Below are 742,550 nucleotides of genomic sequence, written 5' to 3' on the forward strand. Positions count from 1 at the left end.
CTTTTTGGCGGAGAGCCACGCGAACCGGAGTCGAAACTGGCGCAGCGGCAGATGGATTTGGCCCGCTCAATTCAAGACGTGACCGAACTCGTTGTCCTCCGGATGGCAAAGCATGTTCGGAAACAAACGGGGATGCGCAATCTCTGTCTGGCTGGAGGTGTCGCGTTGAACTGCGTGGCTAATGGGCGTCTCCTTCGAGAGGGTACTTTCGAGAGGCTCTGGATTCAACCTGCTGCAGGAGACGCGGGCGGGGCCCTCGGCGCTGCATTAGCGGCCTACTACGTGCATGAAGGACGGCAGCGTGTCGGTATCATACCCCCTCATCAGTTCGACGGCATGAATGGAAGTTATCTTGGGCCATCATACGAGGACGACGAGATCGAGGCGCTCTTAACGAAGTTGGGGTATCCCTACGAACGATTTGTCGAGAAAGATCTGTATGACAAGGTGGCGGAACTCTTAGCACAAGAGGCGGTCGTGGGATGGTTCCAAGGTCGGATGGAGTTCGGCCCACGGGCTCTCGGCAATCGATCGATCTTGGGAGATGCGCGGTCCCCCAAGATGCAGGCCGTCATGAATTTGAAGATCAAGTATCGTGAATCTTTCCGCCCCTTCGCTCCGGCTGTACTGGAAGAACGCGTCGGTGAGTATTTTGAACTTGAGGAAGCATCGCCCTACATGCTCCTGGTCGCACCGGTCCGCACCGCGAGGAGGCTTTCTGCCGGCGAAGACGACGCGAATCTCTTCGGCATCGATCGGTTGAATCGTCCACGCTCGGATATCCCGGCAGTCACACACTTGGATTATTCGGCGCGGATCCAGACAGTGTCGCGAGAAACCAATACCCGGTTTTATTCGCTCTTGCAAGCGTTCGAGGCCAAGACGGGATATGGCGTGCTGGTGAACACCTCGTTCAATGTGCGCGGGGAGCCGATTGTATGTACTCCGGAAGATGCGTACCGGTGCTTTATGAGAACCGAGATGGACGCCTTAGTGCTGGGAAACTGCGTGCTTACGCGACAGGCACAGCGTCCATTGACGGAAGACACGGATTGGCGGGCCGAATTTCAACTGGACTAAGGACTAGCATGCCGCATGTGAGGGCCTCTTAAGAATTCATCTCCCTGCCGCCGCTTGGTCCCGGCGTTTCTGGGCGCCAAAAGTATTCTTCCTGCCAGACAGTAAGGCGGGCACTTCAAAGAAGTTCGCCACTCCAGAGATAGTACATCGGCGACTCTTGTCAGACTGTTCATTAGTCTCGTTGAATCGCCAAACACCGATGATTTCAGAATCAGCGTCACAACGTACCATGGCACTCGCACGTCGAACCATATTGGGCAGAGTCATAGGCCGCCCACTGTAGGAATACTGATGAGCCACGGAGTAATCAATTATTTGGTTCGTCGACTCAGTCATGTCTGGTCCATTGGTATGTACTCCGGGCCATCGCCGACACTGCTGACATCCTGTCCAGGGAGCGTCAATCCGGTCCTGACGGCTGCCGATGTATCTGACCGCCGTGCCGATTGTGTGGCGGACCCGTTCATGGTGCAGGGCCATGATGGATGGTACATGTTCTTTGAAGTGTTGCAGTTCTGCGGGAAGGGCGAGATTGGCGTAGCTACCAGTGAGGACGGTCTCCACTGGCGATATCAGCAGATTGTGCTGACTGAGCCGTTTCATCTGTCCTATCCGTATGTCTTTGAATGGCAAGGTGAGTATTACATGTTACCGGAGTGCAGCCGTTCGCATTCCGTACTCCTCTACAAGGCGAGTGATTTCCCGACGCAATGGTCCTGTGTCGGCTCGCTCATCAAGGGAATGGCATGCACGGATTCATCCATCTTTCGGTACCGGGACACCTGGTGGATGTTCACAGCCACGAATCGGTCGGAGACGTTGCGCTTGTACTATGCCGAGGAACTCCTGGGGACGTGGAAAGAACATCCCTGTAGTCCTATTGTGTCAGGGGACCGGCGTCAGGCCCGTCCAGCGGGCCGCGTGATCGTGTTGCCTGATCGTATCCTCCGTTATAGCCAGAACTGCTACCCCCATTATGGACTGCAAGTCCACGCCTCTGAGGTCGTGACCTTAACTCGTCAGAATTACAAAGAGCGGCCCGCGGCAGACATGGCCATTCTCAAGTCGAGTGGCAATGGATGGAATGCCTGCGGTATGCATCATGTCGACCCGCATGAGTTGCCGAACGGAGAATGGAGAGCGTGTGTGGACGGATGGACGATCCACGCCCCATTCAAGAAGGTCGCCCTCAATTCCATACGAGCCGTGCGCGAGATCGGCGCCGCCTTACATACGCGCGCACCGTAAGACAATCACGATTGGGTTGGGGGAAATCCTTCCATGCAAAAAAGGCCATTCTGCCACTTGTGATACGAGGTCATCATGCAAGAAGAATTACCTGCGGAAAGCATTGAAGTCTTCTCAACGTGCCCACAGTCGGCTGATGTCAAAAAGGAAGACTATAGACAGAGCATCATAGATGTGTCGCAATGGAGCGAAGAATTCGGATGCAAAGGCATGCTGATTTATTCCGACAACCGCCTGGTGGATCCCTGGCTCGTCGCGCAGATCAGTCTGGAGCATACCAAAGCCCTTTGTCCGCTCGTTGCCATCCAACCCATCTATATGCATCCCTACACCGTTGCCACGTTGGTCAGCTCCTATGGCCTCCTTTATGGACGGCGCATTTACCTCAATATGATTGCGGGTGGATTCAAAAATGATTTGATTGCGTTGAACGATTCGACGCCTCACGACCAGCGATATGAACGCTTGCGTGAATATACGATCATCATTAAAGAATTGTTGGCCGGAAAAACGGTCACCTACGAAGGTCGGTTTTATACCGTTACGAATTTGAAATTGGCGCCGCCAATGCCGGATGAATTGTTCCCCTGCGTCTTTATGTCCGGATCATCAGACGCGGGGCTGGAAGCGTGTCGGTTGATCGGCGCCACGGCAATCAAATATCCAAAATCCTCTCGGGATGAGACCGTCCCCCTTGACGAAGAATTCAATGCCGGCATCCGGATCGGTATTATTGCGCGGGACAACGCCGATGATGCCTGGCACATCGCCCATGAACGGTTCCCCGTCAGCCGGAAGGGTCAGATTACGCACCAGGTGGCTATGAATGTCTCGGATTCAGTATGGCACAAGCAATTGTCACAGCTTGCGGGGGAAGCAAAAACACACCCACATCCCTACTGGTTGGTGCCTTTCGAAAATTACAAGACATTTTGTCCGTACCTGGTCGGCAGCTATGAGGAAGTATCACAGGAACTCGCTCGCTATATTAAGGTGGGATTCAAATCGTTCATCCTAGATATTCCCTTCAGCCGGGAAGAATTAGATCACAGCATGGCGGTCTTTAGGCAGGCTGCGAGGCAGGTGTCATGAACAGATCTTTGATCCAGCAGGCCGTCACTGTCCGAGCCCACGCCCGTCCCGAAGCGACTGCTATTGTCGATGGGACGCAGGTGATGACCTATGACGAGCTGGAGCGCGCCAGCAATCAGTTGGCACGAACGCTGAAGGAAATCGGCTGTCAGCGAGGAGATCGAGTGTGCCTTCTGATGCCGAAATCAATACCCGCCATCGTCGCGATTCTCGCGGTTCTTAAGGCGGACTGCATCTATGTGCCGTTAGATCCTATGAGTCCTCCCGCAAGGGTAGCGACAACCATGGTCCGTGCCGAAAGCCGAGTGATCCTTGCCTCGGGTCCTGTGGGCGGACTCCTGGATGCCATGATGGCGGAAAAGCAACCGCCCTCCGGTACTCCGATCATGGGATGCGTGGGCGCCCAGCGTGTCACAGGCACGACATGGAGGCCCGCGTTTACTCAGGCCGATTGTGCGCGCGTTTCGGACCGTGCCCTGAACTATGGAAACGGGCCGGACGATCCAGCCTACATTTTATTCACATCAGGATCGACGGGAACGCCGAAGGGAGTCGTGATTACCCATGCTAACGTCATGCACTTCATTCAATGGGCCACGGGTTATTTTGGCTTCACTTCCTCGGACAGAATCTCGGCTCATCCCCCACTCCATTTCGATTTGTCCGTCTTCGATCTCTTCGGAACGCTATCTGCGGGAGCGGCACTGCACCTCGTGCCGCATGAGCTGAATCTCCTGCCCCATGCTTTGGCGGAGTTCATCCGCACGTCCAAATTGACACAATGGTTCTCAGTGCCGTCCGTGCTGAATTACATGGCCAAATTCGATGTGGTTAAGCCGGATGACTTTCCATGCGTAAAGCGGATTTTATGGTGCGGCGAGGTCTTCCCCACCTCCGGACTCGTCTATTGGATGAAACGCCTTCCTCATGTGGCATTCACCAATCTCTACGGGCCCACCGAAGCGACCATTGCCAGCAGTTATTACACCGTCCCCACATGCCCTGACGACGACAAAGCACCGATCCCGATTGGTACCGCATGCCCAGGTGAAGAATTGTTGGTGCTGGATGAGGGTTTAAGACCAGTTCCGCGCGGAGTGGTAGGAGGTCTGTATATTCGCGGCGTAGGGCTGAGTCCGGGCTACTGGCAAGAGCCGGAAAAAACAGCGGCGGCATTCTTGCGCGATCCAAGCCTCGGCGATGGCGTCGGCCGGGTGTATAAGACCGGTGATTTAGCGAGAGTCGGCGAAGACGAACTTGTCTATTTTCATGGCCGATCCGATACGCAGGTCAAGGTTCGTGGCTATCGAATTGAACTCGGAGAAATCGAAACCGCCCTGAGTGCAATGGCATCCCTCCAAGACTCGGCCGTCATTATGGTCGAATCGGGAGGATTTGAAGGGGCGGTTATCGCATGCGCCTACGTGCCCGCCGGAGAAGCTGTGGTCTCTGCCAGCGAGGTAAAAAAAGAATTGGGCAAACGCTTGCCCTCTTATATGTGGCCATCCCTGTGGCATTGCATGGATAAACTACCTCGGAATGCTAGTGGTAAAGTGGATCGACCGCGCCTACGCGAACTCTTCAGCGCACAACGGAAGATGAACACGCTGATTTCATCCTGATTCTTAGCCGTATTGCCGGCAATATATCCATCGTCCCATGTCGCGAGCCAAGATCCTAGATATGCCGACAGTGGTAGGGAAATGAGGCCAAGCATCGCTTCCTCACAGGACACCTCGCAAGTCTCACAAAGCCACTATTATGCCTGGATAGTTCCTCTTGTCCTTATCACAATTATCGCGCTGTTTTATATATCTACAATACGGCCTGGGCATAATTGGGGAGATGACTTTGCTCTTTACGTGTTGCATGCCAAGAATATAGCCGAAGGAAACGGGTATGCTCAAACTGCATATATTCATAACCCTTTATATGCTGATATTGGTCCAAAATCTTATCCTCCAATCCTACCCATAGTACTGGCTCCTATATATAAGTGGTTCGGGTTTGATGTCACTGTCATGAAAATTGTCGTAGGTATTTTTTTCTTTGCCGCTCTCTGGGTCCTATATTGGAATTACTGCGCTCAACTTCCATGGTCATATGCAGCGGGTCTGGTACTTTTGTTGGGCCTCAATCCGCTTTTTTGGGATTTTAAGGATGAAATTTTATCTGACTTCCCGTTCCTCTTCTTTGTCTGGGTGACGCTATATTGCCTACAGCACCATTATGATAATACCGGGAAAGGCAGGTCTTCACTCGGGAGCCCCTATGCCGTTCTGATAGGCGTCTGCATGTATCTCGCCTACGGGACGCGGGCTATTGGCATCGTCGTCCCTGCCGCTCTTATCCTCTATGAGCTGATAAGATTCAAAAAACTTTCCGGCTTTGCGTTAACGGTGCTTCTTGTAGTGGCTAGTCTGGTCACTTTCCAGGCGATGCTTCTATCAGATGCAGGCGGGGCATACCTCAGCTTTTGGAAGGAGATTAAGACGAGGGATATTGTGAATCTCCTTTTGGGGAATATCGTTACGTATCTAAAAGCTCTGTCTGCATACTGGGATAACGGACACAGCAAGCTAGGCAAGGTCACAGTATTTCTGGTGGTGAGTTTTATCGCGACTCTAGGTTTACGAAAAAGAATAAAGGATGGTCTCACCATCCAAGAGATCTTTCTCCTCATCTATCTAGTGGTGCTTACCCCATTTCCCTTCTCTGCGGACAGATATCTCTACCCTATTGTTCCTCTCTACTTCTTCTATGCCTGTCTCGGAGCAAGAGAATTGAGGACGGCAATAAACGGTGGCGGCTGGCAATATGCGCCTATCGTAGTTGCGGCGGTTATTGTCTTTTCTTACTCCCTTAAGTACGCAACCCTCGACTATGGACCAATCCAGGAGGGGATTGAAAAAGAGCAATCCAAGGAATTATTTCGGCATCTAACAGCAAATTCCCAACCAAGCGATGTTCTCATTTTTCGTAAGCCACGTGCATTGGCACTACTAACGGGGCGACAAACCACTATCTATCCAATGCCTTCACATAACGGATCATCGGATGAAACAGCCTGGAATTACTTTCGTGACGTCGATGCTCGTTATCTTGTTGTAAGTGCCACAGCCTGGGCCGGAAATCCTGTGGGGGCCGAGGACATTAAATGGGAACGGCAGTTTATAGAAAAATGCCAAGCCCAGTGTCAGAAGGTTTTCTCGAACCCTGATTTTCAGGTATTCAAGCTGAAGTTTGCTCTACAGGCTGAAAGCTTTCCCCGTCTTCAATAAGCCTGATCTTTGTCCAGTCTGTGAACAGACCATCAGCCGAGGTTGATAAGCCTCTGCAATGATCCATTACTATCTTAAAACCGATCAACATTCGAGTCACCAACAGATTGCCAACATTGTCCGTGAGCTGGCGCGCGAGCCGATCCTCGATGTTGGCTCAGCTCAAGGAATGCTAGGGCAGTTGGTAAAGGTCAACGGCTTAAAAATAGATGCCGTCGAGCCGAATGAAACATGGGCGGACGCGGCGAGACCGTTTTATGACAACGTCTATACTGGCACGATAGAATCAGTCTGCCTGCCTGCAAACACGTACCGTTTAGTGGTATGCGCCGATGTACTCGAACATACAGTGAACCCCGTTGAGGTTCTTGGTAGGCTGAGAGGGGCCGCGACGAACGATGCAATTTTTATCATTTCATTGCCCAACGTCGCTTACATCGTAGTACGCCTAATGCTGCTGTTTGGTCTATTTCCTAAGATGGAACGCGGGCCTCTCGATAAAACACACCTGCATTTTTTCACGCTTACAACAGCAATGGATATGCTGAACCAAGCGAGATTGAAGGTGCAGCGAGTTGCAGCGACGGGGGTGCCATTGGAGCAGCTTCACTTGTCAGGATTGTTCCTAAGGTTCGGGCATGGCCTGCAATGGGCCATGGTTCGGCTGCTGCCGCGCTTGTTTGCGTTCCAGTGGATATTTGTAGCCAAACTCACTTTGGCTGATCGACCTGGCTCACAAGCTCCTAACCAATCAAAATAGTGACCTGCGCCGTACTGAGAGGGAACGAACCCTGCTCGACATATCCGTAACTATAACGCCAACCGTGGTATGAGCTGGTGCTTGGCGGCTGACCTTATGAAAGGGCGGCACCACATGAAGTCATAAAGTTTATGAGCCAACAGAGTCAAAGTAGAAATTTCCTACGGTGCAGGGAAGACTTTTGATCTACTCGAATAAACGAAATGCCATCGATCGGTCGCAATTTTGAACTCTCCTCAGTCAACCACAAAACGATGAAGGCGATGGTTTCATGACATTCTAGGCATCGGTGGATTGAACCATAGTCAGTTGTTCAAACAACGTGCGTATCCCGGACTGACCGAACGCGAGTACCAAATATGCCAGGGGTTATGACGCCGCCGCATTGGTCGTCGACGGAAGAGTCGTGGCTGCGGCTGCCAAAGAGCGGTTCACTCATCACAAGCATGCGGGGCCTCGATCCGGACCGAATAGACACATACTGAAATCCACCGCTTGAGCTTCTGACCAGGGACACTTTGGCGGTAGTTCAGATCACATGGGCATTGGGGCCGTGTCAGCCGAGACCGAGCGAGCGACGCCACCGGTGAAGTCGCCGCGACAATCTATCCCTAACATATTCCGCTGCATTGTAAACGGGTCCGTCCGCCAAGCTCGAGATTTGAGTGCGAGCAATGCCGGACTACGAGTCAGCGAACCGCGATAAACACGCGCTTGTAAGACGCACCGCCATCAATGTCCCCAATCTCGTTCTCTTGCTTGCTACGTTAGTTCTTGTAGGGGTCCTATTGGAACTGCTATTGGCCGTGAGCAAAATCAATACAAAGGCAACCATACGATGGATCCCCGACAAGGTGTGGACGCAAATACCAGGCGCTTATTATCGTCACACGAAGGAAGGATTTTCGGAGGGATATTACAATTCCCATGGATATCGTGACTATGAGCGGACCTACGATAAGCCGCCCAATTCTTTTCGGATCCTTGTCCTGGGCGATTCGTACGTTGAAGCCTTACAGGTCTCGCTTGAGGATACCTTCAGTGCTTTGTTAGAGAAAAAGCTCAATGCGGTCTCCGAGTCCATGCGATTTGAGGTTCTCGCGTTAGGTGAGTCGGGGTTCGGCACCGCAAACGAGTATATGAGATATCTGGACTTTGGTACTACCTACTCACCGGATCTGGTGATTGTGGCGCTTACCATCGGCAACGATATACTGAACAATTCCAAATTCCTCAATAGGGAGAAGGTTCAGTTCTATTTCGCATTTGACGAGCACAAGAACCTGGTTCTAGATCGCAGCGTCTTTAATGACTATCAAGACAGTCTCAAACGCCGAGTTCAGAGGGTCAAGGAACATTCGTACCTGGCCAGCTTTATTGCCGACAGACTCTCGTTGCTGTACAGACAATGGAAGGAAGGTCACTGGACCTTCACATCAGACGTCGACGAGGCGGCCAATACAGATGGAGAGCTAGGTCCGTACTCCTACTTGAATATGTATCGTTCCGACCTTACGCCGGCGTGGAAGGAAGCGTTTGATATTACCACCGGCCTGGTTGCACGATTCAGGACAGCCGTAGAGGAACGTGGCGCCCGGTTTCTACTGATGGGTATCTGCAGTGCTGAACAGGTTCATCCAGAAAGATCAGAGCAATTGATGAAAATGTACAAGCTTCCCTTCGATTTCGACCAGCCGAATCGCATCCTTGAACAGTTTTCAACGCGGGAGCAGATTGAGTTTCTCGATCTCATGCCGACATTTCGCGAGTATCACCGCAAGACCGGCACATATCTGCATGGCTTCGGCTTGAATCGAGGCGGGCATTGGAATGAAAACGGTCATCGCCTGGCCGCAGAAACAATGTTTGAGTTTCTTCTTGATCGGCATCTCGTGCCACTAGACCCGGTGTCTGCTAGAGGAACGCTCGTTCATTAGCATCCTGAGGCAATGGCAGGATCCACTTGGACCCCAGCTCGGCGACAATCGCGCGTCGCACGGACAGCGACATCGCCGTCACAGGAGGACCGATCGCCCCATTACTGAATGCCGTCACGGCGGAGCTTAGAGTACATTCCGAGCAGTCGATTTGTTGAAAGGATCAGACAGGATGCGGCACCCCGATGCTCGGGTATTCATCCCCGTGCCCGCGGTGGACCTTCCGGCTTCCCGCCGCAGTCTTGAAATGCGTCAATGATCCGGCCCATTTTTCTTCACATGGGATGGACCGGCACGGCGAATGGCGTTGTTATTACCATGCCAATATCGATCATTTTATGTATTTCGCGGCTATCGAATCGAAGTCGGTGAGATTGAGCGGCTTTAAATGCCGCGCCATTTCTGCAGGAATCTGTCGTCGTTGTCGTCTACTTCGCGGGCTTTGAGGGCCATCGGTTGGCTAGAGCTGGAGCCATTCCCGTGCAATGGGAGCGGTAAAGTGGATCGGCCGGCATTGCACGAGTTGGCCGGGCAACACAACAAGGTGAGGACGGCGGTCCTATGAACATTTTAGGCATCAGTGGGTTGGACAATAGCGAGTCGTTCAAGCGGGAAGCTTATCCCGGGCTCACCGAGCGCGAGTACCGGATGTGCCAAGGTTATGACTCCGCCGCTGCATTGGTCGTCGAGGGAAAGGTTGTGGCTGCGGCTGCCGAAGAGCGGTTCACACGTAACAAACACACCGGTGCGTTTCCGATTGAAGCTATCCGGTATTGCTTCTCTGAAGCGGGACTCTCGCTCGAAGACATTGATGAGATTGCGCACGGGTTTGACTATACTCCGTACCGCCGGGCTTATTCGCTCGATTCTTTCTCATCGCGCTCGTTCGAAGAGGTATTGTCCAGGGATGCCTTGCTGAACCGTGTTGCGCACAAATTGCACGGTTATCCAGTGGAGCGCGTCCATTCCGTATCGCACCATCTCTCACATGCTGCCAGCGCCTATTATACGTCGGGTTGGGATGACTGTCTTGTCATTGTTATTGATGGAATGGGGGAGGTGCACAGCGCGTCTGTGTATCGCGGCCACCAAGGACATCTGGACGCTCTTCACCATATGTCCGCGCATGACTCCATCGGAATTCTCTATTCGCTTGTGACCTTTCATCTGGGATTTGATTTTAATGCGGATGAATACAAGATTATGGGACTGGCACCGTATGGCGATGCAGAGCGATTCCGGCCGTTTTTTGATGCTGCGGTGAAGCTCCGGGATGACGGCTGCTGGCACATCCCGATCTTAAGGATGAATCGAACCAGAGAAGACCGTGAAGTGTATCGTGCGACGAGAGACTTTCTGAACGAGCACCTTGTTCAGGAACGCTCGCCTGATTCCGACATCAGGGACGAACATCGTGATGTGGCCGCGGCGCTTCAAGCATGTCTCGATAAAGCCATGCTCCATCTGTGTGGAACGTTTGGGGCCAAGACCGGCTCCCGACGGCTGGCGTTAGCCGGAGGTGTGGCGCTCAATTGCACCGCGAATGGAATGCTTATGCGGTCAGGACTCTTCGATGAAATTTATGTCCAGCCTGCTGCAGGCGATGATGGCGCCGCGTTGGGAGCGGCGTTGTATCGGGGCTCGCAGAAGGGATTGATTCGGAATGAGCGATTCCCTGTGCCGTTTCTCGGGCCGTCTTATTCGCACCGCACCATCGACCTGGCCTGTGAAGAGTTCCGCGATCGCATTGAGTGTCTGTCCTTTAGTTCCTTGGAGGAGGCTTGCGCAATGGCATCAAGGCTCATCGCCGACGCGAATGTAGTCGCCTGGTATCGCGGGCGTATGGAGTTCGGTCCTCGGGCCTTGGGCCACCGGAGTATTCTCGCTGATCCCGGACACCCTCAGATGCGGGATCGTATCAATGCCATGGTCAAAATGCGTGAGGCTTTTCGTCCCTTCGCGCCAGTGGTCTCGGTGGAACAAGTGCATGAGTGGTTTGAAGTACCGCCTATGACGGAATTCCCCTATATGATCATGACTGCCGATGTTCGTAAACAATTTCGGAGTGAGTTGCCTGCGGTGACACACATTAACGGCTCAGCGCGAGTCCAGACGGTGACCGCGACCGATTCGGCAGAGTTTCATACGCTTTTGCGAGCCGTCGGCAAGATGACCGGGCGAGAAATGGTTCTCAACACCAGCTTCAATATTAAGGGCCAACCCATCGTCAACACCCCGCGGGAGGCCATTCAAACCTTTCTAGGGACGGGCATTGACGCGCTGTTTTTGGAAAATGTGCTGGTGCGTCGACGTCAACCGGACCGATAGATCAGGGGGGTACGATGTCGGCAGATCAAAGTATTTACACGTCGGTTGCCAATCTGCTCCTGGAGAAACTCCATCTGCATATTCCCGGGATCGATACCGATTTAGTCGAAACCGGGTTGCTCGACTCACTGGCCTTTGTGGAGCTGACGGTCCAACTCGAAGAGACATTTGGTATTACAATTCCAATGGAGAGACTGCACATCGATAATGTCCGGTCTATCTCAGCCATTGCCGAATTCGTCGCGATGCTACAGTCACCGCAGAAATCGGCCACCGAATCGGCAGGCGTACTTAGCGAAGACACATCCTCTGAAAACAGTGCGCCAGTGTAATATGGGTATGACTGTTCCCGAGCCGGAGGCTCAGTGTCTTAGAACCGATGGAAAGGAATACTGTTGGCAGTCCAGAGGAAAAGCTATCGTAAAATGAGGGGGGTGGCCCTGCGAAGGCGCCGCATCCTGTATGGCAATTCATCTATCCTAACCCATGGTCTCCGTCCTACAGGTCTGTATGTTGGTAAGGGGTTGAATTTGACGGCATTGGGTTAGGGGGCATATCTCGCCACCGGCGGAACGCATCCCTAAGAAAAGACGACGGCTGTCCATTTGTCATGTAAAGGGTAGCCGATCTCTGAAAAGTACGAACGCCGCCCTTGCCGCCGATTGAACCGGATCCGAATCCGAATCCTTCCGGGAGACACGCACTACATGTGGCCGCTTGTTGGAGGAACACATAGGCGGCCTGAGGTATGAGGTTTCGTCGAGCGAATGATTAGATTCTATCAGACCCGACGATCATGGAAGATTGGATTGAGAAACAAGCTGAAGCAATTGTTGACCGATTTGTAGCGGATGAATCGTCCGCAGATTTATGGTGCCTTCAGCAATCGATTGTGGAGGCTTTGCACATGGCTTATCAAAGAGGGAAGGAAGCGAAGATTGGATGGCCACGGATTGAAGAGTAGGCAGCGATAATCACAGAAAAATGGCCAGAGCCTGTGGCGTGCACAATGCACCTGCTTATCTCCGGTTCCCAATGTCCACGAAATGAGGGTGTCCTGCCAAGGTGCCGAACTCAACAATCATGGAATCGTCGGCATGAATCTTTGCCATCGTAAGTCGCTACGCCATTGTTCGGCACAGTTTATAGATGTCATTCCACTCTCCTTATGCACAACTATGGGATCTGTCTCAGGGAGGAACCTATGGATCTCGGTTTCCAAACTATCGGCAACGCGACGCTCATTGGCTATGACCATGGCCCCGTGCTAGCCACGGATCCATGGCTGATAGGGGGGGCCTACTTCGGCAGTTGGACGCTGTCCCATGCAATTCCCGCGGAACAAATGGAAGCGATCAAGGCGTGCCGGTATATTTTTATTTCTCATGGGCATCCCGACCATCTCAGTCTCGAATCACTGGCAATGCTAAAGGACAAGACTCTCTTGGTCCCCGACCATGTCGGCGGAAGGATTATGAAGGACCTGGAACAGTTAGGCTACGTGGTTGTAGTCCTTAAAGATGGCCAGTGGATACCTCTTTCTCAACGGATTCATGTCATGTGCATCGCCGATTGTAATCAGGATGGCCTGCTTGTGATTGATATAGGTGGGGTACTGATCCTCAATCTCAATGATGGTGAAGGCTATGGATGGCGGTCGTTCTTGAAGAGCATCACAAGGAACTATAGCAGGAGTGTTCTTCTGAAGCTCTTTGGGTATGGCGATGCGGACATGAATAATTTTGTGGATGAGAACGGCAGCAGATTAAAGCCGGCTGCCGCGGAACGATGGCCCCTTGGTAAGTCGATACAGTGCCATGCGGAACAGCTCGGTGTGACGGATGTCGTTCCGTTTAGCTCTTTTCACAAATATCAACGGAGTGATAGTGCGTGGTTGAATCAGTACGTCACAGGATTGGAGGATTACCCTACTGGATTTGCGTCGCGCCGTTGCACGCTCCATCCTGCCTTTGTATCATACGACTGCAGCAAGGATGAGCTTCACGAAATCCGTCCGGAGCAGACGCCTGAGGACATATTCGATCCGAAGGCATTCGGGGATGACTGGAACGATCCACTCGATCGCGACGAAATCAAAACCGTGTCTCAGTATTTTCACTCCATTCAGCATCTCGAGAAGGTGCTAGATTTTATAACCATGAGAGTAGGGGGGCGCGAGCATCGCATTGAATTCAAAAAGCGAGGTCGCGACGAAAAAGGGATTAGGTTTGAGGTGCCTCGCCATTCATTAATGCAGGCCGTCAACTATGAGTGTTTTGACGACCTCTTAATTGGAAATTTCATGCGGACCTGCCTGCTCGGACATTGGCCGAATACACGACTCTATCCTGACTTCTCACCATATGTGGCGAAATACGCCGATAATGGCCGTGCCAAAACTCCTGAGGAATTGAGGCAGTACTTCGGTGAATACAAGAGACGGGCCGGAGCGATCCATTACCTGCATGCCGCATTCACCTATAAGGCTTCGAACCTGATGAATCGGTTTGCCCAAAGCGAATCGTCTCTCTACTACGCAGCCAGAGGGATTAAGAGATTCGTGCAAGGGCGGCAGATCTTCGTTTAGCTACTCCCTTACTTGACCTCGCTTCTTCCAGCGTCCATATCTTGGCTAATCATCGAAGTCGGGTACCTGACACCCTGGATAGCCGGATGGTACATGGACAAGTGCATTGTGAGAATACGGTCGAGTGTCGTTATGGTGGCAGACTGTGCCGCTATGAGTGCCGGCTCTTGCCTCACCGTCATCTCAGTGGCACTGCTTAGACAGTGTAACGCGTTTATGTAACATCAATGATCGCTGGAGATTGGGCTGAAAAAGAAGCGGAAGCAATTATCGACAGATTTGTTTCGGACGAATCATCAGCAGATTTATTGTCTCTTCAGCAATCGATTGCAGAGGCATTGTGCAGGGCTTATGAAAACGGAAGGGACGCGACAGGTTGATTTCGCAAGCACGACCGTCGCGTCTTCTTTGAGGTATTGTCTCAGCGGTGCCCGCGTCTGCATCTATGGCGGGTAAAAGCGCCGAGGGGATTAGACAGCCATAGAATTTTCAATCGGCATCACGTCGTCGGCATTAATTTGGACGGCGACAGATTGGCGGATGAGACGCACCGATAAGACAAGGCGGCATCCGTCTCCCTTTCTGATCAATGTTCCCTTGATACCTTCAAAAGGACCGCGCATCACGGACACGGACATCCCTTCTTCCAAATAGGGATGAGCCTCGCACCGTCTGGGATGATTCATCACATGCTGGAGGGCCAGTATTTCTTCTTCTAAAATAGGCTCAGCAGTCTGTCCGTTTCCGACAATGTCTACGACGCCTGGAGTTTGAAGTACTATGAGCGCCTGCTCATGACAGAACTTTGCAAAACAATATCCCTGAAAAAGCGGCCACTCAATCACTTTCTTCCGGTCTTTCCACTGACTGACTCGCTTGACTACCGGCAGGTATTCTTCTATTTCACGCCGTGCTAACTGGTCCCTGACGATCTTTTCAGACCGTGATCGTGTCCGAATCGCGTACCAGTGACTGGTTTGGGGTTGCGGGAACATACACGTCCCTTCTTTAGTCCAGTGGTTCTGTCAGTACTCTTGAGGAACATTCCTCTAAGTGCTGGGTCACTCTTTTACGCTCGTTGCCATCATTAAGGTATCCTTCTTTATTCGAAACATATGTCGTGATGCGATCTACTGCATATATGCCTAGGACGAAGCTTTATTCGTGCCGGCAGGGAGCAATCATTAGAGTGCGGGCCAACGCGTTGTCTTTGTTCCGTTATCGCAGCCTCGGTGACCGATAAATGGCATCATAAGGTAGCCTAAAAGACCTCCTGGACTGAGGTGGCACACAATATGGCCTCTACCCCGAATATGTTAGGGTACATAGTTGAGCCATCGTAATGAGCGATGCTGCCGACAGCCGGCAGACATACAGGATTGTTAGACAGCTTTCGATTGGTCCGATGCACTCCTGTCCGCTTACACTGGGGCGTCTTGTAGGTACAACACGCTAAAAGAGACGAGTAAAGCGAGGCGAAGCGGTTACGGCGCGGCGTACAAAAAGGGATGAGGCATGTTCTGGCACGCATGCTCATCCCTTTTGTATGCGTATCATATATTCACAGGCATTCGTGCTTTCATGGATTGGCGTTGCGAGTTGCCTACGCGCGAGTGCTGTTCGCTTCTCATCGGTGCCGGCGTAGTGTCCATATCGTCGATAGTGCAAAAACGAGTCTTCCCTGTAAGAAGAGAACGACTGTATTTGACGTGCATGAGGGGGTACGCAGTATGAAAAATGGATTCGGAAATAGAAACTCAGAGGACGAGAACCAAGGCGGCATAGGAGGAGCATACGGCGATCGTGGCACAGTGATTGCGGCAGGAAGCAGGGAGGGCCACGTGATATTAGGACATCCGAAGCAGTGTAGCCCATAGTATGGGATGCCCATACAACGAAGCGTAAATTGACGATTGCGCTAGGAGCAGTCGGACAGTTTCATTCCCTTCGAGATCGTGACGATACCCGACTCGGTCACGGTAAACCGTTGACGGTCCGCCTCCAGGTCATAGCCGATTGTGCTCTTTGCCGGAATAGTCACATCCTTGTCTATGATGGCTCGACGGATCTTTGCGTGGTCGCCGATTACGACGTTTTCCATCAGCACCGATTCTCGCACATCAGCATAATCCTTCACGATAACGTTGGGCGATAGCACCGAGTTTTGCACGCGTCCGCCTGCAATGATACATCCGCCGCACACGATCGAATCCAGCGCGATCCCCATGCGGCCGCCCTGTATATCTTGTGCAAAGACAAACTTCGCCGGCGGGGATTGACCCTGGTAGGTGCGGATCGGCCAGGTCTGATCGTACAGATTAAACAACGGATCTACCGCGATGAGATCCATATTCGCCTCCCAGTACGCGTCAAGGGTGCCGATGTCGCGCCAGTACTGTACTCTCTTCCGGTTGGCGTCATGGAACTTGTAGGCATAGACCCGCTGATTGCCGATCATGCGAGGAATAATGTTCCGACCGAAGTCATGGGCAGAGGCATCGTCTTCGGCATCCTCGAGTAAGTGCTCCCGCACGACCTCGGTGCGGAAGAGATAGATGCCCATGGAGACAAAAGCCATAGTGGGGTCGGTCGGCAAGGGCATCGGGTGGCGCGGCTTTTCATCCCACCGCACAATCCTATGGTGTTCATCCACGCCGATGACTCCAAAGCGCGTCGCCTCATCCAGGGACGTTTCCAGTGCTCCTACCACCGCGTCGGCCTCCTTTTGTAGCAGGAAGTCCAGCATCGCCGCATAGTCCATTTTGTAGACATGATCCCCTGCCAAGATGAGGAGGTATTCGGAGGGGTCATTCTCCAATAGGAAGAGGTTTTGATAGACCGCATCAGCAGTTCCGCGGTACCATTCCTCCCCCGTTCGTTGCTGAGCGGGGATGGAGGCAATATATTCACCAATCTCTCCATTGAGTACGTTCCAGCCTTGCCGAATATGGCGGTCCAAGGAATAGGACTTGTACTGGATGAGGACTGCGATATTCCGAAGGCCCGAGTTCAAGCAATTACTCAGCGTGAAGTCGATGATGCGGTATTTGCCACCGAATGGGACCGCCGGCTTGGCTCGATGTTGCGTCAAGGGATAGAGGCGTTCACCTTTCCCCCCTGCCAACACCATTGTCATCAGGTTTTGCATCACGTGCCTCCTTTCGTCGGTGGATGAGCAGGTCCGTTCTTACGAGGCGCCCACATAGACGAGAAGTTCCTCGATGCGATTGTGAAAGGACCAGAATGCCACATTCCTGAAGGCGCCGGAGAGCGATGAATCGATGGATCGGCGTTCACAACAAACATGCTGCAATGGCGTCGTCAGCTGCCATAGTCTTCTCTTTCCATAGTGTCGGCAGATTTCTTTCACTCACGAAGCTAAATTGAACATCAATGAAAACCAAGCAGGTCTCTGATACCTACCATGTCGGACGGAAGCACCTTCATAAATTTTACTCCGGAAGACGGGGAAATTGTGCCCGGTCCGTCGAGTATGAGCGATGCCGGCAAAGGCTGGGGAAAAGGTGACTGTCCGGCAAAAACATCTTGATGGAAAAAAGAAGAGAGTGGAGGAGGGGATGAGCGAGCGGTTACGTACTATCGGCACTCAACCTGTGGCCTGCGAACTACCGGGTCCCTTTCCTTGAAACTCTGTCACATCGTGTGCAATTCCTCCGATATACTGGTGACCGTCTGAACCCATGATAGGAAATTTGATTACCTGCCACCACTGTTGCCGTCCCTCGCCATCGTGCGTAAGTTCGATGCTGTGGACTGATTCATGACGTTCGCGAACCTGCCGATCGCTTTCCCCGCACATGGCCGCCACATCGGGGGGCCATAGCTCCTCGTCAGTCTTTCCACTCCAGTCCGTCTGTGTCCTATTGGTGTGCAATTCCCATAGCCTGTTCGCGTAGATGTATCGCCCTTCTTGATCCTTCATGAATGCCAGGACGGGGCTATGGTCCATGAAGGCGCGAAACCGAGCTTCGCTTGAGTACAATGCATGTTGTGCTTGCCGCCGTTCCGTAATGTCTTGCGCAAACACCAAGACGCCCATGACTTGTCCGTGTGAATCCCGATAAGGCACCTTGTCCGTGCGGACCCACCGCTTGGCGCCCGATGAGGTTTGATATAACTCCTCGATGCCTAATTTCGGATGTCCCGAGCGGAGCACCTCCAGATCATCCCGATAATATTGTTCTGCTTCATCCGGATATAAATCATACGTCGATCGTCCTTCAACTTGCTCTGGTGTGCGGTTAATCGACTCCGCCGCCAGTCGGTTTGCACGAATGATCTCGTTGCGGTCGTTCTTATACCAAACCATGGCGGGAATCAGGTCCATCAAGACTTGTTGCTCGATGTGCTGCCGCATTAACTTGGCTTCTGCCTGTTTTCGTTCGGTGATATCATGAACCGTTCCAATGACGCGAGTAGGACGGCCGTGGTCGTCGCACAACACCTGTCCCTTGCCGCCGAGCCATCCCACTTCCCCGTTTGGCCTCTGGATGCGGTGTTCGATCGCATACGAAGAGCGGGTGTCCACGGCCGTGCTGATCGCCTGATCGACTCTTGGTCGATCCTCAGGATAAACCAGATTCAAGAAGCCGTCATACGTCCACGAAAAGTCCTGTGCGGCCACCCCGAACAATGGATAGACGTTTTCAGACCAGGTCATCCGTCGTTCGTCAATTTCCCAGTCCCATGTCCCCATGTTTCCGGCTAGTAAGGCCAGCCGCAGCCGTTCTTCGCTTTTTCTCACTCGAGCTTCGGCCGATTTCCGGTCAGAAATGTCTCGAATAAAGCCGCTGTAGAACGCGTCTCGGGTTCCTTTCCATAGTCCCAAGCATAACTCTGCCGGGAACTCTGACCCGTCTTTGCGCCGGCCGTGCAACTCAGTGGTTCGGCCGATCAGTTGCCATGGACCCTGATGGTCTTTCACCTGTTCAGTGCCGATGCCAAACAGTTCCCCATAGCGGCTGGGGAATAGCAACGTCAGCGACTGTCGCAATATCTCATGCTCGGCATATCCAAAGAGGTGTTCGGCCGATCGATTCCAGGAAGTCATGAGTCCGTCTTCATCGGCCAAGATGATGGCATCAGTTGCCGATTCCATCAGAGATTGCAGCCGATACTCGCTGTCATTAAACGCGCGTTCCATCCGCTCAGCTTTCGCGGCAAGCGTATTGACCCCCACTGCCCGGACCAACGTGGCTTTTAATTGTTCGTTATTGTACGGCTTCATCAGAAATGCAAAGGCGCCTTGTTGCAGCAGCGCGGCGCCCTTTTCCTCCGTTGCGCATGCGGTCAGGACAATGACCGGTAGATTAGGGTAGACGTCCGTCACGGAGCGCAATACCGTCGATCCATCGATATCGGGAAGGCCGAGGTCCAACAGCACGGCGCTAAAGAGACGTTCGTGAATCTTCGCGATCGCATCCTTGCCTCTTTCGGCCGACACAACGTCATAGCCTTCGTGCTCCAGTAAATCTGAAAGCGTACGACAAATATCCGGCTCATCATCAACGATCAGAACAGAAGGGCGAAGAAAAGGGCGGGTAGAGGTATCCATGGCAGAGTCCCGTACGAACTGTCGAGTACCCTTCATACACCTTCCATTAAAGGAATGGAAGTTCTGAAGGAATCCATTGTGAAACTCGAAATGGTTGCATTTTGATTCTGTTGGAGCCACTCCCAGGAGAATTTTCTCGTCGGTGAGAGCGGTTACTCTCAGCGAAGGTGTGTGGCAGACTGTGGCATGGATTCATGGCACGAGCCCGGGGGCCCTTGTCGCAGCAGCCGCTACATGACTTTCGAAGTAAATGCGGCAGAATGAGCCGTGGGCGCGTTGTACACTCCTTGTCTTCATTCCGAATAACGAGATGCAGAATTCTGTGAGTCCTCATCAAAGAGGACTGGCGCGTCCTTTCCTGAAGGCTTTGAAGTATGGTGAGTGTTGCTCCATGAAACATGACAACAAGACGCTTCTCTTGGTCGACGACGATCCGGATATCCTCGAAGTCATTGGCGATCGCCTCAGCAGTCTAGGGTTTACCGTATTGACGGCACGCGACGGGCATAAGGCGTTGGAGATCATTAACAGGGACGTCCTGCATGCGGTCTTACTCGATATCCGTATGCCACAGCTGGATGGTCGCACCATACTCACACGCCTCACCAAAGATAGCCCTCAGCTTCCGATCATCATCGTCACAGCCGATGTCGAAAAGGAGAAATTAGCGGATTTGATGAGAGCCGGCGCGATTGACTGTGTCACAAAACCTCTAGACTACGACGACCTCGTGTCAAAAATAAGGCTGCATTTCTAGAGACGAACCTGGAGCACCGCGTGATGATTAGGGCGTCACGTTCCCTGGACTTGCGTTGCATCCATTTGGGCAGCGCCAGTAATGGCGCGGAAGCTTTCCCCCGGACTTCAAACTTACCGGCCATCGCTGAGTGCATTTTCGACATTGCAACCAAAGGCTCTCATTATCCGCGATTCGGACTCCCACCCTTGCCAGTGCACTTTCCGTAAATTCCATGGCATGACCCCTTTCAGTTTCTTTGCGGCGGCCATTGGAATAGTTCATCTGCATTGGGCTTCTTCTACCATGTTCTTCCAGGTCCATACGGGCCTATCTTCACAATTGGGTATGGGCTCCGCAATCGACAAAAACGCGATTCGTGTGTAGTAGCCGCACTACAGATGATTCCAAGAAAGTGGTCCATCACTCAACCCTGGAAGAGGTCAAGTCGTACTGCGTCGTTAATTGGTTTGCTCATTCCGTCCCATGGTGCATCTCCACGGCGTTGGAAAATGACCGAAGCCCGGTTCACAAATGCTGGGATTATTGGCCGTGAATCGGCCTACATGAAAATCATCTTGCCGCACCTTGCTGCCCTGTTACGTGACTCTTATCCTGATGAAGAATCGCACAACTATTGTATGGAGTGGATGCATGTGTGGTGTAACCGATATTCCGAGCATCCTGATCGTCGACGATGATCTGACGAACCTACGGGCGTTGGAGCGCATGCTTGAGCGGTCCGACCGCATGGTCATCAAGGCGAGATCCGGAGATGAAGCTCTCAGGTATTTGCTCTTACAGGACGTCGCGGTGTTGCTGCTGGATATCAGAATGGCCGAAATGGACGGCTATGAGACCGCCGCGCTGATTCGTAACCGTGAGAGGACGCAATCGTTGCCGATCATCTTTCTGACCGCCTTCAATAAAGAAGATGCCGACGTCGCAAGGGGCTACTCCTTAGGAGCCGTGGACTATATCTTCAAGCCCATTGTACCGGAGATCTTATGTGCGAAGGTCGATATTTTTGTGGAGTTGTACAGACGAACGGCAGCCTTGGTCAGAAAAAATGAGGAACTGAGGCGCACTGAGCACAAATTGCTGGACACTAATCAGCAACTGGAACAGCTCAATCGGCTGAAGTCCTCCTTTGTGTCGGTCGCCTCACATGAGATTCGTACCCCTGTGACAGGCATTAAAGGCTATGTTGAAAATATGCTGTCGGGTTTGACAGGGCCCATCACTGACAAGCAACGGCACTATCTGATGCGCATCACGACAAACGTGGATCGATTGATGCGGATCATTGACGAATTACTCGATATTGCGCGGATCGAGGCTGGGCAAATTCGCTTACAGGTGGATTCGGTGAACGTCAGTCAGCTGATAGCAGAAGTCGCCGAAGAGCTTCAGCCGCTGGCGATTCAGAAAGAAATCTCGTTTCTGCAAGATGCCAGTCGGGTGTCCGGCATGTATCTAAAGGGGGATGAAGGGAAACTGCGCCAAGTCCTAACGAACCTCGTGCATAATGCGCTGAAGTTCACGCCATCCGGCGGACGAGTCGACCTCGGAGCGGTAATCAAGGAGCCGGGCAAAGTCCAAATCAGTGTGCGTGACACAGGACCTGGAATTCCTCCTTCAGACCTGCCGAGGATTTTTGATCGGTTCTATAGTGGGGCTTCTGTGCCGCCGGACACTCGCGGTGCAGGATTAGGGCTTGCGATTAGCAAGAGTTTGGTAGCCTTGCATGGCGGACATCTCTCTGTCTCGAGCACGCTCGGACAAGGAAGTCACTTTTGTGTCGACTTGCCCGCCATGTGAAGCCAATGTTTGATAGCCATATGCCAGTGTCACTCCTGCTTGGTGGTGGGGGCGTAACTGCGAGAAGGCTCAGATTCTCGCTTACTGTTCCCCTGAGTCTCTGCAGGGGCCGCCTGCCCGGTATCTTCAGGAAGGATGGCCTTCTCAGTGAGCTTTTTCAGCCGCTCCGTCTCGCCCGGAGGTATGACTGTCGGGCTCTGCCGACCGTCTTGTGCCCGTGAGTCTTGGAATGTTCTCGTATCCTGAGATTCAATCGTCTGGGCGTGCACCGAGCCGTGGAACAGGAACACCGAAACTGCAAACGGTATTGCACACCCGCATTTGAGGGAAAGCACGTGACGTTTCATTGCAACTCCATGCGATCAACTGTTGGAAAGCCCGCGATTCGGCTGACCTATTTTGCATAAATGTCCGAGGGAGGCGATGTCGGCACATTGGCATGACGCCTGTAGGTTTCACGGTGTTGAACGCTTTTTCACCTGACAGTACCGGAGGCGGCGTCGAAACAAAAGGCTAGAAACTCTACTATGGTGGTATGGCTAAAAATAGAGAGAGACAGAAGGGGATGTCGTAGAGAAGCCGGGCGGGGGATGCGGTGTTACCGCGGCCCAAATGGATCAGGTCCTCCCGTGCTTCGCGCCGGCGCCACTAATCAAACCAGACGTCATCACCGATCTCTGCGGACTCACTGTTCTCCACCATGAGTTTGGGTAGAAGCCTTTGTACCGTCCGCCGTAAGGCGGGAGGATCAAACGGCTTCTGAAGAAACGCCACTTCACCTGGATCGTGCCCTTGGGCAATCAATTCGTCTTTCGAATAGGCCGAGATAATCAGGGGAATTGCCTGGGGATAGTGTTGTTGAAGTAAGGGCAGTATTTCGAGGCCATTCGCCGCTTTCTCGGTCTGTTGACCTGGAAGCCGAAACACAGGTTCTCGCAGCAGCACATCAACAATCAATAAGGCAACGTGACCGGGTGCCGGGGCCACGCACTTTGCGGAATTAAGTCCGCTTGCTGTCAGGACAGTCAATCCACACCGCTGAAGACTTCGGCTGCACAGCAGCAGTATCTGGGGATCGTCATCGATCACAAGCGCAGCTGGTTTCTTAGGCGTTTTCAATACCTGCCTCGTCATCTGGATCGCCGTGCGATGGTTCCATCAGCGCTCTCATTCCGATTGTACAATGTATGCGGTCTTATTCCTAATCTAACTTTCTGGCATCCGTATACGTCGTGAGATCACGCAGGATTCGCCCATCGGGGTCTATTGTTTGTTTCATGTGACGCAGGGTTTCCAAATAGACCTGGACATATCATTCTTATCGGTAGGTTGTAAGGATTACTTAATAGAGATACTTAGAAGTTTGGACTAGTAGGCGAGCTGCGCTAGCCGTCGCGCGCTCGTCTGCTATACGACCGTGGGTCGACCCGCCCCCCGGCGTATTGTCGGTTGATACGACTCATCCTCGGGATAGCTGTGGCACGAAAAACTATAGCTGCTTACAGACATGGGTATGCCAACCGTGAGAGAGGAGGGCCACCATGGCGGTACGTATTTGGACTCACGTCCAACGGACGTATCCGAGGGGACGTCACATTTACTGACGTGGGAGGACGGCGAATCGATACGACGGGCAAGAATCCCATCGCGCTTCTGCCGGTGCCGGAGAGTTAACGAATAAACCATTTTGCGATGGCATACATAGCAAAAATGGGTTCAAAGCTGCTGAAAGTGCTGTTGCCAAAGAAAGCGGTCCATAACTTCCAACGGGCATGCTAACTCAGCAATCTTCGGCCTGTCTAAGACGTTAAGTGCGGGTCGCTCGAAGAATGCTGTTTATGTCGGCTACTGAGCAGGTGTTGACAACATCTTCGGGACCTAATGCAGCTTTCCGCGCGACATTGATGCCCAGGGCCACATTCGACAGCTCGTCCACGGCATGGGCATCAGGATTGATGCAAAACTTCACGCCCTGCTGTTTGGCCACCCGGGCCCACCGCCAGTCCAAGTCCAGACGGTAACGACTTCCATTGATTTCAATAATCTTCCGATGCGCCGCTGCAGTGTGGATGATGCGAGGCAGATCGACGCGATATCCGGTCCGCGACAAGAGGAGACGACCCGTGGGATGGCCAAGCATCGTCACATAGGGATTCGTCAAGGCTCGGCAGATGCGCCGCGTTTGGTCCTCTTCGGACAGATTGAACCGGCTATGCACTGACGCGATCACGAAATCGAATTGTGCCAATATGTCGTCGCGATAGTCCATTGAACCATCCGGTAGAATGTCCGCCTCAATCCCCTTAAAAATCCGGATATCCGGATATTGTCTTTGGACGGAGTCCATGTCCTCCCACTGCGCTCGAATGCGATCCTCTTTCAAACCGTTCGCATAAAACGCAGCCTGGCTGTGATCGGAGATGCCAATGTAGCGATACCCACATGCTAGAGCGGCCATGACCATCTCTTCCACCGTATCGGCCCCGTCTGTGTATATCGTATGGACATGAAAGACTCCTTGAATCTCTTTCGCTTCAACCAGGGGAGGCGGCTCGTCCGTGCTCGCCCACCATATCTCCCCACGACCTTCCCGCAGTTCGGGAGGAATAAAAGAAAGGCCGGCTGCGCGATAGATGTGCTCCTCGGTCACACTGCTGCCATTCAGCCGAGTCCTGACCGCGGTCCAATCCGGGAATCCCTTCTCGACTAACCGCTGTTGCAATTCGTCCAGGTGTTCGGCGCTGCCGGTGGCATGCAGTAATTCGAAAGCATAGTGCTCGCGCGGAGCGACCTGGATGGTCACCGGCAATCCCAGTGGAGACCGTGCGGTGATGGTATCGAGATGATCCGAGACGTCGGTTATGTTCGGGATGGCCATTACATGCTGTGCGAGACGTGTGACGCTCGTCGGCTTCATAGTCTGTACGGCAAAGACTAATTCCCGGATGACCTCCAGCTTCCGACGGATCGCTCCGGCCGGCGAAACGGCTGTCACACCTGGAATGGTGGCTAGCCTCTTCGCCATGGTCGTCGCCTCTTCCAGTACGTTCGCGTAGAGATGATAGCCTTGTCCACGCTGGTATTCGCCCAGTGCAGTCAGCAGTTTCGCCTGAACCTTCGGACCGAAGCCTTTGATGTTACATAGCCGACCCTCGAGGCATGCCTTGTGGAGGTCGGCTATTGAGCGAATGCCTGCCCGGTCATGGAGCCGCCGAATCTGTTTCATGCTCAATCCCGGCACATCCCCGAGCTCCAGGAGCGAAGACGGGTACTCACCTTGCACTTCCTGATGGAATCGGGACGCTCCCGTAGTGACGAGTTCGCTAATTACGGAAGCCGTGGCTGGACCGATTCCTGCCACGGCTGTCAGCGTCCCGGTTTGCACTAAATCCCGCGCCTCGTGCGGGCTCATCAAAAGGGCGATACTGGCGTTCCGATAGGCCCTGGCCTTATAAGGATTGTCCCCTTTGAGGAGAAGGAAAAACGCTATTTCTTCTAATCGGTGGGCGATATCACGTTTATTCGTAGAGCACCATCACGGTTTGGGGTGTGAGCATTGCTGCGGCCTTCAAGGCGTTTCCGTCTGTCTTTCCCCTATGTGTTTCGGTTCCGGGCATACTACACGGCGCTGAACCAAGCGTTTCGCTCGCACTGCCGCTAACAAGGTTGATGTCTCAGTTCACCTTCACGCTGAAGGTTACGAAGCTGGTGTTCCTGCAAAATGTCTTGTTGCCGTTGTTGCTGGTATTGCTTGATGGCCGCTCCGCGGTCGTGCTCCCAGAGCTGATCGGGTCTGGAGTTTGGTGACGGGGATGGATAGAGAGTCGATGCACCTGCCCATACGACTCCGCTCATCATGATGCCGCATACGAAACCTATGAGGACATTCCGCATATCGCCCTCCATGCGCTGATTCATTGCCTGTCTCGCGCCCGACCGTTGTCCTGTTCACTGATGGCGATGGATTCACCTCATGTTCAAGCGCACGATGTATCATGAGTACTGTCGGAGTTACTTGCCCGGATGCAGCCAACGCGGAATTATTCCGATTGCCTACGTCGCTGCGACTGAAGCTCCTCCTTAAGTTTCTTCACGGTATGATCGAGCTCCTGACCCAGCTTGCTCCCCAGCTTTGTGATCTGGGGCTCTATGTCCCGACTCACGCGCTGAAGCTGTGTCAGCAGCTCGACGATCGGCTTCGGCAGATCTTCGACCTTGAAGTCATCTGATGATGCTCGCTGTCCCGGAATGACGTCTTCTTCTGCCCATGATGGCGTCGAGAGGAACAACGCAACAATGAAAGCGCTGAATAGCTGTTTCATGTGACCTTTTCTCCTATCCCGTTCGTTTCATGTTGTCGCGGGAGTAATGCAAGAATGTGCATCCTTCTGGTGTGGTATGAGAAGCCATCCGCGTCTCGTTCTTATGGTACCAGCGGAAACGGGAACTTCCCCATTAGGTAAAGGGGGTATGGCCATTACGCACCTACGAGGAGCACCATCAATACAAGCAGTGAATTGTGTACATGGTTCAAGCCCTTCTCATCGCATGAGACTACCACGCATCGGTCGAGGTCTCATGGCGCTTACATAGCGATCTGATGCAATCATCCTAAGCCAAAGGAACGGTACGCCGCCGTGGATGATGAGGCATCAGGATGGGATATGCCGAACAGCAATGAATGTTGGCCCAAGCGATTGACCTTGCAGCGGTGTCCACTTGGGACGGTGCGCCATGTCTGTGCGGCTTTCCAGAGGAAGAAGGTACGGACACTGACGGGGCCTGTTCAAGAAGGCGTCAACCGCCGTGTGAGAGCATCCCGTATGGTTAATACGCAGTATCGTCCAGCCCATCGCGATCGGTTCAACGGGAAGGCTTAGACACCGAAGCAGCCGGACAATGTGGCCTCTTACGTATCGTATTTTAGACCCGATCCACTTTGTTCCACCGATCCAGCCTCATCACTCTGCCCCGAATACTATCTACTATCCGAGCCTTCAAGTCATACTTCTATCGCCGGCCCCCTCTATGCCAATTGTCGATGTTTTGGTCTGAACCAAGTCGGTAGTGACGCGCGAATCCCTGAGGGACTAGCTTCCTACAGAATATTGCAGCACGAGCGGACAGGCACGGCAAGACGTCAGAGGCAATAGTACCTTAGGTACATCGACGCAGTCTCGCTGATTGTCGGGATACTCGCCATGCTGACCGAAGAGCATATGCGGGAGTCGCCACTCGTGTCCGGCCCGACGGCGCAACCGGGTAAGCCGCCTGACGTGGAAACGAGGGGCTTCGATGCAGGCCGCGTCGCCATAGTCGGTGTATTCGTGCTCGCGTGTTTTTTCGCATTGCACGCCGCACGCATGGTGTTTATGCCGATTATCTTAGCGCTGCTCTTCGGACTTCTCCTGGCACCTGTGATTCGGTTCCTCAAGCAGTACCATGTTCCTGAGCCGTTGGGTGCCGCCCTTGTTCTTGTGGCCGTAGGCAGCGTGGTCGGCTATGGCGTGTACCGGCTGTCGGAGCCTGCCGCGGAATGGTTCGCCAAAGCACCGGGCGCGTTCCGCCAGATCGAGTATAAAATCGGCGCGCTGAAAAAACCCATGGAGGAGATGGGGAGGGCCACGGCACTCGTTGAAAAAATGGCGACTCTGAATGGACCGACTAAGCAACAAGAGATCGAAGTCAAGCAACACACGCTGAGCGACACCATTTTCAATCAGACCGGAGAGTTCGTAACCGGCACGATCATGACGATGATGTTGCTCTATTTCCTGCTGGCTTCAGGAGACTTATTCTTGCAGAAGCTGGTCAAGATTTTACCGCGATTCCATGATAAGAAGCGGGCCGTGGAGATCGTCCGTGAGATGGAGCAGCAGGTCTCGGCTTATCTGTTCACCGTGACGCTCATCAACATTGGGGTCGGGTTCGCAGTGGGTGTGGCGATGTATGCGCTGGGCATGCCGAATCCGATGCTGTGGGGCGTCATGGCGTGTCTGCTCACCTATGTTCCTTACCTCGGTCCTGCCATCGGCGTCATCACCGTGGCCTTGGTGGCCACATTGAGCTTTGACAACATTGGATGGGTGCTTCTCATCGCAGGAACCTATTGGGGGATCACCATCATTGAAGGCACGTTCGTGACGCCTCAGATTCTTGGTCATCGCTTGACCCTGAATCCTTTTGTGATCCTTGCCGGCCTCATGTTTTGGGGATGGCTGTGGGGCATTCCCGGAACATTGCTCGCTGTCCCGCTCATTGCCTCGATGAAAATATTTTCGGACCATATCGAGCCGCTAGCGCCGCTCGGTGAATTTCTAGGCCGGTGAGATTCCTGATTGAGATGAGACGGTTTCAATGCTCCGGGAGATGATGTTTCAATCCCGCGTAGAGGCAATGATACGGTGTCAGCGCATGGCGCGGTCAATTGATCAGGAGGTGTGGCCGGCCGCCTGGGAATCGATCACCCACTTATCGGGATCCGGCTCCGTGTCGATTGCGTTTGTACCACACGGTGAACATGGGGATGGCCGCGGCCAGCAGCCCCATGGAGGTGTAAACGACATAGCGTCCCCAATGAGAGCTTTTGATCGAGCTTTTGATGTCCAGGGGGACAGGGCCGGAGGTAGGATTGCCGACCTGCACGTAATCTCCGCACGCTTTGCATACGTACTGGCCGGTGAAATAGCCGGACTCCGTACTTTCCGCATCTAACCGGTTATGGGGGCAAGGCGGCTTGCCTTTCGAGTTCCAGGCGTTACGCAACGCTTTGGCACGGCCAACTTCCACTCGGGCCTCCTCGCGTGTGTGGCACCACGCCGCTCTTCGAGCAGAGTTCGTCAGACTCGCGGTGCGGTGGCCCGGACCAGCTTTGTCAGGAACCCCATCAAAAGTCCCTGGCGAATGAGTTGAGCGACATTGGTGACTCGCAGGCGACGCATGAGGTTGAACCGATGGACTTCCACGGTTCGGGAACTGATGTTCAATTGATCGGCGATTTCCCGGTTGTTCAGACCATCGGCAATATAAGTCAGGACCTCTTGTTGGCGTCGTGTAATGTGCGTGGAGTGCTGCTCATCCTGACTGCGCTTTGCCCGTTTATTTCGTAGCAGACTCTTTTGCGCCATAGAATTGCTCCTCTCGGTGTAAGATCTTTAATTCACGTGGTCTTAGTTATATCTAGTGAGATGAACCAGTCTAGTGGAAAGCAAGTATGTCGTACATCAGACAGATGATTACGCTTAACCACTAGAGCCGCATGGGGAAAAGCGACAAGCTTAGACTATTTGCACTGGACCATGGGGGACGAAAGGGACAGTGTTTATGGCTTGGCTCCTTCACTCTGGCGAACATACATGGCGCGCACGGTCTCAATCGTATCCGCCTGCTCGGCCGTCTTGTCGGTGCGGTATCGTTTCACGCGAGCGAAGCGTAAGGCTAAGCCACCGGGATAATGCGGGCTTGCCTGGATGTCATTAAAGGCAATCTCGACGACCACTTCAGGGCGCACATACACGGTATAGCCGTCCGTCGCGGTCTGGAGCGCGGTGAGTGTCTCTGTCTGCTTCTTCAGCATCTCATCGGTCATGCCTTTGAACGTTTTTCCCAGCATTACAAAACCAGCGTGGCCCGGATCGCGGGCACCAAGGTGCAGATTGCTGAGCCAACCCTGTCGACGGCCGCTTCCCCACTCGGCAGCAAGAATGACAAGATCCAAGGTATGGGCGCGTTTAATCTTCAGCCACGCGTTGCCGCGCCGACCGGCCTCGTAGGCCGCGTCTAACATTTTTGCCATGACCCCCTCATGCCCATGGCTCAGCGCCTGATGAAGGAACGTTTCCGCTGCGGTCACGTCTGGTGTGACGAGACGGGGAGTCACCAACGGGAGCGGTAATGCATCTTGCAGAGCCGCCACCCGGTCTGAGGATGATCGATCGATCAGATCTTCACCGTCGAGATGGAGACAGTCGAAGAAGAACGGCGTCAATGGCAGGGTGGCACGCATTTGGTGAATATCCAGCTTGCGGCCGAACCGGCGCATCGTCATTTGAAACGGATGCGGTATGCCGTCAGGCCGCAAAGCCAGGACTTCCCCGTCCAGGACGATCGAACGGGCGGAGAGCCTTCGCACAGCTTCAACAATCTCCGGGACCGAAGTCGTCACATCGTTGAGTGTGCGGGTGAACACCCGGATATCGTCACCCAGTTTGTGCACTTGCACTCGTGCCCCGTCCATTTTGTATTCGAATGCCGCCTCATGGACGGTCTTGAAAACATCCGCTACATCGCCGGCAGGCTGAGCCAACATCGGCTGAACAGGTTGCAACACGTGCAGCGCAAACCGTGAAAGACCTGCGGCTCCTTCCGTGAATGCGGCACTCGCCACTTTGGATAGGTCGCCGGCCAGCATGAGTGCCCGGCGCACTGCAGCAACAGGCACTTCCGCTGCGCGTGCCACCGCCTCGACCATAATCCCTTCAAGCGCCCCCTGACGTAGTTCGCCCAGCACGAGCCGCTTCAAGAAAGATTGCTCGTCCGGAGTCGCTTGCGATAGTAACGCGTCGAAGAGACGCCGCCGCTCAGCACTTGATCCGGAACCTGTCGAGCGGACGATTGCCTCAACAGTTTCATCGACTTGTTTCAGGGTCAGCGATGGCTCGACTGCGGTCAATTCAGGAGCCGCCGCGTGGACGGTAGCCGCCCCCATGCCGATTGTGCCTTGGCGCAGGCGCCCGGACAGAAAGTTCACCCCAATCTCCATTTCATCCGGCGCAAGGCATCGAAGGCGGGCGCTCAAATGGCGGATCTTTTCTAAGCGGGACTGAGTCTGCGTGATTTGCCGTGATGTACGAACGACCTCATTCAAGAGCATAATCTTCTCCTGGCATCCTTTATCATACTTAATTGTCCATGCAGCGGCGTAGTCCAATGGCGAAGTCGACTGTCTTATGAGTAAACTCAATCATGACTGACGAAGGCGTATTGCGTGGCACATCTGTCATCGTGGCGGGCGCCGGTCTGGCCGGTTTGGCCGCGGCGGTGGATCTCATGGATACCGGTGCGAAGGTCACCGTCGTCGAAGCTCGTAACCGCGTAGGCGGACGCGTGTGGACGCATCGCGACGGTTGGCTCAATGGACAGCATGCCGAAGCCGGCGCCGATCTCATTGATGAGGGACAGGAAGAAATGCAGCGGCTCGCAGCCCGGCTGGGTCTTGAATTAGTGCCCATACTTGAAGGGGGATTTGGATTTATCATGCGAGGCGAAGACGGCCGGCCGCGCAAGTACGTCGAGCCCGCCGGTGTAGGATGGCGAAGGCTCAGAGAACGGCTTGAGTCCTGGATACGAGAGTATCGTTTGATCGATCAAAGATGGGACAATCTCATTGCTCAAAATATGGCTCGTATCTCGGTGGCTGAATGGCTCAAAGAAGTAAAAGCCGATGCGAACATGTGTGCGCTGACCAGAGGACTGAGAGGATTCTTCCTGGCCGACCCGCGCGATCTTTCCTTACTCATGCTCGTCGATCAATTGGCGGCGGATGCGCCCGGTGGTGGGCGCATGTATCGCATCAAGGGCGGTAATGATCAACTGGCTTCGGGTCTAGCTCGCAGGCTGAAGGATCGCCTGCATATGCAAACGCAGGTAGTGGCGCTCTCTCAACCCCCGGGGCACGTGCAGGTCCGTCTTCGCAGCGTGAACGGCACAGAAAGCGACATGCGCGCCGATTATCTGGTATGCGCTGTGCCTGCAACGATGTTGCGAGACATTTCCTGGGATCCGCCATTGCCCCCGGAGCAGCACGAGGCAGTTTTTCGACTGAAGTATGGGAGGGCCACGAGAACGATCCTGCAGTTTGAGCGACGATTTTGGCAGCATTCCGGGGTGCTCAGGGCGTATGGTACGGATCTGCCCATCGGGGCAGTCTGGGATGGCAATGAAGAACAATCCGGCCGTCAAGGAATCCTCTCGCTGCTGGCCGGCGGATCGGCAAGTGTAGAAACGCGACAGATCGTCGCCCGTGAGGGTATTGAGGGACTTGTACGACACCTTGAGTGGCTTCAGGATCATGATATGCAAGTGGTGGCGTCACGAGTCGTCTCGTGGGAGGACGATCCCTGGGCGCGCGGCGGGTATGCGTACTTTGATCCCGCCTATGATCCTGCCTGGCGTCTTTGGCTTTCCAAGCCCCATGGCCGCATCGTATTTGCCGGTGAGCATACGAGTGTCCGGTGGCAAGGCTATATGAACGGCGCAGTCGAAAGCGGCCTGCGAGCGGCCAGGGAAGTGGACGTCTTGGTGACACGGTCGCGCCGGTGTGCTTGTCCAACCTCATAGCATTACTTTGTCCAAGCGCCCAACATCATAATAGGCAGCCCTTTGGCATCTTCTGAAAGCGGATCGTAGTTTGGTGCGATGATTGTTACGTTGACCTCTTCCTTCTCGCTCCGGTAAGATGCCGCGCCGATGACTACCTATAAACAGGCCGGTGTCGATATCGACGCGGGTGATGAATTCGTTGACCGGATCAAGCCATTGGTCCGCTCGACCTTTCGCCCGGAGGTTCTGACTGATTTGGGCGGATTCGGCGGATTATTCCGACTCGATGCCGCGAGCTATACCGACCCGGTCTTGGTCTCAGGGACCGATGGGGTCGGGACGAAGTTAAAAATCGCCTTCTTAATGGATCGGCATGAGACCGTCGGGATCGACCTCGTGGCGATGTGCGTCAACGATGTGGTAGTCAGTGGCGCGGAGCCGCTGTTCTTTTTGGATTATTTGGCGACCGGCAAATTGGCGGTTCCAAAAGCTGAAGCGATTGTAAAAGGAATCGCCGAGGGATGCCGCCAGGCGGGATGTGCGCTGATTGGTGGAGAAACGGCTGAAATGCCGTCGTTTTATCCCGATGGCGAATACGATCTCGCGGGATTTGCCGTGGGAGTCGTCGATCGGCCGAAGATTATCGATGGCAAAACGATACAGGCCGGCGATGTGCTGATTGGGGTCGCGTCGTCCGGATTGCACAGCAACGGCTATTCCCTCGCGCGGCGGGTGCTGTTGGATGATGGCAAACTGACGATTGAGAGTCGCCTGGTCGATCTGGAGCTTCCGCTTGGAGAAGTGCTGCTGACACCGACGCGCATCTACGCCAAGCAGATCCTTGCTTTAACAAGGGAATTGACCATTAAAGGAATCGCCCATGTGACAGGCGGCGGATTAACGGAAAATCTTCCGAGAATCTTTCCGCGGGAGACGCGTGCGCGGATTCAACGGCGAACCTGGCCCATCCCGCCGATCTTTACGGTGCTGCAGAACATGGGGCGGATTGAGCGTGACGAAATGTATCGTGTGTTTAACATGGGAATCGGACTGGTCGTGATCGTCGCGCAGCCCGATGCGAATGCGGTCATTACCAAGCTCGCTGCGCTAGGGGATCAGGCCTACGTCATTGGAGAGATGGCCGCCGGAGCGAGTGGCCATCCGCTGGTGGAATATGTTGGACCCGATGACCACGAGTAAGTTACGGCTTGGCGTTCTCGCATCTGGGCGCGGCTCAAATCTCCAAGCGGTCATCGACGCCATTGAGTCGGGGATCCTGCAGGCGCGTGTTGCGGCCGTCATCAGCAATAAAAAAGATGCGCAGGCGCTCGAGCGGGCGCGTACCCATGGTGTGACAGACGTGTTTCTCGATCCCGCAGCCTATGCGGCCAGGATTGATAAGCGAGAAGCGTATGATCGCGCTGTGCTGGACATCCTGAGAAAACATGAGGTCGATCTCGTGCTCCTTGCGGGGTACATGAAAATCGTCACACCCGTGTTAATCGACGCATACCGGAATCGCATGATGAATATTCATCCTTCGTTGCTCCCCTCTTTCCCCGGGCTTGACGCGCAGAAGCAGACGCTGGAGTGGGGCGCCAAGGTGGCGGGTTGCACGGTGCACTTTGTGACGGAAGGCGTCGATGAAGGTCCGATTATTCTCCAAGCTGCGGTCCCTGTCATGGAAGGCGATTCCCCGGAGACATTAGCGGCCCGTATCCTCCTAGAGGAACATGTGATTTACCCGCGGGCCGTTCAACTTTATGCGGACGGCCGTCTTCTCGTCGAAGGGCGGCGAGTTCGAATTGCCGACGGCCCTGCGGGTTGTGTATAATGCCGCCTGTTGAACGGGACCCATCTTCTTCCCGTGAATTCTTTCCTTCATTGTTAGTGTAGTGTGGGGGGCTAGCTCAGTTGGGAGAGCACAACGTTCGCAACGTTGGGGTCGGGGGTTCAATTCCCCTGCCCTCCACCAAAAAGGCGCCCTTTGAACCCCCGACCGGGGGCTTCGAAGGGGGTGAGCCCCCTTCGTGGGGAGCGTACGAGGGGGCTGGCCCCCTCCGTAAGAGCCGGTAAGGCACTTCAGCCGCTTCCGGCGAGGGAGGGCGGTTCAATTCCCCTGCCCTCCACCACAATCGTTGGCACCTGTCGGCGGGCATAACACGGATCCATACGTCCCGGTTGCTGAGAAGCGATAAGCGGACGAACCGTGTTCAAGGACCGGCTGGCACAGAATCTTCCCTCAATCATCTTTCTGAGAATTTGCCTGGCTGCCGGTATGTTGCTGCCTAGTAATCCCAGGAAGTCACTGATCCGCTCCTGAAGAACCGAGAGGAGCCGTTTCTCGTCCAGTGACACTGTTTGTTCCAATGCACTAAGGTCTTGCAGTTGCCGAAGAAGAGACTTTTTCCGCTCTTCTTCCGCTCGAAGCGTTTGGTAGATCGAGTCAGTTCCTTGCCCACGTGCAATGGCGTCCACCAAGTGCCTGAGGTAAAGCCATGTGATAAATTGCATCCCCCTATAGCGGCATGCTTTGTTCCGAACGGTCACAAAAACAACAGCGATATCAATGTGCCGGAGGCTGAGGCCCTTGTCGAGGCTCTTCTTTTGCTGTGTAAGTGTGGGGCATATGCAAACAAGACCATTGGGGTTATCTCGCTATTAGGTGAAAAACAAGCCCAATACATCTCAAACCTTCTCGCTGGTGCGCTCGATGAAAGAGAACGAGCGGCACGGCGTATCATCTGTGGCGATGCGTATGCCTTTCAGGGAGACGAGCACGATGTGATGTTTCTTTCAATGGTTATCGCTAGCAATGCTCCATATGCGTCGTTGGTAAAAGAAGATGCCAGACAAAGGTTTAACGTGGCCACAAGCCGAGGACGGGACCAAGTCTTTCTATTTCATTCAGTCCAGTTGGAAAACTTGCAGAACGAGAATTGCGTTCGGCACAAAATGCTGAAGTGGTATATGAATCCACCTATTGCCGCAATTGAGGCCAGCATAGAGACCCTTCATCAGCAGGCGGACAGCCCATTTGAGATCGAAGTAGGGGAGGCTGTTATAAAAAAAGACTATAAGGTAACACCACAGTACCGGCCCTTCCACCGCGACTACCAATATAGGATCGACTTACTGGTCCAAGGCCCCCAAGAAAGACTGGCCATCGAGTGCGATGGGGATCGATGGCATGGACCCGAACGATGGGAATATGACCAACGACGTGAGGGCGCAGCTCCGAAGAGCGGGCCTTCGGTTCTGGCGCCTCAGTGGAAGCGTCTTCTACAGAAATAAAGCAAAGGCGCTAGAATCGTTATGGCCAGTCCTTGTCGACAGCTGCGGATGACATTTTATGGTCACGGGAGGATCACGATGGAGCGGTGGGAATATTGCCTGAAGCATGGGGCAACGGGCGTTGACATGTTAACGAGAGGACAGGTCGAAAAGCCTTTTGAATGCTGCAGGAACAGATGGATGGGAATTAGTCGCAGTCGAACGACACGAAGAGGAGTCTCTTTTTATAATGAAACGCCCCGTGTCCAGCTAATGGAAAAGTGAGATTTGAGCTAGTAATGATAGTGATGAAAAACTCCGCACAAGCAATGTAATTTCGTGGAGAAAAAATGGCAGATGTGACACGCAAACGTACTGGTCAATTCTTGCACAAGTTGTTTGAGATTCTCATTGCAAATCCTGATGGCCTGCAGGCTGGTGAAGCCCTTGCCAAACTTCGCTCGGCGATAGAGTTAACTGACTACGAGAAGGGTACGTATGAGTCTGGTGGAACACGGTTCGAGAAGATAGTTCGATTTGCGACGGTGGATTGTGTGAAGGCTGGGTGGCTCCTAAAGCATAAGGGGCTCTGGACGGTGACTGATGCCGGTAGGGTCGCCTTCGGCAAATATAGAGACCCCGAAGCGTTTTACAAGGAAGCTATACGGCTTTATAAGGAATGGAGACGGAACAAGACTGTTACACAGCCTGAAACCTCTGAGTCGTCGTTGGAAGATGGTGTCCCGGATAAGGTTGCGAGCATCACATTTGAACATGCCGAAGAGCAGTCATGGAATGAAATTTGGCAGTATCTTGAAAAGATGCCCCCCTATGAGTTCCAGGATTTAGTGGCCGCCCTCCTGAAGGCAATGGGATATCACATCGCATGGATAGCACCACCGGGGAAGGATGGAGGAGTCGATATCCTAGCCCAAAATGACCCGCTTGGTGCCAAGCCCGCCTCGTATTAAGGTGCAGGTAAAACGGCTCACGACACAAAAAGTCACCGTCGATGGGTTGAGATCGTTGTTAGCTTTGTTGGGAGATGATGACATCGGGCTTTTTGTTTCGGTTGCCGGTTTTACGAAGGATGCTGAAGACCTCGCGAGAACCCAGGAGAAGCGGCGGGTGACGCTGGTTGATCTTGAACGCTTATTTGACCTGTGTGTCGAGCATTACTCTGAGTTAGATGAGGCTGCCCGTCGAACTCTTCCCTTGCAGCCAATATATTTCCTTGCCCCAACAACCTAGCGTAGGTTACTTCTTCGACGTTTCTGGTTGCGAATTTCATAGTCGTAAAAGCGCGCCGCCAGTTCAGTTCCCAATACTGAATCAGCTTCCATCTGCCGACGTGCCACACACAATCTTGAGCACCCATTGAAACGCTTCCGCTAAGTAGTCGCCTGTAGTTGTTGCACGGCGAATGCCCAGAGACGTGCGGTACAATCAGGGGATGGAGCCAGTTCGAGGAAAAGAAATACAAGCGGAAATCTTTGCACACATCTTGGACGACGCCATCCACATTCCAGGCACCAGGTTGCGTTTCGGCCTAGATCCCATGCTTGGGCTTATCCCTGTGGTAGGGGATGTCCTTACCGTTGTCTCCGGTTCGTTCATTCTCCTGACCGCTCGTCAATTAGGAGTTTCTCGACAGGATCTTGCCAGAATGATGTATTACCAACTGCTGAACGGAGTAATCGGGGCCATCCCGGTCTTCGGCGACCTCTATTCCTTTGGTTTTAAAAGCCACGCCAAAAGTTCTGCTGTCATTGTGAGTGCACTCAAGAAAAAGGAAGGAACTGCCTGTCAGATCACGGCTCCGTCGATCAGCTTACTGGATATCGGTCTAGTGTGTGGCATGACTGCACCGGTTGCCGTCTTGGCTGGATTTGTGGGCTGGTGGTTCTGGGAAAGAAGAAATTTCTCGCTGATCTCTGTTTTCTTTTGATCACGAGTGTGTAAGAGTACCCGTGGTGCTTCACTGCATCCGCGCCTCACTGTTTCGTATCGAGCATGAACCCGGTGTGATGATACCTTTTAGACGGTCAGCGACTGGGTCGCTCGCTGGGTTCTTCGCCTTTGTGTGGTTTAAGAGCGTCCTTTGCAGGCGGCGCTGTCTCAGGATTTACCGACATATTGGGATCTACATTCGGCGGAGGGACGGCTGAGCGCGAATCCGGAATAGCCGATGGACGTCGCTCTATCCCTGGATCCAATTTCGATGGGGGAATGGCGGGCGCGGATGATTGCGACGGGTTTTCAGGGGCAGTCGCCGGAGGCGGCCCCGTTCCTTTTTCCGGGGGCGGGACAGGAGGGATTACGTCTGCGGCCAAACCGATTGATGACTCCAACAATACGAAGAATAGCCCGGCAATGAGTCGCGCTAACATACATCGAGTTTAAACCGGGGATTTGAATGATTCAAGGCAAGAATACCTCTAAACCTGTAAGCAAAGAAGGGTCACGAGTCGGCCTTTTTCTATCCTGACCGAAAGGCCCGTGCCGCATCCTGAGGCTTCATCCCAGGCGGCAATCCAGCCTACCACTCAATATCGCCTTTGCTCTTATACCAATATTGATCTCCGCTCCTTTTCAGGGATCAATGCCCGCCGTGGTGCCATCGCTCAATCACAATGTCGTTGGCCATGGGCCTCAATCGTGAAAATATGCCTGGCTCGCGATAGGCAACCAGCGGGTTGAGGCATCCTTCTTCTGGCTGGATGAGGAGGCCGAAATGGAGAGTATGCTGGATTGCGAGCAATGAAGGTGGATTCAATTCTGGTCAAGACTTTTACAGAGGCGATTAATCATATTGTCTATGTCTGCATTATCTTTGGGATGCGCATTAAAACATTCACGCTCAATATACTGAGGATTTAACCTTGAAAGCGTGTCATTAATAAAGATTGCCTGATGGGTCAACAAGCCTCGTCGCACAACTTCGCGCGGCAAGGTATCCATGTGATACTGGCAGATGCCGGATAGAGTCGGGTGCTTGCGAAACAACTCTTCAAGCCGCCATTCATATTCCAGAAGTCTCGAAAAATCTTTTTCCGGACCAAATTCCCAGCTCATATCGCCAGTCACCCAAAGACGTTGATACCCTTCGTTCAGTGCCTGATTCACTGCATCAGTCAACATTGCCAGCATTCGATCAATATCGAAACTCCCTTTCTGAAGATGTCCTTTGTCTGACGACAGTACAAGGCTCCCTTTCATGACCTCCTGATGTACATCTACGCCGCCTGCGAAAAGATAGGAGCGCAGACCCGCCACCATCGGGGGGCTATTTAGATATAGGCATCGGTTGTTCTCCTTCAGGTTATGGCGGATCAAGGACACAAGCGCCGGCAGATACCTTGCGGGAGAGGCTTCATAAATCAGGCATTGGTGTCTTGGAATTTCTTGCATGGACCAAATCTTCAGAGGCTTTGTTAAGTGAAAATCGGCTTGAGACGTGTCCCTTTAGTCACTCGCAAAGAGCATATTACAATCTAACTGTCCCGTCCACAGCCAGGCTGGCGCAGCGGACGCGATCTATGTTTGCCCCACCCAGCATGACGCACCGTGATCATTCCTCTTCCAAAACTGCAATATTTCCTTGTGATGGATCGTCCTGGGTGTCGGTAGGTTGGGTATCGTCGCAACTCTTAATCAGCGGGCCGGTACAAGTCGGCTATAGCCTGCCATATATACGACACGCTGCTGTAAGCTGTTGTAAGCAATTGTAGGCTATTGGACAGGTGATCCTACTAACCTATTGGTCTTTCTTAGGCTTATCTTCTTTGAACGCTTTTCCACAATTCCCTCCGTTTCTCGCATGGCAACAAATGAGTCGACTACTACGAGGCCAAGGCATAATATTGCATTGGTATTCGTGCGGGTGAGATCGTCCCTTTGAGGGTAATGCTAGAAACCTGATGCTACGACGAAACGATCTCCCACCAGATTCTTTTAAGGAGCAGACTCAGGCGCAAGACCAACCGATTCGATCCCTGATTGTTATCGGTGCCTCCGCAGGTGGGCCAGCGGCTATTGGGAGTGTGTTAAAGGGGCTGTCGCGTGATGTCCCGGCGGCCATCGTTGTGATGCTGCACGTCCCTCATGACAGTGCCTTCGATATGGCGAAATGGTTTCAACGGTTTGGGCACATAGAAATTGTTGAAACCCGTCCCAAGGAGCGCCTCCGTGAGGGTATTGTGTTTGTCGCGCCCCCTGGACAATCTCTAAGAGTCCAAGAGGGCGAGCTGAGTCTTGAGGCATTGAACCCGAGAGTCTCGTCACGTGACACGATCAACCAGCTTTTTGAATCATCGGCACAGGCGTATGGCGACCGGGTCATCGGTGTCATATTAAGTGGTCTTTTAGCTGACGGGTCAAAAGGACTACGCGCTGTGCACGAAGGAGGCGGCTTGACGGTCATTCAAAATCCAGTGGACTCTCGATATCAAGGTATGACTAGTAACGCTCTTGCCAGTGTTCCCGAAGCGACCTTTCGTCTCAACGCGACAGATATCGGCTTGGCACTCGATCTCTTAGCTCGTCGGAACGCCGAACTTGAGACCGGATTGTCGAGTGCGGTACGGCATTTAAAGGAACGGATTGCGCTGCTTGTTCGCCTCCTCATGCAGTCAAGAGGGAACGAAGCGACTTACCGCTATCTTTCCATGGAGCTCAAGTCATTGCGTGAGGACCTGCGGTCCGTGGAAGACCTTCTTTCCGAATCACGTTAATTCAAACAACAAGCCTTCTCCTAGGAATAGCGTCAGCGGGAGTGGTGTTTGCTGGGCGGCGTCCTATATAGGACACGCTGCTGTAAGCTGTTGTAAGCAATTGTAGGCTATTGGACAGGTGATCCTACTAACCTATTGATTGTGCTACTGTTACGTAGTGCTTTTAAGCGGGGGCGTCCCTAGGCTGCCGCAGCAATGCCATTAATTTTGAACTGTAAGAAGGGCGCCAACGATTGGAAAAACCCCTGCCCTCCACCATCCCTCGCTAAATGTATCCCGCTTGCCTATTTTGAGACGAGCGAGAAATCCCTCCAGTTCATTTTTCCTTTGAACTCCCGATCGGCGGATTCGAAGCGGAATTCCCCATTCGTGGGGGCCACGACATTCGAGAGCTTTTTGACTGTATTGAAGTGAGTCGTAAATGATTATTTCTTGTCCTCCCCTTAAGATAGAAAGACGAGGGATAGGAGAGCGTTTAGCTGCCGTTCAATCATGACTTCTTGGTGCGGCTTCATGTGATAAATGTATCGTCCGAGCTTATGAAGTTCCTGTTTTAATGAGGTGGGAGTGAGCCGGCCTCAACTTCTACTTGAGGTTTGGATTGGCTGAGGCGAATCGGACAATCACTGCTTCGACACCAACGTCAACCCGTCTTGCGGCGGGTCTCCAGCCATGACCTTGCCGATCATGATGTATTGAAAATCACGCCGAGATGCTGACCAGCCGACCGTTCAAGGTAGAACGTTCCGCACAGGTCACCCATTCGTTATCAGTGCGATTCGTCGGTCGTCCAGAAGTTGATGGCGCCATCGGCCGGCGCATCGAACATATCCCGAGGGGTTCCGCGATTGCGATATCGCGGTCGTGGTAGAACTGGTGGATGCAGGCCCATTCGGTGGAAATGGGGACAGTGATCCAAGCGAGAGCATCATTCATAGCGGCTCCAGATTGTGGCGGAGATCGACCAGCGTTAACGCTGCTCGATCTGGAGGCGAAGGCTGTGCTCAGCAACTTTCGGCCTACTGCCAAGAAAGTCTGGGATCACCCTACTGTACCGAGGCGGGTATTCAATAAGCACCCTCGCGCTGCTCTTTTGCCAATCCAATCCTCACTGGTTCAGTGCGGTCCGACATCAAGATATGCAACCGAATGTACTGAGCTGGCGACGGGTGGGCCGAGTTTCCATCGCACAACATGGCACACCAAGGGCAATCATCTCTCTTCCCCACTAGGACAATATCACAGACAACCTAGGGCGGCGAAGGCGCTGCCGTGTTGCCATGTTGCTCAGTGCATCCTTTTGCCCTGCACTGCTCGCTCACTGATTTGAATCGATACTTGGAGATAGACGAGCACGTCCTTCGCTTGCTGTTTTGTCCTGCTTCCTTCCAACCGGGAACAGTGCAATGACAAGGCGTGAGCGCCGTAAAGACATCACAATGGACAGGTACAGCCAGCACTCTCCCTCGACATCGTCGGGATCTACTTCGGCACACGGTTTCATGGGCATCTAGAGGTATATTCCGTGTTGACGATCGTTCAACCCTATGGTTGAATATTGCTGTGGATCAATTAGACACAGCGCTTTCCGCTCTCTCTCATTCCTCAAGGCGGGCAATCATTAAGAGACTCTCGACTCAAGGACCTGCTCGAGTGACGGAAATTGCGGAACCTTTCAATATGTCTCTTAACGCCGTGTCAAAACACCTTAAAGTGCTTGAACAAGCCGGACTAATTCGCCGAAGGCGCCTTGGTCGGGACCATGTCATTGCTTTTGAACCGAACCCTTTGAAAGAAGTGGCCCGCTGGATTAACACGTATGAGAGATTTTGGAGAAAACACCTGGATAGGGTTGAAGAGTATTTTAGCGAGAGGAAGGCAAAACACGATGAATAACAAAATCAAAACGACTGACATTAAACTCCAGCGATCGATCGATGCTCAGCCGCAGGAAGTATTTGAAGCGTGGCTAGATCACAACAGTCCGGGTAGCCCTTGGTTTGGAGTTGCAAAGGCCATAGTCAATCCGCCTCAAGTGGACGGCCTTTTCTATAGCATATACAAAATGGAAAACAGAGAGATTGCGCACTACGGCCGGTTTGTCGTACTCGATAAACCCCGGATGATTCAACACACCTGGGTTTCTGAAGCAACTCAAGGATTGGAGTCTATAGTCACCATCACCTTAGAGCCAGATGGAGACAAAACAACAGTGAATGTCCATCATACGAATGTCCCCGATGATAGCGAAGGACGACGCCATCAACAGGCGTGGGGATTTGTTCTTGGCAAAATGTCTGTTCGTTTTAGTGAAAGCTCTGGGTTATAGCTTGCTTCTGTGCCCGAGACAATCGTGGAGATAAAGACCAAGCTGGCTATTGGAAAGATGAAGAGCCGATTGGAAGAGGCGAGCAGCCACGCCAATCGTATTGTCAAATTCCTGCCGTACGCTGACATACTAGCAGAGAGACTCTCGACGGATATCGAGCCGCGAGATTCTTGGAGGTGCGGAATCACGGACAGCTTAGCTAAATGGCGCAAATAAAGGTGAGCCAAGTGAAAGACTCCCAAACGAGAACGGAATCACCTTCTCAACTAATTGACAAGAGAATCGCTGAACTAGCCGACTGGCGTGGAAAAGTCCTGGCCAGGATGCGCAAGCTCATTAAGGAAGCAGATCCTGATGTAGTGGAAGAGTGGAAGTGGAAGGGGACTCCGGTGTGGGCCCATAACGGGCTGATTTGCACCGGCGAGTCGTACAAGAACATCGTGAAGCTGACGTTCGCCAAGGGCGCAGCTCTGAAGGATCGCGCCCATCTTTTCAACGCCAGTCTTGACGGAAACGTCCGCCGTGCAATTGACATTCATGAAGGCGACGGAATCGATGAAGCCGCCTTCAAGGACCTCATCCAAGCGGCAGTGGCTCTGAACACTTCAGGCGGCAGAAGGCAGTCTCGTCCTTAACAGATTTGCATACTCATTCCAACTGGAGCGTCCGCAAATGTCTAAAGAGGTATGAATCCAGACAATAACAACAAGCGAGTGTCAAGTGTGGCGACATAGAAAGTATTACTAGAGCACTACGTGGCCGGTCTAAGGCCGCGCGCCGAGGCGAATCTTAATTTTTCAGGACTTCTGCGTTATGGTGATCGGTGCCGGCCTTACTCCATGTTGGATGGAACTCTGTCTTGCCGTCAAGTTAGCCAGACAAGGTATTGAGACGCCACAGTCGATGACGAGCGGGTGCCATTCTTCCGTGACCGTGGCGACGCGCTCGCTTCTGTATCTGCCCTAGAAGTATTGAACGCCATCAATAGTTGCTGTAGTCTTTCCATCCCTGGCTCAAGACAGTTCAAAATATTTCGGCCCAGCGATCTTGCAAGCGCCATCGTTCGCACCTCCAGCAAATTTCTTGCGGTTCGGAGCGGATATCGGATGTTCAATGTTTTGATCATCACTATCCTTGGATTGGCAGCCGTTGTCGGAACCTGTACGCCCATACAGGCCGAAACTCTGACCGTTGGGGCACCCCCCACCTTAAAAGCGGCTTTCAGCGACATCCTGCCCTTGTTCGAGCAAGAGTATGGTGCGAAGGTTCACATCGACTACACGCCATCGAAAACACTGCTTCGGCAAATCGAGAAGGGATCGCCCATCGATGTATTTCTGTCGGCGGGGATCGAAGAAATCGCGTACCTCCACAAAAAAGGACTGACGCTCAATGGCGCCCCTCGCATCTTCGTGCAAACGTCCCTCGTCCTCCTGATATCGGCGGATTCCCCGACCACGATGTCCCTTGAGGATGCGTTGCATGATAGAACTATCCGCCTTGCCCTCGGAGATCCTAAGACCTCCTACTTGGGAGACCTCACGGTCCGGGCGCTCACAAAACTCGATCCGACGTATAAAAGCCGTTCCCACGTTCTCTATGCGTCACATACGGAGGACATCGTGAATCTGATTCGCACGGGGAAAGCCGATGTGGGCCTGGTCTATCGTGCAAATGTGATCAACAGCCGGGATGTGCGCATCAGCGATGACACCCCGATCGGAAGACGTATGCCCGTTGAGTTCGGGCAAGCAGTCGTGTGGACCTGTCGACCATCATTACGCTCTGTCGCAGATCAGTTTTCCGATTTCCTGATGACGCCTCGCGTACAAAAACTCTTGGCGAAATACGGATTTGACCCTTTGACTAGATGAGTAACCAACAACGCTTCGATCTAGATCGCCGTGATAACCGCATAGGGGACATTACGATTTAAATCCGCACCGTTCGACTAGTTGACGGATCGCGATTCCTAATTGAGCCGGACCTGCTCAAACACCATACGCTTGATGAGTGGAGTAGACACGGCCTCGAATGGAACGAGTGTTTCAACGTCTCCCCCCTCTGGTAAACGCCATTCTCAAACCTAAGGTAAGACGGTACCGGGCAAGACGCCAAACTTACAGAACATCCTCAGCATCATCGTACTTCAGCTTCGATATTGGACGGTAGAATGACTGATGGCTCGAAAAGCATCGCGTGAATGGCTGCCCGTGGCGATCCACGGGTCAAGGCGACGGCCGAAGATGTCGCCATGGTGGGACGGCGACCACATCATCATTTCAAAGCGATCACCTTAGCGCACGGTCGGTCAGCATACATCGGCGTGGTAAGATCCAGTATGGAAGGCTGGATCTCGAAAGATATGTTAGTCTGGCTCTCAGTCGGCTCCGGCATTGGCGTGCTGATTGGTGTGGTCGCCATTCCGCTTATCATCATTAATCTCCCGGCTGATTATTTAGTCGACACGCAGCGACAGAGTTGGCTGGCAAAACAGCCCGCCGTCATCCGTGTTCCGCTTCGCCTCCTGAAAAACCTCCTTGCGGTTGTCCTCATCATTTTGGGCATCGCGATGCTCGTACTCCCCGGCCAAGGTCTTCTCTCCATCCTGCTCGGCATCGCGCTCGCCGACTTTCCCGGCAGGCTGAAGCTCCAACGGTGGATTCTCCAACGTCCCAAAGTGATGGACAGCCTCAATTGGATCAGACAAAAATTTGACAGGCCGAGGCTTCAACCGCCACGGCACATGCAAAACGGCTAACGGACCCCAGAATGTCATGACGTACAGGTCCTGTGCTGTTCGTGACCTCCACATTGACGTCCCACAGGTTTCAAGGGTGCCTCTGCATGGACCTAGTGGACAATTTCATCGCGCAGATGCTGCGCCACCGCACAACACGCGTTCAAAGGTACGCGTACTCAAGCGGGGATTGAAGACCATGTTGGAAGACTTGGACAACCGTATCAAGTTTTGGAGAAATTAACGATGAGGTTGCCATTGATGGATAGCGGCTCCCTGTGGTTTTCATAGCAAGAGGCGGTACTTCGTCCTCTGTATCTTTCCATGCCTCGTGGTTATCATATCTGAACTCCACGCCGTTCTTTCCTGAGAAAGATTGCCCGACTGCACGGCCCATTATTCGCCTGAGTGTGTGCGTGTGCCAGCCGGCAAGCAATGCGACGAGATCTCGTAGGATCACTTCATGCTGGTCATGGTCTTCTTCGTCGGGTTGGGGTGGCCTATATTGAACCCGAAGTTGTTGGATGAGGCGCTCGATCAGGCGCTCCGCGGCCTGCGTCGGTGCGGATACTCTTCGGCCCATTCTTGGGCGACGTATCGATGATGCTCAATCCGGCAGCGAAGTTCGCCATCATAGGAGAACGTTAGATTCAGGTACACGTGCAGTCTCCGTGTTTATGATGGTCAGTCAAGCCACTATACCGAGGGCGATGAGCTGCAGCCAGACATGGGAAACGTTTGCACCGACACCCCTTCTCCACACCGCTGATAGCATCGCGCCCGCGCATGACAAATAATTGTGAGCAATGACGAAAAGCCGGGTATGCCGAACACCAAATCACCGTTTTCGCCGTGGACGAGATCGCACCGCTTTCAGACGCAGATCGACAAGGTCGAGTCGGTGACCACTCGGGTTTGTGACGATGAGCGGGCGTTTGAACAGTTCGATGCCGAAACCGAAGGGCTCAGCGCCGAGACGTTCGGACCGACGGACGAGCGTGGGGAAGCCTACAAGTATGCAGTGCTCGGTGATGCTGAGCACATGGTGAACCTTCCCGATCGGCACAGAGCCGGCAGCGCAAGACGTTTCCAAGAAGGCCATTCAGCAGTGCCGTCAAGTGCTGAAGAGCTGTGTGGCAGAGCTTGTACAGCCAGAAGCGGCCGAAACGGCGTTCCTGACAGGAGAAGATTCGGAAGAGACGCGGTCCAAAAGCTGACTTGATATTTGAAAAAGGACGGCGGTTTGGCCTGAGGCACGTTCGGCGATCACTCGGCCGTTAACACGGCGCTGTTCCCAGGCAGGACGGGCCGCTCAAAGCGCGCAACACTCATCGAAAGAGCGCGTTTTGAGCCAATCGCATCGCCACGTGCCACGCGTCGAGTTGCGCGGTGTCGATGGTTCCGGTCACCTGGTGCCCGGCCTGCCAAGGACCTGCACTCTGAGCTCACTGTGCTTGCCGTCCGCACGTAAACATCCATGGCTATGTGAAGCCGTTCATTTGGAACCTCCAGATGTATGACCGCGATCAGCAACGCGGCAAAGGCGTGATGCAGAAACCCTATGAGGCGGTGGATCGGGGCTCAGGAGCATGCTCTTCACGGTCGGGAAGTTTCTGATTGGCTTATATCTCGGCAAGACCGATGTCGGGTCCGCGTATGGACCGGCCGGCTCATCGTAATCTTGCTGTGCTGAGTATATTACTGAAGCCGGACCTTGCTCTTCGGGACGGAGTTTTCGTCCATCCATGCCAGTCGGTATGGCTCCGAATTCATAGGGGGCTGCCGAGACTATGGCGGCGGCGCGCACGACCGTGAATAGCTGATGAGACGAAGGAGCGAGGAAGCATGGCCCGTCTTTGGACCGCCGCAATCCATCCAGCCAACAGGGAGCCGGGCTCGGCTGATCGTATCTCCCGTGGGAGTAAGAGCATGAGGATGGCTCGAGACGACCATGGATCAAAAGAAGTGACATCAGGGAGGAGGTCATAGAGGAACCATCGGCTCGTTGACGGTTTAACCGAAGGAGGATTCGCTATGATTATCATGAGGAACACACACGTGATGTTGTCGATGAGTGTCGTAATTGGGGTACTGACCGGTATGGCGATGCCCCGTGATGGGTGGGCCCAAGGCTTAGATAAGGCTCGACAAGAACTGCAACAGCTCGGGAGCCAAGCCGCGGAACACGCCAAAAAGGCGGAGCAAGCGGCGCAAGAAGCGGAGCAACTGGCGAACACACTGAGTGGCAACGCAAAGAATGACGCCCAACAGGCAGCCCAAGATGCTCGGCAGAAGGCGACCCAGGCGAAGACAAAAGCTGACCTCATCCAGGGTCAAGCGTCCCAGAGTGGTGACGCGAATCCTGACGATGTGCGCCAGGCGGCGCAGGACGCGAAGCAAATGGGGGATGAGGCGCAGGGCCATGCCAACAGGGCGAGGGATGCCGCTGAATCGGTTACTGGCAGTCGGAGGAACACCAGCGATACAGATATGGCTCAGCCCCAGGATCCATCCGGATCAAGAGATATGGGAAGTTCGACCAATCCACAAAAGCGCCGCAGCCTCCCGAATGCGATGCCATCGGATGGCGACACCAGCAGCATGGGGCGATAGGCTCAGACTTTCACGCAACTCGCCGCTGGCCAGGTGTTGCAAAAATGAGAACAAGATAAGCCGGATTCTTGATCAAGAATCATTGTCGAGGGTGATTCACATGATGGTATTTGGTACAAGGCGCTCCGCCATTCGGGCGCCTCGACAACGGGAAGTCGTCCGCCTCAGTGAGAGACTGGTGTCCCAATCCACAATCCCAGCCGCCTTAACATCAGTTGACGCACCGCTGAAGGTCATGATTCGAACGTCTGAGAGGCTGGATGTCCACAACGTGGCACCGGTTCTCAAAACGGAATCCGTATCCGTAACGGGCCGCTCTCGTTAAGGCACAATGATGCGATCTTCCTGCGTCGCAGGATGCAAGGTGTCGGCTTTTTGTTTTCGGCGAGGCGCCGAATGTGATGCCTTGAAATCACCATGACGACCATCTGAACCCACTGGAGATTGGGAAGGGGCTGGGTCAATATTTGGCTTGTCCACGGCCCATAGCCATCTCTTACCATCACGACGAAGACAACCATCATAACAAGGTCAAGCTGCAGCCCCGATCAAATTCACGGCATTGGTTGAGTCTTGCAGGGCAAATAACAGGATACCGGTGATGTGGGCGCAATATGGATTTTATGTCGTTCTGCACCGAGCAATAAACATGAAGGGCCTGTACGCGACCCATAAAACTGCGTGATGCACCGCGACGCCTTTTTGTTAGTGCTTAGCAGGACATGCCAAACCACCATGCAAAGAAGCCGGGAGTCGGGCAGAGTATGAATGCCAGTGCTATATGAAGGCCAATGTTAAATTATCTCCTGTCCACCGACTTAGTCGCGAAACGCTCTTATTCAACCTCTGCCGGTAGGGTTTGCTTTAGTACTTCTCTTCGCCTCGGGATGCGCCCGATCTGATGGTCAACGACTTGGTAAGGCTGTCCCCCGTCCTCAACGCGAAGGCGTCTTTCGGATTTTAACGTACAACGTCCTTCATGGGTTTGAGGTGCGCGGGTGGTCGATTAGACCGAGTGGACCCACAGAGGCAGAGGAAGCACGATTCAAGGTTCAAGCTCAACAAATCGCTCTGGTTCAGCCGGACGTGATTCTCCTTCAGGAGGTCAACCCCTTGCCCCGACAAGCCCGGGCCTATGTCGCGGCCCTGAAGGAGCATGGCGTCGAGTACGCCGAGGTCCATCAGGAGGACGCATGCGGGGTCCGCCTCTTCGGGCTGGGAATTGTGACAGGACTGAACAACGGAGTCGCGGTATTGGCGAAAGCTCCGCTTCACCTACGCAAGGTGATGGGCCTGAAGCTGAGCGGGGGACCCGGCGGCTGTACTGATTTCGTTGGTTTCCAAGTGGGAGAACTGCGCTAGGCCGTCATCGCGGAGATTGTTAATCCCATCACCGACCACCGATTCCTCGCCGTGAGTCTCCACCTTCACTCCGGCATTGAACGGACAATGTATTTCCTCACGAAAGTGGCCGAGGCCGAGCAGGCGGGACAGCTGCGGTCTGCTGAATTGCGCGAGGTCGTGGCTGACTTAAAGCGAGACCAGGCGCGCCGTCTCCAGGAAATACGGCGGCTCGTGAACGTGTTGACCAGGCTTCTGACAACAGATGCGCGCTACCTTGGTGCCGTCGTAGGAGGAGATTTTAATTTCGAACCGAACTCGCCGGAGTATCAGGAATTGCGACAGACGGGCCTAAGGGATACCTATACGATTCCTGGGCAAAGCGTTGAGGAGTATAGCTACGATCCGGGACACAACCCTCTCGCCGCGCAGGAGGAAACAGGTGACTTACCGCGCTCGCTTCGCCACGCCCTGAGGCGTCTTCCAGAGTCGGAACAACAACAAATTATCACGAACTACCGGAAAGGTTTGGGGCAGGGCAGGCGCATCGATTATCTGTTTCACATGGGCAAGGCCCCAAACTCTCCGTATGGCTGTCTACGGCAAGAGCTGTTTGGGACGCCAACCGCCATCCTGGCTCACCCGGGATCGGACCACTATGGCGTGCTGAATACCTACATTCTTAACGCCGCGCCCACAATCTCGCGTGGATCTGAAGGTACGGACTCATGTCCGAAGAGCAGCAGTAGCCGTATCACTCGGCCCGAATATCATAATGGTGGTGACGGTGCACCTTCCGTGCACCCGTGAGACTGTCGTGACTCAGGCAAGGCTAATGCCACCTCGGCTGGTTGAATATTCCTGGTCCTCGCTGACATGGCTTGAAGAACCGGGCAATTCTTGCAGAATATTTAGTTCCCCATCCGTAATCAGAAATGAGGGAAGAGGAATCCGTGGAAGATAGACGCGTTCCCCGAGCGGCAACCCGACACAACACCATATCGAGGAAGAGTCTCTTTTTATCCTGGTGCGGGAGTCACCGATGCCTGAGTTTGCGCCAGCACTTCCTCTAGCAGTCGCTCCAGATATTGGTGCATCAAGCCGATCTGCGGTCCCAACATGTCGAGCATTTGCGCGCGAGCGCGGAAATCTTCCTCGTCATACTTTCCGCCGGCCCCGAATAAGATCTCAGTACGGTGAGCCTCCAATTTCGAGCCGGGCTCACCGAGTCGCCCGTCGCGGCGCCACCGGGCGATAATCGCGGTCGGCAAGGTCACGCGAGGGTCTTCCTCCAATGGGCGGTTCAAAACCGCCAGCCAGCCAGCGGGTATAACGCCGACGTTCGCGGGCCTTCCCAGATGTGCTGGAGCAGATTTCGCGGATGCTTAAAGTCCAGGTCCTTGTGCTGAATGAGCGCAGCAGAGCCTAATGCGGAGGAGAGGACGCCACCCACGACACCGACAATGCCCTCCGCGACTGATTCATTCGCGATCGCCACCGCACCCCCGACCAACCCGGCGACACCTGCCGTCACCACAGCAAGGATCGTGAGGATCCGGGCGTAATGTTCTTCCCGTTCCGCGATACGATCAGCCAGTTGGTCGGCCCGCTCCGCTTCGCAGACAATTTCCGACAACACGCTCTCGAGCTGGAGGAGGGCCAGCAACACGCGATTCGAGAATTCTTGCCGGAGGCGCTCCCGACCCCGTTCGAGCAGTTCTCGGTGTTCCAATGCCGGCTGCTCTGAAGCGGCGATGTCCTGAAGCAGAGGCAAGGCGTTAAGGGCATGGGCTGCGTAGATACTTTCCACCGTGAAACGGGTCCGGTGTGAGAGCTCTTCGACTTGTGGCGAAGTCGCCTCGTCGGCTTCTCCGGTTTCAGGCATGCGCAATGGGAGTCGATAATCCTGGACGGGATGGCAACGCCGCTCAAAGGTTGTGGAGTCGCGCCGTGATCCCCGCTGGCTCAGATCGGCACAACCTGCACATAAGATCAAGGCAATGAGACAGATCCGCCTACTCATGGGTGGGATCGGCCGGTGTAACACAACATTCCGCATGCCGGTACCACCTCTAACATTTACTTTGGGAGTTACTCGGCATAGGAGCGGATCTTTTCAGGAACGATGAATGCGACACGGTTGGTGCCGACGTCGGATGCACCTACACGGGACACTCTGCAGATATCGATGGGTATTGTATCATCGGACGCAAATGAGCCATGAAGCACTGCTGTATCATTCCGTCCCGGACAAGGCATCTTGATCTCGCTTCCCATCCGCGCCGCTTCGCCATTCTAATGTAGAAGCTGCAGGGAATGGGATGATTATGACAGCGCGGGAGCACATCGCCATGCCGACGTCCCCATACGCCGTCAGAAAGCCATGGGACCCAGTAGAGTCGTAATATTGGCCGACCACCTGGCAGGTCATTGATTGCCAAACGGCTCAGTCGCTATGGCGCCGAGCACATCAAACAAGGTAAAGCCATGTATCGTCAGCACAAAGCCATGGAGATGAGAATCCTTCTGCAAGAGGAAACTGCCCACAACATCCCCGGCAGTATTAAGCCCGCGAACAGGCATTTCTCGCTGTCAATGACTGGGCCGCGAGCGGGCTGAGCGGGTCCGCGCTGATCGGGCGTGAACAAGTACTAGCCCTTGTGTTTGTCTCTATAAGACACTCAAGGAGCCGTCTAACAACTCCAATGGCTCGCTTTTTGCGTATTTTCTGATGTCTCCTTTTCCATCACTGAAATTGTACAGCTACAATTCTCCAGGTCGGGCATTGTCCTGAATGATACGGGTGTGATCCTGACCAATAACCATGTCATCGAGGGCGCGACAAGCATCGCCGCCATGATCAATAAAGGGGGCAAGCTGGAAGCACGGATCGCAGGCAATGATCCCATGACAGATTTGGCGCTCCTCCGCGTCTGGCTACCGAAAGGGCACTACGCGCTCGCCGAAGTCAGTGACTCTGACCGCTTGGAGATCAGTCAACCAGTCCTGATCAGTGGACATCCGGCCTCGGCGCGACGTTGACGACCGGCGTGATCTCCGGATTCCTGCCGTCTACTGAACCGACGCGTCAGCCTGCAGAGAAGGCTGGTTTACGATGAGGCCAGATGGATGTTACCGTGAACGGCGAGCGTTGGAGACATTATCATCGCGATTAACGCGCACCTGGTGACGACAGCCGGAAGAGTTTGCCAAGGCGATCAAGGATCTTGAAGTGGGAGACCAGGCAACCTTGCGTTTCACGCGTGAAGACACCGTTCGTTGGACCGTGCTAGCCATAGAAGAACGCCCCCAAACGATGAGTCCTGGAACGGGTCGACAACCGGTGCAACGTGTTTGATGCCAGCCGCTCGCTAGGGAACAACATGCCAAACGCAGCACCTTGAGGCCGATAGATTTTTAAATGTTCTTGCCGATGAGCATCAGCGCTGGCGAAGCACAATCGCACGTCTGCTCACTCCGTCCAGAGCCCTGGCGGTTGCATCATGCCGCCGAGCGTCAGCTGTAGCAGCGTGCTGCGAAGCATTCCAGGTAACTAGGTCGACTGTTCTCGCATCGCGTTGTCGAGGCTGTATGGTCCGAACTCGCGGCCTCGCGTCGAAAGGAGAAGGTGATGCGCCTTAACCGATTCAGCATTCCAGTGGTCGTGGGATTCGGGTCGGGAGTTGCTATTTTGGTCTTCCTCAGCCTCCTCTCTTATTGGGAATTGCGTGAACACAGGAAACTGGATCGGGTTTACGAGACGCAACGAATTGCCGTGAGCATTCAGGACGTCCCGAGCTTGATGCGAGAAGCCGAGAACGGACAGCACGCTTACCTCCTTACGGGAGAGGAGCGTTTCCTTCAATCTTATAAGCAGGCTGCATCGCTGATTCCTGACAAGATTGAAACTTTGCAGGCAGTACCCCATGAGAGTCCATTACCAGTTGAATTGCGCAATCGCTTGAGAGTTCTCGTCCAGGGCAGACTTGCCCAATTGCACGAGTCCAGTCAACTGATGATGAAGAGCGAAGGCTCAAAACCGGCTCTTGACTTTGTGCATGGCGATCAGGGCGAACAGATGATGCAGGAGATTCAGACCATTGTGAGGTCGTTGGAGCAGAAAGCGCGAGAGGGACTACACCAACGATTGGATAACGAAAAGATTCAGGATACACAGTTGCGCTACATAGATTTGGGGGGAAGTTTGCTCGCATTCGGTCTTATTATCACGGCATTTCTCCTACTTCAGAAGCAAGTGAAGAAGCGGAAGCAAGTAGAGGCCGAACTCCGAGAGAGTGAACAACGATTTCAGCGAATTGCGAATGCCACCAGTGATGCCTTGTGGGATTGGGACATCATCATGGATTCTGTTTGGATGGGCCACGGGCATCGCAAGATATTCGGCTATTCGACTGAAGAACTTCATCAAGCCTCCTATAGGTGGTGGTTAGATCGTATCCATCCCGACGATCGAGGCAGAGTGATCGAAGGCATCAATGTTCGTCTCACCAACGGCTCAGTATCTTGGGACGGCGAATATCGCTATCTTCGGGCAAATGGGTCGTATGTGATGGTTGCGGATCGTGCCGAAATAGTGCGTGATCAGAACGGACGGCCGATCAGGATGTATGGAGGAATGGTTGACATTACCGAACGCAAGCGAGCTGAAGTGGTACTTCGGGAAATGAATGTTGCACTAGAGCAGCAGGTCAAAGAGCGGACAGCGGCATTACTGATGAACCAGCAACGATTGCGGTCCTTGGCATCGCAGTTGACCCTTGCTGAACAGAATGAACGAGACCGACTTGCCAGTGATCTTCATGATAATCTTGCTCAGACATTGGCCTTTTGCAAGATGAAAGCAGAAATGCTGCTACGGGATTTCACCCCACAGCGAGTGCGGGGGGTCGATGAGTGAGAGCGTTGGTGGAGGAAGCGCTTACTTATACAAGAACCGTCATGGCCGACCTTCGCCCAGTTCTGTGGGGGGATGAACAGGACTTACTAGAGGCGTGCAAATGGGTAATCGAGAAAGTCCAACGGCACGGTCTCACGGTTATGTTGCAAGACGATGGACAGCCAAAGCCACTGGACAAGGAGGTTCTCATTGCGACGTATCAATCGATACAAGAGTTGTTGACCAACGTGGTAAAACACGCGAGGACAACCCGCGCGACACTGGAGATTCTGCGGTCGGAGAGTTACGTCGAAGCAATAGTGACGGATGAAGGGATTGGGTTCGATCCCATGGCGCCCCGAACCGTTTCCCGGGAAAGTGGTTTTGGCCTCTTTAGCATTCGCGAACGTATACCTCTACTTGGCGGCTCCTTCGACACTATTTCGTCGCCGAGCAAGGGAACGGTAGCGACGATACGGGTTCCCCTCAAATGTTCAGCAAACACTGTTGAACCACGTGAAGTAGGGACGCCTGCCATATTTCCGAAAGGAACAAATGTCCCGCTATACCGAATTCTGTTGGCGGATGATCACCGCATCATGCGTGAAGGGTTACGCACAATGCTTGAGGGATATGAGGACTTTGCCGTGGTGGCGGAGGCGGCGGACGGCGGGTCCGCAGTGAAGCAAACGATACTGAGCCGTCCTGATGTTATTTTGATGGATGTCAATATGCCAATAGTGAATGGGGTTGACGCTACTCGACTGATTAAAGACAAATTCCCTGATGTTCTCATTATAGGACTATCGTTGTACGAAGATGACAAAACGATCGCGGCAATGCGTGATGCGGGTGCATCGGCGTGCTTCTCGAAAGCCGAATCAATGGAGAATGTGTATGCGGCAATACGTAATTTGCCACCCGCGCTTACTAGCCCGCGCGGCTAAATTGCACTTCCATGATTTGCCCTCACCGGGGCGCGCGATTAACAAAAGACCGTTGGGCCTATGGTCCGTTCGTACGCCTATGGTTCCATCACGGGCTGCTGCTGGCCGTGTCATGAGTTCTATGGAACGACCGCCAGACCTCGTACCGTCCATGATCGGGCGGACGCGGCTCCGAGATGTGGTGGATCGATCGAAGGCCGAGTGACTGGGCGCGAACGTTAGAATCGTGCAGGCAAAGGCCTGCCATGCCATGACATTTCATCGAAATGGTATATCGCTATGGGTCCTTTGGCTGGTGGCACTATGTAGTGCCGGCTGCCAAACCGGTCCGGCCACTTCTCATTTGATCTCGGCGCCTCTCGGGAGCGTCGAGGAACTCCCTGCGGCTGACCAAATCCGTCTCAGGGAGGAGCAGCAACGGGTGCAGCTGTACCTTGATGAGTTTCAAACGAAGTTTGCGGCGCGGCAAGCCGAGCGATTGGAGCGCCATAACCAACAAGCCGCGGCAAAGTACGCCCGGCTTTCCATCACAGGCAACCTGGACGCGCTCTTGAGAGAAGAGATCACAGCCTTACGACGCCAACTGAGCCAGACCCCCGCCTCAGCTGCGACTCAACAAGTCCTGGGACAGATCCAGGCACTTCAGTCTGGCATTGAAACGATTGCGTTCTGCACCTCTCCTCTCGTCTTTAGCGAATCGACGTTTGACCACGGACGAGAAGAACAGGACTTTGTGGTCGAACCATTATTTGTTGTCACGGTGTACGGGTGTCACATGGGAACGTCGGTTGGGCAAGTGCACTTGAGATTCCCCGCCTCGGAAGAAAGTGTGACGTTAACGGTGCAGCCGGGTCATTGGCGTGACGATAGCATCCAAGCGGTGCTTCCTCAGCAGTCAGGACGACTCGATGGACCCGCCCAGCTCGTCATTACGACAGCCGATGGCCAGCAGGCGCGCCCATTGGATGTCCAATTTCGCGCCACACGGGTGTGGTCCTTCCTCGACCCGGTGGCTCATCAGAATGTTCTCTTTGTCGATTGCGGCCGCAATAGCACCACGGATTCCTGTGAGGCCGCCGCCCTTAAAGGGCCGCCCCCCACCTTGTACGCCGCGGCCGTCGGAAAACACTTTACGTTCTGCTGTTCAAGCGTTTCCGGCATGGATCAATGGGCGGTTTCTTTGAAGAATGGGTGGACACTCATGTCTCTGTATCCGAATTCCGGAGACCTGACGTCCTCGACGGATGGACCTTCGGTGTGGTTTTCATTCGTGGCGGACGGCTATACCACCTGCAACTTTTTTAATCGGGACGGCCGGATCACGGACTATCAAGAGCTGCCCTCATCCAACGCGCAACTTCAAGGCGAAATCCACGTGGCATGGTGGGTGGATCACTCGTGTAGTGGCATTCAGTATGCCGCGAACATTGCCATCGTCGGACCTCAGGGCGTGCCCTATTGGTAGACGCCAACTCTGCTAGATCTCTGGCGCGTTGCCGACGAGGGAACAGGCGGGTCACAAGCGGTCCAGCAGCCAAGCGGAGAACTTCAGGATGGAAAACGATGGGATCATTAGTCATCGGGTTCTTGTTCCTGAGGCGATTGATAACCTGGGGTGGTGGACCCTTTTTCATCGGCATGTACTACATGCAAGCGCGTTCATTGTTAAAGGGGTTCTTTGCGCCGTCCGGATCATAGGAGCCATAGGCGGTTCCTTCCAAGGCATCTCGAGTCTACTTTCGGTAGGGCCCGCAGCTTATTTTACGATTGCACAGAATCCTATCTTGTCTTCAAAAGTGCCATTGCGTGATGCTGTCTTCCACTCGTCACGCCAGCGCAGAGATTTGTTATTGCAAAACCCATCAGAAGAAAGGGAATAGGAAATGGCAGCAGCGACATCTACCAGCACCAAAATTCAGCGAATCCAGCCCCTGACCAAACGCAAGGCCTGGAAGGCTCTCCAAGCCCACTACAAAAAGGTTCGGGACTTCCATCTGCGAAATCTCTTCGCGGACGACCCCAAGCGCGGTGAGCGGATGATGGCCGAGGCGGTGGGCCTCTTTCTAGACTACTCGAAGAACCGTATCACCGATGACACTGTTAACCTTCTCGCCGAACTTGCGGAGGAATCCGGTCTGCGAGCGCGGATGAACGCCATGTTTGCGGGTGAGAAAATCAACGTCACGGAAAACCGCGCGGTCCTGCACGTGGCCCTGCGCGCACCGCGCGGCGCATCGATCGTCGTCGACGACAAGAACGTGGTGCCTGACGTCCATGCCGTGCTCGATAAAATGGCTGACTTCTGCAACCGAGTCCGGAGCGGCGCGTGGAAAGGCCACACCGACAAGCGCATTCGCCACGTGATCAACATCGGCATCGGCGGCTCCGACCTCGGCCCCGTAATGGCCTATGAGGCACTCAAGCATTACAGCGAGCGTGACATGACATTCCGATTCGTGTCCAACATCGATGGCACGGATTTCGCGGAAGCGGTCCGCGACCTTGATCCCGGTGAAACGCTCTTCATCGTCTCGTCGAAAACCTTCACCACGCTGGAAACGATGACGAACGCGCACACGGCTCGCGCCTGGTCGGTCGCCGGATTCGGAGGCGACGACACGTCGGTGGCCAAACACTTTGTCGCCGTCTCGACGAACGTGGCGGAAGTGGAGAAGTTCGGCATCGACACGACCAATATGTTCGAGTTCTGGGACTGGGTCGGCGGGCGCTACTCCATGGACTCGGCGATCGGACTCTCGACGATGTTGGCCATCGGCCCGCAGCACTTTCGCGCCATGCTGGACGGGTTCCATCAGATGGATGAGCATTTTCGGACCGCGCCGTTCAAGAGCAATCTTCCGGTGCTCATGGGACTCCTGGGGATTTGGAACACCAACTTCTTTGATGCTCAGACGGTGGCGGTCTTGCCGTATGAGCAATACCTGAAGCGATTTCCGGCCTATCTCCAGCAATTGACGATGGAGAGCAATGGCAAACATGTCACGCTGAACGGGAGCGAGGTCACGTACGACACCGGCCCTATCTACTGGGGCGAGCCGGGAACCAACGGTCAGCATTCCTTCTATCAATTGATTCATCAGGGCACGAGGCTCATTCCCTGTGATTTTATTGCGTTTAGTCAGCCGCTGCATCAGCTTGGCCGACATCACGACATGCTATTGGCCAATGTGTTCGCCCAGGCCGAAGCGCTCGCCTTCGGGAAGACGCCTGAGCAGGTCAAGGCGGAGGGTACGCCGGACTGGCTTGTGCCACACCGAGTCTTCGAAGGCAACCGACCATCAAACATGATTCTCGCGGAGCGGCTTACGCCGGAAACACTCGGCAAGCTGGTGGCCCTTTACGAGCATGCTGTCTTCACACAGGGCGTCCTTTGGAACGTTGATTCGTTCGATCAGTGGGGCGTTGAGCTCGGAAAAATTCTGGCACAGCGGATCATTCCTGAACTCGAGAACGATGCCGAGCCTGTGCTCAGCCATGATAGTTCAACGAATAACTTGATCCGCCGCTACCGAAAGCTGAAGAGGGCACCATGACAACGTTCAGCGTTGACGAACAACAACAGCAAATGATGAAGACCCATCCCGGTGTCATTGCCGCCCTGGATCAAAGCGGCGGCAGCGCCCCCGCGCGTGACGTCTGTACGGAACGCCAATTTGCAGCACACCGTTCAGCTCATCAACCGATAGGTCATACACAAGACACTGGCCAAGATACGGCGGGTGCGTCGGATTGATGAGAGCGAGCGCGGCTGTGATCTTGAGATTGACCGTGGTATTGACGCCAGCACTGCGCCGTTGGTGGTAGAGGCGGGAGCCATGTATTTGTGGCTGGAACAGCGGTTTTCGGGGAGAGTGGAGAAGTAGCTGCGGTGATGGATCGGCTGCGGGTGAGACTCGAACAACCAGGAACGCAATCGCGACAAGTCGCGTAACACAAGGAGTCATTATGCAAATCGGCATGATAGGTCTTGGGCGAATGGGCGCAAATATGGTGCGGCGGCTTCTGCGGGGAGGTCAGCAGTGCGTGGTGTTTGATAGGTCTTCGAAAGTCGTCGAGGAGTTGGCCCGGGAGAAAGCCATGGGGGCATCCTCTCTTGCGGACTTGGTGAAGAAGCTCGAGAACCCTCGGGCCGTCTGGTTAATGGTCCCGGCTGCAGCCGTGGACACGATGATCGCTGATCTGCTGCCCCATCTTGAAGCGGAAGACATGCTGATCGACGGGGGAAACTCCTACTACGTGGACGATATTCGGCGTGCGAAGGAACTCGCGGTGAATCGCATCCACTATGTGGACGTCGGGACGAGCGGCGGTGTATGGGGCCTGGAGCGCGGCTACTGCATGATGATTGGCGGTCCGCAGCAAGTCGTCCAGCATCTCGACCCAATTTTCTCAACGCTCGCGCCGGGTGTGGGTGACGTGCCGCGCACACCGGGTCGTGAGAAGTTGGACGGCACCTCCGAACAGGGCTATCTCCACTGTGGTGCATCCGGCGCCGGCCATTTTGTGAAGATGGTCCACAACGGGATCGAGTACGGTCTTATGGCGGCCTATGCCGAGGGTTTGGGCATCTTGCGCAACGCCAACATCGGCAAGCAACAACATGAGATCGATGCCGAGACTACGCCACTGCGGAACCCAGAACATTATCAATATGATTTCAATTTGCGGGATATTGCCGAGGTCTGGCGACGAGGGAGCGTAATTGCGTCGTGGTTGTTGGACTTGACGGCAGCCAGCTTGGTGAAAGATCCCCATCTTTCCCAGTTTTCTGGCCGCGTGTCGGACTCGGGAGAGGGGCGCTGGACCGTGAAGGCAGCGGTCGACGAAGCTGTACCGATACCCGTGCTCTCTGCGGCCCTGTACCAGCGCTTCACATCCCGCGGTGAGGCGGAGTACGAAGATCGGCTCCTGTCGGCGCTTCGTTACGGGTTCGGCGGGCACTTGGAAGTAACTCGTAAATGACGGGTGAGGACAAGGAGATTGGCCATGAACGATTCACACTCCGACGCCCTGGTCTTCTTTGGAGCTACGGGCGACCTAGCCTACAAGAAAATTTTCCCAGCGCTGCAGCGCATGCTCAAACGCGGCCAGTTGAACGTGCCGATCATCGGTGTAGCCAGAGCTGGTTGGACCCTTGAACAGCTCAGGGCGCGAGCCTGGGAGAGTCTCGAACAACATGGCGGAGTTGATGCTGCGGCCTTCGAGAAGCTGAGTGGATTGTTGCGTTACGTGGACGGCGACTACAGAGAGCCCGCCACGTTTCAGGCGATCCGCAAAGCGCTCCAGGGAGCATCGCGGCCGACGCATTACCTAGCCATCCCGCCGGCCCTGTTTGGAATGGTTGTTGAGCAATTGGCAAAGTCGGGCTCGGCTCACGGAGCTCGCGTCGTCATCGAAAAGCCCTTCGGCACAGATCTGAGCTCAGCCAAAATGCTCAACGGGATCCTCTCGAAGAGTTTTGATGAAGCGGCGATCTTTCGCATCGACCACTACCTCGGGAAGCGGCCGGTGCACAACATGATCTTCTTCCGTTTTTCGAACACGTTTCTGGAGTCGTTTTGGAACCGCCACCTGGTGGAGAGCGTGCAGATGACCATGGCCGAAAGCTTCGGGATACAGGGACGAGGCGCCTTCTATGATGGCACAGGCACGATTCGCGACGTGGTCCAGAATCATCTGTTCCAGGTCCTGGCCTATTTGACCATGGAACCTCCGGTCAGAACGGACAGCGAATCCATTAGGGATGAAAAGGTGAAGATCCTCAAGGCGATTCCCTCGCTTGAGCCGGCGGACATCGTCCGCGGTCAATTTCGCGGCTATCGACAAGAGCCAGGCGTGGCCTCAGACTCGGACGTGGAAACGTTCGCCGCATTGCGGCTGCATGTCAATACATGGCGCTGGCAAGGCGTCCCCTTCTACATCCGTGCCGGGAAATGTCTACCAGTGACGTGCACCGAGATTATCGTGCGTTTGCGGCGGCCTCCGGCGCTGTTTCCCACGAGTTCCGCAACGCCGAACTATTTCCGTTTCAGAATCAGCCCCGAGGTAACCATCGCGTTCGGAACGACGGTCATGGACGCAGCTGAGAAGATGATCGGTCAAACAGTCGAAATGGTGGCGAGCCATTGGCCTGGAACCGATGACATGGACGCCTACGCACGGGTACTTGCAGATGCAATGGCCGGCGACACCACGCTGTTCGCTCGGGAAGACTATGTGGAGGAAGCGTGGCGGATCGTGGATCCTGTGCTGAAGGAGCACACCCCTGTCTATGAATATGAACCAAATTCATGGGGACCGCGCGAGCAGACCCAGCATGTGTCACCTCTCGGAGGCTGGCAGGACCCCGTCCTGGCAACGTAATGTAGATTAAAGAAGATTGCATGAGCATCGATGTCTCTCCCGATGCCGATGTAGTTGCCTAAGAGGCGGCCCGCGTCATTGCCGCGGAGTCCCGGGCAGCGATCGCTACACGTGGCGCGTTGCCCTGGCTGTTAGTGATGGCCACACGCCATGAATAATGTTGCGAGCACTGGCGGCATGAAGTGCTGTATCGTGATGTGACAGCTCGGCTTCGTACTGACTTTGGAGTCATCGGCAAGCTAGGCACATTTGACGACATCAGTTCAGCGAAAAGACCCGAGCATCTTCGAAGTGCCATGTTCAAGAGTTATAAAAACAGTCAGAGGTGGGGGAACTTAGCCGATCAAGGCAACCCCGCGGAATTCAAAACTGAGCAATGATACCAATGATTGGAAAGTCACTGCCCACCACCACAATCGTTGGCACCTGTCGGCGGGCATAACGCGGGTCCATACGTCCCGGTTGCTGAGAAGCGATAAGCGGACGAACCGTGTTCAAGAACCGGTTCACAGAATCTTTCCCTCGATCATCTTTCTCAGAATCTGCCTCGTTGCCGGCATATTGCGGTCAAATAACCCGCGTAAGTTATTTTTTCCTGAAGAATGGACAGGGGTCGTTTCTCGTCTAAGGAAAGCGCTTGTTCCGATGCACTAAGTCCCTGAAGTTGTCGAAGACAATTTTGTCGCTCTTCTTTCGTGCAAAGCGTTTGGTATGTACCGCACCCGGTTTTCTGGACAGTGTTCCTCTTAAATAGGGTGGTCCCATTTTCAATGATCGCGGTCTGAGCGTTCATTGGACCGATTTTGCCCCTATGGTGAGTATTGGGTCGACCGGCGATCCTGGATCCTGAGTCAACTGTGTGCGTCATTTTTCAGGTGGATCCCGCCATGAACTGGCTGCCTCGCATTAGGCGGCCTCTGGCTGCTGAGCATCCAAGCGTGCTTGTACTGGGGTACGGTGGCCCAGGCGCTCGATCAGCCACTGGTGGTTATACCGGTGGATGAATTCTCCGATGATCTGCCTGGCCTGCTCGAGGCTCTCAAACTGATGCAGGTAGAGACAGTGTTCTTTGAGCGTGCGCATAAACCGTTCGGCCACGCCATTGCATTGTGGCTCGCCAACAAAACTGGGGCAGATGGTCATCCCGAGCCAGTGGACTTCCTGGATCCAGGCCGCGGCGATATATTGCGGGCCCCAGTCACAGCGAATCTGCAGGCCGCGGGCAACCTCTTTGGCGAAGAGGCCAAACATCGTCTGCACCCCATCGCGCAGCGGTTGGAGGGCGGCCCAGCGATCGCCGCGCTTGGCCACATGCCAGCCGACCACCTCATCGGTATGGTGATCCACAGCGCCAAAGAACCAGCACCAGCCCTCCTGCTTGGTATAGAAGCGCGTGGCATCGGTCCCCCACATCACGTTGGGCCGATCTGTGATGATGCGGCCATCGTGCGCGGGATTGCCATTGGGCGGTCCAAGCCGGCGCGGGGCCAAGAGCTGATGCTGCCGCATCAGGCGCAAGACGCGCTTGCCGCCGACGCGGATGCCCGCGTGGCTTAGGCGGGCGCGCACCTTGCGATAGCCCTCCCCATGGAACGGACTTGTCGTCAGGACCTGCCGAATAGCGGTGACCAGCTTCTGATCACTGACCGGCGTTTTCGGTCCGCGCTTGCGTGTCGCGGCCGGGGTCGGCGCCGGCCGGTCAGCATAGACGGTCGACCGCGCCAAGCCATACACCCGGCAGATCAGGGCGAGGGGATATCGGCGACCGGTACTGGGACTGATGTGAGTCCTCATGGCCTGCGCTTCTTCAATTCCTCCCCGTACCCTTTTTTTTCGAGCAGATCTCCGGCGAGCTCCAGGCGCATCATCACTTCCCCTAACTTGGCGCGTGTCCGGATCAGCTCCCGGTCTTCCGGATCGGTGTGGCGTTTCAACCCCCGGGCCCCCGCTTCCAGGAATGCCCGTTTCCAGCTCTCGAGCTCATGGGCCGGGACTTCGGCTCTCTGGCGACCCGCTGTCTAGCGGTTCGCCCCGCAGGAGCCGAAGGACCAGTTCCGTCTTCCGTTGGGCACTCCACCGCTCAGGCGGCTCAGAGTCCTCGCGAAACGGTACTGGCTCTTTTGAAGATTTCGATCGATCCATTCCCAGCCTCCTTGGACAGTATTGTGATCCAAATGACTGTCCAAAGAAACAGGGTCCGGTTTAGGTACACCGAGTCAGTTCCTTGCCCACGCGCGATGGCGTCTACCAAGTGGCGGAAGCGCGACTCAACAAGAGACAGTCTCTCTCTATTACAGACTCTTGATTTGCGATGTGCGTTGCATCGCGACCACCACAGCGCGTGTTCGAGGTAGTCAGGCGCGTAACTGGCAAGCCGATTAGCTCGGGGCTTTCTTGCCCGTCATGGTGATGGCTCTGTGAGCTGGTGGTTAAGTAAACGGCTGGTTGCGAGGAAGGGGCGCGCTAAGGCGCGTTCCATTGTGGGATCGCCGAATGAAATTGCAGTTTTAATCGTCTGCCAGTAATGGCTCGTTTAAGCATGTGAGCGACGGACGGGGGCGTCCGTCGCTCACTGGAATGCCTTGCTACCCTGGACAGTTACTTCTATGAGAGACCTCGTTCACTCTAAAAGTGAAACGACAAGCCGCCGACGATATTATGCACAGAGTAATCGCCGCTCAATCCGCCAGCCGTGTTATCAAAGGTAAACGTCGCGCGGTTATACTTATACTCGCCGAATACCGCGATGTGCTCACTCATGAAATATCGTACGCCAGCCAGCCCATTGAAACCGGGCACCGCATTATCGGAGTCGCTACTTCGACCACCGAATCCATTCGTATGGGCAAAGAATACGCCGAGCCCGGCGCCGACATACGGTTGAAGCGGACAGAACACATCCCGATCTCCATAAGCATCCCTATGAGTCTCTGTCGTCGTCCGTCGGGACGGCTCATTCCGAGATGGGCCACATGCGAATTTTCCGCGAATGATCGCATTGAAAGCTAGGGTGGTCACTCGAAGAGAGGCTCCGGGTACAGTAATGCCAGCTGGACCGGTCGACGGTTTTATGTTTGGGCTTGTGTTGAACCCTTCTACCTCGAACCCCAGCCAATTCAGACGATCCGGCATAAAATACCCGATTTTCAAACCGTAAATGCCTGAATCGTTCAACGAAAAACCGCGGGTGGGGAAGCCGCCGGATGTCTGCGTGTTATTGAAGGAGCCTCCACCAAACGTGTAGCCTCCAAAGCCGCCGACATAGAATTCACCAGGACGATGGTGTTCTTCGGGTCGCCGCATAGCCGCGGCTTCGGCCTCCTTCTTGCGTTCTGCGTCAGTGGCTTGCGCCGCAGCGCGTTCAGCGGGTGTCGTCGCTTCCGTACCGGCTTGCGCCGGAGGGCGTTCAGCGGGCGTCGTCGGTTCCGTGCCGATTTGCGCCCGACCGATGTCGGGCAGGAAAGTGAGTGAGCATAAACCAGATAATACCAGGGTCCCCAACCGAAGGTATCTCCATCCACTTCGCCCGTTCAATGTCATTTCATTCCACCTTTCGTTGTAACCGTTTACTGTGATAACTGTTTACCGGTGATGTGACTGTAGCGCCTTGATTGGTGCGTGAGTATAGGCAGCTACATCGAATCGATGTCTCGTTAGAGGCTTTTTTGCGGTTCAGCCAAGTGCCTACATAAAGCGTCAGCGATAGTGTCGATTAGGTATCGGTCCATGATTCGTGATTATCGTTGCGGCTGACGTACCTGAGTACTAAGCCTGGAACATCTTCCTATGCCGGTGCGCCACCCCTAGTCATATTGTCCGCACCACGCCTTTGTTGGAGCAGGACCTTTCACCCGATCTGACGTTGCCAGGCAGCTTCGTCACCTCCTCCGCTTTAAGTGGTCCGGCCTGCAAGAGATGCGAAATGTGCTTATGAAGGAATGTGTCAAATAAGGAGGCGCATAATACAGCTTAGGTATCTGGAAGGCGTGTGCAAGTCAGTTGGAACGTCGGCGATTCATAAATCGCGCCTCTTTCGTCATCACTTGAAGGGCTCAACCTCTTTTCGGCAAACGCCATTGTTTCCAACATTCGTCGATCATGCCGCTTCGTGTTGCGATGACAATGGCATTCACCAGATCGTCGGTGTACAACTTTTTCTTGATGCGCTGAAAATGCATGGTGACGGTTCGCTCGGCGATGTTTTCTTCAGCGGCAATGCACTTGATCGATTCTCCCATGGCACGCCTCTCGATGATGGCGGTTTCACGCTGGCTGAGGACTGGGCGCGGACAGGCTTGCTTGAGGGCCCTGCAAAGATAGGGGAGAAGATGGCGAAAGGGCTCAATGCTACCCTGGCACGTCTCTTCCGACGCCATCCCAATGCCACAAAATATGTAGAGCCCGCGGCCGATCCATCCGCCCCCAAGACTGTGTTGTAAACCCGCTTTGATGATGCGTTCCCGGTGTTCTGGCGTGTACCGGTCCGCGTACCGGCGTGCGACATCAGACCAGACCTGAACCCGTTTTGTACGAAACCACTCTTGAAGTAGAGGACCCTTCGGCATCATGCCCTTGGAGAGGAACCAGCGTAGGAAGTCATTGGGAAAGTTGTCGTTGTAAATGAACCCGATTTTACGGCCGTGCACGTATCCCCATACGCAGAGCAGATGTTGATAGGGAAGGATTTCGTGGAGCCGCTGCGTCAGAGTTCGAAACTGCGTTGGGGTGCGACAATGCTTCGCGTAGGACTCGAACTGTTTCATAGGATCTCTTGTACGCGACATGCTTGGCTTCGTCATGCTAAATGACCCCTCCTAATTTAACAGATTGCGGCACCGTGCCACCTCATATACTGTCACCGAAAAGGGTGTTGGCACAGGAAGCGGAGACACCCCGCCTTTTCCACAGTAAGGAGCAATCCAGGGAGGAAATTATGTTTCCAGGTCAACATGAAGAACGGCTCTTCCGCTTGCTAGTCGATCGAGTCAAGGACTATGCAATTTTTATGATCGATTCCGAGGGCCGTGTCATAACGTGGAACCTGGGAGCGGAGTGCGTCAAGGGATATACGGCCGACCAGATCCTTGGGCAGTCATGGCGAGTCTTTTACCCCGAGGAGGCTAAGCGGAATCGGACACCGGAGCGGCTCTTAGAGAAGGCTAGAAGTGAGGGGCGCGCCCAGGAGGAGGGCTGGCGCGTGCGAAAGGATGGTTCTCGGTTCTGGGCGGATGTGGTTATCACGGCCATTCGTAACGACGATCATGAATTGATCGGGTTCGCGAAGGTCACACGGGACTTGACTGAGCGCCGGGCGTCAGAGTTAGCGGTGCAAAAGCTTAATGAGACACTGGAAGATCACGTCAAGCAGCGGACGAAGGAGCTGCAGGCGCTCGCTGCCGAAGTCAGTCGGACCGAAATACGGGAGCGCCGCCAGCTCGCCACGGCTCTCCATGACAATCTCGGCCAGGTTCTCGCATTAGCCAATATGAACATCTCGATGCTTCAAAAGAACGGAAGCTCAACACGGCTGAGCCAAGTAAAATACTTGCTTGATGAGGCGTTGACATACACGAGAACACTGGTCTCCGACCTTCGCCCGCCCCTGTTAGGCAACGCCGACGACCTTTTGGCAGCCATCCAGTGGGTAGTGAAGAAAGTAGAGCGACTAGGGCTGCGGGCAGACATTCAGGACGATGGGGAACCGAAACCGGTCACGGAGGAAGTGCTTACCGTCGCTTATCAGTCCATTCAGGAGTTACTTATCAATGCCCTTAAACATAGCCAAATGACACACGCCACGGTAAGCCTAAGACGCACAGGCGGGTACCTTGAGGCGGTGGTTCAGGACCACGGCGTGGGTTTCGATGTCTTGGCGGCTCGCAGTCCCTCTAATAAAGGTGCCTTCGGCCTATTCAATATGCGAGAGCGGCTCTCCTTGGTCGGCGGCGACTTGAAGCTCACGTCGATTGCTAATCAGGGTACGTGTGCGAAGGTCGTTCTACCGTTGAAAACTGTCGCTTCCTCTATGAACGAGCCCCAAACGATATCGGGGGTCAGAGTACGCATAGACGATCAGTACCCGCGAGGTGGACGAGCGATTCGCGTCTTACTCGCGGACGATCACGCCCTCATGCAGGAAGGTCTGCGACATCCAGGTGGTCGGTGAGGCGGGCGACGGCTAAATGGCTGTAGAGATGACTCGCCATTGTACGCCCGATGTAGTGGTCACGGATGTACACATGCCAAAGATCAATGGCGTGGAAGCGACACGACAGATTGCCGCTGAATTTTCAGACACCGCCGTTATAGCCCCCTCTATGCACGAGGACCGAAATATGGATCGCGTGATGCGCCAGGCAAGACCTGACCTGCTTGACGAAAGGCGTAGCCCGACCCTCGTGGCTGATGAGATTCGATTGTGCGAGGCGATTTTGAATAGCGTCACTTCTTAGACGGCCGAAGCAGTCACACCTCCGTCTGCCCTCCGCCACAGTCGTTGGTACCTGTCGGCGGGCATAGGACGAGCCATACGTCCCGGTGGCTGAGAAGCGATAAGCGGACGAACCGTGTTCAAGGACTGGCTCGCACAGAATCTTCCCCTGAATCATTCTTCTCAGAAGCTGACCGTCTCCTGAATATTAGATCGAAGTAATCCCGGTACGTCAGCCATCCCCTTAACAACTACATGGTCCCGCTTCAAGCCATAGAGCCATCTAGCGGCGATAGTAATGGCGAGACCCATCCCAACCATACCGATGTGGATAGGTGCGATACGGTGAGAAAAAGCGTGGCGGATAATAGACGGGCTCGAATAGTTGGGGGGCCAAATCCCAGGCCGTATCGATACGGGTTGGAGGGAAAGCTGGGTGTCAACAATGGGTCAGCATACAGTGAAGGGTAATAACCGGTTCTCCCATAGAACCCTACACCGGCCGATGTGCCTGCACAGCCCGCTGCCAGGATTAAAAGGGCAACGATCGCAAAGCCGTAATTGCATTCCTCACACTTCATGCTACCCCACGACAGGAATTGCGAGTAGTGGTAGATGTACGGAGCATTATCCGATTGGACAACAGAAAAGCAGTATGCCTGCTGCAAATGGTACGTAGGAATTGAGCCGATATCTAATTAGCATTACAGCCTATATTGCAAACTAAGTACCGTTGGTAGGGTCCTTGGGCCCAGAGGACTTATCTAACGACGAGTTATGGCAAACGACATCGAGGCGAATTACAAAAAACAAAAAAGCGCCTACTTTTGGCTGCCGTTTTTGATCGTCACGCTCGTGGGGCTCGCGGCAATCACGGCGGCAATTGCGCTTGATGTGGTGAAGAGTGCGCTCCTCCGAACCACGGGGGAAAGTTTGGCACTGGCCGCGGCAGAGGTGGCCGAAAAGCTCGACCGAGTCCTATTCGAACGGTATGGCGATGTTCAAATGGTCTCGAGAACGCTCAGTGGTCAGACTACGGGGTACGCCGTACGAGACCCCGTGGCGTATCTCAACGAACTTCGTCAAGCGTATCCCCTATACCGGTGGTTAGGTATGACCGATCGGGTAGGCCGGGTCACGACAGCGACCAATGAAATGAGCGTGGGACAGGATTTCAGCCGAAAGCATTGGTTTCAGGGAGCACGCGACCAGGGTCGCGTTTCTATGAGCGATGTCGAGCCCTTTGAAGCCAGCGACGGTGGCATGGATGTCTTGGTCTTCGCTGCTCCCCGTTACAATGCGACCGGCGAGTTTGATGGTGTGGTGATGGCAGTCGTGACGATGCAGGGGCTAGAGGATCTGGTCACACGAACGATCCAGTTATTTAAGATTCGGCAAGGGCTGTTGGGTACGGTGCAATACCAATTTCTTAACGCACGGGGAAACGCCGTGGTGGACTCTGATTTGGAACATAAGGGGTTTGTGAATTTGAAGCAACTTGGCGTTCCGTCGGCGTTCCTCAGTGAGTCAGGACATCCTGGTTTTGTAGAGGAGGATCATTCTCGTGACCATACTCGAGTCGTCACGGGCTATGCCCACACCCGAGGAATTCGTGATTTCAAGGGACCTGATTGGACGGTGCTCTTGCGGACAAAGCAAAGTGAATTCCTTGGCCCCCTTCAAGCTCTAATTGCTCGCCTGGCGTTGGGCGCGGCAGCTATTGGCCTGCCATTAGTCGCGCTGCTCCTATGGATGCAGAAGCGTTTACGGCAAGAGTGGGGCGAGGCGCAAGCCGAAAAGCGACGCGCTGTCGCGGCCGAAGAGCATGTAAGCTCCATCGTTCAAGCCAGTAACGATGCGATTCTCTCCATTGACAACCAAGGCGGTATTGTTTTTTGGAATAGGGGCGCGGAACGGATGTTCGGTTATTCTGCCGATCAGATGATGGGCGAATCCATCACGCGGATCTTGCCGGAACGATTCCGGCAGCCTCTTCTCGACATGATCGAAGGTGCACGAACCGCCGGGGTTGGGGCAAACGGCGGTCATGTCCTCGAACTCGTCGGGGTCAGAAAGGACGGAGTGGAATTTCCTTCGGAATTAAGCCTCGGTTTATGGACAACCGAGGCCGGTCAATGTTTCACGGCCATTCTTCGCGATATTAGCGAGCGCAAGTATGTTGAAGCGGCTCTGAGGGACAGTGAAGCTCGCTATTCGCTTGTCATGCGCGGGTCATACGACGGCATTTGGGACTGGAATGTTGAAAAGAATCAGCTGTATTTGTCAGAGCGCTGGAAATCGCTGCTTGGCTTTCAGGACGATGAGATCCAATCCACGTTGGATGTCGTCTACCGTCTGGTACATCCGGAGGACCTGGCTTACGTGAAAGAGGCCTTGCGCCGCCATCTTGAAGAGCACACGCCGTATGAAGTCGAATGCCGGTTGCAATGTCGGAATGGCGAATACCGGTGGTTTCAGTCCAGAGGTCAAGCCGTATGGAATGCCGATGGTCAACCGATTCGGATGGCAGGATCGATTAGTGATGTCACTAAGCGGAAATGGACAGAGGACGCGTTGCAACGGACATGTGAAGAACTTGAGGGGCGAATCGTACAGCGTACGGCTGAGCTTGCCGCTGCCAATAGCCAGTTACAGGACGAGATTGCCGAACGGCGCGAGGCCGAATCGGCGCTTCATCGAGCGAATGAGACCCTTGAGGAGCGGGTCAAAGAACGGACTCAAACGCTTGTGCTGTACCAGGAACAGCTGCGCTCGCTCGCGTGGGAGCTGAGGCGGACTGAGGAGCGCGAGCGACGGCGATTGGCAACGGAACTTCACGATAATCTTGCCCAAATGTTGGCCTTCTGCAACCTCAAGCTCGGGAGGCTCCACAAAGACGGTACTGTCAAACCTCCGCAGGCTCTTGAAGACGTTAAGGCACATTTGGACGAGGCGCTCACCTACACCAGACAATTGATGTCTGACTTGCGTCCAGTCACGCTAGGCGATGGCGATGACCTCGCGTCTGCCGTTCAATGGGTCATCGCGAAGGTCGAGCGGCATGGGTTGACGGTCAGGGTTCGGGATGACGGAAAGCCCAAGCCTGTGGACGAAGAGGTCCTCCGGATAACTTACCAATCCCTGCATGAATTACTGTTCAATGTGCTAAAGCACGCACAGACTCGGCACGTGGCGGTGCGGCTACGGCGGTATGGACAGAAGCTTTGTATGGTTGTGAGGGATCGAGGCGTGGGTTTCGCCACTGCATCAGAGCGCCGGCCCAGTCAACAGGGTGGGTTCGGCCTCTTTAATATGCGCGAACAGATAGACCAACTCGGGGGAGACCTTACAATCATCTCCGTGCCACAAAAGGGCACGCTCGCGAGGATTATGCTTCCGCTACACGTTTCTGAGCCGGTTGATAGCGCACCTCCCACCAGCTTCACCCAAACGCCCTATGCCGAGCAGTCCTCCAGTGAGCCGCCAAGTCGACAGCCGGGTGGTCAGAAAATACGCGTCTTACTCGTCGATGATCACCGTATGCTGCGGGAAGGCCTGCGTAGTATCATCGATGAACAAATCGATCTGCAAGTAGTTGCGGAGGCCTCCAATGGTCAAATGGCGATTGAGGCCGCACGCTCGTGTGATCCCAATGTGGTGGTAATGGACGTAAACATGCCGACGATGAATGGGGTAGAAGCGACACGTCTCATCCGTGCCTTGCACCCAAATGTAGCCATCATTGGGCTTTCCGTCCTGCAAGATCAAAAGATGGCGGAGCTGATGGCCGAATCCGGAGCATCCGCCTATTTGTCAAAAGCAGACGCCTTTGAGACCTTGTCCGCTACGATTCGTAGTTTGGTTGGAAGACACCAGCCGGTGTAAGAAGGCTCTCGTTTTGCCTGTCCTTGATTACCTGCCAAATCAGCATGCTATCCGCGCGACAGATTTGCCGTTCTGTTCCGTAACATCGAACCAGCAAGATGGAACGATGCTCTCATTGAGGTCCTGAACGCCTATCCATTCCGAATCATCGAAGCAAGTACGGAATCAGCGCAAAAGGGTAGCGGGAGTTACAACGAGGAGTGGCCTCATGACCGTTGGCGGGACCCCACCGCGCCGTAGCCGGTGAGAAAGTCTTCTCTGCCAGTGTCTGTTTCAAGAGTTTGCAGAGCGAAGTCGTATGCAGCCGAGCCTGTCACTGATGGCTGTACTATTCTTTCTGGCCGCTATCTTTCTATTCGTCTCTTTTTAAGAGGGATTGTCCGCTTGGAGCATGTCTTTAATGCGTTGCGTGACGTTGCGGATTCTGCCGGAAAGCTCCTCACCTTGCTGGGCGAGTTCCTGCGCTTGCAAGTCAGGTAATGGCACATTCGCAGGGGCGGTGCGCCGAATCCATTTCGACCGGCGAATCGCTCGAATCACCACGGCATAGAGTCGGCCAGGGTCCACAGGTTTTTGAAGGACAGCGCAAGCGCCCTGATTCAATGCATCCTGCTCTAATGCCGTGGTTCCATATCCGGTGATTAAGACAACCGGCGTGCCGCGGCAGGCCGCTCCGCATTCTTTCAGCAAATCCACGCCGTTTAAACCGGACATGCGAAAGTCGCTAATGATGGCGTCAAACCGGGCACGCTCAAGAAGGCATAAGCCATATTCAGCCGTCAGGGCGGTTTCCGTTCTGATGTCCGGATGCTCATTGTGGAGGGCTTCCGAAATGACTTTCAAGAAGACGGCATCATCGTCGATGACGAGGATGCTATAGGATATCTGTTTGACTGCTCCGGTTCCGTAGATCTCGGCTTCGGCGATGCGACGAATAGTTGGGTGCAGCTGTTCCATTGCATCTTGCTTCAGGATATAGGCCGATGCGCCAGCGCGGATCATCGCGTCCGCATAACACGACGAGGATAAGCCAATCACCGCTACCTCTGGGCAGACCAGTTTTAGGCGCTGTGTCGCTTCGATGCCGTTCATCTTCGGCATCTGCACATCCATGAGGACAATATCAGGATAGAGGCGACGGGCCAACTGCACTGCCATCTCACCGTCAGCGGCTTCTCCGATGACCGTGAGCTCAGGATCTTCCTCCACGATTCGGCGGAACTCGGTACGCAGTCCGCTATGATCATCGGCCAGCAATATGTGGGTAGGAGGCATACTCATGGTCGGGAATTATGCCACAGCCCTTGCGCACATGGGCGAACTCTTTTGGCGAGCACGGCCAGGGCTATTGGCTGACGAGTACGTAAGCAGCCGATGTAGGAATATTTTTATCAACGAAGTACAGCCTGTGCTTCATGAATATAAGTAAGCGCCATAATCGAGAGATTAGCCCATACGAACACCAACAGCGCTGTTCATCGAAGTATCATCGACCGTCGCAATGTTGTGGGTCGAGTGTCAAAATAGACCCGGCCCGCCAACTCCAAGGCGCGCAATGAATTGATCTAATGCCAATCGTTCTCGCGGCTTGACGTCTAGGAATTTCACGCCAAAATATTGGTCCTTAATCGTCCACCCGACAATCGCGGCATCGATCTTCACAGGTTCCGTTCTCGGTGAAACCGCAAGTTGTAGCGTCAGGGAGGCGCCGAGTGGGGGCGTCGTGTCGCTTTGGATCTTACATCCCCCTGTTGAGACGTCATACAGGGTTCCGGTGCCCTTTGCTTTACCTGAAAAAGTCACCTGGAGTTGACTGAGAGACGTGTGAGTGATGCGGGCATGGTTTCGTCGCTCCATGGAGATCCTCCCAAGAACAAGAACGAAAAATTCCCATAAGGCCGTGCTTATAAATCGAGCATTGCTATGTGCCTTTCTATATAACTTTGGGACAGTCGCATGGTAGGGCCGGACGCTGGGTCAAATAGCACTGCCTACAGTACGTACACAGAGATATGGAGGAGGGGCAGACCTCGGTGCAGCTGATGGCGGACAAGTAACTCAGCGCCTCTGACTATGATTCAGAACTAAAAATATTGCGCGATCCCACCCTGTACCGGGGAAGTGGGTTGTGCTGACAGGAGCCTCTATGGCACGAGGCCACTGTGTGCCGTCGAAATGCTGCTGCGCCGGATGTGCAGGCCTTCGATGGCGACGGCCGTCGGCACATCACTCGGGTCGAAGGCAAATGAACCGACGGCACAGCAAAACATCGTCAGTGGGGTGCGCCAGCGACTTGAGTCGCTGATGCATCGGCAATGGGACCCTAACGAAGTCGACCCATAGCGCCGGACAATTTCAAGTGAACGGGTCAGGTGAACCGCACGGAGTCATTCGGTTTACGGGAGCAGTCTCCTCCATTACCTGGACCAGCCTTACCAAAGAATTCTGGAACGGGTTCACGGTAGGAACCTATGGTCTGGCTTCGCCCCCGTCGCCCGTCTCTGGTGTACCTGAACCATCAACGGTGCTCTTACTTGGGACGGCCCTGTTCAGCTTGGCCGCGTGGCGTCGGAAATCCTAAGCTGCCTGTTGTATTATTGTTATTGTCCGTCGATTTTCAGTCTGGCCCACAGCGCTTTTAACTCAACAAACGGGGGCCTGTATCTCGTAAAGATACAGGCCCGCTTTGTTGTAACCTACAGGTTCGGCTGTTAACCCTTCGATAATAGAACAGGGCGATTTTCAACCCGGCAAAGAAGGTCTGCATCGCGTGCCACCCATGGTCTACGACAGCAGGTCAGGCCTCTCGTTTCCGTCGGGTCAACCCGGTTTGATTGATGTCATCTTCCTCCTCGATTGATTGGTACTCCTGTCACTGCGGCCCACAGGTTCAATGGCTTCCGGTCGAAATCCAGGTCTGAATGCATGTCGTCTCGCTCATCAGGCAGTTCGCCTTGTATGAGGCCTAACCGGTGCCCACAAAATCCAGATTTTCCAGAACGTGGTAGTGCGCGCCTAAGACAAAATGGCTGCTGGCATTCCTATTACGCGCCGCGTCGTACTCTAATTGGACATCATTTCACAATACATGGTCTTGCCTGGATCGACCTCGGCTTGAGCCGTTTTTCTTGAGGTGCGTGGAGGTCTCCCGCACTCTGTTCTGCCATGAGACGTCGACCTGCATCCAGCTTTGAGGCGCTGTCGCGGCACTACTAAATAAAATTGGGCACGCTCAAAGCGCTACGTCATTAGCATTTCGGGGTTCAGTCTCAGTGTCGCTGCTGTCTCATGAGATACTACGCGACTGTCTCAGTGTGACAGTTCCTTTGTGGGCAGACTATGCAATCTGTTGGTTTTTATAGCAATGTACATTCTCGTGAGATGGGCACGACCTATGAATAAGACACCCTCATACATCATTAGGAGGGGCTCAGATGTCTAACCAAAGTAGTATGCAAATGGAAAAGCAGACCCATGCGGCGGCGCCCGACTTGCACACGGTTGTCGCCTCCCGTAGAAGCCCGGGGATTGTGATTTTGAATGGGCTTGGAGAAGTCGTGCATGTGAATGACGCGGCATGGGAAATGTTGTCACACATCCGCCAACACTCGACGGTGTCGAAAAATGGACTGGTGCCGGAGGTTATGATCAGCCTTTGTCACGACCTGGAATCGAAAGTGGCGGGACAGCTTTCCATCTCATCGCGCGCGCGGCTTGAAGCCACGCATCTCATGACAACCCCGGAGGGGGGTGTGCTGCTTCGGGCGTTGGCGCTCGAAGGAGCGAAGGATCTGCCAACCGAGTCACGGCGATTTCTGATCATGCTGGAGCAGGTCGCCGAGCGAGAACCGGTGAATGTGGCCGATCAAGAGCGATTCGGTTTGACCCCTCGAGAACGACAAGTGATCCAGGCTCTGACCCAGGGTTATACCAATAAAGAGATTGGGAACGAGCTGGGGATCACTGAGCCCACAGTCAAGGCCCATATTAAGCACATCATGGAAAAAATGAAGTGCAGTACTCGGACCGCCATCGTGTCGCGATTAGCCGGTTCACTGGTCTGCGGATCCGCGTAGATCCAGTGACTAAAGCCATGATCCCAGCCATGATGCTGTGGAACTTGCGCGACGGAATATTAACCGAGGGCCGTAGACATGAAGATGACCGAGACAGAATCAGCGCTTAGGGGGGAGCAACTCGCGATGACCCGATACATTCCATGGCTTCTCCAAACCCTTTTGCTCTTGAACGTATTACCGTATCTCTCCTTGGATGGAATCGGGCAGATGGCCCACAGCAAGGATGGCGCGATTTTCGCGGCATTGCTCGTCCTGTTTCTCATTGCCGCAAAGGTTCAGAATCCGTCTATGCTGACCGTCCTTGTGCTCGCTGACACGGTTACTGTGAGTTATCTGTTCATGTCGTTGACGCCTGGGGAAGCGTTTTTGCCGTATCCCTATTTTGTGATTCTCATGATTGCCGTGTTAGGGCAGAATATTCGGCATATGGCGGGGTCAGTGGCGTTGCTATGTTCTGGTTATCTCGGGGTCGTCTATCACCAACACTTACTGAGTCAGCAATATCTCCTGCTTCTACCGGTCATGGTGACGATGGCGGCTTTGGTCACCGGACATGTCTTTCGCTCGGAGCTTCTGGCTACCCACGCCACGCGCATTCAACGGCATATTGCCGTCGATACGTTAACAGGACTTCCAAATAGAACCGCATTCCTCGATTGTGTATGGGACTCCATTCATGTAGCACGGCGTTTCAGCGAGGATCTATTTGCGGTCCTTTTCATCGATCTTGATGGCTTTAAAGCGGTGAACGATCAGCATGGTCATCGAGCCGGCGATGAATTACTCCGCGGTATGGCCGACCGGCTCAAGCCAGTGTTGCGCAAAGGCGATGTGATGGCGCGATACGGAGGAGATGAATTTTGTGTATTGCTGACGCGGGTCAGTTCAAAAACCGAGGCGCTCCGCATAGGGGAGCGGATTTTGGAGAAGGTGAAAGCGCCTGTGGTCATCGGAAGTGGACGCGCGGTAACTGTCGGGGCAAGCATTGGGATTGCCTTAAGCTCGAACATCCACGCTCGGCCCGAGGATTTAATTCGTGACGCCGATGCGGCCATGTACCGGGTCAAACAACGCGGGAAAAATGGCATTGGCTTCAGTAACCAACTCGGCGATTTCGCCTCATTCGCGTCGCCGGCATCTGCACAGCCTGCACAGACCTAACTTCCTCTTCTGCCTAGGTTTGCTTCGCGATCCCTCAATGGCCACCAGAATCAACTCCAGTTATTTTATATCCGTGCGCTCCCGCCCATTCCACTCGCGTGCTATACATACTGTACGCGCTTGTTATACACCATGCGGCGGTGTTGATAAGTTGCTGCGAAGTCCAGTCGCTCGCATGTGTTCGGGAATAGGCTCTGAATGGCCGAGCGTCTTCTCATTATTGACGATAGCCCCAATACCATAGCCCTGTTGAGGGCCACGTTCAAGGCTGCAGGGTATCAGGTACACGGAGTCATGGATGGTGTGTATGGAATAAAGGAGGCTTTGGCATGTTTCCCGGGCTTGATTATCCTGGATATCTGTTTCCCGACAGGAGGGGGACTTCTTCTCCTGCAACGGTTTAAGAACAATCTCCGCACAAAAGCCATTCCAGTTCTTAGTATCACGTCCTTAGAGGACGAAGAAGTGGAGAAGCAGGCCTTTGAATGCGGCGCGGCTGGTTATCTCCTCAAGCTTATTGAACTTGAAGAGGTGGTCCAAGAAGTAAACAGGCTATTGGCATTACCACTGCCGCCTATGAAAAGCTGACCATACAGCGACCCCGCGTGCTGAGATGAAACGACTTCGATGTCGACTATCCTAGTAGCCTGAAGTTCAGTCGGACTCTCTTGACGAGGCGGTCGTACCGGCCGGTTTGCGCCTTCGTCGCATCCGAGACATACAGCGATTTGAACCGACCTGCATGATCGACTTGCCACGGATCCATATAGGCTTTTTTCTCGGTCCATCGCTCTTCCTAAGTTAGGACCTGTTTCACACTGCTGAGCCGCCTCAAGGTACCCGTTGCTGAACTGCTGCAATATCGACCAAAATTCTCCCTTCAATGCGCTCTCTAGTCAGGTTCCGCCGCATCGTTCCTATGGCGAAATCAATTATGGCCGCGAGGCCGAGGAAGTTTTCTGAGTCTGCATACTAGCTTAATGAATATAGGTGATCACGCCGCAGGAAGAATTGACAGTCGGCTTATGGCTGTGGCGCACACAGCAATGAACAGCACAACCAATGTCAATGAATTTCCTAAGTACATATTGGAGGCCCAACCTATAAAAGACGCAAGTTAACCTGACAACGATGTGGAGGCACACTTCCAGTGCAGGATAAGCACACTTATTTGCAAGTACTTATTCTGTGGCACGGCCCATGCTTTTACCGTCGATGAGGATGCGCATCATCGTCCATATCACATAAGGAGGTCCATCATGCTCACATCGTTTCTACGGGGAAGCCTGCTGGCTGGAGGGTTAGTCCTCTCCGCGATGGCAGGCGTGGCTTCCGCAGACACCTTTACCGTGAACCCGGGAGCCATCGGCGTCACCGGCCCTACCGTGCAGGCAGCCTTTGCGGACTTTAGCTACGTGGCGTTGGTCAATCAAACGGCAACTAATGGCACGGGTACCTTCAATGAACAGGGCGCAGGATTCTTTAGTTCCTACCGCTTCCCAAACTTGTCCGACGTAGTGCCCAACTCGGGGATTAACACCAATTACAAACTGTATGCTGTCTTTACGGGGGACGGGACAGTCGCGCCTACACCAGCCTTACCAGGCGGCATCACGGCCACGTTTAACCACTTCAATCTCAGCCTGTTCGTGGATCCCAACATGAATAGCAGCATTGTCGCGTCTCCCGTCGGTACGGTGGGAGGAACGGTTAGCATCGCAGGAGGCGCTGACGATATCCTTGTCGGCCAGTCGGCCGGATTAATCGCTGGAGAGGCTCATGCATTTGCCGGATTGGCCAATGGAGACTTCGATGTCCAGGTTCGATTGAATCCAGTCGGTGGATTTCTAAGCGGACCATTCGTGTTGAACTTGACCATCGCAGATTTTAACGGGGTCAATACCACATTGACGGGCTTTAGCCTCAATAATTTCACGTCTGGTCGCATCGATGGGTCTGGTAATCTCAGCCTCACCGCAGTGCCGGAACCTTCCGCACTCCTATTATTAGGGTCTGGACTAGCGGCGTTGGGATGGTTCAATCGGAAACCGCGCAGTTAATACGGTTGCTAGATCAACTCCTTCTTCTGATACATCAGAGGGAGGAGTTGATTCTATCGGCATGGTCGGCGCCATTAAAACAACCTTTAGCCCTCGCCGCGATGACAGACAGGCGTGACGCCCTATCGCCTGCCTCGCGCACTCCTGGGAGGTTCACGCACAATGCATCATAAGGTCTGGTGCATTATGCCGGTGAGCCGGCCTCCTGCAGCACCTTCATGGCCCGGCACGGATTGTCTAAGAAAAGTATTTGTCGCAGAGCCTGCATCGAAGTTTTCGAGAGGACATCATGAAATAGTGAGCATCTCCTTGTACCATTGCGCCGGTTGCTGAGACATTGGTACGGGGGACCAAGCAAGCGGTGAACGTGCGTATGGCAATCGAAGGCAAGATCTCTAGGTGCTGTTTGATCGAGACAGGCGGGCGCAAGACCGGCTTAGGCTGGACTCTTAATAGTTCATCCAAAGGTTCTTACCCCATTGTTTCTTAAGCGGCTGTAGCGGCTGAGTGGCGGCGGTATGGAACGGGAATCAATTGGACGGAGCGCTGTAGTTCCCTGAAACGGTCGGATTGGAAACCTGGAGGAGGCGGAAGCAGTTCCGGCCATCTTGTTTGGCTTGATACAACGCTCGATCGGCTGCCTCCGTCAAGCTCGATGCACTGACGTTCGGGTCAGGCTGGCAGGATGCCACGCCAAGGCTTATGGTGATGCCGATGCCTAAGCTTTCTACTTTGGTCCGAAGCGCGTCGGCGACCCGTTCCGCGCCGTCGCTTGGGGTGCCGGGAAGTGTGATCACAAATTCGTCTCCGCCATAACGGCACAACAGATCTCCCGGGCGGTTGAGCGTTTTCTTGACGATTTGGACCACTTGTTTCAGACAATCGTCGCCTGCCAGATGACCGTAGGTGTCATTGTACGCCTTGAAGAAATCGATATCGAAAAAGATTAATGAAACAGGATGCACTTCACGAACCGCTCGGCGCCATTCTTGTTCGAAAAACTCATCAAAGCGCCGGCGATTCGCAATCCCCGTCAATCCGTCCTGACTGGAAAGCTCGCGAAATCGCTCATTTGCCTCCTCTAATTGTCGCATGACCTGTAGCAGTTCCTGCTCGCGGCCTTTGCGGCGGTTGACTTCTTGTGTGAGGCGCAGTACGGAGCGTACTCGAGCGAGCAGTTCAACCTTGATCAGCGGCTTCCGAATATAGTCGATTGCGCCTTCCGCAAAAGCCAATTGAAGATCGACGGGGTCACTTTGGGCCGTGACGATAATGACCGGGATATCGCGGAGCCGATCGATGGATTTGATGCGCCGGCAAACCTGAATGCCGTTGACTGCGGGCATCAGGATATCCAGGAGAATGAGGTCGACCTTTGCCGTCTGAGATGGGTCCTTGAGTCCGAGAATTTGGTAGGCGGTCTCTGCCGAATCGGCAATCAGAATATCGCGATACCCGCCGCTTTCCAGCATAACCTTGAGCAATTGCGTATCATCTCGAGAATCGTCAACTACCAGAATTGCCATGTTCCCTCAGTAAGTGCCTAATAATTAAAGGATCATGTAAGAAGATAGCAGTGAGGGTGATTTCGGTCAAATGGCGCGAGTCGGATATCAGCAGGAATCCGATGCTACTGCAGCTTGGCCTTGACGAGGTCGCTCAAATGTTTGCCGTCGACGGCTTGGCCGATAAGCTTGGCCACGAGCACTTTCATCACGACGCCCATATCCTTCAGTCCCTTGGCGCCGGTTTCCTGGATCGTCACATCGACAATGCGGCGGATCTCCTCTGAAGATAATGCTTGAGGTAGGTAATGCTGGATGATGTCGATCTCTTTCAGCTCTTTGCTCGCCAGGTCGGTTCGATTGGCTTTTTGATATTGCTCAACGGATTCACGTCGTTGCTTAATCAGCATCGTCATCACTCGGCTCATGTCTGCATCATCGAGTTCTTTTTTCAGTTCCAGTTCCTTGTTAAGGATAGCCGCTTTCATCATACGGATGACGTCCATACGGAGCTGATCCTTATCCCTCATCGCGCGCTTGAGATCTTCTGAGAGGCGATCGTGCAGAGACATGATTCCTTCTGAGAATGACGACTATTGTGCCTAGTCGAGCATAGTCGCTAGCCTGTCATGAGTCAAGAAGTAAGTCCTGCACATAGCAGCAGTAGTCTTTCGCATCAGTCTGCAGTAAGATGCGCCAGTGTTGCGGTAGACACTCTGGTCCATGGTCTATTCTCCAGGATGGAGGGCACGATGCAAGCGCGTACAAGGTACAGAGTCGTGTGCGGATGCCTAGTAGGAGCTCTTTCGCTGTTGGGGTGTGCGGAGAAGCCGAAGGCGCCGCCTCAACCGCCTTCTTCGCAAGTGAAGTCGGATTCGGATCGATTCTTTGACAAGATGAAACAAGACGAGCGCGAGCAGGGGAAAGGAATGGCGCCGGCACATTGAGCGCCGTTCTGGGAAGAAGGGCAGTTGCGTCGCGAAGTCCGCTGCAGTAGCCTATATCATGGCATTGAGTGGAGAACCGGAGAAACGGAGGTGCTATATGAACCGTGACACCGGACAAAAGCTCGGGCTTCGATCGATTGGAGTCGTAGGTCTAAGCATGTGCGCACTCACGACATTCGCTCTGCCCCATCGAGCGGACAGCAGAGACCTGTTGCCCCCAAAAGAGCAGAAAGACACGGCATTTGACGAGACTAAAGGGCAGTCCTTCGATGATCAGAAGCGAGGAGTGCCCCAATCCATTTTTATCTCCATTCACATGGCCAAAGGCTATGAAGTGGAGTGGGACAGTTTTGGCCGGCAGGGCTGGTACACGCAAGATCCCCGCATTAAACCGATCGATCCTGGAACCACTGTCTTTGCTCCCAATACACCGGCTATCTACGTCGTCTTTGAAGTGGCGCCATTGGAGGATCCCGCGCAGTTCGGCGCCCAGTGGTTTTTAGAGGATGAGCACGGCCTGATCGTCTCCGACACGCCTGTAGGCCGGGATGTGTTGGAAGTGCCCGGTCACAGTCGATGGGGCTTTCTCGAATTGAAAAGCCCGCCGAATGGGTGGCCAAAAGGAAATTATCAGGTGAAGCTATTCATCACTCCCTTAGGACAACAGCCGTTTCACGCGGCGAACCATGTGGGAATGATGCGGTTCAAAATTGCCGATCAACCAGGTGTGGCGGGGGCCACCGGGCTGCAGTAGTTTACACCGTTTCGCACTCTAAGCCGTTAACCCATTATGCCGATTTACGAGTATGTCGCTGAGAAATGTGATAGACAGCCTGTCTGCTCACGTAGAAAAGAGTATTTTCAACACATAGCCGAACTTCCCCTCACGACATGCCGAGAGTGTGGAGCCGCGGTACGAAGGATCATGTCGACGTTCGCGGCACGGTCGGGCGAAGTCGGCCTGTCCGCCCCGGATCCGACCCCCCTGAATATCACCGGCCTTCGGCCACCGAAAGAGATGCCGTCGGCTAGCGAAGGCGGGTGTAGCGGCCAGCATGATCATTAGACACCGTCCTTGCACCATAGAAACATCGAGGAAATATGACTGAGACCGATCCGGAAAAGTTAGCGCTGCTCTACGAACGTTTTAAGGATGTGTGTCTCGTTGAAAAGGAAGTCTGGCGAGAGATCTTTATGCCGCGGGACGCGGGCAAGGGGCTTGTCCTTACGCGTGTGCAGGATCGGTATGAAGTGTTGATTGATGATGCTGCCGTGGAGGCGGCCTTAGAAGCCAATATTCCGCTGGGCGAGAAGTCTTTAGCGGCCGCGATTCACGAGTATCGGGCTCATATCAGTTTCGTGAAGAAGGCGTAGCGAAACCACTTCGCAATCTCAGACGACCTTTCACTGCTTCTTTGCCAAGGTGTGCTCGATGTCGCTTACGATTTCATCAGATGTCGGTTTGGTCCGATGATGATAGCGAGCGACGACGGTCCCGTTCGAGTCAACGAGGTACTTCTGAAAGTTCCATTCCACCTCTCCCGGGAAGGGGCTCTCCTCCGTTAGGTAGCGATAAAGCGGATGTTTATCGACGCCCTTGACGCTGATCTTGCTGAACAAGGGGAAGGTCAGGCTGTACTTCGTGAAGCAGAATCCTTTGATCTCTTCATTCGTGCCCGGTTCTTGCTGTCCAAAATTGTTGGCAGGAAACGCCAAAATTTCAAGACCCTTCGATCGATAGCGATCATACATCGCTTGTAAATCGGCATACTGCGGCGTGTTGCCGCAGAAACTGGCGGTATTGACCAGTAACAACGTTTTGCCTCGAAACTGGCTCAGTGTGACAGGCCTGCCATCGATGTCGTTCATCGTGAAGTCGTAGATACTGTGTGATTGCGGCGGCATCTGTGCTCCCTGCGTGTGAACCTTCCCGTCCACGGCTTCGGCTGCTATCGGAGTCATGAAGTAGCCGGGCGAACACCCGGCTACAATTCCCGACGCAAGCAAGAACCTCTGAGATGGTCGGCGTCTCATCATGAACGCAACTGTTGCAGAGCTGCAACCCGTTCTTCGATAGAGGGATGCGAAGCGAACATACTCATCATTCCACCCGTCTTGCCGCTGATTTTAAAGGTCACCAATGGATCCTGGGTAGTGTACTCAGGCTGAGCGCGTGTCACCCAGCGTTCAATGCCGCGAAGCGCGGAAATCATGGCGTCCTTCCCGTACACGCGGGCAGAAAACGCATCGGCGCCAAATTCCCGACGTCGTGAGAACCACATGATGGGAATCATGGCCAGAATGCCGAGGACGATCTGAATGACGAAGGATAAGACCATGCCTAGCATTGCCTGATCCCGTTCCGCAAAGAGCCGCCGTACCCACATGGAGATAAAGTACACGAACGTGTTCATCAAGCCGGCAAGAACGGTCGTGGTAAACATATCGCCGTTATAGACATGGCCCATCTCGTGAGCCAAGACGGCTTTGACCTCTTGCTCGTTCAAGTTATTCAGCAAGCCAGTTGAGACAGCCACCATCGAATTGTTCTTACTGGGTCCAGTGGCGAATGCATTCGGGTCTGGCGCCTCGTACACCCAAACTTCCGGCATTTGAATACGCAGGCGTTGGGCAATCTCTTGGACGCTGCCATAAATAACATGCTCGGCCTGCGTGCGAGGCTGCGTAATTTGGCGACAGTCCAACATGGCGCGGGCCATTTGCTTCGAGAATGCCAAGCTGATGAATGCGCCGCCAAACCCTATGACCAATGCCCAAAGGAGGTCCTGTTGATGGACCGCTCCCTGAAGGTCAATCCCAAAGGCGGGGAGAATGACGCTCACCAACAGGTTGAACGTAATAGAGAGCGTGATGAAGATCAGAACATTGGCAATCAGCAACAAGCCGATCCCTTTTAGCGATTTAAACATCGATAAGCTCCTTTTCGTGCGATACAGCGGTCGTTCGGGCCGTCTGTATTATACAACCGACCCAGCAAGAAAATCATCCAGAAGGCAGATGCTTCATTTTGTGACCAAATCACAGATAACCTCTCTCTGAGGGTTGTCAAGAACTCATGTCGTGGATTTCATTGACCGTGACGAGCCCATTTGATAGAAGATTCTATGCGAAGGCAATTGGGATTGGCTCTTGCCGGCCTCATGGCTGGACTGGCATTTCCACCACAGTTTCGGCCGGCGAGTCTTTCGATACCTCTGCTCCCGTGGTTGTTTCATTAGATAGCGTTACTGCTTTTCAAGAGCCATCGAGATAAGGGCATGGAAGGGCTCTTGGACGTGCGCTAGAGGACCCCATCACGATCTCTCATATGCGGCTCACAGACATCCTGAAGAAGGTGTCCCGATCATTTTACCTGACGCTGGCGGTGATGCCGCGTACAGTGAGGGCCCAGATCGGGCTCGCGTATCTGTTCGCCCGAGCAGCGGATACTATAGCGGATACCGACCTCATCGAGCGGAGTCAGCGGCTGGCCTTACTCAAAAACTTTAAGGCTCAGTTCATCACCGATCGCGTCGACTGGAAGATTATCCATTCCATCCAATCAGCGTTAGTGCCCCATCAGGCCACCTTCGGGGAGCGTGCGCTCATGCAACGTCTAGAAGAATGCTTCACGTTGCTTAATACGTTCATCCCGGAGGATCGCACTCGGATTCGAACGCTGATGTGTACGTTAATCAATGGCATGGAAATGGATCTGACTGTCTTTCCCGGAGATTCCGTGAAGGATTTGACCGCCCTGCACACCATGGAGGAATTAGACCGCTATACCTATTACGTCGCGGGTTGTGTCGGAGAGTTTTGGACCGACATGGTCGCCGGACATGTGCGGTCGCTGGGGACCTGGAATGTTGCCGATATGGCGACGGTCGGGGTGCGGTTTGGTAAGGGACTGCAATTGACCAACATTTTGAAAGACGTGGCGCGCGACCTGCAGCGAGGACGGTGCTATATTCCTGAGATGTTGTTGCAAGAGGCGGGACTCACGCCGTCCGACTTATTGAAACAAGACAACAGCGATCGTCTCAAGCCTGTTCTTTTGAGGCTCATAGGAGTGGCTCGCGAGCATCTCGATCAGGGCTGGATGTATACCATGGCGATCCCGAGACGAGAATTGCGTCTGCGCCTGGCGTGCATGTGGCCGATTCTGTTTGCCGGACAAACGTTACGGCGTGTGGCCGAATCGGCCGTACTCTTGGATCCATCCGTCAATGTGAAAATGCCGAAAGGCCAGGTGTACCGAATCATGGCCCTCACGACGCTTACCGGCGGGTGCGGGTATGTGGGAAGCGCTTATTGGGGACGACTACGGAAGACCTTCGGATAGATTCGGTTCGTTCAAGGCCAAGGCGGCACGCTCTCCAATTTGCCGGTACGATCCACCACAACGTCAACTTTTTTTCTGCGGCAAAAGCTCTTTATCACCTTTCCGAAATACCGCGTAGATCGCTTGGGAAGGGCAGGCGTCGAGACAGACCCTGCAACTTTCCATGCAGCGCGACGAGTCAAATTTGAAGGGTGGGGTTGACAGCCAGGCGCCGGTCGGGCAGACCGGGATACAGATTGCTTGATGCGTACAACGGTCGGGGTGGCGGACTAAATGATCTCGAGCGACCAGCATAGGTTTGACTCCCTCAAATAAACCCTGCGAGAACATTTCCAACATGTTCACAGTGGCACGCCCTCACTTCCATTGCTTCACGAGTTCCCGTAAACGGTCTTTCAATTCGGGAATCTGCTCTAAGTTGTTACTGATCGCTCCCAGAATGTTTTCCAAACGCGCGGAGCGGGTCGCCTCACTATCGATCCGAGCCAGCCGATCGTATTCGGCATAGGCATCCGGATACTTGGGTTCGAGTGTTTGACGCGCGACCATCAACCCTTCTCTCAGTTCTGCAGGCTCGGGTGCAAGCGGAGGCGCCACCGTGAACGCGCCGTCGTTAAATACGAGCACCGCGGCTCCCGCCTTTGACGGGAGACCGGCGACGGCTTGAAGTGTTTTCCCGAGCGCCTGTTCCCACGTCGTGAACAGACCGGGAAATTGTTTCATGAATACGACCTTGGCCTGATTGGCTTTCCATTTATCTTCGACAGCCATGGAATCAGCTCACGACACGGCTATGGGTGTTCGGGCGTCAGCGGACGGTTCGGCGGATGACCAGGCATCAGAAGGCGTTCGACGACTTCACCCTTGAGAATGTGCCGTTCCATCAGTTCGGTCACATCGGCTTCCGAGCCGACCCAATACCAGGTTCCTTCGGGATAGATCACCACGCTCGGCCCATATTCACAATGGTCCAGGCAGCCGGCCTTATTTGCCCGAACCGTTCCTTTGATGCCTAGCCGCTCGACCTCCTTCTTAAAGAAGGCATGGAGCCGTTCGGAACCCAGATCGGCACAGCACCCGCGCGGATCGCCCTTGGGCCGCTGATTGATACAGACAAAAATATGATGGGTGAAGGTCGACACGAATCTACGCTATACGCCGGCAGATGGTGATAGGGATTGACCTTGGATCTTTTGTATGAGGACATTCACTTCGTGAGGATCGATCAGTGCCGATGTGGCGCCCTGTGTCGACAGCATAGCAGCGACTTCCTGAAGGCGTAACCGAGCACGCTGCATGTGATCGGGTTGCGTCAACTCAGATGGCTCGCCACAGAGCATTTTATCCAATTCGCCACGGATATCACGACAGTCCCGCTGCAGATTCTTGTACATGGAGCAGGGATCACAGTACCACTTGGGAGATTGGTCCCGCGAGGGGGACAGCCGGTCATATGCGCGTCCGAAAAAATCTTTTCCCATCGACAGCTTCATGAACGGGCCCTGGTCCGTCCTACAGCCATCACACCGTATATCTACATGCGGAATCTGTTGATCGTGTCCCATTCGTATTCTCTCGAAGGAGCCGATCTTACACTATCGATTCTCGGGGTGTCCACCGGAGAAGTGACTACAAGGAGCAATGCGAAAATGGATATAATGAAGCGCTGAGACGAGAGAACCGACAACGATGATGATCGGCGTGCCGAAAGAGATCAAGGACCATGAATATCGCGTGAGCATGACGCCCGATGGGGTGCGGACACTATCCACTGCTGGGCATGCCATATGGGTTGAGTCGTCGGCGGGCGAGGCGAGTGGATTCTCTGATGAGGAGTATCGAAAGGCGGGGGCACATATCGCTTCTTCCGCAAACGAAGTCTTTCAGGAGGCCGAGCTCATCGTCAAAGTTAAAGAACCGCTAACTCCTGAATATCGGCTTTTCCGTCATGGTCACACGCTGTTCACCTATCTTCATCTCGCCGCTTCCCTCGAACTGACCCGAGCACTCATGGATGCCGGGGTCACTGCGATTGCGTATGAAACAACGGAGCTGGCTGATCACAGCTTTCCCATGTTGAGTCCGATGAGCGAGATTGCAGGACGGATGTCGGTGCAAATCGGGGCTCATTATTTGGAGAAATCCCAGGGAGGGCGGGGCGTGTTGCTGTCCGGTGTGCCCGGCGTTGCCCCCGCACACGTCGTCGTGCTCGGAGCTGGAGTGGTCGGCACAGCAGCCGTGCGAATGGCCGTCGGCATGGGCGCGCGAGTGTCCGTCTTCAACTTGGACCTCCAGCGCCTCCGCTATCTGGACGATCTGTATCAAGGACGTATTGTGACACATGCCCCTCACCGAAACTGGATCGACCGGGAAGTAGAAGATGCGGATCTCGTTGTCGGGGCGGTCATGCTGCCCGGGGCACGGGCGCCCCGATTGGTGTCTCGAACGATTGTTTCCCGGATGAGGCCGGGCTCGGTCATCGTCGATGTGTCCGTCGATCAAGGAGGGTGTATCGAGACCACCAAGCCGACGAGTCACTCTGCTCCAATTCATATCGTCAACGGGATTTTGCACTATGGCGTCCCGAATATGCCGGGCATTGTGCCGCGAACATCGACTTTGGCCTTGACCAATGCGACGCTTCCCTTTATAGTCCAGCTTGCTTCGGCGGGTATCGCGTCGGCAATCCGTTCTCAGGATGGGTTGAAGCAAGGCGTCAATGTGATCAACGGACAGATTGCATGTCGGGGCGTCGCTGAAGCGCATGGCCTGCGGTATCAGCCGCTGACCTGAGGAAAAGAACCTGTTCGGATCGGGGCGTAGCGCAGCCTGGTAGCGCACCGCGTTCGGGACGCGGGAGTCGGAGGTTCAAATCCTCTCGCCCCGACCAGACTTCGCCAAGGAGCATCGACCGCCTATCGTCTAGGGTCTAATGATGGTCAGGCGACGTGCCCAAGCTTTATTTCCACAACCGCAGCATTCCACATCTTGATTCAACTCTTATCGTCTAGTCCGGGTGTGTCAGGATGACCGTGGAACAGGCACCACCGTCTCACCTGTCAGATCGTTTCGAAGATCATGCCTTTCAGTCCCTTCTTTTTCCATCAATCAGACGCACGATGAGTGCGGCCGGACAATGCCTGTGAGGAGCAAAGGTGTCGAAGTTGGCTCGAGCGCGCGTGTTCGTCGAGGGTCGTGTGCAGGGCGTCGCCTATCGCGCGTTTGCTCATGCTGCTGCCTTAAGGTGTGGAGTGCGAGGCGGTGTGAGAAACCTCCCCGATGGGAAGGTGGAGGCCGAAGCGGAAGGCGACAGAGAAGCCATTGAAGCCTTTGTCGAATGCTTGAAAGCCGGCCCGCCACGAGCGAAGGTCGAAGCCGTACAAGTTCAGTGGCAATCGCCCACCGGTCTGCCGCTCGATTTTCAGATCTGGTATTAACCGCTTAAGCCCAGGGAGTTGACATGGGTCATGATGATGATGATGTGACCGAATCGGTCGGCACTGAAGAAGAGGACGAAGGCGAGGAGGACGAAAAGGAACTGCTCGCCGAAGCCTCGCCTCGCACCGGCCGAGGCTATGCTCGCGAGTCAAAGGAGCCAGAATACGAAGGACTCGATGCGGTCAAGAGCTATCTGAAGGACATTCGCAAATCGACCCTCTTAAATTTTGAGCAGGAGCAGGAGTTGGGTAAGCGGATTGTCGAGGGTGATTTTGCCGCCCGGGAGCAGATGATCGAATCGAATTTGCGGTTAGTCGTGAGCATCGGCAAACGCTATATGAACCGAGGTCTGCCGTTCTCCGATATTGTGGAAGAAGGCAATATCGGATTGATCAAGGCTGTGGAAAAGTTCAACTATGCCAGGGGCTTTCGATTCAGTACTTACGCTTCGTGGTGGATTCGTCAGTTCATCGAGCGGGCCATCATCAATCAATCCAAAATCATCCGCCTGCCGGTCCATGTCGTTGAACGGTTGAATCGGTATCTGTCAGGCTTAGAGGAGATGGTCCAGGAATTTGGCCGTGAGCCAAAGGTCCACGAGATTGCCGAACGGCTGAAATTATCTGAACGGGAAGTGACGGACCTGAAACAACTCATCCGCACGACCTATTCATTGGATAGCCCCATTAACGAGCGCACCGGTACCTTTCTGCGAGATATCATCGAAGACCCGGTCAGCGTGTCGCCTGCCACGACCGCGGAAGGGGTCCGCCGGCGAGAAAGCCTTATGGGCTGGATCCAAGAGTTGCCTGAAAAGGAAAAAACCGTCGTGATCCTCCGATTTGGATTGGATGGCGGTGAAGCGCATACGCTGGAGGAGATCGGACAAACCTTGGGCCTGACTCGTGAGCGCGTGCGACAGATTGAAACGGCGGCCCTCGTGAAATTGCGGACGACCATTGAGAAAAAAACCATGACTCAAGAGGACCTGCTATGAAGAGCCCTGTTGTGGACTATAAAGCCTTGGTTCGTGAAGTGCCGAACTTTCCAAAGCCCGGCATCCTGTTTTATGACATCACCACGCTGCTCAAGGATGCTCAAGCGCTTCGGTCGATCGTGGATGAACTCGCAGATCGCTATCGCGACAAAGAGATTTCAAAAATCATCGGGATTGAATCCCGGGGATTCATCTTTGGCAGCGCGTTGGCCTATCGGCTTGGCGTCGGTTTTGTTCCGGTGCGGAAACCCGGCAAACTGCCGGCCGATATTTTTGAGGTGAAGTACAACCTGGAGTATGGGGCCAACTCGTTGGCGATCCACCGCGATGCGGTGGGAATCGGAGAGAATGTCCTGATCGTTGACGACCTGTTGGCCACCGGCGGCACGGCCGCCGCGACCGTGAACCTCGTTCGCCAACTTGGAGGACACATCGTAGGCTTAGCCTTTTTGATCGAGCTCACAAGTTTACGCGGGCGTGAACAGCTGAATGGCTGTGATGTGCATGCCATGATCACGTACGTATAGCGTTTACCTCTCTCTTCATCCTCAGTGTATTCTCATTCTAGGCTCACTCACATGCTACAAGTAGGCCTTCTCAACCGAACATTGAAGTTCACGGTGGCTGCTAAAGCCAAAATGGCCGTGTGGCTATAAGTACAGCCATGCAGGAACTCTCACAAACGCTCGAACAAGAAAAGTCAAGGCGGTCACTCACGTTGTTTTTCTTTAATCGGTATAAAGAATGTTGCGCGGATGGTGAACGGATGATGAGCGCCGCCGCAAGGAAGGGCATGTTGGGAGAATGAAGCAGTGAAGGCCGTTGTGTTAGCGAGTGGAGGCCTTGATTCCACCGTGACGGCCGCGATAGCCAAGCGGGATGGACATGACGTGTCTTTCTTGACCGTCTCCTATGGCCAACGGCATCGCATTGAAGTGGATCGAGCTCGCGAAGTGGCGCGGGCTTTGGGAATTGTGAAGCACGTGGTGATCGACGTAGATCTGCGCGCAATCGGTGGCTCTGCGTTGACGTCGGACGCACCAGTGCCGAAAGACCGGTCCGAGGCGGACCGCCGGCGCGACATTCCTTCCACGTACGTGCCGGCGAGGAACACGATTTTTCTCTCCTTGGCGCTTGCCTATGCCGAGACGATCGGCGCGTCATTGGTGTATCTGGGGGCCAATATAGTAGACTATTCCGGTTACCCGGACTGCCGCCCTGACTTCTTAAATGCCTTTGAAGTGGTGGCCAGACTTGGAACCCGGTTTGGGGTAGAGGGGAACCGTGTTGAGATTCGAGCGCCATTGTTATTTTTATCAAAGGCGGAGATCATTCGGCTCGGAGGATCCTTAGACGTGCCCTTTCACCTGACCCATAGCTGTTATGATCCCCTGACGTCCGGCACCGCCTGTGGCCGTTGCGATAGTTGCCGGATCCGGCGTGAAGGATTTCTGGCGGCCGGAACAGCCGATCCTATTGCGTACGCGGAGGAATAAGACGTGAGGGTATCGACCGAAGAGTTCTTTATGTATCTGACCATTGCGCTGATCATCTTGGTGCCGATCACTGCAAGACTGTACCGCTATTTGACGATGAAGCAGATGAAGCGGACACTGCACGAACAATTCGGGAAAAAGGAGCTTCATGAACACGTGCGATCTGACAAGAGATAGGAGAGATCCGTCTGAACGTGGGAGGCCGGGTCATGCCCTAATGGCATCGCTGGTATGCAGTGCGCTATTCACTCTATCTGTATTCGCACCTCCGGTCGCGCAATCCGCGACTTCCAAGTTACCGGCAGAGTTGCAAGCAGGGGAGGGGAAATTTAATTCGTTTTGTGCGCGATGCCATGGCCCGGAAGCGACAGGGACAAAACAAGGTCCTCCTTTGGTGCATAAAATCTATGAGCCAAACCATCATGGTGACGCGGCATTTCAACGAGCTGCCGCGAATGGAGTTCGCGCGCATCATTGGCAATTTGGAGACATGCCGAGGATCGAGGGTGTCAAGCCGGAAGACGTCGATCACATCGTGAAGTATGTCCGTTGGTTGCAGCGGCAGGCCGGTATTATGTGAGACAGATCCCCCATGAGGTTGCATCTGAATGCCTTCCAAGCCGTCTGGCGGTCCTTCTCACCTGACTTTTTTGCCACCTTATTCCAATTTGGCTTATCCACAGCGCTCTGAGTTTACACGTGCCTCAATTGTACGCCGTTTCTGCAAGGCAAAGAGAAGGGGAGAGGCTCCCATCAGTCTTACTTAGACAAGGAGGGAGGGGGAATCATGAGAGCACCCGGGCTCCGGGCTGCAACAGTGTGGGGCGTTACAGGACTTGTGCTGTCGATGGCCGGCTGCATTATGCCGTCGATCGATGCCGGCCATGAAGGTGTCTTGGTCACCAAGCCGATTCTGTTCGGCCATGGCGGGGTGGACCCAACCCCTGCCACCACCGGCCGAATTATAGTCGCACCTACGACTGAAGTTATCGATGTCGACATTCGGCCTGTTCAGTACTCCGAACATTTCGATATTATTTCAGCGGAGAATGCACCGGTTTCGTTCGATGCCTTTCTCATTGCCAATGTACTTGAAGGACGGTCTCCGGAACTCATCAGCCGGTTCGGTCCAAGCTGGTACGCCAATAATGTAAAGGAAGCATTTCGCACGTTCGTCAGGGAAGAAGTGCAAAAGTATCAGCTCTTCGAATTGACGACGAAGCCGGCGACGCGAGCGAAGCTTCAAGAAGCGGTGGAACAAGAAGTCCGGACAAGACTGTTCGATAAACCAGGGCTTCCCATTCGTTTGAACCGGGTCGTCATCGGAAGCATTCTGCCTCCAAAATCGGTCCTGGAACAGACCGCTGAAACAATCAAGCAAGAGCAGCGAAAGATTACGATGATTGAATTCCAAAAAGCGGAGGAGGCGCGAGAAAAAGCTGAGCGGCAGCGAGGGATTGCCGATCGTGCTTATCGGGAACATCTCGGCTTGAGCGCACCAGAGTTTGTGGACCTTCGCCGCGTAGAGGTACAAAAGGAAATTGTCCAACATGCCCCATCGGCCTTGACGATTATTATGGGCATGGAGAAAATCGGAATTAATTTGCCTCCTATCTCAGGTCCTCAGCAGTAAAGCATGTGCGCCTAAGAGTAGATACCTATAATATACGTAGGTGCGACTGTTCAGCCTAAGATTGCTCCAGCATGTGTTGCAGCTGCTGGAACAGCTCTTTCACGCGGCGCTTGGCGTCTTCGATCCGGTCGCGAAGTCTCGCATTCTCGTCTTCTATGTCCGACGGTGAGCCCGCACTGCTAAGCCGGTGCTGTCGGCGTCCCGGCTGCTGTTCTTTTTCAATTTTTAGCCTGAGCACCTCGTCTCTGATTTCTTTCCTTTCTTGCTCAGTCCGCGTCAATTGTTCGCGCACAGACTGAAGGAGTGACTCCAGCTCTTCAACGCGTTCTTTCAACCGTTTATTCGCGGCACTCACATCGAGGATCTGACGCTGATCCTGTTGATGTTGCACGTAGGCTTTTTGCTGGGCTTGTTCATATGTGCTGCTGGCGACACATCCGGTTTGTAGAGAAGCCACAACGCTGCTGACTAGGACACCCCCAAGTAACGCGATGCTGTGCGTGTTCATGGTGCACTCCTTTCACCGCAGTTTGTTTACACCCCACTGTTCCTATGCTAGTATCATGCCTGTTTGATCATATCGTTAACCGTTTGATTGAGAAGGTTGATGTGGCGATCCTGGGTGCGTCGAGGGTTACTTGTTCTCAGTGCCGTATTGGCCGTCTCCCTCGTCTATCTGCTCGTGACACGTACGGAGTCCGTTCCGCGATCCATTACTTCCGGCACCTTGGCTCAGGTGGACGCCGGGATTGACCAATTCTCTTTTAAGCAGTCGAAAGCCGGATCGGTGCAGTGGCATGTACAGGCCCAGCGAGCGCGTATGACTGAGGCAGAGCACCAGGCTATTCTCGAAGGAGTTGACGTGACCTTATACGGCCAAAAAGGCTGGGAGCTCAAGCTATCCGGTGACGAAGGGACCATCGATACCGTGAAGAAAAACTTTACGTTGCTTCGTCGCGACGGGACGATCCCTGTCCAGCTGCAGAGCGGGTATACCATTTACACCAATCATCTCAACTGGGAAGAAGAGCGACGCGAGGTGAGCACGAACGATCCCGTCACGATTGTCGGACAGGGCATGGAAATTACGGGGCGCGGCCTGGTTGGTAAATTGGATTCGGAAGAGTTTAAAATCCTTGACGATGTCCATGTTGAAATTACTCAGTAGCCTTGCCTGCACGATCCTTTTGTTGAGCGCGATCGTCGTGTTTGCGGATACGCCGAACAGGAAGCCGCCTTCCCCCGAAGAAACCCGCACGACGATTACTTCTCAGAGAATGACGGTACGAAACCAAGAAAATAAAGCGATTTTTGAAGGCGCCGTCACCTTGACGAAGGGCGCCTTAGTCGTCCACTCTGACGTCATGGTCGTATTTTTCAAAGCTGCCGATGCGGCGTCTGCGTCCGGCACTATGGCTTCCTCTCCGGGTACGCGTTCCGAGGAACTGCCAGTTATGTCGAATCGTGCTGTCAGTACGATCGAAGCGACCGGCAAGGTCAAAATTTTTAAAGACGATGGTCAGGCGACGTGTCGAAAAGCCGTGTACGATGGTGCCACGGAAAAGATCGTGCTGACGGGAGAGCCTGTGGCGTGGCAGAAAGGTACGCGTGTGACGGGTCAAAAGATCACTATGTATTTGGCTGAGGATCGAAGTGTGGTTGAGGGCGGATCGCAGGTGATGATTGAACCAGAAGGCGGAGGGACACACTGATGCCTGTCTGCGAGCCGAACGTTCAGACGAACTCCATCGATACAAAGCTGTCCGTCGGAATCCAGGACCGCTTTGAAGCCCAAGGTCTGAGAAAGAGCTTCAAACGGCGCGAGGTCGTCAAGGGCGTCAGCATTCACGTCGACGCCGGCGAAGTGGTCGGTCTTCTGGGCCCAAATGGCGCGGGCAAGACGACTATTTTCGATATGATGGTCGGTCTGTGTCAGCCCGATGCCGGCCAGATTCTGCTCAATAAAGATGTGATCACCGATCTTCCCATGTTCAAACGGGCCCGGCGTGGCATTGGATATCTGCCGCAGGAGTCTTCCGTGTTCCGGCGATTGTCCGTCGAGCAAAACATTCTCGCCATTCTTGAGACCTTGCCGATTGGGGGGGATGAGCGTGCCGAGCGTTTGGAAAGCCTGCTGAAAGAACTGGACCTGAGCGGGCTTCGGAAAAGCAAGGCGTACGCCTTATCCGGCGGCGAGCGACGCCGGCTTGAAATCACACGCGCGTTGGTCATCCGCCCGAAATTTCTTTTGCTCGATGAACCGTTTGCTGGAATCGATCCCATCGCCGTCGGCGACATCCAACACATCATCACGCGACTCAAAGACAAGCAGATCGGAATTCTTATTACCGACCATAATGTGCAGGAAACGCTCTCGATTACAGAGCGTGCCTACATCATTAATGAGGGAGGGATTTTAGAGTCCGGTACGCCGGATCAAATTGTGAACAGTTCAACCGCCAGAGCAATTTATCTCGGAGAGCGCTTCAAGTTATAGAGGACCGGTATGAAACTGCGCCTGGATCTTCGTCTCAGTCAAAAACTCATCATGACCCCCCAGTTGCAGCAAGCGATTAAGTTGCTGCAGCTCTCGCGCCTGGAACTCCAACAAACGCTCACGCAACATCTGATGGAAAACCCCTTATTGGAGGAGTTGCCGCCCGATGTGGATGAAGCCGGCGAAGAGGCGACCCAGGAAAAGCCTGAGCCGGAACGCACAGACGTCGAGGAGGCCACCGCCGAACAAGGGACTGAGAGCGCCGAAGATCTGTCGCCCAGCAGTTGGGAGGATTATTTCGACAGCGATCGGCGCGTCGGCGATACTGAATATCCGTCGGCCTCGCAAGATGAATTTCCCTCATACGACCAGACCGTCGTCAAAGCACAGAGCCTTGATGAGCATTTACAGTGGCAATTGAATCTCTCGGGGCTGGATGACGCGGAGAAGGCTATCGGCCGCTTGATTCTCGGCAATATCGATGAAGAGGGATATCTGAGAATGTCGGTGCCCGAGATCGCGGCGGATGCGGGCGTACCGGCCGAACAGGTCGAGTCGGTCTTAGGGCATATCCAAACGTTCGATCCTCCCGGCGTCGCCGCTCGCGATCTGCAGGAATGTCTTCTCATCCAATTAGGATCGCTGGATCGGATCTTCGGAATGGTGGATGGACGACGTGTCAGACTGAAAGGATCCTTAGTTGAGTCAATGATCAAGTATCACTTGAAGGATCTTGAAAAGAAACATTACGGGCGCATTGCCAAAGCCTTGAACGCCACGCCTGAAGAAGTCTTCGCCGCGACCAAAGTCATCGAGGCGCTCGAACCGAAGCCCGGGCGACCCTATTTCCAATCCGATAACTATGTCATTGTTCCCGATGTCTTCGTCGTGAAAAACGAAGGCGAATGGGTGGTGTTGTTGAACGATGACGGCATGCCCCGTCTGCGGATCAGCCCCTATTACAAGCAACTCATGGGAGCCGGAAAGCAGCCGGCTGATTCCACCAAGGCCTATCTCGAGGATAAATTCCGTGGTGCTCAGTGGATTATTCGAAGCATTGAGCAGCGCAATAAGACGATTATCAAAGTGGTCGGCAGCATCATCAAATTCCAGGAGCAGTTTTTTGAGAAGGGTGTGCAGTACCTTAAGCCCCTGGTGCTGAAGCAGGTCGCCGAGGACATCGGCCTCCATGAGTCAACGATCAGCCGAGTGACGGCAAATAAGTACATGTATTGTCCCCAAGGAATCTTGGAATTGAAATACTTTTTCAATACGGGGATTCAGCGTTCCGATCACAATGAGGATGAACTATCGTCTGTCACTGTGCGTGAGATGATCCGCAAAATGGTGGCCGAAGAAGATGGACAACATCCGCTCAAGGACCAAGAGATTGCCGCACGGTTGCGCACGCAAAATATTCTCATTGCTCGTCGCACCGTGGCCAAATACCGATCGGAAGTCAACATTCCATCGGCAAGTCAGCGAAAGCGTTTCTTTTAAACGACGTCGGCGCCGGGTAACGGCTGGATAGCAAGAAAGGATTAGAACTGGTGAAACATCGATACGAGGTTCGTGTATGTCACTGATGATTACAGGGCGTCACATTGAAGTGACCCCTGCGTTGCGGCGTTATGTTGAGACACGCTTTAAAAGACTCGATCGGTATGCCCTGCGATTTGGTGATGTGCAGGTCATTCTCAGCGTAGAAAAATATCGGCATGTGGCCGAAGTGGTCTTGCCGTTGAACGGAACGGTTGTGCAAGCCAAAACGTCGACCACGGAAATGTATGCGTCAATCGATCAATTGTTCGATAAGATTGGGCGGCAGATTCTTAAACGAAAAGAAAAACTGACCAGCCATAAAATTCGGCCGGTTCCAGCGGTCGTTCGGGAACGACCCAAAAAAGCGCCGAGCCCGTCGGCTGCCGTCAAGGTAGAAACCGTGAGGGTGATGCTTCATGACTTGAGCATGGCGCAAGCGATAGCCCGGCTTGGACATGAGCCTCAGGCCGTTGTGGTGTTCAAGGATCCGGTGATCAATCGCGTGCAAGTGCTCAGGCGCTCGGAAAGCGGCGCCGTCCAATTGATCGATCCGCGCCCGTCGTAAACAGATCGGCTATCATGCAACCGCTGCGTCTCGTCATCATCAGCGGCCTCTCAGGGTCCGGCAAGACCCATGCTATTAAATGCTTCGAGGATCTTGGGTTCTTTTGTGTCGATAATCTTCCTCCGGCCTTGCTCCCGAAGTTTGTCGAGCTGTGTCTTCAGAGGGGACGCGATGTGCAGAATGTCGCCTTGGGCATCGACATCCGGGAGAGGAGTTTCTTTTCCGATTTCTTCCGCAATCTGGATACGTTAAAAGCGTCGGGATATTCCGTCGAACTCTTATTCCTGGAAGCCCGGGACGAGATTCTGGTTCGTCGATTCTCCGAGTCCAGGCGGCCTCACCCCCTCCTTCCTCACGCTCCCGTGCTCGAAGGGGTACAGCTCGAACGCCAGCGATTGGGGGACCTACGGCAGCGCGCCGACCGTATTCTCGATACGTCTGACTTTACCGTCCATGAGCTGAAAGAGTTGGTGGCGCGTCACTATGTCGAACAGGTTGGCGGACATCGCCTCACCATTTCGTTGCTGACCTTTGGATTTAAGTTCGGTGTACCGTATGATATCGATCTGTTGTTCGACGTCAGGTTTTTACAGAATCCTAATTTTGTTCCCGATTTGAAGCCATTGACCGGCGAAGATCCGCGGGTGCAGTCATACATCGTTGAAGATCCTCATACCAAGCCATTGCTCGATCACTTGGATTCCCTGTTTCGTTTTCTTATCCCTCAGTTCGAGCGTGAGCGCAGAAGTTACCTCACCATTGCCATCGGATGCACAGGTGGACGCCACCGTTCCGTCGCCATTGCCGTCTTTCTCAAACAGCGTTTTGCGGATCTCGGGCATGATGTCGCGGTACGGCACCGTGACCTTCATCGGTCTTGAGAATGCTGGAAGAGGAAATGGCCGGAGTGATTGTCCTTTCGTCAGCGCCGCAATCATAGCCCATCTCGAGTTTTGTGCATGCACGAGTGTCCGTAGGGGCCTTTTCCAGCCGGTATTGCCTTCCTGAATTTCCGACATCAGCAGATGACGCGATGCAGTAGACTGAATTGTCATCGAGCCAAAGATCTATATGAAACTTATGACGCTGAATCTCAATGTCTACGAACCCAAACATGGTCCGTGGGCGGTCCGAAAAGAACTTATTGTTCAGGCTGTTCGTCAACAGGCACCTGATGTCCTTGCCTTACAGGCGGTGGGAAAACATCCGGCGAAGGAAGGCGGTACAGATCAAGCGACGCAGTTGGCGGAGCGGCTTCCGGGCTATCGGCACGCGACTTATGTTGCGGCAACCCGGCGCGCGGACGGATCAGAAGAGGGATCGGCGTTTCTGGCGAAACTGCCCTTAGCCAAAGTGGATCATTGTCTGCTCAGCATGGGGATTAACCCTGAGGAAAAGGCGCAAGATCGTGCCCGGAGGGTGATTGTGCACGCTCGGATTGCCGTGCCGGCCCTCTCGATCTTCAATAGTCACTACTCATGGGTGTATTCGCAGGCGGTTTCAAATGTAAATGAAGCGCTGACGTACATGGCCGACACGTCCGGTCCCGCCCTCCTTGTCGGCGATCTGAATACAGTTCCAGAAAGCGATCTCATGGGGCGTTTAGCTGCTCAAGGATGGACCGATGTGTGGGCGTGGCTTCGACCTCACGACCCGGGATACACCTTCGAGTCGAACCGACCGGATAAGCGGATTGATTATGTATGGGCGAGGCCAGAGGCCTTGCGGTGGATCACGGCGATCGATCTGGTGAAGGAGCAGCCTAATCCGGCGGGCGCGCGGCTCTCCGATCATCTAGGGCTCGTGGTGAGTCTCGACGAAAAGCAGTGAATCAACCCTCATGCGCGGCCTGGGGGGCGCATCCTCCACGGAGGGCACTTCGTGAGCTTGTCTGGTCTTCCATGTTTATGACTCTCTGTCGCGCCGATCAGGTGTTTCAGGATCTCCTGGAAGAGGCCTTAGCGTGGACCGTGTCAAATCTCGGCCACACGAGCGCGAGCCGGGAGACCTATCTTAAGATGCTATCCCACGTATCCGACTACCTTGATCTCAGTCTTGCGTTAGATTTACTTCGTCAGTTGCAACGATGTCATCTGGCTGCTGACTGCTATGAACTCCGATCGCCACATCGGGTCGTCTTATCAGATGTCGTGCATCGGTACTGCGAGCGGTACAACCAACAGCCGCATACCTTCGGTCTGCATAATAAATATGGATTGCTTAACTTGGAATGGACGCCGATGTTGCGACTCTTCATCGGAGAGCCGTATCAGGACGGCGCCATCATGGCGCCCCTTGATAGGGAGTCGCTGACATTGCGGCTGGTGGGTGATTCCAATCTGCAGATCGTTATCCCGGCGGAACAATCACCGTTCTACCGGCGGGGCGTGCCGATATATCCTGCTCCTCGACATACGGGGTGAACACCGGATGAAAGAGCGCGATGACCAATATCGCCGGCCCGGTGTGTGTCGATCTCCTGATTATGAGGACGATTGATCCAATGTGAGGAGTGCCGCTTCGACGGCATGAGGAAGACAGCGGCGATGACGTAGAATCCATGGTAAACCAGCAAGGGCGTGGAGCAGTGCGACGGCGTCCTGAGGATGCTGCAGGCTCGAGTACAACACACGGCCGGTGTGCCGTAAGGCCTTCGCTAATGGACGCCGCAGCCAAGTGAACCACAATGCATTGCGCAATAACAGTCTTCGTCGTGCCGGTGCATCGCGTTTGGAGGAAGGATAATGATGGATCAGAACCTCCGGCATGTACACCGTGTACCAGCCGGCCGAGGCGAGATCTACGGCGACCAGGGCCTCCTCACCACCGAGAAAAAAGCGCGGTTCGAATCCCCCAACGTCCAGAAATGCCGGACGGCGAATCATACAAGCGCCGGCCAGAAACCCCAAGACAGGGGGCCCCGGTAGCGGCGAATCTGCAGTGAGAGGACTGGCTGCCATGACTTGGCATGTGCGGTCTTCCCGTCTATGCCGGCCTACCAAGACCCGCCCTGTCACGACTGCCACGTGCGGATAGCTCTCTAACGCCTCAGTCGCAAGGCCTAAGGAGCCGGGCGCCCACCACGTATCGTCATCGCAAAGCGCTACATAAAGGGTCTTGGCCTCTCGGATGCCGACATTGCGACCCGCTGCGCCAATGTTGCGCTCTAACGCAATGATCCGAATACCGGGAAGCCGGGAGGCCAGGATGTCAGCCGTCCCGTCTGTTGATCCGTTATCGACGACAATGATCGCAGGGCGCTCCGGTAAAGACAGCAACCGCTTAAGGGTCCTCAATACCTCTTCGGCACGATTGTGCGTGAGTACGACCACGGTGACAGTGCAGTCAGGTAAGGCCATCGCGGTATTCCTATGATACGATCCGCCAGTATGTTTCTTCTGCGGCGGTGTCGGCATAGCCCGGTCGACCCGGTGTCGTAAGGGCGCGTAGTTGCGATTCATAGCACTCCACGGCCGCTTGTTTGCGGTTTGTCACTCGATTCACTGGAAATGTAACCGGCTGCAGAGTGAGGCCGGTGGACGCACGCTCTTTTAACCGAGCGTCCATCAATCCAGGCAGGCTTCGATAAAGGGCATCCGCGTACAGAAACCACGATAGTGTCGAATGTCGTCGACGCAAGAGCAATCCGGCTTCATGCGTTAAGGTATGGTCGCTGTGGAATAGGCCAAGGGGTAGGACAATCGTCGTGACGTGAGTTGCCGAGACGACGTGATGAAGGGCTTCCATAATACGTTGGGGCGATGGTGACAGATCGTATTGGCTATCGCAAAAATCCAGCCAAACCGGATATGCCGATAGAATGGTCAAACCTCGTTCATCCTCTTTCCGACGCATGCCCATCACATCATCGTTCCGTTTAAATCCCGCAGCACGATCCCATTCAGTGAGTGCCATGTCACGGGGTGGTTTGCCTGCGCAGACGGTGACGACAATGGAGCCGGGATGAGCGTCGAGGAGACGTCCACACGCAAAGACGGCATCGTCGCAGTGTGGTGAGACGACCAGCATCTGACGTAGACGTCCCAACATCATTTTGTCCTATTTCATCGCTTCGACAAAGAGGCTTTCGCGCTCGCGATTATCAAGTTCCACAATCTGAGGGTAGAGACTATGTGTGCGTTTGAAGGAACAGCGCGTCACTTCATGAAATCCTGCCTTCCCTAGCCACTCTTCGATAAAATCATACGTGAAAGGAGTCCGGACGGACCCATACCACGTTAGTTGCGTAATGAGTTTGCTTCCGATACTCACAGCGTCATCGTCCTGCACGTAAAAGTAACGATGGTCGTCTCCGGCATAGGCATCCATGGCCTTGCGCAGATCGGGAAGCCCCAGCCTTAGGATGCCGTCAGGTTTCAGCACGCGTCGAAATTCACAAAGGACCGGTAGGACATCGGAATAGGGCAGGTCTTGCAGCAGATGCATGCCGACCATGTAGTCGACACTATTCGATTCAACCGGTAGGCCGACACGAATATCACAGGCGAAATCAATACCCCTGACTTGGAGTCGATCAGCATTGAGCCATCCCGGGGCGATGCAGGGCCCGCAACCGACGTTAAGCCGCTTCACGGCCCTCGCTATCATACCCGTATCGTACGAGTTGCGCATGGCGTGTCACAAAAACGCGACGTGGTATTTGAGCGCACCTCTTACCCGCCAAAAAATCGCGACAGGCGGAATCAAAACTGACGTCACGATCATTTCAAGAACGTGGTCCAGTCTGCGGGAGGTTCTGGCCAAACGGCGCAGACAAAACTCAGTGGTCAGGCCGAGCCATATCATGAGACTCAAGAGCGCCACCGACATCGACCCTGCGGCGACCCCGATACTGGCGGTCAAAAGTGCAATCAGCGTGACGTAATAACGCCATGGGGGCGTCGATTGGATAAATCGCTGGTATAAATCAGGGTGCTTTTTGTAGAGCAGGGCATTGAAGAGGTTATTTCGCTGCAATCGGACACTAATGCCCCATGTCGTAGGCCGGACCGGGTGTACCACGACGGCTCTTGGATCGACCACGAGGCGAAAGCCGCTCCGGCGGCATGCAAATTCCAGATCAGTGTCCTCGCGCCAGGCTACCGTGAATCGTTCATCGAATCCGCCGACAGAGAACAAGGTGCTGCGTCGGTACCAGCAGTTGGCGGTAGCGAACGGGCCTCGCTCGAGGCCGGCGACCGTCCGTTCGTAGTCGCTCGGAATTTCTGGAATCGGGACAATGATACGCCCGCTCAGGCCTTGGACGGTGCCGTCCTCAAAGGCAGCAAAGCCGACGGCCAGCCAATCTGGAGCAGGAATGCAGTCATCATCGGTAAAGGCAATAATCTCTCCTCCTGCGGCTTGCCACCCCTTGTTTCTGGCCGCGGCGGGCCCATGTCGGCCCCCGTTCGCCAGATAGCGGACCCGAGGACCGGATTTCACGGTCCACGCCGACACGATCTGTTTCGTGTTCTCGGACGGCGCATCGTCAACAATGATAATCTCATACTTCGAGGCATCCAGCGTTTGTGAAAAGAGAGCCGTCAGGCAGCGATTCAACAGCTCCGGCCTCTGGTGAGTAGGCACGACAACCGAGATACAACCGGCGACAGATGGAAGGTACTTTTGTGTACCGACCGCTGAGTCATGAGGGGACGCGATTCTCTCTTCCCGATTAATATCTTTGGTTACATTCATGGCTTCTGTGCGGCTTGGCCTTTCTTCTCTAGAATGAACGAACCGATCACCAGCGCATCGAGCGGCGATGTCCAGAATGATTCGACGGCATCACGTGGAGAACAGACGATCGGCTCTCCACGGGTATTGAAGGAGGTGTTCACGAGGACCGGCACGCCTGTCCGTCTCCGGAAGGCCTTTAGGACGTCATAATACAAGGGATGCTGAGCACGGTTGATAGTCTGTACCCTCGCCGTGCCATCGACATGCCGAACCGCCGGAATGCGATGGGCCTGGTCGGGCCTGACGTCATAGACGAACAGCATAAAAGGTGATACGTCGGCATGCACGAACCAATCGGCCGCTTCTTCCTCTAGGACGACCGGTGCGACGGGCCGAAAATCCTCGCGGTCTTTAATATCATTGAGCCGATCCTGCATGCCGGGAGAGAGGGGTGACGCAAGAATAGAGCGCGCGCCCAAGGCGCGCGGCCCAAATTCCATCGCGCCCTGAAACCAGCCGATCACGTTGTCTTGGACTAGAAGGTCTGCCGTCTCTTCGGCGATGCTCTCTACCCGCCGGTAGGGTACCTTTGAACGCTGGAGGAATGATTCGATCTCGACATCATCGTAAGCCGGCCCGAGGAAGGCGTGCTCCATGGTGTATAGTCGTTCATTCGTACGACAGGTTGAGGCAGTCGTGGCGCCAAGAACAGGACGCTGTCGGGCGTCAACCCATAAGGCCGCGCCAAGGGCGGTCCCGGAATCTCCGGCCGCCGGTTGCACCCAGACATGGCGGAATGGTCCATGATCACGTATCTTCGCATTCATCACGCAATTCAATGCGACACCCCCGGCCAGGCACAGGGTATCGGAGCGAGTGGTGTCGTGCAGCCACTGTACAAGTTCCAACACCGTTTCTTCCAACACCGTCTGAAGCGATCGAGCGATATCATGGTGCTGTTGTTCGAACGGTCCTCCGCGCGGGCGGCCTGGACCGAAACGTTCGGATAATGCGGGCGGTTGGACCGTATATTGACCATCGCCACAGAGCCGGATGATGTCACGAAACTCGTTCGCGTAGCAGGGTTTCCCATACGACGCAAGTGCCATGACCTTATATTCGTCAGAAGAGTGAAGAAATCCGAGATAGGTCGTTACCTGTTCGTAGAGAATGCCTAAGGAATGCGGCATCGTAACTTGTGTCACCTGATCTAAGCGACTCCCGTCCCCCACATTGTACGTTGTGGTGGCGCGTTCCCCGCGTCCATCGAGAGTGAGTACTGCGGCCTGATGGTAGGGTGAGGCATGAAACGCGCTCGCTGCATGGGCTACATGGTGGGACACGAAATGCCAGCGATAGGGGCCGTCATGCCGCGCATCTTGGAATCGTTCCTTGAGATGATGAGGAGCGCCACCCGCTAACTGCCGCGGAGCATTGATAATGTATGACAGGAACAAGGGGTCCCACGGCGATTTAAACCCCTCTTGAGTAGGGCGTGCACTGGGCTGCAAGGGCAGGCTGATGGAAGCTTCACTGACAGGGGAATCGAGCAGAAGAAACGGATCGAACGAATAGGCGACGTGATCGACATCGACGAGCCGGATCCCGGCGGCGCCAAGACAAAAATCCATGGCGTGAAATGGTAATTCGTACGCGGAAAATGGAACCGGGCGTTTGCCATGCTTGATGTGAGTGAACCGTTCTTCTTCGGCAGCCGCAATGACACGCCCGTCTTTGACAAGACACGCCGCAGGATCGTGAAAGGCCGCATTAACGCCAAGGGTGAACAAGTGACAAACCTCCGATGTGTGGTAATGCCGGCGCCCCGTCGAGCAATTCCGCCGCGGCCTGAACGACTTGGTCAGGTTCCACCAGTCTTAGGCAGTGGTGGTGATCTTCAGGGCAGACGCTCTTGTAACAATACTTGCACGGTACATCATGAAATAGGACTCGATGTGGCACCCGCCAGGGCGTATGCTGCGGGTTCGTGAGTGCATAGAGATCGACGATCGGTGTGCCGACAGCCGCCGCGACATGGACGGTTCCCGTATTATTCGAGATCAGCAACGAGGCCCGTGAAAGCAGCGCCGCCAAGGCGGGAAGGTCGAGTGCACCGACCAATGAATGTGAACGGGCGCCCGCTTCTGCTTGAATCTGATCGACCAAGCCTCGCTCGGGCTCGGTGCCGGTGAAGAGCACCTCATAGCCGAAGTCCTGCACGAGCCGGCGGGCAACCGCCGCAAATTGTTCAGGAGGGTATCGGCGCGATGCCGCTGTTGCACCGGGATGTACGACGACCCAAGGCACATGATCATCAAGCACATCGGCCAAGAGGTGGTCCACATAGGAATTGGCAGTATTCGGGATGGCGATCGACAGTCGTTCATCGTCGGTACGGGCCCCGATGGTCGCTACCAGATCGAGCTGTCGTTGAACCTCATGTCGAATACACACCTCCGGCTCCGTCTCACGGACCCAGTGCGTCAGCAAGTGATACGGATTCTCCCGACAATGTGCGAGCCGTCGAGGAATATCGGCGAGGTAGCACAGCATGGCGGCAGGCAGTGGACTCTGACTATAGACGGTACAAATGACGGCGGCATCGAATGCCCGGTCGCGAAGGGACTCGACGAAGTCGAGATCCGACTGAGAAGCAGTCTGGCCGGGTGTGCCCTTCACCCATGGCGCATGATAGATGAGGACCTCATCGACATCGCGAGCCAACCGGCCCGCTTCGGCGCCGGACGACGAGGTGAGGAGCGCAATCCGACGTTCAGGAGACGACTGTTTCAAGGCGCGAATGGCCGGCGTCGTCATTAGTACATCGCCGAGCGTATCGAGCCGCACGCAAAGAATGTGTTTCACGTCGTCCCATGACTCATGACACGGCGGGATCGGCTCAACAGGCATCACGAACTCCGCAGTCCTGGGTCTGCGCTCCATTGAGCAACGGAATGCCACTGTCGGAGCTGAGAATGATATCGGCTGCCACGCGAAGATTCGGGGCAAGATAATGAGGGCATCGGTGAGCGCCGAGGACCCATTCCGTCTCATGGCCGTTCTCGATGAGAATCGTCCGGCAGCCGGCGCGCCGGCCCGCTTCGACATCGTGAAGAATATCGCCGACCATCCATGAGGCACGTAGGTCAATACCGCGGTCGGACGCCGCTTGCAGTAAAAGGCCGGGGGACGGTTTGCGGCAGGCACACGTCATCGCATAAGCCGGAATTCGTCCTTCAGGATGGTGGGGACAGTAATAGAATCCGTCCAGGCGGACATGCTCTTCCGCTAAAAGTGATTGAAGCTTCATTTCGACACCGGTCAGCGCTTCGAGTCTGAAGGCTGCATGCGCCACACCTGACTGGTTTGACACGACAATCAAGTCATAACCGGCGGCGTCCAACCGCCTCAATCCCTCCTTCACGCCTGGCATGAGACGAATCAGGTTGACGTCGCAGTTATTGGGAACATCTTCCACCAAGGTCCCGTCCTTATCGAGAAAAACGGCGCGCTTCATGGACTGCTTTCCAATCACACATTCAACGTTGCCGTATTTATTCTTGCCTTTATGAATTGTGCATTCGGTCATGGCCAGCTCGTTTCTTTCATCGGGATGACCATGATCTCCGGCACGGCAGTTTCTGCCGGGAGTTGGAGAATACAGCGAATCGTTTCCGCGACATTTCGAGGATCCTGAAGCGTGCTGATATCGATGTCTGGGAAGCGGTCGAGCAAGAAGGGTGTCCGCATGCCGCCACTGACGACGGCGGTCACTTTCACTTGATGGGGGCGGGCTTCCACATGAAGCGCATGGCTCAAGCCCAGCAGTCCCCATTTGCTGGCATGGTAGGCAGAGGCATTCGCCCATGCCCGCTTCGCGGCCGTCGAGACGATATTCACGATGTGGCCGGTTCGTTGTTGCTTCATAATAGGAAGCACGAGCTTGGAGAGAACGAATGGTCCCCTGAGATTGGTCGTCAACACCCGATCCCAGTCTTGAAAAGTTAATTCTTCGATCGACACTGTCTTATCAACAGCGGCATTGTTCACAAGAATATCGATGCGACCGAACGACTCCATCGTTCGGCTAATAGCCTGTTGAGCCTCTCCGGCATCCCCAACATCGAGACGAACTGCCAGGGCTTTCATCCCATCCTGGCTCAGCTTGTTCGCCAGCGCTTCGGCGGCATCCGGCTTGATATCCATCACGACGATGTTGGCCTTGGCTTCGGCGAGCGTGCGGCAAATTGCCTCCCCTAATCCCTGTGCCCCCCCTGTGACGATTGCGACTGTGTTGGCAAGTTCCATCGCCCCTCCTACTTGCGTGCTGCGCGGCCGGCTGTCACTCGCCGGCGTCCCGGTAACTCCCACATGGTGCGAACGGTGCCGCCGGCGTTCATCTGTGGGTCTCCGGCGGCAAGGCGCTCGTCGACGAGGCTACATATCAGGTGCATCAATACGAGGTGCACTTCTTCCACTGAGTGCCGGTTGGACGAAGGAACGGCGAGCATCGCGTCAGCCAATCGGCTGGTTTCGTTGGCATATCCGCCGATCAGGGCAATTGAGTGCAAACCCCGTTGATGAGCCGATTTGAAGGCTTGGATCAGAGCCCGTGAGACGCCCTGTGTGCTGATGCCGACCATCATGTCTTCCGGTTGGCCAAACATTTCGATCTGGCGTGCAAACGTGCCCTCCGTCGAATCACGAAGAGAGGACGCTGCTGCGTTGAGTGATAGTGCGGGGAGTCCGGGCCGATCGGCCCATTGGAATCGGGTCACAAACGACGCGGCCAGATATTCTGCAGCGGCAGCACTTGGCCCCTCGCCGCAAATCAGCACCTTTCCGCCCCTCGCAAAACATGAGGTGAGCAAGTGAGCCGCCCCAGATATCTGCGTCCGAAGACGCCGGCGTGATTCTTGGAGCGCGTCGACGGCTGTATCGAATCCCTGATCGATGCACGCCAGTTGATCGGCTTCTTTGCCACGACCAGGTTGGTTCTCCACCAGGACATTCTCATATATAGCGGACAATGCTTTGGTCACTTTCTGCCACGTAAATAAATCGTTGGCGCGCTGGACAGCTTGTCGACTGAAGAGCGTCAAAAGCTTGGGATGCGTGTAGAGATGTGCAATTTTGTCTGCCAGCGCTTTCGCATTATTCGGCGGCACGAGATACCCCGTTTCGCTGTCGCGCACTGTAAACTTGATGCCGCCGACATTCGACCCGATAACGGGTGTGCCGCAGGCCATCGCCTCCACAGGCGTGATTCCGAAGGGCTCGTACCAGGGTGTCGTGACAAAAAGGTCGGCGGCGCTATAGTAATACTTCAATGTGTCGCGACCGCGACGACCACAAAACATGACATGCTGCTCAATGCCTTCGTCTCGTGCAATACCTTGGAGCCGCGCAATCTCCGGCGTCGTACTCGGGTTGGGGTCATCGGATTCGCCCCCGACGATCAACAGCTGTGCCGTAATATGATAGTCGTGTTGCAGACACGCAAACCCTCGGATCACGGTGTCGATACCCTTTCGTGGCACCATGCGGCCGACATGAAGAAGGACGCGGCTGTCCAGGGGAAGACCGAGGGAAATACGTGCGAGCGGCTTGCTGATCGGCCATAGTTCCGTCGGATCGAACCCGCATGGGATGATCGTAATCTTGGCCGGGTCAGCATTGTACAGTTGTATGAGGTCTTCTTCGTCTTGTGGCGCTTCTGCGACAATATGATCCGCTTCGGCGACAATGCGATCTTCAATATCAAACCTGACATCCGGAAAATGATCGGCCTGGCGTTGATGCTGACGTCTGACCCGACCCAGCGCGTGAAACGTGATGACGAACGGCGTGCCGAGCATCCGCTTGATGTCTGCGGCGACCAAGCCGGACATCCAGAAATTGGCGTGGATAAGATCGTAGGCTTTCCGCTGACAACGGCAGAATTTCAGGACATACTCGGTAAAGTCGTGCATGTACGGAAGCAACTCTTCTTTTCGAACAAACGTCGGCGGGCCTGCCGGCACATGCACGATGCGTACGCCGTTCAACCATTCGACCGTTTCGGGAAGGACCGCACTGTCGCGTCGCGTAAAGACGTCGACATCGTACCCCATTCCTGCCAGCAGCTTGGCAACTTGCCCTACGTAGAGGTTCTGGCCGCCGCAATCGACTCCGCCTAGAATGCTGAGTGGAGAGGCATGTTCGCTAATCAGTGCGATTTGTTTGGCCATGTCGTGTCTCCGGGCTAAGTCCTGACGCCCGTCTCGTGTGCGATCCGCCCGTCTACGCGTCGTGCGGCTGCTTGCTGAACTGCGTCCGTTAATACCAGGTCCCAGTCTTTCGTAAAGCGGGTCATTCCGAAACGTGCCGCCGCCATCGATCGTGCCGATTCACTGAGGCGTCGGGCATGGCCGGGATTCGCCAACAAGTAGCGCATTCGGTCGATCAGAACGTCCACATTCGTGTCCACGTACCCATTGACACCGTTTGTCACGGCCGTCACCATTTCGGTAGTCGCGAGTCCTATGATAGGAATGCCGAGGGTCATGGCCTCACAAACTGCAAGGCCAAGGCTCGTGTAACGGATGGGATTGAAGATGAAGCGATAGCGGCACATGAAGCCGGGAAGTTCATCATGCCCAATCTCGCCGAGTCCTCCGCTTTCCTCCGATTCCATGCCGATCAAGTCGACGGGCACCGCATTCCGAACGCGCTCGAACACGTCCCATCCCAGCCGCCGGCCCCGCCGTTGAATCGCGTTGACAACCACCAAGCCCTTGTTTAAGACGCCACTATACTTAACCCCTTCAGGCATGAGTACGCCGTGCTCGACGACGCGAGTAGGCGTATGACCGCTATCCCACATCAGGTCATTGAAATGCGTCACATGGACCAAGATGGCGTCCGGATCGTTGACGATATGCCGGGTGTTCGTCGGGTGTTGCTGCGGCGGGTCGTGTTCTAAGTAAATCTGTGCGGCCTCCCGTTGTCGATCGGACAGCAGCTCATACTGAGACTTCAGATAATGCTGCGCGGACTGGAATACGATGCAGTCAATTTCAAGGTCGCGCACCTGGTCCGCTGAGACCTCATGGACATTATCGGGCCATGGAAAACCAGGGGCCCGTCCACCATAGCCATGTTCGGCTCGGCCCACCGGAAGATAGAACTCATGCGGAGTTTGCGCCAGGTAGTACAGATAATTGCCATGGACGTGCCAGGTGAGAATGCGAAGTCTTTGTCGGGAACGATTCATGAGGCGGGCACCTCGGTCTGGAGCAAGTCTGCCCTTAAGACGTCATCGATTTCCCGTACTACCGTGCCAATGCTCGCATTAGCCCCCATCACCATGCGATGACGCTGCCGGTCTAGCGGACCCCACCGTACAGGATCCGATCCCGTACAGATAATGACACTCGGCAATCGCAACGCCGCCGCGACATGTGATACGCCGGTGTCATTCGCGATCAATAACTGTGCATCGCGAAGGAGCACGCCCAGCATCCCCAGATCTGTCTGTCCGACCATGTTAACGGCTGTCGTGCGCATGGCGCCTATCATAGCCGCTGCCAAACCCGATTCCTCGTTCGTACCGGTGATGACGACTTGGAAACCGCGTCCCGTCATGACATCGGCAATGCCCGCAAAATATTCGGGATCCCAGCGGCGTGAAGAGCCGCGGCCCCCGGGATGGACGCAGACATAATTACGGCGCTTCAAAGAGCGAGCCGCGTCGAGGGTCTCAAGAGCGCTTTCGTCGGCTGGAGTGACCGGCCACTCCATGTCCTCGCCTAAAGATCGGACGCCGATTGACTCCATTAATCTCAGATGTCGATGTATCTCCGGAATGGAATCGGGATAAGGAATAAAAGAATGAGCGTCCGGGCAAAATTCTCCCGGAACATAGAATCCTGCCATCATTCGCGCACCCCATAGTGCGGTGAGTGCATTGGCATAATGCCCGTTGCCGTGCATCTGGAGCGCCAGGTCGAAGTCGCGCCTTTGCATATTCACGAGGAATTGCGGGACCGACTTAGAGGTATACTCGCGTTCGGGAAGCCCGGGATACCCGGGGAATTCAATGAACTCGTTCAGATAGTGGGCAAATCGTGTAGCAAATTGGCGGGCCCATGGCAGACCGACGAACGCGATGTGTGCAGATGGAAACGAGGCACGAAGTGCCCGCCATGCCGGGACGGCACAGAGCAGGTCGCCCAGTTGGAGTGCTCTTAGAATGGCGATCTGCATAATGAACGCCCATTTCCTTACATCTTTTGTTGGCCTTGGTCTTGTGACCTGCTCGACACCTACTTCTTAGCTCACTTCTCATGGCACAACATATCGGTGAACGCACATCGACACTGTCCACTTCTGACGTAAAAGTCAGGCAGGACCTCTTATTACGCGCCTGCATTTAAGGGCCCTTCCGAGTTATCGAAAACGCCGAATGAGAGTAGATCCCGAAATCAAAGTTGGAAGGCAACGAGGGGCCGAAGAAGAGGTGCCCGCGTGTTCTGCTACCTGTTCCTTGACGGAGTGTTTCGAAGGACGGCCACAATGCAGCGTGGCGGTCGGCGTTGACCGGCATCGTTCACCGGCCGTCAATGTCATTGCCAATCTGAAGTACACACTTCCGTTTGCCGACGACACCGTCGATCATATCTTCGCAGTCCATGTTTTCGAGCACGTTCGCGAAGGTTCGCGATGCGCGTCTCTACATCGGGCGATTGAAGATCGGCAATGAAACTCCACTCGAAACGCGAGCGTAAGCGTTCTTCCATATCCGGCATTTCTTTTGGGAACCGATCGCTGGATAGCACAATTTGCTTTTGCGCTTCATACAGCGAGTTGAACGTATGGAAAAACACCTCCTGCTTGATGCCACTGATGAGGGATGTGCATCTGGTGTTGCAGTGCGCTGGCCGACCTGACACATATCCGGTTTTGTCACGTCCAGACCTTCAAGTGCTTCTTCAGTCTTCAACCGATGCTGTGTCCCTTCTCACCCCTGTCCGCCTTCGCGACATGGGGAAGGGGACTGATGAACTCGAAAGTTCACCCATTCGGAGAGCACGAAGGGAGCAATGCGTCGACCTGTTGATTGCCATGCTGGGATCGCTGTTACTCCTTGTACTCATGCGTCCGATAAGCAACGCTTCTGCATCAGACAGAGAAAGAAGCTTCGTCCCGATGGTTCCGAAGCCGAGAGCACCGTTAATGTGTGCGATTTGATGAGGCACGGATGAACACAGACGTCGCTCGGGTTGTTACGGCATGCTCGGGCTTAAAAACACTCGTGATCGGGGACGCGATCCTCGATGGCTACGTAGAGGGCGACACCAAGGGCTTGTGTCGCGAAGCGCCAGTCCCGATTATCGCCGTGAGCCGCCGCCTCTATGCCCCGGACGGGGCGGCCAATGCCGCGGCCAATGCTGCAAGCCTCGGCAGCGAGGTGACCCTGGTGTCGTTGATGGGAGACGACCGCGAGGGGGACCATTTGTGCCGGCTGCTCCAACAGCATGGAGTGGTGACCGATAGGGTTCTGAGACGGCGGATCGGAGGGACGTTGGTCAAGCATCGTATCATGTCAAGTGGCCATATGATGATTCGCTGCGACGAAGGGCTGGAAAAACCACCCGATGAGGCCGAGGAACAGCAGTTTAATTCGACGAGTGATCGATTTGGCCCCATGCTTTGATGTCGTGATTGTTTCGGATTACGGATATGGCGTTCTCACACCCCTGGTGATTAAGCGCAAGGAGCATCGAGGAGCGCGGCGACTTCCAAATACCGAAGGACTTCATGTTGAAAATGAATGTACGGCACACATCGATCGAGTGGTATCGCATCCGAGCTACGCAGTCCAACCGTGATCCGTGCCCCCAAGCGCTTGAGAAAGGGGTTCGAAAAGCGCCCCCCTCCGTGCATCTGCACGGCGACATCCAACTTTTCCGCTGCCATCGTCTCGAAGAACTCTTGCAAAATCCCCTCGTCCTGCCGCTCGGGTTCGTCTCGAACGCCATGTGACGGCGGCACGATAATCACCCGGTCCACCGGGCCTGGCCGACTTGAAAAGAACTCGTGATGCAGCGGAAGTCCCATCCAAATTAGTTCCGGTTCTGGATAGGCAAGCCGCAGAGCTTCCAACGCGGGAAGAGCAAACACCATATCGCCAAGTCCATTAGCACGAAGGACGGCGATCTTGTGAACGTCGGATACCTTCATAGCCGCCGCTATCTATTTAAATAATGTTAAATACTGGAACCGCGCACAGCCGCGACGCGACCCTGACCTCGGCCCCGCCGCACCGCCATTGCGTTGCCTGAGACAAGACGCGTTCGCTTTTCTATGCCGCGCTAACTTCCTCGTGTACAAGATCATGGGCCGCAAGACTTACAAGGCCCTACCGGGGCTTTCCGTCGAAGGGTTCAAGGGCCTCTGCGCATGGAATGTGTGAGCGAGAAATTGTGGGGCGTCGACTCGCCGGTCTTCTACAGTTGTCGGAAGTTGCTGATGATAGGCCCCCGATGGAATAAGCCCGCAGCCTCCGTACCGCGCCATGACGTGGAGCTGAGCCAGCACATCTTCCCCGGCATGCGCGGCAGGGAGCCCAGGCCAAAATGAAAATCCCCCTGCTTCACAACGTCCCAAACGAAGAGCGACATGAAATCGTATTTTTCATAGCGACTACCTTTGTAAGCTCAGGTCTCATGGTAGACACTCTCCGGGAGTGCTAGATTTGGATTTGTGCCGGCCGTCTAGAAGCATATTGAGCTGGTAGCCCGTCTCGCACACCTGGCAGAAAGGTATCCGTGTGCGATCAAAGGATGATGTGATCAAAGAAAGAAAGGCCGAACCGGGAGGTCGCAGAGATGGCCGTACGGAGCGTGTTCCGTGTGGGGATCTCAGGGTCCTATGGTGGATGGAACATGGGCGACGAGGCCATCCTTCAGGGGATCATCGGCGAATTGCGGCGGTCAGTTTCGGTTGAAATTACCGTGTTTACCCGTGATCCCGCCGATACCTTGCGCCGTCACCAAGTCGAGCATGCGGTGGCCGTGCGGGAGTTCTTGCGTGAAGAGATTCTCCCGGCATTAAAACCGCTGAATCTCTTCATCCTCGGCGGAGGCGGCATTCTCTTCGACGGAGAGGCGAGGATCTTCCTGCGCGAGGTGGAACTGGCTCACGAACTCGGTATCCCGGTGATGATTTACGGAGTCAGCGCCGGTCCGCTGGTCGATTCGCAGACACAAGCGCAGGTCACCCGGTGCGTGGAGATGGCTGACGCGGCCACCGTGCGAGACTGGCGCGCGAAGGATTTGCTTCAGTACTCCGGGGTCCGCCGCGAGATCAAGGTGACGGCCGATCCGGCTCTGCTCATTGAGCCGGAACCGCTGCCGTCGTATCTCCTCGAGAGCGAGGGCTTGAGAGGTCGGCGTCGTCTGGTAGGGATGTCGGTGCGCGAGCCCGGACCCGCGGCCCCCGACTTGGCCGAGATGGATTACCACTCGCTGCTGGCCAACGCCGCAGACTACATCGTCGATCGTTTGGATGCGGATGTGGTCTTCATTCCGATGGAGCGCCGCAAACATGACTTGCAGCACTCGCACGCCGTGCTGGCGCGGATGCGAGGGGTCCACCATGCGTCTGTGTTGCGCGGGGAATACAGCGTAGGCCAGCTCTTGTCTCTTGTCGGTCATTTCGAGTTCGTAGTCGGGATGCGATTGCACTTCCTCATTTTCGCCGCCCTGCAGCGCGTCCCGTTCGTGCCGCTGCCCTATGCGCCCAAAGTGACGGGGTTCGTGGAAGAGTTCGGAGTGAACCCGGCTCAACTGGACAGGCTCAACGCGGGACAGTTGATTGCACTGATCGACCGCGCTTGGGATGAGCGCGGTGCGATGCGGGATAGGATTGCGCAAGCGCTTCCGGTGTTACAGGCGCGGGCCCGGGAGAACAATGAGATCGCCGTACAACTCCTTCTTACCCACAGTGAGCAGCGGCAACCTGTGACGCCGAGGTCCAGCGAACCTCCAAATCCTCGGTGATGATCGTGTGCAAACGACGCTAAGGGGATGTACATGAATGTGCTTCGCACGGATGTCGCCATCATCGGGGGCGGTCTCGGCGCCTGTGCCGCCGCTCTGGCCGCGGCGAGAGGAGGACGGCGCGTCATCCTGACCGAAGAAACACATTGGCTGGGAGGTCAGCTCACGAATCAGGCGGTTCCCCCGGACGAGCACCCAGGGATTGAGGAGTTCGGTGCGACCGCGAGTTACCGGGCGCTTCGGGACGGAATCCGAGCCTATTATCGCGCTCATCTCCCGTTAGCGTCGGCTGCACGTGGCCTCAAGGCGCTCAACCCCGGCAATGGATGGGTCAGCCGGCTGTGCCATGACCCGCGGATTGCGGTGGCGGTGCTTCATCAAATGCTCGCTCCGCACCAGCTCAATGGAAGACTGTTCGTCCTGCATTCTCATAGGCCCATCGCGGCGTGGACGCATCGTGATCGCGTGACCGGGGTCGTCGTCAAGGGACTTGAAACGGGTCGGGATACGCTCATCGAGGCACCCTTCTTCATTGATGCAACCCCGCAGGGCGAGCTGCTAGCGCTCGCCGGGGTCGAGCATGTGCTGGGGGCAGAATCCCAGGCCGAGACGGGAGAACCTCATGCCTCCCAAGAGGCCGATCCAAGAGACCAGCAGGCGATCACGGTCTGCTTCGCGATGGAATATCTCGCCGATGAAGACCATACGATCGACCGACCGAGGCAGTACGATCTCTGGCGGGACTACCGTCCCGCAGGCTGGCCGGGTCGCTTGCTCGACTGGACGACGGTGCAGCCCGAGACGCAGGAGCCGATCACTCGGTTGCTGTTCGAAAGCGACGACGGCCGGCCCTGGTGGACCTATCGCCGGATCCTTGACCGGAACAATTTCGAGAAGGGCTTTGCGGTCAGTGATATCACCGTCGTCAATTGGCCTCAGAACGACTACTGGTTCGGACCCGTCTGCGGTGTCGATGAGGCGGAACGGGCACGGAATTTGGCAGCAGCCCGAGAGCTCAGTCTCAGTTTTCTGTACTGGCTTCAGACGGAGGCGCCGCGTCCCGATGGTGGGGCCGGCTACAGGGGATTGCGGCTCCGCGGTGATGTCGTGGGAAGAACGGTCGACGGACTAGCGCCGGCGCCGTACATCCGAGAATCCCGCCGCATCCGAGCTGAATTCACCGTTGTCGAGCAACACATTGCGCATCCATTGCGCCCAGATGGACCGGAGATCTTCGCCGACTCGGTCGGTGTCGGATGTTATCGTATCGATCTTCATCCTCGCGTGAGCGGTGCCGGGTACCTTGACCTGGGTTGCTGGCCATTTCAGATTCCCCTCGGGGCGTTGATTCCGGTTCGTGTTGAGAATGTCTTGCCTGGCGGGAAGAATCTCGGGGTAACGCACATCACGAACGGAGCATTTAGGCTGCATCCCGTTGAGTGGAACGTCGGCGAGGCGGCGGGTGCCTTGGCAGCGTTTTGCCTCGATCGCGACGTTCTGCCACGGGCTGTGCGAAATCGCGACACGCTTCTCGAAGCGTTTCAAGCGCTGCTCCGGCAACAGGGCGTCGAGCTCAGTTGGCCATCACTGTCCCCCCTGTAGGAACAAAGTCTTCGCTGATGAGCCCTCCCGAGCAGCCGCCTGTCCGGTATTCTCCTACCAAGCAATACCACTTTCGAGCGCGTCGCCAAACTTGATCTGGATTCAGATCGCATAAATTGGTCCAGTTCGTGAACTTCCGTCCCGATCGCCTGCATTCCTCGCTGAGCCACTGATCTAAAGGTCTCATACCGCACGAAGTCTGTTTCCCAAAGTTGATGGCAATGATAGCGATGGGGACATTCGTCGGTGATGCAATGACTTAAATTACTGGGCCTCACTTGGGCAAGTCTTGGGAAAATTGTAGCGCGACCGCGTGTTGCATTCACAACAGGGGCTTCTGTATAAAGGCCACCATGGACAAGGGCGAAGATGGTGAAAAGGTTCCGCTCGGCGGCAATGGCTCTGTACAGCACGGGGTCTTCCTGGAGTGTTTCGCCGGGGCTGGATCTCCTGTGAGGTGGCGGTGAGGGAAAGGCACTTTCCACGTCGGCGCCTGTTTACGAGGAGTCTGCGCGATATCACCAAACGCAAGCAGATGGAGCACGCCCTGCGCGAGCGCGAGGAAGAGTACCGGGCGATGTTCGAACTGGCGAGCGTCGGGAAAGCCCAAGTTGCGCCCTGGACCGGTCGGTTTTTGAGGGTCAATCGGAAATTCTGTGAGATCACCGGATACAATGCAGAAGAGTTGCTTGGAAAGAGCTTCGCGGATATTACGCATCCGGAGCATCGTGCCGCGGACATGCAGGGCATGCAGCAGTTGGCAAGGGGGGAAATCGCTGAGTATTCGACGGAGAAGCGGTACCTCCGTAAGGACGGCCGCATCGTCTGGGTGCATATCAATGCTGCGATGATCCGTGACACCCAAGGATCGCCAGTTGCGACAGTCGGGGTGTTCCAGGACATCACGGAGCGCAAAAGCGCCGAGCAGCGTGGGCGGGATTTGGCCGAAGTTAGCCGAGCCTTATCGGAGTCGCTGGATTTCGATCAGACGCTCAGGCGGATCGCAGAGTTGATGTTCCCGGGGCATGCTGACTGGTGTCTGATTGATGTCCTTAACGAGGAGACGCAGTGTCAACGAGTCGCCATCACAGTAAGCAAGCTGGAGAAACAGCACATTGCCGAAGAGCTTCTGCAACACTATGCGTCAGAGCTTAGCCGTCCTCATCCCATCCTCGACGGGGTCCGCACAGGGCACACCGATTTCGATCTCGATGTCCAGCCGGACTGGGTTGAGGCACGAGCGCGGGACCACCGCCATGCCGTTCTCCTACGCCAGATGGAAAAGACAGGGTCCATTATCGTGCCGCTCCAAATCCGGGGCCGAGTCATTGGCACCATCTCGTTAGTGGTCTCACGATGGTCCGCAAGGAAGTTCACGAGAGCGGACGTGGACTTTGCGGAAGAAATCGGGCGACGTGCTTCCATCGCGTTGGAGAATGCCCGGCTTCATAGTGAACTCAGGAAGGAGTTGGAAGAGCGAACACGGACAGAACAGGCGCTGCGCGAGAGCGAGGAGCGGCTGCGTCTGGCATTGGCGTCTGGCGATATCGGCACATGGAATCTGAACGTGCTCTCCGGCGAGAACGTGTGGGATGCACGGTGTAAGGAGCTGTTCGGCCTGCATGCAGAGGCCGAAGTGCCCTTTGAGACCTTTCTGGCCGGGTTGCATCCCGAGGACCGGGCACGCGTGGAGAAGACGGTGCAACAGGCGTTCGACCCGGAGGGACTGGGGACCTACGACATCGAGTATCGCACCATCGGGCTGCAAGACGGCGGTCGAGAGCGGTGGGTGCGCGCGATGGGCCGGGCCTTCTTCGATGAGGTAGACGGGGTACGGCGCGCGGTGCGGTTTACCGGCACCGCCGTCGATATCACGGAGCGCAAGCGGGCCGAGGAGGCGCTGTGGCGGATCAATGAGACGCTCGAGGCGCAGGTGAAGGAGCGGACTGCTCAACTGCTCGTGAAGCAGGATCAGTTGCGGGCGCTGGCTGCCGACCTGAGTCTTGCCGAGCAACGGGAACGCCGCCGCCTGGCCACCGAGCTGCACGATTATCTGGCGCAACTACTGGTCCTGAGCAGACTCAAGTTGGGCCAGGCTCGTCAGGGACTGAGTGAGGCTAGGAGCGTGGGGCTCCTGAAGGAGGTGGATGAATTCGTGAATCAGTCCCTCACGTACACCCGGACCCTGATGGCAGAGCTCAGTCCCCCAGTACTCAAGGAATTCGGGCTGCCCGTGGCACTGAAGTGGCTCGCTGAGCAGATGCAGCGACATGAGTTGCAGGTCGAGGTGCAGCTCGGGCCAGAGAGTCTACCGCTACCAGAACCGCAGGCCGTGCTGCTGTTTCAATTGGTACGCGAACTCGTCATGAACGTCGTCAAACATGCCCAGACATCCCGCGCCACCATTTCTTTAGGAACAACTTCTGACGGCGCCGTACGCCTGACGGTGCATGATGCCGGGTGTGGCTTCGAGACAGCGGTGAGCGGGGAAGGCACACAGAGGCCGATCCACTTCGGGTTGTTCAGCATTCGTGAGCGGATGGAGGCGCTGGGGGGCCGCTTCGAGTTGCAATCGGCGCCGGGCAAGGGCACCCGCGCCACGCTGGTCCTGCCGGCTGCATCAGCGTGGAGTGCTCCGGCGGTTGCCCAAGCTTGCCCCACACCGACTCGGACAGCCTCCGTCCCTCAACGCCCTCGTGCCGGTCCCGTGCGGGTGGTGCTGGTCGATGACCATACCTTAATGCGGCAAGGGTTGCGCAGCCTCCTCGAGGCTGAAGTCGAGGTGCAGATCGTCGGCGAGGCAAGTGACGGTGAGGAAGCCGTTATCCTCGCCCGCACATTGAAGCCCGAGGTAATCATCATGGACATCAATATGCCAAAGATGGATGGAATTGAGGCAACGCGTCAGATCACACAGGTGCTGCCCATGACAAGAGTCATTGGGCTCTCCTTTCACAACTCCGGCACAATTGAGCAGGAAATGCGAGCCGCCGGAGCGGTAGCTTTCGTCAGGAAAGATGCAGCGGCTGACCAACTCTGCCAGGCAATCGCAGCTGCCACCTGTTACTCGGATAATTAAACCAACGCCTCTGTTTGCCATTGTGAGGTGCCCTCTGGATTGGTGCTGCTTGAGCCGTCACTGACCGTACTGCCGAAGTATAAGGTTGCGCCTTGCAAGGAGCCCGGGGAACTTGCACGGCGATTCATAGATTCAATCTCCCTCGCCCGTGTCACATGCTGCCCGGCATCGATGGCTTCCAGGATTCTCTCCAGAGGTACGAACACCTCCCGATAATCGAGAGCGCAATCAATCCGAGTGAGATGTCCTTTTTTGCTCACGATCCAATCCAGGATGGCCTGCACCTTGTCCAACGGCCAAGCAGATACAATTCCTCAGGAAAGGTCTATGCTGACCTCAAGAGGTTTGCGTGGCGCCCGCCTGGACATGGCCGCCAATCTCCACCAACCCGATAGGAAGTCTCTTCTACGGAACACGCCGGATGCTGAAAGTGAGCCAGTCTAGAGTCATCGTAAAAGGACAACCGGCTGACTCCATACTTGCAACTTCCGCCCAGTTGCGGAGGCCTGGTATTCATGTTGCAACTTCTCCACGGCGAATCATGCCTCGCGCATGTGACACGCTTACGTTAAGTGCGTGAGCCGCTTCCTGAGAGCCGCGAGTTCTTCCATGTGCCTAGACTCCTGCGTGAAAATAAAAAAAGCCGCCGAGAAATGAGGTCATCGCCTCACTTCCCGGCGGCTTCTCCTGTTCAACTGGCCGTCGTTATGTCTTAAAAGTTAGCCTATCGTTATACCACTGACGAAGCGTCTGGCTGGCGCCCGGTTTCATTGTCAACCAAGGCTCCTCCGTTCTCGCGCTGATCGCTCTCGCGTTGGCATCGGAACTCGTCCCGATGCGATAGGCCAAGTAGTGTCCGCACCCGGCCAAGTTCAGCGGTTCAGTGACCGATACTCTGCAAGACCGCCGTTAACGCGGGCCGGGGAGATCGACATCAGTAAATCCAAAATCGATTGCTGTGGCCGATTAGACAAAATGTGTAGGCAGACAGCCGATATACAGGCGGGCGAGGTGATTGGTACGGTGAAATTGACGTCGATCGGCCAAGGAGGTTTCCCATGCACAAACGGCTTTCCTTGGGAACAATTGCTATCGCAGCATGGATGCTTGCCGCCTGCACGTTCACTGGTACTACTGAATCAATCGTTGAGACAACGCAGAATACGACCGTCAGCACGTCGGGTCGATCCTGGTTTACTAACGATGGGGTCGTTCGCCAGGGGGAGCATGTCACTGCCTTCACCGCACTCAACTATGACGGTCTCATGCACGATATGGCCTTTGGCGGCGGGGAATACCTCTATTCTCTCGGCTCGCTACTCGGTGTTCGGGAGGATCAGCGTGCAGCCTTTTTTGCAGTAGCGCAAGGTCAATATACCGAACTCGCGCAACATGACCGGACCATGATCGTGAATCTGTTAGCGGGTCTCGATCGTTCTCTCTCATCGCATGGGATTGTGACGGCAACGGCCACGAAATAGTCAGCGTGGTGCGATGTGGGCGCGCTCGGGCGCGCCCAGAGGAAGATCGCCGGGCGAGGATCCGTCCGTCACGATCCGCTACGCGCGATGGTAAGGCAGTCAGATGAGGATGTGCTAAGGAGGAGAGAAGCCATTAGATAGGGAAGACGCAGAGCGGGGGGACTCCATAGGTGCGGGGTGTGGGGCCGGAACGACGGTAAGCCGTAAACGACTCTTGCCGCGAGGACGATACCCATCAAAGGTAGTCTGGCACCCCTATTCGCCATAGTCATCGCTGCAGATCTTATCTTACCAACTGTCCTCAGCATTGGTGACGGCCAACGGCTCAACCGTTCGGACAGTCCCAGGACAGATACCACTGAAGGCTTGCTGAACCTACTAAACACAGAACGGTCTGCCCGAGGCCTGATCCCCGTATCGCGGAACGAACGGCTTGAAAGGGGCGCGCGATGGATGGCAGACGATATGGCGCGGCGCCGCATACTAGACCACACGGACAGCCGGCACCGCGACGTGGCAGCTCGCCTGTAAGCATTCACTTATGACCGGCCACGTCTCATTGCAGAGAACGTTGCGGAAGGGCAGGAGACAGCTGCTGCCGTCGTCGAGGGTTGGGTTCAGAGCGCTGCGCATCGAGTCAACCTGCTCCATCCAGAAGTTAAAGAAGGTGGCGTCGGCCATGCCCGTGACTCGCAGGGCCGGCCGTATTGGGTGCTGGATCTGGGCGCCCGCTTCTCGGACCGATGAAGAGGACGTTGCAGCCGCTGAGAGTACGATGGCGGTTCGCCGTCACCACTTCGATGCCGATGAGGCAATTTGAGTACGCCTCTTTAGCGTCGAGCCGGCCCGACAAAGGTAGCAGCCACTTGTACCTTCGCTATGCATGGCCCGTCCTTCAGTGCAATAGGGACTCCATGATACAGGTCCACCCCTGATGTACAGTTGCTCTCTGCCTCCACAGCACGGCCCGTAGCCTAATGTACGGCTGTCTTACCGTTGCCGGGATCGACGTCTGCGTCCTCGCCGACAATGTCCCGCGTTGTATTGTCCGTGTGCTGCCAGGATGCACTTAAATGCAGGCATCGTAACGCGCATTCTTGGCTCTACCCCAACACACTAAGATGTTCATCGCATTGACCTCATCGACAGACAGCTTTAGCCTTACCTCTGCATGTCACATCAAGCTATTATGGTCGTAGACGATGACCCGGCACTGCTTACTGCCGTAACGGGCCTAATGGAGTTACATTTGCCGGAGGTCCATGTCCGTGCCTTTGAATCCTCTCGCCTTGCGCTGGCTCATTTCGAAAAGAACGAAGTAGCCACCGTCATGACCGACCTCAAAATGAAAGAGCTGGAAGGCTTTGCGGTCTTGGAGCAGGCAAAGGCACTCCGTCCCAATGTGCCGGTCATTGTGCTTAGCGGCCATCTGGATCGAACCCTTGCATCAAAAGCGGTCGACAGAGGAGCCCACGACGTGCTGCCAAAGCCCTTTAACCGTGGAGAATTTGTGACGGCTCTCACGCTGGCCTTAAAGATCTATGATCTGGGGAGAGAGGTGCGGATACGACGGTTACTGACCGAACGTCTCAGCAAGCGGGTAGACAATTTAAAGCGGCTGATCGTGGACAGTCAGCAACGGCCTAACCAGCATACGTGCATTCAAGAGATAGTCTCCGTATCGCGGCAACTCAATGCCCAGAGCGTCGCAGCTTTAGAGACCTCCCTCGAGCGGCTCTGCGAACATACCAACATGGCACAAGCTCGACACTGGACGTGGCGCAACAACGCCTGATCGTGATGCAACAAGAGAGCCGCGCAAATATCTTGAAGCGCATCGCTTGCGACCACGCCTGAATGCTCGCCCCGCAAGGACACCCCCTTTCTTTTGGAGATTACCTCAGCAAGCGTAGCTGAGTTCATGGTGTGTGAAACACCTATTCCAAGGTGATCCGGGCTGTCCGAGCTTCTGTGCCAGTCAACCTGGCAAAAATCTCAGGGTGTGTGTAGCTGCATTCTTCATCCTCGTTCTAAGCGAGAAAGAGAGATAGAGGTACCCACACACCCTGAAAGATCTGCCAGGTGACTCAAAAGCATGCCAGCGGTGAGGCCGGGAACGGCTGGGCGGGTTTTACAGGGTCAATTACTTCCGCTTTATGGTGGATGGGGTATTAGAGGAGACTTTATTCGTCTGTTTCGCATAGTGCTTGGCACAATAGAACGCGCCGGTCGTCTTGTCTTGGCTAATTCCCGCCGAAGCCATGCAACCATATACGCAACAGGCTGACATACGGCACCTCCAAAGTGGGTATTGAGTGTGGAGATGAGTGTACATCGCCACCGCTTATCGTCAACTTTTGGTTTGGTGGAGCCGCCACCCCAAGCGTCCCGTTACGGTTCAACATCCACAACGGTATTAGGACCTTGGTCCTATTGGCAAAAGGCTATCCTCTGGTAGACTTTTCCCGCTGCAATCCATGGTTGCTTTGAAGGGGAGGACACCCTATCCATGCAAGTTCAACGGGATGACGCCGCACAGGCAGAACGAATCGTAATGGACTTTCTACAGACTCATGGCCCCACGACGTTGGAGAGGCTGGTTCGCGCTTTAGTCGGCCTATCATGGGCGCAAGTGTTTTCAGCGGTGGACCGCCTGAGTCGAGCAAAAAAAGTTTACTTAGGCCAGACACTACAACGCGATTATACAATACGGATGCGTGATCCATTTATTCCTCGTCACGTATTAACGCAGGTCATTAATGCGAAAAATGGTTCAACATTAAGTGCCTGAATTCATCTCTCAGTAACACTGGCTGCACCATGCCAGACACCGTAGCCACCTCGACTTCATACCTTTGGATGAGATGGAAGAACGAGAGCTCCGATGCGCCCTCATTACTAAGAGCCGTGAGGGCGAGGCCGACGCGCAAGCGAAGTTGTTTGGATTATAAGGGATGAAATTATCGTCACCGCCGGAAGCGAAGTAGTTCATGTCCTTCCGTGTGTAGTGCCGCGCAATACCCATAGAATCCATTTAGTAACGCCTAACTAGCTTGTCGCATCATCTATGTCATTCCTGAACGGAAATCGAAGCCGCGACGAGGCGCAATGCGAAGTTGCATTGCGAATAACACACACCCTCTTCTTGCCAGATCGCTTGAAGAACACAAACCTCTCCATCAATTCTGTCGGGAAGGACGGCCGAAGGGACTGTTACAAGTCTCGTCTACTTTCCGGTGCCGCATAACCCATAAACTTGCTCAACTTGTGTAGCGACCCGATACCCGTGGTTGGCAAGTAAGTCGAACTCAGCCAAATCAATTCGGCGCAATGTGGTGGGGAAGTTCGAAGCGAATGTGGCTGACTTACCGGGCAACTCACCTTCTACGGCCGTTGGCGTGTTGCGGCTCGTGGTAGCCGCGTGTAGTCTCTTAGCTTTGTTCGGCTGGATGGATAGACGAATGTCTTTCCTTGGGGCTGTCGGTCGCCATGTCTTGGTAGCGCATCCATCGCAAGTATTGTCTAGAGCTAACCTTGAAACCAATTGAATGCTGACGTGGATTTGCCATCACAAGACTGAGTAATTAGGCGCCCTGACCCGGTCCATCTCGTGCGAGCGCAGACTGCATAGAATCCGTTCGTGAATCGATCCAGGCCTTTCTTCAATTTCTCGAAGTGGAGAGGCCGGCATCTACTGGAACCATCCCTGCCTATCACGCGGACCTTGACCAGTTTGAAGCGTTCTTAAGAACCCGCGCGACAACCCTAGATGCTAGAAAGGTGGACGACTATGCGATTCGAGGATATGTGGCTTCGTTGTCCATCGAACATTGAAGCCATTCTAAACTTCTGATCATTTTAGCTATAGGGTCTATGAGGTGCCGAAGTAAGCGCGGCATGAAGTAAAACTTTTACTTAATGTATGACTTATAAGATATCGCTATTTAATAGAATAATATAAACGTTACCTGCCCACAGTAGGATTTTTGCCAAGCAGGGCACCCCTTGATCTCCGTTCAGACATAGATGAAATGTGACGGCGACGCTGACTGTCTAATGTGGTCCTGCCTCTTTCTAAAATTCTAACATCGTGCCCGTTGGCATCTGCCGAACACAGGTGGTCGCCATCACGACCTCCATTCAAACTCCTGAACAGGTATGTCACAGGTGGTTTACCGGGGATCAGCAGGGGAGCGGTAGCCCAGCCAGGTGGCTTGCCTTTAAGCCTTGATACTTACTTGTCTGGGCTCACAGACCCGAACGCTGTTCGACGCGTCATACCTGCCGTATGTGGGGCACGCCGAGCGCTGGAACACTGCCGAGCTCGACGGCCGGCTGGACGCTGACACACGAGACTGTACGATCACGTATCGCCACGGCGGCAAGAAACTGATAGTAGCCGTCTATCGAGATCTTGAGAGGCTTCAAGTGGAAAGGGAGTTCGAGAAGACAATGGCCACGCAGGTATGATGAAGCTGTCCAAAAGTCGATGCATTAGCACCATCGGATGTGGGAGGTTATCCATTATGACGGAGCAATTCAACGTCGGCGATCACGTTTGCTGGAATTCTGAGGCTGGACACGTGAGCGGCACGATCATCAAGGTCCACACAACAGATTGCGAATACAAGGGTCATAAGCGCCACGCCAGCAAGGATGATCCGCAGTACGAGATCAAGAGCGACAAGACGGACCATATTGCCATGCACAAGGGCGCGGCGCTTACTAAGATCAGCAGCGGCACATCCCCGGGACGGGCCGCGCACCCGAAGGGAAAATAAAGCGGGTGGTGTGTTGGAGGAAGCGAATGTGATCGAGGTCCGGCACGTTTTGAAACATGCCAATGGTGACGTGCGCCTCGCCCAGCAGATTGCGCCGGCCCCCGTATCCGAATTTTGGGACGAGCGTCCTCCTCGATGCCCCGCTGGCTGACCAGACGTTGGCCCGCCCTGGCTTTTTCTCGTTCTGTAAGTTTAGTAGCGTGCCTGTGGCCATGACGGCCGCGCGTGATGCCGCCAGGCTGCTTTCAGATCATCGACGAGGGTTTGCGGCTATAGGGTGTCCGGGCTAATGGAGCCGACCGGCGTGGTGAATCAAAATATTGTGGCGACCGGCCGCCCCTGTAGAGCGAGCGGGCCGCCGACGGTATAGGCCAATCGGCTGTGTTTCTGGCCGATCGTTGCCTACGCATGGTTGGAGACACCTTCCGAGATGGAGTTTTTAACCTATCGTTAGACTCAACACTCTATGTCTGGCCGCCAGACTTACGGTAGGCTAATCGACTTCGCCAGATCAGAGGAGACCAATTATGCAGATGCTCACCATAATGTGTGGCGCGAGAATCGAGGAGCAGGTTCGCCTGTTGTTGAACACCCTCGGCGTCAAGGGATACACCGTCATGTCTGATGTGGGGGGATCGGCCAAACCGGGATGATGTATGGGAAAGGCGTATGGACCGATCGCGGCAAGTTATTTCTCGTTGCCTTGGACGAGGAGCACATGACTCCATTGGTGAACGCGATGAGGGAGCTGCATGTCCGGCTGGTTCAAAGGCCCCCCAAGGGCGTGAGGAGGTGCCCTTAAAAGTCTTTTTGCAACCCTGCGAACTGATTGTTTAGCGAGCTGGAATGCGAAACGCTACAGAACAAGCACGTCAGGCACTGAACCGGACAAGGATCGACCGTGACTTGATCTTGTAAAACCGAAATGATTGAGGTCGGGGGAAGTGTCGCTCTAGGTAGATGGCCGACGACGAGCGAGGGCCAAGGAACGGGGATTGACGATAACAATAATGGGCTGTCGCCAACCGGCGGCCCCCTTTCCACGCATCACCAGAACCATCTGGATATCCACTGCTAAAACCGACAATCATCTGCTGCCGTGTCTGGTTGTCGAGACGGTCGATGTCATTCTATGTTGCCAAGAAGTATGGTCATCATGCCTGGTGCTTCACTTAGCTCTACCCCGTTGCGTCAGTGCCGATGGGTAGGAATCCTTGTCAGGGGGCTCCTTTTGCATGGGGTCATTGGCGATGGGACAGATGGTGCTCTGCCACACTTGACCTTTTGATGTGAGGCCCCGTGGTGTTTTTTCCATAATCATGACCTCTTGGCATTTTCATAGAAAAGGTGCGGCCATTTCTTAAAAACGTGGAATGCATAATTGGCTTCAGGCCGCGCGTCTAGAGATCCAATGAGATTAAAGTCAATACGGGCGATGTGGAGCCGCGCTATTTGTCGTCCATGCCGGTGAAAGAAAAGGGGATCTGGCCTCTCCACAAAGGCGACCGCCTCCAGATTGTCGTGAATGAGCAGAATATGGTGTTGGGGTATCACCGCATCGATGACATGGGATGGCATCAGATTATTCGTGGTCAACTCGCTCAAGCCCTGATGGTGGGGCAGGAATGGGCCGTCATTACAACGGAAGACCAGCACGAGCGAGCCTATCGCGTACGGCCGCTCATTCGCAGCAAACTCGCAGCGGTTCCGATCGGCCAACCTGCAGTCTTCATAATCGATGAGACGGGTCAAGTTATGGACGCCGTTTTTGGGGCCGCGGAAACGCTGCAGGCCGCGGCGCAGGGCTGGTGTGCGTCTCCGCCGAAAGGGGGCTACCGTCAGCTTCGGGGTACCATGGTGAAATTGCTCGCGGCAGCATAACGTAATCATCCGGACCGATGATGGTCGAGAGCAGACCATGGAGATCAGAGGATTTCTCCAGGGCCCCTTGGCCAAAGTTCGGGGCGGGGTGCGGCGTCTCATGTGAAACCGGACTGAAAAGGAGGTCGCGCTGTGAATGAGCCGGTTGTGCTCATCAATCTGTTTTCCGTGCCGGAGGGGAAGGAAGAGCGATTTTTCCAGTGGTGGGAGAAGGGGAGAGAGACCCTGATCAAAGGGCCGGGATTCGTGACCGGCATGCTGTACCGGAGTCTCGATGCGGGCGTGAAGTTCAACTTTATCAATGTCGCGCAATGGGAAAGCGATCTTTATTCTGAGGCGTATCATCGTAGCGCCCCATCGATGCAGGCGGAGTTGGCCCAATTAGGAATTGAGATGGCCCCTGGTTTTTATAGCACTTTTCTTAAGTATTAAGTCGTCCTCAGGATCAGCGCAACCGCTTACCATGAGTCGGCAGCAGATAGGCTTCTCCGCCAAGTGACACCTGTGGCTGGCTACGCCGACGGATAAGGCATAACTGGTCGCTGCGGACCCAAACCGTCGTTCCGGCTATGAACATGTCTTCGTCCGGATGTGCCATCGCTCTCAGTAAAATTCTTCCTTCCTGCATGGTTTCTCGTTGTATCACACAACGCTACCAGGCCGCGCATGGCCGGCACTCCGCCCGTGGTGCTATACCGGGCCAATGTGCAGGTTCTCGCCAATGCTTGTCTCAAAGCTGCAAGGTCACGAAATATCTTATGAGCGTTTGAGGACCAGTTCGTCATCACTTGTGGAACAAACTCACGACGGCATGGGGATGAACAGAACGTTACCATGTGCCTACCCTGACCGTTCCTTCAGGTGCGAAACCATTGCTCACACAGTTAGCCGATGTGGGCGGGTCCCGGTGCTTCTTAGATTTGTGCCTCCAATGCCGCAAGATCCCTTCTTGGTCGAAGGTCAGCACATATTCATCGCACCAGAACCCGGTGATGTCGAAAATATTATTACCGCCCTTCTCCCGTTGCGTGATCTGATACACAAAGACCGTTTCCCCCGGCCGAGGCGTGGCGGTCCAGAGCGGAGGACCCAGACGTTCGCGAACCTCCCGTTGCGTCGCATGATCTTGTGCGCGTTGCAAGAAGATCACTTCCTGATCAAGGAAGAGTCCACAGCCGGCTCCCAGAGCCATCAGGCTGACGACCACTGCAGGAATGAATACATCCTTGCTTCTCACAGGCAGTAATTCTTCCACACTCTGACCATCACATCCTCCGTACGGGTTCCTTCCCCACCATAATGCCACGATTGTTCCGAAATGCTGCAAACGGGGTCTCGCTGTTTGGGACCGCGTTTTCTTTCTGAGGGCCATCATACGTCAATCTTGAATCCGTTGCGCGCCGTACCTTGGTAGACCTCGCTCTGAGTCAGACTACATCTGGACGTGTGCCACGCTCCGATCATCTCATACCTCGCCAGTCTGTGTTCTATGCTGGACTTCGCATGGACAAGTAGTCGTCGATGTCCCATAATTCCCCTGCGGCATCACACAGGGTGACGGTCTTGCTTGGTGTCTTCCTCCCAGACCCATAAGAAAAGCGAAACACCCTCTGTCGGCTCAACACCATGTGCACAGACGTTCGTCACTTTGGTCCACGGGGCTGCGAGATAACGTCATGGCGAATACCCCCATAAAGCCCGCACAGCGTAGTCTGCAAGTCGGTGGCAGAGGTCAGATACCCTTGACAACTTCCGCGCCGGCATTCCTGAACGCGGCTGCCTTCTCAGGACGTCGAGTCGCCACTCGTATTTTTTGGCCCTGGCGCAATAAGGCATTGGCCACTGCACCGCCTCTTTTCCCGTGGCTCGTCACCAAAATGATCTTCTTCTGTGTTGCCATGTCACACCTCCGTAAGGAACCAACCCTCCCTTGCAGTGATACCGCCTTCTTCTACCAACTAATCACTATCCGAGATGAAAGGACAACCGCCTCGAGTACAGGCACCCATTCAGAATTCCTTCGAACATCGAGTCACTAAGGTATTGTGTGTATGCGATGTCAGAGAGCTCGCCAGGCATTCAAATAACAGTTGGTTTCCGAGTAGCGACGAACTGATGACTCTTGTTTTTTGGGACCCCAATGCTCTAGTTGATCATGATAGTGGTTGATTGCGGCAGCGTTACTGCATCAGGGGTATGAGCCCCTACAAGGAACCAACTCAAGGACAAAGAATCGTCTTCGGGTTCGCTCAATATTTTGCGTGGCCTATTACATGTTGTTCCTGGCGTCGATGTTGTTTCAATATGAGAGCTGTGCTACGTCTATTGCCGATGTTCCTCCTAAGCCTGATTTCGACCATGCCGGGTTGTGCAACGGGTCCGTCGTCTGGTGTGCAGGGGCCGTATCAGTCCTGGGATGAAGTCATTGCGCGGTGGATCGGCAAACCGAAAGAAGCCTTGTTTTATGAGCTTGGTCCACCCAACGTGCATCCTGTGCCTGCCGAGACAGACCGATTGACCGAACTGGTCTGGGATATGACGATCGATCGGATGCCGGGGCAGGCCGATGAGTACGGGCTCTTGCCGTTCACGCGGTCCGAGACGTGTCAGCTCTTTTTTCTTGCTGACCCCAAAGGCATCATCGTCTCCGGAAAGCGGGTGGGTTGTGCCTAGGATGGAGCCCTAGCATCAGCCGAGACGGTCAGGATGTCGTCAGCGATCTGATCTTCAGTCTGGGAGACGGTTAGGAAAGACAGTTTTGATCCCTAAAGACACGGATAGCTGCAGGTAATGTAGGCCTTCTATCTGACCGCACTCTTCAGCGATGCTGTCCAGGGGGCGTATTGGTAGCCTGTAATCGTTCCGTCCTTGATTCGCTAACAGCCTCGTCCATCACAAACAGCGGCACGAGGAACCATTCGCGCGGCACAACGGGTTTTCCCAAACGATCCTTGATCTCGATATCAAGCCTTACCGGATCAAATATTCAACTTGAATTTCTAAGGTCTTGTTGGGGCGCTCCTTATGGCGTAGATCAGTCGGAGTGTTGAACGGAGTCCCCACGAGCGATACCGAATCAAGGGGCGCCATAAGTTTTCCCGAAAATGGAGCGACGCAGGCAGAAAGGCGAGTTTTGGAGCTGCTGTGGATCTCCCAGCATCGCCTGCCTGGTGAGTAGCTCGGCCCGCGCGATCCTGACCATGCAGCGGACAGCAAGACTGCCCGAGCAATGGGATCCGAGCCCCAGAACTACCAACCCATCCAATGGTGCACCTCTTAATGAAAAGGACGACAAATCTCAGAAAAGTGCACTGCCACGTTACGATTGGTGCGGGTGATCATCCTCAACAGCAGGCTTTCATTCATTATCAGTGGCACATTTCCCTCGTATCGCGAAGGCAACCGTCTATGAACTCCAACATACCGGATGCACTGCCGAAACTCGTCATGATGTTGTCAGCAAGCGCTCTCTCTCCAGTTGAAGTGTTCTCGGCAATACACTCTTTCACAGTTCCTCTTTTCCCACGGGCGACCAGTCTGTCGCTTCATGCCGATTGTGTTTGGTGATTTTGCTGACCAAGTCTTCCAGACTATACTTCTTGTGCTCTAGGATTGGTCGAATAACGGGCGCTCTTTTGTTTGTCTTAACACGATGCTGAACATCTGATAGGGTGTTTAATTTGGAGTTATCAGTTCTCTTTCGAAAAGTTTCATCACTTTCCTTAAGGATCAACTCGTCTCCCGACCTTCAACTTTACATTTCACTGCGCCAACTTTTCATACAACTTCAATTTGCTTTGAAGATGATCGTATTGCGCCATAGACATCACCACCATGTCCTCATTCTTTGTAATGAAGACAGGTTCTTCGCTCCTATGGATGACCTGTGAAAATTCCCAAATCTTGTTCTTCAGACCGGAAATGGGCTTGATCGGCATTATTGCTGTTCCCTTCGTAGCGTATCCAACCGAGCCCACTCGCCAGGCGCGTGTTCGAAGTGCCAATACCGCCATCTATCACCTGGACGGCAACTTTAAGTATAACTTTGCCCTCCGCGAAGGTGCGTGCATGGGCCTGTTCTTCAAGGCACAGCTGGCCGTTTAAGCTATTTCGCCACCTCGTCCTTATCATCCAATAAACGGTCACTTATAGTAACCATACCGGCGTAACTAAAGTAGCGGAGCCAGAAACATAAAAAAAGTAAACGAGTACGTGGTCTTAGTCCTCAACTCTGACTTCATGTAAGCATTTTCGTTTCCGAAGTGGAAATAGTTTTCCTTTCTTCGAGTCTAATAATTGTTCCGAACTCGGTTTTGGCTCCGTAACTTGACAGGACAGATATATTGACTATACTTAGTCGTAGTCTATAATAATCATAAATATCAATAACTTACATAGCCATAACATGAAGACTTTTGAAGACGTGCGGAAGCGCTATAAAACGTACGAAGTCTGTAAGCTTTTTAACGTGTCGCGAGCAACTCTGTTCCGGTGGGAACGAGAGGGCCTGATTTCGGGACCGCCGAGAGATTGGCGCAATTGGAGAATCTACACGGGGCAGAATATTAAGGAAATCACGGAGATCATTCGAACTAAGACTTCCACGGATTAAAAGGACGTGTATGAAGTGGTTAGACTTCGGTTCCATGCTTCGGAGAAATAAACAGCTGCTGGGTCTCGACATCGGATCGAGCGCCATCAAAGTGGTGCAGATGAAAGAGGTCAACGGGAAATATTTTCTGCAAAAATTCGGCATCAAGCCGTTGGAGCCAGAGGTGATTGTCGATGGAACGGTCATGGATGCCGGACGTGTAGTGATGGCCATTAAAGAGCTGCTCAGCGAAACCAACATCAAGCTGAAGCATGTCGCGATCTCGGTTTCAGGACATTCGGTGATCGTTAAGAAAATCAGCTTACCATCCATGGCTGATGATGAGCTGGAGACCGAGGTAAAGATTGCCGCGGAGCAGTACATCCCATTTGACATCAATGAAGTGAATTTGGATTTTCACGTACTCAAGCCTTCCGATCAATCGGATGAGGGGCAAGCGCAAATGTCGCTGCTACTGGTCGCGGCTAAAAAAGACAAAGTCAATGAGATGACGGAGGTAGTGCGGGGCGCCGGCCTGGTCCCGACAGTGCTGGACGTCGATGCATTTGCGATTGAGAACATGTATGGCGTGAACTACGAGACCAATGATGGCGACGTGGTGGGATTGGTGAATATCGGCGCGAGTGTCATGAACATTAATATTCTGAAAGATGGCGACTCCTTGTTCATACGTGATATCGCTGTCGGCGGGAGCGGGTATTCTGAGGCGATTCAACGCGAACTGGGGGTCACATTTGAAGAAGCCGAGTCGATTAAGAAAAGCCACCGTGTCACCGATACGAATGCAGCAGCAGTTGCGGCCGTGCTGGATGGAGTGAATGCGGAAGTGTCTTCGGAAATTGCCAAATCAATTGATTATTTCAAGACGACGGTGACAGGGGGCGACCTCAGAAAACTCGTGTTGTCCGGTGGATGCGCCAAGGTCAGTGGGCTGGCCGATCAATTGAGCGAGCGGATGGGACTTCCCGTGGAACTCGCGAATCCGTTTCTCAACATCGATGTGTCGGCAGCCGGGATCGATGACGACTCGCTTTCTGATCTTGCGCCAATGGCGGCTGTCGGTATCGGGCTGGCCATGAGAACGGTTGGTGACCGATGATACGCATCAACCTGCTTTCAACCCCACGGGCGAAGGCTGTTAAGAAACAGTGGGACGTCCGCGTGGAGCTTATCAGTGGCGTGAGTTTCCTGATCCTCACCATCGGCGGCTGGATGGTTTATGGGGAAACTCTGGAGACTGAGATCGCCGATAAGCAGGTCGAAAAGCAAGGAAAAGAAAAAGAACTGGCCCTGCTCAAGGACAAGGTCAAACAAGTTCAGGATTTCGAACGTACCAAAAAGCTCTTGGAGGACAAGAACCGCGTCATTGATGAATTGGAGAAATCACGAGCGGGGCCCGTCCAAGTACTGGACCATGTGAGCCATAGCCTTGAACCACTCAATATCTGGCTGGTCCGGCTGACCGTCAAAGGGGGCAATGTCGAGCTGGAAGGAAAGGCCTTGACGAATGATGACGTCGTGGAATTTGTCAACAACTTGCGCAGTGTCGACTATTTCTCGAATATCCGGCTGCTGGAATCCAAGTCGGGGACCGAGGCGAAATTGAACGTCTATCAATTTAAACTGAATATGACTTTGAAGGTGTAATGTGGAACTGCCAAAGGTCGATCTGGAAGCGTTACGAAAGATTCCCATGAGGAAAAAGCTGACGCTCCTTGCCGTGCTGGCGGGCGGAATCAGCGGGCTGTTCTACTATTACATCATCACGCCAAAATTCGATGTCATTGCGGCGCTTCAGGCCAATATTGGCAACCTTGATGCAGAAATCCAAGCGACATCCATCAAAGTACAGCACCTCGACGAACTTGTGGCGGCCAATAAGGAGTTGGAAAAGGAACTCGAAAAGAAAAAGGAACTCCTGCCCCCCGAGGAAGAAGCCGTCATGCTGCTGAAGCAATTATCCGACCTCGGCGTACGACTGGGTCTGGATATCAAGCTCTGGAAACCTGGCAATCAGGCGGAAGATTCATCGAAGTTATTCGTCAGAATGCCGGTAAGCGTGGAGGTCTCAGGCGGCTACCATACGGCAGCCGTATTCTTCGATCGGATCAAGAAACTCCCTCGGATCATCAACGTGTCGGACCTCCGCATGGGCTCCTCGAAGGTCGAACACGACCACGTGGTGATACAGACGCTATTCGAGTTAACAGCCTTTGTGGCGCCGCCGGACGTCAAAGCGTCGACGAATGACTTCAAACCCGTGGCCACTGCCCTCAAATAAACGTCACGAACGCAAGGTCGAAGAGGAAGGAAATGCCGATGCCTGACGGAAGTGGGTGGTTGTATGGCACGTGGACTGGGATGATGATGGTGATGGCGCTCGCGATGGCCCAGGAGGTTTCTGCCCAGCCGCCTTCCGGCCAGCCGACACCGCCTCTATCTGTTGGTCCGTCTTCCCTTCCAACGCCGGAAGGACAGGCGCCGACAAGCAATGTATCCGGCGCCTCCCAGCCGCCTGTGCGCGGGGAGTATTCTTATAATCCGTCCGGAAGACGGGACCCCTTCGCCCTTGTGCTCAAAGATCCGAAGATGGGCGAAGAAAATCAGAATTTGCCGCCGCTCCAACAGCTTTCACTGACGGAGCTGAACTTGATCGGCATTGTTTGGGGAGGGTTTGGATACAGTGCGATGGTGCAGGCGCCGGACGGAAAAGGCTATACGGTGCGGCAAGGAACACGCGTCGGACCCAACGGAGGCGCTGTCAGCTCAATCACGGAAAATGCCATTGTGGTTCAAGAGCGGTTCACCGATGTGTATGGCAATAAACAAGTGCGGGAATACGTCAAACTCCTGCATGCGAAAGAGGGCGCAGAATGAATGCCAAATCGATAGTGTCGTTGTCACTGTGCACGATGATGGTCTTTCAGGGGCTGGTGTCTTGTATGCACCGGCCCTCTCCCGCTGCCGGAGTCGAGTCGCCCAACATGTCGCTCGATCGTGTCGGTGTCACCGAACTTAGCGACCGACTTCGCATAGAAGTGGAGGGCGGACGCCCCATGACCTACTCTCTGTCAAGCAGTGACAGCCCTGCTCGCGTGACCGTCGATTTGCCCGGGTTTTCGCGTGGGAGCCAGCCTGAACGCCTGGTCATCAACAAGGGATCCGTGCTCGAGTTGACGGCGCAAGACGTGTCGACGCCGAAAGCCGGCGTGCAGTTGGTCTTTGCCCTTGCCGCTGCCATAGAACCGGAGATCCACGCTGAAGGGACACGGCTGTTCATTGATTTCCCCAAAAGCCAGGTATCGGAACCGGCTGCTCCTCAACAGGGTGCAGATCCCTCGAATGCCGGCATGGACGCTGCGGACGCTCCTGCAGTTTCAGGAAAGATCACTGAGGGATTGCCGGCGAAAACGTTGACACGAATAGACATCCAAAAGAGTGAGACCGCCGCGACGATCCTCATCGTGGCCGATGGCGAGGTCACGTATGAAGCGAAGCGGTCGAGTGGTGACCGGCTGGTTCTCGATCTGGCGAACGTCACCTCGTCGCTTCATAGCCGGGTGATGGCTGTCAATCATCCTTCGATCCGGCAAGTCCGGATCGGCCAGCATGCCAAAAAAGTTCGTGTGGTATTTGATTTATCCAGTCAGACCGCCTATTCCATCAAGCCGGAACACAATCAGCTGGCCGTCCACCTGACGCTCCAGAAGGACCCCGATCAATCAGTCTCGAAAACATTGGATCACTTGTCTGAGCACCCCAGTGGCGACAAGACACGGACGCCCCCTGCCGTTGTCCGAACGGCGTCAGCGGGGTCGGTCCCATTTCCGGAACGACTGGCAATGATTCATGCGCGTCCCTCGTTAGCGCAATTGGCACCGGAGCCGCGATCAGGCAAAGACCTTGATTCCGAAGACATCGGACAACGCCGGTACGCCGGGCGCAGAATCTCGCTCGACTTTCAAATGGCCGATATCACGAACGTGCTGCGACTGATTGCGGAAGTCAGTGGATTCAATATTGTGGTGGGTGAGGGCGTTAAATCAAAAGTCACGATGAAGTTGGTGGGTGTGCCTTGGGATCAGGCGCTTGACATGTTGTTGAAGATGAACAATCTCGGCATGATTCGCGAAGGCAATATTGTCTGGATCGATAGCCTTGCGAATATTGCCAAGCAACAAGATGAAGAGGCCCGAGCCAAGGAATCGAAAACGAAGGCCGAAGATTTAGTGACTCGGGTCATCTATGTTCAGAATATTGCCGCTCAGGAACTCCAGACCACCCTCCGGCAATATATCAGTCCGCGGGGGCTCATGCAGGTCAATCAAGCCAGCAATGCGCTAGTGGTCCGTGATACGGAGTCCCAGGTCGTGGCCTTTGCCGAACTCGTGCGAAGTTTAGATTTACAAGTGCCTCAGGTTCAGATCGAAGCGCGCATCGTCCAAGCGGATACCTCCTATTCGCGATCCCTCGGCGTGCAATGGGGTATTTCTAATACGGCAACTTCGAATAACGGCGCGGGTACGAGCTTTTTCGGAAATCCGACCGGAGGATTTTCAGAGCAGCAATTGGATACCAAAGGAACGATTACTCGCTCGTTTCTCGTCAATCTTCCGGCGGCGGTAACCGGTCTGACGTCCGTGCCTGGTGCGGGGTTTACCTTCGGCAAGATCGGATCACGCGATGGATTCTCGCTAGATCTTCGGCTGTCGGCGGGTGAATTACTTGGTTTGACAAAGGTCATCGCCGCGCCGAAGATCACCACCTTGGATAAACGTGAAGCGAAGATCTCACAAGGTGAATCGATTCCATTCCAGACCACGTCGCTACAGGGAACACAGACGACGTTTGTCGATGCCAACTTGGAATTACAAGTCACCCCTCAGATCACCTCTCGGGATCCAAAAGAACCGAACAAGCAGGTCCTGTTAAAAATTCGAGCTACCCGCAATGCCGTCGGCGCGCGAAGCAATCCCGCGGGCCCCAGTATCGACAAGCGCGAAGCAACCACTCAAGTCTTGGTCGTTGACGGGGAGACGATGGTCATTGGCGGCATCTTTGTCGATACGCAAACGAACACGGTCGCCGGATTGCCCTATCTCTCGCGCATCCCTGTGCTTGGATGGCTCTTCAAAAACAAGACGGAGAGTGTGTCGAAACAGGAGCTCCTGATTTTCCTGACGCCGTCGATCGTGAAGACAATATAATGCCACACGAGAAGAATGCCCTGTCCCTGGTCCGTCGCTCTGAAGCCTCAGCAAGGGCAGCCTCGGGAGCCTACAACACACATCCGTCCTCACGACACTACGTGAAAGCCTTTTAGTTTCCCTGCCTCTGTGATACCATCCTGCCCATTCTGACATGTATCCTTTGTGCGCATCCTTGGTGGAATGCGACGCGACGAATGCTATGGGTCTTGGCATCCTATCTATATGGCCATCGTTGAATCTTCTGTTAAGGTGTCCCTGGCAGACCGCACTTACGATATTGTCGTGGGCGTCGGCCTCCTCGATAGTCTAGGCCGGCGACTTCAAGCGTTAGGCCACAGCGGTAAAGTAGGCGTCGTTACGGACGCCGCCGTCGGGAAGTTGTATGGGTCGCGTGCGATGCGCGCGATTAAATCTGCGGGTCTTGATGGACATCTCATTGTCGTCCCCGCCGGCGAGCGGACGAAGACCTTGCGGTGGGTGACCCGGGTTTTGGATGAACTCGTCAAAGCACGCTTCGAGCGCACCTCTGCCCTCGTGGCATTAGGCGGGGGCGTCATTGGTGATCTGACCGGGTTTGCCGCCTCCATCTATCTTCGTGGCATTCCGTTTATTCAAGTTCCGACGACACTGGTGGCGCAAGTGGACTCCAGTGTGGGCGGAAAGACCGGGGTGAATCATCCGCTTGGCAAGAATCTAATCGGCTCGTTTTATCAGCCGAGACTCGTCTTGAGCGATATCGGGACCTTAAAGACGTTGCCGCCGCGTGAGTGGCTCGGCGGGCTGGCCGAGGTCATCAAATACGGCGTGATTGCCGACGAGCCATTCTTTATGTATTTGGAACAACATATGGGTTCGCTCTTGAAAATGAAAGAGGAGCCTATTCGGCACATCGTCACTCAGTCGTGTCAAATCAAAGCGGCGGTCGTGATGGAGGATGAACGGGAGTCCGACCGGCGGAGAATTTTGAACTATGGACATACGATCGGACACGCGCTCGAGTCATTGGGTAAATACAAAACGCTGATTCACGGAGAGGCGGTCGCCATTGGAATGGTCCAGGAAGCGTCGCTTTCACACTATCTTGGTCTGTGCAATCAGGATTTGGTGATTCGTCAACGAGATGTGATTCGTCGGGCAGGGTTGCCTGATTCCCTTCCGAAAATCACCTTCACTGAACTTTGGACTGCCATGCAGCATGATAAGAAAGTCGCTCAAGGGCGTGTCCATTCAGTGTTCCCGGAACGCATTGGACAGGTGCGAATTGCGCCATTGGAGCGACCCGATTGCAAGACATGGTTTCTGAATCGACCTAGAACGATGTGATTATGCGGGACAAACACGACGCACCTAGAGGCTGTGCGACGCTGAGCAGGAGTTGACTGGATCATACTGATGAAAGCACAACCTCGCTCATCGCACACGACTGTCGAACGGGCGCTTCGAGAAAAAACCCGTGAAGTCGAAGTCCTCCATAAGATCAGTGACTCGATCAACAGCACCCTCGATCTTGAGGCCGTGCTGTCTCATATTGTTGAGATCGTCACCGACGTCACGAAAGGCGATGCGTGCTTGCTCTATCTTCTCTCGGACAGCCGGGAAGAATTGATTCTACGCGCGTCGAAAAATCCGCACCCTAAGCTGATCGGACGCATCACTATCGGTCTCGGAGAAGGTATTACGGGATGGGTCGCGCGAGAACGGACGCGAGTCGTCATTTCCAGTAATGCGAGCGATGACCCGCGCTTTAAGTTTTTTCACAATCTCCCTGAAGACCGCTATCAAGCCTTCCTGTCCGTGCCGATCATGGCCAAGAAGGAAGTCGTCGGAGTCATTAATGTCCAACACAAGCGTCTCCATCGCTATCGGCCTGATGAACTGGCATTATTGACGACCATTGCCAATCAGGTCGGCGGGGCCATCGAGAATGCGAGGCTGTATGATGAGATGGCGCGTAAAGCGCGCCAACTCGAGACACTGTCACAAGTGTCCGAAACAGTCGTGTCGAATCGGGTCATTGAAGATGTCATGCACCTTATGGTGACCATGACGGCGCAGATGATGCAGTCTAAAATTTGTTCCATCATGTTGTTCGACCATGGGACCGGCGAACTCCGTATTGTGGCGACACAGAGCCTCAGTGAACAGTATCGTTTGAAGCCTAATCTGAAAGTGGGCCAAAGCATCAGCGGACGGGTGGTGCAAGAACGGCGTCCCATAATCGTGCCGGACGTCACCCGCGAGCGCAATTACATGTATCCGGATATTGCGAAGAAAGAAGGACTCTGTTCGCTGTTGTCGGTTCCCATGATGATTCGTGAAAAAATCGTCGGCGTCATCAACAGCTACACGTCCATGCCCTATCGGTTCACGACTGAAGAAGTGAAATTGATGCAAGCCATCGCCAACCAAGCCGCAATCGCGATCGAGCATGCGACGCTCATTGAAAAATCATTCGAGATGCAGGAGGCCCTTGCCGTACGCAAACTCGTTGAGCAAGCCAAAGGGTATCTCATGAAGACGAAGAGGCTCACCGAAGAAGAGGCCTTCCGCTTTCTTCAGAGACAGAGCATGGATCTGAGGAAGTCAATGAGAGAGATTGCCGAGGCGATTTTATTGGCGGGAGAAATCAACGAACGAGTGTCGTGAGACACGAAGGTAATGGTGTCACCTTCGTAAGGGTAAAATCATTTGACACGCTAATTCCCAGATGCTACAACAATTCCACGATCTGCGAGACAATGCCGTCTCGGCAGAGCCTGGATAACGACGACGTTCACTGTGCAGGACAATGACGTCCTTTGCTTTTACGCGCAAAGGACGTTTTTTTTTGCCATCATGCTGAAGAAGGGTTCCAACTTTGTTCTCGGGCGTTTGGACACCTCAACGTACTTACACTGTACGCCTCTGTGTCCAAATGCCCTACGGCCGCGTTGGCAGCCTTTTTGAGCATGCTATAAATTACTCGGCTGAACCTTTAACTCAACATCAGACGCTATGCGGCTATTTCGGATTGCGATGGTCCAGATGAATCCGACGGTGGGTGACGTCGAGGGAAACGTCCGGCAAATTCTGGCGTGGATGCGCGAGGCGCAGAAGGCGAAGGCCGATCTCGTCGCTTTTCCGGAATTGGCCATCACGGGATATCCACCGGAGGATTTATTACTGAAGCCACAATTTCTGGACGATAACCGTCGAGCGTTAGCAGAAGTGATCCGTCATTGTAAGAACATGGCGGCGGTTATCGGCTATGTGGCAAAGGGTGAGCATTCTAAAGAAAGAGTGGAGCATCCAATGGTGGTATCGGCCGGAGGCTACGACCTGTTCAACGCTGCCGCCATCGTCGCCGATCAGCGATTACTGACGACGTATTGCAAATGGTTTTTGCCGAATTATGGGGTGTTCGATGAGAGCCGCTATTTTCGTTCCGGCCATCGTGTGCCCTTGGTCCTCATCAATGGGACCTGTGTCGGGGTCAATATTTGTGAAGATATCTGGCTGCCCAAGGGACCAACGAAGGTGCAGGCGGCAGCCGGTGCGGAATTAATCGTCAATATCAATGCGTCTCCCTTTCACGTCGGGAAAAGTCGGATACGCGAGGAGATGCTGTCCACGCGCGCGAAGACGAACGGCGTCATCGTGACCTATACCAACATGGTCGGTGGTCAGGATGAACTGGTGTTTGACGGAAATAGTGTGATTGTGAGTCAGGACGGCGACGTCACGATGAGAGGCAAGGCCTTTCAGGAAGATCTGTTGATCGCTGACCTGGGTATGAATACCCTAGCTCGACCGCCGCTCACGCGAAAGCCATCCTCCACGGTGAAAGCTTCGGCTGTGGTCGATCGCGTGGTCATTTCGAAGTCTTATACGCCGAAAAGCCGGTCCCGCTACATTCGGAAGAGCGTGCCGACACCGGACCCGTTAACGGAGGTGTATCAAGCCTTGGTCATGGGGGTTCATGATTATGTGGCGAAAAATGGATTCACACGCGTGGTCATCGGTCTCAGTGGAGGGATCGATTCGGCTCTGACCGCCGTCATCGCCGTCGATGCACTCGGAGCTGAAAACGTCCTGGGACTATTTCTCCCGTCCCCTTATACCTCACGAGCCAGTCATGAAGACGTGGCGGACTTGGCGCGCCTCCTGGGCATGCAGGTGAAGACAGTTTCGATAACGCGGATGTTCCAGTCCTACTTGACCGCTATGGCAGACATCTTCAAAGGCCGTCGGCCGGACATCACTGAAGAAAATCTTCAGGCCAGGATTCGTGGCAATTTGCTCATGGCCGTGTCCAACAAGTTTGGACACCTGGTGTTGACCACCGGCAATAAGAGTGAAATGAGCGTGGGGTATGCCACGCTTTACGGCGATATGGCAGGCGGGTTTGCAGTCATCAAAGATGTTCCCAAGACGATGGTCTACCAGTTGTCGGTGCTTCGTAATGGCATGGGACCCAAACCGGTCATTCCCCAACGAATCCTGGATCGGCCTCCGACCGCTGAATTGAAGCCGAATCAAACTGACCAGGATACCTTGCCGCCCTATGATGTCCTTGACCCCATTTTGAAAGCCTATGTTGAGGAAGACCGAGCGCCGGACGACATTGTGGCCATGGGTTTTGATCCCAAGACCGTGGCGCAGGTGATCGGTCTGGTAGATCGTAGTGAATATAAACGACGCCAGGCGCCGATCGGAATCAAAATCACCCATCGTGCATTCGGGAAAGACCGGCGGATGCCGATCACCAATGGATACCGGAGCAACCGACGATGAAGCTGTTGGTTCCGATCAACGGAGGGCAGAGATGACGACACGATCCGCACTCGTTGTGCTGGTAATCCTGGTCCAGGTCTGTGTATCGCATGCTCTCGGGTGGGCACAAAGCAATACCACGGCCTCGTCGTTTGACACAGGACCATCCGCGCGTTCCGCTTCGCTCTTGCCGCGAGTCGATACGGGGGATACCGCGTGGATGCTGGCATCGTCGGCGATGGTTCTCGCCATGGTCGTGCCGGGTCTGGCGCTGTTCTACGGAGGTCTCGTCCGAAAGAAAAATGTGTTGGGGACGATTATTTACAGTTTTATCGTACTCTGTTTGGTGAGTCTGATCTGGGTCGTGTTCGGGTATAGCCTGGCCTTTGCGCCCGATATTGGGGGAGTGATCGGTGGATTAAATTGGACCATGCTCAGCGGCGTCGGCAGCCAGCCGTCAGCCATATACGGCCAGACGGTTCCGCATCAAGCCTTCATGATTTTTCAGCTCTTGCTGGCCGCGGTGGCGTCGGCGCTCATTGCCGGAGCGTTTGCCGAGCGACTCAAATTCAGTGCTCTCGTGCTGTTTTCCGCGCTCTGGGTCGTCTTTATTTATTGTCCGCTGGCGCATTGGATCTGGGGCGGAGGCTGGTTAGGAAAGATGGGCGCACTCGATTTTGCCGGCGGCACGGTCATTCATCTCAGTTCCGGGTTCGGAGCTTTGGCTTGCGCGGTGGTATTGGGCCGTCGCCGCGGCTATGGCACAGATTATATGGCCCCGCACAACTTGCCCTTAACCTTACTGGGCGCAGGACTTTTGTGGTTCGGATGGTTTGGAATGAACGGCGGTAGCGCGCGCGGGGCCAACGCCGTCGCGGTCTCGGCCGTCTTGTCCACCCATATTGCGGCGGCGACGGCGGGGCTCAGTTGGATGACGGTGGAATGGGCACATCGTGGAAAAGCTACGGCTTTGGGTGTCGCCAGTGGGGTCGTGGCGGGACTGGCCGCCATTACTCCGGCATCCGGGTATGTGGGGTGGGGAGGAGCCGTCTTGATCGGGGCCGCGGCAGGGATTCTGTGCTACTACGCCATTGTCTGGAAGGGGAAGATCGGCTATGATGACGCGCTTGATGTGGTCGGGATGCACGGCGTCGGCGGCATTGTAGGCATGTTGGGTACCGGTCTCTTAGCGTCGACGTCGATCAATCCCGCAGGAATGAACGGACTCTTCTTTGGAAACCCCGCTCAGTTTGGTGCGCAAGTCGTCGCCGTCTTGGCCGCTTCCCTATTTTCTTTCGTCGGGACCTATGGGATTTTGAAATTGGTGGACGGCATGACGGGTCTCCGTGTTTCACCGGAAGACGAAGCCGTAGGGCTGGATCTGACTCAACACAATGAACGCGCATATTCATGATGCTGAAAAACGCTCCAACTGTTTCCTCGGCTCGAAAAGACCCTCAACGCGCCCAGAGGTACGGCTTCGATTTCGTCCCGCCTGGGGTTTTGCTCATGAACCGCGCCATCTTGATGCGGTGAGGTAGAGTGGCTGTAATGGATGACCTGTTTTGAGCATCGCGAGGGAGCAATGAACCTAGTGCTTTGGAGAAGTCAATGAAACTTGTCGAAGCGATTATTAAGCCTTTTAAGCTGGATGAAGTGAAAGACGCCTTGCTGGAAATCGGTGTGCAAGGCATGACCGTCACGGAAGTCAAAGGATTCGGGCGTCAGAAAGGCCACAAGGAAACGTACCGAGGGACCGAATACACCATTGAATTCGTGCCGAAGGTCAAGATTGAAGTGGCGGTGACCGATAATCAGGTGCCCAAGGTGATTGAAACGATTACGCGCACGGCAAAAACCGGCAGCATCGGGGATGGAAAGATCTTCGTGCGTGATTTGGGTACCGCGGTTCGTATTCGAACGGGTGAAACGGGGGAAACGGCTCTGTGAGTACAGTGTCCTCAGGACGGGACGCGTTCGGTGTCCCGAGCGCGGCGGACGTGGCAGCGGCCGGAGCACGGCTCGCAGATCAACGTCGCGCCATCCATCAGCGATTGCTCGAAGGCGCCTCAGGATCCGAGGTCGTCGGCGCATTTTCGGAATTGGTGGATGGGCTCGTCATTGGTCGGTACAGGAATGCGGTACGACAGGGAGAAGAAGACCTCGCGCTGGCCGGATCGCGGCACTGTTGCCTCGTGGCGCTTGGCGGATACGGCCGTCGGGAACTGGCTCCCTATTCGGATATCGATCTCATGTTTCTCTTTGAGTCCGAAGCCGGTGATGCCGCCGCGGTCTTATCGCGTGAGGTCTTACACCATCTCTGGGACCTTGGTTTTCAAGTAGGCCATAGTGTTCGCATGATCCGGGATTGTCTCGAATTGGCTCCGACAGATCTTTCGATCAAGACGTCCATGATGGAAGCACGATACTTGGCTGGAAGCGCCGAACTGTTTCAACAGTTTCAACGCCGGTTTGTGGGGCGGATCATGGCGCGCGGGGTCGAAAGCTATATTGAGAAGAAAATCGACGAGCGCCGCCGGGAGTACCAAAAATTCGGCGAAACGGTGTATCTGCTCGAGCCGAACGTCAAAAAGAGCAAAGGCGGTTTGCGCGATCTGCACGTGCTTCAGTGGGTCGGCATGGTCAAGTATCAGGCGGCCACAATCCAGGATCTGACGGATAAAGGCATTCTCTCCCGGCAGGATTATGGCGCTCTGGTCGATGCACGAGAATTTTTGTGGCGCGTTCGCGCACTCCTGCATGTGCATGCGGGCATGGCGCAGGAAATTCTTTCCTTCGATGAACAGGTGTGGTTGGCCAAACTCTTAGGGTTCGAGGATCGGCCGCATCTTCTCGCCGTCGAGCAGTTCATGCAACAGTACTATCGCCATACGATGGGACTGCATGAAATCTCCGTGCGTTTTATCGATCAATGCCGAGGTGTTTCGCTCTGGGACCGAGTGGCCAAGCTGTGGCCGAGTCCGAAGATCGACGGGTATTTTCTGGTGTCCGGACACGAATTGACGGTCCCGGTCGAGGTGCGTCGCCGTGTGCTCAGCAATCCGGAATTGTTGCTCAGATTGTTTGAATTAGCGAGTGTGCAGCGCCTGAAGATCGATATGACCTTGTTGGAAGATATTCATCGCCACCTCGACACGTTGTCGGACGATGCATTTCGGCGACCGGAGGTGAGCGCGATATTTCTGCGGCTTCTGTCCGGACCGGGGTCGATCGCCGAGGCATTGGAAGCGATGCACCGGGCCCATTTGTTGGAAAAAATTATCCCGGTCTTCGCGACTGTTCGGGGCTTGATGCAATTCAATCAATACCATAAGTACACCGTGGACGAGCACAGCTTGCTTGCAGTCGCCAAATGCGAAGCGTTAGCCCAGGAACAGACCATTTTGGGGGAAGTCTATCGGGAGATCAGACGGAAAGATCTGCTTCACTTGGCGATTCTGCTCCACGACTTAGGAAAGGGACGAGAAGAGGATCATAGCGAAGTCGGGAGAGCGATTGCGGAAGAAACTGCACGTCGTTTGGGATTTGACGATCAGGAAACCAGGACACTCGTCTTTCTCGTCCATCGCCACTTGTTGATGGCCCATACCGCCTTTCGAAGAGATCCGTATGATGACAAGGTAATGCTGGGCTTCGCGCGCGAGATCGGCACGCCGGAGGTGCTTCGAAAGATGCTTGCCTTGACAGCCGCAGATATTGCCGCGGTGGGGCCGGGCGTGTTGACCAAATGGAAAGAGTCGTTGCTTGTGGAGCTGTACTTGAGAACGTTGCCCGAGGTCTCGGGCGAGCGCGAGCAGGCAGGCGGAATGCAGCAGATTGACCAGGTTGCGAAGGACTTGTCGCACGATCGCATGCTCGCCACGCTCGCGGTGGAACCGGATTGGATCGAGTCGCAATTGAGATTGTTTCCCCTCCGGTATCTGCTCGGCACACCGCCAAGCCGTATTGCCGTCCATCTAGCGGCCGTCCGAACATTGCAACCCGGGCAAGTTCGCGTGGTCTCGCACTTCAATGAGACCTTAGGGGCAAGCGAATATACGGTGGTGACCTTCAATGATCTGATTCCTGGAATTTTCTCGAAGATTGCGGGCGTCATGGCGGCAAAGGGACTACAGATTCTGGATGCGCAAATCATGACGCGGCCCGACGGGATTGTCGTCGATACGTTCCATGTCACCGATCCGGACTATCGCGGGGCGCCTCCCGCCGATCGACCCGCGTCCATTGCAGAGACGATCGAGCAGGTTCTGAAAAACGCCGAGACGGTGGAAAGCCTTGTGGCTCGAAGCGGACGCCTCACATCATCACGGCAACTGCCGGCTAATCGCCAGCCGACTGAAGTGCGCATCGATAATGAGACGTCGGACGCGTATACGATTATCGATGTGTTTGCGGATGACCGGCAAGGGTTGCTCTACGTGATGACTCATACGATGTTCCAACTTGGATTGTCGGTGCACGCCTCGCGTATTTCAACTCGGCTGGATCAAGTTGCCGACGTGTTTTATGTGACGGATCAGATGGGTGGAAAAGTCGAAGATCCGGCTCGTCTGGAGGCCATTCGACTTCGCATCACAGACGAGATCGATCATAGTTTAAAGATGCAAACAGTAGTGTAAGGAGGACGAGTGAACATGGGCACGGCTAATAGCAGGGCTGTGAAAGGAGGAAGAGCATGAATCCGCGGGAAGTACTGGAATATGCGAAGAAGAATAAGGTCCAAATTGTGGATCTCAAGTTTATCGACCTCATCGGAACATGGCAGCATTTTTCCATCCCGATCGAGGAGTTGAACGAAGGCGTCTTCAAGGACGGATCCGGCCTGGACGGCTCGTCGATTCGCGGCTGGCGGGCCATCAATAACAGCGACATGCTGGCGGTGCCCGATCCGATGACGGCCTGTCTCGATCCATTCACCAATGTCCCGACCCTCAGCCTGGTTTGCAATGTGATCGATCCGATCACACGTGAAAACTATGACCGCGATCCGCGCTTTATTGCCCAGAAGGCGGAAAAGTACCTCAAGGGCACTCGGATCGGCGACATTTCCTACTGGGGTCCTGAGGCGGAATTTTTTATCTTCGATCAGGCCCGGTACGACCAGAATGGCCACAGCGGCTATTACTTCATCGATTCAGACGAAGGTGTATGGAACGCCGGGAAAGAAGGCGTCAACCTCGGCGGAAAGATCCGGCACAAGGAAGGCTATTTCCCCGTGGCCCCGACGGACACGCAGCAGGATATCCGTAGCGAAATGATCATTGAGATGCAGCGGGCCGGCATTCCCATCGAGAAACATCATCATGAAGTGGCGACCGCCGGGCAGGCGGAAATCGATCTTCGTTTTGATTCGATGGTAAAGATGGCCGATAAAATGATGATGTACAAGTACATCGTCAAGAACGTCGCCGCGCGCCATCACAAGACGGTCACCTTTATGCCGAAGCCCCTGTTCGGCGATAACGGCTCCGGCATGCATACCCATCAGAGCATTTGGAAAGACGGCAAGCCGTTGTTTGCCGGCAAAGAATACGCCGGCATCTCCCAGATGTGCCTGTACTATATTGGGGGAATTCTCAAGCACGCGCCGGCATTGGCAGCGCTCACCAATCCCACGACGAATTCCTACAAGCGCTTGACGCCGGGATTTGAAGCGCCGGTCCTTTTAGCCTACTCCAGCCGGAATCGTTCCGCCGGTATTCGGATTCCCATGTACTCGCCGAGTCCGAGGGCAAAACGGATCGAAGTTCGTTTCCCCGATCCGGCCTGTAATCCCTATCTCGCCTTTTCGGCCATGCTCATGGCAGGTTTGGACGGGATCGAAAACAAGATTGATCCGGGTGAGCCGATGGAGAAGGATCTGTACGATCTGGAACCCAAGGAAGCGGCGAAAGTGCCGACGATGCCGGGCAGTCTGGACGACGCGCTCAAGAATCTTGAAAAGGACCACGAGTTTTTGCTCAAGGGCGGTGTGTTTAGCGAAGAACTGCTCGAAGCGTGGGTGTCCTATAAGCGTAACCGTGAGGTCGACATGTTGAGGCTCCGGCCGCATCCGTATGAGTTCTTCCTCTACTACGACGTGTAGAGTAGTCGGAGGCTGAAAATGGCGCCCAACTTCGTTCTCGTCTCGCAAGAATCCTCAACATACCCCAGAGGGTACGCCTGCGGTTCTTGCTTCGCCTGCGCCCTCGTTGGATCGCCATTTTGAGCCTCTTTCATTGTTCTCTATAGCGAGAAGAGAGGAACTGTCAACACTCAACACTCGCTCCTCAGCATCAAAGAGCCCGACGATGGAGTCGGCTCGTTGGCAATGGCGCCAGGCCTGTTTGATGATCTCATCAATCATTAGGCAGTGTCCTGGCGCTTTTTATTGTCGTCCAGTGAATTCAATCCTTGATGGCTATGATCAAAGACCGCTTGAAAGAACATCTCCGTGAGGAGCAGGCCTTTCTGGAAGCGCTGCGCTCTTCGATTGAACGGATTGCGTCTCCACAGGACAGGCTCGACGCCGTGCGTCGCTCTGTTCGGGCTAGGATGGCGATCTTGCAAGGGATGATCGAGGCGGCGGATCACGAACGCCTGATTGACTCCTCAAGCAACCGGATAGACCGGTTCCCCGAGGCCCACACCGACGCGACGCCTAAGCCGGCGGGGATCCAGTTGGTCGGGACGAGTGCGGCTGTGAGACAAATCGAGGAAGCGATCCATCGTGTGGCACACAGCCATGCGATGGTGCTGATCCGGGGCGAAAGTGGAACCGGCAAGGAACTCGTTGCTCGGGCGATCCATTTCGAAAGTTCACGAGCCGGCGGCCCGTTCATTCCACTGCACTGCGCGGCCGTGGCGGACACCCTCTTGGAAAGTGAGCTCTTTGGCCATGAACGCGGAGCCTTTACCGGGGCGCACGAACAGCGCAAGGGGAAGTTTGAATTGGCGGAGGGCGGGACACTGTTTTTGGATGAGATCGGAGACATTCCCGCTACGACGCAAGTGAAGTTGCTGCGGGTGCTGCAAGAGAAATGTGTTGAACGCGTGGGAGGAAACCGCTCCGTGCCGGTGGATGTCCGCGTCGTCTCGGCCACTCATCGTGATTTGGAAGCCATGGTGGCAGCCGGTACGTTCCGCGAAGATCTCTACTACCGGCTCAATGTGGTGCCTATTGACCTCCCGCCGCTGCGAGAGCGTGAAGGCGACATTCCATTGTTGATTGACCACTTCCTCACTCAGTTGAACCGGCAGAATCGTCGTCGTATTCGGTTGGGGAACGATCTGCTTGTGCTCATGGGCCGGTACCATTGGCCGGGCAATGTACGAGAGTTACAGAACTGCATGGAGCGACTGGTCGTGATGGCCGACCCAGGGCGGGAATTGGTCGCATTGGACACCGTGCCCCCATCATTGCGCGGATATTTTTCCGATATGAAACAGGTGACGACGACGGGACCCATGAAGGGCGTCGGTCCGGATGCACATGGAGGAGCGTTCGGAAGGAGTCTGCAGGACATTGAGCGCACCCGATTGCTGGAAGCATTACAACGGACGGGATGGATTCAGGCTCGAACGGCTCGCATGCTCGGACTAACACCGCGGCAGGTTGCGTACAAGATCAGGAAGTACGGCATCAAGGACATCCGCGATGATGACAGGTAGCCTGTTACAGATACCGACAAAGGGGGGTGGACGGATGAGGGCTTGGAGGCATGTCTCACTCGTGCTGGGTCTTGGGTCGATCCTCGCGGTCGCTGCCGCGGCTCGGGCGGAGGACAGCCTGAGCCCGGCCGATACAGCGTGGGTGCTCACGTCGTCAGCACTTGTCTTGGCGATGATCGTGCCAGGCCTGGCACTCTTTTACGGCGGATTGGTCCGGAGTAAAAACGTACTCGGGACAATTATGCAAAGCTTTGTGATTCTCTGTCTTGTGAGTGTCCTGTGGATTCTCTTCGGGTACAGTCTGGTTTTTGCACCGGATAAGGCCGGCCTGATTGGTGGCTGGGAATGGTTCGGCCTGCGAGGAGTCGACCTGACTCCACATGCGACCTATGCGCCGACGATACCGCACCAAGCCTTCATGGCGTTTCAACTCATGTTTGCCGCCATCACGCCTGCTCTCATTACCGGAGCCTTTGCCGAACGCATGAAATTCGGCGCGCTGGTGCTCTTTGCGGTGCTCTGGTTTGTATTGGTCTACTGCCCGATTGCCCATTGGCTGTGGGGCGGCGGCTGGCTTGCGCAACTCGGGGCATTGGACTTCGCCGGAGGCGCGGTCGTGCATATTAGTTCGGGGGTGAGCGCGCTGGTGTGCGCCTATGTCTTGGGACAGCGCCATGGGTATGGAACGGAATATATGGCGCCGCACAGTCTCCCATTGACGTTGTTGGGGACGGGCCTCTTGTGGTTCGGATGGTTCGGTTTCAACGCAGGCAGCGCGCTCGGGGCCAATCAGACCGCAGTCGTGGCTTTTGTCGCGACCCACACGGCGGCTGCCTCTGCCGCTTTGATGTGGGTGCTCATCGAATGGATGCATCGCGGAACACCAACCGTGCTCGGCATCGCCAGCGGCGCGGTGGCGGGCTTGGCCACCGTGACACCGGGTGCCGGATATATCGGTCCTTTCGCAGCCCTCGTCATCGGCCTGTTTGCCGGCGGACTATCCTACGCGGCCATTATGTACAAAGGGAAGTACGGCTATGATGATTCGCTGGATGTCGTCGGCATCCATGGAGTCGGGGGCGTATTTGGGGTGCTCGCCACGGGTTTGTTTGCGTCGAAAGCGATTAATGCGTCCGGCGCGGATGGCATGTTCTTCGGCAATCCGATGTTGCTCGGTGTGCAATTGATGGCAGTGCTCAGCGTCGGACTGTTTGCCGCGGCTGTGACGTTCGGGATTCTCAAACTGCTCGATCGCTGGCCGGGTCTTCGCGTGTCTCCGGAGCAAGAACGAATGGGATTGGATCTTAGCCAGCACAACGAGCGCGCCTACTCGTGATGTGGAAAATGGCGCTTGGCTTCGTTCTCGGCTCACCAAATGCCTCGACGTCCGCCCCGAGTGGTCCTCGGTGTTTGGTTTCACCCCGGGATTCGCTAGATCGCCGTTTTGAGCGTCACGAGGTCTTCTTGAAAGTAAAGCCTAGGCGCGCTCTAAACAAGAAAAACGCTCAGCTTCGCACCACTTAAAATCATCCAACTTGAGCGTCACGAAGGTCCGAGTGCCGAGAGCGCTGATCCCCATTAAGCAGGAGCGGCAGCCAGGGCAATACGCGCACACGGCGAGACTAAGTTTCCTTTCCAAATCTTTCAAAGCCTGGCAAGATGGCTTCGAAAAATGCATTCTGAATCAAAGCAATGACCATTTCCCATGTGTTGGCCTTCGGATTCTCCACGGGTCCGGACAGTTCCGCTTTCGTTGCAACTTCGCCGCGCGGGGTGTTTTTCAAGATCTCAGATGCGGCGTTGATCATCTTTTCAAAGATTCTCTTCAACAGTCCTTTATCGCTGTCCTGCGCCGGATCATAGGCTTTCACATCTTTGAACAGCGGTTTGATATAGCCGTCCACTTCACCATTTTTGAGTTTGATCTCAGTAAAGACAGAAAAGATGCCAGATGCGATATCAACGCCGCCATACGCGCGCAGTAAATTGTTCATGGCTTTTACGTGAGTTTTCCAGATCCGGATGCTGAGATCAAAATCGGGGGATTTCGTCTCCGGTCGGAACACGCCATCAATCTGTGTGGCTCCTGTGCCCATGAACATCCCCCGAAGCCGCACGATGGCGCTGCCCTCCGTGAGCTGATTACTCCAATTCTCCAGGTAGATGTTGGTACCCGTGATAAAAACTCGATACGGAGGATCGGTCGCCTTATTCACCAGACCGAACTCGCTATTTTCAATATTGCCTTGGTCGATGCGAAGCAGCAGTTTCGGGTGATTGACCACCTTGTCGGCCGTTTGTGCGACCTTCCGCCCGGTATCCTTTTCCTTGGGAGCCGTGGCGGGCGCATGCACGAAATCCAGCTTTATCTCACGGAGATTTAGACTGTGTAACTGGATCACTTGGGTCTGCGGTGAATATTCGACATGGCCATTCGTCGACAGCAGGCCCTGTGTCAGATGGACTTGACGCTGCGCCGTGAGAGGCAGCACATTGGCGAGTTCAATGTCCTCCAGCTTGAGGTCCGCGTTGAGGCCGATGTGCGGCTCCGCGAAAAAGTCGGCCTTCCCGTCCAGCGTGAGTTTTCCTTTATCGAACAGCACGGCGTCCACATGCACGTCCGAAGGATACTCGTCGGGCTTGGACCGGACATTCCGAATGTTCCCGGCGCGGCAATTGAGTTGGCCCACATGCAGCGGCTTCGACGTGCTGTTCTCCCGATAGGTGATGTCGCCATCGGTGATTGTAAATTCGTTGATCTTGAGAGGATAGATCGCAAAGACGGCCTCCTGCCAGCCTCGCTTCTCGACAGGAACGTCGTCCTTGGCTTCCTTTGCCGCCTGCGGCCGCGTGAAATGAATCACGGGATGGTCGATCGACTGATCGCTCACGAGATGACCTGACAGCAATTCACGCCAATGGATACTTGCATGCCATTTCTTCAGCTGTGCTACCGGAGGGTCGGGATGGTCCTTCTGAGCCACTGTGACGTTTTCGAGATCGAGGGACAAGCCGATAGGATGGAAATCGAGAGCGCCGATGCGGAATGTGTAGCCTTCCACCCGCCGATTCAGTTCACGCTCTGCATAGCCGCGCAACGGTTCGTCGATGAACGGCAGTGCTAAGCCGATGATAAGGAGTAAGATAAGGGGGATTCCAAGTATCCACCACCAGAAGCGGCGGTGTTTTGGAGGGACACCAGCTGTGTCTGTACTCTTGGCCTCGGCCGTGAGGTGAGGCTCCGATGGTTGAACGTTGGTATGTCGAGCGGCATCCATAGGTCATTCACCGGTCAATCAGCTTACCAAAATCAGTCCAAGAGTTAGGCGGCCGAAGCCCGTTCACCCGCCACGATACGGGACCCGTAGCGGTTCGCATAGACGGCGGTAAATTCAGCACCGTAAAGTAGGATCTGGCTCGAGTAGTAGACCCACACGAGCAAGATGACCAACGAGCCTGCCGCACCGTACGCCGAACCGACGTCCGCCTTTCCCAGGTAAAAGCCGATCAGGAATTTGCCGATGGTGAACAGCAAGCTCGTCAGAGCGGCTCCCACCCAGACGTCACGCCATGCGACCTTGGCATCGGGGAGGAGTTTAAACATCATCGCAAAGAGCAACGTGATCACCCCAAACGAAATCACGAAGTTCGCGAGGTGGAGCAGCGCTTCCTGGCCGGGCAACCAGCCCTGGAAGAGTTTGCCGGCCGCAGCAAGCACCGCGCTGAGCACTAAGGACACCAGAAGTAAAAATCCCGTCCCGAGCACGGCGAGCAATGAGAGGAATCGATCTTTGATCGTTCCCCAGATGCCACGTCCGGCTTTCGGTTCCACGCCCCATACCGCATTGAGCGCGTCTTGGAGTTGTGCGAACACGCCCGATGCCCCAAGAAGCAAAGTTCCGACCGCGACGACGCTCGCAAACATTCCGCTGGACGGCTTCTGCGCGATCTCCAGCATCTGCCTAATGGCGGCTGCACTTTGCGGCCCGACAAGGCTCTCGATCTGCGCCATCATGGCTTGTTGCGCCGCCTCCTGCCCGAATGCCAATCCCGCTATAGCAATGGTCAGCACTAACAAAGGCACCAGCGAGAAGACTGTATAGTAGGAGAGCGCCGCCCCTAACCGCGGCGCTTTATCGGCACTCCATTTCACGAATGTCTCTTTGAGGACACCCCACCACATCTGCGGGCTCAGCCAATTAAAGCGGCTCGAGGGCGCACGATTTCTGTTAGGCAGAGCATCTATAGCGTCGGCATTTTTCGCGCCGACGAATTTTTCCAGTCCAGAATTCATCATTGTCCCTCATCCCTTGTAAGAAGCCATGAAGATGATTAGCGAGACAAGCCGATACATTAGCAAGAGGTAAGCCGTGGGAGAGCGGTCAGCACTCGTCCCTAACGCAGCCTTCAGCGAAGGTTTTTAAGAGGTATAAACCGGTATTGATGGAACAGGCTGTCTGCCGAACGGAACTGTATGTCCGCGGTCCAGGCGGACAGTTCGATTTATCGGGCCACCATGGCTCGGCTCCTTCGGCTTCTCACGTCGTGTGCGTCTCGGTTGGTGATCGGCCCCAGGGCGACAGTCATCAGTTAAACCATCGTCGTCGATAGTTACCGCTACTGATGATGATAATGTCCAGTGCTATCACGTGATCCAGAACGAGTACGACCGTCTATAAGGGTGACTATTCAACCGGCGTTAGAGCGCCGATCTCGGGGTGACCAGCGAACTACACGGCCGAACGGCGTGCGATGACTCGATACAGCCAGAGAAACACGACCGCCCCAATCACGGCCATGACAAAACCGACAGGATCGTCCTGGCCATATAAACCGACGAGTCGCCCCAGAAAGCCGCCGATGAGGGCCCCGACGATGCCGATGGCAACGGTAGCAAAGAATCCGCCCGGATCTTTTCCGGGCATCAGAAGCTTTCCGACAATCCCGACGATCAATCCAAAGACGATCCATCCCAGCACCGTCATGGTCTAGCCCTCCTATTTGTTGATCACCGGTTCCAGTGGGCGTCCCGATTCGGGTTTCACGAGAAGACCTGCCCGAGCTTGATAGTTGTCACGGTAAAATTGAAAAACCGCCACGTCGATCCCGAGTAGAATTGGACCAAGAAACAATCGCCCATAAAATGGGGGTCATAACGGTTCGTCACGTTCACGTGTCGCTTCTCATTCAAAGCGTCCCAACCTGGGATGGACTTACGGTTTTAACAGCATGATCCTCACTAAGCTCTACACTATCGGGTGTAGCCGCCGGTTGTTGTATCAGATGACAGCTCCTTTCCTGTCAGTGCCGCACGGCATGCAACAGAAAGATGCGACCCATGTTCGCTATGCCGTCCATCTCGTCACTTCAATCCTTCCTTTTTGTGCGAAGTGCGACAAAAATGTCGGTTTGTCGGGATCGGGATTTTATAACTTCCTAATACACTGAGCATTTTGTTCGGGCATTCAAGTTGCTCGACCGTTCTGTATGGAGGTGAACCGTATGATCGCGATGCACGAGTCTATGACCCTTTCGTCCACGGACCAACGTCTGCTCGATGCCTTACGAACCTCAGGGCCGTTCACGCTCGACACGCTCTCGACCATGTGTGACATAAGTTGGTCCGACGCCTTTGTCGTGGTCGACCGTTTGAGCCGGTCTCGGCATGTGACGTTGCACCGGACGGAATCACGTGAGTATCTCATTTCCATTAATACCAATGCGGCGGTGGACGACGCTGTGCCGGCGTCGGGATATGCCGATGAATAAGATTGAAGACCTGAAACGTGAGCGTGACGGACTGGATATCCGGGACGCCATTGCAGGGTATGCGCGAACCGGCTGGGAGTCCATTACCGAGGATGACGTGCAACGCCTGAAGTGGTATGGGCTCTTTCTCAGGCAGCCGACGCCCGGATTCTTCATGATTCGCGTGCGTATGCCCGGGGGCAAGACGGGCTCTTATCAAGTGCGGGCACTCGCCAAGATTGCCTCCACATATGGCAATGGGGTGCTTGACCTCACGACGCGTCAACAGATGCAACTCCGGCAGATCCGGATCGAGCATGTCCCGGTCATTTTCAAAGCAATGGAAGACGTCGGCCTCACATCGTTGCAAACCGGTATGGACAATGTGCGGAATATCATGACCTGTCCCGTGGCCGGCCTCAGTCCCGATGAAATGCTGGATGCCACGCCACTGGTCTCCGCTCTGACGGACGAATTCATTGGAAGCCGGGCTTATAGCAATCTCCCGCGCAAGTTCAATATGGCGGTGACGAGCTGTCCGGACAATTGCCTCCATACTGAAACGCAAGATCTGGCACTCGTGCCTGCATATCAGGAACGTGACGGCGTGCGGGTGTGGGGATTTAATGTGCTCGCCGGCGGCAAGTTGGGATCGGGTGGCTACCGTATCGCGGGACCGCTCGACGTGTTTGTCACGGCGCCGGACGTCACGGACGTGTGTCGCGCGATCATCGAGGTGTATCGCGACCATGGGCCCCGCGACTCTCGCAATACGGCGCGATTGGCTTTCTTACTCGACGATTGGGGCGAAGCACGGTTTCGCGCGGAAGTGGAAGCACGTGTCGGTCGTCCATTAAGCCGGGCGGGGGTAAGTGCCAGGAAGTCTGCGGCCAAAGACCATGTCGGGATTTATCGGCAAAAGCAACTGGGAATGAATTATGTCGGGCTGAAAGTGCCGGTCGGACGGATCACGGCCGATGATCTCACCGCGATTGCGGCCTTGGCCGAGCGATATGGGACGGGCGAAATACGGCTGTCTGCTGCACAAACGATGATTATTCCCAACGTGGGCGACCGCCGTATCGGGGATTTGGCTGAAGAGCCGTTGTTGAAACGGTTTGCCTATAATCCTTCTCCTATCATTAACGGGGTCGTGAGCTGTGTCGGCAACGACTATTGTAATCTGGCCGTTATTGAAACGAAGACACGGGCGATGCAAACAGCCAAGGCGCTGGATGCCAAGCTTGGCAGCAAGTTGAAACCGTTGACCATGCACTGGTCGGGTTGTCCGGCGGGCTGCGGAAACCATTTGGTCGCCGATATTGGATTGATTGGAAAAAAGGTGAAGATTGAGGGACGGGTCGTCGATGCGGTGGATGTCTATGTAGGCGGCCGCTCGGGGCCCGACCCGAAGCTCGCGATGAAGCTCTTAGAAGATGTCCCTTGCGATGCGCTTGCTGGAGTGTTGGAGGGCATCGCGCCATACCACTCGCGGGAGAAGATGCATCGGCCGCGCCCGTCACGCAAGGTCAGTTCCAACAGTAAGGTTGTGTCGGTAGACTTCGGCATACTTCCCGTGCCCATTTCTTAGGACTTACGCGATCCCTTCCATACTCGGACTTCTTGTCCGATTTCGGACAAGAAGTTTTCTTTTCTCACGTCTAGTGAATCTCCTCATTTGATCAGGCGTTGCAAACGCGTTATCCGTCTACTCCTCTCTCTGCGCGGCGCCAACATTGATGCAGAGAGAGAATCAGGCCGTACCTTCATGTCTGTATCTTGTTGATATTCTAGTTGCTCGCTTTCTCACCTCTCAGGGCGCGGGCCTTGCAAGGCGTCACCTATCGATGGACGTGAGGTGACGGGTCCACGTCATGAAGAAAGGAGCTCTATCATGGGAAAGGGAGTGCTCTTATGGTTTTTAGGCGTCCCATTCAGCTTGATCGTGATCCTATGGCTCGTCGGAATTCTTCGATAAGAGGGCGCGAACATTTCAACTAAGGAGGGTGTCCTATGTACGACAGAGATTATGACAGCGAGTACGCCGGGTGGTCCGCATTCGTGGCGGGCGCGCTGATCGGCGCGGGCGTGGCTCTATTGCTGGCGCCGCAAACCGGATCGGAACTCCGCGGCATGCTTCGCAGCTATGCGTCCAGGGCCAAGGACGAGGTTATGGATCGGGGTCGTGAAGCGTGGGATACGGCCATCGACCGTGGAAAAGACTATATGGAGACCGGCCGGGAGACCATGAAAGAAGCCGGGCGGACAGCACGCGAGTATATGGAAACCGGTAAAGAAGCCGTTCGTAGTGGAATGGAGAGCGGCAAGGAAGCCATTCGCAGCGGAAAAGAATCCGTCAAGGAAGCCGGCCGTGAAGCGACACAGCATCGCGGCTAATCGGCGAGCGTTTAACAAGGAGGCGCCACTATGTTGAGGAGTCTATCCGGTTTCGTGATGATCGTTGCGGTGGTCGGCCTTATCGGCTGCCAGTCGATGACGGGAAAGACGGCCGGCGAAAACATTAGCGATGCATCTATCAGTACGGCGGTGCAGAGCAAACTGACCAGTGACCGTATGTCGAACTTCACGCGCGTGGATGTCGACACCGAACGCGGTGTCGTGAACCTGAGCGGTGTGGTTCAGTCAGCAGAGCAGAAAGCCCGCGCGTCTGAATTGACGCGTCAGGTCAATGGCGTGAAGAAGGTGAACAATAACCTGCAGGTGCAGGATCATCCGGCGAAGACCGGTCGGCTCTCCGAGTAGCCGTAGCCGGCCAGCGAAAGACCCTTGGCGGTTTGGGGAGCCCACTGATGGGTTCCCCAACCTACCAAGGCTGAGTTAGAGGATATGCCGAAGAGGGTCGAGTGGTGTATTGAGATATCTCCATCAGTGCCGTCATACCTAATCAGGGATTTTTGTACCTACCACTCCCCATGGTGGTCCACACTTTCCTTCCTTAAGTGCGCATAGTCGGACTCGATCTGTTCCATTGTGGCGCATACGGCCGAACATGCCTAGACAGATATCCGACATACAACCGGATGACTGGAGCCCATTTTTGGATGAGCTCACTCGGAATAATCGTGGCCGCATTGTCTCACTTAACATTGATGGCTTAGATGCGGACGACCGCATGCAGGTGCAAGGTGTTCCACTCGAAGGTCTTGCCCTGGCATTACGCGGGAACGAAGAAGTGATTTCCATTGTCCTTCGTGAGCACACCCTTCATCACAAGGTCTATACCGTCGACCATCCTTGGCATGTGAGGTATGAACACGACGATGGAGTGGCCAGAAGTTTGCACATCGAGTCGGAGGATGGCAGGGAGACAGTCCTGAGGTTTGACCCGGTTTCGGTTCCTGAAGCCGTTCAAGGGCAAACAATTACGAATGAGCCTGGTCCAGATAGTGGCTGACACGGTTCGAGATGTCATTATTATTGGAGGCGGACTTGCCGGTTTGTCGGCCGCGATCTATTTAGGGCGGAGTCAACGCGACACTCTACTGATGGAGTCGGGACATTCGATGGCCGTGTGGGAACCCGATGTCCAGAACTATCTCGGATTTCCCGATGGCATACCGGGGTCAGTCTTGCTCAACAGGGGCCGGGCCCAAGTGAGGCGCTTCGGAGTACAGATCGTTCACGAGGAGGTCAAGGATCTTGCGAAGGAAGGAGACGTCTTTCGAGTAGACGGAACTACACGGTCTGTTTATGCGAAGCGGGTGTTATTAGCGACCGGGTTGACTCATCTACCACCCGATATCCCCGGCGTACGGGAGTGCCTCGGTCGGAGCCTCTTTTTTTGCAAGGACTGTGATGCTCTTCGGGTGAAGGGCAAATGTGTTGTGATTATCGGCTCGAACAATGACACCGTGGACTATGCGCTGAGCATGTTGGCCTATTCGCCTTGTGTCATCATCGCGACGAATGTGAAAGAGATCCGCTGGGATGTTTGCCATCATGCATGGCTACGAGAATATGACGTCATGGTCCGCCAGGATCGCATCGTCGATGTGGAACATCAGGACGGACAGATTAGGGCCTTGCATTTCGAGCGCGGACCGCGAATTCCGACGGATGCCGTTTTTACAACCAAGGGGGACGTGTATCACACGACCCTTGCCGAATGTGTCGGGGCGGAGTTGGATCAAGAGGGCCAAATCAAGATCGACCATTGTATGCACACCAGTGTGCCAGGCCTCTACGCCGCCGGATGTGTCACGCCGGCAAATTGCCAGATGATGATTGCGGCGGGGCAGGGCGCCACGGCGGCACAAGCGATCAATCGGGATCTCTTTGAGGACAGTTTACAGCGGCATGCGTTGCCGGTCGCACGGCCGACGTTCTCAGAAACGGTCTGCCGGATTGCCGATCAAGCCGATCAATGAGGACAGCGTGATACACGAACCCGGAAAAAGAAGAATTGCCGCGCTTGGAGATCTGCACTGCCCGCGTACCAGTGAGGATGTACTGAAGCCGATATTCAGCCATGTAGCCGCATGCGCGGATATCATTCTGCTCTGCGGGGATTTGACCGATTATGGCAAGCCTGAGGAAGCGAAGATCCTCGCGCAGGCGCTCTCGGTCGTGGGGCGCGTTCCTGTGCTGGCCGTCCTCGGCAACCACGATTATGAGTGCGGAGCAGCCGAGGAGGTCGAACACATCCTGTGCGACAGCGGCGTGCATGTACTGGACGGGACGTCGATCGAAATCGATGGCATCGGCTATATCGGCGTGAAGGGATTTGCGGGAGGCTTCGGCGATCGGTCGCTTCAACCATGGGGTGAGTCGGTCTTGAAGGAGTTTGTGCGTGAAGGCGTGGAGGAAGCCCTGAAGCTCGAATCGGGGTTGGCGAAAATGTCCAGCAGGCTCCGTATCGTCCTCCTTCACTATGCCCCGATACGTGCGACTGTGGAAGGCGAGCCGGCAGAGATTATTCCTTTTCTCGGTTCCAGTCGTCTGGAGGAGCCGCTGAACCGGTATGGCGTCACCGCCGTTTTCCATGGCCATGCCCATCATGGCAGTCCGGAAGGTAAAACGCGCGAGGGCGTACCCGTTTACAACGTGGCGATGCCGCTCCTGCGAACGCGGTATCCTGACCGACAGCCCGTTCGATATATCGATGTGCCGGTGAATACTGAAACGGTGGTGACATGAAGGCGCACCCCCCGCTCAATGTCCTCAATCACAATGCTCAGCACGTTTACCGTGAATCCTTGGAGCTCTTGCAGTGGTCCGACGTGCCACTTTTAGTCGGGGGCGCCTTTGCGCTCGAGTGCTATACCGGACTCGCGCGACGGACGAAGGACCTTGACATATTCGTTCGACCGGACCATGTCGAGCCCCTCCTCTCGATGCTGTCGACTGCCGGCTATCGAACCGAAATGCGTTTTACACATTGGTTAGGCAAGGCGTTCAAAGACGACCATGTCATCGACATCATCTTTGGATCGGGCAACGGCGTCTGTGCAGTCGATGAACTGTGGTTCGAGCATGCGGAGCCTGCCACGGTTCTTGGCGTCCCGGTTCGACTGATTCCAGCAGAAGAGATGCTGTGGTCAAAGGCCTTCGTGATGGAGCGGGAACGCTACGATGGAGGGGACATTGCTCACCTATTGCGCGCTCGAGGCAAGACTTTGGATTGGTCCCGGGTCCTGTACCGTTTTCACAGTCATTGGCGGGTGCTTCTCAGTCATGTGATTCTGTTCGGCTTTATCTATCCCGGCCATCGCCTCACGGTTCCAAAGTGGCTCATGGATGAATTGATGCATCGTCTGCAACGAGAAATGACATCTTTGCCGGTTGACGATCGTCTCTGTCAAGGCACCCTTCTCTCATGGTCGCAGTATTTGAGCCACATGCAGCAAGGGAACTATGAGGATGCTCGGCATGCACCGCGGGGCAACCTGACCGCCCAAGAGACACGGCGAATAACAGAGACGATGAGGATGGATGAGGATGGAAGAAGCCGGTGATGGGGTACGAGGTACGGGACAATGGTTCGGTCAAGAAGGGTGCCTTACACCTCAGCCCAATATCTCTATACCTCTCAAGGAGGACCCCATGGTGGACAAAAGCGTGAAAAAGGTCAGCTCAGGGTATTCCCCCAAAGGGGACATGGGTCAAAAATATCTGGCCTCCGGGAAGGGAGTATCGATGCGATTATGGGAAGAGGAGCCGGCAGGCACGCTAAAGCCGCCCACGCAGCGTGAATATGAAGTGGTGGGCTATGTGATCAAAGGGCGGGCTGAACTGCAGATCGAAGGACAGACCGTCTTGCTCGAACCCGGGGATTCGTGGGTCGTTCCGAAGGGGTCGTCGCACAGTTACACGATCTTGGAGCCCTTGACTGCGGTGGAAGCGACGGCTCCGCCAGCACAGGTTCACGGTCGTGATGAATAGCCGGTTGCGGAAAACGGCGTTCAGCAGCATGCTCGCCTCAGAAAAATACTCAGCGTAACCGAGACCCTCGCCTAGGGTTTTATTCGGTTGCGGCCTTGCTGGGGCGCCATGTTGAGCAGCCGTTACAATAATGACCGGCTGAGGAGTTGATAGGCTGATCCATTCTATGTTCAGCACTCAGCACCTGGAACAAAGTGAGGTGATACATGTTGAACGATTATCGCTATATGACACTTATTGGACGCATTCTCCTGGGCGCTATTTTTCTCATGTCCGGGTTCGGGAAAATCGCCGATCCACAGGGAACCCAGCACTACATGCAGGCGATGGGAATGACGTGGGCGACGACGCTCTTTTATGTCGGCGCCATTATCCTCGAGGTTGGTGGCGGCTTGTCCCTGCTTCTTGGCTATTGGACGAGAGCGGGTGCGGCGGCGCTTCTCCTGTTTATGATCCCCACGACACTGCTGTTTCATACGAATTTCGCAGACCAGAATCAAATGATCCACTTCCTCAAAAATCTGGCCATGTGCGGCGGCCTTTTATATGTGGCCACTTACGGGGCGGGACCACTGAGCCTGGATGCCTACCTCGGCGGACCAACCACGGAGCCGGCTTTCAACATCGGTGTGCGGCAGGATGAGCGCACACGTCGGCGAGCGTGATCACAGGATGGCATGTGATGTTCATTCGTAGGCTCGAATCGGCAGTAAAGAGAAGGGAATAGCCATGTCGCACGTGTTGCCAATACAGACACCAAGGAGCATTGACGATATATGGGGTGAACGGACACCGACCGTCAATCAGCAATGGCCCGTCCGGGTCGACAGCCATCTTCAGGAAGAGCCCGAGCAGTGGGTGCAGTCCTGTTGCTTGTTGTGCTCCAACGGATGCGGCCTGGACATCGGCACAAAAGATGGGCGCATTGTCGGCGTGCGTGGACGCGAGGATGATCGTGTGAACCATGGTCGTCTGGGTCCCAAGGGGCTGCATGGCTGGGCCGCCAACCATAGCCCGGATCGCTTGACGCACCCCCTTGTTCGTGAGAGCGGGCGATTTCGTGCCACGACGTGGGATGAGGCCATGGATCTGATCGTTCGCCGTTCGAAAGACATCATGGATCGGCACACGGCAAGCGCCGTCGGATTTTACACGAGCGGCCAGCTCTTTCTGGAGGAGTACTACACGCTGGCCGTCATCGGGAAGGCAGGCATCGGCACGCCGCACATGGATGGGAATACTCGCTTGTGCACCGCAACCTCTGCCTTTGCCTTGAAGGAATCGTTTGGAAGTGATGGACAGCCGGGATCGTACCGGGACATTGATAGCACGGATGCCCTCCTTCTGGTCGGACATAATATGGCGTCGCAACAAACGGTGCTGTGGATGCGGATCCTCGATCGTCGTCGAGGCCCAAATCCTCCGAAGCTGATCGTGATCGATCCGCGTCGAACGGATACGGCGAAGGAAGCTGATGTGCATTTGGCGCCCAGAGTGGGAACCAACGTCGCGGTGCTGAACGGCTTGCAACACCTATTGATTCGCACTGGACATATCGATCACGCATTTATTGATGCCCACACCGTTGGGTATGAAGAGGTTCAAGAAGCCGTCGCACACTGGACGCCCGCGCGGGTGGAAGAGGTGACAGGCATCCCGCAGCGGGATCTCATGAAGGCTGCCACCATCATTGGGGAAAGTCCGTCGCTCGTTTCTACGGTCTTGCAGGGCGTCTATCAGTCGATGCAAGCCACCGCCGCATCGATTCAAGTCAATAACATCCATCTGCTGCGTGGCGTGATCGGCAAGCCGGGCAGCGGAGTGTTACAGATGAACGGGCAGCCGACCGCCCAGAATACCCGGGAAACCGGCGCGAATGGGGATATGCCGGGATTTCGAAATTGGGAGAACCAAGCGCATCTCAACGATCTGGCCCGCCTCTGGAACATCGACCCCTTGAAGTTGCCGACCTGGGCTCCGCCCACCCATGCCATGCAGATCTTCCGGTATGCCGAAGAAGGCTCTCTCAAGATGCTGTGGATCAATGGAACGAATCCGGCCATCTCTCTGCCGGAACTCGGACGTATCCGCCATATCTTAAAGAAGTCGGACCTGTTTCTCGTGGTGGCGGACGCTTTTGAGACGGAGACGACCGAGTACGCGGATGTCATTTTGCCGGCTGCGCTCTGGGGTGAAAAGACGGGATGCTTTACCAATGTCGATCGCACGGTGCACATCAGCCATAAGGCCATCGACCCTCCGGGGCAGGCGAGGTCGGATCTCGATATATTACTGGACTATGCTCGCCGCATGGACTTCCGGGACAAGGACGGCGAGCCGTTGATCAAATGGACAACCCCCGAAGAGGCGTTCGAAGCATGGAAAACATGCTCGCGAGGCCGACCATGCGATTACAGCGGGCTGACTTATCAAAAACTCAGCGGGAGGTCGGGCATCCAGTGGCCATGCAATGAAACGTTCCCGGATGGAGCGGAACGTCTCTATACGGATCACATCTTTAATACACAGGCAGACTACTGTGAAACATTCGGGCACGATCTCACAACCGGCGCGGTGAACACGGAGCAGGAGTATCGCGCGCGCGACCCGCGGGGCAGGGCCGTTCTTCATGGCGTGGACTATCAGCCGCCACATGAAACCCCGGATGAGAACTATCCGCTCTGGCTGACCACCGGACGCATCGTCTATCACTGGCACACACGCACGAAGACCGGCCGTATAAAAGAACTGAATGAAGCGGCGCCTGACGCCTTTGTTCAAATCTCCGAGGAGGATGCCGGTCGTCTGGGCATCCGGGAAGGAGACATGGTGGAAGTCGAGTCGCGCCGGGGGCGTATCAGCGCCCCGGCTCGTCTCGGCGACATTATTCTCGGTCATCTTTTCGTTCCCTTTCATTACGGCTATTGGGATGACCCCGATCGGTCACGCGCTGCGAATGAGCTCACGCTGACGGAGTGGGATCCCGTTAGCAAACAGCCCTACTTCAAGCATGCTGCCGTTCGCGCCAGAAAAGCGGAGCGGGAATCGGCAACCGCGCGGATGGCCGAGGTGGTGGCCCACGCCATGGACGAAGTCAGGACGCTTTCGAAAGAGACGACCCAATTACCGGCGAAGGTGAGAAAGGCCGCTTTCTCAGCCACAGGCGAGCGACCCGTGGCCCTCTATTTAGGATTACTCCACCGAAGCGAAGAGCATTTGGCGGAAGCCTTTAAGAACGTAGCGGCACACCATACGGCCGAGCCGGACATCGATGCGACCTGTACACTGATGGCAACTTGGTCAACCCGGCACGTGGAGAAGATCAAGCCATTCATTGAGCGATACCATGAAGAACGGAGCCGTGAGCCGGACCGTTTACGAAAGGCACTTTTTGAAGGACCGCGCTCAGGAGGCATTGGCTTGTTACGGGATCTTCATGATCTCTGGCTGGCGGCATCAGAAGTGTACCTCAGTTATGAAGCACTAGAACAGGCTGCTAAGGCATTGCGTGATAAACGGTTGCTTGCCGCGTGCGAAACGCTTCATGGCGAGACAGAACGGCAGATGGCGTGGTTGCGCACCCGAATCGATCAAGCCGCGCCACAAGCGCTGACTGTCACGTAGCGCCGATGAAGAATTGTTTGGCGAAGATGAAGACGCAAGTACAAGCAGGGTGATCTATGCAACCACATGTGTGGATTGGCCGTGTTGCCGGCGTTGCCATCGGCATTCACTACAGTTGGATTCTCATCGCGACGTTGATCACGTTGTCCCTCGGAGCGCATTTTGCCGAGGTGAATCCGCAGTGGACATTCGCAGTCGTCTGGTCGGCGGCGGTCGTCACGGGGCTCTTATTCTTTGCGTCCATTGTCGTTCATGAGCTTGGGCATGCTCTTGTCGCGAGGGCGCGAGGTCTGCCGGTTCGTTCCATCACCTTGTTTGCTCTCGGAGGCGTGGCGTCGATTGAAAAGGATGCAGGCGATGCAAAGACCGAGTTCTGGATGGGCATCGCGGGGCCATTGACCAGTGTGGCGATCGGCATACTCTGCACCGGTCTCGCCTCGGCTCTCGGATGGGGGGCAGATCTCACCCCGGCGAATCCTCCTGTGGCCGTATTGGTATGGCTCGGGTACATCAATTTTACTGTCGCGGTCTTCAATATGATTCCGGGCTTCCCGTTGGATGGGGGCCGAGTCTTACGCGCTGCTATTTGGTGGATCACGGGGAATGCCGACCGTTCGACACGGATTGCCGCTCGCATTGGCCAAGGCGTCGCACTCTTCTTCATCGCCTTTGGTGTGTGGCAATTCTTCAGCGGGTCAGGATTCAATAGTTTATGGATTGCGCTGATCGGATGGTTTTTGCTCGATGCGGCGGGAGCGGCCTACATGCAAACCGAAGTGGTCGCTGGCCTGCAAGGGTTGCGTGTGCGGGACATCATGTCAGACGACTGCCTCCGTGTCGATGCCCGCATGTCGTTGCAAACATTCGCCGATCACTATTTGTTGCGCACCGGGCAACGCTGTTTCGTGGTTGAGGACAACGGCCGGGTCGCGGGACTCATGACCCCAGCCGACCTCAAGTACGTCGATCGAGGACGCTGGAATCAGACGACGATTGAAGCAGTCATGCGTCCGTTGAAGCATCTGCGCACCGTCTCCCCGGATACACCGGTCATCGATGCCTTGCTGGCCATGGGGCGTGACGATGTCAATCAATTGCCGGTGATGACAAACGGCCGCATGGAAGGGATCCTGTCTCGAGGCCGAATTCTGCAGGTCCTGCAGGCGAGGACCGAACTGAGCATGTGAGCAGTGGGCTCACAAAAGGACTCGAGCTACGTTTCAATGGCGCGTCTTTTGGCGCGTACGTCCGAATCCGAGCCGTTCGAGCGGCATTGGCAGACGGTGTGCAGAGCAATGTGCAAGTCGGGACCCAGAGAAGGGATGGTGTGTATTGGAGCGGCGAGTCCTGAGACATCTTGCACATGAAACAGGGCGATGGCAGCAAAGGCGTAAGCGTCAGGCGACGATTTCCGATGCCCTTCAATCGGCGAAAACCGCGGGGTTGCGATATGTCACCGACACGGGCCCGGGCATTCGTCGGAAGAAAGTGGGGACCGGGATGATCTATACCGACCCCGACGGGAATATCATTCGAGACACCGAAGTGCTGGCCCGAATCAAGTCACTCGCGATCCCCCCTGCGTGGCGGGAGGTGTGGATCTGTCCCATCCCCCATGGTCATGTGCAGGCGACCGGCCTCGATGCCAAAGGGCGAAAACAATATCGGTATCATGCTCGATGGCGCGAAGTCCGAGATGAAACCAAGTATGAGCGCCTGGTCATCTTTGCGAAGGTGTTGCCGAAGATTCGGGAACGCGTCGATGCGGACCTTGCGAGGCCCGGGCTTCCGCGCGAAAAAATCCTGGCGACGGTCGTGCGATTGTTGGAAACGACGTTGATTCGCGTCGGGAATGAGGAATATGCCCGCCAGAATGACTCATTTGGTTTGACCACGATGCGGGACCGGCATGTGAATGTGTCGGGCGCCACCCTGAAGTTTGTATTTCGAGGTAAGAGTGGTGTCAAACATGCGATTGACCTGACCGATCGGCGGCTGGCGAACATCGTGAAGAAAAGCCAAGACCTGCCCGGCTATGAATTGTTTCAATACATCGACGAGAACGGGACCATTCGTTCAATCGATGCCTCCGATGTGAATGCCTATCTAAAAGAGACGACCGGCGAAGAATTTACAGCAAAAGATTTTAGAACATGGGCAGGGACCGTGCTGGCTGCCAGGGCGCTGCAGGAATTTGAGACCTTCGATTCACAAGCACAGGCCAAGCGCAATGTCATCCAGGCAATTGAATCCGTGGCGAAGCGGTTGGGCAATACGAAGGCGGTGTGCCGTAAATGTTATATCCATCCGGCCGTCATTACACAGTACATGGACGGTGCGTTGTTGGACATGCTGAACCGTCGCGTGAAAAAGGAATTCATGCACTCGCTTCACCACCTCTCTGCGGAGGAGGCCGCAGTCTTAACATTGCTTCAGCAGCGTCTGAAGCGGGAGGCAGAAGGCGCCAAGGGAGCCCGGCACGACAAACGGTCGCTGAGCCGATTGCTCAAGCAATCGCTAACAAAGGCAAAGAAGGAGCGATGCGGGTGAATACCACTGATACCCACCGACGTGGTGAGAGATCCGTCCCGTCTCCACAGCCCACGATCGGCAGTCAGGACAGGCGTCTCGAGCTTGGAGCGCGGGTGTGTAAAGAAGGTGTAAGGTTTCGCGTGTGGGCCCCAAAGCGGCAGCATGTGGACGTCTGGCTGGAGGAGACCGAGAAGGCTGTGCCGTTACAAAAGGACGAGAGGGGGTACTTTGCCGGGCTGCTGCCCGAAGCGGAAACCGGTATGCACTATCGGTACCGCCTCGATGGTGAAGGACTGTATCCCGATCCTTGCTCCCGGTATCAACCCGACGGACCGCATGGACCCTCTCTCATCGTGGACCCAGGACAATATGCATGGCATGACGGACAGTGGTCCGGAGTCGAGATGCATGGACAGGTGATATATGAGCTGCACATTGGCACCTTCACTCCTGAAGGAACGTTTGATGCGGCGGTCCGTGAATTAGAGGATCTCAAAGGATTGGGCATCACGGTGCTCGAGGTCATGCCGGTGGGCGAATTTCCGGGTCGCTGGAACTGGGGTTATGATGGAGTCGGCCTCTACGCACCGGCCCACGTGTACGGCGACCCGGAGGCATTCAAGCGGTTCGTCGATGCCGCGCATGGGCACGGACTCGCGGTGGTCCTTGACGTGGTGTACAACCACCTCGGCCCGGATGGCAATTATCTAACCGCCTATGGCGACGAGTATTTCACCGATCGTTATAAAAATGATTGGGGCGCGGCGATTAATTTCGATGGCACACGCTCCCGTGAGGTGCGCGAATTTTTCATTCAGAACGCATGCTACTGGATCGGCGAATGCCACGTCGACGGATTGCGAATCGATGCGACCCAGGATATCCATGACGCCGGTCCGGTCCACATCCTGGCGGAGCTGTCCTGCCGCACCCGTGAAGCGGCCGGTTCGCGCTCCATCATCCTTATCGGTGAAAATGAGCCCCAGGACGTCCGCTTGATCGCTCCCGTTGAACAAGGAGGATGCGGTTTGGATGCGCTATGGAATGATGATTTTCACCACACTGCCCGGGTCGCACTCACCGGCCGGCGTGAAGCCTACTATACGGATTATCGCGGCTGTGCACAGGAAGTCCTCTCCGCGGTGAAGCGCGGTTTTCTCTATCAGGGCCAGCGCTACGAATGGCAAGGCAAGCCGCGTGGCTCCGCGGTGACGACGGAACCGGGCTCCGCCTTTGTCTTCTTTATTCAAAACCACGATCAGGTGGCCAATCATCTACAAGGAGAGCGCATCCATGCGTTAACCAATCCATCCCGATACAGGGTCCTGGCTGCGCTCATGCTGTTAGCGCCGGAAACGCCGATGTTGTTCATGGGCCAGGAGTTCGCGGCGTCGACTCCGTTCGTCTTTTTCGCGGATCATCGAAAGGACCTTGCAGGGCTCGTGCATCGTGGCCGCCGCCAATTCCTGGCGCAGTTTCCCAGTTACGGATCCCCTGAGGCGCAGGACCACGTTCTGGACCCCGCAGAAGGCGACGCATTCCAGCGGTCGAAACTCGACCGATCCGAGCGTCGCCGACATCATCGTGACTATCAATTCCATCAAGACCTGCTGCGCATCCGCCGGGAAGATCCTGTGATCGCCGCACAGCGGCGCGATCGTCTCGATGGGGCTGTGTTGAGTGCTGATGCTCTCATCGTTCGTTTCTTCGGGGAGGCCGATGACGACCGTCTGCTCCTGCTCAACTGGGGACAAGACCTGCCGTACTCTCCGGCGCCTGAGCCGCTACTGGCGCCTGTGCCCGGTCGCGAGTGGCGCCTGCGTTGGTCCAGCGACCATCCCGATTATGGCGGTCCCGGAGTCGTCAATCCGTGTACCGACCGCGGCTGGAGGTTACCGGCGGCGACCGCCACGCTCTTCTCGGCAGAACCTACAGTGAGGTAAGGCGTTGCGAGGCTGCATCCTAGCGCTGACGGCGCTCGTCTTGTTCGGGTGTGCCGGAGAGAAGGGCCACAAGGAGGCTCCCGCTCAGGTCATCCGATCCGCCATTATTCTTGTGCCCGGATACTACGGGACGCGGCTGATGCGGGTGTCGGATGGCGCGTTGATCTGGATTTCAGTGACTCAGGCGGTCTTCGGCGATGTGCCGCTCACGCTAACGGTCCCGGGACTTGGTCTTCACGACGCAATCCCGCTGCAGCCCGATGGCATGCTGGAGAATATTCCCATTGTCCCGCTGATGTATGCCGTCGACGGCTATGGTTCAATGCGGACGGCGTTGGAAACATATGGTCTGGATCGCGCGAGCATTGTCCCCTTTTCCTATGATTGGCGTGACGATGTGATGGCGAACGTGCGGAAGCTCTCCGCAGTCATCGAAGATCTTCGCATGGCCGGCACGACGGATATCCGGTTGGTGGCCCATAGTATGGGTGGTCTGCTGACCGCCTATTATCTTCGTTATGGCACACAAGATCTCGATCAGGCCGTGGAAACGTGGGAAGGGGCATCCCACGTCGATGGTGTGGTATTGGTCGGTGTCCCGTTCAAGGGAACAATGATCGCGTTCCGGAACAGTCAATGCGGCGTGACGATCGGGCTGAATCGAACATTACTGCAACCCACCGCCGTGGCATCGTTCCCAGCGACGTACTATCTCCTCCCGGCCATGGAGACCGACGTGCTCTTGACTGCAACCGTTGCACCGATCATTGGCGCGATTCGAAACGGAAAGAATTGGACCGCGCATCGATGGGGATTGCTTAAGCCGGCATCGTTGCCGGAGGATGTAGCCGCCCGTCGTGAAGCATATACGCTGAAATGGCTCGCACAGTCGAAGCGGTTTTCAGCGCTCCTGCACAGCCCCGTCACGACTCACACCCCGCTGCCCCTCCCGCTGCTGTCCATCACGGGAAGGGGCCGCCCCACCCTGGCAACCGGGATCTGGGATCAGCATCAAGCAGTGGATACAGCCTCCTTGATCTTCGACGACGGCACGCTGAAGAAGGCAGTGCCTCAAGCCGACCCAACAATACTGTTCAAGGATGGCGACGGGACGGTGACCACCGAGTCGGCCATGCTGCCACTGCCCTATGCGCAGGTGTTCGGCGTGACTCACCACCAATATGATGCCGGGCATACGGAATTGATGACCCGGCCGGCGATCCAAGAAGACATCATTGCATTTCTGTCGGGAAGTCGGAGGACATCGTGACCCAACGGACGGCCCCGTCCTTGCTGCCGATCCTCGCGTTTCCTTGGCATGCCGACCAGGATCCGGCGGCCCTGTTGGACCGTGAATGGCTCGTCACGAATGGCCTCGGTGGCTATGCCTCCGGGACAGTCAGAGGCGTTGCCACCCGACGGCATCATGGCCTCTTTGTGCCCGATCTTCCGGCCCCGCAGGGGCGCACGATGATGTTGCCGCGCGTCGATGAGGCGGTGGAGGTCGGCGGGCGATGGGTGCTGCTAAACGGGGCCCAATACACCGACGGGCGCATTGAGGGAGAGGGCCCTCGGTTTCTTAGAGAATTTCGGTGGGAAGGCCAAACACCGGTCTGGCTGTTCGACCTTGAGGGGTGCCATCTCGAAAAGCGCGTCATCATGCCCTACGGATACAACACGGTCTACATCGAGTATGTGATGTTGGCAGGAGGTCCCGTTCGATTACAGTTGCGTCCTTTCGTGGTACATCACGGGCACGATGCCTCGCTCGCTACCACCGGGGAGCCCCACTCTTGGCTCACCGTGAAACGCGGCCGCTATGAAGTGCAATGGGGTGACGACACGCCGGCCATGAAGTTGGCCGTGCGCCCACACCAGGGCGTCTTTGTCGCCGACGACATCAGTGAGAAAGTGTACTATCGCGTGGAAAAGGACCGCGGGTATCCCCACGTTGAAAATGTGTTCAGCCCCGGGTATTTCAGTATGGCGCTCGATGCGCAAGAATCATTAGCGCTTGTCGCTAGTACCGAGGTATGGGAATCCCTAGAGTTGGACGCGTGGGCCATTCGAGAGGCCGAGCATCGCCGCCTCGAACAATTGATGAGCCGCGCACCGGACGAGGCCCGGCAGGACATTGCTCCGCACCTCGTTCTCGCGGCGGATCAGTTTATCGTGGTCCCGGCCAGCCGTGTTGATGAACAAATTCTGGCCCGGGCATCCGGCCATGATGTTCGTACTGTCATTGCCGGCTACCATTGGTTCACCGATTGGGGTCGTGACACCATGATCAGTCTGGAGGGGTTGACCCTCTGCACCGGCCGCCATGAGGAAGCCAAGGCAATCCTATGGACCTTTTCTCGGTATGTGAAAGACGGCCTTATGCCGAATCTTTTTCCCGAGGGACAGCGATCAGCCTTGTATCACACCGCCGACGCCACACTCTGGTACTTCCATGCGCTGGATCGCTATCTTGAGGCGACGCAAGACCGTGAGACGCTCGAAGCGCTGTTTCCGATTCTCGCCTCCATACTCGAGCATCACGTGAAGGGCACTGATTTTGGCATTGGTTTGGACGATCGGGACGGATTGTTGAAAGCCGGCGCCGAGGGGTATCAATTGACCTGGATGGATGCCAAGTGTGAGGGCTGGGTGGTGACACCACGGCGTGGAAAGCCGGTGGAGATTCAAGGTCTCTGGTACAACGCGTTGCGACTGATGGCGTCCTGGGGAGACATGTTAGGACAGCGGTCCGAACAGTGGACCGCCCTTGCAGAACGTGCGTTCACGTCTTTCAATACACGGTTTTGGTATGAGCCGGGCCACTATTTGTACGATGTCATCGACGGTGAAGGCGGAGACGATAGGAGTTTGAGGCCGAATCAAATCTTTGCCGTCTCGCTGCGATTTCCCCTACTGGCGCAAGACCGATGGGCATCTGTGGTTGAGAAGGTGTCGCGAGAATTATTGACTCCCGTCGGATTGCGTAGTCTAGCGCGCGGTCATCTTGATTATAAGCCGGCATACTGTGGCGATCTCCGTGCACGGGACGCAGCCTATCACCAAGGCACCGTGTGGGCGTGGCTGATCGGACACTATATAGATGCCTGGCTTAAGGTCCACGGTGACAAGGGCGCAGCACGAACCATGTTGAAGGGATTTGAGCAACACCTACGAGATGCGGGCGTGGGCACGATCAGCGAGATCTTCGACGCCGAGGCGCCGTACCATCCGCGCGGCTGTATCGCACAGGCGTGGAGCGTGGCCGAAGTGTTGCGAGCATATGTGAAGACTGCGCGGTGATGGGCCGAGCACCGCGCAGTCTGAACATCCGCGAGTACTGGAATAGCAATTACCATGTCGCTCCCATTCGATGAACAGAGCCGGATCAGTCGCGAGGGGGGGCGAGCGTCACGATGAAACTATGTAAGGAGTGAACCGTCATCGTTGTTGGGCCTTGCAGCGACGCCTGAGTCAGCGTTGTGCTGCTGGTAGGTGGTTTCCATTCGTGTCTTAATAACGGTGAGGAAAAAAAGAGTGAGGAGAGCAAGCAAAGGAGGAAAACCATGAAGATGCTGACGAGTTTGCTGACTGTAGCAGTACTCCCCGTAGTGGTTCTTGTCGGGTGTGAGTCGGGCCGCGGCACCCAGAGCGCGTCCGGGGGGGCGCCACCGGCGGCCCGGTATTCTTCGGCCGATCAGGAACGGGCAGTCGTCAACGAAATGAACCTGAATCGTCCTGGCCCTATCGGGCAGAAATCGGCGAGCGCCCAGGATAATGAAGCAATCCGCGAGTCGATGGCCAACAAGCCGATTCGTGAACGGCAGACCCAATCCTCGACGTCGACGACGAATGAGATGGCCGGGGGGAAGGCCCTTCCTCGTGCCAGTGGGCAGGGGATGAGCGGGCAGTCCGAATCCATGGCCATGGAACAGCAGCCCTCTGTGATCGAGGAACGAACGGTGGTTATTGTTCCGGTGGAGCCTCGAGAACAAGCGATGATTGAACCGCGTGACCGGTCGTCGGAGGAAGTGGGTCTGCGGCAAGGAGCGGAATCAAGTATGCCGGGATCCGATGTGAACGTCGCTGAGATCGCTCCGTATGAGCCGGACTTCCGCCAGAATTATGAAGCGAACTATGCGAATTCCGGGTATGGATATGATCAGTATCGTCCTGCGTACCAGTATGGATTCGGTCTGGCGAAGGATCCACGGTACACGACGATGGACTGGAATGACGTCGAAATGCGCGCTCACCGCAATTGGAACGAGGGCACCATGGGACCGTGGGATCGCTATAAAGATGCGGTTCACTATGGATGGGAGCGTGGTCGGGAAGTGGGCCCGGGTCGAGGGTAAATCGACGCGCGCGCTCGAACCGGTAGGCCCGGTTCGAGCGCGTCGTAACGGCAACGGGACGCATAAGCATCTCTACGCGACCGACCTTTCTTAGAACCTCTGCCGAACATCGTGCTGCAAAAACCTTGTCCAATTCGTACCGAGAGCCGTCCTCGGGAGGCGTCGCCTGAGCGAAGATCACGAACCACCCCATGATCCAGAGGATCAGCGCGTGCCCATGACCGATCTCGTCGCGGCCCGCTCCCAGATGGCGATGTCGCTGGGCTTTCACATCATTTTCGCCGCGATCGGCATTGCCATGCCGTTGCTGATGACGATCGCGGAGTGGAGATGGCTGCGAACCCGTGATGGCCTGTATCTGAGCCTAACCAAGCGATGGGCAAAGGGCACGGCGATCCTGTTCGCTGTGGGTGCGGTGTCGGGTACCGTGCTTTCATTTGAGTTAGGTCTGCTGTGGCCTTCATTCATGAATTGGGCGGGGCCCCTGATCGGCCCACTCTTCGCCCTCGAAGGGTTTGCGTTTTTTACGGAAGCCATTTTTCTCGGGTTGTATTTGTATGGCTGGAACCATCTGCCCCCGCGCACGCATCTCGCGATGGGAATGATCGTCGCACTGAGTGGAGTGGCGTCGGCCATTGCGGTGGTAACCGCGAACGCGTGGATGAATACGCCCACCGGCTTCGACCTGATTGAAGGACGTCCGGTGGCCGTTGACCCAATTGCCGCCATGCGCAATCCGCATGCGGCCAATGAAACGATCCACATGGTGTTGGCCGCATTCGCTGCGACAGGCTTTGCGGTCGCAGGCATTCATGCCTATTTGCTCCTTCGCGATCGGAGCAATGCGCTTCACCGGCGGGCGCTGGAAATAGCCCTGATCGTAGGAGGCGTAGCCACCGTCATGCAGCCGATTAGCGGCGATGTCTTGGCAAGGGCGGTTGCGCACCATCAGCCGGCAAAGCTTGCTGCGTTCGAGGCACTCTTTCGCACTCAAGAAGGTGCTTCGTTTGTTCTTGGTGGGCTTCCCGATGCGGATCGGCAGGAGGTGCGGTACGGGATTGAAATTCCATATGCATTGAGCCTCCTGCTCTATCATGATCCGCATGCCCCTGTGACGGGGCTCGATGCGATACCGCGAGAGGACTGGCCGCCGGTGGCGGTCGTGCATCTGGCCTTTCAAGTCATGGTCGCGGCGGGGTTCGTCATGATGGGAGTTGTCCTGTGGGCAGGGTGGCGGAGCTGGCGCCAGCATGCCTTGGAACATGACACGGCACTGCTCAGGGCTCTGGTGCTTGCCGCGCCGCTGGGATTTATTGCGATCGAGGCGGGATGGGTCGTCACAGAAGTAGGCCGGCAGCCATGGATTATCTATGGCGTGATGCGAACGAGCGAGGCCATCACGCCGATGCCGGGACTGACGATTCCCTTCGCCACGTTTACGCTTCTGTATGGCGTCCTGGGTCTGGTCGTCGTGTGGTTGCTGAAACGACACATCGCGGCTACCGCAGCAGGGAATCAGAATTCACAGTTAAAAATGCACCATTAAAGATGTGAGAAGCGGTTTCCGTCAGTGTTGCGTTTATAATTTTCAACTTTGCTTGGATCGACTATGTCTGTTGAGCTCGTCCTTGCCGGAATTATTCTGATCTCGCTGATGTTTTATGTCCTCCTTGGGGGGGCGGATTATGGCGCCGGCGTGTGGAGTCTGTTTGCGACGGGCCCACGCGCTTCGGCCCAGCGTGAGGCGATTGCGAAGGCGATCGGCCCTATTTGGGAAGCTAATCACGTCTGGTTGATCCTGATCGTAACGGTATTGTTCACCGCCTTTCCGAAGGCGTTTGCCCTGCTCTCCACCAGGCTCCATATTCCACTTTCCCTTATGTTGATTGGAATCGTCTTGCGCGGCTCTGCCTTTGCCTTTCGTACCAATGATATCGTGCCGCGATCAGAGCGTGAGACCAGGGCTCAACGGCTGTGGGAGCGCGTCTTTGGCGTATCGAGCCTCTTTACACCGGTTATGCTCGGCACGATCATTGGCGCGATCGCCTCCGGGAGGCTGGGTGGACCGGGCGCCGGTTTTGCCGACATGTTCGTGCGTCCATGGGCAAATCCCTTTTGTCTCACCGTGGGATTACTCGCGCTGGCGCTGTTTGCTTTTCTGGCGGCTGTGTATCTTCTGCTCGAAATACGGCAGGATGGATTACGAGAGGACTTCCGAAAGCGAGCCTTGTGGGCAGCCGGCGCCGCTGCTATGGTTGCTGCTGCCGTCTTCCTGTTGTCCAAGGATGACGCCCAACATATCCGGAACAATCTTGGTGATACGGCAGGAGGGATCACGATTGTCTCGCTGACAGTGCTGTCGGCCATGGCTGCTCTCGTAGCCCTCTGGCAAAAAAAGGATCGCGCCGCATTCGTCTTTGCCGTCAGCGAAGTCAGTCTCATTTTGGGGGGGTGGGCACTGGCCCAGTATCCCTATCTCGTCGAGCCTGATGTCACGATAGCGGATGCGGCTCCATCATCCACGTTACAGTTGGTCTTGATAGCGCTCCTCGCCGGGGCGCTGGTGCTCTTTCCGTCCCTCTATTACCTGTATCGCGTATTTAAAGGAGGCACGATTCTACGTGCACTGGAGTAGTGTCGCGTCCGGCTCAGGTGCAAACATGAAAGGCCACGTTAGACATTCCACCCTGTTCCTGTTTCATTACCCTGTAACTGCAACGGGAGGTCTCTATGGCCACGTGCATGACAACACCGCATGGATATGGACACGGTACATCCCTCTCCTCGAAACAGTCTGTGAATGTCGATGACGTCGAGCGATGGGTGTCCGGAATCACAGGAGCGGCTTTGGCTTTGTATGGTGTGAGACGACGCGGCGTCAATGGGGGCGCGGTCGCCGCCTTAGGGGCGGTGCTGCTCTACCGGAGCATCACCGGCCGCAGTCTCTTGTACCAGGCGTTGGGTGTGAGACTGGTCCGGACGACACGTGGACGACAGCGCGTCGAGGTTGTCGAAGGCATCATGATAAACCGCACTTCCGACGAGCTGTATCGGTTCTGGCGCAACTTCGAAAATCTGCCGAGAGTCATGCGTCACGTAGCGTCCGTGACCGTGGAGGATGAGAAGCGATCGCATTGGGTGGTGAGCGGACCGGGCGGGAAACGACTCGAATGGGATGCCGAAATAGTCAATGATAAACCCGGTCAATTCATCGCCTGGCAGTCGTGTGGAGGTTCGGATGTCGATCATTGGGGTGTCGTGAGGTTCGTCCCAGCACCTGGTGGGCGCGGCACGCAGGTGACCATCGAACTGGAATATGAGCCTATCGGCGGCGCCTTCGGCGTGACCGTCGCGAAACTCTTTGGTGAGGAGCCCGGTCAGGAGATTGGCGAAGATCTGCGGCGCTTCAAGCAATATATGGAAACAGGGGATATCCTCACGACCGAGGGACAGCCAAGGGGTAGAGGGAGGTAAGAAGCCTGACGCGTCACCGACTCATAGGCGCCGGTCACCTTGGTACGATCAGCCTCGGTGACGGTAGACAAGGAATGTACGCCGAGCAGGCTCATGAGGAAGAGAGGACTTAAACCTTAGCCCTTTTTCCCCATAAGATAGCGGCGAAGGCAAGGCCGGCAAGGGCAAGCCACTCTCGATGCATGTTCACCCACAATTGAAGGCTTTTTGTGCGGGCCTGGTGATTGAAGCGACCGTGGGCGCCATGATCACCAGGTACAGGCTTGAACAGATTATTCGGACGATGCGGGTCCACAGGGTCCTTGGTCTGCTGCGCAGAATAGCCGATGCACGCGAGGTAACGATCGAGCAACCCAGGAATGAACTTATCGCCGACGATCGCTTTCACGGTCGGCCATCCCACGCTGATTTCACGGCGCCGATGATGGGCGGCCCATACAATCGCTTTGGCAATCACCTCTGGTTGGTAGATCGGGGGCATCGGTTGGGGATGCCGCGGCATCCGGGTTTTGATCCAAGAGAACTGGGGCGTGTTCACCGCGGGTAATTCCACGATGGTCACGTGCACGTTGCTGCGATCATGAATGAGTTCAGACCGGAGTGATTCCGTAAACCCTTCAATCGCATGTTTCGCACCACAATAGGCGGACTGCAGAGGGATCGCACGATAAGCCAAAGCCGAACCGACATGGATGACGACTCCGCGATCTCTGGGTAACATGCGTTTTAACGCGGACAAGGTGCCGTACACGTATCCAAGGTACGTAACCTCCGTGACACGGTGATACTCCGCAGGTGTCATCTGCTTGACGGGTGATAAAACCGAGACCATCGCATTGTTCACCCAAATATCGATCGGTCCCAAATCTGCTTCAATCTGTGACGCGGCCGCTTCCACTTGATCCGGATCGGCCACATCGGTCGGGATGACGATGGCTCGACCGCCCAGCTCCTCGACCTCGCGGCGTGCGCCTTCTAATCCGTCGACTCCGCGAGCGATAAGGCCAAGCCATGCTCCCTGTCTTGCAAACTCACGGACCGTGGCTCGACCGACTCCAGCCGATGCTCCTGTGACTGCGACTACTGGGTGCCATTTCCCGCGTCCATTGAATTTCACCATCGACGAGTCCTTCAATTGGGTGATGACGGTCGCCTCCGATGTAGCCTCTTGAATCGGCGGCTCCGCCGGCGAAGCGGTATCCCCATTAGGCACATCATTGCGTTTGAGAAGTGTATACAGGACCAGGGGCATGGTCAGAGGCTGATGCCACACACCCGGCGAATAATCCGCAGCCCACGCCGCTCGCGACCACCGGGCGGGCGGGTAACGTCCATATTGAACGAGTCTGTTGCACCGCCTTGAGGAGCCGTTGTTGAAGCAGCAACAGGGCGGATGTGATCCCCACGAGGCACGGGGTCACATGGGGCGTGAACTCCGGGTTGGACCGCAGGCGGTACCTGCCGGCATAGCCCCCTGGGATGGCCCGGCGCGTCGGTCCAGCCGACATTATTGACATTATTGTTGTCCTTCTTGCATCGAGCACCTGGTTCGGCATGCCTCTTTCTGAGTGTTTGACTCTATCGTAATCTCTTGACCGCTGTATATCAGGGGCGAAGCAGCCCCACAGTCGGAAAATGCGTACGCGATTCCGCACGGCCCGCTCAGATCCTTGATGCCAGCATGACCGCCAATGTCCGAGATCGTCACGACGGTGCCGTGTGTCAATGATCTGAGGTGTGCAGCGTTATATGACGGAGTAAAACTCTATAAGCGCCAGGCGTCTACGACGCGCGCATCGTGACGAATGCTGGAGGACAATCGCTTGGCTCTGCGATTGTTCACATGGCGATGTGGCCAACGGCAGAAAAGTTTATTGCAATCTTTGACGGGGCTGAAATACAGGGCTCTTCTATTCGCGTCAGCCGGCTGTTTGTCTCGACATGGAGACAGGCTTCATAAGGTTGAAGAATAGGCAGAGCTGTGTCCGGAAGATACTTCTAGCTCTCTTGACGATCTCGCGCGGGCCCACGTTTCTGCGCCAAGTTATACGCCGTGTTTACGAGACCCACATGGGAGAAGGCCTGAGGAAAGTTGCCCACAAGGCGCCCACCGTTAGGATCATACTGCTCCGAGAGCAAGCCGACGTCATTGCGCAAGGTCAGCAGACGCTCAAAGAGCATGGTCGCTTTGTCGTGGTGTCCCATGAGACACCAGTTGTCCGCCAACCAGAATGTACACGGAAGAAACACGCCTTCACCCGGTGGAAGGCCATCCAGCTCGTGTGAAGGAAGATATCGCCGCACGAGACCTCCCTCGCTCAGGTCCTGCTCGATGGCGTGCACCGTATTCTGTACGCGCACATCGTAGGCGGGGAGGAAACCAACGAGCGGAATCATGAGTAGGCTGGCGTCGAGTGTTGTACCGCCATAATACTGAACAAAACTCTGTCGGCTAGCACTATAGCCCAGACGGCAGACGTCTTCATGAATATGGTCTCGCAAAGCACGCCAGTGCGCGACAGGACCTTCCAGGTTAAACTGTTCCACGGCCTTCACTGCGCGATCCATCGCGACCCAGGCCATCACCTTGGAATGGGTGAACTGTCGTCTAGGGCCTCGCACCTCCCAAATCCCCTCGTCGGGCTGCTCCCACACGTTTTCCAAATGCTCCATGATCGCTTGCTGCAACATCCAGGACGTCTCTTCCGGCTCAATGCCGGTGCGACGAGACTGATGCAAGGCATCCATGATCTCGCCATAGACGTCCAGTTGAAATTGTTGGGTGGCTGCATTTCCAATACGGACCGGGGCCGAGTCCTCATACCCGGGTAGCCATTTCAACTCCAGTTCGGTCAAACGTCGTTCACCCGCCGGCCCGTACATAATTTGGAGTTCCGATGGTCGGCCCGCCACGGCTCGCAGCAACCACTGTCGCCAGGCCTTGGCTTCCTCCCGGTATCCGCCGTTCAACAGGGCATATAATGTAAAAGTGGCGTCGCGCAGCCAGCACAGTCGATAATCCCAATTGCGGGCGCCACCAATGCGCTCGGGGAGGGAGGTGGTAGCCGCGGCAACAATGCCGCCGGAAGGAGCATAGGTTAGGGCTTTCAGCGTCAACAAGGATCGAATCACGGCTTCACGCCAGCGTCCCTCATAAGTACATTGCCGTGCCCAATGCCGCCACCATGCTTCCGTCTCGGCAAGGACGGCTTCCACATCCAACGGGACAGGCGGAGGCTGATGGGACGGATGCCACGTGAATACAAAGGGCAGTCGCTGCCCTGCCGCGATGGCAAATTCGCCGACGAGGCGCTCTTCCTCATGCCGAAGAGGGATCTGGGTTCGTACTTGGACCGTATCCGGCCCGGCGACCAGCGTCCAGGCATGGTCACGCTGCTGAGCCCACGGTACGACGGATCCATAATCGAAACGTGTGACGAGGTCGAAGCGCATCCGAATAGCGCCCGCGCGCCCCATGACGAGTCGAACTACATGCGGTTGTCCGTCGACTATTGGCATGCAATCGACGAGCGTGACGCTCCCCTTGTCGGTGTCGTACTCGGTTTCAAGAATCAGCGTCTCGTCCCTGTAACGACGTTGGACGCGCTGTACGGCGCCAACGGGGCTAAGAAGCCATCGCCCATGCCGAGGCGTTCCGAGCAGTGCGGCAAAACACGCCCCCGAGTCAAATCGGGGCACGCACAGCCAGTCGATGGAACCCGTGCGGGAGACCAGCGCTGCGGTGTGGGTATTCCCTATTACGGCATAGTCTTCAATTCGTTGCGGCATGTTTTTGATTGCACGGTCATGATTTCCCTATCCATAACTGTCACCAATGCTGCGCCCAATCCCGGCGGAGAAACGTGCCGATCGCAGCCGATATCCGAAGGTCATGATTTTGAGGCACGGTCTTGCGATCCATATGCATGGGTTCGGTGTTGCCTGAGGATCGCAAGCAAGGAAAATACCCATCATGACCGCAGCTTCACTCCCACACACTCATACTCAAACGGGATCGAGTAGACACGATGACAAAGGTCTGGACCTATCAGGCTTGATCGAGCATATTCGCGCGTTGCGCATGGTGCAGGAATGCACATCGCTATCCGTCTCCTCTGCGTAGGTCTCTGCGGTCATGGCCTCCGAGAGTGATTGGCAAGCTTCAGCGGAGGAAGCGCCGATACACCGTCCTTTTGGGGGACCATTGCTCGATGTTCACAAGGCTTTAGGCTTTACTTTTGCAAGACAGGGGGTGGTGGAGTTCCTCAGCTTCCCAAACAATGTGGCGAGTCATAAGAAAATAAGGAGGCACCATGAAAAATGTTCAGCCGCTTATTGTCGTCACTTTACTGGGCCTTGCAGCAGGACCAGTGGGCGCGATGGACCAACCAAACAGTTCGGGTATCAAGAAGTCGGAGCAGTCACAACAAGGCTCAAGCGGGGGCCCCGGATTGACGAACCGCCCCTCTGCGGGAGGTGGCATGGGGGAGGAGACGACGCCGTCGGGGTCGCCCGAAGGCCCACGAGGGTTGCCTCCGGGCAAAGCACCCGGGTATGAGGGGGCGGATAAGGGTAAGAGTGCCACACCGCGAGTCGGAAGCCAGCGGGATTTTAGCCCTCCAGCCGGGCCGCCTGAGGACCCGGTCCCTCGTGCAGGGTCACCTCGATAGGTCTCAGCAAGCATGCCGTGCTCGACATGCTCGCTGACGGATCCATGCGCAAGCCTCAAGACGGCTCTATCTGGAGATGAGCGTACAAGCACGGCGTATTACACGAGAAGGCGTGTCAAGCGTAGTCGAAGCGACCGTTGGTCGCTTGTCATGTCGGCGGGCCATCGCCGCTCACTTCAGCCACATCGGCATGGCCAGTCCGTGCGGCATCCTGCCGGACGGTCAGGATACTCAACCATCGAGGAGGAGAAGATATGAAGTATGTCACCACGATAGGTATTGGGTTGGTGTGCTTGCTGACATCATGCGCCCAAGGTAGCGGTATGAGGGGTGAGTATCGCCCGTCCATCAATGCCCCGGCCGCGCCTGGCATGCTGTCTTCAGGCAATTGGATTGACAAACTCAGCGAATATGTTCTGATGCAACAGAGCATTTCGAAACAGGGAGACTATCAACAGTATTTCGCCGAATTGCGGACGGCAAAGGATGCACGAGAAAAAGGCGATTGGGCAGGTCAGTATGAAGCGTTGAATCGGTTTATTGACAAACTGGATTCACGCGCCGGAGGGATCGCGGATAAGGCGGCCCGGTCGATACGCGAGTACACGTACCTGGTTGAGCCGCCCGGGTATCATGATCTTGTTCGAGACCGAAAAATCCACCCAGAGGTGGATAAGTGGGAAAAGCGGAAGCTCCGCCAGCGGGAAGAAGTGGAGACTCCTCAAGCCAGTTAATGAAGCGGATTCGCTTCTGTTTGAATTGCGGCTTAGGTTGCGGCGCGCTCTTCCGGTGAAGGGGTAACAGCAAGGCGACTTCATGGAAGCCGATGGGGATCACTATCGTGTTTCCAGTTCTACTTGTGGCGTCAGATGTTGTTCGAAGTCTCCTTGCGACAGTGACTTGGTCTGCTCGCCGCCAGGGTTAATAATCATCGGAACCTTGAGCGGGTCGGGGACGAGGACGACCTTCGAATTCGGGCTGTCATAGAGCTTATAACGAAGGTATTCGGGCGTCAGGGTCTTGGTAATCTTCTCCTGGGCTCTTGCCTGTCCTTCCGCGCGGATTTGCAACCCCTGCGCCTCCCCTTCGGAGCGGATACGAATCGCATCCCCTTCTCCCCGGGCGCGGCGGCGCGCGATCTCGGCGTCCTTTTCTGCAATGATCAGTTCGAACTCTTTCTGCTCCTTTTGTTGCTCTTTCGCCTGCTTTTGTTCGATCGCACTCAAGACGATCTGCGGAAAATCCACATCTGCCAGGGCGATACTCTGAATCTCCAAGTGGCGGCCTTTGAGCTTTTCCACCACCACCGCTTGGACCTTATTGGCGATCTCCACACTTTTCTCCGGGACGGTGACCATCGGATAGCCGGAGACGACACTGCGCACGGCGGCCATAAATTCCGGCCGGACAATGCGTGAATAGAAATCCGATCCCACTTCTTGCGCCAGAAAGTGAATCTCTTCTGCAATCGGCCGCAAAATGACCACCGCCTTGATGTTCACCTGCAGATCGTCGGCGCTTAGCGCGTCGACGTTTTCCCTGTAGCTCTGCCACTTCACGTCATACACATACACATCATTCCACGGCGCCCGCCAGTAGAATCCATTTTTCAGCGGTTGAGACGACAAGCCTCCTGTCAGCGGATACCACCGCAGCCCGCGCTGGCCGGGCTGTACGGTCGTCCCGCACGCGGACGTCAACATCAGCACGACCACCAGAGACAAGACCGCCGAATGATGTCGCATGATTCTTCCTCCTCATCCTGCTGCGTTCGTATTTCAGTGCCGCGTGGTGTTCGGGCCGAGCATGTCATGGGGACAGTACTGACGCTTGGTCAGGCGGCACGCGCACGTGGATCACCTGCATCTTCCGTTTCACCGTGAGTGAAGTGGGCAGCGCCATGAGCTCCGTCCAACTTCTTAACGGCACCCCGCTCGCAGACAGGAGCTGGTCTCCCGGCCTGAGTCCTGCCAAGGACGCAGGACTTCCCTCCAGTACCCCTAGGACTTGCACTCCTTCACCGGACCACGCGTAGTCGGGTACTACACCCAGGGGATCATCGCCAAACGCCGCCATCAGCGCGGCGAGGCCATGCGCCGCCGCCGCGCGGGCCGCAAAATACCCCGGCGCAAAGGCCGGCCGTCCCATCGGACCCGCCACGTCATAGTTGGCCAGGGCCGTTGTGTGCTGCCGAAACAGCGTCGTTCCATTTTCGATGTTCAAGAGTCGAAGCTCAAACGAGGCGACCGTCGTCTTCTTGTCAGTGGAGGTGGAGAGCCGATAGGTCAGCAACGTGTCTGCACCGACGAAGTGTCCCACCCGCGCGATCGTCTCATCGTCAACTCCGCCCGTATACTGAATTCCGATTTCATCCAGGATCGGACGAAGGGCTTCCCGTTCCACGAGCACGATATGTTGATGTCGTGACCGCAAGAAATTAAGAGTCAAATCAAGCCATGAAAGGAGCGGGCCTTCGTCTACCGTCCCGATCGGGACGATGGCTAGTCGCCGAATCGGTGCGGCGATCGCAGAAGGCATAAAGACAGGAATGACTGAGACACCGCTGTGCCTAGTAGCATCTATCCGGTACTCCTCACCAGGGACATCATGGCAGATCTTCGAAGCCATGCGGCGCACCATCTCGGGGTCCCCCCAGAGGCACACTTCCTCTTCGCGCAACGCAACCCAATACGGCACAGGCGCCTCTGCCGGGAAGTAACAGAACGGGTGCCAGGGGCAATGGATCAGATAACCGAACCATTCGTGTTTTGCGTAGAGGCGATATTCCCAGACGGTAAGTGATCCGTCACCCGTCACTATACGATCCGGCTTTCCTAACGTCTTCAACACCTGGTCCTTCGGCATCGAGACCATCAGCTCGTCAAGTTTGGCTGCGTCATAAGCATAAGGGAACAGGACTCCGCATCCGGAAAGGTAGAGAAACGCTACGATGAGGATCGGAGCGAAGCAGATCGTGATCCTAGAAGCAATCATAGCGACGACACGAACGGTCAGATTCTATATCCTAATCCCAATTCTCTGCGGAGGCCACACCCGGTTTTTTACGTGCTCTCTGAGCGAAGTTCGGAAGTGCGATGGGTGGCCCAAATAAGAGACTTAGGATGGGACTGATGTCACGTGGGCGAGCCGACGAAAGTTGCGACACGACATCCGCCCCCGGTCGGACGGATAGGATGAAAAACCCTAAGTGCAGCCGCTACCACTCCACACCGTACTGATCTTGGAAGACCGTCCAGGCAGCTATGGCAAGAAGGATAAATCCCGCCATGTGCTTCGGCTTGAGCCCTTCGCCGAGATACACTTCCGCAAAGACGACAAAGACGGTGAGAGTGATGACCTCTTGGATCGTTTTCAATTGATACGCGGAGAGTGTCGGATATCCAATCCGGTTCGCCGGGACCTGAAAGCAGTATTCCAAGAAGGCGATGCTCCAGCTCGCGATGACAGCCAGCCACAGTGGAAGCGTCATAAAACGCAGATGCCCATACCAGGCGACGGTCATGAAGACATTAGACAGAATCAAAAGCGAGACGGTAGTCAGAAACGTCATGAGGCTTTCTCCTTCGATGGAGCACTCGGCATGATCCCGTGTGCTGGTGAACCGCGGACCCGTGGAAGTATACAGCATGTTCGAGACACCAACGCGTACCGGACAGCTCGAAGGCCGCTGGCAGGGACAGGCTGTCTTCCGAAGGACATCTTGCTCGGTACCAACTATCAAGGACAGACCGTCGGTGCCTTTCATGTTCACCATAGATGTACGCGCTAATGCCGGACTATTCTATCGCGCAGGGGGTACTTCTTAGGCCTGACCCTTGCACATGACCATCGCCGGTGTGGTGAACCAGAAAGAAAGTGAGGGGACCATGGCACACAGAGAGGGAAAGAAAGTAGTCAGGGATGCTGACGAAGTGCTGCGCGAATATTACGAAAGCGGCGACACGGGATTGGGAGACGAGTTGCCGGAGCTACAAGAGGCGGTGTTGCCCGATGACGAGCGAGGTCCTAACCGGCCCAAGGATAAAGCCAGAACGCCGACGTTGACCGGCGGAGACGTGGATGCGGGATGGGAATATGCCGATGTCGGGGAGGAGGCCGTAGGAGGGTCTAATCCCACACCGGATCAAGATATTGTCGATGTGCTCGGTGAAGCCGTTGGGGTCACCTATCAGGACAATGAGCCCTTGAAGTTCGACGAGAAGCTTGAAAAGCGCGATCGTGCTCGCTGGGAACTTGACCCCGCCTCTTCCGACGACTATCAAGAGCGGTTGGAATTAAGGGATGAGCTCCGTACTTTCGAGGACGGACAAGCAGCGAGCGGTGAACCGGAAAGTTAACATGATGTTGCGGACGGCTCATGAGAAAGGAGGCTTCTAATGCCGGAAAGGAAGACGAAAGAGCGGGCTCGGAAGGCCAAACGCCAGGGTAAGGCGCCGACGACCCAGGCGGGTGAGTTCGTGCGGGAAGAAATGCATCACATGCAAAAAAAGAAACATCCGGTCAAAAACAAAAAGCAAGCCGTCGCCATCGGACTTTCAAAAGCGCGGCGTTCCGGTGTGAAAGTGCCTCGTAAGAAGGCGGGGTCAAGCAAGACAACGAACCGGCGCTCTTCGTCGCGCGGCCGGACCAAATCAAAGGCGTGAAGCCGAAAGGAGGCCAGTATGGCTCGCGCTGAAGACAGACGTTCGAACCAGGGTTCGTCATCGCCAATTGAGGATGGGAACATACGCATTGCCGCAGGGTTATTTCCCGACGTCCATACGGCAAAAGATGCGGTCGTGGAATTGAAGGCGGCCGGGTTTACGGACAAAGAGATCGGACTCGCTATGCGAAGTCCAAGCAATACACAAGGAAGCACTGACGTTGTCACCGGTACACGGGCAACTGAAGAAGCCGCGACCGGTGCCGTCGGAGGCGGCGTCCTCGGAGGTCTCGCAGGACTGCTTGTTGCGGCCGGGGTCGTGGCGATTCCCGGTGTGGGTTCATTATTGGCGGGCGGATCCCTTGCATCTATGCTGGGCAGTACCGGGGCATCCATTGCGGCGGGGGCCGGCGTTGGCGCGACGGCGGGAGGCCTAGTCGGCGCATTGGTCGGGTTCGATATTCCGGAAGTCGACGCGCGTCACTTTGAAACGGCGGTTCGTTCGGGTCGCGTCCTCGTGCTCGTGAAGACGCCGGCACGAATCTCAGATGCCCTGGCAATTCTTCAGCGCCATGGCGGGGAAACCGATGTGGGCGGGAAACGGCCATCCTCAGATGATCCGGAAACGCTTCTGATATAGTGAGCGTTGCACTATCTGATAGAGCCTCTGCTTCAGCATGTCAATCATTAGAATATTATGGCGATGCAATTGTTCCACGCTGACGTTGATCGTCTTCAGGACCTAACGTACGACGTCCGTGCCCTCCACTTTCGATTACGAGAACCGAAGGAGATTCAGTTCAAGGCCGGGCAATTTATTTCATTCGATATCACTCCACCTGGTGGGCCGCGATTGATCATTCGGCCCTATTCCATTGCCTCGGCGCCGTATGAGTCCGACCGGGTCACGATTCTGTTCAACCGCGTGCCGGGCGGTCGGGGCTCTACGTATCTGTTCAGTTTGAGGCAAGGGGACACGGTCGCATTCGAAGGGCCACAGGGATCGTTTCAGTTGCGTGAGAGGACTCGCGATATGCTCTTTGTCGCGACTGGGACGGGCATTGCCCCGATACGCTCGATGTTGTTGGACTTGACGCGAGGCGGGTATACGGGAGTCGCTCGGCTCTTTTGGGGATTACGAACGCAGCGCGACCTGTACTATCAGCAGGAATTCGAAACGTTGACGGCTCGCCATCCGAACATCTCCTTCACAATCGCGCTGTCACGCCCGGATCCGGGATGGTGCGGCTATACAGGCAGAGTCACCGGCTTGGTGGAGGAACGCGTCACCTCGGTGAAAAACCTGGACGTCTATGTGTGCGGAAACCATGCGATGATCCGGGACGTCACGGAGATCATCAGGCGAAAAGGTCTGTGCCCTATTTATCGCGAGATTTATTATGACGATCCCACCCCCGTGCCTGACTATTGAGTGAAGCAGGGAGGAGCCTGGAAGAGTGGATCCTTCACGTAAGCGACGGCCCTTCGTCATTTTATCCGGGCATTGACATGAAAAACGGGAACACGCTGATATCGGAGGTACCCCTTAGGGGCCAAGCTGAAGTACGAGGTCCGGGGTGAGCCGGAGACGAGCTCGTCGTCCTGTCCGTAGCCAAGACTTCCGAAAAGGAGAGCAGAGCTGTCTATCGGCAATGAAGCCTTTGACCTCGTTGTCTTTTGACCCGGAAGCCGCGGTCGAAGGAGACAAGATTGAAGCTTCGCTCGATCGTAGCGCCTGATGACCGATCACTACTCGTGAAGGGAGGAGTCCATGCACCAAGATAACCGAACGCTGACGCAGGAATGGAAAGATTGCATCGCCGCCTGTTTTCGCTGCGCTCAAATTTGCGAAGAATGTAGCGACGACATGATCGGCATGGAACACAAGGGCGAGAGCACGCTGATGGAGCAGTGCATTCGTCTTTGCAGAGAGTGTGCGGATATCTGCGTGATGGCCGGCCGCTGGATGAGCCGAGTGTCGGCTCTATCCCAGACAGTGTGCAGCTTTTGTGCTGATGTCTGCGACAAGTGCGCCGAGGTGTGTGAACAGCACGCCTCCCACCATGCGCTGTGCGGAGAATGTGCGCAAGAATGCCGGCGGTGCGCCGACGCGTGCCGTCGCATGTCCGGCGCAACAGCGAAGGCAGCGTGAATATTCTCGTGTCGCGAAAGTCGCCGATGGTTGATACGTCGGGAGGGTAGCATGAAGGCGGTCATGTTCTATGGTGCGGGGGACATCAGGGTCAGTGAGGCGCCAGAACCCCGCATTCAACAGCGAAGAGATGCGATCGTTCGCCTGACAGCCAGCGCCATCTGCGGCACGGATTTGCATATGGTCCGTGGGACGATGCCCGCTATGGAACCAGGGACAATTCTCGGCCATGAAGGCGTCGGCATTGTCGAAGATGTCGGACCGGACGTCCGAAATCTGAGGGCGGGCGATCGGGTCGTGATCGCCTCGACGATTGCTTGTGGAACCTGTTCCTACTGCCGGGCCGGATATTTCGCGCAGTGCGATCGTGCCAATCCAAACGGACCGCGCGCGGGAACCGCGTTTTTCGGTGGGCCGAAAACGACCGGATCGTTTCCTGGACTGCAAGCCGAACGGGCACGGATCCCGTATGCCAACGTTGGGTTGATCAGATTGCCCGATGAAGTCAGTGATGAACAGGCCATCATGCTGTCGGATATTTTCCCGACGGGTTACTTCGGCGCCGATCTCGCCGAAATTCGAACCGGTGACACGGTGGCCGTCTTCGGGTGTGGACCAGTCGGGCAATTTGCGATCGCGAGCGCATGGTTGCACGGCGCCACCCGCGTCTTGGCCGTGGACACGATTCCATCAAGATTACAGATGGCTCAGGCACAGGGCGCGGAGGTCATCGATTTTCAGGTCGAAGATCCAATCCAGGCGATGCTCCGATTAACGGAGGGCATTGGAGTCGATCGGGTCATCGATGCAGTAGGCGTAGATGCGACGCGACCTCATGAGGGGCCTGCCTCGCAACAGATCAAGGGAGAGGCCGAACGGTTTCAACGGGAAGTCGAGGAGGTTGCCGAAAGGGTGAAGCCGACAGGCGAGAACTGGCATCCGGGTGATGCGCCATCGCTAGTGTTCTCGTGGGCGGCGGAAGCGTTGGCGAAGGCCGGGACGTTGGCTATCATCGGCGTGTACCCCGAAACGGCTCGCACGTTTCCCATTGGGAAGGCGATGAACATGAACCTCACAGTGAAGATGGGTAACTGTCACCACCGTCGCTATATCCCCATGCTAATCGATCTCGTCAAACGTGGTACGGTTGACCCCTCGAAAATCCTGACGCAAGCCGAACCTTTGGCCTCTGCGATTGATGCGTACAAAGCCTTTGACGCGCACAGTCCGGGATGGATGAAGGTGAAGCTGGAACCGCAGGTGGCGCAGGCCAAGGCGTCGTGAGAATCGTTCCTCACTATGGTCAGGAACAAACAACGTCAAGGCCCCAATGGAAAACACGCATGCCGACCGAAAGGGGAATGAGCGTGTGGGCATGGACGATTGGATTGGTGATCGCGATGATCGCAGGGACCGGGGGCACCCCATTTGGTGCAACCGTTGATCAGCCAAGTCCCGGGCCGACGGACCCGGCACCCAAGCCAACTGATCCATTTCCCAGTCCCACGCCCACTCCTCTACCGATGCCCTTGCCAGCTCCTCCATCCCCTTTGCCGCCGAATCCGCAACCACCGAACCGTTAAGGGGCAGCATCGGGGAGGCAAGTGAACCATGCCGCAAGCACCCACATATCAGGAATCGGTTCGCATCGGATGGACAGTGCTGTGGCGTTGTCTTGGAGGTTTTCTTGCGCTGCTGTTTGCCGTCAATATGCTTATCTTGTACGCCATGCCTGAACTTACCCGGGCGGAGCCCTCGCTGTGGGTGTCGCTGCTTCCGTTGGCTGTCGCCGCAGTCATTTCGTTGTTCGTGATCATGCCGGTAATTGTTCGAGCCATGCTCAACAAATCGTTTCACGGGTTTCGCCTGTGCTTCGTCCGCGACAGTGAACCATTATCTTGCATGGAGACCCCTCACGGTGTGTCACGGTAACGCGGGAGTCGACTATGGCTTACATGTTTCGGAATCGACGTGAGGCCGGACAAGTGGTGGCCAGTCTCCTGGCCGGATACCGCGGGCGTCCTGATGTCGTCGTCTTGGGGCTTCCCCGTGGCGGAGTGCCGGTGGCGTACGAGCTCGCCGCGACTCTGCATGCACCGTTGGATGTGATGGTGGTTCGGAAGTTGGGGGTTCCAGGTCACGAAGAACTGGCCATGGGCGCCATCGCGAGCGGTGGTGTTCAAGTCGTCAATGAGGACGTGGTCCGGCACTTGGGACTTACACCGGGCATCCTGGCATCCGTGGCCGCCATCGAACAACAGGAGTTGGCGCGTCGCGAGCATGCATATCGCGGAGAACGGTCACCGGTGCCTGTCGAAGGGCGCACGGTCATCCTGGTTGATGATGGTCTTGCGACGGGGTCGACGATGCGAGCCGCTGTGGCAGCATTGCGACGGAGGGATCCGGCTCGGATCGTCGTGGCCGTTCCCGTCGCCGCCCTTGAGACCTGCGAGGACCTGAAACGAGAGGTAGACGACATCGTTTGTGCCATGACCCCCACTCCGTTTTATGGCGTGGGCGAGTGGTACGAGGAATTTGATCAGACTCGCGATGAGGAAGTGCGCGATCTGCTGGAGCGCGCTGCGCCTGCATTAGATCGCGGAGGGGCAGACAACACAGCATGAAAAGCGTTCCAACGGGCCGAATCACAGAGCGATTATCGGGTGTGGTTCACCGTCTCCGGGGACTCCGGACCGATTATGATCCGCTCCTGGACCTGGTCGGGAATGCGCGTGTCGTGCTGATAGGAGAGGCCTCTCATGGCACGCATGAGTTTTACCGCGAGCGGGTGCAGATCACCCGACGACTGATTGGCGAGAAGGGGTTTACCGCCGTGGCAGTCGAAGCGGATTGGCCGGACGCCTATCGGGTGAACCGCTATGTGCAAGGCCGTAGCCGTGATACCGATGGTCAGCAGGCTTTGAGCGACTTTCAACGATTCCCCATCTGGATGTGGCGTAATCGAGAAGTGCTGGACTTTATCGAATGGCTCAAGACCTCTAACGATCGTCTACCGGTCGGCACGCCCCAAGTCGGATTTTACGGACTGGATCTCTACAGTCTGCATGCCTCGATCGGCGCGGTCTTAACCTATCTGAAGCGCGTCGATTCGGAAGCGTGGCGTCGCGCCCGTACTCGCTATAGCTGTTTTGATCATTTTGGTCAAGATACGCAGTCCTACGGCTATGCCGCCGGCTTCGGTATGACCAAGAGCTGCGAAGATGCCGTGATGTCGGAACTGCGCGATCTCCAGCGCCGTGCCGCGGAGTATCTTCGCCGGGACGGATTTGTGGCCGAGGACGAATTCTTCTTCGCCGAACAGAATGCCCGCCTGGTTAAAAATGCCGAGCGTTACTATCGCTCGATGTTTCAGGACCGTGTGTCGTCATGGAATGTGCGCGACCAACACATGGCCGAGACGCTCAATGCCTTAATGGCGCATCTGTCGAGACATCAGGGACAGCCGAAAATTGTCGTCTGGGCACACAATTCCCACCTGGGCGATGCGCGCGCCACGCAAATGGGAGAGGACGGCGAGCTCAATGTCGGACAGCTGGTGCGGGAGCGATATGGCGATGAGGCATTTCTCATCGGTTGTACCACCTATCGTGGCACAGTCACAGCATCTTCTGAATGGGATGGTCCGACTGAACGGAAAGTTGTGCGGCCGGCTCTTCACGAGAGTTACGAAACTCTCTTTCATCAGGTCGGCGTTCCTCGTTTCCTCGTGACGTGGAACGATCCTCATGTCGCGGAGGAACTTCGCGACCGGCGACTTGAACGCGCGATTGGCGTCATCTATCTGCCGGACACGGAGCGCATCAGCCATTATTTCACGGCGAGCTTGCCGGATCAGTTCGATGCTGTGCTGCATTTCGATGAGACACACGCGGTTGAACCATTGGACCTGCCGAGCGGCTGGATCACGAATGATGCCCCTGAAACGTTTCCGACAGGTCTCTAGCGCACAGAGGTGATTTCATGCCCATACCGGAGAAAGGGCTTGTGTACACGGGTTCTCGGGATCCAAGGCCGCCTCACGGAAGCGTTCAAGAGCGTAGCCTGCAAATTCTCTTAGGCGAAGCCGATCTGGTGGGGGATCTGGGAGTTCCCGCGCATGCGAAAGGATTCGTGATGTTTGCGCACGGCAGCGGGAGCAGCCGGCTCAGTCCACGCAATCGATTTGTCGCCGGCGCCTTGCAGGACGCCGGGCTTGCCACGCTGCTGATAGATTTGCTCACCGTGCAGGAGGACTACGTCGATCGCCAGACTATGGAGTTCCGGTTTAATATTGAACTTCTCGCCGAACGCCTTATTGGGCTGACGGATTGGCACAATGTGCATCCCGATCTGTCCCATTTGCCGCTCGCGTATTTTGGCGCGAGTACCGGCAGCGCGGCGGCTTTGATTGCGGCGGCTAACCGGCCGGACCGTGTTCGGGCGATTGTCTCGCGTGGCGGGAGGCCCGATCTCGCAACCTCCGCCCTGCCGCATGTACAGGCATCCACACTGCTGATTGTGGGTGGTGACGATGCGGCTGTGATTGAGTTGAATCAGCAAGCCTTCGAAAGCCTTCGGTGCGAAAAGAGACTCGAGGTCGTACCCGGTGCGACGCATCTCTTCGAAGAGCCGGGCGCCTTAGAACAGGTGGCCCACCTTGCCGCGGACTGGTATCGAAAACATATGGATAAGCCATCTCAATCTTAGGCTTCGACGAGGTGTTATGGAGGTGTTATGAAGGACACGACAGACGGCCCAACTGACGCAGATTCCCCTGTGCCTGAGAGGGAAGAAGACGAGGCTTCAGATGGGGAGCAGGAGGAACAATATCACGCCGTCATAGAGCCGGACCCGCTCCTCGAGGAAGTCGGCGACGCCAATGAGAAGGCGGGTCATTCGAGTGAGCGGCGAAGAATCGTTCCCAGCAAACCATGTTGACTTCATCGACCTTGCAGGTCTCAACTCCCCCAAGCAGGCGGCTTCATCATCTGGCGGCCTCTGCGGCATCAGCCGGACGATGGAACGATTGACGCGGAACAGTCCCGCTTTCAATCGTTGCCTTTATCCTGTTAAGTCCATCTTCGAGAAGCGTTTTCGTGTCGTGTCCTGCCGAGCTTGCCATACTCCGAACCAACGCTTCAGCTAAGGAGTTGTAGGTCAGCTGAATATGTATCGTTGTCGTTCCCTGACTGCTATCAATAAATCTTACGCGACCCATATGCTGGGCCGCCGAGCCGGCTTCAGTTCGCCATGCCAGTTCCTTGTTCGGCTCGAATCGCGTGACCATGGTGTTCCATATGAGGTCTGCGGCGCCAGGGCTGTCCAGCACCCATCGCGAACGTCCGTGGCCCATCGCCGTAATCTGCTTCACCGGTGGGATGGAATGTGGAAAGGTTTCATCATAGTGAGCCCAAAAGGCAAAGACACGGTCGATCGGCGCACTAATCGTGACGGTTCTCTTGACTGTCGGTCCCTGAACCCAGGGTTGGTCGTCGGTGTCCGGCACGCTTGCTGACGCCGGTCGGCCGCTTGTGACCGCCCGTGCCAGCAGTCCGAAACCCATCAACGTGAGTGGAATGCCAGGAATGATTCTCCGGCTGGTTCCATGCCAAGCCATGGCGCTTCCGATCGCCACGGCTAGCAGGCGCGCCGGGGTCGGCCATTGCACTTCAGTGAGAGATGCACGGCGTCGGGCTCCGTGTTCCTGGTCGAAAAAGTATATCACCGTTGCTCCAACCGTCAGGCCGGTTAATAACTTTAATGCATGTCTCATTCGCCACACCTCTTTGTCTTGAGTTCGTTTGTACGCCCCTTTAGCGCCTTTGATCAGCGGCATGTCAGGTAGCGTGGTGTAGGATCAACTCACAATACCGGGTCCGCGAGCGCTTTGCCTAATTGACCGGGATGGCCAGCAGCGGACAGCGAACCTGCCGAAGCACCCGTTCTGTGGTGGATCCGAGTACTGCATCAAGTAACCCGTTGTGACCCTCAGTGGCCATGACAACCAGATCCGCGGTCGCTGAGTCGGTCACAATGGCATCTATGATGTCACCCGTGCGAACGGTCTTCTGCCAGGTCCATCCGGGATGGTCCACAGTCTCGACCTTCGGCACATCTTCCTCACGCCCTACATGGAGCAGGCTCAACGTAATAGCGGACTGCTGGAGGCTCTTTGCGAGGCGCGCCGCGGCCTCGATGGCGGGGCGAGGAGAGGGCGTCTCCCCGATGGGAATGACGACGTGGTGCAATTGGGCGCGACCATCGGAGACATTCACAAAGCCCTGACTTCCATCCGGGATAAACAGAGTTGGAATGCGTGCGTGGCGCGCTAACGGCTCGGCGACGGATTTGGATACCAATCGCTCGATCACATCGGGTTGATGACTGGCGAGAACAAGGAGGTCGGCCGGATGCCGTTTAAGCTGCTGTTCCAGAGAGCGGGTCGGTTCTTCGTGATAGGCGAGTATTTTTTCAATGTGAAGACCGAGTCTGGCCACATCCGATTTGGAACTGCCCGCAGGAAGGACACCCCAGCGTGCCAGCGTGTCCCGCACTCTCGGCAGACCCGACCAGTCTGTCTGTGGGATTTCCCCGTCCACGTGCATGATGCGCAACTCACCGCGGGCCGCCAACGCCAATTTAAGGGCATGCGCAAAGGCGACGTCGCTGGCCGGGGACAAGTCCGTCGGATGGAAAATCCTATACAGGGTCACGGGCGAAGGGGATGGGACCACGGCAGGTGCAAAGGCATGGGGGAGAGGCAAATCTTCCATCTTGTTCTCCTTTCGCGTCCATCAGACGACGCCACTTCGTGTTGAACGGCGGCTCTATAATTCGATAACGGCCTTGAGCGGTAAATGATCGGATGCGCGCCTTGCTAATGAGGTACGATGGACATCCATGCTCACCAGCGTACCCGGCGGTCGAATCCAGATGCGATCGAGCGCGAACACGGGACACATGGCTGGAAAGGTCGGCAGTGCCGGCGTGTCGCCGAAGATCTGCTGTATCCACCGAAGCGGGCGTCCCCATAGAAACCATTCGTTGAGATCCCCCATCAAAATACAATGTTTCGTGCCGAATCGCTTCAGCAAGTCTTGGACCTGTGTGCGACGCTCAGCGGGTTTGAGTCCCAAATGCGTCGCAATGACTTGCAGGTGGCCGTGGTCGCATTCGAGATCGAGGTCGATCGCGCCTCGCGGCTCACGCCCCGGTTGGCTGATGTCTACGCGTCGAATCTCCTGTTCCGTACACCGCGTCAAGACCGCGTTGCCGTAGTGTCCGGTATGATGCAGCAGGGTCGGTCCCGCAATGGCTCGCAGTTTGGTCTGCTCTGAAAACCAGTTCAGCAATTCTAGGCCGTTGTGGTCGCGTGAATTGACTTCCTGCAAGGCAATCACATCGGCGTCCAGCTCCTTCAAGACGCCCCCGATACGTTCGGGATCGTACCGTCCATCCCATCCGGTGCAACGATGGATGTTGTAGGTCGCAAACGTCATGCGCATGCGAGTTCAATCCACACGTAATGAAACATGCAACACGCAAGGACTGCTTTCATGCATTGGAATACTTAATCGGCCAATTCATTGTGCACGATCCTCTCTTCGCCGCCGAGCCACCGGCGAAACACGACGATGCCAACCACGATGAGAAGCGCCACGGCGGCGAGCGCGACGATGCTGCCGGGCCCAGGATTCCGGATCGCCTCGCCGATTTGGTCGACGAAGACGGAAATGGCCAACAGTCCCGGCAATTCTCCAATCAGTGTGCCGATCAGAAAATGATGAAACCGAATGTGGGATGCCCCGGCGACCAGGTTAATGAGGGTGAACGGGGCCACCGGAATGATCCGGACCGCGATGATCGCTAGAACGCCTCTCTCTGCAAGGCGCTGACTAATCTTATTCAGTCGTGAGCCTGCAAGGCGCCGCACGGTCTCATGACCTAAGAGATGGCCGAGCCCAAAGGTGACCAATGCGCTCAGGGTCATGCCGGTGAACGAGTAGAGAAATCCATAGAGGGGGCCAAACGCCAGCACGGAGACGGCGATCAGGACCGTGACCGGTGCGATGACAAGCCCTCCCAGGACAAAGGCGCCGATCGCCAATACCGGTCCGAGTGTCCCGTCGCTGAAGGTCTGCAGGTAGGCGACCAACGCGGAAATATCCAGCCAGTCGCGCAATGAGGTCCAGCGCCACGCCGCGGCCAACGCAAGGACCGCAAATAGCGTCGCGGCTCCGATGATGACTTGCCGCCTGGCCGGCATGCGGTGTTCCTCGGGGACAAGGTGATTCGTCACGACATCCGGCTTCAATGGACGATCAGGATCGATCAACTCCGCATCCGGTATCCAGGCATCGAGATCCGCCGGGATCTGACCATCGAATACCTGCAGGGTTCGTTCATGGCCTCTCAAGCCCTCAATCGTCGCGATGAGAGATCCCTCACGAGCGAGGCGCTCCGCTACGGCTTCAGGCGGTACACTGAGATGCTCGCCCAATAAGCGGTCACGCAAAAAAGTGACGGCGGCTTGAAGGCGAGCATCGTCACCGGCCTCCATCGCCAGGTCACACTCCGTATCGAACCCCATTGAACGATTGCTGAGGTTCGACGAGCCGATTTTCACGAAGGCGTTGTCCACGATAAGCACTTTGCTGTGCAGGCTGAGACATTGTGTCCCCAAGCCGGGAATCTCTGGATAGTAGAGTCCCAGACGATTGAACGTATCACCTGCACGAAGTTGTTTCAGGAGACGCCCGCGAAGGACGTCCATCGTGTATTGCTCCAACCAACCGTCGCTGTTGGGATGCAGAATGAGGACGATTTCCGGGCCGCATCGTTCTTGGAGCCGTTCCAGCAAGCAGGCGCCCAGCTTCTTTGATGTGAGGTATTGCGTTTCAATGTAGATACACTCTTGCGCGCATCGAATGGCATCAAGATACAGTTGCTCGACATGTCGCACCCCCGGACGTGAATGGTATTCCGGTTCCGTCAGCGAGATGCCTATCTGAACCGCTTCCATATCCGGCTCAACCTGACTCGGCCATCCCATGCGAAGACGCACCGCCGGCGGAGGGGAAGGAAGCCGGCGACGCGTCGCCCGCCTCCAGCGTGTTCGACACAGGTCTCCGAGTGCAATCGCCGCGTTTCCATCCACCATCATTTGGACATCATGAAAGGGACGACAGGGCCTGCCATCCGGAAAGACACGGAGGGGATGGCGGGGGCGATGCGCAGGAGTATCCCAACGGCATTGCGCGAAATCCAAGCCGCCCACGAACGCCACCGCATCGTCCATGACAACGACTTTTTGGTGATGTGAGGCGCCGACTGGATGGGTCGCGTCCATGCGGAAATGCAGGCGGCGATTTGCGGCAAGTGTGGTGAGCGGCCACCACTCACGTTCAAAGGCATAGACCAAATGGAAGTCCCAGATGAGCACGTTGACATGAAGGGTAGGTGTTCGAGCGAGCAATGCCTGAAGAAACTCGCCCAGTCGCGGTGGAAAACCATCAGACTCCTCCTCGCTGAGCATGCGGATGCGACTATCGAAGTCCCACCCAAGGATCAGGATCGACCGTCTCGCCTGTATGGCTGCGTGGCGAAACGCGCGATAGTAGGCGGCTCCATCGATGAGAAATGCCGCATGATCGGCGGATTCCACTCGCGAGCAATTTCGTCCGACTTCGAGAATTGAATAGGCTGATGGATGGTAGGGATGGATCAATACAACCCCCCGGTGTCTCAACGCGTATGACCGTGCAATCGCGGTGCCGGTATAGCCGCTCACAAACTAGGACAAATCCTCACAGGCTCTTATCGTAACGATGCACAGGGTGTGAAATCAGCCCTGATAGCGGAACGGAGGGTGTCGGAGAGAGGATGACATGAAAGGGTATGAACATCATCAAGCTGGAGAGTCGGTGGACGACTATTCGGTGGGGTCGTGTACACGCTCGCGCACATCAACGCCCGGTGCCGGGACGACCGGTGATCCTGGTTCACGGACTCATTATCTCGAGTCGATACATGGTCCCCTGTGCGGAACATCTTGCCCTCTTGTGCGACGTATATGCGGTTGATCTCCCCGGGTACGGACTCAGTGACAAACCGGACGACATGTTGACTCTAGCCGATCTCGCGGATGCCTTGAGTGAATGGATCAAAGCTGAGGGGTTTGAGAGCGTCCATCTCGTCGCCAATTCGTTCGGGTGTCAAATTCTGGCGGAATTAGCCGTTCGGCACCCTCAGCAAATCGATCGGCTGGTGTTTCAAGGCCCGACAATCGACCGGACGGCACGGACATTGTGGCTCCAGATCGGACGGCTGATTGCCAATTCTCGACAGGAATCGCCGCATCTGGGAAGGATCATGTTGATGGACTATGCCAGGGCGGGTCTCAAGCGCATCGTTCATACCATCAAAATGGCGCTCAACGATCGCATCGAAAAGAAGTTGCCTGACATCTTCGCCCCGACTCTCGTCGTCAGGGGAGAAGACGATGCCCTCGTACCGCAGCAATGGGCCGAAGAAGTATGCAGGCTTCTGCCGCAGGGACAGCTAACGGTCGTTCCCCAGAGCGCGCACACGATGAACTATACTGCTCCGGATGTATTTGTGGCGGCCATCCGACCGTTCCTTGGGCTGTAGGGAAGTCAATGGAACGAGAACCAAATTACATTGCTGATTTTGATTCCGCCATGGGCATGTTGCGTGCCCTGAGCCGTCACCTGGCCGGGCAGGATTATCCTTTGTTGGGAACATTGCCGAGATGGGCCAGCCTTCCTCTGCGTGGGCTCGGCACGCTCGTGAATCATCTGCCTCGATGGCTGCAAGAGCAGGTCTATATCTGGAGTGGATGGTGTGAAGCGATTTCCGTGAACACATTGAAGACGGTCGATGCCGAGCGGGTGGCGGAATGGATGATCAGCCTGTATCCGAAGCGCAAGTATCCGGCCGTTGCGATCGGGTCGGCGAATGGAGCGGCCACACATCTGTGGGCCGCGATGGGGATTCCGTGGCTTCCGCAAACATTCCTGATCCCCGTGGCACGTTCAGGGGTGCATCCGGATGAGCCACAGGAAGATCTCGCGTGGGGAGAAGCGCCTGCTAGAGTGGTGCTGGACCGAAATCCGAACGTCCTGCTGCACCATATGCACGATCCGGTACAGGACCGACTGATGATTCAGCGCATGAGCTATTTTCGGTTCAAACGCCTGACGCTCGGTAAGGCCTATGAAGCCTTCCTCGATCACTTTCTGGAACCGGGCGGCACGATCTTTATCATGGACTGCCGGGTGACATGGCCGGTCACTGACTGTGGAGACCGACACATTTTCCAATTCGGCGCCATCGGCGGTGCGACGGTTGATGAATTGCAGCATGGCAGCAACCGCGTGTCCGACTTTCTTCTGCGGTATGGCTCGCACCGCCGTCAATGGGAGCCGCCGACGGCGGATCGCATGGCTCCTGAGGCAGAGTGGGGATTCCAACCTGCCATTGTGGAGGACATCGAGCGCGTGGCGAGACGTCACCCCGCCCGACTCCGCCGTATCGTGTTCAACGAGCCGGAACATTTCAGTCCGCTGGTAGCCGATCTGTACCAATGGTGGAACGAACACAAACGGGGCCTTCTCGACCGACGTTTGATTGGAGACTCCTTTATTCTCATGGAACCCTTTTGGACAATTCGTACAGGATCGGTGCCCTTCTGGATGGTGTTCAATAAGGAACCGTCGTTGCGGGCTCTCCAGGCATATCTCGATCAGAGCGACCCGTTCGACGAAATCCTGTTAATGCTCTTCTCTCATGGCGTTGATTCCGTCGGCCTTCCCTCAATCGAGCAATGGGCTGAGCCCCTTCGCCGTGCGCGTCTGAACGGCGCCTTCGGCGTCGATGAGCGCGTGTTTCCCCGGGATTTCGCCGTGTTCATCCGCTACTATTTCGATCTTCTTCGAAAGCTTCACGTCCGCTATCCGATGCCGCCAGCCTTGACACCGAAAGAACTGGATGAGTTTCTGGACCACAACAGCGGCCGCTATGCGGTGCAATGGTTCGAGGCGGATCTTGCATAACTCAATGGCGGTATGAGCGGCAACTTCCTTCTAGCGACGACTCGGCGATTCAGGCGTGCGTTGCTGTCCAGGCTGACACTCCGGTTTCAGTGGATGGTCCGGTTCTTGCCGACGCCCATTCCCGTCATCATGCAGCGCCATGCCTGTACCGAAAGCGCCGCGACTCGCACACTGATTGTATTTCTCCCGGGCATTGGCGATATGGTTGAAGAATATGAACGTCATGGATTTATTGATGCCGTCAAGCAGACGAAGTGGCCGGCCGATCTCGTCGTGGTCGATGCACACTATGGATATTATGCGAATCGAACCATCATCGATCGGCTCCACGCCGATGTCTTTGAACCGGCGAAAGCACTCGGCTATCGGGACCGGTGGTTGGTCGGCATCTCACTGGGTGGCTTTGGCGCGCTCTTGTATGCCAGCCGCCATGCCTCCGATGTAACGGGGGTGGTCGCGATGGCGCCTTATCTCGGTGGTCACGCAATTGTCCAAGAAATCGTCACGGCCGGTGGCGTCGGTAGTTGGATGCCGACGACGATTGGCGACCATGATTACGATCGACAGCTCTGGGCATGGCTCAAGCAGTACGAGAGGCACGAGGCGGCATTGCCGACGCTGTATTTGGCCTACGGGAAGCGGGATGCGTTTGTAGCGGCACACCAACTATTGAAGGGAATTTTGCCGCCTGAACACGTGTTCGTCGAATCGGGGCAACACGACTGGACGACCTGGAAGAAGCTGTGGGGAAGCATTCTCGGGTCTACTCGCCTCGTTCGGGAGTGATCGGGTGACGGTTGGAAGGCATTCCTCGTGTCATGCGTCTCTGTAGGAGTACGACCGTCCCGACTTCACTTCAAACTTCGACGTCTGAGGCGCTTCATCTCTACTGGTTTTTCCGCCGTTCCCCCTTCACACTAGATGAAAGCATCCGGAAGTAAGCCTTGTTTGGAGGGCTGGGATGTCGTATCGGATCATGCGACAAGCGAGCGTTCTTCCCCCTGTGGGACTGATCATCGTGATGGCGGTCACGGGTTGCGAAACAGCGGGCCCTGATGAGACTCCGCGTCTCATTATGGAGCAATCCGATGAAACGGCGGTCGTGCCGGGGCAGCCGGAGCAATCCCTACCGCCCGATCGTTCGAATTCTCGTTGACGCGGCGTATGATCCATGGTGCGGTTATCGCAGTACATCTGCAATAAAGGAGAACGAAATGAGGGTTGGTGCGGTGTTTCTGGTCATGGTATTGACGGCGCTCTCGGGCATGACTGTTTTGGCCGAGGTCTCAGTTGGAGGGGAGAGCGGGCAGAGCGACATGGTCGTGAGCGGCACGTTGGAAGAGCTGGATTTGACACGAATGAAGGGGCTCCTGAAGACCGATTTAGGGAAACCGATCTTCTTTCAGGTTACGAAACCGCAACTCTTTGAGCACCTGAGTGTAGGCCAGAAAGTGACGATTCAAGTGGACCAAGACGGGCGGGCTACCAAAGTCATCGATATGCCGGTTCCTGAACTGAAACAACCGCTCGCACCTTCGCAATAGGCCCAAGTATCTGCACCACTGATGACGACGCAGCGCTATGTTAACAGCGCACGCAAGAACGGGAGGATGAGATGAAACAGCTGACACCCTATACGGCCAAATCATTCGATCTGCACGGGCTCAACGGCATCTCAGACCGGACGATGGAGACACATTTCAAACTCTATGAAGGCTACGTGAAAGAAACCAACAACCTGACGGAGCACATTCGAGAAGTGCTGAAGGACGGGAAGGTGGATCAGGAGGAGATGCCGGCCTATTCGGAACTGAAGCGTCGGCTTGGTTTTGAATACAACGGCATGGTGTTGCACGAATACTATTTTGAGAACATGAAACGAGGCGGCACGAATCATCCCGGTCACGATTCGCCATTCGAGCGTGCCGCGAAGGATGAGTTCGGCAGCTATGAGATGTGGAAGACTGACTTTATAGGTGTCGGAAAAATGCGGGGGGTTGGTTGGGCGATTTGCTATCTCGATCCGTCGGCAAGCCGTCTCTCAAACCATTGGGTCACGCTCCACGAGATGGGAAATGTCGCCGGCTTCGTGCCCGTGCTCGTGATGGACGTGTGGGAACACGCCTTCATTCTGGATCATAAGCCTTCCGAGCGCGGCGCTTATATCGAGGCGTTCTTCTCGAACATCAACTGGGAGACGGTCGAACAACGGTTCAATTCGCCCGCACGCGTCTATGCCGCGGCGGGATAAACCAGAAGCAGGAATTCAGGATTGCCATAATGCGATTCCTCGCCCTCGCAGCAGATTATGATGGCACGCTCGCCACCGATGGCCGGGTCGATCCGGAGACGGTTGCCGGGTTAGAGCAACTAGTGGCCTCGGGCCGCAAACTGATTCTTGTGACGGGCCGCCAACTGGACGAACTGCTGGAAATTTTCCCGCAGATTGCCCTGTGCGAGCGGGTCGTCGCGGAAAACGGCGCTCTCTTGTACCGGCCGGCCACGCGTGAACATAAACTCTTAGGGCAGGCGCCCCCGGACATATTTGTCCATGCGCTGCAAGCGCGTCAGGTGTCGCCTCTCGCGGTCGGCCATTCCGTCGTCGCAACCTTTCATCCGCAAGAAACGACCGTGCTCGAGGTCATTCGTGACCTTGGCCTCGAACTCCAAGTGATTTTCAACAAGGGATCCGTCATGGTGCTGCCGGCCGGAGTGAACAAAGCCACGGGGTTGGCGGCTGCGCTTCATGAATTGGGACTGTCACCCCACAACGTCGTCGGAGTCGGAGATGCCGAAAACGACCATGCCCTTTTGAGTTTGTGTGAATGCGGAGTCGCGGTGTCCAACGCGGTCCCGATGCTGAAAGACACGGCGGACTTGGTCACTGAAAAAGATCATGGCGCGGGGGTTGTGCAACTCATTCAGGAAATGGTCAACCATGATTTAGCCCATCACGAAAACCGCCTCACTCGCCATCATGTCTTACTCGGCACACGCGACGATGGGGAAGAAATCAGAATGAGCCCGTATGGCCACAGCGTTTTGATAGCGGGATCGTCGGGGAGCGGGAAATCCTCTTTGACATCCGGCATCTTGGAACGATTGAACGAGCAGGGATACCAGTTCTGCATTGTGGATCCTGAGGGCGATTACGAATCCTTTGAAGGTGCAGTGACATCAGGCACGGGGGAGCATGCGCCGACAGTGGACGAAGTCTTGCAGTTATTGGAAAAGCCGGAAGTCAGTGTCGTGGTGAATCTCATTGGCTTGCCGTTGCACGATCGGCCGTCGTTTTTTGTCGGTTTGCTGCCCCGGCTACAAGAAATGCGCGCCAAAACAGGGCGGCCGCACTGGATTGTGGTGGATGAAACCCATCACCTGTTGCCGTCAGGGTGGGAGCCTGCCCCCCTCACGATGTCGCAACATTCTCAGAGCATGATGTTCATCACCGTGCATCCGGACCAAGTGGCACACGCGGTTCTGCGAGACATTGACGTCGTCATCACACTCGGAGACGAACCGGATGAGATCTTGCGCGTCTTTCGCAAAGTACGCGGGGAGCCCGTGCCTTCGTTTCCGCCAACCGCCTTGGCGCCCGGTGAAGCTATGGTATGGTGGTCACGCACGTCGGATTCGCCTTTCGTCATTCGCATGGCACCGAGCAAGCTTGAACGACGCCGCCATCAGCGAAAGTATTCCGAGGGAGAACTGCCCGAAGACCGCAGTTTCTATTTTCGCGGACCTGAAGGCAAGTTAAACCTGCGCGCGCAAAACCTCATGCTGTTCTTGCAAATTGCCGAAGGAGTCGATGATGCCACCTGGCTCTATCATCTTCGCCGTGGTGATTACTCTCGGTGGTTTCGGGACAAGATCAAGGATGAAGGATTAGCGGAAGAGGCGAGGCACATTGAGCAGCAGTCCGCTCCCTCCGCTTCTGAAAGCCGGCGTCTGATCAAGGCGGCGATTGACAAACAATACACGTTGCCGGCCTAGGAGTCCGCAATGACCACTCACCGGTTGATCTTCTCAAAGTGGATCAGCCGATTATCATGGGAGAAATCATCGCCGGCATCGTACTCGGCCCGGGCATGCTGTCGCTGGTGTACCTTAGGCGTGACGGGGTCAGGGGTGAGCTCAAACAATGGGACTACAGGAAAAAGAAAGCCGCAACTGCTCCTGCTATTGCGCTCGCGATGAACGCCAGCAATAACCCATGTTGCTGTATGCGAGAATTGTTGATAACCATGGTGAATCTCTTGCCACGGTGACTCTCTAAATTCTCCTTCTGCCATATCGCCTCCTGCAATTACCCATCTGGGTTATGCGGTTTTATGTAATCCGTCGCTGTGGAGTGACACGCTGGTTCGACCGGAGGACGAGTGGCTGGATGGTGTTATCGGCACATGGAAAGTTAGCTTTGTAATACGGTAACCTCTCGATATGGGACGTAGGTGATCCCGCCGACCGAGATGGTGAAGGCCTGAACTATTGGTGAAAATGTGATTCCCACCGCATCGGCTTCGCCATAGTATGGAGGCAGATGGACTCAACCGGAATCACCGGCCAAATTTACCGAAATATGCTTATGCGATGCCCCTCCTGTCATAAGAATTGGACGATGCAAGTTAACACCTGGAGTCCATTTTGTTCCGAACGGTGCCGGCTTATTGATCTCGGGATGTGGCTGACCGGGGGCTATCGCATTCCCGTTCACGAAGTTGAATCGGAGATCGAGAGTAAGGAGGATCAGGATAATGGTCAGGGTTGAGTCAAGCTCTCACCCTAATCAGGAATCGTTCGCGGGCAAATCTTGATTCAATGCACAGAAGGCTAAGTAAGTCAGCGGAAAAACATAGGTCTGCACCTCAACGAACTATCCCGCCTGAGTTGCATCCCTGCAGTGATCGAGCATCTTGCGCTGTCTTTTGCTCCGGAACCCCTGTCGAGGGGCCACGCCGCTCAACTCTGCGCAAGCTTGCGCTGCAAGACATTGACCACACCACGATAGTACGACCCTGTTCCACCGCCGATCCTATTCGCCGCGTCGAAGGCTTCCACTTGCCAGCAAAAAATGATTCAGAGTCGGCGATCTTGCTTTCCATCGCCTGAGGAGTGGAAACAGGACGGCAAACAGGAGCGGCACGATAAGGATGGCCGCCAGCAGTGGAGTCTCAAACATGAAATCCTCCTAGTTATGTCGGTAGTCGGGATAGGGCGAGTAATTCGAGGACTGTTGTCCTCTGGAAAGGATATTCTTCCACGCCGAGGACGCATATCAGACCAGTGGCCCGGCTTTTCCTCGATTCGCGATAACGATTCGCATTATGTCGGGGATTCGCATTATGTCGGGAAGGTAACAGGGTAGAGGGATAGCGAACAGAGCACCCTCGACTGGGAGCTAAAACTAATGGCCCCACCAAATAAGGCCGAAAGTTGCCCTGCGATTCTCATCAAGGGATCGGGCTGACTGGTTCAACGCTATGAGGATAACGCCCCGTCTCTCTCCTGCTCGGGTTAATGCTCCGTACGCCATAGCTGTTACCAGGTCTTGATGAATTAGATCACGAAAACCTGACAAAATTTCGAAGGCCGCCGAGACTTAATGAACGGGTAACCTCCCCCCTTTCCAAATCCCTGACAGCTACATATCGCTGGGAAATAGTTAAATAGAGCAGGACCAAAAACTATTTCCTAGGAGATCAACATGCTCGCTGTTCAGATTGCATACCTCGTCGGAAGTTTTATCTTGTTGTCCGGGTGTGCCCAGCACTATACCCCGAAGATTACGTTAGGGGAGAGTCAAGAAACGATTCCTCTCAGGATCGAACTACGTCCGCTGAAACATTCCCCTGAGCCGAAGGAGCCCGGGCAGGCCTATGGGGTAGTGGCAGACCATGTCAAGGCCTCCGAACCCGGAGAACTATCTAGTCCGATTACGCACGCTATTCTTAAGGACTTTCAGGACAATTTTGTTTTTCAACAGATCGACAGCCATGTCGAAGATCCAGATGCCATTCTGACAGGGACCATCAACACCTTTTACGAGAGGTATCGCCCCAAGGGGTGGACACAAGTCCCAGGGGTCAATTCATTGGCAAAATTAATGGACGTAGAGACATACACCGGTACTACCGAGGTCGACTTGGATCTCGTTCTGCGCCAGCCAAACGGGACCCGCATTGGGACCTACCATGGTCACGCTGAAAAGGCCGACGAGTTCGTCCCAAACAAAGAAAATCAGCCAGGTGATCGTTTGAACTGGGCTCTCTCCAAGGCCATCCAGCAAATCCGCCAGGCATTACTGAACGATGCTAGTGTGATGCAATATTCCAAACAGGCTGCCATCCCTGAAGCCAGACGAGAACATCGGCAATGACGATCATATTTGCTCTCACGCTTGGTCGGCTAATGAGCACGGGAGCGACAATGCGGCTGGAGCTCTAACTTTTTGGAATAAAGGGTAATCCGGCCCTGGAAGTGTAGGTGTGCGGCCGGGCTTTTCGTTCTGGTAAAGCGCCCCCGAAAAGACGCGGCCAGCCCGCTTTGGGGAAAACTCCAGCAACGGCATAGACGCCGATTTCTGGATCGATTTCTGAACCGTAACGCTGGCGGAGAAAGCCTAACCTCTCTTAGAAATTTACGCGCAGGTTAATCGAACCAATATGGTAGGTGCTTTGATACGTACCGTTGACGGATCCCGGAATCGCAATCGGATTGGCATTACCGACAACCGTACGCGTTTCATAAAGGAGGGCTTTATAAGCCAGATCCAGGCCGATGGCCTGTGTTCTGAATAGTCCCTTTTCACGACTTCCGCAACCCAACAGACCGAGGAAGCGTCCACCTGCCTTACAGAGAAATCCAACCCCAACCGAGATGGAATGATTGTCGGCATCCGGCACGGACGGATTGAAAGCGCTATCCGGCGTTGCTGCCTGTGAATGCCAATACCCTCCGCGTAAGGCAATCTCCCAATTCGGCAACAGCTCCGGATGAAGCCATTTGTGTTCGGTACCAACCATAACGGTGAAGCCGCTTCGGTAGTTCTGAGGAAAGGGAATGGTCCCGAGTGCGGGAGAGAGGTGGACGTCAAGATTTCGGACTGATTTCCATCCCGTATAATCTACATCGAGTTCTAGTTTCCACTCCCGGTCCTGATTGCGAACAGGCCAAAGAGCAATCCCTCCGGTCAGAACTTGAGGAAGGACAAGCGTGGTCGAAGCCGGGGACACCGATGTGCCACCGGCGAGGAATTCACCAGCAAGATGAAGCGTCGCTTGGCTTCGATAGATGATGCCGATATTCGCGAGCGGCTTTCCATCCGAATTCACCAAGGGCGTATACAGGGCGCTCACATTAAACCCAAGCGCCGTGTCCTTTCCATTGATCTCAAGCGGGGTGCCGCTCGGTGGGAGGCCTGGCCCCCCGGAGGAGAGCAACCGTTGCTCATATTGGCCCTCACCGATGAGGCTGGAGAACGTATAGATATCGAGGCCTAGCCCTAGCGAGAGGCGATCATTGACCTTGTAGGCGACGGTCGGCTTGATATCGAGCAGTTGCAGGGCCGCGCCCGTTGTCGCCGTTGCAAAAGGCCCTGAACTCGGCCAGCGATAAACCGTCCCGAACGGAAAGGTCACTCCAATGCCGACCGCCATGTTCCTTATAATTGGAGCAGAGACTCCTAGGTCTCTCAAGTTTCCGGTAATGTAGAGGTTACTGGGGGGCGGAGATGCGAGCGAGCCTCCGAAATCACCTTGGGCTGTCTGACCAGCTGCATTTCGGTATGAGGTGCTGCCGCCGATGAGGTTCGTTCCAAAAGAGGTCTGTACTCGCCGCAACTGCGTCATGCCGGCCGGATTATAGTAAATTGCGGACGGATCATCGGCCTGTGCGGTGAAGGCGTCACTCTGCCCCGCCGCTGCAGCGCCCTGATCCATGATACGGAATGATGCTGCATTCACCGCTGAGGGCCATGTGACGGGCAAGAGGAAGAGCAAGAGGACAATGAAGGGCACATTTTTGCGACTAGAATGGAACGTGAAGCCGGATGCAGACATACGGTCGCGGTCAATGGTGCTCATGGAAACCCCTTATGTGAGAAGAATGGAAAAGGAAACCGAACCGGCGGTGCATCTCATTCATACGCTGACACCGGCGCCTCTGACGGGAGCTTAAACTTTTCGCGGTTTGCCGCTAGCGGCAAGTTAATGAAAAAGGTCGTCCCTTGCCCTGCCGTACTTTCGACCTCAATGTAGCCATGATGGTCTTGAATAATTTGATTCACTATTGTCAGTCCGAGCCCCGTCCCTTCACGCTCCGCGCTTTCATGCTTCGTCGTATAAAACGGATCAAAGATGTGGTCGAGATCCTTTGATGAAATCCCACATCCCGTGTCGGTCACCTCGATTTGCACACAATGACGTCCGGAGGGAGCGATGATTTGCCGTGTTTGGACCAGAAGCGTGCCCCCATTCGGAGCCATGGCATCTAACGCGTTCATGAACAGGTTTAACAGGACTTGTTTTATTTGTTGCCGGTCCACCATGACATGAGGCACACCTTCAGACATGTCTTTGTGAATGACGACATTCATTTGGCCCGCTTTCACGTCAATTAACTGTAGGACGCCAGAAATGATCTCGTTGAGATCCTGATCGGAGAGCTGAGGGTTTTTATCCCGGGCATAGTCAAGGATTTCCTTAATTAACCGTTCAATCCGCTCCACGTCTTCACAGGCGATTTGGCTGAAGCCAGTGATAAAGTCGTCATCGTCTTTACGATCGGGGGCGAGCTGCAAGAAGGTTTTGATTGATGTGAGGGGATTCCGAATTTCATGCGCAAATCCCGCGGCCATGGTTTCCATGGAACGTAGACGATGGGTCCGTTGGAGGTCGCGCTGCGCCGCCTTCAGTTCTTCGTACAGCATGCCATACTGAATAGCGGTGGCCAGCTGTTTACGCGACAACGTCTCGAGCAACTCAATGTCTCCATCGGAATATGATCGCGTGCGCGACCCGAGCGTACAAAAACCGATCAGCCGCTCCTTGTTGATCAGGGGAAGGCAGACATCGGCTTCGAGTTCATCCAGAACCATCACGAGGGAGTTTGGTACCGATGATTCAGCCACCGGTTCCAGATCGTCTCGCACCAACGCTCGGCGACTTTGGGAGAGCCATTGCGGCAACACGTCTCCTGTTTTGAACGCAAGTCCGTGATGTCTCTTCGCCAAACCGTGGCTGGACACACACACATAACCCATCTTCTGGTTATTCATCAGGTAGAGAGAGGCGGTTTTGGCTTCCAGGGTCTTGGCAAGGCTCAACACGATCGCCTCTGTGATTGCGTGCAGCTCCAAATTGCCCATGACGGAGTCGGCAAAACTGGTAAGAGTTCCATACATCTCATAGCGAGGGCGGAACAGCGTGCGCGCAACAGTTGCCTGAGCGGCCGATTTCACGCGATAAGCCGTCAAGACCAGCAGGAGAAGTAAGATGAGAAGGACTAACGAATAGGTAATGCTAACGGTCCCAAAGGCCAGGCGCTGACCCACCAGTGCAACGGCATATGCGGGAATTGCCGAGCCGACCAGCAAGAGCAGGTAGGCGAGACTCCTCTCGAGTGCGATCTGAATGTCCATCGTCCCATACTTGACGATGGCATAGGTCATGATCACTGGATACAGGATGATGCCGAAATTCCCATACGGGTACAGATCAATACCAAAAAACGGGAGGTAATCCATGGATCCCGTGCCATAGGCTAAGGCAAAGGCCACAAGGAAATACTGATATTGTTTTCGTTTCTCGCCCCCCGCTGTCTTGTACGCCTTCCAGACTTGATAGTTCGTGAAACATACAAGCCACATCCACCACACGAAAAAGACATAAAAGACAAGCGAGCCTGGATGCGCATAATAAAAGGATGAAAAGATGAATCGGACGTCGTCGTAAAATAATGAGGAGCCGAGGATCACAGCTAACAAGAGAAAGCCAAGCGCATAGTTTGCTTTCAATAGACGGCGTTCCGGCAGTCCGCAAAAGAGCAAGACAAAATGATAAAACAGGATGGGAATCCAAAGAACGCCAAAGGCAAAGGCGAATCGCCACACCCAGAGGGCGGTGTGCGGATCCCGGATCATGGCAATCCACATACCGCCAAACCCCCAAAGAGAAACCGAGCCGGCGAATAAGCACCAGATCCGGTTTAAGGGCCGGCGAGGGTTCATAAAGAGAACAAACATTCCTAAGGCAAGCGATGTCACGCCCGTGAACAGGCCGGAGAGGGCGAAGGGATTCATGGTAGGCCTCTGGCGTTCCTACCTCTACGGAAGGGCATCTAGCTAGTGTACTGGCGGGTCTCCACTCGTCAACCTCATCGCCAAAAAACTTATAAACTAGGTAAGTACGTCTCTAGGCCGATTGCCCTCTAGACAAACTCGTTGCGAATACGTATACGGGTATTACTATGACTATAGTAAGTCTGGTGATGTAGAAGGGAGCTTGCTATGCCTTCGCAGACAATCAGCCGAGCCTACGAGCGGAATCCGATGGAGATCAAGTGGCGTTTGTCTTCGGGGCAAGAACCATTAGGCCGCTCTGCCAATATGAGTTTAGGTGGATTGGGCCTTATCAGCGCCTCGAAGTTTGAGACGGGCACGCCGCTCGCCGTGCAGTATCATCTTCGCGATGAAGGCTTCCTCCGTCTATTGGGCGAAGTGGTCTATTGCCGAGAAGCTGGTCAGCGCGGCTATGCCATGGGCATTAAATTTACCAATGTGCCATCATGGAAGCGCGAAGTGCTTGGCAATCTGCTGCAAGAGTTCAAGCAAAACGTGAGCGCACAACATGACTCTCACCTCGTACTTGAGCCATCACCTCTGGCGCCCACCGCCCTTACTGAGCGAGTTCAGCCGGTGGACGCTCATCCCGACGAGGCGTCACTGAGAAGAAGGACCAAACGGGTACGTCGATTTACTCCCGATCCCTCATGGGTCCTTGACATGGATCGTACATTGGCGCCGTATCGCCAGCGAATTTGGCAGTCAAGACTCGTACAAGAAACGGCCTCAGGCGAGCTGTCTTTACAGCAAGTGCGCGGCTGGTCGATACAGTTCTATCCGTTTATTGAGGCCTTTCCGCAATTCATGGCTACCTATTTGGCGAAGGCTCCCGATGCGATGTCCCGTGCGTTTCTCATTGACAATCTGAAGGTCGAGAAGCGCCATGCGGAACAATGGGTCGATATGGCGATTGCCTTCGGTGTGTCCTGGCATGAATTAACCAACACTCCCGTCATTGCACAAGTTGAAACGCTCACCCATTGGTTGTGGTCGATTACGAATCGGGGAAGCTTTGTCGAAGCGGTGGCGGCGACGAACTATGCCATCGAAGGGGTGACCCAAGGCATTGCTAAAACTATGGTGAAGGGCTTCGTGAAATACCACGGCAAGCAGGGAGTATTTCTGAACAAAAAAGCCTATTCCTGGATGGAAGCTCATGCCGATTACGACGACCTCCATCCAACCGAAGCCCTTGAGATCATCAAGGGCCACGCCATAAGCGGTGACGTGCAACAACGTGTGGCACATGCGGCTCAGCGCAGTTTAGAATATTTACGCATGGCGTTGGACGCGTGTTATTTTGTATATTCCGCATCTCCTGTTGCTGCCACCTCTAATCCTGTTGGGACGAGCATTTGAGCCTGCACCACGGTGCCCTCTCCCACTTTACGGGAACTCATTGGCCCTAGACTATCGTAGTATAGACATCCACCCGCACGCTGCTACGCTTTCCTCATAGGCGCGCTATTGTTTTGGCTTCGGCCTTATACATGCCACAGCGCACGATTGTGAGGGCGTTCGATATCATTGAGGACGGCAGGACATGGAGCACGTGACCAATCGATATGTCGAAGCGGTCGGCCGGATTAGTGAGGGGCTTTACGCGCGTACAGACCTTAAAGATGCCATTCGGTTCACAATAGCGACAGCTCTGGAATTAGTGCAAGCTGAGGCGGGCGCGGTCCTGCTTAAGACTGTTGGCAGCCAAGAACTCGTATGCTTTGACGCTATCGGCGCTACGGCGACAACGGTCGTCGGGGCCTCTGTCTTTTCGTCCTGCGAAGGTGAAATGGTCACGGATGTGAAAGGGGATCCACGACACCTGTCCATAGTGGACGTTGCAATAGGACAGGTCACACGGCAGATCATCGTGGTGCCCTTAAAACGTTGGAATGGCGAGCCACTTGGCGTCCTCCAAATTCTCAACAAAAAAGATACTGTGTTCACCAAAGAAGATGCGGACATCCTGGCGATCGTCAGCGCGCTTGCCACGGCGGTGATCGAACAGATGCGGTCGATGGAAGCCCTTCGTCAAGGTGAAACTCAGTTGAGAGAGGCTCAGAAAATGGAGGCCATAGGTAGCCTCGCCGGCGGTATCGCGCACGATTTCAACAACCTCGTGACCGTCATTCTTGGCTACTCTGAGATGCTGCTGTCAGCGTCTTTCGATGAAGCACGCTGGCGTCGTGATCTAGCACAGATACGGGAAGCTGGCGAACGTGCGGCAGGACTGACACGACAATTATTGGCCTTCAGCCGCCGACAAGTGTTGCGCCCGACCATTGTGGACGTCAACGAAGCCATCCTCGGTATGGCAGCGATGCTTCAGCAGCTGGTGGGCGAGGACATCCAGGTAGTGACAAATCTTGATTCGACATCCCGAAACATTGAGATTGACCGAAGTCAGCTCGAACAGATCATTATGAACCTGGCGGTCAATGCTCGGGACGCCATGGAGCACGGCGGTCGGTTGGAATTCCAAACGGAACATGCACACGTGTCCGAAGTCAGTCCGTTGTCCATCAGTCCGGGGAACTATGTGGTTGTCACCGTCAGCGATACTGGCTGCGGTATGGATCCGCTCATACAGTCCCAAGTCTTTGAGCCGTTTTTTACGACGAAGCCGCAGGGGAAGGGAACTGGATTAGGGTTGTCGACTGTGTACGGAATCGTCAAGCAAAGCGGTGGGACCATCACGATACAGAGCGAGGTCGGGAAGGGGACGCTCTTTACAATCTATCTACCGGCCAGCTCAAAACGCGTCGACCGACCGGCTGACTCATCGACGCCTCAATCGGAGGCAAATGGGACGATTCTGCTTGTGGAAGATGAACCGGCTGTTCGCACGCTCGTCGCTCAACTGTTACAACTGACCGGATACCATGTAATCGAAGCGACGCATGGGTTTGAGGCGTTACAACGAATTCAGACTCTCCTTAATCCACCGGATCTTATCCTCACAGATGTGGTGATGCCACAAATGAGTGGAATAGACCTCATTCACCAGGTGCGCCAGCGATATCCGAACATCAAGGTGCTGTACATGTCGGGTTATTCCGATCATCATGCGCTCAAGCGCGATGTATTGACTGGCGTTGCGTTTCTACAAAAGCCGTTCACCCCCGTTGGCCTTACTGAGGCGGTGAGACAAGCGATCCAAGGAAACCTAAAAGATGTCTGTATCAATTGATAGCTGTCCTAAATGGCTTTGGACAACCGAAGTTCTGCTGCCAGCTTGATGCCCTTATTCGAGCTGTCGCCTAAGATACGGGTTGTCCTACGATCTGTCTTTCTAAAGGCGGTTCAATCCCGCCCAAATCGTGTCTCATGGTTTCCGCCGCGCTATCATGCGGCGGCATCCATGCTTGGAATGCCCTGATCCTCATCCGTGTGTCATTACGCCTATCGTTTTACCTCACTACAAGCGCCTCAAGCTGAGACACATAGGAGGATCCGGCTCACGGCTCTCAAGTGCCATATCTGGCACCGAAGGGTAGTACTCTCTTAGGGCTACCCCAAAGGAGCAGGTATGCGGACAGGTAGAGCCATGACAAGCCTATACCTTGAGTCCCAGGTAGAGATGAAAAGAGAATCGTAGTTTCCTTAACCACGGCGTTTCTCTCCATGACGCTTATATCCTCGTATTTTGTGCCTGCCTTGCACACGATCTTGCTATTCACTGTAGGCTTTATAGCAACGGTCCAATGCAATAGCTAAGTATTCAAGGCTTCGCTGTGCGGAATGCTTCGTCTGTTGTTGTATTTCCAATGAGGTAGCATGCCGTTTTATGATCTCCAAGGCTTCATACGGGTGCAGGTCATCATAGCTAGAATGCGCCTCCATCCAATAATAGGCCTTTTTGTCGAGACAGACGCCTTCTTGGCCTTGATACCGGGCAAACCCTTTTACCATTATGGATGCAATGCCCTGTGTCACCCCTTCGATGGCATAATTCGTGGCCGCCACTGCCTCGACAAAGCTTCCCCGGTTCGTAATCGACCACAACCAATGGGTTAATATTTCCACCTCTGGAAGGATCGGTGTGGTCATTAATTCTTCCTTCGTGACCCCGAATCCATTTGCCATATCAATCCATTGGTCTGCATGTCTCTTTTCAACCCTAAGATTATCAATCAAGAAGGCTCGTGAAGCGGGGTCGGGAGCTTTCGCCAAGTACGTTGCCATAAATTGCGGGAAGTATTCGATGAAGGGATAAAACTGTATGCTCCAACCCCGCACTTGCTTCAATGATAATGCGCCGGTAGATGTTTCCTGAACCAGCCTTGACTGCCATATCGCTTCACGATATGGCTTCAAGTCTTCATCCATTTCCAAAACCCAGGATGGGTTCGGCGTAAGCTTCTTTCCGCGCTTGAGGCGCATCTTCCCCGTCTTTTCGGGTACCACCTCACTGAACGGACGGGGGATACCAGCATCAGGCAGTATGGCTGTCGTTTGTTCATGAAGATGAAGAGCCTCGAGTGCCAGATAATCCTTTGAAACCTGAAATGTGATGAGCGACTGCTTTACGGAACCGGGGTGCGCTTTGAGTTCTTGAATTGCCGAATCGAGTATTTTTTGTTCAAAGGGGCGGAGCGCAACAAACTTTATGCCGTAAGTTCGTGCAGTGTTTTTGTCGGTCGCGTGTCCGTAAACAACCTGTCCAGCTACGTTCAGATAAAAGTCTTCACCTATCGTGCAGCGAATGCAAAGCGGAGCTCCTTCAGGCAGACCCACACCGGTCACGATGCGTAAGCCTCCTAGGCCAATATCCAGGCAGCGGCCCATCACTACCTTTCCCGGCGCTAACGTACGAACCGTTAGCGGTAGGATCTCTCGATTCGTTCGTCGACGCTGAGGGACAGGAGATAGCATTACACTCGATGTCCCTGAGAATGACTCATGCCGGCCCTGAACTGCGATGGTGCGTTCGATTTCCACGGTATCCTCCTTGATTCAATTCATGCACAGTATCAATAAACAACTAGGAGGCGTGATGCTATTCACCTGTAGGACTAGGACATTGGTCTGGCAGACACGACATCACGCCGCACCGGCACGCCTCCGATGATGACTCAGCCGATCAAAACGGCGTAGCCGGAAAAACGAGAGAACGGCGGGTTGCCAAATTGTGGGGAGATCTGGGAGTTTGAATTAGCACTAGAGAGCCTAACACTGTTTGCTTCTAGACTATGCCTTCTTCAAACCATGCATTGCTGGCGCGGCGTTAAATTGCAGACGTGATGAGGTATAACCAAAAGGTGTGGAAATAGGAAAGAGGCGGTGTATCCTCACGGGTGACGAAACCCAAGCAGCCGGGAAACCCGGCCACTCACAGGAGGACCACCGCCATGAAGCAGCAGAGCACAGAGGTCAGAGAAGCGTCAAGCGTGCAGTGGGGAAATTTAGAAGCGTGGCTCCGAACACAGGTACAAGGATTCATCCAGCAGATTCTGGACGAAGAAGTCAGTGTCTTCTTAGCGCGGTCCAAATCGCAGCGCCAGACGCCGATCGCGGGTGGCGGCTATCGCAACGGCTATGGCAAGCCGCGCCAGCTGACCCTCAGTTGCGGCACGATTACGGTGCGCCGGCCACGAGTGCGCGACAGTGAGGCTCGATTTGTGAGTCATGTCCTGCCCCTGTTCAAGCGCAAGAGTACAGCGATCGAGGCGCTCGTGCCCGAGCTCTACCTCCATGGGCTGGCGCAAGGCGACTTTGATCTGGCGCTCCGTGGGCTCTTGGGGGGACCCGCCCCGCTCTCTAGCTCCACGGTCGCGCGGCTCAAAGACAGTGGCACACGGAACTGGCGAGGTGGCACACCCGGCCCCTGGAGGATCTCGAAGTGGTGTATCTCTGGGTGGACGGGATCTATGTGAAAGCCGGCTTAGAGAAGGACAAGGCCGCGCTGATAGTAGTCCTGGCCGCCTTGAGTGATGGCCGCAAAGTCGTGCTGGCCGTCACCCCGGGGCACCGGGAATCGACCGCGAGCTGGGCCGCGGTGTTACGCGATCTGCGCGATCGCGGGCTGCGGGCCCCTCGTCTAATCATCGGCGACGGGCATCTAGGCGTTTGGAGCGCCGTGCGTCACGTGTATCCCGAGGCTGCAGAACAGCGGTGCTGGAATCACCGGCTCCTCAATGTCCTCGATAAACTCCCCAAGCGGCAGCAGAGCGCGGCCAACGCGTGGCTGTGCCCGATCCCGTACGCGCCGACTCGTCGGGAAGCGGACCAGCGACGCGACCAGTTTCTGCACTGGTGTCAGCACCAGGGATATCTCGACGCGGCGCGGTGTCTGGAGGCGGATTGGGATCGGCTCGTGGCGTTCTATCAGTTCCCACAGCCGCACTGGCAACATCTAAGGACGACGAATCCCGTGGAGTCGCCGTTTGCGGCCGCTCGATTGCGCACCGATGCGGCGAAGCGATTTCGGCTGGTCAAGAATGCCACGGCGGTCATTTGGAAGATGCTGTTAGTCGCCGAACAGGCGTTCCGCCGGGTCAAACATCCGGAGTTGATGCCGGCGGTGTATCGCGGAGCTATGTTCGTAGACGGAATCGAAATGACCAAAGAGGTCGCCGCCTAATTTCCATTTACACACTTTTTGACAAGACCTCAGACGTGATCACGACCCTTAGCTAAGCACTAAGAGCGGTTCACGGAGCGGTTGTGGCATGTGGCCCCTTGACCAACAGCCGACGAGCTGTCGTCAATTACTGTGTAAATAGAAATTAGGCAGGCGACCTCTTTGTTTACCAATATGCCATTGACGAATGTTCCGCCACGATAGAAGGCGGGCCTCAGCTCAAGATGCTTCATACGACGGAGCACGCGAGGTATCCTGGCCGCTGAACCGTGATCGTCCCACAGTGGGCGTCAATCCGGTTCCCATGGCCATTACGAGAGCCGGCCTCCGCATGGACCTGACCCCGTCGCGGGGAGTTTTGCCGTCTCAAAAACACCGGTGATTTCCTCTTCTAGCACGTGCTCGACAAACTCTTGGACATGAGCCCGACCCTATGCTTTCATGTTCTCCCATGTGGCGCTTGACGCCTTTGTATTTGCTATCCTGTGCTCCCCCTGGCGGTGTCCTCCTCCGTTGCGCAGTCGTGTTTCTCGGCTGCTTGGATTTCGTCACTGCCGAGGATACACCGCCTCTTTTTTATTTCCCCATCGTGTAGTTATACCTCCGTCTGTCCCTCCGAAGAACCGACAGTCCATTTGCCCAGATTATGACAGCGACCGTTTTGGTCGTCTGTTATCAATAATAACTAGGGCGTTGAAGATTCAAGGAGGCACTATGCGACAAGCTTTGATGATGGCTGCAGTTAGTCTGCTATTGGTGGTCAGCACATTCGATACGACCCATGCTCGGGATAAGAGCGGGGTGTTGAAGGGAAGTGACTTAATCGGAATGAAGGTGGAGGGCGCGGACGGTAAAAAACTCGGGGACATTAAGGACTTGGTGGTCGACCCAACGGACGGAGACATCGATTATGCCGTCTTAGATTACGGCGGCTTTTTAGGGGTTGGCGATAAATACTTTGCGGTTCCATGGGAGGCACTCCAGTTCAGCCCTGATGGGAAAAAAGTGATCCTTGACGTCACGAAAAAGGATCTCAAGCAGGCGCCTGGCTTCGATAAAAAGCACTGGCCGGATCTGAGCAGTCAGGACCAGGCTATTGTGATTTATGAATTCTATGGCGTTCCGATGACGGATGAAGGCGCCGGCTCTCTGAAGGGCTCCAAGACGCACTAAGAACTTATGCCGTTGGCTCGCGTTGGAGAGTTCACCGCTTCATTCTACTGCGGCTTCGGAATGGTATATGGGTAGAGCTACATCGATGCCTTCGCATTCAGTGGGCATCGGGCGTGAGCCGAAGAAAAATGCGATTATGCCGACTGCGTTGCCGGTGTGCGTCGCCATCTTGACGTGAAGATTTCAAAGGACGAACGTACCCCCAAAGGCTCGGCAGTGCTCGCGTCCGAAGTCCTTCCCATTGATCTCAGCGCTTCAGCGGGTTCTAGTCTTTACTGAGAAGCGCTTTACAAAGTTTTCCCTGATGCGCTTTGGTGGGCGCTTTATTCATACTGCGCTCATAATTTTAACAGGCCGCTCCCCCTGTGCTGTCGCGTTGAACCTTTCGATCACTGAGTATTTGTTGCGTGATGGCCTTCTCTTCCTCACAGATCTCAAGCTTTCGACACTCCATTTCCTCACAACTTGAGGCCGACCAGCTCCTTCACAGCGGGGGTCATCCACAGCGTCATGACGGGCAGGATCACTCTTTGCTCCATCAATCCCCCTCTATATTTGATCTCCGTGAGCGCTGCATTGGCCGACTAGGCTTTCTTTATCCGCAATTCGGCGTCACAACTTAATGATTAAGACGGAGAGCGGATAGCCAATGCCTGCTTTGCCGCGAATCTGTGCGTCGGACGCTCTACGCGTTCCATTGGTAAGAAGAGAGACAGGTAATTCGCTAGGCGTTACCGCTGGTCAAAGCCTATGCCAGATGGAGAAAGGATGCCCCTCTTCCAGTCGAAGATTCCCGGCCATGGGACTACGGACACTGATGGATTGTCGTACGACTAAGGTGCTATTGCCAGGCGCTCCTCACGGATCGGCTTAATCCAGGAGGAAGGATATCGAAGGCTACGGCAGTCGGGCCATCACTTTGTTAGGGTCTTCATGGTCACGCCATCGATTAGTGCCGATCGAAGAAGCGCCACACGCCATTGCTATGTTCCAATAGGAGAATGGGAGAGGTCTGAGGACTACCGATCAACATCAAATGGTTTCGGGTTTTGTCATACAACATTTGGGCGTAATAGAAGTTACTCCCGGGCTACGGAAACAGCGGCTACGGAAACAGACACGCCGCATGATCTTGTGTCAGCGAAGTACCGAGAACGGCCAAGACAGCATTCACTTTCTCCAGATGGGGAGGCGCCTGGTTGTAGCGGCTACCGTGCCGTTGGCTCTTGGTCTGGCGGGAGTTTTTTATGTTGTCACGATTAAGCTGACTTATTTGACTCTAATCCGACAAGTCACCGCCATGGTTGTCTTTCTGGGCATCTGTAGCCTCTGTACGGCTGCAGTTGGTACCGGGTCATGATAAAAGGGCTGAGGCGGTATATCGCAGGCGTACTATTCAGTGGAATGCTGATGAGCTGCTGCCGACCCGTGTTCCCTGAATGGGCGGTGTCCCCGAAGTCCCTCCGGCTCCAAGTCACAATGACTGTTGCGGAACTGGGCTCACTAAAAAAGGGCCAGGAAGTCCTTCTGGGAGGGATGCTCATTGAAGCACACGATGGCAACGAGATCCTCCTTATTGTGCGTCAGTTGCCATTACGAGAGGACCTCGGTGCCGGGCCATTAGATACAACACTCACTGGGCTGCTATATGCCATTCGTTTTCACGGTCACCTTGATAAGCAGGCGTTGGATTGGCAGAACAAGTTGATCGTGACCGGCGACTTTCGCGGGATAGATAAGGTCCCGGCGGAGGGTAAGATACGGAGCCTGCCGATGATCATCGCCCGGTGCGTAGAAATTTGGCGCACGCAAACCTTTTCGATCTCAGACTTTCCATTCTTAGCGTCAGGCTATAGTTCCCTCCGTCAGGATGTGTATTGTTCCGACCGACAAATCATTCACAAATACCCCAGACACTAAATGGTGGAATGGGAGAGGCTTGGCGACGCCGAGATTATACCGTCCGACATTCCTGAATCGCTTCCTACGCAAAGGGCCTATTTCACTGGCCATTCACTGAAGTGATTTAGCATAGCAGCCACGCGTCCGGTTCATCTCGCCATTTATTCACACCCTTTCGGCCAGCTAGAACTTCTCTTCAAGTATTAGTCTGGTTACGACACGTTGACAGGGAGGCGCGCTATGGGGGTTTCCAGGTTGATGAAGGAGCCTTTCGTGGTGTTATCTGCTCTTCGCTCGATCTCTGCGGTCCGTTTGGTCGCATCGCAGCTGCACAGCCTTCCCATATTGTTTTCTGTAATCTCAAATGCCCCGTATCCGCAATACCTAACTCAATAGTTGTATCATCAGAAGCTGTGGACCCGGGCTCCCAAGGAAGCCGCTCGGTGGTCGTTTGCTTTATCGTGCCGGAATATTGCGCGAGTGATTAGTCCACGATACGATACCGCTAAGCGAGGTGATTCATTCATTCGACTGATCGCGATGATTCTGTTAAGCACAAGTTGAATTCTGGTGTCGCAGCACGGCCATGGAGGAGGGCGGCGATGCATCGGCGCAGAGTGTTCTTATGGTATGCAAAGCCAATTGTAGGGATGGTACTAACTGCGGCGCTTTGCTGTTGGGGAGAGATCAAAGCTGAACCGCTCGATCGTCTCGTTGAAGAGGGCGTTCAGATCCTAAAGGAGAAACACGAAATCCTGCATCTTCAGATAATGCGGCAATTGGATGTCAGGCAGGCTCAAGAGAAGCTGTTGGCAAGCAGGCAACGGTGGGAACAATACACTCGGAAGCTGCCGCCACAGAAGCAAGCGGCGATTTTGGATCGAATCAAGAAGAAAGATGCTGTCGTTCTCGCTGATTTGCAACGGAAGTGGGCTGCAGAGGGGCTTCAGTTGCAGAAGTAGGCGCAGCACAACAGGGCGAGATATACTCGGATCCGATGGATCTTTCGTGACTTACTGTGCGTCCGAGTTCAGTCGGCGATGACGGCCATGCCTGCGTGTACGCTGAATTAGCAGAGGCCGGATGTCTAGGCTGAGCTAACCTTCACCGTCGTCAGAACAGAGCGCGACTAGTGTTGCTGAGTCAACCCACCTTTGCTGTCTACGTCCCGTGCAGCGGGAGCCAGAACCGATGCCTCCTCCGGCCGCTCCTGTGTTTGCGGAGGATGGCTCTCCGTCATTCTAGTGGAAGTCATCTCGCTACACGATGCAAGGATCAGAGTCATCATTAGGATACTGAAGCAGATACGAGCCGAAGTCATCGTTGCCTCCCTTGTTAAACACCACCTTCTCATGCGGATTGTCAGTGCGCTTCGCGACTGTTGGCGGCTCGCTCAGACACTTCGGGCCGGCTGAACACGCTCATAAAGAGCCCGGAGAAACGGCCGCTCGTGCTGTGTTCTATGAAGCGTCATCCCTGAATTGGCTTCTGATCCTGAACAAGGCTAATCCGTTCGCCCGGGCTCACGTATACAAATCTAAACTCCTGGCTCATCGTAGGCAATTCACCGTGCGCAATGATTCCCAAAGTCTCGATGGAAACATTAGCAGTTTTTGTATTAGGGCGGAAGCTAGTCGGTTAAAAGCCAAGATCGTGGTCCACCACGAGCACCGCCGGACGCCTCTGTACGAGAATAGCCGAACATACCTAGCGGAATCGGGTTCATCCTATCCTCTATATCGAGAAATGAGTGTTCTTTTTGAATGGCGGGATAAGAATCTCAGCCGAGGTCTATGGACACTACTCTGCTATGTCGTCGCTATCCTGTTCTCACTCGTTTGAACATTTGTCTATCTACTGGATGATCTTATCTTAAAAGCCATACGGGAGTATGTTGGATTGGCAATTGACCAACACTGTGCCAGTGTAATTGCGAAGGAGGTGTGAATGGATCTAATGCAAATCAGACTCCTGCCGCCCTTTCTTGGAGCCCGACCATTCGAACCGTTTCATATGCCAGGGGGATAGTTGGTGAAAAAGCGGGAGTTTATCGAGTGATCAAAAAACAGGCGGTGCAAAGAAGTGCCTACTATCCTTGCCAAGCATGAATTGTTATGCTCCCCTGGCGGTATTAATGCTTCCTTAGAGTTATGACAGCCAGAGAGGTTACGCATGGCGCATCGGGAAGGTAAAAAGAAAAAGCCAACCGCGGCAAAACAATCAGAAAGCGGGACAAGAAAGGCGTCAAGAAATCCTAAAATGGCTATTACCAACGACCAGTTTCGACTGATGGTGGACGCTGTAACTGACTATGCCATTTACATGCTTACCCCAGACGGTCGTATTGCGACTTGGAATCCAGGCGCTCAACGGTTGAAGCGATATACGGAGTCCGAGGTGATTGGCAGGCACTATTCAATGTTCTTTCCGAATGATGCGATTGAAGCCGGTAAGCCAGACCACGAACTTGAACGAGCGAGACTCGACGGCCGGTTTGAAGAGGAGGGCTGGCGTGTTCGCAAAATAGGACCGCCATTTTGGGCGAATGTGGTTCTAACGCCTGTATACCAGGACGGTGAACTCCGCGGGTATGTCAAAATCACAAGGGACCTTACTGAACGCAAGGCTGCAGAGGACGCACTACGGCAAAGTCAACAATGGCTGCTTACTACCCTGCAGAGCATAGGAGATGCAGTGATCGCCACGGATGCCGCCGGAGACGTGAAGCTCATCAATCCGGTCGCTCAGTCGTTAACTGGATGGACGCAAGACGCGGCACAAGGCCAACCGCTCGACAAAGTCTTCGTGATCGTGAATGAAGAGACTCGTCGGCCCGTGACGAGTCCATTCTACAAAGCTGTTTCCACTGGAGGGATCGTTGGTTTAGCGAACCACACTGTCTTAATAGCCCGCGATGGTACGGAACATGCCATTGCTGACAGCGCCGCACCGATTTTGGACGCCAACAAATCCATTATTGGTGTGGTGATCGTTTTTCGGAAAGGGCGCGCTGACTAGCATGAATAGTTATGTAAAAGTTAACCAATCGGCATCGCACATGCGCCAGCCGTTCACGTCCCGCGACGCGCCCATGTCTTTGTTCTGTCCGCCTTGTCGGTTTTCAGTCACTTGTTAATTTAGTTTAACGTCGTTAAATGCGAGGTCGCCGAAAGGACTGCGTTGGTCTTTGCGTCTTGGGCACAATGCCGGCACTCTGTGACATCGCCTCCTAGTCCATCCACGATTGTGGAGGTTCCGAAGCTTCCACTTGGACTGCACACTCCTTCACCATGACTCAGTTGAGATCAAATATGATGGCGTGCGAGAGCGGCTCCCACCGAGAGAAGCAACTTGAGTGTATAGTAAGAGTTGCGCCAATATCGCATATTATTTAAGTAGTTTATAGCAGTAGACGTCGCATAATGCCATTTGGGCCTAGCCAACGAGACTTGTAAAGCGATTGAATAGTGTTCAGCTCTCCACTCTTCCCACATCCTTCTTCTGTCTTTTAAGAACCTCTGTCTCTTGATCTGCACGGCCTCGGTCTACCGGCGGTGTCCTACACCTCGCACCTTTCAGAAATACAAGTATTAGTAAAGCAGGCTCCATATTCTCCGTATCATTCATTTGCCACTTGAATTCTGCCACAGTTTTAAACGGATACAAGAAAGAGCCAACTTTATGGCAAGGCCGCCAAGACGGCGAGAGACAAGCGGCCCCTAGCTAGTTATTTGACGTTACTGGTCTTACAGAAAAGGCATCACAGCACCACTTTCCCTGGTGTGGCGGCGAAGCTAAAAACGCAGCATTCTAGAAAGGTGCGGATCGTTGCCTAAGGGTAATGGAAGGATAGACGCCGGAAGGAGGTGAACACCGTGTGGACGTAGCAACAGTGTCAGTGGTCATACCTGTTTTCTGAGCTTTCCTGATGAAGAGCTCAATATCACTTGAAGATCGACGAGCCGGAGGACCGGAGCGGATCCCCCTTGGACGCCACGGGGAGGGCTGGCACGAGCAACACTCACGACCATGGAACCGAAGCTTCCAACGGTGCTAAGGACCCAAGCCCCGAACCATTGCTACGGTAGCTCCATGACAGGACTGCTCCAATTCTGAACGTCTGATCCGATAAGGAGGTTTTGATGGATATCCTAAAGCTACAAGTTGAAGAGCTGGAAGAGCGGATCGCGCCGGCTATCACTCCGGTAACGACGCTAACAAATGGCGGCGGCAACGAGCCCCAAGGCCACGGGGCAAGCAATGGGCAAGGGATCGATGAGACGACGACGAATGTGAATCCGTCCGGCAGCGCGCCTCCCGGCCAGAACAAGTAGGCGCACGTGTGGGGCGTCGGCGTACCGACGCCCCGGACATTAGGCGAACGTTCACGCCCAATCGTCGACGTACGGAGGTTCAGATGGATACCCTCAAGCTACAAGTAGAAGAACTGGAAGAGCGGATCGCGCCGGCTATCGTCCAAGTCAACGGGGGCGGCAACACCCCGAACGGCAATGCCAACGGGATCCCCGCCGAGAACCCGGCTGGCCATCAGCCTCCCGGCCAGAACAAATAAGCGCAGTTGTGGGGGGCGCGTACCGGCGCCCCTGACTCACACAAACGTTTCTTTGGTGCAGGTGAGGACCACCACGATGAACAATAACGGGAAGTGCGAGGGAGGTGATGAAGATGTGGATATGAAGCGACCCATGCAGGAATTCGAAAACTCTCAATGAGACAGTTGGTTTTCATTCGCAGCGGCAAGGAGGTTCTCATGGGTGCTCTCAACTTGAAAATCGAAGAGCTGGAAGAGCGGATCGCGCCGAAGATTACGACCGAGTTGACAAATGGGGGCGGGAACGAGCCCCAAGGCGGCGGCGCAGCCAATGGGAATGGGATCGACCAGACGAATGTGAACCCGTCCGGCAGCGCGCCTCCCGGCCAGAACAAGTAAGTGCAGTTGTGGGGCGTCGGCGTGACGGCGCCCCATACGCCAATGTTCAATCAGACCGAGACAAACGCCCCGGACAATAACAATCGAAATGAGGTTTCCGGCGGGGTATTCAGTTGTCCAGTTGAGCCAGCGGCATATGGATCTTTCCACGGCCCTACCACAACTCCGTCACGATCTGCGTTTCAGCGAGCAGGCCACGCCCGAAGGACGTCTCTTTATCGTCAAAGATCCGCGTAATGACCGGTTCTTCAAGTTCCGTGAGGCGGAACATTTCATTGCTCGCCAATTCGACGGACGCACCTCGCTTGAAATGGTTGCGGGACGCGCCGAAACGCAGCTCAGCATGGCTGTCTCGACAGACTCCTTGAGGCCCTTCCTCGATCACCTTCATCGGCTCGGTCTCCTCGAGTCGCCGGACTGCCAAGGCGCTATGCCGCGGAATACCTCTGTGCGAGGCGATATCTTTGCCTTGCGATGGAAGGCCTATGACCCGGATCGCTTGTTGAATTGGCTCGTTCACAAGGTGTGGTTCTGCTTCACCCCCGCCTTCGTGATGTGCTCCGCCGGCCTTATGCTATTCGCGGTGGGCCTCAGCATCGTAAACGGCGGGGAGATTGCGCGTGACCTCAGGAGTCTTTATCGCGTCGAAAGCCTGTTCTTCTTTTGGGTCACTATTTTTGTCGCCACCACGTTGCACGAATTCGCACACGGCCTCACCTGCAAACGGTTCGGTGGCGAAGTCCATGAACTGGGGTTTATGCTGCTCTTTTTCCAGCCTGCCTTCTACTGCAATGTCAGCGATGCCTGGCTGTTTCCCGAGAAATGGAAGCGATTATGGGTGAGTGTCGCCGGTGTCTATTTCGAACTCACGCTGTGGGCGCTCTGCACGGTCGTCTGGCGTGTGACCGTCGCAGGCACCTGGCCGCATACGACCGCACTGATCATCATGGCTACCTCAGGACTCCAAAGTCTCTTCGACATGATCCCCCTCCTTAAGTTGGACGGCTACTACTTCCTCAGCGACTTGCTCGATGTCCCGAACCTCCGAAGCAGAGCGTTCCGCCATCTGCGCGCCACGCTCGCGCATGCCATGTTTCGCCGCCCCTGGGCGGCGTCGGAGATTCAAGACGCGACACCCCGTGAACGGAAGATCTATCTGATCTACAGCATCTTGGCCGCACTCTTTTCCGCCTGGCTGCTCGGCTCTCTAGCCTGGTGGCTAGGAGGCAGTTTAGTGCAACGGTATCAAGGATTCGGGTTCTTGCTCTTCGTCACCCTCGTCACGGCCGTCTTCCGACATCCATTGTGGCGCGCATGGAGAAGCGGGTTAGTGTGGCTTAAGACTGTCCCAACCGCCATCGGACGTTTGGGGACTTCTAAGCGGCCGGTGAAAGTGATGTTGCTCGTCGTCGTAACGTTCGCGTTTCTCGTCTTGGGCCGGCTCGAGCTGACCGTGTCCGGAGAGTTTAGGGTGCTCCCCATTGAAAATGCCGATGTCCGGGCAGAGGTCCCCGGTATCCTTGAAGAGGTCTTTGTGAATGAGGGGGATTTCGTCGAGACCCGTACAGTCATTGCGCGTCTCGCGGACCGCGACTATCGGTCCGAGCTGAAGGAGGTCAATGCCCAGCTCGATGAGAAACAGGCTCGATTGAGGTTGCTCCGGGTCGGAGCACGGCCCGAAGAAATCGAGGTGGCACGGAAAGCGGTGGCCGCGGCAAAAACGCGGCAGGAGCAGGCCCATAAGCGCTATGACGAATCCTCACAGTTTCGCACGGAGCGGTTAGCTCGTGCGACGGCCACCGTGGAGAAGAGTCGGGAGCGTCTGAAGTTCGCGGAGCATAATTTCGAGCGGGTGAAGGCCTTGTTTGGGCAAGGCTTCATCTCGAAGCGAGACAGTGACGATGTCGAGGAACAGCGGACGGTTCGTGAGAAGGAATTAGAAGAAGCAGAGGCCACGCTTCGACAAGTCCAGGCCGATACACTCTCGGAATTCGTGAAGGACTTGGCGACCACGGAGAAGGATTCGCATGAGGCACAAGCCAAGCTCACCCTTGTGTTGGCCGGCAGTCGGCAAGAGGATATCGACGCCACGAGGGCGGAGATCGCGCGGTTAGAGGCTCGACGGGATCATTTAGAAGAGCAGCTAGGACTGCTCCGTGTCATCGCTCCGCATCCGGGCGTGATCACGACTCCTCGCATCAAGGAAAAAGTTGGCCAATTGATCAGCAAGGGGGATCTCATCGCCGAGGTCCACGATCTCAGAATGATTGAAGCGGAAATCGCGATGCCCGAACAAGAGATTGCCGATCTCGCCGTTGGAGAAGCCGTGCGCCTCAAAGCTCGCGGATATCCCAGTGAAACATTTTCAGGGACGGTCACGGCAATCGCCCCCGCGGCGAGCGACCGGCAAGATCTCCCGGACTCTAAAATCCTCCGAGTACGAACGCTCATCGAGAACCGGTCCATGCTGCTACGGTCCGAGATGACCGGCAACGCCAAGATTTACTGTGGCAAACGCTCGATTCTCGAGCTCCTGACACGGCGGATTGTCCGATATATCAGAGTCGAATTCTGGTCTTGGTGGTAAGGAGTGTCATTTCCAATGGTCCGAGGTAAAGAAAACAGCGAGCGAATCAAAATAAATCCGGTCCACCTCCCAACGCTGGCAATGAATTGATGTAATGGCAGTCGCGAACACTGCCCTCCCCATTTATGTCTGTCAAGCATGCACCTTGCGGAACATAGCCCATTGATCGCCGTCCTGGGCAGATCTGCTCAATACGAACGGTAAAGTCCTGAGGCCGGATCTGCAGCTCAAGCTCCCTCCACTTTAATTGGCGTCGATAGGGCCGCAAACTTTTCGATTCATGCCGGCGGCGCAGCATCGGCTTGGCTATACGTGCTCTCCAGGGCACCGTGCTCTATTGTTTCGCCGCGGCTGACCAACTTGCGTCCCGACAGCGTGCGCAGGCCGACATAGAAGACCGGCGTGAGAAAGAGGCCAAATAGAGTCACGCCCACCATGCCGGCAAACACAGTGATGCCGGTGGCCGAGCGCACTTCCGCGCCGGCGCCGTGCGAGAGCACGAGCGGAATTGTCCCCGCGATGAAGGCGACCGACGTCATCACGATGGGGCGTAAACGCAGGCGGCAGGCTTCAAGGGCCGCTTCGACGACCTCCTTGCCTTGCAGTTCCAGCTCCCGCGCGAACTCGACGATCAGGATCGCGTTCTTGCACGCGAGCCCCATCAGTACCACCAGACCGACCTGCACGAAGGTGTTGTTGTCGCCGCCGGTGAGCTTGACGCCGGCCAGCGCGCAGAGCATGCACATCGGCACGATGAGGATCACCGCGAGCGGTAAGGTCCAGGACTCGTACAGCGCGGCGAGGACGAGAAAGGCCAATAGGACTGCCACCGGGAACACGAGCAGTGCCGCCTTGCCCTGCGAAGCCTCCTGAAAGCTCAGGTCCGTCCATTCGATCGTCATGCCATTGGGCAGGACCTTTGCCGCGATCTGGCGAAGTTTTTCCATGGCTTGTGCCGAGGACAACTTGGTCGGGTCTGCCTCGCCCATGAAATCGGCGGCCGGGTAGCCGTTGTAGCGCAACACCGGATCAGGGCCGTAGGTTTGGCTCAATTTCACCATCGAACCGATCGGCACCATCTCGCCGCGGTCGTTGCGCGTCTTCAGGTTGGCGATGTCTTCGACCTTGCCGCGGAAGTCGCCGTCGGCCTGGGCGTACACGCGCCAGGTGCGGCCGAATAGGTTGAAGTCGTTGACATAGGCTGAACCGAGATACACCTGGAGCGTGCTGAACAGCTCGGTGAGGGCGATGCCCTGCGCCTTGGTCTTGACGCGGTCCACCTCGGCGTCGAGCTGTGGGACGTTGGCTTGATAGCCGGAGATCGGAAATCCCATGCCCGGTGTCTGCATGACCGCGCCCTGGAGGGCACCGACAGCATTTTGGAGGGCGCCAAAGCCGAGGCCGGCTCGGTCTTCGACGAACAACGCGTAGCCGGCGCCGTTGCCGAGCCCGAGAATCGGCGGCGGCATCAGGACGAACGTCATGGCTTCTTTGATGCCAGCGATCTTCTGATTCATCTCGTCGCTGATTTCCTTCGCGCTGCGGTGGCGCTCGTTGAACGGCTTTAAGATGAGGAAGGCAATGCCGTAATTCGGCGTGTTCGTGAACTGTAATGGATTCAGACCCGTCATTGCCACGACGTGCGCGATCTCGTCGACGCCCTTGCTGATTTCAACGACCTTGTGGAGCGCCGCATCGGTGCGTTCGAGCGATGCGCCTTCCGGCAGTTTCACGCCAGCCATCAGGTACAGCTTGTCCTGAGTCGGAATAAACCCGCGCGGCACTGCCTGGAACAACAGGCCGGTTGCGAGCAGCAGCAGCGCGTAGACGGTAAACACGGCGCCGCGGTGCCTCAGGCTGCGTGATACAGTCCCCTGATATGTATTGGAACTAGCCTTGAAGAAGCGGTTGAACGGTACGAACACCCAACGGAAGGCACGCTCAATCCCTCGCGAGACGGCATCCTTTGGGGTGTCGTGACCCTTGAGCAACTTGGCTGCGAGCGCCGGCGACAGCGTCAGTGAATTGATCGCCGAGATCACGGTCGAGATCGCGATGGTCACCGCGAACTGCTTGTAGAACTGGCCCGTGACACCAGTCAGGAACGCCATCGGCACGAATACGGCGCAGAGCACGAGCGCAATCGCCACAATCGGTCCCGAGACTTCTTTCATGGCTTGGTGGGCAGCCTCGATCGGTGTTCGGCCCTCTTCGATATTGCGTTCGACGTTCTCGACGACCACGATGGCGTCGTCCACGACGATGCCGATCGCGAGTACCAGGCCAAACAGGGTCAGCGTGTTGATTGAGAAACCAAGCAGGTATAGCGCGGCGAAGGTCCCGACCACCGACACTGGGACCGCAATCAGGGGAATGATCGAGGCGCGCCATGTCTGCAGGAACAAGATGACGACGAGCACGACAAGCAGGATCGCTTCCATCAGTGTTTGCACGACGGCATGAATTGAATCGCGCACGAAGACGGTGGTGTCGTAGTCCGAACGGTAAGTGAGACCGGGCGGGAAACGCGTCGCCAACTCGTCCATCTTCGCGATCACCGCATCGCGCACGCTCAGCGCGTTCGCGCCGGGTGCCTGAAAGATGCCGATCGGCGGAGCGTCCTTGTTGTCTAGCTGCCCTCGTAACGTGTAGTCGCTGGCGCCGAGTTCGATACGCGCAACATCGGCCAGGCGCACGACCTCACCATTGACGCCGGTCTTCAGCACGACATTGCCGAACTCTTCGGCCGTACGCAGGCGCCCCTGCGCATTGATCGAGATCAGGAAATCACTACCTTTGGCGATCGGTTCTGCCCCGAGCTGGCCGGCCGAGACCTGGATGTTCTGTTCCTGCACCGCGCGGACGACGTCGCTGGCAGTCATCCCGCGCGAAGCAATCTGGTCTGGGTTAAGCCAGATACGCATCGCATAGTCGCCGCTGCCGAAGATCTGCACCTGGCCGACGCCGGGCAAGCGCGCCAGTTCATCTTTGACCTTGATGTTGGCATAGTTGCGCAGGTAGAGCGCATCATACTTTCCGTCCGGCGAGAGCAGCTGTACCATCACGAGGAAAGTCGGCGACTGCTTTTGCGTGGTCACGCCCAGACTGACAACCTCAGAAGGCAAGCGTGACAGTGCCTGGCTCACGCGGTTCTGAACCTGAACCTGGGCGGAGTCGGGATCAGTGCCGGGACGGAACGTGATCGTCATCTGCAAGACGCCGTCGGAGCCCGCGACCGACTTCATGTACATCATGTTTTCAACGCCGCTGATTTGCTCCTCCAACGGCGTTGATACGGTTTCAGCGATGACCTTGGGGTTGGCGCCCGGATATGTGGCCCGCACGATTACCGCCGGAGGCACCACCTCAGGATATTCGCTGATCGGGAGGATCGGGATCGCGATCAGGCCGGCCGCGAAAATCACGATCGACAGCACAGCGGCGAAGATCGGCCGGTCGATGAAGAACTTGGAAAAGTCCACGGCCGCGCCTTACTTCGCCGCCACGGCTGCCGGCGCAGCCGGAGCTGTTGCTAGCACGCCCATCGGAACCTCGGTCGCTCTGACCGGCATGCCGGGGAAGAAGATCTTCTGCAGGCCGGCCACGACGATCCTGTCTTCGGGGGTGAGGCCAGACTGGACCACGCGCAGTCCCTCCGCCATGCGGCCGAGCACGATGTCCTTGCGTTGCGCCTTGCCATCCTTGTCTACCACGTAGACGTACTTGCGGTCCTGATCGGTCAATACGGCCTTGTCATCGATCAGCACGACATCGGTCTTTTGGCTGCTGATGAACTGCACGCGCGCGTAGAGGCCTGGGGTGAAGATACGGCTGGCATTCGAGAGCAGGGCCCGTGCGCGCACGGTGCCGATGGTCGGGTTGATCTGATTGTCGAGGAAGTCGACCGTGCCCGCATGCGGATAGCCCTCCTCGTTGGCGAGGCCGACGTGCACTGCGTTGTCCTTGGCGGTGCGCTCGCTCTTGCGCTCCTGCTCCTTGTAGCGCAGATAGCTGTTCTCGTCGGCATCAAAGTAAACGTACATCGGATCCTGTGACACGACCGTCGTGAGCAGAGTCTGATCGGCCGTGGCCAGATTGCCGACCGTGACCAGTGCTCGTCCCGCGCGGCCCGCGATCGGCGCGCGCACCTCGGTAAACGCCAGGTCAAGCTTGGCGGTGGCCACGGCAGCCTCGGCGGCGTGGATGTCGGCGGTACTCTGCGCGTGCGCAGCGCGGCGCATGTCCAACTCCTCCTGAGAGACGGCCTCGTCGTCGATCAGTGACTGAGCGCGCTTGTGCCGTAGCGCCTCCAGTTTCTCCGCTACGCGAGCACGTTCCAGTTGCGCAAGTGCGTTATCAAGTGCCGCGTGGTAGGGACGCGGGTCGATCTGAAACATCAGATCGCCCTGCTTTACGTCCTGCCCTTCCGTGTAGGCGACCCGCTGCACGTAGCCGCTGACGCGGGGCCGCAGTTCGACCGTGTCGATCGCGCTGACGCGGCCGGTGTATTCGTCCCATTGCTGAACTGACTTTGACAGTACCTGCGCCACGGCAACTTCCGGCGGTGGCGCCTGAGCACTACCACTGGCTTGCTCGCCGCCACAGCCTCCCAGTGTCAGCGACAACGCCATGGCCGCGCTCAGCGCTATCAACGATACACAAGATACTTTAGAGGCCTGAGCGTGATACATGAATACCTCACTTAGGTTACGTCGATCCAATACGGCGGCCTTGCTGCTTCCGGCGCTGGGTTTATACGACGCCCATTTCCGCCAGTAGCCATGGTGATTCCGCATGCGGCGTGCATGTATTGCGCAGCGTCTATAGTTGTCACGATGGCCACGGACTTACCCACGCCAGGGATGTTCGTATTTGATTTCCTGATGCATGGTGGATAGGAGAAGTAGTATAATGTTAGAAATATCGACAGTCAATGTATGAATTATTCGGTTGTTGAGTAATCAATCTATCTTGCCATTTGTTGTATTGATATTGGTGATGTAAATATGCGAAGTCGCAAGCAAGGCTCCAAATCTGAGGCGCGTCAAAAGCCAGGCATCTCTCCCTGCATCTCGAAGTCGCCGAGACACCGGTTGGTCGAACTGTTGTGGAGTTTTGCCCCGGCCTATCAGAGATGGTCGGAGTCATTCTTGACGGAGAAGGGCCTTTCTCCTCAACGCTTGCGTATCCTGGGCTCAATCCATGAGCGTGGCCCGAGGATCATGAGCGAACTCAAGGAGGAACTTGGCGTAACGGCGACGAACGTTACCGCGCTCGTTGACTCCCTCGAGAAGGACGGGTTGGTCATACGTCAACCGCATCCCACGGATCGCCGGGCAACCGTAATTGAATTGTCGAATAAAGCCAAGACCGAGAGATCTCCAGACTGCACCGAATTCAAAAAGCAGGTCGCTACCCTCTTTTCCGATCTCAGCGAGAACGAGTGCAAGGCGTTCGTCAAGACGCTCGACAAGCTCTGGCGCCGGCTGCAAGGCTAGCTCTATGAGTCTGGACCGAGCTAGGAATACACTGCCTTGCTCCCAGGATCTGCTGGATGAATCCTTGCACCTGTGTTCGGCGTCACGTTTCCAAATTCCCCCATCGCACGCTTGACGGCTCTTGGACCTCTGTGCTCTGCTGCTCCATGGCCGTGGTCCTCCTGTGAGTGGCTGGGTGGCCCGGCTGTTTGGGTTCGTCACCCGTGAGGATACACCGCCTCTTTTCTATTTCCACACTTTTGGTTATATCTCTTGTTACCGTTTTGCTTACTGTTCGGTTATGGTTTAGGCACGGTCATGATGCCGCGCCTATTCAGACCGGAGGTGAAATGTGGGGATGCTCTCCGTGGTGAAACGTGAAGCTTGGCACACCGGCGGCGTCGCTCTCTATTTGTTATTGTCTTTTGGGATCTTTACCACGCTTGCCAAGTTGTTGCTGGCCACTTATCACATTGAATATTCCGCTCTTGTACCGACAGTGATCGCCACTCTTGCACTCGCAAAGGTTGTGGTGCTTCTCGACATGACGCCCATTGCCATCCGTCTCGATACCAGATATCCAATCTGGATGGCCACCCTATTTAAGACACTATTCTATTGCGCTGTCAGCGCCCCTGTGTTGATTGCAGAAAGGATTTGGCACGTTCACAAGGAGACCGGCGCGGTCGGAGAAGCGGTCGTAGAGGCGTGGAGCCAAGCAGATCGAAACCGCGTATTGGCCAAAGTCGTCGTTGTGGGTCTGGTCTTTGGCTGCTACCACCTCTATCAGGGAGTTGATCGCCGTCTGGGAAAAGGTCAGCTCCGGCGCATGATCCTCAGCCGAGGGTAAGAGCGGCGATAGTGCTTCAGTGCTCTGGAACGCCGGAGGCTGAGACCCGAACAGCACGGGCCTTGAAAAAAAGCGACACGGTATGATGAATGAGTAGTAGGTGGGGAAGGCCTCTACCAAACCAACAGAAATGCGACAGCCGCGCCAATAAGCCAAAGGCAGCTTGCGAGAAGCAAACCGTGAATGATTCCCGCGCCGTCCATGGATTGCGGTACCTCTGCTCGGTTGATCCGTGCCTGTATAAAGGCGATCTGCCCAATTGTGGCAAGTGACTGCGTTTGCATGAGTGTACCTCCTTATGCACCAAGCATAGCACTCGTCCCGACAGCGTCAAGGTGATAAACGGCAGTAATTGTGTCCTAATCCTCGGCCTTTCCTGCACCCCATAAGTAGCCTGTCAGCAGTCTAATAGGTTTTGACCATCTGGCAGCCTAGCATGATGCCCATATCGGCTGAGTAGGAGGTTGCTATGTTGCCTGTCTTTCTATGTGTGATGTTCGGCTTGTGACGCTATCACTTCCGCAGGTTGCTACCCGCGATGACCAATTCTATCGGTGCACAGACGGGATGTTCACGAATCGAGTGGAGCGTCAGTGTGCGTCCTATGAGTCTGAAGGTATCGTGCGGGTACAGGGAGGAATTGCTGACACGCCGAAGCAGTCGGTTGTTGAAGTGAAGCACTTGATAAGCCCGCAAAGGGATAAGCTAAAGCACGGTAACGGCTCAGGAGCCGCAATGCTGCTGCTTACCGTCCGACCTATTGGTAACGACCGAGTAGGCCACGTAAGGACAGCTCACTTCTTCACTTCCGGATATTTGTACCTAGGTAGGCTGGAATATAATTCCACTCGTCGGAGGAAGTAGACGTTCAGAGGGTGAGTCCCTCATCACTGGACGTGATGGCTGACCGTCCCCTCCTGTCGGTTGGCCATCCTTCCTCTACAGGGTGAGGATAGATCCCATATGATTATCGATGATCCTCGGACACAGGAACACGGTCTCATGCTGGCATTTATCGCCAGCGCAATAGCAGGCACGGTTGCGGCTTTCCTCTGGCTGTGAGCTATCGCCTGCATGGAAGGGGTTTGACGGTTGGCGACAGCCTAATACTGTTATCGTCATTCCCCGTTCCTTGAACCTCCAGGGCCTTATCACGTGTCTCTATGACTGTTTTAAGAAACGTGCGACTACTTCCAAGCCGTGATTCCTGCTGTTGGCAATGAATCTTCCCTGCCTCGTTGGTAGGCATAGCGTAGATCCGCCGCAATCATTCTCTTCAGAGTGTCGAGATCCCCATGATGGGTTTCAAATTCCTTTATGATCCATGCAGCGACCTGCTCAGGGCTGTATGACACGTCCGCCTCACAGAGCTTTCCATACCGTCGCCGGCACGTTAGGCGGCGGGAGGTTCTAGGGGTAATGAAGAAGTTATGGGAGCAATATCACTCGCATCGATATGGACTGACGCGCCTTGACCGATCAGATTGATGGTTATGACAAGTCGGCATCCTTCGGATTTTTTAAGCAGCTTTCCTTGTATACCGATCAATGGCCCTCGAATGACTTCCACCATCGTGCCTTGCTCTAAATGAGGATGTGCATCATAGGGCTGGCGAGAAGATATGATTTTCTGAACCGCCATGATTTCGCTGTCAGGAATCGGCTCTGGTCGTCCAAGCGCGCTACCGATGATTTCGACGACGCCGGGGCATTGGAGGATCAAGAGTCTCTGATCCATAGAAAACCGAGCGAAACAATAGCCGTTGAACAGCGGCAATTCGATGCGTTTCCGGCGATCCTTCCATTGACTGACACGCGTGATCGACGGAAGGAATGGTTCCATGCCTCGCTGAGCTACTTGATCGCGCACCAATTTCTCGGCTCGCGATCGTGTTCGAAGTGCGTACCACCGGGGAGTATTCATCAGCACCCTCTAAGGTAGCGAACTGGTGTCTTTTGATAATACATGCATTACTACCGACAAGTACGCATGGTGTTTAGGGTAGCGAAGGTTAGATGATTTGAAGCCTGCATCCTATCATCCCAAGGATTAATGTATAGTAGGGACCTTGCTTGCAGTTTCCGGCCTAAGCGTTGTCATGCATTAGCTGCTAGCGGAAGTTTTGTTCTCTGTTCGCAACGCCCTGTGAGATATGGCTCTCGCCAAAGACATGACAAAGATAGTCAGCACAGAATGGACACAGTGAACAATACCTTTCCTTCGCTAAGCATTATTTAACTGTCAACGTTGACAGCTCCTCTCGCTCCGGATTGGTCGTAAGATATGCTGCGTCTTATGCGTGGAGCTGTTTAGGAGGTTCCTTGTCAACAATGCATAATCAAGGGACTGTGATTCCTCAGAGCACAAGTGATGGTCGGCGCGCCACCGCGCAATGCGGTAACGACGAGAGATAGCAATGGCAGGTAGAGCGCCCTGTTGTAGAGCACACAAGAGGACACGGCCCATGGCCCTGCGAAGGAAACAATCGGATGGCCTGGCTCTGATCAATGAGTGCAAATGGTGCGATGCGAAACCCAGTCTCAATGCCTAGAATGACAAAAGGCGGGAGGAGCCAGACACGTGGCGTGGTTTGCGCCGGCATCGCGTGTTGGCTAGGAGTCTTTCTCACACCATCGTTGGTCGCTGCCGTCACGGCCACGGAGGCAGTCAAGAGTTCGATGGATCAAGTGGTCCATGTTCTGGAAGACCAGGAGCTGAAAAAGCCTGACCGGACCGGGGAGCGCCGCCGGCAACTGGAAAAGATCTTCGGTGATCGGTTCAGCTACGAAGAAATGGCGAGACGCTCACTGGGCGCGCATTGGCATAAATTAGACGTGACACAGAGACAGGAGTTTGTCGAGCTGTTCCAGCGGCTTCTTGCCCGCTCCTACATGGGGACGATTGAGGGATATTCAGGAGAACAGACGCAGTACCTCGGCGAGCGCGATGAGGGCGACTATGCGGAAGTTCGGACCAAACTCTTCTCTCGCAAAGGTGAAATCCCGGTGGATTATCGACTGCTGAGCAAGTCGGGAGAATGGCGTGTGTATGACATCGTGGTGAATGGCATCAGTATGGTGCACAACTATCGTGGGCAGTTCACCAATATTATCCGTACCTCGTCCTATGAAGATCTGGTGGAGAAGCTTCAAAGCAAATCCGAGACTTTCAAACCCCTGAACACAGATGAGCGCTCCAAGTGAGAACGCCCGGCTACATTGACGATCAGTCCGTGTTTTCCCACATCATGCTGACATGCCGGGAAGGTCGCCACTCCTGCCCCAACCGACGATTACCCTCGTCTAGCCTACCAAATACTTAGGAGGTGAGGAACGGGGCGCCTTGAGAAGGGAGGTCAAGGTGAGTATCTCGCCACTGCCCCGGGAGTTTCTCGCTTCGCAACAGCCCGGCCCACTCGGCTAGTAGATGTTTCGTGGCGGCGCGCAAAACATCATAATGCTATCGCGTGCACCAAATACGTAGCTTGAAGTCGAGCTTGTGTGCTAAATCATTCCGGCGCTCCCCAATCAAGGATGACCAGCTTTACTTGAAGTTTATTTGGAGTGCTACAGACAAGCGACGAGGAGGGGAGGCGCGGCTGCCGAGCACTTATAGCCTGGCCAGCGTCGTCCTTGTCTGCATGTCGGCGACCCAATCCAGCTTTGCGACATGAAAGAGTGCTGATAAACGTATGGGGAGGAGAGCACAGTGAAAACATATCTGCTTATGCTGATGGTGATGGCAACACTGGTGGGTTCGATTCACACGAGCCGGGCCGATGAATTTAAAAAAGTGAACGAGATCTGTGATCAAATGGCGTGTGAAAGCGGATTGTATTGTGTCGACACTCGGGACAACAAAAAGAAATGCGCGACATGTGATCAGAGTAAATTAAATAGCCTCAGTAGTGCGGTGGACACGTCTTGCAAAACATTTGGCGAGGGATGGACCCCTGAAGCGAGCGAAGAATACAAGCAGGCACTCGCATCGGATGGAAGGGTGCTCGTGGATGTGTTTGATAAAATGCTCGATGCCGCCAAACAATGTAAAGAGGCACGGACAACCAGAGAAAGCGAGTGTTGGAAAGGAGGAGACGAGGAGCACAAGAAGGCAATAGAGCAGGTGTCGAATAGTATCGGCCGGATTACCGATCATAAAAATAAAATGATTGGCGACCGACGGGTGTATTACGGCTCGACCAATACCTATCGGGATCGACTCAGTACGTTTAAGTCAAAGTGTGACTTGAATGTTCCTGACATCAATCAGAAACTCGATATTATGAACAATGAGCAAAACAAAGGGAACAAAGTCAGCTGTTCGGATATTGAAAGCCACAGCAACGCATGCGAACGATGTTATGATTCGGCCAAAGATTTGTTGAACGATGGGTTCTCAAACAGTTCATATAAGTTTCCTGATGAATACGACAAGGCCTATAAAACGCAGAAACTACCTTGAAGAAGGCGAAAGAATTACTCTCCACGGTGAAGGGGAAATCGCTATGCAATTAAGGGACAGGCACAAGAGACCCCTGATTCTAACATGGCGATATGAAAGTCGGTGATCGTGAATGGGGAGCCAAATCTATGCGGAGCGGGAGTTCCGTGAGTCTGCGCAGGGGTGGGTTGCAACCGAGGCGGCTGGTGAAGGCATTAGTCTCCAGTCCTGGTGTCTGATGGTAAATTACGACATTCCATGGAACCCGCCTCGAGCAGCGATGGGCCGCATCTACCCCTATAGTCAAGAAAAGAACTGCCTCTCACAACCAACAGCCGGAAGGGAGGTTCTTCAAAAGCTGTTTGAACGTGTTGCGCGCATTGAATGTGACCGCTACCCGCAGCGATCGCGCTCATCGTCGCAATCGACGGTGATTCGCTTATCCGGCTTGAAACAGCCTTTCCGCATCTTCGGCAGAACGTGCAATCAGTTAGGCGAGGTTGAGGTCGGCGAAGATCGAGGGGAGTATACGCGAGACCCGGAAAACCGATTCAACATTGGACATTGCGGTTGATGATTCATCAAAAGCGCCCCAAGTCATCTCACGAGTCTGCTGTTGCCACAAGGCCGTTGTGGAACTCTCTTGGCCGACATTGTTTCGTGGGGACGGCCAACGCATAGTTGCAGAAAAGGATTTGGAAGGATCCGTGCGGCAGCGAAGACGCCGATCCAGAATCCATCGATGTTTCCGCTGCCTCTCGAGCGCTTAATGTCCTCCGCTGCCGGCCGCTGAACCGGATCCTGACTTCTTTGATTTATCTTTTGCGCCGGCTTCGGCGCCCGTTCGCATCCCGCTCTGCGCCTTGGTGCTTTCCTGGACCGACCGTTCTGTCGCGCCGGGCGTACTATGCATAGGACCGCCGGAGGCGCCCGGTCCCGTGAAGGGCTCATTGCCGGTGCTTCGTTCGTTCACAATGCCCTTGCCTTTATCCTGTTTCGACGCATCGGCGGCGGCATCATGGACGTGGAACAGTCCGACTCCGATCATTCCCATCGCGATGGCAATCCAGATTCTCATAGGGCCTCCTTTATAAGTTACCGACGTGTGGATTTACACTACTTCCCGCACCTTGTCTTCGATGACCGTTTTGATGATGTCCCATCGATCCTTTTGCCCTCGGGCCAGCGCTTCGGCAAAATGCAGCGCTTGCGTCATTTTGATCTTGCCGGGCATGGGCGGCTCGGCCGGGTCCACGACCGCTTCAACCAGAGCAGGGCCTGGCTGCGAAAATGCTTCCCGGAGGACATCGCGGACTTTTTTGGGATCGTCGACGGTATAACCCGGGGCTCCACAGGCCTTGGCCACGGCTGCAAAGTCGATCGGGTGTAGCTGCACGCCGAATTGGGGGTTGCCTTCCAACACGATCTGCTCCCACTTGATCTGTCCGAGCACATTGTTCTTGATCACGATGACTTTGACCGGCAGGTTGTACTTCACGAGCGTTGCCATTTCTCCCATCAGCATCGCGAATCCGCCGTCTCCAATGAAACAGACGACCTGCCGTCCAGGGTAGGCCACCGCCGCGCCGACGCTGTAGGGGAGGCCATTCGCCATCGAGGCCAGCGTGCCGGACGCCGAGAACATCATGTCGCCTCGCATCTTGATATGGCGGGCCGCCCAGGTCGTAATCGTCCCGGTATCGCAACAAATAATTGCATCATCAGCCAGAAACTCATTGAGCTGATGCGCCACCACCTGCGGCTTCATCGGCATATCCATGCGGGTTGCCCGCTGCTCCATTAGCTCGTCCCACTGCTTCACGCTCTTCTGAATGTTCTTTAGGAAGGACTGCTCCTTTTTCTCTTGAATCATCGGCAGCAGGGCTCGTAACACATCCCAGCTCTGTCCGACCAGGCCGACCGCGGCCGGATAGCGCAATCCAATACGCGCGGGGTCGATATCAATCTGTACGCATTTCGCTTGATCAGGTTTCGGATAAAAGTCTTCATAGGGAAAGCTGCTGCCGATGATGATCAGCGTATCGCACCCTTCCATCGCATCCTGCGACGGAGCCGTGCCGAGCAAACCGATCCCGCCTGTCGTATAGGGATGATCGTCGGGCACGACGCCTTTCCCGAGGAGCGGTTTGATAATGGGCGCGGCCGCTTTCTCGGCCAACTGCAGCACTTCATCGCGGGCCGTCAATGCGCCGCGGCCGGCCAGAATGACAACCTTGGAGCCGGCGTTGATGATCTCGGCAGCCTTCTTCAGAATGGACTGCGGCGGCAGCGGCAGCGCTTCCGCATAGACGTCCCCGCTATGCTTGGCAATATTCATCTTGGAGCGCTGGCCTCCATTTTCCGTCCAGTCTTGAATATCTTTCGGGATGGTCAGATGGGCCACGGTGCGCCTAGCGAGAGCCGTTTTAATCGCCTCATCGACCGCATTGTTGACGTGCGCTGGACCCATAATGCGTTCGTTATACGCGGCTACATCGGTGTAGACCTTATCGAGATCGACGTCCTGCTGAAAATGGGTGCCGATCAAGTCGTGAAATGTGTGGCCGGTAATGGCGAGGACGGGCTGGCCGTCGGATTTCGCATCATACAATCCATTCAATAAATGAATGCCGCCCGGCCCGGACGTGGCCATGCAGACTCCGAGCTTGCGCTTGAATTTGGCGTACGCACAGGCCGCAAAGGCGGCCGCCTCCTCATGCCGCACCTGAATGAACTTGATCTTTTCCTGATACGTCCTGAGACCTTCGAAAAGTCCGTTAATCCCGTCGCCTGGAAATCCGAAAACCGTATCCACCCCCCAATCGATCAGTCGGTCCATGAGTAAGTCTGAGACTGTTTTAGCCATGGCAGCATTCCTTCCACAGTGAAGATGTCATTGCGTAATGAGGTGACCCCAGAGGATTCAACACGTACTATCATGATTCAATTACTTACCTTAGCTGAGCGGTCAGCGCGACGTGCCCGCTACTCTGCCGCAAAGGCAATGGTCGAGACCAGGGCATTCTCTGCCTGCCGCGAGTCCAATCGTGTGTGCTGCACGACGATCGGCACATCGGATTCGATCACGCTCGCATAGTCCGTCCCGCGCGGGATCGGCTCCGGATCGGTCAGATTATTAAAACGCAGATGGTACGTGCGGCGCGCCCCGACGGTGACTCGATATGGCCCAACCGGTTCGCGATCCGAATAGAAGATCGTGATTTCGACGTGCGCATCCTGATCGGAGCTATTCAACAAACAAGCTGTCTCATGGCTCGTGAACTGCGGTTCCGGTCCATGGCTGTAGGGAGGAATATAGCCCTCGGCAATAGCCCATCGCGTCCGTCCCAAAGGCATCATCGTGTTTCTCCGCGACGAAATGTGACTCGTCCTACCGTCTCTTCTGTATAGTCGTACAGATGGGCCCTCCATGAGTATCAGGCCGAAGGATGCAGCCGCGTAAGAAGTATCGGACGCGATTTCGCACAATCCGCACGATGTCGGCGGTATCAGTATTGCTTCCGTATCAGTATTGCTTCCATTGGGCGCTGGCTATGCGGGATGTTCTTGCGTGTTGATAAAGGGTGAGCGATGGATACCGTGAGTCTCTTGGGAATAGTGGCCGGGACTCTGACCACGATTTCGTTCCTGCCGCAAGTGGTAAAAACCTGGCGGTCAAAGTCAGCGAAAGATTTTTCATTCTGGATGCTAGGGGCGTTCGCATTGGGCGTGCTGCTGTGGGTGATCTATGGATTTTCGATCGGCTCGCTGCCGATCATCGTGACCAACGTCGCGACCTTGGGACTGGCCTTGGCGCTGGTCGGGATGAAAATCAAGTTCGGCTGACGGAATTAATTATGAGACGCTGCCGAGCCACAGCCGGGAAGGTCGTCTACTGAAATGAGAAGCGATGTCGTCGTTTACGCCGGCGCATTTCTCTCAGGCCTCTGGAGGCATCGCTAGTGAGATTAGGAGTGAAACAACGGTCGGTTCATGGAAGGTTTAAGAGGCTGGATTCAATGTTCAATGGCTCGGCAGACCGGCAGACCGGCCTACCGGCCTACCGGCTGAGTGAGCGGAATCAAGCGTATCACCTCAGCCGAACCGGCCGCCGGGGTGGAAGTTGCTGCGATCGGTGTGACATCGCCAAACTGGTATGATGCTCGCTCTTCTGCTGGGCTGCGCTCTGTACTATGGCGTGCTGCTTTGCAATCTGGCCGTCACGTTCTGGATCGGCGAATCCTTCCTGAGCCTGGTGGATCTCATGATCTATACGCCGCCTACCGTCTTATTGGGGCTTCCGCTTCTCGGCCGGCTGCCAACTCCCCCTCCTGAAGAATGCCAATAGCAGAGAAGTCAGATTGAAGTGACGCCTGGCGAGGGTCGACCTGATGAGCGGGATACTCGTCGAGGCGGTTCTACGATTACTTTTAGGTCGCCCTCCGTGTTCAGGACATGGACATCAACCTGTCGATTACGGGTGCGCTCGAACCGCAGGCCAACCTTCGCGCGACCGATTCGGAGCCGATGCAGTTCGAGGGTGTTGACCGAGTCAGGAAGCATCGGTCGGACAATCCGGAGCCGTCGATCGAAGGCTTCCGGCATGAGGCCGAGCAGGGTCGAGACGAAATACGGCATCGAGCCGGATGCCCACGCCTGCGGGTGATCGGCCACGGGATAGGGAATTGGAACGTGATATTCACGCTGATCGAAGCCGCAGAAGAGCTCCGGCAGTTGATAAGCTTTGAAGTGGATCGCCGCCTGACTGAGGCCGTTGAAAATGTGAAGGGCCTCGTCATCGAAGCCGTACCGGCGCAAGCCGGCAGCGATAAGCGAATTATCGTGTGGCCACACGGAGCCTAGGTGGTAGCTCAATGGATTGTAGGCACGCTCCTTTGCCGACAGCGTGCGAACGCCCCATCCGCAGAATACGTCGTCCGCCATCAGACGTTTGGCCGTAAGTGCGGCTCGTTCAGGATCGACAATGCCGGACCACAGCGCTTGCCCGGGATTCGATGAGACCACGGCAGCCGGCTTGCCGTCTCCTTGAAGTGCCAAGGCGTAGAAGGACAGGTCCTCCAGCCAGAAGCGGCGATTGAATTCCCGACGCAGGCGCTCGGCTTCCTGTCGCAGACGAGCCGCGCGTTCCGATTCGCCGACGCGATCGAATAACTCGGCGATCGCAAGCTTCGCCCGATACGCATAGCCTTGCACCTCAACCAACGCGATTGCCGGTTTGGCGATGCTCCCGTCGGCGTTGACAATCGCATCGCCGGAATCCTTCCATCCTTGGTTGATGAGCCGTTGTTTCGAGGTCGAACTGCTGTCGTAGGCGACAAACGCTTCTCCGTGCCGATCGCCATATCGATCCATCCAGTCGAGCGCTCTGTCGACGTTGGGCCGCAATTCATGAAACAAAGACAGACTGCCCGTCCAGTCGGCATGCGCGCCCATCAGAATCAAAAATAATGGCGTTGCGTCGATCGTCCCATAATAGGGCGTATGCGGAATCAACCCCAGATGTGCGGCTTCGCCGACCCGAAGTTCGTGCAGGATCTTGCCGGGCTGTTCGTCCCGCCATTCATCCACTTTGTTTCCTTGGTATTTGGCCATTAGCCGTAAAGTTTGAGCGCTGATGTCCGGATCGAACGCCAGCATTTGGAAGGCAGTAATCAAACTATCCCGGCCGAAGATGGTCACGAACCACGGGACGCCGCCCGCATAGAACGTCTCGCCTTGTAAGGTGCTCCGCAGCACGCGCAGGTCCCGCAAGGAACGGGTCATGAGCTGTTGGAGGACGAAACTATCGCTGGCGATCTCGGTGACGGACTGCATCCAGTTTTGGGCATCCTGATGACGATCCGTTTCCAGCTCCTTGATATTCCGTTCCTTGAGCGGCTGCGGTTGCACCTCTCGCGCATCCCGTGACTCGCGAATGACGAGCGAGACGAGAAATTCTTTCTTCTCGTCGGGCTTAAGCATCACGTGAAAGTGCGCCGTCTCGCCGTCCGTGTGCTCCACCGCCGGTGAAAAATGCACGGTGACGCTTCGATACACGCCATCTTTGCCTTCATAGAAGTAATGCAGCATGCCGTCGATCCACCGATGCTCGCGTCGAACGCCGAGTTGCTCTTGTAACGTGCCTTTTACGGTGTAGAGATCTTCGAACCCGGAGCGGAACGTGAACGAGATCGGGAAATCCGCCGTCTGGCGCCCATAGTGTTCAAAGATCACACTATCGTGAAGTGCGAGAAGGGGGCTGTCGACGATGCGTTGCCAGCGGATGCCGATAGATTCCTTCTTCACGTCCTTGTCGTGCGGGGTGTGTAAATCCGGATTCGTGAGTTCAAATTGTCCCATGAAGCCGGCGGTGGCCGACGCGCCGAGCGCCGGCGCCAGCGACCCGGAGATGCGGAATTCATACCCATTCAGAAACCGACAATCGTGGTAGTACAGCCCATATGCGTGCCCTCCTTCCGCCGGTACATTGCCGTCCGGCTGGGCGATAAAAAACACATTGTCGTCCTTGATGACGATGGCGTCTGCGATGCTGCTCGCCGTCGTCGGTCTTTTCTGCGCGAGAAAATGCTCTTTACGATTCTTCTGTTCCTCAGACATGGCGACGAATAGAGGACCGTAACGCGTATAGCCCTCCTGGAAGGGCCATGCTAATACGGCCGAGAGCGTCAAGAATGTTCTGCGCGAAATCGAACGACCATCCGCCTTGTCCTTCATGCCAGCCTCCTCTTGCGTGACACTAATACGTAGCCCAGCCTCGTGCAATCGGACGAATGGAAGGCCGCCGTTAGCGTGCGGTGTGTGCATTGGTGCACAGGATTTCATCCTACATGACAATCTTGTTTGCGCCGATAGTGACGCATCAGGAAGTCAAGACAAGATGACCGAAGTAAGTGGGGAAAGAAGGAGAACCATGTCGGTTGCCACAAAGGGGGCTGGAATTGCCATTGATCGGCTCGACGTGTCTGCCTACAGCATTCCCACCGATTATCCGGAATCGGACGGAACGCTCAAGTGGGACAAGACGACACTGGTGCTCGTCGAAGCCAAAGCCGCCGAACAGTGTGGTCTTGGGTATACCTATGCCGATCAGGGGACGGCGCGAGTGATCAAAGAAAAATTGGCCGAGCAGGTGCAGGGCCGTAATGCGATGAATGTGCCCGAATGTTGGGCAGCCATGTACCGCAGTATCCGGAACCTTGGACGCCCCGGCATTGTTTCCACGGCCATGGCCGCCGTCGATGCTGCCCTATGGGACTTAAAAGCACGCCTGCTGGATCTTCCGCTTGTCACATTATTTGGAGCCGTCCAATACGGCGTGCCGGTCTATGGCAGCGGCGGCTTTACCTCGTATTCCGTCGAGCAGCTAGAGCGGCAACTCGGTGGCTGGGCCGAGCAAGGGATCCCACGCGTTAAAATGAAAGTGGGCCGGCATCCGGACGAAGATCTGGCCCGAGTCAAAGCCGTGCGCAGCGCGATCGGTCCGGACATTCAATTGTTCGTCGATGCAAACGGAGCGTACAGCCGAAAGCAGGCCTTGTCATTCGCCGACGCCTATGCTGCGTTAGGTGTGTGCTGGTTTGAAGAGCCGGTCTCATCCGACGATCTGGAAGGACTGCGATTGCTTCGGGATCGCGCGCCGGCTGGAATGGACATCGCGGCCGGGGAATACGGGTACGATCTCTTTTATTTCCGCCGTATGCTGGAGGCAGGCGCGGTGGACGTCCTGCAGGCCGATATCTCGCGATGCGCGATGACGGGATTTGTCGCAGTGGCGGCCATGTGCGAGGCCCGCAGCTTGGCCCTGTCCGGTCATTGTGCGCCGTCGTTGCACGTTCATCCGTGCTGCAGCCTTCGCCCCCTGCGCCATCTCGAATATTTTCACGATCATGTCCGCATCGAGCACATGCTGTTCGATGGCGCGCTGACCCCGCGCGACGGCGTGCTCTACCCGGATCTCTCGCGCCCCGGCATGGGGCTGGAATTTAAACATGCCGACGCGGAACGCTACGCCGTGTAGCGCGTATGGTTCACCGTATTTCCGAGTAAAGGAGCCCTCATGCTGGGCCAAGAATTGATCAAGGAGATCGGCCGTACAACGGCGACCGACCGGGTCCCGATGGATGTTGATCGGGAGGGGCTGGCGGCTGATCTGCAACGATCTATCGAAGGGGAGGTGCGTTTTGATGCGGGAAGCCGCGCGCTCTACGCCGCGGGTGGGGCGAATTACCGGCAGGTCCCCATCGGCGTGGTCATTCCAAAAAACATTGGCGATATCATTCAAGCCGTGGCGACGTGCCGCCGCTATGGCGCGCCGATCTTATCGCGCGGCGGTGGGACGAGTTTAGCGGGCCAGATTTGCAACGTGGCGGTTGTGATCGATATGTCGAAGTTCCTCCATCACATTGTCGAACTCGATCCTCAGCGCAAGCGTGCGCGCGTACAGCCCGGTCTGGTACTCGACAATCTGCGCAAGGCGGCCGAACAGTATCATTTGACCTTTGCGCCCGATCCGTCGACGCACAACCATTGCACGCTCGGCGGCATGATCGGCAATAATTCGTGTGGAGTCCACGCCTTGATGGGTGGGAAGACGGAAGAAAATACCGAGGAGTTGGACATCCTCACGTACGACGGCCTGCGCATGAAAGTCGGTCAGACCGGCGAGGACGAGCTTCAACACATCATCGGCATGGGCGGGCGACGTGGCGAGATCTACCGACAACTGCGAGCCCTGCGTGACAGATATGGCGATCTTATCCGAGCGCGTTATCCGAAAATCCCTCGTCGAGTCTCAGGCTACAACCTCAATCGGCTCTTGCCCGAGCACGGCTTCGATGTCGCCAAAGCTTTGGTCGGCACGGAAGGGACCTGCGTGACGATCTTGGAAGCGACGGTGCGGTTGGTGCACAGTCCGCCGGCTCGCACACTGGTTGTCTTGGGCTATCCCGACATCTATACGGCCTGCGATCACATCATGGACATTCTTGACTATACGCCGGTCGGACTGGAAGGCATGGATAATTTCCTGGTGCAGGACATTCGACTGAAAGGCTTGCATCCGGAAAATCTCGATCTGTTGCCGGAGGGTGGGGGATGGCTGTTGGCGGAGTTCGGCGGGGAGACGAAGGAAGAGTCGGACGCGCATGCGCAAAAGATGATGGCGGGAATGAGACGCAAAGCGAGCCCGCCATCCATGCGGCTGTACGATGACCCCGAAGTGGAACACCACGTCTGGAAGACCCGTGAATCGGGCTTGGGGGCGACGGCTCGCGTACCGGGCAAGCCGGATGCGTGGGAGGGATGGGAAGATTCCGCGGTCCCGCCTGAGCGACTCGGCGGTTATTTGCGAGATCTCCGTGCACTCTTCAACAAATACAAGTATGAGTGTGCCCTCTACGGTCATTTCGGGCAAGGATGCATTCACACGCGAATCAATTTCGATTTCAAGACTCAGGACGGGATCGCCAAATACCGAGCGTTTATCAGCGACGCGGTGGACCTGGTCGTCGCGTACGGCGGCTCCCTGTCCGGCGAGCACGGTGATGGGCAGTCGCGGGCCGAATTTTTGCCAAAGATGTTTGGCAACGAACTGATTGAAGCGTTCCGGGAGTTCAAAACGATCTGGGATCCGCAGGGGAAGATGAATCCACACAAGATCGTGGATCCGTATCGCATCGATGAGAATCTTCGTTTAGGCGCCGGTTACAACCCCCCTGACGTACATACCCATTTTCGGTATCCCGAAGATGCCGGGAGTTTTGCGCGAACGACGCTGCGTTGTGTGGGCGTCGGGGAGTGCCGCCGGGAGCATGGTGGGACGATGTGCCCCAGCTATCGCGCCACCAGAGAGGAGATGCACTCAACGCGAGGGCGTGCGCGGCTCCTCTTCGAGATGCTGGAAGGCGACCCTCTGCAGAAAGGTTGGAAAGAAGATTCCGTCTACGACGCGCTGCATCTGTGCTTAGCGTGTAAAGGGTGCAAGAACGAATGCCCCGTCAACGTCGATATGGCCACATACAAAGCCGAGTTTCTGTCCCATTACTATGCGGGTCGGCTGCGCCCGATGTCCGCCTACTCGATGGGATTAATCTACTGGTGGTCTCGTCTTGCCTCTACCATACCCGGTATTGCGAATGTGATGACACAAACTCCCGGACTGAGCAATGTAGTCAAAGGCCTCGGCGGCATTGACGTTCGCCGAAAGATGCCGCCGTTTGCGACGCAGACCTTCACGGATTGGTTTCGGAACCGGCCAATAAAGAACATAAAGAATGCGGGAAAGACAAAGGTTATTCTCTGGCCGGACACATTCAACAATTATTTCTTCCCAGAGACGGCCGTGGCGGCGGTGGAAGTGCTGGAAGCCGCGGGATTCCATGTGACCATTCCCAGTCGACCGCTCTGCTGTGGGAGGCCGCTCTACGACTTCGGCATGCTGGACCTCGCCAAACATCTGTGGCGGCAAATCTTTCACACCCTGCATGATGATATAGAGGCAGGCACGCCGATCGTTGGATTAGAACCGAGCTGCGTAGCCGCCTTTCGCGACGAGTTGATTCAGATGTATCCCATGTATGAAGACGCCAAGCGGCTCAATATTCAGGTGCTGACCTTGGCCGAATTCCTTGATTCCAAAGCGACGCATGTCGAACTGCCGCAACTGCACCGGCACGCGATCGTGCATGGCCATTGCCATCAGAAGGCCGTCATGGGGTTCACGGCCGAGCAAAAGATCATGAAGCGGATCGGTCTTCATTTCGATGTGCTCGATTCCGGCTGCTGCGGCATGGCCGGCTCTTTCGGTTTTAAATCTGGCGATCATTACGATGTCTCGCTGAAGGTCGGAGGAATGACGCTGCGTCCCGCGGTTCAGAAAGCGCCGACAGACACGTTGATTATGGCGGATGGATTCAGTTGTCGTGAGCAGATCGGGCAGACCACCGACCGCCGCGCGCTCCATCTCGCCCAGGTCATGCAAATGGCGCTTAAAGAAGGCCCAAGAAGCGGTCCCTCGCGCGGCGGCACGGAATATCCCGAGCGAAACTATTTCATGCCGCGAGAGTTCCATCAGGGAGTCTCGATAAATGAAGTCGCTATCCTAGCTGGAGCCGGACTGGCGATCGCCGGCGGTCTCCTATGGATGTTGAAACGCAAACGCCGTTGACTCTTCTCGAAATGAAGAGAGAAACAAACCTAAGAGGATGTTCAAAACGGTTTTCCAACAACGCCGCAGGCGCAGTCCCAACCGGAGGCCTAGCCTCTGGGCTATGTTAAGGATGGCGACAAGACGAGAGCGCAGTTGAAGCCGTTTTCAACATTCTGAAAATTGCTATGTCGGTTAGGGTTTCCATCGGTCCGCCCATCCTCACCATCAACCAGGGCAGCACTGTGATGGTGACGGACTTGGGGGGCGAGATCGCACGTGAAAGCGAACAAGGCGCCTTCGCCGCCGATACACGATTCGTGAGCGGCTACGAGATCCGTTGCAATGGCCGTCCCTGGACCCGCCTCACCGCCAGCGCAACGACCTACCTATCGGCCAAGATTTATTTGATCAATCAATCCTTTATTACAGATGAGGACGAAGACGTGCCTAGCCACGCGCTTTCGTTAGTCATCAGTCGCGTGGCCCATGACGGCATTCACGAGGATCTCGACGTGACGAGTTATGCTCAGAAGCCGATTTGCTTCAATCTGGAAATCACGCTTCATTCGGACTTCGCCGATCTATTCGAAGTCAAAAGCAAAACGTTTGTTCGACGGGCGGGTATCACGACCGAGTGGAAGGCGGCGGATTGTGAGCTGCGGACGTCCTATACGCATCGAGACTTTTATCGCGAATGTCGATATCGCATTGATGCCTGTGATTCGCCCCCGCGTTACGCGAATGGCCAGCTTGTCTTCCGGATCGAGCTGCAGCCGGGCAAGACCTGGCATGCCTGCTGTGGATACACCTTTGTCAGTCGAGAGTGGACCCGCGCACCGGCTTCGGGATGTCCGCTCCATCTGAACACAACAAAAGCGGCTGAACTGCACCGGCGATGGATGATAGAAGCCACCTCGTGCGACACCAGCCATGAGAACCTGCATCGGTTTTATCAGCAATCGGTCGAGGATCTGGGCGCGCTGCGCTTGCATGATCACGATATGGCCGAAGATGTGTGGGTTCCGGCGGGCGGCGTCCCGTGGTTCATCACTCTGTTCGGGCGGGATAGTTTAATCGCCGGACATCAAAATATGATCGTCAATCCCGCTTTTTCGCGTGGATGTTTGAAAAAACTGGCCGACTGGCAGGCGAAGGAGTACGACGACTGGCGCGACGCCGAACCGGGGAAAATTCTCCATGAATTTCGCCACGGGGAACTCGCGCATTTTCATGATATTCCGCACACGCCGTACTACGGCACCGCCGATGCAACTCCGCTCTATCTGATCGTGTTACATGAAGCGTGGAAATGGACGGGCGATGCCTCGTTGTTGCGGTCCTATCGGGACGTCGCGCTCCGCGCCCTTGAATGGATTGACCGTTACGGCGATCTGGACGGCGATGGATTTCAAGAATATTGCAGCCGTTCACCACAAGGCATCAAGAACCAAAGCTGGAAGGATTCGGGGCACGCCGTGGTCTATCCCGACGGCAGGGAGGTCGAGCCGCCGATCGCGACCTGCGAATTACAAGGGTACGTGTTCGATGCCAAGCTACGGATGGCCGAGGCGTTCGATGCACTCAATGAGCCGCGTCAGGCCGCGGAACTGCGGCGCCAGGCCGCGGAATTACAGCAGCGCTTCGAAGAGCGGTTCTGGCGCGAGGAATTGGGCTTCTATGCATTCGCGCTCGATGCCGACAAGAAACCGGTGGATAGCGTCGTCTCGAATCCGGGGCACCTGCTCTGGAGCGGGATCGTTCGGCGGGATCGGGCGGAACGAGTCGTGCGTCGGCTACTCGCGCCCGACATGTGGACCGGCTGGGGAATCCGCACGCTCTCGTCGCAGCATCGCTCCTATAATCCGTTCTTGTATCAATTGGGCGCGGTCTGGCCGCACGACAACGGAATCATTGCGCTGGGATTCAAGCGGTACGGCTTCGCCGACGAAACGGGAATGGTTGCGCTGGCCCTGACGGATGCGGCGAATAACTTCGTGAGCTCCCGCATGCCGGAGTTGTTTGCCGGGACAGAGCGCCAGCCGCATACCTTCCCGGTGCAATATTGCGGCGCCAACATACCACAAGCGTGGGCGGCCGGGAGCATCTTCCATCTCGTTACAGCCTTGCTCGGCATTCGGGCGGACGCGCCCGATGGCTGCCTGTATCTCGATCCCACTTTGCCGGAGTGGCTACCCGACGTGCGCCTCCGCAAATTGACGGTTGGAACAGCCCGTCTCGATCTGCGGTGCTGGCGAGAAGGGGAGCAGACCCGGTGGGATGCTAAGGTGCTGGAAGGACGTGTCGAAGTTCGACACGCGCCCTGGCAGCCGTGGCATTTGGAAGAATCCGCAGACCGGCGCGAACGCGCGTATCAAGAGCACAGCGGCGAAGATCGAGATTGGTCATGCTGACGCGCATCGAAGACTATGCCCTGATCGGCGATCTGCACACCGCGGCGATCGTCTCGCGGGAGGGCTCAATCGATTGGCTATGCCTGCCACGCTTTGATTCTCCCGCCTGCTTTGCAAGCTTACTGGGAACCTCTCAGCACGGGCGGTGGTTGCTACGCCCGGCCGGACAAATCCGGAACACCGAACGGCGATACCGGGACCGTACGCTTGTGTTGGAGACCCAATACGAAACGGCCGAAGGGTCGGTCGTGGTGACCGACTGCATGCCGCTTCGTGAGCGGCATCCGAATGTCGTGCGATTAGTCGAAGGCAAAGCGGGCACCGTCCCGATGCACATGGAGATGATCGTCCGTTTTTACTACGGCTCGATCATGCCGTGGGTGAAAAAGGCGCCGGCTCACGAGGCGCACGGCCAGGCAGATCACTCGCTGATCGCCACGGCCGGGCCCAACGCCGTGTGCTTACGAACGGCGGTGGATTTGTGCCATGACCAAGAGAAGATCACCGCGAACTTTTGCGTGTCGCCAGAAGACGTCATTTCTTTTGTTCTGACGTCCTATGCGGCGCATGAGTCGCTGCCCGCCGCTTTGGATGCTATGAAAGCGATCGAAACGACGGAGCAATGGTGGCGGGATTGGTCGGCACGGTGCACGTATCGGGGACCGTGGAAGGATGCGGTGATCCGGTCGTTGATCACACTGAAAGCCCTGATTCATGCTCCCACGGGCGGCATGCTGGCTGCTGCGACGACGTCGCTCTCCGAAAGTCTGCGTGGATGCCTGAACTGGGATTATCGCTTCTGTTGGCTCCGGGACGCCTCCTTGTCGCTCAAGGCGCTGTTGGACAGCGGGTATGATCAGGAAGCGCAAGCCTGGCGGAAATGGATTATCCGAGCGACCGCGGGCGATCCCGCCGATCTGCAGGTTGTCTATGGCGTGACGGGAGAGCGTCAATTGCCGGAAACGACGTTGGAGTGGTTGCCCGGCTATGAAGGCACGGGCCCCGCGCATATCGGCAACGCGGCGGCCGAGCAATGCCAACTGGATATTTACGGAGAAACCATCAATGCCTTGTCGATGATTTTGTACAAGGGCATCGAGCCAGATCCGGCAGCCTGGTCTCTACAATGCGCCATGCTGGATTATCTCGAATCCAACTGGGAACGCCCGGATCACGGCATCTGGGAAACGCGCGGCGAGCGTAAACAGTATACGTATTCCAAGGTTATGGCATGGGTCGCGATGGACCGCGCGGTGAAAGAGACGGAATGCTTCGGGCTAGAAGGACCGGTGGAGCGCTGGCGTCGGCTCCGGGACAAGATTCACGAGACCGTCTGCAATGAGGGGTATGATTCCGAGCGCCGCGCCTTTGTGCAATCGTTTGGGTCGACGAAGTTAGATGCCAGCCTCTTAATGATCCCGATTGTCGGCTTTCTTCCTCCCGACGATCCTCGTGTGCGGAGTACAGTGGAGGCCATCGAACGGGAACTGATGGTGGACGATGGCTTGCTGCTCCGCTATGGGACGAAAGAGTCGCCGCGCGAAGGCATTTTCATTGCGTGCAGTTTTTGGTTGGCGGACAATTATGCACTGATGGGACGGCAAGCCGACGCGGAGCGCCTGTTTGAGCGCCTGCTTCGATTGTGCAACGACGTGGGGTTGCTGTCGGAAGAATATCATCCGCGCCGCCGCCGGCTTCTGGGGAATTTTCCCCAGACGCTGTCCCATCTCTCGCTGATCAATAGCGCTCATCTCATTGAGCGCACGCGTTCCGCCGGCTAAATCACCACGCGAAGAGAGATGAACACGAAAACCGCATGGCTGTTGCAGTGTGCCGCGATGCACTGACGTAAAGATCAATGGAAATCCGACGCCCGGGCAAGGTCCCTGCCCGGCTGATCGTCGCAGGGTCCTCTATTACACTTACGGTATGGTCAAGCACGAGCCCATGCAAAGCGGGACGATCACCGATTGGCGGCATGCCGTTCGTGTTGCCGGATTATCCGCGCCCATTCATCCCATCATGGTCCATTTCACCATCGCGCTCTTCATCATGTCCCTGATCTGCGATGGCGTGGGGTATCTTTTCAATGTGCCCTCGCTTGCGCAAACTGGTTGGTGGACCCTCGTGGGCTCCGTCCTCGCTACGCCGCTGACGATCGCCACGGGGGCCATCTCGCGTGCGCGCATGCCGATGGAAGAAGGTGAAGGGCGGTCCTTTTTGCGCGCACACATGGCGCTCGGATTGATCGTGTTGGGGCTCCTGATCGTGATGGCGCTCTGGCGAGCATGGCTGTGGCAAACCGAGAGCCCCTTAACCATTCCATATCTCGCCGCGCTGATCGGCGTGGCGGTTGTCATCACCGTGCAAGGCTATTTGGGCGGTGAACTCGTGTATCGGTATGGTGCGGAGGTGAAACGAGAATATCGGCAGCTTCCGGGCCATCGTCCTGCGACGGCTCCTCCGTCTTTATTTTCGCCGAGACGCGCGAAGGAGCTGTGAGAGGAAGGGCGACATGGGGAGATCTGTCTTTCTTGGCCTGAATCCGTTTCAATGGCTGGCTTTGATCGTGTCAGCGACGACGGTGCTGATTATGGTGGATGCGTTCGTCGGACACTATCGGCATAACTTTTCGTACCGTCTGCAATATGGCCCCCTGATCGTGGGACCCCTGCTTGCCGGCCCGATTCTGATGGCGGCGGCGTTCCCGCGCGTCACCTGGCTGAATGACACGGTGTATCTGGTGGGGTGGCTGGCCATTGTCACCGGGTTTATCGGCTTTGGTTATCACGTCTACTACGGCATGGTGAAAAAGCCGGGGGGAATCCAATGGTGGTTGCATTACCTCATGTATGGCGCCCCGATGCTGTTCCCCTTGGCCTTGAGCGCGATGGGGCTGCTCGCCTTGATTATTTCAGCCGGCCTCGCTGGTGAGCAGAGTATCTTCGGGGTTCAGATTCCAACGGCGCTCTTGATATTTGTGGTGCTGGTCCTGCTCGGCGGCATTCTTCAAGCCGGCATCCTTCATTACCGAGGCGCGTTCAATACTCCGGCCATGTACGCACCGCTCACCGTGCCGGTCATCACCGTGCTTGCCGGCCTCTGGATCGCCATTGCCCCGTCCGACGCGAGCAGGATTGTCTTCGGCGCGTTCCTGTGGCTCACGTTAATTGTCGGTTTCATCGGGTTCGGCATGCATCTGCGCGGCCTGGACCGCCAGATGGGTGGAATGTATGTGGCCTTGTTTAATCTCATGCAAGGTCCTCCGCAAGGCGCACCCGGATGGTTTGCCGCGTTGGCCGGTATCGGCCTCGTGACGATTTATCTCATGTAAGGATACGCAAAGGAGACAACATGAGCACGGCCCGACATCTTCATCGCGAGACCACACCCGGTGAAGAAGAGGTATTCCAGACTCGTTATCCGCATTTTAATGTATTGGACAAATGGGCGACTCCCGATTGGGATGATCAAACCCGTGAGACGATTCGCCGACGGCTCGAAGACGTGCCATCCATCCGCTTCTTATCGCCGATCGAAGTGAAGACATTAGAGGCGATCGTCGATCGGATCATTCCTCAACCTGATCGTCCGGCAGAGACCAAAATTCCCATTGTGCCGTGGATCGATGAGAAGTTATTCGAGGATAAGCGCGAAGGCTTTCGATTTGAAGTATTGCCTCCGCAACGAGAATCCTGGAGGTTGGCGATTGCGGGCATCGACGAAACGGCACAAGTATTGTTTAAGGCGCCGTTTCATGAGTTGGACGCTCCGTCGCAGGACATGATTCTCAAGCGGGTGCAGCAAGGCGATCCGCCCGGCGAGGTCTGGAAGCAACTGCCGAGTCATGTGTTCTTCAGCAAAATCCTGGCGGTCGAGGTCGTGAAAGTGTATTACGCACATCCTGCCGCCTGGAATGAGATCGGCTATCACGGTCCGTCCTCACCGCGCGGGTATAGTCGCATTTGGGACGGCGGCGTCGATCCCTGGGACGCCCACGCAGAAGGGCCGAATCATGACGCACCCTAATCAGGGTGACACCAATGGATGGACGTTAACCGCGCCCGGCATCAACGGCGAACGGGTGCCTATGCGCGACTGGTCACGCGAAGAAGTGGAGTTTTGTATTGTCGGGGCCGGGGCCGGCGGAAGCGTGCTCGGTGCCAAGCTAGCGGAGGCCGGATTTTCGGTAGCAATCCTCGATGCCGGCGAGCATTGGGACCCGACGAAAGACTTTATTTCCGATGAGCGCGCGGCTTCGAAATTATTCTGGACGGATGAACGCATCACCGGAGGTCAGCACCCGGTCGAATTAGGCTCGAACAATTCCGGTCGGGGCGTCGGGGGCAGCACGGTCCACTATTCCATGGTGGCACTGCGCGCGCACCCCGAGGATTTCCGGCGCCGCTCACTCGACGGCGCGGTGCCGGGTGCCGATCTCGTCGACTGGCCGTTGACGTTCGACGATCTGGAATCGTATTACGACGAGGTCGAAGAGGCGCTCCAGATTGCCGGTCCGACCTTTTACCCCTGGGGTCGCCGACGCCGCCGGTACCCGCAACGTGAACATCAACTGAATGCCTGTGCGAACGTCCTGGTTCGTGGTTGCATGCGGCTCGGCATTCCCGTGGCGCCCTGTCCGATTGCGACGCTCAGCGCGCCGCATGTCGATCGTCCGCCGTGCGTCTATCGCGGGCTGTGCAATTACGGTTGCTCCACCAATGCGAAAAGCTCCACGTTGGTGACCTACATCCCACGGGCGATCCGAGCCGGAGGAGAGGTGCGGCCGGAATCGATGGTGGCCCAGGTGACGCACGATGCGCATGGGCGGGTGGATGGAGTGCTCTATTTCAAGAAGGGACAGAAGGGACTGCATCGTCAGCGCGCCAAGTGTGTCGTGGTATCCGGCTATGCCATCGAGACGCCTCGTCTCTTGCTCAATTCAGCGAGTCCGCGGTTTCCGAACGGTCTCGCCAATTCTTCCGGGCTCGTCGGCAAATATTTCATGGTGCAGCCGAGCCATCAGGTCTATGCGAAGTTTCCCGAGCGGATCAACCAGTACAAAGCGCCGCCGCCCGGCGGCGCGATCAGCGAGCATTTTAACCGAACCATGCCGGATGTTGGATTCATCTGCGGCTACGTCATCGAAGTCATCGGCCCTCATGCCGTTGAATTTGCCGAACGCCTGATCGCCGGACGGGGCTTATGGGGCGCTGCCCTCAGGCGGGAAATGCTGGATTACAATTATTTTTCCGGATTAGGTATGGTTGGCGAATGCATGCCGCAACGAAGGAACGAGGTCAAGCTGCACGCCACCGAGCGCGATCAGCACGGATTGCCCGTCGCCCACGTGCTGTTCGGGTACCATCAAAACGATGACCGCCTCATTCAGCATGCCAGGGGAAAGATTGAGGACATCTTCAGGGCGGCAGGCGGGTCCGACGTCTGGGACGCGCCGAGAACGGCGCATCTGATGGGAACGTGCCGCATGGGGCACAATCCGAGCGAGTCCGTTGTGAACGCCGACTGCCGGGCGCACGATATTCCGAACCTGTTCATCTGCGATGGATCGGTCTTTCCAACGTCGACCGGTGTTAATCCGTCCATCACGATTCAGGCGATTGCCGCGCGAACGGCCGATCGCATTCGGGACATGGCCCGGCGTGGAGAGCTATAGCGACTCCATCGACGTATGACGACCGCGGCGGCATGTTCCGCCCCACGAGACTCTAGCGCTCATAGTGAGGGTGAGAGAGGAAATCGGACGCCATTAAGCGTTACAGCCGTTTACTTTGGGATTCGAGAGTGCTTCTTATCCCAATCCAGCCAGGATAGGAGATAAAAAATCAGCGCGAGCAGCCATAGGATCGGAACGCCGATGATGGTGAGGAGTGCCAGCTTCATGAAGCCTGCCTCCGCCGCTCTTCCTGTAGGCGGCGATAAAGAAACTCTTTCAGCTTCTCTTTCACATCGGCCCTAAGGTCGGCCACCGCGATACGATCATTGCCCAAAAATTCTTTTCGAACCGTTTTCGGAAAGAGACGAAACGAGCGGATCAAAATCTCTTCCGCAATATCATCATAGTAATAGCGCACAACGTCTCTCGCGCCGTCCTCGGCGTCCGGTTCAGTCTGTTCATGAAAAAAGAGCGTGCTCATTGTGGTTAGATCGAGGCCACCTTGTCGTAGTATTGATGATCTTCGCGATAGCCGCCATGGCCTAAGCCCACCTGTTCGAGCGAGGAGACCAGTTCGATGCGGCGCAAATACTTCACCATCTTGTACCCGACTTTCGTCTCGAGGCGCAGACGGCACGGCGCGCCGTGTTCGAGCGGCAAGGGATTCCCGTTCATCTCATAGGCCACAATGGTTTGCGGATCGTCCATTTCATGGAGCTTGAACGCTTCATAGTAATGGTCCGGAGCGTACTCTTCCTGGACGAAGGCGTGAAAGACGATCCATTGGGCCTCAGGACGCGGCCGACATGCATTCAAAATATCGGTGACGCGCACGCCGCCCCACCGCGCGAAGCCGGTCCACCCTTGGATGCAATTGTGCATAACGGTTTGTTCTTGTTTGGGCATACGTTTGAGGTCGTCGAGCGAGAGTTCGAGCGGCTGATCGACCAACCCAATGATCCGCAAGCGCCACTCGCGAAACCCATCTCGGGCGAGAAGGCGATAGTCGCCGTCTTCCGGAGGATAGCCGTTCACGTGATGCTCGGCCGAGATGTCTTGTGGCCGGTAGTGCTGATGCGATTTCAATGAACCGAACATGAACCGCATGAGCGGCTCCACGATCGCTGTTGCATGCTCTTGAAACTTTCGCTGATTCCATCGGGTGTACAGCGTGGCCGCAATGTGAAGTCCGATGACCGCCAAGAGTGCGCACGAAGCGATGATAAAGCCCATAACCGAAGGCAGCTCGGATTCACCGAACATGCTGAACATCGTTTGGGCATCGCGCGGAAAATGGACTACGACCACCATCGTCAGGTGCGTAAGCACGTAGGCGACGAGCAGCATCAGTCCAATGAAATGCAGGCTGCGCGCCCCTTGTCGGCCGCCGAACAGTTTCGCATACCACGGATAGCGTGCGATAAAGGCCGGCGACTGCGAGAGCCCGGTCGCGATCATCAGCGGTCCCAGCAGAAATACGACGCTGGCATACACCAGTTGCTGCAGGGGATCGTAAGGGTGGAACGAGGATTCCGGCGGAATCTGAAGGCTTGCAAACGTCTTCGCGCTTTCCCACGCTTCCGGAATGATGGACCAGCTTGTTGGAATCAGTCGCCGCCACTGTCCAGTCGCAAAGAGCAATCCTACGTAGCTCAGGCCATTCAAGATCCAGAGCGGCACGATCAGGAAGTGCCAGTTGCGCCCTGAGCCCAGATTGTGATGTCCGCCAGGGATTGCAAAGACCGGCGAGATGTCTTCGGCCTCATCCATCGACGTGAACAGCCGGTTCGTCGGCATTTTTTTCTTGCCGAATTTGATCCATTCGCTCCCCAGGCGGCAATGATTGTTCCAATAGAGCTTGGGGTGATCGGCAAGAATCTGCAATCCGCTCCGCATCAGAAAGAAGATGCAAACCAGATTGATGAAATGATTGATCCTCAACCAAATGGGAAAGCCGAGATCAGCCGCCTGGGGATCCATCCGGTCTCAGTCCTTGTACCGTCTTCTTCTCAGCTTCATAAATGTAAGTTGACCCGCCATCATCCATTCTTTTCTATAACTGCGTAGAGTTGCTGCCAATCAGTATGCGGTGATGTGCAGTGTAGGAAACGTCTCATCATACCGGTCGCCGAATGTCTGGTCATTGCGGCATGAGCAGAACCGCACGCCTGAGACAGCCCTCGAAGGAAAAGACTTGATGTCTGACAAACCGCGCCGACTTGAGGCCAAGCTAGCCATCAACCATTGAAGTAGCACAATGCCTTATAGCAAATCCACGGATCATTCCCACCGTGAGTATCAGAGCGTATCTAGACCACCAAGCATCGGCCACGTGGCTGATCGGCGAAGGATTTATAGGATGAGATTAGAAAAGGAGCATCGGCATAGAACGACGAATTGAAAATCACGACGTCGGCCAGAAAGAGCTGGGAACGCTACGCGTCGCCGATTGAAGTTCGCCGTCATGCGGCGGCTGCATACGAGTCAACTGAACCCCGATTGGCGCCCGGTCACCTTGGGAAGGTGATGGTACGAGCGGCTAACCGATTCGAACTAGTCTCATTGTTTCTAATTACGTCGTCTCTGCCCGCATTCGCTCGTTCGCTACTTGTTTGTTTTAGGTTGCGACTATGACAGCTCCCATTCCGAATACTCAGCGTCCATTCTTACCCGCATGCAATTGGCATCTTCCCGGAACGATGAGTACGTTTGAAAGGGACGCATATCTCAATTCTATAAGTGGGGCCGGCGGCGTCCGAAATCCGCCCGCGTACGCCTCATCGCGTTCATGGCGATGAGCAGCGCGGATACGCCCAGTAACGTGAAGGCGCCAAGGCTGCGCGGCACCCCCTGTGCAATGCGGTTCTGTTTAAAATAAGACTTCTCCGGATAGGGGGCACGATAACCATTCCCTCTGACAATGCCTCGACCTCGCTCAATTGCGTTTTGCATGGCAAGATGCAGCACCTCGGCCAGATGAAGGCCTCGCCGATCGGTCAATTGGCGGATTTGCTCGCGACAACTGAAACCGTCGGCAACGATCAGGGTCTCTTTCGAGGCCGTTCGGACAGCCGGCAGCAGGACAAGATTGCCGACCTTGAGGGATGTGTCAAAATGTTCTCGCTTGAACCCGAACGAGCCGGCCATGCCGCAACACCCGGAATCGAGGATCGTGAAATCGAGACCGAGCTTGCCGAGGAGGTCCTCTTCGGCGTCCAATTTCATGACGGCTTTCTGATGGCAGTGCCCATGAACGATTGCCGTGGCCTGGAATGAGGGAAGCAAGGCATTCGGCACCTTCGTCTGCAGAAACTCCGCCAACGTGAAGGTCTGGCGAGAGAGCCTTCGCGCGGTCTGGTCATGGGGAAAGAGGTTCATCAGTTCATCGCGAAAGACCGCCACGCAACTCGGTTCGAGTCCGACTATCAGCGTGCCCGCGTCGATGTCCGACCGCAGCGTCGTGAGCACGTGACGGAGCAGGCGCTTGGCTTGGTCCAGCATGCCGAAATCGTACAGCGGCCGGCCGCAGCAGAGCGTGGCCGTCGGGACGAGGACCTGACAGCCGAGCGCTTCGAGGACTTCGACAGCCGCCTTTGCCGTGCGGGGATAAAAATAATTGTTAAACGTGTCCGGCCACAGGATAACCCGTGGACCGGTTGCCGAAGAGGTCCCCGAGGGATGAGGCGAAAAGCTGCGACGCGCGAACCAGTCCTTGAAGGTCTGTGCGGCAAAAGCAGGCATTTGCCGGTGAGGCGAGATGCCGCCCAGCGCTTTTACGAGAGCGCGAATGCCCGGAGTTTGTGTGAGGAAATTGGCCATGTGAGGAGCCAGTGATGCCACTCGGGCCCACAGATGGATCAGACCCATCGAATAGGCGGCGACGGGACGAAGCCGCCCGGCGTAGTGATGAGACAGAAACTCCGCCTTGTACGTCGCCATGTCGACGCCGACCGGACAGTCGCCTTTACACCCCTTGCACGCCAGGCAGAGGTCCAGCGCCTCATTCACATACTCGTCGCGCCATCCATCTTTCAGCGGATCGCCCTCCAGCATTTCAAAGAGCAAGCGCGCCCGCCCTCTGGTCGAATGCATTTCTTCCCGTGTCACGCGGTAGCTGGGGCACATGGTGCCCTTGTGTTCTCGCCGGCACTCGCCGATCCCGATGCAACGCCGACTCGCGCGCGCGAAGCTGTACTCATCGTGAGGAAACTGAAAGGAGGTCCGGACATCGGGAGGATTGTAATCGGCGCCGAGGCGAAGGTTTTCATCGAGGCGGTAGGGCCGGACGACCTTCCCCGGATTCATTCGCCAATCGGGGTCCCAGATCGTCTTGAACTCTTCGAATGCGCGCACTAATTCTATGCCGAACATTTTCGGGAGAAACTCGGCTACCGATTGGCCGTCGCCATGTTCACCCGACAAGGAGCCGCCGTATCCCAACACCACATCAGCCGCTTCCTGATGAAACGCGCGAAACGCGCGAATGCCATCGTGCGTTGTGAGGTCATAGTCGATCCGCGTATGAATGCATCCTTGGCCGAAATGGCCGAACAGGGTGCACTGGTAGCCGTACTTGTCGAACAATCGACGAAGGTCGCGCAGGTAGGCGCCGACCTTCGCCGGCGGCACGGCGGAGTCTTCCCACCCGGTCCACGCAATCTTCTGCCCCGGAACATTGGCCGCTGCAAAGCCGAACTTTCTCACCGACCAGACGGTCTCCTGTTGCTCGGCATCGGAGAATCGCTTGGCCTTCGGCCATTCTCCTCGTGTGGTCAACGAGTCGATTAAGCGCGTGGCGCGACGGTCCGCCTCGTCTTGCGTCTCGCCGCCGAACTCCACCAGCAGCCATCCGTTCCCCTCAGGTAGAAGAGAAGGGCCTTTGACGGCGCCTTTCATTTTCGTCAGGTCTTCCACGAGGACGCGGTCCATCCCCTCGAGTCCGATTGGGTGGGCATCCAGGATTTCAAGAATATGGTCGCCGGCTCGGTAGACATCCGGATAACCGAGGACGACGAGCGACCGCGCGGTCGGACTCTCGACGAGGCGCACCGTCGCTTCGAGGATCATGGCACAGGTGCACTCGGAGCCTACCAGCGCTTTCGCCACATCGAACCCGTTTTCATCCAGCAGAGCGGGGAAGTTGTACCCCGAGATGCGGCGGGGAATCTTAGAAAATCGAGTTCGGATGTCGTACTCGTAGGTGTCCCTGAGCCTCCTGAGCCCGCGAAAGATTTCGCCTCGGCGGCCCGGCTCCGACATTATGCGGCTTAGCTGTTGGGAGTCGGTCTTGCCGACCCGCATGCGCACGCCGTCATAGGTCAAAATGTCCAATTCCTCGACGTTGTCGGATGTGGTGCCGCCCATTATGGAATGGGTCCCGCAGGAATTGTTTCCAATCATCCCGCCGAGCGTACAGTGATTGTGCGTCGCCGGGTCCGGCGCAAACGTCAGCCCGTGGGGCGCGGCGGCGGACTGTAAGTTATCAAGCACAAGACCGGGTTGAACACGCGCCTGCTTTCGTCGAGGATCGAACGCGACCACGCGATTCATATATTTTGAGAAGTCGAGGACGATTGCCACATTGCAACTCTGTCCGGCCATGCTCGTCCCGCCGCCTCTGGCGAGGATCGGAGCGCTATGGCGGCGTGCGACAGCGACCGCCGCAACAGCGTCATCGATGTGACGCGGAATGACGACGCCGATAGGGACCTGTCGGTAATTCGAGGCGTCGCTGGCATAGAGCGCTCGACTGCCGGCATCAAAGCGCACTTCGCCCTCGATCGATCTTTTGAGGTCCTTCTCCAGCCGTTCGGTGTCTATGGCATCCCCGGGCGCCGCGCCGCGAGGCTGAAGTGTCTGGCCGCGCGCAATCTTCGACGGCTCTTGTCGCCGCTCAATGTGTGTCAGTTGCATAGAGCAGATGGCCTTATCATTAGCCGCGAGCGTTACACCACTTCGCGGATCTTGTTTTCAATCACGGTCTTAATGATCTCCCATCGATCTTTTGTTCCCTTCGCCAACGACTCAGCAAAGGCCAGTGCTTGCTTGGTCGTGATTTTGCCGGGCATGGGGGGCTCGTTCTGATCTACCACCGCTTCGACGAGCGCCGGACCGGGATAGGCAAAGGCTTCTCGTAATATGGCTGGCACTTCTCGCGGATCCTCGACTGTATAGCCGCCCATGCCGCAATCCCGGGCGACTCCAGCAAAGTTAATCGGCTCAAGGTCCACGCCGAATTCGGGATGGCCTTCCATGGCCAGCTGCTCCCATTTGATTTGTCCCAAGGAGTTATTCTTGATGACAATCACCTTGACGGGCAGGCGGTATTTCACCAAGGTCACCAAGTCACCCATCAACATGGCCAAGCCACCGTCGCCGACGAAGCACACGACCTGACGGCCCGGGTAGGCCACGGCAGCGCCGATGCTGTACGGCAAGGCGTTGGCCATCGAACAGAGCGTTCCGGAAGCGGCGAACTGCATTCTGTCGCGTATCTTGATGTGACGAGCTGCCCACGTCGTCACCGTGCCGCTATCGCATGCAATGATCGCATCATCGGTCAGAAACTGGTTGAGCTGATGCGGGACGACCTGCGGCTTCATCGGCAGATCCGTCCGACTCGCCCGCTCGTCCATCAGGTCGTTCCACTGTTTCATTCGCGCTTGGATGCTCTCGAGAAATCCGCGCTTCTTTTTGCGCTCGATCATGGGCAGCAGAGCGCGCAACACATCCGTGCTTCGGCCGACCAACCCGACTTCCACAGGATAGCGCAGACCGATACGATTCGGATTGATGTCGATCTGCACCCCTCGCGCCTGGCTGGGAGCGGGATAAAATTGATAGTAGGGAAAGCTGCTGCCGACAATGATCAGTGTGTCGCACTCATCGATTGCGTCCGAGGACGGCGCCGTGCCGAGCAAGCCGTGGCTTCCGGTCGTATAAGGATGATCATCAGGAATAACCGCCTTGCCCAAGAGGGCTTTGATGATCGGCGCGCCGGCTTTTTCTGCCAGTTCAATAACCTCGTCGCGGGCGCCCAAGGCCCCTTGGCCCACGAGGATGGCCACTTTGGAGCCCGCGTTAATGATCTCTGCGGCCTTTCCAAGTCGGGGCGCAGGCGGCAGAGGAAAGACATCACTCGCAAGATGGCCGCTATGCTGTGCGACGTTCATGGCGGAGCGATGGCCGTCCTCCGTCCAGTCTTGCATGTCCTTTGGGATGGTGATGTGCGCGACCGTCCGCTGATTCATGGCCGCCTTGACCGCTTCATCCACGACATTGTACAGATGCGCCGGTCCCATCACTCGTTGATTGAAGGCGGCGACGTCCGTATACACCTTATCTAAATCAAGGTCCTGCTGAAATCGCGTACCGATCAAGTCATGGAACGTATGGCCCGTAATTGCCAATACGGGTTGGCCGTCATACTTGGCATCGTACAAGCCGTTCAACAAATGAAGCCCGCCCGGGCCGGATGTCGCCAGACATACGCCGAGACGTCCCGTAAACTTGGCATACCCGCAGGCGGCAAAGGCCGCTGCCTCTTCATGCCGGACCTGAATAAATTTGATTCGGTCTTGGTGCGTCCGGAGCCCTTCGAAGAGCCCGTTCACGCCATCACCCGGATAACCGAAAATCGTATCCACTTCCCACGCGATCAACCGTTCCATCAACATGTCGGCGACCGTCTTAGATTTGGCCATACGTCCCTCCGTGGGAAGGTTCGAGGGGGCGCGTTTCGGATTGACCTGAGCGAGCGCCAGAGCCTCCGAACCTAGAACTTAATCACTCCATTCAGCCTGGCACGGTAGCCAGCAAACTGCAGTCAGTGAGCCGGATGAGCGTTGTCGATGATTAGGCTCTCTTGAATCGGCAATGGTGTTACAGGACGGTCATTAAGGCATTACGACAGACTGATACGTGGAGATATCCATCGATCCTTGACGATGAAGCGAAGGCTATGTAGCCGTGCCGGCGAGGTGGATGTGGACGAAAAGCTTGCCACTTGGAGCGTTTGCCTAGAAGGCGTTCAGACGTCGGTATCCTCATCAGCGGCCGTTCCTCGCGTTTCGCGCCACCAAGGGTAATTTTAACGGGAGTCTTCAGTAGGAAGGGATGTCAGGCACTCGGTTCGTCTTACCATTCTTGAACACCTTGTCTTGACCACCTTGCCAGGAAGCTGTGAAGGATCATGTGTGCTCGAGCTCTTTGACGCCGGAATAGGAACATATGATGCTACTGACTAGACAGTATGTCTCTAAAGTTGTCTGTACAGCAGTACAAAGCGTGGGCAGGGCGTAGAAGTTCCGCCCCTTAGAGCCGTGGAACAATGGCCCATGGCTTGCTTCTCCATCTCTCGAATCTTTCACGAACGAGAGGTGTCGGATGAGAATCAAAGAGGTCGGAATTTCAGTTTCCCCGTTCGCAACGGTCACGGTTTGGGAATGCGAGCAATGCCATCGTCGGTGGTCCGATACCGGCCGAAAGGGGTGTCCGTATTGCAGAAGCTGGGATGAGAAGCACCCCTGGGATGACATGAGAGGGCCCGGGGAGGCGAACGAGTGTGAGCGTGCCACCACAGTGGTTCCCCATGACACTACCATGGACTCGTAGAGAGGTTCATCGCGAAAGGGAGGCCTACGGGTCCATGGTACGTAATGGGTACCACAACAATCTGGGAGTCAGGACGCAGAGCTGGAACGCCGACGTGACCTCCGATCTTCCCCCAATTTAGTGGACACCTCGAAAAGGGTGGATCATGCTAACCTTTGAGGTGTGCACGATGAGCAAAGTCAGACGATCATTTACGCGAGAGTTCAAGGTCGAGGCCGTCAAACTCGTGACGGAGAGCCGGAATCCAGTGGCCCAGGTGGCGCGAGACCTCGGCCTCCGGCCCAATGTGCTGCGCCGCTGGAAGCAGGAACTGGCCAGCGATCCGGCCGACTCCTTTCCGGGGAAGGGGCGTCGGAAGCCCCACGAGGAGGAGTTGGCGCGGCTCACGCGGGAGCTCACCCGTGTGACGCAGGAGCGGGATTTTTTAAAAAGTGTGGCGGCATACTTCGCGAAAGCCCCGCGATGAGATGCCGGGCCATTCGGGCGCATGCCGGCCGCTTTCCAGTGACGTTGATGTGTCAGGCCCTGGCCATCTCGTCTGCGGGCTACTATGCCTGGGCGTCTCGACGGGAGAGTCATCGCGGAGCGGAGAATCGGCAGCTGGTAACCGCGATCCGAGTGATTCATGCCGAGTCGCGGCAGACGTACGGGAGCCCCCGGGTCCATGCGACGCTCCGAGCGCACGGACACCGGGTTGGTGAACACCGGGTCGCGCGGCTCATGCGGGCGCACGCCATCCGCGCCAAGATGGTGAAGAAGTGGCGGGCCACGACGGATTCTGCTCATGCGCATCCCGTGGCCCCGAACACGCTCAATCGTCAGTTTGCCGTGGCCGCGCCTAATCGGGTCTGGGCGGGGGACATCACCTATGTCTGGACCGAGGAGGGCTGGCTGTATTTGGCCATTGTGCTGGATCTCTACTCGCGCCGGGCCATTGCCTGGGCGATGGGCAGCCGGCTCACGGAGGCGTTGGCCCATGAAGCGCTGACGATGGCGTTGGGGCACCGACAGCCCGCGGAAGGACTCCTGCATCATACCGACCGCGGGGCGCAGTACGCCGCCACCGCCTACCGCGCGCGGCTCACGACCCAGGGCATCACCGTCAGTATGAGCCGACGCGCCAACTGCTGGGACAATGCCGTCGTTGAAAGCTTCTTTCATACATTGAAAACGGAGCTCGTGCACCATCGACGGTATCGGACACGGGCGGAGGCCAAGCAGGACATCTTTGAGTGGCTGGAAGTTTTCTACAATCGGGCTCGCCGTCATTCGACCCTCGGTTATCGATCCCCCGCCGAGTTCGAAGCGATGGCGAGACGGTCTTAACTCGGTGTCCATGAATTCGGGGGAAGATCACTCCTGCGCAAGGCTCGCCTAGGGAACCGGGACGCTTAGAGTGAACTAATGGCTCTTATGGGGCTCGGCTATACGCCGAAAGCGAACGGAAACGAACACAAGTTCAGGGACCTGCGATGGTGCCATCACGAAATTTTGGTACAAGTTTAGGGAGCGGCGTTTCCAGAAATCTTTCAAGAGGTAGCCTCAATCACTGATCGTGTCGCTGACCCTTCCGCAGTACCATCGGGACCTTATCAGGGAACGGCTTATGAGACGACTCGTGGTTCAAGTTGTAATGATCATGGTCCTAATAGGCGCATCAGCCGCCGCGGCACAGGACAAAACGACGCAGACAGCCACCAAGGCAGAAGTAGCTGCCATGCTGAAGCAAGCGCAGGTGGGGCTCGAAGATGCGGTGCACCGTGCCCTCACCAAAAAACCCGGCCAGGCCGTTCAAGTCCAACTGCATCAGATTAAACAAAAAGTTGCCTGGCAAGTAACGATTTTGGCGGGTGGCCATCTCGAGGACATCTATGTCGATGTGCAGGATGGAAGCTTTCTCACAGCCGTGTCCCCCACACATGGCGAAGCCGATCAGCGATAGGCCGCTACACTGAGAAGTGGCACAGCGCATGAGACGACTAGGTACGGTGCTCCAAGAAACGATTACGACGGGGACGGTCACGAATCTCTGCTGCGCGGGGTGTGCGGCAGCACTCGGCGTCTTGCACCACCGAAAAGCGGCTCAGCCGATCAATGCCATCAGTCATGTGGTATGGGGCGATGAACAGCCGCCGACCACAGAGGTCACGTGGCATGATACGGCGGTCGGCTTGATCGTAAACCAAGCCGCCTGTAGCTTCTGGGCGCTACTGCACGTCGCTTTACTTCCTCCTCGGCAGCGCGACCCTGGTCGCACGGTGTTCCACGCGTGCGCGATCTCTGGGCTAGCCTATCTGGTGGACTATCATATGGTGCCGTCTCGTTTCACACCGGGATTCGAGAAAGTTCTTCCCCGCCGTGCCTTTGTGCCTATCTACATCGCCATCGCGTCCGGACTGGCAGCCGGTGCCCTACTATGTCGCCGTTTGGATAGAAATCGCCGCTGATCTGTCTCTTAGCTCACACAACCATTCAGTCGCTTACTGAATCAATCTCCGGCTCAAGACTCCAAGGGCATATTTAAGTTCAGCGAGCACCTTGATAGGTCTCTTTAACCGCTTCCACACCTGATCGGCGCGCTCACCGTCCATGCTGGACGCCCTCCTTCAGGAGAAGGATGGCTTCCTGGAGTCGACGGGGCGGGGAGAGTCTTCATGCCAGGAGGCTCCCCCGGGAAGGACCGCTGGACAAAAGCTTTTGGTTTTCCCAAAACTCAAACAGGCTTATAGCCTCTTTTCAAGGCAGCTGCGACGCGCCGGTTGTCTTAGTAGGCCAAGCCTACGCATGGAAGTCACCCGAAGGGTCCCTAGGTCTACTAATTTACGGGCGTTGACCTTTTGCCGTAGACCTGGGAGTCCTCAACCGCCGGGGTGTCCATTGACCCCGCCATAAAAAGTAAAAGAGCCGGCTACGGAGATCTTAAAAGCTCCGTTTGCCGGCTCCGCTTCAATACCCAGGGGTATTCTGTCTCTCGACGTCTACGCCGCTTTTTCCGAGCCAGAGGCAATATCGTGAGCCCCCGCCATCTCGAAGATTTTCTCTGCCTTGTCGGTTTCGGAATTGTTCTCGGAGTGCACAGAAATCAAAATGTTCCCCTTGCGCAATTTGCCTTCATACTGTTTCGCTTCATATTCGGGAATGCCGAGGCCAACTAAGGCGCCGGTGAGACCTCCTACGGTAGCTCCCACTGCGGCTCCCCCAAGGGCAGCCATGATTGGGCCGGCTGCGACAAAAGGCCCGACGCCGGGGATGGCCAATGAACCGATGCCGGCCAGCCACCCCAGGACGCCGCCGAGCACACCGCCTGTCCCGGCCCCAGTGGCAGCTCCTTCTGGGGCTTTGGTATGCTTCTCATGAGCGAAGTCTCGCGTGCCCTCGTTGTCCGGTAACAAGACTGAAATATTATTGTTGGCAAAACCCGACCGCTTAAGATTGTCGACAATCGACTCGGCTTGCTCATATGTCGTTGCGATACAAAAGGTTGCTTTAGCCATAACGACTCCTTCTTCTGGTGGGCCATGATTAGCGAGAGATTATTTCTAACTGGCTGTTCACACGTCCGTTCGCGACGGTGTTCGCTTTTTTTAGAATATTGACCCGCTCGTGATCCGTCTCGACAGGCCCGCGCAACGTCACCGTGCCGCTGACGGTGATAATTTTTATATTCTTAGCAGCGGTGGACAGGGTGTCATCCGCCATTAACGCCTTGCGAATCCGCTGCGTAATTTCAAGATCCGCCACATCCGAAGACTGGTCCATCGGTGTCAACGTCCGCGAATCGCGATCTCGTACGTTACGCCCGGTATTATCGGATTCGACGGTCTGAGCCGCTTCCGAAAGAGTCTGCTGGGGCGTTCCACCTTTCCCAGACGCGGCGCCCGCCGTTTGACCAAGACCAACAGAGGCGAAGACCAAGGGGAACACCAAGCTTAACAGACTGATTCTCGTGAGAGCAGACATGTAGTACCTCCATTCATGTAATTGTAGAACGACAAATATGCATAGCCATCAGTTAGCGTGTAGTTTGCTGTCGGACTACAAGAAAGGATGAGGGTTTTTTGGGGGGTACCAGTTGTTTCTCGGAAAACACTAGGAGACTTCAATTGCCCACCGGATGAAGCTCTTCATCGCGGTTCACAAAGCTCGTGGAACCGATTGCCAAAGAATGAGACGTAACCCACCACAACAAACACGCCGGCAATAAATGAAGCAGCGGACCGTTGGACTACGGCGGTGTGCTGAGGATTAGAGTCTGGCGTAGGCCTGGATGTGCTCACGTGGCCGACGTGCTTTCGGAAACGATCCCCCGGCAGTATCAAGATTTGCAGGCGCTGTAACACGCTCACTGTCTAGCGCAGCCGCGAAGTACGATAGGAGTTCCCCACGGGTTCCCCAGGGTAAAATTGTATTGGGCGAGCGGATATTGCCGTAGGTGTGGAGAATCAGCCAGATTAATCGCTTCTCAATGCTGAAACGGATGTTACCTGTTTCAGACTTCCTCGCCCGATATCACTCTCGACGTCAACAGCCCCCATCTTCAGCGTCTCGTCGGTCCGCATGGCTCGAACTGTACGATCTGCCCGTGACCCGTGGGGGGGGTGTCGTTGATCATGTCTTTCATTCGGACAAACGATCTGGCCGTCTTCCCTTCCATTAAACTCAAAATCGACCGTTTCGCGTGATCAAGCAAGTATCCACCATCGAGACGCGACATCATTGTTAGATACTGCAGGAATTGATTGCCTTAAAGTCTCCTCATAATCATTGGAGGCGCGGTGGCAAAGGGCTCAGAACTAATCGAGACGTGTCGTCGTTTGTACCTTCCAGGCAATTCAATGCCTAGCTCTGCAGCCTTGGTGATGGTCTTCGTTCTGTTCCTGGTAGTTGCTTCGCGTCATCCGGTTGCGCGGCCTCCGGAGGCTCTTGACGAATAATCAGTCGCTGATGTAGTGGATACTGGCCCTGGCCGCGGGAGGAAGCGGCTGGCATGACGACACTAGACAGAAGCGCGAAGCCGGCGATCTCATCGCTCTGCTCATTGTTTCTTGATCGCCATCATGTCGGGCCGCTTTTCGCCTTCGACGTGGCGAGTCTGCATCTGAACTGGATCCTCCGGCGCCGGCCCGATGGCCAGCTGATTGCCCCCTTCTTGCGGCCGGCGCGTCGGGGGAGGAAGTCCAGCGGCATGGTCCGCCCGCCATTGATCGACCGCCACGCGGTGCTCTTTAGAGACCACATTCGCTTGAATAATGTCTTCGGCCATCGAGCCGGCGGTCGTGAGTTCGTCGGCATAGACGTCGGTCTGATATTCATCCGTCGAGGCGGTGGCCAGTGAACTCCAGACCGATTGCCCGACGGCGCTCACGTCGATCTGCGTTACCGTCGATAAGCCCGGCCGAAGAGGATATTGCCGAATCTCCTCGGTCGGCAGGGCAATGCGCACCGGGACGCGCTCGACGATGTGAATGAAGTTTCCGGTCGCATTGTCCGGCGGCAGCAGGGCAAAGGCGCTGCCGGTTCCCGGCACCAAGCCTTCGACCGTGCCGTGATACGTGTGCTTGCGGCCGTGGAGATCCACCGTCACGGTGGCGGACTGCCCGGGGCGCACATCCCGCAGTTCAGTCTCCCGCAGGTTGGCCTCGACCCAGAGATGCTCGAGCGGCACAATCGTCATGAGCGCGGCGCCCGGCTTCACCCGATCCCCGACTTGCCCCTTGCGCTTGGCGACATAGCCGGAGACGGGTGCCTTGATCTGTTGCCGCTCGTATTCCAGATGCGCCTCAATGAATGCGTGCTTTGCCAACTCTACAGCCGGATGTTCCATGACACTCGTGCCGCCGACCTCAGCGGTCAAGGCATCGTATTCGGCCTGCGTTTCCCGCACCTCCGCTTCGACCGCTCGGAGCTGGTCGGTGGCATTCTGCAGGATCTGCTTGGAGACCGCGCCCCGTGGCGAGGCCTGCTGATAGCGGGCGATATCGTGCCGCACCAGATCCAACCGCGCCACACGGGCCGCGAGCTTTTCCTCGACCTGGCGTTGCCTGATGAACAGCGCCGTAATGCGCCGTACGGTTTCCCCGAGATGGCCCTTGGCGCGTCCCAGCGCCGCATACGCTTGATGCTCATCGAGGCGAACAAGCAGATCGCCCTTGTTCACAAACTGCGTTTCCTCCGCCAGCACCTGCGTGACGATGCCGGAGGCTTGGGCGACGATCGGCACGAGGTTGCCGGTGACATAGGCATTATCGGTGCGGACATAGAACCGGTCATAGGACCACCAATAGGCGCCGTACAGAAGGCTGGCCACGACGACCAGCAGGGCCACCATTCCGAGCCGGCGCGTTCGGTGCCGCGGGACCGTGTGCACGGGCAGGGGCGTCTCAGCCGTGCTCATTGGCGCGTCTCCTTCACCGCACTCGTCAGCACCGGCGGCGTCTCCGGCTTCTTCGTCGTCTGGGGCAGATCGGGGTTATGGTACCCGCCGCCCAACGCTTCCATGAGGTCGACCATCGCCACCAGTTTGTCGCTTTCGAGGGCGCGCAACGCATACTCTTGCTCCAACACCGGCTCCCTGTGCCGCAATACGGTCTGAATGCAGGAGTTGAAGAAGAGGCCGCGCATCTGGGTTGCTCCATCAGTTCTTCCGCCTGTCGCTCGCGTACCGCCTCGCCGGCTTCAACAGGGGAACCCGCGCGGACGGGGCGAACCACACCAGCGTCCCCATGAGGTCCAACAGGATAAATTGCCAGCCTCGGAGGCGCAGTGAGCACGTATCCGACGGTATTTCATATCGCGTCATTAAAGCCTGAACAGGACATGCCTGACTCAGAGAGAGGAGAGGAATAGTGTGGCGATTCTCCATGGAGCCGTGGTTAGAACAGCCTGATGGTGGTGGGTTGCGCGGTTGTGACTCGACCATGCGTAACATACATCGCCAACCCAGTGAACAGCATTCCACCGGCCAAGTTGCCCAATGTGACGGGGATCTGATTCCAGAACCACCAGCTTAACAGGCTGACATGCGCCCCCAGCAGCATGCCCATCGGGATGGCGAACATATTGACGACGGAATGCTCAAATCCTTGTGAAAAAAACAGTACGGTGGGTCCCCAGATCGCCAGCATCTTGCCAGAAAGCGAGGTTGAAGCATAGGCGAACACGACGGCCAGGCTGACCATCCAATTACACAACATCGCTTTCGTGAAGACGGTCAGCAGTCCTGCCATACCGTGTGCGGCATAGTAGGTCGTCTTGGCTTCGGCGTAGGCGATCAATTTGGTCCCTACGGCAGAGAGTTCTCCATCGCCTCCTGTCGTGAGCACGACGGCGAAAAGAACGGCGTACAACGTGCTCCCTAAAAGATTGCCCAGGAAGACCCAGCCCCAATTAATACAGACACGACTCGGCGCGGCGTTCTCTTTTCCCGCCACTGTGGCGCATGGCAGGAGCGCGAAACTGCTGGTAAGCAGTTCCATCCCGAGTAGGATCGCGAGACAGAGTCCGAAGGGGAAGAGCAGTGCCCCCACGATCCACAACTTTGTCTCCACCGCCGCGATGACCGCCATGCTGGTCGCCACGGCCAAGAAGGCACCCGCCAGCGCTCCACGAATGAGCAACTGGGGAATCGGAAGATCGAGCTTCATCTCCGCTGTGGAAACCATGCTCTTTACAATGTCTGGGGGCTTCACATAATCCATGATGCACTCCTTTCAGGACAGGATCGCAGTCGCCGCAGCTTAAATGGCCTACCGTCTTAGTTCGTAGACCAGTTTGAAGGGCAAGTTACTTGCCAGTCGACGACGTGCTTTGGGTAGGGAATGCATCGCGGTGATAACACGACCGTAAGGCAGGCGTGATTGAGCCTGCATGGTTTCAACCTTCACCACTCAATCGTCGGCCGTCGCGATTCATCGTTCAATATCACGCGCGTCGTGGCCGGCAGGCTATCCATCCTGTATTTCGTGGTCACGATGAAGTACTGGTGTGTACGATGAATCAATGGCTTTTCACGGTTTTTGATGAGGGACCACGGCATATCGTAATAGTGCACGGGCCCTCTGATGATCACCAGCGACAACTGCTTGGTATTTCACGTTGTTCTTGATCCTACTCCGTAGTTAAGTGTGGCACCCTAGTTGCTGTACTCGGTCAGCATTGAGATGTGGCCTTAAGCCCTGGTCCTTTTACCGGACTCGGACAGTGATGGACTTTCCTTGCTACGTAAGTCGATTGGCACTGATTGCAGAAATAGAGGAGACCGGATCAGGCGTACCGGAAGGCATACGTCTCTTCTCCATTCGAGCACGGGTTGGAGCAACAGGTGCGACGGAGCCAAGGATTGATACAGAGATTGAAGAATGTCCTCCAACATGCAGGCACATCCAAGCATCATCATCAACAACGCTAGGGGGGCGGCTTCAGGCTTCAGGACGCTCGTTCGCGAGCGCGGTTCATGCAGAGAAACCTCATATAACCATCGGAGGAAGGTAGAAATGAACGGACCGGTCTCCTTCATTTTGCCGTGTAGTGGCCGACCCCTCCGCCTCTTGTCTGTCTTATTGTTTCATGATCGTTATGAAGGAGGCGCAATGAGAGGTATCGGGGTCATGAAGTGTACCAGTATGGGGCCGGGGGGCAGGATATTCTCTTGATGTCGCAAACGGCATGGAGCCGATCTCATCTCTCCGGGGACAGTGTCCGGCGAGCGCCCCTATGCGCGACGCGGACGACATCAGCGTCTGGAATCCGCCGGCGCGGAGATACTCGATTCGGCCGGCGGGTAGAATCGTATTCCGGCCGACTATATCTGGAGCAAGCAGCGGCTGCCGTATTCTCAATCGGGTCAGTAGGGGTATCTGCCGGTGCTGGCTACTGGCGATGTTCAGGTCTTGCCCCTCTCCAAAGTTGCCGCAGAGATTCGCCGCACCAGGGCCTACCTAGTCAACACCACGTTGCGGGTCATAAGGTCACAGTGACTCATCTTCAACCTTCTTATAGTGAAAAAAAAGGAGACCCCATGAAGCCATATATTTTCGCACCGGTGCTTGTGTTGTCATTGTGCACATTCTCGTCTGCCTTTGCCGTCACAGAAGCTGACCTAACAAATCCGCCTGCGCAATTGCTTTTAGGTGACCGGGTTCTTTTAGGAACAGTTGAGGAGATCGCTGGAGGCGAGGCACGAATCAATACCGGGGAAGTGGAGCCACGCTATATCCCGATGAACGTGCGCAAGGCTAAGGAGCTTCCCGATCTAAAGAAGGGTGATCGTGTCGAGATCACTGTCAACGATCAAAATTTACTCGTCGACGTTCATGCGGTGGGTGAAGCCAGCCATCATCTCGTCGTCCAGGGGCAGCTGACTGAACCGCTTGAGACCGGACATCAGAAAGCGATGCTCCGTAACAGTCAGAGCGGGAAGGAAGAGTCATATTCCATTCGACCGGTCGCACGAAGCAAGGTTGCCTCCATTCCTGTTGGCGTCGATGCCGTGTTTCTCCTGGATGAGTTGGACATGATCGCTGATGTGACTTTTGGGAGCGCGGAAGCTATCCATCGTGCAGCAGAGCTCTGGAACAAGAAGTCTCTTCGGTAACGGCACTACAGGAAGTGTCATGACTCTCTTTTGTTCCTGCGTTTGTAGTTATTCGACAAGAAGAAACACCCGTACTTCACGATTCGGGTGGAGCAGGTGGCCTCGCCCTTGTATCCGCCGTGGGGCGCCGACCCCAACGGCTTGTACATTCCGCCGCGGCGGCACAAGCCACGCGGCTACGCGCGGCGGATGTTGGGGCGGGTCGTGGATACTGCCATCGAGAAGTGTTTGGTGCCGAGCCGCGAGCTGTTGGCGGTGCTGCAATTGTGGCGCGCCAGCCAGCAGATTCGTGTTCCGGTACGACGTCATTCCCGGGCCGAAAGTGTTTGAGACCCAGACCATGGGAAGCAATTTGACTTCAACAAGTCGGGCAAGGAAGTGGCGCGGCGCATCCAGGTCGAAGAGCCGATCTACATTCGGCCGGCCCAACGCGTGACCTAGCTGTAATCCCGAGGCCGCGCGTCGTGAGTCAGGCAGAAGGTCCCACTCGGGTGTCTCGCGCTTTCGAAATCGGAAGCCATGAGGAACCTTTAACCCAATCCGGGCATGCGGCGGGACACTCGCTGCTCATCAGCAGTGATGACGCTTCGCATGCACACCGAACGATGCTGCCGGCTCCATCGGGCATACGGGGCGCATCGCGTATGGCTTCAGCAATTTCTTTGAATGGTCAAGAAAGCCGCCCAAGAACGGCCGGCATGGCGACCTTCAGCCGGCATGGCGACCTTCAGGCGGTTCAACGCACATTGAAGATATCGAGCATGATGCCGAAGAAATGATTGCCGCAAGGAAGACAACAGACCGGGTGAGAGCGGAGGAAGCAAAAGACCAAGTCACCGCCCTTCTTAGTCGTGGTCTTGATAAACGATACTTTACCAACCCGGACGCCGCAGGCGGTATCTTGCTTAGTAGGCGCGATTGCGCTCGTTCCTTCTCGAGCCACACGGAATAGTCACCGTTACAATCGACGCATGGCCGTGACATATCACGATTCTGTTTGTGCGTAACCGTCCTCACCTCAATGACATCAGTGACTTGGCGTGAGGCTGCATCAGGCCGCGACTTTGCAAGGCCAGTACCGAGAGCGTTCAATGGTCCCGAGTCAAGACCGTTCTTGGAACAAAAGAAGCAAAGGGGGAACACGATGAGAATCACATTGAAGTATCGGTTATCAGCCTTCATCATCAGCTGCATGTTTGTCAGTCCAATGGTCGGCTGTACTGGAACCATGCAGACGACGTTGCCAACAGGTTTAAGCACCTATCCATGGAGCACCACTGAAAAAACTTCGGCGTGGGCTGAACAATTGCTTGGCCAAGTCGTGACGTTCAAATCGATGCATGACAATGGGGTGCTTCAGGGAAACTATACGCCTTATGTGGAGGTGCTTTCGAAAGCACGAGACGCGTATCGGTTAGGTGACAGACAGACGACCTATGATACAGTCAACCAATTCATGGTGATGTTAGAGGCGCGCGTGGGTGAGATTGATCCGCATAACGCGGACATGCTGTGGGATCAGTGCTACCGCTGGACGCCCAATGAATATCACGCCCGGGATCGGCATACCCGCGCGATGGGGCACGAAGAACTCAACAAGACCGAAGAGTTCCTCAGAAAGATGGAAGAAAAGGCCTCGCTGTCATTTTAACAGGCAGACCGGCGAGCGTGTTCCTCCTGTTCGCGCTCGTCGGTCCGTTTCGACGGAAGGCATGCGGGTCTACCTGTGGTGACTCGCCGCTTCTTTCCCACGTCCTGAGGGTTCCGAGTCCCCGGAACCGCTGCCTTTTCAGGGCGGAGAGTGAGGAAAATCTTATAAGCGGGGTGCCACTTTACCTTGCTCATGACATCACACAGAGATGAGCCTTCTGCTAGGCAATCGTATTCCATCTCAAGCCTGGGCTTCGATCCAAGTGATACGTTCTCAGACCATTGTCGCACTTTTGCTTGCGAATGGGATGCCACGATAACAGGGGACCGGCCCAGTCGAACTCTTCATGATTCCTCCGGACACTTCACGTTCATTAACCATTCGCAACCTCGTGAACCCGGTGAGTATCATTCTGACGATCGTTCCTTCGTTGTAGGCTCCGCTGTATTCACGGCGTCATAACGAGGTGTTCCTGTTGCAACGCGCACGTGATCCCCTTCGATGAGCGCGGCGCTAGGATTGTTGATGATGCGGTCACTCACGGAAAGCCCCTCTGCCACCTCGACAAATTGATCCATGAGTTTGCTCACGGTGATCGGCTTTAAGTGTATGCGGTCGTCCTCCGTCACCAAGGCCACTTGGGTGCCGTGCTCCTGGAACACCAACGCGGTGGAGGGGATCGTGAAGGCTTGTCGATCAACCGGTGCCGTCAGCTGGACCTGAGCGTAGGAGCCGGGCCAGAGCGCTCGGTCTTCGTTGTCGATCGTAAAGACGGTGACCGCAGTCCGTGTACTCACGTCGAATCCACGAGCGACGGTCAGGAATTTTGCGTCGAAATGGCGGTTGGGCAATTGCGGGACGGTCACGTCGGCCATCAGGCCCGGCTGAAGAAAGGGTCCGAACGTCTCCGGGACGTTGACAAAGAGGCGCAACGTATCCACGACGGCCACCGTAAAGAGGTTGGTGATCGCATTGGGGGTGCTGAGATTGCCTTGCTTACTGACCAAATCGCCGACGTTGATGTTGCGCTGGGTTACCACGCCATCAAACGGCGCGACGATCGTTTTGAACCGAATAAAGGCATCGATGTTCTTGATCTTCTGTTCCGCGGCTTTGACCACCGCCGCTTGGGCTTTCAACTCCTGTTCCTTCACCGTGATCGACTGCTCGGAGACGGCATGAGTAGGGCGTAGCGCGACCCAACGCTTGGCGGTCACCCCGGCGAGCTTATACCTGGCGCGCTGCGATTCCAGATCCGCCTTGGCTTGCGCATATTCCGCATCAAGATCCGGCGCGTTGACTTCGGCGAGGGTCTCGCCCTTCTTCACCTGATCGCCGTAGTCCTTGTACCACATCTTCACATAGCCGGTGACCCGTGCGTAGATCGGTGCCTCGTACCACCCGACGATATTGCCAGGAAGCGTAATGGTCTCAGTTGGCGGCACCGGCTTGGGAGAGACGACAGCCACGGTGGGAAAGCTTACTTTGAGCGTGTCGTTGTGTAGCGCGGCGTCGGGTCCAGCCTCATATATGCGATAGCCGAGATAAAGCACGGCCAGCAGGAGCGCTATGAGGGAAAGCTTGGACACGGAGGTCATGGTCAACCTCGATGGCCAAATATTCGGGCCGAAACTTTTGAGGAAGTCTCGGCTGAATCCCGGGGGGTCGTATTTGTACCGTGCCGCCCGAGTAAAGGCGCACAATTCACAATAGCACAACTGAAGAATAGCTTTTCATTGCTCTTTGTCCTACAGGACAAGAACGGGTCGAGTATCTAGGCCAATCGCGCTGACAACTCGTTACCCCGCATGCCTGTGGTTTAGTTGACCGGCATCGAATGAGGATTGGGGCGAGTTTTCCGATGAGGACTACGATCCGGATTTATTTAAGGAAGACGAGATTCTGCTCGTGATGGTCCCACCGTATGTGGTCTCGAGAATGCCTGCCTTCGTACCGGCACTTACCGGTTTTACGTCCGGCTCGGTCCCGTTTTTCTCCCGATGTCCCATGACACCCCTCCTGGCCCATTATGAGCCTTAACTAGGTGTCCGTGGAAGCGGGATAGAACCCGGATAGATCCCGTATGGGGAATGTGGTGCCGAGGGACAGAATCGAACTGTCGACACCAGCCTTTTCTCGACCCCAAGGTACGTGCCTTTACAAATCAACCTGTGGATCGGATCAAGTTCACTCGCAACCCTGACTAGGCGTCAAGACCGAGGTGTTTAGAAGCTGAGTTACTTATCTTAGTAGCCCTGATGACTCCCCTTTGTTCAGATGAACTGCGCTTATAGGCACGACGGCGTCTCCGGAGAAGCGCGGGTTTTACGTACCATACGTAGCCGAACAAAAAACTTGGAGTGAGCCCACACAACCATCTTGCCTAGGCTCTCGCTCTCCTCTTCCTACAATCGTGACTATTCACAGTTCTCGTGTAGTTGCGAGGACTCTCACGACTCTACTCCTCCACACGTCCCTTCACTTCTTACATTGTCAACTTGTTGAACTCTCTTGAATCATAAAAGATTTGAGGGTGCGTCATAGGAAGTGTTCATGTGAGGCGGAATGGCACTAGAAGTGTATATAGGTAATCATCAGTATAACAGGACTTCAGCAAGGTTGATGACCAGAGGTGATCGAGAAGATCGAGCTGGCTACCAGAAGAATCACACTGACTATTACTCGCATGTCGTCGTTCTAGGTATGAAGCCAGGCCAACTCTATGCCTATCGTGTTCGGGGCCGTTCCAAACCGAGAAGGCCTTCGGACGATCCAGAAAAGGTCCTTCGCGATCCGTATGGGGATGGAGTTGTCACACCAGCTTCTTATTGTCGTGCACGCGACTACTCGCCCCGGCGCAACTACAGCCACGGCGATGAAAAGCGCTGCTGGCTTACGCTAGGGGCTACGATTGGAGACAGGCGCTCATACGGCTCTTCTTATATACGGTCATCTATGAAATGCCTGTCAGCGGGCTTATCCCCCCATCCCAGTTCTAGTGTCGCGTCCGCCAAATGAGGCACGTGTGCGCCGCAGCAATTCGGCTTGGAGTCACAATACAGGAGGATCGAGTGGAAGGACGGACGCGCGTGGTAGCCTGCACGCTTTTGCTCTTATCGGCCATGGGTATGTTAGCAGGTTGCGCTGAATGGTCCGAGCCGTCCTCGAGTTCGACGGTGCTGATGCCGTCATCTGCAATTTCGCTGGGAACTGATCACTTTGATGATGAAAGTGGCCCAGTCACCAGGAGCGTACAGATAGATCCTGCAGCCAATTTGGTGTCCCCGGCCGCGGCAGGGCTGATTACCGATTCCATGCATGCTTCTACTCCATTATTTGTGGCTGCTGTAGAAGGCACACGTGCTGAGCCATCGCCGTATCAAGGAACACAGGAGGAACGTGCCGTCGATGACCTTTATGACCCGTTTCAAAAGCCGGGGGATCAACCGGCAGATATTGAAGAATACGATCCGTGGGAGTCGTTTAACGTCGCCATATTCAACTTCAATCGAAAAATAGACAAGTACGTGTTAAAGCCGGTGGCGACGGTCTATGACAAAGTGGTGCCGGATGTAGTTGAGCTCGGCATTCGCCGTTTCTTTCATAATGTCCGCTTCGTTCCTCGTCTTCTCAACAATTTGTTTCAGGGCAAGTTTAAGGGGGCGGGCTTGGAGATGGGGCGTTTTCTCGTCAACAGTACGTTAGGATTAGCAGGGAGCCTGGATTTTGCGAAAGAGGTCTTCGGCTGGGAAACGCCAGATGAAGACTTCGGACAAACGTTAGGCGCATATGGAGTCAAATCCGGTCCGTATCTTGTCCTGCCGATCCCGCCCTTTGTGACGACGATCCGTGATTTGGTCGGCTATATTGGCGATATTTTTCTAGACCCAATCAACTATTTAGTATTTCCTTCCATTGAAATTGATGGCGCGCCTTCGCTGATCAGTCATACGCAGCGCACAACCACTACACTGGCTCAATTTGGCACACGAGCAGAAGACACCATCAATGAGCGATCGATCAACTTGGAAACTTTCCAAGGCATCGAAGAATCGACGATTGATCTCTATGCCACCATCCGTAACGCGTATCTACAAAAGCGAGCACAATCGATCAGGGAGTAAACGTGATCAATAAGTGCTGGGTTCCTATTGTTAAGATATAAGGGGTGCGCAGGACAGGAAGTCTCTATGGCTCACCATTACTGCAATCTATTTCAATGGCACTATCCTAGTCCCTAGGATCCGTGCATGCGAGAATGGGCAGTGCTTTCCCCCCTCGCGTACGCTTCGCCATTTCTGCATCCTACCTCGGCAAGAATCACTCATCTTGACGAATGCCCGAGGCTGTTTAGCTACCAGGCAACTGGCTCTGCTCAGCCGCGCCATTCATCTCCGTACGGCCGACCAGCGACATGCCCCCCAGAGTTCCGTCCTGTACCCGTTCGTCGACGGCACGACATTGAAGATCGTACATGAGACACGCATGCTTGTGCCGCATCAGTCGACGCACCATGTTCCTACCCATTCGTCCGAGACCAATCATTCCGAGCTGCATGGAGGCCTCCTTTCCTTTCGTATCGTAAAACAGCACTGGCGATGCAAAGGTTTAGCGTGCCACCTCATTGCAAGGATGACGGACAATAGTGCTCCGGCCGACATACGCTGGAGGAACGCGCACGAAAGAGAAGTTTATGGGGCGCTAAGAGCAACGATGGGTGTGAGGACACGTACGACTCGTAATTTTCACGACGCGCTCCTTTCATGCAAGGCCTTGAAGCTACTACTTGGCCAAGCAATTGTTCGGCCCAAGCGGATGTTCAATGTGTCGGTGCTTAAGCGGAGCTCGCAATGTCGCCTGTATTGTATTCGAGCAGCCCATCAACGGGTCGAAAAACAGGTACCTTTCATTGCCAGTACTGGTAAACGATCCCTTAATGTGATCTCGTCGTATTCTATTCAAGAACGGCGATTTACTAGCCACGTCGTTGTGATTCACCGGTGACTAGCATGGCGTCAACGCTCATCGTTAATCGTTATATGTAGCGGTTATACGTCTGACGTAACGGTTCCCATGACCTTGGCTTCGATAAGACCACGCTAGTAGTCGCGCACGAATGCAATGAACCCATGAACACGCTGATACGCTTGCTGATTACCAGCTGAGGCCTCAAGACTATCTCCGCACAGCGAAAGCAAGACGACGTGAATGCCCACGTTCACTTTAGCGGCTTGATCTCAATCCGCCTGACGGTGCCACAAAACTATACCGAGGCTGAGAAGCAGGCGCCGGTCTTCACAATCGTCAGCGGCCATTTCCCGCGTTCATACCCTGGTCCTTGTGCCGCGCTCGATTGAACCACTGTGAGCCTGTACTTAATGTTTTGGTACTCAACGAATGTCCCAATAGATCCGGCCGAAAGATGACCGAGCGTCGAGGGGCTTATGATCTAGGCAGTCTGTTTAAGTCAGGCATGTAAGAAAATGTGCGATTGCGCCCACTCGGCACACATGAATTCCGCCCTTTTGCCATATTCTCGTGAACGTTATGCGTGCAGCAGGGGGTGATAATACCTTGTGAAAGTTCACCGGCTACCGCAATAGGCTGAGCATTCCCACACCTATTGATTGTGATCGAATACTCCAAGTTATTGGCATAGCGGTTGCTTCGGTCCGTAACGGTTCAAAGATAATCTCTGCCAATCTCGGTGCATCCTAGTTCTTTCAATGCCCTGTGAAGCAGATTCTTTGTTAGCCACCGGATATTGAAATGGCAAAGTCAAGATCAACGCGGCTCTCTTGCTGCAGGCTAGCAAAGCAGAAACATTCGCTCGGCTTTGTTGGTACTGCATAGCTCAGTGCAAAGTGATGTTTGGCAGGGATGTGGTTCTTATTCACGATGAAGGAGTAAAAGTTTGTCCATGAGCGTGCCTTCTCCTAATTGATTATTTCGGAGCGTGTTCATTCCTCAATGTTCAGGGGTAGGCGACAAGGGTCTTTCATGTCAGTGTAACGCACTTAATCTTGGAGAGCCTGATGAGCCGTGCGGAGCTTAATTACGAGATCTTACTAGAACTGACTAATGTGCTCACATCGCAGCGCGATACGGAGAGCTTGTGGCAGGCCATTACGCGGCAGATCAGCCGAGTTGTTCCATGGGATCGTGCCGGGATTGTGTTGTATGACCGTCATGTAGATGCATTTCGTTTCTATGCGGTGGTGACCAGTTCCGCGACGCCTGTCTTGAACCGCGACACGCTGATTCCGAAAAAAGAGAGTGCCGTGGGATGGGTCTATGAACATCGACAGATCCATGTCCGTCCGAATCTTCATTCGGAGCAGGTCTTCTTTGAAGACACGTACTATCTGCAAGAAGGATTGGGGCGAATGATTAATCTCCCGCTCATCGTGCATGACACCTGCCTGGGTACCTTGAACATCGGCAGCGTGCAAACCGGTGAGCCGGATCCGGAGGACTTAAAGTTTCTGCAGTTGGTGGCGACCCAAATCTCATTCGCCATCGACCACGTGCGCGCCTACGAGGAGATCAAACGGTTGAGTGACCAGCTTAGGCATGAAAATGAATATCTTGCCGAGGAGGTGAGGCTGAGCCGGAATCTCGGGACGATGGTCGGAGAGTCTCCGCCCTTTCAACAGGTCCTCTCTCTGGTGAAGGCCGTTGCCCCCACCAATACGACCGTGCTGCTCTTGGGAGAGACAGGAACCGGGAAAGAGCTCCTGGCCCGAGCCATTCATGATTTGAGTCCTCGACACGCGAAACCGTTTATACGGGTCAACTGCGCTGGCCTTCCAGCCGGATTGGTCGAGAGCGAGCTGTTCGGACATGAGCGTGGAGCCTTTACGGGCGCCGATCAACGACGTGTCGGCCGGTTCGAGTTGGCGAACAAAGGCACGCTCTTCCTCGATGAGATCGGGGAGATGCCGCTGGAAGCGCAAGCGAAGTTGTTGCGGGTGTTGCAAGACGGACTGGTCGACCGCGTTGGCGGCACACAACCCGTGCCGGTGGACGTGCGCATTGTGGCTGCGACGAACGCTAATTTGAGCCATGCGATCGCCAAGGGGGGGTTCCGAGCGGACCTCTTTTATCGTTTGCATGTCTTTCCAGTGTCGATTCCGCCTCTTCGCGAACGGCGCCAAGATATTGCCTTGCTGGCCCAGCATTTTCTCAGGCAGGCGGCGGCCAAGCTGAAACGGCCGAATGTGACGCTTCACCCTCGTTCACTCGAGCGGTTGGCTCAGTACAATTGGCCGGGCAATATACGAGAACTCCAGAGCGTCATCGAGCGAGCCGTGATCCTTACGCAATCCATGATCATCGACATCGATGAACGCTTCCTGCCTCCTGTCAATTCTTTAAGCGCGCCGTCCCTTGAGGCATCGATGCTCCACAGCACCCGAGGAACAACAATAGTGGAGTTTGAGCGACATCATATTCTCTCGGTCCTTGAAAAGACGGCGTGGCGTATTTATGGTGCCCGAGGAGCGGCCCAGCAATTGGGACTCAATCCGGAAACGCTTCGAAGCCGCCTGCGTAAGCTCGGCATCACACGGCCGGCGTGCCCTTGAGCATTGATTGTAGAATGCCCTCACCTTTACGATAGATGCACTTCACTCTCAACAAATGTCTGCCGTGCCAAGCCGACCAGGTTTAGCAAGAGGAGCAGGTGGGTGGAGTGAAGATGCACCTTCGTATACCCGTCCAGGAGTGCATCGACGCGCGGAGCGTTTTATGAGGAGGGCTATCGATGGCCACATGAGCATCTTTTCCGTTTGCTGGCTGCCTTTGCCGTCGTTATCAGCGCACTCACCGCCGACTCTGTTTTCTTAACACCGGTCCAAAACATTGTCCATTTTCCAAGCCGGGTTAGTTTGATACTGTTCATCGTCATGGGTGGCGTAATTGCCGCTACGTGTGAAGCCATGAATCATGCACGCCAGGCTCGATATGGTTTGACATTGCCAATCGCTTATTGTCGTCACGGTGATCGGTATCACGGCGATGTTTTCCCTGGTCCAAAAACGAGCAGAGGAAGATGTTAAGGTCCTTCAAGAGTTATTGCCGATCTTGCTCGTACTGCAAGAAAATTCGGGACGGCAGCGGGTACTGGCAGCAAGTCGAACGATACATCGCGGCACGGTCGAAGGCTGACTTCAGCCATGGGATGTCTCCCGACTGAGGATCCAACATTTCCCCGGTCTCTATTCTGAAGTGTCCACGAAGTCATCGGCAAGCCACCCGAAGGGACCCTTCAGTCAGCCGGAAGGCTGAACATGGACCAATCCGCCCATGACGCGCTCTACGATACAAACGAAGTGGGAAATGTCCACGTCTGTGCCTCGTATTCTGCTCGTCGATGACGATCCCGTGCTGTTGCAGGGACTGCGCGACATGCTGACGTACCGTTTACGGCCCGTGGTCGTGGTCGTTCATGCCTCATCGGACGACGTGCTTCCTAAGGTACGAGAGGGCACGGTAGCACGCCGAGAATCACTAAGCAAAGCCACGACTCCGGGTGCGCTACACCCATAACCTCCTTAGCCACCATGTCCGTAATTATTGCGCAAGCATTTCAGCGAATTGGCGCCATATCATTCTCTTTTCTGCCGCGAGGACGAAGCACCTGCTCATCATCAATGAGAAGTTATTGTGTCAACGATCACGGTGCCAATGATGATTGCGTCGAACTGTTCCCATGCCGCATTCGATCTCTCTAAGGTCCCACTGGCCGCGTTTTCCCCAGGCGATCTCGATCGTCAGGCTGAAGCTCTGGTGAGAACATGGTCACTCACCTAAGGGCGGCGCATTCGGAAAGTGCGCCAATCGAGTGGCCCACCGGGGAAGAACATGAGGGATCTCCTCCATGTGGCGGTCGGCGGCGGCTGCTGCCTCCTTCCGGCTGTTGCCGTTTTGACGGGCGCTCACGTAGGGCGCCTACCAGTCCCACCCGTCGTGCTTGGCGTGAATGAACGCCGGCTCCTTTGCGCACATCCATCGCTGTAGCACCGAATACGATGTTCCATATATTAGGTATGATTGTAAAATGTAGGGAACGGGCCTAAATTCACATGCCGCGATTGCTTACGGCGACACCCAAGGAAAGGTCGGTAATTGTATATGGATCAGGAGCTGGTACATCTTCACGAAGCGGTGTTCAACGCTTCCTTGGAATCCAACGAGCGGTATCATCGTTTAGTGGCCGCCATGCGAGATGTGGTCTTCACGATTTCGCCCGACGGAAGATTTACGTCGCTCAATCCTGCCTTCGAAACCGTAACGGGATGGACATGTGCGGAATGGTTAGGCAAAGAATTTCCGCTGCCGACCGTTGGAGATTCGGTGACAAAATGTAAGCAGTCGGCTGATTGCTGGAAAGGAAGACGTAAGACATATTGACGCCGGCACAGAAAAACCGGGTTTACATTCGCACCCAAGCACCGCGTCATGACTTCTGAGATGAGTCATCCGTAAAGGAGTACACCATGAATTGTAAGAGTCTGATGACCCCTAATCCAAAGGTTTGCACACCGAGAATGACGTCGGAGGAAGCGGCAAGAATCATGGGACAAGAAAATGTAGGCGTGCTTCCGGTTATCGATCACGCGAGCAAGAAGCTGGTCGGAATTGCGACCGATAGAGATCTCTGTTTGGAAGTGGTCGCCAAAGGCCGCAGTCCGGCAGAAGTACATGTCTCAGATTGTATGAGTACGCATCTCCTTACCTGTGGTCCACAGGACGACATCCAATACTGTGAGCAGCTCATGCAGCAGCATCAGGTCCGACGCATCGTCGTGATAGATGAACATGGTTGCTGTACGGGGATTATTTCCCAGGGAGATCTGGCCTTGTATATCCAGAAGGCACAGGAGATCCATGATACCCTCCGGGAAGTATCCAAGCCTGGGCACGCCAAGCGAGCTGCCTGAGCTTGGCACGAAGGCAGGCTGAACTCACGCCATCGGAGCACACCATCTCAAAGGATAGACTTCTCCGCGAACACTGGATCTAGGTTTCTGTGGAATAGCTCTTCTGCGTAGAAGATGAGCATGTGGTCGATAGTTCATGGCGGAACTTTCTCGATGTCGAACGGAGGAAACGTATGTCCCGAAAGAAAGAAGGACCCTCCACCATACTTGAAGAACGCGCGATGACGCGACGAGGCTTTACCATGAGCACATTGGCCGTAGGATTTGCCCTGGCCGTGCGCCCAATTTCAGCGGAGATGATCTCCACAAGTTCAGAAGGATTACGACTTGGTGAAGTCCAGATTCCAACAAGCGATGGACGCATACCCGCGTATCATGCCAGCCCAGCACAAGGCCATGCCTTTCCTGTCGTGCTTGTCGTCCAGGAAATCTTCGGTGTCCATGAACACATCAAAGATATCTGTCGGCGACTTGCCAGGCTGGGATATCTCGCGATTGCGCCAGAGTTGTACGCACGACAGGGGAATGTCTCGGCAATGACGGAGATCGATGAGATCCGCCAAGTAGTTGCCAAGGTAGCGGATGCACAGGTCTTATCCGATCTAGATGCCACCGTCGCATGGGCCGAAGCGTCGGGCGAGGGAAATGCCGGGAAGCTCGCGATTACGGGCTTCTGTTGGGGAGGTCGGATGGTTTGGCTCTATGCAGCGCATAATCAAAGACTAAAGGCCGGCGTAGCCTGGTACGGCCGGCTTGCGGGCAAACCGACAGCCCTGCAACCAAAGCATCCGTTGGATGTAGCCGGGTCTCTCCATGTTCCAGTATTGGGCCTCTATGGCGGCAAAGATCAAGGCATCCCGATGGATACGGTGCAACTGATGGAACAAGCGCTCGAGAGCGGGGACAGTGCTTCTCACATCGTCGTGTATCCAGACGCCCCGCATGGATTCTATGCCGACTACCGTCCTAGCTATCGACGAGAGCCGGCGCAGGATGGCTGGAACCAGTTACAGAACTGGTTCAGGATCCACGGCATCAACTAGTCGCTCTATCACTGGGTAATGTTGAAGGGCACCTACTTGAACGATAGGCTTCAGAATCCTTTGTGTTCGTCGGACAACCTAATAATCGGATTGGTTACTTGGTCACTGCCTCAGCAGTCTCTGGAGCCGGGATGGGAACCTGTCCTTCGGTGATACCGATTACGGCAAAATGTGCCCCATATTATCAGGGCCCCTCGGCCACTCTTTCGTTCAAGGAACGGTAATGGCTATTTCGGCCCTACATTCCGCGTCCTGCCACTTCCACAAGGGCATCGTGCAGCGCTGTGAGGATGTGTCGTGCAAGTAATCGCGTGATGTCGGGATGGTCACGCAGAAGATTAGGTCACGGCGTGCGGCAAGGACTTCGATATGACCGCGAACCGCCTTGTCGGCGCTAGACTGAGTCACCTTTTCCAGGCAAGGGCAGCTTGGAAGCCGCGATCACGATGTGATGGTTGGCGGCAGAGGCACCTCACTGTAGAGAGCGCGGCCAACGCAAGGGCATGTATATGAATGCCCGCCCGTCAGGACGGAACCCTCACTGATCACGGCATCCTTTAAATGACTGCGAAGTCCGATACGACCGCGCACGGGTATGCACTACAAGCGGTTGAACTAGAGGTTCCAGAGCCGGACAATGTACCACCGCCGAGCGGGCAGCGGTTCCGCGCCTGTGATCTCGTGTGGCATAGATAAACCGGGACAAGCCAGACACATGGGGGTTTCTTGTCTTGCTTAACTCACAAAATTCACCCCTCACAGGAACGGCTCACTATGACCACCTATGGCTGCAGCGATTTACCTCTGATGGGAAGCCGTATGACGCCCCCTTGATCTCAAGACCATTTTGCCACCGGACATGAAAGAGCGAAATTGGGAAGGACTTGCCTGGTTTGAAAATGGCGAGAAACTGGTTCTAATTCACGACGTTCCTCCAGCCGGGGTCTCTGCTGCCTTTGTGCTGACAATACCTGGCGATTGGTAATCCGGCATCACCGCTTCTTATGCCTGGACGGCATAAACGGATCACAGTTGAACTGCCAGGGTAGCCGTTGACAAGCCATTAATGAACGGCGACAATTGCCTCCCGCTTAAGAAAGGAGAGCCCAGCCATGAGCTTTAACGCGACCATGAAGGCCCAACCGTTTATTGTGGCTCCCAAAGACTACGATCCCGAGTTGAATGTGCTCGGCACCAAGGTGACTGTGCTCGCGTCAAGCGCAGCGACGCAATCCTATGAGATTACGCTGCAGAAGGGCGACGAAGGAACCGGTCCGCCGCTGCATAGCCACGCCTGGGACGAATCCTTCTACGTCCTCAAGGGCCAGGTCGAGTTCAGTTGTGGAGGTAAGACCGAATTGTGCATGCCCGGTACGCTCGTGCACGTGCCCGGTGGCACGATACACGGTTTTCGCTACGGCGCGGGCGGCGGCGAGATGCTCGAACTCACCGGCCAAGGCGGCTCTGCTACACAGATGTTCACCGCCATCGACAAGGAAATCGCCCCAGGCCCTCCCGACATTCCCAAGGTGCTGGAGGTGCTCAAGCAAAATGGGGTGACCGTCGCGGCTTGAGCGACAACGTCGACGCGATCCTAAATGGCGGGTCATCCGACTCTAGTGGCGATTCCTATGATTGCTGTCATGGTGCGGTTCCAGTACGAAAATGAATTCAACCGAGGCGCGTCTACAGCAAATCGCCGAAGGTGCTCGCACCAAGTATAGTAGCGACTTGGCCTGGCGTAGGCGTAAAGGTATAGTTGTGTAGGTTACTGGATTACTTATACCTAGCTAATCGCTTGTTGGCCCACCCGGAGCGCCGACATGACAGGTTCCCTTCACGATGACGAGGCGCCCATCTCGCTGCCCCCTGGATATGCGCTAGCACCTGCTAGTCGTGGAGGACGATGCCGCCTTATCGCACGCGCTAGTTCAGACGCTGAGGACGCATCATCCCGCCGTCCACGTGACCACCGCTTCTTCTGTGGAACAAACCTTAGGGACGCTTCAAGCGTACGCCATAACTCTCATCGTCACGGACATTCACTTGGCGGGTGTTCAAGACATCCGTTCATTCGACGCCTCCGGGAGCGGGGTTGGCACGGAGCCGTCATCGTGATGAGCGGCGATGGGATCGAGGCCGTCGCGGCGGTGCGTGAGCTGTTACAGATTTCCGCCGTCTTGGCCAAACCCTTTGAAAGGACCGCCCTGGTGGCGGCAGTTGGTGCCGCGCTCAACAACATCCCCTCTCAATATCGCGCAGAAAGGACCGGCTATGCATTTGGCTGAGAGCTCTACGTGCGCGCCGACGGGTGATTCCTACGCCGGTCACGTAAGGGAGACGGTGGATCTGCGCATCTACCGAAACAAACCAGGTGTTTGGGCTGCGGCGAGGTGTTTGACTCGTTTGATCCTCGCTACAACCGCCGGTGTGAATCGTGTACAAAAAGCGTGCACGGACACGATGATCCCTACAACTATTAGGCTAGATCGGCCGTCCTCGCCGTTCATGATGGGGACATGTCGTTTGCTTGTGAAAGGAGGGTGATCGATGCGTACGAACGACCCGGATCGTTGTCCCGCTGGTCGAGACTTACACGGCGACCGTCCCCTGAGAGTCGTGCAATGCCAAGGCGGCCTGCATCATCCAGGCGCCCACTATTTTCACGAGGATCACTACACCGTTTGGTGGCTGACGAAGGGGGCGACGCATGACCGCCGCGCTCGACCTCATACTCGGCGTCGGGTGCCTCGGGACAGCGACCGCGCCCTCAGCACACCCATGCGTTAGTGGCCTCCCACATGCGAACGCTCCGGCGCGACCAATCTCTGTGAGGAAAGCGAGACGAGTTCCCATCTGGCATGGATGAACGATGACCAATACTCGCATCGCAACCGTTAGGCTGCCCAAGCATGCGTGGTGTTAAGTCCACGGGGGGCCGCGGCAGCCAGCCATGTGAGAGGTGCCACTGGCAAGAGACATCGACATGGCAACCGCCCTCCTTTCCGTAATCGCTGTAAACGTCAGCAGCCCCGGTATGCCAAAGGGCTGTGTCCGTCATGCTACCCGCTGAAATTGATCGCGGATGTGACCACGTCATGTCCGGGGTGGTCTCCTTGTATTGTGATGACGGCTGTCGTGATGGCGCGGCACCGCGCCGCGGTATCCGGCGCGGCTCGGCGGCTGCAATCCTGCGGCTCACTGGGGAGTACGGTTGTCGTCCGGTCCACTGAGTTCCATCGCTCATTCACAGCGGCCTTCTCCAGGGCATCATCAACTCCGCTTCCTCGAATAAAGGGGCTAGGCCTAGTAGGCCTGTCCGGATTGCCTTCTCCACCTTCAAAAAAGGAATCCGGGTCCGCTCAACAAGGAATGACAAGCACGATAACGCTACTAGCCCAGTGTACGTAGCATTCCTGGCGATAGACAAGTAGGGCCCATTGACTTAGTATGCGCTTCCCGCTCTTACATGAGGACCTCTGAACGTCTAGGCCTAGGTACCAGCACAGCCACTTCGTAATGGAGGACATGCAATGGTAGCTGAATATTTACGTACCATGCGGGTGAAGTCAGGCCCCACCGGCGCCATTTCACGGTTACTCCTGGTCGACGATGACCCGGCTTTACTTGACGCGCTCTCCGGGACACTGCAGTCGCGTTTCGGGCATTTCAGTCTCGACACCTGCGATTGTGGCGCTAGGGCATTAAACCTTGCCAAGCGTGAGAAGTACGATACTATCATTGTCGATGTAAACATGCCCAACATGGTTTGAAGTCTTAACTGCCGTGAAGCAACTCCAACCCGAGACGCCTGTCTTGCTCATCACGGCGCATGCAGATGAACCGATGAGAGCGAAAGCTCTTGAACAAGGCGCCGCTGCTTTTCTCGCCAAGCCGTTCGATAGAGAAATGTTTGTGCAGACGGTGCGCCGAACTTTGCAGGTATCCGCCACCCGGCAGCATTAAAGCGCCCGCAGAGATCCTTGCTATGGCTGCTCGTTGGCGGTTGTGCTCGTTCAGTTCATGCCCTTTACGGGAAGTCGGATTTCCCGTATTGAACGACGTCGATCGCCCCGTCCGTTCCATTGAATCATAGAGAAAATTGCAAAGGCCTCCACGCCTACCCCGCTCTACACAGCTGCTCACAGGAACATTGGAAATCGGCTGGTGAAAACCGCATTGCCGGAGCAACAACAATAGAATGGCATCGGCTCTGAACTTCCGTGCTGCGGCAAATCAAAGAGTGCTGAAGGCGTTGGCTGAAAATGGACATCACGAACCAGTTCTTGCAGAGAAGGCTCTGTTAAAACTACCAGTGGTTCTTCCGAGCGTATGGGGTACGGTGTCGTGCCAATCGCATACCACCCCACACCAGCACACGACTCGATTGATGATCTGGAGAATGCTGTCAGAGTTTTTTTGCTGAGCGCTCTTGTGTTCTCGGGATGCTCCGGAATGCCACCTATGGGAGGCGCAGATTCGCTTGTGAAGCTCCTCACCAACCAGTTAGGTGCGACACCAAATCAAGCCAGGGGAAGCGTCGGGTCCAGTCTCAGTCTAGCCAAAGAACGGCTCCCCAGCACGGATTTCAATACGTTGACAAAGGCTATCCCAGGATCGGACATGTTCATCACATCGGCGAAAGACCAGGGCGCCGTCACCGGTCCTATTCGAGATCACGCCGGCCTGGAATCGGCTTATTCGCGATTAGGAATGGGCCGGGACATGGTCGGCAAGTTCAACCAAGTTCTCAGCAACTTTGTGGGAAAGGCCGGGGGTGAGCCGGCCAAGAATCTTCTTGCTATGGCGCTGAAGTGAAAGGAATGATCATGGGGTTCATGTGGGCAGTGAGACACCCGATGTGCCTTCTGTTGCCGCTGGTCGTATCATTGCACGCGGCTTGTTCATCCGTCCCCCGCGACATCGATCCACCGCGGGTCAACCTCGTCAACATCGCGCCCAAAGACATGACTCTCTTTGAGCAACGCTATGACGTCCAGCTTCGTATTGAAAACCCGAACGACACGGACTTGACTATTAAAGGCATGCGGTTCGGCATCGACTTAAACCACAAAGAGTTCGCGAACGGCATGACCGGGGAAAAAGTGGCGGTCCCTCGCTTCGGGTCGGAACTCGTCAGCGTGGAGGTGACCACGGGTCTTGGGAACATTCTTCGCCAATTGCAGCATCTCGGTAGATCCGGCATGAGCAAGATTCGGTATCGGCTGCGCGGCACGGCGTTTGTCGAATCCCCAAGCAACTGGAAGCTTCCGTTTGACGAGAAGGGAGAGATCGACTTCAATGCCTTAGGGCAGTCGTCGGAATCGTCACCATAAGCACTCATCGCAGAAAGCGACTAACGCGCAAACTGCATTGATGTCTTCTTGATTATAATTGGTGTGCCCGACAGGACTTGAACCTGTAACCCCCCAGATCCGTAGTCCGGGAAGCGCCATGACGCTCCTCGATGATCGAGAACGATAGAGTCTCCGAAACATGTTGATAGGGTGAGTCATATAGCCCTTCAGAGTACGATAGAGTGTGACTAGATTGGATGTCTGATCGGGAGCAAAACCGGGAGTCAACCGGGAGTAAAATGGGGAGTGGAGTACCGGCCATCTGGGATAGGGCAGGATAGATGGAAGGCCGTGCACGCGTGATGCTATTCGTGTGCGGGGAGCTGAACGATAAACCGGCTGCCCAACCCTATTGTGCTTTCCACTCGTACGCTTCCATGCTGCGCTTCTACAAGCTGTTTGACGATTGTCAATCCTAATCCGGCTCCTCGTGCGTGTGATGGTGCAGCCTGGCCTCGGAAAAACTTGTCAAACACCTTATCTATTTCGGTTGGTGCGATGCCTGGCCCTGTATCGATGATAGAGATCTCAACAAGCTTATCTTTTCCGGCACACTCGATGGACACCTTACCTCCCTGCGGTGTGTACTTTAAGGCGTTATGAAGCAGGTTATTTAAGACCCGCGAAAGCTTATCCTTGTCCGCCTTCACGACGAGGAGCGAGGTCTGTGTTGGTGCCGTTGCGGACAAGGATATGCCACTTTGGTTGGCGGCGGATTTCGAAGTCTCAATTAGGTTCTGCAGAAACGACATGATCGGAATGGGCTCGAAGTGTACCGTCATGTGCCCCGCCTCAATTTTAGCCAAGTCCAGAAGATCATTGACCATCCGGTCGAGGCTTTCAACATTCGATTTTATCCGCTTAAGATAGTGAACCTGCTTGTCGGTCAGCCCACCACCTAGACCATCAAGCAGATTGGAAACTAAACCTAAGATAGCCGCTAAAGGGTTCCGCAAATCATGGGACACAACCGAAACCATTTCTGATTTACGGTGGCTCGCTTCAGCCAACTTAGTGTTGGCAACTTGTAGTTCGCTGTTTAACTGTTGCAGCTCTTCAGCTTGTCTCGTAAGCACCCGCTCCTGAGCACGTATCCGCAACATGTTTCTAATTCGGGCAAGCAGTTCACCTTCTTCGAAGGGTTTGGATAAGTAATCATCGGCACCGGCATCAAGGCTCTCGATACGTGCTTCGCTGCCGGACTTAGCCGTGAGGAAAATCATTGGTGTCGAATGTAAAGAAGATTCCCCCCGGATGGCCTGCAGGAGTTCTCTTCCGCTCATCTGTGGCATCATAATGTCGCTCAAAATGATGTCGGGCTGTAGCCGCCTCGCTCTGTCGAGTGCCTCGACGCCATCATTGGCCGTTTCAACCCGATATTCCGCGGAAAGGAGATCCACGAGATAGTGGCACAGATCCGGATTATCATCGACCACCAAGACGAGCGGTAGGATCGCGGAATGTTGAGACTGTGCCATCTCATCGACTGTTTGGGGCGAAGCGCTCTGCTGGTGGACAAAGCTCAACCATTCTAGCTCTTCATCTTCAGTGGTTCCTTGCGGCACATCTCCATCACAAGCCGGCAAATGAACAGTAAAGCTAGTGCCACGCCCCAGCTCACTCTCTACGGTCACTTGTCCATCATGCTGACTTACAATTTCCTTCACGAGGGCAAGACCGATCCCCGTCCCTTCATACCGTCGCGTTGCGCTGGCTTCTACTTGGGTGAAGCGATCAAAAATATGCGAGAGCTTATCTTCTGGAATACCGATTCCGTTGTCGCTCACCGTGATCTGGAGCTGAGGCACGCGCGCCGTGAGTTGTATCCAGACCTGAGGATGAGCTGAGATGTTAAATTTAAACGCGTTAGACAATAGATTGTAGAAGACCTTCTTCATCTGCGGGGAGTCTATGTCTGCCGCGCAAGGCTCATCAAACCCAATCAACGATATTCTTCGATCATCGGACGATTGAAAATTAGCCGCAACACGCCGGATGAGGAGGCTCATGTCAGTGCGTCGCTTGACAGGCACGCCACGGCCACGCTCCAGTTTCGCGAGCTCCAGAAGTTCATTGATGAGAAACAAGAGGCGCGATGTATTACGGAGCCCACTTTCTAACACCTCAGTATAGGATTTGAAGGCTGGCTCTTTGTATAACCGACGCAAGGCTCCAAAAATTAAAGTGAGCGGCGTTCGCAGCTCATGACTTACGTTGGCAAAGAATTGGCTTTTCGCATGATCGAGTTTAAGTAATTTGGTATTGGATTGTTGCAAAGCAAGCCGCGAGTAAAATTGCGAACGCTGGAGGCGTTCATACATAAACACCGAGAGATCGCAGGTAACGCAGGTCCACAATTGAATGGTTAAACTCGGGATGGCGATATTCCATGCGAGCGGTCCATGACTCAGGGTGTTGACCCCATAGAAATGCACAAGATTAGTGACTTGACAGAGTGCCTGGGTTCGCCACGAGGCGGGGACGACAACGGCAATCGCGAGGAAGAGCAGTACGAGTCCGTTCGTAAGCAGGATAGCCACGACACCGCCCGAGAACCGTGCCTGGAAGGTTAAGCTGAGGCCGCAAGCAAGGGAGCCGGTGAACAAAGCAAGTTCGGGAAGATGCCGTCCCTTTTGGGTATGGAGAAAGATCAAGGAGACAGCAACGCCCATCGCCCATCCAATGCGGGCTAGTATCGCAACATACAAAGATTCTGGCGGCAGTAAGAGGAGATCGGAAACGAAGAACGTGGGATTGGCAAGAAAGCCAATCCAAAGGACCAACCGGACCCGTTTCCACACGAACCGTTTATGCCATTCTTCATAATTGAGGGCGGCATCGGGGGCAGGACCCTCTTCCCAGAGATCGCGGATTTTCGTGACGAAACGACCTATCCATCTTTGCATGGCATGGCCTAAAACGCGAGGCGCAGTGTGATGGTGCCGGAATGCTCAGTGGTATGATAGGTGCCATTGACGGTCGGATTAAGATTCCCGGTAATCGTTCGTGGTTCGAATAAAATGGCTGCATAGGCTACGTCTAGTCCGATGCCTTTGGGTTGTACGGCTCCTCGATCCGACGCGCAGGGAATTATCCCGAAGAACGACGCCTTCTCTTTGCACAGAAACCCCATCCCCATAGATACGACGTGCTCATTTGAATCAGGAATAGCTGGAGAAAACGTAGTGTCCGGAATCGGTGTGGCAGCGTAGAGATAGCCCGCACGCAGCGCTATCTCCCAGCCGGAAAGGGCCGCAGGTTGCAGCCATTTATATTCTGACCCCACCATCACCGTGTACGTGCTTTCCCAGTTCTGTGGTGAGGGAAGCACTAATCCATTGGACAGATGTACATCCAGATTGCGCACCGACTTCCATCCGGTATAATTGACGTCCATCTCCAATTTCCATTCATGGACGCTATCTCGAATCGGCCAAAGGGCGAATGCAGCCGTATAGATTTGCGGGAGGACTAATGTCGTTGACGCATCCGCGACCGGAGCCCCGCCAACGAGAAATCTCCCGTTGAGATGCAGCGTGGCCTGACTTCGATACACCAATCCTATATTGGCTCGTGCCTTGCCGTCTGCGTTACGCAGGGGAGTATAGAGGAAGCTCACATTAAAGCCGGCGGACGTGTCACTCCCATTCACTTCTACAGGGCTTCCCGCCGGAATGCCGCCTCCTCCCGGCCAGGTAAAGCGCTGCACAAGCTGGCCAGTGCCGATGAAGCTGGCGAAGGTGTAGATGTCAGCCCCCAGTCCAACTGAAATCTGTTCATTGAGTTTGTACGCGACCGTTGGTTTTATATCGAGCAACGGGAGAGCGGCAAATGTGGTTGCTGTTGAAAAAGGAGCATCCGATGGATACCTGGTCTTGAGGCCAAATGGCGTATTGACCCCTACTCCAATGACGGTTCCGCGAAGCCACTTGCTTTCCAAATCCCCAAGGTTTGCTGTCACGTACACGTGACTTGGTGGAGGGGTCGCTATACTGGACCCGAGGTCTCCAGCAGTGGAGGCACCGGTTTGGTTTTCAAATGATATGCCGCCTCCCTGAAGGCTTGTCCCGCCTTGCAGCTGGAGGCCCGGCAGTTGAGTCATTCCGGCCGGATTGTAGTGAAGGGCAGAGGGATCATCTGCTTGAGCCGAGAAGGCCGTACCTTGTCCTGCAGCTGAAGCACTTTGATTAGGATTGAAGAAGGCCGCGCCTAGTACTTCTTCCTCTATGCCAAAGAGATGCATGAGAACAAGTATTAAAAAGAAAACAGAATAGGTGCCATGTCGAAGGCCGATCAGAAAATACATTCGCATAGCGAGATGAATTTGAACGATCGTTCAACATCCGAGCCTCAGGACACAAAACCATAAACTTCGCCACCGGGAAGGACAATCTCCTATAGCCTTCTTTTACCGTAGGCTTAGGACTACAAAGTAAAGGGCTCTTCTATCCGCTACCGGCAATGAGAGAGACGTATGGTGGGCTCTGAGAACTGACTAGTGACGTGTACATCTGAAACGTTCGTGTAATACTCGGCCTCCACTGAGGGGGCCATGACGTTAACGCACGCGGAACGGATGGAACTGGATCGACGAATCAAGAGCCGTAAAGGCCCTGCCGAGGAATCGCGGCAAGCACGCTGTATCTTGTTACTGGTTGAGGGCATGAAGTTGGGTTGGGATTCGCATCCAGCTGAGGTGCGGCGACAGCTACATTGCGCGGTGGAGTCGCCGTTTCGCCGCGGAGCGCTTGGCCGGGCTCTATAGCCGGGACAGCGGGCAGCCGGTGTCAGGGGTCACGCCCAAGCTGAAGCGAGGATCCTGGATGCCACGCGCGTGGGCCGCAGGACGGCTCAATGCCTTGGAATTCGGGTCGGCAAAGGTCCTCGGCATCTCCCGCATGATGGTCGCGGAGGTCTGGACTCGGCATGGCTCAAGTCCCATTGCCTCGAGCGCTATCTGGCGTCTGACGATCCGGAATTCGAGGGCAAGGCCGTCGATATCCTTGGCCTGTGCTCGAACCCTCGCAACATGCGGCCACCTTCTGTGTGGATAAATTGACGCCGATCCAGACGCTGGAGCGGGGGTTGACGACGAGGGTGTTATGAGAGGGCCTTTCGAACATCTTTGAGGAGTCGGCGAGGGGATAAAATCGAAGCGTTCGTAAAACTTTCTCGCTACATCATCTTTGGCATGAACCATCAAGGCGCTGATTCCTGCAGACGCATCGAAAACCTTGAAACCAAAATTGAATGCTGACTTGGATTTGCCATCACAAGACTGAGTTTAGGCGCCCTGACCCGGCCCCTCTGGTGCGAACGCACACTGCATGAATCCAGCGCTGTTGAATGGATGTTTCCATGGAACTTCGTGAATCGATCCAGGCCTTTCTTCAATTCCTCGAAGTGGAGAGGCGGGCATCTGCTGGAACCATCCGTGCCTATCACGCAGACCTTGACCAGTTTGAAGCGTTCTTAAGAACCCGCGCGACAGCCCTAGATGCCAGAAAGGTGGACGCCTATGCGATCCGAGGATATATGGCTTCGTTGGTTCATCGAAAACAGAAACCACGGACAATCGCAAGAAAATTCGCGGCCATCCGCAGCTTGTATGAATTCTTGCTGCGCGAACGCGTGGTTCGTGTGAACCCTGGGAAAGAGCTGCGGTCTCCGAAGGTTCACGTGAGTATCAGTAAAGTGCTAACGAAGGATGAGGCCGAGGCCTTGATGGAAATGCCGCAAGGGGAGGGCACGCAGGCCCTCCGGGATCGAGCGATCTTAGAGACGCTGTACTCGACTGGCGCGCGGGTCAGCGAACTGGTCGCGATGAATTGGTCTGATGTGGACTGGCAAGAGGGGACTGTGGTGCTTCATGGGCCACGAAACAAAGCGCGGCGAACGCCGATAGGCCAGCGAGCGCTCGACAGCCTAGCGGCACATCGTCAAGGGATGAGTGAGTCTCCAAGAAAGGATTCCGGACCGGTCTTTCTGAATCGGCATGGAGGGCGTCTGACGGCACAGACCGTCAGCAGGGTCGTCTCAAGATACTCGCGTGGTCTGGCGGGTGGAGGAATCAGCGGTCGCGGCTTGCGGCGATCGTTCGCAAGCCATCTGCTCGACGAAGGCGCCAATGCTGGTGGGATACAGTACATGTTAGGAACGGCCTCGCTCTCGAGCCTTCAAGAGCCTGCTGTGGGCGGAATCGAAAACCTGCTTCAGCTGTATGCGCGGACCCATCCGCGCGCGAAAGGGGACACGGACGAAACCGTCACTTGACATAATAAAACATATAGAAGGTCGCTGAGCCGAGAACTCTGGGGGGTGGTCATGTCCGAGGAGTTAAACCTATTTACATTGAAGGCATTCTAAGCCTTTGATCATTTTAGCTATGACCTCTGATGTGCCGAAGGCGCGGCCAGAAGTAAAACGCTTACTTGATGTATGATCTTGAAACAAATTGTAATTTATAGCCATAATACACATCGACCTGCCTTCTCTGGGGTTGAAATGGTGTGCCCTCCACCAAACTTATTTTGACCGAGTGCCAGTCGAATGAGTCCTGCATAATTCCCCACACATTTCCGCCGTTAGATACCTACTGTTTCCATCCGGGGTCGGATGAAGTTGGATCTGCCCGCCCCAATGATTCCTTTAGAATACCTCGTGCCTCACTGCGGCAAGATTATCGACTAGCATCTTGAATCGCTGTGTCGCGTTGGCAGGAAGCTGGATATTGTTTCCAGCCGTTTAACATCACCCTTAAGGCGGTCAGTAAGGGACGCCCGTTCGCATTCTGGCCTTTTCCAGGTGTCTTCTCAGCGTTTCCGATCGGAAGCCTTCCTTCGCTCCTTGTTTAATATCGCCATGCAAAGCGCTGGCGCACCAAGAGGGCGGACGGGGAGACCGACGACGATAAGTTGTCCTTGGAGGTGGCACTTTTAGGTGGTTGAGTCTCTTCTCATCGCCTCAGGAAACCACACACCCTTCTCTTCCTAGGATTGGAGAATCACTCCAACCATTGTAGCGATGTTCATGCATGCAACGTCATCCAGGCTCTAAGACTTTACCCCCACCACGTCACGTCCGTGGCGGGCAAAATAGGCTGGCTCGGGACTTTGAGATTGGGCAGTAGTTGTTTCACCATGGTGCGAAGCATCTGAGGCGTAAAGGGTTTTTGAAGAAAGTGTGGGACTTCCAGCTCATATCCCATGGAGGCCAGCTCCTCCACCGAATACCCTGACATTTGTACGGCGATGGCAGCCGGACAGGCGTGCTTGAGAAGAGAAAGGAGTCGGGCTCCATCACTCTCTTGTTCGGTACCGGTCCCAACCAGTTTAGACTTAGGCCGAGCTAAGACCACGTCCGCCAGAATCCACACGATACGATGGCCATGCAACTGCATGGCGTCGGCCGCTTTAGCGCTCGTATCACAGCCGATCACCTGTACTCCCAGTTGTTCAAGGGCTCGCGAGCAGAGTTGTGTCATTACATGATCATCATCGATTACGAGGGCCAACGGCGGTAATTTTAACCGTGTCATCACAGTGCTCCCTTTCCCTTCCCTATCCCCTTCACCCGCTTCTAGTGTAGGCGGTACAGTTGTCCACGTTCCGGTTGCCCGACGGGCCATTGCACAAGACCCGCAATGAATTGATCCTGAAGTCGCCCATTCCGCACGGTCATGAGTAGGGGACTCTCGCGAAGGACATGAATGCGAGTCCTGTCTGAGATTCTTCAGATGTGATCAGTCTGGGAAAACGCGAGGAGAACTACGCAGGAGGCGCGCGAAGCGGATTTGCAGGGTCATGGGTGTCGATCGCTCGGTGTAATGCGGCAAGTAGCGCCACCCCGCTAAACCGCCGAAGATCATCTGTCGCGGTCAGCTGAGTGGCTGTAAACGAATCCTGATCTCCGAGCTGGTGGTCATTCTTATCGGCCCGGACGTCGTCCTCCACCGCAAGGACGATCTGGTACGCGTAGTCAAACCACCTCTCTCCCGAAAGATCGACTCCTACGAGGAGGAGGAGGATGCAGAGCAGCCGAATGGCGGCGAGCCGGCCTCGTTCCATGCGGTTACTATAGATGAGCACGGCGTAAAGTCAAGGTTGTCAGCTTCTCTGCGCTGGGGCACCCATCTGGCTTAATGCTTCTGCATTCTTCACGTCACGCCACCGACGTGTGCGGTCGCAGCCATCGTGGAAAATCACGAGACTCCACGGGCTGTGACGTCAGCGCTGCTGCCCCGAACAACGATCTGTCGTGATTCTGAATCTTTATTGTCGATGATTAGCAAACGAAATAGGAACGCTGTTTGCACCTTCCACAAGTGCGCAGTGTTCGCGAGAGGCCATGAGACAACGAGGAGGATGAATGATGACGGATCTCAGATGAGACACGCCGTTTGAGTTGGAAACGGGGCTTGCGAAGCCTTAATCCATGGTTGGCAATGAGGAAGGAGATGATGATGAAGATGGCCCGGGTCTACCCGCAGGGTGAAATGGGGAAAACGAGACTGGCAAGGACCACTGCACATCGATGGGATTGTATCTTGAAAGGAGTGGGTTGGATGGCTGGAGGCGTGGTTGTGTTTTCTTTGATGCCCATTGCCCTCGCCCTGTTCGCAAATCGTGCTTTGGCTAGAGGTCACGTCGCGCATGCCTTGCTGGCGTTTTTCATAGGAGATTGGATGTTTGCCCTCGCTATTCTTAGCTCGGGGCTAACCCTGGTATGGTTATTGGTTCGAGCAAAAACCGTGTGTCGAGTGCCCGCGCCATGATCAGGGGCCAAAGGAGGGGTTGCGATCCGAGCTCAAGGCAGGATTCGAAGTCGAGTCCTAGGCCAGACTCTTGTGCGGCAGGCTACCTGGCTGGAGAGAGCGACAAAGCAGGAAGCTTAGTGTAAGGGAGCGTGACTCTCCAGTACGTCCTCGAAAGCAAGCTTGGCCCATCAAGCCGCATCAGCGATCATCTCAGATGTTTACCACTACGCCCTTGATGTTCTGAGGCCACTACACCCTGCTGTTCCACGGGCAAAGGTCCCATGTACGAGCGTGATGACTAGCTCATCCTCAGTTTCTGAGCCGCGATGTTCGGCGTTTTCGACATACGAAACGCTAGCCTGGGGAGATCAGTTATTTGTATAGCTCAAGACTTCATCGGACAGACAGCAAGTCCTCACCGGGTTTAGGCTGCTAACATTTTCTCCTTCGCCAGCGGCACACTGTCCCCAAACGTTTGCATCGGCGTTTTGCCGTAGCACCAGCGGCCTTGATGGGACCGCTGTTCGTTATACTCCCGCAGCCACACGTCCAAATCTGCCTGGAGTTCGTCGAGCGTCCGATAGATCTTCTTCCGGAACACCACACGGTAGAACTCGTTCAACATGGTCTTGTGGAACCGTTCGCAGATCCCGTTGGTCTGAGGATGCCGGGTCTTAGTCCGCGTATGATCGATGTTCTCCACGGCCAGGTACAGTTCATACTCATGGCGTTCGGGTGCGCCACAATACTCCGTGCCGCGATCGGTAAGGACCCGATTCAGCGGAATGTCGTGCTGCTCAAAGAACGGCAAGACCCGGTCATTTAGCAGTTCCGCCGCCATCACCGGTGTCTTGCGGTCGTACAGCTTCGCAAAGCCCACCTTGCTGTACGTGTCGATGAAGGTCTGTTGATAGATCCGGCCCACGCCCTTGAGGGTCCCGACATAGAACGTGTCTTGCGCGCCACAGTAGCCGGGACATTCGCTCTCAAATTCCCCATGGGCTTCTTTGTCCGCCTTTGCCCTCTCCAAGGCCACCACCTGGGCTTCCGTCAGCACCCGCCCGTCTTGGGCGACCTTGGCCTCCAACGCCTTCAGGCGTTTCCGCGTGGTCTCCAGGTCATGCCGCAGCCAGATACCCCGGACGCCGGCCGGTGAAATCGTCAGGGCCTGCTGGCGCAGTTCGTTCGCGACGCGGACTTGGCCCCACGCGGGTTGGTCAATTGCTATCTGGACGATGGCCTGCTCCACCTCCGGGGCGACGCGATTCTTGAGTAGCGGTTTCTGCCGGGAGATCTCTTGTAACGCCGCCTCACCGCCCGTCTCGTACAGTTCTTTGAACCGGTAGAAGCTATCTCGGCTATACCCCATCAGCTGGCAGGCCTTGGAGACGTTGCCCAGTTGCTTCGCCAGTTCCAATACACCCACCTTGGTCTTGATGATCTTCTGCTCCGTGGTCATCGTCCTCGCTCCTTTCTTGAAGGCGAGGACTCTATCTGACTGTCAGTCACTATGCTCTGGAGAGAGTATTGCCTGCAGTGAGAAGGATCAGTACTTCCTGGAAGTCTTCGTTCTACTCATTATGATGGAGGCTTCTATGGCGACCAAGAAAAAGCAGCAGGACGTGGGGCAAGTGCTCTTTGTTGGCATTGATCTTCACCGAAAGAATTGGCATGTCACGGTCAGAACAACGGAGGTAGAACTCTTCCACGGCACGATTCCCGGTCGATGGGATGCGTTGCAGGCCCTCCTCAGTCGTTACCGCCGTGCCGTGCTGCACGTCGTCTACGAGGCGGGATATTTTGGGTACTGGCTTCACGATCGGCTGGTGGCGGTGGGCGCCACCTGTATCGTCACGCCGCCCAGCTTGATTCCTCAGGAGGCGGGCAATCGAGTGAAAACCGATCGGAAGGATAGCCGAAAACTGGCCCTGCTGTTAGCGAAGGGGCTGCTGAAGCAGGTCTGGGTACCAGACGAAGAGGGTCGGATGCACCGACAGGTCATTCGGCGGCGCCGCCAGCTCATTGGCGATCGTGTTCGCACGCAAAATCGCATTAAAGCGGAACTCCGATTCTACGGCATTGAGCTTCCTGAGCCCACAGGGCCATGGACCCGTATTTACCTACAGAACTTACAGCGTCTCCGGTTCTCTACCGCGTGGTTGCAGGACAGTTTTCAACGGCTCTTAGAGGAGTACGAATTCCTCACGGGTCAGATCGTCAAGCAGACCAAATTGCTCCGATCACTCGCAGAAACGGACCGCTATCGATCGCAGGTTCAATGGCTCCGAACCATTCCGGGCATTGGTCTCATTGCGGCGATGGAGTTGCTGTTAGAATTAGGCGACCTGCACCGATTCAGGCACGGCGATCAATTGGCGGCGTATGTTGGGCTGACGCCCTCACAGCACTCCAGTGCGGACAAGGTCCGTATGGGCCGCATTACCCGGTCCGGCAAAAATGCGCTCCGCGGGACGCTCATAGAAGCCGCGTGGCGGTTTCTCACAAAAGATCCCGGGATGCGATCCATTTATGACCGATTGAAACTACGAACAGGTGCGAAGCGCGCTGTGGTCGCTGTGGCCCGTCGTCTGCTCCTGCACGCCAGACGCGTGGTGATCCTCCGGCAGCCGTACCCTGCGTAAGTCCATGGCGCCGAGAAGCCAACTGTGGATTCAGAGGACGGAAGGAGCGTGACTTTATCTGCCTCGTCGGCAGTGACGGGGCGTCTGTCAGTATGCTCCTTCTTCTCATCGATATCCCTCGAATTGATGACCTGTGGTCGGCGTTCCGATCACGAATAGCAGATTGGGAGGGCTTCTCAGGGACCTTGACCTTTGACATAGCAGATTAAGTTCTAGCTTTCACAAGTTATTCGGCTATCCGATTCATATTACTCTCCACCTTTCCTCGCTTCCCGTTCCTATCTCCGGCGCCCATCCCAGGTCTCGTCCACATGATCCCGTGGGATGTGCATCCCGATCTGGTCATCATGGATGTCAACATGCTGACCCTGAATAGCGTAGAAGCCACCCGCCGAATCCGGACCATGCTTACGGATGTCTCCATAATCGCCAAACATGCACAGTCGTCATTCTGAGCCTGTGAGGACGGGAATGTGTGCCGGCGGGTGATCATGGCAATCGCGAAGGCGGAGCGCCGGGTTTAATACATGTTAGACGTTAATAGACGACCCTCCAGCTCTCATCATTGTCGTCCCATACCAGTTCAAAGTGCTGGTTATGAAGATTCCTTAATTCATGCCGCTCTCGTATCACGTCCCTGATGTCATTGTGTCTGATCGCGTCCACGTGCACGACTTTGAGGAGCCTCCCATCCCGCTGGTACGGCAATATCACCCTTGCCAGATCCTCCCCGTTCACGAAGCTTAGCTCTTTGACAGAATCCGTGACAGGTCATCGTTAAGCATGATATAGGCGGTCCGCTTAACATTACTCCTTTTCTTCCTTCCCTTCCCGTTCCCTCCGCCTGCGATCTTCCCATGTCTCATCCTCGTGATCCTTGCTCGTGATTAGGTGCAGGTGGTCGATGTTAGCACAATGCCGGCTTCCGCACTCATGCCCGATATCAAGGTTCGGGTTGTTAATAGGACCAAAATATTTCTGGAAAATAAACCGGTGCGCCGCATATGACTTCTTGTGCGCAGTCATCCGCCCGTACCCATCCGCGTCGATCGCCGCCGTCCAGAGCCGACAGCCCGTCACCGGGTCAACGTCAATCTTGACTTCAAAGCGTGCCAGCACCTGAGGATTGGTCAACTCGAGCGCACCCGGCCACCCTCCCCTGATTGCGCTCGCGCGGCGCGGCCGACTTGCGTTGTGAATCACCTGGAGGTTGTGACGTCAACTATCCAAGCAGGTGAGGCCATGCAGGCGTGGCACATTATTCCAGTCCTCTGCTTCAAGATAGGCTGTGCGACGCAGAGTTGGGAGCATCCCACGAAAGGCATGGCCAGCTTTGAATGCGATTATCAGGAGTGTACGAAGCTGGCTAGTGAACAAGCGATGGACCGGGACCCCGCACTGGTGGAACCGCAGGGCAGGGGATTGATGACGGCTTGCAACGCAAAGGGTTTAGGCAGCCATGAGGTAGCAACGAGTGATCGTCTCGTACGCCGGATGGTCCCACAGATGGATGATGAAGACCGATCCGCAACGATAGTCTCTCGCCAACGGGGACACGGGCGTAAACTATAACTTGACATATAAAAATTATATATAGGACATCGTGAGCCGAGAATCCTCGGGCGGGTGGTCAGAGCTAATTCGTTTAGACAATACGGCCTTGAGGTCGACACGGGCTCATGAAGTGCTCCTGTACGGTCGTGAGAGCCCCGATGCTGCAAAGCTGGCACGGAAAATCGCGGTGCCAGTCCCATACTGTAGGCGTAAGTTCATTTTACCCTCCTCCATATCTGTGCCGTGAAGATGCGGTTACTTTAACTTCATCTTGCAACTATTGGTGATACGTTCTTTATTCTGATATGCATTGATGTGTTGAATGCTTTCGTGGAACAGTTAAAGTTAAAGTATGTTGCTGGACGCCTGACAAGTATACTGACACTGCCATACGAGCTAACCGTCCATCCGAACCGTGCCGTTAGGACTCTAGCGGCTCTGCCCATGCGAAATTAATCCACGTGTTCTCTAAACGAGCCGAGCACAATGACCTAGCTTCACGCTTAGGCAAGCGGTGCCCGGCTCCTTACTCAAAGCAGAGCACCCATTACCTGATGAGGGCGATCACATTGGCGATGCGAGGGAGGCTTCACAGCGAAAGTAGAACGTAAAGTAATGCATGAGATGATATTGGGGTGGCGGCGTCCTGAGGCTTCTGCGCCCGTTCAGCGGGTGTATTGTTTTGAGGTAGGGAGGAAGCAGATCGGTCGTGAGGGTTTAGGATAATAAAGGCCCGCTAGTCTTATGGGACCCACCGGCACAGACTGCTAGAAACAAAACCGCCCGTATCACACGTTCCAATTATCGCGCGGCGTCAGTGGGAAGTTTCTAAGGAGCTTCCCTGGCCCCAGACCCACGGGCCCTGTAGCCCGATGTGACTGAACCGTCCGAAAAGGTCGATCACTGCCTCCGGTAACCCGTACATCCCAAGCAGGAAACTCTCGTGTCTGCAAAAAGATTCTTCTATGAGATCATCGCCCCCGTTTGATCGTTCGTTGGGGGAATCTGTCCCGGATTAAGAGTCGCATAATTCCAGGACCTCGAAGGTTAACGAGGAAAGAGGCTCGAGGACAAGAAAACCGGGTTTCTAGTTTTCGCGAGATGCGAGCCAACGACTAGGGTTTGTACTTCCCCTACCTCGAACTCGATGATGAAGGAATTGAGGAGATCCTTTCCTCGGTCATTGTGTCCTCGCTTCGGGATGATGGCGGGGTGACATAACCCTTTGAGGCCTTCGCACACACACCATCCGAAACGCTCGTGCATGACTCGAAAGAATGACACTTGCGTTGAGAGGGCGTATCGATGGGAGCCAGCGAGCTCACGGGCCACAGGGTATAGTTGAAGTAATACCTTATGTTTCAGGTCAGGCGCGTGGACTGGCCACACGCCATGACTGTGTTGCGCTCGGACGGTAGAGGTATTGGCTCGGTTGGCCCCTAGACCTGGACCCAGCATCTGAGACATACGGTTATATTACTTCAACCGCGAAGCGAGAGTGGCGGAATTGCGACGTCGCTAGGGCGGTAGTACCAACGCGAATCTGCCCGTTGGTTTTGATGTGAATGTGAATGCGGCAGGACTTGGAGCAGCGCGTTGGGACGTGAGGTAGGCGACAACAGCGTCGTTTCATCCCACGTTTAGCGAAAGAACGAGGCGAGGATATGCAGGAGTTTGCCGGCAGGTTTCGGGTACCACAAGATAAACAGAAAGGCCAGCAAGAACCCGCTGGCCATATAGAGTAAAGGGAAAACAACCGGCCGGGGGTTCAGTGCCTCGAAGGCGGATCTCCGGCTCATATACTGTCGCTCTCGTAGCGCCATCGGATGGTGATTCGGCCAAGCAGCCAGGGAAGGATAGAAAGGTCTGCGAGACAAAACAAGCGGAAGATGCAAGGACCTTACGGTCTCTGACCTGAACCTCTTCACTACCTTATCGATCAAGGCATGCAACGCTTCATGCAGTACATGAGGTACATGTTGAGCTTCTTGGAAAGCCCATAGGATTCATTTTTTGCCATTGGCGGGCCGTTTATGTACCGCTGGTTCCTCAGATAACGCTTGGTTATCCGGGACGGATGCATGAATTCGGGCAACACGGGACGGCAGTTGAACGTCACCCATAGGCCTCGCGTTTCGCAAACGACCTCCGGTAAGGTGAGGCCGATGGCGCAAACTAAACTTTCGATCGTGCTGAGCTGTTACAAGGAGGAGTGAATTCGTTATGAGTCCTGTCCAAGAACGCATCATGGATATCGGCATCGAAGAAGAGATGCGGACCTCGTATTTGAATTACGCGATGAGTGTCATTGTCAGCCGAGCCCTGCCCGACGTAAGAGATGGGTTGAAGCCGGTGCATCGCCGCATTCTCTATGGCATGCATTCGATGGGGCTGCGGCCCACCGGTGGCACTCGTAAAGCCGCGAAGATTGTCGGCGAAGTGATGGGCAACTACCATCCTCATGGAGATAGCGCCATCTATGACACGCTGGTGCGCATGGGCCAATCGTTCAACCTGCGTTATCCTCTCGTGGAGGGCCAAGGCAACTATGGCTCCATCGACGGCGACCCCGCGGCGGCCATGCGGTACACCGAGGCCAAGCTGAGTCCGATCGCGGAAGAGATGCTGTCGGACATTGACAAAGACACGGTTGATTTCGGCCCGAATTATGACGAGACCCATATGGAACCCACGGTACTTCCCACACGGCTGCCCAATCTGCTCGTCAACGGCGCCAGTGGGATCGCAGTCGGCTATGCCACCAACATCCCGACGCATAATCTGTCGGAAGTCATCGCGGCTTTGTTGTTTCTGCTCGACCAGCCTGACGCCGATCTGAAAACCTTACTGAAACTGTTGCCCGGGCCGGATTTTCCGACGGGCGGCATGATTGTCGGCCGGCAGGGAATTAAAGAGGCCTATGCCACTGGCAAAGGGGCTGTCACGATACGGGCCAAGGTGATCACAGAAGAAGAGCGCGGCCGTAGCCGGCTCGTGGTGACGGAAATCCCGTATCAAGTGAACAAGGCAAAACTGATCGAGAAGATCGCCGAACTGGTCAACGAGAAGCGGCTGAGCGGCATCGCGGACGTCCGCGACGAAAGTGACCGTGACGGGATCCGGATCGTCCTCGAATTGAAACGCGGCGAGACACAGGAAACCATTTTGCGGAATCTCTATCAGTACACGCCGCTCGAAACGACCTTCGGGATCAATCTCCTGGCTCTCGTCGACAATCGGCCAACCCTCCTGACCCTCAAACGTATGCTGGAATTGTTCCTCGCACATCGGCGAGAAGTCGTCCTCCGCCGGAGTGCGTACGAGCTGCGGAAGGCCGAACATCGCGCCCATATTTTAGAAGGGTTCCATATCGCGCTCGGTGCCTTAGGGCGCGTGATTGCACTGATTCGCCGCAGCCCTTCGCCACAAGCCGCCAATGCTCAATTGCAACGTCAGTTCCGGCTCACGGAGATCCAAGCCACGGCGATTCTGGACTTGAAGCTGCAGCGGCTCACCGCTCTGGAACGAGCGGCGATTGAGCGGGAGCGAAGCGACATCGCGCGTAAGATTCGGGAGCTGCGAGCATTAATTGCGGACCGGAAGAAAGTGGATCGGGCGGTGAAGGAAGAGTTAGAGAGCATACAGAAGGCATATGGGGATGCGCGGCGCACCAAAATCATGCGGTCGGATCAGTTCGAGGAAGAGCTGGACCCAGAGCCACTCGGTCCCATGATGGCGCTCATGACGCAACGAGGCTACTTGAGCCGGATTCCTCTTGAGTCGTGGACGGGAGGGGAGCGACGGAGACCAGTCAGGCCCAAGGGAGACCGAAAACGAGCGGACCCTGTGATGCAGGTGGTTCGTCTTGATGGCGGCCAACGAATTGCCTGCATGACTTCCAAGGGTCGACTGTTCGGTATTGATCTTGATCGCATTCCGGTCCATGAGGGGCAAGAGCGGGGCATTCACTTGAATCAGGTCTATACCATTGAGGACGGAGAAAGTTTGGTGGGGATCGTCCCTCAGCCACAAAATCCTAAACAAAAAGGGTTGATTGTGGCCACTGCAAAGGGCTTTGCCAAACATATTCTCTGGGAGTCCGTAGGACCACTTCAGCGACGGGCGGTGACTCTTCTCTCACTGGAAGAAGGGGACCGCGTCGTGGGGATCCTCTCAAGCGACCAGGCCAAAACGGTTGCCATGTATAGCCAGGATGGGCAGGTGTTGCTCTTCCCCACGGATCAACTGCGGCCAACGAATCGCGATGCGAACGCGACGCCGGCCATGAGCGTGGCACGACACGACCAAGTCATTGGCATAGCAGCCGCTACGGAGAGACAATGGGAAGTGCTCACGATCACTGAACGTGGGTATGCGAAACGAACCAGCCTGCAGGAGTATCATGCAGCCACGCCTGGCGGCAAAGGGATGGCGGCCTTGCGGCAAACGGAGCGAACCGGTGGTCTCAGTACTCTTCTCCTGCTGAGTGCGACCCAGGAGTTGCTGCTCGCCACGAGTCGAGGCCGAACGCTGTGGCTTCAGGCGGGACAGGTTCCTCAGAAACCGCGGATGAGTACAGGGGAGAGACTCCAAGGCATGGAAGGGAATGATGAAGCCGTTGTCGCAGGTAGCGTCAGTGGTATCACGGGCCAAGGTGACTAAATCGGCCCCACTGTGATTATGGGGTGTCCCCTCATACGACTCCGTGAATGTGATGTTGATACAAACAAAGAACCGTATCGGCTATATCGCAGACGCAAGGGCAGAAGGTCTGCAATGAGGGACTGCTGGCCATGCCATGGTGCATCGGCACGTTTGGTATACCTCTAGGCCTACTTGGCTGGTACCTCTTTTAGAACTTACAACTATTGGGAAGGGGCAAGACTCATAATTTCCCAAGTTCGTCCGCGTGGGGCGCCTTGTGCATTATCGCGCAGAACGCGGGACGGCTTAGCGCGCACATATATTTTATTGATGATGAAGTGTACTTCGTGGGGAACATCTTTGTCATTAAAAGCCGCAATGGTCTCATGGACTGATCCGAATGTGCGCTACCACCTCTCGATGAAAACACGCCTCACAAAAACACAGGGGAAAGAGCTTGGGTTGATGGTGCCTCCGTACTTGTGGCCGGAATCGAAATGAACGGTGCATGAAGAGTTCGGTCGACGTCGTGACGTCAAGGGACACGGAAGTCCGTTCAGGATCGCCCTTCATCACGACTTCTTGGAATCAGTCATCTCATAAGTATGTTTATTTGAAGCCTGCTCCCCGATCGTACGACTGGCCCGATCTTTGCTCACATCCCTAATCAATCAAAACCTGCTTAGGTGTAGAGCAGAAAGAACTGGACATGCAGGGCGTCCATCGTTCTCGTTTGAATCCCGACATACCGAAGTTCCTGACATTGAGTAAACGGAAGACAGTCGGACGGTGTCGACGCACCAGAAGGAGGTCTCACTGTGCCGAATCTAAGTGGAGCTGGCTTTCGATGAAGACACAATCAATAGACACCCAATGCATCAACACCATCCGAACCTTATCGATGGATGCGGTGCAGCACGCGAATTCCGGGCATCCCGGGACGGCCATGGCCATGGCCCCGGTCGTGTACTGTCTGTGGCAGCGCTTCCTGAACTTTGATCCCACCGATCCCATCTGGCCGAATCGCGATCGGTTCGTTCTCTCGATCGGGCATGCCTCCATGCTGCTCTATTCGGTACTGCATCTCTGCCGAGTGCAGGCGGTCAATCCTGTCTACGAAACGGTCGGGCAACTCTCGGTCACACTGGATGACATCAAACGCTTCCGTCAGCTGGACAGTAAGTGTCCAGGCCATCCCGAGTATCGATGGACGTCCGGTGTGGAAACGACGACCGGCCCGTTGGGGCAAGGCGTCGCCACAAGCGTGGGCATGGCGATGGCGGGGCGGTGGATGGGCGCCTATTTCAATCGTCCTGGATTTCCGATGATCGATTATGACGTCTACGCGCTGTGCGGCGACGGCTGCATGATGGAGGGCGTCACGGGTGAGGCGGCGTCGTTAGCCGGCCACCTCAAACTGTCCAATCTCTGCTGGATCTACGACAACAACCACATCACGATTGAAGGGCATACGGACTTGGCCTTCAGCGAGGATGTGGCGACCCGCTTCACGGCCTACGGGTGGAATGTGAGACGGGTCGGCGATGCCAATGATCTGGCGAGGCTCGACCGGGCATTGGCGGTCTTTCGGAATACGCAAGATCGGCCGACCTTGATCATTGTTGATAGCCATATCGCCTATGGGGCCCCGCATAAGCAGGATACGAGTGCGGCGCACGGGGAACCATTGGGCCACGAGGAAATCAAGCTGGCGAAGCGCCAGTACGGGTGGCCGGAGAATGCGCAATTCCTTGTCCCGTCGGGCGTGCCGGAGCATTTTCAAACTGTCATGGGAGCGCGGGGACGTACGGCGCGCGAGCAGTGGATGGCGCGATTCACCGAATACCGACACACGTACCCCGAATTGGCAGACGCCTTGTATCAAATGCAGCGCCGAGCGCTCCCCTCTGGCTGGGAGCAGGATCTGCCGACCTTTCCATCAGACGCGAAGGGCCTGGCCGGGCGGGATGCCTCAGCCACGGTGTTGAACGCGGTGGCCTGCCGGGTGCCGTGGCTTATCGGGGGCTCGGCGGACCTCACCCCCTCCACCAAGACTCGACTCACCGGTGAGGGGGCCGGCGATTTCACTCCCGCCGACTACCGCGGACGCAACCTGCACTTCGGGATTCGCGAACATGCGATGGGCGCGATCCTCAACGGGCTGTCCTTATCGAAAGTGCGGCCCTTCGGGTCCGGCTTTTTGATCTTCAGCGACTACGCGAAGCCGGCTCTCAGGCTGAGCGCCATCATGGAACTTCCGGTCATTCATGTATTCACGCATGACTCGATCGGCGTGGGGGAGGACGGACCGACTCATCAGCCCATTGAACAGCTGGCCTCCCTGCGAGCGGTCCCGGGCCTGCTCGTCCTGCGGCCCGCCGATGCCAATGAGGTGGTCGAGGCGTGGCGCGTCATCCTGCAGCTGCAGCATGAGCCGGCGGCACTCGTCCTCAGCCGACAGGCCCTTCCGACCCTGGACCGAACGGTCTACGCCCCGGCTTCCGGCCTGGCACGGGGGGCGTATGTTCTGGCCGAGGCGCCGAATGGCCACCCGGAGGTCTTGCTCCTGGCCACAGGAAGCGAAGTGTCGCTCTGCCTTGCCGCCTATGAGCGACTCATCACGGACGGCATCCAAGCCCGTGTGGTCAGCATGCCGTCATGGGAATTGTTCGAGCGCCAGAGTCAGGCCTATCGAGACCAGGTGCTCCCGCCGCACGTCACGGCTCGCGTGTCCGCCGAACAAGCCGCCACGACAGGCTGGGATCGCTATGTCGGCCTGGCGGGGGTAAGCATCGGGATGAACACCTTCGGGGCGTCGGCACCGCTCAAAGAGTTACAGAAGAAGTTCGGGTTTACTCCTGAACGCATCATCGCCGCGGTGAAGGACCAACTCGCAAGGTCGGCCGCGCGGGAAGCAGATAAATGTTTGAGCTCATGAGTCTATTCAGAGACGGTCTTGTTCCGGTGGAACCCCAGCATGTCCCTTCGGAAACGACACGAACCCTGTTCAAGGAGATGACATGATGAAAGTCTCACATGCCCACACCGTCAATCCGGTGCTTGCCCTGCGACTATTCGGACAATCAGTCTGGTTGGATGATATCCAGCGCCGCTTCATCGCGAGCGGAGACTTACAACGCCTAATCGTCGAAGACGGAGTGTGTGGCGTGACGTCGAACCCCACCATCTTCGAAAAAGCCATCACCGGCGGGGCGGACTATGCCGACGCCTTGCGCGCCGTGGGGCGGGAGCCTGGCCTGAGCGCGAAGGCGCGCTACGAACGGGTCGCCATCGAAGACATTCAAGCCGCGGCGGACATCATGCAGCCCGTCTATGCCCGCACGAAGCGGCGTGATGGCTACGTGAGCTTGGAGGTCTCCCCCCATCTGGCCCGCGATACTCGGGGCACACTCGACGAAGCGCGTCGACTGTGGGACGCCGTCGGGCGCGACAACCTGATGATTAAAGTGCCGGCGACTGCTGAAGGAATCCCGGCGATCGTGCAATTGCTCAGTCGAGGGATCAATGTCAACGTGACGCTCATCTTCTCGCAGGAGACCTATGAGCGGGTCGCGGAAGCGTACCTCATGGGCTTAGAACAGTTGGCCGCCCGGGGGGGCGATGTCGGGAGCGTGGCCAGTGTGGCTAGCGTGTTCGTCAGCCGCATGGATACGGCGGCAGAGGCCGCTCTTGCCGCGCACCTCAAGCCCTCAACGAACGAGAGGACGCAGGCGATGCTCGGGGCGCTCCAAGGGAAGATTGCTATTGCGAATGCCAAGCTGACCTATCAGCGGTACCAGGCGCGGTTCTCCGGGGCGCGATGGGACGGCCTGGCCAGACGCGGGGCGATGACCCAACGGCTGTTGTGGGCCAGTACCGGCACAAAAAACAAGCAGTATTCAGATGTGCGGTATGTGGAGGAACTGATCGGTCCTGAAACGGTCACGACGATTCCTCCAGCGACGTTCGAGGCTTTTCGCGATCACGGACGCCCAGAGCGTCGGCTCACCGTCGGTGTCGACGAGGCAAAGCTCACCCTGCTTGCGCTCGAGCAGGCGGGTGTGTCGATGAAGGCGATCACCGACCGCTTGTTGGAAGAGGGATTGAAGGTGTTCAGGGATGCCTTCGACAGCCTCCTGGACGCAGTCCAACACCACTCCAAGGGGAATGCCTCTGGTCGGCTCAATACCTATTCCTCCACGATCTCGGCTCCCGTGAGAGGTCGCTGGTCTGTTCCACAGCGGTGAGTGGAGGCGCTGTTCGGCCATGCCGCGACACAAGAAGACGTATGGGCGTGCTTGATTCAATGTGGAGGGAATGATGACGGGCTTACACGCAGACGCGCTCGTGCTGTTTGGCGCCACCGGTGATTTGGCCTTCAAAAAGATCTTTCCCGCCCTCCAGGCCATGATCAAGCGGGGTCATCTGACGGTACCCGTGATCGGGGTGGCCAAAGCCAATCGAAGCGTCGCCGAGGTTCGAGAGCGCGTCCGGGAGAGCCTGACTCAATTCGGCGGGGGCGTTGATGAGGCGGCTTTTAGCAAGCTCGTGCAGCGGCTTCGGTTTATCGATGGCGACTACCGGGAGGATGAGACCTTCATCCGCCTGCGCCAGGAACTCGGCGGAGCGCTACGCCCCCTGTATTATCTGGCCATCCCACCCAGTATGTTTCCCACGGTCGTAGAGGGCCTCGGCAAGTCGGGCTGTTCTCGTGGCGCGCGTGTGGTCGTCGAAAAGCCGTTCGGACGGGATCTGGCCTCGGCGCAGGCGCTCAACCGGGCTCTGCACAGGGTGTTCGATGAATCGGCGATCTTTCGCATCGACCATTATCTGGGGAAGGAGTCGATCCAAAACTTATTGTACTTTCGTTTTGCCAATTCCTTTCTCGAGCCGATCTGGAATCGTAGCTATGTGGAGAGTGTGCAAATCACGATGGCGGAACAGTTCGGCGTGTCCGGGCGAGGCAGCTTTTATGAAGAAACCGGGGCCCTCCGCGATGTGGTCCAGAATCACCTCTTGCAGGTCGTGGCGAATCTCGCCATGGAGCCACCCATCAGTGGAGCGGGAGAAGCGTTGCGCGACGAACGGATTAAGGTCTTTAAACGCATGCGGCCGCTCACGGCGCACACCTTGATCCGTGGTCAGTTTCGGGGGTATCGCACCGAGTCCGGGGTGGCCCACGATTCCCACGTGGAAACATTTGCGTCACTCCGGGTCGATCTCGATTCGTGGCGCTGGGCGGGGGTGCCGTTCTTTATCCGAGCCGGGAAGCAGTTGCCGGTCACGGCCACGGAGGTCTTGGTGACCTTGAAGCGTCCGCCCCAGAATGTGTTTGGCGAGGTGCAGCACGCGCAACGCAATTACGTGCGCTTCCGGCTGGGCCCCGATCGGATGGCGGTGGCAATCGGGGCTCGAGCCAAAGTGCCAGGAGACAAGATGATCGGCAACGAGACGGAACTCTTTGTCTGTCACCAGCGCGGAGACGAGATGGAAGCCTACGAACGGCTGATCGGCGATGCGATGATCGGTGATGCATCGCTCTTCGCGCGACAGGACGGCGTCGAAGCGACCTGGCGCGTGGTGGACCCGATTCTGACGATGTCCACGCCGGTACATGAGTATGCACCTGGAACCTGGGGGCCGACTGAGTCGCATGCGCTCATCGCGCCGTTCGGGGGATGGCAGAGCCCAAAGGAGCACGAATGACCGTCGAGTTGGGCTGTAACATGCGGGGACAAAAGGTTCTGTGCAGGCGATTCATTCATGACACGAAAGCGGCGGCTAAGCTGGCGCAGAGGGAGGACGACGTATGCAACTTGGAATGATCGGCTTGGGACGAATGGGAGCCAATATGGTGCGCCGGTTGATGCGCGGGGGACATCAGTGTGTCGTGTTCGACCTGAATCGTGAGCACGTGCAGCAGTTGACGGATGAAGGAGCCGTTGGGGCGAGTTCCCTGGACGATTTGATCAGCCGATTGAGCCCACCGCGAGCGGTGTGGGTGATGGTGCCGGCGGGAGACGCAACCGAAACAACCATTGCGTCTCTTGCGCGCCGGCTGAGTTCGGATGACACCATCATTGATGGAGGAAACTCCTACTTCAAAGACGACGTCCGGCGTGCTCAGACGCTGAAACCTCGGGGACTGCATTACGTCGATGTCGGCACGAGCGGGGGCACCTGGGGGTTGGACCGTGGCTACTGCTTGATGATTGGCGGGCCAGAGCCCGTCGTGAAACGCCTTGAGCCTCTCTTCAGAGTCTTGGCCCCGGGACGCGGTAACATTCCACGGACAGCAGGCCGGGACACCATGAAGGGATCAGCAGAGGACGGGTACCTGTATTGCGGGCCGGCTGGAGCCGGACACTTCGTGAAGATGGTCCACAACGGTATTGAATACGGCCGGATGCAGGCCTATGCCGAAGGCTTCGACATCTGTCGCCATGCCAATTCGAAACACCTTCCTCCCGAAATGCGGTACGACCTGAATCTCGCGGACATCGCTGAAGTGTGGCGGCGTGGCAGCGTGGTGGGATCGTGGTTGCTCGATTTAACGGCGACGGCGCTGGCCGAGAGTCCCGACCTCTCCCATTTTACCGGCTCCGTCCAGGACTCTGGTGAAGGGCGGTGGACGGTCATGGCGGCGATAGAGGAGGGGGTCCAAGCGGAAGTCCTATCCGCGTCTCTCTACACCCGATTCCGTTCGCGCCAAGACCACACCTTTGCCGAAAAGGTGCTCTCGGCCATGCGATACAAATTCGGCGGCCATGTCGAACCGCAGGCATGTCAGTGAGCTGGTTTGGAATCTACAGACCGACCCGACGACATAGAGCCTCGAAGCCTATCTTGCTGGAGCAGGCTTATTCGCAGATTCATCCTAGCGACAGCCTGTCTTTCACCACGCCGTTGAGTCGACAAAGGCCAGCGACGACGTACCTATTAACAGGGGCTTCACCGTCTGAGAGGTAGAGTATGACACCATGCATTGACCCGATGGCCAGTCCCTTCATGCAACTGCATGAGTACGGACAGAGTCCATGGTATGGCTCCATCCGCCGCGAACTGATCGCTTCTGGCGAATTACAGAAGCTGATTGAAGTGGATGGGCTATCTGGAGTCACCTCGAACGCCTGCATATTTGAAAAAGCGATCGCCGGCAGTTCAGATTATGATTCCTCCATCAACGAGCTTGTTCATCACACGGGGCATGCCAAGGCAATCTATGAAGCGCTCGCTATTGCCGATGTCCAAGATGCGGCTGACCTTCTTTATCCGATCTATGAGACGTCGCAGGCGAGGGATGGGTATGTCAGTCTAGATATCGATCCGAACTTAGCAGACAACACGCAGGGAACCATTGAGGAAGCCATCCGTCTTCATCTTGCTATCAACCGCGAGAACGTAATGATCAAAGTTCCGGCGACACCGCAGGGCATTGTGGCCATTGAGTTTTTGATTGGCCAAGGCATCTGCGTCAACGCCACGCTGTTATTTAGTGTCGAGGTCTATGAACGCGTGGCCTTGGCCTATATCCGAGGAATGGAAGCTTTCCGGGGCAATGGTGGGGAGTTGGCGACTGTTGCCTCCGTCGCCAGCTTCTTCGTGAGCCGTATTGACACAGCTGTCGATCAACGTCTTGATGCCGTGATTCAGGCCCCTCAGGATCATGCTCTCCACGATCTCGCTCGAACTCTCATGGGCAAGGTCGCTATTGCTAATGCAAAAGTCGCCTATTTGAAGTTTCAACAGTTGTGTGCACATCCTCGTTTTCTCAGATTGCAGAGTCAGGGCGCCAGAGTCCAACGACTTCTCTGGGCCAGCACGGGCACCAAAAACAGACGATACCCAGACACGTACTATGTCGATGCACTTATCGGCCCGGATACGGTCGTTACAATTCCCGCCGCCACCTTTACCGCTTTCCGGGACCATTGGAAGCCTCAGGCCAGCCTGGCAAAGGGTCTAACTGAAGCCGAAGAAGTGTTGGCCCAGTTACCACAGTGCGGAATTGATCTATCAGTAATCACCGAGCGTCTGCTGGCAGATGGCACCCGGCTCTTTCGGGACGCCTTTGACACTCTCATGGAAACGCTTAACGACAAGCGGCTATCTCTACTAGGTTCGAAGTTCGACACCCAACGCGTCACCCTAAATGGCTATCACCGGGAGGTCCATGCCACGCTCGAGCGCTTACGCCAGGACGGGTTTCACAGACGATTCTGGGCCAAAGATCCAACGCTTTGGAGCCAAGATCCTCAACATCAAGCCATTATTCGTCGGGCACTAGGTTGGGTCCACGTGATTGAGCGTCAGGTTCACTTGGTTGCCGAACTCACCGACTTTGTTAAGGCAATCCAAGCCGAACAGTTCACGCAGTGCGTCCTGCTCGGCATGGGAGGCAGCAGTGTATGTCCTGACGTCTTCCGCCAAATGTTTGGCCCGGTCGCCGGCTACCCGGAGCTTCTCATTCTCGATAGCACGATTCCCGCTCAGATTCGCGGTCTCGAAAAACGCCTCGATCTTGACCATACCCTCTTCATTGTATCCAGTAAATCGGGAGCCACGATTGAACCGCTCGTCTTATTTCAATACTTCTACGAGCAGGTCCGCCAAAGGCATCCTGACCGAGCCGGCCGGCAGTTCATCGCGATCACGGATCTGGGCTCGCCGCTTGAATCTCTTGCACACACGCATCAGTTTCGCCACATTTTCCCGGGCGTGTCGGATATTGGCGGCCGCTACTCAGGGCTCTCGAACTTTGGTATCGTGCCCGCGGCCCTCATGGGCATCAACGTCACCCATCTTTTGTATCGAGCCGAGCGGATGCGCCATAGCTGCGATTCCTGTGTCCCGCCAGAAGGCAATCCTGGCATCACATTAGGGGTGATATTGGCCACACTTGCGAAGCATGGGCGAGACAAAGTGACATTTGTTATGTCCCGGTCTCTCGAGCCATTCGGGGCCTGGTTAGAACACCTGCTGGCTGAAAGCACGGGGAAAGAAGCCAAGGGTTTAATTCCCATTGCAGACGAGCTGCTCGGCCATCCTGATGACTATGACACCGATCGAGTCTTTGTCTCCCTCAACCATCCCCCTGATGCGGACCGTCTGACGCTGACAGCTTTCATAGAGGCCGGCCACCCATGTATTGAGATCGACGTCCCGGACTTGATCAATATCGGAGAAGAATTGTTTCGATGGGAAGTGGCAATCGCCGTCGCGGGAGCTCTGTTACAGGTGAATCCCTTTGATCAACCCAATGTCCAGGAAACCAAGGACAACACAAAAGCACTGCTGGAGATATATCAACGGACGAAAGCGCTTCCGGCTGAAGGGCATTTTCTCGTCCACCGCGGGCTTCAAGTGTATCTTGACCCGGTCAATGCGCAACATCTCATGCAAAGCAATATTCGCGACGTCCTGATGACCCATCTTGCGAGGATTGGTCCGAGGGATTATGTGGCGTTCAATGTCTATTTGCCACGGACCCACGTCGTCCACCACCTGTTGCAAACCATCCGACTTACTATTCGAAAGAAATTTCGTGTGGCGACCACGCTCGGCTATGGCCCAGGATTCCTGTATTCAACGGGGCAGCTGCATAAGGGCGGCCCAGGGACCGGTGTCTTTTTCCATGTGACCGCTGATGACGAGATGGAGCTCGCCATTCCTGGTAAATCATATACCTTCGGGATGCTGACCACGGCCCAAGCTATGGGAGACTTCAGAAGTCTCGCCACCCGTCAGCGTCGTCTTATACATATCCATCTTGGAAAAGACATTATCACCGGGCTTCAACGGCTTGCCGAGCTTATTGCATCCTGAGATCACGATGTTGACGATCAATTGACGATCTTGTGCTGAGGGGAACGAGTGGGAAAGCCACAGGATGAAGGTTCACCTTCACACTGGAGGTTCTTTTCCGCGCAAATGCGTATTTATGTTTTGAAATGTGGAGAGTGAATACAAAACGATGCACCAGACTCTTGAGCCTCTTAGCCATGATGGCCTTCCTTGGCTTTGCGTCGGCGTGTGCCCCGACCCCGACATGGCATTTCACCATTACGGGAATCGACCAATCTGGAAACCCTCGATTCTGTGTGAGCATGCAGCCGCAGTGTGCTGGACCAGGTGTTAAGGCGAAGTTCTTTACGGTATATGGAATACAACCCGGTACAAACGAGAATCACATCTTCTGGGCGATCAGGGCAACTGATGATGTACCGCTACATCGATTTGACTATGGAGCTACCCCCACAGGATATCGTGAAGCGAGAGCTGCTGAACTGTTGCAGGCAAACGTGATCTATAGCGTGGGTCTATATTGGTTTAAGCAAATGGGAGAGGTCCCGAGGTATGAGAGCGCGCCCGCTCATCAACTAAAGTAATGCCCTTCTAATGAAGAATAGCGCTTTGACCTTTTCGAGACATATCTGAAATGGGCGCGAATCGCCAGGCATGGATTGGTTGGTTAACGAGGTACCAAGATGCCCATAGGGAACGGATAGGTGCTGGTTCAGAACCTTCCAGGACCGCTCTACGGGTTCGATGCCATTCGCCATTTCGCCATAGAGAGTTGGAAGGGGAAGTTGTTTCATGAATGCATGAGATGAATGCGAGTGCAGTCAAGACAATAAGCGTACAGATGGATACGATCTTGACCTCTCTAAGAGGTATTGACCCGGCAAACGGAGCACAGTCGACTACTGACTGAGGTGTGAATGTTGGACATATCTTCATGAAGGGGCGATGTGACTTTGATCTGCTCTGCATTGGGAGCGGGCCAGCAGGCCAGCGGGCTGCCGTTCAGGCTGCTAAACTGGGGAAACGGGCGGCCATCATTGAAAAGCGCCGCAGTATGGGTGGCGTGTGTCTCGAGACGGGCACCATCCCCAGTAAGACGTTTCGCGAAGCCGTCCTCTCCGTTGCGCAAGTGAACGGTAGGTATGGTGGCGCCCGGCTACCGCATCGCACGACGAACCACCCGACGGCGGCTGAGCTCCTGCAGCGCGTGGATACGGTCGTCCAACGCGAAGGGCAGGTCGTGGACAATCAGCTGTGGCGCAATGAGATTCACTGCATTGTAGGCGAGGCTTCTTTTAAGGATCCCCACACTGTCATCGTCGCGTCTGAGGAGAGCCAGCGGACAGTCACGGCCGAGCATATCGTGATCGCCGTTGGGACGGTTCCGGCGCCGTCTCGCGGTGTGCCGGTGGACGGAGACATTATCATCAGCAGCGACGATATCGTTCAGCTCACGCGATTGCCCAAGAAGATGGTGGTGGTTGGAGGCGGGATCATCGGTATCGAATATGCGTCGATGCTTGGCGCACTCGAGGTTGATGTGACGCTGGTCGATAAGAGAGAGCGATTGCTGGAGTTTCTGGATTATGAAATCGTAGATGAACTCATGCATCAAATGAGAAACCGCCATGTACGATTTCGTTTAGGGGAGGCGGTGGAGAGCGTGGATGTGACCGCGGGCGCACCCCAACAGGCGGTCGTGCACTTGGAGTCCGGGAAGCGGCTCATGGCTGATCAGGTCCTGTTTTCAGTTGGCCGGATTGGAGCGACGGCTCGGCTCAATCTGGCGGCTGCCGGGCTCACATCCGATCCACGAGGACGAATAAAAGTGGATCAGCAATTTCGCACAGACGTGTCGCACATCTTTGCGGTGGGAGACGTGATCGGGTATCCGAGTTTAGCGTCGACCTCGTTCCTCCAGGGAAGACTGGCAGCGTGCTATGCCTTTGGCGTCGAGATCGGGCCGATGGCCGAGCATCTCCCCATCGGCATCTACGCCATTCCAGAACTCTCGGCGATCGGGCCCTCGGAACAGGAGTTGACGCAAAAGAAGATTCCCTATGAAACTGGGATCGCTCGATATCGGGAAATTGCGCGAGGGCAGATCCTCGGCGATGAGAGTGGATTGCTCAAGTTGCTCGTCCACCGAGACGACCAACGGCTCCTGGGCGTCCATGCCGTCGGGACGAGTGCCACGGAACTCATCCATATCGGACAGGCGGTGTTGGAATTGGGGGGCGGGCTGCAGTATTTCTTACGGACCGTCTTCAACTATCCCACGCTGGCCGAATGTTACAAGGTCGCTGCCTTAAACGCCTTTAACAAACTGTCCCAGTGAAGGCACCCACGGGTCAGGGTGAGGTGATCAATTCGAAACTATATCTGAACCGTTCGCACCTCAAACCATGCTTGTGATGTCGATTGAAGATCTATTGCGATGCCTGACTCCGACGCGTTCAACCGGGACGACTTGTTGTAGTTTCTCCGCTCGTTTGAATGCGGGAATAGGTGAAGAGAATAAAGCCCACTTCACCACTTCGCCTCTTGCCCTTTAGCGAGTTTCTATTCCACATAGGTGAACCTGTCTCGCGGGAGCGGTCCAAAGTTGGGCTACGCATCGACCTGGCATAGAGGTTGCCGTATGTCCTAATGGGCCGAACGTATGATTCATTGCGTTGTAAGCTCGAATGCATCGTAAAAACGTTGCGCGCACGATGACGCGCCGTGGAAGGGGGAATGAGGATCAAAGGTCTGCTTCTTATGGTCATGCTGGTGCAGGTGCCTGTCCTGAGTGACGCACGATGCCGTACCGTGGGTGAGAGCGTGAGTCTCGCTACCGAGTACGGCACCTTTCCGGTGTATCCGGCAGTACGCCTGGTGGAGGTTGGCCATGAAGCGACAATATCCCACTGCAGATGATCGGCTATGAGATTGGGCCGCCGCTCTTTGTCATAGCTATACCGTTCGCTATGCTCGGCGCCGGTGTCGGCAAGGTACTTCATCCCTGGACCAAGTGCATGGACACACAGGATAAGCCGGCAAATAACAAAGATTCAGTAGTTATGCATCGAGGGATTGGTTAGGTGACAGGTCTAAAGAAGAGCCGCGAGCGAAGACCTGCACCCGTGGGCAGGTAAACACCTGAGCCGGCAAGACATCGTCCTAGCCCACACCTCCTTGTGTCGGCTGATGACACGTTGATTTGATACCTTCGATATCTGAATCAGACAATGATGGATTACCGCGGACGCCTGGAGCTCGTTCCGTTCACACGGATACTGGCATTCCAAAACTCAGTGTGCAGCGCCACGGGTCGATTATCTTGCCAGAGTCGACAGCAGACGGATGAGCGGACATGGCTGCCAGTCCCGTTATGAGAGGTTGTTACAACGGCACCAGCTGCTTGTGAATAAGGTGTCGATGTATTGCGAGTCTCGCTACCCATGAGACTTCAATCCAAATGTCTTACCCTTTGACACTGCCTTTGACGAGCGACCATACTCACTGGGTTTGAGTATCGGCAAGGTAAACGTGTCGCTGCTTCTATCTATTTTTCTAGGGCAGTAGAGTACGTATCATAATTTCTTCTGCCGGGACGCTTGCGCTCTCATCAGTTCGCGTCTCTTGTTCACGTGTCGGGGTGTGTTTCGGGGTGTGGCGATTCTGTGATGGCTCGATGGTTGGTCGATGCTCCTTAGAGACCATGTTTGTCTGAATGATGTCTCGGGCCATGGAACCCGACGTCGTGAGTTCATTTTCATAGATATCTGTCTGGTATTCCTCCGTGGATACCTCTGCTAAAGAGGTCAAGACGGATGTGACCGTCGAAAGGCCTGGGCGAGCTGGATACGGCCGAGTTTCATCGGTTGGCAATGCAAGCCGGACCGGTCGGCGCTCGGCGATAAGAACGATATGACCCATGTCTCGGGGCTGCAGCGCCACCGCACGGCCGCTGTCCGTCATCAATCTTTCCGTGCTGTGATTTGTATGAGGTCCGTCATGTCCGTCGATTGGCATGGGCGTGGGCTGATAAGAGGGTGGGCCACTTACTGCGGGTTCGGGCAAGGTAGCCTTCCCCCACGGACGCTCGCGTGGGCCACTCTGCCCATAGAACTCGGATGACCACCAATAGACCCCATACAAGGCCCCGCACGCTACCATAGACAGAGCCACCATGAAGATCCATCGCGTACGGCTCGTCGGCATTGGCTGAAGGTGACTGGGCAGCATGTTAATCGTGCTCATCAAGTCCCCCCTTCTCATTTGGAAACCGCTCTCTCTTCAAGCAAACTTACGCACTCTTTATCTCTTGCAGGGACTGTCGAATAGCCTACAGGATCCTTGCTCTGAGGCCCTCAGGTACAGGTATAGTTCCTACGGTGATTGAGCGCGTCTCATGTCGAGGACCTCGTCGCGGCTCATGATTTTAGATCAGCCCAGAATTGCAACGCTCAACCTTGTCTGGATTCCGTCCCTGCTCTAACTCGGGTCACCGACGAGGCCCTTTTTGTACGAACCGATCGAGCGGACTTGTCTGGACTGCACACGCCGAGGAATTGGCACGATTGGAAAGAATCACCATATCCTCAAGATACCCGCAATTCAGACAGCGCTCGACTTGCCCGTCTATCCGAAATCCACTTTCGTCAAGGAGTCCGTCGACAATCATCAATCCCCGACAACGTGCGCACGTCATCTTCCCCCTCCTTTCATTTCGATCGTTTACCGGATTAGCAGCATAAACGTTCGGTATTCTGACTCAGCCGCCGTGCTGATGGGACAGCTCAAAGGGAACGTCCCCTCGTCCTTTCAGGAGAGATGGTGTCGCCCTAGATCTTTACTGCGAGATCCCCATCCTCGTCGCCTCCACAAACTGTTCCGTAGAGTCATCGATGTGGCGCCCTTGGCGACCTTTGGCTTGGTGAATATAGAGCAAGCCATGGTTGACGTGCCGTTGAGGGATAGGCGGCAGAGCCATTTCATATTTTACCGGTTGCTGGTGATCGGCCAGTTGTAGCGCTGGATTGTAGACGCTGTTGAACTTCCAGAGCATCTTGACAAAATTGGTTTGTCCACGGAGCAGGTGCCCGGCCGCAATCTTAGCTGTCGATTTGAGCGCCCTCCAACCCAAATGCTTGGTATTCAAGACCTGCTGGGTCTTCACTAACTCTTCGTAGAATTCCGGCAAGGGTAGTCTGGTGGGCAGCACGGCATGTTGAATATCGAAGAGGCGATAATCGCGGCTTTGAATCTTGCGCGATTCCGTCAACCATGTTTCCGTGCCGGGATACGGGGTATTCACGCTGATGTTCACAATTTCAGGAATCTCGAGACACCACTGGCGGATGACCTCGAAGCGTTGCTTGTCCCAGTCGGGATCGGCAATTAAGTTAATGGCAACAGTGATGCCGAGTGACCGGGCAAATTCGAGCGCTTCAAAATTCTTACCTAATGAGATGCGCTTTCGATGTTTCAGCAGCCCTTCCTCATCGATGGCTTCGAGCCCGATGAACATATATTCTAGGCCGAGCGACTTCCAGAACCTGAACACTTCCTTGTTTCGCAGTAACACGTCGCCGCGTGTCTCCAGATAGTATTTTTTCTTGATCTCCTTCTTGGCAATCGCCTCACCGATCGCCATGCCGTGCTTGCCTTGGATAAAGGCCACGTCGTCGACGATGAAAATCCCCGGCTCTCGGACCCGGGCTAAATCTTCCACGACCTTGTCCGGGCTGATCACTCGATAGCTGCGGCCATAGAACGTCCAGGCGCTGCAGAAAGAACAATCCCACGGGCAGCCCCGCGCGAACTCAATGGAAGCGCAGGGGTCCAATACCCCGATGAAATATCTCCGGCGATGGCGCAGAAGGTCACGTGCCGGGCTAAGGGCATCAAGACTTTCGACGAAACGGGGAGGAGGCCCTGAGCCGAAACGCGACACCACGCCAGGAACACGTGTGATTGCGCTGCGATCATGCTCGATTGCCTGCAAGAGATCTGAAACGACCGCCTCACCTTCACCTTTGAGGATGCAATCAATTGCGCCCGCACTATGCTCAAGAAACTGGTCCGCAATAAACGACGCGCTGTGGCCGCCGACGAAGACAAAACTTCCCGGCAGCGTGTTTTTTGTGAGCTTGGCCAGATCGACAATTTCCGGCACGTTCGCCAGATAATTGCAGGAGAAAGCCACGACATCGGGGCGCCAGGTATGAAGCAGTGCGGAATAATCACGATGTGTCTCGACTTGCAAATCAATAAGACATATCTCATGTCCGGCTTGGCGGATCGCCTGAGCCACAAGCTCTAACCCCAGCGGCTCCAAGCGAAGGTAAATTTTTGTATACATTAATGCGCTGGGATGGACGGCAAGCACTTTCATAACGTCTCCTATTTCCCGCGTCAGCTATAGGGAAAGGCAATAAGTATTAAAGGATTCAGGCTCACACCGCTACTGGCATCGGAAACACGGTCGAGAGCTTGAGGGCCAGCGGTGCATCGCCCTCTCAATTCCGCGACTGCACCGGATCCTTGCCGCCAAGGGCTTGAATCGGCGATTGTGCATTCCAACTTATGTGCCCATCCTTCAGATCAAAAGGCCAGATCGCCACGTCGACAGGTTCCAGGTTGACTCTCATCTTCCGACACTGCAATTGTTTCTGTTGCATTCATCGTGCCTCTCAGTCGCCGCCAAAGCCGTTGCCTTAGTTTATTTCCCATATACGCCACAGATGAGGCTGTATGGTGTTGATCACTCCACCTCCTATCGTCTTCACCACGATGCCTCGTCGTGATTGAGAACGAAAATCCACGATAGAGCGTGGTGCGTTACGATTGTTTAGCTGTCTGTGGATAGGACGGGCCACCGTCTCCATGACTGCGGATTAGGATGAGGCCCGACATGAACAGTAGGAGGGTGCACATCATGCCAAGCCCCCGCAGTGCGAGCGATGGTCCGTACTGCAGCTCAAAATAGCAGACAAGCAGAATCGCAGCGGACACGGATCGAAGTGCGCGCGGTCTCGTGGCATCGCTCGCCACGCCGACGAGGAGCATCGCGGGAATCAACATGACAACTCCGTGATGCGGTTGCAACGCTGGACTGAAAGGGAGCAGCGAGAGCATTAAGGTAGCGGCATCCATCGTCAACGCTCGTCTTGTATCTCGCATGGGTCGGCGCCAGCTCTGCCACCAATAGAAGCTGAGGAGGGCAAGCCATAACACCTGAGCCGTCCTCGTGACACTCAATACCTCTTCTTGCTGGAGCACGAGGATGTTGTATACTCCCTTTCCTCCCGTGGCATTTAGGAAAGTGAGCAGTGTTTTATGCCAACTCATGACATAGGCCGCCAGTTCGAAGGGAAGGGTCATACTGTTTCCACTCTGGAACACCATCTGTATCCAATTGCTCGTCAGGGTGACGGCCTGATGCGCTCCGAAATAAAAGGCCGGCAGGGCGAGGAAGAAGAGTCCCAGCCACGCGACGGTCATGAGACAGAGTCGAAACTGTCGCTTCAGAAGACAATACGGCAGGAAAACCGCACTGTAGACTTTCAGGACCATACTGAGGGCCAGCAAGAAGCTGGCGCCGAACAGGTTTGCTCTGCTGAGGAGGACGAGCGCGCCGAGGACGGAGATTAAATAGAGCACGTTGCCATTCAGATATTTCAAATCCCATTCGAAATAGTAACTGACTGACCCGAGCGCCAATAGGCCAATGAGGTACTTGGTCGGATGATTGGACAGGCCCAGCAGATACAAGGAGATTTCAATGGATCCGACCGTTGCGGCGATGAGCATCGCCATCCAGAGCACGGCAGAGGCCTCAAGACCGAGGTGGCCCAAGGCCAGACGCACGACGAGGTTAGGGGGTGGATAGAGAAACCCACTCGACCAGGGCGGATAGCTCAGCTGTTCCGCAACGAGAAGGCTCCGTTCATAATTTAACGCATAATCGAGAAGATCCGAAGGACCAAAGGCGTGGTGCCGAATCTGAAAACTGCAGGTGTACCACCCGGCATAGACCACGATGGCCGCTAGGCAGAGGAGGTTGACCGCTCGTAGGCGTCCGGGCGTCAGGAGGGACATCATGATACGAAATGGGTGAATCCGATGAGGTCTCTCACCGACGTGCCTATCGTAGAACTCGATTGCCAGTCTATCGACTAAGCGATAGAAGAGACTCCAGAGCGGCTCCTTCTACGACCACACGACGAGCCGCAAAGGCATCGTTTGTTCTCTTCCCTTCTCTCCCTCCTCATGAGACGGCACTTACTTGAGGTATGTCCCACCTCTCATAGGCGTGATTCACTCACACGATCCGGGGTCACTCGCTGTTCTTCCTGGTATTCAGTATCGGCATTGACATTCCAGAGGTCATGCTGCTCATGCTGGAGAAGGTTCTCAACGGCCAACATCCCGGTGAGCATGGAATGATCCTGATTGTTATAGCGGTGGAGTCCGTTCCGTCCGAGCGTCTGAAAATTCGTCACGCCGTTGACGTACGTACGAATGGCGTCGAGTGCCTCTCGATACTGTTCATCATAGACGGGATACGCTTTCGGAATTCGAAACACACAGCCATCTTCAATCTCCTCGTAGCGGGCCAAGCCGAGATGGGCGACTTCCCGTTTGCCACGCTGGATGAGGTCAGCGTCAGAGGCGGACCATAGTTCGTCTCCTTCTTGGCAGAAGTATTCCAGGCCTAGGCTCGATTTCATCGGATTGGGCACCATCTCAGGACTCCAGTTTTTGAAGTTCTGAATGCGTCCCACTTTCACCGATGGATCGTGCACATAAATCCAGTTATCTGGAAAGAGATGTTGGCGATCAATAATGAGGCAGACTGTGAGGAAGTCTCGATACCGAAGGCGGTGTGCGGCCGAGCGGACCGTGAAATCCTCAGATGGGGCGATCTTCATGACGGCTTCCGTCACTGGCATACTTGACATCACGTGACTCACCGGAATGATTTCGGTTTGCCCCTGTCGTTTGACCGTCACGCTGCGAATGACCGAACCCTCGCGGTTGAGATGGAGGACCTCGGTGTTCAAGCTGACCGTGCCGCCGCCTGATTCAATCTGCCTCTGAACGGCTTCCCACATCATGCCAGGCCCCAACCGAGGATAAGCAAACTCCTCAATTAAGCTGCGTATCGTTCGGCGCTCTGTACCGAGCATGCGGAGGAAGACCGTCCTGAGTGAGAGATCCTTGATCCGCTGAGCCGCCCATTCCCCTTTCAGCTCGCCGCACGAGATGCCCCAGACCTTCTCGGTGTAGGTTTTGAAGAACGTCAGAAACAACCGGCGTCCGAAGCGGTTGGTGACCCATTGTTCAAAGGTATCGTCCGTCGGATACGGTCGAATTTGCCAGCGGACATAGCTGAGGCCGATCAGGATGGCTTCCAGGATCCCCAAATTCTTGAGCACATTCATCGGACGGAGGGGATAGTGGAAGAACCGGCCATTAAAATAGATGCGGGATAAGCGGGGCCGCTGCAAAAAGTCCTTACCAAGGATCTCCTCCCACATGACACGGACGGCATGCGATTTGGTGTAGAACCGGTGTCCCCCCATATCAAACCGGTAGCCTTTATAGCACTCGGTCCGTGCGATGCCGCCCACCTTATTAGTCTTCTCGAGCACGAGGGGTTGAAAACCCGACTTCACTAATTCATACGCTGCAGTCAGTCCTGCTGGTCCGGCACCGATGATGACGGTGCCTGCGCCACGGCGTCCATTATGGGGTTTCACTGGTTGAGCCATGGTTGCATACCTTTGGCTGACCGCACAGTGTTTCTGCTGCCCTTGTGCATAAACCAATCACACAGACGTCCCTGAAAGCAATCAGCGCGACGGGCAAGGATCACCATGTCGCCCAGATGCCGGCAATTCGGACATCGCTCGGCGTGCAACCCTATCCACATTTCAGTCTCGTCGAGGAGTTGCTCGATCATCGCCCATCCTTCCCAACGTGCGCACGTCATCATTCCCCCCTTCCATTTTGACGGTCCATGGGGTCGGCATAACGCCCCTTCATTTCCTGAGGGATATCACCAAACCGGTAAGGCTCTCATCAAGTCCTGATAAAGACAGGCGAATATAGCGAAGGTTCCATTGAGCCCGGTATTCAGGTTTCCAATACTGCGGTTCCAGATATGTGGAAGCACACGCCCATGGTTATCATCTTCGTCATGACATTAGAGATTCCCTGTTCCGTCTCCAACTTAAACTCGATCGGCATGCTCGGCTCAGGGATCCGCCACGTCAGATCGGCCCAGAGTATCCCAGCGCAGGCATCCCAGGGCTGCATCTCCCGTGAGAAGGAAAAGCCACAGCATTTGACGACGTGCGCGCCTCCAGGCGATTGCGCGGGGCTGAGACCCAGCGTGAAAACTCCAGCTGCAATAAGTTCTCGAAAGGCTCCTTCAAGTCAATTTTTGAACTCCGGATCAGCGGCGAGGGCTTCAAGCCGTGTTTGGGGAACGCATTGCAACACGGCTCGTAGGTTATGGGTGCCCTTTCAGATGTCCTGATCCAGCCGTTCCCACAGTCGGTCGCTTGAATGACTCCAGGTCCATCGAAGGTCCAGGGCTAACGCAGTCAGCGCCTCCAGCTCTTTCGGCACAGTACGTAAGATGACGGATCTGTTGTGATTCCTCGTCTCCTCCTCCTGCGCTGCCAATACTGCTGACCGATTGCTCCAGCGGCCTCTTGTCATCGTCGACACTGTCTCCCTGGGCCTACCTATACACAAGTCTGGTGCCACTCCTCTCACCGCCGAGGATTGTCAGGACCCAGCGCGAAATCCTTGGTCATTCACGATGTTGGGCAAGGTACCAGCGAAAGGACGTGCGGGCGCACAGTCGTGACGGTCCTCGAACGCTCACGAGAATGGTGAATAGTCACGATGGGCGACGTACGTAGCCAGGCCGAGGCAAAATGGGTGGGTCGGCTCAGCCCAAGTTTACTCATACGGCTGCGCAGCGTACTGGGATTGAAGCCAAGATGGGCGGCCGCACCCCCCGCTCCATGAATGCGCCAATGACTTCGATTGTGCACGCGCACAATATGATCTGCTCCGGCATCCGATATGTGATGCCTCTACGGTCTCCATAGAGTCGGATAAGAGTGGGCCAGGCGAGCGAGTGGGCAGCGTTGAGCAACGTGCAGATCAGAAAATGCACAAAGGGGAAGGAACCCATCGCTTCATGGGTGTGGTCGGAAACAGCTTGTTATTACGTATTGGCCGTCCTCATGTTATGACCGTTAACACACACGAGGCGCCGTTCAAAATCACGCTTTAAAAACGCCGAATTAGGATAGTCGCTTGGTAATGTCGTTCATTTGGATTTTCGCCGACCGTAATACGACTGGCCACATCTTTGCTTACGTTTGGGCCAGATAGAGTTGGGATTATTACGGTGATAGATCTTCCTGGCTTTAATATCCAAGACCCAAGATGAGTAAAGAAGAACTGCGATCACAGTAGGAACGCACACCACGTGAGGCTCTACATATGAAACCAAGCTTTGATAGAACTAGGATTTGTGCTTATCGCAATGTGCTGCCGGAGCTGGAGTTTATGTGACTGTAGATTAGTAGGATGCTTTCTGAACGGAAGGGGCTAAGGAGATGCCAAGAAGTTGATTGCCTCTTCGATCACCCAATTGAGAGGCCCCTTATGACTCACCGAATGACTATTCAAGTATTCAAGACGAGCCTGCTGACACTATCTCTCGTGCTCGTCCCCATCCTTACGGCGGCTCATCAGACCAGCATGGGATCTGACATTGTTTCTCAGGTGTACAAAAAGGTTGTCCCAACCATAGTGCTCATCAATGCCACGCGCTTCGAGCTTTCAGCGAACGGTGAGGCGTCCTTGCACAGCGTCGGCTCGGGCATTTTGCTTGATGAGAAAGGGCTGATCTTGACCAATAACCATGTCATCGAGGGCGCGACGAGTATCGTCGTTACCATGAATAAAGGGGTCAAAGCGGAGGCCCAGGTGGTGGGGAATGATCCCATGACGGATCTGGTGCTCCTGCGCGCACCGTTGCCAACAGAGCACTACGAGGTGGCCGAATTTGGCGACTCCGACCACTTGGAGATCGGTCAACCGGTCCTGACCATCGGACATCCGTTTGGCCTCGACGCGACCTTGACGACCGGCGTGATCTCCGGGTTTCTGTCGAACCCTGAACTCACGCGTCAGCCTCAACGTCTTATTCAGAGCAGCGCTGCCATTAATCCGGGGAACAGCGGGGGTCCCTTGCTTGACCTGGCTGGGCACATCATTGGCGTGAACGCCTCGATGCTGGCGGGCGCCCAGAATGTGGGGTTTGCCATTCCCAGCAACACCGTGAAGAAGGTCGTACATGAGATTCAGTCCTATGGACGAGTCATTCGACCGTGGCTCGGCATCGGGGGCCAACTCATCACCAGAGATCTCATGCAACTCTTGACGATGCCCTTAGCGAAGGGCATCGTGGTGTCAGGTATCGCCAAAGGCAGCCCTGCCGAGAAGGCTGGATTACGATCTGGCCAGCTGGATGTCTCCGTGAATGGCGAGCGCTGGTTGCTCGGGGGAGACATTGTCGTCGCGATCAATGCGCACCCCGTTACGACGGCAGAAGAGTTTGCAGAGGCGATCAAGGATCTCGAGGTTGGAGAGCTGGTAACACTGCGTTTCATGCGTCAAGGCACCCTCTATACGACCATGCTGACAATTGAAGAACGACCATCAGTACCTCACTCTCCGACAAGGCGACAACCGGTCGAACGTGTTGAATTTCAGCCACTGGCCATGGAAGGACAGATGAATCGCAACAGTTTGATAACAATAAAATTCTAACCGCTCCTATTCTATAGGATCAGTGGTGGGGGAGCACACGTCGAAAGTTGGCTCACCCCCGCCTCGCGACTACCAGGAAGCCGGACCACTGATGCTATCCCTCTCTATTACTCGAGTACTACGACGGACAAGCCGCAAGAAGAGCTACCTTCTTATGACAACCCATTAAGTGGGCTGGCTTGCAGTCTTCCACGGGCGTATTCGGTCGTATCCTTTCATCACAAACCACGATATTGCACGGACCTCAACGGCAGCGGGTGCCGCACTGCCGGCGAAAACCAAAAGGTTCTAAATAAGTATCGATAGGAATGCACCTTGCAAATCGTCTTTCGTGAGGCGATTGCAACCATGGGAATGGTACCCGGCTGAGGGCGCCATTCTCTCCAGACATATCGGGCGACCAGCCGAATCCAGAAAGATCTGCGCTACAGCAAGGCGGAGCGGAACACGATTGGACTGTAGGGCCATCACAATTGGAGCGAATTCACCACGGGCGCCCGGGCTGGTAGGGGCGCCGTGCGTTGCGGACCGAGCGCGGGCCGTCAGGCAACAGAAGATAGAGAATATTCCGACAAGGACAGCCCAGAAGTCGTCATCCATTATATGAATTCATCGCAATCGATAGAACAGCCTGAAACAGACAGGCAGCCTTTTTATGGTCAAAAAAGCGGAGGACTCTTATTCGGTGCGTTTAGATATCCTGGCATTGTCCTTCGCTCACCGCACTGCTTCATGCGATATCTCCACCTATATCAAGTGATCAGGGACAGGACTTCTTTCCGTTGAGAATGATCGTGACCTGCCCCTCCTTGATCTCTTCGGCATGTGTACGACGCGCCGGTTTCCAATACAAGGGGACCGTTAACTATGCGAAGGCCTGAGATGTTTCCCCAAGTGGTAGCGTCTCTGCTGATCGTATGTATAGCGTCCGGTTGTGCCACAAACCCAACGACCCGTCACCGCTCACGCGGGGATGTGTCCACGACCCGCTGTGAAGCCCCAAAGACATCAGAACATCTCCTCCCGATCGTCAGTAGCGAGCCCCTTCCCGATGAGGGCGATGAGGATATCCTCGAACTCTCGCCGATTGCACGGCACACAGCTGCCACGATTCGAGTGCTCGATCTGCTCAAGCGCATTCCTCGGCTCGAACAAGAGGCGCGCGTACAGGCTGATGTTATATGGCGCCTGTTGTGGACCCGCCAACAAATCGTGGACCGCATCTCTTTGGCCGCATTCGACGTATCCAGTACCGTCGCCGAAATCGACTGCGAAGAATCACGGGCCGATCACGTCGCGGATGGGATGCAAGAAGTACGTCAGGATCGGCAGGAACGGGGGTTATTTTTAGCGCTCATTGGCGGCGCCTTGATCGGAGTGGTCGCGGGCAGCTTGTCGCTCGTCGCACAGGCAACCGCGTCGGCAGCGAGTGCGATCCTTGGTGGCACGTTATCCGTCGGTCTTGGAGGGGCGGCAACCGTATTCCTCGGCGGCGAGGAGGACTTTTATCACCCTCGTAACCATTTGCGCGATCTTCGCGACAGGCCCGCGCAGTCAACGCTTTTCCCAGCCTCGGTCTGGCGCTATCTGAACGGCCCCTCGCGCATATTACCTGGGGCCACGGTGCACGATGCGTTACTAACCTATTGGCGCGAAGATGGTCGCTTGGGAGACTCTGGGAGCGCGACCGCACGGCGGCGAGATGAGTTATTGTTCGGGGACGGCGGCACATACGAAATTACGGAACTCCGCATCCGGGCCGAAATGCTCAATCATGTGAAATCCGAAGTACTGCGCATGGGACAAGACCTCAACCAACTGCTGTACGAAGTCTTAGCACGTGAATCTCAAGACAACCGTCTTGAAGCGTCGCCAGCCGCCTCTTTTGCACAAAGCCATGCGAGACCATGAAAACCTCCTGCGCCATGCACGCTCGTACGTTCATCGCGTCGATCGTCATTTTATGCACCGGAGTCGGATGCCTGGGGCAGTCTCAGGCGTTACACAGGCTGCACGGTGACGCGACGACCTCTCGTTGTAACATGCAGACGAAAACGCATCTGTTGCCTGCATCGCGAGGAGCAGGCTCAGGCAACTACCGTAATCACTCCGTCGCCCAAGCCTTGCCACCTCGGGTCCGAGAAGCCGCCGTGGCGATCAACGTTCTAGGTCTCCTCAACGAGCTACGAGCACTAGAACGCGGGGACGTCGACCGGCGGCCAGAGGTGGCATGGCGCCTCCTAACGACTCGTCAGCAAATTTCTCATCGCATTGCCCTGGCCGCGTTTGACGTGACGAGCACGGTTGCCGAGTTGGACTGTGAACAATCACGAGCCAATCATGTCGCCGATGGATTGAGTGAGATGCTGCAAGAACGGTCCGACCGCGACTTGTTCCTGGTTTTCGCCGGAGATCTGTGGATGGGGGTTATTGCCGGATCATTGTTCCTGGCGGGACAAGCAACTGCTGCGGAAGCGAGTGCGATATTCGGGGGATTATTCGCCACTGGGATTGGCACCGCTGCAGTATTCGTGGAAGCGACGTATAACTTTCACCATCCGCGCAATCATCTTGATGATATTCGAGAAGGGCCGCTCCAATCCACGCTGTTTCCAACTTCTATCTGGAGCTACCTCAACGGACCCTCATGGATGCTGCCCGGCGAAACGATTCGTCAGGGCCTGCTCGCATATTGGAAAGAAGAAGGTCAGCTGCGTCAGCCGGATGCCGAGCTGGACGACGACGCTGACAGAAAGCGCAACGCGTTGTACTTCGGTGAAGGAGGCATTTATCGCATCAAAGAGCTACGGCGACGGGCTGAAATGCTGGGCCACCTGAAGTCCGAGATACTTCGAATGGGACAAGACTTAAATAATCTTCTGTATGAAGTATTGACTCATGACCAAGAACCTCTTCAAAGCTTAAGGCGCCCCGGCTATTGACACATCTCGTTCCCGGTAACTAACACGACCCTGACGCCCGCGTAGTTTGAAAAGCCGGAATGCGCTAAGCTTGACACATCTCAGCGAAATCCCGAGAAGAGAGTATCAACAATCGTTTTTCACGTTTACCCTGGAGCGCCATGCCTAAAAGTGCGGCCTTTTTTTTGCCCTCCGCACTCTTCTAGTCAAAGTAGTGCTGGACCAATCCGGATTCCAACTGTAACCGTCTTCTCTCCAACTCATGCCGTTGTTTCCTCAGCGTGTCCAGCGTGGCGGTAAACCGTTCTTGCTCAACCAGCCACTCTTCACGTAATCGCCCTTTCGAACCGGGGGCTGCTTCAGCCTGACGGATGCGATCAAGCGCAATGGTAAGATGCGCAAGTTGAGTCTGCCACTGTTGCTCATGGAGGCGCCAGCCTGCGATGTCCAACGTCCGCAACTCTTCTATGGTCGGGTCGCCACTGGGCGGTATCCGGCTCAACTCCTCAATATGCCGACGAAGGCGCAGTAAGTTCTCTTGGAGATCATCAATACCTTGGCCCAACCGAGCGATCAGCGGATCGTGAGACGGTGCCGGGGCTTCTCGCGAATCCATATTATGGGCGCAACCAACCAGAATAATGAGTCCGGAGTAAACGAGTATCCTTCTATACACGTTCACGATCTCTCCCATGAGCCTAAGATCCGATGTATCTGATTGCGACTCCTTTTAGAGTCTGCACTTGTACAACATACGGCACATCCCAATAGCCCCATCCTGCCCCCCAAGGTCCGTACATGCTCCCATACGAGGCAGAAGGCCAAGCGCCATAGCCGAAACCAAAATACCCGCGTGGCCATGGACCATAGTAATATGGCGCGTAATAGCCCCAGGGACTGTAGTTGCCGCTGTAGCTCACGCGTTGTTCCGTATGAACGGTCGGCCGCGAAAAAACCACGGCGCTGGCGCCTAGCTTGGCGGCTTTCTTAACAATATCGCGCTGGAGATCATCAAGACTCGATGTTGAAGAGGAGGCGACCAGTTCGGCGAGACGAAGATGCTCTGTTGTTGGTTCTTTCTCAAGAATCTGCACGTCATTAATGGGACGTGGTGAAAACTGTTGACTCGTCAGCCGAAGGACTTGAACATTGGAACACGCACTTACCGCACAGGACAACATGAAAGCCCCCAGAGCCTTCCATATGAGTGAGGGGAAAAGAGCCATAGAATTTGAACTAACGGCCGGCTCTAGGCACTTTCAAAACATTCACGATGGAATGATAACAATCCCGGTAAGGCCTTGTGCTCCTCAGCTCTTCGCCATTTTAGTGTCATGATCGGGGCTGTTCAGTTTCTGCGCCTATTGTCGCCAGGGGACAGTAACTCTCGGCGAATTCGATAGATGGCCTGAGAGAGCACCCAATTCAAACGTGCCCGGGTTGGTTTTGCTTGTTTGGAACATGGGGATGGTCGCTGTGCCTATCGCTTTGCTGAAGCACATAAGATTCGCGAAAGTATTCAAGGATGGCGTACGAAACTTTGCCGAAAAGTTCGCTCGGCTCGGCGGTCTTCACATGATCCGTCCCCATGCCGTACAACCGGGCGCCTTAGGTTCCCGGCGACCCTTTCAACTGATGGAGTTCGACCCGTAAAGGAATCGTCTCCGGGTTCTCGCCGAACGATACATTTGGCGTATAGTGCTGGCACATCTAGACGCCAGCCCATACAGATCAGTACCGCGGCGAGGGATGATCGAATTACCGTCTCATTGGAAAAAGGTTTAACCTCATTTAACTATCTCCCCAGCCTCGTGCGCTGTCAGTGTGAAGAATGCTAAGTGTATGAGCTGGCCCTACATAAATTCGCCTGCCTTGCCGGACTCCAGGGTTTTGACTTTCTTTTCAAGTTCGATCATCCGCAGTTCGCGTTCAACCGTCACATCGTGGAAGGCTTCCAGTTCTTGCAATCGTTCTTGAAGTTCGCTGGTCTTCTGTTCCACCACACATTCCAGGATCTGTTCCGCACGCTTTTGCTCCGTGACGTCGCGGAGCAGCCACAGGAGACGTGGGTTTTCACCGCCCTCGCGGCTCAAACTACATCGTACGGATACCGGGACAGGTTTCTGGGGCCGCAGCCCAAATTCTGCCTGCCAGACAATGGGATAGCGCGGCAACGCATTCGCACGAGACTGTGAGACTCTTAAGATAAAATTCCTCATGTCGCGTCGGAGGTCCCGTGGTATGAAGACAAGGAGGGGTTTGCCGACAATAGCCTCTGCCGATAAGCCCAGCAGCTCGCACATCGCCCAGTTCGCTTCTAACATCGTCCCGCGGGCATCCGTCACGCAATAACCATCGGGCGCGAATTCGAACAAGTCTAAGTACCGGCGAAACTGGCCATCGGCCCGTTCCAGGGCCTTCGCGAGTGCTTCTGCTTGCTGGTGTACCGTTTCTTCGGCAATCTTCAGCTCTTCGAGGGCAGTGTCAATCTCGAGGATCGCTTCTGATGACGGCTGCGTGTCGATCTTCCTCTTCAATTGATCGACAAACCTGGTTAGGTCTTTAGCTGAACAAATCCTGGTCATACACCCTCGCCTTCCTTCTCAGCATACATGCCCTCCACCATGGTGGATGTCAGCGGTGAACCTAAGTATTCAGGAATCAACGAGACAAGATTCGGCCTTCCCGCCTGACAGTACGACCAATCCAGACTGCATCCGTATGCTCTATCCGTCACGCCTCCGCATGAACTGCCATGCTCTCATTCTAAGAATACACAGGGTGAAGAGTCGCTCAACGGGCCTCGCGCCGTGATCACGAGCAGGTGTCTGATTTCTTACGGTAAGCTCCGGCCTGCCGTCGGGATTGCCGCTTTGCCCGGCCTCCGGCGCCGATGAAGTCTTCGGCCGGCGTTCATCATGTACGTACGTCGGCCGCTTACAGTTACGCTTTCTTTCATCAGGTATGATGGCGTCACGATTAACTTTCATATGGAGGGCACTATGCGGGTTGAATCTGGGTTCGTTGCATCTGCGTTGTTCATCAGTGTGATGGCACTCTTTCTGGTTAGCTGCGCAGGCGGCGACAATGTCTCACGACAAGCCAGCGACACGCCTTCATTGGGAGCGTACCCGTATAGTGGTCGAGATGTACGGGATCAGCAGTATGGGCCACAGGATCGCGCGGGCAATCAAATACAAAACGGGCTGCCAGCGTATTCTAATTGCCAATACACCACTCGCTGTTGACGGCTATAGGGCTAGTCGTCTGCGCGCTCACCATGGCGTGCGCCGATCGATATGATTAGGACCGATCGGTCTAGTCCTTCTAGGTCGTCCACGTACTCATAGCCAGCTTCGTGATAGTTTATATTGCCGGGCGTGAGCAACCGCATAACGGTGAACGGAGCGGGAAAGTATTGACCTAAGGCGCGGTGTTTCTCTAGGAGCGACGGCACCCCGTAGAGGTGATTGTGGACATGCGCCACGCCATGCGCCTTTAGTAATGTCGGAATAGCGCGGGCCGAGGAATGATGGCGTGCGCACTTTTACGGTGTATTCGTATTGGTTTGCCAGGCGTGACAGAACTTCCGGTGATGGTGGTCCATAGAATGTGAAATTAAACCCTACCGTGCGGAACACTCGCTCACTTTGAGGCAGTCTTGTTTCCAATTTTCATCCCTCGGGTATGGACACACGCCAGAGTGCCAGGCGCTACGCCATCTCTCTGCATTAGCGTCTGAGCCCTAGTACCGGGCTGAATCTCCCTTGGTTCAACCATGTATCCATTGGCCAGACTGTTCTGTGGCCTCTGTCAAGGCGAGAAAAATGAAATCGGACCACTGCGCCTACATTGGAGGAGGGCCGTCACCGTACCTTTTGTAGGGCGGGCATGATGAAGAGTTATGCGGATGGTCTGTGGAATATTCTGTGGATAACATCGGGTTCTGGGTTTGAATGAGGCTCCGCTCAACGCGATTAGCTCCTTGCACATTATTTAGGCATTGTGGCCTGATACTCACGACCACAAGATATGGGTCAATATTTATTTTTTGCTTAAGCGTTAGACCAGAACGGTCAATATTCAACGGTTGGTGTGGCCTTGTGTATAACGGTGAAGTGGGACCCATTCTGCTATGTAAGCCTAATGCTTACGACAACAACATGGTTGTCTTTCAGGGCGTAAGAAACTGAACGCCAGGGGCTCGTAAAACGAAGGCCTTCGTGAGTATTTCGATGGCGGGTCGGCCTGTGCTTGTCGATGACGATCCTCTCACATTACAGGTTGTCTCACATACCCTCCGCCACTTTTTCCCTTTGATTTCCATTGAGACATGCATGAACCGGGCCTCCGCAGTGTTGAAAATACACGCCGGAAGTGGAAGTCGGAGTGCCGACGAAACTTTGACCGCCCAGGGTACCAACGATTTGTCCAGCGTCGTTAATGTCTCGAATGGTTCCTGTGCAGGGGTTAAGAATTGTGACAAATGAGCCGTCAGGTTCGCGTAAAAAATATCTCCCGCGCTGCTTGGAGGCCCATCAGCAACACCCCCCCACCTGACCAGCGTTATTGGTTATTGATTGCCGCGGGTTCTGTGGCTAGTGCGCCAGGAGGTTGAAATATCGTGACGGGAGCACTCCACGCAGTCAGAGGAGTGACCACGAGGATTGCCATCGTGCATATGCTGACCTTTCTGTACATGCTCCACAGTTCCGCTTGAAGCTAACCACCCATGCCGCTTGGGATACCCCTGTTACCTGCGTTCCTCTCTAGTACGTGTTCTTTCGGCGTTATGTCGGTGGAGGCCTAATACAACCATTCCAAAGGTCGGCTCCAAGCGTCATCAATTGGTTTACGTTTCTCACCGAGAAGCGCCGAAGGTCCTGGTGCGTGAGGGCAACAATAAGATGTTGGCGTAGTGACCGGATGCATAGACCAACGGTCAATGAACAAGGTACTGGTGCGCGAGCCGCAACTTTTGGCCGACAGCCGGTAGTGCTGCTTTGACCCGGCTTCCACGCAGATGAGTGGGCCTTCCGCCGCTCTGTGCGCCATTGACCGGGCAGCCTCATTTCAGACGGGCACTACACGAGCCTTCCTACGCCACCCGTAGTTTGTAAATACAGACCGTGGTAAACGGAGAGGAGCCTACAAAAGAACACCTGAAGGTCCTCGCACATAAAGAGAAGGAGGGTGTTATGGGAACGTCTGTACGAGGTGGTCTCCTAGTGCTAGTTATCGGACTTGGTTGTGCAGTCGCGGCTTATGCGGCGGAACAAGCCAATCAAAGCCGCACGCCAATGGAGAACAAAATGCAAAAGAACGAGCCAAGTACGCAGAAACCAGCTCAGCAAAAGGGGCGCGAAGCGGACCTTGGTAGCACACGTCCCACGCCGGACGATGGCATGAAAAGTAAGCCCACTGGCAAGGCGGACAAGGGACAGACGGACCCCTTGGAACAGGGAGGGCGCAGTCCGTCAACCAGCCGGGACAGCTCAGCTGGAGCGGGCCAGTAGGATACAGGCCCAATAGCTCTAAAATCGCTCAGCGAATGGCGGACCAGGGAGAGGTGGATGTCAGGCCCAATCTTGCGATTTACAGTAGTCATTAGCCTAGCGGTAGGAGGTTTCGCCATTCACGCGGCTGATAGCGAAGCCCCCCGCTGCAGAACACCAGCCCCACTCAATGGCATTGTCCGGGTTGAAACTGTGGCCGGTGGCCTTGAACATCCATGGGGCCTGGCCCGACGGAACGCTGTTTGTCATCTATAGTTTTAACTTGTACTTAATACAACGGTGCCGCGTTCAGCAGAAAAGTTGGGAAATTGTTCGCACTCACCCCGACTCCTTTTTCTCATTGAGTCACTTATCTTCACACCCCTTTCTGGTTTCAAACTGATGTAAGTAGCTGAGCTAAAGTCCTGACTCTAAAAGGAGCCAGTCGCCTGGATCTTTACACGGTTTGGGCATATTCTTACCATTGGTTCAAGAAAACCAAAGAGTCCAAAACTGTTCTGCCTTATTGGCTTGAGAGTATGGCTCTCAACCCATGAACGAATCAGGCCACAAGCAGAAAAGGAAATGGAGGAACGCATCATGAACACGAGAGATTTTTGGTTAGGACTCGCTGTTGGGACGACCCTTACCTGCTTACTCGGTCAGGGCGTGTTCTCCGCCGCCAGCAACGAGACAGACGCGCCCAAAGGCATACCCCCCGGAGTTGTCGCCGATTATATCCATAGTGTGATCCAGGCCGATCGAACGTTTTACTCGACTGAAATTGTGGATCGAATGCAAGCGCGCGGCCTTGTTTTCGCTTCGGAACACTGGAGAAACGACGAAGATCTCCCATTACCGGCGCAATTCGTACTCGAAACAGGGCGGCTGGTAGCTAAACAACCAAACGGGGTCCGATTCCGGCTTATCAGCAGTTGGCCGATCAATAAACGGAATAGCCCAACGGGAGACTTCGAGCAGGCTGCGCTTAGGGAAATCCGCTTGAATAGTGATCGTCCCTATTCAGGTGTCACAACCGACGGGAAGACTCGGGTCTTCAAAGCAGTTTATCCCGATAAAGCCCTGTCTAGGAATTGCGCCGATTGCCATAATGTGCATCCAGGAAGCCCAAAAAGGGATTTCAAGACAGGAGATGTGATGGGAGGGATAGTTGTCACGATTCCACTGCCTCGATAGGAAGGCCAACTGAAGACGAGCGAAGTTCATGACGAGTGGGGGTGAGCAGGGAGACTAGTTCCCATAAGTTTCGCAGAAATGGGCTGGACCCACCACGCGACACGACCGCGATGATCCATGAGTATTCCGTGCACAAGTTCAGCGAGAGGGTGGAGCTCATCACGGATCGGCAGAAGCACACTGAAGTGAGTATACCTTGTTCAAAAACCACTATCGTGGATAAGCGGAAAAGAATGCGAAGACGCTGCAACGCATTGAAGTCACCACGCCCGACGCTCCTGACGCCAAGCGGGGCACTGTTGTAGCCACGCGCGTGCAGTTGTCAGTCGGATCTCTTGATTGACCAATGTCCGCGCGCATCCAACCACGAGAAGCGACAGTGTAGAATAATATCGAAGACAGGCAGAGCGTCGTTCGCCGACAGTATCATGCATCAAGGAGGACAACATGCCGATGCTCGCAAGAGACCACCATCATGGAAATGGTGCTTTCGTCCGCCTTTTGAGAAGAGGGACGACGTTATCCATGATCATGATCGTGTGGGTGCCGAGTCTCGTGCTGGTGTCGAACGCGAGCCATCAAGACCATAAGGGTCATGAGACTGAAGAATCCCATGAGGTCACTGGGGCGATCCATTCGATTCCCGGCGCATCCTTCCCGGTATTCTTCAGCGAAGAAAAGGGAAAGGCTGGAAGCAGGTCTGATGGTGCTCTAGCCGATGCAGCTGTCCAGACCGTGATTGACGCCTTCACGATCATGCTCGAACATCGGACGGACTATCCGCGATTCGATGAAAGTCTCAAAAAAGACGCGCTCCATCAGGTCATCATTGAACCGAAAGTCATCAACCAGGAGGGGAGGGAATTTTCATTTTTGGTGGCGCGAACGAAAGACCAAGGCCGGGTCAAATTGCTGATCAGTGCTGCATCGCTGCAGGACAAGGGATACCTGCATCATCCCGAGAAACTTGTCCCGGCTCTGGCCAGAGAGTTCCAATGGGTCCTCAGTAAGGCGGATACCACCCCCAAATCCAAAGCTGTCTCGGTCGAACGCGATCTCACGCATGCCGCGATACGGAGCACTCAAGAGATTCTGAATATGTCGGAAGAGGAACGGACACACGCGATACAACGATTGTTTGAAACCTATCTGAAAACCGTGGATGACCAAAACAGCTTGGCAGGACAGCCGTTTTACGAAGTGGGCACAACGACGCTCGTTCAGCCCGCTCAGCTGCATTCCACGACCAAACTGTATGATATCCGCATCCGTGAAGCCCTGCAAAAGATTGTGCGGGAACCGCATTTTTGGCAACATACCCCGAAAGCGGTCAGAAGTCTGCTGAATGGAAACATTTGGAACGTGTCATTTGTCAAAATTGATCAGCGGGACTGGGCCACGCGAACTCGAGTGCTGCCAGAAGACAAATCGGTGTTCGTGGGAGAGCTGGACCACCGCATTCAACCCGCCACTATCTTGGTGAATACGTATCGAACCGCATCTCCTGACGACCTCTTCTATAGGGACACGAACGGCCTTCCGATGGGAGCGCTGTCGGCGGACCAGCTGGCTCGCGTGATCGCGTTGGAAATCGAACACAACATTACCGAAAAATCCATGAGGGGTCACGTGGTGCAGGATCAGCTGACGGCACCGAGGTGAGTAAATATGACGATGTCGCGATCGATTGTAGCTTGAGAACTGTGGGAGTGAATTGGAATTCGCCTCGAATGCTCTTTACGCCTCTCGTCATGTCAGATTGAGCGAGGTAACAATACTCGGAGGTGAGCTCGCTCATCCAAGTCTTATCCGCTAGGGGCTGGGGCTAGTTCCTGCTTGTCTATATGATGAGGGTCGTGAGACTCCGCTTCTTCCACCGGTCCCGATATATTCATGCCGGGTCGCTCGTCAGGCGCAGAGCGGTTCAGACAACATCTTCGCCGAGCTTGCTGCCGCCGCAATTTCACGTCTCACATCGCGCCTTCCCGATCGAAATGCTTACATGTAACAGGCACGGGCACGACGAAGGGGACCGTATAGCCTCGGCGGGGCGCAAGATGTTTTCCATCTGGTTGATGGCCTGCAAGCCATGAATCCCGCCGGCTGTACTAATCAAGCCGACGGTCTTTCCGGTCAGGTAGGGCATACCGGGGAGCCGTGTTAGGTTCCCATCCGGTGTAGTCCACAAAAGGCCAGGCCGGGTACGGGCCGTCGCACCGTAAATCATTATTCGGAGGGGCAGATTGAGCAGCGGTTCTGCGAGAGCCTCGATGACGTGATTGCACAGGTGGATCAGACACGGGACAATTGGGTCTAGGATTACCATCGGAGCAGTGTCGACTTCGGGCGAACCGCATCAGGGAAGGACCTTGAGACCCGCCTCCCCCAAAATGGTCATCACTAAACAATTTGTATAAAATGTCCGCGCCTAGTAAGAGATCGGAATGGACATCAGTCTCCTCCAGTTTGTGGCCGCAACGGTCGTCATTGCCATGGGATCAACGGTTCAGGCCGCCACTGGCGTTGGCGCTGGTCTGTTCGTCGTGCCGCTGCTGGCCTTGATCAATTTGAACTTCGTTCCCGGTCCCGTCATCCTGGCGAGCCTGTGGTTGTCGACAATCATGGCAATTACAGGGCGAAATGCAATCGATCGGGCACATCTGCACACGGTAACAATGGGCCTGTTCATCGGTATGGTGGTCGGCGTCTTAAGCCTAACAAGACTGGACAGTGCTCGCATAGGGACGATGTTCGGCATCCTCATTCTAGTCGCGGCACTTGCGACCGGATGGGGGCTGAAATTTCCGTTCACCACTGTAAATGCGCTGATCGCTGGGGCGGTGTCGGGTTTTATGGGTGTCATCGCGGCAGTAGGAGGGCCGGTCCTCGCATTACTCTACCAATATGAAAAGGGGCAGACACTACGGGCGACGCTGGCGTTTCTGTATCTATTTTCTTCCGTGTGCATGCTCCTTCTCTTGTACTTTGTGGATCGTTTCCAGTGGCAGGAGGTATGGCTAGGGCTGGGCTTGGTCCCAGGCATTTTGATCGGCTATGCAATGGCCTCGTTCGTGACACCAGAACTTGATCGTGGCCATTCACGGCAGGTGGTGTTAGCCATTTCTATGGCAAGCGCTCTGGCTCTCATCGTCAAGAGTCTCCTTTGACATGCGACGCTCTACTTAGATCACGACGGCCGGACGAGTGGGGATTGATCTGGGGGCGAATTCGAGTTTTCTTTCTTGATAGGGCTTAAAGATGGTCGGACGCGCGCTCGACCAACACGCGCAGGAAGACGGATGGGAAGGTGTGATTGCCAAACGGGCTGACTCCATCTATCAGATCGGAAAGGGAAGTCTGATTGGCGCAAGATAAATTTACCCGGCGGAAAGAATTCGTGATCGGCGGTTGGACCGAGGCACGTCAGAGCCGAAGTCACCCTGGGGGCTCGCCATAGGTCAAGTCAAGATGAACAATCATCTCAGTATTAGGTCACCGCCGCTCGCGCGGCCGAAATTGAATAGAACGGCCTATCTTCCGTCGGTGTTCCGCTGATCTCGACTTACCGCATGGCTGAATACCCTCGCACCGCGGTTCATTTAGAATTGAAAGCATGAAAACAAAATATTTCCTTGCCGCCTTCCTTCTCACCTGCGCCGCACCCGCATGCACGCCGCGAACCGCCCTGCCGCCGGCCTCTCCGTTGGAGTGCGCCAAAGGTGGTAGGTATACATGCGAGGAAGCGAAAGAGCAGGCCCATCAACTAAGACCGGCCCCATCCGAATCCCCTACACTGCGCCGGGAATAGTACTGGCGCGCCGGCCCAGCGTGTTCTCCCGACCCGAGTAAGGCTTTGCCGCGTTGCCTCCACTCACTGACCGCCGGTGACCAGGTTCGCCAGTTCGATAGTGTGACACGGGATTGCGCGATAAAGGGCTTTGCCTCATGCCGGCGGGTGCTACACAAATTTAGAAACGTTATCGGGGCTCGGCGCAGGCAAATACCTCAACACGGTTTAGGAAAGGAGCGGTTGATCATGGGTGTAACGCGATGAAAAAAGTCGATATAGTCGTGAACCCGTGAACGGGGCCCGTTCCTGCGCCCTCTACAGAACGGGTATCGTAGTGGGGAAAATTGGTGTTCAGCTGTGACTTGACCGCTCTGTTCTCGCAGGCTTGAGATGTCACGATCGGGCAATGGCAAGGCAGCCGCTAGAAAGGCAACCGAATACCTAACTGCACTTCATTGGGCACCATGGTCTTGCCCATCACATCCCGTAAGATGCGTTCATCCTGAAAAGTACCTTGTTGCCCTAGACCTCGCATCAGACTCCCGCTCATGTCCGTCGTCGTGCCGCGGGAAAAACCGAAGCCAACAAAGGGAATAAGGGCATGCCCGGCTTGATATTGAAGGGCCGGCGGTTCACGTAGCAAGGCCGTGTCGGTTCCGTTGATGAGGCTCAACGACGTGATGTTGCGGTTTGGCAACGGCGGCGGTGGCCCCATAGAGAGATTCGATTCGGCGAAAATGTCACCTGCTGATATACAAAACCACATGAGCGTGGCGATTAATGAGAGGTACTGCATGCCCTCTATCTTGCCGTGTGAAACGGAGTCCAGCAAGACGGAGAAATCCCTAGGGCAGGGTAGCTGTTTAGAACGGAACGCGGAATATGAGCGATGAAAAGGTCGTTCGTGGGATTGGCGGCGACAGGCGCTATTCCAGGATCTTCTTATGCTTTCCACCGGAGGGAAGCCATTTTGCATTCGATTGCCGGCTCGATCCTGTGGCCCATATTGGCGGCCTACGACAGAAGTACCATGAGGATTATCGGTTCCATACGCAGGGATCTCCGCCTCTTGTCTCCGACTCGGCTCGCCGGTGCAGCTCCCCAGAAAGACTGCAAAGATGCCTATTAATGCCAAGTGACGGCAACATATTTCCATGGTGACTATCCTTGGATGCGTTATGGCTAATGAGGAAAGAGAGCTCAGTACATGCCTTAGCTCGCAGCCTCAAAGAGGAATATGCCAGGCAGCATCACTGCCACGTTTAAAGAAGCACGCCAGCGAATCCGTGCCTGAGTCGGTTGCTATGTACTGACCCTCCAGTGACCCCATCCCCCACAGTGTTGGTTGCTGGATGCTGGATCGCCGACAAAGAGGTTGATCAACGTCCGGCTATCACTGTGTCCCTCTGCCTGTCCGTCGCGATGCGGTCTACATCAGTCGCGGGATTCCTTGTTCAGTTGAGTGCAACCGCACCGCCGGCAGCTGGCTGGCGTAAATTCTCCTCTCCCTTGTTCCCCTTCTTTTAAGACAAGACCGGCACACCATAATAGAGCACGGGTGACCACGATATGCCACGATGCATCCACCATACGAGAGACTAAGGCACCTCATCCAAGCGCACAATCAACGCTCACCAAGCACTTCACTCTTGGCATCCGCTTTGCTGAAGGTGCTCCACGAGAGAAGGCCAAGCCAACACCCAACGGTGAGAAACATGTCACTTGATGAGCCAACGAGCACCACTATTCCCAACATACTCGTCATCTGTGCCTGGTGTCAGACGATTCTCCGACCAGCCTCTCCGGCAAACCTTTCCACAGAACAAGTGAGCCACGGGGTCTGTCAACCCTGTTCTCTCCTCTGGCTGAGTCATCATCCTTCAGCACGTTAAGCGATAGCAGAACCTCTTCATCACGACGATCTTGCCTCCACGCAACGAGCAGACTCGACGAGGATCGCGGAATCTCACTGACGCGGCCAACTCCCTCATCCAATGGTGTTTGATCTTTCCACTTCTCTGGTCTGGGTCATTCGCTCATGCGGAGAACGTTGCACCAAGCGTCCACTGGGGCGCTATCGACTATCCTGATCGCGATCGGACGCTTCTCACCGGGCTTACCGTGAATCGGTTTACCGAGTTTAATGGAAGCGGCGCCCGATTTAATTCGTTACATCAAACAGACGGCTTCAATTTTGCCACCGTGAGCTGGACCGAGCGCATCAAAGCCTTGCCAGGATGGAACAGCAATCTGACCGTTGGCGCAGGACCCACGGGAGAGAACCCCTCCCTGGAACTGCAAAATGGGGTTGTGCACAAACTCATCGGCAATAATCCCGTCCCAGTCAATCAAACACGCGTCGACGGGGATTTTATGGTCGGGGGATCACTCACCCGGTGGAGTGCGCTCTTTGGTGGCGAACCATCCGGATTTCTGAGCGTGGGTGCCGCCGCCGGATCCCTCTATCAGGAGATCTATGGCCGAATCGGCTTACGGCATGTCTCGCTTGCCGAGGTCGTGAGCTCCTTCACCCACCAGTCACCAGCCCCGTTCCTTGAAGTATTCTCTCGCTTCGTCCGCTTCTCGGCCATGGGACGATATAGCCGTCTCTACGGCGGATCCGCGTACCATGCCTCGTTCATTGCCACTCAGTCCTATCTCGGCCAAGCCTCGATATCGATCGGTGACTACGATTCACGCAACGGAACGTCGCCCCGCTGGTCCCTAGAGTTCGCCGCTACCATCGATTCCGGCTTATTTGTGACGCCCACCGGCCATGCCATTGAACGCCGCTTTGGATCCATCGCGCTCCATTTTCCCTATGGCGTGTTTGAAACATGGAACGATGTGTTAGGCAAGACCGACTGCGGCCCCACGTATGGATTTCGATTCATGCTCGACGCCCTCGCAATCAGCACAGCCTTCTCCTCTCGTGATTAAGTACGTACACCAATAACTTAACCAGACAGCACGTAGTTAAGTTCCTCACCTCTGGTCTAATAAATGGGAGAAGGTCATTGGGACAATTCGTCATTTCTGAGTATTTTACAATCGGAAAAACTTATCCCGAGGCACAAGTCGAGTCCAATGTAGGCTCGTGTCCCTCGCTTGCTGGACCATCCGCTCAATAAACGCAGGCAACCCGTTTACGGTTCAGATTGGGGAATCGTATAGACCTGACCTTTGCAGTGGGACTGGTCCGGCGAGATGAGGCCGCGCCACGGGGCGTCACTGAGAATCGCCATCTGCAGCGCTTTCGTTGTCGCCTGACTTGGCGCTTCCTGTAGTGCGGCATCGGAAGCTTCAAGAAACAGGGTCTGCATCCATCGGTTATCAAGTTCAGGAATTGATACGAGGAATGCGTTGTGCTGTTCTCTTGGTTCGTACCCGGCACTTGAGAATGTGGAGTGACGGGGAGAGTAGCCTTTCCCTCTTACTCCCGAACAGACAGGCGTATTGTACAGCCCAGTTGCGTTCAAGGCGTCGGCGGCGTAGGCTTAAACGGTGTTCACGTACGCCTAGAGCACAATGCCTATCTCACAACGGTGGTCGCTCCAGTCAATGATCGTAGCAGCAGGCGCGCTCACCGTTCTCGTCAGTGTTGCCCTTCATGCATTCCTCCCGATGTGGCACGGACACCACGCTCCGCTTCATTCGACCATCGAGGCACTCGGCGGGCTCTGCGCCATCATGATGGCCATCGTACTGTTTCAGCGAAACGGTGATCGGCCTAGTCTGCATACAGAAGTCGTCGCCATCGGGTTTCTTGCAATGGGAGTGCTGGAAGAGTTTCACGCTGCCGCCAAACCGGGCAATGCCTTTATTTTTCTTCGGGGCCTGGCTAGTTTGTTAGGGAGTCTTGGTTTTGTATTGGTGTGGCTACCAGACTCGTCTCTACGGCACGCATATTCAAGGGCGCTCCCGTGGATGATCGCGACCACTTCCATCGCCATCGGCTGTCTCGTCTTTCTCTTTCCGGCTGCGATCCCCGCCATGCTGAGGAATGGTGAGTTTTCGCCGACGGCCGTGGCGCCGACGAGCCTGGCGTGTCTATTCTTTCTCGGCGCTGCGTATCGATTGTTCGGGGCGTATCGGAACTCCCCATCGACCGACACGTATCTGTTTACCTGTCTTGCGTTGCTGTTCGGACTTGCTGAACTGATGTTCGTGTATTCACGACTGTGGGATGGAGCGTGGTGGTTCTGGCATTTCTTGCGTCTGGCGGCTTATCTGTTGGTTCTCGGATATATGGTTGGCGGCTACCTTCAAACGGTGTCGGATCTCAGGTCGGCGCTCGCGCAGACACGGCAGGCGGAAGAATCCTCACGCCGAAGCCAACAGGATCTCCGCCAGGCCCTTGAAGATCGCGAACGCATGGCGCAAAACCTTCATGACGGCATCATTCAATCCCTCTTCGCGTTAGGTCTTGCACTGGAACGCTGCCAGAAATTAGTTCCCACAGACCCGAAAGAAGTCAATCGCCAACTCGAGCTCGCCATTCCCGGCTTAAAGGGGGTGATCCGTGAATTGCGGAGCTACCTCATCGGGCAAGAACCGCACCTCATGAATGGCCGTGAATTGGAGGCGGCATTAGCGTTGGAAGTGAGAACCGTGGCAGGTTCTCAAGATCTTTCTATCGACGTACGAGTCGATCGCGATGCCGCGAATCTCGTGACGCCACGTCAGGCGACGCATCTCCTGTTCATTGCGCGGGAGGCGTTGAGTAACAGTCTTCGGCATGCCAAAGCTACTCATGCGATGATCTCTTTAGAGAAGCATCAAGGGCGAGTGCGGTTTGCCGTGGAAGATGATGGCGTCGGCTTCGACGTTCGGACATCGCCTCATGGCGAGGGCTTAAAGAATATGGCGGCTCGGTCGGCCAAGCTGTACGCCGAGCTGACCATCGCGTCCAATCCCGGACAGGGTACCCGCATCATCTTCGAATTGCCTCAGGAGCCCGTGCATGCCTAATCCGCGCACCCATCCGATTCGTTTACTCCTGGTAGACGATCATGAAGTGTTGCGGCTCGGGCTGCGAACCCTATTTAGCGAAGCCGGCGGATTCAATGTCGTGGGAGAGGCAGGGACGATGGGTGAGGCGATCGCTAAAGCCGCCTCGCTCGATCCGAATATTGTTCTCATGGATGTGCGTCTTCCCGATGGCAGCGGCGTGGAAGCGTGCCGCGAGATTCGAACACAACAACCGCAGACGCGCGTGTTGTTTTTGACCTCCTATGCCGATGATGACGCGGTCTTGGCGACGATCGTCGCGGGGGCGCACGGTTTCCTGTTGAAAGAGGTCGGCAGCGACGAATTACTGCGGGCGGTGAGGGCCGTGGCAGGAGGGCAGTCGATCCTCGATCCGGCGGTCACGCAACGGGTCTTGGCACGCGTCCAAACGCTGTCGCATCCATCTACATCCACGGGGCCCAAGGGAGAGGCCCTCTCGCCGCAAGAACGCCGCGTCCTCGCCCTGGTGGCCGAAGGGAAGACGAACAAGGAAATCGCCGCTGCCCTGAACCTGAGTGAGAAGACCATAGGTAATTACCTGAGCAACGTTTTCCAGAAACTGCATATCACTCGCCGATCGCAAGCCGCTGTGTATTTCACACGCCATTTCCCGCAATAGAGGGATTCTCCCCTAGCCGATAGGGGAACAATTGTTTCGCGACTCATGGCACTCTCCTCTCCGCACCGCGCCACGCCGACGTGTAAAGTGATCTCACGTTCATCGGTTCCTGGTCCTTAACCAAGGAGGCTCCCCATGTTGCGCGCACGCCGTTTCAGTTGGACCGTCATCTGTGCATTAGCTCTTCTTCCGCTGTTGACCGTGGGGGTGCCAGGCATGCCGGCATTGGCCGACCAGGCAAGCGGAAAGGCGAAGATGAAAGTGCTCTATCACGTGGATAGCAAAGATCCGGATGTGGCCAAGTACGCCTTGGCGCTGATCCACAAGCACATCGAGGCCGAAGGCGGCCCTCAGAATATCGACATCAAGCTCGTCATTCATGGCCCCGCGCTTCCGCTGTTCGAGAAAGACAAGATCGACCCGGAATTGAAAAAGAAGTTCGATCTGGTTCTGGAGGACGGAGCGCATGCCGAGATGTGCCAAGTCTCGATGAAAATCTTCGGCAAGTCGCTGGAAGATCTCCTGCCCGGCTTAGAGCCGACCCTGCATCCCGTGGCGGTAAAACGCATCGCCGATCTTCAATCCCAGGGATATCTGTACATCAAGCCGTAGGAGAGCATCATGATACGCATATACGAGAACAGACGTGCGACGACCTGGCTCTGGAATGTGATGGTCACAACCGTTGTGCTCCTGCTGGGATTCTCGGCCGGTTTCAAAGACGCCGGCGCGGCCGAAGTGCAGGCCCCCGAGTTCAGCGTGGCGACACTCGCCGGTGACGGTTATACATCGGCGATGCTGAAGGGGCAGCCGACGCTCCTGGCCTTTTGGGCGCCATGGTGCAAGGTCTGCCAGAAGGAATTACCGGCGCTCGCCGAATTTTCTCAGCATGAGAAGCCGGCCCAACTTCGCATTCTGAGTATCGGCTTTGCGGATAGCCGCGGCAATGTCGAGGAGTTCGTGAACGCCCGCCGAGGCGTCTTCGTGTTCCCGACCGCATTTGACGAAGGCAATCACATGGCGCGCAGTTACCGCATCAATGCCACCCCAACCTTCGTCCTAGTAAACGACCAGGGCTCAGTGGTGTTGGTGCATCGCGGCGGCGGGTTGCTGCAAAACGTTCACTTCCGAGAATTTCTGTCCACCTTGAAAGGCTAATCATCTATTGACCATGGAGGAGGGGAGGGCGCGCTCGCGCCGCCCCTCCGGATGAGGCAACCAATGTTGGCGAATCTCTCCGAGACGTCGTTGATCACGGCATTTCTCGCCGGACTCTTGTCCTTCATGTCTCCGTGCGTCCTGCCGCTCGTGCCTTCGTATTTGATGTATCTCAGCGGCCTTTCATTCCAGGAATTGACGCATTCTGGCGAACATGCGGCGGTTAGGAGGGCGGTCTTGATCAACGCCCTGCTGTTCATTGTCGGATTTTCAATCGTTTTTATTGGATTCGGCGCCTCGGCGAGTTTGCTGGGGCAAGTGCTGTTGGATTATCAGGATGCGATTCGTAAGCTCGGCGCGGTGCTGATGATCCTCTTCGGTCTACACCTGTCGGGCCTCCTCACATTAAAAGTTTTGATGATGGAGAAACGTCTGTCGGTGGCGACCCGTGGGGCCGGTCCTATTGCGTCGTTGCTTATCGGGGGCACATTCGCCGCGGGCTGGACCCCGTGCGTCGGGCCGATACTCGGGACGATGCTTTTGTATGCGGCGACGAAGGAGACTCTCCTCGACGGCGTGACCTTATTGGCGTTTTATTCGTTAGGATTGGGTTTGCCGCTCCTGATTGCGTCCGTGGCGCTGAATCGCTTTCTCTCGTTCTTTCAACAGATGAAAAGCGCCCTACGCCTTGTCAGCGGCATGAGTGGTGCGGTGTTGATGATGACGGGCGTCTTGATGTATCTGGATCGTGTCTCGCTGTTAACGGCATTCTTCGAGCGGTACGGTATCGGCACATACTTCGGGATGGACGGCGGGTAGGGGGTTTCGTCGAGAGCCGATTGCCGGATGAGAAGAGGGCGAGCTGTGGAAAGGAGGGGTCTGTCGCTTGACGCGAAGATGCGTACCGGTATTGCAGGCCGATAAATGCGTCCCAGTCGATGGCGGCATGCTCCTCGAACGTGATATGCCGTTGGGACCGCTGTAAGACGTAGAAGAAATGGGAACTGGGCTCGATGTCCGTCGTCAGGGATTCGCCCGCACATAGGAGGACGTAGCTGACGAGACAATTCGGACTGGTCGCCGGAGAGGACGTCTTCAGATCCTTCGCGTTGTCGAAGTGAATGACTCGCGTCGGTCCTTCGCGATGAAGGTCGCCGGGAAAGGTGTGAATTGGCACCGCCGACATCTCCTGATTGTCCGCTTTGCGATAGTCATAATCCAGTGGTGTGCCTCACGGCATGGGTGGCCTCCTCCTTCATTGGTGAACGGATCAGGTGGCTTATGGGCTTCGCCGGAAATGCCTCCTGCGCGCACGGATCCGCACCGTTCCAGCGGGAGATTATTTATCAGCGCTGTGCCAGGCGTGCCTGGGAGACCACGCTCGTACCTATTCGCGCAGTGCGAGGCTGTACAGCGTAATCGCGGCGATTAAGAGGGCTCCGCTGCCATACATATGAAGGTCACTATTTCCTTCAAGAAATGCAATGAGCATCCGCGTCCCGGCGACTGAGACGAGAATCCCCAGCGTCAACCGCTTCGCGAGGTCCATTTGTTGCTCCGCCAGGCCCCGATTCGTGGCCTCGGGGTCCAAATAGATGCGCAGTGTATGGTACGCCACCGCCCCCGCGATGCCGGGCAACGGCGTCAGCAGCAGCAATTCAATCGCATGGAGCACCCCCGACACGTGCGCTTGAAACGATTCTTCACGCAGATGAAACAATTCATGCCAGACATACTGGACACATCGAGAAGCCAGCCAGAAGGATAGAATCAGGCCTCCCCACACCAGCGGCCAGAACGCAAACGCGACCAGGCGATGCGGAATGAACAGGATGGCTCGTACAAACCAATGCGGAGGCTTCGCATGCGGATCTGCCATTGAGATGCCATGGTACGCGGCAGACAGTGTGGCAGACATCAGTTGTCGAGGGCTCACGGCGTAGGCTCATGAGCAATCGTGGCTCTACAGCAAACTGTGTGCCCTTGACGGTTCCACGGGTCGTTGGAAGGACACAGGAGATACTTAAACGCCGCTCGCACTTTTATCCACAGTGTCGGGGGTCAATCGTTGGACGAGGGCGGTGACGAGCTGACGTGTCACCATGGGCTGCTGCTCGGCATTGGCTGGCCAACGGAGCGGGCTCGGCGCGCCAGGGCGGTATTGGAGTAGTTCTGCGTCTCGGAAGCCATGGGCCTCGGACGATCATGATGTGCTTGCTGTGAAGGTGCCTTGAATATCACGTCAAGTCCTATTAGGATGACTAAATGACACCACGATACTTGTGTTCATTCTCCGCAGGGCTGGCGCTTTTCCTGGGTGCCAGCATCTTGTCCTGCCTCTCCGCGCAGGCACAAGACACGAATGCCTATTCCAACCGACGAGGGGCAGACATGTCTGGTCGGAATTCGTTATCCGGTGGCGTCCCCAGTTTTCAGGACACGATAGAGTTTCTTACCGAAAAGGCTGCGGAAGACGAGCGGGAACGGGCCACCCGGGAGAACCGATTTCGGACTCTTCCGAGCTATGGCAGCCGGCAACTCGACGAGTACTTCAAAAGACTGTCCCCCAGTCTGAAGTATCGCCAATACGGACAGTAAGACCTAACGAGTTCTTTGACAGTGCCAACTAGAGTTCCAGCGCACGTGTCTCGCACGATGCCCCCTGCCGATGCTGATTTTCCGCAGACACGCAGAAGGCCATAGGAACGCAGGGCTCGTCCAGCTTATTTCCGCCTCCATTCAGAAACCGACGGCTCGTCTAAGTGCGCGGTAGCGATTGCTTGTCGTTGAGAAGGCCCGTTAGACAGCGTTGCGTTCCGGTCTCGGCGGTTCAGATATCTTCCCCAACGCCCGCCCCATGGTCGTCGTCTCATCTGCTTTTGCTGCAAGATCGCCAAGGGAGACGATACCGACCATCTCGTGCTCACGATTTAAGACCGGCAATCGCCGGATCTTTTTCTCTTCCATGAGCCGCGCAACGTCTTCAACGGTTTGATCTTCAAAGCAATAGGCCACTCCCGCCGACATGATGTCGTGTACACGAGCGGCCTCCGGATTTCGATGCTCTGCAATCACTCGCACGACGATATCCCGATCGGTCAACATGCCCTGCAATCGATTGCCATCGCAGACCGGCAGGGCACCCACATCCAAGGCCTTCATCCTTTCCGCCGCCTGATCGATTGTCATAGAGGGACGGATGACTTCCACACCTCGCGTCATCACTTCATTCACCTGGCGTTGTTCAACCATGATACCCTCCTCTTTCGCGACAGTTATTTATTCTACTGCAGCCATTGAGAACGTCTATGGGGGTCATCTTCCACGGATTGCCCCTACCACGCCAAGAAACGGTCGGTGTGCGGCCTACCGAAGAAGCGACCTCGGACATCGAGGACTGTCCACTGTTGAACGCCGATCTGTGGCGTGAACCCCTCGTTTGAATGCGTAACGCCCAGTTCATGATCTCTCGTGGTGATGCTTAACGCTCCAGCATAAAAATAAGTCCACAGGTCCCTGATACCGATTTCAGGATACGTCAAATGGAAATTGTTCCAATAACTAACTACTCTGAAAAGGCCTGTGGGAGGAAATCACACAAAAGATGCATCGTCCGAAGCATCAATCGCCAAGACAAGAGCCGCTCAACTTGGCGTCACTGAAAGCACGATCCGCTGGCCAGACACGTCCACGAGAAGAACCGTCTCAACCAGAAGCTCCGCACCGGGCCGCATTGTGGCCCTCGTCATGAGGGAGCATCGACGCTGCCGCTGTGGATCAGATTAATCCAGACATAGTCCCAGAACAGCAGTATCAGGAGAAGCACGAGCGCTGCCAACGCGAGAATGGCCCACAATGGTCGGCGTGATAATGTTCGCACGGCCTTACTGGAAGAAAGATACGGCGCCACATGCCATGGGCGGCCGCCCACGGCTAGCACATTATCCAGTGACCTTTTCACGGTCAGAGGGTGTGGGATCGTAGCCTTGATTCCGCTGCGAGACAGCAGCGACCACAAGCGTTGCTAGGAAAAAGAGCAAGAAAAAGTAAAAGGCGACACGAAAGGTCCCTATGTAAGGCGTTTCGAACACCCCAAAACCATACAGCGCGGTGACCAGGACGATGGTGGCTAGGATTATGCCGACGATCATCACGGCGTCCCTCTTTCTCTCATTGTCCACGTTGGGTACCAATACTTCATTGTGCCACCACCTCCAGCAATGTGGAAGACCCCACCGGGCGCGGGAGCGCCTTGTGCCGGTCCCATCGCGCTTGGCAGCCACGTCCTACTCAGGCCGCTAATTCTGTGGGCACCCTTGTATCAGCGTCGGTGCGGGTTGCATGTCAGCCTCGAGAGCATAAAGTTGCTAACTCAATCAAAGCGCTTTGCCTCGGTGCTCAGTGACGGTAAAATTAAAAGTGTTCAGCGGATTTCTCCTCAGCCCGCTATTACTACACGAGTGCCAAAATCCGCTCACCTGATATTTGAATATCCGTCCGGATGCTCGATACAGGGGAGGTGAAAGGGGAACGAATCAGATGAGAAGACTCTATCTACTGTTGTTGATGACAACAATCGTTTTCTTGACCGCAACCGGATGCCCTCCTCGGAACCCTCCACCCGTCGTAAGTGAGATCGGGGCAGTCCCATGGAAGGCATCGGCCTAGATGTTCGCGCACTTTTCGGCAGAGCTTGAGAAAGGAAACCCTTGAGGCTTTGATCACCCATTCGCGAGGATAGTGATGCTTAACGATCGACCGCCTATACCAAATCCACAACCCGATCCTGCTCCTTTACCTGATCCCAGCCCCGTTCCTTCACCGGAGCCGAGTCCCATTCCCGAGCCTCTTCCGTCTCCTGTCGGGACATGAGTGTAAAAGAAAACCCTGAAGGACCTATCTCGGTAGTATTGTGTGTGTGAACTTCCTGTCATCGACCTCACTGCTGTCAATGGATACAGGTTCCAGGCATCCATATTGCCATGCGGGGGAAATCATGGGAGCAGGGTGACTGCCACTCATGAGTCCCACACAAGACCTAAAGCAAGCACCTCTTCCGACTCTTGGCCTATCGTGGCAGCGGTTATCATGCTGATTGGCATAAGCCGATGGGCGGGGGCCCAAGAGCCGATCGATTTTCAGGACCACAACAAAGCCATCGCTGCCAGCGTGCTGAGTGTCGTTAATACCGAACGGACGCGGCAGGGATTAGGTGCGGTATCCGAAAATGAAGTGCTTCAGAACGCGGCACAGTGGATGGCAGACGATATGGCAGCGCATGACACACTGGATCACACTGATAGTCAACACCGCAGCTTCGCGAAGAGGCTACAACGGGCTACACCGGACTGTGTTGGTGCTGATTATCGTGCTACTTGTCGCCTGCGACACTCGTCCTGTTGTCCTGCCTACTGATCAAGCTGCTAGACCTCTACGTGTCAAGGGCTTCCATGGTTGCCATGACAGCGACACCTGTACGGTATCACTGGCCGATCTGCCTCCGCTGTTTGGCGAGCACATCAATATACGCATCCTTGGAATCGACACTCCTCAATTGAACGGGCAGTGTGAACGTGAAAAGTCGCTCGCTCAGCAAGCCAGAGCGTTGCTAGAGAGTACTGTTCGACACGCGAAGCACATCGAGATTACAGATGTGCTTCGGGACAAGTATTTCAGAATGCTCGGACGGCTTGTGGTGGATGGCGAGGATCTGGGGGCGAAACTGTTGGCCGCTGGATTGGCCGTTCCCTACAGTGGCGGGGCCAAGATCAAGGACTGGTGCCAGTGATGACGGAAAACGCCAAACGGAAACAAGGAGGTCACAATGAGCACGCCATTTCCGATACGCTCGACTACTGTCCTTGTAGCACTGTCCGTATCAAGTTCAAAAAGAACTGCGGCATGGGCATGAACCCATGCCGCGAGATGAATAACTTTTAGCTACATCGGTCCAGGTAAAGAGCAACTAATAAACCAATCAACCGTCATACGCGAAAACACATCGTCATCACGCGGCTTGTTTTAGCGGAGTGTGAGCCGGCGGCGTCTCCGCCTGTGGTTCAGGAGCGGCGGACACGGTGCTGGACATGGACAACAACATCACCATGCCCGATCCCAATGCCGCTACCGTTCCTAATAACGTTATCGTCGCATCAATTACTGAGCTCATAATATCCATCATCGTGTTCACCTCCTTTCACGGATTATGGTTGCAAGTGCTTAAGCCCGATGCCGTTTCGAGCTTCGTAATAATCACAGGGGGGCAGTTGGTCAAGGGCAGCAGCAATCGGCCTCTACTTAAAGTTGCAAGCGGAGGATCTGCGCGGTGAACGGTCTTGCTGCCAAGCGCGATTACCACCACTCCATTTGGAGCATTTTAGTGCGAAGAGAAACATCTCAATGGTGAATGTTGCAGGGTGGAGAGAGAAATCTAGTCACGGCTGTAATGCTGTCGGAAGTCATGTCTTGCCGACCGTAGCCCGTCTTGCCATCGGCATATCTGTCATGAGGTCGTGCTTTCACGTCGACTTGTTTTTCGTCGTTTTGCCGCCTATGGTTCATCGTTAACGGTCAGCGCCTGTAGAATAAGCCATTTGCTGCCCATGAAAACGCCAAGCGAGGCATACAGTGTTTAGTTTTTGTTAAACAACCTCAAACCTCGGACTGCATATGCAGATGGAGTCAACCAGCCGCCCTTTTGCTGTCGTGACTGGTGCGTCTAAGGGAATCGGCGAGCACTATGCTCGGGCACTGGCTCGGAAGCAGTATGACCTCCTGCTTGTCGCCCGTGATCGGCAAAGACTGGAACAGATCGCAGGCGAGCTCATGCGGGCAGAGCATGTGCAAGCGAAGGCTGAAGTTCTCGACCTCGCGGAAACCGGTGCTGCTTTTCGGCTCTTTGCGGCCGCCCGACGCTGTCGCGACTACACGGATGTCCTTATCCATAATGCCGGGTTCGGTTTTCACGGCGCCTTTGCGGACATGCCGATGGCTCAGGTTCAGCAAATGCTTCAGCTGCACGTCGCCGGGGTAGTGGAAAGCACGAGACTTTTTCTTCCAGAGATGATTCACCGAGGGACGGGCGCCATCATTAACGTTTCGTCTGTATCGGGTTTCTTTGCAACACCCCTGTTAGCCGAGTACAGTGCCACGAAGGGATTCTTAATCGCATTTTCAGAGGCCGTGGCTCAGGAAGTGCGACCGTACGGTATTCGCGTTCAGGTCTGCTGCCCTGGCGTGACTGACACGGATTATCACGGGGCACCGGGTAACACGACACGCAAGCGCGCGCAAAGTCCGACCCTGGTGGCCAACATATCGTTAGCGGCATTAAACAGAGATAAGGTAATTATAACCACGGACTGGAAGGGATGGTTCCAGCTGTCGGTCTTCCGAAGCGTGCCAAGATTGCTTAGAGAAACGGTAAGGTTAGTGTATACCCGACTAAGATCAATAAGAGCATCATGGAGCCGACTGAAGTAGACTTGGGGCTCCTCATTGTTCCCTCCATACGTGCTTTCTCCTGTTAACAAAATAGGCCTATCCTTACTCGTGATAACCTAAACGCTCCTGTGGCTAGAGCCATTGATTGTCCTTGCCGCTGACTTTACGGGCCGCGTCGTCGCTCACTATAGCCACATAGCCACGAAAGCCTGTTTGTAGGCTCGGCCTTGGATCAGCTGACCCTTCTGATGACATAGGTTTAGTTGATACATCTCATTAAAACCTCTATCCCATACTTAATGAAAAAATACCCGCGAATACAATGAGGAGCGGACGGACAGCACCATAGGGAATGTTAACATCCTGGAGTTCATCAATAATCATCAAGACACGCTGCAGCATGAGTGCGATGGGCAGCTGCGCGGACAACGCGGCGGCTGAGAGCTTCTTCGGCGTGCTCAGACGCGAACGCGTAAACCGTCGGCAGTACCGGACACGAACTGAGGCTCGGGCCGATATCTTTGACTACATCGAGCGGTGTTACAATCCGCGTCAGCGGCGGAGACTCGCTAGGCAGCAACAGGGTAAACGACTCTTAACTCAACCGTCCGTGGAGACGGGGTAGAACCCTTGCGATTACCAAAAGGTTCGCGCCAGGCGGTTCTTCATGTCTGTTCAGGCATATAGAAAGAGCGCTATTAGGCTGTCACGAGAGGATCATGTAAGTATCGCACTGAACTCGTACACGCCTTGAGCTGATATCACCATCCTTCGGCTATCGCTATGATAAAGCATGACGCCGCACTTTAGACCGGAGGAGAAAAGATGAAACTATTTTTCAGTGTCACCATGGGGCTTGTCATGTGTACGCTCACGATGGCCTGCGCCGATCGATACGATCGATATGATCGGAGTGATCGGTCGACTTATTCAGAGCCAAGCACGCCGTCCACCACTTCAGGGGCGGCGAGACAAGGGGTTCGTGAAGGAGTACGTGACGCCGTACGAGACGCCACTCCTTGAGACATACCTCAGGATCACGGGCATGCGACTTACCGTGTTTAAGCCTCGCTTTGAGTTGCCGGGAAAGCCCGCATGCTACCTGATCAGATGCGGGGGAGCAGCACAACCGGCAGGTGTTATTCTAGTGTTAGAAGCGTCCAGCTTCCTATTTTAGGGTTTCGGGTGTGGGACGGCAGGGTCTCGGCTGAACCTTCGTGATTCGATGCGCCTTTCACCTCAGCAAACGGCTGTTTCGATGCTTTGTCGAGTCGAAGTTCAAAAAGAGATTGTCCAAATGCTAGATCTGCACTGACTATTATTATGGGCATGGAAAAGATCGGCATTAATCTCGCGCCTATCTCCGGAGCTCAACTGTAGGCATGGTCCGATTAGCACCCAGCGATGGACGCAGGGATCTGAGAATGTTTCCTGCCACGAATTATTCCAGTAGCTGTTGCAGTGACTGAAAGAGTTCCTTGACGCAACGCTTGGCGTCTTCCAGGCCGTCACGAGGCCGCGCGTTCTCGTCGTGAAGGTTCGACAGCCCGCGTTCCCCGCTGAGCCGATCTTGTCGGCGTCCCGGCTGCTGTTCTTTGTCGATTTTCAGCCTTTGCTCGCGATGGCCGGTCTCCAGCGGTGCCTTTAAGATTCGATTGAACCGGACGCCGGTTCCATGTTGTTCACAAAGTCAGATACAAAAGCCTATCCCTAAGCCGGCGGCCCTACGGCCCCACAGCGATCCGACTGACCAGTAGCGGCCCGTTCGTGCGATAAGATTACTCATCATCGTTTGGTAGGAGTACCGAGGGAGGATTCCCATGGCAAATATCATTCTTGCTCCTCAACAACGGGCCGCCTTCGACCAATTCGCCAAGCGCGTGGAATGCTGGATGGGCCAGCCCATGGCATTTGGCGTCGCCGTGTGCCTCTGTATTCTGTGGGCCTTGACGGGGCCACTATTCGGCTTCAGCAATGCGTGGCAACTCGTCATCAATACCGCAACGACCATCGTCACGTTTCTGATGGTGTTTCTGATCCAAAGCACCACGAATCGTTCGAGTAATGCCATTCAATTGAAGTTGGATGAACTCATCCGGGCGAATGATAATGCCAACAACGCCTATTTAACGCTTGAGAACCTGACGTTAGAGGACCTGGAGCGCGTAAAGCGGCGCTATGAGGAATTGGCCCAGCTCGCCAGAACCCCTACCAATCAAGGCCACCCCGACATTGGCACACCATCTGTGTCTCTATAAGACGGAGTCGAATCATGAGCGAAGCTGGCAGTGCCGCGCACCGAGAACGCCGCGCAGACGCGCAGCCGTCCCGCTGAAAAGGCACACCGAGACCTTGAAATGACGGTAGCGCCTGGCAGTGGGACGAGAAGACCGGCCAGTACCATTACCACTCCTTTCTGATTGAGCAGCCCGATCTCAACTGGCGCAATGCCAAGGTCTGTCGCGCCATGGCTGAAGTGCTGGGCTTCTGGCTGCGCAAAGGCGTCGATGGCTTCCGCACTGATGCCAGCGCGGTGCTGGTCGAAGACGATTTGCTGCGGGACGATCCGCCCAACCCCGAGGCCAACACCGAGACACCGGCTTCGTGGCGGCTCAAGCGGATCTTTACTGATGACCGGCGTGAGACCATGGCCTATCTCGAAGAGATTCGAACGGTCGTGGACGAATTCGATGACCGGGTCCTGGCGGCCGAGGTGCAGGGCAAGACGGATCGCATTGGACATTTCTACGGTGCCGAGCAACCGCGCTTTCACCTGCCGCTTAATTTCACGCTCCTGGACTCTCCCTGGGATGCGCTGTCGTTGCAGACGAATATCGACACCTATCTCAACGCGATCCCCAAATGGGCGTGGCTCGATTGGGTGATCGGCGCGCATGATAAGCCGCGCATCACCAGCAAGATTGGACAGGCGCAGGTCCACATCCTCGCATGCTGCTCCTAACCCTCAGGGGGATCCCATTCTTTTTTGCCGGCGACGAGCTCGGGATGGAACAAATACCCATCCCACCTAACCGGATACAGGATCCCTTCGAGAAGCTGTTGGGCGGCTACGGGCTCAACCGGCATCCGTAACGCACGCCAGTGCGGTGGGAGGGCACGCATGCTGGAGGGTTCACCTCTGGGGAGCCGTGGCTGCCCATGGGGAATGATGTGGCAGAGCGCAATGTCGTGACCCTCCAGAGTGATGAGTACTCGCTGCTGTGGCTTTACCGCCGCCTGATCCGTCTACGGCGTGCGCAGCCGGCACTCGTGGCCCGCGAGTACGTGCCCATTCGTAGCCGCAACGACATCTTGATGTATAGGCGAACCTGTGCCGGCGAAGAACTGCTCGTGGCACTCAACACTGTTCATCAACCGCGCAAGCTGGATTGCCCAAATGGGGGAACGGTGCTTCTGTCCACCTATCTCGATGGCGAGGACAAGAGGATGGCGGAATCGGTCGTGCTTCGCGCTGACGAGGGGATGATCATCACAACGTCCAAGGGATGACTGCGTCTGCATCGTTAGAGATGGCCGCTCCTAGGCACCCGCCGGTCGATCCAGCTCCATTCGACCGTAATCGGCGCCTCGCTGTAGTGAAATTAATGAATTAAAGGCTTATAGAATTGCAACGTTCTCCGATCGTCTTAGGCATCGTCCACAAAAGCTACAGGATCAAACTGCCATCGCAGCCACTATCCCATGGCACAGGAGAGCCGCTCGGCATGGTCTGGTGGCAGGAAGAAAACATGGCCATCGGGATATTGAAACGACCTTGCGGTACTCTCATCTGGCGCCTCGGCATCTTCGTGAAGCGGTCAACCGGGGCAGCCTGATCGGAACCGGGAGTAAAACCGGGAGTGATGAAAAGGACGGGGAGGGCAATCAATCCGAAGTAATTGATTTAATGGTGCGCCCGGCAGGAATTGAACCTGCAACCCCCAGATCCGTAGTCTGATGCTCTATCCATTGAGCTACGGGCGCATGCGGGAGTCTGAGATCGGAGACTTTAGGTGATATTGGAGTAATAACGCAAGAGGTCTGACACGGAAAGGACGCCGATAATCGTCTCGTCTTCCGTCACGGCTAAATGGCGCACGCCATTTTCTTTCATCATCTTCACGGCCGCTTCCATCGCTTCATCGTCTTCGATCGTCAAGACGGGTTTGCTCATGCAGCTTTTTATCGTGGTGGTATTCGGGTCCAGTCCACGGGCCACAGCTTTTCGGCTCAAGTCGGTATCCGTGATAATGCCAATATAGCGGCGATTATCATCGACCAGAAGGGAGCCGACCTTGAGTTTTTGTAACAACCGTCCGGCCTCTTTTATCGTCGCACTAGCCGCGATGCTTCGCACTTCGGAGGACATGTATTCTGCCACGCGGACCGTGGCGTTGCCGTTGACCGCCTTTGCCGATTTCCGTCCGCCCTTGCGGTGCGCTTCGAGTTCCGAGATGGCGCTTTCAAGGACGCGCTTGCGTTGCTGTAAACTCTCACGCTCAATGTCTTGAGTGCCGTTCTCCTGGGCTTCTTCCGGGAGATTGATAATCCCTGCTGCTTCCCCGAATTTGGCGTATTCGTAAGCTTCACGAAGATCGGAGGCCTCGCCGAAAATCTCCCCCAGCGCCTGTTCCGTTTCGGCGTCGAATTCCGCGAGCCGCGCCAAGTTGGATCGCCGCGACAGAAATGGTTTGAAACGTACGAGCAAATCCTTGATGCGATCGATGTTCCGATTCACGAATAAGCCGCGGTCCAGTCGGGTAGTGGTGGTCTTTTTAGGCATCTTATTCCTTAATTAACGACATACGGAACTAAGCCAACAAGGCACTTCTCCGGCGGCTCAAATGAATAGGCGGCCGATACTAGCGAGCTTGGTCGGTCGGGCGTGATTAAATTCTTCCCTTTTCGCTGCTTCTGATATCTCTCAGCATTTCAAGCAGTCGTGAGCACTCCGCTTTAGCTACTCAGCACTTTTTATATGGCGGAGAGGGCGGGATTTGAACCCGCGACAAGGCTTTTGACCCTGTGACGGTTTAGCAAACCGTTGCCTTCGGCCACTCGGCCACCTCTCCGCATTGCCTTATCAATGAGTTGTACCGTCTAGGTATCGTCGACTTACCTACTGAATGGGCACAGATAGCGCTCCATCAGGAGGGAATGTAGACTGCATTCGACCATGGTGTTGGAGATTGTTGTTCGTGTCCGCATGGGGCCTAGTGTATGCAAGTCGACGGTAGGAAGTCCAGCATCGGAAAAGAAAAATTGTACTTGCACACCCACTACTTCAGGCCTAGAATTTACTTCTCTTCCTAATAAAACTTTGGTGCCGGAGTGGTTTCATCCAGGGCTGCAAACAATGAGCCGCCAGTCCGCATTCTGATCGTGGACGACGATCCGGCGCTCCTGATGGCCTTGCCGGACACGATTCAACTGCACATTCCTGGCGCCATCGTCCACAATGCTTCATCGGGGGCAGACGCGATAAAGTTTGCGACCGATGTCGATTACGATGTGATCGTGACAGATCTGGTCATGCCGGGCATGACAGGCATCGACCTCATCGAAAAAATAAAAGAGCTTCGGCCGCGGACGCCGATGATTCTCATCTCCGGCAATCCCAATCCGCGCGGTTATGCTGTTCGAACGCGGGCATTCGGCTTTGTTCAGAAACCGATCGATCGTGACTACTTCATCGAATCGTTGCGTCGATCGCTACACTATTCCAGACTGACGAAGAAGATTACCAAGGTGACAGACAAAGTCGATAGATATTTGGAACAGGTGGCCGAGTTGAGGCGGTACATGGCCGAGCAGGCTGCCGCTGCTCCTCGTCAACACGGCGGCGATAAACGCGCTTCCTCAGCCATGACCCCCGAGAAAACGTCAGTTTCAGAACGTTCCTAGTCGTTTTCCAGCGCCGTTGAGCGTCATCCAGCCGTGGCTTTCTTTTCCCAGCAGTGTCGATGCCTCATCATGTCGCATTCACGAATCAGTCAGATTAAACGTCACAGCGGTGTCCAATTCGATATCGTGGCTATCGTGTCATCGGCCGGCGGCTTAGGCGCGGTGCGTGACGTCTTATCGCAACTACCGGCGGATTTTCTGGCATCCATCGTCATCGTCCAGCACTTGGACCCGAGACACCGGAGTCTCATGGCGGGGATCTTAAATCGCCATACGAAACTTATGGTCCAAGAGGCACGGGAAGGGGACTGCTTGGCGCCTGGGCATGTGTATCTTGCGCCGCCGAATCGCCATCTGTTGGTGAATCCCGATCGATCGCTCTCGCTGTCCCAATCGGAGTTGGTGCATTTTCTTCGGCCGTCCGGCGATCTTCTCTTCGAATCGGTCGCCGCCAGCCATAAAGATCGCGCCATCGCCGTCGTGCTGACCGGCACCGGCAGCGACGGCGCGATGGGCGTGCGCGCCATCAAAAAAATGGGGGGGACCGTGATCGCACAAAATCCCGACAGCGCGGAGTTCCGCGGCATGCCGGAAGCAGCCATTAATACGAAGCTGGTTGACTTCGTGTTACCGTTGGCGGATATTGCAGAGGCGCTCACCTTGTTGGTCGGACAGGAACCGCCACATGAAGGATCGGCCGGACACATCGCCGGATAACGCGAAAGCCGAGGAGCAGTTCAATGAACTGCTCCGCTATCTGAAACGCACACGAGGCACTGAGCTCAGCGGGTACAAGCGGCCCAGTTTGATGCGACGTATCGCGCGGCGGATGGAAGCCGTGCGAATTGAGGGCTTTGACCGGTACATCGATTATCTTGAGGTCCATCCAGAAGAATTCAACCACCTGTTCAACTATCTCCTCATTAACGTCACCGCGTTTTTCCGGGATCCCTCCGCATGGGATTTTCTGAAAGAATCGGTTCTTCCGAAAATTATTGAGGGAAAGCAGCCGCACGATATGATCCGCGTCTGGAGCGCCGGATGCGCATCGGGGGAGGAGCCGTACAGCGTCGCGATGCTGCTCTGCGAGCTGTTGGGTATGGAGGCGTTCCAGAAGCGCGTCAAAATTTACGCGTCCGATGTCGATCAAGAGGCCTTGGACCAGGCCCGCATGGCGTCATTTTCGTCGAAGGGCATCGGCGGCATCCCGCCGAAACTCCTCCAGACCTATTTCGACCAGGCGGGTGACCGCTACGTGTTCCATGCAGACGTCCGGCGGGCGCTGATCTTCGGCCGCCACGATCTGCTCACCGACGCGCCGATTTCACGGTTGGATCTGCTGATCTGCCGGAACGTCCTGATGTACTTCAATGCCGAGATGCAGGATCATATCCTGGCGCGGTTCCATTTTGCCTTGAACGATACCGGCTACTTATTTCTTGGGAAGGCAGAGATGCTGCTGACCCACACCAACCTGTTCACGCCCATGGATCTGAAACATCGCGTCTTTTCGAAATCGATGAATCTCGGATTGCGTGATCGATTGCGCGTCCTGCATCACGTCGGCGAAGAGGACAGGGCGATCCAATTGGGGCAACAGATTCGGATGCGCGAGATGTCGTTCAACGTGGCGCCTTTTCCCCAACTCGCGGTCGATGTCGAAGGCAATCTCGTCTCGGCCAATGACCAGGCGCGCTCCATTTTCGATATCAGACCGGGGAATATTGGCCACCCGTTCCGCGATCTGGAGGTCTCGTACCGCCCGGCAGAGTTGCGGACTCCCTTGGAGCAGGCGTTCAGCGCACGTAGGTCTGTTAAGGTGCCGAATGTACGATGGCACACCAGCGATGGGGCGCCGCTTCTGTATGAAGTGGAAATCATCCCGCTGATCGAAACCGGCGCAACCGTCATGGGGGCCTCTATTACCTTCCGAGACGTGTCAGAGACGATCAGTCTGCAAGACGAGCTGCAGCACTCAAAGCAGGAGCTGGAAACAGCGTATGAAGAGTTGCAATCGACGAATGAAGAGCTGGAAACCACCAACGAAGAGCTGCAGTCGACCGTGGAAGAACTAGAAACGACCAATGAAGAGCTGCAGTCGACGAATGAAGAACTGGAGACGATGAACGAGGAACTGCAGTCGACCAATGAAGAGCTGCAGACAGTTAACACGGAGCTGCGCGACCGAACCGATGACTTGCAACAGGCAAATCTGCTGCAAGAATCGATCTTGGCCGCCTTAGACTCGGGAGTCGTCGTACTCGATGAGGCTCAGACAGTGAGGCTCTGGAATCATCAGAGTGAAAACCTCTGGGGTTTGCGTGCCGATGAGGTGAAAGGGAAATCCTTTTTGAACCTCGATATCGGGCTTCCGGTCGCTGAACTGGCTGCAGCGATTCAGACGACCAGCAGTAAGGGCAGTACGCAGACTATCGTCCTGAACGCCACGAACCGGCGAGGGAAAGCCTTGACGTGCCGGGTGACCTGCGCGCCGCTCCGGGATAGCGGATTAATCGTGCACGGCGTCATCCTCTTCATGGATGACGAAAAAGAGAAACCGGCCGTCGACTCCGCTGCCCGCGCCCATCAGAAGTAAGCCAAGCCACTAGTGAGAGATTCTATGTTGCCCCTCCACGATGCTCAATGCACGTTGATCGGATGTCCCTCCTGCGCCGGTGTGCTGAGCAAGATTCAGGACGGGGATGGCGTGCATGTTCGATACCTTTGCCACGTCGGGCACGCCTTCTCGCTCCATGATCTGCTTCAGGCCAAGGAAGACCAACTGGAGCATGCGCTTTGGTCTGCGATCTCGCTGCTTCAGCATATCGAGATGATCGATGAAGCCCTGCTTCAGCATATCGACGAGAACGGGATCCCGATCACGAAACAAGGCCTGCTGGACAGGCAAGAGCAGGTGCGCGCGCACCTGGCGCTCGTGCGCAAGGTGATCGGCGAGACACGGCCGGCGAGCCTCGCAGCGAACACCGCTGATTCGGACAGTGAACCGGCATGATCAACGCCGACCGCATTCCCCGGGACATCATCGTCATCGGCGCGTCGGCGGGTGGAGTCGAGGCACTGATCGGGATCTTCGCCGGACTTCCGGCGGCGCTTCCAGCCGTTGTGGCGGCGGTGATTCATCGTAGCCCGATCTACAATCTCCACCTAGGGCCGGTGTTGGGACGGAGAGCGACGATGACGGTCCGCGAGCCGGAGGACGGAGAAGCGATTACCGCTGGCACCATTTACCTGGCGCCTCGCGATCATCATATGGTCTTCACGGATAAACATATCGAGCTGAACCGAGGGCCGAAGGAGCATTTCACTCGGCCGGCCATCGATCCCCTCTTTATCTCGGCTGCGCGTCACTATGGCGAGCGAGTGGTCGGGCTACTTCTATCCGGCGGCGGCGACGACGGCGTTGCGGGTCTGATTTCGATCAAGCATGGCCAAGGGGTTTCTATAGTGCAAGACCCTCATGAAGCGAAAATGCCGGCGATGCCGATGAACGCGCTGCGCTACGACCATGTCGATCTTGTGGTGCCGCTGTCGAAGATTCCAGCCATGCTGGTGAATCTCGTGCAGGGCCATCCGGTTTCATAATCCACTTGATCTGCTCGCTTCAGAGGTTATAATTCGGCCATGTCTAAGTCAGGCCGGGATCTAACGACCATCCATCAAGAAATTGACAACCTTCGGCACCGCGTGAGCCTCTTGCAGGAACAAGCCGATCGTGATGGGGGTGCGTCGTCCACGACCGTGTCAACCTTGATTGAAGAACTGCACATCGCCGTGGCGGAGTTACTCACGAACGAGGAAGAATTCCGCATGAAGCAGGAACAATGGGCGGATGTGCAAGAACGGTTACGTCGGGAATGCCAACACTATGAAGACCTTTTTGAGCATGCCCCCGACGCCTATCTCGTGACAACTGCCGCCGGTGTGATCCAAAAGGCCAACGTGCCCGCATCGGCCTTGCTTGAGCGCCAAAAAGGATCCCTCGTCGGAAAGCCCCTGCTCGTCTTTGTGGCTGACACGCACAAGCGAGCCTATCTCGATCAATTGAATCGATTGAAGACACGTACGGATATGGTCGTTCGAGACTGGGTACTTCAGATCCAACCGACGAGAGGAACATCCTTGTCAGCCAGCGTGAATGTATCAGTGCAACGCGACAGCCGGAAGGAAGTCGTCACGCTTCGGTGGTCGATGCGGGAAACCTTCATCCCTTCCTAAGTTTGACCCCGCCCTGTATCGTGTTCACGGTATCCCTGACAGCACACGGAATGTCATGGACGTCCTGTCTCAATTCGGACAGCTTGCTCGACCGCCCATCTAATTGAAAGTTGGTACAGGCCCGTCGGAGGCGTGTTCGCTTCCAGGACAAGACGCCCCTGCCGTTCGTGCTGGGCTTTTCTTTTCTCTTTCGCCTTCCTCACATCTGTTTGAAACCGTGCTTATCCTTCGTTTTCGGCAATGTCTCGTCCATTGGGCGCATACCTTGCGTCTCTCACGGGTTCACGTCGGTCCAATGGCAACAACAAAGGAGGAAGGCTATGAACACACGAGGACTCTTGATGGCGCTGCTTGTCGGCACAATGCCGATGGTCGGTGCTGCGCTGGCGGCAGTCGAGTCGGAAGGCGGAGGACGGGTGCCGCCCGATATGAGCGAGGGGGCAGGCGCGACACAGCACGAGTACACGATTCCACCCGTAAATCCCAAGTCCCTAAAGAATGCGGACAATCATCCGTGGACTAAGCAGACGGTGAAGAACCCGCAGGGTGAGACGCTGGGGACCATCGATCACGTCATGGTCGATACGGAAAGCGGGAAAGACATGTATGCCATGCTCAAGCTGTCTGACAAGATGCAGCCCATGCCCATCCCCTTCAACTATATCAAGGAAGGGGAGTCTGGGCTGGTGCTCAACGCGACCAAACAGCAATTACAACGAGGCGGACCAAACCTGGGAGGGAAGGGTAAGTCGCAGGATTTCGAACATTTCGGCGGCGAGCCGTTGAATCCCTCCACCCGTCAGGGCGGAAGCTGAACACAATTAGCTCCTAACTCGGCATCGAGTTTACGTTAGTGAAGGAGGACTGTTTATGACCAGAAACCAAGTGATCAGTATCGGGGCGATGTTGCTATTGACGGGGTCGCTCGGCAATGAGGGTGCGCTAGGCGCCGGTGAGAAGCAGTCATCGGGGAAAGGACAGAGCGAATCTTCGGCCTTTGGTCGAACCGGGAATCAGGGAGAAGGATTCAGTGAAGACCAGACTATCAAAGGAAAAGGACGGAACCCGGATTCTACTATTCGCGAGCAGTCCCAGATTACGTTGGGCGGCGCTCGGCCGGTCGTGGAAGGCCAAATACTGAATGTCCAAGGCGATGACTATGTGATTCAGGACATCAGCGGCAGTGAGGTCCGTGTACGCGTCAACAAGGACACCGACATGGATTGCGCCGGTGGGAGTGGCCAGGGGACCTCGATGTCGACCGGTCGGCATGCCGACGAGCAAGGCGAGATTCCGCCGACATCCCACATGAAGGAACGAATGGATCAACAGCAGTCGAGCCAATCCAAGAGCCAAGAGCAAAAGGGACAGGACATCGTGCGACAAGGCAAGAGCCAGGAATCCGGGATGAGTGGGGATCGCATGGGCGATCAATCCGGAACGCAACAACGGTCGGCGATGGGAAAAGACTCAGGCGGTGATATTGCGCGCGGATCAGGCTTCACGATCGGCTCAAAAGGGTGTGCCTTCAAGACTGGCGATAAGGTGCGGGCTGAAGTGTCCGACCTCGGGACAGTACTGTTCATTAGAGCTCTCACTGACAAGGACACCAGTTCCCAGCAGGCCATGAGCGGCCAGATGCTTCAGCGGGGCGGCGAAATGACCCCCGGCGAACAAGCATCGGCCCAGCAACGGGCCCAGATGATGAAGCCGGGCAGCGTGCCGGGGCCACTCGATGAACAAAATCCCGACGCCATTACCCGTGAGGGCAAACAGACGGCGAAGGCGGACCAGCAACCCAAAGCCACGTGCGAAGGCTGCAAGATTGTGCGGGGATTGGTCCTCAGCTCGGATAGCAAATCGTTGCGCATCAAAGACTCATCGCAAAACGAAGTCAAGTTGAAAGTGGATCAGTCTACGCGGATGAACAACCTGGGTCAGCCGCGTACCGGCACCTTTGTCGAAGGCGATCGGGTCGAAGCCTATGTGAAGCCCGATGGGGTCGCCTGGTCCATTACAGGGTTGAAGCAGCAGAAAGGGCAATCAGGAGTTGACGCGGCGCCGGGCGACTAAATCATAGGAAAGACTCAATCGATCAAATGGGGGGCCGGCTGAGAGGAGCCGGTCCCCGGGCATCGACGAATGAGCATTATCACGCTCTAGTCGGCCCGCGCATGCACCGGTAGGTCGGCTTTTTCCCTCATCCGTTCTAATAATCCTTCCGTCGAGGCAAAGGTCAACACCCTGGAGAACTGACCTCTATAACTATTCATCAAGCTGATGCCATCCACCACGACATCATAGACCAGCCAGTCGCCGGCTTTTTCGACCATCCTGAAATCCAACAGGAATTCGTTTTTTGAGGTCGAAATTTGGGCACGGACGACTGCGTACCCATTGGCAGCACGTTCAGCAAGGTAACGGATCGGCTCTCCGGCATAGCCTTCAATCTTGCTCAGGTAGGATTTCGCGAGGAGCGTACGAAAGAGCCCGACAAACTCCTGCTGTTCTTCTTCGGTCAATGTTGCCCACTCGTCTCCCAGGGACCGCCGAGACATTTCTTCGCAACTGAACCGTTCCCCGATGATGGCCACGAGCTGATTTCGTCGGTCACCGGCATGTTCAGGCTTTTTGAGTTCTGTATCGCTGAGAAGTATCCGCACCTTCTGCCCGGTGGCTTGTAAGGCATCCAGGGGGGCGCCGGCGCCGGCAAGGCTGGGCTGAATGACCCACACCGCCGCCAAGAGGAGGGATACGATCATGGCAGGCGTTGTCTGTCGTGCTGACCACCGTCTGAATCGCATGGCATCCTCTTTTCTTTGAGAAGGAGAGTGAACGCGCCGCGGTAACGGCTTCCGGTTCCATTCTTAGAATATTTATCGTAGGCCGACTATCGGCAAAGAGGCACCGCGAGGCGTCCGTGAGAGGCTTACGCGAGGGAGAGAATGCGACTGTAGATGGAACCAGATATTATTACCCTTGGGGGTTCCACTCGTGGTCGGCTTCCACAGCAGCCACCAGACGTTCAAAGATATCTGGGACAGCGGCAGTCACGCGACTCCAGTTCGAGATCATTGGAATTCCCAAGGGATCTTTCAGGAAGACGTCAGTAGCAAGGCCGATGCCTTTGAGGAAGACCTCCACCGCCATTCGTTCTTGGTGTCGATCGAATCTCAGACTATTGATGGCGGCATCGTCTTCATACTTCTTGATCGCTTCTTGCGCGATTTGAAGATAGGTGGCTCGCAGGGTTTTCAAGAGGCCCTCCGAGAGGACGACCCCTTCACTCGCTAGATTGCGAAACATGGATTTTGCAATGTCCACGCACATTTTGTGCAAACCGCTGTTGGGATCGTCCGCGGACAAGGCTTGGTGCTTGTGATCGTAAGTATCGGTTAAATCGGTTTGGCACACGCGTCGTAGCGCGCAATTGCGATAGACCTCCGCAAGGACGCCGACTTCCAAGCCCCAATCTCCAGGGATGCGGTTCGTCCATGCTAAATCGTTGACCATGGCAAATTCACCGGCCAACGGATACCGAAAACTGTCCAAAAAATTCAGCATGGGATGATGACCGACCAACCGCTCAAGGCTCCGGATCAGCGGGGTGATGAACAAGCGTGTCACCCGCCCGCCAAAATGGTCGGTGACCCGCGCATAGTAGCCCTTGCAAAACTCATAACCAAGGTTTGGATTGACGACGGGATAGCAGAGACGTGCCAGATAGGCGCGGTGGTACGTTAAAATGTCGCAGTCGTGCAGGGCGATGATTTTACTTTGCTGCCGGGCGAGCACATAGCCGAACGCGATCCAGCACGACTGACCTTTGCCTTGCAGACCGATATCAATTTCTTGATTGATCAGGAGCTTGAGAATTTCCTGAATACGGGGGCTTTCGATCCAGATAAGACGGACCTGTTGCGGCAATACCTTGAAATAATCCTTGGCGCGCCGGAATTCAAGGGCCGAAGCGGTGCTGAGTGCGATGACAATCTCTTTGAGATAAGACACCTCTTTCAAATGGTTGACGATTCCCCCCAAGGCCGGCCCTTGCAGTTCGGAATACAGGCAAGGGAGTACCAGGGCGATCGGATTGCGGTCGCGGTATTCCAGCAATTCGTCTTCGAGCAGTTGTAAATTATCCTGCCCCAATCGATGAAGCGTCGCAATCGAACCCGTTTGGTAGAAGTCAGCCATTATTATGGGAATCGGTTAGATTTGCTGAATGGGATAGGAGCGACCCTTGCTCAATTCACCAGAGCGACATATCTCTCAATGGATTTCCCCAGCGTGCCTGAGGAAGCGATAGGAATCAAGTCGGTGTAATTCCGTAGGTAACATGCTGGCACGGAAACGGTTAACTCTCTTTTACAATGAGGTGGGGACCTACGATTAAACTCCTTTGGTTGCGTAATGGGGGCTATGGCTCTTCGGCGATTCGTGTGCTGTCTGCTCATACTCCTCGTCTCCGGGTGTGCATTTAGCCGCCCCCCATCGCAAACGGTTCGCACCGCGACGGAGCAATTGTTATTAAGCCAAGCGATTGAGCGCAGCCTCCACGATCTGTCGCTACCCCTCGCCGAGGGGTCGACGGTCATGATTGAGACCGCCGGGTTCGCCGTCCCTCCGACAGCGTTCATCCCGTCAGATTTGAACTATGCTCGTGACACCGTCGCAGGCCGCCTTGGTCAGTTAGGGCTCCGCATACATCCTAAGAATGAAGAGCCTGAGTACATTGTTCGCGTGTTGGTGCAATCCCTCGGTACCGTGCAGGGTGAGACATTTATCGGAATACCGTCCGTTGCAGTTCTCGGCTTTGCGCTACCCGAACTCACCTTGTATAAGGCACAATTTCAAAGCGGGTACATGCGATATTCAATAGATGTGTATGAATCGGCCACGGGCCGCTTCATTCGGTCCACTCCTTGGTATACCGGATCCTCCTATTACGATCAGTACACGGTTCTCTTCCTGTTCAGATACAACACCACGGATCTGATTCTGCCTCCATAAGCCGCGAATCCATGTTGTAACAGGCGTGCGCCGGCACAAAGCCTATGACTTATGGAGCCATGCGCGTGCCCTTAGCACAGCCGACAGCCGAAACAACCCTCGATTTCCATACTTCGATTGGGTACACTTACTCGTATGCACGCAATGCCGCGTGGCAGTCGATAAGGAGGAGTGGCCGTTCGTTTCAGGACATTGATGCTCGGTATTGTAGCGATCCTGCTTCTGGCAGTCGGTATCCTGGCTTTTCCTCTCCTGTACGATCCCAACGCATTCAAGCAACTGCTCCTCGACCAGGTTGAACAGCAAATCGGCCGCAAAATTGAAGTCCGGGAAGCGCGTCTCGAGGTGTTTCCGAGGATTCATCTCGAATTAGCGGATGTCGTCATCCGCGACGCAGATCCATCATCTGTCTTCTTCCAGGCCAAACGACTCGATTTGGTACTACGGGCCTATTCTTTACTTCGCCAACAGGTCGTGGGCAAGCGCTTGATCATCGAGCATCCGAGGGTAGAGCTTCGCCGCGATCCCGAGGGCCGGTGGAATTTTCTTCATACACAGGTAGCCGGCAGCCCTGCGCCCGTGGGGAATGGCATGATGGGCGATCCCCTCGCCCTGCTCATGCTGGTCAAAGAGTCGACCGTGACTGATGGCGAGATGAAGATCATCGACGACTTTCGACCGGATGGAGTGCGATCGCTCGACATCCATGGGGTAGACGCCAAAATTGTCGTGGGCCAGAAAGGGCAGCAAGCAGAGGTGCAGATCTCGGGCGCCCTTGTTTCGCCTGGCGGAGAGTCCGCCTTTTCCCTCGAGGGCCGGATCGAAGAGCGCGACTCCGTACCGAAATTGTCTCCGGAAGAAGGCGGAGCATCCACGCCCGCGATTACCTTCGAGGGGACGGCCGAGGCGACGAAGATCGATATTCGTCAGCTCGCGGAATTCTTTGGGCCTCGACCCGTTCCGGATCGTATCCAAGGCACCATGGATATCAGCGGCGAATTGAATCTGGTACCCGGGATTCTGGGCTATGACATGGTGGTCTCGAAGATGGAAGCGGAGATCGGACATCTGGCCATTCGGGGTCATGCCAGTTTGTCCGGGTTGATGGCAGCACAGCCGACGTTTTCCGTGAACTTCTCTTCGTCGCCGATCAGCGTCGATGAGCTGCTGACCCGATTTCCAGTCCAGTGGTTATCGCCTCAGTTACAGATGATGTTGATCGAGCGGGATATCGGAGGTACGGTCGAAGTGGTGACCGCCACCGTGATTGGATCGACGACAGCCGAGCCACGCATGTCGTTGATCGGCGAATTTAAGATTACAGAAGGTCGAATGCTCGTCGGGGAAGACCGCACCCCTGTACAGCATTTGACCGGCACCGTCTTCATCGAGCCCGATCGATTGCGAGCAACAGAGTTGAACGGGATGTATGGCCTCATGCGGATCACTGCAGGCAAGGCCTTAGTGTCGGCACTCGAGTCGATTCCTTGGCTGGACCTTGAGGTGAAGGGCGAGGTGGCGGCGGCCGACCTGATTGCCGTCTTGGCCAAACGCATCACGGTGGCGAAAGTCGCCGGCCGCTTTGCCGAGCTGACCGACATCAAAGGACAGTCCCAAGTGGGGCTGCACATTGCCGGGCCGGTGAAAGAGTCCGACGCGCTTCAGATTGTGCGAGCCGAAGTCACGGCACAAGATGTCTGGTTCCGCACCCCCTTGGTGAACGAACGGGTGGTCGATCTCAATGGCCGTTTCCTTTATTCGAAAACCGGTGTCGAATTTGACAAGCTTGGCGGACGGTTGGGGCGCACCTCATTCGAAGTGGGTGGCGGTATTTCTTTTGGCGATCCCAGCCTCTATCAGGACTTTACAGTCCGCGCGCGCGGCGATCTCGTGCAACTCCTTCGTCTGCTCGCGCTGGAGATGCCCTCCTCGGTGACATGGCAGGGGGTGACGAGCGGCTTGGCCACGTTTGCGGGGCCGGTGAGTGCGCCCAAGATCAAAAGTTTGGTCGATATTAAAGACACCGAGTTCACCATTGTCGATTGGGTGCACAAACCCATCGGGACGTCGGCAGCCGTCGAGTTTGAGGGCATGGTCGGCCAGGACTCCATGCTTTCGATCGAACGATTGGAACTGGTGCTTCCGCCATTTCGCCTAGCCACAAAAGGAAAAGTGAGGCTGACCGGCGGTGTGATGCTCGATGCCACGTTCGTTTCCGGCCCCATATCCATTGCCGGCTTGCCGCAGGGAATGACCGTTGGACCTTTAAAGGACGGGATTATTGAGATTTCGCTCGATATCAAGGGCAAAGGGAACGATTGGCATACGTGGCAGATCAATGGATGGATCGCCCTCACCGATGGGCTGGTGATGCCGACCGGGGTCGAACACATCATCAGTGATTTGTACGTGCGCGCGAAAATCATTCGTACGAGCGCGGAAATCAAGCGGCTGGCGTTCAAAGTGCAGGACAGCGATGTGCGTCTCTCCGGCATGGTGAAAAACTGGAATCGCAATCCGTTCTTCAACGTCGATATCGAATCGGCGCAATTGGATATTGATCTGCTGATTCCGAAGGGGAAGCGTTCCCCCATCCGCGATTTTCTTGAATCGCTCGCGGATACCAGTCGAGTCGTGGCGACGGTCAGCATCGATCATGGTATCTACAAGACCATTGCCTTTCACAGTCTCTCGTCTCGGCTGAATATTAGAGGGAACGTCCTGGACGTCGATCGTATTAGTGGTGATACGGAGGACGGACACGTGGCCGGACGCGTCGTGGTGTTTTTACCGCCGATGAAACCGGCGGAGCTCGATATCAGCTTTCGGTTATCCGGCCTTCCCGTTGAAAAACTCTTACAACTCACGCGCGATGAGTCCCGCGTGATGACGGGGTCCTTTTCCGCAAACGGAAGCCTGCGCGGCAGTGAGGCCGACTCGTTAGGTTTTGTCCATAGTCTTGACGGGAAAACGGATTTTACCATACAAGACGGCCGCATCCAGAAGGGGCGCGTGGTTCCGAAAATTATTACGATTTTAAATCTTCCGACGCTGCTGCAAGGTAAAGTCGATTTGGGAAAAGAAGGATTGCCGTTCGACAAGATCGTCGGATCATTTACCCTGTCGAATGGAATCTTGACCGAGGATAATCTGGTCATCGACAGTCCGGTGATGAAAATGAGTGCCGCAGGGAATTACGATATCGCCGCAGACTATCTCGATGCCGTGGTCGTGGTCAGCCCGTTCGGCTCCTACTCCCAACTCTTAAAAAGTATTCCGTTATTCGGAAAGCTGTTCAAGGGTGAGCGTGAGGGGACGGCCATCTTTGAAGTCAAAGGTACGGTGCAGAACCCCGAGGTGACGTATCTGCCGCTGCGATCGTTCGCGAAGGGCATTACCGGGTTGGCTCAGTTAGCCTTTGATATGCTCCGTAATACAATCATGTTGCCGAAAGAAATTATTTCGCCGAGCGATGACCCGTACTCAGAGGGGCTGCGCGGCGGGAAGGCCCCGCTCGATCGGCCGGAGCCTCGCTTACCGTGATGTGCTACGATACAACAGGAGTTGAACACGGCCTCCGGCTGTGTTCTCGTCTTACCAACATCCTGACGTACTCAGAAGATACGCCTGCGGGGCCGGCTTCACCTGCGGCCGCGCTGGACGGTCATTTTGAATTCCTGAACCGTACGCTAGGATAGAAGCAGCTCAGCAAAATGTGATTAAGGAGAGAATTGAATGACTGATGACCGCGCCCTGTTGATGATCGCTGCGAGCGAAACGGACTCGAACCTCTATTACGTCACGCGTTTTATCGCACCGGACCCCTTTGTGTTTATGCAACTCAAAGGAGAACGGGTGATGCTTATGAGCGATTTGGAACTCGATCGAGCGCGAAGCCAGGCCACTGTCGATCGCGTGATTTCGTACAGTGAAGTCGAACGGGCGGTGCGCGCACAAGGGGTGTCCGATCCGGGGACAATTGATATTGTGCACGCCGTGCTCCAGCCGGCGGGGATCAAACGGCTGTTAGTGCCCGCCAATTTCTCCTACGCCTATGCCTTGCGGCTCCAACAGCTCGGCTACCAGTTAGAACTCCAGTCGGGGCCGTTATTCCCATCACGTGCGATTAAGACTGCGGAGGAAGTGCAATACATCGAAGCGGCACAACGGGCCACTGAACGGGCGGTTGCCGCAGCACATGCAGCGTTGCGACAGGCCGATATTAGGAACGGCTTGATGTGGTTGAACGGGGAGCCTGTGACGTCCGAATGGATCAAGAAGCTGATCAATGTTCAACTGATGGAATCCGAATGCGTGGCCCAACATACGATTGTGGCGGGAGGCGATCAGGCCTGCGATCCCCACAATGAGGGCAGTGGGCCGTTGCCGGCCAACCGAAGTATTATTTTCGATGTTTTTCCTCGTTCGGCTCAGACGCGTTATTTTGCCGATATGTCACGGACCATCGTCAAAGGTACGCCATCCCCTGAGTTGAAAAAGCTCTATCAGATCGTGAAAGACGCGCAAGAAGAAGCGATCACGAAAATTCATGATGGCGCCGATGGCGCGAAGATCCATCAGGGCATTTGCGATCGATTCGACGCCGCCGGCTATCGGACCGGTGTAGTGAATGGACGCATGGAGGGTTATTTCCATGGCACGGGCCATGGGGTCGGCCTGGATATTCACGAAGCGCCCCGCATTAGCCGAACCGGTTCCCTCTTGCAGGAAGGCCACATCGTGACAGTGGAACCCGGGCTGTATTATCCAGGCCTCGGTGCAGTCCGCATCGAAGACATGGTGCTGGTGACAAAAGACGGATGCAGGAATTTGACGAACTTTCCCAAAGTGTTTGAGCTGGACTAGGTAGGATGCTGAAAATGCCCGCCAACTGCGTTCTCGGCTCGAAACAATCCTCAACGTACCCCAGAGGGTACGCCTCCGGTTGTTTTTCGCCTGCGGCCTTGTTGGACGGCCATTTTGAGCATCCTGGAAGATACGGCGTTTCATTCTCTTTTGACATATAAGAATGCGACTGACCTTTTCCATCCAACGCTTCAACCCCGAAGTCGACACGCATCCCCACGAAGAAGACTATCGGCTTGAAGTCGGGCGCGGTATGACCGTGCTCGACGGACTCATTCGGATTCAGCATGAGCAGGACGGCAGCTTATGCTTTCGATACTCGTGCCGCTCGGCTATTTGCGGATCGTGTGCCATGACCATTAACGGGCATGAAAAGCTGGCGTGTCGGACGTCCATCCGAAAAGAACTCGAGCGGCATGGCCGGATTCGGATTGGCCCCCTTCGCAATGTGCCCACCATTAAAGATCTCGTCGCCGATATGTCTTCGTTCTGGAGCAAGGTGCGGGATATTATGCCCTGGCTGGCGACATCATCCGACCGAGCGCTGCAGAGAAGTCCCTCAACGCAGCTCACCCTCATTCCCGGCACCTACGACTTTCACAATGTGGATGCCTGCATTATGTGCGGCGCCTGCGTGGCGGCATGTACGTCGCATGAAGTGTCGAACGGCTTTCTCGGGCCGGCAGCGTTGGCCAAGGTCGATCGATTTCTGGAGGACCCTCGCGAGCCCGAGACGGCGAAGCGGCTCCGATTGAAAGAACTGGATCAGCCCAATGGGATGTGGGATTGCGTGCGGTGTAACATGTGCGTGCAGGTCTGTCCGAAGGACGTCAAGCCGATGGAGGCCATCATACGACTTCGCCGGGCCGCTCTCGACAGAGGCATGACGTCCAGCGGCGGGGCCCGCCATATTCAAGGCTTCGTGGAACTCGTGGCGCAGGAGGGACGTCTGAACGAAGCAGTGATGCCGCTCAAAGTCATCGGGTTGGATGTAAAGCGGCTACTCCATGTGCTTCCGCTTGGTGTGAAGATGTGGCTGAAGGGAAAAGTACCCAATCCGCTTGCCAGGCCCATCCCCGGCATCTCGCAAATCCGCTCTCTCTTTGCATCACGCCAACGCCAAAAGAGTCTCTAAGACCGCATGCCTTCATCGTTCCGCATCCTCGCAGACATCGCGGTGGCTGATGTCGCATTCGAGGCCGTCGGAGACACGCCCTCCGAGCTCTTTGAAGCGGTTGCACACGCCGTCATGGAAATTCTGGCCAATCCCACCACCGTCTCGAACATGTGGCATCGGACAATCGATCAGGAAGATGCGCAACTCGCCGACCTGTTGTTCGACTGGCTATCTGAGATGGTCTATCTCAAGGATGCAGAAGGCGTGGTGTTTTCTAAAGTCACGGCCTCTGTCATCTACGATCCCTCGCGTTTGTGCTGGAGGTTGCATGGAGAGTTGACGGGCGAGGCGATCGATCCGGCTCGACATGAATTGCGCTCAGATGTGAAGGCTGTGACGAAACATCTGTATGAGGTCCGCCTAAGCGGGGGACAGTGGAAAGCAAGGGTGGTGTTAGATATTTAGCTCGAGGCTTCTATGAAACTAAACACGCAGATGACCGTCAACCGGATCACAGATCAGATTTGGGAAATTCCGACGACTGAAAAAGAAGGCATGCGTGTGCCGGCCCGTGTCTATGCGACTGACATCATCATGTCCGATATGGACAGCGGCGTGTTTGAGCAGGTGACGAATGTGGCGTGCCTCCCGGGGATTCGCCGCCACGCTCTCTGCATGCCCGATGGGCACTGGGGATATGGCTTCCCGATCGGCGGTGTGGCCGCGTTTGACCTCGGCGATGGCATCATTTCTCCAGGCGGCGTGGGGTACGACGTCAATTGCGGAATGCGACTGATTCGAACCGACCTCACGTTATCCGATGTGACGCCCCGCCTGGACGCTCTCATGACGGAGTTGTTTCGGAAGGTGCCGGCCGGTGTCGGTTCGAAAGGCTCGGTGCGGCTCAATCGACGTGAGTTTGACGAGGTCATGCGCAAAGGTGCGAAGTGGTGTGTGGAACGTGGATACGGATGGACCGAGGATTTAGAACGGATCGAAGAACGCGGGTGTATCGGTGCTGCCGATCCGTCGAAAGTAAGCGATCGGGCCGCCGAGCGAGGTCATAGTCAACTAGGCACGTTAGGCGCCGGCAACCATTACCTTGAAGTACAGGTCGTGTCGAACGACCGGATCTTCGACCGGGAGACCGCGGCGGCTTTTGGGATCACCGGACACGATCAAATTGTCGTGATGGTGCACTGCGGCTCCCGTGGATTCGGCCATCAAATTGCCAGCGATTATTTGAAGTCTTTCGAAAAGGCCATGCGTCGCTATGGAATCACAGTGAAAGATCAACAATTGGCGTGTGCTCCCTTTCGTTCGCCGGAAGGACAGGATTATTTTGCGGCGATGAACTGTGCCGCCAACAGTGCGTTTGCGAATCGTCAAGTGATCACCCATCACATCCGGGAGGCATTCACGACCGTGTTCGGGCCATCCGCGGAAGAACTAGGCATGCATCTCATTTACGATGTGGCGCACAACATCGCCAAAGTCGAGCGATATGCAGAAGGCAATCTGTTAGTACATCGCAAGGGATCGACGCGTGCGTTTGGACCCGGCCGGCCGGAAGTGCCGGACGTGTATCGACGGACCGGCCAGCCGGTGATTTGTGGCGGCTCGATGGAAACGGGTTCCTATCTATTGGTCGGGACCGAACAAGCCATGCATGAGACGTTCGGGTCGACCATGCACGGGTCGGGTCGCACGATGTCGCGCGCGCAGGCCAAGAAGACGGTGCGAGGCGATCAGATTCAGAAACAGATGGCCCAGCGGGGCATTATTGTGAAGGCGGTGTCGATGTCCGGGCTCGCAGAAGAAGCAGGGCTGGCTTACAAGAATATTTCGGATGTCGTCGAGACGGTGGATGCGGCCGGCATCACGAAGAAGGTGGCAGAGTTGAGGCCCATCGGGAACATCAAAGGATAAAGCACGGGGAGTGTCGGCTGTTCCTACGTTGTCAATAAAAATGGACACTGTCTTTCTCGAGTAGAAAAGCGGTCTCCATCACAATTGCCGCATTGTTACCATAGATGGGGCGTCGCGCTTTGTAGGGTCGGTGACGGATAAGTTGACGGTTCAGTGACCTTGCCCATTCCTCCACATCAAGAGTGCAGATAAATCATGGTGATCGAGGCTGGCACATCGGGTGCTTACCTAGGTAGTAGCCGTGATGAATGTGGTGGAGGTGCTTATGTCGCTGTCCGTTAGAATGATTGTTTCGGTCTCTGTGATATTCTTGCCATGGTTCGTCGGAGAGGGTCTGGCCGAACACGATTTGGCCCAGCGATTGCGCCATGATGCTCAAATACAGTCCAACAATGGCCATTACAGGGAAGCTCAACAATTGCGATCGATCGCCGAGGCGTTGAAGAATAAAGACGCTGGAGTGGCCCATCAAGTGCAAACGGAAATCGGAAAGGGTCAAATCGACAAGGCGATGGATCTCATCAAAGCCCGATAGCGATTGATGTGGCTGTCGCCGTACTGCCCGCGACTCAGCATCCGTGGTATTCTCTTCCTCCGTGATCATCCACCCCGAACATTGGATTAACACGAGCATCCACATGTCTATTAAGACGATTCTGATTGCCCTTGCCTTTTTCGTCTCCGTCATTGACCCGCTGTCCGAGGTCAATGCTGCTACTGCTGCCACAAACCCGATGAATAGCCCCACGCTCGAGGCCATCCTTTCTGAATACAGCAGTCTCAAACCGAAGGTTGCGGCACTGGCTACGGACATTCGGGAGGCACGCAAAAACGGACAGGCTATGGAATCCGGCAAGATTCTGCTCGTCCGTCGCGACGTCAGCGAGTTCGTCAAACGACTCCGCCGTTATGATAAGGAGCATCTACGTGCGGCGAAAGGAGTGAAGACCTATCCGGACCGCGAAAAGATTTTGAGGCTCTTCCATGCGGCGGATGCCATCCATCGCTTGCTGGAAGCCGAGACAAAGTCCACTGACTTTCAGATGCTCGGCGTAAAGTACGAAGATATGTGGAAACAAGCGGATGCTGCCCTGACCGGCGATCAGACCAATGATCGGTAGACGCAAAAAAAGGGTCTCATTGCAAGACCCTTTTTCTGAGCGCTTAGGACGCCATTATTCTATGGATTCTCGTCGGAGACTCGTCTTAGGGAAGCGAGGGAGCAGATTGCGCTGTGTGGTTTTTGAATGAACCCTGCTGCTGCAAAGTCCGGTCCCATTTCATCCCAGATAGTCTGGGCTCTGGCTTTGATGCCACGGGGACACTGATTCTCGCACCACAACGCAATAGCTGCCTCTGACATGACCCCTACCTGACGAGCCCACCGTAGTCCGGGGGACTGAGGTCTTCCATGTACCCCTCCTTTGTTCACGCACGATTTGCATCATGCGCACAGTTATCATCAAGCAACACGGATGCCACGATAATCATGAGAGCCGCACAAATAGTGTTTCTAAAGTATCTTATAAGTCAGTCGGTTCAAGGACCGAGCAAAGGAAGAGGCTCTTGTGGAAGCTGTAATCGGTTTGGAGCGGCGTCAAATCCACCATTTGAGTTGGTGATTATCAGCCAGCCATACTTGTGATCGATGACTTCAAATTCATGGCACGGTATACTCGGCCACGGCGCGGTTCATCAACCAATCAAGAGGAAACTATGAATGGATTGACGGTTATGGCACGCGCGAAGGCGAAACCCGGTCGAGAAGCGGAGTTAGAGGAGGCCATGCGAGCGGTGGTAGCACCGACGCATCAAGAGGCCGGCTGTCTTCGGTACACCGTCCATCGTTCGATGATCGATCCAAGCGAATTTGTCACCATTGAACACTGGACCTCGAAAGAAGCTGTGGACCAGCATTTCACGACGCCTCATGTGCAGGCCCTCTTGAAAAAAGTCTCCGATCTGCTCATGCAACCACCGGACATTACGCTCTATGAGCACTTGCCGGAGGGTGTTTCTGAGAAGGGCCGACTCTAATCCTGCCACACTAACTACCAGATCCGCGGCCTGGGCGTCATGCCCGTTTTACTCGATTCACGAAGTCCAACTGTACATCTTGACGTTCTCCGTGAGGCACTTCCAATAACGGTCGCGCTCGATACCCAGACTGCTGTGCCACCAAGTTCGCCGGAATCTGTTCAATCGCAATGTTATAGAGGTTGACCGAGTCGTTGTAGAACTCGCGCCGATCGGCAATGGTGCTTTCGAGGACGGAGATGCGTTGCTGGACGTGAAGAAACTCCTGATTGGCCTTGAGGTCAGGATATTGCTCCGCGACTGCGAACAAACTCCCGAGCGCGGTGGTGAGCCGATTTTCAGCCCGCGCCTTTTCATCCACTGTCAGGCTTTGGCTATAAGCCGCTCTGGCTTTGGTGACCGCTTCCAGTGTCTCTCGTTCGTGGGTCATGTAACTGTTACAGACGTCGACGAGTTTGGGAAGTTCATCGTGGCGCTGTTTCAGAATGACGTCAATATTGGACCAGCCTTTATCGATATTATTCGACAGCCGCACAAACGTATTATAGGTACTGACCAGGTAGACAATCAGCCCGATCACGCCGAACAGCAGCAGCACTCCGACGACAAGCATGCTATACATCTGTGTCTCCTCGTTAAATGCGGTGCGTCTATCGCTATGGGATGACCGCGACGTATGAATGGAGTAGGCCCCAGACGCATGCCGCCGTCAACGCAGGCCCGCCATACAATAGGGTCAGTACCTGCCATTGCAGCTTGAATAAGAGATCGCGCTCACTTCGATCGGAAATCATAAACAGACTGTCAGGATGACGTCCGATAAATAACCGCGCCTCATTGGCGCTCTCATCTTGATCGCCTTCCTGTGCCGTTCCCAGAACGTAGACTCGCTCCTCTGGAAGAATGAAGCTTTCCGTACAGCGAAGGGTTTTTGAGGACAGCCATCCGGATGAGGCGATTCCTAATGTGGCAAGTCCTGCTTCAACGGTCGGCGGCAAGTCCATGTGCCCGCCGTTCTGATATGTTCCTCGCGTCTCTATCATCAGTTCGGCCCCGAGCGGCATGATCATCACGGCACCGGTCGCGTCACGAACGATGAATGGCGGATGAGACTGTCCCGTGGCGACGGTGACCCACTTGTCTTGTTTCCCGTAGCGCTGCCGCTCTTCCACCGTGTATGAGAAGAAGACGCATGGCATCCCGCTGAATGGGGAACTGAGCATAGACCCCGAAGGCTGAGCGTTGCCCGTGATCTCGACAGGTCCTATGGCTAACGATCTGATGGAGGAGGTAGGCGTGGTCTCGATGAGATGTTTTCGGCGATTCACTCGAAAACCAGAGACAAAGAGTGCGATGCCGCCCACCGCACCGCTTGTCAATAAGAGCAGCCCATCATCAACCTTTCCTACCCACTGGACTTTTGCGATGACTTGCCGAAGGATTTCCCCTACCAGTAATGTGATCACGAGCGACACGATGGCAACAATAGTCACCCAATAGAGCAATCCAACCGAGGAGCCTTGTCGTGTCCGTCTCTGGAACGCCGCTTGTTGGCCACGTTTCGATTGAACGGCCACCGCGCGAGCATAAAGAGCAATTTCATCCAATTGAATTGATGCCATGCCGCCCCGATGGGTCTCATGCAAGCGGGTCAGAACGCCTTGCGGCATCCACCATCCTTTACAGCTTGGACAGGTGAATGTCCCTTCGCCGGACACGATCTGTTCATCGAGAAGCGTGTGGCAGCGCGGACAGATAGAGCTGGTCTGAAGCGCCACGACTGCGTCGGCCGACGCTGCAGAAGGGAATGCCCGGTCCTTTTCAAGAAAGAGAGTCATTTCACCGGCATCGAGCCAAATGCCATGTCTTTTGGGGCAGACATCAATCTGCGGCGATTGCAGGGTGGGAACTTCGATGAGTGTGGTCTGACAGTGAGGGCATTGCATACATTCGTAGGTGAAAAAAAGTATAGCAATACGTCAACTTATGTCAAAAAGGGCGACGATTGCAGAGGGCTGTGTGAATCCGGCGCCTCCCTATGGTACGTTGAGGACAAAGGAATAGAGATATGTCGTTGAAATATGCCTTATATCCCGGTTGCGCCGCCAAGGGTGCCACACCAGAGTTGTATCAGTCGACAATGGCGATTATCGGGCGCCTCGGCATTGAGATTGTGGAGCTTCAAGCGGCCTCATGCTGTGGGGCAGGGGTCGTGTCAGAAGCCGATCCCGACCTCGCACTGGCGCTCAATGCCCGCACCTTTGCTCAAGCTGAACAACTCGGTTTGGACGTGATGACGATTTGCGGGACGTGCCAGGGTATCATGGGTGCGGCCAGTAAACGGCTCAAAGATCCGGCGGTGCGCGAGCGTATCAACCAGATGCTTGGGCAAGAGGGAATCACGTATCGCGGCACCATCCAAGTCAAGCACTTGCTCTGGATCGTCGTTCGTGAAGTGGGGTTACAACGCTTGCGGGAGCAGATCCGCATTCCACTGGGCGATTTCCGAATCGCTCCCTTCTATGGGTGCTACATCTTGCGACCATCATGGGATCTGGGGTTTGACGATCCTGAAAATCCCAATTCGCTCGAGAAGGTCATCCAAGCTGTGGGGGCCGAATCGGTTGCGTATGCCGGTCGCACCAAGTGTTGCGGATTTCCTATCATTCTTGAAAAGGAAGTCATCGCAGTGGCCATGGCAGGGCAGAACATGAAGGAGGCGAAAGAGGAAGGCGCCGATTTCATGGTGACCCCATGTCCACTCTGCCACATGAGTCTGGACATCTATCAAGATCGAGCCGGACAGGCAGTCCATACATCGCTCAATCTGCCCATCTTACATCTGCCGCAACTATTGGGATTGGCGATGGGTATTCCCGCCAAGGAGCTTGGCGTGTCACGCCATGTAATCCCTGTCGATTCCATTGTGCGAACGGTAGAACGAAGGCGAGAATCGAATAGCCATCAACCATCAGCTTCAGTCAAAGCCGAAGGCCGATAATTGATGGCCGCGTGCTGACAATCAAGGAGAATAATGAAGGTCATAAATCTATCGGACTATCAGCAGTTTGCTCAAGAGAAGATGAAGAAGAACAATATCTTTCAGACGTCCCGATTTTTCTGTGATGTCTATTGTTTCGAGCCAGGTCAGGAACAAAAGGGGCATGTGCATGGCGAGCAGGATAAAGTCTATCTCGTCTTAGAGGGTCAAGGAAGATTCAAGGTTGGGTCTGAAGAACAGGTGTTGGGACCCGGGCAGGGAACGATGGCGCCGGCCGGTGAAGAACATGGCGTGCTGAATCACACGAATGGGCGGCTCAAGGTTCTTGTGTTCGTCGCTCCGAATGGTTCCTAAAATGAGAGGGCAGCATCTGTGCGATGCTGCCCTCCAGGGCCCTACTTCGTTGGTGCAGATTCAGTCACTGGGTGCCCGGGTTCCACAAACGGCATGAGCGGCAACCGTTGGGCATCTTTGCTCACTTTCAAGATTGCGATGGCGCCTCGTAACGCATCGGTCAGCGAATGGGTGACGATCGGGTAGACCCCTTCACCTTTTTCCAGGACAATGTCAAGAATCGCGGCGCCGGCGGGCCCGACGACATGCGTTTGGATACCGCGTAGGCGATTGGCCGGGTTGCCGCTATCCCACACATCTTCCCAAATCTCCGCGATGGGATGGACCGCCGAAAAATTGTTGGGGCCGGCATTCACGAAGAAAAAACGGACGCGCTCTCCCGGCTTCGCCTCCAGAAAATGCCCACCCGCTTTGCTGTGCACCGGGTCGTATCGAAAGACGCCGCCATTAAAGAGGACATGGTCATAGCGCTTGTCGAACATCGCCTGCACGTCATCCACGTCTTTATACAATTCTGTTTGGACCAGGACATATTCCCGATCCGCTTTCGGCATCGCCTTGGGATTTTTCGGATCGACGATAATGGCCCCCACCATCCCGCGGGCGACATGCTGAATCATCGGCGATGCTCCGCAATGATAGACAAAGATGCCCGGGTTTTTGGCCTCCCACGTATAGTTCAATGATTCTCCTGGATTGAGTTCCCGGTAGTGCGTGAGGAAGCTGGCTTTTGCCGCATGAAAATCCATGGAATGCGGCCGGGTATTCGTGGCGGGGTTTGTCAAGGTAAACTCGACATGATCCCCCTCTGTTACACGAATGACAGGCCCTGGAAATTGATTGTTGAACGTCCAGGCGCTGTATTTCGTCCCTTCGCCGTCGACGACGACTTCCGTTTCAACCGCCGTCATCTCTACTTTCACCGTCTTGGCTTCAACATCAGCCAAACCAAGGCTGCCGCTTACAGCTGCCAAGCCAAACAGGAAAGACCACACTGCCAACCGCCGCTCTTTCAACATACGTAACCTCCATAATGTGATGGTGGAAAGATAGCCGAGCGTGCCGGCTAAAAACATGATACATGTCATGTTTTGTATAAATAGGAGCAAAGAGCGGAGCGCGGCTACATGGGCAGCTGTGACGTGTACGGTTAAGAGGAGGGGATCGCGATACGGCGGAGTTTGGGAAGATCCAGAACGAGGAGCGTTTTTGCTGTGCCGCTTACCAGCCCGCCCTCTTTAAATCGCGCCATGATACGGATGGCTGTCTCGGTCGTGATACCGACCATATTGGCGAGATCTTGACGAGTTAATCGTACCGTGAGTCGATATCCGGAACCCTCGCGAATGCTGGAACGCTCGACAAGGCTGACCAAGAGTCCGGCCAGCCGTTGTTCGGCTCCATCTAAGGCCAACACTTTGGCCTTTTCCTGTGCTTCGTTTAAGCGGTTGCCGAGATATTTGATGACTTCGACGGCTGCTTCGGGGTTGCGCTTCAGCATCTCGAAATAGGCTTTCTTGCGAAGACGCAGCACGCTGACCTCGCCCATGGGCTGAGCGCAACCGGGGTGCGGAGCTCCGTCGAATACCGCCGCTTCACAACAGAACAGATCGCCCGGCATTAATACTTTGAGCGTGACTTCTTTCCCGTCTAACGAGGTTTTAACGCATTTTACTGTGCCTTCTTTCACGATGTGAAAGAACTCGGCTGGATCCCCCTCTCGAAAAATGAACTGCCCCTTGCGATAGCGTGTCTCAATGACCTCGCCGGCCAAGCGCTGCCGTTCGGAGCGCTTCACCAGGTTAAAGAGAGGGATGGCTTTGAGGTGGTCGGGAGTTTTCATTTAGAGAATTCGTTTCACGGTGTCCACGATGGCCCGTGCGCTGATGCCGTACCGGTCGATCAGTTCATCAGGCTTCCCGCTGTGCGGAATGTCTCGAACAGCGATCTTATGAACGCGGAACCCCTCTTCACTGACGGCGGTGAGCACCGCATCTCCCAACCCGCCATGCGCATAGTGATCTTCAACCGTCAGGAGGCGTCCTTGAGTGGCACGGCCATGTTCAATTAAACCGGCACGGTCGATCGGTACAATGCTATACAGATCGATGACCCGGACGGCGACGCCCTGAGCCTTGAGTTGATCATAGGCTTTCAACGCTTCGAATAAGGTGACACCTGCTGCGACGATGGTTAAGCGGTCAGAGCCGCTCTGCCGCAGTACTTTTGAGCCGCCGATCGTAAAGGTCTCATCATTCCCATACAGAATAGGAGCCTTCGGGCGGCCCGTTCTGATGTAGGCCGGACCTTGGTGCGCCGCCATCAATTCGACAAGCCGGTGAGTGGATACGGCATCGCTTGGATACAGGACGATCATGCCGGGCTGAGCACTCATCATGGCAAGATCTTCCAAGCCCATTTGGGACGGACCGTCTTCGCCGATGCTGACTCCCACGTGGGAGCCCATCAATTTAATATTGTTTTGGCCGATGGCCGCCATGCGGATAAAGTCATACGCGCGGGTCAGGAAGCAGGCAAACGTGGCTGCGAAGGGAATTTTTCCATAGGCAGACAATCCTGCCGAAGTCCCCACCATATTTTGCTCGGCAATAAAGTTCTCGAAGAACCGCTCGGGAAACTGCTTCGCGAATTTGTCGGTAAAGGTCGAGTTCTTCACATCGGCGTCCAGCGCGACAACTAAAGGATTGGCTTCCCCCAAGGCGGCCAGGGCGGTGCCAAAGGCTTCACGTGTCGCCACGGAGTCGGTAGGCTTATAGTTGGGCGGAGCCATTGGCTTGGTTGGCTTTTTGCCGCTTGTCCATGACTCCGGCCGTTGAATAACGGGTTGGACCGAGGTTTGACGGAGTTGCCGCGTCAATGCCTCGATGGCTTTGTCGGTTTGCTCGCCTTTTTTGAGAGGTTTGCCGTGCCAGTCCGGCTGATCTTCGATACCGGGCAACCCTTTTCCTTTCAGCGTGCGCGCTAAAATAATCGTTGGCTTCCCTTTTGTAAAAGCGGCTTCCTCGAACGCCGCCAGGAGTTGGGCAATATCATGACCATCGACCACAATTGCATGCCATCCGAAGCCGCTCCAGCGGGCACGGTAGCCTTCCATGTCGTGCTGCAGCATCGTCGGGTCACTCTGTCCGAAGCGATTGACGTCGATGATTCCGCACAGGTTATCGAGACCATAGTAACGTCCAATTTCAGCTGCTTCCCACACCGAACCTTCAGCCGATTCTCCGTCTCCCATCAAGACATAAATCCGAGCCGTTGAACGGTCCAGGCGTTTGGCGTTGAGTGCCATTCCGACGCCCGCCGATAAGCCTTGCCCCAAGGAGCCGGTGGCTACGTCGACGAAAGGCAGCCGTGGCGTCGGGTGCCCTTCCAGATCGGAATCCAGGGTGCGGAGGCGAAGGAGCTCTTTCTTATCAAACAATCCCACTTCCGCCCATGCCGCATAGAGCAAAGGAGCGGCATGGCCTTTCGAAAGCACGAAGCGATCGTTGGCCGGATACTTTGGATTCTTCGGATCGTACCGCATGACGGAAAAAAAGAGCGTGGCGACGATATCGGCCGCCGAGGTGCAGCTGGTGGGATGTCCGCTACCGGCTTCGCTGGTCGCTCGGACGCTGTCAATTCTCAATTCAGTCGCTTTATTATGAAGTACGGTGAGCAGGGTATCCTCTGTCATTCTGACAGTCATGATGATCTCCTTTATGCAGTCGTCTTAAATACGTTGTAACAAACCATTGAGGAGGCGTCAATTGCGGCTGACGCGGTATCCCCAATGAAATCGTTGTCCTTTTTTCTTTGACCACACGTAGCACTTGAACAAATGGCTACGGCGTGAAGGGACTATTCGGCAATTGCATGGGCGGGGAGAGAACTCCATGCTCATGGGGCAGAATACGAAAATGTGTGATCGCATAAGAGACAGGCCGGCCCACTTCGAACCGGCGCTGGCGAAATTCTTCTTTGTTCATCCGTGACCGCAAAATGAGGCCCGTGTCGGTTTCGATCTCCAATCGATATGCAACCCCGAGAAAATAAACATGCCGCAAGCGGGCTTGGTGACGAAAATGATTCGGGTCTTCAGACAGCTTGATATAGTACGGGCGGAACCCGATTCGGATCCGGGATCCGTCCGGGAAGTCTGGAGCGGGAAAATCCAAATCGCGTACATGCGCGACGCCTTGTTTCACTTCAGCCTCGACGATATTCATCGAGCCGATGAACCGCGCCACGAATTCGGTCGCAGGATCTTCATACACCTCCGCCGGTGACCCGACCTGTTCAAGGCGTCCTTTGGAAAATACAATCAGCCGGTTCGAGACTTCCATCGCTTCTTCCTGATCGTGCGTCACGAACAGGCTCGTGACCGCCAACTCGTCGTGCAGGCGAATCAGCCATTCGCGCAACTCTTGGCGAACCTGTGCATCGACCGCCCCGAACGGTTCATCGAGCAGCAGGACGCTGGGGCGCGGCGCTAATGCGCGTGCGATGGCTACCCGTTGACGCTGTCCTCCCGACAACTGATGCGGATATCGGTCTCCCAGTCCCTGCAAGCCCATCAACTGTAACAGCTCGGTCACCCGTTGATGGATGTCCGATTTCCCCCACTTCTTGATGGACAGTCCGAAGGCGACGTTCTGGGACACGGTCATATGCTTGAACAGTGCATAGTGCTGAAACACAAACCCGATGTTGCGCTGCTGCACTGACAAGTCGTTCACACGCACATGATCGATAAAGATGTCGCCGGACGAGGGGAACTCGAGTCCCGCGATCATTCGAAGCACGGTGGTCTTGCCGCTTCCACTGGGCCCAAGCAGTCCCAACAGTTCTCCTTCTTTCACGGTAAAGGACACGTTGGAGACGGCCTGCACCGATCCGAAACGTTTGGTGAGTCCCCGCACTTCGATCTTCACGGCTGCACCATCGGGGTCATTGGGTCCGCCACGGCAGACGACCGACTTTTGACGAGTTCGAGGACCATCAGAATGAGAAACGAGATGGCAAGGAGGACGGCTGCGACCGCATAGGCTCCGACATAATTAAAGTCCACATAACTTTGGTAAATGTGCAAGGTGGCCGTTTGGGTGAGCTGTAAGACGTTTCCGGAGACGACCAAGACCGCCCCAAACTCCCCGATGGCGCGCGCAATCGTCAGTGTTGCGCCGTAGATCATGCCCCATCGGATGGCGGGGAGGGTCACCCGAAGAAAAATCTGCCATTCATTAGCGCCCAGCGTGCGCGCCGCTTCTTCGCTGTCCGTCCCGATGGCCATAAGAATCGGCGTGAGCTCACGGACCACAAATGGAAAGGTGACAAACAGCGTGACCAATATCATGGCAGGCAGCGCATAGAGAATCTTGATATCCATGGCACCGAAGAAGGTGCCCAGGATGGTCCCGGGCCCCAAGAGCAGAATCATCATGAATCCCGTAATGACCGGCGACACCGAGAAAGGAAGATCGATGAGGCCACTCAGGAACGTTTGGCCCCAGAAGCGTTGCCGGGTCAATACGATCGCCGTGATCGTGCCGAAGAACAGGTTGAGGAGGAGGACGATGGCGGTAATTTCCGTAGTGAGCCAAAACCCGTGGATCGCTTCCGGACGCAGGACTTCGGCAAGGAATATCGTGAACCCGTCCCCGAATGCTTGGACGCACAGGTAGGCAATCGGTCCAACCAACAGGACCACAAAATAGATCCACACGATGGCAATCAAGAATCGACGCATCACATCCGTATCAGCGTTGGGCGTGTACAGGAGAATCTGAACACCGGCCGAACCACGTTCTATTCATGACGGCATTGAGAAATGTCGGCAAACGTTCTCCGGGTCGTCTGGTCAGGCGTTCCAAGAGCATCAAGGCGAGAAACGAAAGGATCAGCACGAGAATGGAGACCGATGTCGCCCCTTGCGGGTTGTAACTTTCGATTTCGCCATAGACGTACACGGCGGCGACCTGCGTTTTGAGCGGGATGTTGCCGGCCACGATGACGACCGATCCAAATTCACCGAGTGCGCGCACAAAGGTCAAGAACACACCGGTCAACAGGCCCGGCAGCACGGAGGGCACCGTGACGCGCCAGAAGGCCTGCCATGGTGTCGCCCCAAGTGTATATGCGGCTTCTTCCTGATCCTGCTCCAATTCCATAAGGACAGGCTGAAGCGCACGGATCGTGAATGGCATGGTCACGAACAACATGGCCAGCACGATGCCCGGCACATTGTAGAGGACTTCAATCCCTCCCTGCTGCAGCCATGCGCCAAGGGGGCTCGTCGCGCCGTAGACGGCGGCGATCATGATACCGGCGACGAGCGTGGGAATGGCAAAAGGGAGATCGACGAGCGCATTGAGAAAAGCCCGTCCAGGAAAGTCCTGCCGCACCAAGACCCATGCTGAGAGCGTTCCGAATACGGCATTGATGATCGTCGTGAGCAATGCGGCCTCAATGGTCAAGATGAGGGCCGCTTTTGCCTGTGGCTGTTGAATGTCCTCCATGAAACGGGTGAATCCATCCTCAAAAGACTGGAATCCGATCGCGGTTAGCGGCAGCAGGATTAAACAGAGGACGTAGCCAATAGCTGCCGATCTAAGGGCAAGTCTGGTTAAGATATGGCCGGTCATGGTCTCAGACGTGCACGTGCCATCGTGTGGAGATCATTTTCCCCTGGCTAGCTCTTCAACCGCACGAGTCCACAGACCTTGTGGACTGAAGAGGAGCGAGGCCACTTTCTCCCATCCGCCAAGCTCGGCGATCGTGAACAGATGAGCCGGCTGCGGAAAGGTTTTGGCCGGTTGTGTGCCGGCGTTCACCGGAACGACCGTTCGGAAGTCGTACTCGGCGAAGGCGCGTTGGGCGTCCTCGCTGTGCAGGAACGCGATAAAGGCTTCGGCGATATCGCGCACCTTATGCTTGTCGACGTTCCGATCCACGAGCGCGGCCGGATTTTCGATCAGGACCGTTTCGGCAGGAATCACCAGGTCCATTGGACGGCCGCTCTTGATGCGCGGAAGCAATTCGTTCTCATAGGTCACGATCACATCCCCGACGCCACGTTCAAAGGTCGTGACCGATTCCCGTCCGCTCTTGTCCATGACCTTAACGTTCTTTTGAATCCGCTTGAGGAGCGCGGCCGCCTGGGTTTCAGCAGGTCCCTGTTTCGGATCAGCGAGCTGAAGCCCGGCGCCATAGATCGCGATGATGTCCCACATGGCGCCCCCGGAGGTTTTTGGATTGGGATAAAGCACATCGATGCCGGGTTTGGTCAGGTCTTCCCAGGTTTTGATCTGTTTCGGATTGCCTTTGCGGACTCCTAACGCGACGACCGATGCGCTGACGTTCCCACGATCCGCTCCCTTCCTCCAATCGTGTGTGATCAATCCCGCTTTTGCCACCTGGTCCACATCGCCTTCCACGGACAGCACTGCGATATCGGCTTCAAAGCCGCCGATGATCGCCCGTGCTTGCGCCCCCGACGCGCCGTATGAACTCCGCACGCGAATGTCCTGTCCCGTGCGCTGCTTCCACTGCTGCTTGAAAGCCGGGATTAACTTCTGTTCATAGGCTTCTTTCGGGACGCTATAGATGGCGAGCATGAGTTCGCGATCTGCAGAGAGACCTTCCGAGACACCGGTGAACACGTACGTGAGGATCAAGAGGGTCAGACTTGCCAATGTGACGAAGAGGGGACGAACGAGTGCGCCGGACGGTTTAGCGTAATGGATGATTGGCATGAGCGCTGTTTCCTTTGGTCTGTTTCGCAAAATCGCTAAGCGTGTAATTGTCGAGAATGTCTGAGATCGCGTTACGCACATTGAGCATGACTCCTTGGATGGGGCATGCTGCATGCCCGCTGTCTTCGGCATACGGACAGTCGCTGCATTTCTGGTAAGCCGACTTGCTTACGCAGGCGATGGGTGCCAATGGGCCATCCAGAATACGAATGACCTGCCCGAGCGTAATCTCATGTGGCGGTTTAATGAGGCTGTAGCCGCCGGTCACTCCACGACGACTGGCTAGGAGCCCTGCATTCTTGAGCGCCAGGAGGATCTGCTCGAGAAACTCAATCGGAATATGCTGCTGTTCGGCAATCTGCTGCCGTTGGAGCAAGTCTCGGCCATAGTGCTCAGTCAGCTCGATAAGGGCCCGGAGCGCATACTCACTTTTCTTTGAAAATCGCATTTGTCGACTTCGTCGCTTAACTTTGCTGACAATACGCTTTCCAAGAGGTCAACGTCAAGGCAGGTTCCCACCCTAAGCAGGAAAACACTAGTGGTGTTCATGCGCCCATACTGGCTCATAAGTCGAATGCCTGTAGGTCGTTCGCGTCTTGACAGTGCGTCAAATTTCTTGTTAGCTTGGCCACCTTATGAGGAATCTGTGCACTGCGCCAACAAGTACATTGTGATGTTTTGCAAGCCTTTACTATTACTATCACCTATCGTCTAACCGATTACACCGCACCTACTTCAGGAAACGATCTGTGACCTATCAGGAGCTTATTTTGACCCTGCACCGTTACTGGGCCGACCGGGGGTGCGTCATCCATCAACCCTACGATCTGGAAATGGGAGCGGGGACATTTCACCCGGCGACGTTTCTCCATGCCTTGGGGCCGGAGCCCTGGCGAACCGCCTATCCACAACCGTGCCGGCGGCCGACTGACGGTCGGTATGGTGAAAACCCCAATCGGATGCAGCATTACTATCAATACCAGGTCGTGCTGAAGCCATCGCCGGCCAATATTCAAGACCTCTATTTGGACAGCCTCGCCGGACTCGGCATCGACCCCAAAAAGCACGATATCCGCTTTATGCAGGATGATTGGGAATCACCCACGCTTGGTGCCTGGGGATTGGGGTGGGAAGTGCGGCTCGATGGGATGGAGATCACGCAATTTACCTATTTTCAGGAGATCGGTGGGATTGAGCTGAATCCGATCACGGTCGAAATCACCTATGGGACTGAGCGTATTGCCATGTACCTGCAGCAGGTCAACAATGTGTTCGACCTGGCCTGGACCGACGACATCACCTATGGCGATATTCATCACCAGACCGAAGTGCAATTTTCGACGTACAACTTTGAAGAAGCCGATGTCCCCATGTTGAGCCACACGTTTCAGGCCTTTGAGGCGGAATCTAAGCGGCTGATCGAGAAGGGCTTGGTGCTTCCGGCGTATGATTACTGTATCAAGACGTCGCACCTGTTCAATCTGCTCGATGCCCGGGGGGCCATCAGTGTCGCCGAACGAACGGGATATATCGCCCGTGTCCGTGCTCTGGCTCGGCAGTGCGCGGAAGGGTACATCACCGAGCGCGAGAAACTTGGGCATCCTTTGCTCAAGCGCGTCCCCGCCTTGGGCCAGGGTGTGCTGAAGTAGTGATGGCCGCCGCAAAAAAAACAGCGCGTGCGAAGAGAACCTCTTCCTCTGCCGTCCAGGCAGTCGGCGAATTGCTCTTTGAAATCGGTACAGAGGAATTGCCGTATCAGTTTGTCCCCCTCGCCCTCACGAGCCTTCGCGAATCCGCCGAACGTTTGCTCAAAGAACATCGCCTGACACATGAACAGATTCGCGTCCTCGGCACACCTCGGCGCATCACGCTGCTTGTCGAGGCCTTGGCCGCGCAGCAAGCCCCTGTCGTGAAAGAGGTGATGGGCCCGTCCAAGGCGGTAGCCTATGATGCGGCCGGCATGCCGACGCGGGCGCTTCTTGGATTCATGGCCGGTCAGCAGATCGGGCCAAAAGACCTGGAAGTTCGTCAGACCCCTAAAGGCGAGTACGTGTGCGCGGTGAAGCACGATGCTGGGCGCCCAACCGCTGCAGCATTGAGCGATCTGCTTCCCCAGTTGATTACATCGCTTTCATTTCCGAAATCCATGCGTTGGAACGAGACCGGGTTGAAATTCGCTCGTCCTATACGATGGCTGGTTGCACTATATGCAGGACGGGTCGTCACATGTCAGGTGGCGGGTGTCGCCGCTGGAAACCGAACGTGGGGACATCGGTTCCTGGCCGGCTCCGGCCGTTCCTCTCAGCAAGGCCTCCCCGTGAAAGATGGCAAATCCTATCTCAATGTATTGGAGCGGCACGGGATCGTGGCGGACCCGGATGCGCGACGCGCCATGATTCTGGATCAGATCGAAACGCTGGCGAAGTCGGCCCAAGGGTTATTACATCGGGACGAAGATCTCCTCGAGCAGGCTGTCTACACCGTGGAATACCCTCAGGCGATTCTTGGAACGTTCAATGCAGGGTATCTCTCGGTGCCGAAAGAAGTCCTGATGACGGCGATGAAGGAGCACCAAGGTTTCTTTTCGTTGGTCAAGAAGGATGGCAGTTTGTTGCCCGCGTTCATCTCCGTCACGAATATGAAATTACGGGATATGCGGCTCATCCAAGAAGGAAATGAGCGGGTACTCGCTGCAAGGCTGGCGGATGCGAAATTCTTTTTTGATGAGGACCGGAAGACCAAGCTGATCGATCGCCTCGAACGACTCAAGGGCATGACGTTTCATCAAAAGCTGGGCACCCTGTATCAGAAGACCGAACGGGTGATGAAGTTAGCCGACACATTGGCTGATGACCCTGGTCATCGCGAGGCCTGTCGAAGGGCGGCTCAGTTAAGTAAGGCCGATTTGTTGACTGGAATCGTCGGCGAGTTTCCCACGCTCCAAGGAATCATGGGCGGCGAGTACGCCAAACACGATGGGGAACCTTCCGAGGTCAGTACGGCCATTGCGGAGCATTATCTCCCGCGGGCTATGGACGGTGAGTTGCCCAAGACACCGGCAGGGACCATTCTGTCGCTTGCGGACCGGCTCGACACGATCGCAGCCTTCTTTCATGTAGGGGTTGTTCCGACGGGCTCAGAAGATCCACTGGGCTTGCGACGCCATGCGTTGGCGGTCGTGCGGCTCATCATTGAAGGTCGTGTCACATTGAACCTTGTCGAGGCGGTTCGCTACGCCAAGGAGCTGGTCTCGCAGCAGGGATTCAAGGGCAGCGGAGGCGCCGATCCACTTGACTTCATCGCCGACCGTTTCCGGTATTACGTTCGGACCGTTCATGGGTTCAGGGAAGATGTCATCGATGCCATCGTGAAGCCGGCCATTCAGAACGCCCGAGCCGGAACCTTCAATCTGGTTGATCTGCTCGAACGCATGAAGGCCCTGCAGGCTGTGACGACACAAACCGAGTTCGATCCTCTCATGGTGGGGTTCAAGCGGGCGCATCGGCTGATCGAGAAGGAAAAGTGGACGAAGGAAGATGTGGATCACGCGTTGTTTGAGCATGCCGCCGAATCCGAGCTATCCAAGGTCCTCGTGGACGCCAAGACGCTCCTGCCCGGTTTGGTGGCGGAAGGAGAGTATGGAAAAGCCTTGAATGCGCTCGTCCAGATGAAGCCTGCGATCGACGAATTTTTTGACGGAGTACTGGTCAATGCCGAGGATGAGCGGCTGAGGTCGAATCGGCTATCATTGTTGTGTGCTGTGGATCGCCTTTTCTCGAGCATTGCGGATTTCTCTCAAATCTCCGTGCAGGGAGCATGAATGATGTGAGCCGCCCGCGTTGATCAGCAGACAGTCTCCATCGTTGGATGTGACAGTGGATCCCGATGCCCTCACGGATGAGCAAGAAGCGCGACTGCGGCGCTATGGCTTATGGGTCACAGCCGGCATGATGGTGCTGTGCAACGCGATCTTTCTTGGAGGCATGTGGCTCACCGGGGTGAAACTCGAGCAACTCATTCGGATCCCCGATATTTTCAACCCGCGTCAAGATGTCTGTCTGCGTTTTACCTGGCATCAGGTCGAGGGGGACGATCAGCCGGTTCGGCTCTGTTCAGAATGGATTATTCTCTCCGACCCGTCCGGCGAAACCCATACATTTCAGAAGGAAACGGAAGTGGTGAAAGGAAGGGACGGGAAGCTGTACTTCAATTATGGGGCGCGGGTTGATTATCGCGTCTTTGCATTCGGAGGATTCGTCGTCGCCATTATTATTTTCGGCATCTGGTTGAAGCGGTATCTGATACGGCGCTATCGTATGCACTTACAACAACAGACCTCATCGCTCGTATAATTATCGGCATCATGCCAATGAAGAGAGGGTAGTCGTGGCCACAAAAAAATATGTCTATTACTTCGGCGACGGAAAAGCCGACGGTGCGGGGGATATGAAAGATTTGCTCGGTGGGAAAGGCGCAGGACTCGCCGAGATGACGAACCTTGGTATTTCCGTGCCGGCCGGGTTTACCATCACCACCGAAGCCTGTATCGAATACTACCGCCGCAAAAAGATGTATCCACCGGGCCTCTGGGATGAAGCCTTGCACGCCTTGAAGAAGGTCGAGCGGTCAATGGGCATGCGGTTTGGGGATCCTGCGAACCCCTTGCTGGTCTCCGTTCGCTCCGGCGCGCGCGCCTCGATGCCGGGGATGATGGATACGGTGTTGAACGTCGGGTTGAATGATCGCACCGTCGAAGGGTTGGCGGCCAAAACGAAAAATGAACGATTCGCCTTGGACAGCTATCGGCGCTTCATCGCCATGTTCGGGCATATCGTCATGGGGATCCATCGCGAGAAATTCGAGGAGGTCTTCGCACGCAAGAAATCGGAAGTCGGGGCGAAGGTCGATACGGATTTGGACTCCCGCGCGCTCAAGGATCTGGTCATTCGGATGAAGGCCATCGTCACGCAAGAAACGGGGCGTAGTTTCCCCGAAGATCCCATCGAACAGCTTCGGATGGCGATCAATGCCGTGTTTACGTCCTGGTACGGTGCCAGAGCAGTCACGTATCGGCGTCTCTATAATATTCCCGATAGCTGGGGGACCGCCGTCAGCGTCGTCGCCATGGTCTTCGGGAATATGGGCAATACGAGCGGTACCGGTGTCTCATTTACGCGGGACCCCGCCTCCGGTGAACGCAAGTTTTTTGGCGAGTTTCTCTTAAACGCTCAGGGAGAAGATGTCGTGGCCGGCATCCGCACGCCGCTGCCCGTGAGCGCGCTCGGCAAGGCTCTCCCCCAGGCCAACAAATCGCTGATTGATACGTATAAAAAGCTTGAGAAGCATTACCGCGATATGCTCGACCTGGAATTCACGATCCAGGAAGGCAAGCTGTACATGTTGCAAACCCGGGTCGGTAAGCGAACCGGCATTGCCGCCGTCCGGATTGCCTACGAGATGGTGAATGAGGGATTGATCACGAAACAGGAAGCCGTGATGCGTGTCAGTCCGGATCAACTCTCCCAATATCTCTATCCGATTTTCGATACGGCCGAAGAAGGCAAGCATCCGGCGATCGGAAAAGGATTGCCGGCGGGGCCGGGCGCCGCGGCCGGTAAAATTGCCTTGACTCCGGATCGGGCCGTGGAGATGCATGCCCGTGGTGAGCGGGTCCTGCTGGTGCGCCAGGAAACCAGCCCGGACGATATTCATGGCATGCACGCGGCTCAAGGGTTTTTGACGGCGCGTGGAGGCATGACCTCGCACGCGGCGGTCGTGGCTCGCCAGATGGGAAAAGTGTGTGTGGCAGGATGCGAAGCGGTCACGGTCGAAGACAATACGACGGTCCGTATCGGATCGCTCACGTTGAAAGAAGGGGATTATCTTTCGATTAACGGGTTTACCGGGCAGGTGTACAACGGTGATATTCCTGTCGTCGAATCGGAGGTCATTCAGGTCGTTCAAGGGAAGCTCGATGCGCGCCGATCCGAGAAGTACCGCATCTTTGCGACATTTCTCGACTGGGCGGATGAGTTCCGGACACTCCACGTCCGAGCCAATGCCGATATTCCGGATCAAGCCAAAATCGCCAGGGGATTTGGCGCCGAAGGCATTGGACTCTGCCGCACGGAGCATATGTTTTTCGCGGAGGACCGCATTCCAATCATGCAAAAGATGATTCTGGCGCGTGCTCGTGAAGAACGAGAGCAGTATCTCGCCCAATTACTGCCGTTGCAGAAGCAGGACTTCATCGGGCTCTATCGGGAGATGGAAGGATTTCCGGTTACGATCCGCCTGCTGGATCCGCCACTGCACGAATTCTTACCCAAACGGGAAGATTTAATGGTCGAAATTGCCAAGTTGGAATTGACGGACGGACGATCCGAAGTCATTGAGGAAAAGCGCCGCCTGTTGGAGCGTGTGGAAGAACTGCATGAGTTTAACCCCATGTTGGGGCTTCGAGGTTGCCGGCTCGGTATCACCATGCCGGAGATCACCCGCATGCAGGCACGGGCTATTATTGAGGCAGCGTGTGAGCTTGGGCGGGAGGGGAAGAAGATCGTGCCCGAGATCATGATCCCGCTGGTCGGGATGGTTTCCGAAATGAAGGCGCAGAAAGACTTGATCCGCGAAGTGGCTGAGGAAACCCTGGCATGTAACGGTGTGGAACTGTCCTATCTCGTCGGCACCATGATCGAATTGCCTCGTGCCGCCGTCACAGCCAAGCGCATTGCCGAACAGGCCGAGTTCTTTTCATTCGGCACAAACGACTTGACACAGACGACATTTGGTTTTTCCCGCGATGATGCCGCGAAATTTGTGGCCTTCTATATGAAGCGTCAGGACTGTTGCCCGATATGCCTTAGTCCACAGGTGAATTGGAAAGAGATGATCTGCCAAAGTTGCGGGAGTCATATCGCAGCCAAGGCGGATAACATTCTCGAAGCCGATCCTTTTGCCGTGTTGGATCGCGAAGGTGTCGGGGCGATGATGCGGTTGGCGATCAACGAAGGCCGGCAGACGCGTCCGGACATCAAGCTCGGCATCTGCGGCGAACACGGCGGCGACCCAAGCTCGGTCGAGTTTTGCCATGAACTCGGCTTAGATTATGTCAGTTGTTCTCCGTTCCGTGTGCCGATTGCCCGACTCGCGGCCGCACAGGCCGCCCTCAATGCAATGCCGCCCGGGAAAAAGAAACCGTCCACTCATGCGCCTGTCTCCAGCCCGGGAAAGAGGAATGGGAAGACCAAAGTGGCCGCCCGAGCCAAGAAATCTGCGCGACCTACACGGACAGCCGGCGGCAAATCGGCACCTCGCAGAACTCGGTGAACGACGCCGATCTCGATCGTACGTACATGCAACGCGCGTTGCGTCTTGCGGCAAAGGGACGGGGACGCACAAGCCCGAACCCGATGGTCGGAGCGGTCATCGTCTCGAAAGGCTGCATCGTCGGGGAGGGATATCATCACCAAGCCGGCGAGCCCCACGCTGAAATTCTCGCGCTCAGAAAAGCCGGTGCACGGGCTCGAGGCGGGACGCTCTATGTGACACTCGAGCCCTGTTGCCATACCCGCAAACGAACCCCTCCATGCGTGCCCACTTTGGTTGAGGCCGGTCTCCGGCGAATCATGGTTGCCATGGTCGATCCCAATACCCGGGTAAAAGGACGCGGAGTGGCTCGCCTCAGACGGGCGGGTATTCAAACCGTGGTGGGGTGTTGTCGAGAAGAGGCCGAAAAACTGAACGAGGCCTATACCCATTGGACCCGTACCGGCAGGCCGTTTGTAATTCTCAAGGCCGCGATGACGTTGGATGGAAAAATTGCCACGGCGACCGGCGAGTCACGATGGATTACCGGGGCGTCAGCACGGCTGGCCGTCCATCGATTGCGAAGCCAGGTCGATGCCGTCATGGTCGGCATCGGCACGGTGCTCCATGACGATCCGCAACTCACAGCCAGACCGCCCGGCAGCAGAGTGCCACAGCCGTTGCGAGTGATTCTCGACAGTCGTCTTCGAATGCCATTGAACGCAAGGGTCTTGTCTACGAAAGGTGGGGGCGGGGTTATGATCGTCACGACCCGCCGTGCTGCGAAGCCTCGGATTGAGAACCTTCAGCGCCTGGGCGCCACCGTTGTGATCGTTCCAGAGGAACATGGACGGGTTTGGTTGAACGCCTGCTTGACGGAACTTGGGAAGCGGGGCATCACGACGGTTTTGATTGAAGGCGGCAGTGAGCTGAATGCGTCCGCATTACGTGCGGGACTGATTAATCGGCTTCGAGTATATGTCGCCCCTTCTGTGTTAGGTGGTCGGGATGCAAAAGGAGTATTCGGGGGAACTTCTCCAGCCTCGCTGACTGATGCCATGCTTCTGAAGGATGTCCAGGTGAAACGAGTGGGTAAAGACATTTTCATTGAGGCCAAGGTTGCCTCTCGCTCTTCGCGTACCCATTAAGATACACGCCAGGATCTTTAAATACGTATTCGTCCTAGCCTCGCCCTCTTGCGTTGCGAATTCCTAGTAAATATCAGCATTCCTTATCACCATCAGCAACTGGCACTCCTTTTGCTGTAACGCGCTGCCATGAAAGACCTCAACCAAGGAGTGATGATGAAGCAGGCGACGACGGCCCTGACAGCGTTTGAAGCAGCCCTGGATAGTCGTGATAGCGCAACATACGCACATTGCCAGCGGACGGCCAGTATGGCAGTCGTATTGGGACGCCGCCTCGGGTTGTCTGAGGAGCAATTGCTCACACTTGAGCGGGGTGTCTTCCTTCACGACATCGGGAAGATCCACGTTCCCGAGCGCATTCTCAAGAAATCAGGACTTCTAGAAGAAGCGGACTGGAAAATCATGCGGGGCCATGCCGTGACGGGCTACGCCATGCTCAGCTCAAACCCGGCATTGACCGAGGTGGCCGCTATTGTCTTAGCCCATCATGAACGCTACGACGGCACCGGATATCCGCATCGTCTGGAAGGGGATGACATTCCGTTCGGAGCGAGAATTTGTGCCGTAGCCGACTGCTTTGACATGCTTATCGCAGCCGATCATTCATACCGCCGCGCCATGAGTGTGTCGGAGGCGTGGGCATACATCCGTTCCCAACAAGGCCGACACTTCGATCCAGTCGTCGTAGAAGCGTTTCTCTCAATCACGCCAGCCCAATGGCGCCACATCCATGCTGCCTCGTCAGAGCCGCAACTGCGTCGCGTGGATTGGAGCATGGTACGCCAGCCATCATTGGATAGCTTCAATGCCTCTCCTTTTGACAACATTTCATCAAAGGTGGTAGCGTGCTGCGGTGCATCGTAAGTCTGCTTTCCTCCACGATGATTCTTACCTTCTGACTATTTCGCGATCCGTTCGGCGTATTGCGCATACCCGCGCGTTATTGTGGCTTACGTTCTTGGCATGCGGCCTCCTGGTCGGCCTGATGACTGTCTCTACTGGACCGGGCGCTGCTGCTGGTCCTAAACCGGCACTGCTCCCAGATCTCGTCAATGAGTATGTCGACACCTCTGATAGTGACAGGGCCAGCGCCATCCTTGTAGACATCCTCAAGCATCCCCAAGCAGATGTGGAAACTGTGCAGAGAATTCTTAGCAATGGCCGCGTTTACGCCACCCAACCGGTCGGGCTTCAGCCTAGTGTCCCAATGCACGTGCACGGTCGCTCATTTCGCTATGGGCTGTATGTTCCATCCAATTACGAGCCGTCCAAGCCCTATGCGTTGGTGATCTGTCTGCATGGAGCAGGGTTCACCGGCGACGCGTATCTGGAACGTTGGCAGACCCGCCTTGCCGATGGGTATCTTGTCGCATGCCCGACGTTGCCGCAAGGGAACTGGTGGACGCGCGAGGCGGCAGACGTTGTCCTTGCGACGCTTCGTGCGGTGCAGTCGCAATATCACGTGGATCCGAACCGGATCTTTCTCACCGGCATGTCAAATGGAGGCATTGGTGTCTATCTGGTCGGCAGCCATTACGCACCCCTCTTTGCCGGGCTTGCACCTATGGCCAGCGGACTCGACGACGTGCTTCTTCCGTTTCTTGAAAACCTTCGACACACTCCGGTCTACCTGATTCATGGAACGCAGGATCAAGTCATGCCCGTCGAATTGAGCCGGACGGTTGCGCAGGCGCTCACACGGCTCGGGTACGCATTCACGTACCGTGAACATGACCGCAGCCATCCGGTCGCGGGCGGACACTATTTTCCTCGTGAGGAACTCCCTGATCTTGTCGCCTGGTTCGGCACACACCGTCGTGATCCTTTTCCGAAGCGCGTCACCGTGGTGCGCGATGCGACTCACTTATCTCCGTTTTCGTGGGTGCGTATCGATGCCACTGACCAAATCGCGGCATTCAGCGACAATCTTGTTGACCGACGAGACGACGCGATTAAAAATCGGCTGTATGCCAAGCTGGATGCTGAAATTGTCGGCCTTAACCGTATTGAAGTGCGTACCGAGCGAGTCAGGCGGTATACTCTTTTTCTGAACCAGCACTTGGTCGATCTGGCACAGCCAATTACCGTCGTCACGAATGGGCGGGTGAGTTACGAAGGAGCGTTGACGCCAAGTATGGAGACGCTGCTTCGAGAAGCGCGCCAGCGTCACGATCGATCGTTGCTTTTCCTAGGCATGTTGACCCTTCCGGTTGATTCCAATCCATGACATGTCACGGTATCCAGGTTTGTCGTCCTTTGTCTTCTGTTAAGTGGAGTCGCTCATGGCACATCGACTGACGCGTGTCGCCTTGCGTTTGAGCACGGCCACATGTCGTTTCCAGTGGATCAACTCACATCCGAATCTCGGTGTTTACTCGCCGGTGTGATCGATCACCCAACGCTTCCGGCGTGATCGGACCGGATCAGACTCCCATTGGTATCGAGCTGTACGCGGTGGGTGAGTGACGGCGATGGTGCCGAAGGACTGTTGGTGCTTGTGTTTCGCGATGTGCACACGCGCATCTATTATATTGACGGCCGGCATCCCAGTGCGCTATTTCCCACGATGAGGGCAAAAACAGCGGTGTTCTTGCGAATCATGACTGAGCCGGCACTGCCCCGGCCGATCCATGGTGCAGACTACGCTAGCCTCCTATACGAGATTTGAAGATGGTATGCTCTCCCGACTATTGCGTCTCTTTCAACCGCTCGTTACCCGGGCTGCGAACGCCCCGTTGACGAAAGAATTCGGCATGACACATCGACTCGGTCTCTTGATCGCAGAGCAGCCTCAGCGAGTCCTTCGTGAAGCGACAGGGATCTCTGAGGCCACGTCCGATGATCGTCAAGCGCTTCTTGCCCTCTTGCGCACCGAGGCTGCTTCCTCTGATCCTGCCGATGCATGCCCATGATCTGGACGCGTAGTTTCGTCCTCCTCTGCGGAGTCGGTATCTTTTGCTTCATCAGTTACAACCTGGTCCGGATGCCCGTGCTGGCGCTCTTTGCCCAATCATTAGGAGCTGGCCCTGAGAGCATCGGACTGGTCGTGTCGGTATCGACACTCACCGGCGTCTTCCTTAAACTGCCATCGGGTGCCCTGTCAGACCTCTATGGGCGGCGACTGCTGTTGCGAGTCGGAGTCGTCGCCTTTGGGTTGCCACCGTTCATCTACCCCTTCATTCAGGATGTGAACGCCTTGATTGCCCTCCGTTTTGTGCATGGACTCGCTACGGCCATCTTTGCGCCGAGCGCACTCGCAACCGTGGCCGATCTGTACCGCGAACGGCGCGGCGCAGCGATGGGGACCTATACGGCCTGCACGCAGGCCGGTGCGCTACTGGGGCCGGTGTTGGGTGGTTGGTTGGTGTACGCGGCAGGCTTCCCTGTGACGTTTGTGACAGCCGGAGTCTTTGGTTGTCTGGGCGTGATGTTATTTGCGCTGCTTCACTTGAATCCCCCTCCACCGCGCGTGAAAGAAAAAGGGCTGAGGCCGGTGCTGGACGACATGTGGAAGGGGTTTCGCATCGTCGCACAAAACACGCGTGTGCTGGTGACGAGCGCAACCGATGGCGCCAAAATGATCGCCAACGGAGCATTGATGGCCTTTCTCCCGATCTATGCCGTGTCCATCGGATTGAATCCCGGCCAAGCCGGCTTGCTGTTCGGCGTTCAAGGCGTCACCTCATTCCTATCGAAACCCGTGATGGGCCGCGTCTCCGATCAGGTCGGACGGAAGCCGCTCATCATGATCGGTCTGCTGATATGCGCGGCGACGTTCGTCCTCATCCCTCAGGTGCAGTCGTTCCCGATTCTATTGATATTGGCCGCCGGGTTCGGATTCGGAGAAGCCGTGGTCACATCATCCACCTCCGCGTTTGTCGCCGACGTGTCCGAACTGAAGACTCTCGGCGCTGCGATGGGTATGCAGGGCACGATCTCCGATATCGGCCACGCCAGCGGGCCTCTATTGGCCGGACTGCTCATTGCCAACCTCCAGTATCAGTGGGCCTTTGCTGTGATCGCCATGATTCAGCTCATGGCGGCTGTGAGTTTTTGGATACTGGTGAAGGAGTCCTGACTGTTTCTCGTTCATGATTGCGATGTTATAATTCTTTTCTGACGGGTGCTGAGTCTGAAATTAGAGCTGCGGTCATCAAGGAAACGAGAGTGTAGCGCGAGGGGATATGTTTACGGGTATTGTTGAGGAAATGGGCGCGATTAAAAGTATGACGCGGACCCTCACGGGTATGCGACTCAGCATTCTGGCATCAACTATCATGAGTGACCTGGCGCTCGGAGCGAGTGTCAGCGTCAATGGCGCGTGTTTAACCGTCGTAGAACTGGATGAGCGAGAATTTTCCGTCGACGTGTCTAGTGAAACGCTTTCAGTTACGACGTTAGGGAAATTATCCCCCGGGGCTCCGCTGAATCTGGAGCGCGCGATGAAACTGAATCAACGACTGGGTGGGCATATGGTCTCCGGCCATGTCGATGCAGTAGGCATTCTCCGCAATCGTCAACAAGACGGGGAGACGCTGCGGCTCTCAATCGAGGCACCCAAGGACATCCTCCGTTATTGCGTATCCAAAGGTTCGATCACCGTCGATGGGATCAGCTTAACGGTCAATGACGTCACTGAGCGCGCATTCTCCGTGGCGATCATTCCGCATACCGCCAAAGTGACGACCTTGGGGTTCAAACAGATCGGAGATGCGGTCAACCTGGAATCAGACTTGATCGGCAAATATGTTGAACGATTACTGCAAGAACGTGGACAGGTTCAAGCCAAGCCGGCGCCGGTAATCGACAAAGACTATCTACAGAAACGCGGGCTGATTTAGCAAGCTGCTGAAAAAGCTCCCCAGCTGCGTTCTCAGTCGCTCGGATCGCTCAACGTACTAGAAGTACGCCTCTCGATCCAAGCTTCCCTGCGGCCTTGGCCCGGAAGGGGCGGGTCTTGGCACGCCTGGGGTGGGTGGGTGTAATGAGAGCTTTTTGAGCAGCCTGCAATAATAATTGGCCTAGTCACTCCTCAATCGTCGAAATATCCCCTGGATCCTGCCCAAGTTCTTTGGCTTTCAAGACCCGTCGCATAATTTTGCCTGACCGTGTTTTCGGGAGGGAAGCGACAATCTCAATTTCATGCGGCACGGCGATCTTCCCCAACTCCTTTAACACATGATCTTTCATTGATTGCACGAGCTCGCGGCTGTCTTCATGGCCTTGCTTGAGAATCACGAATGCCTTGATGGATTCTCCGGCAGTCTTGTGCGGCTTCCCAATCACAGCGGCTTCCGCAACGGCTTGATGGCTGACCAACGCACTTTCCACTTCGGCCGTTCCGATGCGATTTCCGGCCACCTTAATGACGTCGTCGGCCCGTCCCATAAACCAGAAGTATCCGTCCTCATCCTTGCGACAGACGTCCCCGGCGGTGTAGCAGTTAGGAATGGTATTCCAGTAAACCAGGTACCGGTCGGGATCTCTATAGATGGTCCGCATCATGCCGGGCCATGGTTTCTTCACGACCGCAAAACCACCGGCATTCGCCGGCAGTGGCTTGCCCTGCCTATCGACGACATCGGCTTCCACGCCCAGGAACGGACGCGTGGCGGACCCCGGCTTTAACGGAACGGTCGGGAGGGGCGAGATTAGGATCATACCCGTCTCGGTCTGCCACCACGTGTCCATGATCGGCTTATTGCTGCCGGTCACACGGTGATACCACTCCCATGCTTCAGGATTGATCGGCTCGCCCACGCTGCCGAGGATGCGCAAGGTGGAGAGATCATACTTTCTGGGCCATTCTTCACCGTATTTCATGAGTAATCGGACGGCCGTCGGGGTGGTGTAGAAAATCGACACGCCGTAGCGCTCGATCAGGTCCCACCATCGGCCGGGGTTTGGATAATCCGGCTTACCTTCAGCCATCAATATGGTGGCACCGTTGAGTAACGGTCCATAGACAATATAACTATGACCGGTCACCCAACCTGGATCCGCCACACAAAAATAGACGTCCTCTTCCCTGAGGTCGAAGATGTATTTGGTCGTAATGTACGTTCCCACCATATAACCGCCATGCACATGGACAACGCCCTTCGGTTTTCCTGTGGTGCCTGACGTATAGAGAATATAGAGCGGGGTTTCCGAATCAAGCGGTTCGGCCTCGCACGTCGCTTTCTGGCTCTTCATCCAGTCGTCCCAGTCGACTTCCTTTGGGCCGGAGAGGGTGATGCCTGGCTTTTCGCGCCGGACGACGACGACGGTTTCGACCGTCTCGCAGTTCGCCACCGCCTGATCCACGACGCTCTTCAGATTAAGGCTTTTCCCTCGATCGTACCCGACATCCGCGGTAATGACGACGCGGGCCTCGGCATCTTGAATCCGACTGGCTAAGGCGGGAGCACTGAACCCGGAATAGACGACGCTGTGAATCAAGCCGATGCGTGCACAGGCCAACATGGCGACGATCTGCTCCGGAATTTTCGGCAAATAAATGGTGACGCGATCTCCCTGACGGAGCCCCAAGGCTTTCAAGGCGTTTGCGCAGCGATTGACCTGGCGGTGGAGTTCACCATAGGTAAAGACTCGTTCTTCTCCCTGTTCGCCCACCCACATGATGGCGACTTTATTTTTCCGCCAGGTTTTCACGTGCCGGTCCAGGCAGTTGTAGGAAATATTGCAGGTGGCGCCGACGAACCATTTGGCCCACGGATAATTCCACTCCAAGACCTTGTTCCACGGCCTAAACCACTCAAGTTCCTTCGCAACGTCGCCCCAGAAGGTCTCCGGGTCAGCAATGGATTTCGCATACGCGGCATCGTAATCCTTGATATACGCCTGGCATTTCGTGTCTTGCGTTGGATGCACTACCCGATCAGTGCGCTGCAAGCTATTCAGTTTCTCGTCCATGCTCATGGTTCGATCCTCATGATTACGGTGTCACGACCATTGGAGAAGGCGCCCAATTATGATTGACCCGCTAAGTCGGTTCAAGCCTTTGCGTTCAATTCCTTGACACTGTGCGGAAGGCAAGGGTAGCATTCAGCCATGTCTGTGCGACCGAAGACGATCCGTCAACTGAGTCTCGCGACAGTCCTCATCCTTCTCTTCGTCTTCACTCCCAACGCTCATAGTCAGTTGGGGAAGCCGGAGGTTCTGTACTATAAATCCTGGGCCGTGGTTATGGGAATTGATGACTATGTTGTGGCGCCGAAACTTGGAAGCGCCGTGGCTGATGCAAAAGCCGTGGCCGGCGCGTTTCGGCGTCTCGGTTTTGACGAAGTCATCGAGCTCTATAATAAGGATGCCAGTTTGAAGCGTTTGAATACCTTATTGAATGATATTCTGCCGCGGAAGGTAGGACGGCAAGATCGATTAGTTATCTACTTTGCCGGACATGCTGGCATCACGCAAGACATGAACGGGAAGGATCTGGGCTATCTCGTGCCATGGGATGCTCAGGTCAATAATGCAGCGAAATCGATCACCTTGGACGAACTCAAAGAATTTTCGCGTCGGGTCATGTCGAGGCATGTCTTGTTTCTGTTGGATACCGCGGTGGCCGGCTGGGACGTGACGCCCCCCCAACAGCTCTCTCTTGAAGGCCGGTCGGCGCCGGAAATGGAAACAGAGAAGCGCGCGATTCAGGTCTTGACCGCCGCGGGCAAAGGGGAAGCCGTCGTTCGCACGGAATCGCCGGATGCCTTTGTCCAGGCCATCCTGGCGGGGCTACAAGGCGCCGCCGATACGGATAACAATGGATGGCTTCTTGCGAGCGAATTGGCGGCGTATGTCACCCAAGAGGTCGAGAAAAAATCCGGGGGTTCTCAACATCCCCAATTTGCGAGACTGCATGGAGAAGGTGACACGATCCTGATCGAGGGGCAGAAGGCTTCATTCAAAGGTGGAGGCGACAAAACAGAGGCCGAGAAGATCGCAGCAGCTAAGGAAGAATATGAGCAGGCCTTTTCAATGTTGCAGCAACAGCAATCTGCACAAGAGGCTTTGGCGCGGCTCAATAAAGCCTTAGAGTATTATCCGAACTATGGCGATGCGTATGTGTTAAAGAGCTATATCTACCTAGAACATGTGCCGAATTTGGCGGAAGCGTTATCGGCGGCTCAATCGGCAGTGAGATTTGCGCCAAATAATCCGGACTCGTCTTACACCCTTGGATTAGTGCTGCAGCGTACGGGGCAATTCACTGAAGCCGAGCGAGCGATGCGGCAAGCCTTGGCGGTGAATCCGAATTATTCCGATGTTTACCTTTCCCTCGGCGATCTCTACGCCGAAGACCTGAAGGACAAAGCCAAAGCACTCGACGCGTACCGGCGTCACCTCGAAACCGGAGGCGTGGAAGGCCGCGCAAAAGCGTACATCGAGCAGAACGGCAGCGCCCCCCTTTCGACCATCCAGTAGTCAGGCTTGCGCCCCGCCTTTCAGGTACCCGAGCCCGATTTTCAGCGCTCGCCGCGTAATTTCAGCCCAACGGGCCTCCGGATACTCGGCTAACACTGCCGCCGCCTTCTGATCTTGAACCTCTAATTCCGTGACTTTGATAATGCCGTCTTGGATGCTCACGTGTGCCACCGGTGTCCTCGTGCTGATAAGGTTAATTGGAAGAACTGGCAAGAAACCGTCAATCGAGCAATTCGTGTTTCATTGACAGTGATAGGGGTGAATGCTAGCATAAATCACGCTGTTGTTTAACGTCCCTACGTAGGCATTGAGCGAAATACACACACATCGATAAAGTAACTCGTCTGTCAGTTGACACAAGGAGGGTTCCCATGATCACCAAGACAGGGCTGTCCCGGTTGATTGGCGGTGGAATGGTGGCCATCATGATAGTTGCGTTGACCGCGTGCGGCGGTCCACCGAAATGGGTGAAGCAGGGCTCAAGTTTTAACGACAAGGCGTTCTATGGCGTGGGAGCGGTCAATGGTGTCAAGAATGAGCCGCTGGCATGGGAAGCCGCCCAAAATCGTGCCCGCGCTGAAGTCGCCCGAAACTTTGAAACATACACAGCATATTTGATGCGTGATTATGCTGCTTCCACGACGGCCGGAGACTTTACGAAGAACACGGAAGAGCAGAATATCGAGCGCGCAATCAAGACATTTAGCGCCGTCACACTCAGCGGCGTGCGGCAAGAGGAGCGTTACAAAGATGAGAAGAGCGGCACGTATTATGTGCTTGCCAAGCTGAACCTGGCCGATGTGAAAGAGCAATTAGCTCAAGCCAAGGAACTGAACGGCCAGGTGCGTGACTTTGTGCGAAAGAATGCCGATCGGCTCTTTGACCGTCTCGAAAAGGAAGAAGATAAGAAATCGGCAAAATAGGCCCCAGGGGTGATCAAGCACGATCCTCACTTGAGATGAAGGAGATGGTAATGCGGCACGTGCAGGGTTCGGCAGGTCGGCACGTTCTATCGGGAGCGATGATCGCCATCACGATGCTCGCCATAGGTGGATGCGCCAAAGAGACCAGGGTGACCCGTGTCGACACTGGTGTGGTCACAGACCTGAGCGGACGCTGGAACGATACCGACTCACAGCAAGTAGCCGAAACCATGGTAAGGGAAGCCCTCAGCTATCCGTGGTTGGACAACTACGTCAAGTCCAAGGGGCATCAACCGGTGGTGGTGGTCGGAACGGTGGTGAATCGGAGCCACGAACATATCAATACGCAGACCTTCATCACCGATCTCCAACGTGAGCTCACGAACTCGCAAAAAGTGACCTTCGTCGCAGGCAAGAGTGAACGTGAGGAGTTGCGTGAAGAACGGCGAGAGCAAGCGGTCCACGCCCGCGAAGATACGCAACGGGCCGCTGGAAAAGAAATCGGCGCTGATTATATGATGAAAGGGAACATTTCCACGATCCTCGATGAAGCGGACGGAACCAAGGCCGTGTTTTACCAGGTGGACTTGGAACTCATCGATCTCGAAAGCAACGTCAAGACTTGGTACGGCCAAAAGAAAATTAAGAAAGTGGTGGAACGTAAGCGCATGCTCTTTTAACCGTATTCTGTTGAATCCCTCCTTTTTATTGCCCTGGCGCCTTGCGAGTGCGTCTCACTTTAGTGTTTCTACATCCGTTCGCCCTTATCTTCTCGCCTGCATCATCGGGCTCTGTACGTCCGGATGCGCACATACGTCTACCCGGTATGCTCTCGTAGAGGACAGTCTCCGGGTTGGGGATGCGCAGCGTGCCGTCCAGATCATTCAACAAGCTGAGGGGGAATATGGACCGGAGAGCCGCCTCCTTTATGATATGGATCAAGGGATGACGCTGCACGTGGCCGGCCAATATCAGGCGAGCAATACCATATTGGATCAGGCGGAAGATGAGGTCGAGCGACTCTATACGCGGCGGGTGAGATCTGAGACGAAGGCGTTTTTGACCAATGATTCCAAGTTACCTTATGAAGGCGAACCGTACGAACAGACCATGATTAACGTGATCAAGGCGCTCAATTACGCCGCCATGGGAAACTGGACCGAGGCCGTGGTCGAGGCACGGCGAATCGATCACCGATTAAACGTCCTAACGGACAGAACTAGCGCAAAAGAGGGCTATCGGGATGATGCCTTTGCCCGCTATCTCTCGGGACTGCTCTACGAAGTCTCTGGGGATCTCAATAACGCCTTCATTTCCTATCGTAAGGCCTATGAGTTATATGGCGCCGTGCGTTCATGGACGCACGTTGCGCTGCCGCCTATGCTCCGAGCCGACCTGCTGCGCATGACTGAGGCACTTCACATGACTCAGGAGCACGAGGAATATAAGCAACAGTTTCCCGATGTGATCTGGCGTCCCTATCAAGAAACAAAAGAACTGGGACAGATTGTACTTGTCAGTCACATGGGAGGTGCGCCTCACAAAGAGGATCGGATGATCGACGTGCCGGTCAGCTTGGATGCGTTGAATCTTGTCCTGATTTCAAATGCCTTGGGCAATCAGTACCGGGGCAACAATCCCGAGCAACGGGCGGCCGAAAGCGTACTCTATGGACTCAACGGCCACGTCGTTCGGGTGGCTATCCCGGCGCTCGTGTCTCAAAAAACGCAGGTGGCTTACGGACAGATGACGCTCACCGGTCCTGGAGGATCATACACCGCCAAAACCCAGTTGATGCAGAATTTAACCGCTGTGGCGGAACGAGCACTGTCCGATCGCGTGGCCGGCATTGCGGCAAAGGCCGTTGCTCGAGCGGCCGTGAAATACACTATGGCCGAAGGCATCGGTCGAGGCGCGCACGCGGCCGCAGGAAAGGATACGGGGCCACTGATTGGATTGATTGTCGGGAGTTTAGCAAAGGCATGGGCCGTTGCTTCCGAAGAAGCGGACAAGCGCACGTGGCGAACCTTGCCGGACGAGATTCAGATTGCAAAATTGTGGGTGCCTCCCGGCGAGTACGAATTCAGGACACAGTATTCGAGACGAGACACCGGTCACATGGCTCCAAACCTGGTCAAGACCTTGACCATTCGCAGTGGTGAAACAAAATTGTTCAGCGAACGCGTGGTGCCATGACTAGGCGTAGGCGGAGGACGACCATGTTGGCGAAGACCATTTCTTTCACAATCGTCATGGGCCTGCTGATGGCGGTTTCTCAGGGATGCGGGTGGGGTCGCTCCAATTCCCCCTCATGGATTCAAGGTGTGAGTCCACAATATCCTGACGAGCGCTATCTCACAGGCGTCGGGCAGGCCGATTCAAGGACCGCGGCCGGCGAGCGTGCGTATGGCGCCGTCGCGAAAATCTTCAAAGCCGAAATCACGGCTCAATCCCGGGATTGGGAGTCCTATCTCGTGCTGGAGAAACGCGGACAGACCAATGCCGAGCGGCATCTGACCTTGGATCAGATTACAAAAGTCTCGACGGATAAGGTCATTGAGAATGTAAAAATACTCGACACGTGGGTCGACCCCAAGACCGGCCAGCACTATGCCCTTGCCGGGATGGATCGCGCTCAAGCCGGAGCAGCATTGGTAGAACGGATGAATGAGATGGATCAAGCTGTCGAGACGGAACTGGCTGAAGCGCGCCAGACGCACGATAAGTTGGCCAAGGTAAGAAATCTGCGGCGCGCCGTCAAAAATCTGGTGCTCAGAGAAGCCTATAATGCCGACTTACGAGTGATTCGGGGGAGCGGGCAGGGGAATCCGCCCCCACGTCAAGTCGCGGAACTGACCTCTGAATTAGAGCACTTCATGGCTGAACAACTGCCAGTTGCCGTAGAGGTCTCGGGCGATCAAGCGGAGGTCACGCGGCGTGCCCTGACGGAAGGACTGCTTCGCGAAGGCCTGGTCGTTTCTCAGAATGGAGACGGCACATCGCCGGAGCTGTTGGTGAAGGGCGCGGTGGAGTTGTGGGATGTCTCCCTTCCTGACCCTCGCTTTCGCTATGCTCGATGGTGCAGCGATTTTGTCATTACCGAAGTGTCGACGCAACGGATTGTCGGCGCGGTATCGATCGGTGGCCGAGAAGGGCACCTCACACCCACGGAAGCCATGGCACGAGCCATTCGAGTCATGCAGCAAGAACTCACGTCTCATCTTGGCAAGACACTGGCGGCTTACATCTATGGGGACGCCGCGCCACCAACCGAACTCCCACCGGCTTCCTGTCCCAAGAAAGAAGAAAAATCTCCGTCCCAACCTCCTGGCCTTCATCCTTTATGAGCTCGCTGCCGGAACGAAGCTAGCCATTGGCGAGCCTCTACGCATCGCCGTTGTGTTACTGAAGATCCTCATTTCTCAGCACCGTCTTAATTGAACTGATCGAACGTATCGACCTGTTTGAGACTCCAGTTCAACGCCTCTTTTAACCGTTGAACCTGTTCGCCATCCCTTCCCTGTCCGTCAACATCGGATGTTTGCAACGTTCGATAGAGCGCATAGATCGGCTCATAGGCACGCTTGTCCGGAAGCTTGCCGAGCGCCCAGGCCGCTTCCGTTTGTACGGCGAGATTGTCGCTCTTCAATGCCTGAATGAGCGGCGGGATGATCGAGAAGTCACCGTGCAGCGCGCCGACCTGACCAAGCCCCTTTGCGGCTACCGCTTGTCGTTCCGGCTTGCCGGTCTCTAAGACGTCGACCAAGGCTGAAATGCTCTCCTTCTGACCGATGTTCCCCAACGCCAGGGCCGCTGCGTTCGCAATGGTCACGTCAGGATCCCTGAGTGCGATGAGCAGCCGCGGGACGGCTTCCGTCGCGAACATTTCTCCCAACTGGGCGATGATTTTGGCTTTCAGTGCAGGGCTCACCTCAGCGCTATCGAGACGCTTCAGTAGCCGGTCTTCCTGCCCCCATTCGGCGGCTAACAGAATCGGAAAATGATACTCCTCCAACCGCTCTCTGAGTTTCTCCAAAGCAAACGAGCCGACATTATCTACGTGTGCGTCCGCTGCGGCTTGGCGCGCATCCTGAAATGTTGTACGAACTTCTTTATGCCAACCCAGTTTTTTTCCATCCAATAGATAGAGTAATTGGCACGCCGGCCCTTTCCACACGCGGGAAGGAGAGTCCGGCAGATCGGCGTCGCCGCCTGATGCTGCCGTCCCTTCCCATGTCTTGTGTTGCTCGCACTTGATCCGCAGCGCGACATCATGCGGCTGGTTCGGATCGATCACCACGGTATAGCCAAGCATCTGCATCCGCCTGACTACCGTATCGGTGAGTGGCCCGGAGTCCGTGTCGCCCTGATCTGTTATGGCTACCGTTTCAACCAGGACACGCTGAATCTTCTCGAGTTTGGTCTTTTGGTCGGCCGTCAGCGTATCACGTCTGGCATCGCTATCGGACGTGACGAACACCATAATAATTAGCAAGAGAGACCTGATGAATGCCATCATGAATGCCTCCCAATGGGAAAAAGAATAAGGACGAACGGAAGCAGATCTCGGTTGACTCTACCGAAGCGAGTGGGCCGTTCGCAAGGGATGGCGGGCCCGCATGATTGAGGATGCTTCGTTCCGAAATTTCTAGCCGAGGAGAAGATCCGCGACCTGATATCTAGACTCCCACTCTGAGCCTCAGCGCCCAGTGTAGGTATGTCGTCCCAGTGATTCTTGATGCACGGAATGTTCATACATCGTGCTGGATCGAGATCGGCAAAAGGACCGGTCAGCAAACGACTTGGAGAGTTGAAGGCATCATGACTGACAGTTATAATCGTCCGCCATGACACTCGATCAGCGCATTGCATTTATCGGGGCTGGAAGCATGACCGAGGCGCTTGTTGCCGGGATGCTGACGGCTGGTGTGACGGAACCCACATACCTGTATGCGACTGATATTCTTCCCGGTCGTCGTGACCATATGCAAGCCCGGTACGGGATCCGCGTGGGCCAGGACAATCGAGAAGCGGCCGCTGATGGGGACATCCTCATTCTATCGGTAGAACCTCAGGATTTAGATGAAGTATTAATAGATATTTGTCCGTCCTTGCGAGAAGACTGCCTGATTATTTCAGTGGCGGCCGGATATCCCATGGAACGCGTCGCTGCTCACCTGAATTCAGAGCGACCCATCGTCCGTGCGATGCCGAACACCCCGTCAATTATCTTAGCGGGTGTGACCGCGCTTTCGTTTAGCGCCAATGTGTCCGATCTGCATCGAACCGCAGCCAAGACCATTTTCGAAGCCGTGGGGAAAGTGGTGGTCTTGGAGGAAACGCTTATGGACGCGGTAACCGGTCTTAGCGGAAGCGGTCCAGCATACATCTATGTGATCATCGAAGCTCTGGCTGACGGTGGAGTCAGAATGGGACTCCCGCGTCAGGTGGCCGAAATACTGGCCGCTCAGACCGTGCTTGGTTCTGCCCGTATGTTATTGGAAAGCGGCGAACACCCCGGCAGGTTGAAGGACCGTATCACTTCACCCGCCGGCACGACGATCGCGGGGATCGAACAATTGGAGGCCAGGCAGTTTCGCGCCACACTTATGTCAGCCGTCGAGTCAGCAACGAAGCGATCGTTGGAGTTGGGATCATCTTCGTAGGAAGACGGTTGCTCCGATGAGACTAATACAGTAGACTGCCCGCCATCATTTCGATCGCCATCCGTCCATACAGGTAACCGAGGGAGTCACCGTGGTGTATTGGGTAAAGGTCGTGTTTGCCGACAATCAGGAACTGCTGGTGAAGGACGCCATTCGCCATACCATTAGCGACGACATGGAAGTTCTGGAAGTCGATACTGCCAAAGAAGTCACCATTATCCCCATGAAGCAAATCAAATACATCTCCTGTGATGCTACAGTGTTTGCCGCAAAACCAAAGAGTTAGCTTTCCTGCCTGCTTTGTTCCGGTTCTGAACACGGTTTGTTTCTAAAAGTTTGGACCGAGACTTACTGGCTGTTACGCTTCCACCCTTCTCAATCCTCATAAAAGCTTCAGCGTCTCGTTCCCCATATACTTGCGAATCGTCGCCATGGAGGCAGTCGACAGCGTGTTTATTCGTTCTCGGCTAGAGTGTCAGGAATAGACGGCACGTTCCAGACAAGCCTCGCCGGTTCAAGATGCAACGTTGTTGGTCTTGATGAATATAGGAGACATGATGCACATGATGTTAGTTAAATGCAGGTCCTGCCGGCCGAGGAGTCCTTGTGTTAAGATTACGCGCACATTGGCAATAGCAAAGTTCATTAAGAAGGGGGGGCATGATCGACACAGAATTTAAAATCGGCGAGTTCGAAAGGGTGTCCAAATCCGTTCTAGAGATGCTTCAGCGCGGAGTCCTATTGACCGGGGCTGAAGAAAACACTCTCGTGGATACCATTCATGATCTGCAGATTGGCTACGGCGAGTGGCTGAAACAGACTCCACAGAAAGAGCAGTCTTATCCGCCAGATAAGCCAAGGTGAGTCCAGCCTTTAGTGATGCCCATCTTAAATTTCAGAGAGGGGCTTTGTATCCTCGTTGTCTTGCTGACTGTTTAAAGCGCTTCACCTCGGCCAACGGCTCCTTTTCATGGTGAGCCTTAGCGACGGTCTTCGGCGCGTCAGGGTCACCTCTCGCCGCCTGTGGCTATGCAGCATTGCGATGATTATAGTCGGCAGCACCTTTCCTTGGACAGCAATCCAACCGCATCCTGTCTGGGATCATGTTCAGTGGGTTCCGTTCACAGTCGTGACATCCCTGAGAAGGTTAGCCCTTGATATTGTGATAAATGTCGGCATGTATATGCCGTTTGGATACCTCGGCGTCTCTATTCTTCCATCACAGTCCCGGCTTACCCGAATCGTTTTTGTCACCATCACGGCGTTGATTCTCTCAATGGGAATCGAAGTGTCCCAATTCTTCAACCCCTATAGGTATCCTACGGTAACGGATATCATCATGAACGTAAGCGGGGCAATCATGGGGGCCGGCACCGCGTTCATTGGTCGTCATTCGCTACCAAAGGCAGTACGCCGTCAGCCTAGCCAGACATCTTAAACGACACTTCAGGCAGTCTTGTCTGTCGTCATAACAGCTCTGCTTGAATTGAAACAAGCCGCTCGACTCTTCGTCCCGATCGAAAAATAATGAACATTCTTTCCTCTTCACATCCTTGTAGTGGCTCGTCTTGCATCACCCTAAACCGGACCCGGTTTCTTTGGACAGTCATTTGGATCACAATACTGTCCAAGGAGGCTGGGAATGGATCGATCGAAATCTTCAAAAGAGCCAGTACCGTTTCGCGAGGACTCTGAGCCGCCTGAACGGTGGAGTGCCCAACGGAAGACGGAACTGGTCCTTCGGCTCCTGCGGGGCGAACCGCTAGACAGCGGGTCGCGAGAGAGCCAAGTCCCGGCCCATGAGCTCGAGAGCTGGAAACGGGCATTCCTGGAAGCGGGGGCCCGGGGGTTGAAACGCCACACCGATCCGGAAGACCGGGAGCTGATCCGGACACGCGCCAAGTTAGGGGAAGTGATGATGCGCCTGGAGCTCGCCGAAGATCTGCTCGAAAAAAAAGGGTACGGGGAGGAATTGAAGAAGCGCAGGCCATGAGGACTCACATCAGTCCCAGTACCGGTCGCCGATATCCCCTCGCCCTGATCTGCCGGGTGTATGGCTTGGCGCGGTCGACCGTCTATGCTGACCGGCCGGCGCCGACCCCGGCCGCGACACGCAAGCGCGGACCGAAAACGCCGGTCAGTGATCAGAAGCTGGTCACCGCTATTCGGCAGGTCCTGACGACAAGTCCGTTCCATGGGGAGGGCTATCGCAAGGTGCGCGCCCGCCTAAGCCACGCGGGCATCCGCGTCGGCGGCAAGCGCGTCTTGCGCCTGATGCGGCAGCATCAGCTCTTGGCCCCGCGCCGGCTTGGACCGCCCAATGGCAATCCCGCGCACGATGGCCGCATCATCACAGATCGGCCCAACGTGATGTGGGGGACCGATGCCACGCGCTTCTATACCAAGCAGGAGGGCTGGTGCTGGTTCTTTGGCGCTGTGGATCACCATACCGATGAGGTGGTCGGCTGGCATGTGGCCAAGCGCGGCGATCGCTGGGCCGCCCTCCAACCGCTGCGCGATGGGGTGCAGACGATGTTTGGCCTCTTCGCCAAAGAGGTTGCCCGCGGCCTGCAGATTCGCTGTGACTGGGGCCCGCAATATATCGCCGCGGCCTGGATCCAGGAAGTCCACTGGCTCGGGATGACCATCTGCCCCAGTTTTGTTGGCGAGCCACAATGCAATGGCGTGGCCGAACGGTTTATGCGCACGCTCAAAGAACACTGTCTCTACCTGCATCAGTTTGAGAGCCTCGAGCAGGCCAGGCAGATCATCGGAGAATTCATCCACCGGTATAACCACCAGTGGCTGATCGAGCGCCTGGGCCACCGTACCCCAGTACAAGCACGCTTGGATGCTCAGCAGCCAGAGGCCGCCTAATGCGAGGCAGCCAGTTCATGGCGGGATCCACCTGAAAAATGACGCACACAGTTGACTCAGGATCCAGGATCGCCGGTCGACCCAATACTCACCATAGGGGCAAAATCGGTCCAATGAACGCTCAGACCGCGATCATTGAAAATGGGACCACCCTATTTAAGAGGAACACTGTCCAGAAAACCGGGTGCGGTACAACCCTGGCAATACGCCAGTCGCTGTGCATTGGTTCGGAAAGCTCGAACGGCGGAGAGCGGGTGACCCGTAATAATTAATGAATGCCTACGTGGATTCAGGTATCATGTACCGGTGAACTCGTTGCAGGGGCAAGAGCAGGCAGGAAGCGAAGCGGCCCGAATGATGTGGGCTGTCGCGCTCATCATCGTCATCTTCTTATCCGACTTGTTTATTCCCGCGGGAGTGTTGGTGCCCATTCTCTATGTCATCCCTATCGTCATAGCCCTTCGCTTTCTCCACCGGCTCCATTTTGTACTCATCGCGAGTTTTTCGGCTCTCTTCACGATTCTAGGGCTTATCTTGTCACCGACTAATCCCGGTTCTTGGATGGTGTACGCCAACCGGTCGCTCGCTTTGGTAACCATTATTGCCATGTGCGCAGTCTATGCATTTCACCAGCGGACAGCCACGCAGTTGCACATGTTGCAGGATCTCCTGCCTCAATGCGCGTCTTGCAAAAAGGTCAGAGATGATGTGGGCTATTGGTCTCAGTTGGAGCTCTATTTAGAAGAGCACCGGATTAAGCAATTCACTCATAGCCTTTGTCCGTACTGCGAAGGCCAATACGAGCAAGAGCTCTTAAGTCTCAAGGTCTCGCGCGATAAGGAGGAAGCGCCCCTATAATTCGGTGATCGGTTCAGGAGAGGTCAACGGGGTGTTATCGCTGAGAGTACCAGCGGAATCCTTTGGTTTCTTGAAATGAAGGGCGGGGAGCGGCGCCAGGTTTTTCCAGCAACATGACTTTGAAATCCCACAGTCCGAACCACGCCGGGTCAATCAACTCATGGTAATGGCAACCCATGAGACGCGGCAGCATATCTCCGAGCGTCGTTTTTAATTCGGGCTCCGTGTAGGCGCGGATGGCGAACGGTTTTCCTAGGTTCTGGCAGAACCGCTGAATGGCATACGCCGCCCCTGTACAGAGTAACTGAGTATCCGGCCGCAGCACCATGAACTGCGGCAGGGCGAAATACTGTTCGTGAAAACCCAACCATCGTGCTGCATGTCGGAGATGACTGTACTGCACTTCATATTCGGTATGCCCGGGCAATTTGACAGGCGCCGGCCAGCCTGATTCAATGCCGAATTCGATGAGGACGGCACGGCCTCCCGGCCGCAGAACCCGCCACAACTCTGACACGAACCGGATGGGACCCAGGTTGAATAAAAAGTCGTCGGGGATATCTCTGTCCAGTGGCAACCGGATACGACGCATCCAGTCGATCGCCTCTTGGTTGAGAGCCGATGTGCCTGTGCCGGATTCGATTTCTGCCCGTGTGAGTTGGACCGGCGTCATATCGGCAAGATTTTCGTTGTCAATCACCAGATCGATGCTGGCATCTCGAAGCGGCAACCACTCACCATTGGCTTGCACACCGCGCGCACTCCATCCCCCCTCCCGGCCAAGGCTGAGTTGCGATTCAAGAAAAGGCCGGGTGATGTCCAAAAATAAGTAGCGGACTCCGTCCCGTTCTGCCGGTGCGAGCTCGGCCGCAAATTCGCGGGAAACGTATCCCAGGCCGCCTCCAACCTCCAAGACCGTTCGCGGCTTCGGATTCCACCAGCCTCGCCGGCGAAGATGACGCGCGAGTAGACGCCCATACGTCAATCCCTGCAGCGCTTCGCTGGGTTCTCGGAACAGATGGGAGACGGTCGTTTCAACTGTGTCGAAGTGCCCGTCGCGTTTCGTGATTTCCCGCAAATGAAAGTCAGTGAGATGCTCGCCGCCTTCAAATCCTTCCTTGCCGGACCACCCTTCTCGAATCTGTTGCAGCAATAAGTCCCATTTAGCACCGTGCCGGTCGCCGGTCGGCGGCTGAGTGCCAAAGTAACACAAGGCGTAGTTGGGTAGTGACCATCGTTCGAGATGCCACTGACCCGTCTCGCCGTCCGGTCCGCAGACCCATTCTCCAAAACGATCGAGCAGGGTGGAGACGCTCGTATGCCCGTCGATCGCCATGAGCAATTCAAGCCCCACGCGATTGAGACGAATGAGTGGCAGATGATCGTCCAATGGCGCCACCCACCATTCGTCAGCGCCATGCTCGTACACGATCATATCAGGCATGCGCCATGCCCGTAATTTCAGGACGTCGGGAGTTAAGGGAAGCGGAGCATGTTGCAGAGCGGTGGGCTTCATAGTCGAGACCGATTCATGATGCTGGGATGAAAATCAAAGGCTAGAGAGTACACGAATGGTTAAAGGCGTGGCAAGGTACGGATCCTCGGATGGTGGAACACAATCATGTGTGAGAGGGCGTGTCGGCCGGGTCCGTAATGACGAGTACGCCACGCATGATTGGATGGAGACGGCACTGATAGGGATAGCGGCCAGGAGACAGCCCTGGAATCGTATAGCTGGCGTTGGGAGCTACAGAACCCGAGTCAAAAGCGCAGGGCCCATCCTGAACACAGCCATCGTGCGTAATCGTATGAGGAGATCCGGTTGGATTATCCCAACGGATGGGCGCGCCGGCAGACACCTTCGCTGAAGCCGGATAGTAATAGGGAGAGCCGCTGTCGATAACGATCTCAAAAGGCGGCGGAATGGCCTGGCTCGGCATCGCACTTACCAAAAAGAAGCCGGCCGCGATAGCACATTTTATCGCATGCACAGTTTCACCTCCATCAAAAATCGACCTTATTGTACCATGGTGATCTACAAAAAAAGAGGTTGTATCAACTTGAAATTGCAGGATTTTTCAGCTGGCATCTGCATCATAAAAAGAGGACGTCTCTGCACAGGCCCCTCTCCACCGATGCGATAAGCATGGGTTGCAAGAAATCACCAATTCATGCTAGATGGTTGCCGCAGTTGCAGCCAGTTCGGTCACTGAAGAGGAGGGAGCGATGGCGACAAGTAAAAAGAAGAAGCCGGCTAAGCAGGCGAAGGCCAAGCGGGGTTCGAGCAAAGCAAATCCGGCTAAAAAGAAGGGCGGATCTGCGAAGAGGTCCACGGCAAAGAAAACCTCCCCGAAGAAAAAAGTAGCCGCAAAGAAGGCGGCGTCGAAGAAGGCGGCGCCAAAGAAAGCGGCAAGGAGACCGGCAAAAAAAGCGGCGTCGAAAGCGCCCAAGAAAAAGACCGTCGCAGCCAAAGGTAGCCGCGCTGCCGAACGTTCTGCAAAGGCGGATCGCTCAACTGAGCCTGAAGAACACATGAAGCCGTTTCATCGGGAGATGGAAGAAGAAGAACCCGAGATGCGACGTCGGGAGCCTGCTGAGCCGGTCGAGTTGGGCGAAGAGATGGAGGATGAACTTGGAAATGGCATGTCATTAGACGATGACGAAGAAACTGGGGCTGATTTTCTCGACAAGCCGGAAGATCTTTCGAGTGACGAGGACACGGAGTAGCCCCGTGGCGTCTTCTGCTCGCCTCTGCGACCTCTCTTGATCCACAACTGTGTTGCACGCACTCATTCATCGCGCTTGCATCCCTGCGATATGATTCGAGCGGGGCTCGTAAGAGCCCCGCATCAGAGTTTCCGACCTGTCATCATCTCGTATGCTTCCTGAATCCTGCTCACTTCTTAATCATCAGAATTAGCTGCATACTGCGTGCGTTTAAACCGGACCCGGTTTCTTTGGACAGTCATTTGGATCACAATACTGTCCAAGGAGGCTGGGAATGGATCGATCGAAATCTTCAAAAGAGCCAGTACCGTTTCGCGAGGACTCTGAGCCGCCTGAACGGTGGAGTGCCCAACGGAAGACGGAACTGGTCCTTCGGCTCCTGCGGGGCGAACCGCTAGACAGCGGGTCGCGAGAGAGCCAAGTCCCGGCCCATGAGCTCGAGAGCTGGAAACGGGCATTCCTGGAAGCGGGGGCCCGGGGGTTGAAACGCCACACCGATCCGGAAGACCGGGAGCTGATCCGGACACGCGCCAAGTTAGGGGAAGTGATGATGCGCCTGGAGCTCGCCGAAGATCTGCTCGAAAAAAAAGGGTACGGGGAGGAATTGAAGAAGCGCAGGCCATGAGGACTCACATCAGTCCCAGTACCGGTCGCCGATATCCCCTCGCCCTGATCTGCCGGGTGTATGGCTTGGCGCGGTCGACCGTCTATGCTGACCGGCCGGCGCCGACCCCGGCCGCGACACGCAAGCGCGGACCGAAAACGCCGGTCAGTGATCAGAAGCTGGTCACCGCTATTCGGCAGGTCCTGACGACAAGTCCGTTCCATGGGGAGGGCTATCGCAAGGTGCGCGCCCGCCTAAGCCACGCGGGCATCCGCGTCGGCGGCAAGCGCGTCTTGCGCCTGATGCGGCAGCATCAGCTCTTGGCCCCGCGCCGGCTTGGACCGCCCAATGGCAATCCCGCGCACGATGGCCGCATCATCACAGATCGGCCCAACGTGATGTGGGGGACCGATGCCACGCGCTTCTATACCAAGCAGGAGGGCTGGTGCTGGTTCTTTGGCGCTGTGGATCACCATACCGATGAGGTGGTCGGCTGGCATGTGGCCAAGCGCGGCGATCGCTGGGCCGCCCTCCAACCGCTGCGCGATGGGGTGCAGACGATGTTTGGCCTCTTCGCCAAAGAGGTTGCCCGCGGCCTGCAGATTCGCTGTGACTGGGGCCCGCAATATATCGCCGCGGCCTGGATCCAGGAAGTCCACTGGCTCGGGATGACCATCTGCCCCAGTTTTGTTGGCGAGCCACAATGCAATGGCGTGGCCGAACGGTTTATGCGCACGCTCAAAGAACACTGTCTCTACCTGCATCAGTTTGAGAGCCTCGAGCAGGCCAGGCAGATCATCGGAGAATTCATCCACCGGTATAACCACCAGTGGCTGATCGAGCGCCTGGGCCACCGTACCCCAGTACAAGCACGCTTGGATGCTCAGCAGCCAGAGGCCGCCTAATGCGAGGCAGCCAGTTCATGGCGGGATCCACCTGAAAAATGACGCACACAGTTGACTCAGGATCCAGGATCGCCGGTCGACCCAATACTCACCATAGGGGCAAAATCGGTCCAATGAACGCTCAGACCGCGATCATTGAAAATGGGACCACCCTATTTAAGAGGAACACTGTCCAGAAAACCGGCTGCGGTACACGTTGATCCCCTGAGCACTACGAAAAAGCTGACCATCACGGCTCCCGCACTTGGTCCATCGCTGCTGACAGGAGCATAGGATGCGTCATAGATCGTTAGTGTGCCGCGTATATCACGGAAGGAGTCTGTTTCGCGGCATACTGAAAGGCATGCACAATCGATCCAAGCCGACTTCTGTGAGCCAAATTCGCTGATTGCCCCCATCTGACTTCCATCGGGTCAGGAGTGCCCGGTGGTCCCAACTGATCGATGACATTGAAGGCACCGTGATTGTTGCCCTGAGTAGCCGCTAGAACCGGCACTTCTATGGTGATGTCCGCCGAGGCATTCTGAAGAAGCAGGATGAAGAACGGTCGTGAGCGACAAGATCAACCATCTTGCATGAACTGTGCGTATCGCCGATGTGCACACTATTCTGTGTTCCTCCTGAAAGCTCCCACATACATGGCGCAATTCAAATAGCAGGAGGCTACGTAAATCAAAGTATAGCATCCGTTGGGTGTCTTGCTTTCAACGTCAGTGTTCTCCTATAACGTCATCGATGAGCATATGGGTACGGCTCTGCGTTATCCTGCTAGGTATCGTGATCTTCTCACTCATGATGCGTCCATTCCCGGCACGGGCCGAATGTGTGGTCGAGGCGGTCACGAACACGCGGGAGGCATTCGTGAAACATATGAGCAAAACTTGTACGGTAGAGGATCGTCTTGCTCATGCGGTCCCTGCCGAAGAATTATTGCAGGCGATTCAACGAGAACAAGCAGTTGATCTGGTCGGTGTCGTGGTGGTGGGCGATTTGTTGCTTGATCAACTCCCGCTGCGCCAGGTTCCACCGTCAGATCAACTCCCTGCGTTGACGAAAAATGTTTTGGCATCACGTGGGATCAATGAGGTCCGAGTCGTCTCACAATCGATCACGATCCGTGACTCACGGATTGATGGAGTGATCGCGACCAAACTGAAGGAGGGATACCTGTTGGTCCGCGGCCCGCTGACCATGACCGGGACAACATTCACAGGTATGGTCGATTTTTCCCGCACCATATTCAATGAGAAGGTAAATTTTTCGGATGCCATTTTTCATCGTGAAGGATTGTTTTTACAAACCCTGTTCAATGGGCCTGCACGATTCGACCAGGTTGTCTTCGGCGTGCACACTCGGTTCCATCGCGCACAGTTTAGTGACACGGTGACATTTGAAGGGGCCAGGTTTGATGGTCTGACTGAGTTCCTCGAAGTTGCCTTCGACAAGGATGCCAATTTGTCACGCACTACTTTTAAGATGGGGACGGGGTTCTCCGGTGCGCAATTCAGCGCAAACTTGGATTTTGCGGCGGCGCTGTTCGAGCGAGAGGCGTTTTTCCTCTTCACAGGCTTCACGGGCACTGCCAATTTCTCTCGCGCGGTATTTCGATCTCAGGCTGATTTTTCAGATGCGGAATTTCGCTCAATGGGCGATTTTTCTGATGTCTCTTTTGGCGTCGACCCGGTATTTCAGCGTACGAAGTTATCCGGTCCCCCGCCGATCAAGGTGAACACTCGGAGTCTTGAGGCCTTGTATGGGACTGCGGCTAGCTTCCTTGTTTTGACTGTCCTACTCGTATGGATTCTCAAAAAACGCTAGGTGGATGTCATCGATGTCAACCCTATCACCACTATATATAGAATTTGTCTTGCGCGGAGGCCCCTATAGTGGTATAAGGCTCACCAAAAATTGGGAGGATGAGTGGAACCAGAGCAAATTGAACTTCCCTACCATGTCCGGCTAGAACAGTTTGAAGGCCCCCTCGACCTTCTTCTCCATCTGATCAAAAAGCACGAGATCAATATCTATGATATTCCGATCTCATTGATTACACAGCAATACTTGGAGTACGTCAGCTTGATGACCTCATTGAACCTGACGGTCGCCGGGGATTTTCTAGTCATGGCCGCGACCTTGGTGCATATCAAGTCTCGCATGCTGCTGCCCGTGGATGAGACCGAGGCAGATGAGGAGGATGGGCCTGATCCCCGGGAGGATCTCGTTCGCCGGCTATTGGAGTACAAGCAGTACAAGGATGCGGCCGGACGTCTCGATGACCGCGAGCGGCTGTGGCGCGAAGTATTCGCGCGAGAGCAGCCGGTATCCGTCCATGTGCGGGCAGATGAATCGAATATGGATGAGGTCACGCTGTTCGACCTAGTGGACGCCCTACAAGGTATTTTGAAGAGGATGCCGGACAAGCGGCTGATCGAAATTATCCCGGAGAACTTGACGGTCAAGGATCGAATGAACGCGATTCTCGATTTAGTGGCAGAGCGGGAATCCATGACGTTTGTGTCACTGTTTGAAGGGCAGCAGTCTCGCCTGGTCATTATCGTGACATTCTTGGCGATGCTGGAATTGATCCGCGTCAAATTGCTCCGTATTTTTCAAGGGGATGCGTTTGGGCCCATTCTTCTTACACGGGCGTTCTCCCCCGTGAATGAGCAAGACGCCAGCTCGGTCCTGGATAATGGCTGGGAGGAACTATGAGCACATCGGTTGACAATGTGGAACACGACCCCATGAAGGAACAATCATCAGAAATCGCGGATCCTGAAATGGTAGACGTGGAGCCAACGCAGGTTGATGAGCCGTCCAATCAAGTGGTGGTAGCCGAGGCGCCCGCCTCTGAGCCTCGACCCGTTGATGAACGGGAATTGCGAGCGATTCTGGAAACGCTCTTGTTCGTCTCACACGAACCGGTGACCGTGGACCGCTTGGTTGCGGTGTTAGGGGGGGTGACCAAGCTAGAGGTCCGGCAAGCCTTAGAGGACCTGAAGTCCGACTATGAGAAGAGCGAGCGGGGATTGCAGGTCAACGAGGTCGCCGGCGGATTTCAACTCGCCACACGACCCGAATATGCTTCCTGGATTAAGATGCTCGGGAAAACCAAGACCTCCGCCAAGCTTTCACGCTCGGGGCTCGAGTCGTTAGCCATCATTGCCTACAAGCAGCCTATTGTCCGTGCTGAAATTGAATCCATTCGCGGCGTAGAAACCTCTGGTGTGTTGCGGACCTTGCTCGAGCGCAAGCTTGTGCGGATCGTCGGTCGAAAAGACGTGCCCGGGCGGCCAATTATGTACGGGACGACGAAATTTTTTCTTCAGCATTTCGGCCTTCGAGACCTTGCGGAGTTACCGCCGCTAAGAGAATTTAAAGAACTGGGCGAATCCGAGCAGGCAATGCTGCCCGTTGGCGATGAACCACTGCAAATCGGTGAGGACCCGTCGGCAGTCGATGCCGGAAGTGATTCGGCGGAGCTGACGCCCATCTCGGATGAGACGACTGAACAGCTGTCGTCCTAGCCACATCGTCGGGAAGTGCTCGTACCACGGGCCTTGTTCTCGTTTCGAAACCCCGCCTACAATGGTGTAGACCACGACCGGTGTTTCACGATGACTCTCGTATTGCCCGAAAAGAAGCTTTCGATCGCCGGCGACCTGCGACGTCTCATTGGACCTGAAAAGGTTCGTGATGACGTGCCGGCTATAACGGCTTATGCGGTCGATGCCAGCATCTATAAGATTGTTCCGAAGGCCATCGTGCTGGCGGAGTCGGAAGAAGATGTTCAGCGCGTAGTGAACTATGCCGTTCGCGCGGGAGTACCGCTGACTCCGCGTGCGGCCGGGACGAATCTGACCGGCTCCGCCATCGGCTCCGGCATCATTCTCGATGTCTCTCGTCTGAACCAGATTCTCGAAGTGAATCGTGAGGAACAGTGGGCTCGTGTGCAGCCCGGCATCGTGCTCGCGGAACTCAACAAACGGCTTGCGGGCAGCGGGATGATGTTTGGCCCGGATCCATCCAGCGGGGACATGTGCAAGCTCGGCGGGATGCTCGCCAATAATTCGGCCGGCCCGCATACCCTCCGTTATGGGGCCGTCAAGGATAATGTCCTGTCGCTCCGTGTATATCTGCAGGCAGGGAAGTGGTTGGATGCGCAGCCTTACGATGTCGATGATCTCCGACTGAATGCCATTCGGTCGCTTCATCCTGCCGTCGACGAGGTCCTCACTATATTACGCACACAGGGAGATTTGATTCGGGCGAAGCGCCCGACAGTCAGTAAGAATAGTTGCGGCTATGACCTATTCGGTTTGCTCGACGGACTCGACCGAAGGGTGCTTGATCTCCCGAAGCTGTTTGTGGGAAGCGAAGGCACGCTTGGCGTGATGAGTGAAGCGACGCTCCGGCTGGTGGCTCGACCGAAATCGACGACCACCGCGCTTATCCACTTTCGTCGCCTCGAGCAAGTCGGCGATGCAGTATTCAAGCTACTGCCCCTCTCACCCAGTGCCTTGGAGGTCATGGATGGAAACACGCTCAATCTCATTGGGCGGGAAGCCCATGGCATTCCTGCCGATGCCGAAGCCACGCTTATTGCCGAGTTTGATGAGACGGACGAGCCGTCCACCCGCATTCATTATGGGCGCGACATAGGCGTCATCTGTCGAGCATTCCGCCTCTCGGCCGATCCGGTGTTGGCATTTACCCAAGAGCAACGCGAGCAGATATGGAAAGCGCGTAAAGCGCTGTATCCGACGCTGTATCGTTATGGACACGGTAAGAAGCCGATTAATTATGTCGATGATGTCGTTGTACGGGCTGAGCGCATCGGTGAACTCGTCCGATACCTCGAAGGCTTTTTCAAGACCCAGAGGGTACCGGTTGCCATTTTTGGACACATTGGAAACGGGAATGCCCATATCGTCCCGCTACTCGACGTCAACGACAAAGAGGATTTTGCACGCATGGTGGAGGGGTATCATGCGATTCATGACGCCGTGCTCACGAAGTTTGAGGGGTCGATTTGTGGTGAGCATGGCGATGGTCGCGTGCGCGCCGAATATGTGCGTCGCATGTTCGGTGAAGAGCTGTATGGTCTATTCAAACAAGTGAAACAGAGTTTCGATCCAACGGGAGTGTTCAATCCAGGTGTAAAAATCAGCGAGACGCCGTTCACCGAGCACATCGACCATACGCGCTTATCGAAAGAATGCGCGACCTGCGGTAAATGCAACTCCGTCTGTCCCGTCTACGACGTGTTTCAATCTGAAGATATGAGCTCACGTGGATGGTTCGAAATCGTCACCGCTAAGGATTACAGTTATTTGAACTCCAAGCGCGTCGTAGAGGCTTGCTTGAATTGCAAGTCATGCAGGACCATCTGCCCGGCAGATGTCGACGTCTCGGATCTCATTCTCAAGCGGCGCGCCGAACATCCCAACGCTATGGCGGGATTGATCTTCAAATTTCAGGCGCGCCAAACGCTGTTTGAACCGGTCTTGAAACTTCTCGGCAGAACGCAATGGCTCTGGGACCGACCTTCCATTCGGGTGTTGATCGAATATGTGACACGACCTCTGATGAAGCAAGTCGCTGCGGCGGCCCGAATCCCTCGTGATATGATGCTTCCGAAATTTGCCGCGACGCATCTCCAGGATCGGTATCCGGAGCTAGTCGGAACGGACCCTATCCGAACGAAGGTCGCCTATTTTCATGGTTGTGCCGCAAAGTACTTTGACGACGGAGTCGGGGATGCCGTGATTCGTGTATTGCGGCAGCAGGGCATCGAACCGGCGCTTCCACCGCAGCGGTGCTCGGGAACACCAATCCAAACCTATGGGCATGGGGACTTGGTAAAGGACGGGGCGCGCTTCAATGTAGCATCGTTCGAGCCGTATGAGACAGTCGTCACGGGATGCGCCTCGTGCACGCTCATGCTTAAGGACTATCCCAAGCTGTTCGCGGGGGAGCCGGAAGAAGCGGCTGCGAGAAGGCTTGCTCAGAAAGTCAAGCATGTGACGGAAATGGTGTCCCCGTTGAAGGCATCAGGTCAATCTGACATGGGGACGGCACGGCCTTGTAAGGTGACGTACCATTCATCTTGCCACCTTCGGGCGGCAGGCGTCACGAAGGCGCCCCGGCAAGTGCTCTCTCAGTTGCCTGGTGTTGAATTTGTCGAGATGCAAGATGCCGATCGTTGTGCAGGGGGCGCGGGCACGTATGTGCTCAAGGACTACGAGACGTCTCAGAAGATTTTCAACCGAAAGCGCCGAGCGATTGAAGAGAGCGGCGCCGATGTCGTCGCAACCAGTTGTCCGGCTTGCATGATCCAATTGAAGAACGGACTCCGAGGGAAGGTATCGGTCAAGCACGTCGCCGAATTAATGACCGAGGGTTGCAAGGTGAACGGACAGGCCGGCGACGGGACGCCTGCTCGCTCATGAGATGGAGGCCTGGTAAGGGCGACTGGGTGTTCATCGGAGCCGTGGTCGCCGTCGTGCTGTTCGTCTCGTTGCTTCCCACGCCACGAGAACGGAACCCGATGATCCCGGCGAACGACGAGCATCGAACACTGGTCGCGGAGAAGCAATGTTCACAGTGTCATGCAATGCAAGCCAGTCGACCGTTGCTTGATCGACATCCCAAGCGACAGGATTGTTTTAAGTGCCACCGCCGGGCCGATGCGTCCTAGATATCCAAAGCCAAAGAGAGGAACGTTGGAATGGTGACCGTGTTATTGTTCGGCCAGTCGTTGAAAGATATCGTGGGAGCCTCTGAGCTGCAATTCGAGATTACGGAGGGGACAACGTTAAAAAGTCTCATCGATGCGTACCCCGATCCACTCGAAGGGCTCATGCCGTTCTTGGCGAAAAGCGAGGTGCTCGTGACCGTCAATCGGAAGGTCGCCGTCATAGATTCCCCCATCCGCGACGGCGATACCATTAAACTGACCCACCAGACGAACCCTATTTTCGACGGCGCACGGTGGCATAATCCTTAACCAAGGGGCCCGGCTAATTCATTAGTGGGTCGGAATTGGTTGTCCCGCCCATCCCATCTTCGATGAGAATCCTTTTCCATACAGGTCAAACAGTTGAAAGAATTGATAGGCCTTACAGTCGGTCAAGACTGCCGCTGCCTCTTCCAAATAGCCTTCATACGAATATTCAAACTGCACCCCTTGTCCCCCAAACAGCATGACCACACCGCGGCGTGGGTCGATTGAGCTTTCTTGATGGAAGATATACCGGTAATACATGCTCTCCGGGCCTCCAATGTGCTGGAGGAATTGGGCCCATGTTGGAGGTGAATCCATGGAGAGTCGTTTCTTAATATTGACAGCTTGGACGGGACCAAATTTCTCAAAGAACTCTTTAAACATGTTGTCCTGCCAATGATGTTCATCGGCAATGTGGTGGATGGCATGGTTAAAGGACGCTACTGTGTGGGTTTCCCAGCGTGACCCAGGAGCCCAGTGAAAAATGACTCCATTACGGGGTCCCTGCCATTCTGTTCCGCCAACTTGCTCCACCTGATGCTCTAAAATTTTATTGGCCCATACCCAGTAAAGAAAATCGAGGAAGCGAGGGTCCTGTGGTGTGAGTGTCAGTCGTTCCATCGATAAAGATTGGTTGGGGTTAAAAGTGGTTTTCACGTCCTTGCAATGGCGTTCCCACTCCGAATCGGACCAGGCTGCACTGCTGACTGGGAAGGCGGCCGCATTCGTCGAGACTGAGAGAAAGAAAAAAAGCATCGCAATGAAAGGCATTCAGACCCTCACTAATTGATGTACTTTGTAAAAACTTTAGAATCGAAGCAGTGAACCGGCCCCATGCCATGCTGGCGGCCGTGCTGATTAGGGAGAGGAGTGGAGTGGGGATCACACTTTCTGAACGGCCGCGTCGAGCACGACGCCCATCTTTCTGTATTTCTCATCGCGACGGGAGAGCAGTGTCTCCGCACTCAAGTCAACCAAATGACTGAGATGTGTCGTGAATGATTTGGCAATACGCTTGGCAGCGGTTTCCGGATCGCGATGAGCGCCCCCGATTGGCTCCGGGATCACTTCATCGACGACGCCGAGCTTATACAGATCTTCAGCTGTCATCTTCAGCGTCGCAGCGGCATCCGGGACCTTCGCCGGATCATCCCATAAAATGGCCGCACACCCTTCCGGTGAGATCACCGAATAAATGGAATGTTCGAGCATGAGCACACGATCAGCGACACCCAGCGCGAGTGCCCCCCCGCTGCCGCCCTCACCGATGACCACCGAAATGATCGGCACGGGGAGGCGTGACATCACGAAGAGGTTGCGTGCGATGGCTTCCGCTTGGCCGCGTTCTTCCGCTCCAATACCCGGATAGGCGCCGGGTGTGTCGATGAATGTGAGGATCGGACGATGAAATTTCTCGGCGAGCCTCATCAAACGCAAGGCCTTGCGATAGCCTTCAGGATTGGGCATCCCAAAGTTCCGTTCCATGCGCTCTTTTAGTGTGCGCCCTTTTTGATGGCCGATGATCATGACGGATTGTTCATTGAACCGGGCAAATCCGCCGACAATGGCCCGGTCATCCGCAAAGGCGCGGTCGCCGTGCAGTTCTTGAAAGTCTCGGCAGAAGAAGTTGATATAATCGAGCACAGACGGCCGTTGCGCGTGCCGGGCGAGCTGGGTTCGCTGCCAAGGGGTTAATTTGCTGTAGAGTTCCACTTCTTCTTGCGCGAGACGGGCCTTCAGTTTTCGAAGCTCTTCTTGGACGGACGTCTTCGCTGAGGCGGTTGCGGCGAGCTTTTCGATCTTTTCTTCGATCTCCCGCAACGGCTTTTCAAATTCCAGATAATCTCTCATCGTATGCCCCTCGTCGGTTTACAGCAATGCAACGGCGCCTTTCCCCAGGAGTTCTTCCACTTCCGCGACAAACGCTTCGTTCGGTGATATGGCAAGATTGGGAAGGGGAGCTGTGTCGGCTTCCAGGTTTGGCAAACAGAAGGTAATAGAAAGAGTGGCATGGCCGGGATGGCGGAGAAAGACTTGCTGAAGCTGGGCCAACTGGGCCGTCAATTCAGCCACCTCGGCCAATCGGAGATTTACGCGAGTGACGCCGCGCGTTTGCAATTCGGTCAAGGATTCTACCTTTGTGCCCTTGAGCCGTGTGCCCTTTTCCGCTCGGTCGATTGTCCCTGTCACGCGAATAAGACTTTCGGGGACGATCAAAGCCGCAGCCGATCGATAAAGGTCAGGGAAAGCAATGACTTCTATCATGCCATGAAGATCTTCAATTGTAAAATAGGCCATGCGATCGCCCTTCTTCGTCGTCATGGCTTTGACGGTTTTCACAATCCCGCAAAGGCGGACTTCCCGACCATCCGAAACCTCAGAAAGGCTATTACAGGTGCCGCTTGCGAACTTGTCGATGAGGGTTCCATAGCGGGTCAACGGGTGACCGGTGATGTAAAAGCCTGTTAACTCGCGTTCTTGCCGCAGTCGTTCACCGACATCCCATTCGGGAATATTGGGCAAAGGGGGGTCGGCCAGAGGAGTGCCGTGCGAGCCGCCGTTGTGATCGTCCCCGAACATGCTGGTCTGTCCGCGCTCACGCTGGCGTTGTGCGGCCACCGCATCTTCAATGGTGCGGTCTAGCACCCCGGCAAGCTGGGATCGCTTGGCACCGGTCGAATCGAAGGCTCCGGTTTTGATTAGGCCTTCTAACACACGTTTATTGACTTTGTGTAGATCGATGCGTTGACAGAAGTCGTAGAAGGATCGGAAGCGGCCAGTGTCATTTCTTGTGGCAATGATCGATTCGACGGCCCCTTCACCGACATTCTTAATGGCTGCGAGACCAAATCGGATACCGCCCTCGACGACGGTGAAGGTCGTCTGACTTTCGTTCACGTCTGGTGGCAAGATTCGGATGCCCAAATCGCGGCACTCGGTGAAATAGCCGACCATCTTATCGGCATTGCCCATATCGTTGGTCATGAGGGCGGCCATGAACTCCGTCGGATAGTGCGCCTTCAGATATGCCGTTTGGTACGTGACGAGCGCATAGGCAGCCGAGTGGGATTTATTGAACCCATACCCTGCAAAATACGCCATGAGATCGAAGAGCTTTTCCGCTTTCTTTTCTGGGTAGTGCAGCGTCTTGGCGCCCTCGATGAACAGTGACTTCTGCTTCTCCATCTCTTCGGGTTTCTTTTTGCCCATCGCTCGACGCAAGAGATCAGCTTGACCGAGAGAAAAGCCGGCGATCTTGTTGGCGATCGCCATGACTTGTTCTTGATACACGATGACACCGTACGTGTCCTTGAGGATGGGTTCGAGGGTCGGCGGATCGTAGACGATTTGTGCCGGGTCGCGCTTGCGTTTAATGAAGTCGTCGACCATCCCGCTCTCTAAGGGCCCCGGCCGGTAGAGCGCAAGAATGGCGATCAGATCCTCGAAATGTTCCGGCATGATGCGAACCAAGAGATTGCGCATCCCGGAGCTTTCCAATTGGAAGATTCCGGTTGTGCGTCCGGACGAGAGGAGTTCATACGCCTTGGTATCGTCAAGGGGTAGATCATCCATGTCCAGCGGCGGAGCGTGTTCCCGAGCTTTTCGCTCGTTGATCATCAGGACGGCGCGATGGATCATCGTGAGCGTCTTCAGACCCAGGAAGTCGAATTTGACCAGGCCAATTTTTTCGACATCGGTCATCGAATATTGGGTGACGATTTCGTCGTTGGCCCCTTTATAGAGAGGAACGTGATCCGTCAGGGGCTCCTGTGAAATCACCACCCCCGCCGCATGGGTGGATGCATGGCGAGCGAGTCCTTCCAGGGATCGAGCCACCGTCATCAGCTCATTGATTCGAGAATCCGTTTCGACCAGTTCCTTCAGTCGAGGCTCCTGTTCCAGCGCACCTTCCAGCGTAATGTTGAGCTGGTTCGGAACGAGCTTGGCGACTTTGTCCACCTCGGCGTACGGAATTTCCATCACCCGACCGACGTCGCGGATGGCCGCCTTCGCGCCAAGTGTCCCGAATGTAATGATCTGACAGACGTGGTCGTTGCCGTACTTCTCGATCACATAATTGATGACTTCACCCCGCCGGTCCATGCAAAAATCCATGTCGATATCGGGCAGTGAAATCCGTTCGGGATTAAGAAACCGCTCGAACAACAGGCCATAGACAAGCGGATCGAGGTCAGTGATGCGCAGGGCGTAGGCCATTAGGCTGCCGGCAGCCGATCCTCTGCCGGGGCCCACCGGAATGCCACGCGAGCGTGCAAACTTAATGATGTCCCAGACGATCAGAAAATAACCGGCGTACCCCATCGTCTGGATCACGGCGAGCTCTTCCTTCAACCGGAGTTGATAGATCTCTACCGGGATGGAACTTGGGCGCTCCCGCAGGCGGGCCGTGAGTCCCTTCGTGGCCAATTCTTCCAGGTACGTTTCACGCGTATAGCCTTCCGGAACATGGTATTGCGGTAGATAAGTCTTGTTGAACGCCAACTTCAGGTCGCACTGATCGGCCACACGGCATGTATTCGCCACCGCATTCGGAAATTCAACAAATGCCGCGTCCATTTCTTCGCACGATTTCACGTACAGTTGATCGGTGTCGAATTTCATTCGATTCGGATCATTCAGGGTCTTGCCGGTTTGCAGGCAGAGCATCACATCGTGCGGGCGCGCATCATCCTTTTTCAAATAGTGGCAATCGTTTGTACCCACCAGCGGGATGCCGAGCTTTTTGTGGATCTCCACCAGGCCGGTATTGGCAATACGCTGGTGCTCGAGTCCGTTGGCTTGCACTTCCAGGTAATAGCGGTCCTTGCCGAAGATTTCGACAAACTCGCCGGCCGCCCGCATCGCGCCATCCATATCTTTCTGTCCGATCAGCCATGGAATTTCCCCGCTCAAGCAGCCGGACAGAGCAATCAGACCTTCATGATGCTGCTGGAGCAGTTCCTTATCCATCCGCGGCTTGTAATAGAATCCTTCGAGATAGGCTTTACTCACCAGCTTAATCAGATTTTGATAGCCGGTGAGATTGGTGGCGAGCAGGATGAGATGGTAATAGTCGTTATGCGCCAATCCGCCTTCACGATTCTTCCGGTTGCCGGGGGCCATGTAGGCTTCGCAGCCGATGATAGGTTTGACCCCGCCGGCCAGCGCTTTTTGGTAAAACTCCACGGCGCCGAAGAGATTGCCATGGTCCGTCATGGCAACCGCTGGCATGCCGAAGTCTTTGACCTGCTGGACGAGCGGTTCAATTTGGTTCGCCCCATCGAGGAGGCTGTACTGCGTGTGTAGGTGAAGATGAACGAATGGCTGGGACGGCAAGTGGAAACCTCGGGGCGGATTGTAATCGGAAGGGGAGCGGAAGTCAATGAATCGTACGAGCGGGACAGGGCCCCGAGGAGGGGTGCCCGCGTCCCTGGCGAGTACGGCGAATCTGGCACAGGGTTTGGGAAAAGTGACGGTTCAAGTCCACCTTATTCGCATCCGATACAGAAGAGAACGGGCTGCAAGAGGGTCTCGCCATCCATGTCGGAAACGCACAAGAAAAAGCTGCTCGTGGTCGACGACGACGTCATGCTCCTCGACGTTTTAGAAGGAATTCTCACGGATCTCCGCGACGAGTGGGACATGGAATTTTTCAAGAGCGGTGAAGAAGCCCTTGAGGCGTTGGCACGGTCCGGGGTTGATCTCGTCCTAGCCGATATCCACTTGGCCGGCATGGGTGGAATTCATTTTCTCTCTAACGTGAAAGAGAAGTACCCCAATACCATTCGCATTGCCTGCTCCGGATGCGCGCATCCGAATACGATTGTCCAATCGCTTGAAGTGGCGCACCAGTATCTGCCGAAGCCACTGACGTTGGCGACCCTACAAATGACGCTCTCGCGAGCCCATGAACTGCAGAGCCGCTTGGCCAACCTTGGTCTACAGCAACTCGTGTCCACTATCAAAGCTCTGCCAAGCATCCCAACGATCTATCAGGAACTCGATGCCGCCATGCAATCCCCGCATGCGTCCATTAATACGGCTGCGGTCATTATTGCGAAAGACATGGCGATGTTGTCGAAAATATTGCAAGTGGTGAATTCGGCATACTTCGGACTCCGGCGAACTATTTCCAGCCCAGCGCATGCGCTTTCACTACTGGGCTTGGATCGCGTCAAAGGCCTGGTCCTGACCGTCAAACTGTTTGAGCAATGCGCACAGACCCGAGCACTCCCTGTTCCATTGGAGCCATTGTGGAGGCATGGCATTACCACAGCCGTCGTGGCTCGTGCGATTGCCAAATCGGAGGGTGCCGGCTCGTTGGCCATTGAGAACGCCTTTATGGCGGGTCTCCTTCACGATATCGGGCTGCTCGTATTGAATACGAATTTCCCGGACCGATATCGGGAAGTGTTTCGGCTGATTAAGGAAGATGGACGCCAGGTATTGCAGGCCGAACGAGAGGTATTCGGGGCAACACATGCCGATGTCGGAGCGTATTTACTCGGTATCTGGGGATTGCATGAAGTCATTGTTGAGGCCGTGGCCTTTCACCACGAACCTCGACCGACCCAGCAGGATAATTCTCGTGTGTTTGCCGCCGTCCATGTTGCCAATGCTCTTGACGAAGATAGCGATCGAACCGTCACTGGGGGGATCGCATCGGAGATCTCAACTGAGTATTTGATGGCCTGCCATTTGAACGATCGACTTCCGGCATGGCGTGACACCTATTGCCAATCGGCATCACCTCAAGACAATCCCGATCGTTGAAGCCTCTTCTTCGGTGTGTATGCGTCGCTAACTATACAGCTGTTCCTCTCTCTTTCCGATACCTTTGAGCTTATTGTTGAACTGATTCGGGGCATCTGATATTCTGCGGGCGCAGCGAATAGTGAAAACTTCGTGACGTGTGGGGGACCGACATGGCGGGCGTGAAGCGGGCATTAATTAGTGTCTCGGATAAAACCGGTATCGTGGAGATGGCTAAGGGGCTTGCCGCGCTTGGCGCGGAAATCCTGTCGACGGGCGGGACCGCAAAGACTTTGCGGGACGCGGGCGTCGCGGTGACGGACGTCGCGGCCTATACGGGTTCGCCGGAAATTTTGGATGGTCGGGTCAAGACGTTGCATCCTAAGATTCATGGGGGATTGCTGGGTCGCCGCCACCTGCCGAAGCACGTCGCGGAGATGCAACAACAGGGTATTGGACCCATTGATGTCGTGGTCGTCAATCTATATCCGTTCGAAGCGACGATCTCACGGGCGAACTGTCCGTTTGAGGAGGCCATTGAGAATATCGACATCGGTGGACCGTCCATGCTGCGGTCCGCTGCCAAGAATCATGACGACGTGCTCGTGATCGTCGATCCGACTGACTATACCCGTGCACTCGATGCCTTGAAGGCCGGAGGCGAGATACCGGTCTCATTTCGTCGGGAACTGGCCATGAAGGTGTTCCAACATACCGCCCGGTATGACAGCCTTATCGCGGGCTATCTTGAAAAACAGGTGCACGGTGGTGAGACCAAGTTTCCGCCTATTCTGTCGCTGCAGTTTGAACGAGTCGAGACGTTGCGGTACGGAGAGAATCCGCATCAGCAAGGTGCGTTCTATCGCGAGCTCAATACACGGGAACCCTCGGTGTCGCGCGCCACGACGTTGCATGGCAAAGCGATGTCGTACAACAACTACCTCGACGCCAATTCAGCGCTTGAATTGGTCAAGGAATTTTCCGAGACCGCCGTCGTCATTATCAAGCACAATAATCCGTGCGGAGTGGCTCTGGGAATAACGCCTGTCGAAGCTTACGTCAAAGCCCGAGAAACGGATCCCGTCTCCGCGTTCGGCGGCGTCATTGCTTTTAACCGGCCAGTCGATCTTCCGGCTGCCAAGGAAATCACTTCGACCTTCGTTGAAGTCGTCGTGGCGCCTGGTTACGCTCCGGATGCGCTTGCTGAACTCAAGCGAAAGAAGGATCTGCGTCTGCTTGACGTAGGTTCATTGAATCCAAGCGTGCGCGAGGGCGTCGATCTGAAGAAATTGGTTGGTGGCCTCATTGTCCAGGACCGCGATCTCGGCGAGTTGAATGATGTGAAGGCCCTCCAAGTCCCGACGGCGCGGAAACCCACGGCAGAGGAATATGCCGCGTGTGCCTTCGCGTGGAAGGTGTGCAAGCATGTCAAGTCCAACGCCATCATCTACGCGCGTCCGGGCCAGACGGTCGGCATTGGGGCCGGGCAGATGAGCCGGGTCGATTCTGTGAAATTGGCCGGTATGAAGGCCGTGTTGCCAGTGAAGGGTTGTGTGATGGCCTCCGATGCTTTCTTTCCTTTCCGCGACGGTCTCGACGCGGCTGCGCAAGCCGGGATCACCGCCGTGATTCAGCCGGGTGGCTCCATTCGCGACCAAGAAATCATTAAGGCTGCTGATGAGCATCAGATGGCGATGATTCTCACGGGCATGCGCCACTTCCGCCATTAGGCAGGATGGTGAAAATGGCCGCCAGCTGCGTTCTCGCCTCACACACATCCTCAACGTGCCCCATAGGGTACGCCTCCGGTGTGTCCTTCGCCTCCGACCTTGCCCGGGAAGGGGCGCGTCTTGGCGCGTCTGGGGCGGGCGGGTGTAATACAGGACCATTTTGAGCATCCTAACCATATTGTCTCCATTCACCTCATCGACAACCTCCATGCCGCGAAAAATTACGGCGCTCGCTTGATGGCACACGTGCCACAACTTTCTCTTCTATTTTATAGCGTGGTCCAATTATGAAAGTGCTCGTCATCGGAAGCGGGGGACGCGAGCATGCGCTTGTGTGGAAGCTTGCGCAGAGCCCACGCGTGACGCAATTGTTTTGCGCCCCCGGCAATGCCGGGATCGAATCCCTGGCAACATGTGTGCCGCTTGCCGTGGAGGACGTCGCAGGCTTAAAGCAGTTTGCCATCACTGAAAAGATTGATCTTACCGTTGTCGGCCCGGAAGGACCGTTGTCCTTGGGAATCGTCGATGAATTCCGGAAGGCCAAATTAAAGATTTTCGGGCCGACTCGCGCGGCGGCACAGGTCGAATCGAGCAAAGCCTTTTCAAAGGAACTGATGACTCGCCATCACATTCCTACGGCGGCAGCCCGAAGCTTCGACACCCTGAAGCCGGCCTTGGATTACCTCGAGGGTCAAGCGCTGCCTGTTGTCGTGAAAGCCGATGGGTTGGCACAAGGAAAAGGCGTAGTGGTTGCGACCACTCGGGAAGAGGCGCGTCACGCTGTCGTATCCATGTTGGAACAAGGCGCCTTCGGTCAAGCCGGACGTCGAGTCCTGATTGAGGAATTCCTCGATGGCGAGGAAGCAACCGTGATGGCTTTTACCGACGGTAAAACCATCGTGCCGATGGTCGCCGCTCAAGATCACAAACGTGTTGGAGATGGCGATCAGGGGGCCAATACGGGCGGGATGGGCGCCTATGCTCCGGCTCCCATTGTGACACCGGAACTCATTCAGACCGTGCTGAAACATGTGTTCCATCCCGCCATAGAGGGCTTATCCAGGATGGGGAGCCCTTATCAGGGTGTCCTTTATGCGGGTCTCATGATCGTGCGCGGCAAACCGTACGTCCTAGAATTCAATGCGCGCTTTGGCGATCCGGAAACCCAGGTCGTGCTGCCTCTTTTACAGACAGATCTCGTTGAAGTAATCGAAGCAGTCGTCGAACACCGGCTCGATCAATTGACCGTCAAGTGGCATGCTCAGTGTGCGGTCTGTGTCGTCATGACATCCAAGGGCTACCCAGCACCGTACGAGTCGGGCATCCCTATTTACGGGCTCGTCGACTCGACTCAAGAGACGATGGTATTTCATGCTGGGACCGCACGTCGAAACGGGTGTATTGTGACCGCCGGCGGTCGAGTGCTTGGCATAACGGCGCTCGGACCGACTTTGATGGCGGCCAAGGAGCGAGCGTATGGCACGGCGAGAAGGGTCCGTTTCGAGGGATGCCATTTCAGGTCCGATATTGCCCATCGAGCGTTGCAGGTTCCCATCTGAGTCGATCAGCCTCCATGCCTGCCGCCTTTGGAATGAAGTCATGAGTATGCGGCTTCCGCTTAACCCTAATCCATCAGCCGATGTGTTAGAGGCAGCCAACCGCCTGCTTGCTACAGGGGGCGTGCTTGCCATGCCGACGGAAACTTATTATGCCCTGGGAGCTCGCGCGTCTGATGGCAAGGCGGTCCGCCGCGTTTGCGCGATCAAAAACCGAGGAGAAGATAAACCCATTCTTGTCCTTATCGGCGATCGCCAGCAGTTAGCGCAATTGGTGACGGACGTTCCAGCTGCCGCAGAGATACTCATGGATCAGTTCTGGCCTGGACCCTTGACCTTGGTCTTTCCCGCCGCCCCACATCTTCCACCTGAATTGACACGAGGCACCGGAACCGTGGGCGTACGGCAGCCGGCACGTCAGGATGTGCTGTGTCTTCTCCGGCGCGTGGGACCGCTGACGGGGACCAGTGCCAATCGCTCCGGATACTCGCCCGTACAAACGGCTGACAAGGTGTCGGAGGAGTTGGGAACGGATGTGGATCTGATTCTTGATGGAGGGGAAACGCCGGGGGGATTACCATCGACTCTGGTCGACATCACGGGCTCTATTCATGTGCTGCGTGAAGGTCCGGTAAGTCGGGAAGCCATTCAGGCAGCGCTCAAGGAGTCAGGTATACTTATGCCTGACCAGCCACTCTGACGGTTAATGTGAGGAGGTACAGTGATGCAGGTACGGAGAGGAAAACTGTTGTGCGGAATCGGAGCGCTTATGATGATGAGCATGGCCGTCAGTGGCTGTGATTACTGGCCCCCCGCGCTTCAGGCGCAAATCGAGCAATTGCAACAGGAAGCGCAGATCGCCGCCGCCGAGCGCACCAAGATGGTGGCCCAGGTGAGCGAGTCGAATGCGGCCAAACAAGAACTGCAGGCGCGGGTGGATGATCTGACTCGCTCAAACCGTGAACTCAGCGGCCGGGTATCGGGGTTAGAGCAAGCGTTGACGGCTGAACGAGAGAAGACGAGTCGCCTGGCCAAAGCAGCATCGAAGCCCGTACCGGCGAAATCCGTTGCCAAAGCGGCAGCAAAAAAGACGGCAAAGAAAAAGCCCGCCTCGAAAAAGCGGGCAGCCTAATATCTGTCGGCGCGAATCCAGTTAGGACGAGGGTGTTGATGTCGCAGGAGTCGCCGGAGGAGAAGAGGATTTGACACCCGCGTCTCCACTACTGGCAGCGGGAGGCGTCGAGGCGCCGGAAGCAGAAGAAACAGGTTCATTGTTTGACGTGGCCGGCGAAGTTTTTTGTTCCGATTTACCGTTGGCCGGTTCCGTGGCATTGGATTGACCGGGAGCCTTCATTTTATCTGAATAATCCGTCACGTACCAACCGCTGCCCTTGAACATAATAGCCGGGGCAGAGATGATCTTCGTCACGGCCTGCCCGCACCGGACACAGCTCGAAATCGGGTCGTCCGAAAACTTTTGTTTCACTTCAAACTGATGCTGGCAACTTTGACACACGTATTCATAAATCGGCACGTTTAGCCCCTCCTCACCATCCAACAGGTCATGAATAGTCCTACCTATGTAATGCTCTTTTCCACGATGTCAAGCCCGACCGGCTAACAGCATTCTTAGGTCAGCTTGGCGAGTGCGCTTTCCATTCGATCCAAGCCCCGCGTAATGGCATCCATACTGGTCGCATATGAGAGTCGAATGTGTGAGGCACTTCCAAACGGCTCTCCCGGGACAACCGCCACTTTCGCTTCTTGAAGGAGATAGGTCGCCAAGTCCGCCGCTGCCTGAATCTTGCCCCCGGCATGTGCCCGATTGAAAAGCCCCGACACATTGGGAAAGGCATAGAACGCTCCGGTGGGCATGGAACACGTGACGCCAGACATGGCGTTGAGGCGGTCAACCATAAAACGGCGGCGGCGATCGAATTCCTTCAACATCTGTTGGGTGAAAGGCGCGCCATCACGAAGCGCCGCGGCGGCGGCCTTTTGCGAAATGGAGGTCGGATTCGAGGTGCTTTGGCTTTGTATATTCGCCATCGCGGCGATGAGGGATTTGGGACCCGCGGCGTATCCGATTCGCCATCCCGTCATGGCATAGGCTTTCGAGACGCCATTCACGATGACCGTGCGAGCGGCAATCTCGGGTCCTAATGTGGCGATGCTGATGTGGGGAACGCCATCATAAATGATCTTCTCGTAGATTTCGTCAGAGATAATGACCAAATCATGACGAGCTGCGATGTCGGCAATCTCCTCAAGGCATTCTCGATTGTAAGTCGCGCCCGTGGGGTTGCATGGACTGTTGATGATAATGGCCTTGGTTTTTGGCGTGATCTTCGCTTCCAGATCCAGGCGCCTCACGACATAGGCATCGGCTTCCTTCGTTTCCAGTAAAACAGGGGTCGCATCGTTGAGCAGGACTTGATCGGGATAGGAGACCCAGAATGGCGAAGGAATAATGACTTCATCTCCCTGTTCGAACAAAGCTTCAGCAATGTTGTACAGCGTATGCTTGGCTCCGCAGGAAATAAGGATCTGGGATTTGTCGTATCGCAAGCCCTGTTCCGTCTCAAGTTTCTTGACCACCGCCAACTTTAGTTCATCGATGCCGGATGCCGGCGTATATTTCGTGAATCCATTTTTGATGGCGGTATATGCGGCGTCTTTGACGAGATCCGGTGTATCGAAGTCAGGCTCTCCCGAAGCGAACTCGATCACATCAATGCCTTGAGCGACCATGGCTTTGGCGGTTGCTGTGATACTGAGGGTCGGGGAGGGAACGATGCGTCCGGCACGGGCTGCAAGTCTCATGGTGTGTTTCTCCGAAAGCGATCGCGGAGACGTATTGCGACCTCAGGATGCACGAAGTCATTAAGGGCTCCGCCCAAGCTCGCCACTTCCTTGATAATGCTCGACGTTAGGTACGAATATTCTTCACTCGGCATAAAAAATACCGTCTCAAACCCCTGATCCAGTTTCCGATTGATCAGTGCCATCTGTAACTCATACTCGAAATCAGAAATCGCTCGAAGACCTCGGATGACCGCTCGAGCACCCCGTTGCCGGACATAGTCGACCAAGAGGCCGTGAAAGGGTTCGACTTCCACATTGGACACGGTCTTCGTGGCCAATTTCACCATCTCCACTCGGTCGGCCAAGTCGAAAAGGGGATGCTTGCTGGGATTAAGGGCAATGGCCACAATGACCTTATCAAAGACCTGCAAGCTCCGCGTGATGAGATCGGTATGGCCGTTAGTGATCGGGTCAAACGTGCCGGGATAGATCCCGATTTTCATGTGGAGGATGCCTTTTCATCGACGAGTCGAAAAAGAGAGAGAGAGGAATCGCCGTATCGATACTGACGGACTCGATTCAATGGACCAACCTGTGGCGGGATCTGGTGTTTGGTAGGATGTTCGAGAATCACGACGGTGTGAGGCAAGATCATACCACTCCGTCCCAGCAATGGCAACAGAGTGTTGGTACTGTCATCGCGGTACGGAGGATCAGCGAAAATGACATCGAACGCCATACCGTGAGGTGCAGCATACTGGAGAAATGCGAGCGTCTCACCGGGATAGACGTGAATATTCTCCGAAAACCGACACTGATTCAGATTGGCATGGAGAAGCCTCAACGACGTCGGATGCGATTCAACAAAGGTCACACGGGCCGCCCCTCGACTTAGCGCTTCAATCCCAATCGCTCCGGTCCCGGCAAAGAGATCGAGCATTGTCGCACCGCCAATTCGGTCTTGCAGAATGGAAAAGAGTGCTTCTTTGACGCGACCCGAGGTGGGGCGGACAGCACTTGTGGTGGGGGATAGCAGACGCCGTCCCTTATGTGACCCCGCAATAATGCGCATCAGCCCACCTGTAATTGGTTGGCTGACTGTAGCACGCGATTTTTTAGAGGGTCAAGGCTGGAAGGACTTTTGACGGGTCAGGAGCAGTTCGCTATACTACGCATCTTACCTTATCCGAGTGACACCCGGACAAGGCAATCTCCGGCTCGCTGCAAACGTGTCCCCGAAGCCACAGCGAGGGGAGTCGGCAGCTCAATGAGTGGTGACGGGCTCGACCTCGGGGGCTAACGCGCTGCGTTGCTGGTTGACTGAGATGGTGTGATCCAGAATGGCTCCACAGTTAATGCATTTCCATGCATGAAATACCAGGAAGAAGTCTGAAAAGCGTTCCAGCGTCATCAGCCCTTTGCATCGTAAACATTTCATGATTGAGCTCCCGGGTTAAGGATCACTGCGTTGAGAACCAAAAATAGCAATTCTTAGGCCGAAAATTGCCACTACGCAATTTCAACGGTTTATATAATTGTCTAGGCAAAATAGGGGGTGTCGTTCCAACCCGAAATACCCAAAAACGTCACCAAGTGGCAATTCCAGTCATCATGACAGTTGCCCAATGAACGACTCCGGTCATTCAGAAAGGGGTACGTGAAGCCAACGATTGCTCATGGCGGTATCCATCAGTGGCCTGAAAGCGAACGGCCGCGGGAACGGCTTCTTAAAGAGGGGCCCGAATCCTTATCGGATGCCCAGCTGATGGCGATTCTTTTGCGCGTGGGACGACGGGATTCCTCTGCCATGCAGGTCGCAATGGAGTTACTCCAGCAACTCGGCGGTCTTCAGGGGCTGGCCCATCGTGGGATTGAGGAGCTGTGCCAGGTGTCGGGGGTGGGACCGGCGAAAGCGGCTCAAGTAAGGGCCGCAATCGAACTTGGCAAACGGGTCTTATCGGCTCCACTGTCCACAGGAGTTCGGATCGGCTCCAGCGCCGATCTCTTCAGGCATTACTATCCGTTACTCCGTGACCTGCGGCGTGAAGTTTTCAAAATAATCCTTTTGGACGCGAAACATACGGTCATTCGGGATGCGACAGTCTCGGAAGGCTCACTGACCCTCAGTATCGTCCATCCGCGCGAGGTGTTTAGCTTAGCAATTCGGGAAGCGGCCGCGGCCGTCATTTTTCTGCATAATCATCCAAGTGGCGATCCTCAACCAAGCAATGAAGATCGCACCCTCACCACACGTCTCGTTGCAGCCGGTGAGCTTCTAGGTATCCAAGTCCTGGATCATCTCATCATAGGTGATGGCCGATATATCAGTTTTGCCGATCAAGGCTGGCTCTGCTGAACAGTAAACACGCCTTTTGGAATGTGTCCTGCATCCATATTCACTCCTTCCCCATGACATTCATGCCCGGTTCTTTTTCCTCCGGAAACGCTTTCTAGGCCCGTTGACAGTCATTTTTCCGAGGCATACGATAGGGCAACTTTTCGAGGAGGGATGCTATGAAAGAGCCCCGAGTCGACACCATCCGCAATGTAGCCTTTATCGGTTCAACTGGAGCAGGCAAAACAGCGTTGCTGGAGGCGCTCCTATATACAGCCGGTGTGATTCCCTCATTAGGATCGATTATTGGAGGCAATACGATATCGGATTTTGAACCGGAAGAGATCCATCGCAAGGTCTCGATCAACAACACAGTCGGCCACTTCTCCTCGAAAGATACTACTTTCAACATTGTTGATACGCCCGGTGCGGCAAGCTTCCTCGGCGAAGCCAAAGCCGCATTGCGCGCCGTGGACGGAGTGGTCGTGGTGATCGGAGCTGCCTCGGGCGTGCGATCTGACATGGGATCGCTTATGGCTGTACTTGAGGAGCTGGGACTGCCATCTCTTCTGTTCATCAACCAACTTGACAAGGAACGCACAGATTGGGCTGCAACAATGAGTGAATGCCAAGAGGTTTTCAAGCGAACGTTGCTTCCTGTCACGATTCCGCTTGGTACCGAACGACAACTGGATGGAGTGCTCGATGTCGCCAGGAGAATCGCTCTTCGCTCGGGGAAAGACAGTCCAAAAGTGCACCAGGGGGGTGTGACGCCAGACGTCGAAGGGGTGATGACGGATGCCAGAAAGCGGCTCGTTGAAGGAGCCGCTGAAATTGACGATCGATTACTCGAGAAATATTTAGCTGACGGGGATCTGTCAGCCGAAGAGATTGTTGATGGGGTGAAGCTCGGAACCGCGGCAGGCAAATGCATGCCCGTCTTAGCCGGGTCAGCGACTCTGACGGTTGGTGCATCCGTTCTCCTGGACGCGATGGCTCTGTACCTTCCATCACCCCGCGAACATGGGGCCCAACGTCCGTTGAAGGGCACGAGTCCTGGAGGTGAGCCGGTTACACGGCAAGCGGATCCGAGCGATCCGTTTTCAGGATTTGTTTTTAAGACAATTATTGATCCCTTCGTAGGGCGCCTTTCATACGCGCGAGTGCTGTCAGGCACATTGGAAGCCGATGCCGCCTTCTACAATACGACCAGACAGATCAAGGAAAAAGGCGGACATCTGTTCTCAATTCTTGGCAAGAAGTACTCCCCTGTCGGGCGCGCGACGGCAGGTGAGATTGTTGCGATCGGAAAATTGAAAGACACGCAAACTGGGGACTCGATCTGTGATGAACACCATCCGATCCAGTACGCCGGGTTGCAACTGACTCGACCCGTGATGTCATTCGCATTGGAACCGAAATCGAAAGCCGATATCGAGAAAGTCAGCTTGGGGCTTCATAAACTGGTTGAAGAAGATCCCACTTTGGAATTTGTCCGGAATCAAGAAACGAAAGAGATGATTCTGAGCGGCATGGGACAGCTGCATGTCGATGTGACGTTTGAGAAACTGCGACGCAAGTACGGCGCGGACGTCATCGTCCATACTCCGAAAGTACCGTATAAAGAAACTATTCGGAACATGGCGCAGGCCCAGGGCAAGTATAAAAAGCAAACTGGGGGACATGGACAATTTGGGGATTGCTGGCTTCAACTCGATCCACTTCCACGCGGCAAGGGCTTTGAATTCGTCAATCATGTCGTGGGTGGCGCGATCCCCCGCAACTTTATCCCCGCTGTGGAAAAAGGCGTCGTTGAGGCATTGCACGAAGGTAGCCTTGCAGGATTTCCGGTCGTGGATATCCGTGTGACCGTCTACGATGGGTCGTACCACACCGTAGATTCCTCGGAGATGTCCTTCAAGATTGCCGCGTCCATGGGATTTAAAAAAGCCTTGGAGTCCGCACACCCGGTACTACTCGAGCCTATGATGAGGGTTGAGGTCAGTGTGCCCGATGAAGTGGTGGGCGGCGTGATCGGCGATATGAACGCGCGGCGCGGCCGCATTGCAGGCGTGACGGCCAAGGGCAGCTCCGAGACTATTACCGCTCAGGTGCCGCTCGCAGAAATGCTGAAGTACTCGTTATCGTTGAATGCCATAACAGGGGGGCGTGGAACCTACACGATGGAGTTCTCGCATTATGAAGAAGTCCCTCGCGAGCAGGCAGCACGAGTCATCGAAGAGCAGAAATCGATCAAGCAGGCGGTGGCGCACTAAGGCTACTTGTCTGCCGGCTTGAGCACGACATAAAACGCTCGATTCTCACGAAGCACGCGAAGCAGCACCGTTTCGCCTCGCTTGGCTTTTGATACGGCTGATGCAAATTCGCTCGAAGATGTCACCTCAGACCGGTTGACTTCTTTGACGAGATCGCCTTCGCGCAAACCTTCCACCATCGCGACGCTACCCCGCTCGACTTTGGTGACCAGTACACCCTTCGTATCTTTCAGTTTAAACTTCTCGGCAAGCTCGGGCGTCAGGTCCTGCACATCGAGACCGAGCTTGACTTCGGCTCGGGTGGGTGGGATAGAGGTGAGGACGGCGCTCTCCTTGCGCTCGATGAGTGGAACCGAGATGAGTTGTCGTTTCCCATCCCGTACGACTTCAATTGAGGCGGCAGCACCCGGATCTAACGCGGCGATCAAACGTGAAAGACTGTTGGGCGTGTCGACACCTTTGCCATCCACCTTCGTGATGATATCACCGGGTTTAATGCCGGCTCGATACGCCGGGTCGTTGTCGAAGACTTCATTGACCAGCACACCTTCGTTCTCATTAACTCCGAACTTTCCGGCGAGTTCTCCCGTGACAGGCTGAATCCCCACACCCAACCACGCTCGGACTACCTTTCCGCGTGTAAGAAGCTGCTGCATGACCTGCTTGGCCATATTAGATGGGATCGCAAATCCTATTCCTTGTGCAAAATTGATAATCGCGGTATTGATCCCAATGACTTCACCACGGATATTGAACAGTGGTCCGCCAGAGTTCCCCGGGTTGATGGACGCATCGGTCTGAATGAAGTTTTCGTATTTAGACAGATTCATATTTTCGCGGCCGATACCGCTCACGACGCCTAACGTCACCGTGCGATCCAATCCAAAAGGATTACCCACGGCAAGCACCCACTGTCCAACTTTCACAGTCCCGGAGTCACCAAGCTGAGCATAGGGAAGTGTTCGATCCGTGCCAATCTTGAGCAATGCCAAATCCGTATCCGGATCCTTCCCGATCACCTGCGCGGTGAATTTCGTTCTGTCTGACAGTCGTATTTCGACTTCATTTGCGTCACCCACCACATGATTATTCGTGATGATATGACCCTGGTCGTCAATGATGACTCCCGAACCCGAACCGGGCGAATTGGGGAGTCGTTCGCGCGGATTGCCGTTTCGAATCGTTGACGCAGGAAACACGTTCACGACGGAGGGCTTTACGCGTTCAGCGAGATCGGTGATGACCGATTGTAACTCCTCGAGGACTCGCATGCCGGCTGCCTCTTGAGCGGCCTCTGACACCTGTATGGGACAGACGGAAAAAATGACGAGGACTACGGCCCAGAACATTAAAAATGATGTGCGGACGCAGACGCCTAGTTTCATTGCCGCGTGTCCTTTATAACGAAGGAAATGTTACGACTTATCGTTCACGGGACTATCGTATCTCAGGTATCTCACTTTGTGTTCGACTCGTTCTCGCTTCGATTTGTGAACCGTGTCCCAATACCCGGGAGTTCTGCCTGAGGCCCGATCAGGATCAGGATGTCACCGACTCGAATGGGTATTTCAGCCGCGGAAGATAGGATGGTCGGCCCTCGGAGGAGCGCCGCCGCTCGAGTCGTCTCAGGTAAATTGAGTTGAGCGAGGGACAGTCCAACCGCCGAGGAACCCGGTGCGACAACGAAACGTGACAGGCCGGCAGATCGACTCATCAAATCTCGTTGGATTTTAATGAGATCTTCATGTAATACTTCAACTTCTAATTCACGGATTGATTCTTCGACGTGCATCAGTTCTTGCTTGATGAACCGAGCCGTGGTTGCGGCTTCGAGGAGGCGGGCGTGGGCGGTTGCCTGCGTCACGGATTTCAGCGTGTCGATACTATGACATGGCGCCACGAGGTCGCAGAGTGTTTGACCGACGCTACGAGAGACATCTTCCGTCTGACGTATGAGTGTTGACGCCTGCCAGTGAAGTCGTAACATTTGGGTCTTTCTGTTCACGCGTTCAGCGATGGCGAGAACAGATTCACGCAGTCCGGCTACGGTGACTTTGGCTTCTTTGCTGAGACGTTGCAAGAAATCAGCTGTGATGGCATTCATGTCGGATAAGATCTATTATGTCAAGTTACCATTGAGCGCTTCAGCGGCGAAATGTTCAGTTCCGCCGCTCTAATCGTATCCTACCATTTCTTGACTCACTGTTCCGTCGCCGTATACTTAAAAATGTTGGTATGAACGTGAAGGCACTAGTCATCGCGGCGGTTTGTATGAGTGCGGTCGTCGGCCTGGGACTGGCCTTGTCGAACCCCACCCTCACACAGTACCGACAATCCATACTCACGAGCCTGGCTTACGAAGAAGTCAACGATCAGGAGCAAATTGAACGGAAAGCAGTTGAACGAGAAGCCGCCTCGATCGATAGCTACTTTTCAGCAGCGAACTATGAAGGAAGGCGGTTGGATATTCTTACGATCCAGAGACAATACCCTCGACTGGGCGCGTCGCTGGCCAGTCAACTCAGTGCACCGGGAGCCACTCTCAGTGAACGGCTAATGCAAGTCAAGGAAGGAGCGCTTCAGAGAATCACCGTCACACACGAGGCGATACTGTACAGCCTCTTGGCTGATCTCTCAATCCACACGACCCGTACATCGTATGGCCTCTGGTCCAGCTTCTCCACCTGCCATAATAATCGCTCAGGTACCTATCTGGCCGTTGCTGGCCAATTTTTTGAGCAAGAGGCCGGCACCTGTGTATCGCCGTAGCGAAGGGCCGCCTAAACAATCTGTTCTCGCCGCCCGCCGATCTTTGGTTCTGTTCCATTCCACAATCGACTCATATTATCTTTATGCCGCCACAATATAAGAGCGCTGACCACTACTGTGAAGGCTACGAACCGCTCATCGGTCCGGAAACCGGCCGCTAAAACCGGTAGCAGCATGAAAGCCGCAATCGCAGCCCCCGATGAATAACGCCAGATGCCGGCCGTCACGAGCCATACCAGGATGGCGAAAAAGCCGATCATCGGCGACACTCCTATCATAACACCGAGTGCGGTCGCCACCCCTTTTCCGCCTCGAAAACCAAGGAAAACCGAATAGAGATGCCCGATGATCGCGCTGAGGGCGATGAGCCAGGGCCACCATGCATTGTCGGCAAACTGCGTTGCCAGCCAGCCAACCAGCCATCCCTTGCCAAGATCTCCAGCCAACGTCAGGAATCCGGCTTTTTTACCGGAGACTCGCAGGACATTGGTAAACCCGATATTGCGGCTGCCCGACGTGCGTGGATCTGCTGTGCCGAGACACTTGGAGACGACGATGCCGAAAGGGATAGACCCGAGAAGATAACCGCCGACGATCATGGCCAGTGGCAGCGCGTCAGTCACAGTCTTGGAGGGGGAATATTCAAGTGGAGGACGCTACAAACCTTTGAGCGATATTTGACGCCAGAATGTGGCGAGGTACTTCGCTCCGGAAATCAGTCCAAGCATCAAGGCGCCATAGAGTAAGACATTGCCGATCGCGTACACATTCCATTCAGGGTCCACGCTGTCCGCTACAATGAGACACAGAATCGCCAGCACCTGGGCTGTCATCTTGTACTTGCCGGTTGTTTCCGCAGATAGCACGATTCCTTCCGCGGCGGAAATTGCACGAATCCCGGTGACAGCCACTTCCCGGGCGATAATGAGAATCGCGACGACGGCCGCCACCCGTTGAAATTGGACGAGCAAGATCAGACCGGAGATCACCAACAGTTTATCGGCAATGGGATCAAGCAAGCGTCCCAACCTCGTTACTTCAGACCGTCGACGCGCAAGATATCCATCAAGTAGATCGGTAATAGCGGCAATGCCAAACACAGCGGCCGCCGCCAAAGACCGTTCAGGGGTTGGGTGGGAGAACAGTAGGATGAAGATAGGAATCAACAGGAGCCGCGAAAACGTGAGAAGATTCGGAAGGTTCACGTTCGCTTCCCGCGCACCTAGTTTCGCCACGAGAGCGTCTGTCTGCTTGGCCTCGGTGTACGGCATCTGCGCCATCTGCCCCATATACTACACAATCCCGCTTTTGAGCAAATCGTGGAGGTGGAGAACTCCCACTACACTACCACGCTCGTCGAGCACGACCAAAGAGGTAATTGAAAATTCTTCCATAATCTGGACGGCGCGGGCGGCAAGTGCATCCGGAGTAATGGTCTTGGGAGAACGGCTGGCAATGTCATGCACATGAACCGCAGCGAGGTCTAACCCTTTCTCCAGGCAGCGCCGAAGATCACCATCGGTAATGACCCCGAATAGTTGACCCGCCTCATCAAGCACGGTCGTCATTCCAAGCTTTTTCGTCGTCATCTCAAGAAGGGCATCACGAACGGTGGCACCTCTTTCGATGCGCGGCACCGCGTCACCTTGATGCATGAGATCGCTTACTTTCAATAGCAACCGCCTCCCCAATGTACCACCGGGGTGAAATTGCGCGAAATCTTCTTCTTTCAGGCCGCGCTTCTGCAGCAGGGCAATGGCCAACGCATCCCCCATTGCCAGCATGGCCGTTGTGCTGGCGGTGGGGGCGAGTCCCATGGGGCATGCCTCTTCGCTGACAGACACGTCGAGGGCGACATCGCTATTTTTCGCAAGGCTCGAGAGCGGTCTTCCCGTTAAGGCGATGACTGGAATGTTCAAGCGCTTGACGAACGGCAATAACTTGAGCACCTCGTCTGTCTCCCCGCTGTTCGATAAGGCGATGACCGTATCATGGCGGGCTAGCATGCCGAGATCTCCATGGATGCCTTCCGCGGGATGGAGAAAGAAAGCCGGCGTGCCGGTGCTGGCGAGCGTGGCCGCAATCTTCTGACCAATCAGCCCGGACTTTCCCATTCCCGACACCACGACCTTCCCGCTGCAGACGAACAACAGTTCCACTGCCCGGGTGAAGCGATCATCCAGTCGGTCCACCAAACTCGCGATCGCGCGCGCTTCAATATCGAGCACTCGTTTGCCGTGTTCCAAACTCATCGAACCGTTTCCCCTCCCTTACCGGCCACACGACAGATCTGAATCAGGCGTTCCAACAATGGCTTCAACTGATGAAGCGGGACCATGTTGGGGCCATCGGACAATGCGAGATCAGGATTAGGATGTACTTCCATAAAAAAACCATCACACCCAGCTGCCGCTGCAGCACTTGCCAGGGGCGTGATAAATTCCCGTTGGCCGGACGAGCGGGTTCCTTCCCCACCGGGAAGTTGCACGCTGTGAGTCGCATCAAAAATGACCGGGTAGCCGAAACTGCGCATGACCGGAAGCGCCCGCATATCGACGACGAGATTGTTGTAGCCAAAAGTCGAACCACGCTCGGTCAGCAGAATTTTCGATGTCCCGCACTCCTCCAATTTTTTCACTACATTGCTCATCTCCCACGGCGAGAGAAATTGTCCCTTTTTGACGTTGACAATCCGTCCCGTCTTGGCCGCAGCGACAAGCAGATCGGTTTGGCGACAGAGGAATGCAGGGATTTGCAGAATGTCCGCAACGTCAGCAGCCTGAGTCGCTTCGTCGATGCTATGCACATCCGTGAGAACCGGCACCTTGACCTGCTCTTGAACCTTCTGGAGAACTGCCATTCCCTCACGGAGCCCGGGGCCGCGAAAGGAATGGATCGAGCTCCGGTTTGCTTTATCGTAGGACGACTTAAAGACATAGGGCATACCCACTGCACGGGCAATCTCAGCAATCTGATGCGCCGTTTCAAGGACAAGTTGCTCACTCTCGATCACGCATGGACCGGCAATCAGCATATGCGGATGCATTCCGCCAATTTTGAATGTCCCCAAATCAACTTCGTGTATCAAGCAGGACCTCTCCTCGTACGATGATGCTGCTCAAAAATGTCTTACAGCAAGGCCGCAAGCGTCGAAAGAGCCGGTGGCGTACCCTTTCGGTACGTTGAGAATTCTTTCGAGCTGAGGATGCCAGAGGAAGCCTTTTTCAGCAGCATATTCTATCTTCCACATTTTCGTTTCAGCGCCGCCCCCACAAATCCACTAAACAGCGGATGCGGATGATGCGGACGAGAGGTAAATTCAGGATGAAATTGCGTCGCGACGAACCAAGGGTGATCGCGAAGTTCGACAATTTCCACCAGGCGTCCGTCCGGTGAGAGACCACTTAAGACGAGCCCTTGGCGCGTCAACGCGTCCCGGTACGCGTTGTTAAATTCATAGCGATGGCGATGGCGTTCTCTGACTTCTGCCACGCCATACGCCTTATGTGCCAGGCTGCCTTCTGTTATGCGGCAGGTATAGGAACCAAGCCGCATTGTGCCGCCCTTCTCACTCACTTCGCGCTGATCCGCCATGAGATCGATCACGGGATGCGGCGTCTTCGGATCGAACTCCGAACTATTGGCCTCTTTCAGCCCGGCGACGTTCCGAGCACATTCAATGACCGCGCATTGCATGCCCAGACACAGTCCAAGGAACGGAATGTTGTGCTCACGTGCAAAGCGAATCGTCTCAATCTTTCCTTCAATTCCACGTACCCCGAACCCACCGGGGATGAGAATGCCGTCCGCCTCGCGGAGAACCCGTTCGGTGCCCTGTCGCTCGATTTCCTCGGACTCCAGCCAGTGAATGTTGACCCGAGTTTCATGATCGATACCGCCATGCACTAGTGCTTCGGCGAGGCTCTTATAGGATTCTTTCAAGCCGATGTATTTGCCAACCAAGGCCACCGATATTTCATGTTTGGGGTGCTTAATTTTCTGGACCATCGCATCCCATTCACGCAAGTTCGGCGGTCCCGAATCCACATGTAGGAGACGGACGATCAGCTCATCGAGGCCTTCCTTTCGAAAGACGATCGGCACTTCATACACCGTCTCGACATCCTTCGCCGTGATGACGGCGCCTTTTTCAACATTGCAAAACAAGGCAATTTTTTCCTTCAAGTCCGGCGGCAGATAGCGATCCGTGCGGCACAAGAGGATATTCGGCTGGATACCGATCTCCCGCAGCTTATTGACTGAATGCTGCGTCGGCTTGGTTTTCAACTCCCCGGCAGCACCGATGTACGGAACCAGCGTCAAGTGTACATACAGCACATTCTCACGGCCTACATCGTATGGAATCTGACGTATCGCTTCTAGGAACGGCAAACTTTCGATGTCCCCCACCGTCCCGCCGATTTCCACGATGGCTACATCCGTGCCTTTGGCGACATTCACAATGCATTGTTTAATTTCGTCCGTGATGTGCGGCACCACTTGCACCGTCCCACCGAGGTAGTCGCCACGGCGCTCCTTCTGAATCACGGAATTGTATATTCTGCCGGTGGTGTGATTATTGTCCTTCGTGAGGGTCAGCGAGGTATATCGTTCGTAGTGCCCGAGGTCCAGATCCGTCTCCGCCCCGTCGTCGGTGACGTACACTTCCCCATGTTGGTAGGGATTCATAGTTCCTGGATCGACATTAATGTACGGATCCAATTTGAGAAACGTAATCCTGAGTCCCCGGCTCTCCATAAGATTGCCGATGGAGGCGGAAGCCAGGCCTTTCCCGAGTGAGGACACCACGCCGCCGGTGACGAAAATAAATTTGCTCATGACACAACCTTCTCTTGAGGTTGAGAGTCCGTGCCCGCCTGTAATGTTGCCACGGCGTAAGTTACGTCCTCGGGCGTATCGATGCGTATTGAGGGGTGCGTCGTTTCCCACACCTTGATGGAGATTCCGTGTTCCAGCGCCCGCAATTGTTCAAGCTTTTCCGCCTCTTCAAGCTGCCCGGTCGGAAGTGCGCTGAATCGCATCAACGTCTCGCGAGTATAGATGTAGATGCCGAGGTGAATGTAGTACAGACCGGAAGAAATGTCACCTGCTGATCCATCACGGATATGTGGAATCGGTGCACGAGAAAAATACAAGGCATTGCCGGTTATGTCAGTCACGACCTTCACTACCCCGGGGTTACGTACTTCATCCGGAGTCGTAAGGCGTCTTTTGAGCGTACCCATTCCCGCTCCACTCTCCAGAAACGGCCTCACGAGATCGGTGATTAGCCCGGGGTGCATCACAATTTCATCCCCTTGAAGGTTCAGAAAGATGTCGCCGGGGAGCTGCGCAGCGACCGCTGCCACCCGATCGGTGCCGGTTCGAAAGGCCCCTTCTATGAAGAGCGCAGAGCCGCCAAATTGTTTTACCGCCTTGAGAATTCTCGCATCGTCCGTAGCCACCAGTATATGGTCAATTCCCGGGACTGCTTTTATGCGTTCATAGACGTGCTGGATGAGCGGCTTGCCGGCTAAGTCGACCAGTGGCTTGCCCGGAAAGCGTGATGAGGCGAAGCGAGCAGGGATCACGACCGTGACGGATCGGCACTCCCGATGTGTACTGTTTGGACTCCTCACACCGGCCTCCCGCATGGTACGAAAGCGTCAGATGGCCACACGAACATGCGTGTCAAGGCCACGGAAGCAAATGAATCAGGGTTCGGCAGAATGATGTCAGTGGTCCGGTCAGGCATGCATGATGGCTTCGGTCAATTGGGTCCCGCTGACAGTAGCCGTTCCAACCATGCCGACGACGATGCCGGCGGCGTGATTGGCGAGCACGGCGCCATCTCGCATGGATGCGCCGGTCGCTAAAGCCAAGGCCAGTGTCGCAATGACAGTGTCGCCCGCGCCGGTAACATCATAGACTTGTCGCGCCATCGTAGGGACATGAAAGCTCGTTCCATCGGTCTCAAACAAGCTCATGCCTTTCTCTCCTCGCGTGACGAGCACGGACTGGCACCCCAATCGTTGTCGAATCGTCTCGCCGGCCTGACTGATCGATAGGTCATCATCGCCATGTACGCCGGCGGCGTGCGTGGCTTCCAAATGATTCGGCGTCACTACGGTTACGCCCTTGTAATAGGAAAAATGTTCAACTTTAGGATCGACGACCAACGGGATACGTCGGATGGTTGTCAGCCGAACGAGTTCCGTCATCAATGGCGCCGTCACCACGCCTTTGGCATAATCGGAGACAACCACGCACGAAACTTCTCGCAGTCGAGATTCAACATAGCGGACGATCCGTCGCTGCAGTCCAACCTTCATCTCTGTCCGGCGTTCCACATCGAATCGGACCATTTGTTGATTATGTGCAATGACGCGGGTTTTCCGGGTGGTGGGACGATCGGCATCAATGATAACCCCTCCCCTGCCCCCCCGGCGTGTCCCGAGTTGTTGCAAGAGGCGGCGCCCACCTTCATCTGAGCCGATAATTCCACACAAATCCGCCTTGCCGCCAAGCGCCAAAATATTGTTGTACACATTGGCCGCTCCGCCGAGCTTCAGGGACTCCGACTCGACATGGACCACGGGAACAGGCGCCTCCGGAGAAATGCGGCTCACCTTACCCCAAATATAGTGATCCAGAATGAGATCACCTACGACCAGCACACCGGCCTGCGGAAATCGCTGAATGTGGCCGGCCAGCTTTGACTTCTGAGTTTTATGTTTCGCGTTCAATGGGGCTCACCTAGATCAGGCAGAATGTTCAAAATGGCGACCAGCAAGGCCACAGGAGAAGAAAGCACCGCAGGCGTACTCGCTAGGGTATGTTGAGGACGCTTTCGAGCGAGAACGCCGCTCGCGGTCATTTTCAACATCCTGCACTACTGGATGGCTTGGCCGATCCGTTCCCATCGCACCCACTGCGTCCAATCACCATGGCCGCTCCATGACCAATAGATACGGAAGGCTTTGCCACGAATTTTTTCCGCGCGCACATAGCCCCAAAAGCGACTATCCAGACTTTGATCGCGATTATCGCCCATCACAAAATACGAATGTTCTGGAACCGTCACCGGACCAAAGTTATCCCGTGGATTGATCGTGCCATGGATCACGCCGGGATCGACGCGCTGTGTGAAGGCTTTATCATCCAGCACCTTGCCATTGACCGACACAACCTTGTTCCGGATCTCGATCACATCGCCCGGCAGGCCGACGATCCGTTTGATAAAGTCCTTCTCTTCATCTTCCGGAAACCGGAACACGATCACGTCGCCCCGTTGAGGCTCGCCAAACGAAATCAACGGGTGCGAGGTGTAACAGGTGACAGGCGGAAAGCTGACTCGAAATTTGCAGTCTCCGGGCCACTGGATTCCATAGGATAGTTTGCTCACCAGGATATGGTCGCCAATCTGCAGCGTCGGAATCATCGAGCCGGACGGTATCTTGAAGGCCTGAACCATAAACACCCGAATCGCAAAGGCCAACAACATTGCGAGCACGATGGCTTCGGCATATTCACGAATTAATGACTTTCTACGCGGAGGGGACGTGTCCGCTAGCGAAACGCTCACGGTATCCGCTGACGTGGGGCTGACCTCTTCCAGACCCGGTCGTTGCTGATCCATTATTCCCCCGTCACCTTGAGCAGGGCAAGAAACGCTTCTTGAGGCACTTCGACACGTCCGACCTGCTTCATGCGTTTTTTACCCTCTTTCTGCTTTTCCCATAGCTTGCGCTTTCGACTGATGTCGCCGCCGTAGCACTTGGCCGTCACGTTCTTCTTGAGCGCACCCACCGTCTCTCTGGCGATCACCTTATTCCCAATTGCCGCTTGAATCGCGATTTCAAACATCTGCTTGGGGATAAACTCTTTCATTTTTTCGGCGAGCTGACGGCCTCGCGCGATGGATTTGTCTCGATGAGTAATGAGTGAGAGCGCATCGACCGTTTCTCCGTTCAACAAGATGTCGAGCTTGATGAGATCCGAATCCCGATAGCCGATCAACTCATAATCCAAAGATGCATATCCTTGTGTCTTGGACTTGAGCTTGTCATAAAAGTCCAGAATGACCTCGTTGAGCGGCAGCTCGTACGTCAGCATGACCCGGGTGGGATCGAGATAATGCAGATCGAGCTGGGTTCCGCGCCGATCCTGGCAGAGCTGAAGAATGCTGCCGACATAGCGCTCAGGCGTGATGATCGTCGCTTTGATAAACGGCTCCTCGAAGCGCTCAATTTCCGTCGGGGTAGGCAGCTTCGCCGGATTGTCGATTGAGAGCACCTCGCCTTTGGTCGTATGCACCCGGTACACCACAGTGGGCGCCGTGGTAATGAGCGTGAGCTCATATTCCCGCTCGAGACGTTCCTGAATAATTTCCATGTGCAAGAGGCCGAGAAAGCCACAGCGGAATCCGAATCCCAGGGCCAACGATGTTTCCGGCTCGTACACGAAGGAGGAATCGTTCAATCGTAATTTCTGCAGCGCATCCCGGAGGTCTTCATACTTCGCCGTGTCGGTAGAATACAGGCCGCAGAATACAAGCGGCTTCACTTCTTTATAACCTGGGAACGGTGAGTCGGTTTGACGGGCGGCATCTGTCAGCGTGTCGCCGATTTTCACATCCGCTATTTCACGCATATTCGCGCAGACATAGCCGACCTCGCCGGTGCTTAAGACATCCGTTTTGCTTCGCTTCGGGGTGAACTGCCCCACTTCGGTGATCTCAAATGTCTTGTTATTCGACATCACACGGATCTTCATGCCGGGCCGGATGACGCCATCTACCACGCGGGTCAGCACGATCACGCCTTGATAATTGTCAAACCAGGAATCAAAGACCAGGGCCTTCAGAGGCTTGTCAGGATAGCCGGACGGTGGAGGCACGCGCTGGATGACGGCCTCCAACACCTCCCGCACGCCCTTTCCTTCCTTCGCGCTGACCAAGAGCGTGTCGGACACGTCTAACCCCAGGACCTCATGGATTTGGCTCTTCACCCCTTCGATATCGGCACTCGGAAGATCGATTTTATTGATGACCGGGATGACGACCAGATTGTTCGCCATAGCCAAATAGACATTCGCGATCGTTTGCGCCTCGACGCCTTGAGTCGCGTCGACGAGCAGCAGCGCGCCCTCGCAGGCCGCCAGGCTTCGCGAGACTTCATAGGTAAAGTCGACGTGGCCAGGGGTATCGATGAGATGAAGCGCATACATCTCACCATCATTGGCCTTATAGCGGATGGCGACCGCGTGGGCCTTAATCGTGATCCCTCTCTCACGCTCCAGGTCCATCGCGTCCAAAATCTGCTCGCGGGACTCTCGGGCCGTGACGGCCCCCGTGAGGTCGAGGATCCGGTCAGCGAGGGTGGATTTCCCGTGATCGATGTGGGCGATAATAGAGAAATTGCGGACGTGGCTCTGCAAATCGTGGCTCATGTGAAAAATCGATTCATTATATGGAGTGGGCTGGACGAAGTCAAAGACTTCTCCCACGAGGCTGCTGCTGATGTGCGTGCTCGGTTCGGGCTGCAAAACTCTTTGAGCAGCTGCCAATCATCCTAGCCGACTGCTATAATCGCTGACGACCACAGCCTAGTTACTTCCACCGAAGCGATTCCATGAAACCGACTTCCCGTCCACGGACCCGGCAACTCGCTCAATGGGACCACGCCTATCTCTGGCATCCCTTCACGCAAATGAAAGAATGGGAGCAGGAGGAACCGGTTATGATCGAGCGTGGAAAAGGGGCCTATCTCGTCGACACAGAAGGCCGACGCTATCTGGATGGCACCTCCTCAATCTGGGTCAATCTGCATGGACATCGGCATCCAACGCTTGACCAAGCGCTACGAGAGCAGCTGGAGAAGGTCGCGCATAGCACGCTGTTGGGTCTGTCCAACCCGCCGGCGATTGAGCTGGCGCGTGCGCTCATTCGAATCGCGCCGAAGGGTCTTACGCGCGTATTTTATTCTGACGATGGGTCGACGGCCGTGGAAGTCGCTCTCAAAATGGCGGTGCAATATTGGCAGCAGAAAAAGCGGCGAATGGGTTCGAAGCGCATGTTCGTCAATCTGAAGCTTGCCTATCATGGCGATACCGCCGGCGCCATGAGCGTCGGCAACATCGAACTTTTCCATGAGCGGTTCCATCCGCTACTGTTCCCCACATTAAAGGTTGATGCTCCATACTGTTACCGCTGTCCGCTGAAGCTCACATACCCCTCCTGTAGGATGTCTTGCATCGAACCTATCGAACGTCTGTTGAAATCCAGACACAAAGACATTGCCGGCTTCATCATCGAACCCCTCGTTCAAGCCGCCGCCGGCATGATCACCGCCCCGCCTGGCTATCTCAAGCACATTCGTGAGCTCTGTACGAAATACAACGTGCTGCTCATTGCCGATGAAGTCGCGACCGGCTTCGGTCGAACCGGGAAAATGTTTGCCTGCCAACACGAAGGCGTGACCCCGGATCTCATGGCCGTCAGTAAAGGTCTTACCGGCGGTTACATGCCGTTGGCTGCTACGCTGGCAACTGAAGAAATCTATCAAACATTCTTAGGCGAGTATGGAGACTGGAAGACGTTTTTCCACGGCCACAGCTACACGGGAAATCCGCTCGGCTGTGCACTGGCGCTGGCCAATCTCGAAGTATTCCGCGAGGAGCACACGCTGAAGCGATTACAGCCAAAGATCAAAGCCCTGAAGCAGTTGCTCAAGCCCCTAGGCGATCACCCACACGTCGGCGAGATCCGGCAATGCGGCCTTATGGTCGGTATCGAACTGGTCAAGAATCGCACAACACGGGAGCCCTACCCGCTTGAAGAACGTATTGGCCACCGCGTTGCCATGGAAGCACGGCGGCGTGGACTCTTGCTTCGTCCCATCGGCAACGTCATCGTGCTCATGCCGCCGCTGATCACAACGATGACTGAATTGAAACGTATGCTGCAGATTCTGGAGCGTTCCATCATGACGACAACAAGGGAATAATGGGAACGCCTATTACCGGCTTCGCATTCCCTGTATTGGGCTGGCCAAATAATCTTCCCGATAAATCTGAATCGCGGTCATTAGAATGGCGAGAAGGATTGGGCCTAAGAAGAGCCCAATCATGCCGTACGCCGCAAGGCCGCCGATGATGCTGAAGAAGAGAAAGAGGACGGGAAGCTGCGACTCTTTGCCGATGAGCAACGGTCTGAGAAAGTTATCGACCATGGTAATCACACCGGCTCCCCAGATGAGCATGGCGATTGCCTTCCAGACCGGCCCGACCCAATATAGATAGGCGGCAACAGGTAACCAGATAATTGCGGTGCCTCCGAAAGGCAGTGGTGCCAATAAGGCAGTCAGGGCCATCAAGACCACGGGGAAGGGAACGCCCAAGACCGCATAGGCGGCTCCTGCCAGAAGGCCTTGTACCATTGCCGTGATGATTACGCCTTTCACCACAGCCCTCAGCGTGACATCGAGGCGCGTGAAAATCTTCTGTTTATGCAGTTCATCGAGCGGGATCACCTCGTACAAATTGCGATACAGGCGATCACCGTCCTTGAAGAAAAAGAACAGGGTGAAGAGCATGACGAGAAAATTCATGATCAGTAAAAACAGATTGGTTGCGAGCCCAGTCAATTGTTCAACGAAAAAGCCACTGAGCGCTTGAATATTTTGTAGCAGCGATGCCTCTAGATCGCCTTGGGCAAGGATCAGACGACCCAGAATCGGTTGAACGTATCCGCCAATAACCGGCAATTGCGAGAGCTGAGCCGGCGCCGTCTTTAGTCCGCCGCTGTCGATCCACGACTTGGTTGTCTTATACGCAATGCCGGCTTCTTCGATGAGTTGCACGATGAAAATGACCAGCGGCACGACCACCAGGCCGATGATGGCAACTGTTAAGATAGCGGCTGACAGGCCCTTTCGATTTCCTAATCTCGCCGACAATCGGCGATGCAGTGGAAACGCGATGTGCGCGAGAATCACGGCCCACAGGACCGGCAGCAAGAACGGACGAAAGACGATGGCAATCTGATACAGCAGGACCAGGAGGATAACGAAAAATCCAAGGGCAAATATCTGGCGCTGCGTCATCTGAGCCAGGTCTCAACGAGCGGGGCCGTAGAAGGACCAGTGTGACAAACGGTGTCTCTCATTGTTATGTGATTTCCATTCGCGCCCCGCGTCCCAGCTTCAACATATGGGCAGCGCTCCTCTCCTTGATGAAAACTTCCACCTGGCCGTTGCTGTTGATCAAGGCGCGGGGCGCGTCACTGAAGCCATCGGCGTAGCAGGTCGTGAGATCATCAATAGTTATTCCCGCAATTCGGATCGAGACCGCTGGGCGCTTGGTATATCGACGGATTTCGGCAAGGTGGGATGGCGTGATGTTTGAAATCAGATTCCCGAAATGATCGACGTAGACAATGCGTCCCACGAAGGTCGATCCTTCCCAAGCCGGTTCATGTGCAGGAAACGTGTTGACGTCTCGAATCAAGGGCCCAAACGAACCGGGCGCCTGTCCTCGAGTCAGCCAAGCCGCTGCCGGGGCAAAGAGGTCCCGTCCATCGAATGTCGTACCATCTGCGTCCAGCCGATACTGCTTATTCTGGATCTGCCGAACTTCAACTGATAATTCGTCTCGAACAATATCGGTCAGCAATCCATTGTCCGGAGCCAGAAAGAAATACCGCGACGTGCTCACCAACAATGGCCTCCGTGCACTCCCGACCCCAGGGTCCACCACGGCGACGTGGACGGTGCCATCCGGAAAGTATCGATAGCTGGACTTCAACAAATAGGCGGCGTCCTCAATCTGATAAGGAGTCACCTGATGGGAAAGATCGATGATGCGGGCCTGAGGATTGATGTTCAGGATCACACCCTTCATGCTGGCGACGAAATAGTCACGGTCGCCAAAATCGGTCAGCAATGTAATTAGAGAAATGGCTGGGGGCATGGAAGTAGTCGCCTTCAGCAATCAGCCTTGAGCTCTCACGCGAGGAGTACTTTCGAGAAGCTGACGGCTGAAAGCTGATAGCCGGCAGCTCAATCAAATATCCTCAAACCGAATTTCCAACACTTCATACTCGACAACTTTGGCCGGGGTCGTGACTTCAACGAGATCACCAACCCGTTTGCCGATGAGAGCGCGGCCGACAGGTGACTGGACCGAAATCTTTCCGTCCTTCAAATCTGCCTCATCTTGTCCTACCAACGTATATTGCTTCTTTTGATTAGATTGGGTTTCCAGCAGCGCGACCGTCGCGCCGAATATGACCGTCTCACTGGTTCGATTGGTGTTCTCAATAATTCGCGCATCGGCCAACTTCGCTTCCAATTCCTTGATTCGCGATTCGATGAAGCCTTGACGATCTTTGGCCGCATCGTACTCGGCATTCTCGCTGAGATCCCCATGGGCACGGGCCTCGGCGATCGCTTCAATGATCTTGGGCCGTTCCTTACGGAGACGCTCCTGTTCCGCTTTCAACGCCTCATACCCTTTTTTCGTAATCGGTGTCGGCATAACCCCTCTCAACACGGTGGAGAATGACGAATAATGGTGATGAAGTCACTCACGGGCGTTTCGACTGCATGCCTCCTCGAGCATCACGTTTTTATACCGTGATGCTCCTGCAGGGAACGGATCGTCAGTCCCTTTTTCTGAATCGCTTCGATGCCCATGATCGCCGCGCGGGCGCCACGGATGGTCGTGAAATAACAGACGTTGTGTTGAAGCGCCTCGCGACGGATCGCGGCAGAATCGACGTGTGACGCCTGGCTGCCGACTGTATTCACCACCAGATTGATTTCGCCGTTTTTAATGTGGTCGACAATGTGCGGCCGACCCTCTTTGACTTTATTGACCAACGTCGTCGGCACCCCTTGTTCTTGCAGATAGGTTCCGGTGCCTCGCGTGGCCTCGATGAGGAAACCCAGGCGGTGTAATCGATCGGCAATCTCGAGCGCCGCCGCCTTGTCCTGTTTCTTCACACTCAGGAACGCTTTCCCCGCTGCAGGAAGAGATACTCCAGCCGCGGCTTGTGATTTCGCAAAGGCCCATCCAAAATCGCCGTCAATGCCCATCACTTCTCCGGTCGACTTCATCTCGGGTCCCAACAGAACATCGACCCCGGCGAATTTGGTAAATGGAAAGACCGCCTCCTTCACGGCGACATAGCTGCTGAGTTTCGCGGCGGTGAAGCCAAGCTCTTCCAGTGTCCGTCCAGTCATGACCTTCATCGCAAGCTTGGCCAGCGGCACGCCGATGGCCTTACTGACAAACGGCACCGTTCTGGATGCTCGTGGGTTCACTTCCAGGACGTAGATGATGCCGTCCTTGACGGCAAACTGGGCATTCATCAGTCCCACGACGTTGAGTTCGAGCGCCAGCGCAGTCATGTCGCGTCGGATCTGTTCGATCACGGTCGCATCCAAGGTATAGGGCGGAAGCGAACAGGCCGAGTCGCCCGAGTGCACCCCCGCTTCTTCGATGTGCTCCATAATCCCTGCCACGACGACACGCTGTCCATCGGAGATTGCGTCCACATCAACTTCAATGGCGTCTTCTAAATATTTGTCGATCAAGACGGGATGGTTCGGCGAGGCTTTCACGGCTGAGCCCATGTATGCGAGCAAACCAGATTCATCGTACACGATTTGCATCGAGCGGCCGCCAAGTACATACGAGGGCCGGACCATCACGGGATAGTGAATATTGGCGGCGACCCGGATGGCTTCCTCCACGGATCTTGCCATCCCGCTCGCCGCTTGGCGTAGGTTGAGACGATCCAACAGGGCACAAAAGCGTTCACGGTCTTCCGCCCGATCGATGGCGTCCGGACTTGTCCCCAAAATCTTGACCCCGGCGCGTTCGAGCGGCAGCGCCAATTTGAGCGGCGTCTGCCCTCCAAACTGGACGACCACCCCCATGGGCTTCTCGCACGCGACAATATTAAGGACGTCTTCTTCAGTCAGCGGCTCGAAGTAGAGCCGGTCGGACGTATCATAATCCGTGCTGACGGTCTCCGGATTGCAATTGACCATGATGGTCTCGATGCCTTCTTCTCGCAACGCAAAGGCGGCATGGACACAGCAATAGTCGAACTCAATTCCCTGACCAATCCTGTTGGGTCCCCCGCCGAGGATCATGATTTTGCGGCGATCCGTTGGGCGCGCTTCGCACGTTCGTTCGTACGTGGAGTACATGTAGGGCGTCTTCGCTTCAAATTCCGCGGCGCAGGTATCCACTCGCTTATACGTCACCTGCAAACGTCCGTCTGTGCCTGCTGACTCGGTTCGTCGACGCGTCACCTCGTCTTTGTTGCACCCCATCAATTGGGCGATCCGGTGATCCGAGAACCCCAGCTGCTTGGCCTCGCCAAGAAGGTCAAGATTCAGTCGCCGCTCGTTCTTCTCTTGCGAGGGTTTACTCGCCTCAACCAGTCGGCGTTCGAACGTGATGAGTTCATGAATCTGATCCAAGAACCAATGATCGATCTGTGTGAGCGAATATAATTCCTCGATCGTCATCCCGATCCGCATAGCGTCGGCCACGTGCCACAGTCGATCAGGACGGGGCGTGTGCAGAGCCGCGAGGATTTTGGCTCGGATCTCATCCCGTTTGTCCGGTGCCGGACAGGCATGGTCGAGACTATGTACGGAAGCCAACCCATAGCGATCCACTTCCAACGAGCGGATGACTTTATGAAAGGCTTCGTTGAACGTCCGTCCGATCGCCATCGCCTCGCCGACCGACTTCATTTGGGTCGTGAGGGTGGAATCGGCACCGGGAAATTTTTGAAAGGCAAACCTCGGGATCTTGACGACGACGTAATCGATGGTCGGCTCGAACGACGCCTTGGTGACGCGCGTGATGTCGTTGGTAATCTCATCGAGCGTATATCCGACCGCTAGCTTCGCCGCGATTTTTGCGATGGGAAAACCGGTGGCCTTCGACGCCAGCGCCGAGCTCCGCGAGACCCGTGGATTCATTTCGATGATGACCATCTCTCCGTTTTTGGGATCGATGCCGAATTGAATATTGGACCCTCCGGTATCGACGCCAATCTCGCGAATGATCCGGACCGCCGCATCCCGCATAGTCTGATATTCTTTGTCCGTCAGTGTCATGGCGGGCGCCACGGTGATACTGTCGCCGGTGTGGATGCCCATGGGGTCGAAGTTCTCAATGGGACACACAATGACGACATTGTCCTTGAGGTCCCGCATGACCTCGAGCTCGAATTCCTTCCACCCGATGACGGAGCGTTCGACCAGAATTTCGCCGACGGGACTCATGGCCAGGCCCCAGTCGACATACCGCTCAAACTCTTCGCGGTTGTACGCAATGTTGCCGCCAGTGCCTCCCATGGTGAACGACGGACGGACGATCGCCGGAAAACCGACGCGCTCCAGGACGCGCGCCGCCTCATCGCGACTTCGAGCCGACCCACTGTCCGGAGTCTTCAGCCCGATCCGTCGCATTGCCTCCTTAAACGCCTCGCGATCTTCTGCTTTGTGAATCGCCTCCGCCGAGGCGCCAATCAATTGCACATTGTATTTGCCCAACACCCCTCGCTTGGCCAGTCCCACGGCGACATTGAGTGCAGTCTGTCCACCCATGGTCGGCAGGAGGGCATCCGGACGCTCCCGCTCGATGACTCGCTCGACGACTTCCAAGGTGATCGGTTCGATGTACGTGCGGTCCGCCAGTTCAGGATCGGTCATGATCGTGGCCGGATTGCTGTTGATCAACACGACCCGATAGCCTTCTTCCCGAAGCGCCTTGCACGCTTGCGTGCCCGAATAGTCGAATTCACAGGCTTGGCCGATCACGATAGGACCAGAGCCGATCAGCAGGATGGTTTGAATGTCTGTACGTTTAGGCATCGTTCCTTTAGAGCATTCGTTGTGCAATTGCAGCGCGAGTAATGCCCTACCCTGTCTTCGGCATGGGAATGAAGATGGGCGGGGCTGATGGAATGGGCGCACTATTGGGCAACGCCCCGTCGTGGTAGTAGTGCAGCGCTTCCGGCAACCAGTTTTCGATTTGATTAATACGCGTGACGTCTGAGGGATGGGTCGACAGAAACTCAGGAATTGCCGCCTGCGACCGGAAACATAATCTCCCGATTAGATTTTTCGGGCATCCGCTCATCCGCTCCCAAAAAGGAACGGCTTCTCGAGGATCATAGCCGGCTTGGGCCATGAGTCGGAGTCCAATATAATCCGCCTCCGATTCCTGCCGCCGGTTGAACGGCAACGAGACGCCGATGCCGTAGGCGCTCATGGCACCCATCGCTACGCCCGGGTCGACACGTCCGGTGGCCGCCCCGGCGAGCGCACCGAGTTGCGCGATTTGTTCGAGGATGCCGCGACTAATCCGCTCGGCGCCGTGCCGCTGTAACGCATGCGCCACCTCATGCCCCATCACGGTGGCCAATCCTGCTTCCGTCTTCGTGTACTGCAGAATTCCGGTAAACACCGCGACTTTTCCGCCGGGCAGCGCGAAAGCGTTGATCATCTTGTCATCCTGAATCACGGCAAATTCCCAGTGATATTCCGGCCGGTTCGCGACGGCCGCAATGCGATCCCCAACCCGGTGGACCATTTCATTGATCTCCGGATTTTCATTCAATCGGGCTTGACGTAGGACCTCATGAAATGCTTTCACTCCCATCGAGATCTCTTTGTCTTCTGAAAAGAAAATTAGCTGGTCACGTGCCGTGCCTGGGGCACGATAACAGGAGGCGAGTGCACCGCCTAGACTGGTGCACAAGCCGGCTGCCGCGGCCAGCCGTAATGCCATCTGCAGGACGCTACGACGACCCACAGAAACGGTCGATAGCCGGTCCCATATGTCATCCTCACCACTCGACACGCCTTGCCTCTCACTCGATGTTCGGCATCTATAATGACCCGTTCGTCTTTCTTAGGGCATCCAGAGATACATAAATTGCGGCGTCCCTCCGCGAAACATGGCCGTGAGGTCAAGATTGGCCAAAGACAGCACCTCTCCGGATCCTCCGAGAACCCGAGAATAGATGTTATTTTTATATTCGCCGGGGCGACGGTATGTCACGACACTCGCTTCTTTTATGCCGGCTTCGCGCTTCGCCAATTCGATCGCATCATCCAGATACCCGATACCGTCGGTCAGACCGAGCGCCGTTGCCTGCTCGCCCGAATAAATCCGGCCGTCGGCAAACTTCCGAATTTCCTCCGGAGACAGATGTTTTCGACCTTCATGAATCACAGAAAGAAACCGTTCATAAAACGACATGATGACGGCATGAAAAATCTCGCGCTCTCCGTCCGTCATCGCCCGAAACGGCGATCCCATATCTTTTCGCGGGCCGGACGTGACGGTGTTCGCCTCGAGACCGATTTTTTCTAACAGGCCTCGAGCATTGACCGTCATCATAATCACCCCGAGGCTACCCGTCACGGAGGATGGATGCACCATCACCTTATCGGCGGCCATCGCTACATAATACCCGCCGGAAGCGCCGACATCCATAATCGACGCAATGACGGGCACCTTGCGTTTGTGTTTAAAGGCCTGAAGTTCGTGATAAATGATGTCGGATGCCGTCACGGTGCCACCCGGACTATTGATGCGCAGCACCAGTGCTTTGATATTCTGATCCTCAGCAGCTCGGCTGAGCTGTTCCTTGATTTGTGCCACCATGCTTGGTTTCTCAATCAAGCCCTCGCTCTCATGAGAGCTGATGACCCCTGAAAGGTCGACGAGCAACACTTTTTCCGCTGCAGTTCCGCTCAATCGCTTTTCTTCAATCGGCGACGGTGCGGGCAACAGATTCACCGTAATGCATCCCGACAAAAGGGATGCACCGACGGCCGCGAGAATTCCTTTCCACCACGGTCTCTTAGGCATGTGTCTTCTCCATCATGGTCACAAATTGCTCAAATAAATACGCCGAATCGTGCGGACCCGGTGAGGCTTCAGGATGATACTGAACGGACATGACCGGTTGATCCAACCACGTCATCCCTTCTATGGAGTCATCGTTCAAGCTCATATGGCTGATCGTGACCCTGCCATAGGGAGTATGGATGGTGGGGGCTGCCGTCGCATTGCGATCGAGGTTCGGAATCTGCACGGCATAATTGTGATTTTGTGATGTGATCTCCACTTTTCTCGTTCGAAGATCCATGACCGGATGATTGGCCGCATGATGCCCGAATTTCAACTTCCGCGTGTGCAGTCCTGCTGCCAATCCAAGTAGTTGGTGCCCTAAACAAATACCGAGCACCGGCACATGACCGATCAATGACTCAATCGCCTTGATGGCATACGGCACGCCTTCAGGGTCTCCAGGCCCATTCGATAGCACAATTCCCTGCGGCCTGAGCGCTTTGACCGACTCGGCTGGTGTCGAGGCAGGGACGACCGTCACCGTACATCCTACATCAACGAGCCGGCGAAGGATGTTTTGCTTGACTCCGAAATCATAGACTACGACATGATAGCGCCGGTCAGAGCGCTCGTTCTGTTCCTGAGTCTCCGGTTCCCAGTGCCCCGAGCCCGTGATCCATTCATAGGGCTTATCACAAGTCACTTCTCTCACCAAATCTCGTCCAATGGTTGACAGGGCCGCCTGTGCTTTTTCCACTGCCGCGCGGGGACTCACATCCAAATGAGAGATGAGGCCTTGCTGAGATCCCGCGTCGCGCAGATGCCTGGTCAACTCCCGCGTGTCAATCCCTTCAATCCCCACGACACCAGCCGCCCGCAGATACTCATCCAGCGCCTGTTCGGATCGCCAGTTGCTCGGACGGCGGCTCGATTCTCTGACGATGAACCCTTCAGCCCAAATACGTCGGGACTCGCCATCTTCTTTCGCCACCCCGTAATTGCCAATGTGGGGGCACGTCATGGTGACGATCTGTCCTTTATAAGAGGGATCGGTCAGAATTTCCTGGTAGCCCGTCATGGCGGTATGGAAGACGACCTCCCCCACCGTCTCGCCCTCAAAGCCGAGCGCGCGACCTTCGAAGACCGTCCCGTCTGCCAATGCAAGAATCGCTTTTTTCAAGATACCACCTTCCTTGACGTCAACCAGTGCGTTAACTTGATCGGTATCAGGGCGATGGCAAGTCCCAGATTTACCACATAAAGTGCCCGGACAATGTAATGTGATTTAAAAAATGCTTCATAGGCGGTCTTGCGCGCCGCTTCGTCCTTAATGGCAAACGCCTGCTCTTGCAAACGCACGGAGGAGGGCTCCAACGCAAAGATTACCAATGCAGCCGCCGTGATCATGGTCGTCAGCACAGCCCATTCAATACGGGACAGTGCCGTGTCCATGCCCGCAGCCCGTCGGCTCATCATCGTTCTCAGCAAGGCGCACATGCTGAGAATCCCCCCGCTCACCAGCACCAACCGGTTATATCCATCGAACACGCGGGTCAAGAAACGACCGCCCGGCTCCATGCCAAATGAGTTAAAGACGGCTGGGATCACCGCTGCGATAATCATCACTAATCCACCAATCCAGATGGCAAGAGCCAGTAGCTCGGACGTGTAGCAGACGATGACCCACCGAGCCGCTCTTTCGTTATTCCCTATTCGTGAATCGTTGATCGTAAAGACCCTATTGTCAGGTCAGCGCGAATAACGATTCGGCGATTAGCGCACGTCATCTGATTCATACACGATCCGTCCACCGAGCAGCGTCGTCTTGACCCGTCCTTTCACTTTCCATCCTGCAAACGGCGTATTCCGGCTTTTAGAGCGAAAGCGTAATGGATCGATTTCCCATGTCTCTTGGGGATCGACGATGACCACATCCGCCTGCACCCCCGGGGACAACGTCCCTGTGCTCAAACTGAATGCCTTGGCTGGAGCGGTCGTCAGCTTTTCAATCGCGGACTCCAACGTCAGGATACCTTCTTCCACTAGGGACAAGGTCAGCGGCAATGCGGTTTCGAGCCCGACGATACCATTGGGGGCGGCGGCGAACTCCTGCTGCTTCTCCTGCCCAGCATGTGGAGCATGGTCCGTCGCGATGACATCAATCGTGCCGTCCCGCAAGCCTTCCTTGATAGCTTGCACATCGTCCCACTTTCGAAGCGGAGGATTCATTTTGGCCAGTGTATTGAAGCCGCGCACGGCTTCTTCCGTCAACGTAAAGTGATGGGGACAGGCTTCCGCCGTGACGCGAATGCCGCGCGCCTTCGCCTCCCGAACCATCCGCACGGACCCGACGGTGCTGAGATGGGCTAAATGCAACCGTGCGCCGGTCAGTTCGGCCAACGCCAAGTTGCGCGAGACCATCACATCTTCAGCCGCTGCGGGAACTCCTTGCAGACCCAGCTGCGTCGACACGATGCCTTCGTTCATGCAGCCACCTTCGGACAGATGCAAATCTTCGCAATGGTCGATGACCGGCACATCGAAAGCGAGGGCGTATTCCATCGCACGCCGCATCACCATGCTGTTCATGACGGGCCGACCATCATCGGAAATCGCGACGCATCCCGCTCGGCGCAAATCGCCGAGTTCCGCCAATTCCTTGCCCTCCGAACCCTTCGTGATGGCGCCGACTGGAAACACGCGGGCATTGCCGGCCGCTCGAGCCTGCTCAAGAATGAATTCGGTGATGGCCTGCGAGTCATTGACGGGATGTGTATTCGGCATGCAACAGACCGATGTAAAGCCCCCTGCCGCAGCGGCCGCCGTACCCGTTTTGATGGTCTCTTTATATTCGAATCCCGGTTCCCGTAAATGGACGTGAAGATCGACAAATCCCGGCAGAACTAATTTATTGCGGGCATCGATGACGCGTACATCGCCGCTCTTGCCACTTGCCTTTGCCAAAAGCTCGTGTCCGACCGCCATGATTTTTCCATTGTCAATGAGAACATCGGCGACTTCATTGCATCGTCCAGGATCAATGACATGGCCGCCCTGAATAAGAATTGTCACCCGTTGCCTCCGCTCAGTAAGTATAAGACGGCCATGCGCACCGCCACGCCGTTCGTCACTTGATCGAGAATGACGGAAGAAAAGCCATCTGCAATTTCAGGGGCGATTTCCACGCCCCGATTGATAGGGCCGGGATGCATGACAAGCGCCCCCGGCTTGGCAAGCTTCAGCCGCTCGGGCGTTAAGCCATAGAGTCGTGAGTATTCTCGAATGGTGGGAAAGAGCGCACGTCCTTGTCGTTCCAGCTGCAGGCGCAACATCATGATGACATCGACATCCCGCAAACCTAGATCCAGATCGTACGCCACCTTCACGCCGAACCGTTCGATGCAGGCCGGCATCATTGTTGCCGGTCCAACCAGCCGAACATCGGCCCCGAGTTTCGTCAAGGCATAGATGTTTGAACGCGCGACCCGGCTATGCGCCACATCTCCCACGATCGCCACCTTCAGTCCTTTGAGTTCCAATTTTTTCTCGCGCAGGGTGAAGAGATCCAATAGGGCCTGCGTGGGATGCTCATGCCAGCCGTCACCCGCATTGATGACGGAGGACTTCACCCCCCTGGCGAGGGTTTCTGCGGCGCCCGCCGACGAATGGCGCAGGACGATGATATCCGCCTGCATGGCTTCGATATTTCGGGCGGTGTCGAGGAGCGTTTCCCCTTTGACGACACTGCTATTGGATGGCGAGAAGTTAATGACGTCGGCGCTTAAGCGCTTGGCGGCCAACTCGAATGATGTTCGTGTGCGCGTGCTCGGCTCAAAAAACAGATTTACCACCGTCTTTCCTCGGAGCGCCGGCACCTTCTTGATTTCCCGTCCCGTCACTTCCTTGAACGAGTCGGCCGTCTCGAGGATTTGCATAATTTCGTCGGCGCTCAATGAGGCGATGCCCGTCAAATCCTTATGCTTGAGACTCATGGGGCGCCTCCCGGTGCTTCTTTGGAGTCTTTGAGGATGACGACCCGGTCATCCTCCCCTTCTTCTTCCAAAAAGACCTGCACGATCTCATCGCGCGAGGTCGGCACATTCTTCCCAATGTAATTCGCCCGGATCGGCAGTTGACGATGCCCTCGATCCACCAAGACGGCCAACTGAATTTCAGCCGGGCGCCCCAGATCCATGAGACCGTCCATAGCTGCGCGGATCGTTCGTCCGGTAAAAAACACATCGTCGACCAGCACGATTTTTAAATCGGAGATGTCGAACGGGATGGTCGTTTTGCGCAGGATCGGCTGGTCCTTGCGCATCGACAAATCATCCCGATAGAGAGTGATGTCAAGTTCTCCGGACGGCACCTGCACGCGTTCGATTTCCAAGATGCGTTTTACCAATCGATGGGCCAGGTACACGCCGCCGGTCCGGATACCGACAAGAGCCAAATTCTGCGTGCCCTTGTTCCGTTCAAGAATCTCATGGGCGATACGAGTCACGGCCCGAGCTACCTCGCTGGCATCCATGACCAATTTTTCGCTCTTGTGACCAGTGTTCATGATCGCTTCAGGGCATAAAAAAACCTTCTTACCCGAATGGCAAGAAGGCTTCGCGTTTGAGGGCGACGGACAAGTGTCCGCTGTGCATGAACTCTACTCCTTGCCCACCTCACCGGATGAGCGTTAAAGGTGGTCGTATCTTATCGACTCATCGGTGGAGTGTCAAGCGATCAGCCTGCCGTCTGCAAGAGATGAAAGAGTGTGAGATTGGCCTTCAATCTCGACTGAGGCAGGATACTTTGATGCATGCGAAACGTGGGGAGCGCGTCAACCGATTCAAGCTGGACAATGCGAAGCCTATGGCTTATAAGGGTGTCCCCCATCGATCGTGGACCCACCACGAAGGCAAGGCCACCCGACTTGAGCGCGCGCGCCAGTGCTGAGGCGGCGTCCGTCAGTTCGCGCGGATCGTCGAAGCACGAAAACGGAACCCAACGATAGATCCAATCATACTGTTCACAATACAGACTGGTCCGGTGAATGTCAGCGGGCATGAGACTGACACGAGCCAAGGCCTCAAGACGGCCGATCAGAGCAGCGGAATTCCATAATAGCTGTGCCTGTCTCTGGGCCAGCGCGGGACGAGTATAAAGGATGGTGTGATGTGCTCCAGCAGTGAGCGAGACACACGTGTGAAGCGCGCCGTCAAGATTATCAATCAGGATATGCGAAGCCCGAGCATGCATGGCCCTTAACTGTGGAGAGTCCCCGATAAGATCCTGAAGGTAATCCGCAACGAACGGCTGAGTGGAGGCTTCGGCGATTTCGGTCCCATCATCGGGGTACAGGAGCACGGCGCCAAACGCCTCAGCAGGACTCACACTCGGCGGTGCACCCCAAAACAAATGCCGCCAGCTCGAGGAAGAGGCTAATGGCGCGACCGGAATGTCCCGTAATGTTCCCCATGACGATTTAATCGGCACTTCAGTATGTTGTGCGCCATCCATTAAGATCAGCGATCCTTTCGACACGCCGACACGTCGATCTCCCCCGCTCTGCTGTGCATTGATATAGGATGTCCCGACGGGGTCATCAGCACACGTTACCTTCTGCACGGTCTCACCTTTCACCGTTAGGCAGAGACCACGAAGGTTGTCATAATATCGGCGCGAAGGCTCCGATGAGGGCAACCATGTAACCTGGTTCGATTGTGGGGGATCTATGAAGACATCAAACGGCTTGCGGCCATCAGATGTCTTCGGAACGAAATATGCGCTGAACAACCGGAACGCCGCATCGGAGGGGTACGTCGGAATACCACGATAGCGGAGCGGCAATGGCTGAGCGTGTCCTTCGTTTTGATCGTCGTACAGTCCGCGAATCAATTCGAATGCCGCCGAGCCGGTCCCCGGCAACAGCGATTGAAACAGTTCCACCACGGGGAGAAAATCGATCCGGCTCCAGTTCATCGCGCCCATGCACGCCATGAAACGGGCGCGCTCGAATGTGCCATCATCTAAAATATAGAAGGCATCCTTTTTGTGTCGGATGCTCGCTTGTCCTGTGGGGTCAATGACCAAGTCGTCATCGCTGTAGAAAAAGCGAACTTCTTCGAGCGTCACCCGCAACGCTTGGGCAGCCATGTGGCGGAGGTCATCTGGCCGCAGTCGTTGCCAGCCGGGTTTTCGAGAGAGATTCAGCACCGTCGAATTGACAAGCCCCCCCGGTTTCAGGCCTACCCACTGTCCCCAATCGAGTCGAAACCGAGCGCGGGTGAGGCGCACGGTCCCGTTAGGCTCACACGACCATTCGCACTCATGTAGTGGATTGCCGTCAGGATCCGTCGCAAGAATTCTACGGCCATGAGGACCATACAAGACGAGATGACCGGACGGCTGTTGAACGATCCGCCCCCGCCCGGCGGTCACATCGTCGCGATAGGAAAGATTGGATGTAAAGGAGAGGTTCCCTGGATGGGTCAAAGCGGAAAGATTCACGGTCACGGCAAAACTTTTACCTTGTTCATTTTGCCTTGTGCATTATTCCCTGATCTGGCCACTGCCAAGCACAACAAACTTCGAGCATGTCAGCTCTTCAAGTCCCATCGGGCCTCGAGCATGTATCCGTGTCGTACTGATCCCGATCTCGGCGCCGAGACCAAACTGATTGCCATCGTTGAGTCGTGTGGACGCGTTGACCATGACCGCACTGGCATCCACCTCGCGCAAAAACCGCAGGGCGCGACCGTAATCGTTGGTGACGATGGCTTCGGTATGGCGGGAGCCGTATCGCGCAATGTGTTCCATGGCTTCTTCGATGTTCTTCACGACCTTGACGGCGAGGATCAACGATAAAAACTCCTGACCATAGTCGCTTTCGTCAGCCGGTTTCACTTCAGAGCAGAGCGACACGGTTTTTGCGCATCCGCGCACTTCGACTCCCGCCTTCATCAAGTCGCTGATGAGTTCCGGCAAGACCGCCCGAGCACTGTTCTGGTGGACCAGCAACGTTTCCATCGCATTACAGGTCGAAGGTCGCTGCACTTTCGCATTGAGTGAAATGGTCTTGGCCATCACCACATCGGCGTCGGCATCGATATAAACGTGGCAGACGCCCTTGTCATGTTTGATCACCGGAATGCGAGATTGCTCCGTCACCGTCTTCATCAGGGATTCACCGCCGCGCGGGATGATGAGATCGATATATTGATCCTGCTTCAGCAACTCCGCGACCACGTCGCGATCAGTACGGTCAATGAACGTAATGGAGCCGGATGGCACACCCGCTTGTTCCGCCGCCTCAGCCAAGACAGACGCAATGGCCGTATTGGAGTGAATGGCCTCGGATCCTCCGCGAAGCACACAGGCATTGCCTGACTTGAGACACAGCGCCGCAGAGTCCGCTGTTACGTTTGGGCGCGATTCATAAATAATTCCGATGACACCGATGGGCACGCGCACCCGACCCACCTGCATGCCATTCGGGCGGCGCCGCATGTTCAGCGTTTGACCCACGGGGTCCGTCAGCTTCACAATTTCACGGATGCCGGCAGCTATCGCCTCGATCCGCTCCGGCGTCAACCGCAGCCGATCGGCCATGGCTTGCTTGTCCTTGGATGAGCCGAATGCCTCGAGGTCTTTCTCATTGGCCGCGAGAATGTCGTCGCGCCTTGCAACGAGTCCGTCAGCCATAGCGGCTAAAGCACGATCTTTCAGAGTGGTGGACAGAGAGGCCAGGCGCCCGGCAGCCGACCGGGCTTTCTGCACCAACTCAAGGACGTAGTCGGTGGTCGGTTTTGGGGCCACATCCGCCGAAGAGACGTCATCGACCGTTGGAATCTGTGCTTCCATGAATCCTCCCACGCCAAATATCTCAAGCAAACGAGCATAACGTTCTGACGTAAGAAGCGTCAAGCGGGACGATCCGCCAAGTATTCACTGATTGAAAACGCCCTGCATGATTTCATTGAGCGGGGATACGCTCAATATCCAACGGCGTGTTTGGCGGAAAAGCCGGGCCGAGGCGAACCGTGGGCGATACTCCCGCGACACGAACATGCATCCGCCGCCCATCCCACTGCCAATCAACTCGTCCCCCTGCAATGGGCAGGCCCGACACCTTCATTGAAGCTCGAAGCCAGTCGGCTGGAATGCCGGCGCCGATGATAATCGCAGGCTCAGTCGTCCACTGATCCCAATAGGTCAGTATGTCGAGTTGGAGCAAGGCCATTTCCGCCGCAGTCCAATAGTGAGGTGTGACATGAGGGGGCCGCAGCCATCCGCGAATACCGTCCCATCGATGAAAACTATTTTCAGGGCCATCGCCTTCCCACCACGTATACAGCCCGGGAGACGCCTGGTGTTCCCAAAACCATCGCACGGTCTTCCATGCGCGCTCTGGTCGCTCCAGCAACAGCCATTGATGCGCTTCACCGATATCGAAATAGGTCCACAGCGGCAAGTCTCGAAACGAGCCGTCGGCGGTCCGCAAGGTGGTCCAGCGCGATTGAAGGGCCGCTCGCAGTTTGTCTTTTGAAGCACCCGCCACGCCGGTCGGCCATAGTGCATTCACGTATGTTCGGTCGTTGTTTGACTCGGGCGCGGTAAATGCACGCTCCCATGCTAAACGAAGGGCTTCCGCTCGTGTGCGCCACCGGTGGGCAAGTTCCTGCTGGCCGACACGCAAGGCCAAGTCGGCGGCATCGGCGAGCCCACGATAACTGACCGCGTTGACAAAGAGGAGTGGCCGATGATTGTCCATACGACCAATGATCAACCCGTCACGGGCTGCCTCGCACACCAGCCCTAAATCCTGACGATGCGAGACGGCAGGAACAATGGGTTTCTTAATAGCTTTAAAAATCGGTCGAGATGTGTCGAGCATCGCTTCAATAAATTCGGCTTTGCGTCGCACATGAGGCCAGATGCTCCTATCGTACTCTTCACGTCCAATGCGTACGGCCACCTCTTCTAGAGCCCAAATGGCCAAGCCTGGCGCGTCCGCTTCCGGCCCGAATCCTCCGAAAAAATCTTCTTCCGCAAACTGCCGTGAGAGCGCCTGCGCCAGTTCGAGATGACCAGCGTGCGCTAACGCCACCACCTCATAGGCGCCGTCACGCAACCACGGACGTGGATAATTCATCGGATCCCCCGGTCGGGTCTCCGCGCCGACGAACCCCATCATGATATGGGCGAACTGCGCTTGAAGGCTGGTCACAAACTCTGCGTCAGGCACATCGATCTGGAGGTCGCTGTGAGTGGCGATGATTCCAGGGGGCACTTGCTTCCCGGCATCGTTGCGCGCAATGTGCACTCGCCATTCGGTCTCGTGGCTTAATTCAAGACGGGCATACCCCCATCCCGACTTGCCCGCCCAATGCGCCGCCCCTGCATGATCTCTCGTCCATCCGCGTTGGCCTTCCTCCCCGACATCGACTCGGATCGGCTGAGGATCCATCGTGACGGCCCACCGGTTGTTGATGGTCAGGGCCTGTCCGTTCCAATCCAGCCCCTGCACCGGCCCTCCAGCGGGACCGACGCTCCGAATGACCAGAAACATCTTCGCCTTGAATAGTGACTTCAGCTTCAACTGGAGTGTCCACCGCCCGCTCCCTAGAGAAGACCACTGAGCTTGGTAATAGGGCGTGTCTGTGACGATCGCGGCAAAGCCTCCGCCATCAGAAGTCACCCCATGCTGACGGATAGCAGGGAGTGGGATCTCGTCGCTCGTTGTCAGCAGCGTTCCCTGCTCATCCGTTAGCCATATCGATACGCCGAAGCTTCCGACCCACGGACTGAAACTACCGCCGGGTTCTAGGTACCCTTTCTCGACTTCCGCGGTTCCTGGTGCCGCCAGCACCACATGCCCTTGACCCCGTGGCCACGGATCCGTCGGCCTTGCCTCCATCTGCTCACGGACTCCGTATAGCTCGGCACGCGACTCGCTGATCAACTGTGCCGCGTGTTCCAGCTGTAGTCCATTATTCACTACCATCCCGCCTACTAATAAGGCGGCGGCTACGAGTGCAACCGGCCGGGCCTGCGTGAGCGTACTGAGCGCAGCCAGAATCACCAAGAGAGGAACGAAGTGCAATGAATACAAAAACGTCTCGTTCCCATAGAGGGTATGCAAAACAAATTGACCCAGCAGCACCGTGCCCAGCACGAAGCGGAATCCTCGATGGTCCCACATCCTGATAAAAGCCCACGCGCCGAGACCGAGGAGCACAAACCATATGAGCGTCACACCCCATCCCACTAAACTCCCCGTCCCCAACAAGGCGCTTTGGGTCACCAGCTTCGGCCAGGCCTTTAGATCTGTCTCGAGGAGCTGCCAGCCGGGCTCATCCGCAATACGAAAGGCCGGCATGACGATGCTATGCGCGAAGAATGATCGTGCCACGCCGGCGATGCCACCGGACTCCGGATCAAGCAGATATTTCGTCTCTTCTCGGTCGCCGAGGAAAAACTGAGCGGTTGGAAACAAATACTTCTGGATAGCCCAGAGTAGAACCACCACGCCGAAGGCATTGATCGTGATCTGAGCGGCGCGTCTCCAGGGATAGTTCGCGACGGCCGCCGCGATTCCGGCCATCCAATTGGTCAGGGTGAAGCTCAGCGTGAGCGCGCTCACGAGTACAAATTGCCACTCTCTAGCACCCTGTCGTTCGGCCATGATAGTGAGCAGAAGCGCCAGGAGAATACTCACTGAGCCGAGCGGATAGGTTTCGGGCACGATGAACCAGAAGATGGATCCGGCGCTGCACCCGGCGGCTAAGGAGAACAAAGCCGCATCGAACAGCCGACATCCGACAAGCCTCAAGATCATGAACAGAACTGCGATCCAGATACCCGCGACGACCGCGTTGAATACCCGAATGGAGGTCGCGAGGTCCAGTCCCGCAATCTGTGTTAACCCATAGACGACCGGATGCGTAAAGAGGGAAAACAGGGGATGTACTTTTGTGCGGTAATGGTCGCTCCACCGATATGCCATATTGTCATAGACCCGAGCCAGGTCGGATTCGAACCAGACATCATACGTATTGAGGAGGATCGGCGGGAGCACGGCCGAAGCATGATAGAAAGCACTCCCGACAGCCAAGGCTAAGACGAGGACGATCAGCAGATCCCGCCAAGACAGGGTGTTATTCCCAGATTGCACAGCGGATACCTTGCAGGTTGGCCAAGCGGCGGGCTTTGAACGACCCATTGACAAGCGTCGCCTTGTCCACCAGCGCCAGGAAAGCCAGATCGGAGGAATGGTCGGCATACGCAGCTATGGTGGATCCTACGTGGGCGTCTTTCAATTGTTGCAGGCATCGGACCTTTTCTTCGCCCCTGTGATTCGGCCCCGCCAATTTCCCCGAGAGGTATCCGTCCACCCATTCTGCTTGCGTGCACAGCACGTGGTGGAATCCAAGTCGACGTCCGACTTCATGAACATAGAAATCAAAACTGGCGGTCAGTAACACCAAGAGATCACCGCTGCGGCGATGACTCTCCAGAGTCTGCAGCGCTCCACGGCGCAAGCCTCCGGCAAGAAGACGATCGACGAATATTCGCGACCACTGTTCCACCTCGTGCCGTGATGCGCCACCCAAGACTGCGTGAAGGAAGTGCTGCTTCAGTTCGGTATTATTGATTCGGCGTAACGTATATTTCAGCACCGACCAGGGAAGCGGTAGTATGCGAAGCAGACGCCGCGGGTGGCGAATAAGAAATCCCGCGAGGTAGGCCACATAGCTGTCGCGACGAGTGAGCGTGCCGTCAAGGTCGAAGATCACCACGCAACGTTGAGTTGTCATCAGCCGATGTAGACAATGACGGCGAAGGTCACCACCCACGCGAGGATGGCCGTGCGCAACGGTTGGTCCTTGATCACCAATTGTGTCGGCGATCCTCCTAAATCCTTGCGGTGAATCAGATAGAGATAGCGAAAAATGCCGAAGACCACGAAGCCTGCAGTCAAGTACAGCTTGCTGGAATGAAACCGGGCCATGGTAGTGCCGTCAAGGGTGTACAAAATATACGTGATCAACGTAACGGGGGTGACCACCGCGGTGAGAATATCGACAAGCGGAATCGTATACTGTTCGAGAACCGGTCGATGGGAATTGGCGATTTCTCTCATGAGCAGCAATTCATGGCGGCGTTTGGCCAACCCCAAGAATAACGACAACAAAAAGGTCGCCATGATGAGCCACGAGGACGGTTCAACCTGAATGATGAGGCCGCCGGCAAACACGCGAAGCACAAAGCCGGCGGCGATGGTAAAGACATCCAGGATGACGACATGTTTCAGGTGCAGGCTATAGAGGACATTCATCCCGCCATAGGCCAAGACCACGGCAAGAACGGGTGGAGACACATGGACGAGGACGACCGAAACCGCCACTAAGAAACACGCCGCGGCAATCGCGACACCCACAGAGAGCGCACCTGAGGCGATCGGTCGTTCCCGCTTGGCAGGATGCAGCCGGTCGAACTCACGGTCACGAACATCGTTGAATATGTAGACCGCACTCGACATGGCGCTAAATGCCAGAAACACCAAACTTACCAGGGCGAGTTTCTCAGTCTGTGCGGCCTCGCCTGAAAAGAAGACGGGGGCAAAGACAAAGACATTCTTGATCCATTCCAGCGGCCTCATCGTTCGACCGATGAGAACCATGTCTTTCGAAAAACCTGAGACGACTTCTCCAGCGAGGGCGACCACTTTCATGGATATCCTCTATATGTCGTTGCCACTACATTCTTACCACGTAAGTATCTCAGCTAATCAAGAAGGAGGAAAGATGAGTATCCGAAAACAACTCACGATTGTGTAGGAAAACCTGCGTGCAGGGTGAAGGACTCGGCCTTTCTCGGCAAGCCAGTAGACTGGCTATCTCCCCTGCCCGCAACTCCAGGAACAGGATTGCTATGGTATCGCACGGATTGAGGTCGGTGAGAGTCGACGGCCTACAGCACGGAAGGTTTTCCACATCGCATTACGGCATGGACGACATCGCCCATATTTGGACGAGCGTGGCTCCTGTATTAAGACTTCACAATCACCTTACTGCCAAAACTGAAGCCTCTTCAGACGACTTGATTGGTTAGCATCTCATCTTTGAGAGTATGCCACGGAAACCTGATTCACCAACTATCACAATCAATAGACCCATCGCAAAGAGCATTTCGATAGAGACCGCGTAGTCCCCAGCTCATTCCCTATGCACTATGTCACCGCATCGCTGCTGCAAAGCCGTTACTCAGCTAGACAGACTGCTATTGCCCGGCTTTCGGCGGATAATTCTCAAACGCCTTAGCTATAGCCTTTTTCCCCAACTCCATATTTCCCTGAGCTGTATCCTCGAGGTCCGCTACCATCGTTGCGCGCCACACCAGCTCCTTCTTGGCAGGCTGGACAAGATCGATGATGAGGGTCCCTTCTTGGTACTCATAGGTCGAGACGCCGGTGTAGCCCGCTCCCCATCCATACCCGCCGCGCCAGGTATAGGCGCCGGGGGTCGGACCGGTGCTTTGGACGCGCTGCTTGTCTTTCACGCCGATCCAGTAATGCACCAGCAGGTCGGGATGTTGTTCTAATGGCACCTGCTGAAGTCCCTTCTTATTCAGTTCATGCGCAACAGTGGATTCGATCCGTGTGCGGGTCAGAGAATTATCGAAAACGCCGCCTCTGTTCATGTCCGTCAGACCTGTGAATACGAAAGTTCTGAATTTAGTGAAATCGGCAGCCGGATCAAAATCCGTCTTCACATTTGGCCCCGTGCAAGCATAGAAACAGAATCCGACGATAGCCAGATTGAAAAGAATTCGGTGTGTCTTCATCGCGTTCTCCTTTAACAAAGTTTCAGAGACAATGATGCGCAGATTCCACGGTCATCGATAGCATAGAGTCGCGAAAGTCCCATGCTAGAGGCCGGTGTCGGATAATCGGGCGAGACGGACTCCCATTGACTTCGTTGGACAATCGCCAGGTCGTCCAGACCGCCAAAAAAGCCGTCTGCTGTAGTTAAGAGCTATCTCGTTACGGGCTCAACGTTAGAGAACCTCACGTGGTTCTATCTTAATTGTAAGGACACCTTGCCAAGTCTGTAATGGGCCAGGAGAAATATCATGGTACAGAAGCGGAGGTTTTCACGAACGAGTTCGTCAGCCATCGCTCATTAGGTTCGATGTCGCACAAACGTTGCTTAGGAATTGCTCATTAGATGATGAACCCATGATTGTCCTGATTGTCGATCACTTCGGTTGGATCAGCCGCGAGCTTGTACATAGGACTACGTGCGGACGCGGTCATCTTACCTTGCTATGCCCGTGAAAGACCGCAAGGCGATGAGGCTATGGTTGCCAATATAGTTGTTTCACGACATCATCTCCTTGCATCACAGCAAAACTATACAAAGAGTCTCTACAAGAGAAGACACGTATATGGTCATCGCTCCGCTACATCTCTCCCAGGTTAGTGTCGCGATGGAGGCGCGGAGCCGGAACATGTCTCACGGCATCCAATCCTTTTTCGCATACAAATCTGCCAGAGAGGCAAGCGCCTGCTTCGCGCATGACACGGCCATTTGCTCCATCACCAAGCGATCGTTGTCGACATTCCCGCTATCCACAACCATTTCACTTCTGTCCGCGTGGGTCATGAATTCGAGAAGATTGATGTTTCCATCTTCACTCACCTGGTGTACATGCACCCTAGCATCAAGCTGCTTTCCTGCGGGGCTTACTCCGACGGTGATGTGCCGGAGACGCACCCCTTCCCCCACGTCTAGGAAAGCACCCGCGATGACAAGTGCATTTCGAGGACTGCGTTTGCCTTTTCGCGCGCGTTCGGTATCAATTCCAAGTTTCAAGAGACCATGCACCAACCGATCGACTAGGGCCTCAGCCACCTCCTCGCCCATGCGACGTTGATACGGCGTAGGCGTAATATATCCGCCGCCATCTTCAATCAGATCCTGGAACAAGGGCTGCTTGTCCGTCACCTCTTCACGGCTGATCGCAAAGTCGTACACGAGTACCTTCGACGGACGCGGGGATTCGCCGGTCATAGTCTCAGCCCTAAAACTGCTCGCGGCATTGCTGCAACCGAACACTGCGAGAGCGCTCGTTAGCGCCATCACTCCCAATCCCATCGTTGTTCGAAAGCTCATGGCTTGGTACGCCTCTTACCGCGATTACGCGCGCTGTTGGCAGCCCAGACACCCGTTATGTTGCAGATCGCCTCCTTACTGTTCCCGGAAAGCGGTGTACCGCAGGACCTCAGGTTGTTCATAAAGCACAGTGGTCACGACAGGTCCTCCAAGCACCGCCTCGTCGACGGCATCCTTGACGGTTTACCGACCTTCCCCTGAACCGAAACTTGTGCCGCAAATGTACCAGCAGCCAAAGCGGCTGCAAGCTGTCAACGATCATGATCATCCAGGAAGTGCTGAGCGGCCACATGGACGATCCAGCGTATGTTATCTCGGCATGGCGGCCGCTGCCCGGATGGCCTCCGCAATGTCACTGCTCAGTATGGCAAGCGCCCGGCTGTGTGCGGCTACCAGCGCCTCGTAGCGATCTTCGACGGTGGTTTCCCGGATATGCGAACGGCCCGTCTTGGTTTCGGCGTCCTTCTGGGACAGTCGGCGGATCGTCCAGATCGCATCGATCGTGGCCCCTTTCCGGATTTCCGAATCGAAGCGTTGAATATCGACAATGACCCGATAGTCGGCCGTGTCAATTGCACTGTAAGGATAGGCCAACAACGGTTGGGCACCGAGCGAATGGGTAAGGTGTTCGGCGATCACGCGGGGGATTGCACTTCCAAGAGGTTCGGCCCAACGACGCTCCCCATCAAGGTCGACCTCATTCGCTCCGACCCGGGTCACCAGCTCAGGACGGTCCACGACCTCGGGCAGACTGACTGGGCCGACCGCAACGGTGTAGCCGATTCCTGTAGGCACAACCTGATTGTTGTCAATTCTGGCAGTACCTAGAGTGTAGTAGCTCACCTTGGGCGAACTGCCACAAGCGGCGAGCACGCCGATGCATATGAATGACATGAGGAGCCGTATCACCCCGGGTCTCATCGACGCTCCTATTTCTTTCCCCGTATTAAGGCCTCGGGATGGCGTTCGAGCAATTCAGCCAGCGAGCGAAGCGCTCTGCCCGCGCGGGAGAGTTCGCGCAAGCTCTCTCGCATATCGGACTGTAATGGCGCATCGGCCACCAGCATGTGGTTCGCCGTATTCAGTGTCCGGTGCGCATCATCGAGAGCTATCCGCGCCGCGGGAGTCACGTCCGAGTCGAGTCCCTTCACGAGCTTGTCCGCACTTTCCAGCGTGCGGTTCAGGATGCGGAGCGTCTGGCGCAGGTCACCCCCGATCTGATCCAATGGCAACTTCTCGAGTTTCCTGGCGAGCAGGTGAAGGGTTTCCTGAACCTCCGTCATGGAACCCATCACGGTCGGCATGACTGGCGGCGTTCTCGTCCAATCCATTTGCGCCTTAGGCTCATCGGGAAAGAAGTCCATGGCCACATACAGTTGCCCCGTCAGCAAGTTTCCCATCCTGAGTTGGCCGCGGAGCCCGTGCTCGATCATCGCATTCAATCGCGCGCGCCGGGCGGCCGGATCCGTGGTCGTAGTCGCAGTCTGACCAGTGGCAGCCAGCGCCTGGAGGCGTCCGGGGTATACCGTCACCCCAACCGGGAAGCGGTACTGGCCCTGCGTCTCGTCATATTCCACGTTCATGGATTTGACCTCGCCAATGGTAATGCCCCGAAAATCTACAGGCGCTCCAATCAAAAGGCCGCGAAGCGAGTCTGTGAAGTACAGTACGAAGGGCACAGCGACCGTATCCGCGTGCTTCAAAGCCTGGGAGCGGCTATTGGCCAAGGCGAACACGCTGTTTTCCGCGGCCGGCGATGCGGGCGACGGGTCCGGCGGCGTTTCGAACGCGATGCCGCCGATGAGAATTGCTGCCAGCGATTGAGTGTGCACCTTGATCCCCGTCGCATCCATCGCGACATCAATCCCACTCGCGTTCCAGAACCGCGTGTTCGACGTCACATACTGATCGTAGGGGGTTTTGATGAAAATCTTGAGGATCACGTCCTTTCCGTCTTTGTTGAGCTCATGAGCCACGACACTGCCCACCTCCACCTGCCGGTAGTAGAGCGGCGATCCGATCCCGAGCGAACCCAGTTCTTCGCTATGCAGGACGAACTGGCGTCCGGGGACGTCGCCAGTGATGATCGGGGGCGTTTCGAGACCGACGAACTCGTGCCGGACCGTGTCGGACTTGCCGAGGTCCACACCGATATAGGAGCCGGAGAACAAGGTCCCAAGCCCTGAGATCTGCCCGCCGGCAACCCGCGGCCGCACGACCCAGAACCGGGTGTCTTCGACCAAGTATGGCTCGGCCTCCTTGACGAGTTCAGCGGTCGCAACGACACCCTGTAAACGATCTTTGCTGACCTTGACCTGTTTCACTTCCCCGACATCGACGCTCCTGAATTTGATCTTCGTTTTGCCCGCCTCGAGGCCTTCTGCGGTGCTGAAGCTGATCGTGATCGTGGGCCCCCGCTCAAGTATCGTTTTCACCGCCAGCCAGACACCGATGACCAACGCGACGGCAGGGATCAGCCAGACGAGGGGCAGCGTCCATCCCCGCTTGGACGCCACGACGGCTTCAGGGATGTCGGAGATACTGGGGTCAACCGGGGTGCGAAGCATGGTCCCTCCTCACCGGGTCCCAAATGAGACGCGGGTCGAACGCCTCCGCCGCAAACATGGTGAGCACGACTACCGCACCGAATGCGATAGCGGCGGGACCAGCCCTGATCGTCGCCAACGACTCGAACTGTACGAGCGCCGTGACAATCGCGGCGACGTAGATGTCCACCATGGACCAGCGTCCGACAGATTCCACCATCCGATAGAGCCGGGTGCGATCGAGCATCCGCCACGTCGAGCGCTGTTGGACGGAGGTCAGGAGCACCGACAAGGCGATCAACTTTGAGCCCGGCACGAGAATACTTGCGACAAATACGATCACGGCGAGCGGCCAGGAGCCAGAGACCCACAGGTACACGACACCGCTCATGATCGTGTCCGATTGCACGCCGAAGAGCGAGCCCGTCTCCATGACAGGGAGGACATTCGCCGGCACATAGAGAATGCAGGCGGCAATAAGAAGCGCCCAGGCGCGGGTTACGCTGTCCGGCTTGCGCGTGTGCAGGGTTGCGCCGCATCGCGCACACGCCAAATCGTGCCCAACTCCGGAGGACTTGTTAAGCAGATGGCAAGTGTGGCATGCAAGGAGCCCTGCGTCCGCGGCTGTCATCGCCGTCATGGTGCCGCCTACTCATTTCTGGTTGCCAGGATGAATTCAGACGCCCCGGCGTCTGATCGCGTCGACGCGGGCCCAGAGTTCATCGGCGTCAAACGATGCAGCGGCAGCCGCGACCAGGACCATGAGCATGGCAAAGGACCACAACGCTATTCCAGGCACCACATGCGCAAGATGCCCGAGCTTCGCCAGCGACACCAGTGTCCCGAGCATGAACACCTCGACCATTCCCCATGGCCGTACCGCCTGGAACAGGCGGAACATCGCGGGCAATTGCCTTGAGATCCATCCAAACTTCAGCGGCACCAGCATGTACAGCATCGCGCCGATATTCAGCACCGGCATCAGCATCGTGGTGGCAAAGACCAGGGCCGCGACGCTCCACATCCCATCGTTATAGAGCGTGCGCACTGAACCGAATAAGGTCGTCGAAGTATGGTGGCCCTGGACATCAAGTTCGACGATCTGGAATAGATTGGCCACGATCATCAGGATGGCCGCCCCTAGTGTGAATGCTAGCGTCCGGTCAAGGCTGTCGCGGGTGCGCCGACACAGTACGGCGCCACACCGTCGGCAATAGGCCTTGGCTCCATAGGGAATCGGTGTTTCCCGGTTGAGCAGATCGCATTCATGACAGGCCAGAAGCGAGTGCGTAATCATGTGTCTATCCGGATTATGAGCCGCTTAGGAAATGTTACGCACCATCTGGCATCAATCCATGATGCGCGTAGGTTTCTCAAGCAGTCAGCACGAGGAAGCCTATTTTTCTTAGCGTCAACTGGACAGCGCCACAACTGTCAAAAGTGACAGGGGTTTTGTCGATGTCAGGACCGGCAGTGCAAGACAAACGGAGGCTGAGTGGCTGGGCCAGTGTCTCGGTGAAAGCGTGCAGATCGTTCTCGCAACGGCAAGTAAGGTCGCCCCGTTTTGATGAGGATCGGGCGTAGGACATGATCGAGGCTGCCGACGACGATGGGCCACAGGAAGCCCCTCGCCAAGTCCGCTGCTCCCTTCCAATCAATAGAGCCACGCGATGCCCACTAACATGACGTGGACGGCCCCGATCTGAGCCACTGCGGGCAGGAACTTTATGATCATCAAGATCGCAGCGAACGGCACTCCGGCGACGGCTCTTTCGTCTTCAACAGTCTTAGACTCCTGACGGCGATTTTCCTCTCAGACCGCACCGTCTGCAGACTCAATACGCTCAAGACCTCGGTCCGTACCCATTTCGGTACCGGCTCGTCGGCTATTTCTTGGCCCCTTCCGCGGATTTCTCACCGTCCTCCTTTTCTTTCGGCATGGCCTCACGAATCAGGTCGTCGAGAAATTTATTCACAGGAGTATATTGGGAGGCTGTTTTTCTATTCAGCAGATCGCTAAGCATGCTTCCCAACGTCGCGCGAGCGATATCCTCCAAGTACACCGGGTCTTGGGATACGGCTTCGTTCGCCATGTTCGTTTCGGCGGTCGAGGCCCACACGAGTTCTCCGGTCTCCGCATCCCACAATTGCAAGGCCAGCCGCATGATGCTCGAGCGAGTCTGCGTCACGCGCACGTCTAACCCAGGGAATCTCCAGCGATCCGTCATCGTTTGCGTGAAGGCAGCCAATCGTAGTTGGAAGATATACCGCACGCCGAGCGCCGCGGCGAGGTTTCTCAGCGCCTCCTGATCCAGGATGTTGCTTTGTTCGTAATCGTTTCTCATCACGGTCATCTTTGAGGCCAAGCCCGCCTGATTGATGCGCGTACTGGTCTCCTGCTCGGACACGACCTTCCAATTCGGCACGACCTTGGAAATAATATCGCCCAGGTATCGTCCTAGGGCGACCTCATTCCCTCGAAGCCCTGGCATCGTGATGGCTGGAAACAGCGCCACAGGGCGCTCTTCCAGGTAGGCAGGATGAAAGGACGGCGGCACGTCCGTCGAATTGGTGCGGACCTGCCAACCATAGATTGAACTTGCGCAGGCCGGCACAACCATGGAAACAAGAACCAGACGAACAATTAAACTGACGAATGATAAGATGCTCATTCGATGGTTGAAACGACAGGCGTCTGCTGCGCCACAGTGAACGTTTGCATGGCACTGAATTTTTCTTCGATAAGTCCGCTACATCCACGGCGCTCGATACCCGCGCACATGCCTCGGTGACCAACGCCCGTAGACGTGTTGACCATGCCTTCCGATCCCGTCTTTTCCGCACCATGGAACGCCGGTCGGCATCTAGAAGTACAGCGCGCCATACAGAAATACGGTGTTCCAGGCGTTGTCAACCCTGATCCCCGAGACGCTATTCGATTTACTCACATCGACATTCGCCTGCAAGCGATCGTAGGATGCTCCGAGGCCGAGGTGGGTGAAGAGTCGATATTCCAAGCCCGCATAGAACTCAAACATCGAGCCCGTAAAATTGTTGCCGACTTTTAAATAGAACCAGTCAAAACGGACCTGCGATGAGAGCTTGGGGGTGATGTGGTAGTTGACATACCCGCCGAGCGAAGGCAGAGGAACCGTGAGTTCTTCCGATGACGACCCAAAACTGGTCGATTGCCCCGTGCAGTCCGCCAACGTGCCGCTGCAGGTCGAACTCCCTGCAATGTCGAACTTCATCCTGATCATATAGAGGCTTGGCGAAATTCCCAATTCGACCTTGTCGTTCCGATAGAAGGAGTAGTTGTAGATGAGCCGCCAAAGGTCGAAATTCAAACTCGAAGTGACGCTGGCACCGGCGGCGATCGTAATATCTTTGACGGTCAGATCCGTATCAACCGTGCGATTGGAGTCTCGCAACAGCCGATAGTAGGAGATGCCGAGGCTGTGCCGATCGTTAAACCGATACGCGGCATCGATTCGAAAGCCGTTGTAGTCGGTCGTTCCGCTTAAGGTTCTGTTGTAGTCGATCGAGGTACCGAAGCCCGCCGGTCCATTCAGTTCGATCTGGGTGTTTGCTCCGAAGACAAACAGATAGCCTCCTCGGATCATGAAACGATCGGGCAATTCGGGCGGCTGCGCTTCTTCAGCCCTGGCAGGCTGCGTATAAAACAACAAGAGAACCGAAACGCTCAACATCAATGTCGCGGTGATGCGAATGGGAATTCTCTTCATGGCGGGCCTCCCGGGGCTACGTCTTTGACCGCGTCTCAGAACTCACGCGTCTCTTGTGGACCGGTTGATCGAATCACGGCCCTGCTCTAACGGTCGCCGTTTGCAGCGGCAAAGTAGACATATGCGCCGACAGCGAGAAAATTGATCGCCACCGCAATCACATTCCACACGATCACGGGTTTCGACTCGATCAAGAAGCCGTAATAGACCCAGACAATCTGGAAGGTACCCATGATCGCGGCCATGGTAGGATTCATGCCCTGACAGGACCGTCGTTTGAGCATCGCAATTAAATCCGGCATGGCGGCAAAAGTCGTCCCGAATCCCGCCACGAATCCGATAACTTCATGTAAGACCATCTCTGTACCTCGCGAATAGTGTGCCGCCCGGGAAATCGAGCTTTTTATGCCCAAAAGACCACGGCGAGACGTCTTGATCTCCAGTCCACTTCTCATCTCTTCGTGGTTCGTTGACTTAATTCTGGTTTGGCCATAGGCAATCCATACGCCGTTGACAGCTTCGGCGCAGAGGACGGCGCTGTGGGAAGGTTCTTTGGAGGAGTACTCGAAATCGCGCCCGTGGCCCCATCACGAGTGAAGTTCATGCTGTCCGCCAGCTGAACGTTGAATCCCCGTAACCACGGCTCGCGGCCAATCGTCGTGCTACCCCCGGGAGCGAGTTCCGGGTTGAAGCTCGCACCGGCGAGGATGGAAGCAGGGAATGCCTTGGCGCCCTTGTCGTGAGGCCGGTAGCCTGACGTGGTGACGTCCATGCTGGCCTCGCGGCGCTGTATCGCCGGTATGCCAAGCCCGGGCACTACGGGCGTATAGCACGCGCTCATTTCCATACCTTCCGGAACGCGGTTGTCACGCAGATGCCAATCGTGGGAACGGCGCCTATGATACTCCCGATGAGCGAGAACCCTCATCGTCGGTCCATTGCGGTTCCGTCTCGCGGACCCGCACGTCGGCAGGGAACCCTTGTGCTATGGTTACGGCGCCCCAGGGAGACAGAGCTGGGGAATCTATCGCCAACCCTAGCCCCGATTCGCTGGACGTCCATGGAACCCCTGGTTACTCGTAATCCTAATAGGCATGTAAGTATTGGAGAGCCCATTCGCGGTCGTCGTTTCATCACGCCATTGCAGCATGTCGGGATCCCTGCTGGTCATAAGTAGCTTGCGATCCGCTAAACCACTGAAATGAACTCGAATCCGTCCTCCTTCGTGACGTTCTTCAGGAAGGCAAAGACGTTACATTCCCGCGGTGGCAGCAGATCCTCATCTGCCCTCAGAGGGCCGTGTATTGGAACTGCCCAAAAGAAAATCAATACTGCCAGTCGGGACATTGTGAATGGCATCATGGCGGTACCGACGCGCTTACCGGGTGCTCTCCTCCGGGTCTCTCTTGCCTCAGAAACGGGTAAGGACTTCGTAAGGGAGCTTAGCAAGCCATTCGATGAGAATAACCTGTCAGAACTGACAGCTTATCGACCCTCATGTGCGAGATCGGGCTTTTCTATCAACGACTGACAGGACTGAATCGATGTGTCAGAACGATCAATCAGAACTTGAAGCCAACATCGAGCTTGATCGTCGTGAAGCTTGGCGTGCCGGTGTGGGACAAATCGACCCATTGCTGCCTCGCGCCCCCGCGGAAAAACAACCACGGATTGACGTCCCAGCGCAAACCTCCTCCTACCCCATAGCTAAGAAACGTACCGGACTTCGTGGGCTGCGTCCCCCCCGCAAATGGACCCGTACCACGGATCGTAGTAACACCCGACAACGGGAGGGCCTTCTGCGATATTCGTGTCGATGTTCATCCCGCCGACGTCAGCGTCGATGTACGGTGTCAAGGGACCTTCAAAAAAGTGATAGGTGACCGCAAGGGCGAATGTGTTGGTTTGCACCGTTCCACTTTGGGAACGAGCCGGTCCTGAGTTACCGGCCGCCGGCTGAACGACCGCCTGAAAATCGGGTCGGCTCCAGGAAAAGAAGCCTCCTACATTCCAGTGCTCATTGAAATTGTAGCCAAACTGAAAGTTGAAGCCGACCGTGTCGTCGATCCTCACGGTAGTCCCGCCATCGAACCCCAAGTTTTTGCCAAAGTGTATTGGGGCCCAAGAAGCACTTCCCATTTCCCTTTTCGGTAGCCTTCACTCCGTCCGGGTACCTCGGCATAGGCCGGAAGAAGCGTTAAGGCCATATTCACGCAGACGGCGTCTGCTATTCCGAGAACCGCGAAAACCCTACTCATAGACATCTCCTTTGTCGAGGCACACTCTTCCGTTCTCGAAACGCATCTCGGCTCCATCGTCAACATTGGGAAGAATCCGCGATATACGTGGCGAGCACACCGTAGTGATCGGACCCCGGCTCAGCTGAAACGGCCGTGGGTTGTCCGAATAGTTCTTGCCGCAAGCATCCTGCCAGAGTCTCCGATGGGTTCTGCAGGAGAAACAGAAAATCCACCCGCCTGGCCTGACTAATGCCCTTTTGATAGCCTTCAAGGATCCTCTGCTGCTGGCTGCTCGGAAGTCCCATCATCGCCTTGCGAAGTCCGGAGGGTACTTCTCGTACTGCTTGGCCGGCGATCGGGTTTCGCTGAGGATCAAGACTGTAGACGTCGCTGGTGGGGCTGGCGATCATGTACGTGTCCCTGAGGCCCGCGCGTTCGAGTTCGCGATATTCCGGATCATCCGGTTCAAAATTAAAGTCGCCCCCAATGATGACTCCGAAATAGGACGCCTTAGCCTGTAGTTTCTGTATCTCTTTCAGGAGCAGGCGAATCTCATCGAGTCGTCTCTCCTGATCCTGCTCCATAGCGGCAACAATGCCTTCGAAGTCCTCACGCCGGACCCTTCCCTCATCGATAGCCTCATTGATTTTTCGAATGAAAAATGCATTCCGCTCAATACCAGAATGCAAATGGAGACTGACGGCGAGAAACCTCCTGCCGGTGTTAGGATTTTCAATTTCCGCGATGAGCGCGTATCGAAGCTCGCCCGTCTGCAGGCCGATGAAATCACGGCAACCTCCGAATCCCCCACTGAGTTTGAGACCCTTGATTTTCCGTAATTTCAAGGGAGCTTTTGCGAGAACGGCAAGCCCGTTATTTAGATCTGGAACAACTCCCAAGCCGGCGACCCGTATGCCACAGGCATCCACCTGATGCACTTCACTGTATTGCAAGCCGGAGGTCTTAAGCGCCTCGACAAACCGTTCCGCCATAACAGGCAAAGGGTTGACCTCCTGCAGGAGGACTACGTCGGGTTGATCTAGAGACAATTGTTGGAATTGGAGAGTGAGCCGTGCCTGGCGTACTTCTTTCGATTCACTGGCCTTGACAGTGAGTCCGCTCGGCTCGAGTCCATGCAACGTATTGTATGTGAGCACTTTGACCCGCTGCATCGGTTTGCCGCTTGGAGTCGTTCTTGAACGAACAGAATCGGCGCACCCTGTCACGAAGGAGCACAGTAGAGCGACGGCGGCAAGAGCTTGCACGCGATGGCGGATGCCTTCCAATTGCCAAAGTGTGAATGGTTTTCTTCTACTCGATTGAATACGGCTCATTTCATCTCTTCGACATCGCCGGGTTTTGAACTACCGTCGAATGCGGCCTTCTCCGCCCCATAGCTTGAGTTTGTCAGCTTTGCCACTGATCGCGGTGCCGGGTTTCCCATAGAATGTGGCCGGACTTTCCAAAAGTTTCTGTACTCGCATGCACAGGCCTAGTCATCGATTATCGAACCTGTGTGAATTCGCCGTGATACCGGTCACCCGTTTCGGCATGGATCGATTCGACGACGACGATCGATTTTCCCTTGTGGTCATACAACGCAAATGTTACGGCGCGACGCTCCGTATCCCCGATCAACCGACCGTCTCGTATATCGAGGGATCCTGCGCCGAGCGCCGTTTTAGATGCGCTTTGTCCGACGAAGAGATAGGTGCCATTGTCACGGATCTTTAGGCGTACGGATCCTTCCTGGAACATTGCGTCTTTCTTCTTCACGATTCCTTCCCATTCACCAACGACCATGTTGACATCGGTAATCGGCACCAAAGTCCACGATGGACCTTGATGTGGGGGTCCTCCGGAACATCCCGTCAGTAGTGCCAAACCCAATGCACACGCATAGAATCTGAGCGAGGCCAGCTCTTTACTGAACTGATTCATGCCAAAGTACATATCACTGCCCGACGTTGAATACCGAGTGCTTAGCTTGATCTTCCAACAGCTCGCTGTGTTCCTGCATCTATCTCCATCAATCTTGGCCCCACGTCTTGCTCCAAGAATGGGTGCACCGTGGTTTGGAAATGCAGGTGGCTTAGGCGCCTTTTACCCACCGGATCGTTTTGGTTCCCTCTTTGACGCCCGTGAGGGCGCTTCGGACGGCAATAGACACCGACTGAACCTCAAGTGCACCTGGTGCCGCCAAGCGTGAGGACCAGAACAACGCCCGCTGAGACACGATAGCAATCGCGGACACCATGAAACTCACTGTGCCGCACAACTCGAGGCTTCGAAGAAGTTACGATTTCTGACCATTACTCGGGACAAGAATATGTGTGGCGATGAGCGAGGCCTACTGTCACAATTGACAGGGACAGATAGTCACAGGTGCACTGACATGGTCGAGCAACAGCATGGTGTTCACCTTTCCCTCGGTCCATCAGGCTTGCAGCATGGGAAAGAGTTCCTCGGACGATGATGAAGTCCCTCCACTGGTTACCAATGAGTGAGCATCGAATTGGGACGCAATGGATGTTTGCATCAAGAGAGGAAGCACGGTAATCCTGACCACGATCACGCGGTACGGACCAGTGTTGGTCTATGCACTCGCCTACCACAGCACGCCAGTCAGTCACTTATAAGCGTTTGAGCAACTATTGTGTCTCGCCGTCTATTGCAATTGATGGGGCATCACATCAATGCACCACCGTCGCATCTCGACATCAACGATCCAGAAATTCCGTAATGGCGGGCTTGTTCTCATCAACTACTTTCGCAGCGGCGGCGAGAATCAGATCGCGATCACAAGCCGATGCGAGCCACAGGCGCGTGACGATTCCCGAGAGATGCTTCGCCACGTCTTTCGGAGATTTCCAATTGATTCGTTGCTTTTGACACGACGCGGGAAGGTCGCTGAGATCCTCGTTCCAATCCGCATCGACGTGACGCAAACGGATGAGGCGAACTCGATCCGGCCCCGGCAGCAGTCCCATGGCTTGCCCGATGGATACAAATAATGCCCGATAAGCGAGCGATCGCTCTTCCATGATGGAGGGAATTCTGGAGTAGTCATAATTAAATAGACTAAAGCCTTCTTTGCGATGGTCCAGGACTTCTCCACCCACAGAAAAAGGGAACGAACTATCGACCATGATAATAATGGCACGCCTACTCGGGTCTTGCTGGAGCTTTTTCAGGAACACCATGAAGAGAGACTCGGCGCCGGTGTTATCGGACAATCCTCCATCGCCGATGTGCCAATACCGGCGTTGATCTCCAACACCTAACGTAATGGGACCGATAATTGGAGGGAAGGACATGGATGCCGCTACCGCTGAAGCTAACCGCGCAGGGCAGACATTGATCCCCAAATCATCAGGCACGACAGAAATCAGACTGTCCCATCTCACACGCATGAGGTCCAGAACAGGCCTCTGCAGCGTCATGGCCTGGGGAGACTGTTCCAGCTTCCCGATCAAGTCGAACTGGGAATCGTTTCGCGGAAGGGTGCTCAGGAGAAAACGTCGTCCGTCATTGTACAGGGTCGTATTCACGAGAAGACGAGGGCTGTCTCCTCTGGCTTCCCGTTGTCCCACTTCTGTAAAATTGGTATCACCTAAGTACTGTTCACTGAGGGTCTCGGCAAGAGATCGGGCCGTCCAGGATGGATTGAACCATCGGAAATACGCCAGTTGCCGCCACAGTAACGGTCCCTCATAGTCCTTGGCCATGCTCTCTTTGAAAGTTTTAAAAAAGCGTTGATAATCCTCGCTCATTTCCCCATCAGGATTTAGAATTCGAACTTCGCGCGGCGGTTTCTTTAACGCAAAATATGCCGATGCCATGCTCCCGCCCGACACGCTGGAAATATAGGATACTTGTTCGAGCAAGGAGCGCTTCTCGGGACCGATGGCCAGCCGGCCTATGGCTTCAAAGGCCCCGGCGGCAAACAAGGCGGCGCGACTCCCCCCACCCGAGACCGCGAGACCGACAAGAACATCTTGATCGCGAGCCGGCGTGATGCACGAGGCTGGAACGTCGGTGACCTGGACAGTGTGAACCGGCGTCGCACGACATCCGGAGCACAACACAGCCACAGGAAGAACGAGGAGGTTCACGGTTCGCAGAAGGCTCACGAGACCTCGTCTCATAAAATATTGACACCACATTACGATGAAATGTCCGAGGCCGCTTTGCATTGCCGTGAAGGAATATGTGGGAAGATGAGGGAGGACTCCACTGTCAGAATTGACAGGGGAGATTACTGATGATGATCAACACGGCAACCAGGTACGGAACTTCGCGGGTCGTGTACGATTTGCTGTCTCATAGTTACGAACCTGAAGATGATGTTTCAAGAGTGGCACGATATTGAATTGGAAGACGTTCCGACTGCCTTTCGTGGTTCACCCCCTCGGCCCCGATCCCCGAGGGCTCGAAGTCTCGTCTGGCTGGCATTGTACTCTCGCCAACTTCAACGGGGACAGTAATCCATCCCCAACCCTACAGTGTATGTCTCCTGCCGGAGCCGACATTGCATGAAATACGACTCGGATGTGTATCATACCTGTTCAACTGGTCATAGGAATTTGAATCTCTGGTTGAGGCAATGTCAGAGATTCACTGCACGGAGAGATGTATAAACCCATCCGCTACGATGACAACCTCCACTCCTTTCGGCATGAGGTAGATGCTTCGTGGTTCGACCCTGGTGATGGTTCCCTCCAACCACGTGCCCTCATGGAGTTCGCGGTTCAGTGTCGCGGCCAGCTGTTGGCGCAAGTCTTCGATTCGACCCGAAAGATCGATGTCCAGATAGGGCTTTATGCGAAACAATACGTCGTCATGCACTAGCCAGCCGGCCGCGCGCATCAGTGCATCCTTTGTGTCCACCGTAAAATCAAATTCTTTAAAAGTTAGTGTCTGGGATATCGAATCGATCACCGGTTTGCCGGCAGCATAAATGTTGCCATTGACTGCTCCACTGACGCCCAAAGCCAAAATCAGACGGTCACCACTTCCGTATGTCTGAGCGGAAAGAATCTTCAGCGATTGATCCACCGACATCTGTATTTCTTTTCCAACCAACTGTTCCTCGAGATGATGGTTAATGTCGCCATATCCGGCCAGCACGGGCACGGCAAGGTGAAACCCGTCTTGTGAAATCGGGGTTAACTCGAGCGGCGGCATCGGGCGCTCGACGACTGTAGGCTCGGGCCCAAAGTGCGCTTGCGGCTTCAGAACTAAATTTACGGCTGTGCGGATCACCTGCGAGTCGTCCGACCCAATGGGACTCACGTTTGCACCGACCGGATTCAACGCGAGCCAAAGGTCCGAGGACAATCGCGTGGGTTCCTGAAGTTTCCGCCAGATCGTCTCTGCCCTTTTCCTTGCTTGGCTCCTTTCCCGAATCTTAGCGTCAATCATCTCCGCAAGGGCGTGCAGCCGAGCATTCACCAAGGGCTCCAAAAGCCGCGTCGCATTGAAATTCATACCTTCACCCGTATTGCAGCGATCGAGAAATTCCGGGGGATCGAATGTGGTGTCTGATGCAAGGGTCCACCTATCCGTCCAATCTAGTCTCGAGGTCGCGGCAAGGCGTAACCGTTTCAATGCATCCTGTCCATATCCGCAACGGACTTCCTGAACACCTCCATCGGAACCATCCATTCGAACAGCAATCCGATACAGATTCTCTGGCAAGTCCAACGCAAGATGGGCACCAACCATCCGCAAGTTAAGCGGTCCTCGTATGAAATAATATTGATAATGAAATCGGTCTTGAGCGCCAGGCAGATCCACAGCCTGCCACGTGTCCTCCTGAGCTGCTTCACGTGGAACGGCGGCGTCTGCAGCAAAAGCCAGTTCATTCACAGGGACACTGACCTGAAGATGCACGATTGATTCTTCAATACGAGGAGGAGGCGGAGGAGGCACCAAACGATCCGTAGGCTTAGGAATATCAACCTGCGCACCCCCGCACGCAGTGAGCATACAGGACGCAAGCAGCAGAAGGGCGCGATGGTATGGTCCTAAATTCTGGCACATCCTCTTCGACGGTAGTGCACGACCGCCAAATGTTATAAGTCTGTCACAGTGAACGACTCTATCCCACCTTATAGCCCTTTCCGGAAAGACACACGCTATAAGCACGGTTCCATTCTTGTTGCTTTTGCTGTTGAGCAGCCGATGATTGCTTCACGGACTCTTCGTATTGCATTTCGGATCGGCGTCGCCGTGCCACTCCCGCCCCTCCTCCAACGGCCGCTCCGATGGCCGCTCCTTTTCCTGCGTCTCCTCCAATAGCGCCCCCAATGGCACCCACAGCTGCGCCGCGCGCGGCGCCTCTGGCAACTTGTCCACTCTCGGGGGGTGGTGGTGCAGCGGCTACAGAGACTTGATTCGGATCAATCCCTGTTTGCTCTTTCGCCCACTTGTAACACGTAAACTGGTCCAACTCCTGTTGATCTTTGCTCTGGCCCTTTTCGGGAAAGATAAACATCTCGGCGTGAGCCCCCTTTGAAACGACAAAGAGTGCCAGGAGTGAAGCAAGTCCTATGGCAACCCGTATATGCATTTCTGCTACCTCCGAATACTCTTGGATGCTTTGTCACCGGTTTTGATCAGGCTCATTTGGGGATGAAGGAACCTTATAGGTCAGCGATGGCCATATGGCGACCCCTTCGCCTTGCTGTTCAGCAGTATCAAACCCAATCACCCTTGTAGATTGCTCGACTTGAAGACGCGAGATCATTTCGCCTTCGCCGGTGATACCAGTAAACTTGCCGGTGCCTCCCACAATTTTGAATGGCCCTCGGCAACTTTCCATATCGCCCATGCACGTGAATCGAGCGTACACGCGGTTGCCGTCTTCATCGGTCAGGATGCAACGGCCCTGCCCGGTCCTGATCATCTTTTTTAAGTCGCCTTCCGCTGTGGCAGGACACACAATGGAGGATGCATGCAGTGATCCCTTCCCATCGTCCACATACAACGTCCCGCTATAAACGCCTACTAAATAGGCCTCCGCAGGACCGACTGGAAATACGAATGACCGCCCTTTCCATGTCGCAACAGCCTTAACCGAAACTTCTTCGGCCACTGCATCGCTGACGGGATCGGTCGTGAGGACGACCGCTGCCATGGCAACCGCCAGCATTGTGAACGTAACTATTTTCATAGAGCGACCTCCTCCCGGAACCACGACGCGATCTTCGTGAGCTTGGTACTCGTTTAGATGGCGTTCGATTCGGCTTCGTCACACTCTCATTCTAATAAGCAAGGGGAATCCGCTCGGCAAGGGCCCCATTGATCGCAGCACGAATTTTGTTTTCAATCTGAATGTAGCGTGCAACCTTTCTCTCGGGAAGAGCGGCCTCAAGCTTCTCGGCATACGACTGCTTCAACTTCACCTCTGCTTCCTCGGCGTCGAGCGCTTGGTTCAGCAGCTTCGCTGCTTTACTATCCGGGAGAGGGCCGCTGTTATATGCTTCCGCATATTCAACGAGCGTGCCGCCGAGCCCCTGGTTGATTCGTTCTAAGTCCTTTTGATATGAATCATAAATCGGCCAAAATTGCTTGGCCTCGGCATCCGTCAGATCCATGTTGCTGGCGACGAGTAATTTCTTGTCGGCTTTGATCTTTTGCATCAAGATCTCCAGATTCCTGTCCGCCGCCGTCCGGCCTGTTTTTGAACGATTCATATCCTGAACTCCTGTTGTCGCAGGCTGGGACGATGAGTACCCCTGAGAAGGCGCAGCTGTACCAGACTGGCCCTTCGACTGTGAGGAAGCACACCCCTGCAGTATCAAGACACTGACGATCATTACACCGATTCCTAACCTTCGCATGGTTTCCTCCTTGGAAAGATCTCCCTTTGCGTGGCGCCTTCCTCTCCCAATTTCAACCTCAATAGATCAGTGGAATCTGCTGTGCCAATTCCCGGCGGAGCAATGAGCGGATCTTGGTTTCCATCTGGATGTAGCGTGCGACCTTCGTCGTGGGCAGCACCTGGCCGAGCCTGTCGGCATACAAACGCTTCATCTTCACTTCATCCTCTTCTTGGGCCAAGGCGTCGTTCACCAGTTTCTTCGCCGCATCGTTTGGCATCGGACCTTTGTTCATGCTGTCGGCGTAGTCCTTAATCGTACTGGCCATTCGTTGATTGACCTGTGCCAGGTCCTTTTGAAACGCATCGTAGAGCGGCCAAAACTGCTCGGCTTCCGAATCGGTCAGGTCCATATTCTGGCTGATGAGCAGTTTTTTGTCCGCTTTGATCTTCTGCATCAGCATGTCGATGTTGGAGTCGGAGACATTCTGGGCGATGGCCGCCGTAGTGAGAAGAACCGTTCCAGTGAATACAAGGGTCATGATGGACTTCATACACACTCTCCTTTCCGATTTTGATTATGATGAACAAAACAGCCCATAGGTCTCTCACTTGGCCAAATCGATTCCACTTGGTAATCACCGTCTCAGCATTGGTCGAAAGCTCCAGCCTATTTCATGAGATCGTCCGCTGCCGCACGTAGATCAGCGGACTTGGGATTGCTGACGGAATTCTTCACCAGAATGTCTACCGGTCTGATCGCTTTCCCATAATAAAGTGCATTCGACTCATCTGAGGGAGCAACTCTGGCGCCGTCCAGCGCCATACCGGCGAACGCTCCTTTTGTCCGGCCATAGGATAAGATATCTCCAGTCACACCTCCAAAGGATGAGCTACCTCCTACGGGACCGATGGACAGCCCGGTTCCGGCACCGAGTTTGAAATCGGAGCGATAAAACTCCTCCAGACCCTTCTGAGTTCTGACCACGAAGATTAATTCCGACGCATCGCCGCCGGCCTGTAGCCCGAAGCTCACAGCTCCGATCGTATAAAATGCTGGCTGAGACCACTCGCCGGTCTTTTCGTCATGCACGAGTAAGACCCCGCCGCCTCCCGCACCACCAAATACGAAAGCGCCCCGTAGCAGTTCCGGGACGATGAAGAGGCCTTTGGCATCCTTCCATGCCCGGACCGCATCTTTCAGACCCGGATCGGCCGCGAACGCTTCCATGGTCATCTTGGCCTTGTCCACAAGCTGCTGTTGTTCCATGGCCCCGGCAGACATGGCAGGCGTCGATAGCACCAACATCGTGAGGCTGATGAACACAGAAGCGAGGCCGCACCGTCTCACCTGTGACAGAAGTTCATTCCATGTGGCATTCATCACTGATCCTCCTTTCAATGTCGGTTTTGGCGAGTTGGCTCTGCATCGGCGCGCATTGGACGTAGGGCAACGCACGCCCATTCTCTCGCTCCTTCCACGTTATTCGTCCATTTGGTAGGCCGAGTGCACGTTTGCGGCGCAATCGACGAAAACCTTATTGTGACCTTTGTTGCCCGACAAGAAATACCGGCGATCGGCCCAGCCATAAAAATATGTGCTCGTGTTCGCGAAGACACCGGTAAAGAGTAGTCGTACGCAAATTGGTTATCATAGCGAGTCGCTATCATACGGTCAGGTCTGTGGAGTGGGAACTGTCAACTTTGACAGGTATCAGGTATATCGGGGCAGCGTTTCCTCAGTCGCGCTAGGATGTGGGACCTCCTGAAAAGCGACCCTAAAGACGTCGTCGAGGAAACCCAGTCTTGACGACAATCACCTCGAACAGGCTGTGGTTCAACGTCTCCATGATGTCCTACTCTTTAAGCTCGTCGCGGAAGAACATCAGGGCAATCAGAACTTTTCCCTCTGCTGAAATTAATGGTTTAGTGAGAGCAGGCTCGTGTTATAGCTTGAAGCTGTGCGCGCATGCACAACTTTGCCGGCGAGATCCTTGAGCGAGTGGATCGGCGTAGATTTCTGGCCCTCAGCAGTAGCCCTGATATCGTGCGTGGGCAGACGGAGTAACGAAGTCCACGACCCTGAGCCGCTCGGCCGTCACCGTCAAGTGCGCGAGAGGACCTCATCGCGAACCGACGCACCAGTCGACGCACAATCTTTACGCCAAACCCCCGGGGCAATCGGTAGGCACACAGAAATACTCAGAAGGACTTACTGGGGTCGTCTATCTCTCCACTACTTCTGAGAAGCTGGCGCCGCTGGCGCCGCAGTCGGTGGCATCGGAGCTGACGGCGTGGATTTGGTCAGCAGGGCGGCATTGAACTCGTCCGCCGAAATCTTCCTTACGTCAGAAGATTGAAGCGTCACGCGGCTCCCGGTTCTCTCGTCTTTGAACTTAATGGCTCCAGCCTTTCCAGCCTCATCCACTTTCTTGCTGTAATAGATCTTTCCTGAAGACGGATCGGTGACCTGGTAATAAGAACTGCATCCGACAATCAGGCACACCAATGCAATCATCGAGGCGAGATGGCCGCATTTCCATTTCATCGATTTCTCCTTTCAAGAATATTGACATTTCGAGCTTTGGCATCGTGTCCCCTCACGATCGTTTTAGCGCTTGTCTAGCTTTGTAAACTTCGATCCTTCGAGCGTGAGGTTATACATCAACCCCTTCTGACCAAAGACGAATCCAACAATCGGATCTTGCAGCTTAGCCGTATCGATCGTTCCCCCAGCGCCAACCGTAACCACCGCGACAGACCCATCAACCCCTGCCTTCCATCCTTCGCTTTGGCGAAATTTCTTCAGCGCCTCTTCCGCCAAGAAGACGAGAATAATGGTTTTAGCCTGCGCCCCGAATTGAAAGCCGAATGAGCCAGCCGCCGTGCTGTAATAATCCACCGTTTTGCCGTCAATCCGCAGAGCACCTTCCCCATACTCTCCGCCGACCCCGACGCCGGCCTTGAGTACCTGTGGAAAAACAAGAACGCCTTTGGCATTCTCCAAAAATGTCTTGGCTCCTCCAACCTCTTTCTCCAAACGCTCCAAAGCGACATCGACGCTGACGTCGATCTCTCGGGCTGAGGCGGCTAACGTCGGGACCGGCCGCCACGTGCTGAACAAAATCAGGGTACCAGCAAACACCGCCATCGCAAGACGTGCCCCTCGCCTTGTCCTCATGATGTGAACTCCTTTAACATCGGAGCAACTTCTAAGGGCAGCTCACCTTGAGATTGCCCTTTGCCCCTTTTTATTTTCAATCTCATGGTCCACCTGCACGCAATGCACATCGCCAAATCAAGACGCTCTTCATTGCAATTCGCAGTCACTATCACGGTCCACATTGGCGTGGAACTGTCAATTCTGACAGTCCAGTCTCTTCAGATTGGAAACAACTCCGCCTGTGGTGAACGCAACGGCCCTGGTCACCCGCGACGAATAATCCGTGAGTAACACGAGGCCCAGGCCCTACCTCACGCCGTTACAGCCGCCTGCGGGGAACCGGCTGGTGGATAGTCCAATGACCCCTTCATTTCCGCGATCTTTTCCTTGGGCAAGTTCGGGAGATACAGCGTATGCTTAGACTTCCAGTCCTTCACCGCTTCTGCGACTGCCTGCGCCCTCTGTTCATCAATCGGTTTCCCGGGTAATTCATACTGAACCTGCACAGGGACCGCGAAATCCGATCCGGCCGCCATCACGATCTCCATGATACGAAGATTGAGATCTTCGGCGACTTCAAGCGACTCGTCATAGTTGAGAACTGCCATGTATGCGAAGACTTCAAGATCGAGGGAGTATTCACCGAATCCACTGAAACGGACATGCAGCGGCTCAGAGAGAACCTTCGGATGGGCGTAGAGCATTTTTTGCACTTCGACCAAGACGTAGCGGATCTGGTCAGGGGTCGTCTCGTACCTCAGTGCGAGATGCGGGTGGTACCAGAAGCGGTCACGTTTAGACAGATTGTCGAGATGCATACTGACGAAGTCGGCATTGGCAATTGTAATGATGCTCCGTTCCAGAGTGCGGATACGGGTGGCGCGAAGACCGATCTCTTCCACCGTTCCTACCTGTGTCCCAAATCGGCAGAAGTCGCCCACACGAACGGGTTGCGCAGCGAAGAGCGTGAAGGCGCCGAAGATATTTTCCAAGGTTTTCTGGGAGGCGAGCGCGACAGCAATCCCGCTGATGCTGAGTCCGGCCAACAAAGTGGTGACCTTGAACCCGATGTTATCGAGCCAAAGAAGCGTCGCCGCGGTGACTACCAGGAACTTGAGAAGCCTCGCCACGGGACTCAAAAGTACCAACGCGCCCGCGAGGCCTTTGCGGTCAAGATTCGTGCTCGCACGAAGCGCAACGAAATCGACGACTCGCAAGAGGAGCCATCCAAGAGCGATGACCTGAACGGTTCGCGCCTGTGCGATCGCTTGAAGCGTGATAGATGGTCCAACCACATCGCTGCTTGCGCGGAAAAGAACGGTCCAAATAAGGAGTCTAAGCGGGCCGGTGAAAATACGGGCTACCTGTTCCGCAAGGTCGGCACGGAATCTGCGCAGGACCATGACTAAAAACGATGTGATCAGGATTGCCGCCGGATAGGTCAGGATAATGAGGCCGAGGACCGCGATCCACAGCCAGAGACTGAGTCCCAGAAAGGAAACGTCGAACAACCAGGCCGGGAGGATCTGTTCCAGGGATCCGTAGCCGACATCCTTGTACATAGCGGGAATTTCAGCGACGGTGACGCCGGCGAACTTCCAGACAGATGCGCCGTCTTCTTCCAAAATCCGCTGCATGAAGATATCGTACGTCTTGCTTCCTGAAGAAATGCTTCCCACTCGGTCGCGCGCGGGATGGAGATTATCGTTACGATCGCCTTCGGGACTGTTGCTGAGCAAATCGAGGTCGATCAAGAGAGCGCGATCAAGGACGACCTTTAGTTGTCGCGCTAACGTCGCCCCCTCCTGTCGCGCCACCTCCACCGGCAAATTCCGCAGGTCGAGATACTCGGCGGCCTGCGCATAGTTCCGATTCCGAGCTGCTATGAGGAATCCATGAACACTCGACCGTGGGACCCCACGGCCGAGCGGATCATCCTGGATTCCAAGCTGCTCACTACCCGATTCAGAGGGCCGATGTTCCTTCGCGCTTCTCTCGATCAGTTCTCGAACGGTCGGCTGCCCCGAATTCTTGTCGGCATATGATTGTCGTACCGATAGCGTCATGAGGACTGTGATCGCCATGATCATGCCAAATATTCTATTCACACCTGATCTTCGCATAGTTCTTCCTCCTTCCAATGGTCCATAGCGCGGCTGACTGACCAGGTTTGATTCCAATAAAGGTTGTTAGAGACAGAGCCGCGCGTTCACACGATTTAGCTAGCGTCGTGTGCGGCATCGCAACTGTCAAAAGACACAGATGGACGCGAGAACAGCTTCTCAGCACCATCGGCTATATCGAGCCAGCTCCTCGAGGGAGTCGCGCCCTTGGACTCGCTCAGAAGCTGGCGAACATCCGCCGAAAGCCGACCTCCACGCTCCACTCGTAAGCGCCGATTACGTCCCGCCCCAACACTCCAACGCCGGGTCTCACCCAGAGCAGCCACTCTCGAGTCAGCCGATGACCGCCCTCGAATTCCAACGTCAAGCTGCTTTTGGCATCGCGTTGCCAGTCGAGTTGCCCCACCGCCTGGATTTGCGTGTACCATCGCTCCGTCCAGATCGTATTGAATAGGAGGGAAAGTCGAGATAGCGAGACATCGCGCCGGGATGGATCGCCGCCGATCGAGAGTTGCTGCTGTAGAACAGCGAACAGGAGACTGTCGATGTCCGGAAAGACGCGGGCCGTGGCCCCAGTGGGCGAGACCGTATACTTCCCAAGTCCAAGCTGCGTGCTGGTGGCGGTTGGAAATGTGAAGTCGGCGGCGGCGAAGAACGCATAGCCGGGAACCGTATAAAGACGCGCGCCGGTCCGCACGAAGAGATCTCCCAAACCGTCTACATTCCCAAGCCCATTTATGTGGCTCCAGCGCAACGGCGTGATCACACTGAGCAGCCAGTTGCCCCCATACGGAACATCGACCCGGCCGCTGAGAATATTCACCCGGCTCCGGCTCGTAAGCGCATCATATTCGTTGGAAAGCTGGAGACGCCCAACGATGGCGGTGGGATCGGTTCCTTGGGAACGGGCAATCCGTGACAGCCGCTGCGCTTCTTGCTGTTCCTCTGGCGTGAGCGGTTGCGGCCCGAGCCGTTTCAATAACCGCCGTCCTTCCGGCTTCTCTGATCCTGCTTGGGCCTCCTGCGGTTCGGTCTCCTCGGCCGTCTTGTCAGACGATGTTGTCTGGGCAAACGTTTGGCAGGGAGAGATTAGCAAGAGAGCCACGCACGGTAGGAGCACCGTCCATATGAGCTTCATTCGGACGATTGCCATCGGTGCACATCGTATGCCACAACGCGACGCATCCCGACTGTCAGTTTTGACAGTTCCCTTCCATCGAAAGCGGTGGTACTAACCAACTGGGACTTTTTAGATCGCTTCGTTTGTGGCGGCCGGCACATCGCGCAGTCGCTTTTCACAATAAGTTGACACCGGTTGGAACAGTAGCTCCTCCCAAACAGTTTTGACGCAGAGGATGTGGAGGTATCTATGGAATCGAGATCTAATGCCGAACAGCAACGCTTGTCCGACGCACGCGAGAAGAACGTGCCGTGGAAGAAGTGGGGACCCTATTTGAGCGAGCGGCAATGGGGCACGGTGCGGGAAGACTATAGCGAAGGGGGTGACGCCTGGAATTTCTTCACCCACGATCAGGCGCGCTCACGGGCCTATCGCTGGGGCGAGGATGGTCTTGGGGGCATCTGCGACGAAAAGCAGGGGCTCTGCTTTGCCCTGACCCTCTGGAACGGGAAAGACCCTATCCTCAAGGAGCGTCTTTTCGGGCTCACCAATAGCGAAGGCAATCACGGCGAGGACGTCAAAGAATACTATTTCTACCTCGACAGTACGCCGACCCATTCTTACATGAAGTATCTCTACAAGTATCCGCAGGCGGCCTTCCCCTATACCGATCTGGCGGAAACAAATCGAGGCCGTTCCCGCAACGAAATGGAGTATGAACTGCTTGATACCGGCGTCTTCAATGAGGATCGTTATTTTGATGTCTTCATGGAATATGCCAAGGACGGCCCGGACGACATCCTCGTGCAGATTACAGCCGTCAATCGCGGCCCGGAGAAGGCCGATCTTCACCTGTTGCCGACGCTATGGTTCCGCAACGACTGGGCAACATGGATTGCTAGACCTGCCAAGAAACCGATGCTTAAACAGGTCAAAGGACCGGGCGGCACGAGTGCAATCAAGGCGGAGCACTCAACACTGGGCACCTACTATTTGTACTGCGAAGGCGACGTGCCGCTGCTCTTCACTGAGAACGAAACGAACAACGATCGACTGTTTCCTGAACATCCGAATGCCAGCCCATACGTCAAAGACGGCATCAACAATTCTGTGGTCCAGGGTCAGGAGTCGGCGGTGAACCCTGCCCACGAAGGCACGAAGGCCGCCGCGCACTACCGGCAAGTCGTGCGTCCCGGCCAGTCGATGAGCGTGCGCCTGTGCCTCACCACCCAAAGCCCCACCGAACAGAGCACGAATAAGAAAGGGGTTGCCCTCTTTGGGCCGGCGTTTGCCGAGACGATGACCACTCGCCTGCAGGAGGCGGACGAGTTCTACCGCTCTGTCACCCCGCCTTCCGTCTCCTCGGACGCAGCCAATGTGATGCGCCAGGCCATCGCCGGCATGCTCTGGTCTAAGCAGTACTATTATTTTGATGCCGATCGTTGGCTGGAGGAGCACCACTCCAACCCACTCCGTGCCGGATATCGTATCACCCGCAACTCGGAGTGGTTCCACATGGTCAATGAGGACATCATCTCGATGCCGGACAAATGGGAATACCCCTGGTACGCGGCTTGGGATCTGGCCTTCCACACGCTGCCGCTCTCGATCGTTGACCCCGATTTCGCCAAGCAGCAGATGCACCTCATGCTTCATGGACTCTACCTGCACCCCAACGGGCAGATCCCCGCATACGAATGGAACTTCAGCGACGTGAACCCTCCCGTTCACGCCTTCGCGACCTTGTTCCTGCACCGCACTGAGCAGGGTCTGCGCGGGCAGACGGACGTTGATTTTCTCCGATCGGCCTTCAATAAACTCTTGCTAAACTTCACCTGGTGGGTAAACCGTAAGGACCGGTTCGGCAAGAATGTGTTCGAGGGAGGCTTCCTTGGCCTCGACAACATCGGTGTCTTCGACCGCAGCTCCCCGTTGCCCACCGGCGGTCACCTCGAGCAGGCGGACGGCACGGCGTGGATGGCGTTGTTCAGCCAGAACATGTTGGAGCTTGCGGTGGAACTCGTGCCACACGACCCCACCTATGGAGACATGGTGACAAAATTTATCGAACACTTCCTCTATATCGCCGCAGGTATGAACAAACCCGGGCCGGATGGCATGTGGGACGAGAAGGACGGCTTCTACTACGATCTGCTCCGATTCCCGGATGGCAGCGCCGAGCGGCTCAAGGTACGCTCCATGGTGGGGCTGCTTCCCTTGTGCGCCACCACGGTGGTTGAGCCGTGGCAGCGGGAACTTGTTCCGCAGGCACTCGCGGCATTTCGGGCGCGCGCTCGCCAGATGCCCGAACTCTTGACAACCATTCACCCTGTGGGCCCGGAGCATTGGGGAGTGAACGAGCGCGGGATTTTTTCCCTGCTCAATCCTGATCGGCTGCGGCAGGTGCTTTCCAAGATGCTCGACGAGAATGAATTCTTGGGGCCTTACGGCATCCGGGCCCTCTCTAAGTTTCACGAGAGGAATCCCTATATCTTCCACGTGGGTGGCCAGGAGTACCGGGTGGACTATCTGCCGGCGGAATCCAATACCGGCATGTTCGGCGGTAACTCCAACTGGCGGGGACCGGTCTGGATGCCGGTGAATGTGATGCTTATTCGGGCGCTGCTGAATTACTATCTCTATTACGGCGACAATTTTAAAGTTGAATGCCCCACTGGATCCGGCAACATGATGAACCTCTTCGCGGTCTCCAAGGAAATCGCGGTTCGGCTGAGCCGGACCTTTCTTCGCAATGAACAGGGTCAGCGTCCGGTCTATGGCGGCACGGAGAAATTTCAATCGGATCCCCACTGGCGGGATCTCATTCTGTTCTATGAATACTTTCACGGTGATAACGGGGCGGGACTCGGCGCGAGCCATCAGACCGGCTGGACCGGGTGCGTGGCGAAACTCATCCAGCTCTTCGGCGTCCTGGACGCCAAGCGAGCATTGGAAGGGGGCAAGCGGCTTGCGTTCAAGAAAGTGAACGAATGACGGCCTGGCGGAAATATCCTGTCATCTATGAGATCAATACCTGGGTCTGGCTGGGTGAACTAGGCCGCAAGCACCGGAAGCCCGTGACTCTAGCCACGGTTCCTGACGAGGAATGGGATGCCATTGGCGCATACGGATTTGACGCGGTCTGGCTTATGGGCGTGTGGGAACGGAGTCCTGCCGGCATCGCCATTTCGATGAGGAACGAAGGGCTGCTGACGGATTTTCGTCGCGCCCTCCTGATTTTGCGCCGGAGGACAATGTCGGCTCGCCCTATTGCGTGCGCCGCTACGTCGTGGATCAGTCCCTGGGCGGACCGAAAGGGTTGGCAACCGCCAGAACGAAGCTCGCCGGACGGGGTATGCGCCTGATCCTGGACTTTGTCCCCAATCACGTGTCGCCGGATCATCCATGGGTCACTGAGCATCCGGATTATTTCATCCAGGGCAGTGCCGACGATCTGACACAGAAACCTGGAGAGTTTTTCCAGGCCAATGGCAAAGCCCTGGCGCTGGGGAGAGATCCATACTTTGCGCCCTGGCCTGATGTGGTGCAGTTGAACGCATTTCATCCGGGATTGCGGAAGGCAATCATCGAGACCGTAACATCCATTGCCGATCAGTGCGACGGCATGCGGTGCGATATGGCGATGCTGCTCATGACGCCCATCTTCGAGCGTACGTGGGGGCATCGCGCCGGGCCACGGCCGCAAAAAGAGTACTGGTTGGACGTGATTCAGGGAGTGCGGAGGCAATACCCCGATGTGCTCTTCATGGCTGAAGCCTACTGGGACAAGGAATGGGAACTCCAGCAACAGGGGTTCGACTACTGTTACGATAAGCAACTCTACGATCGCCTTGAGCATGGGTCGGCTGAGAGTGTACGGCTGCATCTCTGTGCCGATCTGCCCTACCAGGAAAAGCTCGTTCGCTTCATCGAGAACCATGACGAACCGCGCGCCGCTGCCACGTTTTCGGACCAGCATGCGCGGGCTGCAGCGGTGACGTTCGCGACCCTGCCCGGCGCCAGACTGTTTCACGAAGGGCAATTCGTGGGACGCCGCATGAAGCTCCCGGTATTCCTGCGCCGCCGTCCCGAGGAAGTCCCGGACCGGAGCCTTGAGGGATTCTACACGTCCCTCCTTCGAACCCTTCGCACGACCGATGTGAGGGACGCGGACTGGACACTGTGTGAACGGACCGGTTGGCCGAACAACGACAGCTACTTGAACCTGGTGGCTTGGTGCTGGCGAAAGGACGCGACACGAATGCTCGTAGTCGTAAACTTATCGGAATCGAGGTCGCAGGGACACATCCGAATTCCATCGGATAACCTGGAACGACGCACATGGCGGTTTACCGATGTGTTTACTGGAGATGTGTACGAGCGCGACGGACACGAGTTGCAAGACTCAGGCTTGTACGTTGACCTTGCGCCCTGGGCCTTTCACCTGTGGACGACTTAAAATTTCACACATTAAGTGACGCGTTACTGTTACTCATCACCCTCATTATCCCAGCGCGTCTCACTGTCATTTCGGTCATACGTGAGTATCCCTATGGAGGCCCAGGTCGTTCAGCATTCCTCCATTCGAGTATGCCGACTCACAAGACGGACGCTCGGCGTATCGACGTAAAACGGTTGCCGGTGGTGACTAGGCACATGTTGTTTGAACAATGTGGTCGACTTTTTTTCATGGCGATGGTTTGTTCTGCGAGTCTAGTATGCGCTCGGGAGTATCAGAATCCGATCACGTTCCCAAATGCGTCAACAGCGGAGATCTGGCGGATTACGTCCGACGAAGGGCCGGGAACGCAGTTGCGAGCCTTAGATCTGAGCAGGAACAAATGGACTGGCGACTTCGATGGGATGTTCGAGCGTCGCGCGGTTCGAGTGCTTGTGCCATACAGTCGTACGCTGTACTTTAACGACAAAGGCCGCCAGCGAGGAATCACCGCCGACTTTATTCGCGACTTCGAAAAATATCTCAACCAAAAATACTCCAAGGAATTGCATCATCGCCCGCTCACCATGGTCATGATCCCCAGCACCCGCGACCGGATGTTGGAGGACGTCGCCAACGGTCTCGGCGACATCGCGGCAGGTAATCTGACGGTCACGGCAGAACGGCTCAAAATCGTGGACTTCGTCGCCGCGGGTGGTTTGCCAACCGTATCGGAGCTGGTGGTGACTGGTCCCAAGTCCCCTACGATGACATCGCTCGACGATCTCGCAGGCAAAACCGTGCATGTGCGCAAGGCTTCGAGTTATTACGAAAGTCTGCGCTCGCTGAACGAGCGCTTTCAGGCCGAGGGCAAAGCGGCGGTTGCGATCACGTTGATCCCGGATGCGCTCGAAGACGAAGATATTATGGAGATGTTGAACGCTGGTCTCTTCGAGACGATCGTGGTGAATGACTGGCTTGCGAAAATATGGGCGCCGATCCTTCCAAAGATCCATATCACCGGTATCGTCCTGCGGGCCAACGAACGAATCGGTTGGGCGGTCCGGAAGAATAGCCCCAAGCTGGATGCAGAGATCCGTGAATTTTACAAGAATTACGTACAGAAACAGCACGTCGTCGCATCACGGCTCGCTGCGTATACGAAACGCATTAAACAAATTAAGGATCCGACGAAGACTGCGGAATGGAAACGGTTTGAGCAGACCATTGCCTTATTCGAGAAATATGGAACCAAGTATCACTTCGATCCCCTCATGCTGGTTGCGCAAGGCTATCAAGAATCGCTCCTCGACCAAAAGGCGCGAAGTGAAGTCGGCGCAATTGGGATTATGCAGCTCATGCCAGCGACGGGGGCGGAAATGAACGTGGGGGACATTACGATCAGCGATTCCAACATACATGCCGGAGCGAAATATATGGACCGCCTCATGACGACGTACTTTCCAGATGCTCACTTCAGCGAATTCGACCGGCCGCTGTTCGCATTCGCCAGTTACAACGCGGGCCCAGGCAAGATCGCCCAGATGCGTAAGCTGGCCGCGAAACGAAGACTCGATCCGGACAAGTGGCTTAACAATGTTGAGTTAGTGACCGCAGAGAAAGTCGGGATCGAGACCACCACTTATGTACGAAACATTTTTAAATACTACGCCGCCTACAAACTCGCGGTTGAGAGCCAAGCCACCCAACGCAAGGCACGCGAACATTTTACGCCTAGAGAGGGCAAGCACGATGAGGAGAGACACAAGATCAAACGCATTTTCACAAGCGCCAGGGCTGTGCCCGTCCTTTAGACCGGCAGGTGGCATATCGCATTCCAGTTTCTAGCGAGATATGATGCCTTGCCTAAAGGCGTGTACGTGCCACGTGATGATGAGATAATACAGGTCTTAGTTGATCTTGAGCCCTGGACCTTTCACTGTGTGCTACTTGCAATCTTACAGACTAAGTGGAGCATTACTATTACTCATCACCCTGATTATTCCTGGCTGTGTATATGTCGTTTCGGTCGATTATTTACCTGAGAATCCCTTTAAAGGCCAAGGCACTATAAGCATTGGTCCGTTCCAGTACGCCGATTCGCAAGGCGGAACTCGGCATATCGAGTCCAATCCACAGGGCATCGGCCGGTTTTATATGTCGGTGGAAGTGGCGCAATTTTTCGCCAAGGCCGTAGCAAGCGAACTGACTCTCTCAGGATATGTCGTAGCGCCGACTGCCGATCTCAATATTTCCGGCCGCATCGATCGACTGTATTATGATCCCGTGGATAAACAGTACACTTCTTTAGAGCTGGTCGTGCAATACGCGCTACGACTTCAGGACAAAGAATCGTATGAGCAGTCCGTGAGAGTGCTGCAGAAGATGCCCAAAAGCACCATTATCATTAGTCGATTGATACGCGGTGCCACGCGCGAGTCTATCCATCAATTTCTCAATGGCGCCCGTGAAGCGAACGTCTTGGCGCTTTCAGCTCCCGAAGCTCACGACGCTGGACGAAATCGGTAGAAGACGACAGCTGTTGGACAAGTTAACCCAGAAGATCCCTACCCGATTTCAAGGATTGAGATGGACTGTCAAGACAGACAGGTCATGTATGCGACTAGCGAAGCGGAGCCTTTGCTCACCCACCACCGCTTTCGTTCATGGAAGACACCGGTCGGACACCGTTTGCGTTGCTGTCCCTTGGAGTCCAGCCGCCTCCGAGCGCTTTGTACAGTTGAACTACGGAGACGAGCTGAGTCCGGCGTGTCCTCGCCAATGCCAGTTCCGAGTCAAACAATGTCCGCTGCGCGGTGAGGACATCCAGATAGCTCGCGCGGCCGCCTTCATAGCGTAGGTTGGCCAGGGTTAAAGCGGATCGGAGGGATGCGACTTGCGCCTCCTGCGCCGTCCGCTGCTCACGCGATTTTTGGACAGCAATGAGCGCGTCTTCCACTTCCTTGAACGCGGTGATGATCGCTTTCTCGTATTGCGCCGATGCTTGTTTGGCTCTCGCCTCCGCCACGGTGACCTGATAGCCGAGTGCTGTGGCATTGAGCAACGGGCCTGCGAGGGAAGCGCTGGCCAGTTGCGTGAACGCGACGCCGGGGACAAACGAATTGAGCTGCGGATTCGCCACGCCCAACGCTCCGGTCAGCGACAGTTGAGGAAAGCGCGAGGCTTGAGCCACGCCGATGTTCGCGGTCGCCGCCGTTAAATCCTGTTCCGCCTGGAGAATATCCGGACGGCGCTGCAATAAATCGGACGGTAAGCCGGCCGGGGTCTCAGGGGGCATCACCTGCTCCGTCAGCGCCTTGCCTCGTGAGATCTGCGCCGGCTTGCGGCCCAACAGCAGGCTGATCTGGTTTTCTTTCTGCACCACTTGGCGCTCCAGATCCGCCAATTGCGCTGCCGCATTCGCCCGCTCCGCGTCAAATCGGTCGAGATCGAGCTGGGGGATCGCTCCCTGCTGCAATTTGACTCGTGAGATCCTGACTGATTCCTCCCACGACTTAAGGGTTCGGATGGTGATATCGACTTGCAGATCGAGCTGACGCAAGTCGAAATACGCTTCGGCAACATTGCTCACCAGCCCGAGAATGACCGCCCGCTGACCTTCTTCACGCGACAACAGCAGCGCTTTCGATGCCTCGATTGAGCGGCGGATCCTGCCCCAGAGATCAACCTCCCATTTCAGCCCTGCAAACGCGCTCTCATTGGAAAGGGTGGCCCCGCTCGGTGCCGCAGTTTGAGTGGGAAAAAACACCCCTCCTCCTCCTGGAAGCGGAATGCCGACCGCATTCCTGTTCGCGTTGAAGAGGAAGGCTTGCCCGCCATATTGCAGTGACGGCGCCAAATCGAAGCGGGAAATGACAAGTTGCGCTCGAAACTCTTCGACGCTCGCGACGGCAGTTCTCAAATCCTGATTCTCTTCCAGTGCGGTACCAATCAAGCGTTGAAGATCGGGATCCTTGAGCAGGCCCCACCACGGCAGATTGGCAATTGACTCGGCTGCCGCGGGCGCCATGCGCCAGGTATCTCCGCTGGGCGTGTCCGGCCGGGCGTAGTCGGGTCCCATTTTGCACGCGGTGAGAATGAGCCATGCCGTCATCATGACAACGAGTCGTCGCATCAGCGTCCTGCCTCCGGACGTGCATGGGCGGGCAGTACAGGCAAATGCGGCGGAGGATGCGCCATCCCATCTTCGCTGTCCGGTCTAGGCACGTCGGTCCTAGGGCTCGGCGCGGCAGGCCGATGCGACAATCTTTCGACGACGTAAAACGAGACCGGGATGAAAAAAATCGCAATCAGGGATGCCGCGAGCATCCCTCCCAGTACCGTGATGCCGAGCATGATGCGCGAGACCGCACCCGCGCCACTGGACAATACCAGCGGGAGAATCCCAAAAATAAATGCAAAGGCGGTCATCAGAATCGGACGCAAGCGTAAACGCGCACCGGCTAGTGCGGCATCCATAATCGATCGACCCTTTTCAAGCTCGACCTTGGCAAACTCCACGATGAGAATGGCGTTTTTGGCGGCAAGACCGATCAGCATGACTAGACCGATCTGTGTAAAGACATTGTTCTGGAGTCCTAAGAGCCAGAGGGCGCCGAATGCACCGAAGACAGCAATCGGTGTTCCCAGCAGCACACTAAACGGGAGCGACCAACTTTCATACTGCGCGGCAAGGATCAGGAAAACGAACAGTAGTGAGAAGCCGAAGATCACGCTGGCCGGCACGCCTTGCGCTGCAACTTTTTCTTGGAACGACATGCCCATGTAGTCATAGCCCATCTCGCGCGGCATCGTCTCCGCAAATACTTCTTCGAGCGCGTTCATCGCCTGGGCCGAGCTAAAACCGGACGCCACGGAGACGATGAGCTGAGCGGCCCGATATTGGTTATACCGCGTGGTGAACTCCGGACCGTAAATGGTCTCCATTGAGACCAGCGCCGACAGCGGCACCATGTCCCCGTCTCCATTACGGACATAGAATTGACCGACGTTTTCGGCTCGCGTACGAAACTCTCCGTCCGCCTGCACATACACCTGCCACACACGTCCGAATCGATTGAAGTAATTCACCATCACCCCGCCCATGAAAGCTTGCACCGTTTGATACACGTCGCCAAGATTCACGCCCTGCTTCAGTACCTTGTCGCGATCCACCCGAACAAAGACTTGGGGTACGCTCGGGATGAACGTGGTGTTGATGCTTCCGGTTTCAGGACGCTCGCGCGCCGCCGCCATGAAGGCCTTCGTATTCTTTGCAAGAAACTCAACGTCGTTTCCGGCACGATCTTCGAGCACAAAGGTGACGCCCCCCGATGTGCCGACTCCCGGAATGGCCGGCGGCGGAAACACAAATGCTTGGGCCTCCGGTAAGCTCGACAATCGGGCGTTGACATTTTTGAAGATGCCGCGCAATTGTTCTTCAGGGGTCGTGCGTTCTTCCCATGGAGCGAGCGTGACGAAGAAGAAGGCGTTATAGGTCGTGCTTACCGTGCTGAGCAGGCTGAACCCGACGACCGTCGTGGCGTATTGAATGCCTGGTGTTTCTTTCAGAATGGACTCAATTTTTTTGCAGACCTCATCGGTGCGTTGCAGCGAAGCGGCCTCCGGCAACTGCACGTTCAGATATACATAGCCTTGATCCTCGACTGGTAAAAAGCCGGAAGGTAGGCGCCATCCGAGGAAGCCGGCAACGATCGTCAACACGGCGAGCAAAATCATCGACCGACCGGCCTTGCGCATAAGATAACGGCAGAGGCCGACATATCCGTCGGTTGCCCGTCCGAATGAACGATTGAACCATCCGAAGAAAAGGCCGAGCGGGCCTCGGGCGGGCTTCCTGGGACGGAGCAGGAGAGCCGATAACGCCGGACTGAGAGTCAGGGCATTGAATGCTGAGATGATCACCGATACGGCGATGGTTACCGCAAACTGTTGGTAGAGCCGTCCTGTGATGCCGGGAATAAACGCCGTCGGCAGGAAAACGGCCGCTAAAATCAGCGCGATCGCTACAACTGGCCCTGAAACCTCTTCCATCGCCTTCAGGGTTGCGTCCTTGGGAGTCATGCCTTGCTCGATGTGATGCTCGACCGCTTCGACCACGACAATGGCGTCGTCCACGACCAGACCGATTGCGAGGATTAACCCGAATAAGGACAGCGTGTTGATAGAAAATCCGAGCAGCGGAAAGATCATGAACGTACCGACCAGCGACACCGGTACAGCCAGGAGCGGAATTAAAGTTGCGCGCCACCCTTGCAGGAAGATGAAGACGACGATGATCACGAGGATCAGCGCTTCCCAGAGCGTCTTCACAATTTCCTTGAGCCCTTCACGAACGGCAAGCGTCGTATCGAGCGAGACGACATAGTCTAGATCGGCTGGGAAGCGCCCCTTCATCTCCTCCATCAGTTTCTTGGCCGCATTCATGGTATCGATGGCGTTCGACCCCGGAAGCTGATAAATGGCCAGAATGGCGGCCGGTTTGCCATTCATTCGCGCAATATTGTTGTACATCTGCGCGCCAAGCTCGATTCGGGCGACGTCTTTGAGTCGCACGATCGATCCATCGGAATTCGCCCGCACCACAATGTCTGCGAATTGTTGTTGATCGACGAGTCGACCCTGAGCGCGAACGGTGTATGTAAATTCTTGTCCTGGCGGAAGCGGCTCGGCTCCGACCTGTCCTGCCGGGTTCACCGTGTTTTGCTTTTTGATCGCATCGAGGATTTCTGTGACGGTGAGGCCGAGTTTGGCCAGTTGATCCGGACGCAGCCAAAACCGCATGGCATATTGACCCGCTCCAAATATCTGTACTTGTCCGACACCTGGGACCCGTGACATGGGGTCGTTCAGATTGACGTAGGCATAGTTGGCAAGCCAAATGTTGTCGTAGCTCCCGTTCGGTGAGTAGAGAGAAAAGAGGGCCAAGGGGCTTGTCGTCGCTTTCTTGATCGTCACCCCGTAATTGCGTACGTCGGTGGGGAGCTGTGATTCAGCTTGCAAATAGCGCATCTGCGTCAGGATTTGGTCGTCGTTGGGTCGAGTGTTGACGTCGAAGTCTACTCGGAGCGTCATCTGACCATTGCTCGGATTGACCGAATACATGTAGATCATGTTGTCGACCCCGCTCATCTGTTGCTCGATCGGGGTGGCGACAGACTGTTCGAGCGTGACCGCATCGGCGCCGACGTAGGTCGCGCTCAGCATGATTTCCGGCGGGGCGATATTGGGAAACTCAGAGATGGGCAACTGAACCATGGCGATGATTCCGACGATCGTCATGACGATCGAGATAACCATCGCAACGATCGGGCGGTTGATGAAGAACTTTGCCATCAGCCCGCCTTCTTTTCCGGTGCTTGAATCGATTTTGGATTGACGGTCATCCCCGACTTGATCTTCTGGGCTCCCTCGACAACCACCCGTTCGCCCGGTGCAAGGCCCTGATCGATGACCCATTGACCGCCGATCCGTTCCCCGACCTTCACCTGGCGAATCTCCGTCTTGTTGTCCGAAGTCACGACGACGACTTGATAGTCGCCTTGTAGCTCCGTCACGGCACGCTGCGGAACGAGGAGGGCGCCTTGCTTCGTCTGCGTCACCGCTCGAACGCGGCCGAAGAGACCGGGACGGAGAAGATTACCCGGATTGGGAAATACCGCCGCCATGCGAATCGTGCCGGTTTTCACATCGACCTGTCGATCTACCAAGAGAAAATTGCCTTTATGCGGGTAGATCGTGCCATCGCCAAGCACAAGTTCAAGTCTGTCTTCACGCGGTTTGTCGGGATCCTTGTATGCGACCTGCACCTTTTCCGCCGCCCTGAGGTACTCCTGTTCGCTGATAGGAAAGTACACGCGGATCGGATCGATTGTCGAAATCGAGGTGAGCGTTCCGGTGCTTGGACTAACCAAATCTCCAATCTGCGCCTTCGCAATGCCGGTGATACCGTCGATCGGCGCTTCAATCCTCGTGTAGCCGAGATTGAGCTCGGCTTGCTGGACCGAGGCGTTCGCCGAGGCGACCGAGGCTTTCGCAGCCGCATACGCTTGAATCGAATCATCTAATTCTTTTTGGCTGATCGCCTTTGCTTTCGCGAGCGGCGTATCGCGCTTGACGTCCAAGCCGCTTTTCACCAGCTCGGCCTGAGCCCGCCCGAGTTGACCCTTCGCTTCGGCGAGCGACGCTTGAAAGGGGCGCGGATCGATTTCGAAGAGTAGCGTTCCTTTCTTGACAAATGCGCCTTCCATGAAATTCCGTGAGATGAGATAGCCGGTCACCTTGGCTTGGATCGTCGCATTGACCAAGCCATCCGTCGTCCCGATCCACTCGGAATAGATCGGCAGATCTTGCTGCTTCACCTCCGCGACTTCGACTTCAGGAGGAGAAAGCGCGGCGGTGGAGTCGTGTTCCTGCTTGCAGGCCGCGATACCGCCCAGCCCGAACCAGGCAAGACAGATGGCGAAAGTTGTGAGATCTCGGCAAAGCGTGATCATCAATCGAGCAGCACAGATGACCTCGTTGGCGTCTCTTCAGTAACGCAATCTCCCTAGGCGCCGCCACGACGAGGCCTGCACATCACGTCGTGTCGCGTTATGGCTCCTTATACTTGACCCACCGCTCCCCCAAACACTGTCAAAAGTGACAGTGCACGGCGATCGGCGCTTCACGTTCTCGAAAGCCTCCTCAACAGATGTGCGGTGCTATATTGGTCAGGCAGGTTAGTGTAGCGGAGACAGAAATGACTCTACCAAACACAATTAGATGAAGACCTTGGTTAGACCGATTGCCCAGAGCCGCGCCGTTTATACGAGGACGATCTTAAAGGGGAGCGTCACTTGCACCCGGTTGATTAATTCCCTTCAAGTGCCTTGCGTGTCGTTTCAAGGTCGGCGCGCCGCTTTGCGTCGACCTTTGGGAATTCAAGGTTCAGCTCATCGAGGGCATTGACGATAACCGCGGCCACTACCAGCCGTGTGAACCACTTATTGTCGGCCGGGATAACATACCAGGGTGCATGCGGCGTGGCCGTGTGCCGGATCATATCCTCGTAAGCTTCCATATAATCATCCCAGAATTGCCGCTCATGGGCATCGGCCGAGGAAACCTTCCAGTTCTTCTCGGGCTCATCGAGGCGGCTCAAAAAACGTTTTTTCTGTTCCTTCTTCGACACATGCAAGAAAAATTTACGAATAATGAACCCATTTCGCGACAGATACCGCTCTAAGGCATTGATGTCTTCGTATCGCTCCTCCCAGATATCCTTGGTCACGAGTTCGCGGGGAATCTTTTGCTTCTCCAACAGTTCCGGGTGGACACGGACCACCAGTACTTCCTCATAGTACGAGCGGTTAAAGATACCGATCCGACCCCGTTCCGGAAGACATCGCGAAGTCCGCCATAGAAAATCGTGGTCGAGGTCCTCTGCAGAAGGCCCCTTAAAGGAATACACCTGACACCCTTGAGGGTTCACACCCGACATCACATGCCTGATGGCTCCATCCTTGCCTGCTGCATCCATCGCCTGGAAAATCAGCAGCACCCCCCATTGGTCTTGGGCATAAAGCCGTTCCTGCAGATCGCTCAGCATGACAATCCCTTGTTCCAACAGGTGTTTTGCTCTAGGCTTCTCCTCCGAGGTATATCCCGCCGTGTCACCCGGATCAATGTCTTTCAGCCCGAACTTCCTTCCCTTCGTGACGGCGTAAGGTTCGATAAATTTCGCGATCCTCTGCCGCATGTCCTTCTTTACCGGTTCTCCCATGCTGAAGGCACTCCTTTCTCCCACCCACCTTCATTTGTAGGCCGTATGACGTGTCTGCCAATTCGAATTAGTCAGTCACGATCGGTCTGCAAATCTTCGGTGAGTTGAAATTTAAAAGACACTCGGCCTTGTCGCCAAGATGCTTCTCTATCGTTGCAATCATGAGTTCTTCCCCGATCGCGTCGTTCGTTATCGACGAATAAGTCCCTCGCCTTCCGTGAACGCTCGACCGAGGATCTGTTGAGCCTCTTCAACAATCGCATCCAGGTGGGATCGGCTTTCGAAACTTTCTGCATAGAGTTTGTAGATATTCTCGGTTCCGGAGGGTCGCGCAGCAAACCATCCCTTCGCCGTCACGATCTTCAGTCCGCCGATGGGCGCATCACCCGCCCGGGTCAGCCGAGCCACAATCGGATCTCCGGCCAGCGTGTCGGCCGTGACCTGTTCCGGCGATAACTGCGCCAATCGTGTCTTCTGGTCCGCTGTTGCTGGGGCGTCGATCCGGACATAGTACGGGGTCCCGAATTGTGCCGCGAGTTCACGATAGTGTTCCCCCGGATCTTTTCCGCTCCGAGCGGTGATCTCGGCCGCGAGGAGGCCGAGCAGCAGACCATCCTTGTCCGTCGTCCATACCGTTCCATCTTTCCGTAGAAAACTGGCACCGGCGCTCTCCTCGCCTCCAAAGCAACACGAGCCGTCCAACAACCCCGGAGCAAACCACTTAAACCCGACCGGGACTTCTCTGAGCTGGCGATCCAGCGCTCCCACGACTCGATCGATCAAGCTGCTGCTTACAACAGTCTTGCCCACCCGTGCTGATCGTGGCCATTGGGACCGATGCGTGAGAAGGTAACGAATGGCGACGGCAAGGTAATGGTTTGGGTTCATCAATCCCATGGAACGGGTGACAATGCCATGACGGTCCGAGTCGGCATCATTCCCGAACGCGATGTCGAACTGATCTTTGAGCTTCACTAGTCCGGCCATGGCGTAGGGGCTTGAACAATCCATCCGAATCTTGCCGTCGTGATCGACCGTCATGAATCGAAAGGTGGGATCGACCGTGGCGTTGACCACCGTGATGTTGATTCCATAGTGCTCCTTGATGGGTTCCCAATACCGAGCGGCCGCGCCGCCAAGCGGATCGATCCCGATCCGGAAGCCGGCGGTGCGAATGACGTCGAAATCGATGACCGTTGCTAAATCCTTGACGTAAGGAGCGACAAAATCAGTATGATGTGTGGTCGTGGCTTTACTAGCCGATGAGAACGGCAGGCGCTTCACCTCCTTATTGGAGTTGCGGAGGAGGGCGTTCGCCCGGTCTTGAATCCATCCCGTCACGTCCGTATCGGCCGGCCCACCATTGGGCGGGTTATATTTGAACCCTCCATCGGAGGGTGGATTGTGCGAAGGCGTGACCACAATGCCATCTGCATGGTCGGTGCTGCGCCCGCGATTGTGAACGAGGATGGTGCGCGAGATCACCGGAGTGGGCGTGATCCCATCATCACGCTGGATGAACGTTTCAACCGCATTCGCAGACAGAACCTCGAGCGCGGTACGCTCCGCCGGACTCGAAAGAGCATGGGTGTCCTTGCCCATGAAGAGCGGGCCACGAATCCCGTTGGCACGCCGGTAGTCACAGATGGCTTGCGTCATCGCCAGGATGTGGGCCTCAGTGAACGTTCCATCGATAGGAGAGCCACGGTGGCCGCTCGTTCCAAAGCTAACCAATTGGTTGGAATCGCTGACGTCGGGATGACGCTCCGTATACGCCGCTTTGAGTTTGTCGACGTCGATCAATAGAGCGGCTGGCGCCGGTTGTCCCGCGAGCGGATGGGTCCTCATAGGCATCTCTCCTTACAACAGCGACCGTTCAAGTTCACTCACGGTCGCGTGATGGTGTGCCTGCCGCGGTAAGCAAGGCCGGCATCTCGATATTGATGAGCTCACCGATTCGTCCAAGACTGATATCCGCCGGAGGATACATGGCAAGCGTTTGTGGGTCGCAAGCATAATGTCCTTGGCGTGGAAAGACCGTCGTCACTCGCGTACCCCATACCTTCTTGATCGCAGCGAGGATACGCAGCTTGTCATCGACCAAAACGTAATGCCGGGCCGGATACCGTCGTTCGACATCCTCGAGTTCCTGTTCCTTGTGCACATAAATCAACACATTACCATCGACGGCATCAAACAATCCCGAACGTTCTATCTTCAGAGGCTGAAACACCACGTCGCCGTCTGAGAGGACGACCACGCGTCCCCATTGCTTGCAGTATTCAATGACATCAAGCGAGTTGGGAAACAAGCGGTTGGCGAAGGGATAGTTCACAAGAAAATGTGAAACGGTCAGCAGGTGCGGATCCCTCGGATGCTCCTGGCGATAGCGTTGGAGCGCTCCCAGGTAATCGACATAGCCAAGTTCCCGGCGCAACTCCTCGAGGATGGCCCAATAGTGTTCCTGCCGCTTGTGGCCGACCTCCCGTTCCAGATAACGCTTCAGATCCGCCGTCACCCGATCGTTATCGAGCAGCGTATTATCTACATCGAACAGAAACACCACCTCAACATCTCCCATGCGCATTCCTCACTTTGTCAAAACTGTGACGTGCTCCCAGGGACGCACGCAACCTGGGGCGTTCTACCCCGTTTCCACAGACGGTCGAGTTAAGAGTCGTTCACCCTGTGGCTGCTTAACAAGTCTCCGCCGCTGACGCAGATTGTAACACCGCTCGAGGTAGTCAAAGATATCGGCCCGAGGCTGAGCTCGTGTCCGGTACTGCGGGCGGGTTACGCGTTCGTGTTTTTGGCATGCCGAAAAAGCGCTCAACCGCCGCGTTGTCCGGCCAGCTGCCCCGCGCTCATGCTCCCAATCACCCCGTCCTGCCCCATTATGAGCCTTAACAAGGTGTCCGTAAAAGCGGGGCAGAACTCGGGCGATGTGTTTTTGTCAGGAAGACACCAGCCCGCGTTCATCCTATGCCAATACCTGTTTCACCACTTCTTCGAGCCTGGTCAGGCCGCCTGCAATGTCGTGGCCTAAATGGATGCGCAACGCCCGGCGGTTACGTTCGGCCAGTACCTGAAAGTCGCCACGCGCCTGTGCCGCTTTCACGACCCCGAACGTATATTGCTGTTCTGGCACCGGGATGTCCACCACGTCGTCGCACGTTATCTGGAGGAAGACGCCGGTATTCGGCCCGCCCTTGTAAGCTTGGCCGGTTGAGTGGAGAAAGCGAGGGCCGAAGCCGAGACAGGTCGCGACCCGCTTGGCATCCCGTACGGCGTGCCGGATGGCCTGAAGCGTCCGCTCGTGCGCTTTGTTCATCTCGACATAGGCAAGGAGGGCAAAGTAGTCGCCGGCCTGTATGCGGTTGAGATGGCTCTTGAGGTAGGCTGTCAGCGTCGGTTTGTCGCCGGCCTGCTCGCTCAAAACGGATGCGTTATGGTCGTCGGTGAAGAGCTTGATATTGTGCTCTTCGAACATCGGGACCTCCTCCGGTAGCTTGCCGACGTGCTCGTACTCGGTGGTCAGCTTCCGGGTCGCCACTTTGCTCGCCTCCACGTCAGGCTGGTCGAACGGATGGATCCCGATGACCGCTCCCGCCACGGCGGTCGCAAACTCCCACCGGTAAAACTCTTTCCCAATATCATAGAGGTCGCCGACTTCGATGCGGACGACTGGATGTCCGGCCCGCTTCAGCGCGTCGACAGCCTGATCTTGTCGAGGGTCTGGCGCTCCGGTATGCCGCACATAGACGAACAGGCGATCCTCTCTATAGGTCTCCGGACCCGAGAGCGATTCCCGGTCCACGGGAATGATCCCTTTCCCATTTTTGCCGGTCGATTCGGCCACGAGTTGTTCCAACCAGGCGCCAAAAGCGGTGAGTCCTGGCGATGTGACAATCGTCAGTTTGTTCCGTCCCTCATTATGGGCGGTGCCGAGGATGAGACCTAATACAGCACCGGGATTTTCGTCGATCGGGACGGACGGCATGCAGGCATGGACCATCTGTTCCGTGCGATCCAACAACGTGGCCACGTCCACCCCTATAATGGCCGCAGGAATGAGGCCAAAATCAGAGAGGACCGAGTACCGTCCGCCGATACTCGGCACGCCATGGAAAATGTGACGGAACCCATCGCTCTCCGCAACGAGCTGCATCTTCGAGCCCGGATCCGTAATGGCAACAAACCGGCTCCCGGCCGCTTTCTCCCCGGTGAGCTGCGTCATCCGCTCGAAGAAATATTGCTTGAAGATGTTCGGCTCCAACGTCCCGCCGGACTTGCTGGAGACAATTACCACGGCGTTGCGGAGGTCGACCTTCTGCTCGCACGCGTGGACGTGGGCGGGATCCGTGGAATCGAGCACATGAAGGGAACCCGGCAATGTTCCCGAACGTCATCTTCAGGACTTCCGGACCCAGACTCGACCCTCCCATGCCGAGCAGCAGCGCGTGGGACAATCCCTCACGCTTCACCACCTCCGCCACGCGGTTAAACCGTTCCATGTGTGCCAACTGCCCGTTCGTAATACCCAGCCACCCCAACCAGTTCGCCTCATCCGCCCCCGTCCACAAGGAAGCGTCACGCGCCCAAAGCCTACGCACCTTGTTGTTGACGCGCCAGTCCTCGATCGCCATATTAAGGGCCTTGGTGAGCCGGTCTGGCAACCGGTGTGTTTGGTGACGGATTTTGCCGGCTCCGACCGGCCTGTCCCCCTGCTTGATCGCCTGAAGCAGCTTGTCGAAGGATTCAGAGAAGAGTTGGACGCCCTCTACAAGAAGCGTGTCGGTCACCTCTTTCATCGAGACACCGACTTTCTCGAGCGTGGCCATCGTATCGACGGCACTTTCGACGTCCTCGGTTAGGCTGGCACGCGGCCGGCCATGATCGCGAAAGGCGTCGAACGTCGCGGGGGGCATCGTATTGACCGTATCGGCGCCGATCAACTCTTCGACATAGACCACATCGCGATATTGAGGGTTCTTGGTGCTCGTACTGGCCCAGAGAAGTCGTTGCGTCTGAGCTCCCCGATCCGCAAGTCGCTGCCATCGAGGGCCGCTGAAGAGTTCTTGATACCGCCGGTAGGTAAGCTTGGCATTGGCGATGGCGACTTTTCCGTAGAGGCTGCGAAGCAGGGCTTGTTCATGCTCACCTGGGCGAGTTTCCAGCCGAGCGGTGATCTGGCCATCGACCATGGTATCGATGCGGCTGATGAAGAAACTGGCGACGCTGGCCACCTGACCCAACGGCACGCTTCCCCGAGTTGCCAACTGTTCAAGGCCGCGCTGGTAGGCCTCCACGACGCGCTCATAGGCGTCTTGAGAGAAGAGCAGCGTAACGTTCACGTTGATCCCTTCTCCGATGAGATGCTCGATCGCGGGGATCCCTTCCGCCGTGGCAGGGACCTTGATCATCGCGTTGTCGCGTGCCACCGTCTTCCAAAGGCGTCGTCCCTCCTCGACGGTCCCCTTCGTATCGTGCGCAAGCAATGGTGACACTTCCAAGCTGACGTATCCATCGCGCTTCTGTGTCCGGTCATACGTGGGACGTAATAGATCCGCCGCGTCTTGAATGTCCCGCACCGCCAGCCGTTCATAGAGCGACTTGGCATCTGTGGTCTTTGCGTCCGGTGCCTCCAGCACCGTCTTGTAATCGGTGCTGCCCGTGATCGCCTTTTCGAAAATCGATGGGTTGGATGTCACCCCGCGCAATCCGTCTTCCGTAATGAATCGTTGTAACTCGCCGCTCGTCATCAGGTTGCGCCGGATGTAATCCAACCACACCGACTGCCCATACGTTTCGAGGGCTCTCAAGGGGTTCTCCAGCGCCATGACCTTGGCGAGTCGGCGTCGATGCCGGTCGTCGCCGGTGAAGTGTGCGGCCAAAAAAGTCGTCACGATGTCGCGAGCCATCTCGACTCCGATCACGCGTCCACCCAAGACAAGCACATTCATATCATCATGCTCCACCCCCTGGTGGGCCGAATAGGTGTCGTGGCAGACGCCTGCACGAATGCCCTGAACTTTGTTCGCGGCCACTGCGGCTCCTACACCGCTGCCGCAAATCATGATGCCGCGCTCGGCTACCCCACCTTGGACCGCACGGCCGACCGCTTGTGCATAATCGGGATAGTCGACCGGGTCGGCGCTGTGCGTCCCTAGGTCCATCGCGTCATGCTTTAAGTCGTGCAAGAACACTCTGACTGTTTCTTTGAGTTCATATCCCGCATGGTCGGAACCGATGGCGATCCGCATACCTACCTCGCTTTCTTCAACTGCTCTTTCGCCATGGCCAGGACGTGGTCCGTGGTGAAGCCAAATTCCTTTTGCAACACCTTCAAGGGAGCCGAGGCGCCAAAGCTTGTCATACCGATCACCGTGCCTGCGTGGCCTACATAGTGTGCCCACCCAAAAGTCGAGGCTTGTTCAACCGCCACGCGGGCCGTCACAGATGGCGGCAGGACCTGGTCACGATACTCCTGGCTCTGTTCTTCAAACAATTCCCACGACGGCATACTGACGACTCGGACCTTGACACCCTCGAACGCCAGGCGTTCGTACGCCGCGACGCAGAGGGCCACCTCGCTGCCGCTTGAGAGCAGAAGGACTTCTGGTTGTCGATCAGGACTATCAGCCAGAATGTAGGCGCCTCGGGCCAATCCCGATGCCGGGGCATACCGACGGCGGTCCAGGGTTGGCACGTCTTGCCGCGTGAGAATGAGGGCGACCGGCTCGTGGTGGAGTGCCATGATTACCCGCCAAGCCTCCACGACCTCGTTGGCATCGGCAGGTCGAAGTACGATTAACCCTGGAATCGCTCGAAGCGAAGGCAGATGTTCGATGGGCTGATGCGTCGGCCCGTCTTCGCCCACCGCAATCGAATCGTGCGTGAAGATATGGATGACGGGCAATTCCATCAAAGCACTGAGCCGAATGGCGCCTCTGGCATAATCGCTGAAAATAAGAAATCCCGAACCATAGACCCGCACCTTCACCAGTGCCATGCCGTTCAGGATGGCTGCCATGGCATGTTCGCGAATTCCGAAATGCAGATTGCGACCGGGGTGATCGGCCGTATAGTCACCCGCGCCCTCAAACGTCAGGCGCGTCTTGGCAGACGGCCCAAGGTCCGCCGAACCACCCATCAACCATGGCACCTTGTTCGCCACGGCATTCAGCACCTGACCTGAGGACACGCGCGTCGCCAGACCTTTGGTATCGGTCGGAAAGACGGGCAGATCTTTGTCCCAGCCCTCCGGTAATTGCCGATGCTGCATTCGATACAATTGATCGGCCAGCTCTGGATATTTGACCCGGTACTCTTTGATCCTGGCGAACCACGCATCACGCAGTGTCTGTCCGCGAGTTCCAATTCCTTTCCGAAAATGCTCATACACACCGTCGGGAATATGGAATATGGCATCTTCCGGCCAGCCGTAGTTTTTCTTGGTCAGCCGGACTTCCCCCTCGCCGAGGGGTTCGCCATGAGCGGCCGAGGTGTCCTGTTTGTGGGGTGCTCCATAGGCAATATGGCTATCCACAATAATGAGGGTCGGACGATCCATCGTTTTGTGAAAGGTGCGGAACGCTCGCTCGAGCATCTCCAGATCATTCGCATCGCCGACTCGCGTGACATTCCAACCGTACGCGATAAACCGTGTAGCGACGTCCTCGGAAAAGGCCAAGGCGGTATTGCCCTCGATGGTGATGTGATTGTTGTCGTAGATCCAGCATAGGTTGGAGAGGCCCAGGTGTCCCCCCAGCGATGCCGCCTCGTGCGAGATACCCTCCATCATGCATCCATCACCGCATAGAGCATAGACATTGAAATCGATCACATCTTCGAAGCCCGGCCGATTGAAATGCGTCCCCATCCATCGGCCGGCCATGGCCATGCCGACGCTGTTCGCGAGACCCTGCCCCAGCGGTCCAGTCGTTGTCTCCACTCCGGAGATCCATCGATATTCGGGATGCCCTGGACAGCGGCTGCCCAATTGGCGGAATTGCTTGATGGCATCCAGGGGGACCGAGAGATCGCCGAGCGTCTCATAATCCTTGCTGACGGCCTTCACGCCGGTAAGGTGAAGAAGCGAATAGAGCAGCATCGAAGCGTGACCGATCGACAGGACAAAACGGTCGCGGTTGGGCCAGATTGGGTCTTGGGGATCGAAGCGGAGAAATCGTTGCCAGAGGCAGTAGGCCACGGGCGCCAAGGCCATCGGTGTCCCGGGATGGCCGGAGTTGGCCTGTTGGATGGCATCCATGGATAGTGTTCGGATGGTATTAATGCAGAGTTGATCGCGTTGTGCGACGGTCATATCGGCCTCATTACGACACCGGGCATGGCGTGGCTCCCCAAATTTCTCGGGCATATTCGAGGATCGTCCGATCGCTGGAAAATTTGCCGGAGCTCGCCACATTCAGGATGGCTTTAGTCGCCCATGCTCCTCTGTCGGCGTACATTTGCCCCAGCCGTTCATGGGTATCGCGGTACGATCCAAGATCGGCCAGGTGCATGTAGAAGTCTCCCTTAGTCAGGAGAACATCTCGCAAGGGATCGAACACGCCCGGCTCGTTTCGACTGAAGTGATTGGAGTAGAAAATCAGGTCCAATGCTTGTCGCGTTTCCGGTTCGTTCTCGTAATGCCAGTGCGGGTTGTACCAGCCGCGGCTCGATGCGACCTGTTCGGCGGTTAAGCCGAAGAGGAAGAAATTCTCCTCGCCCGCCTCCTGCGCCATTTCGATCGTCGCACCGTCTCGCGTGCCGATGGTAAGCGCGCCGTTCATCATAAATTTCATGTTGCTCGTCCCGCTCGCCTCATACCCCGCCGTCGAAATCTGTTCAGAGACGTCACTGGCCGGAATGAGTTGTTCGGCCTGCGACACACGGTAATCAGGGAGAAACAAGACCTTGAGGCGTCCGCGCATGGCAGGATCCCCATTGACGGTGCCGGCCAGATTGTTGATGAACTTAATGATGAGCTTCGCAAGCGTATAGGCAGGGGCGGCTTTGCCGCCGAAGAAAAAGGTCCGTGGAATAAAATCGAGATTGCGATTCTCGCGCAGGCGATTGTACAGGACCACAATATGCAATGCATTGAGCAGTTGCCGCTTATACTCGTGGATGCGCTTGATGTGACTGTCGAAGATGGTGTCCGGATCCACCACTTGGCCCGTCGTTCTATGGAGCCAGTCGGCGAACCGAGTTTTGGCTTCGCGCTTGGCTATATAGAATGCTTCTTGAAAGCTCTTGTCTTGGGCCAGTGGCTTGAGCGCCGCCAACTGGCTCAAGTCGGTGATCCAGCGATCTCCGATGGCATCAGTAATCACACGGGCCAATGCAGGATTACAGGTCAGCAGCCATCGCCGCGGCGTGACGCCGTTGGTCTTGTTGTTGAAGCGTTTCGGAAACATCTCGGCCAGATCCTTCACCGTCATCGTCCTCAGCAACTCGGAATGAAGTGCGGCGACGCCGTTTGTGCTGTGAGAGCCGACAATGGCAAGATTGGCCATGCGAACCTTTTGCGGTGCACCTTCCTCGATGAGCGCGACACGCTCTACACGTGACTCGTCTCCCTGAAACTGCGTCCGAACCGAGTCGACAAAGCGCCGGTTGATCTCGCGGATGATGTCCGCCAGCCGCGGTACCGTATCGTCGAACCATCTCAGCGGCCATTTCTCCAACGCCTCAGGCAACAACGTATGGTTCGTATACGCCAGTGAGCGTTGTGTCAGATCCCAAGCTTGATCCCAGCCGAGGTGAGCATCATCGAGCAGGATTCGCATGAGTTCGGGAACGGCCATGGCCGGATGGGTATCGTTGAGTTGAATCGCCACTTTCTCCGGCAAGGTGCTCCAATCGCTGTTCAAGTCGCGGAAGCGACGAATGAGATCAGCAAGCGAGCAGGCAACAAGGAAATATTCCTGCAGGAACCGCAAGCCCTGACCGCGAAACGTGGAATCGTCCGGATACAGCACGCGGGTGAATGATTCGGCGGCGAGCGTGCCGGCCAAGGCGGCTGTGAAGTCACCCCTGCTGAACCGCTGATAATCGAAGTAATTCGGGACGGCCGCAGCCCAGAGCCGGAGAGTATTAATAGTCTTGCCGCCATACCCGATGACTGGACGATCGAAGGGAATGCCGATGATGCTGGACGGCCGGCCGGGAAGCAGACGGACATCCCCCTCGCGCAGCTCGAACGAACAATTCAATTTTACTTCCACGGCTTTCTCCAGCCGGACCACTTCCCAGGGATCAGGACGCCGCAACCAATTGTCGGGCCCTTCGCATTGCCAGCCGTCCTTGATCGTTTGCTTGAAGATGCCGTATTCGTATCGCAGGCCATAGCCCATGCCGGGAATCTCTAAGGTCGCCATTGAATCGATGAAGCAGGCGGCCAGCCGACCAAGCCCGCCATTCCCCAAGCCGGCATCGGGCTCCGCCTCGACGAGCGTGGCTAAGTCGATGCCCTTCATCTTCATCGCCTCCAGCGCGATCGGCCCCAGGAGCGCATTTGTGAGGTTATTGATCAGCGACCGCCCGAGGAGGAACTCCATCGAAAGATAGTAGACACGCTTCGGCTGCTTCTGCGTGTATGTTTTTTCGGTTTGAAGCCAGCGTTGTGAAATGATGTCGCGGACAGACCGTGCTGCGGCCTCGAATTGCTCGCGTGGGCTCGCCTGCTTCGGGTCAATGACGTCGTCGAAGATCAGGTGCCGTTCGTAGAGGGCGTCATCCGTGCCGGTGAATTGTATAGGCCCACATCCGTATTGCTGCCGAAGTTCGCTCATTAGCTCTCGCATAGCACCTCCACTCAGACACGCAGTGTTCGAATTATTCAGCCGGTTGTGGCGCTGACTCCGATGCTTTTGGGATGCGATCGAACAACAGCACCACTGATCGGGGTTGGAGCAGGTACGTCCCTCCGTGGATCGGCGGGGCCTGCCGCACATCGCAAATATCGCTCGGCGATTGGAGAGAGGTATCGATGACTCGCCGCCAGACGAGGCCCGGCCCGGCCGGCGGCAGTTCAAACGTCAATGGTTCCCAATAGGCATTCACCAGAAGATGCATTCCAAACCGCCCTCGAAAGCTTATGATCGTCACGGACAAGCTATGTGAGTGATCACTCCAATCGGGTTCGTGCAGCTTGATGCCATGCCATTCAAACCTGACCTGATGGAGGACATCCATCAACGTCGGACTGGCCTCCTCGCGTGCCAGATCCCGGCAGGCACGGAGCGAGATGAGCGTTTTGACGAAGCGGAAGATATCCGCGTGCTTGTCCAGGTCCGACCAGTCGAACCAACTGATTTCATTGTTCTGGCAATAGGCGTTGTTGTTGCCGCGCTGACTGTGGCGGACCTCATCGCCCATGAGGATCATGGGTGCCCCAACGGCGGTGAAGAGAAGTGCGAGGAAATTCTTTGTTTGTCGGTTGCGTAGACGCTCGATCGGAACGTCGTCGGTTGGTCCCTCAACGCCACAATTCCAGCTGGAATTGTTATCGGTCCCGTCCCGGTTCTCTTCCCCGTTTGCGTCGTTGTGCTTCCCGTTGTAGGAGACGAGATCGTTGAGGGTAATCCCGTCATGGCATGTAATGAAGTTGATGCTGTTTTCCGGTTCCCTAGCCTTGTAACCATACAGATCCGGGCTCCCCAGCAACCGGTCGGTGAGCCGTCTCACCGTTCCCGTGTCCCCTTTCATAAGGCTGCGGACATCGTCTCGAAATTTTCCGTTCCACTCTTTCCAGCTGTCGCCGACAAAGCTTCCCACCTGGTACAGGCCCGCCGCATCCCAGGCCTCCGCGATGAGTTTGGTGCCCGCCAGGACAGGATCGGATTCGATGTCCCACAGGACGGGTGGATTGGCCAGGGGTCGCCCCGTCTCGTCACGAGAGAGGATTGAGGCGAGATCAAAGCGAAATCCATCCACATGCATCTCCGCCACCCAATGGCGCAGACTGTCCACGATCAAACGGCGGACGATTGGATGGTTGCCGTTCAAGGTATTCCCCGTGCCGGTGTAGTTGGAATAGTACTCGGCGTTAGGCTCCAAGATGTAGTAGGCGCCGTTCTCCAAACCTCGATAGCAGAGCATAGGACCCTCTTGGTTCCCCTCTGCCGTATGGTTAAAGACAACGTCCAGGATCACCTCGATGCCGGCTCGATGGAGCGCTTTGACCATATCGCGAAACTCGTCCATCGGGCCGAGAATGTCCTTGCGCGCGCTATACGCGGCATGCGGGGCGAAGAAGGAGACAGGAGAGTACCCCCAGTAGTTGAGATACCCCGGGGAGGAGTCTTGCTCATCGAAATGGAAGATCGGCAACAGTTCCACTGCGGTGATGCCCAGATGTTGCAGGTACGGAATCTTCTCCATCAACCCGCGATAGGTGCCTCGAATCTCCGGAGACAGACCGGAATTCGGATGGCGCGTAAACCCCGCCACGTGCATTTCGTAGATCACGGTTTGAGAAAACGGCCGCTTGAGTGGAACGTCGCCTTCCCAATCATAGCTGCGCGGGTCGACCACCACACTCTTCATTGCAGTCGCACAATTGTCCCCTGGTATGGATGCATCGACGCGGCTATAGCCCTCCGGTACGGCCACCGTCTTCCCATAGGGATCACACAGTATCTTCTCCGCATCAAACCGAAGCCCTCGTTGTGGCTCGAATGGTCCTAAGGCCCGGTAGCCGTAAATCTGTCCCACCCGAATCCCGGGAACAAAGACGTGCCAGTAATGGTATGTCCGGTTCCTCGACGGTTCGAGCGAAATCACGGTTGTCGGTTTGGCGTCGTTCACACGGTCAAAGAACACCAGCTCGAGCGCTGTGCAGTTCTTCGAAAACACGCTGAAATTCACGCCGTCCGGATAGACCGTTGAACCCAGCGGGTAGCTCGTTCCCGGTTTTACTCGTGCCTGTGTACTCATGGCATGCTTGTCATATCTAAGGCCCCTGGAAAGAGGGGTTTCATCCCTTCGGTACCCATTTCCAATCGCGGACTTCCGGCAGATCGTCGCCATGCTCGTGGACGTACTGCTTGTGGTCCAGCAGCTTCTCTCGAATGGCCTGTTTCGCGTAGGCGGCCAGCGAACCAAGCTGCGGGAGACGGTCCACCACGTCGCCCACCAAATGGAACCGGTCGATCTCATTCATGACTGCCATGTCGAACGGTGTACTGGTCGTGCCTTCTTCTTTGTAACCGCGGACGTGTAAGTTTTTATGATTCGGCCGCCTATAGGTCAGTCGGTGAATCAACCATGGGTACCCGTGAAAGGCGAAGACGATCGGTTTGTCCGCCGTGAAAAGGAGTTCGAATTCCTTGTCGCTAATGCCATGCGGATGCTCGCTTTGTGGCTGGAGCTTCATCAAATCGACGACATTAATCACTCGGATCTTTAGTTGAGGCGCATGCTGGTGCAGGATACTCACTGCGGCCAAGGTCTCCAATGTGGGGACGTCGCCGGCGCAGGCCATGACGACATCCGGATCGCCGCCCTTGTCGTTACTGGCCCATTCCCAGATGCCGATGCCCGCCGTGCAATGTTTAATTGCCGCATCCATGTCGAGCCACTGCGGCGCTGGTTGTTTGCCAGCGACCACGACATTCACGTAGTTGCGGCTACGCAGACAATGGTCGGTCACCGACAACAGGGTGTTGGTATCAGGCGGCAGATAGACGCGCACGACATCTGCTTTTTTATTCACCACGTGGTCGATGAAACCAGGGTCCTGGTGGCTGAACCCGTTGTGGTCCTGCCTCCACACGTGCGAACTGAGCAGATAGTTCAGCGATGCAATCGGACGACGCCATGGAATGTGGCGCGTCACCTTAAGCCACTTCGCATGCTGATTGAACATCGAGTCGACTACGTGAACAAACGCTTCATAAGTGGAAAAGAAACCATGTCGCCCCGTAAGGAGATAGCCTTCATACCATCCTTGGCACTGATGTTCGCTCAAGATCTCCATGACGCGACCATTCGGCGAGAGGTGCTCATCGGTCTTGAGGATTTCTCCAGTCCAACAGCGGTCGGTCACCTCAAACACGCCACCCCAGCGGTTCGAGGCCGCTTCGTCGGGGGAAAAGAGGCGGAAGTTGGCGGTAGCCATGTTCGACTTCATCACGTCGCGCAGAAAATTCCCCATGACCCGCGTCGCCTCTGAAGTCACGGCGCCGGGTTGCGGAACCTCGACCGCATACTTCCGGAAATCCGGCATGCGCAGATCGCGAAGCAGATAGCCGCCGTTGGCATGCGGATTGGCCCCCATCCGGCGCGTCCCTGTCGGGGCGAGGGCCGCGAGCTCGGGCATGAGACGGCCTGTCTTGTCGAAGAGTTCCTCGGGCTTGTAGCCCTTCATCCATGACTCGAGGATTTTAATGTGTTCGGGCTTGTCCATGTCGGCCATCGGGACCTGATGCGAACGCCACGTCGCTTCCACAGGTTTGTTATCGATCACTTTTGGACCCGTCCACCCCTTTGGCGTGCGAAGGATGATCATGGGCCAGCTCGGCCGCTTGTTGAACCCCCGTGACCTGGCGTCCGTTTGAATCCGTTTGATCTCAGCGATCGCCGTCTCCAGCGTCCCGGCCATCTGTTGATGCACATCCTTGGGGTCGTCGCCTTCAACGATGTATGGGGTATATCCGTAGCCGCGGAACAAGGCATCCAACTCGTCCTTTGGGATACGGGCGAGCACCGTGGGATTGGCGATTTTGTATCCATTCAAATGCAAGATAGGCAGTACGGCGCCATCGTGAGCTGGATTGAGGAACTTATTGGAATGCCAGCTCGTGGCCAAGGGGCCGGTTTCCGCCTCGCCATCGCCAACGACACAAGCGACAATCAAGTCCGGATTGTCGAACGCGGCGCCGTACGCATGGGACAAGGCGTAGCCGAGTTCGCCGCCCTCATGAATAGAACCCGGCGTCTCCGGCGCGACATGGCTGGGAATGCCCCCGGGAAACGAGAACTGTTTGAACAACCGCTTCATGCCTTCTTCGTCTTGCGAGATGTTCGGATACACTTCGCTGTACGTTCCTTCCAGGTAGGTGTTGGCCACCAACCCTGGTCCGCCATGCCCAGGTCCGGCGATATAGATGATGTTCAAGTCCTGTTCCTTGATCAGCCGGTTGAGGTGCACATAGATGAGATTTAAACCAGGGGTCGTGCCCCAATGTCCCAGCAGACGCGGCTTAATATGCTCACGCTTCAGCGGACTGCGGAGGAGTGGATTGTCGAGCAGGTAAATTTGTCCAACAGATAAGTAATTAGCGGCCCGCCAGTAGGCGTCCATCTGGTTCAACAATTCTGTGCTGAGCGGTTTCTGTGAGACCTTGTTCATGAGTGCCACTCCTTCGCCTTGGGTGAATATCGCCTCGGAACATTCCATTACCCTTCGATTACGTAATCGTGCTCGCCGTCTGCATTCCCTCTTTCTGAGCGGTCTGTTGCGAGATCAATTCTGCGACCACTCTCGCCATCTGCCATTCCTCATCGGTGCGGATGACCCGCACCGTCACTGTGCTGAGCTCTTTGGTGATGATCGGAGCGTGGGCACTGTTGCGTTCCGCGTCGATCTCAATGCCAAGAAATGCCAGTCCCTCACAGATCCGTGCGCGGAGCACTGAGGAATTTTTGCCAATCCCTCCGGCAAACACGACCGTATTCAGACCACCAAGCGCTGCGGCCAATGCACCGATCGCCTTCTTGACGTGATAGCAGAAGAGCGCGATGGCCTCCGCCGCTCGCCGATCGCTTGCCTCTCGCTCGAGAAGATCCCGTAAGTCAGGGCTGGTTTCGGAGATCCCGAGTAGTCCTGATTGAGTATTGACCATCGCGTGAAATTGGTTCGCCGTCAGGCCTTCTTGTCCGAGCAGAAACGTCATGCAGCCAGGGTCCAAGTCGCCAGAGCGCGTGCTCATGGGGATCCCGGATGCAGGTGTAAAGCCCATGGTGGTGTCAAGACTCTTCCCATGGTGAACTGCCGCAAGACTGGCGCCATTTCCCAGATGGGCCAGGATCACACGCCGCTGTGCCTCGTCTGGTCCCGCGAGACGCTCGAGTTCTTCCATGAGGAAGGCATAGGACAGTCCGTGGAAACCATATCGCTGGATCCCGGACTCAACGTAGCGGCGCGGGAGTGGCAGCAACGTCGCCACTCGAGGCATATCGCGGTGAAACGCGGTATCGAAGCAGGCGACCTGTCGCAGGTCGGGACGCCGTTGAGCAAACGCCTCAATGAGAGCGATTTCCAACGGCAAATGGTCCGGATCAAATGGGCTGATCATTCGCAGCGCGGCCAGCATGTCGGTCGTGATCAACTGATGCTCCCGATACCGCTTTCCGCCATGCACGATACGATGACCGACCGCGCTCAAGGCCGACACACCGATTCTTCGTTCGATCTCATTGAGGAGAGGCGCCACACAGTCGGAATGCGCTCTCGCATCAAGATCGAACTGTTCCATCTCCCGGCTTGCCAGTTCCGTCACGCTGAGCGTGGCGCCCGGCAGGCCAATCCGGTCGATCTTGCCCGACATAGTTCGAGAAAGAGACGCGTTCATGTCGAATAGCGCAAACTTGATACTTGACGAACCGGCGTTGACGGTCAGCAGGCAGCCTTTATCTGTTTTTATGTCCAGTTGTCATGTTTACTGTGTGGACTGTGACGTCGACATCGAAACAGCGAAAAACATGGTTTCTTATAGTTGGGATACGAAGCTATCAAAACTGTCAAAAATGACAGGGGTATGGAACTTCAATCCGCCTACGAAAACCAATGTGATGAGACATGCCGGAGAGATGGAGAAATGTGATTGACGTGTTGCGTCATTGACCGCAACGGCTGGCGAGCTTGAGGAAGAAAGTATACTGGAAGGTACTCAAATGGCCGGTCTTTACGCCTCTTGAACGGTTAGTCGGTCCCCCCAGAGGCAAGACTACGTTTGCATGCTGGTGATGCATTCATGCGCTGGCAATGCACATTTCGTTCGTTGCGACATCAGCTTTCGTCCTCCGGGGATGGCTGAAGCATTCTGTTGCGTTATTTTTGCGCTTCTGCGCCGCCCACAATATCCATCAATTCTTTCGTGATTGCTTCTTGGCGGCTCTTGTTATAGAGCCTGGTTAAGTTCTTGATTACCTCTCCAGCATTCCGCGACGCGCCATCCATGGCTTGCATACGCGCGGCCTGTTCGGCCGCGGATGATTCCAACAAAACGCGAAAGACCTGAACCTGGGCATATTTCGGAAGGAGCGTGTGAAACAACTCATCTTCGTCCGGCTCATAGAGATATGCGCCCCCTATACTTCCATGAGCAACTCCGAATTCCTCCAGCGGTTCGATCGGAAGAAGCTTTTCAACGACGACGCGCTGTTGGACGACGGACTTAAACTCGTTATAGATCACAAGCATCTCATTGAATATGCCTTTGGTGAATGCGTCAGCGCCGGCCATACCGATCTCCATGGCGTGCTCATAGGTCAATCGTTCAAACACATTGATGTACGGGTCGCGAATCGGCCAATGACGACGTCGAAAGAAATCTCCTCCCTTCCGGCCTACCACCCCTATCAGCACTTTCGCCCCGCTCCTCTCACATTCCTCGATCACCTGCAGCGCTTTGCGAAAGATGTTCGTATTGAACGCCCCGCAGAGGCCCCGGTCGCTGGTGATCACGGAGACTTGAATAATCCGAACCGGTCGTTTTTGCAGCAGTGGATGGGCAGACCGATTTACTCGTTCGCTCAGATTGGCCAGTACGTGACGCATCCGCACTCCATACGGACGAAACGCCAGAATTCTGAGTTGTGCTCGGCGTAACTTCGACGCTGCCACCATCTTCATCGCCTTCGTGATCTTCTGTGTATTTTTGACGGAGGCGATTCTTCGACGCAAAGCTTGTAAGTTTGCCATTGTCCTTCTCACACCATAGGGACATCTTCTAGGGCATCCCCTCTTACGCTTTTTGGGCGGTCTTGAATGTAGCTAGGAGTGTGAAGTTTCTGTCATACCTAATAGGTCATGTTGTTACTTAGACCTGCTCGAGCTACGACGAGCCAGCACGTCGTGCTGATGTCCCAGCCCAAGCGTTTCATGGGCAGCTTTTTTAGAGAACTAAGGTAATGGACGTAACGTTGAATTAAGAGGAAAGAGTATTCAGCGGAATCCCAATAACTTAGGCGACGCATCGCAGAAACATCACGCATTGTCGGACCGAATGCTTGGGGAAATGAAGGTTCGTCCGCGGAGCGCTTCGTGAATTGCATGCGGCAGTTCCACTGCCATATTGGCCTTCACCACATAGCCGGACGCTCCTCCGGCCAGCGCTTCGCGGACAAAGTCTTCGTCATCATGAACGGTCAGGAACACCACTTTAGCTCGAAAACTTCGGTCTCTGAGACGGCGGGAAACTTCCAGGCCACTGAGCACCGGCATCGCAATATCGAGCACGACGACGTCGGGATCGAGCCGTACGGCAGCTTCCAACAGCGTCCCGCCGTCACGCGCCGTCTCCACGACGGCGAACTCTGGCTCAAGGATCAGCACGACGGTATCCAGTATGCTTTGATGGTCGTCAGCCACCACAAGCCGACTTCGTTCAAGCTTGGCTTTTGAGTGGATCATCAAGCTAATAGGGGAAGGATCAGATAGTGATGTAACAGATTGTAATTTAGGAAAGCACTGGCAAAATTGACAGGCTATCGGGAGCAGTGGGCGGTCCAATACGTGCGAGGGAACGGCGATTCAGTTTCCCGGCACAGTGCCTTGCTGAACGGCGAATCGGAAGAGCTCGGCATTAGACTTTAAGCGATGGTCGCTCATGATGCGATACTTATGAAACGCGACGGTGCGGGCCGTTATTTTCAAGATATGGGCAACTTGCTTCATCGAGTATCCTTCCACCAGCAATTGAAGAACTTCGCGCTGCCGAGGGGTCAACTCGATGGCTCCCAGCGTCGGCTTCGATCCCTGAATAAAACTCTCCTCCATTTTCTCACTGACCAGCGGGGTCACATACCGGCGCCCTTTGAGGGCCTCCTGGATCGCATGAAAGAGCTCCCTTGCTGCCGAATTCTTTAACAGGTATCCGGAAGCCCCAATTCGAAAGGCTTCTGCAGCAAAATCCGGATCTTGATTCACTGTAAGGTAAATCAATTTTATTTGAGGCATCAGGTGCTTGACTTGGCGGCCGGCCTCCAGCCCGTTCAGAAGCGGCATTGCCATATCTAATACGATGACGTCCGGTCTCTGGTTTGAGGCGACGGCAAGGAGCTGCCGTCCATCCACCGCTGTGCCCACGACTTCGCAACTGTGCTCAAGAAGCTTCTTGAACGCCTCGAGCAAGATGCCATGATCATCGGCAAGAATGACACGTGGACGGCCTACCATTCCTTGCCCTCATCTTTTTTGGTCCTGTCCTCCTCGCTGGAGCATCGAGAAGGTAGGGGAACTATTGCCCTGACTTCGGTTCCAGAGGACCAGGATTGAATGACGAACTCCCCTATCATCTTGGCGTCGATCAGCTACACATCAGCACTCAATTCTCGAATCCCTGTAGGTTCGAGAACGACTAATGAAGAGGCAGAGAGGTTAGCCAACAGGATTTTACGATCCATGAGCGCATCTGACGAAACGCTAACCTGCCAGGATTCTCGACGCGGTGGTGAATTTTCTTGCTTGTGAATGAAGGGTCGGCCGGACTTTACTTTCTTGCCCTGTTCAATGCTGGACATTGCGGTCCCGACGTGTATGCCTCGATAGACAACCTGTGCTCAGCGAGTATTCTATACCGTCTCTCGGGCTACCTTGAATATCGTGAAGAGTATGATCTTTTTGTAACTCCGACAACGTCGCATTACTCAGTAATCGGCAAGCCCTAGTGTTGTCGGTTCTACAGCCTTTGAAAGCTAAACTGAGTGCACCGATCAGCCAGGATATTCCCCCACGATTCGCTTCAAGAAGATCGTCATCAAGGACGTGATGTGCTTTGCCGTTATAGTAACGTGACCAAGCGTCCTTCCTGTGAGGCCAGGCGGGTTCCCCCGTCGAATGTCATCGGGCACTGTCAATTTTGCCAGTAGGTAAACTGTCGACTTAATGGTAAAGGAACGTGTGGCAACGATTCTCCTCTGGCCACCGTGCTCATACACCGTTATCCGGAGCCTAGGCCGGTTTGTCTATCGCAAGAGAATGACCGCTTAACGACGACGATTTCATTACGGGATCGAGGCCAAGTAAAAGCGAGGTTGGTCGGGGGTTGAAGCTATAGGAATACTGAAGGGTCAAAGGACGACTGTGGAAACATGCATCGTAAACCAAGAACGAAATCATCCATAAAATTCGTCGCTATATTTTGTTTTATATTGGTCAGCGAAGTTGCGGTCCTTGTCTCATGCAATACGGCTCAGCCCTCGAAATCACCGCAATGGAATCGTTCAGAGATCACGACTCCCGGCAGCGTAGCAGGTATGTGGGGAGGCCTCCTCATACGGTCTCCTGCCTCGCGATACGATGATTGGGTTAAACTCTTCATTCACGAGGATGGACACTTTGAGTTTAGAAGTTACCGGACGATCGGTGTATTAAGCGGGAAAGGCAAATTTGTTGAGACTGGGGGTGTATTACTGTCACAGACCGATCGAGGCAGTATTCGATGTTTACTTTACACAGCAGGTGATCAACGCTTGCTAAGGGTATCTGGAAAGACCACTACTGGCATCGAATATACGGCAGAACTGTCTCCCGAAAAATAATCATGCTGCACGGTAGTGATTGCGCATCTTCTCGATGGAGGCGTGAATCTTTCTCCGTAATCATGCAGGACTCAATATTCCCTGCCACGGAAGAAACGTCAGGCACTTTAAGTCCGACCGTCTCGACAACGTCTAAAGACGAGGGGATTTCATTTGTGGAAATAGGAAGGAATGGGTTTGACCATGGGTGGTTCTGCCCCTTCGATTACAAGCCATCGTAAATAGGCTAGAAGGCGTACAAAACGAGCTCCCCCCTCACCTTGCGTCATGATCGTTCGGTGACCCATCGCGTGCTGAGAGTTCCTTCACGTATAGCTCACCCGCTGAGACTCGCATTCCAACGCTTAATGGCAGGGTTGCCATGATAGTAGCTCAGAATGTTCAGCGTTGCTGTATCGAGCAGAAAGTGGCGACCGGCCCTTGCAGGAAGACCCAGCCACCGTGCTCCAAATACTCGAAGAATGTGACCATGTGCGAACAGCGCGACGTTTCCCTCCGCCTCTCGAACTTTCGCAATCACGCGGTCAACCCGTGTGCCGACTTCTTCCGGTTTTTCTCCGGAGGGACATCCATCTTCAAATATCATCCAGGTCGGCGCCTTCTCGTAGATTTGCTGCGGCGTCATACCCTCGTACTGACCGTAGTTCCATTCCATCAGGTCGGAATCAATGGTAGCGCTGTCTCCAAGGCCTGCAAGTGTACAAGTCTCTCTCGCCCGCTGCAGCGGACTCGTAAGAACTAGAGAGAACGATACTTTCGTCAACACCGGGTGAAGAAGCCTAGCGACCTTCCGGCCGTTGTCCGTCAGCGGGATGTCTGTGATCCCTGTATGCTTGCCATTCAGACTCCATTCGGTTTCGCCATGGCGCAGGATAAAGACCTGTGGTATGTCGTTTACACTCATCGGACATCCTTTTTTCGCTCTTTGAGCCGTACCATGGCCGTCGTCTCAAGCGTATCAAGAATACGCTATCTTCCTACTGTCAATTGTGACAGTTCATCGAAGTTTTGGATTTCGGTAGTGTCAGTTTCACCGGGCCGGTGAGAATCTCGATAACGTCTTCACAGTGGAGTTCAAGGACATCAGGAGGGAAAGCCGAAGCGTTTAAAGCACTGTCCATGTGAAACCCGAAACTTCCCTGACGTAATGAAGCTGGCTCTGAAGTGAGGCAACGAACCCGATGAGGAGGAAGACATGAGCCTTCAGGAACTTGAACAGACTGCTCAGGCGTTAACCGCTGACGGAAAGGGTATTCTGGCAGCCGATGAAACAGTTCCGACCCTGACCAAACGGTTCGACGCACTCAAGATTGCCTCTACCGAGGAGAGCCGCTGCATGTATCGAGAGATGCTTTTCACAACGTCAGGCGCCCGTGAGTTCATCAGCGGCGTCATTCTACAGGATGAAACCATTCGACAGAAAAACTCAAAGGGGATTCCCCTGGTAGACATCCTGACGAAAGAAGGCATCACGCCGGGCATCAAGGTCGATAAGGGCGCTAAACCGCTCGCCGGCTCCCCTGATGAAAAAGTGACAGAAGGTCTCGATGGGCTCCGAGAGCAGTTGAAGCAATACCGGGATATGGGCGCACGATTTGCGAAGTGGCGCGGCGTCATCCGAATTACGGACGGGCTGCCCAGCCTTATGTGCATCAGTGCAAATGCCCATGCTCTCGGGCGATACGCCGCGCTTTGTCAGGAGCAAGGGCTTGTACCAATTGTAGAACCCGAAGTGCTGATGGATGGTAACCATTCCATCGAACGGTGCGAGGAGGTCACCAGCCAGGTGCTGTACGTCGTCTTTCAGGCTCTCTACGAACAGCACGTCCGGCTGGAGGGCATCCTTCTCAAACCGAACATGGTGATATCCGCGAAACACAGTCCCAGGCAAGCCTCAGTGCAGGAAGTCGCCACCGCCACCATCCGCTGCCTTGAGCGGCACGTGCCGCCCGCCGTCCCCGGCATTGTTTTCCTGTCTGGCGGCCAGAGTGATAGGATCGCGACGGCACACCTTAACGCGATCAATAAGACTGAAGAACCGAAGCCTTGGAAACTTAGTTTCTCATACGGCCGAGCACTGCAGGATTCGGCGCTCGAAGCGTGGCACGGCAAGACGGAGAACTTCAATGCCGGACAGGAGGCGTTTTATCATCGGGCCAAGTGTAATGCAGCGGCAGCCTTGGGCGCGTACACAGAGGGGATGGAGCAAGAACCTGTCGGAGCTGGGGTTGCCACCCATCGATCTGATTGGCATGACGACTGAACAGGCACGCGGTCATCATAATATAATTTTATGATATTCAAAATTCAGTCGATCCAATCGAAGAACGATTGCGAGCGCATCTAGAGACGACCTACTCTAAGAAGACTGCATCGATTTAGCATCGCCGTGTGCCGAGTGTCATAAAGCGCCTTTCCAGACCCGTGCGATACCACCGGTACTGACACTGCTTTTGCTAAACTGCATGTCGGTGTGAGTTGTTCTATGTGTCGTTAAGGCCAGACTTCTCCTCGTTTTGTTCAATGTCCATCGTCAAGGTTTTCAAATTGACCAGGGCCTTATCGGCAGTCAGTGACCCTAGGGCTGCGATGGCCAGGGGAAGCTCGGGTCCGCTCATGCGAATGCCATCACGCTTTATGCAGTCTTTCCAGTGAGATGCGCCCTCGGCCGAACGCATCGGCCAAACCCCAGTGGCCAGGAATATCGAGTAACTCGATCTTTTCGATCTCTTCCGGCATCGCCGGGTCAACCAGCAGTCGCCCGCCGACGGGTTCCAGACCCAGGAGAGTTCGGCACAGGAGCAGCGGAGTTGCCGTCGCCCACGCCTGGGGGCTGCAGGCCGTCGGATACTCCACTGGCCACCTTGTCAAGTGACGAGGATATCCGGCAAACGCTTCTGGAAGTCGTCCTTCAAAGAACGTGGCCGCCTCGAGCATTGCGAGCGCCAATTTCGCCGCTTCTTCGCGGTACCCGCAGCGTCGCAGCCCCCAGGCAATGATCGAATTGTCGTGCGGCCAGACAGTACCGACGTGGTAGCCGATGGGATTGTATCCGGCGTCTGCTTCCGCCATGGTGCGTACGCCCCATCCGCTGAACAGACGTTTTCCCAAAAGATGGCGCACACATGCCTCAATCTTGTCATTCTCTACAATGCCGCTCCAAAGGAGATGGCCCATATTGGAGGTGAGAGAGTCGACCTGTTTCTTTTCTCCGTCCAAGGCAAGCGCGAAAAACTTTCCCTCTTCGATCCAGAAATCGCGGTTGAACCGCTGCTTCAGATCAGCCGCTTGGCTCTCAAGCCGTTCTTCGAGGACAGGGTCACCCCACACAGTGCCTGCTAGTCGGGCACAGCGCACACTTTGGCGTCATAGACGTACCCCTGGATTTCGCACGTCGCCCTCGGGAGCTTCGCCAGACGCCCGTCGGCATGGCGAATGGAGTCCCACGAATCTTTCCAACATTGGTTCTCAAGGCCGCTATCCTTGTTCTTCCGTTCATACTCCACATAGCCGTCGCCGTCGCGATCGCCGTATCGGTCAATCCACTCCAGTGCCATCCGCGCGGTGAATTCCAGTTCCCGGACGAGTTGTGTGTCTCCCGTCCATTGCTCGTACTCGCCGAGAAGGATGAGGAAGAGGGGCGTGCTGTCGGCGGCGCCAAAATAGGGCGAGTGCGGACGCTCTTCAAAAGCGGTCATCTCACCCCGACGCAGTTCGTGAAGAATTTTCCCCGGCTCTTCGTCACGGAAGTCATCGCTCCGGGCTCCCTGATGCTCGGACAGCAACATCAGCGTCGTTCGGGCGAGATCCGGCATGAATGGCATCGCTTGCAGACTGGTGATGATGCTGTCGCGGCCGAATATGGCCATAAACCATGGAAGGCCGGCGGCCGGCAGGGCGCCGTCCGGGAAAAGATAGGGATAGAAGCGAAGCGCCGCCAAATCTTGGATAGACCGCTGGTAGGTTCGCTCGAGCCCTCTCCAGGAAGAAGCTAATTTGGGCGCTCCCCGGCGCCATCGCTCCACTTCCTCAACCCGATCCTTGTAAGCGGTTTCGAGATTGCCAGTTCGGCCCGATCCCCCGCACAGGCCCCTCAGATTCACGTCGACGCTTTCAATTAGGAATTGTGTGCTCCACTCTCCCTGCGGCGGGATGGTGACATCAAATCGTAGCTCACCACTGTCGGTGTCGTACGTAGGCTTTTCGTTACTGGTTATCCAGGTTTCCCTACAGAACCGGTCACGGCGGTAGCCAAGAACGAGCTTCCCCTCTTCGACACGCCGGTAATGAGTCCCGCGCTTGGCAATCTTGTCCTTGATTTCGAAGATATCAGCAAAGTCGGAGTCCACGATCAGGCGCACCTGGATCTCCTTCGAGGAGTCGGAGTGATTCATGATTGTGAGATTTTCCCACAACCCGCGATACATTCGGTGACGACGGATGATCGACAACGGAGAGTCGACGTAGATCGTTCCCGTCCCTGGCACCAGAAAGTGCTGTGCCTCATAATAATTCAGCGTCTCGATCGATAGGATGTTTGGCCGACGATCGTCGAGGAGGAGTACCCATTTCGATAGGAACCGAGAGTCGTCCAGGAAAAGCCCAAGGGGATCTTCCAGTGAGGCGTCGATGTCGCCACGGCGGTCAGTTACCAAGAACGTATTGCCGTCGAGAATGGTAACGTTTTCCGTGGTCATGCTTTGGCCTCCTCGAGCTGAGCGTATCGCAAAAAGGTGTAGAGAAGTTTCGCTGCAGCAAGCCTCCCGTCGATTCGGACATCGCCGCGCATGAAGCTCGAGAGGAGATTGTGCTGCCCCGACAGAACGGCGGCCAATTCATCCGAGGTGCATTCCATCAGACAGTCTGGTGGACGGTCGGTCTGGTCCAGCCACAGGCCTCCTCGGTCCAAAAGGATGTCCCATTCTTCGCTTCGCCCCAGGTTAAAACGGTACCGTGCCGTCGCGGCCATCAGTTTGGGGGGAAGGATAGGCGCCCACAGCCGTTCCAACAGTGATCTCAGGATGTCATGAGTCATGGCGATTCATTTCTCGTCAGGGTAGCTCCATTCCTTGTCGACCACGAGTTGTTATCGAATTCCGAACAGGTGGCTACCTGCCCGACCGTCGACATACCACACGGGACGGCCTCGGCAGGGGCCACGAGTTTTGCAGGCAGTCGTGATGGACGGTCGTTGTGTCCTCAAGGACGCAGGCGACTACCTCGGTCTTCTTCGTCAGGCAACGGGAACCAGACACTTCTCGCCTGCCTCAAAGAGCGTCCAGGGCCTTATGCGGACACCGATGTACTCAGACGGAGCCTTTCGTGCCTACCGGCTATCGATTTACTATTCATTCATTGTGAGCGGCTCTGGCACCGTTGGAGCTGCCGCAGCGCCATGCGAATACACGCGGACCGGTTTGCCAAGCGAAAGGTCAATATGTTGACCCTCATGAGTGATAACGAGGCCGGTTCCTTCCTGAAGCGTATACGTGGTGGCATTGCGGCCGATATCGACTTCCAAGACTTGGCTGCGAACGGTCAAGGTGAACCGGAGCCTCTCAAGTCTGTCCGTGATGCGGGGGTTGAAACTTAATCGCCCGTCGTAATCACGGAAGCCGGCGAGCCCATAGACGAACACCATCCATACGCCACCCATGGAGGCGATATGGCAGCCGTCTTTCACGTTTCCTGCGACATCACCTAAATCCATGAGGATGGCGGTCCTCAAGTATTCGATCGCCTTGTCCAAATCCCCAACTTCCGCCGCCATGATGCTTTGAATACAGGCAGAAAGAGAGGAGTCGCCCGTCGTCAACGAGTCATAGTAGTCAAAGTTTCGTTTCTTGGCCTCTGGCGAAAACGCATGGCCGAGGAGAAACATAGCCAACACGACATCTGCCTGCTTGATGACTTGATGCCGATAAATCGTTAAGGGATGGTAGAACAAGAGCAAAGGGTATTTATCGGCCGGTGTGTTTTTGAAGTCCCATCGCGTGCGTTTTAGGAAGGTGTCGTCTTGCGCATACACGCCCAGACGTTCGTTATAGGGGATATACATCCGATCGGCTGCTAGCCTCCACGCTTCAATCTCCTCCTTGTGCAAGCCCGTCTTGTGCACCAGCGCAGCAAACAACTCGGGTTTGCGTGCTTGTAACGATTCGACCGTCTCGGCCGCAAAGCGCAGGTTTTCTGCTGCCATGAGGTTGGTATACATGTTGTTGTCGACGACGGTGGTATATTCATCCGGGCCTGTCACGCCATAAATGCAGAACCTGCCGTCCTGACCTTCCGAATAGGTTCCTAAATCACTCCACAGGCGAGCCGTCTCGACCAACATCTCGACGCCCTGGTGAAACAGGAACTCCTCATCCTGTGTCGCGTTGACGTACTTCTTGAGCGCATACATGATGTCGGCGTTGATATGGTACGCGGCTGTTCCCGCGGCATAAAATGCAGACGCTTCGTCGCCATTGATCGTCCGCCAAGGGAACATCGCTCCTTTCTGACTCAACTGGCGTGCACGCTCCTTTGCCTTATCGAGCATACGATACCGGAACTGGAGAAGATTGTTGGCGATACGAGGAGACGTGTAAATCAAGAACGGAAGCACATAGATTTCGGTGTCCCAGAAGTAGTGGCCTTCATAGGCCTGGCCGGTCAAACCCTTCGCCGGGACCCCGCAGTTCTCAGCCCGCCCAGCGGCTTGGATGATGTGGAATAGATTGAACCGGATGGCCTGCTGGATTTCGCTGGTGGAGTGTTTTGCGTTAAGGGGATCCGCGGTCACTTGAATGTCGCTTTTTCGCCAGAAGTCCTTCATGTACTGTTCCTGCCCGCACAATAACGTCTGAAACCCTTGTGCAACGGCTCGATCCAACGTCCGTTCAGCGCGTGCGCACATCTCCTCCACAGCGACGGTATCGCTGGTGTGATAGGCCATGTATTTCGTCAAATTGATCGACACGCCGGGCCGTGCGTCGATGGAGAAGACCACACGGCCGAAATCTTCGCCTACCCGAATGTCAGACGAGTGAGGGGCATCGGTCTCCAGAAAGTGATCAATCGCACTCGCGAGTGTCATCTGACTTTTTTCGGTACCATGACAGAGCACGACACGCTGGCCCTTCGCATAACTGGCCTTGTGGTGGAGCACTCGTCCAGTAAAGACGGTTGATTGCCGCGGATCGCCTTCTGTCCTTGGGCGGCTTGGTTCGTTGGCGACCATTTCAGAAGAAATCACGATCGGAGCTTCGGCGTTGAGCAATGTCACCTGGTATGAAATGGCGGCGACATGGCGATGCACGAATGACACCAAGCGTCGGGATTTGATTGATACTCGCTTCCCTGCCGGTGTCTCCCAGAGAATGTCTCGATCAAGCGTGGCCGCTTTCATATTCAGTCGACGCTCGAAGGAGAGCACGTTGGCTTGTGGCAGCCAGAGCGGCTCATCGTCGACATACAACTTGATAATTTTTGTGTCGGTCACATTGATAATCGTTTGGCCCGTGGTCGCGAACCCATAGGCTTCTTCCGGATAGCGGATGCGCCACGATTCATAGAAGCCGTTAATGAAGGTCCCGTTCTCTCCACTGGGTCCTCCCTCCTCAAAACATCCCCGCATCCCGAGGTATCCGTTACCAAGAGCAAACATGGTCTCGCCTTGGCATAAGAGTTCCGGCATGAACTGCTTTTCAACCATGTTCCATTCATCGGGGGGGTAGATATGCGGAGCCGGCTGATATCGTGGACGATGTATCATGGATTGTCGTTCAACTCCTCGATGTGGTAAGGATCCTTTGCTATTCAACGATCTTGGAGCAATTCACTCAGGTCGGTGACGACCACGTCGGCTCCGTTGTCCTGCAGCACGTCGCCTTCTCCTTTTCGGGCGACTCCGATGACCAGCCCGAACCGGCCGGCCCGGCCGGCCTGGACGCCGGAAATCGCGTCTTCCACGACGACGGCGCGCTGCGGCGACACACCAAGACGGGTCGCGGCGGCAAGAAAGGTGTCCGGTGCCGGCTTCCCTCGCAGGTTCAGTCGGCTCGCCACATCTCCGTCTACTCTGGCGTCGAACAGATCGGCCATCTTGGCCGCTTTCAAGACCGCTAAGCAGTTCTGGCTGGAAGACACGACTGCGGTCTTTATCCCTTGCCCTCGGAGTTGCCGAACAAGCGCAACGGATCCCTCGTATGGTTCGACGCCTTCCGATTCAAGCACGTCGTTGATCATGTCGTTTTTTCGGTTTCCCAAGCCGCATACCGTTTCAGCAGTGGGTGGATCATCAGGGTGGCCTTCTGGTAGCTCGATCGCCCGCGATTTGAGGAAGTCGCGCACCCCGTCGTACCGCGGTTTGCCATCCACGTAGGTTTTGTAATCGCTCTGTATCTCAAATGGGCAGAACGACTCTCCCCTTTTAGCCCCGCGCATCCGGAGATACTCATCAAACATTCTCTTCCAGCATGCCGCATGGACTTTCGCAGTGGCCGTCAGTACGCCGTCCAGGTCAAATAGCACCGCGTCGAATCTCTGTCCGGAGAACAAATCCACTTTCATTGCCTCACCATTAGCTCGAAGCTTTACGAGTGTCTCGACGCTCACATCTCCAGGTGGACGGTACAGCCCCGCCGACCAGCCACTAACTTAAGACCATTTGCATCTTTGAGGAACTAGTAAAATTGACAGGGCTCAAGATGGGCGCCTGCCTCCACAAAGCGAAGATAAACCAAACGCGTCCGCAGTTATCCGGGGGCACAAAGGCTGTGCGGAGCCATGGAAGGGACGGTCTTACGGATGAGAAGTCAACGTGCTAGGTTGCAGTCCGACATTGCATCATACCGCGGGAACTTCTTACCTCCGATTGCCCCATCTTTACTCGCACTAAAGGTCGCACCCTGAGAAGCCGCCTTACGAGCTCACGTGACCGCAACAGACCGATGCGTGAACGCCTGACGTCCCGCCGGTGCTATCAAGTAACACACCAGAACGAGAGCGATCAGGGCGGAGATCAGGACCGGTATGACCTGGACGCCATCAAACACAAGCCATAGAGTGATAGTCACGTTCAGAAACGCCGCAATAAGTCCGAGCCACCAGGCCCATCCCTGGCGAGCCCAAGCACCTATTGCAAAGGCAAGGTACAGCAGCGCGATGATCGCGATCAGACCTCCCCGGACCATCATGAGCCTCCCCGCCAAGGGATACATGAAGATGCCACCCTCAATCAGCTCTCTGCCGAGTTCAAACCATTGAACAGCACGAAACGCGCCGAAGAGCATTTGCACCAGAGCCAACACTATCACGACCCTCAAGCCAACGGGCCGTTGCATCTAGAGCCTCGTCACCATCGGCATGTACCCAACTCCCAAGTGGTGACCCATTCATAAGTCTGCGTTCGCTCGAAGACCAACCACCGCGGCGCGATCACTTATCTACAATCGCTCCCTTGACCCTCGATCTCGCCCAGCCGCCAAATCTCCTGGAGCCAGTGACTCAGGCTGTGCCTCATGGAGGTCTTCCGGAGCAACAGGGGTCGGCACCTAGACGGCCCGACCATCGTCAGTCCGGTGAAGATTGCCGATTGCCCAATAAACATAAGATGGGGGTATTCTAGGACCAACTGGAGCCACAGGAACTGTCAAAGTCGGCAGTCGGATACTGCACAGTAGGGAACACTGGTTTTCTCATTTTCTGCTAAACCTCGCTGCTTTCTACCTCATCACAGCCTGCTCTGCGAACGCCGGTCGACGCTTCCCCGCGTAGGGCTCCTCGACGGCAATCTTAATCAACTGTCCCTCTCGAAGCCTTTCCGTTTCGGTCAGTCCGTTGGCGACGGCGACTTGTTTCGGATTCCAACTGCAATGTGAGCGGGTCACGAGCCTTTCGAGATTCTCGCCTGCCTGCGCCTTCACCAGGCGGAGACGTTTTTCCCCAATGGCATCTCGTTCATTCGGTGAAAGAGAACGAAAGCTCTGCGACACCTGATCAAAGAGAGGTCGCACGGCTTCAAACCTTGCCGTCTTGGCAAGACCGCCGATCTGATAAATCATCCCGCCATGGGCAATCCAGATCAGATCCACCGCGACTCCTGAATCCGAGATCTGGGTTCGGGCCGCGGGAAGCCCGCTGATCGTAGTCGTCCGGGTCTTTGACACGACTGAGGATTTGCTAGCCTTCTCCAAAATCCGCGCACCTTCCATCGGATCATTGCCCTCCGCGACCTTCCGGAGGATGATCGCCATGTCTCCCTCCTTGGGCGCAGCGACGACTTGGGCCGGGGTATTGTCCACCTTCCAGGATTCCGGGAATTCGATAAAGAAGTTCAAGTCCGGATGGCGGAACGTCCGGCCTTGGATGATCCCGTTGGCTGCCCGTTGGCCGATGACAAGCCCATCGAGCCGGGCGAGAAACGCATTATGGGACGGGGTGATCGGCTCCCGCGGCGATCGCGTCAGTTCCTTCGCATGTTTGGTGGTTTTTTCCACCCGATGAGGGATAGCCGGGTGCGAATCGAAGAAGCTGGGGCGGCGGGGTCCGTCAGTCAATGACGCTTCCTGCCGTTCCAGCGTGTTCAGAAATGCGGACAAGCCTGCGGGATCCCAACCTGCCTTCGCCGCAATCTCCTGTCCGACTTCATCCGCCTGGGTCTCCTGAGAACGGCTATAAGGTGAAAACACAAGACTCTGCGCGAAATTGCCGACGCTGCCCACGATATTTCCCACCAGCGGGACGACCATGCCCGTCACGCCGGCGGCAAGATTCGTGACCAATGCGAACGGTCCCTGTCTGGATATCTTTTGAACGGTGTGTCTGGCCGCTACGTGCCCGATCTCGTGGCCGAGCACCCCCGCCACTTCATCTTCCGTATTGACGAAGACGAGGAGACCGCGCGTGATGTACACATAGCCGCCCGGCAAGGCGAACGCATTCGGTTCGATCATATCGGCAACGTGAAACTGATACGACACATCCTGTCGGGGCGATTCCTTTGCCAACCGGCGGCCCAGCATATCGAGATAGCCGGTCAACGCCGAATCTTCGAGCAATCCCATTTCCTGCTCGACCTTCTTCGATTCCTCTTCCCCAATCTGCTTCTCTTTTTTCACCGTCACCAGTGTGAGTTCTGGCATCCCGCTGACGGGGTTCGCTGAACATGCGCTCATCACGGTGATAAGGGACAGGAGGCAGCCGCCAGTGAGGAAATTAATGTGGCGGCGATTCAACATCTCTCTTGTCATCATGTCACTGGCACGCCGCGCGGCGGGACGCCCGGCGCTAGTCAGCTCCCTGATTGATTTTTCTTGGCACGCACTTGTGGGACTTGCCGCTGGAGCCTTTGATCTTCATCAGGTTATAGAGCAACGTGAACCGCTCCTTGTCCCTCATCCGCGGCGCTGTCTCCCGTGCCCGCACATCGGCTCTTGCGTTACCAGTGACAGGACCTGGTTGAGCGTGAACCAGGTGATGAAGTCCCGACCGCACCTAGTGCTGATTGTCGTGTATTTAAGAGGCACTTCTTCACCTTTCCGTTCACACGGTCGATCGGTGCGGGCTCGTACGGACACGGTTGTCGTATTCTATCGAACTGTTGTTCAGCTAAGACCTGTCAACATTGACAGGTCTTAGCCAAAGCCGCTTTCTCCCTGCAAGGCATTTTGCTACTAGGCTGCTTGTATAGTGGTGACGCCATCCATGTCCGTGGTATAGCTCGGGGCAGACGGGATCCGGGAGAGGTCGCCGGCCGCTGCTAGAGGCAACATCGTTGTCCTCGTCTGGTAGAGTGGCGCCCTCGCCCGGTGTTCAAAGCTCGTACGGTATCCTGAGGCGGCCTGATCGTCCTCACATGCACAAGCGTGAGCATGGCCGCCTATGTGGGTATCGTCCCAGGCCTCAAGCAATCCGGCAAACATCGGCCCGTCCATGCGGCGCTGGTTCCCATAGGCCATGCACGCCTCAGAGCCGCGCTCTGGATGCCGGCGCTGGTCGCTACCCGTTTAACCCCTGGCTCCGGGCCTACTATGAGCAGCTGCGTGCACGTGGCAAGCACCCCAAAGTTGCGCTCATTGCGGTCATGCGGAAACTGCTGACCGCGGTCTTTAGTGTGGCCAAGTCCAAACGTCCCTTCGTCCCTCATACCAAGCCTCGGGAGGTCCCGGCATGATAAGGAAGGGCTTTGACAAGCACAACGGTATCTACCAGAACAGTCGCCCCCATCGTGATCTATCACGATCAATCTTTCTTGTCTTTATTCGCTTCTGGTGGCTCTTGGTGAGGAACGTTTGTAAGAAGTAGGCGACCATGTAATAAGTCGGTCTCCCCGAACACCAGCCGGTGGGCCAAAGACGGTATCAATTACTATGTGGTATGAAATCGCTGCGGCCCCCTGTCAGTTTTACCGGTATTGAACCCTCTCCAGATCTGGCTAATGTCAAACTATAACTCAGATTTCACTTAGGAAGTCTGATACGAGAACGTGGAATGGCGCGCAAGCGACGGTATCCGCGTAGTCTTCTTCGATTAGTCGACGGAGCCGCCAGGTGGAGTCGCATGAGAGGCGCATTGGCCCGGATGGATTTTGAGCAGCTTCTCGAAGCAGCGCGTGATCGGATTAGACTCAGAGAATTTGGTGATCCGTGGTTCTATGAACCCCTTGGATTCTCTTGAATGCCTTTGAGAACGAAGGAAACTTGATGTTTGGTTTTTTGGCCGTTCGTCTTACCAAACGTTTTGTCGGACATATCTCACGACCCGGATACGGCTCCACTTCGGCTTAGCTTTCGGACATACGCACGAATGCGTTGCGCGTTCGTGCCCACATCACTTTTCCCGACCCGGGAGACAGATCGAATATCGACCCGGCTTTGGTCGCCTTGAGCTTGGATTCGAATGACAATATCGTCTTTGAAGCCGAACCACAGTGTGGTATCGGTAGCTTCGATCCGCCCTTCGTCGGGATTCGCCGCCACGATGTCCCATCTCATCGCCTCGGCCGCCTTGACCACCTGTGTGAATGCCTGCTGGCTCGGCATACGCAAGATGACCGGTTGAATGTCCGGATAGGCGGCTCGCTGCTGAGCAGCGACGTCGGGACCGCCATAGTCGGAAGAATTCGGACTATATTTTCTCAAAGACAGAATGTCGGCGAAGCGAGGAGGATTGTCGGTATCCGTGGTGATGTCGTGAATGGGCGGCACCCGTTGCGCCGTCCGCTTCATCTGCCATGGCATGCCCACGACGACAAGACCGAGTAGGAGAGCGACAAGTGCCACCAAGCCTTGGCGCCGAGGTCCTCGCGACAGTGCGGCTACACCGCTGACGAAGCCGAGAAAAGCACTGGCTAAACCGCCGTACGCGGCCCAAGTCAGAATCTGGAAGCCGGTCCGAAAGTGCCACCATCCCATGCGACTGCCGAACCCTGCCAGCATGGCGGTCACGGCAGAGCCGAAAGCCAGCAGCAACGCCGAGCGGCTAAGCCACATCGTCATTTGAGTATGACATATCGAAGACGTAAGTACCTACCGCGTCTTCCTAGAGAGAAGACCATCGTTATCCGGAATCATTCTTGAGGTGACCCGCGTTCCTGATTTACTTGTTGGACGTCATCGGCGTTTTTGCGAGTTGTCCTGGGAAACCGCACCCCTTCTCTCCAGATCGCAATATAAACTGGAACAACATACCTTTTGTGCCGCCCTCGGAGCATCAGTCAACTACGAATACATCGTCAGTGAGGTATCACGCTAAAAGCGCAAGACGCCCCGTGCGTCACCCCGAGAAGGACTGCCGGGCATGGAAACCGAGGCTCGTAACCACATGGCAAGTGCCATCCAGCTGGACCATGCGAAGACGGCCGTAGTTATGTGGACGGTGTTTGGGCCGCCCCAGTATAAGGAGAGCGAGAAGAGCGAAGTCTGCGTCCCGCCAGCGCCTGTAGGAAACGATCGGCGCCATGCTGTTCCAATGCTCCTGTTCCTCCTCAGGCCTCATTCACACTCTGCCGCTTCACCCCCCGATTACTGCCTGGGCCAAGCGTGACGAAAACCGCGGCAGCTCATAAATGAGTGAAAGAGAGCCCTCCCCTTGAGGACCGCTAATTCATATTGATCGAAGGGGAGATGAACAAGTCACCGGCAAGTGCTCTTTTGAGAGCCGCGGGGAGATCTGATGTGAGTTGAGACTTCACCACATAGCCATTCGCTCCAGCGGCAAGGGCTTCTTGGACGAAATCCGGATCTTCATGGACGGTTAAAAACACGATCTTCGCATGCGAATGAATCGCTTTCAGGCGCTGTGCGACTTCAATGCCGCTGAGATCCGGAATGGAAATGTCCAGCACCACACAATCAGGCTCTAATACCGTGATGGCTTCCAATGCCTTGCATCCTTTGTCCGTCGTTGCAACGATGTCGTAGTCAGGCCTTAACAATTGAGTCACTGTGCTGACCATCTCAGGATGGTCGTCCACAATAATCAGGCGCATTCGGTCCTTACGAACCTTTTCTTCTCCTAGCGTAGTCAATGCTATTCACGCTATTGAAGCGGGTATACGTCATGTAGCACTAGCCTGAAGAAGAAGATACTGTCAGAAATTACAGATGCTGGGGGAATGATTCTCAGCGGGGTGCCGTACCGGATAGCAGTCGCGGTCTAATAGCGAGCCGACGCCGCTCCATTTTGCCCTTGATTCTTAGACGTTCCATCATCCGATATTCTGGAAGGCGACGGTCCTCGTGAGGATAGGCAGCATGGCCGCCCCTTTTTCAATCAAGTGCCGGCCATGAGCTGCAAGACTTCACGTCGGTGGATCGTCAGCTGGCAGCCTCGAAAAAAAGACTCCCGTCGCAGGCAATCATGATACTCGGCCGTATCATGAAGCTCACGTTAGCGGAAGTATTGTCCATGATCGACTCCGTTTCGGCAGATCTCATCGGCCCCGGTTCAGCGGCACGCGGACCCTAATAGTGGTGCCCTGGGATGGGTGTGAGTCGATGACAAATTCTCCTCTCACAAGGCGGACCCGTTCCCGCATGCTCACAAGCCCAAGCCCGACTCGGCCCTCGGCAACGGCAGACTCGCAGTCAAATCCGATACCGGAATCAGAGATGGAAAGATCAATGGCATCCTGATACACAGAAATGTTGACCCTCGCTTCACCTGACCCGCTATGCTTGACCACGTTCTGCAGCGCTTCCTGAACGACCCGATAGAGGCAGAGACCGACGGTCTGTGGAATTGCAGTGGAAACAGACGGAGCGGTCAGATCTATACGTATGTGCTTGTGCGCAGACACGTCACGGCACAGAGCCTTGACGGCAAAAATGAGGCCGAGATGTTCCAATTTAGCAGAGTGAAGGTCGTGGGAGATGTGTTGGATATCGGAGGCAATTTCCTTTGTCTGATTTCTTAAACACTCCACCAGGCGCCCGCTCTCTTGCGACCCTCGGCTCACGAGTTTTGACAGTTTCTCGACCTGGATCGCCAACAGTGCCATGCGCTGACCAATATCATCATGAAGTTCTCTGGCAATTGCCGTCCGTTCATCCTCTTGGGCAGAAATCATACGGCCACTCAGCTCGCTCAGCGTCTTCTCCGCCATCTTCCGCTCGGTGAGGTCCACGACGAAGGCAATACCGCGGTCCCGCTTCCCGGGCAGCAGAGCTCCGGTTACAAGAGCTGGAATGCGACGTCCATCTCGCAATTGATATACTTTCTCAGCGACCCTAAATTCCGGCTGACCTAAAAACATTTTGGCAAGTGAGGACGGCTTCATGCCGGCATGGTCAGGCGGTATGAAGACATCCCAACGGACCTTCCCCGCTTTCAGCTCCGCCTTCGTGAAGCCGGTTAACTGTAAATAGGCGTCATTCGCATCGACAACAGCGCCACCGTCCTCCCAGTAGATAATCGGCAGGACATTCGACTCAAACAGTGCCCTGAACTTGGCTTCACTTTTTCGCAGGGCATCTTGGACGAATTTGCGGTCAGTGATGTCGATACATGAGCCAATGTAGCCGCAGAAGCCACCACTCGATTCAAATCGTGGCGTGCCGAAGTCGATAATCCAACGGTATTCGCCGTCAAATCGTCGCAGCCGGTACTCCATGACAAATTGGCGTTTCGCATCAAATGCATTCGAGTACTTCTGGACACATCGTTCCACGTCATGGGGATGGACATTCTCAGCCCATCCGTCACCCAGTTCCTTCTCAACTGGTCTGCCCGTGAAGTCAAGCCACCGCTTGTTGAAGTAGCTGCACCGCTTGTCGATATCAGACATCCAGATCATCACAGGAGCGGAATCAGCCATCAGTCGGAATCGCTCTTCACTCTCACGCAGGGCGTCTTCGGCTAGTTTTCGTTCGGTAATATCTTTAGCAATCCCACTGACCCACCTAACCCGCCCGGACTCCCCCATAATGCGGGCGCCCTCATCGCAGATCCAGCGGACGGTTCCATCCGGGCGTAGGATACGATACTCGAGATGGAATGTCGGGGCCTCACCGCGGATATACGCGTCAAAGGCAGCACTCACCGGCCTTTGGTCCTCTGGATGAATGCTTTTCAGCCAGGTCCGTGGGTCTGCGTACGCCGTTTCCACCGGAACGCCCCAAATTCGGCCGAATGCCGGGCTGACATAGACGACGCGCTGTGGGTTCAATTCCATAAACCAAAACACCTGATCGATGCGCTCGGCAAGTTTGCCAAAAAGCGTGTTGCGCTCACGCAGTGCCTGTTCGCTTGCTTCCAAGGCCTCGCGGGTCTCTTTGAGTTTGGTAATGTCGACGTGGGACCCGGCGAACCGCGTCGGCTTGCCATTCGCGTCGCGGAGTGATACGCCCCGGGACAAGACCCATCGGTAGGAGCCATTCTTGTGCCGAAGCCGGTGTTCCAGTTCATATTCAGACAGTGAACCAGCTAGATGGTCCCTCAGAATCGCCACGACCCGCTCTCGTTCGTCTGGATGAAGCCGCCCCTCCCACTCCTCGAAGCTGTCCTTGATCTCAAAGTCCTCATAACCCAGCATACGTTTCCATATCGGCGACAAGAAGACTTGGTTCGCGTGAATATCCCAATCCCACAAGCCGGTATTTGATCCTTGGACAGCAAGGAGAAAACGCTCTTCGCTTTTCCGTAAGGCTTCGTCCGCCTGCTTGCGTGCAGTGACATCGATGAGAAAACCTTGAAGCAGAGCCGGGGCACCATTGTCGCGGACGACCGTGACGATATCTTGTATCCACACAATCTGATCATCTGCGCGATGCATGCGGTATTCGAACTGGTACTGATCGTCGGTTTGGCTATGTTCAAGGCAGTATTCGATGCTGCGCGCACGGTCTTCGATAAGTATATGGTCAGCCCAAAAACCCTTCTCGTACCATCGCTCGACAGGGTATCCCAGCAGCTTCACGGCCTGCTGTCCCACATAGGTGAATTGCCACGTCTGGGCATTCGCTTCCCAAGGGACGACTCCTGTCGCATCCAATAACTGACGTAGCGCATCCTGGGTGGGTTCAGACCTCGCTTCAACAGGTTTGGCAGATCCTTGATCGTCGTGAAACATCCACGCCCTCAGCACGTTAACCGAGGGCAAATGATGCACCTAAAACTGACCCTTAGACAATCCATAAGCTATCCTAGGCATTTAACCATGCCTGTCTTAGAGTGCCGATTCCATTGCACTGAGGTCCGGCGCAACGAGTTGCGTGTGAGCTGATTGGCTCGGCAGGTCATCAATAAATAGGAAATGCCTTGCACGACTCCTACGATCCCCGGTGAAAATTGGTCAGGGCCACACTCTTACACGCGTTGTGAGTGTTAACGGAAGAATCCTTGCGATATAGACGCCGGAGACACTAACTATACTAGGGAGGTCCTATCATGCCGACGTCTATCCAAATGCCGCCAGCTTCGAGTCAGCTCACTGAGCACGTTGGCCGAGAGGTACCCCGGCGTACGCTGGAACCCATGTTCAAGGACTGCCGGTGTATCCTTCAGGCCGGACCTTAACATCCTTCGTCTCCAGCGGTCTCCATCGAGATTTGCCGAACCTCATGGCAATGCTGTGAGGCTCGCTCGGCGATCGAGACCGTGCCGTCTTCCGTTAGCTATCCATAGCCGTTCCTCACAGTGCACTGAGACCGATAGAGACTGGGTTGTCCATCTGCCTCACCGGCCGCAATTCCCACCACACGGATGGTCAAATCCCACTCAGGTACAATGCCCGCAACGTGTCCTTTCTCTTGGACGGCCACTGCGCCGATGTTGTTGTTCTCGATCGCCTCGCGCGGCATCCAGCACGGAACTCTTGGAGTTCACTACGACAAGGCGCGGTCTCTGATACCATCTCAAGGACATTTCAAGACTCCTTTCATTCTTCCGGTCCGGTGGTGCCGGCTCTTGTCCGCGCCCCGACTTTGATCGGTTTCATGCGTCTGCGTTGCACGGTTCGGCGCACGGCTCGTTCCGTCCCAGCGAGTGCCTTCCCGATCGCGATGTCGAGCGAGGCATCCTGCGCTTCGAACACCACGCTCGGAAGACCACTGAGAACGACTTTGATGCGGCAGAGCTGATCGATGCCGCCACGGGGACCGTTCACATCGTCCACGCGGACGGTGACCCGCTCGATGGACGGTCCAAACTTTCCGAGCCTCCTGCCCAACTGTTGCCGGATGTCGATCCGTTTCTCCTTACTTAGCTTTGTCCCCTGCACACGGATATGAGCCGGAACGAGCGACACACCCAGACGGGAGGACTCCCGCTTCAACCCTCTCGGGATCGACCCCGGGAAGGTCGAGCGCGTCGAGCTGCGGCCCAGTTCATCGAAGACGTCGCTCGCCGTGACGATGCCAACAAGCACCCCGTCATCCAACACCGGGAGGGAGCCGATCTGTTGGCGTCGCATCACGTCGGCCGCCTGACTCAGTGTCGTCTTCGATTCCACGCTCACCACGCGCGGCGTCATCAGATCCTCAACCAAACGGCCCTTTCGGATGCTGGCGCCGGACACGCCGCCGAGATCGCGCTCTGAAATGACGCCCCGCACTCGGTCGTGTTCCGCGACCACAAGATGCCGAATGCCCCGCTGTCGCATTCGAGACCAGGCCACGCTCGCCGCTTTCTCCGGCTCGACCGTCACCACTTTGGTGTTCATCATCTCGCCGACCCGCATGGCGGAATCTTTCACGACGCGTCCGCGCAGACTTCGTCTCTCTTTCATATGCGCCTCTCTTTTTCTCTGTGCTTGATGACGGTGAGCCAGCGAGATGGTCGGACCCGAAGTACGCAGGCGTTCGATCCGTGGTCCGTAGGACCGTGCCAACCGGCGATCGAGAACGCCCGGGCGTTACACCGCTTGAATATTGAGAAGCAACAACTCGCCGCTCATGTTCGGATGAATCGTGCACCTAAACTCGTACCGACCCGGACGCTTCACCGTGAACCGCACCACGGCGTGGCCTTGAGGGTCGACGTACAAGCCACCGATCCCCCGTCCGTACGTCGTCACGCTACCGGTTTCGACCTCGGTCAGGATTCCTTGAAAGAGCGCCGAGTCGAAATTATGCCGCTCGCGATCATCATTACGAATGGTGATGACCGCGGGCACATTCAGGACCAACGGCGCCTGCGTCGCGATGAAGGTGAAATCGCGAATCGTCACGTCCACCCTTTGCTCGGTTTGAGCATCAGCTTGAGCGAACAGTCCTATCGCAAAGGACACGCCCAACAGGCAGTGCCCGATCCAGCTCCTGATCGCACCGGTCTTTCGGCAAGTCATGTGATGTCCTTTCTGTGCAGCATTGATGTCCCGAGCCCTCCCTGTCGGCGTTAAGGACGGTCATCACCGGCCGCCTCCGGTTGGTACAGAAGCTCCTCGATGCGCAACCGCCTCACTCCGCCGGGGACCGGCCATTCCACCGTATCGCCGACGCGGTAGCCGAGCAGCGCCGTGCCGATCGGGGCCAAAATGGAAATCTTACGTTCCTCCAGCTTGGCTTCAGAGGGAAACACGATGGTGTAGACGTGCTCCTCCTTCGTCTCGACATCGATGAGGCGGACGCGGGAGTTCATCGTCACCACATCGGGCGGCACGGCGCTCGGCTCCACAATATGGGCCCGGTCCAGTTCCCCTTGGAGCGTCTCGAGTAAGGGCCGATCCCTCGCGGCACGGATGCCCACGTCAAGCAATTCCTTCAATCGGGTCAGGTCATACTGCGTGATATAAATGTCTCGGTGTTCCATGGACTCCTCCCGATCCCACTCCCATCACTCGACGGCCTGCGGCAGCACGCGACGGTGGCCCGGTTCAAACTTCGGGCTTTTGACCGCGATGACGGGACAAGGCGCCTGCCGGAGGACCCCTTCGGCGACACTGCCGAAGCGCAGCCGGGACCACCCTCGTCGTCCATGCGTGCCCATCACGATGAGATCACAGCCCTGCTCCTTCGCAGAGGCAACGATCGAATCGCCCGGGACACCACCGCGGAGGAGGGTTCCGCCTGCCAATCCCAATGCGCTCACCAAACCGGCAAGTTCGTCCAACTGTGCCCGCCAATGCGTCCACCTTCCCCACTTTGCTTCCACTGATTGCAGTCCCATTTCGGCACCATAGTAAATAGGTTCCAAGACATGGAGGAGTGTCACCTTAGCGCCGAAATGGTTCGCCAGTTGGATGGCATACTCGGCGGCATCCAGAGAGGGACTCGAGAAATCCAGCGCGGCCAAGATATGTCGAAAGGTGGGAGTCGCGCGAGTTCCTGCTGTCTCTTCATCACCCGGGGTGGGTCTCCTCGGAATCGCCAACACAGGGCATGGCGCACTCTTGATGACACGTTCTGCTGTGCTGCCAAGCACGATCGCATCTAATCCGGTACGGCCCCGTGTTCCGAGGACGATCAGATCGGCTCCGATATCTTGGGCCGCTTTCGTGATCTGCTCGCTCGGGATGCCGACGACCTGTCGAAGCTCCACGCCTTTCAGCCCGCTCTGGGCCAATTGCTGCTCAGTGGCCGCGAGTTGCCTTTCGCCCTCCTTCTGCGCCTGCTCCAGATATAAGATGGTCGCCGCATGTGAGCCATACCAGAACGGGCTTTCCGATACATGGACCACATGCAGTGTCGCGTCATACGCCTTCGCCACCCGGACTGCATAATCCTGCGCATCAGACGCGCATTCCGAAAAATCGGTGGCCAAGACAATGTGGCTGATGAACGGCCTGCTCATGCCTCCTCCTCATCGTTCCAACAAGCCCTTCATTCGCGCAGCCATGCTGCCAGTCCCCCAACGGTCTTTAGTTTCGTGGCCGCTCGACCGGCGACCACGTCCACCGGCACTCCCACTCTCCGAACTAACGCAGGCAGCGCCTCACGGAGCGTAACCAAGCGCCGCTGCCCGCCGCAGACCGGGCACAGCGGGTCGGCGGCGCGGTCCGCCCAGCCGCATTTCAAGCACTGCTTCACTCGACCGCGAACCCCGCGCGCCACGATCACGAGGCGTGCGCGGCCGTCTTGGATCGCGGCCAGCGTCTGATCGATGCCCAGAACAGCGCGCTTCTGGTTCCGCTGCTCCATGATGTCGGCCACCATGGCGGCCTCCTGGGTTCGCTTCCACCGGTCGATTTCAGGGCCCACGTGGTCTTGGAGAGCGGCGGCCGAAAGCCGGGCATAGTCGCCCATGAGACGCGTCGCATGGACACGCGTCTTGTCCGGGATGTTGTTCCATACGGACTCAACCACGTCATCAGTGCCTGCGATGAACAGCATGTCAAGCTTCTCCTGTGCCGCCCACCGTCCAATCCTTTTGCCCGCTTCACGGAACAGCCTCGCATAGTTGGCCGCAACGCGTTGTTCGAAGGCATCCCGCTGCGCGGTGGCGGTCCGGCCGGCCGAACGGACGACGTTCTTGACCCTCCACTGAGAGGTATCGACTGTAAACCGCTCGGTCTTCTGCTCTTCCACCTCCCTCATCCAGAACCGATAGAACCGTGCCCCGGACCGATCCACAACCACCACGCCGCTGGGCTGATGTTCATCGAGGAGCCAGAGCAACTGCGTCAACGATGCTTGTCCCCAGTGTAGTTCATGATCCACATCGACTTGTAATCTCAGCACGCGCCAGGCCTTCGGGCCGGCAAACATGGCGATCCCTCGTTCACGCTTCACCCTCGTCTTGAGGAAATTGTCGATGCGCTGGAGCTGCTTGCTCACCACCTTCTCCTCGGCACGCGGCAGACTGGTCATGAGTGCCTTTCCCTGAGACTTGAGCCAGATTCGTGCGCCGGACGGCTGGCCTTGATTAGAAGGATTGGCCGGATTGGTGTCGAGGTAGACGGTGAGGATCGGGGCCTCGAGCTTCGGAAGTGACTGGATCAGCATTGGATTCAACATAAGCGACCTCCGGGGACATGGCGACGACCGCCGAAACGGCTCTCTGAAAACGGCCCATGTCGCCCTCGCCGTTTATCCATACTCCAGGCAACAGGATGTCGATAGTCAGCCGTCGCACGAGGAGACGTAGTCCATGGTCTTACTTCGCCCCGCTGCGCGGCCAACCGCTTCCATTCCTACCGCGCCGGTCGCGTCATGTGTATCGCCAGGATAAGTTCCGGCCCGCGCTCGTGAACCGCTTCCCATTCCGTGTCCGGCTCATCAATAGGACCGAAGAGTTGCCAACATCTTAGTCCGCGCACGTCGCTTAGATGTTATGAAGCATGCGCCGCCTCGCGGGACGTCGTCGATAAGGGAATCGTCCCCTGCTGATTGGTCACGAGGCCGTGCGCTGCCGTCAGTCTGCCTTCAGAGATGGTGTGCGTAATGGAAACACTGCATGCTCAGCAACAATGCCTGCTCAGATGATGATGGAAGGACAGAATCGATACAGGATCGGGAACAAGAGAGCCGGGACTCGACCCGATGCATCAAGTGGTAAGGCGGCCATGAATGGTTAGACAGGAGCCCAATGTCGAGTTAAACGACGACGAGTGTATGGTGGTGATGCCCGATTGTTGGCAATAATCTCATCGGTTCGGTGTCCACATTGAACGCAGCGAAGCATGGCCATAAAGAGCTAGGCCGTATTGTCCAAGACATCTTGGGCTGATCATCGAATCGAATTCCAAGACTGCCGCATCTGGCCTTCATCACAATTATTGTAAGTGTCAGGCTTACCGAAGATGTGGCGAAAGCAGTGCCGAAAGTTCCTACTCTCCCGGATAGTCGTTTCAGCACACGGAAAACTAAAAGGGATCGAACGACGTGACGATCGAATGGGGTTCGCCACATTGCTCCGTCCGGTCGCGCATATCGAAAACACAAAACGTACTACTCGCTTACTCGCGAGAGACTGGTGAAAGATCATTGAGAAAGGAGACGCTATGGCGGCATCAAGTGCAGGGACTCACGAGCCGTACGAGAACCTGTCGCCCCAGACCCTCGACATCCATCGGGCTCTCGTCAGTCTCATGGAAGAGCTGGAAGCGATTGATTGGTATCGGCAGCGCGTCGAGGTCTGTGGGGATGAGCAGCTCAAGGCGATCCTGGAACACAACATGAATGAGGAAATCGAACATGCCTCGATGGTGCTGGAATGGCTGCGTCGACTGGTGCCGAAAATGAATGGGTCCCTGAAAACGTATCTCTTCACGCACGGAGACATTACAAAATTGGAAAAAGCCGCAACTGGTGGAGAGGGGCCAGAGCAAGAGTCCGGGACAAAGTGCCGGCCGCGTCCGCGCGTGACGATCGGTGCGCTCAAAGGGAGGCACGTATGACTCACCATGCGAGTGTGGCACCGTTTGGAGAGGAGCTTTGGACAGCCATCGAAGAGGCGGCAATCTCCGCCGCCCGCGAGATGCTGTCGGCACGCCGCATTCTAAACGTAGAAGGGCCGCACGGTCTGGGACTGACCGCCCTTGAGACCGGCCGAGAACTATCTTCCCCCTCACAGAGTGAGCACGGGGCAACGGCACTCGTAAGTCGTCTCCTGCCGGTGCCGTTCATTTATCAACCGTTTGTCTTGTCGACCCGTCTCGTTGCCGCCACGACGGACATGCACCAGCCGCTGAATATGAAACCGGTGGAAGATGCGGCCCAGGCTGTGGCGGTCCGTGAAGAAGAATTCTTATACAACGGACAATCCGATCTACAGTTGCCGGGATTGCTCACGGTCAACGGACGGAATACACACCATGGTGGAGACTGGAGCAGTCTCGATCGGGTACTGGATGATCTGATTACGGCCGTCAATATCCTGGACGACAAGGGGTATCGGGGGCCGTATGGTCTTGCCCTCGCGCCTATGCTCTACAACAATCTGTTTCGACATTACCCAGGTACCGACCTCTTGCAAATCCAACACATCGAGCGGTTATGTACGCGAGGAATTGTCAAGGCCCCCATTGCGGGCGGGGTGCTGGTAGCGCCTGATGTCGGCCCCATCGTGCTCGGGCAGGACCTAGAGGTGGCCTATATCAGTCCCGGGCCCGCCCATTACAATTTCGCCGTGAGCGAATCGCTTGCCCTGAAAGTTGAAGCGCCGGACGCCATCTGCGTCATCACTCCTGGTGAGGCAAAGTAAAGCAATCGCGGCTCGCCAATGCGGGAAACGATCTATTGGAAGCGGTCTAATTGGTCACCTTGATGATTCGGACGAACGGAGGGGCCGACACTTCGCCGCGATGTTCAATCCATGACCTTAACCATCTCGTACTGCGTCCCTGCTTCGCGGCGATCCATACCGTCCTTAAACCATCTGTAGTTGTGAAGGGTTCTGCCCCGAAGGAATCGAAGAAGCCCGACACCTCAAGCCCGCCGACGTTATTGTCCGATGACAAACTGGCTTATCGCGTGAAGGATGGATGGAGCCGGAAAGATGCTCAGGACCGTGACGCTCCCCTTGTCGGGCCGGTACTGTCGGTCATTCGAAATGTGCTTAAGGAGCATGCCGGTGAAAATGTCTCTTTATGCGCGCCGATGGGAAAACAATTTACTGCAAAAGATGTGGACGCGGAGAGAGACATTTTGGTAATCTCCAAAAAACGATCAGGGCGACTGCTGCTGCACACATCAGTCAGCGCACTAGCCATCATAATTTTTAGATACTGTTCCAAGATCCATAGCCAACAGTTAAGAGCAAATCAGTCTGCCGCGATGGAATTGCTCGGGCAGCAGACGACGACTGTGAATCGATTCAAAACTCATACGGAAGAGCCCGAGGTAGTCGAGGCAGCTCAGAATTTTGGCCCGTCAGTCGGTCAAGGCGTGTTGGCATTTTGGTTGGCACAACGAAATTCCGATGACGTGTCCCGTTCAGAAGCCATTGAATCTAAGCGTGTGCCGAGGTAGCTCAGTTGGCAGAGCACAGCCCTGAAAAGGCTGGTGTCGACAGTTCGATTCTGTCCCTCGGCACCATTTGATATCAACCAGTTACACCGAATTACGCACTATCAGAAAAACGCCGTTTTCCCACATATAGACCCACTTACCCTCAATGCGCTCGGGTTTGGTGCCTCGATAGGGCAATACTGATTCCAAGGAATAACTCTGGCTCGGGCGCCGAACCTCGGCGACTCCTTAGTTACCGAATGACCTTGGCCACAGCCGCGCGCAGGTCGTCCGATTTACTGTTCTCCACACTCTGCTTAACGAGAATGTCTGTAGGCCTTACTTCTTTCCCATAGTATGCCGCATTGGAATCATCCGATACGGCGACTAAGGCTCCATCCAACGCCATGCCCGCGAAGAGACCTTTACCGGTGGCATACGAGATCAGATCGGCCGTCACACCATGGAGACTTCCGCCATCACCAACGGGGCCGGCCGCCGCACCTGCATCGAGCCCGAGCTTGAAATCGTGCTTGTAAAACTGCTCCAGTCCCCTGGTCGTCCTGATCAGAAACACGATCTGACTGGCATCCGCTCCTGCCTGGAAGCCTAAGCTTACTGAGCCGATGCTGTAAAACGCCGGTTGGGACCAGCTTCCCTTCTCATTGCGGACGAGCAGCACACCGCTGCCTCCTCGGCCCCCAAATACGAAGGCTCCCCGAAGCAGCTGGGGGACGATAAAGATACCTTTGAATTCTTTGATGTCGTCGCGAAGGACCCATCGCAGATCCGGATCTGCCCCAAAGGCTTCAATGGTCAGACGCGCCTTGTCCACAAGCTGTTGCTGTTCCGCCGAGTCTGCCGCCATGGCCGACATCGGGACACAAATCGCAACCGTGAGAACGATCGCCATACCGAGAAGTGTAGATCCAAGCCTGTCACTCTGCTTCTGCTCCATTATGCAACGCATATCGTATTTCCTCCTTAGATGGTATTCTCACACACAAACGGGCCTTCTTCGCTCACGCGACCACAACAGACCAATGCGTGAATGCCTAACATCCCGCCGGTCCTATCAAGTAATAAACCAGAACAGCCGCGTAAGCTCGAGCCACCAGCTCTCTGCCTTTGAACAACACGAAACGCGCCGAAGAACGTTTGGCCCAGAGCCAGTAGTGTCACCCACGGTCAAGCCGACAGACCGTTGCATCTAGAACCTCGTCAAGATCGACATGTACCCACGCGGCCAGACGGTGACCGTTCAGAAGTCTGAGTTCGCCCGAGGCAATCACACGATGATCACCTACTACTATCGCTACCTTCGCTACCTTAGCCACTTCGATCTCGCCCGGCCGCCAGCTCTTGCCGACCCAGGCTCAAGCGGCGCATAACGAAGACGAAATCGATCGAGCCATCCGCCTTGTACGTCACCTCCTCGTAGTCCTCCGGCTTCGTTGAATTGTCGAACGCCGGCTCCTGCCGCCCATAGAAACAAAAGTAAAGGAATAAACCTCCGGCGGAGCTAGTCTTGTTCCACTGGCCGTGTTGTCTGCAAGCGCGGACGCACCGCAGTATATCCTTCATGTACCACCCCGACAGCTCTCGCTTGCCGTTGTAGGCATAGGACATGGCGTTCACACCTTCGGCTTCACGCAATTCGTGCCGCCACGCTCGGTGCATAACCGGTACCGGAGCATTTCGGTCCAGATCTCCAGCGTCTTATAAACGTCATCCCATGAATCAAACGAGTCGGCATCCAGGCGTTTGTTGCCCACACGGCGATCGGCGCCCGCGCCTAGGAGGTCACCGGATTGTCCGTCGGAAATCTTCACCTCGATGCTTGCGTCGCCGACGAAGAGCGGTTTGCCGGTGCCGAGGTTCTTAAGTAGTGAGGCCACGGCCAGGGCGTTCATCGGCGCCGGAATCGTGGACACGGCACGCAGCACCACATAAGCCGGATCGGCGCGCGTGATCGCCGCCTGAATCCGCAGCGTCCCGGGCCCCGGCTCCGACACCATCTCGTAATCCTTCGACAGGCTGAGGTAGGACAGGCCATAGAGAATGTCTGAGACGTGCTGGGCCTGCCTCTGGCGGGTCGCATCCGTCGTGGGTGGTCCCCACAGTTGCGCGTGGTCCAACAGGATCTTCGTATATGTCCCGCGCGGAATCGTCGCAACGATCGGACTCTTGTACCACAACAACGCTTCTCCGTCGGCACCCTTGTGCATCAAGGGATACAGATCGCCGAGAAATCCCGAGGGCTGCACTGAACGAGCCTGCTTGGTCGGGGCGCAACTAACGACCAGCAGTACACAGCAAAGCGCCAGAGTTTTGAACACACGCATGAAGAACCTCCTGTTCCCAGCGTCTCTTTAGTGATCGACTAATCCCCCGCAACGATTAAGCACGGCACCGAATGGATTCCGGGAAAGCAAATGCGATTTCATCGCCTGACACTGGCTCCAAGGCCACCACGGGTCTTTGTGCTGTCGGGTGGCGCATGATCCGCCTGTGGACATCAAGCTTAGTATCGTTGAGTGCCTTCCATAAACTAGTAAAATTGACAGGCCAAAGGAATGCCTGTTCACTTTGGCCGTCGCCAGATAAAATTGCCTGTAACGTGCTCACAAGGATTCTCCTCAAGGATTTCAGATCGGCGCGGCTGCTCTCACCGTTTTTACCCCGTGACGCACTGGCTCTAGGGGAATAGTCCTCATCCCGTTTCGGCCCCGTCCCAGAGGTGGCTCGGATCACTGGCGCTTCCTGTCCAGTGATTTTCGTCCGGTGAAAGGCGTGGCATACCGCGCGATTCAGCAACGCTTTCGCGGCTCGAACGGCGACGCTTTCCTTCTTTGTATCCATCAGTGCCACCAGTCGTTCGATTGCCTTCGGGCTGTGATCCCAAGATTGCCGCTTTGTCCTATGGCGCGTTCTTCCGCATCATAGTATTCGTTCTTCTCACTGTTGTAATCCACCGTGGTGATGTTGGCTCCTTTCTAAGAACCAACACGGGCCACTAGCTCAGAGCCACACCTTGAACACCTATTTGCGACTGCCAGACATCTTGCTCGCCATCACGGTACTGCTAACGATTAGCGCCGTGATGATCCCGATCGCTCACCGACTTGGGATTGGACCGGAGCTCGGTTTGTTGCTCTCGGGAATTATCCTAGGATCCTCGCACCTGCTTGGCCCGACTCAAGTGGAACGGTTGCAGGAAGTCTCAGAATTAGGAGTAGTGTTCTTTCTCTTCGTCATCGGTCTTGAGCTCGACCTGAGGAAAGCGTGGGCGTTACGGCGGTATGCCTTAGGCATGGGAGCGTTGCAAGTCGCGGCGACCGGCCTTGTACTGATGTTCTACTGGCGCCTGTTTGCTCCATCCTGGTCGTTGGCTCTACTGCTCGGGTTGGTGTTGTCAAATTCATCGACGGCTCTGGTCTTCAAGATCTTGGAGAGGAAACACGAACTCGATCAGGAACATGGGCAAGCGGCTTTCGGTGTCCTTTTGTTTCAAGATTTGACGGTTGTGCCGATCATGGCTTTAGTTCCAGTGTTCGCCGGGACTGGATCGGCTGGCTTCCTCACGTGGTGGAATGTCCTGCCAGCCATGAGCGTGCTGGCCCTTGTGTTCCTCGTCGGCCGGAAAATCTGCCCTCCCCTCTTTCGCGTGACGATCTCGCAACACATGAGCGAGACCTTTACAATCGTCCTCTTTATCGCCGTGCTGGGCAGTGCATGGCTGGCCTCCCGTGTCGGTCTATCAATGGCTATCGGTGCGTTCGTGATGGGTGTCGCTTTGTCAAACACCATATACCTAGATCAGCTTAGAGACAAGGTCATGCCGTTCAAGGACCTATTGCTTGGACTTTTCTTTGTATCTGTAGGTCTGACGATAGACATGAGCGTGTTGAGAGGACACACGCCGAGGATACTTATGCACGCCATGGCGATCATTGCGGTAAAGATCGTGGTTCTCTATCTGGTGGCTCGAATTCTGAAGATGAAGCACGGTCCTGCTGCGCGTGTCTCTTTCCTTCTTGCACAAGCCGGAGAATTCGGCTTTGTGATCCTGGGCGCGCTGCTGGCCTCGGGCGTTGTGACTTCTAGTCAATTCGCCGATGGGATCATGGTAATTGCGGTGACGATGATCATGACATCATGGCTGGATTATCTTGGGGTTCTGTGGAGTCGACGGGACCAGTCGGCTATCCATTGCCCGAATGTTCCGACCACTTGAAATGTCCAGTACAGGAAAGAGTCACTCTACCTGAACGCTCCCGTTCTATGGCTGAGAGTGTTCGTCACCGAACTTATTGTGGTGGAAATGGAACGCTGGGCTGACTCGATTAACCACCTATAGTCCTGCTTCGTCTGCGCAGACCTCTGGCGCATTATCTCCTGTCTTTCCGGATGATTTCGGGTCGCTCACAGTCGGTGGGGACATCCTGCTGCGGCATGAATTCCATTAGATGATCCTTGCGGAGCCACTACCGGACAGCACTCGTAAGAGGTTTCAAGAAGGGAGTGGTTCAGCGCGAGGAGACGTCCACTGAAGCTACAGCGTTCTATGCGAATGAATCGTATGGTATGAAGATATGCAACTACTTAGTAGTACACCAGGCATATACTGACATGCTCTACGGTGATACTGACTGGATGGCCACCGGGCCTCTACACTGATCGGCAGATGATACACGCTCTGAAGGACAATGCGTCTCTGTGGGATTCGGATCTGTAGACCAACACTATCTAACGCCGGATACCGAGGTGGTTATGCTAGACGAGGAAGCCCAGGAGCTTCAGCGAGAGCGACAGTGATTGGAAGACCGGCGAACATCTTGCCGGTCAGTGCTTGGAGAGCCTCAGAAGCATTTTCTTCGGTATCCATCATCACGTATCCGTAACGAAGAGAGTTGCCCAAACGGTCCACGGCAATGCGGCACCAAACCACTGAGCCATAGGGCGCAAGCATGTCTCGGAGGTCGTCTACGGTCGCTGAAAGGGATAGGCCATCAATAATAAGAGCTGACTGTGAGCTTACGTTGCTCATGAGCGTCACTGTAGGCCTGTTACTTACGGTTGTCAATTGGGTGCGTCGCCCTTGCTCCGGCTTGACCTCACTGGAAAGAGCCTACCTATCTCAGATCACATTTATATGGACAGCCATTTCGACGTCACCCAGGGGAAGCTATTGAAACTACGGGGCATTGCTACCAATCGAATTGGTTTGCGCCGGCTTGCATGTCACAGCCCGACAACTCTCGACTCTTGGTGGGATCGTATCGCAATACGCGGACATAAGGCTTGATGAGGACTGGGAAAAGTTATCGTCGGCGAATTGCTTATCACCCTCAAATAGCGCGTCACCTTGTTGACATCTCAGTAGAATTTTGGCTACATTGATCATCCCTTATGACGTCCTACATATTATATTTCCCGGTTTTTGGTACCGTGTTTGGAGTGAGGTGATTGTATGGGAAGCTATGGTGCATACCGGGATGAAGCACGATCAATCGTTGATGATCTTCGGAAGTCCGGTCGGCTTGATGAAATCATGAATCGAAAAGATCCTCGTACTCCTATAAAAAAGACGGTTATGGAACCGGCTGCTCCTTCACGACCTCCGATAGCGGCAAATAAGTCACGTTAATATTCTTCACTTCGTCGAATCTAATCGCAAACACTTCGCCCGGAATGTTTGACCATGGGGGTACCGCAAGCTCCCACTCCTTAAATAGAATCGTTCGCGTCGCGAGCAAGGATACGGACACAGGGTTGCCGGCGCTGTCCGTTGAAAAGTCGTAAAATTGTCCTCGGTAAATTCTCGACACTCCTTCCACTTCCACCAACACATCTACAATCGACGCGATCCGCTCTTTTGGTTGGCGCCAATCGCATGCTAATTGAATGGCGTGCAGCAAATCACGGAAGCCGTATTGAAGCTGAGGCACTCGGTCCCTACCGGTAAAAAAATACAGCCAGTTGTTGTTATATCGTAGCGTCTCGAATTTGACATCGAGTCGGCCTTCCCACACCGCCCATCGCCACACGTATCCAATCAGCGCTGCGAAGCCGATTACGATTGCGAAGTAGAGAATGATCCAGTGAATAGCACTGTAGAGCCGATCATAGACAGCGATTGTGTTATCAGTCGATGTGCCGATGAGCAGATGAAACACATCAGCCGATATGTCATGTGGCTTCACCCACTCCGGTGGTACGAGATGAGCCACCGCGAATAGAGCGAGAATGTGAAACGGAAACGAATAGAAGATCATTCGCAAGACGTCCTGGATCCATTCCTTCGGAAGGACCTGCTTGTTGAGTCGTCCCGCATGAAATGTCAGCAGGAAAAAATACCCCGGCGTGGCCATGACTAATAACAGAAGAGTAGAAAACGCAAAATTCTTTTCCATTGTATGACCTGCCAACAATTTCTAGCGGGGCAGTGTACCCTATCCCCTCACGTTTGGCATCGGCCGGTTTCTCTGTGTCATACAGCCACAGGTACGGGCAATGCGCCGACTTTTAGGATCACTACCCTCTAGGCCATGGTCCTCCCGTTATCCTTCAGCTGATCCACCAGCGCTTGGACCGTCAGAGGGGCGCTTCCCTCTGAACGGTTGTTGACGAGGACGTGAGCACGGACGTGATCGTCGACGGCTTGGTTAATCAATCTGATGGTGTCCTTGCGCATGTCGGGAAGCGGCCGGACGAGTCTATGGTAAGGCTGGTAGACTTTAACGGCATCATGGTACGCCATGTCGCGGGGCGTCAGCAGCCGCATGACGGTAAATGGAGCCGAAAAGGAGCATCCTAACGCCTGGTGTTGTTCTGCGAGCGACGGCATCCCATACAGATGATTGTAGACGTGAGCGACCCCATTCGCCTTCAGAATGTCGCCATAGCGAGAGCCGAGCAGCATAGGAGTTCGCACTTCGACGGCATAGTCATAGCGCCTCGGCAGGCCGGACAAGAAGCGGTCCAGCTTGGGAAGAAATTCTCTTGCCTCGATTCCACTGCGTTGAAACTCGAATATGAACGGGCCGGTATGCTCCTGGAAAGCCTCATCGAAAGGCGGAAGAACCATTTCGAGAAAATACTCAAGGTCGAGGAAATGTGGATTCGGCCCCGCCATTTTCCGATAGCGAAGACCGGACGGGAAAACCGGCACGGTGATTTCCTGCCACACTTTGGCGCACGCGCAAAAGCCCGGCGGGAGTTGAGCGGCATAGTGCGCCAACAATTGAGGTGTCGGAGGCCCGTAAAAAGTAAAGTCGAATCCAACGGTCGTGAATAGACGTTCCCCATGGTGCTCATAGTGCGCATACTCAGCTAAACAGTCCTGCTTAAACCGTTTCTTTGGATAGGCTTTGTGATAGACAATCCCCTGCCACCCTTCATAGGCCCACGTGCTGGTTCCGAAATGGATGAGTGGAGACAGCGGCATGGCATATTTCACCAGTAGGCGTTCCATCATTCAAGCCGGAATTCAGCCACGGGCCGATGTCCCATGGCACTTATCTTAAATACGCCACTGTGGTCAGCAGTTCAGGATGCCCTTAGATGTTATATTGAGGAGTTCCAGATGCTTGTTGTTGAGGGAGAGCGGGTTAGCAATGAGCGGACTCGCCTACTTGCACGGGACGCCCGCCCTCAGATGGAGGAATACAACCGGCAACCTGCCATCTTAATCAGCGGTTCGCTAATTTCCAACGCCTTCTGGTGCGGGTACGAGATCGATTGACGGAAAAGAACATCGTAACCGGTTACGGAAGGGATAATGATGACGTCTGAAAAACAGACCAAAACCAGACAGGGGGACGAAAAGTACCGCGCCATCAGCCTGGAAACCAGGTCATAGTGGCAATTCTGACGGCTGTCCGAAGGTTGCGACAGAAATCTGACTCGGGAGCACGACGGGAAGGCCATCGAACCGACTGGTTGCACGGATGCATTCCAAGAATGAGAGCCTCGCCGTTCGCGCCGCGGAAGCAGCCCTGGATGAAGAATGTGGCTACAGGAATGGAACTCCATGGACGGGAAGCGCCCCCAAAGCACCCCCTGACCCAAGCCTCCTTCGTGACGCCGCCAAAAAGGGATGAGCACTATTCCGTCCCACAACGCCATTCCCTCATCGGTTTCTCTTCTGATTCGCCATGGAGATATTAGCATGTACGAATGCCTGTCGTACTGGTCACTAATGTCGCGGCGGCAAAGTCAGAATGCCCCTATGGGCGAATAACAATTGTAGAGACCTAGAGTACGGCAATCGTCTTCGGTCCTGGTCGTCTGGGTCCCACTCACTTGAGCCGAAATTCCCTCGTGCGAGGAATGGTTCTCTTTTGCGGGCCGCGATGACATGCAGCTCACCGGCATGGTGAGGGCCAGCAGGGTCGCCGCGAAGATCTGCATGATGATGCGCTGTTTCATGTATACCCTCCTCGTGGCGTGGATTGTTCGGACATGACCAAATCATCTTGTGGCCGGTCGCTCTAGGAACCGCGAAACCGTCCGCTAGAACCGCCAGGCCGCCACAATCATCACGATCCGCTCCAGGCACCAGCAGGCCGCCACGGATCCAATGACATAGGCGGGAACCATCGTCACCACCTCCGGCAAGCGTACCGGTACCCTTAAGGTCGCTTTCACGAGCAGGATGACGATGACGAATATTACCTGGCCCAACTCAATCCCAACATTGAAGGTCAGGAGCGCCAGCGGGATCTCGTTCGCCGGGAGACCAATCTGTGCCAGCGCCCCGGCAAACCCGAAGCCATGCAGGAGACCGAACGAGCCCGCCATCATCCACGGACACGACCAGCCGGCGCGCCGCTCCCCCTGTCGGGCCAGCTCCACGCCCACAAAAACAATGCTGAGCGCAATTAGCACCTCAACCGGCGCCGGCGGAATTCGCACGAAGCCCAATGTGGCGGCCGCGAGCGTGACGCTATGCCCGACGGTAAAGGCCGTGACGGTCCACAGGAGCTCCCGTGTCCCCAAGACCAACAACACGAGTCCCAAAACGAAGAGCAGGTGATCCCCACCCGTTAGAATGTGCTCGACACCGAGCACGAGATAGTCGCGGGCGACCTCGAGGAGGCTGCTCCGCTGAGGGACAGTGAACCGCTGTGAATCGCCTCGGAGTACCCTCTGCAAAAGCCGTCCATCGGCCAGATGAACGCGGACGAGCGCCTCCATCTGCCGCTCGGCGAGCCCCTCGACACCAATCTGGGCGCCAACCAGCTGAGATGCCCCGCAATCAAGCCGCCACCGCGCCGTCACGGTTGATCCCATCACGCTTGCCGCGGGCGTCGAGAGCGGGCGGCACACAGCCGGCAGGACTGGCTGAACAGAAGCACCTGCCCGCTGGCGAAGTGGCTGCCGCCACAGCACCTCGAGCATGCCGGAAGATTCCCAGACTTCCAGGAGCGCCGGATCAAGGGGGTGGGCGCTCACGTCAGGCTGAAGGCCGAGTAATGAGCAGATGATGAAGACTAACCGGATGGAATACCGGTACGGCTTCATCCCGCCTGCTTCCCTGACTTCTCGGACACCGACTGCGCTGGGGAAACATCAATGTGGATATCATACCGTGCACGCAGGCGTTCGAGCGCCTCCGTACGCTGCCGCGCGGCGCGTTCTTGTAGGATGGCATATCCAGCCTGATGCCACACGGTGCCCCAGAACGGGATGGTTTCTTGGCCCCGATCATGAACCCACACCAGATGTACGCCAAAGGGCGACGCAATCGGCCCGGACCATTGTGCCGGTGTCAACGCGAAGACAGTATCGGCGAACGCGCCGCCGAAATACCGAGCCACCTCCGCGTGGGATCGGCCACGTAGCTCGTGACCAAGCGTGAACGGGTCTGAGAGGGTCGTGATTGCCTCGGGGGGAATGGCATCATGACGGAGTGCTTTCAAGACCTGTCGCGCCTCGTTGCGGAGATGAGGACTACCCCTCCGCGCACTCAAAAAGACATGAGAGAAGGTCACGGTCGCCGGTTGCACGAACTGATCCCGATGGCGCTCGACATACGCCTGCACTTCCTGCTCGGATGGAGGCTGTAGGGCCTCTTCGAGCACGAGGCGCATTTTCTGGCGCAGCAGCCTCCGGATGATAACATCATCATCAAAACCCAAGGCGAGCGCCTCCTCATAGAGATCGTCTTCCGTGCGCGAGGGGTCGGTACTGACCGCGCGCATCTTTTGGACGATGCGCAGCCGCACGCTGTGATCCTCGATGTCGAGTCGCAACCGGCGGGCTTCCTGGTAGAGGACCTCATCATCGATGGCCTGTTGGATGAGTGCCTGACGCTGCGCCTCGGAGGGCGCTGTCCCCCAGCGCTGGAGAAAGTCCTGCTCCAGTTGCTGGATCTGAGCCTCCGAGACGACAATCGAGGCGCGTCGTGCATGGCGATCCCCTCCTACCACGTACGAGTCCCCGGCGGTCCGCCATAGAAAAAGGAGTCCACCGAGGATAAGAAAGTGGATCAGCGGGCTGTGAAGCCACCGTCTCATGGTCCTCCGCCTTAGCGTCGGGGCACATACCAGATGGGCGACGTCCAGGCCCGCTGCTGCACGGTCGACGGCACCACGCCGCTGCAGCACTGCTGGTATTCAAATTCGGTATAGGGCGGGTTCTGCTGTTGGGGTGTGGGCGGCCGTTTACAGTCAATTTGTCGGGCATTACAAAAGTATTGGTTCCACCGGCAGCTCGGATTTTCAATCACCCGGGCATAGTAGAACGCCAGTTGATCTCGGTGGAAATCAGGATCAGTCCAGACCGTACACAGATCCGCAAAGCCGCCGCCTTGGAGCGCACACGTTCGCAGGTCCACCGATGCGCGATTATTGGGATTCCCTGCGACCTCGTAGACCGCTTCATGGGTGCTCCCATCAGCCTCAACCCAGCCTTTAATAATCTGGACCCGTTGCAAGGAAGTGCCGGGATGCCCGACCCACCCAGGGTCCATCATGGCCGAGACGGCAAACCGGGGCGCGGCGCCGCGGCTTGCCTGCTGCAGCGTGCCGCCCATGGGGACGCCCTGCCGATACCCGCGCTCGGCAAAATCGCCCACCTTGCACATGTTCTCCGGCAGGTCAAAGCCTCCAAAAAACCGGACCGCCGGCCGCGTCCCGCTCGTCGCAAAGGTCTCTCGGCGCTTGAGGGCGCGGAACAGAGCATCACGTGAGTTCTCTTCTGCCCAAATCCCGGTGAGGCCCCCCGGATTGGACACGAGCCCAACGAGGAGCGTCTGATTGAGTTCTTCACCTGAGACGGCAAAGCCGACGTCTCCATGCGCTCCATCTTTCGCGTATGGCTCGGGGTCTGTCGCGGACGGTGTGCCGTTATGGTTGTCTGTCGCACCCACGAAGCCGAGCTTAAAGGGATTGAAGCCCTGAGTTTGTTGATAGCGCAGGCCCTCCTTCAGCACATTCCGTACAAAGCTGTTCGGCGGGATCTGAGCGGGATCAGTGATCACGGGACCGGCCAGCTTGGCGAAGTCCAGGGATTCGAATTCACAAAGCTCATCGGTCGTGTTCCAAAATCCCGGATTTTGCGCGGCATACCGGCACTCCGAGTTGCCCTTAATCTGATGCAGCTCGGCCAAGGGTTCCATGTCCGCGCGGGTTTTCGCTTCCTGAACCGTTTCGGGCAAGAGGAACATCGCTCCGCCACTTATATTGGCATTATGCGGGATCGAAAGGACGTCACAACGGGGATGGGCTGGATTCCGCAGGCACTGCCGCTGCAGGCTGCGCAAGAGGGCCTCCGGGGACGCCAGGGCGCCGCCATGGTCACACGCGGCCCCTTTGCCACACCCCGTTGGTTGCTCGACGTAGGAAATCGGCACGTCAATGACATCATCGTTACGGAAAATAATATTGCGATGCAAATTGTTGGCTCCGCCAGTGTTGGCCAGACAACTGGCTCCCCCGGTGCAGTCCTCGTTGGCAAAGCACGGCGCTTGGGTATTGGCGCACTGCCCCATGCCAGGCTGTCCTGTGTACTCGTAGGCGATGAAGGAGGTGAAGGAGCATCGTGCGCTCCGATCGTACGCCTCTTCCGCCGCGGCCTGGATTTGGTCCCACACGTTTTTGGCTTGTTTCAGACAGGTCTGTCCGTCTTGGCAGAAGGGAAACCGGCGCGGATTCTCCACGGAGACATAGGCGCCCCATTGCTGCGCGCCCGTGCCCAAGCGGAGTTGCGTCACGGCATCACGCGAGAGAATGCAGTTCACACTGTCATAGCCGCGCGGGACACATTTGTTTCCCCGAGAGCAGGATTGCCCGCGAGCGGTATCGCATTCCGCATCACCGGAGCAGGAAGGCCCTTCAAAGAAACAGATATTCGTTTCACCAAAGAACTCAGAATGATCCGTGATGGCCGCAAAATCCAGCGAACGGCCGGGCGGTAGCTGAATAGATCGCGTGGCCGTGAACTGGCACCGCTCGGGGGGAAGACAATAGGGGTGTTGTGAAACGCCATTAATCGGTGCGAGTGTGCCATTCGCCGGCTTGCCGAGCGTGTTGACGAACGGCGGCAATCCCACTTTCTGGCCTTTCGCGAACCGATAGGCATCACGCGGGGTGTTCCGCGTATCGAGGGTCGCGGCATCCATGGAATATTGCGTATGAAGGTGCAGCTCTCCGAAAAAGGGCTGACGAGTCGCCTGATAGTTCGTACAGGTCTGCCGCGTTTCTGTCCGCTCGACCCCCGTTCGCTCAGAGATAAACGGAATCTCGATATCACTGGAAGGAGGGGGGCTTTGTCCACAACTGACGACGGCGACTGTGCAGAGGAAGCCAAACAGGCAGCAGGTCACTCTCTTGATTAGATGCTTCTCATAAGACACAGTCTCGCTCTGTACATCTGCGATACCTGCCTGCAGCCGAAGGAAAATGGACCGCATTGTTCGTACCCCCTTTTAAAAGGGTCAAAACTGTTCATGGGCGAGCGCTGAACGCGTCTCGTGAACGGGCATGTCCACAATATGGGCGTGGCAAAACCGAGGTTTCGGACCGCATAGATTTTTTTGAGGTGTTCTTCTGAAAGCACGGCGTCGCTTCGCAATTGGAATTTAGAATTGACGCATTCGTAACTTGGACCGATGCTGAGCGTAAGCCGTCAATGCGCTAAGTCTATGTCGGGCGTGTGGCTACAAACCATCCCTTGGGCGATACCCGTCGCTCGAACTCATTTGGGGCATTTTGCGGTTTGCGGTCAGGATTTCATGGTCTGCCGGCAAGTAGACCTCGATACTTAGTTGCCTGCATTCGTGCCGAAGCTGTCATGCGGCTCGCTTGGCATGCCCTGGCTTGGACACTTCCCGGAGGGTATCATGGATCTCCTGGGCGCCCTGGATATACAAGGCCAGATCTCCTTGGGAAATGATACCCATACAGCAACCATGTTCATCGATCACGACAATGCGCCGGATCTGATGCTGCTTCATGAGCTGCTCACAGTATTGAACCTCGTCCTGCGGACCACAGGTAAGGAGATGCGTACTCATACAATCTGAGACATGTACTTCAGCCGGGCTGTGGCCTTTGGCGATCACTCCCAAACAGAGATCTCTATCGGTGACAATTCCAACCAGCCTCTTGCTCGCACGATCGATAACCGGTAGCACGCCTACATTTTCTTGCCCCATGATTCTTGCCGCTTCCACCGACGTCATGCTAGGTGTGCAAACTTTTGGATTAGGGGTCATCAGTTCTTTACAATTCATGGTGTTCTCCTTCACGGCCGACTCGTTTGGGAAGTCGTGACGTTGTGCTTGAGTGGGAATATAAACCCGGATTTTCTGTCACCGGCGTCAATATGGCTTACGTCTTCCCCTCCAACAATCAGCCGGTTGCTTACATGCTGTCACCGAATCTGGTGCCGGCTTCCTTCCCCCATCTGTCAATTCTGACAGTTCCTTCAATCCGGCGGACTGCTTATTGTTCCAACCCGAGGTAGGTCCATTTCACATTGACGCCGACGATCATCTCATAGGCGGATTATCACTCACGCGCATTGGCTCGCCGGAACTTCCGTGGTTCCACATACTGTTCCCTTTTACCCAAGTAGGCCTTACGTGGAGAATCATTGCCGATGCTTAGGAACCAAATGACGCTAGAGCGTCCACCTCTCACACAGATGACGTAAGGAGGCGGATATGGAGCTGAAGAAACCGAGTCCGGAACAAGCCTATTGGGGATTGCGCGCCATGAAGACTGTCGCGTTGGCAGACGGAGCACTGGATGCCTCTGAGCTTCATATGATCCTGTCAATCCAGCGAATTCTCGGCACGACCCATTCGGTGGAGCATCTGACTCCCATTACACCCATGGAACTAGCACAGGCGCTTCCTGACCCGCAGATCCGGCGTCAACTGATGCAGGGCTTGATCGTGATGTCTCTGATTGACGGAAAAGCAAGTTCACAGGAGGCCGATCTCGTCGAACAATTTGCGCAGTCACTTGAAGTGACCATGCCCGAGGTAAAGAACCTACGGCATGTTCTGAATCGAGAAATCTTTCAACTTCGCCTGGATTTGGCGCGCCGAATTTGGTTGCGACACAAAGTCAAAGAGATCTGGAACAAGGAAGGTCTCCTGGGAATCTACAAATTCGTACGCGGCATGGTGGGAAGGTATGAGAACCGAGAGCTCGCAGCCCGCTACCAAGCATTGGAACATTATCCTTCGGAATCCTTGGGGCGTGCCTATTGGGAGTACTGCCGAAAGAACGCGTTTGCCCTGCCAGGGGAAAAGGGCGGCGCGGCGGAACCCATTGTATTCCACGATTGTGCCCATGTGTTTTCCGGCTATGATACGACTCCGGAAGGAGAGGTCCAAGTCGCCTGTTTCAGTGCAGGCTTTCAACGGCGCGACCCGTTTCTCTTCGTCTTCTTCGTTCTTTTGCAATTTCACGCAGGCATCCGCATGACACCCATCACGAAGGCACGAACGGACTTCTTCGACCCTGAGAAGGCCATGATCGCAATGCAACGTGGCGCGGCGATGAATGTGGATCTCAACAGCGGCTGGGACTACTGGCCCGTCATGGGCGAGCAGGTCGAGGAACTCCGAAAGCGGTACAACATACTCCCGTTGGAATCATTCAGACCTGCAGCTTTTCAGGACGTCGGGAATCCCACATGATAATGTGGTGCAAATGGAGAGGGTAAATGCCTCAATTAACATCGGTAAAAATTCTTCTGCCGGACAAGATGTCTTCCAAGCAACCCCGTCAACGTTTCGGTAATGCTGAACGAAATGAACGCCTTCACTTATCCTATTCCACTTCCAGGCGGATGATCATCGCGAGGACTGCAAGGAGGTTATTCCATGGCTACCTACCTGGTTTACACACAGTGGACCGAGCAAGGCATCAGAAATATTAAAGAGTCACCTAAGCGTCTCGACCTTGGGAAAAAGAAGCTGAAGGATCTGGGCGGTGACATCAAAGCGTTTTACATGACTCTAGGCGACTATGATTCAGTTGCTATTGTCGACGTCCCAAACGACGAGACGCTTGCTGGATATTTATTGTGGCTTGGAGCGCAGGGCAATCTCAGGACGAAAACCGTTAAAGCGTTTACAGAAAATGAGTATCGAAGGATTATGGGCGACATGACGTAGAACATGGGCTACTCCTGGGGGCAGATGCCGGGTACGATCCCGATCGAAGCGATTCATGCTTGGGAAGGGATGGAACAGAGGAGGTAACGTCAGCCTCGGAGTTCTTATCAACGCACCTGACGCACTATTTCCGCCGCCTGCATGACCGATTGGACTTCGCCTTTCGCTATTTCTAAAGTATAGACCTCACGTAACTGTCCCTATTTCTCTCCTACGCTAAGAGGTGCTAGTCTAAGTGAGGTTTGGATAACGGACTCCTGCGGTAGAGAGAGTAGCCGATATGGCTTGCCCCGCAAGAGAAATATCTCATGAGGATAGCGAGAGCCCGAAGACCGGCCAGGCGCTGAAAGAATTCTTCCGGCGAGAGTGCCAATCCCAACAAGACCGAGTCTCAATATGGTGCGTCTGGGTCGGAATGGTCATGGTCTTCTTCATTCTAGGCTTGCTCCTGATTCAAGTCTTATTGTTTCGGCCGCGAAACACACATCCAACTGAAAGCGCTTGGTACTGCCACGCTTTGCCCCTCGTCAACATTCTCAGTCGAGACCGTCCTGGTTCCAATCTTCCACCGAACTGCTACACTGTCGTCCTGCCATAAATATCAAGGGATACTCCCCTTCTTGTGCAGGACAAACAATGCAGACGTAAGAATGCGGCTAAACTGTGCCAGAACTATCTTGTTCAATGGGCTTCGCGCGTTGTCCATCCGCCTCTGACTCTTTTGTAAATCATTGAGAAGAAAAAACGATCGGAGTAGATCGGGTCAAAGGTATGGATAGCATCAGCATTGTCAAATCTCGCTCCCTCCGCTACAAATCAACAACTTCACTCCCCTCCTGACCTTTTACCTAACGCACTGCAATTGATGTTGCAACCGTAACTGCATCCGTTCGACTCGCCATAGCTCAATGAGACCTTTGGCGTTCTGGCGCGGCATTATCTGAGCAGACCTTGGACTCCCACTTATATGTTTGGTGTGTTTAAACCTTTCGTCTCACGCCGAAGAAGCCCCGATTTGGGTCAACATCACAAGAGGCGTTGAATCCCAAGTGAGATTCTCCGCCACACATGCCGGCAAGTCGATATGCAGGCGGGCATTGTTCGTCTCGAACCCGGCAGTACCAAGAACGATGATGGAAGGACGTTTCCGTTCTCACTTTCCCCTGAACCGCCCAAATTGCTCCAAAGCCAACAGGAACGTACCCACGCCGTTCACAAGGTCCTCGGTCAACTCGTCCCCTGCGTCTTTCATCGCAAGTGTATAGGATTAAGTATTTTTTGTGTCAGGCATCCCCGACCGCATTCCCCACGATTTCTGACAAACCGTAGTTCGCAACCTCGAACGGGCCGGTGTCCCGCGCTTCGTCGCGATGAAGCTGGTCGGTCAAACACAGAATCAATCTATCGTAGGTATGCTGTCGCGTCGGAAGCCGACCTGTCTGAAGGCGTGCAAAGCTCTCCGCACTTCCAAAGCCCTCAGGCAGTCACGAAAAAGATCGCTGTATTAAAAAGGCGGAGAGCACACGGAAAGCAAGCGGCGTCTGAAGGATAGAGAAGAATGGATGGTTGTCATAACCTTTTGATCTTATGGTGCCGGAGACCGGGATCGAACCGGTACGGGCCTTTCGGCCCATGGGATTTTAAGCACGCATGGCACCCGGCAACCATTGACGACCATCGGCTATCATGCGCGAAAACTCAGCGTTTTAAGGTCTCCCGCTTCCCCTCATATCTGCAATAGTCACCGTTCCCCGCTGTCAGTTTGGGCACATTTTGGGCACACGCACGCAATAGACGCTGCATGGCATGAATACACGCTGTCCCCTACCCACCGCCGTCATCATGCTACTCAGAGCATCCACATTGCCTGGAGCAGGCTTGTCCGTCCGTGCTCCATCTCATTCACCCCAATGGGTCAACAATACAAGGAGAGACACTATGGATAGGAGTGTTTCCGGTTGCGACTTACCCGGCGGACGAAGGAGTGATGAAGGAGGACCTGTGAGCGGCAAGGATCGGATCCGAAAGCATCGAGATAAGCGGCGAGCTGAGAACTGCTCGCGACTCGATCTGTGGATCAATGGCGCCTTGTTCAATGATCTGCGCACGCTCGCGGGCTATCGAGGTTTACCGCTGCGGGACATTGCTCAAGAGGCATTCTCCGACATGGTGGGAAAATACGCCGGCGTAATCACAGTGATCAAAAGGCAACGCACTGGGCGCGTTCCAGGCGTTACAGGTTATGGGAGGCCGTGATGATGGGGTCTGAGAACAGACGAAAGCAGATAAGGCCGCGAAAGACTCCCTCATCGGCGTGGAAACAAGGTCAAAGCGGGAACCCTGGAGGCCGGCCAAAGGTTGCAGCGGAGATTCGCGACTTGGCTCGCGACCACGGCCCAGAAGCCATTCAGCGCCTCGTCACCCTAATGCGTTCGAAAAACGAGAGCGTCGCCGTCCGCGCTGCGGAGGCGCTTTTGGATCGAGGATATGGCCGCCCTATGCAAGGTCTGGAGCTGATCGACAAGGAGGCAACCCGGACCGTAAAGCAGATCAAAGTCGTGTTCGTGAATCCAGGCGAACGGAACAGCTCTAGTCAGGAGGAGAGGTATTTGGCGCATGAACGGCAAGTACAAACACAAAGCGGACATGAACTCAGCTCGAATAAAAGTCGGCCTCTGCTTGGAGCGTTACCCTAAGCAGTACGGAGGAGCGACTCGTCGCTCTGATGCCTTCGAAGAATGAGAGCCAAGCAGTCGTGCTGCGGACGCATTACCGGACGAGGATATGGCGGCCCTAGGCAAGGGATGGAGCTTAGACAACAAGAAGCGAGCCGTACTCCCAAGTTGATTCAAGTCACTTTTGTGACGCCACCAAAACGGAATGAGGACTATTCGATCCCACAGCGCCCTTCCCTCATAGGGTTCTCTGAAGCAAAGTGATCGTATCGTGGGGCGTTTACCATGCGAGAAGGCCGCTTCGACACCGGGTTCTAAAGACCGGCCACAGGCGTATCGCGCGTCCGGCTGTATTCACTGAGAGTCCGTCCGCATGGGGAAGGCATGTTGGTGTTCGTAGAGCCGCGCCAAGAATAAGTGCGGATGATGACGGTGGATTTCATTTCGGGATGCAGCACGGCCTGGGATCACATATCCAATACGCGGTTAGTCAGTAACTCCGGTGCATACCTCGCTATCGGGATGCCAGCACCTTTGAATTGATGGATTGTGCGGCTTCATAGTGAGCTCGAAACAGTGGGACCTGGCTCGCTGCCCATTGCCGTATCTGCCGGTCTGTAGCGAGTTTTGCCTTATTCTGAAACTTCGCCAGCATCATGGCATGATCGGCGACCATCTCGGTAATGTACTCTTTATCGAACTCCTGTCCACTCAATTGTGACAGGTGAGCGGCGGTCTTCTTGTGGAGCTCATCAGGATCGGTCGGGAGGCTTAGTTCCTGGCGAGAGGCCAATTGTGCCAGTTCCCCGTTCATGCGGTTGTGGTCTTCGGAGAATTGGCGCGCCAACGACTTGATAGCCAGGTCTTGTGATCGTTGAGCCGCGAGGTCACTCAACTGAATCTCGGCGTTGGAGGCGCGAGCCGTTGATAACAAAAACATCGCATCAGGGTTACCGGCCGCCTTGTGTTCTGACATGGCCGCACAGGACGCCACCAAGGGCACGACTCCGAACAGCAGCAATAGTAACGACCGGTACCGTCCCATAGCGTCCTCCATACATACATTCAGGTGACACCCGAATGTTACCGAACCCAGTAGCTCAATCACTATCAGACAACGGCTACATAACAGCTCCGACCCGCTGACCGTTTGTCCTGCCGGGCCGCATCGCGATTGCCATGACGATCCGGCCTATTGAGCGGATGACCCGACGCGCATCCTGAAGAATTTGTTGTCGTACAGTCAGGTACTGATGAACAGCGCACCGATGGGACCGATCAACACTGCTGATGCTATTCGTAGACGTACCACTCGGGTTCAAACAGTGAATCCGGGGGAATGTCGGGCGGTTGCAGAGAAGCAACTCTCTCTCGGTGAATCGTGCCACGCGTTCGCCGAGGGTTTCGCAAGATTTCCTTGGTTGAAAGCGAACCGGTTTTCGGGCGCCTCCCATCGTCAAACGGCTGCACGGAGGAACTCTTGAATTCTTTCACTGACGAGAGCAGGTCCACTGTATTGAACGGCATGGCCCCACCCTGGGATGAGCCGTGCGCCCATCCGAACATAGTCCTTCACCAAGTGGTAGTTGAGTGAGAAACGCTCGTATGCGCCCCCGATAACAAACCTGCGCACCTGTTGCAGGGTCCCACGTGCACCAGGATCTGGAGTAATCCCAATAAGGATCAGTCGATCCACTCGCGGCGGCTGCCGAATCGCGATCTGAACCGCGACCTGACACCCCATGGAATGTCCCACAAGTGAGGCCCGTGCAATGCCGATAGCATCCATCCAATCGATCAGCTCGGCAGCAAGATCATCTACATCGAGTGGCTTGGGAGGCGTTTCGCTCATTCCATGGCCGGGAAGGTCGGGAAGATAGACATCAAAGGATCCGGCGAGACGTTCAGCCAGTGGGATAAAATAGGAACCTGACACTCCCCAACCATGAACAAGCACTACTGGTGCAGACATCCGCCGGCTGTCCAATTTCGAGATACGGGCGTACAGACGATGCCCGTTCACATGCACCCACAGGTCATGCAACGGATGGAGCTCTCGCCGGCGCAAGAGATTCCGCCGCTCACGAGACAGTACTGCCGCCCGCCATGTCAGGATGCCTGCTATGAGGAGGCCATACGCTAGCCACCGAGTGTGTATACCCCTGTTTACTCCGGTCCTAGCTTGCAGTATCGATTCGTGAGCTACAATCATTGCTCCGTCTGGATCGCATGGGATGACCTACAGTGTGACGGCCAACGTCACCGTGGCCCTTGGCCTGATCCCATTTTTCCACTGCCGGTTCCTGAACTTACTCCTGTTCCGCTTCCAAGGGCTCGGGACCGTTCGCAATCCCGTTGGGCAGCTTGTTGTGTCGTGTTACCCCCAAAACCTGTCCCGGCTTCAATGTCTTTGCAGTCTTTGGGTTCAGGCAGTCGCTGCGCTTGGCCCGTAGGATGCTTGTCCGTACTTGTGCTCGGAGTCTCCTCTCGCTGTTTAGTCAGAGCACTATCGTCAACTCTATCAGCCCAACTGATGCCGGATGTACTGATGGAAACAGCGACAAAGAGGATCGAGGATGCTAGAGCGATGACCTTCACGACGACCTCCTGTACAGGCTAAAGTTTTTGTGCACCACGCCGCCTTTTACCATAGGGTCTCGTTCTGGCTCTTCTGAGCAGCGGCGTGACGACTGACTGAATGTACCAATTGGGCGCCGACCGGGGCATCAGTCCGAGCCTATACCGCCTGTCCGTCACTTCTGCTTATGTGGGGGTTTCGTAGCACGGACAGGCACACAAGAGATTCCTCTAGGGGTGTGGAAACCGCCGTGTAATTGAATTGATAGAGCAAGGGGTCACACATACCCGCCTGTACAGGAATAAGATGCGCCGTTAACGATCACGGTCGTGTCCTCCCGTTCCTGACCGCCGTCCCACTATGCGCCGATACACGCCAGGCCGGGTTCAAGATAATGTCCAGATCAGGGTGCGTCCCATGCGGATCCAGCATCGCATTAAAGCAGGTGTATCAGAGATTGGGCTTAGCGTTACCCACACCCTAACCAGTTCGATCTGAGATGACAATTGAGACCTCTTGAACGGCCGAGCTGGGATTGCATCATCGTAGGAACAGGCTTAGCCGGCTTGACCTGCGGATTTGAGCTGGTCGAACGCGGCTGGCGCCCCTTGCTCCTGGAGGCAAAAGACGTCGTCGGGGGCCGTACCGCCTCATGGCGCGAGGATGGCATGTGGGTGGAATCCGGTCTTCATCGCGTCTTAGGGTTCTACCGTGCCTTGCCCGCCGTCCTCCAACGGGCGGGGATAGACCTCAACGCCATCGTGCTCTGGGAAGACGAATTGGAGATTCGCGTGCCAGACGGTGGGCCGCATGCGCTCTTTGGGGCCGCGCCACTTCATAAGCCGTTTCGGACCCTCGCTGGGATCTCGGGAAACAACGACTTGATTCCCCCGCTGAGTAAAGTGCGATTGGCGCGATTCATCACAGCCGGGCTGCGCGACTACTTCCGGCAACCCCTGCAACTGGATGAGACCACCGTGACCGAGTATGCACGCGCCTACGGGATACCGGAGCGCCTGATCGACACCGTGCTCACGGCTTTGACGGCGGGTCTCTTTTTCCTCCCGCCTGACCGGTATTCGGCGTATGCCTTCTTTGGGCATCTCGGCCCATTCCTTGGTCGGCTGTTGCAATTCCGTGTTGGCGGGTTTTTAGGCGGGATGAGAGAGGTCATGTGCCAGCCATTGGCGCAGGCCATTGAGCAACGCGGTGGCCGCGTACGAACCACGGCAGAGGTGTCCCGCTTGCGAGTTGAGAATGATCGGGTCTGTGGCGTGGAACTGGCGTCGGGAGAACGGCTGGCGGCCGAGCGGGTCATATTGGCGACCTCTCTAAATGTCGCACAGACGATCCTCAAGCAGGATTTCGCGACCCATCCCGACTTGGCGCACCTCTTCGCCTTGCCCTCCATGCCGGCCCTCACGGTGCAATGTGAGCTGGATCGGCCTGCAACGGCGCAGGACCGGACGACCTTTGGCCCCGGGACCGCGCTTGCCACCTTTTCGGAGCAGTCGCGGACGACCTTTCGGCATGTCCCTGGACGGCTCTCGACCATTTTGGCTGCCCCGGACGAACTCATGGGGTCTTCTGATGAGTACCTACTACACCTCACACAACAAGAGGGCGCCCGTCTCGGCCTCGACCTCAAGAGCTGCCTGCGGGACTATCGGGTCATCCGGCATCCGGCTGATTTCTACTCGTTTGAACCGGGGACCGAACACAAGCGCCCACGGCAACGAACATTCATCCCCGGTCTTACCCTCGCCGGCGATTACACCAAGCAGCCGTACCTCCAGACCATGGAGGGCGCCGTCGTATCCGGTCAAAGAGCCGCCTCGGTTCTTCTCACCGCGAGGAGCGGCAAGTCTTAAACGGTCTCCGGTTACCCGTAGGGAGGAACGACTGGAGGACTGTTGAGAGCGGTTCGGCCCGCGCGTAAAGTTTCTCGGGCGCCTCAGGGAAATATTTGAAGAGGGCGGGACAGAGCCACCCTTCTAGATGAGCGACGGACCACTCATACCACATGCCGCCATCTTCTGTTCGCAAGCGTGTTAACTCCACCTGATGACCCGGAAAGGCCCGTGCCGAAAACAACAATCGGAGACCCTTCTCCCCTTTCCGTATGCTTTGAATCAGGACATTGATCATCTCCGGTATGCCCGAGACAAGGTGCTCAGCCTGTAGTCCGACAGTCGGATCGTCGAATACCCACATGGCAGCATGGCGATAGGGCATGATGACATAAATGTCGTTGGGCACTTCTTCCTCACTTCTACTACAACTTAGGAGCATGAGCATCAAGACGCAAATGAACAGCCGGCAGGCGGAAGAGCTCATGGGTTGGGCTATCACTCCACCAACCGCGGGACCATGGATACGCCAGTTATCAAAGTGCAGTCTACGGTTGATCGGAACAGCTCCATGTAGCAACATCTGTCGGGATCCCATCATTCATTCTTCCGTCATCGCGGTACGTGACGCCTCTGCTGGGCCCGACTTTTCGTTTTCCCTGCTCCAGACGATGCCTCAACTTTTGTCTTTTTGCGTTCACTTTCGGAGTACAGCCGAACCCCATACAGAGCCATGAGTTCACTTTGTGCGTGCCTGTCGCCCAGGCGAGCCTTCCGCATGAGGTCACGTCGGTCTTCCAGCTCTGCTTCCTGACTCACAGATTGTTGTGCTCGTTTACGCACCATAGACGCGGAAGCCTCCCTTTTAACCTCTATACAGGTCGATCGTAGGCGTTTGGGGAACCACTGTGGTTTTAACTACACTCTATTTCCCCCTCCCGGACTCATTCACGTCATCCCATCGATGCTCTGCCTCCCAGCCCGTGCAATACGGGCACGCCTCTCGGCCGGTATCAGACCACCGACGATGGCATTGCTCGCATTCCCAAACTGTGACCGTTGCGAGGGAGGAGACTGAAATTCCTACTTCTTTGGCTCTCATCCGACACCTCATTGATTACAGGTTGGAGAGATGGAGAAGCAAGCCATGGGCCAGTGGGCCACCGCGCTAAGCTGCTGAATTGGGGGGCGTGCCCAACATTTGTTACCCGGGAAGAGATGACTTTCGAGACATACTATCTAATCAGTAGCATCGTATGTTCCAGTGTCAATGAGGATTGGGCGCACATGATCCTTCGCAGCTTTGCCTGAGGCTGATGACGAATGTAAGACGTACGGAGTGCGTCACATCCCTTCTTACTGAAGGCCGCCGTTAAAACTGTCGTCTACCCTGAAGCCGCTAGTATGCATTACGCTGCAGTATGCCGAAAATGCTGATTGTTGATGATGATGAAGCCTTCTTGGAAGCTATGGAAGGGTTCTTGAGTCGGAAGGTGCCTGGGGGAGTCATTGATACCTCGTTTTCGGGACATGAGGCGCTGCGGCTAGTCCGAGCTGATGGGTATCACTTGATCATTGCGGATTGGCGGATGCCAGGGATGGACGGGGTCGCGTTTCTAAAAGTGGCGAAGGAAGCGTCTCCTCGGGTGCCCATCATTCTGCTGACCGGACAGCACGATGGGGATATGGTGAGGTCCGCCCAGGCGAACGGTGCCTACGCCATACTTCACAAGCCGATTGAGCGAGAGGAGTTGCTGGGCCATATCCTTCAAGCACTGCGCGTTGCAGCCCTCGCCAGTGATTAAGTGCGCAACAGAAACCTCCATGCGCGTCCCATTCCTGGCTTGCATCTGTGGCAAGGAGGGAGGACAATCAGATTCCTTCAATTTGTCCGCTCCCGCGCAGAAAAAGAATCGGCCGGCCGGATTGTTCGCGAAATTCAGGAAAGGCGGATCACTATGGGGTGTGAAACCACGTCGAATGTCTCGGCCCCTCACGTCGCCCGTCATATCCTGCTCGTCGATGATGATCAGGCCCTCCTCACCGTCCTGCCGGACACCATCGAGTTTCGGATGGCTCAAGTGACCATCACAGCCTGTGACTCAGCCGAGACAGCGTTAGAGCACCTTCACAGACGCGACTATGATCTCGTGATTACAGATCTCAATATGCCGGGCATGAAGGGGCTAGAGCTTGTCCTCAGGGTAAAATCCGTGTTCCCCGACTTGGCCGTTGTTATCATCACGGCGCACGGGGATGCCGGTATAGAAGCGCAAGCCAGACAAGCCGGGGTGAATGCCTTTATCAGGAAACCTTTTGACCCGCACAGCCTCATCACGGCGATTGAACGCGCTCTCGAACCGTCCCCTCCTGCGGACGATTCGGACGAGAGGCCAGGGTCGCTCGGCGCGTCGACGGCATGCTAGATGTTCAGGCGTGACGCCTCGATGCGCAGGAACGACTCAAAGAGTAAGAGGTTGAAGGCGACTAAAGAGGATACCCGGATGGCTTTCTCAACCTGAAGGACCTGATCCAAGCCGTGAAGACTCAGGACTGCGGTTCGGTAGACGGTGAATTATCGGCCGGTGCTACCTCTACCTTTCTCGCTCTTTTTCTGCTTCGGCGTGTCTTCTGGGTCGTGCGGGCCAAGGTGGCTATCACGACCGCCGGTTAAATCGGAACCGGTATTGAGTTCCTTCGTAGACGACTCTTTTTCAGGGATATCAGTTGATCGCGGCGTGGGTGATTGTTGAGCCGTGGATTCTGGGCGACGGGTCTTCTCTGAGCCAGGTGTCCCCTCGGCAGACCATACTGGGAGGGTGAAAAGGACCACACTTGCTATCGTGAATGCACCGATCCCGACGTTCATAATGGTCTGCTATTGCTCCCTGGTGACGTGACATAAATGAAGGCAGGGAAGGGCAGCACGCGCCCCTACGATGTGCGGAGGGTCACACACATCGGCCACAACCTTCCCCGCCTGTGACTAGGGTCGGTCGTCTTGTCCCCTTTAGCCAACTGCTAAGGCCAGTGAACTCGGCAGGTGACTAAAGGCTCCAAATTGACCAAACCCCGTGTCCTTGTTTTGCACTATATGACGCCGGGACGAGCGGCGATATCAGACACGTCCTGGTTCTTTAGGTGCTGAACGAGAAGCACTATGTCAGACATGGACGATGAGGTTTGAGAATAGGCAACAGCAGATAATTCGCCGAAGGAGTCCCTCGTCGGCGTGAACCCTCAGAGCGGCAATTCTGGCCGACCGCGTGGGCTGAAATACAGCACCTTACTCCGCTATCCTCGGCCGGAGGCGATTGAGCGTCTCGTCGCTCTGTGATGCACTCGAAGAATGGAGCGTCCCTTGTCCACGCCGCCGAGGCATTACTGGATCTTGGCTACAGCCTAGCAGGGCTCGGGCTCATGTCGTCGAGGTGAGAGGCGATATCCGCTGAGCGGCGGAACACCTCAACTAAAATCTGACTCGCGGGTATGTCCGCGAGTCGGCGAAAGACCTTCTGGAAGAGGTGACCATGCGTGATTCGACGACGCCTTCGACTCAGATCAGTGCCGAGCCGGACAGATTAAGGGCGCTTCATCGATACAAGATCATTGCTTAGCCCGGTCGAGTGAGAGTGCCAGAGATTTCCTGGCTGAGGTCACTTCTTCCTTCATCCATGCCAGTTCCTCCTTCACCGTCTGGACGGCTCGCACCGGGACCAGATGAATCTCGCGGGCCGTTGTGATCGCTTGCTTCAGCAGATAGACAGCAGACCCCATGAGAAGGGCACCTACCAGCCCAAAGCTCGCCCATAAGGGCAACCCGGCGGCCGCCCGCCCCATGCAAGGGATGGAACTTCGCCGGAGGTACATGCCTAGAGTCGTCTGGTTTCAATCGGGAATAAGAAATGATGAGAGTGCCGGAACCGTACCGGCGTCAAGGTCGCCCAAAACTGCTGCCTCATGGTGGATCACCGTACTTCTTGCGCACGTAAGCACGAATATCGCTTACATCACACTCCCGCCTCACTAAGACACGATTTCTCCATCAACTCACGGATTGTTGCGAGGTGACGCTCTTCTTCCGCGAGCGCGCTGCGGAATTTGCCTGCCATATCATCCTGCCCCAACCCCTCGGCCAGCTTGATAAGAAGTTCCCAGCCATCATGATCTGCAAGTTCCGCGAGATGGATGGCATGGAGACTTTGCGCAACCGACGTGCGTGGATCCGTGATAATCTGCATGAGCCCGATCGATGCTACGCCATTTACATCTGCTCCAGGGGTCTGAGCGGTCGGATCGGCACCCAAGCCTTTGATGACCTCCCAAACCAGAGAAAAATGTTGTGCTTCCGCATCCCGGAATTCCCTAAGACGATCGATGGGGAGGCCCTTCGCCTCATCGCTTCGAATGAGACACTTGCTCAGCAGCCCATCGTACAGTCGCGTACCGGCTCGTTCGAAGGCCAAACGGGCGCCCAGTTTATCGATCAAGACCTCAGGTTTCCGTCCCATCAATTTCTGCATGCCGGTCTTTGCGGCGCCTTTTAATGAACCCGGGACAGGAACGGAGCCGATAGGATCCGCCTCCTCTAGGTAGGTCGTCCTATACGATGCAAGCGTGCTCTCGTCTCCCTGGGAACTCGGTTCTGAAGACTCTACGCCGTTAAGAAGTTCCTGCACATCGATCGGCGACATGTCGATACCCGTCTTATTCATACCCGAATCGCTTGGTTGTTTCATGCCGCTACCCTCCCTTTCCCCTTGGCCGTTAATTCGGTGCCCGGATTCCATCGATAGCCCGCGGCGACGGTCTGGCTAGGCGAGCCGTCCGAGTTGATCTGACGACGATACGCCAGCGAACGCTCTGGTTCTTGGGTCTTGTCCACAAATTGTGTGCCGTTCGCTCGCAGGCCTACCTCGTCGTGAAGGACTTTGCGGACATACTCACGTTGGCTCTTGTAGGCAATGGGTTCAGGAAGAGCTTCGGGCAGGAGTTCCGCGGGATCTCGTCGTTCCGTTTTCTTGAACACCTCCATGACATACTGTAGCTGGCCGAGTTCATAATCCAGGAAGCGTTCCCAGACGGCCTTGATGCGAGGATTGTCTTCCTGGCTCACGCAACTATAATAGTTGTACACTTCATTCGCCTCATGCAGCAGCCATTTCTCCATCCATGTCTCAGTCGGATCGATGATGGATTCGTACTGCGTGACATGCTGCTCTTCGATGGACGCAATCTCAGCATACAACTGACGCGCCAGCGGATCGGCAAACCAGGGTCCATAGTGCATATAGTAGTCATGAGTTTGATGCTCGCCCGCCATGATCGTGAGCGCGTTAAACTTCGTGATAGGTGAGGCAGTCCGGCGATCGTAATGGTCCCGGAGGTCATCCTCGGGATCTCGATGTTCATCCACAGTGGGGCGCCCTGGCATAATATCGGTGTAGCATTGAAGGATAGTATTGGCATCAATTCCTTGCAGTCGGTCCAGCAACGCCGAATACCGGTACAAGTGATCGAAGTCTTCTAGCAGCCCGAATCGCAAGACTTGCGCGATGTATGGGTCCGGCTCATTCTGTGCCAAGCTGGCCGTCACTTCGATCGCTACTTGCTCGTAGCCAATGGTGGTCTCGAGCGGCGACTGATCGGCGGGGTTGAGCCAATTCACAATGGTTTGCTGGTGCTGCTCTATCCGCCGGATCTTTGCCAGCGGAATTTGAAGCTCTTTATTCATACGCGCGCATGAATGACTGAAGCGTACCGATTCCGATTCAATACCGTTCATCAAAATGACACGCACGCGTGTGAAGGCATCATCGTCCAGTTTACTGATAGGCTTCTGAACGAGGTCTTTCCACGTAAACTTCTGCTGGTTGATCGGGACGCCTTTATCTTTTAGTAAATCCAACGCCATTGTGGCTCTCCTTTTTGGTGTCAATGCCTCATAACACGGGATCGTCCGCACATCGACCGTGGTATGAACCATTCAAATAAATGAAAACTTCACCCCCGGCCGGCTGCCCTGTCCTTTCTCGCCGGTCCTAGACTGCTAGAGGTGCTGGTCCTTTCTGAGCTGAGCCAACTGGAGTGTTCACGAGCCTGCCGCTGTGCCGTTACGTGAGTCACCTCACTTGCCCTTTTGTCATTCTTGAGTCCGTATAGTAGCGCCTAACGGGTCAAGCAAAACATCAGCCCCGATGCTCTTCGGTGTGAGGTGCGGCTGACATTGGAAGGTGCTCCCATTTACGTAAATTCCTTTCTAGATATGCCCCTATGTGCGTCTGTGATGCCTGGCGGCCCTGATGGATTCAAAAAATGAAAGCGTCGCCCGCGCCGCGGAAGCATTGCTGGATCGAGGATACGGCTGCCCCATGCAAGAGATGGAACTAAATGGACAGGAAGCGTCCTCTAAGCAAACACTGATCCGAGTCGCCTTTGTGACCCCACCAAAAAGGGAAGAACACTGTCTCATCCCGCACCGCCCTTCCCTCATCGGCTTGGCTGAACCACAGTAATTGCCATGTTCTGACTAACCGCTCTCCGATATCTTAGCCGAAGAGGTTCCCCGAGAACATCGATAGCTTGGGACGGCTGCCTCGACGTGGTTGATATCTCCTGCCTTCTTACCGGCTTTGCCTAATAGGGAAACGCGTTCCTCCTTGATACGATGAATCATCAAGGAGAAGGACATGCCGCATTCCGTACTCTCCGTCACGCTTGCTTTTGGACTCGTCAACCTGCCTGTCCGGCTCTACACGGCGGCCGCCTCAAAAAAGGTGACGTTCCGGCTGTTGGATCGGAACACCGGACAACGAGTCAGACAACAACTCGTATCTGCGGCTCAAGCGTCACGTGAGGACGATCAGTCAACAGCGGGATCAGAGACGAATGCCTCCAGGGCAGCCCGTAGTATGCCGGGCATGCCAGAGAGCCCAGATCGGCAGGACGCGAGTGCATCCCCACCGGATTCTATCGTGCCTCGTCAACAAATCATCAAAGGGTACGAGGTTGAAGGAAATCAATATATCCCAATCACGGCAGACGAATTAAAAGCCCTTGAGGCTGAAGCCAATCAACATGCGGCAATCCAGGAGTTTGTATCTCTCGGACAGATCGATCCGGTCTATTTTGAGAAGACGTACTATCTCGGCCCGGACAAGGGTGCAGAGAAGGTGTACCGCTTATTAGCGCGCACGTTACGAACACTGCAACGTGGAGCCATCGCGAAACTGGTCATGCGAGGTAAAGAAAAATTGGTATTGGTGCGACCGACTAACACGGACCGTTTAGCGCTCCAAATGCTGTATTACGCTGACGAAGTGAGAAATGACCTAGACATATCTGTACCGGACGTGGCGGTGTCTGATGCGGAGCTGCAACTCGCCGAGCAGGTCGTAGACAGCCTCTCCGTGGATCAGTGGGAGCCGGACAAATTTCATGATACATATCGTGAACGCGTGATGGCGCTCATTGAGCGCAAACGTCGGGGAGAACCCATACAGGCGGCGCCATCCAAGTCACCAAAAGTGATCGACCTCATGGAGGCGCTACGGGCAAGTCTCGCGACGGCTGCGAAAGCTCCGGCGCAGCGGCCTCCCGCAACCCAGAGGCGCACTCGAACGCCCCGTATGATTAAACGACTGGGATAAGCAGGGAGGACGAGTTGCTAGTCCGCAGCGTCCAGGCATCGAACCGCAATCCATGGTGACCGTTTTCTGAGACGCCGACGACAGCACGGCGAGAGACATCCTCATCGGCCTGGAAACCGGGTCACAGCGGTACTCCATGCTCCCAGCGACCCACACGTTTCAAAAAGCATAACTAGAGTTCGCTCTGGCAGTTCCGCGCCTTCGATGTCGATAAACGGCTGGCGCACCTTCAAGGAATCCGCGTCAGCGCCCTCGGAAAGCCGTCGATAGCCGATCAATTCATGTCCGGTCCAGGCGTGGACTTCGGAATCGGGAGATTGACGTCGTGGAGAGCTAGGCGCGGCGGCGTAGCAGCCGAGTCTTGACCACCTCCTCAATCGCTTTCATCCCTTCCCCCGTCGCCACCGGCGGTTCGATCTCGCGAGCTTTCTTGGCAGGGATGGCGTAGCGTTCACGCTCCACCGATACAGGACATTCTCGGAACCGGTCAGGGACTTTTTCGCACGCGTGTAGGCGAGCTTTCTTGCGAAGCGCGTGGAGCTTGGCGCAGATAAGTGCAAGACTCGCCTTGCGGTGAAGTTACGTCGGTTCAAAGGGGCAACGCCATAGCTTACGTCAAGCTGAAGATTGGGAACTTACAGCTCGGTGGCACCATCACCAGTGAAGCCTTGGACGAGTTGCCGATCGATACCGGTGATCGGGTCACTGCCGTTGCCAAGGCGACCGAGATCATGGTGCAGAACGGCTAGCCTTGTGACCGCCTAGCATGAGTGCTTTTTGAAAGACCGCGAGAATCGGGGAGCTTGACGAGCGGCGGCGACAGAGCACAGACAGTCTCTCGCTGCCCCTTCGGCTTCTCGGCGGGTGAAATCTCCAGTGAAGAAGGAAGATCCCGAGGAGGGCAAGTGATAAGAGAAATTAGCGTTTGCACATACCAGACAGAAGGTGTAGCTTGACGTTATATTCTTCTCTGGACGCTAAGGCGCACTGAAGCTCGGTCCATCTCAAACCGACTTTGCCGCAGGGGTCCAGAGGAGCCCCCTACCTCCTCTGCCTCTCGCTCCGACAAAGTCTCCGACAAGGAGACATCCTATGGACAATCCGTCGTCCACTATTTCGGGGGAAGATCACACCTTCCATCATCAGAAGCTAGACGAGAAGACCGTCTGCACTGTCCAAACCTTAGAAGCTGCCCACAAGGAGCTCACGGCCTTGGTTAAGGCTGCGGATGCCGTGATTGCGGAGAATGCGGACGACTCGAAGGACGAGGAATGGAAGTTCGCATCACCAACCTTGGACGAAACGGCGGCGTTCCTCAAGGAGGTAAAAGAATCAGACGGACTCCTACGGAAACTCATCAGTGAGGTTCAGGACGCGCAGGGACAAGGCGATCGCCTTGTAAGGTCGGACCAACTGATACAGAGGGCACTTGCTAGCCTAGAGCTCAGCCACGAGCTACTTGACCGAACTGTTGACTTGTAAGCCCGCGTGATAGACGAGTTCCCTATGGAACAGGATCTGCCAAACCTGACCTACCGTATGGAGAGGTCGGATAAGGCGCTTCAAACGTCGTACAAGGTGCCAACAAGGCTCTGAATCCTATTGCACTATTGCGGTCCTGGATAGAGCGTCCCCGGGAGTTGCTGAGATGATCTAAGCCACTAAGTTAAATCAAAAGAATCAACCTAATCAACTCCTCTACCATAGACCCTACTCCTCGGTCCATCAAACGTAGCCGTTGGCCGTCAAAGCGGCAATCCCGGCGGACGCCCGAAGGCGGCAGCAGAGATCAGAAGCCTTGCTGAGCATCACGGCGCACATGCTATCGAGCAACTCGTCGCACTATACATTCCAAGAATGAGAATGTCGCGGTTCGATTGGATTCTTTCTTCGGAAGCGGTGTATAGAACCACGGGGCACACGCCACGGACATAGCACAATCGTAATGTCGGTCATTATCGATGAACATCGGGACGGCCGTCTTTGTTAGCCGTGTGACGGTCTTTCAATTGTTCAAGCTGTTTCTCCAATTCGATCATCTTCAATTCGCGGCCGACGACGACATCTTGAAACTGCTCCAAATCGCAGATTTTCTCCTGCAATTCGATTCGTGAAGCGGTCAGACGCTCCACTAAGTCTCGCACTTGGTATTGGCGCGTGCGGGAGCGGAGGGCCACCCGCAGCACACTGGTCAAGGTCACTGCCTGCAACGGACGCTCAAGGACAGTAAGGTTGCCAACTTTTTCAAACTGCTCCGATACCTTCTGAAGAGCCCACTGAGCTGAGCCACAGAGTGTCAATAATGTAATCGGTAGGTCAGACCATGGCGGTTGCGCTTCAAGGGCAGCGACGAACGACTGGAGTTCTTTGGACTGTAGCGCCTCCTGAGCCAGGAGCACCGCCCCTGCACCGGTCCGCAACGCGTCAGTCACGTGAGGCAGACTTCGACACGTCACACTTGAAATGCCGGCCTCGGTGAGCACGCGTTGAATGAGTGGCGCATCCTGCCCGGTCGGCGCGAGGATGAGGACCCGCAGATGCTCTGGGTCTACAATAATCTTGTCCACGGCTTCTACGGTGATTAAGACGGTTGCGTGGGGGTGTCTGTCAACACACCTTGTATATGGCTTAACGGCGGTCCGATCTTAATGCCATCGCTATCAATCTGAAAATCCCGAATCGCCGTGTCGTGTGCTCCTGTGCGTTTTTTTAACATGGAAATAGCTTTTTTTATTTCGCCATTCGTTTCATAAAACCGGAGCACAAGGACCCCATCCGCCAGGTAACTCACGTCCACCGGGGACGTGACGTGTCCCACGCCCCCTGATTGGGACAGAACAAGAAGGGTAATGATGCCTTGTTGGCCCAAGTACGTGCGTAGCTCGTGCAGCTGGAGCGCGAGATGATCTTCATCCGGCATAGCTTTGAGATAGCCGTTCAAGCTGTCCAGTATGATAACCGTCGCCTCGTCTTTTTCCACCGCCCGGCGAATCCGCGCGGCGAATTCACCAGGAGAAATCTCCGCGGGATCGATTTGCTCGAGACGAAGCTGCCCCGACCGGTGGTATTCCTGGATGGCATGTCCGAGGGTGCCGCCTCGTGCTAACAGGACATCGACGTTCTCATCAAAGATATACCCGACGACGCGACGCCCTTGTTGTGCCAAGGCCGAGGCCAATTGAAAGCACAGCGTGGTCTTTCCCGCACCGGCTGGACCCGCCACGAGTGTGCTCGTCCCGGGGTGTAGACCGCCACCGAGCAGACGATCGAGGTCAGCCATGCCGGTCGCAATCAACTCCCGGTTGTAATCACGGTGATGTTCCGCGGCCACGAGGCGTGGAAAAAGATTGAGGCCGCCTCTCGCGATGACATAGTCGTGGCTCCCCTGACGAAAATCAATTCCACGCATCTTGGTCACTCGCAGTTGCCGGCGTGTTTTGCCGTAACTATCCGGCAGCGCGTCCAAACGAATCACACCGTGTGCGATACTCTCGACTTGCACGTCCGGTGCCGCTCCCTTCATCTCATCGAGAACGAGACTCGTGCAGCCTATGCCCGCAAAAAGCTGTTTAAGGGCTAACATTTGGCGCCGAAACCGCAAGGGCGATTCAGACAGCAGCCGCATCTCGGTGAGAGAATCGACCACGATGCGCTGGGGCTTGAGCCGTTGGACTTCTTTTAAGATCACCTTGGTCGTGGCTTGTAGATCAACTTCACTTGGATGAAAGACGGTGCTCTGTTCCTCCGGGGCGACAAGATCCCGGACGTCCGCGAGGTCCAAGACGGCAATACGCTCCAATGCCCACCCGTGAGAATTCATCACTTCCGTTAATTCGTCTTTCGTTTCAGATAGCGCAATGTACAGGCAGCGTTCCTGCAAGCGGACACCCTCCAGGAGGAACTGCAACGCCAGGGTGGTTTTGCCAGCACCAGGTTCCCCTTGCACCAGGTACAGGCGTTTACGAGGCAGACCGCCATGGAGGAAGCTATCCAATTCGCTGACACCAGTGGAACAGATATTCTCACTCATTCTTCCATGCTCCTGACCAATCGCCTGTTAGCCGGCGCAATATATTAGAAAGATCATACGGAGACAAGCTGCCGACGGCGTGCCCAAACTTAGACGGATCCATACATCAGCGTTTTTCGTTGTCGGCTTTGGAGCCATCATTACGAGGCTGGGGCAGGCTAAGAATGCCGCTTTTTCAAACGAAGACGTCTTTTGGATCATCCCAATGGCCGGACTGATTGCCGCTATCCTCGGTCTGCTGGCTATCCTTGCATCCATGGCCCGTGTCCGGCAATACGAGGAGTATTACCCCTCGTATTTGTGGTGATCTGGCTCGTCGTTCTATGTCTCCAAGTGGTTCAGAGAGTGGGATAGCCTCACCACAGATGCCCATGCGTCCGTGACGACTTCTATCCGTCGTGAGAGCATCGGGCCTGTGTCCCTACTGGCCCGCTCCCGCTGAGCTGTCTCGGCTCGTTGACGGACTACGTCCTCCCTGTTCCAACGGGTCCGTTTGTCCCTTGTCCCCCTTACGAGTGGGCTTACTTTTCATGCCATCGTCCGGCGTGGGACGCGTACTACCAAGGTCCGCTTCGCGCCCCTTTTGAGGAGCTGGTTTCTGCGTGCTTGGCTCATTCTTTTGCATTTTGTTCTGCATGGGCGTGTCGCTTTGATTGGCTTGATCCTCCGCATAGGCCGCGAGTGCACAACCAAGCCCGACAACCAGCACTAGGATGCCACTTCGTACAGACGTTCCCATAACACCCCTCCTTCTCTTTTACGTGCGAGGACCTCGACCGGTTCTTTTGTATGCTCCTCTCCGTTTACCACGGTCTGTACTTACCAACTACGGGTGGCGTAGGAAGATTCGTGTAGTGGCCGTCTGAAGTACGACTCTGCGCCTCACAGGCGATCGAGCGCCTAGGCATCCGACAATACTGCGTATTGGTGTCCGGCAGCGCGGTTTTATGGCTGGGTCGTACAATCGTTTGTCGAAGATGACCGAAGGACCGCGCTCGCTTATGAATCGCTGCTGGCCGTGCAACGACCAGACATTGCTATCGACACCGTATTCTCTGCAGAGCGTGCGTTACTGCGCCTTTCGGAAACGGACTACGATGTGATTCTCTCGGATTTCAAGTTGCCCAGGCTAGATGGTCTTGGTTTACTGGTGGCGACATACTGCCTACACTCACGGGCCCCATTCCTGCTCATTTCAGCCCATGGCGACCGTGAACTGGAAGACAGGGCAATCCGGGTGAGAGCCTATGCCGTTTTACACAAACCAATTGCACCGCAGGCATTGATGGATGTCATTGAACGTGCTCTGACAAAAGCAGGGCGGGCAATAGAGCATGGCAGAAGGGCCGATGGCCTTTTCAACAAAGCTATTTGTGAAGCGAAAAAGACCATAACGGAGAAACACGACAATTAAGGGACAATCGATGACGAACCGGGGGACAAAAAGCTGCCTAACACCGTGGCTGTGATGCTGTGTTCCTCATCAGTTCGTCATGCCAACCTGGAGAAATTCCTGACTATGGCGTCCAACCACGTTGGGGCCTAGAACGTGTCGTACAGCGCCCCGAAACTCAAGAGCGCAGGCGTATCCATGGTGTGCGGCAATCCCGCGAGAGGTGGTGGCAGAAATTAGAACCTTCCACGTCGGGCTGATGCACTCAAAGAATTAAAGTGTGGCAAGCTGAGCAGCCGAGTGGACCTGAGGATACGGTCGCGTCATGCAAGCAATGGAGCTGACGCTCGTTTCATCGGCCTCAGAACAGGCAGAAACACGCAGCAAGGCGAAAAACATCCTCATCCGCCTGGAAGCCGAGTCATAGCGGTAATCCTGACGGTCCGCCGAAGGTGGCGGCTGAAATCCGTGACCTGGCGCGAGACTACGGTCACAAAGCCATCGAGCGCCTCGTCGCGCTAATGCATTCCAAGAATGAGGGTGTCGCGTTCGGGCTGCGGAGGCGTTACTGGATCGCTGATATGGGCGCCCGGTGCAAGGGACCGAGATTAGGGAACAAGAAGAGGCCCGTTGTCACCAGAGGATTGAAGTCACCTTTATCACGCCACCAAAAAGGATGAGCCCTATTCCATGTCCCATCGCCCTTCCATCATCGGGTACTCACAAGCAAAGTGATCGCGTCCTGGTTCCCTTAGCCTTCTGGCCTTTGCCATCTCACGGCACCCGTTCTTCATCCGAGCGTTCCATTCGGTGCCATAACACAATGCCCAGTCCTGCGGCGGCACTCATTATCATTAAGGCATTCGTGAAGAGAAAAACCAAGTCATGGATCAACCAGCTATAGAGAAGAAATCCACCCGAAGCCGCCATTTGGCCGATGAATAGCCATTTCGAGACGCCTTTGCTTGAGCCCTGCTGCCACTGCCGATAGACCTGCGTGACGATCGTCACCACCAATATCGCTGATGCTGCCCATCCGACACACTCTTGAAAGGACACAAGTACCTCGCTCCTCTTTACCGGATTCCATTTCGCTTGCTGCGGGCAAGCCCGAAACGCCCCTGGCTTGCTTCGTCTATAATAGCGTACCCTTGGCCGCGTGTTTATGAGGCCTTTATGCCTAATGCGTTTCCACGTCCGCTCTTCTCTCTAGTACGTGGCCTAGGCCTTGCGACGAGGAGGGATAATCATGGAGTGATTCGACGTGATCCCGGCGGTGTCTTGCTCCGAACACTCAACACCAGATCCTGTGTACCAGGATGGAAGATCATGCACTCACATAATGAAAGCATCGCGGTACCGGGCGGCTGAGGCACTACGGGACGGAGGATACGGGCGCCCCGATGCCAGGTATGGACCTGATCGACAAACAAGAAATTCCCATCGCGACGCAGGTCACAGTAGTGTTCGTGAAGCGGGGCCGACTGTACCAGAGAGAACCATCTATGCAGCGGTAGGAGGCTTCAGCCTGCGGTGTTTTTGAGGTCGAGCAAAGCCGGGAACAGCCAGAAACATGCGCCTCCCTATTGGCGCCTCACCAACCAATAGCCAAACAGTCCCGTTATGAGAAGTATGATGGTCGCCGGCTCCGGGTTTGAAACCATAGCCCTTGAGCCGGCGCTTGGCGGGGTGGCAAAGGACAGCCCCCAGTCATAGGCCGCCCCTCCCCACTCCCCGGCTGCCCAGGTCGTCACCATGCTGGCAGTAACAGAGCCGGTCACGGTGTGAATTCCGGCAACCTAAGCCTATCGAGCTTTGAAGCGTCTCGGCGTAGATATGCTGGGTCTGAGTCCCTCTCACCTGCCGCCCTGTTCCAAGAGGATGGTGCCATCTACTGCCGCCGTCACCTCATAGCGGAGGAACCCAGAACTGAGTGGCCCCTTGAAGAGAAAATCCGAACCAGTCAGCGTGCCGGTGATAGTTAGCAATAGTGGCGTCTCAAGCATGAAGTCACGACTGAATGTGGTTCCCCCGGATAGATACGTGCCCCGTACAGCGGCCGTATTCGCCATATAGGCGTGCGGCGTCTCCGTCTCCAACGGGGATGAGGAGGAAGGCTCCGGTACGGCGTTTCGTGGTCGATCTGAAAATTGTCTTGTGACCCCACAAATAGCGAAATCCCGTGACCCGGTCGTTCCCGCACAATAGCTGGCGTTCGGGTCTTGGATGGTGACCTTCCATGGGCCGGCCCATGGAAGCCCGAAGGCCGGGCTCGTAACGAGCGTCAAGATGAAAAGAAGAGCAGTTTTCATAGAATCCCTCCTTGATAAGGCGTGAGGGTACCGGCGAAGAAGAACACCGGGCTAGTCTTTTAGGAGGTAACGTGACGGAGGCGCAGCCGCCATTGAAATGAAAGCCGCACACGCGTTCTCCGAATAGAGGTGGCTTGGAATAGGGCCGATGACGTCCTTGAAGGTCAGCGAGAGTACCGGCTGCATTGCAAGGGTGACGTGGCACCTTCGTTATGTTCCTGTAGGGACGCGGCAACACTTGCGCCCGTGGCTGAGATGCAACGGGTCTCTAGCCCTATCTCACCGAGGCAAGTTCGAAACTGACAGGGCCGCTCACACAGTTGGCGACCGACACGGCGAGAGCAATGAGATGCCCGATTGGCCTTCACCTCGCTAGGTATGCAAGGAGCTCAGCGGCTACCAGCTAGAACCTCATACCGCGATGGAGGTGACTCTCACGCGCGATGTGTCGTGGTAGCGGGGGAACTGAGAGCTAACATTCTGGTGAGGGATTGTTCCGGTTGAGTGTATCTTGAAGGCGTTGATCAATCTGGTGGATTCTCACCGAAAGCTCCTCGCGGGGCTGAGCGAATTCGTGCGCATGCAGGTCCTCTAGCGGCATCTCAGCAGGGTGCGTACGTCGTAGCCATCTCGACCGCCGAATCGCCCGTGTGACCACGTCATACAGTCGTTCGACGTCCACCGGCTTTTGAAGGATCGCACAGGCTCCGTGATGAAAGGCATCGTCCTCGAGTGCCGGTGTTCCGTATCCCGTGATCAAGACGACCGGGATGCCGACAGCATTCGCTTGGCATTCTTTTAGAAAATCCACCCCATTGAGACCTACCATGCGAAAGTCGCTAATAATGGCGTCAAACCGGCGAGGAGTGAGCAGGCGCACGCCCTGTTCACCGTTCAGAGCCGTTGCGATCCTGAGGTGGGGATGTTTGTCGTGAAGGGCGTCAGAAAGGCTCTTCAAAAAGACCGCATCATCATCAATGAGCAAAAGACTGGGGGACGACGATGCCCCGCGCAGAGCCGTCCACTCCTCCCGGATGTGTACCCCATTGATGCGACGGATCGCACCGCACAGCTCGTCGACCGCGTGCTGCTTCAAGATAGAGGCGGATGCACCGGCCTCCACCATGGCGTCCGCATAGTTTGATGACGATACACCAATCACCGCGACTTCTGGGCAGACCGCCTTTATCTGACGTGTGGCTTCGATGCCATTCATCTTCGGCATCTGGACATCCATGATCACGACATCGGGGTATAAACGTCGGGTCAAGTCTACCGCCATCTCGCCATTACTAGCTTCTCCGATCACCGAGAGCTGAGGATCTCCCTCGACAATGTGAGATAATTCTGTTCTCAGCAGGCTGTGGTCGTCAACCACCAAGACATGGATACGCGGGGTAGGCATGTCCGCGATTATGCCATAAGGAGGCCGTATGTCTAGGCAGGCTTTTGGGCTGGAAATCGGTAGAGCTATTGTCTGACACGTACGTAGCAAATTTTCCATGAGCTTGTAGACCTCCCGCCATGCGATGGCTGGCTGATTGACACGCAAGCTCCTCTGGCCTACCCTGCCGAATGAGTCGATCCGTCATACTGAACCTCAGGAAGGCTCCATCAATATTGCAATACTCATCAATGGCATACATGGGTCACAACGGGCGTAGCCGTATCTGGAACGGTGCAGACGTATTGCTGCCAGATGTAGAATTCCCGGGTGCTCAGGACCTGTGGTCGAATTGCTCAGGCACCACAAAGCAAGGAGGCCGAGTCGATGAAACACCAGCGAAATATCCTGTACAGCACAGCGCGTCGCTATGCGCTGGCCTGTGGGGCCGTGTCGTGTACCTTCCTCCTGTCTCTCTACGTGGATCCCGTGCAGCACCGCCTCACATTGTTCCTCTTGTTATTTGCCGTCGTCGGCACCACCTGGTACGGCGGGGTCAAGCCTGGGATCGCCGCGCTCATCGTTGCAGCGGCGTGTGCCACCTCTGGTCTCATTGGAACTGCGAACAGCTCCATCATAGCCGCACCCCACGACGTCATGCGCCTGGTCTTCTTTATCGGTGTGTCCATCTTCGCCATCCTGTTATTGGAGAGACACCGGACGATGGTTCGAGAGCTGAGACACCGCACACAAGCACTGGAGGCCGAGAGTTCTGAGCGGCGGTACGCGGAACGGCTCCGTTCTGAGTCGGAAGCCAGGTATCAAAAGCTGTTCGAGGAAAATCCGGTACCGACCTGCCTAATTGACGACGAAACACTGCAGTACCTCGCCGTCAATGAGGCTGCGGTCCGTCACTATGGGTACACCGCCGAAGAATTCCTCTCCATGACCCCCAAGGATATACGACCCGCGGAGGAGGTGCCCGCGTTCCTCCAGGCTATGAAGGACACCGAACGCATGGAGTCCGGGAATTGCGGCATCTGGCGCCATCGCAAGCGCGATGGGACGATCATTCATGTAGAGGTCACCATTCATCGGACCTCATTCAGGGGACGCCCGGCTCGCTTAGTCGTCTATCAAGATGTCTCGGCCCATGTCCGCGCCGAGGCCATGATGCAGACGGTGAACTATCGACTTGAACACGAGGTGCAAGAGCGGACGCGCCGTCTCCGTGAAAAGCAAGACCAATTGCGTTCCATCGCTTCGCAGCTCACCCTGGCGGAGGACCGAGAACGAAAGCGCCTGGCCGGTGTCCTGCACGACAATCTCTCTCAGCTTCTCGTCGTGTCCAAAATGAAACTGGAGCGGATGTCGCTCCAGCACTCTTTTGAGAAATCTTGGAATACGCTGATGGACGTGAAGCGCATGCTGGATGACGCGCTGACCTATTCCCGAACGCTCACGGCAGAGCTCCGCCCCGCGCTCATGGGCACTGAGGATGACTTGGACGCAGCCCTGAAATGGGTCGCGGAAAAGATGCATGGACATGGGCTCATGGTCAACATCCGTCACTATGGCACAGCCCAGGTGCTTGACGAAGATGTCCTCATCGTGTCGTATCAGGCCGTTCAAGAGCTTCTGTGGAATGTACTCAAGCATGCGGGCGTGTTCGAAGCCTTTGTCTCCACTGACTGCACGGCGAACCACATCGAGATCGTTGTGCAAGATTATGGCAAAGGCTTTGACGCCTCGCGAACGGCACAGCCCTCCAAAGAAGGCGGCTTTGGGCTGCTCAATGTCGCGGAGCGCCTTGATACCGTCGGTGGTGAGCTGAAGATGACGTCGATGCCTGGCTCTGGGACCCGGGCCATCCTTCGATTGCCAGTCAAGGGTGCCGCGATGTTGGCTCCGGCGTGTGCGGGTGATGAAGCCCGCACCGATCTACGCAAGGATGGTACCGCCACGCGCATTCTTCTTGTTGAGGATCATCAAGTCACGCGGCAAGGGCTGCGTGATGCGATTGAAGAGCAGCCGGATATGATCGTGGTGGCAGAGGCCACAAATGGTGAGAGGGCCATTGAGCTCGCTCGCAACACTTGGCCGGATGTCGTCATCATGGACATCCACCTTCCTGGCGACAGCGGAGTGGACGTGACACGAGCCATCAAACGGGAATGCCCGACCGCCGTGGTCATCGGGTTTTCCATGGATGAGAGCGGAGATATGGTTCAAGGGCTCTGTGGGGCCGGTGCTGCCGGGTGTGTCTCAAAAGCAGGACCGTTAGAAGGCCTCTTTGCCGCTATCCGCATGAAAGGACGAGCCGACATTGCGGAAAAGCTCGAATGACTAGCTGCGTTCTGCGCCCCTTTGTCAGGCCGGTTGCCGAATTTCAGAAATCCCCCCAAATATCGAGCCAGTAAAGTCCTCGAGCAGTAAAGTCCTCGAGTCCTCTCTTTATGCGAAGCGATGTGGCACCGGCCTTCCGACCAAGCTAGGGAAGCGATTTTACAAGCGAATGTTTCCTACCGTACGTGTTATCTCGCGCTAAACACCTCCTCGAGGACTTTCAAAATCTCTTTCTGAACCAACTCGGTGGTGATTTCAGAAGCCGCATAATTTCCTCGCTGACCTGCCACGCCAGTTTTGCGGCGTCTTATTTCTGTCACGACCTGAATCGTGACAGCCGTTTTTCCGGTGCGATGGAACGACACTTCGACTGTATTGTCCTTTCTATAGGCCGACGCCGGCACTCCGCTGATGGTAACGATCAGTGTAATTCTTGCGTCACGTTGGCTTCGCTCGTCGCCGACCTCAATTATTTCGTACTCATGGCCCCCAGCCTTCAATTCCCGCCCTATTTCTTCCATGGCTGGGCGGATGACTTCGGACATGACTCGCTTGAAGTCAGCGCCTGCCGCCGCTTCCCTGGATTGATTCTGCTCTTGGAGGTCTTTGGATGCGGCCAACCTCTGCTTAAATGATTGCATGATGGAGTCTAGATGCGCCTTGTCTTCTGAGTTCATTTTGTCTCTCCAAATAACGTAGGTGATACGATTGAGTAGGTGTCCAGGTATTTCCTTCATGCACAGATGTTCAAGCATGCCGTGCCCTTCAGATGCGCTATGGCGGACGACTACGAGATGCCGGTGCCTGGGGGGTGACGTGCCGACTCATTACCACAAGACCGCCGCCGCAAGCGTATCCTCGGCCATTTTACATGCCCCGATAACCGTGGACAATGCAACCATCGAAAACACCAGTTGGTGCCCGCATGAAGAGACGAATCGCTTCGCTCGCTCGCCATGCCGGAGGTCTCTCTAGCAGCGCATCCAATTGCTGCCTTTACTGAGCGGTTTGAGACGTTCCAACACCGTGGTGTCGCTTTCAATACCACCCAGACGGTGAACCCAAAATCGTACCGGCTATGGCCTGAACATAAGCAAAGGTTCGCTCGATCAGACGATGACCGCCGTCGTGAAAGGCGTGGTGCTGACTGGCTTAGCCCAGGGACTCCTCGCCGGCATCGCCTATTTTGCGCTTGGTGTGCCGTTTCCCTTATTGATGACGGCGCTGAGCGCGCTCTGCGCCGTGTCGCCCTTCGGCGGGACGGCTCTCGTGTGGGTTCCTCTGGCGATATACCTGTTCGCGACGGCGTCGATCTGGTCCGCGGTGGCTCTCGTCGCGTGGTGCGTCGTGGTGGTCGGATTGGTGGACAACTTCCTCAAGCCCCTCCTGATCGGGCACGATGTCCAACTGTCCACGCTGTTTTTATTTTTCAGTATCGTGGGCGGCCTGGCGGCCTACGGATTCATCGGAATGTTCATTGGGCCGATCCTGCTCGCGGTTCTGATGACGGCGCTAAGCATTTACGAAGAAGAGTATGAGACTGGTTGGGATCCCCCGGTCTTGACGGAACCAATCGCCAAGAGGAGAGCACCCGCTATACAGAAAACCTCCCCGAAATAGGCGCCCAAAAAGCCAATGTTTCCGTGCCACCGTTTCCCCATAATGGGCTATTCAGAAAACAGTTGGTTTCCGAATAGCGATAATCGGCGCCCTCTGTCCTTGTTGCGTCACGGCATTTTCCCAATTGCTTGGCGTTACAAATTCGCCCCGTCCTCAGGTGCCGAAGGCGTCTGACATTTCCTGGTAAATGCTACGTCTCCAAACATTTCGACGTCAGTCTGCATGGCGATGAACTCGTCACTGCCGACAAAATCTTCAATGTTCTTCTCGAAAGAAGCGTCGATCTTTTGTAATTGGCGTGCGGAGACACTCCCCATCATTTGAGCAGCCTGTTTTGCCCTCTCCATGATGAACTGAAATAGTACGCCTGGGATGCGATATTCGGTCCCCGGCTCGATTGAGCCGTTTCTTACATGTACTTTCGTGCGGTTCCATTGATTTTTGCGGCCCCCGTGCACAAACCCGACGACCAAGATGCGGGGCAACTTCGAATAGACAAAGATGCTGCCATCGCTTCCTCGGCAGAGGCCTTTGTCAACCATCCGCATGAGGTATCGATTGATGTTGGGAGGGAGGGAATCTGTTCCAGCCGAAGAAGATTCGATTGCTCCCAAAGGTAACAGATGCTGCTCAAAACGGCCGGGATGAGGACTTTGTCCAAGCAGATACTCTTTCCATGCCTGGTCTGCTTTGGCGGTGGCTTCCAGTCCGTCAGGATCGTAGCCTTCAAGTGACGTCTCGTCCTTAAAGAATTGCAACACTCGCCATGAGACCGACACGCAGAAGTGCAGCAGCCACGGGCCATACCCGATCGGCTTTGTTGCGTCCTTGGTGTACGGATAAAAGAGATTGGATGCGAACCGCGTTTCTGACGCACTGAAAAGCTGCTCACACGCGCAGCAGAGCCAGTAACGCTTATGCCCGTCCTGGATCCGCTGGTTGGGCATTTGGCCCGATCGCAGGTGACTCTTACCGGACGTGTCTCGTAGCCAGCGATAGATGAACGCCGGCAAAACATGACTCTCTTGCAATTCGGAATTTGCGCCACAGAGCCGGCATTGGTCGAGAGGCATGGGCAGAATGCGCTTTGGATGGCCGGCTGCCATTACTCAGCAAGGATGCTGATCACGACCACGCCGATCCGCTCTATTTGGGCTTCCGATTCTTCCATCGAGCCTGGGCAGCCTTTTTGGCGCTCGCACGGCGTTGTTCTGGTGTCAATTTAGCGGCTCTCGCTGGCCCTCCTTTAAGGCCCCCTTTCCGACCTAATGCGACAGCGTGGGGATTCTTCTTCTTTCTCATGGCGATGGAGGATGCCAGAGCGATCAGGCGGAGTCAAGTAATATCCCTTGACAATGCTTGAGCGCTCACGCATTATACCACTCAGCAGTTAATGCATGTACGAGGCTCCCATGCACAAGGGCAAGCGAGTCGCCATTTATGCGCGAGTCAGCACCGACGGCCAGACGACGGACAATCAGCTCCGGGAGCTACAGTGTGCGGCTGAACGCCATGGGTGGGAGATTACGGTTCAGTACGTGGACCATGGGGTCAGTGGGGCCAAAGGGCGAGAAGCGCGTCCTGCCTTCAACGCGATGTGCAAAGCCATGGCGCGACGAGAATTTGACCTCATTGCCGCCTGGTCCGTGGATCGCCTGGGTAGATCGCTACAGGACCTTGTCACGTTCCTCGGCGAGCTGCAGGGCAAACGGCTTGACCTCTATCTGCACCAACAAGGGCTCGACACCACGACCCCGGCTGGCAAGGCCTTATTCCAGATGATGGGCGTGTTTGCTGAGTTTGAACGATCGATGATCGTGGAACGAGTGAAGGCCGGTCTCTCACGAGCCAAGGCTCAAGGTAAACGGCTGGGACGGCCCCGTCTCGACAGCGAGAAAGAGGCAAAAGTCGTACTGTTGAGAGCTGAAGGTAAAGGCATCATCAAAATCGCGAAGGAGATTGGTATTGGAATTGGTACCGTTAAACGAATATTAGATACGGTCGCAGTGGCCTAAAAAGTCGCCTCCGTGCAGGCGCAAACGGCATCTTAACAGCTCGTCAGCACTGTTGAGCCGAATTGTTGATACTTTTCAGCAGCACCAATAGCCTGCATGCTAACTTAGGACTGAGTGTTTGTGGTTGCTAGAGTCGTCATCGAATGCGATGAGGAGTGCCTTTTCAAGTCGCGGAATCCATTGCGCTGTGAGGCGCTGAACCTTGAACCGACGAGCGAGTGCTCTAAATAGAATCTGTTTTGAGGTTTCAACAGTTGGTGGAGAATGACCATTTATTGCTTTCATCACTACCGCAAGCTCAGAAAGCGGGACGTCGTTTAGGCCCCGCCGCCCCAGTACACGACTATCGATCCATGGCTGCGAAGGCAGCTTCACTACCACGTCCGCCGGATCTCTTCGTCCACCCTCATCTCGGCTCTCGAGCATGTGAGCACGCTCCAGCCCAGCGAGCGCGCGATTGACTGCCTGCTTCAAACTCTTCCTTGCTCGTTCAATACGAGGGCAACCATCTCGGTAAAGAGCATAGATTGAGGCCTTTGGGAGTGGGCCGTCTGATTTGACAATATCCAGTACAGCCTCCCGTATATTGCTTGGCGGCGCAACGCGCGGATCTGGGTAATCCTTACTGGCGTAGCCGGTAAAAGGCCCATCTCGCTCGGTACTCAAAGCGACCTCGGCAAGTTGATCCGTCACGTCTTCAGGTTCGCCTCGTTCATCGCCGGAATCATCGCTGAGGCCGGTACTCTTTAAAACTGCCGTCTGCACGGATAGATTTTGCCTTGTCGACGTTGCCGGTTCTGCCGATGTTGTCTCACCGTTATAATGCGGTGTTGGGCCTTTCCTGGCGGTGGACGTTTCGCATTCTACGTTCAACTCCTCCCATGCCGCGATGATTTCCGCGATAGCATGATCTTGATTGGAGTAAAACATACTCTCCCGAATGCGAGCGAATCGCCAGCCAGCTCTTTCGAGTTGCCGCTGACGAAAGAGATCCTCAGCAAAGCGATCCGGGCCATGCCATGCCTCACCGTCGCACTCAACTGCCAACCTCGTTCCGTCACCCTCAATCACTAAGTCAATGCGCCGCTTTGCGACCTGTATTTGGGCAGACACGGCAAGCCCATGACCTGACAGAGCCAGCGCAACATCCAATTCGAACCAACTCTCAAATGGTGAAGGCGGACCCTCGCGTTGACGATCGGCACGCAATGCCAGAAGCCTGAGGTGAGGTATGTTGAGAGCGGATCCGCGTATCGACAAATCGGTCGGTTGGTAAAAAAACTCGAGAACGCGCCGGCGCAGACACTTGGGGCTGACATCTTGCTCCCGCACGCTGTGAAACAGCCAAAGCTGATCCTTAGCACGGCTAAGGGCAACATTAAACCGCTGCTCGTACATTCGTGTCGTCAAAGTGGCATTCGTGGTATTCGGCCCTGCAACCATACTTAGAAATATGACATCGCGTTCGTCTCCTTGGAAAGCATAGGGGTTTCCGCAACGAAGATTCCGCTTTTCAAATACACCAGGTCCAAGGCGCTCTAGTAGGAGCTGCTGGATGTGTAATGCCTGGTCATCTCCCTGCAGGCAGATAACTCCGAACTCACCTTCCTCGTATGCTTCATCAGTGTGACAATGCGCGATCGCGTCGACAATAGCTCTGGCCTCAATGTCATTGATATCTCCGTGTCGTAGCCCGTTTGGCAGATAAGTTGTTTTAAGCGGCTGTAGGCGTTCTTTGCCACACTGACGGAGCGGGATGAGAGGCTTTTCGGCGTAGCAGAGTTCGTTACTGAATCGAATGATTTCCGGTACGCATCTAAAATGTTCTTGTAGTGGAACTCCAGCAGGCAAATATCGGAGAGCATGATCGAACAGACTAGACTGTATCGTAAAGTTGCCGCGATACTTGAAATCAGAAATGTAGCTCTGCGCCAAGGCATCTATCTCTCCATCTTTTACGCCGACGACGGTTGGAGAAATCTGCTTATCATCGCCGACGACGATGATCTGTTTGGCGAGGTAAAACAATACCAATGAATCGAGCCAGCACTGTGACGCCTCATCAACTATCGCGATGTCAAACATCCCCGGTCTGGCGTCGACCGTCTCATATAGACGGCCAAGAGACACTACCCAAGCTGGAATCGCATCAAGACACTTCGGCAAAAAAGAACGTGCAACCGCTCTCCTACGAAAAATCGACGGCCCTGAAGCTGGGATGTCGGCGACAGCTTGAGTCCAGGCTCTTAGCGAAGCCCGCGTCGAATCGTCGATCCGCTGAAGCGCCGCATGCCAGGCACGTGCGATAGTAAGGTCACGGAGCAGGTCATGGGCACGGCTTCTCTCGTCGCGCGCTGCACGATCGGTAATTTCTATGCGGTCTTTTTGAAGCACGGTCGCAAGCCACGTAGAAACGCACCGATGGACCCATGCCTTCGGGAAGTTTGAGAAATGCGCAGTCCATTTGTTGCTTCCCTCGTCCACTGCTATCTGCGCCGCAAGGCTCGGTGCCAATTTTGACAACTCTTTCAGGAATGTGACGTACTGACGATGCACTGCATTCTGTTTCTGTTCTTCACTCAGGGCAGCGAGAGCCTCATGGGCGAGCTTTGGAGTTTCGCAAAGCATAGCTTCACGAAAGTGGAGAATTGGTGGAACCACGTCTAAACGTCCAATTACAATGCTAAGACTCGACAGCATCCGATCACGCTCTGCTTGAGCATTTTGCAGGAGTACCTCAGCAAGCCGCCGCTGACAATCTCGTACTGCCTCCTCAGTCGAAGATTTTGTTACTGCGACGGATGTGAGCCACTGCCGCACAATGAGTATTAGCCTATCCCGGGAGGCACCGAGAATCAGAAAAGCATCAAGCGTTTTAAGACGGTTAGCTAGTGTAGCGACCTGCTGGCGTGGTGAACCACCACGATGGGCAGGCCATCGATTCCATACGTCCCATGCTCCATCAAGGGATGCCATCCCCTCCAACGCTTGCAGAGCGTCATCGATTTCGTCCGGGGTGCGCACCGGCGCGCCATCAAGCCTCACACTTTGTTCTACCCATTCGGTATCTTTCACAACAGCCGGCTTAAATACGCCCAACACTCTTCTTCCACCACCAGATCCATAATGGTCCGACAACCGTTTCAAGGCTTGACGTGCTTCAGAACAGCTACGTTGCACGACGTCGACTTTTTTCATACGTGAAACGACGCCATCAGAAAGAGCATTGAGCTTTCCTGCTGCTTCTGATCGTAATGCCTGCCACGAAGCAAGATCGTTGCGTAACACACCAGTCCGTAATTCGGAGATCCAGACAGAATCGTCGGGCGAGCCTCCTGTTTCAAGCGTTAGTAAGGACTCAAGCCAAGCCAGCAGCTCAGTTAACGCGGTATGGTCGACACCTTCAGGAATCGTCGGGATGGACGAAAGGTACTTTTCCGTCACCTTAATCTTTAAGTCATTGATACGTTCCAACACATGAACGCCTTCCAAACCGTCGAAAGGCAAGTCTAAGACAATCTTGCCTCGTGCTTGTCTAACCTCTTCCGCTAGAGAAGCGTGATAGTCTGCCAGACCCGTCCAACCGAGTTCGCACGTGGGACACGGTTGGTCGTAGGAAATCTCGTCTCGTATCCATCCAATTGCTGATTCTTCCTCCTTTAAGCGCCTCGCTATGGCGGCCCGTGTGCCGCGGTACCCGGAGGCTGGCTCCAGTGTCTCCGTCTCGGCTGCTCGCGCATCTCGCAGTAGCCGTTCAAGTGAAAGTAGCTTGGTTTCACTTTCCACGAGCCTTACTTCGAGTCGTGCTGCCTCACGTTCGTACGCGGCTGGATGCTCTATCTCTTGGCGCCTAGCCAAGATGCCGTTAACACTTCGCCGAAGCTCTTTATCACTCGCGTTCCCCGTCCCTAACAGACTGACGCATAGCGTCTGCAGGTCTTTTGGTAGCTTGTCGCGAAGGACCTGAAGCGCCTGAGCCGTCTGTGCTGTGACGAGGACCCGCTTCCCCGTTGCGAGATAGTGTGAAATGAGATTCGCAATGGTATGGCTCTTCCCCGTGCCCGGCGGTCCCTGCACAACTACGCCCGCCGTACCTGTCGCGTATTTGACAATTCTTGACTGCTCTTCATTGCTAGGTAGCGGAAAAAACACGCGTTCAAGTTCACGACTCTGTGGCGCACTGTTATGCTCCTCGGAATTGTTACGCCAGGCTCTCTCGTCCTCAATAAGTCTCCGCCACGGTATCGAAGTCTCCTCATTTGACACACGCGCATTCTCGCCTGATACGTCACCATCTATTTGCTCCAAAAGTGCATCAATTGAACGTGTGCCCCTAGGTCGCATTATGATTGCCGGTGCGAAAGAGGCGCGTATCTGGCCTTGGTTGGCATCCTGTGGCAAAAGCTCATCCACATAGCTCGAATCTGAATCCAGGCAGTGTACGAGGGAGGCGACAATAGTGCCGAGCGTTGGCCGGTCCTGAATCACCGGTCCAACCTGACGAATAGCAGGTAGCAAGTCGTCTATCTTTCTTGTCAGGACCGCCCGCTGGGACGGAGGTAAGAAATCCAGTTCTACCCTAGCCTGGTCGAAGTCAAGTGCTGGCAAGACTGTCAGCGTACCGGTCTTGCTATCAAATTGCAGCTCGGCGGGGAATGCAATGAGATGACGACGAATCGGTTGATCCCTATCGTTTCGGGAATGCAATAATCCCACGCCAATGAATAAGTCGTAGGCATCGTCCCGGCCCAGTCGCTCTTGGTATGCCGCGAACAACTTCTGATAGCTTGCTCTCGTGCGCCGTGCGAGCGTCATTCGTTCTGCCCATGGCCGCCACTTCTCCACAATATATGCGGCCCACTGTTCGTGTACTTTATCGGTGGGCTCTATGAGAGTCTCTTTGCCGGTCTGGCTCGTTTCGATACGGGTGACATTTAGTGATGGCTCGGTGTCCAGCGAGGTGACGTCGACTCCATCAAGCCATGGCACACACATCTCAGGTACGGCCGGTACGTCTTGCTCGGTAACTCGCGACATGACTAGCCATCTGAAATCATCGGCATCCCAGCTCTCCAAGAACAATGGGGAGCGAACGGACCCCGTGTCCGATGGTAGATTTGAAAACCATATAACCGTCGGATATTTGTTTACCTCGGAGACAGTTTTTGTCTTTACGGCCACCGCGGCGCGAAGGAATCGCGCGAAGCGTGCACCAGCGGTGTCAGAAGATGGCGTCATCGTATCGCCTCAGTCATGCATGGTTAGAAGGCATTATATAGAAAAAGAATTATATATTAGGGTCGTTGGGGTAACAACGCAATCAGCCCTTAGTCCTGGATGACTCAAATGGCTACCATTCAGATAAGGAATGATTTTTGTATAGCATTCATGCCTTCTCATGCACCCTGATATTCCTATCAATTCGGACGTGAACATCGAAGGGGTTTTCCGATTACCTCATCGACCCGCGAATATATCCAGGTTGACATAAATAACGCAACGAGTTACAATGTTATCGATGTCACTGCCTACACCGAAATTTCCGACTACTCCCAAAACGGCTGGTTCCTTTCTTGAGGAATGGTCCGAGCACAAAGTCCCCACCTATATCCTAGAGTATGGCGGTGAACGAGCCGGGGTGCCGAAAGGAGAGGATATTCCGTTTCCAATTCACAAGGTAAAAGCCGCAGTGGCGCTTCTGCAGTATGGCGCTCCGAAGCGGGAAACCTTGTCGGCGATTGCTCGAACGGTGGGTGTGACGAGTGCCCTATTGAGGGTGTGGAGAACGGAAGAACGATTTCTGACTCTTTATCGCCGAGCCGTTTGGGAATGCGCGGATGATTTTCTTCGCCTGCTCGCGGCTAATTGGGAAGAGCCGCGGCCGAGTCCTTCCGAGGAGTTTCAGTCGTTTTTTGGCATTGCTCTGCAGGAATCCATTATCCGGCGCCTCTGCGTTGACGTGGTTCGCATGGTCCCCGAATGGAGACCTCTCGGGCGAAAGCCGCGATGGTCGTCCGAGTGTACGCTCGTCGGCGAACCGGTTAAGCCGCCCCCCCACTTTTCGTATGATGAGGTCTCACTCGTGAAATCCAATGCCATTGCTTTACTCGGTAACAGCCCAAGCCGCCTCTATACTCGAGAACCGGGATTAGCACACTGGGCCTCGCTTATGCTCACGCGTCAATGGATTTTTCAAGATACCCTGAAAGAAGCGTGCGCCCTGTTAGAGAAGGGACGCAGCGAACAGGCCGTTGAGCAAATCAAATGGGTGACGAGCCATTCCCCTCTGGATGACCTTGAAACGCTTCATCGACTTGTCGATCAAGGAACTTGAACGCTATTTTTTTGCACACATGACTTGCATTTTATATAGCAATGTTAGCAAGTTCGTCGCAGCGCTGCCACCCTAAATGATTAGCTCTTTCCGTGGACTGAACTCGATCGTGCAGAGAAGAAGACGGATGATGGCATCGGAATAAAAACCTTGGGCTACGTGCCCAATTTTCACCAAGGAGGGGCCATGAAAGAACTGACACCCATAAAAGCTATGAGAGCGAAGTGCCAGGATTGCACCTGCAACCAACCCAAGGAAATTCGAAACTGCCCCGTGACGACGTGCCCGTTATGGCCGTATCGCCTTGGCAAACGACCCAGACGTGCATCAGATGGAGGACTTTGAGAAACTCATTTCGGTAACGAACCTTCGCCAAATACTGCCCAGCTTGTTTAGGAGACGTCATTTCAAAACACGCTGGGCATTGGGAGCAAGTCTAGGGGCGATCAGGCGGTAAATTATGAAGAGCACAAACTCCGACCTGGAATTTGCGAACAATGCAACGATTCCACAGGTTATCCCTCCGGGCGATCATTACGAAGTGGCCTTCACGCGGGCAGAAAGGGAATGGATGTGGGGACAGGAGAAACTGTTTCTTTGGTTCAAGATTATTACCCCTGGACCATGGCTTGGAGCCGAGTTGTACATGGCCTGTAACGCAGCCCCTAAGGGGCGATGGACGCCATCGTACAAATTTTGGTGTGCATACGTTCTTGCCCATGGCGATCGTCCTAACCGTGCCGACCGTATAAGCACGGCAGTGTTCCGCGGCAAGGTGTTCCGAGCTCGCATCCGAACCGTCAAGAAGACGGCAAAACAATCTGACCGCACGCCAGCCCAGCAATACTCAGTGATCGATGAAGTCCTCGAGAGACTGACAGGGTAATGATGAGAGCGAACCAAAAGGATACCCAGACAAAGAACCGTTACCGGAACCTTGACCGATACCTTCCCTCCCTACTACCTGAACCTGTACCTGTACCACCCCAGGCATTAAGAATCGCTGCTGCTGGCGCTCGCAATCGCAATTCGGTTGTCATCAATCCGGGGCGCATGACCACAAGAGGCGCTCGCGGACACTTCGGTCGGGGACTGAAGTGCATCCACCCTGGCTATCTGAAACCCCTCCGGCCAGCTTGCTCTGGTAGGCTGGCCGGGGCCAGGCATCCAGAGATCGGTTCATGCGCTTGATATTGAATCGCCTTTTACCATGACCAAAGCGGTGTGGCTATGTATGGAAATCAAAAAATCGAGGGTTCACAAGCGCATGAAGGCGCGCACGGTCCCGCTTTACCGATAATCCCTGATTCGAGGGCTTTTGCTCGATAGCATGACGGCATGAATTTACAAAGTCTGCTCGATGAATTGCCCAAGGCGATTGCCGAAACCCCGACGGACTCATTAGCGGCGGTCATGGCGTACCTGGCCGCCTGTCAAAGCGCCGTTGCGGCCAGGTTGGTGAACGGGCATCACGTGAACGGACGGGAGGAGCATACGATACCAGAAGAAAAAGAGCGGTATCTGACTGTGCCGGAGGTCTGTGAGCAATTCCATGTCACCGAACAATGGTTGTACAGGCACAAAAAGCATCTACCCCATAGCCAGCCAACGCGTAAAACATTGTTGTTTCCTGAAGCTAGATTGCGCCGCTGGTTCGAACGGCAAAAGAAGGCTTGACGAGGCAGGCCCGTTATGGCACCTGACGCACAGCACCGGATGAGGTACACAAAGGGGAACGACCAGATGGAAACGGGAGAAAAAAAGCGTGAGCGGGGCGAAGGAATGCTCTACCAACGGGGAAACGTCTGGTGGATCAAATACCACTTTAGAGGCAATGCCTATCGTGAGTCCTCTGGATCCACCGTCCGCAAGGATGCCTTAAATTTGCTCAAACGCCGGTGGACTGAAATGAGCGGCCCCCAATTTCACGGGCCGGCGCTTTGCCGGACCACGTTTGAGGATCTCGCCCGCATCATCGAAAACGACTATCGAATCAATAGCCGGCGGTCATTGTCCCGGATGCTGGCGAGCCTCGAAGCGGTCCGTGGCTTTTTCGGCCTATCCCTGGCGATCGATATCACCCTCGATCGTCTCGATGCCTATGTGGCGGCACGGCTTGCAGATAACATTGCCTTGGCGACGATTAAAAACGATTTGAGCATCTTGCGACGGGCCTTTCGTCTGGCGCAGCGAGCTGGCAAGGCAGTCTGTCCCCCGTTTCCCATTCTTTCTGTGCACAATGTCCGCACCGGCTTCTTTGAGCGGCCAGACTTCGAAGCCGTCCGCCGCCATCTCCCTTCCGCCTTGCAGCCAGTGGTGACCTTTGCCTATCTAACCGGCTGGCGCACGCAAAGTGAGATTCTGCCGCTCCAATGGCGTCAGGTGGACTTCTCTGCAGGCACGGTCCGCTTGGATCCTGGCACAACAAAGAATGATGAAGGGCGCGTCTTGCCCTTCGTCGTCTTGCATGAACTCGAGAACCTACTCACGGCTCAACATGATTTGACCGCACAACTCGAACGGGATAAAGACGTGATCATTCCATGGGTGTTCCATCGCGATGGACGTCGGATCCTCGATTTTCGCAAAGCGTGGAGCGATGCGTGTACTAGAGCGGGTGTCCCCGGCCGAATTCCCCACGATTTCCGGCGAACCGCCGTTAGGAACTTGGAACGTGCCGGGGTGCCCCGATCAGTTGCGATGAAGTTGACGGGCCACAAAACCGAGAGCGTCTATCGACGCTACGCGATCGTCAGTGAAGCCGACTTGGCGGACGGGATGAAGAAACTCGCCACCCTCCACGAAGCCGATACCAAGGCAATCCGCTCAGCGCAGGTTAGGCACACTTTGGGCACAATCTCAGAAATCAGAGGAAGGTGAGGCGTGGGAAGACTGCATAACCTATTGAAAGGTGGTGCCGGAGACCGGGATCGAACCGGTACGGGCCTTTCGGCCCATGGGATTTTAAGTCCCAGGCGTCTGCCTATTCCGCCACTCCGGCCGCAAAAGACCGGGGGTGACTGTAACATCCGGTTCCGTGAGGGTCAATATTCCAACCCGAAAGTTGACAGGCCTGCGCCTCGTATCGCGCAGGCCTCAGTCCACATTCAAAACGGCAAGGCCGCTCATGTCTCTAGGCAGCTTCAACCGGTCGGCGTGTCTGATTTTCCTGAGATAGCTTTCCTTGCTCAATGGCGTGTTCGTACCCTGCTTTCACGCTACGGCTCAGGCTAGCCGCTTGCTCCTGCGCGCGCTTGGCGTATTCCCGAACCTGTCGGCGCGTCTCCGCACCGGACTGAGGCGCCAACAGGAGACCGAGCCCGGCACCAATCACGGCGCTACCTGTCGCCAACGCGGTCATCTTGGCTCTATTCGTCATGATCTACTCCTTATTGAAAAAGTGATGTAGAACACTTACCCGATTCTCCTGAGCGCTCATGTGATAGTTTAAGCATTCCATGTGCCAAATCGCTGTACGAAAATATGCGAGCAAAATCGGCCATCCGAATTCAACCGCCTGCCTTGGCGATCAGTCAGCTGTTCATTTTTCACAACACCGAGGACAGAAAGAGCGTCTCAGAAAGAGGACACTGGCGATAGGTGGCTTAGGGGCTAGACTGAAAAAGAGAGAGGGCCTTACCATACAACTCTTGAGCGGACTGACTAAAACCCTGTGAGTCGCTGACAATACCGAGGTTAATGAGACTCCCCGCCTCCCGAGCACGGTCCCTCAGGGCCCGGTAAAGCTCTAGGGCGCCCTGGTAATGCGCCGTCGCCTTTTCAGCCTCGCCTTGATCGAGATCGATTGTTCCCAAGAGGGAGAGTGCTTCGCCCTGCCCCGGCCGATCCCGGATCGATTGATAGAGCACTAGCGCGCGTTGCGCGAGGTCTCCGGCGACACTATACTCGCCGACTGACTGATGTAGGCGAGCCAATCGTATACTAAAAACCGCCTCTTGTTGCATCTCCTGCAGCGACTGCGCGAGTGTAAGTCCCTCCTCAAAAGATCGACGAGCGGTTTCCGGGTCTTCGAAGTGTAGGTGTGCCTCTCCAATACCAAGCAATGCGATCATTTGCTGGCCCGAGAGCGAGTGCTGCACAGCTGCTTGATACGCGTCTTGCAAGAGGGTCAGCCCCTCGCTCACTTCATCGTGTCGAATCTGGAGCAAGCCCTGTTTTACCAGCGCCTCGACTCGCCCTTCAGGGTCATGTGCTCGCTTCAATACATTCCCGGCTTGCTCATACGATGTCACGGCTTCAGTCCATCGCTCCAAGGCCTCGGCGATCTGGCCACGTTGCAGCAGCGTGTGCCCCTGCATCTTCCAATCGCGACTCCGTGAGAGCCCGGAGAGCACGCGGAGACTTTCGTCCACTGACGCAAACGCTTCATCGAGGCGGTTCTGTCGCTCGAGGACCTGCCCGATCTTCAAGAGCGCCCGGGCCTCTCCGCGTCGCGCGCGTTTCTCCCGGAATGCGGCTAAGGCGCGCTGGTAATAGGGCAAAGCCTCCTGCCAATGGTGCTGCACTTCATGAAGATCACCGATCCGCAGCAACTCGTCCCCATCAAGTGCTCTGGAGGAGGCAGCAAGAATATCTGCCGAAGCCGTACCATCCTCCACCCGGCTCATGACCTGCATCACGCCGGCAAGCATCAGCGTAGACAGCACAGCCCTCCACGCTATTCGCTGACATCGCCAAATCCGTACTCTTGGAATCGACATGGTTGCAAAATCGGGTGCCGGTCCTCTACTATCAGCGCCCACGATGATACCTTATCCCAATATCGATCCCGTGTTTCTCCGCATCGGTCCGCTGCAGTTCCGCTGGTACGGGCTAATGTATCTGCTGGGGCTGACTACGGCCTACTTCGTCATTAAGGCACGGGCCGCGGCTCGGGGCGTGGCCATGACGAAGGAGCAACTCTATGACCTCATTGTCTATGCGGCAGTCGGGGTCTTTGCCGGTGGTCGCCTCGGCTACGTCTTATTTTATAATCTGCCGTATTACCTCGAACACCCTCTCAAGATTGCCGCGGTCTGGGAAGGGGGCATGTCCTTCCATGGCGGATTACTTGGTGTGACCATCGCGCTGCTCCTGTATTGCTGGCGGCAAGGATTTCCGGTCTACACGATTGCGGATCTCGTCGCGATTACCGTGCCGATCGGGTTAGGATTCGGCCGACTCGGCAACTTTATTAATGGCGAGCTCTACGGCCGACCCACGGATGTCGAGTGGTGCATGGTATTCCCAGGCGGAGGGCCGGAATGCCGCCATCCATCTCAACTCTATGAAGCGGCGCTGGAAGGTGGACTTCTTTTCATCGTGCTGTGGCTCATCGGGCGTCGACCGACTCCCCCGGGGACGCTCATGTGGACCTTTATTTTTGGGTATGGGGTGTGTCGAATTATCGTGGAATTCTTCCGTGAGCCGGACCTGCACCTTGGATTTATTGCCGGGGCGATCACTATGGGTCAATTTCTCAGCGTGCCAATGGTCTTCCTCGGTGCATTCATGCTGGCTTTTGGATACTGGCAGGCTCGTCAGAAGCGTTAAAGACTGTCGAATCCCCAAGGGCCTTAGGCTGCCGCCCATGGCCGGGCAACGGTCTTGTCCTCCTAATACGGCATCTCGTCATCATCCAACCCGAAGTGATGCCCGATTTCGTGAACGACAGTATCTCGAACTTCATGCACCACTTCCTGAGCGGTGCGGCATAGCCGCAAGATCGGCTTACGGTAGATCGAGATACGGGACGGCAAATCACCACCGGTGTTGAAAAACGATTCATCCTCTAACGAATTACCAGAATAGAGTCCGAGAAGATCGTCTTCGGATGTCAGGCCGAGGTCATCGAGAATGTCTCGTGATGGTGTCTCTTCAACCACAATAGCGACATTCTCCAGCAGGCGGCGATATTCGGATGGTAAGCCATCAATGGCCTCACGGACCAGCGTCTCGAAGGCCTCCGGTTCAATCGCAAGAGACTGAGAACGTCGGCGAGCCATAAGACAAGGTAAAACAGAAAAAGGTGAATGATGGAGGTCCTTAATTTACCTTTAGACTGCCCCGTTACATCAGCGGCCACCCACGGCCGGCAGGAACAACGTCCCGGCAGAGCCCTTCGGATTTGCATCCACATCACCATGCCGGCGAAGCGGCGGCGCGTCCCAAATGACCTTATGTCCGGGTGCCAGATTTGCGGCTTCAATATAGTGATGCCTGGCCGTCGCATCGTCTCGTAAAAAATCATAGACCAGCGCCAAATTGTAATGCGCTTCGGCCAACGTAGGCTGAGCTTTAATAGCTTCCTGATATTTCAGTTTTGCTGCCTCCAATTGGCGACTGCTGAATAGCTGATTGCCCTCTTCTATCGCCGCCGCCGCCGCTGGGACGGTATTGGTCGGTGCCTTCAATGTCCGTTCAGCTGCCATCGGTCGGCTTGCGCAACCGGTCAGGACGATGGCCAATACGACCATCCACATTCCACCTCTCATGGTGCCTCCTCAGGATAGAACGGGAACGACTGTCCCCGTCCGAAGAAAGATGAATTGAAAACCCTTTGGCCGCAGTCCTAAACATTTGAACACAGCCTCTGTATAGATCTGCGCTTGGAGCTCATACTCCGCCGCTCGGCCGTCCATCTCATCAGCCGTAATACGATCGGTCTTATAGTCGGCAATCCAGACGTCGCCGTTGAAACGATACACCAGATCGATGACCCCTTCCATCACTGCGTGCCGGGATTCTGACGTTGACCAAGGAATGACAAACGGAACTTCGCGGCCTACGATGGTCGCCTCTCTCAGAATCTGGAAAATATCCGATCGGATAAATGCTTCAAGCATATCTTTAGTATCAAGCGTTATCTCATTGTATTCATGCGCGTTATTGGTAGCAAGTGATGCGCATGCGATTTCAGCCAGATCAATGAGCTTCGTTGGATCATCAGCAAAGTCCCATTGCTCCAAAACGCGATGCACCAGCGTTCCAATTAGAGACGCTATCTCCGAACGCAGCCCATCGGCCCTCGAACGTCGCGCGGGCGTTATCCCGGATACGGTCGACTTCAAAAGGGTCGGACTTAGGAGAGGCGGACATCCTGAGACCTCCTGTTCACGCTTGAAACGTTCATCCCACCGCGCCCGCACAACGGCCGCATCATCATGCTTGAGGTCCTGCCATTCCGGAAGTTCACGCCTATTGGCACGCAAGGGTACCGTCTTACCCGGAATCACGTTCACGGAGACCGTGGCATTCCCGACCGGATGGCTGGTCGTCAGCGCATCCGAGCCTAAGTTGTCGACATCGATCCCAAATCCTTGAGCAACCATGGCGAGAAAACTGTCCTGAGCGATGTGCTTTGGAATGCCGGCCGATAGAATAAGCCGACGCTTCGCTCGTGTCATGGCGACATACAACACGCGACTCTGTTCAGCCCGTCGACGTTCACCCAATTTGGCGGTGACATAGACTCCGCCCAATGTTTGTAGCTCACCGATCTTGATGCCGACAATGCCCGACGACCAATCATGGTGCACCATGATTCGAGGAGACACGCGATTGGTGCCTCGTTGCAAGCCTGCAAGAATGACAACCGGAAACTCCAATCCCTTCGCTTTATGGATGCTGAGGAGACGCACAAAGCCTTGCCCCTCTACATCGAGGTCTTCGGCCAACGAACTTTCCGCTTCGTCCGGTACATCCATGGCACGCTCTGTTAATTCACGAACCAACCCCCTCAGAGTGAGCGTAGACTGTTGTGCAAGTTGGACCGCCAGATCGCGGAGCTTCAGCACGTTGGCAACCGCCTGCTCGCCGTCGATGGAGGCGGCGGCCAGTTCCAGCAACGGCGCTTTGGAGAGCAGCGTGTCCATGACCTCCGTGAGTGGAAGACGCGGCAATTGGGACGCGAGATCACGCAACAAGGCATAGATCGGTTGCACTGCGTGATACGCAGTTCGCGCCTCGACATCGAGGGAATTGGGTATATCTACGATCCGATAATCCAAGAGCTGGTGTCGGCCCAATGTTTCGATCTGAACATCGGGCATCGCTCCCAACGACGATCTCAGCATGCCGACCAGGGCCAGACGATCGTGCGAATCCACCACGGCCCGCAACAGATTGATGGCATCGATTACCTCCTGCCGCTCGTAGAAATGCTTTTCGCCTTCCGTCAGACACGGAATCTGATATCGCCGAAGCGCTTCGAGATAGTCGCGCATGTCGGTCAGGGTCCTGAAGAGAATCGCCACGTGCGCCGGTTTAATTTTTACGGGAACACCGTGGTCAGATATTTCTTCTCGATCGAAGATCTCCATACTGAGCCACCGGGCTAGTTCCTCGGCCTCGGCCCGACCGGCGGTTTCTGCATCGGCGTCCGTTACGTCAGGACGAATGAGCCGAATTTCCACCTGTTCACCGGGTAATGAGGGATGGTTGTCTCGCGATAGGAGCGGATCATAGCGTGGCTGTAAGCCCTTCACGGCGTGCTCAGGGAAAATCCGCGAGAAGAACGTATTGATGGAGGCCAACAAGCCGGCATGACTTCGGAAGTTCGTCTGCAAGGTATGGCGCTCGCCAGGTGGCGCCTGAGCTAGTACATGGTCTTCGACCACCGTGTCGTAGGCTTCCATGTCGGCGCGGCGAAAGGCATAAATGGACTGCTTCGGGTCCCCGACGATGAACAGTTTGCCGGGTTCGAGTGTGATCTTTCGCCAGTCAGATACTTCAGAGCCCGGCGCTTCGGCGAGATAGAGGATCATCTCGTACTGCACCGGATCCGTATCCTGAAACTCATCGACCAAAATAGATCGGAACTGACGTTTCAGCTCCCGACGGATGAGAGGATGATCTCGTAAGAGGTTGCGAGCGCGAGCGACCAGTCCATCAAAAGAAATATATCCGGTGTGCACGAAGCGGCGACGGCACTCCCGCGCAAAGGGCACGATGAGTTCGACAATGGGTTGAAGCAGATCCAGCTTGACTGTGGCGAGCGCTCGCGCCACACGCACGATGCGTTTTGCCTGCTCGTATTCATCTCGCTGCCACTGTTTGGTAGCCGGCGGCACACTACGGTCTAAGCTTCCCGGAGTGGTGCATGCTTCTTGTCGAGCGACACGTTCTAGATAGCTGGCCGCGTCTTCCAACATACGTTCGAGCGTATTACTTTTTGGATGACTCTTCCGGAGTTCCACGGCGAGGTCGGCTTCACGGAGCAGCCATTCCTGAATCGATGGAGCGTGAGCATCAAGGGCCATATCGAGATTCTCATCCAAAGGGATGAGTTCGCCCACGAACGCACGCGCGAGTTCCTGCAAATCGTCGAGGGTCACTGAGGAAAGCGCGGCCCTCCACGTCTCCTCACGCGTCCCCGCCGATCCCAGTTCCTGATCCAGCCATACCGCCCACTCCTGCTGAAAGAATTCGTCGAACTGTCGGCCTTCATCTTGCTGGAAACCCGGGTCAACGCGGCTCTCGATGGGGTATAAACGAAGCAGATGCGCCGCAAAGCTATGGATGGTTCCGATTTGGCTCTTCTCCAGTTCATGAAGGGCCTTTGCCGCCAAGTCGCTGCCGGGGAGTTCGTTGAGGCGCATGCGCAGCCGGAGCTTCATTTCGTCGGCCGCCTTGTTGGTAAATGTCAACGCAACAATGTCCCCGATGGTCAACGGTTCTGACCGATGCAACAAAAGGTGCAGCAGCCGGTTGACGAGGAGAGTGGTTTTCCCCGTCCCTGCTCCGGCGGTGACCACAATGTTCCGGTCACCCGCCGTGGCTGCCCGCTCTCGCGCCGGGCCGTCAGAAAGGGCCATACTCATTCGCTCAACCCGGTTCCTGAGCTCGTGTCGCCTTTCGGAGAGGGTGCTGATCGGAGTGCCCGATATGGGCCCACCAGCGCATGGTCGAGCCGCGCGCGCCAGACTGTCGGCTGATGCGATTTTCGGCACAGCAGGCGGTAATCACAGCGATCGCACGAACCGCTGGCATAGATAAAGAAGCGTCCCGAACGTATGCCGGACAACACGTGAGTGATCGCCTGAAGAATCGAAGGCGTGATTGAAGAATTCCATGCATCACCCGGAAATGAAGCCTGCCTCAGAGAGGTGTGCCATGCTGGAGCCAGATAATAGAACCACACGCCGCGGCAGGTCGTCTCTGTACTTCCGCCAGGCATTCTCGTTCTGAGAGCGTCCGCCATCGTCAAGTACAGCGGGGGTTGGAGGCGTGTGGCGCGGGTTGCTCCCATGGGAAGATTCTTATCCAGCGTATCCGGGTGACGGCTTGTTTTAAACTTGTAATCGATAATGCGGTAGGCATTCTGCGACGGCGACCAATCCACCCGATCCAATCGCCCTGCGATAAGGATTTCTGTGGGCTCTACCGGCATGCCGGACAATGGTACGTTGAGCTTGCCGACCATCTCTTCTTCAAAGAGCACCGGCTCCCAGCCCTTTCGTGCCATCTCCGCTAAATCCTCACGCAACGCATCTCGTAATAGGGTCAACAAGCGTTCTTGATGCAGGCGCCACACGAGGAGATACCCAACGGGATGGCTGTCGGCAAACCGAGCAAACTCCTCACGGGCGGCCTGCCCTAAGACATCCATGGGATCGATCGAGGTGGTCTCGTGTGAAAAGTATCCTTGCGCAGTGAGTGCTTGCAGGCATCGTCGCAAAATGTTGTGCGCGAGCGCCCCGAGCTCGGCCGGACCAATCTGATCAATCGATTCGGGGACCGTGAGCGGACGAAGCCGCAAGACCTGCTTGGCGAAATACCGGAATGGGCACGTGGCATATTCTTGCAATGCTGTGGGAGACGCGCCGGACAATTGCATCATCTGCCAAGCGCTCTCGAGCGGACCAGTGATTCCGTCATAGGCGCCAAGACGTTGTTCTGCCCCATCAAGCGATGAGAGAGCGGGCAATGCTCGCGCCACGACGTGCCCTGCCTCATAGCCTTCTTTTAAAAGACCGCGAGGCACCCGGCGCATCAACAGAAATTTTGTAGCCAGTTCAGATGGCGTGAGCCGATCGGGATGGTACTGCGGAGTGCTCTCGAACTTCGTCGTCAGCCGTCGAGGGACCACCTGCTCGCCTGTGCCGACGGCACGCTGAACGTCAGCGAGATACGCGGACGGCAGGAGAGACCGGCCCGCTTCATCGGTCCGCTGGTAGAGGAGCGTCAACTGTTCTTTAGCGGAGCGACACAGGAGCGTAAACAGGAGTTTCTCTTCGTCGTACCCGGCCAGTTTCTCCTGAATCTTGAAGCCGAGATCCACCTCTAAGAAACGTCGGGTGCGGTCGCGCAGGAACGCATCTTCACGAATGTGACGGGGAAACACCTTTTCGTTGAGACCCACAATATACAGCGCCCGGAACGACGCACCACGAGCCGCCATCGCATCGAACACCTGGACTCCGCCGGATTGGGAAGAAGCCATAGGCACGAGCGTCTCTTCCATGAGCCGATGGAATGCGGCGGTAAAGTCCACGAGCGTCACCTCTCGCGTGATGGCGCTCAGCCATCGCAGTTCTACAAGGGCTTGGGTCACGCACTCCATGAGTTGATCCGTCACATTCGCCTGGCCGTCTGGACCACCGCCCCTCGCATCCAACCATTCATCACAAAGTTTCTGCACGTGCTCGCTATACTCCTCCCAGGTCCCTGAATCCGGGACAGATTGAAGCGAGGATGCGAGGGCCGAAACGGCAGCCCAAAGGTTCTGAATGTGCCGGCAGGAAATACGTGGTCCAACCAGTTCTCCGTCGCCGTCGTCCCGGAGCGGCAAATCTCTCTCTAGATATTTTGTCAAGCGTGTCCATTCGTCCATCCCTTTGGTAATGCCCAATCGGCGTGTTGCGACATCCCAGACATCATGGCGAGGCGTCACATGAGAGGGACAGACCGACGAGAGACGAAGAAATGGCGAGGACAACAATTCGATGACCCGATCTCGCCGAAACCCGCTGACTCGGAGATCCAACAATTGAAGGCAGGCTTTCGCCAACGGAAATTCACTCACGGGGCGGGCCATTGTAGACTTAAACGGAATGGCATGCTGATCGAAGATTCGAGGCAACAGGGTCTCATAGCCGGTCAGCGTCCGTGCGACGACGCCAATCTCTTCAAACGCATAGCCCCGTTCCTCGACGAGCCCCAGGATATCTTTTGCGACCACCGTCAATTCGTCCAGTGGCCCGGAAACGGATAGAATGCGGCACGGTTGCCCGGATCGCACTAATCCATCATCGTGAGCTTGTCCGGATAAGGTCGTCCTCTGGGGCGACTGAAGCTCCTGCCCCGCAAGTCCGAGGAGATGTCGTTCGAAGAAGCGTTCCGCAAAGCCATAGGCCGGATGGCCTTTGACCATGGGAAAGAACAGCGTGGTGGGATAGTGACGGACAATGGTCTGGAACAGATCAAGCTGAACTTGCGTGACATCGTAAAAGCCGTAGTACAGAATCCGTTTCTGCCGGTGGAGAAAGGCGGATGTGATAGCATAGATTTCAGCCGAGCTTGCCAGATCGTCCCGATCGATCACGCCCATGCCGATTTTTTCATCGAGAAACGCACGATAGAGCCGCATGAGAGGGCCAAGATCCTCACACGAGCTGTTCTCTCCCTGACTTATGGCATCGAGCGCGCACTCAGGGTCGACTTTCGCATTCTTCAGATCATGCAATGTCGCCAGCAGCGCCCCCCATGCCCCTGGCATTTCAGCCAAATCGCTCCATTGCGCAGATCCCTTACCATCGTCGCCATGGCTGGGAGCAGGTTTCAGAAGAAGCTGGTGCACGAGTTCCCGATAAAAGAAGTCAGGGCGGACGCGGGAGAGGTCATCGACGCCGGCTTCCTGCAGCAGACGAATGGCCAACTGATGGAATGTCAGAAAGTGGACATCGAAGAGGGCGAATTGGTGTTCGAGACAGAGCAGCCGCTTCAGACGGCGCCGAAGCGGATCGGACGGTACGACAATCGTGAGGGGGGTCAGCGGATCAGCCGACTTGAACGCCTGGATCTCCGCGACAAGGGCCAGTTCAAGGTCGGGATGGAATGGGCCGGTGATGACTTTGAGCATATGGAGGAAGGTTGAGGCTCAGGTTAAGGAAGAGTAGGAAGAATCTTTAATTCAGTCAAGCTCAACCTAACCCGCAGCCTTAGCCTTCACCCGGTTTCCGGGCCGAGCAACTCGCCATTACAATCGACACAGCACCAGTCGCCGTCAATAAATGCCATGGGATCACCGCAGATCCCGCACTCCGGCGGCGGGCCTTTGTCTATGATCGGGAGTTCAGGCAGCTCAAACTCTTCATCCTCTGATGACATACAGTTCCTTTAGGCGGACTGCGGCTTCATCTTAAGCTGCAGCGCCTTTTCGGCACTCTGCCGCGGCGGGACCCCAATAAAGGTCAACTTGCCATCGATAATTGTCGCCGGCACCGCGCGCACTGAATGCCGATTCGCCAATTCCTGCCCATCGGTCGAATTGATATCAATTTCGCGATAGTTGAAGCTGTACTTGACCCGCAGCTCTTTCCACAGGCTCTTTGCCGAGGGACAGGCGCCACAGGTCGGCGAAACTAGGAGTGTAATATTCGGCATTGCTCTTCTCCGTTCGTAAGGAAGAGATCTTAACACCCCCAAGAAATCACGCGCAACCCTTGGAAAGCTCACTTCTTCTGCTGGCTTCCGTCGGGCCACGGCGTTGAAGCCGTGGAATCCACCACTGCTGATTGCGCAGGACCCGCTGAAAAGTCCTTCCTGAAGAGGGAACTGAAAGGCCTGAACGTCTTACTGGAACTGGAAGAGGCGGACGGTTGACAAGTCCCTCCCTACGGAAACATGGCCTGAAAGGCTCGAGCCTCAAAAATGCTTTCCATTACAGTAATGGCCATTCATTGGCTTCGGCACTCAATGAAATATAGTGACGAGCATCATGTCAGGTGGATTGACTGACATAACGCGAGCAGTTAGGGTATCCCTATGGTAATGATGTCTCACTTTGCCCTCCTCACCGCTTTCGGACAGGATCGGCCTGGCATTGTCGCGGCCCTAACCGATGGGCTGTACCGCCTGGGGTGCAATATTGAAGACACCTGCATGACGCGACTGCGCGGCGAGTTTACCATGATGATCATGGTGCGATTGCCGGATACACTCGCGGCCGATGCACTCCCGGCACGGCTCGCGCCTTCTATCTCAACCCTGAATCTCACACTCCTGTGTAAAGCGCTGCCTGATCGTGCCGGTGAGCGCCTTTCAGAAGAGGATGTTCCAGTGTTCATGCTGTCCGTGTATGGCGCCGATCATCCGGGCATTGTGGCGAAGGTCGCACGCGTCGTCGCGGATCATGGCGGCAATATCACCGACGTCAACACACGCGTCGTTGGATCGACGGAGCGACCCGTCTATATCATGGTCCTTGAAATCCAACTCATACCGCGATTCTCTCCCGATCCTTTGCAGCACGCGCTCGAACAGCTCAAGCCTTCACTGGGAGTCGATCTGACCTTTCGTGCGTTAGAACGGGTTCGTTTGTAGTGGCTGTTCGACCCATCCTCTTATACCCTGATCACAGGCTCAAGGGCATTGCGCAACCCGTGTCTCAGGCTGACCCATCTATCACCGGTATCGTTCAAGACATGCTTGATACGCTGGATGCATCACCCGGCGTGGCGCTCGCTGCTCCGCAAATCGGCCATCTGCTCCAAATCATTGTGGTGGACGTGTCACGCAAGAAAGGGGAAACAGGCCACGGCCTGGTCATCCTGCTCAACCCCCGAGTTCTTGAGCAAGAACAGCCGCGCGTCATTCGCGAAGGGTGCCTAAGCGTGCCTGACTATACGGGAAATGTACTCCGGTATGAGCGGACGGTGGTGGAAGGCATCACACCGGAAGGACGAGTGCTGGCATTAGAAGCATCGGGATTGGAAGCGTTGGCGTTCCAACACGAGCTCGATCATTTGCAGGGCATGCTCTTTCTCGACCGAATTCACTCGCTCAGCACCGACCTGTTTCGAAGAAGAAAAGGAAAGTCGTCGTAATGGCACTCGGCCCTCAAAGTCAAAGACAACCCTAGTTTTCCTCAGCTTTATTTAATACCCTTAACAACATATTGCCTTGGGGCAGGCGGCTCAATTTAATCGTATGTGTATGATGGAGTTCCAGCGCGTCCTGCGGGCGTAATTCAGCCTGCCCGCCCAATCGAAGCAGAAGCGCTGCGGCCGTATTGTGCATGATGATGACTTGCTCGTCATTGTCGAGACCCTCGAGAATCTCCTTCAACATCGGCACGGACATCACCATATCCGGCGAGTCTTTCGCCTCTTCCACCAGCACTCTCAATTTGTGTTTGGCCTCTTCGAGGTTCATGCCGCCTCCGAATGGGTTAGCTCAGGACTAGGAGCCCCCGGAAGTATACCAGAGTCGGTATACGATTGAACCTGTTCCATTCTCCTTCACGTCGACGTGCCTTGGGGCTTATGCCGATTCCGAGGAGCATCGGGCGCCCGGCATTGAGCATACGGGCACACGTACCCATGCTTTTATCGTACACGCCTGGCTGACGATGCATACAAGGGGAGATCGCCTTACAATGTTCTATTCAAGTCATGCGTGGACTGTTCTCGTGTACGTATATACCTTTTATATCGGAACGGAACATTCTGTACAGGGGACAGATTGTGTTCACGTAATTGTTCTTAATTTACTCTCCTGGGCATTCGATGGACACGCTGTCAGCAGCCAGACAGTCTCATCCCACTCAGTAATATCCCGAGCTACTACAGAAGAGGACTTCCTACTCAATTGATTTGATTGTGATTCGGTTCACTGTCGCTCCCCTCAACGTCTGGCGTACAACTTGCTCTATCCAGTTTGAACAGAGGAGGGCCTCAGCATGAAAAAGATTACCCTCATGGCGCTATCTGTAACTGTGATGCTTTTCGTAACCGGCAGAGCCGTTGCACAGGTGCAACCGAATGACATGGTCGACGCCAGGTACGAGGCGTGCGCCGCGATCCCACCAGAGACAGGAGAAGAGGCAGACGTAGAGTCCGCAGATTATGGGGTAGGCCTTCTCTTTCGTGAGTACGATCTGGACCGAGATGGGCGACCTGAATTCATGACCGCCACACAGTTTGACGCGCCGACGACGGGGACCCTACAGAAGAAGCCACTGTTTTACTGGATCGACCTGAATGCAGACGCAGCCTATGACCAGGTGTGGATTGACCAGGAAGGAGAAGGACGGTGTGAGGATATCGTGCTTTATCAGGGTCCTGTACAAGGACGCGCCTTGCTGCCTCTGTACACCGAACTTGCGCCCCGCTAAGAGCGTTTACCGAAACAGGATCGGAGGAGAACACGGCTTCCAATACTGCAAGGCCTGTCGAATGCGGAAAAAGGAACTCGCCGGACGAGACATGAGGCCAATTGCATATCACACTGCATGCCACCATTCGTTCGCGGTATCGCGGCACCCCGTGTGCTGTCACGTATCTGGCCAAGCCACCTCGCCCCTTTTACCCGCCTGCAACTTTATTTAATGCGCTCACGGCACCATTTCACCGCCTGCCTCACCTCTTCCAGGTTTGCGAAGTCAAGCGCGCGTTGAAAGGTGGCCGCGACATATTGATCATTCATTTCCGTGTTTTCTTCAAACCCGGCCGCAACTAAGGTCTTGCGATATTTGGTGACAGCCGGCTGCAAATAGTACTTGGCCTGTTTCGCCAATTCATCTGTCCCCAAATCTTCCGGCGTCCCGGTGGATAACAGACTTTGGATATCATCCATATCCATTCCCGTCTGGCAGACCAGCCGGCCATCCGGCGTCACTTCCAGCATCCACGCCTCATCGCCTAATGACAAGGCGAGCGAACCACCTGGTTCCAGCTCGTAAAATGCCGGCTCGCTCTGCATCAACTTGGTTCGCGTCTCTTCCCAGGGAATAGGCATGGCTTCACTCATGGAACGAATTCCCATTCATAATCTGATCCGCCTCCCCGGCAAGCCGGGTGCGCAAGGCATGCAGCCGCTGAGTATTTTCTGCCAGCTTCGGCAATTGATATTTATGATCCACGCGGACCACGCGTTCCAAGAGTGTGGCCGCTTCTTCGAGCTGCCCCGCCTTCTCATAACACTCCGCCATGAGATACCAGGCGCCACCGATCCGCAATTCATCGTGCATCCGCTCGGCCACCGCCAAACTCGTCCGGCAACACGCCAACGCTTCCTCCCCTCGCTCTTGCAGAAGATATGTGCGGGCCATCATGCGCCATCCATCGGCCATCCCACCATGATTGCCGGTTCGCCGCATCAAGATGAGCGACTGTTCGTAGTACCGCATCGCGTCTTCGAATTGACGCGTCTCGCGGGCGACTAATCCCAAATCGGACAAGAGAATCGCTTTACCGGCCTCGTCCACGGTTCGCGTCATCAGATCCAGTGCCTCAAGATAATAAGCCTTGGCCCGATCCCACTCACCGGCATCGGCACGAAGATTGCCGAGATTCGCCAGTGTCGTGCCAATCCCACGCTCATCGCCGAGAATTTTTTGCAGTTCAAGCACTTCCTGATAATAGGCATGTGCCTGCTCCCGCCGTCCGCTGACGGCGCAGATGTTTCCTAAATTCCCCAGGGTGGCCACCAACGCGCGCCGGTCTCCGCTCAGGCGATCGCACTCCAACGCTTGCGCATAACACACATAGGCCTGTGTGTAATCCCCGCGCGAGAAACGCTCGTTCCCTTGGCGATTGAGTTCAGCGGACGGCGAATGCATGATGGTTCAGGTAGTGAGGGCTGTTTCGACGATGGGCTTAGCGCCGGACAAAATGGAGGCGCCATCCCCGACGAGCAGGCTCTCGAAGTTATATTTGAGGAGACGACGCAGGCCTTCACGAGCCTTCGCAGGGTCGGTATATTTTTCTGGCGGCAGCATGGATACGGAACCCGGCTGTTTCCCGATCAAGGCATCTCCGACGATCATGATGCCTTTGCCTTGCTGGATAAAGAGGGCGCATTCCCCTGGCGATTTCTGATCTTGAAGATGGACCGCCCAAATGCCGCCCGGCAACAATTCACCGTCTTTATACGTCTTGTCGGGCTTCACAGCCATCTGCGGGGCATCGATCTCAGGGAGCCAAAGCTGACAGGCAAAGTCAGCCTTGTATGCGACGGCTTCCCGAAGATGATCCCGGTTTGTAATGAGAATATAGTCGACTCGTCCGCCTTTTCTGATCTGGAGCACATCTTCCGTTTTCATTGGCGGCGGATCGACCAGAATACGATGTTCGCCCACGGTGAGAAACAGCCCGTTGAAATCGAGTTTCTTTTCGTCGGAAAACCAGGACCACTGCCATACACCTGCAAGAATTTGCTTCATCGTATGATCCTAGAGCGCACCGACTGCATCCTTCACGATCTTCGTGACCTTGGTCACAATGCTGTGCTCGTTCGGCAGATCGATGATGTCATCCTCCGGCACTGTAATAAACTTGCGGTTGGGACCCTTCGTCAGCGAGATGAGGAACATACTGTTGGAAGGTGTGACGGGAATCACGACCTGCACGGCGTCGTCCACACTTTTCACGAGGTCGAGAAACGCCTGCTTGCCAGCTTCAATCTCATCCATCCTGACCTGCCCTTCTTGCACGATGATGCATTTAGGATGCTCAAAATAGTTATCCAACGAGGGCGCGGGCGACGCAAATACCGCAGACGTACCCTCTGAGGTACGTTGAGGATGCGTCGAGAATTATAGTCCGCTGCTGCCCTTCGGCTCACTCGCTAACAGTTTCTCGACTTCGGCCAGAATCACATCGGCGCCGGCCAAGTCCATGTTTCCCACGCGCTGCCATTGGATCACGCCGTTCGGATCGATGATGTAGACATTTGGGATGAATCGTCCACCGCCATACAGCTTGTCAGTCGTTTGACCTGGATCGATGAGATAAGGATAGCTGATCTTCACGGGGAATTGAGACAAGAACTCGGACACCGCCTTTTTGGAATCGCCCGACGAGTTGACGCCAATGACCGCGACATTCTTACCGCGTGTCGCCTCATATACCTTTTGAAGGTTGGTTCCTTGCATCATGCAGGGTTCACAAATGTGAAAGAGCCCGAGCACGATGACTTTTCCCTTGGCACTATCCAGCGAGACTGTCTCGCCGTTCAACGACGTCAAGGTAAACGAAGGCGCCTTTTCTCCAACTTTAAAAAAGCTCTTGGCGGAGACGGCCGTGACAACAGCCAATGCGACAAACACAATTACACTGCTCATCAGGAGTCGTTTCATAGTCCCCTCCTCATTAAAAGAGACAGTTTGTATCCTAGCACGTGCATTTTTTGATGAGCAATGACTTACTTTCAAGCCGCCAGCGTTGAGCAGTCAGCTATCAGTCGTGATCGCATCCGGCACTGGCAATGAACGCTCATGGCTGAGCGCTGACGGCTGATCGCTACGGCTAGAAGAGTCCCAACTGGAGCTCTTCTGCTCGTGTAAACGGAATCGGATATTGCTCGGTGAAGCAGGCGTTGCAGTACTGTTCACTCTTTCCCGGCGAGGCATTCAACATGCCTTCGAGGCTCAGATAGGCGAGGCTGTCGGCAGTAATGTACTTTTTAATTTCCTGCAGATTGTGGCTCGAGGCAATTAATTCGCGCTTGGTCGGCGTATCGATGCCATAGAAGCACGGCGAGACAATCGGCGGAGAACTGATTCGCATATGGACTTCCTTCGCGCCGGCTTGCCGGAGCATCTTGACGATCTTCCGGCTTGTCGTCCCGCGCACGAGTGAATCATCTACCACGACTACTCGCTTGCCCTTTAACACATCGGGCACGGCATTCAATTTTACTTTCACCCCAAAGTGACGAATCGATTGCTCCGGCTCGATGAACGTGCGCCCCACGTAATGATTTCGTATCAGGCCCGTCTCGAATGGAATGCCGGACCCTTCGGAGAAACCAAGCGCGGCCGGCACGCCGGAGTCGGGAACGGGTATGACAATATCCGCTTTCACAGGCGATTCCTTGGCCAATTGTCGTCCTAATGCTTTACGTGTGGCATACACGGTATGGCCGCCAAAAATCTTGCTGTCGGGCCGTGAGAAATAGACATACTCAAAGACGCACATCGCCGGCTTGGCCTCGACAAACGGTTTGTGCGAGGTCACACCCTTGCCATCCAGGATGATTAACTCACCAGGCTCGACATCCCGAACGTATTCGGCCCCGATCAAATCGAACGCACAGGTCTCCGATGCCACCAGCCAACTGTCACGCAACTTTCCTAAGCACAACGGCCGCAAACCGTACGGGTCTCGCGCGGCGATCACACCGGTATCCGTCATCAAGACTACTGAGAACGCGCCCCGCACCTGACTGAGCGCATCGACAATTCTCGGCAGCAGCGCATCGGCTCGGGAATGCGCAATTAAATGGATGATGACCTCGCTGTCCGTGGTCGATTGAAAAATCGCGCCATAGGCTTCCAGTTCATGGCGCAACATCGTCGCATTGATTAGATTGCCGTTATGCGCAAGCGCAAGATTTCCAAAAGCGAAATTGACCGTCAGCGGTTGTACGTTCTTAAGATTATTCCCACCGGCCGTGGAGTAACGATTATGGCCGATTGCCATGGACCCCGGCAGGCGCTTGAGCACCGACTTGGTATAGATATCCGCTACGAGCCCCAATCCCTTTTCAGGGTAGAAATGTTCGCCATCGGACGAGACGATTCCCGATCCTTCCTGACCACGATGCTGCAGGGCGTAAAGACCGAGATAGGTCAGATTGGCGGCTTCCTTGTGGCCATAGATGCCAAAGACGGCGCACTCGTCATGAAATTTATCGGGCGTAATCAATTGCATGGATGTATAGATGTGGAATGGTGAACGGGTAACGCAGTCAACTCTCCGCCTCAAGCGTTCGCCTCAAGCTATTCGCCCATCGATCGTACAGGATATCAAGATCCGCATTGATGGTGCATCCCGCTGTCCGTCCGTCTCCCTCGACTTCAAGCAGGAAACGGTTGCCTCCCACGGTTCCGATCTTCATCGCCGGCACACCGAGGGATTCCGCTGTCTGCAACACCCGATCAACGTGAGTTGGACGAACAGACAGGACGACTCGCGACTGACTTTCGCCGAACAGCAAGGCATCCCGCCGAAGATGATTCAGTTCTAATTTTAACACAGCCCCGAGTGGTTTCTCAGGATGAGACAACGAAGATTCTGCAAGTGCCACGGCCAGGCCGCCATCCGAACAATCATGGGCCGATTCAATAAGGCCGTCACGGATCACCTTGAGTACACAGGCATGAAGCGCCTTTTCCACCTCAAGATCCAGATAGGGCGGCGAGCCTTGTTCCCGGTGATGGATGACACGCAGATATTCCGTTCCACCGAGATCTTCTCTCGTCGTCCCAAGCAAAATGACAACGTCACCCGCCTGCTTGAACCACTGCGTCGTCACGCGATCGGCCGGTTCGATCAACCCGACCATGCCGAGAATCGGCGTGGGATAGATCGAGAGGCCGTTCGTTTCATTGTAGAAACTGACATTTCCGCTCACGACCGGAATCTGGAAGGCTTCGCAGGCATCTTTGATCCCCTCGATCGAAAGGATGAACTGCCACATGACATCCGGCCGCTCCGGGTTGCCGAAATTCAGGCAGTCCGTCACCCCGATCGGCTCTGCACCCGAACACACGATATTCCGCGCCGCTTCGGCCACCGCAATGTTTCCCCCAGCATACGGATTGAGAACGCAATACCGGCCATTCCCATCCGTCGTCATGGCCAACGCCTTATTGGTGCCCTTCACGCGAATGACCGCCGCATCCGATCCCGGCCGCACGAGTGTATTCGTGCGGACCATATGATCGTATTGTTCGTAGACCCATCGTTTGTTCGCGATCGTCGGCGATTCCAACAGCGACAGCAACACGCCGGTGGGATCCTTCACATCCGGCAGCACATCGAGATTGAGGGCCTGCAAATATTCTTGATATGCCGGCGGGGCGTTCGGGCGCTCGTACTTTGGGCCGTCATCCGCCAGCGCCTTGGCCGGAATTTCCGCGACGACCTTCCCGTGATCGCGCACACGCAGCATTCCATCGTTCGTGACGCGGCCAACCACGGCCACATCGAGATCCCACTTTTTGCAAATGCGGATGACCTCGTCTTCCTTCCCCTGGTTAGCGACCATCAACATGCGCTCTTGCGATTCAGAGAGCATCAAGTCATATGCCGTCATGCCGGGCTCCCGGCGCGGAACATGAGTGAGATCGAGATCGATGCCGTTATCGGCGCGTGACGCCATTTCACATGACGAACTGGTCAACCCCGCTGCGCCCATATCCTGAATCCCTACGAGCAAATCGCCCGACATCAATTCCAGGCAGGCTTCTAACAAGAGCTTCTCAGTAAAAGGGTCACCGACTTGCACCGTCGGCCGCTTGCACTCCGAGGCCTCGTCGAACGAATCGGACGCCATCGTCGCCCCATGAATCCCATCGCGCCCCGTCTTCGAGCCCACGTAGATTACCGGGTTGCCGAGTCCGGCCGCCTTGCCCTTAAAAATCTTGTCCTGCTTCGCGATCCCCAGACAAAATACGTTCACGAGCGGATTATGGCTATAGATATCGTTGAAGACGACTTCGCCGCCAATCGTCGGCACGCCCATACAATTGCCATAACCACTGATCCCCGCGACGACTCCCTTCACCAAATGCCGGTTGAGCGGCTGATCCAGCTGGCCGAAACGCAATGAGTCCAACAACGCGACGGGCCGGGCCCCCATCGTAAAGATGTCACGCAGAATGCCGCCCACGCCCGTCGCGGCACCTTGATACGGCTCAATGAACGACGGATGATTGTGCGACTCCATCTTGAACACTGCGCACAGTCCATCGCCGATATCCACGGCCCCCGCATTCTCCCCAGGCCCCTGCACCACCCTCGGTCCGGTAGTCGGCAACTTTCGCAAATGCACGCGCGACGATTTATAGGAGCAATGCTCCGACCACATGACCGAGAACATCCCCAACTCAGTCAAATTCGGCTCGCGTCCGAGAATCTCGATGATTTTCTTGTATTCGTCGTCGGAGAGGTTATGTTGAGTGATGACATCTTTGGTAATCATCTGATTATCACTATGCCACACCGTCGCGTGAACATCACAACCATTTTCTTCGTCCCAGTATTTAACATGGCTCCTTTGGCTCAATATCCGCTAATGAGGGTCACCCAGCACCCACCATCTTGATCTGGTGCTTCGCCTTCTTGAGAGCATCGAACATGGACATAAAGATGAGCCGTCCTGCGTCATTGCCGAGCATATCCTCAACGCAACGCTCAGGATGCGGCATCATGCCCAGGACATTGCCTTTGACGTTGATAATACCGGCAATGTTCTCGAGCGAGCCGTTCGGATTGGCGTCTGGTGTCACTTCGCCGTCCGGCGTGCAGTAGCGAAAGACGACTTGTGCGGTTGCCTTCAATTGAGAAAGGGTTACATCGTCGGTGTAGTAGTTGCCGTCGGCGTGGGCAATGGGGATCTTCAGGACTTGACCAGACTCACAGCGTCCCGTGAAAGCCGTCGCCGCATTCTCGACTCTCACATGAACATCCTTACAGATGAAAGACAGCGAACGATTGCGAAGCATCGCGCCAGGCAGCAACCCGCTCTCCAGCAAAATCTGAAACCCGTTGCAGATCCCAAGCACCATTCCACCAGTCGACGCGAATTCCTTCAACGCTCCTATCACCGGCGAAAACCGCGCAATCGCACCAGTCCGTAAATAGTCGCCATAAGAAAAGCCGCCTGGGAGAATGACGGCATCCAATCCCTTCAGCGACGTCTCCTTATGCCATACCATCTGCACCGTCTGACCCAACACATCGGCCAACACGTGCTGGCAGTCGTGATCGCAATTCGAACCTGGAAATGTGACGACTCCGATGTTCATCCCTTTAGCCTTTACTCATTCTCTCTCTTGTTACAAAATTACAGAACGGAGCAGCCGAGGTTGGTTCAACTGCGCGCATCGAGCGAGCACGTTCTGATTGTGCGCGCTCTGCGAGCACGAAGCCGACCTCGACTGCTCCGTTCCACCTCTTCACTGCAGTTCGTACCGATACTCTTCAATAATCGTATTGGCGAGCAACTTCTCGCACATGGCCTTCACCTGCGCCTCGGCCTTGTCCTTCGCCGATTCCCGCAGTTCCAGCTCCATGTACTTCCCAACCCGGACATTGCTCGCTGAATCAAATCCCAATGTCTCTAATGCATGCTCAATCGCTTTTCCCTGCGGATCGAGAATGCCCGGCTTCAACGTCACATGAATTTTCGCCTTCACGCCTTCCTCCAAATCGCAACTTTCCCCATTGTTAGGGAAGGCGACATGAATGCTCTTCACTGCGCGCATCGAGCGAGCACATTCTGATCGTGCGCGTTCTGCGAGCACAGGGAGCATCCATGTCGCCTTCCCTCCTTCACAATTCACTTCCATCTTTCGATGCCCGTGCCGCGCTCACCAATTTCTTCCTCGCCCAATTAATCACGACCACAATGACAACGCCCGTGGCCGACAACCCCAAGAACGTCCACCGCCAAAACGGATCCGGCGTATTGATCGCCATCAACGCGACCGCCCCAGCCCAAACGAGGATTGCCCACAGCAGGCCGTGTTCCATGAACTTCAGGATCAGGCGCCTCACCTTTTCCTCTCTTCCCTTTCACCTCTCTCTAGGGCTTGGACGACATTATAAAGGAAGGGAGAGTGACCTGGATCGTCTCCACTGCGCACAATATTTCACCCGCCACCGCAGGCGCGCCAAGAGGCGCCCCTCCCCGTGCGAGCACGTTCCGATTGTGTGCGTTCTGGAGTACAGGGGAGATTCAGGTTACCCTCCCTCACCACATACTCTTCGCAACACTTCCTGATACGCCTCTTCGATCTTTCCCAAGTCCTTCCTAAACCGATCCTTGTCCATCGACTCCTTCGTCCCCGCGTCCCAAAATCGACACGTATCCGGCGAAATCTCATCAGCGAGAATGAGCTTGCCGTTGTGCAAGCCGAACTCCAACTTGAAGTCAACCAGAATCATTTTGCGCTCTTTGAAAAATGGCTGGAGCACCGCATTAATCTTCCGCGCTTGCTGCTTGATCTCATCAACGATTCTCGGCTCCGCCAGCTTCATGAGCCGCACATGTTCCTCGCTGATCAACGGATCGCCCAGCGCATCATTCTTATAGTAGAACTCGACAACCGGCGGATCGATCGACTCCCCTTCTTTCAGCCCCAATCGCTTCGCCAGGCTCCCCGCCACAATATTCCGCACCACCACTTCGATCGGTACAATCGTCACGCGCTTGGCCAGCATTTCCCGATCGCTGAGCCGTTGGATGAAATGCGTCGCCACGCCGGCCGCTTCCAGCATACGGAACAACCGCTCCGATACCTTATTATTGACGATCCCCTTCTCGACAATCGTTCCTCGTTTCTGCGCGTTGAATGCCGTGGCGTCATCTTTAAAATATTGAATAACCCGATCGGGGTTGTCCGTGGCGAAGACTTTCTTCGCCTTGCCTTCATACAGCATCGTGCCGTGAGTCATGAGTGAATCCGTGTGAGTGCCTGCCATCTAGTATCCCAACGCCATTCAACATGCTGTCCTTGTAGGTGAACACCACCAAGCCATCGATCAAGTCCCCTCAGACTCACCCAGTCGGCTTCTCCCCTCAGCGCGCGGCGACCTTGCTCAGTTATGTAAATGAACCGCGTGGACGGCTCAGTCGGTTTGTTCACCCAGGGACCGACATCTTCAATCTTCAGCAGCGCGTCTTTTCCACTGGCCATCTGTTCCAGATACGGCCACAACATGGAATCTCCGAGCCATGCGCTTTCTTCTCGTCGCTGGATTTCTTGGAAGAGCTGTTTCGGCTCCGTGATGCCCGATGCGATGGCATCCAGCGCATTCTGTTCCGTTTGGTTCAGGCCATTGTGCACAAAAGGAAATTCTTGCAGATGGCGAACGAGCGCCTGTCGGAGAAACGGCAGCGCCGACGTGTCTCCTAAAATGAGCTCCTCGATTTGCCGAGGATCGGTCGAACAGAATGCTTGCCATGCTCGACGGGATAAGTCGATCTGTCTGACAGTCACCGGCTCTCGGGTTGGATAGAGCTGTGCGAGCTGTTCTCGATTCATATATCCCAGGTGCTGGTTTGGGCAAATGAGAGAGAAACGGCGCTGTCCCAAATCCTGTTTTGCAAACCAATCCAGAAGGTAAATCAGCACGACCTGATCAAACATGTCGTGTTCGAACCAGAGCACAATTTCATCATGCTGACGAAATCGCTGAAGATTCTCATCCTGCTTTCGAAGGAACTCCACAGCCTCATCGTAGGGCATGCCATAAAAATCCCTTGCGTGCTGAGCCCGGACACGTCGCCATTCATATTCCTGAAGCCCGGCGGGAGTCGGTCCCTGACACAGCGCATCAGCCCAGCGAATCATCTCACCCGGCAAGCCGGCCTCTTTCAGCTTGGCAAGAATATCGTCACCGCACCGAATATGAAGAATGGATTCTGGCATCTGCTTAATCAACCCGTTTCCTGATACGCGCACGATCTGTCTTTCTACCTTTTGTATCTCTACCGAATACCCGCCGATAGATCTTATCCAAATGCCGAAGATAATGCTTGGGATCGAAACACGACTCGATCTGCTCGGCCGTCAGGTATTTCGTGATCAACGGGTCTTTGCGCACCAACTCCTCAAATCCCGTTCCACCCTTCCAAGCTTCCATCGCATTGCGCTGGACGGCTTCATACGCGTCCTTGCGTTGGGCGCCCCCTTCGACCAGTTCAAGCAATAAGCGCTGCGAATAGACTAGCCCGCCGGTCAGATCGAGATTGCGCTGCATGCGGGATGGATAAACAAGTAAGTTCCGGATGAGATCGGTGAATCGCGCGAGCATATAGTCGACGAGGATCGTGCTGTCCGGCATCACCACCCGCTCGACTGAGGAGTGACTGATGTCCCTCTCATGCCAGAGGGCGACGTTTTCCATTCCTGCCACACTGTTCGCGCGCACCACTCTTGCTAAGCCGCATAGGTTTTCCGAAGCAATGGGATTGCGCTTGTGCGGCATGGCCGAGGAACCCTTTTGTCCTTCGGAGAAATATTCTTCGGCCTCGAGCACCTCCGTCCGCTGTAGATGACGAATTTCCACGGCAAACTTTTCAATGCTCGCCGCAAGCAAAGCTAATGCGGAAAGATAGGCAGCGTGGCGATCCCGCTGCACGATCTGGCTCGATACTGGGTCCGGCTTTAGACCCAGCTTGGCGCAGACGTACTCTTCGACCTCCGGCCCCAGATGGGCAAAGGTTCCCATCGCCCCCGACAGCTTGCCGACGGCAATGTCTTCGCGCACGGCACGCAACCGCTCGCGGTGGCGTCGTACTTCCTCATACCAGATCGTCAACTTAAATCCGAATGAAACCGGCTCCCCGTGGATGCCATGCGAACGCCCCACCATGACCGTCTCTCGATGTTCCAATGCCCTGGCTTTCAGCACCGTCAGCAGTTCCTCGACATCCGCCAGAATAAGATCCATGGCTTCGGTCATCTGCACCGCTAACGACGTGTCGACGATGTCCGAGGATGTCAGGCCTTTGTGGAGAAACCGTACTTCAGGACCCACGGGCTTGGCCAATGATTCGAGAAACGCAATGACATCGTGCTTGACGAGCTGTTCAATCTCCGCAATGCGGTTCACATCAATGCGGGCTTTTTTTCTCGCACGCGCAGCCACGCCAGGCGGCACGTCCCCACTGCGTTCCAATGCCTCACAGGCAAGGAGCTCCACGTCCAACCAGATCTCATACTTATGCTTGAGATCCCAGATCGCTTTCATGCGCGGACGCGTATATCGCTCGATCATGCTGTCCTCATACCGCTAATGGCGCGCATGGCGCTTGGGCTCTGTTGCGCCATTGCTCAGGTCCCCTCTTTTTTCAACTAAGCGCGCGTCGGTCCCAATAATATTGTCCAGAACGCCGTTGACAAATTTTTTTGTCTCATCGTCGGCAAATTGCTTGGCGAGCTCAATGGCTTCATTGACCGTGACTTTGGCCGGCACTTCGGGCATCCATAAGAGTTCATAGAGTGCGGCACGAAGAATATTGCGATCGACCACCGGCATGCGACTCACCGTCCAATTTGTAGCATGGGCGCCGATCAAACGGTCCAATTCCTCGTGATGGGCCATGGCACCATTTACGAGCCGTCCAGCAAACTCTCGCACTTCATCGGTGGGAGGATTCCGTTCCCAAAAATCATCCAACCAGTGCTCCGTATTACCGTGAATATCCCATTGAAAGAGAATTTGGAGCGCCCGCTCCCGTGATTGCCGCCGGCTCCCCATCTTATTGCCTCGTTCGTGTTTTTTTCTTTGGTGTTGTGAAATGGACGGAATGGTTCCGTTCCTGGCTGGCCCGGATCGCGCGTAGTAAGGTCACCATCTCAATGGCCGTTCGAGCCGCTTCAGCTCCTCGATTGTACTTCGAAGGGTCCGCCCGTTCGATGGCCTGCGCAACAGTATTAGTCGTGAGCACACCGAAGACGACCGGCAGATCGCACTCTAGTGCGAGCTGGGCGATACCCCGACTGGCTTCCGCGCTGATGTAGTCGAAATGTGGCGTCTCGCCGCGGATCACCGCGCCGAGGCAAAGAACCGCATCGAAACGACCCGTACGCGCTAACGCCCGGGCGGCCAACGGAATTTCAAAGGCGCCGGGCACGCGCACAACCTCGATCGCCTCATCGACCGCCCCTGCCTTCTTTAATGTCTCAACCGCTGCCGCCAGCAATCGGCTGGTCACGAGGTTATTAAATTTACTGACCACGATGCCGAATCGGAGCCCAGTCGCATCGTGCGTGCCTTTACGAAATTTCATGAATCGTCAGAAGGTCACACGTCTGAATGTCATGAGGTCTATCGAATGTCGTCGGAGAGTCCTAGAGTCAGAACATCATACGGTCGTAGCTTTCCCACTGTACGACTTTGGACATTCTACCTTTTTTGTGACGTTCAGACTTTTTTCAGGATGTGCCCGAGTTTGTGTTTTTTCGTGCGTAAGTAGCGTTCGTTCGCCGCTCGTGGTGGAATTTCGATCGGCACACGTTCGACCACCTTCAAACCATAGCCTTCGATACCGACGATTTTGCGAGGATTGTTGGTGATGAGCCGGATCTGGTGCAATCCGAGGTTCACCAGAATCTGTGCGCCCGTGCCGTAATCGCGTAGATCCGCTTTGAATCCTAATTGCAAGTTCGCTTCGACGGTATCGCTGCCCTCATCCTGCAACCTGTACGCCCTAATTTTATTAAGCAGCCCAATTCCACGACCCTCTTGATTTAAGTAGAGCAGGACGCCCCGGCCTTCTTTTTGAATCAGCTCCATTGCACTGTACAATTGATCGCGGCAGTCGCATCGTAACGATCCGAACACATCCGCGGTAAGGCAGCCGGAATGCACACGGACCAGCGTCGGACTGGGATCATCGACCTGCCCCTTCACGAGTGCGACATGCGTGCCGCCGTCCATCTCGTTTTCGAACGCCACCGCTTCGAATTCACCAAAAATGGTCGGCAATCGAGCGCTCGCCACACGTCTCACAAAGGTTTCCCGCCGCACACGGTACTCGATCAGCGATTTGATCGTGACCATCTTCAACCCATGGAGCTTGGCAAATTTCGCCAACTCCGGGACACGCGCCATGGTGCCGTCTTCGTTCATAATTTCGCAGATGACGCCGGCCGGATTCAGTCCCGCCAATCGCGCGAGATCGACGGATCCTTCGGTCTGGCCGGCACGCCTCAGCACGCCGCCCTTTTGCGCTTTCAATGGAAAAATGTGACCGGGACGCGCCAAATCGGCCGGCTTGGTCTTCGGATCGATGGCTACGTGAACGGTCGTCGCACGGTCGGCCGCGGAAATTCCCGTGGTGATATTGTGGCGGGCGTCGATCGAGACCGTAAATGCCGTGCCGAAGGTCGCAGTGTTTTCATGGGCCTGCGGAGGAAGCTGCAATTCTTCGACTCGCTCGGCCGTTAGCGCCAGGCAGATCAATCCGCGGGCATGCTTGGCCATAAAATTGACGGCCTGTGGCGTGACTTTCTCGGCTGCCATCACCAGGTCGCCTTCATTCTCTCGATCTTCGTCATCGACAAGGATGATGAAACGCCCTTTTTTGATGTCCCTGATCGCTTGCTCGATACTATCGAAATGCGAGGTTTTTGCCTTACGCGCCATTGGTCTCTTTCATCGTCGTGTGCAACCACTTAAATCTTTTCCCGTTTGAATGTCAATGATGAAGGGAGCGCTTCAGGGGCGTCGATGAGCGGTCACCGCATATGGACAGTGTCGTAGCCCACGCGAGCGCTGCAATCAGAGCAAAGACCCACAACCCGGCACGATAGCTGCCGGTCATATCCTTTAATACGCCGAGCCAAATAGGCACGAGAAATCCACCGAGACCGCCCGCGGCGCCCACGAGACCGGACGCCAGCCCGATTTGTTTTTGAAACCACGCCGAGACGATTTGAAATACCGCTCCATTGCCGAATCCCATGACGGCCACTGCGAGCATCATCAGAGATACCGCGATCCACACGGGCGGTAAATAGCCGATACCGATGGTCAGCAGCATGATCGTCGGAAAGACGAGCCGTAGTGTACCGACGCCGCCGGTTCGATCAGCCACATACCCGCCCAATGGACGAATTACGCTTCCGCCGAAACCACACAGGGCAGTCATCGATCCGGCCGTCACGAAATCCATCCCATATTCGTCATGAAAAAAAATCGGCAGGACACTGGACAGCCCCACAAATCCGCCGAACGTGATCGCGTAGGCAAAGCACAGCCAATACATCGATCGATGCTGCATCAGCTCTGCGGCCGCATGCCACCAGCGGGCGTTCATACTCCCACGACCGCGGCCATAGATACGGCCGGGATCGTCTTGAACCAGGGTCAGGAATAGGACCAAGGTCAGCAGCACCGGCACGGCCATAATTCCGAATACGTGTGGCCAGCCCATCGTGCCCCCCCATCGGGGCGCGAAAAACATAATCACGACGGTTCCAACATTTCCGGACGCCGCGAGGCCCAACGCCAGTCCTTGATGGACGATCGGATACGCGCGTCCGGCAATCGGGAGAGCCACCGCGAAGCTGGCGCCACCGACTCCTAAAAACAGTGCCACCACCATGAGCTCCGCATACGAGTGAATCCCGAGCCATCCCCATAGGACCGCGATCAATTCACAGATTAGGACAGCGATTCCGGTGCGTTTGGCTCCGAACCAGTCGCAGGACCATCCGGCAATCACGCGCAAGAATGCGCCGCTCAGGAGAGGAACCGCAACGGCCGTAGCTTTTTCAGTGGCGGTCAGACCGAACGTATCTCCAATGAGCACGCCCAAGGCTCCAATCAAGAGCCACACCATGAAGCTGATCGTCAGGTGGAGCCAAGCTCCGATCAACGTCGGCCAATGCCCGCTTTTCAGGGCGGTGAAAAACTCAATCATCCCCTTACCACGTGCCCACAACCTGATACCGGCAATCTGGAAGCCCGCCACTATAGTCTATGCTTCTTCGCGCAGGCAAATTGGAATTCGGCGTTTAACCACGTAAGCCGTTGGCGGTCGATCGATCTCAACAGACGCTCTTTGTTCTCCCGCCCGTTCCGTTTATAATCAGGAAATATTTTGAACCCCCGAATGGCCAAGTCATCTAAAAAACACGCATCCACTTATCCTGCTGCAGAGCCGGCCCCTGACATGGAAGAAGTGGAGGATCTCGATCTGACCGCAGAGCCTGCAGCCCAATCGGAGCAGGACTCTCAGTTGCTTCCCGCCTTGTCCGCTGGATCTGACGGTGCGGGACTGCCGGCGACGGTGGCCCCGGTCACCACCCTCCAGCAATATTTGGCGGAAGTGCGGCGCTACCCCTATCTTTCAAAGGAGGAGGAACTCCGGCTCTTCCATGAATACCAGACGCAGGGCAGCCGCGAGGCCGCAGTTCAACTCATTCTGGCCAACCTTCGGGTGTCGGTCGCCATTGCCTATGAGTATCTCCATACAGGCGCGGACCACATGGATTTGATTCAAGAAGGCAATGTGGGCTTGATGCAGGCCATTAAGAAATTCGATCCAACGAAAAACGTCCGCTTTCATGCCTATGCCGCCTGGTGGGCGCGCGCCTATATCTTGCGCTATCTGCTCAACACGTATCGCTTGGTCAAAGTCGGCACGACGCAGGATCAACGACGGCTCTTTTACAACCTGCGAAAAGAGAAGGCGAAATTGGAGCGCGAAGGTTTTGCGCCGGACACGAAGCTTCTCGCCGATCGCCTCAATGTCCGTGAACGCGACGTCATCGAAATGGACCAGCGACTCGGCAGCTGGGAACTTTCCCTGGATCGGCCGTTGAGCGAAGACTCCGAAGCGACCCTGCTCGACGTATTATCGTCCGAAGAGCAGCCCGTGGATGAACAATTAGGAGACTTTCAACTCCGCGAACTGTTCCGGGAAAAACTCGGCACCTTTATTAAGACACTGGGGGAACGGGAGGAAGACATTTTGCGTAACCGGATCCTCTCGGAAACACCGCTGACCCTAGAAGACCTCGGCCATAAATACGGCATTACCAAAGAACGAACGCGTCAATTAGAAGCGAGGATTATCAACCGGCTGCGGGACTACTTGAAAAAAGAAGTCAAAGACTTCGAGCACTTGCGTTATTAAAACGACTTTCGTACGAACAGCTCCGACTTCAGCATACTTTCTTACCAACAAAATACAGAACCCCCCTTGACTTGACTGTTATCAGCACTATCTAATGCCCCGTTACACCCGCCTGGGAAGTTCGTCGTGATCCCGGCATAAAAACGTTCCACACCCCAATTGGGGTTCATCTTTTAGGGAGGGGGCTATGGCTACAGAGGCGAAAGACAAGCAGAGCGTGGCAAAGGGGTTTCAACCACTGGGTGATCGCGTGTTTGTGACGTACACCGAGGAAATGGAGCGGACAGCGGGCGGAATCTACGTGCCTGAGTCTGCGAAGGAAAAACCCCAGCGCGGCAGCATCCAGGCGATCGGCAAGGATGTGAAGAATGTGAAAGTAGGGGATCAGATTTTGTTTGATAAGTACTCGGGCAGCAAGCTGAAAATCGATGATGAAGATTGCCTCATTCTCAAGGAAGAGGATATCCTTGGCGTCTTCACGAACGCCTAAATCACTGAACCATAATATATCGATCCCTCGATCAACGACTTTAACGGAGGAACCCAATGGCAAAGCAACTTCTGTACAGTGATCAGGCGCGGGCGGCAATCCTGAAAGGGGTCAATCAGCTCGCCGATGCCGTCAAGGCGACACTTGGGCCGAAGGGCCGGAACGCGATTCTCGATAAAAAATTCGGCGCACCGACCATTACAAAGGACGGCGTCACCGTGGCGAAGGAAATCGAGCTGAAGAACCCCTATGAGAATATGGGCGCCCAGCTCGTCCGTGAAGTCGCCAGCAAGACGAGCGATATCGCGGGTGACGGCACCACTACCGCGACGGTCCTTGCCCAAGCCATTTACCGTGAGGGTGCGAAGAACATCACGGCAGGCGGCAACCCAATGGACATCAAGCGGGGCATCGATAAGGCGGTTGAGGCGGTCGTGGCGGAGCTCAAGAAAATGAGCAAGCCTTGCCAGAACAAGAAAGAGATTTCCCAGATCGGGACCATTTCCGCCAACAACGATGCCACGATCGGCGAATTGATCGCCGAAGCAATGGAGAAGGTCGGCAAAGACGGTGTCATCACCGTTGAGGAAGCCAAGTCCATGACGACCTCATTGGATGTGGTCGAGGGCATGCAATTCGACCGCGGCTACATCTCCCCGTACTTCGTCACCAACGCGGAGCGGATGGAAGCGTCGATCGAAGAACCGTTCATCCTCATCAACGAAAAGAAAATCAGCAGCATGAAAGACCTCCTGCCCTTGCTCGAGCAAGTGGCTAAGATGGGCAAGCCCCTCGTCATCATCGCGGAAGACGTGGAAGGTGAAGCGTTGGCCACCCTCGTGGTCAACAAGCTGCGCGGCACGCTGAACGTGGCAGCCGTCAAGGCCCCCGGTTTCGGCGACCGCCGGAAGGCCATGCTCGAAGATATTGCGATTCTCACCGGCGGGCAAATGCTGTCGGAAGAACTCGGCCTGAAGCTCGAGAATGTAAAGCTCACCGATCTCGGCCGCGCCAAGCGGGTCACGATCGACAAGGACAACACGACCATCGTTGAAGGTTATGGCGATCCGAAGAAGATCGAGGGCCGCGTCAAGCAGATCAAGGCACAGATCGAGGAGACCACGTCCGATTACGATCGTGAGAAGCTGCAAGAGCGGCTGGCCAAGATCGTCGGCGGCGTCGCTGTCATCAATGTCGGTGCGGCGACCGAGACCGAAATGAAGGAAAAGAAGGCCCGCGTGGAAGACGCACTTCATGCCACGAAAGCCGCAGTCGAAGAAGGCATTGTGCCGGGCGGCGGTGTCGCCTACCTGCGTTCCTTGAAGGCACTGGATGCGCTGAAGCTCGAACCGGAGCAGCAAGTCGGCGTGAATATTGTGCGCCGCGCTCTTGAAGAGCCGATTCGCCAGATTGCCGAGAATGCCGGCGTCGAAGGCTCAGTCGTTGTGGATAAGGTTCGCAAGGAGAGCAAGTCCTCCTTCGGTTTCAACGCAGCGACAGAAGAGTATGTGGATATGATCGAAGCCGGTATCATCGATCCAACCAAGGTGTCGCGTAGCGCGCTGCAGAACGCATCCAGCGTCGCGGGGTTGATGTTGACCACCGAGGTGATGATCACCGAACTGCCGGAAGAGAAGAAGGAACCAGCCATGCCTCCGGGCGGTGGCCACATGCACGACATGTACTAACGAGTAGCTGAGAAGCTGTCAGCTTTCAGCAGTCAGTAAAACGGCCGGGTGGCGAAAGCCATCCGGCCGTTTCTATTTCAGATGTTAACGGTTGGGTTTCTCCTCGCGCCGGACTCTTTTAATCGCCGACTGAAACAGTGATGAGCTCTCAGGGTGTTCCACAAATTCCTTGAACAGCCTATTGACCAGTCCGGTGTGAATTTGGTGATCTTTCAGAAAGGCTGCCATCGCCGCTTTGCGATCGCGTGACGGATAACCCAGTCGGATCGCGCAACGGGCGAGTTCGTCGGAAGAATCAGGCAAGGCATGCGTTTGCAGATCGTGGACCATTTGCAGCTTGTGTTCGACATTGCGCAAAAAGACATACGCGTTGGTCAGGCCTGCACATTCCGATTCCGAGAGTAGTCCATATCGCTTGAATCGTTCCAAGGCTCCAAGTGTATTGCGGTCCAGAATCGCTCGCCGGCGAGCCCCGTGGAGCATTTGCACGGCCTGAACTAAGAATTCAATCTCCCGAATGCCCCCGATACCCAGCTTGACGTTGCGGCGCTCATGCCCGCGGTCGGCCATCTTCTCGTCGATCATGGCTTTGATGCGTTTCACCTGTTCGATGATGTCCGATTGCCGGTCCGACCCCTTGAACGAGCCGAAGACGAATGGCCGTATCATCCGAAGGAAGTCTGCGCCGGTCGCTGCATCGCCGGCAATCGGCCACGCCTTCAGCATCGCCTGGCGTTCCCATCCCTGCCCGCGCGTTCGATAATACTGTTGATATCGCGCGAGCGATCCGGCCAGCGAGCCCACGGTACCTTCAGGACGCAGCCGAAGATCGACTCGGAAGACGGTCCCCTCGTGTGTGTGCTCGGTAAGGGCCCTCGTGAGGTCCCGGGCGAGGTATTCAAAATATTCTTCATTGGAGATCGAAGTGGCCTGTCGCTGTCCCTTGAATGGACGCGTGTACCCCTCGGAGGTATACACATAGATGAGATCGACGTCGGAGCTGTAGTTGAGCTCTCCCCCGCCGAGCTTGCCCATGCCGATGACCGCAAATCCCGTTGGGGTCCACTTCCCGGTTCGATCGCGATGCATTGGCTTCCCATACTGCCGCTGCAACTCGCTTTCGACAATCTCATAGGCGGCTTGAATGGTCACTGAAGCCAGATCGGACAGTGCGGCAGTCGTATCGGGCACCGAGGTCAGCCGCAGGAGGTCACCCACGCCGATTCGCAGCATCTCCCGTCGTTTGAACCGACGAAGCGCCTCGAGCTTTAATTCCAGGGCCGCCACATTTCTCAGCATGGCGGTCAGCGCGCGATGCAATTCGAGCCGGGAGGGCCGTCGTGTCAATACCTGCTCCTCAGCAAGCCAGTAGACCAGCAGCGCGTCACGGATGAGAGTTTGCGCCAGATAAGGACTATTGCCGAAGAGCGTGCACAGGAGATGCAACATACGGCGTGCGCTGGACAGATATTGGAGCACTTGAACGCGATTGCCCGCTGTCTGTAGAAACCGTTCCCAATGCGTTAGCGCTTGGTCCGGATCGGCCGTGTCTGCAACGGCATCAAGAAGATCGTAAAGAAGGCCCGCAAGTATTTGACGCGATCTTGGCTCACCGGCCATCGCCTGAATATTTGCATCGGCTCGCGCACAATCGGTGAATCCATATGGCGTCAGAATCGCGGAAACGGCATTCAGCTCCAAACGAGAGGCCAGCAGGAGCGGCTTAGGATCAGGCCTTTCCACCGCCGTCGTCCATAGCTGGTCCGGTGGCGATTGAGATTTCTGAGTCGGTCGTCGGGCCCGTTGCATGGGCGGGATTATACCGGGGGCGTCTACAAGGAACAATGTACCGCCTCCAGACAACGGCCGCCGTTTTCTGTATACTCGCAGAGTCATGACTTCGGAATCCCTGCTTCCGCTCGTTCAACCTTTCTGCGCCGACGTGGATGAGGAGATCATCCGTGACTTCCTGTCGCGCATGGATGACGAGTATTTGGCAGAATTTACGCCCGCTCACATCGCCGCCCATGTGAAACTCGCCGCACGCCTGGACCCCGATCATCCTTCACAAGCTGCCTGTACTCGTCGGGCAGATGGGTCCGTCGATCTGATCATTGTGGCGTATGACTACTTTTCTGAATTTGCCGTCATTTGCGGATTGCTGGCCTCCTTTGGTCTCGACATTCGGGAAGGACGAATTTTCACATCTACAGACCCCGTCACCGTACCCCCGGCGCGGCGCGACGCGCGCCCTCTTCGGTCTCGGGCCCCGCGCAAACCCGGCTTGGCACGGAAAAAGATTGTGGACGTCTTTCATGTCCAGCCCGTGCCAGGGACCATTTTTACGCCCAGGCATGAGGAGCAGCTCTCGCAGGAGTTGGAAAGCATGCTGCGCCTGCTTGATAGTCAGCGCTTTCAAGAGGCGCGACATCGTGTGAATCGGCGGCTCGTGGAGACGCTCGATCGGACACGCGGTCGATTTACGGGCCTGCTGCATCCGGTCCGCATCGATTTCGACAATGAGCAATCACCGACCGATACCGTGATCGACATTCGTTCGATCGATACGCCGGCCTTTCTCTATGCCTTTGCCAATGCCCTTGCCATGCGAGGCGTGTACATCCGAAAGGCGCGCTTTCAACAGGTGGGCGCCGAGTTGCATGATCGTTTTTTCGTGCGTGGTCGGCAAGGTCACAAAATTGAAGACCCGTCCGACCAGCAAGAACTCCGGCTGACAGCCACGTTTATCAAGCAATTCACTCATTTCCTGACCTGGGCCCCGGATCCCGCCAAAGCGCTCGACCACTTCGATCGCTTCCTTGACCAACTGCTGGAAGGCGGGCGAACGGGACGGGCTCTCGATTTTCTAAAAGAGCAAAAAACCTTAGCGACCCTCGCTCGTCTGCTCGGGACGAGCGATTTTTTATGGGAGGACTTTTTGCGGCGGCAGCACGCCAATCTCCTTCCGATGCTGGAAAGCTACCAACACCTTCCTTTGGTTCGGCCTAAGATGGAGATGGTCCGGGAACTTCGAAAACGGATTGCCTCGGTGCGCAGCGACGAGCAACGCCGCCGGGGGCTCAATCAATTCAAGGATGAGGAGATGTTTCGCATCGACATGAAGCATCTCCTGGATCCCCATTCGACTCTGGTGGACTTTTCACGAGGCCTGTCGGACCTGGCCGAAGTCGTGCTCGATCAAGCCATCCGAGACTGCCAGATAAAGCTCTCCCACCCATACGGCGCCGCTCGATTAGAAAACGGCAAGCCCTGCTCGTTTGCGGTCTTGGGCATCGGGAAATTCGGCGGACGTGAATTAGGCTATGCCTCCGATATTGAAGTGCTCTTCGTCTATGGAGGAGCCGGGACGACATCAGGTAAACAGCCCCTGGAGAACAGCGAGTACTTTGAGCGGTTGGCGCAGGAAATTCTCGGATGGATCGAAGCCAAACAAGAAGGCATTTTTCATTTGGATGTACGATTGCGCCCTCACGGCAGCAAAGGCTCGCTCGCGAACAGTGTGGCGGAGATCGAACGCTACTACAGCGCGGAAGGCCTGGCTGCGCCATTCGAGCGACAGGCGTTGATCAAATTACGGCACGTCGCGGGAGACGAGACATTAGGACATCGGGTCGAAGCACACCGCGACGCCTACGTCTATAGCAAGCAGCCATGGGACGTAGAGGCTGCGCTCGACCTCAGACGCCAGCAGGTGAAGGAGTTGGTTGAATCGAATCACGTCAACATCAAATACAGTCCCGGCGGCCTTATCGATATCGAATACGGCGTGCAATATTTGCAATTGCAGCATGCGCATCGGCATGCGGCGCTTCGCACGCAGAATACGTTGCTCGCATTGGAGGCGCTGGGTCAAAAGAAAGTGCTCCCCAAACAGAAGGTCCAGGCGCTCCATGAGGCCTATCTGTTTTTCCGTACTCTCATCGACGGCCTGCGCATTGTGCGGGGCCATGCCAAAGATCTCCTGCTTCCTCCGCGTGACTCCGAGGGATTTGTGTTTCTCGCGCGACGGGTCGGCTATACGACCGAAACGTGGGAGGAAGGCGCCAAGAAGCTGGACGCCGAAATCAAGCGGCACATGGGCGTCACTCGTCATTTCTTCGCGACGCGATTTGGCCCCATCGAACGATAGGTTCAAGGAGCCCCCTCTTCTCGGCCGTTATTCCCAATCTTGTCTCCGATGATCAACCGCGCTCCGGGCTTACGCGTGAGGTAATACCACGCCCATTCGAACATCACCCGAAGACGGTTACGGAAACCGATGAGAAAGAAAATATGCACGAAAGACCAGAGCACCCAAGCCAGCACTCCTACCGTTCGCAATCGCCCGATTTGAGCGACGGCGTGAGCCTTCCCGATCGTCGCCAACATGCCGCGGTCCTTATACACAAACGGCGGCCGGGCCCCCGAAGAGACCCGGTTAGCAATCAGGTTCGCCACATAACGTCCCTGCTGAATGGCAACCGGCGCAAGGGCCGGCAACGGCTGTCCGGAGGCATCGATCGCTCTCGCGGCATCTCCAATGACAAAGATGGAGGCGTCGCCGGCAATGGACAAATCTGCTTCGACGAGCGCCCTTCCCTGCTGATCCAGCGGAGTACCCAGCGTTTGCAATATGGGAGAGGCTTCGTTCCCCGCCGCCCAAATCACATTTGCCGTTTCGATGAACCGACCACCGGCTGACACGCCTCGCTCATTCACCTCAGTCACACGTGTATTAAGCCGAACGTCGACCCCAAGGTCGGCGAGCACGCCCGCCGCTTTGGCCGCCAGCGATTCGTCGAACCCCGCGAGTATACGGCCTCCAGCCTCGATTAACAGAATCTGTATGTCTGAAAATTGTATCAATGGGAAATCGGGCAGAATCGAGGCCCGTGCGATCTCTGCGATCGCCCCCGCCAATTCCACGCCGGTCGGGCCTCCTCCCACGATGACAAAGGTCAGGTATTTTTTCGCTTCCTGACTTTTCAGGACGCGTTCCGCGTGCTCAAATGACAGAAGCATGTGTTCACGAATGCTCAGGGCGTCCGCCAACGTCTTGAGTCCCGGCGCAAATCTTCCCCACTGCTCCTTTCCAAAGTACGAGTGACGTGAGCCCGGAGCGAGAATGACATAATCATACGGCACATCCGTGTCCGTCAGCCGGACGACTCGCTTCTCGCGATCGACTGCGAGGACCTGATTCATCAGGATACGGACATTTTGCTGTCGGTAAAAGATCGTCCGTAACGGCGACGCAATATCACCCGGAGACAAAGCCGCCGTGGCGACTTGATACAGGAGCGGCTGAAACAGGTGATGATTCGTGCGGTCAATGAGAACCACGTTCACGGGCGCGTTCCTGAGATACTGGGCGGCCGTGAGACCGCCGAAGCCACCCCCGACAATCACCACTTGTGACTTGATCGCCCCTCCCATCATTTTCCTCCCCATACCTCGCATAGTTGCGAAGCCCACTCGGCCGTCATCGGAACCACACAACGTCTTTCTTCCAACAGCGCAACGGGCCTACACGCTTTCGACCTTCGTCCCACCGGCTAAAGACATCATGTCCCAGGAAGGGACAGCCGTTCACTGGTGACAAGCGCCATATCATCAATCACCAAAGCCTTGTACCTCTTGGTCATGCGGCTAAATGGCTTGCAAGACAGAGTGGTGAGCATCGCTCATTGTGTTGGTGTTCGTCGTCTGAGCCCACATTGAACTGGCCTAACCTTTGCCTCCCTCCACAACATCTAAAGGACTCCGGTATGGAAGACAACACATTTTGGTCGCTCGCACTTTACTTTATTGCGGTACTGATCGTTGTCACCGGCATGGTAGGTCTCCCCCTGCTCCTCGGCGAACGACATTGGCGCAAGCCTGGTCGGCAGATTGAACGGGGAACGAACGAGCCGTACGAAGCGGGAATACTTCCGACCGGCACGGCTCGACTGCGACTGCCCGTCCAGTATTACCTCGCAGCCATGCTGTTTGTCGTCTTGGACGTCGAAGCGGCCTTTATCTATGCCTGGGCCATCGCAGTGCCGGAAAACGGATGGCTCGGATTCGCCGAGATGGCCGTGTTCATCGGCATCCTGCTCGCGGCGCTGGCGTACCTGTGGCGAGTCGGTGCCTTGGAATGGGGTGTGCAGTATCAGCGAGCAGACCAACGCGAACAGGAGAAGCGAGATGCGATGGTCGCGTAGCAAGACGACGGACGACCGACTGCTGGCCGGTTCAACGAACGACTATACCCGCTCAACGGTCGATGCCGTGCGAGAATCCGTGCTCCTCGCGCGTCTGCAAGACCTCATTGCATGGGGCCGAAAGAACTCACTCTGGCCGCTCAACTTCGGGCTGTCCTGCTGCTATGTCGAGATGGCGACGAGCATTACCAGCGCCTATGACATTGCCCGGTTCGGAGCCGAGGTCGTGCGCGGCTCACCCCGCCAAGCCGACGTCATGGTGGTATCCGGCACCGTCTTTATCAAGGTCGCCCCTGTCATCAAACAACTATACGAGCAGATGCTGGAGCCGCGCTGGGTCATCTCCATGGGTTCGTGCGCGAACTCGGGCGGAATGTTCGACGTGTATTCCGTCGTGCAAGGCGTCGACAAGTTCTTGCCCGTGGATGTCTACATGCCGGGCTGCCCCCCGCCGCCATATGCGTTTATGGAAGCGCTCCTGCTATTGCAGGAAAAGATCGGCAAAGAGCGACGGCCACTGAGTTGGATGTTCGGGCCCGCGGAGGTACAGCAACCGATCATGCCGTCGATGCGGGATCAAAAACAGCGCACACGGCAGCAAGCCACCGAATATCCTTCTATAGATCGCCTGCCCCTCACCGACGCCCTGTGGCGACGACCCGGGGAACGACGGCCTGGTGAACTCTCGCCCAATGAATGGAGAGCAGGCCGTGACTAGTTCGATCCGGGCTGAGGAACGGGGCGTCGTTGATGAATTGATGACGCGCTTCGGGGCAGATCGTTTTATGACCCAGTTGGGTCGGGACGGGATTCCGATTATCTGGGCGAGTCCGGACTTGGCAAAAGCCGTGCTGATCTATCTCAAGCGAGAGATTCCCCAGCCGTTTCGACTGCTCTTCGATCTCACCGTGATTGACGAGCGCGTTCGACAACATCGGGAAGGACAACCGCAGAGCGATTTCACGGTCGTTTACCACGTCCTGTCGTTTGAGCGAAATGCGGATATCCGTGTAAAAGTGCCGCTGTTCGGAAGCTCACCTTCTATCGCAAGCATTTCGGACCTGTGGGCAAATGCAAACTGGTACGAACGCGAGGCGTGGGACATGTTTGGAGTCCGCTTCGAGGGCCATCCGCACTTGCGCCGTCTGCTGATGCCGCCAGGCTGGAAAGGCCATCCGCTACGAAAGGAGCACCGGGCGCGAGCCACCGAGATGGGATGGTTCACGCTTCCCGAAGAGAAGAAGGAGGCCGAGCAGGAGGCCCTCCGATTCCGGCCAGAGGACTGGGGGCTGAGGACATCCGAGGACGGTCACTTCGACTACATGTTTTTGAACCTCGGCCCGGCGCATACGGGGACACACGGCGTCCTTCGCCTGGTCGCGCAACTGGAGGGTGAAGCGATCGTCGACATCGTCCCCGACATCGGATATCACCACCGCGCCAAGGAAAAGATGGCCGAACGCCAGACCTGGCATACCTACATTCCCTATACCGACCGAGTGGACTATCTCCAAGGCGTACTGAATGAGATGGGATACCTTCAATCGGTCGAAGCCTTAGCCTGCATCGAAGTGCCGGACCGCGTCAAGGTGATCAGAATCATGATGTCGGAGTTCTACCGCATCGCCAATCACTTGGTCTGGTACGGGACTTTCTCCCAAGACGTCGGCGCCCTCTCTCCCGTATTTTATATGTTCAATGATCGTGAGCGGATTCACCATATTGCCGAAGCGGTGTGTGGCGCCCGCATGCATCCCAACTGGTTTAGGATCGGCGGCGTGGCGAACGATCTCCCCGAAGGCTGGGAGTACCTCGTCCGACAATTCATTGAGTATTTTCCCAAACGACTGGACGAGTACGACGACCTGGTGATGCACAATCCGGTCTTCCAGGCCAGGACGGTCGGGATCGGCGCCTATACCTTAGACGACGCAATCGAATGGGGCGTCACAGGACCGGGTCTTCGTGCCTGCGGATTTCGTTGGGATCTGCGCAAGCAGCGCCCCTATTCAGGCTACGAATGTTTCGATTTCGACGTGCCGATCGCCCACAAGGGCGACTGCTATGACCGCGCCATTGTTCGCACGGAAGAGATGCGACAATCGCTGCGGATCATCGAGCAGTGTCTCAAGGAAATGCCCGCAGGAACCTACAAGGCGCTCCATCCGCTCGCGACTCCGCCGATCAAGGAACGAACGATGCATGACATCGAAACCCTGATCACACATTTCATCGGAGTGAGTTGGGGACCGGTCATGCCGGCAGGGGAAGCAGGCGTACAGATCGAAGGAGCGAAGGGACAGGTCTGCTATTACCTCACGAGTGACGGCAGCGAAACGCCGTACCGAACTCGGATTCGCACGCCGTCGTTTCCTCACATTCAGATGGTGCCATTCATCTCGCGTGGCGAACTCCTTTCGGATCTACTCGCCATTTTAGGCAGCGTCGATTTTGTCTTGTCGGATGTGGACCGGTGAAGACGACGGAATGTTGGGCAGAGTAACAGATACGAGGTCATGAAATGCTCACCGAGATCGAACGGCAAGAGATAGAACGAGAGCTGGTGCACTATCCGGATAAGCGAGCCGCCTGCGTGGACGCCCTGAAGATCGTCCAGCGTCACCGCCGGTGGGTCTCGGATGAAGACTTGAAGAGTCTGGCTGCATTATTGGACATGACCCCCGACGAACTCGATGGCGTCGCGACGTTCTATAACCTGATTTTCCGCAAGCCGGTTGGCCGCCATGTCGTGTTTCTGTGTAACAGCATCTCGTGTTGGATCATGGGGTACGAGCGTCTTCACGATCAGGTGAAGAGAAGGCTCGGCATCGACTATGGGCAGACGACGCCCGATCAACGCTTTACCCTTCTTCCTATCGTTTGTTTAGGGGCGTGCGATCATGCTCCCGTGATGATGGTCGATGAGGACCTGCACCACAACGTCACACCGGATCGCATTAACGTCGTGCTTCAGCGGTACCAATAGAACCATGAGAACCATGCCACGTCTGAATGACACCGATCGTCCGTTGACCCATCGTATTGCGTCGCTTGACGAGCCGCTGTGGATCGCCGACTACGAGAAGACCGGCGGATACGAGGCCGTGCGCAAGGCGCTCCGAACCCTATCGCCTTTAGATGTGCAAAAGCTTGTGACCGAGTCGCATCTACGTGGACGTGGCGGTGCAGGCTTTCCTACCGGCAAGAAGTGGAGCTTCGTCCCGATGGGATCGAATGCGCCCCGGCCGAAGTATCTCGTCGTCAATGCCGATGAGATGGAGCCCGGCACATTCAAGGACCGTTTTCTTCTCGAAGGCGACCCGCACCAGATGATCGAGAGTATGATCGTGGCCGCGTATGCCCTCGAAGCGGATGCCGGGTACATTTTTTTGCGCCAGGAGTACTATCTGGCGGCTCGTCGGCTGACCCGCGCGATCGCGGAAGCCCAGGAGCGCGGCTTTCTCGGCCGCCACATTCTGGGGTCGGATTTCAGTTTCGACGTCCACCTGCACACGAGCGCCGGGCGCTATATCTGCGGGGAAGAAACCGCACTGCTCAACGCACTCGAGGGCAAGCGCGCCATCCCGCGAGCGAAGCCGCCGTACCCGCAGGTCTCAGGACTCTGGGGAAAGCCGACCGTCGTGCAAAATGTCGAAACCCTCTACTACGTCCCGCACATCGTGCTCCACGGCGTCGAGTGGTATCGCAGCCTGGGTCTCGGCAAGGAGGGCGGCACCAAGCTGTACGGGGTAAGTGGACAGGTGAATCAGCCGGGCCTCTGGGAGCTCCCGATGGGTACGACGATCAGAGAGATTCTTGACGTCCATGCGGGCGGCATGCGACCCGGGCATCGCTTTCGGGGGCTCCTGCCGGGAGGCGCTTCAACGGCGTTTCTCACAGGCGACCATCTCGATCTGCAGATGGATTTCGATTCCATACAGGCGGGCGGAAGCCGCATGGGCACCGGCACGATGATCGTGCTCGATGATCACACCTGTCCGGTGGGCTTCATGCTAAACCTCGAACAGTTTTTCGCGCAGGAGTCGTGCGGCTGGTGCACACCGTGTCGCGAAGGTCTCTCGTGGGTCGGCCTGATTCTCAAAAGCCTCGAACAGGGACGCGGTACCGAATCCGACCTCGATGTCCTTCTAATGCACACCAAATTTTTGGGTCCCGGGAATACGTTCTGTGCGCTTGCGCCAGGCGCCATGGACCCGTTGGCCAGCGCCTTGACGTATTTTCAGGGAGATTTCAAGCGGCACGTCCGTGAGCAGCGGTGCCCGTGGCAGAAGGGGCATCCTCTCCATCTGCTCGACACCAGAGAAAAGGCTGCGAGCTAAGGTACAGGACCCGATATGGCAACAATCTCGATCAACGAGAAACCTTACGAGGCGAATGACGGGCAGAATCTCCTCGCGGTCTGCCTCTCACTTGGTTTTAACGTCCCGTACTTCTGCTGGCATCCGGCCCTGGGGTCCGTCGGGGCATGCCGACAGTGTGCGGTGAAACAGTTTCAGGACGACAAAGATACGGCCGGTCGCCTGGTGATGTCCTGCATGACGCCGCCAAGTGACGGCACGCGTATTTCCATCGACGACCCCGAAGCGAAGGCGTTCCGGCAGAGCGTGATTGAATGGCTGATGGCGAACCATCCGCACGATTGTCCGGTGTGTGACGAGGGTGGCGAGTGTCACCTGCAGGACATGACAGTCCTGACCGGCCACGCCTATCGCCGCTTCCACTTCCCCAAGCGCACGTTCCGCAATCAATACCTGGGGCCTTTCATCAAGCACGACATGAACCGCTGCATCGAATGCTATCGCTGCGCGCGGTTTTACCGCGATTACGCCGGGGGTCGTGATTTCGACGTCTTTGCGTCCCACAACCACGTGTATTTCGGACGGCACGAGGACGGCGTGCTCGAGAACGAATTTAGCGGAAATCTCATCGAGGTGTGTCCAACCGGCGTGTTCAACGACAACACGCAGCTCCATCACTACACGAGAAAGTGGGATCTTCAGTCCGCGCCGTCGATCTGCACGCACTGCGGCGTGGGCTGCAATACGACGCCAGGCGAGCGGTACGGAATCATAAGGCGAATCACAAACCGATACAACAGCCAAGTCAATGGCTACTTCCTGTGCGATCGCGGCCGCTTCGGCTATGAATTCGTCAATGCCCGGGAGCGCATTCGTCATCCGTCACTCAAGCCTGAACGCGGCGCTGCCGCCGTTCGCGTCTCGAAAGACGAGGCACTGAGACACGCCACCGTCCGGATCAACTCCGATCGGATGATCGGAATCGGCTCCCCGCGCGCTTCTTTGGAAGGGAACTTCGCGCTTCGGACGCTGGTCGGGCCCGCCCGTTTCTGCACGGGGCTCTCCCGTGCGGAGCAGCGGCTGCTTAAAACGACGGTTGACATCATTCGAAATAGCGCGACGCCGGTCGCCTCGATTGCCGATATCGAACAGGCCGACGCGGTACTCGTCCTCGGCGAAGACGTGTTGAACACCGCGCCGCGGATGGCCCTCGCACTGCTGCAGTCGATACGCCAACAGCCGCTCGCGCTAGTCGACGAACTCGGAATTCCTCAGTGGCACGATGCGGCCGTACGTGAAGCCACGCATGGCCGGAAGGGTCCGCTCTTCATCGCCGGCTACCATAGAACCTGGCTGAATGACTTCGCGACCGACACATTCAACACGACTCCCGACGAGACGGCACGGTTCGGGTTTGCCGTGGCCCATGAACTGGACCCGGCAGCCGCCCCTGTGTCCGACCTTTCGGGGACGACGCGTGCCGCTGCGCGACGTGTGGCTGATGCACTGCGAGAAGCCGCTCGACCGGTCGTTCTGTCCGGAATCGGCAGCGCCAGTGAAGGCGTGCTGCACTCGACGGCAAACGTCGCGTGGGCCTTACACCGGTTGAACGCCGCCACGCGCGTCGCCTATGCCGTCCCGCATCCGAACAGCGTAGGAGTCGCATTGATTGATGGGCTTAGCCTCGAGGATGCCTGCGAAATGGTCGATGCCGATCACACACTCATGATTCTCGAAAACGATGTGCTTCGGCAGTCCAACAAGGCGATCTCCACCATTCTACGTTGCGCTGCCGACGTCGTCGTCCTCGATCATCTCGAAAGCGAGACGACGGGGCATGCAGACGTGGTCTTCCCGGCCTCGACATTCGCAGAAGGTGATGGCACGTTCGTCAACTACGAAGGACGTGCCCAACGCTTCTATCAAGTCTTCGTCCCACAGGACGAGGTCCAAGAAAGCTGGCGCTGGATACGTGAGATCGCGGCGGCGTTCGGAAGGCCGTTACCCTGGCAAAATGTGGACGATGTCGTAAGGGCACTCTCACGCGAGATTCCGACCTTCGCCGACCTGCCGAGCGTGGCCCCGCCGGCGGGCATCCGCTTCCTTGGTGCAAAAATTCCCCGGCAGCCCGAGCGCTACAGCGGCCGCACTGCGATCTTCGCCCAGCAGACCCTGCATGAGCCGAAACCGCCCGATGATCCGGACTCGCCACTCGCGTTTTCCATGGAAGGCTATCGCGGACCCGTGCCATTGCCGTTGATCCCTCAATTCATCGCACCGGGCTGGCATTCGAATCAGGCATTGACGAAATTCCTCGGGGAAATACCAGGCCCGTTAAGCAAGGAAGTCTCCGGCGTAATGCTGATTCGCCCTCATGGCAATGGCAGGCCATACTTCACACGTGTTCCGGCCGCCTTCCATCGCCGTGCTGAGCAATGGCTCGTCCTCCCGATTTATCACGTATTCGGTAGCGAGGAACTCAGTGCACGTTCGCCGGCTGTACGGGAGCGTATTCCAGCGCCGTACCTCCTACTCAATGCCGAGGACGCGAAAGGCCACGGACTCGAGGAGGGACGGCTGGCCACAGTAAGCGTGAACGGCTGGACTTATCGGCTCCCTATCAGGATTTCTGCGCCCTTTCCACATGGTGCTGCCGGCGTACCGATCCTGGATACCTGGGAACGACCGCCGATCCCGGGATGGGGAAACATGTCCATGGTGGAGGACTAATGGAACCCATGTTGTCTCAACTATTCATGATTGCGTGTGTGCTGGGCGGCGTGTTGACGCTCAGCGCAATGGCGATCTGGATGGAACGCCGGTTACTGGGCATCTGGCAGGAACGCTTCGGGCCTAATCGCGTCGGCCCGTTCGGCGTCTTACAGTCGGTGGCCGACATGATCAAGATTTTCACCAAGGAGGATTGGATACCGCCCTTCGCAGACAAACCGGTGTTCATCCTCGCGCCGACGGTCGTGATTATCACAACGCTCTTGTCTTTCGCGGTGGTGCCGTTCGCCCCGGGCATGGCCGTTGCGAATCTCAACATCGGGCTGTTGTTTTTCCTCGCCATGTCCTCGCTTGCCGCCTACAGTGTGGTCCTCGGCGGATGGGCATCGAACAGTAAATACCCGTTCCTCGGTGCCATGCGCGCCACGGCGCAGTTGCTGAGTTATGAGGTCTTCATGGGGTTGGCGCTTATGGGGGTGGTCATTCTCGCCGGGAGCTTCAATTTGCGGGAGATCGTCGAGGCTCAGCGAGGCGGGTGGTTTATCATCCCCCAAGCTATCGGGTTCGTCATCTTTCTGATCGCCGGCCTGGCGGAGACTCATCGGGCACCGTTCGATATCCCGGAAGCAGAGACCGAATTGGTCGCCGGCTACCATGCCGAGTATTCGGGGATGAAATTCGGGATGTTTTTCGTCGGGGAATATGCGGGCGTTATTTTGATCTCCGCGATGATCACCGTGTTGTTTTTCGGCGGATGGCAGGGCCCCTGGCTTCCACCGTTCATCTGGTTCCTCCTGAAGACCCTGGCGTTCATGGCGTTGATCTTCTTGATTCGTGCTACGCTTCCGAGGCTCCGGTTCGATCAATTTCTCTCGCTCGGTTGGAAACTGCTGCTCCCGCTCACGCTCGTCAATATTCTTATTACGGGAGCGCTTGTATTAGCTAATGGACCAAAGGCGGGGCGGATATGAGATGGCTTCGCGCGGTTGCGGCATTGTTGAAGGGGCTCTGGATCGTCGCGAAACGCACGGTTCAACGACCGATCACTGTCCAGTATCCCGATGAGAAACCGTATCTGCCCCCTCGGTTTCGCGGCCGGATCGTGCTCACCCGCGACCCCGATGGGAAGGAACGGTGCGTCGCGTGTTATCTGTGCGCAGCGGCATGCCCGGTAGACTGTATCGCGCTTCAGGCTACCGAGGACCTCGACGAGCACGATCGCCGGTATCCGGCCTTCTTTCGCATTAACTTTTCACGCTGTATTTATTGCGGCCACTGTGAAGAGGCCTGTCCGACGTATGCGATCCAACTGATACCCGATGTCGAGATGAGCGAGTACCGGCGGCAGAACATGGTCTACGAGAAGGAGCATTTGCTCATCAGCGGGCAAGGCAAATATCCGGGCTACAATTTTTATCGAGTGGCCGGGGTCCGAATCGGAGGGAAGGACAAGGGAGAATCCGAGAATGAAGCGCCGCCGGTGGACGTGCACAGCCTGCTGCCGTGAAGAGAACACGGTGAGGCGATCGGCGGTGACTAATCACTCCGGAGGGTGCCGAATGCCTCGAGCTGAACGCTGAAGTTTGTGATGGAAATCGTATTCTATATCTCAGCCGCCGTAGCCGTAGTCGCGACTCTCCGCGTCGTCACCCATGCCGACCCCGTGCATGCACTCCTCTACTTGACCGTGTCGCTGTTGGCCGTGGCCCTCATCTTTGTCATATTGGGCGCCCCGTTCATCGGCGCGTTAGAGGTGATCCTCTACGCCGGCGCTATCATGGTGCTTTTTATCTTCGTCGTCATGATGCTGAACCTCGGTCCACAAACGATCCGACAGGAACAGCGGTGGATCGAGCCGAGGGTGTGGCGAGGGCCCGTTTTCCTCTCGGTTCTCTTGTTGATCGAACTGGCCTATCTTTTCGTTATCGACCGTGGCGAGTATTCCACGAGCAGGACCGTCGTGAACCCGAACCAGGTCAGCATCAGCCTGTATGGACCTTATTTGATCGGGGTAGAGCTGGCGTCACTGCTGCTATTGCCGGGATTGATCGGGGCGTACCACTTGGGAAGACGCTTGAGAAAGGCTTAGCCGGATGTTGACCAAGGGTCCAGGGTTCGAACCGAGGATGCCATGACGACACATGCCCTGTTGCTCGCCGGGATCCTGTTTGCCCTCGGGTTGGTGGGTCTGCTCGTTCGGCGCAATTTGATCTTCATCCTGATGTCTGTCGAGATCATGGTCAACGCGGCCGGCCTCGCGTTCATCGCTGCCGGCGCCCGATGGTCTCAACCGGACGGGCAAGTGATGTTCATCTTTATTCTGACCCTGGCGGCGGCGGAAGTGTCCATCGCCTTGGCGCTCCTATTGCAACTGTATTATCGGTTTAAAACGCTGGATATGGATAGCGCGAGCACGATGCATGGATAACATGTTTGGTCTGTTGTGGCTGATTCCGGCGCTCCCACTCGCCGGATTCGTGATTCTGACGGTTCTCGCCGATCGGCTGACACGGCCAACGGTCACGTGGGTAGGCGTCGGCTCGGTGGCTGCATCGGCGGCCGTCACGGTGCTCATCGCCGCCGCCTTTCTCACTGCGCCTCCGGCCGGGAACTCCTATAGCCAGACAATCTGGACCTGGATGAACACGTCGGGATTCAGCCCGACGGTCGGCTTTCACCTGGACGCGCTCTCGTTAGTGATGATAGTCGTCATCACGTTCGTCGGATTCTTGATTCATCTCTATTCCTCGGAATTCATGAGGGAGGACGAAGGCTATCGCCGCTTCTTCTCGTATATGAATCTCTTCGTCGCCTCGATGTTGATCCTGGTTCTCGCCGACAATCTGCTGTTGCTCTATCTCGGGTGGGAAGGCGTGGGGCTGTGCAGCTATCTTCTGATCGGGTTCTGGTATACCGATCCCGGCAACGTGCGGGCTGCACAGAAAGCATTCATCGTCACCCGCATAGGAGATACGGCGTTTGCGATCGGACTGTTTCTGCTGTTCTCAACCCTCGGCACCCTGCACATACAAGATCTTCTAACGCGCGCAATACACGAATGGCCCGCGGGTGCGGTGCCGGCAATCGCTGCTGCCGCGCTTCTGCTCGGGGGAGCGGTGGGTAAATCGGCCCAGCTTCCGCTTCAGACTTGGCTGCCGGATGCCATGGCAGGCCCGACGCCGGTCAGCGCATTGATTCATGCCGCCACTATGGTAACAGCTGGTGTGTACCTCATCGCGCGCCTCCACACGTTGTATGAACTGGCCCCGTCCGTGCAGTTTGCGGTCGGCATCATTGGAGCCCTCACGCTTCTCCTCGCCGCATTCAGTGCCCTCGTGCAACGAGACATCAAGCGCGTCCTCGCCTATTCGACGATCAGCCAAATCGGGTATATGTTCCTGGCCTTGGGCGTCGGCGCGTGGTCGGCTGCCCTGTTTCACTTCATGACCCATGCGTGTTTCAAGGCGCTGCTCTTCTTGGGAGCCGGCGCGATCATCCTCGCACTGCATCATGAGCATGATATTTTTCGGATGGGAGGACTTCGTCGCCATCTGCCGTTGACGTTTGGGACCTTTGTGATCGGCGCGGCATCGCTGGCAGGACTGCCGCTGGTTACGGCCGGCTTTTATAGCAAGGATTTGATCTTGTGGGAGACCTGGGCATCGACACAGGGCAGCACGTGGCTATGGGCAGCCGGCCTGCTCGGCGCATTCATCACGGCGCTCTATAGCTTCCGTCTGGTCTTTTATGTCTTCTTCGGCGATATCAAGACGTTCCCGCATGGCCGTCCTGGGTTCGCAATGCGGCTCCCGCTGTTGGCATTGGCCGCGCTGTCTCTTGGAGCCGGTTTGCTCGAGACGCCGCCGAGCCTGGGCGGCGTCTCGCTCTTCAGTCGTTTGATGGACACGGTCTTGCCGTCGACCTCACTGCGTGAACAAGCGCTTGACTCAGAAGTCAGTGTGCAAGTCACGGTGATGGTTGCCGCTGTGCTCGGGATCCTCGTGGCCTATGCCGTGTTCTTGCACCGGCCGGACCGGGCAGATCGCTTCTCCAATACTCGAACAGGCGCCGCCCTTTCACGTTTGTGGTTTCAAGGGTGGTGGTTCGATCGAATCTACCATCTTCTCTTCGTCCGCCCGTTTCTGTGGCTTGCTGAGATCAATCGCAACGACGTGATCGATCGTCTCTATAGGGGCCTCGCTGCATTACACCGCTTTGCCTCTAACGTGCTCGGCGCGACACAGACGGGCCGCGTACGCTGGTACGCCGCCACGATGGCCGGGGGAGCGGTGGTGATGATCGCGCTCGCTCTATTTGCGTAGATGTATGGCGCTTATTTGGCTCATCCTTATTCCATTGCTGGCGGGCCCACTCGCGTGGCTGTCGGAGCGACGGGGCGCGGTGTGGCCGCGCGTTATTTCGGGGATCGCCTTAGCGGTCGACCTCGCACTCGGGCTCTACCTCTGGCTTCCCGCAACGGACGGGGCTGCAGTGGAAAGTCCTATCTGGCATGCCGAATGGACATCCAGCTGGATTCCCCGCTGGGGAATCACCGCTCATCTCGCGCTCGATGGACTGAGCCTTCTCCTGATCGTCCTGAGCGGATTTCTCGGCTTGGTCGCCGTCGTATCCTCATGGACGGAGATTCAGGAAAGAGTGGGCTTCTTTCACTGTAATCTCCTGTGGGTCGTCGCCGGCACCATCGGCGTGTTTCTCGCGATGGATCTCTTTCTGTTTTTTGTGTTTTGGGAGGTCATGCTAATCCCGATGTATCTGCTGATCAACATTTGGGGACACGAGAACCGCACGTATGCGGCCATGAAATTCTTTCTCTTCACCCAAGGCGGGAGCCTGTTGCTGCTCGTGGCCATCGTGGCCCTCGCCTGGCTTCACTTTCAGCAGACGCATAGGCTCACGTTCGAGTACACGGAACTTCTTCACACGCCCCTTAATCCGACGACAGCCATGTTATTGATGCTCGGCTTCTTCGCCGCCTTTGCCGTGAAACTGCCTGCTGTCCCCTTCCATTCCTGGCTCCCTGACGCACATACGGAGGCGCCGACCGGGGGCAGCGTGCTCTTGGCCGGGCTTCTCTTGAAAACCGGCGCGTATGGCCTGCTGCGATTTACCATTCCTCTGTTTCCCGACGCCGCGTTCTCATTCGCGCCCATCGCCATGACAATGGGGGTAGCCGGAATTTTGTACGGTGCGATCCTGGCATTTGCCCAAACCGATCTGAAGCGCCTCGTTGCCTATAGCAGCGTCAGCCATCTAGGATTCGTTCTGCTCGGCATCTTTGCTTGGAATCGCTTGGCTCTCCAGGGCGCCGTCATGCAAATGCTCGCGCACGGTGTGAGCACAGGCGCCCTGTTCATGCTGGCCGGCGCGCTCCAAGAGAGACTCCATACCCGCGATATGGGCCGGATGGGGGGCTTATGGGCGTCAGTTCCCAAGATGGCGGCGATTGCCCTGTTTTTTACCATCGCGTCATTGGGATTGCCCGGCCTCGGCAACTTCGTGGGTGAATTTCTCGTGTTGCTCGGGACATTCCGCGTCACCGTGACGGGAACGGTCTTCGCGACCGTCGGCATCGTAGCCGCGACGATCTATGCGTTGGCGTTGATGCAACGAACGTTTTATGGCCCTGTGTCCGCGACCGTCCCGATTCCGGACCTGTCGAGGCCGGCCATCACGACGCTGGCAGTCATGATGGCGGTGCAGGTGTGGTTGGGCGTCGCACCGCAACCCGTGCTCGGACTCGCCGAGTCGGTCATCGAGCGTCTCGAGTCATCGCTCGCGCCGTCTGCGACAGCGAGTACAAGGTAATCTATGTCGAGACAAGACCTCATCGCCCTGCTGCCCCTCCTCGTCCTCTCGATCGGCGCCGTAACCGCCATGCTTATCACCGCCTTCTTCCGCCGACACGGTGCTGTAGCCGCATTGTCGTTGGCGGCGTACGGGCTCGCCTTCGCCTCACTGCCTGTTGCGGCCACCGTCGCCCCGCGCTCCGTCATGGCCTTGCTGATTGTAGATGGCTATGGGCTTTTTTACATGGGGCTGACGCTGCTGGGAACGGTGTTCGTCACCGCCCTCGCGTACAGCTACTTTGAAGAGCAGGCCCATCATGAGGAACAGGTCGAGGAATTCTATGTGTTGCTGTTGCTCGCATCGCTCGGCGCAAACGTGCTGGTGATCGCCACCCACTTCGTCTCGCTGTTTCTCGGGTTGGAACTCGTCGGCGTGTCGCTGTACACGCTGATCGGCTACTTCCGGCATCGTCGGAGGCCAATAGAAGCGGCCCTCAAGTATCTCGTCCTGTCCGCCGCGGCCTCTGCATTTCTCATTTTCGGCATGGCCTTGATTTACTTCGACATGGGCACGATGGAGTTCTCCGGCATCGGCGCGGAGCTTCGCAGGGAGAATGTGAACGCATCCCTGTTTGTCATCGGAACCGTCATGATCCTGACCGCCATGGGGTTCAAGCTTGCGCTCGTGCCGTTTCATATGTGGACGCCGGACGTCTATGAAGGCGCCCCCGCTCCCGTCACCGCCTTTGTCGCTACCGTGTCGAAGGGTGCCGTATTGGCCCTCCTATTCCGCTATTTCATGCAAGTGGATGGGCTTCATTACCCACCGTTGTGGTTCATGTTGAGCGGCATGGCGGCATTATCCATGATAGCGGGCAACCTCCTGGCCCTTTTTCAACAGAACGTCAAGCGGCTGTTGGCCTACTCGTCGATCGCACAGCTGGGCTACCTGCTCGTTGCATTCCTCGCCACGGGACCGATATCTGTGGAAGCCGTGAGCTTTTATTTGGTGGCCTATTTCATCTCGACGCTTGGCGCGTTCGGTGTCGTCTCCACCCTTACGGCTGAGCCGGTGCGCAGGGGCGAGACACGAGACGCGGATAGGATCGAGGACTACCGGGGGCTGTTCTGGCGACGGCCTTGGCTGGGTGCAAGCTTGACCCTCATGCTCCTCTCGTTGGCCGGTATTCCTTTGACGGTTGGGTTCCTGGGAAAGTTCTATGCGATTGCGGCCGGCGTTCAATCGTCACTCTGGTTCCTGATCATCCTGCTTGTAGCCAATAGCGTGATTGGGCTGTTCTATTACTTGCGCATCGTGGTCGCCATGGCCATGACGGTTGCGCAGCCGGGCTTCTTCCCCCGACCACTCGCAGGACATCAGCCGTCAAACTTGGCCGCGGTCTTCTCGGTGACCATCCTCACCCTGTTGCTCATTGGCGTAGGCCTGTACCCGGATACGCTCATCCGCCTGATTCAGACCATGATGCTTTCCTGACTCGCCTTGAGAGTCTCGCAGTCCGTTCTTCCTTCATCGTCGCGATAGCCGTCGCTGGAGGAACCGGCGGGCGCTGCGATGGGGCCGCCGTAATCATATACTTACGTCCTCGTCTAGGTGTGCCGGCTGAATCCTCCCACCAAATTGCTCCGGAATGCTTGATCCGTTTTGACCGCTGTGCTGCGGTTCTCTATGGCCGTGGTCATGCGGGAGCGATCGGGTCCCCCGCTGTTGGGTTTGGCCAGCCGTCACGACACACCGTCTTTTCCTTTCATAACCTGTGGTAATAGGCCGATGTAGAGGATTCGAGAGGGCGACCATATGGTGGGGATAACCCGTCCATGAGCAAGATGCGGATCGGCGAAGCGATGGTCTGCTGCGGCGGCTGCGCGACATCGGGTAGACCTTCGAGTGGCTACCCCAGGACGTCTCGAACGCCATGGGTGCCCGGCTGCACCGGAACCGTAATGCGGGCACGCGTACCGTGAGGAGAGACCGGGATGACGTCCAACTGACCGCCAACGAGGTTCAGACGCTCTCGAATGCTGAACAACCCAAAGCCTCCGCCCTGTCTCTGCGTGCTGTGCGCAGCATCGAATCCCCTGCCGTGATCTTCGACGACGATCTCCACGTGATGACCAGAACGATTGAGGGCTATTGTCGCTTCCGATGTTTGCGCATGTTTGATGACATTCCACAGTAATTCCTGAACGGCCTGATAGGTGACGATCAGCACGTCATCAGCTAAACCTTCCGGGTTGCCTAACACGTTGAACGATACCATCAGCCCATGGCGTCGCATCTTGTCGGCAACCCAGTTCAGAGTGTCTCTGACGTCGTTGCCATAGCCATGCAGAGGCGGATGAAGATCGGCGGTCACGGTTCTTGCCGCCGTTAGCGCTTCATCGAGAATCGCCGTCACTTGTTTCAGCGCCGGCCGTTCCGTCTCGATCTCTTTCGCTCTCTCAATGGCTTCAAGCCGCATGAGGCAGACCGCCAGCAATTGCGCGAGATTGTCATGAATAGCCGTGGCTAACCGCCTACGTTCCCGATCCTCTGCAAGCTGAGTTCTGTCGCCAGCGAGCGCAATTGTTGCGTCAGACGCGCTTTCGTCTGTTGTGCACCAACCTCTTCCGTAACGTCTTCGGCGACAATGTTAATGCCAATAATCTCACCGCCTGGTGTCCGAATCGGAAAACAACTATCTCGAAACGTATGTGGTTCTCCGGGACACGCCAAAGTCTCTCCCGTGATTTCAAGTGCGACCACAGGCTCTCCGGTTTCCAGAACTTTCAGAAGGAGAGGCTCCACTTGGTCCGCTAGGTGTGGCACCATCTCGCGCACTGTGCGGCCAATGTGACTGACCGCCGGCAGTCCGTTCATATCCGCCAAGCGGTCGTTGATGCGACTGAAGCGAAGATCGGTGTCGAGGACACATAACCCAATCGGCGCCGTCGCGTAAATCGTCTCAAGCTCGGCTAAACGTTTGACCGCCACGTCTTCGCGGTGTTGTAATTCAGTGGCTTGACGCGAGATTGTCGCTTCCGTCCTCTTGCGATCGCTGATGTCCCGGAACAAGATAAGCAGCCCAGGTTGGAGGGGGTAGGCCTCGTGTTCAAGCCATTGATCACGGTCCGCATAGTAAAATTCGAATCGTGTTGCTTCACGCCTCTTCATTGCGCGCTGCAATTCTCGATACACGGACGTCTCGACCATATACGGAAATTCGTCCCACATATGGCGGCCAAGTACGCTGTCTGCGCGTCGTCCCATGAACTTCTGCGCCTGAGGATTGACGTATAGATATCGCCATTGCTCGTCCATGAAGACGAAGGCGTCCGACATGGAGTCGACGATGTGTAGGAGTTGAAACTCAGAGAGTCGTGTCGGGCCCCCTGGTGCCACCATAGCTCACCCGAAGAATTACAACGGTACGTCTATGCGGAGATGAAGACAATAGGTGCGGTCGCAGCCATGATGTCAGGGAATAACACCTGTGCATCTATGGCACTTCTCAGGCGGGCTGTTCATACTGTATCAGTGCAAGTCTGCAATATTAGTCTGCGCACGACATCACTCGGGGACAGGAATAGCACAGCGGTCAAATATCGAGCGTTGGCTTCAACCGGATGACGATCGCAGTGATGAGGCGCTGCACAATGAAAAGTCCATAGATGGCTCCGTTGCCCTATCGATAAGGGGAACTTCTCTCTGCATCGGCTTGTAAGTGGGTTCCTTCGCCGCAGGCACACTGCCGAGCTTTTCTCTCTCGACTGATAGCTCGCTCCGTCATACCGAGACATCATAGGGCGGGATGGGCTGATACACGAGAGTTGCATGCCCATGTTACATGGTTAGGCACTAACCCATAGCGTAGGGAGACTCATAGATGGCGATCAATCTATTACAGGACAAGGGCACGCCGATTGAGAAACAGACTTTTACATGGAAGGACATGGTTCAGAAACCGATTAGTAAGCTCAACGATGATGCCTTCACACGCGTGCGCATCATTCTGATGAACGGCATTGAGGCCGAAGCCTTGCGGTTTTCACATTCATGCGCGCGTATGAACAATGACCTTCAACTGTCTCTCGCAAAGGTCCGTCGCAGCGAGCAGCACCAGGCCACGATGGTCAATTGGCTGCTTCCAGCCGACCAGTCTCCCTTAGAAACCACCATCGGGTATGAACAGGTGGCAATCGAGGTGACGGCGTCACTGGCGCAGAACGAACCGGATCCTTACATCGCACAGGTCTTACGGTTTGGATTGCTCGAAGACTTCGATCACTTGTATCGGTATACCGCCCTGATGGATCGCTTAGAAGGGAAAGATGCAAACAATATCTTGCAGTGCTATACGGATATTCTGCCGGGCCGACCGACGGTCGATGAGCATCGTGCGCCTGAGGATGACCTGCGCGATCACTACGATTGCCGACGCGCGGCACCGGTGACAAAACTCAATGCCTTAACGATCATGTCAGGCGAGCAGCAGACGCACAATTATTATATGAACATCGGTCCCCTCTTTGCGGACCCCGTCGCCCGACAATTATATGCGGAGATTGCCTCCATCGAAGAACAGCATGTCACCCAGTATGAATCCATCATCGATCCGACGGAGACCTGGCTGGAAAAGTGGGTGCTGCATGAGGCTCAGGAAGTCTACAACTATTACAGTTGTATGGTGCAGGAGAGCAACCCTCGCATTAAAGCCATTTGGGAACGCTTTCTGGATTATGAACTGGGGCATTTGAACTACGCGATGGAGGCATTTAAGAACATGGAACGCCGCGACCCCGCGGAGATACTCTCTGCTGAACTCCCCGAGCCAATTGCCTACAAAAGCCAACGGGACTTTGTCCGAATGGTCCTCAACCAGGAGGTGGATTTGCGGGCAAACGGGACACAGTTTGTGGACAAAGCGCAGGAGCCTGAGCGATCCCTGAAGTATCGGCGACAACTGAATTCGGAAGGGTCGCCCAGTCAGACCGCGGCGGCCGGCTATCGATGGGCTCCGGGGACAGAACTGACGCAGAAAGTCCCAGGTCAAAAGATGAAGGAGGCGGTATGACACATCCGACGGATCTTGGAATGAATCGAACGGGTATCGACCTGTCTCCAATCCATGCGCAAGAGCTTATTGCAGCCGCGCGCGCCACACGCCCGAGCTCTGAGGGGGACGAGCGGACCCTCGCTGCGTATCGCAGTCGTGACATACAGGTGGCCGAGCCAATCGGGACGGTGCCTGTCCCTGGGACACTAAAAGGTGTGACGCAGACTGTCATGCAGAAGCTCACCGGGAAGAGACCCGAAGTGCTGATTGATAAACTCGGTGAGCGACTAGCGTTTGAGCGCACCGGAACGAGGCTCTATGATGCGTTTCTCAACAAATGTCAGACAAGAACAGGCGAGGCGCATTCACTTCCCTTGGACACGCTTCACACCTTCCGCGATGAGGAAGCCCGGCATTTCGGCCTCATCTGGGACGTCATGCGTGACCTGGGAGCGGACCCGACAGCCCAAACTCCTTGTGCGGACACGAGCGGCGTGGCGTCGATGGGCTTGCTACAGGTCATCACCGATCCCAGGACGTCAGTCGACCAAAGCTTGCACGCGATCCATATTGCCGAGCTGGCGGACCACGACGGGTGGGAGATGTTGATCACCCTCACAAGCGACCTAGGGTTAGAGGATGTCGCGCGTCAGTTCAGGCAGGCGTATGCTGAAGAACAACGCCATCTTCAAACCATCCGTGACCTCATGACGACATGCATAAGGACTGAAGCCGGGATGATATAACATCAAGGACTATTGTTTACGCCGGGCAGAAGCATCATGCATTGCTACCAGGGCATTGAAGCGAGCCGTGTTGCGCTGGCGATTTTGCTGACCGGGGCAGCTACGTCCCTGACGGCGTGTGTAATAGGGAAACCAAGCTGCCAAATAGCTCATGGTCAATCCCGTTGAGCCAGAACTCCGTCAATAGATGATCGTGCGAGCATCAGCAGGGAATGAATGCCTCACCGCGAAATCGGGAGAGGAATTTGGCCTCCCCTACATCGACAACGAGATCAAGACCCATAAAAAGGTGATTCGATTGGCGAACGAAACAATGAATGAGGCGGACAGTCATCAGTTGCGCCAACTACTTCTACGGTCACGGCCCATACTAAAGGATCACCTGCAAGGCGAACGACTAAAAGGAGTCTCTGCATGCAAGTTCTTAGCTGGGAGGCCATTCATTGGGCCGTGAGACGGAGGGCACACAGCAGCGAGCTCGTACAGCACGAGCTCGGCTGACCAACCGTTCTTCCGGAATTCACGTCTCCTGGCCAGTAAGTGCCCTCGTACGTGAGTGTTGCCGGAGACGGCAATTTGTAAACGTCTCTTTCCCTGCAAGAGTGGGAATTTTTTACGAGCCGATGTGATGCGGCTCGCGTGTGGAGTCACTTTTCTCTTTCCCTGTTTATAGGTCCTTCCTGCAAGCGTCGTCTACCAGGCCGCAAGATTCACGTTATTCTTCATCTATTCGCTCCATTAACCACACGATGCCGAGCAACTGCTTGTATGTGCCCTCAATGCGTTGGCCACTCACCTTCGCCAAAAATGGCGGACCGCTGTAGGGCTGAAGGCGCAGATTCAGGTGGCTCAGATGGAAAGCCTCGCGGCGCCGTAAACGGAAAAACTGCTGCAAAAACCTCCTTCGGTCTTCCTTGGCAATGAAGAGGATGAGCGTCTGGCCACAGAAGGTTGCGGGAATGTTCAGCAGAGATTGAAAGGCTCCATTTATCCGAGTCATGAGCGAGTTTGAATCAGTTTCGACATAGCCCCTCCTGATCAATTCGAGGGGCCGATTCGCGGATTCAGAGCCTTGTCTTGGGCCCATGTGTTCGATTGACAGTGCGTCAATACATGCAGGCAGGACGAAGGCCAAGTCGGCTTCGTCAGCCGGGGTGAACGTCGGAGAAGACATCGTTTGAAGGGCCGCCAGTTCGGCGCGCCACTGACTAATACTCTGCTGATTAGCCCTTATCTCTTCATATCGCATGGCATATACCTTAAGCGCTGCATTGATGAAGTTCGGCTCGAGCATGGTGTCCCTCTTTACAAGCATTCGATACGAGGCCATATCATCCAGCAGTGACTTTCAGAACACGCACATCGCGAGGGAGCGGCCTAACGGTCTTTAGCGGTCGACTCAATACGGCAGATTGAGTATTTCTGGCGGGAGAAGATTGCATTCAGGGAGCAGAGCGGTTGTGTGCCAAAGTACCTCGCATTGGTAAAGTTGTATTTCCTCGTGAGGCTCAACCTGCTCGATGGTACGCGTGAGAATCCGGGATGTCGATATCGTGCCCTGACACAGGGAACCGTCTCATGGAATGCTGGTCGGATTCGGTTCACCGGGCCTGTTCTGTCGCACATGGCACACTTACACATCGTGGCCCCGTCAATGGTGAGAATTAAAGAAACACGTCGCGGGATGATAGAGTGGAAGACTCAGATATTCCCTTTCTCCCGCGGGGCTCAAACTGAATGGCTTCGATCATCAACGTATTACTCTGCTCACGTGATGCATTTTTCCAGTCAACAGCCTGCAGAGGCCTTGTGGATACCATCGTAGAAGCACGGGAAGATAGGTCATGGCCCGCACCCATTCTCCTGACCGTGCGGCATGTACCATAGCGCAGAGCAAGGGCTCACCGTACATTTGATGGCGATCGAGAAAGCCCTGCGTCCAAGCGCGCTGATACATGACATTGCCCGCGGCATCATCGATGTGTAAGTGCAGCATTTTCATGGCATACGCCAACATCAGATCCCATCGGGGCGTAATCCTCTCTCCATGCCTCCTATATTCCGCGATCACCCTGTGATGGCAATGGATCGGATGGCGACCTGCGACTCGCAAATACAGTTCTTGGTCTTCACACCTTTCAAACTCGAGTGCGAACCCCCCAAGAGCCGTGAGGACATCACGCCGAAACATGATGGCATGGATCGGCCCGATGAAATTCGTCCGCAAAAGCGTGGCGTAGTGCGTCGGCGTCGGGAGACAGTTGTGAACATGTGTGACTGACTCAGCGCCGAACCACCGGTAATCTCCACAGACAAACGCGACCTTCGGGTGAGAGTGAAACGCCTCAAGACAGCTCTGGAAATGGAGCGGAAGAAGTCGATCATCGGTGTCCAAAAATACGACATAGTTACCGGAGCAGATCTGTAAACCCTGATTGCGAGCAGCTGCTAGTCCTGTTCCCTGCAGCCTCGCATACCGAATACCGAGATAATTGCTGGCGACCTCTGCTGCACGGCCAGAGGATTCACCATCGACGATAACAATTTCATAGTCAGCGTAGGTCTGAGATGTGACACTTTCGATCGCCTCGTTGAGAAACGTGGCTCCCCTTAAATACGGAATGACAACGCTTACCACGTCCATGGTGTCTAATGTGCCGGGCGCTTTACACTTCGGATCGGTAACTAAATGCGGCCTATTACATTCCGGCTCGTTTATGGGAACTATCGTCCGCACTGTCTTTCTGTTCGTCGGGAGCGAACGACAATGAGGCCCAGTCTGCTGTCGGGATACACGTCAGTTCCCGTGCGACTGCTCGACCGATAACGACTGACGCACTCGCCCTTACTAGCCTCTACCCGGATAATACTGAGTAAGCGCTCCGCCGCTTGTCCTTTCATTCGGGTAGACTTACCATCGCCGAACACAGGAGCTGTGAGCCATGAGGGATCATGCCGTTGAGCGCCAGCACGAACGCGGGATGTTCGAACCCATGCTATCCGTCGTTGTGCCGTGCTACAACGAGGAGGCCGTCATTGAAGAAACGCATCGACGCCTGACCGATACGCTATCGCGTCTTGGATGTCACTTCGAGATCGTGTATGTCGACGACGGCAGTCGCGATCAGACGCTGTCCATGTTGAAAGTCATTCAGGCGCAGGATGACGCAGTCCGAGTGCTCTCATTTTCCCGCAATTTTGGTCACCAGATCGCCGTCTCTGCCGGTCTCGACCATGTCTCAGGAGAGATCATCATCCTTATTGATGCGGACCTTCAAGATCCGCCGGAACTCATAGGGGCCATGCTTGATAAATGGCGAGAGGGGTATGACGTGGTCTATGGCCAACGGCATTCTCGCCAAGGCGAAACATATTTTAAGGTCGCCACGGCGAGGCTCTTCTATCGCACCATTAACCGCCTCTCCGATGTCCCGATCCCCCTCGACACGGGAGATTTTCGTTTGATGAGCCGCCACGTTGTTGAGGTCTTGAAACGCATGCCAGAGCGAGATCGCTTTATCCGAGGCATGGTCAGCTGGGTGGGCTTTAGACAATGTGCCCTTCCCTATGAGCGCGCCCGGCGCCATGCCGGAGTCAGCAAATATCCTTTGAGGAAAATGATCGCCTTTGCGACGGATGGCGTCCTGTCTTTTTCCATCAAACCGTTGCGGCTTGCCTCGACGATGGGATTCATGGCGAGTGCCCTCGCCATCGTTGGCATACTCTACGCACTCATACTCCGTCTCTGGACCAGCAATTGGGTGAGCGGCTGGACCTTACTCATTATTTCTGTGCTTTTCCTGGGTGGCGTGCAATTGATGTGTTTGGGGATTGTCGGCGAGTACGTTGGACGGATTTACAGTGAAGGCAAACGGCGGCCGCTCTATTTGATTGCAGAGGCCTGTGGATTTCAATCGCACACCGAACCGGGCGCGGCTACGCATCGAACCGCCGCATCCCTTCCTGACCGCTACGGCACCTAACGGACAGAATCCACTAGTATATTCATGAACATTGTCAAGCAATCCGCTTTCTTATCGTGCCATCCCCGATCATTACTGCCTCGAGCTATAGCCATGATCAAGCTTAGGGGCAGTACGTGAGTTCAACTCGCCGTTTAATTCAACTGCTAGGAGGCCTCCTGGTGACAGGATTGTGTTTATGGTTGGTCCTCCGCCACATCGAGTGGGCAGACGCGTGGCGAACCGTGAAGAAGGCTGACAGCGGATGGCTTCTTGCGTCCCTCGTCCTATTGAGTAGTGGCTATATGTTGCGTGTCATTCGCTGGTGGCTCATGTTGCGTTATATGAGCGCCGGTCTTGGCTTGAATGCGTGCGTCGGCCCATTCTTGTCGAGCATCGCAATCAATAATGTGCTTCCCTTTCGCGCCGGTGATGTGTTGCGGACAGTAGGGTTTCGGCGGCATCTCGACATCGCGCCCATCCCGGTGATGACTACGCTTGTGCTCGAACGTCTGTTCGACCTCGCGGTACTTCTTGGATTGTTTTTTGTGGGGCTTGTTCAAGTTGACGGTCGGTTCCCTCATGCCATCGTGGTCACCACCGCCTGGATGGCGATGGGCTGTATTCTCTTGGTATTGCTTACCGTGCTGCTTCCGCACCGGCTGCACGGCCTTGCGGGAAGGCTTGTACAAATGGGAGAGCGGCGCTCATGGCGGATTGTCCGCAATATTGGGACGGGCGCCGGCCAATTCTTTTCTTCGCTGTCCATCCTGCAATCTTCACGATTGCTTGTTCAATTGCTTGTGCTCTCATTGGGCATTTGGGCCTTGGAAGGGGGCGTCTTTTTCGCAGTCGCACATGCGTTGGGAATGACAGGTCTAGGGGCAGCACCATGGTTCGCTTTGTCTACAGGAACGCTTGGGACTTTGCTGCCGAGCACACCAGGCTATGTCGGCACCTTCGATTATTTTACGATGCTTGGATTGATGGCCTATCGTGTGGACGAGCCAACAGCCGCCATCTTCGCCTTAGTCATTCATCTTGTCTTGTGGTTTCCACTGACCGTTGTCGGGTTGAGCTGGTTGATTGCCTACAAGTTGAAAGGTCCATTGCTCCACGTCGATATGGCTGCTCCGGTGAGGGATTCCCAGTGACCCATTCATCTGCCAAGATCGTGATCATCGGAGCCGGATTCAGCGGGTTGGCCGCAGCGTACGACTTGTCTCGTCGCGGATTCCAGGTGGAAGTGCTGGAGGCAGACCGCGACGTGGGCGGGCTGGCAGGAAGCTTCGACGTCGGGGGAACCCGATTGGAAAAATTCTACCATCATTGGTTTACCAATGACCGCCATGTGATGGACGTTATAGATGAACTGGGCCTGAGAAACAACGTGGTCCTCAAGCCTACGCAAACGGGCATGTACTTCGCGCACAATTTTTATCGGCTCAGTTCGCCCATGGACGTCCTTCGATTTACGCCGCTCGCCCTCATCGATCGTGTTCGCCTTGGACTTATGGTCTTGCGCGCCCGAAAGGTCAGTCATTGGAAAGAGTTGGAGGCCGTTACCGCACAAGAATGGCTTCGCGACATCGGTGGCAAGCAGGTCTATCGGATTGTCTGGGAACCACTTCTGCGCGGAAAATTTGGTCCCTATGCTGATGATATCTCCGCTGTCTGGTTCTGGAATAAGCTGAAGTTGCGAGGAGGCAGCCGCAGTAAGGGCGGGGGGGAAAGCTTAGCGTACTATCGGGGCGGATTTATCGCCCTCGCTGAAGAGATGGTCAAAGCGATCCACTCGGCCGGCGGACGGGTCCGCACCTCGGTGGCTGTGGAAAGTTTGGACGTTCGACACGGCCGCATTTCGGGTGTTGTCACGAAAGACGGAGCTATCAAAAGCGACGCCGTCATTGCGACTCCCGCCCTGCCGACAGTTGCGGACTTGGTCAGTCCCTACGTCCCCTATGACTATGTCGAAAGTCTTCGGCGCATCCAATATCTCGCCAATGTCTGTTTAGTTTTACAGTTGGACCGCAGCCTCTCCAATACGTATTGGCTCAATGTGAACGACCCCAACTTCCCGTATGTCGGCGTGATTGAGCACACTAATTTTCAGCCGTCGGACACGTACGCAGGACGTCACATCGTGTACCTGTCCAAGTATGCTCCGGAAGATGCGGAGCTTGTCCGGATGACGGACGAAGAAGTGTTTGAATTCTCGGTCCCCCACATCCAACGTATGTTCCCTCATTTCGAACGATCGTGGGTAAAAGACTACCATGTCTGGCGTGCGCGGTATGCGCAGCCAGTTGTCGTGCGGCATTACAGCAAGTTGATTCCGGACGTGCGGACACCGATTAAAGGTCTCTACCTGTGTTCGATGGCTCAGGTCTATCCAGAAGACCGAGGCACCAACTATGCGATCCGAGAGGGACGCAAAGCGGCCCGTATGGTTGGGGAGGAATTTGCCGTACCCGTAGATCGGTGAACACTTCACGAATGCCTTCTCCATCGTGATCGCCGAACTTATAGCTTAGAGAAGGATTTTTCGTGTTGAATAAATGGCCAGCCGCTTCAAATGGAAGACGGTTCCGCCGCCACACTTGGGCGCTGTCATTGTGCGGTTTTTCAATTGCCGATTATGCTTTGCCGGCGAACGGTTTAAGCGAGCGTTGATGATCCGGGTCGCCTTCAACGGCGATGTGATTCCCTACGGAATGACTTTTTACCCGTCGTACTACTGACATAAATAGACTCCCTAGACCCATTATCAATGCCGTAAACCTCACTATCTTGTGGGGTCTTGTAGTTCATCGATGTCTCGACTTTAGGCATTGGCCCTATGAAGTGTTTCAGGGTCGAAAAGGATTGCGGTCATGTGCCTCATGGAAGAACAATCTGGTTCAGGGCCTCTATATGAACCTGTTTTTTGACACGAGAGAAGAATGCGGTAACCAAGTTTATGAGAACACATGAAAACACCATAGTAAACGACCAGGCTCCTCGACTGACCGCCGAAGTGACGGAAGAAGACAGGTTCAAGAGTATGGAATGGGCCCTTGTCGGCGTGTTGTTTGCCTGGACTATCGGGCTCCAGGTCGTCGAATGGCCGGCTTTGATCTACCCGACCTTCGATTCGAACTTCTATCATGACTCGGCAGTCTTTGGCCTCGCCGGACAGCTCTTGCGACACGGCGGGATCCCGCACGTTACCTTCTGGGATCATAAACCTCCCTTGATTCACTTCATGAATGCTGTAGGGCTTTTTCTGAGTGGAGGGCATGTGTGGGGAATTTGGATGGTTGGGCTAACGGCGATGCTGAGTGGTTTGCTAGTCGCCTATGTTGCGATGCGTAAGTTTTTTGGGCCTGCAGCTGCGATCTTCGGCGTCGCTTTTTTCGCCTTTGGAATTCACCGAGGCCATGGAGCCAATGTAACTGAACTGTATGCGGTTCCACTGCAGTTCGCTGCCACGCTGATCTTGATCCGATTGAGAGCAACGGACGAACGGTGTTTTTTCACTGGCGTTTTGCTGGGTGTGCTCGCGGGTTTGGCTTTCCTCCTCCGGGCCAATCTTATCGGTGCGATGATCAGCGTCGGACTTGTACTGACCACTACTCTGTTGTGGCGCTGGCAATTTTCGTCCTGGTTGCGATTTATGGCTGGTGGGCTCAGCGGAGTAGTCCTTGTCATATCGCCACTCATTCTATATCTCTGGTTGGCAGACGCCTTCTATGCTTTTTGGGATCAAGCGTTTCACTACAACTTCATTTATTCCAGTAAGTCTTGGGAGATAAGGGTTCATGCAGCCTTGACCGGACTCCAATTTTCTTCTCTGTACGCTCCTCTTTTCATTCCAATTGCCGGCTGGCTAATCGCACTCTCACGGCTTAATCCCCGGGGGCAGACCAACTATCAATGGTCCATAGCTCTGTTTATCGTTATTTGGCTACCGGTCGAAATAGTGTTCGCCTCTCTGGCAGGCCGCGACTACGGCCATTATTTCATACCGCTTCTTCCGCCCCTGTCTTTTTTGGCAGCCTTTCTGGTGTCGGAAATTGCGACCTATGCTGAAACGTCTTTCCAACGTCAGCGCCAGCAGCAGTATGTCATCATTGCCGCATTAATCGCCCTGGCCATTGTTCCTATTGCCGATGCCGCTGCGCACGTCAAAGATCACGGGTTGCCTCGACAGCATATGGATGACATCGCTCCCGTTGTTGATTATGTGCGATGTCATACACGCCCGGATGAATCCATTTTTATATGGGGACACGCTGCGGCTGTGTATTTTTTCTCCGATCGACGACCGGCAAGTAGGTATATTTATCCTTTGCCGCTACTGACACCAAATTACGCAGACGCACCTTTGATCCAGGGATTCCTCACTGAGCTCAAAAAGACAGCGCCTACCATAATTATTGACGCGACAGCTGGGGAAGACGTGGTGCCTCCGTTGGATCAGTGGGATCCAGACTGGAGGTTTCCCTCCACCGGCAGTGAGCCAAGTTACTGGACGATGACCCCCGAGTTGAAACACTTCTATGATTATATTTGGGACCATTATACCGTAACGGATACGATCGGAAGATTGGGATGGAAGGTCTATAGGTCGCGTTCACCTCTTCCTAGCACGGGAATGTGCCGCTAGGTCGAGTTACGGGCAAAGTAGATGGAATGATGGTTGCGTTTGGGACAATGCTGAGACCGGTTGATTTGCCGAGGGAAAAAGAGACCCCGTCCGCACAGCCACATCAGTATGTTCCAGTGTGGATTGCCGCTGCACTCTTGATTGGATTTATCGTGAGGGCCGTTCATATTGTTTCTGCCGATTTTCCCTTAAACGACGGCGGGCTCTTCTATGTAATGGTTCAGGAGCTCGAACACGCTCATTACCGCCTTCCCGACTTCACCTCGTACAATTCACTTGGGATCCCGTTCGCATATCCGCCGCTGGGATTTTATATCGCAGGAGTTTTGGATCAGCTCGCCCCCTTGAGTCTGATTGATATCTTTCGCCTCCTTCCGCTCATCGTAACCACCCTTACCATTGTGGCGTTCGCGCTCCTCGCCCGTGATCTGCTCGGAGGTAACACAACTACGATCGCCGCTGTGTTTGCGTTTGCGCTGATTCCTCGCAGTTTCATATGGCTACTCATGGGTGGAGGGGTCACGCGTTCATTTGGCTTTCTCTTTGCCATCTTGGCCCTGCACCAGGTCTATCGTATGTATACCCGGCAGAGCTGGACGTTCTTCGTGCCGGCGTCGCTGTTCGGAGCTCTGACTCTCATGAGCCATCTTGGGACGGCGCCCTTTTTGGCTTTTAGCATCGCCCTGTTCTTCCTCGCGTATGGCCGCCATAAGCATGGCGTCCTCAGTTCTATCGCATTGGGCATAGGAATGCTGGCGGTCTCGGCGCCCTGGTGGGCGACGATCGTCGCAACACACGGTTTTGGACCCTTCCTTGCCGCCAACGCGACAGGGAGTTCCATCTTCTCTGACAGTGACGCGCGTCGCGCGACACTTGGCTGGCTGGCTCATCTAGGCGTCGGATCCTCGAGTGGCGGATCGACGGCTGAGCCGCTCTTCCCGATTCTTGGTACCTTGGCTCTTCTCGGCGCATTGTATAGCGTGAGTCGGAAGAGTTTTCTACTCCCCGCTTGGTGGCTCACCATTATCATGTTCGACACTCGTGCCGGAGCGACCTATGCAGTCGTCCCTGTGGCCATGCTGGCAGGCCTGGGAATCACTCATGTCCTTTTACCTGTTTTAACTGGTAGCCGAGACCAGGAGTCGACTCTGATTCGCACGAATACTAACGTGCACGAACGCCTGCGGGTAGAACGGAGAGCATCATGGCGTAGCACTCTTCAGCCACACTGGTTCACGATCCTGTTGTGCGTTTTTATTTTCAGCTATGCCGTGCTGGGAGCCGTTTCGACAAAACTCACGCCGGCGTCCGAGACACGCAACTTAGCCACCCTCTCCAAAGAGGAACGGGCAGCGATGCGGTGGGTCGCCGCCACGACCCCTCCGTCAAGCCGTTTTGTGGTGGTACCTGAGAATGAGTGGACAGGATGGAATATAAGCAAGACTTCGGAATGGTTCCCGGTGCTTGCTGAGCGACAGAGTCTCGGCACTGTGCAGGGCTATGAATGGCTTCCAAATGGAGGGTTTCGGCAACAAGTGGACCATTTTAAGGTGCTTAGAAAATGTGCAAGCAGTACCGTGAAGTGCCTTGATGACTGGTCAAGACAAACCGGTATGGAATTTACCCATGTGTACATTTCTCAACCATCGCTCTCAACGGCCGAATCCTATCTTCTCTGTTGTGAACTTCTCATCAGCAGTCTTAAAGATGATCCTCGCTACGAGTTGCTTTACTCGGGTCCAGGCGCCGTGGTTTTCGCCCGACGATAAGGCCTTACTGCAACTCATGATTGCATTGAAATGTTGGTGAACCGCTTCGGCTAACTGATGTGTTCCGATAGCAAAGAGGAGTGAGCGCTTAGACAAACGGAAGGAACGTGCTTTTATCGAAGAAACGGAGTCCGACTTGAAAGTTCATCGCTTAGAGTCCATAGCCCTTTTTCTGTGGGGGCTATGGCTAGCCATGATCGATTTTATCCAATGGCCGGTTTGGCTTTACCAAAGCTTTCCGAAGTTTAATAAGGCCAACGCGTTCATGGACGCCGCAGTTTTTGCAGTAGCCGGAGATTTACTCCGACAAGGTGGAGCACCTTACCTAAGCTACTGGGATCATAAACCACCCTTCATCCACCTCCTTAATGCTGTCGGTATTGCCATGACAAACGGTAGGCTCTGGGGCATATGGGTCCTAAGCTTCGCTGCTTTGCTGGCTGCGCTCTTCCTTTGCTATTTCACATTGCGATCGGCCTTTGGCGTGCCTGCTGCTATTGTCGGAACGACTTTTTTCGTCGGCGGTCTGCCTGCTGTTTGGGCTCCAGATGTCACGGAAGAGTATGCTTTACCTCTGCAGTGGGCGGCTGTTTTCGTACTGGCTCGATGGAGAGAGTCTCACGAGAAAGACTTTCATTATGGTTCCTTGTTAGGGATCCTTGCCGCGTTAGGGTTTCTGTTACGTCCCAATTTGATTGGAACGATGATAGCTGTTCTGGGAGTAGTGATCCTTCTCCTTCTTATAGAGAGACATTTTGTCGGCCTTCGGAATTTCATTCTTGGCGTAGTGACCGCATTTATCGGGATGGCGCTTATCGTACTTTTGTATCTTTCAATCGAGGGAGCACTATTTGATTTTTGGGATCAAGTCTTCCACTACAATTTCATCTACGCCGCGAGCAATTGGAAGCTGAGGGTGAGGGTAGCCTATTATGGTCTCTTCGCCGCCACCGTTTACGTGCCCCTTTTGCTGCCGCTGGCGGGGCTATTCCTTGCTCTATACCGGTTCAAGGAAGCGGTGACAAACATACCTTCAGAAGGCTTCGTTATCCTGGCACTGATATGGCTGCCGTTGGAACTCTTTCTCGATTCTCTAGCGGGTCGCGAATATGGTCACTATTTTATGACCCTTCTTCCACCATTGTCGTTTCTGACAGGTTACCTGGCAAGGGAGCTCTTCCCTACAAACACTTCCATTGCAATACCACCTGCGGTCATCCCGATCGCCGCGGCTCTGATGGTCATACCTGTTTTATCGACAATCGTCACCATAAAAGAGAACGGTATTCGGCCCAAACGTCTGGACCTCCTTACACCCGTCATCAAGTATATTCACGAACACACGAGCCAAACGGATACAATTTTCGTGTGGGGGCAAGCACCTGATCTTTATTTTCTTTCGGATCGCCGCCCGGCTACACGTTTCATTTATCCATTTCCTCTTCTCACATCCGGATATACGGACGAAGCCGTGGTTCAACAGTTGATGGATGATTTTTCGAAATCCCCGCCTGAACTCATTATAGACATGTCCGGTGAGAACAATGATAAAGGTGACACGGCCTCCGATAAAGAACCGACGGGAGATGGCCTGGTGCCAGCATTATCAGATTGGAATCCAGACTGGCGACATCCTGATCCTCGCAAACCAGAATTTGCATGGTGGGGCACTCGCCCAAGTTGGTGGGCAATATCTCCTGCCATGAAACGCTTGTACGACTATGTCGCTGAACGCTATGCTCCGGTTGGGTATGTGGGACCGCGTAAATGGATTGTCTATAGGCTTCGAGCCTAGGGCTTAGCCGGCAGGAAGACACTGATGGATCGACACCGTAAGCGGCCTGATCATATTCCATTGCAGTCAGTAGGAAATGCCTCCAGCGTTGTACGGGGCAAGTTCAGTCCCCTCTCGGCACATGCATCCTCTTGGCTGTCTACTTCATGTTTTCATTGCCTGCGCCTCCACACTGCCAAGATTGATTTTCCGATTGAATAGCGCAGGAGTGGATCGATAACTCTGGACAGCGGTACGAGCACGCCATCCCAAAATCTAATCTGCAACGTCCCGGGTGTTCCGCTCTTCAGCAACATTCGATTACCGAATGAGGCAATGGCTCCAATCGAATCCATATACAGGTGTCTTTCAACTTTGAGTCCCTGCGGCATCAATGCTTGCAAACTTTTTTTGTTATACCGTCGAAAGTGGCCGACAGCCCGGTCGAACGGAGAGAAGAGAAATTGGTGTGCCGGGGCCAAAACTATAAGAGTGCCATTCGGTTTTAGGTGAGCGGCAGCTGTCACCAACTCAGCTCGATCATCTTCAATATGCTCTAAGACATCAATGTAGAGTATTGAGTCAAAAGTTAATCGGGGGTTCAAGTTTTGCAGTGATCCTAAGACCACATCGCACTCGAGCTGTGCCAGTTTAGCATCACGGATCAATGCGCGAGCGAGCGCCGGATCAGGCTCCAAGCAAGTCCATCGACTCTGCCCGGGTCCGCGCAAGAATCGCGTTGTAGCACCAATGCCTGCACCGACTTCCAATACATCACCGAGAAGGTACGAACGAATCTGCGATCCAATGTAGGATTTCCAGTTTATCGCACGCGCAAACGTTTCCAACTCCGAGCCGACATACCTAAACTGCGTCATTGGAAAAGACTCTTTTCACTCGTTCAATAAATAAAGGACATTCCCGAAGGGGTATGACCGTAGAGCTGGAACGGCTGTATAAAATCACAAATACCAGCAGAAAGCCTATCACGAGTGTTTGGAGCACCATAATAAACAGCAATCCTGTCGTGAATGTGGCCCATCCTGGAATAGCCAGATTAGTCAGTAGACGAACAAGAATGGTGCTGGTGATTAAGCCTATAACGACGGCAATGAAGACAGAAGCCGCAATGAGCAAGCGCACCCCAACAATTTGCCCATATACCGAAATGGCACTGAGTCCATGAATGATCAACGAAACAAAGCTCATTTTGGATTGTCCGGCAATCCGCTTGCCGCGAGCTGTCGGCACCGTGCTATATGGCAGCCTTGCATTAAAGACGGCCGCCGCATAGTGGTTCCATATTTCAGAGATGATCACAAGGCGACTTACGACCGTTGAGGGCACAATACTAAAATTGCCGACTCGGACCTTGATGCCTGTGAGTCCAAAATGGACTATCTTATAGAGCCCGTAGAATAGTTTGAACGTGACACTTTCGGCTCGTTTTGTTCGCTCGGCAAAGATAATATGCGTTCCTCCTTCTCTTCGAAACATTTCTATCAGTAACGGCACATCTCCCGGGGCATCTTCCCCATCTCCATCCATGATGAGGACTGGCCGGCCCGGCATGCTGCCGTGCACAAAAACAAGTCCTGTCGCAATGGCTCGCTGATGGCCCAAGTTTCTTTTCAACGTCAGCACATCGACATGTCCTATGACATGCAGCCCCTTCTCAAGAAAGAGCGAAGGTATGGGCAGGCTCGATCCATCATCGACCAAGAGGACATCGGAGCATATACCCTTCGCGTTGAGCGCCCTATCAAGCTCATAGAGAAGTGTCTCGACAGGGCCCCAGTCGTTATACACCGGAATGAGGATTACAACAGCCTCGCCGTCCCCACTATCTTTCAAAGATGTTCCTCCGATATCGAGGACTCGCCATTGGTGCGGTTTGCCTCTTGACTCTTGCGCCCCTCGGCGTCGTTGCGAAGTCTCCGGCAATGAAATACTTTGCTTGAATAATTGGCATAGGAAGGGCTTTCTTTGAATACCCAACTTTCCGGGTGTTTCCAAATCGGGTCGGTGTCCTTCACCACTAAGGCTGTAATACCAAACCGGCGACATATCTCCGAGGCGGCCTTCACATCGGTAGAACCTGAAGAAAACACTGGCGCCACCGCGTTCATCACCGGGTGATACATGCCAGGCGGTACACCAAAGAGGGTTCCATACACATCGTCCGCCGCCACTACTTGCCGATACCCATACAACCCACTGGGTAGATCTATATATACGTTAGGATTGTGCTGCAGGACGGCGGATTGTGGGAGCTCATTATCAATCCACTGATACGCCTGCCGAAAGTCGTAATACCGACGACCCAAATCCTGCTCGTCTAAAAAGCCATGCATCCGGTACCCCGGTAGCTGAAGATCCCCAGACATTGGATAGAGTTTCATCATCACCACGTCATATAAGACGGGTGCTGTTCCGAGTAACAGGATTACAAGCAACAGCGTTACCCTCTTTCCCGACAGCCGCACTTGAGGAATGGCGACATTATCAGTATGTGAATCAAAGACTGATTGGACAACCGGAGCCGCCCAGATAAGAAGGGTGAATTGTGTGAACATCGCACTCCGCCATCCAAGGTCATTATTGGCTATGTTAGAACGCAGAAATGTCGCGATTGCGATGGCTGATATCGCCAGCGTGAGAAACGCGATCTCATTGCGATGCAGCGGATCCTTTAAGCGGACGCGCCACTTCCAATAGAAGACGCCGGCGAGGGCAAAAACTCCGAATTCGATGAAGTAGTTTACCGGCAGAGCCAAAAGGTCGATTGCCTGCAACAAGAGAGAATCTATCTCATGGCGCCTCATCACGTCGTAAATGGGCATGAAATGCCGTACCGAAACTGCAATAGGCGAGACATGAATGAAATTTGCCCTCTGAAGATCGAGCAGATATGGAATTGATAGACAGAATGCAAGAACGGCAACCCATATCCCGCTCCGTGCCTCCATGTGCCATCCCTTGATCAGGGAAAGCATGACCCACGCTACCCAGAAGACCGCGAACGTAAATGTTACCCAAATGGATAGTCCGAGCGCAGAAAAGAATGCCAATCCACAGACGACTATCATGAGTACCCGCTTACCCAAGTTATGAACGTGAATTAGGCTGCTGAAAACAAGAAATGCGGTCAACGCGGCGATGAACCCGGCAACATGGTGCGGCACCCATAGAATGGCAGTGGGCCAGGCGGTGACTTGCTCGTTCCACCATTCTGCAGTGGGATACAGGAAGATTTGTCCTTCAACATAGTGGCTGACATATTTGATAAACAGCGGTACGATATCCAATCCGCTGACAAGAAGGAGCGCGGGCGCTACAAAGACAGACCAGTCACTCGCCAAATGACGAGGTCTGGCTAAGAATCGAACATAGAGTGCGACAATGGCAACCACACCAGCGCCGATCCATGCAGTCCCTGCAATGACGGCCGCGCGAGGCTCGATTACAACTGCTCCCAGGAGGCCTACCAGACTGCATGTCAGAAACCAAAAGTAATAATAGTACAACTCCAACGGATGGCCAGGGTAGAAACTGGGGTTGATGGGCGGTACACCAGTGCGCATGATTGAACTTGTGACAGCCACACGCATAGCGTAATCGTAAGAGACCACATTAGGGTAAAGATGCCCGCTCATTTCAAAGTCGCTCAGTAAAAATATCGCGATACCCATCCAAGCTATAATAGTGATCGTCGAACGCCGCACGAGACGGCTGACTTCCATGGGCGGCCATCCCCTATTTGAAAAGCCCCTCATTCCGACGAATGCCAAAAAGACCAGTGCTCCTATCACAAATACTGCGCATGCGACCTTGAGCGAGAAGAAACGCGAGAGGAGATACGCCAGACCGGGGGTTACTGAAATCGATAATACCAGTGCAAGGGCTACGCGCGTCGGCAAGCTGCGTAACCGAAATTCCCAGATATCAAGGGCATTGGCGATAATATAACCAGGCAATAGCAGAAACACCGGAAACATGCACGCCGCTAGTACACTGCTTACGATGTCCTGAAGAAAGAAATTCACCTGTGAGTGGTCGCTATTGTTTGATGGGCCTTGCCGTTGTCAATTCGGGAGATGATATGGGTCATGCCGGTAATTTTGCGCATGATAGTTATGTCGATACTTGGACTTTATTTAACGCTAAGACGGTGGCGTATCAGAAGATTCTCTTTTCATGCGGATCGCCACCTTATGAACATCTGACTATTCCCGCCGTAGATCTCCGGTATTCTTTGTTTAGGTTTCACTATTGAGAGGTATGAATCTTTGGTGCCATAAAGCGAACACCAGTATGGGCCATATAGACGTCGTGGCATTACGTCCTTCGCTGTGGCACTTCACCAGCTCCATAAGTTTGTCTGTCCTAAACAGGCCACTGTGACGAAAGGATTCAGACCTAAACAGGTCGTACGCCAAGGTCTTCAAAGACGTCCTGAGATAATGGGGAAGCGGGACATGAAATCCCATTTTTTTCCGGTGGAGGATCTCATCGGGCACGATCCCTTGCAGCGCTTCGCGTAGAATATGTTTGGTCGTAAACGACCTCTTCTTGTTTGCGCGCATCTTCATATTGTCCGGCAGGGCGGCTGCCAACTCGACAAGATTGTGATCTAAGAAAGGCACCCGAAGTTCCAGAGAATGCGCCATGGTCATCTTGTCCGCCTTGAGTAAGAGGTCATCGGGCATCCATTGTTTGGTATAGACGTACAGCATCTGATCAAGGAATTCGAATGACGAAGCTCGACGGTAGCCGTCAATGACGCACTGTAAGGACGGTCGAAGATCCGTAGAGAAGGCTGGACCGTAAAGATCTACTCGCGCGCTCTCCGGGACGCCGTGCGACATATAGGGTGGACCGAATTGAAAGTAGTCGGCTAAGGGTCTATCCGCCATCGCCATGTACCGGCTGAGCCGACCCGATTTAAGCGCGTACTCATTCAGGGGACGAAGAAGAAAAGATCTGAACCACCGTGGCAGTTTCCGAAATGCTTGAGCCCGGTCCAAACCTTTTTGCGCCATCCAAAAGGAGTAGCCCGCTAACAGTTCATCGCTGCCCTCACCCGACAACACGACCTTGACCGAATCTTTTGCAAGTTGGGAGACGCAGTAGAGCGGGATTGAGGCCGGGTCCGCCATAGGTTCGTCCATATGCCATACATAGTCTTCAAGCGTGTCCCGATAAGTTTCTGGCGTAATGGCAACCTCATGATGTTCAGTATTAAACGCCTGTGCTGCCAGTCGAGCATAAGCTCGCTCGTCGATGTCAAAGCCATGGTCAGCATACCCTATAGAAAAGGTCTTGAGACGGTGGCCGGCCTGCTGGGCCACCAGTGCCGTCACACCGGTGGAATCCAGGCCACCGCTGAGAAGGATTCCGATTGGCACTTCTCCGACGAGATGAGTTCTTATCGAGTTCGTTAACTGAGAGGAAAACTCATCAACTAAATCTCGTTCGATTGCCTTGGTCTTCTTGGAATAGTCCAGGTCCCAATATTGTTGAATCCGAACAGAACCATTCAGCACGACCATCAGGTGGCCCGGTTCTAATTTCATGACATTGTGCAGGATCGTGCGGGGCGCGATCGTATAGCCCAGGGTGAGATATTCATGCAATGCCTGGAGGTTCAGTTCACGATGGAAGTCCGGCACTGCAAGCAAAGCCTTCATCTCGGATGCCAAGGCTAGACCCCGACTGCTAATCCAGTAGTACAACGGCTTAATGCCGACTCGATCGCGGGCGATGAATACTTGTTCTTTTCGGCTATCCCAAATTATAAAGGCGAACATGCCGTGCAAACGGTGCACGCATTGTTCGCCGAGATCTTCGTACAGATGCACAATAACTTCAGTGTCGCTCTGGGTCTGAAAGGCGTGCCCGTTTGCAAGCAGTTCTTCACGGAGGCGACGAAAGTTATAGATCTCGCCATTAAAGCTAATCCACACGGTTCCGTCTTCATTGCACATCGGCTGGTGTCCGCCTGACCGGTCAATGATGCTGAGTCGCCGGTGCCCTAGCCCGACATATCGATCGAGATAGCACCCGACGTCATCAGGACCGCGATGATGCATAGCTTCAACCATCGCTTCGATCACATGACGGTCGACAGCTTCTTCGGACTGATAGTTCACGATGGCCGCAATTCCACACACAATGACACCCCTATAGAATCTCAGGCTGTTGACCAAGCATCATGGCGTTAGTATTGGCAGGACCGGACGGGTCTTTGAGTCAGAGGAACGTGGATACCATAACGACACGGGCTTTCCATTGATGTCGTCCTCAAAGGCATCAAGTGTCAGTGTCGACTTAGCAGGTCGGCGCAATCTAGGCGTGCAGACGTCGTTGAGTCCTTACGTCATGATGGGAAGGTGTTTTTAAGATAGTGCGAAGCGGTAGGAGCGGAAACATGTCTATCAGGCGTGGACGTCTGCATCGGCAGATACCTTTTGCGATGTCGCATCTCTGCAACAGTCGGCGCGATATGTCACGCCCGTTATGCGAATCTCCGATGGCACCACGGTCCTTTCACCGACACGGCAGTTCAATCGCGCCTCTGCCATAGAACCGAGAGACGCGATAGCCTCCAATCCACAGAATCAGAAATCAACGGAACATCCGGGCCATAGGTGTCACCGCACCCCGCCATAGCGATGCCTGCACATGGGTTTCTCCGCTCTATGCATACGTCGTCCGGTTTTCGCAACGGTCATTACGCTCATCCTCGTTCTCGTCGGTCTCCTCTCTTTTGCGCGGCTCCCTGTTCGCGAATATCCTGATATAGACTTTCCGATCGTGTCAGTGACGACCGAGTATCCCGGGGCGAGCTCGGCATTGGTTGAAACGGATGTCACGAGGGTTCTGGAAGGATCTCTCGCAGGCATCGAAGGACTGCGAACACTCACATCAAGCAGCCGCGAAGAACAATCGCAGATCACCATTGAGTTCGACTTAAACCGGGATCTGGATGCGGCTGTCAATGACGTCAGAGACCGGGTGCTCGGTCCTCGTCGTTGGTTACCCCCAACGATTCAAGAACCGATGATTTTTAAGGCCAGGACGGATTCGCAGCCGATCATATGGCTCTCGTTGTTCAGCGAACGGCACAGCGATTTGGAAATGACTGATTTTGCCGAGCGGTATCTAAAGGACAGGTTAGCCACCATACCCGGAGTCTCGGCAGTTTGGATTTGGGGATCTCGGCGTTACGCCATCCGGATTTGGTTGGACGCTGACAGACTTGGTGCGCGCGAGCTGACCGTCCAGGACGTAGAGGAAGCGATTAGGACGGAAAACGTGGCCATCCCGTCCGGACGAATCCAGGGCGAAGGTTTGGAATTCAGTGTCCGGACGCGAGGCGAGCTGGCCACGCAGGAGCACTTCAATCGCCTGATCATTACCTATCGAGATGGATATCCGGTTCGGATTGAAGACGTTGGACACGCCGAAATAGGCGCAGAAGACGATCGAAGGTTGGTGCGGGCCAACGGTGAATCTACAGTCAGTCTGGGAGTAGTCAAACAATCGAAGGCAAATGCTTTAGCAGTCGCGCGGGCAGTTCATGGCAAATTTTCAGAACTTCAGGGCGCCCTACCGGCCGGAATGAGGTTGCAGTTAACCTCCGATCGATCGCGCCATATCGAGCAGTCCCTTCAGGAAGTGTATCTCACGATGGGCGTGTCGATCGTCCTCGTGGTGTTGGTGATTTTCCTGTTCCTCGGCAATCTTCACGCCACCATTATTCCAGCGGTCGCTATCCCTGCATCCATCCTGAGCACTTTTACACTGATGTACGCCGCGGGATTCTCCATCAACCTGCTGACCCTTTTAGGCCTCGTCTTGGCTGTGGGCCTGGTTGTTGACGATGCCATCATCGTCTTAGAGAACATCTACCGACGGGTCGAGCAGGGGCAGAGCGCAATGGCGGGCGCAATGGATGGAACCCGTGAGATCGGCTTTGCGGTGATCGCCACAACCATCTCACTGGTGACCGTCTTCGTTCCGATCGCGTTCCTTACCGATGCTACCGCTCGGCTCTTTACGGAACTTGCGCTTGCCGTCGCAGGATCGGTGTTGATTTCCGGAGTCATTGCACTCACCCTGACGCCGATGATGAGCGCGAAGCTGCTCGCCGATAGAACGCCGCATAAGAGAACCGCAGGTCGAATTGTTCTTCTGAGTCAGCGGAGTTTCGACCGGGTGGCGCAATACTACATCTTAGCATTGGGCACAGTGCTCCGCTGGAGAATGGCAATTCCCTTAATCAGTATCGGTATGGTTGCTCTAGGCATTGGTCTTTTCATACGCCTGCCCTCCGAACTGGCGCCCCTCGAGGATACCGGGGCCATGGGCGTCACCATACAAGGGCCTGAAGGAACCACTCTCGCCTATACCGATCGCTACGTTCGTGAAGTTGAGGCGCTCTATCACGATATCCCGGAAATTGAATCATACTTCAGCTGGGTCGGTAGCGGCTGGCCGATAAGTCGGGTGAACGCCGGCGGAAGCTGGGTGACATTAAAAGACTGGAACTTACGGCGGCGCAGTCAGCAGGAAATTGTTTCACTGCTTGCTGAAAAGATGGCGGAAATCCCGGGGGTCCGCGCCACCCCGTTCAATCCTCCCGCGCTCATTGCCGGCGGAAGCACAGCACCCGTTCAATTTGTCATAAGCGCATCGACCTATGAAGATGTCGAAAAATATCTCGCCATGGTGATGGAGTCGGTCACAAAGAATCGACAATTGCTCAATGTAACGTCGAATCTTGATCTGAACAAGCCCCAATTAGACGTGCATGTCAATCGCGAGAAAGCAGGTGACCTCGGTGTCTCAGTCGGTTCGGTTGGGCATACACTGGAAAGCCTGCTGGGCGGCCGGCAAGTCACACGATTCAGTCGAGACGGCATCGAATATCCCGTGATCGTCAAAGTTTCAAATCGGCATCGGGGGACACCATCTGACATCAATATGCTCCATGTACGAGGGCATAGCGGGCAGTTAGTTCAACTCAGCAATCTAGTCACGATTAACCCGACAACCGTCCCAACGGTCTTAAATCATTATGACAAGATGCGCTCAGCCATCATTAGCGCCGGTCTCGCCACTGGGTATGCATTGGGCGACGCGCTCGATTTTCTGGAACAGACCGCCCGGGATAAGCTGCCATCCACGGCAACCATTAACTATTCCGGAGAATCGAAAGCCTACAAGGAAGCCAACCAAGGCCTGTGGGTCATATTTGTCTTCAGTGTTCTCCTCATTTATCTGGTCCTGGCTGCGCAATTTGAAAGCTTCGTCCACCCATTGACGATTCTCTTCTCGGTTCTCCCGGCTTTGACCGGAGCCCTCACAGCTCTTACCATGTTCGGCGGGACTCTGAATGTTTACAGCGAAATCGGCTTCATCATGCTCGTTGGTCTCGTGAGTAAGAACGCTATTCTCATTGTGGATTTCGCGAATCAGCTGCAGGCACAAGGAGAAGACCTTTTTACGGCCATTGTGAACGCGTCTTCAAGACGGCTGCGCCCCATTCTCATGACGAGTCTCGCCACGATTCTAGGGGCGTTACCTCTGGCTCTCATGAGCGGGGCTGGAGCCATCGGCCGGGGACAACTCGGCTATGTCATCATAGCGGGGATGACGTTCTCGACAGTCCTCACGCTTTTAATGGTGCCTGCGACATACTATGCCATTGCATGCCTTGCAAGAAGCTCAGTGAAGCAAACAGTTGCAGCGATGAATTAGGTCAGCGACGTCCCACACTCTATCGTGAGAGTATTCCTCTTTATCCTGAGGGCTCGATGAAAGGCTGAGGGCACAGATGTCGCCAGAAAGACGGAGGTCTTGTCAAAAAGTGAGTAAATGAAAGTTAGGCGGCGACCTCTTAGGTCATTTTGACCCCGTCCACCAACGTGATTCTCTGATACACCGAAGGGATCAACTCCCCCATCGCCGGTAACACCCGGCTCTCAAACCTTCCCTTGCCGCGTACGCGGGCGAGTGCCGGACAGGATGGCGATCTTCAATGTGCTATTACAAGACCTAACCCCGGATTAACGGAATGACATGGTATTCGCTTTGAACCATGCCACCCGGATAGGTTCGTGTTGCGACATGACGGAGGCGGATATCGCGCGGCAGGGAGCCGAAGAGCGGGATTCCTTCGCCAATGAGCACGGGCAGGCGACTGATGATAAGGCGGTGTATGAGCCCGGCGCGCAAAAATTGCTGAATCGTAATCCCACCGTCCACGTAGAGATGCCGGGCACCGGAGGCAGCAAGCTTGGAGACAATCTCGGCCGGACGGCCGGCCATCTGTTCAACGACGCCTCCGCGCGCCTGCGCGGTGGACAGGTCGAGAGGCCGGCTACTCAGCACGACGACTCGCTTGGTGCCGTAGTACCACTTGTCGAAGGTCAAGCCTTTCTCAAACGTCTTGCGGCCCATGACGATGGCATCAATGCCGGCGATGAACTCGTTGTACCCGTACTCTGAAGCATCACCGCCGCCCTCGCCCATCAGCCAGTCCAGATCGCCGTTCAGCCGCGCGATGAAGCCGTCGAGGCTGACGCCGACAAACACCGCACATTCGGCCACATGACCAGCCTCTGCTTTCATGCCTTCAGCTCCAGGCGCCGTCATACCGCCATACTAAAGCAAAAGACGCGGCGATCTTTCAATCAACGGGCTCTTTTAATCCTACGGGAATCGGAGTCTGACCTGAGCGGCGCCGTTCCGAAGCGAGCGACGGCGCATTCTGGGGCCTCCGTCACGAGGATGTTCAACACCCTTGCCTGTGCCTACACCCAATTGAGCAAGATGCAATGGACGCCGCAGAAGGGTTGGCCTACAGCGGGGCCACCCCGAGCACATCCTCCTTAGCCTGAACGGCACAGCGCTAGGCTCGTGGCCGTCCTTGGCTGCATCGTCTGGTGCCTAGCTCCTGGCTCTATGATCTGGGTCAGGAACTTAAGGCTCCCCCGTATGACACGGGCCAGCCCTCCCCGTAGGCATCGGTGCGTTCGAAATCGGCGTCCTCCGCGCTTCTCCCCCTCGGGCGTCCGGGCCGCTCCGGCCGCCGACAGGGTGATCCGCCGTGGCTTATGGCTAACGCCTGCATGTCAGCAAAATACTGACAGACTTTCTGGCTGTCAGTGAATAAACTACGTTCCCTAAAGGCCCGCCCGCAGGTGGGCTTGCTCCCAGGCTTGTGAACGTTTCTCAAGTACGGTATTGTCTTACGCGGCACGTGGGCTCTCGTGTCCTCTGGCGGTAGGCGGCCTGCCGGCGCACGCTTATCTTCCATCGCTGAACTTATTGACCGGCGGAGAACTTTGCAAAAATCTCGGCCAATGGCGAATCTGTCGGTTAAACAAAAGCAGCCGGCAACACTCGGCGACGTCCTGTATGCCAAGTCCAAGGCGCCGGTGCCGGAGCAGGACTGGGTGGCCCTGGTCCAATGCATTGCCGCAGGTGACGAGCTCGCGCTGCATGCGCTCTACAGGAGGGCTCATCGCATCGTCTTCACCTTGACCATGCGAATCACGGCCAACCGGGAAACCGCTGAAGAACTCACCATCGACGTGTTCCATGACATCTGGCAGCGCGCCTCGCGTTACGACGCCGCGAATGGAACGGTGCTCGGCTGGGTCATGAACCAGGCGCGTTCGCGCGCGATCGACCGCCTGCGCTTCGAGAACCGGAAGAAGCGCAACCCCGACGGCGATATGCAGCTGCTGGCCGAGGTAGCTGCCGATCCGCACGAGGTACTCGAGCTGCACGAGCAGTGCGAGTCGATACACGCCGCACTGGCGGTGCTCACGGCGGACGAGCGCCAGGCGATCGAAACGACCTTCTTCGCCGGGCTTACGCACGCTGAAGCCGCCGAGCGACTGAATCAGCCGCTCGGGACCATCAAGACGCGCATTCGTTCGGCGCTGCATAAGCTGCGGAACGTGCTAGCCGTGGAAGAGGGGAAACCATGAGTACGTTCCATAGGGACCGCTGCGAACAAAGCGAGGTCACGTGCGCGTACGCTGCTCAAGCGCTAGCGCCGAGCGAAATTGCCGCGGCCGAAGCGCACATCGCCGCGTGCCCGGATTGCCAGCACGAGTTGGAAAGCCTCCGCCCGGTGGTCGCTCAATTCGTCTCCTGGCCCACCGACGTGCTGCGTCCGACGACCTCCCTGCAGGGACGCCTTGCGCGTCGCATCGCCGAGGAGACCGGCAAGCAGCCGGTACTGCCGCCGGCGCGCGAGTGGTCCGAGCCCGAATGGGAACAGGTCGCGCCTGGGATCGAATGCAAGCTGCTCGCGACGGACACAGAACGGCACCGGGTCAGCATGCTGGTGCGCCTCGCGCCCGGCGCTAGTTACCCCGCGCATACGCACGCGGGCGTCGAAGAGCTGCATCTCCTCGACGGTGAGCTGTGGATCGACGAGCGCAAGCTCTTCCCAGGCGACTACAACTACGGTGCGCCTGGGACGGGCGACCAGCGCGTCTGGAGCGAGACCGGCTGTACCTGCCTTCTCATCACCAGTACCAAAGACCTCCTTCGCTGAAGCCCCCTAGCTGCGGGATGCACCCCATAGGGCGATCACCGTGTGCGCCACTCGTGGGGATGTACGCCCACACGTAGGAAGTACTTTGGCACCGTGGCGATCTCCACCGCCGCGCGCCGGCTGAGGGTATTCTTTTGCCCTGCCCCCACCTCGGACCAATCCAAAATCTCACGTTTGACGTTTTACAGAATATGAACCCCGCATTCCCCTACAGCGGGAAATTGCTGGAGCCCCTGCTGAATTCGTAAGCGGTGGACGCAGTCAGCTAGGGATTGCGCCATAAGCCCATGAGCATGAGCCTAAACTTGAACCGTTGCGACAAGGCTGAGCTGCCGTGCGCCTACGCTTTGCAGATCCTGCCTACGAGCGAAGTTGCCGCGGCCGAAGCCCACATCGCGTCGTGCCCGGATTGTCAGCACGAGTTGGAAAGCCTCCGCCCGGTGGTCGCTCAATTCGTCTCCTGGCCCACCGACGTGCTGCGTCCGACGACCTCCCTGCAGGGACGCCTTGCGCGTCGCATCGCCGAGGAGACCGGCAAGCAGCCGGTACTGCCGCCGGCGCGCGAGTGGTCCGAGCCCGAATGGGAACAGGTCGCGCCTGGGATCGAATGCAAGCTGCTCGCGACGGACACAGAACGGCACCGGGTCAGCATGCTGGTGCGCCTCGCGCCCGGCGCTAGTTACCCCGCGCATACGCACGCGGGCGTCGAAGAGCTGCATCTCCTCGACGGTGAGCTGTGGATCGACGAGCGCAAGCTCTTCCCAGGCGACTACAACTACGGTCCGCCTGGAACGAGCGACGACCGCGTCTGGAGCGAGACCGGCTGTACCTGCCTTCTCATCACCAGTACCACGGACGTTCTGTGTTGACCATGGAATATGACGACAAGTCTGAGAACATTGGAGTGCCTGACATGCCAACACGGCTGTTAATGATAATGCGGCGACAACGCCTGGACAGAGATGTTTCTGCAGACTTTGCAAGCTTGACAGGCTAGACTCTCAATCCCTCTAGGAGCGCACCATGAACCCTCTGGAATTGTCAGGTCCGTTGCCACTTGGTCGAACCCATATTGCCCGCACTGTTGCCCGCGCAGACCACCTTGTTCAGTTCTATGAGAACGAGGAGTTTCTTTTAGACGCGCTAAGCGGCTACATCGGCCCTGGTCTTCTAGCGGGTGAAGTATGCATCGTCATAGCGACAGAGCCGCATAGAAACGGGCTTGAAGCGCGCTTGCAGCGGTCTGGCATTGATCTCCCAAGCATCGTATCAAGCAATCAGTACATCGCGTTGGATGCAGAACGCACCCTGGCGACGTTTATGGTCGATGGGCAGCCTAATCCTCACCGATTCGCAACCGTGATTGGAACTCTCCTTGAGCGAGCCATAGCAGGAGGTCACCCGGTTCGAGCCTTCGGGGAAATGGTCGCGCTGCTGTGGGGTCAGGGGAAGAGAACTGCAGCTACTCGCCTAGAAGAACTCTGGAATGATCTCGGGGAAAAGCAGCGGTTCTCACTATTCTGTGCCTATCCGATGAGCGGCTTTCAACACGCGACAGACACTCCGTCTTTCATGGATATTTGTACTAAGCACAGTGAAGTCATTCCCGATAAGCAGTACGTGGACCAATTCTCCTGCAGTAACCCCGAACGAATTATTGGGCTTCTTCAACAGAGAACAGCGGCTCTTGAGGCGGAGAACGCGGAACGGAAGAAGGTAGAAGAGCGGCTCGCGTGTCGGGAAAAGGAACTTGTCGATTTTCTGGAGAACTTTGTTATCGCGATACACCAGGTTGGACCGGACGGAACAATTCTTTGGGCCAATAAGGCCGAGTTGCAGCTTCTCGGGTATGCCGCCGACGAGTACATTGGTCGTCGGATTCAAGAATTCCATGTTGATCGTGACGTCATCGAAAAGATACTCGCGAAGCTTTTGCAAGGTGAGGCAGTCTATGGCGCCGCTACTCGAGTAATTTGCAAAGACGGTTCGATCAAAGATGTGCTGATCCACTCTAACGGCTTATTCAGGGATGGCAAATTCGTGCACACTCGCTGTTTTACTCAGGACGTCACCGAATGCCGACGAGCAGAGCAGGAAATGCAACGTCTGAACCAAGAACTGAAGAACAACGTTCAGGCATTGGAGCACTCTCAAGTTGAACTCTGCGAGAAACTCGTTGATCTGGAGCGGTTCCATGATGTAGCGGTTGGACGAGAACTGAAAATGATCGAGCTAGAAAAAGAGGTGAGACGCTTAAAGCAGTTTGAACCGCGGTGCCGGACTTGATTATCTCAGCTCGTGAGATGCAAATACGACGGCGGCCAGCCCGACCACGAGAGTCGTTGTGCAGTGGTCGGGCAGCTTCAAGCGATCAGTCTGGGATCTCCGCTTCGACCAGTTTCCCGAGAAGGATCAGCGATTCTTGCCAGCCCAGATAGCATGCCTCGGCAGGAATCACGTCGGGCACACCTTCTTGCAGAATATTCACTTCGGTTCCACAAAATACCTTCTTCAACGTGACCGCCACCCGAATTTCTCCCGGCAGGTTCGGATCGTCGAAGTTGTCCGTGTAGCGAATACATTCATGCGGCACGAGTTCGAGATACTGACCGCCAAAGGAGTGGCTCTTGCCGGTGGTGAAATTGGCAAACGACATCTTGAACGTGCCACCGACCTTGGGATCCAGATGATGGACCTTGCCGGTAAATCCATTCGGCGGCAGCCATTTCGCCATGGCATCCGCATCAAGGAACGCCCGGTAAATCCTTTCCGGCGAGGCCCGAAACACACGATGCAATCGAATCGTATTCGTTCCCACGATTTATTCTCCTTTCCGTAGCCTAGACCCACGGCTCGCTCAGGGCTTCTCGTATTCGTCGTGGCGTTGCCACCAGACTCCCGTCTCGTTGCGGCCCTTTGGGGCGCGGTCGAGCCATTGGTACATGCCCCAAAGGCCGTCAACTCCGCGCGCATAGGTGGAATAAGTGTGAAAGACGACCCCGCCGTCGAGCGCGAACGCGCTCATGCCTGGTCTCTCGCGCAGATACGTGGCGGGATCAGTCCCGCTCATCGCGGCGAAAGTCACAGCCCCCTCCCCAGCGCCTTCCCATGGTCCCTCGCGCTCGTAGTTGTATTCGATCTCTCCGTCGCGCTGTTGCTCATTGGTGAAACCGACGGCGAAGTCGAAATTGAAGTCGTTGCTGAACGAGGACGCCCAGGGAAACGTCCACCCCATTCGTCGCTTGTACGCCTGCAGCTTCGCGAGCGGCGCTCGCGACACGGCCCATAGCATTACGTCATGGTTGGCCAGATGCACGACGAATCCGTTGAAGCCATCCGCGATCGCCGAGCAGGACGGGCAGCCAGCGGTGTAGTCGGGCCCAAACATGAAGTGGTAGACCAGGAGCTGCGAGCGCCCACGGAAAAGGTCCGCCAGCGAGGCGGTCCCCTCGTCGGTCTCAAACCGATAGTTCTTGTCAATGCGAACCCACGGCAGTTCCTGCCGCCGCCGGGACAACTCATCGCTGCTCCGCGTGAGTTCCTTCTCCGCCTTGAGCAGCTCAAGCCGCGCTGCGAGCCAGTCCTCGCGTGACACCACGTTCGGATGTTCTCTCGTACTCTTGGTCATGAGAAGCCTCCTTTGATCTGAGTTGTAGGCGATTGTCTTTGCGCTGTTCAGGCGCATGAATTCTCTTTTTGACGAGAGCAGCCATGCCGCCCGCCGAGGCCGCACTTGCCGCAATCAGTGCCAGAGTTGTCAGACATACCGGACACATACGGTCCCCCTTACAATGCTTCCGCAGGCCGGCTGCTGCCTGGAAAGTCCCTGACCGGCCGCACTTCCAGGCTGCCGAACCGCGCGGATGGAAACTTCGAGGCCACCTGGATGGCCTCGTTGAGGTCTCGGGCCTCGATCAGAAAAAAGCCACCGATCTGCTCCTTCGTTTCAGCAAAGGGACCATCGGTCACGGATAGCTTGTCGTTTCGGACTCGGACGGTCATGGCCGTCTGAACTGATTCGAGTTGCTCCACCGCAATGAGGTGCCCCCTCTTCTTCAGCGCCTCGCAGTAAGCCATGGTCTCTTCCATCATGGCGACGCACTCGCTTTTAGACATGGAGTCTTGCTTGTTCTCTTCGTGGCAACAGAGGAGCAGATATTTCATGGTTTAGAATCTCCCAATTGATGATGAAACGCTGTTCTTGTCTGATAGTCGCTCCTGATGAGCAAAATCGACATCGAGGTGCGGATTCGACAAGCACAGATCATTTCAATGACTTATGAAACGGCTTGGGCAGCGGGTCGAAAGGCATCCAGACTCTTTTTAACGACAAGCCAGGAGAGACCTTGATGTACTGTCGCACCGATCTTTGGGAGAAGAATCCGACCTGACTATGGCGTGTTCTGACAAGCGCGACAGCAATGCCCTGAGAATATGAAGCCGAGGCCCTTCGCATGCGGGACCGGATGTGTGATTGCAAGACTGAGGTGGCCCGAAATTACGAGAAACGTGGAGCCGAGTTCCGAGTGGTCACGCGGATCAGAACATCATCTCTTGCAGTGCCAACAGGCAGACCCATCATCGTTCCATCCGCTGCAACCTTCAGATCGCCCTCGATGTTTGATTGCAAGACCTGACCCTTTACCTCGAGTCCTGTATGCAGCCAAACGGAAAGTTGACACCAAACCTTGATGAACGACGGGCGAGAAAGATGGGCTGCCGATTCTTGCGACGCTTGGATTACGTGCTGCGGATAAGCGGCGAGACTGAGACGAGGCGGACGAGCCATAACCCGAAAGGTCCGCGTGCGACTCTGACCCTATTTTCGACCTCGAAATCGCGGCTTTTGCCGACGCTGTGAATGTCGCCGCATGTATCCTGACGAACTGCTGCACGCTCAGCGGCCTTTGTCCCGTTAGCATGAGCACGTCGTCCGACATCCCGTCGTAGCGTCCCGCGCGGTCAAGCCGCGCTCGATCAGGCCGTCCCGCCACGGCTCTACCAGAATGGGATTTGCCATTTTTTTCCTCCTCTGCGTTTTGCCTCTTACGCGGAGGATTCCAGTTTGGACAAGACGGTGGGCAGAAATTCGGCAACCGTAGGATGGATGTGCATTGCACGCTGTATGATCGTATAGGGCGCTTGTGCATACATAACATCCAGCAAAACGTGTATGACTTCATCGCCTCCAGTTCCAAGGATCGCCGCACCCAGGATCTGTTTTGTGTCTGCATCAACAGTCACTTTGATGAAGCCTTGCGTTTCTCCCTTCTCAACGGCCCGGCTTACTCGCTGCATGGGATACTTTGCAACCAGCGTGTGGCGGCCGGACTTTCGAATATCAGCATCTGTCATCCCGCAGCGCCCGAGCGGCGGATCGATGAAGAGAGCATAGGTCTGGATTCGATCTGAAACGCGGCGGTGGTCTCCATTCAGAAGATTGTCCGCAACGATCTCATAATCATTGTAAGAAGTATGCGTAAATGCACCGCGGCCATTACAATCGCCAAGCGCCCAAATCCCTGGGACATTCGTACTCAGTTCCTCATCCACGACAATGTAGCCTCGTTCGTCGGTGACAATTCCGGCCTTGTCCAGCCCCAAATCTTGTGTGTTGGGAATACGTCCTACGGCGAGCAGAAGATGGGTGCCCAGCATCTCCGGTGGCCCTTCCTCGCAGCTCACACCAGCGAGGACTTTGTCGCCATCCCGTGCCATCGAAACGCACGTCGCATTTAACCGGATGCCCATACCCTCCGCCTCTAAAATCTCCTGGACGTTCTCGGAGACGTCCTCATCTTCCCGCCCTATGAGTCGGGTTCCCATCTCGATGATCGTGACCTCGCTTCCGAACCGGCGATACATCTGGCCGAATTCAAGCCCGATGTAACTCCCACCAACAATGACAAGATGCTCCGGCAAAAAGTCGACATCCATCATCGATGAGTTTGTGAGAAATGGGACATCCTGAATTCCCGGCATCGCGGGAACCGAGGCGCGTCCGCCAACGTTGATGAAAATTTTGTCGGCTTGCAGGACTTCATCGTTGACCACGACGGTGCGGGACGACTGAAATCGGGCATGGCCTTGGATCACCGTACAATTTTTGAGCCCTCGCAACCATTCCTCTACGTCCCTGGTCGACCGCCCGGTAACCTCATCCTTGCGGGCTTTAACACGCTTCATATCGACGCGGACATCGCCATTGACAGCAAAACCATATTCGGCGCCTCGACGAGCAACATGGACGGCGTAGGCACTGGCAACGAGCGTCTTTGTCGGTATACACCCCGTATTCACACATGTGCCACCAAACTTGTGGCGTTCAATAATGGCGACTGCCATGCCGGCGTCCGCAAACCGCGCAGCCAAAGACGGGCCTGCCTGGCCGGTCCCTATGATGACGGCGTCGAAATGTCGCGACACGAGGCACCTCGTTTAAGGAAGATGGCTGGGCCACCTTCGGCGAGCGCACCGGCACAGTGCTCGCCGGACAGGCCGTCGCAGACAACGATCACGTCGCAGTCGCTTACGTCGGCAGCTCCGTCCCAGCCTGCTCCGCCACCATATACGCGGCGTACCAGTCGGGCCAGTTCTCGTCGCGGTGCCCGATGCGCTTTTCGTGCTGTCCGTGAGCGGCCTCGGCACGCCGAAAGGCACTCGCCAGATCGTTCGCCGATCCGAAGGTCGTTGTCGCGGAGTCGATGCGACCGGGCAGGCGCATTGTGACTTCCTGCAACAACCAGCCGTTGCTGTCAGGGTCACTGAACGAGGCGAACGAGCGATAGCTGCCATGTTCGGCATCCGGACCGTTGAGCCGGATTCGCCCAAACAGGTAAGGCTCATCTTTTCCGGCGTACACGCCGCTGGCGCCGTGGAACACCTCGCTAACCTTGACGCCGCGATCGAACAGTTCTTTGCGGGCGGCCTCGATATCGGACACGATCAGATACAAGCCCTTGGCGGAGCCGGGTGTCGCCGCGGTGACATTCTTGCCGAAGATGACCGAACACCCCGAGCCAGGCGGCGTGAACTGGATCCCGCGCCAGTCGTCACCGGCGGCGAAGTCGGCGTCGAGCCGCCACCCGAGCCTCTGGTAGAACCTCCTTGGCACGGTCGACATCCGAGACGGGGATGACGACCACCTCGAGCTTCATGTCCATTTTCGCGGCGATCGCATCGCTGATCGCGTCGTTACTACGGACTTCGTTGATCTTCATGACTTGCCTCCTGAGTTGTGTCGTCTCTTTGTTTCCTTTGTGGTCGAGCAGAGTGGCCGATCATTTCGTTTCTCGAATCGGCATTTTCTGCGTTCATCTGTTCGTGCTCGAACGAAAAGTCCGGCGTGTGCACACTGATCACTACCTTTACGCGCAGGCTGCCGCCGTCCAGGGCCTCAAGTTGAACCAGCATTGTGCCGCAGAGAGATGGGAACTCACCTTCAATGTGTCATCGAACCGCTGCAGCGCCGTCTACTGCATCACAGTTTTGCCCTTCACTAAGATCGGGCCTCGATCGCGCTGCCGACGATCGCAGCGAGGAAGACCTATTTTGCATGCTTGCCTTGCAGTTCGGAAAGCTTCGCGGTGTGGTGGAAACATAATCGGCGTCCTCATGGCGCTCTGCGCCAGCTCGAAGCGCGCCGACACCAGTTGTTGTTCGATGAGAGGCGCTGGCTAACCCGTGGTGTGAAGGTAGGAGGACCATGCGCGCGCGTCAAGGTAATTAATTCCCGGCACAAGGCGAGAGTTCGACCTACACCATCTGGAGTATTGAGGAGAGACGCTCACTCTTCGAATCGAAGAAGCTAGAAGCAGAAGGTGTGTTTGCTGGGCGGTGGCGGAAAGTTGCCGAAGAGATGGTCAGAATAAAGGGCTCGGCGGCAAGACGCTAAAAAGCGATTTTCACGCGGGACTTAGGATTGGCATCCATCGCACAGATCTCGTTAGCTTTACTCTTTTGGCATCCGCACATGCTCCGGCCGCACGCCGATCCCGATGAGTCGGGCCGGAATGCGCCGGAGAATTGGAAACTGCGCCAGCATTCGCAGCGCGAGCGGAAGCGCGAGCCCATCCGTGCGGCTCAACACTCGGCTGATGACCCGATTCTGAACGATGAGCTGCAGTCGCTGTGTGACCCGGGTCGCCCACTCGCGCCGGCGTTGGATGCAGCGCAGAGATTCAGTCGTCAGCCGACCCTCACGAAGCGGTGCGCCCAAGAGATTCGCCGTGGCGATCGCGTTCTGAATTGCAAGATTGATCCCGACTCCACCAACCGGAGACATAGCGTGCGGCATCGCCGATACACAGCAGGCCCGGCCGAGACCATTCGCGAAGGCGATCGACTGTGACCGTCAGCAGCTTGATGCCATCTCAATCCGTGAGTTCGTTGACACGGTGCTCGGCAAACGGTGCGAGCTGCGCGACGGTCGTCCGGAACGCAGGCAGACCTTCGGCATGGAGGCGTTCCACAGATCCTTTCGGGATCACGAACCCGCACTGCTAGTAGTCCCCACGGTTCAGCATGATGAAGATCCGTCCCGATTCAAACCGTCCGACGGGACTGTCAGGATCCTCGACAGCCCGGGACAGTCGGAAGCACAACACATCCATCGGGACGCCGAGATTATCAACGCGCAGGCTGGCTTGAGTCCGAACAACGGAGTGGCGGCCATCTGCACCGACCACAAGGCCGGTGTGCACTTCCATCTCCCCGTCCGTTTTTCTCGCGCGCACCGCGACCACTCGACCGTCCTGCTCGAAGAGCTCGCTGACTTCGCCCTCCATTCGCAGCGTGAAGGTCGGATAACGGGATGCCTGACCGGCAAGGAAATTAAGAAAGTCCCACTGCGGCATAAAGGCGATGTACGGACACCGGACCGGCAAAGGGGAGAAATCGGCCACGGTTACCGAGAATCCGTCGAATATACCGTTGATCTGGGAAGCCTTCTGGTGCGGAAGCTTCAGCAAATCATCTAGCGGCATGCATCATCTCCAGTGTAGAGGGATGGACGGTGTCCCCGCGGAAGTCGCGGAGGAAATCGGCGTGCTTCTCGAGCCACGACGACCGACACTCCGGCGCGGGCCTGATCAAGCCGAGCATCATCCCGGCCAGCCCACCGCAGACAATGCAGCATTGAGTTGAGATCTTCTCTGCAGTCAGTTCCACGAGTCGAGGTTGGTTTAGAGATCAACTCCGAGGCGTCTGATATCAGATCGTCGTATCCCGTCCATATCTGGCTATGCTGCCTCTCCATTCAGCGTCCAAGCCAATGCAAACTCTAGAGCATAAGTGGCGCCGTTTCAAAGCGAGCGACGGCCCAATCTTGCGTCTCCGTCACGAGGGTGTTCAGCACCCTGGCGGCGTCCTATACTCACATGAGCAAGATGCAATGGATGGCTTCAGAATGGCTGGCCCTATAGTGTCGGTGAGTGAATCGTCGCGATTGGCGGGACCCGAGGCGTCTTCGTTCAGACCGCGCGTCTAAAGACAACCTTACGGTTTTTGAACCGTTCTGATCACGACCAGTTTATCCGCTCCGGACTCGGCGCCCCAGACCTCACGAGGCCGCCCTAGTAATTGCCGCACCTGAGCGTTAGGCGAGGGAATGGGAAAGTTTTCAAAGCGCTCATATGAGGGATCGAACCGTACCAACGCATTACTCCCGAAGTCGGTCAACCAGACCTTGTCGGTCTCATCGACGTAGACCGCATAGGCGCCTGGCTTGCTGCCGGGCAGATGCCATTCCTGCCAGGACCTCTCGGCAGGCGAATATCGAGCGATATTTCCCACGTTCCATTCGCTGACCCAGAGATTGCCTTTCGAATCCGCCCAGACTCGCCGTGTGCCGGCCTTCGGGGTGGGCGGTTCGAAGACCGTGACCTGGCCCGTTCGCCATCGATCCGCCCCAGATAGCTTCCTGCGAGCGAGACGAAATAGACGGTACCGTCCGGTGCGGTCGTAATGCCATACGGACCGACACCCTTCGGGGCATCGAACACCTCCAGTTTCTCATCCTCTGGATTGAGGCGCCCGTACACGCCACTTTGGCCGGTGAACCAAAGCCGTCCACCCCGATCGAACGTCGCCGTATTGAGGTTCGCCCCTTTCCGATCCGCTGGGAGGGGGAAGACCTTGACGGTTTCGGTTTTGGGATCCACGCGGACAATGGCATTGAGGCCACCATCCGTGATCCAGGGCGCACCGTCTAGACCCACGATGACGCCATGCGGCCGCGATCCCGTTCCCAGCAGGATGCGATGGACGTGGCCGCTCGCGGGATCCAACCGGCCCAACTCGCCGGAAGCCTGACCCACATACCAGACACTGCCATCCGGCGCCGGCGCGACATCGTGCGGGTGCGAGCCGGCAGGGACAGCGTACTCCTGCATCGACTCGCCACGCATGGTCGATATGTCAGGGAGCGCGTGGTCATTGACCAGCCCCAGCAGAAGCACGCTAGCCGTCACAACAAAACCATGTCGACCTGCCCAAGTCATCTTTGCCTCTTCATGCGACTTGGAAGAAAACCTCCACTCGGCGGGTGGCTATCCAAAGGACTTGCCCCTTTTCCTGTTCTGCTTGTTAAGCTAACACTGGGACGCCGTTGACTTCTTCTTTGGACACGAAGAGGAGAGTGCGTTCATGAGTGTTGAGACGGTCACCGTTGAGCCTGAGGCCAATTTCCTGGCCGCGCATCCATACTGGGCCGGGCTGCTGTTGGGCGTGGCTACGGTCCCGGTGTTTATTTTGCTCTCGGAACCCCTGGCTCAGCAATGGGGTGCACTCCTGCTCGCTATGATTGGCGGAGCCTATGTCGGGTTCGCCGCACGGGACGGCCGTCCGAGCGCGAACATCATCGAGCTGGTTGGCGGCCTGGCATTCGGAGTCATCGGGCTTGTGGGGCTGCAGCTCAATCCGCTCTTGATCGCCGGAGGATACGTAGCCCATGGGTTTTGGGACCTCTTTCATCACCGCCACGGCCCTTACGCCGATACGCCGCATTGGTACATCCCCTTCTGTGTTGTGTACGACTGGATCGTTGGGGCATTCTTACTGATTTGGTGGTGGTGAGACTGCTAGTCGTCCCTCGCGCGGCGGGACCGAATGAACCGCACCAGGCGTTTTCGGGGGGAAGTTCTGGCGACCAGTACTTTATCGGTCCTTGATCCGCGCCCCAACATCCCTACGCCCGATCCTCCCTGATGAGGTAGGCGCATTCCAGCAGACGGGTGAGCCCCTTGTCACGAAAACGCGGATTGTCGGCCAGCACATCCTGCGCGCCCAGCCGCTCGACGCGCGCATCGGCGAACAGCCTATGCACCTCACTCTCCGCCACCGAGAACGGCGGCCCCTGCATCTGCTCCTGCGGATATTCTAGCGTGACGAGCAGCGTCCGGCGTGCACCGGGCAACAGCCGATCGAGGTGCGCGACGTAGTCGGCACGCCGCTCGGGCGACAGGGCAATCAGCGCGGCGCGGTCGTACACGGCGTGTACGCCGGCGAGGTGCGCGGGTGTGAGCGCGAAGTAGTTACCACTCAGAATTCGGATCGGGCCGCTCTCCCAGACCGCGAATGCGCCTTCTTTGCGGGTCCGGGGCGTCAATTCCTGCTCGGCGAAAAAACTCTTCACCGCGATCGGACTAAGTTCGACGCCCAGAACGTGCGCGCCCTGGTCGGCCAACCAGCGCAGATCCACGCTCTTGCCGCACAGCGGCACGAACACGGTCTGCCCCGGCGTCAGCCCCAGGAGTTCATAGTGACCCGCCAGATAGGCGTTGACCTGGCCTTCATGAAAGCCGATCTGGTTCGATGCCCAACGTTGGTGCCAGAATTCCGATTCCATGTCCGCCTCCCAATAGTGCTATCAGACACAATGCAATTGGCGCAAACTATAGCTACACTATTCCCTTCTCTGAGTTCTAGCCCGGATTATTGATGAACGCCTACTGCGGCACCCGATTCTTTCGCCCGGCGAGGCTTTTCTCGCTCGATCTCCTCGATGGACCGCAAGTACGCCTGCGTCGCCCTCGTTTGCGAGAAGCTCACGGAAGAGTGCGTCTTGGCGCATGGGGGTGGGCGGGTGGAATTGAAGGCTTCGGTCTCGATTGCCTCGCGACGGCATTCATGAGTCATCCGGGATAGGAGTCTGTCCGAGTAATCGTTCGTTGCGAGGAAAAGGAGATGCTGGCAGATGCCAGGCCGCACGCTCGAAAAAACCGGAGGCGTATTCGCTGGAATACGTTGAGGATGTTTTCAAGCCGAGAACGACGCAGATGCCTGCAGATCGTTTGCCGCAGTAGAATGGCATTACTCGGACAGACTCCTAGAGGCAATGCGTGGACTCAAGAAACGTGCGGGCTCCTCGGGCACGGGAGGCTCCTTCCTGCAGCGATCGAACTGCCGGGAGTTTTGGCAAGTTAGACGCTCGGAATACCAATGAAAGCAGCATCAACATCCAGGCAGAGTCGACCGAGAGCGGAGAATTGTTTGTCATGAGGATTGCGACGTGGAATGTCAATTCGCTGAAGGCTCGCCTGGAAAAGGTCCTGTGGTGGCTGGATCGGGCGAAGCCGGACGTGCTTCTGCTGCAGGAAACGAAGCTGGCGGATGCGGACGCGCCCATCAACACGTTCAAAGAGGCCGGATACGAGCTGGTGCACCATGGCGAGGGCCGATGGAACGGCGTGGCGATCGCGAGCCGGTACGGCATTGACCGCATCATAACCAATTTTGGCCAGCCATTACGGCCGGGGCGAACGTCTGACATCGGCGACGATGAACCGCTGGCTGAGGCGCGGATGCTCGCTGCCGAATGCGGCGGCGTACGCATCATCTGTGTGTATGCGCCGAACGGCCGTCTCGTGGACTCGCCATTTTATGAAGCGAAGCTCGTGTGGTTCGACAGGCTGACTCGCTGGATCAACGAAGCCGTCACTCCGGATACATCGGCCGCTGTCATCGGCGGGGATTTCAATGTGGCGCCGGACGATATCGATGTGTGGGACCCTAGCGCCTGTCATGGCGGTACGCACGTATCCGAGCGCGAGCGGCAGGCCTTCGCGCGGCTTTCGAGCGCGGGATTCGTCGATGCGTACCGATTGCATCACCCGGAAGCCGGTCGGTACACGTGGTGGGACTACCGCGCCGGCAATTTTCATAAAAACTTCGGCATGCGCATCGATCATCTGCTTGTGACGACGCCCTTAAAACACCGCGTTGTCTGGGCCGAGATCGATCGCGAGGCGCGGAAGGGAAAACCTGTGCCCTCGGACCACGCCCCGCTGGTCATCGACATCGACAGCCCCGGCCATCCGTTCGAGGCTGGCTGGGCTTCGGCGGAGTCGCGCATTGCGGAGCGCCTGCAGAAGCCGCGATGAGTCATTCGCACGGGGCCTGGATGGCTCTAAAAAATGGGTTGAGACGCGGGGCAGATGGGCGACCCCTTTTCGGACTCAGGCCTTTTTTCATGATGACTTACTTTTCACAGTAATAAATTTCAAGCTGATTGCCAGAAGGATCTTCAAAATACACTGCATAGTATACTCGGGCATATGGCATGTCCTCTGGCCCTTCAATATTGATGGCTCCGGCGACTCGAACAATCTCACCCAACCGATCTACTTCCCCACAGCTCTCAACTGCAAAAGCAAGCCTCGTGGCATTGGGCACGTGATTATGATCTTCGATAACTCCAAACCATGACAATTTTGGGAACTTCCCCTCAGCCTGAAACGAAAACGCCCCCTCTCCCCGCCATTCATTCCGAAACCCCAATTCAGGCAGTATTCTGGAATAAAATGGATAAGCCGCGTCCAAATCTCGGGCTCTCAAATCAATGTGACCAAAAGGATACATAATGTTTCTTGCCGAACTATAAGTATGCTGCAGACTCCCCTGCGGCATAGCACGGTTGCCTAGTTTGGAATCGTCTTTTGGAGGAGGATCAGCGATTCCAAAAGATATTTAATTCGCATCGCCCGAGCCAGGGCGCAATACCCTTATGCTGCCTCACTCCGGCCCCGCTTACAACTACCGGAAGGGGGCTCAAAATGAGAAGGATCAGGATCATCGAACAGATCTCCCTGGCCGGCGTGATCCAGGTGCCTGGCGGACGTTATGAAGACAGCGACTACCCGCATGGCGGACGGGCTATGCGTATTTCGATTCGGCCATGGGCGAAGGCCAAGGGCAGGAGATTCGATCTGCTGCTTGGCCGCCGCACCTACGATATCTTCGCCGGCCACTGGCCGAAGGTCGAGAACGATCCGATAGCGGACGGTCTGAACGCCGCGACGAAATACGTCGCGACCCACAGGCCGGACAGCCTCGGATGGGGTTCGGTCAAGGACTTAGGGGCGGACATCATGGAGCGCGTTCGCGGCGTCAAGTCAAAGGACGGCCCGAACCTGATCGTCTGGGGAAGTTCGACGCTGACGCCGGTACTGCTCGAGCAGGGACTGGTCGACGAAATTCTGCTGTTCGTCTATCCGGTCTTGCTGGGCCGGGGCAAACGCTTGTTTTCGGACAGTGCTGACCCCCGCGAACTCGCTCTCGTCAGCGCGAAGCCCGCGTCCTCGGGAGTGCTCATGAACACGTATCGACCCGTTGGATCGCTGCGAGCCGGCTGATGCTTTACCGAGCCGCCAGCCTGAACCGACGCCCAAGACACGAAAAGCACCGCCAGGAATCGGACTGTTCCAAGCCTCGGTTCGACAGCGGTACCACAATTCACATATGCGCGGCCAACTTGTGGGGCGGCCGAGTCGTGGTGATACTACCGCGCCGGCAATTTTCATAAAAACTTCGGCATGCGCATCGACCACCTGCTCGTGACGACGCTTAAAACACCGCGTTGTGTGCGCCGAAATCGATCGCGAGGCGCGGCCGCCGCCCACCGCGCAATCTCGAACTCTGGATGTCGGGTTGGATCACCAGAGGCCACGCGGTTGCGATCCTCGAAAAGGACGTTTCCGTCCGCTGCGACGAGCACAGAGCCGAACGGCTCGTCGCCCGCCTCCAGAGCCTCCGCCGCAAGTTCGACGCAGCGGCGCAGGTACTGCATTTACGAATTCTTCACCATGATTGGTTCCCCGGATTCTACTATCGGCACTGAAGAATAGCGAACGACCAAACTATTGACTATACCGGCCGGCATCGATCACGAGGCGCGGAAGGGAAAACCTGTACCCTCGGATCACGAGCCGCTGGTCATCGACATCGAGAGCCGCGGCTGTCCGTTCGATGCCGGCTGGGCTTCGGCCGATGCGCGAATTGCGGAGCGCCTGCGGAAGTAGCGACAAGCCACAGGGCCTCCGATGCATCGGATGGTTCTCGAGATCCACAGGGATAACATAAAGCCGGTCAGGTGCCATCCCCACCGGCTTTATGGTTATTCCCGTGCAGCGGTCGGTTTCCGCTCGTTCATCACTCCACAGTGAACTCGGTCGTCATACCGAGAAGGAAATGAGGCTGTCCCGTCGTCACATCAGGGACAAAGCAGATCAATCCATACCTCCCTCGCTCGAATTCGCCTGTAAAGTACATGCGCTCCCCTTTCTCGATTCCCGTTATTCCGCTCACCAATTCGCCCGGAGGCGGACCAGAGGCACCTGGCTCGAACGAGGCGATCACATCCTTGACAGTGGCCCCAGGCGTCAGCCTCACGACGACAAGCTCATGGGGTTGGCTCCCATGATTGATGACCTCTATCGTCTGAAGGCCGGATTCCACTGGCCTTGAAAAAATAAATTGATAATCGATTTGCTTGATCGTCACTGAAGGTGTCGGCCGTGAGACTATCATCGGCTTTCCTCCCCGGACGGACAGCGCCTTCTGCATCCCCAGCGCGACGTGGGGCACGCGGTTCTTATCCGGAATCCAACAGATGACAACATAGTCCCCTTCGGTCAGGTTGACCGTGGCGGATGCCTGGTTGCCAGCCGGATGGGCGTTTGGTCCACCGACATATTGCACCCATGCGGGCAGGCGGCTTGGATCGGCCGCGATGGCCGCGCGGAAGTCAGCCGCCGACTTGCCTTGCAGCAGCTTGAGAAACTGGATGTGGTGGAGGTCTCGACCTTCATTCACGATTTGCACGGTCGTGAGACCGGCTGCAAGACGGTCGGGGCCGCTGAACCCGTAATCATGGGCCACAAAAACGACTGCCGCATCGCCGCCTCGTGGCTCCGTCGCACTCTGACGAGTTTGCGCCCAGACCTGCGTTGACGCAATCGCAATCAGCAAGCACGCGAGTGAACTGAATAATGTGTATCGCATGGCACCCTCCTTGTGTTTCACGCGCTCGATCGGAACGCGCTCCTCTCATTTGTTGTGAGGGGACAATAACACCGCGTTCAGCAACATGGTTCCTAAAACTATGCTAAGGTTCCCCTAAATCTTTCCTAAGACCCATGATTCCTCAAGCAATCGTTGACCTCCTCAAGACAGGTGTCTCGGTCATGGTCGGCACTCGGGATCCTTCCCCGATGCCGGAATGCACACGCGCATGGGGCATTCAGATCGGGGCCGACCGGGGCGCCGTGACGATTTTCTGTCCGAAGCTTTCGCCGGATGGCAAGAGCTGACCCTCAAACTTATGTGGTTTTATGAAGCGAAGCTCGCGTGGTTCGACAGACTGTTTCCCTGGATCAATCAGGCCGTCACTCATGATACATCGACGTCATCGGCGGGGATTTCAATGTGGCGCCGGACGATATCGATGTGTGGGACCCCCGCGCGTGTCATGGCGGTACGCACGTGTCCGAGCGCGAGCGGCAGGCCTTCGCGCGACTTTTGAGCGCGGGATTCGTAGATGCGTACCGACTGCATCACCTGGAACCCGGTCGGTACACGTGGTGGGACTACCGCGCCGGCAATTTTCATAAAAACTTCGGCATGCGCATCGATCACCTGCTCGTGACGGCGCCGTTAAAAGACCGCGTTGTTTGGGCCGAAATCGATCGCGAGGCGCGGAAGGGAAAACCTATACCCTCGGATCACGCACCGGTCGTCATCGACATCGACAGCCCCGGCTGTCCATTCGATGCCGGCTGGGCTTCGGCGGACTCGCGAATTACGGCACGCCTGGGAAAGCAGTGATGAGCTTCACGTGCTGCATACCCTAGATCCATTCCCCTATGCTGAAGTCATGCGACTGGCGTTTCTCTTGTTCGGATTGTGTACTGTCTTGGGATGCATGTTGTTCGATCTGGAGGAAGAGGCTTCGCCCGATCCGGCCCCAGCGACCTCTCTCGCGCTCAATTCCTCCTGCACCGATCTCTGGAAGCACTACACCGACGAGTTGCAACTCATCAATGACGATGAGGCCAACTGGAGCACGCACGACGACAATGCCGTTCAGTATCTCTCGCAGTTTAGCGGCAGTTGCACGTGGCCGACACACGGGAGAGCGCTGCATCAGACCTTCGGTGCAAGGCGCTATGGAATATTTATGTGAAAGAATCCGGCCGCATGACCAAAGACGATCGCACATGGCGAGAGCATGATGTTCAGCAGGCTGAAGCCATGAACCGGATCAGGAGCAACCGCGCCAGCACCGCCTGCAGGTATCTTCCAGGCATTCGTTGTCTCGTCCCTACGAGCCCATCATAAATACCGAGGCTCTGGAGCCGCTTCATTTTTGCTGAACATCGTCCATGAGCCGCTGGAATTCAGTATCGTGCAAGATGAGGTGTGACGCGGCACGGACCAAGCGATCGATATGCTCGTCTGTAAGATAGAGCGTCGTTGGAATTTTCATCAGCGAGAGCCGCTCGTCTGGATCAGCGACTTCGCCGAGGCTGGCGTTGATGAAATAGATTTTGGCATCCCGTGCGAAGGGGCTTGCGGGGTCCCGCGGTTTCTCGCGGAGCTCCTTCTGCCACTCTTTGAGCGCGAGCCGCATCAACATGACGGTATCGAATGAGTACCGATTGATTGGAGCGTCAATCATAGACCTCATCGCCGGGACATGATCGGGACTTCATCGCTCCGATATTCAACGGCGTCGGGGGTCGTCTCCGCATTCACCGCCAGGATGACGAGTTTCTGGATATTCTTCACGCCCGATAGTTTCAATAATTCCTCGTACCCTCCAACGACGCCAACCGCTTCGATGATGCCACGGAGTGCCATATTATCGGCGAGAGCCCCATCAACGAGATGGACATACGGCCGCTTCTCCACATCCAAATAGGACAAACCTTCGTTGGCTACCTGCGCTGCGAGCCCACCTTCACGTTTGGCTCGCTCGAGCAAGTCGACAGACTGGTAATCGCACTGCCCCGCGTAGTTCTTGAGTGTAATCGGGCTCAGAACCAGCGGCAGCGCTGAAGACGACGCGGAAGCCCAGGCGATAGGCAATTGGGTAAGATCTGAGCACAGCAGATCGAATGTGCCCTGCGTAAATTCGAAGCGAGACAAGGTCGTCATATCGGTGGCATGAAGCGCAAGGAGCGGCCGTTGACGTCGAGCCGCCAGGTCCCTATAGGTCTTCTTATCGAACAACGCCTCGTCCAGCAGTTCAGCAAGAACATGGGCACGACCAAAATAGGGCGACCAAAGCCGGAACCAATTGCTGGGAGACCGAAAGATCCGCGAGCGAAGTTCGCTGTCCCAATCTTTCCGCAAAAAACGCTGTTCGAAATCCTGGAACAGACGATCGCCATACAGGGCATAGTACGCAGCGGGAAAGGAACCGCCCGATAACGCAAAAATGACGTCGAGTTCATCGAGTAACCGTTTCGTCTTCCCGTTCCAGGTAATTTCATGGCGCGCCAGTTCTTGTAATACTCCATAGGCGAGTGCAGAGGCACGAACTCCGCCACCGGAGAATGCGGCAACCAGAAAAAGACCGTCAGAATTGTCGGTCTCGGGCGGGGCGAGGTTGGTGATGCGATACCCCCCTGTGGGTTCCACGTGTTTCAACGGCGCATTAAGAGTGGGTCGAACGTACTCGCAGCTGCACAATGCAAGAGAAAGGCTTAACAGCGCAGTGAAGCATAGGTTCTTTCGAATGGTCATGCAGGGACTCCGTGTATTGAAACGGCGACATTTTACGTTCGTCGGACCCGTGAGGTCTATGCTTGAAGAATGGCGTTTGCGGGAGAGATGACGTTCGAATTTACTGTACACGACGCCCAGACAGCCGAATTACTTGTCGCAGGTGCCGACCGGCGAGTTGGGGGACAGAACCTCATCGACAAAGAGTTGTTCAATCCATTGGGGGGGATGCAAAAAACAGCGTGGAGTTTTGATCAGACCTGTCCATGTATCAGTTTTGCGTCCTGCGCAAGGCGACGGGTTGTGTTCAACCAAAAGCGTAATTCAAGCAAGCACGAAGCTCGGGCCTCGTGCTTGAAAGGTGATGTGTCATGAACCACAAGAGATTCGAAGGGATAGAGTTGCTTTTTGCTGTCCCACTGGCGTGTTTCTTTTTCTACAGTCTCGCCGACACATCACCCTCGATCGCCTCTGGCTTGTCGCTCGGCGCATAGCGGTTGAGAACTGTGCCGTCGGAACCGACAAGGAACTTGGTGAAGTTCCACTTGATCGCCTCAGTACCGAGGATCCCGGGCTTCTCCGACTTCAGGTATTTGTAGAGCGGGTGCGCGTTCTCGCCGTTCACCTCGATCTTTGCGAACATCGGAAAGCTGACGCCGTAGTCCCTAGTACAGAATTGCTGGATCTCGACCTCACCACTCGGCTCCTGCTATCCGAATTGATTACAGGGAAAACCGAGCACCACGAATCCCCGGTCCTTGAATTTGTCGTAGAGCGCTTGCAGTCCTGCGTACTGCGGCGTGAAGCCGCACTGGCTCGCGACGTTGACGATGAGCAGGGTCTTACTGCGGTAAACGTCCATCTTCTGCGGTTTGCCGTCGATGGTCACGAGGTCGATGTCGTAGAAGCTCATAGGTCCTCGCCGAGAACATTGCGCCAGGACAATTTGCCATTCGCTCGCGGGGCGGATCAAAGTCGCAATCGTTTCCGCAAGCCGTATTGAACTTGCCTCAAAGCTCCCGAATGATTAATCCGCCACTCAAACAGTGCGAGGCTAACGCCAAAATGTTCGGACCCATCTGAATTGGTTCCGCCATTATACAGCCACCGCAGAGCCCCTTCGCGCGGCACAAGGAGCGCTCCAGCTTGCCAATCGGCCTCCTCCTCGTGCACAGAATTCCAGTACCTACATCCACCTTCTCCTAAAGCTGGAACTGGAGGATGTTCAAGCAAGATGTGGGAGATCTCATGAGCCAAGGAATTGGCCTGGCGTCCGGAAGGATGCCGCTCATTGTAGACAATCAATCTTCGGGTGCCATCGGTCACAGTCAGTGCCGAAAACTTGGCATTACGGCGCATTAGAATGCCAACACTCTTCGAGGATGCCCCACTCGACACGAGATCCGAGGACTGCCTGAGCCGAATCTCACGAAGCTGGCAGATGAGCGAGTTCCGCAAGCAATCAGAAGAGGTTATTAAAACAATGACTTCCGACCCTTTCTTTTAACCATGGTGTTATTGGCATGAGGATGCTGAGCCAACTACGACGAGCTGTGGAAACGACGATGTAAGTCATGTACCTGCTCAGCAAGATCTGGAACTGGACCGTCTACAACTAGATTAGGGACTATTTCACGGATTGGTAGAGATCGCACGGGAGGTGCTGGAACTCCAAGGTCGATGAGCCATGTTACCAATTGCTCGGAGGAGCTCACATACACAATACGACCTAGCCCGACCCATCCGTGCGCTGCGGCACACATGGGGCAATGCTCACCCGAGGTGTAGACGCTCGCCGCCGCTCTCGCCTCCGGAGTCATGTTCGCCGCCGCCCACCTCGCAATCTCGAACTCTGGATGTCGGGTTCGATCACCAGAGGCCACGCGGTTGCGATCCTCGAAAAGGACGTTTCCGTCCGCTGCGACGAGCACAGAGCCGAACGGCTCGTCGCCCGCCTCCAGAGCCTCCGCCGCAAGTTCGACGCAGCGGCGCAGGTACTGCATTTCCAAATTCTTCACCATGATTGGTTCCTCGGATTCTACTATCGGCACTGAAGAATAGCGAACGACCAAACTATTGAGTATACCGACCGGCATCGATCGCGAGGCGGGGAAAGGAAAGTCGTTACCCCCGGATCACGCACCGGTGGTCATCGACATCGACAGCCCCGGCCATCCCTTCGACGCCGGCTGGTCTTCGGCGGATTCGCGAATTGCAGCACGCCTGCGGAAGCACTGATGAGCCACAGGTCGTAGGATGGCTCAGGGTCTTTCGGCACCAGCTTGGCACCAACGCGGGTAGCAGAGCCAGCAATGAATGGGGAAGAGTGAATAGTGGCTTATGGAGGAGGCGATTTCAAAGCTTGGTCCTGTCTGCTCCACCAACCACCGCCGAGCGCTTGAAACAGAGCTGCACTGTTTGCATAGCGATCGGCAGTGGCTTGCGCTTGTTCCATCGCGGCCTGCTGGTACTGCTGTTGAGCTTCGAGCACGTTCAGGTGGCTCACGGCGCCCATCTCATATCGTTTTCGCGTAATGTCATAGGCCATTCTCGCCTGCAACGCTGCCTCAGTGCGCTCCCTGAGTCTTATTGCATCCGCCTCTAGTGCCCGCAAGGAGTCGGCGACCTCTCGGAAGCCCTGAAGGACTACCTCCTTATAAGCGGCCCCCGCCTGTTCATAGGCGGCCACTGCTTCGCGCTGCTTAGCACTCAGGCTGCCGCCGTGAAAGATTGGTTGCACGAGCGAGCCCGCCAGAAAGTAAAACCACAGAGGATTTGCAGGGTCCGTAGAGAGAGATCCCAACATGGCCGATAGCGAGAGCTGCGGGAAACGATTCGCTGTCGCTACGCCCACCCGCGCACTCGCCTGATGAAGCAATGCCTCCGCAGCCTGAATATCCGGACGTTGGCGAGCAAGCTCTGACGGAATGCTTACTGGCAACTCGCTTGGCAATCGAAGGTCGGAGAGCCTGAATTCCGGAAGTATCTCGAGGCCTGGTGGCTGACCAATATACACCGCAAGCCGGTGGCGCACTTGTTCGAGTTGGAGTTGAAGCTCAGGAAGAGTTGCCCGTGTTTGCGCGAGTGCTCCCCGTTGTTGTGCTAATTCGACAACTGGTATCGCACCCGTCCGCTGGCGCTGCTCGGCAATGGCCAGCTGTCGTGCCTGAATCGCAATCAGCTCATTGATCCGCGTGATTCTCTCCCTCAACAAGGCTTCGCGAATGACACTGGTGACCACGTTCCCCGCTAGCATCAGACGAGCCCCTTCGATCTCAAACCGCTGATAGTCGACTGAGGAGCGAAGGGCCTCCAGCTCACGCCGCTGTGAACCGAACAGATCGAGCGTGTACGACACATTGATAGTCGCCAGGTAGAGATTGAGCGGCGTATTAAATGGCAAGTTCGTCCCGCCCAGGTTGTCCGGTTTAATGCCGATGGCGTAGCCAGACAAGCCGGCGTCCACCTTTGGAAATTGTTGCCCAGTTCGCGCAGTGAGCTGCTCCTGCGCTTGGCGCAACCTCGCTTGGGTCTTGATCAGCGTGGGACTGTCCGAGAGCGCCCTATGGATGAGCTCGTCAAGGGCCTCGGATTGGAACACTTTCCACCATTCAGATGGAATGTCACGGCCAACGACAAAGCGCTGGGCTTCTCCGCCAGGTCCCGGGGAACCCGCTGTCTCCTCTGGGACCGGAGTCGCGGTGTATTGGGCCACAGCGGGTGGTTCTGGCGCCCGATAGTCGGGACCCAGCGTACATGCGGTGGTCGCCCCGACAACTGCGATGAAACCGGCGCTGAACACAGGAGCCATGCGCATGGCAAATCCATTAATCTAATGTCTTGCGATAGAAGACGGTGGCGACCGTCATTAAGACTGCTGTGATGACGAGCAGCGGCCAGAGGTCAGTCCAGAGGTCGGGTAATCGGTTTCCCTTGAGCATAATGCCACGAACCAGACGCAGGAAATACGTCACAGGGACCGCGTTACCAATAGCCTGGGCCCAGGCAGGCATACCCTGAAACGGAAACATGAATCCGGACAGGAGGAGCGACGGCATGAGCGCGAAAAACGTCATCTGCATGGCTTGAAGCTGGGTCCCGGCGAGGGAGGAAATGGTGATTCCCAGCGTGAGATTGGCAGCGATGAAGAGTAGCGAGGCGATGAACAGTCCGATGACTCTTCCCAAAAACGGTACGTCGAACAGGTATCGCGCCGCCACCACGATGATGGTTGCCTGGATCAATCCTATAAACACATACGGAACAATCTTCCCCGTCATGACCTCGATTGGTTGCAGTGGAGTGGCAAGCATGTTTTCCATGGTTCCGCGTTCCTTCTCGCGTGTGATGGCCAAGCCTGTCATCATGACCATCGTCATCGTGAGGATGATGGCCATCAAGCCGGGTACAATATTGTGCTGGGTCAGACCTTCGGGGTTGTACAGTTTCTGCGTGCGGACCTCCGGAAGGTCTTTCCGCAGACCATAGGGAATCAAGGCTCTCGCTGACGCGGTTGCGGCGCCCGCGGCCGCTGGATCCGTTGCGTCCGCTTCCAGAAGCATCGCGGGGCGCTCACCGCGTAACAAGTTGCGTGTGAAACCTGAGGGAATCGTCAGAACGAACTGCACGTCGCCTCGCGCGAGTGCTGTCCGAGCGTCAGCGTCAGTCGCGAGTTCTTTGACGATGCTGAAATACCCGCTATTTTCCATGGCGGCGAGATAGCTGCGTGTAAACTCGCTTTGATCACCACTCACGACGGCCGTCCGCAGATGCTTCGGATCGCCATTAATTGCATACCCGAAGAGCAGCAACTGGCCTATTGGGACGCCGACAATCATGCCAAATGTCAGGCGGTCACGGCGGAGCTGCAAAAACTCCTTGATCACGACACCCCACCAGCGCTTGGGTGAAAATCGCCTCACGTGCGTGCTCCATAGTTGTCGGCCGAGCGTTTCATGAGATGAATAAAGACATCTTCGAGACCGGTCTCGGCGCGCGCAATCCTGTAGCCGGTACCAGCCGTGACCTGGCGCAAGGTCGCCTCGAGGGCTGTCGAATCTTTTCCCGTGACGTGGAGTACAGCCCCAAACGCCGCCATTTGATCGATCCCGACTTCGCCTTGGAGGCGTTCGGCGATCTCCGAGAGAGGACCACCGAAAACGGACCAGGTGGACAGTCCTTCCGCCGCGATGACCTCTGCCGCTGTCCCATGGGCGATAAGGTTGCCGTAGGCGATGTATGCAAGCTTATGGCAGCGTTCGGCCTCGTCCATGTAATGCGTGCTCACCAGAATCGAAATTCCGCGCGCGGCGAGCCGGTGCAACTCCTCCCAAAAGTCTCGGCGCGCCGAAGGGTCCACGCCGGCGGTGGGTTCATCGAGCAGCAGCAGCTCGGGTTCGTGCAGCATGCACGCGGCGAGGGCCAACCGCTGTTTCCAGCCGCCCGACAGCGCTCCCGCTAACTGCGTCGCGCGCGAAGCGAGGCCCAGATTTTCAAGCGCCCGTTCCACCACGGCACGGCGATTGGGCATTTCGTAGACGCGTGCAAAGAAATCGAGGTTCTCACGGATCGACAGGTCTTCCCAGAACGAGAAGCGCTGAGTCATGTAACCCGCTCGTCGTTTGACTTCATTGCTTTCACGGCGAATGTCGAAGCCCAGGCAAGTCCCCGAACCTGAATCCGGCGTGAGCAGCCCGCACATGAGGCGGATCGAGGTGGTCTTGCCACTACCGTTTGGTCCCAGAAACCCAAAGATCTCTCCCCGCTTAACTTGCAGCGAGACATCCTTGACCACATGCTTGTTACCAAACCGCTTATTCAACCCATGGACATCGATGGCGTAGGGCGACATCCTCTGTGCGGTCATCGACACACCACAGCCACTGGTAGCCCTGGACGAAGCCGCGAGGCGGACTCCCTCGGAGGACGCGCTTCGATCATGAATACGAATTTCGCACGCGTGTCATTGCTGTAGATGATCGGAGGGGTATACTCAGGTTCCAGAGAAATATAGCTTATTGTCGCGCTCAGATCTGCTTCGCAGCCGCTGCAGCGGATGCCGATATTCTGGCCAAGCTTGAGTTGTCCCGCAATCGGTTCTGGAACGAAGAACCGGATTTTTACATTGCCAGGCGGCAACATCCGTACAACCGGACTACTGGCCGGTACCCATTCGCCCACGCGATACAGTGTGTCGACGACGATTCCGGCCTGCATCGCCTCGATACGTTTCTGAGCCAGGCGCCATTCTGCTTGCTCGAGCGCCGCACGCGCCGCGGCTACCTGTGCTGACTGCATGCGAATCTGATCATCGCGCGCCGGCAGGCGCGATACTTCAAGGCGGCTCGCTAGCTCACGTACGCGGGCAGCATCGATCTCGTGACGGGCCCGGGAATCTTCGAACTGGCTTTGCGAAATGCCGCCGATTTCATACTGCGTTTGATCGCGCTTGAGCTGAGCGGCGGATCGTCGTTCGGCGGCCTTCGCTTGCGCCAGTTGAGCACTGACTACGTCGCGCTCAGAGCCACGCTGCCCCGTACTCACATCTGCGAGTTGTGCAGAACTGGCGTTCAGTTGTTCTTCGGACTGCCGCTTCGCCGCTTTCTCCTGTTCTGCCTCAAGAGTAAACAATAGGCTTTTTGCCTCGACGGACTCTCCTCGTTGAACGAGCAGTTGCTCAAGTCGCCCGGCAAGAGGAGAGGCAACATGCACAAATTCTCCCTCCACATAACCTTGATAGGTCGAGGGGGATTCATTGGAGCAAGCGCCCAATAGAAGTCCGAAGGCTAGTGTGAATGGGAATATCTTTGGGGTCGGATCAGGGTCTGGTCGGTAGCAGATTCCCATAATATCTGGTGCAACGCGCTACACTGAACCTCGCGACGGATGCACTTCACAAATCTCCCACTAGAGAGAAACCGATTGCCCGTGCGGTGGGAGATACTACAAAAACTGCCACTAAGTTAGGACTGTCAAAAGTTACAGGTCCCTCTACCAATCAATAATGTAGGGCCTGTACCTGCGGTTAGGTTTGCTGTCTTGTCAGAACCCTTCGGGCAGCGAGTAATAGATACGTTTGCTACATCGAAGCTACCATTGGGGGGCCCGCTGATTGGGTATCAGCGGCTCCCACATAGAAACTGCACTCTATCTGCAACCAAGCTTGCTCGTCTCGCCGCGTTCGATCACATCGCCTAGTCTTCGCAGCGCTGCGGTATACAAGCGACTGCAGCGCTCCACTTCGTCTCGTTTAGCTGAAGGGTACTGTCCAGCGCGATGGTGTGTACCGCACCCGGTTTTCTGGACAGTGTTCCTCTTAAATAGGGTGGTCCCATTTTCAATGATCGCGGTCTCAGCGTTCATTGGACCGATTTTGCCCCTATGGTGAGTATTGGGTCGACCGGCGATCCTGGATCCTGAGTCAACTGTGTGCGTCATTTTTCAGGTGGATCCCGCCATGAACTGGCTGCCTCGCATTAGGCGGCCTCTGGCTGCTGAGCATCCAAGCGTGCTTGTACTGGGGTACGGTGGCCCAGGCGCTCGATCAGCCACTGGTGGTTATACCGGTGGATGAATTCTCCGATGATCTGCCTGGCCTGCTCGAGGCTCTCAAACTGATGCAGGTAGAGACAGTGTTCTTTGAGCGTGCGCATAAACCGTTCGGCCACGCCATTGCATTGTGGCTCGCCAACAAAACTGGGGCAGATGGTCATCCCGAGCCAGTGGACTTCCTGGATCCAGGCCGCGGCGATATATTGCGGGCCCCAGTCACAGCGAATCTGCAGGCCGCGGGCAACCTCTTTGGCGAAGAGGCCAAACATCGTCTGCACCCCATCGCGCAGCGGTTGGAGGGCGGCCCAGCGATCGCCGCGCTTGGCCACATGCCAGCCGACCACCTCATCGGTATGGTGATCCACAGCGCCAAAGAACCAGCACCAGCCCTCCTGCTTGGTATAGAAGCGCGTGGCATCGGTCCCCCACATCACGTTGGGCCGATCTGTGATGATGCGGCCATCGTGCGCGGGATTGCCATTGGGCGGTCCAAGCCGGCGCGGGGCCAAGAGCTGATGCTGCCGCATCAGGCGCAAGACGCGCTTGCCGCCGACGCGGATGCCCGCGTGGCTTAGGCGGGCGCGCACCTTGCGATAGCCCTCCCCATGGAACGGACTTGTCGTCAGGACCTGCCGAATAGCGGTGACCAGCTTCTGATCACTGACCGGCGTTTTCGGTCCGCGCTTGCGTGTCGCGGCCGGGGTCGGCGCCGGCCGGTCAGCATAGACGGTCGACCGCGCCAAGCCATACACCCGGCAGATCAGGGCGAGGGGATATCGGCGACCGGTACTGGGACTGATGTGAGTCCTCATGGCCTGCGCTTCTTCAATTCCTCCCCGTACCCTTTTTTTTCGAGCAGATCTTCGGCGAGCTCCAGGCGCATCATCACTTCCCCTAACTTGGCGCGTGTCCGGATCAGCTCCCGGTCTTCCGGATCGGTGTGGCGTTTCAACCCCCGGGCCCCCGCTTCCAGGAATGCCCGTTTCCAGCTCTCGAGCTCATGGGCCGGGACTTGGCTCTCTCGCGACACGCTGTCTAGCGGTTCGCCCCGCAGGAGCCGAAGGACCAGTTCCGTCTTCCGTTGGGCACTCCACCGTTCAGGCGGCTCAGAGTCCTCGCGAAACGGTACTGGCTCTTTTGAAGATTTCGATCGATCCATTCCCAGCCTCCTTGGACAGTATTGTGATCCAAATGACTGTCCAAAGAAACCGGGTCCGGTTTAGGTGGACCTCACGTCGCGAATTGCGGAGGTTCGGGTTACCAGACTTGCCGATCAGATGCGGTCCACAGATGCGGATGCCGAGGACTGTTAGAGCCGAGTCTCAGCGAGGCTGGTTGGCGAGGCGAGTTCCGCAGGCAAGCAGATGGAGGCTTAGTCCGGTCGAACCGGAGCACCTGAGCCCGCGTCCTTCCCATATCTGGTTATATTAAAGAAAAAGGCCCACTAGATTTCTCTAAGTGGGCCCTTTTGAAACCCGGCAGAGGTCCATCCCAAGCTTCGCTTGTACTGCCCGCTTCGATCACATGCGGTCGGATAGGTACTTGGCGACCAGTGAGCTTCGATAAAGTAGGAAACGCTGCTGGGGTACACATAAAAAAGCCCGCCAGTCTTTCGACCAGCGGGCCTTGTTGTATCCCGGCAGCGTCCTACTTTCCCACGGCCTCGCGGCAGCAGTATCATCGGCCTTGGAGGGCTTAACTTCCGTGTTCGGGATGGGAACGGGTGGGGCCCCTCCGGCATGGCCACCGGGAATCTTGGGGTGAACAGGTGTGTGCGCAGACCAGGTCTGTCAGAAGCAATGGGATGTCATGTTAAGCCGCACGACCGATTAGTACTGGTTAGCTACGGACCTTACGGCCCTTCCACACCCAGCCTATCAAACTCGTGGTCTACGAGTGGTCTTTAGGGGGCTTACGCCCCGGGAGATCTCATCTTGAGGCAGGCTTCTCGCTTAGATGCTTTCAGCGATTATCCCTTCCGGACATAGCTACCCGGCACTGCCGCTGGCGCGACAACCGGCACACTAGCGGTCCGTCCCTCACAGTCCTCTCGTACTAGTGAGAGCCCCTCGCAAATCTCCTGCGCCCACAACAGATAGGGACCGAACTGTCTCACGACGTTCTGAACCCAACTCTCGTACCGCTTTAATGGGCGAACAGCCCAACCCTTGGGACCAGCTTCAGCCCCAGGATGCGATGAGTCGACATCGAGGTGCCAAACCTCCCCGTCGATGTGAACTCTTGGGGGAGATCAGCCTGTTATCCCCGGCGTACCTTTTATCCGTTGAGCGATGGCCCTTCCACGCGGGACCACCGGATCACTAAGCCCGACTTTCGTCTCTGCTCGACCTGTCAGTCTCGCAGTCAAGCTCCCTTCTGCCTTTACACTCGACGGCTGATTACCGACCAGCCTGAGGGAACCTTTGGGCGCCTCCGTTACCTTTTGGGAGGCGACCGCCCCAGTCAAACTACCCACCAGCCACTGTCTTCGTCCGGGCTGACCGGACCGAGTTAGAATGTCAGAACAATCAGGGTGGTATTTCAACGGTGGCTCCACCGGACCTAGCGGCCCGGCTTCACAGCCTCCCACCTATCCTACACAGACCCTTCCAACATCCAATGGCAAGTTGTAGTAAAGGTGCACAGGGTCTTTCCGTCTAGTTGCGGGTACCCGGCTTCTTCACCGGAACAACAAATTCGCTGAGTCACTCCCTGAGACAGCGCTCCAGTCGTTACGCCATTCATGCAGGTCGGAACTTACCCGACAAGGAATTTCGCTACCTTAGGACCGTTATAGTTACGGCCGCCGTTTACTGGGGCTTCCCTTCGGAGCGTTGCCTTTGCAGGCTAACCCCTCCGGTTAACCTTCCAGCACCGGGCAGGCGTC

At 55.6% G+C, this 742,550-nt stretch carries 646 protein-coding genes, 6 tRNA genes, 2 rRNA genes and 17 pseudogenes (2 of these 671 running past the window's edge); 354 read left to right on the forward strand and 317 right to left on the reverse strand.

Annotated elements, in window-relative coordinates; translation table 11 throughout:
- From ACWHYZ_RS10795 to ACWHYZ_RS10840, 10 genes are all read left to right on the forward strand, one after another.
- Positions 1-1,080, forward strand: the 3' portion of a protein-coding gene (locus ACWHYZ_RS10795) for a carbamoyltransferase family protein (RefSeq protein ID WP_447987259.1). The gene continues 777 nt to the left of window position 1, outside the view; 1,080 of the gene's 1,857 nt are visible here — the last part of the coding sequence; the start codon falls outside the window, past its left edge; its stop codon occupies positions 1,078-1,080.
- 291 nt (positions 1,081-1,371) lie between these two features.
- Complete coding sequence (locus ACWHYZ_RS10800; RefSeq protein WP_447987260.1) at positions 1,372-2,328, forward strand: glucosamine inositolphosphorylceramide transferase family protein; 957 nt, start codon at positions 1,372-1,374, stop codon at positions 2,326-2,328.
- A 75-nt stretch (positions 2,329-2,403) separates the two neighbouring features.
- Positions 2,404-3,420 carry an LLM class flavin-dependent oxidoreductase gene (locus ACWHYZ_RS10805; protein WP_447987261.1) on the forward strand — a complete coding sequence of 339 codons (1,017 nt, stop codon included), beginning with the start codon at positions 2,404-2,406 and terminating at the stop codon, positions 3,418-3,420.
- A complete protein-coding gene (locus ACWHYZ_RS10810) occupies positions 3,417-5,042 on the forward strand; it encodes an amino acid adenylation domain-containing protein (protein WP_447987262.1) in 1,626 nt (541 codons plus the stop codon). Before ACWHYZ_RS10805 ends, ACWHYZ_RS10810 begins: the two co-directional genes overlap by 4 nt.
- Before the next feature lie 399 nt (positions 5,043-5,441).
- Entirely contained in the window at positions 5,442-6,701 is a 1,260-nt protein-coding gene (locus ACWHYZ_RS10815) for a hypothetical protein (protein ID WP_447987263.1), read from the forward strand.
- Positions 6,702-6,759: 58 nt separating this feature from the next.
- Complete coding sequence (locus ACWHYZ_RS10820; protein WP_447987264.1) at positions 6,760-7,461, forward strand: class I SAM-dependent methyltransferase; 702 nt, start codon at positions 6,760-6,762, stop codon at positions 7,459-7,461.
- 674 nt (positions 7,462-8,135) lie between these two features.
- Positions 8,136-9,398, forward strand: coding sequence for a hypothetical protein (locus ACWHYZ_RS10825; protein ID WP_447987265.1), 1,263 nt, complete (start codon positions 8,136-8,138; stop codon positions 9,396-9,398).
- 561 nt (positions 9,399-9,959) lie between these two features.
- Positions 9,960-11,726 (forward strand): carbamoyltransferase family protein, encoded by a 1,767-nt coding sequence (locus tag ACWHYZ_RS10830; RefSeq protein WP_447987266.1) that lies wholly within the window; start codon positions 9,960-9,962, stop codon positions 11,724-11,726.
- Between the two features lie 14 nt (positions 11,727-11,740).
- Positions 11,741-12,058 carry a phosphopantetheine-binding protein gene (locus tag ACWHYZ_RS10835; protein WP_447987267.1) on the forward strand — a complete coding sequence of 106 codons (318 nt, stop codon included), beginning with the start codon at positions 11,741-11,743 and terminating at the stop codon, positions 12,056-12,058.
- Positions 12,059-12,930: 872 nt separating this feature from the next.
- Positions 12,931-14,313, forward strand: coding sequence for an MBL fold metallo-hydrolase (locus tag ACWHYZ_RS10840; RefSeq protein WP_447987268.1), 1,383 nt, complete (start codon positions 12,931-12,933; stop codon positions 14,311-14,313).
- A 470-nt stretch (positions 14,314-14,783) separates the two neighbouring features.
- Here ACWHYZ_RS10840 and ACWHYZ_RS10845 read toward each other — a convergent pair whose 3' ends face one another.
- From ACWHYZ_RS10845 to ACWHYZ_RS10855, 3 genes and pseudogenes are all read right to left on the reverse strand, one after another.
- Positions 14,784-15,308 carry a UpxY family transcription antiterminator gene (locus tag ACWHYZ_RS10845; RefSeq protein WP_447987269.1) on the reverse strand — a complete coding sequence of 175 codons (525 nt, stop codon included), beginning with the start codon at positions 15,306-15,308 and terminating at the stop codon, positions 14,784-14,786.
- 923 nt (positions 15,309-16,231) lie between these two features.
- Positions 16,232-17,470: pseudogene (gene glgC, locus ACWHYZ_RS10850) on the reverse strand (glucose-1-phosphate adenylyltransferase); the annotation flags it as partial.
- Positions 17,471-17,920: 450 nt separating this feature from the next.
- On the reverse strand, positions 17,921-19,924 hold the full coding sequence (locus tag ACWHYZ_RS10855; RefSeq protein ID WP_447987270.1) for a PAS domain S-box protein: 2,004 nt from the start codon (positions 19,922-19,924) through the stop codon (positions 17,921-17,923).
- Positions 19,925-20,279: 355 nt separating this feature from the next.
- Here ACWHYZ_RS10855 and ACWHYZ_RS10860 point away from each other — a divergent pair, with 355 nt between their 5' ends.
- Together ACWHYZ_RS10860 and ACWHYZ_RS10865 are read left to right on the forward strand one after the other, a co-directional pair.
- Complete coding sequence (locus ACWHYZ_RS10860) at positions 20,280-20,645, forward strand: response regulator (protein WP_447987271.1); 366 nt, start codon at positions 20,280-20,282, stop codon at positions 20,643-20,645.
- Positions 20,646-21,278: 633 nt separating this feature from the next.
- Complete coding sequence (locus tag ACWHYZ_RS10865) at positions 21,279-22,445, forward strand: sensor histidine kinase (RefSeq protein WP_447987272.1); 1,167 nt, start codon at positions 21,279-21,281, stop codon at positions 22,443-22,445.
- A gap of 29 nt (positions 22,446-22,474) precedes the next feature.
- Here ACWHYZ_RS10865 and ACWHYZ_RS10870 read toward each other — a convergent pair whose 3' ends face one another.
- The 4 genes and pseudogenes from ACWHYZ_RS10870 to ACWHYZ_RS10885 all read right to left on the reverse strand — a co-directional run bounded on the left by ACWHYZ_RS10870 (position 22,475) and on the right by ACWHYZ_RS10885 (position 26,767).
- Positions 22,475-22,792 (reverse strand): hypothetical protein, encoded by a 318-nt coding sequence (locus ACWHYZ_RS10870; RefSeq protein ID WP_447987273.1) that lies wholly within the window; start codon positions 22,790-22,792, stop codon positions 22,475-22,477.
- Between the two features lie 301 nt (positions 22,793-23,093).
- Complete coding sequence (locus tag ACWHYZ_RS10875) at positions 23,094-23,564, reverse strand: response regulator (RefSeq protein ID WP_447987274.1); 471 nt, start codon at positions 23,562-23,564, stop codon at positions 23,094-23,096.
- Between the two features lie 688 nt (positions 23,565-24,252).
- Positions 24,253-25,959 (reverse strand): annotated as a pseudogene (gene polX / locus ACWHYZ_RS10880) (DNA polymerase/3'-5' exonuclease PolX); the annotation flags it as partial.
- Between the two features lie 526 nt (positions 25,960-26,485).
- Entirely contained in the window at positions 26,486-26,767 is a 282-nt protein-coding gene (locus ACWHYZ_RS10885; protein ID WP_447987275.1) for a hypothetical protein, read from the reverse strand.
- Positions 26,768-27,646: 879 nt separating this feature from the next.
- Between ACWHYZ_RS10885 and ACWHYZ_RS10890 the strand changes: the two genes are divergently transcribed.
- A complete protein-coding gene (locus ACWHYZ_RS10890) occupies positions 27,647-28,774 on the forward strand; it encodes an AI-2E family transporter (RefSeq protein WP_447987276.1) in 1,128 nt (375 codons plus the stop codon).
- 142 nt (positions 28,775-28,916) lie between these two features.
- On the opposite strand, the gene ACWHYZ_RS10895 is transcribed toward ACWHYZ_RS10890, so the two are convergent.
- The 3 genes from ACWHYZ_RS10895 to ACWHYZ_RS10905 form a co-directional block, all read right to left on the reverse strand.
- Entirely contained in the window at positions 28,917-29,234 is a 318-nt protein-coding gene (locus ACWHYZ_RS10895; RefSeq protein ID WP_447987277.1) for a hypothetical protein, read from the reverse strand.
- Between the two features lie 50 nt (positions 29,235-29,284).
- Positions 29,285-29,572 carry a LuxR C-terminal-related transcriptional regulator gene (locus ACWHYZ_RS10900; protein WP_447987278.1) on the reverse strand — a complete coding sequence of 96 codons (288 nt, stop codon included), beginning with the start codon at positions 29,570-29,572 and terminating at the stop codon, positions 29,285-29,287.
- Between the two features lie 194 nt (positions 29,573-29,766).
- Positions 29,767-31,317, reverse strand: coding sequence for an ATP-dependent DNA ligase (locus ACWHYZ_RS10905; RefSeq protein ID WP_447987279.1), 1,551 nt, complete (start codon positions 31,315-31,317; stop codon positions 29,767-29,769).
- 92 nt (positions 31,318-31,409) lie between these two features.
- Here ACWHYZ_RS10905 and ACWHYZ_RS10910 point away from each other — a divergent pair, with 92 nt between their 5' ends.
- The 4 genes from ACWHYZ_RS10910 to ACWHYZ_RS10925 all read left to right on the forward strand — a co-directional run bounded on the left by ACWHYZ_RS10910 (position 31,410) and on the right by ACWHYZ_RS10925 (position 34,740).
- Positions 31,410-32,783, forward strand: coding sequence for a flavin monoamine oxidase family protein (locus ACWHYZ_RS10910; protein WP_447987280.1), 1,374 nt, complete (start codon positions 31,410-31,412; stop codon positions 32,781-32,783).
- Positions 32,784-32,912: 129 nt separating this feature from the next.
- Positions 32,913-33,965, forward strand: coding sequence for a phosphoribosylformylglycinamidine cyclo-ligase (gene purM, locus ACWHYZ_RS10915; RefSeq protein ID WP_447987281.1), 1,053 nt, complete (start codon positions 32,913-32,915; stop codon positions 33,963-33,965).
- Positions 33,952-34,599, forward strand: coding sequence for a phosphoribosylglycinamide formyltransferase (gene purN, locus ACWHYZ_RS10920; protein WP_447987282.1), 648 nt, complete (start codon positions 33,952-33,954; stop codon positions 34,597-34,599). The genes purM and purN overlap by 14 nt, the downstream gene beginning before the upstream one ends.
- Positions 34,600-34,664: 65 nt before the next feature.
- Positions 34,665-34,740, forward strand: a tRNA-Ala gene (locus tag ACWHYZ_RS10925).
- A gap of 107 nt (positions 34,741-34,847) precedes the next feature.
- On the opposite strand, the gene ACWHYZ_RS10930 is transcribed toward ACWHYZ_RS10925, so the two are convergent.
- The gene (locus ACWHYZ_RS10930; protein WP_447987652.1) at positions 34,848-35,279 is read right to left on the reverse strand and encodes a hypothetical protein; all 432 of its coding nucleotides are present in this window, start codon (positions 35,277-35,279) and stop codon (positions 34,848-34,850) included.
- Between ACWHYZ_RS10930 and ACWHYZ_RS10935 the strand changes: the two genes are divergently transcribed.
- The 4 genes from ACWHYZ_RS10935 to ACWHYZ_RS10950 all read left to right on the forward strand — a co-directional run bounded on the left by ACWHYZ_RS10935 (position 35,247) and on the right by ACWHYZ_RS10950 (position 37,986).
- Positions 35,247-36,059 carry an AAA domain-containing protein gene (locus ACWHYZ_RS10935; protein WP_447987283.1) on the forward strand — a complete coding sequence of 271 codons (813 nt, stop codon included), beginning with the start codon at positions 35,247-35,249 and terminating at the stop codon, positions 36,057-36,059. The genes ACWHYZ_RS10930 and ACWHYZ_RS10935 overlap by 33 nt on opposite strands.
- Positions 36,060-36,388: 329 nt before the next feature.
- Positions 36,389-37,009 carry a restriction endonuclease gene (locus ACWHYZ_RS10940; RefSeq protein ID WP_447987284.1) on the forward strand — a complete coding sequence of 207 codons (621 nt, stop codon included), beginning with the start codon at positions 36,389-36,391 and terminating at the stop codon, positions 37,007-37,009.
- Positions 36,975-37,289 (forward strand): restriction endonuclease, encoded by a 315-nt coding sequence (locus tag ACWHYZ_RS10945; RefSeq protein WP_447987285.1) that lies wholly within the window; start codon positions 36,975-36,977, stop codon positions 37,287-37,289. The genes ACWHYZ_RS10940 and ACWHYZ_RS10945 overlap by 35 nt, the downstream gene beginning before the upstream one ends.
- A 253-nt stretch (positions 37,290-37,542) precedes the next feature.
- Complete coding sequence (locus ACWHYZ_RS10950) at positions 37,543-37,986, forward strand: DUF4112 domain-containing protein (protein WP_447987286.1); 444 nt, start codon at positions 37,543-37,545, stop codon at positions 37,984-37,986.
- 824 nt (positions 37,987-38,810) lie between these two features.
- On the opposite strand, the gene ACWHYZ_RS10955 is transcribed toward ACWHYZ_RS10950, so the two are convergent.
- Positions 38,811-39,449: an MEDS domain-containing protein gene (locus tag ACWHYZ_RS10955; RefSeq protein WP_447987287.1), complete on the reverse strand. Its 639-nt coding sequence runs from the start codon at positions 39,447-39,449 to the stop codon at positions 38,811-38,813.
- Between the two features lie 509 nt (positions 39,450-39,958).
- Between ACWHYZ_RS10955 and ACWHYZ_RS10960 the strand changes: the two genes are divergently transcribed.
- The 10 genes from ACWHYZ_RS10960 to ACWHYZ_RS11005 all read left to right on the forward strand — a co-directional run bounded on the left by ACWHYZ_RS10960 (position 39,959) and on the right by ACWHYZ_RS11005 (position 50,604).
- Positions 39,959-40,771, forward strand: coding sequence for a chemotaxis protein CheB (locus tag ACWHYZ_RS10960; protein ID WP_447987288.1), 813 nt, complete (start codon positions 39,959-39,961; stop codon positions 40,769-40,771).
- Between the two features lie 1,563 nt (positions 40,772-42,334).
- Positions 42,335-42,667, forward strand: coding sequence for an ArsR/SmtB family transcription factor (locus ACWHYZ_RS10965; RefSeq protein ID WP_447987289.1), 333 nt, complete (start codon positions 42,335-42,337; stop codon positions 42,665-42,667).
- Positions 42,591-43,100 carry an SRPBCC family protein gene (locus ACWHYZ_RS10970; RefSeq protein WP_447987290.1) on the forward strand — a complete coding sequence of 170 codons (510 nt, stop codon included), beginning with the start codon at positions 42,591-42,593 and terminating at the stop codon, positions 43,098-43,100. The genes ACWHYZ_RS10965 and ACWHYZ_RS10970 overlap by 77 nt, the downstream gene beginning before the upstream one ends.
- Before the next feature lie 227 nt (positions 43,101-43,327).
- Complete coding sequence (locus ACWHYZ_RS10975; protein WP_447987291.1) at positions 43,328-43,735, forward strand: DUF1801 domain-containing protein; 408 nt, start codon at positions 43,328-43,330, stop codon at positions 43,733-43,735.
- A gap of 471 nt (positions 43,736-44,206) precedes the next feature.
- Positions 44,207-44,974: a molybdate ABC transporter substrate-binding protein gene (gene modA / locus ACWHYZ_RS10980; RefSeq protein ID WP_447987292.1), complete on the forward strand. Its 768-nt coding sequence runs from the start codon at positions 44,207-44,209 to the stop codon at positions 44,972-44,974.
- Between the two features lie 329 nt (positions 44,975-45,303).
- Positions 45,304-45,861, forward strand: a complete 558-nt coding sequence (locus tag ACWHYZ_RS10985) for a hypothetical protein (protein ID WP_447987293.1) — start codon at positions 45,304-45,306, stop codon at positions 45,859-45,861.
- Positions 45,862-46,639: 778 nt separating this feature from the next.
- A complete protein-coding gene (locus ACWHYZ_RS10990; protein ID WP_447987294.1) occupies positions 46,640-47,062 on the forward strand; it encodes a hypothetical protein in 423 nt (140 codons plus the stop codon).
- Between the two features lie 812 nt (positions 47,063-47,874).
- Complete coding sequence (locus tag ACWHYZ_RS10995; RefSeq protein WP_447987295.1) at positions 47,875-48,453, forward strand: hypothetical protein; 579 nt, start codon at positions 47,875-47,877, stop codon at positions 48,451-48,453.
- A 957-nt stretch (positions 48,454-49,410) separates the two neighbouring features.
- On the forward strand, positions 49,411-49,815 hold the full coding sequence (locus ACWHYZ_RS11000; RefSeq protein ID WP_447987564.1) for an endonuclease/exonuclease/phosphatase family protein: 405 nt from the start codon (positions 49,411-49,413) through the stop codon (positions 49,813-49,815).
- Positions 49,816-49,902: 87 nt separating this feature from the next.
- Positions 49,903-50,604: a hypothetical protein gene (locus ACWHYZ_RS11005; protein WP_447987296.1), complete on the forward strand. Its 702-nt coding sequence runs from the start codon at positions 49,903-49,905 to the stop codon at positions 50,602-50,604.
- Between the two features lie 209 nt (positions 50,605-50,813).
- On the opposite strand, the gene ACWHYZ_RS11010 is transcribed toward ACWHYZ_RS11005, so the two are convergent.
- The 3 genes from ACWHYZ_RS11010 to ACWHYZ_RS11020 all read right to left on the reverse strand — a co-directional run bounded on the left by ACWHYZ_RS11010 (position 50,814) and on the right by ACWHYZ_RS11020 (position 52,377).
- Positions 50,814-51,101: a hypothetical protein gene (locus tag ACWHYZ_RS11010; RefSeq protein WP_447987297.1), complete on the reverse strand. Its 288-nt coding sequence runs from the start codon at positions 51,099-51,101 to the stop codon at positions 50,814-50,816.
- Positions 51,098-51,853: a hypothetical protein gene (locus ACWHYZ_RS11015; protein ID WP_447987298.1), complete on the reverse strand. Its 756-nt coding sequence runs from the start codon at positions 51,851-51,853 to the stop codon at positions 51,098-51,100. The genes ACWHYZ_RS11010 and ACWHYZ_RS11015 overlap by 4 nt, the downstream gene beginning before the upstream one ends.
- A 368-nt stretch (positions 51,854-52,221) precedes the next feature.
- On the reverse strand, positions 52,222-52,377 hold the full coding sequence (locus ACWHYZ_RS11020; protein ID WP_447987299.1) for a hypothetical protein: 156 nt from the start codon (positions 52,375-52,377) through the stop codon (positions 52,222-52,224).
- A gap of 207 nt (positions 52,378-52,584) precedes the next feature.
- On the opposite strand from ACWHYZ_RS11020, the gene ACWHYZ_RS11025 reads away from it, so the two are divergent.
- From ACWHYZ_RS11025 to zwf (ACWHYZ_RS11070), 10 genes are all read left to right on the forward strand, one after another.
- Positions 52,585-52,836, forward strand: coding sequence for a trypsin-like peptidase domain-containing protein (locus ACWHYZ_RS11025; protein WP_447987565.1), 252 nt, complete (start codon positions 52,585-52,587; stop codon positions 52,834-52,836).
- A 589-nt stretch (positions 52,837-53,425) separates the two neighbouring features.
- Positions 53,426-54,712, forward strand: coding sequence for a PAS domain-containing protein (locus ACWHYZ_RS11030; RefSeq protein ID WP_447987300.1), 1,287 nt, complete (start codon positions 53,426-53,428; stop codon positions 54,710-54,712).
- Between the two features lie 41 nt (positions 54,713-54,753).
- Positions 54,754-55,638, forward strand: a complete 885-nt coding sequence (locus tag ACWHYZ_RS11035) for an ATP-binding response regulator (protein ID WP_447987301.1) — start codon at positions 54,754-54,756, stop codon at positions 55,636-55,638.
- 421 nt (positions 55,639-56,059) lie between these two features.
- Positions 56,060-57,103: a hypothetical protein gene (locus ACWHYZ_RS11040; RefSeq protein WP_447987302.1), complete on the forward strand. Its 1,044-nt coding sequence runs from the start codon at positions 56,060-56,062 to the stop codon at positions 57,101-57,103.
- 98 nt (positions 57,104-57,201) lie between these two features.
- On the forward strand, positions 57,202-57,336 hold the full coding sequence (locus tag ACWHYZ_RS11045) for a hypothetical protein (protein ID WP_447987303.1): 135 nt from the start codon (positions 57,202-57,204) through the stop codon (positions 57,334-57,336).
- Positions 57,337-57,521: 185 nt separating this feature from the next.
- Positions 57,522-59,192, forward strand: a complete 1,671-nt coding sequence (pgi, locus tag ACWHYZ_RS11050) for a glucose-6-phosphate isomerase (RefSeq protein ID WP_447987304.1) — start codon at positions 57,522-57,524, stop codon at positions 59,190-59,192.
- Positions 59,189-59,392 carry a hypothetical protein gene (locus ACWHYZ_RS11055; RefSeq protein ID WP_447987305.1) on the forward strand — a complete coding sequence of 68 codons (204 nt, stop codon included), beginning with the start codon at positions 59,189-59,191 and terminating at the stop codon, positions 59,390-59,392. Before pgi ends, ACWHYZ_RS11055 begins: the two co-directional genes overlap by 4 nt.
- Positions 59,379-59,522, forward strand: coding sequence for a hypothetical protein (locus ACWHYZ_RS11060; RefSeq protein WP_447987306.1), 144 nt, complete (start codon positions 59,379-59,381; stop codon positions 59,520-59,522). Before ACWHYZ_RS11055 ends, ACWHYZ_RS11060 begins: the two co-directional genes overlap by 14 nt.
- A gap of 82 nt (positions 59,523-59,604) precedes the next feature.
- Positions 59,605-60,621, forward strand: a complete 1,017-nt coding sequence (gnd, locus tag ACWHYZ_RS11065) for a phosphogluconate dehydrogenase (NAD(+)-dependent, decarboxylating) (protein ID WP_447987307.1) — start codon at positions 59,605-59,607, stop codon at positions 60,619-60,621.
- Between the two features lie 24 nt (positions 60,622-60,645).
- On the forward strand, positions 60,646-62,022 hold the full coding sequence (gene zwf / locus ACWHYZ_RS11070; RefSeq protein WP_447987308.1) for a glucose-6-phosphate dehydrogenase: 1,377 nt from the start codon (positions 60,646-60,648) through the stop codon (positions 62,020-62,022).
- A gap of 906 nt (positions 62,023-62,928) precedes the next feature.
- Here the strand turns inward: zwf (ACWHYZ_RS11070) and ACWHYZ_RS11075 are convergent.
- The 5 genes from ACWHYZ_RS11075 to ACWHYZ_RS11095 form a co-directional block, all read right to left on the reverse strand.
- Positions 62,929-63,816: an IS3 family transposase gene (locus ACWHYZ_RS11075; protein WP_447983071.1), complete on the reverse strand. Its 888-nt coding sequence runs from the start codon at positions 63,814-63,816 to the stop codon at positions 62,929-62,931.
- On the reverse strand, positions 63,813-63,956 hold the full coding sequence (locus ACWHYZ_RS11080) for a hypothetical protein (protein WP_447987309.1): 144 nt from the start codon (positions 63,954-63,956) through the stop codon (positions 63,813-63,815). Before ACWHYZ_RS11080 ends, ACWHYZ_RS11075 begins: the two co-directional genes overlap by 4 nt.
- Before the next feature lie 46 nt (positions 63,957-64,002).
- Positions 64,003-64,164 (reverse strand): hypothetical protein, encoded by a 162-nt coding sequence (locus ACWHYZ_RS11085; RefSeq protein ID WP_447987310.1) that lies wholly within the window; start codon positions 64,162-64,164, stop codon positions 64,003-64,005.
- A 483-nt stretch (positions 64,165-64,647) separates the two neighbouring features.
- Positions 64,648-65,562 carry an outer membrane protein gene (locus ACWHYZ_RS11090; RefSeq protein WP_447987311.1) on the reverse strand — a complete coding sequence of 305 codons (915 nt, stop codon included), beginning with the start codon at positions 65,560-65,562 and terminating at the stop codon, positions 64,648-64,650.
- Between the two features lie 512 nt (positions 65,563-66,074).
- On the reverse strand, positions 66,075-66,785 hold the full coding sequence (locus ACWHYZ_RS11095) for a response regulator transcription factor (protein WP_447987312.1): 711 nt from the start codon (positions 66,783-66,785) through the stop codon (positions 66,075-66,077).
- Positions 66,786-66,955: 170 nt separating this feature from the next.
- Here ACWHYZ_RS11095 and ACWHYZ_RS11100 point away from each other — a divergent pair, with 170 nt between their 5' ends.
- The 3 genes from ACWHYZ_RS11100 to ACWHYZ_RS11110 all read left to right on the forward strand — a co-directional run bounded on the left by ACWHYZ_RS11100 (position 66,956) and on the right by ACWHYZ_RS11110 (position 72,337).
- The gene (locus ACWHYZ_RS11100; RefSeq protein WP_447987313.1) at positions 66,956-68,188 is read left to right on the forward strand and encodes a PAS domain-containing sensor histidine kinase; all 1,233 of its coding nucleotides are present in this window, start codon (positions 66,956-66,958) and stop codon (positions 68,186-68,188) included.
- A 28-nt stretch (positions 68,189-68,216) separates the two neighbouring features.
- Positions 68,217-68,474: a response regulator gene (locus tag ACWHYZ_RS11105; RefSeq protein ID WP_447987566.1), complete on the forward strand. Its 258-nt coding sequence runs from the start codon at positions 68,217-68,219 to the stop codon at positions 68,472-68,474.
- 755 nt (positions 68,475-69,229) lie between these two features.
- Positions 69,230-72,337: a PAS domain S-box protein gene (locus ACWHYZ_RS11110; protein ID WP_447987314.1), complete on the forward strand. Its 3,108-nt coding sequence runs from the start codon at positions 69,230-69,232 to the stop codon at positions 72,335-72,337.
- A 366-nt stretch (positions 72,338-72,703) separates the two neighbouring features.
- On the opposite strand, the gene ACWHYZ_RS11115 is transcribed toward ACWHYZ_RS11110, so the two are convergent.
- Positions 72,704-73,618 carry a response regulator gene (locus ACWHYZ_RS11115; protein WP_447987315.1) on the reverse strand — a complete coding sequence of 305 codons (915 nt, stop codon included), beginning with the start codon at positions 73,616-73,618 and terminating at the stop codon, positions 72,704-72,706.
- 237 nt (positions 73,619-73,855) lie between these two features.
- Positions 73,856-74,194, reverse strand: a complete 339-nt coding sequence (locus ACWHYZ_RS11120; RefSeq protein ID WP_447987316.1) for a PilZ domain-containing protein — start codon at positions 74,192-74,194, stop codon at positions 73,856-73,858.
- Between the two features lie 348 nt (positions 74,195-74,542).
- Here ACWHYZ_RS11120 and ACWHYZ_RS11125 point away from each other — a divergent pair, with 348 nt between their 5' ends.
- From ACWHYZ_RS11125 to pepA, 6 genes are all read left to right on the forward strand, one after another.
- The gene (locus tag ACWHYZ_RS11125; RefSeq protein ID WP_447987317.1) at positions 74,543-74,680 is read left to right on the forward strand and encodes a hypothetical protein; all 138 of its coding nucleotides are present in this window, start codon (positions 74,543-74,545) and stop codon (positions 74,678-74,680) included.
- 16 nt (positions 74,681-74,696) lie between these two features.
- Complete coding sequence (locus ACWHYZ_RS11130; RefSeq protein WP_447987318.1) at positions 74,697-74,918, forward strand: PEP-CTERM sorting domain-containing protein; 222 nt, start codon at positions 74,697-74,699, stop codon at positions 74,916-74,918.
- An 853-nt stretch (positions 74,919-75,771) separates the two neighbouring features.
- A complete protein-coding gene (locus ACWHYZ_RS11135; protein WP_447987319.1) occupies positions 75,772-76,413 on the forward strand; it encodes a response regulator transcription factor in 642 nt (213 codons plus the stop codon).
- 126 nt (positions 76,414-76,539) lie between these two features.
- Positions 76,540-77,577 (forward strand): diguanylate cyclase domain-containing protein, encoded by a 1,038-nt coding sequence (locus tag ACWHYZ_RS11140; RefSeq protein WP_447987320.1) that lies wholly within the window; start codon positions 76,540-76,542, stop codon positions 77,575-77,577.
- Positions 77,578-77,775: 198 nt separating this feature from the next.
- Entirely contained in the window at positions 77,776-78,165 is a 390-nt protein-coding gene (locus tag ACWHYZ_RS11145) for a response regulator (protein WP_447987321.1), read from the forward strand.
- 671 nt (positions 78,166-78,836) lie between these two features.
- A complete protein-coding gene (gene pepA, locus ACWHYZ_RS11150; RefSeq protein ID WP_447987322.1) occupies positions 78,837-79,637 on the forward strand; it encodes a flocculation-associated PEP-CTERM protein PepA in 801 nt (266 codons plus the stop codon).
- A 530-nt stretch (positions 79,638-80,167) separates the two neighbouring features.
- Here pepA and ACWHYZ_RS11155 read toward each other — a convergent pair.
- Together ACWHYZ_RS11155 and ACWHYZ_RS11160 are read right to left on the reverse strand one after the other, a co-directional pair.
- Complete coding sequence (locus ACWHYZ_RS11155) at positions 80,168-81,163, reverse strand: GGDEF domain-containing response regulator (RefSeq protein WP_447987323.1); 996 nt, start codon at positions 81,161-81,163, stop codon at positions 80,168-80,170.
- 104 nt (positions 81,164-81,267) lie between these two features.
- Positions 81,268-81,714 (reverse strand): GatB/YqeY domain-containing protein, encoded by a 447-nt coding sequence (locus ACWHYZ_RS11160; protein WP_447987324.1) that lies wholly within the window; start codon positions 81,712-81,714, stop codon positions 81,268-81,270.
- Between the two features lie 180 nt (positions 81,715-81,894).
- Here ACWHYZ_RS11160 and ACWHYZ_RS11165 point away from each other — a divergent pair, with 180 nt between their 5' ends.
- The 4 genes from ACWHYZ_RS11165 (at position 81,895) to ACWHYZ_RS11180 (ending at position 83,463) form a co-directional block, all read left to right on the forward strand.
- The gene (locus ACWHYZ_RS11165) at positions 81,895-82,089 is read left to right on the forward strand and encodes a hypothetical protein (protein ID WP_447987325.1); all 195 of its coding nucleotides are present in this window, start codon (positions 81,895-81,897) and stop codon (positions 82,087-82,089) included.
- Positions 82,090-82,186: 97 nt separating this feature from the next.
- Positions 82,187-82,843, forward strand: a complete 657-nt coding sequence (locus tag ACWHYZ_RS11170; RefSeq protein WP_447987326.1) for a hypothetical protein — start codon at positions 82,187-82,189, stop codon at positions 82,841-82,843.
- Positions 82,844-82,879: 36 nt separating this feature from the next.
- Positions 82,880-83,155, forward strand: coding sequence for an FmdB family zinc ribbon protein (locus tag ACWHYZ_RS11175; protein ID WP_447987327.1), 276 nt, complete (start codon positions 82,880-82,882; stop codon positions 83,153-83,155).
- A 35-nt stretch (positions 83,156-83,190) separates the two neighbouring features.
- Complete coding sequence (locus tag ACWHYZ_RS11180; RefSeq protein WP_447987328.1) at positions 83,191-83,463, forward strand: hypothetical protein; 273 nt, start codon at positions 83,191-83,193, stop codon at positions 83,461-83,463.
- 30 nt (positions 83,464-83,493) lie between these two features.
- On the opposite strand, the gene ACWHYZ_RS11185 is transcribed toward ACWHYZ_RS11180, so the two are convergent.
- The gene (locus ACWHYZ_RS11185) at positions 83,494-84,051 is read right to left on the reverse strand and encodes a glutathione peroxidase (RefSeq protein WP_447987329.1); all 558 of its coding nucleotides are present in this window, start codon (positions 84,049-84,051) and stop codon (positions 83,494-83,496) included.
- Between the two features lie 71 nt (positions 84,052-84,122).
- Positions 84,123-85,019, reverse strand: coding sequence for a protease HtpX (htpX, locus tag ACWHYZ_RS11190; protein ID WP_447987330.1), 897 nt, complete (start codon positions 85,017-85,019; stop codon positions 84,123-84,125).
- 398 nt (positions 85,020-85,417) lie between these two features.
- Between htpX and ACWHYZ_RS11195 the strand changes: the two genes are divergently transcribed.
- Positions 85,418-86,434, forward strand: coding sequence for a phytoene/squalene synthase family protein (locus tag ACWHYZ_RS11195; protein WP_447987331.1), 1,017 nt, complete (start codon positions 85,418-85,420; stop codon positions 86,432-86,434).
- Between the two features lie 357 nt (positions 86,435-86,791).
- Here the strand turns inward: ACWHYZ_RS11195 and ACWHYZ_RS11200 are convergent, their stop codons facing one another.
- Genes ACWHYZ_RS11200 through ACWHYZ_RS11210 form a run of 3 tightly spaced genes read right to left on the reverse strand, consistent with a single transcriptional unit; the run spans position 86,792 to position 87,915 of the window.
- Positions 86,792-87,205, reverse strand: a complete 414-nt coding sequence (locus ACWHYZ_RS11200) for a hypothetical protein (protein ID WP_447987332.1) — start codon at positions 87,203-87,205, stop codon at positions 86,792-86,794.
- A gap of 20 nt (positions 87,206-87,225) precedes the next feature.
- Positions 87,226-87,576, reverse strand: a complete 351-nt coding sequence (locus tag ACWHYZ_RS11205; RefSeq protein ID WP_447987333.1) for a (2Fe-2S) ferredoxin domain-containing protein — start codon at positions 87,574-87,576, stop codon at positions 87,226-87,228.
- A 9-nt stretch (positions 87,577-87,585) separates the two neighbouring features.
- On the reverse strand, positions 87,586-87,915 hold the full coding sequence (locus ACWHYZ_RS11210) for a hypothetical protein (protein ID WP_447987334.1): 330 nt from the start codon (positions 87,913-87,915) through the stop codon (positions 87,586-87,588).
- Positions 87,916-88,126: 211 nt separating this feature from the next.
- On the opposite strand from ACWHYZ_RS11210, the gene ald reads away from it, so the two are divergent.
- From ald to ACWHYZ_RS11255, 9 genes are all read left to right on the forward strand, one after another.
- Positions 88,127-89,227: an alanine dehydrogenase gene (gene ald, locus ACWHYZ_RS11215; RefSeq protein ID WP_447987567.1), complete on the forward strand. Its 1,101-nt coding sequence runs from the start codon at positions 88,127-88,129 to the stop codon at positions 89,225-89,227.
- A gap of 20 nt (positions 89,228-89,247) precedes the next feature.
- Positions 89,248-89,324 (forward strand) — tRNA-Pro (locus ACWHYZ_RS11220).
- A 265-nt stretch (positions 89,325-89,589) separates the two neighbouring features.
- Entirely contained in the window at positions 89,590-89,871 is a 282-nt protein-coding gene (locus ACWHYZ_RS11225) for an acylphosphatase (protein WP_447987335.1), read from the forward strand.
- 23 nt (positions 89,872-89,894) lie between these two features.
- The gene (locus tag ACWHYZ_RS11230) at positions 89,895-90,869 is read left to right on the forward strand and encodes a sigma-70 family RNA polymerase sigma factor (RefSeq protein ID WP_447987336.1); all 975 of its coding nucleotides are present in this window, start codon (positions 89,895-89,897) and stop codon (positions 90,867-90,869) included.
- Between the two features lie 11 nt (positions 90,870-90,880).
- Positions 90,881-91,396, forward strand: a complete 516-nt coding sequence (locus tag ACWHYZ_RS11235) for an adenine phosphoribosyltransferase (RefSeq protein ID WP_447987568.1) — start codon at positions 90,881-90,883, stop codon at positions 91,394-91,396.
- A gap of 285 nt (positions 91,397-91,681) precedes the next feature.
- Complete coding sequence (gene queC, locus ACWHYZ_RS11240) at positions 91,682-92,365, forward strand: 7-cyano-7-deazaguanine synthase QueC (protein ID WP_447987337.1); 684 nt, start codon at positions 91,682-91,684, stop codon at positions 92,363-92,365.
- 3 nt (positions 92,366-92,368) lie between these two features.
- Positions 92,369-92,542 (forward strand): hypothetical protein, encoded by a 174-nt coding sequence (locus ACWHYZ_RS11245; RefSeq protein ID WP_447987338.1) that lies wholly within the window; start codon positions 92,369-92,371, stop codon positions 92,540-92,542.
- A gap of 40 nt (positions 92,543-92,582) precedes the next feature.
- The gene (locus tag ACWHYZ_RS11250; RefSeq protein WP_447987339.1) at positions 92,583-92,945 is read left to right on the forward strand and encodes a c-type cytochrome; all 363 of its coding nucleotides are present in this window, start codon (positions 92,583-92,585) and stop codon (positions 92,943-92,945) included.
- A gap of 207 nt (positions 92,946-93,152) precedes the next feature.
- Positions 93,153-93,998: an SPFH domain-containing protein gene (locus ACWHYZ_RS11255; RefSeq protein WP_447987340.1), complete on the forward strand. Its 846-nt coding sequence runs from the start codon at positions 93,153-93,155 to the stop codon at positions 93,996-93,998.
- A gap of 55 nt (positions 93,999-94,053) precedes the next feature.
- On the opposite strand, the gene ACWHYZ_RS11260 is transcribed toward ACWHYZ_RS11255, so the two are convergent.
- The gene (locus ACWHYZ_RS11260) at positions 94,054-94,506 is read right to left on the reverse strand and encodes a hypothetical protein (RefSeq protein WP_447987341.1); all 453 of its coding nucleotides are present in this window, start codon (positions 94,504-94,506) and stop codon (positions 94,054-94,056) included.
- 99 nt (positions 94,507-94,605) lie between these two features.
- Here ACWHYZ_RS11260 and lptC point away from each other — a divergent pair, with 99 nt between their 5' ends.
- The 8 genes from lptC to ACWHYZ_RS11300 all read left to right on the forward strand — a co-directional run bounded on the left by lptC (position 94,606) and on the right by ACWHYZ_RS11300 (position 101,025).
- Positions 94,606-95,166 carry an LPS export ABC transporter periplasmic protein LptC gene (gene lptC / locus ACWHYZ_RS11265; RefSeq protein ID WP_447987342.1) on the forward strand — a complete coding sequence of 187 codons (561 nt, stop codon included), beginning with the start codon at positions 94,606-94,608 and terminating at the stop codon, positions 95,164-95,166.
- Positions 95,147-95,710 carry an LptA/OstA family protein gene (locus ACWHYZ_RS11270; RefSeq protein WP_447987343.1) on the forward strand — a complete coding sequence of 188 codons (564 nt, stop codon included), beginning with the start codon at positions 95,147-95,149 and terminating at the stop codon, positions 95,708-95,710. The genes lptC and ACWHYZ_RS11270 overlap by 20 nt, the downstream gene beginning before the upstream one ends.
- Positions 95,710-96,495, forward strand: coding sequence for an LPS export ABC transporter ATP-binding protein (lptB, locus tag ACWHYZ_RS11275; protein ID WP_447987344.1), 786 nt, complete (start codon positions 95,710-95,712; stop codon positions 96,493-96,495). The genes ACWHYZ_RS11270 and lptB overlap by 1 nt, the downstream gene beginning before the upstream one ends.
- A gap of 9 nt (positions 96,496-96,504) precedes the next feature.
- Complete coding sequence (rpoN, locus tag ACWHYZ_RS11280; protein ID WP_447987345.1) at positions 96,505-97,995, forward strand: RNA polymerase factor sigma-54; 1,491 nt, start codon at positions 96,505-96,507, stop codon at positions 97,993-97,995.
- A 76-nt stretch (positions 97,996-98,071) separates the two neighbouring features.
- Entirely contained in the window at positions 98,072-98,602 is a 531-nt protein-coding gene (gene hpf, locus ACWHYZ_RS11285; protein WP_447987346.1) for a ribosome hibernation-promoting factor, HPF/YfiA family, read from the forward strand.
- A gap of 14 nt (positions 98,603-98,616) precedes the next feature.
- Entirely contained in the window at positions 98,617-99,483 is an 867-nt protein-coding gene (rapZ, locus tag ACWHYZ_RS11290) for an RNase adapter RapZ (RefSeq protein WP_447987347.1), read from the forward strand.
- 190 nt (positions 99,484-99,673) lie between these two features.
- Entirely contained in the window at positions 99,674-100,432 is a 759-nt protein-coding gene (locus ACWHYZ_RS11295; RefSeq protein WP_447987348.1) for an endonuclease/exonuclease/phosphatase family protein, read from the forward strand.
- Positions 100,433-100,503: 71 nt separating this feature from the next.
- Positions 100,504-101,025 (forward strand): hypothetical protein, encoded by a 522-nt coding sequence (locus ACWHYZ_RS11300; protein ID WP_447987349.1) that lies wholly within the window; start codon positions 100,504-100,506, stop codon positions 101,023-101,025.
- A 60-nt stretch (positions 101,026-101,085) separates the two neighbouring features.
- Here ACWHYZ_RS11300 and ACWHYZ_RS11305 read toward each other — a convergent pair whose 3' ends face one another.
- From ACWHYZ_RS11305 to ACWHYZ_RS11355, 11 genes are read right to left on the reverse strand one after another with little or no spacing between them, the layout of a single operon-like run.
- On the reverse strand, positions 101,086-101,961 hold the full coding sequence (locus tag ACWHYZ_RS11305) for a glycosyltransferase family 2 protein (protein ID WP_447987350.1): 876 nt from the start codon (positions 101,959-101,961) through the stop codon (positions 101,086-101,088).
- A 10-nt stretch (positions 101,962-101,971) separates the two neighbouring features.
- The gene (locus ACWHYZ_RS11310) at positions 101,972-102,655 is read right to left on the reverse strand and encodes a PIG-L deacetylase family protein (RefSeq protein WP_447987351.1); all 684 of its coding nucleotides are present in this window, start codon (positions 102,653-102,655) and stop codon (positions 101,972-101,974) included.
- 6 nt (positions 102,656-102,661) lie between these two features.
- On the reverse strand, positions 102,662-103,210 hold the full coding sequence (locus ACWHYZ_RS11315; RefSeq protein ID WP_447987352.1) for a class I SAM-dependent methyltransferase: 549 nt from the start codon (positions 103,208-103,210) through the stop codon (positions 102,662-102,664).
- 30 nt (positions 103,211-103,240) lie between these two features.
- The gene (locus ACWHYZ_RS11320) at positions 103,241-104,299 is read right to left on the reverse strand and encodes a glycosyltransferase family 2 protein (RefSeq protein ID WP_447987353.1); all 1,059 of its coding nucleotides are present in this window, start codon (positions 104,297-104,299) and stop codon (positions 103,241-103,243) included.
- A complete protein-coding gene (locus tag ACWHYZ_RS11325) occupies positions 104,296-106,071 on the reverse strand; it encodes a carbamoyltransferase family protein (RefSeq protein ID WP_447987354.1) in 1,776 nt (591 codons plus the stop codon). The genes ACWHYZ_RS11320 and ACWHYZ_RS11325 overlap by 4 nt, the downstream gene beginning before the upstream one ends.
- Positions 106,052-107,191 carry a lipopolysaccharide heptosyltransferase II gene (gene waaF, locus ACWHYZ_RS11330; protein WP_447987355.1) on the reverse strand — a complete coding sequence of 380 codons (1,140 nt, stop codon included), beginning with the start codon at positions 107,189-107,191 and terminating at the stop codon, positions 106,052-106,054. Before waaF ends, ACWHYZ_RS11325 begins: the two co-directional genes overlap by 20 nt.
- A complete protein-coding gene (locus ACWHYZ_RS11335) occupies positions 107,181-107,870 on the reverse strand; it encodes a D-glycero-alpha-D-manno-heptose-1,7-bisphosphate 7-phosphatase (protein WP_447987356.1) in 690 nt (229 codons plus the stop codon). The genes waaF and ACWHYZ_RS11335 overlap by 11 nt, the downstream gene beginning before the upstream one ends.
- Positions 107,867-108,589: an SDR family oxidoreductase gene (locus tag ACWHYZ_RS11340; protein WP_447987357.1), complete on the reverse strand. Its 723-nt coding sequence runs from the start codon at positions 108,587-108,589 to the stop codon at positions 107,867-107,869. Before ACWHYZ_RS11340 ends, ACWHYZ_RS11335 begins: the two co-directional genes overlap by 4 nt.
- An 8-nt stretch (positions 108,590-108,597) precedes the next feature.
- Positions 108,598-110,511 carry a glycosyltransferase gene (locus ACWHYZ_RS11345; protein ID WP_447987358.1) on the reverse strand — a complete coding sequence of 638 codons (1,914 nt, stop codon included), beginning with the start codon at positions 110,509-110,511 and terminating at the stop codon, positions 108,598-108,600.
- A gap of 14 nt (positions 110,512-110,525) precedes the next feature.
- On the reverse strand, positions 110,526-111,536 hold the full coding sequence (locus ACWHYZ_RS11350; RefSeq protein ID WP_447987359.1) for a glycosyltransferase: 1,011 nt from the start codon (positions 111,534-111,536) through the stop codon (positions 110,526-110,528).
- A complete protein-coding gene (locus ACWHYZ_RS11355) occupies positions 111,533-112,528 on the reverse strand; it encodes a glycosyltransferase family 9 protein (RefSeq protein ID WP_447987360.1) in 996 nt (331 codons plus the stop codon). Before ACWHYZ_RS11355 ends, ACWHYZ_RS11350 begins: the two co-directional genes overlap by 4 nt.
- Positions 112,529-112,727: 199 nt before the next feature.
- Here ACWHYZ_RS11355 and ACWHYZ_RS11360 point away from each other — a divergent pair, with 199 nt between their 5' ends.
- A complete protein-coding gene (locus tag ACWHYZ_RS11360) occupies positions 112,728-113,024 on the forward strand; it encodes a methyltransferase domain-containing protein (protein ID WP_447987361.1) in 297 nt (98 codons plus the stop codon).
- On the opposite strand, the pseudogene ACWHYZ_RS11365 reads toward ACWHYZ_RS11360, so the two are convergent.
- Positions 112,948-113,154 (reverse strand): annotated as a pseudogene (locus tag ACWHYZ_RS11365) (DnaA ATPase domain-containing protein); the annotation flags it as partial. The gene ACWHYZ_RS11360 and the pseudogene ACWHYZ_RS11365 overlap by 77 nt on opposite strands.
- A gap of 368 nt (positions 113,155-113,522) precedes the next feature.
- Here ACWHYZ_RS11365 and ACWHYZ_RS11370 point away from each other — a divergent pair.
- On the forward strand, positions 113,523-113,978 hold the full coding sequence (locus tag ACWHYZ_RS11370) for a PfkB family carbohydrate kinase (RefSeq protein ID WP_447987362.1): 456 nt from the start codon (positions 113,523-113,525) through the stop codon (positions 113,976-113,978).
- Between the two features lie 50 nt (positions 113,979-114,028).
- Here ACWHYZ_RS11370 and ACWHYZ_RS11375 read toward each other — a convergent pair whose 3' ends face one another.
- A complete protein-coding gene (locus tag ACWHYZ_RS11375) occupies positions 114,029-114,505 on the reverse strand; it encodes a glycosyltransferase family 9 protein (RefSeq protein WP_447987363.1) in 477 nt (158 codons plus the stop codon).
- A 647-nt stretch (positions 114,506-115,152) separates the two neighbouring features.
- On the opposite strand from ACWHYZ_RS11375, the gene ACWHYZ_RS11380 reads away from it, so the two are divergent.
- From ACWHYZ_RS11380 to ACWHYZ_RS11390, 3 genes are all read left to right on the forward strand, one after another.
- A complete protein-coding gene (locus tag ACWHYZ_RS11380) occupies positions 115,153-116,325 on the forward strand; it encodes a polysaccharide pyruvyl transferase family protein (protein WP_447987364.1) in 1,173 nt (390 codons plus the stop codon).
- Between the two features lie 33 nt (positions 116,326-116,358).
- Positions 116,359-117,927 (forward strand): FAD-dependent oxidoreductase, encoded by a 1,569-nt coding sequence (locus tag ACWHYZ_RS11385; RefSeq protein ID WP_447987365.1) that lies wholly within the window; start codon positions 116,359-116,361, stop codon positions 117,925-117,927.
- A gap of 463 nt (positions 117,928-118,390) precedes the next feature.
- Complete coding sequence (locus ACWHYZ_RS11390; protein WP_447987366.1) at positions 118,391-121,006, forward strand: PAS domain S-box protein; 2,616 nt, start codon at positions 118,391-118,393, stop codon at positions 121,004-121,006.
- Here the strand turns inward: ACWHYZ_RS11390 and ACWHYZ_RS11395 are convergent.
- Entirely contained in the window at positions 121,003-121,266 is a 264-nt protein-coding gene (locus tag ACWHYZ_RS11395) for a replication initiation factor domain-containing protein (protein ID WP_447987367.1), read from the reverse strand. The two genes, ACWHYZ_RS11390 and ACWHYZ_RS11395, sit on opposite strands and share 4 nt — an antisense overlap.
- Before the next feature lie 798 nt (positions 121,267-122,064).
- Here ACWHYZ_RS11395 and ACWHYZ_RS11400 point away from each other — a divergent pair.
- From ACWHYZ_RS11400 to ACWHYZ_RS11440, 9 genes and pseudogenes are all read left to right on the forward strand, one after another.
- The gene (locus tag ACWHYZ_RS11400; protein ID WP_447987368.1) at positions 122,065-122,487 is read left to right on the forward strand and encodes a DUF3015 family protein; all 423 of its coding nucleotides are present in this window, start codon (positions 122,065-122,067) and stop codon (positions 122,485-122,487) included.
- 366 nt (positions 122,488-122,853) lie between these two features.
- Positions 122,854-123,234, forward strand: a pseudogene (locus ACWHYZ_RS11405) (CAP domain-containing protein).
- 442 nt (positions 123,235-123,676) lie between these two features.
- Positions 123,677-124,282, forward strand: a complete 606-nt coding sequence (locus ACWHYZ_RS11410; protein WP_447987369.1) for a response regulator — start codon at positions 123,677-123,679, stop codon at positions 124,280-124,282.
- 1,853 nt (positions 124,283-126,135) lie between these two features.
- Entirely contained in the window at positions 126,136-126,321 is a 186-nt protein-coding gene (locus ACWHYZ_RS11415) for a site-specific integrase (RefSeq protein WP_447987569.1), read from the forward strand.
- 393 nt (positions 126,322-126,714) lie between these two features.
- Entirely contained in the window at positions 126,715-126,957 is a 243-nt protein-coding gene (locus ACWHYZ_RS11420) for a hypothetical protein (protein ID WP_447987370.1), read from the forward strand.
- 56 nt (positions 126,958-127,013) lie between these two features.
- Positions 127,014-127,268: a DUF2945 domain-containing protein gene (locus tag ACWHYZ_RS11425; RefSeq protein ID WP_447987371.1), complete on the forward strand. Its 255-nt coding sequence runs from the start codon at positions 127,014-127,016 to the stop codon at positions 127,266-127,268.
- 527 nt (positions 127,269-127,795) lie between these two features.
- Positions 127,796-127,921, forward strand: a complete 126-nt coding sequence (locus tag ACWHYZ_RS11430; protein ID WP_447987372.1) for a hypothetical protein — start codon at positions 127,796-127,798, stop codon at positions 127,919-127,921.
- A gap of 784 nt (positions 127,922-128,705) precedes the next feature.
- Positions 128,706-129,149, forward strand: coding sequence for a hypothetical protein (locus ACWHYZ_RS11435; protein ID WP_447987373.1), 444 nt, complete (start codon positions 128,706-128,708; stop codon positions 129,147-129,149).
- Between the two features lie 132 nt (positions 129,150-129,281).
- The gene (locus ACWHYZ_RS11440; protein ID WP_447987374.1) at positions 129,282-129,581 is read left to right on the forward strand and encodes an antibiotic biosynthesis monooxygenase family protein; all 300 of its coding nucleotides are present in this window, start codon (positions 129,282-129,284) and stop codon (positions 129,579-129,581) included.
- A 397-nt stretch (positions 129,582-129,978) separates the two neighbouring features.
- Here the strand turns inward: ACWHYZ_RS11440 and ACWHYZ_RS11445 are convergent, their stop codons facing one another.
- A complete protein-coding gene (locus tag ACWHYZ_RS11445) occupies positions 129,979-130,404 on the reverse strand; it encodes a hypothetical protein (protein WP_447987375.1) in 426 nt (141 codons plus the stop codon).
- A 477-nt stretch (positions 130,405-130,881) separates the two neighbouring features.
- Entirely contained in the window at positions 130,882-131,049 is a 168-nt protein-coding gene (locus ACWHYZ_RS11450) for an NmrA family NAD(P)-binding protein (RefSeq protein ID WP_447987376.1), read from the reverse strand.
- 413 nt (positions 131,050-131,462) lie between these two features.
- Here ACWHYZ_RS11450 and ACWHYZ_RS11455 point away from each other — a divergent pair, with 413 nt between their 5' ends.
- Entirely contained in the window at positions 131,463-131,822 is a 360-nt protein-coding gene (locus tag ACWHYZ_RS11455) for a hypothetical protein (protein ID WP_447987377.1), read from the forward strand.
- A 128-nt stretch (positions 131,823-131,950) separates the two neighbouring features.
- On the opposite strand, the pseudogene ACWHYZ_RS11460 reads toward ACWHYZ_RS11455, so the two are convergent.
- Both ACWHYZ_RS11460 and ACWHYZ_RS11465 read right to left on the reverse strand, forming a co-directional pair.
- Positions 131,951-132,135 (reverse strand): annotated as a pseudogene (locus tag ACWHYZ_RS11460) (GIY-YIG nuclease family protein); the annotation flags it as partial.
- Between the two features lie 775 nt (positions 132,136-132,910).
- A complete protein-coding gene (locus ACWHYZ_RS11465; protein WP_447987378.1) occupies positions 132,911-133,087 on the reverse strand; it encodes a type II toxin-antitoxin system prevent-host-death family antitoxin in 177 nt (58 codons plus the stop codon).
- Between the two features lie 467 nt (positions 133,088-133,554).
- Here ACWHYZ_RS11465 and ACWHYZ_RS11470 point away from each other — a divergent pair, with 467 nt between their 5' ends.
- The 15 genes from ACWHYZ_RS11470 to ACWHYZ_RS11540 all read left to right on the forward strand — a co-directional run bounded on the left by ACWHYZ_RS11470 (position 133,555) and on the right by ACWHYZ_RS11540 (position 152,730).
- Positions 133,555-133,761: a MerR family transcriptional regulator gene (locus ACWHYZ_RS11470; RefSeq protein WP_447987379.1), complete on the forward strand. Its 207-nt coding sequence runs from the start codon at positions 133,555-133,557 to the stop codon at positions 133,759-133,761.
- Positions 133,762-133,771: 10 nt separating this feature from the next.
- On the forward strand, positions 133,772-134,860 hold the full coding sequence (pilM, locus tag ACWHYZ_RS11475) for a type IV pilus assembly protein PilM (RefSeq protein WP_447987380.1): 1,089 nt from the start codon (positions 133,772-133,774) through the stop codon (positions 134,858-134,860).
- Positions 134,857-135,408 (forward strand): PilN domain-containing protein, encoded by a 552-nt coding sequence (locus ACWHYZ_RS11480; RefSeq protein ID WP_447987381.1) that lies wholly within the window; start codon positions 134,857-134,859, stop codon positions 135,406-135,408. Before pilM ends, ACWHYZ_RS11480 begins: the two co-directional genes overlap by 4 nt.
- Position 135,409: 1 nt before the next feature.
- Positions 135,410-136,042: a type 4a pilus biogenesis protein PilO gene (locus ACWHYZ_RS11485; RefSeq protein ID WP_447987382.1), complete on the forward strand. Its 633-nt coding sequence runs from the start codon at positions 135,410-135,412 to the stop codon at positions 136,040-136,042.
- A gap of 32 nt (positions 136,043-136,074) precedes the next feature.
- Complete coding sequence (locus ACWHYZ_RS11490) at positions 136,075-136,638, forward strand: pilus assembly protein PilP (RefSeq protein ID WP_447987383.1); 564 nt, start codon at positions 136,075-136,077, stop codon at positions 136,636-136,638.
- Positions 136,635-138,968 carry a type IV pilus secretin PilQ gene (locus ACWHYZ_RS11495; protein ID WP_447987384.1) on the forward strand — a complete coding sequence of 778 codons (2,334 nt, stop codon included), beginning with the start codon at positions 136,635-136,637 and terminating at the stop codon, positions 138,966-138,968. Before ACWHYZ_RS11490 ends, ACWHYZ_RS11495 begins: the two co-directional genes overlap by 4 nt.
- A gap of 183 nt (positions 138,969-139,151) precedes the next feature.
- Positions 139,152-140,294, forward strand: a complete 1,143-nt coding sequence (aroB, locus tag ACWHYZ_RS11500; protein WP_447987385.1) for a 3-dehydroquinate synthase — start codon at positions 139,152-139,154, stop codon at positions 140,292-140,294.
- Between the two features lie 69 nt (positions 140,295-140,363).
- Positions 140,364-141,617, forward strand: a complete 1,254-nt coding sequence (locus ACWHYZ_RS11505; protein WP_447987386.1) for a GAF domain-containing protein — start codon at positions 140,364-140,366, stop codon at positions 141,615-141,617.
- Between the two features lie 348 nt (positions 141,618-141,965).
- Positions 141,966-143,744 (forward strand): NAD+ synthase, encoded by a 1,779-nt coding sequence (locus ACWHYZ_RS11510; RefSeq protein ID WP_447987387.1) that lies wholly within the window; start codon positions 141,966-141,968, stop codon positions 143,742-143,744.
- Between the two features lie 31 nt (positions 143,745-143,775).
- On the forward strand, positions 143,776-145,137 hold the full coding sequence (locus ACWHYZ_RS11515) for an ammonium transporter (RefSeq protein WP_447987388.1): 1,362 nt from the start codon (positions 143,776-143,778) through the stop codon (positions 145,135-145,137).
- Between the two features lie 197 nt (positions 145,138-145,334).
- Complete coding sequence (locus ACWHYZ_RS11520; RefSeq protein WP_447987389.1) at positions 145,335-145,673, forward strand: P-II family nitrogen regulator; 339 nt, start codon at positions 145,335-145,337, stop codon at positions 145,671-145,673.
- Positions 145,670-148,363, forward strand: coding sequence for a [protein-PII] uridylyltransferase (gene glnD, locus ACWHYZ_RS11525; RefSeq protein ID WP_447987390.1), 2,694 nt, complete (start codon positions 145,670-145,672; stop codon positions 148,361-148,363). The genes ACWHYZ_RS11520 and glnD overlap by 4 nt, the downstream gene beginning before the upstream one ends.
- 56 nt (positions 148,364-148,419) lie before the next feature.
- Positions 148,420-149,829 carry a type I glutamate--ammonia ligase gene (glnA, locus tag ACWHYZ_RS11530; RefSeq protein WP_447987391.1) on the forward strand — a complete coding sequence of 470 codons (1,410 nt, stop codon included), beginning with the start codon at positions 148,420-148,422 and terminating at the stop codon, positions 149,827-149,829.
- 317 nt (positions 149,830-150,146) lie between these two features.
- Positions 150,147-151,394 (forward strand): sigma-54 interaction domain-containing protein, encoded by a 1,248-nt coding sequence (locus tag ACWHYZ_RS11535; RefSeq protein ID WP_447987392.1) that lies wholly within the window; start codon positions 150,147-150,149, stop codon positions 151,392-151,394.
- 118 nt (positions 151,395-151,512) lie between these two features.
- A complete protein-coding gene (locus tag ACWHYZ_RS11540) occupies positions 151,513-152,730 on the forward strand; it encodes an ammonium transporter (RefSeq protein WP_447987570.1) in 1,218 nt (405 codons plus the stop codon).
- A gap of 286 nt (positions 152,731-153,016) precedes the next feature.
- Here the strand turns inward: ACWHYZ_RS11540 and ACWHYZ_RS11545 are convergent, their stop codons facing one another.
- The 3 genes from ACWHYZ_RS11545 to ACWHYZ_RS11555 all read right to left on the reverse strand — a co-directional run bounded on the left by ACWHYZ_RS11545 (position 153,017) and on the right by ACWHYZ_RS11555 (position 156,379).
- Positions 153,017-154,672: a DUF748 domain-containing protein gene (locus tag ACWHYZ_RS11545; protein ID WP_447987393.1), complete on the reverse strand. Its 1,656-nt coding sequence runs from the start codon at positions 154,670-154,672 to the stop codon at positions 153,017-153,019.
- Between the two features lie 44 nt (positions 154,673-154,716).
- The gene (locus tag ACWHYZ_RS11550; protein ID WP_447987394.1) at positions 154,717-155,691 is read right to left on the reverse strand and encodes a YihY/virulence factor BrkB family protein; all 975 of its coding nucleotides are present in this window, start codon (positions 155,689-155,691) and stop codon (positions 154,717-154,719) included.
- A 433-nt stretch (positions 155,692-156,124) separates the two neighbouring features.
- Complete coding sequence (locus tag ACWHYZ_RS11555) at positions 156,125-156,379, reverse strand: GlsB/YeaQ/YmgE family stress response membrane protein (RefSeq protein ID WP_447987395.1); 255 nt, start codon at positions 156,377-156,379, stop codon at positions 156,125-156,127.
- A 517-nt stretch (positions 156,380-156,896) separates the two neighbouring features.
- Here ACWHYZ_RS11555 and ACWHYZ_RS11560 point away from each other — a divergent pair.
- From ACWHYZ_RS11560 to ACWHYZ_RS11655, 20 genes are all read left to right on the forward strand, one after another.
- On the forward strand, positions 156,897-157,163 hold the full coding sequence (locus ACWHYZ_RS11560) for a hypothetical protein (protein ID WP_447987396.1): 267 nt from the start codon (positions 156,897-156,899) through the stop codon (positions 157,161-157,163).
- The gene (locus tag ACWHYZ_RS11565) at positions 157,156-158,733 is read left to right on the forward strand and encodes a ferredoxin--nitrite reductase (RefSeq protein ID WP_447987397.1); all 1,578 of its coding nucleotides are present in this window, start codon (positions 157,156-157,158) and stop codon (positions 158,731-158,733) included. The genes ACWHYZ_RS11560 and ACWHYZ_RS11565 overlap by 8 nt, the downstream gene beginning before the upstream one ends.
- 422 nt (positions 158,734-159,155) lie before the next feature.
- Complete coding sequence (locus ACWHYZ_RS11570) at positions 159,156-159,539, forward strand: YtxH domain-containing protein (RefSeq protein ID WP_447987398.1); 384 nt, start codon at positions 159,156-159,158, stop codon at positions 159,537-159,539.
- 30 nt (positions 159,540-159,569) lie between these two features.
- On the forward strand, positions 159,570-159,905 hold the full coding sequence (locus tag ACWHYZ_RS11575) for a BON domain-containing protein (RefSeq protein ID WP_447987399.1): 336 nt from the start codon (positions 159,570-159,572) through the stop codon (positions 159,903-159,905).
- 247 nt (positions 159,906-160,152) lie between these two features.
- Entirely contained in the window at positions 160,153-160,557 is a 405-nt protein-coding gene (locus ACWHYZ_RS11580; RefSeq protein WP_447987400.1) for a DUF5335 family protein, read from the forward strand.
- Entirely contained in the window at positions 160,550-161,530 is a 981-nt protein-coding gene (locus ACWHYZ_RS11585; protein WP_447987401.1) for an NAD(P)/FAD-dependent oxidoreductase, read from the forward strand. Before ACWHYZ_RS11580 ends, ACWHYZ_RS11585 begins: the two co-directional genes overlap by 8 nt.
- A gap of 7 nt (positions 161,531-161,537) precedes the next feature.
- Positions 161,538-162,299, forward strand: a complete 762-nt coding sequence (locus ACWHYZ_RS11590; RefSeq protein ID WP_447987402.1) for a metallophosphoesterase family protein — start codon at positions 161,538-161,540, stop codon at positions 162,297-162,299.
- Positions 162,296-163,117, forward strand: a complete 822-nt coding sequence (locus ACWHYZ_RS11595) for a nucleotidyltransferase family protein (RefSeq protein ID WP_447987403.1) — start codon at positions 162,296-162,298, stop codon at positions 163,115-163,117. Before ACWHYZ_RS11590 ends, ACWHYZ_RS11595 begins: the two co-directional genes overlap by 4 nt.
- An 88-nt stretch (positions 163,118-163,205) precedes the next feature.
- Entirely contained in the window at positions 163,206-163,544 is a 339-nt protein-coding gene (locus ACWHYZ_RS11600) for a cupin domain-containing protein (RefSeq protein ID WP_447987404.1), read from the forward strand.
- Positions 163,545-163,750: 206 nt separating this feature from the next.
- Entirely contained in the window at positions 163,751-164,209 is a 459-nt protein-coding gene (locus tag ACWHYZ_RS11605; protein WP_447987405.1) for a DoxX family protein, read from the forward strand.
- A gap of 64 nt (positions 164,210-164,273) precedes the next feature.
- Positions 164,274-167,168: a molybdopterin oxidoreductase family protein gene (locus ACWHYZ_RS11610; RefSeq protein WP_447987406.1), complete on the forward strand. Its 2,895-nt coding sequence runs from the start codon at positions 164,274-164,276 to the stop codon at positions 167,166-167,168.
- Between the two features lie 56 nt (positions 167,169-167,224).
- Positions 167,225-168,355, forward strand: coding sequence for a site-2 protease family protein (locus ACWHYZ_RS11615; RefSeq protein WP_447987407.1), 1,131 nt, complete (start codon positions 167,225-167,227; stop codon positions 168,353-168,355).
- Between the two features lie 220 nt (positions 168,356-168,575).
- The gene (locus ACWHYZ_RS11620) at positions 168,576-169,718 is read left to right on the forward strand and encodes a DNA topoisomerase IB (RefSeq protein ID WP_447987571.1); all 1,143 of its coding nucleotides are present in this window, start codon (positions 168,576-168,578) and stop codon (positions 169,716-169,718) included.
- The gene (gene treZ, locus ACWHYZ_RS11625) at positions 169,715-171,643 is read left to right on the forward strand and encodes a malto-oligosyltrehalose trehalohydrolase (RefSeq protein WP_447987408.1); all 1,929 of its coding nucleotides are present in this window, start codon (positions 169,715-169,717) and stop codon (positions 171,641-171,643) included. Before ACWHYZ_RS11620 ends, treZ begins: the two co-directional genes overlap by 4 nt.
- A gap of 4 nt (positions 171,644-171,647) precedes the next feature.
- Positions 171,648-172,913, forward strand: a complete 1,266-nt coding sequence (locus ACWHYZ_RS11630) for a lipase/acyltransferase domain-containing protein (RefSeq protein WP_447987409.1) — start codon at positions 171,648-171,650, stop codon at positions 172,911-172,913.
- Positions 172,910-174,943, forward strand: a complete 2,034-nt coding sequence (locus ACWHYZ_RS11635; RefSeq protein ID WP_447987410.1) for an amylo-alpha-1,6-glucosidase — start codon at positions 172,910-172,912, stop codon at positions 174,941-174,943. The genes ACWHYZ_RS11630 and ACWHYZ_RS11635 overlap by 4 nt, the downstream gene beginning before the upstream one ends.
- Positions 174,944-175,206: 263 nt before the next feature.
- Positions 175,207-175,998, forward strand: a complete 792-nt coding sequence (locus ACWHYZ_RS11640; protein WP_447987411.1) for a hypothetical protein — start codon at positions 175,207-175,209, stop codon at positions 175,996-175,998.
- A gap of 217 nt (positions 175,999-176,215) precedes the next feature.
- Positions 176,216-177,544 (forward strand): cytochrome ubiquinol oxidase subunit I, encoded by a 1,329-nt coding sequence (locus ACWHYZ_RS11645; RefSeq protein WP_447987572.1) that lies wholly within the window; start codon positions 176,216-176,218, stop codon positions 177,542-177,544.
- Between the two features lie 63 nt (positions 177,545-177,607).
- Positions 177,608-178,633, forward strand: coding sequence for a cytochrome d ubiquinol oxidase subunit II (locus ACWHYZ_RS11650; protein WP_447987412.1), 1,026 nt, complete (start codon positions 177,608-177,610; stop codon positions 178,631-178,633).
- 95 nt (positions 178,634-178,728) lie between these two features.
- Positions 178,729-179,472 carry an SRPBCC family protein gene (locus ACWHYZ_RS11655; protein WP_447987413.1) on the forward strand — a complete coding sequence of 248 codons (744 nt, stop codon included), beginning with the start codon at positions 178,729-178,731 and terminating at the stop codon, positions 179,470-179,472.
- A gap of 109 nt (positions 179,473-179,581) precedes the next feature.
- Here the strand turns inward: ACWHYZ_RS11655 and ACWHYZ_RS11660 are convergent, their stop codons facing one another.
- Positions 179,582-180,592: an SDR family oxidoreductase gene (locus tag ACWHYZ_RS11660; protein ID WP_447987573.1), complete on the reverse strand. Its 1,011-nt coding sequence runs from the start codon at positions 180,590-180,592 to the stop codon at positions 179,582-179,584.
- A gap of 878 nt (positions 180,593-181,470) precedes the next feature.
- Positions 181,471-183,261: a glycoside hydrolase family 15 protein gene (locus tag ACWHYZ_RS11665; RefSeq protein WP_447987414.1), complete on the reverse strand. Its 1,791-nt coding sequence runs from the start codon at positions 183,259-183,261 to the stop codon at positions 181,471-181,473.
- A 524-nt stretch (positions 183,262-183,785) separates the two neighbouring features.
- Between ACWHYZ_RS11665 and ACWHYZ_RS11670 the strand changes: the two genes are divergently transcribed.
- Together ACWHYZ_RS11670 and ACWHYZ_RS11675 are read left to right on the forward strand one after the other, a co-directional pair.
- Entirely contained in the window at positions 183,786-184,142 is a 357-nt protein-coding gene (locus ACWHYZ_RS11670) for a hypothetical protein (RefSeq protein WP_447987415.1), read from the forward strand.
- A 254-nt stretch (positions 184,143-184,396) separates the two neighbouring features.
- Positions 184,397-184,876, forward strand: coding sequence for a hypothetical protein (locus ACWHYZ_RS11675; RefSeq protein WP_447987416.1), 480 nt, complete (start codon positions 184,397-184,399; stop codon positions 184,874-184,876).
- 102 nt (positions 184,877-184,978) lie between these two features.
- Here ACWHYZ_RS11675 and ACWHYZ_RS11680 read toward each other — a convergent pair whose 3' ends face one another.
- The 3 genes from ACWHYZ_RS11680 to ACWHYZ_RS11690 all read right to left on the reverse strand — a co-directional run bounded on the left by ACWHYZ_RS11680 (position 184,979) and on the right by ACWHYZ_RS11690 (position 187,713).
- Positions 184,979-185,887 (reverse strand): prohibitin family protein, encoded by a 909-nt coding sequence (locus ACWHYZ_RS11680; protein ID WP_447987417.1) that lies wholly within the window; start codon positions 185,885-185,887, stop codon positions 184,979-184,981.
- Between the two features lie 64 nt (positions 185,888-185,951).
- The gene (locus tag ACWHYZ_RS11685; protein WP_447987418.1) at positions 185,952-187,007 is read right to left on the reverse strand and encodes a PDZ domain-containing protein; all 1,056 of its coding nucleotides are present in this window, start codon (positions 187,005-187,007) and stop codon (positions 185,952-185,954) included.
- 352 nt (positions 187,008-187,359) lie between these two features.
- On the reverse strand, positions 187,360-187,713 hold the full coding sequence (locus tag ACWHYZ_RS11690; protein WP_447987419.1) for a DMT family protein: 354 nt from the start codon (positions 187,711-187,713) through the stop codon (positions 187,360-187,362).
- A gap of 316 nt (positions 187,714-188,029) precedes the next feature.
- Here ACWHYZ_RS11690 and ACWHYZ_RS11695 point away from each other — a divergent pair, with 316 nt between their 5' ends.
- The 11 genes from ACWHYZ_RS11695 (at position 188,030) to ACWHYZ_RS11745 (ending at position 195,895) form a co-directional block, all read left to right on the forward strand.
- Positions 188,030-188,500, forward strand: coding sequence for a DUF6335 family protein (locus ACWHYZ_RS11695; RefSeq protein ID WP_447987420.1), 471 nt, complete (start codon positions 188,030-188,032; stop codon positions 188,498-188,500).
- A gap of 39 nt (positions 188,501-188,539) precedes the next feature.
- Positions 188,540-188,806 (forward strand): DUF6496 domain-containing protein, encoded by a 267-nt coding sequence (locus tag ACWHYZ_RS11700; RefSeq protein WP_447987421.1) that lies wholly within the window; start codon positions 188,540-188,542, stop codon positions 188,804-188,806.
- An 18-nt stretch (positions 188,807-188,824) separates the two neighbouring features.
- Entirely contained in the window at positions 188,825-189,445 is a 621-nt protein-coding gene (locus ACWHYZ_RS11705) for a hypothetical protein (protein WP_447987422.1), read from the forward strand.
- Positions 189,446-189,502: 57 nt separating this feature from the next.
- The gene (locus ACWHYZ_RS11710; RefSeq protein ID WP_447987423.1) at positions 189,503-190,237 is read left to right on the forward strand and encodes an FAD-binding oxidoreductase; all 735 of its coding nucleotides are present in this window, start codon (positions 189,503-189,505) and stop codon (positions 190,235-190,237) included.
- 339 nt (positions 190,238-190,576) lie between these two features.
- Positions 190,577-190,957 carry a four-helix bundle copper-binding protein gene (locus ACWHYZ_RS11715; RefSeq protein ID WP_447987424.1) on the forward strand — a complete coding sequence of 127 codons (381 nt, stop codon included), beginning with the start codon at positions 190,577-190,579 and terminating at the stop codon, positions 190,955-190,957.
- Between the two features lie 51 nt (positions 190,958-191,008).
- Positions 191,009-192,241: a zinc-dependent alcohol dehydrogenase gene (locus ACWHYZ_RS11720; RefSeq protein ID WP_447987425.1), complete on the forward strand. Its 1,233-nt coding sequence runs from the start codon at positions 191,009-191,011 to the stop codon at positions 192,239-192,241.
- 327 nt (positions 192,242-192,568) lie between these two features.
- Positions 192,569-192,889 carry a hypothetical protein gene (locus ACWHYZ_RS11725; protein ID WP_447987426.1) on the forward strand — a complete coding sequence of 107 codons (321 nt, stop codon included), beginning with the start codon at positions 192,569-192,571 and terminating at the stop codon, positions 192,887-192,889.
- A gap of 14 nt (positions 192,890-192,903) precedes the next feature.
- Positions 192,904-193,581, forward strand: coding sequence for a phosphoribosyltransferase (locus tag ACWHYZ_RS11730; RefSeq protein WP_447987427.1), 678 nt, complete (start codon positions 192,904-192,906; stop codon positions 193,579-193,581).
- Complete coding sequence (locus ACWHYZ_RS11735) at positions 193,578-194,921, forward strand: erythromycin esterase family protein (protein WP_447987428.1); 1,344 nt, start codon at positions 193,578-193,580, stop codon at positions 194,919-194,921. The genes ACWHYZ_RS11730 and ACWHYZ_RS11735 overlap by 4 nt, the downstream gene beginning before the upstream one ends.
- Positions 194,922-194,938: 17 nt before the next feature.
- The gene (locus ACWHYZ_RS11740; protein ID WP_447987429.1) at positions 194,939-195,664 is read left to right on the forward strand and encodes a dienelactone hydrolase family protein; all 726 of its coding nucleotides are present in this window, start codon (positions 194,939-194,941) and stop codon (positions 195,662-195,664) included.
- Between the two features lie 27 nt (positions 195,665-195,691).
- Positions 195,692-195,895 carry a hypothetical protein gene (locus ACWHYZ_RS11745; protein ID WP_447987430.1) on the forward strand — a complete coding sequence of 68 codons (204 nt, stop codon included), beginning with the start codon at positions 195,692-195,694 and terminating at the stop codon, positions 195,893-195,895.
- Positions 195,896-195,941: 46 nt separating this feature from the next.
- On the opposite strand, the gene ACWHYZ_RS11750 is transcribed toward ACWHYZ_RS11745, so the two are convergent.
- The 4 genes from ACWHYZ_RS11750 to ACWHYZ_RS11765 all read right to left on the reverse strand — a co-directional run bounded on the left by ACWHYZ_RS11750 (position 195,942) and on the right by ACWHYZ_RS11765 (position 200,747).
- Positions 195,942-196,730: an SRPBCC family protein gene (locus tag ACWHYZ_RS11750; protein WP_447987431.1), complete on the reverse strand. Its 789-nt coding sequence runs from the start codon at positions 196,728-196,730 to the stop codon at positions 195,942-195,944.
- Positions 196,731-196,848: 118 nt separating this feature from the next.
- Complete coding sequence (locus tag ACWHYZ_RS11755; RefSeq protein WP_447987432.1) at positions 196,849-197,730, reverse strand: universal stress protein; 882 nt, start codon at positions 197,728-197,730, stop codon at positions 196,849-196,851.
- Between the two features lie 54 nt (positions 197,731-197,784).
- Entirely contained in the window at positions 197,785-198,462 is a 678-nt protein-coding gene (locus tag ACWHYZ_RS11760) for an endonuclease/exonuclease/phosphatase family protein (protein ID WP_447987433.1), read from the reverse strand.
- A gap of 65 nt (positions 198,463-198,527) precedes the next feature.
- Positions 198,528-200,747, reverse strand: a complete 2,220-nt coding sequence (locus ACWHYZ_RS11765) for a VTT domain-containing protein (protein ID WP_447987434.1) — start codon at positions 200,745-200,747, stop codon at positions 198,528-198,530.
- Between the two features lie 107 nt (positions 200,748-200,854).
- On the opposite strand from ACWHYZ_RS11765, the gene ACWHYZ_RS11770 reads away from it, so the two are divergent.
- The 7 genes from ACWHYZ_RS11770 (at position 200,855) to ACWHYZ_RS11800 (ending at position 207,024) form a co-directional block, all read left to right on the forward strand.
- Positions 200,855-201,607: an alpha/beta fold hydrolase gene (locus tag ACWHYZ_RS11770; protein WP_447987435.1), complete on the forward strand. Its 753-nt coding sequence runs from the start codon at positions 200,855-200,857 to the stop codon at positions 201,605-201,607.
- Between the two features lie 8 nt (positions 201,608-201,615).
- Positions 201,616-203,031, forward strand: a complete 1,416-nt coding sequence (locus ACWHYZ_RS11775) for a hypothetical protein (RefSeq protein WP_447987436.1) — start codon at positions 201,616-201,618, stop codon at positions 203,029-203,031.
- 12 nt (positions 203,032-203,043) lie between these two features.
- Positions 203,044-203,817: an alpha/beta hydrolase-fold protein gene (locus ACWHYZ_RS11780; RefSeq protein WP_447987437.1), complete on the forward strand. Its 774-nt coding sequence runs from the start codon at positions 203,044-203,046 to the stop codon at positions 203,815-203,817.
- A gap of 175 nt (positions 203,818-203,992) precedes the next feature.
- Entirely contained in the window at positions 203,993-204,187 is a 195-nt protein-coding gene (locus ACWHYZ_RS11785) for a hypothetical protein (RefSeq protein ID WP_447987438.1), read from the forward strand.
- 58 nt (positions 204,188-204,245) lie between these two features.
- Positions 204,246-204,575, forward strand: coding sequence for a hypothetical protein (locus ACWHYZ_RS11790; RefSeq protein WP_447987439.1), 330 nt, complete (start codon positions 204,246-204,248; stop codon positions 204,573-204,575).
- Positions 204,576-204,646: 71 nt separating this feature from the next.
- Positions 204,647-205,282, forward strand: a complete 636-nt coding sequence (locus ACWHYZ_RS11795) for a superoxide dismutase (RefSeq protein WP_447987440.1) — start codon at positions 204,647-204,649, stop codon at positions 205,280-205,282.
- A 29-nt stretch (positions 205,283-205,311) separates the two neighbouring features.
- Positions 205,312-207,024: an HAD family hydrolase gene (locus tag ACWHYZ_RS11800; RefSeq protein ID WP_447987441.1), complete on the forward strand. Its 1,713-nt coding sequence runs from the start codon at positions 205,312-205,314 to the stop codon at positions 207,022-207,024.
- A gap of 17 nt (positions 207,025-207,041) precedes the next feature.
- Here ACWHYZ_RS11800 and ACWHYZ_RS11805 read toward each other — a convergent pair whose 3' ends face one another.
- Positions 207,042-207,323: a hypothetical protein gene (locus tag ACWHYZ_RS11805; protein ID WP_447987442.1), complete on the reverse strand. Its 282-nt coding sequence runs from the start codon at positions 207,321-207,323 to the stop codon at positions 207,042-207,044.
- A 287-nt stretch (positions 207,324-207,610) separates the two neighbouring features.
- Here ACWHYZ_RS11805 and ACWHYZ_RS11810 point away from each other — a divergent pair, with 287 nt between their 5' ends.
- A complete protein-coding gene (locus ACWHYZ_RS11810; RefSeq protein ID WP_447987574.1) occupies positions 207,611-207,799 on the forward strand; it encodes a DNA gyrase inhibitor YacG in 189 nt (62 codons plus the stop codon).
- A 264-nt stretch (positions 207,800-208,063) separates the two neighbouring features.
- Here the strand turns inward: ACWHYZ_RS11810 and ACWHYZ_RS11815 are convergent, their stop codons facing one another.
- Entirely contained in the window at positions 208,064-208,210 is a 147-nt protein-coding gene (locus tag ACWHYZ_RS11815) for a hypothetical protein (protein WP_447987443.1), read from the reverse strand.
- A gap of 525 nt (positions 208,211-208,735) precedes the next feature.
- On the opposite strand from ACWHYZ_RS11815, the gene ACWHYZ_RS11820 reads away from it, so the two are divergent.
- A complete protein-coding gene (locus ACWHYZ_RS11820) occupies positions 208,736-209,407 on the forward strand; it encodes a hypothetical protein (RefSeq protein ID WP_447987444.1) in 672 nt (223 codons plus the stop codon).
- A 253-nt stretch (positions 209,408-209,660) separates the two neighbouring features.
- Here ACWHYZ_RS11820 and ACWHYZ_RS11825 read toward each other — a convergent pair whose 3' ends face one another.
- Positions 209,661-211,112, reverse strand: a complete 1,452-nt coding sequence (locus tag ACWHYZ_RS11825; protein ID WP_447987445.1) for an OmpP1/FadL family transporter — start codon at positions 211,110-211,112, stop codon at positions 209,661-209,663.
- 53 nt (positions 211,113-211,165) lie between these two features.
- A complete protein-coding gene (locus ACWHYZ_RS11830; protein WP_447987446.1) occupies positions 211,166-213,328 on the reverse strand; it encodes an ATP-binding protein in 2,163 nt (720 codons plus the stop codon).
- Positions 213,329-213,535: 207 nt separating this feature from the next.
- Here ACWHYZ_RS11830 and ACWHYZ_RS11835 point away from each other — a divergent pair, with 207 nt between their 5' ends.
- On the forward strand, positions 213,536-214,729 hold the full coding sequence (locus ACWHYZ_RS11835) for an iron-containing redox enzyme family protein (protein WP_447987447.1): 1,194 nt from the start codon (positions 213,536-213,538) through the stop codon (positions 214,727-214,729).
- Positions 214,730-214,913: 184 nt separating this feature from the next.
- On the forward strand, positions 214,914-216,560 hold the full coding sequence (locus ACWHYZ_RS11840; RefSeq protein ID WP_447987448.1) for an ATP-binding protein: 1,647 nt from the start codon (positions 214,914-214,916) through the stop codon (positions 216,558-216,560).
- 482 nt (positions 216,561-217,042) lie between these two features.
- Here the strand turns inward: ACWHYZ_RS11840 and ACWHYZ_RS11845 are convergent, their stop codons facing one another.
- Entirely contained in the window at positions 217,043-218,311 is a 1,269-nt protein-coding gene (locus tag ACWHYZ_RS11845; RefSeq protein ID WP_447987449.1) for an iron-containing redox enzyme family protein, read from the reverse strand.
- A gap of 410 nt (positions 218,312-218,721) precedes the next feature.
- Between ACWHYZ_RS11845 and ACWHYZ_RS11850 the strand changes: the two are divergent.
- The 9 genes and pseudogenes from ACWHYZ_RS11850 (at position 218,722) to ACWHYZ_RS11890 (ending at position 230,566) form a co-directional block, all read left to right on the forward strand.
- A pseudogene (locus ACWHYZ_RS11850) lies at positions 218,722-219,953 on the forward strand (IS256 family transposase).
- 714 nt (positions 219,954-220,667) lie between these two features.
- Positions 220,668-221,126 carry a PRC-barrel domain-containing protein gene (locus ACWHYZ_RS11855; RefSeq protein ID WP_447987450.1) on the forward strand — a complete coding sequence of 153 codons (459 nt, stop codon included), beginning with the start codon at positions 220,668-220,670 and terminating at the stop codon, positions 221,124-221,126.
- A 1,410-nt stretch (positions 221,127-222,536) separates the two neighbouring features.
- Positions 222,537-223,046 carry a hypothetical protein gene (locus tag ACWHYZ_RS11860; protein WP_447987451.1) on the forward strand — a complete coding sequence of 170 codons (510 nt, stop codon included), beginning with the start codon at positions 222,537-222,539 and terminating at the stop codon, positions 223,044-223,046.
- Positions 223,047-223,630: 584 nt separating this feature from the next.
- Entirely contained in the window at positions 223,631-223,990 is a 360-nt protein-coding gene (locus ACWHYZ_RS11865; RefSeq protein ID WP_447987452.1) for a hypothetical protein, read from the forward strand.
- 1,210 nt (positions 223,991-225,200) lie between these two features.
- The gene (locus ACWHYZ_RS11870; protein ID WP_447987453.1) at positions 225,201-226,046 is read left to right on the forward strand and encodes a PAS domain-containing protein; all 846 of its coding nucleotides are present in this window, start codon (positions 225,201-225,203) and stop codon (positions 226,044-226,046) included.
- A 1,124-nt stretch (positions 226,047-227,170) separates the two neighbouring features.
- Complete coding sequence (locus ACWHYZ_RS11875) at positions 227,171-227,362, forward strand: hypothetical protein (RefSeq protein WP_447987454.1); 192 nt, start codon at positions 227,171-227,173, stop codon at positions 227,360-227,362.
- A gap of 83 nt (positions 227,363-227,445) precedes the next feature.
- The gene (locus ACWHYZ_RS11880; RefSeq protein WP_447987455.1) at positions 227,446-227,601 is read left to right on the forward strand and encodes a hypothetical protein; all 156 of its coding nucleotides are present in this window, start codon (positions 227,446-227,448) and stop codon (positions 227,599-227,601) included.
- Between the two features lie 198 nt (positions 227,602-227,799).
- Complete coding sequence (locus ACWHYZ_RS11885; protein WP_447987456.1) at positions 227,800-227,979, forward strand: hypothetical protein; 180 nt, start codon at positions 227,800-227,802, stop codon at positions 227,977-227,979.
- A gap of 136 nt (positions 227,980-228,115) precedes the next feature.
- Entirely contained in the window at positions 228,116-230,566 is a 2,451-nt protein-coding gene (locus tag ACWHYZ_RS11890; protein WP_447987457.1) for an efflux RND transporter periplasmic adaptor subunit, read from the forward strand.
- Positions 230,567-230,844: 278 nt separating this feature from the next.
- On the opposite strand, the gene ACWHYZ_RS11895 is transcribed toward ACWHYZ_RS11890, so the two are convergent.
- Positions 230,845-234,048: an efflux RND transporter permease subunit gene (locus tag ACWHYZ_RS11895; RefSeq protein WP_447987458.1), complete on the reverse strand. Its 3,204-nt coding sequence runs from the start codon at positions 234,046-234,048 to the stop codon at positions 230,845-230,847.
- A gap of 9 nt (positions 234,049-234,057) precedes the next feature.
- Positions 234,058-235,257: an efflux RND transporter periplasmic adaptor subunit gene (locus ACWHYZ_RS11900; protein ID WP_447987459.1), complete on the reverse strand. Its 1,200-nt coding sequence runs from the start codon at positions 235,255-235,257 to the stop codon at positions 234,058-234,060.
- A 315-nt stretch (positions 235,258-235,572) separates the two neighbouring features.
- Here ACWHYZ_RS11900 and ACWHYZ_RS11905 point away from each other — a divergent pair, with 315 nt between their 5' ends.
- Both ACWHYZ_RS11905 and ACWHYZ_RS11910 read left to right on the forward strand, forming a co-directional pair.
- A complete protein-coding gene (locus ACWHYZ_RS11905; protein ID WP_447987460.1) occupies positions 235,573-236,064 on the forward strand; it encodes a MarR family winged helix-turn-helix transcriptional regulator in 492 nt (163 codons plus the stop codon).
- A gap of 331 nt (positions 236,065-236,395) precedes the next feature.
- Positions 236,396-236,893, forward strand: coding sequence for a hypothetical protein (locus tag ACWHYZ_RS11910; RefSeq protein ID WP_447987461.1), 498 nt, complete (start codon positions 236,396-236,398; stop codon positions 236,891-236,893).
- A gap of 1,393 nt (positions 236,894-238,286) precedes the next feature.
- On the opposite strand, the gene ACWHYZ_RS11915 is transcribed toward ACWHYZ_RS11910, so the two are convergent.
- Positions 238,287-238,817, reverse strand: a complete 531-nt coding sequence (locus tag ACWHYZ_RS11915; protein ID WP_447987462.1) for a UpxY family transcription antiterminator — start codon at positions 238,815-238,817, stop codon at positions 238,287-238,289.
- Between the two features lie 662 nt (positions 238,818-239,479).
- Between ACWHYZ_RS11915 and ACWHYZ_RS11920 the strand changes: the two genes are divergently transcribed.
- The 3 genes from ACWHYZ_RS11920 (at position 239,480) to ACWHYZ_RS11930 (ending at position 241,908) form a co-directional block, all read left to right on the forward strand.
- Complete coding sequence (locus tag ACWHYZ_RS11920) at positions 239,480-240,097, forward strand: MlaC/ttg2D family ABC transporter substrate-binding protein (RefSeq protein ID WP_447987463.1); 618 nt, start codon at positions 239,480-239,482, stop codon at positions 240,095-240,097.
- Positions 240,098-240,602: 505 nt separating this feature from the next.
- Positions 240,603-241,355, forward strand: coding sequence for a hypothetical protein (locus tag ACWHYZ_RS11925; RefSeq protein WP_447987464.1), 753 nt, complete (start codon positions 240,603-240,605; stop codon positions 241,353-241,355).
- A gap of 112 nt (positions 241,356-241,467) precedes the next feature.
- Positions 241,468-241,908 carry a hypothetical protein gene (locus ACWHYZ_RS11930; protein ID WP_447987465.1) on the forward strand — a complete coding sequence of 147 codons (441 nt, stop codon included), beginning with the start codon at positions 241,468-241,470 and terminating at the stop codon, positions 241,906-241,908.
- A gap of 192 nt (positions 241,909-242,100) precedes the next feature.
- Here ACWHYZ_RS11930 and ACWHYZ_RS11935 read toward each other — a convergent pair whose 3' ends face one another.
- The 3 genes from ACWHYZ_RS11935 to ACWHYZ_RS11945 all read right to left on the reverse strand — a co-directional run bounded on the left by ACWHYZ_RS11935 (position 242,101) and on the right by ACWHYZ_RS11945 (position 244,694).
- The gene (locus ACWHYZ_RS11935; protein ID WP_447987466.1) at positions 242,101-242,412 is read right to left on the reverse strand and encodes a hypothetical protein; all 312 of its coding nucleotides are present in this window, start codon (positions 242,410-242,412) and stop codon (positions 242,101-242,103) included.
- A gap of 33 nt (positions 242,413-242,445) precedes the next feature.
- Positions 242,446-244,200, reverse strand: a complete 1,755-nt coding sequence (locus ACWHYZ_RS11940; RefSeq protein WP_447987467.1) for a thiamine pyrophosphate-dependent enzyme — start codon at positions 244,198-244,200, stop codon at positions 242,446-242,448.
- A gap of 119 nt (positions 244,201-244,319) precedes the next feature.
- Positions 244,320-244,694, reverse strand: coding sequence for a sensory rhodopsin transducer (locus ACWHYZ_RS11945; RefSeq protein WP_447987468.1), 375 nt, complete (start codon positions 244,692-244,694; stop codon positions 244,320-244,322).
- Positions 244,695-244,925: 231 nt separating this feature from the next.
- On the opposite strand from ACWHYZ_RS11945, the gene ACWHYZ_RS11950 reads away from it, so the two are divergent.
- Both ACWHYZ_RS11950 and ACWHYZ_RS11955 read left to right on the forward strand, forming a co-directional pair.
- A complete protein-coding gene (locus ACWHYZ_RS11950; RefSeq protein ID WP_447987469.1) occupies positions 244,926-245,180 on the forward strand; it encodes a SemiSWEET family sugar transporter in 255 nt (84 codons plus the stop codon).
- Between the two features lie 310 nt (positions 245,181-245,490).
- A complete protein-coding gene (locus ACWHYZ_RS11955) occupies positions 245,491-245,682 on the forward strand; it encodes a hypothetical protein (protein ID WP_447987470.1) in 192 nt (63 codons plus the stop codon).
- An 8-nt stretch (positions 245,683-245,690) separates the two neighbouring features.
- Here ACWHYZ_RS11955 and ACWHYZ_RS11960 read toward each other — a convergent pair whose 3' ends face one another.
- Positions 245,691-248,069, reverse strand: coding sequence for an amylo-alpha-1,6-glucosidase (locus tag ACWHYZ_RS11960; protein WP_447987471.1), 2,379 nt, complete (start codon positions 248,067-248,069; stop codon positions 245,691-245,693).
- Positions 248,070-248,265: 196 nt separating this feature from the next.
- On the opposite strand from ACWHYZ_RS11960, the gene ACWHYZ_RS11965 reads away from it, so the two are divergent.
- From ACWHYZ_RS11965 to ACWHYZ_RS12000, 8 genes are all read left to right on the forward strand, one after another.
- On the forward strand, positions 248,266-249,372 hold the full coding sequence (locus ACWHYZ_RS11965; protein ID WP_447987472.1) for an enolase C-terminal domain-like protein: 1,107 nt from the start codon (positions 248,266-248,268) through the stop codon (positions 249,370-249,372).
- A gap of 99 nt (positions 249,373-249,471) precedes the next feature.
- Positions 249,472-252,519: an FAD-binding and (Fe-S)-binding domain-containing protein gene (locus ACWHYZ_RS11970; RefSeq protein WP_447987575.1), complete on the forward strand. Its 3,048-nt coding sequence runs from the start codon at positions 249,472-249,474 to the stop codon at positions 252,517-252,519.
- A gap of 167 nt (positions 252,520-252,686) precedes the next feature.
- Complete coding sequence (locus ACWHYZ_RS11975) at positions 252,687-254,912, forward strand: amylo-alpha-1,6-glucosidase (protein ID WP_447987473.1); 2,226 nt, start codon at positions 252,687-252,689, stop codon at positions 254,910-254,912.
- Entirely contained in the window at positions 254,906-256,693 is a 1,788-nt protein-coding gene (locus ACWHYZ_RS11980; protein ID WP_447987474.1) for a glycoside hydrolase family 15 protein, read from the forward strand. Before ACWHYZ_RS11975 ends, ACWHYZ_RS11980 begins: the two co-directional genes overlap by 7 nt.
- Positions 256,694-256,859: 166 nt before the next feature.
- Positions 256,860-257,414, forward strand: coding sequence for a DUF2231 domain-containing protein (locus ACWHYZ_RS11985; RefSeq protein ID WP_447987475.1), 555 nt, complete (start codon positions 256,860-256,862; stop codon positions 257,412-257,414).
- A 13-nt stretch (positions 257,415-257,427) separates the two neighbouring features.
- Positions 257,428-258,246 (forward strand): hypothetical protein, encoded by an 819-nt coding sequence (locus tag ACWHYZ_RS11990; protein ID WP_447987476.1) that lies wholly within the window; start codon positions 257,428-257,430, stop codon positions 258,244-258,246.
- A 20-nt stretch (positions 258,247-258,266) separates the two neighbouring features.
- A complete protein-coding gene (locus ACWHYZ_RS11995; RefSeq protein WP_447987477.1) occupies positions 258,267-258,941 on the forward strand; it encodes a gluconate 2-dehydrogenase subunit 3 family protein in 675 nt (224 codons plus the stop codon).
- Positions 258,928-260,589, forward strand: coding sequence for a GMC family oxidoreductase (locus tag ACWHYZ_RS12000; RefSeq protein WP_447987478.1), 1,662 nt, complete (start codon positions 258,928-258,930; stop codon positions 260,587-260,589). Before ACWHYZ_RS11995 ends, ACWHYZ_RS12000 begins: the two co-directional genes overlap by 14 nt.
- A gap of 223 nt (positions 260,590-260,812) precedes the next feature.
- Here the strand turns inward: ACWHYZ_RS12000 and ACWHYZ_RS12005 are convergent, their stop codons facing one another.
- The 4 genes from ACWHYZ_RS12005 to ACWHYZ_RS12020 all read right to left on the reverse strand — a co-directional run bounded on the left by ACWHYZ_RS12005 (position 260,813) and on the right by ACWHYZ_RS12020 (position 268,292).
- Positions 260,813-261,070: a hypothetical protein gene (locus tag ACWHYZ_RS12005; protein ID WP_447987479.1), complete on the reverse strand. Its 258-nt coding sequence runs from the start codon at positions 261,068-261,070 to the stop codon at positions 260,813-260,815.
- 5 nt (positions 261,071-261,075) lie between these two features.
- Complete coding sequence (locus ACWHYZ_RS12010; RefSeq protein WP_447987480.1) at positions 261,076-262,569, reverse strand: molybdopterin-dependent oxidoreductase; 1,494 nt, start codon at positions 262,567-262,569, stop codon at positions 261,076-261,078.
- 753 nt (positions 262,570-263,322) lie between these two features.
- The gene (locus ACWHYZ_RS12015; RefSeq protein ID WP_447987481.1) at positions 263,323-266,502 is read right to left on the reverse strand and encodes an FAD-binding and (Fe-S)-binding domain-containing protein; all 3,180 of its coding nucleotides are present in this window, start codon (positions 266,500-266,502) and stop codon (positions 263,323-263,325) included.
- A 32-nt stretch (positions 266,503-266,534) separates the two neighbouring features.
- Positions 266,535-268,292 carry a thiamine pyrophosphate-dependent enzyme gene (locus ACWHYZ_RS12020; protein ID WP_447987482.1) on the reverse strand — a complete coding sequence of 586 codons (1,758 nt, stop codon included), beginning with the start codon at positions 268,290-268,292 and terminating at the stop codon, positions 266,535-266,537.
- A 1,079-nt stretch (positions 268,293-269,371) separates the two neighbouring features.
- On the opposite strand from ACWHYZ_RS12020, the gene ACWHYZ_RS12025 reads away from it, so the two are divergent.
- The 3 genes from ACWHYZ_RS12025 to ACWHYZ_RS12035 all read left to right on the forward strand — a co-directional run bounded on the left by ACWHYZ_RS12025 (position 269,372) and on the right by ACWHYZ_RS12035 (position 271,649).
- A protein-coding gene (locus ACWHYZ_RS12025) for an IS3 family transposase (RefSeq protein WP_447985459.1) occupies positions 269,372-270,528 on the forward strand; the annotation gives its coding sequence in 2 pieces (ribosomal slippage) (positions 269,372-269,645 and positions 269,645-270,528; 1,158 coding nt in all).
- A 292-nt stretch (positions 270,529-270,820) separates the two neighbouring features.
- Positions 270,821-271,144, forward strand: coding sequence for a hypothetical protein (locus tag ACWHYZ_RS12030; protein ID WP_447987483.1), 324 nt, complete (start codon positions 270,821-270,823; stop codon positions 271,142-271,144).
- Between the two features lie 28 nt (positions 271,145-271,172).
- Positions 271,173-271,649, forward strand: coding sequence for a hypothetical protein (locus ACWHYZ_RS12035; protein ID WP_447987484.1), 477 nt, complete (start codon positions 271,173-271,175; stop codon positions 271,647-271,649).
- A gap of 531 nt (positions 271,650-272,180) precedes the next feature.
- Here the strand turns inward: ACWHYZ_RS12035 and ACWHYZ_RS12040 are convergent.
- The 5 genes from ACWHYZ_RS12040 to ACWHYZ_RS12060 form a co-directional block, all read right to left on the reverse strand.
- Positions 272,181-272,696 carry a general stress protein gene (locus ACWHYZ_RS12040; RefSeq protein WP_447987485.1) on the reverse strand — a complete coding sequence of 172 codons (516 nt, stop codon included), beginning with the start codon at positions 272,694-272,696 and terminating at the stop codon, positions 272,181-272,183.
- A 28-nt stretch (positions 272,697-272,724) separates the two neighbouring features.
- A complete protein-coding gene (locus ACWHYZ_RS12045; protein ID WP_447987486.1) occupies positions 272,725-273,162 on the reverse strand; it encodes a BON domain-containing protein in 438 nt (145 codons plus the stop codon).
- Positions 273,163-274,237: 1,075 nt separating this feature from the next.
- Entirely contained in the window at positions 274,238-275,596 is a 1,359-nt protein-coding gene (locus ACWHYZ_RS12050; protein ID WP_447987487.1) for an HlyD family efflux transporter periplasmic adaptor subunit, read from the reverse strand.
- Complete coding sequence (locus ACWHYZ_RS12055; RefSeq protein WP_447987488.1) at positions 275,593-275,823, reverse strand: hypothetical protein; 231 nt, start codon at positions 275,821-275,823, stop codon at positions 275,593-275,595. The genes ACWHYZ_RS12050 and ACWHYZ_RS12055 overlap by 4 nt, the downstream gene beginning before the upstream one ends.
- A gap of 251 nt (positions 275,824-276,074) precedes the next feature.
- Positions 276,075-276,899: a formate/nitrite transporter family protein gene (locus ACWHYZ_RS12060; RefSeq protein WP_447987489.1), complete on the reverse strand. Its 825-nt coding sequence runs from the start codon at positions 276,897-276,899 to the stop codon at positions 276,075-276,077.
- Positions 276,900-278,218: 1,319 nt separating this feature from the next.
- Between ACWHYZ_RS12060 and ACWHYZ_RS12065 the strand changes: the two genes are divergently transcribed.
- Positions 278,219-278,794, forward strand: coding sequence for a hypothetical protein (locus ACWHYZ_RS12065; protein ID WP_447987490.1), 576 nt, complete (start codon positions 278,219-278,221; stop codon positions 278,792-278,794).
- Between the two features lie 48 nt (positions 278,795-278,842).
- Here ACWHYZ_RS12065 and ACWHYZ_RS12070 read toward each other — a convergent pair whose 3' ends face one another.
- Positions 278,843-279,223, reverse strand: coding sequence for a hypothetical protein (locus ACWHYZ_RS12070; protein WP_447987491.1), 381 nt, complete (start codon positions 279,221-279,223; stop codon positions 278,843-278,845).
- Positions 279,224-279,938: 715 nt separating this feature from the next.
- Between ACWHYZ_RS12070 and ACWHYZ_RS12075 the strand changes: the two genes are divergently transcribed.
- Positions 279,939-280,445 (forward strand): hypothetical protein, encoded by a 507-nt coding sequence (locus tag ACWHYZ_RS12075; protein WP_447987492.1) that lies wholly within the window; start codon positions 279,939-279,941, stop codon positions 280,443-280,445.
- Positions 280,446-280,852: 407 nt separating this feature from the next.
- On the opposite strand, the gene ACWHYZ_RS12080 is transcribed toward ACWHYZ_RS12075, so the two are convergent.
- Both ACWHYZ_RS12080 and ACWHYZ_RS12085 read right to left on the reverse strand, forming a co-directional pair.
- Positions 280,853-282,043: an efflux RND transporter periplasmic adaptor subunit gene (locus ACWHYZ_RS12080; protein WP_447987493.1), complete on the reverse strand. Its 1,191-nt coding sequence runs from the start codon at positions 282,041-282,043 to the stop codon at positions 280,853-280,855.
- 270 nt (positions 282,044-282,313) lie between these two features.
- The gene (locus ACWHYZ_RS12085) at positions 282,314-282,454 is read right to left on the reverse strand and encodes a hypothetical protein (protein ID WP_447987494.1); all 141 of its coding nucleotides are present in this window, start codon (positions 282,452-282,454) and stop codon (positions 282,314-282,316) included.
- A 1,173-nt stretch (positions 282,455-283,627) separates the two neighbouring features.
- Here ACWHYZ_RS12085 and ACWHYZ_RS12090 point away from each other — a divergent pair.
- Complete coding sequence (locus ACWHYZ_RS12090) at positions 283,628-284,569, forward strand: MlaA family lipoprotein (protein ID WP_447987576.1); 942 nt, start codon at positions 283,628-283,630, stop codon at positions 284,567-284,569.
- Between the two features lie 226 nt (positions 284,570-284,795).
- Here the strand turns inward: ACWHYZ_RS12090 and ACWHYZ_RS12095 are convergent, their stop codons facing one another.
- Positions 284,796-285,002: an NAD(P)-binding domain-containing protein gene (locus ACWHYZ_RS12095; RefSeq protein ID WP_447987495.1), complete on the reverse strand. Its 207-nt coding sequence runs from the start codon at positions 285,000-285,002 to the stop codon at positions 284,796-284,798.
- Between the two features lie 1,478 nt (positions 285,003-286,480).
- Between ACWHYZ_RS12095 and ACWHYZ_RS12100 the strand changes: the two genes are divergently transcribed.
- From ACWHYZ_RS12100 to ACWHYZ_RS12140, 9 genes are all read left to right on the forward strand, one after another.
- Positions 286,481-288,031, forward strand: coding sequence for a sigma 54-interacting transcriptional regulator (locus ACWHYZ_RS12100; RefSeq protein WP_447987496.1), 1,551 nt, complete (start codon positions 286,481-286,483; stop codon positions 288,029-288,031).
- A gap of 754 nt (positions 288,032-288,785) precedes the next feature.
- A complete protein-coding gene (locus ACWHYZ_RS12105; RefSeq protein ID WP_447987497.1) occupies positions 288,786-288,995 on the forward strand; it encodes a hypothetical protein in 210 nt (69 codons plus the stop codon).
- A 117-nt stretch (positions 288,996-289,112) separates the two neighbouring features.
- On the forward strand, positions 289,113-289,259 hold the full coding sequence (locus ACWHYZ_RS12110) for a hypothetical protein (RefSeq protein ID WP_447982952.1): 147 nt from the start codon (positions 289,113-289,115) through the stop codon (positions 289,257-289,259).
- 321 nt (positions 289,260-289,580) lie between these two features.
- Complete coding sequence (locus ACWHYZ_RS12115) at positions 289,581-289,859, forward strand: PAS domain S-box protein (protein ID WP_447982953.1); 279 nt, start codon at positions 289,581-289,583, stop codon at positions 289,857-289,859.
- Positions 289,860-289,945: 86 nt separating this feature from the next.
- Positions 289,946-290,389, forward strand: coding sequence for a CBS domain-containing protein (locus ACWHYZ_RS12120; RefSeq protein WP_447982954.1), 444 nt, complete (start codon positions 289,946-289,948; stop codon positions 290,387-290,389).
- Positions 290,390-290,562: 173 nt separating this feature from the next.
- Positions 290,563-291,432 (forward strand): dienelactone hydrolase family protein, encoded by an 870-nt coding sequence (locus tag ACWHYZ_RS12125; protein ID WP_447982955.1) that lies wholly within the window; start codon positions 290,563-290,565, stop codon positions 291,430-291,432.
- A 1,112-nt stretch (positions 291,433-292,544) separates the two neighbouring features.
- The gene (locus ACWHYZ_RS12130) at positions 292,545-293,006 is read left to right on the forward strand and encodes a cupin domain-containing protein (protein WP_447982956.1); all 462 of its coding nucleotides are present in this window, start codon (positions 292,545-292,547) and stop codon (positions 293,004-293,006) included.
- 540 nt (positions 293,007-293,546) lie between these two features.
- Entirely contained in the window at positions 293,547-293,720 is a 174-nt protein-coding gene (locus tag ACWHYZ_RS12135) for a hypothetical protein (protein ID WP_447982957.1), read from the forward strand.
- 262 nt (positions 293,721-293,982) lie between these two features.
- The gene (locus ACWHYZ_RS12140) at positions 293,983-294,222 is read left to right on the forward strand and encodes a hypothetical protein (protein WP_447982958.1); all 240 of its coding nucleotides are present in this window, start codon (positions 293,983-293,985) and stop codon (positions 294,220-294,222) included.
- A gap of 272 nt (positions 294,223-294,494) precedes the next feature.
- Here the strand turns inward: ACWHYZ_RS12140 and ACWHYZ_RS12145 are convergent, their stop codons facing one another.
- On the reverse strand, positions 294,495-294,683 hold the full coding sequence (locus ACWHYZ_RS12145; protein WP_447982959.1) for a hypothetical protein: 189 nt from the start codon (positions 294,681-294,683) through the stop codon (positions 294,495-294,497).
- Positions 294,684-294,965: 282 nt separating this feature from the next.
- On the opposite strand from ACWHYZ_RS12145, the gene ACWHYZ_RS12150 reads away from it, so the two are divergent.
- From ACWHYZ_RS12150 to ACWHYZ_RS12165, 4 genes and pseudogenes are all read left to right on the forward strand, one after another.
- Entirely contained in the window at positions 294,966-295,205 is a 240-nt protein-coding gene (locus tag ACWHYZ_RS12150) for a response regulator transcription factor (RefSeq protein ID WP_447982960.1), read from the forward strand.
- Positions 295,206-295,215: 10 nt separating this feature from the next.
- A pseudogene (locus ACWHYZ_RS12155) lies at positions 295,216-295,398 on the forward strand (response regulator); the annotation flags it as partial.
- A gap of 489 nt (positions 295,399-295,887) precedes the next feature.
- Positions 295,888-296,250, forward strand: a complete 363-nt coding sequence (locus ACWHYZ_RS12160; RefSeq protein WP_447982961.1) for a DUF2780 domain-containing protein — start codon at positions 295,888-295,890, stop codon at positions 296,248-296,250.
- A 41-nt stretch (positions 296,251-296,291) separates the two neighbouring features.
- Positions 296,292-296,768: an LEA type 2 family protein gene (locus tag ACWHYZ_RS12165; protein ID WP_447982962.1), complete on the forward strand. Its 477-nt coding sequence runs from the start codon at positions 296,292-296,294 to the stop codon at positions 296,766-296,768.
- Positions 296,769-297,094: 326 nt separating this feature from the next.
- On the opposite strand, the gene ACWHYZ_RS12170 is transcribed toward ACWHYZ_RS12165, so the two are convergent.
- Both ACWHYZ_RS12170 and ACWHYZ_RS12175 read right to left on the reverse strand, forming a co-directional pair.
- Complete coding sequence (locus ACWHYZ_RS12170; protein WP_447982963.1) at positions 297,095-299,461, reverse strand: ATP-binding response regulator; 2,367 nt, start codon at positions 299,459-299,461, stop codon at positions 297,095-297,097.
- A 242-nt stretch (positions 299,462-299,703) separates the two neighbouring features.
- Positions 299,704-301,101 (reverse strand): OmpP1/FadL family transporter, encoded by a 1,398-nt coding sequence (locus tag ACWHYZ_RS12175; protein WP_447982964.1) that lies wholly within the window; start codon positions 301,099-301,101, stop codon positions 299,704-299,706.
- A 240-nt stretch (positions 301,102-301,341) separates the two neighbouring features.
- On the opposite strand from ACWHYZ_RS12175, the gene ACWHYZ_RS12180 reads away from it, so the two are divergent.
- Complete coding sequence (locus tag ACWHYZ_RS12180) at positions 301,342-301,554, forward strand: hypothetical protein (protein ID WP_447982965.1); 213 nt, start codon at positions 301,342-301,344, stop codon at positions 301,552-301,554.
- Positions 301,555-302,147: 593 nt separating this feature from the next.
- Positions 302,148-303,062, forward strand: coding sequence for a tyrosine-type recombinase/integrase (locus ACWHYZ_RS12185; RefSeq protein ID WP_447982966.1), 915 nt, complete (start codon positions 302,148-302,150; stop codon positions 303,060-303,062).
- Between the two features lie 787 nt (positions 303,063-303,849).
- Here the strand turns inward: ACWHYZ_RS12185 and ACWHYZ_RS12190 are convergent.
- Together ACWHYZ_RS12190 and ACWHYZ_RS12195 are read right to left on the reverse strand one after the other, a co-directional pair.
- On the reverse strand, positions 303,850-304,326 hold the full coding sequence (locus ACWHYZ_RS12190; RefSeq protein ID WP_447982967.1) for a response regulator: 477 nt from the start codon (positions 304,324-304,326) through the stop codon (positions 303,850-303,852).
- 229 nt (positions 304,327-304,555) lie between these two features.
- Complete coding sequence (locus ACWHYZ_RS12195; protein WP_447982968.1) at positions 304,556-304,855, reverse strand: hypothetical protein; 300 nt, start codon at positions 304,853-304,855, stop codon at positions 304,556-304,558.
- Positions 304,856-305,244: 389 nt separating this feature from the next.
- Here ACWHYZ_RS12195 and ACWHYZ_RS12200 point away from each other — a divergent pair, with 389 nt between their 5' ends.
- The gene (locus ACWHYZ_RS12200) at positions 305,245-305,562 is read left to right on the forward strand and encodes a hypothetical protein (protein ID WP_447982969.1); all 318 of its coding nucleotides are present in this window, start codon (positions 305,245-305,247) and stop codon (positions 305,560-305,562) included.
- Positions 305,563-305,968: 406 nt separating this feature from the next.
- On the opposite strand, the gene ACWHYZ_RS12205 is transcribed toward ACWHYZ_RS12200, so the two are convergent.
- On the reverse strand, positions 305,969-307,003 hold the full coding sequence (locus tag ACWHYZ_RS12205; RefSeq protein ID WP_447982970.1) for an IS481 family transposase: 1,035 nt from the start codon (positions 307,001-307,003) through the stop codon (positions 305,969-305,971).
- Between the two features lie 136 nt (positions 307,004-307,139).
- Between ACWHYZ_RS12205 and ACWHYZ_RS12210 the strand changes: the two genes are divergently transcribed.
- Entirely contained in the window at positions 307,140-308,186 is a 1,047-nt protein-coding gene (locus tag ACWHYZ_RS12210) for an IS110 family transposase (protein ID WP_447982971.1), read from the forward strand.
- A gap of 807 nt (positions 308,187-308,993) precedes the next feature.
- Here ACWHYZ_RS12210 and ACWHYZ_RS12215 read toward each other — a convergent pair.
- Positions 308,994-309,389 (reverse strand): HNH endonuclease, encoded by a 396-nt coding sequence (locus ACWHYZ_RS12215; RefSeq protein WP_447982972.1) that lies wholly within the window; start codon positions 309,387-309,389, stop codon positions 308,994-308,996.
- Between the two features lie 39 nt (positions 309,390-309,428).
- Between ACWHYZ_RS12215 and ACWHYZ_RS12220 the strand changes: the two genes are divergently transcribed.
- The 8 genes from ACWHYZ_RS12220 (at position 309,429) to sthA (ending at position 326,526) form a co-directional block, all read left to right on the forward strand.
- The gene (locus tag ACWHYZ_RS12220) at positions 309,429-309,758 is read left to right on the forward strand and encodes a hypothetical protein (protein WP_447982973.1); all 330 of its coding nucleotides are present in this window, start codon (positions 309,429-309,431) and stop codon (positions 309,756-309,758) included.
- A gap of 2,205 nt (positions 309,759-311,963) precedes the next feature.
- On the forward strand, positions 311,964-314,402 hold the full coding sequence (gyrA, locus tag ACWHYZ_RS12225; protein WP_447982974.1) for a DNA gyrase subunit A: 2,439 nt from the start codon (positions 311,964-311,966) through the stop codon (positions 314,400-314,402).
- An 829-nt stretch (positions 314,403-315,231) separates the two neighbouring features.
- The gene (tkt, locus tag ACWHYZ_RS12230; protein WP_447982975.1) at positions 315,232-317,322 is read left to right on the forward strand and encodes a transketolase; all 2,091 of its coding nucleotides are present in this window, start codon (positions 315,232-315,234) and stop codon (positions 317,320-317,322) included.
- Between the two features lie 82 nt (positions 317,323-317,404).
- The gene (gene tal / locus ACWHYZ_RS12235) at positions 317,405-318,631 is read left to right on the forward strand and encodes a transaldolase (protein WP_447982976.1); all 1,227 of its coding nucleotides are present in this window, start codon (positions 317,405-317,407) and stop codon (positions 318,629-318,631) included.
- A 73-nt stretch (positions 318,632-318,704) separates the two neighbouring features.
- Positions 318,705-320,090 (forward strand): glucose-6-phosphate dehydrogenase, encoded by a 1,386-nt coding sequence (zwf, locus tag ACWHYZ_RS12240; RefSeq protein WP_447987577.1) that lies wholly within the window; start codon positions 318,705-318,707, stop codon positions 320,088-320,090.
- A gap of 103 nt (positions 320,091-320,193) precedes the next feature.
- On the forward strand, positions 320,194-321,177 hold the full coding sequence (gnd, locus tag ACWHYZ_RS12245) for a phosphogluconate dehydrogenase (NAD(+)-dependent, decarboxylating) (protein ID WP_447982977.1): 984 nt from the start codon (positions 320,194-320,196) through the stop codon (positions 321,175-321,177).
- Positions 321,178-321,356: 179 nt separating this feature from the next.
- Positions 321,357-324,209 (forward strand): bifunctional transaldolase/phosoglucose isomerase, encoded by a 2,853-nt coding sequence (locus ACWHYZ_RS12250; protein ID WP_447982978.1) that lies wholly within the window; start codon positions 321,357-321,359, stop codon positions 324,207-324,209.
- 913 nt (positions 324,210-325,122) lie between these two features.
- Positions 325,123-326,526: a Si-specific NAD(P)(+) transhydrogenase gene (gene sthA / locus ACWHYZ_RS12255; RefSeq protein WP_447982979.1), complete on the forward strand. Its 1,404-nt coding sequence runs from the start codon at positions 325,123-325,125 to the stop codon at positions 326,524-326,526.
- Positions 326,527-327,743: 1,217 nt separating this feature from the next.
- Here the strand turns inward: sthA and ACWHYZ_RS12260 are convergent.
- The 8 genes from ACWHYZ_RS12260 to ACWHYZ_RS12295 form a co-directional block, all read right to left on the reverse strand.
- Positions 327,744-328,433: a hypothetical protein gene (locus tag ACWHYZ_RS12260; RefSeq protein WP_447982980.1), complete on the reverse strand. Its 690-nt coding sequence runs from the start codon at positions 328,431-328,433 to the stop codon at positions 327,744-327,746.
- A gap of 244 nt (positions 328,434-328,677) precedes the next feature.
- Positions 328,678-328,884 carry a hypothetical protein gene (locus ACWHYZ_RS12265; RefSeq protein WP_447982981.1) on the reverse strand — a complete coding sequence of 69 codons (207 nt, stop codon included), beginning with the start codon at positions 328,882-328,884 and terminating at the stop codon, positions 328,678-328,680.
- Positions 328,885-329,025: 141 nt separating this feature from the next.
- Positions 329,026-330,570 carry a hopanoid C-3 methylase HpnR gene (hpnR, locus tag ACWHYZ_RS12270; protein WP_447982982.1) on the reverse strand — a complete coding sequence of 515 codons (1,545 nt, stop codon included), beginning with the start codon at positions 330,568-330,570 and terminating at the stop codon, positions 329,026-329,028.
- Between the two features lie 124 nt (positions 330,571-330,694).
- The gene (locus tag ACWHYZ_RS12275) at positions 330,695-330,856 is read right to left on the reverse strand and encodes a hypothetical protein (RefSeq protein WP_447982983.1); all 162 of its coding nucleotides are present in this window, start codon (positions 330,854-330,856) and stop codon (positions 330,695-330,697) included.
- A 160-nt stretch (positions 330,857-331,016) separates the two neighbouring features.
- Positions 331,017-332,279, reverse strand: a complete 1,263-nt coding sequence (locus ACWHYZ_RS12280) for a glycosyltransferase family 87 protein (protein ID WP_447982984.1) — start codon at positions 332,277-332,279, stop codon at positions 331,017-331,019.
- A gap of 203 nt (positions 332,280-332,482) precedes the next feature.
- Positions 332,483-333,952: an NAD(P)/FAD-dependent oxidoreductase gene (locus ACWHYZ_RS12285; RefSeq protein ID WP_447982985.1), complete on the reverse strand. Its 1,470-nt coding sequence runs from the start codon at positions 333,950-333,952 to the stop codon at positions 332,483-332,485.
- Positions 333,937-334,176, reverse strand: a complete 240-nt coding sequence (locus ACWHYZ_RS12290; protein WP_447982986.1) for a hypothetical protein — start codon at positions 334,174-334,176, stop codon at positions 333,937-333,939. Before ACWHYZ_RS12290 ends, ACWHYZ_RS12285 begins: the two co-directional genes overlap by 16 nt.
- A 533-nt stretch (positions 334,177-334,709) precedes the next feature.
- Positions 334,710-334,907, reverse strand: a complete 198-nt coding sequence (locus ACWHYZ_RS12295; protein ID WP_447982987.1) for a DUF3417 domain-containing protein — start codon at positions 334,905-334,907, stop codon at positions 334,710-334,712.
- Between the two features lie 963 nt (positions 334,908-335,870).
- Between ACWHYZ_RS12295 and ACWHYZ_RS12300 the strand changes: the two genes are divergently transcribed.
- The 3 genes from ACWHYZ_RS12300 (at position 335,871) to ACWHYZ_RS12310 (ending at position 339,982) form a co-directional block, all read left to right on the forward strand.
- Positions 335,871-337,040 (forward strand): S1C family serine protease, encoded by a 1,170-nt coding sequence (locus ACWHYZ_RS12300; protein ID WP_447982988.1) that lies wholly within the window; start codon positions 335,871-335,873, stop codon positions 337,038-337,040.
- Positions 337,041-338,015: 975 nt separating this feature from the next.
- On the forward strand, positions 338,016-338,951 hold the full coding sequence (locus ACWHYZ_RS12305) for a hypothetical protein (protein WP_447982989.1): 936 nt from the start codon (positions 338,016-338,018) through the stop codon (positions 338,949-338,951).
- Positions 338,948-339,982: a hypothetical protein gene (locus tag ACWHYZ_RS12310; protein WP_447982990.1), complete on the forward strand. Its 1,035-nt coding sequence runs from the start codon at positions 338,948-338,950 to the stop codon at positions 339,980-339,982. The genes ACWHYZ_RS12305 and ACWHYZ_RS12310 overlap by 4 nt, the downstream gene beginning before the upstream one ends.
- A 181-nt stretch (positions 339,983-340,163) precedes the next feature.
- On the opposite strand, the gene ACWHYZ_RS12315 is transcribed toward ACWHYZ_RS12310, so the two are convergent.
- The 4 genes from ACWHYZ_RS12315 to ACWHYZ_RS12330 all read right to left on the reverse strand — a co-directional run bounded on the left by ACWHYZ_RS12315 (position 340,164) and on the right by ACWHYZ_RS12330 (position 343,448).
- Positions 340,164-340,643 carry a hypothetical protein gene (locus tag ACWHYZ_RS12315; RefSeq protein ID WP_447982991.1) on the reverse strand — a complete coding sequence of 160 codons (480 nt, stop codon included), beginning with the start codon at positions 340,641-340,643 and terminating at the stop codon, positions 340,164-340,166.
- A gap of 16 nt (positions 340,644-340,659) precedes the next feature.
- Positions 340,660-341,142: a hypothetical protein gene (locus tag ACWHYZ_RS12320; protein ID WP_447982992.1), complete on the reverse strand. Its 483-nt coding sequence runs from the start codon at positions 341,140-341,142 to the stop codon at positions 340,660-340,662.
- A gap of 672 nt (positions 341,143-341,814) precedes the next feature.
- Positions 341,815-342,546 (reverse strand): PAS domain S-box protein, encoded by a 732-nt coding sequence (locus tag ACWHYZ_RS12325; RefSeq protein ID WP_447982993.1) that lies wholly within the window; start codon positions 342,544-342,546, stop codon positions 341,815-341,817.
- Positions 342,547-343,220: 674 nt separating this feature from the next.
- Positions 343,221-343,448 carry a hypothetical protein gene (locus tag ACWHYZ_RS12330; protein WP_447982994.1) on the reverse strand — a complete coding sequence of 76 codons (228 nt, stop codon included), beginning with the start codon at positions 343,446-343,448 and terminating at the stop codon, positions 343,221-343,223.
- A gap of 1,711 nt (positions 343,449-345,159) precedes the next feature.
- Between ACWHYZ_RS12330 and ACWHYZ_RS12335 the strand changes: the two genes are divergently transcribed.
- From ACWHYZ_RS12335 to ACWHYZ_RS12350, 4 genes are all read left to right on the forward strand, one after another.
- On the forward strand, positions 345,160-345,477 hold the full coding sequence (locus ACWHYZ_RS12335) for a hypothetical protein (protein ID WP_447982995.1): 318 nt from the start codon (positions 345,160-345,162) through the stop codon (positions 345,475-345,477).
- Between the two features lie 579 nt (positions 345,478-346,056).
- The gene (locus tag ACWHYZ_RS12340) at positions 346,057-346,653 is read left to right on the forward strand and encodes a Tll0287-like domain-containing protein (RefSeq protein WP_447982996.1); all 597 of its coding nucleotides are present in this window, start codon (positions 346,057-346,059) and stop codon (positions 346,651-346,653) included.
- Between the two features lie 447 nt (positions 346,654-347,100).
- On the forward strand, positions 347,101-348,315 hold the full coding sequence (locus ACWHYZ_RS12345) for a hypothetical protein (protein WP_447982997.1): 1,215 nt from the start codon (positions 347,101-347,103) through the stop codon (positions 348,313-348,315).
- 782 nt (positions 348,316-349,097) lie between these two features.
- Positions 349,098-349,820 carry a TSUP family transporter gene (locus tag ACWHYZ_RS12350; protein WP_447982998.1) on the forward strand — a complete coding sequence of 241 codons (723 nt, stop codon included), beginning with the start codon at positions 349,098-349,100 and terminating at the stop codon, positions 349,818-349,820.
- A gap of 1,044 nt (positions 349,821-350,864) precedes the next feature.
- On the opposite strand, the gene ACWHYZ_RS12355 is transcribed toward ACWHYZ_RS12350, so the two are convergent.
- Positions 350,865-351,239, reverse strand: coding sequence for a hypothetical protein (locus tag ACWHYZ_RS12355; RefSeq protein WP_447982999.1), 375 nt, complete (start codon positions 351,237-351,239; stop codon positions 350,865-350,867).
- 1,127 nt (positions 351,240-352,366) lie between these two features.
- Between ACWHYZ_RS12355 and ACWHYZ_RS12360 the strand changes: the two genes are divergently transcribed.
- Positions 352,367-353,383, forward strand: a complete 1,017-nt coding sequence (locus tag ACWHYZ_RS12360; protein WP_447983000.1) for a hypothetical protein — start codon at positions 352,367-352,369, stop codon at positions 353,381-353,383.
- Between the two features lie 206 nt (positions 353,384-353,589).
- Here the strand turns inward: ACWHYZ_RS12360 and ACWHYZ_RS12365 are convergent, their stop codons facing one another.
- A complete protein-coding gene (locus ACWHYZ_RS12365) occupies positions 353,590-353,766 on the reverse strand; it encodes a hypothetical protein (RefSeq protein ID WP_447983001.1) in 177 nt (58 codons plus the stop codon).
- Positions 353,767-353,971: 205 nt separating this feature from the next.
- Here ACWHYZ_RS12365 and ACWHYZ_RS12370 point away from each other — a divergent pair, with 205 nt between their 5' ends.
- The 5 genes from ACWHYZ_RS12370 to ACWHYZ_RS12390 all read left to right on the forward strand — a co-directional run bounded on the left by ACWHYZ_RS12370 (position 353,972) and on the right by ACWHYZ_RS12390 (position 358,049).
- A complete protein-coding gene (locus tag ACWHYZ_RS12370) occupies positions 353,972-355,414 on the forward strand; it encodes a sensor histidine kinase (RefSeq protein ID WP_447983002.1) in 1,443 nt (480 codons plus the stop codon).
- Complete coding sequence (locus ACWHYZ_RS12375; protein ID WP_447983003.1) at positions 355,407-356,072, forward strand: response regulator; 666 nt, start codon at positions 355,407-355,409, stop codon at positions 356,070-356,072. Before ACWHYZ_RS12370 ends, ACWHYZ_RS12375 begins: the two co-directional genes overlap by 8 nt.
- Positions 356,073-356,207: 135 nt before the next feature.
- Positions 356,208-356,684 carry a DsrE family protein gene (locus ACWHYZ_RS12380; RefSeq protein ID WP_447983004.1) on the forward strand — a complete coding sequence of 159 codons (477 nt, stop codon included), beginning with the start codon at positions 356,208-356,210 and terminating at the stop codon, positions 356,682-356,684.
- Between the two features lie 9 nt (positions 356,685-356,693).
- Entirely contained in the window at positions 356,694-357,230 is a 537-nt protein-coding gene (locus ACWHYZ_RS12385; RefSeq protein WP_447983005.1) for a TlpA family protein disulfide reductase, read from the forward strand.
- A 63-nt stretch (positions 357,231-357,293) separates the two neighbouring features.
- The gene (locus tag ACWHYZ_RS12390) at positions 357,294-358,049 is read left to right on the forward strand and encodes a cytochrome c biogenesis CcdA family protein (RefSeq protein WP_447983006.1); all 756 of its coding nucleotides are present in this window, start codon (positions 357,294-357,296) and stop codon (positions 358,047-358,049) included.
- A gap of 568 nt (positions 358,050-358,617) precedes the next feature.
- On the opposite strand, the gene ACWHYZ_RS12395 is transcribed toward ACWHYZ_RS12390, so the two are convergent.
- Positions 358,618-359,166, reverse strand: coding sequence for a hypothetical protein (locus ACWHYZ_RS12395; RefSeq protein ID WP_447983007.1), 549 nt, complete (start codon positions 359,164-359,166; stop codon positions 358,618-358,620).
- A gap of 329 nt (positions 359,167-359,495) precedes the next feature.
- On the opposite strand from ACWHYZ_RS12395, the gene ACWHYZ_RS12400 reads away from it, so the two are divergent.
- A complete protein-coding gene (locus ACWHYZ_RS12400) occupies positions 359,496-359,828 on the forward strand; it encodes a hypothetical protein (RefSeq protein ID WP_447983008.1) in 333 nt (110 codons plus the stop codon).
- 201 nt (positions 359,829-360,029) lie between these two features.
- Here ACWHYZ_RS12400 and ACWHYZ_RS12405 read toward each other — a convergent pair whose 3' ends face one another.
- Positions 360,030-360,482 carry a CBS domain-containing protein gene (locus ACWHYZ_RS12405; protein ID WP_447983009.1) on the reverse strand — a complete coding sequence of 151 codons (453 nt, stop codon included), beginning with the start codon at positions 360,480-360,482 and terminating at the stop codon, positions 360,030-360,032.
- 689 nt (positions 360,483-361,171) lie between these two features.
- Complete coding sequence (locus tag ACWHYZ_RS12410; RefSeq protein ID WP_447983010.1) at positions 361,172-361,381, reverse strand: hypothetical protein; 210 nt, start codon at positions 361,379-361,381, stop codon at positions 361,172-361,174.
- A 937-nt stretch (positions 361,382-362,318) separates the two neighbouring features.
- On the opposite strand from ACWHYZ_RS12410, the gene ACWHYZ_RS12415 reads away from it, so the two are divergent.
- Both ACWHYZ_RS12415 and ACWHYZ_RS12420 read left to right on the forward strand, forming a co-directional pair.
- Positions 362,319-362,645 carry a CAP domain-containing protein gene (locus tag ACWHYZ_RS12415; protein ID WP_447983011.1) on the forward strand — a complete coding sequence of 109 codons (327 nt, stop codon included), beginning with the start codon at positions 362,319-362,321 and terminating at the stop codon, positions 362,643-362,645.
- Positions 362,599-363,018 (forward strand): thermonuclease family protein, encoded by a 420-nt coding sequence (locus ACWHYZ_RS12420; protein ID WP_447987578.1) that lies wholly within the window; start codon positions 362,599-362,601, stop codon positions 363,016-363,018. The genes ACWHYZ_RS12415 and ACWHYZ_RS12420 overlap by 47 nt, the downstream gene beginning before the upstream one ends.
- Before the next feature lie 219 nt (positions 363,019-363,237).
- Here ACWHYZ_RS12420 and ACWHYZ_RS12425 read toward each other — a convergent pair whose 3' ends face one another.
- A complete protein-coding gene (locus ACWHYZ_RS12425) occupies positions 363,238-363,411 on the reverse strand; it encodes a hypothetical protein (protein WP_447983012.1) in 174 nt (57 codons plus the stop codon).
- Positions 363,412-363,905: 494 nt separating this feature from the next.
- On the opposite strand from ACWHYZ_RS12425, the gene ACWHYZ_RS12430 reads away from it, so the two are divergent.
- The 5 genes and pseudogenes from ACWHYZ_RS12430 to ACWHYZ_RS12450 form a co-directional block, all read left to right on the forward strand.
- Complete coding sequence (locus ACWHYZ_RS12430) at positions 363,906-364,712, forward strand: SDR family NAD(P)-dependent oxidoreductase (RefSeq protein WP_447983013.1); 807 nt, start codon at positions 363,906-363,908, stop codon at positions 364,710-364,712.
- Positions 364,713-365,067: 355 nt separating this feature from the next.
- Positions 365,068-365,298 (forward strand): annotated as a pseudogene (locus ACWHYZ_RS12435) (IS3 family transposase); the annotation flags it as partial.
- A 200-nt stretch (positions 365,299-365,498) separates the two neighbouring features.
- Positions 365,499-365,696 (forward strand): hypothetical protein, encoded by a 198-nt coding sequence (locus ACWHYZ_RS12440; RefSeq protein ID WP_447983014.1) that lies wholly within the window; start codon positions 365,499-365,501, stop codon positions 365,694-365,696.
- Between the two features lie 797 nt (positions 365,697-366,493).
- Positions 366,494-366,931: a low affinity iron permease family protein gene (locus ACWHYZ_RS12445; protein ID WP_447983015.1), complete on the forward strand. Its 438-nt coding sequence runs from the start codon at positions 366,494-366,496 to the stop codon at positions 366,929-366,931.
- 116 nt (positions 366,932-367,047) lie between these two features.
- A pseudogene (locus tag ACWHYZ_RS12450) lies at positions 367,048-367,635 on the forward strand (alpha-amylase family glycosyl hydrolase); the annotation flags it as partial.
- On the opposite strand, the gene ACWHYZ_RS12455 reads toward ACWHYZ_RS12450, so the two are convergent.
- Positions 367,632-367,796, reverse strand: a complete 165-nt coding sequence (locus ACWHYZ_RS12455) for a hypothetical protein (protein ID WP_447987641.1) — start codon at positions 367,794-367,796, stop codon at positions 367,632-367,634. The pseudogene ACWHYZ_RS12450 and the gene ACWHYZ_RS12455 overlap by 4 nt on opposite strands.
- On the opposite strand from ACWHYZ_RS12455, the gene ACWHYZ_RS12460 reads away from it, so the two are divergent.
- Positions 367,776-368,183, forward strand: a complete 408-nt coding sequence (locus ACWHYZ_RS12460) for a DUF3459 domain-containing protein (protein ID WP_447983016.1) — start codon at positions 367,776-367,778, stop codon at positions 368,181-368,183. The genes ACWHYZ_RS12455 and ACWHYZ_RS12460 overlap by 21 nt on opposite strands.
- A 398-nt stretch (positions 368,184-368,581) precedes the next feature.
- On the opposite strand, the gene ACWHYZ_RS12465 is transcribed toward ACWHYZ_RS12460, so the two are convergent.
- The 3 genes from ACWHYZ_RS12465 to ACWHYZ_RS12475 all read right to left on the reverse strand — a co-directional run bounded on the left by ACWHYZ_RS12465 (position 368,582) and on the right by ACWHYZ_RS12475 (position 369,745).
- A tRNA-Arg gene (locus ACWHYZ_RS12465) sits at positions 368,582-368,657 on the reverse strand.
- A gap of 25 nt (positions 368,658-368,682) precedes the next feature.
- Positions 368,683-369,456 (reverse strand): CBS domain-containing protein, encoded by a 774-nt coding sequence (locus ACWHYZ_RS12470; protein WP_447983017.1) that lies wholly within the window; start codon positions 369,454-369,456, stop codon positions 368,683-368,685.
- A 196-nt stretch (positions 369,457-369,652) separates the two neighbouring features.
- A tRNA-Ser gene (locus ACWHYZ_RS12475) sits at positions 369,653-369,745 on the reverse strand.
- A 259-nt stretch (positions 369,746-370,004) separates the two neighbouring features.
- Here ACWHYZ_RS12475 and ACWHYZ_RS12480 point away from each other — a divergent pair.
- The 8 genes from ACWHYZ_RS12480 (at position 370,005) to ACWHYZ_RS12515 (ending at position 376,886) form a co-directional block, all read left to right on the forward strand.
- Complete coding sequence (locus ACWHYZ_RS12480; protein WP_447983018.1) at positions 370,005-370,577, forward strand: response regulator; 573 nt, start codon at positions 370,005-370,007, stop codon at positions 370,575-370,577.
- 69 nt (positions 370,578-370,646) lie between these two features.
- Positions 370,647-371,294, forward strand: coding sequence for a chemotaxis protein CheB (locus ACWHYZ_RS12485; protein WP_447983019.1), 648 nt, complete (start codon positions 370,647-370,649; stop codon positions 371,292-371,294).
- The gene (locus ACWHYZ_RS12490; protein ID WP_447983020.1) at positions 371,263-373,173 is read left to right on the forward strand and encodes a CheR family methyltransferase; all 1,911 of its coding nucleotides are present in this window, start codon (positions 371,263-371,265) and stop codon (positions 373,171-373,173) included. Before ACWHYZ_RS12485 ends, ACWHYZ_RS12490 begins: the two co-directional genes overlap by 32 nt.
- Positions 373,174-373,197: 24 nt before the next feature.
- Positions 373,198-373,590 carry a hypothetical protein gene (locus tag ACWHYZ_RS12495; protein ID WP_447983021.1) on the forward strand — a complete coding sequence of 131 codons (393 nt, stop codon included), beginning with the start codon at positions 373,198-373,200 and terminating at the stop codon, positions 373,588-373,590.
- A complete protein-coding gene (locus ACWHYZ_RS12500) occupies positions 373,587-374,180 on the forward strand; it encodes a chemotaxis protein CheB (protein ID WP_447983022.1) in 594 nt (197 codons plus the stop codon). The genes ACWHYZ_RS12495 and ACWHYZ_RS12500 overlap by 4 nt, the downstream gene beginning before the upstream one ends.
- A gap of 39 nt (positions 374,181-374,219) precedes the next feature.
- On the forward strand, positions 374,220-374,813 hold the full coding sequence (locus ACWHYZ_RS12505; RefSeq protein ID WP_447983023.1) for a PAS domain S-box protein: 594 nt from the start codon (positions 374,220-374,222) through the stop codon (positions 374,811-374,813).
- Between the two features lie 320 nt (positions 374,814-375,133).
- A complete protein-coding gene (locus tag ACWHYZ_RS12510; protein WP_447983024.1) occupies positions 375,134-375,628 on the forward strand; it encodes a PRC-barrel domain-containing protein in 495 nt (164 codons plus the stop codon).
- Positions 375,629-375,683: 55 nt separating this feature from the next.
- A complete protein-coding gene (locus ACWHYZ_RS12515; protein ID WP_447983025.1) occupies positions 375,684-376,886 on the forward strand; it encodes a hypothetical protein in 1,203 nt (400 codons plus the stop codon).
- Between the two features lie 86 nt (positions 376,887-376,972).
- Here the strand turns inward: ACWHYZ_RS12515 and ACWHYZ_RS12520 are convergent, their stop codons facing one another.
- Together ACWHYZ_RS12520 and ACWHYZ_RS12525 are read right to left on the reverse strand one after the other, a co-directional pair.
- Positions 376,973-377,617, reverse strand: a complete 645-nt coding sequence (locus tag ACWHYZ_RS12520; RefSeq protein WP_447983026.1) for an MlaC/ttg2D family ABC transporter substrate-binding protein — start codon at positions 377,615-377,617, stop codon at positions 376,973-376,975.
- A 169-nt stretch (positions 377,618-377,786) separates the two neighbouring features.
- On the reverse strand, positions 377,787-379,010 hold the full coding sequence (locus tag ACWHYZ_RS12525; RefSeq protein ID WP_447983027.1) for a glycosyl transferase: 1,224 nt from the start codon (positions 379,008-379,010) through the stop codon (positions 377,787-377,789).
- 225 nt (positions 379,011-379,235) lie between these two features.
- Between ACWHYZ_RS12525 and ACWHYZ_RS12530 the strand changes: the two genes are divergently transcribed.
- The 9 genes from ACWHYZ_RS12530 (at position 379,236) to ACWHYZ_RS12570 (ending at position 389,775) form a co-directional block, all read left to right on the forward strand.
- A complete protein-coding gene (locus ACWHYZ_RS12530; RefSeq protein WP_447983028.1) occupies positions 379,236-379,826 on the forward strand; it encodes a hypothetical protein in 591 nt (196 codons plus the stop codon).
- 195 nt (positions 379,827-380,021) lie between these two features.
- A complete protein-coding gene (locus ACWHYZ_RS12535) occupies positions 380,022-383,369 on the forward strand; it encodes a YhdP family protein (protein ID WP_447983029.1) in 3,348 nt (1,115 codons plus the stop codon).
- Positions 383,370-383,561: 192 nt separating this feature from the next.
- On the forward strand, positions 383,562-384,692 hold the full coding sequence (locus tag ACWHYZ_RS12540) for a M24 family metallopeptidase (protein WP_447983030.1): 1,131 nt from the start codon (positions 383,562-383,564) through the stop codon (positions 384,690-384,692).
- 163 nt (positions 384,693-384,855) lie between these two features.
- On the forward strand, positions 384,856-385,827 hold the full coding sequence (locus tag ACWHYZ_RS12545) for a succinate dehydrogenase/fumarate reductase iron-sulfur subunit (RefSeq protein WP_447983031.1): 972 nt from the start codon (positions 384,856-384,858) through the stop codon (positions 385,825-385,827).
- A 6-nt stretch (positions 385,828-385,833) separates the two neighbouring features.
- On the forward strand, positions 385,834-386,274 hold the full coding sequence (locus ACWHYZ_RS12550; protein ID WP_447983032.1) for an archease: 441 nt from the start codon (positions 385,834-385,836) through the stop codon (positions 386,272-386,274).
- Positions 386,275-386,286: 12 nt separating this feature from the next.
- Positions 386,287-387,738, forward strand: a complete 1,452-nt coding sequence (locus ACWHYZ_RS12555) for an RtcB family protein (RefSeq protein WP_447983033.1) — start codon at positions 386,287-386,289, stop codon at positions 387,736-387,738.
- Positions 387,739-388,003: 265 nt separating this feature from the next.
- On the forward strand, positions 388,004-388,273 hold the full coding sequence (locus ACWHYZ_RS12560) for a hypothetical protein (RefSeq protein WP_447983034.1): 270 nt from the start codon (positions 388,004-388,006) through the stop codon (positions 388,271-388,273).
- Positions 388,274-388,376: 103 nt separating this feature from the next.
- A complete protein-coding gene (locus ACWHYZ_RS12565; protein ID WP_447983035.1) occupies positions 388,377-388,859 on the forward strand; it encodes a hypothetical protein in 483 nt (160 codons plus the stop codon).
- A gap of 595 nt (positions 388,860-389,454) precedes the next feature.
- Positions 389,455-389,775, forward strand: coding sequence for a putative quinol monooxygenase (locus ACWHYZ_RS12570; RefSeq protein ID WP_447983036.1), 321 nt, complete (start codon positions 389,455-389,457; stop codon positions 389,773-389,775).
- Positions 389,776-389,812: 37 nt separating this feature from the next.
- On the opposite strand, the gene ACWHYZ_RS12575 is transcribed toward ACWHYZ_RS12570, so the two are convergent.
- Entirely contained in the window at positions 389,813-390,397 is a 585-nt protein-coding gene (locus ACWHYZ_RS12575; RefSeq protein ID WP_447983037.1) for a LemA family protein, read from the reverse strand.
- Positions 390,398-390,431: 34 nt separating this feature from the next.
- The gene (locus tag ACWHYZ_RS12580) at positions 390,432-391,721 is read right to left on the reverse strand and encodes a zf-TFIIB domain-containing protein (RefSeq protein ID WP_447983038.1); all 1,290 of its coding nucleotides are present in this window, start codon (positions 391,719-391,721) and stop codon (positions 390,432-390,434) included.
- 122 nt (positions 391,722-391,843) lie between these two features.
- Here ACWHYZ_RS12580 and ACWHYZ_RS12585 point away from each other — a divergent pair, with 122 nt between their 5' ends.
- Entirely contained in the window at positions 391,844-392,776 is a 933-nt protein-coding gene (locus ACWHYZ_RS12585; protein ID WP_447983039.1) for a CoB--CoM heterodisulfide reductase iron-sulfur subunit B family protein, read from the forward strand.
- 33 nt (positions 392,777-392,809) lie between these two features.
- Positions 392,810-393,130, forward strand: coding sequence for a cupin domain-containing protein (locus tag ACWHYZ_RS12590; RefSeq protein ID WP_447983040.1), 321 nt, complete (start codon positions 392,810-392,812; stop codon positions 393,128-393,130).
- A 41-nt stretch (positions 393,131-393,171) separates the two neighbouring features.
- Here the strand turns inward: ACWHYZ_RS12590 and ACWHYZ_RS12595 are convergent, their stop codons facing one another.
- From ACWHYZ_RS12595 to ACWHYZ_RS12630, 8 genes are all read right to left on the reverse strand, one after another.
- Entirely contained in the window at positions 393,172-394,149 is a 978-nt protein-coding gene (locus ACWHYZ_RS12595; RefSeq protein ID WP_447983041.1) for a multicopper oxidase domain-containing protein, read from the reverse strand.
- Positions 394,150-394,280: 131 nt separating this feature from the next.
- A complete protein-coding gene (locus ACWHYZ_RS12600; protein ID WP_447983042.1) occupies positions 394,281-394,973 on the reverse strand; it encodes a Crp/Fnr family transcriptional regulator in 693 nt (230 codons plus the stop codon).
- A complete protein-coding gene (locus ACWHYZ_RS12605; protein WP_447983043.1) occupies positions 394,974-396,836 on the reverse strand; it encodes a transketolase in 1,863 nt (620 codons plus the stop codon).
- A 136-nt stretch (positions 396,837-396,972) separates the two neighbouring features.
- The gene (locus ACWHYZ_RS12610; RefSeq protein WP_447983044.1) at positions 396,973-398,061 is read right to left on the reverse strand and encodes a sulfate/molybdate ABC transporter ATP-binding protein; all 1,089 of its coding nucleotides are present in this window, start codon (positions 398,059-398,061) and stop codon (positions 396,973-396,975) included.
- A complete protein-coding gene (locus ACWHYZ_RS12615; protein ID WP_447983045.1) occupies positions 398,058-398,876 on the reverse strand; it encodes a sulfate ABC transporter permease in 819 nt (272 codons plus the stop codon). The genes ACWHYZ_RS12610 and ACWHYZ_RS12615 overlap by 4 nt, the downstream gene beginning before the upstream one ends.
- A 10-nt stretch (positions 398,877-398,886) precedes the next feature.
- On the reverse strand, positions 398,887-399,771 hold the full coding sequence (cysT, locus tag ACWHYZ_RS12620) for a sulfate ABC transporter permease subunit CysT (RefSeq protein WP_447983046.1): 885 nt from the start codon (positions 399,769-399,771) through the stop codon (positions 398,887-398,889).
- 33 nt (positions 399,772-399,804) lie between these two features.
- Entirely contained in the window at positions 399,805-400,881 is a 1,077-nt protein-coding gene (locus ACWHYZ_RS12625; RefSeq protein WP_447983047.1) for a sulfate ABC transporter substrate-binding protein, read from the reverse strand.
- Complete coding sequence (locus ACWHYZ_RS12630; RefSeq protein ID WP_447983048.1) at positions 400,859-401,329, reverse strand: RrF2 family transcriptional regulator; 471 nt, start codon at positions 401,327-401,329, stop codon at positions 400,859-400,861. Before ACWHYZ_RS12630 ends, ACWHYZ_RS12625 begins: the two co-directional genes overlap by 23 nt.
- 301 nt (positions 401,330-401,630) lie before the next feature.
- On the opposite strand from ACWHYZ_RS12630, the gene ACWHYZ_RS12635 reads away from it, so the two are divergent.
- The 10 genes from ACWHYZ_RS12635 (at position 401,631) to ACWHYZ_RS12680 (ending at position 414,178) form a co-directional block, all read left to right on the forward strand.
- Positions 401,631-402,530 carry a glycine--tRNA ligase subunit alpha gene (locus ACWHYZ_RS12635; protein WP_447983049.1) on the forward strand — a complete coding sequence of 300 codons (900 nt, stop codon included), beginning with the start codon at positions 401,631-401,633 and terminating at the stop codon, positions 402,528-402,530.
- Positions 402,531-402,532: 2 nt separating this feature from the next.
- Positions 402,533-404,701, forward strand: coding sequence for a glycine--tRNA ligase subunit beta (glyS, locus tag ACWHYZ_RS12640; protein WP_447983050.1), 2,169 nt, complete (start codon positions 402,533-402,535; stop codon positions 404,699-404,701).
- A gap of 55 nt (positions 404,702-404,756) precedes the next feature.
- Positions 404,757-405,233, forward strand: coding sequence for a hypothetical protein (locus ACWHYZ_RS12645; RefSeq protein WP_447983051.1), 477 nt, complete (start codon positions 404,757-404,759; stop codon positions 405,231-405,233).
- 34 nt (positions 405,234-405,267) lie between these two features.
- Positions 405,268-408,210 carry a pyruvate, phosphate dikinase gene (gene ppdK / locus ACWHYZ_RS12650; protein ID WP_447983052.1) on the forward strand — a complete coding sequence of 981 codons (2,943 nt, stop codon included), beginning with the start codon at positions 405,268-405,270 and terminating at the stop codon, positions 408,208-408,210.
- Positions 408,207-409,337, forward strand: coding sequence for a bifunctional diaminohydroxyphosphoribosylaminopyrimidine deaminase/5-amino-6-(5-phosphoribosylamino)uracil reductase RibD (ribD, locus tag ACWHYZ_RS12655; protein WP_447983053.1), 1,131 nt, complete (start codon positions 408,207-408,209; stop codon positions 409,335-409,337). Before ppdK ends, ribD begins: the two co-directional genes overlap by 4 nt.
- 129 nt (positions 409,338-409,466) lie before the next feature.
- Complete coding sequence (locus ACWHYZ_RS12660) at positions 409,467-410,201, forward strand: HD-GYP domain-containing protein (protein ID WP_447983054.1); 735 nt, start codon at positions 409,467-409,469, stop codon at positions 410,199-410,201.
- A gap of 121 nt (positions 410,202-410,322) precedes the next feature.
- Positions 410,323-411,564, forward strand: a complete 1,242-nt coding sequence (locus tag ACWHYZ_RS12665) for a carboxylesterase family protein (protein ID WP_447983055.1) — start codon at positions 410,323-410,325, stop codon at positions 411,562-411,564.
- A 448-nt stretch (positions 411,565-412,012) separates the two neighbouring features.
- Positions 412,013-412,249, forward strand: coding sequence for a hypothetical protein (locus ACWHYZ_RS12670; RefSeq protein ID WP_447983056.1), 237 nt, complete (start codon positions 412,013-412,015; stop codon positions 412,247-412,249).
- Entirely contained in the window at positions 412,246-413,415 is a 1,170-nt protein-coding gene (locus ACWHYZ_RS12675; protein ID WP_447983057.1) for an MFS transporter, read from the forward strand. The genes ACWHYZ_RS12670 and ACWHYZ_RS12675 overlap by 4 nt, the downstream gene beginning before the upstream one ends.
- Before the next feature lie 106 nt (positions 413,416-413,521).
- The gene (locus tag ACWHYZ_RS12680) at positions 413,522-414,178 is read left to right on the forward strand and encodes a riboflavin synthase (protein ID WP_447983058.1); all 657 of its coding nucleotides are present in this window, start codon (positions 413,522-413,524) and stop codon (positions 414,176-414,178) included.
- A 184-nt stretch (positions 414,179-414,362) separates the two neighbouring features.
- On the opposite strand, the gene acs is transcribed toward ACWHYZ_RS12680, so the two are convergent.
- Complete coding sequence (gene acs, locus ACWHYZ_RS12685) at positions 414,363-416,252, reverse strand: acetate--CoA ligase (protein WP_447987579.1); 1,890 nt, start codon at positions 416,250-416,252, stop codon at positions 414,363-414,365.
- Positions 416,253-416,390: 138 nt separating this feature from the next.
- Here acs and ACWHYZ_RS12690 point away from each other — a divergent pair, with 138 nt between their 5' ends.
- Complete coding sequence (locus tag ACWHYZ_RS12690; protein ID WP_447983059.1) at positions 416,391-417,761, forward strand: caspase family protein; 1,371 nt, start codon at positions 416,391-416,393, stop codon at positions 417,759-417,761.
- Here ACWHYZ_RS12690 and ACWHYZ_RS12695 read toward each other — a convergent pair whose 3' ends face one another.
- Positions 417,762-417,932 carry a hypothetical protein gene (locus ACWHYZ_RS12695; protein WP_447983060.1) on the reverse strand — a complete coding sequence of 57 codons (171 nt, stop codon included), beginning with the start codon at positions 417,930-417,932 and terminating at the stop codon, positions 417,762-417,764.
- Between the two features lie 200 nt (positions 417,933-418,132).
- On the opposite strand from ACWHYZ_RS12695, the gene ACWHYZ_RS12700 reads away from it, so the two are divergent.
- The 4 genes from ACWHYZ_RS12700 (at position 418,133) to ACWHYZ_RS12715 (ending at position 422,031) form a co-directional block, all read left to right on the forward strand.
- On the forward strand, positions 418,133-418,684 hold the full coding sequence (locus tag ACWHYZ_RS12700; protein ID WP_447983061.1) for an LPP20 family lipoprotein: 552 nt from the start codon (positions 418,133-418,135) through the stop codon (positions 418,682-418,684).
- A gap of 50 nt (positions 418,685-418,734) precedes the next feature.
- On the forward strand, positions 418,735-419,364 hold the full coding sequence (locus tag ACWHYZ_RS12705; RefSeq protein ID WP_447983062.1) for a penicillin-binding protein activator LpoB: 630 nt from the start codon (positions 418,735-418,737) through the stop codon (positions 419,362-419,364).
- Between the two features lie 265 nt (positions 419,365-419,629).
- Positions 419,630-420,880 carry a COG3014 family protein gene (locus ACWHYZ_RS12710; protein WP_447983063.1) on the forward strand — a complete coding sequence of 417 codons (1,251 nt, stop codon included), beginning with the start codon at positions 419,630-419,632 and terminating at the stop codon, positions 420,878-420,880.
- 23 nt (positions 420,881-420,903) lie between these two features.
- Positions 420,904-422,031 (forward strand): LPP20 family lipoprotein, encoded by a 1,128-nt coding sequence (locus ACWHYZ_RS12715; RefSeq protein WP_447983064.1) that lies wholly within the window; start codon positions 420,904-420,906, stop codon positions 422,029-422,031.
- 86 nt (positions 422,032-422,117) lie between these two features.
- Here the strand turns inward: ACWHYZ_RS12715 and ACWHYZ_RS12720 are convergent, their stop codons facing one another.
- Positions 422,118-423,203 (reverse strand): HEAT repeat domain-containing protein, encoded by a 1,086-nt coding sequence (locus ACWHYZ_RS12720; protein WP_447983065.1) that lies wholly within the window; start codon positions 423,201-423,203, stop codon positions 422,118-422,120.
- Between the two features lie 328 nt (positions 423,204-423,531).
- Here ACWHYZ_RS12720 and proC point away from each other — a divergent pair, with 328 nt between their 5' ends.
- From proC to ACWHYZ_RS12755, 7 genes are all read left to right on the forward strand, one after another.
- Entirely contained in the window at positions 423,532-424,350 is an 819-nt protein-coding gene (gene proC, locus ACWHYZ_RS12725) for a pyrroline-5-carboxylate reductase (protein ID WP_447983066.1), read from the forward strand.
- A gap of 91 nt (positions 424,351-424,441) precedes the next feature.
- Positions 424,442-424,636: a hypothetical protein gene (locus ACWHYZ_RS12730; protein ID WP_447983067.1), complete on the forward strand. Its 195-nt coding sequence runs from the start codon at positions 424,442-424,444 to the stop codon at positions 424,634-424,636.
- A 374-nt stretch (positions 424,637-425,010) separates the two neighbouring features.
- The gene (locus tag ACWHYZ_RS12735) at positions 425,011-425,214 is read left to right on the forward strand and encodes a hypothetical protein (protein ID WP_447983068.1); all 204 of its coding nucleotides are present in this window, start codon (positions 425,011-425,013) and stop codon (positions 425,212-425,214) included.
- Positions 425,215-425,320: 106 nt separating this feature from the next.
- On the forward strand, positions 425,321-425,788 hold the full coding sequence (locus ACWHYZ_RS12740) for a VanZ family protein (RefSeq protein WP_447983069.1): 468 nt from the start codon (positions 425,321-425,323) through the stop codon (positions 425,786-425,788).
- A gap of 204 nt (positions 425,789-425,992) precedes the next feature.
- On the forward strand, positions 425,993-426,343 hold the full coding sequence (locus ACWHYZ_RS12745; RefSeq protein WP_447983070.1) for an IS3 family transposase: 351 nt from the start codon (positions 425,993-425,995) through the stop codon (positions 426,341-426,343).
- On the forward strand, positions 426,340-427,227 hold the full coding sequence (locus ACWHYZ_RS12750) for an IS3 family transposase (protein ID WP_447983071.1): 888 nt from the start codon (positions 426,340-426,342) through the stop codon (positions 427,225-427,227). Before ACWHYZ_RS12745 ends, ACWHYZ_RS12750 begins: the two co-directional genes overlap by 4 nt.
- 306 nt (positions 427,228-427,533) lie before the next feature.
- Complete coding sequence (locus ACWHYZ_RS12755) at positions 427,534-428,085, forward strand: hypothetical protein (RefSeq protein ID WP_447983072.1); 552 nt, start codon at positions 427,534-427,536, stop codon at positions 428,083-428,085.
- Positions 428,086-428,119: 34 nt separating this feature from the next.
- Here ACWHYZ_RS12755 and ACWHYZ_RS12760 read toward each other — a convergent pair whose 3' ends face one another.
- The 3 genes from ACWHYZ_RS12760 to ACWHYZ_RS12770 all read right to left on the reverse strand — a co-directional run bounded on the left by ACWHYZ_RS12760 (position 428,120) and on the right by ACWHYZ_RS12770 (position 430,556).
- The gene (locus ACWHYZ_RS12760; RefSeq protein ID WP_447983073.1) at positions 428,120-429,529 is read right to left on the reverse strand and encodes a class I SAM-dependent methyltransferase; all 1,410 of its coding nucleotides are present in this window, start codon (positions 429,527-429,529) and stop codon (positions 428,120-428,122) included.
- Positions 429,530-429,704: 175 nt separating this feature from the next.
- Positions 429,705-430,076 (reverse strand): cupredoxin domain-containing protein, encoded by a 372-nt coding sequence (locus tag ACWHYZ_RS12765; protein WP_447983074.1) that lies wholly within the window; start codon positions 430,074-430,076, stop codon positions 429,705-429,707.
- 183 nt (positions 430,077-430,259) lie between these two features.
- A complete protein-coding gene (locus ACWHYZ_RS12770; RefSeq protein WP_447983075.1) occupies positions 430,260-430,556 on the reverse strand; it encodes a hypothetical protein in 297 nt (98 codons plus the stop codon).
- A gap of 61 nt (positions 430,557-430,617) precedes the next feature.
- Between ACWHYZ_RS12770 and ACWHYZ_RS12775 the strand changes: the two genes are divergently transcribed.
- The 9 genes from ACWHYZ_RS12775 (at position 430,618) to ACWHYZ_RS12815 (ending at position 439,330) form a co-directional block, all read left to right on the forward strand.
- Positions 430,618-430,812, forward strand: coding sequence for a hypothetical protein (locus ACWHYZ_RS12775; protein WP_447983076.1), 195 nt, complete (start codon positions 430,618-430,620; stop codon positions 430,810-430,812).
- Between the two features lie 274 nt (positions 430,813-431,086).
- The gene (locus ACWHYZ_RS12780; protein WP_447983070.1) at positions 431,087-431,437 is read left to right on the forward strand and encodes an IS3 family transposase; all 351 of its coding nucleotides are present in this window, start codon (positions 431,087-431,089) and stop codon (positions 431,435-431,437) included.
- Positions 431,434-432,321, forward strand: coding sequence for an IS3 family transposase (locus tag ACWHYZ_RS12785; protein WP_447983071.1), 888 nt, complete (start codon positions 431,434-431,436; stop codon positions 432,319-432,321). The genes ACWHYZ_RS12780 and ACWHYZ_RS12785 overlap by 4 nt, the downstream gene beginning before the upstream one ends.
- Positions 432,322-433,056: 735 nt before the next feature.
- Complete coding sequence (locus ACWHYZ_RS12790; RefSeq protein ID WP_447983077.1) at positions 433,057-434,139, forward strand: pentapeptide repeat-containing protein; 1,083 nt, start codon at positions 433,057-433,059, stop codon at positions 434,137-434,139.
- Between the two features lie 102 nt (positions 434,140-434,241).
- Positions 434,242-435,033 carry a segregation and condensation protein A gene (locus ACWHYZ_RS12795; protein ID WP_447983078.1) on the forward strand — a complete coding sequence of 264 codons (792 nt, stop codon included), beginning with the start codon at positions 434,242-434,244 and terminating at the stop codon, positions 435,031-435,033.
- On the forward strand, positions 435,030-435,848 hold the full coding sequence (gene scpB / locus ACWHYZ_RS12800) for an SMC-Scp complex subunit ScpB (protein ID WP_447983079.1): 819 nt from the start codon (positions 435,030-435,032) through the stop codon (positions 435,846-435,848). Before ACWHYZ_RS12795 ends, scpB begins: the two co-directional genes overlap by 4 nt.
- Before the next feature lie 90 nt (positions 435,849-435,938).
- The gene (locus tag ACWHYZ_RS12805; RefSeq protein ID WP_447983080.1) at positions 435,939-438,773 is read left to right on the forward strand and encodes an FAD-binding and (Fe-S)-binding domain-containing protein; all 2,835 of its coding nucleotides are present in this window, start codon (positions 435,939-435,941) and stop codon (positions 438,771-438,773) included.
- A complete protein-coding gene (locus tag ACWHYZ_RS12810; RefSeq protein ID WP_447983081.1) occupies positions 438,770-439,021 on the forward strand; it encodes a cytochrome c3 family protein in 252 nt (83 codons plus the stop codon). Before ACWHYZ_RS12805 ends, ACWHYZ_RS12810 begins: the two co-directional genes overlap by 4 nt.
- A 30-nt stretch (positions 439,022-439,051) precedes the next feature.
- Complete coding sequence (locus ACWHYZ_RS12815; protein ID WP_447983082.1) at positions 439,052-439,330, forward strand: MoaD/ThiS family protein; 279 nt, start codon at positions 439,052-439,054, stop codon at positions 439,328-439,330.
- A 21-nt stretch (positions 439,331-439,351) separates the two neighbouring features.
- On the opposite strand, the gene ACWHYZ_RS12820 is transcribed toward ACWHYZ_RS12815, so the two are convergent.
- The 3 genes from ACWHYZ_RS12820 to ACWHYZ_RS12830 form a co-directional block, all read right to left on the reverse strand.
- Complete coding sequence (locus tag ACWHYZ_RS12820) at positions 439,352-440,098, reverse strand: hypothetical protein (RefSeq protein ID WP_447983083.1); 747 nt, start codon at positions 440,096-440,098, stop codon at positions 439,352-439,354.
- 111 nt (positions 440,099-440,209) lie between these two features.
- Complete coding sequence (locus ACWHYZ_RS12825; RefSeq protein ID WP_447983084.1) at positions 440,210-441,178, reverse strand: acetyl-CoA carboxylase carboxyltransferase subunit alpha; 969 nt, start codon at positions 441,176-441,178, stop codon at positions 440,210-440,212.
- 18 nt (positions 441,179-441,196) lie between these two features.
- Positions 441,197-444,664, reverse strand: a complete 3,468-nt coding sequence (locus ACWHYZ_RS12830; RefSeq protein WP_447983085.1) for a DNA polymerase III subunit alpha — start codon at positions 444,662-444,664, stop codon at positions 441,197-441,199.
- A gap of 204 nt (positions 444,665-444,868) precedes the next feature.
- On the opposite strand from ACWHYZ_RS12830, the gene ACWHYZ_RS12835 reads away from it, so the two are divergent.
- The 5 genes from ACWHYZ_RS12835 (at position 444,869) to ACWHYZ_RS12855 (ending at position 450,498) form a co-directional block, all read left to right on the forward strand.
- Positions 444,869-446,101, forward strand: coding sequence for an HDOD domain-containing protein (locus ACWHYZ_RS12835; RefSeq protein WP_447983086.1), 1,233 nt, complete (start codon positions 444,869-444,871; stop codon positions 446,099-446,101).
- Between the two features lie 152 nt (positions 446,102-446,253).
- Positions 446,254-447,810 (forward strand): bifunctional phosphoribosylaminoimidazolecarboxamide formyltransferase/IMP cyclohydrolase, encoded by a 1,557-nt coding sequence (purH, locus tag ACWHYZ_RS12840; protein WP_447983087.1) that lies wholly within the window; start codon positions 446,254-446,256, stop codon positions 447,808-447,810.
- Positions 447,811-448,097: 287 nt separating this feature from the next.
- The gene (gene purD, locus ACWHYZ_RS12845; protein WP_447983088.1) at positions 448,098-449,369 is read left to right on the forward strand and encodes a phosphoribosylamine--glycine ligase; all 1,272 of its coding nucleotides are present in this window, start codon (positions 448,098-448,100) and stop codon (positions 449,367-449,369) included.
- Between the two features lie 40 nt (positions 449,370-449,409).
- Positions 449,410-450,066, forward strand: coding sequence for an L-threonylcarbamoyladenylate synthase (locus tag ACWHYZ_RS12850; protein WP_447983089.1), 657 nt, complete (start codon positions 449,410-449,412; stop codon positions 450,064-450,066).
- Between the two features lie 24 nt (positions 450,067-450,090).
- Positions 450,091-450,498: a hypothetical protein gene (locus ACWHYZ_RS12855; RefSeq protein WP_447983090.1), complete on the forward strand. Its 408-nt coding sequence runs from the start codon at positions 450,091-450,093 to the stop codon at positions 450,496-450,498.
- A gap of 21 nt (positions 450,499-450,519) precedes the next feature.
- Here ACWHYZ_RS12855 and ACWHYZ_RS12860 read toward each other — a convergent pair whose 3' ends face one another.
- From ACWHYZ_RS12860 to ACWHYZ_RS12880, 5 genes are all read right to left on the reverse strand, one after another.
- The gene (locus tag ACWHYZ_RS12860) at positions 450,520-450,900 is read right to left on the reverse strand and encodes an FmdB family zinc ribbon protein (RefSeq protein WP_447983091.1); all 381 of its coding nucleotides are present in this window, start codon (positions 450,898-450,900) and stop codon (positions 450,520-450,522) included.
- A 95-nt stretch (positions 450,901-450,995) separates the two neighbouring features.
- Positions 450,996-452,189 carry a pyridoxal phosphate-dependent aminotransferase gene (locus ACWHYZ_RS12865; RefSeq protein ID WP_447983092.1) on the reverse strand — a complete coding sequence of 398 codons (1,194 nt, stop codon included), beginning with the start codon at positions 452,187-452,189 and terminating at the stop codon, positions 450,996-450,998.
- Positions 452,186-452,674, reverse strand: a complete 489-nt coding sequence (gene coaD, locus ACWHYZ_RS12870; protein WP_447983093.1) for a pantetheine-phosphate adenylyltransferase — start codon at positions 452,672-452,674, stop codon at positions 452,186-452,188. The genes ACWHYZ_RS12865 and coaD overlap by 4 nt, the downstream gene beginning before the upstream one ends.
- The gene (gene rsmD / locus ACWHYZ_RS12875) at positions 452,671-453,243 is read right to left on the reverse strand and encodes a 16S rRNA (guanine(966)-N(2))-methyltransferase RsmD (protein WP_447983094.1); all 573 of its coding nucleotides are present in this window, start codon (positions 453,241-453,243) and stop codon (positions 452,671-452,673) included. The genes coaD and rsmD overlap by 4 nt, the downstream gene beginning before the upstream one ends.
- Positions 453,244-453,435: 192 nt before the next feature.
- A complete protein-coding gene (locus tag ACWHYZ_RS12880; RefSeq protein WP_447983095.1) occupies positions 453,436-453,609 on the reverse strand; it encodes a hypothetical protein in 174 nt (57 codons plus the stop codon).
- Positions 453,610-453,828: 219 nt separating this feature from the next.
- Here ACWHYZ_RS12880 and radC point away from each other — a divergent pair, with 219 nt between their 5' ends.
- Both radC and fusA read left to right on the forward strand, forming a co-directional pair.
- The gene (radC, locus tag ACWHYZ_RS12885; RefSeq protein ID WP_447983096.1) at positions 453,829-454,527 is read left to right on the forward strand and encodes a RadC family protein; all 699 of its coding nucleotides are present in this window, start codon (positions 453,829-453,831) and stop codon (positions 454,525-454,527) included.
- Between the two features lie 158 nt (positions 454,528-454,685).
- On the forward strand, positions 454,686-456,782 hold the full coding sequence (gene fusA, locus ACWHYZ_RS12890) for an elongation factor G (protein WP_447983097.1): 2,097 nt from the start codon (positions 454,686-454,688) through the stop codon (positions 456,780-456,782).
- Positions 456,783-456,784: 2 nt separating this feature from the next.
- Here the strand turns inward: fusA and ACWHYZ_RS12895 are convergent, their stop codons facing one another.
- Positions 456,785-458,167: a Do family serine endopeptidase gene (locus ACWHYZ_RS12895; protein ID WP_447983098.1), complete on the reverse strand. Its 1,383-nt coding sequence runs from the start codon at positions 458,165-458,167 to the stop codon at positions 456,785-456,787.
- A 71-nt stretch (positions 458,168-458,238) separates the two neighbouring features.
- Positions 458,239-458,886 carry a TrkA C-terminal domain-containing protein gene (locus ACWHYZ_RS12900; RefSeq protein ID WP_447983099.1) on the reverse strand — a complete coding sequence of 216 codons (648 nt, stop codon included), beginning with the start codon at positions 458,884-458,886 and terminating at the stop codon, positions 458,239-458,241.
- Positions 458,887-459,017: 131 nt separating this feature from the next.
- Between ACWHYZ_RS12900 and ACWHYZ_RS12905 the strand changes: the two genes are divergently transcribed.
- Positions 459,018-459,551: a hypothetical protein gene (locus ACWHYZ_RS12905; protein WP_447983100.1), complete on the forward strand. Its 534-nt coding sequence runs from the start codon at positions 459,018-459,020 to the stop codon at positions 459,549-459,551.
- An 11-nt stretch (positions 459,552-459,562) separates the two neighbouring features.
- On the opposite strand, the gene plsY is transcribed toward ACWHYZ_RS12905, so the two are convergent.
- From plsY to lepA, 9 genes are all read right to left on the reverse strand, one after another.
- Complete coding sequence (gene plsY, locus ACWHYZ_RS12910; RefSeq protein ID WP_447983101.1) at positions 459,563-460,174, reverse strand: glycerol-3-phosphate 1-O-acyltransferase PlsY; 612 nt, start codon at positions 460,172-460,174, stop codon at positions 459,563-459,565.
- 33 nt (positions 460,175-460,207) lie between these two features.
- Complete coding sequence (pgsA, locus tag ACWHYZ_RS12915; protein ID WP_447983102.1) at positions 460,208-460,822, reverse strand: CDP-diacylglycerol--glycerol-3-phosphate 3-phosphatidyltransferase; 615 nt, start codon at positions 460,820-460,822, stop codon at positions 460,208-460,210.
- 21 nt (positions 460,823-460,843) lie between these two features.
- Entirely contained in the window at positions 460,844-461,803 is a 960-nt protein-coding gene (locus ACWHYZ_RS12920) for a KpsF/GutQ family sugar-phosphate isomerase (RefSeq protein WP_447983103.1), read from the reverse strand.
- Entirely contained in the window at positions 461,800-462,639 is an 840-nt protein-coding gene (gene kdsA / locus ACWHYZ_RS12925; protein WP_447983104.1) for a 3-deoxy-8-phosphooctulonate synthase, read from the reverse strand. The genes ACWHYZ_RS12920 and kdsA overlap by 4 nt, the downstream gene beginning before the upstream one ends.
- A 149-nt stretch (positions 462,640-462,788) precedes the next feature.
- Entirely contained in the window at positions 462,789-464,390 is a 1,602-nt protein-coding gene (locus ACWHYZ_RS12930) for a CTP synthase (protein WP_447983105.1), read from the reverse strand.
- A complete protein-coding gene (gene kdsB, locus ACWHYZ_RS12935; protein WP_447983106.1) occupies positions 464,387-465,190 on the reverse strand; it encodes a 3-deoxy-manno-octulosonate cytidylyltransferase in 804 nt (267 codons plus the stop codon). The genes ACWHYZ_RS12930 and kdsB overlap by 4 nt, the downstream gene beginning before the upstream one ends.
- A 108-nt stretch (positions 465,191-465,298) precedes the next feature.
- Positions 465,299-466,297, reverse strand: a complete 999-nt coding sequence (rfaE1, locus tag ACWHYZ_RS12940) for a D-glycero-beta-D-manno-heptose-7-phosphate kinase (RefSeq protein WP_447983107.1) — start codon at positions 466,295-466,297, stop codon at positions 465,299-465,301.
- A 146-nt stretch (positions 466,298-466,443) separates the two neighbouring features.
- Positions 466,444-467,055, reverse strand: a complete 612-nt coding sequence (gene lepB, locus ACWHYZ_RS12945; RefSeq protein ID WP_447987580.1) for a signal peptidase I — start codon at positions 467,053-467,055, stop codon at positions 466,444-466,446.
- Positions 467,056-467,189: 134 nt separating this feature from the next.
- Positions 467,190-469,001 (reverse strand): translation elongation factor 4, encoded by a 1,812-nt coding sequence (lepA, locus tag ACWHYZ_RS12950; protein WP_447983108.1) that lies wholly within the window; start codon positions 468,999-469,001, stop codon positions 467,190-467,192.
- A 182-nt stretch (positions 469,002-469,183) separates the two neighbouring features.
- Here lepA and bioA point away from each other — a divergent pair, with 182 nt between their 5' ends.
- Positions 469,184-470,557, forward strand: a complete 1,374-nt coding sequence (gene bioA, locus ACWHYZ_RS12955) for an adenosylmethionine--8-amino-7-oxononanoate transaminase (protein ID WP_447983109.1) — start codon at positions 469,184-469,186, stop codon at positions 470,555-470,557.
- Between the two features lie 12 nt (positions 470,558-470,569).
- Here bioA and ACWHYZ_RS12960 read toward each other — a convergent pair whose 3' ends face one another.
- The 41 genes from ACWHYZ_RS12960 to ACWHYZ_RS13160 all read right to left on the reverse strand — a co-directional run bounded on the left by ACWHYZ_RS12960 (position 470,570) and on the right by ACWHYZ_RS13160 (position 516,408).
- A complete protein-coding gene (locus tag ACWHYZ_RS12960; protein WP_447983110.1) occupies positions 470,570-471,655 on the reverse strand; it encodes an AI-2E family transporter in 1,086 nt (361 codons plus the stop codon).
- A gap of 64 nt (positions 471,656-471,719) precedes the next feature.
- Positions 471,720-472,520: an SAM hydrolase/SAM-dependent halogenase family protein gene (locus ACWHYZ_RS12965; RefSeq protein ID WP_447983111.1), complete on the reverse strand. Its 801-nt coding sequence runs from the start codon at positions 472,518-472,520 to the stop codon at positions 471,720-471,722.
- A 93-nt stretch (positions 472,521-472,613) separates the two neighbouring features.
- Positions 472,614-473,087 carry a transcription elongation factor GreA gene (gene greA / locus ACWHYZ_RS12970; RefSeq protein WP_447983112.1) on the reverse strand — a complete coding sequence of 158 codons (474 nt, stop codon included), beginning with the start codon at positions 473,085-473,087 and terminating at the stop codon, positions 472,614-472,616.
- 83 nt (positions 473,088-473,170) lie between these two features.
- On the reverse strand, positions 473,171-476,452 hold the full coding sequence (gene carB / locus ACWHYZ_RS12975) for a carbamoyl-phosphate synthase large subunit (RefSeq protein ID WP_447983113.1): 3,282 nt from the start codon (positions 476,450-476,452) through the stop codon (positions 473,171-473,173).
- Between the two features lie 46 nt (positions 476,453-476,498).
- Positions 476,499-477,443 carry a M48 family metallopeptidase gene (locus ACWHYZ_RS12980; protein WP_447983114.1) on the reverse strand — a complete coding sequence of 315 codons (945 nt, stop codon included), beginning with the start codon at positions 477,441-477,443 and terminating at the stop codon, positions 476,499-476,501.
- 51 nt (positions 477,444-477,494) lie between these two features.
- The gene (gene sppA, locus ACWHYZ_RS12985; protein ID WP_447983115.1) at positions 477,495-478,460 is read right to left on the reverse strand and encodes a signal peptide peptidase SppA; all 966 of its coding nucleotides are present in this window, start codon (positions 478,458-478,460) and stop codon (positions 477,495-477,497) included.
- Complete coding sequence (gene carA / locus ACWHYZ_RS12990; protein ID WP_447983116.1) at positions 478,453-479,622, reverse strand: glutamine-hydrolyzing carbamoyl-phosphate synthase small subunit; 1,170 nt, start codon at positions 479,620-479,622, stop codon at positions 478,453-478,455. The genes sppA and carA overlap by 8 nt, the downstream gene beginning before the upstream one ends.
- Complete coding sequence (locus ACWHYZ_RS12995; protein ID WP_447987581.1) at positions 479,619-480,170, reverse strand: DUF4149 domain-containing protein; 552 nt, start codon at positions 480,168-480,170, stop codon at positions 479,619-479,621. Before ACWHYZ_RS12995 ends, carA begins: the two co-directional genes overlap by 4 nt.
- A 45-nt stretch (positions 480,171-480,215) precedes the next feature.
- Complete coding sequence (locus ACWHYZ_RS13000) at positions 480,216-481,514, reverse strand: dihydroorotase (RefSeq protein WP_447983117.1); 1,299 nt, start codon at positions 481,512-481,514, stop codon at positions 480,216-480,218.
- Positions 481,511-482,434: an aspartate carbamoyltransferase catalytic subunit gene (locus ACWHYZ_RS13005; RefSeq protein WP_447983118.1), complete on the reverse strand. Its 924-nt coding sequence runs from the start codon at positions 482,432-482,434 to the stop codon at positions 481,511-481,513. The genes ACWHYZ_RS13000 and ACWHYZ_RS13005 overlap by 4 nt, the downstream gene beginning before the upstream one ends.
- Positions 482,431-483,006: a bifunctional pyr operon transcriptional regulator/uracil phosphoribosyltransferase PyrR gene (gene pyrR, locus ACWHYZ_RS13010; RefSeq protein WP_447983119.1), complete on the reverse strand. Its 576-nt coding sequence runs from the start codon at positions 483,004-483,006 to the stop codon at positions 482,431-482,433. Before pyrR ends, ACWHYZ_RS13005 begins: the two co-directional genes overlap by 4 nt.
- Before the next feature lie 170 nt (positions 483,007-483,176).
- Positions 483,177-484,949, reverse strand: a complete 1,773-nt coding sequence (locus ACWHYZ_RS13015) for a hypothetical protein (protein ID WP_447983120.1) — start codon at positions 484,947-484,949, stop codon at positions 483,177-483,179.
- A gap of 36 nt (positions 484,950-484,985) precedes the next feature.
- Positions 484,986-486,296 (reverse strand): glutamate-5-semialdehyde dehydrogenase, encoded by a 1,311-nt coding sequence (locus ACWHYZ_RS13020; protein WP_447983121.1) that lies wholly within the window; start codon positions 486,294-486,296, stop codon positions 484,986-484,988.
- A 112-nt stretch (positions 486,297-486,408) separates the two neighbouring features.
- On the reverse strand, positions 486,409-489,609 hold the full coding sequence (locus tag ACWHYZ_RS13025) for a hypothetical protein (RefSeq protein ID WP_447983122.1): 3,201 nt from the start codon (positions 489,607-489,609) through the stop codon (positions 486,409-486,411).
- On the reverse strand, positions 489,593-490,252 hold the full coding sequence (locus tag ACWHYZ_RS13030) for an HAD-IB family hydrolase (protein ID WP_447983123.1): 660 nt from the start codon (positions 490,250-490,252) through the stop codon (positions 489,593-489,595). Before ACWHYZ_RS13030 ends, ACWHYZ_RS13025 begins: the two co-directional genes overlap by 17 nt.
- Positions 490,252-491,169, reverse strand: a complete 918-nt coding sequence (locus ACWHYZ_RS13035) for a decaprenyl-phosphate phosphoribosyltransferase (RefSeq protein ID WP_447983124.1) — start codon at positions 491,167-491,169, stop codon at positions 490,252-490,254. The genes ACWHYZ_RS13030 and ACWHYZ_RS13035 overlap by 1 nt, the downstream gene beginning before the upstream one ends.
- Before the next feature lie 548 nt (positions 491,170-491,717).
- The gene (locus tag ACWHYZ_RS13040) at positions 491,718-492,281 is read right to left on the reverse strand and encodes a DUF4136 domain-containing protein (protein WP_447983125.1); all 564 of its coding nucleotides are present in this window, start codon (positions 492,279-492,281) and stop codon (positions 491,718-491,720) included.
- Between the two features lie 671 nt (positions 492,282-492,952).
- Positions 492,953-493,612, reverse strand: a complete 660-nt coding sequence (locus ACWHYZ_RS13045; RefSeq protein ID WP_447983126.1) for a DUF4410 domain-containing protein — start codon at positions 493,610-493,612, stop codon at positions 492,953-492,955.
- 309 nt (positions 493,613-493,921) lie between these two features.
- Complete coding sequence (locus ACWHYZ_RS13050) at positions 493,922-494,533, reverse strand: PqiC family protein (protein WP_447983127.1); 612 nt, start codon at positions 494,531-494,533, stop codon at positions 493,922-493,924.
- 8 nt (positions 494,534-494,541) lie between these two features.
- A complete protein-coding gene (locus ACWHYZ_RS13055; protein WP_447983128.1) occupies positions 494,542-496,179 on the reverse strand; it encodes a PqiB family protein in 1,638 nt (545 codons plus the stop codon).
- Positions 496,160-496,798: a paraquat-inducible protein A gene (locus ACWHYZ_RS13060; protein ID WP_447983129.1), complete on the reverse strand. Its 639-nt coding sequence runs from the start codon at positions 496,796-496,798 to the stop codon at positions 496,160-496,162. Before ACWHYZ_RS13060 ends, ACWHYZ_RS13055 begins: the two co-directional genes overlap by 20 nt.
- Positions 496,799-496,834: 36 nt before the next feature.
- The gene (locus ACWHYZ_RS13065; RefSeq protein ID WP_447983130.1) at positions 496,835-497,455 is read right to left on the reverse strand and encodes a paraquat-inducible protein A; all 621 of its coding nucleotides are present in this window, start codon (positions 497,453-497,455) and stop codon (positions 496,835-496,837) included.
- 589 nt (positions 497,456-498,044) lie between these two features.
- Positions 498,045-498,830 (reverse strand): hypothetical protein, encoded by a 786-nt coding sequence (locus ACWHYZ_RS13070; RefSeq protein ID WP_447983131.1) that lies wholly within the window; start codon positions 498,828-498,830, stop codon positions 498,045-498,047.
- A gap of 192 nt (positions 498,831-499,022) precedes the next feature.
- On the reverse strand, positions 499,023-499,904 hold the full coding sequence (locus tag ACWHYZ_RS13075; protein ID WP_447983132.1) for a hypothetical protein: 882 nt from the start codon (positions 499,902-499,904) through the stop codon (positions 499,023-499,025).
- Positions 499,905-499,990: 86 nt separating this feature from the next.
- Positions 499,991-500,263, reverse strand: coding sequence for a SemiSWEET family sugar transporter (locus ACWHYZ_RS13080; protein WP_447983133.1), 273 nt, complete (start codon positions 500,261-500,263; stop codon positions 499,991-499,993).
- 92 nt (positions 500,264-500,355) lie between these two features.
- Positions 500,356-500,745 carry a hypothetical protein gene (locus ACWHYZ_RS13085; RefSeq protein WP_447983134.1) on the reverse strand — a complete coding sequence of 130 codons (390 nt, stop codon included), beginning with the start codon at positions 500,743-500,745 and terminating at the stop codon, positions 500,356-500,358.
- Between the two features lie 721 nt (positions 500,746-501,466).
- A complete protein-coding gene (locus tag ACWHYZ_RS13090; RefSeq protein WP_447983135.1) occupies positions 501,467-501,592 on the reverse strand; it encodes a hypothetical protein in 126 nt (41 codons plus the stop codon).
- Between the two features lie 19 nt (positions 501,593-501,611).
- Positions 501,612-502,043, reverse strand: coding sequence for an outer membrane beta-barrel protein (locus ACWHYZ_RS13095; RefSeq protein ID WP_447983136.1), 432 nt, complete (start codon positions 502,041-502,043; stop codon positions 501,612-501,614).
- 178 nt (positions 502,044-502,221) lie between these two features.
- Positions 502,222-503,478 carry an endonuclease/exonuclease/phosphatase family protein gene (locus ACWHYZ_RS13100; RefSeq protein ID WP_447983137.1) on the reverse strand — a complete coding sequence of 419 codons (1,257 nt, stop codon included), beginning with the start codon at positions 503,476-503,478 and terminating at the stop codon, positions 502,222-502,224.
- A gap of 169 nt (positions 503,479-503,647) precedes the next feature.
- Positions 503,648-504,085, reverse strand: coding sequence for a hypothetical protein (locus ACWHYZ_RS13105; protein ID WP_447983138.1), 438 nt, complete (start codon positions 504,083-504,085; stop codon positions 503,648-503,650).
- Between the two features lie 779 nt (positions 504,086-504,864).
- Entirely contained in the window at positions 504,865-506,277 is a 1,413-nt protein-coding gene (locus tag ACWHYZ_RS13110) for a patatin-like phospholipase family protein (RefSeq protein ID WP_447983139.1), read from the reverse strand.
- A gap of 484 nt (positions 506,278-506,761) precedes the next feature.
- A complete protein-coding gene (locus ACWHYZ_RS13115; RefSeq protein WP_447983140.1) occupies positions 506,762-508,135 on the reverse strand; it encodes a DUF4403 family protein in 1,374 nt (457 codons plus the stop codon).
- Between the two features lie 112 nt (positions 508,136-508,247).
- The gene (locus ACWHYZ_RS13120) at positions 508,248-508,718 is read right to left on the reverse strand and encodes a glycine zipper family protein (RefSeq protein WP_447983141.1); all 471 of its coding nucleotides are present in this window, start codon (positions 508,716-508,718) and stop codon (positions 508,248-508,250) included.
- Positions 508,719-508,751: 33 nt separating this feature from the next.
- Complete coding sequence (locus tag ACWHYZ_RS13125) at positions 508,752-509,321, reverse strand: hypothetical protein (RefSeq protein ID WP_447983142.1); 570 nt, start codon at positions 509,319-509,321, stop codon at positions 508,752-508,754.
- Positions 509,322-509,412: 91 nt separating this feature from the next.
- Positions 509,413-509,844: a hypothetical protein gene (locus ACWHYZ_RS13130; protein ID WP_447983143.1), complete on the reverse strand. Its 432-nt coding sequence runs from the start codon at positions 509,842-509,844 to the stop codon at positions 509,413-509,415.
- Between the two features lie 205 nt (positions 509,845-510,049).
- Positions 510,050-510,523 carry a hypothetical protein gene (locus tag ACWHYZ_RS13135; protein WP_447983144.1) on the reverse strand — a complete coding sequence of 158 codons (474 nt, stop codon included), beginning with the start codon at positions 510,521-510,523 and terminating at the stop codon, positions 510,050-510,052.
- A gap of 116 nt (positions 510,524-510,639) precedes the next feature.
- Positions 510,640-511,353 carry a lipid-binding SYLF domain-containing protein gene (locus tag ACWHYZ_RS13140; protein ID WP_447983145.1) on the reverse strand — a complete coding sequence of 238 codons (714 nt, stop codon included), beginning with the start codon at positions 511,351-511,353 and terminating at the stop codon, positions 510,640-510,642.
- An 852-nt stretch (positions 511,354-512,205) separates the two neighbouring features.
- The gene (locus tag ACWHYZ_RS13145; protein ID WP_447983146.1) at positions 512,206-512,517 is read right to left on the reverse strand and encodes a hypothetical protein; all 312 of its coding nucleotides are present in this window, start codon (positions 512,515-512,517) and stop codon (positions 512,206-512,208) included.
- Between the two features lie 63 nt (positions 512,518-512,580).
- Positions 512,581-513,150 (reverse strand): BPSL1445 family SYLF domain-containing lipoprotein, encoded by a 570-nt coding sequence (locus tag ACWHYZ_RS13150; RefSeq protein WP_447983147.1) that lies wholly within the window; start codon positions 513,148-513,150, stop codon positions 512,581-512,583.
- 293 nt (positions 513,151-513,443) lie between these two features.
- The gene (locus ACWHYZ_RS13155; protein ID WP_447983148.1) at positions 513,444-515,255 is read right to left on the reverse strand and encodes a mechanosensitive ion channel family protein; all 1,812 of its coding nucleotides are present in this window, start codon (positions 515,253-515,255) and stop codon (positions 513,444-513,446) included.
- A 217-nt stretch (positions 515,256-515,472) separates the two neighbouring features.
- On the reverse strand, positions 515,473-516,408 hold the full coding sequence (locus ACWHYZ_RS13160) for a hypothetical protein (protein ID WP_447983149.1): 936 nt from the start codon (positions 516,406-516,408) through the stop codon (positions 515,473-515,475).
- Between the two features lie 216 nt (positions 516,409-516,624).
- On the opposite strand from ACWHYZ_RS13160, the gene ACWHYZ_RS13165 reads away from it, so the two are divergent.
- From ACWHYZ_RS13165 to ACWHYZ_RS13180, 4 genes and pseudogenes are all read left to right on the forward strand, one after another.
- A complete protein-coding gene (locus ACWHYZ_RS13165) occupies positions 516,625-519,369 on the forward strand; it encodes an MGH1-like glycoside hydrolase domain-containing protein (protein WP_447983150.1) in 2,745 nt (914 codons plus the stop codon).
- A pseudogene (locus ACWHYZ_RS13170) lies at positions 519,366-520,834 on the forward strand (alpha-amylase family glycosyl hydrolase). Before ACWHYZ_RS13165 ends, ACWHYZ_RS13170 begins: the two are co-directional and overlap by 4 nt.
- A 434-nt stretch (positions 520,835-521,268) precedes the next feature.
- Positions 521,269-522,627, forward strand: coding sequence for a transglycosylase SLT domain-containing protein (locus ACWHYZ_RS13175; RefSeq protein ID WP_447983151.1), 1,359 nt, complete (start codon positions 521,269-521,271; stop codon positions 522,625-522,627).
- A 136-nt stretch (positions 522,628-522,763) separates the two neighbouring features.
- Positions 522,764-523,342 (forward strand): hypothetical protein, encoded by a 579-nt coding sequence (locus ACWHYZ_RS13180; RefSeq protein WP_447983152.1) that lies wholly within the window; start codon positions 522,764-522,766, stop codon positions 523,340-523,342.
- Positions 523,343-523,457: 115 nt separating this feature from the next.
- Here ACWHYZ_RS13180 and ACWHYZ_RS13185 read toward each other — a convergent pair whose 3' ends face one another.
- The 16 genes and pseudogenes from ACWHYZ_RS13185 to ACWHYZ_RS13260 form a co-directional block, all read right to left on the reverse strand.
- On the reverse strand, positions 523,458-524,948 hold the full coding sequence (locus ACWHYZ_RS13185; RefSeq protein WP_447983153.1) for an efflux transporter outer membrane subunit: 1,491 nt from the start codon (positions 524,946-524,948) through the stop codon (positions 523,458-523,460).
- Entirely contained in the window at positions 524,948-528,169 is a 3,222-nt protein-coding gene (locus ACWHYZ_RS13190) for an efflux RND transporter permease subunit (protein ID WP_447983154.1), read from the reverse strand. The genes ACWHYZ_RS13185 and ACWHYZ_RS13190 overlap by 1 nt, the downstream gene beginning before the upstream one ends.
- Positions 528,169-529,329, reverse strand: coding sequence for an efflux RND transporter periplasmic adaptor subunit (locus ACWHYZ_RS13195; RefSeq protein ID WP_447983155.1), 1,161 nt, complete (start codon positions 529,327-529,329; stop codon positions 528,169-528,171). Before ACWHYZ_RS13195 ends, ACWHYZ_RS13190 begins: the two co-directional genes overlap by 1 nt.
- Positions 529,330-529,685: 356 nt before the next feature.
- The gene (locus ACWHYZ_RS13200; protein ID WP_447983156.1) at positions 529,686-530,597 is read right to left on the reverse strand and encodes a polyphosphate kinase 2 family protein; all 912 of its coding nucleotides are present in this window, start codon (positions 530,595-530,597) and stop codon (positions 529,686-529,688) included.
- A gap of 189 nt (positions 530,598-530,786) precedes the next feature.
- Positions 530,787-532,445, reverse strand: a complete 1,659-nt coding sequence (gene pgm, locus ACWHYZ_RS13205; RefSeq protein WP_447983157.1) for a phosphoglucomutase (alpha-D-glucose-1,6-bisphosphate-dependent) — start codon at positions 532,443-532,445, stop codon at positions 530,787-530,789.
- A gap of 34 nt (positions 532,446-532,479) precedes the next feature.
- Positions 532,480-533,178 (reverse strand): HAD family hydrolase, encoded by a 699-nt coding sequence (locus tag ACWHYZ_RS13210; RefSeq protein WP_447983158.1) that lies wholly within the window; start codon positions 533,176-533,178, stop codon positions 532,480-532,482.
- A 399-nt stretch (positions 533,179-533,577) separates the two neighbouring features.
- Positions 533,578-536,860 (reverse strand): annotated as a pseudogene (locus tag ACWHYZ_RS13215) (bifunctional transaldolase/phosoglucose isomerase).
- Positions 536,861-536,862: 2 nt separating this feature from the next.
- A complete protein-coding gene (gene tkt, locus ACWHYZ_RS13220; RefSeq protein ID WP_447983159.1) occupies positions 536,863-538,923 on the reverse strand; it encodes a transketolase in 2,061 nt (686 codons plus the stop codon).
- 10 nt (positions 538,924-538,933) lie between these two features.
- Positions 538,934-541,408 (reverse strand): glycogen/starch/alpha-glucan phosphorylase, encoded by a 2,475-nt coding sequence (locus ACWHYZ_RS13225; protein WP_447983160.1) that lies wholly within the window; start codon positions 541,406-541,408, stop codon positions 538,934-538,936.
- 31 nt (positions 541,409-541,439) lie between these two features.
- Complete coding sequence (glgX, locus tag ACWHYZ_RS13230) at positions 541,440-543,542, reverse strand: glycogen debranching protein GlgX (protein ID WP_447983161.1); 2,103 nt, start codon at positions 543,540-543,542, stop codon at positions 541,440-541,442.
- Between the two features lie 40 nt (positions 543,543-543,582).
- On the reverse strand, positions 543,583-545,958 hold the full coding sequence (locus tag ACWHYZ_RS13235) for a phosphoketolase family protein (RefSeq protein ID WP_447983162.1): 2,376 nt from the start codon (positions 545,956-545,958) through the stop codon (positions 543,583-543,585).
- Between the two features lie 58 nt (positions 545,959-546,016).
- A complete protein-coding gene (locus tag ACWHYZ_RS13240; protein WP_447987582.1) occupies positions 546,017-547,258 on the reverse strand; it encodes an acetate/propionate family kinase in 1,242 nt (413 codons plus the stop codon).
- A 401-nt stretch (positions 547,259-547,659) separates the two neighbouring features.
- A complete protein-coding gene (atpG, locus tag ACWHYZ_RS13245) occupies positions 547,660-548,532 on the reverse strand; it encodes an ATP synthase F1 subunit gamma (protein ID WP_447983163.1) in 873 nt (290 codons plus the stop codon).
- Positions 548,533-548,817: 285 nt separating this feature from the next.
- Positions 548,818-549,243: a response regulator gene (locus ACWHYZ_RS13250; RefSeq protein WP_447983164.1), complete on the reverse strand. Its 426-nt coding sequence runs from the start codon at positions 549,241-549,243 to the stop codon at positions 548,818-548,820.
- A gap of 120 nt (positions 549,244-549,363) precedes the next feature.
- The gene (locus ACWHYZ_RS13255; protein ID WP_447983165.1) at positions 549,364-550,008 is read right to left on the reverse strand and encodes a response regulator; all 645 of its coding nucleotides are present in this window, start codon (positions 550,006-550,008) and stop codon (positions 549,364-549,366) included.
- A gap of 1,680 nt (positions 550,009-551,688) precedes the next feature.
- Positions 551,689-552,276, reverse strand: a complete 588-nt coding sequence (locus ACWHYZ_RS13260; RefSeq protein WP_447983166.1) for a histidine phosphatase family protein — start codon at positions 552,274-552,276, stop codon at positions 551,689-551,691.
- Positions 552,277-552,567: 291 nt separating this feature from the next.
- Between ACWHYZ_RS13260 and ACWHYZ_RS13265 the strand changes: the two genes are divergently transcribed.
- Complete coding sequence (locus tag ACWHYZ_RS13265; RefSeq protein WP_447983167.1) at positions 552,568-553,635, forward strand: class I fructose-bisphosphate aldolase; 1,068 nt, start codon at positions 552,568-552,570, stop codon at positions 553,633-553,635.
- 365 nt (positions 553,636-554,000) lie between these two features.
- Here ACWHYZ_RS13265 and ACWHYZ_RS13270 read toward each other — a convergent pair.
- From ACWHYZ_RS13270 to ACWHYZ_RS13300, 7 genes and pseudogenes are all read right to left on the reverse strand, one after another.
- A pseudogene (locus ACWHYZ_RS13270) lies at positions 554,001-556,069 on the reverse strand (amylo-alpha-1,6-glucosidase).
- Positions 556,066-556,407 (reverse strand): SCP2 sterol-binding domain-containing protein, encoded by a 342-nt coding sequence (locus tag ACWHYZ_RS13275; protein WP_447983168.1) that lies wholly within the window; start codon positions 556,405-556,407, stop codon positions 556,066-556,068. Before ACWHYZ_RS13275 ends, ACWHYZ_RS13270 begins: the two are co-directional and overlap by 4 nt.
- A 309-nt stretch (positions 556,408-556,716) precedes the next feature.
- On the reverse strand, positions 556,717-559,131 hold the full coding sequence (locus ACWHYZ_RS13280) for a glycoside hydrolase family 65 protein (protein ID WP_447983169.1): 2,415 nt from the start codon (positions 559,129-559,131) through the stop codon (positions 556,717-556,719).
- Between the two features lie 44 nt (positions 559,132-559,175).
- Positions 559,176-559,928, reverse strand: a complete 753-nt coding sequence (locus ACWHYZ_RS13285) for an HAD family hydrolase (protein ID WP_447983170.1) — start codon at positions 559,926-559,928, stop codon at positions 559,176-559,178.
- 359 nt (positions 559,929-560,287) lie between these two features.
- Complete coding sequence (locus tag ACWHYZ_RS13290; protein ID WP_447983171.1) at positions 560,288-560,701, reverse strand: hypothetical protein; 414 nt, start codon at positions 560,699-560,701, stop codon at positions 560,288-560,290.
- Between the two features lie 381 nt (positions 560,702-561,082).
- Positions 561,083-562,597: a M48 family metalloprotease gene (locus ACWHYZ_RS13295; protein WP_447983172.1), complete on the reverse strand. Its 1,515-nt coding sequence runs from the start codon at positions 562,595-562,597 to the stop codon at positions 561,083-561,085.
- A gap of 435 nt (positions 562,598-563,032) precedes the next feature.
- The gene (locus ACWHYZ_RS13300; RefSeq protein WP_447987642.1) at positions 563,033-563,317 is read right to left on the reverse strand and encodes a hypothetical protein; all 285 of its coding nucleotides are present in this window, start codon (positions 563,315-563,317) and stop codon (positions 563,033-563,035) included.
- On the opposite strand from ACWHYZ_RS13300, the gene ACWHYZ_RS13305 reads away from it, so the two are divergent.
- Positions 563,231-563,458, forward strand: a complete 228-nt coding sequence (locus tag ACWHYZ_RS13305) for a transposase (protein WP_447983173.1) — start codon at positions 563,231-563,233, stop codon at positions 563,456-563,458. The two genes, ACWHYZ_RS13300 and ACWHYZ_RS13305, sit on opposite strands and share 87 nt — an antisense overlap.
- A gap of 654 nt (positions 563,459-564,112) precedes the next feature.
- On the opposite strand, the gene ACWHYZ_RS13310 is transcribed toward ACWHYZ_RS13305, so the two are convergent.
- The 9 genes from ACWHYZ_RS13310 to ACWHYZ_RS13350 form a co-directional block, all read right to left on the reverse strand.
- Positions 564,113-564,856, reverse strand: coding sequence for a DUF1499 domain-containing protein (locus ACWHYZ_RS13310; RefSeq protein ID WP_447983174.1), 744 nt, complete (start codon positions 564,854-564,856; stop codon positions 564,113-564,115).
- Between the two features lie 602 nt (positions 564,857-565,458).
- Positions 565,459-565,848, reverse strand: coding sequence for a response regulator (locus ACWHYZ_RS13315; RefSeq protein ID WP_447983175.1), 390 nt, complete (start codon positions 565,846-565,848; stop codon positions 565,459-565,461).
- A 444-nt stretch (positions 565,849-566,292) separates the two neighbouring features.
- Positions 566,293-568,929, reverse strand: coding sequence for a sensor histidine kinase (locus tag ACWHYZ_RS13320; RefSeq protein WP_447983176.1), 2,637 nt, complete (start codon positions 568,927-568,929; stop codon positions 566,293-566,295).
- 544 nt (positions 568,930-569,473) lie between these two features.
- Complete coding sequence (locus tag ACWHYZ_RS13325) at positions 569,474-569,659, reverse strand: hypothetical protein (protein WP_447983177.1); 186 nt, start codon at positions 569,657-569,659, stop codon at positions 569,474-569,476.
- Positions 569,660-569,736: 77 nt separating this feature from the next.
- Positions 569,737-570,585: a CBS domain-containing protein gene (locus ACWHYZ_RS13330; protein ID WP_447983178.1), complete on the reverse strand. Its 849-nt coding sequence runs from the start codon at positions 570,583-570,585 to the stop codon at positions 569,737-569,739.
- Positions 570,586-570,711: 126 nt separating this feature from the next.
- Positions 570,712-571,143 carry a cupredoxin domain-containing protein gene (locus ACWHYZ_RS13335; RefSeq protein WP_447983179.1) on the reverse strand — a complete coding sequence of 144 codons (432 nt, stop codon included), beginning with the start codon at positions 571,141-571,143 and terminating at the stop codon, positions 570,712-570,714.
- A gap of 50 nt (positions 571,144-571,193) precedes the next feature.
- Positions 571,194-571,607 (reverse strand): nucleoside diphosphate kinase regulator, encoded by a 414-nt coding sequence (gene rnk / locus ACWHYZ_RS13340; protein ID WP_447983180.1) that lies wholly within the window; start codon positions 571,605-571,607, stop codon positions 571,194-571,196.
- A gap of 24 nt (positions 571,608-571,631) precedes the next feature.
- A complete protein-coding gene (locus tag ACWHYZ_RS13345; protein ID WP_447983181.1) occupies positions 571,632-572,588 on the reverse strand; it encodes a universal stress protein in 957 nt (318 codons plus the stop codon).
- Between the two features lie 29 nt (positions 572,589-572,617).
- The gene (locus tag ACWHYZ_RS13350) at positions 572,618-573,751 is read right to left on the reverse strand and encodes a VLRF1 family aeRF1-type release factor (RefSeq protein WP_447983182.1); all 1,134 of its coding nucleotides are present in this window, start codon (positions 573,749-573,751) and stop codon (positions 572,618-572,620) included.
- Positions 573,752-574,737: 986 nt separating this feature from the next.
- Here ACWHYZ_RS13350 and ACWHYZ_RS13355 point away from each other — a divergent pair.
- The 4 genes from ACWHYZ_RS13355 (at position 574,738) to ACWHYZ_RS13370 (ending at position 576,772) form a co-directional block, all read left to right on the forward strand.
- A complete protein-coding gene (locus ACWHYZ_RS13355) occupies positions 574,738-575,133 on the forward strand; it encodes an encapsulin-associated ferritin-like protein (RefSeq protein WP_447983183.1) in 396 nt (131 codons plus the stop codon).
- A complete protein-coding gene (locus ACWHYZ_RS13360; RefSeq protein ID WP_447983184.1) occupies positions 575,130-575,939 on the forward strand; it encodes a family 1 encapsulin nanocompartment shell protein in 810 nt (269 codons plus the stop codon). Before ACWHYZ_RS13355 ends, ACWHYZ_RS13360 begins: the two co-directional genes overlap by 4 nt.
- A gap of 182 nt (positions 575,940-576,121) precedes the next feature.
- Entirely contained in the window at positions 576,122-576,706 is a 585-nt protein-coding gene (locus ACWHYZ_RS13365) for a hypothetical protein (protein WP_447983185.1), read from the forward strand.
- Positions 576,697-576,772, forward strand: a tRNA-Phe gene (locus ACWHYZ_RS13370). The genes ACWHYZ_RS13365 and ACWHYZ_RS13370 overlap by 10 nt, the downstream gene beginning before the upstream one ends.
- Positions 576,773-576,938: 166 nt before the next feature.
- Here the strand turns inward: ACWHYZ_RS13370 and ACWHYZ_RS13375 are convergent.
- The 3 genes from ACWHYZ_RS13375 to ACWHYZ_RS13385 form a co-directional block, all read right to left on the reverse strand.
- Entirely contained in the window at positions 576,939-577,655 is a 717-nt protein-coding gene (locus ACWHYZ_RS13375) for a lipid-binding SYLF domain-containing protein (RefSeq protein ID WP_447983186.1), read from the reverse strand.
- 359 nt (positions 577,656-578,014) lie between these two features.
- Positions 578,015-578,341, reverse strand: coding sequence for a hypothetical protein (locus ACWHYZ_RS13380; protein ID WP_447983187.1), 327 nt, complete (start codon positions 578,339-578,341; stop codon positions 578,015-578,017).
- Positions 578,320-579,030 carry a DUF3313 domain-containing protein gene (locus ACWHYZ_RS13385; RefSeq protein ID WP_447983188.1) on the reverse strand — a complete coding sequence of 237 codons (711 nt, stop codon included), beginning with the start codon at positions 579,028-579,030 and terminating at the stop codon, positions 578,320-578,322. The genes ACWHYZ_RS13380 and ACWHYZ_RS13385 overlap by 22 nt, the downstream gene beginning before the upstream one ends.
- Positions 579,031-579,719: 689 nt before the next feature.
- On the opposite strand from ACWHYZ_RS13385, the gene ACWHYZ_RS13390 reads away from it, so the two are divergent.
- The gene (locus ACWHYZ_RS13390) at positions 579,720-580,922 is read left to right on the forward strand and encodes a cation:proton antiporter (RefSeq protein WP_447983189.1); all 1,203 of its coding nucleotides are present in this window, start codon (positions 579,720-579,722) and stop codon (positions 580,920-580,922) included.
- 534 nt (positions 580,923-581,456) lie between these two features.
- Here ACWHYZ_RS13390 and ACWHYZ_RS13395 read toward each other — a convergent pair.
- The 8 genes from ACWHYZ_RS13395 to ACWHYZ_RS13430 all read right to left on the reverse strand — a co-directional run bounded on the left by ACWHYZ_RS13395 (position 581,457) and on the right by ACWHYZ_RS13430 (position 590,426).
- Positions 581,457-581,735, reverse strand: a complete 279-nt coding sequence (locus ACWHYZ_RS13395; RefSeq protein ID WP_447987583.1) for an RNA recognition motif domain-containing protein — start codon at positions 581,733-581,735, stop codon at positions 581,457-581,459.
- Positions 581,736-582,279: 544 nt separating this feature from the next.
- Complete coding sequence (locus ACWHYZ_RS13400; RefSeq protein WP_447983190.1) at positions 582,280-583,101, reverse strand: hypothetical protein; 822 nt, start codon at positions 583,099-583,101, stop codon at positions 582,280-582,282.
- Positions 583,102-583,229: 128 nt separating this feature from the next.
- Positions 583,230-584,165 carry a DUF72 domain-containing protein gene (locus tag ACWHYZ_RS13405; RefSeq protein WP_447983191.1) on the reverse strand — a complete coding sequence of 312 codons (936 nt, stop codon included), beginning with the start codon at positions 584,163-584,165 and terminating at the stop codon, positions 583,230-583,232.
- A 740-nt stretch (positions 584,166-584,905) separates the two neighbouring features.
- Positions 584,906-585,118, reverse strand: coding sequence for a hypothetical protein (locus ACWHYZ_RS13410; RefSeq protein WP_447983192.1), 213 nt, complete (start codon positions 585,116-585,118; stop codon positions 584,906-584,908).
- 84 nt (positions 585,119-585,202) lie between these two features.
- Positions 585,203-586,213 carry a HupE/UreJ family protein gene (locus ACWHYZ_RS13415; RefSeq protein WP_447983193.1) on the reverse strand — a complete coding sequence of 337 codons (1,011 nt, stop codon included), beginning with the start codon at positions 586,211-586,213 and terminating at the stop codon, positions 585,203-585,205.
- Positions 586,210-587,208 (reverse strand): peptidylprolyl isomerase, encoded by a 999-nt coding sequence (locus ACWHYZ_RS13420; protein ID WP_447983194.1) that lies wholly within the window; start codon positions 587,206-587,208, stop codon positions 586,210-586,212. The genes ACWHYZ_RS13415 and ACWHYZ_RS13420 overlap by 4 nt, the downstream gene beginning before the upstream one ends.
- A gap of 11 nt (positions 587,209-587,219) precedes the next feature.
- Complete coding sequence (locus tag ACWHYZ_RS13425; RefSeq protein ID WP_447983195.1) at positions 587,220-589,604, reverse strand: DUF3604 domain-containing protein; 2,385 nt, start codon at positions 589,602-589,604, stop codon at positions 587,220-587,222.
- A 378-nt stretch (positions 589,605-589,982) separates the two neighbouring features.
- Positions 589,983-590,426 carry a CBS domain-containing protein gene (locus ACWHYZ_RS13430; protein ID WP_447983196.1) on the reverse strand — a complete coding sequence of 148 codons (444 nt, stop codon included), beginning with the start codon at positions 590,424-590,426 and terminating at the stop codon, positions 589,983-589,985.
- Positions 590,427-590,858: 432 nt separating this feature from the next.
- Here ACWHYZ_RS13430 and ACWHYZ_RS13435 point away from each other — a divergent pair, with 432 nt between their 5' ends.
- From ACWHYZ_RS13435 to ACWHYZ_RS13450, 4 genes are all read left to right on the forward strand, one after another.
- Positions 590,859-591,845 (forward strand): hypothetical protein, encoded by a 987-nt coding sequence (locus ACWHYZ_RS13435; protein WP_447983197.1) that lies wholly within the window; start codon positions 590,859-590,861, stop codon positions 591,843-591,845.
- A gap of 186 nt (positions 591,846-592,031) precedes the next feature.
- A complete protein-coding gene (locus tag ACWHYZ_RS13440; protein WP_447983198.1) occupies positions 592,032-592,325 on the forward strand; it encodes a GYD domain-containing protein in 294 nt (97 codons plus the stop codon).
- Positions 592,326-594,326: 2,001 nt separating this feature from the next.
- A complete protein-coding gene (locus ACWHYZ_RS13445) occupies positions 594,327-594,581 on the forward strand; it encodes a hypothetical protein (RefSeq protein ID WP_447983199.1) in 255 nt (84 codons plus the stop codon).
- Positions 594,581-595,021: a DUF5681 domain-containing protein gene (locus ACWHYZ_RS13450; protein WP_447983200.1), complete on the forward strand. Its 441-nt coding sequence runs from the start codon at positions 594,581-594,583 to the stop codon at positions 595,019-595,021. The genes ACWHYZ_RS13445 and ACWHYZ_RS13450 overlap by 1 nt, the downstream gene beginning before the upstream one ends.
- Positions 595,022-595,514: 493 nt before the next feature.
- Here the strand turns inward: ACWHYZ_RS13450 and ACWHYZ_RS13455 are convergent, their stop codons facing one another.
- On the reverse strand, positions 595,515-596,045 hold the full coding sequence (locus tag ACWHYZ_RS13455) for a DUF4142 domain-containing protein (RefSeq protein ID WP_447983201.1): 531 nt from the start codon (positions 596,043-596,045) through the stop codon (positions 595,515-595,517).
- A gap of 411 nt (positions 596,046-596,456) precedes the next feature.
- Positions 596,457-596,972 carry an alpha/beta fold hydrolase gene (locus tag ACWHYZ_RS13460; RefSeq protein WP_447983202.1) on the reverse strand — a complete coding sequence of 172 codons (516 nt, stop codon included), beginning with the start codon at positions 596,970-596,972 and terminating at the stop codon, positions 596,457-596,459.
- Between the two features lie 1,112 nt (positions 596,973-598,084).
- Between ACWHYZ_RS13460 and ACWHYZ_RS13465 the strand changes: the two genes are divergently transcribed.
- Positions 598,085-599,449 (forward strand): hydroxysqualene dehydroxylase, encoded by a 1,365-nt coding sequence (locus tag ACWHYZ_RS13465; protein WP_447983203.1) that lies wholly within the window; start codon positions 598,085-598,087, stop codon positions 599,447-599,449.
- Here ACWHYZ_RS13465 and ACWHYZ_RS13470 read toward each other — a convergent pair.
- On the reverse strand, positions 599,424-599,837 hold the full coding sequence (locus ACWHYZ_RS13470; protein WP_447983204.1) for a DUF6717 family protein: 414 nt from the start codon (positions 599,835-599,837) through the stop codon (positions 599,424-599,426). The genes ACWHYZ_RS13465 and ACWHYZ_RS13470 overlap by 26 nt on opposite strands.
- A 1,012-nt stretch (positions 599,838-600,849) precedes the next feature.
- Here ACWHYZ_RS13470 and ACWHYZ_RS13475 point away from each other — a divergent pair.
- Both ACWHYZ_RS13475 and ACWHYZ_RS13480 read left to right on the forward strand, forming a co-directional pair.
- Positions 600,850-601,233 carry a response regulator gene (locus tag ACWHYZ_RS13475; RefSeq protein ID WP_447983205.1) on the forward strand — a complete coding sequence of 128 codons (384 nt, stop codon included), beginning with the start codon at positions 600,850-600,852 and terminating at the stop codon, positions 601,231-601,233.
- A 153-nt stretch (positions 601,234-601,386) separates the two neighbouring features.
- On the forward strand, positions 601,387-601,854 hold the full coding sequence (locus ACWHYZ_RS13480; RefSeq protein ID WP_447983206.1) for a response regulator: 468 nt from the start codon (positions 601,387-601,389) through the stop codon (positions 601,852-601,854).
- A gap of 1,180 nt (positions 601,855-603,034) precedes the next feature.
- Here the strand turns inward: ACWHYZ_RS13480 and ACWHYZ_RS13485 are convergent.
- The 3 genes from ACWHYZ_RS13485 to ACWHYZ_RS13495 form a co-directional block, all read right to left on the reverse strand.
- Positions 603,035-603,205 carry a hypothetical protein gene (locus ACWHYZ_RS13485; RefSeq protein WP_447983207.1) on the reverse strand — a complete coding sequence of 57 codons (171 nt, stop codon included), beginning with the start codon at positions 603,203-603,205 and terminating at the stop codon, positions 603,035-603,037.
- Positions 603,206-603,438: 233 nt separating this feature from the next.
- The gene (locus ACWHYZ_RS13490; protein WP_447983208.1) at positions 603,439-604,167 is read right to left on the reverse strand and encodes a ferritin Dps family protein; all 729 of its coding nucleotides are present in this window, start codon (positions 604,165-604,167) and stop codon (positions 603,439-603,441) included.
- Positions 604,164-605,342, reverse strand: coding sequence for a hypothetical protein (locus tag ACWHYZ_RS13495; RefSeq protein ID WP_447983209.1), 1,179 nt, complete (start codon positions 605,340-605,342; stop codon positions 604,164-604,166). The genes ACWHYZ_RS13490 and ACWHYZ_RS13495 overlap by 4 nt, the downstream gene beginning before the upstream one ends.
- 388 nt (positions 605,343-605,730) lie before the next feature.
- Here ACWHYZ_RS13495 and ACWHYZ_RS13500 point away from each other — a divergent pair, with 388 nt between their 5' ends.
- Both ACWHYZ_RS13500 and ku read left to right on the forward strand, forming a co-directional pair.
- A complete protein-coding gene (locus ACWHYZ_RS13500; protein ID WP_447983210.1) occupies positions 605,731-605,943 on the forward strand; it encodes a hypothetical protein in 213 nt (70 codons plus the stop codon).
- Between the two features lie 174 nt (positions 605,944-606,117).
- Positions 606,118-607,077, forward strand: coding sequence for a non-homologous end joining protein Ku (ku, locus tag ACWHYZ_RS13505; protein ID WP_447983211.1), 960 nt, complete (start codon positions 606,118-606,120; stop codon positions 607,075-607,077).
- Between the two features lie 333 nt (positions 607,078-607,410).
- Here the strand turns inward: ku and ACWHYZ_RS13510 are convergent, their stop codons facing one another.
- Positions 607,411-607,539, reverse strand: a complete 129-nt coding sequence (locus ACWHYZ_RS13510; RefSeq protein WP_447983212.1) for a hypothetical protein — start codon at positions 607,537-607,539, stop codon at positions 607,411-607,413.
- Positions 607,540-607,631: 92 nt separating this feature from the next.
- Between ACWHYZ_RS13510 and ACWHYZ_RS13515 the strand changes: the two genes are divergently transcribed.
- Positions 607,632-607,826 (forward strand): TOBE domain-containing protein, encoded by a 195-nt coding sequence (locus ACWHYZ_RS13515; protein WP_447983213.1) that lies wholly within the window; start codon positions 607,632-607,634, stop codon positions 607,824-607,826.
- A 343-nt stretch (positions 607,827-608,169) separates the two neighbouring features.
- A complete protein-coding gene (locus ACWHYZ_RS13520) occupies positions 608,170-608,559 on the forward strand; it encodes a hypothetical protein (RefSeq protein ID WP_447983214.1) in 390 nt (129 codons plus the stop codon).
- Between the two features lie 473 nt (positions 608,560-609,032).
- Here the strand turns inward: ACWHYZ_RS13520 and ACWHYZ_RS13525 are convergent, their stop codons facing one another.
- Both ACWHYZ_RS13525 and ACWHYZ_RS13530 read right to left on the reverse strand, forming a co-directional pair.
- On the reverse strand, positions 609,033-609,644 hold the full coding sequence (locus tag ACWHYZ_RS13525; protein ID WP_447983215.1) for a hypothetical protein: 612 nt from the start codon (positions 609,642-609,644) through the stop codon (positions 609,033-609,035).
- A gap of 14 nt (positions 609,645-609,658) precedes the next feature.
- Positions 609,659-611,107 (reverse strand): ATPase domain-containing protein, encoded by a 1,449-nt coding sequence (locus ACWHYZ_RS13530; protein WP_447983216.1) that lies wholly within the window; start codon positions 611,105-611,107, stop codon positions 609,659-609,661.
- 79 nt (positions 611,108-611,186) lie between these two features.
- On the opposite strand from ACWHYZ_RS13530, the gene ACWHYZ_RS13535 reads away from it, so the two are divergent.
- Positions 611,187-611,414 (forward strand): hypothetical protein, encoded by a 228-nt coding sequence (locus ACWHYZ_RS13535; protein WP_447983217.1) that lies wholly within the window; start codon positions 611,187-611,189, stop codon positions 611,412-611,414.
- A 114-nt stretch (positions 611,415-611,528) separates the two neighbouring features.
- Here ACWHYZ_RS13535 and ACWHYZ_RS13540 read toward each other — a convergent pair whose 3' ends face one another.
- Positions 611,529-611,846, reverse strand: coding sequence for a hypothetical protein (locus ACWHYZ_RS13540; protein ID WP_447983218.1), 318 nt, complete (start codon positions 611,844-611,846; stop codon positions 611,529-611,531).
- A 243-nt stretch (positions 611,847-612,089) separates the two neighbouring features.
- Here ACWHYZ_RS13540 and ACWHYZ_RS13545 point away from each other — a divergent pair.
- A pseudogene (locus ACWHYZ_RS13545) lies at positions 612,090-612,521 on the forward strand (response regulator); the annotation flags it as partial.
- Positions 612,522-613,274: 753 nt separating this feature from the next.
- Here the strand turns inward: ACWHYZ_RS13545 and ACWHYZ_RS13550 are convergent.
- The 4 genes from ACWHYZ_RS13550 to ACWHYZ_RS13565 all read right to left on the reverse strand — a co-directional run bounded on the left by ACWHYZ_RS13550 (position 613,275) and on the right by ACWHYZ_RS13565 (position 616,217).
- Positions 613,275-613,559 (reverse strand): hypothetical protein, encoded by a 285-nt coding sequence (locus ACWHYZ_RS13550; RefSeq protein WP_447983219.1) that lies wholly within the window; start codon positions 613,557-613,559, stop codon positions 613,275-613,277.
- A gap of 524 nt (positions 613,560-614,083) precedes the next feature.
- Positions 614,084-614,257 (reverse strand): PEP-CTERM sorting domain-containing protein, encoded by a 174-nt coding sequence (locus ACWHYZ_RS13555; RefSeq protein WP_447987584.1) that lies wholly within the window; start codon positions 614,255-614,257, stop codon positions 614,084-614,086.
- A 99-nt stretch (positions 614,258-614,356) separates the two neighbouring features.
- Positions 614,357-614,812, reverse strand: a complete 456-nt coding sequence (locus ACWHYZ_RS13560) for a hypothetical protein (protein ID WP_447983220.1) — start codon at positions 614,810-614,812, stop codon at positions 614,357-614,359.
- A gap of 472 nt (positions 614,813-615,284) precedes the next feature.
- Complete coding sequence (locus tag ACWHYZ_RS13565) at positions 615,285-616,217, reverse strand: response regulator (protein WP_447983221.1); 933 nt, start codon at positions 616,215-616,217, stop codon at positions 615,285-615,287.
- Between the two features lie 366 nt (positions 616,218-616,583).
- Between ACWHYZ_RS13565 and ACWHYZ_RS13570 the strand changes: the two genes are divergently transcribed.
- Positions 616,584-618,542: a response regulator gene (locus ACWHYZ_RS13570; protein WP_447983222.1), complete on the forward strand. Its 1,959-nt coding sequence runs from the start codon at positions 616,584-616,586 to the stop codon at positions 618,540-618,542.
- A gap of 188 nt (positions 618,543-618,730) precedes the next feature.
- On the opposite strand, the gene ACWHYZ_RS13575 is transcribed toward ACWHYZ_RS13570, so the two are convergent.
- A complete protein-coding gene (locus ACWHYZ_RS13575; protein ID WP_447983223.1) occupies positions 618,731-619,219 on the reverse strand; it encodes a hypothetical protein in 489 nt (162 codons plus the stop codon).
- Between the two features lie 439 nt (positions 619,220-619,658).
- Between ACWHYZ_RS13575 and ACWHYZ_RS13580 the strand changes: the two genes are divergently transcribed.
- Complete coding sequence (locus ACWHYZ_RS13580; RefSeq protein ID WP_447983224.1) at positions 619,659-620,162, forward strand: AI-2E family transporter; 504 nt, start codon at positions 619,659-619,661, stop codon at positions 620,160-620,162.
- A 134-nt stretch (positions 620,163-620,296) separates the two neighbouring features.
- Here the strand turns inward: ACWHYZ_RS13580 and ACWHYZ_RS13585 are convergent, their stop codons facing one another.
- Positions 620,297-621,175: a hypothetical protein gene (locus ACWHYZ_RS13585; protein WP_447983225.1), complete on the reverse strand. Its 879-nt coding sequence runs from the start codon at positions 621,173-621,175 to the stop codon at positions 620,297-620,299.
- A gap of 399 nt (positions 621,176-621,574) precedes the next feature.
- On the opposite strand from ACWHYZ_RS13585, the gene ACWHYZ_RS13590 reads away from it, so the two are divergent.
- Entirely contained in the window at positions 621,575-622,177 is a 603-nt protein-coding gene (locus ACWHYZ_RS13590) for a recombinase family protein (protein ID WP_447983226.1), read from the forward strand.
- Positions 622,178-622,276: 99 nt separating this feature from the next.
- Here the strand turns inward: ACWHYZ_RS13590 and ACWHYZ_RS13595 are convergent, their stop codons facing one another.
- Positions 622,277-627,214, reverse strand: a complete 4,938-nt coding sequence (locus ACWHYZ_RS13595; protein ID WP_447983227.1) for an AAA domain-containing protein — start codon at positions 627,212-627,214, stop codon at positions 622,277-622,279.
- Positions 627,215-627,695: 481 nt separating this feature from the next.
- Here ACWHYZ_RS13595 and ACWHYZ_RS13600 point away from each other — a divergent pair, with 481 nt between their 5' ends.
- The 4 genes from ACWHYZ_RS13600 (at position 627,696) to ACWHYZ_RS13615 (ending at position 631,391) form a co-directional block, all read left to right on the forward strand.
- Positions 627,696-628,511 carry a hypothetical protein gene (locus ACWHYZ_RS13600; protein ID WP_447983228.1) on the forward strand — a complete coding sequence of 272 codons (816 nt, stop codon included), beginning with the start codon at positions 627,696-627,698 and terminating at the stop codon, positions 628,509-628,511.
- Between the two features lie 460 nt (positions 628,512-628,971).
- Positions 628,972-629,397 (forward strand): hypothetical protein, encoded by a 426-nt coding sequence (locus tag ACWHYZ_RS13605; RefSeq protein ID WP_447983229.1) that lies wholly within the window; start codon positions 628,972-628,974, stop codon positions 629,395-629,397.
- Positions 629,398-629,849: 452 nt separating this feature from the next.
- Positions 629,850-630,188 (forward strand): helix-turn-helix domain-containing protein, encoded by a 339-nt coding sequence (locus ACWHYZ_RS13610; protein ID WP_447983230.1) that lies wholly within the window; start codon positions 629,850-629,852, stop codon positions 630,186-630,188.
- Between the two features lie 15 nt (positions 630,189-630,203).
- Positions 630,204-631,391, forward strand: coding sequence for a tyrosine-type recombinase/integrase (locus tag ACWHYZ_RS13615; RefSeq protein WP_447983231.1), 1,188 nt, complete (start codon positions 630,204-630,206; stop codon positions 631,389-631,391).
- A 32-nt stretch (positions 631,392-631,423) separates the two neighbouring features.
- Here ACWHYZ_RS13615 and ACWHYZ_RS13620 read toward each other — a convergent pair.
- The 3 genes from ACWHYZ_RS13620 to ACWHYZ_RS13630 form a co-directional block, all read right to left on the reverse strand.
- A tRNA-Leu gene (locus ACWHYZ_RS13620) sits at positions 631,424-631,512 on the reverse strand.
- 132 nt (positions 631,513-631,644) lie between these two features.
- Positions 631,645-631,890, reverse strand: coding sequence for a YtxH domain-containing protein (locus tag ACWHYZ_RS13625; RefSeq protein ID WP_447983232.1), 246 nt, complete (start codon positions 631,888-631,890; stop codon positions 631,645-631,647).
- Positions 631,891-632,116: 226 nt separating this feature from the next.
- Positions 632,117-633,178 carry a tetratricopeptide repeat protein gene (locus ACWHYZ_RS13630; RefSeq protein ID WP_447983233.1) on the reverse strand — a complete coding sequence of 354 codons (1,062 nt, stop codon included), beginning with the start codon at positions 633,176-633,178 and terminating at the stop codon, positions 632,117-632,119.
- A gap of 97 nt (positions 633,179-633,275) precedes the next feature.
- Between ACWHYZ_RS13630 and lgt the strand changes: the two genes are divergently transcribed.
- Positions 633,276-634,064: a prolipoprotein diacylglyceryl transferase gene (lgt, locus tag ACWHYZ_RS13635; protein WP_447983234.1), complete on the forward strand. Its 789-nt coding sequence runs from the start codon at positions 633,276-633,278 to the stop codon at positions 634,062-634,064.
- A gap of 62 nt (positions 634,065-634,126) precedes the next feature.
- Here lgt and ACWHYZ_RS13640 read toward each other — a convergent pair whose 3' ends face one another.
- The 6 genes from ACWHYZ_RS13640 to ACWHYZ_RS13665 all read right to left on the reverse strand — a co-directional run bounded on the left by ACWHYZ_RS13640 (position 634,127) and on the right by ACWHYZ_RS13665 (position 642,116).
- A complete protein-coding gene (locus ACWHYZ_RS13640) occupies positions 634,127-634,516 on the reverse strand; it encodes a metallopeptidase family protein (protein ID WP_447983235.1) in 390 nt (129 codons plus the stop codon).
- Between the two features lie 69 nt (positions 634,517-634,585).
- The gene (locus ACWHYZ_RS13645) at positions 634,586-635,005 is read right to left on the reverse strand and encodes a tetratricopeptide repeat protein (protein WP_447983236.1); all 420 of its coding nucleotides are present in this window, start codon (positions 635,003-635,005) and stop codon (positions 634,586-634,588) included.
- Positions 635,006-635,014: 9 nt separating this feature from the next.
- Positions 635,015-638,326: a UvrD-helicase domain-containing protein gene (locus ACWHYZ_RS13650; RefSeq protein ID WP_447983237.1), complete on the reverse strand. Its 3,312-nt coding sequence runs from the start codon at positions 638,324-638,326 to the stop codon at positions 635,015-635,017.
- A 2-nt stretch (positions 638,327-638,328) separates the two neighbouring features.
- Positions 638,329-641,592 carry a PD-(D/E)XK nuclease family protein gene (locus ACWHYZ_RS13655; protein WP_447983238.1) on the reverse strand — a complete coding sequence of 1,088 codons (3,264 nt, stop codon included), beginning with the start codon at positions 641,590-641,592 and terminating at the stop codon, positions 638,329-638,331.
- Positions 641,593-641,678: 86 nt separating this feature from the next.
- On the reverse strand, positions 641,679-641,840 hold the full coding sequence (locus ACWHYZ_RS13660) for a hypothetical protein (RefSeq protein WP_447983239.1): 162 nt from the start codon (positions 641,838-641,840) through the stop codon (positions 641,679-641,681).
- A 9-nt stretch (positions 641,841-641,849) separates the two neighbouring features.
- Entirely contained in the window at positions 641,850-642,116 is a 267-nt protein-coding gene (locus ACWHYZ_RS13665; protein ID WP_447983240.1) for a glutaredoxin family protein, read from the reverse strand.
- A 381-nt stretch (positions 642,117-642,497) separates the two neighbouring features.
- On the opposite strand from ACWHYZ_RS13665, the gene ACWHYZ_RS13670 reads away from it, so the two are divergent.
- On the forward strand, positions 642,498-643,055 hold the full coding sequence (locus tag ACWHYZ_RS13670) for a glycine cleavage system protein R (RefSeq protein WP_447983241.1): 558 nt from the start codon (positions 642,498-642,500) through the stop codon (positions 643,053-643,055).
- On the forward strand, positions 643,055-643,558 hold the full coding sequence (gene def, locus ACWHYZ_RS13675) for a peptide deformylase (protein WP_447983242.1): 504 nt from the start codon (positions 643,055-643,057) through the stop codon (positions 643,556-643,558). The genes ACWHYZ_RS13670 and def overlap by 1 nt, the downstream gene beginning before the upstream one ends.
- 31 nt (positions 643,559-643,589) lie before the next feature.
- On the opposite strand, the gene ACWHYZ_RS13680 is transcribed toward def, so the two are convergent.
- Entirely contained in the window at positions 643,590-643,886 is a 297-nt protein-coding gene (locus tag ACWHYZ_RS13680) for a hypothetical protein (RefSeq protein ID WP_447983243.1), read from the reverse strand.
- A gap of 526 nt (positions 643,887-644,412) precedes the next feature.
- Here ACWHYZ_RS13680 and ACWHYZ_RS13685 point away from each other — a divergent pair.
- Positions 644,413-644,847: a hypothetical protein gene (locus ACWHYZ_RS13685; protein WP_447983244.1), complete on the forward strand. Its 435-nt coding sequence runs from the start codon at positions 644,413-644,415 to the stop codon at positions 644,845-644,847.
- A 206-nt stretch (positions 644,848-645,053) separates the two neighbouring features.
- Here ACWHYZ_RS13685 and ACWHYZ_RS13690 read toward each other — a convergent pair whose 3' ends face one another.
- The 17 genes from ACWHYZ_RS13690 to ACWHYZ_RS13770 all read right to left on the reverse strand — a co-directional run bounded on the left by ACWHYZ_RS13690 (position 645,054) and on the right by ACWHYZ_RS13770 (position 660,119).
- Positions 645,054-645,470, reverse strand: coding sequence for a hypothetical protein (locus ACWHYZ_RS13690; protein ID WP_447983245.1), 417 nt, complete (start codon positions 645,468-645,470; stop codon positions 645,054-645,056).
- A gap of 4 nt (positions 645,471-645,474) precedes the next feature.
- The gene (locus tag ACWHYZ_RS13695) at positions 645,475-646,293 is read right to left on the reverse strand and encodes a tetratricopeptide repeat protein (protein WP_447983246.1); all 819 of its coding nucleotides are present in this window, start codon (positions 646,291-646,293) and stop codon (positions 645,475-645,477) included.
- Positions 646,294-646,299: 6 nt separating this feature from the next.
- On the reverse strand, positions 646,300-646,896 hold the full coding sequence (locus ACWHYZ_RS13700) for a hypothetical protein (RefSeq protein ID WP_447983247.1): 597 nt from the start codon (positions 646,894-646,896) through the stop codon (positions 646,300-646,302).
- 9 nt (positions 646,897-646,905) lie between these two features.
- Entirely contained in the window at positions 646,906-647,145 is a 240-nt protein-coding gene (locus ACWHYZ_RS13705) for a hypothetical protein (RefSeq protein ID WP_447983248.1), read from the reverse strand.
- Positions 647,146-647,268: 123 nt separating this feature from the next.
- Positions 647,269-647,811, reverse strand: coding sequence for a peroxiredoxin family protein (locus ACWHYZ_RS13710; RefSeq protein ID WP_447983249.1), 543 nt, complete (start codon positions 647,809-647,811; stop codon positions 647,269-647,271).
- 169 nt (positions 647,812-647,980) lie between these two features.
- Complete coding sequence (gene purF / locus ACWHYZ_RS13715; protein WP_447983250.1) at positions 647,981-649,387, reverse strand: amidophosphoribosyltransferase; 1,407 nt, start codon at positions 649,385-649,387, stop codon at positions 647,981-647,983.
- Between the two features lie 37 nt (positions 649,388-649,424).
- The gene (purL, locus tag ACWHYZ_RS13720) at positions 649,425-651,662 is read right to left on the reverse strand and encodes a phosphoribosylformylglycinamidine synthase subunit PurL (RefSeq protein ID WP_447983251.1); all 2,238 of its coding nucleotides are present in this window, start codon (positions 651,660-651,662) and stop codon (positions 649,425-649,427) included.
- A gap of 100 nt (positions 651,663-651,762) precedes the next feature.
- Complete coding sequence (gene purQ / locus ACWHYZ_RS13725; RefSeq protein WP_447983252.1) at positions 651,763-652,488, reverse strand: phosphoribosylformylglycinamidine synthase subunit PurQ; 726 nt, start codon at positions 652,486-652,488, stop codon at positions 651,763-651,765.
- 150 nt (positions 652,489-652,638) lie between these two features.
- Positions 652,639-652,878, reverse strand: coding sequence for a phosphoribosylformylglycinamidine synthase subunit PurS (purS, locus tag ACWHYZ_RS13730; RefSeq protein WP_447983253.1), 240 nt, complete (start codon positions 652,876-652,878; stop codon positions 652,639-652,641).
- Between the two features lie 136 nt (positions 652,879-653,014).
- Positions 653,015-653,239: a hypothetical protein gene (locus ACWHYZ_RS13735; RefSeq protein ID WP_447983254.1), complete on the reverse strand. Its 225-nt coding sequence runs from the start codon at positions 653,237-653,239 to the stop codon at positions 653,015-653,017.
- A gap of 186 nt (positions 653,240-653,425) precedes the next feature.
- The gene (purC, locus tag ACWHYZ_RS13740; RefSeq protein WP_447983255.1) at positions 653,426-654,139 is read right to left on the reverse strand and encodes a phosphoribosylaminoimidazolesuccinocarboxamide synthase; all 714 of its coding nucleotides are present in this window, start codon (positions 654,137-654,139) and stop codon (positions 653,426-653,428) included.
- Complete coding sequence (locus ACWHYZ_RS13745; RefSeq protein WP_447983256.1) at positions 654,136-655,116, reverse strand: DUF1835 domain-containing protein; 981 nt, start codon at positions 655,114-655,116, stop codon at positions 654,136-654,138. The genes purC and ACWHYZ_RS13745 overlap by 4 nt, the downstream gene beginning before the upstream one ends.
- 4 nt (positions 655,117-655,120) lie before the next feature.
- Positions 655,121-656,467 (reverse strand): adenylosuccinate lyase, encoded by a 1,347-nt coding sequence (purB, locus tag ACWHYZ_RS13750; protein ID WP_447983257.1) that lies wholly within the window; start codon positions 656,465-656,467, stop codon positions 655,121-655,123.
- A 15-nt stretch (positions 656,468-656,482) separates the two neighbouring features.
- A complete protein-coding gene (gene nusB, locus ACWHYZ_RS13755) occupies positions 656,483-656,950 on the reverse strand; it encodes a transcription antitermination factor NusB (protein WP_447983258.1) in 468 nt (155 codons plus the stop codon).
- Position 656,951: 1 nt separating this feature from the next.
- Positions 656,952-657,482, reverse strand: coding sequence for a 6,7-dimethyl-8-ribityllumazine synthase (ribH, locus tag ACWHYZ_RS13760; protein ID WP_447983259.1), 531 nt, complete (start codon positions 657,480-657,482; stop codon positions 656,952-656,954).
- 134 nt (positions 657,483-657,616) lie between these two features.
- A complete protein-coding gene (locus ACWHYZ_RS13765) occupies positions 657,617-658,840 on the reverse strand; it encodes a bifunctional 3,4-dihydroxy-2-butanone-4-phosphate synthase/GTP cyclohydrolase II (RefSeq protein WP_447983260.1) in 1,224 nt (407 codons plus the stop codon).
- Positions 658,841-658,892: 52 nt separating this feature from the next.
- The gene (locus ACWHYZ_RS13770) at positions 658,893-660,119 is read right to left on the reverse strand and encodes an MFS transporter (RefSeq protein ID WP_447983261.1); all 1,227 of its coding nucleotides are present in this window, start codon (positions 660,117-660,119) and stop codon (positions 658,893-658,895) included.
- Positions 660,120-660,371: 252 nt separating this feature from the next.
- On the opposite strand from ACWHYZ_RS13770, the gene ACWHYZ_RS13775 reads away from it, so the two are divergent.
- From ACWHYZ_RS13775 to groL, 3 genes are all read left to right on the forward strand, one after another.
- Entirely contained in the window at positions 660,372-661,337 is a 966-nt protein-coding gene (locus ACWHYZ_RS13775) for a sigma-70 family RNA polymerase sigma factor (RefSeq protein WP_447983262.1), read from the forward strand.
- Positions 661,338-661,524: 187 nt separating this feature from the next.
- Positions 661,525-661,827, forward strand: coding sequence for a GroES family chaperonin (locus ACWHYZ_RS13780; RefSeq protein WP_447983263.1), 303 nt, complete (start codon positions 661,525-661,527; stop codon positions 661,825-661,827).
- 56 nt (positions 661,828-661,883) lie between these two features.
- Entirely contained in the window at positions 661,884-663,515 is a 1,632-nt protein-coding gene (groL, locus tag ACWHYZ_RS13785) for a chaperonin GroEL (protein WP_447983264.1), read from the forward strand.
- Between the two features lie 84 nt (positions 663,516-663,599).
- Here groL and ACWHYZ_RS13790 read toward each other — a convergent pair whose 3' ends face one another.
- On the reverse strand, positions 663,600-665,324 hold the full coding sequence (locus tag ACWHYZ_RS13790; RefSeq protein WP_447983265.1) for a [protein-PII] uridylyltransferase family protein: 1,725 nt from the start codon (positions 665,322-665,324) through the stop codon (positions 663,600-663,602).
- 85 nt (positions 665,325-665,409) lie between these two features.
- Between ACWHYZ_RS13790 and ACWHYZ_RS13795 the strand changes: the two genes are divergently transcribed.
- Positions 665,410-667,665, forward strand: coding sequence for a [protein-PII] uridylyltransferase family protein (locus ACWHYZ_RS13795; protein WP_447983266.1), 2,256 nt, complete (start codon positions 665,410-665,412; stop codon positions 667,663-667,665).
- A 2-nt stretch (positions 667,666-667,667) separates the two neighbouring features.
- Here ACWHYZ_RS13795 and ACWHYZ_RS13800 read toward each other — a convergent pair whose 3' ends face one another.
- On the reverse strand, positions 667,668-668,966 hold the full coding sequence (locus ACWHYZ_RS13800; RefSeq protein WP_447983267.1) for an NAD(P)/FAD-dependent oxidoreductase: 1,299 nt from the start codon (positions 668,964-668,966) through the stop codon (positions 667,668-667,670).
- A gap of 317 nt (positions 668,967-669,283) precedes the next feature.
- Between ACWHYZ_RS13800 and ACWHYZ_RS13805 the strand changes: the two genes are divergently transcribed.
- The 13 genes from ACWHYZ_RS13805 to ACWHYZ_RS13865 all read left to right on the forward strand — a co-directional run bounded on the left by ACWHYZ_RS13805 (position 669,284) and on the right by ACWHYZ_RS13865 (position 684,072).
- Positions 669,284-669,721 (forward strand): NADH-quinone oxidoreductase subunit A, encoded by a 438-nt coding sequence (locus ACWHYZ_RS13805; RefSeq protein WP_447983268.1) that lies wholly within the window; start codon positions 669,284-669,286, stop codon positions 669,719-669,721.
- On the forward strand, positions 669,705-670,439 hold the full coding sequence (locus ACWHYZ_RS13810; protein WP_447983269.1) for an NADH-quinone oxidoreductase subunit B: 735 nt from the start codon (positions 669,705-669,707) through the stop codon (positions 670,437-670,439). Before ACWHYZ_RS13805 ends, ACWHYZ_RS13810 begins: the two co-directional genes overlap by 17 nt.
- The gene (gene nuoC / locus ACWHYZ_RS13815; protein ID WP_447987585.1) at positions 670,414-672,198 is read left to right on the forward strand and encodes an NADH-quinone oxidoreductase subunit C/D; all 1,785 of its coding nucleotides are present in this window, start codon (positions 670,414-670,416) and stop codon (positions 672,196-672,198) included. Before ACWHYZ_RS13810 ends, nuoC begins: the two co-directional genes overlap by 26 nt.
- 44 nt (positions 672,199-672,242) lie before the next feature.
- Positions 672,243-672,707: an NADH-quinone oxidoreductase subunit NuoE gene (gene nuoE, locus ACWHYZ_RS13820; RefSeq protein WP_447983270.1), complete on the forward strand. Its 465-nt coding sequence runs from the start codon at positions 672,243-672,245 to the stop codon at positions 672,705-672,707.
- Between the two features lie 13 nt (positions 672,708-672,720).
- Positions 672,721-674,061 (forward strand): NADH-quinone oxidoreductase subunit NuoF, encoded by a 1,341-nt coding sequence (nuoF, locus tag ACWHYZ_RS13825; RefSeq protein WP_447983271.1) that lies wholly within the window; start codon positions 672,721-672,723, stop codon positions 674,059-674,061.
- Between the two features lie 15 nt (positions 674,062-674,076).
- Positions 674,077-676,770 carry an NADH-quinone oxidoreductase subunit NuoG gene (nuoG, locus tag ACWHYZ_RS13830; RefSeq protein WP_447983272.1) on the forward strand — a complete coding sequence of 898 codons (2,694 nt, stop codon included), beginning with the start codon at positions 674,077-674,079 and terminating at the stop codon, positions 676,768-676,770.
- Positions 676,770-677,741, forward strand: coding sequence for an NADH-quinone oxidoreductase subunit NuoH (nuoH, locus tag ACWHYZ_RS13835; protein WP_447983273.1), 972 nt, complete (start codon positions 676,770-676,772; stop codon positions 677,739-677,741). The genes nuoG and nuoH overlap by 1 nt, the downstream gene beginning before the upstream one ends.
- Positions 677,738-678,277: an NADH-quinone oxidoreductase subunit NuoI gene (gene nuoI, locus ACWHYZ_RS13840; RefSeq protein ID WP_447983274.1), complete on the forward strand. Its 540-nt coding sequence runs from the start codon at positions 677,738-677,740 to the stop codon at positions 678,275-678,277. Before nuoH ends, nuoI begins: the two co-directional genes overlap by 4 nt.
- 81 nt (positions 678,278-678,358) lie before the next feature.
- The gene (gene nuoJ, locus ACWHYZ_RS13845) at positions 678,359-678,859 is read left to right on the forward strand and encodes an NADH-quinone oxidoreductase subunit J (RefSeq protein WP_447983275.1); all 501 of its coding nucleotides are present in this window, start codon (positions 678,359-678,361) and stop codon (positions 678,857-678,859) included.
- A gap of 42 nt (positions 678,860-678,901) precedes the next feature.
- A complete protein-coding gene (nuoK, locus tag ACWHYZ_RS13850) occupies positions 678,902-679,198 on the forward strand; it encodes an NADH-quinone oxidoreductase subunit NuoK (RefSeq protein WP_447983276.1) in 297 nt (98 codons plus the stop codon).
- A 1-nt stretch (position 679,199) separates the two neighbouring features.
- The gene (gene nuoL / locus ACWHYZ_RS13855) at positions 679,200-681,092 is read left to right on the forward strand and encodes an NADH-quinone oxidoreductase subunit L (protein WP_447987586.1); all 1,893 of its coding nucleotides are present in this window, start codon (positions 679,200-679,202) and stop codon (positions 681,090-681,092) included.
- Between the two features lie 4 nt (positions 681,093-681,096).
- Positions 681,097-682,596: an NADH-quinone oxidoreductase subunit M gene (gene nuoM, locus ACWHYZ_RS13860; RefSeq protein ID WP_447983277.1), complete on the forward strand. Its 1,500-nt coding sequence runs from the start codon at positions 681,097-681,099 to the stop codon at positions 682,594-682,596.
- A 3-nt stretch (positions 682,597-682,599) separates the two neighbouring features.
- Positions 682,600-684,072 carry an NADH-quinone oxidoreductase subunit N gene (locus ACWHYZ_RS13865; protein WP_447983278.1) on the forward strand — a complete coding sequence of 491 codons (1,473 nt, stop codon included), beginning with the start codon at positions 682,600-682,602 and terminating at the stop codon, positions 684,070-684,072.
- Between the two features lie 415 nt (positions 684,073-684,487).
- Here the strand turns inward: ACWHYZ_RS13865 and ACWHYZ_RS13870 are convergent, their stop codons facing one another.
- Together ACWHYZ_RS13870 and ACWHYZ_RS13875 are read right to left on the reverse strand one after the other, a co-directional pair.
- Positions 684,488-685,075, reverse strand: a complete 588-nt coding sequence (locus tag ACWHYZ_RS13870; protein WP_447983279.1) for a sensor histidine kinase — start codon at positions 685,073-685,075, stop codon at positions 684,488-684,490.
- A gap of 29 nt (positions 685,076-685,104) precedes the next feature.
- Complete coding sequence (locus ACWHYZ_RS13875) at positions 685,105-685,980, reverse strand: PAS domain-containing protein (RefSeq protein ID WP_447983280.1); 876 nt, start codon at positions 685,978-685,980, stop codon at positions 685,105-685,107.
- A gap of 481 nt (positions 685,981-686,461) precedes the next feature.
- On the opposite strand from ACWHYZ_RS13875, the gene ACWHYZ_RS13880 reads away from it, so the two are divergent.
- The 3 genes from ACWHYZ_RS13880 to ACWHYZ_RS13890 all read left to right on the forward strand — a co-directional run bounded on the left by ACWHYZ_RS13880 (position 686,462) and on the right by ACWHYZ_RS13890 (position 688,831).
- Complete coding sequence (locus tag ACWHYZ_RS13880; protein WP_447983281.1) at positions 686,462-687,649, forward strand: hypothetical protein; 1,188 nt, start codon at positions 686,462-686,464, stop codon at positions 687,647-687,649.
- The gene (locus tag ACWHYZ_RS13885) at positions 687,646-688,377 is read left to right on the forward strand and encodes a ferritin Dps family protein (protein WP_447983282.1); all 732 of its coding nucleotides are present in this window, start codon (positions 687,646-687,648) and stop codon (positions 688,375-688,377) included. The genes ACWHYZ_RS13880 and ACWHYZ_RS13885 overlap by 4 nt, the downstream gene beginning before the upstream one ends.
- 187 nt (positions 688,378-688,564) lie before the next feature.
- Positions 688,565-688,831: a DUF4142 domain-containing protein gene (locus ACWHYZ_RS13890; RefSeq protein ID WP_447983283.1), complete on the forward strand. Its 267-nt coding sequence runs from the start codon at positions 688,565-688,567 to the stop codon at positions 688,829-688,831.
- Positions 688,832-689,092: 261 nt separating this feature from the next.
- Here ACWHYZ_RS13890 and ACWHYZ_RS13895 read toward each other — a convergent pair whose 3' ends face one another.
- Complete coding sequence (locus ACWHYZ_RS13895; RefSeq protein ID WP_447983284.1) at positions 689,093-689,671, reverse strand: PAS domain-containing protein; 579 nt, start codon at positions 689,669-689,671, stop codon at positions 689,093-689,095.
- 456 nt (positions 689,672-690,127) lie between these two features.
- Positions 690,128-691,021 (reverse strand): glycosyltransferase, encoded by an 894-nt coding sequence (locus ACWHYZ_RS13900; RefSeq protein ID WP_447983285.1) that lies wholly within the window; start codon positions 691,019-691,021, stop codon positions 690,128-690,130.
- 298 nt (positions 691,022-691,319) lie between these two features.
- On the opposite strand from ACWHYZ_RS13900, the gene ACWHYZ_RS13905 reads away from it, so the two are divergent.
- The 6 genes from ACWHYZ_RS13905 to ACWHYZ_RS13930 all read left to right on the forward strand — a co-directional run bounded on the left by ACWHYZ_RS13905 (position 691,320) and on the right by ACWHYZ_RS13930 (position 700,551).
- Complete coding sequence (locus ACWHYZ_RS13905) at positions 691,320-692,360, forward strand: glycosyltransferase family 2 protein (protein WP_447983286.1); 1,041 nt, start codon at positions 691,320-691,322, stop codon at positions 692,358-692,360.
- 161 nt (positions 692,361-692,521) lie between these two features.
- Complete coding sequence (locus tag ACWHYZ_RS13910; RefSeq protein WP_447983287.1) at positions 692,522-693,493, forward strand: lysylphosphatidylglycerol synthase transmembrane domain-containing protein; 972 nt, start codon at positions 692,522-692,524, stop codon at positions 693,491-693,493.
- Positions 693,490-694,824 (forward strand): NAD(P)/FAD-dependent oxidoreductase, encoded by a 1,335-nt coding sequence (locus ACWHYZ_RS13915; RefSeq protein ID WP_447983288.1) that lies wholly within the window; start codon positions 693,490-693,492, stop codon positions 694,822-694,824. Before ACWHYZ_RS13910 ends, ACWHYZ_RS13915 begins: the two co-directional genes overlap by 4 nt.
- Positions 694,825-695,265: 441 nt before the next feature.
- The gene (locus ACWHYZ_RS13920) at positions 695,266-696,987 is read left to right on the forward strand and encodes an ArnT family glycosyltransferase (protein WP_447983289.1); all 1,722 of its coding nucleotides are present in this window, start codon (positions 695,266-695,268) and stop codon (positions 696,985-696,987) included.
- Positions 696,988-697,013: 26 nt separating this feature from the next.
- Complete coding sequence (locus ACWHYZ_RS13925) at positions 697,014-698,756, forward strand: ArnT family glycosyltransferase (RefSeq protein WP_447983290.1); 1,743 nt, start codon at positions 697,014-697,016, stop codon at positions 698,754-698,756.
- A 193-nt stretch (positions 698,757-698,949) separates the two neighbouring features.
- The gene (locus tag ACWHYZ_RS13930; RefSeq protein WP_447983291.1) at positions 698,950-700,551 is read left to right on the forward strand and encodes a glycosyltransferase family 39 protein; all 1,602 of its coding nucleotides are present in this window, start codon (positions 698,950-698,952) and stop codon (positions 700,549-700,551) included.
- A gap of 152 nt (positions 700,552-700,703) precedes the next feature.
- Here the strand turns inward: ACWHYZ_RS13930 and ACWHYZ_RS13935 are convergent, their stop codons facing one another.
- From ACWHYZ_RS13935 to asnB, 4 genes are all read right to left on the reverse strand, one after another.
- Positions 700,704-701,408 carry a class I SAM-dependent methyltransferase gene (locus tag ACWHYZ_RS13935; RefSeq protein ID WP_447983292.1) on the reverse strand — a complete coding sequence of 235 codons (705 nt, stop codon included), beginning with the start codon at positions 701,406-701,408 and terminating at the stop codon, positions 700,704-700,706.
- The gene (locus tag ACWHYZ_RS13940) at positions 701,395-702,384 is read right to left on the reverse strand and encodes a glycosyltransferase (protein WP_447983293.1); all 990 of its coding nucleotides are present in this window, start codon (positions 702,382-702,384) and stop codon (positions 701,395-701,397) included. The genes ACWHYZ_RS13935 and ACWHYZ_RS13940 overlap by 14 nt, the downstream gene beginning before the upstream one ends.
- Complete coding sequence (locus ACWHYZ_RS13945; RefSeq protein ID WP_447983294.1) at positions 702,381-704,528, reverse strand: hypothetical protein; 2,148 nt, start codon at positions 704,526-704,528, stop codon at positions 702,381-702,383. The genes ACWHYZ_RS13940 and ACWHYZ_RS13945 overlap by 4 nt, the downstream gene beginning before the upstream one ends.
- Before the next feature lie 261 nt (positions 704,529-704,789).
- A complete protein-coding gene (gene asnB, locus ACWHYZ_RS13950) occupies positions 704,790-706,703 on the reverse strand; it encodes an asparagine synthase (glutamine-hydrolyzing) (RefSeq protein ID WP_447983295.1) in 1,914 nt (637 codons plus the stop codon).
- A gap of 511 nt (positions 706,704-707,214) precedes the next feature.
- Between asnB and ACWHYZ_RS13955 the strand changes: the two genes are divergently transcribed.
- On the forward strand, positions 707,215-710,295 hold the full coding sequence (locus tag ACWHYZ_RS13955) for an efflux RND transporter permease subunit (RefSeq protein ID WP_447983296.1): 3,081 nt from the start codon (positions 707,215-707,217) through the stop codon (positions 710,293-710,295).
- A 297-nt stretch (positions 710,296-710,592) separates the two neighbouring features.
- Here the strand turns inward: ACWHYZ_RS13955 and ACWHYZ_RS13960 are convergent, their stop codons facing one another.
- Positions 710,593-711,168, reverse strand: coding sequence for a dihydrofolate reductase family protein (locus ACWHYZ_RS13960; protein ID WP_447983297.1), 576 nt, complete (start codon positions 711,166-711,168; stop codon positions 710,593-710,595).
- Positions 711,169-711,902: 734 nt separating this feature from the next.
- Between ACWHYZ_RS13960 and ACWHYZ_RS13965 the strand changes: the two genes are divergently transcribed.
- The 4 genes from ACWHYZ_RS13965 (at position 711,903) to ACWHYZ_RS13980 (ending at position 715,396) form a co-directional block, all read left to right on the forward strand.
- Positions 711,903-712,535, forward strand: coding sequence for a sigma-70 family RNA polymerase sigma factor (locus ACWHYZ_RS13965; protein ID WP_447983298.1), 633 nt, complete (start codon positions 711,903-711,905; stop codon positions 712,533-712,535).
- Positions 712,532-713,110 carry a cupin domain-containing protein gene (locus ACWHYZ_RS13970; RefSeq protein ID WP_447983299.1) on the forward strand — a complete coding sequence of 193 codons (579 nt, stop codon included), beginning with the start codon at positions 712,532-712,534 and terminating at the stop codon, positions 713,108-713,110. The genes ACWHYZ_RS13965 and ACWHYZ_RS13970 overlap by 4 nt, the downstream gene beginning before the upstream one ends.
- 305 nt (positions 713,111-713,415) lie before the next feature.
- Complete coding sequence (locus ACWHYZ_RS13975; protein ID WP_447983300.1) at positions 713,416-713,979, forward strand: cupin domain-containing protein; 564 nt, start codon at positions 713,416-713,418, stop codon at positions 713,977-713,979.
- Positions 713,980-714,133: 154 nt separating this feature from the next.
- Complete coding sequence (locus ACWHYZ_RS13980) at positions 714,134-715,396, forward strand: MEDS domain-containing protein (RefSeq protein ID WP_447983301.1); 1,263 nt, start codon at positions 714,134-714,136, stop codon at positions 715,394-715,396.
- An 85-nt stretch (positions 715,397-715,481) separates the two neighbouring features.
- On the opposite strand, the gene ACWHYZ_RS13985 is transcribed toward ACWHYZ_RS13980, so the two are convergent.
- The 9 genes and pseudogenes from ACWHYZ_RS13985 to ACWHYZ_RS14025 all read right to left on the reverse strand — a co-directional run bounded on the left by ACWHYZ_RS13985 (position 715,482) and on the right by ACWHYZ_RS14025 (position 723,516).
- Positions 715,482-715,928: an SRPBCC family protein gene (locus ACWHYZ_RS13985; RefSeq protein WP_447983302.1), complete on the reverse strand. Its 447-nt coding sequence runs from the start codon at positions 715,926-715,928 to the stop codon at positions 715,482-715,484.
- A gap of 39 nt (positions 715,929-715,967) precedes the next feature.
- Entirely contained in the window at positions 715,968-716,738 is a 771-nt protein-coding gene (locus ACWHYZ_RS13990; protein ID WP_447983303.1) for a DUF899 domain-containing protein, read from the reverse strand.
- Between the two features lie 158 nt (positions 716,739-716,896).
- The gene (locus tag ACWHYZ_RS13995) at positions 716,897-717,274 is read right to left on the reverse strand and encodes a YciI family protein (RefSeq protein WP_447983304.1); all 378 of its coding nucleotides are present in this window, start codon (positions 717,272-717,274) and stop codon (positions 716,897-716,899) included.
- 882 nt (positions 717,275-718,156) lie between these two features.
- Positions 718,157-719,536: an FAD-containing oxidoreductase gene (locus ACWHYZ_RS14000; protein WP_447983305.1), complete on the reverse strand. Its 1,380-nt coding sequence runs from the start codon at positions 719,534-719,536 to the stop codon at positions 718,157-718,159.
- 103 nt (positions 719,537-719,639) lie between these two features.
- Positions 719,640-720,330: pseudogene (locus ACWHYZ_RS14005) on the reverse strand (VOC family protein).
- 731 nt (positions 720,331-721,061) lie between these two features.
- Positions 721,062-721,406: an FAD-dependent monooxygenase gene (locus ACWHYZ_RS14010; protein WP_447983306.1), complete on the reverse strand. Its 345-nt coding sequence runs from the start codon at positions 721,404-721,406 to the stop codon at positions 721,062-721,064.
- 205 nt (positions 721,407-721,611) lie between these two features.
- Entirely contained in the window at positions 721,612-722,094 is a 483-nt protein-coding gene (locus ACWHYZ_RS14015) for an FAD-dependent monooxygenase (RefSeq protein ID WP_447983307.1), read from the reverse strand.
- On the reverse strand, positions 722,081-722,215 hold the full coding sequence (locus ACWHYZ_RS14020; RefSeq protein ID WP_447983308.1) for a hypothetical protein: 135 nt from the start codon (positions 722,213-722,215) through the stop codon (positions 722,081-722,083). Before ACWHYZ_RS14020 ends, ACWHYZ_RS14015 begins: the two co-directional genes overlap by 14 nt.
- Positions 722,216-722,605: 390 nt before the next feature.
- Positions 722,606-723,516: pseudogene (locus ACWHYZ_RS14025) on the reverse strand (Vgb family protein).
- Between the two features lie 238 nt (positions 723,517-723,754).
- Between ACWHYZ_RS14025 and ACWHYZ_RS14030 the strand changes: the two are divergent.
- Positions 723,755-724,183: a DUF6010 family protein gene (locus ACWHYZ_RS14030; RefSeq protein ID WP_447983309.1), complete on the forward strand. Its 429-nt coding sequence runs from the start codon at positions 723,755-723,757 to the stop codon at positions 724,181-724,183.
- Between the two features lie 112 nt (positions 724,184-724,295).
- On the opposite strand, the gene ACWHYZ_RS14035 is transcribed toward ACWHYZ_RS14030, so the two are convergent.
- Positions 724,296-724,955, reverse strand: a complete 660-nt coding sequence (locus ACWHYZ_RS14035) for a thiopurine S-methyltransferase (RefSeq protein WP_447983310.1) — start codon at positions 724,953-724,955, stop codon at positions 724,296-724,298.
- A gap of 649 nt (positions 724,956-725,604) precedes the next feature.
- Here ACWHYZ_RS14035 and ACWHYZ_RS14040 point away from each other — a divergent pair.
- Entirely contained in the window at positions 725,605-726,489 is an 885-nt protein-coding gene (locus ACWHYZ_RS14040) for an exodeoxyribonuclease III (protein ID WP_447983311.1), read from the forward strand.
- A 97-nt stretch (positions 726,490-726,586) separates the two neighbouring features.
- On the opposite strand, the gene ACWHYZ_RS14045 is transcribed toward ACWHYZ_RS14040, so the two are convergent.
- A complete protein-coding gene (locus tag ACWHYZ_RS14045) occupies positions 726,587-727,015 on the reverse strand; it encodes a VOC family protein (protein ID WP_447983312.1) in 429 nt (142 codons plus the stop codon).
- Positions 727,016-727,161: 146 nt separating this feature from the next.
- On the opposite strand from ACWHYZ_RS14045, the gene ACWHYZ_RS14050 reads away from it, so the two are divergent.
- Positions 727,162-727,740, forward strand: a complete 579-nt coding sequence (locus ACWHYZ_RS14050; protein ID WP_447983313.1) for a dihydrofolate reductase family protein — start codon at positions 727,162-727,164, stop codon at positions 727,738-727,740.
- 227 nt (positions 727,741-727,967) lie between these two features.
- Here ACWHYZ_RS14050 and ACWHYZ_RS14055 read toward each other — a convergent pair.
- The 3 genes and pseudogenes from ACWHYZ_RS14055 to ACWHYZ_RS14065 form a co-directional block, all read right to left on the reverse strand.
- Positions 727,968-728,174, reverse strand: a pseudogene (locus tag ACWHYZ_RS14055) (nucleoside deaminase); the annotation flags it as partial.
- A 70-nt stretch (positions 728,175-728,244) separates the two neighbouring features.
- Positions 728,245-728,412 (reverse strand): hypothetical protein, encoded by a 168-nt coding sequence (locus ACWHYZ_RS14060; protein ID WP_447983314.1) that lies wholly within the window; start codon positions 728,410-728,412, stop codon positions 728,245-728,247.
- A 124-nt stretch (positions 728,413-728,536) separates the two neighbouring features.
- The gene (locus ACWHYZ_RS14065; RefSeq protein WP_447983315.1) at positions 728,537-729,388 is read right to left on the reverse strand and encodes a hypothetical protein; all 852 of its coding nucleotides are present in this window, start codon (positions 729,386-729,388) and stop codon (positions 728,537-728,539) included.
- Positions 729,389-729,522: 134 nt separating this feature from the next.
- Here ACWHYZ_RS14065 and ACWHYZ_RS14070 point away from each other — a divergent pair, with 134 nt between their 5' ends.
- The 3 genes from ACWHYZ_RS14070 (at position 729,523) to ACWHYZ_RS14080 (ending at position 730,568) form a co-directional block, all read left to right on the forward strand.
- The gene (locus tag ACWHYZ_RS14070) at positions 729,523-729,696 is read left to right on the forward strand and encodes a hypothetical protein (protein WP_447983316.1); all 174 of its coding nucleotides are present in this window, start codon (positions 729,523-729,525) and stop codon (positions 729,694-729,696) included.
- 97 nt (positions 729,697-729,793) lie between these two features.
- Positions 729,794-730,210: an exodeoxyribonuclease III gene (locus tag ACWHYZ_RS14075; RefSeq protein ID WP_447987587.1), complete on the forward strand. Its 417-nt coding sequence runs from the start codon at positions 729,794-729,796 to the stop codon at positions 730,208-730,210.
- Positions 730,211-730,220: 10 nt separating this feature from the next.
- On the forward strand, positions 730,221-730,568 hold the full coding sequence (locus ACWHYZ_RS14080) for a hypothetical protein (protein WP_447983317.1): 348 nt from the start codon (positions 730,221-730,223) through the stop codon (positions 730,566-730,568).
- Between the two features lie 177 nt (positions 730,569-730,745).
- On the opposite strand, the gene ACWHYZ_RS14085 is transcribed toward ACWHYZ_RS14080, so the two are convergent.
- From ACWHYZ_RS14085 to ACWHYZ_RS14145, 13 genes and pseudogenes are all read right to left on the reverse strand, one after another.
- Complete coding sequence (locus ACWHYZ_RS14085) at positions 730,746-731,063, reverse strand: hypothetical protein (protein WP_447983318.1); 318 nt, start codon at positions 731,061-731,063, stop codon at positions 730,746-730,748.
- A 5-nt stretch (positions 731,064-731,068) separates the two neighbouring features.
- Entirely contained in the window at positions 731,069-732,133 is a 1,065-nt protein-coding gene (locus ACWHYZ_RS14090) for a patatin-like phospholipase family protein (protein ID WP_447983319.1), read from the reverse strand.
- A gap of 415 nt (positions 732,134-732,548) precedes the next feature.
- Positions 732,549-733,025: pseudogene (locus ACWHYZ_RS14095) on the reverse strand (glutathione peroxidase).
- 56 nt (positions 733,026-733,081) lie between these two features.
- Positions 733,082-733,471, reverse strand: coding sequence for an ImmA/IrrE family metallo-endopeptidase (locus tag ACWHYZ_RS14100; RefSeq protein WP_447983320.1), 390 nt, complete (start codon positions 733,469-733,471; stop codon positions 733,082-733,084).
- Positions 733,472-733,653: 182 nt separating this feature from the next.
- Complete coding sequence (locus ACWHYZ_RS14105) at positions 733,654-734,133, reverse strand: nucleoside deaminase (protein WP_447983321.1); 480 nt, start codon at positions 734,131-734,133, stop codon at positions 733,654-733,656.
- 317 nt (positions 734,134-734,450) lie between these two features.
- Positions 734,451-735,929 (reverse strand): efflux transporter outer membrane subunit, encoded by a 1,479-nt coding sequence (locus ACWHYZ_RS14110; protein WP_447983322.1) that lies wholly within the window; start codon positions 735,927-735,929, stop codon positions 734,451-734,453.
- A 10-nt stretch (positions 735,930-735,939) separates the two neighbouring features.
- Entirely contained in the window at positions 735,940-737,034 is a 1,095-nt protein-coding gene (locus ACWHYZ_RS14115; RefSeq protein WP_447983323.1) for an ABC transporter permease, read from the reverse strand.
- Positions 737,031-737,978 (reverse strand): ABC transporter ATP-binding protein, encoded by a 948-nt coding sequence (locus ACWHYZ_RS14120; RefSeq protein WP_447983324.1) that lies wholly within the window; start codon positions 737,976-737,978, stop codon positions 737,031-737,033. The genes ACWHYZ_RS14115 and ACWHYZ_RS14120 overlap by 4 nt, the downstream gene beginning before the upstream one ends.
- Entirely contained in the window at positions 737,975-738,823 is an 849-nt protein-coding gene (locus ACWHYZ_RS14125) for an HlyD family secretion protein (protein WP_447983325.1), read from the reverse strand. The genes ACWHYZ_RS14120 and ACWHYZ_RS14125 overlap by 4 nt, the downstream gene beginning before the upstream one ends.
- A gap of 764 nt (positions 738,824-739,587) precedes the next feature.
- Positions 739,588-740,475: an IS3 family transposase gene (locus tag ACWHYZ_RS14130; RefSeq protein WP_447983071.1), complete on the reverse strand. Its 888-nt coding sequence runs from the start codon at positions 740,473-740,475 to the stop codon at positions 739,588-739,590.
- Positions 740,472-740,822, reverse strand: a complete 351-nt coding sequence (locus ACWHYZ_RS14135) for an IS3 family transposase (RefSeq protein WP_447983326.1) — start codon at positions 740,820-740,822, stop codon at positions 740,472-740,474. The genes ACWHYZ_RS14130 and ACWHYZ_RS14135 overlap by 4 nt, the downstream gene beginning before the upstream one ends.
- A gap of 475 nt (positions 740,823-741,297) precedes the next feature.
- Positions 741,298-741,414, reverse strand: a 5S ribosomal RNA gene (gene rrf / locus ACWHYZ_RS14140).
- A gap of 57 nt (positions 741,415-741,471) precedes the next feature.
- Positions 741,472-742,550 (reverse strand): 23S ribosomal RNA (locus tag ACWHYZ_RS14145); it runs 1,934 nt beyond the window's last position.

The sequence above is a fragment of the Nitrospira sp. Nam74 genome (assembly GCF_965152615.1).

Bases quoted from the DNA above. Each gene is read 5' to 3' on its own strand.
- ACWHYZ_RS13665 (WP_447983240.1), bottom strand. From the start codon at position 642,116: ATGCCGAATATTACACTCCTAGTTTCGCCGACCTGTGGCGCCTGTCCC.
- ACWHYZ_RS11960 (WP_447987471.1), bottom strand. From the start codon at position 248,069: ATGAAGGACAAGGCGGATGGTCGTTCGATTTCGCGCAGAACATTCTTG.
- ACWHYZ_RS13290 (WP_447983171.1), bottom strand. From the start codon at position 560,701: ATGCAACGGCCCGTTGGCTTGAGGGTCGTGATAGTGTTGGCTCTGGTG.
- ACWHYZ_RS11710 (WP_447987423.1), top strand. From the start codon at position 189,503: ATGGCGATGCAATTGTTCCACGCTGACGTTGATCGTCTTCAGGACCTA.
- ACWHYZ_RS11865 (WP_447987452.1), top strand. From the start codon at position 223,631: ATGCATCGGCGCAGAGTGTTCTTATGGTATGCAAAGCCAATTGTAGGG.
- ACWHYZ_RS11005 (WP_447987296.1), top strand. From the start codon at position 49,903: ATGTATTTCCTCACGAAAGTGGCCGAGGCCGAGCAGGCGGGACAGCTG.
- ACWHYZ_RS11110 (WP_447987314.1), top strand. From the start codon at position 69,230: ATGGCAAACGACATCGAGGCGAATTACAAAAAACAAAAAAGCGCCTAC.
- coaD (WP_447983093.1), bottom strand. From the start codon at position 452,674: ATGAAAATCGGGATCTATCCCGGCACGTTTGACCCGATCACTAACGGC.
- htpX (WP_447987330.1), bottom strand. From the start codon at position 85,019: ATGTTTAAATCGCTAAAAGGGATCGGCTTGTTGCTGATTGCCAATGTT.
- ACWHYZ_RS13035 (WP_447983124.1), bottom strand. From the start codon at position 491,169: ATGAAAGTGGTCGCCCTCGCTGGAGAAGTCGTCTCAGGTTTTTCGAAA.
- ACWHYZ_RS12470 (WP_447983017.1), bottom strand. From the start codon at position 369,456: ATGCCTAAAAAGACCACCACTACCCGACTGGACCGCGGCTTATTCGTG.
- ACWHYZ_RS12200 (WP_447982969.1), top strand. From the start codon at position 305,245: ATGATGATGAAGATGGCCCGGGTCTACCCGCAGGGTGAAATGGGGAAA.
- ACWHYZ_RS13655 (WP_447983238.1), bottom strand. From the start codon at position 641,592: ATGCTCAAAGTCATCACCGGCCCATTCCATCCCGACCTTGAACTGGCC.
- ACWHYZ_RS11595 (WP_447987403.1), top strand. From the start codon at position 162,296: ATGAAGGCGCACCCCCCGCTCAATGTCCTCAATCACAATGCTCAGCAC.
- ACWHYZ_RS11900 (WP_447987459.1), bottom strand. From the start codon at position 235,257: ATGTATCACGCTCAGGCCTCTAAAGTATCTTGTGTATCGTTGATAGCG.
- bioA (WP_447983109.1), top strand. From the start codon at position 469,184: ATGAAACCGACTTCCCGTCCACGGACCCGGCAACTCGCTCAATGGGAC.
- ACWHYZ_RS12780 (WP_447983070.1), top strand. From the start codon at position 431,087: ATGGATCGATCGAAATCTTCAAAAGAGCCAGTACCGTTTCGCGAGGAC.
- nuoJ (WP_447983275.1), top strand. From the start codon at position 678,359: ATGGAAATCGTATTCTATATCTCAGCCGCCGTAGCCGTAGTCGCGACT.
- ACWHYZ_RS13250 (WP_447983164.1), bottom strand. From the start codon at position 549,243: ATGATCCACTCAAAAGCCAAGCTTGAACGAAGTCGGCTTGTGGTGGCT.
- ACWHYZ_RS12325 (WP_447982993.1), bottom strand. From the start codon at position 342,546: ATGACCAGGATTTGTTCAGCTAAAGACCTAACCAGGTTTGTCGATCAA.
- ACWHYZ_RS13890 (WP_447983283.1), top strand. From the start codon at position 688,565: ATGATCGTGCGAGCATCAGCAGGGAATGAATGCCTCACCGCGAAATCG.
- ACWHYZ_RS13415 (WP_447983193.1), bottom strand. From the start codon at position 586,213: ATGAAGCCGTACCGGTATTCCATCCGGTTAGTCTTCATCATCTGCTCA.
- ACWHYZ_RS12170 (WP_447982963.1), bottom strand. From the start codon at position 299,461: ATGGGCGTTGCTGTCTCCTTGATCTTTCTCCATACCCAAAAGGGACGG.
- ACWHYZ_RS11820 (WP_447987444.1), top strand. From the start codon at position 208,736: ATGCTCGCTGTTCAGATTGCATACCTCGTCGGAAGTTTTATCTTGTTG.
- ACWHYZ_RS10825 (WP_447987265.1), top strand. From the start codon at position 8,136: ATGCCGGACTACGAGTCAGCGAACCGCGATAAACACGCGCTTGTAAGA.
- ACWHYZ_RS13460 (WP_447983202.1), bottom strand. From the start codon at position 596,972: ATGTCTGCACCAGTAGTGCTTGTTCATGGTTGGGGAGTGTCAGGTTCC.
- ACWHYZ_RS11380 (WP_447987364.1), top strand. From the start codon at position 115,153: ATGGCCGTACGGAGCGTGTTCCGTGTGGGGATCTCAGGGTCCTATGGT.
- ACWHYZ_RS13565 (WP_447983221.1), bottom strand. From the start codon at position 616,217: ATGCCTACCCCGCGTATCCATGTCTTGGTGGTTGACGACCACAGCCTG.
- ACWHYZ_RS13235 (WP_447983162.1), bottom strand. From the start codon at position 545,958: ATGAACAAGGTCTCACAGAAACCGCTCAGCACAGAATTGTTGAACCAG.
- ACWHYZ_RS11105 (WP_447987566.1), top strand. From the start codon at position 68,217: ATGACTCGCCATTGTACGCCCGATGTAGTGGTCACGGATGTACACATG.
- pgm (WP_447983157.1), bottom strand. From the start codon at position 532,445: ATGAGGACCCATCCGCTCGCGGGACAACCGGCGCCAGCCGCTCTATTG.
- ACWHYZ_RS12745 (WP_447983070.1), top strand. From the start codon at position 425,993: ATGGATCGATCGAAATCTTCAAAAGAGCCAGTACCGTTTCGCGAGGAC.
- ACWHYZ_RS12000 (WP_447987478.1), top strand. From the start codon at position 258,928: ATGACGCACCCTAATCAGGGTGACACCAATGGATGGACGTTAACCGCG.
- ACWHYZ_RS11745 (WP_447987430.1), top strand. From the start codon at position 195,692: ATGAAGGACACGACAGACGGCCCAACTGACGCAGATTCCCCTGTGCCT.
- ACWHYZ_RS11880 (WP_447987455.1), top strand. From the start codon at position 227,446: ATGGATACCCTCAAGCTACAAGTAGAAGAACTGGAAGAGCGGATCGCG.
- ACWHYZ_RS12660 (WP_447983054.1), top strand. From the start codon at position 409,467: ATGAAAGACCTCAACCAAGGAGTGATGATGAAGCAGGCGACGACGGCC.
- ACWHYZ_RS11545 (WP_447987393.1), bottom strand. From the start codon at position 154,672: ATGGATGCCGCTCGACATACCAACGTTCAACCATCGGAGCCTCACCTC.
- ACWHYZ_RS12190 (WP_447982967.1), bottom strand. From the start codon at position 304,326: ATGACACGGTTAAAATTACCGCCGTTGGCCCTCGTAATCGATGATGAT.
- ACWHYZ_RS13020 (WP_447983121.1), bottom strand. From the start codon at position 486,296: ATGGAAGCACAGATTCCAACGGTCGATGACGTCTCTTCGGCGGATGTG.
- ACWHYZ_RS14040 (WP_447983311.1), top strand. From the start codon at position 725,605: ATGAGGATTGCGACGTGGAATGTCAATTCGCTGAAGGCTCGCCTGGAA.
- ACWHYZ_RS11505 (WP_447987386.1), top strand. From the start codon at position 140,364: ATGAAAGCACAACCTCGCTCATCGCACACGACTGTCGAACGGGCGCTT.
- ACWHYZ_RS10800 (WP_447987260.1), top strand. From the start codon at position 1,372: ATGAGCCACGGAGTAATCAATTATTTGGTTCGTCGACTCAGTCATGTC.
- ACWHYZ_RS13145 (WP_447983146.1), bottom strand. From the start codon at position 512,517: ATGAAATGGAAATGCGGCCATCTCGCCTCGATGATTGCATTGGTGTGC.
- ACWHYZ_RS10905 (WP_447987279.1), bottom strand. From the start codon at position 31,317: ATGCTCTTGAATGAGGTCGTTCGTACATCACGGCAAATCACGCAGACT.
- ACWHYZ_RS11195 (WP_447987331.1), top strand. From the start codon at position 85,418: ATGCGGCTCACAGACATCCTGAAGAAGGTGTCCCGATCATTTTACCTG.
- ACWHYZ_RS11180 (WP_447987328.1), top strand. From the start codon at position 83,191: ATGACTGAGACCGATCCGGAAAAGTTAGCGCTGCTCTACGAACGTTTT.
- ACWHYZ_RS10900 (WP_447987278.1), bottom strand. From the start codon at position 29,572: ATGGCGCAAAAGAGTCTGCTACGAAATAAACGGGCAAAGCGCAGTCAG.
- ACWHYZ_RS10830 (WP_447987266.1), top strand. From the start codon at position 9,960: ATGAACATTTTAGGCATCAGTGGGTTGGACAATAGCGAGTCGTTCAAG.
- ACWHYZ_RS13970 (WP_447983299.1), top strand. From the start codon at position 712,532: ATGAGTACGTTCCATAGGGACCGCTGCGAACAAAGCGAGGTCACGTGC.
- ACWHYZ_RS11695 (WP_447987420.1), top strand. From the start codon at position 188,030: ATGGCACACAGAGAGGGAAAGAAAGTAGTCAGGGATGCTGACGAAGTG.
- ACWHYZ_RS13595 (WP_447983227.1), bottom strand. From the start codon at position 627,214: ATGTCGCGAGTTACCGAGCAAGACGTACCGGCCGTACCTGAGATGTGT.
- ACWHYZ_RS11650 (WP_447987412.1), top strand. From the start codon at position 177,608: ATGTCTGTTGAGCTCGTCCTTGCCGGAATTATTCTGATCTCGCTGATG.
- ACWHYZ_RS11575 (WP_447987399.1), top strand. From the start codon at position 159,570: ATGTTGAGGAGTCTATCCGGTTTCGTGATGATCGTTGCGGTGGTCGGC.
- ACWHYZ_RS12140 (WP_447982958.1), top strand. From the start codon at position 293,983: ATGCGTACGAACGACCCGGATCGTTGTCCCGCTGGTCGAGACTTACAC.
- ACWHYZ_RS12825 (WP_447983084.1), bottom strand. From the start codon at position 441,178: ATGAGAGATTATCTGGAATTTGAAAAGCCGTTGCGGGAGATCGAAGAA.
- ACWHYZ_RS12065 (WP_447987490.1), top strand. From the start codon at position 278,219: ATGAAGCCATATATTTTCGCACCGGTGCTTGTGTTGTCATTGTGCACA.
- ACWHYZ_RS13045 (WP_447983126.1), bottom strand. From the start codon at position 493,612: ATGAGCTTTCGAACAACGATGGGATTGGGAGTGATGGCGCTAACGAGC.
- ku (WP_447983211.1), top strand. From the start codon at position 606,118: ATGCCGCATTCCGTACTCTCCGTCACGCTTGCTTTTGGACTCGTCAAC.
- ACWHYZ_RS12220 (WP_447982973.1), top strand. From the start codon at position 309,429: ATGCAGGCGTGGCACATTATTCCAGTCCTCTGCTTCAAGATAGGCTGT.
- ACWHYZ_RS13695 (WP_447983246.1), bottom strand. From the start codon at position 646,293: ATGCATTCGCCGTCCGCTGAACTCAATCGCCAAGGGAACGAGCGTTTC.
- ACWHYZ_RS13645 (WP_447983236.1), bottom strand. From the start codon at position 635,005: ATGAGAGGTGGAATGTGGATGGTCGTATTGGCCATCGTCCTGACCGGT.
- lptB (WP_447987344.1), top strand. From the start codon at position 95,710: ATGCCTGTCTGCGAGCCGAACGTTCAGACGAACTCCATCGATACAAAG.
- ACWHYZ_RS11645 (WP_447987572.1), top strand. From the start codon at position 176,216: ATGACCGATCTCGTCGCGGCCCGCTCCCAGATGGCGATGTCGCTGGGC.
- ACWHYZ_RS13540 (WP_447983218.1), bottom strand. From the start codon at position 611,846: ATGGGAACGTCTGTACGAAGTGGCATCCTAGTGCTGGTTGTCGGGCTT.
- ribH (WP_447983259.1), bottom strand. From the start codon at position 657,482: ATGAAATTTCGTAAAGGCACGCACGATGCGACTGGGCTCCGATTCGGC.
- ACWHYZ_RS13150 (WP_447983147.1), bottom strand. From the start codon at position 513,150: ATGAGGACAAGGCGAGGGGCACGTCTTGCGATGGCGGTGTTTGCTGGT.
- ACWHYZ_RS13765 (WP_447983260.1), bottom strand. From the start codon at position 658,840: ATGGCGCGTAAGGCAAAAACCTCGCATTTCGATAGTATCGAGCAAGCG.
- tal (WP_447982976.1), top strand. From the start codon at position 317,405: ATGATGAAAGTCTCACATGCCCACACCGTCAATCCGGTGCTTGCCCTG.
- tkt (WP_447983159.1), bottom strand. From the start codon at position 538,923: ATGACCGTCGCACAACGCGATCAACTCTGCATTAATACCATCCGAACA.
- ACWHYZ_RS11830 (WP_447987446.1), bottom strand. From the start codon at position 213,328: ATGAATCCCTTCGCCCTCTCCGGCCTGTTCACGGGCGTGACATCGCTT.
- ACWHYZ_RS12630 (WP_447983048.1), bottom strand. From the start codon at position 401,329: ATGCGATTTTCAAAGAAAAGTGAGTATGCGCTCCGGGCCCTTATCGAG.
- ACWHYZ_RS12600 (WP_447983042.1), bottom strand. From the start codon at position 394,973: ATGAAAACTCCCGACCACCTCAAAGCCATCCCTCTCTTTAACCTGGTG.
- ACWHYZ_RS10945 (WP_447987285.1), top strand. From the start codon at position 36,975: ATGACCCGCTTGGTGCCAAGCCCGCCTCGTATTAAGGTGCAGGTAAAA.
- ACWHYZ_RS11115 (WP_447987315.1), bottom strand. From the start codon at position 73,618: ATGAGTATGCCTCCTACCCACATATTGCTGGCCGATGATCATAGCGGA.
- ACWHYZ_RS13680 (WP_447983243.1), bottom strand. From the start codon at position 643,886: ATGAACCTCGAAGAGGCCAAACACAAATTGAGAGTGCTGGTGGAAGAG.
- ACWHYZ_RS10885 (WP_447987275.1), bottom strand. From the start codon at position 26,767: ATGAAACAGCTATTCAGCGCTTTCATTGTTGCGTTGTTCCTCTCGACG.
- ACWHYZ_RS11905 (WP_447987460.1), top strand. From the start codon at position 235,573: ATGCGAAGTCGCAAGCAAGGCTCCAAATCTGAGGCGCGTCAAAAGCCA.
- ACWHYZ_RS13275 (WP_447983168.1), bottom strand. From the start codon at position 556,407: ATGACTCATGACATCCTGAGATCACTGTTGGAACGGCTGTGGGCGCCT.
- ACWHYZ_RS14110 (WP_447983322.1), bottom strand. From the start codon at position 735,929: ATGCGCATGGCTCCTGTGTTCAGCGCCGGTTTCATCGCAGTTGTCGGG.
- ACWHYZ_RS13155 (WP_447983148.1), bottom strand. From the start codon at position 515,255: ATGCGAAGATCAGGTGTGAATAGAATATTTGGCATGATCATGGCGATC.
- ACWHYZ_RS10820 (WP_447987264.1), top strand. From the start codon at position 6,760: ATGATCCATTACTATCTTAAAACCGATCAACATTCGAGTCACCAACAG.
- ACWHYZ_RS11700 (WP_447987421.1), top strand. From the start codon at position 188,540: ATGCCGGAAAGGAAGACGAAAGAGCGGGCTCGGAAGGCCAAACGCCAG.
- ACWHYZ_RS12540 (WP_447983030.1), top strand. From the start codon at position 383,562: ATGACTGATGACCGCGCCCTGTTGATGATCGCTGCGAGCGAAACGGAC.
- ACWHYZ_RS12510 (WP_447983024.1), top strand. From the start codon at position 375,134: ATGAACACACGAGGACTCTTGATGGCGCTGCTTGTCGGCACAATGCCG.
- ACWHYZ_RS11640 (WP_447987411.1), top strand. From the start codon at position 175,207: ATGAAGATGCTGACGAGTTTGCTGACTGTAGCAGTACTCCCCGTAGTG.
- ACWHYZ_RS12525 (WP_447983027.1), bottom strand. From the start codon at position 379,010: ATGGCTGACTTCTACCAAACGGGTTCGATTGCGACGCTTCATCGATTG.
- ACWHYZ_RS13705 (WP_447983248.1), bottom strand. From the start codon at position 647,145: ATGGATGAGATTGAAGCTGGCAAGCAGGCGTTTCTCGACCTCGTGAAA.
- ACWHYZ_RS11135 (WP_447987319.1), top strand. From the start codon at position 75,772: ATGTCTAACCAAAGTAGTATGCAAATGGAAAAGCAGACCCATGCGGCG.
- ACWHYZ_RS11875 (WP_447987454.1), top strand. From the start codon at position 227,171: ATGGATATCCTAAAGCTACAAGTTGAAGAGCTGGAAGAGCGGATCGCG.
- ACWHYZ_RS12735 (WP_447983068.1), top strand. From the start codon at position 425,011: ATGATCGACACAGAATTTAAAATCGGCGAGTTCGAAAGGGTGTCCAAA.
- ACWHYZ_RS11940 (WP_447987467.1), bottom strand. From the start codon at position 244,200: ATGGCTAAAACAGTCTCAGACTTACTCATGGACCGACTGATCGATTGG.
- ACWHYZ_RS11825 (WP_447987445.1), bottom strand. From the start codon at position 211,112: ATGAGCACCATTGACCGCGACCGTATGTCTGCATCCGGCTTCACGTTC.
- ACWHYZ_RS12060 (WP_447987489.1), bottom strand. From the start codon at position 276,899: ATGGATTATGTGAAGCCCCCAGACATTGTAAAGAGCATGGTTTCCACA.
- ACWHYZ_RS12900 (WP_447983099.1), bottom strand. From the start codon at position 458,886: ATGAATGCCATCACAGCTGATTTCTTGCAACGTCTCAGCAAAGAAGCC.
- ACWHYZ_RS11870 (WP_447987453.1), top strand. From the start codon at position 225,201: ATGGCGCATCGGGAAGGTAAAAAGAAAAAGCCAACCGCGGCAAAACAA.
- ACWHYZ_RS11315 (WP_447987352.1), bottom strand. From the start codon at position 103,210: ATGATAGCGAGGGCCGTGAAGCGGCTTAACGTCGGTTGCGGGCCCTGC.
- modA (WP_447987292.1), top strand. From the start codon at position 44,207: ATGTTCAATGTTTTGATCATCACTATCCTTGGATTGGCAGCCGTTGTC.
- ACWHYZ_RS13490 (WP_447983208.1), bottom strand. From the start codon at position 604,167: ATGAAACAACCAAGCGATTCGGGTATGAATAAGACGGGTATCGACATG.
- ACWHYZ_RS11520 (WP_447987389.1), top strand. From the start codon at position 145,335: ATGAAACTTGTCGAAGCGATTATTAAGCCTTTTAAGCTGGATGAAGTG.
- ACWHYZ_RS11970 (WP_447987575.1), top strand. From the start codon at position 249,472: ATGGATGTTGATCGGGAGGGGCTGGCGGCTGATCTGCAACGATCTATC.
- ACWHYZ_RS13530 (WP_447983216.1), bottom strand. From the start codon at position 611,107: ATGAGTGAGAATATCTGTTCCACTGGTGTCAGCGAATTGGATAGCTTC.
- ACWHYZ_RS12405 (WP_447983009.1), bottom strand. From the start codon at position 360,482: ATGGTTGAACAACGCCAGGTGAATGAAGTGATGACGCGAGGTGTGGAA.
- ACWHYZ_RS13590 (WP_447983226.1), top strand. From the start codon at position 621,575: ATGCACAAGGGCAAGCGAGTCGCCATTTATGCGCGAGTCAGCACCGAC.
- purN (WP_447987282.1), top strand. From the start codon at position 33,952: ATGACCACGAGTAAGTTACGGCTTGGCGTTCTCGCATCTGGGCGCGGC.
- ACWHYZ_RS12505 (WP_447983023.1), top strand. From the start codon at position 374,220: ATGTCTAAGTCAGGCCGGGATCTAACGACCATCCATCAAGAAATTGAC.
- ACWHYZ_RS11345 (WP_447987358.1), bottom strand. From the start codon at position 110,511: ATGGCCAAACAAATCGCACTGATTAGCGAACATGCCTCTCCACTCAGC.
- ACWHYZ_RS11770 (WP_447987435.1), top strand. From the start codon at position 200,855: ATGAACATCATCAAGCTGGAGAGTCGGTGGACGACTATTCGGTGGGGT.
- lepA (WP_447983108.1), bottom strand. From the start codon at position 469,001: ATGAGCCACGATTTGCAGAGCCACGTCCGCAATTTCTCTATTATCGCC.
- ACWHYZ_RS13335 (WP_447983179.1), bottom strand. From the start codon at position 571,143: ATGACTTGCCGAAAGACCGGTGCGATCAGGAGCTGGATCGGGCACTGC.
- ACWHYZ_RS12835 (WP_447983086.1), top strand. From the start codon at position 444,869: ATGTCGGAAACGCACAAGAAAAAGCTGCTCGTGGTCGACGACGACGTC.
- pepA (WP_447987322.1), top strand. From the start codon at position 78,837: ATGCTCACATCGTTTCTACGGGGAAGCCTGCTGGCTGGAGGGTTAGTC.
- ACWHYZ_RS13685 (WP_447983244.1), top strand. From the start codon at position 644,413: ATGAAAAAGATTACCCTCATGGCGCTATCTGTAACTGTGATGCTTTTC.
- ACWHYZ_RS13190 (WP_447983154.1), bottom strand. From the start codon at position 528,169: ATGGCAAAGTTCTTCATCAACCGCCCGATCGTTGCGATGGTTATCTCG.
- ACWHYZ_RS11965 (WP_447987472.1), top strand. From the start codon at position 248,266: ATGTCGGTTGCCACAAAGGGGGCTGGAATTGCCATTGATCGGCTCGAC.
- ACWHYZ_RS12265 (WP_447982981.1), bottom strand. From the start codon at position 328,884: ATGACGTGCGCACGTTGTCGGGGATTGATGATTGTCGACGGACTCCTT.
- ACWHYZ_RS12210 (WP_447982971.1), top strand. From the start codon at position 307,140: ATGGCGACCAAGAAAAAGCAGCAGGACGTGGGGCAAGTGCTCTTTGTT.
- scpB (WP_447983079.1), top strand. From the start codon at position 435,030: ATGAGCACATCGGTTGACAATGTGGAACACGACCCCATGAAGGAACAA.
- ACWHYZ_RS13315 (WP_447983175.1), bottom strand. From the start codon at position 565,848: ATGCGCCTGATTATTGTGGACGACCATCCTGAGATGGTCAGCACAGTG.
- ACWHYZ_RS13195 (WP_447983155.1), bottom strand. From the start codon at position 529,329: ATGATCACGCTTTGCCGAGATCTCACAACTTTCGCCATCTGTCTTGCC.
- ACWHYZ_RS12805 (WP_447983080.1), top strand. From the start codon at position 435,939: ATGACTCTCGTATTGCCCGAAAAGAAGCTTTCGATCGCCGGCGACCTG.
- ACWHYZ_RS10815 (WP_447987263.1), top strand. From the start codon at position 5,442: ATGAAAATTGTCGTAGGTATTTTTTTCTTTGCCGCTCTCTGGGTCCTA.
- ACWHYZ_RS11805 (WP_447987442.1), bottom strand. From the start codon at position 207,323: ATGGCAGAAGGAGAATTTAGAGAGTCACCGTGGCAAGAGATTCACCAT.
- ACWHYZ_RS12785 (WP_447983071.1), top strand. From the start codon at position 431,434: ATGAGGACTCACATCAGTCCCAGTACCGGTCGCCGATATCCCCTCGCC.
- ACWHYZ_RS11775 (WP_447987436.1), top strand. From the start codon at position 201,616: ATGGAACGAGAACCAAATTACATTGCTGATTTTGATTCCGCCATGGGC.
- ACWHYZ_RS11410 (WP_447987369.1), top strand. From the start codon at position 123,677: ATGGTCGTAGACGATGACCCGGCACTGCTTACTGCCGTAACGGGCCTA.
- ACWHYZ_RS12095 (WP_447987495.1), bottom strand. From the start codon at position 285,002: ATGCAGCTCGGAATGATTGGTCTCGGACGAATGGGTAGGAACATGGTG.
- ACWHYZ_RS12545 (WP_447983031.1), top strand. From the start codon at position 384,856: ATGCGACTGACCTTTTCCATCCAACGCTTCAACCCCGAAGTCGACACG.
- ACWHYZ_RS13520 (WP_447983214.1), top strand. From the start codon at position 608,170: ATGGACAATCCGTCGTCCACTATTTCGGGGGAAGATCACACCTTCCAT.
- ACWHYZ_RS12490 (WP_447983020.1), top strand. From the start codon at position 371,263: ATGAAGGATCGGCCGGACACATCGCCGGATAACGCGAAAGCCGAGGAG.
- ACWHYZ_RS11120 (WP_447987316.1), bottom strand. From the start codon at position 74,194: ATGGAGCGACGAAACCATGCCCGCATCACTCACACGTCTCTCAGTCAA.
- ACWHYZ_RS13770 (WP_447983261.1), bottom strand. From the start codon at position 660,119: ATGATTGAGTTTTTCACCGCCCTGAAAAGCGGGCATTGGCCGACGTTG.
- ACWHYZ_RS13605 (WP_447983229.1), top strand. From the start codon at position 628,972: ATGAAGAGCACAAACTCCGACCTGGAATTTGCGAACAATGCAACGATT.
- pgsA (WP_447983102.1), bottom strand. From the start codon at position 460,822: ATGCCGTACACCGAGGCCAAGCAGACAGACGCTCTCGTGGCGAAACTA.
- ACWHYZ_RS11030 (WP_447987300.1), top strand. From the start codon at position 53,426: ATGCGCCTTAACCGATTCAGCATTCCAGTGGTCGTGGGATTCGGGTCG.
- ACWHYZ_RS13200 (WP_447983156.1), bottom strand. From the start codon at position 530,597: ATGGGAGAACCGGTAAAGAAGGACATGCGGCAGAGGATCGCGAAATTT.
- ACWHYZ_RS10810 (WP_447987262.1), top strand. From the start codon at position 3,417: ATGAACAGATCTTTGATCCAGCAGGCCGTCACTGTCCGAGCCCACGCC.
- ACWHYZ_RS14105 (WP_447983321.1), bottom strand. From the start codon at position 734,133: ATGGTGAAGAATTTGGAAATGCAGTACCTGCGCCGCTGCGTCGAACTT.
- ACWHYZ_RS11785 (WP_447987438.1), top strand. From the start codon at position 203,993: ATGTCGTATCGGATCATGCGACAAGCGAGCGTTCTTCCCCCTGTGGGA.
- ACWHYZ_RS12085 (WP_447987494.1), bottom strand. From the start codon at position 282,454: ATGGGACATCGGGAGAAAAACGGGACCGAGCCGGACGTAAAACCGGTA.
- ACWHYZ_RS13430 (WP_447983196.1), bottom strand. From the start codon at position 590,426: ATGAATTGTAAAGAACTGATGACCCCTAATCCAAAAGTTTGCACACCT.
- ACWHYZ_RS13895 (WP_447983284.1), bottom strand. From the start codon at position 689,671: ATGCTCGAGCCGAACTTCATCAATGCAGCGCTTAAGGTATATGCCATG.
- ACWHYZ_RS12300 (WP_447982988.1), top strand. From the start codon at position 335,871: ATGACTCACCGAATGACTATTCAAGTATTCAAGACGAGCCTGCTGACA.
- rsmD (WP_447983094.1), bottom strand. From the start codon at position 453,243: ATGCGCATTATTGCGGGGTCACATAAGGGACGGCGTCTGCTATCCCCC.
- zwf (WP_447987308.1), top strand. From the start codon at position 60,646: ATGAACGATTCACACTCCGACGCCCTGGTCTTCTTTGGAGCTACGGGC.
- ACWHYZ_RS13355 (WP_447983183.1), top strand. From the start codon at position 574,738: ATGGCGGCATCAAGTGCAGGGACTCACGAGCCGTACGAGAACCTGTCG.
- ACWHYZ_RS11055 (WP_447987305.1), top strand. From the start codon at position 59,189: ATGACAACGTTCAGCGTTGACGAACAACAACAGCAAATGATGAAGACC.
- ACWHYZ_RS13080 (WP_447983133.1), bottom strand. From the start codon at position 500,263: ATGGTCTTACATGAAGTTATCGGATTCGTGGCGGGATTCGGGACGACT.
- ACWHYZ_RS10840 (WP_447987268.1), top strand. From the start codon at position 12,931: ATGGATCTCGGTTTCCAAACTATCGGCAACGCGACGCTCATTGGCTAT.
- ACWHYZ_RS13105 (WP_447983138.1), bottom strand. From the start codon at position 504,085: ATGAATCAGTTCAGTAAAGAGCTGGCCTCGCTCAGATTCTATGCGTGT.
- ACWHYZ_RS12565 (WP_447983035.1), top strand. From the start codon at position 388,377: ATGTCTATTAAGACGATTCTGATTGCCCTTGCCTTTTTCGTCTCCGTC.
- ACWHYZ_RS13600 (WP_447983228.1), top strand. From the start codon at position 627,696: ATGTCACTGCCTACACCGAAATTTCCGACTACTCCCAAAACGGCTGGT.
- ACWHYZ_RS13990 (WP_447983303.1), bottom strand. From the start codon at position 716,738: ATGACCAAGAGTACGAGAGAACATCCGAACGTGGTGTCACGCGAGGAC.
- ACWHYZ_RS10805 (WP_447987261.1), top strand. From the start codon at position 2,404: ATGCAAGAAGAATTACCTGCGGAAAGCATTGAAGTCTTCTCAACGTGC.
- ACWHYZ_RS11705 (WP_447987422.1), top strand. From the start codon at position 188,825: ATGGCTCGCGCTGAAGACAGACGTTCGAACCAGGGTTCGTCATCGCCA.
- ACWHYZ_RS12295 (WP_447982987.1), bottom strand. From the start codon at position 334,907: ATGACAAGAGGCCGCTGGAGCAATCGGTCAGCAGTATTGGCAGCGCAG.
- ACWHYZ_RS11945 (WP_447987468.1), bottom strand. From the start codon at position 244,694: ATGATGCCTTTGGGACGGACGCGATGGGCTATTGCCGAGGGCTATATT.
- pyrR (WP_447983119.1), bottom strand. From the start codon at position 483,006: ATGAACACTGGTCACAAGAGCGAAAAATTGGTCATGGATGCCAGCGAG.
- ACWHYZ_RS12040 (WP_447987485.1), bottom strand. From the start codon at position 272,696: ATGGCTAAAGCAACCTTTTGTATCGCAACGACATATGAGCAAGCCGAG.
- ACWHYZ_RS12350 (WP_447982998.1), top strand. From the start codon at position 349,098: ATGGACATCAGTCTCCTCCAGTTTGTGGCCGCAACGGTCGTCATTGCC.
- ACWHYZ_RS11815 (WP_447987443.1), bottom strand. From the start codon at position 208,210: ATGTTTGAGACTCCACTGCTGGCGGCCATCCTTATCGTGCCGCTCCTG.
- ACWHYZ_RS11890 (WP_447987457.1), top strand. From the start codon at position 228,116: ATGGATCTTTCCACGGCCCTACCACAACTCCGTCACGATCTGCGTTTC.
- ACWHYZ_RS13995 (WP_447983304.1), bottom strand. From the start codon at position 717,274: ATGAAATATCTGCTCCTCTGTTGCCACGAAGAGAACAAGCAAGACTCC.
- nuoI (WP_447983274.1), top strand. From the start codon at position 677,738: ATGAGATGGCTTCGCGCGGTTGCGGCATTGTTGAAGGGGCTCTGGATC.
- ACWHYZ_RS14035 (WP_447983310.1), bottom strand. From the start codon at position 724,955: ATGGAATCGGAATTCTGGCACCAACGTTGGGCATCGAACCAGATCGGC.
- ACWHYZ_RS11730 (WP_447987427.1), top strand. From the start codon at position 192,904: ATGGCTTACATGTTTCGGAATCGACGTGAGGCCGGACAAGTGGTGGCC.
- fusA (WP_447983097.1), top strand. From the start codon at position 454,686: ATGAAAGAGCCCCGAGTCGACACCATCCGCAATGTAGCCTTTATCGGT.
- ACWHYZ_RS13360 (WP_447983184.1), top strand. From the start codon at position 575,130: ATGACTCACCATGCGAGTGTGGCACCGTTTGGAGAGGAGCTTTGGACA.
- ACWHYZ_RS11230 (WP_447987336.1), top strand. From the start codon at position 89,895: ATGGGTCATGATGATGATGATGTGACCGAATCGGTCGGCACTGAAGAA.
- sthA (WP_447982979.1), top strand. From the start codon at position 325,123: ATGAAGGGGCGATGTGACTTTGATCTGCTCTGCATTGGGAGCGGGCCA.
- ACWHYZ_RS13580 (WP_447983224.1), top strand. From the start codon at position 619,659: ATGACCGCCGTCGTGAAAGGCGTGGTGCTGACTGGCTTAGCCCAGGGA.
- ACWHYZ_RS11565 (WP_447987397.1), top strand. From the start codon at position 157,156: ATGAATAAGATTGAAGACCTGAAACGTGAGCGTGACGGACTGGATATC.
- ACWHYZ_RS14020 (WP_447983308.1), bottom strand. From the start codon at position 722,215: ATGATGCTCGGCTTGATCAGGCCCGCGCCGGAGTGTCGGTCGTCGTGG.
- ACWHYZ_RS12590 (WP_447983040.1), top strand. From the start codon at position 392,810: ATGAAGGTCATAAATCTATCGGACTATCAGCAGTTTGCTCAAGAGAAG.
- nuoG (WP_447983272.1), top strand. From the start codon at position 674,077: ATGGCAACAATCTCGATCAACGAGAAACCTTACGAGGCGAATGACGGG.
- pilM (WP_447987380.1), top strand. From the start codon at position 133,772: ATGAAGTGGTTAGACTTCGGTTCCATGCTTCGGAGAAATAAACAGCTG.
- aroB (WP_447987385.1), top strand. From the start codon at position 139,152: ATGCGACGCGACGAATGCTATGGGTCTTGGCATCCTATCTATATGGCC.
- ACWHYZ_RS14130 (WP_447983071.1), bottom strand. From the start codon at position 740,475: ATGAGGACTCACATCAGTCCCAGTACCGGTCGCCGATATCCCCTCGCC.
- ACWHYZ_RS13385 (WP_447983188.1), bottom strand. From the start codon at position 579,030: ATGCGTGTGTTCAAAACTCTGGCGCTTTGCTGTGTACTGCTGGTCGTT.
- ACWHYZ_RS10995 (WP_447987295.1), top strand. From the start codon at position 47,875: ATGATTATCATGAGGAACACACACGTGATGTTGTCGATGAGTGTCGTA.
- ACWHYZ_RS13040 (WP_447983125.1), bottom strand. From the start codon at position 492,281: ATGAAGACACACCGAATTCTTTTCAATCTGGCTATCGTCGGATTCTGT.
- ACWHYZ_RS13945 (WP_447983294.1), bottom strand. From the start codon at position 704,528: ATGTTTCCGGTGTTTCTGCTATTGCCTGGTTATATTATCGCCAATGCC.
- ACWHYZ_RS13660 (WP_447983239.1), bottom strand. From the start codon at position 641,840: ATGTCATCAGAGGATGAAGAGTTTGAGCTGCCTGAACTCCCGATCATA.
- ACWHYZ_RS13065 (WP_447983130.1), bottom strand. From the start codon at position 497,455: ATGATTACGCACTCGCTTCTGGCCTGTCATGAATGCGATCTGCTCAAC.
- ACWHYZ_RS11675 (WP_447987416.1), top strand. From the start codon at position 184,397: ATGAAGTATGTCACCACGATAGGTATTGGGTTGGTGTGCTTGCTGACA.
- ACWHYZ_RS11800 (WP_447987441.1), top strand. From the start codon at position 205,312: ATGCGATTCCTCGCCCTCGCAGCAGATTATGATGGCACGCTCGCCACC.
- ACWHYZ_RS13400 (WP_447983190.1), bottom strand. From the start codon at position 583,101: ATGGAAAAGAATTTTGCGTTTTCTACTCTTCTGTTATTAGTCATGGCC.
- ACWHYZ_RS12425 (WP_447983012.1), bottom strand. From the start codon at position 363,411: ATGATGGATATTATGAGCTCAGTAATTGATGCGACGATAACGTTATTA.
- ACWHYZ_RS11995 (WP_447987477.1), top strand. From the start codon at position 258,267: ATGAGCACGGCCCGACATCTTCATCGCGAGACCACACCCGGTGAAGAA.
- ACWHYZ_RS12850 (WP_447983089.1), top strand. From the start codon at position 449,410: ATGAGTATGCGGCTTCCGCTTAACCCTAATCCATCAGCCGATGTGTTA.
- ACWHYZ_RS13435 (WP_447983197.1), top strand. From the start codon at position 590,859: ATGGAGCTGAAGAAACCGAGTCCGGAACAAGCCTATTGGGGATTGCGC.
- ACWHYZ_RS13135 (WP_447983144.1), bottom strand. From the start codon at position 510,523: ATGAAGTCCATCATGACCCTTGTATTCACTGGAACGGTTCTTCTCACT.
- ACWHYZ_RS11665 (WP_447987414.1), bottom strand. From the start codon at position 183,261: ATGCCGCAACGAATTGAAGACTATGCCGTAATAGGGAATACCCACACC.
- ACWHYZ_RS11360 (WP_447987361.1), top strand. From the start codon at position 112,728: ATGAGAGTAGATCCCGAAATCAAAGTTGGAAGGCAACGAGGGGCCGAA.
- ACWHYZ_RS13810 (WP_447983269.1), top strand. From the start codon at position 669,705: ATGCGATGGTCGCGTAGCAAGACGACGGACGACCGACTGCTGGCCGGT.
- ACWHYZ_RS12550 (WP_447983032.1), top strand. From the start codon at position 385,834: ATGCCTTCATCGTTCCGCATCCTCGCAGACATCGCGGTGGCTGATGTC.
- ACWHYZ_RS11570 (WP_447987398.1), top strand. From the start codon at position 159,156: ATGTACGACAGAGATTATGACAGCGAGTACGCCGGGTGGTCCGCATTC.
- ACWHYZ_RS12400 (WP_447983008.1), top strand. From the start codon at position 359,496: ATGACACCACGATACTTGTGTTCATTCTCCGCAGGGCTGGCGCTTTTC.
- ACWHYZ_RS13570 (WP_447983222.1), top strand. From the start codon at position 616,584: ATGAAACACCAGCGAAATATCCTGTACAGCACAGCGCGTCGCTATGCG.
- ACWHYZ_RS12715 (WP_447983064.1), top strand. From the start codon at position 420,904: ATGTTGGCGAAGACCATTTCTTTCACAATCGTCATGGGCCTGCTGATG.
- ACWHYZ_RS13575 (WP_447983223.1), bottom strand. From the start codon at position 619,219: ATGAACTCAGAAGACAAGGCGCATCTAGACTCCATCATGCAATCATTT.
- ACWHYZ_RS12115 (WP_447982953.1), top strand. From the start codon at position 289,581: ATGGATCAGGAGCTGGTACATCTTCACGAAGCGGTGTTCAACGCTTCC.
- ACWHYZ_RS12535 (WP_447983029.1), top strand. From the start codon at position 380,022: ATGCTCGGTATTGTAGCGATCCTGCTTCTGGCAGTCGGTATCCTGGCT.
- ACWHYZ_RS12500 (WP_447983022.1), top strand. From the start codon at position 373,587: ATGATCAACGCCGACCGCATTCCCCGGGACATCATCGTCATCGGCGCG.
- ACWHYZ_RS12595 (WP_447983041.1), bottom strand. From the start codon at position 394,149: ATGTTGAAAGAGCGGCGGTTGGCAGTGTGGTCTTTCCTGTTTGGCTTG.
- ACWHYZ_RS12575 (WP_447983037.1), bottom strand. From the start codon at position 390,397: ATGTATAGCATGCTTGTCGTCGGAGTGCTGCTGCTGTTCGGCGTGATC.
- ACWHYZ_RS12455 (WP_447987641.1), bottom strand. From the start codon at position 367,796: ATGCGTGCCCTCCCACCGCACTGGCGTGCGTTACGGATGCCGGTTGAG.
- ACWHYZ_RS11715 (WP_447987424.1), top strand. From the start codon at position 190,577: ATGCACCAAGATAACCGAACGCTGACGCAGGAATGGAAAGATTGCATC.
- ACWHYZ_RS11515 (WP_447987388.1), top strand. From the start codon at position 143,776: ATGACGACACGATCCGCACTCGTTGTGCTGGTAATCCTGGTCCAGGTC.
- purH (WP_447983087.1), top strand. From the start codon at position 446,254: ATGGCGGGCGTGAAGCGGGCATTAATTAGTGTCTCGGATAAAACCGGT.
- ACWHYZ_RS12250 (WP_447982978.1), top strand. From the start codon at position 321,357: ATGACACCATGCATTGACCCGATGGCCAGTCCCTTCATGCAACTGCAT.
- ACWHYZ_RS13455 (WP_447983201.1), bottom strand. From the start codon at position 596,045: ATGGGACGGTACCGGTCGTTACTATTGCTGCTGTTCGGAGTCGTGCCC.
- ACWHYZ_RS12960 (WP_447983110.1), bottom strand. From the start codon at position 471,655: ATGACGCAGCGCCAGATATTTGCCCTTGGATTTTTCGTTATCCTCCTG.
- ACWHYZ_RS13640 (WP_447983235.1), bottom strand. From the start codon at position 634,516: ATGGCTCGCCGACGTTCTCAGTCTCTTGCGATTGAACCGGAGGCCTTC.
- ACWHYZ_RS12415 (WP_447983011.1), top strand. From the start codon at position 362,319: ATGCTGATTGGCATAAGCCGATGGGCGGGGGCCCAAGAGCCGATCGAT.
- ACWHYZ_RS12090 (WP_447987576.1), top strand. From the start codon at position 283,628: ATGCCGTCATCTGCAATTTCGCTGGGAACTGATCACTTTGATGATGAA.
- gyrA (WP_447982974.1), top strand. From the start codon at position 311,964: ATGAGTCCTGTCCAAGAACGCATCATGGATATCGGCATCGAAGAAGAG.
- ACWHYZ_RS12965 (WP_447983111.1), bottom strand. From the start codon at position 472,520: ATGCCCCCAGCCATTTCTCTAATTACATTGCTGACCGATTTTGGCGAC.
- ACWHYZ_RS13615 (WP_447983231.1), top strand. From the start codon at position 630,204: ATGGCACCTGACGCACAGCACCGGATGAGGTACACAAAGGGGAACGAC.
- ACWHYZ_RS12920 (WP_447983103.1), bottom strand. From the start codon at position 461,803: ATGAGTTTGGAACACGGCAAACGAGTGCTCGATATTGAAGCGCGCGCG.
- ACWHYZ_RS12440 (WP_447983014.1), top strand. From the start codon at position 365,499: ATGAAACTATTTTTCAGTGTCACCATGGGGCTTGTCATGTGTACGCTC.
- ACWHYZ_RS10940 (WP_447987284.1), top strand. From the start codon at position 36,389: ATGGCAGATGTGACACGCAAACGTACTGGTCAATTCTTGCACAAGTTG.
- ACWHYZ_RS11305 (WP_447987350.1), bottom strand. From the start codon at position 101,961: ATGGCCTTACCTGACTGCACTGTCACCGTGGTCGTACTCACGCACAAT.
- ACWHYZ_RS12340 (WP_447982996.1), top strand. From the start codon at position 346,057: ATGAACACGAGAGATTTTTGGTTAGGACTCGCTGTTGGGACGACCCTT.
- proC (WP_447983066.1), top strand. From the start codon at position 423,532: ATGACACTCGATCAGCGCATTGCATTTATCGGGGCTGGAAGCATGACC.
- ACWHYZ_RS12130 (WP_447982956.1), top strand. From the start codon at position 292,545: ATGAGCTTTAACGCGACCATGAAGGCCCAACCGTTTATTGTGGCTCCC.
- ACWHYZ_RS12895 (WP_447983098.1), bottom strand. From the start codon at position 458,167: ATGAAACTAGGCGTCTGCGTCCGCACATCATTTTTAATGTTCTGGGCC.
- ACWHYZ_RS11670 (WP_447987415.1), top strand. From the start codon at position 183,786: ATGAAAAATGTTCAGCCGCTTATTGTCGTCACTTTACTGGGCCTTGCA.
- ACWHYZ_RS13960 (WP_447983297.1), bottom strand. From the start codon at position 711,168: ATGAAAGCAGAGGCTGGTCATGTGGCCGAATGTGCGGTGTTTGTCGGC.
- ACWHYZ_RS12385 (WP_447983005.1), top strand. From the start codon at position 356,694: ATGATACGCATATACGAGAACAGACGTGCGACGACCTGGCTCTGGAAT.
- ACWHYZ_RS13780 (WP_447983263.1), top strand. From the start codon at position 661,525: ATGGCTACAGAGGCGAAAGACAAGCAGAGCGTGGCAAAGGGGTTTCAA.
- ACWHYZ_RS13305 (WP_447983173.1), top strand. From the start codon at position 563,231: ATGGCCGCCTATGTGGGTATCGTCCCAGGCCTCAAGCAATCCGGCAAA.
- glyS (WP_447983050.1), top strand. From the start codon at position 402,533: ATGGCCGCCGCAAAAAAAACAGCGCGTGCGAAGAGAACCTCTTCCTCT.
- ACWHYZ_RS12865 (WP_447983092.1), bottom strand. From the start codon at position 452,189: ATGAGACTTGCAGCCCGTGCCGGACGCATCGTTCCCTCCCCGACCCTC.
- ACWHYZ_RS11015 (WP_447987298.1), bottom strand. From the start codon at position 51,853: ATGCGGAATGTTGTGTTACACCGGCCGATCCCACCCATGAGTAGGCGG.
- ACWHYZ_RS13160 (WP_447983149.1), bottom strand. From the start codon at position 516,408: ATGGCAATCGTCCGAATGAAGCTCATATGGACGGTGCTCCTACCGTGC.
- ACWHYZ_RS12905 (WP_447983100.1), top strand. From the start codon at position 459,018: ATGAACGTGAAGGCACTAGTCATCGCGGCGGTTTGTATGAGTGCGGTC.
- ACWHYZ_RS13905 (WP_447983286.1), top strand. From the start codon at position 691,320: ATGAGGGATCATGCCGTTGAGCGCCAGCACGAACGCGGGATGTTCGAA.
- ACWHYZ_RS12020 (WP_447987482.1), bottom strand. From the start codon at position 268,292: ATGGCCAAATCTAAGACGGTCGCCGACATGTTGATGGAACGGTTGATC.
- ACWHYZ_RS11610 (WP_447987406.1), top strand. From the start codon at position 164,274: ATGTCGCACGTGTTGCCAATACAGACACCAAGGAGCATTGACGATATA.
- ACWHYZ_RS12670 (WP_447983056.1), top strand. From the start codon at position 412,013: ATGCTCTCCCGACTATTGCGTCTCTTTCAACCGCTCGTTACCCGGGCT.
- ACWHYZ_RS13805 (WP_447983268.1), top strand. From the start codon at position 669,284: ATGGAAGACAACACATTTTGGTCGCTCGCACTTTACTTTATTGCGGTA.
- purD (WP_447983088.1), top strand. From the start codon at position 448,098: ATGAAAGTGCTCGTCATCGGAAGCGGGGGACGCGAGCATGCGCTTGTG.
- ACWHYZ_RS12035 (WP_447987484.1), top strand. From the start codon at position 271,173: ATGAGACGACTAGGTACGGTGCTCCAAGAAACGATTACGACGGGGACG.
- ACWHYZ_RS12160 (WP_447982961.1), top strand. From the start codon at position 295,888: ATGCCACCTATGGGAGGCGCAGATTCGCTTGTGAAGCTCCTCACCAAC.
- nuoM (WP_447983277.1), top strand. From the start codon at position 681,097: ATGGCGCTTATTTGGCTCATCCTTATTCCATTGCTGGCGGGCCCACTC.
- rnk (WP_447983180.1), bottom strand. From the start codon at position 571,607: ATGGAACACCGAGACATTTATATCACGCAGTATGACCTGACCCGATTG.
- ACWHYZ_RS13410 (WP_447983192.1), bottom strand. From the start codon at position 585,118: ATGAAACAGCGCATCATCATGCAGATCTTCGCGGCGACCCTGCTGGCC.
- ACWHYZ_RS11165 (WP_447987325.1), top strand. From the start codon at position 81,895: ATGCAAGCGCGTACAAGGTACAGAGTCGTGTGCGGATGCCTAGTAGGA.
- zwf (WP_447987577.1), top strand. From the start codon at position 318,705: ATGACGGGCTTACACGCAGACGCGCTCGTGCTGTTTGGCGCCACCGGT.
- ACWHYZ_RS13800 (WP_447983267.1), bottom strand. From the start codon at position 668,966: ATGGGGAGGAAAATGATGGGAGGGGCGATCAAGTCACAAGTGGTGATT.
- ACWHYZ_RS11085 (WP_447987310.1), bottom strand. From the start codon at position 64,164: ATGGATCGATCGAAATCTTCAAAAGAGCCAGTACCGTTTCGCGAGGAC.
- ACWHYZ_RS12010 (WP_447987480.1), bottom strand. From the start codon at position 262,569: ATGGATCCCCAGGCGGCTGATCTCGGCTTTCCCATTTGGTTGAGGATC.
- ACWHYZ_RS11155 (WP_447987323.1), bottom strand. From the start codon at position 81,163: ATGGCAATTCTGGTAGTTGACGATTCTCGAGATGATACGCAATTGCTC.
- ACWHYZ_RS12290 (WP_447982986.1), bottom strand. From the start codon at position 334,176: ATGATGACGTGCGCACGTTGGGAAGGATGGGCGATGATCGAGCAACTC.
- ACWHYZ_RS11840 (WP_447987448.1), top strand. From the start codon at position 214,914: ATGGAGCACGTGACCAATCGATATGTCGAAGCGGTCGGCCGGATTAGT.
- ACWHYZ_RS11580 (WP_447987400.1), top strand. From the start codon at position 160,153: ATGCCTAGACAGATATCCGACATACAACCGGATGACTGGAGCCCATTT.
- ACWHYZ_RS13300 (WP_447987642.1), bottom strand. From the start codon at position 563,317: ATGGCCTATGGGAACCAGCGCCGCATGGACGGGCCGATGTTTGCCGGA.
- ACWHYZ_RS11860 (WP_447987451.1), top strand. From the start codon at position 222,537: ATGAGCTGCTGCCGACCCGTGTTCCCTGAATGGGCGGTGTCCCCGAAG.
- ACWHYZ_RS11100 (WP_447987313.1), top strand. From the start codon at position 66,956: ATGTTTCCAGGTCAACATGAAGAACGGCTCTTCCGCTTGCTAGTCGAT.
- ACWHYZ_RS13885 (WP_447983282.1), top strand. From the start codon at position 687,646: ATGACACATCCGACGGATCTTGGAATGAATCGAACGGGTATCGACCTG.
- ACWHYZ_RS11170 (WP_447987326.1), top strand. From the start codon at position 82,187: ATGAACCGTGACACCGGACAAAAGCTCGGGCTTCGATCGATTGGAGTC.
- ACWHYZ_RS11250 (WP_447987339.1), top strand. From the start codon at position 92,583: ATGGCATCGCTGGTATGCAGTGCGCTATTCACTCTATCTGTATTCGCA.
- ACWHYZ_RS12195 (WP_447982968.1), bottom strand. From the start codon at position 304,855: ATGGAACGAGGCCGGCTCGCCGCCATTCGGCTGCTCTGCATCCTCCTC.
- ACWHYZ_RS13165 (WP_447983150.1), top strand. From the start codon at position 516,625: ATGGAATCGAGATCTAATGCCGAACAGCAACGCTTGTCCGACGCACGC.
- ACWHYZ_RS11430 (WP_447987372.1), top strand. From the start codon at position 127,796: ATGCAGATGCTCACCATAATGTGTGGCGCGAGAATCGAGGAGCAGGTT.
- ACWHYZ_RS14015 (WP_447983307.1), bottom strand. From the start codon at position 722,094: ATGCCGCTAGATGATTTGCTGAAGCTTCCGCACCAGAAGGCTTCCCAG.
- ACWHYZ_RS12355 (WP_447982999.1), bottom strand. From the start codon at position 351,239: ATGCAGTACCTCTCATTAATCGCCACGCTCATGTGGTTTTGTATATCA.
- ACWHYZ_RS14090 (WP_447983319.1), bottom strand. From the start codon at position 732,133: ATGACCATTCGAAAGAACCTATGCTTCACTGCGCTGTTAAGCCTTTCT.
- ACWHYZ_RS13495 (WP_447983209.1), bottom strand. From the start codon at position 605,342: ATGGCGTTGGATTTACTAAAAGATAAAGGCGTCCCGATCAACCAGCAG.
- ACWHYZ_RS12690 (WP_447983059.1), top strand. From the start codon at position 416,391: ATGTCTGTGCGACCGAAGACGATCCGTCAACTGAGTCTCGCGACAGTC.
- ACWHYZ_RS13055 (WP_447983128.1), bottom strand. From the start codon at position 496,179: ATGCTTCGCACCCCGGTTGACCCCAGTATCTCCGACATCCCTGAAGCC.
- ACWHYZ_RS11020 (WP_447987299.1), bottom strand. From the start codon at position 52,377: ATGCCTGTTCGCGGGCTTAATACTGCCGGGGATGTTGTGGGCAGTTTC.
- ACWHYZ_RS13955 (WP_447983296.1), top strand. From the start codon at position 707,215: ATGGGTTTCTCCGCTCTATGCATACGTCGTCCGGTTTTCGCAACGGTC.
- ACWHYZ_RS11600 (WP_447987404.1), top strand. From the start codon at position 163,206: ATGGTGGACAAAAGCGTGAAAAAGGTCAGCTCAGGGTATTCCCCCAAA.
- lptC (WP_447987342.1), top strand. From the start codon at position 94,606: ATGTGGCGATCCTGGGTGCGTCGAGGGTTACTTGTTCTCAGTGCCGTA.
- ACWHYZ_RS13405 (WP_447983191.1), bottom strand. From the start codon at position 584,165: ATGATGGAACGCCTACTGGTGAAATATGCCATGCCGCTGTCTCCACTC.
- ACWHYZ_RS12180 (WP_447982965.1), top strand. From the start codon at position 301,342: ATGACGTTAACGCACGCGGAACGGATGGAACTGGATCGACGAATCAAG.
- ACWHYZ_RS13325 (WP_447983177.1), bottom strand. From the start codon at position 569,659: ATGCCGCGCGAGGCGATCGAGAACAACAACATCGGCGCAGTGGCCGTC.
- ACWHYZ_RS13875 (WP_447983280.1), bottom strand. From the start codon at position 685,980: ATGGTGGCACCAGGGGGCCCGACACGACTCTCTGAGTTTCAACTCCTA.
- ACWHYZ_RS11310 (WP_447987351.1), bottom strand. From the start codon at position 102,655: ATGATGTTGGGACGTCTACGTCAGATGCTGGTCGTCTCACCACACTGC.
- ACWHYZ_RS10930 (WP_447987652.1), bottom strand. From the start codon at position 35,279: ATGCAATTTATCACATGGCTTTACCTCAGGCACTTGGTGGACGCCATT.
- ACWHYZ_RS12880 (WP_447983095.1), bottom strand. From the start codon at position 453,609: ATGAAATGTTTACGATGCAAAGGGCTGATGACGCTGGAACGCTTTTCA.
- ACWHYZ_RS11795 (WP_447987440.1), top strand. From the start codon at position 204,647: ATGAAACAGCTGACACCCTATACGGCCAAATCATTCGATCTGCACGGG.
- ACWHYZ_RS12365 (WP_447983001.1), bottom strand. From the start codon at position 353,766: ATGCAGACCCTGTTTCTTGAAGCTTCCGATGCCGCACTACAGGAAGCG.
- ACWHYZ_RS11560 (WP_447987396.1), top strand. From the start codon at position 156,897: ATGATCGCGATGCACGAGTCTATGACCCTTTCGTCCACGGACCAACGT.
- ACWHYZ_RS12410 (WP_447983010.1), bottom strand. From the start codon at position 361,381: ATGATCGTCGGCATAATCCTAGCCACCATCGTCCTGGTCACCGCGCTG.
- ACWHYZ_RS11295 (WP_447987348.1), top strand. From the start codon at position 99,674: ATGAAACTTATGACGCTGAATCTCAATGTCTACGAACCCAAACATGGT.
- atpG (WP_447983163.1), bottom strand. From the start codon at position 548,532: ATGGCAAACTTACAAGCTTTGCGTCGAAGAATCGCCTCCGTCAAAAAT.
- purB (WP_447983257.1), bottom strand. From the start codon at position 656,467: ATGATCGAGCGATATACGCGTCCGCGCATGAAAGCGATCTGGGATCTC.
- ACWHYZ_RS12260 (WP_447982980.1), bottom strand. From the start codon at position 328,433: ATGAGCACGATTAACATGCTGCCCAGTCACCTTCAGCCAATGCCGACG.
- ACWHYZ_RS13475 (WP_447983205.1), top strand. From the start codon at position 600,850: ATGCCGAAAATGCTGATTGTTGATGATGATGAAGCCTTCTTGGAAGCT.
- ACWHYZ_RS14030 (WP_447983309.1), top strand. From the start codon at position 723,755: ATGAGTGTTGAGACGGTCACCGTTGAGCCTGAGGCCAATTTCCTGGCC.
- ACWHYZ_RS10910 (WP_447987280.1), top strand. From the start codon at position 31,410: ATGACTGACGAAGGCGTATTGCGTGGCACATCTGTCATCGTGGCGGGC.
- ACWHYZ_RS12335 (WP_447982995.1), top strand. From the start codon at position 345,160: ATGGGAACGTCTGTACGAGGTGGTCTCCTAGTGCTAGTTATCGGACTT.
- ACWHYZ_RS13095 (WP_447983136.1), bottom strand. From the start codon at position 502,043: ATGGGAAGTGCTTCTTGGGCCCCAATACACTTTGGCAAAAACTTGGGG.
- ACWHYZ_RS11480 (WP_447987381.1), top strand. From the start codon at position 134,857: ATGATACGCATCAACCTGCTTTCAACCCCACGGGCGAAGGCTGTTAAG.
- ACWHYZ_RS12280 (WP_447982984.1), bottom strand. From the start codon at position 332,279: ATGATGTCCCTCCTGACGCCCGGACGCCTACGAGCGGTCAACCTCCTC.
- ACWHYZ_RS12105 (WP_447987497.1), top strand. From the start codon at position 288,786: ATGTCCACGTCTGTGCCTCGTATTCTGCTCGTCGATGACGATCCCGTG.
- ACWHYZ_RS12520 (WP_447983026.1), bottom strand. From the start codon at position 377,617: ATGCGATTCAGACGGTGGTCAGCACGACAGACAACGCCTGCCATGATC.
- ACWHYZ_RS10970 (WP_447987290.1), top strand. From the start codon at position 42,591: ATGAGAGATTTTGGAGAAAACACCTGGATAGGGTTGAAGAGTATTTTA.
- ACWHYZ_RS12320 (WP_447982992.1), bottom strand. From the start codon at position 341,142: ATGTTGTCCTGTGCGGTAAGTGCGTGTTCCAATGTTCAAGTCCTTCGG.
- groL (WP_447983264.1), top strand. From the start codon at position 661,884: ATGGCAAAGCAACTTCTGTACAGTGATCAGGCGCGGGCGGCAATCCTG.
- ACWHYZ_RS13070 (WP_447983131.1), bottom strand. From the start codon at position 498,830: ATGAGCATCTTATCATTCGTCAGTTTAATTGTTCGTCTGGTTCTTGTT.
- ACWHYZ_RS11725 (WP_447987426.1), top strand. From the start codon at position 192,569: ATGCCGCAAGCACCCACATATCAGGAATCGGTTCGCATCGGATGGACA.
- tkt (WP_447982975.1), top strand. From the start codon at position 315,232: ATGAAGACACAATCAATAGACACCCAATGCATCAACACCATCCGAACC.
- lepB (WP_447987580.1), bottom strand. From the start codon at position 467,055: ATGTTGTTGGCCTTTGCGATTCGGGTGTTTATGGTTCAGGCCTTCAAG.
- ACWHYZ_RS10985 (WP_447987293.1), top strand. From the start codon at position 45,304: ATGGCTGCCCGTGGCGATCCACGGGTCAAGGCGACGGCCGAAGATGTC.
- ACWHYZ_RS11535 (WP_447987392.1), top strand. From the start codon at position 150,147: ATGATCAAAGACCGCTTGAAAGAACATCTCCGTGAGGAGCAGGCCTTT.
- ACWHYZ_RS11255 (WP_447987340.1), top strand. From the start codon at position 93,153: ATGAGAGCACCCGGGCTCCGGGCTGCAACAGTGTGGGGCGTTACAGGA.
- ACWHYZ_RS11400 (WP_447987368.1), top strand. From the start codon at position 122,065: ATGCACAAACGGCTTTCCTTGGGAACAATTGCTATCGCAGCATGGATG.
- nuoK (WP_447983276.1), top strand. From the start codon at position 678,902: ATGACGACACATGCCCTGTTGCTCGCCGGGATCCTGTTTGCCCTCGGG.
- ACWHYZ_RS12185 (WP_447982966.1), top strand. From the start codon at position 302,148: ATGGAACTTCGTGAATCGATCCAGGCCTTTCTTCAATTCCTCGAAGTG.
- ACWHYZ_RS11685 (WP_447987418.1), bottom strand. From the start codon at position 187,007: ATGCCGAAGGACCAGGTGTTGAAGACGTTAGGAAAGCCGGATCGTATA.
- hpnR (WP_447982982.1), bottom strand. From the start codon at position 330,570: ATGAAAGTGCTTGCCGTCCATCCCAGCGCATTAATGTATACAAAAATT.
- ACWHYZ_RS12580 (WP_447983038.1), bottom strand. From the start codon at position 391,721: ATGCAATGCCCTCACTGTCAGACCACACTCATCGAAGTTCCCACCCTG.
- ACWHYZ_RS10960 (WP_447987288.1), top strand. From the start codon at position 39,959: ATGCTACGACGAAACGATCTCCCACCAGATTCTTTTAAGGAGCAGACT.
- ACWHYZ_RS11160 (WP_447987324.1), bottom strand. From the start codon at position 81,714: ATGTCTCTGCACGATCGCCTCTCAGAAGATCTCAAGCGCGCGATGAGG.
- ACWHYZ_RS13005 (WP_447983118.1), bottom strand. From the start codon at position 482,434: ATGAGTCTCAAGCATAAGGATTTGACGGGCATCGCCTCATTGAGCGCC.
- ACWHYZ_RS13625 (WP_447983232.1), bottom strand. From the start codon at position 631,890: ATGACGAATAGAGCCAAGATGACCGCGTTGGCGACAGGTAGCGCCGTG.
- ACWHYZ_RS11145 (WP_447987321.1), top strand. From the start codon at position 77,776: ATGGCCGAGCGTCTTCTCATTATTGACGATAGCCCCAATACCATAGCC.
- hpf (WP_447987346.1), top strand. From the start codon at position 98,072: ATGTCACTGATGATTACAGGGCGTCACATTGAAGTGACCCCTGCGTTG.
- ACWHYZ_RS11045 (WP_447987303.1), top strand. From the start codon at position 57,202: ATGGGATCATTAGTCATCGGGTTCTTGTTCCTGAGGCGATTGATAACC.
- ACWHYZ_RS12555 (WP_447983033.1), top strand. From the start codon at position 386,287: ATGAAACTAAACACGCAGATGACCGTCAACCGGATCACAGATCAGATT.
- ACWHYZ_RS14100 (WP_447983320.1), bottom strand. From the start codon at position 733,471: ATGCGCCGTAATGCCAAGTTTTCGGCACTGACTGTGACCGATGGCACC.
- ACWHYZ_RS12285 (WP_447982985.1), bottom strand. From the start codon at position 333,952: ATGGCTCAACCAGTGAAACCCCATAATGGACGCCGTGGCGCAGGCACC.
- ACWHYZ_RS13710 (WP_447983249.1), bottom strand. From the start codon at position 647,811: ATGAAACGACTCCTGATGAGCAGTGTAATTGTGTTTGTCGCATTGGCT.
- ACWHYZ_RS12675 (WP_447983057.1), top strand. From the start codon at position 412,246: ATGATCTGGACGCGTAGTTTCGTCCTCCTCTGCGGAGTCGGTATCTTT.
- ACWHYZ_RS11095 (WP_447987312.1), bottom strand. From the start codon at position 66,785: ATGAAACAGTTCGAGTCCTACGCGAAGCATTGTCGCACCCCAACGCAG.
- ACWHYZ_RS12345 (WP_447982997.1), top strand. From the start codon at position 347,101: ATGCCGATGCTCGCAAGAGACCACCATCATGGAAATGGTGCTTTCGTC.
- ACWHYZ_RS12005 (WP_447987479.1), bottom strand. From the start codon at position 261,070: ATGAGCACGCTCTTTTTTCATGAACAGACTGAACCGGACGCCGAGGAC.
- ACWHYZ_RS11370 (WP_447987362.1), top strand. From the start codon at position 113,523: ATGAACACAGACGTCGCTCGGGTTGTTACGGCATGCTCGGGCTTAAAA.
- ACWHYZ_RS13965 (WP_447983298.1), top strand. From the start codon at position 711,903: ATGGCGAATCTGTCGGTTAAACAAAAGCAGCCGGCAACACTCGGCGAC.
- ACWHYZ_RS11660 (WP_447987573.1), bottom strand. From the start codon at position 180,592: ATGGTGAAATTCAATGGACGCGGGAAATGGCACCCAGTAGTCGCAGTC.
- nuoH (WP_447983273.1), top strand. From the start codon at position 676,770: ATGGAACCCATGTTGTCTCAACTATTCATGATTGCGTGTGTGCTGGGC.
- ACWHYZ_RS12705 (WP_447983062.1), top strand. From the start codon at position 418,735: ATGCGGCACGTGCAGGGTTCGGCAGGTCGGCACGTTCTATCGGGAGCG.
- glgX (WP_447983161.1), bottom strand. From the start codon at position 543,542: ATGAGTACACAGGCACGAGTAAAACCGGGAACGAGCTACCCGCTGGGT.
- ACWHYZ_RS11450 (WP_447987376.1), bottom strand. From the start codon at position 131,049: ATGGCAACACAGAAGAAGATCATTTTGGTGACGAGCCACGGGAAAAGA.
- ACWHYZ_RS11375 (WP_447987363.1), bottom strand. From the start codon at position 114,505: ATGAAGGTATCCGACGTTCACAAGATCGCCGTCCTTCGTGCTAATGGA.
- ACWHYZ_RS11355 (WP_447987360.1), bottom strand. From the start codon at position 112,528: ATGCAGATCGCCATTCTAAGAGCACTCCAACTGGGCGACCTGCTCTGT.
- ACWHYZ_RS14045 (WP_447983312.1), bottom strand. From the start codon at position 727,015: ATGCCGCAGGGGAGTCTGCAGCATACTTATAGTTCGGCAAGAAACATT.
- ACWHYZ_RS13900 (WP_447983285.1), bottom strand. From the start codon at position 691,021: ATGGACGTGGTAAGCGTTGTCATTCCGTATTTAAGGGGAGCCACGTTT.
- ACWHYZ_RS12625 (WP_447983047.1), bottom strand. From the start codon at position 400,881: ATGCCAATCATCCATTACGCTAAACCGTCCGGCGCACTCGTTCGTCCC.
- ACWHYZ_RS13075 (WP_447983132.1), bottom strand. From the start codon at position 499,904: ATGAAGAGAATTCCCATTCGCATCACCGCGACATTGATGTTGAGCGTT.
- ACWHYZ_RS12720 (WP_447983065.1), bottom strand. From the start codon at position 423,203: ATGATGGCATTCATCAGGTCTCTCTTGCTAATTATTATGGTGTTCGTC.
- ACWHYZ_RS11090 (WP_447987311.1), bottom strand. From the start codon at position 65,562: ATGACATTGAACGGGCGAAGTGGATGGAGATACCTTCGGTTGGGGACC.
- ACWHYZ_RS13030 (WP_447983123.1), bottom strand. From the start codon at position 490,252: ATGACAACTCAACGTTGCGTGGTGATCTTCGACCTTGACGGCACGCTC.
- ACWHYZ_RS11335 (WP_447987356.1), bottom strand. From the start codon at position 107,870: ATGACCGAATGCACAATTCATAAAGGCAAGAATAAATACGGCAACGTT.
- ACWHYZ_RS13125 (WP_447983142.1), bottom strand. From the start codon at position 509,321: ATGAAAATAGTTACGTTCACAATGCTGGCGGTTGCCATGGCAGCGGTC.
- ACWHYZ_RS12665 (WP_447983055.1), top strand. From the start codon at position 410,323: ATGACTGTCTCTACTGGACCGGGCGCTGCTGCTGGTCCTAAACCGGCA.
- ACWHYZ_RS11270 (WP_447987343.1), top strand. From the start codon at position 95,147: ATGTTGAAATTACTCAGTAGCCTTGCCTGCACGATCCTTTTGTTGAGC.
- ACWHYZ_RS12855 (WP_447983090.1), top strand. From the start codon at position 450,091: ATGCAGGTACGGAGAGGAAAACTGTTGTGCGGAATCGGAGCGCTTATG.
- ACWHYZ_RS11680 (WP_447987417.1), bottom strand. From the start codon at position 185,887: ATGCGACATCATTCGGCGGTCTTGTCTCTGGTGGTCGTGCTGATGTTG.
- ACWHYZ_RS13285 (WP_447983170.1), bottom strand. From the start codon at position 559,928: ATGAAAGTGGATTTGTTCTCCGGACAGAGATTCGACGCGGTGCTATTT.
- ACWHYZ_RS13650 (WP_447983237.1), bottom strand. From the start codon at position 638,326: ATGGCCCTTTCTGACGGCCCGGCGCGAGAGCGGGCAGCCACGGCGGGT.
- ACWHYZ_RS11615 (WP_447987407.1), top strand. From the start codon at position 167,225: ATGCAACCACATGTGTGGATTGGCCGTGTTGCCGGCGTTGCCATCGGC.
- purC (WP_447983255.1), bottom strand. From the start codon at position 654,139: ATGACTCACGGCACGATGCTGTATGAAGGCAAGGCGAAGAAAGTCTTC.
- ACWHYZ_RS12045 (WP_447987486.1), bottom strand. From the start codon at position 273,162: ATGTCTGCTCTCACGAGAATCAGTCTGTTAAGCTTGGTGTTCCCCTTG.
- ACWHYZ_RS10860 (WP_447987271.1), top strand. From the start codon at position 20,280: ATGAAACATGACAACAAGACGCTTCTCTTGGTCGACGACGATCCGGAT.
- ACWHYZ_RS13115 (WP_447983140.1), bottom strand. From the start codon at position 508,135: ATGCTCACTGCGTGCGGGGGTGCGCAGGTTGATATTCCTAAGCCTACG.
- ACWHYZ_RS12075 (WP_447987492.1), top strand. From the start codon at position 279,939: ATGAGAATCACATTGAAGTATCGGTTATCAGCCTTCATCATCAGCTGC.
- ACWHYZ_RS13420 (WP_447983194.1), bottom strand. From the start codon at position 587,208: ATGAGACGGTGGCTTCACAGCCCGCTGATCCACTTTCTTATCCTCGGT.
- ACWHYZ_RS11125 (WP_447987317.1), top strand. From the start codon at position 74,543: ATGGCGACGGCCGTCGGCACATCACTCGGGTCGAAGGCAAATGAACCG.
- ACWHYZ_RS13610 (WP_447983230.1), top strand. From the start codon at position 629,850: ATGAATTTACAAAGTCTGCTCGATGAATTGCCCAAGGCGATTGCCGAA.
- ACWHYZ_RS12710 (WP_447983063.1), top strand. From the start codon at position 419,630: ATGACGCTGCACGTGGCCGGCCAATATCAGGCGAGCAATACCATATTG.
- ACWHYZ_RS13690 (WP_447983245.1), bottom strand. From the start codon at position 645,470: ATGCCTATTCCCTGGGAAGAGACGCGAACCAAGTTGATGCAGAGCGAG.
- ACWHYZ_RS12380 (WP_447983004.1), top strand. From the start codon at position 356,208: ATGTTGCGCGCACGCCGTTTCAGTTGGACCGTCATCTGTGCATTAGCT.
- ACWHYZ_RS11835 (WP_447987447.1), top strand. From the start codon at position 213,536: ATGCCTTCGCAGACAATCAGCCGAGCCTACGAGCGGAATCCGATGGAG.
- ACWHYZ_RS12615 (WP_447983045.1), bottom strand. From the start codon at position 398,876: ATGCGTCGATTCTTGATTGCCATCGTGTGGATCTATTTTGTGGTCCTG.
- ACWHYZ_RS12495 (WP_447983021.1), top strand. From the start codon at position 373,198: ATGTTGCCCCTCCACGATGCTCAATGCACGTTGATCGGATGTCCCTCC.
- ACWHYZ_RS11495 (WP_447987384.1), top strand. From the start codon at position 136,635: ATGAATGCCAAATCGATAGTGTCGTTGTCACTGTGCACGATGATGGTC.
- ACWHYZ_RS11510 (WP_447987387.1), top strand. From the start codon at position 141,966: ATGCGGCTATTTCGGATTGCGATGGTCCAGATGAATCCGACGGTGGGT.
- ACWHYZ_RS11425 (WP_447987371.1), top strand. From the start codon at position 127,014: ATGACGGAGCAATTCAACGTCGGCGATCACGTTTGCTGGAATTCTGAG.
- carB (WP_447983113.1), bottom strand. From the start codon at position 476,452: ATGCCTAAACGTACAGACATTCAAACCATCCTGCTGATCGGCTCTGGT.
- ACWHYZ_RS13345 (WP_447983181.1), bottom strand. From the start codon at position 572,588: ATGAGCAGGCCGTTCATCAGCCACATTGTCTTGGCCACCGATTTTTCG.
- ACWHYZ_RS13450 (WP_447983200.1), top strand. From the start codon at position 594,581: ATGATGGGGTCTGAGAACAGACGAAAGCAGATAAGGCCGCGAAAGACT.
- ACWHYZ_RS14120 (WP_447983324.1), bottom strand. From the start codon at position 737,978: ATGACCGCACAGAGGATGTCGCCCTACGCCATCGATGTCCATGGGTTG.
- rapZ (WP_447987347.1), top strand. From the start codon at position 98,617: ATGCAACCGCTGCGTCTCGTCATCATCAGCGGCCTCTCAGGGTCCGGC.
- purF (WP_447983250.1), bottom strand. From the start codon at position 649,387: ATGCAATTGATTACGCCCGATAAATTTCATGACGAGTGCGCCGTCTTT.
- ACWHYZ_RS13395 (WP_447987583.1), bottom strand. From the start codon at position 581,735: ATGAGCAACGTAAGCTCACAGTCAGCTCTTATTATTGATGGCCTATCC.
- ACWHYZ_RS12370 (WP_447983002.1), top strand. From the start codon at position 353,972: ATGCCTATCTCACAACGGTGGTCGCTCCAGTCAATGATCGTAGCAGCA.
- ACWHYZ_RS11555 (WP_447987395.1), bottom strand. From the start codon at position 156,379: ATGACGGTGCTGGGATGGATCGTCTTTGGATTGATCGTCGGGATTGTC.
- ACWHYZ_RS12820 (WP_447983083.1), bottom strand. From the start codon at position 440,098: ATGCCTTTCATTGCGATGCTTTTTTTCTTTCTCTCAGTCTCGACGAAT.
- ACWHYZ_RS11490 (WP_447987383.1), top strand. From the start codon at position 136,075: ATGCCGATGCCTGACGGAAGTGGGTGGTTGTATGGCACGTGGACTGGG.
- ACWHYZ_RS11690 (WP_447987419.1), bottom strand. From the start codon at position 187,713: ATGACGTTTCTGACTACCGTCTCGCTTTTGATTCTGTCTAATGTCTTC.
- ACWHYZ_RS13330 (WP_447983178.1), bottom strand. From the start codon at position 570,585: ATGAAAGAGAGACGAAGTCTGCGCGGACGCGTCGTGAAAGATTCCGCC.
- ACWHYZ_RS12175 (WP_447982964.1), bottom strand. From the start codon at position 301,101: ATGCGAATGTATTTTCTGATCGGCCTTCGACATGGCACCTATTCTGTT.
- ACWHYZ_RS13795 (WP_447983266.1), top strand. From the start codon at position 665,410: ATGACTTCGGAATCCCTGCTTCCGCTCGTTCAACCTTTCTGCGCCGAC.
- ACWHYZ_RS11760 (WP_447987433.1), bottom strand. From the start codon at position 198,462: ATGCGCATGACGTTTGCGACCTACAACATCCATCGTTGCACCGGATGG.
- ACWHYZ_RS13350 (WP_447983182.1), bottom strand. From the start codon at position 573,751: ATGTTGAATCCAATGCTGATCCAGTCACTTCCGAAGCTCGAGGCCCCG.
- acs (WP_447987579.1), bottom strand. From the start codon at position 416,252: ATGGACGAGAAACTGAATAGCTTGCAGCGCACTGATCGGGTAGTGCAT.
- ACWHYZ_RS11655 (WP_447987413.1), top strand. From the start codon at position 178,729: ATGGCCACGTGCATGACAACACCGCATGGATATGGACACGGTACATCC.
- ACWHYZ_RS12930 (WP_447983105.1), bottom strand. From the start codon at position 464,390: ATGAGCAAATTTATTTTCGTCACCGGCGGCGTGGTGTCCTCACTCGGG.
- ACWHYZ_RS12585 (WP_447983039.1), top strand. From the start codon at position 391,844: ATGTCGTTGAAATATGCCTTATATCCCGGTTGCGCCGCCAAGGGTGCC.
- ACWHYZ_RS12100 (WP_447987496.1), top strand. From the start codon at position 286,481: ATGAGCCGTGCGGAGCTTAATTACGAGATCTTACTAGAACTGACTAAT.
- ACWHYZ_RS12205 (WP_447982970.1), bottom strand. From the start codon at position 307,003: ATGACCACGGAGCAGAAGATCATCAAGACCAAGGTGGGTGTATTGGAA.
- ACWHYZ_RS13925 (WP_447983290.1), top strand. From the start codon at position 697,014: ATGATGGTTGCGTTTGGGACAATGCTGAGACCGGTTGATTTGCCGAGG.
- ACWHYZ_RS12570 (WP_447983036.1), top strand. From the start codon at position 389,455: ATGAATGGATTGACGGTTATGGCACGCGCGAAGGCGAAACCCGGTCGA.
- ACWHYZ_RS14135 (WP_447983326.1), bottom strand. From the start codon at position 740,822: ATGGATCGATCGAAATCTTCAAAAGAGCCAGTACCGTTTCGCGAGGAC.
- ACWHYZ_RS11140 (WP_447987320.1), top strand. From the start codon at position 76,540: ATGACCCGATACATTCCATGGCTTCTCCAAACCCTTTTGCTCTTGAAC.
- nuoL (WP_447987586.1), top strand. From the start codon at position 679,200: ATGTTTGGTCTGTTGTGGCTGATTCCGGCGCTCCCACTCGCCGGATTC.
- ACWHYZ_RS11810 (WP_447987574.1), top strand. From the start codon at position 207,611: ATGCTTATGCGATGCCCCTCCTGTCATAAGAATTGGACGATGCAAGTT.
- purM (WP_447987281.1), top strand. From the start codon at position 32,913: ATGACTACCTATAAACAGGCCGGTGTCGATATCGACGCGGGTGATGAA.
- ACWHYZ_RS11175 (WP_447987327.1), top strand. From the start codon at position 82,880: ATGCCGATTTACGAGTATGTCGCTGAGAAATGTGATAGACAGCCTGTC.
- ACWHYZ_RS12445 (WP_447983015.1), top strand. From the start codon at position 366,494: ATGGCAAATATCATTCTTGCTCCTCAACAACGGGCCGCCTTCGACCAA.
- ACWHYZ_RS13310 (WP_447983174.1), bottom strand. From the start codon at position 564,856: ATGACGATGTGGCTTAGCCGCTCGGCGTTGCTGCTGGCTTTCGGCTCT.
- ACWHYZ_RS12485 (WP_447983019.1), top strand. From the start codon at position 370,647: ATGTCGCATTCACGAATCAGTCAGATTAAACGTCACAGCGGTGTCCAA.
- ACWHYZ_RS13085 (WP_447983134.1), bottom strand. From the start codon at position 500,745: ATGAGCGCGTGCTATACGCCCGTAGTGCCCGGGCTTGGCATACCGGCG.
- ACWHYZ_RS13560 (WP_447983220.1), bottom strand. From the start codon at position 614,812: ATGAAAACTGCTCTTCTTTTCATCTTGACGCTCGTTACGAGCCCGGCC.
- ACWHYZ_RS14050 (WP_447983313.1), top strand. From the start codon at position 727,162: ATGAGAAGGATCAGGATCATCGAACAGATCTCCCTGGCCGGCGTGATC.
- ACWHYZ_RS12750 (WP_447983071.1), top strand. From the start codon at position 426,340: ATGAGGACTCACATCAGTCCCAGTACCGGTCGCCGATATCCCCTCGCC.
- gnd (WP_447982977.1), top strand. From the start codon at position 320,194: ATGCAACTTGGAATGATCGGCTTGGGACGAATGGGAGCCAATATGGTG.
- ACWHYZ_RS10835 (WP_447987267.1), top strand. From the start codon at position 11,741: ATGTCGGCAGATCAAAGTATTTACACGTCGGTTGCCAATCTGCTCCTG.
- ACWHYZ_RS10870 (WP_447987273.1), bottom strand. From the start codon at position 22,792: ATGAAACGTCACGTGCTTTCCCTCAAATGCGGGTGTGCAATACCGTTT.
- ACWHYZ_RS11755 (WP_447987432.1), bottom strand. From the start codon at position 197,730: ATGGAAGATTTGCCTCTCCCCCATGCCTTTGCACCTGCCGTGGTCCCA.
- ACWHYZ_RS13320 (WP_447983176.1), bottom strand. From the start codon at position 568,929: ATGTTTCACGACGATCAAGGATCTGCCAAACCTGTTGAAGCGAGGTCT.
- purQ (WP_447983252.1), bottom strand. From the start codon at position 652,488: ATGAACATCGGAGTCGTCACATTTCCAGGTTCGAATTGCGATCACGAC.
- ACWHYZ_RS12430 (WP_447983013.1), top strand. From the start codon at position 363,906: ATGGAGTCAACCAGCCGCCCTTTTGCTGTCGTGACTGGTGCGTCTAAG.
- ACWHYZ_RS11550 (WP_447987394.1), bottom strand. From the start codon at position 155,691: ATGATGAATTCTGGACTGGAAAAATTCGTCGGCGCGAAAAATGCCGAC.
- lgt (WP_447983234.1), top strand. From the start codon at position 633,276: ATGATACCTTATCCCAATATCGATCCCGTGTTTCTCCGCATCGGTCCG.
- ACWHYZ_RS11465 (WP_447987378.1), bottom strand. From the start codon at position 133,087: ATGCCGATCAAGCCCATTTCCGGTCTGAAGAACAAGATTTGGGAATTT.
- ACWHYZ_RS11185 (WP_447987329.1), bottom strand. From the start codon at position 84,051: ATGACTCCGATAGCAGCCGAAGCCGTGGACGGGAAGGTTCACACGCAG.
- ACWHYZ_RS11385 (WP_447987365.1), top strand. From the start codon at position 116,359: ATGAATGTGCTTCGCACGGATGTCGCCATCATCGGGGGCGGTCTCGGC.
- ACWHYZ_RS13060 (WP_447983129.1), bottom strand. From the start codon at position 496,798: ATGACGGCGATGACAGCCGCGGACGCAGGGCTCCTTGCATGCCACACT.
- waaF (WP_447987355.1), bottom strand. From the start codon at position 107,191: ATGCCTGTTGAGCCGATCCCGCCGTGTCATGAGTCATGGGACGACGTG.
- ACWHYZ_RS13225 (WP_447983160.1), bottom strand. From the start codon at position 541,408: ATGCGAGAGCTAATGAGCGAACTTCGGCAGCAATACGGATGTGGGCCT.
- ACWHYZ_RS13865 (WP_447983278.1), top strand. From the start codon at position 682,600: ATGTCGAGACAAGACCTCATCGCCCTGCTGCCCCTCCTCGTCCTCTCG.
- ACWHYZ_RS11200 (WP_447987332.1), bottom strand. From the start codon at position 87,205: ATGGCTGTCGAAGATAAATGGAAAGCCAATCAGGCCAAGGTCGTATTC.
- ACWHYZ_RS12165 (WP_447982962.1), top strand. From the start codon at position 296,292: ATGTGCCTTCTGTTGCCGCTGGTCGTATCATTGCACGCGGCTTGTTCA.
- ACWHYZ_RS13500 (WP_447983210.1), top strand. From the start codon at position 605,731: ATGGATTCAAAAAATGAAAGCGTCGCCCGCGCCGCGGAAGCATTGCTG.
- ACWHYZ_RS11855 (WP_447987450.1), top strand. From the start codon at position 220,668: ATGCGACAAGCTTTGATGATGGCTGCAGTTAGTCTGCTATTGGTGGTC.
- ACWHYZ_RS12775 (WP_447983076.1), top strand. From the start codon at position 430,618: ATGAAGCCGTTTCATCGGGAGATGGAAGAAGAAGAACCCGAGATGCGA.
- ACWHYZ_RS11300 (WP_447987349.1), top strand. From the start codon at position 100,504: ATGTTTATGACTCTCTGTCGCGCCGATCAGGTGTTTCAGGATCTCCTG.
- ACWHYZ_RS13425 (WP_447983195.1), bottom strand. From the start codon at position 589,604: ATGCGGTCCATTTTCCTTCGGCTGCAGGCAGGTATCGCAGATGTACAG.
- ACWHYZ_RS13555 (WP_447987584.1), bottom strand. From the start codon at position 614,257: ATGGTGACGACCTGGGCAGCCGGGGAGTGGGGAGGGGCGGCCTATGAC.
- ACWHYZ_RS12125 (WP_447982955.1), top strand. From the start codon at position 290,563: ATGTCCCGAAAGAAAGAAGGACCCTCCACCATACTTGAAGAACGCGCG.
- ACWHYZ_RS13980 (WP_447983301.1), top strand. From the start codon at position 714,134: ATGAACCCTCTGGAATTGTCAGGTCCGTTGCCACTTGGTCGAACCCAT.
- nusB (WP_447983258.1), bottom strand. From the start codon at position 656,950: ATGGGGAGCCGGCGGCAATCACGGGAGCGGGCGCTCCAAATTCTCTTT.
- ACWHYZ_RS12375 (WP_447983003.1), top strand. From the start codon at position 355,407: ATGCCTAATCCGCGCACCCATCCGATTCGTTTACTCCTGGTAGACGAT.
- ACWHYZ_RS10855 (WP_447987270.1), bottom strand. From the start codon at position 19,924: ATGAAGGGTACTCGACAGTTCGTACGGGACTCTGCCATGGATACCTCT.
- ACWHYZ_RS12810 (WP_447983081.1), top strand. From the start codon at position 438,770: ATGAGATGGAGGCCTGGTAAGGGCGACTGGGTGTTCATCGGAGCCGTG.
- ACWHYZ_RS11990 (WP_447987476.1), top strand. From the start codon at position 257,428: ATGGGGAGATCTGTCTTTCTTGGCCTGAATCCGTTTCAATGGCTGGCT.
- ACWHYZ_RS11950 (WP_447987469.1), top strand. From the start codon at position 244,926: ATGGATACCGTGAGTCTCTTGGGAATAGTGGCCGGGACTCTGACCACG.
- ACWHYZ_RS12390 (WP_447983006.1), top strand. From the start codon at position 357,294: ATGTTGGCGAATCTCTCCGAGACGTCGTTGATCACGGCATTTCTCGCC.
- ACWHYZ_RS11930 (WP_447987465.1), top strand. From the start codon at position 241,468: ATGGGGAGCCAAATCTATGCGGAGCGGGAGTTCCGTGAGTCTGCGCAG.
- ACWHYZ_RS12560 (WP_447983034.1), top strand. From the start codon at position 388,004: ATGTCGCTGTCCGTTAGAATGATTGTTTCGGTCTCTGTGATATTCTTG.
- rpoN (WP_447987345.1), top strand. From the start codon at position 96,505: ATGAAACTGCGCCTGGATCTTCGTCTCAGTCAAAAACTCATCATGACC.
- ACWHYZ_RS10865 (WP_447987272.1), top strand. From the start codon at position 21,279: ATGTGTGGTGTAACCGATATTCCGAGCATCCTGATCGTCGACGATGAT.
- ACWHYZ_RS11985 (WP_447987475.1), top strand. From the start codon at position 256,860: ATGCAAAGCGGGACGATCACCGATTGGCGGCATGCCGTTCGTGTTGCC.
- ACWHYZ_RS13935 (WP_447983292.1), bottom strand. From the start codon at position 701,408: ATGACGCAGTTTAGGTATGTCGGCTCGGAGTTGGAAACGTTTGCGCGT.
- ACWHYZ_RS12150 (WP_447982960.1), top strand. From the start codon at position 294,966: ATGGTAGCTGAATATTTACGTACCATGCGGGTGAAGTCAGGCCCCACC.
- ACWHYZ_RS13280 (WP_447983169.1), bottom strand. From the start codon at position 559,131: ATGATACATCGTCCACGATATCAGCCGGCTCCGCATATCTACCCCCCC.
- ACWHYZ_RS11885 (WP_447987456.1), top strand. From the start codon at position 227,800: ATGGGTGCTCTCAACTTGAAAATCGAAGAGCTGGAAGAGCGGATCGCG.
- ACWHYZ_RS14085 (WP_447983318.1), bottom strand. From the start codon at position 731,063: ATGATTGACGCTCCAATCAATCGGTACTCATTCGATACCGTCATGTTG.
- ACWHYZ_RS12605 (WP_447983043.1), bottom strand. From the start codon at position 396,836: ATGACTGTCAGAATGACAGAGGATACCCTGCTCACCGTACTTCATAAT.
- ACWHYZ_RS13130 (WP_447983143.1), bottom strand. From the start codon at position 509,844: ATGAATCGTTCAAAAACAGGCCGGACGGCGGCGGACAGGAATCTGGAG.
- ACWHYZ_RS12015 (WP_447987481.1), bottom strand. From the start codon at position 266,502: ATGCAACTGACACACATTGAGCGGCGACAAGAGCCGTCGAAGATTGCG.
- ACWHYZ_RS12515 (WP_447983025.1), top strand. From the start codon at position 375,684: ATGACCAGAAACCAAGTGATCAGTATCGGGGCGATGTTGCTATTGACG.
- ACWHYZ_RS11955 (WP_447987470.1), top strand. From the start codon at position 245,491: ATGATGCTCGCTCTTCTGCTGGGCTGCGCTCTGTACTATGGCGTGCTG.
- ACWHYZ_RS12760 (WP_447983073.1), bottom strand. From the start codon at position 429,529: ATGCCTGATATGATCGTGTACGAGCATGGCGCTGACGAATGGTGGGTG.
- ACWHYZ_RS12055 (WP_447987488.1), bottom strand. From the start codon at position 275,823: ATGCGCGGCCTCTTCTTCAACTCCTGCATTCAGACCGTATTGCGGCAC.
- nuoF (WP_447983271.1), top strand. From the start codon at position 672,721: ATGCCACGTCTGAATGACACCGATCGTCCGTTGACCCATCGTATTGCG.
- ACWHYZ_RS12050 (WP_447987487.1), bottom strand. From the start codon at position 275,596: ATGAGCACGGCTGAGACGCCCCTGCCCGTGCACACGGTCCCGCGGCAC.
- ACWHYZ_RS11780 (WP_447987437.1), top strand. From the start codon at position 203,044: ATGAGCGGCAACTTCCTTCTAGCGACGACTCGGCGATTCAGGCGTGCG.
- ACWHYZ_RS11720 (WP_447987425.1), top strand. From the start codon at position 191,009: ATGAAGGCGGTCATGTTCTATGGTGCGGGGGACATCAGGGTCAGTGAG.
- greA (WP_447983112.1), bottom strand. From the start codon at position 473,087: ATGCCGACACCGATTACGAAAAAAGGGTATGAGGCGTTGAAAGCGGAA.
- ACWHYZ_RS13210 (WP_447983158.1), bottom strand. From the start codon at position 533,178: ATGGGAGATGTTGAGGTGGTGTTTCTGTTCGATGTAGATAATACGCTG.
- ACWHYZ_RS13260 (WP_447983166.1), bottom strand. From the start codon at position 552,276: ATGAGTGTAAACGACATACCACAGGTCTTTATCCTGCGCCATGGCGAA.
- ACWHYZ_RS13265 (WP_447983167.1), top strand. From the start codon at position 552,568: ATGAGCCTTCAGGAACTTGAACAGACTGCTCAGGCGTTAACCGCTGAC.
- glnA (WP_447987391.1), top strand. From the start codon at position 148,420: ATGAATCCGCGGGAAGTACTGGAATATGCGAAGAAGAATAAGGTCCAA.
- ACWHYZ_RS14070 (WP_447983316.1), top strand. From the start codon at position 729,523: ATGATTCCTCAAGCAATCGTTGACCTCCTCAAGACAGGTGTCTCGGTC.
- ACWHYZ_RS13295 (WP_447983172.1), bottom strand. From the start codon at position 562,597: ATGTTGAATCGCCGCCACATTAATTTCCTCACTGGCGGCTGCCTCCTG.
- ald (WP_447987567.1), top strand. From the start codon at position 88,127: ATGATCGGCGTGCCGAAAGAGATCAAGGACCATGAATATCGCGTGAGC.
- ACWHYZ_RS12815 (WP_447983082.1), top strand. From the start codon at position 439,052: ATGGTGACCGTGTTATTGTTCGGCCAGTCGTTGAAAGATATCGTGGGA.
- ACWHYZ_RS12790 (WP_447983077.1), top strand. From the start codon at position 433,057: ATGAGCATATGGGTACGGCTCTGCGTTATCCTGCTAGGTATCGTGATC.
- ACWHYZ_RS11350 (WP_447987359.1), bottom strand. From the start codon at position 111,536: ATGAATCGTTCCCGACAAAGACTTCGCATTCTCACCTGGCACGTCCAT.
- ACWHYZ_RS11340 (WP_447987357.1), bottom strand. From the start codon at position 108,589: ATGGAACTTGCCAACACAGTCGCAATCGTCACAGGGGGGGCACAGGGA.
- ACWHYZ_RS11035 (WP_447987301.1), top strand. From the start codon at position 54,754: ATGGCCGACCTTCGCCCAGTTCTGTGGGGGGATGAACAGGACTTACTA.
- gnd (WP_447987307.1), top strand. From the start codon at position 59,605: ATGCAAATCGGCATGATAGGTCTTGGGCGAATGGGCGCAAATATGGTG.
- ACWHYZ_RS11075 (WP_447983071.1), bottom strand. From the start codon at position 63,816: ATGAGGACTCACATCAGTCCCAGTACCGGTCGCCGATATCCCCTCGCC.
- ACWHYZ_RS11210 (WP_447987334.1), bottom strand. From the start codon at position 87,915: ATGGGAAAAGATTTTTTCGGACGCGCATATGACCGGCTGTCCCCCTCG.
- cysT (WP_447983046.1), bottom strand. From the start codon at position 399,771: ATGACCGGCCATATCTTAACCAGACTTGCCCTTAGATCGGCAGCTATT.
- ACWHYZ_RS13050 (WP_447983127.1), bottom strand. From the start codon at position 494,533: ATGAGACCCGGGGTGATACGGCTCCTCATGTCATTCATATGCATCGGC.
- ACWHYZ_RS11750 (WP_447987431.1), bottom strand. From the start codon at position 196,730: ATGAGACATGCATTAAAGTTATTAACCGGCCTGACGGTTGGAGCAACG.
- ACWHYZ_RS13880 (WP_447983281.1), top strand. From the start codon at position 686,462: ATGGCGATCAATCTATTACAGGACAAGGGCACGCCGATTGAGAAACAG.
- ACWHYZ_RS12310 (WP_447982990.1), top strand. From the start codon at position 338,948: ATGAAAACCTCCTGCGCCATGCACGCTCGTACGTTCATCGCGTCGATC.
- ACWHYZ_RS12700 (WP_447983061.1), top strand. From the start codon at position 418,133: ATGATCACCAAGACAGGGCTGTCCCGGTTGATTGGCGGTGGAATGGTG.
- ACWHYZ_RS13775 (WP_447983262.1), top strand. From the start codon at position 660,372: ATGGAAGAAGTGGAGGATCTCGATCTGACCGCAGAGCCTGCAGCCCAA.
- sppA (WP_447983115.1), bottom strand. From the start codon at position 478,460: ATGCCTAAGAGACCGTGGTGGAAAGGAATTCTCGCGGCCGTCGGTGCA.
- ACWHYZ_RS11260 (WP_447987341.1), bottom strand. From the start codon at position 94,506: ATGAACACGCACAGCATCGCGTTACTTGGGGGTGTCCTAGTCAGCAGC.
- ACWHYZ_RS13790 (WP_447983265.1), bottom strand. From the start codon at position 665,324: ATGCAACGGGCCCGACGACCGACTCAGAAATCTCAATCGCCACCGGAC.
- ACWHYZ_RS11980 (WP_447987474.1), top strand. From the start codon at position 254,906: ATGCTGACGCGCATCGAAGACTATGCCCTGATCGGCGATCTGCACACC.
- nuoC (WP_447987585.1), top strand. From the start codon at position 670,414: ATGAATGGAGAGCAGGCCGTGACTAGTTCGATCCGGGCTGAGGAACGG.
- ACWHYZ_RS11605 (WP_447987405.1), top strand. From the start codon at position 163,751: ATGTTGAACGATTATCGCTATATGACACTTATTGGACGCATTCTCCTG.
- ACWHYZ_RS11740 (WP_447987429.1), top strand. From the start codon at position 194,939: ATGCCCATACCGGAGAAAGGGCTTGTGTACACGGGTTCTCGGGATCCA.
- ACWHYZ_RS10890 (WP_447987276.1), top strand. From the start codon at position 27,647: ATGCTGACCGAAGAGCATATGCGGGAGTCGCCACTCGTGTCCGGCCCG.
- ACWHYZ_RS12680 (WP_447983058.1), top strand. From the start codon at position 413,522: ATGTTTACGGGTATTGTTGAGGAAATGGGCGCGATTAAAAGTATGACG.
- ACWHYZ_RS13700 (WP_447983247.1), bottom strand. From the start codon at position 646,896: ATGAAGCAAATTCTTGCAGGTGTATGGCAGTGGTCCTGGTTTTCCGAC.
- ACWHYZ_RS11790 (WP_447987439.1), top strand. From the start codon at position 204,246: ATGAGGGTTGGTGCGGTGTTTCTGGTCATGGTATTGACGGCGCTCTCG.
- ACWHYZ_RS13140 (WP_447983145.1), bottom strand. From the start codon at position 511,353: ATGAATGCCACATGGAATGAACTTCTGTCACAGGTGAGACGGTGCGGC.
- ACWHYZ_RS13100 (WP_447983137.1), bottom strand. From the start codon at position 503,478: ATGAGCCGTATTCAATCGAGTAGAAGAAAACCATTCACACTTTGGCAA.
- ACWHYZ_RS11320 (WP_447987353.1), bottom strand. From the start codon at position 104,299: ATGAATGTAACCAAAGATATTAATCGGGAAGAGAGAATCGCGTCCCCT.
- ACWHYZ_RS12080 (WP_447987493.1), bottom strand. From the start codon at position 282,043: ATGACCTCCGTGTCCAAGCTTTCCCTCATAGCGCTCCTGCTGGCCGTG.
- ACWHYZ_RS13440 (WP_447983198.1), top strand. From the start codon at position 592,032: ATGGCTACCTACCTGGTTTACACACAGTGGACCGAGCAAGGCATCAGA.
- purL (WP_447983251.1), bottom strand. From the start codon at position 651,662: ATGATTACCAAAGATGTCATCACTCAACATAACCTCTCCGACGACGAA.
- ACWHYZ_RS12530 (WP_447983028.1), top strand. From the start codon at position 379,236: ATGGCTCTTCGGCGATTCGTGTGCTGTCTGCTCATACTCCTCGTCTCC.
- ACWHYZ_RS10845 (WP_447987269.1), bottom strand. From the start codon at position 15,308: ATGTTCCCGCAACCCCAAACCAGTCACTGGTACGCGATTCGGACACGA.
- ACWHYZ_RS12120 (WP_447982954.1), top strand. From the start codon at position 289,946: ATGAATTGTAAGAGTCTGATGACCCCTAATCCAAAGGTTTGCACACCG.
- ACWHYZ_RS14065 (WP_447983315.1), bottom strand. From the start codon at position 729,388: ATGCGATACACATTATTCAGTTCACTCGCGTGCTTGCTGATTGCGATT.
- ACWHYZ_RS11735 (WP_447987428.1), top strand. From the start codon at position 193,578: ATGAAAAGCGTTCCAACGGGCCGAATCACAGAGCGATTATCGGGTGTG.
- ACWHYZ_RS11935 (WP_447987466.1), bottom strand. From the start codon at position 242,412: ATGAGAATCTGGATTGCCATCGCGATGGGAATGATCGGAGTCGGACTG.
- ACWHYZ_RS13480 (WP_447983206.1), top strand. From the start codon at position 601,387: ATGGGGTGTGAAACCACGTCGAATGTCTCGGCCCCTCACGTCGCCCGT.
- ACWHYZ_RS11915 (WP_447987462.1), bottom strand. From the start codon at position 238,817: ATGAATACTCCCCGGTGGTACGCACTTCGAACACGATCGCGAGCCGAG.
- nuoE (WP_447983270.1), top strand. From the start codon at position 672,243: ATGCTCACCGAGATCGAACGGCAAGAGATAGAACGAGAGCTGGTGCAC.
- ACWHYZ_RS10955 (WP_447987287.1), bottom strand. From the start codon at position 39,449: ATGCAAGAAATTCCAAGACACCAATGCCTGATTTATGAAGCCTCTCCC.
- ACWHYZ_RS13745 (WP_447983256.1), bottom strand. From the start codon at position 655,116: ATGCCAGAATCCATTCTTCATATTCGGTGCGGTGACGATATTCTTGCC.
- ACWHYZ_RS13670 (WP_447983241.1), top strand. From the start codon at position 642,498: ATGGTAATGATGTCTCACTTTGCCCTCCTCACCGCTTTCGGACAGGAT.
- ACWHYZ_RS13120 (WP_447983141.1), bottom strand. From the start codon at position 508,718: ATGCATATACGGGTTGCCATAGGACTTGCTTCACTCCTGGCACTCTTT.
- ACWHYZ_RS13375 (WP_447983186.1), bottom strand. From the start codon at position 577,655: ATGCGTTGCATAATGGAGCAGAAGCAGAGTGACAGGCTTGGATCTACA.
- ACWHYZ_RS11470 (WP_447987379.1), top strand. From the start codon at position 133,555: ATGAAGACTTTTGAAGACGTGCGGAAGCGCTATAAAACGTACGAAGTC.
- ACWHYZ_RS12275 (WP_447982983.1), bottom strand. From the start codon at position 330,856: ATGCAACAGAAACAATTGCAGTGTCGGAAGATGAGAGTCAACCTGGAA.
- pgi (WP_447987304.1), top strand. From the start codon at position 57,522: ATGGCAGCAGCGACATCTACCAGCACCAAAATTCAGCGAATCCAGCCC.
- ACWHYZ_RS13185 (WP_447983153.1), bottom strand. From the start codon at position 524,948: ATGCGACGACTCGTTGTCATGATGACGGCATGGCTCATTCTCACCGCG.
- ACWHYZ_RS13930 (WP_447983291.1), top strand. From the start codon at position 698,950: ATGATCGATTTTATCCAATGGCCGGTTTGGCTTTACCAAAGCTTTCCG.
- ACWHYZ_RS13485 (WP_447983207.1), bottom strand. From the start codon at position 603,205: ATGGGGTCTGCTGTCTATCTGCTGAAGCAAGCGATCACAACGGCCCGC.
- ACWHYZ_RS13255 (WP_447983165.1), bottom strand. From the start codon at position 550,008: ATGGTAGGCCGTCCACGTGTCATTCTTGCCGATGATCATGGCATCTTG.
- ACWHYZ_RS11975 (WP_447987473.1), top strand. From the start codon at position 252,687: ATGTCGGTTAGGGTTTCCATCGGTCCGCCCATCCTCACCATCAACCAG.
- ACWHYZ_RS14010 (WP_447983306.1), bottom strand. From the start codon at position 721,406: ATGCCGCACGCTATGTCTCCGGTTGGTGGAGTCGGGATCAATCTTGCA.
- ACWHYZ_RS12740 (WP_447983069.1), top strand. From the start codon at position 425,321: ATGGTGAGCCTTAGCGACGGTCTTCGGCGCGTCAGGGTCACCTCTCGC.